This window comes from Cupriavidus sp. F041 (genome assembly GCF_057814235.1).
Window position 1 is genome coordinate 2,766,514 of record NZ_JBVASY010000002.1, and the last position, 907,508, is coordinate 3,674,021.

Genomic DNA, 907,508 nt, shown 5'->3' on the forward strand with positions numbered 1-907,508 from the left:
ATGTCAGCCACGGCACAGTTCAGCACCGAATCGCCGAGGAATTCCAGGCGTTCGTTGTGCAAGGCACTGTGGCTGCGGTGCGTCAGCGCCTGCTGCAGCAATTCTGGCTTGCTGAAGCGGTAGCCGAGGCGTTGCTGCAAGGCGTCGAGGTTCATGTCAGTACTGCGTTCCCGAATAGGTAATCAAAAGGCTCAGAGGACCGTATAACGGCACTTCGTTACGGTAGGAAAAGCCCACCGACCGGATCCCGCCATTGTCGTCTTCATGGATATCCAGATCGTCGCTGCGCACAGCGGTGATACGGTCGATCTGCGCCTGCTTGTTGAAATAATCGGCCACTTCGCGCTTGTTGGATGCCTGTTGCTTGGCATAACTGATGGCGCGCTTGACCGAGAAATACTCCAGCAGGCTTGGGATCGCCCTGACCGCCGGGATCACAAAGCCCCCGACGACCAGTATGACGATCAGCAAGCTGCCGAGGGAGAATCCACGCGGCTTGCTGCGTCCCGACAAACGTGCCCGCCCCCTGACTGCCCCAACCACTCGACCCGATTGACCCATGTTGCGCTTCCCTCGCTTGACTGGAGTGATTTATACGCATCGCGGGAGGCTTACTTGAACGCCCCCACGCGTCCGATATTGCCAAGGTTCATCCAGATCAGGAATGCCCTGCCAACAATATTCTGATCGGGCACGAAGCCCCAGTAACGTGAATCCAGGCTGTTATCCCGGTTATCGCCCATCACAAAATAGTGGCCTTGCGGCACTTTGCACGTTACGCCTTGCTGATTGTAAGTGCAGTTTTCGTGGAACGGGAAATCCGGATCCATGCCGGAGATATAGGCTGGCCTGTCGGCATCATTGAGGATACCGTGCTCCGGGCCGTCGGGCAGCTTCTCGCGGAAGTGCTTCGAATAGGAAAGCCGTTCTTCATCCAGGTAGTCAGGCAGCGCGCTGTACTCCGCGGGCTTGCCGTTGATGGTCAGGCGCTTGTTCTGGTAGCTCACCACATCGCCCGGCACCCCGATCACACGCTTGATGTAATCGAGCGACTGGTCCTTCGGGTAGCGGAACACCATCACGTCGCCGCGCTGGGGGTCGCCGACCGAGATGATCTTCTTGTTCACCACCGGCAGGCGGATGCCGTAGTCGTACTTGTTGACCAGGATGAAGTCGCCGATCAGCAGAGTCGGGATCATCGAGCCGGACGGGATCTTGAACGGCTCGACCACGAAGGAGCGCAGCACGAACACGGCCAGGATCACCGGGAAGAAACTTGCCGAATATTCCAGCCACCAGGGCTGGCGCAGCTTTTCCTCGGCCAGGCGGCTACGCGAGGTATCGACCTCGCCAACGCCATAGCGCCCCTGCATATCGGCACGGCGCGCATCGAACTCCGCCAGCGCGGACTGTGCGGAAAGCCGCCGTTGCTTCTCGAACACCAGTTTGTCGGCCACCCAGGCAACGCCCGTGATAACCACCAGCACAAAAAGGATCAGTGCAAAATTCATGACGGCTAGATCTTCGTGTTGTTTTGTTAGAGTCCGCTTCGCCAGCCGGCGGGAGCCGGCCTCCGCCAGCTTACTTGTCGCCTACCTGCAGGATCGCCAGGAAAGCCTCCTGGGGGATCTCGACCGTACCCACCTGCTTCATGCGCTTCTTACCCGCTTTTTGCTTCTCGAGCAGCTTCTTCTTGCGCGAGATATCGCCGCCGTAGCACTTGGCGAGCACGTTCTTGCGCAGCGCCTTGACGTTCTCGCGCGCGATGATGTTGGCGCCGATCGTGGCCTGGATGGCTACGTCATACATCTGGCGCGGAATGATCTCGCGCATCTTCGATACCACTTCGCGGCCACGGTACTGCGAGTTGCTGCGGTGGACGATCACCGACAGCGCGTCGACCTTGTCGCCGTTGATCAGGATGTCCACCTTGACCACGTCGGCGGCGCGATATTCCTTGAACTCGTAATCCATCGAGGCATAGCCGCGCGACACCGACTTCAGGCGGTCGAAGAAATCCATGACGATTTCCGCCATCGGGATCTCATACGTGAGCTGCACCTGCTTGCCGTGGTAGCTCATGTTGATCTGCGTGCCGCGCTTTTGCGTGCACAGCGTGATCACGGAGCCGACGTAGTCCTGCGGCATGTACAGGTTGACGGTGACGATGGGCTCGAGGATATTCTCGATACGGCTCGGATCCGGCATCTTGGCGGGGTTTTCCACCGTCAGCATGGTGCCGTCACGCATCTGCACCTGGTACACCACCGTCGGCGCGGTGGTGATGAGGTCCATGTCGAATTCGCGTTCCAGGCGCTCCTGCACGATTTCCATGTGCAGCAGGCCAAGAAAGCCGCAGCGGAAGCCGAAGCCGAGTGCCTGAGACACTTCAGGCTCATACTGCAACGATGCATCGTTGAGCTTGAGCTTTTCGAGGGATTCGCGCAGTGCTTCGTACTGGTTGGCTTCCACTGGATACAGGCCCGCGAACACCTGCGGCTTGACCTCCTTGAAGCCCGGCAGCGGCTCGGCCGCCTTGCGCGCCATGGTGGTGATGGTGTCACCCACCTTGGCCGCCTTCAGTTCCTTGATGCCGGCGATCACGAAACCCACCTGTCCTGCAGACAGCGACTCGCGCGGCAGCGACTTGGGCGAGAACACGCCGACCTGCTCGACCAGGTGCTGCGAGCCGGTAGCCATCAGCAGTACCTTGTCCTTGGGCTTGAGGGTGCCGTTGACCACGCGCACCAGCATCACCACGCCAACGTAGTTGTCGAACCACGAGTCGATGATCAGGGCCTGCAACGGTGCTTCCGCGTCGCCCTTGGGCGGCGGTACGCGGGCGATCATCGCCTCGATCACGTCCTGCACGCCCAGGCCGGTCTTGGCCGAACACGGCGTGGCATCCTGGGCGTCGATCCCGATCACTTCCTCGATCTCGCGGATCGCGTTTTCCGGATCGGCCGACGGCAGGTCGATCTTGTTGAGCACCGGCACCACTTCCACGCCGAGTTCGATCGCGGTGTAACAGTTGGCGACAGTCTGCGCCTCCACGCCCTGGGAAGCATCGACCACCAGCAGCGCGCCTTCGCAGGCGGACAGCGAGCGGCTCACTTCATAGCTGAAGTCGACGTGCCCCGGCGTGTCGATCAGGTTGAGGTTATAGATCTTGCCGTCGCGCGCCTTGTAGCTGAGCGCCGCGGTCTGGGCCTTGATGGTGATGCCGCGCTCCTTCTCGATGTCCATCGAGTCGAGCACCTGCGCCTCCATCTCGCGATCGGACAGGCCTCCGCAGAGTTGAATGATGCGGTCGGCCAGGGTCGATTTACCGTGGTCGATGTGGGCGATGATCGAGAAGTTGCGGATATGGTCCATCTGATGTTCAGGGGTGCGCCAGTTCGGGCCAGGAGGTGCCCGCATGGGCACGCCTGGCGGCGCAGCAATTATGAACGACCTGGAACTGGCGCCTTGTCGGGCGGGCCCCGCTCCGGTCGCAGGTTGGTGACGCGGACTTTGCGCCAAAGTGCAATTTTACCGTATTTTCAAGGACTTCCGTATTGCGAAATGGGCGGCTGACCAAGCCATCACGCCACGCCATGCCCCGCAGGGCGCACTTGCGCGCCTTCGACCGGCCGTTCGTCCACTCACGGGGCCGCATGTGCGGCGAACCACGCTTTCACCCGATTTTCATCGAGAAAGTAGTGGCACAGTTCCTCGCCGGGGGTAGCCGGGGGCCCAACCATCAGCACAGGCACAAGTTCGCCGAAGCGCGCTTCGGTCGCGGGATCGGTATCCACGTCCACCTCGTGCAGGACAAAGGAAAAATCGCGCCGGAGCGGTTCCAGCGCGATTTTCATGTCTTCGCACAGATGGCAATACCCCCTGCCATACAGTGTGAGATCGGCCATGGCGAGCCGGTCAGCGCGAGGACGTTGCGCCCGGACGCAAGGTCAGCACCTGGGTGGCATCGCCGCGGCGGACGAACACGGCGGCAATCTTCGCCTTGTCCAGCCCCTTGACCAGTTCATTGAACTGGCGCGGGCTGGTCACGTCGCTATCGCCCAGCCGCAGGATGATGTCACCCGGGCGAATGCCGGCACGCATCGCCGGCCCGTCGGACTGCTCGACCTCCACGCCCGACTTGATCTTGAGTTCCTTCAGCTTTGCATCGGGAATTTCGTTGACGATCAGGCCGAGTGCATTGGGCTTGGCTGCCGGCGCGGCACCGTCGTCGCGCTGTGTATTGCCGCCACGGGTGCGCACCTTGGCATCGGCGTCGAGTTCGGCCACGGTGATCGAAACCTCCCGCGTCGCGCCCTTGCGCCATAGCTGCAGCGGTACGCGCGTGCCCGGCTTGATATCGCCGACCATGCGCGGCAGGTCGGACGCCTTCTCGATGTCACGGCCGTTGAACTTGAGGATGATGTCACCGGCTTCGATCCCCGCCTTCTCGGCAGGGCCGCCGGGTTCGACGCTACCCACCAGCGCGCCCCGGGCTCTGCCCAGGCCGAGCGAGTCGGCGACTTCCTTGGTGACATCGCCGATCGCAACCGCAATACGCCCGCGCGTCACCTTGCCGGTCGCCTTGAGCTGCTCGGTGACACGCATGGCCTCGTCGATCGGGATGGCGAAGGAGATGCCCATATAGCCCCCGCTGCGGCTATAGATCTGGGAATTGATGCCGATGACCTCGCCGCGCAGGTTGATCAGCGGGCCACCCGAGTTACCTGGATTAACCGCCACATCGGTCTGGATAAACGGCAGGTAGTCCCCGGTATCGCGCCCCTTGGCCGACACAATGCCGGCCGTCACGGTGTTGTCGAGGCCAAATGGCGAGCCGATCGCCAGCACCCATTCGCCGGCGCGGACCTTGTCCGAATCGCCGAGCGTGAGCTTGGGCAAGCCGGTCGCGTCGACCTTGAGCAACGCTACGTCGGTACGTTTGTCCGAGCCGATCAGCTTCGCCTTGAACTCCCGCTTGTCGGGCAGCGTGACATAGATAGTTTCCGCATCCGCCACAACATGAGCATTAGTCATCACAAAACCATCCTGGCTGATGACAAAACCGGACCCCACGCCACGGCTCTGCTCCTCGCCCTGCGGCCCCTGCGGCCCCTGTGGCGGCTGGCCGCGGCGCGGAGTGCCCGGAGGCGTGGGCGCGCCCGGCATAGGCACACCAAAGAAACGGCGGAAGAACTCTGCCATCTCGTCGTCTTCGCTGCCGGGAGTACCGCGCGTGCGAACGCGCTCGGTGGTGCGGATATTCACGACGGCCGGGCCGGCTTTTTCCACCAGATCGGTGAAATCGGGCAGGTTATAGGACGGCGCGGCCGCCTGTGCATGGCTCAACTCGGCGACAAATGGCGCAAAAGCGAGAATGGCAGCCATGAGCACGGTCCGAGCCAAGGCTGGAGATCTTGGTGACATCGTCGACTCCCGGGAGATCAGCGAAACGAGGAAAAAAGCTTGGGCAGCGTGCGCAGCGGACTGGCGGCGGATGCGGGGCGGCGTTCTCGCCGCCCCTCCACGCAACAATCCGGCTTAGTGGGCCTTCGGTGGTTTGTATTCTACCGCCGAGGCAAACTGCCTTACTGTGGCCGGCGGGACTTCGCCCACTACGGTGATCCAGAAATCGGCCACACGGCGCACCACCACCTGGGTAGCACCGAGCGAAGCCACACCTTCGCGGCGCACGCGCTGCTCGGAAACCGGCTCGATAAATACCGACAAACCGGTCAAGCCATCGCTATAGACGATCTGGAGCACTTCGAAGACGTTCCCGCGCGAGTTGGCCTGTGGTGCGCGCAACTCCCCAAGTGGCCGGCGAACCTCGCGGATCTTCATGAACCCTTTGACCGGGATCCCGATGCTCCAGCCCTCGTCGGCGATATTGGCAGGCTGGTTGGTCACCTCATAGTGGTTCCAGGCGCCGGAATTCTTGATGGCAGTGAGGATGCGCTGCTTTTCGGAAGGCACTCCGATCTCGACTTGCGAGAAAGCGACCTGCTCCAGCACCTTGCCGCCCTCGCCCAGGGTCTGGGCGCGCATCAGCAGGCCGGAATTCTTCTCGGCCCAAAGACGCACGGCATAGCGCGCGGCGTCATGCGGCTCCAGCGAGAACACCTCGCACTCAACGCCGGCCACGCGCTCGCCGGGAAGCTTGCGCATATCGTAGATATCCAGCACATCGCTCTTGTTGGTGGCCAGGAGGGCCGGAAAACGATCCTTGGCTTCCTGCTTTTCCACCACCACCAGCTTGGCCTCGGGAATCAGGCTATGCACGATATCGTTCTGGCGCAGCACCTCGCGTGGCTTGCCGTCGAGCGTCTCAAGCCGTTCGTACTCGTTGTTGACGAGATCGCTATAGTGCTGAATGCGCGACGCATGCATCACGCTGCCGCGCTGATAGATCAGCGTGCCGACATAATTCTCGCGCTGGGCCGCGCGGTGGATCTTGTTGAGCCAGGCCGTTGCGTCGCGACGGGCCAGCGTATTGTCCGGCGGCTGCGCAGTTGCTGCAGCCGCAGTCAGACACAAGGCCAGAAAAAAGGACCTGCGAAGGGCCCTAATTCTGTGTGCGCCCGCTACGTTGGCGGGCGACCATCCTTTATGCATGTCCGGCATTATTCCTGCGAATTGTCCTGAGAGAAGTTTGCGCTGTTGGCAACGGTGCGCATCGTGGGCACTACCGCATCAGTTGCAACCGATACGCGGTGGGCACGCAGATATTCGTCCAGACGCGGATCGCGGATCATTTGCGCGCTGTCCGCGGACACGGTCACGATGCCGCCGGCCTTGGGCGCGGCGGGTTGCTCTACGCGTGCCACCACGGCATCCGGCGTACCGAGGTCGGCGGAACCGCGCATCTGCGGCACCACCACCCAGCTGACGGCCGCCACCGCGGCAGCGATGGCCGTACCCGGCATCACGCGGCGAACCCACGACGGCTTGAAGAGCATGCGATGTGCTGCTGACGCCTTCGCGACCGCGGGCACCAGCACATGCGGTTCGCTGTCGAGACGGGCGGAAAACCGGGAGAGAAAATCATCGGTCGAGCCAGCATGCGTCAGTTCTTCCGAACGCAGGGCATCGCCAATCAGTTGATAGGAGGTCCAGCTCGCCATGCCCGTCCCGCTCTTCGCGAGATCCAACACAGCGCTTACTTCGTGCGGCGCCAGCTCGCCATCCATCAGCACGGAAATCTGCTCCGCTGCTTCCACTACATGAACCGACTGCTTGTGAGCCTGACCCATTTCCCACCCCTAGAAAAACCATTGAACACCGACAATCCCGTCTACTACCTTGTCGTTTATCGATGCAGGAATAGGCTGCAACGCTGGCCGCACGACATTTTCTTTACCACTGACGACGGCTGACTACTACCATCGTTTGCCCTCTGCCGTTCCCAGCAGCGGACGCAATTTCTCGGCAATCGCCTCGCGCGCCCGGAAGATGCGCGACCGGACGGTGCCGATCGGGCACCCCATGGCTTCCGCGATCTCCTCGTAGCTGAGGCCTTCGATCTCGCGAAGGGTGATGGCGGTGCGCAATTCCTCGGGCAGTGCTTCCATCGCGCGGTTGACCGTCTCGGCCACCTGGCGGGTGTGGAGCATCGACTCCGGCGTATTGATATCTCTTAGTTGCTCACCGTCCGCAAAAGTTTCAGCCTCTTCGGCATCGATATCACTGGAGGCTTCCGGCCGCCGCCCCTGAGTCGCCAGATAGTTCTTCGCGGTGTTCACCGCAATCCGGTACAACCAGGTGTAGAACGCCGATTCGCCGCGAAACTGCGGCAAAGCACGATACGCCTTGATAAAGGCGTCCTGTGCCACATCCTCCACTTCGGCCGAATCCCGCACCAAACGCGAAATGAGCCTGATGATCTTGCGGTGGTATTTCACCACCAACAATTCAAAGGCCCGCTTATCGCCTTGCTGGACGCGCTCAACGAGGAGCTGATCGGCTTCGCGTTCGCTCACGAATATTTCACCTGCAGTGTATCTCTTGGTATCGTCTTCACGACAAACGTTGTATTTTACCTACGTAGCTGGGCGCACGGTCAGTGCGGTGCAACGCATATTGTGATGGATGCTCGAAACAGTCGCGCATTAACTGGCCTCGCCTGTCGCCTGGCAGTCACGCTGCGCAACATGGAGAGCACGTCTGAGCGCCCGCAAAGCGCCGGTCCCCACGAGCACACGGCTGACCACCAGCACCCGAGGGGGATGTCCGGTCACCGGCTCCAGGGCCAGCACCAGGGCCAGCTCGCCCAATGCCCAACTGGACTCGACACGGGCCACCGCGCGGCGGCCGTCCGGCAGGCCAACAAGGATGCCTGGCCGGCCCGTGCGATCCCGTCCTTGCGCCAGGCCGTCGTAGGTACACGCGGCGCCGCGCCAGAGTGCGTGCCAGTGCCATGCGAGCCAACCGCACAACGCAGCGACGCCGAGCACCGCCAGCCATTGCGGCAAATTCCAGCCTTGCGCAGACCACCCCAGTTCGTGCATCCCTTGCCGGGCAAGCAACGCGAACGTTGCCAGCTCGCAGGCAAGAAACAGCGCCAAAACCCACCGCAAACGATGGGCCTTGACTGAACTCCATGGGGATGCCACCCGGCGCACGCCGGCTTCAGGCGCGCCGGAAGACAAGCGTGCCGTTGGTGCCGCCGAAGCCGAAGTTATTCTTCACCGCCACATCGATCTTCATGTCGCGTGCCGTGTTAGCCACATAATCCAGGTCGCACTCGGGATCCTGGTTGAAGATATTGATGGTCGGCGGCGACACCTGGTGGTGCAGCGCCAGTACGGTGAACACCGACTCGAGGCCACCGGCGCCGCCCAGCAGGTGGCCGGTCATCGACTTCGTTGAATTGACCGCCACCTTGTAAGCGTGATCGCCAAGGGCAAGCTTGATGGCTTCGCTCTCGTTCTTGTCGCCCAGCGGGGTCGAGGTACCGTGCGCATTCAGATAACCGACTTCGTCCGCATTGACGCCAGCGTCCTTGAGGGCGTTGACCATGCAGCGGCGCGGGCCATCCATATTGGGCGCCGTCATATGGTAAGCGTCGCCGCTCATGCCGAAGCCAATCAGCTCGGCATAGATCTTGGCGCCACGTGCCTTGGCCGACTCATACTCTTCGAGCATGACCACGCCGGCACCCTCGCCCAGCACGAAGCCATCGCGATCCTTGTCCCACGGGCGGGATGCGGTAGCGGGGTCGTCGTTGCGGGTCGACAGCGCGCGCGCTGCGGCGAAACCGCCGATGCCGAGCGGCGACACCGTGGATTCCGCGCCGCCGGCCAGCATGACGTCCGCATCGCCCGCCTGGATCAGCCGGGCCGCCAGGCCGATGCTGTGCAGGCCGGTGGTGCAAGCCGTTACCGCGGCCAGGTTGGGGCCCTTGAGTCCATGGATGATGGACAGGTGGCCCGAGATCATGTTGATGATCGAGCCCGGCACGAAGAACGGGGAGATCCGGCGCGGACCACGATTGGTCAGCTCGGCGTGGGTGTCCTCGATCATCGGCAGGCCGCCGATGCCCGAGCCAACCAGCACGCCGATGCGCTCTGCATTGGCTTCGGTCACTTCGTAGCCGCTATCCTTCAGCGCCTGCGAGCCAGCTGCGATGCCATAGTGGATGAACGTATCCATATGGCGGGCTTCCTTGGCCGGGATGTAATCCTCGGCATTGAACCCCTTTACTTCGCCGGCAAAGTGCACGGCAAGCGCGGAATGATCGAATTTGGTAACGGTGGCGATGCCAGACTTGCCGGCAACCAGGTTGGCCCAGCCTTCGGCAACCGTGTTTCCGACCGGAGACACAAGGCCAAGCCCAGTGACGACGACGCGACGACGGCTCACTATGATTTCCTACGGGTACGTGAAGCAGAACTGGAAAGTGAATCGGAGCTGGCCGACAGCCGGCGCCGGGCTACGCCGATGCCGGCGCAGCCATACCAATTGTGCTTCTTCGAACAAACGAAAGCCACAGAAAACAGCGCGGAGAGCCCATGGGCCTCGCGCCTGCCTTCTGTGGCTCGGAATTCAGATACGACAGGCTCAGGCCTTGACGTGTGCGGTGGCGTAATCGATTGCCTGTTGCACGGTCGTGATCTTCTCGGCTTCCTCATCGGGAATTTCCATGCCGAATTCATCTTCCAACGCCATCACGAGTTCAACCGTGTCGAGCGAATCCGCGCCCAGGTCGTTCACGAACGAGGATTCGTTCTTGATGTCTGCCTCGGCGACGCCGAGTTGTTCTGCCACGATTTTCTTGACGCGTTGTTCGATATTGTCCATGTAACCCTCCAGGGAAGTTCGACAAAAAGTGGGCGCATTTTAGCAGGTTTGGGCCACAAAAATGCCCCCTGCCGTCTATTGCAAGAACAGCGCCCGATCAGTTTTAAAAATAACCACTTCGCGCGGCTTTTGTCGGCTTCTCCTTCGAACCCGACACCACGCAAGGCGATCAATTCATGTACATGCCACCATTCACATGGAGCGTCGTACCTGTAATGTAGGCCGCTTGGGGGCCGGCCAGGAAGGCGACCGCATACGCGATATCTTCCGGCTGCCCGAGGCGGCCCAGGGGGATCTGGGCCTTCAGTGCCGCATGCTGCTCATCCGACAGGACCTTGGTCATGTCGGTGTCGATAAAGCCAGGCGCCACGCAATTCACAGTCACGTTCCGGCTGCCGATCTCGCGAGCCAGTGCGCGGCTCATGCCTTCGACGCCGGCCTTGGCGGCCGCATAGTTCATTTGCCCGGGGTTGCCCGTCGAGCCGACCACCGAGGTGATATTGATGATCCGGCCACCGCGCGCCTTCATCATCGGGCGCAGCACGGCGCGCGACAAGCGGAACACCGCTGTCATGTTGGTCTCGACAACCGCGCTCCAGTCGTCGTCTTTCATGCGCATGGCAAGTTGATCCTGGGTGATACCGGCGTTGTTCACCAGAATACCGAGGCTGCCATGCGTCTTGACGAGTTCGTCGATCAGCGCCTCGGAAGCCGCCGCATCATTGACGTTGAGCACGGCGCCGCGGCCCTTGCCGCCGGCTGCCGCCAGGTATTCGCTGATCGCAGCGGCCCCCGCCTCGCTGGTGGCGGTGCCGACCACCGTGGCGCCCTGGGCGGCCAGCTCCAGCGCGATGGCGCGGCCGATGCCGCGCGATGCGCCGGTCACCAGCGCGACCTGGTTTTCCAGAAATTTCGTCATTGCCTTGGTCCTTATTTACTTCAGCAGCGCCAGCGTGTCCTGCAGGGAGGCCGGATCGAAGATCGCCCCGCCCACCAGGTTGCCGTCGATGCGCTTGGTCATGCCCGCCAGCACTTTGCCCGGGCCGCACTCGATTACGTGGGTCACGCCCTCGGCTGCAATCTTCTGCACGCATTCGACCCAGCGCACCGGAGCTGCCGCCTGGCGAACCAGCGCGTCCTTGATGGCTTCCGGATCATTGACGATGGCCACGTCAACGTTGTTGACCAGCGGAATGGACGGTGCGGCGAACGTCATGCCCGCCATGCGCTCACGCAGGCGGTCCGAAGCGGGCTTGAGCAGCGAAGAATGGAACGGCGCCGAAACCGGCAGCGGCAGCGCACGCTTGGCGCCGCGCGCCTTGGCCATTTCACATGCCTTTTCCACAGCGGCCTTGTTGCCGGCGATCACCACCTGCGAAGGCGCGTTGAAGTTCACCGCCTCGACCACGCCGGCTCCTGCGGCCGACGCCTCGGCGCAGGCCGCGCGCACGTCTTCGTCGGACAGGCCAAGGATGGCTGCCATACCACCCTCGCCCACCGGCACGGCTTCCTGCATGGCCTGCGCGCGAAAACGCACCAACGGCACCGCATCGGCAAAGGGAATCACCCCGGCAGCCACCAGTGCGGAGTATTCACCCAGGCTATGGCCGGCCACCAGGGCCGGCGCTGCACCGCCGGCGTCGAGCCAGGCACGGTAAATGGCCACTGCGGCGGTCAGCATGACCGGCTGCGTGTTGGTCGTGAGGTTAAGTTCCTCGGCCGGGCCCTCGGCGATCAGGCGGCCCAGGTCCTGGCCGAGTGCCGCGGACGCCTCGTCCAGAGTGGCTCGGACTACCGCATTGTCGGCAAATGCATTGAGCATCCCGACTGCCTGCGAGCCTTGCCCTGGGAATACAAAGGAGAATTTCATCGCAATCGAATCGTAAAGATGGATACCGCAGGACCGGCGCGACGAAGCAACATCGCGGCGCCGGCCCGGATTTTACATGCGCAGCAGTACCGCGCCCCAGGTGAAGCCCCCGCCCACGCCTTCCATCAGCACATGGTGTCCCGCGCTGATGCGGCCATCGCGCACCGCCACATCGAGTGCCAGGGGGATCGAGGCGGCCGATGTATTGCCGTGCTCGTGCACCGTTGCCACCATGCGCTCGGCCGGCAGGCCAAGCTTCCTGGCGGTGCTTTGCATGATGCGGATATTGGCCTGGTGCGGGATCAGCCAGTCGACTTTTTCGGCCGGGAACTGCGCGCCGGCGAGCGCTTCGCGCGCCACCTTGTCGAGCACCGTGACCGCGAGTTTGAACACCGCCTGGCCATCCATATGCAGGAACGGGTTGCCGGTGATATTGCCGCCCGAGACATTGCCCGGCACGCAGAGGATGTCCACGTGGCTACCGTCGGAGTGCATTGCCGACGACAGGATGCCGGGCTCCTCGGAAGCCGACAGCACGACCGCGCCGGCGCCATCGCCGAACAGCACACAGGTGGTGCGGTCGTTAAAGTCGAGAATGCGCGAGAACACTTCCGAGCCAATCACCAGCGCATTGCGGTGCGAACCGCTGCGGATGAATTTTTCGGCGGTGGCCAGCGCATAGACAAAGCCGGAGCACACCGCCTGCAGGTCGAACGCCGCGCAGTTGTTGGTGATGCCAAGCTTCTGCTGCACCAGGCAGGCGGTGCTGGGGAAGACGAAATCGGGCGTGGAAGTGGCAACGATGATCAGGTCGATGCTCTGGCGATCAATGCCGGCAGCCTCCAGCGCACGCTCCGCCGCCTTGACGGCGAGGTCGCTGCTGGTGACATCCGGCTCGGCCCAATGGCGGGCCGAGATGCCACTGCGCGAAAAGATCCATTCGTCGCTGGTCTCGATGCCCTTCTCAGCCAGTTGCGCCGCGATATCTTGGTTAGTGACGCGCCGCGGAGGCAAATAGCTCCCGGTCCCGATGATTTTTGCGTAGCTTGTCATGTAATGTCGGATCGATCGTCTGGCCACGGGTCGTCGCCCGCGGCATCTACATCAAGACCTCAGGCGGCGTGCGGGCTTGGACTGGAATCCTCGGCGCCTGACTGCGGGCCGGTAGCCGGAGTGCTGTTACCTGACTTGTTGGCGAAAGCCTGAATGGTGCGTTCGATCACACCATTCCTGGCCGCATCATACCCGCGTTTGATAGCCCACTCAAAAGCGTGCGCGTCGGCGGAACCATGACTTTTGATGACCAGCCCGCGCAGACCGAGCAGGGAAGCGCCGTTGTAGCGCGCCGGGTCCAGGCGCCGGGACAACCGCTTGAGCACCGGCAAAGCCAGGACCGCCAGCAGCTTGGTGAACCACGAACGCGTGAATTCTTCCTTGATCATGTTGGCGATCATCTTGGCCAGCCCTTCGCTGCTCTTTAGCGCGACGTTGCCGACGAAGCCATCGCACACAACGATATCGGTGGTGCCCTTGAAGATGTCGTTGCCTTCCACGTTGCCGTAGAAGTTGAGTTCCGAAGCGCGCAGCAATTCGCCGGCACGCTTCACCACATCGTTGCCCTTGATCACTTCCTCGCCAATGTTCAGCAGGCCGACGCTGGGACGTTCCTTGTGATCCACCACGGCAACCATGGCCTCCGCCATGCGCGCGAATTGCAGCAGGTGCTCGGGCTCGCAATCGGCGTTGGCACCGAGATCGAGCACCGTGGTGCCCCAGCCCTGCTCATTGGGAATGGTGGTGGCAATCGCCGGACGCTCGATGCCCTCGAGCGTCTTGAGCACATAGCGCGACACCGCCATCAGCGCTCCGGTATTGCCCGCCGAGATGCAGGCGCCCGCCAGGCCCTCTTTCACCTGGGTCACGGCCACGCGCATGGAAGAGTCTTTCTTCCTGCGCAGCGCCACCTCGACCGGGTCATCCATGGTGATGACCTCAGTCGCGGTCACGATGCGCACACGGGGGTGGTCGAGCGCGTGCAACTTCTTGAGCTGAGGCTCGATGCTTTCCCGCAAGCCGACCAGCACCACTTCGGCGTCGCTATGGCTGGAGAGAAAACTGATCGCCGCCGGTACAGTCACAGAGACACCGTGATCGCCACCCATGCAGTCGATAGCTAGTTTGATCGTCATTGTTTCCTGGTGCAGAAGCGCTTGTCGGCGTGACGTTAAGACCTGGCTCCCAGGCCGGAGGCATCGCCCTGACCGGCCGGCGGCAACCCGACGGCCTCCCGGAGCGCTCGACGGCGGGCGGGATCTGACGCCTCTCCGGCCGCCGTACATGGCCTCGGCCAGGCACTCGGCTTGAGCAAGCGGCACAAATCGGCCTGGTGGAAGCCTGCGCTACGGTTTGCGCTGCGAGCGCGCAACAAAAAAGCGGCAACGATTTTGCCGCTTTTTTGTTTTTGACCTACCAACGTGCGCGTACGAGACGCAAAGTCACGCCGAACGATCTGTCAGTCGTTCTTGGTCTTGATGACCTTGCGGCCACGATAGTAGCCGTTCGGGCTCACGTGGTGACGCAGGTGGGTCTCGCCCGTGGTCGGCTCCACTGCCAGCGCTGCCGCCGTCAGGTGGTCGTGCGAGCGATGCATGCCGCGCTTGGAGGGCGACTTCTTGTTCTGTTGAACTGCCATGATGACTCCTTCGAGAATTTTTCAATGGTAACACACGCATCCCGCACGAGGCGTAGCCGGGCCCGGCCGGATGCTGATCCTGGTGCCTAGAACTCGCTGCCAGATGCCGGCGAACCGGCCTCAGTGCTTCGTTTTCAGGCCGGCCAGCGCCGCAAAGGGCGAAGGCCGTTTTTCTTCTTCCGGCGGGACCTCGGCTTCAGGTTCCGCCTGTCCGTCCACCCCGGTCACAAGGCTTTCGTGAACCGTGGGGCAAACGTCATGCTTGGGCGCTACCGGCAAGGCCAGCAGCACTTCATCTTCAATCAGCGTCAGCAGGTCGAAGCGCCGGGAACCGACGATCACGTCGATCTCGTCGTCGTCCATGGGTGCCGCGTCGGCCTCTTCCTCGCTGGCGACCACCTCGAAGCACATGTCCGTGGCGATCGCCTGGGCATAGATCCCCAGGCAACGCTGGCAATCCAGCCACACCTGGCCATTCACGGTCAGGTCGACGTAAAGGTGCTGCGTTGCCGGCGTACCGGGTTCGCTCGCTTCTTCCTCGACAAAGCCGGTGAGCGAGTAGCTGAAGACCTCGTCCGGCGCCGACACTGGCGCATGCGCGGCGGTCTCGGCTATGATGCGCGGCAAATCGCGCGCCGCGACTTCGCCGGTGGCTTCGCCACCAGCGCGGCAAAATGCGAAGAGATCGAGCGCGCGCGGGTCAATCGGCTGGGTCATGTCTTATCGTGCCGTCTTGCCGGGGCATCCGGGGCATCGCGGTTTCGACGTATACGCCATCGAAACGTGACCCGGGCGCCGCACAAAACCGGTATACCCACGGATTTGCGCCGGACTTGCTTGGCTAAACATGCGATTATACCTCGATTTTTCTGCCGCGGTCAAAATTTTGGAAGGCGGCCATACGCCGCTTTCCCTTTTCGCTCAATTACTTATGTCGCAATCCTCTCGCCCCACCCTGATCCTAGGCTCCAGTTCGCCTTATCGCCGCGAATTGCTGCAGCGCCTGCGCATCCCTTTCGAGGTAGCGACACCGGACATCGACGAAAGCCCGCTGGCGGGCGAAAGCCCGGAAGCCACCGCCCTGCGGCTCTCCCGCGGCAAGGCCCAGGCCATTGCCGAACGGCATCCAGGCGCGCTGGTCATTGGTTCCGACCAGGTGGCCACGCTGGATGGCAGGCAAATCGGCAAACCCGGTTCGCACGCGCAGGCACTGGCACAATTGCAGCTGATGCGAGGCCGTACCGTCACTTTTCATTCTGCACTGTGCCTGCTTGACGGCCGCAACGGTGAAGCCCAGTTGGCGGATGTCCAGACCCGCGCCACCTTCCGCGAGCTCCCCGACCACGAGTTGGACGCCTACCTACGCATCGAGCGCCCCTACGACGTGGCAGGCAGCGCAAAATCCGAAGGCCTGGGCATCGCCCTGCTCTCACACATGGAATCGGACGATCCCACGGCGCTGGTAGGCTTGCCGCTAATTGCACTGACGACCATGCTGCGCCAGGCCGGCTACCCCTTTTTCCTGGACTAAGCTTTCAGCCGGCCTGCGCCGAAAATACAGACGAAACACGAGAACCCAAGCATGAGCGGCACCCTATATCTGATCCCCAACACCCTGGGAAAGCGCGACGAGACGGATCCCCTGCCGGACGTGATTCCGGCGGGCGTGCAGCAAATCGCCGCGGGGCTGGATTACCTGGTGGCGGAAAACGCCAAGACAGCTCGCGCTTTTCTGAAGAAGTTGGGCGAGACCTGCCCGCTGGCCAGGCCGATCCAGCAGATCGAGATTCACGAACTCAACGTCAACACGCGCGACGGCGCCCTGGCCGACCTGCTGGCCCCGATCCGCGCGGGCCGCGACGGTGGCCTGCTATCCGAAGCCGGCGTGCCGGCGGTGGCCGATCCCGGCGCCAACCTGGTGCGGCTGGCCCATGCCAAAGGTGTGCGGGTACGGCCGCTGGTGGGGCCGAGCTCGATCCTGCTGGCCGTGATGGCGTCCGGCCTGAACGGCCAGAGCTTTGCCTTCAACGGCTACCTGCCGGTGGACGCCGGCGAACGCGCCAAGCGGCTACGCGAACTGGAGCAGCTTTCACGCAAGGCACACCAGACCCAGGTCTGGATCGAGACACCCTACCGCAATGGCCCCCTGCTTGAAGCCATACGCCAGCATTGCGCCGGCACCAGCCTGCTGTCGATCGCGGTGGACCTGACCTTGCCGAGCGAAACGATCGTAACCCTGCCGATTTCCGACTGGCGTCCTGAGCGGCTGGAACTGAACAAACGGCCGGCCATCTTCTCGCTGCTGGCGGCCTGAAGACAAGGCGGAGAAACGAAATATGGGGCGCAAGCGCCCCATATTTCTTGCGGTAGATGCGATTAGCGAATGGCTTGCACGTGCGAGCCAAACAACATGGTCTTCATCGCTGCCGTACCCATCGCCGCGCCGAAGCGCTTGGCTACCCGCTCCGCGATGTTCTCCTTGACGGTGTAGTCCACAATGTCCTCGGCCTTGAACAGATCCCGCGCCACGTAGTCGGCGTTGCCCAGCCCGTCGGCCAGGCCCAACTCGACGCTGCGCTCGCCGGACCAGAACAAGCCGGAGAAAAGATCCGGGTCCTCCTTCAGGCGATCGCCACGACCTTCCTTGACCACATCGATGAACTGCTGATGGATCTGCTTGAGCATAGTCTCGGCAAATTGTTTCTGCCTCGGCACTTGCGGCGAGAAGGGATCGAGCATGCCCTTGTTGGCGCCGGAGGTGTAAAGCCGGCGTTCCACGCCAAGCTTGTCCATCAGGCCGGTGAAGCCGAAACCATCCATCAGCACGCCGATCGAACCCACGATGCTGGCCTTGTCGACATAAATCTTGTCCGCCGCCGCCGCCACGTAGTAACCGCCCGAGGCGCAGATTTCCTCCACCACTACGTAGAACGGCTTGGACGGATAGAGGGTCCGCAGGCGGTGGATCTCATCGTTGATCATGCCGGCCTGTACCGGCGAGCCGCCCGGAGAATTGATCTTCAGGATGATGCCCGCGGCATTGGTGTCGGCGAATGCAGCCTGCAAGGCGGCGTTGATCGATTCAGCGCTGGCTGGCGTACCGGCGGCGATCTCGCCGTCGAGTGACACCATTGCCGTATGGCGGCCACTAGTGGCGATGCCACCGTCGCCCTTGAAGTCGAAGATGGTGAAAAAGAGCAACGCCAGCAGGGCTAACCCGACAAAACGGAAAAAGATCCGCCACCGACGCGCGGCACGCTGCTCGCGCAAGGTCGCCATCAGTACCTTTTCCAGCACATCTCGCTCCCAGCCCGTGCCGGTCGGGACTGGCCCGACGTCGCGGCCGGCCAGTCGCTCCTTGCGCTGGCTGGCTTCTTTTTGTGTGGCTGCATCCCCGGCGCGCAAGTCTTGCTCCAACGGGAAATCAGCCTGGGAAGCGGTTTCCAGCCGATCGTCCGCCCCGGCGCTGGTAGGAGCAGCCGGATCCGGCGTCTTGCCAGATTCGTCCTGAGGCGGTTTTTGCTGTTCAGTCATGCAGTTGGCTCTTGATTAGGAATAGGTCTGCTTGCCGGCTAGCCAGCGGGGGCTTCGTACGGGCTTTCCGGGAACCAATACACATAGCCGTCACGCTCCTCGACGCGCAGCTTCGCCAACGAAGCGCCCCGGCAAGGGCCACCCACGCACAAGCCACTGTCCGGTGCATAAATCGCGCCATGTGTCGCGCACATCAAGTATAGGCCCGAGGACTCGAAAAACTGTCCCTCCTGCCAATCGAGCTCCATCGGCACGTGGGCGCACTGGTTCAGGTAGCCATGGACACCGCCCTCGAAGCGCACGACAAACGCGCCAACAGGACGGCCACCCATTTCAACCATGAAGCGCACCCCGGCGCCGCCTTCAGCCAGGTCTTCAGTTGCGCATAAGCGGCGCTGCCCGGACATGCCGGCAACCGCCGCGTCAGGCATGCGTCAACAGCCAGTCTTGCAGGTCGGCGATCGAGGATGCGCAATGCAGCGGCGCCATTGCACGCAAGGCGTCTGCCGGGTGGGCGCCATAGCCGACACCGATCCCTGCCGCGCCGGCATTGGCCGCCATCTGCAGGTCATGGGTCGTATCGCCGATCATGACCGTGCGCTCCATATCCTGCCCCAGCTCCCTGGTCAGCTCTTGCAGCATGGCCGGGTGAGGCTTGGAAAAAGTCTCGTCCGCGCAGCGCGTACCGTCGAACAGGCGGACCAGGCCGGTAGTCTCCAGGGCGCGCTGCAGGCCAACGCGGGTCTTGCCCGTTGCCACGCCAAGAAAATAGTGCTCGGCGTGCAGTGTCTCCAGCATCTCGCGCACCCCATCGAACAGCACCAATTCCGCGTCGCGGGTCAGGAAGTGGAAGCGATAGCGCTCGGCCAGCTTCGGATAGTCAGCGGGATCGAGCGTGGGCACCGCATAGGACAGCGCATCCTTGAGCCCCAGCCCGATCACATGGCTGGCCGCGCTGTCGTCGGGCACCGGCAAGCCAAGGTCGCGGCTGGCTAGCTGGATGCACTTGGCGATGGTCGGGGTGGAATCCATCAGGGTTCCATCCCAGTCGAACACGATCAGGTCGAAGCGTTGCCTGGCCATTGATTTCCTCATGGGCGCCTTAGTCGCGGGCGCGCTGGTTACGTGCTTGCTGCAGGAAGGTTTCGCACTCCGGCGGCATGGGTGCAACGACAGTGATGATTTCACCACTTATCGGATGTGTAAAAGTCAGGCTATGCGCGTGCAGGAACATGCGCTTGAGCCCGGGATTGGCGCCACTGCGAGCCAGCGCCTTGTTCAGGGCGAAATCGCCGTATTTTTCGTCGCCGAGGATAGGGAAGCCGGAATGCGCCAGGTGGACCCGGATCTGGTGCGTCCGCCCCGTCTTCAGCTCGGCCTCGAGCAAGGTGAAGCCTGGCATGACTTCAAGCCGGTTGAACACGGTATGCGAGGCAATCCCGTCGTCCTGCACGCGTACCCGGCGCTCTCCCTCGGCGGTGGTGTATTTAAATAGTGGCAGCTTCACGTGCTGCCGGGCGTTCTCAAAGTGCCCTGCCACGCACGCGAAGTATCGCTTGTCCAGCGCACTTCCGCGCATCTGTTCATGGAGGTTGACCAGCGCCGAGCGCTTCTTCGCCAGCACCAGCAGGCCGGAGGTCTCGCGATCGAGCCGGTGCACGAGTTCAAGAAACTTGGCCTGCGGGCGCGCCCGCCGCAACTGCTCGATCACGCCAAACGCCACGCCGGACCCGCCGTGCACGGCCACGCCGGCAGGCTTGTTGATCACCAGCAGGTAATCATCCTCGAAGACAACCGGGAAACTGGCCGGCGGCACGAATTTGCCGCCATCAGGTGCCGGAGTCGCGACCCGCATGGGCGGAATCCGCACGACATCGCCAAGCTGCAGGCGATAAGTCGCATCGACCCGGCCCTTGTTGACGCGCACTTCCCCCGACCTCAGGATGCGGTAGACATGACTCTTCGGCACCCCTTTCGAGAGCTTCAGCAGGAAGTTGTCGATCCGCTGGCCATCGGCCTCGTCGCCGATTGTTACGTACGCCACCTGGGGCCCGGCCGCGGCGGGCCGCACCTCTTTTTCAATTTGATGGCGTAACTCATTCATTTTCAATATAATTTCCTCGCTGTTCCGGCCAAAGACCGGCAGCGCAAGTCAGGTGTAGGCGATTCGTCGTATTTTACACTTCGGGTTGCCGCCAGCCCTGCCAGCCTCCGGCTTCTTTGCGTACAACGCGAGCCCCGGGCTGGTGAATGGCAGCAAAAACGCAGCACGCACGGTATCGCCCGCGCAGGAAGTCGCCCAAAGGCAACTTCGGCGCTGACGGCGGTCACGTGGGAATGTAGTGTTCAGGTAGAACAGAATTTGATAGCGGATGCCCTCCCGGCATCCACTCTGGTGAGAGAAGTCCCGCCCGCACCGGGAAACGGTGCCGCCGGCATGCTTCCAACGCCGCCTGACTAGTTATACCGGCGCCCGGTCGCAGAACTCCAAGAAGTAGTAGGTGCGCCCGCCAGGAGATGTCAGGTAGCGAAGCAGCATTGCCGTGACGACAAACTTGCTCTTTGACGCGTCTAGGCCTTCCGCGGCCGGCCGCGATGCGACGGCGCCCCTTTGCGCCCGCGTCGCCGTCATGCCAGCCGGAAACCCGCCGGATCGCTGCGAAGAGCAGCTTGCCGGCGTTCTCTCCGACCATGCGGACGGCGCTTTCGACGTCGTTACCTCTCTTTCACCCGCGCCCAGCCGGCCGCGCCCATTTGCGCGCCGGCGCTTTCGGCAATTCTCGCGCCCTCACTCGCTCCCTCGCGTGCTCCACGGAACGCCGCGGGCACCGCATGCCGGTGCAATCCTCGGCATTGAGTGAGGTAATGCGATGAAACGCATGCTTTTTAACGCGACGCAGCAGGAAGAATTGCGCGTCGCCATCGTCGACGGTCAGAAACTGATCGATATCGACATCGAAGCTGCCGGGCGCGAACAGCGCAAGGGCAACATCTACAAGGGTGTCATCACCCGTATCGAACCGTCGCTGGAGGCCTGCTTCGTCAACTACGGCGAAGAACGTCATGGCTTCCTGCCCTTCAAGGAAGTGGCGCGCGCCTTCTTCAAGGAAGGCGTGGACGTGCGCAACGCACGCATCCAGGACGCGCTGCACGAAGGCCAGGAACTGATCGTCCAGGTGGAAAAGGAAGAGCGCGGCAACAAGGGCGCGGCGCTGACCACCTTTATCTCGCTGGCCGGCCGCTACCTGGTGTTGATGCCCAACAACCCGCGCGGCGGTGGCGTATCGCGCCGCATCGAGGGCGAGGACCGCCAGGAACTGCGCGAGACCATGGGCCAGCTGACCGTGCCCGAGGGCATGAGCATCATTGCCCGCACCGCCGGCATCGGCCGCTCGGCTGAAGAACTCCAGTGGGACCTGAACTACCTGCTGCAACTGTGGAAGGCCATCGACGGCGCCGCCGGCGACAACAAGGCCCCGCTGCTGATCTATCTCGAATCCAGCCTGGTGATCCGCGCCATCCGCGATTACTTCCAGCCGGATATCGGCGAGATCCTGATCGACACCGACGAAATCTACGAGCAGGCCCGCGCCTTCATGAGCGTGGTCATGCCCGACAACATGAACCGCGTGAAGAAGTACCGGGACGATGTCCCCCTCTTCTCGCGTTTCCAGATCGAGCACCAGATCGAATCGGCGTACTCGCGCATGGTGATGCTGCCCTCGGGCGGCGCCATCGTGATCGACCATACAGAAGCGCTGGTGTCGGTGGACGTGAACTCGGCCCGCGCCACCAAGGGCGCCGACATCGAGGAAACCGCGCTGCGCACCAACCTCGAAGCCGCCGACGAAATCGCCCGCCAGTTGCGCCTGCGCGACCTGGGTGGCCTGATCGTGATCGACTTTATCGACATGGAAGCCAGCAAGGCGCAGAAGGACGTGGAAACGCGCCTGAAGGATGCCCTGCGCCATGACCGCGCCCGCGTGCAGATGGGCAAGATCAGCCGCTTCGGCCTGATGGAGCTGTCGCGCCAGCGCCTGCGCCCGTCGCTGTCGGAAGGCTCGCACATCACTTGCCCGCGCTGCAACGGCACCGGCCATATCCGCGATACCGAATCTTCCGCCCTGCAGGTCCTGCGCATCATCCAGGAAGAAGGGATGAAGGAAAACACCGCCGCCATCCACTGCCAGGTACCGGTGGAAGTGGCAGCGTTCCTGCTCAACGAGAAGCGCCAGGACATCAACCTGATCGAAATGCGGTTCAAGGTCAATGTGCTGCTGATCCCCAACAAGCACCTCGAGACCCCGCACTACAAGCTGGAGCGCCTGCGTCACGACGACCCGCGCCTGGAAGACAGCACCGCCAGCTACAAGATGGCCGAGGCTGCCGCCAAGGAACTGGAAGCCGACACCAGCTACAGCAGCCGCAAGAAGGAAGATGCCAAGCCGCGCCAGGAAGCCGCCGTCAAGGGCATTACCCCGGAACAGCCGGCACCGGTTTCGGTACCACGCGCCGAGCGCGCGCCGCGCCCGGAAGCCGCTCCCGCACGTCCGGCACCGGCCACCCAGCCGGTGGTCGGCGGCGGTTTCATCGGCTGGCTCAAGAGCCTGTTCGGCGCCAAACCGGCAGCGCCCGCCGTCGAGCCGGCCAAGCCGGTGGATGCGGAACAACGCAGCGCGGAGAGCCGTCGCGAGCGCGGCCAGCGTGGTGAACGCGGCGAAGGCCGCGGCGAGCGTGGCCAGCGCGGTGAACGCGGTGGCGAACGCGGCGAGCGCCAGGGCCGCGGCCAGCGCGGCGAGCGCGCGCCCCAGGAACGTGGCGAGCGCGCCGAACGCGGCACGGAACGTGGTGAACAGCGCACCGAACGTGGCGAACGCGCCGAGGCGCGAGGTGAACGTGGCGAGCGGGGTGAACGCGGCGAGCGTAGCAGCCGCGCCCCGCGCCAGGCCGCGCTGGAAGTCCAGCCGGCCCGCCAGCCCGAGGGCGCACCTGCCGAGCGTACGGAAGGCCGCGGCGAAGGCCGCCGTGACCGTAACCAGGAACGCCGCGAGCGCCAGCGCGACCGCCAGCGTGAGCGCGGCGACGTACCGCGCGAAGGCGAAGCCAGCGAAAGCCTGGCTGCCGAAGCCCTTGGCACCGCAGCCGTAGCCGTAGCCGCCGCCGTGGCAGCCCCCGCCGTAGCGGCACCGGTTGCCTCGCACGACGACGCCGAAAACACACGCACCGACCTGCAGGAAGCTCCTGAAAGCAGCGAGAATGGCGAAGGCGAAGAACGCCGCCGCCGCAATCGCCGTGGCCGCAATCGCTACCGCCGCGAGCGTGACGATAGCGCCCAGGCCAACGAAAGCGGTGAAGGCGAAGACTCGGGCGAAGTCCGTGAAATCGCCGCACCGGCCGTTGTCGCGGAAGCTGTCGTGGTGGAAGCCACCACCGTGGTGGTCGCCGAATCCGCTCCCAGCGTCCCGGCCTACCAGCCTGTCGAGGCTGCGGTGGTGACGCCGGAGCCGGTCGCGCCTGTAGCGGCACCTGTCGCAGCGCCTGTATCGGCACCGGTCGCTGCACCGGTCATCGAAACGGTGCCTGAACCGGTGGTCGAAGCGGCTGTTGCCAGCCCGGTCGCCTACGAGCCCGCACCCGTCGTGGCGGAACCCGCCTCAGTGGCGCCTGCTGTCGTGGTACCCGCTGTCGAAGTGCCGCTGGCCGCACCCGTTGCAGCTCCGGCCCCCGTGCCGGCCGCAGCCCCCGTCGTAGCGGCAGCCGCCGCGCCGGTGGCCGTGGAAAGCCTGCAACCGATGCTGGCTTCGGCCGGTCTCGAGTGGGTCAACACCGACGTCAGCAAGCTGCGCGCCGCGCAGGAAGCGGCCGCCAGCATCCCCCCGGCACCACGCGTCGTGCGGGAGCGCAAGCCCCTGCCGCCGCTGCCCGAAGGTCCGATGATTCTGGTCGAAACCGCCGGCGATAACGCGCCTACGACGCAACAGAAGTAAGCGGCACCCTCGCGGGTATGAGGGAAAGGGACGGCGCAGCCGTCCCTTTTTTTCATGTCCGAGCCGGATCGGCGAGGCTCGCCCGCGTATTTCCAGGTCCTGCGCAGGTTGACGCCGGCGCTACCATGCCCGGCTCGGCTAGAATGACAATTAGATGGCACCCCCACGATGGTGCTCCGAACGGGCGCTGCTTGCCCCCACGCGACCGCGCCAAAGCCGCCCGTCACCGCATTGCCACTCCCCAGGCCATGACCGAATCCGTCATTCCCATTTTCGATCTGCGCGACCATCGCTACCGTTCGATGACGCCCAGCATCCCGGACGAGCTCGCCGCCCCGTCCGGACTGGTTGCCGACACGCGCGGCAGGCCGCTGCACGATTTGCGCATCTCGGTCACGGATCGCTGCAATTTCCGTTGCGTGTATTGCATGCCCAAGGAAGTGTTCGACAAGGACTACACCTTCCTGCCGCATTCCGAGTTGCTGAGCTTCGAGGAGATCGAGCGAGCCGCCCGACTGTTCGTTGCGCACGGCGTGGAGAAGATCCGCCTGACGGGCGGAGAGCCGCTGCTGCGCAAGAACATCGAGAAGCTGGTGGAGATGCTCGCGCGCATCGAGACGGTTTCGGGCAAGCCGCTTGACCTCACCCTCACCACCAATGCCTCGCTGCTTGCCCGCAAGGCGCGTTCGTTGCGCGACGCCGGCCTGTCGCGCGTCAGCGTGAGCCTGGACGCCATCGACGATGCCACCTTCCGCCGCATGAACGATGTCGACTTCGCGGTACGCGACGTGCTGGACGGCATCGAGACCGCCCAGGCTGCCGGCCTGGCGCCGCTCAAGGTCAATATGGTGGTCAAGCGCGGCACCAACGACGCAGAGATCGTGCCGATGGCCGCGCACTTCCGCGGCAGCGGCATCATCGTGCGCTTTATCGAGTTCATGGACGTGGGCGCCAGCAACCATTGGCAGATGGATGAGGTGCTGCCCTCCGCCGAGGTGGTGCGCCGCATCGATGAAGCCTTTGCGCTCGAAGCCATCCCCGCCAACTACAGCGGCGAGACTGCCGAGCGCTGGCGTTACCGCGACGGCGCCGGCGAGATCGGCGTGATCTCCAGCGTGACCCACGCCTTCTGCGGGGACTGCAGCCGTATCCGCCTGTCGACCGAAGGCCGGCTCTACCTGTGCCTGTTCGCCACCGAAGGCTACGACCTGCGCGCGCTGCTGCGCGGCGGCCATAGCGACCTGGAAATCTCCAATGCCATCGCCGGGGTCTGGCAAGCGCGCACCGATCGTTACTCCGAGCTGCGCAGCGACCCCGCGGTGCGGCAGGCACGTGCCGATAACAAGATCGAAATGTCTTATATCGGCGGTTGACCACAGCCGCCCCGCAGCCGCGCCGCCCAAACCACCAACCTATTCCGTATTCCGATGATTTCACGCGACGACATTACCGGCCTGATCCTGGCCGGCGGCAGGGGCAGCCGCATGGGCGGCACCGACAAGGGCCTGCAGCCCTTCCGCGGCGCGCCCATGGCGATGCATACGCTGATGCGCCTGTCGCCGCAGACGGGCGGCATGCTAATCAACGCTAACCGCAACCTGGCCGCGTATGAGTCCTTCGGCGTGCCGGTGGTCACCGATTCGGTGCCGGACTTCGCCGGTCCCCTGGCCGGCATGCTCGCCGGGCTGGAGCAATGCCAGACCGGCTGGATGCTGAGCGCCCCCTGCGATTCACCTTTCCTGCCGACCGACCTGGCTGCGCGCCTGGCGAGCGCGATCGACGAGCAAGGCGCGGAGATGGCCATCCCGGTTACCATCGACGCGGACGGCCGCCGGCAAGCCCAGCCGGTGTTTTGCCTGATGCCGGTCACGGCGCACGATAGCCTGCTGGCTTTCCTCAACGGCGGCGGCCGCAAGATCGAAACCTGGGCCGCCTCTCATCGCCTGGCCGAAGTGCTGTTCGACGACGCCGGCGCCTTCGCCAATATCAATACCCTGGACGAGTTGCGCACGCTGGAAGCGCGCTGAACAACCAAGCCAGGCCGCTGCCCCGGGAACGGTCCATGCCATCACTACATTCCGTCATTTCCTGCCTGTCCGACTACGATCCCGGCGCGTTGCCGGTGGCGCAGGCCAACCAGATCATCGGCGAGGTGGTCGAGCCTGTACGTGGGACCGAGCAGCTCGCCATCCGCTCGGCGCTCGACCGCGTGCTCGCCGAGGACATCATCTCCACGCTGGACGTCCCGGCGCACGATAACTCCGCCATGGACGGCTATGCGTTTGCCAGCAGCGATCTTGCCGCCGGCGGCGATATCACGCTGACGGTGGTCGGCAGCGCCTTCGCCGGCACAGCATGCGAGCAGCCGGTCGCGCGCGGGCAGGCGGTACGCATCATGACGGGCGCCATCATGCCGGCCGGCTGCGATACCGTGATTCCCCAGGAATTCGCCGAGACGCATGGCGAGCAGGTTCGCTTTGATGCCCGCGCGGTGCGTGCCGGCGACAACCGCCGTCTGCGGGGCGAAGACCTCGCCATCGGCCAGCCGGCGCTGGCCGCCGGACGCATCCTGCAACCGGCGGACCTCGGGCTGCTGGCTTCGCTGGGCGTTGCCGAGGTCAAGGTGCGCCGCCGCCTGCGCGTGGCCTTCTTCTCCACCGGAGACGAACTGCGCTCGATCGGCGAGCCGCTCGACGCGGGCTGCGTCTACGACTCCAACCGCTATACGCTGCATGGCATGCTGCGGCGGCTCAACGTGGACCTGATCGACATGGGCGTGGTACGGGACGACCCCGAAGCCCTCGAGGCGGCGTTTCGCTCCGCTTGCGAAAACGCCGATGCGGTCATTACGTCCGGCGGCGTGTCGGTGGGCGAAGCCGACTACACCAAGCAGATCATGGCCCAACTGGGTGATGTGACCTTCTGGAAGATCGCCATGCGCCCAGGCCGGCCCATGGCCTTCGGCCGCATCGCTTCCCATGGCCGCGAGGCGTTGCTGTTCGGCCTGCCGGGCAATCCGGTGGCGGTGATGGTGACGTTCTATCACTTCGTGCGGGCTGCGCTGCACCGGCAAATGGGCGCGAAGGTGGCGCCCCTGCCGCTGATGCGCGTGCGCAGCGCGCAGCCGATCCGCAAGAAGCCAGGCCGCACCGAGTACCAGCGCGGCATCCTGGCTCCAGCGCCGGATGGCGGCTGGCAAGTGAGCATTACCGGCCAACAGGGATCGGGCGTGCTGCGCTCGATGAGCGAGGCCAATTGCTTTATCGTGCTCGGGCACGAGCAAGACATGGTGGCGGCCGGCGACGAAGTCGAAGTCATGCTGTTCGACGGGCTGATGTAAAGCTTGCCACGGTATGTTGGCTGCACCTTTGTGTCGTTTTTGCGCAGCAGTTTTGCCGGCGTTTAGCAAGCAGATCGGCGGTTTTCCTTACCCCGCGAGTGCTGGACTATGCGCCGCCTCCCCCATTCGATACACTTGCGCAACATTACTTTGCTACTGCCCAAGCTGTCATGAATCAGGAGATTGCCTACCTCCACCCGGTCAAAACCGCCCGCGCGCTCGTGCTCGTGTACCTGTGCTTTTCGGTACCCATCGTCTCGCTGGGGCTGTTCGTGGCTTTCATCCGCTATGGCGACCTGCCCGGCATCACCGTCTTCACGGCACTGATTCTCAATGCGCTGATCGGCTTCGGCCTGCTCTGGCTGGCCTGCAAGGCCTACAACTGGGTGGCCGCACGTTTCGGCGGCATTGAGGTAACGATACGGGACCTGCCCTGAGTTACAGCCTCCCAAAGTAAAAAAGCGCATCGAATCGATGCGCTTTTTTTCAATCTGCGGCACCGCCGGCCTCCTCGCTCCTCAGCCCGCTTCACCCTCTTGACGTTCTCGCGCCGCGTCGTCCGGCACGGCAGCAAGGCCGAGCAACGCTTGTGCGCTTTCGCCCGGCAGCGCCTCCACCGTGCGCAGCTTGCGCTCCATCTGGCGCGTGCGCACTTCGGCCTGCTCGATGTTGCGGGCAGCACGCTCCAGCGTGTCCCGGGTCTTGGCCAGGACATCGCCAAACTTGCCGAACTCGGTCTTGACCGCGCCGAGCACCTCCCACACTTCGCTTGAGCGGCGCTCCAGCGCGAGTGTACGAAATCCCATCTGCAGGCTGTTGAGCAGGGCAGCCAGCGTGGTCGGCCCCGCTACCGTCACGCGGTAATTGCGTTGCAGCAGGTCCGCCAGTCCGGGCCGCCGCAAGACTTCGGCGTATAAGCCCTCGGTAGGCAGGAAGAGGATGGCGAAATCAGTGGTGGCAGGCGGCGAAACATATTTCTCGGAAATCGTCTGCGCCTCGCGCTTGATCGCCACTTCCAGTTCGCGCCCTGCCAGGGCCACGCCGTCGACATCGCCACGCTCCTGCGCGTCGAGCAGGCGTTCGTATTGCTCCTTCGGAAACTTGGCGTCGATGGGCAGCCAAACCTGACCGCCGGCGGCATCCTTGCCCGGCAGGCGAATCGCGAACTCCACACGCGCCCCGGTATTGCGGACCGTCTCGACGTTCTTGGCGTATTGCTCGGCAGTCAGCATCTGTTCGAGCAGCATCTCCAGTTGCACTTCGCCCCAGGTCCCGCGCGATTTCACGTTGGTCAGCACCCGCTTGAGATCGCCCACGCCTTGCGCCAGCGCCTGCATTTCGCCCAGCCCGCGATGCACCTGTTCGAGCCGGTCCGACACCAGCTTGAAGGATTCGCCAAGCCGCTGCTCGAGCGTGGCGTGCAGCTTCTCGTCGACGGTGCGGCGCATTTCCTCAAGCTTGGCTGAGTTATTCGCCTCGATTTCCTTGAGCCGCTGTTCCAGCGTGGTGCGCACTTCGCCCAGGCGGCGCTCGTTGCCCTCGGACATTTGCGCCAGCTGCTGCTGCAGCATGTCGCCAAAGCGGCGCAGCGCGCTGCCCTGCTCGTCACGTGCCTGCTGGCCCTGCTGCAGCAGGCTTTGCCTGACCTGCTCCAGCTGCTGGACATTGGACTCGGTCAGCTTGGCAAGCTGCTGCGCGAACATGTCGATCTGGTTGTTCTGCAGCGTGGCGATGCTGGTGAGTTGCGAAGACAACGTCTGCTGGAAACGCATCATCTGCTGGCCGGCCTCGCCGCGGCCGACGCGCGCGCTCTCCGTGACCTCCGTGCGCAATTCGCGCTCCAGGCGCTCATTGCCGCGCGCGCCTTCGGCTCGCAGTTCGGCGAGCTGGCGCAGCAGTTCCAGGCTGGCGGTCTCCGGGACAACGCGCAGCCGCAGCAACAGCACCGCCAGCAGCAGCACGGCTACCAGCGTAAGAGCCAGGGTCAAAAGGGGAATCAGGGTCATGAATGTCCGAAGTACGCAAAAAGCCGTGCCGCGCCGGCAAGCTGGACTGACCAGCGCGCAGGCGGCACGACGCGTGCAGCGAGAGGATCAGCGGCGGTGCGCCATCACCTCGGGATTGATCAACGAAGGCGGACGGCCTGCCTGCGGGCCTGCATTGAGCGCAGCGATCAGATTATCGGCGGCGAGATCCGCCATGGCGCGACGGGTCTTCTCCGAGGCGCTGGCAATGTGCGGGGTCAACACAACGTTAGGCACGGCCAGCAGGCCAGGATGGACTTGCGGCTCGCCCTCGAACACGTCGAGGCCCGCCGCGAAGATGCGGCGCTCGCGCAGCGCCTCGGCCAGCGCGGCGTCGTCTACCACGCCGCCGCGCGCCAGGTTGACCAGCGTGGCCGACGGCTTCATTTGCGCCAGCTCTGCGGCGCCGATGCTGTGATGGCTCTGCGCGCTATACGGCAGCACCAGCAGCAGGTGATCGGATTGCGCAAGCAATTCCGTCTTGCTGACATAGCGCGCATTGAGCGCGCGCTCGGCCTCCTCCGGCAGGCGGCTGCGGTTGTGATAGAGCACGGACATGCCAAACCCCGCAGCGCGGCGCGCCAGCGCCTGGCCGATGCGGCCCATGCCAAGGATGCCGAGCGTACTGCGGTACAGGTCCATGCCGAGGAACATGTCATAGCTCCACCGCTCCCACTTGCCGGCGCGCAGCCAGTGCTCGGATTCGGTCACGCGGCGCGCGGTGGCCATCAGCAGGGCCCAGCCAAAATCGGCGGTGGTTTCCGTCAGTACGTCGGGCGTGTTGGTCGCCACGATGCCGGCGGCGGTCAGTGCCGGCACATCGAGGTTGTTGTAGCCGACGGCCATATTGCAGACCGCGCGCAGCGCCGGCAACCCGGCCACCAGTTCGCCATCGATACGATCCGCGGCATTGGCCAGCACGCCGGACTTGCCCGCGAGGCGTTGCCTGAGCGCGGCGCCATCGAGCGCCACGTCCTGCTGGTTGCTGTCGACGTCGAAATATTGCGCGAGCCGGTCGATCACTTCCGGAAAGACGGCGCGGGTTACGAGGATGGAAGGCTTGGTCATGCTCACACGCGGAAGAAGATAAAGGTCATCACCAGGAACAGCGGCACCAGCACGCAGATCGACCACAGCATATAGCCGAAGAAGCTGGGCATGCGCACACCGCGGCTTTCGGCGATCGCCTTGACCATCAGGTTGGGCGCGTTGCCGATATAGGTATTGGCGCCCATGAACACCGCGCCAGCCGAGATCGCCGCCAGCGTCGATGCGTTGCGCGTCATCAGCGTGGCCGGGTCGCCGCCCGCCGTATTGAAGAACACCAGGTAGGTCGGCGCATTATCCAGGAAGGACGACAGGATGCCCGTGGCCCAGAAATACATGCTATCGATGGGCTCGCCGCCCGCGTCGCTCACCAGACGGATCACGCCGGCGAATGCGCCGTCCGTGCCAGCCTTGAGCATGGCGATCACAGGGATGATGGTAAGGAAGATGCCTGCGAACAGCTTGCCCACTTCCAGGATCGGCTCCCAGTTGAACTCGTTGCCGGTGCGCGCGGTGACAGGCGTGATCAACAGGGACACCAGCGCCACTACCACCAGCATCACGTCACGCACCACCGTCTGCAAGCCGACGTGGGTTCCCATCACGTCGAACTCGATGCCTGGTTTCCACAGCCCGCTCATCAGTACCAGCCCCACCACCGCCAGCAGCAGCACGAAATTACGCTTGCCCTTGATGCGGATGCCCGGCGAGTCCGGCGTGGGATCGGCCGCCGGCGGCAACTCCTCTTCCTTGTTCATGTAGTAGTGGCGATCGACGAAATAGAAGATCACCAGCAGCGCCCCGCAGATAAAGAGCGTCTCGGGCAGGATATTGCGCAGGGTCCAGAAGAAGTCCACGCCCTTGAGGAAGCCCAGGAACAGCGGCGGATCGCCCAGCGGCGTCAGCGCACCGCCCGCATTGGCGGCCAGGAAGATAAAGAACACCACCACGTGCGCCACATGCCTGCGGTTGTCGTTGGCGCGCAGCAATGGCCGGATCAGCAGCATGGCGGCGCCGGTGGTGCCCATCAGGCTGGCAAGCGCGGTGCCGAGTGCGAGCAGGCCGGTGTTCAGGCGCGGCGTGCCGTGCAGGTTGCCGCGCACGCAGATGCCGCCGGCCACGATGTAGAGCGCGGCGATCAGCGCGATGAAGGGAATGTACTCGGACAGCAGCGCATGCACGGCATTCGCGGCCGCGGCATGCACGCCAAATGCCTGCGCGAACGGTACCAGGAACACCAGTGCCCAGCCGGCGATGATCTTGCCGTAATGGTGGTGCCAGAAACGCGGCGCGATCAGCGGGAACAGCGCGATCGACAACAACGTGCCGGCAAACGGCAAGGCCCACATCGGCGACAGCGTGGCGCCGTCGAGATCGGCGGCGCTGGCAAGGTTGGGCAGAAGGGTGAGCAACAGCAGGGCCAGCGAAGGTAGCAGTGCTTGGGCACGTCGCATCGGGCGGGATCTCCTTGTTTCGGATGGCTGCACCCGCGACTGGCAGCAGCCGCGGGCGGAGAAAGCGCACGAGCCCGCAAAGCCCGGCCAGCGGGCCACGGGCACGCGGCGAGGCCCTCAAGTGTAAAGCAACCGCCGCGGGATCCAGCGCATTTCGGCCGCCCTGCCCGTCCGGCCCGGGGCGTTCGCTGGCACGGGTGGCGAGCTTTTCAGTCCTGCTCGACGAGGATCACGTGCACGCGGTAAGGCCCGTGCGCGCCCAGCACGATGGTTTGTTCGATGTCGCCGGTGCGCGAAGGGCCGCTGATGATGTTGGTGGCGCGGGGCAACGCTCCGCGCTCGCTGCGCACCAGCGCGAACGCATCTTCCATCCCGTCGACGATGCGGGAAACCGGCACCACCGCGATATGCGTCTCCGGCAGCAGCGCGGCCGAAGCGAACGTCTGCGGGCCGGACAACAGCATCAGCGAGCCGGTCTCGGCAATCGCGCAAAAGCAGCCGGTAATGCCGACCATGTCACCGTGGTCGTGATCGGCCTGGGCATCGCGTACCGGTGGGCGGCATTCCACCGTCAATCCCTGCGCCTGCCAGTCCAGCGCGCCCAGGCTGTCCCAGGCGACGGCGCGCCGCGGCAGGCCCAGGCTGTCCAGGTAACGCGCCGCGGCGGCGGGCACATCGGCCAGCGCGGCCACCCGCTCGACCGTGGAAGCCATCTTCTGCGCCTGCTCCTGGAAGGATTCGATGCGCTGCGCCGGCGCCGGTGGCCGGGGACCGGCGGGATGCCGCGCGAGGTAATCGGCTACCGCCGCGCGCTCGCCGTTGCTGACCCCGGGGGCACGGCCCTGTGCCGCACGGATACGGGCAAAGATGCGATCGCGGGCGGAAGTGGTATCCATGGCTTGCTTTCCGATATGTCCGTGGGTTGGATGCGTGGGAATCAGATGGCTGCGCGCAATCAGGCTGGTGCCTGGACGCCGAACACGTGCCGCAGGTACGTCAGGTAGGCCGGGTCGTCGCACATGGTCTTCTCGGGCGTATCGGACAACTTGGCTACCGGCTGTCCATTGCAGCGCGTCATCTTGATCACGATTTGCAGCGGCGTGTAGCCGAGGTCGTTGGTCAGGTTGGTGCCCACCCCGAACGCCAGCCGGCAGCGCCCGCCGAAGCGCTCGCACAGCTCGATTACGCGTGGGATGTCGAGGCTGTCGCTGAAGATCAGCGTCTTGCCCAGCGGGTCGACGCGGCTGGCGGCGTAATGCGCCAGCATGCGCTCGCCCCAGGCAAAGGGATCACCCGAATCGTGGCGCACGCCGTCGAACAGCTTGCAGAAATAGAGATCGAAGTCGCGCAGGAAGGCATCGAAGCCGTAGGTGTCGGACAGCGCGACGCCGAGGTCGCCGCGGTACTCCTTGGCCCAGACCTCGAGCGCGAACACCTGCGAATCGCGCAGGCGCGGCCCCAGCGCCTGGCAGGCCTGCAGGTATTCATGCGCCATGGTGCCCAACGGGGTCAGGTTGTGCATGCGCGCGAAATGAACATTGCTGGTGCCGGCCAGTTGCGGGCCCAGCACCCTGCGCATGGTCTGCAACACCTCTTCCTGCCAGTCGCGCGAGAAGCGGCGGCGCGAGCCGTAGTCGGCAATCACGCAGTCGGCGTGGGCGGGCATCTTCAGCAAGGCCAGCTTGTCTTCCAGGCGCCTGCGCCCTTCGGCCCAGTCCGGTTGCGGCTGGGTGCGGCGGAAATAGACCTCGTTGACGATGGCCAGCAACGGCACCTCGAACAGGATGGTATGCAGCCAGGGCCCGCGGATGGTGATCTCGATCTCGCCGCTGCCGGGGGCGGCGGGCGCGATGTTCACGTATTTCTCATTGAGGTGGAACAGGCCGAGGAAGTCGACGAAATCGCTCTTGATGAAACGCAGCTCGCGCAGGTAGTGGAGTTCGTCCGGCGTAAAGCGAAGCTGGCACAGCTGCGCCACCTCGTCGCGGATCTCGTCCACGTAAGGGGTCAGGTCGACCCCCACGTTGCGGCACTTGAAGCGGTATTCGACCTGTGCGGCGGGGAAGTGATGCAGCACCACCTGCATCATGGTGAACTTGTACAGATCGGTGTCGAGCAATGAGGTAATGATCATGTCAGGCCAGACGGCAGTGCCGAGTCAGTGCGACATGCTAACCGAAAGCGCGGCGGGCAATGGCCGGATCATGCGCCGTCAAGAAAAGGATCGGGCTGGCGGCCCCGGGCGCTGCCGCGCAGGCACCACAGGACTTGCCCGCGGTAGCCGGGGCAGCCGACCAGCGTGGCCAGTGCCCGGGGCACGGCGGCGGGAAGCGGCTCCGCGAAGGTCGCCGAGCGGGCTGTGATGCGCTCCTGGTAGACCCGCTCGGATCCGCGGCGGAATACCAGTACCTGGACCGGCGCGCCGCGCTCCGGCTGCAGCTCGGCGTCGCATGGCAGGAAACCGGCCTGGCCGCAGTTGGCCATGACCTCCCCCGCGGGTTCGATCACCACGCCGAAATCATCCCAGTCGAAACGGGCCAGCGCGGTGAGCGAGACCGGTTGGTCGCTCATCATGCGCCAGGCTATCAGGCGGGCCACCACGCTATCCGGCGGGCCGGCCTTTGCCAGCGTTTGCGCATGCGCGGCTGGCATGGCCAGCGCCGCCAGGCAAAGCAAGGCGGCCGCCATACGGCTCGAACGGCTGCCGCGCGGCAGTTCCCGGACTGATCTTGGCATGGCGCACTCCTCAGGTAAGCGCGCGGCGATACCGCACGCGCAGGCCCGTCCAGCTTACAACGCCGTCACGGCAACGGCCAGAAGAGCACATTAGCGGGAGCACCTCTGGCTGTCTTGGATCAAATGCACATAAAGAAATAAGAAAACTATCTTATCCGGCTATATAGAGCGACTACCCTTGCGGAAAGGCTCAGCTACAATATCGGTCTTTGAAAGGCCACGGCCAGCGCTCGCGCCGCGTATGGTGAACCCACCGGCAACCCCACCGGCGTGACGAGCACGGCACAACAGGCCTAACAACATTCCCATCGAAGCCGATCCCGTTTTTCTGGAACCGAAATGACTCACGTTGTCACCGAATCCTGCATCCGTTGCCGCTATACCGACTGCGTTGACGTGTGTCCGGTCGATTGTTTCCGCGAAGGCCCCAACTTCCTCGCCATCGACCCGGATGAGTGTATCGATTGCGCGGTGTGCGTGGCGGAATGCCCGGTCAACGCGATCTACGCTGAAGAAGACGTGCCGGCCGACCAGCAGCAGTTCATCGACCTGAACGCCGAACTGGCACGCAACTGGCCGTCCATCACCAAGACCAAGGCCCCGCTGGCCGAAGCCGAGGAATGGAAGGACACAGCCGAAAAGCTGCAATACCTGCAGCGCTAAAAAGACCTAAAAAAGACAGGTCAGAAAGCCGTCCCCACCCACGCGCTTTCCCGTAATGCCGGGCACGCCTGTGCCCCACAACGTATCAGGACGAATATGGACTTGAGTATCCCCAACCCCGTTGCCGACGCCACCCACCACGTTGCCACCGGCAACGGCGGCGGCCAGCCGCTGGAAATCGACGCGCTGATCGTCGGCGCCGGCCCGGTCGGACTCTTCCAGGTCTTCGAACTGGGCCTGCTCGAAATCAAGGCGCACGTGATCGACTCCCTCAAGGTGGTCGGCGGCCAGTGCGTGGAGCTATACCCGGACAAGCCCATCTACGACATCCCGGCCGTGCCCATCTGCACCGGCCAGGATCTGACCGACAACCTGCTCAAGCAGATCGAGCCGTTTGAGCCGACCTTCCACCTGGGCCAGGAAGTCGCCGTGGTGGAGCGCCGCGAAGACGGCCGCTTCTTCGTCGAGACCTCGCTGGGAACCCGCTTCATCACCAAGACCATCTTCATCGCCGCGGGCGTGGGCTCGTTCCAGCCGCGCACGGTCAAGGTGGATGGCATCGACAAGTTCGACGGCAAGCAACTGTTCTACCGCGTCAAGGATCCGAGCCGTTTCCACGGCCGCAACCTCGTCATCGTCGGCGGCGGAGACTCCGCGCTGGACTGGACGCTCGACCTGGTCGGCAAAGCCGAGTCGGTGGTGATGATCCATCGCCGCGACGGCTTCCGCGCCGCGCCCGCCTCCGTCGCCAAGATGAAGGAATTGTGCGAGCAGATGGAGATGCAGTTCGTCGTGGGCCAGATCAGCGGCTACGAGGAAAAGGATGGCCTGCTGACCGAGATCAAGGTGACGGGCGCAGACGGCGTCACCCGCCGCCTGCCGCTGGATGACCTGCTGGTGTTCTTCGGCCTGTCGCCCAAGCTCGGACCCATTGCGGAGTGGGGCCTGGACCTTGAGCGCAAGCAGATCAAGGTGGACACGGAGAAGTTCGAGACGAACATCCCCGGCATCTTCGCGGTAGGCGATATCAATACCTACCCCGGCAAGAAGAAGCTGATCCTCTCGGGCTTCCATGAAGCCGCGCTGGCCGCCTTCGGCGCCGCGCCTTATATCTTCCCCGAGAAGAAAATCCACATGCAGTACACCACTACCTCGCCGAAGCTGCACAAGATCCTCGGCGTCGATTCGCCGGTGTTCGACTAAGCCGGGCGCTGCGCCGCGCAGGTGGACGCAGCAAGCATCAAAAAAATCGCCCTTCGGGGCGATTTTTTATGGCACAGACCCAAAACACCGCCTATAATGTGGCCCTGCCTCAGATCACCGGGGTGGAACCAGAAGTTTCGCAGCACCGGCAGTAAAAAATTACTGCACAGATGTTGACGAATAAAAGAGAAACTGGTTACAATCCTTTTCTCAGCTGTTCCCTGATAGCTCAGTTGGTAGAGCGACGGACTGTTAATCCGCAGGTCGCTGGTTCGAGCCCAGCTCGGGGAGCCAAAGAATGTGAAAGGCCCGCAAGAAATTGCGGGCCTTTTCCATTTTTTCGGCGCCATTTGTACCGCGGGAATCCCCCTCCCGGCGCCGCGCTCAGCGGCTCGCACTCTGCACTGGCAGCGCCTTCAAATGCAGGTAGAGGGCGCCCAGGTCCACATCGTCCATGCGCCCAAACGAATCGAACGGCATGACCCGGCTGACTGGCGACCCGTCCGGACGCAAGCCGCTGCGCATCATGCCGACGAACTTCTCCGGCGCGTCATAGCGCGCCATCGCACTGCCCGCGGGAGTCAGGTCGGCGGCCGGCGGCCAGTCGGGCGGCGCCCCGGGAATCTTGCCGCCGCGCAAGCCTGCGCCGTGGCAGCCGAGGCAGGCATTCGCCACGTAGGCGCCGTACTCCGGCGATACCGTAGCGGTCATCGGCCGCGCGGGCGGCAACCCATGGTCGATCTTCTCGGCGGCATCCTTGACGAGGCCAAACCCATATAACGCCCGGACCATCCATGGGAGCCGCACCTCCGCCACCTCGCCCGGCACTGGCGGCAAGCTGCGGACATAGGCAACAAGCGCACCCAGGTCGTCATCGCTGAGGCGGTTGTAGTCCTCGCTTGGCATCACCATCAGGGCTCGCCCCGACGGGGCCACGCCATGACGGATAGCCCGCACCCAATCCGCTTCCCGATAGCGCCCGATGACGGCGCTGCCGCTGGTCAGGTTGGGGGCGCGCACATACAGGCCGCCAGGATCGTCGATAAAGACACGGCCCTTGCCGCTGGCGCCGTGGCAATCCATGCAACCGCGCGATTCGTACAGGTACTTGCCTCTCGCCAGCGCCGTGGCATCGTCGCGAAAAGCCAGGGACACGACGGGCACGCTCACGATGCGCGCGCCCTTTCGCTCCCCTGCCAGCACGCCCACCAGCACCACGCCCGCCGCCAGGGCGCAGACGCCCGTCAACGACCACAGTCCAATCCGGATCATGCGCTTCATTGCAGTCTCCCCACTGCCCGAAGCGCCCTTTATGCGCCATCCGCCCTACGCGCGTCTGTGCCCTCGCCAACAGATGCGGCGCGCGAGCCTGCTGTGGCTATGCCCGCGCCTGCCTCGGTGCCTGTCCGAACAAGCCGCACTCGAGGTCGCTCTCGAATTCCCCGATCCAGCCCGGACCCTCGCTTGCGTCATACATGCTCTGGGCCTCCGTCGCCAGCCGCCGGACACTGACCTGCCGCCGCCTCACGCCGCCATTGGCCGGCTCGGAACCCTCGTCCTTGATCTCGAAGTCTTCCGGAGCGAAGCCGAGCCGTTCGCAGAGGGTTACAACCTCGCGTTGCTCATCGGCGGGGAATTGAGGAAACAAATGCTTGGCCATCGCACTCTCCCATCGAGTCGGACGGATGCCGCGAGGCGCGCGGCTGCGCAGGGCGTGACACATGGGCCGCCCCGACCTTGCAGCGGCTTGCACGCAATTTCAAACCGGCGGCATCGACGGCCGCAAATGACACGCGCCGTTTCAAGCCTGCGGCACAAGCGGCAAGCGAAAGACGGCGTATCGATCCCATTGCCCCCGCAGCCTCGCGGGGGGCAACGGACCACGGCACGCTAGCGCGTGTGCCGGCTGTTGATGACCGCTTCGGCCACGCTCACCGGTGCTTCCGTGTAGTGCTTGAATTCCATCGTGTAAGTGGCGCGCCCCTGGGTCAGCGAACGCAGCGACGTCGAGTAGCCGAACATGGTGGCCAGCGGCACCTCCGCGCGCACCAGCTTGCCGCCGCCGCCCGCGATATCCTCCATGCCATGCACGATGCCCCGGCGCGAGGACAGGTCGCCCATCACGTTGCCGGTAAATTCTTCCGGCGTTTCCACTTCCACCGACATCATCGGCTCGAGCAGGATCGGTTTAGCGCGGCGCATGCCTTCCTTGAATGCCATCGAGCCCGCCATGCGGAAGGCATTCTCGTTCGAATCGACGTCATGATAGGAGCCGAATACCAGCGTGGCCTTCACGTCCACCACCGGGTAGCCGGCCAGCACGCCCGATGCCAGCGTTTCGCGGATGCCCTTGTCGACGGCGGGAATGAACTCACGCGGCACCACCCCGCCCTTGATGGCGTCGACAAACTCGTAGCCCTTGCCCGGCGACTGCGGCTCCAGATCGAGCACCACGTGGCCATACTGGCCGCGCCCGCCGGACTGCTTGACGAACTTGCCTTCGACGTCCTTCGCCGCCTGCTTGATGGTCTCGCGATATGCCACCTGCGGCTTGCCGACCGATGCCTCCACGCCGAACTCGCGCCGCATCCGGTCCACCAGGATCTCAAGGTGCAACTCGCCCATACCCGAGATAATGGTCTGGCCCGATTCCTCGTCGGTATGCACGCGGAACGACGGGTCTTCCTGCGCCAGGCGATTCAGCGCCAGGCCCATCTTTTCCTGGTCGGCCTTGGTCTTGGGCTCGACCGCCTGGGAGATCACCGGATCCGGGAAGCTCATGCGCTCAAGGATGATCACATGGTCGGGGTCGCACAGGGTGTCGCCGGTGGTGGCTTCCTTGAGCCCGACCGCCGCGGCAATATCGCCCGCGCGCACTTCCTTGATTTCGCTGCGCACGTTGGCGTGCATCTGCAGGATCCGCCCGAGCCGCTCCTTCTTTTCCTTGAGCGGGTTGTACACCGTGTCGCCCGAATTCACCACGCCAGAGTAGACGCGGAAGAAGATCAGTTGCCCGACGAAGGGGTCGGTCATGATCTTGAATGCCAGGGCGGCGAACGGTTCGTCGTCATTGGGATGGCGCTCCGCTTCCTTGTCGTCCACGGTGTGGCCGAGAATCGCGGGCACGTCCGCCGGCGACGGCAAGTAGTCGATCACGGCGTCGAGCAGCGTCTGCACGCCCTTGTTCTTGAAAGCGCTGCCGCACAGCATCGGCACGATCTCGTTGGCGACGGTGCGCTTGCGCAGGGCCGCCTTGATTTCGTCTTCCGTCAGCGGCTCGCCGCCGAGGTATTTGTGCAGGAGTTCATCGCTGGCCTCCGCCGCGGCCTCGACCATCTTCTCGCGCCATTCCCTGGCGACCTCCAGCAGTTCGGGCGGCACCTCGCGATACTCGAAATGAAGCCCCTGGCTGGTGTCGTCCCAGACGGTGGCCTTCATCTTGACCAGGTCGATCACGCCCTGGAAACCATCCTCGGCGCCGATCGGCACCTGAATCGGCACCGGCGTGCCCTTGAGCCGGTCGGCAATCTGCGATCGCACCCGGAAGAAATCCGCGCCGACGCGATCCATCTTGTTGACGAAGGCGATGCGCGGCACCTTGTACTTGTTCGCCTGGCGCCAGACGGTTTCCGACTGGGGCTGCACGCCGCCCACCGCGTCGTAGACCATGCAGGCGCCATCGAGTACGCGCATGGAACGCTCCACCTCGATGGTGAAATCCACGTGTCCGGGGGTGTCGATGATATTGATGCGATGTTCAGGATAATCGCCGGCCATTCCCTTCCAGAACGCCGTGGTGGCGGCCGAGGTGATGGTGATGCCGCGCTCCTGCTCCTGCTCCATCCAGTCCATGGTAGCCGCACCGTCATGGACTTCACCGATCTTGTGATTGACCCCGGTATAGAACAGGATGCGCTCGGTGGTGGTGGTCTTGCCGGCGTCGATGTGCGCGCTGATACCGATGTTCCGATAGCGCTCGATGGGGGTTTTGCGGCTCACGGTGATCTCCTGTTGGGTATCACTTAAAAGAGTAACACTTCTACAGGCGCCGCATCGTACGGCACGCCACGGGCGGCGCGCCGGGCAGGTTCAGCAATTGAATCAGCCGGCGAAGCCGGGTTGGAGAAGCGCAGCCGCCGCAGACAAGTAACGCCTGAATCACGTCACTACTGCCTTGGATAAGACGTTTGGTCTGGTCGGCGGCCTACGGTGCGTCTCCGGATCCGGCGACGAGGAATAGGCAAGGAACGCCTCGGCACGCGGTTCGGCGGGGCTGAACGACACCACCGCACGTAACTGGCGCCATGCACGACCTCACGTCTGCCGTCCGGCAATTCCCGGGTTTCCATCATGTTGTAGCCAACCAGCGCGTCGCTGCCGCCATGGATTGGAATCCTGCACGGGCCTCCCGAGTTCGACAGTTTGAGCCCGATTTTCGCCATTTCTGACCGTCGCCCCTAGCACTGGCGCGGCTTCCTGGGTCGTGGGCGCCAAACTCTTGTAGTGGCACGTTTGTAACAACGAAGCCTATATTTGACAAGGCACTCAATGCCTGTAAAGTAACGGCATGTTCGTCAAAGTCACCTCCTCCGGTTCTCGCCGTTATGTGCAGTTGGTCGAGTCCTATCGCGATGACAACGGTCAGCCTAAGCAGCGCACCGTTGCCACCTTAGGCCGTCTTGATCAACTTGGCGACAGCATGGAAGGCGTGATCAATGGGCTGTTGCGCGTCACCGGCCGCCCCGCACTTGAGGCAGCCGCCGAGCCCGCGGTGACGTTCGAATCGGCCCGTGCGCTCGGCGACGTGTGGGCGCTCTCCGAACTGTGGCAAGAGCTCGGCTTCGACGGCTTGCGCCGCGTGTTCCGACGCACCCGCCATGCCATCGATGTCGAAGCGCTTGTGCGCATCATGGTCTTCAATCGCCTGTGTGACCCGGAATCCAAATTGGGTGTGCTGCGCTGGCTGGAAACGGTTGGCCTGCCAGGGCTGTCCATCGAAGCCGTCGACCACCAACATCTGCTGCGCGCAATGGACGCGCTGGTCACGCATCAGGCAGACGTCGACGCCGTGTTGGCGGGGCTGTTGCGTCCGCTGGTCGATCAAACCTTATCGGTGGTGTTCTACGACATGACGACCATTCGTGCCGAGGGTCTGTCGCAGCAAGAAGATGATGTGCGCCAGTACGGCATGGCCAAGGAAGGCGTCATTGCCCGGCAATTCATGTTGGGGGTCGTGCAGACGGCAGAAGGATTGCCGCTCTATCACGAAGTGTTTGACGGCAATACCGCGGAAGTCACGACGCTGAAGCCAACCCTCGAGAAGGTGCTGAGCCGGTTCCCCGTCAAGCGCGTCATCGTCGTCGCCGATCGGGGACTGCTCTCGATCGACAACCTGGCAGAGCTGCAGGCGATGACCTTGCCAGACGGTGCGCCGCTGGAATTTATCCTGGCGGTACCGGGCCGTCGCTACAGCGATGTGGTCGATTCATTGGAAGGCCTCCACACACAGCAATGCCTGCCGGCCCATGAAGAAGTCCTGGGCGAAGTGCCGTGGAACGGCTTGCGCTTGATCGTGGCGCACGACCCCGTGACAGCGCAGGAGAAAGGCAGGCAGCGCGATGCGCAGATTGCGCACCTGGAGCAGCTTGCCGCGCAGTGGGTGGGTAAGCTTGATGCGCAAGACACCGGCCATCGCAGTCGTGGCAAAAAGCTCTCGGATGGCGGTGCCCGCGCACGTTTCTACCATACGGTCTGCGAGGCCCATCTGGCTCGTATCATCCAAGTCGATCTAAAGAGCGAGCGCTTCTGCTATGCCATCGATGAGCGAGCCTTGCATCATGCCCGCATGATGGATGGCAAGCTGCTGCTGGTCACCAATGCCGCGGATCTCTCACCACGTGAAGTCGTCGACCGCTACAAGTCCTTGGCGGATATTGAACGCGGGTTCCGTGTGCTCAAGTCCGAGATCGAGATTGGCCCGGTCTACCACCGCTTGCCAGACCGTATCCGCGCCCATGCGGCCATCTGCTTCATGGCACTGATTCTGTATCGGGTGATGCGGATGCGCTTGCAGGCCGCCAACAGCGAGCTGTCGCCCGCGCGAGCTCTTGCCATGCTCAATCGCATTCAGCACCACCGCATCGTCATCGACCAATCCAAGTCCGTGGCAGGGCTCTCGGCCATCAGCCAGGAGCAGGCCCGGGTTCTCTCCGCATTGAAGGTTCGCAAACCAGCCAAAACGACGCAACTGACTCTCTTGTAGTGGAGCGTTTCACAGTCGGCTCCAATCAAATCAAAGACTTACGCTTCTAACTGTCGAACTCGGGGGGCCTCGTACGGCCGCCTTGCGGAGCGCGCGGCAATCATGACTTGAAGTCCCAGCTCATTTGTTCAAGGATGCCAACCCCGCGCGAGGTACGCATGCACTCGCTGACGTAATCGGTAATCGACAACGGCTCGAAATTGATCTTCTCCCGGATGCGCCGGTTGTCGAACACATAGCCAAGTTCGGCAAAGCCCGCATACAGCCGCAGGGCACGTTCGATCAGGCGCCGGTTGCTGATGCGCTCGGTACGCGCCACATCCAGCGCCAGGGCGGGAAGCTCGCTGACCGGGCACTTGCGGTAGGCCGGCGCGTCCTCGCTCGCAGCGGCCTCATCCATGGCGGCGACCACCTGCGCGATGGTCGGCGCGCGCGCGCCCGCGGAAAGATGGTAGGCATCGAAGCGCAGGCCGGGCTTGACCGCCAGCCGCAACAAGGCCTGCGCGCAGTCGTCCGCCGAGATCACGTCGATGCGGGTATGCGGGCCGGCGGTATAGCGGCGCGCCTGGTGGATGATCCGGAACAGCCAGAAGATGCTGGCCGACGGCTGCGTGCCCAGCACGGTGTGCCCGACCACGATGGAGGGCCGCGCCACCACCAGCGGCAGGTCCGGCAGGCTTCGGCGCAGCAGCACCTCCACTTCCTGCTTGCTGCGCGTGTAGGGCACCAGGTGGCTGGTGTCGTCATGCCCGGCATCCTGCTCCGAAACCCTGGTGCCGCGCTGCGTGCCGCAAGCCATCGCGGTACCGACATGGACAAAGCGCCGCAGGGCGGTACTGCCGGCAAAGCGAGAGGCAAAGCGCAGCGTGTCTCGCACGCTGATGCGCGTGACCTGCGGGTCTGTCGAGAACGAGGCCATCGCCGCGCAGTTGATCACCTGCGAGACACCGGACAGCCGAGCCGCGACGGCGGACGGGAAATCGCTGTCCAGCGCGCCGAGCAGCACATTATCCGCCGTGAGCCAATTCACGCGGCTGCGCAGCAGGCCGCACTGGACGGCGTTCTCGCGCAGGCGTGCCAGCGCGTCTGCCGTATCGCTGCCCCGCGCGAGGCAGAGCAAGCGCCGCGCAAGGCCGGCATTGATGGCGGCCACCATCACATTGCCGCCGATAAAGCCGGTGGCGCCGGTCAATAACAGGCTGTCGACGCCGGGCAGGCGTGCGTCGCAGACATGCGGCCGGACAGCAAGTTCCTGCGCTGCCGGGCTGGCGTGCCAATCCCACATCATGGCGCTCTCCTCAGATGGTGTAGTTGACCGGACTCATGCCGAAACGCGCTGGCTTGCCCAGCCTTGGCGCTCGCCCCTGTTGTCTTGTTTGCTGTTCCACGGATGCTCCGCCTTGATGCCGAAGCACGCAGATTAGGGACGGCACGCCGCGATGTCTGTGCTGAAATCGAGCGAAATTTTGTTCAAATGTGCAAATTTGTCCGGAAGCGTCTCCGCCCCCCAATGCGGGCCGCTGGCCGGATAGAATCGGCATTTTTCGGCCCCTGGGAAGCCTGTCATGAACGACGCCATGGCCAAGTACAAGGTGTTGCTGGTCGAGGACGATCACCGCCTTGCGCAACTTGTCAGCGAGTACCTGAGCAATTACGAGTTCACGGTGGAGGTGGTGCGGCGCGGCGATATCGCGGTAGCGGCCGTCCAGGCCCATCGGCCCGCCCTGGTCATCCTCGATCTGATGCTCCCGCACATGGACGGCATGGAGGTCTGCCGCGGTATTCGCGCCTTCTCGCGCGTGCCCGTGCTGATCCTGACCGCGCGCGTGGACACCTACGACCAGGTGGCGGGGCTGGAGATCGGCGCCGACGACTATGTGGTCAAGCCCATCGAGCCCAGGCTGCTGGTAGCGCGGGCCCGCGCCCTGCTGCGGCGCGCCGCCGCCGAGCGGGTGGCCGTGCCCGCCACGCCAATGCAAAGAGACCACGAACTAGTATTCGGCGCGCTGGTGATTTCACCGCCTAACCGGCAGGTCACCTGGCGCGGACAGGAAGTGGACCTGAAGACCACCGAGTTCAACCTGCTGCTGATCCTGGCACGCGCCGCCGGCACCGTACTGAGCCGCGACGACATCCTCAAGGAGCTGCGCGGCATCGAATTCGACGGCATCGACCGGACCGTCGACTCCGGCATCTCCCGGCTGCGCCGCCGCTTCGAGGACGCTTCGCCCGAGCCGCACAAGATCAAGACCATCTGGGGCCGCGGCTACTTGTTCAGCCCATCGGCATGGGAGGAATGAATGGTCCGCTCGCTACTGAAGTTCTATTTACTGATGATGCTGGCTGCCGCCGCGGCGGTGGTCGCCATCAACTACACCTTCATTCCGCTGTTCCACGAGCAATTCACCGAGAGCGAACGCGTGAATCGCCAGGGCTATGCGTTCGTCCTGTCCGAATACCTCGCCCAGCACCCGGGCGAGTTGCGCAAGGGCGCGCTGGAAAAGCTCCAGGCGCATGCGCTCGAACGGTTCAAGCTGGCCGACGATGCCGAACTGAGCCGGCTGGATGCGCGCCAGCGCCAGGATATCGCCGACGGCAAGCTGGTGCTGAGCTACGACGCCAAGGACTATTACCTGCCGCTGCGCGACGGGCAGGTACTGCATGCGCACAGCGTGGACGTGGACAACACCAACGTCGACGTGGTGGCCTATGCATTGATTGCCTTCGCCACCCTGCTCTCGATCGTGGCATGGGTCTGGTACCACTGGCGCGACCTGGACAAGCTGCAGCAGGCGGGCAGGGATTTCGGCCGCGGCAAGCTGTCAACCCGCGCCGACCTGCCCAGGCGCTCCAATATCTCGGAGCTGGCAATGCAATTCAATGAAATGGCGGAGCAGATCGAAGCGTCGATCATGCACCAGCGGGAAATGATGCACGGCATCTCGCACGAGCTGAAGACGCCGATCGCCCGGCTTGAATTTGGCATTGCGCTGCTGCAGTCGGCTGGCGCCGGCGAGGAGGAGCAGGCACGTCAGGCCCAGCGCCTGGAAGACCTGCGCCGCGACGTGCGCGAGCTTGATGAACTGGTCACCGAACTGCTGACGCTCGGCCAGCTCGAGCAGGGTGCGGCCCCGATGATGCTGATGCGGGTTTCGGTCGGCGAGCTGATCGACAGCGTGGCGGCCAGCGTCGCCAACGAGGTGGCCGACCACAAGCTGACGCTGTCCGTGCACGCCAGTGGCCCCCAGCCTCACCACGTCTGCGATCCTCGGCTGGTGGCGCGGCGCTCCTCAACCTGTGCCGCAACGCCACCCGCTATGCGCGCAGCGCCATCCAGTTGCGCGCCGAGACGGATGCCGCTGGCACCCTGTGCCTGACGGTGGAGGACGACGGGCCCGGCGTGGTGCCGGAGGAACGCGCGCGCATTTTCGAGCCTTTCCATCGGCCGGATTCCAGCCGCAACCGGCACACGGGCGGCTTCGGCCTGGGACTGGCCATCGTGCGGCGCATCGCGCTGCTGCATGGCGGCCAGGTCGGGCTGGACAGCGGCAGCGCGGGGGGCGCGCGGTTCGTGATCACGTCGCCCGCCATGGATGAGCCAGCGGTTGCCGCCGGCGCGCAGGCGGCTTGAAGGTGCTTGAAGGAGATGCGTAATGAAACGTCCGGAACCCGCAGGTCCCTCGCCTGCGGAAGGCCGCCCATGAAGTGGTCGACGATCGCGGCCGTGGTGCTTTCCTGGGTGGGCGCCTGCGCGGCGGCCGGCTGGCTGGCCATGGTCTGTGCCTGATGGCGCCTGTTGGCGCTTGTTAGCGCTTGTTAGCGCTTGGTAGCAGTTACTGGTGCTTATGGACGTCCCAGTGACGCAAAAGGCGCAGGCATGCAAAACAAAAAAGCCCGCCGGACTACTGGCGGACTTTTGAGTAGAATATTGCCTGGTTGCGGGGGCAGGACTTGAACCTGCGACCTTCGGGTTATGAGCCCGACGAGCTGCCAACTGCTCCACCCCGCGTCAGAGGGGCGTACTATACGCCACTCTCGTGGGTTTGCAAAGCGTTTTCAGCAAGCTTTCTTGACAGCGTTTACGTAAACGTGTAAAAGCAAGTGGGCGCATTCTTTGCGCTCAAAAAAGGATTTTTCCATGGAAACTGGTACCGTCAAGTTCTTCAACGCCCAGAAGGGTTTTGGCTTCATCACCCCGGACGCTGGTGGCAAGGACTTGTTCGTCCACATCTCTCAGGTTCGCGGGGGTGCTCCGCTGCAAGATAACCAGCGAGTGCAATACCAGTCGCAACAGGGCAAGAAGGGTCCTGAAGCGGCCAATGTTTCCCCCGTTTGAACCCGCCGCTTTGCGGCAATGCTAAAGGACAGAATTGACTAAGATCGTCTTGAAACCCGGTGAGCCCGTTGAAGTTGCAATGCGGCGTTTCCGTAGGGCCATCCTCCAGACCGGCCTGATCGTTGAACTCAAGAGCCGTACCGCTTACGAGAAGCCCACGACCGAGCGCAAGCGCAAGAAGAAAGCCGCGGAATCGCGCCTTCGCAAGCGTCTGCGCATGCAGATGTTGCCGAAGAAGATGTACTGATTTCGGCACCGCAAGCGGCGAGCGCGCTCAGACGCGATTTGCCGCCGGCCGCATGAAATCCGCCAGCCACGCCTGGCGGATTTTGTCGTTTTAGCGGCGCCGTTGGCTGTCCGGTCCTTAACGGGCCAGACATTCGTCGACCGGCCCTGATACCGCCCTGCCCATCTTTCCGCCAGGATCGAGCGCGGCCGGCGAAATGCGTGCGTACGTCCGTAGCGCATGGTGCCTTCCCCTCCCGATTTGCCCCCTTGCATTCATGAGTAGCTGTTGCCCGCAAGTGCCGGCGTATGACAGGACTCAACCCGTGTGCCCGGTTGGATCGTAGGCGCCCGGTTCGAACAACTGCGCTCCCGCGTGACGCCGAGACATCGGCTAGCCGCAGGCGGCGAGCGAAAAAACGGGCCGGCGAGCTGGCGCGCGATCGGCAGCACGGCTGCGCGCGCCGGCGGGGGCGGCCGGCCTTGCCGCACATCAGCCTGCCGGCATTGGGAATACCAGGCAGGTGGTGGTGGCGTAAGCGTACAGCTTTCCCTGCGTGTCGATGATGCGGCCCTCGGCAATGCCGATCTGCGTGGTCAGGCTGATGACCTTGCCCTCCGCGCGGATCGGACCGGTCTTGCTAGTCAGCGGGCGCACATAATTCACCTTCAGTTCCAGGGTGGTATAGCCCTTGCCCGCCGGCAGCATGGTGTGGACGGCGCAACCCACGCAGGAATCGAGCAGGGTCGCGGCGTAGCCGCCGTGCACGCTGCCGATCGGGTTGTAATGCTGCGCGCCGGGCGTGCCCTGGAATACGAAGCGCCCTGCCTCAAACTCCACCGGGACGAAGTCCATCAGTTGCGCGATCGGCGCGCCTGGCAGCTTGCCGGCCATCATATCCTCGAAAAACTGCAGCCCGGCGCGCTCGCTCAACTGCGCCAGCGTCGCCACGCCGGGCTCGCCCAGCCGCGCACGCGCAACGCGCTCAGCTTCCTGCCACTGGGCCAGTGTGTCTTGCGCACTCATTGTCTTGTCTCCATGGTTTGCTTTGGTTCGTTGTCTTGCGCCCCTGCCCTCGCGGTCAGCTCCCTGGCCATGCGCTGCCGGCAGCGAACCCGCAAGATAACCGCATCCGCGAATTCTTGCTGCAACGCGCCACAAAGCATCCGCGCCACTGCCTGCATAATGGCGGATATTGCGCCCGTGGCGCGCCTCACCCTCGCTCCTGCCTTGACTGCCATTCTCGAACTACGCAATGTAAGCAAGCAATACGGCGACGCGGTCGTGGTCGACGATCTCAGCCTGAGCGTGCAACGCGGCCAGTGCTTCGGCCTGCTGGGCCCGAACGGAGCCGGCAAGACCACCACGCTACGCCTGCTGCTGGGCCTGACCACGCCGGCTTCGGGGACGCTCACGCTATGCGGCGAGCCGATTCCGCAGCGCGCGCCGCAGGCCCGCATGCGCGTGGGCGTGGTGCCGCAGTTCGACAACCTCGACCCCGACTTCACCGTGGTGGAGAACCTGCGCATCTTTGGCCGCTACTTCGGCCTGGAGCGCGCCGAGATCGAACGCCGCGTGCCCGCGCTGCTGGAGTTCGCACGGCTCGAAAGCCGTGCCGGGGCGCAAGTGCGGGACCTCTCGGGCGGCATGCGCCGGCGCCTGACGGTGGCGCGCGCACTGATCAACGACCCCGACCTGCTGGTGATGGACGAACCCACCACCGGGCTCGACCCCCAGGCGCGCCACCTGATCTGGGAACGCCTCAAGTCGCTGCTGGCCAGCGGCAAGACCATCCTGCTGACCACGCACTTCATGGAGGAGGCCGAGCGCCTGTGCAACTACCTGTGCGTGATCGACAGCGGCCGCAAGATCGCCGAAGGCAAGCCGCATGAGTTGATCGACAGCCAGATCGGCTGCGATGTGGTGGAAGTGTATGGTGACAACCTCGACTCCTTGCGCGGCGAACTGCACCCGCTCGCAACGCGTACCGAGATGAGCGGCGAGACGCTGTTCTGTTATGTGAAGGAGCCGGCGCCCCTGCTGGCCGCCCTGCATGGCCGGACCGGCGTGCGTTACCTGCACCGGCCCGCCAACCTGGAAGACGTCTTTCTCAAGCTGACCGGCCGCGAGATGCGCGACTGACCCGGGACCGACAACGGATTGAACATGAGCGAACAAGACCCCCGCCCCGCAGCCGCGCCGGCCGCAGCCGCGCCGCGGCATGCCCCCGTGCAGCGGCAGCATTACCCGCAGCCACTGCTGCCGATGAACATGCGCAACTGGACCATGGTCTGGTACCGCAACTTCATGGTGTGGAAGAAGCTGGCGATCCCCTCCATGATCGGCAACCTGGCCGATCCGATGATCTACCTGTTCGGCCTCGGCCTCGGTCTTGGCCTGCTGGTCGGGCAGGTCAACGGCGTGTCCTACATCGCCTTCCTCGCGGCCGGCACCACGGCGTCGAGCGTGATGATGTCGGCGAGCTTCGAGTCCATGTATTCCGCCTTCTCGCGCATGCATGTGCAGCGCACCTGGGAGGCCATCATGCATGCGCCGCTGACGCTCGGCGACGTCGTGCTGGGCGAGATCATGTGGGCGGCCAGCAAGGCCGTGCTGTCGGGCCTGGCCATCATGCTGGTGGCGGGTGCGCTGGGCTATGCCCATATGCCGGGCGCGCTGCTGGCCCTGCCCGTCATCGTGCTGGCGGGCATCGCGTTCGCCAGCCTGGCCATGATCGTCACCGCGCTGGCGCCCAGCTACGACTTCTTCATGTTCTACCAGACGCTGGTGATGACGCCGATGCTGCTGCTCTCCGGGGTGTTCTTCCCGCTGGAGCAGCTGCCCGCGGGGGCGCAGGCAGCCACCCAGGTGCTGCCGCTGGCGCATGCGGTGGCGCTGATCCGCCCCATCATGCTCGGGCGCCCGATCGATAACCTGGCACTGCACATGATGGTGCTCGGCGCCTATGCCGCGGTGGCGCTGGTGGTGGCGCTGATGCTGCTGCGCCGGCGGCTGCTGCGCTGAAGGCGCGCGGCAGTGGCCGGCTCCTGGAAGAGTATGATGCCGAGCACGGCCGCGCCCACCGCGCCGATGCCGGTCCACACGGCGTAGCCGGTGCCAACGGGAATCTGCTTGAGCGCCAGCGCCAGCAGGATCACGCTCGGCCACAAGCGCGAAAAGCCTTCGGTGTACTTGAGGCTGATCGCCCACACCACTTCAAACAGGCCCGCGAGGGCAAGCAGTGTCCATGCCATTTCGAATGTCCGTCAGCGTTGTCCCAGCGCGAAAAGATACGCCAATGCGACGCCTCGTGCACGCCGGCCTGCGCCGCATTGCGCGCGTGGGGGCCATGCTGGCCTTATTGAGCACGGGTGCCGGCCTGGCGGCATGCAGCGTGGTGGGCGCCACCGTGGCGGTGGGCAGTGCCGCGGTGTCCACGGTCACCACGGTCGGTTCGGCGGCGGTCAGCGTGACGTCGACCGCGGTCGAGACAACTTATGATGTGACCAAGGCTGGCGTGAAAGCCGTGGCCGGCAGCAGCGACGAGGCCGCGCCGGCGCACTGAGCGCCTTACCGCGGGATGCGCTAAGCGATGGGGGGAGGCATGCGATAGCCGGGTCCCGCCGGTCTCAACTCTGCAGACCGCGCAGCAGGTCCGCCTTCAGGTCGGCCACCGACTCCAGGCCCACCGCCATGCGGATCAGCCCTTCGCCAATACCTGCCGCCGCCTTGGCTTCCGGGCTGACACGCGCATGCGTGGTGGTGTAGGGATGGGTCACGGTGGTGCGCGTGTCACCCAGGTTGCCGGTGATCGAGCACACCCTGGTGTTGTCGATCACGCGCCAAGCATTGGCGCGCTGCTGCTCCGGCGTCTCGCCCTTGAGCTCGAACGACACGATGGCGCCGCCGCCACTCTGCTGGCGCAGGGCGACTTCATACTGCGGATGGGATTTCAGCGCCGGGTGATACACGCGCGCCACGGCCGGATGCGATTCCAGGAACTCGGCCAGCGCCAGCGCGCTGGCGCTGTGGCGTTCCATGCGGATCGCCAGCGTTTCCATGCCCTTGAGCAGCACCCACGCATTGAAGGCCGACAGCGTGGGGCCGGCCGTACGCACGAAGGGAAAAACCTTGCCCATGATGAAATCGTGCGTGCCCAGCACCGCGCCGCCCAGCACGCGGCCCTGCCCGTCGATATGCTTGGTGGCCGAGTGCACCACGATGTCGGCGCCGAACTTCATCGGCTGCTGCAGAGCCGGCGAACAGAAGCAGTTATCCACCACCAGCAGCGCGCCGGCGTTGTGGGCGATGTCCGCCACCGCGGCGATGTCGGCCACTTCGGTCAACGGGTTGGACGGCGTCTCCAGGAAGAACAACTTGGTGTTCGGCTTGACCGCCGCGCGCCAGGCCGCCAGGTCGGTGCCGTCGACGAAGGTGGTCTCGACGCCAAACTTGGCGAAGATATTGGAGAACAGCGTCATGGTCGAGCCGAAGATGGCGCGCGAGCTGACCAGGTGGTCGCCCGCCTGCATCGACGACATCACCACCGACATGATCGCGCTCATCCCGGACGCGGTCGCCATGCAGGCCTCGGCCCCTTCCAGCGCGGCCAGGCGGCTCTGGAACATGGCCACGGTGGGATTGGTGAATCGCGAGTACGTGAATCCCGTTTCCGAATTGGCGAAGCGTTCGGCGGCCTCGGCAGCGCTGTTGAAGCAGAAGCTGGAGGTCAGGTACAGCGCCTCCGAGTGCTCCATGAACTCGCTGCGCATGGTGCCGGCGCGCACGCCGAGCGTATCGATGCCGAGGGAGTCGAGAGGAAGCGGTTCGTTCATGATGGGGAGGCGGTAGTACCCGCGCGGTTATCTGTGTAAGAGGTGAGCCTGGCCGCGTACTGGCGGCAGCAATAAAAAAGCCCGTACGATCATTGGCCGGGGGCCGAATCGACGGGCTGCTTGTGTTCTTGGGGATAGGCCCCGCGCTGCGGCGGGAAGCCGGCTTGCCATTGTGCCTTTGCTGCGCACAACCGGTAAGCCGGTGTTCCGCTTTAGCTGTTTCGGGCATTTCCCTGTGACGGGCAATTTCCTGTTCCGGGATAAGAACCAAACTCCGGCAGGACCCGCGTCCGCAAGCTGACAATCAAATCGACGCCCGGCAATGTTACGGCCGGGCCCCGCCCTGCGTCAACTCCGCGGGTGCGCCGCGCCTTACTCGTTACCGCCCGAGCGCTGCAAGTGCAGTTGCGAGCGCTCACCGTCACCGAGGCCACCGGTGCCGTCGCGATCGGCCTGGCTGCGCGCGGTTTCCAGGCGCTCCAGGTAGGCTTCGTCGATATCGCCGGTGACGTAGCGGCCATCGAAGCACGATGCATCGAAGTCCTTCAGCGCCGGATTGATGTCGCGCACCGCCTGTTTCATCGCTTCGACATCCTGGTAGACCAGCTTGTCGGCGCCGATGATCTTGGCAATCTCTTCGTGGCTGCGGCCATAGGCAACCAGCTCGCTACGGGTGGGCATATCGATGCCGTACACATTGGGGAACTTCACCGGCGGCGCGGCCGAGGCGAAGATCACCTTGTTGGCGCCGGCGTCGCGGGCCATCTGCACGATCTCGAAGGAGGTGGTGCCACGCACGATGGAATCGTCCACGATCAGCACGTTCTTGCCCTTGAACTCCACGCCCATGGCGTTGAGCTTCTGGCGCACCGACTTCTTGCGCACCGCCTGGCCGGGCATGATGAAGGTGCGGCCGATATAGCGGTTCTTGAAAAATCCCTCGCGATAGTTCACGCCCAGCTTGTTGGCCACCTGCATGGCGGCCGGACGGCTGGAATCGGGGATCGGCATCACCACGTCGATGTCGCCGGCGGAGACTTCGGTGCGGATCTTTTCGGCCAGGTAATCGCCCATGCGCAGGCGCGCGTCGTACACCGGCACGCCATCGATGCACGAATCAGGGCGGGCCAGGTAGACGTACTCGAAGATGCACGGCGTAAGCACCGGGTTATCGGCGCACTGCTGGGTGTAGAGATTGCCGTCGAGGTCGATGAAGATGGCCTCGCCGGGCGCCACGTCGCGCTCGAGCTTATAGCCGATGCCTTCGAGTGCCACCGACTCCGATGCCACCATCCATTCCTTGCCGGTCGGCGTTTCCACGCTGCCCAGGCATAGCGGACGGATGCCGAACGGATCGCGCACGGCCAGCATGCCGTAGCCGGCGATCTGCGCAGCAATGGCGTACGAGCCACGCACGCGGCGGTGCATGCCCGCCACGGCCTTGAAGATCGTGGGCGGGTCCAGCGCAAGGCCGCTGCTGGCGCGTTGCAGCTCGTCGGCCAGCACGTTGAGCAGCACTTCGGTGTCGGAGTGCGTGTTGATGTGGCGGCGGTCGCGGCTGAACAGTTCCTCGTGCAACTGCTTCCAGTTGGTGAGGTTGCCGTTATGGGCCAGGATCACGCCGTAAGGCGCGTTGACGTAGAACGGTTGGGCTTCTTCCTCGCTCGAGGCCGAACCGGCGGTGGGGTAACGCACCTGGCCGATGCCGGCGGCACCGGGCAGGCCGCGCATATTGCGCGTGCGAAACACGTCGCGCACCAGGCCATTGGCCTTGTGCATGTGGAAGGTGCTGCCGTTTGCGGTAGCGATGCCGGCTGCATCCTGTCCGCGGTGTTGCAACAGCAGCAGGCTGTCGTAAATCAATTGGTTAACGGGCGTGGAAGAAACCACACCGACGATACCGCACATGCCAAGCTCCCAGGAAAGGCGTTTGAATCGGGGCGGCCCCACCCTGTAGGGCAGAGCCTGCGTACTACCAGCCGGACGGTCTGCCCGGCCTCATGTCATGTCTTGACGTATTTGGCGACTTCAGGCGGCAGCCACGGCCGCAGCGACTCCATCGCCTGCATCACGTAGGGCCGGGACAGCGCATCGCGCCAGAACGCCTCCTCGGGCAGCTTGGTGAGCCCGGCCAGGGTCACCACGAACATCACCACCAGTGCGCCGCGCACAAGCCCGAACACCAGCCCGAGGCCGCGGTCGGCGGGCTTGAGCCCGGTACTTTCGAGCAACTGGCCCAACACCGTGCCGGCGAGTGCCGCAGCAATCACGGTGCCGATGAACAGCACCCCGAAGCCCAGCGCGCTGCGCGCCAGCTGGCCACCTGGTACCGATTCGGGAATCCAGCCTGCCGCGGTCCCCGCGAAATGGTAGGCGACCAGGAACGCCACCACCCAGCCGATCAGCGAGAGCACCTCTCGCACCAGCCCGCGCAACACGCCGATCAGGCCTGAGGCAATCAGGATGAAAACAACGCTGTAATCGAAAAAAGTCGGCTGCATGCGTAATACGGTGTCCCCGGTGCCCCGGTATGGCGGCTGGCGTTCGGTCCAGCCCGCCCTTGGCATTACTGTTCGACCACCTTGGCGGTCAGGCCCACGGCGCGCACTCGCTTTTCGGCGGCATCAGCCGCGTCGCGATCCGAAAAAGGGCCGGCACGCAAGAGCACGCGCTCGCCGTCGGCCAGCGTCTTTTTCTCGATGTAGGCCGGCACTTTGCCCGCCTTCAACTTGCTCAGCCAATCCTTGGCCTTTACCTCGGAGGAAAAGGCGCCGATCAATACCAGGAACTTGCCGCTGCCCGGCTTGGCATCCGCGCGGACAACCGGTTTGTCCGCGGCCTTCTCGGCAGGCACCGCTGCCGCGGCGGCAGGCTTGGCCGGTGCCGCGTCGGCAACCAGCTCCTCGCCGGCATCGAGCGCCTGGCTGTCGAGCCTGGATTGCGGCGCGGGCGGCAGCGGATTCGCCTTGCGGGCATCGGGCTTCACCTTGCCGCCGGCCCCGCCCGGGCCACCATCGATCTTTACCGAAATATTGTCGACGACTGGCCTTGGCTGGGTCTCGAATACGATCGGCAGCACGATGACGGCAGCCGCCATCAGCACCACGGCGCCGATCAGGCGCCGGCGCGCCCGCTGCTTCTGCGGGAATTCCGGGTCGAGCGTGTCATCTGCGTACTCCTCGGCCAGGCGTCGCGACGAAGCGATGCCTGCACCCGGATCCGAACGCGAGCGGCGAGTGCGCTCCGGTGCCGGGGCGTTGCCCTTGCGGGAAGAAAACAGCGAAAGCAGGCCCATAGATTGGTTCGGTGCGACGGCCGGAAACCGGCCGTTGAAATTGTCGCTCAGATGCGCGGCGATTTGCCCCGGTGTTAGCCCCGGAAAACTGCCCGGCGGCCGCGCGACTCAATTTGCCCGGGTAGCGCGATATGCCATCACGCCCGCCACGGTGTAGAACGATCCGAAGACCAGAATTCTATCATCCTCGGTCGCTCTGCCGAGGGCATCCCGGTAAGCCGCCTCCGGGCTGGGAAAGCAGGCCGCCGTGGCATCGGGGCCGGGGCGGAAACCGCCCTCCTCCAGCTTCTCCAGCAGATCCGCCGCGCTGGCCGCGCGCGGCGTCGGCAGGTCGCACAGGCACCAGTGGTCGACTTTGTCGGCCAGATGGCGCAGCACGCCGGCGATGTCCTTGTCCTCCATCGCGCCGAACACCGCATAGGTGTAGCGGAAGAAGCCCATGTTCTCGAGGTTCTGCCCGAGCGTGGCGGCTGCGTGCGGATTGTGCGCCACATCCAGGATCACCGCCGGGCGTCCCGGCATGACCTGGAAGCGTCCCGGCAGTTCGACGAAGGCCAGCCCGTTGCGCACTTCCTGCGCGCTGACCGGCAGGCGCGGACGCATGGCCTGCAGCGCGGCCAGTGCGGCCGAGGCGTTGAGCAACTGATTGGCGCCGCGCAGCGCCGGATAACCCAGCCCGTTGAGCTTGCGCTCGCGGCCGCTCCAGTCCCACTGCTGGCGCTCCTGGCCCTTGGCAGCCTGATGCTGGAAATCCCGGCCCACCAGCCAGAGGTCTGCGCCGATGGCCTCGGCATGCTCGATCACCGACTTCGGCGGCATCGGGTCCGCCACGATGGCCGGCACGCCAGGACGGAAGATACCGGCCTTCTCGTAGCCGATCTTCTCGCGCGTGTCGCCCAGGTACTGCGTATGGTCGATGTCCACGCTGGTCACTATGGCGCAATCGGTATCGATTACGTTCACCGCATCCAGCCGGCCACCCAGCCCCACCTCCAGGATCATCGCGTCGAGCCCTGCCGCGGCGAAGGCATGGATGATCGCCAGCGTGGTGAACTCGAAATACGTCAGGCTCACCGGATCGGCAAAGCTGGTGCGCGCGCGCTCCACCGCCTCGAAATGCGGCAGCAGTTGCGCATCGGTAGCGAACTCGCCATTGATGCGGGCGCGCTCGTTAAACGAAATCAGGTGCGGCGAGGTATGGCAACCCACCTTGTAGCCGGCCTCCAGCAGGATGCGCTCCAGCATGGCGCAGGTGGAGCCCTTGCCGTTGGTGCCGCCGACGGTGAACACCACGGCATCGATGCGCAGTCCCAGGGCTTCCTTGACGCGGGTGATACGCGCCAGACCCATGTCGATGCCGACCGGATGGGCGGATTCGAGATGGGATAGCCATTCAGGGAGGGTGGGGAAGATGGGCATGATGGGGATACAGGGTTGTTCGGGGGCTTGGCTTGTTGGAGCCGGTTTGGGGGTGGGTGGTTTCGTTGCCGTTTGGCGGAATTTGGTTTGGCTCTGGGTACCGGGGGATATTGGGGTGTTTTGGGTTAAGTCAAAGGATCTCTGGCTTCAGGGGGGCTTAAATTCAACTTCAAACTTCAACTTCAACTTCAACTTCAAAGGCCTAAAGTCAAAGACAGTTTCACCTCCCCTGCGGGGAGGCGACCTACTTTTTTGTCTTGCCAAAAAAGTAGGCAAAAAAAGCGCGCCGGATGGGGCGACACCCCCTCGGGATCCGACGAAAAGAGCGGCCGGGAACCCAAACTCGCATCGCCCATCGCCTTAAGGCGATACTCAAACATGGGTCCCTCTTCTCCGCTCTTTTCGTCGGATCCCGAGGTGCCCCATACGGCCTGGTACACCTACACGGCTCGCTTCGCATCGCGGGACGGTGTGGACCGCCCCCACGGGCGCTCCACACGGCTACCAATCGTTACTTCCGCGGACTCGCTCTTGCAAACGCCCGCTCTATGCCCCGGCCCGTCCCTCGTAGGCGGGAGAGAGGAGCAACCGGCAGATGGCGGAAGCCGCCTGTTCAAAAGCAAATAGCGTTGCTGCCAGATCACCATCGGTGTAGCCGTGTTTTCCGCCTGTGGGGCCGCAAACACCGTCCCGCGATGCGAAGCGAGCCGTCAAGGTTTACCTTGCCGTATGGGGCGCCTCGTCGGCAGGCAAAAAGAGCGGAAAAGAGGGGGCCATGTTTGAGTATCGCCTTAAGGCGATGCGAGTTTGGCCCCCGGCCGCTCTATTTGTCTGCCGACGAGGAGTCTTTCGCCCCATCCGGCGCGCTTCTTTGCCTACTTTTTTGGCAAGACAAGAAAGTAGGTCGCCTCCCCGAAGGGGAGGTGAAACTGCTTTTGACTTTTAAGCCTTTGACTTTGCAGTTGTAGCCACCATCAACCACCAACGCACCCCCAACACACCCCCAAAAAGCGAAAAAGCGCGAACAACCGTCCGCGCCTAATCACCATCACCAACCCAAACCTTACGCCACCGCATCCGCCGGCTGCTTCTGCAGCAAAGCCAGCAACTGCGCCAATTCATCCCGCATCTTGCGGCGATCGACAATCATATCGATAGCGCCCTTCTGCAACAGGAACTCAGCCCGCTGGAAGCCTTCAGGCAGCTTCTCGCGCACCGTCTGTTCAATCACGCGCGGACCAGCAAAGCCGATCAAAGCCTTGGGTTCGGCGATCACAACGTCGCCCAGGAACGCAAAGCTGGCCGACACGCCGCCCATGGTGGGATCGGTCAGCACGCTGATAAACGGCAGCTTGGCATTCGACAGTTGATTCAGCATCGACGTAGTCTTGGCCATCTGCAGCAACGACAGCAGGCTTTCCTGCATACGCGCACCACCCGTGGCGGTAATGCAGATAAACGGCACCTTCTGTTCCAGCGCCGCCTGGGCGCCACGCACAAAGCGCTCGCCCACCACCGAACCCATGGAGCCGCCCATGAATTCGAACTCGAAGCAGCTCACCACCACCGGAATGGTATGGATAGCGCCGCCCATCACGACCATGGCATCGGTCTCGCCGGTGTCGTCCATGGCGGCCTTGATGCGGTCGGGGTACTTCTTGGTGTCCTTGAACTTGAGCGCGTCGACCGGCAGGATCTCCTGGCCGATCTCATAGCGGCCCTCGGCGTCCAGCAGCCCGTCGAGACGGGCGCGGGCGCGGATGCGCATATGGTGGTCGCACTTGGGGCAGACGTGGAGGTTGGCCTCGACGTCGGTACGGTACAACACCGACTCGCACGACGGGCACTTGACCCACAGCCCTTCCGGAATGCCCTTGCGGGTGGAGGGGTCGGTCTGTTGAATCTTGGGGGGGAGGAGTTTATCCAACCAGCTCATGAAAGGCTCCTTTCGGCACATGCGCGGGACATGTCAGGCCGCGAATTTACCATGCCTGCGATCCGCAGTCCCCGTTCAGCCGGGGCGATGCGCCTGTTGCGGCACAACTGCCGCCAAAATCATGCATTTTTGTTGCATTGCCCGCCCGTGCGTAAACACGGGCAGTGCTGCGTAAATCACGTTCAGGCGTCGAGCGCCTGGCGGATTTCCGCGATGAAGGACTGCAGCGATTGTACCGCCTGGTCCCGCGGCGCATCTTCAAGCAACTGCACCAGGCGGCTGCCGATCACCACGGCATCGGCCACGCTGCCGATCGTGCGCGCGGTCTGCGCGTCGCGGATGCCGAAGCCCACGCCCACCGGCAGGTTGGCATGGCGCTTGATCAGCGGAATGCGCGCGGCCACGCTGTCGAGGTCGATGGTGGCCGAACCGGTCACGCCCTTGAGCGACACGTAGTACAGGTAGCCGCTCGCCAGCTTGGCCACGGCTTCAATGCGATCGTCCGTGGAAGTGGGCGCCAGCAGGAAAATCGGGTCCATCCCGTGGGCGCGCATCTGCGCCGCGAAGGACTCGCACTCCTCGGGGGGGTAATCGACCACCAGCACGCCGTCGACGCCGGCCGCCGCCGCGGCCTTGGCGAAGACAGCCTCGCCCATGCGCTCGATCGGGTTGGCGTAACCCATCAGCACCACCGGCGTGGTGGCATTGGTCTGGCGGAACTCTGCCACCCAGCCCAGCACCTTGGTCAGCGTCACGCCCTGCGCGAGCGCGCGCTCTGAGGCGCGCTGGATCACCGGGCCGTCGGCCATCGGGTCGGAAAACGGCACGCCGAGCTCGATGACGTCGGCGCCGCCCGCCACCAGCGCGTGCATCAGCGCAACGGTCAGGCCGGGCTCGGGATCGCCCGCGGTGATGAACGGAATCAGGCCCTTCTTGTTCTGCGCGGCCAGCGCCGCGAAAGTCGAATTGATTCGGGACATGGTCATTGAGCAATAGTGGGCAACGGCGTGGACGAGGCAGCCAGCAAGGGCTCGTCGTTCGCTGCTGCGATGTTCAGGGTAGCCGGCGCGGTCTGTGGCGAACTGATGCAGGCCGCGACGCGTTCGCGCGCCACACGCACATAGTCGGGGTTCATCTCGTAGCCGACGAAACGCCGTCCGTGCAGCGCGCAGGCCACCGCGGTCGTGCCGCTACCGGTGAATGGGTCAAGCACCAGCCCGCCCGGCGGGCAACTGGCCAGCACCATGCGCTGCACGATATGCAGCGGCTTCTGGGTGGGATGGTCGGCACGTTCCGGATCTTGCCGGTGGATGCGCGGCACGCTCCACAGATCCTTCGGGTTGTAGCCCACCTCGAGCCATTTCTTGCCCTCGAAACGCGGACGGCTGCGCGCCTTCTTGGTCTCGGCATCGTACGGCACGCGCACGGAGTCGAGGTCAAAGTAATAGTCGCGCGCCCCGGCGAAGAAACCGATGTTGTCGTGCACCGAGGAGTACTTGCGCGTGGTGCCGCCCATGCTCGGTACGCGCCGGTCCCAGATGATCTCGTTGATCATGGTCAGGCGCTGCTTGAGCATCACGAACAGTTCCGGCGAGTATTGCCAGGTGCAGAACAGATACAACGAGCCGCGCGGCGCCAGCTTGGGCACCACCGCATCGATCCAGCGCGCCGACCACTCCAGGTAGGCTTGCCCGGACAGGCGGTCAGAGTCGTTGCCGTAATCCTTGCCCAGGCCATAGGGCGGATCGGCCACGATCAGGTCGATGGAGCCGTCGGCAATGCGCTTGATGCCTTCCAGCACGTCTTCCTGGTAAAGCGTCAGTTGCGGCGCCGCGAGGGGTGCGGACGGGGCGCCGCCTTCAGCGGCGCCCGGCGGGAGAAAGTCGCGCATCAGAGCTTCAGCCCCGAACGTTCGGCCACGGTATGCATGTCCTTGTCGCCCCGGCCCGACAGGTTCACCAGCAGCAGCTTGTCCTTGGGCAGCGTCGGCGCCAGCTTGCACGCGTAGGCGATGGCGTGGCTGGATTCCAGCGCCGGGATGATGCCTTCGATGCGGCAACAGTCGTGGAAGGCCTTGAGCGCTTCCTCATCGGTGATCGGCACATACTCGGCGCGGCCGATATCCTTGAGCCATGCGTGCTCGGGACCGACGCCCGGATAGTCCAGCCCGGCGGAAATCGAATGCGTCTCGATGATCTGGCCGTTGGCATCCTGCAGCAGGTAGGTGCGGTTGCCGTGCAGCACGCCCGGCGAGCCGCCGATCAGCGCGGCGGCGTGGCGGCCGGTTTCGAGCCCGTCGCCGGCGGCTTCCACACCGATCAGGCGCACGTCCTTGTGCTCGATATACGGGTAGAAGATGCCCATGGCATTGGAGCCGCCGCCCACGCAGGCGATCACGGCGTCGGGCTGACGGCCCGTCAGCTCGGGCATCTGCACCTTGGATTCTTCGCCGATCACGCACTGGAAGTCGCGCACCATCATCGGATAGGGATGCGGGCCGGCCACGGTGCCGATGATGTAGAAGGTGTTCTCGACGTTGGTGACCCAATCGCGCATCGCTTCATTGAGCGCGTCCTTGAGGGTCTTGGAGCCGCTTTCCACGGGCACCACGGTAGCGCCCAGCAGCTTCATGCGGTAGACGTTGGCAGCCTGGCGCTTGACGTCTTCCGAGCCCATGTAGACCACGCACTCCATGCCGAAGCGCGCGGCGATGGTCGCGGTGGCCACGCCGTGCTGGCCGGCGCCGGTCTCGGCAATCACACGCGGCTTGCCCATGCGCTTGGCCAGCAGTGCCTGGCCAATCACGTTATTGATCTTGTGGGCGCCGGTGTGGTTGAGGTCTTCGCGCTTGAGATAGATCTGCGCGCCGCCGAGCATCTCGCTCCAGCGTTGCGCATGATAGATCGGCGAGGGCCGGCCGACGAAATGCTTCAGTTCGCGGCGGTATTCCGCGTCGAACTCGGGATCTTTCTGGAAGTGCGCATAGGCTTCGCGCAGTTCGTCCAGCGCGTGCACCAGCGTTTCGGAAACGAAGGAACCACCATAGGGGCCGAAATGGCCGCGGGAATCGGGCAGGTCGTACATGAGTCTCTTCTTCTGAACAGGGCCCTTGCCGGTCTGGCAGGGGCTCGATGACGTTAGGGTCGTGTGCGGGGCAGGCACGGAGCAGGCGGGAGGCTGTATGCCCGATGGGCAGGCTGCCCTACCCGGCATCCGCGCTGCGCACGGCGCGCACGAAGGCGGCAATCCTGGCGTGGTCTTTCACGCCTTTGGCGGCCTCCACGCCGCTGCTTACATCGACAGCGTAGGGCCGCACGCGCTCAATCGCGCCAGCGACGTTTTGCGCGCTCAACCCACCACTCAAAACGATCCGAGGAGCGGCGCTTGCGGTCGGGTTGTGGGTGGGCGGAAGCCATGCCGGGGGTATCAGGGTCCAGTCGAAGACGTGTCCGCCACCGCCGTAGCCTTCGACGAAGGCATCAAGCAGCAAGGCAGCGGCATCACGATACAGATCTGCGAATTCTACCAAATCGAGACCGGGCTGGACGCGTGCCGCGCGCAGAAACGGCAGCCGGCAGCGCTGGGCGGCCTGCGTGCAAGCCTCCGGGCTCTCGTCGCCGTGGAATTGCAGCAGCGTAAGCGGCACACGCTCGGCTACATGGGCGATCTCGTCGGTATCCGCGTTGACGAACAATCCAACAACCGAAACAAAGGCGCCGGCGGCTTCGGCCAGCGCGGCGGCGCGCGCCACCTCGACAAAGCGCGGGCTGCCCGGATAGAAAACCAGGCCGATCGCGTCGGCGCCGGCATCCACCGCGGCGCGAACGTCTTCCTCGCGCGTGAGCCCGCAGATCTTGACGCGGGTGCGGCGCGGCGCGGCGCTGCCCGGCTCAGGCAACTGGGTCATTGGCAAACACTCCATGAAACAGGCTGGCGGCCGCGTCCGCGGCCGGAATCCCGTATTGCTCAGGATACTTCACCCCGGCGAGGTAGAGGCCGTCGGGCATGAAAGTGGGCGCTGCCTTGGCGCGACTGCGCCCGGCCAGCACTTCGGCCATCCAGCCCGGCGGGTAGCGGCCGCGCCCTACCGCCACAAGGCAACCCATCAGGTTGCGCACCATGTGATGCAGGAAGGCGCTGGCGCGAAAACGCACGAACAACCAGTCGCCGTCGGCCTTGAGGGTGATGTCATACATGGTCTTGACAGGCGACTTGGCCTGGCACTCTGCGGCGCGGAACGCGGAAAAATCGTGCTCGCCCAGCAGGCAGGCGGCAGCGGCGCGCATGACGCCGACGTCCAGGCCCTGGCCCGGCGGCAGCATCAGGTAGCCGGCCCTGCCGTGCACCAGCGGCACGCGGTGCGGGCCGGTATAGAGCGCGTAGTAATACATGCGCTCGAAGGCCAGGAAACGCGCATGGAAGCCCTCGTCGACCGGCTTGGCCCATTGCAGCGCGATGCTGGGCGGCAGGAAGGCGTTGACGCCCCGCACCCAGGAGAACGGCTCGCGCGACAAGTCGGTGTCGATATGGATCACCTGTCCGAGCGCATGCACGCCGGTATCGGTGCGGCCTGCCACCGTGGTCTGCACACGGCGGCCGGCGAAGTGCTCAATTGCGTCCTCCAGCCGGTCCTGCACCGTATTGCGGTGCGGTTGCGACTGCCAGCCGGAGAAAGCGGCACCATCGTAATGGAGGCCGAGGGCGATGCGGTTCATGAGGCGGAAATTGACAAGCGGAAATTGACGGGCAAAACGCGAACGAATGAACGAAAACGGAGCGCAACCGGCGAAAGCCAGCGATTGCCGGCCCGCAAAAAGCAAATGCGCCGGGAGCCACGCTCCCGGCGCATCCGTGGCGTGCTGCCTGGCGCATTGCCTGCGCACAGCCCGCCATCATACAGCCTGGCCTGTCAGGCCACGTCGCGCAGCAGGCTGCGGGCCTCCGTCAACAGGGGATCCTGCGACTGATCCACCACTTCCTGCAGCAGTTCCCGCGCGCCTTCCTTGTCGCCGATCTCGATATAGGCCCTGGCCAGATCGAACTTGATCTGCATGTCGCGGCCACCATCGACGGCGTCCGCCGACAAGGTGCTCGGGGAGATCCCGCGCGACGTGTCCAGCCCGCTCTCCGCGCTCACGCGCGAGAGGTCGATCGGCTCGGACAGCTTGCCGTCGCGCAGCATCGTAGGCGCCGGCAGCGACGATGCGCCATAGAAAGTACGGGTCTCGTGGCTATCGCCCACCGTGTCGTCCCGGCTGGCCGGATTGAGGTCCAGCGAAATGCCGGACATATCGAAGTCGAGCGGTCGGCTGCGCGTGGGCGTATCCAGCGCCGGGATATCCTCATGGGCGCCGTGGCCCTGGGGTGCCGGCAAATCCAGATCCAGGTCAAGGCCATCGTCCAGGCGGGTGGCAAGTGCCTCAGGCAGCGCGTCGGCATTGCCGAACACGAGCGAGGCCGACTCCGGCGCGGTAATCGGCGCACCGGCCGCGGGAGCGGGGAAGCCGTCGAGCGGCAACGCCAGATCGGCCAGGTCCGCAAGCGCGGTCTCGCGGGGTGCCGCCGCCGGATCTTGCGAGGGATCGTGGGTGCGCCACTGATCGCCCGGCAAGGTGGTGGTATCGCCGGAAGCCGTGTCCGGCGCCACGCTCAGGTACAAAGCGTTGCCCGGCTCGAGGCGCCGTCCCATTTCCGCTGCCTGTTCCCACTCCGCCCCTTGTCCGCCCGTCTGGGCGAACATTTCTTCTGCAATCACGCGAAAACCTTCCACATCCTGACGATTGTTGTGAATCTCCATGAGCTTCAGGCGAATCGCCTGGCGCTCAGGGTTTTGCTGCAGCGCTTCGCGCAGGATCTCCTCGGCCTGCACATCACGCCCGTAGGCGATATAGACATCAGCCTCGGCGATCGGGTCAACCTCGTTGGCTTCCGCGGTATTGTTGCCAATGCGGAAATCGGCTCCGAACACACTGTGCTGCGAGGTGTCGACGCTCTGTCCACCCGCGGCGCCAAACAGCGAATTGCCGCCCGCCATGACGGTGCTTTCCTGCGACAGGATGCTGTCCCCGAAGGCGGCGTTCTCGCTGGACTTCTGTTGCTGACGCCGGCGATAGATCGCATAAGCGCCCAGCAAGGCGATCAGCAGGCCACCACCGGGCAGCAGCATGGGGTTGGCCAGCAGATCCTCGAAGAAGGACGGCTGTGCCACCGGCTGGGGCTGCGTCACGACCGGCGGGCGCTTGGCGGCCGGTGTGGAGGCGGCGTCAGGCTTGACGGCGGCAACGGCGGCGTCCGCCGCGCTTGCACTCGCGCCGCTGGCGCCGGGCATGGCCGAGGCCGCCGAAGCCGGCGAACCGGCCAGCGGCGCCGCGGTTGCGGTTGTTGCAGCCGCTGCCGTAGCAGCGCTGGCACCCGCGCCAGCCTCCGCCGTGACCGGTGCGGCTGTGGCGCCGGCGTCTGCCTTGGCCGTACCGGCGGGCACCACGGCAGGTGCAGCCGATGGCGCCGCGGCGCCATCCTTGCCCGCGCTCTTCTGCGTCTGGGCCAGCTTGGCAAGCTCGGCGTTCTTCAGCTCGACCAGCCGCTGCATGTCACTAACGTTTTTCTCAAGCTGCGCGAGGCGTGTCTCGGCTTCCTTGATCTGCCGTTCCTTGGCGATACTGCTTTCCGCAGCGGCTGCGGCAGCGGCCTGGCTACCCCGCTCGGGCTTGCTGAGCTTGAGTTCGTCGCGCGGGCCCGCGGCCGGCGCGGCCTGTTCCTGCACACGAGCGGTGACATTGCCCGACTGCTCGCGGCCACTGCCGGCTTCGACCGTGCGCGCGGCAGCGGCCGTCGCCAGGCGGCTACGGTAAGCGTCAAAGCCGTGAGTGCGTGCCACCACCTCGCGGCGTGCCGCGTGCGGCGTGACCGCTTGCGCTTCCTGCTGGCTGGGCACCTTGAGCACGGCGCCCGCCTTGAGGCGGTTCATATTGCCGCCGATGAACGCGTTCGGATTGTTGCGATACAGCGCGACCAGCATCTGGTCGAGCGAGACCGCATCCTGCCCCTGGGAGGCTTCGTTGGCAATGGCAGTGAGGTTATCGCCGCGCTGGACGGTGTACATGCCGGCAGCCGTGGCCGTACCTTCGGCCGCCGGCGCTGCGGCGCGGTGCGGCCGTGGCGCCGGTGCCTTGGCTTGCGGCCGTGGCGCCTGGCTAGCCGCCACGGGGGCCGGTGCCGCGGCGGGCACAGGCGCAGCGCTTGGCGCGGGAGCCGATGCCGCCGGGCCGGCAGCGCCGGCGTCGTCCGGGGTTCCCGCCTGCACCACCGTGGTGGGCGAGAAAGTCTGGTTGGATGGCTTGGCGCCGGCCGGATCCAGCAGGAAGGTGTAGGCGCGCGACACCTTGCCGCTAGACCATGTCATGTCGACAAGGATGTCGACGAAAGGCTCGCTGATTGGCTGGGTTGACCGGACCCTCGCCACATAGCTGCCATTGGGACGGCGCTCGACCTGCAGCCGCAGGCTGTTGACCGCCGGCAGATAGGTCAGGCCGGCCTTGGCATACGCATCGGGCGACGCCAGCTTGACGGTTAGCCCGTCCGCTTCTTCCGCGCTGACACCACTAATATCGATTTCCGCCTGCAGCGGCTGACCCAGATTCGACTGTACCCGTAATTGCCCGAACCCCGCGGCATAAGCGGCCGGCTGCGCGAGCAGCAAACCCAGTGCCGTGAAGGCCAGCGTTGACCAGCGCTGGCGGGCTGTAGGCGCATCTTTCCGGCGATGTTGGCTCACACTCACCTTGTGCTCCGTTGTGTTCTAGTAATGAAATTAACTTAACATCAATGGTTTAGCGCAGCAAGTTAGCGTCCCGACTGAGCCCCGCGCCAACTCGTACGGACGTGCGGACGACCGCCCCACAGCCCGGCATATGCCGGCTGTATTGTGACGCACCGCCGGGAAAAATAGTCAGCCGGGAATGACAACGCCGCGCACAGGCGCGGCGTTGTCATCAAAGCCGGGGGTTTCTGTTGCCTTGCTGCAACGAAACCCCCGAACACCCGGTCCAGGACCATAAGACATGGACAAAGACATGCCTTGCGGCTGCCTGAAGGGCCACTCCCGGATTCAGGCTTCGATCAGGATGCGCAGCATACGGCGCAGCGGTTCGGCGGCGCCCCACAGCAACTGGTCGCCGACGGTGAAGGCCGACAGGTATTCGCCACCCATCTGCATCTTGCGCAGGCGCCCCACCGGAATGGTCAGCGTACCGGTCACGGCTGCCGGCGTGAGGTCGGTCATGCTGGCCTCGCGCGTGTTCGGGACGACCTTGGCCCACTGGTTGTTGGCGGCCAGCATGCCTTCGATTTCGTCCAGCGGTACGTCGCGGCGCAGCTTGATGGTCAGCGCCTGCGAATGGCAGCGCATCGCGCCAATGCGCACGCACAGGCCGTCCACGGCGATCGGCGAAGCGCCGGTCGCGCCCAGGAAGCCTTCGCCGCGGCCCAGGATCTTGTTGGTCTCGGCGCCGGCCTTCCACTCTTCCTTCGACACGCCGTTACCCAGGTCCTTGTCGATCCAGGGAATCAGGTTGCCGGCGAGAGGCACGCCGAACTGCTTGGTTTCTTCACCCGACAGGCCATGCTGCGTCGCCAGGATGGTGCGGTCGATTTCCAGGATGGCCGATGCCGGGTTGTCCAGCAGCGACTTGACCGATGCGTTGAGCGTGCCGAACTGGGTCAGCAGTTCGCGCATATGCTGCGCGCCGCCGCCCGAGGCGGCCTGGTAGGTCATGGACGTCATCCACTCGATCAGGTCGTGCTGGAACAGGCCGCCCAGGCCCATCATCATGCAGCTGACCGTGCAGTTGCCGCCGATGAAATTCTTGACGCCCTTGGTCAGCGCGTCCTTGATGACACCGAGGTTGACCGGATCGAGGACGATGATGGCATCGTCCTTCATGCGCAGCGACGACGCCGCGTCGATCCAGTAGCCCTTCCAGCCGGCTGCGCGCAGCTTCGGGAAAATCTCGTTGGTGTAATCGCCGCCCTGGGCCGTGAGGACCACGTCGCACTTCTTCAGCGCTTCGATGTCGTTCGCGTCCTGGAGCTTGGTTTCATTCTTGGCCATGGCCGGGGCCTGGCCGCCAGCGTTGGACGTGCTGAAGAATACGGGCTCGATATGGTCGAAATCGCGCTCTTCCTGCATGCGTTGCATCAGGACGCTGCCGACCATTCCTCGCCAGCCGACGAGACCTACAATCATGACTAACCTCGGATGTGATTTGAACTTCCCCGCGCTTTCTTCGCCCGACGTGACTGCGCGGGGAAGACGAGCAGGCACGACGAACGATCTAGCCGATCGTTTTGGTAATAATGGTTTTAATCGTCGTTGCGGTAAGCGGGTGGCCGTGCGAACCCAGGCCAACCAGGCTGCGGGTAGCAACCGGGGCGGCGATGGCAGTCGAGGGGGACTGGAAGATTCGGACCATCCGCAAAGTCTACACGATTTTGCGGCGCTGCCACACGGGGGAAATCGGGGACAAATAAAAGAAAAGGCGCCGCATGCGGCGCCTTTTCAACTTGATACAGCTTACAGCGCGGCCAGGACGGCCTCGCCCATCTCGCGCGTACCGACTTGCTTGCAGCCCGGCGTCAGGATGTCGCCGGTGCGATAGCCCTGGGCCAGCACCTTCTTGACGGCGTTCTCGATGCGGTCGGCCTGTTCGGCACGGTTCAGCGAGAAGCGCAGCATCATCGCCGCCGACAGGATGGTGGCCAGCGGATTGGCCACGCCCTTGCCGGCGATGTCGGGTGCGGAACCGTGCGAAGGCTCGTACAGGCCCTTGTTATTGGCGTCCAGCGAAGCCGACGGCAGCATGCCGATCGAACCCGTCAGCATGGCGGCCTCGTCCGACAGGATGTCGCCGAACATATTGCCGGTGACGATCACGTCGAAGCTCTTGGGTGCCTTGACCAGTTGCATGGCCGCGTTGTCCACGTACATGTGCGACAGCTCGACTTCCGGATATTCCTTGTGCACGTCGATCACGACGTCCTTCCAGAACTGGAAAGTCTCGAGCACATTGGCCTTGTCGACGCTGCACAGCTTCTTGCCGCGCTTGGCGGCGGCCTGGAAGGCCACATGCGCGATGCGGCGGATTTCCGGCTCGCTGTAGCGCATCGTGTCGAAGCCTTCGCGCGCGCCCTTGAAGGGACCGTCCGGCGCTTCACGCATGCCGCGCGGCTGGCCGAAATAGATGTCGCCGTTCAGTTCGCGCACGATCAGGATATCCAGGCCGGCCACCAGTTCGGGCTTCAGGCTGGAGGCGCCGGTCAGCTCGGGATAGCAGATCGCCGGTCGGAAGTTGGCGAACAGTTGCAGGTGCTTGCGCAGGCCCAGGATGGCCTGCTCGGGACGCAGCGGGCGATCCAGATTGTCGTACTTCCAGTCGCCCACGGCGCCGAACAGGATAGCGTCGGCTTCCTTGGCCAGCTTGAGCGTGGCGTCGGGCAGCGGATGGCCGCTGGCCTCGTAACCCGCGCCGCCCACCGGGGCGGTTTCCAGCTCGAACTTCTCGTCGAGCGCGTTCAGGACCTTGACGGCCTCCGCGATGATTTCGGGACCGATGCCGTCACCCGGCAGGACTGCGATTTTCATGCTCTGTCTTCCTTTTATGTCTCGGCGTTCCGCCAGTCTCAGCCAACCACGCGATTGTTCAGCCACGGCATCTTCGCCACGCGCTCCGCCTCGTACGCCTTGATCTTGTCGGCATGACGCAGGCTCAGGCCGATATCGTCGAAACCGTTGAGCATGCAGTACTTGCGGAACGGTGCGATATCGAACGCGTAGCTATCGCCACCCGGCGTGATCACCAGTTGCTTGTCGAGATCGATCGTCAGCTTGTAGCCGTTGAACGCGTTGGTCTCGTTGAAGATATGGTCGACCTGCAACTCGGTCAGAACCACCGGCAGCAGGCCGTTCTTGTAGCAGTTGTTAAAGAAGATGTCGGCGAAGCTCGGCGCAATCACGGCGCGGAAGCCGTATTGCGTCAGCGCCCAGGGCGCGTGCTCGCGCGAGCTGCCGCAACCGAAATTACGGCGTGCCAGCAGGATCGAGCCACCCTGGTAGCGCGGCTGGTTGAGCACGAAGTCGGGGTTCAGCGGCCGCTTGCTGTTGTCCTGGCCAGGCTGGCCCACGTCCTTGTAGCGCCACTCGTCGAACAGGTTGGGGCCGAAGCCGGTACGCTTGATCGACTTGAGGAATTGCTTGGGGATGATGGCGTCGGTGTCGACGTTCTCGCGGTCCAGGGGCACCGTGAGCCCGCTGTGTACAGTGAACTTGTCCATGGTCGGTTCCTTACTTCTTTGCCGCGTTTTCGAGCGAGCGGCCTGCGGCCTGTGTGTCCTTGCCAAGGCCGGCCATCGTATGGCAGCCGGCCAGTTGCAGCATGCACACGCATGCGAGCAACACGATCAGGGCTTGTTTCATGATGAGCCTGCGCGATTTAGCCGAGCTGGCGGATATCGACGAAGTGGCCTTCGATGGCAGCCGCGGCAGCCATCGCCGGGCTCACCAGGTGAGTCCGGCCGCCCGCGCCCTGCCGCCCTTCGAAATTGCGGTTCGAGGTCGATGCGCAGCGCTCGCCCGCTTCCAGGCGGTCGGCATTCATGGCCAGGCACATCGAGCAGCCCGGCTCGCGCCATTCGAAGCCGGCGGCCTTGAAGACCTTGTCCAGCCCTTCGCGCTCGGCCTGCTCCTTGACCAGGCCAGAACCCGGCACCACCATCGCCAGCTTCACGTTGCCCGCCACGCGGCGGCCCAGCTTCTGCACGACCCAGGCGGCGGCGCGCATGTCTTCGATGCGGGAGTTGGTGCAGGAACCGATGAAGACCTTGTCGATCTTGATGCTGTCCACCGGCACGTTAGGCTGCAGGCCCATGTACTCCAGCGCGCGCTCCATGGCGTTGCGCTTGTTCGGGTCTTTTTCCTTCTCGGGATCCGGCACGCGGTCCTCGATGCTGACCACCATCTCGGGCGAGGTGCCCCAGGTCACTTGCGGACGGACCTCTTCCGCGCGCAGCTCGACCACCTGGTCGAAATGCGCGCCGGCGTCCGAATGCAGCGTGCGCCAGTAGCTCACGGCCTGCTCCCACTCCACGCCCTGCGGCGAGAACGGGCGGCCCTTGACGTATTCCAGCGTGACATCGTCGACAGCAACCAGGCCAGCGCGCGCACCCGCCTCGATGGCCATGTTGCACACCGTCATGCGCCCCTCCATGGTCAGGTCGCGGATGGCCGAACCAGCGAACTCAATGGTGTACCCGGTGCCGCCGGCGGTGCCGATCTTGCCGATCACGGCCAGCACGATGTCCTTGGCGGTACAGCCGCGCGGCAGCTTGCCTTCCACGCGCACCAGCATGTTCTTGGCCTTCTTGCCCAGCAGCGTCTGCGTGGCCAGCACGTGCTCCACCTCGGAGGTGCCGATGCCGTGCGCCAGCGCGCCGAACGCGCCGTGCGTGCTGGTATGCGAATCGCCGCACACCACCGTCATGCCCGGCAGCGTGGCGCCCTGCTCCGGCCCGATCACGTGCACGATGCCCTGGCGCAGATCGTTCATCTTGAACTGGGTGATGCCGTACGCGTCGCAATTGTTGTCCAGCGTGTCCACCTGCAGCTTCGACACCGGATCCGAAATACCCTGGCTGCGATCGGTGGTCGGCACGTTGTGGTCCGACACCGCCAGGTTGGCGCTGATGCGCCATACCGGGCGCTGCGCCAGCTTCAGGCCTTCGAACGCCTGCGGGCTGGTGACTTCGTGCAACAGATGCCGGTCGATGTACAGCATCGTGGTGCCGTCATCCTCGACGTGCACGGTGTGGTCATCCCAAAGTTTGTCGTAAAGCGTCTTGGCCATGATGCAGGGGGGCGGGCCGGGACCGTTCGGAACTGCACGGTTGGCGGCGTCGCACGGTAGTTTGCGGGGATTTTTCGCAGGAATGCGGGCAATGAACTGCGGCTTGCTGCGATGCTTGACTTCGCAATCGATTATGCCACAGCGATAGCGCGCGACCGGGTCCTGCCCGGGCCGTGCGGCGGTGGGAATGTAATGTGATTGGCGAAAGGGGGATTTCGCCGATGGCGAAAAGGGGGGAATGGCGTGGGCGTTCTCCCGCTCGGCCGCCAGGCGGACGAGCGGGAAAAAAGATGGGCTCAACCGCCCAGATACGCGCTCTTGATACGGTCGTTGGCCAACAGGTTGGCGCCAGTGTCCGCCAGCACCACGCGCCCCGTCTCCAGCACATAGCCGCGATCTGCCACGCCCAGCGCCTTGTTGGCGTTCTGCTCCACCAGGAACACTGTGACGCCTTCATCACGAATGGTCCGGATGATGTCGAAGATCTGCGCGATCACCAGCGGCGCCAGGCCGAGGGTAGGCTCATCCAGCAAGAGCAGCCGGGGCCGGCTCATCAGCGCGCGGCCGATGGCCAGCATCTGCTGCTCGCCGCCGGACATGGTGCCGGCGCGCTGGGCCGAGCGCTGCTTCAGGCGCGGGAAGAGCTTGTAGACGTGCTCGATGCCCGCCTCGATCTCCTCGCGCTTGCCGAAGAAGGCGCCCATCTTCAGGTTTTCCAGCACCGTCAGGCTGGGAAACACGCGCCGCCCTTCGGGCGAGATCGCCATGCCGAGACGCATGATCTCGTGGGTAGGACGCCGCGTGACGTCCTGTCCTTCGAACATCACGCGCCCGCTCGACGCGCGCGGAGAGCCGCACACCGTCATCATCAGCGTGGTCTTGCCGGCGCCGTTGCTGCCGATGAGCGTGACGATCTCGCCCTTGTTCACTTCGATCGATACGCCAGACAGCGCTTCAATGGCGCCGTAATGGGTATGGACCTTTTCCAGCTTCAGCATCAGTCCTCTCCCAGGTAAGCCTTGATCACGCGCGGGTCGTTGCGCACTTCGGCCGGTTTGCCGATCACGATCGGCCGGCCGTGCTCCATCACCAGGATGCGGTCGGACACGCCCATCACCAGACTCATGTCGTGTTCGATCAGCAGCACCGAGATCTTGAACTCGCGCCGCAACTGGTCGATCAGTTGCGACAACTCGACCTTTTCCTGCGGGTTGAGCCCGGCCGCGGGCTCATCGAGCATCAGCAGGCGCGGATTGGTGATCATGCAACGCGCGATCTCCAGCCGGCGCTGGTGGCCGTACGACAGCGTGCCCGCCTCGCGGTTGGCAACACCGCGCAAGCCCATGCGCTCGAGCCACAGCGCGGCGCGCTCCAGCGCCTCGCGCTCGGCACGGCGATAGGCCGGCGTGGCAAACAGCCCGCGCAACAGGCCGGAGCGCACTTGCAGGTGCTGTGCCACCAGCAGGTTCTCCACCACCGTCAGTTGCTTGAACAGGCGGATGTTCTGGAACGTGCGCACCAGGCCGCGGCGCGCCACCTGGTGGCTCGGCAGGCGGGCAATCGAGTGGCCGTCCAGCGACACCTCGCCAGCGGTCGGCTTGTAGAAGCCGCCCACGCAGTTGAACACCGTGGTCTTGCCGGCGCCGTTGGGGCCGATGATGGCGAAGACTTCGTCGCGGCGCACATCGAAATCGATGCCGTCGACCGCCAGCAGGCCGCCGAAGCGCATCTGCAGGCCGGAGACTTTCAGCAGTTCCGCTTGTTGAACTTGACTCATTGCGGCAACTCCACGTGGGGGCGGCTCGCGGGCAGCAGGCCCTGCGGACGCCACATCATCATCAGCACCATCACCAGGCCAAAAATCAGCATGCGGTACTCGGCAAATCCGCGCGCCACTTCCGGCAGCGCGGTCAGCAGGATGGCCGCCAGGATCACGCCCAGTTGCGAGCCCATGCCGCCCAGCACCACCACCGCCAGGATCAGCGCGGACTCGATGAAGGTGAACGATTCGGGATTGACCAGGCCCTGGCGCGCGGCAAAGAACGCGCCGCCCAGGCCGGCGAAGGCCGCGCCCAGCGTAAATGCCGACAGCTTGATGCGGGTCGGGTTCAGGCCAAGCGAACGGCAGGCGATCTCATCCTCGCGCAGGGCTTCCCACGCGCGCCCCATCGGCATGCGGATCAGCCGGCTGGTGACGAACAGCGTGAAGCCCACCAGCAGCAGCGCCAGCAGGTACAGGAAGATCACCATGTGCTCGCCGCTGTAGTCCCAGCCCAGCAGCTCGTGGAACGTCTTGGCGCCCTCCACGCTCGCGCTGCGTGCCATCTCGATGCCGAACACGGTCGGCTTCGGGATGCCCGACACGCCGTCCGGGCCACCGGTCAGGCTGGTCAAGTTGTTGAGCAGCAGGCGGATGATTTCGCCGAAGCCCAGCGTGACGATGGCCAGGTAATCGCCGCGCAGCCGCAGCACCGGGAAGCCCAGCAGGAAACCGAAGGTGGCCGACATGCAGGCCGCGATCGGCAGGCATTCCCAGAAGGTCAGGCCGAAGTACTGGTTGAGCAGCGCGTAGGTGTAGCCGCCAACCGCGTAGAAACCGACATAGCCCAGGTCGAGCAGGCCTGCGTAGCCCACCACGATGTTCAGGCCCAGCCCGAGGATCACGTAGATCAGTGCCAGCGTGGCCACGTCCACCGCGCCGCGCGAGCCGAAGAACGGGAACACCAGGCCGACCGCCAGCAGCAGCCAGATCACCTTGCGTTGCCGGCCGGTGCCCAGCGCGGGCAGGCTCGGCACCTTGACGCCGGCGGTGGCGCGCAGGAACAGCGGCTTGAACAGCTGGAACAGGAAGACCGCGCCCACCGCCAGCCAGACCGGCTTCCAGTGCGGCTCGAACACAACCTTGTAGCCGTCCAGCTTGAGCTGCAGCCCCAGCACGGGAATAGTCAGGATGGCCGTCATCACGGCCGCGACGATGGCGTTCTTCAGGGTCTGCCCTGCCGGGGCGCCTTGCGCTACGTTGATCGGCGTAGAAATAGCTTGTGTCATGGCGTCATACCTTTTCAACGTCGGGCTTGCCCAGCAGGCCGGTCGGGCGGAACAGCAGGATCAGCACCAGCAGGCCGAAGGCCACCACGTCCTTGTACTCGGCCGGCATATAGCCGGAGGCAAAGGTTTCCGCCAGGCCCAGCAGCACACCGCCCAGCATGGCGCCGGGGATGCTGCCGATGCCGCCCAGCACGGCCGCGGTAAAAGCCTTGATGCCTGCGACGAAGCCGATATAGGGATTGAGCTTGCCGATGGTCAGGCCGATCAGCACGCCGCCCACCGCCGCCAGCATCGCGCCCAGCACGAAGGTGAAGGAGATCACGCGGTTGGTGTCGATGCCGAGCAGGTTGGCCATGCGCATGTCTTCGGCGCAGGCGCGGCAGGCGCGGCCCATGCGCGAATGGCCGATGAACAGCGTCAGCGCGATCATCAGCACCAGCGTCACGCCCACGATCAGCAGCCGCGAATACGGCATGGTCACCGTGAACTCGCTGCCCATCTGGAACTCGATGGCGCCGGAGAGCAGCACCGGCACGGACACGTCGCGCGCGCCCTGCCCTATCTGCACATAGTTCTGCAGGAAGATCGACATGCCGATGGCGGAGATCAGCGGCACCAGCCGCGGCCCGCCGCGCAGGGGCCGGTAGGCCACCCGCTCCACCGCGAAGCCGTACAGGCCGGTGACCAGCACCGAGACCAGCAAGGCGGCGCCCAGCACCAGCGGCAGCGGATAACCCGCGCTCGCACCGATCGCGGTGAGCGTCACCAGGCCCACGTAGGCGCCGATCATATAGATCTCGCCGTGGGCAAAATTGATCATGCCGATGATGCCGTAGACCATGGTGTAGCCAATGGCAATCAGCGCATAGATCGCACCCAGCGTCAGGCCATTGACCAGTTGCTGGGTGAACTGCGGAAGGAACTCGTTCATGCGGGAAGCCCCATAACTTTGAAGCCGGAGAAGCCGGCGCTGCAGGAGATGCGCAAGCGCCGGCAAGCTCCGTGATGCCGGATATGCCCAGGCACCGCCTGCGGCGGATAAGCCGCAGCGGCCGGGCAACCGGACCCCGATACCAAAACGCCCCACTCGAACCATGAGCGGGGCGTATCAAGCCAATGTGCGACTTAGTTGGCAGCGGTCTTGGTAGCGTCCTTGTGCCATGTGAACACAACGAACCTGAACGACTTCAGGTCGCCCTGCGCGTCGTACTCGACCTTGCCGATCGGGGTCTGGAAGGCGTTCTTGTGCATGTAGGCCGCGACTTTGGTCGGGTCCGTGCTCTTGGCGCCGGCAATGGCGTCGCCGATGATCTGGACCGCGGCATAGGCCGGCATCTGGAACGGGCCGTTCGCATCGCGCTTCTTGTCGGCGAAAGCCTTGACCAGCGCGGCATTGGACGGATCGGCGGAGAAGTCGGCCGGCAACGTCACCAGCATGCCTTCGGAAGACGCCCCGGCAATGGCGGTCACGTCCTTGTTGCCCACGCCTTCAGGACCCATGAAGGTCGCCTTGACGCCCTGCTCGCGCGCCTGGCGCAGCAGCAGGCCCATCTCCGGGTGGTAGCCGCCGAAGTAGACGAAGTCCACGCCTTGCGACTTGAGCTTGGTGATCACGGCGGAGTAGTCCGAGTCGCCGGCATTCACGCCTTCGAACACGGCGACCGGGATCTTGGCGGCTTCCAGGTCCTTCTTCACCGAGGAGGCGATGCCCTGGCCGTAGGACTGCTTATCGTGCAGGATCGCAACCTTCTTGGGCTTGACCTTGGTGATGATGTACTGGGCAGCGGCCGGGCCTTGCTGGTCGTCGCGGCCGATGGTGCGGAAGATGAACTTGCGCTTCTTGTTTTCGGTCAGCTGCGGCGCGGTGGCCGAAGGGGTGACCATCACGATGCCTTCGTTCTCGTAGATGTCGGAAGCGGGGATGGTCGAGCCCGAGCACACGTGCCCGATCACGTAATGGATCTTCTGGCTGACGATCTTGTTGGCAACCGCCACGGCTTGCTTGGGTTCGCAGGCGTCGTCCATCAGCACCACTTCGAACTTGTTGCCGCCCGCGCCGCCGGCGGCATTGATCTGCTCGATGGCAGTCAGCGCACCAGCCTTGACCATGTCGCCGTACTGGGCAACCGAGCCGCTCATGGGGCCGGCAATGGCAATCTTGATGGTCTCCGCGTTGGCGGTGGCGCCGAAAGCGCACAGGGCCGTGGCCAGGGAGATGGACGTAAGACGGGACAGCGTCATCAGGAGCTCCTCGATATGTATTGGTCATGGGCTGAGGCGGCATGACCTGCGCAATCGAACAACACCCGCGAGCTACAACCTGGAAGACGCCCGAGACGCGGAAGACGGGCCTGCAAGACATGAAGCGTGTGCGGGGCCCGGCATGTGCCAGCCCTCCCGGATACAGCGGAGAGGACCTTGGTTCGGAAAGACAACGTTAATGCGTTCTCTATTGCGCAGGTGATTCGCCTGCCCCGCTCGCCTCAACGCAGTCCGGAAGGGTGGCCCGGCTGCTGTCGGCAAAGCAGCCCGCATTATAGGGTCAAACTCCGCGCCGGATGGCAAATTTGCACAACAAATGAGGATCTAACTAGCCGAACTTCGGCACAAATCATCGAAAATTGACGTTTTCGCCACCTTTTCGGCAATTATTCTTTTGCGACGCACAAGGGCTGCCTGGCCCGAATGACAAACGCCCCGGCGGGGCCGGGGCGTTTGGTATTGCTGCGCTGCTCATTGGGACCGGGTTATTCACACCGTACTTCGGTATGCCCCCTGCTCCGCGGCGAAAAGCTCAACGCGTGCCGATGTCCGGCACGTTGCGGCTTGCCGCACCGTTGAACAGCTGGCGCGGACGGCCGATCTTGTATTCCGGATCGGTGATCATTTCTTCCCACTGCGAGATCCAGCCCGGCGTGCGTGCCAGGGCGAAGATGCAGGTGAACAGCGACGTCGGGATGCCCAGCGCGCGCTGCACGATGCCCGAGTAGAAGTCCACGTTCGGGTACAGCTTGCGGCTGACGAAGTACTCGTCTTCCAGCGCGATCTTTTCCAGTTCCATGGCGAGCTTGAACAGCGGGTCGTTGTGCAGGCCCAGTTCGTTCAGCACTTCATAGCAGGTTTCGCGCATCAGCTTGGCACGCGGGTCGTAGTTCTTGTACACGCGGTGGCCAAAGCCCATCAGGCGCACGCCCGAGTTCTTGTCCTTGACCTGCTTGATGAACTCGGTGATGTTGTCGACGCTGCCGATTTCCTCAAGCATCTTGAGGGCGGCTTCGTTGGCGCCACCGTGAGCCGGGCCCCACAGGCAAGCCACGCCGGCGGCGATGGCGGCAAACGGGTTGGTACCCGAGGAGCCGGCCAGGCGCACCGTGGAGGTGGATGCGTTCTGCTCGTGGTCGGCGTGCAGGATGAAGATGCGGTCGAGCGCGCGCTCGAGCACCGGGTTCACCTTGTACGGGGCGCACGGCGTGGAGAACATCATCTGCATTAAGTTGCCCGAGTAGGACAGGTCGTTCTGCGGATAGATGTACGGCTGGCCGATGTTGTACTTGTAGGCCATGGCGACCAGGGTCGGCATCTTGGCGATCAGGCGGATCGCGGAGATTTCGCGCTGGTGCGGATCATCGATGTCCATGGCGTCGTGGTAGAACGCGCTCATGGCACCCACCAGGCCCGTCAGGACGGCCATCGGGTGGGCATCGCGGCGGAAGCCGCGCAGGAAAAACTGCATCTGCTCGTGAACCATGGTGTGGTTCATCACGGCACCGACGAATTCTTCCTTCTGCTTGGCGTTGGGCAGTTCGCCCTTGAGCAGCAGGTAGCAGGTTTCCAGGTGGTCGCACTTGGTCGCCAGCTGCTCGATCGGGTAGCCGCGGTACAGCAGCTCGCCCTTGTCGCCGTCGATATAGGTGATCTTCGAATTGCACGAAGCCGTCGACATGAAACCGGGGTCATAGGTGAACTTGCCGGTTTGTCCGTACAGCTTGCGAATATCGATTACGTCGGGGCCAACGGTACCCGTATAAATCGGCAGCTCAACGCTGGGGGAACCATCGGAAAACGATAGCGTGGCTTTCACATCGGACGGCGTCATGTCGGTTCCTTCTAATGCTGACTAATAATGTTGACGAAACTCAGACCGAACGCAGCAGGGCAATCACGTGCTGCATCGGGGGCGTGTCGAGCTCACCGTCCAGCTCCTTGCGGGCAAGCAGCAGGTCCATCAACTCGTTGTCGCTCAGCTCGAACAGCTCGGAGAGCGCGGCCACGTCCTGGTCGGAGAGGCTTTCTTCGTAACGGTTGAAAAAACGTTCGACGATGATGTCGTTCTCCAGGAGGCCGCGCCGCGCGCGCCAGCGCAGTCGCGCACGCCGGTGCGGATCGGCCTGGTGGGAGAAACTGGGGGAAACACTTTCGGTCATAGGTACCTACTTCCGGCGCGCCGGTCGGGTATGCAGTTTGATAGCCCGGACTGACGCGCCGCTTACATCTACCGTGCGGATCAGACCGAGCGGCGAACCATCAGCTCCTTGATCTTGCCAATGGCCTTGGTCGGGTTCAGCCCCTTCGGGCAAACGTCGACGCAGTTCATGATGCTGTGGCAACGGAACAGGCGGTACGGGTCGTTCAGGTCGTCCAGACGCTCGCTGGTCGCCTGGTCGCGGCTGTCCGCGATAAAGCGATAGGCTTGCAGCAGGCCGGCCGGGCCGACGAACTTATCCGGGTTCCACCAGAACGACGGGCACGACGTCGAGCAGCTTGCGCACAAGATGCACTCATACAGGCCATCCAGCTCGTCGCGTTCCTCGGGCGACTGCAGGCGCTCTTTCTCGGGCGGCGGCTCGTCATTAATGAGGTACGGCTTGATCGAGTTGTACTGCTTGAAGAACTGCGTCATGTCGACGATCAGGTCGCGCACCACCGGCAGGCCGGGCAGCGGACGCAATACGATGCGGTCCGGCAGCTCGCGCATATTGGTCAGGCAGGCCAGACCGTTCTTGCCGTTGATGTTCATCGCGTCCGAACCGCACACGCCTTCGCGGCACGAGCGGCGGAACGAGATGGTTTCGTCCAGCTTCTTCAGCTTGACCAGCGCGTCCAGCAACATGCGCTCATGACCGTCGAGCTCGACCTCGTAAGTCTGCATGCGAGGCGCAGCATCCTTGTCCGGATCATAGCGGTAGACTTCGAAAATACGCTTCATTTCTGTGGGTCCTGTGGGTCGTCTACGGCGGTGCTTAGAAGGTCCGGGCCTTGGGCGGAACGCTTTCCACCGTCAGCGGGTTCATCTTCACCGGCTTGTATTCGAGGCGGTTGCCCTCGCTGTAGAACAGGGTGTGCTTGAGCCAGCTCTCGTCATCGCGATTCGGGAAGTCGCTGTGCGCGTGCGCACCGCGCGACTCCTTGCGGGCCGCGGCCGAGATCATGGTGGCCTTCGCCACTTCCACCAGGTTGGCCACTTCCAGGGCTTCCACCAGCGCGGTGTTGAAGACCTTGGACTTGTCCTTCAGGTGGATGTTGCTGGCTCGCTCAGTCACTTCCAGGATGCGCTCGACGCCTTCGTCCATCAGTTTCTGCGTACGGAACACGCCCGCATGCGACTGCATGTTCTTGCGGATGTCGTTGGCCACGTCCTGGGTATATTCACCCGACGTCGACGATTGCAGCTTGGCCAGGCGCGACATGGCGCGGTCGGCGGCGTCGGCCGGCAGCGGCTTGTGCTCTTTCTGCTTGATCGCCGTCGCCGCGATGTGGTTGCCGGCCGCACGGCCGAACACCACCAGGTCCAGCAGCGAGTTGGTGCCCAGGCGGTTGGCGCCGTGCACCGACACGCAGGAGCATTCGCCGATCGCGTAGAAACCGTTGATGACCTCGTTGGGATTGCCGTTCTTCGGCGCCACCACCTGGCCATTGATATTCGTCGGGATACCGCCCATCTGGTAATGGATGGTCGGCACCACCGGGATCGGTTCCTTGATCGCGTCCACGTTGGCGAACTTGACGCCGATCTCGCGGATCGACGGCAGGCGCTTCATGATGGTGTCCGCGCCAACGTGCGTCAGGTCCAGCAGCACGTAGTCGCCGTTCGGGCCGCAGCCGCGGCCTTCCTTGATTTCCTGGTCCATCGAGCGCGAGACGAAGTCGCGCGGCGCCAGGTCCTTCAGCGTCGGCGCATAGCGCTCCATGAAGCGCTCGCCGTCCTTGTTGCGCAGGATACCGCCTTCGCCGCGCACGCCTTCGGTGATCAGCACGCCCGCGCCGGCCACGCCGGTCGGGTGGAACTGCCAGAACTCCATATCTTCCAGCGGCACACCTGCGCGCGCCGCCATGCCCAGGCCGTCACCGGTGTTGATGAAGGCGTTGGTCGAAGCGGCATAGATACGGCCGGCGCCACCGGTGGCGAACAGCGTGGTCTTGGCTTCGAGGATGTAGACTTCGCCGGTTTCCATTTCCAGCGCGGTCACGCCCAGCACGTCGCCGTCGGCGTCGCGGATCAGGTCCAGCGCCATCCATTCGACGAAGAAGTGCGTCTTGGCGCGCACATTACGCTGGTACAGCGTATGCAGCAGTGCGTGGCCGGTACGGTCGGCCGCGGCGCAAGCGCGCTGGACCGGCTTCTCGCCGTAGTTGGACGTGTGGCCGCCAAACGGACGCTGGTAGATGGTGCCGTCGGGGTTGCGGTCGAACGGCATGCCGAAGTGTTCGAGCTCGTAGACCACCTTGGGCGCTTCACGGCACATGAATTCGATTGCGTCCTGGTCGCCCAGCCAATCGGAACCCTTGATGGTGTCGTAGAAGTGATAGTGCCAGTTGTCCTCGCTCATGTTGCCGAGCGAGGCACCGATACCGCCCTGCGCTGCCACGGTGTGCGAGCGGGTCGGGAAAACCTTGGAGAGCACGGCCACGTTCAGGCCGGCCTCTGCGAGCTGGAGGGATGCGCGCATCCCGGCGCCGCCCGCCCCGACGATGACCACGTCAAAGCGACGACGCGGCAATCCTGTCTTGACTGCGACCATTTATTACACCCTCCAGAGAATCTGAGCTGCGTAGCCCGCGCAACCGACGAGCCACAGAATCGTAAGAACTTGCAGCACGAGGCGCACGGCCATCGGCTTCACATAGTCCATCCAGATGTCGCGCACGCCAATCCAGGCGTGAAACAGCAGCGACAGGATGGTGAGGAACGTGATGATCTTCATCCATTGGTTGGCGAAGAGACCTGCCCACGCTTCGTAGGAAGCGCCGTTCGAGAGCAGGAAGGCGACTGCCAGCACGACGGTGAAGACCACCATGATGACAGCGGTGACGCGCTGCGCGAGCCAGTCTTTCAGACCGTAGTGCGCACCGACGACCAGACGCTTGGGACCGATATTATTATTTGCCACGTTGACTCTCTCCTCAGAACAGGCCGAACAGCTTCAGGCCGAACACCGCGGTGAGCAACAGGCTGATGACCAGCACGGAAACAGCGGACTTGGCCGAAGCGGCCTTGGTCACACCGACGTGCACGTCGAGCAGCAGGAAACGAATGCCAGCGCAGAAGTGGTGCAGGTAACCCCAGATCAGGGCCAGCAGAACCAGCTTGACGAAGCCACCGGACAGCAGCGCCGAGAACTTTGCGAAACTCAGTTCGGAAGTGACGCTCTGCTCGAAGAGATACAGGACGAAAGGAAGGAGGAGGAACATCAGAGCACCGCTTGCGCGATGCAGGATGGACACCTTGCCGGCCCAGGGCAACCTGTAACGCGCCAGCTGCGTCACATGGATGTTCCGGAACTCCGGCCTGGCTTGTTTGGCTTCAGCCATGCGAGACCCCATTTTGCGGTAAACAAAAAACAAAACTACTGAGCGCTCTGGATGCAAATGGATGCAGCCGGAGCAAATCCCGATAATTTTAGCGCCTTTGTTGCGCGGCGCACCAATAATTTTCAGCTATCGCGCACCAACATGGCGTGCCCGACAATCGAACGCAACTGCGCCGCCCGGTAATCTTCCTCGCTTTGCGCAACGGCGGGGTCCGCCATGGCGGCGTCGGCAATAATCCACCCGGATTTCCACACGGCAGCTCAGCTCAAATCGTTCTGATAATAGTGCCGGGTGGTGACGTACAGCCCGCGCCGGACCTCGACGGGCCGGTCGCCATAAGTGAACGAGACCCGCTCGACGGACAAAAGCGGCGTCCCCGCATCGACGGACAGCAGGGCGGCGGTGGCGCTATCTGCCGCCACGGCGCGGATTTTCTCGGTGGCCCGGATCATGCGCGTGCCGAATTCGGCCTCGAACAGCGCATACATCGGCCCCTTCCATTCGGTCAGCTTTTCGGCAGTCAGGCCCTTGAAGTTGGTACCCAGCAGCCAGATTTCGTCCAGCACGGTGGCTTCGCCGGAGAAAAACAGCACGCGGCGGATCTGCACCACGCTATCGCCGGTGCGGATGTCCAGCAGGCGTGCGATTTCGGCCGGCGCGCGCAGGCGCTTGCACTCCAGCACCTGGCTTGCGCCATAATGTGGCTCGCCCTCGTCCGGCACCAGGCGCAGGAAGCGGAACTTCACGCCATCCTCGTGGTGCGTCGTGACAAAGGTGCCCTTGCCCTGCCGGCGCGCGACCAGGTTCTCGGACGCGAGTTCGTCGATCGCCTTGCGCACGGTGCCCTGGCTGACCTTGTAGCGCGCGGCAAGGTCCATCTCGCTGGGGATCATTTCGCCTGGCTTCCATTCGCCGGACTGCAGGCTCTGCGTGATGAGCGCCTTGATCTGCTGATAGAGCGGGCTGAACGTAGGCGAGGCCGCCGCGGCCGCGGACGGCTGCGTCCCGGCGCCGGGCGCAGCGGCGCCGTTATCCTGCACTGCAGCAACGGCAGTGCCGGCGAGGGACGGGGGCAGGGATGACATAACCGAATTTCACCACAAAATGGCAAAGGGCGTCCAGCCCGACATCAAATGTCTTATGTCTTATATAAGACATATGAATTGACAACACAATTGAGCCGGCCTACACTCCCGCAGGTTTCACGCTGGCATCCACTCTGGATACGGCACCCCTCTTCGCAGTAGACTTACGCTTTGTCGCACCCCATGACCCGTTGTGGCTCTCTCCAGTCGGCATCGCTAGCAGCGCGCCGGTGGATTGCCGCCTGCCGCCGTGGCGACAAATCCGCACCCGGTGACGTCCGGACCCCCGTCCGGCTCGCCACCGACCAGTTTCCCCCTCTTCTTGTTTGGAGAATTACTCATGGCTAAAGCCCCAATGCGCGTCGCAGTCACCGGCGCCGCTGGCCAGATCGGCTACTCCCTGCTGTTCCGCATTGCCAATGGCGACATGCTCGGCAAAGACCAGCCGGTCATCCTCCAACTGCTCGACCTCCCGCAAGCCCAGGCCGCCGTCAAGGGCGTGGTGATGGAACTGGAAGATTGCGCATTCCCGCTGCTGGCAGGCGTGGTGATCACCGACGACCCCAAGGTCGCGTTCAAGGACGCCAACGTCGCGCTGCTGGTCGGTGCCCGTCCGCGTAGCAAGGGCATGGAGCGCAAGGACCTGCTCGAAGCCAACGCCCAGATCTTCACGGTGCAGGGCAAGGCACTGGACGAAGTCGCCGCCCGCGACATCAAGGTGCTGGTGGTCGGCAACCCGGCCAATACCAACGCCTATATCGCGATGAAGTCGGCTCCGAGCCTGCCCAAGGAAAACTTCACCGCCATGTTGCGCCTGGATCACAATCGTGCCCTGTCGCAAATCGCCGCCAAGACCGGCAAGCCGGTCGCGTCGATCGAGAAGATGTTCGTCTGGGGCAACCACAGCCCGACCATGTACGCCGACTACCGCTACGCGACCGTCGACGGCCAGAGCGTCAAGGACCTGATCAACGACCACGCCTGGAACAACGACGTGTTCCTGCCGACCGTCGGCAAGCGCGGCGCCGCCATCATCGAGGCGCGTGGCCTGTCGTCGGCAGCTTCGGCCGCCAACGCCGCCATCGACCACGTGCATGACTGGATCCTGGGCTCGAACGGCAAGTGGGTCACCATGGGCATCCCGTCGGACGGTTCCTACGGCATCCCCGAGGACACCATGTTCGGCTTCCCGGTGACCACCGCCAACGGCAAGTATGAAATGGTCAAGGGCCTTGAAGTCGATGCCTACAGCCGGGAAAAGATCAACATCACGCTCAAGGAACTGGAAGAAGAGCGTGCTGGCGTGCAGCATCTGCTCGGCTGATCCAGGCACCGCCAATGACTAAACCGGAGCCCCGCAACGATTCACGAATCGGCGCGGGCTCCGGTTTCTTCATTCTGGCGCCCCGTCCTTCTCTCCCCTCCCTCAACCGCTATCCGATTGAATAACGTGCATCCTTCCGAGGTCTTGTTCCAGGGCGAAGCCATTCCGACGCAACTGCCGGTCTGCGACCACTATGCCGGCAGCGAAAAGCTGATGCTGAAATCGCTTGCCCTGCAGCAAGAGCTTGGGCCCGTGTTCGATATCACCTTCGACTGCGAAGACGGCGCCGCCGTGGGCCTGGAGCGCGATCACGCCGAATTGTGCGCTCGCCTTATCAACGGCCCGCTGAACCGCTTCAACCGCGTGGGCGTCCGCATACACGACCCTGCCCATGCCAGCTGGCGCCAGGACATCGACATCCTGGTCGGCAGTGCCGGCGCCCGCCTGGCCTATGTGGTGGTGCCCAAGGTAACCGACGTGGTGGAGGTCGCCCGCGTCACCGACCACGTCAACCAGGCCGCGCGCGCGGCTGGCATTGCGCGCCACATCCCCATTCATGTGCTGATAGAGACGCACGCCGCGCTGGAGCAGGCTTTCGATATCGCCCGGCTGGTGCAGGTGGAATGCCTCAGCTTCGGCTTGATGGATTTCGTCTCGGCGCACCACGGCGCCATTCCGGGCGAAGCCATGCGCTCGCCGCAGCAGTTCGAGCACCCGCTGATCCGGCGTGCCATGCTCGAGATCTCGGCAGCCTGCCATCGTCATGGCAAAGTGCCGTCGCACAATGTCAGCACCGATATCGAGCAGCCCGCGCGCGCCGGAGACGATGCGATACGGGCGCGTGCCGAGTTCGGCTACCTGCGCAAGTGGAGCATCCACCCCAGCCAGATCCAGCCGATCGTGGCGGCCTTCCGCCCCGGCGGCGCGGAGATCGGCGCGGCCAGCGAGATACTGATGGCCGCCTATGAGAACAACTGGGCGCCGATCCGCCACCAGGGCCAGTTGCACGACCGCGCCAGCTACCGCTATTACTGGTCGCTGCTGCAGCGTGCGCATGCCACCGGCGCCGACCTGCCGGGCAATGTGCTGGACCGCTTCTTTGCATGAACGCTGCCTGGGGCATGGCATCTCGCGGCATTTGCGAGGTGCCCCCAGGCAATGACCACCCTATGACACAGGGTCCAGCCCGGGCCAGGCGCGGGTGAGAGGCCAGACAGGAGACGCGATGTCAGAGCAGCAGCCAGTCCCGCAGAACACCCCGAAGCCGAAGAAATCCGTCGCCCTGTCGGGCGTGACCGCCGGCAATACCGCGCTGTGCACGGTCGGCCGTACCGGCAACGACCTGCACTACCGCGGCTATGACATCATCGACATCGCCGAGACCTGCGAGTTTGAAGAGATCGCCCACCTGCTGGTGCACGGCAAGCTCCCCACACGCGCCGAACTCACCACCTACAAGGCCAAGCTCAAGGCCCTGCGCGGCCTGCCCGCCAACGTCAAGGCCGCGCTCGAATGGGTGCCCGCCGGCGCCCACCCGATGGACGTGATGCGCACCGGCGTGTCCGTGCTCGGCACCGTGCTGCCGGAAAAGGACGACTACAACACCCCTGGCGCGCGCGACATCGCCGACCGCCTGATGGCCAGCCTCGGCTCGATGCTGCTGTACTGGTACCACTACAGCCACAATGGCAAGCGCATCGAGGTCGAGACCGACGACGACTCCATCGGCGGCCACTTCCTGCACCTGCTGCACGGCCAGAAACCGTCGGCGCAGTGGGAACGTGCGATGCACACTTCGCTCAACCTGTACGCCGAGCACGAGTTCAATGCCTCCACCTTCACCGGCCGCGTGATCGCCAGCACGGGCTCGGATATGTATTCGTCGATCTGCGGCGCCATCGGCGCGCTGCGCGGCCCCAAGCACGGCGGCGCCAATGAAGTGGCGTTCGAGATCCAGAAGCGCTACGACAGCCCAGATGAAGCCCAGGCCGACATCGTGCGCCGCGTGGAAAACAAGGAAGTGGTGATCGGTTTCGGCCACCCGGTGTACACCATCAGCGACCCGCGCAACCAGATCATCAAGGACGTGGCACGGCGCCTGTCGAAGGACGCCGGCTCGACCAAGATGTTCGACATCGCCGAACGGCTGGAAACCACGATGCGGGACATCAAGAAGATGTTCCCCAACCTGGACTGGTTCAGCGCGGTGAGCTACCACATGATGGGCGTGCCGACCGCCATGTTTACGCCGCTGTTCGTGATCGCGCGAACCTCCGGCTGGGCTGCCCACATCATCGAGCAGCGCATCGACAACAAGATCATCCGCCCCAGCGCCAACTACACCGGGCCGGAAAACCTGAAGTTCGTGCCGATCGGCAAGCGTAAATAAGTGGAGAACCGTCCTACCATGAAGCAAAACTGCCTTGACCGGGCCCGCAGCGAGGCCCAATTGTGTAACCGATGGTAGGGGTACTACGCCCTGACTTTCAAATCGTAGAGAATAGCGGCGGATATGTGTCTGTCGGCCTCAGCCGGCAATCCACCGCCTTTGACCCAACTCCAGAAGGAACCCACAGAATGAAGCATCTTGTCCTCGCCGCCTGTATCGGCGCATTCACGCTGACCACCGCCGGCGTCGCGACGGCCCAGGATCCGGCCGCGAAGGCTGCTCCCGCCAAGAAGGCCCCTGCCAAGAAGGCCCCGACCAAGAAGACGGCAACCACTGAAACCGCTGCCGTGCCGAATGGCGAAAAATGGCAGTGCGAACTGGGCCATGTCCTGTACATCGGCGGCAATATGCAGCGTGACGAAGTCATCACCGTGAACTGGGAGGGCAAGGATTACCGCCTGCCGCGCCTGTCCACCGTGACCGGCGCCGACCGCTATTTCGACGCCCGCTCCGGCCTGGACCTGGTCGTGATCCCGAGCAAGGCCATGCTGTTCAACAAGAACGCCGGCCAGCGCCTGGCCGACGAGTGCCAGACCGCGGACATGCAGGCTGGCGGCTCGGCGCCGACCCAGGCGGGCGCACTGCGTGCCCCGGTCGCCACTCCCCTGCTGGTCGCCCCGTCGGCCCCGGCAGCCGATGCCGCGCAGAAGCAGTAACCGGGTGACATAGCCGGGCCTCGCCCGGCTATTTCCATGGGCACCAGGAAGCACAAATACCCGAGGGGACCCCATGTCTGCACACGTTCCAAACGTTCGCCCGGAACCTGACAAGGTATTGGTCGACATGGTCGACTACGTCACCCGCTATCAGATCAAGAGCGCGCTTGCTTACGACACGGCCCGCAACTGCCTGATCGACACCCTCGGCTGCGGCCTGGAAGCCCTGTCATACCCGGCCTGCACCAAGCTGATGGGCCCGATCGTGCCCGGCACGATGATCCCCAACGGCGCCAAGGTGCCCGGCACGCAATTCCAGCTCGACCCGGTCCAGGCCGCCTTCAATATCGGCGCCATGATCCGCTGGCTCGATTTCAACGACACCTGGCTGGCGGCCGAATGGGGTCACCCCTCGGACAACCTCGGCGGCATCCTCGCCACCGCCGACTGGCTCTCGCGCAACAATGTGGCCTCCGGGCGCAAGCCGCTGACCATGAAGGACGTGCTCACCGGCATGATCAAGGCCCACGAGATCCAGGGCTGCATCGCGCTGGAAAACTCCTTCAACAAGGTCGGCCTGGACCACGTGGTGCTGGTCAAGGTGGCATCCACCGCTGTCGTCGCGCAGATGCTGGGCCTGACCTACGACGAGATCATCAACGCCGTGTCCCTCGCCTGGGTCGACGGACAATCGCTGCGCACCTACCGCCACGCCCCCAACACCGGCAGCCGCAAGAGCTGGGCCGCGGGCGACGCCACCAGCCGCGCCGTGCGCCTGGCGCTGATCGCCAGGACCGGCGAGATGGGCTATCCCTCGGTGCTCAGTGCCAAGGGCTGGGGCTTCTACGACGTGCTGTTCAAGAGCCAGCCCTTCAAGTTCCAGCGCCCGTACGGCTCCTATGTGATGGAGAACGTGCTGTTCAAGATTTCCTTCCCCGCTGAATTCCACTCGCAGACCGCAGTGGAAGCCGCCATGACCCTGCACGGCCAGCTGGCCGCCGCAGGCAAGTCGGCAGCCGACGTCGGGAAGGTCACCATCCGCACCCATGAGGCCTGCATCCGCATCATCGACAAGAAGGGCCCGCTGGCCAACCCCGCCGACCGCGATCACTGCATCCAGTACATGGTGGCGGTGCCGCTGCTGTTCGGCCGCCTGACCGCGGAGGATTATGAAGACAAGGTCGCGGCAGACCCGCGAATCGACGCGCTGCGCGACAAGATCGTGTGCGTGGAAGAGCCGCAGTTCACGGCCGACTACCACGACCCGGAAAAGCGCTCGATCGCCAATGCGCTGACCGTGGAACTGAACGACGGCACGGTGCTCCCGGAAGTGGTCGTGGAATACCCGATCGGCCACAAGCGCCGCCGCGACGATGGCATCCCGTTACTGGTGGAAAAGTTCAAGACCAACCTGGCGCGCCGCTTCCCCGCCAGGCAGCAGCAGGCCATCCTGGCCGCGTCGCTGGACCAGGCCCGCCTGGAAGCGATGCCGGTCAACGAGTACGTCGACCTGTACGTGATCTGAGCCGCGGAAAAAAGCGGATGAACTGGGCCTGGCAGGCTGACGGGGCCTGCCGGCTTGCCCTAAAATCCACGCGGCGCGTACATTGGTAATGCCACGCAGCAGCAATGCAGATCAGCAAGAATCAATCAGCAAGAAAAGCAAGAAAGCACAACACAAGCAGCAGGCAGTAGGCATGAACAACGGCGCCTCCAGGGCGCCGGGCGCCGCGAGGCAGGCTTGTTTCACCGGCCGCCAGCGGCGAAACGCAGATTTACGAGTCCACAAGCTAGTCCGCACCATCCTTCGATTGGAGTAAGGCAATGCCCCACAATCTCAATAAGACTCTGAAAGAATTCAAGACCGGCCCGTCCGGCAAGGGTCAGTTCTATTCCTTGCCGCAACTGGGCAAGGCACTCGGCGTAGCGGTCGAGCGACTGCCGGTATCGATTCGCGTCGTGCTGGAATCGGTGCTGCGCAACTGCGACGGCAAGAAGGTCACTGAAGAACACGTCAGGCAGCTTGCCAACTGGAAGCCCGTCGCCGAGCGCGTCGACGAGATCCCCTTCGTGGTGGCGCGCGTGGTGCTGCAGGATTTCACCGGCGTGCCTTTGCTGGCCGACCTGGCGGCCATGCGCAACGTGGCCGAGAAGATGGGCCAGAACCCAAAGAAGATCGAGCCCCTGGTGCCGGTGGACCTGGTGGTCGACCACTCCGTGCAGATCGACCACTTCCGCGAAAAGAATGCGTTGGACCTGAACATGAAACTGGAATTCCAGCGCAATAACGAGCGCTACCAGTTCATGAAGTGGGGCATGCAGGCCTTCGACACCTTCGGCGTGGTGCAGCCGGGCTTCGGCATCGTGCACCAGGTCAACCTGGAATACCTGGCGCGCGGCGTGCACAAGAAGGACGGCGTGTACTACCCGGACACCCTGGTCGGCACCGACAGCCACACCACCATGATCAACGGCATCGGCGTGGTGGGCTGGGGCGTGGGCGGCATCGAGGCGGAAGCCGGCATGCTGGGCCAGCCGGTCTATTTCCTGACGCCCGACGTGGTCGGCGTGGAACTGAAGGGCCGCCTGCGCGAAGGCGTGACCGCGACCGACCTGGTGCTCACCATCACCGAAATGCTGCGCCGCGAGAAAGTGGTCGGCAAGTTCGTCGAGTTCTTCGGCGAAGGCACCGCCAGCCTGGCGCTGCCTGACCGTGCCACCATCGGCAACATGGCGCCTGAATACGGCGCCACCATGGGCTTCTTCCCGGTTGACGAGAAGACCATCGACTATTTCAAGGGCACCGGCCGCACCGAAGAAGAAATCGCCGCCTTCGAAGGCTATTTCCGCGCCCAGAAAATGTTCGGCATCCCCAAGGCCGGGGAGATCGACTACACCAACGTGGTCACGTTGGACCTCGGCACCGTGGCCCCCTCGCTGGCCGGCCCGAAGCGCCCGCAGGACCGCATCGAGATTGGCAACGTCAAGTCCACCTTTGCCTCGCTGTTCGCCAAGCCGACCGCCGAGAACGGGTTCAACAAGGACATCGCCGAACTGGACAAGACCTACACCACGACGGACGGCGTCAACGTGAAGAGCGGCGATGTGCTGATCGCCGCCATCACGTCCTGCACCAATACCTCCAACCCGAGCGTGCTGCTGGCCGCTGGCCTGCTGGCCAAGAAGGCGGTGGAAGCCGGCCTCAAGGTTGCGCCGCACATCAAGACGTCGCTCGCCCCCGGCAGCCGCGTGGTCACGGAGTACCTGGAGGCCGCCGGCCTGCTGCCTTACCTGGACAAGCTGGGTTTCGGCGTGACCGCCTACGGCTGCACCACCTGCATCGGCAACGCCGGCGACCTGACGCCGGAGCTGAACGAGGCGATCACCAAGAATGACCTGGTTGCGGCCGCCGTGCTGTCGGGCAACCGCAACTTCGAGGCACGCATCCACCCGAATATCCGCGCCAACTTCCTGGCCTCGCCGCCGCTGGTGGTGGCCTACGCCATCGCCGGCAACGTGACGCGCGACCTGATGACCGAGCCGGTGGGCACGGGCAAGGGCGGCCGCGAGATCTACCTCGGCGACATCTGGCCGACCTCGGAAGAAGTCCATGCGCTGATGAAGTACGCCATGGACGCCAAGGTCTTCAAGGTCAACTACGAGCAGGTCAAGAAGCCGAGCAAGCTGTGGGCCAAGGTCAAGGGCACCAAGGGCCAGGTCTACGACTGGCCGAAGTCCACCTATATCGCCGAGCCGCCCTTCTTCGAGGGCTTCGGCATGGAACCGGCCGCGACCCAGGCCAGCGTGCGCAATGCGCGCGCGCTCGGCGTCTTTGGCGACTCCGTGACCACCGACCACATCTCGCCGGCTGGTTCGATCAAGGAATCGTCGCCCGCAGGCAAGTACCTGCTGGCCAACGGCGTGCTCAAGGCGGACTTCAACAGCTACGGCTCGCGCCGCGGCAACCATGAGGTCATGATGCGCGGCACCTTTGCCAACGTGCGCATCAAGAACCTGATGCTGCCGGTCAAGGCCGATGGCTCGCGCGTGGAAGGCGGCGTCACGCTGCACCAGCCCACCGGCGACGAAATGTCGATCTACGACGCCGCCATGAAATACATCGCCGAAGGCACGCCCACCGTGGTGTTCGGCGGCGAAGAGTATGGTACCGGCTCGTCGCGCGACTGGGCCGCCAAGGGCACCCAGTTGCTTGGCGTGAAGGCCGTGATCACGCGCAGCTTCGAGCGCATCCACCGCTCCAACCTGGTCGGCATGGGTGTGCTGCCCCTGCAGTTCAAAGGCAGCGACAGCGTGCAGACGCTGGGCATCATCGGCAACGAGACGTTCGACATCGAAGGCATCGAAGGCGACCTGAAGCCGCAGCAGGACGTGACGCTGGTGATCAAGCGCGCCAACGGAGACGTGCAGCGCGTGCCGGTGCTGCTGCGCATCGACACCCCGATCGAAGTCGACTACTACAACCACGGCGGCATCCTGCCGTTCGTGCTGCGTCAGTTGCTGGCCGCCTGACCGGCAAGCCCGGGGCCCTCAGGGGCTTTGGGGCGACGCCGCTGGCCGTGCACCTCTATGGAGGACATGGCCAGCGGCGTTTTTCTTTGCGGCAGCGCTTACCTGCCACAGCGCCCGGCGAGCCCGGCAGCCGGGCTAAAAGCGCAGCCACCGCCGCTTGACCCAGGCTTGCCCCAAGCATGCCCCGGTGTAAGTTCCACGCAAGCCTGCCCTGCCACACTCCGATGCAACAACAAGACACAGCATCGCGCAGGGCAGCCATGTCGGCCTGCCCGCCTCAAACGCACAGAAGACACCATGGCAAAGATTTTCATCGCATTCGTCGTCATCGCCGGCGCGGCACTCTATATGTTGTCGAAGGGCGGCGACATTTCGATGGGCGGCGAGCAGCACGGCGTGGAAACCCACGCGCCGGAGACGCCGCAAGCGCCCGCGCAGAAGTAACAGCCCCGGCGCTTCGAGGCCCGCGCAAGCCTGTCCGGCATCACGCAAAACAGCCGCCCGGCACCTGGCGGCTTTTTTTGTCAACGCAGCGAGTAGAATACCGTTTTACCGAAAAACGGATGATTTCGACTTATGGCAGGTTTTCGCCCCAAGGCTTCCCAACGTCTTTCGCCTGACGCCGAGCGTCTGGTGGCCGATGCGCTTGCGCTCGATGCCTCGGGCAGCCGCATGGAGGATGTGTATTGGGAGCGGCGGCTCTCGCAGCGCCTGGGCCGGCTCCTGAAGAACGGCAGCCAGTCCGCGCTCGACGCCGCGCTCGAACACCTGTTCAAGCACAACGCCGACGCCTCCGACGTGCTCGCCGAACAAGCCGAGACCCTGGCCGAGTCGGCCACCGTCGAAATCGACGGCGTCAGCTACGACGCCCTGCTGATCGCCGCCCCCATCCTGGCCCACACCCGCTACGCCATCCCGTCCGGCGCGCTCAAGCCCGAGCTGTCGCAGACCCTGGCGGTACACATGCAGGCGCATGTGCTGGCGACCAATACCAAGATGGCGCTGTCGCCCTACCTGTACAGCATCGACCAGTTGCCGCGCACGCACAGCGATACCTTTGCCCTGACCTACAAGCTCGTTTCGGCCGCCATGGCCGGCACCACGCCCAAGGTCGATCTGCGCGACCTGCCGGAGACCGCGCCGATCCTGGCCGATCCGCGCTACCTGCTGGCCGTGGTGGTGGCGCCACACGAGCAGGCACTGTTCCGCTGGCAGGAGGACGCCAAGGAGCACCATGCCGAGCGCACGGTGTGCCTGGAGCAATGGCGCACCCAGGTCCAGCCTTCGATCGCGCTGCTGATGCCCGGCTGCGAGTTCGAGCTGCTGCTGCCCGACGCCTTCTTCCTGTCCTGCCGCGAGTCCGACAAGAGCATCCGCCCGCTCACCGTGCGCGCCGCCGTCAACTACCTGTGCGGCACGCTGGACGTGCCCGCCGGCCAGATGGCCGCCGTGGTGGCGGCCTTCGGCGAGGAGGAAGTCGAGGAGTACCGCGTCGGCTTTACCATGCGCGGCGAGAAGGATGTGATCTACGGCATCGTCTGGCCGGTGTATGGCCGCGAGTCTGGCGAGATCGACGCCAGCGAAAAGGACAACCCGCTGGAGCAGATCTGCGAGGAACTGCGCAACGCCGGCGTGGAAGACATCTTCCGCCACGCCGCGCTGTTCGACCCGGAGTACTGTGAAGACTGCGGTACGCCGCTCTACGCCGACCGCTCGGGCGAGATCGTGCACGCCGAACTGCCGGAAGACGCGCCCACGCAGCAACCGCTGTTCCACTGAGCGTTTCTCCACCCGCCTGACCGACGGCCCGCCTTGCGCGGGCCGTTTTATTTGCCGGGCTCCCGGTGTCAGGCTGCCACGGGCTCGCTCACGCAGCGCCACAGCGCATGGCCGGAGGCGGCGTACTTGCGCTCGAACGGCGTGATGGCCTCCGCCGGCCGCCATGGCTCGACCCGCGCCGGCCGGCCGACCAGCGCCAGCGCCTGGGCAAACTCATCGATATAGACCTGCCAGTTGCTGCGGCACTCCAGATAGTCTCCGCACGCAGCCAGCGCCGGGAACACCGCATGGCCCTGCCAGCGCCGCCCGAGGTGGCCGATCTTGGGCCAGGGGTTGGGATACAGCACGTAATGGCGCTCCACCGGGACGCGATCCGCCTGCAGCATCCGCCAGACATCGACCAGATCGGCACGGGCCCAGGCGAAATTGGCTGGCATCGGCCCTGCCCACCAGTCCTTGCCGCTGGTCAGCCGCTTCTCCGACTGGTCCACGCCGATCACAAAATGACCAGGAAACGCCGTGGCCAGGCGCAAGGTGCTCTCCCCCACGCCGCAGCCTGCGTCCAGGATCAGCGGCGCGGTGCCGGCCTGCTGCCATTGCTGCAGCGCAAGATCGAGCGCGCGCCGGCTGGGCTCGCCGATCGGCTTGCGAAAGGGCTCAGCCAGGTGGCGGGCGACACGCGCCGCGAGGTGGTCGTGGACATCGGCCTGGGCCGAGGTGATGGTGCGGGAGTTGGCGAACATGGGCGGGATTCTACCGGCTGCGGGCAGGCCCGGGGACAAGCAGGCGGTGCATGCCATGGACATGCGCCACCCCTTGCTGGGAGCATAAGCATATGACGCCCGTATCGCACACCGATGTCGTTTTGGCGGCACAATGCGGGCAGCCGGGTGGAGATTCAGACCGGCAAGCCGGACCCGCCACCCCATCTGAGAACCCGCCGACGCCCTCCCCGCCCGAGGACCGGCCCGTACGAGGAGCGCATCCCGATGCCCGCAACACGCCGTAGCCGCAGCCTTCCAGCCCGCGCCGCAGATCGCCCTGCCGGCGCTCCTTCAAGCCCGCCTGACGTCCTTGCCGCCCTGATGCCGCGCCGCGCGCTGCTGCAAGCCGGCGCCGCACTCGTGCTCGGCGGCGCCGCGCTGATACTGCTGCCCGCCGGCGCGGCGCAGGCCGAAGACCTGCGCATCGGCCTGTCCGCCGACGTGACCTCGATGGACCCGCAGTGGAACAACGCCGGACCGAACAACGCCATCGCGCTGCACATCTTCGAGTCGCTGGTGTTCATGGACAAGAACGCCCGCTACATCCCCGGCCTGGCGCTGTCATGGAAGCCGGTCAACGCCATCACCTGGGAAATCAAGCTGCGCCCCAACGTGAAATGGCATGACGGGACGCCGTTCACCAGCGAAGACGTCAAGGCCTCGCTGGAGCGCCCGGACAAACTCACCAATAGCCCCGGCTCCTTCACCAGCTACACCAAGCCGATCGCGCGCATCGACACGCCCGACCCGCTCACCGTGCGCCTCACCATGAGCGTGCCCAACTACGCCAACCTGGCCAACGACCTCAACAGCGTGCCGATCATGCCGAAGAAGATCGCGGCCACGCTGACCCAGGCCGATTTCGATTCGGGCAAGGCAATGATCGGCACCGGCCCCTTCAAGTTCGTGCGCTTCGCGCGCGGGCAGGAAATCGTGATGGCCAGGAACCCCGACTACTGGGGTCCCAAGGTCGAATGGGATCGTGCGATCTTCCGCATCATCACCGACAACGGCGCGCGCAGCGCGGCGCTGCTGTCCGGCGACGTGGACGTGATCGAAAGCGTGCCCTCCGCCGACGTGGCCAAGCTCAGGCAGAACCCCAAGTTCCGCATCGAGCAGCAGGTCTCGTGGCGCACCATCTTCTGGCAGATGGACCAGTCGCGCGACAACCCGCCCTTCGTCACCGACAAGGCCGGCAAGCCCCTTGGCAAGAACCCGTTCAAGGACGCGCGCGTGCGCGCCGCGATCAGCAAGGCGCTGAACCGCGACGCCATCGTCAACCGCATCATGGAAGGGCTGGCAGTGCCGGCCTCCTCCATTGTCTCGCCGCAGATCTTTGGCCATCCCGGCACCAAGCCCGAGGCCTATGACCCCGAAGGCGCGAAGAAGCTGCTGGCCGAGGCAGGCTATCCGGATGGCTTTGGCCTGACGCTGCACGCGACCAATAACCGCTACCTGAACGATGCCGCGGTGGCGCAGGCTACCGCCAGCATGCTGACGCGCATCGGTATCCAGACCAAGGTGGAGACGCTGCCGGTGGCTGCGTACTTCACGCGCGCGCGCCAGGGAGACTTTGCGTTCGAGATGCTGGGCTGGGGGTCGGCGGCGGCCGACGTGGCGCTGCGCTCGATCACCGGGACGCCGAACCCCAAGACGGGATTCGGAACGTGGAACTGGGGCAAGTACAGCAATACGCAGCTAGACCAGCTGATTGAGAAATCGCTGACTACGGTGAGCAGCGACAAGGCGCGGGAGGAGAATGCGCGGATCGCGGCCAAGTTTGCGCTGGCGGATCATGCCATTGTTCCTTCACATAGCCAGTTGGCGATGTGGGCAATGCGCAAGGATCTGAAGTATGAAGCGCGTACCGACGAATGGTCGCTCGCCCAGTTCTTCCACAAGCAGTAAGGCAGAGCGCTGAAGCGCTCTTTACTTGCGGCGCCGGCGGCGAGGGCCGGCGCCGCAAGCGGCAAGGCAGCCGCCTCAGATCCGCAACCCGTCCTCCTGCCGCGCATTCGCTGCCCGCAGTTTCTTCACCCAGTCGCGCGCGGGCAGGCCGGTGCTGTCCTCCACCACCTTGGCGCGCGCTTCCAGCACATCCCACGACACATCGATCGCCGGGCCGTTGAAGGCCAGGGCAATGACGTTGCCGTCGTGCACCTCGGGGAACACCAGCACGCGATTATCGAAGGCTTCGCAGATCCGCACGATGTTCTTGGGAAAGCTGTCGTGATCGCCGAACAGGTTGATGGTCATCACGCCCGGTGCTTTCAGCACGCGGCGGCAGGCCTTGTAGAAGGCTGTCGTGTCCAGCACCGGTCCGCGCGCGGTGGCATCGTAGAGGTCGACCTGCAGGACATCCAGAGCGCCGGTGTGGGCGCCGTCCATCACGTAGTCCCAGGCATCCTGCTCACGCACGCTAAGGCGCTCGTCGTCCTCGCGCAGGCCAAACATGCTGCGCCCGGCCACGATCACGGACGGATTCAGCTCCACCGCGGTAACGCGCGCGCGGCTGAACTGGCGATGGCAGAACTTGGTCAGCGCGGCCGCGCCCAGACCCAGTTGCGCCACGTGGAAATCCGGCGCCGACGGCGACAGGAACAGCAGCCACGCCATCATCTGCTGCGCGTACTCCAGCTCGATGGCATCGGGCTTGCGCAGGCGCATCGCGCCCTGCACCCATTCGGTACCGAAATGCAGGTAGCGCACGCCCTCCATTTCAGAGAATGTCACCGGCGCGAAGCGCGGCGTCATGCGCTTTTCCTCGCGCGGCGCCGCCTGCGCGCCGTCGCGGCTGCGCGTGCCGCGTGCGGGACGGCGCGAGGCCTCGGCTTCGATCGATTTGCGTTTGAGAAGAGTCATGGTGGTCAGGAGAAAACAAGTCGATATGCCGCCCGCATAGGCGGCACGTAATACGGCGGCTGGCGATGGCCCCGCGATGCGAAGGTCCGCGCCGGGTCGTTCAGCTCACGCTTTGCCGAGCGCGCTCTGGGCGCGCCGCAGCCATTCGCTGTTGTGCTCGCGGGCGTGGCGCGGCCAGTGCTTGCCGTCGTGCACGATCTCGGCGTACAGCGCCTGGGCGCGCTCGCGGTCGGCCGGCGTGCCCTGCCCCGCCAGCCAGTCGGCGAACAGGCAGCGCGCGGCGGCGTCGCTGGCGCAGGTGAGCGCTTGCTCGAATGCGGCGCGCGTGCCCGGCGCGTTCGAGGCGGCCAGCGCGCGCGCATACAACAAGGCGGGATCGGCTTGCAGGCGGCCCTGCGGCTGGGCGGCGAACAGGCGTTCCAGCGCGGCCACGGCGGCGGCATGGCCGCCGGTGGCGAACTGCGCGCGCGCCAGGCCCAGCAGCAGCGCCGGGTCGGTGGCAAACGGGCCGCTGGCGGCGGCTTCGTAGTGTTCCAGCGCGGCCTTGGGGTCGCCGGCATCCAGCAAGGCGGCGCCCAGGCGCATGCGATGATCGACGGTGGGCGCCCGGTCGAATGCGTCGCGCGCCTCGCGCACCGCGCGGTTGGGGTCGACCAGTTGGCCGATGGCGCGCGTGGCGGCCCGCGCACCGCGCGTCTGGCGCAGGCCGGGCAGGTAGATGGCGAAGAAATACACCACGCTGCCCAGCCCCGGGAAGGCAAACAGGATCAGCAGCCAGTACATGTTCTGCTGCGTGCGCACCGCATGCACGGCAAAGAACACCGCGACGATGACGTGAAAACCAATTCCTAGGTATGGCATTGTCGATCTACCTGCATAGCGTTGGACGGCGGCGTGCCACCGTGATTCATGGCCGCGATTGTGACAGAAGCGCGCGCCACAACTCCAGCTTCTGCGCGAAGTTGCGCGCCGCATGGGCGGGGCTGGACGATGGCAGCACCACCGTCTCGTAGCCGGCCGCCGCGAACTGCTGCGCGAAGCGTCCCGAGGTGCCGCCGTTGAAGCCCACCCGCTGCAGCTCTGGCGCCAGCGCCTTCAGCCGCACGAAGTCGTTGGCCTGCGGGTGACGGATATTGCTGTCCAGGCTGCCCTCGCGCACGCAGGCGCCGAGCACGTCCCACACGCCGATGCGGTGGGACAGCAGCCGCACCAGCCGCTCCGCGTAAGGCAGCTCCGCCAGCGGCTCGCCGGTCAGCGCCCCCAGGAGCGGCCAGAACTGGTTGCGCGGGTGGGCGTAATACTGCTGCGCTGCCAAAGAGGCGGCGCCGGGAAAGCTGCCCAGCACCAGCACGCGGGTGTGCCGGTCAATGACCGGGGGCAGGCCTTGCTGGAGATCGGGAGGGAGAACCGGGAGGGATGCGGGAGAAGGAACTTGCATGGCGGGAGTGTACCGCGCGGAAACCGGCTGACCCGGAGGCGGACAAGCGCTTGCGCGGCTTCCTTGCGTTGGCTTGCTGCCAGCGCCCGCCCCCCCCTCTCCACCGGTGCGCGGGGGAGAGGGGAGCAAACCGCCGCTTGGGTTACGCCAGCAGCTTGTTGATGCGGTGCACGTAGGCCGACGGATCCTCGAGCGTGCCGCCCTCGGCCAGCAGGGCCTGGTCGAACAGCACATGCACGCGATCGCCGAAGGCTTCGTCCGTGGGGCCGGCTTCCACCAGCGCGCGCAGCTTGCGCACCAGCGCGTGGTCCGGGTTCAGCTCCAGGATGGGCTGGGCGTCCGGCGCCTTCTGGCCCGCCTGCTTCAGCAGGCGTTGCAGGTAGCCGCTCATGTCGCCTTCGTCCGACACAAGGCAGGACGCGGACTCGGTCAGCCGCAGCGTCACGCGAACGTCCTTGGCCTTGCCTTCCAGCACGGTCTTGGCGCTTTCCAGCACGTCCTTCCAGTCGCCTTCCGCCTTTTCCTGCTCGGCCTTCTCGTCGGCATCGGCCAGCGCGCCCAGTTCCAGGTCGCCGCGCGCCACCGAGACCAGCTCCTTGCCATCGAACTCGCGCAGGAAGGACAGCATCCACTCGTCCACGCGGTCGGTGAGCAGCAGCACTTCGATGCCCTTCTTGCGGAACACTTCCAGGTGCGGGCTGGACTTGGCCGCGGACCAGCTGTCGGCCGTGACGTAGTAGATCTTGTCCTGGCCTTCCTTCATGCGGCTCACGTAGGCGGCGAGCGCCACGCTCTGCTCGGCGGTGTCCTGCTGCGTGGAAGCAAAGCGCAGCAGCTTGGCGATGCGTTCCAGGTTGCCGGCGTCTTCGCCCAGGCCTTCCTTGAGTGCCTGGCCGAACTGCTGCCAGAAGGTGGTGTACTTGGCGCGTTCGGCTTCGTCGTCGCTGTCGGCCAGCGTTTCCAGCATCGACAGCACGCGCTTGGTGCAGCCTTCGCGGATTGCCTTGACGTCGCGGCTTTCCTGCAGCAATTCACGCGAGACGTTGAGCGGCAGGTCGGCCGAATCCACCACGCCCTTGACGAAGCGCAGGTAGGCCGGCAGCAACTGGTCGGCGTCGTCCATGATGAAGACGCGCTTCACATAGAGCTTGAGGCCGCCCTTGTGGTTGCGGTCCCACAGGTCGAACGGCGCGCGCGCCGGCACGTACAGCAACTGCGTGTACTCGCTGCGGCCTTCGACGCGGTTGTGGGTGTAGGCCAGCGGCGCTTCGTTGTCGTGCGCGATGTGCTGGTAGAAGGCGGTGTACTGCTCTTCGGTGATGTCCGACTTGGAGCGGGTCCACAGCGCGCTTGCCTGGTTCACGCTTTCCCACTCGCCGGTGGCCTTGTAGGCGCTGGCCTCGGCATCCCACACTTCCTTGGGCATGCGGATCGGCAGAGAGATATGGTCGGAGTACTTCTGGATGATGCCCTTGAGCTTCCAGGCCGAGAGGAAATCGTCCTCGCCTTCGCGCAGGTGCAGCGTGATGGTGGAACCGCGCTCGGCGCGGTCGATGGCGTCCACGCTGAACTCGCCGTCGCCGGCGCTTTCCCAGCGTACGGCTTCGCTCGCGGGCAGGCCGGCGCGGCGGGTCTCCACCGTCACATTGTCGGCCACGATAAAGGCCGAGTAGAAACCCACGCCGAACTGGCCGATCAGGGCGGCGTCCTTTTGCTGGTCGCCGGAGAGTTGCTGGAAGAATTCCTTGGTGCCCGAACGGGCGATGGTGCCGAGGTTGCGGATCGCCTCGTCACGGCTCATGCCGATACCGTTGTCGGTGATCTTCAGCGTGCGCGCCGCGGGATCGGCCTCGATGCGGATCGCCAGGTCGGCATCGTTCTCGAGCAGGGCCGGGTTGGCAATCGCCTCGAAGCGCAGCTTGTCGGTGGCGTCGGAAGCATTCGAAACCAGCTCGCGCAGGAAAATTTCCTTGTTGCTGTACAGCGAGTGGATCATCAGGTGCAGCAGTTGCTTCACTTCCGCCTGGAAGCTCATCGTCTCGTGCGGTGCGGTCATGGTTCTCCTCTTAACAAACTTGGCTAACTTGGGAATCTGGGTCATGTGGCGGACCGGGCCCGAAAGCTTCCGGGTCCGGTCCGCGCGAACTTCTGGCAACGCCGGGCCGCCCCCTCCAGGTGCCGGCCCGGCATTACGCCAATGTCCGCAAACATAGGGGCGGCGGCGCCGTTTTCAAGATGCGGCGCGCAGGCGGCTGCGGCGCTAGCGCCGTTCCAGCTGGCGCGCCAGGAAGGCCAGCATATCGGGATCCTGGCTGCTGGCCACGTTGAAGCGCATCCAGCCCGAAGGCATCTGGGAGGGCGAAAACAGGCTGCCCGGCGCGAACAGGTAGCCTTCTTCGTGGCCGGCGGTGGCGATGGCGTTGGTGTCCCGCCCGGTGTCCGCCCACAGGTACATGCCGGCGTGCTGCCCGGGAAACAGCGTCAAGCCGAGCCGTTCGATGGTACGGCGGGTGTCGTCGCGGGCGCGGTCGAGCCGGTTGCGCACCCGCTCCACATGCTTGCGGTAGTGGCCTTCCGTCAGCACCTTATAGAGCACTCGCTCGTTGATCTCCGGCGAGGCCAGCCCCGCCAGCAGCTTGCTGTCGGTCAGGCTGGCGGCCAGTTCGGGGTGCGCCGCGATAAAACCCACCCGCAGGTTGGCGGCCAGCGTCTTGGAGAAGCTGCCCAGGTAGATCACGCGGCGCAACTGGTCCAGGCTGGCCAGCCGGGTGGCGGCGTGGCCGGGCGGGCACAGGTCGCAATAGATGTCGTCCTCGACGATCAGCAGGTCATATTGCTCGGCCAGCCGCAGCAGCTGGAAGGCCTTGGCGGCCGACAGCGAGGTGCCGGTCGGGTTGTGCAGTACCGAGTTGATCACCATCAGGCGCGGCCGGCGCGCCTGCAGGATGCGCTCCAGTGCTTCCAGGTCGGGGCCTTCGGCGGTGTAGGGCATGCCGATCAGTTGGGCGCCCTGGGCGGCAAAGCGGCCGAACATGACGAACCAGGCCGGATCACCCACCAGTACGGCGTCGCCCGGCCGCAGGTAGAGCCGGGCGATCAGGTCCAGTGCCTGGGTGATGCCGGAGGTCAGCACGATCTGGTCCGGGGTGGCGCCGATCTCCAGCTCGGCCAGGCGGTTGCGCAGTTGCTGGCGCAGGGGCAGGAAGCCCTGCGGCGTGCCGCTGGTCAGGAAATGGCTGCCCGGCTGGCGGCCCAGGCCGCGCAGCGCGCTGGCGATCAGCTCGCCATCCAGCCAGTCGTTGGGCAGGAAGCCCATCCCCGGCGACTTATGCGGCTCGGTGGAGTGGAACATGCTGCGCAACAGCCAGGTCACGTCGATATTGCGCGCGCCGGTAGCCACGGGCGCTACCGCCGCCACCTGCGGCGTCCGCTCGCGCACATAGAAGCCCGAGCCGCGGCGCGATTCCAGGTAGCCCAGCGCCACCAGCCGCTCGTAGGCCTCGACCACGGTGAAGCGCGAGATGCCCTTTTCCTGCGCGAGCTGGCGGATCGAAGGCATCCGCATGCCGGCGCGGAACACCCGCTCGTCGATACGCATCCGCGCCCATTCGGTCAGTTGCTCCACCAGCGTCATCTGCGCCGAGGGCACCGGGTCGGGCATGCGTTCGGTGGGGGGCGGCAGCACCAGGCGCAATGACCGCGCCTGTTCGCCGGCGCCGGAGACCGCGCCGTCGTGCTTGCCTGCCCCGGCTCCTTTATCCTTGTGCCCTGGCGCAATCGGGTCCCTGCTGTTCATGCCTTGCTCCCGCCACTGTACTGAGAATGTTCTGCATAACTGTATCGGTACTGTACCGACAACCTTGTCTACCATCAACACACCATGACAATTGCCCTCGACCATCTCGTGATCGCCGCTCCCACGCTTGCCGCGGGGGCGCAGCACGTCGCCGATGCGCTTGGCGTGACGCCTCAGCCGGGCGGCGCCCATCCGGGCATGGGCACGCACAACGGCCTGCTCGGCCTGTTCGGCGGGGCCTACATCGAGGTGATCGCCATCGATCCCGAGGCGCCGCCCCTCGCCCGGCCACGCTGGTTTGGCCTGGACACCGAGGCGGTACAGGCGCGGCTGCGCTATGGCCCCTTCCTGCTGCACTGGGCGGCGCGGGTGGAGCGGCCAACCGACCTGTCCCTGTGGCAAGCGCAGTACCCCGGGCGCATCCCGCCGGTCATCCCGATGACCCGTGGCGACCTGCGCTGGCGTATCACCGTGCCCGAGGACGGCAGCCTGCCGTCGTGGCCGGCTGAGGATGGGGATGGCGCGCCGATCCAGGGCGCAGGCATCCTCCCCACGCTGATCCAATGGGATGTGCCGACCCATCCCTCGTCCCGGCTGCCGAACCAGGGCCTGGCGCTGCGCGCGCTGCGCGGCCGGCATCCGCAGGCGGCCCGACTTGCCGAGGCCATGCAATGGCTGGGCGGCGGCCCGATCGCCCTGGAGGCGTCCACCGTCGCGGAGCTGACCGCGGAGATAGAAACGCCAGACGGCGTGCGCACCCTGCGCTGAACCAGACGAGAAGCAATAAACACAACAACCACAACAACCACAACAACAATGAAGGAGGCCCGACCGATGTCCGCCACCCGCAAACGCTTCGACGACGACGCTTATCTCGGCAGCTGCACCGCCACCGTGGTGGCCGTGCACGCTGACGGCATCGAACTCGACCAGACCGTGTGCTACGCCCGCAGCGGGGGCCAGGCGGGGGATACCGGCACGCTCAGGCTGGCCAACGGCGCCACCATTGCCCTGCTGGAAACGGTGTACACCCCGGACCGCAGCCATATCCTGCACGTGCCCGAGCCCGGCGCCGCGCTGCCGGAGCCGGGCGACATCGTCGCCGTCACCATCGACTGGGAGCGCCGTCACCGGCTGATGCGGCTGCATACCTGCCTGCACCTGCTGGGTTCGCTGATCCCGGTGCCGGTGACCGGCTGCGGCATCTCGCCCGACTCGGCGCGCATTGATTTCGACCTGCCGGAGTCCACGCTCGACAAAGCCGTGCTCACCGAGCAGCTCAACGCGCTGATCGACACCGACAGCCAGGTCGGTATCGAACGCATCACGCCCGAGGAGCTGGCCGCGCAACCGGAACTGGTACGCACCGTGGGCGCCGCGCCACCGGCCGGCAGCGGCGCGATCCGCATCATCGACATCCCCGGCGTGGACCGCCAGCCCTGCGGCGGCACCCATGTGGCGGCTACCGGCGAGATCGGCGCTGTGGTGGTGACCAAGATCGAGAAGAAGAGCCGCACCAACCGCCGCGTGGTCGTGCAGTTCGCGGCGTGACAAGGGCACGACGACCATGATCATGGACCCTGCCCTGCTGACCGGGTTGTCGGCGGCCCAGTTCGCCGCGCTGCTGTCGCTGATGACGGTGGGCTTGTTCACGCCGGGCCCCAACACCACCATCGCCGCCGTCACCGGCGCCAACTTCGGCTTGCGCGCCACGCTGCCCCACTGCGTGGGCGTGGCGTTCGGCTTCGCCAGCATCCTGGCGCTGTGCGCGGCCGGCGTGGGCGCGCTGATCCTGGCCAGCCCGGCGCTGGCGCTACTGGTGCGCGCGGCCGGCGTGCTCTACCTGCTGTGGCTGGCACTCAAGCTGGCGCGCAGCACCGTGCTGTCGGACAAGCAGGTACTGCGCCCGCTGTCGGTGTGGCAATCGGCAGCGCTGCAATACGCCAATATCAAGGCGTGGATGCTGGCGCTGGCGACGGCCGCCTCGTACATGGCCGACGCCCAGTCGCCGCTGCACCGGGCCTTGCTGGTGTGCACCGTGTTCGGCGTGCTTGGCTTCGTCAGCAATGGCGTGTACGGCGTGCTCGGCGCCTCGCTGCGGCAATGGCTGCAGGCGGGCCATCGTATCCGCTGGTTCAACCGCGGCATGGGCCTGGCGCTCGCACTGACCGCGCTGTGGATCGCGCTTGCCAGCCGGCCCACCCTTCATTGAGCATCCAAGATGGCCGCCAGACCCGCCTCCCTCCCCAACGTCAACAACGCCCCCGGCGCCACGCATAGCGGCGGCATGCTGCTCGGCTTTACCGGCGTGGCCATATTCAGCCAGACCTTGCCCTTCACCCGCATGGCGGTGGCCGAACTGGACGCCACCTTCGTGGCGCTCGGCCGCGCGGTGGTGGCGGCGCTGCTGGCGCTGGTGCTGCTATGGCAGCGCGGTGCCTTCGCGCGCATGCGCCGGCCCCAGGGCGGCCAGTGGTGGCGCCTGGCGGTGACGGCGCTGGGCGTGGTGGTGGGCTTTCCGCTGTTTTCCTCGCTTGCCATGCGCGAAGTGCCCGCCGGCCATGGCGCCATCATCACCGGCCTGCTGCCGCTGGCCACCGCGGTCTTTGCCGCCTGGTTCGGGGGCGAGCGGCCCTCGCCCGCGTTCTGGCTGTCGGCCGCTGTCGGCAGCGCGCTGGTGATCGCCTTTGCGCTTTGGCAGGGCGCGGGCGGGCTGCAGCACGCCGACTGGCTGCTGTTCGCGGCCATGGTGCTGGGCGCGCTGGGCTACGCCGAAGGCGGCAAGCTGTCACGCGAACTCGGCGGGCTGGAAACCATCAGCTGGGCGCTGGTGGTGGCGCTGCCGCTGCTGCTGCCGGCGGTGGCCTGGCTGGCGCTGCAACACCCCGGTCAGATCACCGCTGCCTCGCCGCGCGCGTGGCTCGGCATGGGCTATGTGTCCGTGTTCTCGATGTTCATCGGCTTCCTGTTCTGGTACGCCGGGCTTGCAAAAGGCGGCGTGGCGCGCGTGGGCCAGATACAATTGCTGCAGCCGTTCCTCACGCTGGCGGGCGGCGCCCTGTTGCTGGCCGAGCAGCTCGATGCCGTCACCCTCGCCTTTGCGGTGGCGGTGATCGCGGTGGTGGCCCTGGGCCGCCGGACCGCGGTGCGCAGCGCCCCCGCGAGCCCGGTGCCCGCGCCCGCCATTGAAGAACCCCACCCCATTCCAACGGGACGATCCCACTGACTGGAGACCTTATGTCCGTCTACGACACTCTTGCCCGCCTCGGCATCGAACTGCCCACCGCCGGCGCCCCGGCCGCCGCCTACGTGATGGCCGCGCAAACCGGCAACACCGTGTTCCTTTCAGGCCACATCGCCCGCAAGGATGGCAAGCCCTGGGCAGGCAAGCTGGGCAAGGACCTGGGCACCGAAGATGGCAAGGCCGCCGCGCGCTCGATCGCCGTGGACCTGCTGGCCACGCTGCACACCCACCTGGGCGGCGACCTGAACCGCGTCACCCGCATCGTCAAGGTGATGAGCCTGGTCAACTCCACGCAGGAGTTCACCGAGCAGCACCTGGTGACCAACGGCGCCTCGGAGCTGCTGGCGGAAATCTTTGGCGACGCCGGCAAGCATGCCCGCAGCGCCTTCGGCGTGGCGCAGATCCCGCTGGGCGCCTGCGTCGAGATCGAGATGATCGTTGAAGTGAAGTAAGAGGGCTTGATCCGGGAGGCGGGATGCACCCGTGCCGGTGCGTCCCGCCCCCAATCCCTGAACAGCAAGAGGAATCCTGTCCCTCGCATGCGCATCGACAACCTGCCCTTCGGCACCACCGACTGGTCCGAGATCACCCCGACCCGCCATCCCGGCGACACCGGGGAAGCCCTCTGGCGCACCCGCCAGTTCGGCGATATCCGCGTTCGCATGGTGGAGTATTCCGCCGGGTACCTCGCCGATCACTGGTGCACCAAAGGGCACATTCTGTTTGTGCTGGAAGGCGAGCTACATACCGAGCTGGAAGACGGCCGGCATTTCGTGCTCGCCGCGGGCACGAGCTATCAGGTGGCCGACCACGCCGAACCGCACCGTTCGTCCACCCCGACCGGCGCGCGGCTTTTTATCGTTGACTGAGTCGATCCCGTTCGACTCCCCACATACCAAGAGAACATCATGAACTGGGCCATCTCCCGCCGGGCGCAACAGCTGACCAGCTCGGCTATCCGCGAAATCCTGAAAGTCACCGAGCGTCCGGAAGTCATTTCCTTCGCTGGTGGCCTGCCCTCCCCGGCCACATTCCCGGTAGCGGCCATGGAACAGGCGGTGGCCCGGATCTTCGCCGACAATCCGCAGGCAGCGCTGCAATACGCCGCGACCGAAGGCTACATGCCGCTGCGCGAATTCATTGCCAAGCGGCATAACGTGGACGTGGAGCGCGTGCTGATCACCACCGGCTCGCAACAGGCGCTGGACCTGATCGCCAAGGTGATGATCGATCCGGGCAGCCCGGTGCTGGTGGAAACGCCCAGCTACCTTGGCGCGCTGCAGGCCTTCTCGCTGTTCGAGCCTGAATTCGTCTCGGTGCCGGGCGACGACAAGAGCCTGCTGCCCGAAGCCCTCACGCCCGAGCTGACCGCCGGCGCGCGCTTCCTCTACGCCCTGCCCAACTTCCAGAATCCCACCGGACGGCGCATGCCGCTGGAACGCCGCCAGGCGCTGGTGGCGCGCGCGCGCGAACTTGGCGTGCTGCTGGTCGAGGACGATCCCTACGGTGAACTGAGCTACCACGGCGACCAGTTGCCCAGCCTGCTGTCGATGAATCCCGACGGCGTGATCTACATGGGCTCGTTCTCCAAGATCCTCGCACCCGGCCTGCGCCTGGGCTTCGTGATCGCCCCGCCCGACCTGCACTTCAAGCTGTGCCAGGCCAAGCAGGCATCGGACCTGCACACGCCCAGCTTCACCCAGCGCCTGGCTTACGAGGTGGTGCGCGACGGCCTGCTGGACACGCACATCCCGACCATCCGCACGCTCTACGCCGCGCAGTGCCAAGCCATGCTGGATTCGCTTGGGCGCCACATGCCCGAAGGCGTGACCTGGAACGCGCCGGAAGGCGGCATGTTCATCTGGATGGAGCTGCCCGAAGGGCTGGACAGCATGGAGATCCTGCAGGAAGCGGTCAAGCGCAACGTGGCCTATGTGCCGGGCGCGCCGTTCTACGCCAGCAACCCGCGCCGCAACGCGCTGCGGCTGGCTTTCGTCACGGTGGCGCCGGAGCGCATCGAACAGGGCGTGGCCATCCTCGGCACGCTGTTCCGCGAAGCCATCGCCAAGCACGCGCCGCAGGCCAAGGCAGCCTGAGGCATCGCGCAGGCAATGCCTGCGCGAACCGGGCCAGCCTGACGGCCGGCCCGGCTGCCGTGCCGATCCAACGCATACATCTTCCGGCCGATTCCTCGGCGGCGGGCTTCATGGCAAGATAACAACATCACCCGTCAGCCCGGGCCCTGCGTCCCATAGCGCATGGAGCGGCCCAAGCCATCAGGAGAAGATTGTCGTGCTGCGTATCTGGGGTCGGCTCTCATCGATCAATGTGCAGAAAGTTGTCTGGTGCGCGCGCGAGCTGCACCTGGACCACGAACGCATCGACATCGGCGTCAGCGAGGGCGACCTCGATACCGAAGCCTATGTCCGGCTCAACCCCGACCGCAGCATTCCGGTGATCGAGGATTTCCGCGGCACCGACGTCGGCGGCGAGCCTTTTGTGCTGTGGGAGTCCAACGCCATCGTGCGCTATCTTTGCGCGCATGACGGCGAGGACACCCTGTGGCCCGGCAACGTCAAGGCGCGCGCGCTGGCTGACCGCTGGATGGACTGGCAGACCAACGCCTTCAGTCCCGCCATGGTCGACGCGTTTCGCCAGCTGGTGCGGGTGCCCGCCGGACAGCGCGACCCCGACCTGATCGCCCGCTCCCTGGAACGCACCGAACCGCTGGCGGCCAGGCTCGACGAAGCCCTGGCCCAGCGCGAGTTCATCTGCGGCGACCGCTTCACCATGGCCGACATCCCGCTGGCCTGCGCCGCGCACCGCTGGCTGGGCCTGCCGGTGACGCACCAGCCCCGTGCGCATCTCGAACGCTGGCTTGCCGCGATGCGCGCACGGCCGGCCGCCACGGGGATCCTGGTGCTGCCGCTCACCTGAAACGCAGCCGGCTCATCCTCCCCGTCTCAACAGCCAACGTACCTGCCGGCGGCTACTTGCTGTTGCGTCCGCCCGACACTGCCGCCAGCACGCCCAGACCGATCAATGCGCCGGCGGTCAGGTAGCGGCCTGCGGACTGCACGCCTCTTGCACGGGACAGATACGGCAATACGGCCGCCGCAGCCAGCACATAGCAGCAATCGGTGACGGAGGCGACCAGCACGAAGATGCCGCCAAGGGCAATGCTCTGTGGCAACGCCGAGATGGCCGGATCCATGAATTGCGGAAGGAAGGCTGCGAAAAACAAGGTGGTCTTGGGGTTGAACAAGGCCACTACGAAGCCATCGCGAAACACGCGCCGCAGGCCGGCGCCTCCGGCTTCCGGCCCTGCTTCGCCGGCGGCCGCCGGACGCGCACGCAGTGCGCGCAGCCCGAGATACACGAGGTAGGCAGCGCCTGCATATTTGATCACGGCAAAAGCCAGCGCCGACACCGCGAACAGCGCCGCCAGCCCCAGCGCGGCCGCCAGTACATTGACCAGGTTGCCCAGCACTACCGCCGCCACCGAAGCCAGCCCGGCAAGCCGGCCTTGCCCAAGGGTGCGCGCCACGATGTAGATCACGGCGGGCCCCGGCGTCACCGCGAGCAACAGGCTGGATAACAGGAAAGCGGCCAGCATGGGACCGCCGGGAATGATGTGATGCATGACAAGACTCCCCCGCAAGGTTCGGACGCCGCCCTGTCATGCCGACCAGCCCGGCTTCCGCGGGCGCCAGGGCACGAAAAGACAACCAGTGCATTCTGCCACCACGGGCCTGGCCGGCATACATTTGCGTATCGAGTGGTTTGGAGTACTCTGCCGATGGGGCAGCGAGTGCGCCAGCCTGCCCCCAGGCAAACCCTGATCCCTGAATCCGGCTCATGACGATGGTGATTCAATTTAGGGCGGCGTGGCAGGAACCCATCCTTAAAATCGCGAAGTTTGTCGGACGCGTGGCTGGCATGGCACGTCGGAACAAGAGCCAAAACGGCAGGCCGGTGCAATCAGAAAAGAACCTGCCGCCCAACCCGAGGAGATTCATCGTGTGGAGTCAAGTCTATGACCCGCTAGGCAGCATGGCGTTATCAACGCTAGCTGCCGGCATTCCTGTGGCCGTTCTGCTGGCTTCGCTGGCATTCTTCCATATGCAGGCCCACCTGGCCGCCGGCTTGGCGCTGGTGGTGGGCGTGGTCATCGCTGCCGCCGTATTCGGCATGCCTGCCGAGATGGCGGGCAAGGCCGCCGGCCTGGGCATTGTGTCGGGACTGTTCCCGATCGGCTGGATCGTGCTGAACATCATCTTCCTGCACCGGCTGACCACCCTCAATGGCTCCTTTAGGGTGTTGCAGAACTCGATCTCGGGCATCACCGAAGACCGCCGCCTGCAACTGCTGCTGGTGGCGTTCAGCTTCGGCGCCTTCTTTGAGGGCGCGGCCGGCTTCGGTACGCCGGTGGCGGTCACGGGTGCGATCCTGATCGGGCTTGGCTTTTCGCCGCTGGCCGCCTCCGGCCTGGCGCTGATCGCCAATACCGCGCCGGTGGCATACGGGGCACTGGGCGCACCGCTGATCGGGCTGGCCTCGGTCACAGGCCTCGACCTGCTGCACCTCTCGGCCATGGTCGGCCGCCAGTTGCCGTTCTTCTCGGTGCTGGTGCCGTTCTGGCTGATCTGGGCGTTCGCGGGCTTCCGCGGCATGCTGGCGATCTGGCCGGCAATCCTGGTCGCCGGCGTGACCTTCGCCGTGCCGCAGTTCCTGGTCTCCAACTACCACGGCCCCTGGCTGGTCGACGTGATCGCCGCGCTGGTCTCGATGGGCTGCCTCACGCTGTTCCTGAAGGTGTGGAAGCCCAAGGAAATCTGGACCTCCACCAAGATCCTGGGCCGCCACGACGAATCCAAGGTCGACGACCCTGCGGCCGTGGCCGCCGAAGCACGCGCCAGCGCCGCCTCCGCCAGCATCTCGGTGGTCAAGGCCTGGATGCCGTGGGTGATCCTGACGGTCTTCGTCTTCGTCTGGGGCATTCCGGAATTCAAGAAGCTGATGGATGGCCTGTGGCAATTCAAGTTTCCGATTCCCGGACTCGACAAGGCCGTGCTCAAGGTGCCGCCGGTGGTGCCCAAGGCCATCGCCGAAGGCGCGGTGTTCAACTTCAACGTGCTGTCGATGGCGGGCACCGGCATCCTGGCCTCGGCCTTGCTGGGCGGCTTGCTGATGGGCTACTCGGTACCGCGCCTCGTCAAGGAATACTGGGAAACCATCAAGCTGGTGAAGTATTCGCTGCTGACCATCTGCGCCATGTTCGGCATTGGCTACCTGACCCGCTACTCGGGCCTGGACGCCACCATGGGGCTGGCGTTTGCCCACACCGGCGTGCTCTACCCCCTGTTCGGCACCATGCTGGGCTGGCTGGGCGTGGCGCTGACCGGTTCCGACACCGCCTCCAACGTGCTGTTTGGCGGCTTGCAGAAGACCACGGCCGAGCAGCTCGGGCTGTCGCCGATCCTGATGGCATCGGCCAACAGCTCCGGCGGCGTGATGGGCAAGATGATCGACGCGCAGTCCATCGTGGTGGCGTCCACCGCCACCAAGTGGTATGGCCACGAGGGCGACATCCTGCGCTATGTGTTCTTCCACTCGGTGGCGCTGGCGGTTCTGGTCGGGCTGTTCATCACGCTGCAGGCGTATGTGCACCCGTTCACGCAGATGGTGATTCACTGAGCTGCCAAACCAGCGGCAATGAAAAAGGCCCCGCCTGTGCATGGGCGGGGCCAGACTGAAGGCGAAACGGGAGCCGGGTGCCGGAAGCCGCGCTCAGCCCCCAAACCAGTTGGCCAGCCGCAAGCCCGCCAGCCCAGCAAAATCCCTGGTATTGCGCGTCACCAACGTCAGGCCGTGCGCCATCGCGACGGATGCGATCTGTCCGTCCACAAAGGGCAGGCTCAGCCCAGCCCGCTCCCGCGAATTGCGTAGCTCGGCATGGATCCGTGCCGCGGCGCTGTCATAGGGCAAGACCGGCAAGCTGCCCGCCACTTCCTGCACGAAACGGCCAACGGCGTCCTTGCGCTGGCCATCCGGCATACGCAGCCAGCCATAACGTAGTTCATGCCAAACCGGCGCCGGAATAGCCAGTTCGCCATCGAATCGGGCCAGATTCGCCATTACCCCTGCATCCGGCCTTGGCCGCATTGCCTCCGCGACAATGTTGGTGTCCAGCAGCCAACTCACAGCGCTCACCATGTGAAAGCACGCCCGTCGCCGGGTTGACGCACATGCTCGAATGGGTCGGCCTCATCTTCCGCTTGCACGTGCTCGCTGCGCCATTCGCTCAAACGCCCAAAAAAGCCAGACGAGGAACCGACAAGCAGCCGGTATTGCGACCACGACATCAGAACGGCAGCCGGCTGACCGCGCCGGGAAATCAGGAGCGGCTCCTGCCCACTTTCCGCGTCCCGAAGCACATCAGCGAGATGCGCTCGTGCCTCCGAGAATGGAATGGTTTGCATGGCGTTGCCCCCCTCACTTGAAATGTACAACTCAATTGTACAAGAGTGAGCCGCCGAGCGTCGGCTTACGGCTCTAACCGGCACCTGGCCAATCCTGAGCGCTGGCCGCCGCACGCCAGCGGTTGAAACCCGAAAAAAACCCCGCCACTGCCGGCGGGGTTTTTCCTTGCTGCGCGCGCCGTATTTGCTGCGCTCAGGCCATCAACCGGTAGGCCAGCCGCGCCGCTGCGCGTGCCCCGCAGCCATCGCGGTCGTAGAGCGGATTGAACTCCGCCAGGTCCGCCACGCGCAGCTTGCCGCTGGCGCGCACCAGCATGACGATCGCTTCCACCACCGGCAGCGGCACGCCATAGGCTGCCGGCGCCGACACCGCCGGCATCACCGCCGCCGGCAGCACGTCCAGGTCGATGGTGAGGTAGACATGGTCGACCTCATCCATCAAGGCCTGCAGTTCGGCAAGCCGCGCGTCGAGGTGCCGTTCCTGCATCTGCACATCCTCGACATAGTGCACGCCAAGCCCATCCGCATGCGCGAACAGCGCGGCGGTGTTGCCGAGGCGGCTGACGCCCAGGCACGCGTATTCGAAACGCTGGCCACGCTCCCGGCACGCCTGCGCGATCTGGTCGAACGGCGTGCCCGAACTGCCGGGGCGGCCGGTGCGCAAATCTAAGTGCGCATCGAGATTGATCACCAGCACGCGGCCCTGGTCGCCACGGGCATCGAGATGCGCGCGCAGGCCCTGCCAGGTGCCCCAGGCAATCTCGTGGCCGCCGCCCAGCACCAGCGGGAATGCGCCCTGCCCCAACTCCGCGGCGACCGCTTGCGCCAACGCCTGCTGCACCGCTTCGAGATCGCCATCGTTGCAGGTCACGTCGCCGGCATCGCGGAAGACTGCCAGGCCATGCGCCGGGACGCCAGCCAGCGCGCGGCGGATTTCGCGCGGGCCGCCGGCGGCGCCGGGACGGCCCAGGTTGCGCAGCACGCCGGCATCGCAGCAAAAGCCCAGCAGCACCGGCGCGCCGGGTTCGCGCGCGGAACCCTCGGTGCGCACCACATTGAACAGGCGGCGGGTATCGCCAGTCTCGTTGCTATCGGTGCGGCCGCGCCAGACGGTGCCGGCCGCAGGATCCAGTTCGCTCATGACAGGCGGCGGCCCAGGGTTTCTGGCACCATCGCCAGGCCGATCAGCGAGACCAGCCCGCAGCCAATCACGTAAAACGCAGGCGCATTGGGATTGGCGGTGAGATGGATCAGCTCGGTCGAGAAGAACTGCGCGAAGCCACCGAAGATGGCGATCGCCACGCAGTAAGCAATCGACAGGCCCGTAGCGCGCAGGCGCTGCGGCAGCACCTCGCTGACCAGCACCATCGAAGCCGGCGAGGTCATCGACATCGGCACCGAGAGGCAGCCCACCACCAGCAGCAGACGCGTCAGGCTGGGCTCGGCGTTGATCAGCACAAAGGCGGGATAGATCATCAGCAGCAATGCCACGCGCGACCACAGCACCACCGGACGGCGGCCCAGGCGGTCGCTCAGCCAGCCCGCGAACGGCGACAACACCACTTGCACGGCGGCGGCCACGCAGGCAGCCCAGATGCCCAGCGACAGCGGCATGTGCAGCTGGCTGACGGCGTAGTTGCTCAGGTAGTACACGACGATATAGGTCGACGATGCCACGCCGATCATCAGCAGGATGCTGGCCACCAGCGCACGACCGTGTTCACGCAGCAACTGCAGGGTGGAGCCGCGCTCCGACTCACCAGCGGCCGGCGCGGTTTCTTCCAGGCGGCGGCGAATCACCAGGCCCACTGGAATCACCAGGATGCCGATCACGAATGCCAGGCGCCAGCCCCACGCTTCCAGCGCTTGCTGCTCCAGCACATTGCTGAGCAGCAGGCCGACCAGCGCGCCGAACAGCGCCGCCAGGCCCTGGCTGAACGGTTGCCAGCTGGTATAGAAGCCACGCGAGCGGTTGTCGGCATATTCCAGCAGCAGGGCCGTGGAAGCGCCCATCTCGCCGCCGATGGCAAAGCCCTGCACCAGCCGCGCGAGCAGGATCATGATCGGCGCGAACATGCCGATCTGGGCATAGGTCGGGGTCACCACGAAAATCACCGAGCTCAGGCCCATCAGCCAGAGCGTCAGCGCCACAGCCGGCTTGCGGCCGACGCGGTCAGCGTACATGCCGATCAGCAGGCCGCCCAGCGGGCGCATCAGGAAGCCAACGCCGAAGGTGGCAAACGACAGCAGCAACTGCCCGGTGGGGTCGGAAACAGGGAAATACAGGCGGCCGATCAGCGTGGCGAAGAAGCTGTAAACCACGAAGTCGTAGAACTCCAGGCCATTGCCGACGGTGATGGCGGCGATGGCCTGGATCTTGGACAGCGGCTGGGCCGTGGCGGCATGCCGGGCCGCTATGCCGGGGATGGTGTTGTCAATGGACATGAGGTAACTCCGAAGCAAGAAAATCCTGGCCGCCCGCATGCGGGCGGTGGGCGCAACCCAGGGGGGCGGCACGATTCGCGCCGCAGTGGCAGCGCGCGGGGCTGGCGTGCGCTGCCGGTCGCCCTGGCATCCGGCTGGACGGATGCCAGGCAACGCGGACCGTGCCGAGGCCTGGTCCGCGCATGTGCATGTATCAGTCCGCCGCCAGGGAGGGCGCAGATACGCCCACCCCGCCGCGCGGCCGTCCCCAGCACCACCATGCCACCACCAGCAGCAGCAGCCACACCGCGCCCACCAGCAGCGCGACGCGGGTCTGCGGGAACCAGCCAAGCACGCCGAAGATGAACAGCATGAAGGCAATGGCTGCGAGCGGCGCCACCGGCCAGAACGGCACGGGGAATTTCAGCGCCGCCACTTCGGCGCGGCTCATGCGCCTGCGCAAGGCGACCTGCGACAGCAAGATCATCAGCCACACCCAGACAGTGGCAAAGGTGGCGATGGAAGCGATCAACGTGAATACGTCCTCGGGCATCACGTAGTTGAGCACCACGCCGGCCAGCAGGGCGAAGGCCATCACCACCACCGTCATCCAGGGCACGCCCTTGCGCGAGACGCTCGCGAAAATGCGCGGCGCCTGCCGTTGCACCGCCATGCCGTACAGCATGCGGCCGGCGCCGAAGATGTCGCTGTTGATGGCGGATACCGCCGCGGAGATCACCACGACATTGAGCAGCGCGGCGGCCGAGCCAATGCCCAGCCGGCTGAAGATCTGCACAAAAGGGCTACCCTCGCTGCCGATGCGATGCCATGGATAGAGAGACATCAGTACCGCCAGCGTCAGCACATAGAACAGCAGGATGCGCAGGGGTACCGCGTTGATGGCACGCGGAATCACGCGCTCCGGATCGCGCGCCTCGCCGGCCGTGATCCCGATGATCTCGATACCGCCAAAGGCGAACATCACCACGGCGAGCGAGGCGATGACGCCGCCGATGCCGTTGGGCATGAAGCCCCCGTGCGCCCAGAGGTTGTGAATGCCGGTGGCGACGCCGACATCGGCCATGCCCAGGCCGAACAGCATGATGGCAACGCCGCCGCAGATCATCGCGGCGATGGCGCCGACCTTGAGCAGCGACAGCCAGAACTCCAGTTCGCCGAACACCTTGACGCTGAGCAGGTTGAGCCCGCCGATCAGGAACACGATGCCCAGCACCCAGATCCAGCGCGGCACGTCCGGGAACCAGAAGCCCATGTAGATGCCGAATGCAGTCACGTCAGCCAGGCAAACGATGATCATCTCGAAAGCGTAGGTCCAGCCAAGCAGGAAGCCCGCCAGCGGTCCCAGTCCAGTGCTGGCGTACTGCCCGAACGAACCCGACACCGGGTTGCGCACGGCCATCTCCCCCAGCGCACGCATCACCATGTAGACCGCCGCGCCACCGATCAGGTAGGCCAGCAGCACCGCCGGTCCCGCGGCCTGGATGGCTGAGGCCGAGCCATAGAAGAGTCCTGTGCCGATGGCCGACCCGAGCGCCATGAAGCGGATATGACGGGCGCTGAGGCTACGCTGCAGGCCTTGCGACTGCTCTTGCATCTATTTGTCTCCGAATCGTTGTTCTGTCGCGCCCGGGTGCCGGCGGCGGCCACGCAACCCTCTGCGCGGCCGTTGCGCCGTCCCGGGCGTCATGCCCCTGGCTCAGAGGCTGGGCAGCAGCCGCGCCGGCAGCAGTGCGTTCAGGATGCCGCCTGCCAGCAGCTTGCTCGCGGCCTCGATATCCGGGGCAAAAAAGCGGTCCTTCTCGTAGTAGGCCACCTCGGCGCGCAGCAGGCTGCGTGCCTGCTCCAGCTTGGGCGAACTCTTCAGGCCTTCGCGGAAGTCCAGGCCCTGGCAGGCGCCCAGCCACTCCACGGCAAGGATGCCGCGCACGTTCTCGGCCATGGCCCACAGGCGCTTGCCGGCATTCGGCGCCATCGACACGTGGTCCTCCTGGTTGGCCGAGGTAGGCAGGCTGTCGACGCTGTGCGGATGGGCCAGCGCCTTGTTGTCGCTGGCCAGTGCCGCAGCGGTGACCTGGGCAATCATGAAGCCCGAGTTGACGCCCCCGTTGGCCACCAGGAAAGGCGGCAGCTGCGACATGTGCCGGTCCATCATCAGCGAAATGCGGCGCTCCGACAGCGAGCCGATCTCGGCGATGGCCAGTGCCAGGTTGTCGGCAGCCATCGCCACCGGTTCGGCGTGGAAATTGCCGCCCGAGATCACGTCGCCTTCGGCGGCAAACACCAAGGGGTTGTCCGAGACCGCATTGGCCTCCACTTGCAGGACCTCGGCGGCCTGCCGCAATTGCGTCAGGCAAGCGCCCATCACCTGCGGCTGGCAACGCAACGAGTAGGGGTCCTGCACCTTGTCGCACTGCGCATGCGAACGCGCCAGCTCGCTGGTATCGGTCAGCAGATCGCGATAGGTGGCGGCCGCATCGATCTGGCCGCGCTGGCCGCGCACCGCATGAATGCGCGCGTCGAAGGGAGCGCGCGAGCCGAGCATGGCCTCTACGCTGAGGCTGCCGCATACCGTGGCGGCGGCAAACAGATCCTCGGCCTCGAACAGGCCGCGCAGCGCGTAGGCGGTCGATACCTGGGTGCCGTTGAGCAGGGCCAGGCCCTCCTTGGCGGCCAGGGTCAGCGGCTCGAGGCCGGCGCGGGCCATGGCCTGGCGCGCAGGCAGCCATTCGCCCTGGTAGCGGGCGCGGCTTTCGCCCAGCAGCACCAGGGACATATGCGCCAGCGGTGCCAGGTCGCCGGAGGCGCCCACCGAGCCCTTGAGCGGGATATGCGGATAGACCTCGGCATTGACCAGGGCGATCAGCGCATCGATCACCTTGCGGCGGATGCCGGAGAAACCGCGCGCCAGGCTATTGATCTTGAGCAGCATGATCAGACGCACCATGGCGTCGTCGAGCGGTTCGCCCACGCCGGCGGCGTGCGACAGCACCAGCGAGCGTTGCAGGTTCTCCAGGTCTTCGCGGGCGATGCGCGTCTGCGCCAGCAAGCCGAAGCCGGTATTGATGCCGTAGGCGGTCCGGCCTTCGGCAACGATGTTCTCGACACAGGCCACGCTGGCGGCGATCGCCTCGGCGGCCTCGCTGTCCAGGCTCACGCGCAGCGGCTGCAGATAGGCCTGGCGCAGCTGCGCCAGGGTCAGTTGACCAGGTTTCAGGTTCAGCGCGTTCACGTTCAGGCTTCCTTCTTGTGGTTGAGCATCGGCAGGTTCAGGCCCTGCTCGCGAGCACAGTCGATGGCGATGTCATAGCCGGCATCGGCATGGCGCATCACGCCGGTGGCGGGATCGTTGTGCAGCACGCGGGCGATGCGGGCGGCGGCTTCGTCGGTGCCGTCGCACACGATCACCACGCCCGAATGCTGCGAGAAGCCCATGCCCACGCCGCCGCCGTGATGCAGCGAGACCCAGGTCGCGCCGCTGGCGGTATTGAGCAGCGCGTTGAGCAGCGGCCAGTCGGACACCGCGTCGGAGCCATCCTTCATGCTTTCGGTTTCACGGTTGGGGCTGGCCACCGAGCCGGAATCGAGGTGGTCGCGGCCGATCACTACCGGCGCCGACAGCTCGCCACTGCGCACCATCTCGTTGAACGCCAGGCCAAGCTTGGCGCGCAGGCCCAGGCCGACCCAGCAGATACGCGCCGGCAGGCCCTGGAAGCTGATGCGCTCGCGCGCCATGTCCAGCCAGCGGTGCAGGTGGGCATCGTCCGGGATCAGTTCCTTGACCTTGGCATCGGTCTTGTAGATGTCCTGCGGATCGCCCGACAGCGCGGCCCAGCGGAACGGGCCGATGCCGCGGCAGAACAGCGGGCGGATATAGGCCGGCACGAAACCCGGGAAATCGAAGGCGTTCGCCACGCCCTCTTCCTTGGCCATCTGGCGGATGTTGTTGCCGTAGTCGAAGGTGGGCACGCCCATCTTCTGGAAGTCCAGCATGGCCCGCACGTGCAGCGCCATCGATTGCTTGGCGGCCTTGACCACCGCGGCCGGGTCGGTCTGCGCGCGGTCGCGGTACTGGCCCCAGGTCCAGCCCACCGGCAGGTAGCCGTTGAGCGGGTCATGGGCGCTGGTCTGGTCGGTGACCATGTCCGGGCGCACGCCGCGGCGCACCAGTTCGGGCAGCACTTCGGCGGCGTTGGCGCACAGCGCGATGGAAACGGCGCGGCCTTCGGCGGTGTACCTGGCGATGCGCGCCAGCGCGTCATCGAGGTCGGTAGCCTGTTCGTCGACATAGCGCGTGCGCAGGCGGAAATCGATGCTGGCCTGCTGGCATTCGATGTTCAGCGAGCAGGCGCCGGCCAGCGTGGCGGCCAGCGGCTGCGCGCCGCCCATGCCGCCCAGGCCCGCGGTCAGCACCCAGCGGCCCTTGAGGTTGCCGTTGTAGTGCTGGCGGCCGGCTTCCACGAAGGTCTCGTAGGTGCCCTGGACGATGCCCTGGCTGCCGATATAGATCCAGCTGCCCGCGGTCATCTGGCCGTACATGGCCAGGCCCTTGGCATCCAGTTCGTTGAAGTGTTCCCAGGTGGCCCAGTGCGGCACCAGGTTGGAATTGGCGATCAGCACGCGCGGGGCATTGCTGTGGGTCTTGAACACGCCGACCGGCTTGCCGGACTGCACCAGCAGGGTCTCGTCGTCGTTCAGCGTCTTGAGCGTCTCGACGATCTTGTCATAGCACTCCCAGTTGCGCGCGGCGCGGCCAATGCCGCCGTACACCACCAGCTCCTTGGGGTTCTCCGCCACTTCCGGGTCGAGATTGTTCATCAACATGCGCAGCGGCGCTTCGGTCTGCCAGCTCTTGGCATTCAGTTGGCTACCGCGCGGGGCGCGGATCTCTACATCGCGAAAGCGGGAGGTATTGCTCACGGGAACTCCTTGGTGAATAAGGCTGGCTCGAACCGCTCTGTTCAGCCATGCTAGGTATGTATAGTGTTGTATAGACAAGTAGAGGGAAATTGGGGTATTCCCGGAGGTAAGCCTCAGACATGGACGAAAAAGTGCCTTTGTAATTGCTTGAATGACGAGGGTGACGGAAAGTGCTTGCCGCTTCGAGCACGCCGCCAAGTACCGCGACATGGACGCCCCCCTGCCACCGGTACGGAAATCCGCGATACGCAAGCGCGGTATCATGCTCCTGACCCGCCGCATGCCCATGGCATCGATACGGCCCTTGCGAGCACGCCGGCGACCCGGACCAGGCGGTCGCCGCAGAACCCCTGGACTCCCATGCTGATGCGTTTCCTGGAACGGCTGATTGACCCGTTCCGCGCCCTCCCCGACACCCAGCCGCCCGGCCAGATCTGGCGCTTCTACGCCTATTACCTGCGGGAGGTGTGGCCGGTCTTTGCGCTGCTGCTGGGCGTGGGGCTGGCTGGCGCGCTGATCGAAGTCTCGCTGTTCGGCTTTCTCGGCCGCCTGGTCGACCTGGCGCAAGCAACGCCGCCCGCCGACTTCTTCGCGCGCCACCGTGTCGAGTTGGTGTGGATGGCGGTGGTGGCGCTGCTGCTGCGCCCGTTCTTCAACGGCCTGCACGACATCCTCGTGCACCAGGTCATCAACCCGAACCTGGGCAACCTGGTGCGCTGGCAGAACCACCGCTACGTGCTCAAGCAGAGCCTGTCGTTTTTCCAGAACGACTTTGCCGGGCGCATCGCGCAGCGCATCATGCAGACCGGCTTCTCGCTGCGCGATTCAGCGGTGCAGGCCGTGGATGCAATCTGGCATGTGTTGATCTACGCGGCCAGTTCCCTCTACCTGTTCGCGCAAGCCGACTGGCGCCTGATGATTCCGCTCGTGGCGTGGATCGTCTGCTACGTGAGCGCCATGCTGTACTTCACGCCACGCGTGAAGGCGCGCTCGGTAGCCGCCACCGGCGCGCGCTCGCGGCTGATGGGGCGCATCGTCGACGGCTATACCAATATCACCACGCTCAAGCTGTTCGCCCACACGCGCCATGAAGAAGACTACGCGCGCGAAGCCATGGCCGACCTGACCGACAAGGCGCGCCTGTCCGGCCGCATGGTCAGCGCCATGGATTTCACCGTGACCTCGCTCAATGGCCTGCTGATCGCCGGCACCACCGGGCTGGCGCTGTGGCTATGGAGCCAGGGCCATGTCAGCGTCGGCGCGATTGCGCTGTCGACCGGACTGGTGATCCGCATCGTCAGCATGTCGGGCTGGATCATGTGGGTGATCAGCGGCATCTTCGAGAATATCGGCCAGGTGCAGGATGGCCTGCAAACCATCGCCGTGCCACGCACGGTTGGCGATCGCGGCAACGCGCAGGCGCTGCGCGTCACGCGCGCAGAGGTGCGCTTCGAAGGCGTGGGCTTTCACTATGGCAAGGGCTCGGGCGTGATCGAGAACATCGATCTGGTGGTGCGCCCTGGCGAGAAGATCGGCCTGGTCGGCCCGTCCGGCGCCGGCAAGTCGACGCTGGTCAACCTGCTGCTGCGGCTGTACGACGTGGAGCGAGGACGCATCCTGATCGACGGCCAGGACATCGCCGGCGTCACGCAGGAAAGCCTGCGCGCGCAGATCGGCATGGTGACGCAGGATACGTCGCTGCTGCACCGCTCAGTCCGCGACAACCTGCGCTACGGCCGGCCCGGCGCCAGCGAGGCCGAGCTGCTTGCGGCAGCGGACGACGCGCATGCCGGCGAGTTCATTCCGCGTCTGCGCGACGCGCATGGCGCGACGGGACTTGATGCGCAGGTGGGCGAGCGTGGCGTGAAGCTATCGGGCGGGCAACGTCAGCGTATCGCGGTGGCGCGCGTGCTGCTGAAGAACGCTCCAATCCTGATCCTGGACGAAGCCACCTCGGCACTGGACTCCGAGGTGGAAGCTGCCATCCAGGAGAACCTGGAGACGCTGATGCAGGGCAAGACCGTGATCGCCATCGCACATAGGCTCTCCACCATCGCGCGCATGGACCGGCTGGTGGTGCTGCAGGATGGGCGGATTGCCGAGAGCGGGACGCATGCGGAGTTGCTGGCGCGTGGGGGGCTTTATGCACGGCTGTGGGCGCATCAGACTGGGGGGTTTGTGGGGGTGGAATAGGGGAGATAGGGGGGATTGATTTTTGCGGCGTTGGTTTTTTGCACCCAAGGGCCTGTGTGCGTGGGCTGTTTGCGGCTTGTTTTTGCGGCGTTGGCATCTTGCACCCAAGGGCGTACGGCGTCCCCCGCAGGGGGATGTCGTACGCCCTTGGGTGCAAAAACCATCGCCGTTAAAAGAACAGCAACCGACCTACACAGAGAGGCCCTTGCCCCCAACAACCAACAACAACCACCCCCCATTCAAACCCACCCCAATACCCCCGCCCCAGCCCCCACCCCCACCAACACCAACGGATGCACCTTGGTCTTCAACATCAACCCGATGGTGACGACCGTCACCGCCACCGCGGTCCAGCGGTGATCCACGCTCGCGGCAAGGATCCAGCCGGTTGAAAACAGCAGGCCGATGGTCAGCGCGGCAAGGCCGCGCCGGATCAGGCCCGGCCAGCGCGCCTGCGGCGAGCGCCCGGCGAAATACTCGAAACCGAGCGCGATCACGCTGGACGGCGCGCAAATGCCAATCATGCCGACGATGGCGCCGGCCAGACCCGCCACCTGCCAGCCGAACAGGGCAACGAACAAGATGTTCGGCCCAGGCGCAGCCTGCGAGATGGCGTACATGGCGGAGAACTGCGCGTCGCTCATCCAGGCGTTCGACTCCACCAGGAAGCGGTGCATGTCGGGAATGGTGGTGCTGGCCCCGCCGATGGCAAGGCACGACAGCAGCAGGAAATGCGTGAGCAGGCTGGAAAGCACGTTGGGCGAGCTCATTGGCGCGGCTCCTTGGCCTCGGGCGGCACGGCATCGATGCCATCATCGCTGGACGGCATGGCGGGCGCGTCGATCGCAGCCGGCGCCAGTGGCGCATGCGCGCGCCGCGCCAGTTGCTCGCTGCGCCACTCCAGTACCAGGCCCATCGGCACCAGCACCGCCATCACCGGCACCAGCGGCCAGCGCAGCAGCCCGATGCCGGCAAACGCCGCACCGCCGATCATCAACCCCCGCACGGTGCGCGGCTGGCTTTGCGCCAGCTTGAAGCCGGTCGACAGCACCAGGCCCGCCGACACCGCCGTCATGCCCGTCAGCATGCGCTGCACCGCCGCCACGTCGCGGTAGTGCTCGTACAGCAGCATCAGCGCCAGCACGCCCACCATTGGCACCATCACCAGCCCCGCGAAGGCCGCGAGCGCGCCGCGCAGCCCGGCAAAGCGCAGGCCCAGCATCAGCGCGAGGTTGATCACGTTGGGGCCGGGCAGCACCTGCCCGAGGCTGAGCAGCTCGACGAAGTCGCGGTCGCCAAGCCAGCGGTTGCGGTCCACCACGGCGCGCCGCACGAACGGCAGCACGCCGCCGAAGCCTGAGAGCCCCATGCGGGCAAATTCGATGAACAGGCGCCGCGGCGTGGGCGGGGGTGCTAGCGCTACCATCGGATCGTCGCCGGCGGGGGAAGGAGTAACTGGCATCGCGTGTAACGGGAGAGACATGGCCGGCCGGGATGGCACCCGAGCGTTCCGCCATGCGCGGTAAAGAAAAAAGCCCCGCGCATTGTCGTGCAGGGCCAGTTTGGGTTGACGCGGCTTAGTTGCCGCTTGCCGGGGGGACGATCCGTACCGGCTCGATGCTCGGCTCCTTGAGCCTGAGATCCAGCGCGCGGCCCTTGCGGGCGCGCTTGCCCACATAAGGCAGCAGCAGCTGGCCGTAGAGCTTCTGCGAGCTCGGCTTGCCGCCGCGCCCGGCGCCGGACACCAACAGGCCCGGCGCGCCCACGGCGATCGCCTGCAACAGCGTCTCCTTGGGCTCCAGCTCCATCAGGATCACGCCGCGGCCACCGGCCGAGAGCGACTTGATCTCGTCGAGCGACACCAGCAGCATGCGGCCGTTGGCCGACAAGCAGGCCACGTGCGTGGCTTCCTCGCCGATCGGCGCGGGCACCAGCGGCGCGTCGCCCTCGTCCAGCGTGAGGTAGGCGCGGCCGCCCTTCTGCCGGCTGACCATATCACCCACCTTGGTCTGGAAGCCGTTACCGCCGCGCGTGGCGATCAACATGCGCTGGTCGACGCTGCCGGCGAAGGTGTGGGCGATCTGGCTGCCGGGCTGCAACTCGATCAGCGTCGTCACCGGCACGCCGTCGCCCCGCCCGCCGGGCAGGCCGGCGACCGGCACGGTGTACGCGCGGCCATTGGTGCCGAACACCAGCATGACGTCCACGGTGCGGCACTCGAAGGTGCCATACAGTGCATCGCCCGCCTTGAAGGTGAACTGCTGCGCATCGTGGCCGTGGCCCTGGCGCGTGCGCACCCAGCCCTTTTGCGACACCACCACGGTGACGGGCTCGTCAACCACGCGCACTTCGGCGGCGGCGCGGCGCTCTTCTTGGATCAGCGTGCGGCGCGGGTCCTTGTCTTCCGGGCTGTACTGCTTGGCGTCGGTCTCGATTTCCTTGATGATGCGGCGGCGCATCATGGTCTCGGACTTGAGCAGCACGTCCAGCTCGGCTTGCTCGTCGCGCAGGGACTTCAGTTCCTGCTCGATGCGGATGGCTTCCAGCCTGGCCAGCTGGCGCAGGCGGATTTCCAGGATGTCCTCGGCCTGGCGGTCGGACAGGCTGAAGGCCTGCATCAGCGCCGGCTTGGGCTCGTCGCTCTCGCGGATGATGCGGATCACCTCGTCGATATTGAGCAGCACCAGCATCCGGCCTTCCAGGATGTGGATGCGGTCCTCGACCTTGCCCAGGCGATGGCGGGTACGGCGGGTGACAGTGGCGAAGCGGAATGCGATCCACTCGCGCAGGATGTCGGCCAGGCCCTTTTGCCGCGGCCGGCCATCGGTGCCGATCATCACCAGGTTGATCGAGGCGCCGGATTCCAGGCTGGTATGCGCCAGCAGCGTCTGGATGAATTCCTGCTGCTCGATGTTCTTGCTCTTGGGCTCGAACACCAGCCGCACCGGCGCGTCCTTGCCGGATTCGTCGCGCACCGCGTCGAGCACGGCCAGCATGCCCTGCTTGAGCTGCAACTGCTCGGGCGTGAGCGACTTCTTGCCGGCACGCACCTTGGGATTGGTGATCTCCTCGATCTCCTCCAGCACCTTCTGCGACGACGTGCTCGGCGGCAGCTCGGTCACCACTAGTTGCCACTGGCCGCGCGCCATTTCCTCGATGGTCCAGCGCGCGCGCACCTTCAGGCTGCCGCGGCCGTTCTCGTAGATCGCGGCGATATCCGAAGCCGGTGAAATGATCTGGCCGCCGCCGGGATAGTCCGGCCCGGGCATCAGCGCCAGCAGTTCGGCCAGCGTGATGTTGGGGTTGCGGATCATCGCCACGGTGGCCGCCGCGACTTCGCGCAGGTTATGCGGCGGGACTTCGGTGGCCATGCCCACGGCAATGCCGGAAGCGCCGTTGAGCAGCACGAACGGCAGCCGCGCCGGCATCAGCTTGGGCTCTTCCATCGAGCCGTCGTAGTTGGGCACGAAGTCCACCGTGCCCTGGTCGATCTCGTCGAGCAGCAGACGCGAGATCGGCGTGAGGCGGGCCTCGGTGTACCGCATCGCGGCGGCGCCATCGCCATCGCGCGAGCCGAAGTTGCCCTGGCCATCGATCAGCGGGTAGCGCAGCGAGAAGTCCTGCGCCAGCCGCACCAGCGCATCGTAGGCGGACTGGTCGCCGTGCGGGTGGAATTTACCGAGCACGTCGCCCACCACGCGCGCCGACTTGACCGGCTTGGCGTCGGCGCGCAAGCCCATCTCGTGCATGGCGAACAGGATGCGGCGCTGCACCGGCTTCTGGCCGTCGGCGACTTCCGGCAGCGCGCGGCCCTTGACCACGCTGATGGCGTAATCGAGATAGGCACGCTCGGCGTAGTGCGCAAGCGTCAGCGAGTCCGCTCCCTCGTCGGGTGAACCTGGGTCAAACGGAATGTCTTGTTGTTCCATGGATTGGCAAGAATACGGCGCATCGCATCGTTGGCCGGTGCGCCGGTTGCAAGTTGTTCGTTATGCGGTTCGTCGTGTTGTCCGTGATCGGATCAGGGCATGTTGCGGCGGCCGCCGATCACCATCTTGACGCGATTGATGCCCCCGCCCGCGACCCCCGCGGGCGCGCCGCCCGGACGGTAGAAGCGATAGAACTGCAGCACCGTGCTGACGTACTGCTGGGTCTCGGGATAAGGCGGAATCTTGTTGTTGTAGCGCTGTACCGCGCCCTCGCCGGCGTTGTACGCTGCCAGCACCAGTTCGAGGTTGTTGGGGAACAGCTCCATCAGCCAGCGCAAATAACGCACGCCGGCCGAGATATTGGTATGCGGGTCGGCCAGCTTCTGCCCGACCGTGCGCCGCGCGTCGGCGCTCACGCCGAAGCGCGCGCCGGTGTCGGGAATCACCTGCATCAGCCCGATCGCGCCCTTGGGCGACACCGCGCCGGCGTTGAAGCCCGACTCCACCGCCATCACCGCCTTGACCAGCGCCGGATCCACATTCTGCGCCTGCGCTACCTGGCGGATGATGGGTTCGACCGTGGCGATATTGGGATGGTTGACGACGTAGCGGTAAAGCTTGTGCGTTTCCAGGTCGATCTGGCCGCCGGCACTGGCGCGGCCCACCGAGGGGCTCTTGAGCTCGCCGCCGTTCTTCATGAACAGCGTATAGCGCTCGTCCAGCTTCTCATCCGAGAAATGCGCCACGCCGTCGTCATCGATGTAGCCATACAGCGCCGCGTGGGCCGCCGGCGCCAGGGCCAGGCCGGCCAGCAGCATGCCGGCGGCAATCCACTGCCACGGCCGGTTGCTGGTAGGTCTGGTCTTTGCCATCGGGATTCCTCGCGTCATGCAGGCACCGGACGTCACGAACGCCGGCTGCCTGGCCATCAGATATCAGCAACCACCTCGTTGCCGCGCTCTTCGAGCCAGGTACGCCGCTGCGCGGCCTCGCCCTTGCCCATCAGCATATTCATCACGCCCACGGTCTGGGGCAGGTCGAAATGGCCCAGCGCGACCGGCAACAGGCGGCGCGTGTCGGGATTCATGGTGGTTTCCCAAAGCTGCTCGGCGTTCATCTCGCCCAACCCCTTGAAGCGGGAGATCTGCCAGCCGCCTTCCTTGATACCGTCCTTCATCAGCTTGTCCTGGATCGCCACCAGTTCGCCATCGTCCAGCGCATAAAGCTTCTGGGCCGGCTTCTTGCCGCGCGCCGGCGCATCCACGCGGTACAGCGGCGGGCGCGCCACGCACACATTGCCGTTGTCGATCAGCTTGGGGAAATGCTTGAAGAACAAGGTCAGCAACAGCACCTGGATGTGCGCGCCGTCCACGTCCGCGTCGGACAGGATGCAGATCTTGCCATAGCGCAGGTTGGACAGGTCGGGCTCGTCACTGGCGCTGTGCGGGTCCACGCCGATCGCCACCGCGATATCGTGCACTTCGTTATTGGCGAACAGGCGGTCGCGCTCGGTCTCCCAGGTGTTGAGCACCTTGCCGCGCAGCGGCAGGATGGCCTGGAACTCCTTGTCGCGCCCCATCTTGGCGGAACCGCCGGCGGAGTCGCCCTCGACCAGGAACAGTTCGTTGCGGGTGACGTCGGTGGATTCGCAGTCGGTCAGCTTGCCCGGCAGCACGGCCACGCCGGAGCCCTTCTTCTTTTCCACTTTTTGCGCGGCGCGCGTACGCGCCTGCGCCTGGCGGATCACCAGCTCGGCCAGCTTCTTGCCGTATTCCACATGATGGTTCAGCCACAGCTCCAGCGCGGGACGGCTGAAGGCGGACACCAGCTTCACCGCGTCGCGGCTGTTCAGGCGCTCCTTGATCTGGCCCTGGAACTGCGGGTCCAGCACCTTGGCGGACAGCACGAAGGACGCGCGCGCGAAAACGTCTTCGCTCATCAGCTTGACGCCCTTGGGCTGCAGCGCGTGCATCTCGATAAAGCTCTTGACCGCCTGGAACAGGCCTTCGCGCAGGCCGGACTCGTGCGTGCCGCCGGCGGGAGTGGGGATCAGGTTGACATAGGACTCACGCACCGGCGCGCCGTCCTCGGTCCAGGCCACCACCCAGGATGCGCCCTCGCCTTCCGCGAAGCCTTCCTCGGCCGGGTTGGCGTCGGGGTCGGCGAAGTGCTCGCCCTCGAACATCGGCACCACCAGCTCGGCGCCGCTGCCCTGCGCCAGCGCTTCCACCAGGTAGCCCTTCAGGCCCTGGTCATACTGCCAGGTCTGGCGTTCGCCATTTTTCTCGTGCAGCAGCGTGACCTTGACGCCGGGCAGCAGCACGGCCTTGCTGCGCAGCAGGCGCTGCAACTCGGCCATCGGGATCGTGGCCGAATCGAAGTATTTCGCGTCGGGCCACACCTGCACCCGCGTGCCGCTCTTCTTCTCTCCGCGCTCGAGCTTGCGCGTGGCCAGCGGCACGGTGACGTCGCCGCCGGAGAAGGTCAGCGTGGAACAGTTGCCGTCGCGCCAGACGGTCACGTCGAGCTGGGTCGACAGCGCATTGGTGACGGAAACGCCCACCCCGTGCAGGCCGCCCGAGAAGGCGTAGGCGCCGCCCTTGCCCTTGTCGAACTTGCCGCCCGCGTGCAGGCGGGTAAACACGATTTCCACCACCGGGACCTGCTCTTCGGGGTGGATGCCGACCGGGATGCCGCGGCCATCGTCCTCCACGCTGACGCTGCCGTCGCGGTGCAGGGTGACCATGATTTCGGACCCGTGGCCGCCGAGCGCTTCGTCGGAGGCGTTATCGATCACCTCCTGCACGATATGCAGGGGGTTGTCGGTACGGGTGTACATGCCGGGCCGTTGCTTGACCGGCTCCAGGCCCTTCAGGACCCGGATGGAAGATTCGCTGTACTGACTGGTTTTGCTCGCCATGGAGTCGCTTGCTTAGTGGGATTCTCGGCCAGCCTTGGCGGGGGGCGCTTGCCGCACGCCAGCCAGGGGGGCCGGGCAGCCTGCATTGTAATGGAAGCGCGCAGCCGTCTTGGTGCCAATCGTGACTGCGCGTGACAGTGCTCCATGCAACACATTCGACGCCGCCCCGGCCCCGGAGCGGCGCCCGACGCCACGAGCCGATGCGGGGTACACTCGCTCGCACAGGCGCGGCCCAGGCGGGTCCGGACCGCGCCGGCAAAACTAAAAACAGCACTACGCACACCGAGCCAGGATGCAGGACGCCATGCAGAACAACATTCAAAGCACGCCGAAAAAGGCACTTTCCCTCACAGCAGTCCTTATATGCGGTGGCTTGCTCGTCACCTTGTCGATGGGTATCCGGCACGGTTTCGGCCTGTTTAACCTTCCCATCACGCAGACGCACGGCTGGAGCCGCGAGACCTTCGCCTTCGCGCTGGCGCTGCAGAACCTGATGTGGGGCGTGACCCAGCCGTTCACCGGCGCCCTCGCCGACAAGTTCGGCGCCTTCCGCATCATGCTGATCGGCATTGCACTTTATGTCGGGGGCCTGGTGGTCATGGCAATGGCCACCTCCGGCACCGCCTTCGCCTCGGGCGCCGGCATCCTGATCGGCATTGCGCAATCCGGCACCACGTATAGCGTGGTGTACGGCGTGATCGGGCGCGTAGCCAGCCCCGAGAAACGCGTCTGGGCCATGGGCATCGCGGCCGCCGCGGGCTCCTTCGGCCAGTTCCTGATGATCCCCGTCGAGCAGACGCTGATCTCGGTGGCAGGCTGGCAGAACGCCTTGTTCGTGCTGGCGGTGCTGGCTTGCCTGATGCTGCCGCTGGCCTTCAGCCTGCGCGAGCCGCAAAGCGAGGGGCATGGAAGCGGCTTCCAGCAGACCATCGGCCAGGCCGTGCGCGAAGCGTTCGGCAACCGCAACTTCCAGTTGCTGACGCTGGGCTATTTCGTGTGCGGCTTCCAGGTGGTGTTCATCGGCGTGCACCTGGCGCCCTACCTCAAGGATCGCGGCCTGACCGATCCCAAGATCGCCACCGTGGCGCTGGCGCTGATCGGCCTGTTCAATGTGTTCGGCACCTATAGCGCCGGCGCGCTCGGCCAGCGCATGCCCAAGCGCCACCTGCTGTCGATGATCTACATCACCCGCTCGGTGGTGATCGCCGCCTACCTGCTGCTGCCGCTGACGGCCGCCAGCACCTGGGTGTTCGCCGCCATGATGGGCTTCCTGTGGCTGTCCACGGTGCCGCTGACCAACGGCATCATTGCCCAGGTATTCGGCGTGCAGTATCTGTCGATGCTGTCAGGGGTGGTGTTCTTCTCGCACCAGATCGGCAGCTTCCTGGGCGCCTGGCTGGGCGGCTTCCTGTACGACCGCACCGGCACGTACGACATGGTGTGGATGATCGCAATCGGGCTGGGCGTCGTCGCCGCGCTGGTCAACCTGCCGATACGCGAGCATGCGATCGCGCGCCCGCAGGCGGCAGCGGCATGAGCGCCACGCGCGCCGCTGCCTTGCGGGCCGGCGGCTTCGCGGCGCTGGCCGCGTTGATGGCGCTGGGTTTCATGGCCTACCTGCGGCCGGCGTTCATGGTGGATCTGACTAACATGGTGCTGGCCTGGTGCGGGTAAGGACGGCGGGCGTCCCATGGCACCATGGGACGCCCCCGCCCGACCGCCCTGCCCCGTTACTGCGCCTCGGCCTTGGTCTTCGCCTCCAGCACTTCCCAGCGCTCCAGCGCCTCCAGCAGTTCCATGTCGATCTCATCGTGCCGCGCCGCAAGCTGCGCGGCCTTGCCCGCGTCGCTGACATAGAGCGAGCCATCCGCCAACTGCGCGCTGACGGCCTTCTGCTCATTCTCCAGCGAGGCAATGCGCTCGGGCAGCGTGTCGAGTTCGCGTTGCTCCTTGTACGACAGCTTGACCACGCGGCCGGGGGCGCGCGCTTCGCGCGGCTTCGGCGCTTCCGCAGCCTTGCGCTCGCCCGCGCGCGCTTCCTGCATGGCCGCGCTGCGCGCCGACTGCACCTGCCAGTCGGAGTAGCCGCCCACGTACTCGCGCCAGCGCCCGTCGCCTTCGGCGGCGATGGTCGAAGTCACCACGTTGTCCAGGAAGGCCCGGTCGTGCGAGACCAGGAACACGGTGCCGCTGTAGTCCTGCAGCAGTTCCTCCAGCAGTTCCAGCGTGTCGATGTCCAGATCGTTGGTGGGTTCGTCGAGCACCAGCACATTGGCCGGCCGCGCGAACAGGCGCGCCAGCAGCAGCCGGTTGCGCTCGCCGCCGGACAGCGACTTGACCGGCGAACGCGCGCGCTCCGGCGCGAACAGGAAGTCGCCCAGGTAACTCATCACGTGCTTGCGCTGGCCGTTGATCTCGACCCAGTCGCTGCCCGGGCTGATGGTATCGGCCAGCGAGCGCTCCAGGTCCAGCTGCGTGCGCATCTGGTCGAAATACGCCACCTGCATATTGCTGCCGTTCTTGACCTCGCCGGTATCCGGCGCCAGTTCGCCCAGGATCAGCCGCAGCAGCGTGGTCTTGCCCGCGCCATTGGCGCCGATCAGGCCAACCTTGTCGCCGCGCATGATGGTGCCGGTGAAATCGCGCACCACCGCCTTGTCACCGAAGGCCTTGCTGACATCGGTCAGCTCGGCGACGATCTTGCCGGAGCGCTCGCCTTGCGACACTTCCAGCTTGACGTTGCCCTGCACGTCGCGCCGCGACGCACGTTCGCTGCGCATCGTCACCAGGCGCTGGATACGGGCCACGCTGCGCGTGCGGCGTGCTTCCACGCCCTTGCGGATCCAGACTTCTTCCTGCGCCAGCAGCTTGTCGAACTTGGCCTGCTCGACCTGCTCGGCGGCCAGTTGCTCGGCCTTGCGCGTCTGGTAGGCGGCAAAGTTGCCGGGGAAGGAAACGAGCCGGCCGCGGTCCAGTTCGACGATGCGGGTTGCCACGCGGTCGAGGAAGGCGCGATCGTGGGTAATCAGCAGCACGCTGCCGCGGAAAGCCAGCAGCAGGTCTTCGAGCCAGCGGATCGCTTCCACGTCCAGGTGGTTGGTGGGTTCGTCGAGCAGCAGGATGTCGGGCTCGGCCACCAGTCCCTGCGCCAGCGCCACGCGCTTTTGCATGCCGCCGGACAGCGAATCCACGCGCACATCTGCGGTAAGGCTGAGTTGCGCCAGCGTGGTTTCCACCCGCGTACGCAAGCCCCATGCCCCGGCGGCGTCGACTTCGGACTGCAGGCGGTGCAATTCGGCCAGCGAGTCCTCGTCGTGGTTATCGTCGAGCGCCGCCAGCGCCGCTTCATAGGCGACCAGCAGGTCGTGGACCTTGCCCAGGCCCAGGGACACGGCGTCGAACACGGTCTGGCCCGGCTCGAACTGCGGCTCCTGCGGCACATATGCCGAGGTCACGCCGCTCTGGCGCGCGATCAGGCCATCGTCCGGCGCGGACAGGCCGGCCACGATCTTGAGCAGCGACGACTTGCCGGAGCCGTTTCGGCCAATCAGGCCGACGCGCTCGCCGGCTTCGAGGGAGAAGTCGGCATGGTCGAGCAAGGCCACGTGCCCGAAGGCAAGCTGGGCGTCGGAAATCGAAAACAGGGCCATGGGAGCAATACGAAAGGAGACAGCGAAAGGAAGGCGACTCAAGCGGCTTGAACGCGCAGCCGCCCGCCGGCGTCGGCCGGCAAGCGGGCGGCAGGGTGCCAGGTAGCCGGCATTGTAGACCACCTCCGTGCGCCCTCGCCCGGAGGCGCGGCCCAATCGGGATAGGGGCGGTCAGGTAATCTGACCGGTCCCCTCCCACACCACCTGGCATGCGGGTCCGCACCAGGCGGTTGGAATGGTTGAGGTCGTCAGGCTTGTGTTGCTCCCGACCCGACGCCCAGGCTTGCCTTTGTCCGGTTCGGCGGAACTGATTCCTCGCTGCCGGGGCCTGTCGGGCTTCACCCTATCCACCCTACCGACGAGCTTCGCTCTCGCGAACATCTGAGGCGCTTCACTTCCGATAACCAGAGGGCTCCCCCTCCCATTCCTTCGGCCCTTCGCCGGCAGCTTTAGCTTTCCCAGCCACGCCGCCCAACTACTTTGGCCTCTGCTGACTCCTCGCTCCGACTCGACGTCGTTGCCCTTTCAGGCATGAGGCGAGGCCTCCCCAGGTAAGAACGCACTCCTTCACCGCACAGCCGCTGCATTTACGCCACTTCGCCTTGGTCACAAGAGCTTCGCGGTTTCTTGCCCGCTCGCCCTGCTCGGCAGCGCCTTCTATGCAGTTCTTGTCCATCGGCTCGCGATTTACGCTCCACGCTTCCTCCCCACACTCGGTCGCCCTCATGCGGTTGCGCTTCACTTCATTCGCCGTGACCAGCTTATGGCGGGACTTACACCCGCAGGAGTGCGCCCATGCTGGGCGCACAAAAAAGAAGGGCCCGCGCTTGCGCGGGCCCAAGAGTCTCTCCTCGGTGCCCTGCTCGCAAGGCACGAACGGAGCATAGCAAGCGTCCCCGCCCGGCTCTAGTCGGACAAGTCCGTAAGGGAAAGTCCCGTCAACGCCCGCGGCCGCCCGCATCCTTCCGGGCCTGTTGCACGCCACGCAACACCCCACGCCGCGACCGTTGTCCGGCTGCTTGCCGCCGTGGAACAATGGTTGCCGGCCAGCAGGCCGCAGCACAACGGCAGTAGCAGCATAAAAACCGGTCCGAACCGGTGCAGGCGACCCAACGCCATTTCCGCTCGACGCCTTTTTCGCTTCTTTGTACGGGGACATCCATGATCCATCCGGTTTGCCGGCGCCTGCGCGGCGCCGGGCTGGCGATTTCGCCCAGCCCGGTCCGCCTGCCGCTGCTGCTCCTGCTATCGACCTTGCTCACATTCTGGCTGGCCATCGGCGCCAGGCCTGCCGCGGCGCAGTCCGACGGCTCACCGGTGCTGCATCGCATTGCCCAGACCGGGGTGCTACGCATTGCCCACCGGGAGAGCTCGGTACCGTTTTCCTTCGTGGCCGACGGCAAGCCGCACGGCTATGCCGTCGACCTCTGCCTGCGGGTAGCCGATGCGCTACGCAGCGCACTCACACTGCCGGCCCTCAAGGTGGAATTCGTGCCCGTCACGCCGGCCAACCGCATCGCCACGATCGTCGACGGCAAAGCCGATCTCGAATGCGGGTCCACCACCAATAACCGCGAACGGCGCGAACAAGTGGCCTTCACCATCCCGCACTACATCGCCGGCAGCCGCATGCTGGTGAGGACCGACTCCGGCATTCGCAAGCTGGGCGACCTGCGCGGCAAGACGGTGGTCTCCACGGCGGGCACGACATCGCTGGCCGTGGTTCGCCAGATCAACGGCTCCGGCGCCATGCAGATCCGCGTGGTGGAGGCCAGGGACCACGCCGAAGCCTTCGCCATGGTCGAGCAAGGCAAGGCCGACGCCTTCGTCATGGACGATGTGCTGCTCTACGGCCTGCGCGCGAACTCGCGCAACCCGGCCAGCTACACCGTCACCAGCGAACTGCTGACGATCGAGCCCTACGCCATCATGCTGTCGGAGCAGGACGCCGAGTTCAAGCGGCTGGTGGACAAGACGCTGGTCTCGGCCATCTACTCGTTCGAGACCCAGAAGCTCTACAAGAAGTGGTTCCAGTCGCCGATCCCGCCGCACGGCGTCAACCTCGACATCCCGATGAGCTACCTGCTGCGCGACTCCTTCAAGTTCCCCAGCGACAAGGTTGCCGACTAGCATCGCATGGGGCTCTCGGGGAGCCGGCAATGCTCCAGGGCAGGGCAAGAACGGCGCAACTCGTGCGAAGATGACGGCCCGGCCGCTTTCGCGTGCTCGTCTAGTCAAGCCAGGTACCCGTTCCATGTCCACTGCCACCGCCCCCCTGAAGCTGACCGACCTCTCCGTCTCCGCCCTGGTAGCCGGGCTGATCGCCATGCTGACCGGCTATACCAGTTCGCTGGTGCTGATGATCCAGGCGGGCCAGGCGGCCCACCTGTCGGATGCGCAGGTTGCCTCCTGGATCTGGGCGCTATCCATCGGCATGGGCGTCACCACCATCGGGCTCACGCTGCTGACGCGTGTTCCCATTGTCATTGCCTGGTCCACGCCCGGCGCCGCCCTGCTGATCGCCAGCCTGCCCGGCGTGCCCTATCCGGAAGCGATCGGCGCCTTTGTGATGGCGGCGCTGCTGATGACGGCGGCGGGCCTGACCGGCTGGTTCGACAAACTGATGCGCGCGTTGCCGGCCAGCATTGCCTCCGCCCTGCTGGCCGGCATCCTGTTCCGCATCAGCGTCGACGTGTTCGTGCAAGCCCAGCAGCAAACCCTGTTGCTGCTGGTGATGTTCGCGCTGTACCTGGTGGGCAAGCGCTTCTGGCCGCGCTACGCGGTGTCTGGCGTGCTGCTGGTGGGCGTGGCGCTCGCCGGCGCGCTTGGCCAGCTGCATTTCGAATCGTTCCATTTCGCGCTGGCCAGGCCGGTGTGGACCACGCCGGTGTTCTCGCTGCAGGCTTTCGTCAGCATCGCGGTGCCGCTGTTTATCGTCGCGCTGGCGTCGCAGAATATTCCCGGACTGGCGGTGCTGCGCGCCGACGGCTATCACGTAGCGGCATCACCGCTGATCACCGTGACCGGCATCGCTTCGGTCCTGCTGGCGCCGTTCGGCTCGCATGGCATCAACCTCGCGGCGATCACGGCAGCCATCTGCACCGGCGCGGAAGCGGATCCGGACCGCAACCGGCGCTATACGGCCGCGGTGGTTTGCGGACTCGGCTATCTGGTGGCGGGCGTGCTGGCCGCCAGCATTGCCGCGCTATTCGCCGCTTTTCCCAAGGCGCTGGTGGTCGCGGTAGCCGCCTTCGCCTTGCTTGGCTCGATCGCCAGCGGCCTGACCACGGCCATGCAGACCCCGGTGGAGCGCGAGTCGGCCCTGCTCACGTTCATGATCACCGCCTCCGGCATGACGCTGGCCGGCGTGGGTTCGGCCTTCTGGGGCGTGGTGGGCGGCATGCTGGCACTGCTGGTGCTGCGCCCGCACACCGCTCCCCGGGCCGGATAACGCTTAAAGCAGCAGGAAGGCGATGTCCGCCGAACCGATGCCGGAGACCGGCGTGCCCTTGCGTCGCTGGAACAGGATGTGCTGAAGCACCCGGTCGCGGTGCTCGGCAAATGTGGACGGCTCGAAACGCAATGCGGTCAGCGCGTAGTGTTCGGCGAGCAGCTTGTAGACGCGGTGGCGCACCATCAGCATTTCGCTCTCGGCGCGCAGGCGGCTGATTTCGGCGCCGTTATCCTCTTCCAGCTGCCGCATGCCCACCACCACGCGCGCATGCATGCCACGATAGCGGTCCAGTTCGCCATGCGCCTTGCGCAACTCCTCGCGCAGCGCCCTCACCTCCTGCTGGAGCTTCAGGTTGTGCTGCACGCCGCGCTGGATGCGCGAGGCTTCTTCCAGCGCGACATCCGCCGCCGCAATCGTGTTCCGCCAGACCCCCTGACCCGTCGCGTGGCCCTCCGCCTGCGGCCACACGGTCTGTACCTCACCCTCGCCATTCATGGCGCTCCCCCTGAGAACCTGACTCCCCCGCCGTTGGCTTTATGACGTCTGCCAACTGGTCGGGACTACCGCGAACACCCCACAGGCGATCAATCGCATCGCTGGCGCTTCGGCAATGAAGCACCCAACTCCGATTGAAGTGCGCATCACGATGTCGGACAACCACCCGAAAGGAGGGATCGCCAGCGCATGCGCGCGCACCGACTGTGGTTTGTACTGTACACCGCAGGTACGCGCAGCGGTTGCCGCTCATCCTGACAGCCAGCGGAGGTATGGGAAAATGTGGCCCCGACGACAGCTAACAAGAAGGACTCACCGATGAACGCTTACGTGCTCCTGGCCCTCGCCATCGCGGCCGAAGTCATCGCCACCAGCAGCCTCAAGGCGTCCGAGAGCTTTACGCGCTTGTGGCCAAGCTTGCTGGTGGTAGCCGGATACGTCGGCGCCTTTTTCCTGCTGATGCAGGTCATGAAGACCGTGCCGGTAGGCATTGCCTACGCCATCTGGTGCGGCGCCGGCATCGTGCTGGTCACGCTGATCGCCAGCGTGCTCTATCGCCAGGTACCGGACCTGGCGGCGTGGGGAGGAATCGGGCTGATCATCGCGGGGGTTGCGGTGATCCAGCTGTTTTCGAAGATGGGGGCGGCGCACTGAGGCTACGGCGTCGCTGCGCGAGCAGACGATGGCCACCGGCCATCGAGCCTCTGGCCGACCGGAAACGTCAGCCGTACAATTTCCGCAAGAACGGATGTGCACCTGACAGTCCAAATGCCGCCCGAAGCGCTGCTTCGGGGTCGTCAACTCGCTCTGCTCTATCCATGGAGTCGACATGAAGAAGATGATACTGGCCGCCACAACAGCACTGCTGTGCGCCGCAGCGTCAGCCGAGGACGCCTACATCTACCCGACCGAGAATATGAAAGTCGGGGAAACCGTCCAACTGCAATCTCCGACCGTCCTGTTCATCAACAAGAAGTGCGACCTGCCGGTCGTCGATGCCGCGCACATGCGCTTCTATGCGTCTTATCGCGGCGATGCGTCCAATCGCGGCACGTGGGATACCGGCTGCTGGGCGAAGAACATCCACGGCGAGGCGATCATCGTCGTGCTGAGGATGCCAAACAGGACGATCGCCCTCAAAAGCCTGGCACGCGCCGACGTCCAGAAGGATGGCACCGCCACGATCAAGGCGTTGCCGGCCCAGGGCCGCTAGCGCCACCAGCCGAAGGAGGCCTTGATTGACCTGGGGATGGGGGATTTCGGAGAACTTCCGCGAACCAGAACCAGGCCATGGTCCCGGCGGCAGGAATCATAAAATCGGCTGTAACCGATACTGGAAGCCGATTTATCCGAACATGATTTTCATGGTGCCACGTCCAGTGCCACGAAAAAAATATTGAATATACGTCACTATTTCGTCGACACTGTATATCCATACAGTTAACTCAACTTTAGGTACCCGCATTCAGACGACCCCTATACTGGATATCCATACAGTATCAGTGAGAGAGACATGTTCGCCTGCGATATCGAGACCGTCTTCCTGTTCCGCCGCGCAGCCGATGCGGTCGCCGCACCCTTCCCTTGCGAGCGAATCACTGTGGACGATCCGCTGCTGACCGCCGACACATGGAATCCTGAAGCAGAGGCGGTGGCACAAGCCACCGGCGCCACGCTCGTCCTGAACGGCATCGACACCGCAGCAATCATGGCGCTGCCGTGGACAATCGATCGCCTGGAGTTCAATTACCGCGGCGCCTGGCTAAGCTTCCCGCTGGCCTACAGCATCCAGTTCACAGGTCCTCGCTCGATTTGCCTGCGCACCCGTGGCGAGCGCCACTATGCCACCCGTCAGGAGGTGGCATGTTCTCTGTGACCTACCAGGCTGCATCGTCAGCGACTTGGGAGGAGGCTCAGGACAAGCACCGGCGCGTGGACGAAAAGGCAGTGCGCGCGCTGCCGCCGGCGGCGAAGTAGTCGCCATGGCGCCCAGCTTCCCGATCGGCCCGAATGGCCGCTACCAATATCCAAAGCGCACGGCCGCCGAGTTGCGGACCATCTAAGAGCGCAAACCCTGCCCCGAAGTCCGGGACTTGCTGTGGGAGATCCATCGCCTGCAGATTCTGCTGCTGCGCGCCAACCAGCTCCGGCAGGCATATGGCGCCGGCTGTCACACATCGCACTTGCAGATACTGGCACTGGCGACTTTCCGGGCCGAAATTCGGGCGAGCCGTGCATCGAAGAGATGGGAGGCCTGGGAGCGGGAGTTCTTCGGACTGCCGATGCAAAGCGTCTACACTCGCAAGAAAAACCGGACGGACTAGCCGTGTGCAACAACTACGCCCCGGTGCAACGCCAGCTGCTGCGCGACGTCTATGGCGTCGATCCCCCCGCGGTGGCGCTCTTTGGCTCGCTTGGCCTTTTCCGCCTTCACTAGTATCGGCAGTTAGTAACCGGGCCAGTGTTGATGCATCGGATCTGATTGCCGGCTTGTGGTGTCAGAGGCGCAGCTTGCGGCGCCACGTACTGCGGCGTTTGAAGCCATGCGTTCTGCTGTTGCCGCAGTTGCTGGTTTTGCTGCTGCAATTGCGCATTGGTCTGCTGAATTTGCTGGGCAGCCATCTGCTGATTGAACTGATACATCTGCAACTGCTGATCGGTCATTGCATCTCTGTATCCAGTTGCCTGACCGTCCGAGTTAAAGCACATGATTCGACTTGGCGAAAGGACCCTGTATCGCTCGCATGTCGAATCGCCTGCCATGTAATATCTCCCGTGCACGAAATTCGGCGCCGCCGAGCTTGCGCAGCCGGCGACTGTAAACGACGCCAGAAAGACCGTTGCGATTTTTTTCATGGGTTGTTTCTTGAGCGCGTATTGCGATCGCGACGCGCGTTCGTCGGTCTCGTCCAAAAACGCTCGCGATTTTCGCAATCGTTCACGAGTCGTGCAAGCGGTATTGCGGACAGCCAACTGTCGGCGGCCTTCCCTCGGACATCATGATCTGCCCCACGAGCGGCGGACAAGCACCCGCTGATGAATCGCTTCCACGCCCCGGGCAAGGAAAAACGGGGGATCATCATCGTGCCGCGGGCGGAATGGGAGGACTGGCTGACCTGCCGGGATCCGGTGCGGGCGCGCAACTTTATGCGACTGTACCCTGCGGATATGATGGCGGATAAGCCAGCACCTATCCAGCGTCAAAGCGAGCCCGAAGGGACACCCCCACCTGTCGGGTACTCGGGCAGTCCAGGCAATGGCGGCGGCGGTAGCGACGAGAAATCACTTTGCTCCGCCTCTGCCTCCCCAAGCTTAGAAGCCTGAGCGACGTAGTTCACGCGAATGTCAAGGTCAAATTCTTGGCCGCAACTCTCAGCGCAGCCGCACCTCACGCGATGCCGCACCTTCATAGGCAGTTCCAACACCTTCACCTCCACCCCGAACCGACGAACAGTCTTGCAGTACGGACAAGTTGCCGCGACTGAATATGTCATTGCGACTCCTATTTTGGTGGAGAGTTGTCACAAATGTACCCCTGGTAGTCACGCACAACAATGGTATTAGTACTTCAGGACTAAGGAGCACCCTCGACTAAGACCCCTTTACTGGCAGGCAGCCACGGGAATGGATAGCACGCGGCTAAATTCGCAATTGAAGACGTCCGCGCCTTCCTGGCCGCAGAGCAGCCCAGCGAGGACAAGCGCGACACCGCCACCACCGCGGCGCGCGACGTTCTAGCCGAGCGCCGCCGGCAGGTTGAGTCCGAGGGCTGGACGCCGGAGCACGACGACGAGCACGGCAGCGGGGAAATGGCCACGGCCGCGGCGTGCTACGCCATGCAGGGGCGCTACCACTATCCGAACGCCGGAAGCCCTCCGCACGTCTGGCCGTGGGATGCATCCTGGTGGAAGCCGAAAGCCTACCGCAGAAACCTGGTGCGCGCCGGCGCCCTGATCCTGGCCGAGATCGAGCGTATCGACCGCGCCGCAATCGCCGAAGGAGAGCCGAAGTGATCGCCCCCGTGCAGCTCAGCAGCGGCCCTTCTTCGCCTGACCAGGCGGGCAGAAGGACTCATTCCCGTATTGGTCTACTCGACAATTCCCCTTCTTGGCTTGCCCAGGAGGGCAACCGTTGCCCTGGTCGCCCCGATAGTTGTCATAGGGCGCCACCACGCAGCCGCCAAGCAAAGTGCCCGCGGCGATCAACATCAAGAGAATGGGTTTCAAGGCTCGTTCCACAGGGGGATTATTGATTTGTCGACAGCATACCGGTCGCCATCCAGCGCATCTGTAAAAAATCGTGAACACGCGCAAAGCGTCTCAATCCCCAACGCGCAGGCATTCACCGTTATCGCCGCTATCGTGGCCCCATGCCGGGGTCACATTGAATCCGTTCAGATCGCATCTGTCCAGCCCGAACGCCCCTTCGTAAGGAGACGCGTAGCAGAGCCGCAGAAATGCGCCGCAGGCAACGGCAATGGCGAGAACGGTAGTCATTTGTCGGCAATCGGAATTAAGCGTTGGGGGCAAACAGGCTACCAGCGTCGACCAATTTCAATTGCAAAGAATAGTCGGCAAAAAACCGAGGTGCTCGCATGATGGTCCGCCGCGAATACACCACCTTTGACATGTGCTCAGGCCTGGGCGGCGGCGCCAAGGGCTTCAAGAAGGCCGCGTCGCGCGTCGGCAACATGGTCGCGACCTGGCGCTGCGTGGGCGGCATCGACGTGGACCCGGCAGCCGCGCGCGACTTCGAGCAGATCGTGGGCGTGCCCTGCACCGTCATGGACCTGTTCACCCGTGCGATGTACGGCAAGGAGCCGCTGGCAGGCTGGCGCGAAGCCACGGCAGCCGACATCCGGCGAGCCGCCGACAACGAGACACCCGACTGCGTGTTCATCTCGTCACCGTGCAAGGGCGCGTCCGGGCTGCTGTCCGAGGCCTTGAGCCGCACGCCAAAGTACCAGGCCCCCAGGCATGCGGCGCGAGCGCGGCGATCACTACCTGACCGGTGGCCACTATGGCGTGGTGGGCTGGGATCAGTCGAGCGGCGCCGTGTCGGCAGCTGCTGGGCACGACAACGGCCGGTGGTCGGTGGCGGACCCTCGCCTGCCCGCGGCGAATGACAAGCTGATCGCCATCATCCGGGCGCTGGACGGTACCTGGCACCGCCCTTTCACCACGCTGGAACTGGCCGCGCTGCAGTCGCTGATCGAGCCGGAGGAATACCGGGCCCCGCGTTCTACCGCGCCGACTATCCAGACAACGTGCTTGGCAAGTACGAGAACTTGCCGCCGGCCGAGGCCATCACCTGGAAGCCGAGCATCCACATGCCCCGCGCGCTGTCGCGGATCCTGCTGGAGATGAACGCCGTGCGCGTCGAGCGGCTGAACGACTGCAGCCAGGAAGACGCGGAGGCGGAGGGGGTCCAGTGCGATATGTCCGCCCTCACCTTCCGCGACCATTTCCACGCCCTTTGGGACCGGATCAATAGCACCGACGCGTGGGCGGCGAACCCCTGGGTGTGGGTGGTGGAGTTCAGAAGATGCTAGTCGTCACAGTCAACGCCGATCTGGTCAATCTCTCGTTTCGCAACTCGATATGCGTCATCGGTAGCGATCACTTCCGAGGCTCCGGGCTCCTGAGTGTTTTGCCTGTGTCCGCGCCCACGGATGACATACAACCAGTCCCACCGATCGCTTGCGACATCTTTCACCTGGATAGAGCTATCCCGGCCGCTGTACTTGAAGTTCATATGTGCCTCCCCGAATTTCCGAGGACCGTAGCACCGAGTGTGATTGACCCGAATGGCGATACGGTTCGTGAATCAGTGAGAGTCTGGGTTCGCCCGGCCTTCGTCTATCAGCTTCTCGGCATAGTCGCGCGCATGCTGCCACGCCTCGCCTTCGGAAAAGTACTGCCCAGGCACGGGTTCGTGCTCGAATATCTTGATCGAACTGCCGTCCGCCGCCTTCGCACAGATCGTCACTTCGCCATGCCAAGGCCCACCGGTTGGGGACGTTGCGGAAGCCTCATACCAGTGATCCTTGTAGTACGTGAAGCCTTGGAGATCCATAGCTTTCTCCAGTTGTTCAAGAGAATCGTAGCACGGCGGATGCAGGCGACCCAAGGCGGACCCTGGCGAACGCCGAAAGCCCACGAGGCCTTGATTTTCCTGGGAGTGGAGAACTTCTACGAACCATACTATGGTCCCGCCGGCAGGAATCGAACCTGCATTTCACGCTTAGGAGGCGCGTGTTCTATCCATTGAACTACGGCGAGAGGTCAGACTCCGCGGACATGCCGATGCGCCTTGGTGGCGCCGATCCGGGAGCAGGCCCGGAGTATATCAAAAACCTCACCGCCCAAGGAATGCGAAGGCACCGCCCTGCTCAACACTCGCCTTTCTTGGCGTGACCCGGCGGGCAGTGATAGCCCTTGTCCTTCTTGCCCGGCTGGCCATCCCAGCGCTCGGGCACCAGCACCCAGCCGTCGCGCGCCTGCACCCAGCGCGGCGCTTCGTAGACATAGCCTGCGCGCTCGCGCTCCCACTTGCCCTTCTTCCATTTGTGCTTGTGGCCGCGATCATCCCAGTCCCAGTAGCCGGGCGCCCAGACGTAGCCAGGGCGCGCCACGGGAACAACTTCATAGACGGGGGCCGGCGGCGGCACGCCAATCAACACATTGACCGATACCTGCGCATGTGCCGCAGGCGCCATGCCCAGTGCGCCCATCAAGCCAGTTACAGCCGCCGCGCACAAAAGAACCCTTCTCGTCATCGCTATCTCGTTTTGTCGGTTTCAGGCTCGAGAATAACTTGACGCGGGACTTCCGGCTGTTAGCAAAGGTATCAATGGATTACCCGTGCAACATATGGGTCAGCTTGGCGGAGGCCGGGAGTCGCGCTTGAGGCGCCCCAAACCCGGAGCACCAACGAAAAAGCCCGCCAGTACACTGGCGGGCTGGTTGCGGACGGTCCGGACCATCCAGGTCAACGCCGGCGCTATCGCGGCAACAGCCGTGCAAGCAGGTTTTCCCATGATTCCGCCCATGACGCGGACGTCCCTCCGGACCACCCGGAGAGCCGAAGGAAAGCTGGCAATGACGCCGACTGCTGCGATATCAGCGGCTAGCAGCACTTAAAGCAAAGCGCCGAGGAAGGTCAGCAGGTTCTCATTGGTCCGCCACCTTGCCGGGCATCGATGCGCCCGACGGATTCAGTATAGGCAGGCGGCCTGCGGATGCAATATCGAATGCGGGATCGGTAAACCCCCATGAAAGCGCCCAATGAGTCTCAAAAGTCGCCATTCAGCACCTCAAAGTAATTCCTATCGCAGTGCAACAAATTTACTTTTGTTTCTGCTATAATTCGCGCCGTGAGTTCGCACTGTGAGTTGTGCAACACGTCTACCGGTTTCTTCCGGCAGGCGATACCGCCCCCGCTCTCAAGCTCTGCTCCCCGGTCCCGCCGGCTGGCCTTGCCTTAAAGTTGTTGAATAAAGGCCAAGTGGTGATACCCGACAGAACGCATTTCTCACCGACGTCGCCTCGTCTCCGATCCTGTTGAATAGCTCTACAGAGCTGTTTGCCTGCCAGGGACCGCGCGCCCGGCCTTGTGCCCGGTGTCGCCCTGCCTGCCGCCGTACTGTCAGCTGTGTCTGTCGTAACGGCCTCACCGATTGGCGCCGAAGCCTTTTTAAGACTTTGCACTGCGCCCGCCCCTGTTCGCTAGTTCGGCATGGGGTGCCATGCATTTAAAGAAAACTACGACATGACCCAGCACGACATTCGTGCGGAGCAAGCTTTTGCCTCCGCCGCCGACGCATCGACCGAAGCCGCCGCCATCGCCACGCCTGCTATCCAGGAACCGAGCCCGCTCGACAAGCTCGACGCCATGCTCAGCCCGGAAGCCGTTGCGCCTGCCGCCGCCGCTAGCGTCAATGCCGAGAACGGCTTTGCCAAGCTTGGCCTCGAAGAAGCAATCCTGCGCGCCCTCGTTGAACTGAACTACACCACGCCGACCCCGGTGCAGGCACAAGCGATTCCCGCCTTCCTGGCTGGCCGCGACCTGTTGGTGTCCAGCCAGACCGGCTCGGGCAAGACCGGCGCTTTCATCCTGCCGGCCATCCAGCGCATCAGCGAAAAGGCTTCGCCGAATCGCCCGCGTTCCGATGATCCGGTAAAGCGCATGAAGGGCAAGCGTCCCCGTCCGTCGCCGGCGCAACCCGCGCTGCTGGTGCTGACCCCCACGCGCGAACTGGCCCTGCAGGTGACCGAAGCCACCGCCAAGTACGGCCGCCACCTGCGCCGCATCGTGTGCGCCAGCATCCTGGGCGGCATGCCCTACCCGAAGCAGCTCGCCGCGCTGTCCAAGATGCCTGACATCCTGGTGGCAACGCCTGGCCGCCTGCTCGACCACGTCGAAGCCGGCCGCATCGACCTGTCCGCGCTGGACATGCTGGTGTTCGACGAAGCCGACCGTATGCTCGACATGGGCTTCGCCGACGATATCGACGCCATCGTTGCCGCTACCCCGGCCACCCGCCAGACGCTGATGTTCTCGGCCACGCTGGACGGCCGCATCGCCCAACTGGCTTCGCGCCAGCTGCGCGACCCGCAACGCATCGAAATCGCCGCGACCCGCGCCGACCAGAGCAATATCGAACAGCGCCTGCACTTCACCGACGACATGTCGCACAAGGAAAAGCTGCTCGACCACCTGCTGCGCGACGCCACGCTCAAGCAAGCCATCGTCTTCACCGCGACCAAGCGCGATGCCGATTCGCTGGCCGAGCGCCTGTCGGATACCGGTTTTGCTGCCGGCGCGCTGCACGGCGACATGACCCAGGGCGCGCGTAACCGCACCCTGACCTCGCTGCGCCGCGGCAACCTGCGCATCCTGGTGGCAACCGATGTGGCTGCACGCGGCATCGACGTGCCGGACATCACCCACGTGGTCAACTTCGACCTGCCCAAGCAAGCCGAAGACTACGTGCACCGTATCGGCCGTACCGGCCGTGCCGGCCGCTCGGGCGTCGCCATCAACCTCGTGAACCATGGCGACATGTTCCAGTGGAAGCGCATCGAGCGCTTCACCAACAACCGCGTCGACGCTTCGGTGATCGAAGGCCTGGAACCGCGCCGTTCGCCCAAGCCGCGCTCCGGCTTCGGCGGCAAGCCGGGCGGTGACCGCGGTGGCTACCGTGGCAACAGCAATGGCGGCGGCTATCGCGGCGGTGAAAACCGCAGCTTCGGCGACCGCAAGTTCGGCGGCGGTGAAAGCCGCGGCTTCGGCAGCCGCGACGGTGCCCCGCGTCCCGCAGGCGACCGCCCGTTCGGCGATCGTGACGGCAACCGTGGTTTTGGCGACCGTGGCGGCTTCGGCAACGCCAATGGCAACAGCACCGGCTATCGTGGCCAGGGCGCGACCGGCGGCCAGCGCAGCTTCGGCAACGAAGGCGGCTACCGTGGCGGCGACAACCGCGGCTTCGGCAACCGTGACGGCGCGGCTCCCCGCAGCTTCGCCGACGGCAACCGTGGCCCTGGCAACGGCGGCAACGGTGGCTACCGCGGCGGCGAAGGCCGCAGCTTTGGCAACCGCGATGGCAACCGCGACGGCGCGCCCCGCAGCTTCGGCGACGGCAACCGCGGCGGCTTCGGCGGCCAGCGCAGCGGCAACGGCAACACCGGTGGCCGCTCGCGTTTCGAGCGTTAATTCGCGCGGCTGAATGGATGCGCCGCCAATGCGGCGCTCCATCGCAAACAAATGAAAAAAGCACCTTCGGGTGCTTTTTTCATTTGGCGGAGATGTCAGCCGAAGGGGCCTGCCGGCCCTCTCTATATGGAACAGCTGCGAAAGCCCACGAACGCGAAATCGTCCTCCGGCAGCAGCGCCAGCCGCGCGCGCGCATGGTGCTGACGCGCCACGCCGGCGAACGAGGCACCGCGCACCACCTGGTGCGTGGCGAAGCAGTCAACGAACTCCACATCGGCCGGGCCAGCGACAAAACCGGCATAGGGCTCGTAGGGGGTCGCCGTCCACTCGCGAACCATGCCCCAGCGCAAGCCGCCGCGCGCCTGCACCGCCGCCAGTTCCCATTCCGCTTCCGTCGGCAGGCGCCGGTCCGCCCAGGCGCACCAGGCCTGCGCCTCGAACAGGCTGACGTGGCGTACCGCCTCGTCAGGATTCAAGGTGCGCAGGCTGCCGAAGCGCAACGCCATCCACGCCCGGGACTCCGGATGCCGGGCCCAGTAACGCGGCGCGGAGCGGTCCTGCATCATCAGCCACTGGTGCCCCGCCGCCGTCCACCATGCTGCGCGCTCATAGCCGCCGTCCTCGACGAAATCGAGAAACTGCGCATTGCTGACCGGCGCGGCATCCATCTCGAAAGCTGGCACATAGGTCGGCTGCGGCGGCAGTTCGTCGGGCAGCGCGAAGCCATCCGGCTCATTCCAGCCCTGGATGAATCGCCCACCGGGAAACTGCAAGGTGCCGCCGTGCGGTACCGACACGGAAGGCAGCGCCACGGCCGGCTCCACCGGCGCCATGCCCACGGCCTGCAGCAGCGCAGCCAGGGCCTCGCCCTGGCGGTCTTCGTGAAACAGCGCGCGACGCCATGCGTAGAGCGTCGCATCGCCATCGTCCGGTTGCGCCGCCAGGCGGCGCAAGGTGGCCTCGAGCACCTCGGCGGCATAGCGTTTGACCACCGCTACGTCGGGCAGCGCTGCCTCCCAGCGGGCATCGGGATCGATGCGTTCGGGATCGAACCATTCGTCCGCGCCAGCCAGCAACGAAGGAACACCGGCGGCCTGCAACGGCAAGCCGTCGCGCTCCAGCGTGCGCACATCGCGCAGGCACCACCATTCGGCATGCCAGGCGACATGGCCCAGCGTCCAGAGCGGCGGGTTCGCAAAATCCTGCCGAGGCACTTCCCAACCGCGCCGGCTCTGGCCGAAAGCGGCGAGCCAGGCAAGGGTGCGGTTGCGCGCTTCCACCAGCGCCTGCGCCAGGCCCTCGCGCGGCAGCCTTCGGGCGTCGGCCCAGACGGTCTTGCCACCATTGAAATGAAGGTCGGGAAGCATGGAAAAGCCGCTCATCAAGAACTCTGACGGTGAATGGGATTGCCCACGGTTGATTTGCCCGGCGGGCGGCGGGCATCATGCGCCGCGCCCACGAGGAGAGATGCGGGCATTATGACACCAGCACCATCACCGCCCGCGCAGCACCCGCCGGCGTGGTCAGGCCCTCGCGTGGAACACCGCGAACCAGCCGCGCGGATCGGTCCACCAGACCGGATCGTCGAAGCCCGCAGCCTCAAGGAGTGTGGCGAAATCGTCCGGCCGGTACTTATAGGAATCCTCGGTGTGAATCCGCTCGCCGGCGCAAAAGCCGCGGCTGCCTTCCGGCCAGCGCACGGTGACATCCCGCCCGGCCCGCAGGTGCATCTGGATGCGCGAGTTCTCGGGGTCGAAGCTGGCCGCGTGCCGCCAGTCGTCAAGCTGGAAATCGCTACCGACGATGCGGTTCAGGTTACGCAGCACATTGCGGTTGAAGGCGGCGGTAACGCCTAGCGGGTCGTCGTAGGCCGCCACCAGCGCCTGCTCGTCCTTGAGCAGGTCGACGCCGATCAGCACGCCATCCCCCCTCCCCGCGGCCGCCCGCAGACGCTGCAGCAAGGCCCGCGCCTGCTCCGGCGCGAAGTTGCCGATGCTGGATCCCGGATAGAAGAACAGCCGGCGCCCGCGCCTGACTTCCGGCGGCAGGTCGAGCGGCACGCACAAGTCGGCGCCGAGGCCGAGCATGGGAATCTGCGGATGCTGCTGCTGCAGGCAGAACAAGGTGCCGCGCAGGAACTCCACCGAAATGTCGAGCGCGACGTATTGCGCCGGCTGCAGGCTGCCGAACAGCCGCGCCGCTTTCTGGCAATTGCCCGCGCCAAGGTCGATCAGTACGCAGCCGCTGCCGGCACGCGCGGCCATGGCAGGCGCGAACTCGGAGAAGACCGCGGCCTCCGTACGCGTGGGGTAATACTCGGGCAGATCGGTGATGGCCTCGAACAGGCGCGATCCAAGTACGTCATAAAAGAACTTGGGGCTGATGCTGGCGGCGCGGGCCAGCAGACCGCGCGTGATCTCGCAGCGCAGGGCACCGCTGTCCTCATGGTACTGCTGGATGAAATCCAGCCGCGGTACCGGATTCGGCAGTGCGTGTCCGTTGGCGATGACGGCAGTGCTGGCCTGGCTGCCGTTGGGTTGCAGGGCCGAGGTGGCGTTGCGGTTGGATTGGGAATGGCTGTGGCGTGGGTTCAACGGGGTCGGGACGGCCGGCATGACGCTTCCTTGTTGGTCGATGGCAATGCATGAAACCCCCAGGTGCCCGCACGTCACGCATGCGCGGGGCTGGCAAGGGATACGCCTCCGGTGACGTCTGGGGCGCATCGGCCAAAAGCCAGTCTACTCAGAATAGCTGGCGCGCGCGGAGTGTGCTTACCGCGATGCACAAACCCTTCGGGGCGCCGCATTCTTCACTAAGAATGACACGGAAAGCGCCATGGGTTCGCATATCGTCCTGCCGGCGCCCAAGGAACACTGTCAGCCCGGCGATGGCATCGCGATATCCGACACAAAGTGCGCCTTGCTAAATATTCACAACAGCACAAAACATGTGGCTTCGTTTATAATTCGCCTCAGCGTTTCCGCTTCGGGCCTGTTCCGAACGGATTCGTCCCTCAAAGGGGAGTAGCTCCGGGGCCCAGCCCTTAGCACAATCGTCATTCCGAGGCTGATCACAAATAGTCTCCGGTTGTGCTGACCGCGCCAACAACCATATGGCGGTCGAGCAAGACCTTTGCAACCTGGTTTCATGGTTTGCAAAGGCGCCCCCACAGCTCCCAACCAACATGTCTCCAGGCTAACCCGGTGTTTGCGCACGGCTTTTGGCTATCGTTGTTTCGAGGAGATTTTATGGAATGGTTTACCGATCTGTTCACGATGCAGTTCCTGACGGCGCTGCTGTCCATCGTCGTCATTGACCTGGTGCTTGCCGGCGACAATGCCATCGTGATCGCGCTTGCCGCGCGCAACCTGCCGCCCCACCTGCAGAAGAAGGCCATCGTCTGGGGTACGGTCGGCGCAGTCGTGGTCCGTTCGGGCATGACGATCGGTGTGGTCTGGCTGCTCAAGATTCCTGGCCTGCTGCTGATCGGCGGCGTGGCCCTGGTGTGGATTGCCTACAAGCTGCTGTCCGACGACGGCAATGGCGACGAACATGGCGCGGGCGCGACCACCCTGGTGGGCGCGATGAAGACCATCATCATCGCCGACGCGGTGATGGGCGTGGACAACGTGCTGGCAGTCGCAGGCGCGGCGCACGGCAGCTTCCTGCTGGTGGTGCTCGGCCTGCTGATCAGCATCCCCATCGTGGTGTGGGGCTCGAGCCTGGTGCTCAAGCTGATGTCGCGCTTCCCGTCGGTCATCTTCGTGGGCGCCGGCGTGCTGGCCTTCACGGCAGTCAAGATGATCGTCAGCGAGCCGCTGGTGAAGGAGTTCTTCAACACCAACGCCCTGGCTTACTACGGTTTGTTCGTGCTGGTCATCGGCGGCGTGCTCGGCGGTGGCTACCTGGTGCAGAAGCGCCGGGCTCCGACCACGGCGGCGCAGTAATGCGCGATGGCGCCAGCACCTGAGGGCGCCGGACCATGAAAGGAGGGCCGCCGCGAGGCGGCCCTTTTTGCTTTGCGATAAAATGCTAAGCCTTTAGCAATTTGCTAACCCCCGGGCAGATTGCCCCATTACGCGCACAACGCTGTCGCGTCACTTTCCCCAACACCCGCGCCGATGAAACAGTACCTCGACTTCATGCGCCATGTGCAAGAGCATGGCACCGAAAAGGCCGACCGCACCGGGACCGGCACTCGCTCGGTGTTCGGCTACCAGATGCGCTTCGACCTGCGCGAAGGCTTCCCGGTGGTGACCACCAAGAAGCTGCACATGAAGTCGATCATTCACGAACTGCTGTGGTTCCTGCAAGGCTCGACCAACATCAGGTACCTGAAGGACAACGGCGTCAGCATCTGGGACGAATGGGCCGATGAAAACGGCGAATTGGGACCTGTCTATGGCTCGCAGTGGCGCGCATGGCCGACGCCGGACGGCCGGCACATCGACCAGATCAGCGAACTGGTGGCGCAGATCCGCAGCAACCCGGACTCCCGCCGGCTGATCGTGTCGGCCTGGAACGTGGGCGAGATTCCACAGATGAAGCTGCCGCCCTGCCACGCCTTCTTCCAGTTCTATGTGGCCGAGGGCCACCTGTCCTGCCAGTTGTACCAGCGCAGCGCCGATATTTTCCTGGGCGTGCCGTTCAATATCGCCAGCTACGCGCTGCTGACGCACATGATGGCGCAGCAGACCGGGCTGGAAGTGGGCGACTTTATCTGGACCGGCGGTGATTGCCATATCTACAGCAATCACGCCGAACAGGTGGCAACGCAGCTGGCGCGCGAGCCGATGGCGCTGCCGCAACTGAAGATCCTGCGCAAGCCGGACAGCATCTTCGACTACAAGTACGAAGACTTCGAACTGGTGGGTTACGAGTCGCATCCGGCCATCAAGGCACCGGTGGCCGTATGACGCTGTTGACCCTGATCGTGGCGAAGGCCCGCAACGGCGTGATCGGCCGCGACAACACCCTGCCCTGGCGCTTGCCCGAGGACCTGGCGCACTTCAAGCGCACCACGATGGGCGCGCCCATCGTGATGGGCCGCAAGACCTGGGAATCGATCGGCCGGCCGCTGCCGGGCCGGCGCAATATCGTGGTGAGCCGCAACCGCGGTCTGCGCATCGAAGGCTGCGACGTGGCGAACTCACTCGAGGAAGCGCAGCGGCTATGCGTCGGCGTCGAGCAGATCTTCCTGATCGGTGGTGCGCAACTGTATGCCGAGGCGCTGCCCAGCGCGGACCGGCTGGTGGTGACCGAGATCGATGCGGATGTCGAAGGCGATGCGGTGTTTCCCCCCATCGACCCGCAGCAGTGGATCACCACCGCGCGCGAATCGCATCACTCGGAAGCGAATGGCTTCGACTACGCCTTCGTTACCTACGAGCGCCCGCCGTCCGGCGAGGAATAAGACAATGCCGGTGTGAAACGCGCGGCGGCCCGGGAACCAGGGCGCCGCCGTTGCTTTTAGTTGCCCGCGATCGTCATCTGCTCGATCAGGATCGAGCCGGTTTCCTTGGTGCCGCGTACCAGCGAATCGGCGCCAACCGCCACCATCTGGCGGAACATCTCCACCATATTGCCGGCAATGGTGATCTCTTCCACCGGGAACTGGATCACGCCGTTCTCGACCCAGTAGCCCGAGGCGCCGCGCGAGTAATCGCCCGTCACGTAGTTCACGCCCTGCCCCATCAGTTCCGTCACCAGCAGGCCGGTGCCCAGCTTGCGCAACATGCCCGCGAAGTCGTCGTCCGGCGCGGTCAGCGAGCTGGACAACGTCAGGTTATGCGAACCGCCGGCATTGCCGGTGGTTTTCATGCCCAGCTTGCGGGCCGAGTAGGTGGAGAGGAAATAGCCTTCCACCACGCCGGCGCGAACCACATCGCGCGCGTGGGTCTTCACCCCTTCTTCGTCGAAGGGGGCACTGCCCATGGCGCCCGGCAGGTGGGGCTGTTCGTGGATGTGGATGTGCGGCGCGAACACGGCCTTGCCCAGCGTGTCGTACAGGAAGGTCGACTTGCGGTACAGTGCGCCGCCGGACACGGCCTGCACGAAGGCGCCGAGCAAGCCCGCCGCCAGGGGTGCCTCAAACAGCACCGGGCAACGGCGCGTGGACAGCTTGCGCGAGTTCAGGCGGGCCAGCGAGCGTTCCGCGGCATAGCGGCCGATGTCCTCGGGCGCGGCCAGTGCGTCGGGTGCGCGCTTGGACGAGTACCAGTCGTCGCGCTGCATGCCGCTGCCGGTACCGGCGATCGGCGCGCAGGAAATAAAGTGGCGGGAGTACGGGTAACCGCCCGTGAAGCCGCGCGAGGTGGCCAGCACGAACTGCGAATGCTGGGCCGACACGCTGGCGCCGTCGCTGTTGCGAATGCGCGGCGAGACCTCGAAGGCGGCGGCTTCGGCGCGGCGCGCGATCTCGATGGCCTGTTCGGCGTCGATATTCCACGGGTGGAACAGGTCGAGATCCTGCGGGCTGCGTTCAAGCAGTTCCTCTTCGGCCAGACCCGCGCAATCGTCTTCGGCGGTAAAGCGGGCGATATTGTAGGCCGCTTCCGCCGTGGCCCGCAGCGCCGCGGGCGAGAAATCCGAGGTGCTGGCGTTGCCGCGCCGCTTGCCGATCATGACCGTGACGCCCACCACCTTGTCGCGGTTCTGCTCGATGGTTTCCACCTGGCCCTTGCGCACCGAGACCGACAGGCCGCTGCCCTCGGATATCTCGGTTGCCGCGTCGGTGGCGCCCAGCTCGCGTGCCACCCGCAGCACATCGGCGGCCATCTCGCTAAGCTGGGCCTGGGTATAAGTGAAATGGGTGGTCTGGTCGGCGGATTGATCCATTGTGGGCGCGGTCATCAAAAGTCCAAACAACAATCATAGCAAGATAAAATGCCACCCATGACGCGAAACTCCCGCACCTCCCCCCGGAACGCCTCCGGCTTCCCCGGCCAGTTCGCCCCCGAACCGGCCGAAGACGACGACCTGCCCAAGAGCAAGTCCCAGAAAAAACGCGATATGCTCGCCCTGCAGGACCTGGGCGTGGAACTCGAAGCGCTGCCCAAGGACCGGCTGGCGCGCGTGCCCATGCCCGAAGCGCTGGCCGACGCCATCCGCGACGCGCGGCGCATCACCAACCACGAAGGCAAGCGCCGCCAGATGCAGTTCGTGGGCAAGGTCATGCGCAAGCTGGACGACGACGAGGTCGATGCCATCCAGCGCGTGCTGGAAGGCTTCAAGGGCGCCAGCAAGGCCGAGACGGCCAAGCTGCACCTGGTCGAGCGCTGGCGCGAACTGCTGCTGGCGGACGACGCCGCCCTGACCAAGTTCCTGGCCGAGCACCCGGCCATCGATGTGCAGGCGCTGCGCAACATCATCCGCAATGCGCGCAAAGAGCACGAGATGGGCAAGCCGCCGCGCTATTTCCGCGAGCTGTTCCAGGCCATCAAGAATGCGCTGGAGAGCAAGAAGGCGGCAGCATCCGACGAGCCGCAAGCCGAGCCGGACGCCGAAGAATAACCAGGACGCCAAACCCATTGGGGACAAGATGACGCAAACCACGACGCACGCGATGGTTCATCCCATTGCCCGCAACCATCCGGACGAATTGCTGGTCGGCTTTGTCTCGATCTCCGACCGCGCCTCGGCCGGCACCTACCAGGACGAAGGGATCCCGGCCCTGCGCGAGTGGTTCGGGCGCGCCCTGACCTCGCCCTGGCAGGGCGTGGAGCGCCTTATCCCCGACGAGCAGGCGGTCATCTCCCGCACGCTGATCGAACTGGTCGACGTGGCCGGCTGCGACCTGGTGCTGACCACCGGCGGCACCGGCCCGGCGCGGCGCGACGTCACGCCCGAGGCCACGCTGGCGGTGGGCACCAAGGAAATGCCCGGCTTCGGCGAGCAGATGCGCCAGATCAGCCTGCACTTCGTGCCCACGGCCATCCTGTCGCGGCAGGTGGCGGTGATCCGCGAAACCGCCAGCCGCGCCGCCCTGATCATCAACCTGCCGGGCCAGCCGCGCGCCATCCGCGAAACCCTGGAAGGCCTGCGCGGCGAAGATGGCAAGGCCATCGTGCAAGGCATCTTTGCCGCCGTGCCCTACTGCGTCGACCTGATCGGCGGCCCTTACATCGAGACCGACGAGGCCGTGGCCAAGGCGTGGCGTCCCAAGCACGCGATTCGCGCCAGGCCGGCGGCCTGAGGCGGGGCTGCCTCAGCGCAGCCCCAGATACAGCCCCAGCGGCACGAACACCACCGCGGCGACATTACCCAGCAGCACGATCGAAGCCACCTGGTCCGGCTCCTGCCGGAAATGATCGGCCACGAGAAAGTTGAGCACGGCCGGCGGCAGCGCGGCGAACACAAACAGCAGCCCGCGCTGGAGCTGGGTCAGCGGCACCAGCTGCGCCAGCAGCAAGGCGCAGGCGATGCCGGTCAGCGGACAGGCCACGGCGCCGATCGCGCCCATGCCCCAGTTGCGCAGGCTCACGTCCTTCATGCGCACGCCCAGCGCGAACAGCATCAAGGGCACGGTCGCATCGCCCAGCAGCTTGATCGACTGGAACACCGGCTCGGGCAGCGTGAACCACGGCCGCGCCAGCGACAAACCCACCCCCAACACCGTCGCCAGCACCATCGGATTGCGCACGATCTGCGTGACCGACGCATGCCGGTTGACGATCTTCATGCCGATGGTGAAGTGCATCAGGTTGGACGCAGCGAACAGCGCCACCGCCGGCGCCAGGCCGACCGGGCCGAAGGCGAACACCGATAGCGGCAAGCCCATATTGCCGCAGTTGTTGAACATCATCGGCGGCACGAAGGTACGCGGATCCACCCGTAGCAGCCGCGCGCCCAGCCAGGCCAGCAGCCCCGAACCCAGCACCACGGCCACCGCGCAAGCCAGCAGCACAAGCTGGTCGGCCAGCACGAATTCCTTGCTGACGAAGGCCGACACCACCAGCAGCGGCGCGATCACGTCGAGCGTGGCCCGGTTGATGCCGGACATGTCCGGATGCGCGCGGCGCCCGTAAAGCCAGCCCACCAGGATGATCAGGATGACCGGCGTGATAATCGAGACGATGCGCGCGAGCATGGGAGTGCGGCAGTTGGACCGAGGCGCCCCTCGGGGCGCCTCGGAGATGACGTTGGATGATGCGGATCAGGCAGCCGGAGCAGCCGGAGCATCGGGCGCGGCGGGCGCTTCGCCCGAGGCCGCTGCCGCCGGCGCGGAATGGCGGATAAAGTGGGTGCGGTAGTAGCGCAGCTCTTCCACCGACTCCAGGATATCGGCCAGCGCGGTGTGCAGCTGGCGCTTGACGAAACCCTTGTGGATGGCCGGCTCCCAGCGCTTGCACAGTTCCTTCAGCGTGGACACGTCGAGGTTGCGGTAGTGGAAGAACGCCTCCAGCTTGGGCATGTAGCGCGCCATGAAGCGGCGGTCCTGGCAGATCGAGTTGCCGCACATGGGCGACTTGCCGGTCGGCACCCAGCGCTTGAGGAAGGCCAGCAGCTCGGCCTCGGCCTGGGCTTCGGTCAGGGTCGAGGCCTTGACCTTGTCGATCAGGCCCGAGCGGCCATGGGTGCCCTTGTTCCAGTTGTCCATGCCGTCGAGCACGGCATCTTCCTGGTGGATCACCAGCACCGGGCCTTCGGCCAGGATATTGAGCTCGGAGTCGGTCACGACGATCGCGATCTCGATGATGCGGTCCGTGTCCGGCATCAGGCCGGTCATCTCCATGTCCAGCCAGATCAGGTTGTTTTCGCTCTTGACGGATTTGGCGCCGCTGGGCACGTGGGTATTTTGGCTGGTCATCTGGACTGCAATCGAAGGAGAGGCAAAGAAGGAGGCGCGCCCGGGTTCCCGATGACAAACACGGTCGGAGGGCGCGAACAACTTATAATTCTCGCATATCCGCTGCCGCTCCCGGTTCCAAAGCGGTCCGGCACCCGCTCCGGCGATCCGGCCGCGCCCCGCGTACGCGACGGCTTTACACGACAAGGCTCTGCCCGATGTTCACGTTTCTGTTCCTAGCCGCCCTGATGCTGATGGTGCTGACCAAGCTCTGGCTGGCAGCCCGCCAGGTGCGCCATGTGGCGCAACACCGTCATGCGGTACCCAGCCGCTTTGCCGACAGCATCACGCTGTCCTCGCACCAGAAGGCTGCCGACTACACCATCGCCCGCACCCGGCTGTCGATGCTGGAAGTGCTGGCCGGCGCCGCGCTGCTGATCGTCCTGACCATGCTGGGCGGGCTGCAGTGGATCAACCAGTTCTGGCTCGGCACCTTCGGGCCGGGCTATGCCTACAGCGTGGCGCTGGTCGCCAGCGTGGCCGTGATCGGCGGGCTGGTCGACCTGCCCTTCTCGCTCTATGGCCAGTTCGGCATCGAGCAGCGCTTTGGCTTCAACCGCATGAGCTGGAAGCTCTACCTGGCCGACCTGGCCAAGATGGCCGTCGTCGGCTGCGCGCTGGGCCTGCCGCTGTTGCTTGCCGTCCTATGGCTCATGGACCACATGGGCCAATACTGGTGGGCGTGGACGTGGCTGACGTGGATCGCCTTCACGATCTTCGTGCAGATGATTGCGCCCTCGGTGATCATGCCCATGTTCAACCGCTTCGAGCCGCTCGCCAACGCCACGCTGGAAGCGCGCATCAAGCGCCTGCTGGAGAAATGCGGCTTCCGCAGCCGAGGCCTGTTCGTCATGGACGGCAGCAAGCGCAGCGCGCACGGTAACGCGTACTTCACCGGCTTCGGGGCCGCCAAGCGCATCGTCTTCTTCGACACGCTGATGGAGCGCCTGGCCGACGACGAAATCGAAGCCGTGCTCGCGCACGAGCTCGGCCACTTCAAGCGCCGCCATATCCTCAAGGGCATGCTGGTGAGCTTCGCGCTGAGCCTGGCCTTCCTGGCCGCGCTGGGCTGGCTGGCCAGCCGTACCTGGTTCTACACCGGCCTGGGCGTACTGCCCAATCTCGGAGCCACCAATCATGCGCTCGCCCTGGTGCTGTTCTTCCTGACGCTGCCTGTTTTCACCTTCCTGCTGGGGCCGCTGGCCAGCCAGACCTCGCGCCGCCACGAGTTCGAGGCCGATGCCTTCGCCGCCGGCCAGACTGATGCCGGCCACCTGGTCTCGGCACTGGTCAAGCTCTACAAGGACAATGCCTCTACCTTGACGCCCGACCCGATCTACAGCGCGTTCTACTACTCGCACCCACCAGCGGCGCAGCGGATCGACCGCCTGCTGGCGCAGGCATGAGCCGCGCCGCCCGGGGAGGCCCGCAGCGCGCCGCAAGCGCTGCCAAAGCCAACGCCAATGGCGCCGCCGCCGAGGAAGCGCTGATCGTCGCCGCGCACGGCCGCCACTATGTGATCGAGCTGGACGACGGCAGCCGCCTGCACGGCTTTCCGCGCGGCAAGCGCAGCGAATGCGCGGTGGGCGACCGCGTCACCATCGAGCGCGCCGCCTCCGACCAGTGCGTGATCACCGGCTACAAGCCACGCAAGAACCTGCTGCACCGCTCCGACCAGTTCAAGTCCAAGCTGCTGGCGGCCAATATCGACCAGGTGGTGATCGTGCTGGCGACCGAGCCGGGCTTCTCGGAAGACCTGCTCGGGCGGGCGCTGGTGTCGGCCGAGGCGCTCGGCATCCGGCCACTGATCATCCTCAACAAGATCGACCTGACCGAGCGGCTGGAAGAAGCCCGCGGCCGGCTGGCGCTATACCAGGAGCTGGGCTACGAGACGCTGTTCCTGTCGGTGCACGGCTCGCCGGAAGATACGCTGGCGCAACTGCGCCCGCAGCTGGCGCACCGCGCCAGCATCCTGATCGGCCAGTCGGGCATGGGCAAGTCCTCGCTGCTGAACCTGCTGATCCCCGGCGTGGAAGCACAGACGCGGGAAATCTCGGCCAAGCTGGATTCGGGCAAGCACACCACCACCTTTACCCGCCTCTACCACCTGCCGGCCAGCGTGGATGGCGACGCAACCATGGATGGCGAAAGCAACGATCCCCGGGCTCGCCAGCGCGGCTGCCTGATCGATTCGCCAGGCTTCCAGGAATTCGGCCTGCATCACCTGAGCGAAGGCATGCTGGAGCGTGCCTTCCCGGAATTCCGTCCGCGCCTGACCGAGTGCCGCTTCTACAACTGCCATCACATCAACGAGCCCGGCTGCGGCGTGCTGGAATCGATGAAGGCAGGCGAGATCTCCGGACGGCGCCACCAGCTCTATACGCAGCTGCTGCACGAATCCCGCCAGCAAAAGCCGTGGTAAGGTGATCGGGTGTGCCTGCAACGGCATGCCCGATCCCTATGAAACTATTGCTGTCGACCCCTTCCCTAGTCCATGCGGCACACTGCCAGAACTTGCTGGAAGCCGCCGGCATCCGTGCCGAAATGCGCAATACCTGGCTGGCCGGCGCGATGGGCGATATCCCGTTTCGCGAGAGCGCACCGCAGGTCTGGCTGATCGACGACGACATGGAAACCCAGGCCTGGGCGGTATTGCGCGCGGCGGCCAATCCGGAGCCGGGGCCACGGTGGCAATGCCTGTCATGCGGGGAATGGCACGAAGCGCAGTTCAATTCGTGCTGGCAATGCGGGGCGCCGCGGCAGCCTTAGCGCGCATAAGAGTACATAAGGGCGCATAAACAAAACGCCCGCGGCAAGCGCAGGCGTTGGCGTCGGCGTTGGCGGGATGACAAACCAGCTCAGCCGACCCAGAGCGCCAGCGACAGCATCGCCAGCAGCAGCATCCACAGCACCACGGCACGCCACACCAGGCCAATCGCCGATTGCAGCGTACGCACGTTCGGCTCCATGCCGAATTCGGGCGCGGCCGGCTCGGGCTCGCTGTCGTCCTCCATGCCAGGCGCATAGTCGATGGCCGGGCCAGCCAGGCTGGTGCGCAGCACCACGGTGGAATCCTCCTCGGCCAGCGGCGCGCCCAGGCGCACGCCAAGCGCACCACCGCCACTGGCGAGCAGGATGCCATTGACGGCATCGTTCCACTTGCGCGCGTGGTTGCGCCAGGCATAGACCGCATCCTCGAAATTACCGACGATGGCAAAGCCGACCGCGGTCAGCCGCGAGGGGATCCAGTCCAGCAGGTAGAAGGCGCGCGCGGCAAACCGCCCCAGCGCGGGGCTGCGCTCGGTGGAAGGCAGGTTCCAGTGACGCGCGAGGTATTCGGCGATGCGGTACAAGACGACGCCACCCGGGCCGATCGGCACCAGGAACCAGAAGAACACGCCGAACACATGCCGGTGGACCGCCACGATGGCGGCTTCCAGCGTATGCCGCACGATCTCGGTCACAGGCATTTCAAGGGTTTCGAGACCGGTCCACTGGTGCAGCAGCGCGCGGGCGCGCGGCACGTCGTCGCGATTGAGCGCTTCGTGGATATCGGTGAAGAAGTGGCTGAACTGCCGGAAACCGAGGGTCAGGTAGAGCAGCAGGACGTTCCAGGCGAGCGTGAGCGCCACGCTGATGGAGGCCAGCAGGTAGTGCACCACCATGGCGGTCAGCGTCAGCGGCAGCACCACCGTGAACCACGCCAGCGCCGTATCGCGCGGGCGCCCGGTGTCGAAGGCGTGCTCCGCCCGCTCGGCCAGCACGCGCACGATGTCGTAGATCGGATTGTTGCGGCCCAGGGCGCGGAACTGCTCGGCGATCAGCGCGAGGAGGACAGATACAAAAGTCATCTCTGGAGTGGATGTCGAAGGCCAGGGCACGCCAGGCGGCACGTGTGCCGGCCCGGTCGCTTATCTATAGCGAGACGATAGCACACGGCAAACCCGCCCAGAGAAAGCGCCGCAGCCCGCCGGCATGGCGGGCGGGCTGCGTGCTCTTCAAGCGGTGCTTCAGGGCAGGTCAAACACCAGCACTTCGGCACCATCGCCATGAGTCAGCGTCACCGCGTCGGCCCCTTCGAGTTGCGCGGCATCGCCCGCCTCCAGTGCCTTGCCGTTGACTGTGACACGCCCGCGCGCCACATGCACGTAGGCGCGCCGCTTTGGCGCCAGGGCCAGCGTGGCGGACTCGTCGCCGTCGAACAGGCCGGCATACAGGCGCATGTCCTGGTGGATCACCACTGAGCCCTCGGCGCCGTCGCGGCTGCCGACCAGGCGCAGGCGACCGCGCTTTTCCGCGGGCTCGAAGCGCCTTTCCTCGTAGCCGGGCTCGAGATCGGCCTTCTCCGGCAGGATCCAGATCTGCAGGAAGTGCGTGGTGTCGTGCGCGGCGTGGTTGTACTCCGAGTGGCGCACGCCGGTCCCCGCGCTCATACGCTGCACATCGCCGGGGCGGATCACGCTGCCGTTGCCCATGCTGTCCTTGTGGGCCAGTTCGCCTTCCAGCACATAGCTGATGATTTCCATGTCGCGGTGGCCGTGGGTGCCGAAACCCATGCCCGGTGCGACGCGGTCTTCATTGATGACGCGCAGCGGCCCAAACTGGACGTGCTTGGGATCGTAGTAGTCCGCGAAGGAAAAGGTGTGATAAGACTTGAGCCAGCCATGATCCGCAAAACCGCGTTCGCCCGCCTTTCTGATTTCAATCATTTTGACGGCCCTCCTTCAGGCCTTATCGGCGCAGCAGCTGGGTTACAACCTAGCCCTGGCCTTGCACTACGTTTCAATACTAGGCAGTTTAGGGTGGCAGGCGTATATTTGGCGGGACGATCTTAGAAGTATTCATTCAGAATTTCTGAACATGGCACTCTCTCTCGAATCCCTGGAAGTTCTTGATGCCATCGAGCGCAAAGGCAGCTTTGCCGCGGCCGCGCACGAGATGGGCAAAGTGCCTTCGGCACTTACCTACGTGGTACGCAAGCTGGAGGAGGACCTGGACGTCCTGCTGTTCGACCGCCGCCGCCACCGCGCCGAACTCACCCCCGCCGGGCGCGCCCTGCTGGACGAGGGCCGCCACCTGCTGCACGCCGCGGACGACCTGGCCCGCCGCGTCAAGCGGCTGGCCACCGGCTGGGAAGCCACGCTGACCATCGTGGTGGACGACCTGATCAACTTCCGCGCCCTGCTGCCGGTCATCCACGACTTCTACACCGAGAACACCGCCACCCGGCTGCGCTTTGCCAAGGAGGTGCTGGGCGGCGCCTGGGATGCGCTGGTCAGCAGCCGCGCCGACCTGGTGATCGGCGGCGCCTACGATGCGCCGAGCACCCAGGGTTTCCAGGTGCGCCCGCTGGGCACCATGCCCTTTGTCTTCGCGGTGGCCGCGCATCATCCGCTGGCGAACGAACCGGGTCCGCTGACCACCCTGCAGATCGCCAAGCACCGCATCGTGGCGGTGGGCGATACCTCGCGCAACCTGCCGGCCCGCACCCATGGCGTGCTCGCCGGGCAGGACGTGCTGGTGGTGCCCACCATGCGCGACAAGCTCGAGGCGCAGATCCGCGGGCTGGGTTGCGGCTGGCTGCCGGCGCCGATGGCGCAGCCCTTTATCGAGAGCGGCGTGCTGCTGGCGCGCGAAACCCTCGAAGTGCGCAACCCCGGCAATTTCAAGGTGGCCTGGCGCACCAGTACGCGCGGCAAGGCGCTGCAATGGTGGGCCAACAAGCTGGAAGATCCGCGCCTGGCGCAAGCCCTGCTCCAACAACAGCCGGGCCAGCCCGACTAACGCACCGCCGCCATGTCCGTCCACCCGAGCCCGGTGCCCGGCTACCGGGGCCGTTTTGCCCCCTCCCCCACCGGCCCGCTGCATATGGGGTCGCTCGTCACCGCGCTGGCCAGCTGGCTTGACGCCCGCGCCCATCGCGGGAGTTGGCTGGTGCGCGTCGAAGACATCGACTATCCCCGCTGCGTGCGCGGCGCCGACCTGCAGATCCTGCAGGCGCTGGCCCGCCTCAGCCTGCATCCGGACGAGCCGCCGCAGTGGCAGAGCCGGCACGAGGCGCGCTATGCCGAGGCCCTGCGCAAGCTGCAAGCCGATCATCGGATTTATCCCTGCGGCTGTTCGCGCAAGGAAATCGCGGACTCGCTATTGCATGCGCGCGAACGGCACCAGACCCTGGCTTATCCCGGCACCTGCCGCGATGGCCTGCACGGCAAGCCGCCGCGCGCCTGGCGGGTGCGGGTGCCGGACGGCGATGCCGCGCTGATCTGCTTCGACGATCGCTGGCAAGGCCGGCAATGCCAGGACCTGGCGACCGAGCTTGGCGACTTCGTGCTGCGCCGTGCCGATGGCTTGTGGGCCTACCAGCTGGCCGTGGTGGTCGACGATGGCCATCAGGGCATCACGCATATCGTGCGCGGTGCCGACCTGCTCGATTCCACGCCGCGGCAGATCCACCTGCAGCATCTGCTGGGGCTGCCGACACCGTCGTACCTGCACGTGCCGGTGGTGACCAACGCGCTCGGCGAGAAGCTCAGCAAGCAAAGCGGCGCGCAGGCCATCGACGAGCTCGATCCGCTGGCGGCGCTGCGCACGGCCGGCGCGCACCTGGGGCTGGCGAGCCACGCGCAATCAGTGGACAGCTGGCTGAGCGATGCCACGGCCGGCTGGGCCGCGCTGCCGCGGAACCTGGCGGCGGGCACCGCGCAGGAATACAAGGCCGGCGCTTGACCCTGCCCCCTCGTAAAGGTGAAGGCCAACGCTAGGCCTTCCTGCGCCTTGAATCCGGCGGAGCCTCGCGCAACCGCCCCCCGGGCAAGCCTGACGTCCAGGCAACAAAAAAGCGCCCGAGAGCGCTTTTGTTTGGTGCGGCAAGACGCTTCGCGCCGGCGGCTCAGGACTTGCGCGGCACGCCGCCAAGCAGCGCCGCCAGTTGCCGCTTGGGCGCCGGACGGCCACGGCCGAAGGCGGCGGCATTGCCATCCGTCACGTCGGGCTGGGCGGCAACCGCGCTGCTGCTCGGCTCGTAAGGACGCGAAAAGAAGGAGTCGTCGGACGGACGGAACGCGTTGCGCGAGCTGGCCGGATCGTTCCGGCGCGGACGCGGTTCCTCGCTCTCGCCATTGCCGCGCGGGCGGCGCACGTCGCTGCTGCGTGCGCGGCGGCGGTCGCCTTCCTCGGCACGGGCGCTGGCACCGGTGGGATCGAAACCCTCCAGCGGCGTGCGCGGGATGCTGCGCTTGAGCAGTTTCTCGATATCGACCAGCAGGCGCTCGTCGCCCGGCACGTAAATCGACAGCGCGTCGCCGCTGGCGCCGGCACGGCCGGTACGGCCGATACGGTGAACATAGTCTTCGGCGCTGTACGGCAGGTCGAAGTTGATCACGCACGGCATGTCGGGAATATCGAGGCCGCGCGCCGCCACGTCGGTGGCGACCAGCGCATCGATACTGCCTTGCTTGAAGCCATCGAGCGTCTGCATGCGCTCGGTCTGGGTCTTGTCGCCATGGATGGCGGCGGCGTTGATGCCCTCGCGCTCCAGGTGGCGCGCCAGGCGCGAGCAGCCGATCTTGCTGTTGACGAAGACGATGCACTGGCGCGACAGGCCTTCGGCGGCGCGCTTCTTCAGCAGATGCACCACGGCGGCCTGCTTGTGGCCGTCTTCGACCTGGAACACGGTCTGGCGCACGTTCTCGTTGGCCGAGTTGCTGCGCGCCACTTCAATGGTGACCGGCTCGCGCAGGTAGCTGGCGGCCAGCCGCTTGATTTCGGTCGAGAAGGTGGCCGAGAACAGCAGCGTCTGGCGCTGTGCCGGCAGCAGGTTGATGATGCGCTGCAGGTCGGGCAGGAAGCCCATGTCGAGCATGCGGTCGGCCTCGTCCAGCACCAGCATCTGCACTTGCGACAGGTTCACCGATTTCTGCTGCACGTGATCGAGCAGCCGGCCCGGGGTGGCCACCAGGATTTCCACGCCGCGGCGCAAGGCTTCGGTTTGCGGGTTCATGTCGACGCCGCCGAACACCACTGTGCTGCGCAGGTCGGTGAAGCGCGCGTAGCGGGCCACGTTGTCGTAGACCTGGTCGGCCAGTTCGCGCGTGGGGGTCAGCATCAGGGCACGCACCGGGTGGCGCGCCGGCGAGGCGCTGGCATTGGCCATCGGCAGCAGCCGCTGGATGATCGGCAGCGCGAAGCCGGCGGTCTTGCCGGTGCCGGTCTGCGCTGCGCCCATCACGTCCTTGCCGAGCAAGACCACGGGGATCGCCTGCTCCTGGATGGGCGTGGGCTTGGTGTAGCCCTGCTCGGACAATGCGCGCTGGATGCGGGCGTCCAGGCCAAAGCTGTCGAAGGTGATCTCGGGGGTGGTCTGGTCGGTGGTCGTAGTCGTCATGGTTTCCGTGTCTTGCAGGAGGCGAACCCGGCGCCAACGGACACGCGTCTTGAACCGAGCGGGGGAGATCTGCGCATGGATTTAAGGCCCGGCCGCATGGGGCGCGCCCTGCTGGCGCGACCGCCGCGAGCCGTCGTCTGTCCGTGCCTCTGCGGGCGATTCCGCCGCGAGATCAATAGCTCATGTAAATCAAAGACTTAGATTGTAGCATTTGTAGCCCTGATAAGGGTAGTACGAGTGTGGCGGCTACGCCAGTTTCGGCCGGGCGGATTTCAATTTCGTGTCACGCGGGCACGGCATCATGGCTATCCGGGGGACAAACCCGGCCTTTGCAAGGCTGGTTTGCCCAAGAGTCGCACCCGGCCTGGCTTTGCGGCGTGGCGGCGAGCGATTCGCCACCGCTAGCGCTTGAGGTTCTTCCTGCCGCCGCCGCTCGCCACGCGGGATCGGTGAAATGTCATTTTTTGTTTACAAACGTATACAAGAGATGGCGTGTGACCCATGCTTGGTTCTAGCGATCCGAACCAGGCAGAACCAGATGCAAACCGTCTCCGTCCGCATTCCCGAAGAAGACCTCGCCTGGCTGGCCGGCATCGAGTTGCCGGGCGCCAGCAGTCCCAGCGACAAGATCCGCGCCCTACTGGCCGACGCGCGCCGGCGCGCGGACGGCTCGTCCGACTACATCGGCTGCGTCGCGCTCCTGCGCGAACAGGTGCGCCCCCTGCTCGACGCCACCCAAACCCTGGAGCATGAGCACCAGCAGCACTCGGAAATCGTCCCGATGCTGGCCATGCAATTGCCCGAACTGATGGCCAGCCTGATCGCGGGCGTGCCGTCCGGCGACCGGGCACCGGCGCAGGCACGGGAGCTGGAAGCGCGCCTCACTGCCCGCGCCATGCGCATGTTGCTCGGCCTGTTGCGCCTTGCGGTGACCCAGCGCACCCCGGCCTATGATCCCGCCGTACTGGACGCTTACGTACCGGAAGTGTTAGAACTGGCAAAACTGATACATAACGCACGGCAGCCTGACTGAACGCGTTTCTTGTTGCGCCGCCTTCGCTGCGCGGCGTCTTAACGTTGCACCGAGGAATCACACCATGACGACAGAAGGCCTGGGTAACCGCGTGAAACGACTGCTGACCGCCAATGTGCACGCGCTGGTCAGCTCGCTGGAAAGCCGTACGCCGCAAGCTGTGCTGGAGCAGTACCTGCGCGAGTTCGACGAGGTGATCGCGCAGGCGCGGGTCGGGCTCGGCCAGCACGAGGCGGCCAATCACCAGGCCGCCAAGGCCATCGCGCGGCTCAACAACGAGATCGAGCGGCTCGACGAGCAGGTGACGATTGCGCTCAACCACGGCGACGACGCCGCCGCGCGCGCGGGGACCGAGCGCCAGATCGACCTGGAGGACCAGCTCGGCACGCTCAACGCCAGTTTGCAGGAGGCAGTTGAAAGGTCCGTGGCGACCGAGACCGACCTGCTGGGCCTGCGCGCCAAGCGCGCCGAGATGGAACAGGCGCTGGCCGGGATGGTGGCCGCGCGCGCCGCCGCCGAATTCGAAGGAATTCTTCGACCCCAACAACGCCTTCGACGCGGAGGGCCTGACCAAGCTCACTCAGGAAACCGAGCGCCGCCGCAAGGAGCGCAACGAGGTCGAACAGGACACCGAGGTCTCGGTGCGCGAGAAGAACCGCGATGCGCTGGCCAAGAAGCTGGAGATCGAGCAGCAGGAATCGTTCATGAAGCTCGAACAGGAGCAGCAGGTGAAAACCCGCACCGCCGAGCAGAACGCGCGCATCGCCTCCTACGAAGCGGAGCGCCGCCAGGAAGCCGAACAGAGCCGCATCACCGCCGAGCGCCAGGTTTAGGAGTCCGAGATCCAGCGCGAGCAGGCCGTGCGCACGCGCAAGGTAGAGGCCGAGCGCGACGTGCGGGTCAAGGAGATCGAGCAGCAGCGCGTTACCCAGATGGCGGCCATCGAGCAGGCCAAGGTGACGGAAATCGCCGAGCAGGAAAAGGCCATCGTGATCGCCGCCAAATCGGAAGCGCAATCGCAGGCGCAGGGCCGCGCCAACGAGGCACTGGCTGAAGCGGTCAAGGCCGAGCAGATGGTGGAGACCACGCGGCGCACCGCGGAAGCCGACCGGGCCAAGCAGGTGGCCCTGATCGAAGCCGCGCAGGAGGCCGAGACCCAGGCCGTGCACGTCACCACGCAGGCGCGCGCCGAGCGCGAGGCGGCGCAGATGCAGGCCACCGCCATCGTCGAACTGGCCGAGGCGGCGCGCAAGAAGGGGCTGGCCGAAGCCGAGGCACAGCGCGCGCTCAACGACGCCATCAACGCGCTGTCGTCGGACCAGACCAGCCTGAAGTTCAAGCTGGCGCTGCTGCAGGCGCTGCCGGGCGTGATCCAGCAGACCGTGGAGCCGATGAAGGCGATCGACGGCATCAAGATCATCCAGGTCGACGGCCTCAACCGCGGCGGCGCGGTAGCGGGTACCGGCGACGCGGGCAATGGCGGCGGCAATGGGAATGGAAATGGCAACGGCAATCTCGCCGAGCAGGCGATGTCCGCAGCGCTGTCCTACCGTGCGCATGCGCCGCTGATCGATTCGCTGCTGAAGGAGGTGGGCCTGACCGGCGGCTCGCTGCAGGGACTGGTCCCCGGCCTCGCGGCAGCCGCGGGGCACAACGCGGATGCGCAGGTCTTGCCGCTGCCGCACGCCAGCTACGCCGCTGGCGGGCCAAGGATCGAACCGGAAAGCGCCGCCAGCAACTGACGGCTGGCCGGCTAAGCCGCTGACAACGGGCCGCATGCATTGACCGCATGCGGCCCGCTTTTTTTGCCTTCTTGCTCAGTCGAGCTTCGCGCCCGACTCCGCCACCAGCGTCTTCCACACCGGCCACTCGCGCGCGAAGATGGCCTGCGACTGCGCGGGCGTGCTGCCCACCGGACGCAATCCAAGCGCGGAGAAGCGCGCCTGCATGTCCGGCGTCTGGATCAGCGCCCGCACCTCTTCATCCAACCGCGCCACCACCGGCGCGGGCGTGCCGACCGGCGCCAGCAAGCCGATCCAGCCCAGCACCGTGAAGGCGTTGTCGTCCATGCCGGCTTCCGCGAAGGTCGGCAGGTCCGGCAGCACCTGGCTGCGCTGCGTACCCGTCACCGCGATCGCCTTGAGCTTGCCGCTCTGGATGTAAGGCTTGGCCGACAGCACGCTGGCCACGGCCCACTGCACCTGGCCGCCCAGCAAGTCCTGCAGCATGGGCGCTTCGCCCTTGTACGGCACGTGCACCATCTCCCCGTGCGTGACCTTGCTAAAGTAGGCGCCAGCCAGGTGCGGATAGGAGCCCACGCCCCAGGACGCGTAGCTGACCTTGCCCTTGTGGGCGCGGCCGTAATCGGCCAGTTCCTTGACCGACCTGACCGGCAGCGACGGCGTGGTGACCAGCACCAGCGGCGCATCGGCGATCACATTGACCAGGGTCAGGTCCTTGCGCGGGTCGTAGGGCAGCCTGTTGTAGAGGAACTGGTTGGTCAGCACCGATTGCGTGATCGTGACCAGGAGCGTGTAGCCGTCCGGCGCCGCCTTGGCCACCGCATCGGTGCCGATGATGCCGGAGGCACCGGCCTTGTTATCCACAATGATGGGCTGGCCGAGCTTCTTGCTCAGTTTTTCGCCTAACGCACGCGCCACGATGTCGCTGCCGCCGCCGGCCGCGTACGGCACCACCACGCGCAGCGGCTTGACCGGATAGGCGTCCGCCATCGCATGGGAGGTCATGAGGGAAGTGCCGCCAAGGGCCAGCGCGAGAAAAGCGCGTCGAATCATCCGTGTCTCCTGAAATCTTCTTTTATTGGTGAGGGACATGCTTACCGACTTGAGAAAATACGTCCAATGCAATATTTTTCAGTTTTCCATGCATAAAAAGCAAAATCATGGGACTGCGCCGCCTGCATCATTTCGTCACGCTGATCGAGCAAGGCAGCTTTGCGCGTGCCGCCACCGTGCTGCACCTGTCGCAACCAGCGCTGTCGCGCAGCATCCAGGGCCTGGAAGCGGAGTTCGGCAGCCAGTTGCTGGACCGCAGCTACGGCAAGGCGCGGCCCACGGCTTCCGGCAGCATCGTGCTGGAGCGGGCGCGCCGCATGTTGCGAGAGGGCCGGGAACTGCGGCGGGATCTCGAACTGCTGCGCGATGTGGAGATGGGTGAGGTGAGCGTGGGCTTCGGGCCGTTTGCCGCGGCCTTCCTGATGGAGCCGGTGCTGACGGCGCTGCTGGCACGCTATCCAAAGCTGCGCATCGATATCGAGATCGCGGACACGCCCTCGATGGCGCAAAAGCTCAAAGCCGAGCAACTGGACTTCTTCGTCGGTGAAAGCCAGAGCCTGAAGGAGCAGCCCCAGTTGCGCATCGAGCGGCTGCGCGCGCTCGAAACCAGCTTCTTTGTGCGCAGGGACCATGCGCTGGCAGCGCGCGGCGCGATCGCGCTGACCGAGCTGCTGGCGTTTCCCGTGGCGGGGCCGCGCATCCCGGCGCGGGTGGCGGATTTCTTCCGCGGCCGCATCCACGCCGAAGCCGGCGAAGACGCGCGCGAACTGCTCACCGTGACCTGCGACGACATGCATACGCTGCGCACGCTGATCCTCAACACCGATGCGGTCGGCCTGGTACCACGGGCCATGATGAGCGCCGAGGAGGCAAGCGGCACGCTGGTGCCGCTGCAGGTGACGCCCGCCATCGACCTCAAGGCCGCCTATGGCCTGGTCTCGCTGGCCGGACGTTCGCTCTCGCCGGCGGCGCAGGCGCTGGTTGGGCTCGTGCACCAGATACTGCCCGGCCATCCGGCCCTGAACGACGAGCGCCGCGCGGACAAACCCTTGCCGTCCCAACCTGCCGCGCAGTAAAAAAAAAGGCCGGACAACTCCGCGTGCCCGGCCTTTCCCTCCCAATCGCCCCGATCCGGCCGGCGGCTGCGGGACACTAATCCCCGTCGCCTCAGTCGCCCTTGATGCCGTTGTCCTGGATCACCTTGCCCCACTTCTTGTAGTCGTTACGCATACGCGCCGCCAGTTGCTCGGGCGGCTGGTAGGCCGCGACCGTGCCCGCGCCCAGCATCTTTTCCTGCACCACCGGGTCTGCCAGCGCGGCCTTCAGTTCGGCCGACAGCCTGGCAATCACATCCTTGGGCGTGCCGGCCGGGGCCAGCAGGCCACCCCAGGCGGTTGCCTCGAAGCCGGGGAAGCCCTGCTCCGCCACCGTCTTCACATCGGGCGTGAAGCTCACGCGCCTGGCCGAGCCCACGGCGATGGGCCGCAGCTTGCCGGCCTTGATGTGCGGCAGCGCCGCGATCATGTCGGAGAACATCATCGGCACCTGGCCCGCCAGCAGATCGGAGATGGCCGGCGCGCTGCCTTTGTAGGGCACGTGCTGCACGTCGAAATGCCCCGTGCTCTTGAGCAGTTCGGTGGACAGGTGGCCAAAGCTGCCATTGCCGGCGCTGGTGTAGTTGAGCGCGCCGGGCTTGGCCTTGGCGCGGCCGATGTATTGCTGCAGGTCGGTCACGTCGGGCATGGCCTGCGGGTTGACTACCATCACGATGGGCAAGTCGTAGGCGGAGCCGATCGGCGTGAAATCCTTGAAGATGTCGTAGCCCTTGCGGCTGATCAGGTGCGGTGCCAGCAGCGTGGGCGTAGCCAGCACCATCAGCGTGTAGCCATCCGGCGCGCTCTTGGCAACGGCTTCCGCGCCGATCGTGCCGGAAGCGCCCGGGCGGTTGTCCACCACCACCGTCTGCTTGAGCGATTCGCCCATCTTCTGGCCGATGATGCGCGCGGCGGTATCGGTCGGACCGCCCGGCGGGAACGGCACCACCAGGCGGATCGGCTTGGACGGATAGGCTTGCGCGAAGGCCTGCGGCGCGCACAGCGGCAGCGAAACGCCCAGGATGGCCGCGCCCAGGCGGCGCGAGAAAATACGACGGCTTGTCTTCTGCATGATGAGTATGAAACGTAATCCAGCAATGACGCGTGCCCGCTTCACAGCCTGCACGCGTCGGCGATCCAGCAAAACCAACGGGAAAGACAGGACAAAGCTTCGATGGCCTCCTCCATGACCGGTCATGGCCGGCCGTTTGTTATCGGGCAGCTACCCAGCGGCCTCAGAGCTTCAGCGGACCCGGGCGGAACAGCCGCGCATCCATGGTGCGCAGGTCGGGCGCCACGGCGACCGCGGTGGCGCACTGGTCCAGCACATCGCGCTGCAGGTCGATGCCCGGCGCGATCTCGATCAGGGTCAGGTGCTCCGCGCCGATGGCGTCGGGGCGCATCTCAAAGACGGCACGCTCGGTGATGTAGAGCACGGGGATGCCAAGCGAGGCCACATAAGGGCCGTTAAAACTCAGGTGCGAGACCTGCGGCACGATCTTCTTCACGCGGCCTTCGCGCACGATGCGCAAGGCGCCGTCTTCGGCGTGCACTTCAAGGCCGCCGGCCGTGAGCGTGCCGACGAAGACCACCGCCCTGGCGCTCTGCGTGATGTTGATAAAGCCACCGACCCCGGCGATCAGAGCTTCGCTGCCTTCGCCGAACTTGCTGACGTTGACGTTGCCATGCCCGTCCAGCTCGGCCAGCCCGAGGATGGCCAGGTCGATGCCGCCGCCCTCGTAGAAATCGAACTGCGCCGGCTGGTCGACCACCGCTTCCGGATACGCGGAGGCGCCGAAGCTGAGGCCGTCCGCCGGCGTGCCGCCGATCGGGCCGGCTTCCACAGTGAGCGTGAAGCCCTCGACGCCGGCCTGCGCCGCCAGCATGCCGACCGCGGCCGGCATGCCGACGCCAAGGTTGACCACGCGCGGCTGCCGGCGCGCCAGTTCCAGCACCGCCCGCCGCTGCACGATACTGCGGGCGTCGAGCACGGTTGGCTCGGCCGGCGCGGGCGCGCTGGCGGTGCTTGCCGCCTCGCCTTGCCACGGTGTGACGTAAGCCGGATTGAACGACTCCGCGAACGTCATCTGGTGATGCGCCGGCTCCTCGCTCACCACCACGTAATCGACCAGGATGCCGGGCACATGGATGGCCTGCAGGTTGTCGTGGTGATCCACCAGCGATTCCACCTGCGCGATCACGATGCCGCCGGAGTTGTGGGCGGCCTGCGCCAGCGCCAGCAGTTCGTGGTGGAAGGCCTCGCGGTGCGTGCTCAGGTTGCCGCGGGTGTCGGCGGCGGTGCACCGGATCAGCGCGCAGTGGACCGGAAAGCTCGGGTAGAACAGGTATTCGTCGCCGCGGAAATCGATCGCCTCGACCCAGTTCGCGCGGCCTTCGGCAATGGCTTGCCGCGCGCTTCGGTTGACGGCGCCGCCATGGTAGCGGCTGTCCTGCGCCGTACGCGGATCGACAAAGGTGTGCAGGCCGATCTTGGTCATCACGCCGGGCTTGCCGCCGGCGATGGCGCGGTACAGGTGCGTCAGCACACCCTGCGGCAGGTTGTAGCCTTCGCACTGCTCGGCCATGGCAAGCGCCGCCAGCCGCGTGGCGGAGCGCCAGTGCCCGCCGACGATGCGGCCGGTCATGCCGGCATTGCCGAAGTGGTTCACCCCGCGCGCGCCGCGATCGCCCTGCCCCGCCGAATACACCAGCGTCAGGTCGCGCGGCAAGCCGGATTCCAGGAAACGCCGCTCCAGCGCGTCCGTCACCGCTTCGGCATGGCCGGCGCCCACGAAGCCGGCACTGGCCACGGTCCACTGGGATTGCACGAGCGCAGCAGCCTGCTGCGCGCTGATCACCTTCATGGCTGTCTCCATCGTGTTCTTCTTGCCGGTCGTTTCTCGTGTGAGTCGTACCGCGCTTTGCGAACATTTGTTCGCAAAACGCATATCATACGGAGTCATGCCGGCTTCGCGCAAGTGCGCTTAGCGCACTAAAATCCCGCTATTTCGTTATCTCCCTTCCATGAACAGCCCCGACGATCCCCAGGCAAACCCGCAAAAAAAGGAAGAGCTGCTCGATTCGCTGACCAACGGCCTGGCGCTGCTCCGGCTGTTCGCCTCCGGCACGGGCAGCCTCACCATGCAGGAAGTGGCTGAGCAACTCGACGTCACCCGGGCAGCCGCGCGGCGCCTGTTGCTGACGCTGCAGCACAACGGATACGTGGCGCAGGACGGCCGCGACTTTTCCATCACGCCGCGCGTGATGGACCTGGGCTTTGCCTACTTTGCCTCGATGGACCTGCCGCGGCTGGCCGGGCCCTACCTGAAGGCGCTCGCGGTGGAAGCCGGGGAGACGTGTTCGCTGGGCGTGCTCGACGGCGAATCGGTGACGCTGGTGGCACGCGAGGAGCCACAGCAGATGCTGCGCGTCGACATGGGAGTTGGCCGCCGCATGCCCGCATACGCGCACTCGCTCGGCCGGGTGCTGCTGGCGGGACTGGACGACGCGGCACTCGAGGCCTATCTCGCGACGGCGCAATTGCGCAAGCTCACGCCGTTCACGGTCAGTTCGCGCACGGCGCTGGCGCGCACGCTCAGGCAGGTACGCAGCGACGGCTACTGCACGCTGGTCAGCGAACTGGTGGACGGCTACGCAGGCATCTCGGTGCCGCTGCGCGCGGCCTCCGGCAAGGTGGTGGCCGGGCTGGGCTTCAGCATGGTGCTGGGCAGCCGCGACGCGGCGCACCTGCTACGCCACCACCTGCCGCCCCTCAGGCGCGCCGCGGAGGAAATCGGAGCACTGCTGCGCACGCGCTGAATGGCGCCGGCGGGACGCCGTACTGGCGCGTAAGCCACATTGGCCAGGCTTTGCCCGAGCCCGAGGCGAGACAGGCGCGCACGGCCTAGAATGGAAAGCGGGCCAGTTCATTGCCAGAGGAGCGCGCCATGATTGCCTCGATCGTGCTGACTTTAGCCGTCCTACTGCTCTATGTGTTTGCCGTAAGGGCAGTTTTCTTCCGCAAGTCGGTGTTCTACCCCACGCACACCCACCCCCTCCAGTACTGGTGGGACCGGCTCACGCACCGCCGGGGCTGACCGCCGCAAGCCCATTGCCTGCCGCCGGCCCGCCGGGCCGGCCCGGACCGCGTTTGACCGCATCACCCGCATGACTATCAGATCGCTCGACTGGGCGCGCGACGGCGCCGGCATCCTGAATCTCGACACCAGCTAACAGACCGATCGCATCTACGCGGTAAGAAGCGGCCCGCTCGGCATCTGGCTGGTGGAACAAGCCCTGGGGCGGCCTGTACTCAACCACTATGACGCCTCGGGCTTCGAGCAGGATTGCGCGCGGGCGGATCACGCGCTCGTCTTCGAAAGCGCCAACGGCGTCATCTGCGGCTTTGCCACCGTCAGGCTCGAGCCATGGAACCGGTCGGCCATGCTGAGCGCGATCTTTGTCGCCCCGTCATTCCGCGGCACCGGCATCGGCCGCGTACTGCTCGGGGAAATCAACCGCCTGCTGCAAGCTACGCCAGCCCGCTGCCTGCGCGCGGAAACGCAGAATACGAACTATCCCGCCATCGGCTTTTACCGTGCGTTGGGATTCTCGCTGTGCGGGCTGGACTGGGATCTGTACGACCCAGACACCGCGGGCACGGAAACGGCTCTGATCTTCACCCGGCCGGTGGTGCGGAAAAATGCTGGCTAGGCCTTGGCGCTGTTGAACGGCGAATGGCATCTGGCGCAAGCTGGTCGCGCACGGAACTGCGCTTCCCAAGATGCGTGGGGCACTGCCTCCGCCCGCACAGCACGGCCCAGCAACTTCGCTCCGCATCGCGTCACGCCCACGGATATCGCCGACGCGCTGTCGAGCAAACCACACGTGCGGGCGCGCCGCTGAAGGCACGCCGCAGCGCCTGCGCATCGCCCACGTCGGCGAGCACCACCTCGCAGCCTCGCGAGGCCCATTCACTGCCCTTGTGCGCCGTGCGCGCCACCGCGCGCACATTCTTGCCAGCCGACAACAGCACGCGAGCCACCGCGGCGCCAACCTGCCCGGTAGTTCCAGTCACACCAAACATCGTCATCTGCACTCGATCGCAGCTTGTGCCGCGGTGACCGGATTGCGGTTCGTTGCGGGACATTTAGCGATAACATGCCCACGGCAGGTGTTGGGGCCGCGCCCCGGCGCGTTCGTTGATGCTCATCCGTACCTGACGCTGGACCTGGTGACGCGCGACAACTTAGGCGACATGATCGCCGACGATTTCTACATGGCTTTTCGCTTCTGGCCGGATGAGCGCTTTCGCTCTACGCGCTGTATCCGTCGCGGCAGCATCTGCTGGCGAAAGTGCGGGCGCTCGTTGATTTCGTGGTGTCGCTGTGCGGACGGTAGCCACGACTGGGCACCGCTGGATGTGTAACACCATCGGTACGTCCGTCACGCCGCAGAGGCTATCAATTCGGCCGCCCACGGCGCCCATCGTTCCGCGTGTGCAGCCAGGCCAGCTAATTCATTTCAGTTTCTTTAAAGGAAAAGACGTGCCATTCATCATCGCCGGCCTCGCATTGATCGGTGCCCTCATCTACGGCGCGGTCCGCCTATACACCGCGGTGGCCGCGGCCTTTGGCTGGATTGCCGGGACCACCGCAGTCGCGTTCTGTGCGGCACTGCTCGCTGCATTCGTCGCAAGCCTGGTCCGCCGCTATCGCGCGATCCACGGCGTCAAGATCAAAGGCGAACGCATCGTATCGCTGGAGGGATCGTGGGGGACGATGCGTGTGGATCCGGAACGCAAACGTGGCGCCCTGGACATCGACGGCCAGCACGCCAAGTTCATTTTTGCGGATATTGCAGGCGCCAGCGCGTTGGAAAATGGTGGCAAATGGATGCTTGCACTGCGTCTTGAACACAATGCGCAAGGCAATTGGAATATCCCGATGGCGAATCGCAAGGAGGCAATGCGCTGGGCGAAGATATTCGACTTGGCTGCCGTGCAGAAACTTTGAAAGCTGGCACGACAGGGTTCACCCGAGCAGCATCGGTAACAGCGTAGAAAAAAACCCCGCAGAAACCTGCGGGGCTTTTCTCAATAATGGTGGGCCTCCCGTGAGTCGAACACGGCACCAACGGATTATGAGTCCGCTGCTCTAACCAAGCATGAGCTAGAGGCCCAGGAAAGTCAGACCGGCATGATACCGATCAACTACCTTCGAGGAAACTCTTAAGCTTATCAGAGCGGCTCGGATGGCGCAGCTTTCGCAGTGCCTTGGCTTCTATCTGGCGAATCCGTTCGCGGGTGACGTCGAACTGCTTGCCGACTTCTTCCAGCGTGTGATCGGTGCTCATTTCGATGCCGAAACGCATGCGCAGCACCTTGGCTTCGCGCGGCGTGAGCGAGTCCAGCACGTCCTTGACGACGTCGCGCATGGAGCCGTGCAGCGCTGCTTCGGCCGGGGCCAGCGTGTTGGTGTCTTCGATGAAGTCGCCCAGATGGGAGTCGTCATCGTCGCCGATCGGCGTTTCCATGGAGATCGGTTCCTTCGCGATCTTCATGATCTTGCGGATCTTGTCTTCCGGCATCTCCATCTTCTCGGCCAGCGTTGCCGGATCCGGCTCGTTGCCGGTTTCCTGCAGGATCTGGCGCGAGATGCGGTTCATCTTGTTGATCGTTTCGATCATGTGCACCGGGATACGGATAGTGCGCGCCTGATCGGCGATCGAACGGGTGATGGCCTGGCGGATCCACCACGTGGCGTAGGTCGAGAACTTGTAGCCGCGGCGGTATTCGAACTTGTCCACCGCCTTCATCAGCCCGATGTTGCCTTCCTGGATCAGATCGAGGAACTGCAGGCCACGGTTGGTGTATTTCTTGGCGATCGAGATCACCAGGCGCAGGTTGGCCTCGGTCATCTCGCGCTTGGCTTCGCGGGCGCGCTTCTCGCCCTCGCTCATCTTGCGGTTGACGTCCTTGAGCTCCTTCAGCGGCAGCACCACGCGCAACTGCAGGTCGATCAGCTTTTGCTGCAGTTCACGCACGGCCGGCACATTACGCTCGACGGTGACGCTGTACGGCTTGCTGTCCGCGATGATCGTGTCGATCCACTCGAGGTTGGTTTCGTTACCCGGGAAGCGGGCGACGAAGTCCGCGCGCGGCATGCCGCACTTGTCCACCACGATCTTCAGGATGGAGCGTTCAAGCTTGCGCACTTCGTCCACCTGGCCGCGCAGCGTGTCGCACAGGCGTTCGACGTTGCGCGCGGTGAAGCGGATGGTCATCAGTTCGTTCTGGATGGCTTCCTGGGCCTTGACGTAGGCCTTGGACTTGTAGCCCTCCTTCTCGAACGAGCGGCGCATCTTGTCGAACTGCTCGGCGATGACGCGGAATTTCTCCAGAGCGCCCTGCTTCAGTTCTTCAAGCTGGCGCGCGGAGGCAGCCAGGCCACCGGCATCGTCGTCCTCGTCTTCGTCGGACTCTTCATCGTCCGACTCCTCGTTGTCTTCCTCTGCCACTGCCGCGACAACAGGCGCCGGCGCCGCCACGGGAACATCCTCGGCGTTGGGGTCGATCAGGCCATCGACGAACTCGTCGATCTTGATCTCGTCGCTGGCAACGCGTTCGGCCAGGGCCAGGATCTCGGAGATCGTGACCGGGCACGCCGAGATCGCCATCACCATGTCTTTCAGGCCGGCTTCGATGCGCTTGGCGATTTCGATTTCGCCTTCGCGCGTGAGCAGTTCCACCGTGCCCATCTCGCGCATGTACATGCGCACGGGATCGGTGGTGCGGCCGAACTCGGAGTCCACCGTGGAAAGCGCGGCCTCAGCTTCTTCCTCGGCTTCTTCCTCGCTGGTGGCGGACGGGGCATTGTCGTTGAGCAGCAGCGTTTCCGCGTCCGGCGCCTGCTCGTAGACGGCGATGCCGATGTCGTTCAGCGTGGCGACCAGGGTGTCGATCGTTTCCGAATCGACCATGTCGTCCGGCAGGTGATCGTTGATCTCCGCGTAAGTCAGGTAACCGCGTGACTTGCCCAGCTTGATCAGCGCCTTGAGCTTCTGGCGGCGCACCTCCAGTTCTTCCTCGGTGCCCTGCTGGGTCGAGGCGAACTCCTTGAGCAGGGCCTTTTCCTTGGCCTTGCGGTCGCGAGCCTTCTGCTTTTCGGACTTGGGGGCGGCCGCAGGCGCCGCGGCGGGGATCTCGTCTTCGTAAAGCTCTTCAGTCACGTCGTCTGTAGTGCTGTCGTCGTGCTGCGATCCGGCCTTGGGCTTGCGGCCACGCTTCTTCGGCTCCGGCTTGACTGCCGGAGCGGCGGGACGCTCGGATGCAACGGGGGCGGAAGTTGTGGCAACCGGCGTGTCCTCGGACGCGGGCACGCCTGACTTGGCGTCTCCCGTCTTGGCGCTGGCCGCTGCCGTTCGCTTGCTCTCGACTTCGGTATTCTGCTGTTTCGCCACGGTAATACTCTTGCCTTTCACAGGTACAGACGCGGCGTTCTTGCCGCTTGTATTGGCGCTATCGCCGCTCTCGCGTGCCGAAGTCGAGGGCCTCAAGTCCTCGGATATGCGAGTCCCGGTGGTGGTGGACGCTGCGGGCGCCTTGGCGCTCCGAGCAGTCTTAGCTGGCACAGGCTGGGCTGGCGTCTTGACTGACGCGGCTGTCTTCGCAGCCGCCGATGTCTTCGCGGACGCCTTGCCGCTCCCTGATTGGGGAGCATTAGTGGAAACCTTTTCGGTTGCTTTGGCCTTTGCCATTGGCACGCTCACTTTCACCAGAACGGGAGAGAAAGATTTCGCTATCCAAACCGCCTATTGTAGCACGTCGCAATTAGCCGGCTTCCCAACAGGTGAGGATTTCACCTGATAAATCAAGGCTTAAGCTCAACAAGGTCAAGCTAAACCTTCACCTATTTGTCACCACAAGCCTTGACCGACCTACCGGACGGTCAACCCAACTGGCGCCGGCGGTTGATCTCGCTGACCAGCCATCGCATCCGGCTCTTGCCAGCCTCGTCCGCCGTACCCATCACCACCGACTGCTGTAGGCTGGCGAGTTCACGCTGCAACGGCCCCGCCAGCAGCTTGGCGATGGCCGCGTCGAATTCCTGCTCCGCCGGTTCCTCGTCGATCTCTTCGCGCAGTACCGCCGCACGCACATTGGCGTAGACCTCGGCATACGGCGACTGCGCGAGATGCTCGCTAAAGGCCGCGAAGTTCACTTCGCCCTGTAATTCGTCGCACGCGGACACTAGGTGCGACAGCACCTCGGCATCGGCTTGCTCATCCTCCAGCAGTAGCGCGCGGCTATCGGCGTCGAGCCGGCTCGAGAGCTGCGGATAGCACATCAGCAATTGCAGCACGCGCTGCTCCAGCCCCGTGGGCGCCTGACGCTTGGTGCGCGGCCGCGGCTGGGCAAAGCGGCCGACCCGCACCGGGTCGCTGGCCAGCCCGCAGACCGCCTCGATCTCGGCAGGCGTGGTGCCGGTAGCGTCGGCCAGTTCGCGCACGATCTGCAGGCGCAGGCCGCCGCCGGGCATGGCCTGCAGCAACGGCTTGGCCTCGTACTGGGCGCGGGCGCGGCCTTCCGGCTGGCGCAGCTCCTGCCCTTCCGTCACCACCTGCAACAGGAAGCGCGACAGCGGCATGGCGTCGCGCACCTGGGCGGCGAAGGCATCGGTGCCCTGCTCCCGCACATAGCTGTCCGGATCGTGCTCGGCGGGCAGGAACAGGAAGCGGATGGTCTTGTTATCCGCCACATAGGGCAGGCACGCCTCCAGCGCCCGGCGCGCCGCGCGCCGCCCGGCGGCGTCGCCGTCGAACGAGAACACCACGGCGTCGGTCTGCCGCAACAGCTTTTGCACGTGCACGGCGGTGCAGGCAGTGCCCAGCGTGGCCACGGCGTTGGCAAAGCCCAGCTGGGCCAGTGCCACCACGTCCATATAGCCTTCGACCACCAGAACGTAGCCGGTTTCCCGGATCGCATGGCGTGCCTCGAATAAGCCATATAGCTCGGTACCCTTGCTGAAAAGCGGGGTTTCCGGCGAGTTCAGGTACTTCGGCTCACCCTGCCCCATCACCCGGCCGCCGAAGCCGATCACCTGGCCCTTGGCGTTGCGAATGGGGAACATGATGCGGTCGCGGAAGCGGTCGTAGCGCCGCGGCTTGCCGTCGGCGTCGCGCTTCTCGGCGCTTTCGATCATCAGGCCGGCTTCCACCAGCGGACCGGCGATGGCGTCGTCGCGATAGCTGCCGAACACCGATTCCAGCCCCTGCCAGTCGTCAGGTGCATAGCCCAGCCCGAATTGCGCCGCGATCTCGCCGGTCAGGCCGCGGCCCTTGAGGTACTGGATCGCCTGGGGCGCGCTGCGCAGTTGCCGCCGGTAGAACTCGGTGGCGCGCGTCATGGCATCGGTGAGCGCGAGCGAGCGAGCCTGCTGTTCGGCGCGCTGTGCCGGCGGCAACCGGTCGCGGTCCTCGGGCACGGACAGGCCGACCGATTGCGCCAATTCGCGCACCGCGTCGGGGTAGGACTGCCCGGAGTACTCCATCAGGAAGCCGATGGCCGAGCCATGCGCGCCGCACCCGAAGCAGTGATAGAACTGCTTGGTCGGCGAGACGGTAAAGGACGGCGACTTCTCGTTGTGGAAGGGGCAAAGGCCCATGAAGTTGGCGCCGCCCTTCTTCAACTGCACGTACTTGCCCACCACATCGACTATGTCGACACGGTTGAGCAGGTCCTGAATGAAGGATTGCGGAATCACCCGGCTTGTCGTCCTCTGGCCGAGCCGCCCGTGGCAGCGGGCGGCGGCAATATTGTGAATGCGTGACCGGCACTGCGCTTTCCGGCCCCATAACACTACATTGTAGTGCAGACGCAACGGATTGCAGCCAGGGCCGGCGAGGGGTGTCGGATCAGAAGCGTTTTAAGCTGCACATTCAGCAGGAAGCCGGATCGGCGGCGACTGGCCCCGATCCAGCGGCTGCCAGAGCTCGCTCAGCGCGCCGTCAGAGCGGCCTTGACCAGCCCGGACACGGCAGTCATGTCAGCGCGGCCGGCCAGCTTGGCCTTGAGCACCGCCATCACCTTGCCCATGTCCTGCGGACCGGCGGCGCCGCTCTCCGCGACGGCGGCCTGCACTTCCGCGGCGATTTCGGCCTCCGACAGCGCGGCGGGCATATAGACCTTGAGCACCTCGATTTCAGCGCTTTCCTTGTCCGCCAGGTCGGTGCGGCCGGCTTGCGTGAACTGCGAGAGGGAGTCCTTGCGCTGCTTGACCAGCTTTTCGATCACGGCCAGCACGGCGGTGTCGTCGAGTTCGATGCGCTCGTCCACTTCCTTTTGCTTGATGGCCGCCAGCAGCAGCCGGATGGTACCGAGGCGATCGGTTTCGCGGGCCCGCATGGCGGCCTTCATGTCATCAGTGATACGGGCTTTGAGGGACATGGCAATTTTTCCAGGAAAGTGTGGGCGGGACATTGCCGGCCGGGCGAAACGCGCCGGCCGTCGGACCGCCAATGCAAAAACCCGCCGGAGCCTTGCCCACAGCGGGTTTTGATGCAGAAGCGAAGGATGCGTTCAGTACAGCTTCTTCGGCAGCATCTGGCTGCGGATGCGCTTGTAGTGGCGCTTCTCGGCGGCGGCCTTCTTGCGCTTGCGCTCGGCCGTCGGCTTTTCGTAAAACTCACGTGCCCGCAATTCAGTAATCAAGCCGTTCTTTTCGATGGTGCGCTTGAAACGACGCATGGCGACTTCAAACGGCTCGTTTTCTTTGAGGTGGATCGTGGTCATCTTGCTGAAATATATAGCAGCTGTTGGCGGTTTTACGAAAGCTACAAGTGTAGCACACACACTGTCAAGCCCGTGTGGCGTAAATTTTCCGCCGTGCCGCCTAGGCCACTCCCGCCGTCGCGGTGCGTGCGTTTTCCGCAACGGCCTGGCCGGCAGCCACGCCCGATGCCCAGGCCCACTGGAAGTTGTAGCCACCCAGCCAGCCGGTCACATCGACCACCTCGCCGATGAAGTACAGGTTGGGCACCGTCCGGGCCATCATCGTGGCCGATGACAGAGCCCGGGTATCCACCCCGCCGAGCGTGACCTCGGCCTTGCGATAGCCCTCGGTCCCCGCCGGGATCAACTCCCAGCTATTCAGCGCGGCCCCGAGCCGGCGCAGTGCCTTGTCCGGCATATCATGCAGGGGCTGCGCGCCGTTCAGGCCGGCAGCGGCGCACCAGGCATCGGCCAGGCGGGCCGGCAGGCGTTCGGCCAGCAGGTTGGCTAGGTGCTTGCGGCTGCTGCCCTTTTGCGCAAGCAGCCACTCACTTGCGTCGTTGCCGTCGAACAGGTCGATGGCGATGGGCGTGCCCGGCCGCCAGAAGCTGGAAATCTGCAGCACGGCGGGACCGGACAAACCGCGATGGGTCCACAGCAAGTCCTCACGGAAGGCGCCAGCCATCTTGCCGCCGCCCGTAGCGATATCGACCTCCATCGATACGCCGGCCAGCGGCACGAATGGCGCCCAGCCCTGCCCGTCGAAGGTGAGCGGCACCAGCGCCGGGCGCGTCTCGACCACGCCCAGGCCGAACTGGCGGGCGATGCGGTAGCCCAGGTCGGTGGCGCCGATCTTGGGAATGGAAAGCCCTCCGGTGGCCACCACCAGCGCACCGGCGCGGATTGGCCCATTCGCCGTCATCAGCAGGAAATCGTCGCCTTCGCGCCTGACCTCGTCCACGCTGCAGCCGGTGCGCCAGTGCACGCCGCCCGCGCCGCATTCGGCGCGCAGCATCTCGATCACCTGCTCGGCGCTATCGTTGCAGAAGAGCTGGCCGCGGTGCTTCTCGTGCCAGTCGATCTCATGGCGCCGCATCAGGTCGAGGAAATCCTGTGGTGTATAGCGCGCCAGCGCCGAACGGCAGAAGTGCGGATTACCAGACAGGTAATTGGCCGGCCCGGCCTGCAGATTGGTGAAATTGCAGCGCCCGCCGCCCGAAATGCGGATTTTCTCTGCCAGCTTCGTGGCATGGTCGATCAGCACCACGCTGGCGCCGCCCTGGCCCGCCACGGCGGCGCACATCATGCCGGCGGCCCCGGCGCCAAGCACCGCCACATCGAAGCGCCCTGCGCGCGCGCCAGCGTGGCCGGTCTGTGCGGTCTGCTTGCTGCCCATGTTTTTCTTGCCTACTGAATGCCCGCTGAAGAAGCGGCGATTGTAGCGAAAAGCAGGGCAATCGCCGCTGTGCTACCCTGCTGGCCTCACGCTAGGCTGCCGGTCCGATGGTCCGCCGCCCGTGCCAACCCCTTGATTTGCCGGCTTCCTTTGGTACCGGCCTTAGCTTCCCCCATGCTTGTCCTTGGCATCGAATCTTCCTGCGACGAAACCGGCCTCGCCCTCTATGACACCGAGGCCGGACTGCTCGCCCATGCCCTGCATTCGCAGATCGCCATGCATCGCGACTACGGCGGCGTCGTGCCTGAACTCGCCTCGCGCGACCACATCCGCCGCGTGCTGCCACTGCTGCAGCAGATACTCGACGAAGCCGGCCGCACCCGCAAGGACATCGATGCGATCGCCTTCACCCAAGGGCCCGGCCTGGCCGGCGCATTGCTGGTGGGCGCGTCGGTGGCCAACGCCCTGGGCTTTGCCCTGAACGTGCCGATGCTGGGCGTGCACCACCTCGAGGGCCACTTGCTGTCGCCGCTGCTGACGCGCGATCCGCCGCCGTTCCCCTTCGTGGCCCTGCTGGTTTCCGGCGGGCACACGCAGTTGATGGAAGTGCGCGGCATCGGCGACTACGCCTTGCTGGGCGAGACGCTGGACGATGCCGCCGGCGAGGCCTTCGACAAGACCGCCAAGCTGCTGGGCCTGAGCTACCCGGGCGGCCCCGAGGTATCGCGGCTGGCCGAGTTCGGCACGCCCGGCGCGTATGCCCTGCCCCGCCCGATGCTGCATTCGGGCAATCTCGATTTTTCCTTCGCCGGCCTCAAGACGGCGGTGCTGACGCAAACCCGCAAGCTGGGCAATGTGTGCGAGCAGGACCGGGCCAACCTGGCGCGCTCCTTTGTCGACGCCATCGTCGACGTGCTGGCGGCCAAGTCCATGGCCGCGCTCAAGCAGACCGGGCATCGCCGGCTGGTGGTGGCCGGCGGCGTGGGCGCCAACCGGCAGTTGCGCGAGCGCCTGGATCAGCTTGGCGCGCAGAAGAAGATCCAGGTCTACTATCCGGACCTGGCCTTCTGTACCGACAACGGGGCCATGATCGCCTTTGCCGGCGCGATGCGGCTGCAGGCCGCGCCCGAACTGGCGCAGCACAGCTACGGCTACGGCGTGACGCCGCGCTGGGAACTGTCGGATATTCGCCTGCCGGCACGCTAGTCTTCTGCCGCAAAGCCAACAAAAAAGCCACCTTCGCGGTGGCTTTCTTGTTGGCTGACGTGCCGGCTTACCGCACCGCGCGCTTGTCGCGCTCGATCACGGCATAAGCGCTGTGGTTGTGGATGGACTCGAAATTCTCGGCCTCCAGCACATACGCCACGATGCGATCGTCCGCATTCAGGCGCATGGCGATGTCGCGCACCAGGTCCTCGACGAACTTGGGATTCTCGTAAGCGCGCTCGGTGACGAACTTCTCGTCCGGACGCTTGAGCAGGCCCCACAACTCGCACGAGGCTTCTTCCTCGGCCATGCGCACCAGCGCCTCCACGGGCAGGTCGCCCGCCAGTTCGACATTCATGGTGATATGCGAGCGCTGGTTGTGCGCGCCGTACTGCGAAATCTTCTTCGAGCACGGGCACAGGCTCGTGACCGGCACCAGGGCCTTCAGGAAGACCTTGGTGGCGTCGCCGCGCACTTCACCGATCAGCGTGACTTCGTAGTCCATCAACGATTGCACGCCCGACACCGGCGCGATCTTGTTGATGAAATAGGGGAAGGTGACTTCGATGCGCCCGGCCTCGGCCTCCAGCTTGACCAGCATCTTGTCCAGCAGCGAACGGAAGGTCGCCAGTTCGAGCGGCTCGCGTTCTTCCTCGAGCAAGGCGACGAAGCGCGACATATGCGTGCCTTTCTGGTCGGCAGGCAGGTGCACGTCGAGGTTGAAGGTGCCTACCGTGGCCAGCACGCCGGCAGGCGTCTTCAGCGACAGGGGATAACGCACGCCCTTCACGCCCACCCGCTGGATCGGGATCTGGCGGGTATCGAGGCTCGACTGCACGTCGGGCATCACAAAGGCGGGATTGATGTCATTCATATTGGTCAGGTTTCCTCTACGGTCGCGGCATTTTTCGCAGTCAACCTTGCCGCGCAACGAGTGTGAAACCGCGGGCGAGGGCAAGGGATGCCTTCCCGCAGCTGCGAACACAGAACTTGCGATTCTAAGGGAAATTGCCTGGTGCTGCCCATGAACGGGCGATACCCGCACGAACCATGCGGTGATAGCGGCAGAACGACAGTCGTACGATGACGAAACGCGAAGATTGCCGGCGCGCCCGCCTGCAGCGGGCGCGCCGGCACTGGGACGGATCAGGCCGCGCGCGTGGCGACCGCCGCCTGGGTCAGCTTGAAACGCTCGCGCACGGAGTGCTCGATGCCCTTGGCGTCGAGCCCGCATTGCGACAGCAGGAAGGCCGGATCGCCATGGTCGACGAAGCGGTCGGGCAGGCCAAGCTGCAGCACCGGCACGGCGATGCCGGCGGCGGCCAGCGCTTCAAGCACCGCGCTGCCCGCGCCACCCATCACACAGCCTTCTTCGACGGTGACGAGATAGTCGTGCTCGTCCGCCAGCTTCTTCACCAGTTCTTCGTCGAGCGGCTTGACGAAGCGCATGTTGGCCACCGAAGCATCGAGCGCCTCGGCTGCGCCCAGCGCCGGGTGCAGCATCGAGCCGAACGCCAGGAAGGCCACGCGCTGGCCGGCGCGCGCGCCGCCGGTACGGCGCATTTCGCCCTTGCCGACCGGCAGCGCGGTGAGCGCGGCCTCGGTCGCCACGCCAGCGCCGGCGCCGCGCGGATAGCGCACGGCGGTCGGGCAGTCCTGCTGGAAGGCCGTGGTCAGCAACTGGCGGCATTCGTTCTCGTCGGCCGGCGTCATCACCATCATATTGGGGATGCAGCGCAGGAAGGCGATGTCGTATGCGCCGGCGTGGGTGGCGCCATCGGCGCCCACCAGGCCCGCACGGTCGAGCGCGAACACCACCGGCAGGTTCTGCAGCGCCACGTCGTGGATCAGCTGGTCATAGCCGCGCTGCAGGAAGGTGGAGTAGATCGCCAGCACCGGCTTGAGGCCTTCGCAAGCCAGGCCGCCCGCGAACGTCACGGCGTGCTGCTCGGCGATGCCCACATCGTAGTAACGATTCGGGAAACGCTTTTCGAACTCCACCATGCCCGAGCCTTCGCGCATGGCCGGCGTCACGCCCACCAGCTTGGGATCGGCAGCAGCCATGTCGCACAGCCAATCGCCGAACACCTGGGTATAGGTCTTGCGCGCCGGCTTGGACGACGGACGGATGCCTTCCGCCGGGTTGAACTTGCCGGGACCGTGGTACAGGATCGGGTCGGCTTCCGCCAGCTTGTAGCCCTGCCCTTTCTTGGTGACCACGTGCAGGAACTGCGGGCCGCCGCCCTCGAGGGCGCGCTGGCGGATGTTCTGCAGCGTCGGCACCAGCGACTCGAGGTCGTGGCCATCGATCGGGCCGATGTAGTTGAAGCCGAATTCCTCGAACAGCGTGGCCGGCACCACCATGCCCTTGGCATGTTCCTCGAAGCGCTTGGCGAACTCGAGCACCGGCGGGGCCACCGACAGCACCCGTTCGATGCCCTTCTTGGTGGCGGCGTAGAACTTGCCGCTCATCAGCCGAGCCAGGTGGTTGTTGAGGGCGCCGACCGGCGGCGAGATTGACATGTCGTTATCGTTGAGCACCACCAGCAGCGGCAGGTCCTTGTAGACGCCGGCGTTGTTCATGGCCTCGAAGGCCATGCCGGCGGTCATCGCGCCATCACCGATCACGGCGATGGAGACGCGCTTCTCGCCCAGCGTGCGGGCGCCCAGCGCCATGCCCAGCGCGGCCGAGATGGACGTGGAGGAATGCGCGGTGCCGAAGGTGTCGTATTCGCTTTCGCTGCGGCGCGGGAAACCCGAGATGCCGCCCCACTGGCGCAGCGAGTGCATGCGGTCGCGGCGCCCGGTCAGGATCTTGTGCGGATAGCTTTGGTGGCCGACGTCCCATACCACGCGGTCGTCCGGTGTATGGAAGACGTAGTGCAGCGCGATGGTCAGTTCGACTGTGCCAAGGTTGGACGACAAGTGGCCGCCGGTTTGCGACACCGATTCGAGCACGTAGGCGCGGAGTTCGTCGGCCAACGTCTTGAGCTGGCGGCGGTCCAGCCGGCGGAGGGCTGCGGGGTCGTCAATAGTTTTGAGCAGTGCGTAGGTCATGATGTCCGTTCGGCGGCCGGATTCTTGTGCCCGGTTGTCGGTTTTCCTGCTTGTCAATTCAGTTCGCGCTCAATTCGAGCGCAGCACGATGAGATCGGCCAGTTCGGCCAGGCGTCCGGCGCGCGCGCCGAAGCCTGCCAGCGCCTCGTGCGCCGTGGTCCGGAGCTGCTCGGCCAGTTGGCGGGCAGGCTCGAGCCCCATCAGCGACACATAGGTCGGCTTGTCATGGGCCGCGTCCTTGCCGGCGGTCTTGCCCAGCGTGGCGGTATCCGCGGTCACGTCAAGGATATCGTCCACCACCTGGAACGCCAGGCCCACGGCCGCGGCATAGCGGTCGAGCGCGGCCATGCCTGCCTCGTCCACCGTCCCGCAATAGGCGCCCATCCGCACGCTGGCCCGCAACAAGGCACCGGTCTTCATGCGGTGCATTGCCTCGAGTTCGCCCAGCGACATCGCCAGGCCGACATGCTGCAGGTCGATTGCCTGCCCGCCCGCCATGCCTACCGAGCCCGAGGCCCGGGCCAGCTCGGCCACGAGGCGCAAGCGCGCGGCGGCGTCCAGCGAGGCAAGCGACGCCGACTCGGCCAGCACCACAAATGCCTGCGTCTGTAGCGCGTCGCCCACCAGCAGCGCCGTCGCTTCATCATAGGCCTTGTGCACGGTAGGACGGCCACGACGCAAATCGTCATCGTCCATGCAGGGCATATCGTCGTGCACCAGCGAGTACGCGTGGATCATCTCCACCGCGCTGGCGGCCGCGTCGCAGGCCTCGGGCGCCGCGCCAGCCACTTCGCCGGCCGCATGCACCAACAACGGGCGTACACGCTTGCCGCCGCCGAGCACAGCATACCGCATGGCTTCGTGCAGCGTGCAAGGCACTGTTGTAATCGTGGGCAACGCGGCATCGAGCGCGGCCTCGGTCCTGGCGCCCTGGGCGCGCATCCAGGCGGCGAAATCGCCGGCTTCCACATTCTGGCGAGAGTCGCTCATTCCGCGTCTCCCTGGATGCCGGCTTCGGCGGGCATGGGCTTGAGGACGTCGCCCTCCAGCACCTTGACCTGCTGCTCCACGCGCTCGAGCATCTGCTGGCAGTACCGGACCAGTTCAGCCCCGCGCTTGTACGCCGCCAGCGAATCTTCCAGCGGCAATGCGCCACCTTCCATGCTGGCTACCAGCCCCTCCAGTTCGGCCATGGCGGCTTCGTAGGAGGCGGGCGGCGCGGAGGCGGACCGCTGGTCGGTTGCGGCCGGATCGGTCTGGGCCGGGGAGCTCGTTGTCTTTGGCATTGCGGACATGGAATCTGGGGAAGCTGGGATTTTACGCCAAAGCGAGGCGATGCCCGCATCCCTTGCATAGGGGTGCCCCTCAGGCCGTTGCCCGAAAGTGACTTGTGCGCTTGGGTCGTCTTTCCGAATGCGCCCCGAACGGCACCTCCATGACGACCCGGGTCGACTTTTTCGCTAAAAAGGCAAAAAAATCAGTCCCTTAACTTTTTGCCTCGGGTACAATCCGCGGTTCGTCAGCGCGAACTAAATCCACTGGCCCGGAAGCGGACCAGGGCGCGGCTGACTGTCTTTCCCATATCGATTTCTTTTCGATGGTTGGGTTGTTCACTGCTTTCGCCTGTCATAGGGAGTGGGGATAATGTCCAATCTCAGCACCGCGCTGAAACTGGTGCCGGCTGATACGCAACTGCCCGTCAACGTCTACACCGACGAGGCACTGCACCAACAAGAACTGGAACTGCTGTTCAAGAAGGGCCCTGGCTATGTCGGCCATGAACTGATGATCCCCGAGCCGGGCGATTATCACGCGCTCGCGGCAGAGGACGAGGGCCGCATCCTGGTACGCAATGCCGACGGGATCGAGCTCATGTCCAACGTCTGCCGCCACCGGCAGGCCATCATGCTCAACGGCCGCGGCAATGCGAAAAACATTGTCTGCCCCTTGCACCGCTGGACCTACGACCTGAAGGGCGAACTGCTCGGCGCACCGCATTTCGCCGAGCAGCCGTGCGTCCACCTGAAACGCTCGCCGCTGCAAAACTGGAACGGCCTGCTGTTCGAGGGCGAGCGCGATGTGCGGGCCGACCTGGCGCGCCTGGGCGTGGCCGAGGACCTGAACTTCGACGGCTACCTGCTCGACCACGTCGAGATCCACGAGTGCAACTACAACTGGAAGACCTTCATCGAGGTCTATCTGGAGGACTACCACGTCGTACCGTTCCACCCGGGCCTGGGCAGCTTTGTCTCCTGCGACGACCTGAGCTGGGAGTTCGGCGACTGGCACAGCGTCCAGACGGTGGGACTGCATGCCGGCCTCAAGCGCCCCGGCAGCCCCACGTACCAGAAGTGGCATGAGGCTGTCCTGCGCTTCAACAACGGCGTGCTGCCAAAGTACGGCGCGATCTGGCTCACTTACTACCCCAACATCATGGTGGAGTGGTACCCAAACGTGCTGGTGATATCGACCCTGCACCCGCTCGGGCCGAACAAGACGCGCAATGTGGTGGAGTTCTACTACCCCGAGGAAATCGTGCTGTTCGAGCGCGAGTTCGTCGAGGCAGAGCGCGCAGCGTATATGGAAACCTGCATCGAGGACGACGAGATCGCCGAGCGCATGGACGCCGGGCGCCGCGCACTGGCAAAGCGTGGCGTCAGCGAGACAGGCCCTTACCAGTCGCCGATGGAAGACGGTATGCAGCACTTTCATGAATGGTATCGCCGCGCCATGTCCTTTACCGGCTGACCGGCGGGACAAGGCCTTGCGGGCCGCACAGGCACCGCGGCGAACAAAACGGACCGCCCAGGCGGTCCGTTTTGCGTTTGGTGCGGTGCACTCGCGCTGCTACAATCGCCGCTTCCGGTGTGCGCCCGGCGCCTCGCCGCCCCTTGCACCGGCCATTCGCTTCGCGCGAAGCCTTTCGCGATGCCGCCCTGTTTGTCCATCACCCGGCGCGGCTCGCGCGCTGTTCATTCTTCCTTTCGCCCCGCCATGCAATCGCTCTGGATGCTGTTCGCCGCCTTCGCCTTTTCGTTGATGGGGGTAGGCGTCAAGCTGGCGTCCGAGTTCTATGCCACCGGCGAGATCGTGTTCTACCGTAGCCTGATCGGCGTGATCATCATGTGGACGGTGCTGGCTTCGTCGGGTACCTCGGTACGCACGCCGCATATGGCCATGCACATCAAGCGCAGCCTGTTCGGCGTGACCGCCCTGCTGCTGTGGTTCACCTCGATCACCATGCTGCCCCTGGCCACGGCGATGACCCTGAACTACATGTCGCCGGTCTGGATCGCGCTGATCCTGGGCGCCGGCGCCGCGCTGGCGGGCACCGGCGGCGCAGACCGCAAGCTGATCGGCGCCATCCTGATGTCGTTCGCCGGCGTGTTGTGCCTGCTGCAGCCTTCCGTCGGCCACAACCAGCTCACCGGCGGCCTGATCGGCCTTATCTCCGGCATCTTCACCGCGCTGGCCTATGTCGAGGTGCGCCAGCTCGGCCAGCTGGGCGAGCCCGAAGGCCGCATCGTGTTCTATTTCTCGGCAGTCGGGATGATGGTGGGCCTGGCCTGGATGCTGCTCACCGGCCCAAGCGCCCACACCTGGCATGGGGCGGGCCTGCTGCTGGCCATCGGCATCCTTGCCACGCTCGGGCAGACCGCGATGACGCGCGCCTACAAGCGCGGCAACACGCTGCTCACCGCCAACCTGCAATACGCCGGCATTGTGTTCTCCAGCTTCTGGGGCATGATCATCTGGCGCGACCAGCTCAACTGGCTGTCCTGGGTGGGCATGGCGCTGATCATCGCCAGCGGCATCGCCACCACCCTGACCCGGGCCCGCGAAAGCTCCAACAAGCAACCGACCGCCGATACCCCGGTCAAGTCCCCCGAGGCGGAAGTGCACCCCGAGGTGTAGCATCGAAGGTGGCGAACGGTGCTCACCCGCCGATGCCGCACAGCCCTCCCAACCCAAGGTTATGCCATGTTCACCACCCTGATCTCCAGCCAGGACCTGCGCGCGCTGCACGAAGACAGCAGCCGCCACAGCGTCGTGATTGACTGCAGCTTCGACCTGGCCAACCCCGCCGCCGGACGCGATGCCTACCATGTGGGCCACCTGCCGGGCGCCTTCTACCTGCACCTGGACAACGAATTGTCCGGCGAGAAGACGGGCAGCAACGGCCGCCACCCCTTGCCCGATCGCAATACGCTGGCCGCGCGCCTGCGCGCGCTTGGCGTGAATGAAGACAGCCAGGTCATCGCCTACGATGCGCAGGGCGGCATGTATGCGGCACGCGCCTGGTGGCTGCTGCGCTGGCTAGGCCACGGCGCGGTGGCGGTGCTGGATGGCGGCAAGAATGCATGGGTGGCGGCCGGCCTGCCGCTCGAGGCCGGCAATACGCCGGACCCCGAAACGCCCGGCAACCTGATGCGCAAAGCCTCGCTGGTGCCCACGGTGGATGCCGACGCGGTGCTGGCGAACCTGGCAAACCCGACGCGGCTGGTGGTGGATGCCCGCGCGGCGGACCGTTTCCGCGGCGAGAACGAAACGCTCGACCCCGTCGGCGGGCATATCCCTGGCGCGGTCAACCGCTTCTTCAAGGACAACCTGGAAGGCAATGGCAGCTTCAAGCCGGCCGCCACGCTGAAGCAGGAGTTCGGCGAGGTGCTGGGCGGCACGTCGGCCAGCGAGGCAGTCATGCAATGCGGCTCGGGGGTGACCGCCTGCCACAACCTGCTGGCGCTGGAGGTGGCGGGCCTGCCGGGCGCCGCGCTCTATCCGGGCTCCTGGAGCGAGTGGTGCGCCGACCCGGCGCGGCCGGTGGCGAACGGCGCCTGAACGCGGGCGGCTCGCGCCGCCCAGGCTTCCTTATCTGGCGGGAGCCGCCACGCCGTGCGCAGGGGCATGGCCATGCGCCTCATGCACGCCATTGGTGATGAAGAAAATCGCGCAAATCCCGGTGGCCACCAGCACTACCTGGATGATCGACTCGCGCCAGCGCGGCTTGCGCTGCATCTGCGGCATCAGGTCGCTGACGGCGATATAGACGAAGCTGCTCGATGCAATCACCAGCACGAAGGGAATCCAGCCGCTCATCTGGTCGAGCAGGAAATAGCCCACCACGCCGCCGGCGATGGCCGCCAGGCTGGACAGCAGGTTGAAGGCAAAGGCGCGTGACTTGGAGAACCCCGCGTTGAGCAGCACGATGAAATCGCCCACTTCCTGCGGGATCTCGTGGGCGGCGATGGCCAGCGCGGTGACCAGGCCGATATGCGGATCGGCCAGGAAGGCGGCGGCGATCACGATGCCGTCGGCAAAGTTGTGGAAGGTATCGCCCACCAGGATGGCCATGCCGCTGCGGCCGGCTTCCTCGCGGTCGTGGCCGTGATGGTGGTGGTGCCCGTCGCCTTCGTGATGGTGCGAGTGGCGTAGCAGCGCGACCTTCTCCAGCAGGAAGAAGCCGAGCAGGCCAGCCAGCAGGGTGCCGAACAAGGCACGCGGATCGGCGCCCGATTCGAAGGCCTCCGGCAGGGAATGCAGCAAGGCCGTGGCCAGCAGCACGCCTACCGAGAAGCTCACCATGCGCTCGACCGCGCGCGAGGCTACCGTCAGCGACAGCAACGCCGCCCCCAGGATACTGCCCACCCCCGAGATGGTGGCGGCAAGCAGGATGTAGACAAGCGTGGAATGGATGATGGGCTCCCGGGACCGGCTATCCGCTCAACAGAAGCGGCACCGACCTTAGACGCAACACTGTTGCAAGAAACGAAGCCCGCATTGTACGTAGATTGGCGCCGACTTTGCAAATCCTGCGGCACAAGCCGTATTTGCCGCTCGCTCCGCCGGCGCCAGGATTCAACGCAAACTATCGCACTGCCCTACACGCCGTGTTGCTTGAACCACGCCAGGCAGCGCTGCCAGCCATCCTTGGCGTCGGCTTCCCGGTAGCTGGGCCGGTAGTCGGCATTGAAGGCATGGCCGGATTCCGGATAGACCACGAAGGTGGAAGCCTTGGCAAAGGGGTCGTTCGATGCCGCCAGCGCCGCCTTCATTTTCTCAACCTGTTCCTGCGTGATGCCGGTGTCCTTGCCGCCATAGAGGCCCAGCACCGGCACCTTGAGCTGGCCGGCCAGGTCGATCGGATTCCTGGGCTTGACCGGGGTCGGCTCGCCCACCAGCTGGCCATACCAGGCCACGCCCGCCTTGACCTGCTGACTATGCGCGGCGTACAGCCAGGTGATGCGTCCGCCCCAGCAAAAACCGGTGATGGCCAGTCTGCTGGCATTGCCGCCGTTGGCCTTGGCCCAGGCCACCGCTGCGTCGAGATCGCCCATGACCTGCTCATCCGGTACCTTGGAGATCAGCTTGGACTGCAGTTCCTGGATGGTGCCGAAGCTGCTGGGATCGCCCTGGCGCGCGAACAGCTCCGGCGCGATGGCGAGGTAGCCCAGCTTGGCGAAGCGCCGGCAGATATCGGCGATATGTTCGTGCACGCCGAAGATCTCGCTCACCACCAGTATCACCGGCAGGTTGGTCTTGCCCTCCGGCTGGGCGCGATAGGCCGGCATATTGAAGCCGCCCGAGGCAATGGTGACCTCGCCGGCGGTGAGGCCGGCGAAATCGGTCTTGATGGCCTGCGCCATCACGGGCATGGCGGCCGCGGCAAATGCCGAGCCCAGCGCTGTCTTGACGAAGGCGCGGCGGTCATAGGACTGGCCGGGTACGAGACTTTCCACTTCTGGCTTCAGCATGCGGTCTCCTGTTTGGCTTGGATGGCGAATCTGGGTGGGCAAGACATGGGGCGGCGCTGCCAGTATTGACTGGCAGCGCCGGGAGTCCGATTCTAAGCAAACATGGAGTTCAGCGCACGCGGCCGGCAAGAGGGGCGAACCTCGCCCTACTGCGGCTCATGCGGCTCAGCTTAGTGCAGCTTGACGCGCGGGCTGGTCTTGCTGCGCAGCCAGTGGGTCACGGTATCCAGCCCCATGCCCACGGCACCGTGCAGCGCCATGACATGCATGCGATACAAGGAGGTGTACATCACCCGAGCCATGAGGCCTTCGATGAACATCGAGCCGCCGATCAGGCCGCCCATCAGGCTGCCGACCGCGCTGAAGTGCCCCAGCGACACCAGCGACCCCAGATCCTTGAAGGCGAACGACGGCAGCGGCTTGCCGGCCAGCCGCGCGCGCAGCGCGTTGTAGAGGAACACGGCTTGCTGGTGCGCGGCCTGGGCACGCGGCGGCACGGCGCCCTGTTTCTCGGGCCAGGGGCAGCTGGCGCAATCGCCGAAGGCGAAGATATCGGGATCGGCTTCGCTTTGCAGGGTGGGCTTGACCACGATCTGCCCCATCCGGCTCACCGGCAGGCCAAGCGTGGAGAGCACCGGCGGCGCGGTGATGCCGGCGGCCCACACCGTCAGGTCGGCATCGATGCGCTTGCCGCTGGCGGTCAGCACCGCATCCTCCGTGACCTCGGTGACGCGCTCGGCGGTGAGGACCTCGATGTCGAGCTTGTGCAGCAATTTGGTGGTCTCGGTGGAAACCCGCTCGGAAAGCGCGGGCAGGATGCGCGGGCCGGCCTCGATCACGTGGATGCGCACGTCGCGGCGCGGATCCAGCTGATGCAGCCCGTAGGCGCTGAGCACATGCGCGGTATTGCGCAACTCGGCCGAGAGTTCGACGCCGGTGGCGCCGGCCCCGATGATGGCGACATCCACGCGCGGGCGGCCGTCGTCGCCGATGCGCCCGCGTCCGTTCTGGGCGCGCACGCAGGCCGAGATCAGCTTGCGGCGGAAGCGTTCCGCCTGGTCCACGGTGTCGAGCGCGATGGCGTTGTCCGCGGCGCCGGGCACGCCGAAGAAATGCGTCACGCAGCCGATGGCCAGTACCAGGGTGTCGTAGGGCAGTTCGCGCGCGGGCAGCAGCTCCGTGCCGTCGAGGTCGACGCAGGCCGCCACCGCGATGGTCTTGCGGGTGCGGTCGATGCCGGTCAGCTCGCCTTGCTGGAACTCGAAATGGTGCCAGCGCGCCTGCGCTACGTATTCCAGCTGATGGGTGTGGGGATCCATGCTGCCGGCGGCGACTTCATGCAGCAGCGGTTTCCAGATATGCGTGGGGGAGCGGTCCACCAGTACCACCTGCGCGGCCCCGCTCTTGCCGAGCTTGTCGCCCAGCCGCGTGACCAGTTCCAGACCGCCTGCTCCTCCTCCGACTACGATGATGCGATGCGCCCTTCCCTCTGTGCTCATGATCTACCCAGTGTCGTCGATATTCTTTTGCGGGGCCTGACGCGAGCCAGTGACCCCGGCTTTCCGCCAGTTTGCTGCACAGCAGCAAGACTGGCAAGACGGCAATCACCGATTCAGCAGTCGCTTCAATCGGAACCAGAATGCAGGAATAGCGGGACGGGGGCAATCCCGGAGCGGCCCCATGGCCGCTCCGGGCGTTTAGTGAGCCTCCTCCCAGTTGCTGCCGGTACCAACCTCGGCCACCAGCGGCACGCGCAGCTCAGCCACCGAGCACATCAGCTCCGGCAGCTTCACCTTGACGAGTTCCAGCTCGGCCTGCGGTACTTCCAGCACCAGTTCATCGTGTACCTGCATCACCTGGCGCGTACCCAGGCCGTCGCGCTCCAGCCAGTGCTGCACGGCGATCATGGACAGCTTGATCAGGTCGGCGGCCGTGCCCTGCATCGGCGCATTGATGGCAGCCCGCTCGGCGCCCTGGCGGCGCGGGCCGTTGCCGCCATTGATGTCCGGCAGCCACAGGCGGCGGCCGAACACGGTCTCGACGAAGCCCTGCTCGCGCGCGGTCTGCCGCGTTTCTTCCATGTACCGCGCCACGCCGGGGTAGCGCATGAAATAACGGTCGATATAGTGCTTGGCCGCCTCGCGCTCGATGCCGAGGTTGCTGGCCAGGCCAAACGCGCTCATGCCGTAGATCAGGCCGAAATTGATGACCTTGGCGTAGCGGCGCTGCTCGCTGCTGACCGCATCGGTGCTGACGCCGAAGATCTCGGCCGCGGTGGCCCGGTGCACGTCCTCGCCCTCGGCGAACGAGCGCATCAGGTTCTCGTCGCCCGAGATATGGGCCATGATGCGCAGCTCGATCTGCGAATAGTCGGCCGACACGATCACGTTGCCAGGGGCGGCGATAAAGGCCTCGCGGATGCGGCGGCCTTCCTCGGTGCGCACCGGGATGTTCTGCAGGTTGGGCTCGGTCGAAGCCAGCCGGCCGGTCACCGCGGTGGTTTGCCCATAGCTCGTATGCACGCGCCCGGTGGCCGGGTTGACCATCTTGGGCAGCTTGTCGGTATAGGTGGACTTGAGCTTGGCCAGGCCGCGGTAGTCCAGCAGCAGCTTGGGCAGCGGGTAATCCTCGGCCAGCTTCTGCAGCACTTCTTCGTCGGTGGAAGGCGCGCCGCTGGCGGTCTTCTTGACCACCGGCAGCTTCATCTGGCCGAACAGGATCTCGCCGATCTGCTTGGGCGAGCCAAGGTTGAAGGGCTGGCCAGCGGCCTCGTAGGCGGCTTGCTCCAGCTCCAGCATGCGCTGGCCGAGCTGCGCGCTCTGCGCGCCCAGGCGGTCGGAATCGATCAGCACGCCATTGCGCTCGATCTTCTGCAACACCACGGAAACCGGCATCTCGATCTGCTCGTAGACGTAGCGCACGCCCTGCAAGGCCTCCACCTGCGGATACATGTTGCGATGCAGGCGCAGCGTGACGTCGGCGTCCTCGGCGGCGTATTCGGTGGCGCGCGCAATGTCGATCTGGTCGAAGCCGATCTGGCTGGCGCCCTTCCCGCACACTTCCTCGTAGCTGATGGTCTTGAGGCCGAGCAGACGCTCGGCCAGGCTGTCCATGCCGTGATTGCGGTGGGACGCCAGCACGTAGCTCTGCAGCATGGTGTCATGCGCGATGCCACGGAAATTCACGCCGTGGTTGGCGAGAACATGCGAGTCGTATTTCAGGTTCTGGCCCACCTTGGCGCGCGACGGATCCTCCAGCCAGGCACGCATGCGCTCCAGCACGGCCTCGCGCCCGAGCTGGCCGTTGGCCTCCAGGCCGACCACATCGGGGCCGCAGTGGGCAACCGGGATATAGCAGGCTTCGCCCGGCTCGATCGACAGCGAGATGCCGACGAGTTGCGCCTGCATCGGGTCCAGCGAGGTGGTCTCGGTATCGATGGACACCAGCGGCGCGGTTTCGATGCGCCGCATCCAGGCCTCCAGCGCAGCCTCGGTCGCCACGGTTTCGTAGCGGATCTGCGCGGGCGCCGGGGCGTCGTCGAACAGACCGCCCTGGGCCGGGCCCGCCTCTGCCGCCGCCGTACCGCCGGCAGCGGGCTGCGCCGCGGTGGCGCGCGCCTGGGCACGGGGGTTCGGCAGGCTTTCTCCGGTCGCCTCGCGCAGCCAGGTCTTGAAACCATAGCGCGCAAAGAAATCGATCAGCTTATCCTTGTCCTCGCCGCTTTCCCGGAGCTGGTGGAAATCGGCCAGCGAGCTCTTCAGGTCGCAGTCGGTCTTGACCGTCACCAGCTCGCGCGCCTTGGGCAGCCACTCCAGCGTATTGCGCAGGTTCTCGCCCACCACGCCCTTGATGCCGGCGGCGCCGGCCATGATGTCGTCTAGCGTGCCGTATTCGGTGAGCCATTTGACCGCGGTCTTGGGGCCGACCTTGGGCACGCCGGGCACGTTATCCACCGCATCGCCGATCAGCGAGAGGTAGTCGACGATACGTACCGGCGGCACGCCGAACTTGGCCACGACGCCGGGCGGGTCGAGCACTTCGCCGCTCATGGTGTTGACCAGGGTGACATGGTCGTCAACCAGCTGGGCCAGGTCCTTGTCGCCGGTGGAGACCACCGTGCGCATGCCTTCGGCGGTAGCCTGGCGGGCCAGCGTGCCGATCACATCGTCGGCCTCCACGCCCTCCACCACCACGATCGGCCAGCCCAGCGCGCGCACCGCCTCGTGGATCGGCTCGATCTGCCTGGCCAGGTCTTCGGGCATCGACGGGCGATGCTCCTTGTAGGCAGGATAAAGATCGTCGCGGAAGGTCTTACCCTTGGCGTCGAACACGCAAGCGCTATACTCTGCCGGGAAATCGTTGCGCAGCTTGCGCAGCATATTGATCATGCCGTAGATTGCCCCTGTGGGCAGACCCTCCCCGTTCCTCAGATCCGGCAGGGCGTGATACGCGCGATACAAATAGCTCGACCCATCGACGAGCAAGAGTGTTTTTGGACTATCCGACATTCCCATGGACTCAAAATTGACTGGTGCCGCCGCAGGCGGTGCGAACGCCGCCCCCCTCTCCGACGCAGCCGACGCCGAAAATCCGGCGGCGGCCCTCAAGCAGGCCGCGGAAGGCAGTATTACCACCGCGGCCGATATGGACGTGAACGTGACGGTCAGCACTGCCGCCGAAGGCCCGGGAGATACTGCTCCCGCCTCCGGCATCCGCGCCAACCCGCGCAAGATGATTCCCAGCCTGCGTGCGCTGGCCGACGAAGACCGCGCGACTGCAAAGAAGGCGCGCGCCTCGTGGCAAATGTTCACGATTATGGCAGAGTTCATCGAGGCGACCGAGTACCTTTCGGAGATCCGCCCGGCTGTCTCGATCTACGGCAGCGCGCGCCTTCGCGAGGATTCTCCCTACTACCAGCGCACCATCGAGATCGCCCGCCTGTTCTCCGACGCCGGCTTCGCGGTGATCTCGGGCGGCGGCCCGGGCATCATGGAAGCGGCCAACAAGGGCGCCCATGCCGGCAAATCGGCCAGCGTCGGCCTGAACATCGAGCTTCCGCACGAGCAGCAAGGCAATCCCTACCAGGACATCGCCATGCGTTTTCGCCACTTCTTCACGCGCAAGGTGACCTTCGTCAAGAATTCGGACGCCTTTATCGTGATGCCGGGCGGCTTCGGCACGCTCGACGAGCTGGCCGAAGTGCTGACCCTGGTGCAGACCGGCAAGTCCCGTGCCGTGCCGGTGGTGCTGTTCGGCAGCCGTTTCTGGAAGGGCCTGCTCGACTGGTTCCGCTTCACGCTGCTGCCGATGGGCCTGATCGCCGAGCATGACCTTGACCTGATGAAGATCGTGGACGAGCCGCATGAAGTGCTCGAAGCGGTCTATGAGTACTACGAGCAGCGCGGCGGCGACAACCCGATCCCGCCCAAGGAAGAGATGTTCTACCTGTAAGCAGGGCTTGCACCGGGGCCGCCCGTCCTTCCGGAGCCGCAAGGCCCCGGAGGCGGCATGTTGCACCGCGAACAGGCAGCCCCTGCCATTTCCGGACCCGTGCCCGGGCGACCGCCCCTTAAAGGTGCCCGCCGGGTCACCGCAAGGGGCCCGGCGCGGGCAGGAATTGCTAGAATGGAAGCCTGACACACTGCCAAAGCCCGGCGCCGCCGGACTGCAGCGCCATTCGTGGTGCAGCATGCCCAGAGCCTGCAGCACTGCACAGGAGCCTTCAATGACCTCCACCACTCTCCTGGCCACCGCGCGCGCGGAAGAGCCGGAGCCGTTCCCGGCCGCCGCCCGCGCGCTGGGTTTTGCAGCCTTGCTGGCGCTTTGCGTCCCCGCCGCGGTGATGGCGCAGCCGAACACCGAGCAGGCGGGCGGCGCCCTGACCCAGCAAGAGCTGAACCAGATCAACAACCGGCCGATCACCTCGCCGGCCAAGACCCAGCTGAACCAGCCGCGCGAACCGAGCTTCCAGCTCAATGAGCGGGATGGCACCCAGGTCCGGGAATACAAGAACAAGGGCCAGGCCACCGATATCGAGGTCAAGTCCGGCATGGGGACCAAGTACCAGATGAGCAAGCCGGAAGACAGCTCGCCGAAGATCCGGGACCACGACACGAACCGCGTACCATCGGTCAAAGTGCTGCAATTCTGAGCACCGGCACGCCGGGTTTTAGCACCCCGGCTCCCGGGCCCTGGTTTTCGCTTTCTGCTTTCTGCTTGTTGTTTTCTGTTTTCTGATTTCCCACGACCCCGCCAGACGATCACGGCGGGGCCGCGCCGGCGTTTCCGGCATCCATGCCGCGAGAGCCAAGCTTGCTTGCGCCCGCCGCCATCCGTTTCGATTCAAAAAAAGAGTATGGCCGTATTCACCACGGTCTCGCCGGACGAGATCGCCAGTTGGCTCCTTGATTACAACCTGGGCGAAATGCGCAATTTGCGCGGTATTGCCTCGGGCATCGAGAACAGCAATTTCTTCCTGACCATGGAGCAGGATGGCTGCACGCATGAATATGTGCTGACCATCTTCGAGCGCCTGACGTTTGGGCAGTTGCCGTATTACCTGCACCTGATGGCCCATCTGGCGGCGCACGGCATCCGCGTGCCGGCCCCGGTCCCGGACCGCGACGGCGAAATCCTGCGTACCCTCAAGGGCAAGCCGGCCACCATCGTCACGCGCCTGCCGGGCGGCTCGCAGCTGGCCCCCGGGGCCGGGCATTGCGCGGAAGTGGGCGACATGCTCGCCCGTATGCACCTTGCCGGCCAGAGCTATCCGCGCCAGCAGCCGAACCTGCGCAGCCTGCCCTGGTGGCGACAGACGGAGGGCGAGATCCTGCCCTTCCTCGATGCCGGCCAGCAAGCGCTGCTGCGGCAGGAACTGGCCCACCAGACCGCCTTCTTCGGCAGCGCCGCTTACGCGGCCTTGCCGGGCGGCCCCTGCCATTGCGACCTGTTCCGCGACAATGCGCTGTTCGAGGACGACCAGGGCGGCCAGGACAAGCTGGGCGGCTTCTTCGACTTCTACTTCGCCGGCAACGACAAGTGGCTGTTCGACCTGGCCGTCACCGTCAATGACTGGTGCATCGACCTGGCCACCGGCACGCTCGACGATGCCCGCGTCCAGGCCTTGCTGCGGGCTTATCATGCAGTGAGACCGCTGGGGCCCACCGAAGCGCAGCACTGGCGCGACATGCTGCGCGCCGGCGCGCTGCGTTTCTGGATTTCCCGGCTGTGGGACTTCTACCTGCCGCGCGAGGCCGACATGCTGCAACCGCACGACCCAACCCATTTCGAACGCATCCTGCGCCGGCGCATCGAAGCCGCCGCGCTGCCCTGGACCTGACCGTCATGCAATTACTGGAAGTCTCCGCCAAGGAAGGTTATGTCTGGTTCCGCCAGGGTGTCTGGCTGTTCCGCAAGAACCCGCTCGCCTTCCTGATGCTGTTGTTTGTCTACCTGATCGCCGCGCAACTGGCGGTGTTCGTGCCGCTGATCGGCATCATCGCGCTGCTGGTGGTCACGCCTGGCCTGTCGGTCGGCATCATGACCGCCTGCCGCGAGGTGATTCTGAACAAGCGCGTGCTGCCCACCGTGCTATTGGCCGGTTTCCGCGGCAACGGCAAACAGGCCAGCCGCAACCTGCTGGTGCTGGGCGGCATCTATGCGGGGCTGGTGTTCGTGCTGAGCCTGATCGCGGGCAGCCTGGTGGATATCAGCACCCTGGTGCCCATCCTGCTCAAGGAAGAAGCGCCGTCGGCCGAGGCCGTGCGCCAGCTCTACTTCGCACTGATGATCGGCGCCGCGCTGTACACGCCGATTGCCATGCTGTTCTGGTTTGCCCCCCTGCTCACGGCATGGCACAACGTGCCGCCGGTCAAGGCGCTGTTCTTCAGCTGGACCGCGTGCTGGCGCAACCGTGGCGCGTTCCTGGCCTACGGCGTGGTGTTCGCGGTATTGCTGGTGGCGGTGCCTTTTTTCCTTGAGGCGTTGTTCGGCGCGCTGGGGGCCGAAGCGGTGCTGTCCTTCCTGGTCACCCCGTATTCGCTGCTGATGCTGGCGATCATGTATTGCTCGTTCTACGCCACCTACCGCGGCTGCTTCAATGTGGTGCCGGAGCAAGCGGCGGGCAGGACGGACGTGGCCGCCTGAAGACCTGACGGCTGGCGCCGGCTCAGGCGTGACCAGCCCCCGTCACGCGGCCGGCAGGTCGAACAACCGCGCCGCATTGCGGTCCGGCGCTGCGGCCAGCGGCCCCAGCCACTCCCATACCTTGCGCTGCAGGCCGCCATAGTCGGCCTCGGCCTCGTGATTGGTCCATGGCCAGTCCGATCCCCATAGCAAGCCTTGCTCGCCCAGGCAGTGGTGCCAGCCGGCCACCACGCCCCGCAAGTCGGCCGCCACGCGATACGGCGCGCTCAGCTTGACATAGACCTCCCTCTGCCCGCGCCACTGCGCGGCACAGGCCAGCATCGGCGCATCGCCCTGCGTGCCGGCCGCCGGCTTGCCGAAATGATCGAGCACCAGCGCGATCGGCACCGCCGGCAGCCAGGCCTGCAACTCGTGCAGCCGGCCTGGATCGGTGTGCAACTCCAGGTGCCAGCCCAGCGCGTGGGCCGCCTCCAGCAGCGCGGGCCAGCGTGCATCACGCCATGATGCGTCTGTGTGCCGTCCCACCATATTCCAGCGCAGGCCGCGCACGCCCAGTCCATGCAGGCGCGCCAGCTCGCCAACGGACACCTCCGGGTCCAGCACGCAAACGCCTCGCAGCGCGGGCGAAGCCGCCAGCGCCGCCTCCAGTTCGCCGTTATCGCTGCCAAAGAAACTCGGCTGCACCACCACGCCCGCGCGCACACCGTGCGCGCGGGAGATGGCTTGCCACTGCGCCAGGCTGGCGCCGTAGGCAGGCCGGTAGCGCGCACCGCCCACGGCGGGGGCATCTGCGGAAAACACGTGGAAATGGGTATCGATCTGGAACATGTTCTGGCCCGAGGGACGGCGCATGCCGCGCATGGATGGTAGCGCCTGCCGCCTTGCGCCGGCCAGGCGCGCGGTGGTTGACACCAGTGCCCCTCCATTCTATGCTCTAGTCCTATAGATGACTAGATACCTCGGCAATGAACATCGGCCGGGGCACGCACCCCGGAGACACGAATGCCCGACCGCTCCTCCCTGCCCGTCCCGACGGGAGCCGGCCTCGACGCCTCGCCCGCCAGCCTGGCCGCGCCACGCTGGGCCCGCATCGCGACCGCGCTCAAGGGCCGCATCCTGGCCGGCGAATGGGCTTCCGGCACAGCCATTGCGGCAGAGAGCGCGCTGGCGGAGCACTACGGCGTGGCGCTGGGCACCATGCGCGCCGCCATCCAGGCGCTTGTGGACGAAGGCCTGCTGGAACGCGTGCATGGCCGCGGCACCTTCGTGCGCGGCGCGCTGACCGGCGCCACCATGGCGCGGTTCTTCCGCTTTGGCGATGCCGGCTCGGAGATTCCGGAGTCGCGCATCGTGTCGCTGCGCACGCTGGCTGCCCCGGCGGATGTGGCGGCGCAGCTTGGGCTGGCAACGGGCACGGCAGTGCTGCGCGTAATGCGCCAGCGCGGCTGGGAAGGCCAGGTCCGGCTGCTGGAGACCATCTGGCTGCCGGCGGTGCTGTTCAGCGAACTGGCCACCCTCAAGCCCGCCGAGTTCGCACCCCTGCTCTACCCGATGTATGCCGAGCGCTGTGGGGTCACGGTCGGCCGCGCCGTCGACGACTTGCGCTTCACCCGGCTTGGCGCGCGCGAGGCCGCCCAGCTGGCCTTGCCGGAGGGCCATCCGGCGCTGGCGGTTAGCCGCGTAGCCTTCGACCTGGCGGGGCGGCGTGTGGAGTTCCGCCAGACGCTGGGCAATGCCGACGATTTCCACTATCGCGCCGAGGTTCGCTGAACTGCCCGAGAGCGCGCCGCCGCAAGCGCGGGCCAGCGCAGCTTGCCATACCGATACCTACCTGAGGAGACCCATGCGATTCCCAACCCGTCTTTGCGCCAGCGCCCTGTGCTGGCTCGCCGCCGGCGCCAGCGGCTTTGCGCACGCGCAGGCCTGGCCCGCCGCCAAACCCATCCGGCTGGTGGTCACCTACGCGCCCGGCGGCGGCGCCGACACCATGGCCCGCATGATCTCGCCGCGCCTGGGCCAGGAACTGGGCCAGACCATCGTGGTCGACAACCGGCCAGGCGCGGGCGGCCAGATCGGCACGGACCTGGTGGCCAAGTCGGCGCCGGATGGCTACACGGTGCTGCTCGATGCCGCCTCGTTCGCGGCCAACCCGTCGCTCTACAAGCGGCTGCCCTACGACCCGGTCAAGTCCTTCATCCCGGTCTCGGTGCTGGCGCTTTATCCCAATATGCTGGTGGTGAATCCGAAGTTCCCGGCCAAGTCCACGCAGGAGCTGGTCGCGATGGCCCGCGCCAAGCCGGGCAGCATTGCCTATGCGTCATCGGGCAACGGCTCGGCCCAGCACCTGGCGGGCGCGCTGTTCGCGCAGCGCATGAAGCTGGACCTGCTGCATGTGCCGTACAAGGGCGGCGGCCCCGCCATGGCCGATGTGATTGCCGGGCAGGTGCCTGTGTTCTTTGCCAATACAGCCTCCGGCCTGCAACATGTGCGCGCCGGCAAGCTGCGCGTGCTCGGCGTGACCGGCGCCAGGCGCACGCCCATCCTGCCGGACACGCCGACGCTGGCCGAGGCAGGCGTGCCGCACTATGAAGTCTACGAGTGGAATGGCGTGTTCTTGCCGGCAGGCACGCCGCCGGAGATCGTCAAGCGCTTGTCGGATGCGATCCGCAAGGTCATCAACCTGCCGGAGAACCGCGAGCGCGTGACCAGCCTGGGCGGGGAGATCGTGGCCGGCACGCCGGCCGAGGCGGCAAAGTTCATCCAGGCCCAGACGACCGAATGGGCCAAGGTGATCAAGGAAGGCAATATCCAGCTGGACTAGCCGCCTCCCTGATCGCCAGGCCGTTCAGTCGATCGGGTCCAGCTTGGCCACCGACAGCACCAGCCACTTGGCGCCGTGGCGCTTGAAATTGATATTGGCGCGCGCCCCCTCGCCCTCGCCTTCCAGCCCGGTGATCACCCCCTCCCCGAACTTGTTGTGGAAGACGCTCTGGCCGATGCGCAGGCCCGCTCCGGCCTGGCGCTTGGCGTCGGCATAACCGTTGCCGGTGTCCATGCCGCCGGTGGGCTGGGTGCCCGAGTAGGGCACGTCCTCCGCCCGCTTGAACCAGTCGCGGCCCCAGCCGCCCTCGTTCTGCTGGCGGCGCTGCTGGGTGCCGCCGCCATAGGCCTGCGCCGGCGGCATGAGCCACTTCAGCGATGCGTCGGGCAGTTCCTCGAAGAAGCGCGACCGCACGTGGTAACGCATCTGCCCGTGCAGCACGCGGCTTTGCGCGAACGAGAGGTAGAGCCGTTCGCGCGCGCGCGTGATCGCCACGTACATCAGGCGGCGCTCTTCCTCCAGCCCGTCGGATTCCTTGGCGCTGTTCTCGTGCGGGAACAGGCCTTCTTCCAGCCCGGTGATAAAGACCGCGTTGAACTCCAGCCCCTTGGCGGCGTGCACCGTCATCATCTGCACCGCATCCTGGCCGGCCTGGGCCTGGTTGTCGCCGGCTTCCAGCGAAGCATGGGTGAGGAAGGCCACCAGCGGCGTCATCACGGCCGGCAGCGCTTCGGGATCGAGCACCTGCTGGGCCTGGTCGCCGTCGGCCAGCGCCGGCAACTGCGCGCCCTCGCGCCCGACCGGGATCGCGCTGGCCAGCGCGTCCAGCCCGTAGCCCTCTTCCGTCACGAACGCCTGCGCCGCCGTCACCAGTTCCTGCAAGTTCTCGATGCGGTCCTGGCCTTCTTTCTCGCCGCGATAGTAGTTGATCAGGCCGCTGGTGTTGGTCACGTACTCCACCGTTTCCGGCAGCGTCATGCGGCGCGTCTCGGCACGCATCTGCTCGATCAGCCGCACAAAGGCGCCCAGCGTGCTGCCGGCTTTGCCGGGCACGTAGGCTACCGCCTCTGCGAGCGAGCAGTCGTATTGGCGCGCCGCATCCTGCAGCGATTCCAGCGAACGCGCGCCGATGCCGCGCGCAGGGAAATTCACCACGCGGCCGAAGGCGGCGTCATTGCGCGGGTTCTCCAGCAGTTGCAGGTAAGCCAGCGCGTGCTTGACTTCGGCGCGCTCGAAGAAGCGCAGGCCGCCGTACACGCGATAAGGGATGCCCGACGAGAACAGCGCATGCTCGATCACCCGCGACTGCGCATTGCTGCGGTAGAGGATGGCAATCTCCGAGCGGCTCATGCCCTGCGCGATCAGGTCGCGGATCTCTTCCACCAGCCAGGAAGCTTCCTGGCCGTCGGAGCCGGCCTGGAACACCCGCACCGGCTCGCCGTAACCGGCATCGGTACGCAGGTTCTTGCCCAGGCGCCGCGCGTTGTGGGCGATCAGGTGGTTGGCCGAATCCAGGATGTGGCCGTGCGAGCGGTAGTTCTGCTCCAGCTTGATCATGTGGCGCACGCGGAATTCATCCTCGAAGTCCCGCATGTTGCCGACATTGGCGCCGCGGAAGGCGTAGATGCTCTGGTCGTCGTCGCCCACGGCGAACACCGCGGCCGGGCTCTGCGTGCCGAAGCCCGCCAGCATCTTGAGCCACCGGTATTGCAGCACGTTGGTGTCCTGGAACTCGTCCACCAGCACGTGGCGGAAGCGATGCTGGTAGTGCTGGCGAATGGCGTCGTTGTAGCGCAGCAGCTCGTAGCAGCGCAGCAGCAGTTCAGCGAAATCGACCACGCCTTCGCGCTGGCACTGTACGTCGTAGGCGGCGTAGAGATCGACGAAGCGGCGGTTGAAGTCGTCGTTGGCCTCCACGTCGGCCGGGCGCAGGCCTTGCTCCTTGGCGTTGTTGATGAAGTACTGCAGGTTCTTGGCCGGGTACTTCTCGTCGTCGACGTTGAGCGACTTGAGCAGGCGCTTGAGCGCGGAGAGCTGGTCCTGGCTGTCGAGGATGGCGAAGGTCTGCGGCAGGCCGGCGTCGCGAAAATGCGCGCGCAGCATGCGGTTGCACAGGCCGTGGAAGGTGCCAATCCACATGCCGCGCGTATTGATGGGCAGCATCGAGGTCAGCCGCGTCATCATCTCCTTGGCAGCCTTGTTGGTGAAGGTCACCGCCAGCAAGCCCGCCGGGGACACCCGGCCGTTCTGGATCAGCCATGCGATGCGGGTGGTCAGCACGCGCGTCTTGCCGCTGCCTGCCCCGGCCAGGATCAGCGCCGGTTCGTCAGGCAAAGTGACGGCGGCTAGTTGTTCGGCATTGAGATTGGCAAGCAGGTCGGACATCGGGGAGGCCTTGTGGAGTGCCCCGAATTATACCGGGGTACCCGCCGGCCTCCGCGGCGCTTCGGCGCGCGTGGCGCCATGATGCGAAAGCAGCACAATCCCGCTGCCATCCCACCTTCCATCCCCTTCCGGCAAGGCCGGGCGGCACGCCAGGGAAGGCACGAATCGTTGCCGGCGCACCGGTCCCGGCCCGAAATCGCGCACCCTCCACCGGCCTCCCCTATAATTTGACGTTTTCCCGGCGCGTTGCCCTTGCCCGCCTGGCCCGCAGAATCCGACGTAATCATCGACATCCGAGCATGACCGCCCAAGACCAGTCCCTTGCCAAGAGCTTCGAACCCGCCGCCATTGAGGCCAAGTGGGGCCCAGAGTGGGAGAAGCGCGGCATCGCGCAGCCGACCCTAGATCCGGACCGCCCGGACTTCTGCATCCAGCTGCCGCCGCCGAATGTGACCGGCACGCTGCACATGGGCCATGCCTTCAACCAGACCATCATGGACGGGCTGGCCCGCCATGCCCGCATGACCGGCGCCAACACGCTGTGGGTGCCCGGCACGGACCACGCCGGCATCGCCACCCAGATCGTGGTGGAACGCCAGCTGGAAGCGCAGGGCGTGTCGCGCCACGATCTTGGCCGCGAGAAATTCATCGAGAAGGTATGGGCCTGGAAGGAAGAGTCCGGCTCGACCATCACGCGCCAGGTCCGCCGCATGGGCGCCTCGATCGACTGGAGCCGCGAGTACTTCACCATGTCGCCTGAGATGTCCCAGGCGGTGACGGAAGTGTTCGTGCGCCTGTATGAGCAGGGCCTGATCTACCGCGGCAAGCGCCTGGTCAACTGGGATCCGGTGCTGGGCACCGCGGTGTCCGACCTGGAAGTGGAGAACGTCGAGGAAGAAGGCTCGATGTGGCACATCCGCTATCCGCTGGCCGAGCCCGATACCGTGCACGGCCTGACCCACCTGACCGTGGCCACCACCCGTCCGGAGACCATGCTCGGCGACGTGGCGGTGATGGTGCACCCGGAAGACGAACGCTACGCCCACCTGATCGGCAAGTCGGTGCGCCTGCCGCTGACCGGCCGCGATATCCCGGTGATCGCCGACGATTACGTCGACCGCGAATTCGGCACCGGCGTGGTCAAGGTAACGCCCGCCCACGATTTCAACGACTATGCCGTGGGCCAGCGCCACAAGCTGCCGCAGCTGTCGATCCTGACGCTGGACGCAAAGATCGTCGCCGATGCGCCCGCTGCCTACGCTGGCCTGGACCGCTTCGAAGCGCGCACCCGCATCGTCGCCGACCTCGAGGCGGAAGGCCTGCTGGCCGAGGTCAAGAAGCACAAGCTGATGACGCCGCGCAGCGAGCGCACCGGCAGTGCCATCGAGCCGATGCTGACCGACCAGTGGTTCGTTGCCATGAGCAAGCCGGCGCCGGAAGGCACCTTCAACCCGGGCCGCTCGATTGCCGAAGTCGCGCTGGATGCCGTGCAGAGCGGCGAGATCAAGCTGATCCCGGAGAACTGGAACAGCACTTACAACCAGTGGCTGGAGAACATCCAGGACTGGTGCATCTCGCGCCAGCTGTGGTGGGGCCACCAGATCCCGGCCTGGTACGACGAGTCCGGCAAGTGCTTCGTCGCCCGCACCGAGGAAGAGGCGCAGGCCCAGGCGCGCGCGGCCGGCAGCACCGGCCCGCTACGCCGCGAGGACGATGTGCTCGACACCTGGTTCTCGTCGGCCCTGGTGCCCTTCTCCTCGCTCGGCTGGCCGGCCGAGACGCCGGAGTTGCAACATTTTCTGCCGTCGTCGGCACTTGTTACCGGCTACGACATCATCTTCTTCTGGGTGGCGCGCATGGTCATGATGACCAAGCACTTCACCGGCAAGGTGCCGTTCCACACCGTGTATGTGCACGGCCTGGTGCGGGATTTCGAAGGCAAGAAGATGAGCAAGTCCGAGGGCAATACCCTGGACCCGGTCGACCTGATCGACGGCATCGACCTCGACACCCTGATCAAGAAGCGCACCACCGGCCTGCGCCGTCCCAAGGACGCGCCCAAGATCGAGAAGAAGACCAAGAAGGAATTCCCCGAAGGCATTCCCGCCTTTGGTGCGGATGCACTGCGCTTCACCTTTGCCTCGCTGGCCACGCTGGGCCGCAACGTCAACTTCGACACCGGCCGCTGCGAAGGCTATCGCAACTTCTGCAACAAGCTGTGGAATGCCACGCGCTTCGTGCTGATGAACACCGAAGGGCACGACTGCGGCATGGGCCCGTGCAGCAATGACTGCGGCCCCGACGGCTACCTGCACTTCTCGCAGCCGGACCGCTGGATCGTGTCGCTGCTGCAGCGTGTCGAGGCCGAGGTGGAAAAAGGCTTCGCCGAGTACCGCTTCGACAACATCGCCAGCGCCATCTACAAATTCGTCTGGGACGAATACTGCGACTGGTACCTGGAACTGGCCAAGGTGCAGATCCAGAACGGCACGCCCGCGCAGCAGCGCGCCACCCGCCGCACGCTGTTGCGCGTGCTGGAAACGGTGCTGCGCCTGGCCCACCCGATCATCCCCTTCATCACCGAAGAGCTGTGGCAGAAGGTGGCGCCGCTTGCCGGCCGCGCCAAGGGCGACGGCAGCGAGACGCTGGCGCTGCAAGCCTACCCGCTGCCGGCCATGGCCAAGATCGACGAAGCCGCCGAGCAGTGGACCGCGCAGCTCAAGGCCGTGGTCGATGCCTGCCGCAACCTGCGCGGCGAGATGAATATCTCGCCGGCACAGCGCATCCCGCTGTACGCGGAGGGCGACAGCGCCTTCCTGACGTCGGCCCAGGCCTATGTGCAGGCGCTGGCGAAACTCTCCGAGGTCAAGGTATTCGAAGACCAGAATGCCCTGATGGCCGAAGGTGCCGGCGCACCGGTAGCGATCGTCGGCGGGAACCACCTGCTGCTGAAGATCGAAATCGACGTGGCCGCCGAACGCGTGCGGCTGGGCAAGGAAATAGAGCGCATCAGCGCCGAAATCGGGAAATGCCGCGGCAAGCTCTCCAATGAAAGCTTCGTCGCCAAGGCGCCTCCCACCGTTGTCGCGCAAGAAACCCAGCGTCTGTCGGATTTCGAACAGACGCTGGTCAAGCTGCAAGATCAAATTCAGCGCTTGCCGGCATGAGCTTTGCGTTCCCAGCAGGGTTGTGTACACCGAAATGATAAGGAAACCTGATATGGAAACCCGTGTCACCAAGGCTGTCTTCCCGGTAGCCGGTCTCGGCACTCGTTTTTTGCCGGCTACCAAGGCAAGCCCGAAGGAAATGCTGCCCGTGGTCGACAAGCCGCTGATTCAGTACGCCGTGGAAGAAGCCATGGCCGCAGGCATCACCGAGATGATCTTCGTGACCGGCCGCTCCAAGCGCGCCATTGAGGATCATTTCGACAAGGCCTACGAGCTCGAGGCGGAACTGGAGGCCAAGAACAAGCAGGCCCTGCTCACCCTGGTGCGCTCGATCAAGCCGTCGCACGTGGAGTGTTTCTACGTGCGCCAGCCCGAGGCCCTCGGCCTTGGCCACGCCGTGCTGTGCGCGGAAAAGCTGGTGGGCGACGCACCGTTCGCCGTGATGCTGGCCGATGACTTGCTGGATGGCGAGCCCCCGGTGATGAAGCAGATGGTGGACCTGTACGGCCACTACAACTGCTCGGTGCTGGGCGTGGAAGAGATCGCGCCGGAGCAGAGCCGCTCCTATGGCGTGGTCGCCGGCCGCGAATGGGACGAAGGCGTGATCAAGGTATCCGACATCGTCGAGAAGCCCGCGCCCGAGAACGCACCGTCCAACCTTGGCGTGGTGGGCCGCTACATCCTCACGCCGCGCATCTTCGACCATATCCGCAATCTCAAGCCGGGCGCCGGCGGCGAGTTCCAGCTCACCGATGCGATCCAGTCCCTGCTCAGCCAGGAGCAGGTGCTGGCCTACCGCTACAAGGGCGTTCGCTACGATTGCGGCAGCAAGCTGGGCTACCTGAAGGCTACCGTGGAGTTTGCACTCAAGCACCCGGAAGTCATGGACGAGTTCGGCGCCTACCTGAGCGCACGCACCGACAACATCTGAAGCGCGGCTGGCCTTGCCGCATGAAAAAAGCCGCGTTTCCGCGGCTTTTTTCATGGTGCGGCGGCACTGAGCCGGATTTAGCGCCGGCGCATGTAGAACACAAACACCTTGTCGACTTCCTGGTGCGACAGCAATTCATTGCCGGTCTGCTTGGCAAAGGCCTGGAAATCGCGCGTGGCGCCGGGGTCGGTGGCAAGCACCTTGAGCACGTCGCCGCTGGCCATGTCGGCCAGCGCCTTCTTGGTACGCAGGATCGGCAGCGGGCAGTTCAGGCCCCGCGCATCCACTTCTTTCTGGAACTCCATTCCTCTCTTCCTTGGTTCAGGGCTTTCAGGGCCTGTCATGGCCGTCGTGGCCACGGCAGCCATGCCTGCCTCTATCGATGTCTATGACCGGTATTGTAGCGAAATGCCCGGCACTCCCAAGCCATCGCGCCGGCGCGGATCGGGAATGTCCTCGCCGGTCTGGCGATCGAAGAAACGCACCGGATGCCCGCGCGAGGCCAGCCAGTCCGCCACCGCGAAGCCCGTGCCCGCCGACCAGATCCGCATGTCCTCGGGCGCCACCAGCTTGTAGTCGGCGAGCTCCTCCGACAGCGCGATCTCGCCGCTCGCCTGCACATGGTAGGCAATGATCAGCTCGTTCTTGCGCATGAACTCGTAGACGCCGATCAGCGATACCGATTGCGCGTCGAGGTTGGTTTCCTCCTTCAGCTCGCGCGCCACGCCCTGCTCCGGCGTTTCGTCGCGCTCCAGGAAACCGGTCACCAGCGCGAACATTTTCTCCGGCCAGGCGGCGTTGCGCGCCAGCAGCAGCTTGCCTTCGTATTCCACCACCGCGGCCAGCACCGGCAGCGGATTGTTCCAGTGGACAAAGCCGCACTCTGGCTGGATGCAGGCATCGCGCTCGCGGCCGGAGTGCGGCAGCAATTCCAGCGGCGAGCCGCATTGCGGACAGTATCGGTAGACGGACATGCGGGGGCTCCTTTATGTGGTCTTGTTATGGTGGGCGCGTTCAGGCGCCGCAGGCAATGCGCATATCGGCCGCCAGCGCCTCGACGGTCTCGGGCTGCAGGTCCCACGAGCACATGAAGCGGCAGCCGCCGGCACCGATAAAGGTGTAGAAGCGCCAGCCCTTGGCACGCAGGGCCTCGATCGCGGGAATCGGCAACTCGGCAAAGACCGCGTTGGACTCGGTCGGGAACATGATGCGCACGCCGGGAATGCCGGCGATACGCTGGTGCAGCAACTGCGCCATGGCGTTGGCGTGGCGGGCGTTGCCCAGCCACACGTCGTTCTCCAGCAAGCCCAGCCACGGCGCCGAGATAAAGCGCATCTTGGAGGCCAGCTGCCCCGCCTGCTTGACGCGGTAGGCGAAATCCTCGGCCAGCTTGCGGTCGAAGAAGACCACCGCCTCGCCCACCGGCAGGCCGTTCTTGGTGCCGCCGAAGCACAGCACGTCGACACCCGCGCGCCAGGTGATCTCCGACGGATGCACCCCGAGCGAAGCCACGGCGTTGGCAAAGCGCGCGCCATCCATATGCACGCGCAACTGGCGGCGCTTGGCGATGGCGGCGATGGCGCGAATCTCCTCCACCGTGTACACCGTGCCAACCTCGGTCGACTGCGTCAGCGACACCACCTTGGGCTTGGGATAGTGGATATCGGAGCGGCGCGTGACCAACGCTTCGATCGCGTCAGGCGTGAGCTTGCCGTTGACGCCCGGCGCGGTCAGCAGCTTGGAGCCGTTGGAGAAAAACTCCGGACCGCCGCACTCGTCGGTCTCGATGTGCGCCAGCTCGTGGCAAATCACTGAATGGTACGACTGGCACAGCGCCGACAGCGCCAGCGAATTCGCCGCGGTGCCGTTGAAGACGAAGAACACCTCGCAGTCGGTCTGGAACAGGTCGCGAATGCGGTCGCAGACTTTCTGCGTCCACGAATCGTCGCCGTAGGCCTGTTCGTGGCCGCTGCCGTTGGCTTCGAGGAAATACTTGAGCGATTCCGGACAGAAGCCGGCGTAGTTGTCGGAGGCGAAATGCTGCATGGGGGGAATCCGTGGCGGGTGGCGAGGCGCGAGCCGCCGGCGTTGGGGCTTGTGGCCTTTGGCCTGGCGGCTGGCTGGTTTGAAGCTGGCTCCGGTCTGGCTTGCCGTGGCCTGGCGTGGCCTATTTTTTGTCAGCCCACAGTTCCCCGCCGGTGGCCCAATTCTCGCGCTTGATGTCGGTAATGATGATATCCACGGCCGAGGCCGAGCAGCCGAGCGTTTCGCAGGTAACGCGGGTGACTTCCTCGACCAGCTTGCGCTTTTGCTCGATGGTGCGGCCTTCGAAGAGTTCTACATGGTAAGTCGGCATGGTTTGGTTCCTGTTGTCTGGTTATATTGCCGGGCCTGGGGACGCGGGGTGGACGCGCATCCCGAGCGACAGGCCCGGGTCCGTCAATCGCGGTACGAACCATCGATTCTATCCAGTTTGCGCAACAACGATGGCCATTCCAGCGCGCCTTCGACGGCGCCGCCGTCGTGAAGCTGCTCGGAAGCCCGTTGCGCCAGCGCGTGCGGCGGCTGCACGACCTGTCCGCCGGCCTGCGCGCCAAGCTGGATCTCGCACGCCTTGATGAGAGTCGCCATCAGCACATAAGCCTCGGCCACGGTCCGGCCCACCGTCAGCGTGCCGTGGTTGCGCAGCAGCATGGCGGGATGCTGGCCCAGCGACGCGGTCAGCCGCGCGCCCTCGGCGGGCGTGAAAGCCAGCCCCTCGTAGTCGTGGTAGGCCAGGCGGCCATAGAAACGCATGGCATGTTGCGACAGCGCCAGCAGGCCGCAGGCCTGGGCCGATACCGACACGCCGGCGCTGTTGTGCAGATGCATCACGCACACCGCATCCGGGCGCGCGGCATGCACCGCGCCGTGCAGCGCGAAGCCGGTGACATTGACGGGATGCGCGCTTTCGCCCACCACCTCGCCGCGCCCGTTGATCTTGACCAGGTCGCTCGCGCGGATCTCATCGAAGGCAAAACCGAAGGGATTGATCAGGAAGTGACCGGGCTCGCCAGGCACGGCGGCCGAGATATGCGTGTAGATCAGGTCATCCCAGCCCTGCAGGGCGCACAGGCGGTAAGCCGCGGCCAGGTCGGCGCGCATGCGCAGTTCGGCCTGCGTGGCAGGCTGGGTGGCGCCCGCGGCACGGGCGGGCTGCAAGGCAAAGGACATGGACGGTCTCCTGCGCCGCGCTGCGCGCGCCGGTTCTGCCAACCGGCGCCGTGGACGGCGAAGGCGATACTGTAGCGCAAGCCAGGTGCGGCGTCAGGGCGTCCCGCGACGGCCCTGCCCCGCCCTCACGCCGCGGCCGGGGGTGGACTCCGTCCGGCTCATCCAGGCGAAGATCACGCCCCCCAGCAGCAGGGCCGCGACCGCGCAGCACAGCGAAGCCGCGAAGCCGCCGCTGCGTGCCACCAGGGCCGTGGCCAGCGGCGGCCCGACGATCTGGCCGAGGCCATAGCTGGCGGTCATCAGGCCCATCAGGCGCTGCGCCTGCGCGCCCCACAGCCGCCGTGCCTCGCGCATGGCGAACGACACCAGTGCGTTGAAAGGCAGCCCCGCCAGCATGCTGCTGAGCGCGAAACCGGCCACCGTCGGCCAGACCACCGCAATGGCCACGCCGATCGCCTGCAGGGCGTAGGTAAAGGCCAGCAGCCGGCGATTGTCGCGCTCCGTGCTGACGCGCGAGGCCACGAAGGCGCCGATGATCACGCCCACGCCGAAGATGGGCCAGAACAGGTCGGCCCAGAGCGAGCCCGGCATGGCCTGGCGCGCGATCACAGGCAGGAAGGTGGCGGTAATGATGTAGCCGAATCCGGCCAGGCCATAGGCTAGCGTAAGCAGCCAGGTCTCGCGGTTCAGCCGCGGCGCCGGTTGCGCCAGCGCGGCCGGGCCGGCGGCGTGCGCGCCGCGCGGCGCCGGCGTGAAGATATGCCAGGTCGCACCAACCAGCAGCACCGCGAGCACGCCGAAGGCCAGCCAGCCCCAGTTGGCTCGCCAGCCGGCACTCACCATGGCGAAGGCCGAGACACCGGTAAAGACAATACCGATCCCCGGCCCGCAAAAGATCACGCCGCCCAGCGGTGCCCTGCCCAGTTCGGCCAGCCGGTGCATGCACCAGGCCGAGCCGTACACCATGACCAGCGCGCTGGCCACGCCGGCCGCGGCGCGCCACAGCCCCCAGGCCGCCATGCCGCCGGGGGCGGCCATGCCGAGCGTCAGCAGCACGGTGGCAACCAGCCCGCAGCGGACCATGCGCGCCGGATCGGGACGCATGAACAGGCAGGCCGCAGCGCCGGCGAAGTATCCCAGGTAGTTCAGCGTGGCCAGCCAGCCGCCCTCGCCCAGCGTGACGCTGCCGTCGTGCAGCATCATGGGCAGCAGCGGCGTAAAGGCAAAGCGGCCGATGCCCATGGCCACGCCCAGCGCCGCCAGGCCCGCCAGCGCCACGGCCCAGACCCCGGGCTGCGTACTAACCGGCGCAATGGCGCTGCCAAGCTGGCGGCCGGCGCTGCCCATCTACGCGCGCGCCCGGTGGCGGGCAATCGAGAGTGTCGAGTTCATGGCAGCATGCTACGCTCGGATCGGCAAACCAAAAAATGAATAATTGAGAACACAATCATCTTCATTCAAGATGATTTCCGCCGCGCATGCGGCAACCTGCCGCTACCACCCGCCACCACCCGCTTCCGCCTACCTGTTAATGGAGATCGCAATGGACCTGGCCTCCCTGGAGATCTTCCGCGCCGTCGTCGAGGAAGGCGGCGTCACGCGCGCCGCCGCCCGCCTGCACCGCGTGCAATCCAACGTCACCACCCGCATCCGGCAACTGGAAAGCTCGCTCGGCGTCGAGCTGTTCCTGCGCGACGGCAAGCGCATGGTGCTGACGCCCGCCGGAAAAACCTTGTCCGACTACGCCCGGCGCGTGCTGGACCTGGCCGAAGAAGCGCGCCAGGCTGTGCTGCCAGCCAAGCCGCAAGGCCGCCTGCGCATCGCCTCCATGGAAAGCACGGCGGCCAGCCGCCTGCCCGCCATGCTGGCTGCCTATCACCAGGCCTGGCCGGATGTGCAGCTCGAACTGGTGACCTGCACCACGCGCCAGGCCATGCAGGCGCTGGCGCGCTTCGAGGTGGACTGCGCCTTCGTGGCCGAGCCCCTGGATGACCCCGCGCTGGCGTGGCTGCCCGCGTACCAGGAGGAACTGGTCCTGGTCGCGCACGAGCGCCACGCGCCCATCCACGGCGCCGCCGACCTGGAAACCCGCACCATGCTGGCCTTCGAATCCGGCTGCAACTACCGCGCGCGGCTGGAAGCCTGGTTTGGCGCCAGCGACAGCCTGCCGCGCCGGGTGCTGGAGCTCGGCTCCTACCACGCCATCATTGCCTGCGCCGCCGCCGGCATCGGCGTGGCCATTGTGCCGCGTTCGGTACTTGGCCTGTACCGCGACCTGCCCAAGATCAGCATCCACGGCCTCGGCCCGGCCGGCCAGGTCTGCACGCTGCTGGCCTGGCATCCGGCGATGGCCAGCACCGCGCTGGGTGCGCTGGCCGACACGTTCCGCGCATCGAAGCCTGGCCTCGCCGCGGCGGCCTGAGTCCATTCGCCCCACGCCGCGGCTGGCGCGTACCGGCAAGATGTGCCCGGTCGCCTACACTGGAAGTGGCGCCGCGTTTGCACCCCTCGTGCCGGCGTCACTGCCATGAAGCATGCCCAGATGCTCTTTCGATGGCTTGCCGCCGGCCTCTTGCTAGCCGTGGCCGCGGCGGTGGCCGCGCCAGCCGCGCCAGCAGCGCCAGCCAATGCGCAGGCAAGCGCCTCTGCGCCGGCGTCCACGACCGCCCCCACGGCAGCCAGCGCCGCCAACGCCACGGCGCCCGTCGTCGTGATCGCCCTGAAAGGCGCGGTCGGCCCGGCCAGCGCCAGCTTCATCCTGCGCGGCATGACGCGCGCGCGCGAGGCGGGCGCCCAGTTGATCGTGCTGGAGATGGACACGCCGGGCGGGCTGGACCTGTCGATGCGCGAGATCATCCAGGCCATCCTGGCCTCGCCGATACCGGTGGCAAGCTATGTCTATCCGGGCGGCGCGCGCGCGGCCAGCGCCGGCACCTACATCCTCTACGCCAGCCATATCGCGGCGATGGCGCCGGGCACCAACCTTGGCGCCGCCAGCCCGGTGCAGATCGGCATCGGCGGGCCGCAAAAGCCGGAAACCGCACCGGCCTCTGCCCCCGCGAGCGCGCCGCCGCAAGACGTCATGGAGCGCAAGCAGATGCATGACGCCTCGGCCTATATCCGCGGCCTGGCGCAACTGCGCGGGCGCAACGCCGAGTGGGGCGAGCGCGCGGTCCGCGAGGCGGTCAGCCTGTCGGCGAATGAAGCCGTGACGCAGCATGTGGCCGATCTGATCGCACCCGACCTGCCCGCCCTGCTGCGCGCCGTGGACGGGCGCCGCATCCAGGCGGCCGGTGCGGAGCGCGTGCTGCGCACCGCGCAGGCACCGGTGCAGGTGCTGGAACCGGACTGGCGCGACAACTTCCTGGGGGTCATCACGGATCCCAGCGTGGCGCTGATCCTGATGATGGCCGGCATCTACGGCCTGATCTTCGAGTTTTCCACGCCGGGCATGGTGGTGCCCGGCGTAGGCGGCGCGATCTGCCTGCTGCTGGCGCTGTTCGCGCTGCATATGCTGCCGGTCAGTTACGCGGGGCTGGGGCTGATTGCACTGGGCATCGGCTGCATGGTGGCCGAGTTGTACCTGCCGACCTTTGGCGCACTGGGCGTGGGCGGCATCATCGCCTTCATCTTCGGTGCGGTGATGCTGATCGACACCGACGTGCCCGGCTTCGGCATCCCGCTGTGGCTGATCGGCAGTCTGGCGCTGGCCAGCGCGCTGTTCCTGTTCGCGGTCTGGACGCTGCTCTGGCGCGCGCGCCGCATGCCTGCGATCAGCGGCGGCGATGCCCTGATCGGTACGCCCGGCGTGGTGCTCGAAGATCTCTGGGACGACGGCTGGGCCGAAGTACGCGGCGAACGCTGGCAGGTGCACAGCGCCATGCCGCTGGCGCGTGGCCAGCACGTGCTGGTCATCGGGCGCCACGGGCTGCAGCTCGAGGTCCGCGCCACGGACGCGGCCCCGATTCAATCATCCACCCAAGGAGCATGATCATGGCATTCGGATTCAGCGCAGGCGGTCTGGTCTTCCTGATAGCCCTGCTGATCGTTTCGTCCATCCGCGTCCTGCGCGAGTACGAGCGCGGCGTGGTGTTCATGCTGGGGCGCTTCTGGAAGGTCAAGGGGCCGGGGCTGGTGATCCTGATCCCGGCGGTGCAGCAGATGGTGCGCGTGGACTTGCGCACGGTGGTGATGGACGTGCCGCCGCAGGACGTGATCTCGCGCGACAACGTGTCGGTCAAGGTGAATGCGGTGGTGTACTTCCGCGTGATCGACCCGGAGCGCGCCATCATCCAGGTAGCGAACTTCCTCGAAGCCACCAGCCAGCTGGCGCAGACCACGCTGCGCTCGGTGCTGGGCAAGCACGAACTCGACGAGATGCTGGCCGAGCGCGAGCAGCTCAATATCGATATCCAGAAAGCGCTGGATGCCCAGACGGATAGCTGGGGCATCAAGGTGTCCAACGTGGAGATCAAGCACGTCGACCTCAACGAATCCATGATCCGCGCCATCGCGCGCCAGGCCGAGGCCGAGCGCGAACGGCGCGCCAAGGTGATTCATGCCGAGGGGGAATTGCAGGCTTCGGTGAAGCTGCTCGAGGCGGCGCAGATGTTAGCGAGGGAGCCGCAGGCAATGCAGTTGCGCTACCTGCAGACGCTGACGCAGATCGCGGGGGACAAGAGTTCGACGATCGTGTTTCCGCTGCCGATCGACATCCTGACGCTGGTGGGGAAGCTGAGCCGCGAGTCGGCGTGAAAAAAGGCGCCGGGGGCGCCTTTTCGATGCTGCGGGGGATTCAGACTCCTGCCGGTTTGCTCCCCTCCCCCCGAGGGGAGAGGGAGAGACAGCCGTCGTCATGGCAGATGCTTTTGGCCCAGCCAGTCGGCTTCGTTTCAAGCCTCAGCGTTGCCTCAAACCTTGCCCGCCACCCACTCGCCGACGCCAGCCAGCGCCTTGGGCAGATTTGCCGGCTCCGTGCCGCCGGCCTGTGCCATGTCCGGACGGCCGCCGCCCTTGCCGCCGACCTGCTGCGCGACAAAATTGACCAGCTCGCCGGCCTTGACCCTGGCGGTGGCATCGGCCGTAACGCCGGCGATCAGGCTGACCTTGCCGTCGGCCACGGCGCCCAGCACGATGGCCGCGGTGCCCAGCTTGTCCTTGAGCTTGTCCATGGTCTCGCGCAGCGTCTTGACGTCGGCACCGTCGAGCTGGGCTGCCAGCACCTTGATGCCCTTGACGTCGATGGCCTGCGCCGCCAGCTCGTCGCCCTGCGAGGCGGCCAGCTTGCTCTTGAGGCGTTCCAGCTCCTTCTCCAGCGCGCGCACCTGTTCCTGCACCTGGCCGATACGCGGCACCAGTTCGGACGGTTGCGCCTTGAGCGCGGCGGCGGCTTCGTTCAGCTTGGCGTCGAGCGCTTGCAGGTAGTGCAGCGCGTTGTCGCCGGTGATGGCTTCGACGCGGCGGATACCCGCCGCCACGCCGCCTTCCATCACGATTTTGAACACGCCGATATCGCCGGTGCGGGTCACGTGGGTGCCGCCGCACAGTTCCTTGGAGCTGCCGATCGACAGCACCCGCACGTCGTCGGCGTACTTCTCGCCGAACAGCGCCATGGCGCCGCTCTTGACAGCGTCGTCGAAGGGCATGACTTCGGCGCCGGTGGCCGCGTTCTGCAGGATCTCGGCGTTGACGATTTCCTCCACGCGGCGGATCTGCTCGTCGGTCATCGCGGCGTTGTGCGAGAAGTCGAAGCGGGTCTTGTCGGCATCGACCAGCGAGCCCTTCTGCTGCACGTGGCTGCCCAGCACTTCACGCAAGGCCTTGTGCATCAGGTGGGTGGCCGAGTGGTTGCGCACGGTGCGCGCGCGGCGCTGCGCGTCGACCTGCGCGGTGACGCTGTCGCCCACCTTGAGCGCGCCGCCCGCCAGGGTGCCCTGGTGGCCGAACACGTCGGCCTGCACCTTGGTGGTGTCGGCCACGGTGAAGACGGCATCGCCGCTCTTCAGTTCGCCCTGGTCGCCGGCCTGGCCGCCGGACTCGGCGTAGAACGGCGTGTTGTCGAGCACCACCACGCCGGTCTGGCCGGGCTGCATGGTGTCCACGGCGGCGCCATCCACATACAGCGCGGTGATCTTCGCGCCGTCCACGCCCAGCTTCTCGTAGCCGTGGAAGGTGGTCTTGTCGCCCTTGTACTCCAGGCCGGCCGCCATCTTGAATTTGCCGGCCGCACGGGCCTGCTCGCGCTGGCGGTTCATGGCCGCGTCGAAGGCGGCTTCGTCCACCGTCAGTTCCTGCTCACGGCACACGTCCTGCGTCAGGTCCAGCGGGAAGCCAAAGGTATCGTGCAGCTTGAAGGCGAGTTCGCCGTCGAGCACCTTGCCGCCCTTGAGCTTGATATCGGCCAGTGCGGCATCGAGGATGGACATGCCGTTCTCGATGGTCTCGAAGAAGCGCTCTTCCTCGGCCTTGAGCACTTCCACCACACGCGATTCGGCCTCGGCCAGCTCCGGATAGGCTTCGCCCATCTGCGCCACCAGGTCGGCCACCAGCTTGTGGAAGAACGGCGTCTTCTGGCCCAGCTTGTAGCCGTGGCGGATGGCGCGGCGGATGATACGGCGCAGCACGTAGCCGCGGCCTTCATTGCCGGGGATCACGCCGTCGACGATCAGGAAGGCGCAGGCACGGATGTGGTCGGCGATGACCTTGAGCGAGTTCTGGTTGAGGTTGTCGGTATGGGTCTCGCGCGCGGCACCCTTGATCAGCGCCTGGAACAGGTCGATCTCGTAGTTGCTGTGCACGTGCTGCAGCACCGCGGCGATACGCTCCAGGCCCATGCCAGTGTCGACGCAGGGCTTGGGCAGGCGCGGCATATTGCCTTGCTCGTCCCGGTTGAACTGCATGAACACCAGGTTCCAGATCTCGATGTAGCGGTCGCCGTCTTCCTCCGGCGATCCCGGGGGGCCGCCCCACACTTCCGGACCATGGTCGTAGAAGATTTCCGAGCAGGGGCCGCAGGGGCCGGTGTCTGCCATCTGCCAGAAGTTGTCCGAGGCGTAGCGCGCGCCCTTGTTGTCGCCGATGCGCACGATGCGCTCCGCCGGCACGCCGACTTCCTTGGCCCAGATGTCGTAGGCTTCGTCGTCTTCCGCGTACACCGTGACCCACAGCTTCTCGGCCGGCAGCTGGTAGACCTTGGTCAGCAGCTCCCACGCGTACTGGATGGCCTCGCGCTTGAAATAGTCGCCAAACGAGAAGTTGCCGAGCATCTCAAAGAAGGTGTGGTGACGCGCGGTGTAACCCACGTTCTCCAGGTCGTTGTGCTTGCCGCCGGCGCGCACCGAACGCTGCGACGAGGTCGCGCGGGTGTAGGGGCGCTTGTCGGTGCCCAGGAACACGTCCTTGAACTGCACCATGCCGGAATTGGTGAACAGCAACGTCGGATCGTTCCCCGGCACCAGGCTGGACGAGCGGACCACGGTATGGCCCTTCGATTCGAAGTACTGCAGGAACTTGCTGCGGATGTCGGAGACTTTCATGTTCTGGGCAGGGCGTCCGGCGGCGTGGCAGGGCGCTGTCGGTCAAGATGGAGGATTTGCAAACCATTGATTATACGGGGAAGCCCCGCCGCGCGGCAGCCCGCCGGGGATTCGTCGCGCGCGGCCCGCGGCGCCCCGTCCCGGCACACTCCCCGCATGGCGCGATGTGCTCCCGGCGGCGTGCCGGTGGTAAAGTGCTGGCTGTCCCTGCCGGACGCCCCCGGGCCGGTTTCATGCCTGCCCCGACTGCCCCGCAAGCCGCCGCCCAGACAGACGGCGGGGCCGCCCGGCCTTCCCTTTGCCACTCTTGCCGGATTCGCATCACACCCCATGGGAGCTTTAAGCCACCTCCGCGTCCTCGACCTGACCCGTGTTCTCGCCGGGCCCTGGTGCGCCCAGAACCTAGCCGACTTCGGGGCCGACGTGATCAAGATCGAGCGCCCCGGCGCCGGCGACGACACCCGCACCTGGGGCCCGCCCTGGCTGCAGGACGGCGCGGGCCGCGATACCGCGGAAGCCGCCTACTACCTGGCCGCCAACCGCAACAAGCGCTCAGTCACCTGCGACATCAGCACGCCCGAAGGCCAGGAACTGGTGCGCGCGCTGGCCGCCCAGAGCGATGTGGTGCTGGAAAACTATAAGGTCGGCCAACTGAAGAAGTACGGCCTGGACTACGACTCGCTCAAGGCGATCAAGCCGGACCTGATCTATTGCTCGGTGACGGGCTTCGGCCAGACCGGTCCCTACGCGGCCCGCCCCGGTTACGACTTCATCATCCAGGGCATGGGCGGCTTCATGAGCCTGACCGGCGAGCGCGACGACCTGCCCGGCGGCGGCCCGCAGAAGGCCGGCGTGGCCATCTCCGACCTGATGACCGGCCAGTACGCCACCATCGCCGTGCTGGCCGCGCTGGCCCACCGCGAGCGCACCGGCGAAGGCCAGTACATCGACATGGCCCTGCTCGACGTGCAGGTAGCCATGCTGGCCAACATGAACACCAATTACCTGGCCAGCGGCGTGGCGCCCAAGCGCTGGGGCAACGCGCACCCCAACATCGTCCCCTACCAGACCTTCCAGGCCGCCGATGGCTGGATCATCGTGGCGGTGGGCAATGACGGCCAGTTCCGCAAGTTCGTCGCTGCCGGCGGGCACCCCGAGCTCGCCGACGACCTGCGCTTCGCCACCAACCCGCAGCGCGTGGCACACCGCGACGTGCTGGTGCCGCTCATCGCCGAGATGGTCAGACCGCGCACCCGCGACCAGTGGATCCTCGACCTGGAAGCCGCCGGCGTCCCCTGCGGCCCGATCAACACCTTGGACGATGTGTTCGACGATGCCCAGGTCAAGGCGCGCGGCCTGCGCGTGGACCTGCCGCACCCCAGCGCCGGCGAAGTCAAGCTGGTGGGCAGCCCGATCAAGATGAGCGCGACGCCGCCCGAAGCCGTGCGGCACCCGCCGCTGCTGGGCGAGCACACCGATGCCGTGCTTGGCGACATGCTGGGCTATACGGCGGAGCAGATTGCCGCGCTGCGCGCCAAGGGCGTGCTGTAAGTCGGGCATTGGCCGCCTGCGCCGCTCCCGGCAGCGCGGGCGGAAAGTTGCAGTAGCCGTAGCGAAACAAGCAGAGAACCTTACCCTGCGCGCGCCGGCGTCCGGCGCGTGCCCCACCAAGAGAGGAGTTTGGATGCTGACCGACGCCCTGCTGGCCTTCCTGCACTTTACTTTCATCTTCCTGCTGATCGCCCTGATGACCGCCGAGGCGGTCGTGCTGCGGCCCGGCATGACCCCGGCCACGCTCAGGCGGCTCTCGGTCTACGACCTGATTTACTTCCTGTCCGCCATGGCGGTGCTGGCGACCGGCCTGCTGCGGCTGTTCTACGGCGCCAAGGGCATGCAGTTCTACCTGCACAACCCGTGGTTCCACGCCAAGATCACTGTGTTCGTGGTGATTGCGCTGTGCTCGCTGCCGCCCACCTTCGCCATCCAGCGCTGGCGCCGTCAGGCGCGCAGCCTGCCGGACTTCGTGCCGATGCCGGCCGAACTGAAATCCGCCCGGCGCTGGGTCATGATCGAGGCCCACCTGCTGATCCTGCTGCCGCTGTGCGCGGTGATGATGGCGCGCGGCATCGGCATGAAGTAAGCCCCGCCGGCTTGCAAACGAGATAAACAGCCGCCAGGCCCAAGCCGCCTGGCGCGCCCAGATTCCCAATCCCTACCGACGCATCCCCATGTTCAAGCAAAAACTTGCCGCGGCGCTGTTCGCCGCAGCCCTGCCCGCCATTGGCATCCTTGGCGCCATCGGCGCGGCGCCAGCCGCCGCCGCGGCCGCCTACCCGGCCAAGCCCCTCAAGTTCGTGGTGCCCTACCCGGCCGGCGGCCCGCTCGACACCGTGGCGCGCGCCATCGGCGACAAACTCAAGGACAGCCTTGGCCAGCCCGTCGTGGTGGAAAACCGCCCCGGCGCCGGCGGCAATATCGGCGCCGACTATGTGGCCAAGCAGCCCGCGGACGGCTACACCATCGTGATGGGCGCGGTAGCCACCCACGCCATCAACCCGACGTTGTTCGCCAAGATGCCTTACGACCCGGTGAAGGATTTCAGCCCGATCACGCTGGTGGCCGACGTGCCCAACGTGCTGGTCATGCATCCCGGCAAGGCCGCTGAGCTGCATATCAGCAATGTGCGCGAGCTGGTGGAGTACGCGCGCAAGAACCCCGGCAAACTGGACTATGCCTCGGGCGGCAACGGCAGCGCCGGCCACCTGTCGGGCGAGTTGTTCAAGAGCCTGGCCAGGGTGAGCATGGTTCACATTCCCTATAACGGCGCGTCGCCCGCGCAGTTGTCGGTGTTGTCCGGGCAGACCGACATGATCTTCGACAACCTCGCCTCGGCCTCGGCCAATATCAAGGCCGGCAAGCTCAAGGCGTTTGCCGTCACCACCGCCACGCGTGCCGCCGCCTTCCCCGAGCTGCCGACCATTGCCGAGGCTGGCAAGGGCTTGGGGCTGGAGGGCTTTGACATCTCCACGTGGTTCGGCGTGTTCGCTCCGGCCAATACGCCGAAGGAGATCGTCGACCGTCTCAACCACGAGATCGTGGCCATCCTCAAGACCGATGACATGAAGGCCAGGCTGGCCCGGATCGGCGCCCAGCCGGCGCCGACCACGCCCGAGCAGTTCGGGGCGCTGGTGCAGCGTGAGTTGAAGAAATATGCGCAGATCGTCAAAGTGTCAGGCGCCAAGGTCGATTGATCCGCCTGGGCAAAACGCCGCCCCTTGAATGAAAAACGGCCCGCGCGGGCCGTTTTTCATTCCTGTTCCGGGCGTCCCCGCCAGCCGTCAGGACACCTCCGGACTGGTCGCGCCGGACTCCGCGCGCGGCAGCAGCAAGCCCACCTGGATGATGCGTGGCCCGTCCATGCGCGTCACCGTCAGCTTCAATCCAGCGATCTCCACCGCGTCGCCCTCCACCGGCGGCGACGCAAATGCCTTCTGCATGGCAGCTTCCAGCGTCCGGGCGGCTTCGTCGGCGCTCAGCTCCCGCGTACCGTAAAGCCCCGCCACATCCCGCAGCATGGCGTCCCCGGACAAGAGGAAATCATGGCTTGCCTTGCCCCAGCCCGGCGCCGGCCCGGGCCGATGGAACAGCAGCGCCAGCATCGGCACGCTGGTGGCAGGCGCCAGGATGGAGACCACGTCGCCGGCCGCCAGCATGGTCTGCTCGGGTGCTACCAGGGCCTTGTCGCGCACCACCGTCAGCAACCGGCAGCGCGGCGGCAACTCAAGCTGGTCGGCGCGCAGGTTCTCGGTGGGGGAATCCGCCCCGACCCTGAACTGCATCACCTCCAGCGCCGGCCCATGGGTGCCCTGCAGGCGCGCGCGGGCCAGCGGCTCGGGATAGGCGGGCCGCAGCACACGCGCCAGCCGTGCCGCCAGCGGCACGGTGGTGCCCTGCAGCAGCAGGCTGGCCAGCACCACCGCAAACGCAATGCGAAACAGCAGCCCGGAGTCCGGCATGCCCTGCAGCATCGGGAACAGCGCCAGCACGATGGGCACGGCCCCGCGCAAGCCCATCCACGCCACGAAGCCCTTCTCGCGCGCGCTGAAACGGAACGGCAGCAGCGCCAGCCAGACCGCCGCCGGGCGCGCCACCAGCATGAGGAAGGCCGCCACCGCCACCGCCGGCAGCGCCACTTCCCAGATCCGGTGGGGCGCCACCAGCAGGCCAAGCAGCAGGAACATCGCGGACTGCGACAGCCAGGCCATGCCATCCATCGCCCGCATGGTGTCGGCGCTGACCGCACGGTCACGGTTGCCCACCAGGATGCCAGTCAGGTAGACCGCCAGGAAGCCGCTGCCGCCCGCGGTCTGCACGATGGCGAACACCATGGCGCCGCCAGAGCACAGCAGGATGGCCTGCAAGCCTTCGGCCACGCGCATGCGTTCCATCACATTGGCCAGGCAGTAGCCCAACCCGAGCCCGAGCAAGCCGCCCACCCCAAACTGCACCAGCAGGCGCCACACCAGCGCGCCGGGGCTCAGGCCGGCCGGCGCGGCGATCCAGTCGATCAGCGTCAGGGTCAGGAAAATGGCCATCGGGTCGTTGATACCGGACTCGATCTCCAGCACGCTGGCGACCCGCTCCTTGAGCCGGATGCCGCTGGTATTGAGCAGCGAGAACACCGCCGCGGCATCGGTCGAGCCCACGATGGCGCCCAGCAGCAGGCCGAGCTTCCAGTCGATCTCCAGCACCCAGGCGGCGAACAGGCCCACCAGCCCGGTCGTGACCAGGACCCCGACGGTGGCCAGCGACAGGGATGGCCGCAGCGCAACCCGGAAAGTCGCCAGCCGGGTACGCAGGCCGCCGTCGAGCAGGATCACCGCCAGCGCCAGGTTGCCGACCAGGAAGCTCAGCCAGGTGTTGGAAAAGCGGATGCCGCCGGGGCCATCCACGCCGGCCAGCATGCCGACCGACAAGAAGACAAGCAGGAAGGGCACGCCCAGGCGCGCCGAGAAGGCGCCCACCACAATGCCCAGGGACATCACGACGGCGCCGATCAGGATGACATGGTCAATGCTTTCCAAGACGGCTTTCCCTTTCAGTACCAATACCGCGCCGCATCGGCCGCAGGCTGCGCACGCGGCGGCAACGGCAGTGCAGCCGACGATGATAACGCAGCGCCATGTCAGCACTGCCGCACCCCCGTTGCGAGTGCAATCCGGCGCTGGCGCCATGCCGTCCGGCCCGCCTTCAGATGTCGCCTAGGGAGATACCCGGAGATTGACCATTTTTGCAGACATCTGAAAGGTAGCTGAAAGGTCCCCCCCTTAATTTCCACCCTGCCAGCGGCAGGACGAATGCAAGCGTCATTTTTGCGCACTGCAACATCGACGGCCGCACGGATTTCAAGCAGTTTTTTCGAGGAGAATCATTTTGCGCATTCGTAGCCAAAAGGACTTTGCCTCCGGCCTGATGTTCATCCTGGTCGGATTCGGCTTTTCCTGGGTCGCACGTGGTTATTCCATGGGCACCGCCGCCAAGATGGGCCCGGGATATTTCCCGTTCTGGCTCGGCATCGTGCTCGCCCTGCTGGGCGCGCTGGTGCTGTGGGGTTCCCTGTCCGCCAAGAAGGAAGAAGATCAGCTGGCGCGCTGGGACATCAAGACGCTGTTGTGGATCCTGGGTTCGGTGGTGCTGTTCGGCCTCATGCTCAAGCCGCTGGGCATGGTGCTGTCCGTGCTGGTCCTGGTGCTGGTGTCCTCGATGGCCAGCCATGAATTCAGCTGGAAAGGCGCTGTCGCAAACGCGGTCATCCTGGTGCTGATCAGCATGGGTGCGTTCGTGTATGGCATCAATCTGCAGATGCCGGTGTGGCCTGCATTCTTGGCAGGTTAAGGAGACGGCCATATGGAACTACTAGCCAACCTGGGCCTCGGCTTCTCGACCGCCCTGACGCTGCAAAACCTGGCATACGCCTTCCTGGGCTGCGTGCTGGGTACCCTGATCGGCGTGCTGCCGGGCCTGGGGCCTCTGGCCACCATCGCCATGCTGCTGCCGGTGACCTACACGCTGCCGCCGGTGGCCGCGCTGATCATGCTGGCCGGTATTTATTACGGCGCGCAGTACGGTGGCTCCACCACCGCCATTCTGGTCAACCTGCCGGGTGAATCGTCGTCGGTGGTGACTACCATCGATGGCTACCAGATGGCCAGGCGAGGACGAGCGGGGGTGGCGTTAGCCACCGCCGGCCTGGGCTCGTTCTTCGCCGGCTGCGTGGCTACCCTGATCCTGGCGGCCTTTGCTGCGCCGCTGTCGGAACTGGCGTTCAAGTTCGGTCCCGCCGAATACTTCTCGCTGATGGTGCTGGGCCTGATCGGCGCCGTGGTGCTGGCTTCCGGTTCGCTGGTCAAGGCCATTGCGATGATCGTGCTTGGCCTGCTGCTGGGCCTGGTCGGTACCGACGTGAACTCGGGCGCGGCGCGCTTCTCCTTCGACGTGCCTGAACTCACCGACGGCCTGAACTTCGTCTCGGTGGCGATGGGTGTGTTCGGTTTCGCGGAAATCATCGCGAACCTGGAACAGAAGGATGCCCGCGAGACCTTCACCGACCACATCACCAACCTGTTCCCGACCAAGGAAGACTTCAAGCGCATGATCCCCGCGGTGCTGCGTGGCACTGTGCTGGGTTCGGCACTGGGCATCCTGCCGGGCGGCGGTGCTGCGCTGGCTTCGTTTGCGGCCTACTCGCTGGAAAAGAAGACCTCGAAGTACTCGCATGAGTTCGGCAAGGGCGCCATCGAAGGCGTGGCAGGTCCGGAATCGGCCAACAACGCGGCTGCGCAAACCTCCTTCATCCCGCTGCTGACGCTGGGCATTCCGCCCAACGCGGTGATGGCGCTGATGGTGGGTGCGATGACCATCCACAACATCCAGCCGGGCCCGCAGGTCATGACCAGCAACCCCGCGCTGTTCTGGGGCCTGATCGCCTCGATGTGGATCGGCAACTTCATGCTGATCATCCTGAACCTGCCTCTGATCGGGATCTGGGTCAAGCTGCTCAAGGTGCCTTACCGCTACCTGTACCCGGCCATCCTGACCTTCTGCTGCATCGGCGTGTACTCGGTCCAGAACACCACCTTCGACGTGTTCCAGACCGCGGCCTTCGGCGTGATCGGCTACCTGTTCATCAAGCTGAAATGCGAGCCGGCTCCGCTGCTACTGGGCTTCGTGCTGGGACCGATGATGGAAGAGAACTTCCGCCGCTCCCTGCTGCTGTCGCGTGGCGAGTTCACCGTGTTCGTGACCCGTCCGCTGTCGATGGGCCTGCTGATCGCGGCCGCGGTGCTGGTGCTGATCGTGGCGCTGCCGTCGATCAAGAACAAGCGCGAAGAAGCGTTCCAGGAAGAATAATCCAGCAAGTCCCGCGGCCAGCCAATGTGCCGGCCGCGAGCGACCCTGCCAGCAAGACCCTCAAGGTGCCGCCAGGCACCTTTTTTTATGCCTGCTTCGCTTCCATGGTCACGAGAAGTGCGCTGCTTCGCCTCACGGCTGCGCTGCCACGCCATCGCCGCCGGGGGCATCGAACAATCCCGCGCAGGCCTCCCGCACCGCCGCCGCGACATGCCGGCGCGCATGGTCGCGCCGCTCCAGCATGCCGATGGTACGCATCACCGGGGCGCCGCCCACTTCCAGCGGCAGGATGCGCAAGGCCTCGTCCTCCAGCCAGCGCGCGCGCTGCAAGAGCGGCACCACGGTCACGCCCACCTGCTGGCGCACCAGTTCGACCAGCGCCTCGATCGAGTTCAGTTCCAGGAACTCGTTGACGCGCAGGTGCGCGCGGCGCAGCGCCCGCTCCACCAGCAAGCCGGTGCGCTGGCCACGGTCGAAACGCAGGAAGGGGTTGGCCGCCAGCGCCGCGCGCGCGGTCGCGCCCGGGCTGTCGCGCCCGGCTATCGCCACCAGCGGCTCCTGGTAGAGCGGCGTCCACGCCAGGGTGCCGGCCAGCCGGCCGGTCCCCTCCACCAGCATTGCCGCGTCAAGCTCGCCCGCTTCCACCTGCGCCGCCAGTTCGATCGACTTGGCGCCGACCAGGCGCACGTCCAGCGCCGGATGTTCGCGCTTCATGCGCGCCACCACATGCGACAGCCCGCCCATCACCGAGACCACCGCCCCCACCGCCACCGCGCCGGCCATCGCGTCCGGCGCTTCGGGCGGCAGGCGTATCTCGTCGTAGAGCGCGAGCATGCGCCGCGCCTGCGGCAACAGCTCGCGGCCGCCGGCATTGAGCGCCACCACCCTGCCGCCCCGGTCGAACAGTTCGCGGCGCAGCTCGATCTCCAGCGCGCGCATCTGCAAGCTGACCGCGGCCTGCGTCAGCGCCACCCGCTCGGAGGCAGCGGCAAAGGAACCGTGGTCGGCCACGGCAACGAAAGTGCGCAGGAAACGGATGGTGCTCATGGGAAGTGCTCGCGGAATGAGGCGGACCGGCCATGCCGATACTTAAGAAAACATTGAGACATAAGAAAGAAATATTAGCTTTCATTATGATGTCCTGCACGGAATAATGATGCGCAGCACCATCAACGCAGGTCTGGCGCCACCAGCCTCGGCATGCGCGCGGTGTGTTGCCCGAAGGCCGGCACCGGCCCGCACTGCCTTGCTTCCAGATCCGGAGATCACCATGAAACACTGGCTGCGCCTGTTTGGCACGAGCCTCGCCACCGGCCTCGCGCTGAGCGCCGTCCCGGCACTCGCCGACACCTATCCGAACAAGCCGATCCGCCTGATCGTGCCGTTCCCGGCCAGCGGCGCCACCGATCTGCTGGCCCGCGCCATCGCGCAGAAGGTGGGCACCAACATGGGCCAGCAGATCGTGGTCGACAACCGTCCCGGCGCGGGTGGCGCGATCGGCTCGGACATGGCCGCCAAGGCCCCGGCCGACGGCTACACGCTGCTGATCGCCACCACCAGCACGCACTCGATCGGGCCGTACATCAACCCTCGCCTGCCGTACAACACCGAGACCGACTTCACGCCGATCAGCCAGGTGGCCATCGCCACCAACGTGCTGGTGGTGCCGAACAGCCTGCCGGTGAAGAACGTCAAGGAACTGATCGACTACGCCAAGAAGCATCCGGGTGAACTGAACTACGCGTCCAGCGGCAACGGCACCGTGGTGCACCTGACCGCCGAGGCCTTCAAGGCGCAGGCCGGCGTATTCATCACGCACATCCCGTATCGCGGTACCGCGCTGGCCGTGCCCGACCTGATCTCCAACAAGGTGCAGATCCTGTTCGACAGCATCGTCTCCGGCCTGCCGCATGTGAAGGACGGCAAGCTCAAGGCACTGGCCGTGACCAGCCTGAAGCGCTCGCCGCTGGCACCCGAGATCCCCACCGTCAGCGAGTCCGGGCTGCCGGGCTTCGAGTCCGATACCTGGTTCGGCATCTACGGCCCCAAGCAAATGCCGGCCGAACTGGTGACCCGCCTCAATGCGGAATTCAACAAGGCGATCCAGTCGCCGGACGTGAAGGAACGCCTCGGCAAGCTGGGCGCAGAACCCGTCGGCGGCACGCCGGCGCAGTTCGCCACCATGGTGAAGAAGGACAGCGCGCGCTGGGGTAAGCTGATCAAGGACCGCAAGATCACCGTGGAATGACGGCGCCGGAGTTACAGCGACTTCCGCCGTACGCCCCCGTCCCCGCCGATGCGGGAGGCGGGCGCCAAAACAAGCGCGAATCCTGGCGAGCCGACAGGCACGGCACCCCCGCCAGGACAGCGAACCGAACCGAGGCAAGCATGCAGAACTTCAACTGGACCAATCCCTACCCTTCCGTGCGCATTCCGCTGTTCGCGCGCAACGTGGTGTCCACCTCGCACCCGCTGGCAGCGCAGGCCGGCCTGCGCATGCTGCTCAAGGGCGGCAATGCGGTGGACGCGGCCATCGCGGCAGCAGCGGCGATCACCATTGTCGAACCGGTCTCGTGCGGCCTGGGCAGCGACGCCTTCGCCATCCTGTGGGACGGCAAGGAAATGCATGGCCTGAACGCCTCGGGCGTAGCCCCGGCGGCATGGAGCCCAGAGTACTTCAAGAACAAGTACGGCACGGACGCCAATGGCATCGCCAACCGCCCCGTGCGCGGCTGGGACGCGGTCACCGTGCCCGGCGTGATCGCCGGCTGGGCCGCGCTGCATGAGCGCTTCGGCAAGCTCCCCTTCGCCGAACTGATGGAGCCCGCCATCGAGATCGCCGAGCGCGGCTACGCCGTGCCGCCGGTGGTGGCGCACAAGTGGGCCGCCGCCGTGCCCGAACTGAAGGACCAGCCCGGCTATGCCGAGGCCTTCATGCCGAATGGCCGCGCCCCCAAGGTGGGCGAGAAATTCACGCTCAAGGCCGCCGCCGAGACGCTGCGCAAGATTGGCGCCACCAATGGCCGCGATTACTACGAAGGCGAGATCGCCGGGAAGATCGCCGCCTTCAGCAAGGAATGCGGCGGCGCCATGACAGCCGACGACCTGCGCAACTACAAGCCGGAATGGGTCAAGCCGATCAGCAAGTCCTACCGCGGCTATGAACTGCACGAGATTCCGCCGAATGGACAGGGCATTGCCGCGCTGGTGGCGCTCGGCATTCTCAACCAGTTCGACATGGCCTCGCTGCCGGTGGATTCGGTCGAGTCCCAGCATCTGCAGATCGAGGCGATGAAGCTGGCCTTTGCCGACCTCTACCGCTATGTGGCCGATCCGGCCAGCATGGAAGTCACGCCCGAGGCAATGCTCGACGACGACTACCTGAAGTCGCGCGCCAAGCTGATCGACATGGAACGCGCCACGCATTTCGATTTCGGCATGCCCAAGGTCGGCGGCACCATCTACCTGACCGCCGCCGACGAGAACGGCATGATGATCTCGTTCATCCAGTCGAACTACATGGGCTTCGGCTCAGGCGTGGTCGTGCCGGGCACCGGCATCAGCCTGCAGAACCGCGGCGTGGGCTTCTCGATGGACCCGAAGTCCGCCAACGTGGTGGCTGGCGGCAAGCGCCCCTTCCACACCATCATCCCCGCCTTCCTCACCAGGGACGGCCAGCCGGTGATGAGCTTCGGCGTGATGGGCGGCGACATGCAACCGCAGGGCCACCTGCAGACCGTGGTGCGGATGGTGGACTACAACCAGCAGCCGCAGGCCGCCTGCTGCGCGCCGCGCTGGAAGGTCAACCGGGATTTCACGCTGGACATCGAATCCACCATGGATCCGGCCGTGGTGGCGGGCCTCAAGGCACGCGGCCACCAGCTCAAGTCGGTCGACGATCCCTACATGGATTTCGGCTCGGGACAGTTCATCTGGCGCCTGTCGGAAGACGCCGAGCATGGCTACGTGGCCGCCAGCGACAGCCGGCGCGATGGACAGGCAGTAGGTTTCTGAATTCCCGATAGCAGTACTGGGAGAGCGCCCGCGGCAACGTGGGCGCTTTTTTTTTTGGGGCAGTTGGCGTCCCGGGGCACGCCATCGGTCTCAGGGCATCCGGCGCAGGCGAATCACACCGCTCTCGTAGAGGACAACGCCCGTGACCTGCCCCGCCGCATCGCGCTCGAACTGGAGTTGGGCAAGTCCGTTCTCGTAGACGAACCGGTCGGCCTGCGCTGCGAGCGGGAACACCGGCCTGCGCAGCCAGTTTCCGGATCGCACACCGAGCTGCCCGTTTTCGGCCCGGATATCAAAGATCAGGTCCGTGCGAATCAGCCGCTGGCCACGATAGCGGCCGACGTATTCCTGTTGCCTGTCGAGCGGCACGACGGCAATCGCCGGCGCGGCCTCTTTCGTGCGCAGCGCGGAATAGCCAGCGCCGCCTAGCGAATAATCCAACCCAACGATCTCGCCGGCTTCGCGCCGGAACACATACTGCACGCCGACCTCGGTGTCGACAAAGGTGTCGCGCCCGGCCGGCGATAGCGGGCGGAACCCCCCGCCCGTGGCGCGCCGGTACAGCGTGCCATCCTGCGGCACCATGGTGACGTAGTTGCTCTTGTCGACCTGGTAGATCCCGCCGTACTCCGCCAGCACGCCAGGCGCGAGCGCAGGCGCCGCCGGCATGGTGGGGTAGCGGCTGGCGGTGATGCCCAGCAGGACCTTGTATGAGGGCGCATGGGTATTGCTCACCAGCACGGCGGCCGCTTCCTGCCTGTCCGGCGCGAAGGCCAGCAAGGCGCGATAGCCCCCTGTCAGTCCGTCGTGGTAATACGTGCGATGGCCGGCCGGCCCGCGGATCAGCACGGCGTAGCCGATCTCCTCGCCACGGTAGCGGGCCAGCGGCGTGAGCGCCCGTTCCGCCGCCGGACCGAGCGGTCCGGCGCTGCCTGCCATCATGGCGCGCGCGAAGATGAGCAGGTCCGGGGCCGTCGAGCGCAGCGCGCCGGCGCCCGACAATGCATCGAAGTCCCATGGCGCCCGGGTCTCTTCGTGGCTATAGCCGGCCGCGAGCGCCTTGGCCTGCGGCCCCGGGAACTGGAACGTGCTGCGCATGCCCAGCGGTCCGGTGATGTTCTCGCGCACAAGCACATCCCAAGGCTTGCCGTACCGGTCGGCAAGCAGTTGCCCGAGCAAGCCCATCCCCAGATTGCTGTACGCCGCGCCGCAGGGCGGCGCGTGTTCCAGCGTCAGCCCGGAAAGACCGGCAAGCAGCTTCCGGCGGTCATGCTGGGAGAACGGGTTTTCGGTCCCGTAGCCGGGAAAATCCTGCGGCTCGCGGGGCAGACAGGCGCTGTGCGTCACGAGCTGGCGCAGCGTGATGGCGGCGGTCTCCGGCTTCAGCGCTGCCTGGCCCGGCAGAAGTTTGCCGAGGTTGTCATCCAGCGACAGGTCGCCGCGCTCGACGGCCTGCGCGAGCAGCAGGCCCGTGAACAACTTGCTGATGGAGCCGATCTCGAATAGCGGCTGTGCTTCCGGATCGCCGCCCTCCACGATCTCACTGGCCGAGCCCACGCGAAGACGTTGTACGGCGTAGCGATCCTGTTTGTCCCGCCAGATGCCCACCGCCACGGTGCCGGGTTCATCCTCGAGCACGGTCGTTGCGATTTCGGCGGGAGACGATGCGAAGGAGAGAGGGGCCGCGACCGCCGATGAGAGACAGGCAAACCCGGCCGCCGCTGCGATCCATACACTCAACGTCGTGGCCAAGCCACCAAACAAGTCAGTCTTGCTCGCCATGGGCATCCTCCGGTGGCCTTCATGCTGGAACGGCCGGACTGAGACAAGCCGCCGGCGCCGCTACTATACCGTCAGCCAGTATTCGCATTTAGCAGCGAATATCCCTAGTGTAGTGTTGCATTCTGTTTGGAACTTAAGCGGCGGTTGGCGCGAATGACCTTCTGCAGGATGTCGCGAGCGCTCTTGGTCCAGATGAACGGCTTGGGGTTGGTGTTGTGGTGAGCGATGTACTCGTTAATGGCGGCGACCAGTTCCGGCACGCTGGTGAATACGCCGCGGCGAAGTCGCTCGGTTGTGATGTCGCGAAAGAACCGCTCGACCATGTTCAGCCATGATGCCGAGGTGGGCGTGAAGTGCATGTTGAATCGCGGATGCTTGGCCAGCCAGTCCTGCACCGCAGGATGCTTGTGCGTGGCGTAGTTGTCGGCGATCAGATGCAGCGTTTTGTCCTTGGGCGTCTCGCGGTCGATCTTGCGCAGGAACGTCAACCACTCGGTATGGCGGTGGCGCTGCTGGCACTGGGCGATGACCTGGCCATCGAGCACGTTGAGCGCGGCAAACAGCGTGGTCGTGCCGTTGCGCTTGTAGTCGTGAGTCATGGTGGCCGCGCGCCCATTCTTCAGCGGCAGCCCGGGCTGTGTGCGATCCAGCGCCTGCACCTGGCTCTTCTCATCGCAGCACAGCACAAGCGCGTGCTCGGGTGGCGACATGTAGAGGCCCACGATGTCTTCAAGCTTCTCGACGAACTTCGGATCGCGCGAGACCTTGAAGCCGCGCACGATGTGCGGCTTCAACCCGTGGGCGTGCCAATGGCGCATGACGGTGCTGGCGCTCACGCCCAACTCGGCGGCCATCTTGCGCGTGCTCCAGTGCGTGGCCGCTTCGGGCTGGCTCTGGGTGGTCAGCGTCACGAGGCGAGAGACGTCCACCTTGACCGGCGGCGCGCCACGTGGACGGTCGCGCTCAATGCCCGCCAGCCGCGATTGGGCATAGCGCTCGCGCCAGCGCGAGACCTGCACCCGGCCCACGCTCAGTTGCGCGGCAATGTCCTTGCTCTGCATCCCCTCAGCCGCAAGCAGCACGATGTGCGCACGCTGTACCAGCCTCACACTGGTCAGCTTCGAACGAACCAGTCTCGTCAATTCGGCGCGCTCTTCGTCGGTCAGCACAATCTCAGGGGCAACTCGCATTCACTCTCTCCACTCTGCCTCATAGTGGAACCTTGGAGGCATGCGAATATTATACGTTCATTCAAGAGTGCAACACTACACTAGGTTCTTCCGGAATCGCCGGAGAACCGGTCATGCCGGAACCGGCCGCACGGACGCCGGCCTCGCATGGATCGGGCCCTGCCGGTCCCGCACCCAGGCCAACTGTCAGCAACTGGCCTGCCAGCCATCCCGTCGACTGTCCATGGCGTACGCCGGGTGGCGATTTACACTGGTCCTTTCTACTTCCAGCCCGAACAGCCATGACCGCCTACGCTTACCGCCTGCTCAACGTTTTCGCAGAATCCACTTTCGGCGGCAATCCCCTGTGCGTATTCGAGGATGCGCGCGGGCTCGACGACGCCACCATGCAAGCCCTGGCGCTGCAGTTCAACTTGTCCGAGACCACCTTCATCCTGCCCTCCGGGCAAGCCAGCGCCCAGGTCCGGATTTTCACGCCGGGCTATGAGATGCGCTTTGCCGGCCATCCCACGCTGGGCACCGCGCATGTGGTGCGCGACCTGGCCGCTACCGGCGACGCGCTCACGCTCGAATTCAAGGCGGGCGTGGTTCCAGTGACCGCGCAGGGCGATGTGTGGACCTTCACGGCGCCGCATGCAGGCCAGCCGAAGACGGCGCCAGCCGGCCTGCCGGATGCGGAAATGGCCTCCCTGCTCGGCCTTGCCGAGTCCGACCTGCTGGCTTCGCCGATGTGGGTCGACACCGGCGCCGACCAGTTGCTGGTACCTGTGAAGCATGTCGACGCCGTGCGCCGCGCGCAGCCCGACAGCGCGCGCCTGGCGGCCTGGCCGCAGAGCAGCCTGGGCCGCAAGACCGCCTACGTCTTTGCCTTCGATCCCACGCGGCCGGAACAGGTGGTGGCGCGCTATTTCTTCACCAAGCAGGGCGGTGGCGTGGCCGAGGACCCGGGCACCGGATCGGCCTGCGCCAACCTGGGCGGCTGGCTGATCGCCAGCGGCCACGCGCTGCCGGCCGGATACCAGATCGCGCAGGGCGAGGTGGTCGACCGGCCGTGCACGCTGCGGCTGGAAGTCACCGCCGGGCAAGCCATCCGCGTGGGCGGACGCGTGATCGAACTGGGCCGCGGCACCATCAACCTGTAACACGCAGCCCAATCGCGCATGGCGGCGAGGGGCCGGCAGGCGCGACAAACCACGCGCAGCTGCGTTACAGTGAGGTCCGCCCCGCCCATCAGCCCTGACGCGCAACCCGCACGCGCCCACCGACATGACCACGCCGCACGCCCTGACCACGCTGGCCGAACTGGAAGCCCACTACGCCCAGGCCGGCGAGGCCTCGCTCGCCAAGGAAGTCGATTACCTGCATCCGCACTACCGCGCCTTTGTCGAGGCCGCCCCGCTCTGCCTGCTCTCCACGGTGGGCGGGGAGTATGCCGAGTGCTCGCCGCGCGGCGACGCGCCCGGCTTTGTCCAGGTGCTCGACGAGCGCACCTTGCTGCTGCCGGACCGGCGCGGCAACAACCGCCTCGACAGCCTGCGCAACATCATCGCGGACCCGCGCGTGGGCCTGCTGTTCCTGATTCCCGGCGTGGACGAGACCATCCGGGTGGCCGGCACCGCCCATGTCTCGGTCGACCCGGCGCTGATCGCGCGCTGCATGGTGGATGGCAAGGTGCCGGCCACCGTGCTGGTGATCTCGATCCAGTCGGTGTTCTTCCAGTGCGCCCGCGCGCTGGTGCGGTCCAGGTTGTGGGACCCGCAGACACAGGTGGCGCGCAGCAGCCTGCCGAGCAACGGCACCATCCTTGCCGCCGTGAGCCGGAATCCCTTCGACGGCGCCGCGTACGACGAGTCGCAGCCCGCCCGGATGAAGCAAACCCTGTATTGAGCCCATGTACACGCCAACCCACTTTGCCAGCACCGAAAGCGACGCCATCGACGAAGTCATGCGCCGCTACCCTTTCGCCACCCTGATCGGCAATGACGCCGACGGGCTGCCGTTCGCCACCCATCTGCCGGTGGTGGCGGAACGCAGCGGCGACGCCTGGCTGATCGAAGGCCATATGGCGCGCGCCAACCCGCACTGGCGCTGGCTGGAGCAGACGCCGCGCGCGCTCCTGGTGTTCCAGGGCCCGCACGGCTATGTCTCGCCCGGGTTGTACGAGCAGAAGCTGTCGGTGCCGACCTGGAACTACGTCGCCGTGCACGTGTACGCGGAAATCGCCACGATTCACGACGCCGATGCCAAGGATGCGCTGCTCAAGCGGCTGATCGCGCAGAACGAGCCCGGCTACGCCGCGCAATGGCGAGAACTGCCGGAGGATTTCCAGCAGAAGATGCTGGGCGCGATTGTCGGCCTGCGCATCGCGCCGACGCGAGTCGAAGCCAAGTTCAAGCTCAGCCAGAACCGCCCCGCGGCCGACCGCGCCCGCATTCTCGCCGCCCAGCAGGAAGGCAGCCCGATCGAGCGCGACATGGCGGCGTGGATGGCGCGCATGACGGGCGCCTGAAACGCTTAAGCCGGCTGCAACGCAACAGCCGCAACACCGCCCGCGCGCCGCTCAGGCGCGCGGCAGCCACTCCGGCGCATGCGTGCCCAGCGGCACCGAAGGCAGCGCCCAGTACGCGGGGGTCTCCGACAGGCGGCCCGCATGCGACACCACGCTCAGTTCGCCGAAGCCCGACGGCAATGTCACCATTAGGTCGGCCACATCCTCAAGCCGCTGGTCCGGCACCTGCATTCCCCCTTCCACCCGCCCCAAGCCACGCAGCCACTGGCCAACCTGCGCCAGCGACACCCGCACATGCCAGCTGCCGCCCTCGACGGCACGCCGGTGCAGCGCAGCCATGGCGCCGAGCGCCAGCAGGTAGCCGGCGGCATGATCCAGCACCTGGGCCGGCAGCGGGCGCGGCTCGTCGCTGCCGGCTGCCTGCGCTTCCGCATGGTTGAAGCCGGTGGCGGTCTGCACCAGGGAATCGAAGCCGCGCTTGCCGGCCCACGGCCCGACGTGCCCGTAGGCGCTCAACGTCACATAGACAATGCCCGGCCGCGCCCGGGCCGCCGCCTCCGGCCCCACGCCCAGTTCGGCGAGGCCATGCGGCCGGTAGCCCTGGACCAGCACATCGGCGCCGTGCAACAGTTTGTGCAAGGCACGCTTATCGTCGGCATCGCGCAGGTCGAGCTGGCAGGCGCGCTTGCCGCGCCCGGTGTCGATCACCAGCGGTTCGATGGCAGGCAGGTGGGCGGAGGTGACCAGCAGTACGTCCGCGCCATGCGCGGCCAGGGTACGCCCGGCCACCGGGCCGGCGATGATGCGCGTGAAATCGAGCACGCGGACACCCGACAGCGGGCGCGCGCCGGCAGCGGCCAGCGCCGGCAACGGCTCCGGGAGCGCCTCGCCGATCCGCTCCAGGGTAAACGGCGGCAGGCCGCGCAGCGCCTGCCCCTGCGGATGCTGGTCCCACTCCTCGAAGCTGCGCATGGCGGCTACCACCAGGCCAGCTTCGGAGGCGGCAGCCTCGAAGGCCTCGGCCTCCCATCGTTGCAGGGCGGCTTCCACGGCGGCCCGCTCATGGGCGCAGCCCAGGATGCGCAGCACACCATCGCGGTGATGCGGGAAGTTGGTATGCAGGCGCACCCAGCGCCCGTCGCCGCAGCGGTAGGCGCCGGCGATCTTGTTCCACATCTCCGCCGCCGGGCCGCCCTCCACGCGCAGGTAGCGCTCGCTGCGGAATTCGGCCAGGGCGTGGCGCATGTCGATGGCAACATCCTGCCAGCGTCCGCTGCGCTGTTGCCACAGCGTGGCGGCGGCGAGCGCCGCGGCGCCCAGGCTGCCCTGGGCGGCGGTGCCCACGGCAAAGGACGACGGCAGCACCGGGTCGGTGCCGGTGAGTTGCAGCCGGCCCAGCGCTGCGGCGGGCATCCCGGCGGCCTGCCAGAGTCCAGCCACGGCTTCGGCCGGGGTCGGGCGGGAGGCAGGGGCAAGGGTTGGAGTCGGGGTTGAATTCGGCATGGCGGCGATGCTCCAGGGGGCGGATGCGCTCCCTCCATCCTAGGCCGCGGCGGCTGTTTTTGCGCTGCCGCGCGGAGATTGCACGACTCTGGCCGCCGGCACGGTAAAATCACCCGATCCGGCATTCCGCCATGCAATCGAGCAGCGCGGCGGGCTGCGCGCCAGACGCCGGCCGCCGCCCCGCCCCTGACTTAACCGCCCACCGGCGCCACCATGAGCAACGACCCCAAAGCCAACGACAACACGCCCGCCGCATCCAATTTCCTGCGCAGCATCATCGACCAGGACCTCACCGCCGGCACCTACGCCGGCCGCCAGGATGCCCAGGGCGAGCCGTTGCCCCCCGTCATCACCCGCTTCCCGCCGGAGCCCAACGGCTACCTGCACATCGGCCACGCCAAGAGCATTTGCGTGAACTTCGGCATGGCGCGCGACTACGGTGGCCGCTGCCACCTGCGCTTCGACGACACCAACCCGGTCAAGGAAGATACCGAATACGTCGACTCCATCATCGACGCGGTGCACTGGCTCGGCTTCAGCTGGGACAGCACCGCCAAGGACGGCAGCCAGCAGCCCCACCTGTATTACGCCAGCGACTACTTCGACCAGCTCTACGCCTTCGCCGAAAAGCTGATCGAGCGCGGCGTGGCCTACGTGGACAGCCAGAGCGCCGAGCAGATCGCCGCCAACCGCGGCGACTTCTCCCGCCCGGGCATGCCCTCGCCGTTCCGCGACCGCAGCGTCGAGGAAAACCTGCAGCTGTTCCGCGACATGCGCGACGACAAGTACGCCGACGGCGAGCACGTGCTGCGCGCCAAGATCGACATGAACGCGCCCAATATCGTGATGCGCGACCCGGTGATCTACCGGATCCGCCACGCGCATCACCACCGCACGGGCGACAAGTGGTGCATCTACCCGATGTACGACTTCACGCACTGTATCTCGGACGCGCTGGAGAACATCACGCACTCGCTGTGCACGCTGGAGTTCGAGAACAACCGCCCGCTGTACGACTGGGTGCTGGCCCAGCTGCGCGAATGCGGCGTGTTCAGCGATCCGCTGCCGCACCAGTATGAATTCGCCCGCCTGAACCTGACCTACGCCATCACCAGCAAGCGCAAGCTGCTGCAACTGGTCGTTGAAAACCGCGTGGACGGCTGGGACGATCCGCGCATGCCCACCATCGTGGGCGTGCGCCGGCGCGGCTTTACGCCGGAATCGATCCAGTTGTTCTGCGATCGCATCGGCGTGGCCAAGTCCGATAGCTGGATCGACATGAGCACGCTGGAAGGCGCCGTGCGCGACGACCTCGATGCGCGCGCGGCGCGTGGCGCGGCCGTGTTGGATCCGCTCAAGCTGATCCTCGACAACTACCCCGAAGGCCAGAGCGACGACTGCACGGCGCCGGTGCATCCGAAGAAGCCGGAGCTGGGCATGCGCGTCTTCCCGCTCACGCGCGAGCTGTGGATCGAGCGCGACGACTTCAGCGAAGCACCGCCCAAGGGCTACTTCCGCCTGTTCGCGCCCAAGGACGGCACCCCGGGCAGCAAGGTGCGCCTGCGCCACGGCTATGTGATCGAATGCACGGGCGTGGACCGCGACGCCGACGGCAAGGTCATCGCCGTGCACGCCAACTACCTGCCCGAGACCAAGAGCGGCACGCCGGGCGCGGACAGCGTCAAGGTCAAGGGCAATATCCACTGGGTCAGCGTGGCGCATGCCTATGAAACCGAGGTGCGGCTGTACGACCGTCTCTTCAACGACCCCAACCCGGATGCCGGCGGCAAGAACTTCCTCGACGCGCTGAACCCGGACTCCAAGAAGATCGTCACCGCCTACCTGGAACCCGGCCTGCAGCAAGCCGCCGCGGAAGACCGCTTCCAGTTCGAACGCCAGGGCTACTTCGTGGCCGACCGGGTCGATTCGACGCCGGGCAAGCCGGTCTTCAACCGCATCGTCGGCCTGCGCGACAGCTGGGGGAAGTAAGCCCATGCAAACCGTAACCTTCCCGCTCGAGGGCGAGCATATCGCCCTGAACGACCTGCTCAAGGTGGCCGGCGTGTGCGACAGCGGCGGCGCCGGCAAGGCACTGGTGGCGGCCGGCGAAGTGTCAGTCGACGGCGCGGTGGAATCGCGCAAGACCGCCAAGATCCGCGCCGGCCAGGTGGTCAGCGTGGCTGGCGTGAAGATCCGGGTAGTGGCGGCCTGACCGTCGCGGCAGACGGTATGCCCGGTGGCCGGCCTGCCACCCACCGGGCGCGTGCTTCCAAGCAAAGGAAATGACAATGCCGATCGCATTCTGGTGTGTGCTGGTGGCAGGCATCCTGCCCGTGGTGACGGTTGGCATCGCCAAGGCGAGCGGAAGCGCCTTCGACAACCACGATCCGCGCGGCTGGCTGGAAAAACAGGCCGGACGCGCCCGGCGCGCCGACATGGCGCACCGCAACCATTTCGAGGCCTTCCCCTTATTCGCCGCGGCGGTGCTGTGCGCCACCCACCTGCAGGCGCCTGCCGCGCGCATCGACGAGCTGGCGCTGGTCTTTGTCGCCGCGCGCATCCTGTACACGGTGTGCTACCTGGCCGATCGCGCCACCTTGCGCACGCTGTGCTGGACCATCGGCTTCCTGTCGGTAATCGGCATCTTCCTGCTGCCGGTGTTGGTGCACTGAGAACACCGGGGAGAGCGATCATGCGCTACCTGCCTGCCGTCCTTTGCGCGCTTTGCCTGCTGGCGCCGGCCCTGCCCGGCACGGCGCGGGCCGAGCCGGCCAGCTACGCGGTGGACCCGACCCATACCGCGGTGTACTTCGCCGCCAGCCATTTCGAGCGGACCTCGGTACGCGGGCGTTTCGGCAAGATCGATGGCCGCATCAACTATGACGAAACCAGCGGCAGCGGCGCCATCGATTTTACGGTCGACGCCGACTCCGTCGATTCCGGCAACCGCACACTGGACGGCATCCTGCGCTCGGCCCAGTTCCTCGATGCGCAGAACTTCCCGGTGGTTCGGCTGCGCGCCAACCGCTTCGTGCAGGACAGCGGCCGGCTGGTGGCCGTGGAAGGCGAACTGAGCCTGCACGGCGTCACGCAACCGCTGCGGCTGGAAGCCGAGCGCTTCAGCTGTGGCGACATCTCGCTGTTTGGCATCAAGCGCCACGTTTGCGGCGGCGAATTCCGCGCGGTACTGTCGCGCAGCGCCTTTGGCATGACGCGCTTCCTGCCCGAGGTGAGCGATAGCGTGGTCCTGACGATCTCGGTGGAAGCCATGCCGGCCGCGCCGGCATCTAAATGACATAAACATCACATACAGTTTCCGCACCACCGCCAGATGTCGACCCGGAGACGCCTGAAGAGCCGGTTTCTTCTGTAAAATCAGCGGTTTGCATTTTTCCGGCGGGCCCATTTTTCCCGGTCTCCGCCTGAACGGGAAACCTGAAAACAATGATCACGATTCAAGTTGGGGATGTGGTGGCGGCGTCGTTGGCGGCTGCGGGCGCGTGCCTGATCTGCAGCATCCCGATGGCGTTCCTGCGCCGCTTTCCGGCCTGGGCATTGCGCACTTATGGCCGCCGCGCGCTGCTGGTGCCGTTGCTGATCCTGCCGGTGGGAAGCTGGCTGGCAGGGCTAGCGCTGTCGGGGCAGATCGACAGTCCCGCCGGCCACGCCATGGTGGTGGCAACCGCCTTTCTCTGCCTGAACCTGGCCTCGGCACTGCTGCGCTACTACCTGAGCGATTACCGAAAGTCCCGCTAAAGCGAGCGGCGTCCATCGCGGCGCCAATGTTCGCGCCAGGCCATCCATGAGCACGCCCCAGCGCTTTGACATCGAAGCCGGCGCCGAGGCACTGGCCGCCGACCGCATCGACGCCGGCAACGGCGCGAACTGCCTGCTGCTGCATGGCGCCGGCGCCAGCCACCGCGCGCGCTGGCTGGCGTTGCGGCAAGCGCTCGCCGCCCAGGGCGTGGGCAGCATCGCCTTCGATTTTTCCGGCCACGGCGAAAGCTCGGCGCGCACGCCCAACTCGCTGGTCAAGCGCCAGCGCGAAGCCGAAGCGGCGCTGGCCCATCTGAATGGCGCTGGTCCCCGCGCCTTGATCGGCATCAGCATGAGCGGCGAAATCGCCGTGCGGCTGGCCGCCGATCCGCGCAACCGGATCGACCGGCTGCTGACACTGGTGGGCGCCGCCTACGACCCTGCTGCTTTCGAACTGCCCTTCGGCCCGGCCTTTACCGCCGTACTGCGCACGCCCGGCAGCTGGCGCGCCTCGCTCGCCTTTGAACGGATCGCGCAATTCCGCGGCCGCCTGACCCTGGTACGCGGCGCCGAAGACAAGGTCATCCCCGCGGGCATTGCCGACACGCTTGCCGCCCGTGCAGGCCTGTGCGAACGGGTGGAAGTGATCGACCTGCCCGGCACCGGCCACTTGCTGGGCGAAGCCTGGCAAAACCAGCCCGGCTTCGCCGCCAGGCTGAGCGCGATCGCGCTGGGCGCCGTGGGCGCCTGAGCCCCATTCCAGGCGGCATGGCAGGCACCCGGTACGGTGCCGTTGCGAACGCCGCGTCCGATTCACGTATGATGCGGCCTTTCGCTTCTCGCAGCATTTGCCGCTCCCGCTTCCTTCATGGCACTTAAATCCACCATCTACAAGGCCGAACTGTCCGTGTCCGACATGGACCGGCCCTACTACGGCAGCCACGCGCTGACCATCGCGAAGCATCCGTCCGAGAACGATGCGCGCATGATGGTGCGGCTGCTGGCCTTTGCCTGCGAAGCCAGCGAGACATTGACCTTCACCCGCGGCCTGGACGAGCCCGACGAGCCGGACCTGTGGGAAAAGACCCTGACCGGCGAGATCGCGCATTGGATCGAGCTGGGCCAGCCGGACGAGTCGCGCCTGAAGCGCGCCGCCGCGCGCGCCGATCGCGTCACCGTGTTCACCTACAATGGTGCGAGCGCGCGCGAATGGTGGAAAGGCATGGCAGGCAAGGCCGGCAAGCTGCGCAACGTGACCATCTACAATGTGCCGGCCGAGGCGGTGGAAGCACTCGCCGCCCTGGCCCAGCGCGCCATGCGGTTGTCCGTAACGATCCAGGACAGCGAGATCTGGGTCAGCGACGACGACCACAACGTCCGCATTACGCTTGAGGTCCTGCAACAGCCCCAGGGCTAAGCCCGGCGCCCGAGCGGTTTTCGCGTTACCAGCATTACCAGGTTCAGAATTACCCATCCGCCCGGTGCGGCCGGCATGCCGCCGGCCTCACCGAACCCGTGACCCTCGCTGATACAGCACAAGGAAGCCATCCATGAATACCACTCCCTCCGGCCTGCAATATGAAGACACCGTCACCGGCGAAGGCGCCGAAGCCACGGCAGGCAAGCATGTCACGGTGCATTACACCGGCTGGCTCTATGAGAACGGCCAGGCTGGCCGCAAGTTCGATTCGAGCAAGGACCGCAACGACCCGTTCGTGTTCCCGCTGGGCGCCGGCCACGTCATCCGAGGCTGGGATGAAGGCGTGCAAGGCATGAAGGTGGGCGGCACGCGCCGCCTGGTGATCCCGGCCGATCTGGGCTACGGCGCGCGCGGCGCGGGCGGCGTGATTCCGCCGAACGCCACGCTGCTGTTCGAAGTGGAACTGCTGGCGGTCTGATCGCCTGGGCGCCGCCCCGGCGGCGCCCACCGGCATCCCATCCCGCGCGGATGGCACAAGCAAGAGGGGCGCCCGCGGGCGCCCCTCTTGCGTTCCGGCCCGGCCGTTCAGAAACTGATCGCCGCGCTGCTCACGTCGACCCGCACCTTGTCACGGTCCAGCAGGCGCGCGGCATGGCGCGCATAGTCCTGGGCCCAGGCGGCATCGCTGGCGAAACGCTGCTCGCCGGAGAACTTGGCCACGCTCAGGATCTTGTCGATCACCAGCACCTTGCCCACCGGGCTGGAAGCCTGGCAATCGAGTTCGGCATATTCGCGGTCGAACCAGCGCCAGCCAGCGTCCTCGGTAACCGCCGCCAGCTCGGCGTCGCCAATCGTGAAGCCAAATTCCTTGCCGGTACCGAAAACTACCGTGAGCGTGCGCGCCATAGCCTGATCTCCTGGTTGATGCCACATTGTAAAGACATAGCGGCCGGTACCGCCACCTCGCCCTGGCAGATTGGCCGGCCAAGGGTACCTGCCGAATCGCGGCATGACCGTTGTCTATCGCATACAACCAGCCGGAGCTTGCAGAGATTTCTGCACGCCATGTGGTTTCCATGCCGCCTGCCGCGCGGCTTTGGATTATGCTTGCACCATGGCCATCACCCGACAAGATCTCGAAACGGATCGGCTGCGTGCTTCACTTTGCAGCACGCCGGTGGCTTCCTCGCTACTTCCCGAAGAAGCTTTCGAACGCTCGCTACGCGCTACGCTGGACCAGCGGCCGGATACGCCGGGGCTGGCAGGCGATGTCTGGGTGTTCGGCTACGGCTCGCTGATCTGGAACCCGATGGTGATTCACACGGACCGCCGGCTGGCCAGCGTGCATGGGTACCATCGCGGCTTCTACCTATATTCGCGCATCAATCGCGGCACCTGGGACAACCCCGGCCTGGTGCTCGGCCTGGACCGTGGCGGTTCTTGCCAGGGCATCGTCTTCCGCATCCCCCATCACATGATCGAGCAGGAGTTCCGCCTGCTGTGGCGCCGCGAGATGCTCACCGGCGCCTATCATCCGCGCTGGCTCAACGTAAAGATGAACGGTTGCCCGCCGCAGCGCGCGCTGGCCTTCGTGATGAACCGCTCGCATGAGGCCTATGCCGGGCGCCTGCCCGACGACAGCGTGGTGGCCCGCCTGCGTCACGCCTGCGGCCTCTACGGGCCGGCGCGCGAATACCTGCAGCAGACGCTGCTGGGCCTTGCCACCAACGGCGTCGACGATCCCTACCTTGGCCGGTTATGGCGCCGGCTGCAGGATACGGATGCCACGGCCGCACAGGCTGTCAGAGAAACCAGCGAAACCGCCTGACCCGGGAGCCACCAGGATGCCGCGCACTTCCGCCCGCCCCCGCCGACTGGTGCTTGCCGAAGTGTTGGGACTGACCGGCCTGCTGATGGGCGGTGCGCTGCTGGCCGGCCCCGGCGGAACGAGCCTGGCGGCGCGCCCCGCCGGCAGCGGCCCGGCCCAGGCCTCGCCGCGCTCGCACGCGCAAGGCGCCGGCTCCGCCACCACCGCGCACGATGGCGTGGGCGGGCTCGACCGCAACCTGATCGCGGCGGCGACGCTGGGCGACCTCGAACTGGTCAAGCGCTTGCTGGCGGCCGGCGCTTCGGCCCAGACCACCGACGAACGGGGCCGCAGCGCCCTGCTGGTGGCGGTCTATAGCCGGCACACCGAAGTGGCGAAGGCGCTGGTGGCGGCTGGCGCCGACGTCAACCGCAAGGACATCGAATCCAACAGCCCCTTCCTGCTGGCCGCGGCCACCGGGCAACTTGAAATGGTACAGCTGGCGCTCACGCATGGCGCCGACCTCACCAGCACCGACATCAACGACAGCACCGCCCTGATCGTGGCCTGCGAGCATGGTAATACCGAAGTGGTGAAGGTGTTGCTGAAGGCTGGCGTCGCGGTCGACCATGTCAACCGCCAGGGCTGGACCGCCCTGCTGGAAACCATCGTCATGGGCGATGGCAGCGCGCGCTATGAAGACACGGTGCAGTTACTGCTCGACGCTGGCGCGGACGCCAACCTTCCCGACCGCGACGGCACCTCGCCGACCCGCCACGCGCGCGAGCGCAGCTATAAGACCATGGTGAAGATGCTGGTGCGCGTGCGCGGGCACTGATGTACCCGCGCACGCCTCGCTGGTTTGCCCCGGGGCGTGCCCGAGGCGTAGCGCCATGGGGTCAGGCCGCAGCCGGCTGGGATCCCGCGTTGCGAGCATTCTCGCTTTCCTGCAACGCGCGCCACATCACCTTGCCGGTGCCCGACTTGGGCAGCGCGTCGACGAACTCCACCACGCGCGGGTACTTGTAGGCCGCCATATTCTCCTTGGCCCACTCGATGATGTCCTCGGGCGTGGTCTTGCCCCTGGCATGCGTCTTTAGCACCACCACCGCCTTCACCGTTTCACCGCGGTAGGCATCGCGCGTGCCGATGATGCAGGCCTCCTGCACATCGGGATGCTTGTACAGCAGGTTCTCGACCTCGGCCGGCCACACCTTGAAGCCCGAGGCATTGATCATGCGCTTGAGCCGGTCGGTAAGGAAGTAGTAGCCCTCCTCGTCCATGCGGCCCAGGTCGCCGGTGCGGAAGAAAGTCTTGCCCTCGAACTCGATAAAGGCATCGCGCGTGGCATCTGGCTTGCGCCAGTAGCCCTTGAACACCTGCGGGCCGCACACGATGATCTCGCCGACCTCATTGACCGCCACCTCCTTGAGCGTGACCGGGTCGATCACGCGCGCGTCGGTATTGAAGCTCGGCACGCCCAGGCACTGCAGCTTGGGCCGGTCGCCCGGGTTGCTGTGGGTCGGGGCCATAGTCTCGGACAATCCATAGCCTTCAATGTAGTTCAGGCCGAACTGCTGCTTCAGGCGCTCGGCCACCGCCTGCGGCATCGCCGCGCCGCCGCCGCCGATATAGCGCAGGCTCGACAGGTCGAACTGGTCGAGATTCGGGCTGCCCAGGAAGTCGATGACCATGGTCGGGATGTTGGTCCAGTGCGTGACCTGGTAGCGCGAGATCAGCCGGCCCGCGACTTCACGGTCCCAGCGGGGCAGCATGACCACGGTGGCACCACTGTAGATCGGGCCGTTCATGCCGTACTGCATGCCGGTCACGTGGAACAGCGGCAGCACCGACAGGATCGTCGACTCCGCGCCGCTGCCGCTCCAGATGCCACCCCCGACCACGTTATGCATGACGGACCGGTGGGTATGGATGCAACCCTTGGGGAAACCGGTGGTGCCCGAGGTATAGGGCATCACCGCCATGTCGTCCGGGCCAGCGGTATGCGGTCCGGGCACCAGTTGCGCGGCGAGCGCCTCGGCCCACGGCGTAGCGCCGGCGGGCAGCGGATGCCGGGTGGTCAGCCAGGCCGCCGGGGCGTCTTCCGGGTTTTCGTAGCTGGCCGGCAGCGCATCGCTGTATTGCGTGACCAGCAGATGCTGCAGGCGCTCACCTGCCGGCAACTCGGCGTTGGCCTGCTCGGCCCCGCCGGCGAGATCCGCGCTGCAGATCGCCACGGTGGCCTGCGCATCGCTGATGTAATGCTTGAATTCCTCGGTACGGTTCATCGGGTTCACCGGCACGACCACGGCGTCCGCGCGCAGGATCGCGTAATAGGCAATGATGAATTGCGGACAGTTCTGCATGTAGAGCAGCACCCGGTCGCCCTTCTTCACGCCCGCCTTTTGCTGCAGCCAGCCCGCCACTGCACTGGCCTGGGCTTCCAGCGCCCGGAACGTGATGGCGTTACCGAAGTACCGGATGGCTGCCTTGTCGGGGTAGCGCTGCGCGGAGACCACCAGGTTGTACCAGAGCGAGGTCTCCGGCAGCACGATCTCGGTGGGCGCGCGCTTGGGCCAGAACTGGAAATGCGGGCGCGCGGGCTGGGTGGTCTGCATAAGTGTCTCCTGTGCGGTCTGTCCGACCTGGTCTTGGAATGCAAGTGAAGCAATGAAGCAATGAATCAAGGAATATAACCGAACGACCGTTCTATTTTCAATCCATCGCTTACCCTTGTCCATCGTTGCTTCGATGGGCCACGGTTGCAATCGGCGGGTTCCGCCCCAAAATATGGGAGGTCGGCGCGCAAGGCGCGTCATTGCGCGTTATCCCTCGCGGCCCCGCCGCGGGTGTGCCACTTTCGAGACTAAGCCATGAGTGATGTAACCCTGCAGAATTTCGAGACGGACGTGATCGAGACGTCGCGCCACATCCCCGTGCTGGTGGATTTCTGGGCGCCCTGGTGCGGCCCTTGCCGCACCCTCGGGCCGATGCTGGAGAAGCTCGAAGGGGAAGCCGCCGGCAAATGGCGGCTGACCAAGGTGAACGTGGATGAAAACCAGGAACTGGCGGCACATTTCGGCGTGCGCAGCATTCCGCACGTGGTGGCATTTGCCGACGGCAAGGCGGTCGACCAGTTCACCGGCGTGCTGCCCGAGTCCGGCCTGCGTGAGTTTATTGCCCGCGTGATGCCCGATCCGGGCCAGGTGGCCCTGCGCGCCGCGCTCGATCACGCCGCCGTGGGCGACCGCGACGCCGCCAGGTCAGCCTTCCAGGCGGCGCTGGCGTTCGATCCCGGCTTTGACGCGGCTCGCCTCGAGTACATCGGCTTCCTGCTCGACGAGGACGCCCTGGACCAGGCCCAGGCGGAGTTCGGCATGCTGTCGCCGGGCGCGGCCCAGGAGGACGGCTACGCGGCATTGCGCACCCGGATCGAGGCCATGCGCGGCGTCTCCGACCTGCCCGACGCAGCCACGCTGGAGGCCCGCGTCGCCGCCGCGCCCGGCGACCTGCGGGCGCGGCTGGACCTGGCCCGCGCGCTGATCGCGCATCGGCAATACGAGAAGGCGCTGGAACAACTGCTGGCCATCGTGCGGACGGACCGCACCTTCGAGGACGATATCGGGCGCACGGCAATGCTGTCGGTATTCACGCTGATGAGCGACCAACCCGAAGCGGTTGCGCGCTGGCGCCGGCTGCTGGCCTCGGCGCTCAATTAAACTGCCGGGTGCGTACGGCGGGCCGGGCCCGGCGCCTTACTTGGCCCCGCCGCCCCTGCTTGCCTTGATCCTGTTCTCGCCGTGACCGCTTCCCCGCCCCGCCTGACCGATTTCCAGACCGCCCCCGAACCGCTGCCCAGCCACGACCGGCCGCGCCCCGACCGGCTGGTCGCCGGCAACCCGGACCGCACCACCTGGACGCACTACAGCGCCAGCCAGGGAGATTTCGATTGCGGTATCTGGGCTTGCGAACCGGGTGCCTGGCGCATTGCCTTCCCGGCGGGCAAAGAGGAATTCTTCCACGTCATCAGCGGACGCCTGCGCATCAGCGACGACGCGGGCAATGCCCGCGAATTCGGCCCGGGCGACGCCTGCGTGATCCCGGCAGGCTTCACCGGCCTGTTCGAGGTGCTCGAAGCGGTGCGCAAGCACTTTGTTGTGCTGGACCGCGCGGCTGCCAAGGCAGACTAGGCCACCTGTTCGGACGGTGCCTCGATCAGCGTGAAGCCGTTCTCGCGCATGTGGCTGACCATCATCGCGTCCATGCCCTTCACATGCTGGTCGAACCAGCCCGGCAGTTCCGACAGCAAGCGCCGGCCGAGCGCCAGGTCTCCCTGCGCCACTTTCTCGCGTACCGCGCCAGCCACCGCCAGCACCTGCTGGTGCTCGCCGCGATGGCAATGCTGCGGGCCGAAGGCCATCGCCTCCATCCACGCTTCCTCCTGTCCGAAATGATGGCGGGTGTGATCGATCCACTCGTCCAGCGCCACCAGGAAACGGGCATCGTCCGCGCGCGTGGCGGCATCCAGCAGTTGCACGAATTCGGCGTGGGTGGCGTCGGTCACCGGCTCGCCCAGCAACAGGTCGGGGGCCAGGGTGGCGGTGCTTGGGGAGGAGGAATCGGTCATATCGGGAGGACAAAAGCGCGCAAACCGCAAGGATACCGAATCCACGGAGGGCGGGGCTGATCCAGGACAAATCCCTGCGCGGCGGGGGCAGCCCGCGCCCGCGGGTTATGCTGACGGCTGGCGCTTTCCTCTCACCAGGCTGCCCCCTGGCTTCCCATGCCCCGACTGCTCTTCTTCTGCGGCCATGCCGGCACCGGCAAGACCACACTGGCCCACCGCCTGATCGGCCCGCTGATGCAGGCCACCGGCGAGCCGTTCTGCCTGCTCGACAAGGACACGCTTTATGGCGCCTACAGCGCCGCGGCGATGGGCGCCTTGACCGGCGACCCGAACGACCGCGACAGCCCGACTTACCTCAAGCATCTGCGCAATGCCGAATACCACGGCCTGCTCGATACTGCGCGCGAGAATCTCGCGCTGGGCATCAGTGTGATCGTCGTGGGTCCGCTATCGCGCGAGGTGCGCGACCATCTGCTGCACGACCCCGACTGGCTGCGCGTGCCCGCCGGCACCAGGGTTCGCACGCTGTGGGTGCACCTGCCGGAAGATGAGGCCCGCGCCCGCATCGTGCGGCGCGGCAACCCCAACGACGCCTACAAGCTGGCGCACTGGGACGACTACCGCACGCGGCGCTTCATGCCCGCACCGGAGCAGTACCCCGAACTGGCCTACTTCGACAACACCGCGCCGGGCGAGGCCGAACTGGCCGCCCTGCTGGCGCGCCTTGCGGCGTGACGCGAGAGTTCAGTCGGGCGCCGTGAGGGCGGCCAGCACACTCGAAGCCGCCACCATCCCGAACACCGCGGTCACCGCCACCGAGGAGCCAAAGCCGGCGCAGGCCAGCCCCTGCGGGCCGGCCGGTGGCGCAGTTGGCATGGCTGGCGCGCCTTCCGGGGCCTCGTCGATTTCGCAGGACTGCTGCTCGGGCTCGGGATAGCGCAAGGGCTCGTCCGAGTAGACCGCGTCGATGCCGAACTTTCTCTTGGGATTGCGCGGCCAGCCCCAGTCCTTGCGCAGGCTGGAGCGCACCTTGGCCAGCAGCGGGTCCTGGACGGTGCGGGAGAAATCGACGACGCGGATACGGGTCGGGTCGAGCTGGCCGCCGGCACCGCCGCAGGTGATGATGCGCCGGCCCTCGCGGCGCGCCCAGCCCAGCATCGCTATCTTGACCTTGACCGAGTCGATCGCGTCGATGATGTAGTCGTACCCGCCAAGCAGTTCCACCACATTGTCCGGGGTAACGAAATCGTCAACCTGCGTGACCTGGCAGCGCGGGTTGATCTGCACCATGCGCTCGGCCATGGCCTGCACCTTGGCGCGCCCATAGGCATCGCCCAGCGCGTGGATCTGGCGGTTGGTATTGGATAGCGCGATATGGTCGAGATCGATCAGCGTGACGCGGCCGACCGCGTTGCGCGCCAGCGCCTCGGCCGCCCAGCTGCCCACCCCGCCGATGCCGACCACGCAGACGTTCGCCGCCTCCAGCCGCGCCAGGCCCTCCGCGCCGTACAGGCGCGCCACGCCGCCGAAACGGCGGTGGTAGTCGTCCTCCTCCGGGCTCTCGTGGGTAAGGGCTGGCGGCAGTTGCGCCAGTTCCGGCGGGACGGAGGTTTCCGGGACGAGGTTGCTCATTTCTTGCTCGAAGCTTGCTGGTTTTGAAGAGAGACTGGGGGGGAAAGCGCGCGTTGAGGCACCTTGTCAGCCAAGCGCCGACAGGAGAACGGGGCGCGCAACTATACAATACCCACAGCCGTGGTTCGACCGCCGCATTGTCTCGCAGACAGCGCGCGGCTGCCCGCGCCAATCAGGAAACCGACCCCATGCCCGTGCGCCGCAAGGCCATTCTCTGGAGTGCACTGACACCGCTGGTGCTTATCGCCGCGCTCGTCGTGGTGATTCTGACCTTCGACTGGAACCGCCTCAAGCCGTGGCTTAACCAGAAGGTCTCGGAGGCCATCGGCCGGCCTTTCGCCGTCAACGGCGACCTTGCCCTGACCTGGCGCGGCGCCGAGGGCGAAACCGGCTGGCATACCTGGGTGCCCTGGCCGCGCCTTTCCGCGCGCGATATCACCATTGGCAACCCGGAGTGGGCCCGCGAGCCCAACTTCGCCACCGTGCGCGAACTGATCTTCGTGCTGCGCCCGGTGCCGCTGCTCTCCCGTCGGATCGCGATTCCCACCATCGTCGTAGACAGTCCCGTAGTCTGGCTGGAGCGGCTGGCGGACCAGCGCAACAACTGGACCTTCGCCACCCCCGCAAGCAAGACGCCTTCGCAATGGCGGCTGGATATCGGCGAAGTGGCGCTGGTGCGCGGCGATCTCGCCCTGGCCGACAAGGCGATGAAAATCGAACTGCAGGCGCGCCTGGACACCATCGGCGACGCGGCCCTCTATGAGAAGACCCGCGACGGCGCGCTGATCGCGCCGCCGGCATCCGGGGCCGGCACGGGGGCCGCCAGTTCCATCGGCACATCCGGCCACGCCGGCAGCACAAGCAGTGCAAGCAGCGCCGGCGGCCCGCGCTACGGCATCCGCTGGAAGGCCACGGGCCGCTACAACGAGGCCACCATCAACGCTAGCGGAAAGGCCGGTACCGTACTGAGCCTGCGCAACGCAGACGTGCCCTTTCCCTTGCAGGCCGATGTGCGGGTCGGCAATACGCGCGCGGTGGTGGAGGGCACGCTGACCAACCCTGCCCACTTCGGTGCGCTGGACATGCACCTGCAACTGTCGGGCGACAGTATGGCCAAGCTCTACGCGCTGACCGGCATCGTGCTGCCGAGCACCCCGCCCTACGAAACCCGCGGCCGGCTCGTTGCCACACTGCGCAAGGGCGCATCGGAATACCGCTACGAAAAGTTCACCGGCCGCGTCGGCGGCAGCGACCTGAACGGCTCGCTCACGTACACCCAGCGCCAGCCGCGCGCCCTGCTGTCCGGCGAGCTGGAATCGAACCAGCTGCGCTTCGAAGACCTGGCCCCGCTGATCGGCGCGGACGCCAGGCCCGGGCAGGCTGCCTCGGACAGCACGGTGCGCCAGCCGGCGGACAAGGCCCTGCCGGTAGCGCCATTCCGCACGGAGCGCTGGGACAGCATCGACGCCGACGTGAAGTTCACGGGCAACCGCATCATCCGCACCACCGACCTGCCGATCACCAACCTCGTCACCCATCTCAAGCTCAACGATGGCGTGCTCACGCTCGACCCGCTGAATTTCGGCGTGGCGGGCGGCAACCTGACGTCGTCGCTGCAACTCGACGGCAAGCGCGAGCCGTTGGCCGCCACCATCGACATGAAGGCGCGCCATCTCCAGCTCAAGCAACTGTTCCCGAAGTTCGAGACGATGCGCGCCAGCATCGGCGAGCTCAACGGCAGCGCCAGACTGAGCGCCACCGGCAACTCGGTGGCCACGCTGCTGGGCACGTCCAATGGCGAAGCCAAGCTGCTGGTGGAGAACGGCACCGTCAGCAAGTTCCTGCTGGAGGCAATGGGCCTGAACGTGGGCAGCGTAGTGATCCGCCAGCTGTTCGGCGACAAGCCGGTGCAGATCAACTGCGGCGTCAGCGATTTCACTTTCACCAAGGGGGTGGCCCGCGCGCGCACCTTCGTCCTCGACACCCAGGATGCGGTGATCGAGACCAGCGGCGGCGTCGACCTCGCCAGCGAGCGGCTTGCGCTCACCATCCGGCCCGAGTCCAAGGGACTGCGCATTCTTTCGCTGCGTTCGCCGCTCTACGTGGGCGGCACGCTGAAGAAGCCATCGGTCAGCCCGGACATCGGCGTGCTGGCCTTGCGCGCCGGCGGCGTGGTGGCGCTGGCGCTGGTGGCGCCGGTCGGCGCCGCCATCCTGCCGCTGACCGACCTTTCCACCGCTGACGAGAGCAGCCAGTGCGGCAAGCTGCTGGCGGAAATCCGCAAGCGCCCCACCGCGCCGCCGCCCGGCCAGGCCTATCAGGACCCGGGCACAGGCAGCACAGGCAAGACCGGCCAGAGCGCCGGCCCCCCGCCCTCGCCCGACGCACAGGCCGCGCCCGCCAGGCCAGCGGGTCCGGTGCGCCCCAGCCCACCTCAGCGCGCTACGCCAGACGCTTCCCTGTACCAGGGCGGCTAATCCGTGCCGAGCTGCCGGCCCGGCGTTGCCTGTCGGCGACACGCGCCCACTGACGAGCGTGTTCCGCGACGCAATTTCGCAACACTTTGGTGCATAAGCACAGTCTGTCGTTGTATATCGCCCACGCCGCTCGCATAATTAAACGGCCATTTACAACGAAGTCGTCAATACATGGCACGAAGCGGATGTCCGGCGGCGGATTGATTCCGGCGTTGGAGTCCTTCTTGGGTGCGGTTTCGGCCGCACTTGTTTTTTCCGATTTCCTTCCAGCCCCCGCCCCAGCATGACGCCGCTACACGCCACCGTCCCGCCGATCAGTTGCCTGATCGCGCTAACGGTGTGCAACCACGTGGCCTTCAATGCCAGCCGCGTGGTGGTGTCGCTGTTCGCCCTCTCGCTCAAAGCCTCGACCGTCACGCTCGGCATCCTGATGTCGCTGTATGCGCTGCTGCCGATGCTGCTCGCCATCCACGCCGGCAAACGCATCGACGAGATCGGCCCGCGCAAGCCGATGACGGCGGGCTCGCTGATGGTGGTTGCGGGCACGCTGCTGCCGGCGGTGTGGCCGGACATTGCGGCGCTCTATCTCTCCTGCGCCCTGATCGGCGTTGGCTTCATGCTGGTGCAGGTCGCCATGCAGTTGCTGATCGGGCAGATTTCCACCGATGCCACGCGGCTGCGCAACTACACGCTGCACGCGCTGGGCTTGTCGTTCTCCGCCACGCTGGGCCCGGTCGTGATGGGCTACGTGATCGAACACGCAGGCTACCGCCCGGCCTTCTTCGTGCTGGTGGCGGTAGCGGCAATCGGCGTGCTTGGCTTGCACCTGGTGCGCGGACGGCTGCCGGCACAGGGCGGGCGGGCCGCGCGCGGCGCGATCGTGGACGGCACGCGCAACTCCACGCTGAGCCTGCTCGCGCATCCGGAACTGCGCGCGGTCTTTATCGCCAGCGCGGTCCTGTCCGCGGCCTGGGACCTGCACGCTTTCCTGATTCCCATCCAGGGCACCCGGGTCGGCCTCTCGCCCTCGTCGATCGGCTGGGTGCTGGGCGCCTTTGCCATTGCCACCTTTGCCATCCGCGTGGCGATGCCGCTGGTGTCGCGCCGGCTGTCCGAATGGAAGGTGATTCGCGTCGCATTGCTGGTCGGCGCGGTGGCCTACCTGATCTATCCCTTCGTCACCGCGTTCTGGCTGATGTGCTGCCTGGCCTTCCTGCTCGGGCTGGCGCTGGGCAGCGCCCAGCCCAACGTCATGAACATCCTGCATACGGCCTCGCCCACCGGGCGCGCCGGTGAGGCGCTGGGCCTGCGCTCGGCCGTGCTCAATACCAGCCAGGTGGTGTGGCCGCTGACCTTCGGCGTGGTCGGCACGGCGCTTGGCATGTTGCCGATCTTCCTGTCGATGGCCGGCGCGATGGGTGTGGCGGGCTACTACTCGCGCGGCCAGGCCCGCAAGCTGCCTCCGCCGCCAGCCTGAAGCGCAAGCGGCCTCGCCGGCGACTTGCGCGCGCGCAAATGCGGCTTGCTTCGCTTTCGCTATACTCAAAGCAGACAGGCCGCACGCGCAGGGCGCCTGCCCGCGCGCGGCCTGCTGACTCGATACCTGATCCGACATGACCCAACTCGCCGACCTCCGCCGCACCTACGTACTCGGATCGCTGTCCGAATCCGATGTGGCGTCCGATCCCATCAGCCAGTTCCAGCGCTGGTTCGATGAAGCCATCCACGCCAAGCTCCCCGAGCCCAATGCCATGACGCTGGCCACCGTCGACGCCGACGGCCAGCCCTCGGCACGCATCGTGCTGCTCAAGGGCATGGATGCAATGGGCTTCACCTTCTTCACCAACTACGAAAGCCGCAAAGGCCTGGACATTGCCGCCAACCCACGCGCGGCGCTGCTGTTCCACTGGGTGCAACTGGAGCGCCAGGTACGCGTGGAAGGCCGCGTTGAAAAAGTTACCGAAACCGAGAGCGATGCCTATTACGCTACACGGCCGCTCGGCTCGCGCCTTGGCGCCTGGGCCTCGGAGCAAAGCCGCGAGGTAGCGGACCGCACGATACTGGAGCAGCGCGAAGCGGATTTCCGCGCCAAGTTCGGCGATAACCCGCCGCGCCCGGCGCACTGGGGTGGCTATCGCGTGGTGCCGACCCGGATCGAGTTCTGGCAGGGGCGGCCTTCGCGCCTGCACGACCGAATCGCCTACCGGCTGCAGGCGGATGGTGCCTGGCAGATCGTGCGCCTGTCGCCCTGAACGCGATGCCGGCCGCCAAGGCCGCGCACTGCACAATATTAGGATTTGTCGTAAAGTGGATAAAGGTCGCCACCGGGAGGCGGCGGCCGCCACGAGCAGGCCCCGCCTGCCCGCTGCTGTGAGTTCGAGGAGTGTGCCGCAACCTGTCAGGAGGGAGGCCGCATGTTTTTCAAGCAAGCACTGGACAAGCAACTGGACCACTGGATCGCCGATCTGCGCGATCGGGCCAATCTCCCCGTCAGGCTGCGCCTGTGGAACGGCAACGAGTATCCGCTCGGCCGCTTCGAGCAGCCGGCGGTGACGCTCACGGTACGCGAGGCGGGCGCGCTACCCCTGCTGCTGACGCCCAGCCTGGATAATCTCGGCGAAGCCTATGTGCAGGAGAAAATCGATCTCGACGGCAAGCTGAGCGACATCATCGCCGTGGCTTACCGCTTCTCGGCGGCCGCCAGCGCGCAGGCCGGCGGCGCGCTGGCGCGGGTGGCACGGCACTTCGCGCACACCAAGGCAGCCGACAAGGCCTCCATCCAGTATCACTACGATGTTTCCAACGAGTTCTACCGGCTCTGGCTCGATCCGGGCATGGTCTATTCCTGCGCCTATTTCGAGCATGGCAACGAAGACCTCGCCACTGCGCAGCGCAAGAAGATCGACCACATCCTGACCAAGATCCGGCTGCAGCCAGGCCAGACCCTGCTCGATATCGGCTGCGGCTGGGGCGCGCTGGTAATGCGCGCGGCGGATAAGTTCGGCGCGCGCTGCGTGGGCATCACGCTGTCGCAAAACCAGTTCGACCTGGCCACCGAGCACGTCAGGCAGGCAGGGCTGTCGGACCGCATCGAGATCCGCCTGCAGGATTACCGCGATACCGCCGGCACCTTTGACCGCATCACCAGCGTCGGCATGTTCGAGCATGTGGGCAAAAACAACCTGACCGCTTACTTCAGCCGCATGCGCGATTTGCTGGCCGACGACGGCTACGCCATGAACCATGGCATCACGTCGCCCGATCCCGACAGCGGCGCCACGCCCATGGACGGCTCCGAGTTCATGGATCGCTACGTCTTCCCGCAGGGCGAGCTGCCGCACATCGGCATGGTGCTCAACACGCTGCAGCGCGGGGGCCTGGAGGCCACCGATGTCGAACTGATTCGCGGCCACTACACGCGCACGCTGCGCCACTGGGCGGATAACTTCGAAGCCCAGGGTGATACCATCCGCGCCATGGTGGGCGAAAAGAAGTACCGCATCTGGCGCATCTACCTGGCAGGATGCGGGCATGCCTTCGACACCGAGAAGATGTCGATCTACCAGGTGGTTTGCCACAAGGCCGGCCTATCGTCGCAGAGCTTGCCCTGGTCGCGTCGCTATATCTACGACAAATCGCTTGACTGAAGCTACTTGACTGAAGACCTGTTCGGCGGCCTGCCGGAGCCAGCGGCGCCGCCCGCTCCCGGCACTACCGCAACCAATGCCGGGGCGAACCCGGCAACGCCTGCCACCAGACCCGCGCGCGGCAAGATCGTGCAGGCGCCGCAGCCGGACCCTGCCCTGCTGGCGCTGGCGGAGCGCCTGCCAGCCGGCCTGCATCTCGGCACGTCGTCATGGTCCTATGGGGGCTGGAACGGGCTGGTCTACCAGGGCGAATACAGCGACAGCCTGCTCTCGCGCAAGGGGCTGGCCGCCTACTCCCAGCATCCCTTGCTGCGGGCCGCCGGCATCGATCGCGGTTTCTACGCACCGATCCCGCTGGCCGACCACATGGCCTACGCGGCCCAGGTGCCGGCGCATTTCCGCTTCCTGGTCAAAGCTCCGGCGAGCGTCTGTGATCCGTGGCTGCGCACGTCCGAGGGTGCGGGCCGGCTCGCCAATGCCAGCTTCCTGGATGCCGCGATCGCCGCGCGGGATTTCGTGGCGCCCGCCACCGCGGGCCTCGGCACCAAATGCGGGCCTTTGCTGTTCCAGCTCTCGCCGCTGGGCGCGATGGCCGCGGACAGTGCCGGCTTCCTGTCGCGGCTCGACGCCTTCCTCGGCGCCCTGCCGCCACTCGACCCCGGCGCCACGCCGCACGCCTGCTACGCAGTGGAACTGCGCGACGCCAGCCTGCTCACGCCCCGCTTTATCAAGTTGCTGCGCGCACGCGGCATACGTTTTTGCCTGTCGGCGCGCGAGCGCATGCCGCCCGCGGAACGGCAATTGCCGGCGCAGGCGCTGATGGACCAAGGTGAGCCCGGTCCCCTGGTGTTGCGCTGGATGCTGCATGCCGGCTTTGCCTACGAGCAGGCCGAATCCCGCTACGCGCCGTTCGACCGGCTGATCGACGAAGACCCGCATACCCGCGCGGTGATCGCGGAGCAGGTGGTACGCACGCTGCGGGCGGGCCAGCCCGCCTACGTGATCGTCAGCAACAAGGCTGAAGGCTCCGCGCCGCTGACCTGCCTGCGCCTGGCCGAGGCGATTGCCGAACAGCTGGCCGGCAGCTAGCCGCCGGCCAGCACCTCAGCGATTCAGCAGGTGAGCGAACTTTTGCCGGAACTTGGCCAGCTTGGGCGAGATCACGAAGGAGCAATAGCCCTGGTTCGGGTGATTCTGGTAGTAGTTCTGGTGGCTTTCCTCGGCGCGCCAGTACGGCTGCGCGGGCTCGATCTGCGTCACCAGCGGCGCGTCGTAGAGCTTTTGCGCAGTCACCTCGCGCATCACGTACTCAGCCATGGCACGTTGCGGCTCGGTGTGGGTGAAGATGGCCGAGCGGTACTGCGTGCCCACGTCGTTGCCCTGCCGGTTCAGCGTGGTGGGATCGTGGATGGCAAAGAAGATCTCAAGGATCTCGCGATACTTGATCACCGAAGGGTCGAAGCTCACGCGCACCACTTCGGCGTGTCCCGTGTCGCCGTCGCAAACCTGCTCGTAGGTCGGATGGTTCACGTGGCCGCCGGTGTAACCCGACTCCACGGCGCGCACGCCCTTGACTTGCTGGTACACCGCCTCCAGGCACCAGAAGCAACCGCCCCCCAGGGTGGCAATTTCCCGCTCGTTGTCCATCTTGATTCTCCGGCTCGTGACAATAGCTAGCATACTCGTTCGGCTCCCGGCCTGCCGCCGAAGTATGGCCCGCCGGACCGGGTGACCGCGCCGGAGTCTTGCCGACGCTATTTGATGGGCAAGGCGACCGGCCGGATGGGCGCGGCATCGGCGCCGCGGAACTTCAGCGACGCGCCGATAAAGGCGAACTGGTAGACGCGGTCGCGCGACAACGCCTCCAGGTTCACCAGTTCGATAATCGGTGCGCCCTGCTGCGCCAGCAGATAGGTGTGCACCGGGATGTAGTTGTCGGGCACTTCCGCCGGGAAGGTCTCGAAGCTCAGGTTATCGGCGCCGACCACCATGGCGCCGCCCTCTTCCACGAGAAACCTGGCCGCATCCAGGCCAAGGCCCGGCGGGTTGGCCATGTACGCCTGGGCATTTTCATAATGTTGCATGCGCCCCGTGCGGATCAGCACCACGTCGCCTTTCTGCAGCCCTGTGCCTTGCTTGGCCAGCGCGTCGCGCAAATCCTGCCGGGTCACCCGGTAGTTGTCGGGCAGCATATCCAGTCCCTTGGCCGCGGCTACGTCGATCAGCACGCCGCGGGCGACGATCGGTGGCAGCTTCTCCGCGCCGGTGACTTTCCAGCCGCGATCGCCCAGGTGCTCGGCGGCGGAATAGCCGTTCCAGATCTTGCCGTTCAGGCCGAAGTGGTTGAGCGCATCGATATGCGTGCCCATGTGCGCGTACATGGAAACCGCCGACCCGCTGTAGCTGACATGCCGGTTCATCGCCTCGCCCACCTGCATGGAGTCGGCCACCAGGTTGCCGTGCGGGGTATGGGTCATCCACATCTGGTACGGCGGGTCGCCGGCCGCCTGCCAGCTCGGCATGCCGATGAAGTAGTCAACCGCCAGATCGTAGGCCTGCGTGCCCGAGACGCGCGCCATGATGGCGGCGCGCGAGGCCGGGGTGATCAGGTTGAGCCGGCCTATCTCATCCTTGGGGCCCCAGGGGCTGACGCCTACCTGAGGCGCCGCGGCGGCGGCACCGCTCAGCACAGCCAACAACATCGACAAGGAAAACCTGGCGAACCGGCGCCCGGCGGCGCGGGCGGGATGGGACGGGATGGATTGCGACATGGGAACTCCTGAAAGGTTGGCGCTTTCCACGGCAACGTGGAAGCCATGTCGCCATCCTATTAGGCATTCTCCGGTAGATAATCTGCGTATTCAGACGAACATATTCAACCCAAGGGAAAATATATGGATTTGCTTGCGGCCATGCGCACCTTCCGCCGGGTCGTGGAGCGCGACAGCTTCAGCCAGGCCGCCGCCGATCTCGGGCAATCGACCGCGGCGGTCAGCAAGCAAGTGCGTCAACTGGAGGCGCGCCTGGGCGCGCTGCTGATCCTGCGCACCACGCGGCGCATGAGCCTGTCGGAAACCGGCCGCGCCTACTTTGCCGAATGCTGCCGCCTGCTCGACGAGCTGGATGCGCTGGAGCGGGCCACGGCGGCGGGCAAGGAGGAGATCAGCGGCCGCGTGCGCGTGAATGCGCCGCTGTCATTCGGCCTCAAGGTGCTTTCGCCGATCCTGGTGACATTCATGGCGCGCTACCCGCAGCTGCAGGTCGAGCTGACCCTGGACGACCGGCTGCTGGACGTGGTGTCGGAGGGTTTCGACGTGTCGCTGCGCATCCGCTCCGCGTTGACGGACTCGTCCCTGATTGCAAGGCGGCTGGGCGAGGTCGAGCAGTTCATCTGCGCCGCACCCGACTACCTGGCAGCCCGCGGCACGCCGCGCAGCGTCGAGGACCTGCGCGGCCACGATTGCCTTGCCTACCAGCTGGCCGACTATCCGGGGAGCTGGCACCTGGAGGGGCCGCTGGGAACCACCAGCATCGAAGTACCGGCCCGCTTCTCGGCGAACAACAGCCTGCTGCTCAGCGACATGCTGCTGGCCGGGATGGGCATCGGCGCGCTGCCTTCGTTCATCGCGCTGCCGTTGCTGGCGCGCGGCGAGCTGGTCAGGGTGCTGCCTGAGCATGCGCTGGCCGGACGCAGCATCTACGCGCTTTATGCAAGCCATCGCCATCTGCAACGCAAGGTCGGCGTATTCGTGGACTTCCTGGCGGAGGCCTTGCGGGGTCAATAGCAGACGCGCGCGCGGCTTGGCGCGCGTCAGCCGGACGACATTGCCAACATGGCCCGCAATTGCGGCTTGAGTACCTTGCCCAGCGCGCTCTTGGGCAGGCTGTCGAGCAGCACCACCCGCCGCGGCAGCTTGAAGCGCGCAATGGACAAGGCCAGCGTTTCGCGCAGCGCCTCTTGCGCCAGCGCAGCGCGGTCCGCCCCCGCGGCCGGCACCACGACCGCGACCGGCACTTCGCCCCAGCGCGGATCGGGCAGGCCGACCACCGCGCAGTCCTGCACGCCGGGCAGGCCCAGCAGCACGTTCTCGATCTCGGCCGGATAGATGTTCTCGCCGCCGGAGATGATCATGTCCTTGCTGCGCCCGACCACTTCGATGCACCCGTCGGCATTGCGATGGGCGAGATCGCCGGAGTGGAACCAGCCGTCACGGAAGTCCGGATGGTCCGGCTGCCGCCAGTAGCCCTGCATCACGTTTGCGCCGGCCAGCCAGAGTTCGCCGACTTCGCCATCGGCCATCTCGGTGCCATCCGCGCCGACCAGCCGCACCCGCACCTCCGGCTGCGGCCAGCCTGCGTAGCCCGGCCGCGCCATGGCCTGGTCCAGGCGCAGGACGACCGACACCGGTCCCGTTTCGGTGGCGCCGTAGACCTGCCCCAGCGGAATGCCGCGCGCGTGAAAGGCATCGATGTACGCGCGGGGAATGGGCGAAGAGCCTGCCATCACGCCGCGCAGCGAGGACAGATCCGCCTGCGGCCAGCCGGGATGCCCGAGCACCGCGCGCAGCGTGGCCGGCACCATCAGCGACAACGTGGCTCGCGTCTGCGCCAGTGCCGCGAGCCAGGCATCCGGCGCGAAGCGCTGGTGCAGCGTCACCTGCGCCCCGGCCAGCAGCGCCGGCAAGGTCTGGATGCAAAGGCCGCCCACATGGAACAGCGGCAGCACTGACAAGATATGGTCGTCCTGCGTCATGCCGTGCGCCCACCAGCTCGCGCGGGCGTTGGCCAGCAGGCCCGCCTGCGTATGCAGCGCGCCCTTGGGCTGGCCGGTGGAGCCGGAGGTGTAGACCAGCAGCAGCGGTGCCTGCCCGGGCGGCCGCGACGGCTGCGGCAACCGCGTGTCCAGCGCTACCGGCCGGTCGATCAGGCTGTCGATGGGCGCATGCATGGCAGTTGCCGCCACCTCCGCCGCGGCCTGCGCGTGCGGAGCGTCGTGGAACAGCATGCGAATGCCCGCATGCGCGGCGATAGCGCTCAACTCCGGCACTGCCAGGCGAAAATTCAGCGGCACGAAGATGGCCCCCAGCCTGGCGCACGCGAACAGCAGCGCGAGTTGCAGATCGTGATTCAGGCACAGCGTGGCCACACGATCGCCCGGCCGCACGCCCCAGGTGCCGGCCAGGTGGGCGCATGCGCGCTCCACGCGCCGCCACAGCTTGCCGTAGCTGATGGTGCGGCCCACGCTATGCAGCGCCGGACGCTGCGGTGCGGCGCTCACGTGCGCATGCAGCGCGCGCAGCAAGGCGCCCGGATCCGGGGTGCCGGCGAAGAGCCGGTCGGCACGCTCGCTCATTCGTCGCGCTCACCCGCTTCGTAGAGCGTCTCGCGGCCCATGCGGTCCATGATCAGCTCCGCGGTCCAGGGCAGCATCAGCGCGCCGCAACGCGAATCGCGATAGAGGCGCTCCAGCGGCAGGTCCTTGAGCATGGACTGGCCGCCACAGGTGCGGATCGCCAGCCGGGCGATATCGTTGGCGCCTTCCATCACCGTGTAGTGGGCGGCGTACAGGCGCATGCGCGCATCCTTGGACGGACTGGCGCAGGCTTCGTGAATCACGCGCCAGAAGATCGAGCGCATGTTCTCGAGCTGGATACGCATCTGCGCCACCGCGATCTGCTTGGTGGGATACATGCGGCGCTTCACCGGCGGCTGGCCCGGCACTTCGCCGCGCAGGTACTGCACGGTGAAATCGTAGGCGGCCTGCGCCACGCCGAGATAGGTGGGCGAGAGCGTGAAGAACATCGCCGGCCAGGTCTGCGCGGCCTTGTAGTAGACGCCGCGCGGCATCAGCTGCTCCTGGTCGGCGACGAACACATCCTTGAGCAGCAGCGTGCGCGACACCGTGCCGCGCATGCCCATCGGGTCCCACTCGCCGGTCACGGTAAGGCCTTCGGCATTGCCCGGCACCGCGATATAGAGCGTGTCGCGCATATCGGGCGCATGGTCCGCGCACTCCTCCGTGCAGAGGATGCCGTAGTAGTCGGCCGCGCCCGACAGCGAGGCGAAGATCTTGCGGCCATTGAGCACCCAGCCGCCTTCCACCTTGCGCGCGCTGGTGCCGAACGGCGCGCGCCCGGCGGCAGCGGCCGAGCCTTCGGAGAAGGGCTGGGCATAGATCGCGCCGTCCCTGACCACGCGGGCGAAATGCAGTTCCCGCCGCGCCTCGTGTTCGGCACGCTGCTCAGGCGTCATGGCGATACCGTCGGCCAGCATGCCGGTCCACATGGTGGAGCAGATATGCATGTTGTAGGTCAGCGCGGTGGCGCCGCAGAAGCGGCCGATCTCCGCGCCCACCATGCAATAGGTGGCAAAGTCCGCGCCCTCGCCGCCGAACTCGCGCGGCACGCACAAGGCCAGCAGCCCGGTTTCGCGCAGGTCGTCGTAGTTGGCAAAGGGGAAGCTGGCCTCGCGGTCCCACTGCGCCGCGCGCGGGGCAAAGCGTTCGCGGCCCAGCCGGTTGGCCAGAGTCAGCAGGCGCGCCTGCGTTTCGGTGAAATCGGCGCTGCCGACGGCAGGGATGAAGTCCAGTGGCATGTTCGTTGTCTCCCAGGGCGCCGCTTGCACGCGGCGATGCCTCGTTGGTATTTTTCTGTGCTCGCTGACCGGCGGCGCCGTATTCAGCGCGCGGGGAAATGCCGGCCGAGGAAGCCCAGCACGGCGGCATTGAAATCCGCCGGCCGCTCCATGCAGGCCAGGTGCCCCACTCCCGGCAGGCACAGGTACTCGGCGCCGGCGATCTTCTGCGCCATGCGCTCCATCACGGCCGGTGCCGCATTGGCATCGTGCTCGCCCGCCAGCGCCAGCACCGGCACGCCGATGCGCGCGAGCATTTCGCGCCGGTCGAAACGCACCAGCGCCTCCAGCGCGGCGCGATAGGTGTCGGGCCGCACCGCTGCCATCACGCTGGCCGCGAACGCCACCGCCTGCGCATCGGCATCCGGCGCGACCATCGCGCGCACAAGTCCGGCCGCCATCTGCGCCATCGTCTTGCCGGCATCGAGCGGTGCCGTGCGCGCTGCAACGAAATCGCGCTGCCACTGCCCGTCGGCCTTGCCGAACGCGGGCGAGGTACCGGACAACACCATGCCGTCGATCAGGCCGGGCATGGCTGCGTAAGCTTCCTGCGCCACCATGCCGCCCATGCTGTGGCCCAGCAGCACGACGCGCCTGCCGGCATCGCGCTCGGCCTGGAGTACCGGCTGCAAGGCTTGCGCCAGCCCGGCAAAATCGTAAGGCGCGATCAGGGCGCTATCGCCATAGCCGGGCATGTCCCACGCTACCGCGCGATAACCCGCCTGCGACAGCGCATCGAGTTGTGCCGGCCACGCTGCCTTGCCTCCGCCGATGCCATGCAGCATCAAGACGGCTACCGGCCCTGTGCCCTGTGCGACCAAGGCAACGCCATTGGGGAAAATCTGGAGATTCGTGTTTGCGTTCATGCTCATGCATCCGCCTTGGTGGATGGGCTTGGACCGGCAAGCCGGCCCTCGTCGACCTCGCTCGCGCCGTCGAGCGTGATCGTGCAGTTGCGCAGCGGCAGGTCGAAGTGGCCCAGCGTATGGCGGCCGGCCACCTCGTTGGCGCCGGTGGAATAGAGAAAGTTGCCGGCGAAGGCGCGCAACTCTGTCCCATTGCAGTCGCGCTTGTCGTAGAAGGTCATGGCATCCCAGCGGGCCTGCGGGTTCAGGCCCCAGCCAACATGCGAGACCGCGTAAGCATCGCGCGTGCCTTCGCGGTCGGCCCAGGCCGCGTAGTAGCCGCGCATCATGTCGGCGTCCATGCCCTGTCCTTCGATGCCGATCATGTAGTCATCCTCGATATGGCAGACGATGGTGTCGCGCAGGTAGGTCTTGAAGGTCAGGTTGACGTCGCCTGGCGCCAGCACCAGGGTGCCGTTGACCTGCCCGCCTGCGGGGAATGCCAGGCAAAGGCCGCCCGGCCAGTGCGCGACCTGGCCCGGCTTGTTGCAATAGCCCCAGACACCGCCCACGCGCGCGCTTGCCAGGCCGACGCGCAACTCGGTGCCTGCCGCCGAGTGCACGCGCATCTCGCGCGCGCCGCGCAGCCGCTTCATCGCGGCGCGCACGCTGCCCTCCAGCGCGGGATCGGGCAGGCAGCGCTCCAGGATTTCGGGGTGTTCGTTGCTGACCATCAACAGGCGCGGCACGATGCCGTCGGCGCCTTTCAGGATCAGGGGCAGTTCGGGCGCATGGAGCAGGCCCTCCACGGTGCAATCGATCACCAGGTGGCAGCGCTGCAAGGCGGCTACCACGGGTGCCAGTTGCTGCAGGGCGTCGCTGGCCCCGGTGGAACGCACCGGCGCCGGCGCCTGAAGCGCCGGGGACGGTACCCGGAGGCGCACCGGCGTGGCGCCGAGCGATTGCACGGCCAGTTCAGCCAACTCCACATTGACGCGTCGGGATTGGGACTCCGTTACAATCCCAACCACTTCCTGGGCGGTCAGGGCGCACAGTTCAAGGGTGCGCCGAAAAGCCGCCAGCCAGCGGTGCTCGATTTGCTCGATGAGCATTTGTCTCCTCCTGGTGCGATCCTGCCGTGGTCTTGGCATGGTCCCGGCGGCAGTCTTGGTGGGGCTGCCCACCGATGCCGCCCGCCGGGCGCATTAGCTTGTGCTTGTGATTCTTGTCGCTGGCGCAAATAATATATGAAATTTCATGGATCCCAGTGGAGCCCGCACGATGGGCATGCCTGAGGCCTCCGGCAAGGCCGCCTCTCCCGATTTCGATACGCTGCACTTCCGGCGCGCGCTGTCCCAGTTCGCCACCGGCGTGACAGTCATCACCACCCGCGCGGGCCCCGGCTCGCCGCCGGGTGCGCCGTTCGTGGGCATCACCGCCAGTTCGTTCAACTCGGTCTCGCTCGATCCGCCGCTGGTACTGTGGAGCATGGCCACGCGCGCCAACAGCCTGCCGATGTTCCGCGACGGTTCGCACTACATCATCAATGTGCTGTCGGCATCGCAACTCGATCTGTGCCAGCGCTTCGCCACGCTCAAGGGCGACCGCTTCGCCGGTGTCGACTACCGCCTCTCCGAGACCGGCCTGCCGATCCTGGCCAATGCGCTGGCCTGGTTCGAATGCCACAACCGCAGCCGCTACGACGAGGGCGACCACGTCATCTTCGTGGGCGAGGTGGAACGTTGCGGCGTGCACGACAACGCGGGCAACTCGCTGGTGTTCCACGACGGCCGCTTTGCCACCACCCGCCCGCTGACGGACTGAAACGCAGGCGCACAAGGCCATCGCAGCCATGACGGATTCGCCCAAGCCCGCTTTTGTCGACGGCTACCTGCCTTATCTGCTGGCGCGGGCCAGCTACCTTGTGTCCGGCGAATTCCACCGGCAGGTGGAAGCGGCGGGCTTCTCCGTGCCCGAATGGCGCGTGCTCGCCACGCTGGCCGACCGGCCGGATTGCACCATCGGCGCGCTGGCCGACATCACGCTGACCAAGCAACCCACCCTGACCAAGCTGATCGACCGCATGGCCGCCAGCGGCCTTGTCGCGCGCCGCAACGGCGCGGACGACCGCCGGCATGCGCTGGTCTCGATCACTCCGCGCGGCCGCGCCCGCGCCCGCGCACTGCTCGAGCAAGCCGCCGCGCACGAGCAGCAGGTGCTGGACGACTTCGGCCCGCTGCAAGGCGATCAGCTCAAGGACACCCTGCGCCGGCTGATCGCGCTGCACACGCCGCGCTGATTTGCGCCAGGGCGGCGGCTCAGGACGACGGATCGCCCTTGATCACCGCCAGCGGCGACCCGTCGGTCTTGATCCTCTGCAGCACGATGTTCGAACGGATATCCATCACGCCGGGCGTGCGATAGAGCCGGTTGACGATGAAATCCGAGTAATGCTTGAGATTGCGCGCCTGCACCTTCAGGATGTAGTTGCTGTCGCCGGTGATGATGTAGGCCGACACCACTTCGGGCCAGGACTGCACCGCCGCGTTGAACGTGTCGTGCCATCCCTCCGTTTCGGGGCGCATGGACACCTGCACAATCGCTTCCAGCTCCAGGCCGAGCATTTCGGCATCGAACCAGGCGCGGTAGCCGCCGATCACCCCGCTCTCCTCCAGCAGCCGGACCCGCCGCAGGCAGGCTGAAGGCGACAGCGCCACGCGGTCGGCCAGGTCCTGGTTGCTGATGCGCCCGTTCTCCTGCAGGCAGGTCAGGATGCGTAAATCGATGGGGTCGAGGTTCATTTCGCAGATTCTTCCATGACTTCATTCATTCATGAAATTCTATGCGAAATATGCACCGACAGTCCGGCTAATTAGCAAGCCTCTTGCCCGGAATATTGACTATCATGCCGTCATCCGCTCCACGTAGAGCACCGGAACGCCGGCCCCCGGCGTCAGCCACCCAATGACAAACCGCCCCGCTCCCGACATCCAGCGCCAGCTATGGGACATCAGCCCGCCGCTCTCGCCCGACACGCCCGTGTGGCCCGGAGACACGCCTTTCCAGCAGCAAGCCGCCTGGCAGATGGACGCGCACTGCCCGGTCAATGTCGGGCGCATCACGCTGTCGCCGCACACCGGCGCACATGCCGACGCACCGCTGCACTACGCTGCGGACGGCGCGCCCATCGGTGAAGTGGACCTGGCGCCCTATCTCGGTCTTTGCCGGGTGATCCATTGCATCGGCGCCAGCCCGCTGGTCGAACCGCACCATATCGGGCATGCCCTGGCGGGCGTGCCGCCGCGGGTACTGCTGCGCACTTACCAGCAAGCTCCGCTGGCGCAGTGGGACCCCGGCTTCTGCGCGGTCGCGCCAGAAACCATCGCGCTGCTGGCCGCGCATGGCGTCACGCTGGTCGGCATCGATACGCCTTCGCTGGACCCGCAGGAATCCAAGACCATGGACGCGCACAACATGGTGCGCCGCCATCGCCTCGCCATCCTTGAAGGACTGGTGCTCGACGCGGTGCCAGAAGCCGACTACGAACTGATCGCGCTGCCCCTGCGCTTTGCCGGACTCGATGCGAGCCCGGTACGCGCCGTGCTGCGCAGCCTGACCTGAACCTACCGAACCGCCCCCCAGGAAACCTCTCACCCATGACTGCAATGACCCGCGAGCAATGCCTCGCCCTTGACCAGCAGGACCCGCTGCAAAGCCTGCGCGAACAGTTCGCACTGCCGGACGGCGTGATCTACCTCGACGGCAACTCGCTGGGCGCCCGCCCGCGCAGCGCCGCGGCACGTGCCGCCGAGGTGGTGAGCGAGGAATGGGGCACGGGCCTGATCCGCAGCTGGAACACCGCCGGCTGGTTCGAGCTGCCGCAACGCCTGGGCAATATGCTGGCGCCGCTGGTGGGCGCCGGCGAGGATGAAATCGTCGTCACAGATACCACGTCGATCAACCTGTTCAAGGTGCTGGCGGCCGCGCTGCGCGTGCAGCAGACGCGCGACCCGAAGCGCAAGGTCATCGTGTCGGAGGCAAGCAATTTCCCCACCGACCTCTACATCGCCCAGGGGCTGGCCGACCTGCTTCAGCAGGGTTACTCGCTGCGCCTGGTGAACGCGCCCGAGGAAATCGATGCGGCGGTCGACGCCGACACCGCCGTGCTGATGCTGACCCACGTCAACTACAAGACGGGCGAAATGCTGGATATGGCAGGCCTCACTGAGATGGCGCACGCCCGCGGCGTGCTCACCGTATGGGACCTGGCCCATTCAGCCGGCGCGGTGCCGGTGGCGCTGAACGAGTCGAAGGCCGATTATGCGGTCGGCTGCACCTACAAATATCTGAATGGCGGCCCCGGCTCGCCCGCATTCCTGTGGGTCGCGCCGGCACTGCGCAACGCCTTCTGGCAACCACTGTCCGGCTGGTGGGGCCACGCCGCACCGTTCGCGATGGAACCCGGCTACCGGCCGCGCGAGGGCGTGGCCCGCTTCCTGTGCGGCACCCAGCCCATCACCTCGCTGGCCATGGTCGAATGCGGCCTGGAGATCTTTGCCCAGACCAACATGCGGTCACTGCGTGCCAAGTCGCTGCTACTGACCGATCTCTTTATCGCGCTGGTGGAGGCACGCTGCGGCCATCACCCGCTCGAACTGGTGACCCCCCGCACCCACGCGCGCCGCGGCAGCCATGTCAGCTTTGCCCATCCGGACGGCTTCGCGCTGGTGCAGGCCCTGATCGAACGCGGCGTCATCGGCGACTACCGCGAACCGCGGGTCGCGCGCTTCGGATTCACCCCGCTGTACACCAGCTTCACAGAAGTGTGGGATGCGGTCGAGATCATGCGCGACGTGCTGGACAGCGGCAGCTACAAGGCCGAGCGTCACCAGACCCGTGGCCAAGTGACCTGAGCAGGAGCACGCAACATGAATAGCAACAAAGGATGCCCGATGTCGGGTGCGGGCCTGGGTGCAAAAGAAGCCAGCGGCGACGACGCCAGCTGGCACGACGCCCAGATGGATTTCGCCAGGGACATGAGCTACGGCGACTACCTGGCGCTGGACAAGATTCTCAACGCCCAGCATCCGCTCTCGCCCGAGCACAACGAGATGCTGTTTATCGTGCAGCACCAGACCAGCGAGCTGTGGATGAAGCTGGCGCTGCACGAGTTGCGCGCCGCGCGCGAATGCGTGCGCCAGGACCAGTTGCCGCCAGCCTTCAAGATGCTCACGCGGGTATCGCGCATCATGGAGCAACTGGTGCAGGCGTGGAATGTGCTGGCCACCATGACGCCGCCGGAATACTCGGCGATGCGTCCATACCTGGGGATGTCGTCCGGTTTCCAGTCCTTCCAGTACCGCGAGATCGAATTCATCCTCGGAAACAAGAACGCCGCCATGCTGCGCCCGCATGCACACCAGCCAGAACACCTGGCCCTGGTGGAGGAAGCACTGCGCACGCCATCGCTGTATGACGAGGCGATCCGCCTGATGGCACGGCGCGGCTTTGCCATCGATGCGGCCTGCATCGAGCGCGACTGGACCCTGCCGGCCGGCGAAAACGCCTCGGTGGAAGCCGCGTGGCTGGAAGTCTATCGCCAGCCAGAGGCGCACTGGGAACTGTATGAACTGGGCGAGAAGTTCGTCGACCTGGAAGACGCCTTCAGGCAGTGGCGCTTCCGCCATGTCACGACCGTGGAGCGCGTGATCGGCTTCAAGCGCGGCACCGGCGGCACGGAGGGCGTCAGCTACCTGCGCAAGATGCTCGACGTGGTGCTGTTCCCCGAATTGTGGAAGCTGCGCACGGATCTGTAAGCGCGACCGCTAGGCGGTGCCGGCCAGGCCGGTACCGCCGCCCCCGAGCGCTCAGAGCGCCGGGTCCGACAGCCGCGCCGCCAGCGCGCGCAAGGCCGGAGCCAGCTTGTCGTGGAATACCGCCTCCTCGACCGAGCCATAGGACGCGCTGCAACTGAGCATGTGCAACTCCTTCTCTCCCACTGGCCGGAACGCCACCGCGCACGCGTGGATGGCAGGATGCCAGTCGCGGAATGACGCCGCGTAACCCAGGGTCGCGGCCTCCGCCACCGTGGCACGCATTGCCGCCTCCTGCGTTTTCCACTGCTCCGGATAGGCCTGGGCAAACTCCGCCAGCACCCGCTCGCGCTTGGCCGCCGGCAAGGCAGCCAGGTAGGCGCGCCCCATCGAACTCGACACCAGCGACAGGCGCGACCCTACCCCCAGCCCGAGCATCACACCCGCATCGTTCCGGATCGATTCAAGATAAATCACCTCCAGCCGCTCCCGCTTGCCCAGCGACACGGATACCCCGTAAGCCTGGGCAAACGCCAGCATGTGCGGGCGCGCCAGCGTGACTACGTTGGAAGCGGAAAGGTAGGAATATCCCAGCGCCAGCACGCCGGCGTCGAGCGCGTATTTGCCCAGGCTATCGTCATAGCGCAGGTACCCCAGTTGCACCAGCGTGCCTGCCAGCCGGCTCACGGTTGCCTTGGGAAAGCCGGTGCGGCGCACGAAATCCTGGTTGCCGAGCATCGATTCGCCGGTGCGGAAACAACGCAGCAACTCAAGGCCGCGCGCCAGCGCGGTGACGAAATTGGGATCGCTTTCGCGCGGTGTGGCGCTGACGACATCTGCTGCGGGCGTGGCTTGCGATTCGGTGGCCAAAAGAAGTCTCCGCGGGTGGGATGAAGGCGCGCGCCTATTGCACGGACCGCGCATTGCGATATACTACATCATCGGAACAAGGTTCCGCAATGCGGAACTCAAAGAGTCCTCGGCAGAGCGCGGAATGCGCCGATAATTCATGAATTCAGGGCCGGCCCGCGCGGCTGCCCATCCCGACCTGCACCGACCTGCACTATCGAAGGAGACGTAATATGGCTGCCAACGCCGAATTCCACTGGGCCGACCCCCTCTTGCTGGACGACCAGCTGAGCGCCGACGAGCGCATGGTGCGCGATGCCGCACTGGCCTATTGCCAGGACAAGCTCGCACCGCGCGTACTGCAATCGTTCCGCAACGAGAAGACCGACATCGAGATCTTCCGCGAGATGGGCGAACTCGGCCTGCTCGGCCCCACCATTCCCGAGGAATACGGCGGCCCCGGCCTGAACTACGTGGCCTACGGCCTGATCGCGCGCGAAGTGGAGCGGGTGGATTCGGGCTACCGTTCGATGATGAGCGTGCAATCGTCGCTGGTGATGGTGCCGATCCACGAGTTCGGCAGCGAGGCGCAAAAGCAGAAATACCTGCCCAAGCTGGCCACCGGCGAGTGGATCGGCTGCTTTGGCCTGACCGAACCCAACCACGGCTCGGACCCGGGCTCCATGGTCACGCGCGCCAAGAAGGTTGCGGGCGGCTATGAACTCTCCGGCGCCAAGATGTGGATCACCAACTCGCCGATCGCCGATGTGTTCGTGGTGTGGGGCAAGCTGGTCGGCGACGACGGCAAGGAAGCCATCCGCGGCTTTATCCTTGAAAAGGGCTGGAAGGGCCTGTCGGCCCCGGCCATCCATGGCAAGGTCGGCCTGCGCACCTCGATCACCGGTGAAATCGTCATGGACCAGGTGTTCGTGCCAGAAGAGAACCTGATGCCGGGCGTATCCGGCCTGAAGGGCCCCTTCACCTGCCTGAACTCGGCCCGCTACGGCATCGCCTGGGGCGCCCTGGGCGCCGCCGAATTCTGCTGGCACACCGCGCGCCAGTACACGCTGGACCGCAAGCAGTTCGGCCGTCCCCTGGCGGCCAACCAGCTGATCCAGAAGAAGCTGGCCGATATGCAGACCGAGATCACGCTGGGCCTGCAAGGCTGCCTGCGCCTGGGCCGCATGAAGGACGAAGGCACCGCCGCGGTGGAAATCACCTCGATCATGAAGCGCAACTCCTGCGGCAAATCGCTGGACATCGCCCGCGTTGCGCGCGACATGCTCGGCGGCAACGGCATCTCGGACGAGTTCGGCGTGATCCGTCACGTGGTCAACCTCGAAGTGGTCAACACTTACGAAGGCACCCATGACATCCATGCGCTGATCCTGGGCCGCGCCCAGACCGGCATCCAGGCCTTCTTCTAAAGCCCCGGGCCCGCAAGCCGGGCCGCCCGCTCTCCCGCAGAAAATTAAAAAGGCCCGGCTGCGAAGCCGGGCCAAGCACACTACCAAGGAGAGACGACGGGCGAGCCCATCGTTGTGCAACACCGGTCGGCCGGCCGGGCGCAGCGCGCCCGGCCGGCCGCTTCTTACTTGTTGGGTTGCGGCGTCAGCCGCAGGTAAGGCCGCACGGCCTTGTAACCCTTCGGAAATTTCTGCTTTATCACCGCCTCGTCCTTCAGCGAGGGCACAATCACCACGTCGTCGCCGTCCTGCCAGTTGCCCGGCGTGGCAACGCTATGGCTATCGGTGAGCTGCAGCGAATCGATCACGCGCAGGATCTCGTTGAAGTTGCGCCCGGTGCTGGCCGGGTAGGTGATGATCAGGCGCACCTTCTTCTTCGGATCGATCACGAAGAGCGAACGCACCGTCAGGGTCTCGTTCGCATTGGGGTGGATCATGTCGTAGAGTTGGGAAACCTTGCGGTCGCCATCGGCGAGGATGGGGAAATTGACCGTGGTACCCTGGGTCTCGTCGATGTCCTTGATCCACTCGCGATGGGACTCGACCGGATCGACCGACAGCGCGATCGCCCTGACATTGCGCTTGGCAAAATCACCCTTTAGCTTCGCCGTCAAACCCAGCTCGGTCGTGCAGACCGGCGTGAAGTCGGCGGGGTGCGAAAACAGAACGCCCCAGCTGTCGCCAAGCCATTGATGAAAGCGAATCGGGCCTTCACTGGAATCCTGCTCGAAATCCGGTGCAATGTCGCCAAGACGTAGTGTCATAAGGGTGTCCTCAAAGGGGGCAAATTCGGGTTGAACCAGTGTAGTGAGATTGCGATCCAACCCAAACGAATATAAAGTCACTACAAAATCACCTTTTTGTCTTAGGACCTTTGTCTGCGTCAATGTCCCACACACGGTGTCGGACTCGTGGTGTTGAAACCACGGCGGTTCCCCGCATATGCTAGTAAAGAGGGTGAGAAGCTGCCCGAGAACGTGCGAGGAAGGCAAAATGTCACAATCCGAAACCACCGCCCGCAAACAGGAGAAACTGATGAGCGATGTCAAGACCGTTTTGTCCGATGCCGAAGAACTGCTTAAGCAAGCGGCCTCGACCACCGGCGAGAAAGCTGCCGAACTGCGCGAGCGCGGCATGGGCCTGCTGAAGCAAGCCAAGGAAAAGGCCCAGGACCTGCAGGACGCCGTAGTCACCAAGAGCAAGGCGGCAGCACGCGCCACCGATGACTATGTACACGACCACCCGTGGCGCGCCGTCGGCGTGGCTGCCGGTGTTGGCCTGCTGATCGGCCTGCTGCTGAACCGCAAGTAATTCGCAAGGCCGCAAGCCTCGCGTATGAACCCGAACGCCCCGCACTCAGTCCTCCGTAGGTCGCGAGGCGGTGCCGGGCAATGCCCCGCCAGTGGTCCGACACCGCTGGCGGGGCTTCCCGTTTGTAGATGGTGCAGCGCATTGCCGCTGCACGCCTTCGCCGGAATTGCATGAGCGACCCCACCTCCTCCCCCAAGTTTATGGATGCCCTGCGCAACCTGGCAGGATCATTGGTGGCGATGGTGCAGACGCGCCTCGAACTTGCCAGCGTAGAACTCGCGGAAGAACGCGCGCGGCTGATAAAGATGGCCTTGCTGGCCTGTTTCGGCCTGGTGTTCTTCGGCCTGGCCCTGGTGACGCTGACCGTACTGATCGCCATCCTGTTCTGGGACACTTACCGCTGGCAAGCCCTCTGCGTGCTGGTTGCGTGTTACCTGGCCGCCTGCGCGGCCTGCCTCGCATTTGCCCGTCACCTGGCGCGCAATGCCCCGCCCCTGTTCGAAGCCACGCTGGCCGAGATCGACAAAGACCGGGAGATCCTGCGCCGATGAGCCACCCGAACAAGCCAGACCAGCCCACGGAGAACGTGGCCGGCACCCCGCACCGGGAACATCAGCGCCCGGTGCGTTTCTCGCGCGAGGTGCGCTTGCCGCTCGCCATCCGCAAGGAACTGCTGATCACGCGCGCCGCGCTGGAGCGCTACGACTGCGCCCAGGCGCTCCACCATGTACGGGGCAGCGCAACCCGGTTCGGCCGTTTCAGCACCTGGCTGCCGCGCATGACCCGGCCTGCTTCCTGGCTCAAGCTGCTGGGCCTGGCCAAGGAATATCCACTGCTCAGCTCGGCCGTGTCCCTGGCACTGCCGTTGCTGCGCAAGACGCCGTTGCTGCGCTGGACGTGGAAGGCCTCCAAGTTCGGCATCCTGGCAGGTGCCGGCTACTGGGTTTATCAAACCTGGCAGAAAGGCAGCGCGGAAGCTGCCCGGCGGGCTCCGCCCGACACCGTCGAAACCGTCGACACCGGATTTCGCGACCCGCTGGTACGCTAGTACCGCAACCCCCGACGCAAGGCCATGGCACACGCTGGCCTTGCCTTTCGAGCGCGCGCTTGCCCGTGGCGGGCGCGATGCGCCTTGGCGACCAGCGGCAGCCCGTGCGGCGCCCCCGCGATGCCAACCTGACCCAAGGGACAGCGCAATGACCCATCGATCGGATATGCAGCAGAAGGCGTTCTATCTGCTGCTGGCAGTAGTCTCGGTAGCCTTTTGCTTCGTCCTCTGGCCCTTCTTTGGCGCGGTGTTCTGGGGCACCATCCTGGCCATCATCTTCACGCCGCCCAACAACTGGCTGACCCGCCGCATGGGCGGCCGGCGCAACCTGGCGTCGCTGACCACCTTGACGCTGTGCATGCTGATCGTGGTGCTGCCGCTGATCTTCGTCACCGGCGCCCTGCTCCGGGAAGGCGGCACGGTTTACCAGCAGATCAGGTCGGGGCAACTCAATTTCGGCGCCTACTTCCAGCAGGCCGTGCACGCGCTGCCGCCTTCGGTGGGACGGGTGCTGGACCGCTTCGGGCTCCTCGATATCGGCGACTTGCAGCAAAAGCTCACCAATGGCGCCGCCCAGGCCAGCCAGATCATCGCGACGCAGGCGCTGAGTATCGGACAGAACACCTTCCAGTTCGTGGTCAGCTTCGGCGTGATGCTATACCTGCTGTTCTTCCTGCTGCGCGATGGCCCGCAGATTTCACGGCTGATCATGCAGGCCATCCCCCTGAGCGAGCCGCACAAGCAGCATTTGCTGCGCAAGTTCACCACCGTGGCCCGTGCCACGGTCAAGGGCAATATCGCCGTCGCCGCGGTGCAAGGCGCGCTGGGCGGACTGATCTTCTGGATACTCGGCATCCAGGGCTCGCTGCTATGGGGCGTGCTGATGGCCTTCCTGTCGCTGCTGCCGGCCGTGGGCGCCGCCCTGATCTGGGGGCCGGTGGCCATCTACTTCCTGCTGACCGGCGATGTGGGCAAAGGCTCGATCCTGATCGGCTTCTGCGCGGTGGTGATCGGCGCGGTGGATAACGTCCTGCGCCCCATCCTGGTCGGCAAGGACACCCGCATGCCCGACTGGGTGGTGCTGATCTCCACGCTGGGCGGCATGGCGCTGTTCGGGCTGAATGGCTTCGTCATCGGTCCGCTGATCGCCGCGCTGTTTATCGCCAGCTGGGACCTGTCCACCTCGACGCGCGACGAAATCGAGCGCCGCGATGCGGCCCAGGACAAGGATTCCACGCCACCGGCACCGCCGGAAGACCCAGCCGGCGCCCGCGGCGACGCGCGCCCCGAGGCGGCCCACACGGATTGAGCCCGCCGCTGTATTTGCCGGTCCCAAACACACCAAGGAGTGAGCATTGCGTCAAAACCACGAGCCATCCGGTGCGCAGGCACCCGCGAAGGTAAAGCACTACAGCGTGCGCGAACTGTTTCGCAAGCCGGACCGCTCCCAGTTCTCGATCTCTCCGGATGGACGTCACCTGTCGTTCCTGGCCAGGCATCAGGGCCGCCAGAATATTTTCGTGCAGCCCATCGACGCCGACGGCAACCTGCTGGGCGAAGCCCGGCCGCTGACCCGCGAAACCGAGCGTGACCTGCCCTTCCATGCCTGGAAAGGCAACGCGCACATCCTCTACGTGAAAGACTTTGGCGGCGACGAGAACTTCCACGTGCTGTCGGTGCCGATCGACGGCGGCGACCCGGTCGACCTGACGCCGTACCCTGGCGTACGGGCCGAGATCGTCGACGATCTCGAGGACGACGAGCGCCATATCCTGCTGTCGCACAACAAGCGCGACCCGCAGGTCTTCGATGTGCTGCGGGTCGATGTCGTGACCGGCGAGTCGGTGCAGATCGCCGAGAACCCCGGCAATGTGATGAGCTGGGGCACCGATCACGCCGGCCGCCTGCGCGTGGCGACCGCCAGCGACGGCGTGAATACCACCCTGCTCTATCGCGATACCGAGGAGCAGCCCTTCCGCCCGATCCTGACTACCGATTTCCGCGAGACGGTCGCGCCGCTGTTCTTCACCTTCGACAACAAGCAGTTGTATGTGCAATCCAATCGCGGACGCGACAAGCTGGCGATCTTCGAATTCGATCCGCAGACGGCACAGGAAGGCCGGCTGGTCTTCGAGCACGATGAAGTCGACGTCGGCGGCCTGAGCTACTCACGTCATCGTCGTGTGCTGAGCGCCGCCTGGTACACGGACTGGAAGACGCACCGCCATTTCTTCGACGCGCACGCCGGGCAGATCCATGCCGACCTGGAACGGCAGTTGCCGGGCTACGAGCACCACATCACCAGCCTCACGCGCGACGAGACCCGCATGATCGTCTCCGCGTCGAGCGACAAGACCGCCGGCACCCGCTACCTGTACGACAGCGGCACGCGCAAGCTGGTCACGCTAGGCAAGGTGCTGCCGTGGCTCGATGAAGCCGATATGGCCGGCATGCGGCCGATCCGGTTCACCTCGCGCGACGGCCTGCAGATCCATGGCTACCTGACGCTGCCGGTAGCCGCCGCTGGCGAGCCCGCGCCCCAGGGCCTGCCGCTCGTGGTCAACCCGCACGGTGGCCCCTGGACGCGCGACGACTGGGGCTTCAACCCCGAGGTGCAGTTGCTGGCGAACCGCGGCTACGCGGTGCTGCAGATCAACTTCCGCGGCTCGACCGGCTACGGCCGCAAGTTCTGGGAGGCAAGCTTCAAGCAATGGGGCAAGACGATGCAGCACGACATCGACGACGGCGTCGACTGGCTCGTCGCGCAGGGCATCGTGGATCCAAAGCGCATCGCGATCTTCGGCGGCAGCTACGGCGGCTATGCGACGCTTGCCGGCGTCGCCTTCACGCCGGACCGCTATGCCGCTGCCATCGATTATGTCGGCGTGTCGAACCTGTTCACGCTGCTGGAGACGATTCCCGCGTACTGGACGCCGATGCTCGACATGCTGTACGAGATGATCGGCAATCCCAACGACGAAACCGACCGCCAGGCCATGCACGATGCCTCGCCGGTGTTCTTCGCGGACCGGATCCGCACGCCGCTGCTGGTCGCTCAGGGCGCCAACGATCCGCGCGTCAAGCAGGCCGAGAGCGACCAGATTGTCGAGGCACTGCGAGTGCGTGGCATCGATGTGGAGTACCTGCTCAAGGAAAATGAAGGCCACGGCTTTCACAACGAGGAGAACCGCTTCGACTTCTATGAGGCGATGGAAGCGTTTCTGGCCAGGCATCTGGCAAGGCAAGGCTGATTGTGCTGCTGGCCAGGGGGCAGGCTTTTGTCCCCTGCCCAGCCGTTTTCCCCGGCCAGGACCCAAAACAAAAAAGGCGTAGCGGTTGCCCGCTACGCCTTTTCGCAATGCTGGTGGGTCGTGCGTGACTCGAACACGCGACCAACGGATTAAAAGTCGGAAACCATCCAGGGCGGGTGCAGAAAGACTACACAAGATTACATGGCAAAACAAGCCTCTGAGGTCGCAGGGTGCTACACCAGATTGCCCAGCATTTCATCTGAATTCCGGCAGAATTCCGGCAGCTTGCGGCACCTCTGCGGTGGATCGAACCTAGGAAGCAAGGGGGTGCCATCCGCAATGATTTGTACGAAGCACCAATCGGACTCACTCATCCTCCTCATCAACGCTCGCGAGGAAACCACCTGGTCCGCCCGTGCCAGATGCCGGAGCTCGAAAAGTGGAGATTTAGGCTCATATTCGTGAGCAAAACATCCCCTCGCCCCGTCGAAATCGGCGTGATAAAAGCGGCTGTAGGCTGGATCGAACTCAGCAACCGCCAGGAGGCGTGGATGTCGGCCCACTAGCTCCGCAACCTTTGCTTCCATTCTCACTAGGCCTCTGAGGCTTGGTGCAGTCTCCCCCCTCAGATACTCGCTGAGCAGTTGCCCAAGCGGGTTGCCAACCAATCCCAGACGCTCTTCGATGGAAACGCGGTTCATACCCCGCTGCGCACCATACTCGATGGCCTCTTCCGCCAATGCTTGCGCCGCCAACCTGCGCTGAGTCGTTAAGTCCGTTTTCACTTCCCATCCCGTTGCGCAGAAATCTGCCTTAGACACTGCTGTCGCGAGCCGCAAAGATACCCCTGCCTTCAGAACCTTACAGGGTGTCACATGGACTTTCGAGTTTTATTTGCGAGGATGGACTCTGCAGCATGGATCGATACGCGCGAACTCGCGCTGCTGCTGTGCACCTCCGAAAAGAACATCGTCGTGATGAAGAGTCGCGGTCAGCTGCCACCTACGGTGTTCCCGAGCCGCCGAGTCAACCGTTGGCTGGTGGGCACCGTGCGCACCTGGCTTCGACAAGCGGGGGAACCGGCAGCCCAAGACGATCAAGAATTCGTTCGCCCGGCTGAGAGAGTGACGGGGGGACCCGCGCTGCCGGCCAATGTCCGACGTATCGGTCGACCAAGAAAACCTGTCGAAGCTGTTTGAGGCCGAGGCATGACTGAAACGGATGGCGGTTGGGCAGTCAACATGCACTTGCCAGACGCCCTTGATTCGCGAACCGACGCCCATGCATTTGGCGGCGTCGGTATTCCAATGGTGGCGGGGTTGGGGTCGTGCCCAGGTGGAAGGACCACTGATAATCAGTCAGATTCTGGTCCGAACGGTGCGCAAGCCCCCTTCACCCGCCCACAAGTGCTTCCCCCTAGAGGCGTTGAACGCTTACGCGTAACCGCAGCTGACCGGCTGCTCTCTGCGGGCGAGAGGATCGCGAGCGAGCCACCGTCGCCTGAGGAAATTCTATTCACCCATACAGTCTTTTGCCAAGTGGCGCTCCCGCGCAGTGAAGTCTTCGACGAGAACGGAGTTTCCGCCACCGAGTTTATGCGTCGTTGGGGCGAGGCCTGGGTATCGATTTCCGCCGGCTATCTAGATGAAGGACGGGGGCCAGTGCGTCAAACAGTCCCATATGGGGTGTTGCCGCGCCTGGCCATCTCGTACATCAATAGCTACGCGATTCGCGAGAAGAAGCGAGAGGTTCCGATAGGAAATAGTGCTGCGGAATTTATGCAGAAGCTCGGCCACGGCAATCAAGGTGGTGCTCGGTATGCTGCTCTCCGAAGAGCCATGCACTCACTTGCTGCCTGTCGGCTGCAGTTGGGATATCTGGGAAAGACATTCAACGGACAACCCGTTGAGGAGTTCTATGCATGGCCAAAGGGATCAATCGATCAGCGCACGCTGTGGCCGGGGGTAGTCCTTCTCTCGGAAAGCTATTTCGAGTCCCTAAGGGGCTTCTCTGTGCCCTTGGACCAACGCGCGCTACTAGCCCTAGGGCCTGTTGACAATCAGCAGACCCAGATGAATGCGGCGGCGAGCGCAACGAACGATGAGAAACGTTCGGAGAGCTTGTCGTAGCGCGTGGCAACGCGGCGGAATTGCTTGATGCGGCAGAAGAAGCGTTCGACCAAATTTCGTGAGGCATACAGATGCTCGTCCAGGGGGCGTTGTTCAAGACGATTGGCGCGACTGGGGATGACGGCTTGAATACCCGCGGACTGCAGGTGTTGCAGGATCGCGTTCGAATCGTAGGCTTTGTCGGCGGCCAGACTGGCGGGCTTCAGTTCGTCAAGCAAAGGCAGCGCTTCGGGGCTGTCTCCGGCCTGGCCGCCGGTCAGGCGAAAGCGCGCGAGCATACCCAATCCATCGACCAGCGCATGAATCTTGGTGGTCAATCCGCCACGCGAGCGGCCGATCGCCTGATCGCCTTTTTTTGGGGCGCGCCGGCGGCATGCTGGTGGGCACGCACAATGGTGCTGTCGATGAAGACTTCCTCGAAGTCGGCGTCGCCCCCAAGCTCAGCAAACACCATGTGCCACACCTGCGCCCGAGACCATCTGGCAAAGCGCTGGTACACACTGTTCCAAGGTCCGAAATCGGGAGGTAGATCGCGCCATGGGCTGCCGGTACGCGCCATCCACAGCACGGCCTCGACAAACAGTCGATTGTCTGCCGCCGTTCGACCCGGGTCCGTTGCCTTGCCGGGCAGCAAGGGGGCGATCCGTTCGTATTGTTCATCGCTGAGCATCAACCTTGGCATCCTGTCTTTCCGCAAAAGACAGGATGTAAACAGATTTCTTCACAAGTTAACAGCCCACTCGTTGCTGATTGTCAACAGGCCCTAAGGGGGACAGCGCTAGGCTTGGACATTTACACCTGGCTCGCGCATCGCCTTCGGAAGGTACATGTCAGTAGGCCAGACAGGATCTCTTGGTCGGCGCTCACGGGACAGTTTGGCCAAGAGTACGGAAACGCGGACAACTTCCGCAAGGAGATGAAACGCGTACTTCGCCAAGTACTTGCGGTCTATCCAAGCGCACGGGTAGAGGTACACAGATGGGGGCTTGAGATCTTCTCCTCACCACCCCCCGTCGCACCGAAGGTGACGAGGTCGGGATGGTCATCTTGACCCTAACCATTTGGGCACCCTTTGCCGCGCCAGTCTGCGCATGCTGGAGACGCCCGAAGAACGGGTTCCTGCGGTGGAAAAGCCTGTGCACACCGCAAGTTATCCACGGAGGATCACCCATGGAAGTACGGCAAATCGCCCCGTTTCCGCACGGCAAATCACACCGATCCGATGGGCGTATGACGGCAAATCACCCCGCTCTATACAGATACAGTAGTTATTTCATATACCCCTCTGATAGTCACAGTCCGCCAACTGTGGATATTGGCCTGACTGTCATTGGGTCTCTACCGGTGCGGAGCGCGGTACTTCCGTTGCCGTGGCTCTGGTGGAGTTCGCCAACGGCGACCTGGTGGCGATTCCGTTTGATTATCTGGAGAAGGCATGACTACCGTATCAGTTGAGCTCGAGCTGGAAGACGTGCACACGATGGCGTTGGCACAGTTCGTCAAGCGCGTGACCTGGTCGGATTTCCGGGCCTGCGCTGTGGACGACGAGGAGGCGTATTTGATCCGCGCCGCGGTTGACCGGGTGGCAAAGGCGCTGGCGGAGGTGGGCTATGCACCAAGGTAGCCAGGCGGCGGTGTGGCGGTGGCCCGGGAGACGATCCTTGGCAACCGATTGGCAGGCGTCCGGTGATCTGGTCGCACTTCGGGGTGAATTGGTCGCGCATCCACTCCGGGGTTATCTGGTCGCGCTTCGGGGTGAATTGGTCGCGCATGCACTCCGGGGTTATCTGGTCGCGCAGCCCAAAAACCTGGCGGCGGAGATGCGCAGATCCGGGTCGCCCCTTCGGGTCGGCGCTCTCCCTTGCGCCTCGCGGCGCGGGGACCCGTGCGCCTCGACCCGGGCGCGCGGCGCGCGCGAACCTCTGTCGACCCTCATGCGCCTGGCATGCAGGAAACAGGGCTTCGGCTACTCAGGCTCGGGCAAACGCCGCAGGCGTGCGTCAGGCCTGAAGGGCTACGCCGCGGGGAGCCGGTGGTCAATTGCGGAACCCGCCCTAGCGGGCTGTCCACGCCGCCAGGGGTGGACAGCGCAATTGTCCACGGGCGGGCGCGAGAGCTCCGCAAACTCCAGCGTACCGCGGGCTTTCAGGGGTGCAGGGGTCTCCCTGCCGAACGGAGGAGCTTGTAGACGCGCAGCGTCGTACAAGCTCCGTAGTGAGTACGTCTCTTCTTGAAGAGACGCGACAGCCGCTCCCCAATCATGAGCTACCAAATACTGCGAGCCAGAAAACTGTCCACGTTCGGCAACCTTCACTCGAGCGGACAACACACGTGGCGGGAACGACCGACTCCGAATGCTGACCCTGCGCGGACACCAGAGAACTTGGATCTACGCCCGGCGTCCAGCGCCTCGGACCTGGTCGAGGCGGTACGCCATCGACTTGAACTGGCTCACCAGCGCGCGAAGCGTCCGGTCATCTGTATCGAATACCTGGTTACAGCCAGTCCGGAGGCGTTCGCAAGGCACTCCCACGGAGAGGGGTTGCCGGACAACTCTCGTTACTTCAAGGACGCGTTGGAACACCTCGAGCGTCTGCACGGCAAACAAAACATTGTTGCAGCGAACCTCCAACTCGATGAGCGGAGCCCGCATCTAGTTGTCTACGCTGTCCCGCTCGTGGAGACACCGGCCCGGATCCGAAAACGATCAATCATTGTAGGCACCGGCCCAGACGGGAAGAAGCAACGCGCAATCCGAGAGTACGAGGAAGCTGCGACAGTGAAGTTGTCTGCGGCAAATTTTCTAGACGGTCGGACGAAACTAGCAAAACTACAGACCGATTTCCACCTATCGGTTGGCAAGAAATACGGTCTCGAGCGGGGAATCTCCGGCTCCCGAGCCCGTCATGCGCGGGTCAAGCGCTTCTACTCACAGGTTGGCGAGACCCCACCAAGTATCGCGGAGCAGGACATCCCGCCTCCCAACTTGTTGGAGGGCAAAGCTGCATATGGCAAACGGGTAGCAGAAGTGCTCGAAAACAGACTTTCAAAGATCATCCAGCCGCTGATTGCTCGATCTCAGGCTTTTGATATTGCGCGTGACCGTTTGAAAAAAGCAGATCAGCGGCTGGAAGAGGCGGAACGTCAACGGCGCACCGCTGAGCATCGCGCACTGCAGGCGTGGGAGTCAGAGCAGAGTTTCCGGCTGGCGGCCGAAGCACTCTCCCGTGAGAAAGCTGAACTCCTCGCCGAACTTCCAAACAATGAAGCACAAGAAGTGCTGGATGCCTACCGCCACTACAAAGACCGGCGGAGAACAGATCAGGCAACTGTACCCAGCCAGCCTGCCATCCCTAGGCCCCCGCCCAAGTGAGGTAGCCGGGTCGATACCGACGCATGGGCACCACAATGAGATCCAGGCGTCGTTCACGCGTCGCAACCGATGTTCTGGCGAATGCGCGATCCCAGCGTGCGGGGGCTACGCGTCGAATTCGCGTCGAATTCGCGTCGAATTCGCGTCGAATTATGTAGCCCTTATAGACAGCTCAAAAACCAGCAATTTCCTCATTATCAAAAAAGGTTGCGACATTATGGAACAACAGTCAAATATTGCCGAGGAACATGGCCTAGCCGCACTCGACCTACTGCACGAACTCGGCAAAACTGAGGATGCACTAAAAGCTGGCGAAGGCCACGACATTATTCCCGGCTTGATTAATCGGTGCCGAGCTCTAGGCCTTGATGCAAGAGGACTAGCGCATGAGACAGCAGCGAATAGAGAGCCAGAAGAGGCTGCGGGAACTACTCCACCGGATTTCGAAGTGGCACTGCTCATAGGTCTAATTGAAGCCATACGCAGATTGCTAAATGTCACGCTGCGTACGCTTGGACTTCAGGAAATACCACCCTTCTTCGGACCAGAACTCGAGGTGGAGGAATCTGTTACTTACCCGCACGAAACTTCGGACGTCCTGCACGGTTCCGACGCAGCTGCGGCCGCCCAGCAGAAATTCATAGAGCTATTTCCCGATTTTCTGGCACCTAACATTAAGTCGAATGAAATTGTAAGCGCAACGCGGGCCCTACAAAGCGAACTAGCGAGTCGCATTGCTCTGTTTCGGGAAGGCCTTCCCAGCAGCGAGACTGACGCTCATACCGTCTCAGCAAAAGAGTCATCTAAGCTGAGGATGTAACTAAGGAAGGCGTGCCCTCAAGACTCCCCTTCGAGAAACCAACTTATTGTTTGACAACATACCCCCACACCTATAACGTTGATAAAGTATTATGTCATCCTGACATTCCACCGGTTTCCCAACCTTACACACCATTAAAATGCAGAAGATCACCTGCCAAAAAATGGATATTACTTGCATTCACAACGGAAGGCATCGGGAAACTCGCAATTTCTCACAGTATGTACCTGCAAATGTTTCTCCTTTTGGTATCCCTGAATGGAAGCAGAGGCAGGCGCACACATTGCAACAAGATATTGCTTTCTCCACGCCTGGCGGGAGAATTCTCAAAATCGGCCTGAGAGGTGCAAACTTGAGAGTTGGACAGGGAGAAACGTTCACTTCCACGAAGCTTTTTAACAAGAGCGGAGTGCTCGTATTTTGGTCGCTTCGAAATCGAAAAACTGGCTATACCATTTTGCTAGCTGACCATCTCAGGCGCGAGGCATCAAAATGCCACCCATTTATCCATTACCTATTACTAGGGGGCGCAGCATCATATTTTGCAGCCACGCAGCTTGGCGAAGCGCTGTCACTGGGGGTAACTTGTGCCTTGATAGCTGCCACGTTGGCCATTGTCTTTCGAAGGAAAGCCGCAGCGCGCGCTCTGCTGGGGCAATGGAGAGAAGGCAGCGGTTGCTAAACATCGACTACGTTGTCTGTCGTAAAGCCGAAATCGCTTGAGTTGGCCTAATGTTTGTCGCCATGGAGTCTGCCCCCCCTCTCTCGAGCGAGTGTGGAACAGGAAGCAAGATGCGAGAATGACAAGAAAACCTAGATCGACCAATGTTTGGATGACATATGACGACTTACGGGCAAGAAAGCGGGATCGCAATAACGACCGTCCGAGTGCAAAACTTCCGGTCGCTGGCGAACATTGAGGTCGATTTGAGCGATTTGACGGTGCTCATTGGTGCAAACAACGCTGGAAAAACAAGCTTTTTGGATGCACTGTTTGCCGCAGTGGGCGCCGGGAGAAAATCACTTGGGCCAGACGATGTGCGTTTGGCACCTGGGGAGGCAACTGCCCCAAAATCGCGGGTGGTACTGATCGACGTCATGCTGCGCCCTATCGGTGAGGACGGCAAGATCGCAGACAAGTATCCCGAGGGTAGCTTCTGGACGGGTCTCTGGGGCACGCCTGGTATTGCCAATGATGATGCTTTCAACGAGTTCACCCCTATCCGCACCATCCTCAAATGGAACGACATGAAAGGGGAATATGTCATCGAACGCAAGTTCCTTAAGGAATGGAAGGGCTTCGCGGATTGGGCTACTGCGACGACCCATGATCGCGCCCTTAGCGCTGCACAAATGGAACCACTTGCACTCCACTATGTGGACGCCAAGCGCGACCTCGACGACGATCTGCGAAGGCCGGGGTCGTTCTGGCGGCGGCTAACTGAGGATTTGGGGTTAAGTGATGCAGACATCGCGGCGCTGGAAGGCTCGCTGTCGGCCATCAACCAGGAAATTGTCGACAAAAGCGAGATCCTCAAGCATCTCAAAGAGAACTTGGCCGGCCTCCAGACTGTCGTCTCCGCCGATAGCGGCGGTGTTGATATCGCCCCGGTTGCTCGGAAGCTCCGCGACCTATCAAAGGGGGTCGACGTATCCTTCAACACTACAGGTGCGCAGTCATTCCCTCTTGCTCGCCATGGAATGGGCACCCGCAGTTTAGCCTCCTTATTGGTCTTCAGAGCCTACACGTCGTGGCGGAACAAGCACGCGACCAAAGGTGGTGACAGGGTCCACTCAGTGCTGGGGTTGGAGGAACCTGAGTCGCACTTACATCCACAGGCCCAAAGGTCGCTGTTCGCACACATCAAGGCGATTCCTGGCCAGCGACTCGTCAGTACACATTCCCCCTACTTTGCTGGCCAAGCACAATTGGAGGAGCTCCGCCTATTCATCAAGCGCCATGGCGACACTATCGTCACAAAGCTAGATCTGACCGCGCTTAAGGACCCCAACGATCTCCGAAAGCTCCAAGAGACTGTGATCGACACTAGAGGTGATCTATTATTCTCTCGTGCGATCGTACTATTTGAGGGGCAGACAGAAGAGCAAGCGCTGCAAATTTGGGCGCACAAATACTGGGGCGCGAGCATCCACGAGCTAGGCTTTTGCTTCGTGCGCGCGAATGGGACCGACTATTTTCCGTTCCTCTGGCTGGCGAAAGCACTGCAAATCCCTTGGTACATCTTTGCTGACGGCGAACCAGTCCCCGTCAAGAACCTAAATTCAGCATTGGCAAAGGCCGGCGAGCCCGAGTCCGCCACGTGTCCGACTGTCGTCGTGCATCCACCTGGCAATAATTTTGAATCTCAACTCATTGCCGAAGGCTACATGGCCGAGATCGAGTTAGCGCTAAATGCAATGAGCAGCTCAGCAAGCTACTTAGATGACTACATTGCCGAACTCCATGGGAAGGCCGGCAAGAAGGGGGTCATTCGGGACTACAAGTCGGCTGGAGGTAGGGAACGCGCTGCGTTCGACGCCATGTCCGGGGCGAAGACCAGCGTGGCGAAGCACTTAGCTCACGTGATTACGGCGCATGCCAACCCGGCACTGAGGTTTCCAACAAAGATCAATGCTTTGTTCGCGATGATCAGTGCCGCCCATGGATTGAAGAAGGACGAGGACTAGGCCATGAGCAACGCTTTCAGAGCAAGGCTTTCCGACCAGCAAGCGGAGGTAGTGACCCACGTCGAAGGGCCGCTGCTCGTCGAGGCAGGGCCAGGCTCCGGCAAGACACGCGTGCTGACCGAGCGCATCAGGCATCTGCTGACCAACGTTCCAGGGCACTTCAGGATTCTAGCTCTGACATTCACCAATAAGGCAGCCGATGAAATGAAGGATCGGCTGATGGATCTCGACAAGGAACGCGAGCGAGCCTTCATCGGCACTCTCCACAGTTTCTGCCTAGAGATGCTTACCGAGCGCGGAAAGCTAGTCGGCGTAGAAGGCCCCCCTCACATCTTTGAACAGTTCAAGGACCGTAAGGAAGTCCTGCTTAAGGCTATCGACGAGGACCTTCTGCTGTCGGAAGAGATCAATCAACTCAGCGACTCAAAGGAGCGCAACAGACGCGTCGATACTTGGCTCACGGCAATTTCGCACATCAAGTCTCATCCAATTTCGTCCGCGGTGGTCGAGGACGAATTGGCCAGGCACGTTCTGGAGGCCTACGAGGCTGGCATGCGAGCATGCAACGCGTATGACTTTGACGATCTGCTGCTGCTGGCCTACAGGCTTTTAGTCGAGAATCCCAAGCTCGCAGACCTCTACCGCAGGCTCTACAAGTTCGTGTGTATCGACGAAGCACAAGACATGAACGAGGCCCAATACGCGGTGATCTGCGCTTTGTGCTCGGACGGCTACAAGAACGTCATGATGGTCGGTGACCCGCGCCAGTCTATCTACGGGTTCAACACATCGAGCCCCGAGTACATGGAACGCTTCGCTGTGGACTATGCAGCCAAGAAAATCGAACTGACGGCGAACTACCGCTCGTCAGAGGCCGTGGTGAAAGTGGCGCAGATGCTCGACCCAAACTATATGGTCGCCACTCAGTTGCCGATCGAGGGAGCAGTCAAGGTCCTTGTCGGATCAGACGAACAGGATGAGGCCGGGAAGATTGTCGATGAGCTCCAACGACTGTTCGCGGAAGGGCATCCTGATGTCGAGGGTTTCGTAGAGCCCTCCAAGTGCGCAATCCTCGGCCGCACCCGTTTCGCTCTCCTCGCCGTTGAAACCGAACTCAAGAATCGGAACATTGCCTACTACAAGAGGCTCTCGGCGAATCACGAAAATAGTTCAGACACAGTAGACGATTTTCTGTTGGCCCTGCGGGTGCTGGCCAATCCGAAGGACCGCCTGCACTTGGCTGCGCTGGCGAAGAAATGGAAGGTACCAGAGCCCCCCGTGGTGTCCGATTTCATGGGTGTGCTACAGAACATGGCGGAAGCGAGCGACTCTCGGGCATTGGCTGTGTTCAAGAGCATCGAGATCATTGCCAAGAATGAGTCGCGACTGGACCTAATGCCAGCGCTCAAGAGGTTGGAGGAGTACGCCGATGGCCTTGACGAGCCTGACCGTCTAGCCGTCTATGAGGACGTGGCAGTCTTTCGTCAGGAGTGGGATCAATACCTGCGGGCAGCAGCAGGTTCGAAGGCTCTTAGCAGCTTTCTAAGCAGCAAGGCTCTAGGCAACACTCAGAAGGCTGCCCGTGAGGGCGTAGCCTTGCTGACCGTCCACTCCTCGAAAGGCCTAGAGTTCGACGTGGTATTCATCGCTGGCATGGCGGAGGGTACGTTTCCTGACTATCGCGCAATCGGCCCAAAGGAGCAGGCCGAAGAGATCCGGAATGCGTTTGTGGCAGTGACGAGATCCAAGCGGCTACTCTATCTCAGCTATCCAGCGACTCGGGTGATGCCTTGGGGCGGAAGCCGCCATCAAATTCGATCCCGGTTCTTGTCGAATCTGTAGGCTACCCTCTCCCTCCTGCCAGCACCACTCCGCGACCCGACACTGAAGGGTGTTGACAGCAGTCAGTGCGCATTCTGGATCCGGCTTCGGCGACCGGCCCGACTCGGGCCCGCCAATGGCTGTTGTTCCGCGTTGTTCCAAAGTGCTTGACACGCCGCGGCGCTGTCATCTACAGTTCGGAACAACGTGGAACAACGCGAGCGCTACATGCCGTACACCGCATCAAAGTCCCCCACCAGGCACCGCCCTGGCTTTAGCATCAGCTTTCGGCATCCGTGCCGCACCGACTCGAAGGGCAAGCCTGGCCTGAAGGTTCGGCGCGGGCTCGGCACGACGGACGCGGCAGAGGCGGACCTGCTCATCGCCGAGATGAATCAGCTGCTGGCCGATGAAAGCTGGTGGAATGCGAGCCGATACAACGACGCCCTGCTGTCCTTCCACCGTGTGGTCGTTGAAGCCTTCTACGACGGCCTGCAAGCGAGCGTTGCCAACCCGACCATGCTTCGGGACAGCATCATTCCGCTGCCCGGGCGTGCGGAGGGGTATGCCCGGGTGCTGTTTGTCGGCACCACCGGCGCGGGCAAGACCTCGCTACTGCGGCACCTGATCGGCTCCAACCCCGACGAGGACCGCTTCCCTTCGACGTCGACGGCAAAGACAACGGTCTCGGACATCGAGGTGATCCCGGACGACGGCCCATATCACGCCGCTGTCACGTTCTTCTCTGAGCACGCGATCCGGGCGAACGTCGAGGATTGCGTGGTCGCGGCGTGCTCGGCTGTATGGGATGCCATGGGTGATGACAAGGTGGCTGACAAGCTGCTCCATCACGCTGATCAGCGCTTCCGCTTGAGCTACCTGTTGGGCGCCTGGAAGACTGCGCATGACGCCGCAGGTGACGACGATTGGGACTTCGGCGGCGGGGACAGCCAATCGGTCGCCCCCGTCAGCGATGACAGGGAGTCAGTGCCGCCCGAGGATGCAGCAGCATTGCAGGCCAAGCTGGTGGACTTTGTCCGGCGCGCGAAGGCTATCGCCTATGCAAAGGCCACAGCGATCAAAGCCGAGCTGCTGCCTGACCCCGCGACCGCACAGGTGGAAGACCTGCAAGCAGCACTGGAGATCTTCCAGAGCGAGCTACTCGACGATGAATCTTTCCGCGACCTGGTGCTCGACATCATGGAAGACATCCAGCTGCGCTTTGATCGCCTGGAGGTCGGCACCCTCACCCGGCGCGGCAAGGCAGCAAGCTGGCCTGAGCTATGGACCTACGAGACAGCCGATCGTGATGATTTCCTGCGGCAGGTGCGGTGGTTCTCCAGCAACTACGCACCTGCCTTCGGTCGGCTACTGACCCCGCTGGTGGATGGCATCCGCGTGCGCGGGCCTCTGTACCCGACGTTTACCGATCGCCGGGCGAAGGTCATCTATCTGGACGGCCAAGGTCTGGGGCACACGCCGGATTCGTCAAGCAGTGTGACCACGCATGTGACCCAGCGTTTCGCCGACGTCGATACCATCATGCTGGTCGACAATGCCGAGCAACCCATACAAGCTGCGGCGCAGGCCGTACTCCGCGCTGTCGCAGCCAGTGGTAACTACGGCAAGCTGGCCATCGCGTTCACGCACTTCGACCAGGTCAAGGGCTTGAACTTGCCAGGCTTCGCGGCCAAGCGCGCCCATGTCCTCGCTTCGATCTACAACTACCTGGCGCGGCTGGGGGAGGTGCTCAATGGACCGATCGTTACGGCGATGGAGCGTACCATCGATTCCCAGTGCTTCATGCTGGGTGGGCTCGACGCCGCGTCCGAAAAGCTGCCCGGCGGCGTGCGCACTCAACTTGAGCTGCTGCTTGACCAGTTCGCGCGCTCCATCGCCCCGCCCGTGCTTCCCGACGCCAAGCCGTCATATGACCCGTCGGGCCTGGGCTTCGCCGTGCAGCGGGCGGCTGACAGCTTCCAGCGTGTCTGGAAGTACAGGCTGGGCTTTGCCCACAGCGCCGAGGTCAACACTGAGCATTGGACACGGGTCAAGGCGCTGAACCGACGCATCGCGAATGAGCTGGACGTCGAGTACGATTCCCTGCGCCCGGTTGCCGACTTCGTTGGCCGCATTACTGAGGAAGTCTCGAACTTCCTCGATCACCCGGTGTATTGGACGCGCACGCCCAAGGATGACACCGAGGCCCAAGAGGCCATTGCGCCGATCCGGCAGGCCGTCTTCCGTGAACTGCACTCGCTGGCGGTGGCGCGGCTGGTGGACGAGCACCTGGCCGACTGGCGGCGCGGCAACGACCACAAGGGCAAGGGCTCGGCAACCCGCCGTGCCGTGGACATCAGAGGAATCTATGAACTGGCCGCGCCGGTCCCAGGCACCGTTAACTCTGAACCGGCCCTTGACTTCATGAAGGCCGTGCGCGGCATCGTTCGAACGGCGATCGAAGCGCAGGGTGGCGAGATGAAGAGCCTGTAGCAGAGGGCTACAGCAAGCTAGATCAATTGAAGTAAATCGACAAGTACAAGAGCGTCATGGACCAATCTCAACTCAAGTGGATCGCCGACTTCATCTGGAACATCGCCGATGATCGTCTGCGTGACGTGTACGTGCGCGGCAAGTATCGCGACGTGATCCTGCCCTTCATAGTGCTGCGGCGCCTCGACGCCATGCTGGAGAACACCAAGCAGGCTGTGCTGGCGCGCAAGAAACTGCTGGACTCAGCCGACGTAGCCAACCAGGACGGTGCCTTGCGCATGGCCGCCGGCCAAGCCTTCTACAACACGTCGGAATCCACGCTCAGCACGCTGAAGGCGATCACCTCTGAGCAGCGCCTGCGCGACTCGTTCGTTGCCTATCTGAATGGCTTCTCGCCCAACGTGCAGGAGATCCTCACCAAGTTCAAGTTTCGCGACCAGATCCAGACCCTGGTCGAAGCCAACATCCTAGGCTACCTGATCAGCGACTTCCTGGATGATGATATCAACCTGTCGCCCGTGCCGATCAATGACGAAGACGGCGAAGTCCGATTGCCGGCGCTGGACAACCACGGCATGGGCACCGTGTTCGAGGAACTGATCCGCCGCTTCAACGAAGAGAATAACGAAGAGGCCGGTGAGCATTTCACCCCGCGCGACGTGGTGGGACTGATGGCCAAGCTGCTGTTCCTGCCCGTGGCGGACAAGATCGAGTCCAGCACCTACTCGCTGTACGACGGCAGCTGTGGAACCGGCGGCATGCTGACGGTGGCGGAAGACGTGCTGCAATCCCTGGCCAAGGACCACGGCAAGCAGGTGTCAATCCACCTGTTCGGCCAGGAGATCAACCCTGAGACCTACGCCATCTGCAAGGCCGACCTGCTGCTGAAGGGCGAAGGCGAGGAGGCGGAGAACATTGTGGGCGGCGCTGACAAGTCCACACTGAGTGCCGACCAGTTCCCGTCCAAGGAGTTTGACTTCATGCTGTCGAACCCGCCTTATGGCAAGAGCTGGAAGACAGATTTGGATCGGATGGGCGGCAAAAAGGAGTTCAGCGATCCGCGCTTCATTGTGCAGCACGACGGCGACCCGGAATTCAAGCTGATCACGCGCTCCAGTGATGGGCAACTGATGTTCCTGGTGAACAAGCTGCAGAAGATGAAGCGGGCCAGCCCGCTTGGCAGTCGCATCGCGTTGGTGCACAACGGCTCTGCTCTGTTCACCGGCGATGCGGGCCAGGGTGAGAGCAACATTCGCCGCTGGGTGATTGAGAACGACTGGCTGGAAGCCATCATCGCCCTGCCACTGAACATCTTCTACAACACCGGCATCGCCACCTACATCTGGGTGCTGACTAACCGCAAGGCCGAGCACCGCCGGGGCAAGGTGCAACTGATCGACGCCAGCCAATGGTTCCAGCCGCTGCGCCGCAACCTGGGCAAGAAGAATTGTGAGATGTCGGCCGAAGACATCAACCGCATCATGACCCACTACCTGGCCGCGCCGCCGGCTGATGATGTTCCGGCGGTGCCGGGGTGCAAATGGTTCGATAACGCTGACTTCGGCTACTGGAAGATCACTGTGGAGCGCCCCCAGCGGCTAAAGAGCCAGCTGACCAAGCGCACCATTGACGGCCTGCGCTTTGCGTCAGGCGACGAGGCTCTCCGCGCCGAGATGTACGCCCGTTGGGGCGACAGCGTCTACATCGAGCTGGACAAGGTCAAGCCCGAGGTGGAGGCCTGGCTGAAGGGTGATGAAGGCGAGGATGGCGACGACGCTGACAGTGAAGAGGATGATGCTAAGCCCGTCAAAAAGGCTGTGCCGGAGAAGCGCCGCAAGAAGCTGCTGGACCCGAGTACCTGGTTGCGTGACAAGCAAATGATCGAACTGGCTCGCCTGGCCCAACAGGAGCTAGTGTAGTGTTGCATTCTGTTTGGAACTTAAGCGGCGGTTGGCGCGAATGACCTTCTGCAGGATGTCGCGAGCGCTCTTGGTCCAGATGAACGGCTTGGGGTTGGTGTTGTGGTGAGCGATGTACTCGTTAATGGCGGCGACCAGTTCCGGCACGCTGGTGAATACGCCGCGGCGAAGTCGCTCGGTTGTGATGTCGCGAAAGAACCGCTCGACCATGTTCAGCCATGATGCCGAGGTGGGCGTGAAGTGCATGTTGAATCGCGGATGCTTGGCCAGCCAGTCCTGCACCGCAGGATGCTTGTGCGTGGCGTAGTTGTCGGCGATCAGATGCAGCGTTTTGTCCTTGGGCGTCTCGCGGTCGATCTTGCGCAGGAACGTCAACCACTCGGTATGGCGGTGGCGCTGCTGGCACTGGGCGATGACCTGGCCATCGAGCACGTTGAGCGCGGCAAACAGCGTGGTCGTGCCGTTGCGCTTGTAGTCGTGAGTCATGGTGGCCGCGCGCCCATTCTTCAGCGGCAGCCCGGGCTGTGTGCGATCCAGCGCCTGCACCTGGCTCTTCTCATCGCAGCACAGCACAAGCGCGTGCTCGGGTGGCGACATGTAGAGGCCCACGATGTCTTCAAGCTTCTCGACGAACTTCGGATCGCGCGAGACCTTGAAGCCGCGCACGATGTGCGGCTTCAACCCGTGGGCGTGCCAATGGCGCATGACGGTGCTGGCGCTCACGCCCAACTCGGCGGCCATCTTGCGCGTGCTCCAGTGCGTGGCCGCTTCGGGCTGGCTCTGGGTGGTCAGCGTCACGAGGCGAGAGACGTCCACCTTGACCGGCGGCGCGCCACGTGGACGGTCGCGCTCAATGCCCGCCAGCCGCGATTGGGCATAGCGCTCGCGCCAGCGCGAGACCTGCACCCGGCCCACGCTCAGTTGCGCGGCAATGTCCTTGCTCTGCATCCCCTCAGCCGCAAGCAGCACGATGTGCGCACGCTGTACCAGCCTCACACTGGTCAGCTTCGAACGAACCAGTCTCGTCAATTCGGCGCGCTCTTCGTCGGTCAGCACAATCTCAGGGGCAACTCGCATTCACTCTCTCCACTCTGCCTCATAGTGGAACCTTGGAGGCATGCGAATATTATACGTTCATTCAAGAGTGCAACACTACACTAGGTGATGGTGTCTTCGACGACTACAACGTATTCCGCACGCGGTTTGACGCCGCAATGAAGAAACATGAAAAGAAAGTTGCCGCACCCGAGAAGAAGACCGTCTTAAAGGCGGTGAGCTGGCGTGATGAGGCCGCTCCGCCGGTGATCGCCAAGCGCACCAAGCTGAAGGCCAATGAGCACTTCGAGCCGGGCCACGACGGCGCTTATCTAGAGCAGGTGGGCAAGGATCGCTACATGGTGGAATACGAGCCCGACACAGAGCTCCGCGACACTGAGCAGGTGCCCCTGAAAGAAGATGGAGGCATTGAGGCCTTCTTCGAGCGCGAGGTGCTTCCACATGCGCCGGATGCCTGGATTGCGATGGACGCGACCAAAATCGGTTACGAAATCTCCTTCGCTCGGTACTTCTACAAGCCTGCACCGCTGCGCACGCTGGATCAGATCCGTCGCGACATCGTTGCAATGGAGCGGCAGACCGAGGGTCTGCTGAAGAAGGTTGTGGGAGCCGCCTGATGTCGATGGCCCGACCCTACCCCGTCTACCAAGCTTCTGGTCTGCCTTGGGTGCCGCAGATCCCTCAAGGCTGGCAGGTGCAACGCAATGGCCGATTGTTCGCACACCGAGTGCAGACTGGCTTCCCCGACCTTCCGATCCTGGAGGTGTCGTTGCGCACCGGTGTTCGAGTCCGCGACATGGAGAACCTCAAGCGCAAGCAGGTGATGAGTCAGAAGGAGAAGTATAAGCGCGCTGCCAAGGGCGACATCGCCTACAACATGATGCGCATGTGGCAGGGCGCCGTCGGGCCTGCTCCTGTGGATGGTCTTGTCAGCCCGGCCTATGTGGTGGTCCACCCATTCTCCGAGGCGAATAGCACCTACTACAGCTACCTGTACCGCACCCAAGCCTACATGCGAGAGGTGAACAAGTTCTCGCGCGGCATCGTGTCCGACCGCAACCGCTTGTATTGGGACAACTTCAAGCAGATGCCGGTGCTCGTGCCACCGAAGGATGAGCAAGATCAGATCGCAGCCTACTTGTGGGCGTTCGACGCCCGAGTTGGGCGACTGATCAAGTCGAAACGGAAGACGCTTGAACTGCTTGCCGAGCAGCGGCTTGTCCTGACAGAGGAGGCAATCGCGGCAAGTGACACGCAGGCCGCACGGCTCGACACCCTAGTGTCCATGCTAAGGCAGCCGATCGCGCGGCAAGCTTCGGCAAGCTATGTGCCGATCGGGATGTTCAATAGAGGCAGGGGAATCTTCCATAAGGCCCCGACCCTGGGGGCGGAACTTGGTGACTCTATCTTTTTCCACATCGAGAAGGGCGACCTTGTTCTCAGTGGGCAGTTCGCCTGGGAAGGCGCTGTGGCTTTGGCCCGTGAAGAAGATGACGGTTGTGTAGCTTCCCATCGATATCCGATCTTCAAGGTCAATGCGAGCGAGGTGGTTCCGCCATACCTTCTGTCGTTCTTCATGACTGGCCTTGGTGACCTGCTGCTGAATCAGCATTCACGAGGTGCCGCGGGGAGGAATCGACCGCTCAACCCTCGAACGCTATTGAAGGAAAAGGTGCCGGTTCCGTCCATGCCACTGCAGCGAGAGATCGCCGACGCTTGGGTGATGGAGCAGGCTGTACGGCGGGAGACGGACCGCGAGATTGTGCTGATCAAGGAGTACCGTGATCGCGTGGTTGCCGATGTCGTCACAGGTCAACTGGACGTGCGTGGCTGGGTGCCGGGACCCGACGATCTGACGGCCGAAGAAGATCTGGCTGCGCTCGGCGATGATGAATCAACAGAAACCAACGGGGACGACGCGGATGGCGACGACTGACATCTCAGAAAAGGGCTTGGAAGCCCTGATTGTCCGACACCTGACCGGGCAACCACTGGCTGCCGCGACGCCGACCAACGCCGCTCAATCAGGTATTGGTAGCTACACTGTCGGCGGCTATGTGCAGGGGCAGCCTGGCGACTACAACCGGGACGTGGCGCTGGACGTGGTGCGGTTGTTGGCCTTCCTGAAGACCACCCAGCCCAAACAGGTGGATGCGCTGGGGCTGGCTGAGGAAGGCATCAAGCGCACCCAATTCCTGCACCGGCTGCAAGGCGAGATCGCCAAGCGGGGGGTGGTCGACGTGCTGCGCAAGGGTGTGAACCATGGTCCGGCGCATGTGGACCTCTACAAGGTGCTGCCCACGCCCGCTGATCCGGCCTCGCTCGAGAACTTCGCCAAGAACATCTTCAGCGTCACCCGCCAGCTGCACTACAGCAACGACGAGACCCAGCGCTCGCTGGACTTGGTGATCTTCATCAACGGCCTGCCGCTGATCACTTTCGAGCTGAAGAATTCGCTTACCAAGCAGACCGTGCAGGATGCGGTGGTGCAGTATCAGACCACGCGCAACCCGCATGAGCTGCTGTTCCAACTTGGGCGTTGCATCGTGCACTTCGCGGTGGACGATGCCGAGGTGCGCTTTTGCACCCACTTGACGGGGAAGGGCTCGTGGTTCCTGCCATTCAACCAGGGTTGGAACAGCGGTGCCGGCAATCCGCCCAACCCGGACGGCCTGAAGACCGACTACCTTTGGAAACGCGTGCTGGCCAAGGAGTCGTTGGCCAACATTATCGAGAACTTCGCGCAGATCATCGAAGAAGAGGATGAGCGCGGCAAGAAGAAGCGCAAGCAGGTGTTCCCGCGCTTCCACCAGCTGCGATCGGTTCGGGCGCTGCTGCGGGCCTCACGCGAAGAGGGTGTGGGGCGCAAGTACCTGATTCAGCACTCTGCTGGCAGCGGCAAGAGCAACACCATCGCCTGGCTGGCCCATCAACTGGTGGAGCTGAAGACGGCTGCTGATCGGAAGGTGAGCCAGTTCGATTCGGTGGTGGTGATCACCGACCGAAGGGCGCTCGATACGCAGATCAGCCGAACCATCAAGAGCTACGACCATGTGGCCGCGATCTTCGGCCACTCGGACAGCGCAGAAGAGCTGCGCGGCTTCCTGCAAAAGAGTAAGAAGATCATCGTCACCACGGTTCAGAAGTTCCCGTTCATTCTGGATGAACTGGGCGGCATGGGGGGCAAGAAGTTTGCGCTGCTGATCGACGAGGCCCACTCCAGCCAGGGCGGCAAGACGACCGCCAAGATGCATCTGGCCTTGTCCTCTGCACCGGGCGATGACGAGGACGATGAGGAATCGATCGAGGATGCAGTGAATCGGCTGATCGAATCCCGCAAGATGCTGGCAAACGCCAGCTATTTCGCCTTCACTGCCACGCCGAAGAACAGGACCCTCGAACTATTCGGCGAGCGCTACCAAGAGGGAGACAAGGTCGTCTTCCGCGCTCGGTCAGAGCTGACCTATACCACCAAGCAGGCGATCGAAGAGGGCTTCATCCTCGACGTGATGAAGAACTACACACCGGTGGCGAGCTTCTACCAGGTAGCCAAGACGGTCGCTGACGATCCGGCCTTCGACAAGGCCAAGGCACTGAAGAAGATTAGAGCCTACGTGGAATCGCACGAGAGCGCGATTCGCAAGAAGGCCGAAATCATGGTGGACCACTTCGTGGTCCAAGTGGCCGGCATGCGCAAGATTGGTGGTCAAGCACGAGCCATGATCGTCTGCCAGGGCATCGCGCGTGCGGTCGACTACTACCACGCCGTGTCGGCGTACCTCCAGGAAGTAAAGAGCCCGTTCAAGGCGATCGTGGCCTACTCAGGCGAGCATGACGTGGCTGGCGTCAAGAAGACAGAAGCTGACCTGAACGGGTTCCCGAGCAAGGACATTCCGGCCCGGCTGAAGCAGGACCCATATCGCTTCCTCATTGTGGCCAACAAGTTTGTCACTGGCTTCGATGAGCCGCTGCTGCACACGATGTACGTCGACAAGCCGTTAGCCGGCGTGCTAGCGGTGCAGACGCTGTCGCGTTTGAACCGTGCGCACCCGCAGAAGTACGACACGTTCGTGATGGACTTCGCCGACAACACCGAGGCGGTAAAAAAGGCTTTCCAGGATTACTATCGCGCTACTGTCCAGGTTGGGGAGACCGATGCCGACAAATTGCACGACCTGAAGAGCGATCTCGACGGGCATCAGGTCTATGCGTGGCAGCAGGTCGAAGACCTAGTTGCTCTGTTCCTAAAGGGCGCGGATCGGGACAAGCTCGATCCGATCCTGGACGCCTGCGTGGCGGTCTACAAGGAAGATCTGAACGAGAGCCTGCAGGTTGAGTTCAAGGGCAAGGCCAAATCCTTCGTACGCAATTACGGCTTCCTGGGAGCGATCCTTCCCTACGGTCATCCCGCTTGGGAAAAGCTCTCGACCTTTCTGAACTTCCTAATCCCCAAGCTGCCGGCTCCCAAGGAGGAGGATCTGTCCAAGGGAGTGCTGGAAACCATCGACATGGACAGCTACCGACCAGAGGTCAATGCGATGCTGGCTATGACCATGGATGAGATCGATGGCGTGCTGGAACCGGCGCCCACGGCTAGCGGGGGGGTGCTGGGCGAACCTGAGGTGGACAAACTGTCCAATATTGTGCGCACCTTCAACGATCTGTTCGGCAACATCGATTGGAAGGATGCAGACATGATCCGTAAGGTCATCGCGGAGGAGATCCCGGCAAAGGTGGCGCAGGACACGGCATATCAGAATGCCCAGCAAAACTCGGACAAGCAGAATGCCAAGCTGGAGCATGACAAGGCCTTGGGGCGCGTCGTGCTTGAACTATTGGCGGACCACACCGAACTCTTCAAGCAGTTCAGCGACAACCCGAGCTTCAAGCGCTGGCTGACGGACTCGGTGTTTGATGCGACATATCACCCTAGAGAAAAGGGAAGTGATCGTCGTCTGATTGACGCTCGATCGAGGGCGGAATCTGTAGTCCGAAGCCAGTTTGGCGACTCTGCGATCTGGACGCGAGCTGTCGAAGTAGTTTTTTCGGTCTTGGGGCGGCAAGTGATGCAGGGTGCCAAGACTCCCGACTTGGTTCAAAGCGCGCTGAAATCAGAGGTTCCTCTCAAGACTGTATTGATGCCTGTTCTCAACTTGCTGTCGGCAGATGATGTCGGAATTTTGCGTCGAGAAATCCACGGGGATAGCGGCCCCGTGACCATGCAAGAAGTGCGTCATGCAGCACAACTGGTCGCAGCAGATGCTGATCCAGATGCGTGGCAGGACCGCTTTGTCGTGCGATGGGCCTTGGGATCGGCGATTGACCAAGGAGCCAGTCATGCAGATTAGCCTTCGGATGCTCATTGACTGGTTCCCAGCTCTGAAGGGCATCCTGCTGGCCGACACTGATGCTGACTTCGATACATACTTGGAGCGGCACATTGAGCAGTGCGTGAGGGGCATGGAGGCTGAGGCACACCACCTGTCGTCCGATAGCGAAGAAAAGCTCTCGGCCTTCCTGGCTGCCGCACTACGCCATCCGGGCCTCAGCGTGACACGTGAGAACTACAGCAACGGGCGCGTTGATCTGACAATTCGGCAGGAGGGAATGGTCGGGGGACAGGAGCGCTTGGCGGAAGCGAAGATTTACGATGGTCCGGCGTATCACGCGGCAGCGTTGGAGCAGTTGGTCGGGCGGTACTCGACTGGCCGACTGCCGACGGGGTATGTAATCGAATACTTCAAGAAGCGCGGGATCACCAACTTGGTCGCCAGCCTCCGTCGACATGCCGATGAGAATCTTCCTGTTGATCAGCATGGCCCAACAAATGACCACAAAATGAAGTGGGCATACGAAACACTGCATCTGCATTCCAGCGAGGAGTTGCTCCGCGTAGTTCACGTGAATGTGAACTTGCATCGACCAACCCGCGTCTAGACGCGTGCGGGGCGAGCCGAAGAGATCCGGAATGCGTTTGTGGCAGAGACGAGATCCAAGCGATTACTCTATATCAGCTATTTCGTGGTAATACAGCGGAAAGTCGCGGCGAATGCCTTGGAAGGACGGTGGAGAAACGGATGACGTCACATGACGCCATCCGTTCAGCGCTCAACTATTTCTTCGGCCACTTCTGCTCAAGAAACGCATTCAGCTTTTCCCGCAAAATCGGCTTTCGCCCAGGGTATTCTGCGATCGCTTTCAGAATAATGTCCCGGTTAGATGCGTCGACCTTGTAGTTGTGATCCTTGAGGAATTTATCAATGAAATACTCGACTTCCCATTCCTCGGTCGTGGAAACAAAAATCCTATCGAGATGGCCGCGATAGTGCTTGTTGTCTTTGGACGACCACGTTCCCGTGATGAGCGTCATGTTTACCTCCGTCGTTTCGCCTATTTACTCATAAGTCAGAAATATAGCGGACAGATGGATGCCTGAAGAACGAGCGTACGAGCTTCGGATTGCGTCCAATTTGTGCAAGCTGTTCGTGAATTCGCGGGCCCAGTTTTTCGCCTTTTTGCAAAGGGCGCCGCGCGACGCCGTTGCGCTTGACGTGACTCCATACCAACTCATCTGGATTGAGGTCAGGGGCGTAACCGGGCAGGAAATGCAAGGTCAATTTGCCCTGCGTGCTGACAACGTAGTCCTTGACGATGGTCTTCTTGTGCGCTGGCAATCCGTCGACGATCAGATGTACCGCCTTCTTTCGGTTGAACATCAGCTTCTTGAGCAGCGTGACGAACAACTCGCCGCTGAGCCCGCCTTCATACGTTGCAAACCAGAAGGCACCCTTCGAACTGACGGCGGACGCCGCGCTCATGCTTTGCCGCTGGCCCGGCCGCTCGACAACGGGCGTTTCTCCGCGCGGCGCCCACGTCTTGCCATGCACCGAGTCAGCTCGAAAGCCCGATTCGTCCCAGAAGAAGATATCCGCCTTCTGCTCACGAGCCTGCCTGGCAATGGCCGGAAACGTGTCGCGCCGCCAGCGATCGATCGCCTCCGGATCGCGCTGGTAAGCGCGCTGCAGCGGCTTTTGCGGCGTCAGGTTCAGGCGTGCCAGCATCGCGCCGATCGAGGCCAGACTCAGCGTCACGCCGAATTTTATCTGCACCAGTTCGCGAACCAGATTGCGCGTCCACAGCCCGAAATCGAACCCATACTGCATCGGATTCTTGCCATTGATCCATCGCAGCACCCGCTGCTCCTGCGCAAGCGTGAGCGTGCGCGGGCGACCCGTGCCCTTGGTCGAGCGCAGCGCTCGTACACCACGGCCATGCGCCTGGGCGCGAATCTTGTATGCCCACGACCGATTCATTCCGAACGACGCCGCGACATCATCCGGATGGTCCCCCTCGGCCATGCGTTGCACCGCCAGGATGCGCATTTCTTCAAGCGTGTTGTGAGCCAGACTGCGGCCGTCCCGTTTCATGAGCGTGCCTCTCAATGACTATCGCTCAAGCATAGACTATATGTCCGCTAAATTTCTGACTTATGAGTAATACCAAGCATTAGACTTGGTTGCCTATGGCATACGACTTCGTCGTGGATTTCATGCGCACTCCATACCATTGTTTGTTAGTTCTTTAAGCTGTGCCTTATTGGTCCACGATAGAATAACAAGGCACAAAGCCACTTCGATTACTGCTCTTTCTTGGGTCGACCGCCCCTTGCGCGAGTCTTCGTGCTCGACGCTTTTGGCTCATCAGGTGCCTCGATAGCCGACGGATGCTCATCACGCTTCGCATTTTTCAACGATGCAAGCCTCCCCGCTCGCTGTGCTTCATCGCGCTTCGCCTCGGTCCTCGCCGCCTCTTGAAACTGCGCGGTAGGCAATTGCATCATTCCATGTGAGCTTCGCGAAGTCAGATTCGCGACCATCTCTCTCATGGAGCCGTACAGCATGGAATAGCCGGTATGGCGAACGGCGCGAAACATCTCCTCTGGCTTACTATCGAATTCCGATCCTTCGACAGTCATAAAAGCTTGAGCTGCGATGTGGAAATAATACGGCGGACAAACCTCTTTCGCCTGGTCTTCCTTATTTAAAGACAGCTCAAATTTAAGCGCAAAATTCTTAGGAGATTCCAACTCTTCGTCACGAAATAGGAGAGCTGATTTGCGCCGAAACATCGATCCAGTAAAATCAAAACTAAGTTGCGGTGCGTAGCAATCTTCTTTGGGTGAGAATTTTTCATTGGCTTCAATAGAAATTTGAGTGAACTCAAGTCTATTAAGCGTAAGCGGCGCGGCTTTCATTTAGGAAATCCTGTCCAGAGATCTTCTCTTCCACTGCTTTGTTTTGGTCGAGCGCTCGTCTCATTGATAGATATGTTCGAAAATCGACCACAGAGCCGGTGAATGCCGATGTTTCATTATTCTCGATCCGCATCATATTGCTCGCCGAGGGAGGGGACGACTCCTCGGCACAAACCTCAGAATGGTCTTCAACAGCGGCGGAAGCCACATCCTCACCATAGGAAATCGAAAGCTTTTCTCCAATCGCTTCCGCCAAAAGGTGCAGCGTATCCAACTGGAGATTCTTGTCACCTTTCAAAAGCCGCGAGATGTTTGCCTCAGAAACACCCAACCGCTCTGCGAGATCGACATTCTTGATTCCCTTCCGGTGCATAATCTGTCGCACTTGCATCACGGGAGCCAACCGGCGGGTCGCCTTCCAAATCGATGCATTCCTGAGAATGATGCTTGCGAGTTCGGAATTTGATTTCATGACTAAGGACCTTGGCAAAACTCAATGGAATCCGAGTCGTCCACAATTCTTTTGATTGCTGCTTCTGCGCGATTCTTGACGGCTCTCGGGGTGGTCTGATCTTTCTTGTGATGTGCTTCTAACAAGACAATGATCCTGGGCTTGCCCAGCGTATAAAAATATATGCGGTCTTTCTTACCGAGTTTCAATTCCCAAAGGCGTTCTCGATTGCCTCGGTACTTGAAGGCGTGCGCTTCTTTGCACTGAACCGCTAACTGGGTCAGGGCGGCGTGAAAGTCGCCTTGTTTGATGGCAGAGAAGAGTGCGAACAACATCGCCACATAGTTACCAACCTTCTCATCATCGTCAACCTCCGCCTCAATACTGCGAGAGAAGTCTGTGCCGCCAAAGGGTTCGCAATTTTTCGTGAGGACTGCGACCTTCCATAGGGCAGGAGGAGCCTTCGCGGGAGCCTCCGCGGGATTGAGATCCCCCGGCATAAGTGCGGAATAGTCTACCTCGCGTAGGTGCATGTGTTGGAGATTAACTTATAGATTAAGTTTGTGCAATGGAAATTTGGCCTCGTTCACCTGGTGCTGGGCAATCCTCAAGCAACAAAACAAGCAGGCAAAGGCACGGTCGCGGGTGCCTCTGCGTGGAGGAATTTAGTGATGTGGCGCTTGCTGCGCAACCACCCATTCGGAGTATGTGCCTCACCTATTTCTTGGGGCTTCTTGGGACACAGGTTCATCGGCCGCAACTTCCCCCCGGGGACGCGGACTTCCTGGGGGAGGCGTAGTTTCGACGCCCCCAGAGAGTGAGCCACAGAAATACCTTGGCGTGCACTTTGGTCGTAGAGCCGCTATTCTGCTGCAATAAGGAGGAAACATGGCAACGAAACTCTCCCGGTACATCATGAGCGAGCAGTTCCAAGAGAACGCGCGCCGCGGCATTGCTGAGGCCGTGGCCAGGACGCGTGCTGCGGGGTTGATTCCGGCTGGCGACCCGCGCATCAAGCCAGCGACCATGCCGCCGATAGTCACAGTCATCCCGGCGCCGAAACCCTTGAAGAAGGCCGGCTGAGGATAGGGATATTGATGGCGGGCGTGGACCACACCCGCAATCTTGACTATGAAGCCTTCTCTAGCCCTCGCTTCCCACCGCGAGGCTATCCGGCGCGTGGTGGAGTCCCACCGCGCTCGCAACCCTCGGGTTTTCGGGTCGGTCGTCCACGGCAACGACACCGACGGTAGCGACCTTGACCTCCTGATCGACCCGACTCCGGATACGACGTTGTTCGATATCGGCGCGATCCGGCATGAGTTACTTCAACTGCTTGACGTGCCGGTCGACGTGCTGACCCCGAGGGCGCTGCCCGAGAAGGTCAGGGCGATTGTGCTTGCAGAGGCCGTGCCAGTATGAGCAGTGTCGCTAAGGAATCTGAGACCGGATCGTGTTAATGGGGCCGGAAAAAGCAAGCTGGGCCCTGCCCCTTCTATACGAGCCGAAGGGCGGCCACCAGCAATGCCCCCACGGCAAAAGCCCCTGCAGCCCACCGATACCGGCTTTCCCGGAGATCTGCTAGCAGTTGGGCGCGGGCCTGCGTAGCGGCCCGTTTGCCTTGCGCGCGCTCCGGCTCCTCCGCCAGCCACGAACACCACCGCGCGTAGCGCTCCGCAATGGCTTCTGCGCACTCCTCTGCCGACAGGTCCGTCGGGGCCAACTGTTGTGCCGTCTTCCACGCCCAAGCGACGGCCCTTGGCATGTTGTCGCCTTCGTCCTGAAAATCGTAGAGCCTTACCAGCTGCCACATTTGGTCTGCGGGCCCGAAGTCATCGAGAGCGCCGGCACGTTGATACAGCAGCAGCACCATTGCGCCAAAGGCGGCGTCGTGGCCGCCGTTGGCCATCAATCGGTGGGCGACCTCGTGCAGGTAAACCGCTTGGATAACAGCTTTCCGAGGTTCCTGCCGCCCAGTCTCAACGAGCCGGCTAGCCAGGATGACCTCCCCATGTTCCGTGAGGTGCCTGGGGAAACAATAGCCTCCCCAGCTATCGCCGTCCTTAAACTCGCGCAAGAAGAGGACCGGTACCGGGACCAACCGAAGCCGATCGAACAGCTCCGGCGTGACGGCAGCTGAGAAGGCTGATGGAGTTGGAATTTCGACCTGGCGCAAAGCCACAAGCTTGTCCATGATCATTTGCAAAGCGTCGAAAGCAACACGTTTAGCTGCGGGTTCATCTGGGGATTGGTGTCGAAGAGCACCTGCGACCGCTGGACCTTGGCCCCGACTTCCGCCCTAATCTGGCGCAAAGACTTGAAGCTGTAGACCGGGTTGCCGCCAACGCAAGTACAGGTCCAGTACATCTTGTCCTCCAAGGCCTGTCGCACTGCCTCCGCCCGAGCCCGTTGACTGGCTTTGTAGGCTTCGGAAGCAGCGTGCCCGGCCTGTAGGATCTCCGCTGCAGTCTCAGCTCCTGCAGGGAAGGATGCGGCCAGGGCGGCGAAAAGTAATAGCACTCGCATCAGATACCCCCTGCGTAAATTGCCGCTCGGCGCATGTCGTACAGGCCGAAGAGGTAGGCGCGGATTTCGCCAGCAGGCTCGGCCATGATTAGCTCCTCCAGCCGCTCCAAGGGCATGCGATAGGGGTCTTCTAGGTCGAGGATGCAGGACAGGTCGGTGTCCTGTGACAGAGTGTGGAGAGGATGGGAATGTAGAATGGCGCCAGCCATGAAAAACCTCCCTTGAAGGTTGGTCGTGGTCAGGCGAGTCCTGTGGTGGCTGCCACCAGGCTCGCCGCTTTTCGTCAGCGCCAAGCTATGCCGACGAAGTAGAGTGCTCAGGGAAGGGAGTTACCTGGGTCTAGCCGAGACGGTCCAATAGACTTTCCGGTTTCAGATGCGTGTAGCGCTTCAACATCTGCATGCTCCGATGGCCGCTGATGCTCGCCACCTCCATGGGATGGAGTCCTTTCTCGAAGAGACGCGAGACCGCTTCATGACGAAGGTCGTGCCATCGCAGATCATCGATCTGAAGCTTCGTCAGGGCACGAGTCCAAACGAGCAATACGGCGTTTGGCGTGGTTCTCAGAACGTGGGTGGATTCAGGCGAACTCTCTGCCTCAAGGCCGCTCGATGTGCGCAATGTCGTCAGAACGCTATGAGCGCGCCTTGACAGCGGCAAGACAGGTGGAACACCTTTGTTAGCTGCGCCCCGAGCCTCCGCGGGAAAGCGAATCATCCGCCCGGGAAGATCGATCCATTCCCACCGTAGGGAGAAGAGGCAGCCCTTCCGAAGTGCAGTCTCGATGGCGAGATCGAAGGCTGGTGCGGCATAGCGATTGGCGCTGGACTCAAGTTGAGCACGAATCGCGTCATACTCTCCGTCACCGAGCCGGCGGTCGCGCGCTGCGCTCCCTCCAGGCTTTCGGATGTTCTTCAGAGGATTGGCCAAGCCCTCCATCCCCCATTCCTTCCGCGCGGTCTCAAACAGATGACTCACTAGTTGGAGTTCTAGGCGGATCGTGTTCTCCGCCTTACCTTCGCTTCTGCGAGCGTCCCTATAGCGAGCGAAGTCAACACCCCGCAGCGAAGTGAGACCGCGATAGGCAAGTTCCGTCGAGAGCCAACGTTGAATTCGACTGCTTTCTTGGGTCGGATGTCGCTTGGAGGGTACGATTTCTTGACGGTAGCGCTCAAGCGCTTCCCTGAGCGTCGTGCGCTCTGCTTCTGAGCGATCGACGTATATGCCCGCGTCCATTTCGGACTCGATCTTACGAGCCCACTGTTGGGCTTGGTTCCGAGTGTCAAAGGTTCTGTAGGTCGGCTTGAACCCTCTCCGACGAACCTCTGCGCGCCAGTACGCGCCACGCTGGGCGATGTAAGCCATCCGGGTGCTCCAAACAAGCAATGTTGATACAGGCCTGGATGGTGCGATTCCGGCAGATTTCCGGCAAAGGCGAATTTTTGCTGGCTGCAGAACGCAAAAAAGGCGTAGCGGTTGCCCGCTACGCCTTTTCGCAATGCTGGTGGGTCGTGCGTGACTCGAACACGCGACCAACGGATTAAAAGTCCGCTGCTCTACCGACTGAGCTAACGACCCGGAAAAACTGAAGCCGCGATTATAGGAATATCTTGGCCCTAATGTCAACCTTAGCGCGTTAAACGTTCGTGCTAGATCATGCGCTCAAGGCGCCATATCTGGTAGCGGAAGCCCAGCACCGAGCCGGCCAGGATGCCGGCCAGCGCAATAAACGAGCCGATTGCCAGCGTCGACACACCCGACAAGCCCTGGCCGATCGTGCAGCCCAGGGCGGTCACGCCGCCTGCGCCCATCAGGATGCCGCCCACCAGATGGTTGCCAACGTCCTCGGCGCTGCCAAAGCCTTCCCAGCGGAAGGTGCGCGTGACCAGCGCATAGGCGGCGGCCCCGGCCACCACGCCGAACACGCTGACGACGCCAATGGTCAACACCTTGCTCTTGTCGCTGAACATCATCAGCCAGTCCAGCGTATAGGCATACGGAGCGACGAAGCTCAGGCTTTCCATGCGGCCGCTATTGGTGCCCACGAACAGCTCTTCGAGCGTGTTGGGATCTTCGGACACATAGCCAATATGCCCCGAGACGTACCACATCGCCACGATGATGAGCCCCACCGCAATGCCGCCCAGCAGGTTATCGAAAGTTCGGAAGCCGCGTCCGGCCAGCGCCCAGATCACCAGCGCTCCGCCCAGCACCAGCCCGATGCCAAGCTGCAGGGTGCCACGCGCCATGCCGCTGGCATGCGCCAGCACCGAGGGCAGGTCCTGCGTGGTGGGCAGCGTGAGCGTCACCGCATCGACGGTATTCAAGCGAATCACGCCGAACAGGCCGCGCAACGTCATATAGGCGGACAGCCCGAGGAATACGAATACCACCAGCGATTTCAGGTTGCCCGCGCCGATGCGCACCAGGGTCTTGCTGCCGCACCCCGAGGCCAGCACCATGCCGAAGCCGAACATCAGCCCGCCCACCAGCGCGGAAAGCCAGCTAAGCCTGCTTGCGGCATAGATGGTCTTGGCGGGATCGATGTAACCGCCCGCCGCCAGCCCGGCGGTGCCGATCATGGCCACGCCGATGGCGAGGCCCCACATGCGCATGCGGCTCCAGTCGCCCATGTTGACGATGTCGGAGACCGCGCCCATGGTGCAGAAGTGCGTGCGCTGGAGCACCACCCCAAACAGGAAGGTCAGGATGAAGGTGCTCGCCAGTATGGTACGGCTGAGCGCTGCGAGATCAATATCGGGCATGAGTGTCCGGTGGGGGAATCGGAACGGGTGTGTACGGCGTCAGGGTTGAGTGCGCGCGAGCGCGCGCTCTTGTTGCGCAACCGTCAGGCGGCGCCCTGGTAGCGGGTTGGATCGGGCACGCCGGCGGCCTCGAAACCGGCGCGGCGGATGCGGCAGGAGTCGCATACGCCGCAGGCGCGGCCGTCGTCGTCGGCCTTGTAGCACGACACCGTCATGCCGTAGTCCACCCCGAGCCTGACGCCGGCGCGGATGATCTCGCCCTTGGTCATGTCGATGATGGGCGCGTGCACGCGGATGCGCTCGCCTTCCACGCCGGCCTTGGTGGCCAGGTTGGCAAGCGTCTCGTAGGCCGAAACATACTCGGGCCGGCAATCCGGATAGCCTGAGTAATCGACCGCGTTGGCGCCGAAGAACAGGTCGCGGCCGCCAACGGCCTCGGCCCAGCCCAGGGCCAGCGAGAGCATGATGGTATTGCGGGCCGGCACATAGGTGACCGGAATCCCGCCGACCGCGCCGTCGGTGGGCACGTCCAGGCTATCGTCGGTCAGCGCCGAGCCGCCGAAGCGGCGCAGGTCGAGGTCGATGATCTCGTGGCGCACCGCGCCCAGGGCCGCCGCCACGCGCTTGGCTGCCTCCAGTTCCGAGGAATGGCGCTGGCCATAGCGCATCGACAGCGCATAGGTCTCGAAATCCTGTGCATTGGCCATGGCTAAGACGGTGGCGGAGTCCAGGCCGCCGGAAAGCAGGACGATAGCGCGTTTTTTCATGAAGGCAGGGGGCGGCGCCTGGCGGCGCCACGCAAAATTCGGGGCGAATTGCGTATTTTAGCGCGACCACGACAAAAGGCCCGCGGATGCGGGCCTTTTGTCTTTCGTCTGCCACCGGCGCCCTGCCAGCGCGGCGCCTTACTTCAGCGTCTTGAGGCGATTGGTCGCCGCCTGCGCGCCCTCGGTGCCGGGGTATTTGGCTACCACCTGCTCCAGGGTCTTGCGGGCCGCGGGCTTCTGCCCCGATTCGATCTGGTTGTTGGCGATGGCGATCAGCGCATCCGGCACCTTGGGGTGATCCGGATAGGCCTGCACCAGGTTCTGCAGCACCGTGGTGGAACGGCTGTAATCCCGCTGCGCATACAACGAGTTACCTAGCCAGTATTGCGCCAGCGGCACATACGGGCTCTGCGGGTACTTCTTGATGAAGGCCGAGAACACGTTGCCGGCACCCTTGAAGTCCCCGGTCTGGAACTGCTTGAGCGCGGCATCGTATTCGGTCTTCTCGCCGGGTTGCGACAGGCCTTCCCGGCCATCCACGGTGACCTGCTGCGGCTCGAATTTCTTCAGGCGCGCATCGAGGTCGGCGTAGTAGTCCTTCTGCTGTTTCTGCAGCGTGGCCACCTCATTCTGCAACATCTCGTTCTGGCCGCGCTGCCGCGCCACTTCCTGCCGCAGGCCCTCGAGCTGGTTCTGCATGTCGAGCTGGGCGCGGCTGTTCTGGTCGATGCGCTGCGATGCCGTTGCCTGGAAACCGTTGAACTGGTCCCGCATGGTCACGATGGCTTTGCGCGCCTCGTCATCGTCGAACACCCCGGCCCGCGCCTGCGCAACATGTAGCAGGCTGGCGCAGGACATCGCAGTAAGCAATACCAACTTGGAGACGCGTGCTTTCATGAGTTGGCTATCCGCAGATTAGTACGTAATGTCCGCGCGACGGTTTTCCGCCCACGAGGCTTCGTCATGGCCGGTTGCCTTGGGCTTTTCCTTGCCCAGGCTGACGGCTTCCATCTGGCTTTCCGGCACGCCCAGCGAGGACATGGAACGGCGCACGGCCTCGGCACGCTTCTGGCCCAGCGCCAGGTTGTACTCGCTGGTACCGCGCTCGTCGGTGTTGCCCTGGATCAGGATGCGGCGGCCCTTGCTGGCGGCAAGGTACTTGGCGTGCTCGGACAGCATGCCCTGGTAGTCGGACTTGACGCTGTAGCTGTCGAAGTCGAAGTACACGCTGCGCTTGGCCAGCGGGCTGTTCGGGTCGTTCAGCGGATCGCGCGAGACGTCCACCGGCGCCACGGCTCGGGCGTCGGTCGAAGGCGTGCCCTTGCCACCGGCACCGGCGGTGTCGTCCAGCTTGACGCCGGAGCTGCAAGCGCCGAGGGCCAGCAGGGCGGCAACGGCAAGGGTTTTGGTCATCATTTGGGTCATGGCTAGGAACTCCTCGTTTATTGCATGAATGGTCCCCAGGACGGCTCGCGAACCTCGCCGGACTGGAGCGACAAAACCTGCCGGGTACGCCCGTCAGTGGACACTGCCGCCAGCACCGAGCGACCTCCCACCCGGGTGGCATAAAGAATGTACTTGCCGTTGGCGGCGAAGCTCGGCGCCTCGTCGTTGGCGGTGTCGGTCAGCGACGTGACATCGCCATTGCCGAGATCCATCAGCTGCAGCTTGAAGCCGCCGTTGCGGGTGATATAGGCCAGTTGCTTGCCGTCAGGGGAAATGCGCGGGCTCACGTTGTAGCTGCCCTTGAAGGTCACACGCTGGGCTGCCCCGCCCTCTTCCCCGCTGGCCGGCATGCGGTAGATCTGGGGCGCGCCGCCGCGATCGCTGGTGAAGTAGATGCCGCGGCCGTCCGGCGCGTATTGCGGCTCGGTGTCGATGGCGCTGCTGCGCGTGAGGCGCTTGAGGCCGGAGCCATCTGCGTTGACCTGGTAGATCTGGGTATTGCCGTCGCGCGACAGCGCCAGCGCGAGGCGTTGCCCGTCGGGCGACCACGAAGGCGCGCTGTTGTTGCCCTTCTGGTTGGACACCAGCGTGCGGCGGCCGCTTGCCAGGTCGTGCACGTAGACCACGGGCTTCTTGGCTTCGAACGACACGTAGGCAACCTTGCTGCCATCCGGCGACCACGAAGGCGAGATGATCGGCTCGTTGCTGGTCAGCGCCACCTGGGAGTTCTGGCCATCGGAGTCCGAGATCAGCAGCTGGAAGCGTCCGCCCACGCGCGAGACATAGGACAGGCGGGTGGCAAACACGCCACGCTCGCCCAGCAGCTTCTCGTAGATGTAGTCGGCGATCTTGTGCCCGGCGACGCGCAACTGGTTCGGCCCGACGGTGAAGGCCAGTCCGCCAAGGCTCTGACCCTTGACGGTGTCGTAGAGGCGGAAGCGCACGTCGTACTGGCCATTGCCGGTCGGGGTCACGCTGCCGGCCACGAAGGCGTCGGCGCCGCGCGACTTCCAGTTGCCAAGGTCGGCATTGGCGGATTCGGCCACGGTGACGCCAGCCGGATCGATATTGCGGAAGCGCCCGCTGCGCTGCAGGTCGCCGCGGATGATGGCGGTGACATTTTGCGGGGCCTGTGCTTCGCCCTGGAAGTTGGCGGTGGCGATCGGGAACTGGCTGGCGCCTACGCCGGTGATTTCAACGTTCAGTTGCGCCTGTGCGCTGCCGGCCGAAAAGGCCAGCGCCACGGCCAGCCAGGCAAACAGGGCGTTCGCGCGGGTGTTGTGCCGCCGTGCGGCTAGCCAAAGGGGGGCCCAAAGCTTTCGCATGCTGCTCCTCAGTCGAGATCAATATTCATCGAGCGCGGCCGGCAAACTGGAAGCCGTGGTACGGGCAAGCATGTCGCATGCCCGTATCGCGTGCACCGGGGGACATTTGCCGGCCGCGTCAGGCAACCTATCATCCTAGCGCCGGGATAGCCCGGCTTCGACGCAGGTTGCAATCTGTTGCAATTCGAAAACACCCGTGCCATCGCTATCGCCACGCTCCCTCGCCTTAGTCGTTCGGCTTGAACGTGATGGTAAAGCTGGCCGGCGCCTTGCCATTCTCGTCGCGGGGCAGCGGGTCCGAGCGCTCGACGGCGCGCAGCACCGCGCTGTCCCAGGCGGCATTGCCGCTGGACTTCGCCAGCCGCGACGACATCAGGGAGCCATCCGGCGCGAGCTGGACGGACACCACCGCGGCCGGATTGCCAGGCACGTCTTCAGTAAATACGATATTCGGCTTGACGCGGCGACGCACGCGGTCCGGGTAGCCTGGCGAAGCCTTGCCGCCCGAGCCGGCGCCGCTGCCCGCGCTGCTGCCGACACCGCCGGCGCCACCGGCGGTACCCGAGCCACCGGCCAGGGCCTGCAGGCGTGCCAGTTCGCCATGGCGCTGGGCATTGGCGGCAGCGTCGCGCTTGGCCTTGGCGTCGGCATCCGCCTTGGCCTTCGCGTTGGCGGCGGCCTTGGCTTCCGCGTTTGCCTTGGCGGTGGCGGCGGCCTTGGCATCGGCATTTGCCTTCGCCTTGGCGTCCGCATCGGCGCGCGCCCTGGCATCGGCCTCGGCACGGGCCTTGGCATCGGCGCGGGCCTTCGCTTCGGCATCCTTGCGCTCCCGCTCGGCCTGTTCCTTGCGCTGTTGATCGTGCTGGATGGCGGCCTGCTTGCGCGCGTCGTCCTTGCGCTGCGTCTCCTTCTTCTGATCTTCTTTCTTCTGCTCCTCGCGGCGTTGTTCTTCGCGGCGCAGGTCTTCCTTATGCTGGGCTTCCTTGCGGGCCGCCTCCTGGCGCTCGGCTTCCTGGCGCGCGCGCAGGTCGGCCTGCTTGCGCGTCTCCTCGCGGGCGGCGGCTTCGGCCTGGCGGCGCTTTTGCTGCTGGAGGGCGATCTCGGCGTCTTCTTCGGCGCGCGACTTCACTGCCGGCGCGGGCGGCGCGGGGCGCGCCTGCTCCACCGGCACAGGTGCGGGCAGCGGAGCCGGAAGCGGCATCGGCGCGGGGGTTGCGGGGATCTCGTCCCAGAGTTCGGCTTCGGCGCCGACGGGCGTGCTGCTCTGCCAGTGCACGCCAAAATACAGCACGATGCCAAGCAGCAGGTGCATGAAAACCGCGAGCAGGAAGGAACGCAGGGTTCCCCGCTCCGGGGCCGGCTGATAAGGATAGGCGGCGGTCTTCATGGCGGGCGGCGGTGCTTACTTGGGCTTGACCATCAGGCCGACGCGCTTCACGCCATCGGCCTTGAGCACCGACATCACGTCGAGCACGGCCTCGTACTTGACCGAGCGGTCGGCAGCGATCACCACCGGCTGGTCGGGATTCTCGTTCTGGCGCTGGCGCACGAAATCGATCAGGCCCTGCTTGTCGAGCTTGCGCTCGAAGGCATTGCCGGCGCCATCCTTGCCGCGCGCGGTGAGCGCGCCGTCTTCATGCACGGTAACGACGATGGGCGGCGCTTTCTGCTGCTGCGTGGCATTGGCCACGCTGGGCAGATCGACCACGGCAGGGTTCACGATCGGTGCGGCCACCATGAAAATGACGAGCAGCACCAGCATCACGTCGATGTAAGGCACGACATTGATGTCGGCGCTGGCCCGGCGGCGCGAGCCGCCGCGGCGCTGTATCGCTGCCATTGCAGGGTTCTCCTTGACCGATGACGTTGGTGGCTTCGGCGCTTTAGCGGGTCTGCCGTTGCAGGATATTCAGGAATTCTTCCATGAAGCTCTCGAAACGGATGGCCAGGCGATCCACTTCGGTGGCGTAGCGGTTGTACGCGATCACGGCAGGAATCGCCGCAAATAGACCGATGGCGGTGGCGACCAGCGCCTCGGCAATGCCGGGCGCAACCGCGGCAAGCGTCGCTTGCTGCACGTTGGACAATCCGCGGAAGGCGTTCATGATGCCCCACACCGTGCCGAACAGGCCGATATAAGGACTGACAGAGCCCACCGAGGCCAGGAACGGAAGATGCGATTCCATCACATCCATCTCGCGCTGGTAGGCCGCACGCATGGCGCGCCGGGCTGCGTCGAGCAGCGCCCCGGCGTCGTGGTTGCGCTCACGCGCCTTCAGGTACTCGCCCATGCCGGACTCGAAGATCCGTTCCAGCGCGCCCGTGCTGTGGCGATTGTTGGCCGCGCTCTGGTACAGCGCCTGCAGGTCGCCGCCAGCCCAGAAGTCGCGCTCGAAGCCCTCGGTCTGGCTGCGCGCCGAGCGCAGCGAGAAATGCTTGCGGAAGATATATGTCCACGAAAACAGGGACATCACCAGCAGCAGGGCCATGACGGCCTGCGCCAGCACACTGGCGTGTAGCACCAGCGAAATGATCGACAGGTCTTGCGTGACGGTCACGGGATTCATCGAGCGGTCTTGATGGTTGCTAGAACGGGAGCGGGAATGGGCGTCGGGCGAAATGTGTTGCGATCGACACATCCAACCCGGATGGCGCCGGTAGCCAGCAATTGCTCACCACGCCAGGCTTCCTGGGCGAATTGGACAGACGCCGGACCAACCCGTTCAATCCGGGTCCGGATATCAAGCATGTCGTCCAGACGGGCGGGGGCATTGTAGTCCACCGCCGTGCTTCTGACGATGAAGACGACGCCGGTCTCATCGGCCAGCGCTTGCTGTTCGATGCCAAGCGAGCGCAGCCACTCGGTCCGGGCGCGCTCGAAGAATTTCAGGTAATTGGCGTAGAACACCACGCCGCCCGCGTCGGTGTCTTCCCAGTACACCCGCAAGGCCCACACATTGTTGCTCATGGCCGCGATTGTAACGGACAGCCGGCCCCACCCGGTGTATACCCTCACCCGACATTACAACAATTACATTACCTGACAGACTAGCCGTTGACTTTCGGGCAGCGGGCCCTTTCCGCCTTCTTGCAGCGAGCCGGCGCCTCGCGTTAAACTGCCGCCAACCATTCCATCTTGCGCGACTGGCGAAGTCAGTGGGCACTACCACGAGGAAGCGCAAGTTTCTCTGGCGCGATGTATCAAGCGCCTGCCGCTCGCCTGGGCAGCGAATGGGAAGCAGGGTGCGCCCTGCGCCGGACTAGCCACGCTTTCCGGCGCTGGTCGCATGTGCCTTCCCCGCGCGCCCTACCCCGAAGCCGATTCGGATCTCCTTTTTTTCAGACGAGTTTTCGCCATGTTCGAACGCAGCCGCTATACGATCGACCAGATCGACCCCGAGCTTTTTGCCGCTATCCAGAAAGAAGACCAGCGCCAGGAAGAGCACATCGAGCTGATCGCCTCGGAAAACTACACCTCGCCGGCCGTGATGGCCGCCCAGGGTTCGCAACTGACCAACAAGTACGCCGAAGGCTATCCCGGCAAGCGCTACTACGGTGGCTGCGAGTATGTCGACATCGTCGAGCAGCTCGCCATCGACCGCGTCAAGCAACTGTTCGGCGCCGAAGCCGCCAATGTGCAGCCCAACTCCGGCTCGCAGGCCAACCAGGGCGTGTTTTTCGCCGCCCTGAAGCCGGGCGACACCATCATGGGCATGAGCCTGGCCGAAGGCGGCCACCTGACCCACGGTATGGCACTCAACATGAGCGGCAAGTGGTTCAACGTGGTGAGCTACGGCCTGGACGCCAACGAAGACATCGACTACGTTGCGCTGGAAAAGCTGGCACAGGAAAAGAAGCCCAAACTGATCATCGCCGGCGCCTCGGCCTTCGCCCTGCGCATCGACTTTGAACGCATCGCCACGGTTGCCAAGTCTATCGGCGCCCTGTTCATGGTCGACATGGCCCACTACGCCGGCCTGATCGCCGCCGGCGAGTACCCGAACCCGGTTCCGCACGCCGACTTTGTCACCACGACCACCCACAAGAGCCTGCGCGGCCCGCGCGGTGGCGTGATCCTGATGAAGGCCGAGCATGAGAAGGCCATCAACTCGGCCATCTTCCCCGGCATCCAGGGCGGCCCCCTGATGCACGTGATTGCCGGCAAGGCCGTGGCCTTCAAGGAAGCCCTGTCGCCCGAGTTCAAAACCTACCAGCAGCAAGTGGTCAAGAACGCCCGCGTCATGGCCGAAACGCTGACCGAGCGCGGCCTGCGCATCGTCTCGGGCCGCACCGAGAGCCACGTGATGCTGGTCGACCTGCGCGCCATGCAGATCACCGGCAAGGAAGCAGAAAAGGTCCTGGGCGAAGCGCATATCACCGTCAACAAGAACGCCATCCCCAACGACCCGGAAAAGCCCTTCGTCACTTCGGGTATCCGCCTGGGTTCGCCGGCCATGACCACCCGCGGCTTCAAGGAAGAAGAAGCCCGCCAGGTGGCCAACCTGGTCGCCGACGTGCTGGAGAATCCGCACGACCTGGCCAATATCGCCAGCGTGCGCGAGCAAGTGGCAGCCCTGACCAAGCGTTTCCCGGTCTACGGCTGATCCCCCTGCGCCACCCGCCCACGCGCGGGTGGCCGGCAGTCCGCCGCGGCGCGCCAGCGCTGCCGGCGGGCCTTGCCAACCCAGCCCAGCGCAACACAGAATGACAAGACGCTGCACGCGCAGCAAGCGCCCCGGCTCAAACTTCGAGGTGGTCAGGCATGAAATGCCCCTTTTGCGCTCATTCCAATACCCAGGTCCTGGACACGCGCATGTCCGAAGAAGGCGATACAGTCCGCCGCCGCCGCCGCTGCGAATCCTGCGACCGCCGCTTCACCACCTATGAGCGGATCGAACTGTTCTTCCCCGCCATCGTCAAGAAAAACGGCTCCCGCGCGGACTACACCCGCGACAAGCTGAAGGACTCCATGCGCCTGGCGCTGCGCAAGCGCCCGGTCTCCGCCGAGGCCATCGACGCCTCCATCACCCGCATCGAAGAAAAGCTGCTCGCGCTCGGCGAGAAGGAAATCCCCAGCAGCCAGGTCGGGGAACTGGTCATGCGCGAACTGCGCCGGCTCGACAAGATTGCATATATCCGGTTTGCTTCGGTGTACCGGAGCTTTGAAGACGTGTCGGAATTCCGCGACATGCTGGATGAATTTTCAACGTCTACCCCACGAAAGCAGTAGAAAAAGTAACGGGAACGTTGTTTAATCCTTTCCAAATTGTGCCCTAGGCTGCATTCCCATAACTATAGTTCCGCCTGGGTAGTAGTGACAAAACAATAGAACGAAGCCAAAAGAACGAAGTCTTTTCGGACGAGGGTCAGAATGGGTCAGTCAAGCTGTCGGGGGACGGCCGGCTTTGCCATGCTCGAAGCATTGGTGGCAATGGTCGTATTGGCGATTGGCGTGCTCGGGGTCGCCAGCCTGCTCCTCAATTCCTCGCGTTTTTCCCAGCAAGCCTCCTACGATACCGTTGCCATGCAGCTGGCCACCGAAATGGCCGAGCGCATGCGTGCGAACACTGCCGTCTCCGGCGTGGGCGCGGCCGCCGAGGCCCTCACGCCCAACCTGTATTTCATCGACACCCAGACCAGCCAGCTGCCCGCGCTGACGCGTAATCCCTATACGACGGCCTGCGCCAGCACGCTGCTTTCCTGCGCGCAGGACACGGCCCGCTTCGATGTGATCGAGTGGTGGAACCGGGTAGCCGCAGCCCTGCCCGGCGGCCGCGCGGTGATCTGCCGCGATACCGTTGCCTATAACCAGACGTCCGGCTTTTCCTGGGGCTGCACGGCCGCTGCAAGCGGCCGTGTCGACGATGCGCCGATCGTCATCAAGGTCGGGTGGATATCGCGCCTGAGCAGCAAGACGCTGGGGACCGGCGCCGATCTCGCCGACATGAACACGCGGCCGCAGATCGTCATCGTCGCCACGCCCGGCACGGTAAACTGATGCGTACGCTCCGCAAGCCGTACCGGCATGCCCAGTCGGGCATGTCGCTGGTCGAACTGATGGTCGCGATGGTCCTCGGCCTGTTGCTGACACTGGCAGCGACCGCCGTTTATTTGGGCAGCCGCACCAACTACAGCACCATCGACGACACCACCGCGCTCGACGAGAAGGGCCGTTTTGCCCTGGACACCATCGTCCGCATCGTGCGGCAGTCCGCATGGACCAACTACGCCGGCAACAGCGCGCCGGCAACAAACCCGGCCAGCGGGCCCATCGCCCAGGCGCCTGGCGGCATCATGCCGACCACCGTCGCGTTGTCACCCACGATCAGCGGCGTCGACAACTGCGCCAGCCCGGGCCAGGACGCGAGCCTCAACCTGTCGTGCCTGCCGGGCACCACCAACCCCGTGAACAAGAGCGACGTGCTGCAGGTGCGCTTCTTCGGTTCGGGCACGCCGTCGGATCGCACCGTGCCCGACAACAGCATGATCGATTGCTCCGGCAATGGCGTCGCGGAACCACAAGCATGGGAGGACGCGGACCTTGCGCGCGGCTTCGCGCGCTTCTTCGTGGCGCCAGACCCCAACGACCCGAGCGGCAACCCGCAACTGATGTGCGGCTATCGCGCTCGCGATGCATCCAACAAGGAAATCTCGAACACCGCGATCACGTCCGTGCCAATCATCTCCGGTGTTGAGGTGTTCCAGGTGCTGTACGGGGTCGACACCAACAATGACTACATCCCTGACCGCTACCTGCCGGCCACGGATGTGCTGGCGCTGGCCACCAGATGGCAAACCGTCGTGTCGCTGAAGATCGCCCTGGTACTCGTCGGCGACGCCGCGACCAGCCTGGCGCCGGAGGTGCCCACTTTCCAGCTCTTCGGCACGCTCTATGGGGGCGACAGCACCGTCAACAACGCGACCTACAAGCCGACCACGCAGCTACAGCGCATGCGCCGCCAGTACTCGGTCACCGTCCAACTGCGCAACGTCGCAACGTGCCGCACTTGCTCCCCTTCATGAGCGCCCCTCTCAAGCCAGCCGCCCAGCGCGGCATTGCCCTGATCACCGGCCTGGTCATGCTCCTGATGATCAGCATCATGGCCGTGGCCGGCGCACGCCTGGCGATCAACAGCAAACGCATGGCATCCAACCAGCGTGACCGCGACCTTGCAGTGCAAGCGGCCGAAATGGCGCTACAGGATGCCGAGATGGACATCCAGGGTGTCGTTGCCGTCAACGGCCGCTCCGCCCTGTTCTCTGGCAGCAATCCCAACCTGCTGCCTTTCGTCGCCGGCTGCAACACGGGGAGCGCGCCTGGCGCAGCCTTCCAGGGCCTGTGCGCGGCCGTCGACAGCGGCACCCCGAACTGGGAAGCCGTGGACTTTGCGCAGACCGGGGCGAATGCCCGCACGGTGGCCTACGGCACCTTCACCGGACGCCAGTTCCCAACCGCGCCCACGGGCCTGCTGCCCGCCGCCCTGCCCCGCTACATCATCGAGCCGATCCAGGACACATCGCCCGGCGCTTCCGGGAGCCCCGACGCTCCGGTCGTCTACATCTTTCGCGTCACCGCGATGGGCTTCGGTGCCAACACCGCCACCCGCGCCATGCTGCAGTCGTACTACCGGAAGGCTGAATGAATGACCTCGCTCCTGACCTAAGCGGAGATTCTGTGATGACACGCCTATGCCAGATCGCGCTGGCCCTCGTTGTCGCCGGTGCAAGCTTGCTTCCCGCGCCAACGCGGGCGGCCACCGCCTTGACGCCGTCCACGGTGGACATTGCGCAGTCGCCGCTCTACGGACGCAACCAGAATGTCAACCCGAACCTGCTGCTGTCGCTGTCGGTAGAGTTCCCGACGGTGGGCGCGGCGTACCGGACCGGCAGCTACACCCGCGGCACGGAATATGTCGGCTATTTCAACCCGGCCAAGTGCTACAGCTATTCATCCAACGGGTACTTCGAGATCGCCGGCAATGCCAACGCCAATCACGAATGCTCGGGCCAGTACAGCGGCAACTTCATGAACTGGGCCACGGCCTCCGCCATCGACATGCTGCGCTTCGCGCTCACCGGTGGCGACCGGGTGGTGGATACCCCCACGGACACCGTGCTTCAGCGCGCCGTGCTGCAGGATGACTTTTTCAACAGCAGTTCCTACTTTCCCGCCAAGACGCTGACCAAGTCCAGTTCCAGCGTACCTTCCGCGGTGACGCCGTTCGCCACCGATACGCTTTACATCACGTCGTGCAGCAACAAGGTGTTCTTCGGCACCAAGACCGGCAGCGGCGCTTCCTGCAGCAGCCCGGGCAGCTATGCCAACCTCGGCACCATGTATGCCCGCGTCAAGGTGTGCGACGCGAGCGAAGGCAGTTCCCGCACCGACCTCTGCAAGCTCTACGGCACCAACTACAAGCCAGTCGGCGAAATGCAGAAAAACGCCGACCGCGTGCGCTTCGGCGCCTTCGGCTACCTGAACGACAGCTCGGCCACGCGGTACGGCGGCGTGCTGCGGGCCCCGATGAAGTATGTCGGCCCCAAGATGATCGACGGCAACTTCAGCCAGGTCAGCAATCCGAAAACCGAGTGGGATTCCAGCACGGGCGTCTTCGCTGGCAACCCGGAAAACGCCACCGAAGGTATCAGCGGCGTGGTCAACTACCTGAACCAGTTCGGCCGCTCGGGCAAGTACAAGGGCCTGGACCCGGTCAGCGAGTTGTACTACGAGAGCATCCGCTACCTGCAAGGCAAGCAGCCCACACCGGAGGCGATCACTGACCTCCAGACCGCCTACAGAGACGGCTACCCGGTCTATACCAGCTGGTCGGATCCGGTCGTCGCGAAATGCCAGCGCAACTACGTGCTGAGTATCGCCGACATCAATACGCACTGGGATCGCTATGTTTCCGGCAACACCCGCACGACCTATATATCGGGCGGCAAGGCCGTAACCGCAAACGACCCCGTGCGCGCGATCGAGGCCGACGGCTTCGACGTCATGGCCTGGACCAGGAAGGTCGCGGACATGGAGAGCACGACGAACTACGGCAATAGCAAGCCCGACTCCTCGCTGGCCAATATGAGTACGGCCGACACGGGCTCCAGCGGCCACGGTACGTACTATATGGCGGGCGTTGCCTACTGGGCGCACACCTACGGCTTCCGGGCGGATATGCCGTCGCTGCGCGTGACCACCTACACCATCGACGTCAACGAGAACGGCAATGGGACCGTCGGCACCGCGCAGCGCCAGAGCCAGTTGTACCTGGCGGCAAAATACGGCGGCTTCAACGATGTCAACGGCGACGGCAGCCCATTTACCACGTCGGGCGCCAACAATACCGTCGCTAAGAACGACAGCGAGTGGGAAGCGACCCCGACCGGATCCAATGTGCCTGCGACGTGGTTCCTGGCGGGTCAGCCGACCGCCATGATCAAGGCGATTCGCGATATCTTCTCCAAGATCGTCAGCTATGGCGGCACCATCGCCGGCGTCGCGCTCACCTCGTCACGCGTTTCCAGCGGCACCTCTATCTTCGCGCCGGGTTTCGACCAGAACTGGACGGGCAAGCTCTCCGCCTTCGCGCTGAGCAATGACAACGGCATCCAGATCGCAAGCAAGGAAAGCTGGGAAGCCGGCGCCTTGCTCACCGCACGCAGCGGCGGCGCAGGCTCACGCAACATTCTCACGTGGGTGCCCGCCAGCAGCGGCGCGGGTGCTGGCAGCGGCGCGCCATTCGACTGGTCATCCATCAACAGTGCGCAGAAGCTCTCTCTAAAGCTCAACGCCAACGAGAGCGACAGCGCCGGGACCGCGCGCCTGAACTACTTGCGAGGCGACCGCAGCAACGAGGAATCGACCGGTGGCACCGGCAGCCTGCGCGCGCGCAATTCCATCCTGGGTGACATCATCAACTCCGGCCCGGCCTACGTTGCGGCCCCCTCCACGGCGATCAACGAGTCCGACTACGGCGCTTTCTACAAGCTGTACCAGAATCGCACCCCGGCGGTCTACATCGGTGCGAACGACGGCATGCTGCATGGATTCAACGCACTGACCGGGGCTGAACTCTTTGCCTATGTACCCAATGCCGTGATGGGGAACCTGATCCAGCTGACGTCGTCCAGCTATGTGCATCGGCCCTATGTGGACGCCACGCCCGTGGTAGCGGAAGCCCGGATCGGCGGCAACTGGAAAACGGTGCTGGCATCCGGCCTCGGCGGTGGCGCACAGGGCCTGTTCGCACTCGACGTGACCGACCCGTCAAACGTGGGAGCCGGCAATGTGCTGTGGGAGTTCACCGACAAGGACGATGCCGACATGGGCAACATCATGTCGACGCCGCAACTCGCCAAGCTCTATGTTGGCGTGGACGCGAACAAGGTCCCGCGATACCAGTGGTTCGTGATCGCCGGCAACGGCATCAACAACAACCTGAACGACGGATCGAGCAATGCGGCAGCGCCTTCCGCCCTGTTCATCCTGTCACTCGACAAGGCACCGGGCACGCCGTGGCGGTTGAATTCAAACTACTGGAAGATTTCGATGGCGGCCGACAGCAACAGCACCGTCGCCAACGGACTGGGCTCACCGTCCCTGGTGACTCTGGCCTCGCGCCAGACCGTGGCCGCCTATGCCGGCGACCTGCAAGGGCGGCTGTGGAAATTCGTGCTTGGCGGCGGCCCTTCCACCTGGAACGCCAGTGGCGCGCTGCCCTACTATGGCGGGGGCAACCTGGGCCAGCCGCTGTTCCGGGCCCGCGATGCGAGTGGAAATCCGCAGGCCATCACGATCCAGCCGCAATGGGTCTATGCCCCGGGCGGCTATATGGTGGTCTTCGGCACGGGCAAGTATTACGAATCGGCCGACACCGGCACAGGCTCCTCGCAGCCCCAGAACTCGATGTACGCGGTCTACGACAGTGGCGGCGCCCAGGCTGTAAACGGGCGCTCCATGCTTAACCCGGTCACGCTGAAGGCCAACTCGAATGGCGGCTACGACTTCAGCAGCAGTGCCTACAGCCTCGGTTTGCCCACCAAGGACAAACCCGCCCCGAGGGCCGGCTGGTACTTCGATTTCGTCGACAGTGGCGAACGCCAGGTCACTTCGATCATCTCCGCGTACAGCCAGATCTGGTTCAATTCGTTGATGACGGGGGCCGATCTGTGCGGTGCCGGTAGCGGCAGCCATAGCTATCAATTGTCCGCGCTGACGGGCATGCCGGTCTCGGGCACCAGCACCGGCACGCCGGCCACGGCTCCCAGCTCAGGGACGGCGTCGACCCTCGGCATGCTCGGCGCACCGGTGCTGATCCAGACCTTGACCACTGTCGACAGCCAGCGCAATTCCTTCGGCCAGGTGACCACGAACAAGACCATTGATGTCTACTCATTCGGCGCCAGCGGCGGCGGCCGCACGGGGGGCGCCAAGTTGTCCAGCAACCCATATGCCGACACGACCGCAACGCCTGGCTTGACTCCGGGCGGCCTGCCCATCACGGGCCGGCTGGGCTGGCGCGAGATCCGCAACTTTGGAGCGACGAAATGAACTGGCGCAGGCGTGCGGTACGCGGCTTCACACTGATGGAGTTGCTCATCATCGTCACCATCATCGGCATCCTGGCGGCGATTGCGTATCCGAACTACACAGAGTACGTTGCACGCGGCCGGCGGGCGGAAGCCAAGGCGGCGATGCTCAATGCCATGCAGGCACTCGAGCGCCATTACGGGCAATTCAACACATATGCGGATTCCGCCGATCCGACCAAGGGATGGCAGGGCTTCCCCCTGCAGTCCAACAGCAATCTCTATACGTTATCCGCCCTGGCGTGCGGCGCGCTCAGTTTCAATGAATGCGTGCAGGTCAATGCCGTCCCCAGGCTGACTGACGCCACTTGCGGCACGCTGCTGCTGCGCAGCACTGGCGAACAGGGCATCCTGGTCAACAACGTATCGAGCTTCACCAACCTGCCACAGGCTTGCCAATGACGCGCGTCCGCCCCGGCCGCCCATCGCGCGGCTTCACCCTGATCGAGCTGTTGACCACCATAGTCGTGATGGCCATCCTGGTTGGCATTGCCATGCCCAGCTTTACCGGCTTCATTCAGCGCAACGCACTGAATGCCGAGGCAGGGGCGCTCGCGTCCGCGCTGGGCACCGCACGCGCCAATGCCATCTCGCACAATACCTGGGTCACGGTCGCGCCCGTCAACAACGACTGGCAGAACGGCTGGACGGTATGCCTGAACCCCGCCCGCGGCGCCGACTGCTCGTCGGGCCAGACCATCCTGCTGCAACATGCCCAGTTGCCACGCAATCTCACCATCAGTTTCACCGGAACGCCGCAGGTCAGCGTGCTCTCCTATTCCCCCGTGGGCTACACCCGCACACTGACCGACGCCATGATGTCGGCGCAGATCCTGATGACGCTCGGCAGCGACAGTCAGACTCGCCTCATCGACGTCAGCCAGCTAGGCCGGGTCCGCGTCTGCGCTCCTGATACAGCCCAGCCGACGGCTTGCAAGGCGTAGTACGAAGGCGCGCAAGCGGACGGCTGGCGCCAGTCCGCTCATACGCCACGCAGTCAGCACAATCCGCAACGTTTCACCCCGCTGTTTGAAGTTATCGTCGGCACCTCTGCCCAACTTGCGAGCGTGCCGTGCCGATCCTCCATGCTGCTCTGACCGCCATACCGGCTCCGCGCAACACGCGGGCCAGGCGACGTGTTGCCGTGCGCCGCCCGACAGGCGGCTACCTCCTGGTCGAGTCCCTCACCGCCCTGGCGCTCCTCGCCATCGGCATGCTTCCGCTTGCCACGCTCGCCCCTGTCGCGCTCGGCGCGCTGCGCCACTATGAAAACATCGGGCACGCGACGCGTGCCGCCGCTGAACTGGCGGAAATAGAGGATCCCCGCCTGGCGCTGTCGCCGCTGCACGCCCGCGGCATCGGCGCGCATCATCTGCAACTGTGCCGGTCGCTCGCTCCGGCGGGCACGGAGCATGGCCTGCCCGGCTGCGCACCCGGGCGGAGGCTGGCGGTCGTGGGACCGCTGCCTCGCAGGATCCGACGCTGCCCGACCAGACCATGATCGATTGCAGCGGCTATGTGCTCCCGGCTATGAGCCTCGGTGGCAGTGCCAACGGGAACAACTATGGATATGCCGGCGCGAACCTGCTCTATGTCGCCAACGGCGCCGATGGCGAGCCGCAATTGCTGTGCCGTTACAACAGCCGACGCGACGGACGGGTGCAGGAGGGCAACTGGACTTCCGGCGCACTGGTGCGCGGCGTGGAAACCATGCAGTTGCGCTACGGCATCGATACCGATGGCGACGGCAAGGCGGATGCGTTCCTGCGGGCCGAAGAGATCCGCGCCAGGGGTGAAGCGGCCTGGCACGAGGTGCGGGTAGTCCAGGTGGCACTGGTGCTGCGTGGCGAACGCCCGCTGCCGCAGGCTGCCGCGGCCGCCGCCCTTGTCTTGTTTCCGCCGCCGGGGCCAGGCGCGCATGGTGGCGCGGGCGTCCATGCCGGCGACCTCGCCTTCGATCCCCGCCCGGGTCCACCTTGATGCGCCGCGTGTTCTCGGCATCCGTGCGGCTGCGCAATGCCCGCCCTTGCGTGGAGACGCTATGTTGAATCCGGCCCGGGCGCCAAGCGTGCCAATGCAGCGCGTTGCCGCCGCGCACCGCAAGCGTGCCGGCGCAGGCACCACACTGCTGCTGACAGCCACGATGCTGCTGCTTGTGGTTGCCACCACCCTGGCCGGCCTGCATTTCCTGCTCTCCAGCCGTCAAGTGACCGCATACCAGTTAGAACGAGAAATCGCCTTTCGCGCTGCGGAGACGGCACTGCTCGATGCGGAAGCGGAATTGCTGGAGGCGCTGCGCGCCGGTGCTGCCGGGGACGACGCGCGTCTTGCCGCGTGGCCGCCGCCTGGCCGGTGCGGCATCGGAGCGCAACTGGGGCTGTGCCGGCCTGCGGCAAACTCCCCGCCGCCGTGGGAGGGCTGGCTCGCCGCGCGCCGGCCGGATGAGGCCACCGGCATTGCGCTGGGCACCTTCAGCGGCGCCACCTTGCCCGGCCTGCCGGCCGGAACGGCAGGCGTGGACGCCTTGCCACGCTATGTCGTGGAATTGCTGCACGAGCGCCCGCCCGGCGAATGGCTGGGAGCGGACTATGCGGCTGGCGCGGGACCGCGGCTGCGCTTTCGCATTACGGCGCTCGGCAGGGGGAGAGACAGCGCGGTACGCAGCTTGCTGCAAAGCGAGTTCCAGCCATGACGCTCTTTGCCCGCTGTTGCGTCGCGCTGATTGCCCTCCCCGCGTGGCTACCGTTTGCCGCGCGGTGCAGGGCGCGGACGCGTACGTCGCGGAGCCTGGCATCCATGCCTGGTGCGGCCGCCTGCGCAGCCTGGCACTTCCATCGGGCGAGCACAAGGTAGCGCAAGCGTTGCCGCCGCCCGCCTGGGAGGCGGGCGCGCTGCTCGACATGCGCGATCCCGAGTCGCGCCGCTTGTTGACGGCGCTCGCCGGCTCCGACGAAACGCCGACGCGGCTAGCCCCGCTGCAATGGGAAGCACTGGATACCTCGACGCGCGCTCTGCTCGACCGAGCCGGCTCCGAAGGGCGTCCCGACGGCCAGGGCCACGACCGGCTGGCACGCTTGCGTGGCACACGCCAGGCGCCGGACCCGGCAGTGCCGAAGTCACCGGTCTCAGGGACGGGACGACTGGGGCGCCCGGCCGGCACGCCACCGGTAATGGTTCCGCCGCCCTCCTGGCTGCCCGGCCGGCCCGGTCACGCAGATTTCGCCGCATTGCACAGCGCGCGCCCGGCGCTGGTCTGGCTGGGCACGCGCGACGGCTTGCTGCACGCGTTCGAAGCGAGATCCGGCAAGGAAGTGCTCGCATTCCTGCCGCGCAGCTTGCTGAGCCAGGCCGCCGGCTGGGCATCGCGGACGGCAAGCCCGGCTCGGGCGGTCACCGCGCCCGTTGCGCCGTGCCCTTACCCTGAAGCGGCGGACGTGGCGCTGGAACCCGGGCGCTGGCGTACCGTCCTGCTATGTGGCGTGCCGGCCAACGCGCCCGGCGCGGAAGCGCAGGCAAGCGTGTTCGCCCTCGACATCACCAGCATCTCCGACCATGCCGCCCAGCCTACGCTGGCGCTGCTCTGGGAAACCACGGCTTCCGGCACGCTGCCGCTGGCGCCTGCCGGGCCTGTCCGCGCCTTGGCGCTAGCCACGCTTGAAGGTCGGCGCTGGTATGCCATGGCTACGCTGGCCGCCGCGCAAGATGGCAAGCTCCCGTCCGGCGGGCCACAGCGTGATCCATCTGCCCGGCAGGCAGGCCTCGCCCTGCTGCCGCTGGACAAACCCACCCACGCCGCGTGGCATGGGCGGCATGCGATACCGCGGCTACACCTGCCTGACCACGGTTGCGGGATCGCCGGCGCCCGCCCCGCCCTGCTGGCGGCGAGCGTCTTGCCGGACGCTTCCGGCATGGCCGTGGCAGCCTATGCCGTGGATGCCATCGGCAGGCTCTGGCGCTTCGACCTGCGCGGCGCGGCGCCATGGCACGATTGTGGCCAGCGCGTTCGCTGCATCCACCGCGTGGAGAATCCTGTGCCACGCCCGAGCGGCACGGCAGCGGCAGCGGCACCCGTCCTGATCGCCGCCCCCGGAGGCCACCTCGCGGTGTACGGCAGCGGCAATCACATCGCCGCTGTCTTTGACAGCGCCACCCTCGCGGAGGCGGGCGATGCCGGTGCCGGGCCAGCGCGCGTCGCGGCCCACTCCCGGGGACACGGCGTCGTGCTGCGCCGCCAGCCCCGCGAGGCCGATCGCCCCGGTCGGCCAGCGACGGCTGGCTGGCACCTGACCTTTCCCAATCCCGGCGAGCGGCTGGACCGGCTCATTCCGGCCGATCCGGGCTACCTCGGCGTGGTGACGCGCACGCCCGATGCACGTCAGCGCATTTACCTGATCCATGTGCTGAGCGGCGAGTCCACCATCAGCGAGCATGCCGGAGGCCCCCTCATTTACGCAACGACCGGGCTGGGCGCGGGTGCCCATGCGGCGGTCGTTCTTGGCCGCGTGCCGCTACCACCCGAACGATCCACACAGCCCGGGATCGCCTCACGCGAGGGCGTGGCGCTCACGCTCTGGTCCCTGGAGGATGGGCGTGCCGTCCCGCTCAACCGCACTGTCGCCAGCCGCCGCACCGGCCGCCTGAGCTGGCGCGAACTGATCCGCTCCGGCTCGCCATGAGCCACCTCTTGCCAAAACCGCCACCCGGCACGTGGCCAGGTACGTGCCCCCGATCAACCGCTGGAAACCGGGTGCGCTCCCACGCATCGGCCGGCGGCCGCCATGGAGAATGCGCATGACGCACCACCCTCGCCCGCCCGGATTCACCCTGCTCGAAATGCTGGTCACGCTGACGCTGATGACTATCCTCACGGCGATGGTCGTGCCTGCCTGGCATCGGCATATGGAGCGAGGCTGGCGCGCCGAGGCGCGCAGCGCCATGCTTGGCGCGATGCTGGAACTGGAGCGCCACGCGCTGGCCACCGTGAGCTTCGCGGGTGAACCCGGCGGCGCGGTGGTAGCCGGCAAATGGCCACTGCCCGTGCCAGCGCCGCCGGCGCGCCCGCGTCACTGGATCAACGCCAGCGCCTGCCCGAGCGGCGGACTGGAGCGCTGCGTCGAATTGCGCGCCGTGCCCCAGGCGCCGGACGCGTCATGCGGCACGCTGATTTTGCGTAGTACCGGCGAGTGGCTTGCGCAGCCCGCGTTGGCGGCAAAGCCGGTGCCGCTGCCGCGGGCTTGCTGACATGCCGGGGCATCGGCCTTCGCGTGGCCACCGGCATCGAAGCGGCGGCGCAACACTCGCCGAACTGCTGACCTGCCTGGCCGTGCTGTCCATGCTCGTGGCATTCGCCTACCCGTCCTGGCAGCGCTTGCTGGCGCGGCAGCAGGTAGTGCTGGCGGCCGACCGACTCGCCGGCTCGCCGGCACTCGCGCGCGCCACCGCCGTTGCCCGGCGCACGGACGTATTGCTGGCGCCCTTGCCCGGCGAGGCAACGCTGGACCAGGGCTGGCGCCTGACACTGCCGCCCACCGGCGCCGACGGGCCTGACCGGCACGATGGCGGCTTGCTGGCCATGGTCGCACTGCATAGCGCCTGCCTGCGTATCGCACTGCGATCGACCACGCAAGGCAACCATACGCTGCACATGGCAGCTGTGGGATACTCTCGCTCAGAGCAAGGCGGTTTCCTCGCCGCCACCTTCACCGTGACCTGCCAGGGTGAACAGCGGCAACTAAGGCTCGGTGCCCACGGTCGCATCCGCCTGTGCACGCCCGGCCAGGATACCGATTGCGGTGGTCTCGACCAGGCCCCCGCCGCCCTGACACTTGAAGACTGAAACCAACCTCAACTCGCCGCCCGCGCGGCAGGAAGCACCAGGCCTCATGTTCTCCGATACCGACCACGCAGCCATGGCACAAGCTCTCGCGCTAGCGGCGCGAGGCATGTACACCACCACGCCCAATCCGCGCGTCGGCTGCGTTTTGTCCAAGGACGGCAAAATCATCGGCCAGGGTTTCACGCAACCCGCCGGACAGGATCACGCCGAGATACAGGCGCTCAAGGACGCCGCCGCGCGCGGCAACGATCCGGCCGGCGCCACGGCCTTCGTCACGCTGGAGCCCTGCAGCCATTTTGGCCGGACGCCGCCCTGCGCGGATGCGCTGGTGCGCGCCGGCATCGCGCGCGTGGTGGCGGCCATGGAAGACCCGAACCCCGCCGTTTCCGGCCGCGGCTTGCAACGGCTGCGCGAAGCCGGCGTGGACGTGCGCTGCGGGCTCCTGGAGAAAGAAGCCCGCGAACTCAATATCGGATTTGTCAACCGCATGACGCGCGGACTGCCCTGGGTGCGGATCAAGGTTGCCGCCTCGCTCGACGGCGGTACCGCGCTGCACGATGGCACCAGCCAGTGGATTACCGGCCAGGCGGCACGCGACGATGGCCATGCCTGGCGCGCGCGCGCCAGCGCCATCCTCACCGGCATCGGCACCGTGCGCGACGACAACCCACAGTTGAATGTGCGCGCCGTGGACACGCCACGCCAGCCGCAGCGCGTGGTGGTGGACTCCCGGCTGGAGATCCCGCTGGACGCACGCCTGCTGACGCCGGACACCGGCGATTTTGCCAAGCCGGTGCTGGTGTTCTGCGCCTTCGACGACGGCGCGCGCCGGCGCGCGCTGGAGGCTCGCGGCGCCGAGGTGGTAGTGCTGCCCAATCCGCACGGCAAGGTGGAACTGCGCCACATGCTGGAAGAACTTGGGCGGCGCGGCGTCAACGAGCTGCATGTGGAAGCCGGGTTCAAGCTTAACGGATCGCTGATCCGCGAGCATTGCGCCGACGAACTGCTGGTCTACCTGGCGCCCAAGCTGCTGGGAGATGCGCAAGGCATGTTCCAGTTGCCGCCCCTGGCACGGCTGCAGGACGCCGCTGCCTTCCGCTGGCACGACGTACGCATGATCGGGGAAGACCTGCGGCTGATTGCCCGCCGCGCCGACCACGCCTGACCCCCTGCCGGCCACCCGGCGGGAAGCCGCGGGCAAATACGAACTGGCGCCGCACCTGCTAGCATGCGTGTTTTCCCATCGCATTTCGCACCAACCATGTTCACTGGCATTGTCGCGGCCGTCGGCCGCATCGAATCCGTTTCCCCGCTGGGTGCCAGCGAAGCCGCAGCCGACGCCGGCGTGCGCCTGCGCATCCGCGCTCCCGGGCTTGACCTGTCCGATGTCATCCTGGGTGACAGCATCGCCATCCAGGGCGCTTGCATGACGGTGATCGCGCTGGACGGGGACGCCTTCGACGTGGATGTATCGCGTGAGTCACTCGACAAGACCGCTGGCCTCGACAAGCCAGGGCGCGTCAACCTGGAAAAGGCGCTGACCCTGGCCGACCGCCTCGGCGGCCATCTGGTATCCGGCCATGTCGACGGGCTAGGTGAAGTCACGCACTTCGCACCGGTGGGCGAATCCCACGAGCTGCGCGTGCGCGCCCCGCGCGAGTTGGGACGCTACCTGGCCTACAAGGGGTCGGTGGTAGTCAACGGCGTATCGCTCACGGTCAACAAGGTCATTGACGAGCAAGACGGCTGCACGTTCTCGATCAACCTGATCCCCCACACGATCGAGGTCACCACGCTGCAGGATCTCAAGCCCGGCGCGCGCGTGAACCTGGAGATCGATCTGATCGCGCGGTATGTGGAACGCATGCTGAGCGCGCCGAAACCCGCCTGACATGCGCTCGTCCAGGCGCCGCTAGCCGACCGCCATTGCCACGCACCCCAAGCGCCAACTGCCACCGGGACGCCCCCGGCGGGCAGCGCGCGCCTTGCGGCGCGCGGTTGACGTACAATATTGGGCCAGACCGCTGCCGCGGCCAGCCGGTTCACCCCCAAGGCGGGTCCCGGCGAGCCAGTGCCGACAGCCGGCCAGCAAGCCATCCCGCCCGAAATTCAGCCAGAATTCCAGCCCCAACCTCAGCCCGCTTTCCAGCCTGCATGCCATGACAATCGCCCGTACAGAAGAAATCATTGCCGAAATCCGTGCCGGCCGCATGGTTATCCTGGTTGACGAGGAAGACCGCGAGAACGAGGGCGACCTGGTGCTGGCTGCCGATTTCGTCACACCGGAGGCGATCAACTTCATGGCCAAGTACGGCCGCGGCCTGATCTGCCTGACGCTGACCGCCGAGCGCTGCCGCCAGCTCGAGCTGCAACCCATGGTCAGCCGCAACGGCACCGTCCACGGCACCAACTTCACGGTATCGATCGAAGCGGCCGAGGGCGTCACTACCGGCATTTCGGCAGCCGACCGGGCCCGTACCGTGCAGGCCGCCGTGGCAAAGGACGCCCGCGCCACCGACCTGGTCCAGCCCGGCCATATCTTCCCACTGACGGCCCAGCCCGGTGGCGTGCTGATCCGCGCGGGCCATACCGAGGCCGGTTGCGACCTGGGCGCCCTGGCCGGCCTTACGCCGGCTGCCGTGATCTGCGAGATCATGAAGGACGACGGCACCATGGCGCGCCTGCCCGACCTGGTCGAGTTCGCGCAGGAGCATGACATCAAGATCGGCACCATTGCCGACCTGATTCACTACCGCAGCCGCACCGAGAGCATTATCGAGCGCGCCGGCGAGCGCACCATGCAAACGCCCTACGGCACCTTCAACAGCATCATCTATCGCGACAAGCCGAGCGGCCGCGCGCACCTGGCGCTGGTCAAGGGTGCGCCGCGACCCGACCGGGAAACGCTGGTGCGGGTGCACGAGCCGCTGTCCACCCTGGACCTGCTCGAAGTGTCGCGCACCACGCATTCGTGGAGCGTGCCCGCCGCGCTCGAGGCCATCGCCCAGGCCGATCACGGCGTGATGGTGCTGCTGAACTGCGGGGACACGGCGGAGCAGCTGTTCACGCAGTTCTCGGCCCTTGATGCCCCGCAGAATCGCCCCCGTGTGAAGCCGGACCTGCGCACCTATGGCACCGGCGCCCAGATCCTCAAGGATCTCGGCGTGGGCAAGATGCGCGTGCTGGCTTCCCCGCTGAAGATTCCGAGCATGACCGGCTATGACCTCGAAGTGACTGGCTACCAGCCCATGAGCGGCGGCCAGGCAAACTGAACTACCGGATATCCGGCGGCCGCAATCCTATCGCCGGCCGCCACCCCGAACCCAGGAGAACATAAGATGGATCACGGTTTCTATCCCAGCAACCTCGAAGGTGAAGGCCTGCGCATCGGCATCGTGCAAGCGCGCTTCAACGAGCCGGTTTGCGACGAACTGCGCGAAGCCTGCGTGGCCGAACTGGAAAAGCTGGGCATCGAAGGCGAGGACACCCTGGTGGTGACCGTGCCCGGCGCCCTCGAGATTCCGCTGGCACTGCAAAAGATGGCCGAAAGCGGCCAGTTCGACGCACTGATCGCGCTTGGCGCGGTGGTACGCGGCGAGACCTACCACTTCGAGCTGGTCTCGAACGAATCCGGCGCCGGCATCACCCGCGTCGGTCTGGACTTCAATGTGCCCATCTCCAACGGCATCCTGACCGTCGACACCGACGCCCAGGCTCACGCCCGCACCCGCGAGAAGGGCCGCGATTGCGCCCGCGCCGCGGTGGAAATGGCGAACCTGGTGTCCGCGCTGGATTCGCTGCGCGGCCAGGAAGAGGATGAAGACGAGGACGACGATGAGTGACGCGCCCGATAGCAGCAACCCCGCCGGCAAGCCGGCGGACGACGCCGGCGCCAAGCCCGCCGCCAAGTCCGAGCCCAAGGCAGCGCCCAAGAGCGCTCGCCGCCGCTCGCGGGAACTCGCACTGCAGGGCCTGTACCAGTGGCTGCTGAATCGCAACGATACCGATGCGATCCAGGCCCACCTGCACGACGCCCAGGGCTTCAACAAGGCTGACCGCGAGCACTTCGACGCCCTGCTCAACGGCGCCATCCGCGAAGAAACCAGGCTGACCGGCGCATTCGAGCCCTTCCTGGACCGCCCGGTGGCCGAGTTGTCGCCGGTGGAGCGCGCTGCCCTGCTGATCGGCAGCTACGAGCTGATCCACTGCGTCGACATCCCGTACAAGGTAGTCATCAACGAAGCCGTGGAACTGACCAAGACCTTCGGCGGCGTGGAAGGCTATAAATACGTCAACGGCGTGCTGGACAAGCTGGCCGCCAAGGTGCGCGCGCCCGAACTGGCCGCCCGACGCTGAGCGACGGCAACCTGCGCCGTTCACGGCGCCAGGCTTGCCGTTCAGACACCCGCTGCGGCGGGTGTTTTTACTTCTACGCCGATTAACTCGGCTTAATTCCGCCTTAACCTCGCGTCTCCTCCCCCAACCCAGCCCACCAAGCCTATTCCCGCCATGGACATGCAGCGCCTCGCCACCGCCTCCCGACTCGCCAATATCGATGCCTTCCACGTGATGGAGCTGGCCAAGCAGGCCGCCGAACTCGAACGTGCCGGGCGCCACATCATCCACATGGGCATTGGCGAGCCCGACTTCACCGCCGCCGAGCCCGTCGTGCGGGCGGCCGAGGCGGCCATGCGGCGGGGCGTCACCCAGTACACCGGAGCGCTGGGCATCGCGCCGCTGCGCGAGGCCATCGCCGGCTATTACAAGACCATGTACGGGATCGACATCCCGGCGCGCCGCGTGATGGTCACCGCCGGCGCCTCGGGCGCGCTGCTGCTGGCTTGCGCCGTGATGGTGGAGATCGGCGCCGAGGTGCTGATGCCGGACCCCAGCTATCCCTGCAACCGCCATTTCGTCGCAGCCTTCGACGGCCGCGCCAAGATGATCCCTAGCGGCCCGGGCCAGCGCTTCCAGCTCACGGCCGCGCAGGTGGAAGCGCACTGGGGCGAGCAGACCCGTGGCGTGCTGCTGGCCTCGCCCTCCAACCCCACCGGCACCTCGATCCTGCCGGATGAGCTGGCGCGCATCCTGAAGACCGTACGCGCCCGCCAGGGCTTCGCCATCGTCGACGAGATCTACCAGGGCCTGTCGTACGACGCGCCGCCGGTATCGGCGCTGAGCCTGGACGACGATGTGATCACCGTCAACAGCTTCTCCAAGTACTTCAATATGACCGGCTGGCGCCTGGGCTGGCTGGTGGTGCCGGACGAACTGGTGAATGCCTTCGAGAAAGTGGCGCAGAACCTGTTTATCTGCGCCTCGGCGGTGGCCCAGCACGCGGCGCTGGCCTGCTTCTCTCCCGAAGCGCTGGCCATCTATGACGCACGCAAGGCCGAATTCCATCGCCGCCGCGACGCCATCGTGCCGGCGCTGGAATCGCTCGGCCTGCGGGTGCCGGTCAAGCCGGACGGCGCTTTCTATGTGTATGCGGACTGCCGGGGCGTCAACCACCCCGCCGCGGGCGACGCCGACACCCTGACCCAGGCCATGCTGCGCGATGCGGGCGTGGTCATGGTGCCGGGCCAGGATTTTGGTCCCTATACGGCGAGTGACTATATCCGGATCTCGTACGCGACCTCCATGGAGAACATTGAGGAAGCCATGGCGCGACTGGGCAAGTTCTTCGCCTGAGGGAAGCCACAAACGAGACCCAAACGAAGGCGCACAAACGAAAAAAAAGCACCCCTGTGGGTGCTTTTTTTCTGGTTGCCGGCTCCGTCTTGTCCTGGCGGCCCCGGAGGCGCCTTCTCGCGCATCCCGGCCAGCAGCAGCCAGGCTGCCGCCGGCGCGTATCAGGCGCTTTTCGGCACGTTCCCGGCGGCTTCCAGCTTGTCGCTGGCCGTACCTTGATGGTGCTCTGCCTGCGACTTGGCATCGGCAGTCACGTCCGGCTTGGCAGCCACGGGCTCGGCCGCGACGCTGCGCACGCCCGGCAGCTGGCGCAGGCGGGCACGCTCTGCCAACACCTTGGCGCCATAGCCGCCGTCGGTGTTGGTGGTTGCTGCGCCTACGTAGTACTTCAGGCCGCCTTCCAGCGAACCCGCGCGGGCGATGCAGTCCTTCAGCACCAGCGCGCCGATCTTGATATTGGCGTACGGGTTGAGTGCGGCTGCCACGCCGCCCACGGCCTCGTACTTGTCCTGGTGGACCTTGGTCATCACTTGCATCAGGCCCTGCGCGCCCACGCCGCTCTCGGCGTACGGGTTGAAGCTGGATTCGATGGCAATCACGCCCAGGATCAGCAGCGGATCGATGCCAACCTCGCGCCCGGTCAGGTACGCAGCCTTCACCAGCTGCGCGGTTGCCTGCGCCGCGACGCGGTACTTGCGTGCGATGTACTCAGCCACCACAGCCTGCTCGCGCGCGCTGCCCAGCGTAGCCGGGTTGCGCGCATCCAGCGCCACGCGCTGCGCCGGAATCTGCGCGGCCAGGTGGGCCACGGAGGGCACCTTGCCGGCCGGCTGGCCCCAGTCGTCGGTACCGGACACCGTGGGCAGACCCACGGGCTTGGCCGGTGCAAGACCGACCTTGGCCGCGGCCACGTCGGCCGTACTGGCAGGCACCGCCGCTTCCATCAGTACCGCGGGCGCTGCCTCACCGGCCAGCGCGCCAGCGAGGGCCGTACGCCACTCCTGGCTGACCGACAGCGATACTGCTGCGACTACAGACAACACCCCGAGACTGTTCAGGGCATATTTCAATGTTGCGCGACCGCTTCGCAAGGCGCGGCCAGCGACCGGATGCGCGAGACGGACCTGCAATGCCCGATTCACTCCGGGTACCGGTTGTCTGAAACGGACCTGCAATGCCCGCCCGACTCCGGGAAGATGAAGGGTTTTCCAACCACTCATACTTACCTCCATCCGCCGTCCGCTTCGTGCCGCATTGCATTGTTGCGCCGCACGTCCGTTGACCGCGTATTCAAGTAAGGATGCCGCGCCGCCTAGCAATGACGTCCAGCACCTGTTGGTGAGCGCTCCCCATGCGCCCAACGAGAAACAAGGTAGGCTCTTGGGGGAGCCTGCCCTGCCGCGAACTACTCAAAGCACCCGGCCAGCGCCGGGGCGATCGACCGGACCCGTCCTGCTCTGACGGATCCGCTCATATGATCGGATATGGATGATTCTTCACTAACCCCTTGACAGGGCGCAAAAGAATGTGCTGCACCGCAACACTCCAACGAGCAGAAACGGATTGTAGAAACCCTTTTATACCTCGTCAAGAATAACGATTTCAATTAACAAAGCTTTTGGTTATATGTAACAAGGCTCTTTGACGCACTTTCACCACCCCCCGATTCTGGGAAAGTCAGCACTGGCAATGCATGGAGGCCATCGCGGCCGACCTCGGCGGTGTCAAAAAATTTACAATTTGGAGATGCAAATGAGGATGATTTTTTGCGCCTCATCGCACCAATGTGTAGATAGAAGCATATAAATTGCCAGGACAGGCGCGCTCCGTCGCCTGTACACCACTAGAATTCACTATGAAATACAACGACTTGCGCGATTTCATCGGCCAGCTGGAAGGCCTTGGCGAACTGAAACGGATCGATGCGCCGGTGTCGCCCAACCTCGAAATGACCGAAATCTGCGACAGGCTGTTGCGGGCAGGCGGACCGGCAGTCGTGTTCGAAAACCCGAGCGATCCCAGGAGGCCTGGACAGAGTTATAGCGTCCCCGTACTGGCCAATCTGTTCGGTACGACACGCAGGGTGGCGCTGGGCATGGGCGCCGAAAGCCTGGCCGATCTGCGTGATATCGGCCGTGTCCTGTCGGCCCTCAAGGAGCCCGAACCGCCCCGCGGCCTGCGCGAAGCCGGCAAGCTGTTCACGCTGGCCAAGTCCGTGTGGGACATGGCGCCCAAGCGCGTCGGCAGCCCGGCCTGCCAGGAGGTGGTCTGGGAAGGCAACGACGTGGACCTGGCGCGCCTGCCCATCCAGACGTGCTGGCCGGAAGACGCCGCGCCGCTGATCACATGGGGCCTGGTGATCACCAAGGGCCCGCACAAGAAGCGGCAGAACCTGGGCATCTACCGCCAGCAGGTCATCAGCCGCAACCAGGTCATCATGCGCTGGCTGGCGCATCGCGGCGGCGCGCTGGACTTCCGCGAGCATGCGCTGACCAACCCCGGCAAGCCATTCCCGATCGCGGTTGCGCTGGGCGCGGACCCGGCCACCATCCTCGGCGCCGTCACGCCCGTGCCGGACACCTTGTCGGAATACCAGTTCGCCGGCCTGCTGCGCGGCAGCCGGACAGCGCTGGCTGGCTGCATCACGCCCACGCTGTCCGAACTGAGCGTGCCGGCTTCGGCCGAGATCGTGCTGGAAGGCCATATCCAGCCCGACCCGAACCACCCTTCCGGCTATCAGCACGCGCTGGAAGGCCCATACGGCGACCACACCGGCTATTACAACGAGCAGGACTGGTTCCCGGTCTTCACCATCGACCGCATCACCATGCGGCGCGACCCGATCTACCACTCCACCTACACCGGCAAGCCGCCCGACGAACCGGCCGTGCTTGGCGTGGCGCTCAACGAAGTCTTCGTGCCCCTGCTGCAAAAGCAGTTCCCGGAAATCACGGATTTCTACCTGCCGCCCGAGGGCTGCAGCTACCGCATGGCCGTGGTGCGCATGAAGAAGCAGTACGCCGGCCACGCCAAGCGCGTGATGTTCGGCGTCTGGAGCTTCCTGCGCCAATTCATGTATACGAAGTTCATCGTGGTGGTGGACGACGACGTCGACGTGCGCGACTGGAAGGAAGTGATCTGGGCCATCACCACGCGCGTCGATCCCGCGCGCGATACCGTGCTGGTGGAGAACACGCCGATCGACTATCTCGACTTCGCCTCGCCGGTATCCGGGCTGGGCTCGAAGATGGGCATCGACGCCACCGACAAATGGCCCGGCGAAACCACCCGCGAATGGGGCCGCCCGATCCAGATGGATGCCGCCGTCAAGGCACGCGTTGATGGCCTTTGGGACTCGCTGTTCGAGGCCCGGTCCAAGGCATGATGGCGGACTGCATGTAAGATCACGTTTTCCGGGTCGGCGTCGAGCGAAGCCGCTCCCGACCCCAAACTCTATCGCGAGGCATCGCACCGCATTACACCGCATCGCAACCCATCCGCACGTCCGCGCAGACGGACCCGAGGAGGAGACATGACCACCCTTGAAGAAGGGAAACTGATGTGGACGCCGTCGCCGGCGTTCCGCGACGGCAGCCGCGTTGCGCACTTCATGCGCTGGCTGGAAAGCGAGCGAGGCCTCGCCTTCGCGGACTACGCCACGCTATGGCAGTGGTCGGTGACCGACCTGGAAGGTTTCTGGGACGCCATCCGCGCCTACTTCGACCTGCGCTTCGACACCCCGCCCTCGCGCGTGCTCGGCGATGCCGGCATGCCCGGCGCGCGGTGGTTCGAAGGCGCCAGCCTGAACTATGTGCAGCAGGTATTCCGCCATGCCGGCAGCGGCGCGGCGCGCCAGCGCGCCGCCATCCGCTACGCCGGCGAATCCGTCGAAGTCACGGACCTTGGCTGGGACGCACTCGAACAACAGGTAGCCTCGCTGGCGCACGCCCTGCGCGAAATGGGCATCACCCGCGGCGATCGCGTGGCAGGCTACCTGCCGAACATCCCCGCCACCGTCGTCGCCTTCCTGGCCACCGCCAGCTTGGGCGCGATCTGGTCGGGCTGCGCGCCGGACATGGGGCAGGTGGCAGTAATCGACCGCTTCCGCCAGATCGAGCCCAAGGTGCTGATCGCCGTGGACGGCTACCGCTATGGCGGCAAGGCCTACGACCGCGCACCGGTACTGGCCGACCTGGCCGCCGCCCTGCCCTCGCTCACGGACCTGGTACTGGTGCAGGCGGGAAATCCCGGCGAAGGCACGATCCCGCTTCCGCCCGGCCTGCGCCGCCACGCGTGGCAAGACGTGCTGGCCCATCGCGTGCCGCTGGCGATTGAGCCGGTACCATTCGACCACCCGCTGTGGATCGTCTACTCCTCCGGCACCACGGGCATGCCCAAGCCCATCGTGCACGGCCACGGCGGCATCGTCATCGAGCAACTCAAGCTCATGGCCTTTCACAACAACCTCGGGCCGGACGACGTTTTCCACTGGTACAGCAGCAGCGGCTGGATCATGTGGAATGCCCAGGTAGCGGGGCTGTTGCTGGGCACCACCATCGCGCTTTACGACGGCAACCCCGCCTGGCCTGACGCCGGGGTGTTGTGGCGCTTCGCGGATGCCGCCGGCGTCACCGCCTTTGGCGCCGGCGCGGCGTTCTTCACCAGTTGCATGAAGGCAGGCATCGAGCCGGCCCGCCTGGCCGACCTGTCCCGGCTGCGCGCGCTTGGCTCCACCGGTTCGCCGCTACCTGCAGAGGCCTACGACTGGATCTACCGCCACGTGCGCACCGACATCTGGCTGGCGCCCATGAGCGGCGGCACCGACTTCGCCGGCTCCTTCGTGGCGGGCTGCCCGATCCTGCCCGTCTACTCAGGCGAGATGCAGTGCCGCTGCCTGGGCGCAAAAGTGGAAGCCTTCGACGAAGCCGGCTACGCGCTGACCGAAGAAGTGGGCGAGCTGGTCTGCACGGCGCCGATGCCGTCGATGCCGCTGTTCCTGTGGGGCGATGCCGACGGAAAGCGCTATCGCGACAGTTACTTCGACACCTATCCCGGCGTCTGGCGCCACGGTGACTGGATCAAGATCACCGCGCATGGCGGCGCCATCATCTACGGCCGCTCGGACGCGACCATCAACCGGCACGGCATCCGCATGGGCACCAGCGAGTTGTACCGGGTGGTGGAAGATCTGCCGGAAGTGCTCGACAGCATGGTGGTGGATCTCGAGTACCTCGGCCGTGACTCCTACATGCCGCTGTTCGTGGTGCTGCGCGAAGGCGCGGTGCTCGACGATGCGCTGCGTGACATCATGCGCGCGCGCATCCGCAGCGCGCTGTCTTCACGCCATGTGCCGAACGAAATCCTGCAGGTACCAGGCGTGCCGCGCACGCTGTCGGGCAAGAAGATGGAAGTGCCGGTCAAGAAGCTGCTGCTGGGCCACGCCCCGGACAAGATCGCCAATCGCGATGCCATGGCCAACCCGGAGACGCTGGACTGGTACTTTGCCTACGCCGGGCATTTTCTCGCGGCGCGTGCGAGCGAATCCGCGCCGGTGTAAAGCAAAGAGGGTGCGCCGCGGCGCACCCTCTTCTTCATTGCCCGTTCCTTTTTTCCCCTTTTTATCCCCTGCACCGGCGAATCAGAACTCCACTTCCAACTCGCTGATTTCATCGGGTTCCTTCTTGGCCTCCGCGATCCATTCCTGCAACTCCGGCATCGCCAGGATCTGCTTGCAGTACTCCACCGGCGCGGGATCCAGCATTACGCCATAGGTCACAAAGCGCGTCACCACCGGCGCATACATCGCATCGGCCATGGTGCGCTTATCGCCGAACAGGTAGGGGCCGCCATATTGTGTCAGGCACTCGGTCCAGATCTGTGTAATGCGGTCGATGTCGGCTTGCGCGCGCGACCACACCTTGAAGCCGGGAAAGTGCCCCTTCAGGTTCATCGGCAGCGCCGCGCGCATGGCCGCGAAGCCTGAGTGCATTTCTCCGCAGATGGCGCGGCAATGCGCGCGCGCCGAGCGCTCCTCGGGGAGCAGGCCGGCCTTGGGACTGACTTCGTTGAGATACTCGGCAATGGCCAGCGTATCCCACACCGTCACGCCCTGATGCAGCAACCGCGGCACGAGGATGGAGGGCGACAGCAGCAGGATCTCCGCGCGCGCCGCGGCATCGTCGGGCGGCACCAGCACCTCTTCGAACTCCAGTCCCGCGAACCGGGCCAGCAGCCAGCCTCGCAGGGACCATGAAGAATACGTTTTGCTGCTGATGGTCAGTGTCGTCCTTGCCATCCCTCCTCCTTGCCACCTGGAAAAGCCGTTGCATGGCGGGCGAATGCCGTTGTGTGTGCCAGTGAACGGTGCGCCCGTATCTCTCGGTGCAGTGTCGTGCTAGGTGCTATGTGCTTTGCGCTCGCTGCCTCTACTATGAATTTGTACTACATCATGGCGATGACATTTGTATTGCATCTGCGCAATACGCCGGGCCCCTGACGTAGTTGACCCACATGAGGAACACGTACATCGCAAGCGCCTTTTCATGCCCGGCCGCGCTCCAGCCGGCGTGGCACTGGCAAGGTGCAACACGCAGCACCGACATGAGGCGGCGATATTGGCACAGGCCGGCAAGCGTCGCCCATGCGCGGCGCTTGCGCCGCATATGAACCAGAACAGGTCACCCCGTTACGCCATACGGGCAAGCCCGCAAGCCTCATGCCAGCCACATCGTCGTGGCACGCATATTGCGGCTGATGAGGTCAATGCATAAAAAGGGGTGAGCCATGCTGTACCAGGTGTACCAGAGCTATGCGGACCTCATGCACCCTGCGTGCAGCGTCGCCGACCTGGTGGCGTCGGCGCTGGCAGTGAACTCGCGGCTCTCAGGTTGCGAGCAGATGCGCGCCACGCGCGCCGCCTGCGAAGTGCTTGCGCTGAGCCGGCTGACGCATCATCGCCCGCCCTTTGGCATCGACAGCGTCACCGTAAACGGCATGCCGTTACAGGTGACCGAGGAAGTGGTCGCGAGCACGCCTTTCTGCTCGCTGCTACGCTTTCGCAAGCATGGCGTCTCCGGCCAGCCGCGCGTGTTGCTGGTGGCGCCGATGTCGGGCCACTTTGCCACGCTGCTGCGGGGCACCGTGCAAACCATGTTGCGCGACCACGATGTCTACATCACCGACTGGCACAACCCGCGCGACGTCTCGTTGCTGCACGGGCGCTTCGGCTTTGACGAGTTCGTCTATCACCTGATCGATTTCCTGCACGCCCTCGGCAGCGGCACGCACTTGATGGCGGTTTGCCAACCCACCGTGGCAGCGCTCGCCGCGGTGGCCCTGATGGCGGAAGACAATGACCCGGCCCAGCCGCCCAGCCTGATCCTGATGGCCGGCCCCATTGACGCGCGCATCAACCCGACCAAGGTCAACGAGCTCGCCACCAGCCAGTCGATCGAATGGTTCGAGAATTCGCTCACCGGCTACGTGCCGCTGCGTTTCGCCGGTGCGATGCGCCGCGTCTATCCCGGCTTCATGCAGCTGATCGCCTTCATGAGCATGAACCATGAGCGCCACCAGCAGGCGTTTCGCGATCTCTACGACCTTCGCGCCCATGGCGATCACGCCCGCGCCGATGCGATCCAGGTGTTCTACGAGGAATACTTCGCCACCATGGACCTGAGCGCGGAGTTCTATCTCGAAACCGTGAGCATGGTGTTCCAGCGCTTCTTGCTGGCGCAGGGCCTGCTTGAAGTAGGCGGGCGCCGCGTGGACACGAACGCGATCCACCGCACGGCGCTACTCACAGTGGAAGGCGAGCGCGACGATATCTGCGCCATCGGGCAGACCATGGCCGCGCAGGAACTGTGCGGCAGCCTGCGTCCCTATATGCGCATGCACCATGTGCAAACCGGAGTTGGCCACTACGGCGTATTCAACGGCAAGCGCTGGGAAACGCAGGTCTATCCGCTGGTGCGCAACGCCGTACACATGAGCGCATGAGCGCATGAAACGCGCGAGCCCGCGAGCGCGCCCGGCGCTTCCAGGGCAGCCCGGCTAGGCGGCGTCGCGGTCATTCGGCCACGGTGTCACCGCGGGCACCGCGCAAGGGCCTTCCACCTCGACCGTACCGAAGTCGGCCGGCCCCACGATCTCCAGGTACTCCATGTCCGGCGAGTAATCGAACAGGTAGTGGGTGATGCCGGGGCGCTGGTGGACGCAGTCGCCGGTCGCCACCAGCGTCTCCTTGTCCTCGTACATGAAGCGCGCCCAGCCCTTGAGCATCAGCACCACGTGGAACTGCGCCTCGTGGCGGTGCCAGCCTGTGCCCTGCTCGGGCGGCTGGTTGGCCTTGACCAGTTGCACCAGCAGCTTGCCGCCGGTGGCCTCGGCAATGCCGAGATCGCGATAGAGGAAGAAATCGCGCAAACCCTGGTCGACGAAAGCGGTGTCTTGCGGGCGCACGTGGGAAAACTTCGTCGGAGTGGAGTCCGCGGCGGGATCGCCGGCGGGCGCGCTGGACTTGTTGAGGGACTCGGCCATGACAAGCTCCTTTCGCTGGGGGAAAAGCACTGCGCTGCGACGCAACATTCACGCCAGCAGCGGCCCGCTTGAATGTGGAGCACCGTCCGCTGCATGTGCCATGCGTCGGGGACCAGGCATGCCGCGCATGCCCTTGCCGGGGGCGCGGCGCAACAGCCCGGCACCGGACCGGTGCCATATGATTATGCATCCCGGACGCCCCGCCGACAGCATGCCCATGCGGGCAACGCAATGGCGGCTATGATGCAGCGATATGCACTCCCCGGAACCTCCGCATGCAGCCCCTTTCCCATACCCGCTTCCAGGGCCAGGCATTGATCCGGGTCGGAAACGAAGATAGTTTCCTTCTGCTCGCCCCGCAGTTCGGCGGCCGCCTGGTGCGCTGGGTACATCGCGGCGAGGACATCCTCTACTGGCCGGACAACGCCGACTGGTCCCAGCCCGCCCGCGTTCGCGGTGGCAATCCCCTGTTATTCCCTTTCATCGCCAGGCACTTCGCCGACGGTGCGCAGGGCGCCTGGAAAGACGCCAGCGGCACCGTGCGCGCCATGCCGAACCACGGTTTTGCGCGCGACCTGCCCTTCGCGGTCACGCGGCACGAGCCGGGACGCAGCATTGCTATGGAGCTGCAAGCCTCGGATGCGACGCGCGCTTCCTACCCGTTCGATTTCAGTTTCGAGGTCACTTACCGCCTGCTGGAGGACGGGCTCGAAGCCAGGCTGCGCACGCGCAATGCCGGTGCACAGCCGCTGCCCTATTACGCCGGCCATCATTTCTATTTCGCGCTCGCCCACCAGGCGCGCGGGGCGTCCGGGCTGGCCATGCCGGCCGCGACCCTGATGCATCAGCGCGCGGATGGCTCGCCGGCATCCAGCGGCCCAGGCGCCGCGGCGTATCGGCTCGATGACCTGCGCCTGCAAGACACCTTCCACGTCCTGCAGCCGCGGCTTGCCGCACCGCGCGCCTGTACGCTGGCGATGCCGCTCAACGCCGCTGCCCCTCAGGGCCGCAAGCTGGTGATCGACCTGGACCCGCCTGGCAGCATACCGTGGTTCGCCGTTACCACATGGTCGGAGCACGTCGACGCTGACTACTACTGCGTGGAGCCCTGGCTCGGCTTGCCAAATGCGATCCACCACGGCATGGGGTTGCGCTGGCTCGCGCCGGGCCAGGAAGAAGCGGCAATTTGCCAGTTGCGGCTGGAGCGATAGCGCAGGCGCCCCTGCCGCGCGTGCTGGCCCGCCTGCGTGCCGGGCCAAAAATCACCGGGACATCCCGCGTAGGATCGCTTCTTGCGGGCGTCGTATAATAGCTTTTACCTCTTAGCTTCCCAAGCCGCAACGGCCTGACCAAACCCACTGTTCATGCGGGTTTCAAACGTGAGTTCTCGCGGCTGACCGTTTTCCCCACCAAATCTGCGCGCCTTGGCGCGATGCCAGTTTCGACGCCACTTTGAGCCACAGAAAGCGAATGGCCCACCTTCGCACGCTTCACTGACCCCTCGCCGCAATGATCCATCCCACGACAAGGGAGACACGCACGACGAAAATCAGGACCATGGCGCGTCTGGCCAGGCGCTCAGATCCACCATCACTCGCGCGCAGCCCAGCTCACGCAGGTACATCAAGGTCTTTTCCAGCCGGACACACTGGCGAGACGAGCGCAACCACTGGCTGCCATTGATGCGCACGTACCAACCGTCCGGCGCCGGCACCAGCTCGACGAATCGCACTGCGCAGCGCTCAAACAAGGCAATGAATTGATGTTCCAACAGATCGGACAAGGCGTCTCTTTCGCAGAAAACAGGTTGTACCGCAGGCATGACGCAACGCTGCTTCCCAACAAATCTGGCAGCAGCGCGGCCTATTTAGTAGCATCGAGCAAGGTCGCGACAACACGTTAGCGGCCTAGATAAACGGCTGTAATCTCCTCCCGATTGTGGCCCAACTCAGCAGACACTTGGAGCCGTGCTACACGATCCACGGCCCGCTGCTGCGACGTGAGTTGTCTTGACACGGGACCCCCTGCGGCAGGAGCAAGCCAGCCGGTAAGCTGATGGTAACGCTGCTGAGCATACTCATGCCGAAGACCATGTAACTTCGACATGCCAGCCTTCTCGACAGCCCAGGTATAGCGGTGGAGCTGGTCGACGTACTTGAGATTCTTCGGGATCATGGAGCCGCTTCCGCAGAGCGCAACCGCACGCGCAAGCACAGCCCGCTGATGCTCACTCGTGACAGGCACAGCACGTGCTCGGCCGCCCTTACACCAAGTCGGCTTGAGCCGAATCTCAAATACTAGATCCGGCGTCAGGCCTGCCAGCGCGTAGCTCGGCTGAAATTTGAGGCACTCCTCGCGGCGCAACCCAAAGGCCTGCTGCAGCTCGACGGAACAGCGCAGACGCTCGTCAGTAATTTTCGCGATATCACCCGAAGCCAGCACCAGTGCCTTCGAAACGTTGGTCACATACCGGCGCCGGCCAATGCCCAGCTCACCATTGGTGCGCGGGACGCAATTCTGCTTGCCGACCTTCTCTGCCCACCACCGTACATGTGACATACGGTTTTTCATGGTGCCCACAGCAACGCCGGAGGCCTGCCAACGATTGACCAGCGCGGCAACATGCTTTGGCTTCAACCCGGTAGCAGGAAGCATTCGGAAGCCCATGTCCTTGAGGTCATGAGCCACCTGCGCGAGCACTTCCCTGCGGGCCGCCTGGGTCGCATACGAGCCATCCCGATTGCGGTCAACCATACGCATCAGGTCCACAAAAATATCCAGCTTCACTAGGTTCCTCACTTGGTCAGTGTTAACGGCGGCTGGCTAAACCAGCCCTGGCACCGGAACCCTCGGGCAGCGGTACGGGATACAGGGAACAGCTACGGCACCACCAGCGGGCCTGTGCGCCCCGTCAGGCACACACAGACGTTCTGGCGACAACATACCGGGACTACGTGAGGTGGAGCGCTACAACAGCATCGATGTCCGGGGCCGATCCGGCAAGTAACCGCATTGCTCCAGCCACATCGCGCCCGGGCCAGCCGGACCTTCTTCGTACCATCGTCATCGATGTCCAGCTTCACGAACTGACCATCGCACTAGGTACAGGCCGACCCTACGTCCACCTTCATCACCTTCCCCAACTGGCAACGGTTGGGTTCCGTCCGTTGGGTGTCTGCTTTGAGAGTGCAGACGAACTCGCCGGATACAGTCCGGCCATGCTCAGGCTGTCCTGAGAGCATCACTAGGGAGAAGGGCATGAAACCCCTTATCAACGCTTCCGAATACGGCCACAGTGAAAAGGCAAGAGTGGACGTGAGTACAAGGGCATGTAAAACCCTTCGGCTACGATTCAGGAAAGTTGCGGAGGAAGGTAGAAGACAGGAAAACGGGAGGGATACCCGCAGCGACGCTACGGGGATCATTGCAGGCAGGGGATGAAACTGGACGGACTTAGACAGCCCGCCCGGATGGCCCAAAAAATGGATAGACGGTGGCTAAGGGAAGCGCTTACGGTGCCAAAGCGCCCAAGCCCATGAACCGTATCCTGTCGTGGCGCGCAGCGCCAATGTCGATGTCAATGCCGCTAAAGCGGCGATAAGTGTTGACAGAATAATCTGTAGAATTCAATTTGACAAGGTTGCCAGCGAGTGCAATCGCATTAGGGCACCCGCCGCATGCCGAGCACGTCGCGGCGGAAGTCGTCGTCCCAGGCGGCTTGCTTGAGCTTGGCGCGGACCGACAGCTTGGGGGTGGCATCGAGCTTGAGCAGGTTAAGCACGAAGCGGCGCAGGATCGCCAGATTCATGGCGGCGTTGTCCTTGCGCACTTGGCACGCATCCTCGCCCAGCGTCACGTCCAGCGACCAATGCAATTGGGATTCGATCGTCCAATGGCTTCGGATGGCTTGGCCCAGCCGCTCTGGGCCGCCGGCCGACGAACTCAGGTAGTAGCGCAGTTCGGTGCTGGTCTTCGCGCCGACGCACCGCTGCGATTCCACCAGGATCACCTGGCGCAAGTCCTGCCAGTCCGCCCGCTGCGGCAGCCAGTCCAGCGCGCTCACGCACCATACCCGGCGCGTCTCAATGCGCCCGTGGTCTTTCTCGACCGTCTCATGATAGCCATACGGCACTGCATGCCAGTTCTCGGCGCGTGCGACGCGAAAGAAATACTCAACCTCCTCAAGCAACGCCCCTTGGTTGGCCTTCAGCCCGAGCAGATAGTCCCCGCCCTGAGCTCTGAGCTGCCGAGCGATCGCTTGCTGGCAGCCCATCGCATCGATCGAGACAATCGCCCCGTGTACGTCCAGCACCTTGAGCAATTCCGGCAGCGCAGTGATCTCGTTCGATTTCCTGTCCACCGCCACCGCGCCCAGTGTCAGCCCGTAGGCGCTGGCATAGGCCGAGACCAGATGCAGCGCGCGATTCTCCCCGTCCTGGCTGCCGCGCAGTGTCTTGCCGTCCAGTGCTACGACCGTCTGATCCAGCTTGCCCACCACTTGACCGACCCAGGCCCGAAAGCACTGCTCGAACATGCTGGGATCCAGCAATCGTAATACCCGTCCAAAGGTATCGTGCGACGGCACGCCATGCGGCAACACAATGAACTCACGTAGCCACGCCAGCTTCGCTCGTCCCCACTGGGCAATCTCGGTCACGCCTTCGGCGCCCGAGAGCAGCGCGCAAATTGCCACCACCAGCATCTCCGTCAGGTCGTATTGCGTGCGGTTGCCACGGCGGGGATCCGGCACATCCTTCAGGCAAGCCACGAGGGCCAAGCGCGTCTCCATCTTGATTCGTCCAACAATCAAGAGTAAACGCCCTTCACCCTCGGGTTTACAACCACTAACCTGCTAAGCCCCGTCAGTTAACGACCTTCTAATGCAATTGCCCTGAAGCGTCCAACGCCTCCGCTTGCATTCCCCGCGGAATCCCGCGTAGAATCGCGGTTTCGCGGGCGTCGTATAATGGCCATTACCTTAGCTTCCCAAGCTAAAGACGTGGGTTCGATTCCCATCGCCCGCTCCACATCAGATTGAGACGAGCCGCCTTCGCCACCTGGTCGCATGCCCGATCAGGACCCGCCCGGCGGCTTTTTTGTTGCCATGCTCCCCCAAGACCCCAGCTCCGATCCGACGCCAGCCGACGACGCTGACAACGCGCCCACCCCGGCCGACACCGGCACGGACGTCGCGCACCCGCGCCGCATCCGTTCCTTCGTGCGTCGCGCCGGGCGCACCTCCACCGGCCAGCAGCGCGCCATTGATGACCTGGGGCCGCGCTTCATCCTGCCGTATGTCCCGCAGCCGCTCGACTGGGAGGCGGCCTTCGGTCGCGCTGCCCCGGCGATCCTGGAAATCGGCTTCGGCATGGGCGAGACCACCGCGCATATCGCGCAATTGCGCCCGCAGGACAACTTCCTGGGCTGCGAGGTGCACGAGCCCGGCGTGGGCGCCCTGCTCAAGCTGATCGGCGAGCGCGAGATCGGCAATGTGCGGATCATGCCGCACGACGCGGTCGAGGTCATCGCGCACATGCTGACGGAATCCTGCCTGGACGGCGTGCACATCTTCTTTCCCGACCCCTGGCACAAGAAGCGCCACAACAAGCGGCGCCTGGTGCAGCCGCCGCTGGTCAAGCTGCTGGCCAGCCGCCTCAAGCCGGGCGGCTACCTGCACTGCGCGACCGACTGGGAGGAATACGCTCACCAGATGGTGGAAGTGCTCTCCGGCGAGCCGGGCTTGGTCAATACCTCGGATACAGCCGGCGGCTTCGCGCCGCGGCCGGATTACCGCCCGGTGACCAAGTTTGAGCGCCGTGGCGTGCGCCTTGGGCATGGCGTGTGGGACGTGGTGTTTCGCAAGCGGGCCTGAGGCCGCGCGGTAACTGGCGCGACAATGAAAAAGGCGTGGCCACGAGCCACGCCTTTTTCATTTGCGGCAGCCCGTATCAGGCATGCCAGGCGATCAGGCCCGAGTAAGCCGTCACCAGCACGATGATGCCGAAGATGATGCGGTACCAGGCGAACGGCTTGAAATCATGGGTGGCAACAAAGCGCAACAGCCAGCGCACGCACAGGAAAGCCGACAGGAAGGCGAAGACGAAGCCGATGCCGAAGATGCCGAGGTCGTCGGCGGAGAGCAACGCGCGCGACTTGTACAACTCGTACACGGTGGCGCCGAAGATCACCGGGATCGCCAGGAAAAAGGAGAACTCGGTGGCCACCTGGCGCGACAGCCCGAACAGCATGCCGCCAATGATGGTCGCGCCGGAACGCGAGGTGCCGGGGATCAGGGCGCAGCATTGCGCCAGCCCGACCTTGATCGCATCGCGCCAGTTCAGGTCATCGACGGATTCGATGCGCGGCGCCCCGGCCTGGGCAGCCTTCAGCAAGGCGTTGCCTTGCGGATGGGATACCCGGCCCCGATGGCTTTCGCGCCACTCGGCCCACAGGATCACCACGCCGCCGACGATAAACGCGGTCGCCACGGTGATTGGGTTGAACAGGTGCTCTTTGATCCACTTTCCGAACACCAGCGCCAGCACGATCGCCGGCACGGTGGCGACGATGACGTTGATGGCGAAGCGCTGCGCTTTTTCATCGGTGGCCAGTCCGCCCACCACGGTGGTGATACGGCGGCGGAACTCCCAGCACACCGCCAGGATGGCGCCGAACTGGATCACGATCTCGAAAATCTTGCCCTTTTCATCGTTGAAGTCGAGCAACTGGCCGGCCAGGATCAGGTGGCCGGTACTGGAGATAGGCAGGAACTCGGTCAGTCCTTCGACGATGCCGAGGATCACGGCTTTCAAGGCGAGAGCAATATCCATTCTTATTAGGGGAGCGAAGGAAAACGAAGGAGAAGCGAGGAAAAGGAAATGAGTACCCGCACGGTCTCGCACACAAGGAACCACCACTATCGACCACGAGCATGACGCTACCGTGTGCAAGGCATATGCCTCCCACGCAGCGCGCCGCTCTTCCTTACGGCCGATTGATCTTGACGTTGATCCCGTTGGGCAAAACGGTGATTGTACCGGGCTCGGCACTCGCGCCGGCAAGGCGCAGCTCGTCGGGGCGGAAGGTATAGAGCGGATAGCCTTGCAGCAATTGCTCCGCGAGGATGCCGCCGAGCGCATTGAGCTGGCGCGAGAACTGCGGCGGCAGGCCATTGACGTCGAACTGCTGGACCTGCGGATCCTGCAGCACGACCGCGCGGCTGGCCGGATCGTAGCGCAGGCCGCTGTCCAGCGCGAAGCGCCCGGTCAGCGGCTGGCGGAAGAACAGCCGGTTGTCCACGGTGGCATCGAACTGTACGTTGACGCGGTTGCGGCCGGGGTCCAGCGTGAGCTGCGGGTTGGCGAGCTGGATATCAAACAGCTCCATATAGCGCTTGTTGAACGGAAACTTGCGCTCCAGCGCCGATTGCAACTGGCTCTGCGAGAAGGTGTAGTCGTTGCCCATCACGCCGCAGGCGGCGAGTCCCGCGAGGAGCGCGGCGGCACCGCTTGCTGCCAGCCAACGCCGGCGAGTCATTTTGAACATCTGTTTGATCCTTGCGGGTTTAGCCGGCATGGCCGGGCGCGGTGGCGGCCTCTAGCTGCGACAACCATGCCAGCGCATGCACACGCGAGTCGCCGCACATGTCGGCGGCGGGCTTCAGACCGGCGCAAAACGCCGGCCGCGTGGGCTCGCCGAAAATCGCGCAGCGCCGGTCGGGCAGCAGTTGCACGCAGGGTACGCCGGCCGGCTTGCCGTTTGGCATGCCTGGAATGGGCGATGTGATCGAGGGCGCGGTGCAACAAGCGCCGCAATCGGGCCGACAGGAAAGTTCAGACTGAAGGGGCATGGCAAAGGTTCAGGCACAGGCACAGGCATCGCCCGGCAGCCCCGTATTGTGCCCCAACCCGCGCCCCCTCCTTCACGCTTTGGCACCGGCAGCGCCATGGATTGCCTGCACGCTTGACCGCCGGAATCGCGTCTACTACATTACTGACCCAAGAGTTATTTATCTGCAATTCTCGCGGAACGCGCCGGCATCGGTGCGTAGCGGCCCAGTGAAAAAGTCCCCAGACCAGACCCAGGAAGCGGCAAACACCAAACGTTGGGCTCGCCGCAAAGCCGCGCGCCCGCAGGAACTGGTAGCTGCCGCGCTCGAGCTTTTCGTCCAGCGCGGCTATGCGGCCACGCGGCTGGAGGATGTTGCCGCCGCGGCAGGCGTGTCCAAGGGCACGGTGTATCTGTATTTCGCTAATAAGGAAGAGCTGTTCAAGACCGTGGTGCGCGAGAACCTGGTGCCAACGCTGACCAGGGGCATCGACCTGGTGGAGAACTACCAGGGTTCCACGCCGGCGTTGCTCCGCGAGTTGCTGCGCGGCTGGTGGGGCCTGATCGGGGCCACGCCGGTAGCCGGCCTGACCAAGCTGATCATGGCCGAGTCCAGCAACTTCCCTGACATCGCGCAGTTCTACCATGAGGAAGTGGTGCTGCCGGGTGACGAACTGTTCGCGCGCGTGCTCAAGCGCGGCGTGGAGCGTGGCGAGTTGCGCGAGACGCCGGCCAACCCGACCACGACGCTGATCTGTGCGCCGCTGATGTTCCTGATGCTGTGGCAGCGCGCGTTCAGCGCGTCGTCGCGCATCGAGATCGACCCCGAGGCTTTCCTCGACAACCTGCTCCAGATGTTGCTGTTCGGCCTGACCACCGGCGCGGCGCGCGATACGCCGCTGCCGCCCCAGGTTGGCCCCTACATCTGGGAGCAGATACGAGAAGAACAACAAGCCCTTGCACAAGCGCAGGGGCAGCAGGACGCGCGGGATCCCCCGACGCGGCCGCCGGAGACCGCATGACCCGACGCAAGAAGATCCTGATCGGTACGATTGCCGCCATTGCCGTGATCGGCGTGCTGAGCGCCGCAGCCGCGGTCCGCAAGACAGGCAACGGCAAGCCGGGCGCGGCCCCGGCGCAAGCCACTGCCCAGCGGACCGCAGCGCCTGGCCTGGTGGAATTCCTGCAGTCCGACCTGGTCGATGCCACCACGCAGGACCTGCGCGTTTCGCTGCCGCTGTCCGGTGGCTTGCGGGCGCTCAACCAGGCTTCGGTCAAGGCCAAGGTCTCGGGCGAGGTGCAGCAGGTGCTGGTTCGCGAGGGTGAAGTCGTGCGTGCCGGCCAGGTCATCGTGCGCATCGATGCTACCGAATACCAGGCCAAGGTAGCGCAGGCGCGCGGGCAGATGCTGGCGGCGCGCGGCCAGTATGAGAATTCGAAGCAGACCTTCGAGCGCAACCGCGAACTGGTGGCCAAGGGCTTCATCTCCAAGACCGCCTTCGACAATTTCCAGAGCAACCTGGACGTGGCGCGCGCCAACCTCGATGCCGCCCAGGGCGGCCTGGAAGTGGCGCAAAAAGCGCTCGCAGATACGATCGTCAAGGCGCCGCTGGACGGTCTGGTGGCCGCGCGCGCGGTGCAGCCTGGCGAGAAGGTATCGCCCGACACGCGCCTGATCGACGTGGTGGACTTGCGCGCGCTGGAACTGGAGGCGCCGATCCCGATGGCCGACGTAGCGCATGCCGCCATCGGCCAGGCCGTGCAGCTTGACGTGGAAGGCAGCGGCCGCTTCGAGGGCAAGCTGGTCCGCATCAACCCCGCGGTCAGCCAGGGCACGCGCAGCATCATGGTCTATGTGCGGGTCGACAACCTTGACGCACGCCTGCGCGCGGGCATGTTCGCCCAGGGCGCGCTGGTGCTCGGCCGCCATGCCGGCGTGGTGGCGGTGCCCGCAACGGCGGTGCGCAGCGATGGTGAGCGCGCCTTCGTCTACAGCGTGGAAAACGACGTGCTGGCAGAGCGCCAGGTCAAGCTGGGCATCCGCGACGACGAGAGCGGGCTGGTGGAGATCGCCAGCGGCCTGGCCGCCGGCGCCAAGGTGGTGCGCAACAATCTCGGCACCCTGCGCGCGGGCAGCCGCGTCAAGCTGGTCAAGGCGTAGGAGCCCCCGCCCATGTGGTTCACCCGCCTGTCCATCCATAACCCCGTGCTGGCCACCATGATGATGATGGCCTTCGTCGTCATCGGCCTGTTCTCCTACCAGCGCCTGCCGGTCGACCAGTTCCCGGACATCACCTTCCCGATCGTGGTGGTGCAGACCGAGTACCCCGGCGCCGCGCCGGAATCGGTCGAATCGGATGTCACCCGCAAGATCGAGGAGATCGTCAACACCATCTCCGGCATCGACGAGATCTTCTCGCACTCCTATCAGGGCAACTCGGTGGTGGTGATCAAGTTCGACCTGACCGTGGATGTTGGCCAGGCCGCGCAGGACGTCCGCGACAAGATCGCGCTGATCCGCCCGCAGTTCCGCGACGAGGTGAAAGACCCGCGCGTGCTGCGCTACGACCCGTCAGAGGCACCGGTGTTCTACCTGTCGGTGTCGAATGCGCCGGGCGCGGAGCGCACGCAGCGCGAGCTGACCACCATTGCCGACCAGATCGTGCGCAAGCGGCTGGAGACGGTGCGCGGCGTGGGCGCCATCAGCCTGGTGGGCGGCACCAAGCGCGAGGTGGAGATCCGCATCCGCCCGGCCCAGCTGGAGGCGCTCGGCATTGGCGTGAACCAGGTAATGGACGCCATCCGCAACGAAAACCAGGAGCTGCCTGCCGGCGAGTTGCGCTCCTCCTCCACCGAGACGGTGGTGCAGATCAAGGGGCGCGTCATCTCGCCGGACGACTTCCGCCACATCATCGTGGCCCGGCGCGCCGGCCAGCCGGTCACGCTGGAACAGGTCGCCGACGTGCGCGACGGCGAGGAGGAGCAGGAGAGCCTGGCCATGCTGGACGGCAAGCGCGCGCTGTTCCTGGCGGTGGTGAAGGCGCAGGGCCAGAACACCGTGGATACCGTCGACGGCCTGATCAAGATGACCGACGAGGTGCGCAAACTGATACCCGCCGGCGTGCAACTCACCGTGGTCAACGACGCCGCGCGCGGCATCCGCAGCAGCGTCAAGGAAGTCCGCTCCACCCTGGTCGAAGGCGCCTTCCTGACGGTGGCGATCGTGTTCCTGTTCCTCGGCTCCTGGCGCAGCACGGTGATTACCGGGCTGACCTTGCCGATCGCGCTGATCGGCACCTTCGGCGTGATGTACATGTTCGGCTTCACGCTCAACGTGATCACGCTGATGGCGCTGTCGCTGTGCGTGGGCCTGCTGATCGACGATGCCATCGTGGTGCGCGAGAACATCGTGCGCCATAACCTGATGGGCAAGGACCACCGCACAGCGGCGCTGGACGGCACCAACGAGATCGGGCTGGCGGTGCTGGCCACCACTTTCTCCATCGTCGCGGTGTTCCTGCCGGTGGGCTTCATGGGTGGCATCATCGGCCGCTTCTTCCACCAGTTCGGCGTGACCGTGGTGGCGGCGGTGCTGATCTCCATGTTCGTCTCTTTCACGCTGGACCCGATGCTGTCCTCGGTCTGGCATGACCCGGACCTGCACGGCACCGGCAACAAGAAGAGCCTGTACGGCCGTACCGTGGGCCGCATGCTGGACTGGTTCTCGGCGCGCATGGATGCGCTCGGCCATGGCTATGGATCGATGCTGGGCTGGGCGCTCAAGCACCGGATCGCCACGGCCATCATTGCCGTGGTGACGTTCTTCGGCAGCTTCGCACTGGTGCCGCTGATCGGCACCGAGTTCGTGCCCGCCGCCGACCTCGGCGAAACGCAGGTGGGCTTCACCACGCCGGTGGGCACCTCGCTGGCGGTCACCGAAGCCAAGGTCAGGCAGGTGGAAGCCGCGCTCAAGACCTTCCCAGAAGTGGCCTACACCTACGCCACCATCAACTCGGGCAACACCTCCGGGCGCAACAACGCGCTAGTCTCGGTACGCCTGATCGAGCGCCGCGCGCGCAAGCTCACCACCACGCAACTCAACCCGATGATCCGCGAGCGGCTGGCGGGCATCGCCGGCATCACGCTGACCATGGTCGGCATGCCCGATGGCGCCGGCGGGCAGAAGGCGCTGCAGGTGTCGATCCAGGGCGACGACCTGGAAACGCTGCGGCGCCTGTCGGTGGAGGCCAGCCGGCGCATGGCCGCCGTGCGCGGCCTGACCGACCTGGATTCCAGCATGAAGGACGACCGCCCCACGGTGGAAGTACGCATCCGCCGCGAGTTGGCGTCCGACCTGGGTGTCGGCATTGTCCAGATCGGCAACGCGCTGCGCCCGCTGCTGGCCGGCGACGCCATCAGCTCCTGGCGCGCTCCCGACGATCAGAACTACGACGTACGCGTGCGCCTGCCCAAGGACGCGCGCACCGGCATGGCCGACCTCAGCGCGCTGATGATCGCCAGCAACCAGACCAACACCGACGGCTCGCCGCGCATGGTGCCGCTGCGCCAGATCGCCGAACTGGTGCCCACCACCGGCGCCAACCAGATCAGCCGGCGCGACCTCAACCGCGAAGTGGAGCTGACCGCCAATACCGCGGGGCGCTCGCAGGGCGAGGTAGCGCGCGAGGTCAAGACGGTGCTGGACGGCATGAACTGGCCGGCGGGCTACAAATATCGCTTCGGCGGTTCCACCAAATCGATGAACGAATCGTTCGGCTTCGCGGTATCGGCGCTGGCGCTGGCGGTAATCTTTATCTACATGATCCTGGCCTCGCAGTTCGCCAGCTTCTTCCAGCCCATCGCCATCATGACCTCGCTGCCGCTCACGCTGATCGGCGTGTTCGCGGCGCTGCTGCTGTTCCGCTCCACGCTGAACATGTTCTCCATCATCGGTTTCATCATGCTGATGGGGCTGGTGACCAAGAACGCCATCCTGCTGATCGACTTCGCCAACCAGGCCCGGCGCGGCACCGACGGCCAGCCGCCGATGTCACGCGAGGCGGCGCTGGTGGCCGCCGCACGCGTGCGGCTGCGGCCGATCCTGATGACCACGCTGGCCATGATCTTCGGCATGGTGCCGCTCGCTTTCAGCCTGGGCGAAGGCGCGGAGCAGCGCGCGCCGATGGGCCAGACGGTGATCGGCGGCATCATCACCTCGTCGATCCTGACCCTGGTGGTGGTGCCGGTGATCTATACGTACCTGGACGATTTCAGCGCCTGGCTGGGCCGGCTGTGGCGAGGCAAGGAGGCGGCTCCCGCCCGCGCCGCCGCACCGCAGGCGGCCGATGCGCCAGCGCACGGGCCGGCGAGTGCGGAATGAGGCAGCGCCGGCGGATACCCGGAATGCCGTGGCCCTGGCCAGACTGCGGCATGCAGGCCACACCCGGGGCCACGCGCTTGGGCAACTGCCTTGACGAAGAGTTAAAATATTAGGTTTGACGGATTTCCCCGGCCCCTGGCACCGCGCGGCCGGAATTCAGAACTGATTAGCGGTTGGCATTGGAAGGAATGGCAAGATGGATCTCGAGAAAGCCCGATTCAACATGATCGAACAGCAAATCCGCCCGTGGGATGTGCTGGATCAGGAAATCCTGGACCTGCTGGCGGTCGTCAAGCGGGAACAGTTCGTGCCGCAGGCCTACGCCGCGCTGGCCTTCGTCGATATGGAAATCCCGCTGCCGGGCGGCCAGAACATGCTGGCCCCGCGCGTGGAAGCCCGCATCCTGCAGGACCTGGCCGTGCGCAAGCACGAACAAGTGCTTGAGATCGGCGCCGGCTCCGGCTATATGGCCGCCCTGCTGGCCCACCGCGCGCGCCACGTGCTGACCGTGGACATCCTGCCGGAACTTGCCGCGCTGGCCCGCCAGAACCTGGCCGACGCCGGCGTGACCAATGTCGACGTGGCCGAAGGCAATGCCGCCACCGGCTGGGCCGCCAGCGCGCCTTACGACGTGATCTGCATCTCGGGCGCGCTGCCCTCGGTGCCGGCGTTCATCCTGTCGCAGCTCAAGGTTGGCGGGCGCATCGCCGCGTTCGTCGGCGCCTTGCCAGCCTTGGAAGCCCAGATCATCACGCGCGTCAGCGAGACCGAGTACAAGACGGTCAACCTGTTCGAGACTGCCGTCACGCCGCTGATCGGCGCCGAGCAGCCTTCGCGCTTCCACTTCTGAGCGGGACCCAGCACATGCAGTTAATCAACGCCCCCGAACTGGCACATTGGCTGGCCGACACCGGCCGCGCACAGCCGGTGCTGCTCGACGTACGCGAAGGCTGGGAAGTGCAGACCTGCGCCATGCCCGGCATCACCCATATCCCGATGGGCCAGATCCCGGCACGCGCCGCCGAGCTCGATGAGGAGGCCGACATCGTCTGCATCTGCCATCACGGCGCGCGCAGCATGCAGGTGGCCAGCTTCCTCGAGCGGCAAGGATTTGCCAAGGTCTACAACCTGACGGGCGGCGTGCACGCCTGGTCCGAGCAGGTCGACCCGGCGATGCCGAAGTACTGAGCATCACCAGCACTAGCAGCAGCACAAGCATCAATTCCAGGGCGCCGGCTTCCCGCGGCGCCGATTCCCTAGAACGCTGATCGTTAGAAACGTTAGCCGCGCGCCCGGTGCCCGGCAGACTGGAGATGTCATGAGGTTTGCGCTTTTCCCTGCGCGGGGCGTGGCCAAGACGCGCCTGGCACTGACGGGTTCCCTGCTTGCGCTGCTGCAACTGCCGGCCGCGCATGGCGCCGACCTGCTCCAGGTCTACCGCGACGCGCAAGCCAACGATGCCCAGTTCGCCAGCGCGCGTTCGCAACTGACGGCCACCCTGGAAAAGCTCCCGCAGGGACGCTCCGGCCTGCTGCCGCAGATCAACGGCACGCTCGGCGCCACGCGCACCAACATCGACCAGACGGTGCCGTTCGTGGCGGACCGCTTCATCAACAACAATAACTGGACGCTGCAACTGGTCCAGCCGTTGTTCCGCTGGGATCGCTGGGAGACCTACAAGCAGGGCGAACTGGCAGCGCTGGCCGGCGAGGTTACCTTCAGCCAGGCGCAGCTCGACCTGATCACCCGCACTTCGCAAGCCTACTTCGACGTGCTGGCCGCGCAGGACAACCTCTACCTGGCCGGCGCGCAGAAGAAGGCCATCGGCGAGCAACTGGCACAAGCCAAGCGCAACTTCGAGGTCGGCACCGCCACCATCACCGACGCCAACGATGCGCAGGCCCGCTACGATCTCGCCACCTCGACCGAAATCGCGGCGCAGAGCGATCTCGAAATCCGGCGCGCCAACCTGCAGCAGATCACCAGCAAGCCGGTCGACGAACTGCTGGGATTGCGCCCCGCCGCCACCCTTCCCGGTCCGCAGCCGGCCGATGTGAACACCTGGGCCAGCCAGGCCGAGAACACCAACCCGCAAGTGGGTCTTGCCCGCTACAACCTCGACACGGCGCAGCGCGAGTACAACAAGGCGCGCGCCGGCCACCTGCCCACGGTCGACCTCGTAGCCTCCTATGGCTTCGTCAACTCCACCGGCAACGCCACGCAGCAGGTCAATATTTCCAGCCGCTACAACAGCGCCCAGATCGGGGTGCAACTGAACGTGCCGATTTACAGCGGTGGCCAGATCCAGTCGCGCGTGCGCGAGACCGCGGCACTGGCCGACAAGGCCGCGAGCGACCTCGAGTTCGCGCGGCGCACCGCCGCCCAGAACGCGCGGCAGACCTACTCGGGCGTGTCCAACGGCCTGGCGCAGGTCAAGGCACTGGAAGCCGCCGAACATTCGGCGCAGAGCGCGGTGGAATCCAACCAGCTCGGCTATGAAGTGGGCGTGCGCATCAATATCGACGTGCTGAACGCCGAGGCGCAGCTGTTCTCCACCCGCCGCGACCTGGCCAAGGCGCGCTACGACACCATCATGAGCGGGCTGCGCCTCAAGGCCGCGACGGGCGCGCTGACCGAGGACGATGTCGTGCAGATCAACACGCTGCTGACCTCGGCGCCGGGCTCGATGTACAAGCTGCCGGAGAAGGTAAAGCTCGGCACGGCATCGCCCGCCGGTACGCCGCCAGCGGCAAAGCGCCCTGCCACGCGCAAGGAAGCCATCGCCGGAGCGCCCGCGCCACGCAGCTGAATGTGAATGCCGGACGGCCACCGGCCAACCGGTATTCGCTCGAAACAGAAACGCCGCGGCTTCGACCGCGGCGTTTTGCTTGCTGGCCCAGCTTTCTGGCGCCGCTCAGTTGGCCCGCGTACGGGACTCCACGCTCAACAACTGCCATCGGATAGCCGAAGCGTCCGCCGGCGGGTTCTCCACCCGGGTCTCGCGCACCCGCAAGGTGTATGCGATGCCCGGCTCGAAATCCAGTCCCTCGATCGGGCCATACCAGAGCGTCCACGGCGCATTGGGGTTGTCGCGCACGCGATAGCAGGTCTGCCGGCCCATGCCCGAGCATTCCACCCGCTGCGAATCCACGTACACCGTCTTCTCGACGCCGCCGGCCGCTGCCTGCGCATCCAGCCTGGCGCCGCGCTTGCCCACGCCTTCGCGCTCGATGAATTGCAGCAGGTCGCCGTCGGTGGTCTTCCAGATGATCTGGCGTCCCGTCGACCCGGCCGACGGCTGCGTGCCCACGGTAGTGAACGGCGACTGCATGGCCTTGAGCAGCGCGGACTCCAGCTCGCCGCGCGGCGGCACGCAGGCCATGCGCGTGCCAGCCAGACTGTCGAAACGCATGCCGGTTGCCGTCTTGCCGTAGCTGCCGGTAAAGCGATTGCAGCCGCTGTAGCCGCTGACGGTGCCTTGCGCCGAGTCGATGCCGCTATTGAATTCAAAGATGATCGGCTCGCCGTTATCGCCATGCGAGATGGGCTTGAGCGTGCCGTCGGCCTGCTGCCAGCGCACCAGCTCCCAGCGGCTGGGGCCGCCGGTCTGCGCCTGGTTCAGGCTGGCCCCGGCGCCGGGCGAATCGGGCGCGGGCGATGTGGTGCAAGCGCCCAGGGCCGCGGCAAGCATGACGGCGGCGGCACGCGCAGCCAGCGCGCCGGGCGAAAGACGAATGGTTTTCTGCATCTGAAAAGCTCCTGATAGGGGGGCGCGGCCTGGCCGGCCCGCGCCGCTCCGGGGCGGCTTTGCGGGCCTGTTGGGGCGGCGGGTCTGGTCCCTCACTCCGGAGAGTGTAGCGAACTGCGTGCTCGCAGCCCATCGGACGCTGGCCTACAAGACCCCAGGTTGCGGCGAAGGGATCTGCGCCTAGTGCGCCTTGCCGAGCACCTTTTCCAGCGCTGCCACGGTTCGCGCGGTAGCTCCCCGGTGCAGTACCGCAAATTCGCGCGCGTTCTCGCGCATGGCGGCAAGCCCTGGCGGATCGCCCAATATCATCGCGGCCGCGCGCATCAGCTCGCCGGCATCAGCCACGCGCTGGCAGGCGCCGGCAGCAATGGCATCCTCGGTCGCCTGCGCAAAGTTAAAGGTGTGCGGCCCGATCAATACGGGCGTGCCGGCGGCGCATGCCTCGATCAGGTTCTGGCCGCCCAGCGGCAGCAGGCTGCCGCCGATGAAAGCGATGTCCGAGGCTGCGAAGTACAGCGCCATCTCGCCCATCGAATCTCCCAGCAGCACATCCGCCGTGACCGGCTCCGGCTGTCCCGCCTGCTCCCATCCCTCCGGATCGCCAAGCGCGCTGCGGCGCTGCAGCGTGAATCCGGCACGCGTGACCAGCCCAGCCACTTCGTCGAACCGCTGCGGATGGCGGGGCACCAGCAGCAAGGCCGGGCGCGGCACGGCGCCGGGCGCGTCGGCCGCCATCGCCTGCCAGCGCGCAAACGCTTCGAGCAATAGCACCTCCTCCCCTTCGCGCGTGCTGGTGGCGGCGAACACCGCGCGCCCGCCGAATCCCTGGCGCAACACCTGGCCACGGCGCAGGCCATCCTCGGGCGGCTGCATATCGAACTTGAGGTTGCCGGTCACCTGCACCGAAGGCAAGCCAAGGGCGCGAAAGCGTTCGGCATCACCCTGCGTCTGCGCCAGCACCGCCGTGAAGTCGCGATACATCGCCGTCGCGGCCCGCCCAAAGCGCGCGGTACGGCGGAAGCTGCGCGGCGACAGTCTGGCATTGACCAGCAGCAGCGGCACGCCCGCCACGCGGGCGCCTCGCACAAGGCTGGGCCATACCTCGGTTTCCATCAGCATGCCCGCCACCGGACGGAAATAACGCAGGAAACGCCGCACCAGCCAAGGCAGGTCATAGGGCAGATAGCATTGCATCACGCGCGGCTGCCCGCCATACAACTGGGCGCCGGTCTGGCGCCCGGTGGGCGTCATATGCGTGAGCAGGATGCGATGGGACGGATAGTGCGCCAGCAGCGCGTCGATCAGCGGCTGCGCTGCGCGAGTCTCGCCCACCGACACCGCGTGGACCCACACCCAGGGCCCTGCGGCCGGCAGCTTGCCGTAGGCGCCAAGGCGCTCGCCCACGTGCTGCACATAGCCGGGTTCCTTGCGCGCGCGCCACACCAGGCGCAGCAGCGCCACTGGCAGCGCCAGCAGCCATAGCAGGTTATACAAGACGCGTAGCATCAGATCCCCTGCCCGCGCACGCGCCGCGCGGCAGCGTGGACTGCATCGACCGTCGGCACCACGCCGTCGTCGCCCACATTGGCGATGCGATCGGACCAGTACCCTTCGGTCTTCCAGCGCCAGGTGGCGGTATAGATCTCCACGGTCGGCCGGCACAGCGCCGCGGCGATGTGGACCAGGCCCGTATCGACCCCGATCACCACTTCTGCGCGGTTGATCAGGCCGAAACCCTGCATGACGGTGAAGCGCGGCAGCACCTGTGCCTGCGGCACGCCGGCGGCGATCTCTTCCGCCGCGCGCCGCTCCGCTTCATTGCCCCAGGGCAGCAGCATGGTCAAGCCTTCGTCCGCCAGCCGCCGGCCGAGGTCGTGCCAGCTGGCCAGCGGCCACTTCTTCTTCGCGCCCGCGGTGGCATGGAAAAACACCGCGTAGCGCGCCGGCAGGCCGGCCCATAGCGGATCGCCGACATGCAGCGTGCGCGCGCCGGAACCGAAAAACCGGGGCGGCTCCGGCGGAGCGAGCCCAGTCAGGGCCGCGCCCAGCAGGCGCGAGCGCCGTACCGAATGGGTCTGGCGCGGCACCGTCACCGAATCGGTATAGAAGAGCCGCGCGGCCGGCTCATAGCCGGAGCCCTGGGTGGCGTTGGCCAGCCCGATCACCGGCGCACCGGTGCGGCGGCTGGCCACACGGGCCACCACGGCGGTCTTGAGCAAGCCCTGGGTCTCGATCACGGCGTCGTAGGCATCCTCGCGCAGAGCCCGCCTGAACGCTCCAATCTCCCGCCAGGTAGCGGCCTGGTAGAAGCGCTTGCGCCAGCGGCGCAAGGCGAACGGGATCACCCGCCGCACTTCCGGCAGCAAGCGCACGAGATCGACGTAGCCTTCTTCGACCACCCAGTCGATCTCGCAGTCCGGCCAGCGCGCGCGCAGGTCGTGGATCAACGGCATGTTGTGCACCACGTCGCCGAGCGATGAGACCTTGACCACCAGGATGCGCGGCCGCAAGGGCAGCGCATGCTGCGTCAAGGATTCGCCCGGCATCCCCGATTTGCCCGCCTGGGGCGCATTCAACGGCATCCGCTCAGAACGGGAGTTGCGCGTCCGGCTTTTCCGCCAGGATCACGCGTTTGAACTCAGCCTGGATGCGTGCCAGCGCAGCGTCGTTGTCGGCCTCGAAACGCATCACCACCACCGGGGTGGTGTTGGACGGACGTGCCAGGCCAAAGCCATCGGCGTATTCGACGCGCACGCCGTCGATGGTGATGACCTCGCGCGCGCCATCGAACTTCGCATTGGCGCGGATCTTGTCGAGCAGCGTGAAGGCTTCGCCCTCGGCGCACTTGAGCTGCAGCTCGGGCGTGCAGTTGGAATTCGGCAAGGCGTTGAGCAATGCGCTCGGGTCGGCGTGCTTCGACAGGATCTCCAGCAGGCGCGCGCCCGTGTACAGGCCATCGTCGAAACCGTACCAGCGATCCTTGAAGAACACGTGGCCGCTCATCTCGCCGGCCAGCGGCGCGCCGGTTTCCTTGAGCTTGGCCTTGACCAGCGAATGGCCGGTCTTCCACATCAGCGGCTCACCGCCGTGCTGGCGGATCCAGGGCGCCAGCTTGCCGGTGCACTTGACGTCATAGATGATCTGCTGGCCGGGATTGCGCGACAGGATCTCCTCGGCAAACAGCATCAACTGGCGGTCGGGGAAGATCACCTGTCCGTCCTTGGTCACCACGCCCAGGCGGTCGCCGTCGCCGTCGAAAGCCAGGCCCAGTTCGCAGTCGGTGTCCTTCAGGCAGCGCATCAGGTCCTGCAGGTTTTCCACATGGGCGGGATCGGGATGGTGGTTGGGGAAGTTGCCGTCCACCTCGCAGAACAGCTCCGTCACCTCGCAACCAAGTGCGCGGAACAGGTCGCCGACAAAGGCACCCGCCACGCCGTTGCCGGCATCGAGCGCGATCTTCATCGGGCGCGCCAGCTTGACGTCGCCGACGATGCGGTCCAGGTACTGCTGGCGGATGTCGACCTGCTGGTAGCCGCCGGCGCCGCTGGCGAACTGGCCGGCCTCGATCCGCTGGCGCAGCGCCTGGATCTGCTCGCCGTAGATCGCTTTGCCGGCCAGCACCATCTTGAAGCCGTTGTAGTCGGGCGGATTGTGGCTGCCCGTCACCATGATGCCGGAAGTGGCGCGGCGCCCTGCCAGGTCGACATTGGTACCGAAATAGACCATCGGCGTAGCAACCATGCCAAGATCGATCACATCCATGCCAGCGGCGCGCAGGCCTTCGACCAGCCCGCCCACCAGGTCCGGGCCCGACAGGCGTCCGTCGCGCCCCACCACCACGGCGCGCTCGCCTTGCTCGGCGGCGGCCGTGCCGAAGGACAGGCCAATCGCGCGCGCCACGTCGCGCGTCAGGGTCTTGCCGACGATGCCGCGGATATCGTAGGCCTTGAAAATGGAAGGATCAATTTGCATGGGTCATCCTGAATATTTGCGGTTGAACCGGTCGACTTTGCCGGCCACCCGTTCCGGCCTAAGCCGGCGCGGCGGGCAAATGCGTCAAAGGCCGTATTTTGCCGGAATGCGAGGGGCACGCCAGTTATAATCGTTCGGCCACGCATGAAAGGGCGCGGCAAGCCGGCCCGCATGGCACCAGCAACGAGGCCTGCGTGGCTGGCCAGGCCTACCGCAGACTGCGCCGGATGGCCTTTGACGAATTCGCGTCACTCGCCCCGGATTTGGCCCCGCCAGCACGTCTGGGCCGTGTTTGTATGCATTTTTCGGACTTCTTGCCCAAATTTCGTACTGGGCGCCTGATCGAACCTTCTGCCGGATCAACGGCCCTACCGAACTACCCAGCGCTATTCCGCCAGCCCCCTTTGCGATTTGCCCAGTGCCTTCGCCCCTGCCCAACCACCACCCGCTCCGCCCGCGCATCGCCTACCTGATCACGAACTCCGAGATCGGCGGGGCGCAGACGCACGTCGCCGATCTGCTTCAGGCGTTGCGCGACAGGACCGAGCCTGTGCTGCTGGCCGGGGGGGATGGCCCCCTGCTGGGCATCGCACGGGCTGCCGGCGCCCGCACCGTACGCCTGCCGCTGCTTGACAATGCCCTGTCGCCGTTGCGCGCGCTAGCCGCGCTCAGGCAACTGCTGGCGGCGCTGCGCGCCGCGCAGCCCGACCTGATCCACGCCCACAGTGCAAAGGCCGGCGCTCTGGGCCGGGTGGCAGGCTGGCTTCTCGGCATTCCGGTGGTCTATACGGTGCATGGCTTCGCCTTCAAGGCCGCGGCCCCGGCCCGCCAGCGCCTTGTCTCGCGCGTGATGGAATGGCTGCTGGCACCGCTGACGACCCGCCTGATCTGTGTAGCCCAGGCTGAACGGGCGCTGGCCGCGGCACTGCCAATTCCCGCCGCGCGGATCAGCGTGATCCGCAACGGCATTGCCGACAGCAGCGCGCACGCCACGCCCGGGGCACCGCTGCGGCGCATCGTCATGGTGGCGCGCCTGGCCGCGCCGAAGCGCGCCGACCTGCTGATCCGCGCTTTCGCGCGCGCCGCACTGCCCGATTGCGAGCTGGTACTGGCCGGCGGAGGCCCCCAAATGGCCGCCTTGCGGACCCTGGCCGACACCATGGCACCGGGGCGCGTACGGTTCGCCGGCCCGGTCGCAGACGTTCCCGCCCTGCTGGCCTCGGCCCAGGCCTTCGCGCTGGCATCGGACCACGAAGGCTTCCCGTTGTCGGTCCTGGAGGCCATGCGGGCCGGGCTGCCGGTCATAGCCAGCGACCTGCCGGGCATCCGCGAGCAACTCGACGACGGCGCCTGCGGCCTGCTGGTCGCCGGCAACGACGAACATGCGTGGTCAGGCGCGCTGGCGCGGCTGGCAGGCGACACCGCCTTGCGCGAGAACCTGGGGCGCGCTGCTCGGACCCGATGGGCGAGGGAATTTGGCCTGGCGCCGATGGCCGAGGCGACCTGGGCGATCTACCTGCAAGCGCTGGCTGGCAGGGCCACCGCCGCCCGTGCGGCAGCCAGCACCGGAGCAAGCGGACAATGAACAAGATGCACAGCGTCGGCCGCCCCGCCCAGCTGACCCGCGCCCAAGGCTCGGAAACCATCCGCCGCGCCAGCCGCATGTTGGCCTGGGCACTGCTCGGCCTGCTCTTGTTCGGCCTCAATATCGCGCTGGCCGAATTCGCGCATCACGCCGGCCTGGTCACCTACGTCTTCACCCGCACGCTGCTGTGGTCGGCACTACCCTACCTGTTCGCCTTCGTGCTGTTGCACCGCTCGCTGCACCTGCCCGTCATGGAAGGCAACAGCCTGGTCGGACTGGCGGCCACCCTGCCCTTCGCGGCGCTGCTCTTCGCCTTTGCCGCCTTCCACCTCGAATACTCGCGCGGCGCGCTGCTGCTCAGCTACCTCACCACGCTCGGCTGGATCTGGTTCGGCTACCGGCACTTCGTGCGCAATTACGTACCGGTATTCGGCTACACCGATGCCGCCACGCTGGCACAGCTCGAAAAGATCCTCGCCATGCCAGGCGCGGCGCCCGCCAGCCCCACCCGCTTCCAGGCCATCAGCTCGCTCGAGGAAGCGGTGCATTGCGACGGCCTGATGCTGGACCGCAACGCCACCGCCGATCCCGAGCGCACCCGTGTGCTCGCCCAGTTCAAGCTCAGCCACGTGCGCATGTATTCGGTGGACCGGGTCGGCGAGATGCTGACCGGCCGCGTCGGCCTGGCACACATCGACGAGAACTTCCTCGACGACTACGCCGCGCACTATTTCTACAGCTTCGCCAAGCGCCTGATCGATCTCGCCGCGGTGATCTGCCTGGCGCCGTTCGCACTGCCGCTGGGCGTGGCGGTGGCCATCGCGATCCGCCTCGAATCGCCCGGGCCCGCGCTGTTCCGCCAGGCGCGGGTGGGGCTCTTCGGCAAATCCTTCACCATGTTCAAGTTCCGCAGCATGGGATTCGACGCCGGTGCACCGGCGCAATTCGCCGCCCGGCGCGACCCGCGCGTCACCCGCGTAGGCCGCGTGATCCGCAAATACCGGCTCGACGAAATCCCCCAGCTATGGAACGTGCTGGCAGGCGATATGAGCCTGATCGGCCCGCGCCCCGAACAAGTACCCATGGTCAAGGAATTCGCCCATACCATCCCCTACTATCCCTACCGCCATCTGGTGCGGCCTGGCTTGTCGGGCTGGGCGCAGGTGCAGCAAGGCTACGTCGGCACGCATGAAGAAACGGTGACCAAGCTCAGTTACGACCTGTATTACGTGAAGCACTGTTCGTTTGCGCTGGACCTGCTGATCGGGGTAAAGACGTTGCGGACGTTGTTGACGGGATACGGGGCTCGGTGACCACGCCATTGTCCTCCCAAGGCGCCACAGCCCCCATGCGCATCCTGCTGCTGAGCACCGGCCTGCAGCTCGGTGGCGCGGAGCAGCAAGTGGCCGCGCTGGCGCGGCAATTTGTCGCACTGGGGCATGCCGTAGCGGTGGTCAGCCTGACACCGGGATGCGCGGTGGACCTGCCTGCTACGGTCAGGCAGCTGGCCCTCGACATGCGCAAGACACCCCTATCGATGGCTCGGGCACTTCGGCATCTGCTCCATTTTGTGCGAGAGTGGCGTCCGGAAATCATTCACGCCCATATGGTGCACGCCAACTTGTTCGCTCGGGTCCTTGCCGCTGTGTCACCCTGCCCGCCCGTCATCTGCACCGCGCACAGCGCGCGCGAAGGCGGCTGGATGCGCATGCTCGCCTACCGGCTGACGGATCGCTGGGCCAGCCTCACTACGCATGTCAGCCCGGAAGGCCGTTTAGCGATGGTGAAGTCGGGTGCCGTACCCGCCGCACGTATTACCGTGGTACCAAATGGCATCGATACCACCCAGTTCCGCCCCGACGCGGTGGCGAGGCACATTGCCCGGACGGAACTTGGTTTGGATGACGACACGCGCCTGCTGCTCAATGTCGGGCGTCTTGTGCCTGAAAAGGCGCAATGTGTATTGATCGACGCATTCGCCCTCTTCCGGTCCGGCACGGAGGTCAAGGCGCGCCTGCTGATCGTCGGCGAGGGGCCTGAACGCGCCGCCCTGGAGCAACGTATTCGCCAACAGGAGCTAACCGGAAGCGTCATGCTGGCGGGCACCCGCCGCGACGTCCCGGCATTGCTCAACGCGGCCGACCTGTTCGTACTTTCCTCGGAGATCGAAGGCATGCCCCTGGCCGTGGGCGAAGCGCTTGCGTGCGGGTGTCCGGTGGTCGCCACCGACGCCGCCGGTGTCGCGGCGTTGCTCGGAGACTGCGGGACGATCGTGCCCAGGGGCGACGCCTCAGCTCTCGCCACCGCCATCGGCGAAGTGCTTGGGGACGGCCGCGGCGCGGCTGCCGAGCAGACCGCCCGGCGCGAGCGCATCGTGTCGCGCTTCAGCCTTGAAGCCGTGGCCCGCCAGTGGCTGGCCTGCTATGCGGGCCTGGCCCGGATGGCTCCCTCGGCCTGTGCGGAGCCCCTCTGATGCAACGCAAGGTTGCCAGTAACCTAGTATGGATGCTGGTCGAACGGGGCCTGCAGGTGGGCGCCGGCATCGGCATTGTGGCCATGCTGGCGCGCGGGCTGGGGCCGGAGGGCTTTGCGCATTTCCAGTATGCGCAGGCCGTGGTCTACATTGCCTCCTCGATTGCACTGATCTGCGGTGGCGAAGTCGTTATCCCGCGCCTGGTGGCCAACCAGGATCCGCTGGCGCAGCATCGGCTGGTGGTCCACGCATTCCGGCTCCGACTGGCGGCCGGTATTCTCAGCTACCTGCTGATGTGCGCTTTCCTGGTCGTCACCGGCCAGACCATCGAATTCTGGCTACCGGCGCTGATCATTGGGCTGGCTGTGATGCTAAGGGAACCTTTCGGCATTGTCACGGCGTGGTTGCAAGCGCATACGAGGACGCGGCCGAACACGCTGTTCAATCTTGCCTCGCTGTCGGTAAAGGCGACGAGCGTCGCACTCCTGTTTGCGCTCGGCATCCACCACGTACCCTCCTATGCATTAGCCTTCTCGCTGGAGCCGGTCGTCATGGCGATATTCCTGACGACCTACTATCTGGCACGAGCGCCACGGGCCCGCGTTACCTATGAACCCGCGATGGTCCGCGAGCTGTTCAGCAACGGACTGCTGTTCTGGGCCAGCTTCATGCTGATGATGGGCTCGCGCCGGATCGACCAGTTGCTGCTCAAGCCACTGGTACCGCTTGGCGAGTTGGGGGCCTACGCGGCATCCATGCAGATCCTGGACAACTTTGTCATGGTCGCCACCATCCTTTCAGCTGGCGTCGCGCCCATCTATGTGTACGCGCAGCCCACGCTAGCCCTGGCGCGCCGCAACATCCTCAAGATCGCCGGCGGCATGATGGCCATCGGTGCTGCCGGCGGCATCGTGATCGCACTGAGCGCGCACTGGATCATCCATCTGCTCTATGGCTCCGCCTTCGCGTCCGCGGCCAGCCTGCTGCAACTCTCGGCGCTTGCCTCGACGCTGATCTTTGCCGACGTCGGACTGACCCTGCTGCCGATCTACCTGCAGCGTCCGCGGCTGGTGGCGATCAAATGGGCCCTAGTGTTCATCGTCACCATCGTCATCGACCTCATCGCCATTCCCCGCATTGGCGTGTACGGCGCCATTCTCGGCTACGCCGTCGCCAACCTGCTCTCGGTGCTGTTTGGCATCGCGATCTGGATACGCAGCGCGAGGGCCCGTCCCGCCACGCGCGAGGCTCACGCGTGATGCGCACATTGCCCCGGCTGTGCTTTCTCACGGGGACGCTGAACGCGATGGCCGGCGCGGAACGCATGACGGCCACCATGGCCAATGCGCTTGCCGAACAAGGCTACACCGTCACCATCCTGAGCCTCTGGGACGCCACGAGCTGCTTCCCGCTGCATCCGGCTGTCACCCACGAGACCGTATTCGCGCAGCGCCCGTCCTTCAAGCGCGCGTACGCCGCAACGGTGGCCGGCATACGGCGCCATGTCAGGGCACACAAGGTGGATGTACTGGTGCAGGTGGACACCATGCTTGCGCTTTTTGCCCTGCCAGCAACGCTCGGGCTTGGCACGCGGCACATCGCCTGGGAACACTGCCACTTCGACGAAGACCTCGGCAAGCCGGCGCGCAGGTTCGCCCGCCGCCTGGCTGCGCGTTATTGCGAAGCCATCGTGGTACTGACCGAACGGGACCGCAAGCGATGGACGGAAGCCCTTCGCCCCCGCAGCACTGTAGTTTGCATCCCCAACCCATTGCCGTTTGCCATGCCGGCGCAACCCGCGCCAAGGACAGGCAAGACTGTGTTGGCGGTGGGGCGACTGGTGCATGCCAAGGGCTTTGATATTCTCCTGCGGGCGTGGTCCGTGGTAGCGCGGCTGGAACCGAATTGGCAGCTGACAATTGCCGGCGAAGGCGAGGAACGCGCGGTGCTGGAGGCATTGCGCGACGAACTGGGATTGCGCGATTGCGTGACACTGCCGGGGATCTACGCAGATATAACGATTGCTTACGAGCAAGCCTCTGTCTTTTGCCTCAGCTCCCGGTACGAAGGATTCGGGCTGGTGCTGATCGAAGCGATGGCGTTTGGCTTGCCGATCGTGTCGACGGACTGCGAGACGGGACCGCGTGAATTGCTGAGCCCGGGGCAGGACGCGCTCGTAGTTCCAAAGGACGCACCAGGAGCACTCGCCCAGGCCATGGTGCACATGATTCGTCATCCTGAAGAGGCCGCGCGGCTTTCCGCGGCGGCACACGAGAAGGCCTCGCATTTTTCGCAAGTACACCTGGCGCAACAGTGGCAGGTTCTTCTGGGCCCTGACGTGGCCGCCAGCCGCGCCAAGCAACAAAATAGGGGGATCTAAGTTTCAGCCGAATGGCGTTAAATCAGCTGAAGTAATATGACGCGCCTTCCGATTGATCCGCGGGTGGCGCAACGGTCGCTAGATGGCCGTGCTGGCGGAACCAACTCGCTGAATCATGCACGGCCCGCCAGAGCGTTCGCCGCCAAGGACTCGCGCTAAGGCGCGCACGGGGCGTGCGGATCTCGCGACCCGGCAGAGTATCAGGCGACAATTTCTGGCACGATTTGGCATTGTAGATGTCGACGAGGTGGCGATAAGCACGCGAAAGCCGTCCTTTCATAGGCAACACACTCCCCCCGCAGCGCGGACACCCGAGGCCCTCGTGCGAGGATCATGCCATCGACCGACGCCTAAAGAGCGGGCATAATATTGCAGGGCCGCGCCACCTATAAAGTGGCTGAAATCACACTTTTCGGAAGTTTTTCCGGCCCTCTCGAATTCTGAAATTCTGGACCCGGGTGCCGATCGATGTTTGCGACGCTCGCCGCTCCTGACACCTGGTTTGCCCTTTAACAGTCATTTCACCATAACGGCATGAACGTCATCATCAAGGTTCTTCCAACCGTCTTTCTGGTTGCACTCAGCCAAATACTAATCAAGTGGCGGTCGGAATATCTGGTTCAATCTTCTGCTGGTCTCGATAGCGCTTTTCAGAAATATTTTCTCTATTTCACCGACCCGTACGTGATTTCGGCCTATGTATGCGGCCTGGTTGGATCGTTTGCATGGCTATTTACCGTCTCGCGCCTGCCGCTGGGTCAAGCCTTCCCGATTTACCAGGGGCTGACTTTCGTGCTGGTCTTGATTGCAAGCGGTTACCTGCTTGGCGAACCGATCACTATGTACAAGATCATCGGCGCCGTTCTGATCATCGCCGGCATCGCCATAGGATCCCAACAATGAACAACTACTTCAGTGACCTTCGTGCCTTTGTCGTCTCGTCCGACGCGAGCCTGGAAAAAATATTCAACGAGTATGCCGAAGAAGCGAAATTTGGCCGGCGCCTCTTCGCTAGCGACTTCAGCAACCTTCCGGCGGGATCCGCCATCCTCGAAATCGGCGGCGGTTCGCTCATTCTTTCATCACTGCTCCAGAGAGAGGGATTCAACGTTACCGCACTGGAACCCATCGGCAGCGGCTTCTCCCATTTTCATCAACTCCAGGCACTGGTATTGCAATACGCCGAACGCCATGGCCACGCGCCCCGGCTATTGCGCTGTACGGGTGAAAGTCTCTCCGCGAATTGCGAATATGACTACGCCTTCTCCATCAATGTCATGGAGCATGTCACGGACGTCCGGAAGGTACTCGAGCGGGCCTTTAGCGCAATCAAGGACGGGGGCACTTATCGGTTTATGTGCCCTAACTATGGCTTTCCCTACGAGCCCCACTTCAACATTCCCACTCTGCTTAGCCGCTCTCTGACAAAGCGTTTCTTCTGGAAGAAAATCGTCGCTTCCAAGGCAGTCATCGATCCACTTGGAACTTGGGAATCGTTAAACTGGATAACGGTAAATAACGTCAGGAAACTCAGCAAGAATTTCCTCCAGGTTTCCCCGATTTTCCGCAAAGAGAGTTTCAACCTCTTCCTGGACCGGGCATTCAACGACGAAGGCTTTCGCGCCCGCCGCGGAGCTCAGATACAGCTATTCCTCGGCGTATTGCAAAAGCTCGGTCTGTTGCGGATGACGGCACTCATCCCGGCCTCGAGACTTCCGATCATGGATTGCTCGCTGATAAAGCACAAAACAACATTCGACCGTTGAACGGTCGGGGTGCCCGGCCACGCTCAAGCAAGGCCCTAACAATCCGCCGGGAGCCGCGCTAACTGGCCGCAGCGCAGGTGTCGACGTCATGCGGAGGACCTGCGTCGTAGACAGCAAAATTCCCCGCCTTGAAGACGGAAGAGCGCCTCGCGGGATCCCATCGCGGCAGCTTGTCACCATTTTCGACGTACCACCGAATACCCCGCTCCCGCATAAGGGTGCATGCCGCAGGCCAGGAACTTTCATCTAGTATCGTGTCGACGTCGACACGCCTTGCTTCTGCGACGACCCTGCCCGGTCCGCCCTTCATTTCTAACAGGTTGATTCGGCTGACATAAGCGGGCACGCCCGCCATGCTCACTATCTCGATCAACGGACTGCGCAGGTCTTCGCGCATCGCACCGCCCCCCATGATCAACAGATCGCCCGGTTGCGCGCGCTGGCGGATATAGGTCGCGGCTTGCGCTGTGCCCAAGCGCATCGGAACGCCGTAAAAGTCTTTGCCCCACGGCATGTATCGCAGCGAGGGCATGCCCGGCTCGGCGTCTCTGCCAATCAGCATGACGAATGACACCGCAATCAGGAATGCAACGACTACCGTGGCCCGCTGACGGGCAGTTCGCAAGCTCAGTACGTCAAGCCACTGCACGAGGCGCGCCACAACCCACACCCCGACAACGGCATAAAGCAAAACAAAGTGTCGCTGCTTGAACTCCGAGACATCTGTATTTGGCGGCACCGGCGCCGCCAGCGCCAGCAAGGCAAAGGTGCAGCACAACAGCACGGGCAGCCAGTCCACTGCCTCCCATTTCCCCGTGTGAGCCCAAGACGCTGCCACGACCGGAAACGCAACGGCGAACACACCAAGCGATGCCACCACCAGCAAAGCGACCCCTGCGGCCAGCGCCAGCGGCAGGGGCAAGGACGCATACAGCCGCTGAAACGCTTGCGCATAGCAGTCGGGGCCGCTTTGCAGCATGTTCTGCATATAGGCTAAGGGCTGCATGAGGACGCGCCAGCCCGCGTGGTAGGCCGGAAACGTCAGTGCTACGGCAAATACAGCGAGTGCACCACCACCGAACACCAGCAGCTTCTGGCGTGGTGATCCGCGCCAAAGCGCTATCAGCCACGTGGCCAACAACGCCGGCGCGAGCAACATGAAGAAATGGATACGGAGCAGAACCAGACTGAACAGCAAGAGGATGGCCAGCCCAATCGCACCACGTGCCCCGCTCCTCAAACCCACAGTCAGGCAGCAGGCCGCCATGGCGGCAACGCCCATGGCATAGCCAGAGCCCGGAGACGTGAAGAGCATCCAGTGGAACCCGAAGAATGCGTTCAACATCCAGTAGTGCGACGGGTCCGGCACGCATGCGACCAGCAACACCGCTAGCAAGGCCGCGCCAGTCCCGGCTATTTCGGCGGCCAGCGCATAGGTACCGAGCATCGCGGCGAGAAGGCCGATCGGGAGCAACACTGCGGTCGCGAGACCAAGACCTGGCAAGCCCGTCATTGGCAGCATGGCCGCGGGTAGCATGAATGGCCCGTAGTGATAGAAGGGCCGGTTCACATGCGCCAGCAGGATATCTCCCTGCCCGACGGCTAGAGGATCACCGAAGGAGGCGATGACAGTCCCGTGGATATAGTAGTCCGACCAACCTTGTAGCGGGCCGCCGGATACCGCCGTCGGCAGGAACTCGACCAGCCCGCGACAGAAAAAGACCACCAGCACCGCAAAGCCAAGCGTCACGCCCACATCCAGCCACGATCCGGCTCCGGGCAGCGCGCGATACCTGAGAGCGGCCGCGGCAATCACGAGCACGGACCAGACAAGGAAAGCAGTCTGCGCTGACAAGCCGCCGATTTCCGTCAGTGCCAGCATCGCCATGGCCGTCACCGACATCCCCGCCACAAACGCACCCGGCAACCATGCCGCGAGCGCGGTCAGGCGTGCCAGACCGAGCAACAACTCGCCAGAGGCGACAATGACCGCAGCGCCTGCGACGGGCCACAGCAGCGTCATACCTTGCACGCTGGCGCCGCCAAGCACAACTAGCGCATCAACAAAGCCGCCAATCACTGCAGCAAACGCGAAACGCAGCCAAATGACCTGCCGATACGACCCCATGAAGCCGTCCTTCTTTATTGCGTTGACGTAGGAGAACACAACGGACCAGGGCAAAGCCTCAATCCCCATCCAGAGCAGTGCCCGGTCCGTTGCTACCGCTCTACAACGGTCTCAGGCAGATTCTGCAAGCACCTTTCGCAGAATTTCGGCCACATAGAGCTGGTCGTTCTCCGGCAGGCCGATCCAGAGCGGAAGACGGATCAGACGAGCGGCAATATCATCTGTCACCGAGAGCTCTCCGTGCACACGACCAAAGTTCAAGCCACCGGGGGACGAATGAAGCGGCACGTAGTGGAACACCGCGCCTATTCCGGCTGCCTTCAATTGCGACAGGGCCCGATTCCGATCGATTCCCTTCGCAACCAGGATCTGGAACATATGGGCGTTGTGCTCGCACTCTGCGGGCACAATGGGGCAGCGCAACAAGCCCTCTGCCTCAAGCGGCGCCAGCAGCTCGTAGTAGCGATTCCATAGCGCGAGACGTCGTTGGGTCAGGGACTCGGCCTCCTCCAGCTGAGCCCACAGGAACGCTGCCGTTAGCTCGCTGGGCAGGAATGAACTCCCGCATGATTGCCACGTATATTTATCCACCTCGCCGCGATAAAAGCGGCTGCGGTCCGTGCCCTTCTCCCGGATGATCTCCGCCTGTACAGCATAGCGTTCGTCATTGATGATCAACGCCCCACCCTCGCCGCTGATCACGTTCTTGGTCTCGTGGAAACTGTAGGCGCCAAGATGTCCGATACTGCCCAGCGCACGGCCCTTGTAGCTCGCCATGACGCCCTGCGCCGCATCCTCGACGACCTGCAGCCCGTGCCTGTTGGCCGTGGCCATCAATGCATCCATCTCGCATGCCACGCCCGCATAATGGACGGGCGCGATGGCTCGGGTGCGGGAAGTCACGGCGGCCTCAACCAACTGCTCGTTCAGATTGAAAGTGTCCGGACGGACATCGACGAACACCGGTACGGCACCCCGCAAGACAAATGCGTTCGCCGTGGACACGAAGGTGTACGACGGCATGATCACTTCATCCCCGGGGGAGAGATCGAGCAACAGAGCGGCCATTTCCAGAGCGGCCGTGCAGGAATGCGTGAGCAGCGCTTTCGCGGCACCCGTCTTTTCCTCCAGCCAGCCGTGGCAAAGGTCCGTCAGCGGTCCATCTCCGGCCAGATGGCCTCGCAAATGGGCCTGCGAAATATAGTGCAGCTCCCGCCCCGTCATATACGGGCGATTAAATGAGATGTTGCGTTTGGTGCTGGGGCCCAAGCCCTCGGTCACAGGGTAAAGCATCTTCGGCTTCGGCATGCGAATAGGGTTCATCTCTGTCTCGAATCTAGAACTTAACCTGTTTTTCATCGGCTCGGATAGAGCCCGGCATCGGCACTGCGCGGCGGCCGGCAAACCCGGCCAGTGCGGTGGCCGCCGCTACAGCCAGCATAGGCTGCACCCACCAATAAGACACTTCGGCAAAGAAGTTCGTACTACCCTGTGGTACCGAAAGCAGCATACCCGGTAAGGTCGATACAATCGTCACCACGACGGCCAGCTCGACATCCAACAGGCTTGAGCTCGCCACCCTCGCCCACAAGCTTACCCGCCCGCCCTGCCCGGACAAAATAATTCTCAGTGCCGCGAAGACCACAAGCGGGCCGAAGAAAACCGCGAAGGATGCCCAATAAAGATCTGGCGCCACAGCGTCACGCAGGAACGCGAATGGCTTGATCATTTCAACCAGCCCCGGTCCGGACTCCGACCCCACCGTCGGGGCGCGGGTAGACCAAAGGCCATAGGCCAACGGGAGCGCCACAGCGATGAGCCCCGCGACACGTTGGCGCGGCGCCAGCCGCAGCCTGACCAGGAGGTAGGCCGCCAGTCCTCCGATCACAAGGCCAACACTGATCTTCAGGCAGCAAAGCACAGCGAGATAGCAGACAACCACCGGCCACAAGAACCAGGGTAGGCTCGCGTTGCGCCCGCGCTGAAGGAAGCCAAAGACCCAGATGCCGGCGAGATAGGAAAATAGCACCGCCACGCCAAAAGATTCACTGTGGAAGACGTTGTCCCATACACCAAGCGCGCGGCGCAGCGCGGCAGGCACCACGCCAATAAAGAGGATGGCGAAAACACCCCAGTACCAGGCGCCGGCGAACTCAAGCGTGGCATTGTCTCCCCACACTTCCCCCGCCAGAAAATTCCTGAACGCGACAGAAAAGAAATAGAGAAACAAGATGAACATCGGGCAAAACAGCAGCGGAAATATGACCGAATAAAACTGTATCGCGCCCACGCCCAGCAAGGCGCACAACACCTTCACGATGTGGTGGCTGGCGAAGTGGTACGGGAAAGGCGTCAGTCCGTCCACGCCGAGCGAGCCGATGCCATAGCCCGACAGCATGTTGACAATGCCGGCCTGGAACAGCAGGTCGACGTGTACCGTACCGGAACGGATCGCCTCATTGATCCACGGCGTCTTGTAGCCGTCCACAAAACTGAGCAGGAAGGCCCAATACCCAACCGCGCCACCCGCAAGCAGCGGAATGGCCGTCCGCGCGATCCCTCTCCTGGCAATCAGTATGACCATCCGGACGACTACCAGTAAAACGATGCCGTGCGACAACGCCGGATGCCGTACGCACACGGCGAGTGCCACGAAGCCCGTCATTACCGCGCCACCAAGCGCGATCGCAGCGGCATGCGGCGAGCGTTCCAGCAGCAGCAGCCACAGCTCGAAAGCAATGGCCGTCGTAATGACCACCGCGGCCAGCGAAGCCTTTACCGCTACAACCAACTGGACGTTGCCTGGATCGCGCATCAACGCGATGTCGAAACACTGCAAGAGCGCGAAGCCAAATACCAGCGGCACGCATAGGCAAGCCACGTAACCGTCCCGTTCGAAGGTCCCGGCGCCCGAGGGAATAGGCACGCCCCACAACAGCTTAGCGAGCCGCACAGTCGATCCTTTCAGATACGAAGTGGGAGTCTTCACGACGAATGACAAGCAACTCCCGGAAGCCTCTTGACGCAGCCAGCTTGCATGGCTGGAGCGCCATCCCGCGGTTCTCACCGGCACGCAGAGGGAGGTACTGGTAGCCATACGAATGGTAGCGGCAATGGCCACCCCGCACCAGCAGTCCACTTACCAGAGGCAATCCAGTCATCGCCGGAATCGTAAACGGCTGGATGGCGCAGCGATCGAGGATGGTATCTTGTGGCCGGTCGATATAGGCGCCTTCGTAGAAGTCATCATCGGAGACGAACACCCCTATATCATTTTTTCCATGCAGGTCCGAGAGACTGCCCAGACGCTCGAGCAACGCGTAGAACTCCCGCCTGGTTTCGCTGCCCGCAGCGGAATCCGACACGCTCTTTGGTTCCAGGACATTGGCAAGCACGGCGTCGTGCCGCGCGGCCAGAGTCTCGCGATAGACGCATACATTACGGAGCGCTAACGCCGAGAGCACCGCCAGCGCCGCGAACGCGAACAACGGGCGTACCGTCGAGCCTCCACCGCTCATGCGGAACCCTTGTCCGCCGCCTTGGCTTGCGGGGCACTACATTCACAGATGCTGTCAACGACATACATCGGCCGGCCTTTCGCCATCTCGAATATCCGCGAGACGTATAAGCCCACGGTTCCAATACAGGCCAGGATCATGCCTGTGGAAAACAGGATCGCAGTAACAATGCTGGTCCAGCCCGGCAGCGACGTGGCCACTAGGTGCCGATAGACGAAATAGCAACCCGCCAGGATACTGGCGCCGGTGAAAGCCAGTCCGATATAGACGATCCACGTCAGAAACACGCTGGTATGAAAAAACAAGCCGCCCATAGCATGCCGGATCAGTCGCAGCAGGCCATACGAGCTCTGCCCAGCGTGTCGCTCCGCGTGCGAGTATTCGATGGTGCCGCAGTGGAACCCGAGCCACCGGAGGATAAACAGATAGTGACGTTCACGCTCGCCGAAACGCAGGAAAGCATCGACAACTTTTCGGCTCAGGATACTGAAGGTGCCGTAGCTTCCGTCCATTGACTCGCCGGTCAGCGTTTGCATGATACGGAAGTAGGCATTTGCAGCCGTGCGCCGGAACCACGAATGGGAGCGCTGTACCCGACGCGCGAGCACGAGATCGTAGCCGTTCCTAATCTCTGAGAGCAGGTCGGGAATCCGCTCCGGAGGATCCTGGAGATCACAATCCATCACTACGACATAGGTGCCTTTCGCATCGGCTAAACCCGCCGTGATCGCGATATGCTGCCCGAAATTCCGGCTGAGACGAATACCACGCACCGAGGCGTGGCGAGCAGCCAACGATTCAATCAGCGGCCAGGAGTTGTCAGGACTCCGGTCGTCCACGATCACGATTTCATAGGAGGCAACGAGCGGGTTTAGCACCCGCTCCAAGCGCGCGCATAGCTCCTCAAGGCAATCGAGACAGCCATACGACGGCACAACAACACTAAGTTCCGGGGGTACCGCAAGTGTGATCATTGGCGCTCCATCGCACCGAGCTTGACTTCCGCACTGCGGCGTGCGCGCTCGCGGCGCCATTCCAGCGCATTCAAGGGCACCTGGGAATCAAAACCCAGGAGTCGCCGAACGTCCGGCCCCACCGGCGCGTCATCGCCGAGCGCTCTGGGAAAGTCGTACTGCTGCTTCAGCAAGGAGACGGTATAAAGGTGGTTCACCCCCCGCCGTACACGGTCCGAGCGATTCAGGCCGGCGCGATGAAATAGCATCGCGTCGAACATCAGTGCCGAACCAGCTGCGACGTTGACCGAAACGGCGTGCTTTCTTACATAAGTTTCGGACGGAATCGTCGCTCGCCGGTGTGAATACGGTAGGACCACCGTGCCACCAGTATCGTTCGTAAATGGATCGATCGCGAACAGAGCACCTAGAGCCAAAGGCTGCGAACTGGTCCAATTCTGGTAAGGTAGGTCGCGATGCCAGGCGCTCTGATGATGTCGCTCTTCCGGCCGGTTGATGATCGCATTCTGCAAGCTCAAGATAGACCATTCGCCCAAGCTCCGCCGGACCATCTCGAGGATTCTCGGCTTAGTCGCCATTTCCATAAACGAATGGTCATACAACAAAGGAGCCCGGCAAAGGTCCTGCTCGCCAATATGGCTCAGCGCCTCGCGGCCACCAAATTCAGCTTCCTGCCTCTCATATACGGCATCGATACGAGTCCTCCAACCCGCCAACTCAGACTCGGCCAGGACGCCCTCCAGGACCGTGAAGCCCGTCGTGGACAGTTCCTCCAGATGCTGCTCTACGGAATCCAACGCGAGCCCCGGACCTATTCCACCGTAATAATGTTCTTCGTTCATTTATCTTATTCTTCAAGGATTGCCAGACCGAACCCTGAATCGCCGTAACGCATCCCGTTATAAAGCATGTACCTTTGTCCGTCGTGATCGAAGACACAGGGGTAGCAAACGGTTTCGGCGTCCCATCCGCTTGATGAAGGCTCAATGCCAGCCAGTTCATCCCGACGCGTCCAATTCGCCCCATCAGGCGACTCCGCATAGCCGATTCGATATGCCTGGCCCCGGTACGAATACCACATCCGATATAAGTCAGGATCGCGCACGACGGTTGGCTTTGACATCGCGTACTCGGCGTCGTCCTTGAACGGCAACGCAATGCGACCGTTGCGACGCCAATTAAAACCGTCATCCGATTCCGCATACTTGAACAGGTGCGCCATTTCCTCCTGCCTAGCACCCTCCCCCCAACTCAGATTCGAGCCATACCACATCCGCCAGAGACCACCTTCGAGCATGACCCACGGGTAGGAAATGGAGTAGGGATCCACATCGTGCCGATCCATGATCGGAGCCTTTGACACCTTGACGAATGGTGCATCAGCGCCCTCGCTGATGGCGAGGCCAATCGTATTGCGCCAAGGCACGGTCACACCGAGATTCCAGCCAAGATAGTATAGATACCGCTTTCCGCCATGGCATACCAGACAACCCATCGACGTGCCGCTGTCGTCGAACGTGCCAATCTCCCCGGGCGCCACGACGGGCGTATCGGAAATTGCGAGGATCCTCTGAGGCTCGGACAAATCAAAATCGACGTACCCCACATGCGCACGCCGATCCCTGTCGCGGGCACTAAAATAAACCCGAAACTCATTGCCTTGACGCAATTCCGCCACCGGGTTAGCCGCATGGGTGAGCATCCAAGGATGCTCACCGCTTGCGCAAAAAATCTTCCCGAGCTTTCGCCAGCGCATATCCCTACCTCAAATGTTTCTGAGCCGCGTGCTCGGCACGCGAGATCGTTCCGAGGAAACGGAGGTGTAGACCCCCTCCGGTTCCGCATCCGCCGTGATCAATGAGCCGGCACCAATGACGCAGCGCGCGCCGATAGAAACATGATCGCGCACAGTTGAATTGACACCGATGAACGAGCCGTTACCCACCCGCACACCACCGGAAATCACGACGTGCGAACTGATAAAGCAGTTATCTTCAATGACCGAGTGATGACCGATATGATTGCCGCTCCACAAGGTCACGTTGTCTCCGATCTCAGCAAATGGCTGAATGGTATTGTCCTCGAGAATGAAGCAATTTCCCTTAACCTCGAATCCGGCAAAAATACTTGCTCGGCTGCTCACATAGCTCGCAGTATGATAGCCCTTACTCCTAACCTCTTCTACCTTCCGAGTGCGTACGGCATTCAACTTTGCATAGCTCAAGGCGACAAAGATATCCGCCTCCGAAGGAGGAAAGCATTGTGGCAATTCGTCAAATGGAACGACAGGCAGGCCCAACAAGGTCTCGCGATCCTGGTAGGCACGATCCACGGTGAAGGCGACAGGTTGATATTGCGAATCATGATTAAAATAGAACCATGCGAGCTCCGCTATCTGTCCGGTTCCAAAGATGACCAGTGGCTTCGTTGCATCCATCATGATTATTTCCTTACAATGATGGTGAACTCATACAGACCATAATCATGCAGCAGAGCGACGTTTTTAGAGAATCGCCGCTTGCAAAGATCAAAAAATTCACACGGATCGGCGTAATACAGATCCGGACGCATGCGTTCCGCGTCAGAATACGATGTCAAGCAGTTGAAAGCAAATCCCCGCTTGGTAAAATGATGCATTTTTTCGAGCGTCGCGTAGATATAATTACGCCATACGGCATCATCGCCCCCGAGCTTGACATTAAAAATACCGCTCGCCACAGCAAAATCCGTGGGCTCCGGCGGCTCGGTCCCGGCAACGAAGCTTGCTCGCGGCTTTCCCGCATGCAACTGGCTCGCGGCCTCGATCATCGCATCGGAAATATCGATTCCCGTATACTCAAAGGACGGGTACCGCTCCACCAGAAAATCCAGTAAAGCACCATACCCGCAGCCGACGTCGGCTATCGAAAATGTAGCATCGGCATCAAGCACCGAACTCAGCTGCGAAAATCTCAATACCTGGCCATCCACACCATTCCAATCGACCCCACGCGGTTGCGGACCGAACTCATTGATTTTTTTGGTGTAATAACTGGCAACCGGCGAAAGCAAGTCATCCATCATGATTTACTCATCTGAGTGCACAAGTAGTGCGTGCAGGAAATTTTAAATAGTCTCTGGCGCCCGGTCCGCAATTAAAAAGAAGATCGACCACCGACACTCCGTGCTCGAACCCCCCCCAGAGCTGGGGATACTCGGGATAACCGGTATAGTCGAAATAGCGCAATTCGATACCGGCCTCCTCAAAAAGCTCTGGCTGCATATAGTCCCTGGCCGCGGGGCCCGAGATATAGGTGGTGGCCTTCGCTTGTTTACAGAGACTGACCAGACGTTCCGTTTTACCCTCCGCCAGTTCATAGTCCCATGACCATTTCAGCGTGGTCGTGATTCCGAGCAAGGGGCAAAGTGCCTCAAGCAGTGCACGATTCAGTTCTGAGAGTCCAACATACTCGTGCTCGAGGTAGAAGGGAGCGAGGACCTCTGCAATCTGCTCGAAATAAGGAGCGCGACGATAGTTCTGCTGAAGGGCCTTCCAGTGATCCGTTCGCCAGCGTTGCCCGTCCAACTCGGTCTCACGAATCGACTGGAAATACTTACCCTTGACCTTCACGGGAAGTGTCAACCAGGACAGGCCCTGAGGAGTCTTAATTAAATTTCTATTTCGCCAGTCTCGACGAGTATATTGCATATCGTCGTAAACGATGAATTCATCGACCGAACCAATCAAGTCAAAATATCCCTTCCACGGGATATAGCAGGACTGCACGATCGCAACAACGCGATTTGATGTCATTGATAGCGCCTCTTCTCTGCTACGGGCACGATAATGCGCTTGGCGTTACTGCAGCATCTACACCGGCCCGAGTATTACTTATTATTCTACCAACCATATTGTCCGAGTACCATTCGCTCGGTTTTTTCCATGCGTCGGCAACATCGGGTTCACGCGCCCTGCTCACGGCTCCCAAGCATACCGGGAGTCACTTGACGAGATCCAAGCGCGATCGCTCCTCAAAGGAACGCAGAATAACATGCACCTGTTGCCGCTGCCACTGGTACGATATTTGCCACATTTCAGCCCGCAATACGCGTCGATCACTACGACCGGCAGTGCACATTTGCGTTGAGAGCAATTCATAAAGAAGGGCCAGGATTCGTCCTCAATTCCGGTCCCCAAACGTGAAAAAATGTCCTTCCCCAAACGCCAGACAAGGGAGGCCAGCAGCTAGCCATCGCAACATGTACAGGTGGCCAACAAGGATTCCTTGTCAGCCTTGGGAACTGCACCTATGTAAGCATGAGCGCAACGCAGTTCGATCGCTCAATAAAATCCCACTTGCGCAACTCCAGGCAAATACTTCTCTCGCCTTGCTTGGATATTAGATTCGCGCCCACTTTTGCGGTGACCATTTTGTCACCGATCTGCGTTTCGAGGGCACTCCCAGCAAAAACGACCCTTGTGCCGGCCGGTGGAGTTGCATCCAACTTAATCCAAATTGCTGATTCACCGTTGGCTTGGACATTAATACCCCCGCCCGCCAAAGCATGTCGAGGGCCGTAATCAACGATCTGTGCATTGAGCGGAACAACTGGGACAAAATCGCGGGACCTCACCAACCGGTTCATTGCCATGCAAACGGCAAGCATGCCCACTACAAGGGCAATATCTTTCAGTGGCGAGCGTCGGCTTGTTACCGAGGGAGCGCCGTTACCCACTACAGCCGATTGCCGCCTTCGCTTGGCAGCGAGATAGTGGCCAAAGGAGATGGCCGGCTTCTCAATCAAGACCCAGCTGAGCAGCGCAAAGGCACCTGCTAGCGGTATGGCGAGTGCAGACAGAAGATAAGGATTGATATGCGGATACAGATGCACAATGTATTGTTGACATGGCCATCCGTAAAGATAGATCCCGTAGCTCAGATCATATCGGGGCTGCCAGACACCGCGCAGCCAAGCTGATTGACCAAGTACGATCAGTGCCCACATCATCACGAGATAAAACAAGGCCACATGCAACGGTCCAGTCGTGAATAGGAGCGGAACAATCAAGATAAGGCCATGCCATGCACGAAGGCGGATGTTGCCCGACAGGCCAAATACCACTACTCCCCCGAAGAACATCGCAGCGGCGCCACGACTATAATCGGCATCAAAGAGATTGAATGGAGCCGAAACAAGCGATGGTGGCAACAACGTGAGCGTCAATAGCAGAACGCCGCACGCAGCCGAACGTCGCAGCGTGCTTAGTAAGCCAAGCAATCCGGCAAAGGCTAGAACCACGTACATCTTGGCCTCTAGAGGAAGAGTGTGAATTGAACCATTGATGGATGCATATTGATTACCATCAAACACACCTCGGATATCCCACGTCAGCTGGAATATTGAATTTCTTAAAATATAATCATAAAAATCACTGAATAGCAGAAAATTGAAGAAATCTCGAGGCCGCGAGATAAATCCAGCCAGCAGACTGCTGACTACAAGACAGAAGAATAGCCCAGGCCATATCCTCAGTGATCGCTTGATAGCGAAGCGCAGCACGTTCCGATCGCGGAAGTAACTTTGTGCCACGAACAGACCGCTCAGGAAGAAGAATGCCTGCACCGCCAGTCCGCCTACCGAAGCGATTGGTAGCAACATCTCCGACGCGTGATCCAGATGCCCCGTCGCCTTAGTGAGCCAGAATGAATGATAGTAAATGACGCTTGCGGCTAGAATCGCACGGATCAACGTGTAGTTGTTTTCGGTGCCGTCTATGGTTTCACGGAAAGTAGGCGATTGGGTTTTGACCTTCCCAATGTTATCTATCCGGAAATGCGCCGCGATCGGTTGCAAACGGCCTTTCGTACGGCACAACACCTCATGCATAGTGGTTATCGTACGCATACGTTCTGATAGATCATTTGCCATGAGGCCGTATTGTCAATTCAGTCAGGAATCGTACCGCGATCACACAAGAGTGAAGTTCCCTCCTGCACAAGTGCACCGGAGAAGACCCACTGGCTTATAATTTCGCTCTGATCATGTAGAAGGCCGGTCTCCCATCCCGCTGGTGGAATACTTCAAGTTCCGACTCGTCTACCGCAGCATCCCTCAACAGAAGTTCGTACCTCTCTTTATCGGCCTTGTTCCAGAAAGGTATGCAGACCTTTTTATACTTGCCTCGAATATCTTTGATTCGATCCGGCGTCACCTCTAACGCGTAGGGCACATGGTTCCCGGTAAGCAAGGCAAAAGACATGAAGAAACCCCAGTCCGGAAATAGATAAATGGTATCCCTCGAATCTTTGAGCGCGCTCTCCGCCAGCGTAGTCAGCGCATTAGATGCCTTTGCATTTCCGCCGGTCCTATCAAGTTGCGCGAAGAACTTGCGTTGCTGAACAAGGTTACCAGCGATAGATGTTATGCAAATCACCATTAGGACAGCAGCCTGCCACGGCCGCCGAGTCGACTCGTCGGGGGCGATTTGAACGAGCCATCCGTGGATCGCGGTTGCAAGAAGCAAATACGCGAACGGTATCAAGACTGAGAAATGATGGGCCCATAGTCTCTGTCCGAGCAGACCTGCTGCAGCAATATAGCTAATCGGCAGAAATACGAGCAGACAGTTGTACCTTGTCGAAACCGCTACACCGGGGACTGCGGCCTGGAGACACAGGAGAAGCAATGTTGCCAGCGCAGCGATGCAAAACAGCACCAAACGCATGATGGCCCAGCCCCCCCCGGAAACTTGCTCACCGAAGATCATGAGTTCGTTGCCCCCGTTCATCAACGCCAGCTTTCCCATTTCCAACGCATACTGGAAATTTCCAAAAAAACTGAGTTGAGATGAAAATGGGCTCAGATTGCGTGTTGCGCCCTTCATAAAATCAAGCGTTTCAGTTACACCGCCAAGGGCAATTATCATCGATAAGTAGCCGAGGACGTAGGGCAACATTCCGACGATAAATCCGAAGATCCAAAGTCCGCAATACCTCAACCGGCTATCCGCACTTCGGAAGACCAGCCACGCAATAGCAGGACCAAAGAACAGGAACACGAAATAGCCGTAGATCGCCAGGCCATAGCAAATACCCGAGAAAATCAGGGCTAGCGGTGTTATGGATGCCGCGCCTTTGCGCGGATAGAGCAACAGCAAAGCTGCAAACATCCAAGCTTCGCCGCCCAGGATAATGTAGTTTTGCGTACGGAAAGATGCCAGGAAGGCAACGTCGGTCGCCAGTCCAGCAGCAGCGAGCAAGGCCAGCCAGCGATTGCCCGTAGCACGCGCTGCCATTGCATATAGCAATGCGATGATAGCGGCCCCGAACAGCGCTTGCGCAAGCCTCACCGACACGACATTCATGCCAAGCACTTTGTAGATCGCAAGACCTACATAGAAGTTCTGCACGCCGTGGTACAGGTTTCCAAGAATAGGAAACCATGCCGTTGGAAGTACCCAAACTGGATTTGGCAGATCGCTATTAAGAGCATGGGCGGCCAGATAGTCAGGATTTACCGCATCCATGTACAGCCCCGGCAACTCGATATGGCGTAGTACTCCAATCCAGAATAGAAGCAGAACGGTACCGAGTCCCATCCCGAATGAGAGAGTACGTGTACTCCCCTCGGATTGGGAGGTGCTATGTGAAGTTGTCGATTTTGACATATGGGCAATCTATCCTGACCAAGGAAAGGCACAGGCAGAGTGTTCGCCTGCTCAATATCCGTCACTTCAACGGAACCAAATGTTCACGTCAGAACAAGTGAATCCGGCAGGACCAGGAACTTATCCGTTTCTACGTACTGTCGCTGGAATCGCCAGATACGCCAATCGCTTGGCTTCGATCCGTCCTTTCGTCACCGTATCCAGAATCAGACCGCAAGTAAGAAACAGGAAGCCGAGCAGTGAGAACGCGACGCAGAGAACAGCGGTCGGAAGCCTTGGCACCTGACCGGTTTCGAAAAAGGTTTCGAACAGGGGGACTGCAAGAATCAGGGACACCAACAAGCTTAGAACGAAGCCGATGGAGAAGAATGCGAGTGGCCGCTCCAATTTGAATAGCCTCAGAATGGTTAGCAGTATGCGAATGCCATCGCGATAAGTATTCAATTTGCTCACAGAGCCCTCAGGCCTAACTCCATAACGAGTGTCGATCTCCGCCACAGGCATACGCAACTCAAGCGCATGGACTGCGAGTTCGGTCTCTGTTTCAAATCCCTTCGCGTGAGCGGGGAATGACTTCGCATAACGTCGCGAAAATATGCGGTAGCCGGACAGCATGTCCTTGAAGGTACGCCCGAAGATCGTCGCGGCGAAGCCTGTCAGCATAACATTGCCAAATCGATGGCCGAGGCGATACGCCGCCTGCTCTTCTGATATCCGGCTGCCGACGACCATATCAAGGCCTTCACGCACGAGGGTTTCCACCAGCATCGGGGCAACACTGACATCGTAAGTGCCATCACCATCCACCATCACATAGACGTCAGCCTCTACGTCGGCGAACATGCGACGAATGACATTGCCCTTGCCTTGTAACGGCACCCGATAAACATGGGCTCCAGCAGCCTTGGCAATAGCGCTAGTGTTGTCGGAAGAATTATTGTCAAAGACAAAAATCCCAGCGTTTGGCAGATGCTTCCTAAAATCAGCGACCACGCCTGCGATCGTTTCAGCCTCGTTGTAGCAAGGCACAATAACTGCGATATTAAGGTCAGTATTATTATTCATAACTTCGCCGGCCATCAAATCTATTTATGAGAAAAATCTTGGATTCCGGCGACCTTGAAGGGCCATCCGAAATTTGAAATAGGCTACGCTCAATCTAGAGCTTGCCAACTATCCCACCCGCTTACGCCGCGCCACCATCCGCCTGCCCCGCCTCAGGAATCGCGCGGCGTTTCGCATCACCGTCAGGTGCGTCACCGCTACTACAAGGAAGCCGAAGAACAGCCAGTGGTCCGGCACGCCGGCTTTCCAGGCGGTCACGCCGATCAACCCCAGCATCGCATTGCTGGCCAGGATGATCCATACCACCAACACTGGGGAGAGGTCCATGCGGATCAGCACATGGTGCAAGTGCGTGCGATCCGCGGAGAGCGGATTGCGGCCCGAAATCATGCGTCGCGTCACTACGGCCAGCAAGTCGATCAGCAGGAATCCGGCAACCCACAGCATCAATACCGGCGGAACGTGCTTGCCCGCGTTATAGCCGGGCTGCGACAGCTCCACGGCAAACCAGACTATGCCGAAGCCCAGCATCAGGCTGCCGGCGTCACCGAGAAAGACACGCTTCCGCCCCCGTAGCGGATTAGGCATATTGAAGAACAGGAAGCCGACCAGTGCGCCGCACAGGACTACGCACAGGCGCTGTGCCGAATTGCTGCCTACCTCACCGGAGAGATAGGCCAGCCAGGCAAATATGATGAATGCAAGTCCGCCCGCCAGCCCGTCGAGCCCGTCCATCATGTTCATCGCATTGATCACCGCGACCACGGCGAACAAAGTCAACGGAATCCCCCAGTTGGCCAGTTCGATCTCCCGCTTGCCCATGAGGTCGCCCAGCGACATGAGGAACACCCCACCCCAAGACGTCATCAGGATGGCGGCGAATATCTGAAACCCCAGCTTGGTCAATGGCGTCATGCCACGCAGGTCATCGACCACGCCAACCACTGCCAGCACGGTCAGGCCGCCCAGCAAGGCGACGTAGTGCCCTTGCTCGCGCATGAACATGATGGCACCCACCCAGACCGCGAAGGTGATGGCGATGCCGCCCACCAGCGGCACATCGCCGTCGTGGCGCTTGCGGCCGCCCGGCCGGTCGAGCAGCCCACCGCGCTCGGCCAGCGGCCGCAGCGTCAGCGTCGCCAACGCGCTGGCCAATGCCACCATCAGGGGTACCCAGAAGAAATCGAACATAGTGTTCTCTACGGTTGCCTGCGCGCCGGAAGAAACCGGAAGCTCCAATAGCTTGCCGAAGTCATCAGGCGAGCCAGGCTTTTGACGTGCCAGTTGAGGTAGCGGCGATCGCGATGGCTTTGCCGCTGCGCATCGTGGATCACCTGCGCGGATTGTACCCAAGCAACGCTGCGCCCAAGCCGGTGCAGCCGCAGACAGACGTCGATGTCCTCGCAATACAGGTGGTAACGTTCGTCAAAGCCCCCGACAGCCTTGAAGCTGGCACTGTCGAACAACATGCACATGCCGGCTATCCAGTCGACCTGCTGCACTGGCACCCCGACCCCGTAGTCCGGTTCGGACACACCACGCAACCGCCGCAGCACCAGGCGCAAGAGGCCGGGCACGCGTCGGGCGCTGTCCTCCACGCGCCCATCGGGCGACAGGACACGCGGCCCCGCCACGCCGGGATGCTCGGTGATCTGAGCCACCAGCGCATCCAGCCCCGTATCCGGCGGGAATCGCACATCGGGATTCAGCACCATGAACAACGGCGTCCGGCAATCGCGAAATGCCGCATTGTGGTTGGCGCCAAAGCCCTTGGGCTGGCTGTTCACTTTCCACAAGATCGGGCAACTTGGGCAATCGCGCAGCGCAGGCCGGCTGTCCGGTATGTTCTCGGTGATGATGACCTGCATCGGCACAGTTAGCGACAGCGCTTGCAGTTGATCCAGCAATGGCGGCAACAACGCCGACTGTCCGTGACTGACGATGGAGAAGGTGATCTGCATTCAGTAGTACGCGCGCATCACGCGAAGGTGCGCCCGGTGCGAGCACGTACCCTTTCGCCTAGCGCGACTTCCCCTCAATTGGCCGCAAGCGAAGCTCGCGCACCCAGGTGTTTCGAAAAATCACGCCTTCTGGAACAACGCGATGGCGGGGTCGATCTCGTCCAGCGCGCCAACCACCGTGCAATTCACTTCAGCAACGCCCGCCGATGGCGCACCGCCTTCATGGCGGAAGAACCAGCGCTGCCCGATGCCGGCCGCGGCTGCGGCCTGCATATCCGTGGGCGTGTCGCCAACCATAGCCGAGCGGCTCATGTCCACCCCGTAGGCATCCCGCGCGGCCAGCAGCATGCCAGGCGCGGGCTTGCGGCAGTCGCAGGCCCGCAGGTACTCGCCCAGGCCAGAGACCGGGTGATGCGGACAATGGTAGACCTTGGCGATATGGGCACCCTGCGCTTCGAACCGTTGCAGCATCCAGTCGGTGAATGCCTGGAATTGCGCTTCGTCGTAATAGCCGCGCGCGATGCCTGCCTGGTTGGTCACCACGAATACCAGCATGCCGGCCGCGTTGGCCCGCCTGACCAGGTCGAAGATGCCGCTGACGAACACGCAGTCTTCCGGCCGATGCACATAGCCCGTATCGACATTGATGACGCCATCCCGGTCCAGGAATAATGCCGATACCGCCATTACTGCCCCGCGATCAGCGCAGGCACTTTTGTCTGCGCCGCCTGGTAGTCATCGGGCACGCCGATATCGATAAAGTCGCTTACCCCTGGGAAAGCGGAAAGGTGAATCTGGTCGATGTAGCGGCCCAGGAAGTCCTGCTCGAACGAGAAACGCTGCGGCAATCCGGCGCAGTCGGTCAGCGCAGCCTTGCGCAGGTGATAGACACCTGCGTTGATCAGGCCAGGGCCACTACGGCCCTTCTCGATAAAGGCACGAATGCGCCTTGCGTCATCGATCTCCACGGTCCCGTAGCGCGTGGCATCCGGCACGTTCGCTACCGCCAGCGCCACGTCCGCACCTGTGGCTTCCGCATCCGCGATAAAGGCCGCGAGGTCGACAACCGCCAGCGTATCGCCGTTGAACACCAGGACATCGTCGCCCGGCATTTCCGCAACGGCCTTCAAAATCGCGCCGCCTGTGCCGAGGGGCTCGTCTTCGATGACGTAATGCAGGCGCATATCGCCAAAGACATCGCCCATGCCCGCGCGCACTTGTTCGTGTCGGTAACCCACCGACAAATAGACATCGCGCAAGCCCTGGTTCTCGAGCTGCCGGAGCAGCCACCACAGGAAGGGTTTTCCGGCGACATCGGCCATCGGCTTGGGCAGGTCCCCCACCACGGGGCGCAAACGGGTGCCGAGTCCACCCGCGAGGATCAATGCGGGCTTCATTTGCGGGGAAACATTTCGGCTTCAACGAGGCCGCAGATGATGTGGCCAAGCAACAGATGCCCTTCCTGGATCTTGGGGGTCACGGCGGAGGGAACCTCAATGGAGATATCGCAGAGCTCGGGCTTTGCCCAGCCCCGCTCGCCGGTGAATCCGACCACCAGCAGTCCGGCCTTGCGCGCCTCTTCCATGGCAAGCAGGACATTGGGCGACTTGCCCGATGTCGAATAGGCCCAGAACACATCGCCCTTGGCGCCAACGGCTTGCACCTGGCGGGCAAAAAGCTTTTCGTAGCCGTAATCGTTGCCGATCGCAGTCATCACCGACGAGTCCACGGTCAAGGCAAACGCGCACAACCCGGGCCGGTCATAGTTGAAACGGCTGACGAACTCGCCGGCAATATGCTGGGCATCCGCGGCACTGCCGCCGTTGCCAGCCAGCAGTACCTTGTTGCCGCGCCTGAGCGCTTCGCAAATCCGGACTGCGCATTGCTCGGCGCGCGAAATCAGTACCTCGTCAGCCCTGATCTTCGAGAAAATATCAATCGCCTTGTCGATTTCCTGCTCAATGAATTTCCTCACGCCTTCCTCCAGGATTGAGCACCGCTCTCGGTGAAATTACAGGTAAACACCTGGCCGTTGAAACCTGTCAGGGTCCGCATCACGTCTGGCCGGCGAGCCGGATCGACAAAGAACATCATGAAGCCGCCGCCGCCGGCGCCGGATACCTTGCCGGCCAGCGCACCGGCCGCGATCGCTGCGTCATAGACTTCGTCGATCGAAGCGTTGGTAATGCTGTCGGCCATCTTTTTCTTCGATTCCCAGCCGGTGCGCATCGAATCGGCGAATCCATCGAAATCTCCCTTGAGAATGGCTTCCTTCATGCGGATCGCTTCTTCCTTCACCGCATGGAGCGCATTCAGCGACTTCTGCTCGCCGCTCTTCACGTGGGCGGTCTGCTGGGCGATGATCTTTGCCGACTCGCGGGAGACGCCGGTGTAGAACAACACCAGCGAAGATTCCAGCTCGGCCTTGATATTGGCCTTGATGCGAAGCGGATTGACGATGACCCGGTCGCCATAGAACTCCATGAAATTCAGGCCGCCGAACGCCGCCGCGTACTGGTCCTGCTTGCCACCGGCCATGTCGAGGTCCACCCGCTCGATCTCGTATGCAAGATGGGCGATTTCGTACTCGCCCAGCGGCAGCGACAAGAGCTCGCAGAAGGCATGCACCAGTGCAACGACCATGGTCGACGAGGAACCGAGGCCGGACCCGGGGGGCGCCTCTGAATGCGTCGTGATGGAAACCGGCAGCGGTTGACCCTGATTGAAATCCTTGACGATGCGATTGTAGACGCCCACATGCAGATCGAGCCCGTCGACACGCTGGAGCACCGGCGTGCAGGGTCCCACCCACGAACGCTTGCTATCGGCGGCGATCAGTTCGACCTGATCATCGTCCCGCGGCGCAATGGTCGCGTAAGCAAACTTGTCGATCGTGACGTTAAGCACCAGGCCACCGAAATCGTCGGAGTAGGGAGAAACGTCGGTGCCGCCTCCGGCAAGGCCGAGACGGAGCGGTGCGCGAGCGCGAACAAGAGAGAACTGCGGCATGGTTAAGCTTATCCAGCGATTGTAGGGATGGCGGGATGCGGGTCGATATCGAGCCGGAAGACGTTTTCCACCGCTTGCGGCGAGAAGGTTCCGGAAATGTACGCCTTTGACTTTTCCGCCACCTCACCCCAGCGATCGTCGTTCTCCAGCAGAGTCACGACCTCTTGAGCCAGCCGGTGCGGATCGTCCGAGACAGGCACGGTATTTTCCAGATCGTCGAGCCCCTGGGCGCCTACGGTCGTCGTCACCAGCGGCAGGCCATAGTTCATCGCCTCCACCACCTTGCTCTTTACACCGGCGCCGAAGCGCAGGGGAACAATGGCAACACGCGCCGTACGGTAGAACTCCAGCAACTGCGGGTCCGTCACGTAGCCGGTTACGGTAATGTCATCCGTTGCCAGCCTCTGCACTTCCGGGGTTGGATTCGATCCAACCAGCCAGAGGTGAATGCCAGGCGCGCGTGCACGTATCAGCGGCATGATGTCTTGTGCCAGCCATTTCGCCGCGTCGACATTCGGCGGGTGGCCAAAGCCTGCTACGAAGAGAATGCCGCTGCGGCCTTGCGGTGTCGGCTTGACCATATCAGCCGGGCAAACGTCGAAGAAATACGGCGGCACGGTGCGCGCCTTCGCCTCCGGCACCGATTCGAGCACAGCCTGCGTCTCGGTGGGCGACGGATAGTACACCGCATCCACTTCCTTCCACAGCGCCAGTTCCATCTCGCGCATGATGGATGCCTCCTTGCGCAAGGTCTCGGCGCCGGTCATCTCGTGCTCGTTGAGCAAGCGCGCATAGTGCAGGTCATGACCGTAGAACAACACCTTGGCATGGCTATTTGCACGTATCGCGGGCAGGAATTCCTTGGCGACCGAGGGGCGGCTCAACAGCACATAGTCGAGTTGCGAGCCGTGCTCGGAGATCCAGCCAGCAAAGTTGCTCTGGAATTCGCCGCCGTAGAAGACTTCGATTCCCGCCTGTTGCAGGACAGAAACGTATTCAGGATCGTACCAGAGGTTCTGAGGCCAGAACTTCACGTTCAACCCCATCCCCTTCAGGACGCGCAGGAAGCACCACATCGATCGCGAACCGGCGTCACGATCCGGCTGCGGTGCGTAGTGATCGATGACAAGAATAGTCTTCTTGCCTGCGGAACGCTCGTGGGCACGGAAGACATTGGTACCGTTGTCGAAATGCTCGCGGTCCAGCACTTCGCGCCAGCGCTCGCGGAATTTCTTCTGGTTCTCCACCTGGTAGGCCTTGATGCCGCCGCCTGTATCCGTGCCGTGCGAGATGCCTTCATAGTGGATGATTACCGACTTCGGCTGGTAGAGCACGCGCTTGCCCATGGCACGCACGCGGAATGCCAGGTCCGAATCTTCACAATAGGCTGGGACATAGACTTCGTCGAAGCCGTTCAGCTCACGGAACAACGCCGTCGGGATCAGCAGCGATGCGCCCGAGCAGTAGTCGGTGTCCTTTACGTAGTTGTAGACGCTACGGGTGGGCTCATCCAGCCTGCCGAAGTTCCAGGCCGAGCCATCGCGCCACATGATGCCGCCGGCTTCCTGCATGCGGCCGTCCGGGTACACCAGCTTGGAGCCGACCATGCCGCAGTCCGTCTCGCTGTCGAACAAGGCCAGCATGGTATCGAGCCATCCCGGCGTGACTTCTGTGTCGTTGTTGAGGAAGTAGACATACTTCCCGCGCGCCAGGCTGGCGGCATGATTGCAGGAACGGATAAAGCCGAGGTTCTTCTCGTTCATCACGAAATGCAGCCCGGGAATCCCCTGCATACGCAGGATTTCCTTGTCGCCGGAGACATCTTCCGCAACGATGACCTCGATCGGCACGCTCGGCATGTGGGCGCAGATGGAGCGCACGCACGACAGGGTATGGCCGATATTGCCGTAAGTCGGGATGATCACCGAAACGACAGGCTCCGCTACCTCGTCGAGCTTCAGGCTGGCGAGCACTTCGTCGACTTCCTCGGCCGCAACGGGACCCAGCCCGACCGGTGTCAGGGTCATGCCCTCACGGTGGCGGCGCCAGACCTCGTAGTGCACCATCCCCTTGAAAAGGGGACCGGCGACGCGGTAAGCAACGTTCACGCAACGGTCCTTCCACTTCTTCGACACGGGCGCACGCAAATACAGCGTGCGCCCAGCCTTCAGCAACGATGGGCGCACGCCATCAAAGACGGTATTGAACTCGCCGCGCCCCAGCCTTGCGGCAGTGCGCAATGGGCCGGTCACTTTCCAGGAGTGCGAACTCAGCATGGCCTTGAGTTCGTTCTCGCGGGCCGTGAGTGCACCAAGAAGATGATCCCGTTCCACTTCCATCTGCTTGAGCTGATGCCTCAGATAGGCTGAAGTACCTGTTTCCACGACCGGAGCAGGAGGTACCGCGCCTGGCGGCGGGCTTGCCGCAGGTGTGAAACCAGGCACCGCCGCCTTGGCTGGCGTCGAACGCACAGTACGGCGAAAGATCCTGCGAAGACGCTGAGGAATTTGCAGATTTCCAATTGCCGCCCGCTGGCTTTCGATCGTCGCGCGCTGGCTTTCGACAGTCACTCGAAGCTCTTCCACTTCCTTGTCGAGCGACAGTGCCCAGGCAGAACGCTCGTCGAACTCGCGCTGCAGATCGCCAAGGCGCTGTCGCACCGCGGCCTCTTCAACGCTCAAGCGTCCGGCCCAGGCCGCCACCTCTTCACGCTCGGCATAAAGATCCACGCCCTCTTCGAAGAAGATGGACGCAGGGCCGACGGGCAGCACCACATCCGATGCGGAGCAGATGGCAACGAAATACATCATGTCGTCGGCGGGCACAGTGGCTTGCCGAACCTTATCGTCGCGCAGCGTCAGCGCCTGATACCCGTCTTGCTGGCCGTCCAGTGGCAGCAGCATCGAACTCGTGGCGAGCCGCTGGCCGTAATAGCTGACCTTGGGAAAGTGCGAGCGCAGCAAGACGTCAAGCTCCTCGAAATAGAGCTCCTTGACGTGATACTCGTTGTGGTAATTGCGATCGTCGGAATAGACCTTCTTGTTCGGCGACGAGATCACCAGGATGCCGTCGGGACGAAGCACCCGGCGAATCTGCGCGATCATTTCCTCGTGCCCATGCAGATGCTCGATGGTCTCGAACGACACCACCACGTCCACGCTGGCGTCAGGCAACGGGATCGCCGTGGCGCTGCCAGCTTCAAAACGCAGGTTTTGGTGCTGCTGATAGCGCGAGCGGGCATGCGCCACTGCGTCGTCGGAAATGTCGACGCCGATAACGGACTTGGCACGCGTGGCCATCAGTGCGGAGCCATAGCCCTCGCCGCAGGCGATATCGAGCACATCCTTGCCAGCAGCGATCTCCAGCGACCAGCTGTAACGGTGCATGTGCTCGTAGCGGATCGCTCCTTCTTCGGTGGGAACGAATCGTTCGCCGGTAAAGTTAAGCACGGACTATCCTTCCTCAGAAATAGCAATATCGAGCATCGGGATGCCCACCAGTCCATGTCGCATGGAGCTGTCGACCGCGCGCAGGGTCAGGGCGTCGTGGACCCAATGCTGCTGTGTATGATCATTTTGCGTGCCGGACGCGATCGCTGCATCCACGGAGTACGCTCCCACGGGCAACGTCGGCATGCGGAAACGAAAGCTGGCGCAATAGCGCTTGCCGGCATCGCCGGACACCGTATCGTCCAGCGTGGCCAGGAAGGTGTTGTCGCCAAACAGCCGCTGGCCCAGCCGGTCCTTCAGGTAGAAGCCGAAGATCAGGCCGTCCAACGCTGCATGCAGTTCTGCGGAGATGCGCAACTCAACTAGTTCGCCACCATGGACCAGCTTGAGTTCCTGGCCCTGCTCGTCTAGCAGCGTGGCATCAACGATGGAAGCGCCACGCGCCCCGAACTCGCTGTCCGTCTGCTCCGGGTCAAACTCGAACACCTCGATGCGCGTTCCAGCACCCTGGGCGCGTAGCGTTTCCCAGCGGCTGTCCACCACATCGAGTTCGGCCTTCTTCCGGGGCTTCTTTTCCTTGGCCGCTGCCACCTTGACGGACACGCCCAGCGCGCCCCGATCCAGCGCATGCTGCTCCGCCAGATAAGCCTCGACCGTCTCCTTGGCGTTCCCATCCATCTTCAGCACGCCATGGTCCAGCCAGATTGCCCGCGAACACAGGCTGGTCACCGCGCCAACGTCGTGGCTGACAAACAGCAGCGTGCCGGTCTTCTGGAACTCGCGCAGGAAGCGCATGCACTTCTGGGTGAAGCGCACATCGCCCACCGAAAGCGCTTCGTCCACCACCAGCACATCGGCATCGACGTGTGCCGCAATTGCAAAGGCCAGACGCACATACATGCCGCTGGAGTAAGTCTTTACCGGCTGGTTGATGAAGTCTCCGATTTCGGCGAAGGCGACGATGGAATCAAAGCGTTTGGCCAGTTCGCCTTCTTCGATCCCGTACAGCAGACCGCTCAGATAGACGTTCTCCTCGCCGGTAAACTCGGGGTTGAAACCGGCACCAAGTTCGAGCAGCGCGGCAATCCGGCCGTTGACGCTGACCTCGCCCATGGTGGGGAATAGCGTGCCGCAGACCAGCTGCAGCAGCGTCGACTTGCCCGAGCCATTTTGGCCGATGATGGCAACGGTTTCACCCTGCTGGACATCGAAACTCACGTCGCGCAGCGCCCAGAACTCACGAAAGTACTCCGGCGGATGCATGCCGACCATGCGCTTGAGGCGCGGCATCACCATCTGCTTGAGACGATCCTTGGGCTGCGCGTAGATTTCATAGCGCTTGCCCAGGTTGCCGACGCGAATCACGGCATTATTCACGGGATTAGAGGACATCGGAGAACCCCTTGCGCGTCTTCTGGAACCACACCAGCCCGGCCCATGCTATGAAATAACCGATCACAAGGTAAAGCAACCAGCCGAGCCAGTCGATGCTGGTTCCCCAGATCGCGGCATTGCGAACCTGTTCGACGATAAACGTGATGGGATTCAGGTAAAGAAATGGCCGCAGGCGCTCCGGCACCGATTGCAGCGGATAGAACACCGGTGCCATGAACATCAGCAGCGACGTAACGATCCCCATCACCTGCCCAAGATCGCGTAGATACACGCCAAGCGAGGCCAGCAGCCATACCAGGCCGGCGATCAGGATCACGAAGGGGAGCAGGATGACCGGCACGAGCACTACCGTCAGCGGCAAATGCCCCTGCCAGATGAAGATCGCGCCCATCAGGATCACCGATGCCACCAGCGTATGGAACAGCGCCGAGCCGATGGCGATCCACGGCAGCGTCTCGAGCGGAAATACCACCTTCTTGACGAAGTTGGGATTGCTCACCACGAGGGTAGGCGCGCGCTGCAGGCATTCCGCGATCAGGCCATGCACCAGCACGCCGGCGAACATCACCACGGCGAATTCAAGGTGGTCAGTCGATGTAGGGCGCCAGCGCGACTTGAACACCACGCCGAAGACGAAGGTGTAGATCAACAGCATCAGCAGCGGATTGATGAAGGTCCACAGCAGGCCAAGGAACGAGCCCTTGTAGCGACCGGCGACTTCGCGTTTGACAAACTGAGTGATGATGCTGCGGTTCGCAAGAAGGGACTGAATCACGACCAGCGGGTGCATGCTTGGCTTTTCCTTCATGCGGGAAATCCTTGCTTGCTACCGCCCAGAGTCCGGCTGCGAAACCCGCCGCTGTGCGCACCGGTCATTCGAATACCTCGGCATCTGCCAGCGACTTTCCGGCGGCATCTTTTGCGGCGAGCACGGGCTCGCCGTCGAGCGGCCATTCGATCCCGAGGGCAGGATCGTTCCAGGCCAGGCTGCGCTCGTGTTCCGGGTGCCAGTAGTCGGTAGTCTTGTAGAGGAACTCGGCGGACTCGGACGTCACCATGAAACCGTGGGCGAACCCTTCGGGAACCCACAGCTGGCGCTTGTTCTCGGCGGAAAGCGTCAAGCCGGTCCATTTGCCAAAAGTGGGCGAGCCGCGGCGCAGGTCAACCACCACATCGAACACTTCGCCCGACACCACGCGCACCAGCTTGCCCTGCGGATGCTGGATCTGGTAATGCAGCCCACGCAGCACATTGCGCGCGGAGCGCGAGTGATTGTCCTGCACGAACTCGCGCTTGAGCCCGGTCGCGGCTTCAAACGCCTTGGCATTGAAGCTTTCAAAAAAGAATCCTCGGTCGTCGCCGAACACTTTGGGTTCGAGGATGAGCACCTCAGGGATATCTGTAGGGATGACTGTCAGGTTCATGGTCTTGCTTACTTGATCGTTTCCGAGACAATGCGCTGCAGGTACTGTCCATAAGCGTTTTTGGACAGTGGCTTGGCCAGCGCCGCTACCTGCTCGGCATCGATCCATTTGCTGCGATACGCGATCTCTTCCGGACAAGCGACCATCAGGCCCTGCCGGTTTTGCAGCGTGGCGATGAAACTGGCCGCTTCCAGCAGCGAGTCATGCGTGCCGGTATCGAGCCACGCATAGCCGCGGCCCATGATTTCCACGTCGAGCTGCGCCATTTCGAGATAGCGCTTGTTGACGTCAGTGATCTCGAGCTCACCCCGGGCTGACGGCTTGATATCGGCCGCGATGTCGCAGACCTGCCGATCATAAAAGTAAAGCCCGGTGACGGCATAGTTTGAACGCGGCTTCAGCGGCTTTTCTTCGAGCGATAGCGCACGGAAGTTGTCGTCGAATTCGACTACGCCGTACCGCTCCGGATCGTGCACGTGATAAGCGAACACTGTGGCGCCCGCGTCCTGGCTGCCGGCACGGCCAAGCTGGCCCACCAGGTCGTGGCCATGGAAGATGTTATCGCCCAGGATCAGCGTGGAGGGATCGTTGCCGATAAAGTCGCGGCCGATGATAAAGGCCTGCGCCAGGCCGTCCGGCGACGGCTGGACCGCGTACTGGAGGTTGATGCCCCATTTGCTGCCGTCGCCGAGCATGTCGGCGAAGCGTGGCGTATCGTCCGGCGTGGAGATCACAAGGATGTCACGAATCCCTGCCAGCATGAGCGTGGACAAGGGATAGTAGATCATCGGCTTGTCGTACACCGGCAGCAATTGCTTGGAGACCGAGCGTGTGATCGGATAAAGCCGCGTGCCGGAACCCCCGGCCAGGATGATGCCTTTGCGCATGGTGCTGAGATCAGGAAAGGATCTGGTCGAGCAGGAAATGTATTCCCTGCTGCCAATCCGGAAGATGGATGTCGAAGGTCTCGCGCAGCTTGCTCGTGTCAAGGCGCGAGTTCGCAGGCCGAGGAGCTGGTAGTGGATACTCGCTAGCCGGAATCGGCACAATGCTCTCGGGATCCGCCTTTAATGCTACGCCCTTGGACGCCGCATAGCGCAACACTTCAGTAGCATAGGCGTGCCAGGTGGTTTCGCCGCCGGCCGCCAGGTGATAGATGCCGGCCGGGAAGGCGGCGCGATCGCCCGCCAGCCAGTGGCGGGCGATGATCTGCGCGGTCACGTCGGCAATCAGCGCTGCCGTGGTCGGCGCGCCGAACTGGTCGGCAATCACACGCAGGCTATCGCGCTCGCGGCCCAGCTTGAGCATGGTCTTGGCAAAGTTGCCGCCATGGGCGCCCGCCACCCAGCAGGTGCGGAGCACCAACGCAGTGGCACCGGACGCTGCGATAGCCTGCTCGCCGGCCAGCTTGCTCTTGCCGTAGATGGATTGCGGGTCGACCGCATCCAGTTCGACATAGGGGCCCGCCTTGCGGCCATCGAACACGTAGTCGGTTGAATAGTGCACCAGCAAGCTGCCAAGCGCCTTTGCCTCCTCGGCCAGCACGCCGGCCGCGGCGCCATTGACAGCAAACGCGGCGTCGGCGTCCGTCTCGGCCTTGTCCACCGCGGTATAGGCGGCAGGATTGACGATCACATCGGGCCGGTACTGCCGAATCAGCTGGCGTAGCGTGTCCGGACGCGAGAGATCGCAAGCGGCACGATCAAGTGCGATCACATTGCCAAGCGGCGCCAGGCTCCGGCGGAGTTCGAATCCGACCTGGCCGTTGCTTCCTGTTACAAGAAGGGTAGGAATATATTGCGCCTTATACGGCATATTGCTTTGCCACCCAGTTCCGGTATTCACCGGACATCACATCTTGCACCCAGCCCTGGTTGTCCAGATACCACTGCACGGTCTTGCGCATGCCGGTCTCAAAAGTCTCGGCCGGCTTCCAGCCAAGCTCGCGCTCCAGTTTGCGCGCATCAATGGCATAGCGGCGGTCATGACCAGGACGGTCCTTGACGAACGTGATCTGATCCCGGTAGGAACCGGCCGCCTTCGGGCGCAGTTCGTCGAGCAGGTCGCAAAGGGTGTGGACCACGTCGAGATTGGTCTTCTCGTTCCAGCCGCCCACGTTGTACGTCTCACCCAGGCGGCCTCGCGCCAGCACTTCGCGGATGGCAGCGCAGTGGTCGCCCACATACAGCCAGTCGCGCACGTTCAGGCCATCGCCATAAACCGGCAAGGGCTTGCCGCCGAGTGCATTGGCGATGATCAACGGGATCAACTTCTCGGGGAAATGATAGGGCCCGTAGTTGTTGGAGCAGTTTGTGGTGAGAACCGGCAAGCCATAGGTGTGGTGGTAGGCCCGTACCAGATGGTCGGATGCTGCCTTCGATGCCGAATAGGGGCTGTTGGGCGCGTAGGCCGTAGTCTCGGAGAATTGCGGATCGCTAGCTTCGAGGGAACCGAAGACCTCGTCGGTGGAGACGTGCAGGAAGCGGAAGGATGCCCTGGCTTCGTCATCGAGCGCGCTCCAGTAGGCGCGCACGGCTTCGAGCAGGGTGAAGGTGCCGACAATATTGGTCTGGATGAACTCGCCGGGACCATGGATGGAGCGGTCGACATGGCTCTCGGCGGCAAAATGCACCACGGCACGGGGCTTGTAGGTCGTCAGCAACTGGTCCAGGGCGGCGCGGTCGCAGATATCCGTCTGCGAGAAGACATGGCGAGCGTCGCCGTCCAGCGAGGCAAGCGTCTTGCGGTTGCCTGCGTAGGTGAGCTTGTCGACATTGACAATGCCGTCGGTAGCCCCGGTGCCGAACCAGTTCAGAACGAAGTTGGCGCCGATGAACCCCGCACCGCCCGTAACGAGAATATGAGACAAAAGTTGTGCTCCCTGCCTATCGATATTTTTCGAGGACCCGACCAATGCCGAGCGCCCGCCTCGGTCCATTGTGGGGACGGCGGGATCTTAAGTACCTGCAGAAGTGGCGGTATTCTATCCGACCGGGGACGGGGCCTTACCCGGAACAGGCATCTTTTTGTAGCCTGTTGTAACGTCCCATCGGAAATTTCAGCACAATGTTGCCAATTCGAACCAGTTTACGTGTGTGATCATTCAGGCAATTTATTTTTGTGAACAATACACATCATTTTGCTGTAGGCGACCTCCAGGGTTGCGCGGGTTCGCTTGACGAACTCCTTTTCCAGCGCTTACCGGCCGACAGCCAGCTCCGCTTCGTAGGCGACCTGGTCAACCGCGGCCCGGCCTCGGCGCGCACGCTGCGCCTGGTCCGCCAGCTTGGCGAGCGCGCCGAATCCGTGCTCGGCAATCATGATATCCACCTGCTTGCCGTGGCTGCCGGCGTACGCAAGCGCGGCCGCAGCGACACCCTGGACGATATTCTTGAAGCCCCGGATTGCGATGATTTGCTCACATGGCTAAGGCACCGCCCATTGGCCATCCTTGAAAACGGTTTCCTGCTTGTGCACGCCGGCGTACTGCCCCAATGGACGGCCGAGCAGACCATGGAGCTGGCAGCGGAAGTGGAGCAAGCGCTGCGCGGCCCCAACTGGCAGGCTTTCCTGGCCGACATCTTCGGGAACGCGGCAGTTCGATGGGATGCAGGCCTGCGCGGCATCGAACGTCACCGCGTCGTGGTCAACGCCCTCACCCGCCTGCGCTTCTGCAGCGCGGACGGGGTGATGGACCTGAAGAGCAAGGAAGGTCCCGGCGGCACGCCGACGGGCCATATGCCCTGGTTCGACGTCCCCGGCCGCCTGACCCAAGACACCACCGTGGTTTGCGGACACTGGTCCACGCTTGGGCTGGTGATGCGCCCCAACCTCATGGCGCTGGACACGGGCTGCGTCTGGGGCGGCAAGCTCACAGCGGCGCGGCTGGCGACGGATCCGGCGCAGCGCTCGCTGATCCAGGTGGACTGTCCGCAATACTGCGATCCGCTCGCCTGACCCAGCGGCCGCGCAAGGGCTGGCTTACGGCGTGGCAGCCGGCTCGGGTGAACCCGTCCCCTCACCCACTTCGCCGAAGGCACGTTCGTTGCCGGCGCCGCCATTGACCCGCCCCGCCAGTTCGGCGGCATGTTGTTGCGCACCCTGGCTCAGGTGGGTTACCACTTCCCGGGCGGCCTCAGCCAGTTCGCGCCGGCTGGCGCTGGTGGCGGTCAGGGCTGGCGCGAAGCACAGCCTGGCGATGATCGGCGGCGCCCGCAAGATGGCGTCAAGTGTCTGCAGCAGGGTCAGGTCGCCGATATACGCCGGTGCTGTGGTCGGCTGGCCGGTCGCGGCATCCAGGTAGGCCAACCCGACCGGCTGCACCGGCAGCCCACCCGAGATCGGCGCCTGCATCAGGTTGGCGTGGAACGGCAGCACGCTGGCGCCATCCGTGGTCGTCCCCTCGGGAAACACGCAAACCAGGTCGCCCTGCAGCATCACGTCGGTAATGGCGTGCAGCACGCGGTGCGCATCGCGTTTGCGCGCACGTTCGATAAAGATGGTGCCGGTCTGCGCGCACAGCCAGCCGATCACGGGCCAGTCGCGGATTTCCGACTTGGCCACGAAGCGCACGGGCTGCCAGGTGTTGATGACGTAGATGTCCAGCCACGAAATGTGGTTGCAAACCACCATGGCGCCATGCGGCGGCGCCTGCCCAGGCTGCAGCCCCTGCACCTCGACCGTGATCCCGCAGATCCCCAGCAGCCGGCGCGACCAGCGCCGGATATGCCACTGGCGCGACTCGACACCCAGCCACGGGAACAGCACGGCGCAGGTGACCATGCCGCGCAGCAGGTGCAGGATCAACGCGGCTTTCCGTAGCCAGATCATGCAATCCCCGCCGGCGGGCCTGCGTCAATCGTCTTGCCCGTGTCCACTCGGCCCGGCATGACGCTCAGTGCAGTTCGTAGACGACGTGGCCGCCGACCAGCGTGGCGCGCACGCGGCCACGCATGTCGTAGCCCAGCCACGGCGAATTCTTGCCCTGGCTCTTGAGCACGCGCCGCTCGACCTTCCACTCCTGCTCGGGATGGAAGATGCAGATATCGGCCGCGCTGCCCGCGCTCAGCGTGCCGGCCGCCAGGCCCAGCACGCGGGCCGGTTCGGCGGTGATGCGCGCCAGCGCCTTGGACAGCGGAACCTTGTGTTCCTCGGCCCAGCGCAGCGTCAGCGGCAGCAGCAACTCCAGCCCGGTGGCGCCGGGCGAGGCCTCGGCGAAGGGCAGCAGTTTTTCATCGTCGTCCACCGGGGTGTGGTCCGAGCACAGGGCGTCGATGGTGCCATCGGCAAGACCTGCCACGATGGCGTCGCGATCACGCGCGCTGCGCAGCGGCGGCGAGAAGCGCATCTGCGAGTTGAAGTAACCGATATCCATGTCGGTCAGCGACACGTGATGGATGTTGACGTCGCAACTCACCGCGAGGCCTTCGCGCTTGGCCTGGCGCACCAGTTCGATGCCGGCAGCCGAAGACAGCCTGCACAGGTGCACGCGCGCGCCACTGCTGCGCATCAGCTCGAAGATGGTGTGCAGGCGCACCGTCTCGGCAATCACCGACATGCCGGACAGGCCCAGGCGCGATGCCACCGCGCCGCTGGCGGCCACGCCGCCCCCGAGGTAGGGATCTTCCGGGCGCAGCCATACCGTGAAGCCGAAGGTCTGCGCGTACTGCAGCGCGCGCAGCAGCACCTGGGTATTCCGGATCGGCGCCTCGGCCTGCGAGAAGCCGATGCAGCCGGCCTCGGTCAGTTGCGACATCTCGGTCAGCGTCTCGCCCTTCAGGCCCAGCGTCAGCGCGCCCAGCGGGTAGACGTGGGTCTGGTTGAGCGTGCGGGCGCGGTACTTGAGCATTTCGACCAGGCCGGGCTCGTCGAGCACGGGGTCGGTGTCGGGCGGGCAGACCAGGCTGGTCACGCCGCCGGCGGTGGCTGCCGCCACTTCGGATTCCAGTGTGGCCTTGTACTCATACCCGGGCTCGCGCAGGCGCGCGGAGAGGTCGACCAGACCGGGGCAGACGATCAGCCCGGTCGCGTCGATGGTCTTGTTGGCATTGAAGTCCGCCGGCGCGCTGCCCACGCCGACGACCTTGCCGGCGGCGATGTAAAGGTCTTGCTGCGCATCGACGTTCGCGGCCGGGTCGATCAGGCGGCCGCCCTTGATGTGGATCTTCATATCGTGTCGCTTGGCTTGTATTCGGTTGTTCTGGCTTGCCTGGACCTTGTCGGCCGGGCGCTATCAGTCGCGATATCAGTCGTGGTTTCCGGCCACGATGCCCATCACGGCCATGCGTACCGCAATGCCGAAGGTCACCTGGTTGAGGATCACGGATTGCGGGCCGTCCGCCACGGCGGAGTCGATCTCCACGCCGCGGTTCATCGGGCCGGGGTGCATCACGATGGCATCGGGCTTCGCCCGCGCCAGGCGCTCCGGCGTCAGGCCGTAGGCCTTGAAGTACTCCTGCGCCGACGGCAGCAGCGCCCCGCTCATGCGCTCGTTCTGCAGGCGCAGCATGATCACCACGTCCACGCCCTTGAGCCCCTCTTCCATATTGTGGAAGACGCGCACACCCATCTGCTCCAGCCCCGAGGGCAGCAGCGTGCGCGGGCCGATGGCGCGCACTTCAGGCACGCCCAGCGTGGTCAGCGCATGGATGTCGGAGCGCGCCACGCGGGAGTGCAGGATGTCTCCCACGATCGCGACCGTCAGGTTGGTGAAGTCCTTCTTGTAATGGCGGATGGTGTACATGTCGAGCAGCCCCTGCGTGGGGTGCGCGTGACGGCCGTCGCCGGCGTTGATGACATGCACATGCGGCGCGACATGCTCGGCGATCAGGTAGGGCGCGCCGGAACTGGCGTGGCGCACCACGAACATGTCGGCCGACATCGCCGACAGGTTGTTGATGGTGTCGAGCAGCGATTCGCCCTTGCTGGTGGACGAGGCGTTGATGTTCAGGTTCAGCACATCCGCCGATAGCCGCTTGGCGGCGATCTCGAAGGTGGTGCGGGTGCGCGTGGAGTTCTCGAAGAACAGGTTGAACACGCTTTTGCCGCGCAACAGCGGCACCTTCTTCACATCGCGGTCCGAGTCGGACAGAGAGACGAACTGGCTGGCAGTGTCGAGGATGTGCGCGACCATCTCGCGCGACAAGCCCTCGATCGAAAGCAAATGCTTGAGCTCGCCGTTCTTGGTCAGTTGCGGGTTGCGGAACGTCTTGATCATGGCAGGTAGAAAGGGCCGGGCGGTGGCGATTGACTGGTCTGGAGCGTGCGGTTCTGGCGCCCCGTTACCGGGGCGCGGGGCGCGTGTCTGGCTGGGCAGGCTTAGTTGCCGGTGGCCTCGTTGGCAAAGGCAAAGCGCATGTCCGCGCCGGTACCCTCGTGCGACAGGACCAGCGTGGTACCGGGTGGCAGGTCGACGTGCGCGGCGACGAAATCGGCAGCCGCCGGCAGTTCGCGTCCGCCGCGATCGACCAGCACCGCCAGCGCCACGCGCGCGGGGCGGCCATAGTCGAACAATTCGTTGACGGCGGCGCGGATGGTGCGGCCGGTGGCCAGCACATCGTCGATCAGCAGGATCTTGCGGTCCTGCACGTCGAAGGGCAGCGTGGTCGGCTGGGCCTGGCTATGCAGGCCCTTCTTGGCATAGTCGTCGCGGTGGAAGGCGACGTTGATGACGCCGTGGGCCGCCAGCTGCAGGTCCGCGGCGAGCCGCTCGGCAATCCAGGCGCCGCCGGAGTAGATGCCGGCTACCGACCATTGCGCGCGTTCGGCGGCGGGCAGCGCGGCCTGCACCTGGTCACGCAGCGCATGGTAGAGCGCCTCGGCGTCGGGAGAGGAAGTCTGGGTCATAGCGGATGCTGGTCGAAGTACTGTTGCAGGATGATGCTGGCGGCCTCGGCGTCGAGCGCGCCCTTGCGGGCGCCGGCCATCTCGGCGGCGATCGACGTGTAACGCTCGTCCACCCACTCCACCGGCAGCCCGAAGCGGCCGTGCAGCTGATTGCCGAAGCGGCGCGCGAGCCGCATCGATGGCTGCTCGGTGCCGTCCGGGTTGACAGGCATGCCCACCACCAGTTGCACCGGCGCCCATTCCTTGATGAGCGCGGTCACGGCCTCGAAGCGGCCTTCCACTGTGATGTTGGGGATGATGACAAGCGCACGGGCCTCGCGCGTGACAAAGTTGCCAAGCGCGACGCCGATCTTTTTTTCGCCGTAATCGAATGCCAGGACGGTGCCGTCGGTGGGCAGCGGGCGCGGCGCTGGCGCCGCCCCTGCCTCAGGCATGCCCGGCCTCGCCCGAGAGCATGGTGAAATCGATGCCCAGCAGGCGGATGGCGGCGGCAAAGCGTTCCTCGGGCGGCACGCTGAAGATGATTTCGGGATCGGCCTGGACAGTCAGCCAGCCATTGCGGCTGAGTTCTTCCTCGAGCTGCCCCGCGCCCCAGCCGGCATAGCCGAGCGTGAGCAGGAAGCGGTGCGGGCCGCTGCCGTTGGCCACGGCCTCCAGCACGTCCTTTGAGGTGGTCATCTCCAGTCCGCCCGGCACGGCCAGGGACGAGACGTAGATGCCGACCGGATCGTGCAGCACGAAGCCCCGCTCGGTCTGCACCGGCCCGCCGAAGTAGACGGGCTGCTGCGCCACCGGCTGGATCTCCAGCTTGAGGTCGATCTTGTCGAACAAGGTGGCCATATCGATGTCGATAGGCCGATTGATCACCAGGCCCAGCGCGCCGCGGTCATTGTGCTCGCACAAGTAGACGACGGAACCCGAAAAAGTCGGGTCTGCCATGCCGGGCATGGCAATCAGGAACTGATTGGTGAGATTGATTGGGGCTTCCAGCGTCGCCATCCCTGCATTTTATCAAATCGTTGCCATCCTTCCGGAAAAGATTCGCGAATGCCGCATTGCAGCATCCCGACGCTTCCCGGTGCGCTTTCCTGCCGGCCCTCTTCCCTACTCTTTGCGCGTGAGCGCGGCCAGGTCTTCCGGCGTGAGCCAGCGCCACTCGCCCAGCGCCAGCGTCGGCTCCAGCACGAGCCCGCCGATGGCGCTGCGGTGCAGGGCTTCCACATGGTTGCCGGCCGCGGCCACCATCCGCTTGACCTGATGGTATTTGCCTTCGGTCAGGCTGAGGCGCAGGCTGCGCTCGCCGGTGGCCTCGCAGGCGGAGGCAGCGATCGACACGGGTTCGTCGTCCAGCTTCACGCCCGCCAGCAGGGCATCGACCTGCGCCTGGGTGACCGGCTCGGCTGTTGTCACCTCGTAGACCTTGGGTACCTTCTTCTTGGGCGAAGTCTGGGCATGGATGAACTGGCCGTCGTCCGACAGCAGCAGCAGGCCGGTGGTGTCCTGGTCCAGCCGCCCCACCGCCTGCACCTCGCGCTGGCGCAGCGGCACGGGCAGCAGGTTGTACACGCTGGGATGGTGCCGCGGCCGTTGCGAGCATTCGTAGCCCACCGGCTTGTTCAGCAGCAGGTAGGCCTTGGTGTGGCCGATCCACTCCTCGCCGTCCACGGTCAGGCGCAGTCCGTCGACTTCGAACTTTGCGCCGGGATCCTCGCACAGGACGCCGTCGACCTCCACCAGGCCGGCGCCGATCAGGTCGCCGCAATAGCGGCGGGTCCCGAAGCCCTGGGATTGAAGGATGCGGTCGAGTGTCATGGCCATGGCTTGCTTCTTGATATCTGAATTCTGGATTACTGGTGCGGCGCCGCCGGAGCCGCGCCTCTGCCCGGCTTGCCGGGGGCTGTCCGCGGTGCGGCGCCCCCCTGCCGGTATGGTAGGGTAACAGGCTTCTTCTGCCCGTTTCCGGAGCGTCCGATCTTGCCCTCGCCCACCGCCGATATGCGCCAGCCCTACCGGATCGGCCGGCGGTTCGCGCGCGGGCTGGCCTGGTTCCGGCGCGACCTGCGCGCCGACGATCACGCGGCGCTGCATTATGCCCTCAAGCACTGCCGCCAGGTATGGTGCTTGTTCGTATTCGACCGCGAGATCCTGGATCCGCTGCTGGCACGCGACCTGGCCGCCGACCGTCGGGTGGCATTCATTCTCGCCTCGCTGGCACCCCTCGATGCCGCCCTGCGCGCCGCCGGCGGTGGCCTGATCGTGCTGCACGACCACGCGCGCAAGGCCGTTCCCGCGCTGGCCGCCGAACTGGGCGCCGAAGCCGTGTTCGCCAACCATGACTACGAACCCGCCGCGCAGGCCCGCGATGCCGAGGTGCGGCAAACGCTCGCGGACCAGTCCTGCGCCTTCTTTACCTTCAAGGACCAGGTGATCTTCGAGCGGGATGAGATCCTGACCGGCCAGGGCAAGCCATTCTCGGTATTCACGCCCTATAAGAACGCCTGGCTCAAGGCGCTGCTGCCGTTCGACCTCAAGCCCTATCCGGTCGGGCCGTATCTGAAAACGCTGGCTCCCGTACCCCGGCCGTATACGCGGCCGCTGCCTGCACTGGCGTCTCTGGGATTCGCTCCCTCCAACCTCGCCGAGATCGCCATGCCCGCCGGCAGCCCCGGCGCCCACGCGCTATTCGACGAGTTCTCCTGCCGCATGGGCGACTACGCGCACCGGCGCGACTTCCCCGCCCTGCGCGGCCCGAGCTACCTGTCGGTCCACCTGCGCTTTGGCACCCTGTCGATCCGCACGCTGGCCCGCGCCGCCCACGCCGCCATGCTGCGCGGCGGCGCGGAAAGCGCGGGCGCCGCTACCTGGCTATCGGAACTGATCTGGCGGGATTTCTATTTCATGATCCTGCACCACCATCCGCGCGTTGCCGGGGGCCATGCCTTCCACGCCGGCTACGACACCATCCGCTGGCTCGGCGGCGAGACCGGCGAGCGCTATTTCCAGGCCTGGTGTGACGCGCGGACCGGCTATCCGCTGGTGGACGCGGCCATGCTGCAGATCCGGCAAAGCGGTTACATGCACAACCGGCTGCGGATGGTGGTGGCGAGTTTCCTGGTCAAGGATCTGGGCGTGGACTGGCGGCGGGGGGAGCAGTACTTTGCCGACCAGCTGAACGACTTCGATTTCTCGGCAAACAATGGCGGCTGGCAGTGGGCCGCGTCCACGGGCTGCGATGCCCAGCCCTACTTCCGGATCTTCAACCCGACCACGCAATCGGAAAAGTTCGATCCGCAGGGACGGTTTATCCGGAAGTACCTGCCGCAACTGGCGCGGTTGCCGGACAAGTACATACATGCGCCGTGGACGGCTTCGGAGGACGTGCTGCTGGCGGCCGGAATCAGGCTCGGGGAACACTACCCGCGGCCCATCGTCCAGCATGACGTTGCCCGGAAGGAGACATTGGCGCGGTATGCGGTGGTGAAGGAGAAGGCCGGGATTGGGACGGCCTGAAAAACCCGAGACGCAGCTCTCCCCTCAGGGGGAGAGGGGAGCCCCCTCAACCAAACCCTCACGCCGCCAGAATCGCACTCTCCCGATAGTGCTTCTGCGCCTCGTCGGGCCGCTCGGTTTCCTCAAACATCTTGGCCAGCGCCAGATGCGCCCGAACCCGCAGCCTGCGCTGCGAGTCCACATCCGCATAGCGCAACGCCCGCTCAAAACTCGACTGCGCCTTGCCCCACAGCTTCTCTCCAAGGCAAAGCACACCCAGCGTGAAGTAAAGGTCCGCATCAACCGGATGCTGCGCCAGCCATTTCTCCGCCTGCTGGATCTGCGGCAGCGCACGTCCCGGCTCGGCGCACTCCGCATAGCGCAATACCAGCCGGCTATCCCAGTTGACCTTGAGCGCATCCTCGACAATCTTGCGCGCCTCATCCTGCCGGCCCAGCGCGGCGAAATAGCGCGCCGCGGGTTCGGCGATGCGGGCCGCGCGCCGTTCGTCGGTCGATAGCGAGCGCCAGAAGTCATGCAGCGCGTCGCCGTCGTGGCGGCGCTCTTCCAGCAGGGCTTCGCAGGCCATCTGTTTGAGACGCAGCGCCAGCACCGGATGCAGCGCATTGCGCTTTTCCAGCGAGCGCGCCAGGCGCAGGACTTCGGTCCAGTTCTTCAGGTGCTGGTGGGCCCGCAGCGCGATACGCTGCACGTGGATCTGGCGCGCGCCCTGCGCCTGCAGTTGGGCGATGGTTTCCAGCGCGCCGTCGGCATCGCGCGCGTCGACCAGCAACTCGGCCATCGACACCAGCCGCGCCTGTTCGCGCTCGGGATCGGTCACCTGCGCCATCCAGGCATCGCGCCGCTCGGTTTCCTGCATGCGGTGTGCCGCGCGCGCGCCGATCAGCGCCGCGGTCTGGGCCTGCTCGGGCCAGGCCTGGGCTTCACGCGCGGTGCGTTCGGCGCGGGCGAAACGGCCGGCGAAGAGGTTCTCGATCGCCTCGCGCAAGGCGGCCTGCGCCCGGTTCATGCGGCTGCGCTCGCGATACGCGGCGGCGCGCGCCGGCATCTCGGACAGGTGCCGCACGGTGGTGAGGATGGTCCAGACCACGAAGAACGTCAGCAGCAGCAACGCCAGTGCCAGGTTCAGCGAGAGTTCGACCCGGTAAGGCGGGTAGAACAGGACCACGTTGCTTTGGTTGAATTGCGAGAACAGCGCCAGCCCGACCGCGCCGCCAAACAGGATAGCCACCCAGAAAAGAAGCCGCATGCGCTACTCCTTCTTGAGTGCCTGCAGCGCGCCGAGGCTTTCCGCCATGGTCGGCAACTGCACCGTGACGGCACCAGCCTGGGCCTGCTTGAGCAGGGTCAGCGCGGCCTGCACGCGGCGCGACTTGGTGTCGAAATAGCGCCCCAGCATGGCTTGCGCGGCCGCAAGGTCATTGCGGAACACCGGCTCGTTGCGCGACAGCAGCGCCAACCGGGCATTGAGCAGGCGCAGCTTGACGTTCTCGCGCAGGAACCAGCCCTGGTCGCCGGTCAGCAGCAAGGCCTGGGCATCGTCCACGCGCCGGATGCGGATAACCTGCATCAGCTCGTCGCGCACGCTGGTCCACAGGCCGCCAAACCATTTGCCGACCGTGTTGCCGGCCAGTGCCGGCTCGGCCTTGGCGGCATTCCTGGCGCCCTTGCCGGTGGCTGCCTTTGCGGCCGTATCGGCCTTATCGGTTTTTTCCGCTTTTTCGGCCACCTCTGCCTTTGCGTCCGATTTGCGCGCATCGGCTTCGCTGCGCTCGAGCATGCGCTCGCTCGACAGCAGTGGCAGCGTGTCGATCTGGTTGATGGCTTCGTCGAGCTTGATGGCGGCGCCGGTCAGGTCGGTATCCGGCACGGCTTTCATGCGCGCCACATCGCGTGCGATGGCCCGGCGCAGCAGGTTGTATTGCGGCTTGTCAGTGCGTGCCAGGCGCGTATCGGCGCTTTGCAGCGCCGCCAGCGCGACCTGCACATTGCCTGTCAGCTGCAGTTGCTGGCCCGCGTTGGTCAGCAGTTGCTGGATCTCCGCGATCTCCCAGTCGTCACGGTTGCGCATCAGGTCCTGGTAGACCTGCTCCAGCGCGGCTTGCTTGTCGCGCGCCTCGCCCACCTGCCCGTCCAGCGCGCCAACCTTGGCCTGCAACTCCTTCACGGTTTCCTGCGCATTGCGCGACAGCACGCGGGTTTCCTGCACCAGCGCATCGTTGCTCTGCTGGCGCCGCGCCAGCTCCTGGGTCAGGTGGTCGACGCGCTGCTGCAACCACCAGAACCCGCCACCAATGGCGAGGATCAACAGGAGCAGCAGCACCCACCACGGGTTGATGCGAGGCGTGCCGCGGACGGGCAGCGGGGCACCAGCCGCGGGGGGCGGACTGGAGGCGGGAGGAGCGGTATTGTCTTGCGTCACGCGATCGACCTTCGTTGACGTTGCGGGCGGTGGATTGATTAGCGGGTCCGGCGCAAGCACCGGCGGCGGTGCCACGGCCGGGACTGACGCCGGGGCGACCGGTGGCGCAGGCATCGGCTCCGGCGGACCGGCATGCGCCTGCGCCCACTGGCGGCAAGCCGCCAGCAGGCCATCGTCCCCCGGCGCCGCGCGCAGCAGGTGCGAGAACCCCAGGGCCTGGGCCTGTTCGGCGATTCTCGCATGGGGCGCGATGCACTGCACCTGGCGCAGGCAAGCCAGTTCTTGCGGGCTCAGCGCCTGGCGCGCCATTTCATCGAGATTGCGCACCGCCTCGGAACTGGTCAGCAGCCACGCCTGCGGCGGCGCGCCCGGCTTGAGGCCGTCGCGCACGGCCTGCCATTGCATGCTGCCGGGCGCGGGGACGGAGCGCTGGTAGGCCTCGACCGCGTGCACCTCGGCGCCCGCGCTGCGCAGGCGTTCGGCCAGCCAGTCGCGTCCCCCGTTGCCACGGATGATCAGGACCTGGCGCCCTTGCAGGGCGCCGGCATCAAGCTGGGCCTCGAGTTGCTGCCACAGCGCCTCGGAATCGAAGCGGGCTTCGGCGCCTTCGCCACCATTGGCGGCATCACCGTTGTCGGCCTCATGGCCGGTCGTGCAGCCGGCGGGCGCGATCACCCGGCAGGCAGGCGCGGCAATGCCACGCTCGGCCAGTGCGGCCACGCTGGCCGGGCCGACCACGGCTACCGGCACGGATTCAGGCCATTGCGCTACCGGGTTGTCCTGAACCTGGGCCAGCGCGTCAAGCGCGAAAGCCACCGCATTGGGGCTGACAAAGACCACCAGCGCAAAGTTCGCCAGTTGCGCCAGCGCCGCGCGCAAGGGCGCATCGTCGGCCGCGGGGCCGATCGCCAGCAGGGGAAAGCCAAGCACGTCCAGGCCCGCGGCCGACAAGGCCTCGGTAAGGTGCCGGGACTGCCCGGCGGGTCGTGTTACAACGACGGTCGGGCGGGGCATGGGCCGGTCTCAGGCAGGAGGAGCTTGATGGGAGGCGGGATCCGCCAGCGTCGCCAGGATCTCGGCTGCGCCTTGTCCCAGCAGATCCTGGGCGACGGCCTTGCCGAGCGCTTCCGCCTGGCGGGGTGCATCGGCACCCTCAACCACCGCTTCGGACCGGGCCCGCACGCTGCGGCTGCCGTCGGGCAACGCCACGAAGGCCTCGATCTTCAGCGTTGCGCCATCCCAGCTTGCGTGGGCTGCCAATGGCACCTGGCAGGAACCGCCCAGCATGCGCGACACGGCGCGCTCGGCGGTAACGGCCAGCGCGCTGGGCGCATGGTTGAGCGGTGCCAGCCAGGCGGCCAGCTCAGGACGGCCGGCCGGAATCTCGATGCCAAGCGCGCCCTGCCCCGCGGCCGGCAGCGAGCTGACGGGATCGAGCACGGCGCGGATGCGATCGCCCAGGCCCAGGCGCTTGAGGCCGGCGGCGGCCAGGATGATGGCGCCATAATCGCCGCGATCGAGCTTGCCGAGCCGGGTGTCGAGATTGCCACGCAGCGGCTGGATCACAAGATGCGGGTAGCGGGTGCGCAGCGCGGCCTCGCGGCGCAGGCTGGAAGTGCCGACCACGGTACCTGCTGGCATGTCTTCGAGCGAGCCGAAGCGGGCCGAAACCAGCGCGTCTCGCGGATCCTCGCGTTCCATGATGGCAGCCAGGGCAAAGCCTTCAGGTAACTCCATCGGCACATCTTTCAGGGAGTGCACGGCGAGGTCGGCGCGGCCTTCGGCCATCGCGATCTCGAGTTCCTTTACAAACAGGCCCTTGCCGCCGACTTTGGACAAGGTACGGTCTAGAATCTGATCTCCGCGCGTAGTCATTCCGAGAATGGACACATCGCACGCGGGATAGTATTGTTGCAACGCAGCACGCACATGCTCGGCCTGCCACATAGCCAGACGGCTTTCGCGGGAGGCGATGACTAGCTTGCGCGGCGCAGCGCTGGAGGAAGACGGGGGGACGGATGCTTGCATCCGCGAATGTTAGCACGCACCCCAAGCGGCTCCGGGCCAATAGACAGCAGACATTAAATAAGAGACGACAGGAGATTGCATGACGCAGCAAGCTGCGCGCCCCGCCGGCCGGCGTAAGCCAACCGCCAGCCGGGCAGACGCCCCCGATACCGTAGTAGCTTCCGCTTTGGTTCCCGCAAGTACCCCAGCCACTCCATCTGCCAAGACCGCCAGCCGCAAGCGCGCCGCCGTCGCGAAGCCTGCGGCAAGCACCCCGGCGCGGCGCGCCAGTGACAAGGACGTACCCCTGCGCGAGGACATCCGCTTCCTGGGCCGTTTGCTGGGTGAGTGCGTACGCGAGCAGGAAGGCGACGCCGCCTTCGAGGTGGTCGAGACCATCCGCCAGACCGCCGTGCGCTTCCGCCGCGAGAACGACCGCGCCGCCGGCGCCGAACTGGACCGCCTGCTCAAGCGCCTGTCGCGCGACCAGACCAACTCAGTGGTGCGTGCCTTCAGCTATTTCTCGCACCTGGCCAATATCGCCGAGGACCAGCACCACAACCGCCGCCGGCGCGTGCACGCACTGGCCGGTTCGCCGCCGCAGCCGGGCAGCCTGGCGCACGCGCTGCAGGCCATCGACGCGGCCGGCGTGACCGGCAAGACGTTGCGCAAGTTCTTCGACGAAGCGCTGATCGTGCCGGTGCTCACCGCCCACCCGACCGAAGTCCAGCGCAAGAGTATTCTCGACGCCGAGCGCGAGATCGCCCGCCTGCTGTCCGAGCGCGATCTGCCGATGACGGCGCGCGAGCGCGATCACAACACCGCGCTGCTGCGCGCCCGCGTCACCACGCTGTGGCAAAACCCGCATGCTGCGCAATACGCGGCTGATGGTGGTTGACGAGATCGAGAACGCGCTGTCCTACTACCGTACCTGCTTCCTGCGCGGCATCCCGCAGTTGATGAGCGAACTGGAAGAGGACATCGCCGCGGTGTTCCCCGCCACGCGCAAGAATAAGGCCGCGCCGGCCGCCTCGACCCAGCTCGCGCCCTTCTTCCAGATGGGCTCGTGGATCGGCGGCGACCGCGACGGCAACCCCAACGTCACCGCCGACACGCTGGAGCAGGCTGCCAGCAAGCAGTCCGCGCTGATCCTGGAGTGGTACCTGGACGAAGTCCACGTGCTGGGCGCGGAGCTGTCGATGTCGAGCCTGATGGTGGAAGCGAGCCCGGAACTGCTGGCGCTGGCCGAAGCCTCGCCCGACCATTCCGAGCACCGCGCCGACGAGCCGTACCGGCGCGCCCTGATCGGCATCTATGCGCGCCTGGCGGCAACCTGCCTGGCCGTCACCGGGCATGCCGCGCCTCGCCACCCGGTGGCCGACGCCGCACCCTATGCCGACGCGCAGTCCTTCGGCGCCGACGTGCAGGTCGTGATCGACTCGCTGCGCGCCCACCACGGCGAGGCGCTGGCACGCACCCGCATCGACGCGCTGGCCAAGGCCATCGCCGTGTTCGGCTTCCACCTGGCGTCGATCGACATGCGCCAGGTGTCCGACGTGCACGAGGCCGTGATCACGGAACTGTTCGCCGCCGCTGGTGTGGAGGCCAACTATGCCGCCCTGACGGAAGCGCGCAAGCTGGAACTGCTGCTGGCCGAGCTGCGCCAGCCGCGCCTGCTGACCCTGCCCTGGCATACCTATTCCGAGCAGACCCGCAGCGAGCTGGCCATCCTGAACATGGCCCGCGAGCTACGCGCCCGCTACGGCGCGCGCGTGGCCCGCAACTACATCATCTCGCACACCGAGACGCTGTCGGACCTGGTCGAAGTGATGCTGCTGCAGAAGGAGGCCGGCATGCTGCGCGGCACGCTGGGCAGCAAGACCGACCCGGCACGCCCGGAACTGATGGTGATCCCGCTGTTCGAGACCATCGAGGATCTGCGCAACGCCGCCGGCATCATGCAGTCGCTGCTGGAGTTGCCGGGCTTCGCCTCGGTGATCGCCCATCACGGCGGCGAGCAGGAAGTGATGCTGGGCTACTCCGACTCCAACAAGGACGGCGGCTTCCTCACCTCCAACTGGGAGCTGTACAAGGCCGAGCTGGCGCTGGTGCAGGTGTTCGAGGCGCGGCGCGTCAAGCTGCGCCTGTTCCACGGCCGCGGCGGCACCGTCGGCCGTGGCGGCGGCCCGACCTACCAGGCCATCCTGTCGCAGCCGCCGGGCACGGTCAACGGGCAGATCCGCCTGACCGAGCAGGGCGAGATCATCAACAGCAAGTTCGCCAACGCCGAGATCGGCCGGCGCAACCTGGAAACGGTGATCGCTGCCACCCTGGAAGCCTCCCTGCTGCCGACGCAGAACGCGCCCAAGGACCTCGTCACGTTCGAAGCGGTGATGCAACAGCTCTCCGATCGCGCTTTCACCTCCTATCGCGCTCTCGTCTACGAGACCCCGGGCTTCAAGGACTACTTCTTCGCCACCACGCCGATCACCGAGATCGCCGACCTGAACCTGGGTTCGCGTCCGGCTTCGCGCAAGCTGATGGACAAGAAGCAGCGCCGCATCGAAGACCTGCGCGCGATTCCCTGGGGCTTTTCCTGGGGCCAGTGCCGCCTGCTGCTGCCGGGCTGGTACGGTTTCGGCAGCGCGGTCAAGGCGCTGCTGGACGAGGCGCCGGACGAGAAGGCGCACAAGGCGGCCGTCGCCACGCTGCGCCGCATGGTCAAGACCTGGCCGTTCTTCTCCACGCTGCTGTCCAATATGGACATGGTGCTGGCCAAGACCGACCTGGCCGTGGCCTCGCGCTACGCGCAGCTTTGCGAGGATCCCGCGCTGCGCAAGAGCGTGTTCGCGCGCATCAGCGCCGAGTGGCACCTGACCTGCGAGATGCTGGCGCTGATCACCGGCCGTCATGAGCGCCTGGCCGACAACCCGCTGCTGGCCCGCTCGATCAAGAACCGCTTCGCCTACCTGGACCCGCTCAACCACTTGCAGGTGGAATTGCTCAAGCGCTACCGCTCAGGCAAGGATGGCGACGACATCCGCGTGCGGCGCGGCATCCACCTGACCATCAACGGGGTAGCGGCAGGCCTGCGCAACAGCGGCTGAAGCAAGGCAACGCCCTGGCGTTGCAAAAAAGTCCCGCCATGGTGGCTGGCACCACGGCGGGAGAACCCGTCCGGCCCGCAGGCCGGACGGCGCAGAGCATGGCTTGCCTTACAGCAGCTTGTGTCCCGGCCAAGGCGGCAAGCGGGCGCATACCTCCCGCCTCCGGCTCAGCCAACGAACGCGCCCGGCACCGGGTCTTCGCCGAGCACGGACAGCAGCACCGCCCAATGCATCGCCTCATCGCCCAGGATGCTGCCCGCGGCCTTGGTCAGCTCGCGGTTATGGAAATTTGGCAGCACGCCCAGATAAGCCGCGGTGGCACCTTTTTCCAGCCCGGCGGCAAAGCGCAGCACATCGGCCTGCGTCTTGAGCTGGTCGGTCGGGAAGCTGTACTCGGCCGGCTTCTTCGCCATCACCGGGCTGCCGCCCAGCTTGGACACGGTGCCCGCCAGCACTTGCGCGTGCGCCTTGTGGTGCGTCTGGAACTTGACCGCGGTATCCAGCACCGGCTTTTGCAGCAGGCCGCTCTCCGCGCCGACCTGATAAGCCGCGATGGCCTGGTATTCCAGCCCGAGGGCTACATTCAGAATGGCGATATCGTCCTTGGTGCTGCCGGACTGGGCCTGCGCCCAGGCGGGCATCGACTCGCCCAGGCTCATCACCGCCAGCGATCCAAGCGCAAATAGGCCTGGGACTTTGAGCAGGCCGCGCCGGCGCGCATCCGGCGCAACAAGGATGCGGCTATCCGTGTCCGCGCTAGCCTGGCGCTTCGCCGCCTTGGTCATCGACTGCATGCGTTCCATGGTGTTCTCCTGTGTTGGGGTGAGGTGGCGCCTCGATTGCGTTGCGTTATCGAGGGCAATCCGTTGAAATGCCGGCGCCTTTCACTTCTACGCACTGGCATTGCGATCGGATGCAACAACCGGTGCGATCGATGCCATGCCGGCGGCAAGCCGTGCCTATAATCCGGAAACGTCACTTGCCTGTTTTCACCAAGGATCCCCCAACGGTGTCCTCCTCCGCCAACGCGTCCTTTGCCCCCAGGCCGGCCGATGCCGACCGGCTCGCTGCCTTGCTGCAAGCCGCGGCATTGGGCGACCGGCAAGCCCTGCGCCAGCTCTACGACCAGACAGCCACGAAACTGTTTGGCCTCGCGCTGCGTATTACCAACAGACATGACTGGGCCGAGGACGTAGTGCAAGAGAGTTTCGTCAGCATCTGGCATCACGCCGGCGATTACCGGCCGCACCTGGCTGCCCCGATGACCTGGATGACGGCCATCGTGCGCAACCGGGCGCTGGACTGCCTGCGCCGGCAGGCAGCGGCCCGCGCCAGCCAGACCGTGGAACTGGACGACAGCCTGGGCGAGTGGCTGGCCGACGATGCGGCCGGCCCGGCCGAACTGGCGCTCGCCAGCCAGGAAGCGCGGGCGCTGAACCAGTGCCTGCAACGGCTGGAGCAGCCGCAGCGGCAGGCGATCTCGCTGGCCTACCTGAAGGACATGAGCCATAGCGAACTGTCCGAACAGTTGCAGGTACCGCTGGGCACCATCAAGTCATGGATACGGCGCGGCCTGGAGCGCCTGCGCATGTGCCTGGAAAGCCTGACATGAATCTCAGCCGCCACCCCGACCTGATCGACCGCCTCGCCGCGCAGTACGCGCTGGGCGTGTTGCGCGGCGGCGCGCGCCGCCGGTTCGAGCAACAGGCGCGGCAGGAGCCCGCCATCCGCGACGCGATCGGGCACTGGCAAGCGCGGCTGTCCGGCATCGCGGAACTGCAGCCCGCCGCCGAGCCGGTCGACAAGGTATGGTGCGGCATCGAGCAGCGGCTGGGCTGGCAGCCCATGCCCGACGCGGCCGCCAAGGCTGGCGTACCGGAGCACTGGTGGCGGCGCCTGTGGAACGTGCCAGGCTTCTGGCGCGGCGTCACCCTGGCGACGGCTGCCGTGGCTGCGGTGGCGATCGGGCTCAATATGCGCATGGCGCGCCAGCTGGATACCACGCCCCCTGGTCAATGCCGTGGCCGTGCTGAACGACGACCGCGCCGAAGCCGCCGTGCTTGTGACGTGGGATGCACGCTCGCATTCGCTGACCTTGCGCCGCCTGGATCACCTGCCGCTGAGCGACGAGCAGGTATTGCAGCTCTGGGCCTTGCCGGACGGCGGCAAGCCGCAATCCCTCGGCGTGCTCGGACACCAGCGGCAATTGCGCCTCGCGGTGGCGCAGGCGATCGGCAAGGTGCCGGCGCTGGCTATCAGCGTGGAGCCGCCGGGCGGCTCCCCCGACCCCAACGGGCCGACCGGGCCTGTGGTGTTCAAGGGCCGCATCATCGACAACACGCTTTAGGCAAGGCTGGGAGATGCCCGGCAGCGATATAATCCCGGTTTCGCCGATTTTTCTCGTTTGCCCCGCGGCCCGCCGCCGGCTTGCGAGCCAACCCAGCCTTACCGCCCATGACCTCCCAACTTGCCAAGAAAGGCGAAGCCTGGTCCGCCCGCTTCTCCGAACCGATGTCCGACCTGGTGAAGCGCTACACCGCTTCGGTGTTCTTCGACAAGCGCCTGGCCCTGTTCGATATCCAGGGCTCGCTGGCGCACGCCGCCATGCTGGCCAAGCAAGGGATCATCGCCGAAGCCGACCGCGCCGAGATCGAGCGCGGCATGACGCAGATCCGCGGCGAGATCGAGGCGGGCAACTTCGAGTGGAAGCTCGACCTGGAAGACGTCCACCTGAATATCGAAGCGCGCCTGACCGCCCTGGTCGGCGACGCCGGCAAGCGCCTGCACACCGGCCGCTCGCGCAACGACCAGGTCGCCACCGATATCCGCCTGTGGCTGCGCAGCGAAATCGATACCATCATCGGCCTGCTGGGCGCGCTGCGCGGCGCGCTGCTAGACCTGGCCGAGAAGAACGCCGACACCATCCTGCCGGGCTTCACCCACCTGCAGGTGGCCCAGCCGGTCACCTTCGGCCACCATCTGCTGGCTTACGTGGAAATGTTCACGCGCGACGCAGAGCGCATGGCCGACTGCCGCCGCCGCGTCAACCGCCTGCCGCTGGGCGCCGCCGCGCTGGCCGGCACCAGCTACCCGATCGACCGTGAATTCGTCGCGCAGCAGCTCGGTTTCGACGGCGTATGCCGCAACTCGCTGGACGCCGTCTCCGACCGCGACTTCGCCATCGAGTTCTGCGCCGCCGCCGCGCTGGTGATGACCCACATCTCGCGCTTCTCCGAGGAACTGGTGATCTGGATGAGCCCGCGCGTGGGCTTTATCGACATCGCCGACCGCTTCTGCACCGGCAGCTCGATCATGCCGCAGAAGAAGAACCCGGACGTGCCCGAGCTGGCGCGCGGCAAGACCGGGCGCGTCAACGGCCACCTGATCGGCCTGCTGACCCTGATGAAAGGCCAGCCCCTGGCCTACAACAAGGACAACCAGGAAGACAAGGAGCCGCTGTTCGACACGGTAGACACCGTGGCCGACACGCTGCGCATCTTCGCCGACATGGTGCCAGGCATCTCCGTCAAGCCGGAAGCCATGCGCGCCGCCGCGCTGCAGGGCTACGCCACCGCCACGGACCTGGCCGACTACCTGGTCAAGCGCGGCCTGCCCTTCCGCGATGCCCACGAAGCCGTGGCCCACGCGGTGCGCGCCTGCGACGACCGCCGCTGCGACCTGGCCGACCTTACCGTGGCCGAACTGCGCGAAGTCACCGGCCTGGGCGACAAGGCGGCGCTGATCGGCGACGACGTGCACGAGGTGCTGACGCTGGAAGGCTCGGTCGCCGCACGCAACCACATCGGCGGCACCGCGCCGGCGCAGGTTCGCGCAGCCATTGCCGCTGCACGCGCGACGCTTTAAGCGGACGCGCCGGCAACACTGCAGCGCAGCATGCCGATGTACGTTTCACGTAAGTAATGCTTTGAAAAAATGCCGCCAGGGCGCATGCCCGGCGGCTTTTTTTTTATCCGGTTCGATTTTTGCGCAATGCGGTAGGTATTAGCCCCAAGCGCCGAAGCATATTGTTACAGATAAACTAATCGCCGCAAAAACAGGGGAGACAACCCATGTATTACTTGCTTGGTCTGTCACGACAGATCGACAGGTTGAATCAGCACACGGGCAGGCTTGCAAACATCATGATCCTGCTGTCGTGCCTGATCAGCGCGGGCAACGCCCTGCTGCGTTACGGCTTCAACCTTAGTGACAACTGGCCGCTTGAACTGCAGTGGTATATGTTCGCCATCGCGGTGATGTTCGGCGCCTCCTATACCTTCCAGCGCAACGAGCACGTGCGCGTGGACCTGATCTACGGCAACGTATCGGAGCGCGCGCAACACTGGATCGATATCTTCGGCATTATTTTCTTCCTGCTGCCTTCCTGCGTGCTGTTCATGTGGCTGTCCTGGGAATCGCTGTTCCTGCCCTCGTGGCGCATCCTCGAGCAATCCGGTAATTCCGGCGGCCTGCCGCGTTACCCGATCAAGCTGGTGGTGCCCCTCGGCTTCGGCCTGCTTGCCTTGCAGGGCGTATCCGAGCTGATCAAGCGCGTTGCCGCCCTCAAGGGCCTGGTGCGCATCGAATCGAAATACGAGAGGCCGGTGCAATGATTCCATTGGAATATATGCCGCCGCTGATGTTCGGCGGCCTGGTGGTATTCATGCTGATCGGTTTCCCGGTCGCATTTTCGCTGTCGGCCGTGGGTCTTGCCTTCGGCATCCTGTCCATCCAGTTTGGCTATTTCCCGGTCAGCTTCCTGCAGGCGGTGCCGAGCCGCGTATTCGGCAGCGTGCTGGCCAACGAGCTGCTGCTGGCGATCCCGTTCTTCACCTTCATGGGGGCGATCCTGGAGAAGTGCGGGCTGGCCGAGGATATGCTCGACTCCATGGGCCAGTTGTTCGGCCCGGTGCGCGGCGGCCTGGGCTACTCGGTCATCATCGTGGGCTTTATCCTCGGTGCCATTACCGGCACCGTGGCGGCCCAGGTGATCGCCATGGCGATGATCTCGCTGCCGGTGATGATGCGCTACCGCTACAACATGAAGTACGCCACCGGCGTGCTGGCGGCGTCGGGCACCATCACGCAGCTGGTGCCGCCGTCGCTGGTGCTGGTGGTGCTGGCCGACCAGCTCAAGACCCCGATGGGCAGCGCCGACGTGGGCAGCATGTACCTTGGCGCCTGGGGCCCGTCGGTGATCCAGATCGCGCTGTTCGCGCTCTACACCTTCGTGCTGACCCGCATCAAGCCCGACTGGCTGCCGCCGGTGCCGGTGGAAGAACGCACGCTGCGCGGCTGGCCCCTGTGGCGCAAATGCCTGCGCGGCATCATTCCCTGCGCGGTGCTGATCTTCCTGGTGCTGGGCACCATCATGCTGGGCATTGCCACGCCCACCGAGTCCGGCGCCATGGGCGCGGTCGGCGCGCTGGTGCTGGCGGTGCTGCGCGACCCCGGTTTCGGCAAGCTCGACCGCACCATCTACCGCATCGGCCTTGCCGCCACCGGCGTGGCCATCATCATCGGCACCGTCGCCTTTGGCTCGCACGCCTTCCGCATCCCGCTGGCGGTGGTCTACCTGGTGATTGCCTGGCTGCTGCTGCGTGCCGGCCAGCTCAGCGAACTGCGCGGGCTGATCATCGAAGCCTACCAGTCCACGGCGCGCATCACGGCCATGGTGGTGTTCATCCTGATCGGCTCCACCTGCTTCTCCGTGGTGTTCCAGGGCGTGGACGGCGGCGCCTGGGTGGAGCATATGTTCACCTCGCTGCCCGGTGGCTGGATCGGCTTCCTGCTGGTGGTCAACCTGTTCATCTTCTTCCTGGCCTTCTTCCTGGACTTCTTCGAGATCGCGTTCATCGTGGTGCCGATGCTGGCGCCGGTTGCGGTCAAGGTACTGGCCCCGGTCGTCGCCGACTCGATGGGCGGCAACCCGGAAGCGGCGGCCACCGCGGCGCTGGTGTGGTTCGGCGTGATGCTGTGCGTGAACATGCAGACCTCCTTCATGCACCCGCCCTTCGGTTTCGCGCTGTTCTACCTGCGCGGCATCGCTCCCAAGGAAGTGAAGAGCTCCGACATCTACTGGGGCGCGCTGCCCTGGGTCGGCCTGCAGATGATCATGGTGGCGCTGGTGATGTTCTGGCCGGGCATGGTGACGATGTTCCTCGACAAGGGGTCGCTGCACCATACGAACGCGGCGGAGGTCACGATCCCGCTGGGCGGCGAGAGTAGCGGGCCAGCCTCGGCGCCATTGCCTGCCAGCAGTCCTGGCAGTGGCACGCTGGAGTTGCCGGCGGCACCGGCCGAGAGCGAGCCCACTGCGCCGCAGTTCGAGTTCGACAAGAAAAAATAGCAGTGGAATCGCCGGCGGCCGTGGCCGCCGGCAGCAAGAAGGCCCCGCGAGTCGGGGCCTTCTTGTTTGCCGTGACACGAATCTCAGGGCAACAACACGATAGCGCCGGTGGTAGCGCGCGCCTCCGCTGCACGGTGCGCTTCGGCCACCTGCCCGAGCGGATACCGCGCGCCGACGGCTGCCCGGATCGCACCCTGCCCGATGGCCTGGAATACGTCCGCCGCGTTGGCGCGGAAGGTCTGCGCGTCGGCGTTGTGCGGGAACACCGACGGCCGCGTCAGGAACAGGCAGCCCTTCTTGTTGAGCAGTTCGGGCTCGATGGCCGGCGCCGGCCCCGAGGCCGCGCCATACAGCGCCACCAGTCCGAATGGCGCCGCGCAGTCCAGCGAACCCACGAAGGTGTGCTTGCCCACGGAGTCGTAGACCACGCGCGCCTTGCGCCCGCCGCTGGCGTCGATCACCTGGCGCAGCCAGTCCGGCTGCGAATAGTCGATGGCGAAATCGCACCCTGCCGCCAGCGCGACTTCGCATTTTGCCGGCGAGCCGGCGGTTCCGATCACCGTGGCGCCGAGCGCCTTGGCCCAGCTGCTGAGAATCTGCCCCACGCCACCCGCGGCGGCATGCACCAGCACGATGTCGCCGGCCGCCACGCGATGCGTCTTCCTGACGAGGTATTGCGCGGTCATTGCCTTGAAGAAGACTGCCGCCGCCGTGACGTCGTCAATGCCGTCGGGCAGCTTGACCAGCTTGTCGGCCGGCACGTTGCGCCGGTCGGCATAGGCGCCGATGCCGGCATGCATGTAGACCACGCGGTCACCTTCGCGCAGGCCGGTCACGCCCTCGCCCACGGCCTCGACCACGCCGGCGGCTTCATGGCCCAGCCCCGTGGGCGACGGCAAGGGATACTTGCCCGCACGCTGGTAGATGTCGATGTAGTTGAAACCGATCGCGGTCTGGCGCAGTTGCACCTGGCCGGCCGCCGGCGCTGGCAGCACCGATGTCACCAGGCGCATCACTTCCGGACCGCCGAACTCAGTCAATTCCACCGCGCGTGCTGAAGCCATTTCCACTCCGTCGAAGTTGCTTGGATACGTCCAATGCCAGCCATTGCCGCAGGGCATGAGGCAGGACACAGAGCGCAACTCTATCGCAATCTTGCGACTGGCGCCGGCCCGCCCGCCGGGGCCGGGAAAGCAATGAAAAAGGGGCCTCGCATGCGAGGCCCCTTTTTCCCATAGGCTTGCCTTACTTCACGCAATCCACGAAGTACGCCTTGCCGCCGCCTTCGACCTCTTCCTCGACCAGGCCGTGGATATCGGTTTCGAAGCCGGGGAACAGCTTGTTGAAGTCGCGCGCGAACTTCAGGTACTGCACGATGATGCGGTTGAAGCGTTCGCCCGGGATCAGCAGCGGGATGCCCGGCGGGTACGGCGTGAGCAGGATGGCGGTGACGCGGCCTTCCAGTTCGTCTACCACCACGCGTTCGATCTCGCGGTGGGCCATCATGGCCCAGGCGTCCGAAGGCTTCATCGCCGGTTCCATATCCGACAGGTACATCTCGGTGGTCACGCGTGCCACGTCGTTGGCCTTGTAGACGCTGTGGATGGCGTCGCACAGGTCGCGCAGGCCGAGCTTCTCATACTGCGGATGCTTGCCGACGAATTCCGGCAGCACGCGCCACAGCGGCTGGTTCTGGTCGTAGTCGTCCTTGAACTGCTGCAGCTCCGTCACCAGCGAGTTCCAGCGGCCCTTGGTGATGCCGATGGTGAACATGATGAAGAACGAGTACAGCCCGGTCTTCTCGATGATGATGCCGTGCTCGGCCAGGTACTTGGTGACGATGGCCGCCGGAATGCCGCGATCGCTGAACTCGCCGTCCACGTCCAGGCCCGGGGTGATGATGGTGGCCTTGATCGGGTCGAGCAGGTTGAAGCCATCGGCCAGGTCGCCAAAGCCGTGCCAGCGTTCGTTGGCCTTGAGCATCCAGTCTTCGCGGTCGCCGATGTCGTCCTCGACCAGCGCCTCGGGGCCCCACACCTTGAACCACCAGTCGCCGTTGTTGCCGGCATCGTAGTCGCCTTCCACCTTGCGCATGGCGCGGCGGAAGTCCATCGCTTCCTGGATGCTTTCCTCCACCAGCGCGGTGCCGCCCGGGGCTTCCATCATCGCCGCCGCCACGTCGCACGAGGCGATGATCGAGTACTGCGGGCTGGTGGACGTGTGCATCAGGTACGCCTCGTTGAACCGGTAGCGGTCCAGCTTGCGCGTGTCCGAATCCTGCACGAGGATCTGCGAGGCCTGCGACAGGCCGGCCAGCAGCTTGTGCGTGGATTGCGTGGCAAAGACCAGCGCGTCCTTGCTGCGCGGGCGGTCTTTGCCGATCGCGTGCATGTTGTGATAGAAATCGTGGAATGCCGCGTGCGGCAGCCAGGCTTCATCGAAATGCAGCGTGTCGATCTCGGTGGCCAGCATCTCCTTGATCTGCTCGGCGTTGTAAAGCACGCCGTCGTAGGTACCCTGGGTGATGGTCAGGATGCGCGGCTTCTGATTCTTGGCCTGGCTGGCGAACGGGTGCGCGGCAATCTTGCGGCGGATGGTCTCGGGATCGAACTCGCTCTTCGGGATCGGGCCGATGATGCCGTAGTGATTGCGCGTGGGCATCAGGAACACGGGAATCGCGCCCGTCATCATGATCGCGTGCAGGATTGACTTGTGGCAGTTGCGGTCCACCACCACGATGTCGCCCGGCGCCACGTTGGCATGCCACACCATCTTGTTCGAGGTGGACGTGCCGTTGGTGACGAAATACATGTGGTCGGAGTTGAAGATGCGCGCGGCATTGCGCTCCGAGGCCGCCACCGGGCCGGTGTGGTCAAGCAACTGGCCGAGTTCGTCCACCGCGTTGCAGACGTCGGCGCGCAGCATGTTCTCGCCGAAGAACTGGTGGAACACCTGGCCGACCGGGCTCTTCAGGAACGCCACGCCGCCGGAGTGCCCCGGGCAGTGCCACGAGTAGGAGCTGTCCTGCGCGTAGGCGATCAGCGCCTTGAAGAACGGCGGCGCCAGCGAATCCAGATAGACCCTGGCTTCGCGGATGATGTGGCGCGCGACGAATTCCGGCGTGTCCTCGAACATGTGGATGAAGCCGTGCAGCTCGCGCAGGATATCGTTGGGGATATGCCGCGAGGTACGGGTCTCGCCGTACAGGAAAATGGGCAGGTCGGTATTGCGGCGGCGCACTTCGTTGACGAAGGCGCGCAGTTTCTCGATGGCCGCGGCTTCGGGCCGGTCGTCCTCGCTGACGAACTCATCGTCGTCGATCGACACGATGAACGAGGAGGCACGGCTAGACTGCTGCGCGAACGAGGTCAGGTCGCCATAGCTGGTCAGGCCCATCACCTCCATGCCTTCTTGCTCGATGGCCTGCGCCAGCGCGCGAATGCCCGAGCCGGAAATGTTCTCGGAGCGGAAGTCTTCATCGATGATGATGACGGGGAAGCGGAATTTCATTTGGCATCCTTGGACGGCAAGAAGGACTTGAGCCACATGGCCCGGGGACTCATCCCCCTGGGTCGGCATGTGGCTCGACGTTCAGGCTTCGCACGCGGCCCGGCTCGCCCTGCTGTGCTACCGGTCGTGCCGCAACGCGCGCATTGTATGCGATCAGGTTTTCGGCAGTGTGACACCCTGCTGACCCTGGTACTTCCCGCCGCGATCGCGGTAGGAAGTCTCGCAGATCTCATCGCTTTCGAAGAACAGCACCTGCGCACAGCCTTCGCCGGCGTAGATCTTGGCGGGTAGCGGCGTGGTGTTGGAGAACTCCAGCGTCACATACCCTTCCCATTCCGGTTCGAACGGGGTCACGTTGACGATGATGCCGCAACGCGCGTAGGTGCTCTTGCCCAGGCAGATGGTCAGCACGCTGCGCGGAATGCGGAAATACTCCATCGTGCGGGCCAGCGCGAAGGAGTTCGGCGGGATGATGCAGACATCGCCCTTGAAGTCGACAAAGGACTTCTCGTCGAAGTTCTTGGGATCGACGATGGTGCTGTTGATATTGGTGAATATCTTGAATTCGTCGGCGCAGCGGATATCGTAGCCGTAGCTCGAGGTGCCGTACGACACGATCTTGCGGCCGTCTTCCTCCCGTACCTGGCCGGGCTCGAACGGCTCGATCATGCCATGCTGTTCCGCCATGCGGCGGATCCACTTATCGGATTTGATGCTCATAGGGGTATCGGGATGAACAAATGAGGGCAGGCTCGGGCGCGGTCAGGACTGACCGGGAACACTGCTCGCATTTGCTCACAGGCGCGCCGGACCTGCCGGGGCCTTGCGATGGGCCGCATTGTACAACCAAAAACCGGCGCCCCCGCCGCAATAGCACCCGCCCCCCGGCACATGGCCGGGCCAGGCGGCCCGGAGCCCCGCCTCAGGCGGTGGCCTGCTCCGGCAACTGGTGCCGGAAGCGCTCGCGGCCGGTATAGAGCAGGAAATGGCGTCCGGTGCACCGCGCGAACAGGGCCAGATTGACGCGCTGGGCCATCTGGTAGCCCATCTGGGTCACGCCCGAGCGCGACAGCAGGAAGGGAATGCCCATCTGGGCACCCTTGATGACCATCTCGGAGGTCAGCCGGCCGGTGGTGTAGAAAACCTTGTCGGCGCCACTCATATCCTCCAGCCACATCAGGCCGGCGATGGCATCCACGGCGTTGTGCCGGCCCACGTCCTCGATGAACATCAGCAGCTCGCGCCCGCGGAACAGCGCACAGCCATGCACCGAGCCAGCCTGCTTGTAGACCGACTGCTGCAGCCGGATGGTATCGACGATGCTGTAGAGCGTTTCCTGGTCCAGGGTGGCGTCGTCCGGCAAGCGGATGTTGTCGACCTCGTCCAGCAGCGAGCCGAACACCGTGCCCTGGCCGCAGCCGGTGGTCACCACGCGGCGGGAGGTGCGCTCCTCGATGCGGTCCACGCCCGTGCGGGTCGTGACGGCGGCGGATTCGGTTTCCCAGTCGACCTGGATCGCGGCGATATCCTCGATCGACTCGACCAGGCGCTGGTTGCGCAGGTAGCCCAGCACCAGCGCCTCGGGCGCGCCGCCCAGCGTCATCAGCGTCACCAGCTCCCGCTTGTCCAGGTAGACCGTGAGCGGACGCTCGCCCGGCAGGAAGGCCGGCCGCACGCGCCCCTGCTCATCGACCACCTCGACTTCTTCGATCAGGGGAACGCTGGCATGGGTCAGTTCGGGGCGCAGGGGCATGGGTAGGGGAAAAATGGATGGGCAGCGCGACCGGGCGGCGCTGCCCTGCCCCGTCCGTCAGGACTTGGCGATCACGCCGCAGGCGATGCGGCCGCCGGAGTTGCCGGTGGGCTGGGTCTTATAGTCGTCCGGGTCCTTGTGCACGACCACTGCGCGGCCCACCACGCTGTTCGGGCCGGGGGCCACGGTCACGTCGGCCAGCTCGAAGCTGGCCTGGGCGCGCCCGCTGGCGTCGGCCTTGAGGTTGTTGATATCGCCGGCATGATGGTCGGGCATCGACATCGATCCGTGCGGCTTGGCCGTCGGGTTGAAGTGACCGCCGGCGCTCATGGCGTCGGGCGTGGAGCAGTCGCCCTTCTCGTGCACGTGGAAACCATGCTCGGTATTGGGTGGCAGGCCCGTCACATCGGCTTTGACCAGCACCGTGTTGCCGCGCTGGGTGAATGTCACGTTGCCCTGCGTCGCGGTGCCGCTCTTGGACGCCAGCGCGGCGACGGCGGTGTCCGAATCGCCTCCCATTCCCGTACCGGCGCAGCCGGCCAGGCCGCCTGCCAGGGTTCCCGCTACCGCCAGGCCGAAAAGTACGCGTACATGCTTCATGCCGAACCTCCTCTCACGGTGATGTCCGGGGCGATTGTACCGCTCCGGTACCCGGCGCTGCGGCCGGTTTGTGATCCGAAGGTGCCGCGACAGGGGCGGTGGACGGGCCGCCGGCGGACGTCGCAGCTGCGCCGGTGGCAGGCGCAGCTGCCACAAATGGGCCTGGATCGGCACACGGCGGAGCCGCCGCGGCGGCCGGCACTTCCTTGCCCTTGGCCTTCATATCGTTGAAATAGTACGCAGCCGTCTTGTCTTGTGAACGGCAGAGTTGGTAGGCAGCCACCTTGTCGGCCCAGGCTGCACGTGCCTTGGCCTCGTCGGCCTTGAGCTTTTGCGCTTCGGTAGGGGGCGGCAGCTTGGCCAGGGCGCCCGTGCCGCCAAGTGCGAGGGCGAGCAGCAGCAGGATGCGTTTCATCGGTCTGATTCCTCTTCCTCGGTTTCTGTGGCGCGGCGCCGCGTTCGCTCAGGCTTCGCCGGTGCTGGCCCGGCCACCGGCACGCTCGCCGGGCTGCGGCTCGGCCGCCCGCTGCGCCGGGATCTTGCCGGACTTGATATCGTCGTACCAGAGTTCGTGATGCTCCTTGGCCCAAGCTTCGTCGACCCAGCCGTCGCGCATGGCGCGGTAGGCGCCTTCCATGCCGATGGTGCCCATGTAGATATGGCCGCAGGCCATCGCCATCATCAGCACCGCCGCGATGCCATGGATCACATTGGCGATCTGCATGGTGGCACGGTAGAAATCCATGCCAGGCACGATCATGTCGAGCACCCAGCCGGAAACGGACAGGATCAGGCCGAACAGCACCAGCCCTCCCCAGAACCATGCCTTTTCGCCGGCGTTGAAGCGCCCGCTTGGCACATGCTTGCCGGAAACGAGCCCACCCAGCTTGGCGAGCCACTGCCAGTCCTCGCGGGCGGGCAGGTTGTCGCGCACGAAGATCACAAAGCCGACGATCACTGCCAGCGTGAAGACCGGCCCGACGATGTTGTGGACGTTCTTCAGCAGGTAGGTCAGCCAGCCGAACAAGGTGTGGCCCATCAGCGGCAGCAGGAAATGCTTGCCGAACAGCATGACAATGCCCGAAACCGCCAGCGTCACGAAGGCGATCGCCATGGTCCAGTGCACCACGCGCTCCGGCGGCGTAAAGCGCTGGATCATGCGGCCGGTGCGCGGTGTCTTGAGCGGAATGGCGCCGCGCCACAAGAAGAAGGCCAGGATCGCGGCAGGCACCAGCACCATCAGCCAGCCGCCCCAGACCGTGATCACGCCGTTGCGGAACAGCCGCCACTTCTGGCCGGTGCGCTGGATCAGCACGCCGGCTTCCTTGGCGGGCAGGCTGCTGTAGTGCGCCTGGTCGGAATTCACCTCGCGCCACACCGGCGCGTTATTGCCGGGCTGCGACTGCGTGCGCGCCTGCTGGGCCTGGGCCTCGGCGGCGATATCGCGCTTGGGCACATCGAAGATGTTCTCCGACGCAATGCCCGCGAAGGGCTGGACCGGATGCGTGGCCGGATTGTTCGCGTCGGCAGGGACGGTAGCAGCAGGCGTGGCGGGCACGGCCTGTGGCGCCGATGCCTGGGCCCGCGCCGCGCCGAGCGGCGCCAGCAAGGCCAGCGCGCAGGCCGCTCCCGCCAGATAGCGGAACCAGCCAGGATTGAGCGTCGGCTTCATATGCCCTCCATCGGCTCGGCCGGGGTTCGCATCGCCGGGGTCATGGCGTGCGGTTGTATTCGTTCTGGTTCTGGTTGCGCTCGTGGATCTGGTTCTGCCAGCTGGTCTTGTCGCCCGGCGTCCAGCCCTTGGCCACGAAGGGATCGCCCGGCGCGCCCTCGTAGGCCGGCGCGTCGGATTTCTTGTGCGCCGCGGTGGCTGTCTGCGGGCGTTCGCCGCAGGCGGCCAGCGCGGTGCTGCCGGCGGCCAGCAGGATCAGGAGCAGGCGGGTCATGATGGCTGCGCTCCGGACGCGGCTGGTGCCGCAGGTGCCGCGGGCGCGGCCGGGGCTCCCTGCGCGGCGCCCTTGTTGCCATAGGCCGTCCCCCAGCCGAACACATCGCCGCCCTTGCCGCGCTTGATCACGCGGTTTCGCAGGATGTCGGCGATCACGTCGCCGTCGCCGCCCAGCAGGGCCTTGGTCGAGCACATTTCCGCGCACAGCGGCAGCTTGCCTTCGGCCAGGCGGTTGCGGCCGTACTTCTCAAACTCTTCCTCACTGCCGTTTTTCTCCGGGCCGCCCGCGCAGAAGGTGCACTTGTCCATCTTGCCGCGCACGCCGAAAGTCCCGGCGCTGGGGAACTGGGGCGCGCCGAACGGGCAGGCGTAGGAGCAGTAGCCGCAGCCGATGCAGACGTCCTTGTCGTGCAGCACCACGCCGTCGTCGGTGCGGTAGAAGCAGTCGACCGGGCAGACCGCCATGCAGGGCGCGTCCGAGCAGTGCATGCAGGCCACCGAGATGGACTTCTCGGCGCCGACGATGCCGTCGTTGACGGTCACCACGCGGCGCCGGTTGACGCCCCACGGCACTTCGTGCTCGTTCTTGCAGGCGGTGACGCAGCTATTGCACTCGATGCATCGCTCGGCGTCACAGATGAATTTCATGCGTGCCATGGTCGTTCCTTGCCCTTGATCTCAGTCTCTGTCGCAATCAGGCGAACCGTTCGATCTGGCAGATCGTGGTCTTGGTTTCCTGCATCATCGTCACCGCGTCATAGCCGTAGGTGGTGGCGGTGTTGACCGCCTCGCCGCGCACGATCGGCATCGCGCCCTCGGGGTAGTAGTCCTTGAGGTCCTTGCCCTGCCACCAGCCCGAGAAGTGGAACGGGATGAAGGCGGTATCCACGCCGACGCGCTCGGTCACCAGGGCACGTACCTTGATGTGTGCGCCGGTCGGCGTCTTCACCCAGCAGAAGTCGCCATTGCGGATGCCGCGCTCGGAAGCCGCGCGCGGGTTGATCTCCACGAAGTTCTCCTGCTGCAGCTCGGCCAGCCACGGGTTGGAACGGGTTTCCTCGCCACCGCCCTCGTACTCGACCAGGCGGCCCGAGGTGAGGATGATCGGAAACTTCTCGTAGAGCTTGTTCTCGATATTGCGCTGCTGTACCGACTTGTACAGCGTGGGCAGCCGCCAGAACGCCATCTTGTCGTCGTGCGTCGGATACTTGGCGACCATATCGGGCCGTGTGGAATACAGCGGCTCGCGGTGCTGCGGGATCGGGTCGGGGAAGTTCCACACGACCGCGCGCGCCTTGGCGTTGCCGAAGGGATGGCAGCCATGGTTCTTCAGCACCACGCGCTGGATGCCGCCGGACAAATCGGTCTTCCAGTTCTTGCCCTCGGCCTTCTGCTTCTCGGCGTCGGTCAGCTCATCCCACCAGCCCAGCTTCTTCAGCAGCACGTGGTCGAACTCGGGATAGCCTGTGGTGATGTCCGCGCCCTTCGAAAACGAACCGTCCTCGGCCAGCAGGTTGACACCGTCGCGCTCCACGCCGAAGTTGGCGCGGAAGTTGCCGCCGCCATCCATGACATGCTTGCTGGTGTCGTACAGGTTGGGCGAGCCCGGGTGCTTGAGTTCCGGCGTGCCATAGCACGGCCACGGCAGGCCGAAGTAGTCGCCGGTCAGGTCGTAGCCGGTCAGCGGATCCTTGCCGCCCTTGCAGCGCAGCGTGCGAACGTCGAACATGTGCATATTGCGCATATGCGACTTGAGCCGCTCGGGCGATTGCCCGGTATAGCCGATGGTCCAGTTGCTGGCGTTGATCTCGCGCAGGATAGACTCGACCTCGGGCTCCATCCAGGTGCGCCCCGCGCGCTTGACCTCGAGCATCTTGAAGTTCTTCGACAGCTCCTTGCCGAAGCCCAGGCGCTCCGCGAAGGCTTGCATGATGGTGTGGTCGGGCATGGATTCGAACAGTGGCTCGATCACCTTCTCGCGCCATTGCAGCGAGCGGTTGGAGGCCGTGCAGGTCCCGACGGTCTCGAATTGCGTGCAGGCCGGCAGCAGGTAGACCGCGCGGTTCGGGTTGACCTTGTCACCCTCCGCCGGCGGCATATTGGCCATCGCCGCGGTGGCCGACGGATAGGGGTCGATCACCACCAGTAGGTCGAGCTTGTCGAGGGCCTTCTTCATCTCCAGGCCGCGCGTCTGCGAGTTGGGCGCGTGCCCCCAGAAGAACACGCCGCGGACGTTGTTGTCCTGGTCGATCAGCTCAGGCTTCTCGGTGACGATATCGATCCAGCGCGACACCGTGGTGCCGGATTTCTCCATCATCGCCTGCGAGGCGTACTGCTTCTTGATCCATTCGTAGTCGACGCCCCACACGGCGGCATAGTGCTTCCATGCGCCGGTGGCGAGGCCGTAGTAGCCCGGCAGCGAGTCAGGGTTGGGGCCCACGTCGGTGGCGCCCTGCACGTTGTCGTGGCCGCGGAAGATGTTGGCGCCGCCGCCCGACACGCCGATATTGCCCAGTGCCAACTGCACGATGCAGGAGGCGCGCACGATGGCGTTGCCGATGGTGTGCTGGGTCTGGCCCATGCACCACACCAGCGTGCTGGGGCGGTTCTTGGCCATGATCTCGGCGACCATATGGACCTCGGCCTCTGGCACGCCGCAGACTTCCTCGACCTTGTCCGGCGTCCACTTGGCGAGCACTTCCTCCTTGACCTTGTCCATGCCGTAGACGCGGTCGTTCAGGAACTTCTGGTCTTCCCAGCCGTTCTTGAAGATGTGGTACAGCATGCCGAACAGGAAGGCGATGTCGGTGCCCGAGCGGACCCGCACATAATGGTCGGACTTGGCTGCCGTGCGGGTGTAGCGCGGATCGACCACGATCACCTTGCAGCCGTTTTCCTTGGCATGCAGCAGGTGCAGCATCGAAACCGGGTGCGCCTCGGCCGCGTTGGAGCCGATATACAGCGCCGCGCGGGCGTTCTGCATATCGTTGTACGAGTTGGTCATCGCACCGTAGCCCCACGTGTTCGCCACGCCCGCCACCGTGGTGGAGTGGCAGATGCGAGCCTGGTGGTCGGTGTTATTGGTGCCGAAGAACGATACCCACTTGCGCAACAGGTAGGCCCCCTCGTTGCTGTGCTTGGAAGAGCCGACGAAGAACATCGAATCCGGCCCGGTCTGCTGGCGGATCTCCTTCATTTTGGCGGTGATCTCGTCGAGCGCCTGGTCCCAACTGATGCGCTGGTATTTGCCGGCCACCAGCTTCATCGGGTACTTCAGACGGTACTCGCCGTGGCCGTGCTCGCGCAGCGCGGCACCCTTGGCGCAGTGCGCGCCCAGATTGATCGGCGAATCGAAGACCGGTTCCTGGCGGATCCACACGCCGTTCTGCACCACAGCATCGACCGCGCAACCCACCGAGCAATGGCCGCAGACGGTGCGGCGCACAACGATATCGCTTTTGCCCTCGCCGCCCCCCGCCGCGTCCGCGGCATCCGCCCGGCGCAACAGCGTCAGCTGCGAGGCCGCCAGCCCCACGCCTACGCCAATGCCGGAACGCTTGAGAAAGCTGCGCCGGTCCATGGTGGGCATTGCGCCCGCCAGCCCGGCGGCCAGGCGCTCGGAGAGCCGGCCTGTTGCGCGCTCGGCCAGGCCGTTAGCTGTGTGCGAAGGTGCGCCGCCCTGCGCCGCGCGTTTGCGGGTCAAGATCATGTATCACCCCTGGATGGAAACGAGGTCGAGCACGCGCACCAGGCGCGATGCAACTCACACCAGCGTTGTCCGGTAGTACTTGCGAATGTGTTCGGTAACGCGGTAGCCCTCGCCGTCGCTGGGCGTGACATCCGGAATGGCCGCGGCCTGCGTGGGCAAGGCCGGACCGCGCGCGGTCAGCGCGGCAGCGGCGCCGGCAGCCGCAACGACACCTGTGCCGGCAAGAAAAGTACGTCGTGCGACCCTGGGCTGCTTCTCTTTCATGGGGGGGCTCCTCGGCAGACAAAAACCGATTACCAAGCCGGTTATGTATTCTTTTGTTTATTTTAGATTGAATATGGCGAAAGACCATGCAATGCACGGGTTTTTACCGATGCCGACGCTTGAAAACGGCCATATCTCACCGTTTTGGAACCAGGCCGGAGACACATTGCGCGCCTCCCCTCCGCCCCTCTAGCAACCTTCGGCCTTGCCGCCTCAGTGCATGTCGAGCGCAATCGCCTCGACCGCCATGAAAGCCTTCAGCAAACCGGCCACATGCACGTAGAAGCGCGCTTGCGGATGCGCCGCCGCGGCATCGCACATGGTTTCCACCCATGACTGCAGATGCCGCGAGAAAAAGTGCTGCTGCTCGGCGAGATTGGCGATGCCGGCGTCCTCGCCCGCCACCAGGAAGCGCATTACCTCGCACAGGGTGGCGATATGGTCCTCGGTCTCGGTCACGTTGTCCTGGCGCACCAGGCCGTAGCGCGCAAGATCATCGCGCAGCGCCACCACCGGGCGTTCATTGAGAAAGCCCGTCTGGTAGTAGGAGCCGTACAGAAAGACCTCCGGCTTGCCCACGCCAATGAACAATTGCTGGTACTCGTCGGCGGCCTGCGCGGCCGTGGTGGCCGATGCTGCGTCGCACAAACTATTCCAGGCTTCGCCCAACGGCGTCGTGGCGTCTTCGCCGTGGGCGCGGTTGGCGGCGATATGGTGCAGCAGCGCGGCATCCGGCGCGCGATATAACAGGGTGGCCAGCAGGCCGTACAGGTCCGCGCGGGCGGTGTCCTCGGCATTGGCGGTGCCGTCGATTGCCGGGGGGATCAGCTGGATAGGCTGGAAATCTGTCATATCGTGATTGTTCTAGGGGTTTCCGGATAGCGCGGGCCGGGGTCGAGCGTCCCGCCGCGCGCACGCGGCAAGACGGCTTTCGCCCGGCGAGCCAGGCCTACTGTACGGCAGTGCCGCTGGCGGCGCCGGCATCCTTTTCCATCATATCGACGACGCGGCAATCGCCGCACATCTTCAGGCGCTCGGCGGCCTCGCCGGCAAATGCCGGGTGGCTTGCCAGCCGAGCCAGCATGACATGCACCATCTGGGCCGTGCCAAATGGCTTGCCGCAGCGGATGCAATGGAAGGGCTGGGTCTCGGCAAGCGTCACGGTGCGCCGCGCGTCTTCACCGGTCAGCAGGCGCGGCACCAGGGTGATAGCGTCTTCCGGGCAGGTTTTTTCGCACAGGCCGCACTGCACGCAATTGCGCTCCAGGAAGCCTAGCACCGGACGTTCGGGGTTGTCGCGCAGGGCCTGCGAGGGACAAACGCCGACGCAGGCCATGCACAACGTGCAGCGCCCGGTGTCAACCGCCACGGCGCCCAGCGGCGCGCCGGCTGGCAGCGGTACGCTGGCCTGCGGCCGCGGTGCGTTGCGCACCAGGTGGTCCAGCGCAAAATCCAGCGTTTCGCGCTTGGCGGCGGCAGCGTGGAAAACCGCCGGGGGATTGGCGCCGGCCGCATTCGCTGGTGCAAGTTGCGCGAGTTGCGCATCCAGCGTGGCAGCATCAGGGGAATCGACCAGCGACAGGAATTCACCGTCATAGCCGAGGCCCGCCAGGATGGCCTGCCCCACCGCCATCTGCCCGGCCAGGGCCGTGCGGTATTGCGGGGCCTCGTCGCCGGTCAGCATCACGGCAACGTGGCCGGCGCCCCAGCAAATGGCCGACAGCCAAAGCTCGAGCCCGCACGCGGCCGGGTGGAACAGTCCCACCGGGATGACATTGGGCGGGATGCCGCGCGCCTGTCCGGCCCGCGCGGCGCGGCCCAGCGCCAGGATGGGGGCATTGCCGTATTCCTCGCCATGCAATAGCAGCACCGCATCGCGCCCGCCGGCCGCGCGGTAGGCCGAGACCAGGGTGCGCAGGCGCTCGCCGAGATAGTCCGGCTTGGGATAGGCATAGCTGATGGCGCCGGTCGGGCACACCGTGGTGCAGGCGCCGCAGCCCATGCACAGGTTGGGCGTGACCTCGATACGGCCGCGCCCGTCATGCCATTGCGAGCGGATCGCCTCGGCGGAACAGATATCGATGCAGGCCGTGCAGCCGGTAGTCTGGTTGCGGCCGTGCGCGCAGATTTTTTCCTTGTACTGGAAGAACTTCGGCTTCTCGAACTCGCCCTTCATCTGGACCAGGGCCAGCGCCTGCGTGTGCTGGCGCAGCGTATCCGCGCCGGCATACAGGTAGCCTTGCGGCGGCGAGTGCATGGTGAAGAACGGCGCATCGGCCAGATCGAACACCAGGTCGAAGCGCTCGGTGGCGGTCCCTAGCGGACGATCGAAGTCGATCGCGGCAGCCGCGCCGCAAGCCTTCACGCAGGCGCGATGGGAGCGGCAGCGGTCCAGGTCGATCTGGTAGCTGAAATCGATCGCGTCCTCGGGGCAGACGTCGATGCAGGCATTGCAGCGCGTGCACAGATCCAGGTCGATCGGGTTGCTGCGCCCCGTGCCGGTCTCCCAGCTTGCCTCGAAGGCGCCCAGCCAGCCGCCGAGCTTGACCAGCTTGCCGCTGTGCACCGGGAAGGCCCGCGAGGCAGGCAGGGCCGCCGCGGCCATGGCGGCGCCAGCGCCGCTCAGCAGCACCGACACCTCCATGCCGGATTCGGCCAGCTTGCCGGCCCAGGGGATGGCGCGCGCGGCGGGCCCGAGCACCAGCACGGCGCCGTTCGCGCGATAGTCCACCAGCGGCACCGGTTCCGGCTCGGGCAGCGCGGCGGCGGCCAGCAGCGCGGCGATCTTGGCATTGGCGGTCTTGGGATCGCGCCGGGCCCCCTGCGACCAGCCGCCGGTTTCGCGAATATTGACGAAGCGCACCGGCGCCGTCATGGTGCCGCCAGCCTGGCGCTTTGCGGCCACCTCGGTGAACAGCTGGCGCTCCTGCGTGCAGGCCACGATCACGTCGTCCGTGCCGTCGAGCGCGGTGGTGAAATCGCCGATCTCGCGGCGGCACAGCAGATGGTGGACCTTGAGCGGTGGGCTGGTACTGCCTGCGCAAGTGGGGCCATCACCCGACAGGGCCGCCCCGTCAAGCGGCATGGTGTCGTTGCAATTGCAAATCAGCGTCGGCATGGTGAATGCAGCTTGGCCGGCCTGGCTGCCCCTTTTCCAAGGAGTCTTGCGGCCCGCGAATTGTGGGGGGAAGCCCATTGTAGGCCGCTGTTGCGGCAGCGGCTACGCGTGTTTGCCTGGGGCGGAATCGTCGGGCTGGTGCGCTGCGCCGGGCAACTTGGGAGCGGCTGCAACGGGCGCGTGAGGCTGCATTTCAGGCGGCACGGCTTGCGGGGACTCCAGCGCCTCTGGCTGGCCCGCGGTGGCCTGCTCCGCCTCCGGCACCGCAGCTCCGGGCGCATCCAGCGCCTGTTCCGCCGCGCGTGCCGCAGCCAGTTCGTCGTCGGTCGGCGCGAACAGGCCCAGCGTCTCGGACTGGCGCATGCGCCGCAGCACATCGAGGGGAATCGGGTCGGGTTTGCCGTAGTCGTCGATGTAGATATCGAGCCCGTCCATCACATTGAAATGCGGATCGGCAAACAAGGTCTTGAGCGCGGCGCGCTTGACGGTTTCGTCTACGCCGCGCGCCACGAAACGCGCGATGCTGTCGCCCGGCTGCAGCAACGCGGCATCGGCAAGCGTGGGGAGGGGCTCGGCCGGCGCGGCAGGTTCCGCCTGCCACCGGTCAGCGGGCGCTGGCGGTTCGGCCGGCACGGGTGGCGCCGGTTCGGGCGCCAGCGGCTGTCCCTGGCGCGCCGCGGCCTTGCGGCGTGACCAGCGCGACAGGAAAGAGTCATCGCTCATGCGGTACCAGCCTGCATCAGTAGCGCGCCCGGTCCTCCGGCGCCTTGAACGATTCCGGGCGGCGGCGTTTCTTGGGCTCCGGGCGGTAATGCTCTGCCACGTAGGCGCGCAGCCAGTCGAGTTGCTCGGGCGCCAGCGGCACATTTTCGACGGTTTCGCCGGCATCGAGCCAGCGTCCGGCCTCGTTGTAGGAGAGTGTCACGGTGACCGGCAGCGGCAACGGCTCGCCATTGTCCGACGCGGGCACGGCGGCCTGGCCGCCCTCCTCCGCCATGCGCCAGAGCACGAACCAGCAGGGCGCGGTGGAGGTGAGGTTGAGGTAATACCCCTCCGCCTCATCGCGGAACAGCGTGACGCCGTAGCCTGGATACAGCCAGCGCGCGCCATGCTCGTCCTGCGCCAGGCAGTGCGGCACGGCACCGAACTCGCCGAGGTCGGGCAGGACGGCGTCGAGTTCCCATTTCCACGGTTGCCAGGGGCTGCGCAGCGCCACGCGGCGCATCACCACGGCCATGGTGACGCCAGGCCGGCCAGCGGGCACAGCATCGGACCCGGTGGCCGGGATGCCTGCGGCGGGATCGGCTGGCGTGCCCATGGCGTTCAGGTGTTCTGCACCACGATGCTGGGGAACTTGCTGGTCATGTCGCGGGCACGGTCGGCCACCTTCACGGCCACCTTGCGCGCCATGGCGCGGTAGAGCTCGGCGATCGGGCTGTCAGGGTCGGACACCACGGTCGGGCGGCCAGTGTCGGCCTGCTCGCGGATCGAGCGGTTCAGCGGCATGCTGCCGAGCAACTCCACGCCGTAGTCCTCGCACATCTTCTCACCACCGCCTTCGCCGAAGATATGCTCGACGTGGCCGCAGTTCGGGCAGCAGTAGACCGCCATGTTCTCGACGAGGCCGAGAATGGGAATCCCCACCTTCTCAAACATCTTCAGGCCCTTCTTGGCGTCCAGCAAGGCAATGTCCTGAGGCGTCGTGACAATCACGGCGCCCGTAACCGGCACTTTCTGCGACAGCGTCAGCTGGATGTCGCCGGTGCCCGGCGGCATGTCGACGATCAGGTAATCGAGATCGTGCCAGTTGGTCTGGCGCAGCAACTGCTCCAGCGCCGAGGTCACCATCGGGCCGCGCCACACCATGGGATTGTCCTGCTCGATCAGGAAGCCGATGGAGTTGGCCTGCAGGCCGTGGCCTTCGAGCGGCTCCATGGTCTGGCCGTCGGAGGACTCGGGGCGGCCGTCGATGCCAAGCATCATCGGCAGGCTGGGACCGTAGATGTCGGCGTCGAGCATGCCCACGCGGGCGCCCTCGGCGGACAATGCCAGCGCCAGGTTGACGGCGGTGGTGGACTTGCCCACCCCGCCCTTGCCCGACGCCACGGCGATCACGTTCTTCACGCCCGGCAGCAGCTTGACGCCGCGCTGTACGGCATGCGCCACGATCTTCATGCTGACGGCCACCTTGGCATTGGTCACGCCCGGCAGTTGCCGCAGCGCAGCAACCACCTGCTTGCGGATCGGTTCCAACTGGCTCTTGCCGGGATAGCCCAGCTCGACTTCAAGCGACACATCGCCGCCTTCGACCCGCACGTTGCGGGCAGAGCGCGTAGACACCAGATCCCGGCCCGTGTTGGGGTCGATCACGGTGCGCAGGACTTCGGTAACCTGGTCGACGGTGAGGCTCAAGACAATCTCCGCTACTGAATATGGGGAAGGCGCGTACTGTATCAAAGTATGAGCGAAGCGCAGGCTGCGGGTGGCGCGCGGACGACAAGCCCCTCACGCGGGCGTGGAATTACACGCACTTACAACTGTCACAGCAACAGGCTTGTGCACCCGGCTTCATCTCCTTATTGTAGTGCGCCAGGAACGCACGCCAGCGGAATACCGCCCGGGCTCTTGTGTTCACGTGCCGTCCGCGTTATTTCTAGTGGTGTAGCTCACACCACTTCAACAATCATCTCAAGAAGATCCTTCCTGAAGGAGAAAGCATGAAATTCAAGCTTGCCAGCCTTGCCGTTGTCGCCATTCTTGCCGCCGGCTGCGCTACAGAACAAGGCACCCAGACCGCGGTCGGAACCGGTGTGGGCGCTGCGGTCGGTGCCGGCCTGGGCAACCTGATCGGCGGCAACACTACCGGCACGCTCGTCGGCGCGGCGGTAGGCGGGGCTCTCGGCGGAGCTACGGGTTACAACTGGAACGCGATCCGCGGCAAGCTGAACAAGGACACTGCCGGCACCGGGACCCAGATCACCGAACAGCCGGATGGCTCGCTGAAGGTAAATATCCCGAGCCAGGTGACCTTCGACACGGACAGCGCCAGCATCAAGCCCTCGTTCCGCTCGGTGCTGGACCAGGTCTCGCAGACCCTTGCCCAGCAACAGGACGTCTCCGCCACCGTGGTTGGCCATACCGACAGCACGGGCAATCCCAGCTACAACATGCAACTGTCGCAGCGTCGCGCGCAGAGCGTGGCGACCTATCTGGGTGACCGCGGCGTGGCCCGGACCCGCCTGGCATCCGAAGGCCGGGGGCAAACCCAGCCCTTGGCGGACAACGCCACTGAGGCGGGTCGCGCACAAAATCGCCGGGTCGAAATTTATTTGAAACCAATTCAGCGATGATGCTGTCATAGAAACAGGTACCGCTTGTCACCGTTGCTGGCTCGCGATGGGTGGCTGACCTCCCGGGCGGTACCTGATTTCTCCTCCTTTTCCGTTGTGGAAAGCTGCGCCGGTACTAACCGGCGCTTTTTTTGCCCAGATGCTTTTTGGTGACTTTTAAGTCACTTAAAGCACTCTCTTCCCGCTCCGCCTTGCCGGAGTGCACGCGCTGCCTGCCCCGCTTGCTAGAATAGCCCTCTCACGGTGCCCGCCTGATTCTCCCGGCGGCGCCCCCGCCTTACTGTCCAACCCCCTCCTGACCGGCAATTTTTCCATGACCGCACGTCGCATCCTCGTCACATCTGCCCTGCCATACGCCAACGGCCAGATCCATATCGGCCACCTGGTGGAGTACATCCAGACCGACATCTGGGTGCGCTTCCAGCGCATGATGGGCAACGAGGTGTACTACGTCGGCGCGGACGACACGCACGGCACCCCGGTGATGCTGCGGGCCGAAAAGGAAGGCATCACCCCCAAGCAGCTGATCGACCGCGTGTGGACCGAGCACAAGCGTGATTTCGACAGCTTCATGGTGTCGTTCGACAACTACTACAGCACCGACTCCGACGAGAACAAGCAGCTCTCCGAGAAGATCTACCTGGCGCTGAAGGCCGAAGACCTGATCGCCGAGCGCGAGGTCGAGCAGTTCTACGACCCCGTCAAGAACATGTTCCTGCCGGACCGCTTCATCAAGGGCGAGTGCCCGAAGTGCGGCGCCAAGGACCAGTACGGCGACTCCTGCGAGGTCTGCGGCACCACCTACGTGCCCACCGACCTGAAGAACCCGTATTCGGTGGTGTCCGGCGCCACGCCGGTGCGCAAGTCCTCCGCCCATTACTTCTTCAAGCTCTCCGACCCGCGCTGCGAAACCTTCCTGCGCGAGTGGGTGGCCGACCTGGCCCAGCCGGAAGCGGCCAACAAGATGCAGGAATGGCTGGGCGCCGAAGGCGAGGCCTCGACGCTGTCGGATTGGGACATCTCGCGTGACGCGCCGTACTTCGGCTTCGAGATTCCCGGTGCACCCGGCAAGTACTTCTACGTGTGGCTGGATGCGCCGATCGGCTACTACGCCAGCTTCAAGAACCTGGCCGAGAAGAAGGGCATCGATTTCGACGCCTGGGTGGGCCCGCATTCCACCGCCGAGCAGTACCACTTCATCGGCAAGGACATCCTGTATTTCCACACGCTGTTCTGGCCGGCCATGCTGCGTTTCTCGGGCTACCGCACGCCCACCAACGTGTTCGCGCACGGCTTCCTGACGGTCGACGGCGCCAAGATGAGCAAGTCGCGCGGCACCTTCATCACCGCGCAGAGCTACGTCGATACCGGCATGAACCCGGAGTGGCTGCGCTACTACTTCGCCGCCAAGCTCAACGCCAGCATGGAAGACCTCGACCTCAACCTCGACGACTTCATCGCACGCGTGAACAGCGACCTGATCGGCAAATACGTGAATATCGCCAGCCGCGCCGCCGGCTTCCTGGTCAAGCGCTTCGATGGCGTGGTGGACGAGGCCGCGCTGGCCCATCCGCTACTCAAGCAACTACGCGCGGCCGCGCCGCAGGTGGCGCACTTCTATGAAGGCCGCGAGTACAGCAAAGCGCTGCGCCTGGTGATGGAACTCACCGATGCAGTGAACGCCTTCGTCGACACCGAGAAGCCGTGGGAACTGGCCAAGGACGAAGCCAGGCGCGCCGCCCTGCACGCCGCCTGCTCGGTCTCGCTGGAAGCCTTCCGCCTGCTCACCGTCTATCTCAAGCCGGTGGTGCCGCAGATGGCCGCGGGCGTTGAGCGCTTCCTCAATATCGAGCCGCTGGACTGGCGCGGCATCGACAAGCAACTGTCGGCCTCGCGTCCGGTGCAGCCGTACTCGCACCTGATGACCCGCGTGGATGCCAAGCAGGTCGATGCCCTGCTGGCCGCCAACCGCGATTCGCTGCAAGCCACCGCCCCCGCCGCCACGGCGGACGCTGCTGCCGCCTCGATCGAGCCGATCGCCGAGACCATCACCATCGACGACTTCGCCAAGATCGACCTGCGTGTCGCGAAAATCGTGGCTTGCCAGAAGGTGGAAGGCTCGGACAAGCTGCTGCAGCTGACGCTGGACCTGGGCGAAGGCAAGACGCGCAACGTCTTCTCCGGCATCCAGTCGGCCTACACGCCCGAACAGCTGGTGGGCAAGCTCACGGTGATGGTGGCCAACCTGGCGCCGCGCAAGATGAAGTTCGGCCTGTCCGAAGGCATGGTGCTGGCCGCTTCCGCGGCGGACGAGAAGGCCACGCCCGGGCTCTGGATCCTGGAGCCGCACGAAGGCGCGGTCCCGGGCATGCGTATCCGCTGATGTACCGAGGCGGTGAGGCGCGCCCGCGCTGATCCGCCAATACCGCAACGGCGCTGGCGTCGATTGACGCCGCGCCGCCAGCAAGCCCCGCTGCCCGTAGTGGGCTAGCCGCCCTGCATCCTGGAGGGATCGTCGCTGCGCGAGGTGTGGGTTACCTTGCCGTCGGCATTGAAATGCACGTTGAAGAAGGCCTTCTCCTGCGAGCTTTCCCACCAGCGATAACCCCAGACCTCCTCCTTATTGAGCGCGAAGGCTTCCACCTTGGTGGGCTTGCCCAGCAGGCGGCGGATGTCGTCGCGGCTCATTCCGGCGCGCACGCGCGCGAAGTTTTCCGCGGTCAGCACCTGCTCGATGGCGCGCACCTTGCCGTCTGCGCCGATCGTCACCATCCAGGTAGTGCCGCCCTCCGGCCCGCGCGGGTATTCGAGGCGGCGCCCGCCCCCATCCTCTTCCCAGACAATCTCCGGGCGCCCGGCCTGGCGCCGCACGTCCTCCTCGCCCGACTCGCCCACCACGATGCCCTTGAACAGCTGGCTATCGGGCTTGACCGAGTTCCAGGTAGAGCGCGCGGTATCGCCCGCCTTCTTCATCGCTTCGTCGACCTTCTGCTGGTCGCACCCGAACAGGGCAAGCACGGAGGAAATCAGTCCCATGGCGGCAAGGCGTCGGTACGACGCGGCAGTATCTGAAGGGAGGAAATAGCGTTGCCCCTCAGGGCCGCGCAGGCGCGGCATCCGAGGCGGCACCGCGGGGTGCATCGTCGCCGGTTTTGCTGTTGATTTCGTTGCTGCCATCGGTCTGGCTCCCTTCGGATCTGGCGCGGCCGCCCGCGCCGGTGAACAGATTGCCCCAACTGTCAAAGCGGCGGTTGAACAACAGGGAGAGGCCACTGATCGAACCTCCCTTGGCAACCAGCGACCAGCGCCGCGAGAATGCCCAGGTCAGCTTGAACACGCTGGAAGCACTGGTCAGGCTCTGCTCATAGCCCACCGAGATCTGCTCGGTCACGGCCTTGCCCACGCTTACCACCTGCTGGTCGTTAAGGCCCGCGGTACTCGGGCCGATGGAAAACTCGTCGATGCCGAAATGCTGCACGATCCCCTTGCCGGCGCGCCCGCCGATCATACCCAGCGCCGCGCCGCCCAGGGCCGCGCCACCGAGCTGCTTCTGCTGTCCGGCGGCGGCGGATTCAGCGCCATAACCGAACATCAGCCATGACAGCTTATCCTCCTCCGGCACATTCGGCTCCGACACCAGCCTGACGCGCGGCAGGCGCACCGTGCCGGTCACCTCCACGCCGGCCTCCACCTCCTGGTTGCGGCGCATGGCGCGGATATTGATGTTGGGATTGTCCACCGGACCGTTGAAATTGACGATGCCGCGCTCGATGTTCAGCTTGCGCCCGAAGGCTTCATAGGTGCCGTCGGTCACGCGAATGGTGCCGGTGGCGCGCAGCGGGGTCAGCGGCGCGCTCTTGATGCCGAGCTGGCCGCCCAGGCGCAGGTCCGCGCCGGCCCCGCGGAAGCGGAAGTTGTCCCCCAGATCGAGCGTGAGATCGATCAGCGGGCTGAAGCGGCTGGCCGGCGCGGTTTCCGGCACAGGTGTAGCGGCGGTCTTGATCTGGCGCTGGTCGCGACGGCGCACCACCACCACGTCGTCGCCCAGCTCCGGGGCACCGGCCTTGGGCAGGTCGAACAGGCCGCGGTCTACGCGGAACTTGCCGCGGATCACGATCTGGCGGTTCTCGTTGACGATGCTGGCATCGCCGGAAACGATCAGGGTGCGCTCGGGGCTGGCGAAGATCTGGAGCTTGTCGGCCACGATCTTGCCCGCCAGGTTCGGATCGGTCTCCCCCAGCTTCACGTTGCCGGTGGCCACGATCTTGCCGTCGCCGCCGCGGAATTCCACCTGCTTGAGCTCAATGGCGTTCTGGTCGAGCGCGACGCGCACGATGCCGTCGGTCAGACGGATGCCCAGGTCATACAGCGTGATAGCGATGCCACTGCCGTCGATATTGCCGGTGAGCAACGGGTTGCCGACCGTGCCGGCAAGCTGCAGGGTGGCCGCCAGCTTGCCATCGAACGCGTATTGCGGCCCGGTAAACGCTTCCAGCGTCTTGATCTTCGGCACATCCAGCGACACCTTGCCCGCCAGCGCGGAAGCCGGCGTCACCGTCATCAAGCCCTGGTCCTGGAGCAGTCCGGCGGACGCGTCCACCACCAGCTTGCCGAGGCGCGCGGCTTCTACACCGCCGCGCAGGTTGACGCGGCTGCCGGCAAACTCGGCGCGCAGCGCGCTCTCGCCTAGTCCCAGGGTGGTGAAGCCCCGACCCGCGCTCATGGAGACATCGCCGCTGCGGCGGCGCAACTCGGCGAAGCCGGAGGCGGTCTCGGCCAGCGTGATGTTCCAGCGCCCGTCCAGCACCAGGTCCGAGCGCACCGGCGGCGCCTCGCCGCTGAGCGCCTCGGCCAGGCGCAGCAGGTTTGCCACCTGCAAGCCGTCGAGGTTGCCCTGCGTGCGGATGCGGCCATGATCGAACTCGAAACTGTCCACATTGACGCGGGCGCGCTCGAACTGCAGGCCGGCGGCGCCCAGCCGCACATGCTGGTCGGCCACCAGCAGCTGTGCAGGCGCTATCAGCCGCACATTGACGGTGCCGCGTTCTTCCAGGGTGCGGATGGTGCCGTTCCAGCCGGCCTGGCCCTGCCAGGCACCCTGCCCCGCCAGGGTCAGCTGCATCGGCTTGTCGTGCAGCGTGCCGGCCGTCTTCAGCTCGAAGCTGTGCTTGGCCTGGGTGCCGCTGAGCGTCACGTCGAGCGTGCGCAGCGTGGCAACCGGGCCACGATAGTCGCGCGCGTTCAGTTGTAGCGCGAGCGTGCCATCCAGCCCCCCGCGCAGCTCCGCGCTGCCGCTGGCGCTGGCGACATGGTGCGGGCCCACCACCAGCGACTGGGCGCTATAGGTGCCCACGATTTCCGGCCGCGCCAGGGTGCCGGTGATGTCGGCATCGAGCTTGAGCACGCCGGCCACGCCGAACTTGAGCCGCTCGAGCTGGGGCGCGTCCACATGCAGCTTCAGGCGATCGCCGCGCGCGCCGAAACTGCCGCTGAGCTGAGCCTGGTTGCCGGCCATGTCAATCGTGGCCTGGCTCGGCAGCAGGCGCTCGCCGGCCAGGCGCAGCTTGCCCTCGCCGCGCATCGGCAGCCCGGCATAGACGCTGTCGCGCACCGAGAAATCGAGCGCCACGCGCCGCTCCGGCGCGAGTGTCCCGCTGGCAGTGAAGTCGGCATTGATGCGGCCGGGCGCCACCGTGGCGACGCGCGCGGGGTCGAAATTGGTGAGCTTGCCCTTGAAGCTGAAGGGCTGCTCGTCCTTGAGCGAAAGCTTGCCCTCGGCGTTGAGCGTGCCCGACCCGATGCCGGCGCGCAGCGCGGTCAGCGTCACTGCCTCGGCGTCCAGGCGCGCATCGGCGAACAGCTTGAACTCGCCGCCGGCAAGGTCCAGCGCCGCGCTCTGGCGGCCGGGCTCCAGCCGCAGGATCACCGGGCCGGACAAACGCACGCGCTTCAGGCTGCCATAGAGGGCTTGCGGGTCGAGGTTGCGCACGTCGAGGTCAAAGCCGCCGCGGCCCTCGTGCAGCGCGCCGCCGCCACGGATCTCGCCGCCGCCGGCCAGCGCCACGCGCAGGTCGCGCACCGTCTGTGCCGTCTCGCTGACCTCGATGTGCCCCTGCACCGATTCCACCGGCAGGCGCTCGGCGTCGAGCTTGCCGGCGTCATGGTTGACGATGCGCACGTCGCCCGCTACCCGCAGGGGCGCCTCGTCGGTGGCGCTGACTGGCTTTGCGCTGGCGGCGGAGGCGGGAACCGCCGATGCCGTTGCAACCGGGGCGCTGGCAGCCGCCGGCGAGGATGCCGCCGGTGCCGGTGCCGGTGCGCCCGCCCCATCCACCGGCCGCAACTCGGCCTGCACGGACAGGTTGGCTTGCGGCGCCGAAGCGCTGAACAGGCGCGGATTGATGTGCTCGCCGTTGACCACCACATGGGTGAACGGCACCTTGCCGAACGGCGTCAGGTCGGCCCCGGCGCGGCCGCGCATTCGATCGCCGCTGGCCTCGACTTCCGCGCGCAGGGCGGCGAGCGAGCCACGCATACTGGCACTGATGCTGAAGGACTCCTTCTCCCAGCTGCCCTCCAGCAGGGCCGCGCCGGTCAATGCGAAAGGCGCCTGGCCGGCGATCTGCGCATTGGCAGCGAGCTTGCCATACGGCGTGACCAGGTGTTCCACGCTGGCGCGATGGTGCTGCCCGTCGGAATGCAGCGAACCCGCCAGGTCGGCAAACACCATCTCGCTGGGCGTGGCCGGCGGCCCCTGCAGCAAGGCCAGGCGTGCCAGGGTGAGCGTATCCACGTCCACCGACAGCGGCAGCTCGAGCGATTTGGGCAGCGTGGCAGGCGCGCTGTCGGGCTGGGCCGGGGGCAAACGCAGCGTCACCGCACCGATGCGCAGCCATTTGACATGCAAACGGGTCGGCGACCAGTTGAACGACCAGTTGCCATCGAGGCGGTCCACCGTCACGCGTGTCTCGCCGCTCGCGAACACCACATCGCGCAGGCGCAGGCCCTGGGCCATCGTGCCGCCCTCCAGCTTGCCGGACAAGGCGCCGGCGGACAGCCGCGTGGCCATTGACCACAGCTGGCGCGTGCCCGCCTCGGTGCGCAGGGCCAGCGCCACGGCCGACAGCGCCGCCAGCAGCAGCACGAGCAACACCACCACCAGCCACGCCAGCCAGCGCCAGACGCGCGCCCGGCGCGGACGCGCCGGTCCGGGTGCGCCGGCATCGCGGGCGGGAACGGGAGGCATGTCGGGGATGCTCATGCGGCAAACGCCTTGCGGCTGCGTGGATGGAAGGCGCCGGCCTGCCGGCAGGGTCGCATCGCCATCAGAACGCGACTCCAAGCGAAATATGCGGGCGGAACTGCGTATTCTGGATGCCGTAGCCGATATCGAGCTGCACCGGCCCGACCGGGCTGCGCCAGCGCGCGCCGATGCCCACGCCGTTGTAGAGCTTGACGCCGGTCAGGTTGTCGGTGGCGGTCCCCACGTCCCAGAAAACCGCGGCGCCCCAGTCGGGCAGGAACCAGTACTGGTATTCCAGGCTGGCAGTGCCGAGGTATTTGGCGGGCAGCACGCTGGCGCCGTCGCGCGTGCCGATCGACTGATAGCTGTAGCCCCGGATCGAATCGGTGCCGCCGGCGCGAAAGCGCAGCGAGGCCGGTACCTTGGTGACGTCGCCTCTGGTGATATCGGCGCCCAGTTCCAGCCGGGCCACCACCAGGTCGCGTTTGCCCACCGGGATGTACTGGCGGATACGGCCGTAGACGCGGAAGAAGGTCTCGTCGCTCAGCACGTGCTGGGCCGCCACGCCAACCTGCGTGTTGATGACATTGCCGCGGCGCGGGAACACCGGGTTGTCCACGTCGCGCCGCGTCCATGCGAAAGCCGGCACCAGCGCCCGGCTAAGCTGGTTCGGCTCGCCGAACGGCTGCAGGTTGTCGTAGTAATAGTCCAGCGAGATGGTGGTGTCGTAATTCTCGCGCGAGCGGGAGCGCTTCAGGCCGGTGCGCAGGCTGGTCAGGTCGGTGCTTTCCAGGTCGATGGTGCGTTCGTAGCTGCTGTAGACGCTGTTGCGGTACGTCCTGCTATCGGGCGGCATGGCCATCTCCGCGAAAACGTACTGGCGTTTTTGCTCGATGCGCGCCTGCGAGTCGAACACCCAGGCACGGTTGAACAGGTTGTAATAGGAATAGCGGCCTTCGACCTGGGCGCCGGTATCGGTGGTGTAGCCCACGCCGCTCGAGAGCCGGTTGACGGGATACTCGCGCACGCGCACATACACCGGCACGGTGACCTTGTCGGCGTTCATGTCGACCTTTGGCTCGGCGTCGCTGGCCGTGCCCGCCTCGGTCACCTTGCCCTGATCCGTCGACTCTTGCTGGCCCAGGTCGATCTGCACGTTGGAAAAATAGGGCTGGTTCTGGATCGCCCGCTGGAATTCCAGCAAGCGCTCCACGCGGTACGGCTCGCCCTCGTACAGCGGATTGACGTTGCGGATGATCTGCTCGGGATAACGCCGCAACCCGCTGATCTTCAGCGGTCCCATGCGGTATGCCGGGCCGCTGGCAAAACGCGCGCTGAGGTCCGCCGCATGCTCGTCCGGCTCGACGCGCGCCTGCGAGCCGGTCATGCGGGCGCCGTAGTAGGTATGGCTCTGTAACTCCACCAGGGCGTCTTCCTTGGCCTTGGACCAGTCCGCCTGCCGGAACGGGTCGCCCACCGGCAGGCCCCATTTGGCCCGGATTTCGGCAATCTGCTCCGGCGACTGGGTGGCGGCGGGGCCGCTCACGCTAACGTCGACCGCACGGATCACGGTGCGCGCGCCAGGGTCCACCGTGATGGTCACGGTGCGCTCATCGCCGCTGCCTTCCACCTTGGTGGTGGTCTGCGGATCGAAATAGCCTTCGGTGGAGGTGAACTGGCGGACCTGCTCGCCAACCGTCTCGACCATGTAGTTGAACTGGTCCGGCGAGATGTCGCCGCGCGCGCTGTAGCGTGACAGGTCCAGGTGGTCTTGCAGGATTTCCTTGATCGCCTTCGGCGCGTCCACCTCGACCTTGTAGGCGGCGGCGGCCGGCCCCGCGGACAGCGCCAGGGCCGCCAGCAACGGACGCGCCAGGCGGCGCAGCGCGGCCGCCGCCCCCGGCTCTGCGCCGGAGGCGGCGACAAAGCCGGCAGGCATGGTGCGCGGGGTCCCTGGATCCATCCTCATCGATTGGTGCACGTCACGCAAAGTCGATATTTGACCACACCCGGGCGGCCAGCCTGCCCGATGGCGCCAAAAAGACCGCCCCCAGGCGGCGGCGCATCAGGGGTGTGGGATCAAAATGGTGGAATCGCGTGCAATCCCGTTACTGACCCTGCCAATACGGTAAAATCCGGGCTCGTTCGACAATTTCCCACTGTTTCCCGTCATGGCTCTCTACGAATCGGATATCACCCAGTTCCTGAAGTCGCTCAAGGATGAGCGCCCTTCCCTGGAAGCGGAACAACGCCAGGGCCGCGCCCTGCTGTGGGACAAGAGCCCGATCAATCTCGAAGAACGTGCCCGCGCCGACGCCTCGCGCGTGGCGCAGAAGCCTTACGTCTATTCGCTGGACTGAAGCCGTACCCGCCCCCTCGAGCGCCCGCCCCTAGATGAACCAGAGCGAGCAGGACAAGCTGAAGCCGCCGATCGAGCTGCCCGGCGTGGCACCCGGACAGGACTCCACGCCGGGCGCCGTCGACGGCATGGCCTTCGCGCGCCTGTATGGCGAGCCGCTGTTCAAGCTGCCCCAGGACCTGTACATCCCGCCGGATGCGCTGGAAATCTTCCTGGAAGCGTTCGAAGGGCCGCTGGACCTGCTGCTCTACCTGATCCGCAGGCAGAACTTCAACGTCCTCGATATCCCGATGGCGCAAGTGACGCGCCAGTACCTCACGTATATCGACCAGATCCGCAAGAGCAATCTTGAGCTGGCGGCCGAGTACCTGCTGATGGCGGCCATGCTGATCGAGATCAAGTCGCGCATGCTGCTGCCGGTGAAGAAAAGCGACAGCGACGAGGAAGAAGAGGATCCACGGGCCGAACTGGTGCGCCGCCTGCTCGAATACGAGCAGATGAAGCTGGCGGCCATGCGCATCGACCAGGTGCCGCAGCTCGGGCGCGACTTCCTGCACTCGCAGGTCTATATCGAGCAAAGCCTCGCGCCACGCTTTCCCGATGTCGAGGTCGTGGACCTGCAGGCCGCCTGGGCCGACGTGCTCAAGCGCGCCAGGCTCAACCAGCACCACAAGATATCGCGTGAGGAATTGTCGGTGCGCGAGCACATGAGCCACATCCTGCGGCGCCTGCAGCATACGCGCTTCATGGAATTCAGCGAGCTCTTCGACGAAGCCGTGCGCTCCGGCAAGGGCGTGCCGGTGGTGGTGGTCAACTTCATCGCCATGCTGGAGCTCTCGCGCGAATCCCTGGTGGAGATCACCCAGGCCGAGCCGTTTGCGCCGATTTATGTGCGATTGGCGTACATTCCCAGCTAGGGCGCACCGATAGCGGCGCCCGCCTCGGGCCACATGCTCTACAATCCGCCGACAGTCGGCGCCACCAAGAGCACCAGACCGGCTTCTCGGGCGCGCGTATGCGCCAGGGTCATCCCTACCACGACCAGCACACCAACTTCATGAAAGTCATCTCCTCCATTCACGAGTTGCGGGACCAGTTGCGCGGACAGAACCGGGCGGCCTTCGTGCCGACCATGGGCAACCTGCACGAAGGCCACCTGTCGCTGATGCGCCTGGCGCGCCAGCACGGTGACCCGGTGGTCGCGTCGATCTTCGTCAACCGGCTGCAGTTCGGTCCCAACGAGGATTTCGACAAGTACCCGCGCACGCTGCAGGACGACATCGAGAAGCTGCAGAAGGAAGGCGTGTACGTGCTGTTTGCGCCGACCGAGCGGGACATGTACCCCGAACCCCAGGAATACCGCGTGGAGCCGCCGCACGACCTCGGCGACATCCTCGAAGGCGAATTCCGCCCCGGTTTCTTCAAAGGCGTCTGCACGGTCGTGATGAAGCTGTTCTCGTGCGCGCAGCCACGCGTGGCGGTATTCGGCAAGAAGGACTACCAGCAGCTGATGATCGTGCGCCGCATGGTGAACCAGTTCGCGCTGCCGATCGACATCGTGCCGGCCGAGACCGTGCGCGCCGAGGACGGCCTGGCCCTGTCCTCGCGCAACCGCTACCTGACGCCCGACGAGCGCACCGAGGCACCGGTGCTCTACAAGACGCTGCATGACGTGCGCAATACCGTGCTGGCCGCCAACAGCGCCAGCGCCGACCTGGCCGCGATCGAGGCCAATGCACAGGCTGCGCTGCAGGCGCGCGGCTGGAAGCCGGACTACATTGCCATCCGCAAGCAGGTAGACCTGCAGCCGCCGACCCGCGAGGAATACGTGGCGGGCGAGCCGCTGGTGATCCTCACGGCAGCCAAGCTGGGGGCTACCCGGCTGATCGACAATCTCGAGATCTGACGCCGGGAGCGGCTGACGCCGCACACACTCCGGAAAAAAGAGAAGCGGCCCCAGGGCCGCTTCTCTTTTTGTCGTTCAAGGCCCTGCCGGGGCACCGCCCGGGCAGACCCGGCCCGGTCAGGCGGTCCGCACCCCGGCGCGTTGCAGCGTCCGGGCCACATGGCGCCGATGCCCGCGCCGCCGCTTCCACCAGATCAGCACCCCGGTCACGGCGAACAGCAGCGGCACCAGCCCGAACACCGAGATAAAGACCCGCCCCGGCAAACCGAAGGCTTCACCGGTATGCAGCGGGTACATCCAGTTGAGGAAGGTATCGCCGGCGGGCGCGGCCATCGGATCGCGCACGCCGAGCCCTTTGCCCGTGTGGGCATCGAGCCAGATCCGGGTGGCGCCGCTGCCCTGGCGTACCTCGCCGGGCTGGCGCACGCGGACCTCGAAGGGATCGCCGGCCTTGCGCGGGAAACTCACCCGCGTGACCTGCGCGGCGGGGTAAAGCGCCTGGGCTGCGCTGACCGCTTGCGCCGCGCCGAGCGGCGGCGTTCCGGCGGGCGCAGGAGCCGATGCCGGCTGGCCGGGCGGCGTCACCGTCATCACGCCGGCCACCAGCGGCGTCACCCACTTGGGCAGGTCCAGGTACCAGCCGGAAAACGCCATGGTGGCCAGCACCGGCGCCGCGAAAATACCGCCCGCGCGGTGCAGCGAATAGTTGAAGCGCGACCAGGAACCGCCGTGCGTGATGCGAAAGGCCTGCAACACCGCACGCGGCTTGAGCTTGGGCCACCACATCGCGACCCCGCAGATCACCATCACCAGCAGCAGCATGCCGGCAATGCCGAGAATGGTCCGGCCCGTCTCGCCGGACAGCAGGTAATGGTGCACCTGGAACAAGGTGGGCATCAGCAGCGGGCGCGACAGCCCCGGCTCGCCCCAGACCCGCTCCCCTTTCACCGCCAGCGTGACAGGATCGACCATGACCTGGCGCGAACGGCCGGCATCCGCGCCCTTGAGCGGGTACCAGGCCACGAACACCTCGTGCGGCGTGGACGGCAGCATCAGCAGCCTGGGACGGCCGTAGCGCGGATCGGCCTGCAGCTTGTCGGTCGCCGCCTGCACCGTCGCCGGCGCGACCGGCAGCGGCACCTCGGCCGAGGCGGTCAGCAATCCGGGGTTGAGCAGCGCATCGAGTTCATCGCGCCAGGCGATGGCGGTGCCGGTCAGGCCCAGCATGACGAACAGCAAACCCAGCGTTAAGCCGATGTAGAGATGAATCTTGACGAAGACAACGCGCAGGCGGCCGGTGACCATGGGAGGCAGAGAGCAGTTTTGGGGGGGTTATGTATTACGCATCACATGCTGGCAACGCATGGATACGTCACGCCAGTAAAAATGAGAATGCGAAAGATTCGCGATTCTATCAGGCGCTACAAGCCCGCGCGTGACGGGAGCAAGACTGTGGCGGGGCCGCACCGGATTACGGCAGAATGGCGTGCGTGGCCACCGCCGGCCCCGCACGCCTGCCCTGAAGATGCCCAGATCGATTGAATTGCTGTCCTCCGCAGCCCGAGATGCCGCGCTGATTGCCGAACTGCACACGCAAAGCTGGCGCCACGCCTACCAGGGCCAGTTGCCAGCGGATTACCTGGAACGGGAAGTGCCGGCCGAGCGGCTGCGGGCCTGGCGGGCACGCCTGGTGGATGGCGCCGAGGGGCCGCTGGAGGTCACGCTCGCGCGCGTGGACGGCGAGCCGGCCGGTTTTGCCTGCCTGCAACCGGAAGCCGAGCAGCAATTCGGCGTGTACCTGGACAACCTGCATGTGCTGCCGCAATGGCATGGACTGGGCCTCGGCAAGCGCTTGTTCGCGCATTGCGCGCGGCGCGCGGCCAGCGGATGGCCCGGGCAGCCGCTCTTCCTCTATGTGCTGGACAGCAACACCCAGGCGCGCGAGTTCTACCGGCGCCTGGACGGCATCGAAAGCGAGCCGTTCGACGATGCGTTTCCCGGCTCCAGCCTTATCGTGGCCGTACGCCGCGTCAGCTGGCCGTCGGTGGACGCCCTGCTCAGGCGGCTGGGCGCTTAGCCAGGGCGGGCTGCTCCAGCCAGCCGATGATGGGCTGCCACTGATCCCAGTCGCGCGCCACGCGGGATGACGCCACGTCCCACAAGGTCAGCCCGTGCGCGGCCAGCTGCACGTAGTTCTGTGTATCGCGCAGGAAACCCAGCACCGGCAGCCCCAGGTCCGCGACAAAGCGCTGCAACTGCTCGGCCGAGCGGGTGCGCAGGTCGACCCGCATGCCGATCACGCCCACCTCCACCTCGCCGTGGCGCACGCGCTTGTCGTCGGCCAGGCGAGCGAGGAAATCCTGGGTGGCGAGGATATCGAACAAGGAAGGCTGCAGCGGCACCACCACGCGGTGGGCCAGCTTCATCACGTCGTTGAAGCGCCAGCCGTGCAGGCCGGCCGGGGTGTCGAGCACCACATGGGTGGTGCCCTTGGGCGGACGCGCGATCTGGTCGGAGCTGATGTCCCAGGTGCGGATGGCCGGCGCCGAGGCCGGCCGCAAACGCAGCCAGGCGCGCGAGGATTGCTGGCGGTCCGTATCGCCCAGCATCACGGCATGACCGGCGCTGGCGAAATAGCCCGCCAGGTTGGTGGCCAGCGTGGTCTTGCCTACGCCGCCTTTGGGATTGGCGATCACGACTACGGGCATGGGTGTCTCCACAATGGCTTTCCATGGCGGCGCTGCCCTCGGGCGCGCCGCTCCGGCTTCCGCCACGGCCTTGCCGTTTGTCGTTAGCGGGCCCCGGCGGAGCGGACCCGCCTGCGAGTTTAGCAGTTGCCGCGCGCGGGCGGCCCGGCCAACGGCGACGTTTGCAGGGGCGCCAGCAAGGCGCCCAGGTCGAGATGCGCGGCGAGCGTGTCGGCCAGCCGCTCCAGCGACGCCTCGCGCAGCGCGGCCAGGTCGACGCCTTCGGCCCGCGCCAGCCCGGCCCAGCGCAGCAGCGCGCCGCAGGCCTCGGGCTGGTCGAACAGGCCGTGGACGTAGGAGGCCAGCACCTGGCCGTCCTCCGACTGCGCGCCGTCCGGGCGCTCGCCTTCGAGCCATAGCGCCGGGCGCGCCAGCGCCGCGCCGGTGGTCACGCCCATATGGATCTCATAGCCTTGCACGGCGGCCTCGCTGTCGTCTTTCAAGGCCAGCCGGCCGCTCACCACCCGCAGTTGCTTGTGCGGCGCCAGGACCGTCTCGTAGTCCAGCAGTCCGAAGCCATCGCTGCTGCCGGGCGTGCCTTCGCTGCCGGCCGGGTCGTCCACACGCCGGCCCAACATCTGCATGCCGCCGCAAATGCCGATCACCTTGCCGCCATAGCGCAGGTGCCGACGCAGGGCTGGCTCCCAGCCATTGGCGCGCAGGAAGGCCAGGTCGGCGCGCACGCTCTTGCTGCCTGGCAGCACGATCAGGTCGGCCGGCGGGATCGGCATGCCGGGGCCGATGAAGCGCAGGTCCACCTGTGGATGCGCGCGCAGCGCATCGAAATCGGTGTGATTGGAAATGCGCGGCAGCACCGGCACGATCACGCGCAGCAGTTCGCCCTGCTTGGCCGCCTGCGCGCCGATGATGGCGTCCTCGGCGTCCAGGTGCAGGCCATGCAGGTAGGGCAGCACGCCCAGCACGGGTTTGCCGGTGCGCGCCTCCAGCCAGTCCAGCCCGGGCTGCAGCAGCGCGATGTCGCCGCGGAAGCGGTTGATGATGAAGCCCTTGATGCGCGCGCGTTCGGATTCCGACAGGCAGTCCAGCGTGCCCACCAGGTGGGCGAACACGCCGCCGCGGTCGATGTCGGCCACCAGCACCACCGGGCAGTCGACCGCTTCGGCAAAACCCATGTTGGCGATGTCGCGGTCGCGCAGGTTGATCTCCGCCGGGCTGCCGGCGCCCTCCACCATGACTACCTCGTAGGCGCTGGCCAGGCGCCGGTGCGAGGCCAGCACCGCCTGCATCGCCACCGGCTTGTAGGCGTGATAGGCGCGTGCATCCAGATCCAGCCGCGCCTGGCCATGGATGATGATCTGCGCGCCGGTATCGCTGCTGGGTTTGAGCAGCACCGGATTCATATCCGTATGCGGCGCCAGCCCGGCGGCCAGCGCCTGCAAGGCCTGCGCGCGCCCGATCTCGCCGCCGTCGGCGGTGACCGCGCTGTTGAGCGCCATGTTCTGGGGCTTGAACGGAACCACGCGCACGCCGGCGCGGGCCAGCACCCGGCAAAGGCCCGCCACCAGGGTGCTCTTGCCGGCGTCGGAGGTGGTGCCCTGCACCATCAAGGTACCGCGCAAGCCACCCGGCAGCGCCTGCGCGGTGGCTTCGGAGAGATTTTTTTGCATCGTGGGATTATCGCATCGGCGTGCTTCCCCGCGGCCCTGCGCGCGCTATTGCGGGCGTGCGATCCATGGATGCGCCCGCTACAATACCCGGATGATCCCGGCACAAGCCTCCGCCACCGCCACCGAGCCCGTCAGCGCAACCAGCCACGCGCCGGCCGGCGAACGCACACCCCAGGCCGCGACCGCGCCGCACGCCGCGGCGGCGGCCGGCCGCGCACGCCAGCTCACGCTGGTGCTCGGCGGAGCACGGTCGGGCAAGAGCCACTTTGCCGAGCAGATGGCCGCCGACCATGCCGCGGCCACCGGGGGCCCCGTCACCTATATCGCCACCGCGCGCCACGACGACAACAGCGCCGATGAAGAGATGGAGGTGCGCATCGCGCTGCACCGCGCCCGGCGCCCGGCCGAGTGGGGCCTGGTCGAGGCGCCGCTGCACCTCGCCGACGCCCTCTACGCGCACGCGACCCACAATGGCTGCATCCTGGTCGACTGCGTCACGCTCTGGCTCAACAACCTGCTGTTCCTCGACGCGCGCAGTTATCCCGAGCATGGCCTGGTGACGCCACCGGCTGCCTTCACCGAGGAAATCGACGCGCTGCTGACTGCGTTGCCCACCCTGCCCGGCCACGTCATCCTGGTCTCCAACGAGATCGGCTTCGGCGTGGTGCCGATGGGCGCCATCACCCGTTTCTACGTCGACGAACTGGGCCGCCTGAACCAGAAGCTGGCCGCCGCCGCGGACCGCGTGCGGCTGCTGGTGGCAGGCATTCCCGTCAGCGTGAAAGGCGCCGACCCGGCGTGCTGATGCTGTCTTCGCTGTCCTCGCTGCTTTCGTGGTGGCCGTTTCCCGACTTTACCTGGACCGCCTGCGTGGCCGCCGCCGTCGCCGGCGTGCTGCTTGACCAGTGGCTGGGCGAGCCGCGCCGCTGGCATCCGCTGGTGGGTTTCGGCCGCCTCGCAGCGGCCTTGGAACACCGCTTGAACCGTGGCGGCGCGCCGCTGCGCCAGCGGCTCACCGGCCTGGCCGCCTGGACCCTGATGGTGCTGGCGCCGGCAGCGCTGGCCGGCTTTCTGGTGCATGCCGCCACGCAGTTCAGCGCCGCGCTGGGCTGGCTGTTGCAGGCACTGGCGCTCTACGCCGCGCTGGGTGCGCGCAGCCTGGCCCAGCATATCGCGCCGATCGCCGCGGCGCTGGCGCAAGGCAATCTCGCCGATGCGCGCCAGCTCACGGCACGCATCGTCTCGCGCGACACCGCCGACGCGGATGGCGAGGCGCTGGCCCGTGCCGCTTGCGAATCGGCGCTGGAGAATGGCAACGACGCCATCTTTGGCGCCTTGTTCTGGTTCCTGCTGGGGGGCGCGCCGGCGGTGATCGCCTATCGCCTTGCCAACACGCTGGATGCGATGTGGGGCTACCGCACGCCCCGCCTGCTGTATTTCGGCTGGGCCGCCGCGCGCCTGGACGACGTGCTCAACCTCGCGCCAGCCCGCCTTACCGCGCTCTCCTACGCACTGCTCGGACGCACCGTACAAGCGCTGCGCTGCTGGCGGGCGCAGGCGCCAGCGTGGTCCAGCCCCAATGCGGGCCCGGTCATGGCCGCCGGTGCCGGCGCCGTCGGCGTGGCACTGGGCGGGCCCGCCCGCTACCACGGCGAATGGGAGGAGCGTCCGCCGCTTGGCGAGGGACGCGCACCCGGCGCCGCCGATGTGCACGCCTGCCTCCGGCTGGTTCAACGCACGCTCTGGCTATGGCTGGCCGCCGCCGGCGCCAGCGCCGCCCTCCTCAAATACGCCATCGCATGAGTACACCGATCCGCCACGGCGGCGACCTGCTCGCCGCCGTGCGCCGCTACGGCCGGCCAGCCGAAGACTGGCTCGATCTTTCCACCGGCATCAATCCCGATGGCTATCCCGTGCCGGCCCTGCCCGCCGACGCATGGCAACGGCTGCCGCAGGACGGCGACGGTCTGGCCGAACTGGCGGCGCAGGCTTACTGCGCGCCGCAAGCCTTGCCGGTGGCCGGCTCGCAGGCTGCCATCCGCACCCTGCCACAATTGCTCAGACCGGGCCGCGTCGGCGTGGCAGCGCAGGGCTACAGCGAATACGCGCCCGCCTTAGCCCGCGCCGGGCATCAGGTGGTGCCGCTGGCCGAAGCGGATTTCGCACGCGGCGATCTTGCCGCGCGGCTCGACCACCTGGTGGTGGTCAACCCCAACAACCCCACCGGGCGCACGCTCACGCAAGACACGCTGCTGTCGTGGCATGCCGATCTGGCGGCGCGCGGCGGCACGCTCCTGCTCGACGAAGCCTTCATGGATTGCACACCCGCGCTGTCGCTGGCCGCGCACTCGGATCTCCCCGGCCTGGTGGTCCTGCGCTCGCTCGGCAAGTTCTACGGCCTGGCCGGCGTGCGCTGCGGCTTCGTGCTGGCAGGGCCCGCCTTGCTGGCGGCGCTGGCCGAACAGCTCGGGCACTGGACCGTGGCAGGCCCGGCGCGCGCGGTAGCGCGCCTGGCCCTGGCCGACCACGAATGGCAGACCGCCACGCGCGAGCACCTGCTGCAAGCTGGCAGGCGGCTCGCGGCAATGCTGCGCGCGCACGGCCTGGCGCCGGTGAGCCACTCCTTGTTCAGCTGGGTGCCGCGCGCCGATGCCGCGCAGCTGCACGACACGCTTGCGCGGCAAGGCGTATGGACGCGGCTGTTCGACGCGCCGGCCGGCGTCGATGCCACGCCAAGCCTGCGGCTGGGATTACCCCCGGCGCAAGAAGCGGCGTGGCAACGGCTCGACGCGGCGCTGGCATCCGCATGCGCCGCGATGCCCATGGGCATGCATCAAGACGGCTCAACACAGGCACCTTCCCCGACACAACCCCGATGATCCCTATCCCGATGACTGCCCGTTCCCTGCTGGTCCTGACAACACTGCTGGGCATCGGCGTTTGCGGCAACGCCGGCGCCGCTGTCTCGGTGGTCGACGATGCCGGGCAAACCGTCACGCTGGAACAACCCGCGCGCCGCGTGATCTCGCTGGCGCCACATGTCACCGAGATGCTGTACGCCGCCGGCGGCGGCGCGCGCATCGTCGGCACCGTGAGCTATAGCGACTACCCGCCGCAGGCACGCGACATCCCGCGCGTAGGCGACAACAAGGCACTGGATCTCGAACGCATCGCCGCGCTCAAGCCGGACCTGATCGTGGTATGGCGCCACGGCAATGCGCAAAAGCAGACCGACCGGCTGCGCGCGCTCGGCCTGCCGCTGTTCTACAGCGAGCCGCGCAAGCTGGAGGGCATTCCCAGCAATATCGAAAGGCTTGGCGTGCTGCTCGGCACCGAATCCACCGCCAACGGCGCCGCCGCCAGCTTCCGCCAGCAGGTCGACAAACTGCGCCAGACCTACGCCGCGCGCCCGCCGGTAACGGTCTTCTACCAGGTCTGGCAGCAACCGCTGATGACCCTCAGCGGGCAGCACCTGATCAGCGACGTGCTGGCGCTCTGCGGCGGGCGCAACCTGTTCGCCAACGAATCCCTGCTGGTACCGACGGTATCGGTGGAAGCCGTGGTCGCCGGCAATCCCGAAGTAATGATGACAGCCAGCATGGGCGCGACCCGTTCCGACCGCCCGCTGCCGGACTTCGCCATGTGGGAACGCTGGAAACAGGTGACGGCGGTAGCGCGCGGCAACCTGTACGCCATCGACGGCGACCTGGTCAACCGGGCCGGCCCGCGCATCACCCAGGGCGCTGAAGTCGTATGCAAGGACCTGGACAACGCGCGCCGCAAGCGGCCGGCGCAGTAGGGCTCCCCCGGCCCCTCCCGCAAGCGGGAGATGAGCAAACCGGCGCGAAGAAATGCGATAGAACCTGATCGGAATTCGGTGTAGCCGTGTTTGCCGCCCGTGGGGCGGCAAACACCGTCCCGCGATGCGAAGCGAGCCGTGTAGGTGTACCAGGCCGTATGGGGCGCCTCGGGATCCGGTGAAAAGAGCGGAAAAGAGGGACCCATGTCTGAGTATCGCCTTAAGGCGATGCGAGTTTGGGTCCCGGCCGCTCTTTTCGCCGGATCCCGAGGGGGTGTCGCCCCATCCGGCGCGCCTTCTTTGCCTACTTTCTTGGCAAGACAAGAAAGTAGGTCGCCTCCCCGCAGGGGAGGTGAAACTGCCTTTGACTTTAAGCCTTTGACTCTAAGCCTTTGAAGTCAGCCGGTTCCCCACCCCATCAAACCCGATTCCACCACCGCAACCGCGGCACCGCACCACCAAGCGTAAAACGGCAACTCGCTCCAAAACCAAGATCCCATCCCAACGTGGTGGCCAACGGCATGCCAAGCCAGTGCGCCGCCAACATGCGCATCGGCCCCGCATGGGCCACTACCCACAAGCGATCCGGCGCGTCCGCCGGCAAGGCATCAGCCCATGCCGCCACACGCGCCATCGCCTCGGCCACCGTCTCGCCGCCGTGGGGCCGGGCATGCAGCAGATCCGCGGCCCACGCATCCACCTCTGCGCGCGGCACGGCATCCCACGCACAGCCCTCCCACCTGCCGAAATCCAGCTCACGCAACCGCGCATCGGTCTCGAGCGGCAGCCCGAGGTCCTGCGCCAGCAACGCCGCTGTAGCGCGAGCGCGCGCCATCGTACTGCTGACGATGCGCTGCGGCACCACGCCAGCAAGCATCGACAACATGCGAGCGGGCTCGGGTTCCACTGGTTGCACAAGCGGCAAATCGAGCGCCCCATAGCAAATGCCCTGCGCAACCTCAGGCCGCGCGTGCCGGATCAGGACCAGGTCCATGCCGCAGCCACGAGATAGATCAACAACTCGGCCAGCTGCTGCGCCATGCCGAGACAATCACCGGTGTAGCCGCCGATACGGCGCACGTAATAACGCCCAAGCAGGAAACGCAGCACCAGCAACGCCACCAGCACCACCGCGGCAAACAACGGCGACACCACCAGCAGCGGCAAGGCACCGCACAGCAGCGTGAACACCAGACCAATGCCCGACAGCCGCTGCGCCACCGGCTTCGCCTTACCCTCGGCGCGCACGTAGTCCAGCGTGGCCAGATAGCTCACCGCCATCGCGCGGCTGGCCGCATGCGCGGCCACCAGCACCAGCTCCACCATGCCGCTACGCGCGGCAATCGCCACCAGCAACTGCCACTTGAGCATCAGCGCCACCACCAGCGCGATAGCGCCGAACGCGCCGATGCGCGAGTCGTGCATGATGCGCAGCACATCCTCGCGCCGGTAGCCGCCGCCAAAGGCATCGATGCAGTCGGCCAGGCCGTCTTCGTGGAAGGCGCCTGTCACCAGCAGCGTCACCGCCATGCCCAGCAGCAGCGCCACGCCGGGCGGCCACCATTGCAGTGCGCCCCAGCTCGCCAGCGCGCCGAGCGCGCCCACCAGCAACCCCACCAGCGGGAAATAGCGCGCCGCCGCGTTCAGGTAGTGCGGCGCAAAGCCAACCCAGCGCGGCACGGGCACCCGCGTGAAGTAGCCAACGGCGGTCAGGAAATAGCGGATTTCATCGAGCATGGGCCATTGTGGCAGGATTGCCGCCGCGCTAGGCGGAAGCCGTGCTGATGCCGGCGGCGCCGAAGGTCGCCATCTCGCGCAGGAAGGCCGCGGCCGAGGCCACCAGCGGATAGGCCAGCGCGGCGCCGGTGCCCTCGCCCAGGCGCAGGTCGAGGGCCAGCAGCGGTTCCGCGCCGAAATGTTGGAGCAGCCGGCGATGGCCGTGCTCATGCGAGCAATGCGAAAACACGCAGTACTGCAGCACCTCGGGAGCAAGGCGCTGCGCCACCAGCAGCGCGGCCGAAGCAATAAAGCCATCGACCAGGATCACCATCCGGCTGGCCGCTGCGGCCAGGAACGCGCCGGTCATCATGGCGATCTCGAAACCGCCGAATGCCGCGAGTACGTCGAGCGGCTCCACGGCATCGGCATGCAGGGCCAGCGCCTGCGCCAGCACCGCCCGCTTGCGTGCCAGGCCGGCATCGTCCAGGCCGGTGCCGCGGCCGATGCATTCGTCGATCGGCGTGCCTGTCAGCCGGCTCACCAGGCAAGCGGCCGACGAGGTATTGGCAATGCCCATCTCCCCGAAGCCGATCACATTGCTGCCCTGTTGCGCGTGGCGCAGCACGCGCGCCATGCCGGCGGTGAGCGCCGCCTGCACCTGCTCCGCGGTCATCGCGCGCTCTTGCGCGAAATTGCGCGTGCCCGCCGCGATGCGGCAGTTGACCAGGCCGGGCGCGGACGGCAGCGGCGCGCGCACGCCGGCGTCCACCACCTCCAGTGCCAGCCCGTGCAGACGCGAGAACACATTGATGGCTGCGCCGCCGGCCAGGAAATTGAGCACCATCTGCGCCGTCACTTCGGCCGGATAGGCGCTCACGCCGGCGTCGGCCACGCCGTGGTCACCGGCGAACACGATCACGGCAGGCCGCCTGAGCTCAGGCGTGCTGCTGCCGGTGATCAGGCCGATCCGCAGGGCCAGGTCTTCGAGCCGGCCGAGCGCGCCGAGCGGCTTGGTCTTGGCATCGATGGCGGCTTGCAGCGTCGGGCGCAGGGAGGCGTCGAGCGGGGCAATGTAAGGTAACTGCATGATGTTCGTCGCAATGATTGGCTGAATGACAAATGGCACAAATGGCCGGAGCCTTACATCTCTACGCCGCGCTGCGCCTTGATGCCCTGCTGGAAGGCGTGCTTGACCGGCGTCATGTCGGTCACGGTGTCCGCCGCCTCGATCAGCGCAGGCGGCGCGCCGCGGCCGGTGATCACCACATGCTGCATCGGCGGGCGCGCACGCAGGTCGGCGATCACGGTGTCGACATCGAGATAATGCAGCTTGAGCGCGATATTGAGCTCGTCCAGCAGCACCAGCCCGACCGACGGGTCGCGCAGCAGCCCGCGCGCCACCTCCCACGCCGCCTGGGCCTTGGCCACGTCGCGCGCGCGGTCCTGGGTTTCCCAGGTGTAGCCCTCGCCCATCACGTGGAAGGCGCACTGCTCCGGAAAACGCCGCAGGAACAGTTCCTCGCCGCTGGGAATCGCGCCCTTGATGAATTGCACCACGCCGGCCTGCATGCCGTGGCCGAGCGCGCGCACCACCATGCCAAAGCCGGAGCTGGACTTGCCCTTGCCGTTGCCGGTGGTGATCACGATGACGCCGCGCTCGTCCTGGGCCGCGGCGATCTTGGCGTCCACGACATCCTTCTTGCGCGCCATGCGCGCCTTGTGGCGTTCGTCGCGGGCGGCGTCTTCGTTCGTGGAGGGGGTGTTGGCCTGGAGTTCAGTCATATTGATTTCCGTCTTGTTCCGGATGAGTGGCACCGTCGGCAATCAGCGCGGTATGGTGGCCGTCGCTGACGCTGACAATCGGCGTGCGCAGCGCGTGCGAGCAATACGCGGGAGTCAGTACTTCCGCCGCGGGGCCATGCAGGCAGAGGCCGTCCTCGGCCAGCAGCAAGGCATGGGTCGCGTAGCGCCGCGCCAGGTTAAGGTCGTGCAGGATCACCACGACGGCGTGGCGGCCGGCGCGCGCCAGCCGGGCCAGGGTTTCCAGCACCATGATCTGGTGGCGCAGGTCCAGGTGGGCGGCCGGTTCGTCGAGCAGCAGCAGCGGCGCCTGTTGCGCCAGCGTGGCGGCCAGCGAGACGCGCTGGCGCTCGCCGCCGGACAGGGTCAGCACGTCGCGCCCGGCCAGCCCATCGAGATCCAGCTCGCGGATGACCGCGGCGACCACCGCATCGTCCTCGCGGCCGGACCAGCCCCAGCCCGAGAGGTGCGGATGGCGGCCCACGGCCACGGCGTCGCGCACCGACATCGAAAAGGTATCGTGCACCGCCTGCGGCAGATAGGCGCGGCGCAACGCCAGCGCGGCTGGCGCGATCTCCAGCGGCGCGCGGCCGTCGAGCAGCACCGCGCCGCCGTCGGGCTTGCGCAGTCCGGCCAGCACCGACATCAGCGTGGACTTGCCGACGCCGTTCGGGCCGACGATGCACCAGAGCTCACCGGCCTGCATGGTCAGGCTCAGGCCATCAAGCAAGGCGCGCTTGCCGGCGCGCAGCTGCAAGGACTGCAGCACCAGCGGCGGACAAGGCGAGACGGGTTGGTTCCAGCTCGTCATGGGGATCAGCGCGACCTGCGCAACAGCAAGAAGAGAAAAGTCGGCACGCCCAGCAGCGCCGTGATCACGCCCACCGGCAACTGCGCGGGCGCGATCACCGTGCGCGCCACCAGGTCGGCGGCCATCAGCAGCGCGCCGCCCAGCAAGGCCGAGGCTGGCAACAACAGGCGCTGGTCGTTGCCCCAGGCCAGGCGCACCAGATGCGGCACCACCAGGCCGACAAAGCCGATCGAGCCGGCGGACGTGATGGCCACCGCGATGGCCAGCGAGGCCAGCACGAACACCGACATCCGCACGGCGCCCACGCGCACCCCAAGCGCCTGCGCTACCGTCTCGCCCAGCAGCATGGCATTGAGCGAGCGCGCCAGCGGCATCGCCAGCAGCACGGCCAACGCCAGGGCACCCAGCGCGAGCCCATAGCTGGCGGTACCGCCAAGGTCGCCGGTCAGCCAGAACAACATGCCGCGCAGGCGCGCTTCGGGTGCCACGCTCAGGATCAGGGTAATCAGAGCGCCCCAGCCCGCGGCCAGGATCACGCCGGTGAGAAGCAGGCGCGATCCGGCCTCATGGTGGCCGCCCTGCACCTGCGGGTGCAGCAGGTCGCGCCGGGCCAGCGTGGCCACCAACAGCATCGAAAACAGCGCGCCGCCCGCGGCGCCGGCCTGCACCGTCCACAGCGGCCACATCATCAGCATGGCGGTGAGCGCGCCGGTGGCCGCGCCGCCCGAGACGCCCAGCACATAGGGCTCGGCCAGCGGATTGCGCAGCAGCACCTGCATCAGCGCGCCGGTCAGCGCCAGCAGGCCGCCGCAGGCGAAGGCGGCCGCCGCGCGCGGCAGCCGCAGCTCGCGCACGATCGCGCCGGCGGTATCGTCGGTGGCGCCTGACAGCGCCTGCCAGACCTGCGTGCCCGACAGCGGCACACTGCCCACCGCCAGGGACAGCAGGAACACCGCCACGCCGGCGGTGGCGAGCATCAGCCAGACGGCTAGCGCGCGGCGCATCTCAGGCGGCCGCCATCACTGGCGCCAGCCCAGCGTGATAAAGCCGGCGCGTCCCTGCGTATTGTAGGGATAGGCGAGCTGGTAGTTCTTGTCGAACAGGTTTTCCACGCGGGCGGCAACGAACCATTGCTTGTCGATGTTGTAACGGGCAGTGAGGTTGACGATACCGTATCCGCCCAGCGTACGCGAGCCGCTATCGAGGCGGGCCGACGAAACAATCCACTCCCCGCCCAGGCGGAAGGCGCCAAACTGGCGGCCCACGTCGAAGGCGGCATGGCGGCGCGCGCGGCGCAGCAACTGCGTATTGCTCTGCTCGTCCACCGGGTTCTGGAAGGTCACGCTGGCGCCCACGTCGGTGCCCATCAGCCTGGCGCGCCACGAGGCTTCGATGCCCTGCACCTTGGCCTTGTTGATATTCTGCGCCAGGAACAGGCCGCTGGGCTGCAACGCGGCGGTGATCAGGTTGTCGTAGCGGGTCTCGAACGCGGTCACGCGCAGCAGGCCCGCGCTGTCCGTGCTGTACTGCGCGCCCAGCTCGACCGACTTGGCGCGCTCGGGCTGGATGCCGGGCTGGCCAAAGTTGGGATAGTACAGCTCGTTGAAGGTCGGCGCGCGGAAGGCATTGCTGGCGTTGGCGATCAGCTTGAACGCCTCGGTCACGTTATAGCCGTAGCCGGCGAAATAGCTCGCCTGGCTGCCGAAATCCGAGTAGTGGTCGTTGCGCACATTGAGCTGCAGCTGGTGCTTGCCCAGCCGGCCATCGTAGCCGCCGAACACCGACACAATATTGCGGCCCGGCGCGCCATACGTGTTCGAGCTGAATTCCTGCTGCGCATACTCCGTGCCGAACAGCAGCGTATGAGTGGGCGCCAGCGCATATTCGTTCTGCCAGGTGTACTGGCGGTTGCGCGTGTTGAAGTTGCTGTTGAACAGTCCGTTCAAGGTGTTTTCGCTATTGTCCCCGCTCTGCGCGACCTTGAAATGCGTGGTCCAGTCCCGGGTGAACTTGCCATTGACAAAGGCGGATACGGTGTACAACTCGCTGTTCATCCACCAGACATCGGTCGGCTTGCCTGTCGTGGTGTCGTAGGAGAGCTTGCTCTTCGAGTAGTAGGCGGTGACGCCGGCGTCCCAGTCGCTGGTGATACGATGCTTTACCTGGCCCGATACGCTCTTGTTGTCATACGGGTTGTCGTTCGGGTTCGGGCCAATGCCCTTCTTTGCCTTGGCCGGATTGTCACCGTTCCATTGGGCCGCATTGATCGCCGAAAACCCTTCTGTCTTGACGGCCGACCCGGTGATATTGAACGAGGTATCGCCCACCTGGCCGCCGTAGCCCACCGTGCCCTGGCGCGTATTGTTGCTGCCGTATTCGATCTGAGCGTTGGCCGCGGGAGCCTGGCCCGCACCGCTCTTGGTAAAGATCTGCACCACGCCGCCGATCGCATCCGAGCCATAGAGCGCCGAGACATTGCCGCGCACGATCTCGATATGGTCGATCTGGTCGGGCAGGATATTCGAGAGCTGGGCCGTGCCGCTGCTGGCCGCCGAGATCCGCACGCCGTCGATCAGGATCAGCGTCTGGTTGGAGTTGGCCCCGCGCATGAACAGGCTGGTATTGGCGCCCAGGCCGCCGTTGGCGGCAAACTCCACGCCGGCCTGCGTGCGCAGCAGCGAGCGCAGGTCGATGGCTTGCGAGTTGACGATGTCCTGCTGGGTCACCACGGTGGTATGCGGCAGTGCCTCGGTCAACGGCTGGACAGTGCGGGTGGCAGTGACCACCACCGGGTCGAGTTGCGCGTCGGCCGCGGGCTGCGCCGCGGATTGCCCGGCGGACTGGGCCATGGCAGCGCCGGGCGCGCTCATGGCGAGCCAGGCGGCGAGCGCGGCGGGCAGTTGCCGCGAGACGAAAACGGGTGTGGTGTGGCGGCGCGCCGGCAATGCCGGACGGCTCGACCTGGAGGGCGAAAAGCGCATGATGCTGAGTGGGAGAGAGCTGCCTGATCCGTTCCCCCGCGGACCGTCTGGCGACGAAGCGCGCCACCGGCTCCTGCAAGAAAACCGCGAAAGGGGGGGCGCACTCTCGTTCAGGCCGGTATCCGGGCTGACGACACCAGTCCGACCGCCTTCCCGAACCTTGCGGTTCAGTGGCTTGTGGGTCGGCCTTGCGATCTTGCGATCGCGGTCGCTTACCGTTGCGGGGGCAGCACAGGTTGGCACGGCCCCGCCCTGGCGGCGGCTGGCTCCCTGTTTCCCGTTGAACTGCAACCCTGTAGTGAATAGGATTACGAGCACCTGGAACGTGCGCGAGTGTAGGCAGTTTCGGGGCAAGCGTCAATGCCGCGGGAAATCCGTGGCAAAGCGCCCGAAAACAGGCATAAAGCCGTCGCCCGGAATGCCGTTAAGCGACGATGCATGCAACTTCGGCGCGCAGGCCCGGTCACACACACCTGCGTTCGCCGTCCTCACGATAGCGCTTGGGCTAAAATCCCAAAACCCGAGACCCTAGATATGACAGGCTCTATGCTCACCGAACTCGAACAACTCGCCGCCAAGATCGGGCGTGTGCTGCACCATGCCGATACCCTTGCGGCGGAGAACCAGCGGCTGCGCGAGGAGATCGAACGCCTGCAGGCCGAGGCCAGGCAGCTGCGCGGCGACCGCGAAGCCATGGCGGCAGACCGCGAGCTGCTCAATATCAAAATCGAGGAAGCGCAGTTGCGTATCCAGTCGATCCTCGACAAGCTGCCCACCGCCAGCGACGCCCGCCAGCTCGACCTGCTGGGCGAAGGCGAGGCGGCCAGCCGCGCCGATCACAAGGCCCCCGGAGAAAACGCATGAGCAACAAGCAAGTCGAAGTGAACATTGCCGGCCAGTCCTACCGCTTCGCCATTTCGCCCGACAATGAAGCCGCGCTGCTGGAAGCCGTGGCACTGGTAGACGACCAGATGACCCGTCTCAAGGGCGGCGTGTCCGCCAAAGGCGTGGAACGCGTTGCCGTGATGGCCGCCATCAGCATCGCCTCCGACCTGCTCTCGCTCAAGCGCAAGCAGCAGGAGGACGGCGCGATTCCCGTGGATGCCGTGCGCGCGCGCATTCGCGAACTCAACGAACGCGCGGACGAAGCCCTGCGGCAGTACGCGCACGTGGGTACCAATGCGCCCGCGCCGCGCAACTGAACGCACCGCAGGCGGTGTACCGCACGGCACAGGGGGGCCGCGATGTGCCCGACATGCCGCGCGCGTCAGCAAAATGTAACGACACGCAACGACGGGCTTGGTATGGAAAGCGGTGCGGTGTATAGTGGAGCCAAGCCGCACCAAGCCACATAGTTGCGGCACCTTAGGTCGGGTTATCGCGCCTGACCGCCGTTTTCATCCCATCCAAGTTCGAAACGGCAAACGTCTGACAGCCCTCCCGGAGCAGTTGTGTTCGGTAGTGCAATAAAGGTCAGACGTTTGACAGTTTCCCTGCCTGGTTCGTCAGGATCATATTCCTTGAACCGATAAGCATTTGTTGGTGCGGGATTATGCCGTGTGGGCGAGCGCGTCGCTTGGTTCATAGTCGCAGTCTGGACTCCCTGAAACAGTGATGTACCCGAAATGCGGCTTCCGCAGCCACTCTGAACCTCACTTGGGTTCAGGATGCCGATCCAGCGGCCGAGGCGGGGACCCCTCTAAAGGCGGTGGTTTTTTAACCACCGCCTTTTCCTTTTGTGCCGCGCTTTCTTGCGCCGCTATGTTCCCCTCTTCCGCCCTGCCCCCGCTTTCTTGCTGACGCGCGCCCACGCCGGCCCGCGTCGGGCAAACGGTTTTCTTTTGGCCGGGCTTGCTGCACGATAGCGCTGTCGCCAACGTCACGCCTGCACTGCCTGCCCATGAGCCGATCCACGCAAGCCAATGCCACCACGCGCGCCCGCCAGTACTGGCTGATGAAATCGGAACCCGACGAGGCCAGCATCGATACCCTGGCCGAACGCGGCACCTTGCCATGGACCGGCGTGCGCAATTACCAGGCACGCAACTTCATGCGCGACGCCATGCGCATCGGCGACGGCGTGCTGTTCTATCACTCCTCCTGCCCGCAGCCCGGCATTGCCGGCCTGGCCGAAGTCAGCTCGCAGCCCTATCCCGACCCCACCCAGTTCGACCCGAAGAGCGACTACTACGACGCCGCCGCCAAGCCCGATGCACCGCGCTGGATGCTGGTCGACGTGCGCTTTGTCGGCAAGGGCCCGCTGATCTCGCTGGCCGACCTGCGCGCGCACGAGGAACTGGCGGACATGGCCGTGCTACGCCGCGGCAACCGCTTGTCGATCACGCCGGTGACGCCGGCCGAATGGCGTTTCATTACCACGAAGCTGATGCGCTGAAACGCTGAGACGCTTCAAAGATGCGGTGCGGCGGCGGCCGCCCACCATGGCGGGCGGCACTGACGGTCACACAGGCAGCATGACACAATGGCTGCCGACTACATAACTACAACACCAATAAGGCCGATTCCGCATCATGAGTTTTTCCCTGATTCCCGGGCTGTTGCTGCTCGGCGCCTTCACCGGTTTTTGCGCCGGCTTGCTCGGCGTCGGCGGCGGCATGCTGATGGTGCCCTTCCTCACGCTGCTGTTCACCGCCATGGCCTTCCCGCATGAGGCCATCGTCCATATGGCGATCGCCACTTCCATGGCGACCATCCTGTTCACTTCGCTGTCGTCGGTACGAGCCCATCACAAGCGCGGCATGGTGCGCTGGAAACTGGTGCTCGCGCTGGCCCCGGGCATCCTGATCGGCGGCATGATCGGGGGCGGCAAGGTCTTCGCGGCGCTCAAGACGAGCTGGCTGTCGCTGCTGTTCGCGGTGTTCGTCGGTTTTTCCGCATGGCAGATGCTGCGCAACCGCAAGCCCGCCCCGCACCGGCAGCTCCCCGGCACGCCGGGCATGCTGGGCGCCGGCGGCGTGATCGGCTTCCTGTCCAGCCTGGTCGGCGCGGGCGGCGGTTTTGTCTCGGTGCCGTTCATGACCTGGTGCAACGTGCCTATCCACAACGCCGTGGCCACCTCGGCCGCGCTCGGCTTTCCCATCGCCGTGGCGAGCGTGATCGGCTATGTATGGAGCGGGCTGGGCCAGGGCGGGCTCCCGGCGGGTTCGCTCGGCTACATCTATCTGCCGGCGCTGGCAGTGATCGCCGTGGCCAGCGTGCTGACCGCGCCGCTGGGCGCGCGCACCGCGCACCGCATGGATGTCGGGCAACTCAAGAAAGTCTTCGCCTGCCTGCTGTTCAGTCTCGCGGCCTATATGCTGTGGAAGGCCTGGCACGCGTTCTGAGCGGCTGCGTGGGCGGTGGAGCGCAGCGGATACATGTAGATACAACGTCGATCGCAAGGTAACGGAACGATCACCTTGGCCGCGCGTCTGATTTGCATCGCCAAGAAAGGGAGAATCCTGATGAAACAACTGCTTGCCGCCACGCTGCTCGGTACCACCGCCATGGTTGCCTCCGCCCAGGGCGGCGGCCCGACCCACGACCCGGCGCCCGCCGGCGTGCTGTCGCTGTCCGCGCAGGCTGCCACCGAGGTACCCACCGACGTGGTGCACATGACGCTGGCAGCCGAACAGGAAGGCGCCGAGCCCGGCGCGATTTCCTCGTCGCTGTCGGCGAAGACGCAGGAAGTGATTGCCCAGGCAAAGCGGACCAGCGGCGTGCAGGCGCAATCGGGCGGCTTCACCATCTATCCGTCCAACGACAAGAACGGGCGCATCAGCACCTGGCGCGGCCGCGCCGAGGTGATTCTGGAGTCGCGCGATTTCTCCGCGGTGTCCAAGCTCGCTGGCCAGCTCGCCGGCCAGATGCAGGTGCAGAACATCAGCTTCTCGCTGTCGCGCGAAGCCCGCCACGCCGCCGAGGCCAAGCTGACCGAGCAGGCCGTGGCCTCCTTCCGCGAAAAAGCGCAGGCCACCACCAAACTGTTCGGCTACGGCAGCTACACCATCCGTGAAGTCCAGGTGAGCGAAGCAGGCGCCGTGCAGCCGATGCCGCGCATGTACGCGGCCAAGGCCATGATGGCCGATTCCGCGCCGGTGCCGGTGGAAGGCGGCAAGGCCCAGGTCACGGTGACGGTGAACGGTTCGGTGCAGATGCTGAAGTAAGTCCCGCGCGTCCGGACCAGGACGAACCACACACGGGCCTCTTCCGCGCAGCGGGAGAGGCCCGTTTTCCTACGCGCAAGCCGTGCCGCCAACGCCCAGCCGCTCCACGATGCGGGCGTAATCCTCCGGTGTATCCATGTCGATGGTGAAGCGGTCGTGGCGGGCTTCATGGATGAAGACTTCGTCCGGATGGTCGGCGATCAGTTTGCGGCAACCGGGATTGACGTGCCCCGCCACCACCTCGGCGGCATAGCTGGCGGAAAAGGCGACCGGGTTGCCGCGCTGCCCCGCGAATACCGGGACCAGGATCGAGCCGCGCGGCATGGCGCCGAAGGCGCCCACCAGCTCCAGGTAATCGCCGGCCTCCAGCAAGACCTGGTCGGCCAGGCAGACCAGCACCACGCTGCACGGCAGCCGCAGCGCGGCGACGCCGGCGGCCACCGAGGTCATCTGGCCTTCCTCATAGCGCGGATTGGGCTGGAAGCTGACTGGCAGGTCCTCAAGCGCTTCGATCACCGCGCGGCCCTGGAAGCCCGTCACCACGACAAGCTCTTGCGGTCCCGCGGCGAGCACGGCGCACACGGTACGCCTGACCGCAGGTTGCCCGGCCACCGGCAGCAGCAGCTTGTGCCTGCCCCCCATCCTCGATGACATGCCGGCGGCCAGCACGACCGCCGAGAAGGCAGGCGGCGCGTTCGTACTGCCGTTCATGTCGCTCATGTCGCTCATGTCGTTTCCCGCTGCCGCGTGATCGCCACGTACTTGCCCGGCTCGCGCTCGAATTCCGCCTTGCAGCCGTCGCAGCAGAAATACAGGCGCTGCCCGCCGTAGTCGACAACATACTTCGCCGAAGCGATATCGATCTCCATCCCGCAGACCGGGTTCACGTAGCGCGCCGGCATCGGCTCGACCGATGCCATCGACTCGCACGGACGCACCACGGGCAGCTTGTCGCCCGTCCCCGCGCCCGACACCTCGGCCGCCCGCTCCTGCTCCAGCAGGCGGCGCAGCATCACCAGCCCCGCGACCGCGCCCAGCGCGATCTCCTGCGGGGTCCGCGCATGGATACAGGGCCCGGCCGGCGCATGCAGCGCCGCCAGGCGTTCCGGGGCGATGCCGCGCGCGCGCATGGCCTCGCGCAGCTTGTCCGCCTTGCGCTGGCTGGCTACCAGCAGGACAGCCGCGGCAGGACTGCGCATGGCGGCTTCCAGGGCATCCTCGTCCCCGTCGCCCTGAGTGGCCACCAGGACCAGCAGCGGACCCAGTAATGCAAAGGCCGCATCGTCGAAGCCTTCGATGACACGCGGCAAGCCAAGCGCGGCGAGTGGCAAGGTTACCTTTGCTGCGGCGGCAACGCTCAGCCCCATGCGCTGCGCGAGCACGCAGGCCTCCAGCGCGGTGGGCGTCGCGCCAAGCACCAGCACCACGGGCGGCGGCAGCGTCGGCTGGATGAACAGTTCGATGGTGCCGTTGCTCGCGCACGGCATGGCGTGGTTTTCCACATCCGCCTCCGGCGCCGCGGGCGCGTTGCTGATGCGAAGCAGCTTGGGCTGCCCCGAACGGATCGCCTCCAGCGCGGCCTGGATCACGATGGCGCGGGAACAGCCGCCGCCAATCCAGCCGTGCAACGTGCCATTGGCTTCCACCAGCGCTTGCGCGCCTACCCAGGCCGAGGTCGGCGGCTGCGCCCGTATCACGGTGGTGACGGCGAACGGCAGCGAGGCTTCGATCAGCCGTTGCTCTAGTTGCAGGAGAGTATCGTCGTTCATTGCTTCATTGCAGAATGGACAGCACTTGTGGCAGCACTTGCTGAAGACTTGCGAGATCGCGCGCGCCGGCCAGCAGGTCGATATACGGCAGCGCAGCCAACATGCCGGCGCTGGCCAGCGTAAAGCCGGGCTGGCCCGCGAGCGGATTGAGCCAGACCACGGTGCGGCAACGCCGCCGGATCCTGTGCAGCGACTGCCGCAGCAACGCCGGCGCGCCGGCATCGTAGCCGTCGCTGACGATGACGACGGCGGTGCGCGAGTGCAGCAGCGCCGCGGCATGTTGCCGGTTGAATTCATCCAGGCTTTCGCCGATGCGCGTGCCGCCCGCCCACCCCGCCGACAGGAGCGCCAGCCGCTCCTGCGAGCGCCAGGGATCCGGATCGCGCAGCGCCTGCGCGATGCCCACCAGCCGCGTATGGAAGATGAAGCAATGCACGTCGGAAACGCGCGCGCTCAACACCCGTGCGAGCCGGAGAAAGAAGAAGCTGTACAGGCTCATCGAGCGGCTCACATCCAGCAGCAGCACGATGCGGGGACGCCGCCGCTGCGGGCGCCGCCAGGCCAGGTCCAGCGGCAGGCCGCCGCGCGACACGCTGCGCCGGATCGTCGACGGCATGTCGATCACGCGGCCGGAAACGGCGCGGCGTTCGCGGCGTGTCTGTATGCCGCGCAGCCGCTGCGCGAAGCGCCGCATCGCCTCGTCGATGGCGAACAGTGCATCGGGCTGGTTGAGATGGCGAAAGTCCGCATGGGCGAGCGAGGCCTCGTCCGAGACGCCGCGCGCGGCCGCGCCGCCCATACCGGTCATGTCGTTGCCATATCCACCGGGTGCCAGCGGCGTGCCTTCGCTGTCGTCGGGCCGGCCGCCGTCGCGCTGCCGCGCCATGCGGCCGGCGCCGCCCGCATGGGCCTGCACCAGCGCGCGGCGGTTCGGCCTGAGGAAGTAGGCGTCGAACAGTTCATCGAAGCGGCGCCATTCCTCGGCGCGCGAGCACAACAGCGCGCGCAGGCTCCAGCGCAGCAGCTGGCTATCCATCTGCCCCATGCGCTGCGCCACCTCCATCGCGGCGGCCATCTCGCTGCTGGTGATGCCAAAGCCGTTGGCGCGCAGCCATCCCGCGAACCCGGCGTAGCGGGATTCGAGCATGGCACCGAGGCTTTGCGGAGGCGCCCGTTCGTCGGCGCAAGGGATGGCGGTCAGCATGCTGCAGCCAGTTTTTCCACGACCGGACGGGTCAGCCCGGCCTGGTCCGCGCGCGTCTTGACGAGGGCGGACAGGGAATCCATGATCCGCTCGGCGCCGCCGGCGTCGAGCGCGCTGATGCCCAGCCGAAGCAGGGCCGACACCCAGTCGAGCGTCTCGGCAAGGCCGGGCCGCTTCTGCATATCCATCTGCCGCACGGCCTGCACGAACTCGACGACCTGGCGCGCGAGCTTCTCCGGCACTTCCGGCACCTGCATGCGCACGATCAGCAGTTCCTTGTCGAAGCTCGGATAGTCCACGTACTGGTACAGGCAGCGGCGGCGCAACGCATCGGAGATCTCCCGTGTGCCGTTCGAGGTCAGGATCACGAAGGGACGCTCCGCCGCACGGATCACGCCGAGCTCCGGGATCGACATCTGGAAATCCGACAGCAGCTCCAGCAAGTACGCTTCAAACGCTTCGTCCGTGCGGTCTATCTCGTCAATCAGCAGCACCGGCGCCGGCGTCGTGGTGATCGCTTCCAGCAATGGCCGCTTCAACAAGTAGCGCTCGGAGAAGATGTCCTGCTCCTTTTCCGGGACCGGGCGTTCGTCCTGCTCCAGCAGCTTGATCGCCAGCAACTGGTGCTGGTAGTTCCACTCGTAGAGCGCCGAATGCGCGTCCAGCCCCTCATAGCACTGCAACCGGATCAGGCGCGTGTCCAGCAAGCGTGCGAGCGCCTTCGCGACCTCGGTCTTGCCGACGCCCGCCTCGCCCTCCAGCAGCAGGGGACGGCGCATCTCCATGGTCAGCAGCAGCGTCGCCGCGAAGCTGCGCTCGGCGATATAGCCATGCCGCTCCAGGCGCTGCTGCAGCGATACCACGTCATTCATGCGGCCGGTGGTCATGGCGGGCTCGGGCATCCGGTCAGGTGGCCTTGCGGGAAAAGATCCCGCGCACCCAGTCGCGCAGCATGGCCCAGGCAAGCGCCAGGCCGTTCAACCCGGCTTGCGGCGCGACCGCCTCCGGCACGGGGGTATCGGCGGCATCCGTAGCCGGCCGTGCCCGCGGCGCCTCCACAAGCGCCGCGAAATTGGCGCCGAATTGCTTGAGGATCTGGTCCCCCGCCGCGTTCATCATCCGTCCGCCGAACGCGGCCGCCTTCCCGCTCATCGTCACCTCGCTCCTGCCGGCCAGCTCGCAAGCCGCGCCTGCCGCCCGCACGGTCGCGAGCAGGTCCATCGACGCGGCGGAAGAGCCCGTCGAATCCGCACCCTTGCCGGCCAGATGCAGGCTTCGCGCGGCCGGATCGAGGCCAAGCACTTCGATATCGCCCTTGAACGACATCGTGGCGGGGCCGAGCCGCACGACAATCGTCCCCTTGTAGTGCGTGGCATCCACGCGCTCGGTGATCGTCGCACCCGGCATGCACGCGGCCACGGCCTCGATATCCCGCAGGGATTGCCACGCGGCATCGACCGTGGATGCCAGCGGAAACACCTTTTCGAGTACGACTTTCATCAGAATGTCCTCGAGTTCGTGAGCCGCCGCCGGCCACCGGACGCGGCGCGATGGCGGGCTCCTGGCGTCAGCGCTCCGCCAGCCCGAGCGCGCGGCTTTGCAGCCAGACGCGATAGGCGCTGTGGGGCATGTTCATATGCGTGACACCCAGGTGCGCGAAGGCATCGACCACCGCCGAGGTGAAGCACGGGATCGAGCCGACGTGCGGCGATTCGGCCACGCCCTTCGCGCCAATAGGGTGATGCGGCGACGGCGTGACAGTGAAATCGGTATCCCAGTGCGGCGTTTCGATCGCGGTCGGGATGAAGTAGTCCATCAGCGTGGCGCCCAGCAGGTTGCCGGCTTCGTCATAGGGCATCTCCTGCCCCATCGCCACCGCGAAGCCCTCCGTCAGCCCGCCGTGGATCTGCCCTTCGATGATCATCGGGTTGATGCGCGTGCCGCAGTCATCCAGCGCGTAGAAGCGGCGCACCCGCGTCTCGCCCGAGTAGCGGTTGATATCGAGCACGCAAACGTAGGCGCCGAACGGGAAGGTGAAGTTGGGCGGATCGTAGTAGTCCACCGCTTCCAGCCCCATTTCCATGCCTTCCGGCACGTTGTTGTAGGCGGCCCATGCGACCTCCTTCAAGGTCTTGAACTGTCCGGGCGAACCCTTCAGGGCAAAGCGGTCCAGGTCGAACTCGACATCGTCCGGGCTGACCTCGAACAGGTGCGCGGCGATCAGCCGGGCCTTCTCGCGGATCTTGCGCGCCGCCCGCGCCACCGCCGCGCCGGCAACCGGCGTGGAGCGCGAGCCATAGGTGCCAAGGCCGTATGGCGCGGTGGACGTATCGCCCTCCTCTACTTGGATCGCCGATGCCGGGATGCCGGCCTCCGAAGCAATGATCTGCGCGTAAGTCGTCTGGTGGCCCTGCCCCTGCGTGATCGTGCCCATCCGGGCGATTGCCGAGCCGTCGGGATGCACGCGGATCTCGCACGAATCGAACATGCCGATGCCGAGGATGTCGCACGACTTCGACGGCCCCGCGCCGACAATTTCGGTAAAGGTGCTGACACCGATGCCCATCAGCCACTCGGCCTGCTTGTCAGCCCGCCGCGCCGCCTGCTCGGCGCGCAGCGCGGGATAGTCGACGGCGTCCAGTACCTTGCGCAGCGCGGTTTCGTAATCGCCGGAATCGTACTCAAGTCCCAGCGGCGTGAGATACGGGAACTGGTCCTTGCGTATGAAATTGCGCAGCCGCAATTCAGTCTTGTCGATGCCGAGCTTCAGGGCCAGCACGTCGAGCATGCGCTCGATCAGGTAGACCGCCTCGGTGACGCGGAACGAGCAGCGATAGGCCACGCCGCCAGGAAACTTGTTGGTGTAGACGCCATCGACCGAGACGAAGGCGTTGGGGATCGCGTAGGAACCGGTGCACACATGGAACATGCCCGCCGGCCACTTGGTGGGGTCGGCGCACGCATCGAAGGCGCCGTGATCCGCGACGACATGCACGCGCAGTGCCTTGATGCGCCCGTCGCTGTCCGCGGCGAGTTCGCCCTTCATGTGATAGTCGCGAGCAAACGCGGTGGTGCTGAGATTCTCCGCGCGCGATTCGATCCACTTGACCGGCCGCCCGAGCACGATCGATGCCACGATGGAAGCGACATAGCCGGGATACACGCCAACCTTGTTGCCGAACCCGCCGCCGATATCCGGCGAGATGATGCGGATCTTCGACTCCGGGATGGCGGACAGCAGTCCGACCACCGTACGCACCACATGCGGCGCCTGCGAGGTGATGTAGACCGTGAGGTCCCCGCGCGCCTTGTCGTAGGACGCCACGCAGCCGCACGTCTCCAGCGGGCACGGATGCACGCGGGGATACAGCATGTCCTGCGTCACGGTGACTTCGGCGGTGTCGAACACGCGGTCGGTCTTGTCCTTGTCGCCGATATTCCACGTGAAGATGTGATTGGGATGCCTCCGCGCGCCATGCGCGCCCACCTGCTTGTCGCGGATGTCCTCGCGGATCACCGGCGCGTCCGGCGCCAGGGCTTGCAGCGGATCGACCAGCGCGGGCAGTTCCTCGTATTCCACTTCCACCAGTTCCGCGGCATCAGCCGCGACATAGCGGTCGTCGGCCACGACGAACGCCACCTCCTGGTTCTGGAAACAAACCTTCTCGTCGGCCAGCACCGCCTGCACGTCGCCGGCCAAGGTCGGCATCCAGTGCAGCTTGAGCGGCTTCAGGTCGTCGGCGGTCAGCACCGCGTGCACGCCAGGATGCGCGAGCGCGCGCGACTTGTCGATCTTCTTCACGCGCGCATGCGCGTATGGGCTGCGTACCATCACACCGAACAGCATGCCCGGCATCTTGATGTCATCGACATAGGTGCCCTTGCCCTGCAGGAAGCGCGGATCCTCGCGGCGCTTGCGCGAACAGCCCATGCCTTCCAGCGCGGCCACGCGCTCGGATTCGGCATTCATATTTCCCATCATGCTTCTCCGTGGCATCGTTGTTGGATCACTGCGTCTCGCCCATCAGCGGATGCGAGGTCTGGACCGCCTCGCCGCGCAGCTTGCGCGCGGCGTACCGCACGGCTTTCACGATGTTCTGGTAGCCGGTGCAGCGGCAGAGGTTGCCGGCCATCCAGTAGCGGATCTCCTCCTCGCTCGGGTCGGGGATCTCCTGCAGCAGCCGGTGCGCGCGGATCAGCATGCCGGGCGTGCAGAAGCCGCATTGCAGCGCGTGCTCCTGCATGAAGGCCTCCTGCAGCGCGTGCAACTCGCCGCCTTGCGCCATGCCTTCCACAGTCAGCAGGTCCGCGCCTTCCGCCTGCACCGTCAGCACCGTGCAGGCCTTGACCGACATGCCGTTCATATCGATGGTGCAGGCGCCGCAATGCGAAGTCTCGCAGCCGATGTGCGGGCCAGTGTGCAGGCACCGCTCCCGCAACGTGTGGATCAGCAGCTCGCGCGGCTCGACCACCACGTCCGTCTCCTTGCCGTTCAGCCTGAACGACACCATCGTCTTCTTGCTCATGTCGTGCCTCCGGAACCTGCTAATCGGCTTACCGTACCGGCAATTCAGTGCGCGGCCCGCGAACAGGCAACGCGCAGCGCGCGCTGCGTCATCTCGCCCGCCATCGCCGTCTTGTATTCGACGTCGCCGCGCAGGTCCTCGGCCGGGTCGCAGATGGCCATCGCCAGCCGCGCGGCCTCGGCAATGGCGGCATCGTCAAGCGGTTTTCCGCGCAGGTATTGCTCTGCGTCGCTGGCCCTGAGGGCGGTCGGCGCGACATTGGTCAGCGCGATGCGCACGTCCTCCACGGTCTCGCCGCGCATGCGCAGCATCACCGCCGTGGCGGCGGTGGCGAAGTCGCCGGATTTGCGCTTGAGCTTGGCGTAGCAATGGCCGCTGCCCGTGGCTGGCACCGGAATGCGGATTTCGGTCAGGATCTCGCCCGCTTCGAGCAGCGTCATGTAGGTGCCGAGAAAGAAGCCGTCGGCCGGCACCACGCGTTCTGCAAGCTTGCCCGCGAGAACGAACGAGGCGTCCAGCGCGATCATCAGCGCCGGATGATCGTTGCCCGGATCGCCGTGCGAGATGTCGCCGCCGAGCGTGCCCCGGTAGCGCACCTGCGGGTCCGAGATCTGCCGCGCGCCCTCGACCAGCAGAGGGCATTTTTCCTGCAGCAAGGCCGACCAGATCAGCTCGTTCTCGGTCGTCATGGCACCGATGCGGATCTCGCTGCCGTCCTCGCGAATGCCCTTGAGTTCCGCCAGCTTGCCCAGGTCGATCAGGTGGCCGGGCTCGGCGAAGCGCAGCTTCATCATGGGCAGCAGGCTGTGGCCGCCGGCAAGGAGCTTGGCGTCGTCGCCGTACTCTCCGAGCAAGGCAAACGCCTCCGGCAACGTCTTCGGCACGTGATATTCGAACGGACGAGGTATCACATCGGTCTCCTTGTCATGCGCCAGTTCCCGCCCAGGCCAGCGATGCCCCGGGCGCGCAGTGTTTCTTGCAGCATTTCAGATTGCAGCGCAGCAAAGCAATTTGATTTCCCGAACGGACGTTTTGCCTGCGCCAGGCGTCGGAAACTTGCACGAAATGCAGGTTGCACATACAACAGAAATGCACAACAGAAATTCCGGGCCAGGCGCGCGAGGGACCCCATGAATGACCAGGAGATGTGAATGGACCGCCATGCGCCCTTCACCGTGACGACGCCCGATGCGCGTCGCCAGGAGACGTTCCAGCACAAGCTGGAGCAGTTCAATCCGGGCATCGTCTGGCTCGATGCGCAGGGGCATGTCACCGCGTTCAACGATGTTGCGCTGCAAATCCTGGGCCCCGCCAGCGAGCAGTCGCTGGGCGTCAGCCAGGACAAGCTGATCGGGATCGATGTGTTGCAGTTGCACCCGGAGAAGAGCCGGGAGAAGCTGCGCTTCCTGCTTCAGGCGGAGGACGCCAGCGGATGCCCGGTGAAGTCGCCTCCGCCGCTCGCCATGATGATCAACATCCCCGACCGGATCCTGCTGATCAAGGTGTCCAAGATGACGGCCTCGGGCGGTATCTGCGGCACCTGCATGATTTTCTACGACGTGACGGATCTCACGAAGGAACCGGATGAACAGCGCGCGGGCGGCAACGTGCCGTTGCCGCGGCGGCTATTCAAGATTCCCGTGTACCGCAAGAACCGCGTGATCCTGGTGGACCTGAAGGACATCGTGCGGTTCCAGGGCGATGGCCACTACACGACGATCGTGACCAAGGACGAGCGCTTCCTGTCCAATCTCTCGCTGACGGATCTCGAGCATCGCCTGGACGACAGCGTCTACCTGCGCGTCCACCGCAGCCATATCGTCAGCCTTCCGCACGCGATCGAAGTGATTCGGTCGGAAGAGCATATCCAGCTGGTGATGGACGATGCGGAACACACGCTGGTGCCGGTGAGCCGGTCGAAGGCGACGCAACTGAAGGAGTGGCTCGGCGTGACGTAGTGGCCAGGCCGGCGTGACGGCGAGGCGGCGGCCCTGACCGCCGCCTCGCAGGCTTACAGCGCCGGGAACTGCTGGCGCAGCACGTTCTTCTGCACCTTGCCCATGGTGTTGCGCGGCAGTTCATCGACCAGGTGCACGCGCTTGGGCACCTTGAAGTTGGCGATGCGGCCCTTGAGCGAGCCGATCAGGATGGACTCGTCGAGCTCGGCGCCGGGCTTGCCGACCACCACCGCGACCACCGCTTCGCCAAAGTCGGCATGGGGCACGCCGATCACGGCGCTTTCCGCCACGCCCGGCATCTCGTCGATAAAGCTCTCGATCTCCTTCGGATAGACGTTGTAGCCGCCGGAGATGATCAGGTCCTTGCTGCGGCCGACGATGGTCAGGTAGTCGTCCGGTACATTGCGCTCGCCGGCCTGGCTGACGATGGCGCCACCAAAGCGGCCCACGTCGCCGGTCTTGAACCAGCCGTCCTCGGTGAACTCTTCCTGCGTCTTTTCCGGCATGCGCCAGTAGCCATGGAACACGTTGGGTCCGCGCACCTCCACGTTGCCGATCTCGCCGGCCGCGCAAGCCTTGCCGTCGCCATCCACCACGCGCACGGAAACGCCCGGCAGCGCCTTGCCGACGGTGCCGCCGATACGCTCGCCGGCATCCGCCTCATACGGGTTGGAGACCAGCATCACGGTCTCGCTCATGCCGTAGCGCTCCAGGATGGTGTGCCCGGTGCGCTCGCGGAAGGCGTCGAAGGTTTCCATCAGCAGCGGCGCCGAGCCGGACACGAACAGCCGCATGCGGCGGCAGGTATCGTCGTCGAAGCGCGGCTCCTGCAGCATGCGCACGTAATAGGTGGGCACGCCCATCATCACGGTGGAACGCGGCAGGAATTTCAGCACCTGGGCCATGTCGAGCCTGGGCGCCCAGATCATCTTGGCGCCGGCCAGCAGCGCGCCGTGCGAAGCCACGAACAGTCCGTGCACGTGGAAGATCGGCAGCATGTGCAGCAGCACGTCGTCGCTGCGCCAGCCCCAGTATTCGTGCAGCGTCTTCGCATTGGAAGCGAGGTTGCCGTGGCTCAGCATGGCGCCCTTGCTGCGCCCGGTGGTGCCCGACGTGTACAGGATGGCGGCAAGATCGCCGGCGCCGCGCGCCACGGTGGCGAAGCTGTCCGGCTGCGCGGCGGCGCGGGACAGCAGCGAGCCCGAGCGGTCGTCGTCCAGCGTAAACACATGCTGCGTGCCGTGGCGGAACGCCACTTTGGAAACCCAGCCGAAGTTAGCGCTGCTGCACACCACCACCGCCGGCTCCGCGTTGCCGACGAAATAATCGATCTCGGCTTCCTGGTAGGCGGTATTGAGCGGCAGGTAGACGTAGCCGGCGCGCAGCGTGGCCAGGTACAGGAACAGCGCCTCGGGCGACTTCTCCACCTGCACCGCCACGCGCGCGCCCTCGGGCAACTTGAGCGCGGTCAGCAGGTTGGCCATCCTGGCGGTGGCGCGGTCGAGGTCATCCCAGCTGTAGTAGAGGCCGTCGTGGGTCTCGATGCAGCAGGCACTGCGATCCGCCGGAAAGCGGGATTCGAATAGGGCGAACAGGTTGGCGTTCATGTTGCGGAAGATAAAAAACGGAATCGGCAATAGCATGGGCATCCCGATCAATAGCCGGCAATGATAGGCCCGTTGCTACTGCCCGGTAAAGCGCGGCGGCCGGCGCGCCAGGAATGCGGCCACGCCCTCGGCATGGTCGCTGCTGCCGCCATAGCGAAAGTGCACCTCCAGCTCCGCCGCGCTCAGCGGCTCGGGGGCCGGCGCGAGACGCCGGATGCTCTCCTTGTTGATACGTGCAGCCAACGGGGCACCCGCGGCGATGCGTTTCACCGTGGCGGCCACTTCCTCGCCGAGCGCCGTGGCCGGCACCACGCGCGTCAGCAGCCCCTTGTCGCGCGCCTCGGCGGCGTCGAACACGCGCCCCTCCAGCAGGATCTCCAGCGTCACCGCGCGGCCTGCCAGGGCCAGCAGCCCTGTCAGTTCGCCGGGGGCCATGGGAAAGCCGAGGCGGTTGATCGGCACGCCGAAACGGCTGTCGCCGGCGGCAATGCGCAGGTCGCAATGGCAGGCGATCTCCAGCCCGCCGCCCACGCACACCCCCTCGATCATCGCCACCGTGGGATGGAGGCAGCCGGCGATGGCGGCCAGTGCCGGCGCAATCACCTCCACGTGATAACGGCGCAGCGCGCCGGCGTCGGCCCGCTCCTCGGGAAACTCGGCGATGTCGGCGCCGGCGGCAAAGTTGCCATCGGCGCCGCGTATCACCACGCAGCGCAGCGAGGGATCGGCCGACAGTTGCGCAAAGCCTTCCGCCAGCGCGCGCCACATGGCCACCGAGATCGCATTGAGCTTGCCCGCGTGCGACAGCGTGACGGTGGCTACGCCACCGTCACGCGCGAACTCCACCGCGCCGCTCATGCCTGCGCTCCACGCGCACCAGGATGCATTGGTCGATTCCTCATCAGTCGATCTTGGCGCCGGATTGCTGCACCACCTGCGCCCAGCGCTTGATCTCGGCGCGCTGGAACTGGGCAAACTGCTCTTGCGTGTAAGCCGGCGTGTCGGAGCCGTTGGCCAGCCAGATCTGTTTCATCTCCGGCGTGTTCAGTGCCTTTTCCACTTCCGTGTAGAGCTTGTCGACGATGTCCTTGGGCGTGCCCTTGGGCACCCACATCGCGTACCAGGTGGAGACATCGTAGTTGGGCACGCCGGCTTCGGCGGCGGTCGGCACATTGGGGAAGGCGGCCGAACGCTTGGTCGATGCCACCGCCAGCGCCTTGATGCGCCCGGCGCGGATATGCTGGGCCGAGGAGCCGAGCCCGTCGAACACCATATCGACCTGGCCCGCGATCAGGTCCGACAGCGCGGGGCCCGCCCCCTTGTAAGGAATATGCGTGATGAAGGTCTTGGTCTGCAGCTTGAACAGTTCGCCCGCCAGGTGGTGGGAGGAGCCGTTGCCGGCCGATCCGTAGTTCAGCTTTCCGGGGTTCTTATTGGCGTAGGCAATCAGTTCGCCCAGCGTGTTGGCCGGCACCTTGGCCGGGTTCACCACGATGACCTGCGGCGGCTGCGCGATCACCGTGACGGGGATGAAATCCTTCTCGATGTCGTAGTCGAGCTTCTTGTAGAACGACGGTGCAATGGCATGATGGGCGCCGCCGATAAACACGGTGTAGCCATCCGGCGCCGCCTTGGACGCGATGCTGGCGCCCACCGTACCGCCGGCGCCGCCGCGATTGTCGATCACGAACTGCTTGCCGAGCTGCTTGGAGAGCTGGGCGGTAAGGGGACGGGCGAAGGCATCCGTGCCACCGCCAGCGGGGAACGGCACGATCACGGTGATCGGCTTGGACGGCCAGGTGTCGGCCTGCGCCACGGGAGCAACCGCGCCGAGACCCGCGCCAAGCGCACAAGCCAGCCCTGCCAGTTGAAACTGACGACGATTCATGAATCTATCTCCTCTCTCTTATGCTGCGGAAAGTCAAATGAAAGACTGCCGAATGGCCCGTGAAACTGGCCCTGTTTACGACCTGACGAGGGTCACAACAGCTTGCCCACCGCGCGACTGACCCGCGGGTTGCCGTTGCCGAGGCGAACCAGATTGTCATCCAGCGCCTCGGTCGCGTAAAGGTAGTTCACCATCATGCCGCACGACTGCGCGCGCCCCTTGCGCGACAGGTCGGCGGCCCAGTTCAGGCGCTCCACGCAGGCGCCATTGCCCAGGTGGAAGCGCGCCACCGGATCGGCCGGCAGCACCTGCTGGCGCTCGCGCACCAGGTAATGCGCCGCCAGCGCCAGCGCTGTGTCGCGCACCAGTGCGTCCTCGGAATCCGCCGGCAGCGCCGCCAGCCAGCCGGCACCGTCGGCGGGCGGGGTGCCGTGGCGCTCGCTCCAGCGCGCCAGGCGCTTGTCGCCCAGCACCTTGGCCACCGACTCGCCGTCGCGCTTGCGCAGCCAGTCGGCAAAGCCGGGAATGGGGGACAGCGTGGCGAACTGCTTGAGCTTGGGAAACTCGCGCTGCAATTCTTCGATCACGCGCTTGAGCAGGAAATTGCCAAAGCTCACGCCGCGCAAGCCCGCCTGCGTATTGGAGATGGAATAGAAGATGGCCCACTTCACGCGGCGCAGGTCTTCCAGCGGCGCGGCCTCGTCCAGCAGCGCGTGGACGTTCGCCGCCATCTCGGGCACGAAGGCCACCTCGACAAAGATCAGCGGCTCGCGCGGCATGCGCGGATGGAAGAAGGCATAGCAGCGCCGGTCCGAATCGAGCCGGTTGCGCAAATCCGCCCAGGAGGCGATCTCGTGCACGGCTTCGTAGCGGATCAGCTTCTCCAGCAACGAGGCCGGCGAATCCCAGGTGATCGGCTGCAATTCGAGCAGGCCGACGTCGAACCAGTTGGAGAACAACGCCTCGAGATCGTCATCGAGCGGGCGCAGGCCCGGCACGCGCTTATGCCAGCGCAGCATATCCGCGCGCAAGCCGATCAGGAAATGCAAGCCGCACACGCTGGCGCCCTGCTGGCCGTGCAAGGCGGCCAGGCGCTTGAAGAAACGGATGCGCGCGTTCGACATGGCTTGCGGCAGGCTGGAGGCCGGATTGCCGGCCTTGCCGGCCTTACCCTCCTCGCCCGCTTCCGTGCTGCCATTGGCCGCGACTTCCGCCAGCACGGCGAGCATGGCCTGGCGCGCATCGTCGCCCGCCGCCTCGTACTCGGCGCGCCAGGTCTGCGCGGCGGCGTTGGCGGCGCCGTCGGTCAGGCGCGCGTCAAAGCACAGGCGCAGTTGCTCGCGCTGCCTGCGCAGCACGCGGGCCGGCAAGGTCACGGGGCCGGCGTCCGCCTTGGCATCGATGCCGGCACCGGGCCTGGCGTTGCCATCGCGCTCGCCCTTGCGGCCCCACCAGCGGCCGAAGCGCGACAGCAGGGTTTCGCCCGAGGGCTCGGGGCCGCTGAGGGGAGCACTGACGGGAGCACTGGCTTTCTGTTCGCTGTTGCTGAGGGTATCCATGGGGTACCTGCTATCGATGGATGGATGAACCGGCGCCCGCGGCGGTATCCGCGGGCGCCTGCAACTCTGCCGCGTCCAGCGCCCTGAGCGCGGCGCGCTGGCGCAGCAAGTGTGTCTTCATCAGGGTTTCGGCGCCCTCTGGATCGTGCGCCTTGAGCGCGGAGAACACCGACTGATGTTCGGCGCAGGATTCGCGGATGCGGCCCGGCAGCTTCAGGCTCTTGTGGCGCGACAACCGCAGCACCTTGCGCAAATCGCTGATCAGCCCCGACAGCCAGCGATTGCCGGCGAGCTGCTGGATCGCTTCGTGGATCTGGTAATTGGTTTCGTAGTAGGCGTCGATATCGCCGCCCCGGGCGTATCGCGCCAGATCGGCATGCAGGCTCTCCAGGGCATCCAGGTCGGCAGCGGTGGCGTTCCGTGCGGCCTCATAGGCGCAGCGCCCTTCCAGCAGCGCCATCAGCGGGAAGATCTCGTCGAGGTCCTGCTCAGACAGCGCATTGACGAAGCAGCCACGGCGTGGCTCCAGCCGCACCAGGCCTTCGGCGGCGAGGACCTTGAGCGCCTCGCGCATCGGCGTGCGCGAGATTCCCATTGATTCGGCCACGCTGGCTTCGTCGATCCAGGCACCGGGCATCAGCGCGTGCTCGTCGATCATGGTGCGCAGGCGCTCCGCCACCTCGAGGTAAAGGGCCTGCTGGATGATGCGCATGGTGCCTCCGGATGGAAGAATGCAATGGCATCGGGATGGCTTCGGATGTGTCTTGCCAGGCCCAATAATTCATAATTATGAATAACAGTGACGCAATGACAAGACAATTCGATGCTGCGCAGCCGCATGCGCAGCGTGCGCCACTAATGTGACAAGGCGCGTTTTGGTTGCTGAAACAGGCTGCGGAAGCACTTCGCCAGCGCCCCTAGCCACCTTCCGGGCCACGCTCCGCGCCGGCCGCGCGGCGCCCCCAGCGCAGGCTGTTCAGACGCCGCACCGGCCAGCGCTCGCCCTGGCGCTCGCTGACGCGGCGCAGCACGCGCGCGGATCGCCCGCCGCCCCAACCTAGCCGGCCTGCCGCAGAACCCTGCGCGCGCGCTCCAGCACCGGCCGGTCCACCATCTTGCCGTCGACCGCGACCGCGGCGCCCTGCGCACCGGCGGCGGCCGCCACGATGCGCTGCGCCCAAGCCCGCTCCCGTTCCGACGGCGCCAGTCCGGCATGCACCTGCGCCACCTGCTGCGGATGGATCAGCAGCTTGGCGCCAAACCCGAAGCGCCGCGCGCGCGTGGTCTGCCGGGCCAGCTCCACGGCATCGCCGATGGCCGTGCAAACCCCGTCCACCGGCGCCGGCAATCCCGCCGCGCGCGAATGCATCACCAGCCTGCCGCGGAAATAATCCAGCGGCTCGTCCTCGTCCGCCACGTCCAGGTCGAACATCAGGTCGATGCTGCCCAACAGCAGCCGCACCACGCCGGCCGCGCGGCTCACCGCGCGCAGGTCGGCAAAGCCCGCCGCGGTTTCCATCAGTGGGTAAGAATTAACGTGCGGCAAAGCGAGAGCCAGCGCGTCCAGCGCAGCCGCATCGGCCTTGGGTAGTACCAGGTCGCGCGCTCGCCGGGCGCGGCACCAGTCCAGGTCGCCCGCGTGAAATTCGCTGTCGGCGGCATTCACGCGCACCAGCAGCGACACGCCGGCGGCAGCCGCCCGGGCCTGCCACTGTGGCCAGGATCCGGCCAGGCCCTCGCGCGCCGACGCTTTGGCGTCGGGCGCCACCGCGTCTTCGAAATCGACAATGACCGCATCCGCCCCCGAGCCGATCGCGCGCCCGATGCGCTCGGGGCGCGTCGCAGGCACGAACAGGTAGCTGCGGGCGGGCGCCCTGATGGCAGTGGCGTCGCTCATACCGCGCCCGCGCCGTGCAGCGCCGCCACCTGGGCGGGCGTCAGGCCAAGTTCGGCCAGCACCGCGTCGGTATGTTCGCCCACCGCCGGCACCGGGTCCATGCGCGCCTCTTGCGCGCCGGGCGGCAGCAGAGCGGGCACGGGACCGGCGGGCGTGTCGACCTGGCGCCAGCGCCCGCGCGCGGCCAGCTGCGGATGCGCCCAGACATCGGCCATGGTGTTCACGCGCGCATTGGCGATGCCGGCTGCTTCGAGCCGCGCCGTGACCTGCTCGGCGCTGAGCGCGGCAAATGCCTCCACGATGCGCGCGCGCAGCGCGGCGCGATTGGCGCTGCGCAGGCTGTTGTCGGCGTAGTCGGGATGCGTGGCGAGCGCCGGGTCCTCCAGCACGTGCTGGCAGAAGCTGTTCCACTCGCGCTCGTTCTGCAGGCCCAGCATCACGGTCTTGCCGTCGCCGGTGGGGAACGGGCCATAGGGATAGATGGTGGCATGGGCGGCGCCGGCGCGCGGGGGCGGCTCGGCGCCGTCGAAGGCGTAGTAGAGCGGGAAACCCATCCACTCCACGGTGGACTCCAGCATCGAGATATCGATGCGCTTGCCACGCCCGGTCTGGCCGCGCTCGATCAGCGCCGCCAGGATATTGCTGTAGGCATACATGCCGGCGGCGATGTCGGCCACCGAGGCGCCAGCCTTAACGCCCTCCCCGGGCGTGCCCGTGACCGAGACAAAGCCCGATTCGCTCTGCACCAGCAGGTCATAGGCCTTCTTGTCGCGGTAGGGACCGTCGGCGCCATAGCCGGAGATATCGCAAACGATCAGGCGCGGAAAGGGCTCCCTCAGCGCCTCGTAATCAAGCCCCAGACGCGCCGCCGCACCCGGCGCCAGGTTCTGCACCAGCACATCGGCGCGCGCCAGCAGCGCCTCCAGCACCGGTGCCGCCTGCGCGTGCTTGACGTCCACCGTCACGCTTTCCTTCGAGCGGTTGGTCCACACGAAGTGCGAGGACAAGCCGCGCACCCGGCTATCGTAGGCGCGCGCGAAGTCGCCCACGCCGGGGCGCTCGATCTTGATCACGCGCGCGCCGAGGTCGGCCAGCTGGCGGGTGCAGAACGGCGCGGCAATCGCCTGCTCCAGGGAAACGACGGTGATGCCTTGCAGCGGTTGGGACATGGCTGGACTCGTTGATGCTTGGGTACGTGGGGGTGAAGGCCGGCGGCGCAAAGGCGTGAACCCGGCCGGCCAGCCCACAATCTAGCGCCTGGCGGCGCCCGCTGGGAAATAGGGAATGCCTAGTCGCCCATAAGTAGAATAAATACCTTACACGGGAAACGCCAAACCAAGGACACCCAATGGATATCCGCTCCATGCGCTACTTCGTGGCCATCGTCGACCACGGCAGCCTGACCCGCGCCGCTGAAGCGGTGTGCGTGGCGCAGCCAGCGCTGAGCCAGCAACTCGCCGCGCTGGAGGCCGAATACGGCGTGCCGCTGGTGCACCGCGGCCCCAAGGGCGTGAAGCCGACCGAGGCCGGCAAGACCCTGTACCGGCATGCGCGCACCATCCTCAAACAGGTGGAAAGTGCCGGCGCCGACGTGCGCGCGGCGGGCGCCGAGGTCTCCGGCGCGGTGGCCATCGGCTTGCCCACCACCGCCGCCGCGGCCTTTGGCATGCCGCTGATCCGGGCGGTGCGGGCGCGCTACCCGCAGGTACGCCTGCAACTGTTTGAGAGCATGAGCGGCTACATCTCGGAGCTGCTCAACAACAACCGGCTCGACTTCGCCATCCTGTTCCGCGACACGGCTTCGCGCGCGGTGGAACCCGAAATGCTGGCCAGCGAGTCGCTGTACCTGATCGGCAACCCGCCCGATGCGCCAGACGCCGCCGGCCGCCGCCGTGCCCGCCGCGACACCATCGCGCTCAGGCAACTGGCGGGCGTGCCGCTGGTCCTGCCGAGCGGCTCGCAGGGCCTGCGCGAAGTGCTGGAGCGCAGCTTCGCGCAAGCTGGCGCGGCACTCAACGTGGTAGCCGACCTCGACTCCCTGCCCTTCCTGCTGGGCGCCGCGCGCGAAGGGCTGGCCTGCACCATCCTGCCGGCCTCGGCGGTAGACCCGAGCGATGCCGCCATGCCCACGCGCCTGATCCTGCCCGAGTTGCGCCGCACGCTGTCGCTGTGCTGGCCCCGCGCGCTGCCGCGCACGCGCGCGGCGGAAGCGGTGGCCGAGATCCTGCGCGAGATCGTCGACGCGCGCATCGCCCAGGGCGGCTCGCTCAAGCCGGCGCCGGGCGCCGCCCAGCCAGGCTCAGCGGAATAAATAAATCTTATGGCGGTAGTCGGCGATTGAATTTCTCCGGCGCAAACCCCTCGTGTAGAGTCGCTGCCAGCGACAGGCAAGGCGTAGCCATCGGCAGGAACAGACTGCTATGCCGCCATCCCAACATCGAGGAGACACCATGCAACGCACCCGCCATGTCCTGGCCGGCATCGCCGCGGCGATTTCGCTGTTCGCCGGCGCTGCCGCGCAGGCCGAGACTTATCCCGCCAAGCCTATCCAGATGATCGTGCCGCAGGCGCCGGGCGGCACCAACGACATCGTCGCGCGCCTGGTCGCGGCCGACCTGTCGCAGCGCCTCGGCCAGCAGGTGGTGGTGGAAAACCGCCCCGGCGCCGGCGGCAATATCGGTACGCAGACGGCCGCGCGCTCGGCGCCCGACGGCTACACGCTGCTGATGACCATCAGCAGCACCCAGGCCATCAACCCCTCGCTGTACCGCCAGGTGCCGTTCGATCCGGTGCGCGATTTCGAGCCGATCTCGCCGGTGGCGAGCGTGCCCAATGTGCTGGTGGCCAACCCCGCCTTCCCCGCCAGGACGCTGCCCGAACTGATCAGCATGGCCAAGGCCAAGCCGGATTTCTACCGCTATGCCTCCGCCGGCAACGGCACGCTCAACCACCTGCTGGGCGAAATGCTCAACAGCATGGCCGGCATCAAGCTGGAGCACGTCCCCTACAAGGGCGTGGCGCCCGCGCTCAACGATGTGCTTGGCAATCAGGTGCCGCTGGCCTTCGCCAGCCTGCCCTCGGTGCTGGCGCATATCAAGGCCGGCAAGGTGCGCGCGCTCGGCGTCAGCTCCGCCAAGCGCTCGCCGTTCGCGCCCGACATCCCGGCCATCGGCGAGACCGTGCCCGGCTACAGCGGCGACCTGTGGGTCGGCCTGTTCGCGGTCAAGGGCACACCGAAGGAAGTCACGCAGAAGCTCGCGCAGACCATGCAGGCCGCGCTCGCCGACAAGACGCTGCGCGACAAGCTGGCGGCGCAAGGCGCCGAGGTCCTCACCGGCACGCCGCAGCAGTTCGGCGCCATGCTCAAGGCCGATCTCGACAAATGGGCGGTGATCGTGAAAAAGTCCGGGGCGCAAGTGGATTGACGAGGCTGCAGCCAGGCTGATCAGCCAGGCTGGCGATTCAACTATCGCGCTGAGAACATCACCCACAGGTCCGTCGGCATCATCGTAAAGCCGAAGGCCTCCCCGACCGGGCCCGACTCGGGCGCGCGGCGGATGTCAAAGTTCTGGCAGACCATCGATATCGCCGCCTTGGCCTCCAGCAGCGCGAGATTGCGTCCGGGGCACAAGCGCGGTCCCGAGCCGAACGGCACGAAGCCGCTGTGATGCTGGGCCGCCGGGGTGGCGCCCTGCAGCCAGCGCTCCGGCCGGAACTCGCGGGCTGCGGGAAAGTTGCGCTCCTGCAGTGCATTCGGCCGGTTCACCAACACCAGCAGCGTCCCGCGCGGCACCCGGACGCCGCCCACTTCCACGTCTTCATTCGGTTCCAGGAAGAAGAGCGGCGCGACCGGCTTGAGCCGCAGCGACTCGTACGCGACCGCCTCCACGTACACGAGCCTGGCGGCATCCCGCATGTCCTGCAGGACGTCCGCCTGCCCCAGCACTGTCCCCACCTCCTCCCGCATCCTGCGCTGCACCTCCGGGTGGCAGCACATGAAATACATCATCCAGGCAACGGTATTGGCGGTCGTATCCTCGCCCGCTACCAGGATCGTGAAGATATTCGCGAACAGTTCCTCATCGTCCAGCGGCGCCTGACCCATCTGCTGGGCCACCAGCATCGCCTCCAGGAAATTGGCCGGATGCGCGGCAAGCTCCGGCGCCCGCGCCAGCCGCTCGCGGGCCGCGGCGATGAACTCGCCGATGATCTGGTGGATTGCCGCGAGGGCGCGGTCGAACGAGCGATCCGCCGGCAGCCTGACATAGTGCCAGTACGGGAATGGCGCATTGACGCGCCGGTTCACCATCGGCAGGATCTGTTCGAGATGCTGCTGGATGACCTCGCCCTCGCGCTCCAGCGTGTTGATGTCGTAGCCGAAGGCCAGGGCGGTCGTCACATCTACCGTGTAGCGCATCAGGTCGTGCTGCACATCCACCCGCCGCCGCTGCGCGGCCGCCTTATGCCAGTGCCGCTCCAGCCTGCGCGTGACGCTGGCCAGCATCGGAAAGAAGGCACGCAGCCGGTGCGCATCCAGCGCCTGCGCCACCGGCCGGCGCTGCCTGCGCCATACCTCGCCCTCGGCGGAGAACACGCCGAGCGCGCCCATCTCCAGCGCCACCGCCTCCAGCGCGCCGATACGGCGATAGGTCGCGGGCCGGTCGCGGAGGATCTTGTCGATCAATGCCCCATCGGCGATCACCAGGGCTGGCCGGTTCGCCATGCGCACGCAGAACAGGGGGCCGAATTCCTCGCACCATTGCTCGAAGACGAGGTGCATCCGCTGCTGCTGCCATTGCAACTGCAACGCACTGCCCAGCCAGGGCAGGCCTTTCGGACCGGGAAGCTCCGAGAGCGAGCGCAGGCCAGGGCCCGACGCTGTGGATGGCGGCGCCGGATCCGGCAGCGCCTGCAGGCGCTGCCATGCAAGGATCTCGTCGCGGTCCGCCATGACCGCGCCGTCCTCGATGACGGCGGCAAACCGCTTCAGGCAGACTTCGGGCCGCTCGACAACTGTGCCGGAGCCGCAGTCGAAGCGCCATCCGTGGCCGCGGCAAGTGAGCACGCCATGCTCGATGGCGCCTTCGGCCAGTAGCGTGCCCCGGTGCGGGCAATGCCCCTGGTAGACCAACGCGCCGCCGCCGTGCCCGATCACGACGAGATCCACGCCGTCGACCCTGGCAGGCAACGCAACGTCGTCGCGCACCTCCGACGCGGCCGCGAGGCGCACCCGCATCGAGGAAGGCTCGGGTCCAGCCGCCTCACGCGCCATTTCCATCGCTTTCTCCCCTGGCTGGAGTTCAAGCCAGACGGCATGCGCCGTTGAAGCCGCCACTGGCCGGCTTGCGACGGCAGTGGCGCACATCGGCGTGGCAGCCTCTGTGGCAAACGGCCCGCCTGAAAGCAAGCATATACACCGCCGGCGCTCCAGCCCAAGCGCGTTGACGCGCTTGCGGGGGTCACCGTGCCGATACCGCGCGGGCATCACATTCGCGTCATCGGCGCTCAGATGCGGCCAAATTCGGCACGTGCGGGATTGCCTCATGCTGCGTGCCCTGTACTCGCGCCCTGGCGTTTGTGGTGAAAATGGGCGGACCACGAGAAAAGCGGGCCTTGGCCCGCTTTTCTCAGTCCGCCGGCAGAGGTGGCAGAGGTCAGCGCGCCGAAGCCTGCGCCGCGTGCCCGCGGCGGTTGGCCCAGACCAGCATCGCCACGCCAGCCAGGATCATCGGCAGGCTGAGCCACTGGCCCATGGAGAAGTTAAGCGCCAGCAAGCCGAGGAAGTTGTCCGGCTCGCGCGCGAACTCGGCGAGGAAACGGAAGCCCCCGTAGCCGATCAGGAACACGCCCGACACGGCGCCCATGGGCCGCGGCTTCCTGGCGAACAGCCACAGGATGATGAACAGCGCCACGCCCTCGCCGGCGAACTGGTAGAGCTGGGAAGGATGGCGCGGGATGTTGTCGCCGGCCTGCGGGAAGATCATGCCCCAGGGCAGGTCGGTGGCGCGGCCCCACAGCTCGCCGTTGATGAAGTTGCCGATGCGCCCGGCCGCCAGCCCGCAGGGAATCATCGGCGCGATGAAGTCGGTGACCTCCATCCAGTGCCGCCCGCGCAGCTTGCCGAACAGCCACATCGCCACGACCACGCCCAGGAAGCCGCCATGGAAGGCCATGCCGCCCTCCCACACCTTGAAGATCTCGAGTGGATGGCTCAGGTAGTAATCGGCCTTGTAGAACAGCACATAGCCCAGCCGTCCGCCCAGGATCACGCCCAGCACGCCGAAGAACAGCATGTCGTCCAGGTCCTTGACGGTCCAGCCCTGAGCCGCGATGTGCGGCTGGCGGATGCGCAGGCGGCCAAACCACAGGAACATGATGAAACCGGCCAGGTACATCAGCCCGTACCAGCGGATGGCAAGCGGGCCGAGATGAATGGCGACCGGATCGAATTGGGGATGAATCAGCATGTGTGCCGTGGAATTGGGTTGAAGGAAGACCGCCGCAGACAAATTCGAAAAACGAAATACGCCCGGACGGTATCGAATATCAGTGTTCAGCCTGTGGCCGTGCCGCGCGCCTGATGGCCACGTTCGTGCCGGGCTCCGTGCCCGGCTTTATGCCAGCCAATTGCGTCAGCGTCATGGCAGACGCCAGCGCACCGGCAATCTCGATGAACGACCTCAGCACCGGGCTCACGCTGCCCGCACCAGCCTCGCGCCACACCAGGCCGGTCTCGATATCGGGCCCGGCGTCGCGCAACGGCAGGTAGGACACACCAGTACGGCGAAGGTTGCAAAGCGACGCCGGCACCAGCGCCACCCCCATGCCGGCCGATACCAGGCTGACGATGGTCTGCATCTGGATGGCCTCCTGGGCAATGACCGGCGTAAGGCCTTCGCGCGCATAACAGCCCGTAATGATGTCATAAAACGCCGGCGCGCTTCGCCGGGGGAAGATGATGAGGGGCTCGTGCGCCGCATCCCTGAGGGAAACGCCGGCTGCCGCGGTGCCCTCCCCCGTCCCCGCACGCCAGCCTTCCGGCACCGCCAGCACCAGCGGCTCGCGCACCAGCGGCAGATAGGAAACGCCATGCGGCATTGCCGGCAGTTGCGGGCGGATCACCAGCCCGGCGTCGATGGTGCCTTCCATCAGGGCCTCCAGCTGGATATCGCTGGTGGCCTCGCGCAGTTGCAGTTGCACATTGGGATGGCGCGCGCGAAAGCGCCGCAGCAGGTCGGGCAGGATGCCGTAGTCGGCCGTGCTGACAAAGGCCAGCGAGAGCGTGCCGGCCTCCCCGCGCGCCAGCCGCTGGGCCAGCCCCGGCAGCGCGGCGGCGTCCGCCAGCACGCGCCGCACCTCGGGCAGCCATTGCTGGCCGGCCGGCGTGAGCGCCACCGAGCGCCGCGTGCGGGCGAACAGTTGCACCCCGATCTCCTCTTCCAGTGCCTGGATCTGCTGGGAAAGCGGCGGCTGGGTCATGGCCAGGCGCCGCGCGGCACGGCCGAAATGTAGCTCCTCCGCCACCGTCACGAAGTAGCGCAGCTGGCGCAGGTCCACATGGGCTCCTGATATGTTTATCGACTCAATAAAGGTTGAATAATATATTTGACAGCATAAAAGGCAAGCGGCATGCTCTCGTCCACAACATGGCAAGAGCTTGCCCGGTCCCCGGCTACCTCGGGGCGCCCCGCGCAGGCCGGCACATTCCCCCGGAGATTCCCATGGCATACAACAAACGTTCGCAGAACATCACGCAAGGCGTGGCGCGCTCCCCCAACCGCTCGATGTACTACGCGCTGGGCTACAAGAAGGAAGACTTCGACAAGCCGATGGTGGGCATCGCCAACGGCCACTCCACCATCACGCCGTGCAACTCCGGCCTGCAACGGCTGGCCGACGCCGCCGTGGACGCCATCAAGGCCTCCGACGCCAACCCGCAGATCTTCGGCACCCCGACCATCTCGGACGGCATGTCGATGGGCACCGAGGGCATGAAGTACTCGCTGATCTCGCGCGAAGTCATCGCCGACTGCATCGAGACCGCGGCCCAGGGCCAGTGGATGGACGGCGTGGTCGTGATCGGCGGCTGCGACAAGAACATGCCGGGCGGCATGATCGCGCTGGCGCGCACCAATGTGCCGGGCATCTACGTGTACGGCGGCACCATCAAGCCGGGCAACTGGAAGGGCAAGGACCTGACCATCGTGTCGTCGTTCGAAGCCGTGGGCGAATTCACCGCCGGCCGCATGAGCCAGGAAGACTTCGAAGGCGTCGAGAAAAATGCCTGCCCGTCGTCGGGTTCGTGCGGCGGCATGTACACCGCCAACACCATGAGCTCCTCGTTCGAGGCGCTGGGCATGTCGCTGCTGTATTCCTCGACCATGGCCAACCCGGACCAGGAAAAGGTCGACAGCGCCGCCGAATCGGCACGCGTGCTGGTCGAAGCCATCAAGAAGGACATCAAGCCGCGCGACATCATCACGCGTAAGTCCATCGAGAACGCGGTCTCGCTGATCATGGCCACCGGCGGCTCCACCAACGCCGTGCTGCACTACCTGGCGATCGCCCACTCGGCCGAAGTGGAATGGACCATCGACGACTTCGAGCGCATCCGCCGCAAGGTGCCGGTGATCTGCAACCTGAAGCCCTCGGGCCAGTACGTGGCGACCGACCTGCACCGCGCCGGCGGCATCCCGCAGGTCATGAAGATCCTGCTCAAGGCCGGCCTGCTGCATGGCGACTGCCTGACCATCACCGGCCGCACGCTGGCCGAGGAACTGGAAAACGTGCCGGACACCCCGCGCGCCGACCAGGACGTGATCCTGCCGATCGAGCGCGCGCTGTACAAGGAAGGCCACCTGGCCATCCTGAAGGGCAACCTGGCACCGGAAGGCGCGGTCGCCAAGATCACCGGCCTGAAGAACCCGGTCATCACCGGCCCGGCCCGCGTGTTCGAGGACGAGCAAAGCGCCATGGACGCCATCCTGGCCGACAAGATCAATGCTGGCGACATCCTGGTGCTGCGTTACCTGGGTCCCAAGGGCGGCCCCGGCATGCCTGAAATGCTGGCCCCCACCTCGGCCATCATCGGCAAGGGCCTGGGCGAGTCGGTCGGCTTCATCACCGACGGCCGCTTCTCGGGCGGCACCTGGGGCATGGTGGTAGGCCACGTGGCGCCGGAAGCGTACGTGGGCGGCAACATCGCGCTGGTGCAGGAAGGCGACTCGGTCACCATCGACGCGCACAAGCTGCTGCTGCAACTGAACGTGAGCGACGAAGAACTGGCCAAGCGCCGTGCGGCATGGAAGCAGCCGGCACCGCGTTATACGCGTGGCGTGCTGGCGAAGTTCTCCAAGCTGGCTTCGACGGCAAGCAAGGGCGCAGTGACGGACTGAGGCTGAATGCTTTAGCGCCGGAATGAAAAAGCCCGCGAGCGATCGCGGGCTTTTTTTTGGTGCGGCGCAGACTCAAACACCCGCTTGGTTGCTCCCCTCTCCCCCTGAGGGGAGAGGGAGCAACAGCCGTCGTCATCGCCGGCGGCTCTGGCCTGTTCGTCGGCTTCGTTCCGTGCCTGGGGCCTTCACATGCCGCCCGGATCCCGCTCAATTTCTTCCAGCGTGGCATCCAGCCACTCCACCAGCCGGGCCTCCAGCGACTGCGTCAGTTCCGACGCCAGCTGCGCGGTCAGCGGGGCCAGCCGCGATTGCAGCGTGGCCTCCGTATGGGCCTCCACCACCTGCGGCCACTCGGTGCGAAAACGCATCATCACGCGCGTCAGCAACTCGCTGCGCACCGCGCGCAGTTCGTCCGCACTGGGCGGCGGGCTGGCGTGTGGCGCGGCATGGGAAACCGAATAGGCTCCGTCCCGGGCGGAAGGGGTTGGCTGGTGCAGCGCGGGCACCTCGGCGGCGGGAATGCCCGCCCCAGCCTCGCGCGGCACGACGACATGGGTCAGCGCACCGGGCCAGCTGATTTCGGGAGCGGGCTGGGCATGGCTTCGCCCGCCAGCCTCGGCTTCTGTCCGGGCGACCGTGCCCGCGCCCGGCTCGTCCTGCACCGGCGGCCTGGCGCCGTCGGCAGGCAGGTCGATCACCTCGGTCAGCAACGGAATGCTGTCGTTGGGCCCGATGCGCTGAATCACGCGCGAGGTGGTGCGTTCGGTCATACGGCGTCCCCCTTGCCCTGGCTGGCCTGGGCGATATCGTGGTGGGCCAGCGCATAGCCGCGTTCACGGTAGAGGCGGAAACGCTCGCGCCCCGCGGCCCGGTCGCCGGCGTCGCTGCCGACCACCTCGATCATGCGCTCGAAACTGGCAAATTGCGCGGGCGTCTCAGCACTGAGGTTGATCAGCAACTGGTGGTGTGGGGCCTGGTCCAGCCTGGCTGCCAGCACGATCGGCGTCACGCCGGCATGCGGGCTGTCGACGCCGCAATGCGGCAGGAAATCTAGCGCGGAGAATGTCCACAAGCGCGCATCGAGCTGCGCCAGCTGCTCCGGCGCGCCGTGCACCACCAGCTTCTGGCCGGCGCCGTAGGCCTTGCGGATCAGCCGGCAAGCGTAGCCGAGCTTGTCGGGCACGTTGCTGTGGAAATCGATACGCGTCATGGGTGAAAACCAATCCTGTGAAGATGAAACCGGGCGGGCCGGCGCCGGAAGACGGCGCCGGCCCGTCCCGCCGTCAGCCGGCGCGGTCCATCAGGAACTGCGTCAGCAACGGCACCGGACGGCCGGTGGCGCCCTTGGCGGCACCGCTCTTCCAGGCCGTGCCGGCGATGTCCAGGTGGGCCCAGTCGTACTTCTCGGTATAGCGCGCCAGGAAGCAGGCCGCGGTCACGCTGCCGGCCGGGCGGCCGCCGATATTGGCCATGTCGGCGAAGTTGGACTTGAGCTGGTCCTGGTAGTCATCGTCCAGCGGCATGCGCCAGGCGGTGTCCATGGCCTTGCGGCCGGCTTGCAGCAGTTGATCCGCCAGGCCGTCGTTGCGGGCGTAGAGGCCGCTGTTGACGTGGCCCAGCGCGATGATGCAGGCGCCCGTCAGGGTTGCCACATCCACCACGGCGGCCGGCTTGAAGCGCTCTACATAGGTCAGCGCGTCGCACAGCACCAGGCGGCCTTCGGCGTCGGTGTTGAGGATCTCGATGGTCTGGCCGGACATGCTGGTGACCACGTCGCCCGGCTTGGTGGCTTGGCCGCTGGGCATGTTCTCGCAGGTGGGAACCACCGCGATCACGTTCAGCTTGAGGCCCATCTCGGCCACCGCCTGCAGCGTGCCCAGCACCGAGGCGGCGCCGCACATGTCGTATTTCATCTCGTCCATGCCCTCGCCGGGCTTGAGCGAGATACCGCCGGTATCGAAGGTGATGCCCTTGCCCACCAGCACCACCGGCGCCTGTTTGGCCGAGGCGCCGTCGTAGCGCAGCACAATGAACTGGGGCGGCTCGACGGCGCCCTTGGTGACTGCCAGGAAGGCACCCATCTTGAGGGCTTCGAGCTGCTTGCGGCCCAGCACTTCCGCCTTGAGCTTGTGGCGCTTGGCGATGCCGCGCGCAGTGTTGGCCAGGTAGGTCGGGGTGCAGATATTGGACGGCAGGTTGCCCAGGTCCTTGGTCAGCTCCATGCCGTTGGCGATGGCCGCGCCGCGGACCACGGCCTGGGCCGCCGCCTTGGCGTCGGCCGCGTCGACCGTCAGCACCACCTTGCGCAGGCCGGGGAGCTTGTCATTGCTGTTGCTGTTGCTGTTGCCGTTGCCGTTGCCGGCGCTGTTGCCCTTGGCGTTGGCGCGCTTGAGCGCGGGATGGCGCTCCAACAGGCGGTAGCCGGCTTCGCGGATCAGCGTGACGGTGGTAACCAGGCGCCAGCCCAGGTCGCGGGCATTGCCGGCCTGCTGGGGCGCCTGCTGCTGGGCGAGGCACCACAGCACATTGGCGGCACGCGTGCCGGACAAGGCACGCAGGGACGTGCGCACGGCTTCGGCGAATGCCTTGTCGCCGAACTCGGCTTCCTTGCCGAATCCCACCAGCAGCACGCGGGCGGCGCCCACGCCGGCCACTTCGTGCAGCATCAGCTGCGTACCGCGCTTGCCCTCGAAATCGCCGAGCTTGACGATGCGGGACACCAAGCCCTTTGTCGCCACGTCAAGTGCCTTGGCCACGCCGGCCAGGCTCTGACCTTCAAACAGGCCCACTACCAGGCAATCGGTCTTGGTCGCCAGGAAACCATTTTGGCCCGCTTTGCTCCAATCCAGGGCTTTTGTGCTAAATTCCATCGCGCTTCCTTCCAGGGGCTCGTCCACCACGAAAGCTCCTATTATCCGCGATTTGCTGCCGGCGGTCCGCTATGCTTGCTAGCAAGCACCTCCGGCACCGACATCGCCCGCGCCGGCCGGCAGCCCGGAACCGACTCCGCATGATCTTTCAACAAGCCTTGCGTCGCGAGCTCGCCTACACCGCTGGCGCGGTGTTTCTGGTCATGCTGACATTCATGCTGACCTCGCTCGTCATCCGTATCCTGGGCATGGCCGCCAACGGCAAGGCCAGCCCCAACGACGTGCTGATGCTGATCGGCCTGGCCACCATCGGCTACCTGTCCATTTTGCTGTCGGCCACGCTGTTCATCTCCACCCTGATCGTGCTCACGCGCTGGTACAAGGATTCGGAGATGGTGGTGTGGTTCTCGGCAGGCATCTCGCTGCGCGACCTGGTCAAGCCGGTGCTGCAGTTTGCCGCGCCCTTCATCATCCTGTCGCTGCTGCTGGGCATCTTCGCCTGGCCGTGGGCCAACCAGCAGACCTCCTTGTTCCGCGACCGCTTCGAGCAGCGCGGCGTGCTGTCGATGATCGCCGCCGGACGCTTCATCGAGCCGGCCAAGGGCAACTATGTGCTGTTTATCGAAGGCATCGACGCCGACATGAAGTACGCGCGCAATGTCTTTGTCGCCAACGCCGAAGCCGACAAGATCGGCGTGGCGCTGGCCCACCAGGGCCAGTTCCAGACCCTGCCGAACGGCGACCGCATGGTGGTGATGGAAAACGGCCGCCGCTATGCCGGCACGCCCGGCAAGCTCGACTACCGCATCGTCGAGTTCGATCAGTACGCGGTCAAGGTGGACAGCAAACCACCCGAGTCGGAAGGCGACATCCCGACCAAGAGCCGCGACACCATCGACCTGCTGCGCAACCCCACCAACGAGAACCTGGGGGAGTTGCTGTGGCGCCTGTCGCTGCCGCTGCTGGCCTTCAACTTCGTGCTGATCGCCATCCCGCTTGCCTATGTCAACCCGCGCCTGGGCCGTTACACGCCGCTGGTCTTCGCGGTGCTGATCTACCTGACCTACAGTAACTTGATCAATCTCTCGCAGGCCTGGGTACGCTCCGGCTCGATCCCGTTTTCCCTGGCCTGGTGGCCGTTCCACCTGCTTGCCCTGCTGGGCGCGGTGATGCTGTTCCGCTACCGCCAGAACCGCAGCCTGGGAGGCTGGCGTGCCGTCTTCGGCCTGCCCCGCAAGGGCGGCAACACGGGGAGCCAGGCATGAGGGTATTGCGGGTCTACGAGCGCTATTTCGGACAGCTGATCTACGGCGTCTTCGCCTTTATCCTGTTTGCGGTGCTGGCGCTGTTCGTGTTTTTCGACATGCTCAGCGAACTGGAGAGCGTGGCAGGACGCTACACCTCGCTGGTGGCGTTCTTCCACGTCATCCTGCAAGCGCCCACGCGCATCTATGAGGTGCTGCCGATCGCCGTGCTGATCAGTGCGATCTATGTCTTCTCGCAACTGGCCAGCCAGTCGGAATACACGATCTTCCGGGTGGCCGGCCTGAATACGCGGCAGGCGCTGTTCTCGCTGTTCAAGCTGGCGGTGCCGCTGGCCATCGCCACGTTTATCTTCGGCGAGTTCATCGGTCCCAAGGCCGAGCAATACGCGCAGAAGATCAAGCTGGAGGCACTGGGCGCCACCGTCTCCGCGGGTTTCCGCTCCGGCGTGTGGGTCAAGGACCGCGACCGCGACGCCACCCTGGGCCATGAGGTCACCCGCTTCGTCAACGTGGCCGGCCTGCGGCCCGACCAGAGCATCATCGGCGTCACCATCTACGAATTCGACCAGCAATACCGGCTCAGCGTGATCCGCGTGGCCAAGGAAGGCCGCTACCAGGGCAACCAGTCCTGGCAGCTCACCGGCGTCACCGAAACCCATTTCCTGGATTTGCCCAGGGGCGAGCCGGGCAAGGCCGACACCCTGGCGCCGGTCTTCCGCGGCGAGCAGCGAAGCGTACCCAGCCTGGCCATGCGTTCCGAACTGACGCCGCAGATCCTGTCCGTGCTGCTGGTGGAGCCCGAGCGCATGTCCACGCTGGACCTGTTCCGCTATATCCGCCACCTGCGCGACAATAAGCAGGACACCCAGCGCTATGAGATCGCTTTCTGGAAGAAAGTGATCTACCCGCTGACCCTGTTCGTGATGGTGGCGCTGGCCCTGCCCTTCGCCTACCTGCACGCGCGGGCCGGCGCGGTGGGCGTCAAGGTGTTCGGCGGCATCATGCTGGGGCTGTCATTCCACCTGTCCAACACGCTGTTTTCGCACGTGGGGCTGTTGCATACCTGGCCGCCGATCGTCTCGGCGCTGATACCCGGCACGCTGTACCTGCTGGTGGCGCTTGGCGCGTTGCGCTGGGTGGACCGGCATTAAAACCAGCATTAAGGCGCCCGAAGATGACCACAACCCCCGCCCCCCTTGCGCGCCAGGCCCTGGTGCTGTTCGGCCACGGTGCGCGCGATGCGCGCTGGCGGGAGCCGTTTGACCGGCTGCACGCCAAGCTGGCCGCTGCCTTGCCGGGCAGCGCCGTGCGGCTGGCCTTCCTGGAACTGATGACGCCTTCGCTGCCGGACACGCTGGCCGAACTGGCTGCCGCCGGCATTGCCGATATCAATGTGGTGCCGGTTTTCTTCGGCCAGGGCGGGCATCTGCGGCGTGACCTGCCGGCGCTGCTCGATGACTGCCGCCAGCGGCATCCGGGAGTGACGATCCGCTGCGCCACGGCGGTGGGGGAGGATGAGAGCGTGCTGGATGCGATTGCTGCCTACTGCGTGGGGACGCTCAACGGCGATGAAGTCTGACGCAGGCGCAGCCCGAAAGCACAAAGAAAAAGCCGGACAACGCTACGTTGTCCGGCTTTTTCACATCGCGCCCACGATTCAGGCTGCGCGAGTTTCCCCGTACGACACGCCGCCATTGGCATCCTGCGGCACCACCTCGCTGGCCCGCGAAGCCAGCGCCTCGCCGATCATCAACAGGCTGGGATGGGTTGGATCGATCCATGCCGCCGCCTCGCCCGCCGCCATCTGGCGCAGCGTGAACTGCCTGCTGCGCTGGTGCGCCGAGGTCGCGGCCTCGACCACCCAGGCGGGCGTGGAAGCCGGCTTGCCATGCGCGATCAACTGCGCCGCAATGGACGCCGCCTGATCGCGGCCCATGTAATACACCAGCGTATCGGCCTTCACATCGGCCTCCACATCAACCGTGTCGGCTGCCTTGGACTGCGTCGCAAAGGCCACGCTGCGCGATACGCCGCGCTTGGTGAGCGGCTTGCGGATGGCGGACGCGGCCGCCAGCGCGGCGGTAATGCCCGGCACGATCTCATACTCGATGCCAGCTTCTTCCAGCGCCTGCAATTCCTCGTCGGCGCGGCCGAACAGCATCGGGTCGCCGCCCTTGAGGCGCACCACGCGATCATGCTTGCGGGCCTGGTCGACGATCTGGCGGTTGATGAACAACTGCGCGGTGGAGCGTTGCCCGCACCGCTTGCCCACCTCGATCAGTTGCGCCTGCGGACACCATGCCAGCATCTCGGGCGACACCAGCGCATCGTGCAGCACCAACTGGGCTTCGCCCAAAAGCCGTGCACCGCGCACCGTAATGAGGTCCGCGGCACCGGGACCTGCCCCGATCAGGTAGACCTTGCCCATGCCATGCTCCTTCGCGTTCGCTTGATCAGTTCATTCGCCTTAAGCGAATGCACGGATCATGCCTGCGGCCACCGTGTGGTTGGTCGCCTCGTCGATCAGCACGAAAGCGCCGGTCGCCGGGTTGTCGCCGTATGCATCGCAGACGATGGGCTTTTGCAGCGAGAGCTGCACCGAGCCGATATCGTTCAGGCCGATGTCGTGGCGGCCGGTTTCGTGCAACAGCGTGTGCACATCCAGCACGCGGTCCACCGACGAGACGCGTGCAAACACGCTGGCAGTGGTGTGCTTGAGCACATACTTGCGGGCCGGGTTGAGCGATTCGTCGTCGAACCAGCACAGGTCTGCGGTCAGCTTCTTGGCTGAAACACTGTCCGCACCGGCGGCAACGAACATATCACCGCGTGACACATCCACATCTTCGGACAGGCGCACCGTGACGGTCTCGCCAACGCTGGCCGATTCGGCCACGCCATTGGGCGTCAGCACCTCGGCCACCACGGCATCGCGATTGGTCGGCAGCACGCGCAGCTTCTGGCCCACGCGCACGGTGCCGGCCTCGACCCGGCCGGCATAGCCGCGGAAATCGTCCGCCTGGGCGCCGTCCTGGCGAATCACCAGTTGCACCGGGAAACGCAGCGCATCGTCGCCTTCGGACGCGGCTTCTTCCACCGGCAGCGCTTCGAGCAGCGGCAGCAGCGGCTCGCCCTGGTACCACGGCATGGCCTGGCTGGCGTTGACGATATTGTCGCCACGCAGCGCCGATACCGGCACGTAGCGCACGTCCTTCAGGCCCAGCTGGGCAGCCAGCTCGGTGTAAGCGTCGCGGATCTGGTTGAAGCGCTCTTCGCTGAACTCGACCAGGTCCATCTTGTTGACCGCCACGATCACATGCTGCAGTTCCAGCAGCTTGAGAATGGCCGAATGGCGCTTGGTCTGGGCCAGCAGTTCGGCACGGCCGCCGGTCACGGTCACGCGGGTGGCGTCGACCAGCACGATGGCGGCATGCGCGGTGGACGCGCCCGTCACCATGTTGCGGGTGTACTGCTCATGCCCCGGCGTGTCCGCGATGATGAACTTGCGGCGCGCGGTGGAGAAGTAGCGGTAAGCCACGTCGATGGTGATGCCCTGCTCGCGCTCGGCTTCCAGGCCATCGGTCAGCAGCGAGAAATCGATCTGCTCGCCGGCGGTACGCTTGTTCTTGGCCTTGGTCAGCGCGGTCAGCTGATCGGACAGCACAGCCTTGCTGTCATACAGCAGGCGGCCAATCAGCGTGCTCTTGCCATCGTCGACCGAACCAGCGGTGATAAAACGCAGCAGGCCTTGGTGTGTTGCTTGGGTGCTCATTTCAAATCCTTTCTTCTTCCCTCTCGCAGCGCTCGCTCCGGCGCATAGGCGGGAGGCAGCGCTAGGCGCGTGAGGGCGACGTGTACATTGGTACACGAGCATTCTCGCAACGACGCGATGTGCCCGCCTATGCGTCCGGGTTAGAAGTAGCCTTCTTTTTTGCGGCGTTCCATGGACGCTTCGCTCGTCTGGTCGTCCATCCGCGTCGCGCCGCGCTCGGTGATCTCGGTCACGGCCGTCTCGGCGATGATCTCGATCGGCGAGGCTGCAACGCTGGCAACCGGGCAGGTGCAGCTGATGTCGCCCACGGTGCGGAAACGCACGGACAGCACTTCGCTGACGTCGCCGTCCTGCTTGGGCGTGATCGGCGTCACCGGCACCAGCAGGCCGTTCTTCCTCACCACTTCGCGCTCATGCGCGTAGTAGATCGGGGGCAGTTCGAGGTTCTCGCGGGCAATGTACTGCCACACGTCCAGCTCGGTCCAGTTGGAGATGGGGAACACGCGCATCTGTTCGCCGGTGGCCATGCGGGCGTTATACAGGCTCCACAGTTCCGGGCGCTGGGCCTTCGGGTCCCACTGGCCGAACTCGTCGCGGAAGGAGAAGATGCGTTCCTTGGCACGCGCCTTTTCTTCATCGCGGCGGGCACCGCCCATCAGCGCGTCGTACTTGTTGGCTTCGATGGTTTCCAGCAGGGTCACGGCTTGCGCGGCATTGCGCGAGTCGGTTTCCTTGCGCAGGCGCACGGTGCCGCGCTTGATGGAATCTTCCACATGGCCCACCACCAGGCGCGCGCCGAGCTCGGCCACGCGCTGGTCGCGGAAAGTGATCACTTCCGGGTAGTTGTGGCCGGTATCGATATGCACCAGCGGGAACGGCAGTTCGGTCTTGCGGTCGCCCAGGCGGAATGCCTTGAGCGCCAGATGCAGCATGACGATCGAATCCTTGCCGCCCGAGAACAGCAGCGCCGGGTTGCGGCACTCCGCCACCACCTCGCGGATGATGTAGATGGATTCCGCCTCGAGCTTGTCGAGGTGATCGTTTTGCACTTGCAGCAGGTGCGCCACTTCCGGCGCGCCAGTCAGTTCGTTCATGATGCCCATTTCGTCTGGCCTCAATGCTTGATGTTCTGTTCGTGAAGCCCGCACTCTTTCGAGTCCTTGCTCTCCCACCACCACCGTCCGGCACGCACATCCTCGCCGGCGCGCACGGCGCGCGTACAGGGCTCGCAGCCGATGCTGGGGTAGCCCTTGGCATGCAGCGCGTTGACCGGCACGTCATGCCGCTTCAGGTAAGCCCACACCTCGGCCTCGCTCCAGTCGGCGAGCGGGTTGAACTTCGGAATGCCGCGCGCTTCGTCCATTTCCTCGAACGGCAGCTCCGAGCGCGTCACCGCCTGCTCGCGGCGCTGGCCGGTCAGCCATGCGTCCGCATGCGACAGCGCGCGGTTCAACGGCTCCACCTTGCGGATGCCGCAGCAGCTCTTGCGCAGGTCCACGCTGTCGTAGAACGCGTTCAGCCCGTGGTTCTTCAGGTAGTTCTCGACAGCCTCGGGGTCCGGCGTGAAGCGCTCGATGTCGTAGCCGTAGTGCGCCTTGACTTCGTCCAGCACCGCCAGCGTCTCGGCGTGCAGGCGGCCGGTTTGCAGCGTGAACACGCGGATGCCCGCGCGCACCTGCTCGGAGCCGCGCAGGATCGCATCGGTCACCACCATGTCTTCGGCCGCCAGGCTGGAGGCAAAGCGGGCGCGAAAGAAGCGGCCGGCGATTTGCGCCAGGCGCTGGCCCAGCTCACGCTCCTTGGCTTCGAGATCCGCCACGCTGCCGGTGTACTCCGGCGCGGTCCACAGCGCCGGGGGACGCAGCGAAGAGACGGGAGCCTCGACGATAGCAATCTCGCTCATGCCGTTTCCTTGCCCAGCGCTTCGGCGCGGTTACGGCGGAACAGCGGCAGCGGCTCGTCCACCGACGCCTGGTAGGCCACGGTGAATTCCGTGAAGCCCTTGATGGCGTCGTCGATGTTCTTATCGGCGCGCACAGCGAAGGTGTCAAAGCCGCAGCGCTTCATGAAATTGAGCTGGTCGCGCAGCACGTCGCCGACGGCGCGCAGCTCGCCCTTCCAGTTGTAACGGGTGCGCAGCAGATAGGCGGTGGAAAAACCACGGCCATCGCGGAACACGGGGAAATCCACCGCCACCACGGCCACGCTGGCAAACGCGGCCTGCGCGTCGGCCGGCTCGTCTTCCGGCGCCAGCCAGATGCCGGTGATGTTGGCCGCGCGGCCGGCCAGTGCGCCGTCCTTGTGCGCCAGCCATGCGGTCAGCGGGAACAGCACGGCATCCGTGCCTTGCGCGGCGGCGACGATTTGTTCGTCGGTCAGGGCCGCGCCCTCGGCACCGCGCAGCACGGTCCATGCGTCATCGATGATGACCGGGACCGGGCTGGCGCCTTCGCCGCGTTGCAGTTGAATAATCTTTGCCATGTCGTTTATCTCCGGTGCTCAGGCTTCGGCGCGTTCGCGCTGCTTGTCGGCATAGACGCGTTCCTTGAACGGGGCGATGCCTATACGGCCCAGCACGTCGATGAAGCGTTCGTCGTCATGGCGGTTGGCCACGAAGGTGTCGATGATGTGCGACACCACGTCGGGCATTTCGTCGGCCTTGAACGACGGGCCGATCACCTTGCCGATGGCGCTCTTGTTGCCTTGCGCGCCGCCCAGCGTGACCTGGTACCACTCCTCGCCGTCCTTATCCACACCCAGCACGCCGATATTGCCCACATGGTGGTGGCCGCAAGCGTTGATGCAACCCGAGATGTTCAGCGAGATCTCGCCCAGGTCGTGCACGTAGTCCAGGTTGTCGAAACGCTCCTGGATGGCCAGCGCGATGGGGATCGACTTGGCATTGGCCAGCGAGCAGAAATCGCCGCCCGGGCAGGCGATGATGTCGGTCAGCAGGCCGATGTTGGCGGTAGCCAGGCCAGCTTTCCTGGCCTCTTGCCACAGCGCGTACAGGTCGCGCTTGCGCACGTCCGGCAGCACCAGGTTCTGCTCGTGCGCCACGCGCAGCTCGCCGTAGCCGTAGCGGTCGGCCAGGTCGGCCACCAGGTCGATCTGCGCATCGGTGGCATCTCCCGGGGGCGATGCCGGGCCGGGCTTGGTCGACAGCGTGACCGCGGCGTAGCCGGGCACCTTGTGCGCATGCACGCTGCGGCTCACCCAGCGGGCGAAGGCCTTTTCTTCCAGCAGGTGCTTTTCATACGAAGCATCGGTATCGGCCAGCTTGTCGTAGGCCGGGGGCGCGAAGTACTGCGCCACGCGGTCGAACTCAGCCTGCGTGATGGTCGCGGGACCATCCTTGCTGTGCTGCCATTCTTCCTCGACTTCCTGCGCGAACTTCTCCGCGCCGATGGCCTTCACCAGGATCTTGATGCGGGCCTTGTACTTGTTGTCGCGGCGGCCATAGCGGTTGTACACGCGAATGGCCGATTCCACGTACGACAGCAGGTGCTGCCACGGCAGGTCGTCCTTGATCACCGAACCCAGGATCGGCGTGCGGCCCAGGCCACCGCCGGCCAGGATACGCAGGCGCGTTTCGCCCTGGGCGTTGCGGTAGGCGTAGATGCCGATATCGTGCATCTGCACCACGGCGCGGTCGTCGGCCGAAGCGGAGATGGCGATCTTGAACTTGCGCGGCAGGAACGCGAATTCCGGCTGGAAGGTGCTCCACTGGCGCAGCAGTTCGGCGAGCACGCGCGGGTCCACGGACTCATCGGGCGCGACGCCGGCGAAGTGGTCGGTAGTGATATTGCGCACGCAATTGCCGGAGGTCTGGATGCCGTGCATCTCGACGCTGGCGAGTTCGGCCAGCACATCGGGCACGCGCTCCAGTTCCATCCAGTTGTACTGGATGTTCTGGCGGGTGGAGAAGTGGCCATAGCCGCGGTCATACTCGCGCGCGATATGGCCCAGCATGCGCATCTGCTTGCTCGACAGCAGGCCGTACGGAATCGCCACGCGCAGCATGTAGGCGTGGCGCTGCATGTACAGGCCGTTCTGCAAGCGCAGCGGCAGGAATTCTTCCTCGGTCAGTTCGTCCGACAGGCGGCGGCGCACCTGGTCACGGAACTGGGCTACGCGCTCGTTGACGATGCGTTGGTCGTATTGGTCGTACTGATACATGGTGTGGGTCCGTTCAGTATTCGTTGAATTCAGGAGACGAGCTTGATGGCGACCAGCGTCAGCGTGGTAGCCAGCGCGGCGCGCACCAGCCGCTCGGGCAGCGCCCGCGACAGTTGCGCGCCCAGCCAGATGCCGGGGATCGAACCCACCAGCAAGGCCAGCAACAGCGTCCAGTTCACCGTGCCGAGCCAGACGTGGCCCAGGCCGGCAAGCGCCGTCAGCGGGACGGCGTAGGCGATATCGGTGCCAGCCACCTCGGCCGGCTTCATGCGGGGATACAGCAGGAGAATGAGCGTGGCGCCCACGGCACCCGCGCCGATCGAGGACACCGTCACCAGCACCCCGATCACGGCGCCCACCACCACGGTGGCAACCGCCTGGGCACGGCCTTCGAGCTGGAAGCGCGGGTTGCGTGCCAGCCACGCCAGCATCTGCTTGCGGAACAGGAGCGACAATACCGTCAGGATCACCGACACGCCGATGGTCAGGCGGATCGCGTGCAGCCACTGCGCGTTGAGTTCACCGGCGCTCTTGAGCACCAGGATTGCCACCACCGCGGCCGGCAGGCTGCCGATGCACAGGCGGCGCACCACCTGCCACTGCACATGGCCGTGGGCGCGGTGCGCCACCGTGCCGAAACCCTTGGTGATGGCGGCGAAGGCGAGGTCGGTGCCAACCGCCGTGGCCGGCGAGAAGCCGAACAGCAGGGTCAGCAGCGGCGTCATGAGCGAACCCCCGCCGACCCCGGTCAGACCGACGAGGACGCCTACTAGCAGACCGGAAACGGTATAGGCAAGAGACATTGGGGTTCACCGGGCCGGTGAGCATCCGGGACTGCCTGGAAACGAGGCACGTGCGCGGAGGTTCCGACCGTTCATTAACAAAGTTCGAGAATCGTAATAAACTGGCCTCATATCTCAAACTAATAAGAAGTTGTTTGTTTATACGAACACGGATATATGAACCTGCACCAGTTCCGCTTTGTGCGCGAAGCCGTACGCCAGAACTACAACCTGACCGAAGCTGCAAAAGCGCTCTACACATCACAACCCGGCGTCTCCAAGGCCATCATCGAGCTTGAGGAAGAGCTGGGCGTGGATATCTTTACCCGCCACGGCAAGCGCATCCGCAGCCTGACGGAGCCCGGCCGCCGCATCCTGGAGTCGGTGGAGAAGATCCTGCAGGAAGTGGAAAGCCTGAAACGGGTGGGCAAGGACTACGCCGCCCAGGACCAGGGCAACTTCACCATCGCCACCACCCACACCCAGGCGCGCTACGCCCTGCCCCGGGTGATCGCGGAGTTCGCCAAGCGCTACCCAAAAGTGCGCCTTTCCATACAACAAGGCAATCCGACGCAAATCGCCGACATGGTGCTGCACGACCATGCCGACATCGGGATCGCCACGGAAGGGATCTCCGCCGACAAGAACCTGATCTCCCTGCCCGGCTACCAATGGCAGCACATGGTCGTCACGCCGCCCGACCATCCCCTACTGGAAAAGAAGCACCTGGCGCTGGAAGACCTGATGGGCTACCCCATCATCACTTATGATCCGAACTTCGCCGGCCGCCCCAAGATCGACAAAGCCTTCGAACTGCGCCACCTCAAGCCCGACATCATCCTGGAAGCCATTGACGCCGACGTGATCAAGACCTATGTGGAAATCGGCCTTGGCGTAGGCATCGTTGCCGGCGTAGCCTTCGACGCCGAGCGCGACCGCAACCTGCGCGGCATTCCCGCCGGACACCTGTTCGGCACCAATGTGACGCATCTGGCAGTCAAGCAAGGCGCCTACCTGCGCAGCTTTGTGTATACCTTTATTGAGTTATTCTCCCCGACGCTGAACCGCAAGCTGGTAGAACAAGCCATGTCGGGCGAGCACGAAGCCTACGAACTCTGAAGCACCCAATCCAGCGCGGCTGACCGGAACGCCACCAGCCGCGCCATGCCAGCCCTGCCAGGGCGCCCCGGCTTGCCAGCCGGCGCGCGGCGGGGCCGGATCGCCTTGAATGGCCAGCCCACGTTGGCCAGACTTATCCGCACAACCCCATTGGCCGCCACAAGTGGCCAGAAAGAAACTGATGACCGAGCAAGCCACCATCCACTGGACCGAAAACGGCGAAGAACGCAGCGCGAACTGGCGCTCCGAAGCCGGCGCGCCGCCGCCCAAGCGCGTCGTCATCGCCGACGACACCACCACCGGCGACACCGCCTACCGCCTCGCCTGCGAAGGCACCGCCATGCTCTGGCGCGGCGACTTCCAGAACGCCCGCCAGCTGCTGCAAGCGCTGGCCCGCCGCGCCGACAAGCCCAAGAAGGCCGCCAAGGCCTCCAAGGTGCCCAAGGCAAAGCCCACCCCGACCGAAGCCTTCCACCTGCACCGCCAGGCCCAATCCCAGCGCGCCCGCACGCTCTCCATGCTGCTGCTGCCCTTCGACGCCGACCACCTGGTGCCCCTGCGCCGCTCGCCCGATGTGCGCGAAGCGTGCCTGGAAGCCTATGGCGAAGTCAATGCCCCGTATGTGGCATCGATGCGCGAACTGCTCGGGCTGATCGGCGCGCACGAGTGGCGCAAGAAAGGCGTGGATATTCCGGCGCTTGCTGAGCGTATCCATCCGTACTACGGCGTCTTCTCGCCGGTGCGCGGCGAGTACATCGACCTGGTCGCCAAGGCCCAGCTACCCGCCGGCGCCCTCAACCTCGCCTTCGATATCGGCACCGGCACCGGCGTGCTGGCCGCACTGCTGGCCCAGCGCGGCGTCAAGCGCGTGATCGCCACCGACATGGACCCGCGCGCGCTTGCTTGCGCCAGCGATAACATCCACCGCCTGAAAGCTGCTGCGCAGGTGGAGGTGGTTGAGGCGGACCTCTTCCCGGAAGGCCGTGCTCCGCTGGTGGTGTGTAACCCGCCGTGGGTGCCGGCACGTCCGAACTCGCCGATCGAACGGGCGGTGTATGACCCGGATTGCCAGATGCTGAAGGGATTTATCGCCGGGCTGGCTGATCATCTGGAACCGAAGGGTGAAGGCTGGCTGCTGCTGTCTGATCTGGCTGAACACCTGGGGCTGCGTTCGCGGGATCAGTTGTTGGCGTGGATTGATGAGGCTGGGTTGAAGGTGCTGGGGCGGTTGGAAGTGAAGCCTAGCCATCCGAAGGCTACGGATATGACCGACCCGCTGCATGCTGCGCGGGCGGCTGAAGTGACTTCGTTGTGGCGCCTGGGTATTAAGTAAGCTGTAGCACGCTGACAAGCCGGGCGGCGCTCGCCGCTTCGGCTCAAAGACACCAGAGCCTCTCAACCTCCGCTCTGTTGTCTCCCCTCTCCCGCCGGCGGAGGAGAGGGCGGGAGCCCGCAAGAGCGACGCGTCTCACCCTGCCACAAGCCCCCTCCTCCCCTACCTCAAAGCAACCCTTGCACCCGGTAACGTTGAGCGCGGCAAACAGCGTGGTCGTGCCGTTGCGCTTGTAGATCCTATGTAGCGGGGAGATCTGCCGGACGTGAGCGATAAAATCAGTCGTTCGAGCCCTGCTACAAGGAGAGCATCATGCGCGCGGATCAGACATACCTGACGCATTCCGAACAGGTTGTGCTGGCGGTGTCACTGGAGCTGGCCGCCAGCAAGTGGAAGGTTGCGCTGCACGATGGCCGGCGCAAGCAGCCGGCCGTGCATACGATCGCGCAGCCGCAAGCCGCCGCCCGCCTGCAGGCGGTGCTGGGCCTGATCGAAGCGCACAAGGCCAAATGGTCGCTGCCGGCCGGCGTGCGCACCGTGGTCAGCTACGAGGCCGGCCAGGACGCGTTCTGGATCTGTCGCGCGCTGCAAGCGCGCGGCATCGAATGTTATGTCGTCGCACGTGGTGCACGTCCCGTCGCCGCAGGACGAAGCGTCCCGCCAGTTGATGCGCGATCGCGGGCAACTGCAAAAGGAAGTGCTGCAGCCCTCAAGTGAGTGCGCCCTGCCGGGCGCACAAAAAAACGCCAACCCGTTTTGGGTTGGCGCTATGTTTGGGGCGTACTACAGGTATCAGAACTGGTTCATGGTGTTGTCTTTACCTGCCGCTTTCAGGGCTGCTTCGCCGCTGAAATACTCCTTGTGGTCGTCGCCGATGTCCGAGCCGGACATGTTCTGGTGCTTGACGCAGGCGATGCCCTGACGGATTTCCTTGCGCTGCACGCCAGCCACATAACCCAGCATGCCCTGGTCGCCGAAGTATTCCTTGGCCAGGTTGTCGGTCGACAGTGCGGCGGTGTGGTAGGTCGGCAGCGTAATCAGATGATGGAAGATACCTGCTTCGCGCGACGCATCGGCCTGGAAGGTCCGGATCTTTTCGTCGGCGAGCTTCGCCAGTTCGGTCTGATCGTATTCCACGCTCATCAGCTGGGTGCGCTCGTATGCCGACACATCCTTGCCCGCGGCCTTCATCGCGTCATACACCTGCTGGCGGAAATTCAGGGTCCAGTTGAAGGATGGGCTGTTGTTGTACACCAGCTTGGCGTTCGGGATGACTTTGCGAATCTCGCTGACCATGCCGCCGATCTGGGCGATATGCGGCTTTTCGGTCTCGATCCACAGCAGGTCAGCGCCGTTTTGCAGTGCGGTGACGCAATCCAGTACGCAGCGCGCTTCGCCCGTGCCGGCGCGGAACTGGAACAGGTTGCTAGGCAGGCGCTTAGGGCGCAGCAGCTTGCCGTCGCGCTTGATGATGACGTCACCATTGCCCAGTTCGTCGGCCGACAATTCCTCGCAATCGAGGAAGGAATTGTATTGATCGCCCAGGTCACCCGTCGTGTTGGTCACGGCGATCTGCTTGGTCAGGCCAGCTCCCAGCGAGTCGGTACGGGCCACGATGATGCCGTCGTCCACGCCCAGTTCCAGGAAGGCGTAGCGGATGGCGCGGATCTTGGCCAGGAAGTCCTCGTGCGGCACGGTGACCTTGCCATCCTGGTGGCCGCACTGCTTCTCGTCGGACACCTGGTTTTCGATCTGAATGCAGCATGCGCCCGCTTCGATGAACTGCTTGGCCAGCAGGTACGTTGCTTCGGCGTTGCCGAAACCCGCGTCAATGTCCGCGATGATGGGCACAACGTGGGTGACGTGGTTGTCGATTTTTTCCTGGATGGCGGCCTTGGCAGGTCCTTGGGCAGCATCCAGTTCGCGGAACAGGCCGCCCAGTTCACGTGCGTCGGCCTGGCGCAGGAAGGTGTACAGCTCGCGGATCAGCGCGCTGACGGAGGTTTTTTCGTGCATCGACTGGTCCGGCAGCGGGCCGAACTCGGAGCGCAGCGCGGCCACCATCCAGCCGGACAGGTAAAGGTAGCGCCGGTCGGTGCTGTTGAAGTGCTTCTTGATGGAGATCATTTTCTGCTGGCCGATGAAGCCGTGCCAGCAACCCAGCGACTGGGTGTATTTGGACGAGTCGGCATCGTAGGCGGCCATGTCGGCGCGCATGATCTTGGCGGTGTACTTGGCGATGTCCAGGCCCGTTTTGAACTTGTTCTGGGCACGCATGCGGGCGGCATACTCGGGGTTGATGGCATTCCATGCGCTGCCGTGGTTCTCTTTCAAGCCAGCAACTGCCTTGATGTCGTCTTGATACTGGGCCATACGAAATTCCTAAGCGCGTTTGAAGAAAGGGTTGCGTGTGCCGCTACGGATGTCGAAGCAAGCAGCGTGGAATCATTGTATGGCGCTTCTGGCGCATCACGGCGAAGTCTTATATAAGACATAAGAGTTGGTTTATCCTTATTTTTCAATGAGATAGGCATTTAATTTCGTGATGTGGAACGCGTTTTCGAGAAACGAAAACAAACCACTGCGGAAATTCGGAGTGAATTCCGCATGGTGAAAAGCGCTTTCAGTTGTTAGAAGTAAAGGCAAGCACAGATGGCTTGAGCAACGATAGTTGGGATCGTCGCAAACTGGCCGAACCCGGAAGTTCGTCGCCGACCAGCGCTCGATCGACCCGACTCAGCTCCGAACTTCCGTTGTCGACCCAATCCGGTCAGTCCAATTTCTACAAACCGGCCATTCGTTCGTCGTGGCGTGCAATAAGGCTACTGTCCCAGAGAGAACGAACCGAAGCGGAAAATGGCAACTCCTACGCCAATCGCAGATCCCACAACACATCAAGTACGTGTTGCGTGGAACGCTCAACGTACCCCGCACGATGTGCGATGCCGAGCCGACGCCACAACGCCGGGCGCAGCGGACGCATGACAATGCGCCTGTCGGGTAACGGCGTAGTGGCCTCATGGGGCAACAGCGCTGCGCCGTAACCTGCCGCTACCAGACTCTTGATCGCGTCGTTGTAGTTGAGCTGAATGCGCGGCGCAGGATGGTGCCCCCCGGTCGCGAACCACTCCGCAGTCAGACGCGAGAGACGCGTGGTCGCGTCATTGAGAATGAGAGGTTGGGCGGCGAGCCATTCAGGCGTGACGCGGGCCGGACACCGCCAATGCGCCGGCACAAAGGCCATCACGGGGTCGCGGCGCCAAGGCTTTATCACGAGTCCAGCCACCGGGGGCTGAGGCAGTGCGACCAGCCCAACATCCAGCGTTCCATCCGCCAGCCGGGACAGCGTTTCATGCGAAGTGAGTACTGCAACCTGAATGTCGATAGCGGGATGGTGCTGGCGCAGCACCTCAAGCGCTTGCGGCAACAGGTGCGCGATCACGCCAGTCGACGCACCGAGCCGCGCGCGCCCTTCGAGCCCCTGCACCTGGCGTTGAATATCGTCCAACGCCTGCTCCGCATCGGCCAGCAGTCGACGCGCGCGCTCCACCAGCACCTCTCCTATCGCCGACGGCCTTACATGTCCGCGCTTCCGTGACAGGAGTGGTGCCCCAATGCGGTCTTCGAGTTCAGCGATGTGGAGGCTGACCGTTGGCGGCGCCAAGTGCAATGCACGCGCCGCATCGGCAAATGAGCCACGGTCGGTAATGGCGACCAGAGTGCGCAAACGGTCCAGGCTGATCTCTCGCATGTCGGCGTCCAGATTCAGGAAAACTGAATATTCACGTTATGAAATACAACTTTCTCTATTCTAGCGGTCCATGGAACATAGGGGCTCGTTCTACTTGTTACAACCCACAGTCACCGGAGTATTCCACGTATGAGCTCTCCCGTTGTTTTCATCGACGGCGACCAAGGCACCACCGGGTTGCAAATCCACGAACGGCTGCGCAACCGGACCGACCTTAGACTGCTCACGCTTGCCGCTGCGGAACGCAAAGATCCGCGGCGTCGCGCAGAAGCCATCAACGCCTGCGACATCGCCATCCTCTGTCTGCCTGATGCCGCCGCGCGCGAGGCAGTGGACGCCATTGTTAATCCTGCCGTCAGAGTAATCGACGCAAGTTCCGCCCACCGCACACAGCCGGACTGGACATACGGCTTTCCGGAAATGACGCTGGGACAGGCTGAGCGCATTGCGAACGCACGTCGGGTCACCAATCCCGGTTGCTATCCGACCGGTGCAATTGGCTTGCTGCGCCCCCTGTTGCAGGCTGGGCTCATACCAGGCAACTACCCTATCAGCATTCATGCGGTGTCGGGCTACTCCGGACGCGGGCGTGCCGGCGTGGAGGAACATGAGGGGCAGGGTGTCGTCAACGCGCCTTCATACCAGGTATATGGTCTGGAACTCGCACACAAGCACACCCCGGAGATCCAGCAGCACGCCGGGCTCGCGCAGCGTCCCATCTTCGTCCCTGCGTTGGGTGCGTTCCGCCAGGGCATCGTGCTGACGGTGCCCTTGGAGTTGCGGCTGCTGGCGCCCGACGTGGATGGCGCCACGTTACACGCATGCCTCGCACGCCACTATGCCGAGGCGGCCCACGTACGTGTGTTGCCGTTGCACGAATCGTGCTCCTTAAAGCACCTGGATCCGCAAGTGCTGAACGGTACGAACGACATGCGCTTAAGCGTATTTCCTAACATGGAACACGGGCACGTCCTGCTGTCGGCGGTTTTCGATAATCTTGGCAAAGGCGCATCCGGCGCCGCGGTTCAGAACCTGAACCTGATGCTCATGCAGCAATAGTGGCCGATGGCTTGAGCTAACGTTCGGCATAGGCGCCCCCGTCCCCTATGTCCCATCCTAGGTTCGGAGCAACCCAACATGACCCAAGACGAACGCGCCATTCGCGATGTAGTCGACACATGGTTCACCGCCAGCAAGGCCGGCGACCTCGCCACCGTCCTGGACCTAATGACCGACGACGTCATTTTCATGGTCCCCGGCCGGCCGCCATTCGGTAAGAAGGAGTTCGCGGCAGCCACGGAAGGCATGAAGAACGTCAAGATCGACGGCACCTACGACATCCAGGAAGTACAAGTCCTGGGCAACTGGGCCTATCTCCGAAACCATATCCGCATGACCGTCACGCCGCCTGGCGGCAGCGCAGCCATCCACCGCTCCGGCTATACGCTCACCATCCTTCGCAAAGACCCCGAGGGGCGTTGGCGGCTCACGCGCGATGCGAATCTGCTGGCAGCAGAAACCGCGGCGACGCCGCCATGAAGGCATCGCCGGGTCATCTGCAGGGACGAAACGATCGTTGTGCGGTGCAATAGGGAGGAGGCTCCTGCTTGCCCCCCCTTTCACATGCTCGCATGGCTTACATCGTCGCCGGCCCGCCCCAGGTCGGCCATTACCCCACATGGCGTTCCCGCCCTATATCGCCAATAATGGTCTAACTGCCATTGCCGGACCAGGGCGACCATGCTTTATAGTCCCGATGCAATTCGAACAGTCGCCCTGCTGGGGAACGCGGGGTGCGGCAAAACCTCGCTGGTCGGGCGCCGCACCACGATGTGCGATTTCGATCCGCTCGACACGCCCGACGACCAGTCGCGCCTGAACAACATCACGGGCGGTCACGGCAACTACACGATCCAGTTCAGTCGCTACGAATCCGTGACACCCGGTCAGCAGAATCCGATGGTGCCGCAGCACAAACCGCATGGGGCCGGCGCTGCCTGATGGGAAGGGATGCCCAGATACCGATGAACGTCCCAACGCAGCCGTCAGTGCGCCAGCCCAGCCACGCCATCGGCAGGGAACGGCGCGGTCGCTGCCGGCAACTCCAAACCACAGCAATGCGCATGGCAATGAAAACCGCCGGGCTTGCACTATGGCTCGGGAGTCTCTTGCCTTCCCCTGCCCTTGCAGCCCTGCAGGATCAGTTCCTGTATTTCCCCGCTAAGGCTGAGTTACCAGAACTGGTTGCCGGCGGCCTAAGGGCCTGGCCGTCTTCGCAAGACTTCAAGGGCTTGCTCGCAGAACCCACCGGGCCAGTGCGTGCCACCGCGATTGTGTTCCATGGCAATGCCGGACATGCCGGTCACCGCAGAGCGTACGCCGCGGCTCTGGCGCCCCAGGGCGTACGCGTGATTCTCGCCGAGTATCCAGGCTACGGACCGCGCCCGGGACCGTTGGGCGAAGTCAGCCTGGTGAACGACGCCGAGCAGATCATCGCGCAGGCCTATCGCCAATATGGCGCACCGCTGCTGGTGATCGGCGAATCGCTGGGGGCCGGCGTTGCGGCGGCGGCGGGCGCGCACCAGCGGGACAAGACAGCAGGCCTGATGCTGATCACGCCATGGGACACGCTGCAACATGTTGCCGGCTACCACTATCCCTGGCTGCCGGTGTCGTGGCTGCTGCGGGATCGCTACGACAGTGCAGCCAACCTGGCGTCGTTCACCCGGCCCGTTTTGGTGGTGGTTGCCGAGCGTGACAGCATCGTCCCGGCACAATTTGGCGTCGCACTGCATAAGGGGCTGGTAGCGCCGAGGCAATTGCGTGTAGTGCCTGGTGCCGAGCACAACGATTGGTTCGAGCGGGTAGACGATGCCTGGTGGCGCGATGCCCTTCGCTTCTTGCTCGGGGGTTCGGATTGAGTCGCCCCCCCCCAACCGGGTGAAGCCCAAATGTTGCATGTTCGGCACGGGCTGGCGCCTTCAGTCACTAAAGCGTGGCGCAAGCCGGACCGCCAGACCCTTCCTCGATATTCGGCCACACCAACACCTCAAACTGATCAGGCGAAACCGGCTCGGAATACAAAAAGCCCTGGGCAAAATCACAGCCCACGGCGATGAGAAAATCACGTTGCTCGGTCGTCTCCACGCCCTCGGCAATGACTTTTAATCCCAGTTTGTGGGCCAGCATGACCATTGCCTCGCAAAGCGCCTGATTGTCGCCATCAAAGCCGAGGTTATGTACGAACGAGCGGTCGATCTTGAGGTAATCGATGTCGAAGCGCTTGAGATAGGCCAGGGACGAGTAACCAGTGCCGAAGTCGTCGATCGAGATCCCGATTCCCACATCACGGAAGGTCAGCAGCTTCTCATTCAGTTCGGCGTCGAGTAACAGGCCCTCGGTGATTTCAACCACAACGCTCTGCCCCGGCATCCCTTCCCGAACGAGATAGTCGGACCATTGATTGCAAACCAGGCCGTCTTGCCGAATTTGCATCGGTGACATGTTGACGCTGATCTGGAAAGACGGATGGAATCGGCCGCGCCATTGACGGGCCTGGTGCACGGCCTGCTTGAACACCCAATCCCCGATCGGAACGATGAGCCCCGTGTCTTCGGCCAATGGAATGAAATCCTGCGGATTGATCGTGCCGCGTTCGGGGTGCAGCCAGCGGATCAGTGCCTCGGCTTTGTAGATCTCCCCGGTCTCCAGGTCGACGATGGGCTGATAGTAGACCTGGAACTGTCCGCCAGGCAGGGCGGCACGTAGATCGCTGGTGAGACGCAGGCGCTTTTCTGCCGCTACACGCAAGTCGGGCGTGAAGTAGCTGAAACGGTTGCGCCCGGCGTTTTTGGCCGCATACATGGCCTGGTCTGCATTCTTGAAAAGGACATCCAGTTCGCTGGTGTCGTCGGGATAAAGTGTGACGCCGACGCTGGCGGAAATGAAGGTCTCATCCGCGCCGAGCTTGAAGGGCTCGGCCAGCTTGTGGATGATGGTCTTTGCGATCCGTTCGATGCTTTCGGTATCGTCCATGTTGGGCAGAATGACGGTGAATTCGTCACCGCCAAGGCGAGCGACGATGTCCGATTCGCGCACGCATGAGATGATGCGCCTGGCGGCCTCGATCAGCAGGATGTCTCCTGTGTCGTGTCCCAAGGAGTCATTGACCTCTTTGAAGCGGTCCAGGTCGATCAGCATCAAGGCCATACGCTGCCGGGAGCGATGCGCCATGCTGGCTTCCTGCTCGAGACGGCTGTGAAACATCTGGCGATTCGGAAGATGGGTCAGCGCATCGAAATTGGCCTGTTTCCAGATTGTCGCCTCGAATGCCATCCGGTCCGATAAGTCACGACCCACAGCCAGCACCGAGTTCACCTTGCCCGACCGGTCAATCTCTGGAGTCAGGCGGATATGGCTGCAATGTTCCCGTCCATCCCTGCTGAGCCATCTCAGCTCGAATTGCCCACTTCTCCCGCTTGAAATGGTGTCGGCGATCTTCTCCTCGTAGACCAGCGCGTTAGCGCCGCCGGGGACCTCTGAGGGCCGCTTGCCGAGCGATTCGCCGAGGGTGCACCCTGCCGAGGCACAGAAGGCGGGATTGGCGTAAGTACGGCGGAGGTCTCGGTCGTAGCGGGTAATCGTGTCCGGAGAGTTCTCAATCAACGTTCGCGACTCCTGCTCCCTGGAGACGAGTTCCGCTGTTCGCTCGACGACGGTCTGCTCAAGGGAGGCGTTGATCTCGTTGATCTTCTGGATCTTCTGGCTGATCGCCCCACTCATTCTTTCAAAACGCTGCGCGAGTCTGCCAAGTTCATCCTTGCCGCCGGCATCCGTGCGCGCAAGCGCCTCCGCCTCGGCTCCCGCATCGCTCCCGGTATCGTGCATCTTTCGCACCAGCTCTTTGAGCGGTGCCGAAATGCTGTGGGAAATGAAGTAGGCCAGGAAGATCGAAAGCAGGAACCCGGAGATGCCAACCAGTACGATCTGATTGCGCACGGACTGTGCCTCTGCCGTCAACTTCCTTTCAGGGATTGTGCTCACGACAAACCATGTCGTGCCGGGAATTGCTGCGTACGCGGCAAGGTAGCGCCCCTCGCGCTTGCCCTCGAAGTCGACGAATCCACTCGGCTCCCCGTGTAGCTCGTTGTTCCCGATTTTTTTGATCAGGTCAGGCTCGGCCATCCCCTCGGTGTTCGTGGAAATGCCGTCGGCGCGGACAACCACTTTGTTGTTGCCGGCATCGAGAACGTAGATTTCCGTTCCGCTCCCCAGGGCGACGTCATCAAAAATTGTCGAAAAATGCTCGGGGCTAATGACCAGAACCAGATTGCCAATCTGCCGATTGTTGCTCTTGCCGATGATGGCACGCACCATCCCGAGATTTTGTTGCCCGACGCCGTTGTCGTAACTGCCCCAGTAAGGCCGGCCATTGCGATCAGGAGCCTGCTTGACCAGACGCAGCGCACCCCGGCTCAGCTGCGCGAACACCTGGGTGTCCAGGATCCGGTTGTTCTTGTCGAGCAGATACTTCTGGTTGATGAAGTCAACCGCTCCGTAGTGCTGCAGGAGCAGGCGGGTCATATCCTGGCGCGCCTCGCTCTGCTCCTTTGCACTGCCATCCACAACGCTTGTCAGCGCGCCTTGAACGCGATCAGAGAGCACAAGAAGGCTGCTTTCCGTCTCGATCTGCTCCATCCGCAACGAGATGTTCTTGGATACCTGCTTGACCATCTCTTTCGAGAATACCTCCGCCTTCTCCTTGATCGCGGCGGTCGACTCCACATACGATATGTAGCCTGAAATAAGTATCGGTATCAGCGACAGCAGGATGAACGCAGTCATCAGCCGGTAGCGAATTTCGACACGGCGCAGCAGGTCCAGCGAAAGATATGCGAATGCGCTTCGCAGCGAACCTATGATTGAGCTCATCGGTAGTGCATCTTTGCTTCATTCTTGACAGACTCGTCGAGGAGCTTGGCTGCCTGTCTGGGCGTGATCTTCCTGACCAGCACTTCCTGCATCAATCGATGAAGCTGCTCGATTGAGTTGGAGGGTAGAACCGAATAGTATGGGCTGACGGTCACCGGATAGCGGCTGACCATGTTTGTGTAGTCGACAATCTTCTGATCGCTTAAGAGCGTTCCCGCGACTTGCTTGAATGGGGGGATGTTCTGGCGTTTTCTCTGGAGAATGGAGAACCCCTTCCCGGCAATGAACTCGAGAAAACGCATGGCTGCGGCCTTGTTGGGCGTCTCACACACCGCAAACCCGGTTTCGCTGCCGATCACAGGCACCACCCGCTTGCCCGGCGCGTTCCAGGGTGGAATAAACACGCCAACCTCGAAACGGTTGCCGTGCAGCAAAGGGCCGGCTGCCCAACTGCCGTGAAAAGCCATCGCGACCTTGCCTTCCTTGAACAGCCGTATGCCTTCATCGTAATCCGTCGCCATGAAGGCGTCTTGTACGTAACCACGTTGCGGCATCAGCGCAATCCTGGCAAAAACATCTGCTACCTGAGGCGTGTTCAGGTCCAGCGTGCCATCACCGATCTTCTGCTTCCAATCTGGCTCGCGCGCCACCACATTGTTGCCAAAGCCGAAGCTGAAGGGGCCGTTGCCGAGCATGTTCGGGAAGCCGCCGTTCCACATGATGGGTGTCAAGCCCGCAAGCTTGAGCCGCTCGCAAACCATCAGGAACTCTGGGAAATTGGTTGGCAGTTCCTTGATCCCAGCCTTCGCGAACAGTGCCTTGTTGTAATAGATCAGCGTTGTAGCCACTCCGCCGGAAATGCCAAAACGCCTGGATTGGCGACTGGTCCAGTCACCCTTGAGAGGGCCGAGCATGTTGCTCCATGCCGACGTCGCGCTCACGTCTGCCAGGATGCCTTGATCGGCCAATTCAGCCGCATAGGCGTTCGGGTTGACACTCACCAGATCCGGCAAGTTGCCAGAAGCAATCCGGGGCTTGATATTCTCTTCGACCGAATTGCCGACCATGAACTGCACATTCACGCGGACGTCTGGATTGAGTTTGCTGAATTCAGCGGCAATCTGGAGCATCTCCTCCGGCCAGTCCGGCGCCCATATCAACGCTGTAATGGAGGTCCTGGCCGGCACGGCTGCGCCCGACGAAGCGTTGTCTCGCTGTTGACAACCGCACAAGAACAAAAAAACGAGGCTGACCAGGCCAGCTAGCAGGGAGGAAAACTCAATGCGTCGCGCTTGGGGGTTCACTTTTCGGTTTCGGGATGGATTAACTGTGCCTCCACAGGCACTTTCGATGCGCCAGGAAGCGAACCGATGGCAAGGTAAGGCGGCGTCTCTGCTGCGATAACTTGCAACGGAGTCGAGGCTGCCGCAGCCTCCAGCGAGGCAACTGATTCCCTACAAGACAGGGCTTGCAAACACAGCAGGGATGCGCAGCCAACCCGCATCGGGAAACGCTTACTACGGCTGGGCTGCGTATGTTTGGCCATGACGGCGGATTAGGCGAAATGAACGGAGCGGTGCCTGCACTGCATATCGACAACGAGCGCAAATACTTTACCGGGGCAAACCCTAATTTCCGTGCCATGGCAAGTAGTTGCCGGCATAGCCGGACTCGGCATGATAGCCGAATGACCGCCCCTGACCGGGGACTCGACCGGTGGATGCAACACACTGGAGACTGCGCGAGCAGGGGGAGTATTGCAGACGACCGCAAAGGCCGACGCGCGAGCGTCCGGGCATCGCCTGCGGGAGCCCGTTGAACAGTGCATGAGCGATGCCCGGTGTCGGGCGGCTCACGCGTGGCGCGGAGTTTCTGGCAGCGGAAGCCGCGGCGACGCCGTCATGGCGGCGTCGCCGGGTAGCTGTCCCGGCCCACATTGCATGGGCCGGCCCCTCCCCTCCTAGCTAGCTGTCACCGCACAAGTAAAGTTGGCCGCATCGTTCTGCTGCGCCTGCGTCGGGCTGGCCGGCCCGGTGTACTTCGGATAAGTGCCGTACAGGCAAACCGGTCGCGTACGCCCATTGGTCGCCGTCGTCGTAGTGCCCGAGTTGCCATCCGTAGCCACCAGCTGCGTCGGCGCCGTGCCATTCGCCACCCACGTATCCAATGCCGCCAGCCAGTCGACCCGGCTCTGGAACTGCCCGCTGCCGTGGCCAAATCCCGGGATCAGGTAAAAGCGGGAGAACGTGTCTGCCGTAGCCTGGGTGTAGCGCGAGACCAGTCGCGTGTAGTAGTCGATGGAGTTGTACGGCGTGATGGATGAGTCGTTGGTGCCGTGGAACATCAGCATCTTGCCGCCCTTGGCGCGGAACGCGTCGAGGTCGACGTAGCTGGCATCGAGCATCTCACTGACCTCGACGATGCGGTTCTGCCAGGTGCCCGGCTGGAAGCCCTGGATGGAGTCGATCGACAGGTTCTTGGTGATGATGTAGCGCACCGTGGTGTCGGAGATGGTGTACTGGAACGCGTCACCGCTGGGGGGCGTGCTGTAGGCGGCCTTGGTGCCGAGGCCTTCGGTGACGAATGCGGTGCCGTCCAGGATCGGCCACTTGCCGTAGGTGCTGATGCCGGCTGCGATGGGGAAGCCGAGGCTGAAGCGGGAGTTCAGGTGGGCCACGGTTGCGATCTGCGCGTCCGACAGGCAGGTGTCGCCGGTGTCCGTGCCGCCGGCGCAGCGCAGCGGATTGGTGGCGTCGGCCACGGCGAGCTTGCTGGTGAGCGCGGTGCAGGCTGCACCGTTGGGGTTGCCGACGATGCCGTCGGCGACGCCGTCGAGCGTATCGCAGGCGCTCATGGCGGCGTTGAAGATGAGCTTCAGCTTGGCCGCGTTGATCCAGCCGGCGCCTCCGTTGGCGTAGAGCGCCTTGGCGAAGTCGTTGCTGGCCACGTGCATCATGGTGACGTTGTAGGCGGGGAAGCCGGAGACGATGCCGTCGTAGTCTTCGGGGTAGAACTGCGCGGCGATCAGGGCTTCGTGCCCGCCTTGCGATCCGCCGATGAAGTAGCTGTGCGTGGGCAGCGCTCCGTAGCGTGCCTTGACGATGGCCTTGACCGCGTCGTGCGTCTTCTTGATCTGCAGCCTGCCGAAATTGGCGAGCGCTTCGTTGTTGAGCGCGAAGGCGCCGCCGCCCGATGCGTCGTGCCCGCTATCGCTGCCGTAGGTGACGTAGCCTTGCTTGAGCGCGTTGGCCACGCTGGCGGGCTGGCTCGTGAACGAGCCGTCGCCGGTGACCACGGTGCCGTCGAGGCCGCCGCCGCCCATCTGCAGCGCCTTGTTGTTCCAGGTGCTTGGCAGGTTGACCTGGAAGTTGATGTCGGGCGCGGTGACATCCACCGGACGGATGGCGCCGAGCACCTTGCAGTATTCGCCGTTGGCCGCGGTCGACATCAATTGCGCGGACTGGATGACGGCACCGCTGGTGGCGATGCCGATATCGGCTGCGGCAATCGCCTTGTTGGCCAGGGCGCCGCACTGGTCGGCGGGGCTGGCTGTTGCGGGGGTTGGGGTCAGGGCGGGTGCCTGGGCGGTGGTGGTGGTGGTGTCATCACTGCCGCCGCAAGCCGCTAGTGAGGCGGCGAGAACAGCGGCACTCAGCGCCTGAAGCGCCTGAAACGTGACAGGGTTGGATCTCGAAACTCGCATTGACTAGTCTCCTTCTTTTCTTGTGGGCAATTTTTAGGCAACAGCGGGCCTCACCGTGCGAAGAACGCACGGCGGGGGTCAAAACGAAGGGAGTGCTGGAAGGGAGCGGCTGGCTCTGCCGCTTTAGTCTGGCTTGGCGGCGGGCGCCGCCGTGTCTGGCGCCATATCTGGCCGTTCTGCCGGGCTTTGCCAGGCGGCGCCCTGACCGGCTTTGGCGGCTGAACCGCTTACCGAGTAAAGCGCGCCGGGCGCATTGCGGGTCTTCTGGAAATCCGCCAGCGACTCGCCCCGCATGGCGGCGTAGATATGGAGGTTCGAGACGCCGGTGACGGCGCCGAGCTTCTCCAGCAGGAAAAAGATCACGCCGTAGTGAATCATCCCGCGCCAGTCACGCTGGGAAATCATCTCCCGTTCCTGCGCGGCAAGGCCGGCTTCGTCATACGTGGCGGCAGGATCGGCCAGGAAACGGACGCGGAAGTCCGGCTGCACCAGTTGATGCAGGTAGCGGTTGACGCGATAGGCCCGCACGCTGGTTTCCAGCGTGAAGGGATAGGTGCCTTCAAGCGCCTCGATGCCACGCAACTGGTGCCCGATATGCTCGCGCTGGCGCTCCGCACGCGCCGCAAGGCGGTCTGGGTCCGTGCAGGCTTCGTTCTCGTAGATGGCCACCGCGATGCCGGTCATGGATGGCAGGTAGTAGTCGCGATGGATGCGGCGGATGCCGTTCGACATGGCGCCGCGCATGACCATCCACATCACAACCTCGGCGCTCTCGAGGCCGCCCAGCTTTGCATAGTCGGCGTGCGTCAGTTCCAGCAGTGCCTCGGGATCGGATTCGAACAGATCCAGGAAGCGATGATCCCACGCCGTGTTGTTGAATCCGGCGCGTTCGCCGTGCACCTGGTGCGAGAGCCCGCCGGTTGCCACGATAGCCACGCGCAGGTCTTCCGGATAGCTCTCGATCGCGCGGCGGAGCGCCTGCCCCAGCTTGTAGCAGCGGCGCGCCGACGGGGCCGGGAACTGGAGGACGCCGACTTGCAGCGGGACGATCTTGAGCGGCCAGCCATCGGTGTGCGGCAGCAGGACCGACAAGGGCGAGAAGCAGCCGTGGTCGAGTGCCTTGTCCTGGAAGAAGGACATGTCGAACTCGTCTGCCATCAGCGATGCGCCGATGTGCCGGGACAGGCCGGCGTGGCCACCGATGGCGGGCAGCGAGCGCGGGCCGCCGCCTTCATCGGCCGCCGCGTAGGACTCGCCGATCCCCAGCGCGAATGCCGAGTAGTGATCGAAAAAGAAGGATGTCACGTGGTCGTTGTAGACCATGACCAGGACATCCGGCCTGGCTGCGGCCAACCATTCGCTGACCGGCGCATACGCGGCAAAGATGGGAGCCCAGGCGGGATCCTGCTGTTTGCCCGCATCGAGCGCGAAGCCGATGGTGGGCGTGTGGGATGACGCGATGGCGCCGATGATAGTGGCCATGTTAGAGACTCAGGCGGGTACGGCGCGTTGCTGCACCTTGGTGGAAATAATCGAGATGGCGGCCATGGTCGCGGGTATGGCGAGGATGGCGATGACCGCGCTGAAACCCCAGCCCATGCTGAGCAGCACGCCGCCAGCCATGGACCCGGTAATGCTGCCGAAGCGGCCGATGCCCAGCATCCAGCTCACGCCGGTGGCGCGGACCGGGGTGGGATAGCACGACGGGGCGAACGCGTTCAGGCCGGTCTGCGCACCGCTCATGCAGCAGCCCGCCATCAGCACATAGAAGGCAAACATGGTGGAACTCACATTGCCTGAAGCCAGCAGGAGAATCCATGCGGCGCCGCAGACGTAGGCTAGCGCGATGACCTTGTTGGCGGCGCGGCGGTCCATGTAGAACCCGACCACGAGTGCTCCCACCGTCCCGCCAAGCTGGAAGAGCGCGGTCATTCGATCGGCAGCCCTGCGTCCTTGATCAGGGTCGGCAGCCAGCCGCTGAGCAGGTAGATCACCAGCAAGCCCATGAAATAGGTGAGCCAGAGAGACAGTGTGATCCCACGGTAGCCTTGCGACAAGAGGGTACGCACGGGTTGGGAGGTGGGCACCGGCGGCTCGCTGATGGTGAATTCGGCGTTGTCCGGGATGTTGCCGCCGCACACGCGGCGCAGGGTCCGGGCGATCTTGTCCGGGGCCACTTTGCGCACCACCATGAAGCGCACGGACTCCGGAACCAGCAGCATGTAGACTGGCAGGCAGATAAGCGGAAGTGCGCCGCCCACCATCAGCACCGTGCGCCAGCCAAAATGCGGCAGCAGCGCGGCGGCGCCAAAGCCTACCAGTGCGGAGCCCAGGTTGAAGCCGGTGAACATGGCAGCCAGCAGCGTGCTGCGGGAGCGTTCGGGTACGTACTCGGAAAGCAGCGTGGTGGTGCTGGGCATTGCCGCGCCCAGGCCGAGGCCGGTCAGGAAGCGCAGCAGCGACAGCGTCACAATGCTGTCGGAAAACGCGCTCAGCAGGTTGAACGAACCGAACAGGGCGATGGAGCCGATCAGCAGCTTCTTGCGGCCGAACCGGTCGGACAGCGGGCCCACCAGCAGCGCGCCGATGGCGAGCCCGAGCGGCGCGGCGCTCATCACGATGCCGAAGCTGGCCCGGGAGATGCCCCACTCACGCGTGATGTCCGGGGCGAGGAAGCCCATGATGGCGACATCCATGCCGTCGGTGGCGACGATCAGGAAGCATAAGCCGAGCAGCAACCACTGGTAGCTCGACATTGTTCGATCATTGATGTGGGCTCGGATATCGAGCCGGGGCCGTGCGGTCATGCCGTCTCCTGGTGAACCCGAACGCGGGTCCTTATCGTTCATCTGGCTAATCGCCATAAGCGCCATGCTCTACGTGCGCGCCAGCGCTACGTTCATGGCAAGGCTAGTCTACGATCGGAGCGGTCTGCATGTATTGCTTTCGGCTGGCACGGCGTTGCCATCTGCTTATCGATCCCCGGATGGCCCGCGCTTCGGCCAGGACCTCAGCGCCAGGCCGAAGCGCGGGCGCGAAGCTCGGCAAGGAGCGCATCGGCGCCAGGCGAGAGCCGGGCGCCCGCGCGGGTCGTGATGCCGATGGGGCGGCTCGCGCCGGGTATGGGGAGATCGAGCACGCAGAGCGATCCTTGCTCAATCTCATAGTGAAGCTGGTGGGCGGACAAGGCGGTGATCATTTCGCCGCGCAGCAGCAGCCCGCGCAGCAAAGCCAGGTCTCCGGTTTCCACGAAGGGTTGCGGCAAGGGCCGTCCCTGTTGCGCAAAGTAGCCATCCAGCGCCTCGCGCAGCGGTGAACGGGCACGGGAGAGCACCCACGGGTAGGCCTCGACATCGCGCAGGGTAAGCCGCCGCCTGGACGCCAGCGGATGCCCGGCGCTGGCAATCAGGGCCATCCGGTCCTCAAACAGCGGCTCCATCGCCAGACCCTGGGCGGAGCCCGGCCGCAACGCGCCAAGGATCAGGTCGATGCGTCCGCTGAACAGCCCCGCGGTCAGTTCCTCGTAAGGACTCTCGAGCGAGCGAAAGCGCAGGCGCGGGTGGCGCGCATGGAGCGCGGCAATCGCGGCCGGCAGCAGTTGCGTGCGGCCGAGCGGCAGCGCCCCGACCGTGACCACGCCCTCCAGCACCCCGCGCAGTGCGGCAACGTCGGCCTTGATATGGCGCAACTCCGCCAGCACGCGTTCAAACCGTACCATCCAGCGGTCACCCGCATCCGTGGGGATCATGCCGCGCGCGGTCCGCAGGAACAGGGGCTGCCCCAGTATCTCTTCCAGCCGCGCCACCGCCTGGCTGACGGCGGATTGCGAAACGCCCAGCACCGCTCCCACGCTTGGCATGTGGTGCGTCTCGGCCAGCATGGTGGCTACTTCGAGCCGGCGCTCGTTGTACAGGGATTCGAGGCTGGCAACTGCGCCGCCATGGCGGCTGCGCAGGCGCATGGCTTCTTCGCGGACCTCTTTCAGGATGGTGTCGATCTGCTGGACGCGGAGCAGCACTTCCTCTCCGGCGCGCGTGAGGAGCATGCCGCGCCCTTTGCGCTCGAATAGCTCCACCTCAAGGCTGCTCTCCAGCGCGGAGACCGATCGCGCGATGGCTGACGAAGCCCGGTGCAGCGTTTCGGTGGCACGCCGCACGCCGCCCGCGGCGGCCACGCCGGCAAACACATAGAGGTGATGCAAGCTGATCGGGGAGAGATCCATCTGGAGTCTGAGTTGCGCCTGAACTGCGCCTGCGTTTCGCCAGGCCAATAAGAATATTGGAACACTGGCCGGGTCAGAAGGCAACCCACCGCAAAGGCTTAACGCCAATACTCGCCATTCATCGACGTACGCGGATTGTGTTCCATGAATGACTTCATCGCTTCGGATCTCATACCGGTACCGTGCATCCTGATGCGCGGCGGCACGTCCCGCGGCCCCTTCTTTCTCGCCAGGGACCTGCCGGCGCAGAGCGCTGCCCGGGACCGTGTCCTGCTGGCGGCGCTGGGTTCGCCGGATCTGCGGCAGATCGACGGCCTGGGTGGCGCCCACCCCTTGACCAGCAAGGTTGGCATCGTGGGGCGAGGCGTACCGGGCGAGTCGGATCTCGAGTTTCTCTTCGCCCAGCTTCAGCCTGATGCCGATACGGTGGACACCACACCGAACTGCGGCAACATGCTGGCCGCCGTGCTGCCATTCGCGGTGCAGTGCGGCCTGCTCAAGCCGTCCGGCGATGTCACCCGCGCCCGGGTGCTCACCCGGAATACGGGCATGGTGTGCGACATCACCATGCAGACGCCCGGCGGCAAGCCTCGCTACGCGGGCGCAGCGCGCATCGATGGCGTACCCGGCATGGCCGCGCCCATCGTGATCGATTTCCTCGATACCGCGGGATCCGTCTGCCCTGCCCTGCTTCCCACCGGCAGCGCGCTGGACCGGCTGACGGTCGGCGTGGATGCCACCGGCCAGACGATTGCGGTGGATGCCACGCTAATCGACAACGGCATGCCGATGGTCCTGCTGCGCGCCGGCGATCTGGGGCGCACCGGCTATGAGAGCGTGCCATCCCTGAACGCAGACGCGCCGCTGAAGGCAACGCTGGAGGCTTTGCGGCTTGAAGCAGGACATCGAATGGGACTGGGCGACGTTACCGCAAAGAGCTACCCCAAGATGTGCCTGATCGCTCCGCCGCGTGCCGGCGGCAGTCTCACCACACGCTGCTTCATTCCGCACGTATGCCATGAGGCCATCGGCGTGCTGGCTGCCGTGACGGTGGGCACCGCCTGCGTCCTTCCCCGTACGGTGGCGCAAGGCATCGCCAACATCCCCGGCGATGGCCCGGTCCACGCCATCAGCGTTGAACACCCCACCGGCGAGTTCACTGTCGAACTGGAAACCGATCCCGCGCGGCCGAACACCATCGTGCGCAGCGCGCTGGTTCGCACCGCCCGACCCATCATGCGCGGCGAGGTCATGATCCCTGCCGCCGCATGGCCCGCAAACTGAACCGACACGCCAGGTACACGCCAGGCACACACCTCTATGATCATCGATTGCCACGGGCACTTCACCACCGCGCCGAAGGCGCTGGAAGACTGGCGCAAGCAGCAGATCGCCAACCTCGGCTCGCCCAGCCTCGGCCCCGCTGCGTCAGGTCTGCATATCGGCGACGATGAACTGGCCGAAGCCATCTCCTCCAATCAGCTGCGGCTGATGCGGGAGCGCGGCTCCGATCTCACCATCTTCTCGCCACGCGCTTCCTTCATGGCGCACCACATCGGCAACTTCGAAACGAGTGCCACGTGGTCGAGTCTGTGCAACGATCTGTGCTATCGGGTCGCACAACTCTTCCCGGATCACTTCGTCGGCGCGGCAATGCTGCCGCAGTCGCCGGGCGTGGACACGCGTACCTGTCTCCCCGAACTTGAGCGTTACATCGTCGATTACGGATTCGTGGGCGTGAACCTGAATCCCGATCCCTCGGGCGGTCACTGGACATCGCCTCCGCTGTCGGACCCGTACTGGTACCCCATCTACGAGATGCTGGCCGCGTATGACGTGCCGGCGATGATCCACGTCAGCACGAGCTGCAATGCCTGCTTTCACACCACCGGCGCGCACTACCTGAATGCCGATACCACGGCATTCATGCAATGCCTGACCAGCGATCTGTTCCGCCGCTTTCCCACGTTGAAATTCGTGATCCCGCACGGCGGCGGTGCGGTGCCTTATCACTGGGGGCGCTTCCGTGGCCTGGCGCAGGAGCTCAAGCTCCCCGAACTCGAGGCGCATCTGCTTGGCAACATCTTCTTCGATACGTGCGTCTATCACCAGCCCGGCATCGACCTGCTCACTCGCGTGATTCCCATCGACAACATCCTGTTTGCGTCCGAGATGATCGGCGCGGTGCGCGGCATCGATCCGCGCACCGGCCACCACTATGACGATACGCGCCGCTACATCGACCAGGCGGGCCAGCTGACGCCCGGGCAACGGCACAAGATTTTCGAGGGGAATGCCCGCCGTGTGTATCCCCGCCTCGACGCGCGGCTCAAGGCCCGCGGCCTTTGACATTAAGAAGATAAGGAGACTGCGATGTATCCCTCCCAGACCCAGCTTGGCGTGGTCCGGCGCCAGATCGAACGGGCGCATCCCGATGCGGTGGCCCGGCTCTCCCGCTTCGGCGTGGCGACCGTGCACGAAGCCATGGGCCGTCTTGGCCTGATGAAGCCGTACATGCGCCCGGTGTACGCCGGCGCGGCCACCTGCGGCCCGGCCGTCACGGTGCTGCTGCAGCCCGGTGACAACTGGATGCTCCACGTCGCCGCCGAAATGATCCGGCCCGGCGACGTCGTGGTCGCCGCCTGCGCGGCGGACAGTACCGACGGCTTCTTCGGCGATCTGCTGGCCACGTCTTACCGGGCGCGCGGCGCCAGCGGCCTGGTCATTGACGGCGGCGTGCGCGACGTCAAGGACCTGACCGCGATGGGCTTCCCCGTATTCAGCCGTGCCGTTCACGCCAAAGGCTGCGCGCGCGCCACGCTCGGCTCGGTCAACGTGCCGGTGGTGTGCGCGGGCGCCTTCGTCAATCCGGGCGACGTGGTGATCGCGGACGATGACGGCGTGGTGGTGGTACCCGCAGGCGCAGCCGTCGCAGTGGCAGATGCAGCCGAAGCACGCACCGCCAACGAAGCGGCAAAGCGGGAGCGCTTTGCCGCCGGTGAACTGGGACTCGATATGTACAACCTGCGCGACGCCCTGGCCCGCGCCGGACTGCAATACCTCGATTGAGCCAACCGCCCTTGAGCCAACCGCCCGCAAGCGCGGGCCCTGATAAAAAAAATGGAGGAGTCAATATGAAGAACCTGCGCCCCTTAGCGCTAGCTTTGCTTTGTTCGCTGCCGGCACTGGCATCCGCCCAGTCCGTCACGCTGTACGGCGTCGTCGATACCGGGGTCGAGTTCGTGAATCACATCGGTGCCGCCAGCAACACCGTGGCGAGGATGCCGAACCTGAGCGGTACGGTGCCCTCTCGCTGGGGCCTGCGTGGTACGGAGGACCTTGGCGGCGGATTGAAAGCGGCATTTGCACTGGAGTCGGGGTTCGGGCCGGACAGCGGGACGGCCAACCAGGGGGGACGGCTGTTCGGGCGCCAGGCCTGGGTGGGACTGAGCAACAACTGGGGCCAGATCAGCTTCGGCCGCCAGTACACCATGCTGTTCTGGGCGATGCTCGACTCCGATATCCTGGGGCCGAACGCCTATGGCTCCGCTTCACTGGACAACTATTTCCCCAACGCACGCGCCGACAACGCTGTCGCCTACAAAGGCAAGTTCGGCGGGTTGACGCTGGGCGCTACGTATAGCTTCGGCCGCGACAGCGTCAACGCCGGACCGAGCCCGTCCGGAACGAACTGCGCCGGCGAGAATCCCGCCGATATCCGCGCCTGCCGCGAGTGGTCGGCCCTCGTTCAGTACGAGACCAACTGGTGGTCCGTCTCCGCGGCCTACGACTCGCTGCGCGGCGGACCCGGTGCATTCGGCGGGCTGACCTCCAGCACGTTGAAGGATGACCGTCTGGTGGTGGGCGGCTACGTGCTGGCTGGCAACGCCAAGGCGGGCCTCGGCTGGGTCGGCCGCCGGAACGAGGCGGCGGCCGACCCACGCAGCAACCTGTTCTACGGCGGCGTGGCGTACGACGTCACGCCTACCGTGAATGTCGCCGGAGAGGTGTATTACCTGACGTTCCGGCACAGCGCGGACCAGGCATGGCTGGGGGCCCTGCGCGCCAGTTATGCGTTCTCCAAGCGGACCGCGGTGTATGCAACGGCCGGCTATATCGCCAACGGCGGACAATCCGCGCTTTCGGTCAGCAGCGCGGGGACGGGTACGGCGCCCACCCCAGGCGGCAACCAGCTCGGCTCGATGGTTGGCATCAAACACATCTTCTGACGCCGTGAATGCCCCCCCCGGCGCGGCGTGGGGGCATCCCTCGGGGCCCGGGTCATGGCGGCGAGACCCGGCAGGCACATCGGAACCAAGGCCTTTAAGTCTTGCTTAAGTCTCTGCCCTTAAACTGGCATCACACAAGACAACCCGCGAAGACAACCCGCGTAGGAGGTGCCATGACCCCCCAAGAAATGCAAGCACTGGAAGCCTTCCTGACTCAGCTGACCCAGGCCAGGGCCGGCATGAAAGACCCCCAGGCGGACGCCCTCATCGCCGAAGCGGCCGCCCGGCAACCGGATGCCGCCTACCTGCTGGTCCAGCGCGCCATGATGCTTGACCAGGCGCTGGCGTCAGCGAAAGCGCAGATCGCCACGCTGCAGAGCCAGTTGCAGGTGGCGCAGGCCAGCGGCGCCAATCGCTTTCTCGACGCGGACAATGCCTGGGGCAATAGTGCCGGTCGCGTTGCCGCAAGCCCCGCCGCACCGCAGGCGACGGCCGCGCCTGTCGCCGTACCGTCGGCGCCCCCCCAGGCCGCGCCCGCGCAGCCGCCTCGGCCCGGCTTTCTGAGTGGCGGTCTGGGCAGCACGCTGGGCGGCATTGCCACCACGGCAGCCGGCGTAGCCGGAGGCGCGCTCCTGTTCCAGGGTATCGAGAATCTGTTCCATCGCAATAGCGGTGGCGGGAGCGCAAGCGGCTTCCTGGGACAGCCAGCCGCAGGTGCGCTGCCAAGCGAAACGACGGTCGTCAACAACTATTACGGCAATGAAGACCGCTCGCCGCTGGGTGAACCCGGGGCGGCGCTGGACAATGGCCTACTGGATGACGGGCTGGGCAATGACGACTTCACGGATGACGACACCTTCAACGTCTAGCGCGTTCAGCGGCGTAGCCCGTAGCCCCTCGGAATCCTGACCTCCCGCGCCAGTCGCCCGGGAGGTCAGGCGGACAAATAGCGCTCGCTAAGCAGCGCCCAGTAGGCCGCGTCGACCGGATCCGGGCAACACTGATGGCGGCAGCGCCTGGCTCTTAACCCCACTTCTCCAGTTAGGTCAGCCCATACGGCCACTTGAAAATTGATCCATGACAACGTGTCGTGGGCGGCTTCACCTAATGTGGGTTGACGAATCGCCCGTGCGCATGCTGACAGTCGACTGTGCCCGGACGACGCAACCTCCCGCCGGACGAATCGCCCGGTGGGTTAATCGTCATGGAGGAAATGATGGCCGCCAATCCGGATAAGGTTACTGCTTACGACGAGTTCAATATCAAGATCCCGGAGGATCACTTTCCCAAGCTGGGAATTTCGGCACGCGCCGCTGCGGCGCTCGTGGTCAGCGAAGAATGGACCGATGCGAACCCGATGCTGAACATGTCGTCCTTCGTGACGACCTGGGCCGAGCCAGAAGCCAGGGAGGTTGCCGCCCGAAACATCTTCAAGAACTATATCGATCACGATATGTATCCGCAGGTCTTCGAGATGGAGCAGCGGATGGTGCGCTGGCTGCACCAACTCTGGAACGGGCCCAAGGGCGCGGAGCCATATGGCACTGCAACAGTGGGCTCATCGGAAGCCTGCATGCTCGCTGGCCTGGCACACAAGTGGAACTGGCGGCAAAGGCGTCAGGCTGAGGGCAAGGATGTTTCGCGCCCAAATATGGTGACGGGTGGCAACGTTCAGATCGTCTGGAAGAAATTCCTGCGCTACTTCGATGTGGAACCGCGCATCGTGCCGCTCAAGCCGGGAAACTATCGGCTGACAGCCGAGGATCTCGACAGCTATGTAGACGAGAACACCATTGCCGTCGTCGCGATCGCCGGACAGACTTTTACCGGGGAAGATGACGACATCCAGGCAATCCACGACTGGCTGGATGACTATGAGAAGCGCACCGGCATCTCCGTCCCGATGCATATAGACGGCGCCTCCGGCGGCTTTGTGAACCCCTTCCTCTATCCCGACTACAAGTGGGACTTCAGCCTGCCGCGCGTGCTGTCAATCAATGCGTCCGGGCATAAATACGGCCTGACGCCTCCCGGTCTGGGTTGGGTGGTTTTCCGTGAGCGCAAGATTTTCAATGAGGACCTGGTGTTCTATGTGAACTACCTTGGCGGCGAAATGCCGACAGCCACGCTCAATTTCAGCCGCAACGCCTTTCAGGTTGCGGTGCAGTACTACCTGTTCCTGCATCTTGGCTTCGACGGCTACAAGAGAATCATGACGCACACGCTGGACAATGCGATCGCGCTGCGGAAGGTGCTGGTCGATAGCGGATACTTCGACATCATGAACGAGACGCAACGTATCCCCGTGGTTGCCGTGACGCTGAACAAGAAGATCAAGAATTTCAACGAATTCGATGTCTCATACAAGGTACGCGAGCATGGCTGGGTTCTCTCCGCGTATTCCATGCCACCGAATGCCGAGACCGTGACCAGCCTTCGGGTTGTCATCCGGCCACATATCAATCATACGGTGGCGATGTTGCTGGCAAACGATATTGTCAAGGCCTGTCAATACCTTGAGACGCACGGCGGCAACGCGACCCCGCCGAAACTCCATGCGAAGGAAAAGACGACTCAAGTCAAATGCTAGTTGTCAGCGCGATGCCCGGGGCAGGCGCACTTGATTTGGCATGCCCCGGCAGCACCCATCTCATGGAGCAGGCCAGAGGCGCCGGCTGGCTACTGGTGGGCGGACCCAATGGATTTCCCCGTATCCCCGGACACGGCTTCGGGCGCGGCGGTCGGGTTGGTGCCGCGCTCGGTCCCGCAGTCGAAGATGACGTCGGCGTCAAGGCTCGGATTGTGGTGCCGAGTCTGCGGAACCGGCGAATGCGAATGTCGCGTCCGCCAGCGACGACATCAGAACCTCCAGAAGAGGAAGCGTCGATGCCGTCGCTCATGGACCGTACGAGGAGGAGGCCGGGTCTCGGGGCCGAGCTGCGCATCCGGATCGATCACTCGCGCACGCAGGGCCATATCGTAGAACGCCCCCACCATCGGCAGTGCGCTGTGCGCGCCCTCGCCCCAATAGTTGCCGAGCGTCACACGTCCATCGTCGAAACCGACCCACGCGCCCGCGACCAGTTGCGGATGCATCAGGATGAACCAGCTATCCGCGTTGTCCTGCGTCGTGCCCGTCTTGCCGGCCACGTCGGCGCGAATCCCGAAGCGCGTCCGGATGCCCGCGCCGGTGCCACGGCTAACGACGTCGCGCATCACGTCGACGAGCGTTTGCGCCGCACCGGCGGGCAGCGCCTGTTCGGGCAATGCGCTCGCGAACTCGGCGAGCACCTTGCGGTCGCGATCCTCGATGCGGGTGACCATGCGCGGTTCGATATAGGCCCCGCGGTTCGCGATCGTGCCGTACGCCGAGACCATTTCCTTGAGCGTGACCGGGCTCGTGCCGAGCGCGAGCGACGGCACCGCTTCGAGCGGACTCGCGCGCACACCCATCGCGTGCGCGAGCCGTGCGACCTTCTCTGGGCGTTCCTTTTGCATGAGTTGAGCGGTGACGCGATTGCGCGAATACACTAGCGCGTCGCGCAGCGTCATCGGCCGGCCGGTAGGCGGTTCCGCGTCGGTAGGCCGCCAGATGGCATGTCCGGTCAGCGCAATGGCGACGTTCCGATCCACGATGGTGTCGCTCGGCCGCGCGCCGTCCGCGAAGGCCGCGCCGTAGACGAACGGCTTGAACGTCGAACCCGGCTGGCGCCGGGCCTGCTGCACGTGATCGAACGGTTCGTCACTGAAGTCGCGGCTGCCGACCCATGCCTTGATATCTCCGTTGCGCGGATCGATCGCAACAAAACCCGCCTGGATCTGCGTCTTGCTCTGACACAGTGCGCGGACGAACGTGGGGTTCGTGCCGAGCTTGCCGAGCGCGGCCTGATCCGATTGGCCAGCATCGCGTGCGGCGCGGTACTCGGGTGTCTGCCGGATGAATGTCCGGAACAGGTCGTTGCCCGGCCAGCAGCCCGTGCGCTCGTTCCATGCGCCGTTCGCGATCCATTGCAACTGGTTCGTCTGCCACTCCAACGCCTGCGTCGCCATTGCCTGCAGGCGCGAATCGATGGTCGTGCGCACGACCAGCCCGTCGGCATAGATGTTGTAGCCGTTGCGATCGGCCCATGCGATCAGCCACTTGCGCAATTGCGCCGAAAAATGCGGCGCGGCGCCCGGAGGCGCGGTCTGCAACTCGAAATCGACGTTGAGCGGTTGTCGCATCAGCCTGGTGTAGGCATCGGGCTTGAGCTTCCCGTACTTGTTCATCTGCCCGAGCACCGTGTTTCGCCGCTGCAATGCGCGCTCGGGATTAAGCACGGGGTTGTACGCGCTGTTGGCCTTCAGCATGCCGACGAGCGTCGCGCTTTCGAGAATGTCGAGCTGATTGGCCGATTTGCCGAAATAGGTGCGTGCGGCCATTTCCACGCCATAGGCGTTGTAGAGAAACGGCACCGTGTTCAGGTACGTCTCAAGGATCTGATCCTTGCTGTACACGGCTTCGATTTTGAACGCCGTGATCGCTTCCCTGAGCTTGCGCGTGAGGGTTGGCGCGCGGCCGATTTCGTCAGGATACAGGTTGCGCGCGAGCTGCTGCGTGATCGTCGATCCACCTTGCCGATCGCCGGAGAACGTATGCAGCGCGGCCGACGCGGTGCGCTTCCAGTCGAGGCCATGATGCTCGTAGAAGCGGCGGTCTTCGGTCGCGATCAGTGCGTCCACCATGTACGGCGAGATCTGCCTGAGCGACACCCACTCGCGATTGACCGGCTTGAACGCCTCAAGCAGTTTGCCGTCGGCCGAAACGATCAACGCTGGCCGATCAACGCGGGCTTTGCGGATGTCGCCGATGCCCGGCGTAAACGGCACGAGCGCAAGCACGTACAGCAAGAAGAGCGCCGGCAATGCGGCCAGCGTCAGCGCGATGCCGCGTCGCGTCGGGTGGCGAAGGCGGCGCAGCGCGCTGTTGAACGCGAGTCTGGTTATCGTGCTGCCGGCGGCGGCCAGCGGTCGGACGCGCGCGAGCCACCGTGCGCAATGCTCACAAAACAACGATGCATATCGGCGATTCACGGTGGAGGGGCGCGGGCGGAAAGAGCGGGATCGTACCAAAGCGGAAGGACGCTTCTGTTGTCAAAGCAGGGCTGCGGCGCGCGGCATTAACAGAAAATTACATTTATTTCGAGTGGGCAACGTTCGCTATGACCTACCGCGCACCTCTCGGCGAGCGACTGAAATCCGAAGCAGTCGTCAGTAATCGCAGTCCGTTAGCTTTGGGCGCCTAGTCGCGATCCTGCCTCGACCTGAAACGCTGACTGATCCGCCTCGAACGCGCGTTTCGAGCATCGCGTGATGAGCCACCACTATGGCAACTGTGCAAGGCGGACACAGCGCTTGGCAAGAATATCGGTAGGGTCCTTCAGACGACTGGCAACGCCTGAAGACGTACAGCTTGCGCGCCGTCATGTTCGCTTCGCGCGTAAGCGGCATCGCGGCATCCCTGAAAGGATGCTGTTCGAAATGAAAGTGGTAACGGTCCTGATTGGCCATGACCTTTCTATGCCTCACGAGCTTGAGGAATAGATCGGCTCCCGCAAGAGAGCCCAGACCGCCAATAATTCCAAAGGTAAGGCCATGCATTTCTCTGACATATCTCAGGATTACGCAAGGCATGCAATGCCGCGCTGCGTGTCGATATTTCCTCGATGACGGGCTTCATCAGAAAATAATGCTGACCACGCCTGCAACGCCGCAGGCGTGGCCCTTGGACTTGGCGATGCCGCGTGCCTAACCCATCAGCGCGATGACGAAGAGATTCATCCGCGCCGGCTAGTCAATCTGGACCTTCGCATGCTGAATGACTTCAGTCCAACGCTTGGTGTCTTCGTTGATCAGCTTCTGGAGGTCGGCAGCCGTGCCTGGCAAAGGGCGTGCGCCCTGAGCAGTCAATTGCTGGATCGTGGACTTGTCGTTCGCAATCGAGAGCACGGTATCCTGGAGCTTCTTGATCACCTGCGGACTTGTATTAGCCGGAGCCATCAAGGCAGACCACGATTCCGTGTTCGCATCCTTGATACCCAACTCCTCGAAAGTCGGAATGTCAGGAATCGCCGGACTTCGCTCCTTGCTCGCAATGCCTAGCACGCGAACCTTGCCCGGCTTTATATAGGGTTGCACCGTTGGAAGATTGACAAAGAGCACCTGTACCTGACCAGCCAGGAGATCTGCGGTAGCAGGGCCAGCACCTTTGTAGGGAACATGGGTGAACGCCGTGCCGGTCCTGAGCATGAACAGTTCACCGAGCATGTGGTTTGCCGACCCCATCCCGGCCGATCCCATGTTCAGCTTTCCGGGATTTGCCTTGGCATACCGCAGCAATTCGGCCATATTCTTGGCAGGGGTGTTTTCTGACACCACCAACACATTCGGGACCGTAGCAAATAGCGCGACCGGCTTGAAATCTCTTGACGGCGAGAAAGGCAGGTTCTTGGATAGCAGTGGCTGAATCACTTGATTTGCCGGCGTTGCGTACAAGAGCGTATAGCCGTCGGATTTCGCTCGCGCAACATAGGTGGCTCCGATGTTCCCTCCGGCCCCGGCCCTGTTGTCGACAACGACCGGCTGCCCCAACACTTCTGACATCCGTGTGGCAAGAAGGCGCGCCGTGAGATTGACGGTGCCGCCGGGTGCGAACGGCACTACGAGATTGATTGGTTTGTCCGGGTAGGTTTCAGCGTTTGCTGCCGAAACGATACCCATGGCAAAGGCGAGAACTACGACGAACTTGGACATCGCTCGATTCCTCGGTGAATAGGCGTAGGATTTACGCGCCTTGGTCGGACTCAGGGGAAACAAGCGCGCGGGTACGCCGTTCCAACAACGTCTGCGCCTCGACGAGCCGGTGACCAACCGCATCGATTGCATCTGTCTTCGCTTTGAGCGAGCGTCTTTGCTCGCCAATGTGCTGCAGGACGCCATCCGGAGCCGGCGCGCCATACGAGCGGCGCGCGGCAACGTTGCGAACCGGATCCAGGCATTCGCCGATATCGTCTTCCGATAGCGAGGCCCTTCGCCCCACCTGTTCGAGCGCTGCAGCATCGATCATTTGGGCAGTAATCCCCGTAGCAGGGATTCCTTGATCAAGCGCTTGTCGAACGACAGCGCCAATGATGTGATGCGCGTCGCGGAACGAGAGGTCGGCTTTTCGGACCAGCAGGTCGGCCAGATCGGTGACAGCCGAGAAGTCCTGCGCAGCACGGTCTGCCATGCGCGGCCGATTTGGCTCAACGCGTTCCACAAGCAGTTTCATCAGTTCGAGCGCCTTTACGGCTTCCTCGCAGCTTTCCCAGCACGTCCTCGTGCTTTCCCGGCTGCTGTCGCCCGAGTGCGAAAAATGGGTAGATTTGACTGACGTCAGTGCGGCCGACGTCAGTCCGATCAGATGGGACGTCTTCCCCCGCAAATACTCCAGAACGACCGGATTCTTCTTTTGCGGCATGATGCTGGATGTGCCGGCAATGCTGTCGGGGAACGACAGGAATCCGAACTCCGGCGTCGACCAGATGTAAAAATCCTGCACCATCCGGCTGCAAGTGATCATCATGATCGAGAGCACCGCGCTCAGTTCCAATGCGAAGTCGCGTGATGCAACCCCGTCCAGCGAGTTCTGCATGGGCCGGGAGAAGCCCAGCAGCAAACTGGTCGACGTCCGATCGATGGGAAACGAGGTGCCGGCCAAGGCACAGGCGCCAAGTGGGCAATTGTCTGTCGTTTCCAGGACATGCATGAGGCGATCAATATCCCGGGACCAGGCATCGACCAGTCCCGACAGATAGTACCCATAGGTGATGGGCTGCGCAGCCTGCATGTGCGTATATCCAGGCATCACATAGGTGGCGAATCTCTCCGCTTGCGCCGCCGCGACGGCAGCGACATCGGTCAATGCCCTGCTGATGCGCAGAATGAAAGCACGAGCGCGAATACGATCGTTGGTGGCGCCCATATCGTTGCGGCTGCGTGCCGTATGCAAGCGGCCACCGATGTCCTGACCTACCAGCTTAATCAGATGAGCTTCGTAGTTGAAATAAGCATCTTCTCGTGCTGCGTCGAGCTCAACCGCTTCGGGGCCGTCCTCCTGCATCTTTATCAGAGCATTGGCCAGGCGAATCGACGTCTTCCGGTCGAGAATGCCTTGGTCATTAAGCATCAACAGGTGAGCGAAATTGATCTGAGTCAGAATCGCGAAATTTTTCGCGAAGAATTCTCTGGTCGTACGGGGCTGGAAAATGTAATCAATAACCTCTTTCGCGGGAGGTTGTTTGAGTCGACGGCTAACTTTCGATTCCATGATGGCAGCACTCTGTTAGAAGGATACGACCAGTTTGGAATGAAGCAGACCATGCGTCAAATCAGCGTTTCTCTGCTATTCATACAAAATTGATATGATAGGATCCGATGCGCAAGGCCGGAGCGGGTCGGTCAAAATGTGCGCTTTTGAGGACCTCATATGAACTTCAAGCAAGTCGAGGCGTTCAGGGCTGTGATGAAGACGCGTTCGATGACCACGGCGGCCGGACTCCTCCACACCTCTCAGCCGAATGTCAGTAGATGGATCTCGCTCCTGGAGCAGACGGTTGGGTTCACACTATTCCAACGAATCGGGACGCGGCTGATCCCGACGGCGGAAGCGGAGGCGTTTTATGCCGATGTGGAGCGCGCATTTCTCGGCCTGGAGTCTCTGGGAGAAAGTGCGGATTCGATTCGCCGCCGAGGGACCGGCTTGCTCCGCGTGGGCGCGGTAGGCTCGATTGCACACTGCGTGTTGCCGGACGCCCTTCAGATTTTCAGGGGTATGTTTCCGGACATACCGATTGTGGTTAATCTGGGGCGCTCCGATGTCGTCGCAAAATGGACGGCGACTGGTTTTTGTGATGTTGGATTCTGCTCTATTATCACGGATTTGCCGAGCCTGGATTTTGAACTGATCAATACCGCTCGCGGTGTGGCAATCGTCAATAGTTCGCATAGGCTGGCCACGCATGATGTCGCGTATCCAAGCGATTTTGAAAATGAACACTTCATATCGCTGCCCATGGGTAGCCCCAACCGAAACCAGATTGATCGTCATTTCCCCAATGACCTCAGGCATCTTTCTATCGAGACGCCATACGCCTCGACAATTTGCACGATGGTTAGCAAGGGCCTCGGCTCGTCTATCGTAAGTCCGATAGATTCCCGAGCGCTTCGAATACAATATGTTACCGAGATCCCTTTTTCTGAAGAGGTTCCGTTCAATAGCTACGCCGTGACATCGGACCATTTTCCTGTGGGATTCCTGGCTAATCGGCTAACAGACTGTGTGCGCCGTAGCTTCGAGGCCCTAAGACATTCAATAGACTGATTTTGGACCGTTGGTTTTCCAAAAGACCCCAACTGCCAAGGGAAGGTACTATGCATGGCCAGCACGGCAGGCGCCGTGAACGGCCAGCGGCTACTTTACGGGGGCTGGCGAACGTCCGGAATCAATGGTCGTTCCGGATTGGCTTCTCACGGCTTCAGTGCACTACAATCGGCTATCCTGCTGGCTGCATCCGGAGAATCTCGCGTGACTCACGATCCAGCGTTCCAACGCAAAAACCCCGTCGACGATGAACTCGCGCTTCGCCGCCAGACCGTCCGCTGGATGGCGGAGCTACCCGACCATGTTCGGCCAGTCGAGCTCGGGCGGAGGTTCCCACGTATCATCAATGCCATTGCCGCCAAGTGGTTCGATCCGATCGGCTGCCGACGCTACTTGAATAGCCTGCAGTTCGACGACCGTGGCGGCCGCCAGGGCTTTTCGTTCGAGATCGTGCAGGAGATCGATATGCTGCGCCAGCTCTTCGACGCAATCTACCCGCCCGACCACGATATCTGGAAAAAAGCCTTCGACGCAGACCAGCGTTAACCAGGCTGCACCCTGACAGCCTGGTGGCGAGCTGTCGCCCGTCGCTCGCTCCTCGGTCGGCTCTTTCCGACCCCATTTGGGACATCCATCGCGTTGGGCCGAAACGGCTGTTCGGGCCGATAAGGCGACGTCCGACCAGAAGTGCCGCGATGGCCGTAGCCGACCCTTCTCGGTCATTTGACGCCGCGGCGTCAAATGGCCTCTATAGGAAAGCGCCCTTAGCGTGGCATCAACGGATTCCAGCGATGAGCGGCGCTGAAAAGCAAACGGCTTGAGCCGACTGGTCTCGCGCCGTTTGCATCTTTCTTACCCGCCAAAGCGTGCAGCCAACGTGCAATGCCGAATCAATAACCGGCCGCCAGCCCGGTGTTGCGGCGCGGGTCGTTGGCGCCATAGAAGCGGTTGTTGCCGACCGGCTTGCCACCGAGAGCCGGTGCGCCGACGATGATCGTCGCCAGGTGGTTGGCAGGCTGTGGCGGGCCGAAGCGATGCCCCATGTCCTCCAGGATCTTGCGCGTATCCGGGGACAAAGCGTAGTCCTCCACATTGGTCAGGTCCGGCAGCCATTGCTGATGAAAGCGCGGCATGTCCACGGCTTCCTGCACGTTCATGTTGTAGTCGATGGCGTTGATCATGGTCAGCAGTACAGCCGTGATGATACGACTGCCGCCTGGCGTGCCCACCACCATCACCGGCTTGCCGTCCTTGGTGACGATGGTCGGACTCATCGAGGACAGCGGGCGCTTGCCTGGGGCAATGGAGTTGGCCTCGCCCTGGACAAGGCCATACAGGTTCGGCACGCCGACCTTGGCGGTAAAGTCGTCCATCTCATCGTTCAGGACCACGCCTGTTGTGGCCGCAGTGACCTTCGCGCCAAACCAGTCGTTGAGCGTGTACGTGACGGAAACGGCGTTGCCATCCTTGTCGGCAATCGAGTAATGCGTGGTGTTGCTGCCTTCATGCGGCTCCACGCCGGGCTTGATGTCCTTCGAAACGCCGGCCTTCTTCGGGTCGATTGCCGCGCGAATCTTGGCGGCGTAGTTCTTGTCCAGGAGGCGGTCCAGCGGGTTTTTCACGAAGTCCGGATCGCCCAGGTAGCTGTTGCGATCGACATAGGCGTGGCGCATGGCTTCGATCTGGTAGTGCACGGCCTGCGCGGAGTGGTAGCCCAGGTCCTTGAGCGGGTAGCCTTCCATAATGTTCAACATCTCGCAGATGACCACGCCGCCCGAGCTCGGCGGAGGTGCCGACACGACGTGATAGCCGCGATAGTCGCATTCGACCGGCGCCAGCTCGCGCGTCTTGTAGGCGTCAAGATCTGCCTGCGTGATCAGGCCCTTCCCAGCCTGGCTGGAGGCGACGATTGCCTTCCCCACCCAGCCTTGGTAGAAGCCTTCGGTTCCCCCGTTACTGATCGCGCGCAGCGTCTTGGCCAGGTCGCGTTGAACCAGCTTCTGGCCCACCTGGAACGGTTGCCCCTTGTTCAGGAAGATTGCGCCGGAGGCAGGGTCTTCCTGGAAGTCCTTGGTTGCGGTGAGCAGCATATCCACGTCGCCCTGCTCGAGCGTGAAGCCGTTCTCAGCGAACTTGACGGCAGGGGCAATCAGGTCCGCGCGCTTCATCGTTCCATACTTCCGGCGAGCGTACTCCATGCCGGACACGGTGCCGGGCACGCCCACGGCCAGATGTCCCTTGGTGGAGGCGCCCTTGATCACGTTGCCGTCCTTGTCCAGGTACATGTTCGCGGTGGCACCCTTTGGCGCAACCTCCCGGAAGTCAAGGAATGTCTTGCGGCCGTCGGCCAGTTGGATGGTCATGAATCCGCCACCACCCAGGTTGCCCGCGGCCGGATACACCACGGCCAGCGCGTAACCCACCGCCACGGCGGCGTCGACAGCGTTGCCACCGCGCTTGAGCACATCGACTCCAACCCTGGTAGCCAGGTGCTGCGCGGTGACGACCATGCCGTTCTCGGCGGCGACCGGCGCCACGGAAGCCGCGTACGACGACGGAGCGAAGCTCGTCGTCAGACAAAGGGATGCAATCGCGGTGAACCACCGCAATCCTGACTTCGGATTCATGGAGTCTCCTGGTGAATGCTGCGTAAGCGAACCCTGCTAACGACATCGCACAAGACGCCAAAGAATAACCTTGCCTATGGTTTGACTTTGGCAAGTATGAGAAGCACCGGGCGCAACACGGCACCCGGATATCTTTCGCGGCGCTTGTGGCGCACAATCTTCTCATAAAGGTTCCCTCCGCTCCAAGGGGAGAGATTCAGTTCGACATCTGATGATGTTGGCCTGGCCGGCCGTGCCGGCCCTCAGTCGAACTGCATCGCCAACCGTTCCAACGATCGGCGCAGTAACGGATCACTTGGCTGCACCGATCTGTTTGAATGCATCAAACTTCGAATCGACGGGGGGCGGCATATACCTGAGTGCTTCTTCGACAAGCGGCTCGCATGCCGAATAATCCGATCCGATGCTGTCATTGTGTGCCTGCCGGAAGTTCACCGCTTCAACGCGGCCACCCCAACGATCCACTGTCGCAGTCATGCCGCGCAGCACAGGTTGAGGAAAGCGCCAAGCACCAAGGCTAGCCCTACTTTCGCAAAGCAAGGGGCCGGATCGACGGTTCTTGCCAGTCAATCGTGGCTGAACGGGCGCCCATTTCATACATGAAACAACGTTGGTCCCCACCGCTGCAGTTCGAAAACCTTCACGGCGCGGCGCTGCTCGGCCGTGAGCTCCGGCGCCAGCATTGCCGTTGGCCGTCGTCCCGCCGCCCCGGTCTTCGTCCTCACCAACGTCACCTTGATCTCGGCCAGTCCTTCCATCATGCGACGGGCCGAGGCGTCGGTCCGCAGGGCAATCTTCGCCAACCTCACGAGCATCAGGCCGAGCACGGTCGCGAAGGTGTGCAGACGCAACGATCCATCTGCCCACTGGTGTGACGGTCCCCAGGGAACCACGCCGCCTTTCTTGGCCCTGCGGAACAGCTCCTCGACGTTCCACTGTCCTCGGAAGGCGGAAACGATTCGCCCGGTGCTCCAGTTGTGCCGATCCGTACACAGCACCCGCCTGCCCAGCCGCGTTCTCTCCAGTTCGCGGCGCAACGTGGCATCGACGTGCCAATGCAAGGTCGGTACCGCTTCGCTGCCGGCGATGGTGGTCACGACGAAGCTCGACAGGTGTTCCCGAGCGAGCGCCTTCTTGACCCGCAGCTCCAACCGGCTGCGCGTGATGCGGCCCTTTTGGACCAACTCCTCCAGCGTGCTCAGTTCCACCTTCGCCTTGCGCAGTGCCGTCGCGATCCCGCGTTTCTGGCCCGCCAGCAACTCCTGGCTCTCCACCACGACGAGCGTGCGATCCAACTCGCCGACGGTGGTCCGAACCCGCGCCGCCCGCACGTCGCTGAGCTTGCCTGACAGCGGCTTCATGGCACCGCGCTGCGCCGCCATCCGCAGCGCCTCCTCCGCGGCCTTGTGTCCCAGCGGCAACGAGATGAGGCTGTAGTAGCCGGCGGCATCGAGATCGAGTTCCAGTTGCGGGCTCCAAAACCCGCCGTCCCGTACCACCGTGCGCTGCGCCGGCCGCGCGCGGCCCTCACCGCTGTCGAGTGCCTCGTGCAACTGCGCCAACCCACCCAGGCACGCCGCGAGCACGGCCTGGTCCGAGCCGTTGCCGGGATACGTCCGATACAACAGCGGCACATGCCCGGTCTCGCTGACCAGGACGCCAAGCCCTACGACACGCAGGTCGCTTCTCTTGCTCTTGGCGTGGCCTCGCCGGGCCAGTTCGCCGGGCGTCTGCGTGTCGATGTGGGTATCGAAGTTCGTCGTATCGAACGCGAGCACGTCGGCGGACAGCTCGAAGCGGGCCACCGCGGCCTTCGCGATGGCCACCTGAGCCTGCTCCAACTGCTCATCGGTCACCTGCTGCGCGACGCGATGAAAGGCCTGACCGGTGAACGCGGACCCCGGCAAACACGACAGCCGCGGCAAACTCGCGTCCAGAAAATCACCCAGCTCGCACTTGGGTCCCGGCGCACACGCACGCTGAATCGCCACAGCCACCGCCAACTCACCCACCGACGGGCCATCCTTGGCGCCAACCCCTGCGCACGCGCGATCAATCTGCCCGACCAAGTCCAGCTGCTCGGCCACCCAGATCAAGGCTCCGACGTCGCCGACCCCGCGCGTGCCCACCGTCTGGGTCGCGCTCAGATCCGCCACTCGCGGCGGCTCGGCCGGTCCCAGCACGACCTGGCGTGCGACGGAACGGCCCCGCTCGGCGTCCCACACCGACTGCGCGGCAATACGGTAGCGATGGCCGTTGACTTCTCGTTCGAAGATGTGCATGTTCTTTCATGTAGCATCTCAGAGCCAAAGAATCAAGCGAAATCCAGTATCTACGCGGCATTCCGACTCGGTGCCGCCGCGGAACAACACCGATCTTGCGAAAGTAGGGCTAGAGGCTATCGACGTTGGGCCTGATGCCGGGAAGAAGGCGCCGAGCAGACGTCCGAATGTCCGAATGACGGTGCAGGCGAACGACGCTTCATGGCCGGGAAGATCCGCCCGCCGCCTTGCCGTCCAACGGCGGTTCATCGGGTGCGGATTCAACCGGTCGTTCACCCCTTTCCAGCTGCGAGCGGTCTGCAATGTCCGCTTCCATGCGTCGCGAATGGGTACTTTTGACCCGGAGGCTAGTGCAAACTCAAACGAACGGCGACTTTCCTAGCGGGCCGAACCAACGGCGCTGCAGGGGGGGCGGACGCTCATGCTGCTTTCCTTTGATTCTATTGTTGTCGTGGCCTGGCCGTAAGCCGCCGTGCCCGTCGCCCGGTCCAGCAACCGCTTCATCGGCCTAGTGGAGCGCTTCATCGGGTCCCAGAACGGAAAATGCAAATCACTGGGAGGCTTTCGACGCGACGCGCGAATAGAATTGCACGAGTACCTGTTCGAACGCATCGGCAGCAGACCACTGCAAAGCGGTTGGCGACTACCTGCCCGCCTCATCAGTCGATCGCTCATCGATCCAGTTGCTCGACGCTCGCCGTATAGGGCAAGGGCAGCCAGCGGAATCCATCTGCTGCCTTGCCGATATGCCCGAGCCCAGGAAAAGAGATATGCGCGCCCCCAACCAGCATGCCAGTGCCTGCAACCTCGTCCAGGAAACGGCGCCGGCTCTGTGCCGCCATGGCAGGGTCGAGGTCGTACTGAACCGTCACCTCAGGGTGCGGAAACTGGATCTCCGCAGCGTGGATGATATCGCCGCAAAGCAGCAATCGATGGCCATTACTTTCGATCATGTAGGCGGTATGACCAGGAGTGTGCCCTGGCAACTCGACGGGGCGGATGCCGGGGATGACTTCTCCGGCGCCGGTGAAGGGGTGCAGGCGCCCCGCCGTGGCATAGGGCCCCACCGTCCGGCGCGCCGACGGGGGCGCCTGGCGTGCCCGCTCCTCACTTAGCCAGTATTCAGCGTCGGCGCGCTCGACATAGACTGTTGCGTTGGGGAAGACGCGGCGGCCCCCCACTGTCAGGCCGCCGGAATGGTCTCCGTGAATATGGGTCAGCAAGACAGTGTCGATCTGCTCGGGCCCATAGCCGGCAGCGCGCAGGTTGGCGACCAGCTTCCCGCTGGCCGGGCCGAACAGCTCACCGGCCCCCGTGTCTACCAGCACCAGGTTGCGGCCAATGTGGATCAGAAAGGCGTTTATCGACAATGGTGTCGGTGTCGGCAACCGATTGGCCAGCAGCTCGGCCCGTGCAATGCCGGGCTCGCTGACGATCTGGGTCAGGTCGCGCGGCGCTATGCCGTCCGATAGCACCGTGACTTCAAAGACCCCGAGTGTGCCACGATAGAAGCCGGGAGCCTGCTTTAAGTCGGCCGGCGGCACCTCAGCTTGCGCGGGGGACGCGCCTCCGAGACCGGCCGCCAGCAATAGCGGCACCAGGAAGGTTGCAAGCTTCACGGACATGAATATGACCCCGATAAATCTCGGCGCGACACGCTGGCCTGTTTGACGGCGGTGTCGCGCCGGTTGACGACGCGTTATGCGCTCGCACAGCGGCGCATTGCAGGCCTCAGTCTCAGCAAATGCAGGCTTAGGCAGACTTCGGTACCCTGCGAGTCGCGATGAAGTAGAGCACTGCGCTCGCCATCGCCGCGCTTGTGCCAACCACCGCAAGCGCCACTGACAGCCCCACTCTCGGGTCGGCCAGGCGCTCATTGATCCAACCCACGGCGAACGGACCGACGCCACCGCTGATCGTGTTGGTCAGGAACACCAACAAGGCCACGGCTCGCCCCCGCATCCGGTTTGGCAACGCGATTTGCACCGGCACCGGTGCAAGTGCCATCACAATGCTCGCAGCGAATGCACACACGCCATAAAGCCCCAGCGCCACAGGCAATGCCGGCACAAGCGGCGCGGCGCAGGCGGCCGGGATCAGGAGGGCGGCAGCGCCCGCGGCGATGCGCAGCACCTTGCGCAAGGCGTCGTCGTCACGCACCTTGCCCACCAGCAAGCTGGCGCTGATCACGCCAGCGATGCCGCCCAGCATGTAGACGGGACCGGCCAGCTTGCCCACCTCGCTGGCGGTCAGCCCGAACTTGCGGATCAACAAAGTCGGAAACCATGCCGAATGCGAATAGAAGAGCAGGATCAGCGCGACGTAGCCGAAGAAGTACGGTACAAAGAATCGATGCCTGACCACCAGTTCGTGCACGACGGCGCGCATGGGTGGCGCATCGTCTGCCGTCTGATGTGCCACGCCAAGCCGCGCGGGCTCACGAATCGACAAGAAGACGAGTAGCGCTAGCAGGAGCCCCGGCAGGCCGACCACGAAGAATGCCAATTGCCACGGCTGTATCCCGACCCTGGCGAGCCAGCCCTGAGTTGAGGGATTGTCCGTCCATCCAAGCAAGAGCCCGCCGCCCAGCAGCGCAACACCCCCGCCGATGTATGGCCCCAGCATGAAGACGCTGGTGGCTCGCGTGACCTTGCGCGGCGGAAACATGTCGCTGAAGATCGACATCACTGCCGGGCTCAGCGCGGCCTCTGCAATCGCAGTGCCGGCACGCCAGACCAGAAGTTCGCCGAAGCTATGTGCGGTGCCGCACATAGCAGTGGATACCGCCCAGATCGCCACGCATACTGCAATCAGCCTGACGCGGTTGGACCGATCCACCAGCTTGGCGACGAATACGCCAGCGGTGGCATAGCACAGCGTGAATGCGATTCCTTGCAGCATGCCGATTTGCGTGTCGCTCAACGATAGCGAAATCTTCAGCGGCTGGACCAGAATGCTCACAATCTGGCGGTCGATATAGGAAAAGACAAAGCAGAGGAACAATGTCAGCACGACATAGATGTCGAGCAAGGGGCTAGCGCTGCGGACATCCGGCGCGGGCCGGGCGGTGGCAGTGTCAATGGCGGCCATCTCAGTCTCTCTTGAGTTTTGTGTTGCTTGGCGGCGCTTCCGCACGGCGGGCGCCGCGGGGCTCAGTGCCAGCTCGCATCGGACGCGAGCAATGCGATACAGTCGCCCGGCTGGACGCCGGCGAACGAACGGATGCACACGACCAGCCCGTCAGCCTGGAAATGCAGCGTGCGCGCAGGCTCCCAAGGAGCGTGGGGATCGAATAGGCGGCCGGCGAGTTGCCCAGCCTTGACTGTTTCGCCGAGCTGAAAGCACGGCTCGAACACGCCATGCCGGGGGGCGAAGAGATAGTGAGTGGCACCGTCGACCGCGATCAGACGCGTTTCATGCCGGGGCGCAGGCGCCGCCTCGTGCGTGACGCCCAGCGCGTGCAACAGGCGCGCCAGCCCCTGCTCGACGATCGCGAGACCTTCAGGGTTGCACGTGCCGAAGCCGCCGAACTCACCGCAAAGGAATAGCTTCCCGTGCCGCTCAACGGCAGCGCCGTAGGTTCTGTCCTCGCCGAGCAAGTCCATGATCATGGTATGCGGCGCCGAGAAGGCATTGACCAGGCGCACGTATTCGTCGTGGCGTGCAGGATCGGACGGTAGCGCGGCCAACAATGTCGGCAAGTGGTCGAACGAGGCGCCGCCGGCGTGGAGATCGAAGATCACGTCAGCGCGCGGGAAGAGTTCCGTGTCGACGTAGTGCGCGATCATTTCAGTGATCTGGCCGTTGCGCGCCCCAGGAAAGACGCGATTCAGGTTCCCTTTATCGATCGGCGAAGTCCGCGAGCCATTCAGGAATGCGGGGAAGTTCAGCGCGGGAATCACAATCAACCGGCCCGTGATCGCCATGCCGGGCAGGTGTTGCAGCATCTTCATCAATGCGATCGGGCCCTCGAACTCATCGCCGTGGTTGCCGCCGGTCAGCAGGACCGTGGGACCATCCGCGCCGTTGTGCACGGCAATCGGCACCGGGATGTGGCCGTAGGCCGAGCGGTCATGTGAATACGGTACGCGCAAGGTCCCGCTTTGAAAGCCCTTGCGGTCATAGTCAATGTCAGTCGCGATTAACGATGGTTGGTCCGGCATGCGTGTCTCCGTGTATCTGCTGAGATCCGGCTGCCAGGATTGCAGCCGGTGTCGCATGCACTATTGCCCAAGCCACTAAGCATTTCCAATGCCGTTTCCGCTGTCCGTGATGCCTGACAGGCATCGGGCGCTGACGCGGCGTGTCGCCTTCGATACATTGGTGTCCTGCGCGGCTAAACTGCCAAGCTCTGATATCGTCTCGGCATGCAACTTCAGAGGGGTATCCTGCCGGCGCAGGCATGACAGCCACGCGCCGCATTGACCCACCGGTAACTGGCAGGTTGCAAACAGGAAGGAGGTACAGCGTGACAACTTCGAGCCAGGCCGTGGAACTACGCCATCTTCGGTATTTCATCGCGGTCGCGGAACACCAAAGCTTCCGGCTCGCGTCGGAGCACATCAACATCACACAGCCAGCGATCACGCGGCAGATTCAGGACCTCGAAGAGACAGTTGGTGTGCGTCTCTTCGACCGTACACCGCAGGGAGTGAAGCTAACCGCCGCGGGCGAGTTGTTCCTGCGCGAGGTGCGCAAGGCGCTTGGCATCATTCAATCTGCCACACGTACGGTGGGCCTCTTTGCATCGGGGCTGCAAGGAAGCCTGCGCATTGGGGTAGTGGAGAACGCGAGTTGGGACGGCCTTGTCCCCGAGGCGTTTAGCCGCTTCCAACGAGATGTTCCGAACGTCGGCATTCATGTGTCGCCGATGAATACGCCGGAGCAACTGGCCGCGATCATGTCTGGCCTGATCGACGGCGGCTTCGTCTACACGTACGGCGAGATGCCAGACTCCGTCAACCTTCTGCCGCTTGCAGGCTACGGCGTCGTGCTTGCGGCGCCACGCAACTGGGGGCTTGAGCCAGGCAAGCTGATAGCCGCGCGCGAGTTGAACGGCAGGCCGATGATCGCGTTTCCGCGGCAAGTCTACCCCGCGTATCACGATACGCTGGTGAGCGCATGCCGAAGCTGCGGGCTGACGCTCAACGTCGTGCAGGAAGTATCGACCGAAGCGGGGATTCTGTCGCTGGTTTCGGCGGGTATCGGTGCTGCAATCGTCAACTCTGCGAACCGCGCGCGGCCGCCGGCGCGTGCGCAGTTCGTCGAGTTCACTGACCTGTCGATCTCGATGCCGCTTGCATTCGCCTATGTGGACACGAATCCCAATCCCGTGCTGCAGCGGTTCCTTGGCTCAGTCGAGGCATGCCGCGACGAAATCGGGGCGTACGGAGCCGCCTAAGGCCCGGGCTACCGCTCGTGATGCCGCAGCGGCATCGCCGGGCCAGCTATCGGCATTGGCGCAAAGCGACACGATCCTCGATAGTGGAGACGTGGTCGCAACCACCGCAATTCGTTGATAACACGGAACGCCAATCGGATGAGGTAACACGATGGCGACCTATATGGCCAGCATCACACGCGAGTCGTCACCCTGGTGCGGCGGCGATGCGGGTCAGCCCGATCGAACCAGAGAGGAGTCCGCGTCATGATTGGTCCTTCCACCAGCTATCGTGTCGGCGACGCGACAATCACACGCGTCACCGAACAGTTGTTTTCACTGAAGACCGGCATGCTCTTTGCGAATTTCGATCCGGCCGTGCTGGACGAGCATCGGGCGTGGCTCGCGCCCCACCATGTCGATGCGAACGAGGAAACCTTCCTGCTTAGCATCCATACTTGGGTCATACGCATGGGCGGTCGCACTATTCTCGTCGACACTGCCAGCGGCAATGGCAAGGACCGGCCTTTCAGCACCATCTTTCATCAGTTGAACACGCCGTATCTCGAGCGCCTCGCAAATGCCGGCGTGCGGCCCGATGAAGTCGACCTCGTTCTGCTCACGCATCTGCATGTCGACCACGTCGGCTGGAATACGTGGAGCGAGAATGGGCGCTGGGTGCCGACTTTCCCGAACGCGCGATATGTGTTCGCGCGTGCGGAGCGCGAGTACTACGACACACCCGCAGCGGCCAATCGACTGATAGTGTTCGAGGACAGCGTGCTGCCCGTCATCGAGGAGCGCCTCGCAGACGAGATCGGCCCGGAAGGCGGCGAGTATATGCCGGGCATCCGCTTTCATCCGACGCCGGGACATAGCGCCGGTCACATGTCAATCGAGATCGACTCGGCTGGCGCACGAGCGCTTTTTTGCGGCGATGTGATGCATCACCCGATTCAGGTGTTCCGCCCGGAGTGGAGTTCCGCATTTTGCGCGGATAAGGACCGTGCAACGGAATCGCGCAAATGGGTGCTCGACTATGCGGCCAACACGGAGGCAACTTTGTTCAGCTCGCATTTCGCTGGTTCTTCAGCGGGTGCTGTGCAGGGGGACGACGGTGGATACCGTTGGCGCTTTGTCTGACGCTCTGCGGGCGCAGCGTAGCTACCGTTCCCCTTCACACTACGGCAAACAACTCGCCGCACAGTTCCAATCGCGGCATTTTTTTCCCCGGCCTCACCCAAAATCCGAGAAATCCGTCCACCGTCAGAACTTTTCTTGAGAGCGACGCGCATGCCCTTGCATGCAAGGTGTTCTGCTTAACGTGACAACACCTACCGTGTCCGACGCCAACGATCAACCCGAGACCGTCAGCCAGACCCTGCCAGCGACGATCTACCGAGGTGCGACCGTGACCTTTTCCTCGCTGCGCGTATGTCGCGCGACCTCGCCCGCCTCCAGGCGCAGCGGCTTGCGGCCGAAGCCAGTATAGAGGGCGAGCTGGTCACTGTAGTGCGGTGAGCGGGTGCCATCCGGCGCGACGAACCCGCTTTGCCCCGGTGCCACCACATCCCATGCCTGCGTCTTGCCGGCAGCGGCGGCACTGCCGAACACGATCAGGTCATTCTCCGTCCCACGGTTCTGGTACTCCGGCACGCGGATGGCTTCGGCCGCATCCGCCTGCGGAATGCCGAAAAAGTTGTTCGCGCGGAAGGTGAGCATCACGGCTGGCGGTTGCCACCGCGCGATATCGTCCCCGTACTTGGCCGACAGCAATGTCCAGGCGTCGCCCAGTGCGGCGCGAATTACGTCGTCTGGCGCAGCGCCGCCAAACAGGTCCACGCGCTGGGGAATGGCCGAGCGAGGTCCCAGCAGCGCCTCATAAAGAACCTTGCTGCCCGTGCTGAGGTTCAGCGAGCCGGTGGGGCCATCCTGCGTCGTCTCGTAGCCGCTGGCCATGTACCACTTGTCGAACGGCGCCGGAACCGCCTTGACGACGGTCCTTGCCAGCATCGACGTGAGCCAGGCATTCATGATGGCCGAGCCGGGCCGGGCGTACTTTCCGGTGTCGCGCGGGTCGTCGTTGATGCCGTTCCAGCCCGCCAGCGTATCGGCAAGGCGGCGGCGCGGGTCATCGGCAGGCAGCGCCGCCGCGGCATTGCGGATGAACGGCAGGAAGTGCCGCACGTTCAGGTCCGAGCGGCTGGTGTCCTTCAGTATCTGCCAGGCATCGTCGCTGTCGAGCGTCGCGTGCGCCTCGATGCGATGCTGGATTTCGACATTGCGGTCCGCTGCGCCCCACAGGAAGGCAAACAGATCAGAGGCCGGGTAGCCCTGCTCAGGCGAGTTGTTCCAGTTGGCGATATAGCCCGAGCGCGGGTTGTAGACCTGCGGGTTGGTGGAGAACGGCAGCACGCCGCGCCAGTCCCATTCCCCGGTACCGGGCACCGGCAGGCGCGGGTCGTGGCCCGTCCGACGATGCGGATAGGCGCCGGTGTGTGCGTATCCGATATTGCCCTGGCGGTCCGCGTAGTACCAATTGATGGTCAGGGCCTGTCGTGCGGCCTGGGCTGTCCAACTCTTCCAGTCATGCGCCTGCGCCTGATGGGTCCACGCCAGGAGCGACTGCACTTCCTTTCCACTCCAGGCGCGTGCCTTGGCATAGGCGGTGTGCGTGGCGTCGTCGCGCTGCATGACGATGCCGTGCACGGTGCGGTAGACGTCGAGTGTCACGGGCGCGCCATCCTTGACGTGGATGATCTCGGAGCGCTTTTGCATCTGCACCCACTTGCCGTTGTGCCAGTAGAAGTCTGGCCGGGTGGGGTCGACGCGCTCGGCGAACATGTCGATGTCGTCGCCGAAGCCGGCAGTCGATCCCCATGAGATCTTGCCGTTGTGGCCAAACAGGATGCAGGGGTAAGCAAACGGCGTATTGCCGACGATATCAAAGCCCGCACCATGCAGGCCAATACCGTAGGTGTAACCAGGGTTGAACCAGCCAAACTGCGGCCCGTTGAGCATGATCGCCTTGGCACCGCGCGCGCGCTGCTTGCCGATCACCCACATATTGCTGGTGGTCGGGAAGCCGGCAAGGCCGTTGGCGCCGCTCTGCGCATACTGGGCGAACACGGTGTCGCGGTTGGCCTGCGCGTCGAGCGCGAGCAGCATGCCGTCGTCGCCGCGCGCGGGCCGCTCCGCCATCGGAAGCGGTCCGTCGTAGCGCGGCAATGTGTATGCAAGGTCACCGGTAGCTGCCGGGGCGCCGAGCCGTATCGGGTAAGTACGCTCGCCGGCGGCGATGGTGGTGACCGCCTTCGGGTTGACGAGCCACTTCAACTGAGTGAACAGATCCATGCCGCGCGCTTCGCCATACCGGTCCTTCAGGGCGGTGAGCAGCGCCAGGTTGTCCACCTCGCTGGTGCTGTCGGAGAAGCGGTTCGCCATGGTGCCGACGAACACCATCGCCACGTCGAATGCGCTCCAGTCTGAAGGCTTGAAGCCGGCATCGTTGAACTGCTTGGGCATCAAGGTGTCGGGCCGCGCACGGACCTGCGCGATCCACGCATTCATCCCGGCGGCATAGCCATCGAGAATGTCGCGCTCCTTTTTCGGCAAGGCTGCAATTTGTTGCTCGATCGCCGCTGGCCAGTAGTTGCCGCGCGTTGCGAGGTCGAACTTGGCGAACTTCTCGCCGAACACCTCGGCCACCGTGCCTTGCGTGCTGCGCTTTGCCATCTCCATCTGGAACAGCCGGTCTTGCGCGACGGCATAGGCATAGCCATAGAAAAGCTTGTAGGCGGTGTCCGCGTAGATATGCGGCACGCCATACTCGTCCCGCTTGATCACGACCTGCTGCGCGGCAGGGGCCGAGGCCGCATGTGCCGTCGCAAGACCAATGGGAATATCCACGATGCCGCCGAGGGCGAGGATGGCGGCAGTCGACGCAACGCAGGCAAGGCGGGGGCGCAGGGGCATGATGTCTCCGGGGTCTCTTTTCTTTATGGCGCCGGCACATCCTAAAATAAACCAACCGATCGGTCAATTAATAATCAAAACCCATCTGCCCCCGCCACTTGTCGCGCGCCGCTTGAGTCCTGCCTCGCAGCTGCATCACTGCCGCCGAGGGTGGCGCGCCTTGTCGTCCTGGCTTGCGCAACCTCGGCCGCGACGGCCGCTTCGATTACTTGCTCCTGGTATCGGCGGCGATCCCGTTGTCCCCGCCAGCCGCGGCGCCTCGCCTGGGTCGGCGGACGGCTCTGACCTTCCCGCTACTCCCGCCACCGCAGAAGAACTGGTCGCCGCCATCGGACTCGAGTCCCGAGATGCCGGCGCCAGGCGGCATCTCGACCTTCTCCTGGACCACGCCCGTTCGAGGATCGATTCGCCTCAGTTCGCTCTGGTCGCCTTCCCAGGTGCCGTGCCAGAGTTCTCCGTCGATCCACGTGACCCCGGTGACAAAGCGGTTGGACTCGATGGTGCGGAGAATCGCCCCGGTCTGGGGATCGACCTGATGGATCTTCCGGTCCCGGTACTGCCCCACCCAGAGCGTTCCTTCGGCCCACGCTAGGCCCGAGTCACCGCCGCTGCCGGGCGCCGGAATCGTGCCAAGTACGCGGCCGGTTGCCGGGTCGATCTTCTGGATGCGATTCTCGGCGATCTGATAGAGGTACTGGCCATCAAAAGCCGTTCCTGCGTGCGCGGCGACATCGATTGAGCGCAGCGTCTTGCCGCTCGCCGGATCGAGGGCGTTCAGCTTGTCTCCGGTAGCGAACCAGACTTGCTGACCGTCATAGGTGACGCCATGCACGTTGTCGATACCTGGAAAGGGTCCGTATTCACGGATGATTTCGGCTGCTGAGTGTTTCATTTCTCTGTCCTCGTCACTGGTTGCATGTGTACATCCTAGTCACTTGGCAGGGGCGCGGGGAGTAACAAGGTCGTCGCGAATCCCGGCACGGGCGGGGTCACCCAGCGACGCGCTCGCCCGTGACCAAACGACTGCACCTTGCCCGCTGCCGCAAGCGCATCGATCGCCCGCTGCACGGTGCGCTGGCTGGCGCCAAGCGCCAGCGCCAGCGCCGAGCTTGACCATGACTCACCGTCGGCAAGGAAGGCGAGCACCGCCGCGTGCTTGTCTTCGACGGGACGCGCCAGCACGACGATTTCGCGCGCGTGGCCCGGCACCAGCGCGAATCCTCGCTTCGTGGCGCTCACGCCGGCCACTTCCCGAAGCACGGTGCGAAGCCGCCCGACTTCAACGCGCAATCGCACGCGATGCGATTCATCGGCGTGCTTCGTCCGGAATGCCTGCGCGATGAGCGTTTCCCGGGGTACGTCTTCGGGCCACGCTTCGGCCAGTGTGCGTGCGAGCGCGAACAACACGGGACGCCTGGCGAGCGAGACCACCTTGCCGGCGTCATGCACGACATTGCGGCATGCGTCCACGACGAGCGCTTTCGACGCCAGCAGCGCTTCCACCTCATCCAGCAGCAGGAGCCGCTCTTCGCCACGCGCAATCAGGCGCGCCGCGGGCGTGTTCAGGATGAGGGACGCGTTTTCAACCTCCGCCGTCAGCGCGGGGATTCCCGCGAGGCGTGCGGCGCGCTGGGCCTGATCGAGCGCGGCGCGCGCCGTTTTCGATTGCAGGCGTCGCATTGCGATCCCGGCGACGACCAGCTCGTGGGCGGTCTTTAATGCAGGCGGAAAGTCGGCAGGTGGAAAGGGCGAAGAGTCGAGCCCGGCGAGCGTATGTTCGGCGTCGTCGAGACGCCCGATCAGGAGGAGGCGCCTGACTTCGAGATACCGCGCATGCGCGGCGTTGACGTGGTCGCCGTGCGCTTCGAGCGTTGATCGTGCTGCGTCGAGCGCCCTGGCGGGCCAGCCCAGGTCGCGCGAGGCGAGTGCGATCTCGGCTTCGGCAATGACACACCTGGCGCGGGCCACGGCTTCTTTCGGGCCGAAGGCGCGCGCCGCGCTTCGCACGAGCGCCTTGGCCCGGGCGAGATCCCCAAGCTGTGCCATCGCGATGCCGCGAAGCGCGAGCGCAGGCGCATCGTCGCGCAAGGCGACCCGGTTCAGCGCGCCAAGGGGGTCACCCGCAGCGAGCGCACGCGCCGCGGCGGTGATCAGCGACTCCATCTACCTGAATCCCGCCACACTTGTCACCCCCCCGTTCGAAGTCCGGCACTAATCTAGCACACGAGCACCAACCAGCACGTCTGTTCCTGAGTCAGGCGAGCGCCAGCCGCGCTCCCGCACTTCCGCACTTCCGATATGCCGCACAATCGCAGCGTTGACTTCGAGCGTATGCGTGAGCGGGCCCATATGACCGGCGCCTTCGATGACAACAAGACTGGCGGCGGGCATGAGTGCAGGCAACGCTTCCGCGATGAGTCGCGTCGGCGCGGGCGCATGTTCGCCCCGCATGATCAACACGGGAAAATCGAGGTCGCCGTATGCGGCCATGGGCGTCGGCTCCTCGATCAGCGCGCGAAAATCCAGCGGTGCTTTCGGCGTCCAGCGTGCCAGCGCGGCTTGCACGGACGGCCGTAGCGCGGCCCACGCGCCCGGGCCGCTCCAGTAGTCGACAAACGACATGGCCGCGCCGATGTAGTCGCCGGTGCATACCGCCTCTGCGGTTTTCGTAGCAATCGCCCGGATCTCGGCGAACGCGGCCGTCCCGTGCGCGCCGATCGCTTTCAGCAGGTGAAAGGCCGACGGCTCATAGAGGGTAAGGCTGGCAATACGATGCGATCGCTCGACAGCCGCATGGAGCGCGACGCCTCCGCCATAGGAGTGACCGACGAGGTGCACCTTGCAACCGGCACGATCGATGATGTCGATCGTTCTCGCCGCCTCGTCTGCCAGGGTAAAGGCGCGCACGCCACTCCATGGGCCAGAGCTGTCGCAGCCGTAATGCTCGGGTGCAAAGAGCGCGTGGCACGGGTCGAGCGCGCTGCCAAGCAGCCGCCATTGTCCCGCACCCGCACCCGAGCAATGCAATGCGATCACGGGCGTCGGGTTCACCGTCGTTGGGTTACGGATCTGCACGTCCATCACTGTCTCCAATCAAGTCGCGGTTTTGTCAGTGGTCGATTTTTCGGCGCCCCGAGACCTTCAGATGCCGCGATCTCCTTCGGGCCGCCGACACCAATCCGGCATGTACCGTGACGATCTCACCCAGTCCGGCTTCTGCAGCGGCAGTCTTTGCGACATCCCGCATCGCGGGTGTCATGTCGACGCCGATGGCACGGCCGCCCGGTCCCACGCGACGCGCTGCCAGCAGCAGGTCCATGCCTGCGCCGCAGGCGTGGTCCAGGACCGTCTCGCCAGGATGGATCGGACCGATGCGCAGCGGATTGCCGACACCTGCGAAACGAGCGGTGCTTGCATCCGGCAGCGAGGCTAGCTCGTCCGGGTCATATCGAAGGTACTCGACTGCGTAACGCGGGCCGCGATGAAAGTGAAATTCGCCGGTGGGGTCGCGCGCGACACGGTCGTAGGTTGCGAGGACCCGCGCGCGCAAAGCAGCGACGTCGAAACCGTCGGGAGATGTCATTGCCATGATGTTGGACTCCGTGTTATCGATTGCCTGTCAGCCCATGATCGGCGCCAGCGCGGCGCCGATCCGGCGCGCTTGCGCCGGCGAGATCATTGCGTTGAGCGTTTTGTCGAAGCGCGGGATCTGCACGCCCGACACGATGTATTGGAAGCGATAGGCGGCAAGGACGGTGTTCATCACGGTATCCTTCTCGACCGTTGTCGTGGGCCGGTTGCAAAGTTCGATGAAGTAGCGCGTGTCTGCTGCCGCCTGGGCTTGCAGAATGGCATCGATGGCGCCGACCAGCGCAATCAGGTCGTCCACGGCCGCATCGCGTGCTTGCGGCGAAAGTTTCGCGTTCTCACGGACCCATTCCAGTTCATCCAGAATCGCGTGCTGCGACTCCTCTTTCCAGTGGAACAGGAACACATCCTTGAACAGGGGTGAGAGCTCGTTGTCCGGCTCAATGCTGGCCCGGTAGTGGGCTTGCGTGAACAGTTCAATGAGGCAGGTCAGCGCGAGCACCGACCAGGTCGACTTGCCCAGTACGAACGACGCGACGTCATCGGGCTGCGGTTCGAACTTGTATCCCGCGGGCATCCGGGCGCCGATCATGGTCTCGATACGGCGAAACAGCGCCTGGTGCTTTAGCTCTTCGTCGGTGAAGCGAACCAGCGCCTCAAGTGCGATCTGGTTGCCAAGCCAGTGGTCGCGGCTCACCTCAAGCATCTTGGCGCCGATGAACCGCTCGACCAGGCCGAAGATATTGGCATACGAGCGACCCTGGATCTGCGACAGCAGGCGGCGCTCGTTGCCGTTCAGGAACGGCAGGCGATCGACGAACGACAGGCCATCTGGCAGGAATTTCTTCGTGAAGTCGAAATCCCGATGGCGAAGCACGTCGCGATCAATGTCCCACCGGACGCGCCTGGACACTTCCACGCATTTGGCGTAGCGCGCGGAATCGACGTAAGGTTGTGAGAGAGGTGGTTGAACACCGGCAACGGCATGCCGGATCCTGAGGGCGGCGGGATCGGTATCGGGCAGAGAAGGTGAATGGACTGCGGACATGACGGTTCTCCTTGGGAGACGGGGCTGGGGTTGGGGTTGCAGCTGGTGCTGCTGTAAAAATGCGGTCGAGGGACTATTAAGGTCCGACGCCGTCGCACGGTGCACGGTGCACGCCGGTGCATTCGCAAATCGCCAGGTTCGTCTGGAGTAGGCGCATACAACGCGTGCATCACCCGCCTGATTCGCGGAGAACGCCACAACCCTTATTGCTGCCCTGCTTCAATCGAATCTTCTTGCGTGTGTTGGCCTTCAGGCACGGTGCTAGTATCCTGACGGTAAGCGCGCGATTGAATAGCCGGTCCTCCGGATTTCTTGTGCGTGGCCCCAACATTGGGCAACCGGTGCCATGGATGCTCTCTCCGATGTGTTGCGCGTCATCCAGTTGACGGGGGCAGTTCACCTCGACGGCAGCTTTTCGGCGCCCTGGTGCGTCATCGGGCAGGCTGATTCGGCGCTTTGCTCGGCATACCTGCCGCCCTCCGAGAACGTCGTCTCGTTCCATCTCGTGACAGAAGGAAGGTGCTGGGCGATGCTGCCAGGCGAACCGGCGAGCACGCTGCAGGTGGAGGCAGGCGATGTCATCGTGGTACCGCAGGGCGAGACCCACGTGTTAGGCAGTTCCACCGATCTGTTGCCGGAATTCCTGGCGCCGATACTGGCCAGTCGTGTCCAGGCGAAACCGGGTGAAGTCATGACACTCGTCCACGGCGGCGGTGGCGAACTCACTCGCATGGTGTGCGGCTTTCTCTCCATGCAGGATAATTCACGCAACCCCCTGCTTTCCGCGCTGCCCAGGCTGTTCAAGGTGAGCATGCGCGGATCCGGCGCGTCGTGGCTCGAATCGTCGCTACGCTTCGCCACCGAGGAGGCGGCCTCCGCGCAGGCGGGCAGCGCCACGGTGCTGGCCAAGCTTGCTGAGCTGATGTTCGTCGAAGCGGTTCGCCGTTACGTCGGCACGATGGCCGATGATCGCAAGGGGTGGCTGGCGGGATTACGTGATCGCTTCGTCGCGCGAGCACTCGCGCTGATGCATGCGCGGCCGGTGTACGCCTGGACCGTGGAAGCTCTCGCCCGCGAAGTTGGCATCTCGCGTTCGGGGCTGGCACAGCGCTTTACCGAACTGGTCGGGCTACCACCGATGCAATATCTGGCGCTGTGGCGCCTGCAGCTCGCCGCGCGGCAGCTTCGACTCACTGATTCGTCGCTGGCGTCGATCGCCGAGGCTGCCGGGTACGAATCGGAAGCCTCATTCAATCGCGCGTTCAAGCGGGAATTCGGCAAGCCACCCGCGACATGGCGCAGGAATACGATCACGATCGGCGCCGCGCCCCGGGACAAAGCCCCCTCCGACGACGGTCATCCGCCGGCAAGCGAATCATGAAATTACTGGAAAATCACACCGAGCCGCAATCCGTGTCGCGTTGGTGCGCCCAAAGCGGGCCTCTAATGAGCCAGTTCGACAGCCCCGGTGAGAATGGCCGGCTGCACTCGCCCGACCGCCTGCCCGACCGTCATTGACCTTGACTTGTCCCCCCCCGTAGCAGAGGATTGATTTGCTACTTGTCGCCGTGACTTGCGGCAACAGGCCGGTGTTCGTCTACCTGTGTACCTGTGTACCTTCAACGGAGGTCCATATGAGCTATCACCTGGAAGGTCGCCTGCTCGAGGTTTGCAACTGCAACGTCCTCTGCCCCTGCTGGATCGGCGAAGACCCTGACAACGGCACCTGCGACACCATCATCGCGTGGCGCATCGACAAGGGAACGGTCGACGGCGTCGATGTCAGCGGCAATACCATCGCGGCTGTCGCGCATGTGCCCGGCAATATCCTGCAAGGCAACTGGACGGCAGCGATCTACGTCGACGACAATGCCTCCAAAGAGCAGGAAGATGCACTCCTGAAAGTCTACACCGGTCAGGCCGGCGGGCCGGTCGCCGAGCTCGCCAAGCTCATCGGCACGGTCGTATCCGTGGAGCGGGCGCCGATCACCTTCACAGTAGTCGCGGGCAAGGGCACACTCGAGATCGGCCAGAACTACTTCGCCGAGCTCGAGCCCTATCTCGGCGCGACGGGAGGCCAGACCACCCTCTCCGACACGGTGTTCTCGACGGTGCCGGGGGCTCCCGTATTTGTTGGCAAAGCCCCGACCTATCGCTCCAAGAACGCCGCCCTCGGCATAGACCTCGACATCAAGAACCACAACGCCCTGCAAAGCACCTTCGTCTTCGACGCATGAGCCCGACGGCAGGCCCACCGCAGTCCGGCGCCTCGCGCCATCAGCGCGTGTTCCTGCCGATCCTGGCCGCGCTGATTGCGCTCGCCTGGGCGGCATTGTGGGCTTGGACTCGCACGCCATACGGACGCTATCTTGAGCACGGTGACTGGACCGCATCGGGACCGGCGGCATTCTTGTGCCGCGTCGTTCCCGCCGGCGATGTAGTCGTGCCGGTGGTGCTCTACGCCGCTGCGTGGATCCTCATGACGGCGGCCATGATGCTGCCGACGACCTTGCCGTTGTTCAACGCCTTCGATCGGTTGACGGCCCGGCGCCCGGACCATGTGCGACTGCTCATGCTGCTCGTCCTCGGCTACATGACGGTGTGGGGAGCCTTCGGGCTTCTGGCGCATGCACTACACAGTGCAGTGCTATCCCTGCTCGCCAGCGTACCCGGCCTGGCCTGGCATGGCTGGCTGATCGGCGCCGCGATCATTGCCCTGGCCGGCGCCTTTCAGTTCAGCAGGCTCAAGTACCGGTGCCTGGAGAAGTGCCGCACGCCCTTGAGCTTCGTCATCGAGCGCTGGCGTGGACATGCGCACGCGTGGCACGCGTTCGCGCTTGGCGCGCAGCATGGCCTGTACTGCGTCGGCTGCTGCTGGGCGCTGATGCTGCTGATGTTCGCACTCGGCACCGGCAGCCTCGGCTGGATGCTCCTGCTTGCGGCCGTGATGGCGATTGAAAAGAACGTGGGCTGGGGCCGCCGTCTCAGCACACCGCTCGGTGTCGCGCTGTTGTCTTGGGCAGTCGTCCTGGTGACAACCCATGCGTGAAGAGCCCCGTGGCGTGCCGGCCTCGCAGACGATCATCCTTACCGTGGCGGCGATGCTTGCCTTCGCGGCCAATTCACTGTTGTGCCGCCTTGCGTTGCAGCAAGGGCATATCGATCCGGCCAGCTTTGGCAGCATCAGGCTGGTTTCCGGAGCGATCACGCTCGCGTTCATCGTACGGATCAGGCCGGAGCGGTTCGCGCGCGGCCATACCGACTGGCGCGCCGCGACGATGTTGCTTGCCTACGTCACATTCTTCTCCTTCGCGTACCTCACCTTGCCCGCGGGCACGGGCGCGTTGATTCTCTTCGGTGCGGTGCAACTGACCATGTTCAGCGTGGGCTTTCGCTCGGGCGAGAGGTTCGGACCCATCGCCTCGCTTGGTCTCGCGCTGGCGGTCGCGGGGCTCGTCTACCTGGTCTCGCCGGGTGTCGCCGCCCCGCCACCACTCGGCGCTGCATTGATGGCGATCGCTGGCGTAGCGTGGGGCGTGTACTCGCTGCGCGGCCGCGGAGTGGCCGACCCGCTAGCCGCCACGGCGGGCAACTTCGCGCGGGCGGCGCCGCTCGCCCTCGTGCTGAGCTTGCTGCTCGTCGCCAACGCGTACACGGACAAGGCCGGGGTTGCCCTGGCCATGGCCTCCGGCGCACTGACGTCCGGCATCGGGTATGTCATCTGGTATGCGGCGCTGAGCAACCTTTCTGCCATGCGCGCCGCCACCGTACAGTTGTCGGTGCCGCTGATCGCTGCATTTGGCGGCGTGGCGTTCCTGTCGGAAGCGATCACACCACGCCTGGCTGCTTCCTCCGCGGCGATCCTCGGCGGCATTGCGATGGTGTTGTTCAGCAGGTCGCGCAAGCCGCGCCCTTAGCCTATGACACCTGTGCGCAATGGGCTTGCACATCTACTACCCCAGCCGCCGGCAGACCTCGAGAGTCCTGTCTCTGGTCGTCGACACTTTGCGCTACCGTGCATAGCTGCGTGTCGATCGTATAGTCCCCGGCGAACATACAAGGCCTCCGAGGATCCGCGCAACGATCTGGTGGCACTATCGCGGAGAGCACGTCAACGCGCGGCATATCCTGATGCGTCACCTTTAGCTCCGCTGCGGCTGGACGCCGGAGACCCGGAGCATTCATGAATGCAGTTCATAGGGCTTGCGGCTTTTTGATCTCAATCGTCGCACGGGCTTCTGATACAAAAGAAGCTGCTGAATCCGCCGGCATGGCAGCGAGGCGCCTCGCCGCCTCAAGCTCAGCGGGGCTGCGCAAGACGAGGCCACGAGAGTTCGCCAGCAGGGCGAGGCACACTATGGATAAGAGCATGATGGACTATCGCTATCTGGGCCGCAGCGCCCTCAAGGTATCGCCCCTATGCCTGGGGGCAATGATGTTCGGTGGAGAAACCGACGAGCCGACGTCGAAACGCATAATCGGGAAGGCATTTGACCAGCGCGTCAACTTCATCGATACGGCGGACGTCTACCACGCCGGCCGGTCAGAGGAGATCGTCGGCCGGGCGACCGCCGATCGGCGCGACAGCTGGGTCATTGCGACCAAGTTCGGCCACCCGACGGCACAGGGCCCCAATGAGCAGGGTCAGTTCGCGAAAATGGATCCATCAATCGGTCGAGGCAAGCCTGAAACGGCTCGGCACTGACTATATCGACATCCTGTATTTTCATCGGGCAATCGCCGATGTTCCCCTTGAAGAAGGCATTCGCGCCGTCGGTGATTTGATCCGCCAGGGAAAGGTACGCTATTTCGGCGTTTCAAACTTCCGTGGCTGGCGCATTGCCGAGGTCGTGCGCATCGCCGACCGGCTTGGCATTGATCGCCCCGTGGCGAGCGAGCCGCTCTACAACATCGCCGACCGCACAGCCGAGGTTGCGCAATTGCCCGCCGCCGCGCACCATGGGCTCGGGGTTGTGCCGTACAGCCCCTTGGCTCGCGGGGTTCTCAGCGGCAAGTACGCCGTGGATGCACCGCCTCCGGCCGACAGCCGCGCGGGCCGCGGCGACAAACGCATTCAGCAGACGGAATGGCGGCCGGAGTCCCTGAAGCTCGCGCAAGCGATTGCCGCGCACGCCGCGGAGCGCGGCACGACGTCCATCTCCTTTGCCTTGGCATGGATACTCAGCAACAAACTCGTCAGCGCGACCATCGCAGGGCCCCGTACCGAGGCGCAGTGGGACTGCTATGTCGAAGCCCTGTCGCTTCAGCTCGGTCCGGACGACGAGCGCTTTGTCGATGGCCTGGTCCGACCCGGCCACGCATCGACACCGGGCTATACCGATCCCGGATATCCGGTTGAAGGCCGCAAGACAGCCTGAGCGGCTACCGTGCCGCGAGGCGAGCCTGCTCAAGGAACGATACGATCAAACGGGCACGGGGCGACGTCCTTCGCCATAGCACACCGAACCGGCGTGGTTCCGGTTCCGAGGGCAGCGAGATCTTGGCAATGTGCAGCGCCGCCGTCAGCGGAGACGCGACGTCCGGGACCAGCGACACGCCCAGGCCGCGATCCACCATCATCGCGATCGCGAGCAGGGAACTGAGTTCGAAGCGTTCTTGCGACGGGGCAATGCCGGCCTTGCGCAGGTATTCGTCTGCCTGCTTCCCGCCGCCGAGGGTTCTGTCATATCGGATGAGCGGCCTGGTTCGCAGAAGCTCGTGGGGGTCGGCCTTCTTGTCACGCTCCGCAGCGAGCACGACCAACGGTTCCTGGCGAAGCAGTTCCCATGCGATCGCCTTCGGCATCGAAAAGGGCGGATGCAGGCAGACGGCGGCATCGAGATCCGATCGCTTGACCGCGTCATACAACTCGCTCGACATGGCCGACTGTATGTAGACAGACACGCGCGGGTGTTCGGCTGTAAAGCGCGCCAACGCGTCTGGCAGGAGGCTGTGGAGCGCGGTATTGATCGTCCCGATACGAAGCTCGCGAATTTCATCGGCCTGGCTGATCCATCCTTTCAGGCTGTCCACTTCCCTGAGCAGGGGACCGCAGCGTTCTGCCAGACGGCTCCCGGACTCCGTGGGCGCAACCGTCCTGCCGGCCCGTCCCAGGAGCCGGGTGCCGAGTTCTCGTTCAAGCACCTGAATCTGCTGGGAAATCGCCGCCGGAGTGACGTCAAGCCGTCTTGCAGCCTCGGCCAGCGAGCCGGTCTCGACAACCAGGGCGAAAGCCCGCAGATAGGCGGTTTCCATACAATTTCTATTGAGCGAACGTAGGAAAGCATAGTTTATCTTTGTTATAGATAGTATGACACTGCATCTCATCCCACAGAGCTAGGTGTTTGGCCATGAGAAGCAAGCTTTTTGTCCCCGGTTCGCGCCCCGAGTTTTTCCCAAAAGCGCTGGCAAGCGATGCGGACGCGCTGTCCTTCGACCTGGAGGATGCCGTTGCCGAAGACAGGAAAGCCGAAGCCAGATCCCTCCTGTCACGGCTCCTGCGCTCCGCCGAGGCACGGAGCGCTGGCAAGACGCTCATCGTCCGCGTCAATGGCATTGCCACGGGGCATTTCAAAGCGGATCTTGCCGCAGTCGTAGTGCCAGGATTGCATCTGGTCAACGTGCCCAAGCCGGAGACCGCCGACGACGTCCGGCACGCGGTTGAGGCAGTCGAACAAGCGGAACGGGCCAACGGCTTTACCGAAGCCGACACCAAAGTCCGGTTGCTGCTCAATATCGAATCGCCGGCGGCGTTGCGCCGCGCTGCCGAACTGGCAAGCGCGCATCCACGCGTCGCCGGCCTTCAACTCGGGCTTGGAGATCTCTTCGAACCCATCGGCATTCACCGGCGCAATCCCGCGGCCATCGCAACGGCCATGTTCGCCGTGCGCATGGCCGCGGGAGAGGCCAACGTCTTTGCCTACGACACGGTGTTCGCCAATATCCGGGATACCGAAGGCTTCCGTGCCGAGGCGGAGATGTCCATGCACCTGGGCTTTCTTGGCAAAAGCTGCATCCACCCGAGCCAGATCGCGCTGGCCAACGAAGTGTATCGCCCGTCCGACGAAGAGATCGCGCATTCGATGCGGGTCGTGGCCGCCGCCGCCGAGGCGCATGCAAAAGGGATCGGGGCCTACGTCGTTGATGGAAAGATGATCGACCCACCCTTTGTCAGGCGTGCGCAGGCCATTGTCGATATCGGCAAGCGGCTGGGGCTGATCGCTGCCTGACCGGACTGTACAAAAATCAGACTGACAGGAGACAAAGCATGAACACGTCATCTTCAAGCGGGGCCGCAGGACGCTTTGCGCTGATCGCCGCACTCGCCGCAGTCGGTGCGCTCACCGCTTCGCCTCATGCGGGCGCGGAGAGCGCGTATCCGTCCAAGCCCGTCACCATCGTCGTTCCCTATCCGCCCGGCGGCTCGAATGATACCTTCGCGCGGATCGTGGCGAAGGAGATCGGCGAGGACCTGAAGCAGCCCGTGATCATCGACAACCGGCCCGGCGCGAGCGGCAACACGGGGACCGGCATCGTGGCGAAGGCGACCCCGGATGGCTATACCCTGGTCGCGGTGTCCTCGAGCATGACGACCAACGCTGCGGTGCAGAGCAAACTGCCCTATGACGCGATCAAGAGCTTCTCCCCGGTAGCGATGCTGGCCCAGGGCCCATTCATCGTGGCTGTCAGCAATGAGTTCCCTGCCAGGAGTCCGCAGGACCTTGTGAACGCGATCCGGGCGAATCCGGGCAAATTCAACTATGCGTCTTCCGGGCCAGGGAGCGTCAATCAGTTCGGCACCGAGTTGCTCAAGGCCAAGGCCGGAAAGCTCGCCATCACGCATGTCCCCTACCGGGGCATGGGACCCGCCATCACTGACCTGATCGGCAACCAGACGCAGGTGCTGATCTCGAGCGGACCGTCGCTGCTGCCCATGGTCAGGGCCGGCAAGGTACGGGCCGTAGGCATTACCAGCCTGAAACCAAGCCCCATCGCACCCGACCTGGTACCCATGGCGAGCGCCGTTCCCGGCTACGAGTTTGAACTCTGGTGGGGCTTTCTCGCGCCCGCGGGAACGCCGGAGGCAGTCATTGCGCGGATCAATGGGGCCGTGAACAAGGCTCTGGCAAAGCCATCCGTCAAGGCAGCGATCCTCAACGAAGGCGCCGAGGCAAAGCCCGGCACCCCCAAGCAGTTTGCAGAGACGATCGCTGCCGATGTTGCCAGGTGGAAGCAGCTTGCCAGGCAGCAGAACATTGTCGCGGACTGAATGTCCAGTTGAATCCGGAGGCTGTATGCAAACCAACACGACTGTCGGAGACTGCGCATTCGGCGCATTCGGCGCAACCCGAACGGGGCCGTCCGGCCCGCTGACCGGCGTGCGCGTGCTTGACCTGAGCGCTTATATCGCAGGGCCGTACGGCTGCTCGCTGCTCGCGGATCAGGGCGCGGACGTCATCAAGATCGAGCCTCCCGTGGGCGACAACCTGCGCAAGTATCCTTCGACGCTGGAGGCCGAGAGCCGGGCGTTCCTCGGCGTCAACCGAAGCAAGCTCGGCGCCGTACTCGACCTGAAGGATCCCGCCGACCTGGACCGGCTGCTTGCGCTGGTGCGCAACGCGGATGTACTTGTGCACAACTTCCGCCCCAGCGTCCCGGACCGGCTCGGCATTGGCTACGAGCAGCTCCGCGCCGTCAATCCGCGCCTCATCTACTGTGCCGTCACCGGATACGGCGAAACGGGCCCGCTGAAGGACAAGGCTGGCTATGACCAGGTGCTGCAGACGATGACCGGCATGTGCACGCTGCAAGGCAAGCGTGGTGGCCCGCCGGAAATTCTCTACGGCTCCGTGGTCGACTACTATGCGGCGGCCCTCGTGGCCGGCGCCGTTGCCTCAGCGCTCTACGAGCGTGAAAGGAGCGGCGAGGGGCAATATGTCGGCGTGTCCCTGCTTCGCGCAGCGCTGACCATGCAGTCCGCCCGGATGGTATGGGCCGATTCGGAACCCAGGGATGTGGGACGCGACATGCGTTCCGGCGGGATCACCGGCATCCATCCCACCAGGGACGGCTATCTCTATATCTCCGCCAACACCCCGCACTTCTGGAAGGCGCTGTGCGAGAAGACCGGCCTGACTGCGTTGCTGTCGACCGATCGCTACGATAGCGTGCGCAAGCGTGCCGAGCACCATGATGAGATCGTCCCCAAACTGCATGCCGCGTTACAGCAACGCACGGCCCTGGATTGGGAAGCCGTGTTCGGCGAAGAAGTACCATGCGCGGCGGCGCGGTCGGTAGAGGACATGTTCGACTTCCCCCAGGTGGCAGCGGAGGAAATGATCATGACGTTCGACCATCCGGTGGTTGGCCGCTATCGCGGCTTCACGCGTGGCGTCAAATTCGGCCGCACGCCCGGCCCGGAGCCATTCGCCGCACCTGTACTCGATGAACACGGAGAAATGGTCCGCGACGCAGCGGACAGGCTGGGGCGGAATGCCTGATTCCACGTATGGCGGCGCTGCCGTGCAGGTGCCGAACAGTTCGGCCACCACGGTCCCGGTCAGCGCGGCACTCGCGAATGCCTGCGACTCCCATCTGCATATCTACGATCCACGCTTCACAGCCGTTGCACCGATCGTGGCGGATGCGACGGTGGAGGACTACCGCTGCGTTCAGGCGCTGATCGGAACCCGCCGCGCCGTCGTGGTACAGCCACGCTCCTATTGGACAGACAATAGTTGTACGCTCGATGCCATCCAGCGGTTGGGCCCGGCCAGTACCCGCGGAATCGCCGTGGTACGCCCGGACGTCACGGACGAGGCCTTGCATGCACTCCACGCGGGAGGTATCCGGGGGATACGCTTCTCCCTTTATACGGAAATGCATGCCGTTGTAGGGTTCGACATGGTGGAGCCGCTGGCAAACCGCATCGCCGAGCTCGGATGGCATTTGCAACTGCACTGGACCGCCGACCAGATCGTTGGACACCGCGACCTGCTGGCGCGGCTGCGCGCGCCCCTGGTCTTCGACCACCTGGCCCGCATGCCGCTCCCCGGGGGAACGGCGCATCCCGCGTTCGCGGTCGTGTCTAATCTGCTGGATCGAGGCAAAGCCTGGCTGAAGTTGTCTGGCGCATACCTCGACTCCCTCGTCGGCGCAGCCCGTCATTACGACGACATGGATCCGGTGGCGAAGGCATGGGTGGGAGCGGCCCCGGAACGGCTCGTCTGGGGCAGCGACTGGCCTCACCCCACCGAGGCGTGGCACAAGCCCGACGATGCCTTGCTGTACGACTTGCTTGCCCAATGGGCAGGTAGCCAGGAAATCCGCCGCAAGATACTGGTGGACAACCCTGCCTTGCTGTATGGATTCGAGGCCGCGTAAGCCGGCCAGACTTGAAGGAGACAAGATGAGAAGAACCCTGCAGGGGCTTTGCAAAGGCCTGGCGATCATGGCTGCCTCGGTGCCGCTTTGCGCCATGGCATTCCCCGACAAGCCGATTCGCATGGTGGTGCCCTATTCGGCGGGCGGCGGCGCCGACAATACGGCGCGTGTCGTCGCGCAGAAGATGGGGGAGATCCTCGGGCAGACGATCGTGATCGACAACAAGCCTGGCGCCGGCGGTGTCATCGGCGCCGACGCGGTGGCGAAAGCCACGCCCGATGGCTACACCGTCCTCTATGACGCATCGGCATTCGCGGTGAACGGTGCACTGCGCAAGCTGCCATTCGATCCTGCCAGCGATTTCATTCCGGTCGCGTTGGTGGCGACAGCGCCGCAGATCCTCGTGGTTGCCGCGAATGCGCCCTACAAGACCGTCGCTGACCTGATCGCCTCGGCAAAGAAGACGCCCGGCAAGCTGACCTACGCGTCCGCCGGCGCAGGAACCGGATCGCATCTTGCCGCGGAGATGTTCAACGAGCAGGCGAAGATCGAGTTGCTCCATGTCCCATACAAGGGCGGTGCGCCGGCGCTTACCGATGTGATGGGAGGACAGGTTGCGATCTATTTCGGGAACACGGCGTCCACGCTGCAATACGTCACCAGCGGCAAGCTCCGGGCGCTTGCGGTGACATCCAGGAAGCGGATTCAGGGCTTGCCCAATACGCCCACCATTGCGGAAAGCGGCATGCCGGACTATGAAGTGCTCGAATGGAATGGCGTGTTCCTGCCGAAGGGCACCGCGCAGGATCGCGTGCAAGCCATCGCAGGTGCCGTGCAGAAGGCTGTCGCGGATCCGGTCGTGCGTGCCAGGCTGCAGCAAGCCGGACTCGACCCGGTCGGGAACTCTCCACAGGCGTTCAAGAACTTCCTGCAAGGCGAATCATTGCGCTGGCACGCCCTTGTCAAGGCACGCGGGATCCGGGTCGAATAGACGGCCTCACTTTGAGCGTCGCCGTCTCACGGACGCCCGGTTCCACAGGGATCGCGGGGGCCACCCCTCCCCGGGAAAAGTCGCTCACGTGCATCGTGTGTGGCGAGCGCACAGACGCTGAACGGAAGCGCCTGTGCGCGCCCCCCGAGACAATCTCAGACCCCGCGCACACGCCGCATCAACCAGCTCAGGCCGAGCGAGTGACCGGGATCGTAGTAATGGATCAGCAGCGAGCGACGCTGCCCCATCTCCACATCGATGTTGGCGTGCTTGAGCGCAAAACCGTTGAATACGTAGACACTGCCAAGCTGCACCGGCACGCGTGAGCAGTGGCCTCGACGCAGATCGCGCAGCGTCAGCCATTTCCGCCACTCGAACGGTAGCTTGCGATGGATGCCATGGGCAACTTTGCACATCACATTGCCCAGCGTGGAGACCGTCAGACGGGGGCGCCGATACATGACCAGGTCACCGTTGCAGGCACAATCCGGCGCCAGTCGTAGCGGAATCAGCATCGTCAGCAGATGGGAATCGTAATGGCGGCAATGACTGTCCCTCCGCCTTACCGGGTCCGCGCAACGAATCACGTGTACGGGTTCCTGGCGCAATGTTCCCTGAACAACCCCGGCCACCATCGCGCGCGTATCCGCGCAGACGGCCTCCTCGAGTTGCCGGAATGCGTCGCCACGACGCAGCATTTCCGCTACGGTGTCTGGATGGGGGCGTTGCGACACATTGCCAGGCAAAGAATCAAGGGCCGCGTTGATCTCGGTAATCGCCTGCATCGGAATTACACTACGAAAATCCTTGAGGCCAACGCCCCTGTCAAATCGAAGCCGCTTCGCCACTGTATGACCTCGCACGTTTTACCAGGGTTTCATAAATGGATGCAATGTCGATAGCTCCAAGGTAAAAGCGTATAGCAAATCTTTTTTTGCCAGCACTGCGTAATGTGCGCTGGCGCACGTTAGTTGATGATGCGTGTGGAACTCCGGCCCAGGGAGGGGCGGCAATTGCTTTTCCCTCCAAAAACGACAGGAATCGCAATCTGAGTCACAAGCCAGGACAGGCACCTGTCCTGGCCGACAAGGCGCCACTTGCGCGCCTTTGCGCCCGCTCGCCTTAACGCGGCCTGTTCGCCGCGCCTTCGGCCTGCGCGCGCAGCCGTTCCTCCTGGTCCCTCAGCTCGGGGGTAAACTCCGCGCCGAAATCGTCGGCCTCGAACACCGGGCGAATTTCGATCTCGGACTCCCCCTCCATGGGGTTGTGGCAGCGCCTGACCCATTCGACGGCCTCGTCCATGGACTTCACCTTCCACAGCCAGAACCCGGCAACGAGTTCCTTGGTTTCCGTGAACGGTCCGTCGATCACGGTCCGCTGGCTGCCCGAAAAGCGCACCCGTTTGCCCCTGGCGCTCGGGTGCAAGCCTTCGCCCGCAAGCATCACGCCTGCCTTGACGAGCTCTTCATTGAAGTTGCCCATGGCCGTAAGCAACTCCGTGCCGGGCATCTTGCCGGCCTCTGACTGGCTCGTGGCCTTCACCATCACCATGACACGCATCGTCGTTTCTCCTTGATCGGGTTGCCGGAGCCGCACTGCCCCGAACTCGATTCAGGATAGACGGGCGGCTCTGACACTACGATGAACCGGGATACCTGAAATCGACACCGCCTTCAGAAAATCCGGGCCACGCGTGGCCAGGTCCGTCACCGACGGTGCGGGTGGAGGCTATGCGGCATCGGCATGGCGCCGTACTCATCACACCGAACGCCGGCAGACAGCAAGCTCGCCCCCCCGCGGCCAGCCAGCCCGCCTATATTGAGAATTTCTCGCACAGCATGTCGAGAATGGCGCCCCTGATTCGTCGTCTCCATGGCGGCACCCGTAGCGCGCCAACTTGCAGACACCCCCAAAGGAGATCGGACATGAATTACATCGATGGATTTGTTCTTGCCGTGCCCACCGCCAACCGGGAGACCTATCGCCAGCACGCCGACGCCGCGGCTGTGGTGTTCAAGGAACATGGCGCGCTGGGCCTGGTCGAGTGCTGGGGCGATGATGTGCCCGAGGGCAAACTCACCTCGTTCCCGATGGCCGTGAAGCTGGAGAAGGACGAGACCGTGGTCTTCTCCTGGATCCTGTGGCCATCGCGCAAGGTCCGCGACGAGGGCATGAAGGCCGCCATGGCCGATCCACGGCTGAAGATGGACGAGCCGATGCCATTCGATGGCAAGCGAATGATCTTTGGCGGCTTCGAGATGATCGTGAACGCTTAGCCGGACGGCTACGGCGGGTCGGCGGGTTGGCGTGTTCCCGCGGCGCCAGTGGACTGCCATGCAGGTGCCCGATGAAGTCAGGAAAGCGGGCTTTCTCCGCACAGCTCCCGCTCTATGGAAAGGATTGGGAGGCCGGTGTTCCCGCTTGCGGGAGAGGGCCGGGGAAAGGGCGAGCGCCCGACGTGCCCTCAGAGGATGCCCTGCACCCTGTTCAGAGCTTCATCCAACTGCTGCTTCAACGGCGTCAGCAAACAACGCAGCCCGTGACTGTCCTCGGAATCGTCCCTATCGAAATCCAGCAGCTTCAATACCGCACAGAGCCCCGCGCTGACTCGCAGCAGGTCGGCGCAGCTTTCCTGGGCAATGCTCTGCACGTTGCAGCGAAGTTCATCGAGTTGGTAGGCTAGTCCCTGGACACTGAGTTGGCCTTTTCGTAGCCATTCCTGCAGTTTCCGAGTGCACGCGCCCTCTATGCGCATTTTGGCTTTGTCGAGGAAGGACGCTTCGAGAAGCGGATACGTCTGCCCGACGGGTCTTATCTCGCCGACATTTCCATGGCCAGGTTTCGTCGGCCTCGATAGCGGCTTGCCGGCGCGACGGCACGGCGGACAGGAATCCTGCCGAAGACAAGGTTTGAAGCCCCCGACTCCGCCCCCGGGATCTGGATTCCGCCAGCGCCGATCCTCTGCATGTTTCTCAACAGGTTTATCGTCAGCGTCGCACTAGCGATAAACCCTGATCTATTGCATCGGAGCAGCACATCGCTGGCAGCCGCCTTTATCTATGGCACCGTTAGCGGTATCTTCCTCGCACGCAGCCTTGTGCGTGGCGCCTTACGCGACAGGCGCCGCGCTGCGGCATGCCGGGCTAATCACATGAGCCAGCCCAAGCAACTCATCAGCCAGCAGTCATGAACGCATTAGAAAAATTTCAGCTGTTCATCGCCATCCCTTGCGTCCTGGCATTCGCGCTGATCGAGGCGATCATCCTGTCGCGCCGCCAGCGCTATGACTGGCGGGCTTTTGGTGTGTCGGCACTGGATCTGGTCGTGCGCATCGCGATCGGGATCGCCTTGCCGCTGTCGATTGCCGCGCCGCTGGTGCGGCTGGCGTTCGAGCATCGGCTGCTGACGATCCACCCCGTGGGCTGGGTAGCCTTGCCGCTGCTCTTTATCGGGCAGGAGTTCTGCTACTACTGGTATCACCGCGCCGCGCACCGGGTGCGCTGGTTCTGGAGCAACCATGCGGTGCATCACTCGCCTAACGATCTCAATCTGTCGGCTGCGTTTCGCATCGGGGTGCTTGGCAAGCTGACCGGCACGGCGCTGTTTTTCGTGCCGCTGGCGTGGATCGGCTTCGAGCCGGGGGTGGTGTTCGCGGTGCTGTCGCTCAATCTGCTCTACCAGTTCTGGATTCATGCGGTGTGGATTCCGCGGCTGGGCTGGCTGGAGGGAATCCTCAATACGCCGTCGGCGCACCGGGTGCACCATGCGTCGAACCTGGAGTACCTGGATGCGAACTATGGCGGCGTGCTGCTGGTCTTCGACCGCTTGTTCGGCACCTACGTGAAGGAGCGCGACGACTTGCCCTGCCGGTATGGGCTGGTGCATCCGATCCACAGCGCCAACCCGCTGCGGATCGAGTTCACGCAGTGGGTCCACCTGTTGCGTGACCTGGCCGGGGCGCGCAGCGCCCGCGCCTTCTTCGGATACCTGTTCATGCCGCCGGGCTGGACGCCGGATGGCGAGGGCAATACCACCGCGGAGATGCGCGCGCGCAAGCCTGAGCCCGGAGTGGCGCGCGGCGCGGCCGGCGGCTGAATCCAGGCGGCGGCGCAGCACGCGTTACCCGGCCAACGAACCGACGCGCGTTGTGGATTGGCGTTTCGGTGGTACTGAGCGCTGCCCTCAGGCTCCGCGCCGGTGCGCTATCCGGCCGCCACCTTCATCCAATGTATTCCACCAAGACCAACGCGCCGATCCCCGGGGGCTGGTCCTTCACCGTCGGCACCAGGCTGATCGTGCACTTCTGCCGCGTGCTGCAGCGGAAGTAGGGCTGGTTATCCACCCGGCCTCCCGTGCTCGCCGAACTCAGGTTCAGGGCGGCCAGCGCAGTGGTGGAGGCCTCTCCTGTTTGCACGGTGTAGCCTGCCCTGCCGCCGGATCCGAGCGCGCCGGCCGGGACATCCACGATGACGCGCAGGATGATCGCGTGCAGCGGCAACACAATGGATAACGGGCCGTCGGCGCCGCTCGGCAGATTGCCGAAAGCGGACTTGAACGAGACGATCTTCTGCTTGACCGTCGCAATCGCCGCCACGTCCCAGCCCACTTCGGCATCGGCGTAGACACTGCCCGTGCCGTTGCCCCGGCAGCTTTCGAGCACCACTGCGCGGCGGCGCCCGGCCTGCCCTCCTGACTCGGAGAAGACAAACGCCTCGTCCGGGTAGGTGTAGTTGAGGAAATCGCAGTTCCGGTAGCTGGAGCGCCCCTGGCCGGCCGGCGCCTGTCCAGTCGTGTAGTGGTGCCGGCCCATGATCTGGCAATTGTCGAACACCACTTGAGCCCCGGAGCTGTCACCCGGCGAGAACAAGGCCGACATTACCCCCGCAGCGAATGGCTGGTAAGCCTGCGAACTGAAATCGCAATCCTTGAACCCGATGTTGCCTTGCTCCCACTCGCAATACATCAGGCCCGCGAACCGGGTCTTCTGCTCGACGCGCAAGCCCGACGCCTTGAACGAACAGACGCCGCGCGCATGGGAGCGCCCGCGCAGGTTGAACAGGTAGGTTTGCGCGGCGGGTTCATAGCCACTGACATCGCAATCGGTCAGCTTGATATTGCCGCCCTTGGCCATGTCGATCCAGGTGCTGGAGCTCCAGTATTTGCAGTGGTCAAACCAGTAGTTCAGGAACTGGTCCGAGGTATTGGCGGTGCCCACGTAGAGAAACGACTGCCATTTGCCGGCCCAGGAACAGCGGCCGAAATGCCACTCGCTGTTGTTGTTCCCGCCGGTGAGGTTGGCGCCATATCTCCAGTTGCCGGTGAAAATGCAGTCGTCGAAGGCGTAGTCCTGCGCGCCGCCCGTACTGGTGCTGTCGATCAGGTCGCTGTTCGGCGCCTTGCCGTGGAACTGGATGTTCCTGAAGCGGAGCACCAGCAGCTTGTCGTTGTTCTTGATGAGCGGCCCCGGCATGGCGGGCTGGTAGATGATCACCACCGTTCCCGGCGCCCCGTCGCCCTCGATCGTCAGGCCTTGCGTGCGCTCCCCGAACACGCCGGAGTCCACCAGCGCGCCCGGCTGCGTAATCAGGTAAGTGCCGGGCGGCAGCACGATGCGCTTGTTGCCGATCCTGTTGGAGTTTTCGTCGCCGAGGGCTTTGCGTTTGAGCGAGGCGACTTCTTTCAGTGCCCTGCTGAACGCCTGGTCGGACGGGCTCGAGCCGGTCGCATCCAGGCCCGCGAAATCCTTGACGGATACCACGCGCTCTTCCGCCCTGCCGTCTTGCGCAGTGCGCGCGATGGCGCCCCCGCCGATGCCAACGGACGACACCAGCGCGGCACCGGCCCCCGCGACCGTGCCTGCGAGCCGTGAAAAGAATTGTCGCCTGAATGGAGTCATGCCGTTCCCGTGTGGTTATTCGTGTAGTTTTCGATTGGTGCAGGCATGGCAACGCTATCACCCTGCTTACTGCGTCATCAGGTACGCCCACAAGGCGGAACAGTCGCTATCCGACTGGAGGTACTGTGGCATCGCCTTTACCAGTACCACGTTGGCCACGTCGATACTGTTGGCTAGCGCACTGCAGAAAGCGTCGCGGTCGTAAGCCGTGGGCGGGCCGCCCCGGCGCGGGCTTAAGGTACGAAGGGAATCCGCCGTCAGCGGCGGAGCAAATGCCTCCCCCCGGCTGGTCCTCGTATGACAATTGATGCAGCGCACGGCTGAAGCGGGCAGCGGCGTAGGATCCCCCCGCAAGTGCGCAGAGAGATCCGTCTCGCCGTGGAACAGCGCCCGCCCCCGCTCCACGTCCCCGCTGCTATCCGCGGCCGCCGCCAGCATGCTGGCGGCAGCCAGCGCCACACCCAGGACCGCCCGCCATTCTCCCCTACGGTTCGCGCGGCGCATCAGTGCACGCGAATGACCTTGGCCACGCTCGGCACGCCCGCCGAATTCATGGCGAACAGATAGTAGTAGCCGGGCACGGCGACGCCCGGGTCGGACGGGATCTTGATCAGATTCTCTCCCGCCGTCCCGACCGTGAAGGTGACCGGCACCCGGCGTTGCTCGTTGTTCACGGAATGCGTGACCGACGACATGCGGACCAGCGCGAACTTGGTCACCGGCGTATTCGTGGTCACCGAGATCGTGGTGCCTAGCAGGGCGTCCCCCGGCGCCGACGAAATCGCCGGACGGGTCGCCGCCGTTCCGTTCGCATTGAGCAGGTAGGGCGGCGTTAGGATCTCCACATTGGGATGATTGGTCGTGCAATCCCCGCAAAGACCGCCGCCGCCGCTCAGCACGCGTCCGTCGGGCAGCAGCAGGGCCACGCTGTGGTAAGTCCGCGGGGTTGCCATCGCAGCCAGCCTCTGGAACTTCTCGGTAGCCGGATCCCAGAGTTCCGGGGTGAGCACCGCCCCATCATCGGAGAACGGTACCGGCACGGTCTGGCCACCGATCACGACGACCTGGCCATTCGGCAAGACCACGCTGTTGTTGAAGGCGCGGGCATAAGCCATGGAAGCGAGCTTGCGCACCACCGGCGTGCCGCTCGTGATATCGATCACGTGCGCGTTCGCGGTCGACGTCGTGTTTTCGTAGTCCGGCGCCCCGCCCACCGTGAGGATCTTGCCGATGTCGTACATCACGGCGTTGCCGTTCATGGCATCGCCATCCGCCGCCCGCGTGCCGACCGGGGTCACGCTGCCGTCACCAGTGGTGTCGATCCAGTTCATCTGCTTGCTCGGCCCCGCATGGAACACCCGGCCATTGGCTGAGGCGAACAGCCATGCGTGGTTATCCGAACGGTGCAGGCCCGCCGAGTCGCCAGTCAGGATGTAGTCGTCCCACACGGCGCTGTTCAGCCGCCACGGGTTATTTGGCCTCCAGGTCTCGCCGTCCTTGTCGCCGATGGCGCCGCTCCAGGAACCGCCCACGGTGAAGACGCCGCCATTGCTCAACGTGACGCTGCCCTGATACCCGCGGCCGCGGTTCATCTCCGGTGCCACGGACCACTTGGCCGTGGCCGGATCGTAGATGCTGGTCTTGGTACTGCTGGATCCGCCGTTGACGAAGATGCGTCCATCGGGGAGATTCGCGATCCCCGGGCAGAACATGTCATGCGCGGTGTTGGTGACCAGCTTCTCGGTCGATGTCATGGCGACCGGGTCGAACAGGGCGGTGTAAGTCTGCCCGTTGTCGCCGCCGAACGTGAAGCGATCGTAGGCGGACCATACCAACACCTTGCCGGAAGGTGTGCTCGCCGCTGCGACCGGAACGAGCGACAGCGTTTTCGGCGCCGTCCATTTCGACGGCAGGGTGGCAATGTTCAGACCGGTGATCACCCAGGTCTGGCCGACGCTGCCGTTGCAAGTGAATTGCAACACAGACTGCCCTTCCTGCGGCTGGGCTCCCCCCGAGGCGCCAAGGCACAACCCGCTGTGCGAGGCCACCACCGCATAGCCGTTGTTCTGCTGCTTCAGCGTGAACCGCTCATTGTCGGCGGCTGGCGACTGACAGGGCCACTGAATCGCCTGCGCCCCTGGGGAAGGGTCGGCATATGCAATGTCCAGGCAATCGCCACTATGCCCCACCGTGATCTTGTAGCGGGTTCCGTCAGGGGTGAACGTCCATTGCTGGTTCGGGTCGCCGCTACACGTCCAGACGATGACCGGCGCGCCATCGTCAAACGAGGCGCCTGAGACATCGGCGCACAGATTCGTGCCGCTAAGGGTCATCTTGCTGGTGGTCTGCGCCGCGGCCGGAGCCGATAGCGTCCATGCCAGAAGGAAAAGACAGGCGCCGATCCATCTAAGCAGTGCCCTTGTGAATCCCGTGGATTGCTGTGAGAAAGGAGTCATGGCGAAGCTCTCTGGTTGTTGTTGCTGTTCTTTGCTGCGTTTTTTGGGGTACTTTCTCACTGTTTTCCTGCTGTTCTTGCTTAGCCTTTGTGGGATCAGTCAGGCTTTGGCCAGATGTTCCATGACGCGCAGGACCTCTTCTGCTTGCGGGAATGCCGGGCTGCGCCAGCACAACTGTGCGGCCTTGTTGAAGAAATAGACTTGCGTGGAATGCGCATCGAGGCTGGGACCCGGCGGCCTGCCGCCAAGTACCGTCCTGATCTGCTCGACGCCTCCCGTTGGCGCCACCGCGCGCCAGTTCGCGCCGCCACCCATGCGCCGCAGCCATGCCCGCAGCGCTTCCGGCGAATCGGACAGCGGATCAATGCTGAGCGAGACCAGGCGAAGCGGATACCGGGCGTTCACGCGCGGCATGCCGTCCTGCACCGCGCTGAACAGCGCGCCCTGCAACGGGCAAACCGAGCTGCAGCCGGTAAACATCGTTTGCAATGCCGTGACGCCGCCCAGCAACATGTCCTGCAGACGCACCCGCCGGCCGTACTGGTCGACCACCCAGCCGTCTAGCGTGGGCGGCGGTCCATCGACAGGTCCGGCGCTCACATGCGCATACATGTCGCGCGATGCGACAGCCAGGATGCCTGCAGGAATACCGCGCAGCCATGCGCGCCGGGTCCAGGTTGTCATGCCGGTAAAGTCTCCGAGCCTTATGTCCCGCCACTCCGGCCGGCATGGCGCGTAGCGGCATGATTCTCGATCAGCGATACACGAGGGACTCCCTCGATGGCGCCCTCCGGGAGCGCGCCGCCGAACATCATTCCAGCCTATCGGGGGAAGTTGTCAAAGTGCCGCTGCGCACTGGCAGCGTCCTTGATGGCGAGTGCTTTCGCGACGGGCCTTCGTTGGCCCCGCCGTCTTTTCGTTAACAACCCTCCCCGCCCCCGGCGGCCCATCCATCAAACGCTGACGAGAGTCAGCGGCATCGCCATACGCGTCTCACAAATCGCTGGCCCTCTCCGGCCGGCACCGGCCAAGCAGAAGATCCGTCACGCCGACCAGGTTGCCGGCGAATCGTCCGCGGCGGTCGATGTGCGATTCAGGCCGGATCGACCTGATGCCGTTGGCAGTGAGCGCTTTAGCGATAAAACTCCAGACTTCCTTCGTGGAAAGCACGCCCTTCTTATGCAAATACCAGGCATTGACGATTTGCGAGAATCCGAAACGTTTTCCGGAGACTCGGCCCGATCTCAACCCCAGGTGGACCCCCAACATCGCGTCGGACTCGACCAGCCTGCCCTTCCTGCCGATCGCGCGCGAAAAATCCTTGTCTTCCAGCCAGCCGTAAAGCACCAGCCGCTCGTCAAAGCGCAGATTGCCGATCGCGGAAACGCGATAGGCCATGTTGCATCCATAGAGCCCGCTCAGCGTGGTGAGCGGGCGCGGTGTCCCGGCAACGGCGTCCGCTTGCAGGACAAGGCTGCATGCGTCGTCCCATGACAGCGCGGCACCGACCGCGCCATCATGAAGCAAGGCGCCGGATATTCCCGCGACATCGGGCTCCGCGAGAAAAGCCTGCAGGCAGCGCTCTATCCAATAGGGTGACGGCACGAAGTCATCGTCGAAGAAAACGACAAAATCCGCGCGCGACAGGACCGTGACCAGCGCGCGGTTGCGCTGCGCGGGCAAGCCTGCCGGGCCAAAGATATACTCAACCGCCAGTGGCGTTTCCAGGCCGGGCTCGATATCCGCATCCGTGCAGGCGGAAAACAGCGTGATGGCTGGTTGCACGGATTGCTTCTCGAGTAGTCGCAGCACGTGCGCTGATGCCTGCGGCCGGCCTTTCGTGGCCACGATAACAGCGACCCTTGCCGGCGACGGCAAGGGGGCATGTTGATCTGCGGTAGCCGACATCTTCATGGCCATTACCGGCGATTGGATTTCTTCAGTATAAGTAGCGCAAGATCCCTTTCAACTAGCCATTGGGATGAGTCGGCGCGGCCGCTTTTTCCGCGAATTAGTGCGCGCTTTCGCACGGATCGCGCTTGACATGTGCCGCCACAATTACCTCCGGACCCAGGCTCTTGCTGTAAGCCCAGAGCAAAGCGCCATAGCCAGCCAGGTCGGAAACTGCGCGAATCCTTGCTCTTGTGAAAGGCCACTGAGACCGCCGGCAACTTGGGAAACCTCTACGCGGTGAAGCAGGTCAACGGTGGCACCGATCGCGGCCAGTGGCGGATCGAGAACGACCAGGTCTGCCTGACCTGGTGCGGGAGCAGCCGGAATGGCTGCCTGGGCATGATGAAGGATGGGGAAGACCACATCCTCTTCGGTGGCGGCAACGACGCGCCGAGGCCATTCGCCAAGGTTGTCCGGGAGTAGCGCTGGCTGCGGCGCTGCCGGCTGGCGGGCGCCTCAGTAGTAGCGCGCGATCGCCCGCAGGTAGGAAGCAGCCATCGATTACCTCAGTCGGTTTCAGGATTTCAACACGGAAGGCTCCAGGTTCCACAGCTTGCTGTCGCTGGTGGAAACCGCCACGGCGCCTTCCTTGATCGCGCTGCGGATATCGTCCTTGTTGCAGACGAAGCCCGATGTCACGATGGGCGGCAGCGCCTTGCGGTCCTTGGTGGAAAGATGCGAGAGCATGGGCGCGGGCATCAGCTGCACGAGATTGGGATCGCTCTGCTCCAGCGCCTTGACGCTGCGCGGCCAGGTCGAGCGGTCTGTCACGAATACCTTCTGCATCGTGATCAGCCCCGCCCGGTTGGCGCGCTGGATGGTTGCCACCCGGGTGGAGACGAGGCTGGTCACACCGATATCGGCAAGATACTCGACACCGCCCTTGTCTTGCGACAGCCCTTCGCAGCTGTCGATATTGACGATGACGTACTTGCCCGCCTTGGTCAGCGTGGCCACCACCGGCTGCAGCTTGCGCAGCTCGACGTTGGCGACGATGGAGACTTCAGCATTGCTCTCGATAAAGATGTCGACCTGCTCGACGCCGTAGAGCGTGCCGATGACCGGGTGCCGCGTCAGGCGTGCCCCGAGTGACTTGTCCATGATGCTTACCGATCCGCGTGGTGGGGCAGCTCGTCGCTCAGGCCGAGCTTTCCGGGATTGAGAATGTTCTTGGGATCCAGCGCCTGCTTGACCGCCACCAGCACCGGAAACGCGCTGCCCAGCGATTCACGCATATACGGCGCGCGCAACAGCCCGATGCCGTGATGGTGGCTCAACGCGGCATTGTATTTGATCAGCACCGCATTGGCGGCATCCCAGGCCTGGCGGTACCACGTCGCCCGGTTCTCCACCTCCACCTCGCCGCGCAGCGAAAAATACAGGCAGGCGCCGTCCACATACGCGTGCGACTGGTGCGCCGAGCCCGCCAGCGTGCCGGGCACGGCATTGATCGCGTTGACCACGTCGGTATAGATGGCGGACAGGTCGCTCCAGGGACCGGACATTTCCAGGGTGTCGGCGACAAAGCCGGGGCTGCGCTTGAAGCCTTCGGCGCTCTTGCCGGTGAGGTAGCGGGTGTCCAGCCAGCGCTCGAAGATGGTCCCTGAGTCCAGGCCATGGCCAAGTTCCTTGCACACGCCTTCGCTGATGGCCATCACCGCATCGACCATCTCGCGGGCGCCCTCGTCGGCGATCAGCAGCACGTTGGTGTCCGGCAGGTTGAACTGCACGCCGCTCTCGAGCTTGTCATAGAGCCGCAGCGCCGCGGGATTCGCGCCGCGCTGCATGATCTCGCGGCACGCATCCAGGCCGATGGCGAAGGTCTTGAAGCCATAGGCGATGGCGCGGCCGTAGTCGGGCAGGCGATGCAGTTTCAGGCGCACGCGCACGATGACGCCAAGGGTGCCCTCCGAGCCGATGAACAGTTGCTGCAGGTCGGAGCCGAGCGCCGCGCGCGAGTAGCCGCCCACCGTGACGAGGCTGCCGTCGGCCAGCACCACGTCCATGCCGAACACCATGTCCTCGATCTTGCCGTAGCGCGTGGAGAGCTGGCCGGCGCCGCGGCACGCCACCCAGCCGCCCACGGTGCTGATGGCGAAGGACGACGGCCAGTGGCCCATCGTCATGCCGTAGTCCCTCTGGATGGTCTGCTCGAAGACGTCGCCGAACACGCCTGCCTCCACTTCGACAATCTGGCTTTCCTTGTCGAAGTCCAGCATCTTGTTCAGTTCGCACACATCCAGCACGATGCCGCCGCGCACCGGCAGGGCGGCACCGGTCACATTGCTGCGCCCGGCCGATACGGTCACGGGGATCGCCGCCGCGTGCGCAATGCGCATGACCGCCTGGATCTGCCCGATGGTTGAAACCCGCACGATGACGGCCTGCGGGGTCGCGGGCTTGCCGGCAGTCTCGGTCATCATCGACCCGGCCCACCAGTCACGCGTCCACGTCACGACGCTGCCGGCATCGGTGAGCACTTCATCCGCCACGCCGCGCAGCGCGTCGATCTGCGCGGCATCGACGGCCACGGCGTCGCGTTGCAGGCCGGGCGTGGCGGACGCTTCCTTGATCGTGGCCGCGTAAGCGGGCGGCGTGTGCGCGCCGACGACATAGTTGCCACGGTTGTAGCCGCGCTTGATTGCTTCCTTGCTGATCATGCATTCTCTCCCATAAGAACGGATTTTTCGTGTGCGACGGCGCTCAGGTAGGTGTTGACCTGTTGCGCCACGACGGATTCGGACAGGCCGAGTTCGGCCTGCAACAGTTCGCCCACGCGCGCCGCGGCGCGCGCCGACGCATCGCGCGCCATCAGGCGGGCACGGATGCGGCGCGAAAGGATGTCGTCCACGCTGCCCGCCAGTTCATGGCGCGCGGCGTAGACGATCTCGGCTTCGGTGTAGGGCAGCCCTTCGACGATCGGCTTCTGCAGCCGCGCATCGGCCTGCAGGATGTCGCTGACGAAGCGCGCTTCCGTGCCGTAACGCTCGCCCAGGTGGGCCGACAGGCCGCCGGATGCCACGATGGCCTGCGCGTCGTATCCCGCCGCGCCCAGCAGGTACGCCGATTTGGTCCGGCATTTGCTGCGCTGGCCGATGACTTTCTGCGCGGCGTCGATGGTCTGCTCGGCCATATGCCGGGACGTGGTCAGCTTGCCGCCGACGATGGTGACCAGGCCATCGGCCGCCGTATGGATTTCATGGTTGCGTTTGATTTCCAGCGTCTTGCCGCCCGGCGGCGCGACCAGCGGCCGGCACCCCGCGATGCTGCCGAGCACGTCCTCGGCCTGCAGGTCCGTCTTCAAGGCCCAGCGCGCCCCGTCGAGCAGGAAGTCCAGCTCCTGCCGGGTGCAGCAGACATCGTCGAGGTCGCCTTCGTAGTCTTCATCGGTGGTGCCGAGGTAGGAGACGTTGCCCCAGCGGGTGATGGTGGCGCGGCGGTTGCGCCCCGGCACCGGGATGGTCACGGTGCAGTCGTTGCGGACCTTCAGCCAGGGAATGGCGACATGCACCCCCTTGGCCGGCCGGATGTGCAGGGTCTTTTCCTCGCCCTTCTTGCGGCCGGTCCAGTCGCGCAGCCAGACGCCCGTCGCCATGATGACGACGCCGGCTCTGGCCCGGATCTCGCGCTCGCCGGCATGGACGATCACGCCATCGACCTTGCCGTGATCGTTGCGGGTGATCTCGACCACCTTCGCATGGTTGACTACCGCCGCGCCATGGAAGGCCGCGGTACGGGCGATGTTCAGGGTCAGCCTGGCATCGTCCACCCGCGCATCGAAATACAGGAAGCCGCCGAGCAGGTTCTCTTCGTTGAAGGTCGGGCAATGCGACAGCACCTCGGCCTTGGTGAGTTTCTGGTGGAGGATGCCTTCGCGCCAGCCACCGGCAATGTCGTAGGTCCAGAGCAGGCTTTCAAACGCTTTGGACAGGCGCTTGTCGAACACGCCATCCTTTTCCAGCACGGGGAACAGGAACGGCAGGCGCTGCACCAGGTGCCTGGCATTCCTGCGCAGGCGCTGGCGCTCCAGCAGGGAATGGCGCACCAGTCCGAGGTTGCCCTGCTCGATATAGCGCAGGCCGCCGTGCACCATCTTGGAGGATTTGGACGAGGTGCCGGAGGCGAAATCGTTCTTCTCCACCAGGGCCACCCGGTAGCCGCGCAAGCTCGCATCCAGCGCCGCGTAGGCGCCGGTCACGCCGCCGCCGACGATAAGGATGTCGAACTGTTCGCTGGCAAGGCGGTCCAGCTGCTCCTGGCGGACCAGGCGCAGCGGCTCGGTAGAGGTCATCCCGGCGCGGTCCTTGCCCGGATTTCTGGATGGAAAAACCATCATGTCGTGGAGATCTCCTGACTGCTTATTGATTGTGGAAGGTCTGCGCGTGACGCAGCTCGGACGCCACCCGCGCATGCCACAGCGCGCGGCGTTCGCCGCGCTCGCCGGCGCCGAGCCGGGGCTCGAAGACGGCATCGGTTTCATTGGTGGCGCGGGCGTGCTGCAGCGAGTCCCACAGCAGTCCCGACGATCCCGCGAAGAAGGCAATCCCGCGCAAGCTGGCGCGGTCGGTTTCCCGCATGCGCCGGATCGGCATGCCGGTCAGGTCCGCCTGGATCTGCAGCAAGGCATCGCTGCCGGACAAGCCGCCGCCCACGATGAGTTCGGACACCTTCACGCCAGCGACTTCCTCGTTGGCCTCGATGCACGAAGCAACCGCATGGGCAATGCCTTCGAGGATGGCGTAGGCCACCTCGGCCTGGGAGCTCGCGATGGAAACGCCCGTCAGCGAGGCCCGCGCCTCGGGCTGCATCTGCGGCACCCGCAGCCCCGTCAGCGCGGGCAGGAACGTCACGCCGCGCGCCGAATCGACCGTGGCCGCCAGCGCGCTGATCTGCTTCGCACTCTCGAACCAGCGCAACTTCTCGCAGACCCAGTTGAGCGCCGAGCCGGTAGTGGCCACGAAGGTTTCGACCGAGAGGTGCGAGACATGATGCTGGCGGCGCGCGGTCATGGTCAGGGTGCCGTCGTACAGCCCGGCCCTGGCCGGCGGCTCCGGCCCGGTCATCAGGTCGACGAAGCTGCCGGTGCCGTGCACGCACATCGATTGCCCCCTGTCCAGGCACCCAAGCCCCGCCGCGCCCGCGAGCTGGTCGCCGGCGCAGGCGAGGATCGGCACGTCGATGCCCAGTTGCTCCGGCCGGGTGCGGCCGAAGTCGTCCGCGTCCTGGCGCAGCGCCGGCAAGAGCGCTGCAGGAAAGCCCAGCGCGTCCAGCCAGCCAAGGTGGTAGCGGTGCTCCGCCAGCACGTAGGCACTGGCGGATGTCACGTTGGTGGGCGTGGTCACGCAGGCGCGTTCGCTGGACAGGTGCCACAGCAGCCAGGTGTCGATCGTGCCGAACGCAAGACGGTTCTCCCGGAACGCCTCGGCCACGGCCGGGGTGTCGTGGAGATGGCGGGCGGCCCAGAGGTAGGGGGACCGCACGCCTGCCGGGCGGCCGACCTGCTCGATCAGCGTCTTGTCCCAGGCCGGCGCCAGCGCGTTGAGTTCGCCGACGTAGCGCGTGTCCTGCCAGACCATGGCGGGCACGAGCGCACGGCCGGTGCGGGTATCCCAAAGCACCGCCGTGGCCCGCTGCGTGGCCAGGCCCAGCGCCACGATCTGTAGTTGCTCCTGCTGCGCGCGCGCAATCGTCGCGCGGCACACGGCGACGGTCTTCTCCAGGATTGCGTTCGCATCCTGCTCCACCACGCCAGGCCGCGGCGCGTCCACCTGGAGCGCCATGTACTCCAGGCAGGAGACATGGCCGTCGGCGGCGACGACAGCCGCGCGCGTTCCGGAGGTGCCTTCGTCGATGGCGAGTATGACGTTCCTGTTGTGCTTCATCGCTGGGTTTTCTCTATCGCCGGGTTGAGGAACGCCGGGGCCGGCTGTTCGTCGCCGCTGAATTGCGGGGCATCGGCTTCGTTGTCGGGATTGATCGCGGTGCGCGTCGGGTCCCAGCGAATCACAAAGCAGATGATGCTGGCCGTCAGCGGCACGATCGACAGGATAAGAAAGGTTTTTTCCAGGCCATAGTTCTCCCGGAAGATCGGGAAGATCAGCAGGCCCAGCGCCGCGCCAGTCGAGCCCAGGGCACCGATGATGCCGTTCGCCCCCGCGCGCAGTTCACTGCGGAACGACAGCGACGAAAGGCTCTTGCCGTTGGCGCCGGGACCGCCCGAGTGGAAGAGGATAAACAGCGACGGCACGATCACCGCCACCCAGACCGGCATCTTGCCGTTGAACAGGCCGAGGATCAGCAGCATGACGAAGACGGCGGCGAAACCGAAGGCGGAAGCGCGCCGCAAGCCAAGCTTTCTGCCAATCAGCGGCGACATGAAGCCCCCGAAGATGCCGAAGACGTTGAAGACCAGCGCGCCCACCGTGGCGTAGACGAAGTCCTTGCCGAACAAGGCCGCGCTGATCAGCGGCAAATACCAGCCGACCGCGAAATACTGGATGGACTGCCCGATCTGCACGGTCGCCGCAAGGATGGTGCGCGGCAGATACACGCCGCGGAAGATAAGCAACACATTGGCCAGGCCACGTTTTGCCTGGTTGAGGACAGGCAGGCGCTCATCCACCGGCGCGGCCACGAAGGGCCGGCCATAGATCCGGGTCATCGCCATGGCAGCGTCGGCCAGCCGCTCCTTGCGCGCCAGCCAGATCGGGCTTTCGACCAGGAAGGCAAGCTGCAGGATGAGAATGCCGAGCCCGAAGATGGCCGTAGCGGCCACCGAGTAGCGCCAGATGGAATCGCCCACATGCCACCAGTGGAACAGCAAGGCCAGCAGCAGGTTGCTGCAGACGGCGGTGTACCACATGCCCTGCCAGGTATTGAGCCGGCTCTTCAGCCTGACTGGCGTGAACTCCGCCAGCACCGCCATGGCAATGGCGAAATCGATGCCGTAGGCAGCGCCCACGAAGAAGCGCCCGACCAGGATGACTTCGAAGCCCGGCGCGAAGACCACCAGCAGCGCACCGGTCACCGCCAGGAATTTCGCCAGCACCAGCGGACGAACGCGGCCCCAGCGGTCGGCCATCCAGCCGCCGATCGGGTTGAAGGCAATGGCCACCCAGGAAGCGAACGAGGTCAGCAGCGCGACCTGCGACGCGGCAAGATGCAAATCCCGCGTCATGGGCGCAAGGCCCGCGCTCAATGCGGAATTGGAGAATGCGTCAAGGAATAATCCCCCCAGCGCGAGCCACCAGATGAGGCCGGCTCTGCCTTTTATGCCTGGGCAGGAATCTATGAACGAGATGACATCATCGATGCCACGGATCTTGATCGTGGATTGCACAGCGGTCTCCTTGTTTTATTTCTGTAAGAGGCCGCAGCAATCTGCACGCAGGAAGAGACCATCTTACAGATGGTCTCTTATCTAGATCTGCAGGCGCACTTTAGGTTGAAAGTTTCTGAGTGTCAAGAGAAGGATCGGGCACTGCCCTGCCTGCCCCGGACCGGCTGCGCGAGGCGCCGCCAGCCGGTTTTGCCGGAACTTGCTACATTGCTCCCTGCGGCCAACGCAGCCCCGGCCAGCTTCAGACGATCGACCCAAGGAGATACCGAATGCCCATCGAGAGCACCCGCACCGCCCTTCAACTCCGCTCGCTGATCAAGCGCGGCGGCGAACTGGAGTTGTCGCTTGCCAGCGTCGACATCCCCCTGCCCGGCCCGAACGAAGTGCTGGTCCGTGTCGAAGCCTCGCCCCTGAACCCGTCCGACCTCGGCCTGCTGTTCGGTGCCGCTGACATGAGCACGGCAAAGGCCGGCGGCACCGCCGGACAGCCCGTCGTCACCGCCCGCGTCCCGGAGGGTGCGATGAAGAGCATGGCGGGCCGGGTGGATGTGTCCATGCCGGTTGGCAATGAAGGCGCAGGGGTGGTCGTCGAGGCGGGCTCATCCGCCGCGGCGCAGGCGCTGCTGGGCAAGACGGTGGCGGCCATTGGCGGCGCGATGTACTCGCAGTACCGCTGTATCCCGGCGGACCAGTGCCTGGTCCTGCCGGAAGGAGCGACGCCGGCCGAAGGCGCCTCGTCGTTCATCAACCCGCTCACGGCGCTGGGCATGATCGAAACCATGCGGCGCGAGGGACATACCGCGCTGGTGCACACCGCTGCCGCCTCCAACCTGGGGCAGATGCTCAACCAGATCTGCCTCAAGGATGGCGTCGGCCTGGTGAACATCGTGCGCAAGCAGGAGCAGGCGGACCTGCTCAAGGCCCAGGGTGCCGTTCACGTCTGCAACGCGGCTTCGCCCACGTTCCTGCAAGACCTCACCGAAGCGATCGCGGCCACGGGCGCGACGCTCGCCTTCGACGCCACCGGCGGCGGCAAGCTTGCGGGACAGATCCTGAGCTGCATGGAGGCGGCCTTGAGCAGGAAAGCCGGCGAATACAGCCGCTATGGCTCGACGACGCTCAAGCAGGTCTACCTCTACGGCGGCCTGGACACTTCCCCGACCGAGTTCACCCGCAACTTCGGCATGGCCTGGGGAATGGGAGGCTGGCTGCTGTTTTCCTTCCTGCAGAAGATCGGGCCGCAGGCGGCGAGCGCGCTCAAGCAGCGCGTGGTGGCGGAACTGAAGACGACCTTTGCCAGCCACTATTCGAAAGAGATCTCGCTGGCCGAGGTGCTGGCCCCGGACGTGATCGCGGTCTACAACAAGCGCGCGACCGGCGAGAAGTATCTGATCAATCCGAACAAGGGGCTGGCTGGGTGATGACCCGCGGCGCGGCATGCCGCGCCTGCCGGCTTTAAGTACCCGCACCGGGTACTGAAAAGGATCTGCCCGAGCCGGTCGGCAGCGCTCCGTAACCCGCTGCCTGTCGGACAGGCTGCCGTCCTGGCGTGCTTCAGGACGGCAGCGCCATGTGCAGGATCGGGAATGGATTACCGAACGGGTCCGGCGCGAAGCGGCCGATCCGGCGGAAGCCAACGCGCTCGTGAAATCCAGCCGCCTGCTCGTTCTGCTTCTTCCCAGACAACAAAGAGCTGCGGGAGGTCGGCCGCGATGGCGGGCCATACGATCAATGACGTTATTTGAGCCAGGCAGGGATAGCAGACACCCGGGGGCGGCAACAGCCGGAGGATAAGGGGAAACGCCTTGGCTGGCTACCGTGGCAAAGGAAGCCAGCACGCCAACTCGCGCGTATCGCGCTCGCGGCACTCTGCCGATGCCACGCATTGTCACGAAACGATAACCACTGGCTGCTAGCGCATTTCATTTGAAAATGATTACCAACAGCATAAGCGGAAATCAATGGGTATAACCTTACAATTTCATTTCAAAGCACATCTCATTTTTAAAGATTTAATGGAATCTTTTATATCGGCTGCCGTATGATTAGCCTGCAGAAAATCCAACTGCGATGAATGCGGTGATTGGACTTGGAGCCTTCCATGCAGGTGACTTCTTTCCAACGTGGTTGCATCCGGCTCGAACTGCTTGCTGAACCTTGCATCGATCTTCCCGCAGCCCTTCGGATGGGAGTGCCTGGCGGTGGTGCGAGGGGGAGCAACGCCGTTCGTGCCGGGGGCTGCCCAAGATGAACTGGGGCACACTCCCCGACGTCGCTCTGGCGTGCCTGGCGGCAGGCTATGCCATCGCCGCGGCACTGGCCAGCCGCCGCGCGCCGGCGCAGGCCGCCATCCCTTGCGCCGCCCCGGAAGACGCCGGCCTGCACCCGGTCAGCGTGCTCAAGCCGCTGTGCGGCGCCGCCCCCCAGCTTTATGAAAATCTTGCAGGCCTGTGCCGGCAACGGCATCCGGCATTCCAGCTGGTATTCGGCGTCCATGCGGCGGACGATCCCGCTATCGCGGTGGTGGAGCGGCTGCGCGCGGAATTTCCGGCATGCGACATTGCCCTGGTGACCGACTCCCGTGTGCACGGCAGCAACCTCAAGGTCAGCAACCTGATCAACCTGCTGCCACAAGCGCGCCATCCCTGGCTGTTGATTGCCGACAGTGACATCGCGGCGCCCCCGGACTACCTGGCCCGCGTCACCGCGCCGCTGGCCGACGCCGCGGTTGGCGTGGTGACCTGCCTGTACCGCGGCAGGGCCGCAGGCGGACTATTGTCACGGGTCGGTGCGCAGTTTATCGACGACTGGTTCGCGCCCTCCGTGCGCATCGCTCATGGCTGCGGCTCGCGCCGCTTCTCCTTCGGCGCGACCATTGCCCTGCGGCGAGAGGTACTCGACGCCATCGGTGGATTCGCGCCCCTGGCCAACCGGCTCGCCGACGATTTCTGGCTTGGCGAACTGACCCGCCGCAGCGGCTTGCGTACCGTGCTATCGGACGTCGTGGTGAGCACGGACGTGACGGAAACACGCCTGCCCGCGCTGTGGGCGCACGAACTGCGCTGGCTGCGCACCATCCGTTCCATCAACCCCCTCGGCTTTGCCTTTACTTTCATCACCTTTACCTGGCCCGTGCTGGCGCTGGCCGCGAGGCTGTCGCCGCAGCCTCTGGTGCTGGCCGTGGCGCTGGCCGGTATCGTGGCGCGCAGCGTGCTGGCGGGCAGCGCCGCCGCGGCCTTGCGCGCGCCGCTGCGCGACGCGCTGCTGCTCGTCGAATGGGCAGCCGCGCTGTTCGGCGAGAAGGTGCGCTGGCGCGAGCAGGTAATGTCGGTACGCGATCGCCCCGCCGCCGCCGCCGCGCCCCGCCAGGAGTTCGCGAACCCGCACTCCGGCCCTGTTCCGCAGCAAGGCACCGGCGCGCAAGCCGTCACGGGCTTTGCCGCCGGCATGATGGCGCGGCCCCTTTCCTTGCAGGCCGATGGCGTGGACAATGACGAGCGCGACCGCTCTCCCGCCCTGTCTGCAAACGGCATGATTTCACAGAGACCGCTATGAGAACGCTCTTCCTGCAGGCCCCTTCCTTCGATGGCTTCGACGGCGGCGCCGGTTCGCGCTACCAGGCCAAGCGCGAGATCAAATCGTTCTGGTATCCCACCTGGCTGGCCCAGCCCGCCGCGCTGGTGCCCGACAGCCGCGTGCTGGATGCACCGGCCGACGGCCTGGACGCGCAGGCCACGCTGGAGATCGCCGCCGGCTTCGACCTGGTCATCATCCACACCAGCACGCCGTCCTTCCCGACCGACGCGAAGTTCGCCGAGGAACTGAAGAAGCGCAAGCCTGGCGTGCTGATCGGCATGGTGGGCGCCAAGCCGGCGGTAGACCCGGGCGGCACGCTGGGCGCCAGCACCGCCATCGATTTCGTGTGCCGCGAGGAGTTCGACTACACCTGCCAGGACGTGGCCGCGGGCAAGCCGCTCAAGGATGTGCCGGGCCTGAGCTACCGCCTGCCGGACGGCTCGCTGGAACACAACGGCCCGCGTCCGATGATAGAGAACATGGACGAACTGCCCTTTGTGGCGCCCGTGTACAAGCGCGACCTGAAGATCGAAAACTACTTCATCGGCTACCTGAAGCACCCCTACGTGTCGATCTACACCGGCCGGGGCTGCCGCTCGAAGTGCACCTTCTGCCTGTGGCCGCAGACCGTGGGCGGGCACCGCTACCGCACCCGCTCGCCGGAGAGCGTGATCGCCGAGGTGAAGTGGATCAAGGAGAACATGCCCGAGGTGAAGGAGATTATGTTCGACGACGACACCTTCACCGACTTCAAGCCGCGTGTGGAAGAAATCGCGCTCGGCCTGGGCAAGCTCGGCGTGACGTGGTCGTGCAACGCCAAGGCCAACGTGCCGTACAGCACGCTCAAGATCATGAAGGAAAACGGGCTGCGCCTGCTGCTGGTGGGTTACGAATCCGGCGACGACCAGATCCTGCTGAACATCAAGAAGGGCCTGCGCACCGACATCGCGCGGCGCTTCACCGAGGACTGCCGCAAGCTCGGCATCACCATCCACGGCACCTTTATCCTGGGCCTGCCGGGCGAGACCCGCGAGACCATCGAGAAAACCATCGAGTACGCCAAGGACATCAACCCGCACACCATCCAGGTATCGCTGGCGGCACCCTATCCGGGCACCACGCTGTACCGCCAGGCAGTGGAGAACGGCTGGCTGGAAGAGAACAAGGTCATCAACCTGGTCAACGACAAGGGCGTGCAGCTCGCCGCGATCAGCTACCCTCACCTCTCCAGGGAAGAGATCTATCACGGCGTGGAGACCTTCTACAAGCGCTTCTACTTCCGCCCCGGCAAGATCTGGGAGATCGTGCGCGAGATGCTGGGCAGCTGGGAGATGATGAAGCGGCGCCTGCGCGAAGGCGTGGAGTTCTTCCGTTTCCTGCGTTCGCACGAAGCGTGAGCCCGGCGCAAGACAAGATGACAGTGCAGACCGCGGTGGCGTCGCAGCGCGCGCTGATCCTCACCGCGGACGATTTCGGGCTGCATCCCGCCGTCAACGAGGCCGTTGAGATGGCCCACCGCGATGGCGTGCTCAACGCGGCCAGCCTGATGGTGGCCGCGCCCGCCGCCGCCGACGCGGTGGCGCGCGCGCACCGCCTGCCCGGCCTGCGCGTGGGGCTGCACCTGGTGCTGGCCGACGGGACCGCGATGCTGCCGCCCGCACGGATCCCGGCGCTGGTCGACGCGCAAGGCCGCTTCGGCTCCGCCATGGCGCGTGACGGCTGCCGCTTCTTCTTCCTGCCCGGGGCGCGGCGGCAGCTTGCCGCCGAGATCCGCGCACAGTTCGAAGCCTTTGCCGCGACGGGGCTGGCCCTGGACCACGTCAACGCCCACAAGCATTTCCATCTGCATCCCACCGTGCTGTCGCTGACGCTGGCGATCGGCCGCGAGTTCGGCCTGCGCGCAGTGCGCCTGCCGCGCGAGCACGGCGCGCCGCTGCTGCTGCGGCCCTGGCTCGCGCTATTGCGGCGCCGCCTTGCCGCCGCGGGCGTGGCCCACAACGATTACGTGGTAGGCATCGCCAACAGCGGCGCCATGGACGAAGCCGCGCTGCTTGCCGCGCTCGCGCGCCTGCCCGCGGGCGTGGGCGAGATCTACTTCCATCCCGCCGTGGTGTCGGGCGCCGAAGTCACGGCCACCATGCGCGGTTATCGCCATGCCGACGAACTGGCCGCGCTGCTGTCGCCGCGCGTGCGCGCCGCGCTGGACCGGACCGCGCCGCGCCGAGGCGGCTTCGCCGACGTGCTGGCCCCGGCATGAAGGGCATGACAATGGTGGCGACAGCGGTGGCGACAACACTGACGACAATGCCGGCTGCAACACCAGCGGCAACCCTGGCCGCAAACGCGCGATGAAGCGGCTGATCTACCTGTCCGGCCTGCTCGGCCTGCTTGGCCTGACCCTGCTGATCAGCCACGAGGGCGCGAGCGACGTGGCCCGCATCGTCGCCGAAGGCGGCTGGCTGTTGCTGCTGCTGGTGCCCTTCCACGCGCTGCCGCTGCTGCTGGACGCACAGGGCTGGCGCGTGCTGCTGACCTCGGCCGATCCCGAAGAGCGCGCCGGCCTGGGCTTCCTCTGGTGGGTGGCCACCGTGCGCGAAGCCGTCAACCGGCTTCTGCCCACCGCCAGCGTGGGCGGCGAACTGGCCGGCATCCACCTGACCCGCCTGCGCATCCACGACACCACCGCCATCACCGCCAGCATCGTGGTGGAAGTCATGGTGACGTTGTTCGCGCAATACCTTTTCTGCGCGCTGGGCGTGATGCTGCTGATACTCGCGATGCACGATGGCGGCCACGCGTGGGTGATCCTGCTCGGACTGGCGCTGTCGCTCCCCGTGCCGGTACTGTTCGCGCTCTCGCTGCGTCACAGCGCGATCTTCGAGCGCCTGGAGGGTGCCGCCAGGCGCCTGTTCGGCGGGGACCACCGGCTGGTGGCGCTGATCGACGGCGCTCGCCTCGACGCCGCCATTCGCGCGCTCAATGCCCGCCACGGCGAACTCGCGGCCGCGCTGGCCTGGCAGTTCGCCGGTTTTCTCGCGGGCACGCTGGAAATCTGGTTCGCGCTGATGCTGCTGGGCCATCCGGTGCCGTTCTGGCAGGCCATCGCCATCGAATCGCTGACCCAGGCGGTGCGCCATGTCGCCTTTTTCGTACCGGCCGGGCTGGGCGTGCAGGAAGCGGTAGTGATGCTGCTGGGCCATCTGCTCGGGGTGGACCCGCAGGTGTCGCTGTCGCTCGCGCTGGTCAAGCGCGCACGCGAGGTGCTGTTCGGCGTGCCGGCGTTGTTGTCATGGCAGTGGGTGGAACTGCGCCGCTGGCGGCGGGAGGCGGCGGCGCTAAGGTAAGTAACAACCCGCGCCGCACGCCCCGCCGCTTTCCGCCTGGCCCCCAGCAAATCGCGGCCGCCGCTTCTCAAGGAACGCACGCACGCCTTCGCGCGCATCGGCGCTCCCGGCCCGGCCCACAAGCAACACCTGCTCAAGCGCCAGATGCTCCTGCAGGCCTCGCGCCGGCAAACCGCCGCACAAGGTCTTGATCGCGGCCAGCGACCCGCCCGCGGCACTCGCCAGCCGGGTCACCAGGGCCTCGGCGGCATCGGCCAGTCCGTCGTCCGGGTACAGGGCATCGATCACGCCGTGCTGCAGGCAGCGCTGCGCGTCAATCGTTTCACTGAGCATCAGCCACTGCTGCGCCCGCACCGCACCGACGCGCCGGGCCAGGAAATACGAGGCACCGGCATCGGGCGAAAGACCGATCGCGGCGTAGCCGGTGCGCAGCGTGGTCGATGCCGCGCCGAGCACGAAGTCCGCGCACAGCGCCAGGCCGATACCCGCGCCGGCCACCGGCCCGCTGACCGCGGCCACCACCGGCAGCGGCGCCGTGGCCAGCCGGTAGAGCGCCGGGTGGAGCGGGGTGAGGATGTCGTCTACCAGCGTATCCAGCGCCATTCCCGCGGCGCCGAACTCGTCGATGTTGCCACCGGCGCAAAAAATGCGGCCTTGCGCCGCCAGCAGCACCACGCGCGGCTTGCGCTGTATGGGCGCGGCGTAGCGGCCGATAAATCGTTAAGATAGCCTTCGCCGTATCACCCAAAAAATAGAACACGAGGAGATCGTCCATGCCCCACCCGCGCATCCGCGCCACCCTGCTGGCTTCCACCCTGCTCCTCGCCGCCCTGCCCGCGCGCGCCGACATCCGCGTGGGCATCGACGTCTCCACCACCGGGCCCGCCGCCTCCATCGGCATCCCCTCCAAGAACGCTGTGCTGATGTGGCCGCCCACCCTGGGCGGCCAGCGCGCGCAGTACGTGATCCTGGACGATGGCTCCGACCCCGCTGCCGCGGTGCGCAACGTGCGCAAGCTGATTTCCGAGGAGAAGGTGGACGTGGTGGTCGGCCCCAACATCACGCCGACGGCCATCGCCGCGCTCGATGCGGTGGCGGAGGGCGAGACGCCGATGGTGGCGCTGGCCGCGTCGGCCGCCATCATCGAGCCGCAGGCGGACCCGAAGCGGCGCTGGGCGTTCAAGATGCCGCAGAACGATTCGCATATGGCCACGGTGCTCACCGAGTACATGAGCAACCATGGCGTGAAGACGGTGGGCTTCATCGGCTTCAACGATGCTTACGGCGAGAGCTGGTGGCGGGAGTTCTCCAGGCTGGCGGAGCTGCGCAAGATCAAGGTGGTGGCCAACGAGCGCTTCTCGCGCAACGATACTTCGGTGACCGGGCAGGTGCTGAAGCTGATGGCGGCCAGCCCGGATGCGATCCTGGTGGCCGGCGCGGGCACGCCTTCGGTACTGCCGCAGAAGACGCTGGCCGAGCGGGGGTATAAAGGCAAGGTGTACCAGACCCACGGCATCGCCACCTGGGACTTCCTGCGGGTAGGCGGCAAGGATGTGGACGGCACGCTGTTCCCGACCGGGCCGGTGGTAGTGGCCCGGCAACTGCCGGACAGCCATCCGGTGAAAAGAGTGGCACTGGATTTCGCGACGCGCTATGAGGCGAAGTACGGCGCGGACAGCATCACGCAATTTGCCGGCGATGCCTGGGGCGCGTGGATGCTTCTGGACGACGCCGCGCGCCGTGCCGGCAAGAGCGGCGCGCAGCCGGGCACGCGCGAGTTCCGCCACGCCATGCGCGATGCGCTGGAGGCCACCACTAACCTGACCATTCCCAATGGCGTGATGAACCTGAGCGCGAAAGACCATCAGGGCTTCGACCAGCGCTCGCGCGTGATGGGTGTGATCCGCGACGGCAAGTTTGCCTACGCGGCCGAGAAATAAGGATGTCTTGACATGAGCAATACGACAGCAACCGCCTCTCAACCCTTGACGATCGGCTTTATCGGGCTGGGCGCCATGGGCACGCCGATGGTGCGCCACCTGCTTGCCGCCGGCCACGGCGTGCGCGCCTGTGTGCGCCGGCCCGAGGCCGCCGACGCGGCCCGCGCGCTGGGCGCAGTGCCCTGCGCCACGCCCGCCGAAGCGGCGCGCGGCGCGGCGGTGGTGTTCACCAATGTCACCTCGTCCGAGGATGTGCGCTCGGTGCTGCTGGGCGAGCGCGGCGTGATCGAGGGCGCGGCGCCGGGCACCATCTGCATCGACCACAGCACCATCTCGCCCATCGTCACGCGGGAGATCGCCGCGCGGCTGGCCGAGCGCGGCATCGAAGCGCTGGACTGCCCGGTCTCGGGCGGCACCGTGGGCGCCGAAGCGGCCAGCCTGACCATCATGGTGGGCGGCAAGGCCGAGATGCTGGAGCGCGTGCGGCCCCTGCTCGGGCTGCTCGGCAAGACCATCACCCACATCGGCGATCACGGCGCAGGGCAAGTCGCCAAGCTGTGCAACCAGATCGCGCAGGTGGTCAATATCGAAGGCATTGCCGAAGCCATGCGCTTTGCGCAGGCGCAGCAGGTAGACAGCGGCCGCGTGCTGCAAGCCATGGCCACCGGCATGGCCGGCAGCCGCATGCTCGACATGATGGGGCCGAAGATGGTGGCGCACGACTTTGCCCCGGGCATCGAGGCGCGGCTGCACGACAAGGATTTCGGGCTGGCCGCGGAGATCGCCCGCCAGCTCGGGCTGGAACTGCCCGCCATGCAGGCCACCTCGCGCCAGCTTGGCACGCTGATGGACAAGGGCTGGGGGAAGGACGATACCTCGTCGCTGCTGCGGGTGCTGGAGGGGTGAGCTGCCACGCCGCCGGGCGCTAAGCCACGTCCATCATCCTCAGGACCGCACGCAGCAGCGGGCTGTCCGTTTCGGCGAAATCGTCCATCACGTTGAAGTGGTGCCTCCCGGGCATCGGCACATGCGCCGCGCCTGGCGCTGCCGCGTTGGCGGCCCAGCCAGCGCGCAGCAGGTCCGTCTGCCGCTGGTATTCCTCGGGCTCCAGCCCGCCCACCGCCGTCACCAGCGGTGCGTCCGTGGCGGGCGGCAGGAAGGCCGGCGAGAGCCGGCCCACGTCGCTTTCCGACAGTTTCAGGTCGGCCTGCAGGAAGGCGGCGCGCCGAAGCGGCTCCAGATCGTGCAGGCCGCTGACCGACACCACGCCCTTGACCAGGTCCGCCGGCAGGTCGCTGCCCACGCGCGGCCACAGGGTGGTGAGCATCATCGCCGCCATATGGCCGCCGACGGAATGTCCTGCCACGAAGATACGCGTCCCGTCATGCCCGAGCCGGTCCGCCGCGCGGTACAGCCATGCCACGCTGCGCACCGCCTGCAGCAGGATGGTCTCCACCGTCACCGCCGGACACAACGAGTACTCGACCACCGCCACCGACACGCCGCACCGTGGCAATGCGTTGGCCACCAGGCTGTGGTCGCGCTTGTTCAGCGCACGCCAGTAGCCGCCGTGCAGGAACACCAGCAGCGGCGGCGCCTGCCCGGCAACGGCACCGGGTTCGGCGGGGAAGTAATCGAGCCGCTCGTCCTCGTGGTACGGGCCAGGCTCGCCATCGGCATAGCTCTGGTCTTCCAGCCAACTGCCCCGCTCGCGCACCTGGCGCGACAGCGCCGCCCAGCGCGCCATATGGATGGCATTGTCGGGCACCCTGGCCCGGTTGTTGTACTGGACATCGAAGAAGTCGGGATCCTGGGACGGCAGTTGCGCAAGACTGGCGAAGGACGGCAGGTCTGACATGGTGCTCCGGGCGTGGATTGGAAACGCGGGCGGCCTTGGCGGCCCGCGGATGCGATGGCTGCAATCATGCTAGCCGAGTTCGCCTGCTGCCAGGAATCGACAAGATCCCGGATACCGCCTTAACGCCGATGGCCGTCAAACGTCGCCTGCGCGCCGGCCAGGGCCACCGGCAAGGTCCGCCCGCCGACGCCTGAATACCATGACCGGAGCCGCGCCATGCGGACCAGGCGAGGTCGCCAGGGATTCCCTGGGACTGGCTAGTTGTGACCGCGCAGGATTTGCGGCATAATTCCCGGCTCAGCACCATGCTGGCACGCCGGTTCCCGGCAAATCGGCCAGCATCCACTCAGCCCGGGTGGTGAAACAGGTAGACGCAGGGGACTCAAAATCCCCCGCCGCAAGGCGTGTCGGTTCGAGTCCGACCCCGGGCACCACTGAATTTCCCAAGAAAATACACCCGTTTCAATAGGGAGCCGTCGCCCTGTTGCGACTGCGTACGGTGCGATCGCCTGACCGGATGGCCCGATCCGATCCAGCCTCTTCAGTACCAGCCCGGCTTCCGGCCGCCAAGGCCACTACGCCCCGGCCCGATCCAGCAGCACGATGGTCACCAGCACGGAGGCGTTGCTGATCGCCGTCACATCATGCTTCACGCCGGAAGCCAGATAGACGAGATCGCCCTGGCGCAGCAGCCGGTGGCCACCGTCCACGCCGACATCCACTTCGCCTTCCAGGCATTGCATGGTGACCGGCCCGGCTACCGCATGGGCCGGCATACGTTTGCCGGCGGCCAGCACCAGGCGCATGACTTCCAGGCGGCTCTCCTTGAAGAGTGCCGTGGTGGGCGTCTGCTCAAGGCGCGCGCCCAGGGGCAGCACGCTGGCGATCTGGCCGGAGGATAGATGAGGGATGGACATCGGTGGCTCCTGGTTGTCTGCGGTGCGGCGCCTGCGTCCGTCGGACACCTCCGGTAGTGACTCCCGCCCCATTGGTGTCCCGGCCCATTCGTTCTTCAGCCGTTCGCGTCGCACTCTGCACTGATGGTAGTACGCGCATGGGCTTTGTCCCAATGACAACGCGTGCTCCCGAGCCCGCGGAAAATTGCCGATGCGCCTACCGGTCGCTACACGGTTTGGCAGGTCCCTCGACTATGCTGTGATTGGGCACCATGCCCGGACGCGCCGCCCGGCAGAGCCAGATCGCCCTGGGAGCGCTGGCGCGCGAATGCGGGAGAACTGTCATGCATCAGCGCCTGGCCGGTTTGGTTTGCGCGGTCGCCGTCATGGCTTGCGCCTGTGCCACCTTGCAGCCCGAGCAGACGGGGAACAAGTTGGTCGGTGGTCCGGAAAGCAGCGTGCGCGATACCTTTGGCGCACCCAGCGAGGTCTACCGCCTGGCTGACGGCACCACCCGCTGGATCTATTCCCGCCAGCCGCTCGGCTTCTCCGTCTACGCGGCAGATTTCGATGCCGGAGGCAAACTCAGCAGCTTCCGTCAGATGCTGACGGAAAAAGAGATCTATCAGGCGCAGATCGGCGTCTGGACCAAGCGCGACATTGAAGAGCGCTTCGGCAAGCCTCGGGTCCCGATTCAGTATTACCCGCTGATGAAGCGGGAAGCCTGGTCCTATCGTATGTACAAGGACGCCAACCTGCCGGCCCACTTCAGCTGCTACTTCGACGACAACAGCGTGTTGCAGCAGACGATGATCATCGCTGATCCGCTGGGCGGCGGGAGTCATGGCAGAGGCAAGTGAGCGAGCTGCCTTACAGCTGCGCCACCAGCTCCTTGATCCACGCATGCACCACCCGGACGTCCGGCGAGGTTTCGAACCGCTCGGATGCCATCAAGTAGTAAGAATGCGCCGATGACAAGCTCGCGGTGGCGCGCTGCATCGTGTATGGAATGCCGCCACTGTAGGGCCGGATCGCTCGCGATTTGATGAAAGTTCCGGCGCGATTGTGCGACTGCGTCGACCAATCATCCCAATTGCTGGCCCTCGCCTCCCACGGTTCCGCACCGCGTACCACAAGGCTCGAGGCCACCCCAGCGCATGTTGACACCGCTTAAATCACAAACAAAAGCTTTCAGCACGCACCCCAAGTTGCGGCAGAGATAATGGCCCACGCCAAATCTGCGCGGCGCCCGCCGGGAAGGATCGCGGCCAGACGCTTGCGCCGCGGCCCCGCTGCGCGGGCGCCCCGTGGGCCCAGTGAACCCTTTGCACAGCCGCTGCCGCGCCATGGAAACCATCGTCCACCTGCTTGCAACGCAACCTGAGATCGCTTTGTTCCTGGCGCTGGCCGTGGGACATGCGGTGGGTTCGATCAAGATCGGGCCGTTCCAGCTTGGCGGCATCTGCGGCACGCTGATTGCCGCGCTGGTGATCGGGCAAACCGGGGCGCGCATCGACACCGACGTGCGCAACGTCTTCTTCGCCTTGTTTATCTTCGCCCTGGGCTTCACCGGCGGCCCGCAGTTCTTTGCCAACGTCACCCGCAGCTGGCGCATTGGCCTGCTGTCGCTGGTGGAAGTGGCCGTGGTGCTGGCGCTGATGGCGCTGGCGGTGGTGGTGCTGAACCTGGACCAGGGCACGGCGGCGGGGCTGCTGGCCGGCGCGGCGACGGAATCGGCGGTGATCGGCACGGCCTCCGAGGCCATCGGCAGGCTGGGCCTGTCCCCCGAACGGATACGCGAGCTGCAGACCAATATCGTCACCGCTTACAGCGTGACCTACCTGTTCGGGCTGATCACCATCGTGCTGTTCACCAGCCAACTGGCGCCGTGGCTGTTGCGCATCAACCTGCGCGAGTCGGCGGCGGCGCTCTGGCACAAGCTCGGCGGCGAGTCCGACATGGGCGCGCGCCAGTACAGCGCGCTGCCGCGCCTGGTGGGCCGCGTGCTGGAAGTGCGTGCGGCGGCCGGGCAGACCGTGCTGGCGGCGGAGAAGGCAGTGGCGCTGGGCGTGACGATCCGGCGCATCCGGCGCGACGCTCATACCTTCAAGCCAACGCCCGATGAGGTGCTGCGGGCCGGTGACGTGGTGCTGGCGTATGGCCGCCGCGACGCCATGGTGCCGTTCGCGCAGGCGGTGGGCATCGAGCTGCCCGAGGCGCCGGAAGCGGCCGGGGAAGCCAGCATGGACACGGTGGTGCAGACCGAGCAGGACGTGCTGCTCACGCGGCGCGAGATCAGCGGCGCCACGCTGGCTGCGCTGCGCGGCATGGCGGATGTCGGCATGGGCCGCGGCGTGTACATCGACGCCATCAGCCGCGTCGGGCGCCCGATCCCGCCGTTGCCCAATACCGTGCTGGAGCGTGGCGACGTGCTGAGCCTGAGCGGCCCCTCCGAGGCCGTCGACCGGGTAGTGCCGGAACTGGGCTACCGCGTCGTGCCCACCATCAAGACAGATTTTGTGTTTCTCGGCGTCGGGGTGCTGCTGGGCATGTTGCTGGGCAGCCTGAGGCTGCAGGTTGGCGGCGCGGAGCTGACGCTGGGTACCGGCGGCGGTTGCCTGGTAGCGGGCCTGGCATTCGGCTGGCTGCGCGCGCGCGTGCCGCTGATGGGCTCGCTGCCATCGTCGGCGGCGGAGATCCTGAAGGATTTCGGGCTGGCCACCTTTATCGCGGCGGTGGGTCTGTCCGCCGGACCGGACGCCATCAAGCTGGTGAAGACCTATGGCCTGGCGCTGCCCGTTGCGGGCGTGCTGATCTCGATCGTGCCGGCGTCGCTGTCGCTGCTGATCGGCCACTGGTGGCTGAAGATCGAAGCCCCGATCCTGCTCGGCGCGGTGGCCGGCCAGCAATGCAGTACGCCCGCCATCATGGCGCTGACCAATGCGGCCGGCAACAGCACGCCGGTGGTTGGCTACACCATCACTTACGCGATTTCCAACGTGCTGCTGCCATTGATGGGACCCATCGCGGTCGCCGTGGCCGGTGCACTGGCGCATTGATTGCGCACCGGCCCGTGCCCGCCATCGGGACCCGGGCAGCACGCTGGTTTGATCGCGTCGCTTGATCCATTTATCCATCACGCAGCAGGAGCCATGCATGGAGTGGTTGCACAACATCTTCCAGAAATCCCCTGAATCGGCCTTGTTCCTGTCGCTGGCAGTCGGCTACGCGATCGGCAAGATCACCTTCGGGCGTTTCCAGCTTGGCGGCGTGGCCGGCTCGCTGCTGGCCGCGGTGGTCATCAGCCAGGTCGGCGTGGAGATCGACAACGGCGTCAAGGCGGTCATGTTCGCGGTGTTTATCTATGCCGTGGGCTACGAGAGCGGACCGCAGTTCTTCAACTCGCTCAACCGCAACTCGCTGCGCGAGATCGCCATGGCGATCTTCATGGCGGTGGTGGGGCTGGCCACGGTGGTGATCCTCGCCAAGGTGTTCCATCTCGACAAGGGACTGGCCGCGGGCCTGGCCGCCGGCGGGATGACGCAGTCGGCCATCATCGGTACGGCGGGCGACGCCATCACCAAGCTGGGGCTGCCGCCCGACCAGGTGAAGCTGCTGCAGTCCAACGTCGCGATCGGCTATGCCGTGACCTATGTGTTCGGCTCGCTGGGCGCCATCATCGTGTGCGTGAACATCCTGCCGCGCTTCATGAAGACGGACCTCAAGACCGACGCCAAGAAGGTCGAGCAGGCCATGCACGGCGGCACGCCGCAGTTTGGCCCGGGCCAGCGTGGCGCGCTGCCGCGCCTGGTGGGCCGCGTGTTTCGCGTAGCCGGCGCCGCCGGCAAGACCGTGGCGGCGATCGAGACCAAGGGTGCGGACCTCGTCACGGTCGAGAAGGTGATGCGCGGCGGCAAGCCGGTCGAGGTCAGGCAGGACCTGGTGCTGCAGGCCGGCGACCTGGTCCTGATGGTGGGCCGGCGCGACGCGATGGTGCCCACCGCGCAGGTGATCGGCGAGGAAGTGGCCGATGCCGATGGCATGGGCGTGGTGATGCAGACGCGCCGCGCGGTGTTCACGCACAAGGACATGAACAACAAGTCCATCGCCGAGATCGTCGGCATGGTGGAGCGCGACCAGCGGCACGGCGTGTATATCGAGCATATCGAGCGCTACGACCATCCGCTGCCGATCCTGCCCGACCTGAAGCTCCAGCACGGCGACATCCTCACCTTCTACGGCACGCCCGACGATACCGCCCGCGCGGCCAAGGCCGCCGGTTATGAACTGGTGCCGAGCGAGAAGACGGACTTCGTCTACTTCGGCGCCGGCGTGCTGGTGGGCCTCTTGATCGGCCTGCTGGTATGGCGCGTGGGCTCGATCCCGCTGACCCTGGGTTCCGGCGGCGGCGCGCTGTTGTCCGGCCTGGTGTTCGGCTGGGCGCGGTCCAAGCATCCCATGTATGGCGCCATGCCGACGGCGGCCTGCCAGTTGCTCAAGGACTTCGGGCTGGCGGCCTTCGTGGCCATCGTCGGCATCAACTCCGGGCTGCAGGCGGTGACCACGCTCAAGCAAAGCGGGCTGACCATCTTCCTGCTGGGCGCCGTGGTGACGCTGCTTCCGCTGTTCCTCACCATGCTGTTCGGGCGCTACGTGCTCAAGTACGACAACGCGGCGCTGCTGGCCGGCGCGCTGTCGGGCTCGCGCAGCGCCAACCCGGCCTTCGGCGGCATCCTGGACAAGGCGGAAAGCCCGGTGCCGACGGTGCCCTTCGCCATCACCTACGCCCTGGCCAATGTGCTGCTGACCTTGCTCGGTCCCCTGGTGGTCGGCCTGGTCTAGCGCGGCTCGCCTTGACGCTGGCGGCCACCCCCTCGCGCAAACGCGCATTTGTATTCCCGGACCCGGCCCTGCCGGACCGGGTCTCCTCCAACAAGCCCCACCCCTGGAGCATGTCATGACCAAACCTGACCTTTCCAAGCTGGCGAACCTGTCGCCCTTCGAGCTCAAGGACGAGCTGATCAAGCTCGCCAGCAGCGATGCGGATCGCATGATGCTCAATGCCGGGCGCGGCAACCCGAACTTCCTGGCGACCGTGCCGCGCCATGCCTTCTGGCAGCTCGGCTTGTTCGCCATGCGCGAATCCGAGCGCTCGTTCTCCTACATGCCCGAGGGCGTCGGCGGCTTTCCGCGCCGTGCCGGGATCGAAGAGCGCTTCGACCTGTTTGCGCGCGAGCAGTCCGAGACCTCCGGCGTGAAGTTCCTCGCCGGCGCCGTGTCCTATGTGCGCGACCAGCTCGGGCTGGATGCGGGCGACTTCCTGTACGAGATGTGCGAGGGCATCCTCGCCTGCAACTACCCGGTGCCGGACCGCATGCTCAAGCTGTCCGAGAAAATCGTGGCGCAATACATCCGCAAGGAGATGATCGGCAGCCATCCTTTCACGGGCAAGTTCGACCTGTTCGCGGTCGAGGGCGGCACGGCCGCGATGACCTACCTGTTCAACACCATCCGCGAGAACCACCTGCTCAAGGCCGGCGACACGATCGCGCTTGGCATGCCTATCTTCACGCCGTATATCGAGATCCCGGAGCTCAACGACTACCAGTTGCTGGAACTGTCCATCGACGCCGACCCGCAGAACCGCTGGCAATATTCGAACAAAGAGCTCGACAAGCTGCGCGACCCCAAGGTCAAGGCGTTCTTCCTGGTGAACCCGAGCAATCCGCCGTCGGTGCGCATGAGCGACGAGAGCCTGGAGTACCTGGCCTCGATCATCGAGGAGCGGCCGGACCTGATCATCCTGACCGACGATGTGTACGGCACCTTTGCCGACAACTTCGTCTCGCTGTTCGCGATGTGCCCGAAGAACACGATCCTGGTGTACTCGTTCTCGAAGTACTTCGGCGCGACCGGCTGGCGGCTCGGTGTCATCGCCACGCACCAGGACAATATCTTCGACGCGCAGATCGCCGGGCTGCCGAAGCCGCAGCGCGACCAGCTGCACGAGCGCTACAACTCCATCACCACCGAGCCGGACAAGCTCAAGTTCATCGACCGCCTGGTCGCCGACAGCCGCACCGTGGCGCTGAACCACACCGCCGGCCTGTCCACGCCGCAGCAGGTGCAGATGGTGCTGTTCTCGCTGTTCTCGCTGATGGACACGCACGACGAGTACAAGGCGGCGATGAAGCGCCTGATCCGCAGCCGCAAGGCCGCGCTGTACCGCGAGATCGGCATTGCGCCGGACGACGACGATCCCAACGCCGTGGACTACTACACGCTGCTCGATATCGAGCAGCTCGGCGGCAAGGCCATCGGGCCGGAGTTCGTCAAATGGGTGCTCAACTCCGCCGAGCCGGCGGAGCTGCTGTTCCGGCTGGCCGAGGAGGCGGGCGTGGTGCTGCTGCCGGGACGCGGCTTCGGCACGCGCCATCCGTCCGGCCGCGTATCGCTGGCCAACCTCAATGAATCGGACTACGTGAAGATCGGCCGCTCGATCCGCAAGCTGTTCGAGGAATATGTGGGGCGGTACAACGAGGCCACCGGCAGCACGGCGCGCAAGGACGTGACGAAGAAGTAAGACTCGGCCGGCACGTTGGCGCGGGCCGGTGCCGGCGTTGTCCGGCATCGGCCCGCGGCGTCTTGAACACGGACCGGCATGCCGCCGGCATCGATGCGCCGCATGGCTCTGGTATCGTGGGCGGTCCACAATCCGCCGTCCGCCGCCACCGAGCCGCATGCCTGCTTCCTTGCCCGCCACCTTCCTCCCCACTGCCTGGTTCGACTGGCTGCCGGGCGCCATGCCGGCAGACCTGTCGTGGTGGTGGCCGTCGGTCTTCATGCTGGCCGAATGGGCGATCCGCCTGGCCATGCTGGTCTATGTGCCGCAACGCCGCGCCCCGGCGGCGGCACGCACCTGGCTGCTGCTGATTTTCTTCCTGCCGTGGCTGGGATTGTTGCTCTACGCGCTGTTCGGCCGCATCTACTATCCCAAGTCCCGCCGCATCAAACTGGCGCGCATCAACCTGGGCATCGCGAGCGTGCGGGACCGGGTGGCGCGCTTCGCCCCCCTGCAGCCGCTGCCTGCCACGGTTGCCGCCGGTGCGGCCGGCCTGATCGAGCGGCTCGGCTCCCACTCGCCGATGCGAGGCAATGCCGTGGCGCTGCTCGATGACTACGACGCCACGGTAGCCGCGATGATTGCCGATATCGACGGCGCCCGGCGCCATGTCCACCTGCTGGTGTACATCTACGCCGCCGACGCCACCGGGCGCGCCTTTACCGACGCCCTGCTGCGGGCGAGCGCGCGGGGCGTGCGCTGCAGTTTGCTGGTGGACGCGCTGGGCGCCCGCGCCGGCTGGCGCGCGTTTGCGCACACGCTGCGCGAGGCAGGCGTGGAGGTGGTGCAGGCCCTGCCGATGCGCTCGCTGATGGCCGTGCTCAAGGGCAAGAGCGCACGCTTCGACCTACGCAATCACCGCAAGATCATGGTGGTGGACGGCAGCATCGGCTACATCGGCTCACAGAACGTGATCGATGCCGAGTCGATGCCCGGCCTGCCCAATGAAGAACTGGTGGCACGCGTGACGGGGCCGGTGGTCTCGGAACTGCAAGCGGTATTCCTGGCCGACCGCTACCTGGAAACTGGCGACAGCAACTTTGGCATCGACAGCTTCCCGCCGATGGAAGAGCAAGGCCCGCACGTCGCGCAGATGCTGCCCAGCGGCCCCGGCTACGGTACGCAGAACGCGCAGATGGCGCTGATCAGCATGATCCACCACGCGCGCAGCGAGGTGGTCATCACCACGCCCTACTTCGTGCCCGACGAAGCCTTCCTGCAGGCGCTGCAACTGGCCTGCTACCGCGGCGTTGACGTACACCTGGTGTTGTCGCAGCGGATCGACCAGCGCTTCACGCAGGCCGCGCAGGAAGCCTACTTCGGCGTACTGCTGGACGCGGGCGTGCAGATCCACCTGTACCGGCCGGCCTTCCTGCATGCCAAGCATGTGACCATCGACGACGAGGTGGCGATGGTGGGATCGACCAATATGGATATCCGCTCCTTCGCGCTCAACGCGGAGGCCGCGCTGGTGATCTACGACCGCGAGGTGGTGGGGCGCATGCGGGAGATCCAGCGGCGCTACCTGGCCAGCAGCGAGCCGGTGGTGCGCGCCGTGTGGCAGCAGCGGCCGCTGCATACGCGCACCTGGCAGAACCTTTGCCGGCTGGCGGATTCGCTGTTGTAGGTACGCGGATGTGAAAACGCGATCCGTGGCGCTGTTGGCGCCGCGGATCGCGTCAGGAACTCCGCGCGGCTGGCTTAGCGTGCTTCCACGTAGCCCAGTACGGTTTCCAGCATTGTCTTCAGCGTGGGCTGGATGCGCGTGGCCCGTGCCTCGTCGTAGCCGAAGGGATAGGTCTCGCTCATGTAGGCCGACTGCGTCAGCTCAAGCTGCACGGCCTGCACGCCCTGTGCCGGCGCGCCGTACTGGCGCGTGATGTAGCCGCCCTTGAAACGCCCGTTGAGCACCGAGGTATAGCCTGGCAAGGCGCTGGCGATGTCCAGCAGCTGGTTGGCCAGCTCGGCGTCGCAGCTCGCGCCGTTGGCCGTGCCGAGGTTGAAATCGGTCAGCTTGCCTTCGAAGAAGCGCGGCAGCACCGAGCGGATCGAATGCGCATCCCACAGCGCCGCGGTGCCGTGCGCGGCGCGCAGGCGGGCCAGTTCTCCGGCCAGTGCGTCGTGGTACGGGCGCCAGATGGCGTCGCGGCGGGCGGCGATCTCGTCGTCGGCAGGCAGGCTGCCGTCGGCGTAGACCGGCGTCTTGTCGAAGGTATCGACCGGGCACAGGCCGGTAGTGTCCTGGCCCGGATACAGGTTGGCGTTATCGGGCGGGCGGTTAAGGTCCACCACGTAGCGCGAGTGCGTGGCCACCAGGATGGAGGCGCCGAGTTCGCGCGCGAAATCGTAGAGGCGTTCCAGGTGCCAGTCGGTATCGGGCACGGTGCGCGCCTCGGCGGTCAGCCGGTCGGACACGGAGGCCGGCAGGTGGGTGCCTACGTGCGGCATCGACACCAGCAGCGGGCGCGTGCCGCGATGCAGGGTGAAAGCGGGGATATCGGTCGAGAAAGACATGTTTTTTGGTTTGCAGCGTAAAGGTGCAGGAGCAGATGCAGTTGCGCATCGGCGCGGCCTGAAGCTTGTATCGTCAGGCATCAGGCCGCGTCTAACGCCGGGTTCAGTCGGTCAGCAGGCTTGCGCGCGCCGCGGCGAAGCCCTTGCCGGCCTGGGCCTGCAAGGCGTGCGCGCCATGCTGCACGCGCGTCCGGCCCGCCGTGCGGACTTCCGCTAGTGTCTCATGTCCGTGGTTGGTGAACACATGCACCGCCAGCGCCTGGCTGCCGGACAAGCCGGCCAGCGCCGGATGCGCGCCGTCGAGCACCACGAAATCCGCCTGCTGTCCGGGCGCCAGCGCGCCGATGGGCCGGCCCGAGGCGCGCGCACCGCCGGCGGCGGCGTCGAGGTAGAGACGATCGGCCACCTGCTTGTGCGCGTCCGACGCCAGCACATTGCGTTTTTGCAGCGCGAGGCGCTGGCCGTACTCGAACAGCCGCAGTTCCTCCGCCACGCTCACGCTGGCATGGCTGTCCGAGCCGATGCCCCAGACGCCGCCCTGCCCCAGGTAGGGCGCGGCATCGAACACGCCGTCGCCAAGGTTGGCCTCGGTGGTGGGACAGATGCCGGCCACCGCGCCGCTGTGCGCGAGGCGCCGCCGCTCGTCCCAGTCCAGGTGGGTGGCGTGCACCAGGCACCAGCGCGCGTCCACCTCGGCGTGGTCGAGCAGCCACGCTACCGGGCGCGTGCCCGTGAGCGTGATGCACTCGTCCACTTCGCGCTGCTGCTCGGCGATATGGATATGCACGGGCGCCTGCGCATCCAGCGCGTGCAGGCCTGCCACGGCATCGGCAAGGCTTTGCGGCGGCACCGCGCGCAGCGAGTGCGGCGCCAGCCCGAGCCGCGCCTGGCCGTGGCACTGCGGGGCCAGGCGGCCGAGCAAGGCGAGCATGGCGTCGGTTTCGTGCAGGAAACGGCGCTGCTCGGCGAGCGCGGGCTTGCCGCCGAAGCCGGCGGTCTGGTACAGCACCGGCAGCAGCGTGATGCCGATGCCGGCGTTTTGCGCGGCCCGCAGCAGGCGCAGCGACATCTCGGCGGGATCGGCGTAGGGCTTGCCGTCCGGGTCGTGGTGCACGTAGTGGAATTCGCACACACTGGTGTATCCGGCGCGCAGCATCTCGATATAGAGCTGCGTGGCGATGGCTTCGAGCGTATCGGGCGAGAGCCGCAGCGCAAAGCGGTACATCAGCTTGCGCCAGCTCCAGAAAGAGTCGCTCTCCTGGCCATCCGCCAGCGTCTCGCTGCGGTATTCGGTCAGGCCGGCAAAGCCGCGCTGGAAGGCATGCGAATGCAGGTTGGGCATGCCCGGCAGCAGGGGACCGGCGGCGCGCGGCACATCCGCCGCCGGCACCGCGCCGGCCTGCACCGTGGTAAAGGCGCCGGCATCGTCCCAGGCCAGCAGGACATCGCTGGCCCAGCCCGTGGGCAGCAAGGCCTGCGCGGCAAACAGGCTGCCGGCGCTCATGGCTGCGCTCCTTGCGCCGGCGCGGCAGCGGGATAGACCTTGCCCTGCCGCACCACGGCGGCGGCCGGGTTACGGCCGAACCAGTAAGCCAGTTCCGCCGGCGAGTCGACTTGCCACAGGACGAAATCGGCCGCGCGTCCGGCAGCCAGCAAGCCGTGGCGGTCCGCCGCGCCCAGCGCGCGCGCGGCGTGCGTGGTGACGCCCGCCAGGACTTCGGGCACGGTCAGCCTGAAGAGGGTGCACGCCATATTCATCATCAGCAGCAGAGAAGTGACGGGCGAGGTACCGGGATTGTGATCGGTGGAAATGGCCATCGGCACGCCATGCCGGCGCAGCAATCCGATCGGCGGCAGCGTGGTGTCACGCAGGAAATAATAGGCGCCCGGCAGCAGGACCGCCACCGTGCCGGACTCGGCCATCGCCATCACGCCAGCTTCGTCGAGATGCTCCAGGTGATCGGCCGACAGCGCATGGTGGCGCGCTGCCAGCGCACTGCCCCCCAGGTTGCTGAGTTGCTCGGCGTGCAGCTTGACTCGCAGGCCAAGGCGCTCGGCCGCCTGGAAGACGCGCTCGGTCTGCGCCAGGCTGAAGCCGACGGATTCGCAGAAGGCATCGACGGCATCGACCAGGCCTTCCTCGGCCAGCGCGGGCATCATGGTGTCGCATACCAGCGCGATGTAGTCGTCGGCGCGGCCCGCGTATTCCGGCGGCAGCGCGTGCGCGCCGAGGAACGTGGTGTGCACCGTTACGCCGAAGGCTTCGGCGAGGCGGCGTGCCACGCGCAACTGCTTGCGCTCGCTGGCCATGTCAAGGCCATAGCCGGACTTGATCTCCAGCGTGGTCACGCCCTCGGCCAGCAGCGGCGCGAGGCGCGCGGCGGCCAGCGCGAACAACGTGTCCTCGTCGGCGGCGCGCGTGGCGCGCACGGTGGACACGATGCCGCCGCCGGCGCGGGCGATTTCTTCGTAGCCGGCGCCAGCCAGGCGCATGGCGAATTCATCGGCGCGCTGGCCGCCGTACACCAGGTGGGTGTGGCAGTCGACCAGGCCCGGCGTGATCCACGCATTGCCCGCATCGAGGCGCGGCAGCGCGGCGTAGTCCCGCGGCAGTTCGGTCAACGGGCCCAGCCAGGCAATGCGGCCTTGCTGCACGACCAGTGCCGCGTCGCGGATCGCCCTGGCGGGATCGCCGTCGGGCAGCAGGTGGCAGCGATGCCAGACGCCGTCGGCGGACGAAGGGGAAGCGGCGGCCTGCGCCGGGGTCAGGTTCATTACAGGTTCTCCATTTCCAGGGTGACGCACAGGCAGAGCGCGGGCTCGGACATCGCCTGCAGGCGATACGGCGCCGCCACGCCTTCGGCGAACAACATGCCGTCGTCGCTCGCCAGCACGGCCTGCCCGCCTTGGCCGGCGGTGCCGTGGCGCCATGCACCCTCAATGACAAACAGCAGCACGACATGCGCGCCGGGGGGAATCGTGAATTCGCGGCGCGCCGCTACGATGCTCGCGCGGCAGGCGCCGCGCCGCGTCATCACATTGAAGTCGCGCGTGGCGCCATCCAGCAGTGTCGCCTGCACGCCGCGCTCGCCGGCAAAGGCGAACGGCTCGCCCACGGTATCCAGGCGATGGTCGAAGCTGCCATCGTCCGCCAGCAAGCGAACGCCCGCGCCGTCGAGCAGCGCGATCTGGCGGTCGATGCCGGGGAAGGCGGAAAACGGGCCATCGGCGGCGATGTCGGCCACGCTCACGCGCCACTGGAAGGCGTCCATGCCGGCGCCCGGCGGCCACGCCGCGATCTCGCGCGTGACGCCGCCGCCGTTTTTCCAGGGCTGCGCAGGCAGGGCGCCGAGCGAGAAGTGCTGCAGGCCGCGCAGGCCTTCCATTGCGTCGCTCATGCCCCTGCCGCCTGTGGCACCATCGGCAGGTTCAGGCCCTTCTCGTGCGCGCATTCGATGGCGCTTTCGTAGCCGGCATCGGCATGGCGCATCACGCCGGTGGCCGGGTCGTTCCAAAGCACGCGTTCGATACGTTTCGCCGCGGCGTCGGTGCCATCGCAGACGATCACCACACCGGAATGCTGCGAGAAGCCCATGCCCACGCCGCCGCCGTGATGCAGGCTGACCCAGGTGGCGCCGCCCGCCGTGTTGAGCAGCGCGTTGAGCAGCGGCCAGTCGGACACAGCATCGGAGCCGTCGCGCATGGCTTCGGTCTCGCGGTTGGGGCTGGCGACCGAGCCGCAGTCAAGGTGGTCGCGGCCGATCACCACGGGCGCCTTCAGCTCGCCGTTCTTCACCATCTCGTTGAAGGCCAGGCCGGCGCGGTGGCGCTCGTCCAGCCCCACCCAGCAGATGCGCGCGGGCAGGCCCTGGAAGGCGATGCGGTCGCGCGCCATGTCGAGCCAGCGGTGCAGGTGATGGTCCTCGGGGAACAGCTCCTTCATCTTGGCATCGGTCTTGTAGATGTCCTCGGGGTCGCCCGACAGCGCGACCCAACGGAACGGGCCTTTGCCGCGGCAGAACAGCGGGCGGATATACGCGGGCACAAACCCCGGGAAATCGAAGGCATTGGCCACGCCTTCGTCAAAGGCGACCTGACGGATGTTATTTCCGTAGTCCAGCGTGGGCACGCCCATCTGCTGGAAGGCCAGCATGGCCTGCACGTGCTTGACGATGGAGGTCCTGGCCGCTGCCTCGACCGACTTCGGATCGGCCGTGCGCGCGGCTTCCCACTGCGCCACGGTCCAGCCCGCCGGCAGGTAGCCGTTGACCAGGTCGTGCGCCGAGGTCTGGTCCGTGACGATGTCCGGGCGCATGCCGCCGGCCTGCGCGCGCTTCACCAGTTCCGGCATGATCTCGGCGGCGTTGCCGAGCAGCCCGACCGAGATGGCCTGCTTGTTGCGCGTGGCCTCTTCAATCATGGCCAGGGCTTCGTCGATGGTGGTCGCCTTCTTGTCGACGTAGCGCGTGCGCAGGCGGAAGTCGATGCGCGACTCCTGGCATTCGATCGCCAGCACGCAAGCGCCGGCCAGCACGCCGGCCAGCGTCTGCGCGCCGCCCATGCCGCCCAAGCCGGCGGTGAGGATCCATTTGCCGGAGAGATCGTTGTTGTAGTGCTGGCGGCCGGCTTCGACGAAGGTCTCGAAGGTGCCCTGCACGATGCCTTGCGTGCCGATATAGATCCACGAGCCGGCGGTCATCTGGCCGTACATCATCAGGCCGGCGCGATCCAGCTCATTGAACTTGTCCCAGGTGGCCCAGTGCGGCACCAGGTTGGAGTTGGCGATCAGCACGCGCGGCGCGTCCGCGTGGGTGCGGAACACGCCCACCGGCTTGCCCGACTGGACCAGCAGCGATTCCTCTTCACCCAGGTTGCGCAGGCTGTCGAGGATGGCGTCGAAGCATTCCCAGTTGCGCGCCGCCTTGCCGATGCCGCCGTACACCACGAGGTCCTGCGGGCGCTCGGCCACGTCGGGATCGAGGTTGTTCTGGATCATGCGGTAGGCGGCTTCGATCAGCCAGTTCTTGCAGTGCAGCTCGGTGCCGCGCGGCGCGCGGATTTCGCGCCGGCCGCGCAGGGGTGCCGCTTTGGTGAATTGGTGTTCGTTGGCGTTCATGTGGGGTTCTCCTGCGTGTTCAGTTCAGCGGTTCGGCCTGCGTTTGGGACTTTGCGCGCGCATCAAGCCACGCCGGCCTGCGACGGCAGCACCTGGCGCACCGACTCGGGCCAGCCAGCACCCGCGTCGCCTTGCTTCACCCACTGCTTCATCGCCTCGATATCCGGCGCGAAGTAGCGGTCGCCTTCCACGAAGGCCACGCGCTCGCGAATGCGCGCGATCTCGATCTCGATCAGCGGCGAGGATTCCAGCGGGCGATGGAACTCGATGCCCTGCGCGGCGGCCATGGCTTCGATGCCGACCACCACGGCGGTGTTCTCCGCCATATCGCCCAGGCGGCGCGCGCCGTAGGTGGCCATCGACACATGGTCCTCCTGGTTGGCGGAAGTCGGCAAGCTGTCCACGCTGGCAGGGTGTGCCAGCGACTTGTTCTCGGACGCCAGCGCGGCGGCGGTGACCTGCGCGATCATGAAGCCGGAATTGAGACCGCCGTCGCGCACCAGGAACGGCGGCAGCCCGGACAGGCCGGAATCGAGCAGCAGCGCGAGGCGGCGCTCGGAGATCGCGCCGATCTCGGCGATGGCAAGCGCGATGATGTCGGCGGCGAAGGCCACCGGCTCGGCGTGGAAGTTGCCGCCCGAGATCACGTCGCCTTGCTCCGGGAACACCAGCGGATTGTCCGACGCGGCATTGGCCTCGATCTGCAGCACGCGCGCGGCATGTTGCAGGTTGTCCAGGCAGGCGCCCATCACCTGCGGCTGGCAGCGGATGGAATACGGGTCCTGCACGCGGCCGCAGGTCACATGCGAATCCACGATCTTGCTGCCGTCGAGCAGCGCGCGCACGGCGCCGGCCACGGCGATCTGCCCGGCCTGGCCGCGCGCGGCGTGGATGCGGGCGTCGAACGGCTTGACCGAGCCCTTGATGGCTTCCAGCGACAACGCGCCCGCCACCAGTCCCGCGGCGAAGATGTCCTCGGCGGCGAACAGGCCGACCAGCGCCAGCGCGGTGGAAACCTGGGTGCCGTTGAGCAGCGCCAGCCCTTCCTTGGGGCCGAGCGTGAACGGTGCCAGCCCGGCATGGGCCAGGCCTTCGGCAGCCGGGCGGCGCACGCCGTCGATCATCACATCGCCCACGCCGATCAGCGTGCACGACATATGCGCCAGCGGCGCGAGATCGCCCGACGCGCCCACCGAGCCTTTGGCGGGAATGCAGGGCGTGACGCCGGAGTTGGCCAGCGCCAGCAGTGCCTCGATGATCTCGGGGCGGATGCCCGAGTGGCCGCGCGCCAGGCTCACGGCCTTGATCGCCAGGATCAGGCGCACGGTGTCGCTGTCCAGGTCGGCGCCGGTGCCCACGCTGTGCGACAGCACCAGGTTGCGCTGCAACTCGGCCAGCTTGTCGTGCGGGATGCGCGTCTGGGCCAGCTTGCCGAAACCGGTGTTGATGCCGTAGACCACGGCATCGGCGTCGATGATGTCCTGCACGGTAGCCTGGGACGCGCGCACGCCGGGCCAGGCGGATTCGTCCATCGCCAGGCGCACTTCGCCGCGATGGATGCGGCGCAGGTCGGCCAGGGTGACGGAGCCGGGCTGCAAGGTCAGCAGCGGGCGGGAGGCTTGGGTGGCTTGGGTGGCGCTCATTTGTATGTCCCTGTCTATACAGCTAGCTTCGTGAGTTGGCTGTTGGATCTGAAAAATCAACGGCGGACGGCTGGGCTTAGCCGAAGGCCGGGTTGCCATCGGCGCGGAATCGGCTGCCGAGGCGGTAACGGTTGCCGGGGTGCAGGCAACGTACAAAGGTAACGGGCGTGCCGCCGGTCCAGGTGCGGCGGGTCAGCAACAGGCACGGCTGGCTGCCGGGCATTTCCAGTTGCGCGGCCTGCTCGGGCGTGGCGGCGATCGCGTCGACCACGTGCTCGATCTGGTCGTAAGGTACATGGCGCAGCAGGTATTCGCCGGGCTTCACCGCGACGAAATCCTGGTTGATAAAGTCCGGCGCCACGCGCGGGTTGACATAGCGGTCTTCCAGTTGCACCGGCACGCCGTCCTCGCGGTGCACGCACACCGAGTGGAACACCGACTCGCCGGTGCGCAGGTCCAGCGCGGCGGCCACTTCGATAGAGGCCGCCACGCGTTCCACCACCATGACGTCGCAGGCGTAGTCGTGGCCACGCATGCGGATCTCGTCCTGCAGGTTGACCACGCTGAGCAGCGTCGACTGCGGCTTGTGCTCGGCCACGAACGTGCCCACGCCGGCGACCCGGACCACCCTGCCCTGCTCGGCCAGCTCGCGCAGCGCGCGGTTCACCGTCATGCGCGACACGCCGAAGCGGGTCACCAGTTCCTGCTCGGACGGCACGCGGTCGCCCGGCTGCCACGCGCGGCTCTGGATATTGCGCGCGATGTACTCCTTCACCTGCTGGTAAAGCGCGGCGGGAGTGGCATCGGGAACACCCCGGCGGTTGGCGGTGGCAGCTTTCATGGCTTGGTTTGAACTCAGTGCTCGGCGGAGGCCATGGCCTCGGCGCGAATTTCCTCGGTCAGTACCGCCTTGAGTTCCGAGAACTCCGGCGAGGTCTTGATCGTGTAATGGCGCGGATGCGGGAAGTCCACATCGATGGTGCGCTTGATGCGGCCGGGCCGCGCCGAGAACACCGCCACGCGGTTGGCCATGAAGATGGCCTCGTCGATATCGTGCGTGACGAACAGCACCGTCTTGCGGGAGGCTTCCCAGATGCCCAGCAGCAGTTCCTGCATCAGCACGCGGGTCTGGTTGTCGAGCGCGCCGAACGGCTCGTCCAGCAGCAGGATCTTGGGGTCGTTGGCAAGCGCCCGGGCAATGGCAGTGCGCTGCTGCATGCCACCCGAGAGCTGCTTGGGGAAATGGTGCTCGAAGCCGCGCAGGCCCACGCGCTGGATAAAGAAATCGCTGCGCTCGCGCTGCTCCGCCTCGCTCATGCCGCGCTCGCGCAGGCCGAAGCGTACGTTCTGCTCGATGGTCAGCCATGGGAACAGCGTGTACGACTGGAACACCATACCGCGCTCCGCGCCGGGGCCGGTAACTTCCTGGCCGTCCAGCAGCACCCGCCCGGTGGTGGGCGTATCCAGCCCGGCGACGATGCGCAGCAGCGTGGACTTGCCGCAGCCCGAGGGACCGAGGATGGTGACGAAGTCGTTGTCCGCCACCTCGAAATCGGTGGGCTGCAAGGCCAGGGTCTGGCCGCCGCGCGGATTGACGAAGGTACGGGAGACCTGCTGGATGGACAGCGCGCTCATTTGATCGAACTCCACGGGAACAGGCGCTGGTTGGCCAGCTTGAAAGCCAGGTCGGAGACCAGGCCGATACAGCCGATCACGATGATGCCGAAGATGATCTGCCCGGTGTTGAGCAGCGCCTGGCTGTCGGTGATCATGTGGCCGATGCCGGAGGACGAACCGATCAGCTCGGCCACGATGACATAGGTCCAGGCCCAGCCCAGCACCAGGCGCAGGATCTCGGCGATCTCCGGCGCGGCGCCGGGAATCAGCACGCGCCGCACGATGCCGCTGCTGTTGGCGCCCAGCGTGTAGGCCGCCTCCACCAGGTCGCGCCGCGCGCCGCCCACCGTCACCGCCACCATCAGCACGATCTGGAAGAAGGAGCCGATAAAGATCACCAGCACCTTCTGCGCCTCGCCGATGCCGGCCCACAGGATCAGCAACGGGATGAAGGCCGAGGCCGGCAGGTAGCGGCAAAACGAGACGAAGGGCTCGAAGAACGCCTCCGCCGCCTTGTACGCGCCCATGAAGATGCCCAGCGGCACAGCCAGCGCGGCGGCCAGCACGAAGCCGCCCAGCACGCGCCACACGGTCATGCCGATGTCGCCGATAAAGTTGTACTCGGTGAACAGCAGCACGCCTTCGCGCGCCATGGTCATCGGATCGGCCAGGAAGGTGCGCGGCACCATGCCGCCGAGAGTCACCGCCGCCCACACGCCGAAGAAGAGCACGAAGAACCCCAGCCCCAGCACCCAGCGCGCCTGCTGCGAGACCGGTGTCAGCGGCGCGAGCCACGGATGGCGGCGCGCGGCCGCCGGACTCGCCGCGGCGTGAGCGGGCTTTGTAGCTGGATTCCCTGCGGGCGAACCAATGTGAACCTGCGTCATGGCACCAACCTCGTTACTTGATAAAGCGCGCGTCATACAGGGCCGTAACGTCCGGCACCTGGCGGATCACGCCGATTTCCAGCAGCACCTGCGCCGCTTCCTTGCTGAAGCTGGCCAGCTCGCCGCCGAAGAACTTGCGGTTGGCTTCGCGATCCTGCCAGCGCAGGTAGGCGGACGACTTGGCGAACTGCTCGCCGCTTTGCTTGACCGCCGCGCCCATGATGTCGTTGGCCTTGGCCGGGTCCTGCTTGATCATGTCGAGCGCTTCGAAGTAGCTGTCCACCAGCGCTTGCGCGGCCTTGGGATTGTCCTTGAGCCACTTGGGCGCGCAGCCCAGGGTGTCCATCACCATCGGGTAGTCGAGCGTGGTGGCGAGGATCTTGCCCTTGTCCGGGTTCTGGCGCACGGACGACAGGTACGGCTCATACGTCATCGCGGCATCGTTCTGGCCGGAGATAAAGGCCTGCGCGGCCGCCTGCGGCGACAGCGTGGTGGTCTTGACGTCCTTCAGGGTCATGCCGTTCTTCTTGAGCATCCAGGCCAGGCCGAAGTACGGCGCGGTGCCCGGCGCATCCACGCCGACGGTCTTGCCCTTGAGGTCGGCGAAGCCCTTGACGTCGCCGCGCACGGCCAGGCCGTCGGCACCGTAGGACTTGTCCAGCTGCACGATCTGGGTGATGGGCACGCCGTTGGCGTTCCAGGCCACGTGGGTCTCGACCGTGGTGGCCGCGCACTGGATCGCGCCGGAGGCGAGCGCCAGGTGACGGTCCTTCTGCGGAATCATCTTGATGTCGACGTCGACACCGTGCTTCTTGAAGATGCCGGCCTTGTCGGCCAGCGTCAGCGGCGCGAAACCAGTCCACCCGCTCATGCCCAGCGTGACCTGGGTGGCTTGCGCCTGGGCGGCGCCGGCGGCACCCAGCGTGGCGACTGCTGCAACGGCGGCGGCTAGCGACTTACCGCTACGGATACGAAATCCCATCTTCCTGGCTCCTTTGGTGTGATGCGAACGGGGCCGCGCCGGCATTGGCGGCGGCCGGATCGCCCGGCTCGGGCGGCGCCGTACTTGCGGCACCGGTCATTTGCCAGGCAATTTAGCAACCCTGTATATACAAGTCAATGCAGTAGTTAACCCGAGGCGGCAGGCGGAATTGGCGTTGCCGGCACTTGATGCGCGGCAGGCCGCGCATCGGCCACACACCTAGGGAAAACACTACTCCGCGTCATGCGCCGGGCGCACTCTCGCAGGGCGCAAGTACCTGGATAAGGCACACCGGGCGCACCAAAGCGGTGTCTTTCCGTCAACGGGACATCACTTGCTGTCTATACAGGATCGAGCGGCAACCTCTATGCAAACGACGTGCCACAGTGGCTTCGAAGGCAACGTCCGCGGAAGTGCCGGAGGCATCGCACCGGACGGAGAGACGCGCGGGGCCGCAGCCCCGGCTTCGTTCAGGCGTCGAAGAACGACGCCACGGTGGGATAACGCAGGCGCAGGCGCAGCTCGCGTTTGAGGCGGGCATTTTCCAGCCGCCGCGATTCGCTCATGAAGCTGAGCAAGGTGGGCTCCACCGCCTCGCGCAACTGCGCGCGGCTCAGGCGCGGCGGGCGCGGCAGGCCCCGGCGGTCGGCCACCAGGTCGAAATAGTCAGCCATACGCATCTCGGAATCGTCGCTGGCGTGCACCACCCGCTGGGGCCGGCCGCGGAACAGCGCCGCCACCATGGTGCGAGCCAGGTCGAAGGCATGGATGTGGTTGGTATAGACATCGTCCTGCGGCGCCAGCGCCGGCGTGCCTTTGGTCAGGCGGGCCAGCGGCAGCCTGTCCTCGGCATAGATGCCGGGGATGCGCACGATCGAGCTGCGCCAGCCGGCGTGGCGGCCGAAGTCCCGCACGGCGCGCTCGGCCGCCACGCGGCGCCGCGCGCGCGCGGTTTGCGGGCGCACCGGGTGCGATTCCGCCAGCCGGGCCCCGCCGCGGTCGCCGTACACGCCGGAGGTGCTGGCGTAGACAAAGGCAGGCCGCGCTGGGCTTGCCGCGGCCCCCCTGCCGCCCCGCTCGGGTAGAATGTCGGGCTTGGCAGACCATCCGCCAGCCCGCGCGGGAGACCGCCGCCAGGCACCCCGCCGCAATGCGCGCAACAGCGCCAGCGTGCGCGGATCGCCCTCGCCGCGTGCGGGTGGCGGCGCCAGGTGGAGCACCTTGTCGGCCAGGCCGGCAAGGCGCGCAAGCGTGGCGGGCCGGTCCAGGTCGGCTACCAGCGGCACCGCGCCGTCGTCCCGCAATACAGTGCGGCGGGACGGCTGCGAAGTGACGGCAAAGACGCGCCAGCGCGTCGACAGAATACGCAGGCAACGTGTGCCCACATCCCCACAGCCGACGATGAGAAGGCGCGGGCGACCCAGGCGGCGTCGCGACAGATTTTTGCTCATAGAGTGATCATGGCTTATCAAGTTACCGTCATGCCCAGCGGCCGCCAGTTCGAAGCGGCCGCGGACGAAACCATCCTCAGCGCGGCCCTGCGCCACAGCATCGGCCTGCCCTACGGCTGCAAGAACGGCGCGTGCGGATCCTGCAAGGGCCGTGTCACCGCCGGCGGCATCGTCCAGGGCGATCATGCCGCATCCGCGCTTTCCGCGCAGGAGAAAACCGAGGGCCGCGCGCTGTTCTGCTGCGCCACGGCCACCTCGGACGTCACCATCGAATGCCGCGAGGTGCAGGGCGCCGGCGATATTCCCATCAAGAAGATCCCGTGCCGCGTCGCCTCGATGGAGCGCGTGGCCGAAGACGTCGTCGTCGCGCGCCTGCAGCTGCCCGCCACCGAGCGCATGCAGTTCCTGGCCGGCCAGTACGTCGAATTCCTGCTGCGCGACGGCAAGCGCCGCAGCTACTCGATCGCCACGCCCCCCCACCAGGAAGGCCCGATCGAGCTGCATATCCGCCATATGCCGGGCGGCACCTTCACCGACTACGTGTTCGGCGCGAAGGACGGCCAGCCGGCCATGAAGGAGCGCGACATCCTGCGTTTCGAAGGTCCGCTGGGCAGCTTCTTCCTGCGCGAGGATTCCGACAAGCCCATCATCCTGCTGGCCTCCGGCACCGGCTTCGCGCCGATCAAGGCCATCGTCGAGCATGCGGTCTACACCGGCATCACCCGCCCGATGACGCTGTACTGGGGCGGCCGCCGCCCGCGCGACCTCTATATGCACACGCTGTGCGAACAATGGGCGCGCGATCTGCCCAACTTCCGCTACGTGCCGGTGATCTCCGACGCGCAGGCCAGCGACGACTGGGACGCCCGCACGGGCTTCGTCCACGAAGCCGTGATGGAAGACCACCCGGACCTGTCCGGCTTCGAGGTCTACGCCTGCGGCGCGCCGGTGATGATCAATGCCGCGCGCAAGGACTTTTCCCTGCGCTGCGACCTGCACGAAGACGCCTTCTTCGCCGACTCGTTCACCTCGGAGGCCGATATGCACCCGGCCCCCGCGGCGACGGCACCGGCGGCCTGAACGCCACCCGGTCCGTCCCCACGCTGCAACAATGCCCGGCCTGACCAAAATTCGTTTTGACAGCCGGGCGCATGCGCCTTATATTGGCCGCCATGAACTACGCTATCAATCGACGCAGCTACCGTACGTTGCTCCCCACCGGGGTGCCTCGCGGCTGACCGTCCATAGCATCTGTTCAGGTCGACAAGCCACGGGCAACCCCCGTGGCTTTTTGTTTTTCCGCTCTCCTCTCCCCTGTTTCACGCCGACCCCTGGAGTCCGCCATGGCATTTGCTGAGTACCCCGTCCAATCCCTGATGTACATCACCAACCGGCCCGAGCTCGTCTTTACCGAAGGCAAGGGCTCGTGGCTCACGGACCATAACGGCAAGCGATACCTGGACTTCGTGCAAGGCTGGGCGGTCAACTGCCTGGGGCACTCCAACCAGGGCATGATCGACGCGCTGGTGGCGCAGTCGCAAAAGCTGTTCAACCCGAGCCCGGCGTTCTACAACGAGCCCATGCTCAAGCTGGCCAAGCAGCTCACCGACAGCAGCTGCTTCGACAAGGTCTTCTTTGCCAACAGCGGCGCCGAGGCCAACGAAGGCGCGATCAAGCTGGCGCGCAAATGGGGCCGCAAGCACAAGAACGGCGCGTTCGAGATCATCACCATGGACCACAGCTTCCACGGCCGCACGCTCGCCACCATGAGCGCGTCGGGCAAGGCCGGCTGGGACACCATCTTCGCGCCCCAGGTGCCCGGCTTCCCCAAGGCCGACTTGAACGACCTGGCATCGGTGGAAAAGCTGATCAACGACAAGACCGTGGCGATCATGCTGGAGCCAGTGCAGGGCGAAGGCGGCGTGATCCCCGCCTCGCGCGAATTCATGCAAGGCCTGCGCAAGCTGGCCGACAAGCACAAGCTGCTGTTCATCGTCGACGAAGTGCAGACCGGCTGCGGGCGCTGCGGCACGATGTTCGCCTATGAGCTGTCGGGCGTGGAGCCGGACATCATGACGCTGGGCAAGGGTATCGGCGGCGGCGTGCCGCTGGCGGCGCTGCTGTGCAAGGCTGAAGTGGCCAGCTTCGAGGCCGGCGACCAGGGCGGCACCTACAACGGCAACCCGGTGATGACGGCAGTTGGCAGCGCCGTGATGACGCAATTGACCGCGCCCGGCTTCCTGCAAAGCGTGCAGGAAAAAGGGGCTTACCTGCGCGAGCAATTGCTGGCACTGTCGTCCGAGTTCGGCCTGGGCGGCGAACGCGGCGAAGGCCTGCTGCGCGCGCTGGTGCTCGACAAGGACATCGGCCCGCAGCTGGTGGAAGAAGCGCGCGACATGCAGCCGGAAGGCCTGCTGCTGAACTCGCCGCGCCCCAACCTGCTGCGCTTCATGCCCGCGCTGAACGTGACCACGGAAGAGATCGACCTGATGATCGGCAAGCTGCGCACGCTGCTGAAGAAGCTGGCCTGAGTCTCATCTGGAGCCCGGCCCATCGCCGGGTCACACGTAAAGAAAAAGGCCCCGCAAGCAGTTGCGGGGCCTTTTTTGCAAACACGCGGATTAAACGGGCAGCATCACTCGCCCAGATACGCCGCGCGCACCTTCGGATCGTCCAGCATCTCCTTGGCGTCGCCGCTCATGGTGACCAGGCCGGATTCCATCACATAGCCGCGGTGCGCAGCCTGCAGCGCCAGCCGCGCGTTCTGCTCCACCAGCAGCACGGTCACGCCCAGCGCGGAGACGTCGCGCACCACCTCGAAAATCTTCGCGACCATGATCGGCGACAGCCCCATCGATGGCTCATCGAGCAGCAGCAGCTTGGGCTGGCTCATCAGCGCGCGCGCCATGGCCAGCATTTGCTGTTCGCCGCCCGACATGGTGCCCGCCAGCTGGTTGGCACGCTCTTTCAGGCGCGGGAAGACGCCGAACATGCGGTCGATGTCGGCCTTGATGCCGGCCTCGTCGACGCGCGTGTAGGCGCCCATCTGCAGGTTCTCGGTGATGGTCATGCGCGCGAACACGCCGCGCCCTTCCGGCACCATCGCCAGGCCTTGCTTGAGCAGCGTGTAGCTGGGCACGCCCTTGATGGACTTGCCCATGTACTCCACATCGCCGCCGGCCCAGCCCTGCAGGCCGGTGATGGCCTTCATGGTGGTGGTTTTGCCGGCGCCGTTGGCGCCGATCAACGTGACCAGCTCGCCTTCCCGGATCTCGAGGTCGATGCCCTTGACCGCCTGGATGCCGCCGTAAGCGACCTTCAGGCCGGATATCTTCAGTAGCGTTTGTTTCATTGTCTGTTTCCCCCGTCAGTGCGCCGGGGTACCGAGGTAAGCCTCGATCACCGCTGGATTGCTCTGAACTTCGTGCGGCAGGCCCTGCGCGATGACCTTGCCGTAGTCGAGCACGGTCAGCCGGTTGCACAGGCCCATCACCAGCTTTACGTCGTGCTCGATCAGCAGGATGGTCTTGCCATCGGCGCGGATCTTGTCGAGCAGGCCACGCAGTTCCACTTTTTCGGTTGCGTTCATGCCGGCGGCGGGTTCGTCCAGCGCCAGCAGCTTGGGCTCGGTGGCGAGCGCCCGCGCGATTTCCAGGCGGCGCTGATGGCCGTAGGAAAGGTTGCGCGAGGTAAAGTGGGCGTACTTGCCGATGCCGACATACTCCAGCAGGTCGTGCGCCCAGTCTTCCACCGACTCTTCTTCGCGCCGCACCGAGGGCGGACGGAATACCGCGCCGAGCAGGCCCGCCTTGGTGCGCACATGGCGCCCCACCATCACGTTTTCCAGCGCGGTCATCTCGCCGAACAGCCGGATGTTCTGGAAGGTGCGGGCAATGCCTGCCTTGGCGACTTCGTGTACGGCGGTGGGCTGGTAGGGCTTTCCGCCCAGCACGAACTCGCCGGAATCCGGTGTGTACAGGCCGGTGATCACGTTGAAGAAGGTGGTCTTGCCGGCCCCGTTGGGACCGATCAGGCCGTAGATTTCGCCCGGATTGATCTGCAGGCCCACGTCGGACAAAGCCTGCAGTCCGCCGAATCGCTTGTTGACCCCCTGTACGGACAGGAGGAAATTCTCGTTGCTCATGATGTCCTCCGGGTCAGAAACGGCCAACGCTACCCGGGCGGCGGATCACCGGCCGGTCTTCCTTGCGCGGCGACGGCCACAAGCCAGCCGGGCGATACAGCATCACGCCAACCAGGGCCAGCCCGAACAGCAGCTGGCGCAGCACTTCGGCGTCGACGATGGTATGGCCGAAGAGCATGTTCTGCGCCGGCTCCGCCACGGCGCGCAGCATTTCCTGGAAACCCACCAGCAAGATACCGCCGAGGATCACGCCGGGGATGTGGCCCATGCCACCCAGCACCACGATGGCGAGGATGTAGATGGACTCCCACAGCACGAACGACTCAGGCGAGACAAAGCCCTGGAAGGCGCCGAACACCGCGCCCGACGCGCCGCCAAACGACGCGCCCATGGCGAAGGCCAGCAGCTTGATGTTGCGGGTGTTGATGCCCATCGCCTTGGCGGCGATCTCGTCTTCGCGGATGGCCACGAAGGCGCGGCCGATCCGCGAATTCTGCAGCCGCAGGCAGATGAACACGATGGCGATCACCAGCACCACCAGCAGGTAGTAGTACATGAACACCGGCGTGAACTTCAGCCCGAAGATCTCGTGAGACTTGGAAAAATTGAAGCCGAAGATGTGGACCGGATCCACCGCCGTGATCCCCTTCGGGCCATTGGTGATGTTGAGCGGGCGGTCAAGGTTGTTCAGGAAGATGCGGATGATTTCGCCGAAGCCCAGGGTCACGATGGCAAGGTAATCGCCACGCAGCTTGAGCGTTGGCGCGCCGAGCAACACGCCAAAGGTTGCCGCCACCATTATGGCCAGCGGCAGCACGAACCACATGGAGAGGTGCAGGCCATGCGGGAAAAGCTGGTGGATCCACTCAAACTGGTTGGCCAGGTGGGGCGAGCCCAGCAAGGCCATCAGGTACGCCCCTACGGCATAGAAAGCGATGTAGCCCAGGTCGAGCAGGCCGGCAAAGCCCACCACGATGTTCAGGCCAAGCGCCAGCATGATGTAGATCAGCGCGAAATCAAGCACGCGGACCCAGTAGTTGCCACCGAGCGTCTGCACCAGGAACGGCGCGCACAGGGCGATCACCAGGAAGCCGAGCAACGCGGCCATGGTCTTGGCCGGCGTCTTGGTCAGCGGCGCTGCCGGCACCGCCGGGGATGGAATCGGGGTATTCATGGATTCTCTCTCCTTAGGCGCGTTCGGAAACCCGCTCGCCCATGATGCCGGACGGACGGAAGACAAGGACGATGATCAGCACGATGAAGGCGAACACGTCCTGGTAGTTGGAGCCAAATACGCCGCCAGTGAGATCGCCGATATAGCCGGCACCCAGCGCTTCGATCAGGCCCAGCAGCATGCCGCCGACCATGGCGCCGGCGAGGTTGCCGATGCCGCCCAGCACTGCGGCGGTGAACGCCTTCAGGCCCGGGATGAAGCCCATGTAGAAGTGGGCATTGCCGTAGTTGGTGGCCATCATCACGCCGGCCAGCGCTGCCAGCGCGGCGCCGATCATGAAGGTGGCCGAGATCACGAAGTTCGGGTTCACGCCCATCAGCCCCGCCACCTTCTGGTTCTCGGCGGTGGCGCGCATGGCGCGGCCGAGCTTGGTGCGGTTGACGAGGGTCAGCAGGCCCGCCATCACCATCAGCGCCATGCCGATGATGACGATTTCCTTGCCCGTGATGGTCGCGCCGGTGGCACCGATATCGATCGGCTCCGAGGGCAGCAGTTGCGGGAAGGTAAGGGGGTTACGCGACCAGATCATCATCGCCACGGTCTGCAGGATGATGGAAACGCCAATGGCGGTGATCAGCGGGGCCAGTCGTGGCGCGTTGCGCAACGGCCGGTAGGCCACCCGCTCGATGGTGTACGCCAGCACGGCGCAGACCGGCATGGCGATCAGCGTCGCGATCACCAGCGTGAGCCATTCGGGTAGCCCGGGGGCAAATTTCTGCAATCCCAGGATAGCAGTCAAAGCGGTCAGTGCGCCGATCATCAGGACGTCGCCGTGGGCGAAGTTGATGATCCCGAGAATGCCGTAGACCATGGTGTAGCCGAGTGCGATCAGCGCATAGATGCTGCCGAGCACGAGACCGTTCACGATCTGCTGGATAAGGATATCCATGAAAACTCCTTGCTTCCGTCCAATTTCCCTCGACATGGTGTGGATGCCGGGGGGACGTTGATATGTGGGTGGCTTGGTAGTGCGGTTGTTTGCTGGTAAGCGGCCTGCCTACTCCACCCATGGTAAGGATGCTGCATGTAAGGCAAGGCTAAAAAAACGGCACCGCAACATACTCGCGGTGCCGTTCGGATGGGCCGGTAAGCCCGGATTACATCTTCACGACGTCAAGGACGGTCTTCTTCTTGTCCTTGTACTCGTACAGCGTGATGGTGCCCTCCTTCATGTCGCCCTTTTCATCGAAGGCGATGTTGCCGATCAGGCCCTTGTAGTTCGTCTTGGGCATCTCGACCAGGATGGCCGCCGGTTCGGTCGAGTTGGCGCGCTTCATGGCGTCGACGATGACCATCACGGCGTCATAGGTGAACGGTGCATAGATCTGCACCGGCGCATTGAAGCGAGCCTGGTAGCGCTTGTCGAAATCCGCGCCCTGTTCCATCTTCGACAGTGCCAGGCCAGCTTCCGAGCAGATGATGTTTTGCACGGCATCGCCGGCCAGCTCGGCCACCTTGTCGGTACACACGCCATCGCCGCCAACGATCTTGGAAGTGATGCCGAGTTCCTTGGCCTGCTTGGCGAACGGGCCGCCGGTGGCGTCCATGCCGCCGTACATGATCACGTCGGGCTTCTTGCCCTTGATCTTGGTCAGAATGGCCTTGAAGTCGGTGGCCTTGTCGTTGGTGGCTTCACGCGCCACCACGTTCACGCCGGAAGCCTTGGCGGTCTTCTCGAACTCGTCGGCCAGGCCCTTGCCGTAGGCGGTGGCATCGTCAACGATGGCCACGCTCTTGGCGTGCAGGCTCTTGGTGGCGTAGTTGGCCAGTGCCGGACCCTGCTGGGCATCGGTGGCGACCACGCGGAAGGTCGTCTTGAACCCTTGCTTGGTGTAGTCGGGGTTGGTCGACGACGGCGAGATCTGCACGATGCCGGCATCGCTATAGATCTTGGAGGCCGGGATCGATACGCCCGAATTCAGGTGACCGACCACGGCCACGACCTTCGCGTCCACCAGCTTCTGCGCCACGGCGGTGCCGGTCTTGGGGTCGCCCGCGTCGTCTTCGCCGACCAGTTCGAGCTTGACCTTCTTGCCGTTGACTTCCAGGCCGGCCTTGTTGACTTCTTCCACGGCCAGGCGAGCGCCGTTTTCGTTGTCCTTGCCAAGGTGAGCGATACCGCCGGTGAGCGGTGCCGCGTGGCCGATCTTGACTACAACTTCGCCGCCACCGGCTGCGGGCGCTGCCGCGGCAGGCGCCGACGCTGCCGGCTCGGCCGGCTTTTCTTCTTTCTTGCCGCAAGCAGTAACCAGCGCCACTGCGGCTGCGATCGGCAGAATCTTGGCAAACGTGATTTGCATGAGTGATCTCCTAGGATTCACATGATCAGGGTAAACCAACGCCCCCCGGACGTTTCCCCTGAACCGCCTTAGTTTAGTTTCAATTTGAAACGCGCGAATTGTATTCCCTTTTTATACGGATGCAATATGCGACGCAACAACCTGAAGGATTAACCCGCCAAATGAGCTAGGGAATTTCCCCAATGCACAAATTGGGGCAATTCCCGCCTACATGGAGGCTAGCCGTTGATACTAACAAGATTCGTGCCTACCGTAGGGTAGAGGCCACTTTTGCAGCGTTTGCGTCACTCGGTCAGGCACCGTATTAAATAGGTGTTTCATTTAATATGAACCGCCTCATTCATATACAACGAGCGAGCACGCCAGCACCATAATAGGGAAATCCCCAATTACAGGGATTTCCCTTGGTTGTCTTTTAGTGCAGACAGGTACAAGGGCCGCGGCGGCGGGCATGCGCATTATCCAAGGAATACCAGGCTATATATCGATGCGATATATTGGTGCAACCGTGGCAATGGAGTGGTGCGAAGCAGGCGGCAACCAGTTGCACCAGCCTGGACTGGATTGCGCCGGGCCTGCCTGCAACGCTTGGGCAGAGCGCGAGGCCGGGCGTGGACGGGAAAGTGGGAAGCAAGGTGAGCGCCAGCCGCAGCGGGCGCGCTGCGGCCCCGGCCGGGGGCCGGCGCGGGGACGATGCACCAATCTGGAAAATAAGGTCCGCGCCAGCCGGTGCCGGCAGCGTCATGAGACAGCCGCCGGCCGCTACGGAATCAGCGGGGAATCAGGCGGGAGTGACTTGCTGCAGGCCACGCGGCAGGGGGAACGACATCTTCTCTTCGATGCCATCCAGCGCACGCACGTTGCGCACCCCCAGCAGGCGCAGGCGCTCGACGATGGACTGCGCCAGCGCCTCCGGTGCGGACGCGCCGGCAGTCAGCCCGATGCGGCGCTTGCCCGCCACCCACTCCGCGCGCAGCTGATCCGGCGAATCGATCATGTAGGCCGGCACGCCGAGGCGTTCGGCGAGCTCGCGCAAGCGGTTGGAGTTCGAGCTGTTGGGACTGCCCACCACGATCACCACCTCCACCTGCGGCGCCATGAACTTGACGGCATCCTGGCGGTTCTGGGTGGCGTAGCAGATGTCCTGCTTCTTGGGCTCGCGGATGAGCGGGAAGCGCGTCTTGAGCGCAGCGACGATCTCCAGCGTCTCGTCGACCGATAGCGTGGTCTGGGTCACGAAGGCGAGCCGCCCGGGGTCGGCCACCTGCAGCTTGACCACATCTTCGGCGGACTCGACCAGCAACATGCCGCCTTCGGCCTGCCCCATGGTGCCCTCGACTTCGGGATGGCCCTTGTGCCCGATCATGATGATCTCGCAGCCCTCGGCGCGCATCTTGCCGACTTCCACATGCACCTTGGTCACCAGCGGACAGGTGGCATCGAAGACGTTGAGGCCGCGCACCGTGGCGTCGGCACGCACTTCCTTTGATACGCCATGCGCACTGAAGATCACTGTGGAGCCTGGGGGTACTTCCTCCAGTTCCTGCACGAAGACAGCGCCCTTGCGGCGCAGGTCTTCCACCACGTAGGCGTTGTGCACGATTTCGTGGCGCACATAGATAGGTGCGCCGTAGCGTTCAAGGGCGCGCTCGACGATCTCGATGGCACGGTCCACACCGGCGCAGAAGCCGCGCGGCTGCGCCATCAGGATCTCGGCATCGGTGGCTGTGGTGAGCTCAGACATGCAAGGATTCGATTCAAGGGTGCCGGCGGTTGCCGGCCGGTAGTGCTGCTTAGAGAATGCCGATCAGCTGGACATCGAACAGGATGGTCTGCCCGGCCAGCGGGTGGTTGAAATCGAACAGCGCCGACGTCGCCCCGATCTCCTTGAGCACACCGGCGTACTTTCCGCCTCCCGGCGCGTTGAACTCCACCAGGTCGCCCGGGGCATAGTCTTCTTCGAACGAGCTGTTCTCGCGCAGCGTCGCCAGCGAAACCCGTTGCAGCAGCTCAGGGTTGCGCGGACCGAAGGCGTGCTCCGCCGCCAGCCGGTAAGTCATGCGCTCGCCCTCCGGCATACCCAGCAGGGCCTGCTCCAGGGTGGGCGCGAACTGGCCTTGCCCCAGCAGCAACGTCGCGGGCTTCTCCTCGAAGGTACTGATGATCTCAGTGCCATTCTCGAGGGAGATGCTGTAGTGAAGGGTCAGGAAGGAATCCGCCTGCACGGTCTTCCGACCGTCCGCGGCGCCGTCCTTCGGACCGGAAGCAATAGTTTGCAAATTCATGAGTGCTCAACCTGTCGACAACCCGTATTGTAAGCGACTCGACCGAGCGCCGCCTTGTCCGCGGTGCCATTGTTCCGGGGGGATCGTGTCATGCGCATTACCGACTGGCCCAGCAACGAGCGGCCACGTGAGAAGCTTCTCTGTAGCGGCGCCGCAGCACTCTCGGATGCCGAGCTGCTCGCCGTATTCCTGCGCGTGGGCGTCGCCGGAAAAAGTGCAGTAGACCTGGCATGCGAGCTACTTAACCATTTTGGCTCGCTGAACAGCCTGCTTTCCGCCGGCGCCGGGCAACTGGCCGGCATCAAGGGCATCGGCCGCGCCAAGTACGCGCAACTGCAGGCGGCGCAGGAACTTACCCGGCGCGCTGAACTCACCCACCGCTGTGCGCAACTACCTGCGCCTGACGCTGGCGAGGCTGCCCCATGAAGTCTTTCACTGCCTGTTTCTCGACGCGCAACGGGCTCCTGTCCAGCGAAGAGCTATTTCGCGGCACCCTGACCCAGACCAGCGTCTACCCGCGTGAGGTTGCGTGAAAGGCACTTTCACACAACGCCGCGGCTGTGATCGTCGCCCACAACCACCCGTCGGGCAACGCCACGCCCAGCCCGGCCGATCTAGCCATGACCCGCGCGCTGTGCCGCTCTCTCGCCTTGATCGACGTTCAGGTACTCGACCATTTCGTCGTGGCGGGCAGCAGCATTCACTCCTTCTCCGAGCACGGCCAGTTGTGACGCGACATGTGATGCCAACCGCATGAATGCACACCCCTGCACGGTAAACTACGGAAGGCATTGATTCACCATCGCTTTCCGGTCTATAATGCTCGTTTGCTGAAGTCTCAACCGCTGCAGTCCGGGCCAGCGCGCCTTTTGTTGATCTGTTGCGAACATTGTCCACGTAGAAGAGTTAGGAGTGCTTCATGGCACGCGTCTGTCAAGTGACCGGGAAAGCGCCGATGGTCGGCAACAACGTTTCCCACGCAAACAACAAGACCAAGCGCCGTTTTCTGCCCAACCTGCAGAATCGTCGTTTCTTTGTTGAATCGGAAAACCGCTGGGTGAGCCTACGCGTCTCGAACGCCGGCCTGCGCCTGATCGACAAGAAAGGCATCGACTCCGTGCTCGTAGATCTGCGCGCACGCGGCGAAGTCTAATTAGGAGCACATCATGGCCAGCAAAGGCGGACGCGATAAAATCAAGTTGGAGTCGACTGCAGGTACGGGTCACTTCTACACGACCACCAAAAACAAGCGCACGATGCCGGAAAAGATGGAGATCATGAAGTTCGATCCCGTCGCCCGCAAGCACGTGTCGTACAAGGAAACCAAGATCAAGTAATTGATCTTGTCTTCCACATGCCGATCGCGCGGCATGTTAGTAGAAACCCCGCTCAGGCGGGGTTTTTGCTTTTTCTGCGGCGCAAAAGCCGCATCACTGGCGCGACTCCTCAGCGCTGCCCACGCAAGCGCGCCGCCGGTGTACACTTTCCAGCTTTCCTGCCTCCCGACCGCGCCACGCGCGCGTCTCTCGCATCATGAACTTCGATGTCGCCATTGTCGGCAGCGGACTGGCCGGTTTGACGGTCGCGCTGCAACTGGCCGACACCCATCGGGTTGTCATCATCTGCAAACGCGCCATGACGACGGGCGCCAGCGACTGGGCACAGGGCGGCATCGCCGCGGTGCTGGACTCGGGCGACAGCCATGACGAGCACCATCAGGACACCCTGGTGGCGGGCGCGGGCCTGTGCGATGACAGCGCAACGCGTTATATCGTCGAGCACGGGCGCGAAGCAATCCAGTGGCTGATCGACCGCGGCGTGCCGTTCACGCGCGACGACCAGGCCGAACTGGGCTACCACCTGACAAGGGAAGGCGGACACAGCCGGCGGCGCATCATCCACGCCGCGGACGCGACCGGCCACGCCGTCGTGTCCACTCTCACCGAGCAGGCACGCCAGCACCCCAACATCACGATCATCGAAGACCACTTCGCGGTGGACCTGATCACCTCGCGCAAGCTCGGCCTGCCGGGCAATCGCTGCTACGGCCTTTACGTACTGAACGACGCCAGCGGCGAAGTGCAGACCATCACCGCTACGCACACCGTGCTGGCCACGGGTGGCGCGGGCAAGGTCTACCTCTACACCACCAACCCCGACACAGCCACCGGCGACGGCATCGCCATGGCCTGGCGGGCGGGTTGCCGGGTATCGAACATGGAATTCATCCAGTTCCACCCGACCTGCCTGTACCACCCGTACGCCAAGTCCTTCCTGATTTCGGAGGCAGTGCGCGGCGAAGGTGGCCTGCTAAAGCTGCCCGACGGCACGCGCTTCATGCCTGAGCACGACGAGCGCGCCGAGTTGGCTCCGCGCGACGTGGTGGCGCGCGCGATCGACTTCGAAATGAAGAAGCGCGGGTTGGATTACGTGCACCTCGACATCAGCCACCAGCCCGAATCCTTCCTGCGCGAGCACTTCCCGACCATCCATGCACGTTGCCTGGAGCTAGGCATCGACATCGCGCGCGAACCGATCCCGGTGGTGCCGGCCGCGCACTACACCTGCGGCGGCGTGGTGACCGACACGGCGGGCCGCACCGACCTGGCCAACCTCTATGCCGTCGGCGAAACTGGCTGCACTGGATTGCACGGCGCCAACCGCCTGGCCTCCAACTCACTGCTCGAGTGCATGGTGATCGGACGCGCGGCGGCACTCGACATTGCCGGCCAGGACAAGGCTGGCCAGCCGGACATCACCCTGCCCGGCTGGGATGAAAGCCGGGTGGCGGATGCCGACGAGGAAGTGGTTGTATCGCACAACTGGGACGAGCTGCGCCGCATGATGTGGAATTACGTCGGCATCGTGCGCACCAGCAAGCGGCTCGAGCGTGCGCAACACCGTATCAGCCTGCTGCGCGAGGAAATTGCCGAATACTATGCCAACTTCCGCGTGACGCGCGACCTGCTGGAATTGCGCAACCTGGTGGAAGTCGCCTCATTGATCGTCGATAGCGCCTATTCGCGCCACGAAAGCCGTGGTTTGCACTTTAGCCGCGACTATCCGGAGACCTTGCCCAAGGCGCTGCCGACCGTGATGCAGCCGTTGTTCAAGCGCGAGCGGGCGAAGTAGCGTTCCGCGCCTTCCATCACGCAAAGAAAAAGCGCGCCTCGCAGCGCGCTTTTTCTTTCCGGCCAGCCACTTACCGATGTGCCTCAAACGCCAGATTACTCGATGATGCGCAATGAATAGTCCGTGGCGCGCACATCCTTGGTCAGCGCACCCACCGAGATCCGGTCAACGCCGGTCTCGGCAAAGGCGCGAATGGTATCCGCATTGACGCCACCCGAGACTTCCAGCAACGCGCGCCCGGCATTGATACGCACGGCATCGCACATCATCGCCTCGGTAAAGTTGTCGATCAGGATCGATTTCGCGCCGGCCGCCAACGCCTCCTCCAACTCCGCCAGGCTTTCCACCTCCACCTGCACCGACACGCCCGCAGCGAGTGCGGCCGCTGCCTGCATGGCTGCGGTAATGCTGCCAGCCGCTGCGATGTGGTTCTCCTTGATCAGGATGCCGTCGTACAGCGCCAGACGCTGGTTGTCACCGCCACCGACCTTGACCGCGTACTTCTGTGCCAGGCGCAGGCCCGGCAGGGTCTTGCGGGTATCCAGCACGCGCGCGCGCGTCCCCTCGACCAGATCGGCATAACGGCGCGTAACGGTAGCCACGCCGGACAGCAACTGCAGGAAGTTCAGCGCCGGCCGCTCCGCGGTCAGCAGCGAGCGGGCCGGTCCCGTGATCTCGCACACCACCGAGTCCGGTGCCATGCGGGTGCCTTCGGCTTGCTGCCAGCGAACCTGCAGCGCGGGATCGACCGCGCGCATGCAGGCCTCGAACCACGGCTGACCGCATAGCACGGCTTGCTCGCGCACGATCACGCGAGCCCGTGCGGACTTGCCTGCGGGCACCAGCAAACCGGTCAGGTCCCCGCTGCCGACATCCTCGGCGAGGGCCGCGCGTACACTGGCTTCCAGCGCCTCGGCCAGCGCCGTGCCGTAGCTGTCGAAAACTGGATTGACGTTTGCGTTCACGTTTGCATTACCGCTCATGCCGGACCGATTCCCTTGAACAAAGCCTGCTCGCTGGCCAAATCGGCCTTGGGCCGCACATTGGCCTTCTGCCGCGCGGCGAAATCGAGCATGCGGTCGATGCAGGTCACAGCCTGGCGGCCGATGGCGGCATCGACATGAATTTCGTTATGGCCGCGCTCAAGCACCTCAGCCAGGTTGGTGAGTGCATTCATCGCCATCCATGGGCAGTGTGCGCAACTCTTGCAGGTTGCACTGTTGCCGGCGGTGGGTGCCTCGATGAAATGCTTGTCGGGTGCAGCCAGGCGCATCTTGTGCAGGATGCCGTTGTCGGTCGCAACGATGAATTCCCGGGCATCCAGCTCCTGGACCGCCGCGATCAGCTGCGAGGTCGAGCCAACCACATCGGCCTGCTCCACCACATTGGCCGGCGACTCCGGATGCACGAGGATCTTGGCCTTGGGGAACTCGCGGCGCAGCAGATCCAGCTCGATGCCCTTGAACTCGTCGTGCACCAGGCAGGAACCCTGCCACAACAGCATGTCCGCGCCGGTCTGCTTCTGGATATAGCCGCCCAGGTGCTTGTCCGGCGCCCACAGGATCTTCTCGCCACGTGCGTGCAGGTGCTCGACGATCTTCAGGCCGATGCTGGAGGTCACCATCCAGTCCGCGCGTGCCTTCACGGCCGCGCTGGTATTGGCGTAGACCACCACCGTACGGTCGGGATGCGCATCGCAGAACGCGGCGAACTCGTCGGCCGGGCAGCCCAGATCGAGCGAGCACGTCGCGTCAAGGTCGGGCATCAGGATGGTCTTTTCCGGACTGAGGATCTTGGCGGTCTCGCCCATGAAGCGAACGCCAGCCACCACCAGCGTCTTGGCCGGGTGGTCGCGGCCGAAGCGCGCCATTTCCAGCGAATCCGACACGCAGCCGCCGGTTTCTTCCGCCAGGTCCTGCAGGTCCGAATCGACGTAATAGTGCGCTACCAGCACCGCATTGCGCTGCTTGAGCAAATCCTTGATGCGCTCCTTCAGCGCCGTGCGCTCCTGTGCCGACAGCACCGGGGGCACCTTGGCCCAGGCATGGGCGACGCAGCTGCCGCCATCGGGGGACTCCGTCGATAGGTTCGGTTTCTCGAACTCGACGGTCTTTATCGTTTGGGGGGTCATCTCCGATACTCCTCTGGGGCCGCGCGCCTGGATTTCGCAGCCAGCCCTTACATTGGGGGAGTTTAGCGAAAACAAAAGCCCCGCCAGGGGCGGGGCCTTTCGGGCGAGCTAAATTGTATCAGGCCACGCCGGGTCAGGCATCAAGCCGTATCAGGCATAGCGGCGCAGGCGCAGCGAGAAATCGTGCAGCGCCTCAATGCCGCTGGCCTCGGCGCGATGGCACCAGGCCTGCAGCTGCTGCAGCAGCTGTTCGCGCGTCAGGTTGGAGCGACCCCAGATCGCGGCCAGTTCGCGGCGCATTTCCACAAAGGTATGCAGCGACTTGTTCTGCTCGACGATGCTGGCCAGTTGCTGGCGTTGCGGATCGGCCAGCTTGGTTTCCTCGCGGTGGAACCACTTGCGGGCAGGCTTGAAACTGCTGTACTCGGCCACGCGGGCTTCCTTCAGCTTTTCCAGTTCCTGCTTGTAGGCGCTCTTGACCGCCTTGGCATAGCGGGCCATCACGTCATAGCGGTTGGCGATAATGGCTTCCAGCGTGTTGTGGTCAACCGGACGAGCCTCCACCAGGCGTGCCTTCGGCGGGGTCTTCTTGACCTTGGCCAGGCCAACGGCCTGCATGGCGCGGATATAGCCCCAGCCGATATCGAACTCGTACCACTTGATCGAGAACTTGGCCGACGTCGGGTAGGTGTGGTGGTTGTTATGCAGCTCTTCGCCGCCGATGATGATGCCCCACGGCGAAACGTTGGTCGAAGCGTCCTCGCAATCGTAATTGCGATAACCCCACCAGTGGCCCAGGCCATTGATGATGCCGGCGGCGTGAATCGGGATCCACAACATCTGCACCGCCCACACGGTCATGCCGATCACGCCGAACAAGGCGAGGTCGATGATCAGCATCAGGCCAACGCCCTGCCAGCCGAAGCGCGAGTAGACATTGCGCTCGACCCAGTCGTCAGGCGTGCCGTGGCCGAACTTGGTGATGGTTTCCTTGTTCTTGGACTCGGCTCGATACAGCTCCGCGCCTTCCAGCAGCACCTTGCGGATGCCGCGAGTCTGCGGGCTGTGGGGATCGTCTTCGGTCTCGCACTTGGCGTGGTGCTTGCGGTGGATGGCGGTCCACTCCTTGGTGACCATGCCGGTGGTCAGCCACAGCCAGCCACGGAAGAAATGCGAAACGATAGGGTGCAGGTCCAGCGACCGGTGCGCCATGCAGCGGTGCAGGTATATCGTGACGCCCGCGATGGTGATGTGAGTCACCACCAGCGTGTAGATCACGATTTCCCACCAGGACCAGTTGGCGAGGCCGTTGGCGGCCCAGTCAAGAATAGTGTCGAACAAACTGTTCTCCGTCGATTAAACAGGGGTATTCAGTGCGGCACGACATGGCGGGCCACAAACAATGTGCAGAAAAAGGACTGCAAATTCAATGATTGCGTCATATGGCGCCTGCCTGAAACCCCGGCAATCGCCGGAGCCCCCAGGCATGCGCGTCTGGCGCCTTGGGCAACTGCTGCCTGCCGGCGGGACTGGACACGAGCCGCTGCAATCTGGCGGCTGTCTGGTGGGGGCGGGAGGTCGATAAACTCACCCGGACAAAATCCGATTCCGGACGAACCCGCAACTACCTTAGATTCTACCGCACCCGGATCGAGCGGACATCCGCTTTTACCCCGATTTTGACGTTAAGCAACATGGATCGTTCCACAAGGTGGCCCAAGCGCCGCGCGAAAAGTCAGAATTTGCTGCCCGCGGTGCCATCCAGCGGCGCAAGTAGCGCCTCATGATCCACGTCATCAGTCTCCCCCCGTCCACCGGCGTCCGCTCTGCCCAGCACCCGCACTTCCCGCTGCGGATACGGGATCGAGATGCCATGTTCCCGGAATTTCCTCCATATGGCCCGGTTCAGCGCCGATTGCACGCCGAGCTTCCCGTTCTGGGGGTCGGCGATGTAGCCAGCAAGCTCGTATTCGATGCCATTGTCTCCGAACAGCACCAGAAAAGCCGACGGCGCGGGCTCAACCAATAGACGCGGGATGTCTTGGGCCGCCTCGACCAGCAAGGCCAGCACCTTTTCGGGATCGGCCGCGTAATCGGCCTGAACACGCGTTGCAACACGCACATTGGTATTGGAGAACGAGTGGTTCTGCACGGCCTGCGCGACCAGTTGCTCGTTGGGCACCAGGGTTTCGCCGTCTCCATTGCGGACCACCGTGTAGCGCGTGCGAATCTGCGAGACGATGCCGGTGTACTTGTCCACGGTGATCTGGTCGCCCAGCTTGACCGAGTGGTCAAGCAGGATGATGAAGCCCGAAATATAGTTGCTGGCGATTTTTTGCAAGCCCAGGCCCAGACCCACACCCAGCGCGCCGCCGAATACGGACAGTACCGTGAGATCGATGCCCACCAGCGACAAGCTCAGCAAGAGCGAGACCAGCAGCAACAATGCCTTGGAAAGTCTGGTAAGAACCACTTTCAGGTTGCTGTCCAGGCCGCCCGAGCGCATCAGGCGCTCTTCCAGCCACGAACCAAACCACATGGCCACCAGCACGGTGAGCAAGATCCATACGGCTGCCACCAGGGTGTCGGCCAGGTTGATCTTCTGCTTTCCGCCGAGCGAAAAGCGCACGGATTCCATCCAGTTCACGACATCAGACAGCAATCCCAGCACATATAGCGCCATTGCCGCCCAAACCAGCGTAGTCAGTACCTTCTCCACCAGCAGCAGCATGCCGTGCAACTGGCCACTGCCGGAGAGCACGCGGCGCAGTATATAGAAGGCGAAATACAGGAAAGTGATGCCAAAGAGCGGCACCAGCGCGAGGCGCAGCACGCTGGTCGACATGACCAGTTCCAGCCCGTAGCGCGCGCCCATCACCAGCAGCCAACCGAACAGTGGGAACATGGCGCGTTCCAGGCTGGCTGCGGCAAAGCGCAGCGCGAAGCTGGATCCGGCGTAGCCGGCTTCGACTCGCTTGACGACCAGCCTTGCCAGCGGCCATGCCAACGCGAGGCAAGCGGCGAGTACCACCAGTTGCCAGATAAAACCGGGGCCGCCCGCATCGCGGATCAGGTCATTGAGCATCTTGCCAAAGGCCGGATGCGAGGCGTTGAGTTCGTTGAGGGGATTGGGATTCATGCTCTGGAATAACTGGGCGGCACGCGCCGAGCGACAAGCGAACGGCCCCGGCAAACACCCGATAACGGACCGCAAGCGGCGGGCCGGACACTTGTGGCCGGTCCCGCGCCGGAAATGCAGCCGGGACCGGGCGGTCCTCGGCATTGGAGCCGCCAGTCCCAAGCCGGGCCCTGGCGGCGGTTCAGACGTTAGCTGACGCGTTCCAGCACCGCGGCGAAGAAGCCATCGGTCTGGTGCAGATGCGGGTAGAGCGCCAGCATCTCGGCATCTTCCGGCAAACCGGGCACCGTGATCTTCTGCTCGGCCAGCACCTGTGCGGCAGGGACCAGGCGGAAGGCGGGATGCGCGGCCAGGAAACCGCGCACGATGCCTTCATTCTCGGCTTCCAGCACGCTGCAGGTCGCATAAACCACCCGGCCGCCCACCTTGACCAGACGCGCCGCGGATTCGAGGATGGCCGCTTGCTTGGCGGTCAGTTCCAGCACCGATTGCGGCGACTGGCGCCATTTCAAGTCCGGGTTGCGCCGCAGCGTACCCAGGCCGCTGCAGGGCGCATCCACCAGCACGCGGTCGATCTTGCCGGCCAGACGCTTGATCTTGGCGTCATGCTCGGAGTCGATCAGTACCGGATGCACGTTCGACAGTCCGCTGCGCGCCAGGCGCGGCTTGAGGTTGGCCAGGCGCTTCTCGGACACATCGAACGCATACAGGCGCCCGGTGGAGCGCATCTGCGCCCCCAGCGCCAGCGTCTTGCCACCGGCACCCGCGCAGAAATCCACCACCATTTCGCCGCGCTTGGGCGCAACCAGGTTGCACAGAAGCTGGCTGCCTTCGTCCTGTACTTCGACCAGGCCGTTGACGAACAGCGGCAACTGGTTGAGCGCCGGCTTGCCGGCCAGGCGGATGCCGGCGGGGGCCAGCGGCGTCGGCTCGGCCTTCAGGCCAGCGGCGGTCAGTTCGGCCAGCGCGGCTTCCTGGGTGGTCTTGACCAGGTTGGCGCGCAGGTCCAGCGGCGCGGGCCGCAGCCACGCGTCGCCCAGTGCTTCGACAAAGGCTTCGTCGTGGCGGGCGGCCAACTGATCGAACAGCCACTCAGGCAGGTTGGCGCGCACGCGCGGCGCGAGGCTGGCACGTTCGATTGTCGTCAGGCGATCGAGCCATTCGCCCTCTTCCGGCAGCAGGAACGGCGTCAGCGCATCCCGGCCCAGCGTGGCGGCCAGGCCCAGCAGGGCCAGGCGGCGCTGCGAGGCGCCCGTGCCGCTGGCAGCGAACTGCGAAAACTCGACACGCCGGCGCAATACGGCAAATACGGCTTCGGCGATGATGCCGCGTTCGCGATGGCCAAGCTTGGGATTTTCGCGGAAGTAGTAGCTCACCACCACGTCGGAGGGGCGCGTGAACATCAGCACCTTGCCCAGCAGCCGGTCAATGTGCTGGATATGAACGGCGTGCAGGCCGCCATGCGGCCCGCGGCCCTGCTGCGGAGCATGGCTGTCGCCCGCGTCGCGCGGCCGGGCGGCCTGGCGGATCGGGGTACCCTTGTGCTTGTTGCGAACGGGCTGGCGCGCCCCTGCGGTATTCCGGCTCATGACTGCACCTCCGTAGCGGCAGCAAAGGCCGTAAATAACTGGGATTCGGGTGGTTCGACCCGGACTGCGCCGGCATGCACGCGCAGCCGGCCTTCGACAAACCAGCGCACCGCGCGCGGGTAGATCACGTGCTCGCTTGGCAACAGGCGCGCGGCCAGGCTCTCGGGCGTATCGTCCGGCAGCACGTCGAGCGCGGCCTGGACGATGACGGGACCGTGATCGAGCTCCGGCGTGACGAAATGCACGCTGGCACCGTGGACCTTGACACCCGCCTCGATGGCCTGCCGGTGCGTATGCAGCCCCGGAAAGCCTGGCAGCAGCGAGGGGTGGATATTCAGCATGCGCCCGGCGTACTTGTCGACAAAGCCCGGCGTCAGGATGCGCATGAAGCCGGCCAGCACCACCAGGTCCGGCGCGAATGCGTCGATGGCCGTGGCCAGCGCCGCATCAAAAGTGGCGCGATCGGCATATTGCGTGTGATCCACCACACCGGTGGCCACGCCGTGCTCAGCGGCAAATTTCAGGCCTTCGGCGTCCGGCCGGTTCGACAGGACCGCCGCTACGCGCGCTGGCCAGCCTTCGGCGGCGCAGGCGCTGACGATGGCTTCCATATTGGAGCCTCGCCCGGAAATCAGGATAACGATATTTTTCATCGCGCAATTCTACCAAGCCAGGGGCCGTACACGGCTAAAGCGAGCGCATTAGGCGCTTAAAACACGTGAAACCCTCATCGCAGCGCCGTTTCGCATGACCTATACGCAACGTAGGTACCCCTCCGACGGATTGTGACGCCTCGCCCGCTCTGCTAGAGTGGCTGCTATCGTCCACGCGCAGACCGTTAGCTCGGCTTTAAGTGACAACAAGGACGAACTGGGAAATTAGACGGGAAATCGCATGTCGAACGCTGCACCGACCTTGTTGGTGGTCGATGATCATCCTATGGCCTTGTCCGGCACTACCGCCTTCCTGGCGGAGGTGATGCCGGACGTCGCCGTCCATGCCGCCGGTAGCGCCAAGGAGGCGCTCAGTGCCTTGCAGCAAGGGCTCAGGCCTGACATCGTGCTGCTGGATATCTGGCTGACCGACGGTACCGGCTTCGACGCCATGCAGGCGCTCAAGACGCTGGTCCCTTCCGCCCGCTTTATTTTCATGTCGGCCGAGGCCACGCCCGAGATCGTAGGCCGCGCGCGGGCGCTTGCCGCCTGCGGGTTCGTCGGCAAGCATCTCGATGCCAACGCATTCACAGCCGCCGTGCGCAAGGTGCTGGCAGGCGACACATCCTTCCCCTCCGACGAAGCGCTCAACGGCCGTGCCCAGTCCTTCGGACCGGCGCACGGCATTCCGGTCACGCCGGCGGAACTGGGACTGACTCCGCGCCAGGGCTCGGTGCTGGCGCTGGTACTGGAAGGGCTGCCCAACAAGGTCATCGCACGGCGTCTCGGCCTGACGGAGAACACCGTCAAGGAACACGTCTCGGCGATCCTGCAGCGCCTCGGCGTACGCACTCGGATGCAGGTCATGTCGCGCATGGAGCGCTTCCGCCTGCGCCAGTAGCGGGCACCGCCGGCGCCGGCCACCAATTGAAGACTCCGCAATGGGCCTGTCAGGCCGCGTGCAGCCAGCGCCTGAGCAGCAGCCGCAACGCTGCCGGGTCGACGGGCTTGGGCAACACAAAGTAGCCAGCCTCCTCGGCCGCCGCCAGCGCGGCGGATTTCAGGTCGCCCGACAATAGGGCGCTACGTGCCTGCGGCTGTGTGTTCTGCCAGCGCTCCAGCAAGTCCAGGCCGTTCTCGCTGCCGGGCAGGCGCAAGTCGCAGAAGATGATGTCCGGCTTGAGCCCCTGGTGAAACAGCCGGTCCGCATCCGCGCCATGCGCCGCGCAGGCAACCTGGATGCCCCAGGCTTCCATCAGCGCAATCCATGCCTTGCGGATCTGGGTGTCGTCGTCGACCACCAGCACAGTGCCGCGCAAGTGATCGGGCTTGGCATCCTCGGCCAGCGCCGTTGCCCGCACTGCACGGATGGTGGCCACTGTCTCGGCCGGGACCGGCGCCAGCGAGAACCAGAATACCGAGCCCCGTCCGGGCACGGAGCGCACGCCGTAGGTGCCGCGCATCAGGCGCACGCATTCCTTGAAAATCGCCAGGCCGAGTCCCAGGCCCTGGGACGGATCGCGCTGCGGGTTATGCACCTGGTAGTACGGCGAGAAGATGTCCGGCAGGTGCTCGGGCGTGATCCCGGCCCCGGTGTCCCAGACTTCCACGCGGATATGCTTGCGGCGCTCCCGCGCCGTTACCAGCACGCCGCCGCGCCGCGTATAACGCAGGGCGTTCTGCACGAGATTGAACAAGGCGCGGCGCAACAGCACCGGCTCGGCCATCGCGTACAGCTCTTCGGGCACGCGCGGGGTCAGGGTCAGGCCACTCTCTCTCGCGTCGGCGGCGAACTGGCTCATCACTTCGCTGATCAGGTGACTGAGTTCGCACGGCTCCAGCGTCGGCAGCACCTTCCGGCCTTCGAGCTTGGACAGGTCCAGCAGCGAGCGGAACAGCAGGTCGATGGTCTGGGTGCCGGCGGCCACCTGCTCCACCAGCGGATGGAGCGAGGAGGACTTGTTGCGGGCGCGCAGCGCCTCCACCAGCATCACCAGCGCGTGCACCGGCTGGCGCAGGTCATGGCTGGCGGCGGCCAGGAAGCGCGATTTCTCCTCGCTGGCATGCAGCGCCCTCTCCTTCTCTTCCTGGAACTGCTTGGCCAGCCGCCGGCTTTCGCTTTCCAGCTGGATGGCCCGCACCAGCGTGCGCTGCAGGTTCAGGGCGTGGCGCGTAAGCATGATGGCGTAGACCACCAGCAGCAATTGCACATAGGTGCCATGACCGGGAAATGCGTACTCGGCCAGCAGGATATTGGGCACCAGGATCGGTACGCCGGCATAGACCAGGTTGGACGGAACCGGAGACTGCGCGGTGACACCGCCCGCGAGCACCCCGAGCGCCAGCAGGTACAGCACGCTGGAGAACACGGTAGAGCCGGTATACAGATGCAGCAGCGCCGAGCTGCCCCAGGTCAGGCCGGTCAGGAAGGCCATGGCGCGCATATTGGCCCACCATTTGCGCGTGTGCGCCGAGCGGCTCATGGTGGTGCCATCGCGCAGATAGCCAAAATAGAACCAGCTGGTGGCGGCGGTCAGCACCAGCATGACGCCGCACCAGCCGATCAGGGCGCTGTGGTCGGCGGCGGACCAGAAGGCGATCGCGGTCAGCGCCGGGAGCACCAGCGAGGCAACGATGGCGGTAGGGGAGACGCGATGGATGGTCGCCAGCAGCTTGGCCCGCGTTTCGGTATCGAGCGGAGGCCCTGGCGGCGGCAGGATTCGGTTAAGCAGCGCGTTCAAAGGAGGGCTGGGGGCAGCGAGTGCGATCCGCCGTATCATGCCGTCTTTTGTGGCATGGCGCCACGCCAAAGGGTCTATCCGTGCACAAAAACGCCAACCTCGGCGCCCACCGTGGTACGGCCAGGCCAAACTTGTCCCCCATTCGCCTTATAATGCTCGCTTTACCCAAACGCTTGCTGCCGTCCTCGTGAAAGTCTTCCGTGGCCTGCCCAATGCCGAGAGCCGGGCGCCCTGCGCCCTCACCATCGGCAATTTCGACGGTGTGCACCGCGGCCACCAGTCGCTGCTTGCGCGCGCGCGCGCGGCGGCGGACGCACGCGGCCTGCCGCTGTGTGTGATGACGTTCGAGCCGCATCCGCGTGAATTCTTCACGCCTGACAAGGCCCCCACGCGCATCGCACTGCTGCGCGACAAGCTCGAAAGCCTGCGCCGCAACGGCGTCGATCGCGTGGTCGTCGAGCATTTCAACGCGCATTTCGCCGCGCAATCTCCCCAGGCCTTCGTCGAGAACGTGCTCTGGCACGGCCTGCACACGCGCTGGCTGCTGGTCGGCGACGACTTCCGCTTCGGCGCCAGGCGCGCTGGCGACTTTGCCTACCTGCAGCAGGCCGGGCGCCAATTCGGCTTCGATGTGGAACAGATGGGCTCGGTGTCCGAAGGCGGCGTGCGCATCTCCAGCTCCGCGGTACGGCAGGCACTGACCGAGGGCGACCTCGAACACGCGCGCCGTCTGCTCGGCCATGGCTATGCCATCAGCGGCCATGTGGTCCATGGCCGCAAGCTCGGGCGCGACCTGGGCTTTCCCACCATCAACCTGCGCATCTCCCACAAGCGGCCGGCTGTCAACGGCATCTTCGTGGTACAGGTGCACGGGCTGGCCGAGCACGCGTTGCCGGGCGTGGCCAGCATCGGCGTGCGGCCTACCATCGAGGATGCCGGCCGGGTGCTGCTGGAAGTCCACCTGTTCGACTTCAATCAAAGCATCTACGGCAAGCTGGTGCGGGTCGAATTCATGAAGAAGCTCCGCGATGAAGCCCGCTTCGACAGCCTGGATGAACTGACCGCGGCCATTGCCAAGGACAGCGCGGACGCTCGCGCCTTCTTCGGCCTGACCGTGCCGGGCTCGCCCGAGGGCACGCCCCCGGCTGCGGGCGGCCGCGACTTCGCCACCTCCGCCACCGACCGAATTAGCTAGCGCCCCGTTCCCGCGAGGCGGGACCCGGGTCGCTACCCCAACCCGAACCAGCCCGCGGCTCCGCCGCAGCCCGTCCACGCCATACCGCGCGCCGCGCCCAGCCGAGCTAGTGCCGCGCGCCAACCGAATTGCCCCGAGAATCGACATGTCCAACGACAAACGCGCCAAGCCCGAAAAAAGCAAGTATCCGGTCAACCTGCTGGAAACTCCCTTCCCGATGCGCGGCGACCTGCCCAAGCGCGAGCCGCTGTGGGTCAAGCAATGGCAGGACAAGCAGCTGTACAAGAAGATCCGGGCGGCTCGCAAGGGCGCCAAGAAGTTCATCCTGCACGATGGCCCCCCGTACGCCAACGGCGACATCCACATCGGGCACGCGGTCAACAAGATCCTCAAGGACATGATCGTCAAGGCACGCGGCCTGAGCGGCCTGGACGCCGTCTATGTGCCGGGCTGGGACTGCCATGGCATGCCGATCGAGATCCAGATCGAAAAGCAGTTCGGCAAAGGCCTGCCGGTGCAGGAGGTGCAATCGCGCGCCCGCTCCTACGCCACCGAACAGATCGCCCGCCAGAAGCTGGACTTCGAGCGCCTGGGCGTGCTGGGCGACTGGGAACATCCCTACATGACCATGAACTACAGCAACGAAGCCGACGAGCTGCGCGCGCTGGGCAAGATCATGGCGAAGGGCTATGTGTTCCGCGGCCTGAAGCCGGTGAACTGGTGCTTCGACTGCGGCTCGGCGCTGGCCGAGGCCGAGGTCGAGTACAAGGACAAGACCGATCTCTCCATCGACGTGGGCTTCCCCTTCGCCGACACCGACAAGCTGGCTCACGCCTTCAAGGTGCCGCTGGAGCAACTCGCCGCCAAACCCGGCTGGATCGTGATCTGGACCACCACGCCGTGGACCATCCCGTCCAACCAGGCGCTTAATGTGCACCCGGAAGTCGAATACGCGCTGGTCGACACCGCGCGCGGCTTCCTGCTGCTGGCCACCGAGCGCGTCGAGGAACAGCTCAAGGTCTATGAACTGGAAGGCAAGGTGCTGGCCACCACCTCTGGCGCGGCGCTGTCGGAGATCCGCTTCCACCACCCGCTGTCCAAGATGGACGCGGGCTATGACCGCCTGTCGCCGGTCTACCTGGGCGACTACGTCACTACCGATACCGGGACCGGCATCGTGCACTCGGCGCCGGCCTATGGCGTGGAGGATTTCCAGTCATGCAAGGCGCACGGCATGCGCGACCACGACATCATCAGCCCGGTGATGGGCGATGGCGTCTATGCCAGCACGCTGCCGCTGTTCGGCGGCCAGAAGATCTGGGACGCCAATCCCAAGATCGTCGAAGTGCTGAAGGCATCGGGCAACCTGTTCAACTCGCACAAGTACACCCACAGCTATATGCACTGCTGGCGTCACAAGACGCCGATCATCTACCGCGCCACCTCGCAATGGTTCGCGGGCATGGACGTTGACCCTGTCGACAACGGCGCCACCTTGCGCGAAACCGCGCTGGCCGGCATCGAGGCGACGGAGTTCTACCCGGCCTGGGGCAAGCAGCGCCTGCATAACATGATCGCCAACCGGCCCGACTGGACCCTGTCGCGCCAGCGCCAGTGGGGCGTGCCGATGGCCTTCTTCCTGCACAAGGAAACCGGCGCGCTGCACCCGCGCACGCCGGAGTTGCTTGAGGAAATCGCCAGGCGCGTGGAACTGCACGGCATCGAAGCCTGGCAGGCGCTCGATCCCAGGGAACTGCTCGGCGAGGAAGCCGCGCTGTATGAAAAGAACCGCGACACGCTCGACGTCTGGTTCGACTCCGGCACCACGCACTGGAGCGTGATCCGCGGCTCGCATCGCGAAGACCTGTACGACCCGTCGGCCGACCTGCCCGACGGCCGCCTGGCGGATCTGTACCTGGAAGGTTCGGACCAGCACCGCGGCTGGTTCCATTCGTCGCTGCTGACCGCTTCGATGCTGTACGGCAAGCCGCCCTACAAGGCGCTGCTGACGCACGGCTTCACGGTGGACGGCGAAGGCCGCAAGATGTCCAAGTCGGTCGGCAATACCGTGTCGCCGCAGGACGTGTCGAACAAGATGGGCGCCGAGATCATCCGCCTGTGGGTGGCCTCGACCGACTATTCGGGCGAGCTGTCGATCTCCGACGAAATCCTGAAGCGCGTGGTGGAAGGCTATCGCCGCATCCGCAATACGCTGCGCTTCCTGCTGGCCAACCTGGCCGACTACGATCACGCGCAGCACGCGCTGCCGGCATCGGAATGGCTGGAGATCGACCGCTATGCGGTCGCGCTGACCGGGCGCCTGCAAAAGGAAGTCCTGTCGCACTACGACGGCTACGAGTTCCACCCGGTGGTCGCCAAGCTGCAGACGTTCTGCTCGGAAGACCTCGGCGGCTTCTACCTCGACGTGCTGAAGGACCGGCTCTACACGACCGCGCCCAATTCCAAGGAGCGCCGCGCCGCGCAGAATGCCGTGTACCACATCACCCAGGCCATGCTGCACTGGATGGCGCCGTTCCTGACCTTTACCGCCGAAGAAGCGTGGCAGATCTTCGGCCATGGCACCGAGCACACCGACACCATCTTCACCAGCACCTACTACGACGTGCCGGAGATCGACCAGGCCGACGACCTGCTGCAGAAGTGGCACGTGATCCGCGAAGCCCGCGCCGAAGTCACCAAGCAACTGGAAGCGGTGCGCGTTGACGGCGAGATCGGCTCCTCGCTCCAGGCCGAAGTCACCATCCAGGCCGGCGGCCCGGTGCTGGCCGCGCTGCAGAGCCTGGAGGACGACCTGCGCTTCGTGCTGCTGACCTCCGCCGCCAAGGTAGCGCCGGCGCCGGAAGGCGGCGACCTGCTGGTCACGGTGACGCCGTCGGTGCACGCCAAGTGCGAGCGCTGCTGGCACTACCGTGCCGATGTCGGCCGCGATCCGGCCCACCCCACCCTCTGCGGCCGCTGCGACAGCAACCTGTTCGGCGCCGGTGAACACAGGAGCCATGCCTGATGGCCACCACCACCACGCGCTCCGCGCGCGGCACCAAGCGCGCCAGCAGCAAGGGCAGCAACACCACGCCGCTGCTGTGGATGGCGTTCGCCCTGCTGGTGATCGTGCTGGACCAGTTCTTCAAGATCGTCATCGTCAGGACCTTCGCCTACGGCGAATCGCGCCCCGTGACCAGCTTCTTCAACCTGGTGCTGGTCTATAACAAGGGCGCCGCCTTCAGCTTCCTGGCCGACGCCGGCGGCTGGCAACGCTGGTTCTTTACCGGCCTGGGCGTGGCGGTGGGCCTGTTCATCATCTGGATGCTGTACCGCCATACCGGGCAGCGTTTGTTCTGCTTCGCCATCTCGCTGATCCTCGGCGGCGCCATTGGCAATGTGCTGGACCGGGTGGTGTACGGCCATGTCGTCGACTTTCTCGACTTCCATATGCGCAACTACCACTGGCCCGCGTTCAACGTGGCCGACTGCGCCATCACGGTGGGTGCGGTGCTGCTGATCGTGGACGAGTTGCGGCGGGTCCGGAAGCACTGAAGCGGCAGTCACCTGCACCGCGCTCCTGGGTGCAAAACGTTCCAACTGCGCCCGCGTCATGCGGGCGTTTTCCATGGTGCTGCCAAATCGGCATGATTGCGACGCGCGAGGCACGGCGGCAGCGCCGCCAACGCGCGCGCGGGCAAGCCGGTATTATTGATGTTTCTCCGGCGCGGGGGGTAGCAAACGCTGCCGCCTGCCGCGGCACCCGGACCACAACCCTCAAGCGAAGAGCACATCCATGGATCTGCGAGGCAAGCATCTCGTCCTTGGCCTGACCGGCGGCATCGCCTGTTATAAGTCGGCCGAATTGGTCCGCCTGCTGACCAAGGCCGGCGCGACCGTGCAAGTGGTCATGACCAAGGGCGCCACCCAGTTCATCACGCCTGTGACCATGCAGGCACTCTCCGGGCGGCCTGTCTTCACCTCCCAATGGGATGCGCGCGTCGGCAACAATATGGCCCACATCGATCTCTCCCGCGAAGCCGATGCCATCGTGGTTGCGCCCGCCTCCACCGATTTCCTGGCGAAGCTGGCGCACGGCCTGTGCGATGACCTGCTGACCACCCTGTGCATTGCCCGCGACTGTCCGCTGCTGGTGGCTCCCGCCATGAACCTGCAGATGTGGTCGGCCCCCGCCACCCAGCGCAACGCCGCGCAACTGCGCGCGGATGGCGTAACGGTACTGGGCCCCGGCAGCGGCGACCAGGCTTGCGGCGAAGTCGGCGATGGCCGCATGCTGGAGCCGTCGGAACTGCTCGACGACATCATTGCGTTCTTCCAACCCAAGCCGCTGGCCGGGCGCCGCGTGGTGATCACGGCAGGCCCTACCTTCGAAGCCATCGACCCGGTGCGTGGCATCACCAACCGTTCCTCGGGCAAGATGGGTTTTGCCATCGCGCGCGCGGCCCGCGAGGCCGGCGCCGACGTGATCCTGGTGGCCGGCCCGACGGCCCAGCCCACGCCGCGCGGGGTTGCCCGCACCAATGTGGAGAGCGCGCAGCAGATGCATGACGCGGTGCTGGCGGGCTTGCCCGGCGCCGACGTGTTTGTCGCGGTAGCCGCGGTAGCGGACTGGCGCCCGGCCGAAGTCGCCGGCCAGAAATTGAAGAAGGCCAACGACAGCGACACACCGACGCTGCGCTTTGTGCAGAACCCCGACATCCTCGCCACCGTGGCGGCGCGGCCCGATGCGCCCTACTGCGTGGGCTTTGCCGCCGAGAGCGAAAAGCTCGAGCAATACGGCGAACAGAAGCGCCAGCGCAAAAACGTGCCCTTGCTGGTGGGCAATATCGGCCATCACACCTTCGGCATGGACGACAACGAGATCGTGCTGTTCGATGCCCACGGCATGACCCGCCTGCCGCGCGCCGACAAGCTGACGCTGGCGCGCGACCTGGTGGCGGCTATCGCCCGGCGCCTGCCCGCACCCCGTTGAGCCCGCGCTTGCTCTGCCTCCGAACGCCACCCCGCCCGAACCCCTGAACATGTCCGCAAGCAAACCCAAACTGCGCCTCTCCGTGCTCGACCAGAGCCCGGTCATTGCCGGCCATACCGCGCGCGACGCCCTGGCCGCCACCGTGGAGCTGGCTCAGGCCGCCGATGCGCTGGGCTACACCCGCTATTGGTGTGCCGAGCATCACGGCCTGCGCGGTGTGTGCAACCCGGCGCCGGAAGTCATGCTGGCGCGCCTGGGCAGCGTCACGCAGCGTATCCGCCTCGGCTCGGGCGGCGTGATGCTGCCCTATTACAGCCCCTTCAAGGTGGCGGAGCAGTTCCGCATGCTGGAGGGCTTGTTCCCGGGCCGCATCGATCTTGGCGTGGGACGCGCGCCGGGCGGCGACATGCGTACCGCACAGGCGGTGGCGATGGGCCAGTACAACCGCGGCGACCAGTTCGCCGAGCAGGTACAGGACCTCTCCTGGCTCTTCCGTGGCGAGGTACCGCCGGGCCATATCGCCGAAGGCGTGGTGCTGCAGCCCGAGATCGATACCCGGCCCGAGCTGTGGGTGCTGGGCTCCAGTGACTACGGCGGCGCCCTGGCGGCACGCCTGGGACTGCGCTTTGCCTTTGCCCACTTTATCAATCCGCATGTCGGCCATGCCGTCGCTCAGCAGTACCGCCGCGATTTCGAGGCGGGCTACGACGAGCGGCCCTATAGCGCGGCGGCGATCTTCGTGATCTGCGCGGACAGCGAGGCCGAAGCGGCGGAACTGGAGCGCGCCGTGGACCTGCGCCGGCTGCAGATGGCCTACGGCGTCAACGCCCCGATCCCCTCGCTGGCGCAGGCCGCCCAGCACGAGCCCACCGAACGCGATCGCCTGATCGTGGAACGCGAGCGTCCGCGCACCATTTGCGGCACTCCGGAGCAGATCGCGCAGCGCATGCTGGACCTGCGCGAGCGCTTCCTCGCCGATGAACTGGTCGTGCTGAGCGTGACCGCCAGCTATGCTGCGCGGCTGCGCACCTATGAGCTGCTGGCACAGGCGTTTGACCTGTCGGGCGGCTAAGCTCGGCTATCATCTCGGGTTGCCAACGTTTTTAGTTTTCCGGGACTGACCAGCCATGACCATCGAAGCCAACCCCACCGTCGAAATCAAGGTGCTCGACGCACGCCTGCACGAATGGGGCCTGCCGGCTTACCAGAGCGATATGGCGGCAGCGATCGACCTGCACGCCTGCCTGGACGCGGCACTCGTCATCGAACCCGGCACACCGGCCCAACTGGTGCCGGCCGGCATCGCCGTGCACATGGCCAATCCCTATATGGCGGCCACCATCGCCCCGCGCTCGGGTCTCGGCCACAAGAAAGGACTGGTGCTGGGCAATTCGATCGGCGTGATTGACGCCGACTACCAGGGCCCGATCATGGTGAGCGTGTGGAACCGCAACGCGCCCGGCACCGAGCCCATCGTGATCCAGCCGGGCGAGCGTATCGCGCAGATGATGTTTGTGCCGGTGCTGCGGCCCGTCTTCAAGACCGTGGAAGATTTTTCGGAAGACACCGTGCGTGGCGCGGGCGGTTTTGGCTCCACCGGTGTGCACCACGCCAAGAACGGCGCCTGAGCCAGGTCCGGGGGGCGCGCTCAGCGCGCCTGCTCGAACAGCAGCGCCACGCCGCCGGCAACGGAGGCGGGGATAAGGCTTTCGTCGGGACCAAGATCGAGTGCGCCCACGCGCGCGGCGCGCCAGCCCTGACGGGCCGCGGCCAGATCGCTGGTACGCAGCCGGATGGCTGCATAACCAGGCACGGCGCGGCGCACATGTTCGGTGCCGGTGGCGGCGGCCAGCGCCTGCGGCGTGGTCACCACCAGCGTGGCGACATCCAGCGCCAGGCTGCAGATGTGATCGCTCAACTGCGTCATCTCGCCGCCGGTGAGTTCGGCATAGGCGCGGCCAGCCGCCTCGACCAGGGACGGCGCCACCACCAGGAACATCGCGGCGATGCCGGTCGCGCCGTTGGCATGCGTGGTCCACTCTGGCCGCCACAGCAGCTCCGGCGTACGGTGCTCGCAGATAAAAAAGCGCGCGCCGGGCGCATCGTCGATCGCCGCGACGCGGAAGGTGGCGGGATGCTCGGTGCCATCGTCCAGACGCACCGGCCGCGAGAACTCGATCGGGTCCGACGTGTGCCAGCCATCGGCGCGCAACTGCGCCGCGGCGGTGAAGGTATCGCTGCTCTTGCAGGACAGCGCGGCACAGCCACCCCCGGCTTCCTGCGCATCCCAGTAATACTGCCGCGTCGGGCTGGGTGCGGTGACGTGCAGCAACTCGAGATAGTCGCGCGCCAGCATCACGCAATGGTTCTGCGAGCCGAGCGTGTGATAACCGCGGGGCGTCAGCGTGAAGCCAAACCCGCGCCAGGCTTGCGCCGAAGCGTCAAGGTCGGGACACACCATCACGGCGTGGTCTAGCAGTTCCATCGTCATCGCTACCTCTACCTCTCGCTTCACACTTCAATCGAACTGGATATTGGCCTTGCGCGCCACCGCCTGCCATTTATCGTGCTCGTGCCGTACCAGGCTGGCCAGCTCGGCAGGCGAGCCGCCCACGATTTCGAATCCCTGCATGGCCAGCGCATCGACCACGCGCTGCTGCCGCAAGGATCGGACCAGGGCATCGTGCAAGCGCGCCACGGTCGGCTCCGGCAATCCGGCCGGGCCAAACACCCCGATCCAGGAATAGGCCTCGAAGCCCCGATATCCCTGCTCGGCCACGGTGGGCAACTGCGGGAACTGGCGCAGGCGGGTAGTACCGGTCACGCCAAGCAGCTTGACCGTCTTGGCTGCCACATGCGCCTGTACCGCCGCATAGCTGGAGAAAAATACGTCGACTTCATTCGACAGCACGGCCTGCACCGCCGGGCCGCCACCTTTGTATGGAACATGGAGAAAGCGCACGCCGGCCTCGGTCGCCAGCGCCTCGGCGGCAAGCTGGTTCAGGCTGCCGATGCCGGACGAAGCGTAGTGAATGCTCTCCGGCTTCTGCCGCGCCATGGCGACCAGTTCCTTCACATTGGAAGCGGGCAACGAGGGGTTGGCCGCGATCACCAGCGGGAAGCGGACCAGTTGCGTGATCGGCGTGAAGTCGCGGAAGGTGTCGTACGGCAGGTTCTTGTAGGCAAACGGGTTGATGGCGTGCGTGTCGAACGCCATCAACAAGGTGCTGCCGTCCGGCCGGGCACGCGCCACCGTGCTCGACGCGATCAGGCCTCCCGCGCCGGGCTTGTTGTCGATCACCACCGTCTGGCCAAGCCCGCTCTTGAGGCCGGGCTGCAACTGGCGCGCCACGATGTCGACGCTGCCCCCTGGCGGGAACGGCAGCACCATGGCAATGGGACGACTGGAACCGGCGGCTGTGGCATCGCCACCCAGGGCAGCCATGCCGGGCACGGGAATCAGGGGCATCGCGCCAAGCGGCAACGATTTGAGCAGCAGGCGGCGCAGCCGCGAGCATTCGGATCGGGACATCGGGTACTCAGGCGAATGGCGGGAACACAGCTGCGGCGGCAACCGCACCCGGCCAAAACAAAAGGGCGGCATCGCTGCCGCCCTGTATTTTGCCCGAGGATAGCACGAATTGCAGGCAAGGTCCGCTCTGCCCACCCTCCGCGCTTCGCCCTAGGCTTCCGCCTTCTCGTTTTCCGGCGATTCCGGCGGTTCCGCGGCAGCCTCGGCAAAGTCCAGCTTGATCTGGTCCTGCTCGTCGAGATCCACCACCACCCTGCCACCGGATACCAGCTTGCCGAACAGCAGTTCGTCGGCCAGCGCCTTGCGGATCAGGTCCTGGATCAGGCGTTGCATCGGCCGCGCGCCCATCAGCGGGTCGAAGCCCTTCTTGGCCAGGAACTTGCGCAGATGCTCGCTGAAGCTGGCTTCCACCTTCTTCTCGTGGAGTTGCTCCTCGAGCTGCATCAGGAACTTGTCGACCACGCGCAGGATGATTTCCTCATCGAGCGAGCGGAAGCTGATCATCGCGTCGAGCCGGTTACGGAACTCCGGCGTGAACATCCGCTTGATGTCGGCCATCTCGTCGCCCTGCTCGCGCGAGGACGTGAAGCCGATGGTGGCGCGGTTCATGGTTTCCGCTCCCGCATTGGTGGTCATGATGATGATCACGTTGCGGAAGTCAGCGCGGCGGCCGTTGTTATCGGTCAGCGCGCCATGGTCCATCACCTGCAGCAGGATATTGAAGATATCCGGATGCGCCTTCTCGATTTCATCCAGCAGCAGCACACAGTGCGGCTTCTTGGTAACGGCCTCGGTCAGCAGGCCGCCCTGGTCGAAGCCGACATATCCCGGCGGCGCGCCGATCAGCCGGCTCACCGCATGGCGTTCCATGTATTCGGACATGTCGAAGCGCAGCAACTCGATGCCCATGATGAAGGCAAGCTGCTTGGCGACTTCGGTCTTGCCCACCCCGGTCGGGCCGGAGAACAGGAAGGAGCCGATTGGCTTGTCGGTCTTGCCCAGGCCGGCGCGCGACATCTTGATGGCCGAAGCCAGCGCCTCGATGGCCGGGTCCTGGCCGAACACCACGGACTTCAGGTCGCGGTCCAGGGTCTGCAGCTTGCTGCGGTCGTCCTGGTTGACGCTCTGCGGCGGGATGCGGGCGATGCGCGAGACGATATCCTCGATCTCGCCCTTGCCGATGGTCTTCTTCTGCTTGGACTTGGGCAGGATGCGCTGGGCGGCGCCAGCCTCGTCGATGACATCGATGGCCTTGTCCGGCAGGTGGCGGTCGGTGATGAAGCGCGCCGACAGTTCGGCCGCCGCGGTCAGTGCCGCCGCCGCGTACTTGACGCCATGGTGCTCCTCGAAGCGCGACTTCAGGCCGCGCAGAATCTGCACGGTCTGGTCCACCGACGGCTCCACCACGTCGATCTTCTGGAAACGGCGCGACAGGGCCGCGTCTTTTTCGAAGATGCCGCGATATTCGGTGAAGGTGGTGGCGCCGATGCACTTGAGCTGGCCCGACGACAGTGCCGGCTTGAGCAGGTTGCTGGCGTCCAGCGTCCCGCCCGAAGCGGCGCCCGCGCCGATCAGCGTGTGGATCTCGTCGATAAACAGGATCGCGTTCGGATTGTCCTTGAGCGACTTGAGCACGCCCTTCAGGCGCTGCTCGAAATCGCCCCGGTACTTGGTGCCGGCCAGCAGGGCGCCCATGTCGAGCGAGTACACGACCGCCTTTTCCAGGATGTCGGGCACTTCGTTCTTGGTGATGCGCCAGGCCAGCCCTTCCGCGATCGCGGTCTTGCCGACTCCGGCCTCGCCCACCAGCAACGGATTGTTCTTGCGCCGGCGGCACAGCACCTGGACCACCCGCTCGACTTCGCTCTCGCGGCCGATCAGCGGATCGATCTTGCCGGCCTTGGCCAGCGTGTTCAGGTTCTGGGTGAACTGCTCCAGCGGGCTTTCCTTGCCATCGCCGCCTTCACCCTCGGCCGTGCCGTCGCCATGCTTGGCGGGCTCGGCCTGGTCCTTGCGGATGCCGTGGCTGATGAAATTGACCACATCCAGCCGGGTCACGCCCTGCTGCTGGAGGTAGTACACCGCGTGCGAGTCCTTCTCGCCAAAGATCGCCACCAGGACATTCGCCCCGGTCACTTCCTTCTTGCCGTTGGAAGTGGACTGGACATGCATGATGGCGCGCTGGATGACGCGCTGGAAGCCCAGCGTAGGCTGGGTATCCACCTCATCGGTGCCAGGCACCACGGGCGTGTTGTCCGCGATGAAGTTCTTCAGACTGGTGCGCAAATCCTCAATATTGGCTGCGCAGGCGCGCAAGACTTCCGCTGCCGTGGGGTTGTCAAGCAACGCCAGTAGCAGGTGCTCCACGGTAATGAACTCGTGGCGTGCCTGCCGGGCTTCAACAAACGCCATGTGCAGGCTGACTTCCAATTCTTGCGCAATCATGCTTCCTCCATCACGCATTGCAACGGATGACCCGCCTGCCGTGCGTGGGTTGACACCAGCTCGACCTTCGTCGCCGCAATATCCCTGGTATAGATACCGCAGACCCCCTTACCTTCCCGGTGGACGGTGAGCATGATCTGCGTCGCCGTCTCCCGGTCCCTGCTGAAATACTGCTGCAGGATCATCACGACGAACTCCATCGGGGTGAAGTCGTCATTCAGCAGCAACACCTTGTACATGGCGGGCGGTTTGAGCGCCTGCTCTTTCCGCTCCAGTACGGTGCCTGCTTCGCGTTGTGGGACATTTGCCAGCCGTGTAGCCATGGCTTTATTCTAACCCTTACGCACAACTCTGCAATTTGGGGAAAAGACGCCGGATTCAAGAGGCCGATGCAGCGGCCGTCCAAATTCCGGAGATGCCGAAGGCATCCGGGTTCACCTCTTGGGCTAGACGCAGTTGCTGTGCAGCCCTCCCCTCCAAAATACCATCTACAGCCGTTCCTTTCCCGCCACACCCTACCGGGAGTGGGGAATCTGCCAACTTGACAGTGCGCAGGTTTGACAGAAGAATCGTTCGCACATTCACGTCTGGTTACGCGAGCCAAAGCAATAAGCCGGACCTGGGTGATCCGTGAGCAGGGAGGCCCACGAATCCGGCGGCGGCGAGTCAGCACATAAAACTGGCCGCCACGCGGTGTCCGCAAAGTCGTGTCATCGTACCCGGCCCGGTTCCACCGGACTGGAGCGCATGGCCAGGCGCGCCGGGCACCCGGCTGGCCGCGGCGCTTTCCCCCGCTCGTATCGTGCTTTTTTTGTTGGGGGAGTTTATGGCAAGCGGTATCGTCAAATGGTTCAATGACGCCAAGGGCTTTGGGTTCATCAAGCCGGACGACGGCGAAGAAGAGCTGTTTGCGCACTTTTCGGCCATCCAGATGAGTGGCTTCAAGACCCTGAAAGAGGGTCAGCGCGTGTCCTTCGAAATCATCCAGGGTCCCAAGGGCAAACAAGCCACCAATATCCAGGACGGCGCCTGAGGACAAGGTGCGCGGCCGCACCAGCCGACAGAGCTTGAGGCGGTCACGACAGGATGCGGGGGAATCATCCCCGGAACGGGATCGGCCTGCCGCCCCCCGGACATCGCCTGGCCTCCATAGCCAGCGCGCCATGTCCAGACCAGCAAGCTGAACAGCAGCACGTAGCGCATCCGACAAAAAGCCCGGTCAGGTCAATACCGGGCTTTTTGTTTGCCGATTTGCGGGCTGGCATCGGGTACCGTCCGTCCTCATGGCCTGGACGCAGCATCCGGGCGCGCCACCTGCCCCCGGTAGGCTGCCAGCAACGCCTGCCACCACGCCCCATTCCGCTGCAGAAATATGCCTTCCGGGAAGCCGTGGCGCGCCACATGCCCTTGCGGCACGCTGTCCCAGCCGCGATGTTCGACGGTGACCCTGGTCTGATCGCCCACTGCAGTGAAACTGACCTCAACCTGGGTGGCCTGGTCCGGCCCGAAGTTCGCCTGCCGCCAGCCAAAGGCCAGCCGCACGCCCGGCTCCCAGGCCGTAACGGTGCCAATCTCGAATACCCATCGCGGCGCGTCTCGAGCAGCCGGCCGCCCGTGCCCGGTTCGAACGACAGCACGCCGGGCCTGCCTGGCCCGACCTGGAACAGCATATTGGGGCGCCACCATAGTGCGATATCGCGGGTGAACGCCTCTAACGCGCACTGCGGCGTGGCCGTCACCCGCAAGGTAACCTGCACGCACGAGCTCATTCTCCGGCCTCCAGGTGGGCCTTGAAGGCCGTGAGCTGCCGCGCCCAGAGCTGCTCTGTCTGCTCCAGCCAGGCCTTGAGTTCGCTCATCGGCCCTGCCCGCAGGGCATAGATCCGCACGCGGGCATCGAAGCCAGGTGGCGACTGATGGGATTCTTCGATCAGCTCACCCGCCTTGAGCACCCGCAGATGCCGGCTCATTGCCTGCGGACTGAGGCCGGTGGCCCGGGCAATCTCGCCGGCGCGCATTGGCCGCTCGCGCAGCAGATCCACCACCTGGCGCCGGCTGGGATCGGCCAGTACCGCCAGGGTGCGGTCAAGCGAAGCAACGGCGCTTCCCCCCACGCCTACGCCCAGCCGTCGATGTGCAGGCCGCTGGCCTGCTCGGCCTGCTCCCGCGTGACCTTGCCTACGGCCTGGCCAAAGGTCCACACATGGCCTTCGGGATCCCTGGCGGCATAGACACGGTCGCCATAGAACTGGTCAGCCGGCTCGCGCACGATTTCCGCGCCGGCGGCTCGCGCCCTCGCACAGTGGGCATCGAGGCCCTCATGCAGATGAACATGAAGGGACTGCGTGTTCTTGCCACCAACGCTGGAGGGACTGACGGTGTAATCCGTCCAGGCACTCCCGATCATGATGTAACCCTCCCCGAAGCGCATCTCGGAATGTGCCAGCCGGCCATCGGCATCGGTGATCACCATCGCCCGCTCGAAGCCGAATGCCCGCTCCAGCCAGTCCAACGCGGCAAGCGGGTCCTGATAATAGAGCGCTGTGCCCCGAAGGTGGCACGCCGGAACTGATCCTCCATCTCGGTCTCCTTACACGATCCGGTTAATATTTAACAATCTAGTTAATCAATTCCCCGAATTCAAGCGCCCAATGAAAAAACCCCCGGGTCTCCTTGCGGAGACACAGGGGCTCATTGCCAGTGCGGCAAGGCTTACATATTGTCGATCATCACCTGACCAAAGCCCGAGCAAGACACCTGCGTCGCACCTTCGAGCAGGCGGGCGAAGTCATACGTGACCTTCTTCGACAGGATGGACTTCTCCATCGACGAGATGATCAGGTCGGCGGCTTCGGTCCAGCCCATGTGGCGCAGCATCATCTCGGCGGAGAGGATTTCGGAACCCGGGTTCACGTAGTCCTTGCCGGCGTACTTCGGCGCGGTGCCATGGGTGGCTTCGAACATGGCCACGGAATCGGACAGGTTGGCTCCCGGGGCGATGCCGATGCCGCCAACCTGCGCTGCCAGCGCGTCGGAGATGTAGTCGCCGTTCAGGTTCAGCGTCGCGATGACCGAGTACTCCGCCGGGCGCAGCAGGATCTGCTGCAGGAAGGCGTCCGCGATGGCGTCCTTGATCACGATTTCCTTGCCGGTCTTCGGATTCTTGAACTTGCACCACGGGCCGCCGTCGATCAGTTCGGCACCGAATTCCTGCTGGGCCAGCTCGTAGGCCCAGTCACGGAAGCCACCTTCGGTGAACTTCATGATGTTGCCCTTGTGCACGATGGTCACCGACGGCTTGTCGTTGTCGATCGCATACTGGATGGCCTTGCGCACCAGGCGCTTCGTGCCTTGCTTGGAAACCGGCTTGACGCCGATGCCCGAGGTGTCCGGGAAACGGATCTTCTTCACGCCCATTTCGTTCTGCAGGAAGGCGATCAGCTTCTTGGCCTGGTCGCTTTCCGCTTCCCACTCGATGCCGGCGTAGATGTCTTCCGAGTTCTCGCGGAAGATCACCATGTCGATCTTTTGCGGTTCGCGCACCGGCGAGGGCACGCCCTTGAAGTAAGCCACCGGGCGCAGGCAGACGTACAGGTCGAGTTGCTGGCGCAGTGCGACGTTGAGCGAACGGATGCCGCCACCGACCGGCGTGGTCAGCGGGCCCTTGATCGACACCACGTAATCCTTCAGGACCTCAAGGGTTTCGTCAGGCAGCCACACATCGGGGCCATACACCTTGGTCGACTTCTCGCCAGCATAGATCTCCATCCAGGAGATCTTGCGCTTGCCGGCGTAGGCCTTGGCCACGGCTGCGTCGACCACCTTGATCATCACGGGGGTGATATCCAGTCCCGTACCATCTCCTTCGATGAAAGGGATGATTGGATTGTCCGGAACATTCAGCGAAAAATCCTGGTTGACCGTGATCTTCTCGCCGGCCGGCACCTTGATGTGTTGATACATGACGTCTCCAGTACGGAACGGGGGTTCGTAACGTGCCGCCCAGGTTCGTGACCGGACGGCGAGATGTGAGTGGCGCGCGGGCATTTTAGCGGGGTTCGATGCGGTTACGATGCCGCACCGCAACACGCGCCGCCTGCCCAGCCAAGCGTCAGAGGCAGTTCAGTCTTATATAAGACACAAGACCGTTTTGTATTATGCAGCAAAATTTCATGATCCGCTATCCTGCCGGAACCCGTGCCGCCACGCGGGCTGCGGCATACTGGCGCCCGTGATGCCCTGGGGCCCGGCCATCGGCACGGCCCCAGGCGTTGCCTACCCTGACTCGCTTCCCGCCCCTGATGACGCTGATTGCCCTGAACAAACCCTTCGGCACCATGAGCCAGTTCTCCGCGCACCCTACGCGCCCTACGCTCGCCGACTGCGTGCAACGCCCCGGCGTGTATCCGGCGGGACGGCTCGATGCCGACAGCGAAGGCTTGCTGCTGCTGACCGACGACGGCGCCCTGCAGGCGCGCATTGCCGACCCGCACCACAAGCTGCCGAAGACCTATCTGGCGCAGGTGGAAAACAAACCGGACGAAGCCGCGCTCGCGCGCCTGCGCGGCGGAGTCGATCTCGGCGACTTCCGCACGCTGCCGGCGCGAGCACAGTGCATCGATGAACCCGGCTTCCTCTGGCCGCGCAATCCTCCGGTGCGGTTTCGCGCAGCCATTCCAACCCAATGGCTGGAAATCGAAATCCGCGAGGGTAAAAACCGCCAGGTACGGCGCATGACGGCAGCCGTGGGCTTCCCCACTTTGCGCCTGTTGCGCGTGCAGATCGGCGCGCTGGACCTGCGCACGCTCGGACTCGCGCCTGGGCAATGGTGCGAGATCGATCCCGCGATGCTCGGCCTGGACGCTGTCGCGGCGCCACGTACCAACGCACCGGTGCGCCGTACGCGCGCGGGCGGGGCAGCGAATCCGCAAGGCCCGCAGCGCCATCCACGCCCCCGCGCAAGAAGTTACAAAAATTAACAGTTCGTGAGTCAACGGCTCACCGCTCCGTTTCGTTTCTGACTCTGACACGTCGCATAACGAGTCAACTCTTCCGAATCGATTTCACCTTCCGAGGTAGATAGCATGAACAAACTGATCGCTGCTCTGGTTGCCGGCCTGTTCGCCACCGGCGCTTTCGCCCAAGCCGCCGCTCCGGCACCGGCAGCTCCGGCTGCTGCAGCGCCCGCCGCTGAAGCCCCGGCTGCAAAGCCCGCGACGAAGAGCACCAAGAAGTCCACCAAGAAGCACGCTCACAACAAGACCAAGGCTGCCCCGGCTGCCCCGGCTGCCAAGGCCGACGCTGCAACGAAGTAAAGATTTGCAGGCAGGCCGGGCATTGCGCCCGGCTAGCAAGGCAGGCTGTCCGCAAGGCGCCTGCCTTTTTTCTTGCCTGCGATGGCCAGGCGCCAAAAGCGCGCGCCCGTCACCGTAGCCTGCAGCAACAAATGCAAACTATCTGATGGCGCCGCTTGCCCGATAGCTGCGCTATGCTGGCGGGTCCCGAACCGTTCAAATCGCCGTTCCTTCCATGCGCCCTGTCATCAAAAACCTGCTCGCCGGCGGCTGCGCCCTTGCCGCCTTGACGTCCGCCTGTGCCCAGTCGCCGGCCAGTTTGCCGGTCCGGCAACTCAGCGCGGGCATGTACGCCATCAAGGCGGAAATCGCCGCTACGCCGGAAGCCCGGGAACGCGGCCTGATGTATCGCAAAACCATGCCCGCCAACGAGGGCATGCTGTTCGTCTTCGATGAGAAGGCCGGACATTGCTTCTGGATGAAAAATACCGACCTGCCGCTGTCGATCGCCTTCCTGGCCGATGACGGATCCATCGTCAATATCGAGGACATGGCGCCCCAGACCGAGGACAACCACTGCCCGCGGGCAGCGGTGCGCTACGCGCTGGAGATGAACAAGGGATGGTTCGCGCAGAAGGGCCTGAAGGCCGGTGCGAAGATTGGCGGGCTGCCGCAGCCGCGCTGATGACGAAGCGCGGCAGCTCTGCAGCCGCGCCCGTTTGCGACAGGGTCAGTCGCGGAAATTATTGAAGTCCAGCGGGGCTTCCGGAACATCCTTGCGCAGCAGCGCGATCACGCTCTGCAGATCGTCGCGCTTGGTACCGGTGACGCGCACCGCATCGCCCTGGATGCTGGCCTGCACCTTGATCTTGCTGTCCTTGATCATCTTGACGATTTTCTTGGACAGGTCGCCGGTGACGCCCTTCTTGATGGTGATGACCTGCTTGACCTTGTCGCCACCGATGCGCTCGGTCTTGCCGTAGTCCAGGAAGCGCACGTCGACATTGCGCTTGGCCAACTTGCTGATCAGCACGTCCTTGACCTGGCCGAGCTTGAAATCGTCATCGGCGAAAGCCGTGAGTTCGTTCTCCTTGTGCTCGACCCGCGAATCCGAACCCTTGAAGTCGAAGCGGTTCGTGATTTCCTTGTTGGCCTGCTCGACAGCGTTCTTCACCTCGATCATGTTCGCTTCGCACACTACGTCAAACGACGGCATTGCATTCTCCTTGTCTTGCTGCGTGTTGCTGTGTATTGCCACTTGCCCGCGGCAGTCCCGCGGGCCTTGTCCTGGGCGCGCGCCGGCTGGCGGCGGCGCTTACGTATAATCCAGCCTACCCTGCAGTCCGGTGCCGTCGACCACGGCGGCCGCCTCACCTTTCCCTTGCATGGCTGATTTCCACGAATTTTATCCCCTGCGCCGCCACAATTCATTCGGATTCGACGTACGCGCGCGTTTTGCGGCGCACGTGCGCAGCGAAAGCGACCTGCTGTCCGCGCTGGCCGATCCGCGCGCGCATGGCCTGCCCCTGGTTGTGCTCGGCGGCGGCAGCAATGTGGTCCTGACGCGCGACATCGACGCCCTGGTCCTGTTGATGGAAATCCCCGGCTACGCGGTGGCCGCCGGCGACAGTGCACATCTGGTTACAGCTGGCGCCGGCGAGAACTGGCATGCACTGGTCTGCCGCACCATTGCCGACGGCCTGCCGGGGCTGGAAAACCTGGCCCTGATTCCCGGCACCGCGGGCGCGGCGCCGATCCAGAATATCGGCGCCTATGGCGTTGAACTGCGCGAGCGCTTCGACAGCCTGCGCGCCTTCGACCGGCACAGCGGCGAATTCGTCCGCCTGACACTGGAGCAATGCCAGTTTGCTTACCGGGACAGCCTGTTCAAGCGCGAGGGGCGTGACCGCTACATCATTACCGCTGTCACGCTGCGCCTGCCGCTGCCCTGGCAACCGGTGCTGGGCTATGCGGAACTGGCGCGCGAACTGGCACAAGAGTCAACCGCGGCGCCCACGGCGGATCGCATCCGTGAAGCGGTGATCGCGATCCGCATGCGCAAGCTGCCCGACCCCGCCCAGATCGGCAATGCAGGCAGCTTCTTCAAAAATCCCGTGGTCGGCACTGGCCAGCGCGACGCGCTGCTGGCGCAGTACCCCAACCTGGTCAGCCATGTCCAACCCGATGGCAGCTACAAGCTGGCGGCCGGCTGGCTGATTGACCAGTGTGGATTCAAGGGGGTGAGCGACGGCCCGGTGGGCGTCTATGGCAAGCAAGCCCTGGTGCTGGTGCACCACGGCGGCGGCACGGGGCAGGACCTGCTGGCGCTGGCGCGCCGCATCGCCGATGCTGTGCAGGCCCGCTTCGGCGTGCGCATTGAGCCCGAGCCGGTGGTACTTTAAGCCGCCCGGGCCATCGTACTCAGGCGAAGTGGCAGACGTAGTCCAGCGTTTCGGTCACTTCAATATCAAAGCTGCTGTCGCCGGGTACATTGAACTGCTGGCCGGCGCCATAGGTATTCCACTGGTCCTCGCCAGCCAGCTTCACACGGCACACGCCGGCATTGATTTCCATGCTTTCCGGAGCGCCGGTGCTGAAGGTCAGCGCGGCGGGAAAGATCACGCCCAGCGTCTTGCGGGTGCCGTCCGGGAACAGCACGGTGTGGCTGACGCACTTGCCGTCGAAGTACAGGTTGGCTTTCTTGACGACGGATACGTTGTCGAACTGGCTCACGCTATTTCTCCTTGATGCTTGGTTCTTGATGACTGGAATCTGGAATGCTCAATGGCGAGGCGGCGCAAAAAAGGGGCCATGACGGCCCCTCTTCTGCTGAGTGCTGACTGCCAGGCCACGGCCCTAATCGGGCCGGGGCCGGAAGCCCGCCTTACTCGCCGCGCTGGCGGCGTGCGTTCTCGGCGATGCGCATGCGCAGCGCGTTCAGCTTGATGAAGCCGCCGGCGTCGGCCTGGTTGTAGGCGCCGCCGTCATCGTCGAAGGTCGCGATGGTCTTGTCGAACAGCGTGTCCTTGGAGTCGCGCGCGACCACGATCACGTTGCCCTTGTACAGCTTGACGCGCACCCAGCCGTTGACCTTGGCCTGCGTGTGGTCGATCAGCACCTGCAGCGCGCGGCGCTCCGGGCTCCACCAGTAGCCGTTGTAAATCAGGCTGGCGTAGCGCGGCATCAGGTCGTCCTTCAGGTGAGCCACTTCGCGGTCGAGCGTGATCGACTCGATGGCGCGGTGGGCCTTCAGGATGATGGTGCCGCCGGGGGTTTCGTAGCAGCCACGGCTCTTCATGCCGACGTAGCGGTTTTCCACCAGGTCCAGGCGGCCGATGCCGTGCTTGCCGCCCAGGCGATTCAGTTCGGTCAGCACTTCGGCCGGGGTCATGCGCTTGCCGTTCAGGCCGACGATGTCGCCGCCCTCGAACTCGACGTCCAGGTACTCGGCCGCGTCCGGTGCCTTCTCGGGCGACACGGTCCAGCGCCACATGTCTTCCTCGGCCTCGGCCTTAGGGTCTTCCAGGTGGCGGCCTTCGAAGGAGATGTGCAGCAGGTTGGCGTCCATCGAGTAGGGAGCGCCGCCCTTCTTGTGCTTCATGTCGATATCGATGCCAGCCTTTTCTGCATAGGTCAGCAGCTTTTCGCGGGACAGCAGGTCCCACTCGCGCCACGGCGCGATGACCTTCACGCCCGGCTCCAGGCCGTAGTAGCCCAGTTCGAAGCGAACCTGGTCGTTGCCCTTGCCGGTGGCGCCATGCGACACGGCGTCGGCGCCGGTGCTGCGCAGGATCTCGATCTGGCGCTTGGCGATCAGCGGACGCGCGATCGAGGTGCCCAGCAGGTACTCGCCTTCATAGACGGCGTTGGCGCGGAACATCGGGAAGACGAAATCGCGCACGAATTCTTCGCGCAGGTCGTCGATAAAGATGTTCTCCGGCTTGATGCCGAACTTGAGCGCCTTCTGGCGGGCAGGTTCGAGTTCCTCGCCCTGGCCGATGTCGGCGGTAAAGGTGACCACCTCGCATTGATAGGTGTCTTGCAGCCACTTCAGGATCACCGAAGTGTCCAGCCCGCCGGAGTAGGCGAGCACGACTTTCTTGATATCGCTCATGTTCGACTCGATGCGCAAAGTAAGCGTTGCCGGTGTTGACACCGGTCACGCGAAAAAGAATGCGGAAAAACCGCTATTTTGACACGTCTGTCCCGGCTTGGGCGGCACTTGCCGCCTTCATCCAGCGCTCAGCCAGCCTTCTGGCACCGGGTTGGCGTGCCGCATGTGCGCCAAACGTGGCGCGGTACGCTCAGGATCAGTAGCGCCCGCAGAGCAGGAATTCCATCAGGGCCTTCTGCACGTGCAGGCGGTTCTCGGCCTCTTCCCACACCACGCTCTTCGGGCCGTCGATGACAGCCGCCTCGACTTCCTCGCCGCGGTGCGCCGGCAGGCAGTGCATGAAGAGCGCGTCGGGGTTGGCGCGATCCATCATGGCGGTGGTCACCATCCAGTTCTGGAAGGCGCGCTTGCGCGCGTCGTTCTCGGCTTCGTAGCCCATGCTGGTCCACACATCGGTGGTGACCAGGTCCGCGCCCTGGCAGGCGGTCAGCGGATCGTCGAACACCTTGACCAGGTGCGCGGCCGACGCCGGCACCATGGCCGGGTCGAGCTGGTAGCCGGGAGGCGCCGAGAAGTGGAAAGTAAAGCCGAGGCGCTCGGCCGCCTGGATCCAGGTGTAGGCCATATTGTTGGCGTCGCCGATCCAGGCCACCGTCTTGCCGCGGATGCTGCCGCGCTGCTCGATATAGGTGAAGACGTCGGCCAGCACCTGGCAGGGATGGTATTCGTTGGTCAGCCCGTTGATCACAGGCACCCTCGAATGCGCGGCGAAACGCTCGATGATGTCCTGGCCGAAGGTGCGGATCATGATGATGTCGACCATGCGCGAGATCACCTGCGCCGCGTCTTCGATCGGCTCGCCGCGCCCGAGCTGCGAGTCGCGGGTATTGAGGAAGACGGCATGGCCACCCAGCTGGTGGATGCCGGCCTCGAACGACAAGCGCGTACGAGTCGAGTTTTTCTCGAAGATCATGGACAGCGTGCGGTCGTGCAGCGGATGCCATGTCTCGTAGTTCTTGAACTTGGTCTTCAGAATCCGTGCGCGGTCCAGCAGGTACTCGTACTCGTCGGGAGTCAGGTCGCTGAACTGGAGGTAATGCTTGATCGAAGTTGGGCTCATAAAACAAAGAAGGCGGCTCGGTGGTGGCTTGGCCGCCATGAAGGGTTCATGACCTGACCGTGCCGCGGAGCCGCCTTTCGCGTCGCTTACGCAATTTAACTCTAAGAATCATAAGGGATTATTGTGGCTTTGGCGAGCGTGGGCGGCGTGCCGCACGGCACGGAGGCTTATGCGCGAGTCTTATATAAGATATAATACTGGCTGATTCACGCGGGGCCCGGCATACCCATGCCAGCGCCCGCTGCCGGCATCAAAAGTGCCCCCGCCGACACCGGCGCCCCCGCCGCCATGGCCTGAAATGAAACGAACCAATCGTTTCCTGGCCGCGTCAAACGGGCTCCCGTTTGGTCAGTCTGGCGGGTTTACCGTCGAGTCAACCGTACTATCCCCGCAGTCCAATGAATCCCACAGTTCGCGAATATTTCATCCAAGGCATCACCAAGGAAGGCAAGACCTTCCGTCCAAGCGACTGGGCTGAACGGCTGTGCGGCGTGATGGCGCAATTCCGCCCCGAAGGCGACACCGGCGATCCCCGCATCACCTATTCGCCTTACGTGCGGCCCATGATCGCGGGCGGTGTGAAGAGCGTGGTGGTCGATGCGCGGCTGCGCGACATCGAGCCCAAGGCGCTCGACTTCGTCCTCAACTTCGCCCGCGACAACAACCTGCAACTGGTCGAAGCCTGCTCGCTGGAATAAGCCCGCCCGGCGGATGCCGCGCGGCGGCACCGCGGCTTTCCCGCACCGGCAGCACCGGAAACGCGCAGGCAAACGCAGAAAATAAAAAAGCTCGTCGGATGACGAGCTTTTTTTCGAGAAAATCATCGTCAGACGATTCACCCCACCAACGGCCTACCAGACCAGGACCCCGACAGCCACCGAGGCGGCGCGGCAAGGCACAATGGCCGGCATACCGCCGGAAGGCGCCTGGCACTTGGCCCGGCGCCGGCAACTGCTATCAGGCAGCCATCGACTTGATGGCGGACGACAGGCGCGACTTGTGGCGTGCAGCCTTGTTCTTGTGCACGATCTTCTTGTCGGCGATAGCGTCGATGATCGATTGCGAGTTCTTGAAGATCTCGGCAGCAGCAGCCTTGTCACCGGCTGCGATCGCCTTGCGGACAGCCTTGACAGCGGTACGCAGACGCGAACGCAGGCTGGAGTTGTGGGCGTTCTGGGCGACGGCCTGGCGCGCGCGCTTGCGAGCTTGTGCGGAATTTGCCATTTAAGTAGATTTCCTGAATTCAGATGCGTGCCCAACGGAAGGACGGAGCAAACCGCGGACACAATTAAGTGCACATCAAGCGACCCGGGATGCACTGGCACACGAATCCGGAACGCAACTAGCCTTGTGAATCGGCAATTATACACACAAGAAAAAGCGGCTGGCAAGCCGAGCCATGACCCATGTGAGACGGGGTGACGCAAAGGCCAATATACGGGTGCCGGCGAGGTCAAACCGTATAATACGCGCCACACCGGCCCCGCCCTGCGTGGCCTCGATGCAACTTTGGGACGTGCCCGACGTCTGAACCCGGTTCGCACCGGCGGTCCGATCCAAGCTGCCGCCGCCTCCCCTTTGCCGCCGACCGATCTTGAACCTGCTCAAAGCGCTCGCCACCATCAGCAGCCTGACGATGCTGTCGCGCATCACCGGCCTTATCCGCGAGATCCTGATCGCCCGTGCCTTTGGCGCTTCGGACATGACCGACGCCTTCAACGTGGCGTTCCGCATCCCCAACCTGCTGCGCCGCATCTTCGGCGAGGGCGCATTCTCGCAAGCCTTCGTGCCGATCCTGGGCGAATACCATAGCAAGCGCGGCGAGGCCGAGACCCGTGCGCTGATCGATTCGGTTGCCACGGTCATGACCTGGGTCCTGATGGTCGTCTCGCTACTCGGCGTGATCGGCGCCCCGCTCGTGATGATGGTGGTCGCCACGGGCTTCCGCCAGCATGGTGGCGAAACCTACGACGCCGCGGTCTTCATGACCCGCGTGATGTTTCCCTACATCGGCCTGATCTCGCTGGTGGCGCTGGCCTCCGGCATCCTCAATACCTGGCGCCGCTTCGCCATGCCCGCCTTCACGCCGGTGCTGCTCAATCTCTGCCTGATCGTAGCCGCGCTGTTCGTCGGCCCGCATATGGCACAGCCGATCTACGCGCAGGCCTGGGGGGTGCTGGTGGGCGGCATCCTGCAGCTGGCGGTGCAGATTCCGGCGCTCCGGCGGCTGGGCGTGATGCCGCGCCTGCGCTTCAACCTGCGCGCGGCCTGGGCCGAACCAGGCGTGCGCCGCGTCATGCGGCAGATGGCACCGGCGCTGCTGGCGGTCTCGGTGGCTCAGATCAGCCTGATCATCAATACCAACATTGCCTCCCGCCTGGCCGCCGGCAGCGTGTCCTACCTGACCTACGCCGACCGCCTGATGGAATTCCCGACGGCGCTGCTAGGCGTGGCGCTGGGCACCATCCTGCTGCCGAGCCTGTCGAAAGCCAGCGCCGAGGACAACCGGGCCGAATACTCCGGCCTGCTCGACTGGGGCCTGCGTCTGACCTTCCTGCTGGCCGTGCCGTGCGCGGTCGGACTATTCGTCTTTGGCGCGCCGCTGACCGCGGTGCTGTTCAACTACGGCAAGTTCGACGCCCATGCGGTGGAGATGACCCGGCAGGCGCTGGTTTCCTACGGCACCGGCCTGCTCGGTCTGATCCTGATCAAGATCCTGGCGCCGGGCTTCTATGCCCGCCAGGACATCCGCACCCCGGTCAAGATCGCCTTGCTGGTGCTGGTGATCACGCAACTGTCCAACTACGTCTTCGTGCCGCGCTTTGGCCACGCCGGCCTGGCGCTATCGATCAGCTTCGGCGCCACCGTCAACGCCCTGCTGCTGTTTCTGGGCCTGCGCAAGCGCGGCTTCTACAAGCCGGCCAAGGGCTGGTGGCTGTTCCTGGCCCAGTTGCTGACCGCCGTGACGCTGCTGGCCGGCATGCTGCTCTGGTTCGCCCGCAACTTCGACTGGGTCGGCCTGGGCGCCACGCCGCTGCTGCGCATCGCACTGCTGGCCTCGTGCCTGGTACTTGCGGCGGTCGTCTACTTCGGTACACTGTGGCTCATGGGGCTGAGATACTCCGCGTTCAAACGGAGAGCCGGCTAAGAGGCCCCCGCCTGCCAATCCAGCCAGTCGCGCCAGCGCGGCGCAAGGGCTGCGGCAGCGCGCGGTGCAGGGTCAAGGCAACTGAGGTTGTGTCAGAATGAGACGAAGCGGTTCTGCCCAGGCAGGCGGCTGCGGACGATGCCAATGCACTGTCCGGGAACGCCAGCCATGCCGCCAGTTTCGATCTCGAACAGCCGCCAGGCCGCATTCAGGAAAGCCGCAATGACAACCACGAAAGTCCTGGAATACTTTGCCAGTCTCGTGGCGGACGAGGACGGTATCCCGCTTACCGAGACGGTGCTCTCGATCGCCCAGGACGCCTACCCGGACCTGGACCTGCAAGCCGAACTGGCCATGCTCGACATGCTCGCGGTACGCCTGAAGCGACGGATCGCCGAAGGCACGCCGGCCATCCAGCGCATGCGCCTGCTCAACCATTTCTTCTACCGCGACCTGGGCTTCGGCGCCAACGCGAACGACTATTACGATCCCGACAACTCCTACCTGAACGTCGTGCTCAAGCAGCGGCGCGGCATCCCGATCTCGCTGGCGGTGCTCTATATGGAGCTGGGCCAGCATATCGGCCTGCCGCTCAAGGGCGTGTCCTTCCCCAACCATTTCCTGGTGCGGATGTCGATTCCCGCCGGCGAGGTGGTGGTGGACCCGCTCACCGGCGAGACGCTGTCGAAGGAGCAGTTGCAGGAGATGCTCGACCCGCACCTGGAGCGCGAGGGCATCGCCGATCCCAACGAGGTGCCGCTAGGCCTGTTCCTGCAGGTGGCGAGCCACCGCGAGATCGTGGCGCGCGTGCTGCGCAATCTCAAGTCGATCTATCTGCAGGAATCGCGCTGGCAGCGCTTGCTGGCGGTACAGAACCGCCTGGTGATCTTGTTGCCAGGCTCGATCGAGGAAGTGCGGGACCGCGGCCTGGCCTATGCCAACCTGGAGTGCTTCCGGCCGGCACTGGCCGACCTGGAAGCCTACGTGATGGCGCGCCCGGATGCGGCCGATACCACCCAGATCCGCGACCGCATGCCAGCATTGCGCATGATGAGCCGCAGCGTGAACTGAAGCCCGGGCAGGGGCGGGCCCCGGCCTGCCCCGCCGCTCAGGAAGGACGGCGCTTGCCGCCCCGCACGAGCTTCCACAACCCCCCCAGCACCAGCGGCACGACCGCCGCGCCGATGCCCGCCAGCACGATCAGGTTCAGGTATTGCTTGATGAACGGCAGGTTGCCGAAGAAATAGCCGGCAAACACCAGGCCCAGGACCCAGGCCATTGCGCCAATCACGTTGAACATCTGGAACTTGGCGAACGTCATCTGCGACACGCCGGCGACGAACGGCGCGAAAGTACGCACGATCGGCAGGAAACGGGCCATGACCAGCGTCTTGCCGCCGTGGCGCTCGTAGAAATCGTGGGTCTTGCGCAGTGCCTGCTGGTCCAGGAAGCGCCAATGGCCGTCGAACACCTTCGGGCCGACCCAGCTTCCCACCAGGTAGTTGACCGTGTTGCCGCCAATCGCCGCCACCAGCAGCAGGCCGACCAGTGCCCACTCATTCATGGCATGCGTGGCGCAAAAGGCGCCGGCGATGAAGAGCAGCGAATCGCCCGGCAGGAAAGGCAACACCACCAGGCCTGTCTCCGCGAAGACAATGGCAAAGAGGATGGCATAGACCCACGCACCGTAGTTCTCGATGACGGTGCCAAGGTATTTGTCGACATGCAGCAACATGTCTAGAAACTGCAATACGATATCCAATTCGATCCCCATTCTGAATTCAGCCGACATCATACAAGACCGGACCGACTCCAAAGTCACCTGATCCGACGCCAATGTGCTTGTTCCGCGCGCGCGGGCCTGCGGCGCGCCCACGTATAATTCCGCCCATGCCTGCCCAAGACCCGCGCCCCGCCCAGCCACCCCGTCCTATCCGCCCCCTGCCCGACCAGCTGATCAGCCAGATCGCGGCCGGCGAGGTGGTGGAACGCCCCGCCTCGGTGGTCAAGGAACTGCTCGAGAACGCGCTGGACGCCGGCGCCACCCAGCTCAATATCCGGCTGGAAGAAGGCGGTGTGCGGCGCATCGTGATCGCGGACAACGGCTGCGGCATCCCTGCCGCCGAACTGCCGGTCGCGCTGATGCGCCACGCCACCAGCAAGATCGCCTCGCTGGACGAACTTGAATCGGTGCTCACGCTGGGCTTTCGCGGCGAGGCGCTGGCCTCGATCGCTTCGGTTTCCGAATTGACCCTGACCAGCCGCACCGCCAGCGACTCGCATGCGACACAGGTTATCGCCGACACCGGCGAAGTGCAGCCCGCGTCCGGCGGCGTGGGCACCACCGTCGACGTGCAGCACCTTTACTTCAACACGCCAGCGCGCCGAAAGTTCCTTAAATCGGAACAAACCGAGTTTGGCCATTGCCTGGAGATGGTGCGGCGCGCGGCGCTGGCGCGCCCGGATGTGGCCATTTCGGTCCATCACAATGGCAAGCCGATGGAGCACTGGAATGCCGGCGATGTCGCCACGCGCACGGGCCAGGTGCTCGGCGCCGACTTCGCCAGCGCCCGCCTGCCCCTGGATGAGGAAGCCGGCAACCTGCACCTGTACGGATTTGCCGGGCTGCCCACCGCCTCGCGCGGGCGTCCCGACCAGCAGTTCTTCTTCGTCAACGGCCGCTACGTCCGCGACAAGCTGCTCACCCACGCGGTGCGCAGCGCCTACCAGGACGTGCTGCACGGCGACCGCTTCCCGTCCTACGTGCTGTGCATGGACCTGCCGCCCGAGATGGTGGATGTCAACGTGCACCCGTCCAAGATCGAGGTGCGTTTCCGTGAATCGCGCGCGGTGCACCAGTTCGTCTACCACGCCGTGCAGCGCTGCCTGGCGCGCCAGGCCGGCGAACAGGGCGACAGCCTGCATACCGCGTCCGATGTGGACGATACTCCTGCGGGGGAACGCCCTGGCGACCCCGGCGGTTTCCCGGGCGCACGCGGCATTGGCGGTGGTTCCGGAGCTTCCGGCGGCTTCGGTGGATCAGGCAGGCGCGGCGGCATGGGTGGTGGTGGCGCCAGCCCGCGCCCGTGGGTGGACTACACGGCCACCGCGCGCCAGACCGAACTCGGCGTTGCCCAGCCCCGCCAGGCCTACCTCGGCATGGTCCGCGATGCGATCCAGCCGGGCAACGGATTTTCGCGCGTCTCCGCCGGCCCTGCCAGCATGCCCCCGGCCTGGCTGGCCGATGCGCAGGCCGCGCGCGAGAACGACCCGCCTGGCCTGCTCGAGCAGCTTCCAAGGCAGGAATTCACCGAGGACGATGCCAGCCCGCTGGGCTATGCCATCGCGCAGCTGCACGGCATCTATGTACTGGCGCAGAACGCGCGCGGCCTGGTGCTGGTGGATATGCACGCCGCCCATGAACGCATCCTGTACGAGCAGATCAAGACCGCGCTGGAAACGCGTGAGCTGGCGGTGCAGTCGCTGCTGATCCCGGTCACGCTGACGGCCAGCCCGGTGGAGATCGGCACTGCCGAGGAGCACCAGGAAACCCTCACCCTGCTCGGCTTCGACATCGCGCAGGTCTCGCCCACCACGCTGGCGATCCGCGCCATCCCCTCCCTGCTCAAGCAGGCCGACACCGAAGCCCTGGCGCGCGACGTGCTGCGCGACCTGCACGCCTTCGGCGGCTCGCGCGTGCTGGTCGAGCGTCAGAACGAACTGCTCGCCACCCTGGCCTGCCACAGCGCGGTGCGCGCCAACCGCAAGCTCACGCTGGAAGAGATGAACGCGCTGCTGCGCCAGATGGAACAGACCGAGCGCGCCGACCAGTGCAACCATGGACGACCCACCTGGGTGCAGTTGTCGGTGGCCGAACTCGACCGCCTGTTCCTGCGCGGACAATAGACTGCCGTGCCGCAGCCCGCCGCCAGTTCCGCCAACCCGGTTCCCTCCGCCTTGAACGCCGCAGCAGCTACCACCAGCCTCGGCGCGGACCTCCCGCCCGTGGTCTGCCTGCTTGGCCCTACTGCCTCCGGCAAGACCGCCGCCGCGCTGGCGCTGGCGGCACAAGCCCCGATCGAGATCATCAGCCTGGACTCGGCGCTGGTCTACCGCGAGATGAACATCGGCACCGCCAAGCCCTCGCCCGCCGAGCTCGCCGCGGTGCCGCACCACCTGATCGACATCATCGACCCGGCCGACAGTTACTCCGCCGCCCAGTTCGTCACCGATGCCGAGCGGCTGATCGGCGAGATCCGCGCACGCGGCAGCGAGCCGCTGATTGTCGGCGGGACCATGCTGTACTACAAGGGCCTGACCCAGGGCCTGAACGACCTGCCGCAAGCCGATCCGGCGCTGCGCGCGGAACTCGACGCGCTGGCCGCCGGGCGCGGCTGGCCGGCGCTGCACGCCATGCTGGCCGAAGTCGACCCGGTGACCGCCGCACGGCTGGCGCCCAACGATGCCCAGCGCATCCAGCGCGCACTGGAGATCCACCGGCTATCCGGACAACCGATGTCGGCGCTGCTGGCACGGCAGGCCGACGAACGCACCTTTGCCGGCGCCGCCGACCGCCGCTATCGCGTGATCGCGCTGGAGCCTTCCGACCGCGCGGTGCTGCACGCGCGCATCGCCACCCGCTACGATGCCATGCTGGCGGGCGGCTTTATCGAGGAAGTGGAACGGTTGCGCGCGCGCGGCGACCTGCAGCCGACGCTGCCGTCCATCCGCTGCGTAGGCTACCGCCAGGTGTGGGAGTACCTGGATGGCGAGACCGACTTCGCCACCATGCGCGAACGCGGCCTGGCGGCTACCCGCCAGCTCTGCAAGCGCCAGCTCACCTGGCTGCGCAGCACGCCCGAGCGCGAAGTGGTGGACTGCCTGGCGACGGATTACGTGGCACAGGTGGCACGGCTGGCAAGGATTGGGCAGGCATAGGCCAGATGTGACGAATAGGCGATAATCGCCTTTTATGACCTGCCGACGCGTCAAACCCGCCATGCCCACTACCGATTTCGTACTGCGCCCCGCCACGCCTGACGACTGCGAGAGCTTGCTCGCGCTGATCACGGGACTGGCCGAATACGAGAAACTCACCCACCTGGTCGAAGCCACGCCGGAAAAACTGCGTGAAGCCCTGTTCGGCGCGCGCCCGCATGCCGAGGCTGTGCTGGTGGAGGTGCCGGGCGCGCAAGGCGCGAAGGCGGTGGGCTTTGCCTTGTTCTTCCACAACTTCTCCACCTTCCTGGCCAAGCCAGGGCTGTATCTGGAAGACCTTTATGTCGATCCGGCCTGGCGTGGCCATGGGCTGGGCAAGATGTTGCTCAAGCATCTTGCGGCGCTGGCGGTGGAACGCGGCTGCGGCCGCTTCGAATGGAGCGTGCTGGACTGGAACACACCGTCGATCGAGTTTTACCGCGCGATGGGAGCGGACGTGATGCCGGATTGGCGGATTTGCCGGGTTACAGGGGAGGCGCTGACGAAGCTGGGCGCGGCCGGGTAAGGCCGCCTCTGCGCCCCGCGCAAACAAAAACGGCACATGCGCAAGCATGTGCCGTTTTGCGTTGGAAGCAGACCGCTCAGACCACGATGGTCTGCGCCTGGCCTTCTTCGCGCTCGCGGATCTCGCCGATCTGCCACACGGTTTCACCAGCCGCCTGCAGATGGCGGATGGCGCGGTCGGCGTCTTCCTTGGCGACGATCACCACCATGCCGATGCCGCAATTGAACACGCGGTGCATTTCGTCGTCGGCCACGTTGCCTTGCGCCTGCAGCCACTGGAACAGCGGCGGCAGGGTCCAGGCGTCGCGCTGCAGCACGGCGGTCACGCCCTGCGCCAGCACGCGCGGCACGTTTTCGGTCAGGCCGCCGCCGGTGATGTGGGCCATGCCCTTGACCGACAGCGTCTCAATCAGCGACAACAGCGGCTTCACGTAGATGCGAGTGGGCGCCATGATGGCGTCCTGCAGGCGCTGGCCGTGGAAGTCGGCGTTCAGGTCCGGCTTGGCCACTTCGATGATCTTGCGCACCAGCGAGTAGCCGTTGGAGTGCGCGCCCGACGAAGCCAGGCCCAGCACCACGTCGCCCGGCACGATGGTGCTGCCGTCAATGATGCGGCTCTTTTCGACCGCGCCCACCGCGAAGCCGGCCAGGTCGTATTCGCCGTCGGGGTACATGCTCGGCATCTCGGCGGTCTCGCCGCCGATCAGCGCGCAGCCGGACAGCTCGCAGCCCTGGGCGATGCCCTGGATCACGGTAGCGGCGGTATCCACGTCCAGCTTGCCGCAGGCGAAGTAGTCGAGGAAGAACAGCGGTTCGGCGCCCTGCACCAGAATGTCGTTGACGCTCATGGCCACCAGATCCTGGCCCACGGTGTCGTGGCGGTTAAGCTGGAAGGCCAGCTTGAGCTTGGTGCCAACGCCGTCGGTGCCGGACACCAGCACCGGCTCCTTGTACTTCTTGGACAGTTCGAAGAGCGCGCCGAAGCCCCCGATGCCGGCCATCACGCCCTCGCGCATGGTGCGCTTGGCGAACGGCTTGATGCGGTCGACGAGCGCGTCGCCCGCGTCGATATCGACGCCGGCATCGCGGTAGGAGAGGCCTGCCTGGCCGGAAGTGGGGGATGCGCTCATGGGAACCTGCTTTTCCTGGAGTATGAAGTGAGTAATGCGGCGCTCACGACGGCGATTTGCGGCCGCGAGTCCAGTAGAATCGCAATTTTAACGGATACAGGCTTCCGGCTTCCAGTTTCCGGTGTCCCGCGTCATGAAGTGTTGCCCCCAGCCCTTACCGATGAAGATAATTTTGGCAGCCTCCCGCCGTCCCGCCAGCGCCATCCAGGTGGTCAGCGCCGGACTGCCGCGACGCGTTTACCCGATAGCTGACCTTTACCCCAAGTAACCGATAAGCCATGTTTCCCCGCCCCAAGCAGCTTTCGCTTGAACTTGGCAGTCCGCCGCCGTCGACCTTCGAGAATTTTTTCGTCGCCGCCAACCGCGAGCCCGTGCAACGCCTGCACGACCTCGCCGCCGCGGTGGCCCAGGAGCGCGCCGCCGACCGCCTGATCTACCTGTGGGGCGAGGTGGGCTCGGGCCGCACCCATTTGCTGCACGCGGTCTGCGACAGCGGCTACCAGGCCGGCATCAGCTGCCGCTACCTGAGCCCGCATCATGCCTTGTCGGATTTCATCTTCGACCCGAGCTGCCAGCTCTACACCGTAGATGATGTGGAGCTGCTCGACGAAGCGCGCCAGATCGCCGTTTTCTCGCTCTACAACGAGGTCCGGGCCCACGTGCGCACCGCCATCGTGGTGGCCGGCAGCCAGGCGCCGCTGGCCATGCCGGTGCGCGAGGACCTGCGCACCCGGCTGGGCTGGGGCCTGGTCTACCAGCTCGCGCCGCTGTCGGACGAAGACAAGATGACGGCGCTGGTGCAGGCTGCGCGCGAACGCGGCCTGCAGCTTTCGCCGGAAATCCCGCACTGGCTGGTCACGCGCAAATACCGCGACATGCCCAGCCTGATGGCGCTGCTGGACGCGCTGGACACCTATTCGCTGGAGCGCAAGCGCGCCGTCACCCTGCCACTGCTGCGGGAAATGTTTGCCGAGTTGCGGGAGTGAGCGCGGGCTGCCGGCACGGCGCGCACGGCACTTGGCATGTCCCGTGCTTGTATTCGTTGCCAGCCGGTCACGTTAAAGAAACGGCCGCAGTCACGTTAATGTAAAATCGCCGCCCATGAATCTGGCATTGTTCGACCTCGACCACACCTTGCTTCCGACCGACAGCGACCACGAATGGGGCCGCTTCCTGGTGCGCCTGGGCGCTGTCGACGAGGAATCCTACCGCCGCAGGAACGATGAGTTCTACGGCCACTACAAGGCTGGCACCCTGGATATCCAGGCTTTCCTGCGTTTCGCGCTGGCGCCGCTGGCGGCCAACCCGCGCGACCGGCTCGAAGCGTGGCGGGGTCAGTTCATGCGGGAAGTGATCGATCCGGTGATGACGCCGCAGGCGCGGGCGCTGGTCTACAAGCATCTCGACGCCGGCGACCTGTGCGCGGTAGTCACCGCCACCAACAGCTTCGTCACCGCCCCGATCGCGGCGGCCTTTGGCATCAAGCACCTGGTCGCCACCGAGCCGGCCACCGCCAACGGCAAGCCCGACGGCGCCTTCACCGGCGAAGTCGCAGGCATTCCATGCTTCCGCGAGGGCAAGATCGCCCGCGTCGAAGCCTGGCTCAAGAGCATGGGCACCCAATGGGATGCCTTCGAAAACACCACCTTCTACAGCGATTCGGCCAACGACCTGCCGCTACTGGAAAAGGTCAGCGAACCGATCGCCGCCAACCCGGACGATCGCCTGCGTCACCACGCCGCCGCGGCCGGCTGGCGCATCATGGATCTGTTCTGACGTGATCAAGAAGCTAATCAACCGGCTGCTCGGCAAGCCGGGCACCCAGCAGCGCCCCGCCAAACGCCGCGGCGGACGCGCCCATACGCCGAATATCGTTGCGCATGCCGAACACCAGATCGACCAGTCGCTGATCTCGCGCAACGCCATCAAGGTCACCTCCACGCTGCAGCAGGCAGGCTACCAGGCCTTTATCGTCGGCGGCGCGGTGCGCGACCTGTTGCTGGGCATCAAGCCCAAGGACTTCGACGTCGCCACCAACGCCACGCCCGACCAGGTGCAGGCGCTGTTCCGCCGCTCGCGCATCATCGGCCGGCGCTTCCAGATCGTGCACGTGACCTTCTACGGCGGGCGCGATCAGGAGATCATCGAAGTCTCCACCTTCCGCGCGCTGGTCGACGCGGTTGCCAGCGAGACCCTGCCCGAAGGGCGCCGTTTCAAGCGCGCGGAGCTCGACAGCAAGACCCACGCGATCGACGCCTCCGGACGCGTGCTGCGCGACAACGTATGGGGCTCGCAGGCGGAAGACGCGGAACGCCGCGACTTCACCATCAATGCGATGTACTACGATCCGGCCGAGCAGACGGTGTATGACTACCACCACGGCATGGAAGACATCCGCGCGCGCACGCTGCGCATGATCGGCGACCCGGTCACGCGCTACCGCGAAGATCCTATCCGCATGCTGCGCGTAGTGCGTTTCGCCGCCAAGACCGGTTTCACCATCGACGAGGAAACCCGCCAGCCGATCGCCGACCTTGCCTCGCTGATCCATAACGTGCCCAGCGCGCGCCTGTTCGACGAGATGCTCAAGCTGCTGATGTCGGGCCACGCATGGGCCTCGCTGCAGGAGTTGCGCAAGGCCGGCCTGCACCGCGGCCTGCTGCCGCTGCTGGACGTCGCGCTGGAGCAGCCGATGGGCCAGCGCTTCGTGCAGCTGGCGCTGGACAACACCGACCAGCGCGTGCAGGTCGGCAAGCCGGTGTCGCCGGGCTTCCTGTTCGCCGCGCTGCTGTGGCACCACGTGCTGCAGCGCTGGACCACGCTGCGCGAGGAAGGCGAGCACGCCATCGCCGCACTCAATATCGCGATGGACGATGTGCTGGAGCGCCAGACCGGCCAGCTCGCCATCCAGCGCCGCTTTGTCACCGACATGCGGGACATCTGGGGCATGCAGCCGCGCTTCGAGAAGCGCGTGGGCCGCATGCCGTTCCGCCTGATCGAATCGCCGCGCTTCCGCGCAGGTTTCGACTTCCTCTACCTGCGCTGCCAGTCCGGCGAGCAGCCGACCGAGCTGGCGCAGTGGTGGCAGGATTTCCAGGACGCCGATAGCCATGGCCGCGAGGACCTGATCGATGCCGTGCGCCCGGTGCGCGGTGGCGGCAGGCAAGGCGGCGGCGGCAGCGGCGGCGCCGAGGGCGGCGAGCCGGCCGACGATGGCGAAGGCGGCGCTCCGGCGCGCAAGAAGCGCCGCAGGCGCAGTCCGCGGAAATCGGATACAGTTTCTTCGCGGAGTGATTTGGACGCGAGCCCGGATTCCGGCTCCACTGCAGACCGGAAAGCCGGCAAGGTACGCGTCCAGCCGGAGGAATCGTAATGACACTTGCCTTTATCGGCATCGGAGCCAACCTGGGCGATGCCCGGCAAGCCCTGAAAGATGCCATCATATGCCTGGCGCAGCAGGTCGGCATCACGGTGATGGCGAGATCGTCGCTCTATCGCACGGCTCCGGTCGATGCGACGGGCGGCGACTATTACAACGCGGTGGTCAAGGTGGAAACCTCGTTCACCGCTGCGCAGCTGCTGCGTATCTGCCACCACATCGAGGACCAGTTCGGGCGCGAGCGGCCATTCTGCAACGCACCGCGTACCCTCGACCTGGACCTGCTGGTGTTCGGCGACGAGATCCACCAGGACGAAAAACTCGTGGTGCCGCATCCGCGCGTGGCCGAGCGCGCCTTCACGCTGGTGCCCCTGCTCGAACTGGATGCCGGCCTGGTCATCCCCGGACTTGGCCCCGCGGCGGATTACCTGGCCGCGGTCAGCGGGCAGCGTGTCGAGAAAGTCTCGTTCTGCCAATGCACGCGGCAGCGGGATGCGCGCGACGCTTCCTGATACCATGACCGGCCCAGGCCAGCCGGTCCCGCTTCATCCGCCCTCTTAGCCTGGCATCAGCCGACCGGACCCGCCCATGCTCGAACACCTGCGCCGCATTGTGGTGGAAGGCCCCATCGGGGCCGGCAAGACCGCACTCGCGCAACGCCTGGCGCAAACCCTGCGCACCGGCGAGCTGCTCGACGCGGCACGCGAAAACCCCTTCCTCGAACGCTATTACCGCGAGCCCGCGCGTTACGCGCTGCCGCTGCAGCTTTCGCTGATGAACCAGCGCACGCAGCAGCTCAAAACCTGGCAGGCGGCATTGCTGGCGGGACAGCGCATGGTGGCGGATTTCCTGTACACCAGAAGCCGCCTCTACGCCGGGCTGACTTTGCCCGAGGACGAACTGGCGCTGTACGACGCCCTTGCCGCGCGCCTGCCGGCCCAGGGCCAGCGCGTGGACCTGGTCATCGTGCTGCAGGCCTCGCCTGCCCTGCTGCGCGAGCGGATCGCGCGCCGCAACGCGCCCGGCGAGTCCAGCATCGACGAGGCCTACCTGGAGCGCCTGTCCGACGCCTACGGCGAGCTGTTCCATCGCTACGACGAGGCGCCGGTGATGATCGTCGACACGGCCCACTTCAGCCCGGTAGACAACGACGCCGATTTCCGTACACTACTGTCGCGCATCGAAAACATGCGCGGCCGCAAGGCCTTTCTCAATCTCGCTGCGCCCTGACAGGTTCCCGCCTGCCAGCCTTAACCATAACGACAACAGTCGCTGCCGCGAAGCCAGCGCCCGTCCAGATCGGGCCGCGTACCTCGCTGCGAAGCAAACTGAAGGGGGCAAAAGCCTTGCCGCAAGGATGCAGATGCGCTGACGCATTGAGCTTGGATGCACTGCGGCATTGCGGCCGGCCCGACTCCCGTCTCTCTACCGGCCCAACGTCATGAGTTACCTCCTCGACCCCTCCCGCAAGACCGTCACCATCCCCAGGCTGCAAGCCATGCGCGCCGCCGGCGAAAAAATCGCCATGCTGACCGCGTACGACTCCAGTTTCGCCGCGCTGCTTGACTACTGCGGGGTCGAGGTGCTGCTGGTCGGCGACTCCCTCGGCAATGTCATGCAAGGCCAGCAGACCACGCTGCCCGTGACGCTGGAACACGTGGTCTATCACACCGAATGCGTGGCGCGCGGCAACCAGAGCGCCCTGCTGGTGGCGGACCTGCCGTTCGGCACCTACCCCACCCCGGAAGCCACCTACGCCAGTGCCGTGGCGCTGATGCGGGCCGGCGCGCACATGGTCAAGCTGGAGGGCGGCGACTGGCTCGCACCCACCGTCAAATTCCTGGTCGAGCGCAGCATCCCGGTGTGCGCCCACATCGGCCTGACGCCGCAATCTGTGCACGCGCTGGGCGGCTTCAAGGTACAAGGCAAGACCGACGAAAGCGCCGCGCAGCTCAAGCGCGATGCGCTCGCGCTGCAGGCAGCGGGCGCCCAGCTGATCGTGATGGAAGCGGTGCCGGCAGCGGTGGCTGGCGTAGTCACCGGCTTGCTGACCATCCCGACCATCGGCATCGGCGCCGGCGCGGATTGCTCGGGCCAGGTGCTGGTACTGCAGGACATGATCAACGTCTACCCAGGCCGCAAGGCCAAGTTCGTACGCAACTTCATGGAAGGCGCCGGCTCGATCGAGGCTGCGGTACGCGCCTATGTGGCGGCCGTGAAGGACGGCAGCTTCCCCGCCGTCGAGCACACCTTCTCGGCCTGACCGGCCGGCTCCGGACATGGAGATCGGTGCCGCCACCGCTGCAGCCTTCCATCTGCTGGCCAGCGGCGACGGCGCCTTGTGGTTCATCGTCTGGACCTCGCTGGTGGTGGCCGTGCTGGGGCTGGCGCTCGCCACCGTGCCCGCCATCGGCGCGGCCTACCTGATCGCCACCCACGATTTTCCCGGCCGCCGGGTAGTCGTGGTGGTGGCGCAGGCCTTCCTTTCCTTCCCGACCGTGCTGGTCGGGCTGATCCTGTATCTGCTGTTCACCCGCCAGGGACCGCTGGGCGATTTTTCATTGCTGTTCACCCGTAGCGGCATGGTCTTCGGGCAGGCGGTGATCGGCTTCCCGGTGGTCCTGGCCTTTGCCCTGTCCACCCTGCAGGGGGCGGACGCGCGCCTGCGTGAAACGGCGTGGGTGCTGGGCGCTGGCCGCTGGCGGACCTTCTTCACGGTGCTGCGCGAGCTGCGCTTTGGCCTGATGGCAGCGCTGGTGGCCGGCTTTGGGCGGGTCATTGCCGAAGTCGGCTCCGCGCTGATGATCGGCGGCAATATCGAAGGCGCTACCCGGACCATCACCACCGCCATCGCGCTGGAAACCAGCAAGGGCGAATTTGCCCAGGGCATCGCGCTGGGCATCGTACTGGTGGCGCTGGCACTGCTGGTGAATGTGATGCTGGCATGGCTTCAAGGCGCGGGAGGATTCCGCCGATGAGCACGCTGCCCGCACGCCAGACTCCCGACGGCCGCGCGTTGCCGCCCGCGCAATTGCCCCCGCTGCTGACCGTGCGCGGCCTGCAGCGGCAGGTCGGCGCGCGGCGTCTGTTCGACATCCGCGAACTGGCCTTTCCCCGGGCCGCCGCCGTGGTACTGACCGGTGTCAACGGCGCCGGCAAGACCACGCTGCTGCGCATGGTGGCGGGGCTGGAGCGCGCGCCCGGCGCCACGGTGTCCTGGACCGATGCGGCCAGCCAGCCGCACGAGGCAGCGCTCGATCCGCTGCCGGCGGCGCTGCGGCAGCGCATCGCCTATCTCCACCAGCATCCCTACCTGTTTCGCACCTCGGTACGGGAGAATATTGCCTATGGCCTGAAAACCCGCGGCCTGGACGCCGACGAGATCCGGCGGCGCGTGGGGGCCGCGCTGGGCTGGGCCGGCATTACGCATGTGCAGGACACCGCGCCCGAACGCCTGTCCGGCGGCGAGATACAGCGCGTGGCGCTGGCACGCGCCAAAGTGCTGGAGCCCGACTTGCTGCTGCTGGATGAACCCACCTCCAGCCTGGACGGCCACGCGCGCGAACAGGTGATCGCACTGGTGCGCGAACTGGCCGCCGAGGGCCGCACCGTGGTGATGATCTGCCACGACCGCGACCTGATCAACCTGCCGGGCGTGGTGCGCTGGAAGCTCACCGACGGACGCCTGGATACGCGCCATCGCTGAGCGGCCGGATCAGTCGTCCACGCGCAATACCGCCGGCAATACCCCGCGCAGCGAGTTGGCCAGCGCCAGCGCTTCGGCGCGGCGCAGCATGGCCCGCGTGATAACCGCCTCGCTCACCGGTCCGCCCAGGTAGCGCGCGCCGTCGGCAAGCACCGCCGCGCGCATCACACCGGGCAGGATGTCCGCCGTCAACGGCGGCGTCAGCCACGCCCCGTCCACCTTGACGAACACCGAACTGCGGCCGCCCTCAAGCAGTTCGTCGCGGGCGTTGAAGAACAGGCTGTCGAAGGCGCCTGCGCGCTCGGCGGACTGCCAGCCGGCGTCGTAGACGGCGCGCGCGCTGGTCTTGTGGCGGCGCAGCGGATCGGCGCATGCCAGCGCCTGCGGCGCCAGCGTGACCAGCGCCGGGACGGCGCCCAGTGGCGCCAGCGGGCCGTGGGTGATGGCGAAACCGCCGGCCTTGTCCAGCGCCAGGCGCAAGCGCCAGGTACCGGCGCCGAGATCCGTCACGGCACCCTGCACGGCCGCCAGCGCGCGGTCCCGCTCGAAGCGAAAGCCCAGGCAGGCGGCGGAAGCGGCCAGCCGCGCCAGATGATGGGCCAGGCGCTGGCATTCCCCATCCTCCACCCGCATGGTCTCGAACAAGGTGAAGCCCGGATCGTGCGCGGTCAGGAAGCGGGCCTTCCAGCCGCATTCGGCATATTCTCCCGCGGCGTCGCTGTCGTGCACGATGCCGCCGCCGACGCCCATCTCGCCCGCGCGCAGACCATCCGCGCCCGGCGCGCCCAGCACCAGCGTGCGGATCGCCACCGACAGCGCGAAGGCGCCGGGCCACCCATCGGCCTGTTCGCCGCCGGGCGCATCGATCCAGCCCAGGGAGCCCGTATAGAGGCCGCGCGGCGCCCGCTCCAGTTCACCGATGATCTGCATGGTGCGCCGCTTGGGCGCACCGGTGATGGAGCCGCAGGGAAACAGCGCGCGCAACAGGTCGGCCAGGCCGGTGCCGGGACGCGCGGCGGCGGTGACGGTGGAGGTCATCTGCAGCACCTGGCCGAACGGCTGCACCGTGAAGCGGTCCGGCACGGCCACCGTGCCGGGCACGGCGACGCGGCCGAGATCGTTGCGCAGCAGGTCGACGATCATCACGTTCTCGGCGCGGTTCTTCGGGTCCGCCGCCAGCGCTGCGGCGGCCTCAGCATCGCGCGCGCTGTCGCCGGTACGCGGGGCGGTGCCCTTCATCGGGCACGCCAGCAACCGGCCCTGCCCGTCATGCCGGACAAACAACTCGGGCGACAGCGACAGCACCCAGCCATCGCCCGGCAGCCGCGCCAGCGCTGCGTAGGGCACCGGCTGAGCGGCGCGCAGCGCGGCATACAGCGCCAGCGGGTCGCCGAAAGCCGCAAAGCGCAGCCGCTGCGTGAAATTGACCTGGTAGGTATCGCCAGCCTCGATCCACTGGTGGATCCGGGCAATGGCCGCGTGGAAAGCGGTTTCCGGCGTGTCGGCTGTGACGTCCATCACGCCGGCCGGTTCGCCCGAGGACGGCGCCAGCCACTGCGCGACCTCCCGCGTCTCCAGCCGCCGCATCTGCCGGAACCACAGCAAGCGCAGCGCGCCGTCATGGAAAGGCAGCGCGCGGTCGACATGGACCGGCACGCCGACCAGCGGGCCGCCGAATTCGTAGGGGGCGAACAGCGTGGCGTGCCAGCCCTGGCGCCAGCCTTCTGCCAGCATGGCGTCGAGCGTGCCGAGCGCGGAGGCGTCGGGCAGCGCGTCTTCACGGGCGAAGCCGGTGTACAGGCGCGAAGATGCCTCGCCGGGGGCGGCGGTGGCGTCGTCGAGCAGGACGAAGGGCTCGGCGGCGCCGGCAGGGCCGGATTCGGGAGTTTGCGGGAAGGGAGAGGAGGAAGACAAGCGGGTCAGGGAGACAGCCACGGTAAATCACCAGCGTAAATTGAGGTCGCCATAAAGCGGGCGACATCGCATTATCGCGCGCCCGCCCTCTCCCCCGGCTTGCTCTCCCACAAGTGGGAGAGGGGAGCAAACCTGCGGCACCGGCCGAAGTCGCGGAGCGGGCCAAGACCGCCCGCCCTGACGACGGCTTTCGCTCCCTCTCCCCTCAGGGGGAGAGGGCTGGGGAGAGGGGTGGCTTAGCTAGGAGCCAGTTCAAGCGAAGCCCACGGTTTTTTTCGGCGCCCCCAAAACAAAAAAGCCGGCCACGCATCAACGCGTGGCCGGCCGCATGCCGTCGCCGGATCAGCTGAAGAAGCTCTTCACCTTATCCAGCCAGGATTGCTCCTGCGGGCTGTGGCGCGAGCCACCTTCGTGCACCGAGCGGTCGAACTGGCGTAGGATGTCCTTCTGCGCCTCGGTCAGCTTGACCGGCGTTTCCACGTTCACATGCACGTAGAGGTCGCCCGGATAGCCCGAGCGCACGCCCTTGATGCCCTTGCCGCGCAGGCGGAACGTCTTGCCGGGCTGGGTGCCTTCGGGCACCGGGAAGCTGGCCTTGCCGCCCAGCGTGGGCACTTCCAGGTCGCCGCCCAGCGCCGCGGTGGCGAAGGAGATCGGCATCTGGCAGTGCAGGTCGTCGCCGTCGCGCTCGAACACCGAGTGTTGCTTGATGTGGACTTCCACATACAAATCGCCCGGGGGCCCACCGTTGATGCCCGGCTCGCCGTTGCCCGTGGAGCGAATGCGCATGCCCTCGTCGATGCCGGCCGGGATCTTCACTTCCAGCGTCTTCTGCGACTTCAGCTTGCCCTGGCCGTGGCACTTGGTGCAAGGCTTGGGAATATGCTTGCCGGTGCCGTGGCACTTGGGGCAAGTCTGCTGCATCGAGAAGAAACCCTGCGACACGCGTACCTGGCCCGCGCCATGGCAGGTCGGGCAGGTTTCGACGTTGGTGCCGGGTTCGGCGCCATTGCCGTGGCAATGCTCGCACTCGTCCCAGTGCGGCACGCGGATCTGCGCGTCGTGGCCGTGGGCGGCCTGCTCCAGCGAGATCTCCATGCTGTAGCGCAGGTCGGCGCCGCGGTACACCTGCGGCCCGCCGCCCCGGCGTCCGCCGGCCTGGCCCTGCTGGCCGAAGATATCGCCGAAGATATCGCCGAAAGCTTCGGCGAAACCGCCATAGGCCTGGCCGCCACCACCGAAACCGCCCGCCATGTTGGGGTCGACGCCGGCATGGCCGTACTGGTCGTAGGCCGCCTTCTTCTCGGGATCGGAGAGCATCTCGTAGGCCTCTTTGACCTCCTTGAATTTCTCTTCGGAATCCTTGCTGTCCGGATTGCGGTCCGGGTGGTGCTTCATCGCCAGCTTGCGATACGCCTTCTTGATGTCGTCGTCGCTGGCGTTCTTGCCCACCCCGAGCACTTCGTAAAAGTCACGTTTTGCCATGGTGGCTGCTTACCTGATTGGCCCGGAAACGCGTGCAAAACCCGCCCGAGCAAAATAGCAAAAAAGCCGAGCGAGGCATTCGACGGCGGTAACCCGCTTGGTCCAATGTCCGTCGCCCGGCGTCGGGATGGGGGCTGGCGCAGCTTGTGTGCCGCGCCCCCGCCCCGCTCTTTCATTACTTCTTGTCGTTGACTTCCTTGAATTCGGCGTCCACGACGTTGTCGTCCTGCGGCTGGGCATGTTGCTGCTGACCCGCGCCGGCAGCACCGGCACCGGCCGCGCCCGCCGCACCGGCTTCGCCGGCCTTGGCTTGCATGTCGGCGTAGACACGCTCGCCCAGCTTCTGGCTGGCCTCGGACAGCGCGCTGACCTTGGCATCGATCTCGGCCTTGTCGCCACCGCGTGCGGCGTCTTCCAGTTCCTTGATCGCGGCTTCGATCTTTTCCTTCTCGCCCGCTTCCAGCTTGTCGCCGTATTCGGTGACAGCCTTCTTGGTCGAGTGGATCAGCGCGTCGGCCTGGTTGCGGGCGTCAGCCAGCTCGCGGGCCTTCTTGTCTTCCTCGGCGTTGGCCTCGGCGTCCTTCACCATGCGCTGGATCTCGTCTTCCGACAGACCCGAGTTCGCCTTGATGGTGATGCGGTTTTCCTTGCCGGTCGCCTTGTCCTTGGCGCCCACGTGCAGGATGCCGTTGGCGTCGATGTCGAACGAGACTTCGATCTGCGGCAGGCCGCGCGGTGCCGGCGCTATGCCTTCGAGGTTGAACTCGCCCAGCAGCTTGTTGCCGGTCGCCATCTCGCGCTCGCCCTGGAACACCTTGATGGTCACGGCCGGCTGGTTGTCGTCGGCGGTCGAGAACACCTGCGCATGCTTGGTCGGGATGGTGGTGTTCTTGGTGATCATCTTGGTCATCACGCCACCCAGGGTTTCGATACCCAGCGACAGCGGCGTCACGTCCAGCAGCAGCACGTCCTTGCGGTCGCCCGACAGCACCGAACCCTGGATCGCGGCGCCAACGGCCACGGCTTCGTCCGGGTTCACGTCCTTGCGCGCTTCCTTGCCGAAGAACTCCTTGACCTGTTCCTGCACCTTGGGCATGCGGGTCATGCCGCCGACCAGGATCACGTCGTCGATCTCGCTGACCTTGACGCCGGCATCCTTGATGGCGATGCGGCACGGCTCGATGGTGCGGGTGATCAGTTCCTCGACCAGCGATTCCAGCTTGGCGCGGGTCATCTTCAGGTTCAAGTGCTTCGGACCGGAGGCATCCGCCGTGATGTACGGCAGGTTGATTTCGGTCTGCTGCGAGCTCGACAGTTCGATCTTGGCCTTTTCAGCGGCTTCCTTCAGGCGCTGCAGCGCGAGCACGTCCTTGGACAGGTCGACGCCCTGGTCCTTCTTGAACTCACCGATGATGTAGTCGATGATGCGCTGGTCGAAGTCTTCGCCGCCCAGGAAGGTGTCGCCATTGGTCGACAGCACTTCGAACTGCTTCTCGCCGTCAACGTCGGCGATCTCGATGATCGAGATGTCGAACGTGCCGCCACCCAGGTCATACACGGCGATCTTGCGGTCGCCCTTTTCGTTCTTGTCCAGGCCGAAGGCCAGCGCGGCCGCGGTCGGCTCGTTGATGATGCGCTTGACGTCCAGACCGGCGATGCGGCCAGCGTCCTTGGTGGCCTGGCGCTGCGAGTCGTTGAAGTAAGCCGGCACGGTGATCACGGCTTCGGTCACCGGCTCGCCGAGGTAGTCTTCGGCGGTCTTCTTCATCTTGCGCAGCACTTCGGCGGACACCTGCGGCGGCGCCAGCTTCTGGTCGCGCACCGATACCCATGCGTCGCCGTTGTCGGCCTTGACGATGGAGTACGGCATCAGGCCGATGTCCTTCTGCACTTCCTTTTCTTCGAACTTGCGGCCGATCAGGCGCTTCACCGCGTACAGGGTGTTGCGCGGATTGGTGACCGCCTGGCGCTTGGCAGGCGCACCGACCAGGATCTCGCCGTCTTCCATGTAGGCGATGATCGACGGGGTGGTGCGTGTGCCTTCGGCATTTTCGATCACCTTGGGCGTATTGCCTTCCATGATCGCGACGCAGCTATTGGTGGTACCGAGGTCGATACCGATGATCTTACCCATTTATTCTCTCCTCTTGAGCCCCGCTATCCGCGGGGACTGCAATTCGTCCTGAGGGCGAAATGTGGCCGTCCGGGGCCATTTCAAGGGCCGGACGCGCAAATCCGACTAAATTTCTCGACTTCTCCCTCCGGCCAGCGGCGGCTCGGCCGGCCAAGTTGAGGGGCGTTCCGGGACGTTGCGCGACGGCCGGGCATTTTGTGCTCTTTGGGTCACTAAAAATCGAGGCTACCTTGATGGCTAACGGCCCCGCTGCCACAAGACATCGCTGCCCCCGCCCGCCCGGTTGAGCACGCGCGCCAGCACGAACAACAGGTCGGAGAGCCGGTTCAGGTACTGGCGCGGCGCCTCGTTCAGTGCCTCCTGCACGCCCAGCGCCACCAGCGCCCGCTCGGCACGCCGGCAAACCGTGCGGCATACGTGCGCCACCGCTGCGGCGCGGCTGCCGCCCGGCAGGATGAATTCGGCCAGGCGCGGCAGGCTGGCGTTGTAGTGGGCCAGCCATTCGTCGAGCTGCAGCACCTGCTCGGGCTTGACCAGCACATAGCCGGGGATGGACAGCTCGCCGCCGAGATCGAACAGGTCGTGCTGGATATGCAGCAAGGCCGAGCGGACGTCTTCGGGCAGCGTCTCGGTGAGCAGCACGCCGAGATTCGAATTGAGCTCGTCGACATCGCCGATGGCGGCGATGCGCAGGCTGTCCTTGCTGGTACGGCTGCCGTCGCCGAGCCCGGTGGTGCCGGCGTCTCCGGTGCGGGTGGCGATCTTGGTCAGGCGGTTGCCCATGCGGGTCTCCGGCGTTGGCGAATCTTGCATTATGGCGCGCTTCTGGCCGCCGGCGGGAGAACCGGCGAGACCTCTCAAGTGGCCGTTGCTGCGCCCCGGCAACGAGCCGGGCCGGGGGCGGCGTAGAATAAGGGGATTCGCTTGAAACGCTACCGGGTGCAAGCGCAGGCACCGTTCCGCGCGGCTACGCAAAGGCCGCCGCCGCACGGCATCCAGCCACTTCAGCCCCGCCGGAGACGCCATGAACCATCCCCTTCCCCACGCCGCGCTGGTGCGCCAACCCCTGCCCGCCGCCGTGCGCGACGCCCTGCAGGCCCGCTTCGGCGAACGCTTCTCCACCTCGCCCGGCGTGTGCGATCACCACGGGCGCGATGAGTCGCCCTTCCCGCCGGCGGCGCCGGACGGCGTGGTGTTCGCCCATACCACCGAGGAAGTGGCCGAGGTGGCCCGCCTGTGCAACGCGCACCGCGTGCCGCTGATCGCCTACGGCGCCGGCTCCTCGCTCGAAGGCCACCTGCTGGCGGTGGCGGGCGGCATCAGCCTGGACCTCTCGCAGATGAACCGGGTGCTGTCGGTACAGGCCGAGGACCTCAACGTGACGGTGCAACCGGGCGTGACCCGCAAGCAGCTCAATCAGGAAATCAAGGACAGCGGCCTGTTCTTCCCGATCGACCCGGGCGCCGATGCCTCGCTGGGCGGCATGTGCGCCACGCGCGCCTCGGGGACCAATGCGGTGCGCTACGGCACCATGCGCGAGAACGTGCTGGCGCTGACCGTGGTGACCGCCGACGGCCGCATCATCAAGACTGGCACCCATGCGCGCAAATCTTCGGCCGGCTATGACCTGACGCGCCTGATGATTGGCAGCGAAGGCACCCTGGGCATCATTACCGAAGTGACGGTGCGGCTGTATCCGCAGCCCGAAGCCATCTCGGCCGCCATCTGCGCCTTCCCCAGCATGGGCAGCGCGGTGCAGGCGACCATCGACACCATCCAGCTGGGCGTGCCCGTGGCGCGCGTGGAATTTGTCGACGCGCTGGCCATCCGCGCCATCAACCGGCACGACAACCTGTCCATGCCGGAGATGCCGCACCTGTTCTTCGAATTCCACGGCACCGAGGCCGGCGTCAAGGAGCAGGCCGAGACCGTGCAGCAGATTGCCGCGGAACACGGCGGCCAGGGCTTCGAGTGGGCCACGCGGCCGGAAGACCGCAGCCGGCTGTGGAACGCGCGTCATACCGCCTACTTCGCCATGCTGCAGCTCAAGCCGGGCTGCCGGGCGGTGACCACCGACGTCTGCGTGCCGATCTCCCGACTGGCCGATTGCGTGACCGAGACCGAGCGCGACCTGAACGCATCCAGCCTGCCCTGCCCGATCGTGGGCCATGTGGGCGACGGCAATTTCCACGTGGCGATCCTGACCGACCCCGAAAAGCCCGAGGAACTGGCCGAAGCCGAGACCATCAACCGGCGCATCGTGGAGCGCGCGCTGGCGATGGGCGGCACCTGCACGGGCGAGCATGGCGTGGGCCTGCACAAGATGGATTTCCTGGTCAGCGAGCATGGCGAGGACGCGCTGGACCTGATGCGCGCCATCAAGAACGCGCTCGATCCCAACCACATCCTCAACCCGGGCAAGATCTTCCGCCCGGTGCGCTGAGGACCGGGCGGCATGGCCTCCGTGTTCAACCGCGTTCCGCCTCTGCACCTGCTGATCGCGTTCGAAGCGGCCGCCCGGCTGGGCAGCTTCGCGCGCGCGGCCGAGGAACTGTCGGTCACGCCCAGCGCGGTATCGCACCGGATCAAGAACCTCGAGGAATTGTGGGCCGAGGACCTGTTCGTGCGCTCCAATGCCGCGCTGCGGCTGACCGCGTCGGGCACGCGCTACCTGCGCAATGTGCAGGACGCCCTCAAGTCGCTCAACGAACTGGCCCGGCCGGAGTACAACAAGCAGCGCACCCGGCTGCGCGTGGCGATCCCGCCCACCTTCGGCCGCCAGCACCTGGTGCCGCGCCTGCCCGAGTTCACGGCGCTGTACCCGCATATCGACACTGAGTTGCACCTGGCCATCCCGTTCCTCGACGTGAAGGCGGAAGACACCGATGTGGAAATCCGCTATGGCACCGGACGCTATCCCGACCTGAAAACCACCAAGCTGCTGGTCGAGCCTGTGTTTCCGGCGTGCGGGCGCGAGTACTACGAGCGCATCGATGGCCGCGCCATCACCAGGCCCGAGCACCTGCACAACCTGGTGCTGCTGCGCAGCCCGCTGGAGCCGTGGAAGCCCTGGTTCGAAACCGCCGGACTGGACTGGCCGGAGCCGCAGACCGGCCCGCAGTTCAACGATATCGGCCTGATGCTGGAGGCCATCGCTTCCAACCAGGGCGTGGCCCTGGTGCGCCAGCGCATGGCCCGGCACTGGCTTTCGCTGGGCCAGATGGTGCGGCTGCTGGATATCGAGTCGGTGTCGCCGCACGGCTACTACATTGTCGAGCGCGAACAGGCGCCGCTCAAGCCGGAGGCGAGGTACTTCGTCGACTGGCTGCTGGGCCTGGACTGGTAGCGCACAAGCCGAAACAATAAACCGGATGAAAGAGGCTCCTCGCCCATGCTCGCCCTGAAGCTGTTGCCGGTGCCCGCCTTCATCGCATATCAGCCCGGGATTGCCGAACAGGAGAGCGCATGATGCCCACGCAGATCCGCCTGCTTACCCCCGCCGATGCCGGAGCTTTCCAGGCGCTGCGCCTGGAAGGCCTGCTGGAGGCGCCCGCCGCTTTCGGCTCCAGCTTTGAGGAGGAGCGCGAATTGCCACTGGCCACCATCGCCGGCCGGCTGGCGGCGACGCCCGGAAAGGCCGTGATCGGCGCCTTCGACCAAGGTGATGGGGCCGCCGCGCTGGCCGGCGTGGTCGGCGTCATGCGCGAGGACAAGGTCAAGCAGCGCCACAAGGCCTTTGTCTGGGGCATGTATGTGGCGCCTGCCTATCGCGGCCGGCGCCTTGGCCGGCAGCTGATGGCGCAAGCACTGGCCGTTGCCGCCGCCATGCCGGACCTGCGCCAGGTCACGTTGAGTGTCACCGCCGCCAACGCGCCCGCGATCGCGCTCTACGAATCGATGGGCTTCCGGCGCTACGGCGTCGAGCCCCAGGCGCTCTATGTGGCGCCGGATTATCACGACAATCTGGAAATGGTGCACATGCTGGCGCCGCGCTGATGGCGCGCCGACAAAAAAGAGCCCCATTGCCGCCTTGCACCGCGCCGGTGCTAAGCTGGACTTGAACCGGCCCGGCCACCGCGCCACGCCCCGCATGGCACGCTCCGGCCCAACGCCGTCATGAGCGATTTTGATCAGCCTGCCATGCGGAATTCACGTCGCCATGAGGTTTCGCAGCCACCAGGCTGCGCTATAGTCCTTGCTCCCCACCCGCTTGCGCCCTGCCATGGCGGACGCCGGCGGCCATTACAGGAGTTGCCATGAACGCCCCGCACGAAGTCTCTCCGGTCGCCGACGACGCGCGCCGCAACGCGCTGCTCGAAGGCCTGGCGAAAATCCTGCCCGATGCGGCCCTGTTGTGGAAGCCCGAAGACACCGTGCCCTACGAGTGCGACGGCCTGGCGGCCTACCGCCAGATCCCGCTGGCCGTGGCACTGCCCGATAACGAGGAACAGGTTTGCGCGATCCTGCGCCTGTGCCACTCGCTGCAGGTGCCGGTGGTGCCGCGCGGCGCCGGCACCAGCCTCTCGGGCGGGGCCATGCCGATCGCCACCGGCCTGGTGCTGTCGCTGGCCAAGTTCAAGCGCATCGTCACCGTGGATGCACGCTCGCGCACGGCCGTGGTCCAGCCCGGCGTGCGCAATCTCGCCATCTCCGAGGCTGCCGCGCAGTACAACCTGTACTACGCGCCCGACCCGTCGTCCCAGATTGCCTGCACCATCGGCGGCAACGTCAGCGAGAACTCGGGTGGCGTGCATTGCCTCAAGTACGGCCTGACGGTACACAACGTGCTGCGCGTGCGCGCCGTGACGATGGAAGGCGAAGTGGTGGAGTTCGGCTCCGAAGCGCCCGACGCGCCGGGGCTGGACCTGCTGGCCGCCGTGATCGGCTCCGAAGGCATGCTGGCGGTGGTGACCGAAGTGACCGTCAAGCTGATCCCCAAGCCGCAACTGGCGCAGGTGATCATGGCCAGCTTCGACGACGTGGCCAAGGGCGGCAACGCGGTGGCCGACGTGATCGGCGCCGGCATCATCCCCGCCGGGCTGGAAATGATGGACAAGCCCGCTACCGCCGCGGTCGAGGAATTCGTGCGCGCCGGCTATGACCTCGATGCCGCCGCCATCCTGCTGTGCGAATCCGACGGTACGCCGGAAGAAGTGGCCGAGGAAGTGGAACGCATGAGCGAGGTGCTGCGCGCCTCCGGCGCCAGCCGCATCCAGGTGTCGCAGAGCGAGGCCGAGCGGCTGCGCTTCTGGAGCGGGCGCAAGAACGCCTTCCCCGCGGCGGGGCGCATCTCGCCGGACTACTACTGCATGGACGGCACCATCCCGCGCAAGCATATCGGCACGCTGCTCAAGCGCATCGAGGAGATGGAGCGCAAGTACGGCCTGCGCTGCATGAACGTGTTCCATGCCGGCGACGGCAATATGCATCCGCTGATCCTGTTCGATGGCGCCGACCAGGACGAATGGCACCGCGCCGAACTGTTCGGCTCCGACATCCTGGAGAGCTGCGTGGAACTGGGCGGCACCGTCACCGGCGAGCATGGCGTGGGCGTGGAGAAACTCAACTCCATGTGCGTGCAGTTCTCGCCGGAAGAGCGCGAGCTGTTCTTCGGCGTCAAGGCCGCCTTCGACCCGGCTCGGCTGCTCAATCCCGACAAGGCCATCCCCACGCTGGCGCGCTGCGCCGAGTACGGCCGCATGCATGTGAAACGCGGGCTGCTGCCGCACCCCGAACTGCCGCGGTTCTGAACATGCCCGGTCAAAACGCCACGCAGCGCGCCCACAGCAGCGCGCAGACCCGCCAGCGCCTGGGCAAGCCCGAATCGGGCTGGCGCGAGCGCTGGTACACCATCATTTTCGAAGCGGACACACGCTACGGCCGCCTGTTTGATATCACCCTGCTGGTGGCCATCGTCGCCAGCGTGCTGATCGTCGTGTTCGACAGCCTGCCGGCGATCAGCCTGCGGCTGGGCCGGATATTCACCGTGCTGGAATGGCTGTTCACGCTGCTGTTCACCGCCGAGTACGTGATGCGCATCCTGGTGGTGCGGCGTCCCTTGCGCTATGTGTTCAGCTTCTTCGGCGTGGTCGACTTCCTGTCGATCATCCCGACCTGGCTCGCCTTCTTCGTACCGGAGCTGGCCTTCCTGATCGACGTGCGCCTGCTGCGGCTGCTGCGCGTGTTCCGAATTCTCAAGCTGACGGTGTACTTCGAAGAAGCGCAGATCCTGTATCGCGCGCTGGCCAACAGCCGGCGCAAGATCTTCGTCTTCCTCGGCACCGTGTTCATCATCACCGTGATCCTTGGCACGGTGATGTACGTGGTGGAAGGCCCGCAGCACGGCTTCACCAGCATCCCCGTGAGCATGTACTGGGCGGTGGTGACGCTGACCACCACGGGTTTCGGCGACATGGTGCCCAAGACCCCGCTGGGCCAGTTCATCACCTCGCTGACCATCCTGCTGGGCTACGGCATCATCGCCTTCCCGACCGGCATCGTCGGCGCAGAGCTGGCCGCGAGCATCATGAAGCGGCCGCTGACAACGCGCACCTGCAACCATTGCCTGACCGAAGGGCACGATCCCGACGCCGTCTACTGCAAGCACTGCGGCAACGCGCTGCCGCAATACCAGGACGAGAGCGAGCGCGCGCAGATCGCGCCCGGCGCGCCACCGGACCGCCCGTCTTCTTCCGCCTGATCTCATTCACGCCAACCCCAGCCAGCCACCATGCCAGCCGACCTGCAAGCCACCCTCACCGCATTTCGCGACGCCATCCGGCACGCCACCGACACGCGCGCGCCGCTGCGCCTGCGGGGCGGCGGCAGCAAGGATTTCTACGGCCAGCAATTGCAGGGGGATGTGCTCGACACGCGCGCCTATAGCGGCATCGTCGATTACGACCCGCCCGAACTGGTCATCACCGCGCGCTGCGGCACGCCGCTGGCGGAGATCGAGGCGGCGCTGGCGGAGCGGCGCCAGATGCTCGCCTTCGAGCCACCGCATTTCAGCACGGGCGCCAGTGGGGGCGACGTGGCAACCCTCGGCGGCGCGGTGGCCGCGGGCCTGTCCGGCCCGCGCCGGCAGGCGGTCGGCGCGCTGCGCGATTTCGTGCTGGGCACGCAGGTGATGGACGGCCGCGGCGACATCCTGAATTTCGGCGGCCAGGTGATGAAGAACGTGGCCGGTTACGACGTATCGCGCCTGATGTCGGGATCGCTCGGCACGCTGGGACTGATCCTGGAAGTCTCGCTCAAGGTCCTGCCGGTGCCATTCGACGACGCCACGCTGCGCTTTGCGCTGGGCGAGGCCGAGGCGCTGGACCGTCTCAACCAATGGGGCGGCCAGCCGCTGCCGATTGCCGCTTCGGCGTGGCACGACGGCGTGCTGCACCTGCGCCTGTCGGGTGCGGCGGCGGCGCTGCGCTCCGCCCGCGCGCGGCTTGGCGGCGAAGCCGTGGAACCCGGCGAAGCCGATGCGCTGTGGCGCGCGCTGCGCGAGCAAGGCCATCCCTTCTTCGCCCCGGTGCACGCCGGCCGGGCCCTGTGGCGCATTGCCGTGCCCACCACCGCCGCGCCGCTGGCGCTGCCCGGCGGGCAACTGATCGAATGGGGCGGCGGCCAGCGCTGGTGGCTGGGCGGCGCCGATAGCGCCGCCGACGGCAACATCGTGCGCGCCGCCGCGAAGGCCGCCGGCGGCCACGCCACGCTGTTCCGCAACGGCGACAAGTCGGTGGGCGTGTTCACGCCGCTGTCGGCGCCGCTGGCCGCCATCCACCAGCGCCTCAAGACCAGCTTCGACCCCGCCGGCATCTTCAACCCGCAGCGCATGTACGCCGGCCTCTGAGCCACGCGCCACGCCCTTCCGATCCCCAGCCAAGGCACCAGAGAGTCCCCGAACCATGCAAACCACCCTGGCCGAATTCCTGCGCGACACGCCCGACGGCGAAGAAGCCAAGTCCATCGTCGGCAAATGCGTGCATTGCGGCTTCTGCACCGCGACCTGTCCCACCTACCAATTGCTCGGCGACGAACTGGACGGGCCGCGCGGCCGCATCTACCTGATGAAGCAGGTGCTGGAGGGCCAGCCCGTCACGGAAAGCACGCGCCTGCACCTGGACCGCTGCCTGACCTGCCGCAACTGCGAATCGACCTGCCCTTCGGGCGTGAAGTACGGCAGGCTGGTCGACATCGGCCGCAAGGTCGTCGATGACCGTCTCGAAGCGCAAGGCATCCAGCGACCCGCGCGCGAGCGGTTCGCGCGTTGGGCGCTGCGCGAGAGCATGACCCGGCCCGCGCTGTTCGGACCGGCCATGCGCCTGGGCCAGCGTTTTCGCCCGCTGCTGCCACAGGCCCTGCGCAACAAGGTGCCCCAGCCGGTGGACGCCGGCGCCTGGCCGCGCAACACGCATGCGCGCAAGATGCTGTTGCTCGACGGTTGCGTGCAGCCATCGATGTCGCCCAACATCAATGCCGCCACGGCCCGCGTGTTCGACCGCCTCGGCGTGCAGCTTGTCGTGGCGCGCGAGGCCGGCTGTTGCGGCGCGGTGCGCTATCACACCGGCGACCACGACGGCGGCCTCGACAATATGCGACGCAATATCGACGCCTGGTGGCCGGCGGTGCAAGCGGGCGCCGAGGCCATCGTGATGACGGCGTCGGGCTGCGGCGTGATGGTCAAGGAGTACGGGCACCTGTTGCGCAACGATGCGCGCTATGCGGAGCGCGCGCGCCAGATCTCGGCGCTGACCAAGGATCTGTCGGAGCTGCTGCCGGATTTTTCCGACACACTGCAGGCCCTCGCCACCGAGGCACGGGAGGGCAAGAGCGGCAACGGCCAGCGGGTCGCCTACCATCCGCCCTGCACGCTACAGCACGGCCAGCAGATCCGCGGCAAGGTGGAGGCGTTGCTGACCGGCCTGGGCGTGGATGTCAAGCTCTGCGCCGACAGCCACTTGTGCTGCGGCTCCGCGGGCACGTATTCGGTGCTGCAGCCGGAGTTGTCGTACCGCTTGCGGGATGAAAAGCTCGCCAACCTGCAGGCTTCGGGGCCGCAGGCCATTGTCTCGGCGAATATTGGCTGCATCACGCATCTGCAAAGCGGCACCGGAACGCCGGTGATGCACTGGATCGAACTGGTGGACCGGATGTTGGGGTAAGTGGCCCGAAGCCCGGGACGAAGCTGACCCGCTGCGCCCACGGCGTCTGGCACAGTGCTGGCCGTCGCGCCCTCCTACGCAAGCGGGAGGGCGCAAACCCGCTGCCAGAAGAGGCCACTACGAGTTACCATGCGAGGGCTCCTATCCCGGCTGTCCGCGCCTCGCTCTCTCATGCTTCAAACCTTTGCCATCCTCCTGGTCTTCCAATCCGTCGGGGAGGCGCTCAGCTACGCCCTGAACCTGCCCGTGCCCGGCCCGGTGATCGGCATGATCCTGCTGTTCGGCTGGCTCACCTTCGACGACCGGCTGCTGCCGGTGATCCAGGGCACCACGTCCGAACTGCTCAAGCACCTGTCGCTGCTGTTCGTGCCGGCCGGCGTGGGCATCATGGTGCATGCGCATCGCATCGGCGGGGAATGGATGCCGATCGTGGTGGCGCTGGTGCTCTCCACGTGGCTTGCGATCGCTACCACGGCGCTGGTGGCGCGTGCCCTGATGGGCAAGGCGAAGCCGCCCGAGGCCGCCGCGTCTGCGGCGCCGGGAGAACAGGCATGATGACGCCGCGCCTCAATGAGATCTGGGTCTACCTGGCCGCCAGCCCGCTACTGGGGCTGACCGCCACGCTGCTGGCCTATGTGTTCGCGTTCCGCGTCTACGAACGCGCGCGTTTTTCGCCGCTGGCCAATCCCGTGATGATCGCGGTGGCCATCCTGGTCACGCTGCTGACGGTGACCGGCACGCCGTACAAGACGTATTTCGACGGCGCGCAGTTCGTCCACTTCCTGCTGGGGCCGGCCACCGTCGCGCTGGCGGTGCCGCTCTACATGCAACTGCCCAAGCTGCGCCGGCATGTGCTGCCGCTGCTGGGCGGACTGCTGGCTGGCTCGCTGGTGGCTGTGATATCCGCCGTGGGCTTCGCCTGGCTGCTGGGTGCTTCGCCCGAGACGATGCGCTCGCTCGCGCCCAAGTCGGTCACCATCCCCATCGCCATGGGCGTGGCCGAGAAGATCGGCGGCCTGCCCTCGCTCACCGCCGTGCTGGTGATGGGTACGGGCATCATCGGCGCGGTCAGCGCCACCAAGCTGCTCAATCTGTTGCGCATTTCCGACTACACCGTGCGCGGCTTCGCCACCGGCGTGGCGGCGCACGGCATCGGCACCGCGCGCGCCTTCCAGGTCAACCAGGAGGCCGGCGCCTTCGCCGCGCTCGGCATGGGCCTGAACGGCGTGCTGACCGCCGTGATGGTGCCGATGCTGGCGGCGTGGATGCCGCGCTGATCCCTGCTGACAGGACGTTGTCAGTAGCCCCCGCGCATGATCCGTCCCTCCATCACCTCCCGAGAGAGACCATCATGAGCGGATTGATCAACTGGCTTGAAATCCCCGTCGCCGATATGCAGCGCGCGATCCGGTTCTACGAACAGGTGTTCGAAACCACCCTCAAGCGCGAGACCATGGCGCAAATCGACATGGCCGTCTTTGCCAGCCATGAGCCTGGCGGCGCACTGGTGGCCGGCGAAGGCTTCCGGCCATCAGCCGATGGCTGCCTGCCCTACCTGCACGCGCCGCAACTCACGGCGCTGCTGGCGCGCGTGCAGGCCGCCGGTGGCAAGACGGTATTCGGCCCGCTGCAACTGCCCGGCGATATTGGCCATATTGCGCATATCATCGACAGCGAAGGCAACCGCGTGGGCCTGCACCAGCCCCTGGCCGGCTAGGCGGTGGCTGCGACCGTTTTGCCGATATCCGCGTAGAACCAAGATGAAACCTCAATGAGCCGCCGTGCCGACCGCCTTTTCCAGATTGTCCAGGTACTACGCGGGCGCCGCCTGACCACGGCGGCGCTGCTGGCGCAGCGGCTCGGGGTGTCCGAGCGCACGGTGTACCGGGATATCCAGGCACTGTCGCTGTCGGGCGTGCCGGTCGAGGGAGAAGCGGGCATCGGCTACCGGTTGCGGGCCGACTATGACGTCCCTCCGCTGATGTTCACCGCGATCGAAGTCGAAGCGCTGGTGGCCGGGCTGCGGCTGCTCAAGGCCTGGGGCGGCGGCGCGCTGGCCGCCGCGGCCGATCCCGCGCTGGAGAAACTGGTGGCGGCGCTGCCGCCGGCGCGGCGTCACGCGGCGCAGCAAAGCCGGGTGTTCGCCCCGGAATTCGTCAATCATCCGCAGGTGCGCGACGCCTTTGACGTGGTGCACGGCGCCATGAACGCGCAGCGCCTGCTGCGCCTGGACTACACCGACGCGCAACAGCGTGCTACCGACCGCATCGTGCAGCCGCTGGGCCTGTTCTTCTGGGGCAATAGCTGGCTGCTGGCCGCATGGTGCACCACGCGCACCGATTACCGCAGCTTCCGGCTGGACCGTTGCCGCGGCATCGTCATGCTGGACGAACGCTTCCACGAAACGCCGGACCGCTCGCTCAACGGCTTCCTGCGGGCAGTGCAGCAGACCAGCGGCTAGGCGCCGTGGACTAGGCCGGCTCGGCCAGCAGCTTCTCGATGTCGCCCTTGATGTCCTCGGGCTTGGTGGTGGGCGCGTAGCGCTTGAACACCGTGCCATCGCGGCGCAGCAGGAACTTGGTGAAATTCCACTTGATCGCTTCCAGGCCGAGCACGCCCGGCTTCTCGGAAGTCAGCCAGCGATACAACGGATGCGCGTTGGCGCCATTGACGTCGATCTTGCCGAACATCGGGAAGGTGACGTGAAAGCGCGACTCGCAGAACTGGCCGATCTGCCCGGCGTCGCCCGGCTCCTGCTTGCCGAACTGGTTGCAGGGAAAACCCAGCACTTCCAGGCCGCTTTGCGCGAACTGCTCCTGCAGTGCCTGCAGGCCGGCGTATTGGGGCGTGAAGCCGCACTCGCTGGCGGTATTCACGATCAGCAGCACCTTGCCGCTGAATTGCGACAGCGGTACCGGCTGGCCGGCAAGGGAACTGGCTTCGAACTGGTAGACGTTACTCATGGCGGGCTCCTCTGATGGCGCGGCGGGGTGCCGGCGGCGCGGACAGTGTACTAGTTCCGCAAGCGCCGCGCTGGCGGCAGATCAGATCACATTCAGATGTTCGGTGCCGGCGCCGAGGTCGGTTTCGCGGTCCAGGGTGCCGTGCAGCTTGATCATCAGCCGCAGGTCGTTGAGCGAGTCGGCGTTGCGCAGCGCGTCTTCGTAGCTGATCTTGCCGGCCTCGTACAGGTCGAACAGCGCCTGGTCGAACGAGACCATGCCCTGCTCGCGCGATTTCTTGATGACTTCCTTCAACGCGTGGATCTCGCCCTTGAAGATCAGGTCGGCCACCATCGGCGTGCCGATCATGATTTCCACCGCCGGCACGCGGCCCTTCTGCCCCTTGCGCGGCAACAGGCGCTGCGACACCATCGCCTTCAGGTTGAGCGACAGGTCGATCAGCAACTGCTGGCGCTTTTCCTCGGGGAAGAAGTTGACCACACGGTCGATGGCCTGGTTGGCGTTGTTGGCGTGCAGCGTGGCCAGGCACAGGTGGCCCGTTTCCGCATACTGCATCGCGTATTCCATGGTTTCGCGATCGCGGATTTCGCCGATCAGGATCACGTCGGGTGCCTGGCGCAGGGTGTTCTTCAGCGCCACGTGCCAGGACTCGGTATCGATGCCGACCTCGCGCTGCGTGACGATGCAGTTCTGGTGCGCGTGCACGTATTCGATCGGGTCCTCGATGGTGATGATGTGGCCGTAGGAATGCGCGTTGCGATGGTCGAGCATGGCCGCCAGCGAAGTCGACTTGCCCGAGCCGGTGGCGCCGGTAACGATCACCAGGCCGCGCTTTGACATCACGATGTCATGCAGCGTCTGCGGCAGGTCAAGATCTTCCACCGAGGGAATGCGCGTATTGATGGTACGCACCACCATGCCCGCCTTGCCCTGCTGGATAAAGGCCGAGACCCGGAAGCGCCCGGCGTTGGGCACGGAGATGGCAAAGTTGCACTCTCGGCTGCCCTCGAACTCGCCCGTCTGGCGCTCATTCATGATCGAGCGCACCAGGTCGAGCGCCTGGGTGGGATTGAGCGGCTGCTGCGACACCGGCGTGATCTTGCCGTCGACCTTGATCGCGGGCGGAAAATCTGCGGTGATGAACAGGTCCGAGCCGCGGTTGCCGACCATCAGCACAAGCAGGTCGTTGATGTACTTGGCGGCGGATTCGCGATCGAGCATGGCGTTGTCCTGGTTTGGATGCGGCGGACTCGCCTCAGCCCGTGAATGAATCGGGGTTCTTGGCGATGGCGCGTGCGTCGTTGTAGCTGATCATCCCACGCTTGATCAGGTCCGACAGGCACTGGTCCAGCGTCTGCATGCCAAGCCCGCTGCTGGTCTGCATCATCGAGTACATCTGGGCGATCTTGTTCTCGCGGATCAAGTGGCGGATCGCCGGCGTGGCGATCATGATCTCGTGCGCCGCGGTACGGCCATTGCCGTCACGCGTCTTGAGCAGCGTTTGCGAGATCACCGCTTCGAGCGACTCCGACAGCATGGTGCGCACCATGTCTTTCTCTTCGGGCGGGAACACGTCGACGATCCGGTCGATGGTCTTGGCTGCCGAACTGGTATGCAGCGTGGCAAACACCAGGTGGCCGGTTTCCGCCGCGGTCAGCGCCAGCCGGATGGTTTCCAGGTCGCGCAGTTCGCCCACCAGCACCACGTCGGGGTCCTCGCGCAAGGCGGAGCGCAGCGCGTTGGCGAAGGAGTGCGTGTGCGGCCCCAGCTCGCGCTGGTTGATCAGGCTCTTCTTGGACGTGTGCACGAACTCGATCGGGTCTTCCACCGTGAGGATGTGGCCCATGTCGTGATCGTTGCGGTGGTCCACCATCGCCGCCAGCGTGGTGGACTTGCCTGAACCGGTCGGGCCGGTCACCAGCACCAGGCCGCGCGGCTTCATGCAGAGGTCGGCGAATACCGCCGGCGCGCGCAGGTCTTCCAGCGTCAGAACCTTGGAGGGAATGGTCCGGAACACCGCGGCCGCGCCGCGCTGCGTATTGTATGCATTGACCCGGAAGCGCGAGAGGCCGGAGATCTCGAAGGAGAAATCGATTTCCAGCCGCTCTTCATACTGCTTGCGCTGGGTGTCGCTCATGATGTCGTACACGAGGGCGTGGACATCCTTGTGGCCCATCGCCGCTACGTTGATGCGGCGCATGTCGCCGTGGATACGCACCATCGGCGGCATGTCTGCCGAGAGATGGAGATCGGACGCCTTGTTCTTGACGGCGAAAGCTAATAGCTGCGCGATGTCCATCTATAATGACCCCACCCTATTATTGTCGTACTTTGTTGTACTTCTTGATATGTTCGCCGGATTATGTCTGTAATTGCCGCCAACTTGCAAGCCATCAACCGGCGCATCGCGGCAGCCGCACAACAGGCCGGGCGACCGGCCGGTGAAGTCGCGCTTCTGGCGGTTTCCAAGACCTTCCCCGCCGCCGACGTACGGGCTGCCTTCGATGCGGGCCAGCGCGCCTTTGGCGAGAACTACGTGCAGGAAGGCGTGGACAAGATCGCCCGGCTTGCCGACCTGCGCGGCGAGTTGTGCTGGCATTTCATCGGCCCCCTGCAAAGCAACAAGACACGTGCCGTGGCCGAGCATTTCGACTGGGTCCACGCCATCGACCGCCTGCGCATCGCCGAGCGCCTGTCGGCGCAGCGGCCCGCCGGCAAGGCGCCGCTGCAAGTTTGCCTGCAGGTCAATATCAGCGGAGAAGCCAGCAAGAGCGGCGTGACGCCCGCCGAAGTGCCGGCGCTGGCGCGCGCCGTGGCGGCACTGCCCGGCCTGCGGCTGCGCGGCCTGATGGCGATTCCCGAAGCCGTTGCCGATCCGGCGGCCCAGCGCCGGCCATTCGCCGCGCTGCGCGCGCTGCTCGACGCCCTGCGCGCGGACGGGCTTGAGGTCGACACCTTATCGATGGGCATGTCTGCCGACATGGACGCCGCCATTGCCGAGGGCGCCACCCTGGTGCGCATCGGCACCGCCATTTTCGGTGCGCGCGGCTATGCCGCCGCGCCCACATCCGATGCCGTCGAGACGGACCCTGCTGCGACAACGCCCGCAGCGCCCATTACGCACGGCTAGAACGCCGGCGTCACTTCTTCCCAGAACACTCCCTGCAAGAGACACCCATGCTCAACACCCTCACCTTTGGCTTCCTTGGCGGCGGCAATATGGCCACCGCCCTGATCGGCGGCCTGGTCGCCCGGGGCGTGCCGGCCACTTCGATCCGCGTGGTCGATCCTTTCGAGGAAGCCCAGGCGCGCCTGCGGCGCGACCTGGGGGTGCATGCCGCAGGCGCGCCAGATGCGGCCTTCGGCGCCAGCGATGTGCTCGTGCTGGCGGTCAAGCCGCAGCAGTTCCGCGATGCGGCGGCATCGTTGCTGCCGTACCTGGGCGACAACCTGATCGTCAGCGTGGCGGCTGGCATCCGCCTGGCCGATATGCAGCGCTGGTTTGGCGGCCGCACCCGCCTGGTGCGCGCCATGCCGAACACGCCGGCGCTGGCCGGCATGGGCATGACCGGCCTGGCCGCCGTGCCCGGCCTGGCGCAGCAGGACCGCGAGATTGCCGGCGCGCTGGCTGAAGCCGTGGGCAAATGCGAGTGGGTGGAAGGCGACGCGCAGATCGACGCGGTCACCGCCATCTCCGGCAGCGGCCCGGCCTATGTCTTCTATTTCATCGAAGCGATGGAAAAAGCAGCATCAGAACTCGGCCTCACCGCCAGCCAGGGACGCGCGCTGGCGGTGGAAACCTTCCGCGGCGCGGCGGTGCTGGCGGCGCAGTCTGAGGAGCCTGTCAGCCTGTTGCGCGAGCGCGTGACGTCCAAGGGCGGTACGACATATGCGGCGCTCACCGCGATGCAAACCGCCGGCATCGGCGAGGCTTTCGTCAAAGCGATGCATGCAGCCGCGGCGCGGGCTACGGAGATGGGGGCGGAGTTCGGGAAGGACTGAGGTTTTTTCAGGCACGACGGCATAGGGAGCGCCCGCCCTCTCCCCCGGCGCTCCCCGCTCAGGACGCTAGCCCCAACTTTGAGTTCACTGCGAACGTAAGGTGTTGATTCCACGCAGTTATGCGAGTGCGTAGCGAGGGCTTGCTGGGTACAGGTGCTACAGAAGGGCTGCCGGGCTGATACCGAGGAGGCGGAAGGCGCGGTCCTGAATGGGCGTTGGCCGAGTGGTCATGATGATCTTGGCCTCCGGATTCAGCGGCGTGTGGCAGATGTTGTAGGTGAGCGTGGCCAGATCACCGAGCAACGTGCGCAAGCTGTGGACGGGCAGATCATCCTCGGTGCGCTTGGTGGCGTCCTTGGCTTTCGCCTGTTCCGAACGCCGTGCCTTGGCCACGGGCGAGGCACGGGAAGCGCGCGCTAGCTCGATGTATTCATCGTCAAACAGCATCGGCTTCAATTTTTCGCGCATGTGCCATTCGACGTAGTAGGCCAGCATGCACAGAAAGACATGAGCACGCACGCGCTCGGCATTCCAATGGAACACGGGGCGCACGTGCAAGTCCATGGTCTTGAGCGAACGAAACGCTCGCTCGACCGCCGCCAAGCCCTTGTAGGCCGACACGGCCGCCTCGGCTGACAGTTGCGCCGCCGGCAAACTCGTGCGCACCACATACAGGCCATCGAGTGCCGCCTCTTGCTCGATCTGTAGCGTCTTGCGCGCCCAGGCAAAGCTGGTGTCGGTGATGGTCAGCTCGAAGTGCTTGGCCATCTTGAAGCGCTCGATGACCCGGCCCACGCGCAGGGCAATCGCCTCCGTGCCCTTGAGCCGGTTGCGCGCGCGCGTGGTGGCCTCGGCAATCTTGTTGAGCTCCTGTTCGGTGGCCTGCAACAGCGCCTCGCGTTTCCTGGCCCGTTCGTCGGCCAGCAGCGGATTGCGGCACACCACCAGTCGCTCGCCAGGAAACGTTTCGCTGGTGAGCTCGATGAGGTTGCGTTCATCGAACAGCGAGGGCTGAAAGGGGCCTTGTTCGCGGGCGAGTTCAGCAACCTGCGGGGCGTGCAGGCTACTCACCCAGTCCAGTCCTGCCGGGCGCAACAGCGTGTCGATACGGGCTTGCGTCAGCATCCCCCGGTCCCCTACCCAGGCGAGCTTCTCGATGCCGAAACGGTCTTTGAGCTTCTCCACCTGAGACGCCACCGTGCTCGGATCGGCGGTGTTGCCGGCGAAGACTTCGACCGCCACCGGACACCCATGCGGCGTACAGACCAGACCGAACACGATCTGCGGCTCGTGACGCTTGCCATCGCGGCTGTAGCCGTAGGCCGCCAGGTCGCAGCAGCGCCCGGTCAGCCAGGTGGAAGTGAGGTCATAGAGCACCAGGGTGCCACCAGCCAGATGCTGCTTCGCCAGGCGCTTCTCGATGGCTTCCTGGGCCTCTCCCAGCCAGTCCAGCGCGGCGTACAACTCCTCGGGCTCCACATCGCCGATGCCGAGCATGCGCGACAGCGAATGGGCCGCGGTCTCTTGCTGCAGCATGCGGTGCGTGGCCAGCTTGGAGGCGGGCGAAATCAGGCGTGCCACCAGCAGCGCCATGACCAGGGATGGCACGCGGCCCGGCGCCGCCGCGAACCAGTGTTGCGCGCCACAGGCGCGGGCCGTACCGAGCGCGGCGGCCACATGGCCGTGCGGCAGACTGCGCTCGATCACCAGGGCCTCATCGGCCGAGGCCACGGCCGCCCCGCCGCGCAGCAAGACCTTCAAGCCCTCGATCACCTCGGGCGGCAGTGCGGACAAATTCGCCAGGGTGCGTTTCTTGACCTTGTTGCCTTCGCGATAGGACTCGCGCAGCAGGATCGCCGGCGGGGAATTGCGGTTGGGGACGTGTTCGATATACATGAACACCATTATTGGACATATTCAGCAAAAAACAAGGCTAATGTAATGTATTTACATGGGTACATATGCACCCCAAAAAATAGCCGAAACCCAACGGTGGCGCGGGTTCCGGCGAGTTCAGGGACCAAAGTTTGGGCTAGCGCTTGTGGCAAGCCACCTCAACGCAGTGCGTAAGCCACCGCCGTTCCGGCAAACACACAAGCTCCCAGCCAGTTGTTGTGCCGGAACGCAGCGAAGCAGCGCATGCGATCGCGATCGCGAATCAGCGTGTAGTGATAAAGCGCGCATCCCGCCGCGGCTGCCAGCCCGAGCCAGTATGGCCAGCCCAGTCCGAACTGCGCGCCAGCCCAAGCCATCAGCCCAAGAAACACCGCATAGCAAATCATGATGGCGGCCACATCGAAGCGCCCGAACGTGATGGCCGAAGTCCTCATGCCCAGCAGCAGATCGTCATCCCGGTCCACCATGGCATAGGCGGTGTCGTAGGCCACCGCCCAGAACACATTGGCCAGCAGCATCACCCATGCCACGGCGGGCACATGGTCCTGCACCGCGGCGAATGTCATCGGGATGCCGAAGCCGAAGGCAATGCCGAGGTAGGCCTGCGGGATGGCAAAGAAGCGCTTGAAGAACGGATAGGTGCCGGCCAGCACCGCGGCCACCACCGCCAGCCACTTGGTCAGCGCATTGAGCGGCGTGATCAACGCGAAGGCCGCGAGCGCCAGCACCACCGCCACCATCACCGCTTCCCAAGCCGCGATCTTGCCGGCAGTCAACGGCCGTTCCTTGGTCCGCTTCACATGCTTGTCGAAGTCGCGGTCGGCCCAGTCGTTCATCGCGCAACCGGCCGATCGCATCAGGAAGGTACCGACAAAGAAGATCCAGAACAGGTGCCACGCCGGCGGCCCGCCCGTGGCCATCCACAATGCCCACAGCGTGGGCCACAGCAGCAGCAGCGTGCCAATGGGCTTGTCGATGCGCACCAGGCGCGCGTACAGGGCTAAGCGTTCAAACATGGTAGTGGCCCGCGTACCACGGTACGGGGCAAGGCAAGGACGATAAACGAAAAACGCGCCGCGTCCCGGTCAGGGCGCGGCGCGCATGGCCGGCAGCACATCGTGCCGCCGGCGGCGTCGAATCAGGCCATCAGGCCAGCATCGAGCGCAGCATCCACGCAGTCTTTTCGTGCGTCTGCATGCGCTGGGTCAGCAGGTCGGCCGAGGGTTCGTCGCCTGCTGCATCGATCACCGGGAACAGCGAGCGCGCGGTGCGCACCACGGCTTCCTGGCCTTCGACCAGCTTGCGGATCATCTCGGTGGCTTCGGGCACGCCCTCTTCCTCGGGGATCGACGACAGGCGGGCGTATTCCTTGTAGGTGCCCGGTGCCGGGTAGCCCAGCGCGCGGATACGCTCCGCGATGGAGTCCACGGCCAACGCCAGTTCGGTGTACTGCGTCTCGAACATCAGGTGCAGCGTGTTGAACATCGGACCCGTCACGTTCCAGTGAAAGTTATGGGTCTTGAGATAAAGCGTGTAGGTATCCGCCAGCAACTTGGACAGGCCTTCCGCGATCTTCTTGCGCTCTTTGTCGGGAATGCCGATATTCACGCTCATCTCATTCTTCTTTGCCATGATAGGTACGCTCCAGTCTGGGGGTGGCCACAGTGACTGCCGCGCCTGGCGACGCGGCACAACCCGCACATTATGGCATCACCCGGTAAAGCCGGACAAACTCGTGGCCGCGTCCAGGAACATCGCGACCGCGCCCAGGGCGATCACCGCCAGCCCGATTTCCGTGCGCCACAGCTTGCGCTGCAGGCGCGCCGCGTCGCCGCCACGGGAGCCGTCGCCAGCGTCATGCTGCACTTGCTGCAAATGCTGCAACTCACCGATGAACATTCTGAACATAGCCATGATGCTTCTCCTTGCCTGGTGCATCGGGTGGCGCCGCTGGCGCGGGACCGCCCGATGCCCCTACTGCCTTACTTCAGGTTGAGGGCGCGCCTGACGCCTTCGCCGTAGGCCGGATCGGCCTTGGCGAAGTGCTCCAGTTGCACCCGCACGATCTCTTCCGGCACCCCTTGCATGGCTGCCGCGATGTTCGAGAACAGTTGCTGGCGCTGACCGTCATTGAACAGGCGGAACAGCGCGCCCGGCTGGCTGTAATAGTCGGTGTCCACACGGTGGTCCCAACGGTCCGCCGCGCCATCCACGGCCAGCGGCGGCTCGGCGGCGCGCTCGCTCGCGGCGTAGGCGCCCTCGCGGTTGGGCTCGTAGTTGAGCTTGCCGCCCTGGTTGCCATCCACGCGCATCGCGCCGTCGCGGTGGAACGTATTGTGGAACGGGCACTTGGGCGCGTTCACCGGAATCTGGTTGTGGTTCACGCCCAGGCGATAGCGCTGCGCGTCGCCATACGAGAACAGCCGGCCCTGCAGCATCTTGTCGGGCGAGAAACCGATGCCCGGCACCACATTGGACGGGTTCATCGCCACCTGCTCCACTTCGGCGAAGTAGTTGTCAGGGTTGCGGTTAAGCTCCAGCACGCCGACGTCGATCAGCGGATAGTCCTTGTGCGGCCACACCTTGGTCAGGTCGAACGGGTTGATGTGGTACCTGGCCGCATCGGCTTCGGGCATGACCTGCATGCGCACATTCCAGCGCGGGAAGTTCCCCTTTTCGATGTTCTCGAACAGGTCGCGCTGCGCGCTTTCGCGATCGCCCGCCACCACCTTGGCGGCTTCCTCGTTGGTCCAGTTGGCAATGCCCTGCTGTGACTTGAAATGGAATTTCACCCAGAAGCGTTCGTTGGCTGCATTGAGAAACGAAAAGGTATGCGAGCCAAAGCCATGGATCTGGCGATAGTTCTGCGGCAGGCCACGGTCGCTCATCAGGATGGTGACCTGGTGCAGCGATTCAGGATGGCGCGACCAGAAGTCCCACACCGCGATGGGGTCGCGCAGGTTGGTGCGCGGATTACGTTTCTGCGTGTGGATGAAATCGGGGAATTTCAGCGGATCGCGCACGAAGAACACCGGCGTGTTGTTGCCAACCACGTCCCAGTTGCCTTCGTCCGTGTAGAACTTGACCGAGAAACCGCGCACGTCGCGCTCGGCATCGGCCGCGCCGCGCTCGCCCGCCACGGTGGAAAAACGGATGAAGATCGGCGTCTGCTTGCCGACGCTGCCGAACACCGATGCCTTGGTGAAGCGCGCGATGTCATGCGTCACGGTAAAGGTGCCGTGGGCGCCTGAACCCTTGGCGTGCACGCGCCGCTCGGGAATCACCTCGCGGTCGAAGTGGGCGAGCTTTTCCAGGAACCACACGTCCTGAAGCAGCATCGGACCGCGCGGGCCGGCGGTCAGCGAGTTCTGGTTGTCGGCAACCGGGGCGCCGGCGGCGGTGGTGAGAGTGTCCTTGTCCTTGCTCATCTTGATCTCTTTTCGTGGGGTGAATCGGGAGTTGGGCTGGGGCGGCGCCGGGAACCACCGGGTTGTTTCAATACACCGTGGCGTAACTGGCAAGACAGTCGGCCACACAGCTCGCCAGCGCGCCCAGGATGTCTCCCGCGGCGACAGGGCTGACTGGGTTGGGATCCGTGCTGGTCATGTACGACTCCTTGTGGGCAACCGCGCGCAGTGCGTCGATGCAGGAAGTGTACCGATTAGCTATCAAGTTAGAAATTCGATTATTTCTAACTATGGAATAGAGCATGCCTATTTCCCGCCCGCGCCAGCATGGCACACGGCAAAGGCACGGTGAAGTTACAAAAATCGACGGCGGGAAAAAACAGAGGTGGGCGTAGATGGGCAATGACGCTGCCAGCGACTGCGCGCTGGCAGCATGGCGCTACGGATCCCCGGCGCGAGGACCGGCAGCCAGCGGAGCGGGTCAGGCCGCCTTGGCCAGTTCCTTGGCAGCCAGCATGCTGACCCCGGCCAGGTCGCAGGCGGCCACCGCGCGGCGCAGCGCTTCCATGGCGGGCAGCCGGGTAAAGCTCTTGCGCCAGGCCAGGACCACGCGCCGGTCGGGCACCGGGTCGGTGAAGGGCACGTAAGCCAACAGGTCGTTCTTGCCGGGCTTGAGATCCGGCACCGACGTGCGCGGCAGCACCGTGATGCCAACGCCACTTGCCACCATATGCCGGATGGTTTCCAGCGAGGAACCTTCAAAGGTCTTCTGGATGCCGTCGGCCGCCTGGGAGAAGCGCGACAGCTCGGGGCACACGCCCAGCACCTGGTCACGGAAGCAGTGCCCGCTGCCCAGGAGCAGCATGGTCTGCTGCTTCAGTTCGTCGGGGTCAACATGGCTGGCGTTTTCCAGATGGTGACCGCGCGGCACCGCTACCACGAAGGGCTCGTCGTACAGCGGCTGCACGGTCAGGCCGGAATCGGCGAAGGGTTCGGCCATGATGGCGCAGTCGATCTCGCCTTGCTTGAGCAACTCGATCAGCTTGACCGTGTAGTTCTCCTGCAGCATCAGCGGCATCTGCGGCACGGTCTGGATCATTTCCTTGACCAGCGCGGGCAGCAGGTAGGGTCCGATGGTGTAGATCACGCCGAGGCGCAACGGCCCGGCCAGCGGGTCCTTGCCCTGCTTGGCGATCTCGCGGATGGCCATGGTCTGCTCCAGCACGCGCTGGGCCTGCGCCACGATCTGCTCACCGATCGGCGTCACCGAGACCTCGGAAGTGCCTCGCTCGAAGATTTGCACATTGAGTTCGTCTTCCAGCTTCTTGATGGCCACCGACAACGTCGGCTGCGACACGAAGCAGGCTTCGGCCGCCCGGCCGAAATGGCGCTCGCGCGCCACGGCGACGATGTACTTGAGTTCGGTGAGCGTCATGACTTATCAATTTTCATTAGGCGATAGATTTTACCTTCGATTCAGGGTTCTGTCAGAGATGAACGACAATGCGGCGCAGGCGATACTTGCCGCCGTGCGGCCATGCGAAGCATGCTGCTCTTTGCCTCAGGCCTTCAGGAAATGCTCCCTGCCGCCCAGCCAGCGCAGCAGGTGTGCCTCCACCGCCTCCGGATAGCGGGTCAGCATCAGTTCCGCCGCGTCCTGGGCATAGTCGACCAGCCAGGCGTCGGTATTGAGATCGGCGAAGCGCAGCATCGCCTCGCCGGACTGGCGCGCGCCGAGGAACTCGCCGGGGCCGCGTATCTGCAGGTCGCGCCTGGCAATCTCGAAGCCGTCGGTGGTCTCCCGCATGGTCGCCAGGCGCTCGCGCCCGGTGGGCGACAGTGGCGCCTGGTACATCAGCAGGCAGACCGATTCCGCGCTGCCCCGCCCCACCCTGCCGCGCAACTGGTGCAGCTGCGCCAGGCCGAAACGCTCGGCGTGCTCGATCACCATCAGCGAGGCGTTGGGCACGTCCACCCCCACCTCGATCACGGTGGTGGCTACCAGCACCTGCAGGCGGTTGGCCGTGAAGTCTTCCATCACGGCAGCCTTTTCCGCCGGCGGCAGGCGCCCGTGCACCAGACCTACCTTGAGCTCCGGCAAGGCGGCGACCAGGGTCTCGTAGGTTTCCACGGCGGTCTGCAACTGCAGAGCCTCGCTCTCTTCAATCAGCGGGCACACCCAGTAGACCTGCCGGCCATCGGCGGCGGCATGGTGCACGCGCTCGATCACCTCGTCGCGGCGCGCGTCGTTGACCAGCCGCGTCACCACCGGGGTGCGACCGGGCGGCAGCTCGTCGATCACCGAGACGTCGAGATCGGCGTAGTAGGTCATTGCCAGTGTGCGCGGGATCGGCGTGGCCGACATCATCAGCTGATGCGGCACGGCCTCGGCGGCTTTGCCAGCACCCTTTCCGGCCTTGTCCGGCGGTGCGGCCGCACCGGGCTCCGCCTTGCCGCGCAGCGCCAGGCGCTGGGCCACGCCGAAGCGATGCTGCTCATCCACCACCGACAAACCCAGGCGCGCAAACTTGACGCTGTCCTGGATCAGCGCGTGGGTGCCAATGGCCAGTTTGGCTTCGCCGGACTCGACCTGTGCCGCCGCCTCGCGCTTGGCGCGCGCCTTCAGGCTGCCGGCCAGCCACACCACGGTCACGCCAAGCGGCTCCAGCCACGCGGAAAGCTTGCGGTAGTGCTGCTCGGCCAGGATTTCAGTGGGCGCCATCAGCGCGGCCTGGTAGCCGGCGTCGATGGCCTGGCAGGCCGCCAGCGCCGCGACAATGGTCTTGCCGCTGCCGACATCGCCCTGCAGGAGCCGGTGCATCGGATGGGGCGCGCCCATGTCCCCGGCGATTTCCTCCACCACGCGCTGCTGGGCGCCGGTCAGCTTGAATGGCAGCGCCCCCAGGAAGGCCGTCAGCAGGCCGCCGGCGCGGCGCGGCATGGGCGGCGCGCTCTTGTCGCGCCGCGCCGCCTGGGAGCGCTTGAGCGAGAGTTGCTGCGCCAGCAGTTCGTCAAACTTGATGCGCTGCCAGGCCGGGTGCGAGCGCTCGATCAGCGCGGCTTCATCGACATCCTGCGGTGGCGAGTGCAGCAGGCGCAGGCTATCCGGCAAAGGCTGCAGCTTGAGCTGCGCGAGCGGGCCTTTCAGGACCGGCAATGGCAGGGTCTCGGGCAGCGGCGTGCGCGAAAGCGCCCCGCCGATGGCCTTGCGCAAGTAGGTCTGCGGAATGCCCGCGGTACTCGGGTACACCGGCGTCAATCTATCGGGCAGCGCCTCGCCTGGCGTCACCGGGCGCACGGTGGGATGGACCATCTCCGCGCCGAAGAAGCCACCGCCGCGCAGCTCGCCACGCACGCGCAGGCAGGTGCCTTCGGCCATCTGCTGGGCCTGGCTGCCGTAGAAATTCAGAAAGCGCAGTGTCAGCTCGCCGGTATCGTCGGCGATCTTGACCACCAGCTGGCGGCGCGGGCGGAAGCTCACCTCATTGGAAGTGACCACGCCCTCGACCTGCACCGCCAGGCCCAGGCCCGCGCGGTGGATGGCATCGGCGATCGGCAGCAGCGTGGTCTCGTCCTCATAGCGCATCGGTAGGTGCAGCACCATGTCGACGTCGCGCTTGAGGCCAAGCTTGTGCAAGCGCGCCATGGCCGAGGACGGCTTGCCGGCGGCACCTTTGGCGGCCCCCGGCCCCTTGCCCGGCCGGCCGGCCTTGTCCCCGGCGGGCGCCGCGGGCAGGCTGTCGGTGGTTTCCGGGATCGGGTCTGGAGCGGTTCCTGGCATCGGGCGGCGTGGCTACGGATTCGGGTCGGGGTTCATGCCTGGCGGCAAGGGAGGGTTGGCGCAAATAGGCGATATCATGCGCGCCCGGGCGGCCGCGCCGCCCCAAGCCTTACAATATCGGATTCGCCGATTGTACCTATGCCGGCCGCGCCACCGCGCGGCCAGTGGCCGTTTTTGCCCCCATGATGCTGACGCTGTCCGACTTCGACTTTGAACTGCCGCCCGAACTGATCGCCCAGACCGCCTTGCCGGAGCGCGGCGCAAGCCGGCTGCTGGTGGTGGATACGGACGCGCGGGACGGCACCACCCACCTGGCCGACCGCACGTTCGCCGATATCGTCGGCTACTTGCGTCCGAACGACCTGCTGGTATTCAACGACACGCGCGTCATCAAGGCGCGCTTCTTCGGCCACAAGGGCAGCGGTGGCAAGATCGAGGTGCTGGTCGAGCGGGTGCTGGACAGCCATACCGTGCTGGCCCAGGTGCGCGCCTCCAAGACGCCGCCCGAGGGCAGCAAGCTGCGCCTGGTGGATGCCTTCGACGTCACCGTGGGCCCGCGCGTGGACCAGTTTTTCACGCTCACCTTCCCCGAGCCGGCGCTGGACCTGATCGAGCGCCACGGCCGCCTGCCGCTGCCGCCTTATATCACCCACGACCCGGACGCCTTCGACGAGACCCGTTACCAGACCGTCTATGCCCGCGCCCCCGGCGCGGTGGCGGCCCCCACCGCCGGCCTGCATTTCGACGAGGCGCTGTTCGCCCGGCTCGATGCGCTGGGCGTGCGCCGCGGCTTCCTGACCCTGCACGTGGGCGCCGGCACCTTCCAGCCGGTGCGTACCGAGAACCTTGCCGAACACAAGATGCACGCCGAGTGGTATGAGGTGTCCGAGGCACTGGCCCAGGCCGTGCGCGACACGCGCGCCGCTGGCGGCCGCGTGATCGCGGTCGGCACCACCTCGCTGCGCGCGCTGGAATCCGCCGGCGCTGCCGATGGCACGCTGGCCCCCGGGCGCGGGGACACCGATATCTTCATCACGCCCGGCTACCGGTTCCGCGTGGTGGATGCCCTCATCACCAACTTCCACCTGCCCAAGTCGACCTTGCTGATGCTGGTATCGGCGCTGGCCGGGGTGGAGCCCATCCGCGCCGCCTACCGCCATGCGGTGGCGCAGCGCTACCGCTTCTTCAGCTACGGCGACGCCATGCTGCTGACGCGCCAGCCCCAGCCCTGAGCGCGCCGCGCCAGCTCCGTACCGACCGCCCGAACCCGATTCCAGCCATGCTCAACTTCGAATTGCTCACCACCGACGGCAACGCCCGCCGCGGCCGCGTCACCCTCAACCACGGCGTGGTCGAGACCCCGATCTTCATGCCGGTCGGCACCTACGGCTCGGTCAAGGCGATGTCGCCGCTCGAACTGAACGAGATCAATTCGCAGATCATCCTGGGCAACACCTTCCACCTGTGGCTGCGCCCCGGCCTGGAAGTGGTCGAGGCCCACGGCGGCCTGCACCGTTTCATGGGCTGGGACAAGCCGATCCTGACCGATTCGGGCGGCTTCCAGGTGTTTTCGCTGGGCGCGCTGCGCAAGATCACCGAGGATGGCGTGACCTTCGCATCGCCGGTCAACGGCGACAAGCTGTTCCTGTCGCCCGAGATCTCGATGCAGATCCAGCGCACGCTGAACTCCGACATCGTGATGCAGTTCGACGAGTGCACGCCATACGAGATCGAAGGCCGTCCCGCCACCCATGCGGAGGCGGCGACCTCGATGCGCATGAGCTTGCGCTGGGCCAAGCGTTCGATCGACGAATTCAATCGCCTGGCCAACCCCAATGCGCTGTTCGGCATCGTCCAGGGCGGCATGTTCGAAGACCTGCGCGACGAGTCGCTGGCCGGGTTGTCCGAACTGGACTTCCACGGCTATGCCATCGGCGGGCTGTCCGTTGGCGAGCCCAAGGAAGACATGATGCGCGTGCTGGAGCACGTGGCGCCGCGCCTGCCGGCCCACAAGCCCCACTACCTGATGGGCGTGGGCACGCCGGAAGACCTGGTGGCGGGCGTGGCGGCCGGTGTCGACATGTTCGACTGCGTGATGCCGACCCGCAATGCCCGCAACGGCTGGCTGTTCACCCGCTTCGGCGACGTCAAGATCAAGAACGCCGTCCACCGCAACGACACGCGGCCGCTGGACGAGAGCTGCGGCTGCTATACCTGCCGCAACTTCTCGCGCGCCTACCTGCACCACCTGCACCGGGTCGGCGAGATCCTCGGCGCGCGCCTGAATACCATCCACAACCTGCATTACTACCTGCAACTGATGGCCGAAATGCGCGAAGCCATCGAGCAGCACCGCTTCGAAGCCTTCCGCCTGCAGTTTGCCGCCGACCGCGCACGCGGGCCGCAGTAAGCCGCGCCGGCGTGAACTTTCCGCCGGGCGCCGGTCGAATAGCGGTGCCCGGCTGCTGCAAGCGGCGCCCAAGGCGCTCCGAACAAACCCGTAAACCACTGCAATCGCCCTTATCTGGCGTGCAGTGCGGTTGCAAGCGGGTGGTAGAATGTTTGACTAACTGACTGACTTTGTGACGGAGAAGCAACGTGCTGATTTCTAACGCATTTGCCCAGACTGCCGGTGTCACCGGCGGCGCGGCGGGTGGCCTGATGAGTTTCCTGCCTATCATCCTGATGTTCGCGGTGCTGTGGTTCATCATGATCCGCCCGCAGATGAAGCGCCAGAAAGAAGCGAAGGCAATGATGGAAGCCCTGGCCAAGAATGACGAAGTGGTCACCGCCGGCGGTATCCTTGGCCGCGTCACCAAGGTCAACGAGCAATACGTGACCCTCGAAATCGCCGCGGGCACCGAGATTACGGTGCAGAAGAGCGCGGTCACCACGGTGCTGCCCAAGGGCTCGCTGAAGTCGCTCTGAGCACCGCGATAGCGGGTGGATCGTTGCCATATTCCGGCTTTTGTCGATCTCCCGCTCGTTAGCCTGCTTTTTCGCCCTTCCCGGCACGCCTTTAGCGCGCGTGCCCCCGCAGCCGCCTGATCCAGCCCGGGTTATCCGTGGATGCCAGGCGGCTGTTTGCCAACCGGTGCGGTGGTGCCGACCTCCCTGCTGACGGTAACGTCGGCCCCGCCAACCGAAGAACGACTGGCCAAAGATGAATCGTTATCCGCTTTGGAAATACCTCGTGATCCTGGTGGCGCTGGCCATCGGCATCACCTATACGCTGCCGAACTTCTTCGGCGAGGCACCTGCCGTGCAGGTCTCCTCCGCCAAGGCCACGGTCAAGATCGACCTGGCCATGCAGAAGCAGATCGAGCAGATCCTGGCGCAGAACAACCTGCAGCCCGACGGCATGTTCTTCGACCTGAACGGCCAGTCCGGCTCGGTCAAGGCACGTTTCCGCACGCCCGACGAGCAACTCAAGGCCAAGGACATCCTGACCCGCACGCTCAACCCGGACGCCAGTGACGCCACCTACGTGGTCGCGCTCAACCTGCTGTCGGGTTCGCCGCGCTGGCTCACCGCCATGCACGCGCTGCCGATGTACCTGGGGCTGGACCTGCGCGGCGGTGTGCACTTCCTGCTGCAGGTGGACATGAAGGGCGCGGTCGACAAGAAGCTCGACAGCCTGGCCGGCGACGCCCGCACGTTGCTGCGCGACAAGGGCATCCGCCATGGCGGCATCGACCGCGACGGCGAGCGCCTGACGGTGCGCTTCAATAGCGCCGACGACGCCGCCAAGGCGCGTGCCATCCTGGCCGATAGCCTGCGCGAGCTGGCGTTCACCCCGGACGGCAACAACATCACCGGCGTATTCACCGAGGCTGCCCGCAAGGCGGTGCAGGATGCGGCGGTCAAGCAGAACATCACCACCCTGCACAACCGGGTCAACGAGCTCGGCGTGGCCGAGCCGGTGATCCAGCAGCAAGGCGCCGACCGCATCGTGGTACAGCTGCCGGGCGTGCAAGACACTGCCAAGGCCAAGGACATCATCGGACGCACCGCTACGCTGGAAGCCCGCCTGGCGGACCCCGAGGCACCTCGCAACCCGCGTCCGGGCGACCCGATCCCCTTCGGCAGCGAGCTGTTCACACAGGGCAACGGCGCCCCGGTGGTGCTCAAGAAGCAGGTCATCTTCACCGGCGACCGCATTGAAAGCGCCTCGGCCGGCTTCGACCAGAACCAGCGCCCCTCCGTCAACATCAAGCTCGACGCCCAGGGCGGCCGCGTGCTGCGCGACGTCTCGCGCGAGAACATCGGCAAGCCGATGGGCATCGTGCTGTTCGAGAAGGGCAAGGGCGAGGTCCTGACTGTCGCGACCATCCAGTCCGAACTCGGCTCCAGCTTCCAGATCACCGGCTCCTACTCCACCGAAGCCGCCAACGACCTGGCCCTGCTGCTGCGCGCCGGCTCGCTGGCCGCGCCGATGGAAATCATCGAGGAACGCACCATCGGCCCGTCGCTGGGCGCGGACAACATCAAGAAGGGCTTTGACTCCGTGGCCTACGGCTTCGGTGCCATCGCCGTCTTCATGATGCTGTACTACATGCTGTTCGGCGTGTTCTCGGTGGCCGCGCTGGCCGTCAACCTGCTGCTGCTGGTAGCGGTGCTGTCGATGCTGCAGGCCACGCTGACGCTGCCCGGCATCGCCGCTATCGCCCTGGTGCTCGGCATGGCCATCGACGCCAACGTGCTGATCAACGAACGTATCCGCGAGGAACTGCGCGCGGGCGCTTCGCCGCAGATGGCAATCTCCGTCGGCTTCGACCGCGCCTGGGCCACCATCCTGGACTCGAACGTGACCACGCTGATCGCCGGCCTGGCGCTGCTGGCCTTCGGCTCCGGCCCGGTGCGCGGCTTCGCCGTGGTGCACTGCCTGGGCATCATGACCTCGATGTTCTCGGCGGTGTTCTTCAACCGCGGCCTGGTCAACCTCTGGTACGGCCGCAAGAAGAAGCTGCAAAGCGTAGCGATCGGCCAGATCTGGAAGCCGGGCTCGGACAGCCAGGGCACCGTCGCCAAGTAAGCATCATGGCTGCCGCGCACGCGACAGCCAACCGGCATAGACCTGCAGTACAAAACAGCAGCACAGCTGCCGTATAAAACAGGATTCAACATGGAATTCTTCCGCATCCGGCGCGACATTCCGTTCATGAAGCACGCGTTGATCTTCAACGTGATTTCCTTCCTGACGTTTGCCGCCGCCGTGTTCTTCCTCGCGCACAAGGGCCTGCACCTGTCGATCGAGTTCACCGGCGGCACGGTGATGGAGGTCAACTACCAGCAGCCCGCCGATCTCGAGCATATCCGCGGCCAGGTCGGCAAGCTGGGCTACAGCGACGTGCAGGTGCAGAACTTCGGCACCTCGCGCGACGTCATGATCCGCCTGCCGCTGCAAAAAGGCCCGGACGGCAAGCCGGCCACCTCGGCCCAGCAGAGTGAGCAGGTGATGGGTGCGCTGCAGGCCGCCACACCTGACGTCAAGCTCCAGCGCGTCGAGTTCGTCGGCCCGCAGGTGGGCAAGGAACTGGCCACCGACGGCCTGCTGGCGCTGCTGTGCGTGGTGGTCGGCATCGTGATCTACCTGTCGTTCCGCTTCGAGTGGAAGTTCGCGGTCGCCGGCATCATCGCCAACCTGCACGACGTGGTGATCATCCTGGGCTTCTTCGCCTTCTTCCAGTGGGAATTCTCGCTGTCGGTGCTGGCGGCGATCCTGGCGGTGCTGGGCTACTCGGTCAACGAATCGGTCGTGATCTTCGACCGGATCCGCGAGAACTTCCGCAAGTACCGCAAGATGACCACGCATGAGATCATCGACAACGCGATCACCAGCACCATTTCGCGGACCATCATCACCCACGGTTCGACCCAAATGATGGTGCTGTCGATGTTCTTCTTCGGCGGCCCCACCCTGCACTACTTCGCGCTGGCGCTGACCGTCGGCATCTTGTTCGGCATCTACTCCTCGGTGTTCGTTGCAGCGGCGCTGGCCATGTGGCTGGGCGTCAAGCGCGAGGACCTGGTAAAGGGCGAGAAGAAGCCGGGCGACGTCGACCGCGACGACCCGAACTTCGGCGCGCAGGCCTGACGGCCCCGCAACGGATTCTCCGGCAATGAGAAATGGGCACCTTCGGGTGCCCATTCTTGTTTACCGCGCCTGCCCGCTTCGATCCGGGCACCGCATATCGCCAGCGCGTCAGAACTGCTCGATCCACACCGCCAGGCGATCCGCGGAAAACTCGGCCGTGCGCTCGGCGGCGCGGTAGACAATCGAGCCGCCCTCGCGCACGGACTTCAGCGCGCCGCCGGCTTCATCCAGCCACAACAGTCCGGCCAGCCAGGCCGCATGGCGCGCGGAGACCTCCTTGTCCACCGGCTCGCCCAGGTATTCGCCAAGCGCGGCACCCTGGATCCACACCAGGGCATCGCCATCCCGGCGCACCGCGTCCGCCGCGCCGGCCTCGGCCAGCGTCTCGGCCAGTACCGCCACAGCATCGCCCGCGCCACGGCCGGCGAATTGCGTACGCAGGCCCGCAAGCCTTGCCGCCACCGCATAGCCGAAGCTGCCGCTGCGCCGGCTTTCCGCCGCCACCAGGTCGGCGTAGTCCATCAGCAGCCAGTCCGGCTCGGGATTCTGTACGCCTGCCAGCGCGGCCGAAGCCAGGTAGGTTTCCACCGGCTGGAAACGCTCCGGGCCGATCAGGCTGGCCGACAGCGTGCGGATCAGGCCGATGCGCGCGGCGATGGTCTGCCTTTGCAGCACGCTTAGCTTCTCGCGCAGCAACTGGTCGCGCTCCTTGCGCAGGCCAGCCATCTCCAGCGCCTGCTTGAGCTCCATGCGCAGCGCGGTAATGTCCCACGGCTTCTTGATGTAGCGATGGATCTGGCCTTCGTTGACCGCGGCGACGGTGTGCTCGATCTCCGAGTAGGCCGTCGTCAGGATCCGCACGATATGCGGATAGCGCTCGCGCGCGTAGCGCAGCAGTTCGTTGCCGTACTCGCCTGGCATCCGCTGGTCGGAGACCAGCACCGCCAGGCTGTCGGCGTGCGCATCCAGCAGCGCCTTGCCTTCTTCCACCGAGCCGCCGGTCACGACCGGCGCCAGGGCTCCGATGGCACGCTGGAAATACTTGACGGCCGTCGCCTCGTCATCGACGAACAGAATCGCCGGTGATGGTGCCTGCGTGGCATTCGGTTCGTTCATCGATTACTCCTGTGCATTCGACTCTTGGTATTTGGAAAATCCAGCGTTACGGTGGTGCCCGCACCGGACGTCGACTCGATCCGGATGCCGCCACCGAAAGACTGCATGACACGGTTGCAGAAAATCATGCCTAGCCCGTTGCCACCGGTACTCGCATGGGTGGTGACCGGGTCCACCAATAGGCGCCCCATCACTTCCGGCGGTATGCCCGGGCCGTTGTCGCAAATGCGGATCGCGGCCTCGGGCTCGGCCGCCACCACGAAGCGCAGCGACGGCGCGGCGACGCCATCGAGAGCCCGCAGCGAGTTGGACAGCAGCGACGACAAGACCAGCGCCACGCAATTGGGCAGCGTGCGCACGGCAAAGTCGTCTTGCATCTCGACCTGCACCCACTCGCGCTGCGGCCCCGCGAACGGGTAGGTATCGAGCAGCGCGGCGATCAGGGCGCCGGCAGTGACTTCCCGGCTGGCATTGGGCTGCGTGCTGGGCCGGCCCCCGCTGCTGCGCACCGACTGCAGGAAAGACGAAATCACGGCCAGGCAATACTGCGCGTTGTCGTGCATCGACGTTGCCGCCTGGCCGATCTCGCTCTGGCGCTGCGGATTGTATTCCGCCGCGATCCGGCTTTCGATGCCGCGCGCAAAATTTGCGATCGCCGCCAGCGGTGTATTCAGTTCATGGGCGAGAAAGGCGAGCGTCTCGTCGATCGCCATCAGGCGCTGGTGGCGCACCGAACGCTCGCGGTAACGTTCCGCCGCCAGCCGCAGCGTCTCGCGCGCCTGCCCCAGTTCGAGGGGCTTCTCCAGGATGCGGAACACCTCGCCGGTGTTGACCGTCTGCAACAGCATGTCTTTGTCCGCATAGGCGGTCACCAGGATGCGGACGATCTGCGGGTACTCGAGCGCCACCTGTCGCAGCAGGTCGCCGCCATTGCGGCCTGGCATGCGGAAATCCGTCACCAGCACGGCGACGCGCGCGCTCTCCCTGCGCAGGACAGCGATTGCCTCATCGGCACCGCTGGCGACCAGCACCTCGTACTCCGTGCCAACCGCGCGGGCGAAGTACTTGCATGCCATCTCCTCGTCATCGACGTAGAGGACGGTAAGCTTCGGTTGCCGGGCATCGCTCATGGCGTTCCTCAGTCGGCTCGCGGCAGGTCGAAGCTGAACGAGGCCCACCGGCCCAGCTCGCTTTCAGCAAACAGCACGCCACCATGGCGCTCGATCACCGCGTAGCTGATCGACAGGCCCAGGCCGAGGCCCTGCCCGACTTCACGTGTCGTGAAGAACGGCTCGAACACGCGCGCCAGGTGCTCGGACGCGATGCCGGGGCCATTGTCCTTGACCGTAACATGCAACCGGCGCTCGACCCACTTCACCGTGGTGTGGATCGCCGGGCTCTGCGTGCCGGCCTTGCGCATGGCCAGCGCGGCATTGGAGAACAAATTGATTAGCACGCCGATCACCGCCGCTTCGTCGCCCAGTACCAGCGTATCGGTGGGCAACTCGCGCGTGACGGCGACCCCGCGCAACTCATGCGCGGTCAGCCGGATTGACGAATCGAGCGCCTTTTCGAACAGGAACGGCGTGCCTTCGGCTTCGGCGCCGGGCTTGCGATAGGCAAAAGTCTTCAGGTCCGACACGATATGCTGGATACGTTGCATGCCCTGCTTGGCATCGACCAGGCACTCCTGCAGCATCGGTTCATTCTTGGCTACCGGCTCTTCCAGCGCAACCTCGATCGCCATCAGGCAGAAGTTGACCGGGTTGTTGACCTCGTGCAGCAGGCCCGCGGCCAGCGTACCGATGGCGGCCATCTTTTCCTGCTGCAGCATCTGGCCCTTGATGTCGACCAGCTTGCGGTTGATGACTTCGAGCTCGGCGTTCTTTTCCGCCACTTCGGCCTTCAGGCGGAAGAGCATGAAGCGCGCCCGCTCGTTGAAGAAGGTATAGACCGCGCTGGCCGCCGCGGCAAACAGCAGGAACAGCGAATTGACGATAAAGGTGCCGGCCGGCTCGACGCCGCCGGAATGCAGCAGGCAGGCAAGCAGGTAGAACAGGTAGGAAAGCACCCCGAACACCAGGTTCTGCCACAGGCCGAAAGGCAATGCGATGCCGGAGGCGAAGATGGCCAGGTTCAGCCCCACGTAGTAGGGCGACTCCACGCCGTCCGTATGCCAGATCATCCAGGAGATCATGATCTGCGGCAGCAGCAGCCATGACAAGGTCAGCCACGGCGCGAAGCGCCGCCCCGCGGTGCTGTACAACAGCATGACGATGCCGGCGATCAGCAGCGACACCAGCACGCGCGCCACCGCGAACGGCGCCTGCAGCTGCGGGTACTGGCCATAGTCCAGCCCCACGCCGAGCAGCACCAGCACGATGGCGGTATACGCGCCGCCGCGGCTGAAGGCCAGGCGGAAATCCGCCAGCTCGGTCTGGTAACCCGCGTAAAGTTGATTCGTGCTCATGGCTGGGCCGGCTACTGGTGTTTCAGAGGATGATCGCTTCCGCGAACACATTGACTCCGGTCTGGTCGACATAGAGCTTATGGTCGCGGGATTGCTCGGGCAGCAGCATACTCATCCTGGCCTCGTCGCGATAGATCAGGTACCACTCCAGCAAATGTTCCATGCCGAACTTCTCGGGGTTGGCGGAGTGGACATTAGTCACCAGCAGTTGGCCGCCAGGCCGCGTACGCGCGGCAAAATAGCTTAGCAGCCGGGAACACACCTTATCCGACAGGTAATCGAACAGCCCCGCGCAATACACCGCGTCGAACTCGCGCAGCGAGGCATCGTCCGGCGAAATCTTGCGCTTGAGCAGTTCGTGCACCGACTGGTGCACCATCTCCACCGATACCTTGTGCCCCGCCGAGGCCGCCGAATTTTCGATGGAGGACTTGGTGTAGGCCAGCGTCTCCTCGCTGAAATCGACCAGCTGGAACGACAGCAGTTCGGGCTGCGCATATTCACGCACGAAGCGCTGGATCTCGAAGGCCGGGCCGCAGCCGACATTGAGCACGCGGAACGGCCTGCCGGCCGCGCGGGCGGCGTCCGCCTGGCGCGACAGGAAGTCCACCAGCAGGTCGATCCGGTTGCGGTGGGCGGTGGCTACCGCCGCCTTGAGGAAGGCCGTGTTGACGATCTGGAAGTAAGTGGTCGGGCCCTGCTGCGGATCGCCCAGGATCTGGTTGACCATCTCGTAGTCGCCGGCGTAGCCCAGCGGCTTGGTGAAGGTGCGATAGACAAAGGGGGCGCGCAGCAGCAACGGATGCAGGGCCGACTGCGCATAGGTACGGTGCACGGGCGCGATCTCGGCGTCCACCTGCTCGGCCTCGCCTTCCAGCCGGTCCAGGTAGGACTTGGTCTTGAGCATGATCGGCGTGGCCAGCTCGTAGAACACATCCTCCCGCAACCGTCCATCGATCTTGGGCAGGTTTTCGGTCAGGTCGACCTGCTCGACCCAGCGCGACACTTCAGAGAGAAACGCGCGCATTTCATTGACCACGATCTGGTAATCGCGCCGGATATTGAAGCGCGCGTCCCAGTCGTTGATAAACAGTTCCGCTTCGCGCCCGACCGACTTCGGCTCGTTGGGCAGGTCGCTCAACTCGCGCCATTCGTCGATCAGCGTGAGCGATACCACCGCGGTGAGGCCGGTGTTCACCAGGCTCATCACCACCGCCTTGCCCAGGTAGGCGTTCTTGGTCCCCATGCGCACACTCAGCTCGCTCAGCACCTCGCTGACCTGGACGATCGAGTATGGATTGTAGATTTCCATCACCAGAGACTTTCTCTGGAGATTGATAATTGTGCCCCGCACCTGCTCGCCCTGCGAGTTGCGGAAACTGACCACCGGATCGATTTGCGTTTGGGAGTACACGGTATTGCGCCAGAGAAATCCGAGAAACGCTGCCGGCCGCCCAGTACAACAGTGTGGCATTGACTGGCCGGGTACAGCTCGTAGGGCGATGGATCGCTACGCTAGACCAGTATCAGGGGGTACTGCTGGGATACATGTCGGTAATCGGTTGCGGGCATGGGCGTCCTTGACTGATGGCAGGCAGGCACGCGCGCGACTACACCCTGGTAACGGTGACTGAGACTGTGACTGAGTGAGACTGTAACTGAATCCTAGCGAATCATTGTACTGTGGCCGCCAGGTGCGGACAACACGACCCGAGCGATGCCCGCGCAGGCTCGCCCAATGTGCCGGAAACAAAGAAAAAGGCCGGGATTGCGCCCCGGCCTTTTTCTTTGTTACCCAGATGCGCGAAGTCGGGGGCAACCCCCGGACCTCGCGATGTATCTGTCGTCCGTCTTAGTCGGCCTTCACGCCTTCGACCTGGATCGCCAGCTTGACCTCGGGCTTGAAGCCCATCTTCACGCCGTAGTCGATACCGAAATCGGCACGGCTGAAGCTACCCACGGCATCGGCGCCACAGGCTTCGCGCTTGAGCATCGGATGCTGGATGCACTTGAAATCACGGATCTCCAGCTTGACCGGCTTGGTCACGCCATGCAGGGTCAGCAGACCATCGACTTCGGTAGGCACGTCGCCATTGAACTTGGTGAACTTGCCCTTGTAGGTGGCTTCCGGGAAGGCTTCGACATTGAACATGTCGGGGCCCTTCGCGTGCTGGTTCAGCTTGCTGTTGCCGAAGTCGACCGAGGCGGCGTCGATCTTGATGTCCACCGTGCCGGTCTTGGCAACGCGATCCAGCGTCACCACGCCGCTCGACTTTTCGAACTTGCCGCGCCAGGTCGACAGGCCGCCAAGGTGGTCGGCTTCGAAGCTCGGGTACGTGTGGGTCGGATCGAGGTTGTAAGTCACCGTGTTGGCGGACGCCACGCCGACGGCGGCGCTGGCGGAAAGGGCCGCGACAGCGGCGAGGATGGTGCGCAGTTTCATGAGAACTCCCGGCAAAAAGTTGGGGATGAACAGCAAAGGTACAAAGGTGCGACAGGGAATACGGGCGCTGCGCGCTTACTTCCTGGCCGCGGTCACGATACGGAATTTGATCTGGACATCGTCGGCAACGACGGAAGTATCCTTCCACTCGCCATCGCCGATGTTATACACGGTGCGCTTGATCGGCAGCACACCTTCGAACACCTGGCCGCCGGCGTCCTGGCGATAGCTTGCCGGAATCACCACGTCCTGGGTCTTGCCCTTGATGGTGAGCTTGCCCGCCACCTCGTACTTGCCGGCTGCGCCGGCCTTGATGCTGGTCGACTGGAACACCGCCTTGGGGTACTTGGCGGCGTCGAACCAATCGCGCCCCTTTACCTCCTTGGTGGTCTCTGCATCGCCGATCTCGAAGCTGGACACGTCGATCTCGACCTTGGCCGAGGACGCTGCCAGCTTGGCGGGATCGAACGATACCGCGGCATCGAATTTCTTGAACTTGCCTTCCATCGGCACGCCGATCTGGCGGGCTGTCGCGGTGACCGAGCTCTTGGCTGCGTCGACCTGGGCCCAGGCGTAATTCGCCGCAATGCCGGCTGTGGCCAGCGTGGCCGCCATCAGGAGCGCGCTCGGGCGGGGAATGCGTTTCATGAAAAGAACTCCTGTCGCTAGGAGGGCCGTGCGGCCCTCGGTCAATGGTCAGTCAGAGCGGAGAAACGGGACGGGGCCCCGCCTTGCCCTATTTGAGGAACGGCAGCATGCGCGCCAGTGTACCGTCGCGTTCGATGAACTGATGCTTGAGGGCGGCGGCCGCATGGACTACGACGATGACGGCCAACAGGTAGTTCAGCCAGATATGCGCCAGCTTCAGGATTTCCTTGAGCTCATCGTTTTTCTCGAGCAACGCGGGCAGTTGCCAGATGCCAAGGTAGACCACGGGAACGCCTGAAGCTGAGCTGTACAGGTAGCCGGTAACCGGCACCACCACGATCAGCACGTACAGCAGCACGTGGGCGGCGTTGGCCGCCTTGGCCTGCCAGGCCGGGGTGCCGGCTGCCGGAGCCGGGGCGCGGTGCGTGGCGCGCCAGAGCACGCGCAGCACGGCAAAGGCGAATACCGTCACGCCGATCCACTTGTGCCACGAAAACAGCTTGAGCTTGAGCATCGACAGGCCCGGGATGCTGGTCATGTACAAGCCCAGCCCGAAGGCGGCAAAGATCAGCAAGGCGATGATCCAGTGCAGGCCGATCGCGGTCGCGCCATAAGCGGACGCCGATGACGGCCCTGGAGCGGTGCCGGTGTGGGCACCGGCTTTGGCTTGGGAATGCATGGAAGAAGACCCCTGCCCTATGCGGGCGTTTCATAAACTTTTACTGAACGGCAATCATGCGTGCCGTTGAATTCTCGCATTATTGTGCGCCCGGCGTGTTGCGGAACGGTCTGAAATTCATGGAATCATTCAAATGGTTTGAAGTGACATTTCGTCGCAGCCAGGACGCGGCGCCTGCCCGCCCGTGCGCATGCCGGGCGTGCAACAAAAAACCACCCATGGGGTGGCTTTTTTGCAACGTACCTGCCGGCATGGTGCGATCCGAAACGCTCGGACCGCCCACGCCGGGAAGATCACACCCGCTCGGCGAGGCTCACCGCGCGGCCGATATAGCTGGCCGGGGTCATTTCCAGCAGCAGCTTCTTGGCATCGTCGGGAATCGCCAGGCCGCCGATGAAGGTCTGCAGCGCCTCGCGCGAGATGCCCTTGCCGCGCGTCAGCTCCTTGAGCTGCTCGTAGGGGTTGGGCACGCCGAAGCGGCGCATCACGGTCTGGACCGGCTCGGCCAGCACTTCCCAGCAGTTGTCGAGGTCTTCGTCCAGGCGCTCGGGGTTGGTTTCCAGCTTGCCCAGGCCGCGCAGGCAGGCCTCGTAGGCCAGCAGGCTGTAGCCAAAGGCCACGCCCATGTTGCGCAGCACCGTGGAATCGGTCAGATCGCGCTGCCAGCGCGACAGCGGCAGCTTTTCCGACAGGTGGCGAAGCACCGCATTGGCCAGGCCCAGGTTGCCTTCGGAGTTCTCGAAGTCGATCGGGTTGACCTTGTGCGGCATGGTCGACGAGCCGATTTCGCCAGCCTTGGTGCGCTGCTTGAAGTAGCCCAGCGAGATATAGCCCCAGATGTCGCGGTTCAGGTCCAGCAGGATGGTGTTGGCGCGGGCGATGGCGTCGAACAGCTCGGCCATGTAGTCGTGCGGCTCGATCTGGATGGTGTAGGGATTGAAGGTCAGGCCCAGGCGGGTCTCGATCACTTGCTTCGAGAAAGCTTCCCAGTCGAAGGCCGGATACGCCGACAGGTGCGCGTTGTAGTTGCCCACCGCGCCGTTCATCTTGCCCAGCAGTTCCACGCGCTGGATGCGTTCGATGGCACGCGCCAGGCGCGCCGCCACATTGGCCATTTCCTTGCCCAGCGTGGTCGGGCTGGCCGGCTGGCCGTGGGTGCGCGACAGCATCGGCTGGCGGGCGTTGGCGTGGGCCAGTTCCACCAGGCGCGCGTGCACGCGCTGCAGCGCCGGCAGGATCACGCCTTCGCGGGCGCCCTTGAGCATCATGCCGTGCGAGGTATTGTTGATATCTTCCGAGGTGCAGGCGAAATGGATGAATTCGCTGGCGGCTTCCAGCTCGGCGTTGCCCTTGACCTGCTCCTTGAGCCAGTACTCCACGGCCTTCACGTCATGGTTGGTGACCGCCTCGATCTCCTTGATGCGCGACGCATGGGCTTCGGTGAAATTGTCCACCAGGGCCAGCAGGGCCGCTTCGGATGCCGGCGAGAACTTGGGCATATCCGGCAGGCCGGCTTGCGACAGCGCGATCAGCCAGTGCACTTCGACCTTGACGCGGTTGCGCATGAAGGCAGCTTCCGAGAGCCACTCGCGCAGCGCATCGGCCTTGGAGGCGTAGCGGCCATCGATGGGGGACAGGGCGGTGAGCGGAGAAAGCGAGGAAGAAGACATGCTGGGAGACCGGAGGGATAGGGGAACTGGTTACGCTAGCGTGGCCGGGCGGGCAAATTGCGCGGGCACGTGGCCTGGCGCCACCCCTGGCGAGCCGAAGCGGTCAGCGACAAGACCGGAACGGATCAAAAGAGGTGAAAAAGCACCGAAACGATACCGAAGCGGCACGAAAAGAGACTAATCAGGCGCGCCAACCGACTGGCAGCGCGGCGGAAAGCGGGCATTTTACCATCGTGGCTGTCCTTCTGTGGACGCGTTCGCGGGCCCGGCCACCCCGCGCGTATCGGCACCACGACACTGCGGCGCCCGCCCGGGGCACATCCGGGGCGGGGCACGGGTATACTCGCGCTCGCCGATCCGCTAGCCTGTTATGAAGTGCATCGGGCATGCCGGCCGGACGCTCCGGCGTGGCCGCCGTGCCTGGAGCACCGATGCACTTCATAACAAGCTCGAGGGGAGTCCATGAAGCTGTATGCATCGCAAACCAGCCCTTACGCGCGCAAGGTGCGCGTGGTGATGGCGGAAAAGAAGATCGACTACCAGATGGTCGAGGTGGACGTGTGGTCGCCGGATACCACCATCGGCCAGTTCAATCCGCTGGGCAAGGTACCGTGTCTGGTCATGGAAGACGGCGGCGCGATTTTCGATTCGCGCGTGATCGTCGAGTATGTCGACACGCTGACGCCGGTCAGCCGGATGATTCCGCAGGCCGGGCGCGAACGCGTCGAGGTACGCTGCTGGGAAGCGCTGGCCGACGGCCTGCTCGATGCCGCCCTGCTGGCGCGCCTGGAACACACCCAGCGCGAGCCCGAGCAGCGCAGCGAGCGCTGGGTCAAGCGCCAGCTCGGCAAGATCGACGCCGCGGTGGCCGCCATCGCCGACGGCCTGGCCGACCGGCCCTGGTGTTCGGGCAACCATTACTCGCTGGCCGACGTGGCCGTGGGTTGCGCGTTGTCGTATCTCGACTTCCGCTTCCCGGACATCGCCTGGCGCGAGCGCCACCCGCGTCTCGCGGTGTACCAGGACAAGCTCGGCAAGCGCCAGTCGTTTATCGACACCGAGCCGCCGCGCGGCTGAGCCGTTCCGGGCTGCCCATGAAAAAACCGGCCAGATGGCCGGTTTTTTCATGCCCTGGCGGCGCCGCGCATCACTGGATGATGCCGCCGCCCAGGCAGATGTCGCCGTCGTACAGCACGGCGGACTGGCCCGGCGTGACCGCCCACTGCGCCTGCGCGAAGGTCAGTTGCAGTGCCTCGCCGGTGGACGCCGTCACCGTGCACGGAGCGTCGCTCTGGCGATAGCGCGACTTGGCCGACAACGTGGTGCCGGCCGCCGGGCCCTCGCCCGCCACCCATGACAGGTCGGCCGCATCAAGCGTGGGCGTGAGCAGCCACGGATGCTCGTGGCCCTGCACCACATACAGCGTATTGCTGGCCATATCCTTGCGCGCCACGTACCAGGCGTCGCCATTGCCGGTGCGGCTGCCACCCAGGCCGATGCCCTTGCGCTGCCCCAGCGTGTAGAAAGCCAGGCCGATATGCTGGCCGACTTCCTTGCCGTCGGGTGTCATCATCGGGCCCGGCCTGGTCGGCAGGTAGCGGTTGAGGAAGTCGCGGAAAGGCCGCTCGCCGATAAAGCAGATGCCGGTGGAGTCTTTCTTCTTCGCATTGGGCAGGCCGATCTCGGCGGCGATCTCGCGCACCCGCGTCTTGGGCATCTCGCCCAGCGGGAACAGCGTGCGCGACAACTGCGCCTGGTTCAGCCGGTGCAGGAAGTAGCTCTGGTCCTTGGTGTGGTCGAAGGCCTTGAGCAGTTCGAACCGGCTCCCGCCCGCCCCTGCCGCCACTTCGCGCACGCGCGCGTAGTGGCCGGTGGCGATGGTGTCCGCGCCCAACGACATGGCATGGTCCAGGAAGGCCTTGAACTTGATCTCGGCATTGCAGAGCACGTCGGGGTTCGGCGTGCGGCCCGCCGAGTATTCGCGCAGAAAATCGGCGAAGACGCGATCCTTGTACTCGGCGGCGAAATTGACGGCTTCCACATCGACGCCGATCAGGTCGGCCACCGACACCACGTCCAGCCAGTCCTGCCGGGTCGAACAGTACTCGCCGTCGTCGTCGTCTTCCCAGTTCTTCATGAACAGGCCGATCACCTCGTAGCCCTGCTGCTTGAGCAGCCACGCCGTCACCGAGGAATCCACCCCGCCCGACATGCCCACCACCACGCGCTTGCCCGCGCTCATGGCCGCGCCCCGCCGGCCACCACCGAGGGATGGGTGTAAAGCGCGTCGAGCGCGAAGCGCTTGCCCGCCAGGTAGTCATCGATGCAGGCCATCAGCAGCGGCGTGCGATGCCGATCGGGACAGGCACGGATCTCATCGGCGCTCATCCACACCGTGCGCACGATGCCCACGTCGAGCTGGCGCCCGGCATCGAGCGCGCCCAGTTCGCCGGTAAAGGCAAAGCGCACATAGGTGATGTCGCCACCCGGTCGCGCCGTCGTGCCGGCCGAATGCGCGCGGGCGGTATAGCAGCCCAGCAGCGCGCGCGGCTCAAAGGTGTGCGCGGTTTCTTCCAGCGTTTCGCGGATGACGGCGTGGATCAGGCTCTCGCCCGGATCGAGATGGCCGGCGGGCTGGTTCAGCCGCAGGCCATCGGGGGTTTCTTCTTCCACCAGCAGGAAGCGGCCGCCGCGCTCGATAACCGCGGCGACCGTGACGCTGGCATTCCAGTCGTGTGACATGATGCACAAATTTTAGGCAATCCGGCATTCTACCGGTTGCCGCCCTTTCGCGCATCCGCGCCACCCGGCCGCGGCGGCCGCTCCGTCACTAAGCCAATAGCAAAGTGCGCTTCGCTGCCTCCGCCGGCGGCAGCGAAGCGATCGCCCGGTCGAGCTGTTCGCGCAACGCCCGGCTGGCTGGCGCCAGCGGCCGCCTGACTTCAGAGCCGATTAGGCCGCACAAGGCCAATGCCGCCTTGACCGGCACCGGATTGGGCTCGGAGAACAGCAGCGAGATCAGCGGCGCCAGCCGCGCGAACAGCGCACGCGCGGCTTCGTGGCAGCCTGCCGCCACCAGCCGCAGCAGGCGCACGAACAAATCCGGGCGGACATGCGCGCAAGCCGGCACCACGCCGTCGCCGCCGGCCAGCAGGTGGTCGAGCATGGCCGCGTCTTCGCCACAGAACACGGCGAGCAGGTCGTTGCCCGCCAGTTCACGCAGCCCGGTGGCATCGCACTCCTTGACCGCCACGATGCGTGGATGCAGCGCCAGCCGCCGCACCAGTGCCGGGGACAGCGAGCAACCCGTGCGCTTGGGCACGTTGTACAGCATCAGCGGCCGCCAGGTCGCGTCCGCCACGCGCTCGAAATGCCAGGCGATGCCTTCGTCGCCCGGCCGCAGGTAGTACGGCGGCGGCACCAGGTAGCCAGCCAGGTCGAAGCGGTCGAGCTGGCGCACCTGCTCGCAGACGGCGCGGGTATCTACGGCGCCGGCACCGGCCAGCACGGGCACCGTGCCGTCCACCGCCTCCAGTACCGCGGCGGTAAGCGTCAGCCGCTCCGCCGGGGAGAGCAGTGCGCCCTCCCCGGTCGTGCCCAAGATGACCAGCCCGTCCACGCCACTTGCCACATAGTGCGCGGCCAGGCGCTGCGCGCCCGGCAGGTCCAGCTCGCCGCCCTGCATCGGCGTGACCAGCGGCAGCCACAGCGCCGCGGGGGACTTCTCGCGCTGCGCCGGCGCAAAACCCGCCCGCGCGACGGCGCTGTCTTCGCGCGAAGCCCCGCTGGTGTCAATGCGCTGCATGGTCTTGCCCCAGCATCGTCGTGACACCGAACTCGGCAGCCGGCAAAGCCATCATGATGGCGTGCATGGCGGCATCGCGGCCACCGCGCTCGACTTCCACATGCAGCGTGGTCTCGCCATGGCGATGGTCCACTTCGACCACGTAGATGCGCGCAAGCTGGCCGATCGCGCGGTGCAGCGACTGGCGCAGCGCGAAGACCTGGCCCGACGCCACCGCCAGCCGCAGCCGGATCCAGCTGTGCGCGATGTCCACGGCCGTCCCCGGCGCGGTGGCCGGCGCAGCTTCGATGCCGGATGCGGGGAGGCGTCCGGTGCGGGATTCGCTGCGGGATTGGGCACGGGAAAGACGGCGGCGCGGCACGGAAGCAAAGGCCACGGCAAGGCTCGACTGTCGCATTTGAGCGGGACCCGCGTTGGGCGGGTCGTCTGTTGGAGATGGATCCATGCTAGGCAGGGCGGCCTCAAGTTGATGCAGTATTCGCCGCCGGCGCCATCAAAATGTCATCAAGATGGCAAGGCGGCGGCGTCCTGCTCAGAACGTCTTGGTGATCGAAGCCCAGGCGGTCGCCTTGCCGACATATCGGCCGGACGTATTGGTGTAGACCGAGTTGTGGGCATTGGTGTCGAGATAGGCGATCGCCAGTGCGAAGCCTTTGCCCAGGTCCTTGGTCAGCCCCAGCTTCCAGTCCGTGTACGAGGCGCTGTTCACGTGTTTCACGTTCTGGTAGCCCACGTGGGCATTCAGCGTCAGGTCCCAGAAATTCAGCGGCACATTGGCCGACAGGTCGGCGTAGTAGCTGTACTTGCTGTCGGCGAATCCGAACAGGTTGGTCAGCGCCTGCGAATACTTGAAGAACACAGGACCGTAGCCGGCGCCGACATACACTTCCGTGGTGTACGGGCGCGTAAAGCCGCTCGGGTAGTCGCCCGGGTAGTAGTACTGCAGCACGCCGACGTCGTAGTTCCACTCCAGGCCACCCAGCGTCACCGTGTTCTTGAAGCCGCCGTAGAAGTCCATCTCGATCGGCGCCGAGACTTCCGGATTGCTGTCGCCCAGCCAGCTGATGCTCGAGTTCCAGTTGCCCAGGTAGAAGCCGCTCGAATGCGTGTAGTCGAACCCGCCCTGGATGGCCGGACGGCGGTTGGTCTGCATCAGGCCGCGGTAGCGATACTCGCTGGCCAGCGTCACGTTGGCGGTGATGGTGTGCGGCGAGGCTTCGGCGGCCGCCGCATCCGGCGCGCTCTGGGCAAATGCGGGGGCAGCCAGCATGAGCGCGGCGCCGGAAAGGGAAGCAGCGAGGGAAACGGCGCAGGCGCGTGAAGCGCCAAGGCGAAAGGCAGTCATGGATAACTTGTCTGAAAGGTAAGACATCGATCGGTGGAAATCAGCGAACGCTCGCGCCAGCGATGGCCGCGCGACGACCGGAACAGTACGGGGTCGCGTCTCAAATCGGTGTCAAGAAAGCAGCAGTGCGCCAAGGGATGACGTAAAAATCCACGCGAGGCCGCCGGCGCGCGCGGACCTGGGGACACCGGTCATGCACCGCCCCGATAGCCGCCATGCGTTGGCCGTGCTGTTGCGCAAAAGCCGACCGGCCAGTCACCACGAAGCGTCAGATTCCTGTAAGCTGCGAAAAAATTGTGCGCTGCGTTCGGCCCTGGCCGTCCGCATGACAGGACACAAGGGCCGAGGACGTCAGCCCGCTAAAGCAGATCAGCGGCATTGTCAGAATGAAATGAATCGGTTCTGGTCAGGCGCGTTGCCTTGCCGTACACGTCGTACGACAAGTCTCGCCGCATCGCCAGAATCATTTTGACAGCGCCTCAAAGACGCCAGCAAAAGGAGAAATTGACGATGCACATCGGCATCCCGCAGGAGACGCGGGCAGGTGAGACTCGTGTCGCCGCCACCCCGGAGACGGTCAAGAAATACGTGACCCAGGGCCATCAGGTCATTGTCCAGTCGGGCGCTGGCGTGCGTGCCAGCCAGCCAGACTCGGCCTATGAGGCGGTCGGCGCCACCATTGGCACCGCGGCCCAGGCACTCGGCGCGCAACTGGTGCTCAAGGTCCGCGCCCCCGACGATGCCGAGCTCGCGCTGATGAAGCCGGGCGCCGCGCTGATCGGCATGCTCAATCCCTTCGACGCAGAGAACAATGTACGCATGGCGCGCGCCTCGCTGACGGCCTTCGCGCTGGAAGCCGCGCCGCGCACGACGCGCGCGCAGAGCATGGACGTGCTCTCCTCCCAGGCCAATATTGCCGGCTACAAGGCCGTGCTGGTCGCCGCCCACCACTACCAGCGCTTCATGCCGATGCTGATGACCGCCGCCGGCACCGTCAAGGCGGCGCGCGTGCTGATCCTCGGCGCCGGCGTGGCCGGCCTGCAGGCCATCGCCACCGCCAAGCGGCTGGGCGCGGTCATCGAAGCCTCCGACGTGCGTCCCGCCGTCAAGGAGCAGATCGAATCGCTGGGCGCCAAATTCCTCGATGTGCCCTTCGTCACCGACGAAGAGCGCGAGATCGCGCAGGGCGTGGGCGGCTATGCCCGCCCCATGCCGCCCGACTGGATGCGGCGCCAGGCCGAACTGGTGCACGAGCGCGCCAAGGCCGCCGACATCGTCATCACTACCGCGCTGATCCCAGGCCGCCAGGCGCCGGTGCTGCTCAAGGAAGAGACGGTGCAGGCGATGAAGCCGGGCTCGGTGGTGGTCGACCTCGCCGCGGCGCAGGGCGGCAACTGCCCGCTGACAGTGGCCGACGAGGTGGTGGAGCGCCACGGCGTCACGCTGATCGGGCACACCAACCTGGCCAGCATGGTGGCGGCCGACGCATCGGCGCTCTATGCGCGCAACGTGCTCGACTTCCTCAAGCTCGTCATCGACAAGGAAGGCCAGTTCACGCTGAACCTGGAGGACGACATCGTCGCCGCCTGCCTGATGTGCAGGGACGGCCAGGTGGTCCGCGGCGCATCCTGAAGCGGCAGCGGGCCCGCCGGGGCCCGGTCGCTTTAGAATGGTGCCAGGCGGTTCCGGCCAGGTGCACGGTAGCGCGCCTGCTGCTATCGGCCACTACGGCCGGTACCCAGACCCCGGAACCATTCCAAGTGGCCCATCAGGACTCAACTCCAAGGGCTTTCCTGCAAGCTCATCCAGCATCAACCAAGGACGTATCACCCATGCAACGCATCATGCTCCGCGCCAAGCTCCATCGTGTCACCGTGACACAGGCGGACCTCAACTACGAGGGATCATGCGGCATCGACGAGAACCTGCTCGAAGCGGCCGACATGAAGGAGTTCGAGAAAATCGAGCTGTACAACGTCAACAATGGCGAGCGTTTCTCCACCTACATCATCAAGGGCGTCCGCGGCAGCGGCGAGATCTCGCTCAACGGTGCGGCCGCGCGGCGCGCGCACCTGGGCGACCATCTCATCATCTGCACCTACGCGCCGATGAGCGACGAAGAGATCGCCACCTACAAGCCGAAGATCATCCTGGTGGACGACAACAACGCCATCAAGGAAATCAAGAAGGTGTAAGCGGATGAGGACATCGCGCCGGGAGCCAACGCCGGTGCGATGCCCGCATCCGGCATGCCATTTACAGATTCAGCCGTGCCGTCGCCCCTGGGGTGAAGGTACCCAGGCGAAAGACGACAACGCGGCACCAGGCGGGGCATCGATGCAATAGGCGCTCACAGGCGCCTGGCCAGGCAAAAGAACACGGGATAACCGCGCAGCAAGGCATTCAAGCAACGGAGGAGAAGTCGATGGAAATGGTGAACCACACGGTGATCAACCTGATCATCTTCGTGCTGGCGATCTACGTGGGGTACCACGTGGTCTGGACGGTCACGCCCGCCCTGCACACCCCGCTGATGGCGGTGACCAATGCAATCTCGGCCATCATCATCGTCGGCGCCATGCTGGCGGCCGGCCTGACCGAGGGCCCGGTGGGCCGCACCATGGGCACGCTGGCGGTGGCGCTCGCCGCAGTCAATGTGTTCGGCGGCTTCCTGGTGACGCAGCGCATGCTGGAGATGTTCAAGAAGAAAGAACCCAAGGCCAAGGCCGGCAAGGGCCATGAGGAGGGCGCCAAGTGAGCATGAACCTCGTCACCCTGCTCTATCTGCTGGCCTCGGTGTGTTTCATCCAGGCGCTCAAGGGCCTGTCGCATCCCAGCTCCGCGCGGCGCGGCAATGCCTTTGGCATGATCGGCATGGCCATCGCGGCGGTGACCACGCTGGTGCTGATCGCCAAGCTCAAGAGCGAGTTCCTGGCCATCGGTGCGGGCCAGTCGTCGGTCGCCGAAGGCATGGCGCTGATCTTCGGTGCGCTGGTGGTTGGCGGCGGCATCGGCGCCTACGTGGCAAGAAAGGTCGAGATGACCAAGATGCCCGAACTGGTGGCCGCCATGCACTCGCTGATCGGTATGGCCGCGGTCTGCATCGCGGTGGCCGTGGTGGCCGAGCCGTCGGCATTCAGCATCACGCCGCCGGGCTCGCACGATATCCCGTTTGGCAACCGCATCGAGCTGTTCATCGGCTGCTTCGTCGGCGCCATCACCTTCTCCGGTTCGGTGATTGCCTTCGGCAAGCTGTCGGGCAAGTACAAGTTCCGCCTGTTCCAGGGCGCGCCGGTGTCCTTCGCCGGGCAGCATCTGCTGAACCTGCTGCTGGCGGTGGCGATGATCGGCTTCGGCATCATCTTCTGCCTGTCGCAGGACTGGATTCCGTTCCTGCTGATGCTGGCGATCGCCTTCGTGCTGGGCGTGCTGATCATCATCCCGATCGGCGGCGCCGACATGCCGGTGGTGGTGTCGATGCTGAACTCGTACTCGGGCTGGGCGGCCGCCGGTATCGGCTTCTCGCTCAACAACCCGATGCTGATCATTGCCGGCTCGCTGGTGGGCTCCTCCGGTGCCATCCTCTCGTACATCATGTGCAAGGCGATGAACCGCTCGTTCTTCAACGTGCTGCTCGGCGGCTTTGGCGGGGCGCCCGCGGCGGCCGCTGCCGGCGGCCAGGCGCAGCGCAACGTGAAGTCCGGCTCGGCCGACGACGCGGCCTTCCTGATGGGCAATGCCGAGACCGTGATCATCGTGCCGGGCTACGGCCTGGCGGTGGCGCGCGCGCAGCATGCGCTCAAGGAACTGACCGAGAAACTGGTCGAGAAGGGGGTGACGGTGAAGTACGCCATCCACCCCGTGGCCGGCCGCATGCCGGGCCATATGAATGTGCTGCTGGCCGAGGCCGAGGTCCCTTACGACCAGGTCTTCGAAATGGAAGACATCAACAGCGAGTTCGGCCAGGCCGATGTGGTGCTGGTGCTGGGCGCCAACGACGTGGTGAACCCGGCCGCCAAGACCGATCCCGCCTCGCCGATCGCCGGCATGCCGATCCTGGAAGCCTACAAGGCCAAGACCATCATCGTGAACAAGCGTTCGATGGCCGCGGGCTACGCGGGCCTGGACAATGAACTGTTCTACATGGACAAGACCATGATGGTGTTCGGCGACGCCAAGAAGGTCGTCGAGGACATGGGCAAGGCCGTCGAGTAAGCCAGCCGAAATGGACGGAGACGGGCCCGCGCCTGTCTCCGCCGTCACCCCGGCGCGACACAGTCGCGCCTTTTTTTATGCCCCACCGCATGCCGGTTGCATGGAAGCGCTGGCACGCTATACTGATTTCCGGTCGCCGGCCATGGCACGCACGCCGGTCATCCGAACAGGGCCAGGTGTAGTCCAGCGCGGTGGGCCGCCCCGAACCGATCCGTCCCCGGCCTTGCCGAACCGGATCTCCAGCCGCGCCAAACCATCCGCCCGCCGTGTCCGCCGACACCGGAGCCGAAAGCAACATGACATTCAACCCCCAGGACAGGAATCTGTCGGTCTTCCATCACCCGATCCTCACGGTGCTTGTCGACGACAGCAAATCGTTTATCGACAGCCTGGCCTTCCAGATGGATCCGTCGCGGCCGGTGGTCACCTTCACCGATCCGCGCGAGGCGCTGCAATGGATCCGCGATACCTACACCACACGCTTCACCGGCTTCCTGCCGGTACGGGTGACGCATGACGACCTGACCTTCCTGACCGAGCGGCGCACCGTGCAGCTCGACATCGACCGCATCTACCGGCAGATCCACGACCTCAATCGCTTTGTGCAGCCGGGCGTGATCGTGGTGGATTATTCGATGCCGCAGATGAACGGACTTGAGTTCTGCCAGGCCCTGCAGGACCTGCCGTGCAAGACCATCCTGCTAACCGGCACTGCCGACGAGGGTATAGCCGTGCAGGGTTTCAACCACGGCCTGATCGACCGCTACGTCAAGAAACACGACAGCAATATGGTGGAGCGGCTGGACCAGGAGATCGACGCGCTCCAGCAGCAGTATTTCGCCACCCTCTCGCGCACGCTGCGCGACCTGCTGACGCGCCACTCGTTTTCCTTCCTGTCCGATCCGGCGATCTGCGAGCGCGTGCGGCAGATCACTGCGCGCTACGGCTTTGTCGAGTACTACCTTTACCCCAACCCGGCCGGTATCCTGATGCTGACGGCACAGGGCCAGGCCACGCTGATGGTGATCGAGACACGCGCCGGACTGATCAACCAGGTGGAATCCGCGGAAGCCTACGATGCACCGGCGGCCCTGATCGAAGGGCTGCGCGAGGGCCGCATCGTGCCCTTCTTCTGGCCCGGCAACGGCATGTACACCCCGGCCTGCATCGACTGGGAGCAATACTGCCTGCCGGCCGAGCAATGCGAAGGCCGCGAGGACTATTTCTACGCGCTGTTCGACCTGCCGCGCCATTTGCTGCAGGAACCGGTGGTCAGCTTCCAGAGCTTCCTGGAGGACTTCGCCCGCCACCCCGAACGCGTGACCGGACGCGCGCCGCGCTAGGGAGCGGAGCGCCTCGCTCTCCGGTCCCGCGCTCGTCAGGCCGAAGGCTGGGCCGGCGCGTTGCGGTTGCCGCCCCGCACCATGTCGAAACGGAACAGCCGGCACTCGATATTGCCGTTGTAGAGCGGCGTACGGCGCGATTCCTTGAGCCGCAGCCGGCGCGGCAGCGACAGGTCCCCCGTAAACACCCACGCCTGCCAGCCCGCGAAATGCTGCTTGAGCGTGGTGGCGAAGGCGCTGGCGAACTGGTTGGCGGCCTCGTCGTCGATCTCATCGACCGGCGCTTCGTCCAGGGGCCGGCGGCGTTCTCCCCGTACCGCGATCCGCTCGCCATAGGGCGGGTTCATCAGCAGCAGGCCGGAGGCAACGAACGGCGGTTGCGCGAAACGCGCATCCACCTGCTTCAGGCGTACCTCGCCCGGCAAGCCGGCGCGTTCCCAGTTGGCCTGCGACATGGACAACATGTCGGTGGAAATATCGCTGCCCGCGATCTCCAGGGGCTCGGACGCCACGCGTTTGCGCGCCGCCTCCTCGTCTTCCCGCGCGGCCGCTTTCAACGCATTCCAGGTCTTGATGTCGGCCCCCTTGAGGCGCTCGAAGCCAAAGCCGCGGGCCGCGCCGGGCGCCAGGCCCAGTGCCACCTGGGCGGCCTCCACCAGGAAGGTGCCGCTGCCGCACATGGGATCGTAGAACGGGCGTTCGGTCTGGCCGGGCACCCAGCCGGCCAGGCGCAGGATGCCGGCGGCCAGGTTTTCCTTCAGCGGCGCCTCGCCTTTCTCCAGGCGCCAGCCCCGCTTGAACAGCGGATCGCCCGAAGTGTCGAGATACAGCGTGCAGTCATGCTCCGTCAGGTGGGCATAGATCCGCACGTCCGGACTCACGGTGTCCACGCTGGGACGCTCGCCCAGGCGCACGCGCATGGTATCGCAAACACCATCCTTGATCCGCAGCGCGATAAAGTTCAGGCTCTGCAGTGGCGAGCGATGCGACGTAACGTCCACCCGCAGCGTCTCGTCCGGCGAAAACCACTGATCCCAGCGCTGGGCGCGCACCAGGTCGTAGATATCGTCTTCGCGCCGGTAGCCCCGGTTGGCCACCCGCATCAGCACCCGGCTAGCAATGCGCGAGTGCAGGTTGACGGCGTAGGCCGCGGCCATCTCGCCGGAGAAAGTGACGCCACCCGGCATTTCGCGATGGACCTGGATGGGTGCGAGCTTGGCCAGTCCGGGCCGCGCCGCGATCTCGTGCAACTCTTCGGCGAGTGCGCTCTCAAGACCGCGCGGGCAGGAGGCAAAAAAGGCTTGGGACATGGCTTGGGAATTCCTGCAAACAAAAACGTCCGCCGTGGCGGACGGGGTCGGATAGCGCGCAGTGTACCGCGCCCGGGACTTCAGCTCGCCGCGAGCGCGCGATCGAGGAAGTCGAGACGGTCCTGGCCCCAGTAGGGCTGGCCCTCATAAACGTACCACGGCGCGCCGAACGCGCCAGCGGAAATCGCATCCTGCGTGTGCTGCGTATAAGCGGCCTGCACTGCCTGGGCATCGCTCGCCTTGAGCAGCGCCGCGCCATCCAGCCCGATGCCGTCGGCCAGCTGGGCCAGCGTGGCGGCATCGGCGATATTGCGTTGCTCGGCCCACAGCGCGCGGCCGATGACGCCAACCAGTTCCATCGCGCGGGTAGTGCCGTGCGCCAGTTGCACGGCGATCAGCAGCTTGCTGGCGGCGTCGCCGGAGACCGGGAAAAAGGTCGGCTGCGGATTGAGCGGCACGCCCAGGAACTCGCTCCAGCGGGCCAGTTCGATCAGGCGGTAGGCCTGGCGCTGCGGCGGCCGCTGCGCCAGCGGCAAGCCGCCCGAGACGGAGAACACGCGGCCCAGATCGCAGGGCTTGAGATTGACCTGCGCGCCATGCCTGGCCGCGATTGCGGCGAAGCGCTCGTGGCCAAGGTAGACGAAAGGCGATTGCGGGGTGAGGTAATAGTCGACCTGCTTGCTCATCATGTCCTCTGGACGGGGTGTGGGGCGAGACAACGGCGCCTGGAACGCGGGGGAATACGAAGTGGATACGATATGGGAAAAACGCCGGAACCTGCCGGCCGGCGCCCGTCAGAACGGCTTGACCACCACCAGGATCACCACCGCCAGCAAGACCAGCACCGGCAACTCATTGAACCAGCGATAGAAGGTGTGCGAACGCGTATTGCGGCCGCCCTCGAACTTCTTCAGCAACACGCCACAGCCATGGTGATAGCCGATCAGCACCAGCACCAGCGCCAGCTTGGCGTGCATCCAGCCCTGGCCCGGACCACGCCCGATGCCGTAGCCGACATATAGCCACAGCCCGAACACCAGCGCGGGCACCGCCAGCATGGTCATGAAACGGTAGAGCTTGCGTGCCATCAGCAGGAGGCGCTGCACGCCGGCAGGCTCGCGCTCCATGGCGAGGTTGACGAAGATGCGGGGCAGGTAGAACAAGCCGGCGAACCAGGAAACGACGAAGACGATGTGCAGCGCTTTGACCCAGAGCATCAGGCGTTCTTTTGTGGTTGGGTTCCCGCGGGAACGGTGGGTATGCGAAACGGAAGCCGCCAGCGATCGCCGGCGGCGGGCCGGGACCAGCCGCATGGCCAGCCCTGCCCTTGCCCGCTCAGGTACGGATCTCGCCGTGCCCGAACACCACGTATTTCAGCGAGGTCAGGCCTTCCAGGCCAACCGGGCCGCGCGCGTGCAGCTTGTCGTTGGAGATGCCGATTTCGGCGCCCAGGCCGTATTCGAAGCCGTCGGCAAAGCGGGTCGATGCATTGATCATCACGCTGGCCGAGTCGACCTCGCGCAGGAACCGCATGCCGGCGCTGTAGTTCTCGGTGACGATGGAATCGGTGTGCGCCGAGCCGTAGGTATTGATGTGCGCAATCGCCTCATCGAGCCCCGCCACGGTGCGGATCGCCAGCACGGGGGCCAGGTATTCGAGCCGCCAGTCTTCCTCGGTGGCATCGACCAGGCCGGCGAAGCCGGCGGCCTCTAGCGTGGCGCGGGTGGCGGCGCAGACGCGCAGCTCCACGCCTTTTTCCTGGTAGATGTGGCACAGCGGCGGCAGTGCCGCGGCCGCGATATCGCGCGCGACCAGCAGCGTCTCCATGGTATTGCACGGTGCGTAGCGCTGGGTCTTGGCGTTGTCGCAGATGCGCACCGCCTTTTCCAGGTCGGCGGCGGTATCGATGAAGACGTGGCAGATACCGTCCAGGTGCTTGATCATCGGCACCCGGGCTTCTTCCATCAGCCGTGCGATCAGGCTCTTGCCGCCACGCGGCACGATCACGTCGACGTATTCGGTCATGGTGATGAGCCGGCCCACGGCGGCTCGGTCGGTGGTCGAGATCACCTGCACCGCTTCGGGCGGCAGGCCGGCGGCGGCCAGGCCCTCGGCCACCAGGGCGGCCAGCGCGGTGTTGGAGTCGATGGCTTCGGAACCGCCGCGCAGGATGGTGGCGTTGCCCGACTTCAGGCAGAGCGCGGCGGCATCGATGGTCACGTTGGGACGCGACTCGTAGATGATGCCGATCACGCCCAGCGGCACGCGCATCTGTCCCACCTGGATGCCGGTGGGGCGGAATTTCATATTGCTGATCTCGCCGATCGGGTCCGCCAGCGCGGCGATCTGCTCGAGGCCGGCGGCCATGGTGTCGATGGCCTTGTCAGACAGCGTCAGGCGGTCGATGAAGGCAGCGTCCTGGCCGTTGGCGCGGGCACGCTCTACATCGCCGGCGTTAACCGTCTTCAGGTGGGCGGCGTCGCGACGGATGGCGGCGGCGATGGTCAGCAACGCGCGATTCTTGTCGGCCGTGGAGGCGCGCGCCATGGCGCGCGAGGCAGCGCGGGCCTGCTGGCCAACGCGGTCCATGTACTGCGTGAGATCGAGCTCGTTCATATTCCTGGCCAGGCGATCCGGCCCTCAATGCTTGGTTTCTTGTCGGCAACGGCTGGCAATATCCTGCCATGCAGGAAGATGCGAACCGTCGCGCACCGCCGCGCCGCCGCTTACCTGGCGATGGTCAGCGCCAGTTGCAGCAGGCCATCCCAGGGTTCGGCCGGCATGCCTTCGGCGCGCAGGCCCTTGACCTGCCGGTCCAGTTTGGCGGCCATCCCCAGCGCGGATTCGAGCTGCGCCAGCGAGAGGCGCTGCGCGGCCTGCGGCACCAGCTTCTCGCGCACGCCCCAGACACGCAGCTCGCGCATCAGGACGGCGCTCGGCTTGCCTGCCGCCAACCCTTGCCGGACCTTGGATAATACGCGAATTTCCTCGGTCAGCGCCCACAGCACCAGCACCGTGGCTTCGCCCTCCCCGCGCAGCCCTTCCAGCATGCGCACCAGCCGCGGCACGTCGCCGCCGAGCATGGCTTCGGAGAGCTTGAAGACGTCATAGCGGGCCACATTGAGCACCGCATCGTGCACCTGCTCGAAGGTCAGCGAGCCGGCGGGATAGAGCAAGCCAAGCTTCTGGATTTCCTGGTGGGCGGCCAGCAGGTTGCCTTCGACCTTGTCGGCGATGAACTGCAGCGCCCTGCGCCCCGGCTCGCCGGGCTCAACGCGCTGCTGCTGCAGCGCGAGCCGCTCGCCGACCCAGGCCGGCAGCCGGCTGCGGTCGATGGAATCGACCTTGATTGACACCCCGGCGGCGTCCAGCGCCTGGAACCAGGCCGATTTCGCCGTGGCGAAATCCAGCCGCGGCAGCGTGATCAGCATGACCACGTCCGGCGAGGGATGAGCGGCCACGGCGCGCAGCGCCTCGCCACCGTCCTTGCCGGGCTTGCCGGAGGGAATCCGCAATTCGACAATCTTGCGGTCGCCGAACAGCGACATCGATTGCTGCGCCTGGACCACCTGGCCCCAGTTGAAGCCACGCTCGGACGACAGCACTTCGCGCTCCGTGAAGCCGGACTCACGCGCCACCTGGCGCAGGCGGTCGACCGCCTCCAGCACCAGTAGGTGCTCGTCGCCATGCACCACGTAGAGCGGCGCCAGGCCGCGTCCCTTGGCCGTGCGCAGGTGCGCTTCGAGTCCGTCGAGCTTGAGCTGCATGCGGTGCGCTTGTTCCTCTGTCCTTGCCGTGTCTGGTTCTCGGGCCGGCGCTTGCGCGCGGCTCAGATCGTCTTGACCGCGCTCAGCCGGCGAATCAGCTGTTGCACGATATCGCGCTGCATATCGCGGTAGAGCTGCTGCTCTTCGTAATCCTTGGCCAGCGCGTTAGCTTCGTTGTAGGTCAGGTCACGCGTGAGCACCAGCTGCGAAGGCGCGATCAGCTCCTGGCCCGCGGCATCGCGCAAGCGGAAGGTGAAGCGCTGCGTCAGGCGGTATTCGCGCACCACGCCGGCAGTGGTGATCGACAACACTGTCTTGGTACGCGTGTCCTGCAGCACATCGAGCAAGGCATCCGCTTCTTTCGGATCAGACACGATCTGCGTGTCCGAGCCGTTGCGGATGGCGCGGCGCAGATCGGAGCCCATCAGCGTATTGGCCGGAATGCTCAGGTAAAGCCGCTTGAAAGCAAAATCCGCATTGCCGCGCATGTGAAAGCCGCAGCCGCCCAGCAGGCCGGCCGCCAGCAGCGCGGCCAGGACCTTGCGGCGGCCCTGCCTCGGTCGATCCAGCTTCTGTCCATCCATATGGGCAGCTCCCTTGTAGGCTTGGTCAGCGCTCTTTAAAGCACCACGTTGACGAGGCGGCCCGGGACCACCACGATCTTCTTCGGCGCGGCGTCGTTGGCGAACTTGGCAACGATCTCGCTGGCGGCGGCCATGGCCTCGATGGCGGCACGATCGGCATCCGCCGGCACCGTCAGGCTGCCGCGCACCTTGCCGTTGACCTGCAGCACCAGTTCGAGCTCGCTGCGCACCAGCGCGGCTTCATCGACCTGCGGCCAGGCGGCGTCGAGCATGTCGCCGTACTGCGTGGCGTAGCCGAGTTCCTGCCACAGCCCGTGGGTCACGTGCGGCACCACCGGGTACAGCACGCGCAGCAGGATGCCAAAGCATTCGCGGCGCGCAGCCGGGGAAGCCTGCTTGGCGTCCTCCAGCGCGTTGAGCATCTTCATGGTGGCGGACACCACGGTGTTGTACTGGATGCGCTGGTAGTCGTAGTTGGCCTGCTTGAGCACGCCGTGGATCTCGCGGCGCAGCGCGCCATCGGCGTCGCCCGACGGCGCGGCATTGCCGGCCGCGGCAATCGCCTCGGCATTGGCATAACCGTAGTTCCACACGCGGCGCAGGAAGCGCGAAGCGCCTTCCACGCCCGAGCCGCTCCACTCGAGCTGCTGCTCGGGCGGCGCGGCGAACATGACGAACAGGCGCGCGGTGTCGGCGCCGTACTGGTCGATCAGCGCCTGCGGGTCGATGCCGTTGTTCTTGGACTTCGACATTTTCTCGACACCGCCGATCACCACCGGCTGGCCGTCGGCCTTGAGGACGGCGCCCAGCGGACGGCCGCGCTCATCGGTGCTGACCTCGACCTCGGCCGGGTTGTACCAGGTCTTCTTGCCGGCCGCGTCTTCGCGGTAGTACGTGTCATTGAGCACCATGCCCTGCGTGAGCAGGTTGGTGAACGGCTCATTGAACGTGACCAGGCCCATGTCGCGCATGACCTTGGTCCAGAAGCGGGCGTACAGCAGGTGGAGAATCGCGTGTTCGATGCCGCCGATGTACTGGTCCATCGGCATCCAGTAATCGTTGCGGCCGTCGACCATGGTGGCCGCGTCCGGGCAGGTATAGCGCATGTAATACCAGCACGAATCGATGAAGGTATCCATGGTGTCGGTCTCGCGGCGCGCCGGCTTGCCGCACGACGGGCAGGTGCATGCGAGAAAACGCGGATCCTTGGCCAGCGGGTTGCCGGTGCCGTCCGGCACCAGGTCCTCGGGCAGCACCACCGGCAGGTCCTGCTCGGGCACCGGCACCACGCCGCAGTCCTCGCAATGGATCAGCGGGATCGGCGTGCCCCAGTAGCGCTGGCGCGAGATGCCCCAGTCGCGCAGGCGCCAGGTGATCTTCTTCTCGCCCAGGCCCTTGGCGCCGAGGTCCGCGGCAATGGCTTCCACCGCCGCCTGGTAGCCGAGGCCGTCGTACTTGCCGCTATGGATACAGGTGCCGTGCTCCTTGTCGCCGTACCATTCCTGCCAGGCTTCGGTCGAGAAGGCCTGGCCCTTGACGTCGACGACTTGCCTGATCGGCAGGCCGTACTTGTTGGCGAAGGCAAAGTCGCGTTCGTCATGCGCGGGCACGCCCATCACGGCGCCGTCGCCATAGCTCATCAGCACATAGTTGCCGACCCACACCTCGACCTGCTCGCCGGTGATGGGGTGCACCACCTTCAGGCCGGTGGGCATGCCCTTCTTTTCCATGGTCGCCATATCGGCTTCCATGACCGAGCCGTGCTTGCACTCGTCGATAAAGGCGGCCAGCTCGGGATTGGTGGCGGCGGCATGGGTGGCGAGCGGATGCTCGGCGGCGACCGCGCAGAAGGTCACGCCCATGATGGTGTCCGCGCGCGTGGTGAACACGTAGAGCTTGCCGTCGCCGATCAGCTTGCCGTCATCGCCGGCGATGGCATGCGGGAAGGCGAAGCGCACGCCCACGCTCTTTCCGATCCAGTTCTGCTGCATGATCTTGACGCGCTCGGGCCAGCCCAGGCTGTCGAGATCGCCGAGCAGTTCCTCGGCGTAGTCGGTGATGCGCAGGTAGTACATCGGGATCTCGCGCTTTTCAACCAGCGCGCCCGAGCGCCAGCCGCGCCCGTCGATGACCTGCTCGTTGGCCAGCACGGTCTGGTCGACCGGATCCCAGTTCACCGTACCGGTCTTGCGATAGGCGATGCCCTTTTCCAGCATCTTGAGGAACAGCCACTGGTTCCAGCGGTAGTAGTCCGGGCTGCAGGTGGCGACCTCGCGCGACCAGTCGATGGCCAGGCCCATCGACTGCATCTGGCGCTTCATGTAGGCGATGTTGTCGTACGTCCAGGCCGCCGGCGCCACGCCGTTGTTGAGCGCGGCGTTTTCCGCCGGCATGCCGAACGCATCCCAGCCCATCGGCATCAGCACGTTGCGCCCGTTCATGCGCAGGTGGCGCGCCATCACGTCGTTGATGGTGTAGTTGCGCACATGCCCCATATGCAGCTTGCCCGACGGGTACGGCAACATCGAGCATGCATAGAACTTGGGCTTCTCGCTGCCGTCGGCCAGCTTCGCCTCTTCCGATACGCGGTAGGCATCAATGGCTTGCCAGTGTTGCTGGGCGGCTTGTTCAACGGCTGAGGGAAGGTATTTGTCTTGCATATTCAGGACAACGGCAACTGCGTTGGCGTGCGAAAAGCGTGGAAAAGATAAGCGGCGGGCTGCCTTGCGGCGCCCGCCTGCGCTGGAACGGCGAAAGTGCCGATTATAACCGTCGGGGCTGACGGCGCAGGACGGACCCGGCGCCTTACTTCAGGCCCAGTACGTCCTGCATGTCGAACAGGCCGCTGGGCTTGTCGGCCAGGAAGCGCGCCGCGCGCAGCGCGCCGTCGGCATACGACTGGCGGCTGGAGGACTTGTGCGTGATCTCGATGCGCTCGCCAATGCCGGCGAACATCACGGTGTGGTCGCCCACGATGTCGCCGCCGCGCACGGTGGCAAAGCCGATGGAGTTGGGGTCGCGCGGGCCGGTATGGCCTTCGCGGGCAAAGACGCCGCAGGTCTTCAGGTCGCGGCCCAGTGCCTTGGCCACCACCTCGCCCATCGCCAGCGCCGTGCCGGACGGCGCGTCCACCTTGTGACGGTGGTGCGCTTCGATAACTTCGATGTCGTAGCCCGATGAAAGCAGCTTGGCGGCCACTTCCAGCAGCTTGAAGGTGGCGTTGACGCCAACGCTCATATTGGCGGCGAACACTACGCCGATACGCTTGGCAGCCTCGGCCACGGCGGCGCGGCCGGCGTCGTCAAAGCCAGTGGTGCCGATGATCATCTTCACGCCAAGACGCGCCGCCACCGCCAGGTGCGCCAGCGTGCCCTCCGGCCGGGTGAAGTCGATCAGGCAGTCGGCCCCGGCGAGGGCGGCTTCGATGTCGGCGGTAATCGTCACGCCGGTCGTGCGGCCCAGCAGCAACCCGGCATCCTGGCCCAGGGCCGGCGCGCCGGGCACATCCAGCGCACCAGACAGGGTCACACCTTCAGTGGCGAGTACGTGTTCGATCAGCATGCGGCCCATGCGGCCGGAGGCACCTGCGATGGCGATATTCATGGCGTGTCAGCAGTCAAAAATAAGCCGGCCGCGTGGGCGGCCGGCATTGTCGGGCCAAACGGGTCAGTGGGTCGGGCTGGCAGCACCGGTTTCCGCGGCAGCCGACGATGCGGCCTCCTCGACGGACTTGCCTGCCGCCGTTGCGGTGGCGGCATCGGCCGGCGCGGCGGCTTCGTTAGCCGCCGCGACGGGGGCGGCCGGGGTTGCCGCGGCTTCGGAGGCCGGAGCGAGCGCATCGGTTTGCGGCTTCGGCGTCACCGCTTTGCCTGCCTGCATCGCTTTCATACCGTCGATTTCGGCGATCAGCTCGTATTCGGACGGCAACTCGTCACCGCCGAACTTGACGAGCTTGTCGCCATCGAAGAAGACCGTATAGCGACGTTGTTGCACCACCGGCGTATTGCCACGGCGGAACGAGAACACGTAGTCCCAGCGGTTGCCATGGAACACATCGGTCAGCAGCGGCGTGCCAAGCAGGAACTTGACCTGGTCGCGCGTCATGCCCTCGCGCAGTTGCGCGGCGGCTTCGCGCGAGACAAAGTTGCCTTGCACGATGTTGATACGGTACGGCGTGATCGCGTTGGCGACCTTGCGCGACGTATTGTCATAGGTGGAGCACGCTGCCGCTAGCAGGGCAGCAGCCAGCACAGTAGTAACCAGCGTCGGACGCATGGCGGACGAACGAAATGAACGCATGTATCTCGCTTCTAGAAGGGAGAGAAAAGTGCCGATCCAGGCTCTAACGGGGTATACCATGAGCCGGCTGCGGCGATAGAGCATCGCGAGCGCAGCCCAGGGCAGGTGGCTGCACCCCAGGTAACCGCCGGGGCGACTTTTGCCGCCAAAACCCTTATGATTCAACTATCCAGACATTGTACTCTAGGGAGTCACGCCCATGCCGAGTCCGGCGGACCTCAAAAATATCGGTCTTAAAGCGACCGTACCGCGCCTGAAGATCCTCGAGATCTTTCAGACCAGCGAGCAGCGCCACCTGAGCGCGGAAGATGTCTACCGCATCCTGCTCAACGAACAAATGGACATCGGCCTCGCTACCGTCTATCGCGTGCTGACTCAATTCGAGCAGGCGGGACTGCTGTCGCGCAACAACTTTGAATCCGGCAAAGCCATCTTCGAACTGAACGAGGGCAAGCACCACGACCACCTCGTGTGCATCGACTGCGGCCGCGTGGAGGAATTCTACGATTCCGAAATCGAGCGCCGCCAGCAAAGCATCGCTAGCGAACGCGGCTTCGCGCTGCAGGAGCACGCGCTGTCGCTGTACGGCAACTGCACCAAGACTGACTGCTCGCACCGCCCGAAGCGTTAGCGCGTTGGCCACGGCAACATAAAAAAACCGGCGCTCGCGCCGGTTTTTTTATTCTCAGGCCAATCTCAGGTTTCCTGCCGGTCCTGCTCGGCAACGATATGCAGGCCGCGCGCGGTGGCCGGCACGCCGACGAATTCGCCCACGACCTGACGGAACAGCCCGCGCGCCCACACCAGCATGGGGTGGGTGTTGCGGCTGCGGTGCCAGAACATGTTCAGGCCCAGCGTGGTATTGAGCTCGGCCGGCAAGGGGAAGGCCTTGAGCCCATAGGTCTCGCAGGCCATGTCCTTGGTCAGCGCATTGACCGTGAAGATCATGTCGGTCTGCGCGGCCAGCTCGGATTGCGCGCGCCAGGAATGCACCGTCAGCGTTGCATTGCGCTTCAGTCCGCGCTGCTGCAGGGCGTAGTCGAGCGGGATCAGCGACGGCGCCGGACGGCCATTGCCGCCCGAGTGCGCCATGAAGATATGGCCGCAATCGAGATACTGCTCGAGCGTGCAGGTGCCCTTGAGCACCGGATGGTTCTTGCGCGCGCAAACCCAGAGGTTGAGCGAGGTAACCATCTCTTCCACGATCTCAGGATGCCGGGTCGGGAACGGCGAGAACGCCAGGTCCAGCTCATTGCCGCGCATGGCGGCAACATCCGACTCCCAGGAATGCGATTCAACCAGCTTGATATGCAGTTCCGGCGCCAGTTGCTTGATGCGCAGGATGAAGCGGTTGAAGACCGTATCGCCCAGTTCGGCGGCAAAGCCGATATTCAGGGTGCCGGTGGCTACCGCGGGATCGAAGTTATCGGCGTCGCCCTCGTTGATCGAGGACCACAGGTCCAGCATGTCGCGAATCTTCGGGCCCAGTTCCAGGGCTCGCGGCGTCGGCGTCAGGCCGTGCGGCACGCGGATAAAGAGAGGATCGTCAAAGATCTCGCGCAGGCGACCCAGCGAATGCGAGACCGCGGGCGCGGTCATATGCATTTTTTCCGCGACATAGGTCGCGTTTCGCTTGCTGAGCAACTCGGTAAAAATCACGAGCAGCTTGGTATCCACATTCACCATGATCTCGCCCAGGTTGGATTAGAGATTGCGAATGACTGGATCGTCACTTGCATTGACTGCAAATCAGTATTTTCTAGCACTTTAGCAGTGTAAGAGCAAAGGCGGGAACGGAACAGGTATTCCGGGCCCGCCCTGGCTTTCCGGCCTTTGCGGATCCGCCTGCACCCAGGCGGACAAAAAGCGGCATTCCGTGGAATGCCGCTTTTCTCGGCGCTAGCCGATCTGTTCCGGCAAAGTTACTTGGCGACCACGCGGGCCATTTCCAGTACCTTGTTGGAATAGCCCCACTCGTTGTCGTACCAGCTCACGATCTTGACGAAGGTCGAGTCCAGCGCGATGCCGGCTTCAGCGTCGAAAATCGAGGTGCGCGCATCGCCGCGGAAATCGGTGGCGACCACCTTGTCTTCGGTGTAGCCCAGCACGCCCTTGAGCGCGCCCTGGCTCTGCGCCTTCATTTCGGCGCAGATCTCGGCGTAGGTTGCGCCCTTTTCCAGCTCAACGGTCAGGTCGACCACCGACACGTCGGAGGTCGGCACGCGGAACGACATGCCGGTCAGCTTCTTGTTCAGCTCGGGGATCACCACGCCCACGGCCTTGGCGGCGCCGGTGCTCGACGGGATGATGTTTTCCAGGATGCCGCGGCCACCGCGCCAGTCCTTGTTGGACGGGCCGTCAACGGTCTTCTGCGTGGCGGTGGTGGCGTGCACGGTGGTCATCAGGCCGCGCTTGATGCCCCACTTGTCGTTCAGCACCTTGGCGACCGGCGCCAGGCAGTTGGTGGTGCAGCTGGCGTTGGAGATGATCGCCTCGCCCTTGTACGTGTCGTGGTTCACGCCGTACACGAACATCGGGGTGTCGTCCTTCGACGGGGCCGACATGATCACCTTCTTGGCGCCCGCGTCGATGTGCTTCTGCGCGCCTTCCTTGGTCAGGAAGATGCCGGTGGACTCGATCACCACGTCGGCGCCGATCTCGCCCCACTTCAGTTCGGACGGGTCCTTGACGGCGGTCAGGCGGATCTTCTTGCCGTTGACGATCAGCGTGTTGCCGTCGACCGACACTTCGCCGTCGAAGCGGCCGTGCACCGAGTCGTACTTCAGCATGTAAGCCAGGTAGTCGGGCTCGAGCAGGTCATTGATGCCAACGACTTCGATTTCCTTGAAGTTGGCGGCGGCTGCGCGGAACACCATGCGCCCGATTCGGCCGAAGCCGTTGATGCCGATCTTGATGGTCATGTTTATCTCCTGAGTAGGCTAACGATCGATGGATGCGGGAAAGCGTCTGCCGGCCCGCGCGGCCAACTCGACCGCTGCTCGGGCCGGGGAATACTTGTTACTGACCGAGCGTGTCGCGCACGGTGCGCACGACATTCTCGACCGTGAAGCCGAAGTGCTTGAACAATACGCCAGCGGGAGCCGATTCGCCGAAGGTGTCGATGCCCACCACGGCCTGGACCTGGTATTTCCACCAGAAATCCGTCACGCCGGCTTCCACCGCCACGCGCGGCACGCCTGCCGGCAGCACCGATGCCTTGTAGGCGCCATCCTGTTTGTCGAACACCGTCGTCGCCGGCACCGAGACCACGCGCACGTGCACGCCGTCGGCGGCCAGCTGGTCGGCAGCGCCCACTGCCAGGCCCACTTCCGAGCCGGTGGCGATGATCACGGCATCCGGACGGCCGGTCTTGGCGTTGGTGCCGTCGCGCAGCACATATCCGCCGCGCGCGATATTGGCGCGGGTCGCATCGTCGCGCTTCTGGAACGGCAGGTTCTGGCGGCTGAAGATCAGGCAGCTCGGGCCATTCTCGCGGCGCACGGCCTGGACCCAGGCCACTGCGGTCTCGGTGGTGTCGGCGGTACGCCACACGTCCATGTTGGGGATCAGGCGCAGGCTGGCAACGTGTTCGATCGACTGGTGGGTCGGGCCGTCTTCGCCCAGGCCAATGGAGTCGTGGGTGAACACGAACAGCGTGCGGATCTTCATCAGCGCCGCCATGCGCAGCGCGTTGCGGCTGTAGTCCGAGAACGTCAGGAAGGTGCCGCCGTAGGGAATGTAGCCGCCGTGCAGCGTGATGCCGTTCATGATGGCGCTCATGCCGAACTCGCGCACACCGTAGTTGATGTGGTTGCCCCAGGCATCGGCACGCACTGCCTTGCTGCCCGACCAGTTGGTCAGGTTGGAGCCGGTCAGGTCGGCCGAGCCGCCCAGGAATTCCGGCAGCACCGGGGCGAGCGCCTCGATGGTGTTCTGGCTGGCCTTGCGGGTGGCGATCGTCTCGGCCTTCTCCTCGCACTTGGCCAGGAATGCGTCCACGGCAGCGTCGAATGCGCCGGGCAGCTCGCCACGCATACGGCGCTGGAATTCGCCGGCTTCATACGGGAAACGCTCGCCATAAGCCTCGAACAGTGCGTTCCAGGCCTTCTCCAGCGAACCGCCGCGGGCCTTGGCATCCCATGCCGTATAGACTTCGGCCGGCAGTTCGAACGGTGCGTGGGCCCAGCCCAGCGCTTCACGCGTGGCCAGGATTTCAGCGCCGCCAAGCGGCGCGCCGTGCACATCGTGACCACCTTCCTTGTTGGGCGCACCCTTGCCGATCAGGGTACGGCAGCAGATCAGGGTCGGACGATCGCTGAACTTGGCTTCGGCGATGGCAGCGTCGACGGCGGCGGCGTCATGGCCATCCACCGCGCGAATCACATTCCAGCCATAGGCTTCGAAGCGCTTCGGGGTATCGTCGGCAAACCAGTGCACGACATCGCCGTCGATCGAGATGCCATTGTCGTCCCACAGCGCGACCAGCTTGTTCAATTTCAGCGTACCGGCCAGCGAGCAGGCTTCGTGGCTGATGCCTTCCATCAGGCAGCCGTCGCCCAGGAACACATAGGTGTGGTGATTGACGATATCGAAGCCGGGGCGGTTGAATTCCTCGCCCAGCAGGCGTTCTGCCAGTGCCATGCCCACCGCGTTGGTGAGGCCCTGGCCCAGCGGGCCGGTGGTGGTTTCCACGCCCGGCGTGATGCCGTATTCCGGGTGGCCGGCGGTCTTGCTATGCAGTTGGCGGAAGTTCTTCAGCTCCTCCAGCGGCAGGTCGTAGCCGGTCAGGTGCAGCAACGCATAGAGCAGCATCGAGCCGTGGCCGTTGGACAGCACGAAGCGGTCGCGATCAGCCCACTGGGGGTTGGTCGGGTTATGCTTCAGATGGCGGCCCCACAACGCCACAGCGATATCCGCCATACCCATTGGCATGCCTGGGTGGCCTGAATTGGCCTGCTGGACGGCGTCCATGGCCAGAACGCGGATGGCGTTGGCCATGAGTTGGACGGGCTGCGAAGCGTGCGGACTGGCGGCGGGATGAGCGAGGTGAGACATGCGGCGGGAACCTGGCGGCGGGAAAAGCGCAATTTTACCAGAAGGAAAGGCGGAGTCCGGGCACCCGGCGGCCCCTGTTGGCGGCCATCTGCAATGGACCGAATGGCTCGCCCCCGGCATCGGCACCACCCTGGGCCAGATTCGGCTGCTGGCGGCGGTGCGCTCGCCATACCAGCAGATCGAGATCGGCGAGAATGCCCGCTTTGGCCGGATCTTCCGCCTCGATGGCCGCGTCATGTGCGCCGAAGCGGATGCCTTTATCCAGCATGAACTGATGGTGCACCCCATGGCCGTGGCTCATGGCGCGGCACGTTCGGCGCTGGTGGTCGGCGGCGGCGACGGCGGCTCGGCGCGTGAGCTGCTGCGCCTGCCATTCATGCGCGAGGTGGTGGTGGCCGAACTCGATCCGGAGGTCGTGGCGCTGGCCCGAGCCTGGCTCGATGGTATCCACCAGGGCGCCTTCGACGATCCGCGCGTGCACCTCGCCATTGGCGATGCCTTGGGCTTGATGGAAGCCTTCGGCCGTGCCGGGCGGCGGTTCGACCTGATCGTGTTCGACCTTAAGGGGGCCGACGATGCCAGCCCGGCGGCGGCCCTCTTCTCCGCCCACGGGCTGCAAGCCGCCAGGCGCTGCCTCGCGCCGGGCGGCGCGCTGTCCCTGCAACTCGGCCCGCCGGAGCACCGCCCCGACCCGGTTCGCGTGCTCTGCGCAAGGTTGCGCCAGTGTTTCGCCCAGGTCCAGCCCCTCAGCGCCTTTATCCCGGTGTACGGTGCATCATGGGCCATCGCGCTGGCCAGCGACGCGCTGGACGTGCGCGGCACCGGCACCGCGCTGCTCGGCGAGCGGCTGCGCGCCTGGAAACTGGAACGGACGCTGCGCTGCTACTACGCGGCGCTCCACCCGGCCTTGTTCACCCTTCCCCGCCACCTGCAAGCGCTTTTCGACAGCGCCGGCGCACCCGCGTAAGATGCTCATTCGCACCGCGAGTCTTGCCGCCACGGCAAGCCCCGCGCGGCTTCCCGTAACCAGGAGACGATCATGACAAGACCGGCCAACACCCCCTGGCTCACGCCCTACCTGACGGTGGGCAACGGGCGCAGCGCGCTCGACTTCTACCACCGCGCCTTCGGTTTCAGCGTGGGGAACGTGGTCGACGAAAACGGTGTGCCGACCCACGCAGAGATGCACTACCAGGGCGAACTGGTGGTGATGTTCGCGCCCGAAGGCGCCTGGGGCAGTACCGCGCGCACGCCCAGCTCGCTCGGCGTCGAATGCCCGCAGACGTTCTACGTGTACTGCGACGATGTCGATGCCATGTACACACGCGCTGTCGCCGCCGGCGCGGTCAGCCTGATGGCGCCCGACGACCAGTTCTGGGGCGACCGCTATTGCATGGTCAAGGATCCCGACGGCTACCGTTGGGGATTCGCCAAACCGTTGGACAAGGCCGCCGGCGAAGACAAGGACGGACCCGCCTGATGCCGCCGCGCTTTTTTATCGATTCCGCCCTGGCCACCGAGACCGACATGCCGCTGCCCGAAGCGGTAGTGCGGCATGTCCAGGTACTGCGGCTCAACCCGGGCGACGATATCACCCTGTTCGACGGGCGCGGCGGCAGCCATGCCGCCACCCTGCTCGAGATTGGCAAGCGCCATGCGCTGGCGCGGATCGGCGGCCACGATCCGTCTGAGGCCGAGCCACCCTTCCGCGTCACGCTGGCGCAAGGACTGGCGGGCGGCGACAAGATGGACTGGCTGATAGAGAAAGCCGTCGAGCTCGGCGTGGCGGCGATCCAGCCGCTGCAGGCGGCACGTTCGGTGGTCCGGCTCTCGGCAGAGCGCGCGCAGAAACGCCACGCGCACTGGCAGGCGCTGGTCGAGGCGGCATGCGAGCAATGCGGACGCAATCGCTTGCCCGAGGTCGCACCGGTGGCTAACTTGGAATCATGGCTGGGACTGCAGGCGAACCCGGCGGCGGCCCGGGGCGTTCGGTTGCTGGTCACGCCGCGCGCCTCGCAGTCGCTGGTATCGTTTGCCGCGGAGCGGCGTGGCGCGCTGCTGGACACCGGCGTGACGCTGCTGATCGGACCGGAAGGCGGACTCGCGCCGGACGAGGAAGCTGCGGCGCTGCACGCAGGTTTCACGGGCGTGTCACTCGGGCCGCGCATCTTGCGTACCGAGACTGCCGGGCTCGCTTGCCTGGCCACGCTCAACGCGGTATTGGGCGGATTTTGACGGCATCCGGGCCATCCCGGCCTGGCGCCACACTCACCGGAAGGAGTCGATCATGGGACTACTCGATAGCGTGCTGGGCGGAGTGCTCGGGCAGCGCGGCGGCGGCGAAGGCGGCGCTGGCGGCTTGAACCCGAAGATGATGATGGCGCTCGGGCTGCTGGCCATGCTGGCGATGCGCCATAAAGGCGCCGAAGGCAGTCCCGGGGCGGAACATGATCCGGCCGATCCGGCCGCCGGCGCCGGTGGACTTGGCGCGCTCGGCGGCCTCGGTGGGCTGCTCGGCGGGCTGTTGGGTGGTGCGGGCGGCGGCGCCGCGGCTGGCGGCGCACCCGGTGGGCTCGATCTCGGCGGATTGCTGGGCGGCCTGCTTGGAGGCCAGGGCCAGCAGGGCGCTGGCGACGCGCCCGCACTGGGCGCGGCGGCTGGCGGCATCGGCGCCTTGCAGCAAGTCCTGGCGCAGGCTGGCCTGGGCGAGCAGATCAACTCCTGGATCGGCACCGGGGCCAATCAGCCCGTCTCGCCGTCCGCGCTGGCCGGCGCCCTCGGCGGCACTGGCGCGCTGGAGAGCCTGGCCAATTCGACCGGCATGTCACAGGATGATGTAGCCGCCCACCTTAGCGAAGGTTTGCCGGAACTGATCGACAAGCTCACGCCGCAAGGCCAGGTGCCGCCGGCTGCATAGCCTCCGCGCCGCACCGGCAAAGCAAAAGGCCCGCTGCAAGCGGGCCTTTGTCATCCTGCCTCTCCTGTGGGCGGCAGGCGCTCAGGCGAAAGAATAGAACACGCGGAACTGCACCTTGCGCTCGGCCCAGAACTCGGCCGCGTCGCGGAATACATCGAGCAGGACCTCGCGCCCTTCCTTGTCGAACTTCTGCGCGATGGGCAGGCCTTCCAGCACGATCACGAAACCGGGCTGCGCGCCCGCCTTGTGGATCAGGTCGGTCAGGCAATCGGCCAGCGCATCGAAATTCTTCCCGAAATGCTTGGGAAACAGGAAATTGATGGCGATGGTTTCCAGCACTTCTGCCTTGCTCTGGCAGTGCGCGCAGTTCGCATAGAGGAAATGCTGGCCCAGCTCCGCCGCCGCCTGTGCAAGCTCGGGCACGCGAAACGCGCGAATCGACTGGACGATGTTCGGACGCACCGTCTTGAACAGGTTCATGGCTCCCTCTTGGCTGCCGTCAGTGCCGGCTGCGGGAACGGGTGCGAGCGGCGGTTGGTGCGAGAGCTCGTTGCGAGGCATCATCAACACGTTGTCGTAAAGATTCTGGGCCTGGGTCTGGGCCCGGTGCCAGCCATCTCCGGCGCCGCGCTCTTCGCGGGCGGCAAGGGCGTCGCCCAATCCGAAAATGTCAGTCATCATTTGGCTATCCGTTTGAAACTGTTGTAGTGGTCGTCCGTGTAATAACAGTCGCTGGTGGCGCGTTGATCACCGCCACATACGATCCGCCTTGCTCCTCGATTCCGGCTGTTTGTTTTCACCGTGTATTCGCGGTAATAACCGCGCGACCTTTGCGGCAGGACGCGCTCGTAGTTGCCGAACCTCGAACCATCCTTGGCGTAGGGAAACGGGCCACCCGCTTCGATACGTTCCAACGTCAACTGCGCCTCGTTGGGCAACTGCTGTACCGCGATGGTTCCCGTGCCATCATCGATCGCCTGACGCGCCAGCACAGGCTGGGCCAACGCGCACGAAACCGCCACGCCTGCCAGCACCCGGCTTGCCACTCGCGCCAGACCGGCGGCTGAAATCCATTGTGATGCGCGCTGCGTCAAAGGAATCTGGGAACCCACGTTGCTTGTCTTGATCTGGGGGCGCCAACAAAATTGGTAAGGGATCGTTGCGCGGCTGCCACGCCACCTCAACTGCCCTTTCTGCCTGCACCCCGGACGGTCTGCGCGAATACCGGCGGCATCGTTGCGAGTAACGAGCGCCTACTTCAAAGGTATAAGGTTACGCCCATGCCAATAAATAATCAATCCCCGCCCCCCAGTCGGGTGGAAAACTTCAATTGTTTCAATGTGTTAATAGGATGTGTGCACACACTGACCACCTCACGCAGGCGATAAAAAAGCCGGGCAAGCCCGGCTTTTCAAGACTGACAGCGGCTTAGCGCTTGGCGGCCGCGTCAACCACCACCAGCGACGTCATATTGACGATACGCCGCACCGTAGCCGAAGGCGTCAGGATATGCACCGGCGCCTTGACCCCGAGCAGGATCGGCCCGATTGCCACATTGTTGCCCGCCGCGACCTTGAGCAGGTTGTAGGCGATGTTGGCCGCATCGATGTTCGGGCACACCAGCAGGTTGGCTTCGCCCTTGAGCGCGCCGTCCGGCACCAGCGTGTCGCGCAGCTTCGGGTCGAGGGCGCAATCGCCGTGCATCTCGCCATCCACCTCGAGTTCCGGCGCGCGTTCGCGCAGGATCGCCAGCGTTTCGCGCATCTTCTGCGCCGACGGCGCTTCGGACGAGCCGAAGTTCGAGTGCGACACCAGCGCCACCTTGGGCACGATGCCGAAGCGCTTGAGCTCTTCGGCGGCCATCAGGGTGATCTCGGCCAGCTGGTGGGCGGTCGGGTCGATATTGACGTGCGTGTCGACCAGGAAAATCTGGCGGCCCGGCAGCACCAGCCCGTTCATCGCCGCGTACACCTCGTTGGCACCGCCCAGGATCTGGTCGATGTAGCGCAGGTGGGCTGCGGTGGTGCTGACGGTGCCGCAGATCATGCCGTCGGCCTCGCCCTGCTTGACCAGCATGGCGCCGATCAGCGTGGTGCGGCGGCGCATTTCCAGCTTGGCGTACTGCTGGGTGACGCCCTTGCGGGCCATCATCTTGAAGTACGCCTCGGAGTAGTCGCGGAAGCGCGCGTCGTGTTCCGGGTTGACCACGGTGAAGTCGATGCCGCCGCGCAGGCGCAGGCCGAAGCGCTCGATGCGGTGGGCGATCACGGCCGGGCGGCCGATCAGGATCGGGTTGGCCAGCTTTTCATCGACGATCACCTGCACCGCGCGCAGCACACGCTCTTCCTCGCCCTCGGCGAAGACGATGCGCTTCTTCTCCATGTCGACCTGGCGGGCAGCCGCGTAGATCGGCTTCATCAGCGTGCCCGAGTGGTACACGAACTGCTGCAACTGCAGGCGGTACGCGTCCATGTCCTTGATCGGGCGCGCGGCCACGCCGGACTGCATGGCGGCCTCGGCCACCGCCGGCGCGATCTTGACGATCAGGCGCGGGTCGAAGGGCTTGGGAATCAGGTACTCGGGGCCGAACGACAGGTCCTGGATGCCGTAGGCGGTGGCGACGATGTCGCTCTGCTCCTGGCGCGCCAGTTCCGCGATCGCATGCGCCGCGGCGACTTCCATCTCACGCGTGATGGTGGTCGCGCCGCAATCCAGCGCGCCGCGGAAGATGAAGGGGAAGCACAGGACGTTGTTGACCTGGTTCGGGTAGTCGGTACGGCCGGTGGCGATCACCGCATCCGGACGCACTTCCTTGACCAGCTCCGGCAGGATTTCCGGGTTGGGGTTGGCCAAGGCCAGCACCAGCGGCTTGTCGGCCATGCGCTGGACCATGTCCTGCTTGAGCACGCCGGCGGCGGACAAGCCCAGGAAGATGTCGGCGCCGTCGATCACTTCGGCCAGCTTGCGCTTGTCGGTCTTTTGCGAGAAACGGGCCTTTTCCGGGTCCATCAGCTCGGTGCGGCCTTCGTAGACCACGCCGGCCAGGTCGGTCACCCAGATGTTTTCAAGCTTCATGCCCAGGTCGAGCAGCAGGTCCAGGCACGCCAGCGCCGCGGCGCCCGCGCCGGAAGCCACCAGCTTGACCTTGTCGATGTCCTTGCCGACCACCTTGAGGCCGTTGACGACCGCCGCGCCGACCACGATGGCGGTGCCATGCTGGTCATCGTGGAAGACGGGAATCTTCATGCGTTCGCGCAGCTTGCGCTCGACGTAGAAGCACTCCGGTGCCTTGATGTCTTCCAGGTTGATGCCGCCGAAGGTGGGCTCGAGCGCGGCAATGATCTGCACCAGCTTCTCGGGGTCCTTCTCGTCGAGTTCGATGTCGAACACGTCGATGCCGGCGAACTTCTTGAACAGGCCCGCCTTGCCTTCCATGACCGGCTTGGACGCCGCCGGGCCGATGTCGCCCAGGCCCAGCACGGCGGTGCCGTTGGTGATCACGCCGACCAGGTTGCCGCGCGCGGTGTAGCGGAAGGAATTGGCCGGATCGACCACGATTTCCTCGCACGCGGCGGCCACGCCCGGCGAGTAGGCCAGCGCCAGGTCACGCTGGTTGGACAGCGGCTTGGTCGGCGTGACCGAGATCTTGCCCGGCGTCGGAAACTCGTGATATTCCAGGGCAGCTTTGCGCAGCGCCTCACGCTGCTGCTGCTTCAGGTCTTCTGGGGGCGTGGGCTGCTGGGGACTGGTCATCGGCGCATCTTCCGGTCGGTGGAGCCGTTATTGACGTTACTGGAAACGAAATGGCGGGCCGGCTCCACGTACCCGCAGTCTCTTCCTCTGGAACCCCGCATTTTATATTGTGAAATATTATTTCACAATAAGCGTTTTGCGCGGAGCACCTTTGCGTTTCGGTACAATATGCCGCAAGCCGCCAGGGCTGACCAGCAGGGCGAAACCCGCCCCGGCGCGGTCCTGGAGCCGGGAAGTGAGTCACACCGGCGAGCTGCCGCCCCGCATGACGCCAGCTTGCCACTGCAAGCCACTCGTGTGGCGGTATTACCCAGCCCTTCGCCGAATCTCCGCCGCCTCGAAACCTCCCCATGCCCGAAATCTCCAGCGCCCAGCTCTCCGAGTTCGACCTGATCCGCCGTTTCTTTACCCGGCCCGCGCGCAAGGCCGTGCTGGGTGTGGGTGACGACTGCGCGCTGATCGAGGGGCGGCCCGGGCACCACCTGGCCATCAGCACCGACATGCTGGTCAGCGGACGCCACTTCTTCCCCGACGTGGCGCCGCGGGCGCTGGGCCACAAGGCGCTGGCCGTCAACCTGTCCGACCTGGCGGCCATGGGCGCGGAACCCCGCGCGTTCACACTGGCACTGGCCTTGCCCGAAGCCGATCCCGAGTGGCTGGCCGAACTGGCCGCCGGCATGCTGGAACTGGCCGATGCCCACGGCTGCGAGCTGATCGGCGGCGACACCACGCGCGGCCCCCTCACGCTGAGCCTGACGGTGTTCGGCGACGTGCCCGCGCACAAGGCGCTGCGACGCGATGCCGCGCGCCCCGGCGACGACATCTGGATCTCCGGCACGCTCGGCGATGCCCGCCTGGCACTGGGCGACTGCCGCGGCGAATGGCTGCTGCCCGAGCCCGATTTCACCGAGGTGCGCCCGCGCATGGAGACGCCGACGCCGCGCGTGGCGCTGGGCATGGCGCTGCGCGGAGTGGCTCATGCGGCACTAGACATCTCCGACGGCCTGGTTGGCGATCTGGGCCATATCCTGGCACGCTCCCAAGTGGGCGCCCTGCTCAACGTCGATGCCCTGCCGCGCTCGGAGGTGATGGCCGGCCAACCCGAGGCGCGCCAGCTGGAATGCACGCTGGCCGGCGGCGATGACTACGAACTCTGCTTCACCGCGCCCGCAGGCACCCGCGATGCCGTCGCCGCCATCGGCGCGCGGCTGGGGCTGCCGCTGACGCGTGTCGGCGCCATCACCCCCGAACCCGGCCTGCGCCTGGTCAACGAGGACGGCAACCCGAGCGCTTACTCGGGCAGCAGCTTCGACCACTTCGCTTCCTCCTGACAAGCCAGTGTCCGCCGTGTCATGATGCAGCCATGCCGGGCGCCAGACCCTGCCCGGACCCGTTGTCCGGAAAAATCCCATCCGAACCATACGAGCCAATCCTTGATGTCCGCCTACCCGCCCGGGCCTTCCGCGCACGATCCCGCCCTGACCCTGGAAGCCGGCCAGGCCGCCAAGGTCCTGCGCCCCACGGCGCGCTTCATGCTCTCCCACCCCGCCCACCTGATCGCGCTGGGCTTCGGCTCTGGCCTGTCGCCGGTTGGCCCCGGCACGGTCGGCACCCTGTATGCGTGGCTGTCATACCTGGTGATCTCGATGTGGGTGCGGCCGGAGGCCTGGCTATGGCTGATCGCCGGCGGCTTCCTGCTCGGGCTCTGGGCCTGCGCCCGCACCGCGCGCGACATGGGCGTGCACGACCACGGCAGCATGGTCTGGGACGAAATCGTGGCGTTCTGGCTGGTCATGGCCTTTGTGATGCCGACCGGATTCTGGGGCCAGCTTGCGGCCTTCCTGTGGTTCCGCCTGTTCGATATCGCCAAGCCGGCGCCGATCGGGCATCTCGACCGCACGCTCAAGGGACCCGGCCTGCGCGGCGGTTTCGGCGTCATGTTCGACGATGTGATGGCCGCCTTTTACACGCTGCTGGTGTTCGCCCTGTGGCGTTCGCTGTAATCCGCACTTCCCGCAACCCTTACTGAATCCGCCATCATGTCCGTCAGCCGCTTGCTCGACCAGCTTGCCGTCCAGGTCGGTATTTCCCTGAACGAGAAGTCGCTGTTGCTCGCTACGGCGGAGTCCTGCACCGGCGGGCTCGTGGCCGCGGCCATTACGGATGTATCGGGTTCGTCAGGCTGGTTCGAGCGCGGCTTCGTCACCTACTCCAACGAAGCCAAGTCGACCATGCTGGGGGTGCCGGCCAAGCTGATCCGCGATCACGGCGCGGTCAGCGAAGAAGTGGCGCGCGCCATGGCCGAAGGCGCCCTGCTCAACAGCCGCGCCCAGGTGGCGCTGTCCATCACCGGCGTGGCCGGACCGACCGGCGGCACGCCGGAAAAGCCGGTTGGCATGGTTTGCTTCGGCTGGAGCAATCGCATCACCACCACGGTGGAAACGCAGCGCTTTCGCGGCGACCGCCAGCAGATCCGCCGCCAGGCCGCCGAGTACGCCATCCGCGGCCTGCTGGAACTGGTCCGCAACGAGGCCTGAGGCACGCAGCGGCCTGACGGCCGCCAACGATGCTGCGGTTCAGCCCTGGCGGTAGCGGTTGATGGTTTCGCGCGTCTGCAGCGCGACGTTGCGCGCGGCGCTGGCGAAATCCTTCTCGCGGCTGGCATAGAGGATGGCGCGCGAGGAATTGATCATCATGCCGGTACCAGCGGCAGTTCGCCCGGCGCGAACAGTAGCCTCGATATCACCGCCCTGGGCTCCGATGCCCGGGATCAGCAGCGGCATGTCGCCCACGATCTCGCGCACCTTGGCAATCTCCGCGGGGAAGGTCGCCCCCACCACCAGCGACATCTGGCCGTTGGTATTCCAGCGCGTGGCGGCCGCTTCGGCCACCACCTGGTACACGGGCTTGCCGTCCACCGGCAGGAACTGCACATCCGAGCCGCCAGGATTGGAGGTGCGGCACAGCACGATCACGCCACGATCGGGATAAGCCAGGTAGGGCTCCATCGAATCCAGGCCCATGTACGGATTGACCGTGACCGCATCGGCACGGTAGCGCTCGAAGGCTTCGATGGCGTATTGCTGCGCGGTCGAGCCGATATCGCCGCGCTTGGCGTCCAGGATCACGGGAATTCCGGGGTGGGCGTCATGGATATAGGCGATCAGCTGCTCAAGCTGGTCTTCGGCCCGCTGCGCCGCAAAATAGGCAATCTGCGGCTTGAAGGCGCAGACCAGGTCGGCGGTGGCGTCAACGATCTCGCGGCAGAAGGAGAAAATGGCGCCGCCCGCGCCCGTCATGGACAGGGGCAGCTTGCCGGGATCGGGGTCGAGCCCGACGCATAGGAGGGAATCGTTGCGCTGCCAGGCTGCAGCCAACTGCTCGGTGAAAGTCATGGAATGCTCGCTAATCTGGGTCGGCCGCATCGGCTGCGCGCCGGGCCCTGTGGGCCGGCTCGGCGCTCCCCCGCGGCAACAGTCGTTCTGCGATTTTACCCGCTGCGTGCTATCTTCTGCCGTTCTTCCTCGATACAAAGAGCGGCGTCGCACACAGCCGCCACCCCGCCATGTCTCTCGACCGCCGCAGCCTGGTGCTGCTCGTCATCCTCACACTCGCCTGGGGCATCAACTGGCCCATCATGAAACTCGGCGTGGCGCAGTTCCCGGCCATGGGATTCCGCCTGCTCTGCATGGCCGGCGGCGTGCTGGCGCTGGGGCTGGCCTTGCGCCTGCGCGGCGAATCGCTGCGGGTCCCGGCGGGGCAGTGGCCGACCGTGATCAAGCTGGCGATACCCAACATGGTGTTCTGGCATCTGCTGGCGATCTGCGCCGTCAAGATGCTGTCCTCCGGGCGCGCCGCCATCCTTGGCTACACCATGCCAATCTGGGCCGTGGTCTGGGGCCTGGTGCTGTTCCGCGAACGCATTGGCGCCGCCGCCTGGATCGGCATCGCCTGCGCGCTGGCCGGCACCGCGCTGCTGCTGTCGGGCGAGATCGCGGCGCTGACCGGCAGCCCGGGCGGCACCCTGCTGATGCTGGGCGCCGCGGCCGGCTGGGGCCTGGGCACTCAGATGATGAAGCGCAGCAAGATCGAAATGCCGATCGGCGTGCTGACCTTCTGGATGCTGGTGGTCACGCTGCCCTTCCTGCTGCTCGGCACGCTGCTGCTCGAGCATGGCTGGCGTCTGCCCAATGCCGTGGAATGGGGGGCAATCGCCTATAACGCGGTAGTGGTGTTCGCCTACTGCCACCTCGTCTGGTTCATGCTGGCGCGCAGCCTGCCGCCGGTGGTGTCGAGCCTGTCGATGATGTTCATCCCGGTGGTGGGTGTGTTCTCAGGCATGTGGATGCTGGGCGAGCAGCCTCACTGGCAGGACTATGCCGCGATCGTGCTGATGTTCGCCGCCATGGCCTCGGTGCTGCTGGTGCCGATGTTGCGCCGCTGGCGCCGGAGCGCGAGGGCGGCATGACGGCAACACCGTGCGCCGGGGGGGCCTGCATTCACCCAGATTTCACTTAACAAGCCCCCCTCGTTGGGCTACACTCGCGGCCATCATAATCCCGGAGAAACTACGTGGGCAGTAGCATCGGGTGTTCGTGTTGCCGCAGCCAGATTGCGATCGCACCGAATGCCATGTCACTGCGGGCTGCGTAACGACGACCGCCGGAGCCGGACCATCCCGCTCCACCGCCTCGTCGGACTCGCCCGCAGCACATACTGCGGGTGAGTGTTCTTCCGTGCCCCTGACGGCCGCCGCCGCGCGCGCCGCCTCGTCCCGGACTTTCCCTCTCCCGGCTTGCCAGCCATGAACGGCAAACGCCATCGCCTTGCACGCTCGCAGAAGCGCGCAGCGCGATCACGCTTGCCAGCGGGCTTATGCTTCGCCATTGCGCGCGAAGCGTGGGTTCGCCCAGGGCCGGCCAAGCCTAGCCTGCGCGTTTCTTCGCCAAACGCAACAAGGAAGCCCTGGGATGATCAACCTGTTCGTCCTGCAGAAAGGCCGGCTCGCACAGGAGCAGGTCGACGATCGCAATGAACTTCTGCAGCACAAGCCGATCTGGATCGACGTCATCAGCCCCGATGAAGAAGAACTCGCCTGGATCAAGGAAGCGTACGGCGTAGCCCTGCCGGAACTGGAAGACCTGGGCGACCTGGAAGCCTCGGCCCGCTACTTCGAGGGCGAAGACGAGAACATCCATATCCGCACCGACTTCCTGCTCGACGAGGAAGAGATCTCGCGCAACGTGCGCGTGGCGTTCGTGCTGACCCGCGACGTGCTGTTCTCCATCCACGACGAAGACCTCCCGGTGTTCCGGCTGGTGCGGTTGCGCGCGCGCATGCGGCCGGGTTCGGTGCGCAACGCCAAGGATGTGCTGATGGATCTTTACGCCACCGATGCGGAATACTCGGCGGACTCCATCGAGGAAGTCTACGAACGGCTGGAGGAAGCCAGCAAGCGCGTGCTGGCCGAAAACGTGACCGATGCCGCCGCCGCAGACGTGCTGGAAACCATCGCCCGCGAGGAAGACCTGAACGGCCGCATCCGCCGCAACGTCATGGATACGCGCCGCGCGGTCTCCTTCCTGATGCGCAGCCAGTTGCTGTCGGCCGAGCAGCAGGACGAAGCCCGCCAGATCCTGCGCGATATCGACTCCATCGAGAACCACACCGCGTTCCTGTTCGACAAGATCAACTTCCTGATGGACGCCACGGTCGGCTTCATCAACATCAACCAGAACAAGATCATCAAGCTGTTCTCGGTGGTGTCGGTGGCGCTGATGCCGCCCACGCTGATCGCCAGCATCTACGGCATGAACTTCAAGTTCATGCCGGAGCTGGACTGGTCCGCGGGCTATCCGTGGGCGATCGCGCTGATGGCGGTGTCGGCGGCGATTCCGCTGGTGTATTTCAAGCGCAAGGGCTGGCTGAGCTAAGTGGCGGCGCGGCTGCCGCCGTGCTCAGTCCGGCAGCGTGGCCGCGCCCATGCGGCGCGCGATGATATTGGCCTTGGCCTTGAAGTTCACGCGCACGTTGGCGCAGTACTGCTTCTTGTCGAAGCATTTCGGCGCCGGCAGCGCGGCGGCCAGGCGCGCTGCCTGGCCCACGCTCACCCTGGCCGCGCTGGTCTTGAAGTAGTGCTGGGCCGCGGCCTCCGCCCCGAACACGCCTTCGCCCCACTCCACTGAATTCAGGTAGATCTCGAAGATGCGTTGCTTGTCGAGCCAGAACTCGAGCATCCAGGTGATGGCCAGCTCCTGCCCTTTGCGCAGGTAGTGCTGCTCTGACGAGAGAAAGAGATTCTTCGCCAGTTGCTGGGTGATGGTGGAGCCGCCGCGCACGATGTGGCCGCGCTTCTTGTTGCGCTCCCACGCATCGAGCATGGCGTCCAGTTCGTAGCCGGGATGGTTGACGAAGTCGGCGTCCTCGCTGGCGATCACCGCGCGCTTGAGGCTGCGCGAGATATCGTCATAGCCGACCCAGCGGCGGTCCACCTGGCAGCTCCAGAAATGAAAGCCGCACAACCGCCACTGCTCGGCCCGCATGAACGCCGTGGACGACGGGTTCACGTATTGCCAGGCAGCGATCTGCAGGAAGAAATAGACCTGCATGGCCAGCACGCCGGCGATCAGCGTGCCGAGAAGGTAGGCGAGCCAGCGCAGCGGGTTCAGACCGCCGCCGCGCGTGGCAGGCCCCGAACGGTCGGTGCGCTTGCGCTCAGCCATGTTCGATGCCTGCAGGCCGCAGCGCCGCGCTCAACGCGCGGCTTCGGCCTGGAGTTCGGCGCGCAGCGCTGCCAGCACGGGAGCGGTGGCAGGCCGCACGCCGCGCCAGTTGTAGAAGGCTTCGGCGGCCTGCTCGACCAGCATGCCCAGTCCGTCCGCGGTGCGCGCGCCGCATTGGGCGGCGAACTTCAGGAACACCGTGGGCTCGGCGCCGTACATCATGTCGTAGGCGAGCACATCCTTGCCCAGCAGCTCCGCCGGCACCGGCGGCAGTTCGCCCTGCAGGCTGCTGCTGGTGGCATTGATCACCACGTCGCAGGCGTCGTCCTCGGACAAACCCGCGAGCGCGTCGAAGCCGCCGCCCCACAATTCCACGCCGTATTCGTCGGCCTGCTGAGCCACGTTTTCCAGGATGTCGCTGGCGCGCTGGGGCGTGCGGTTGGCCACCACGATGCGATCGGGCCGGCAGGCAATCAGCGGCAGCATGGCGCCCATGGCCGCGCCGCCGGCGCCCAGCAACAGGATGCGCTTGCCTTCGAGCAAGGTATCGAGATTGATCTCGATGTCCCGCGTGAGGCCGACTCCGTCGGTGTTGTCGCCATGGATCACGCCGTCCTCGATCCACATGGTGTTGACCGCGCCGGCGCTTTCGGCGCGCGGCGTCAGGCGCTCAGCCAGGTCATAGGCTTCGAGCTTGAAGGGGACGGTCACGTTCAGGCCGTGGCCACCACTCTCGAAGAAGGCGCGCACGGCGGCAACGAATCCGTCCAGCGGCGCCAGCAGGCGCTCGTACTCGACGGCCTCGCCGGTCTGCTGCGCGAAGGCGGCATGGATGGCGGGCGAGCGGCTGTGTGCGATGGGATTGCCGATCACCACATAGCGGTCGGCCTGGGTCTGGGATTGCATAGTCGTAGTAGAGGACATCATCGGGCCTGTAAGCGTGTTTCCAGCCCACTGCGCGAAAACTTGAAGGTGGAGATGACTTCGAGAATATCCTGGCGCGCCTGCATCTGCGGCGTAAAGTGGCCAAACGGCGCCGCGGCCCGCACGATCGCCACCGCCTGGCGGTCCAGCGCGGGATCGCCCGAGCTCTTGACCACGTCGATGGCATCGATGTTGTAGCCGTCGCGGTTATAGCCGAGCTTGCCCTGCCGGTTGACGTTGATCACCAGGATCAGTTGCCCGTACAGCGGCTTGCCGTTGCGCTGGGGAAAATCGGTGGTGCCGCGCGCCTCGATCTTCTGGCGCAGGCGGTCGTAGTACTGCGCATATTCGACTTCCTGCGCGCTGGTGGCGGTGAGCTGGTAGCGCTTGGGACGCTTGGCGTATTGCTCGAGGTTGCGGCCAATCTCGGCTTCGAGCCTGGCCATCTCGTCGAGCGAGGTACGTTCGTCCTGCCCGCGCAGCGGATGCTCCGTGCGCTGCTGGCCGGGCTTGAGCGGCTGGCTGCGCACGGCCGGCGCGGCTTCGCGCGACTGCGTCATCAGGCGCTGCTGCTCCTGCTCCATCTGCTCCACGCGGCGCTGCATCTGGCGCACCAGGTCGCCGTCCTTGGTGACGGTCTGGGCCGGCAGCGGCGTGGTCGCGCGCTGCTGGTCCTGCTCGCCGCCGCCGTCGAGGTTGGCCTGGGCCAGCACGGTGGGATTCTGCGGACGCTGCGCCGACTTGGAATTGACCAGCACCACGTCGAGCGCGGCATCGGTGCGCTTGATCTCGAACGCCTCCGGCGCCACCACGCGCACGGTCAGCAGCAGGACATGGGCAAGCACCGAGACGACCAGCGCCTTGGCCATCGTGCTGCTGGCGTTCCACCACTGGCGGGGAGAAAAAGCGGCTTTCACGATGGGCGGGGCGTTGGCTGTACGGCGTCGATGGGACAAGACCGGGGCCGGGGTCGGTCGGACCCCGGTTCAGACTGCGATTGTAAGGGAGCGCCTCGTTTTTTCCGAGGACCTCAGCCCGCGCCACCGGCGCCGGTGTCGCGTGTCTCCGACGAAGCGCCTTCGCTTGTGGCACCTTCGGCACTCGCGGCGTCGCCCTCGGCGCTGCCTTCCGCGGCCGCGTCGGCGGCCGCGCCCTCGGCGGCGGCTTCGGCGGCCTCCTCGGCAGCAGCTTCAGCGGCGGCTTCGGCCGACACTTCGCTGGCTTCGTCGTCGCCTTCCAGCTCTTCCGACGGCAATTCGCCTTCGCCGGCAAAGATCTCCAGGAGCCGGCACGACACCTCCAGCGAGATTTCGTCGGTTGCGCCGATTTCCAGCAGCACCTGGGTACCGCGCGAGGCCTGGACCAGTTCGGGCACGCGCGTGACCAGCGGGATCTCGGCAAAGCGCACCGCGCCTTCCTTGAGCACCGAGCCCATCAGGCGCTCGCGCTTTTCCTGTTGCAGCCAGCGCAGGCACCAGTAGCGTTCCATGGTCGACTGGTGATCGGCATAAGCGGCGTAGGTGCCTTCGAAGTCGGCCACGGCAGCCAGCAGGTCGGAGTCCTTGGGCTTGAACGGCGCCACCAGCTTGGCCGTGATGCCATGCTGGGCCACCGCCAGGATCTGCCACTGGTTGACGAGGTCGACATAGCGCCGCAGCGGCGAAGTGCTCCAGGCGTACTGCGCCACGCCCAGCCCTTCATGCGGGGCCGGATAGGTCTGCATGCGGGTGCGGTGCATGCCCCAGGCCTTCTGCGTGCGGTAGATGCCCGGCACGCCGTGGTCAGCGAGCAGCTTGCCCCAGGTGCTGTTGGCCAGGATCATCAGCTCGGCCACGATCTTGTCGAGCGGAGAGCCGCGCCGGCGCTGCTCGATGCGCACGCGCTCGCTGCCGTCGGCCAGTTCGTCGAGGTAGAAGTTGTAGTCGGCGCGGTTGTGCGACTCGGGCCGCAGCCCGCTCGCCAGGCGCGCCTTCTGGCGTTCATCGTGCAGCCATCCGGAGAAGTGCCACAGCTGGGTCAGCGCCTCGCGGAACGGGTAGTCGCCGGTGCCTGCGGCAAGCGCGGCCTCGGTCACCACGTCCTCAAGCAGGTTGTGGCGCAGGTTGGCCGCGATCATGACCATTTCGGCACGGGTCTCGCTGCTGACGATGGCTTGCTGGGCCGGATCGTAGACCACGTACAGCGACAAGGCCGGGCACTCGCGCCCTTCCTGCAGCGTGTAGCGCTCCACCACATCGTCGGGCAGCATGGTGATCTTGTCACCGGGGAAATACACGGTCGACAAGCGCTGGCGCGCCACGGCATCGAGCGGCTCGCCACGGCGGATGCCGAGGCCGGGGGCCGCGATATGGATGCCCACGCGGATCTGGCCACCGTCGAGCGGCGTGACCGACAGCGCATCGTCGATCTCGGTGGTAGTGACGTCGTCGATGGAAAACGCCTCCACCTCCGCGCGCGGCAGGTCGCCGACGGGTTCCGGCACGGGCACGTCGGGAAAGCCCGTGCCCTTGGGAAAGCATTCAGAGAGGAATTTGGCCTCATGCAGCGCGCGCGGGCTGGCAATGCCGCCCACTGCCACCATCAGCCGCATCGGCGACATGCCAAGCGCGGTGCAGGCGGCGTCCATCGCCTTGTATTCGAGGCTGTTCTTGTCGGGCTTGAACAGCAGCTGCAGTGCCTTGCCTCGGAAGGCGTCGGGCAACGTCATGGCCTTGAGCTGGGCTTCGTATTCGGCCTGCACCAGGGCTTGCTGCTTTTTGCGTTCGAGTGCGGCGAGCGCTGCGTTGAGCTGGTCTTCCGGCGCGCGCTGGTAGCGCCCACGTCCCTTGCGGCGGAAATAGACCGGATTGCCGTGCAGCGCCTGCGCCAGCGCAGCTTGCTGCACCACGCTCGCCGCCGCGCCGAAATACTCGGCGGCCAGGTCGGTGAATCCGAACTCTTCCTCCGACGCGCATTCCCACAGGAACGGCAGGTCGATCTCGCCGGCCAGCTCGGCGGTCTGGCGCACCAGCTCGATCGCCGACGGCTGCGCGAACTGCAACAGTACGTCACGCGACTTGACCTTGGTGCGTTTGCCCGCGGGCAGCTCCACCTGGTATGACTCGCCCTGCTGGGTCAGCACGGTGCCGGCGCGAATCTCGCCGCCTTCTTCGAACAGCAACTGCATGGATCGGTACTTTCAGAAATGCCGGGAACCGTTCTGGAAAACAAGCGCCCTGGCGCTTTGTAACGCCTGTGGGAACGGCCCGGTGAGAGAAATGGTGCAAGGCCGCCCTCAGGCGAGACGGCAACCGGACCTGAGATGATACCGCACCGCGCCGGCGGCAAGCCCGGCGCGGGTCAAGCTGTTACAGCGACATGCCGCCGCTGGCCTCGATCGCCACGCCATTGACGTAGCTGGCGTCGTCGCTGGCCAGGAAGGTATAGATGCTGGCGATTTCCGCTGGTTCGGCCAGCCGGCGCAGCCAGCAGGACGATTTCATGCCGTCGAGCACCTTCTCCGGCACGGTCTGCAGGATCTCGGTCGCGACGAAGCCCGGGCAAACCGCGTTGACGCGCACGCCCTTGGGACCCAGTTCGCGCGCCCACGTCTTGGTAAAGCCGATCACGCCGAATTTGCTGGCCGCATAGTTGGTCTGGCCGAAGTTGCCATACAGGCCCACCACGCTGGATGCATTAAGGATCACACCACTACCTTGCTCGGTCATGATCGAAGCCACCGCCTGCGCGCAGTTGAATACGCCCTTGAGGTTGACGTCGATCACCGCGTCGAACTGGGCCTCGCTCATCTTGGCCAGCCGCGCATCCTTGGTGATGCCGGCGTTATTGACGAGGATGTCGATGCGGCCGTGTTTGGCGAGCGTGGCCGCGACCATGGCGTCCACTTCGTCGCGGCGCGTCACATCGACCTTGAAGGCGCTGACGGTAGCACCCGTCGCGGCGAGGGTCCCGGCGGCGGCACGCACGCGCTCTTCCTGCACATCGCAAAGCACCACCAGCGCGCCTTCTGCGGCAAAGCGCTGCGCGGTGGCAAAGCCGATGCCGGCGGCAGCGCCGGTGATGACGGCAACACGTCCCTGCAATTTCATGTTGTTGGTCTCTTCTTCTTGGTAGTGGTCGTGGGATGTTCTTGCTTTGGATGGGTACTTGCGCGCTACTGGTCCGAACCGCCCTGATTGGACGCGGGCGCATTCGGGCTTTCCGGCGCGGGCCGCTCCCGCAGGTCCGGCAGGAACACCTCGGTCACCAGCATGACCCCGCCGCCGCGCCGGAAGACCGAGCGCCGCGCCGGCAACATGGAGGACGGGGGCAGTTCGCGCATCGCCGGCACCGCCTGCTCCAGCCGGCGCCGCAACGGGTGATGCGGCAACAAGCGAGCAAATGCGAACGGCTCGCGCAGCACGCGGGGATCGACAAACAGCGCGCCGCCCAGGGGGCGCTCGCCCAGGCCGCGCAGGAATGGCCAGTCGCGCCGGGCATGGTCGGGTTTCACCACGGTATGGGCAAAGATGGCCGGCACGCCGTCGCAGACCAGCAGTACCTCCCGCGCCAGCGCGTGATGGCGCGCGGGCAGGCCCAGCGCCTGCCATTCGTCGGCCAGGGCAAGCTCCATGCGCTGCGCCAGGCAACGCACCCGGAACCGGCTCGATGCCGCCACCAGCCGTGCAGTCAGCGAGCCGTCACCAATGACCCAGCGGCGCAGGTTCGCGCTGATGGCGGGATCTTCGGGTAAGTGGGAGTGCCAACCGCTGCGGCGCACATGCGCCCCGCTCATAGCGCACTCATGCCTGCGGCTCCGGGTTGACCGGGCTGATCTGGCCACCGGGACCATAGCCGCAGAAGGCCAGGACTTCGTCGACGTAGCCGGCAAATTCGCTGATGCCGTGGTCGCTGCCCTCGATGACGCGCGTGTGCGCGCCGGGGAACGCCGCCAGCATCTCGCGATAGTCCAGCACCTCGTCGCCGGTGGCGGCCATGAGGAAATAGCGCTCCGGCCGGGTGATGGCCTCGACCCGCAGCGCCAGTAGTTCGTCCAGGTGATGCCGTTCCACGCGCACCGAACCGCCGCCATGCCAGAGCGGCTGGTCGCCCAGGTAACGCTCAAGGTCGGTCCAAGGATGCACAGTCGGGTTGAGCAGCACCGCGCGGCAGCCGTGGCGCTCGGCCAGCCAGCGGGCATAGAAACCGCCCAGCGAAGACCCGATGATGGTGAGCGGCTGCGCGCCGCCCGCCTGGGACGCCGCGATCGCCGCTTCCGCCTGGGCGATGGCCGCCGCCGGCGACACGTTCAGCACGGGGCAGGCGTAATAGCGGCCAACGCCCCATTCGCGCATGCGCTCCTGGACCAGCCGCGCCTTGAACGACTGCGGCGAGGAACGAAAACCATGCAGGTACAACAACATGCCGGTCCCCGCTCAGGCCGCGTCGCCGGCAGCGAAGGCATCCAGCAGCTTCTGGTGCACGCCACCGAAACCGCCGTTGCTCATCACCAGCACGTGGTCGCCAAGGCGTGCCGCGGCGCGCACCGCCTGCACCAGCGCGGGAAGATCGCTGAAGGCGGCAGCCCGCTCTCCCAGCGGCGCCAGTGATTCGGCCAGGTCCCAGCCCAGGGCATCCTTGCCGCTGGCCGCGCCGTAGCCGAACACGAGGTCGGCCGCCTCCAGGCTGGCCGGCAATTGCGCCTTCATGACGCCCAGCTTCATGGTGTTCGAGCGCGGCTCCAGCACGGCCAGGATGCGCGCCGCGCCAACCCGTTTGCGCAGGCCGTCGAGCGTGGTCTGGATCGCGGTGGGATGGTGGGCAAAGTCGTCATAGACCGTGATGCCGCCGACCACGCCCCGCACTTCCATGCGGCGCTTCACATTGGCAAAACGCGACAGGGACTCGATCGCCTGGGCCGGCGGCACGCCCACATGCCTTGCCGCCGCGATCGCAGCCAGCGCGTTCAGGCGGTTATGCGTGCCTTGCAGGTCCCAGGTGAGCCGTCCTTGCAGCGCCTCGCCGAACCAGACATCGAAGCTGTCTTGCGTCGCGCCGCCAGTGGCGCCGGCAGGCTCCCCGGCACGCCAGTCGCCCATGCCGAACTGCTCCGTCTCACTCCAGCAGCCCCGCTCCAGCACGCGCGCCAGACTCTCTTCCGCCCCATTGACGATCAGGCGGCCCTGCTCCGGCACGGTTCGCACGAGGTGGTGGAACTGGGTCTCGATCGCGGCAAGATCCGGGAAGATGTCGGCGTGATCGTATTCCAGGTTATTCAGGATGGCCGTGCGCGGACGGTAATGGACAAACTTGCTGCGCTTGTCGAAGAACGCCGTATCGTACTCATCGGCTTCGATCACGAAGAAATCGGACTCGGTCACGCGCGCCGACACCCCAAAGTTCTGGGGCACGCCGCCAACCAGGAAACCCGGGTTGTAGCCCGCATCCTCCAGGATCCAGGCCAGCATGGAAGTCGTTGTGGTCTTGCCGTGGGTTCCCGCCACCGCCAGCGTCCATTTGCCGCGCAGCACATGCTCGCCCAGCCACTGCGGGCCGGATGTATAGGGCAGGTTGCGGTTGAGGATGGCCTCCATCAGCGGATTACCGCGCGAGACCACATTGCCGATCACGAACAGATCCGGCGCCAGCGCCAGCTGGTTCGGATCGAAGCCCTCGATCAGTTCGATGCCCTGGGCCTCGAGCTGCGTGCTCATGGGCGGGTAGACATTGGCATCGCAACCGGTCACGCGGTGGCCAGCCTGCTTGGCCAGTACGGCAAGGCCGCCCATGAATGTGCCGCAGATACCGAGGATGTGAATATGCATGGAATTTGGGATTCGGCGGGCCTGGGCGGCCGGGCCTGTGGCTTCTGAATGAGGGGGAATTGTACCTGAGGGGGGCAGGGGGAATCCCGAGGGATGCCTGCGGCACCAGGCGGAAATCCACTTCCGTATGGTGCGCAGCGAGCCCCCGAAGCCGTTCGGTTCGAGCCCTGCAACCCGCCCCGGAAGGTCGCTCCACGCAGGGGGGAGCCGCCGTTGACCTTGAAGTTAAGCCGCTAAAGCTGGCTTTGACGTTAAATCCGCCAGCCAACGGAATCTCAAGCTCCCCGCCCACTCTAAGAAACCAAACCCCGCCCAGGGCGCCTCCCCCAATCCCTCCGGTATCATCCCCACATGCCCCGCCGCCCCACCCTGGACCCCATCCGCCTGCGCGAAGAAATTGCGCAGGCCGCCGCCCGCATGATCGCGGAAGACGGTGCCGACTACGCCACCGCCAAGCGCAAGGCCGCGCGCCAGTTGCTGGGCGACATCCGCGTAACCGGCGAGTGGCTCCCCGACAACGAGATGGTCGAGGCCGAGGTCCGCGCCTACCAGGCGCTGTTCCATTCGGACAGCCAGCCGCGCGTGCTGGCGCTCCTGCGCCGCCTGGCCATACTGGCCATGAGTGACCTGGCCGCGTTCCGCCCCTACCTGGCCGGGGCGGTACTCAACGGCACGGCCACCGAGCATTCGGACGTCTATCTGCAGTGCTTCTGCGACAGCCCCAAGGACCTCACCCTCCATCTGCTCAATGCCGGTGTCGATTTCGATACCAGCGAAAGCCGGCACTTTGCCGGCCGTGGCGAGGTCGAGACCTTGAGCTTCCTCTGGAAGGGCCAGTGGCCCGCACAGAGGGAGGCACGGCTGCTGGCGGGGGAAATCCGCGCCGAGCTTGGCCAGCCCGTTGGCATTCATATAGCGCTGTATGATGCGGATGATGAACGTGGCGCGGTCCGGGCAGATGCCGGCGGCCGCGTTGCCCGTGCCGACCTGAGCGCCGTGCAGGCACTCGCGGCGGCGGCCGCGTCCGACACACCCGACACGCCCGAAGCAGCCTGAGCACCAGAACGGCACGGTGCCTTCCGTTCCAGCCCCTGGCCTTTTCTGCCATCTATCAGCCGCTAACTTCCTGCTGCCATGACCCCTTCCAATAGCACTTCTGTCCGCCGCAGCCGCCTCTGGGTCTGGCTCGCCGTTGCTGTCGTCGCTGCCGCTGCCGGCGCACTGGCCGGTCATTATGTGTTCTCGCCCAAGCCAGCATCCGACGAGGCGGTGGAAGCGTTCCTGCGTACGCAACTGCCTGACCCGACCGGCGCGCAGGTCGATTTCGCCAAGTTGCGGGGCAAAACTGTAGTTGTGAACTTCTGGGCACCCTGGTGCGGCCCATGCGTCGAGGAGATGCCCGACCTGACCGCGCTGCACAAGGAGTACTCGGGGCGCAAGGTGGAATTTGTCGGCATCGGCATCGATTCGGCCAACAATATCCAGCAGTTCATCCAGAAAGTACCGGTCTCTTACCCGCTGGTGGTGGCGGGCTTTGCCGGTACGGAGTTGTCGCGTAATTTCGGCAATGCCGCCGGCGGGCTGCCCTATACAGTGATCATTGCGCCTGACGGCACGGTCAGCTACCGCAAAATGGGCAGGGTTTCCCCTGACGAACTGCGCGCCGCGCTACCACGCGGCTAGGCATAAAATTCTTGATTCGGGGCGATTCTCACCTAATCTTGAGCGATCGTCACGCAAATTGACCGATTTCCGATGGCACAGGTCGAAAGTGCCGGATCAGACCAAGAAACTCGCCTGCCTGGAAGCCGCTTATGTCTGCGCTGCTAGACAAATCACTCTAAGCTACGGTAATCTCCGCGCAATTTCGTTGAAATGGTCGAGTCGCCGTGATCGATACGCCTCCCGAACGCCGCTCCGCCCGCTACCGCAAGCTGCTGGTCCTGCATGGACCTAACCTGAACCTGCTGGGCACGCGCGAACCGGAAACCTATGGACACACGAAACTGGTCGATATCGACCTTGCCCTTGCGCAGCGTGCAAGGCAGGCCAATATCGCCCTGGCTACGTTCCAGTCCAACCACGAGGGGGCACTGGTCGATCGTATCCATGCGGCGCGCGACGAGGGCGTTGACTTCATCATCATCAACCCGGCCGCCTACACGCATACCAGCGTGGCGTTGCGCGATGCGCTGGCCGGGGTGGCGATCCCTTTCGTGGAGGTCCACTTGTCGAACGTGCATCGGCGCGAGGACTTCCGTCACCACTCCTTTTTCTCGGATGTGGCGATCGGCGTGATCTGCGGGCTTGGCTGGCAAGGCTACCTGCTGGCGCTGGACTATGCCCTCGGGCAGGAGCTGGAGCAGGCGCCCCTAAAGGCCTGACCCGGCCGGTTTATTTCATGACATTTACCGCGCCCCCGGCGCCTGTCACGTCCCCGCTGTCTCGCCCGGCGGACGTAGGCAGCCCGCCGGACGCATGAGTTTTTCCCGGACGAAGCCGCCAGAGCGGCAAGCCGGACAACCCGATTCAGGAGGATAGAAGATGGACCTGCGCAAGCTGAAGACGCTGATCGACCTGGTGGCCGAGTCCGGCATCTCCGAGCTGGAAGTCACCGAAGGCGAAGGCAAGGTGCGAATTGTCAAGGCACCGCCGCAGGTCATCGCCGCGCCGATGGCGATGCAACCGATGCAGGCGCTGCCCCCGGCCGCCGCGGCGCCTGTTGCCGGCGCCGAGCCGGCCGCACCGCAACTGCCGGTTGGCCATGTCGTGACCTCGCCGATGGTCGGCACCTTCTATCGCGCACCCTCGCCGGGCGCCGCGGCCTTCGTCAACGTGGGCGATACCGTCAAGGAAGGCCAGACGGTCTGCATCATCGAAGCGATGAAGCTGCTCAACGAGATCGAGTCCGACAAGGCCGGCGTGATCAAGGAAATCCTGGTCGAGAATGGCCAGGCGGTGGAATACGGCCAGCCGCTCTTCATCATCGGCTGATACTGACCGGCATGCCGCGCCGCCCGCAGCCTGCGCCGGATGTTCCGGCCGGCCGCGCCGGCGCAGGCGAACCGGACGCGCCGCACGGGCCTCGTCCCGGTGCCAGCTCCCCCGCCCGCACTCCGGCCACCGCGCCGGGGGCGCCATGATCCGCCGCGGTGGGACCGCCTTTCTCCTCGCAGAGAGTGACTATGTTTGAAAAAATTCTGATCGCGAATCGCGGTGAAATCGCCCTTCGCATCCAGCGCGCCTGCCGCGAGCTTGGCATCAAGACCGTAGTGGTGTATTCGGAAGCCGACAAGGAAGCCAAATACGTCAAGCTGGCCGACGAAGCCGTCTGTATCGGCCCGGCGCCTTCGCCGCTGTCCTACCTCAATATGCCGGCCATCATCTCGGCCGCCGAGGTGACCGATTCGCAAGCCATCCACCCAGGCTACGGCTTCCTGTCGGAAAACGCCGACTTCGCCGAACGTGTGGAAAAATCCGGCTTCGTCTTTATCGGCCCGACTTCGGAAAGCATCCGCCTGATGGGCGACAAGGTCTCGGCCAAGCAAGCCATGATCAAGTCCGGCGTGCCGTGCGTGCCGGGCTCCGAAGGCGCCCTGCCCGATGATCCCAAGGAAATCCTGGCGATCGCGCGCACCGTCGGCTACCCGGTCATCATCAAGGCGGCAGGCGGCGGCGGTGGCCGCGGCATGCGCGTGGTGCACACCGAAGCGGCCCTGGTCAACGCGGTCAACATGACGCGCGAGGAAGCCGGCCGAGCCTTCGGCAACCCGGAGGTCTACATGGAGAAATTCCTGGAGAACCCCCGGCACGTCGAAATCCAGATCCTGGCCGACCAGCATCGCCAGGCGATCTGGCTGGGCGAGCGCGACTGCTCGATGCAGCGCCGCCACCAGAAGGTGATCGAGGAAGCGCCCGCGCCGCATATCCCGCGCCGCCTGATCGAGCGTATCGGCGACCGCTGCGCCGAGGCCTGCAAGAAGATCGGCTACCGTGGCGCCGGCACCTTCGAGTTCCTGTACGAGAACAACGAGTTCTACTTCATCGAAATGAACACGCGCGTGCAGGTTGAGCACCCCGTCACCGAGATGATCACCGGCATCGACATTGTGCAGGAGCAGATCCGCATCGCCTTTGGCGAGAAGCTGCGCTGGCGCCAGAAGGACGTGCAGCTGCGCGGCCACTCCATCGAATGCCGCATCAACGCCGAGGATCCGTTCAAGTTCACCCCGTCGCCCGGCCGCATCACTGCCTGGCACATGCCCGGCGGTCCCGGCGTGCGGGTCGACTCGCACGCGTATGATGGCTACTTTGTGCCGCCCAACTACGATTCGATGATTGGCAAGATCATCACCTACGGCGCTACCCGCGAGCAGGCCATTGCCCGCATGCGGATCGCGCTGTCGGAAATGGTGGTGGACGGCATCCAGACCAACGTACCGCTGCACCGCGAGCTGATGCTCGATGCCAACTTCGTCGAAGGCGGCACCAGCATTCACTATCTCGAACACCGCCTGGCCCAGAAGACCGTGGCCAAGGGCGGCAAGATCTGAAGCCCCGGCGCGGCCAGCATTAACGGATCGACAAGGATCGCCTGTGGCATTTCAGGAATGTGTGATCGAAATCGCACAAGACCAGGCAGAAGCCTGGTCTGACGCACTGTTCGACCTCGGCGCGCTGTCGGTATCGGTGGAAGACGCCGATGCCGACACGCCCGACGAGCAGCCGCTGTTCGGCGAGCCCGGCATGGAGCCGACTCGCCTGGCATGGAACCGCTCGCGCGTGGTGGCGCTGTTCGACAACAGCACCGATCCCGTGCTGGTGGTGGCCGCTGCTGCCAATGCGCTGGGCATCGACCCGGTGCCGCCGTACCAGCTGCGGCCGGTCGAGGACCAGGACTGGGTGCGCCTGACGCAATCCCAGTTCGAGCCTATCCGCATCGGCGAGCGCATCTGGGTGGTGCCGTCCTGGCACGAAGCGCCCGAACCCGACGCGGTGGTGCTGGAACTCGATCCCGGCCTCGCCTTCGGTACCGGCAGCCATCCCACCACGCGGCTGTGCATGCAGTGGCTGGAACAGAACATCAAGGCGGGTGAAACCGTGCTCGACTACGGTTGCGGCTCGGGCATCCTCGCCATCGTGGCGCGCAAGCTCGGCGCGGGCGACACGCTCGGCATCGATATCGACCCCAACGCGGTGGAAGCCTCGCGGTACAACGCTGAGCGCAATCGCGTGGAAGCCACTTTCGCGCTGCCGGAAACCGTTTCCGAGGCCAGCTACGACCTCGTCGTCGCCAATATCCTCTCCAATCCGCTCAAGCTGATGGCGGCCATGCTGAGCGCCCGCGTGCGTCCCGGCGGCCGGCTGGTGCTGTCGGGCGTGCTGGAGCGGCAGGCGGACGAAGTCGCCGCTGCCTACGCGCCCTGGCTGCCCATGTCAGTCTGGCGCAGCGAGGAAGGCTGGGTGTGCCTGCACGGCACCCGCGGTGAAGGCCCCGGCGTCCAGCCCTGAGCACCGCCAATGGCCGCAGCCAAGCTCGTCACGCGTTGCCCGGCCTGCCGCACGGCGTTCCGGCTGGTTGCCGATCAGTTGCGGCTGCGGCAGGGCCTGGTCCGCTGCGGCCAGTGCGACACCGTTTTCGACGCGCGTGAACACCTGATCGAACTGCCGGCGCCCGAACCGGCCAACGAGGCCGCGGTCGCCGCCGAGGCTGCCGCAAGCGTGGCTGCCCCGGCGCCGCCGCAGGAGACGGCCCCGGAAAAGCCCCACCGCCGCTCGCCGCGCACGCCACACGAGAAGTCCCACGAGGAAGCGCTCGAGGGTGCTCACGACACGGCACACGGCCGCGCGCCGCGAACCCCACGCAAACGGCACCATGCCGAGGCACACCCGGAAACGGAAGCACCTGACGCGCCTGGCCCGCATGCTGCCGAGGCCCTCGCCGCGCCGCAGGAAGCGCCGCATGACGAGGCAGCCGAATCCGGTGCGGACCGCCCCTACATCCCTCCTTTCGATCCCGGCTTCGATCCCGGTTACGACGTGCCGGCGCTCGACGCGCCCACCGTGATGCTGTACCAGACGCAAGCGGAAGCCGATGAGGCTGTGCACGCCGTCAACCGGCGGGCGGAGCCGGACGCAGGCGCCGTGGAGGATGGCGAGGAAGCGGCTTCCGCCGTGTTCGTGCCCGGCATTGTCGATGGCGAGGAGGCTGACGTTTCCGCCGCGGACCAGGCAACCGAAGCAACTGACGCAACCCATAAAGCCAGCGTAGCCGAGATAGCCGGTGCCGCCGCCTACACCTGGCGCGAAGCCGGCGTCCCGGCAGCGGGCGACACACCCGCCGCCACGCCGCAAGCCACCCCCTGGCCACAACTGGACCCCAGGACGCTGGCCGACGACCTGCCGCCGCAAGCCGCGCCCCAGGCCATCGCCGGGGCCACCGCCCTGGACGACGATGCGGAACGTGAAGCGCAGGCCGCCCATGAGCATGCGGCGCAACTGCCGCCACTAGCGGCCGGCGACGACGACGCAACGCATACCGCGGACATCGCCGATACCGCGGACACGGCGCAAGCCAGCGATTCGGCGAACGACGTAGCCACCGCCGGCCACGCCCCCGCGAGCGCCCGCGCCGAAGCCGACGCCGCGGCGGTCCCGAGCGCGAGCGGCTACCTGCGCGCCGAAGCGCAAAACGATTTTCCCGAGATTCCCGAGCCCGTGGCGCGCGAACAGGCGTCGCGCCTGCGGGCGGGCAGCGAGGAGCCCGCGGCACCGGCCTTTGCCCCGGACTTCCTGCGGCACGCACGCGAGCGCGGTCCGGGCCCGGCACGGCGCAAGCGCACGCTGCAACGCCTGGCGATCGCCGTGTTGGTGCTGGCAGGACTGGTGCAAGCGACCTATCTGGCGCGCAGCCAGCTGTCAGGGCGCATCCCAATGCTGCGCCCGGCCTTCGAGGCGATCTGCGCACCGCTGGGATGCGAGGTAGCGCCGTGGCGCGACATCGACGCCCTGCGCATCGAAAGCTCGCTGCTGCAAAAGCAGGACGAGGACACCGACGCATACCTGCTTGCCGTCACCTTGCGCAACCAGGGCCGGGCGACCGTGGCACTGCCGGCCATCGAGCTGGTCATGACCGACCTGCAGGACCAGCTGCTGTTGCGCAAGGTACTGCAGCCGGCCGATTATCTCGACGCCGGGCAGCAGGCCTTTGCCACGCACGGCCTGCGCGCAGGCACGGAGCTTCCGGTTCGGGTACGATTCCGTTCGCAGCAGGCGGCGGCGAACTACCGCGTGCTGATCTTCTACCCCTGAATTCCACACGGGCCCGCCGCTCATCCCGGGCGCCCCCGATTCACGGGCCCGCATTTCACACAGGAGCACATATGAGCAACGTCACCCTCGGCGGCAACGCCATCGAAGTCGGCGGCAAGTTTCCGCAAGCCGGCGACAAGGCCCCCGCTTTCTCGCTGGTCGGCAAGGACCTGAAGGACGTCACGCTGGCCGACTTCGCCGGCAAGCGCAAGGTGCTCAATATCGTCCCCAGCCTGGACACCCCGGTGTGCCAGGCCTCCGCGCGCAAGTTCAACGAAGCCGCCAGCGGCCTCGCCAACACCGTGGTGCTGACCATCTCGGCCGACCTGCCCTTCGCCATGGGCCGCTTCTGCACCGCTGAAGGCCTGGCCAACGTGGTGCCGCTGTCGCTGATGCGCGGCGCCGATTTCAAGGGCAACTACGGCGTGGACGTCAAGACCGGCCCGCTCGCCGGCGTGACCGCGCGCGCCGTGGTGGTGCTCGATGAAAACGACAACGTGAAGTACAGCGAACTGGTCTCGGAAATCAAGAACGAGCCGAACTACGACGCCGCACTGGCCGCGCTGAAGTAAGCGCGCCACCAGCCAGGCGCGGCCACCCGGATGACCGGGTGGCCGTTTTTACATTCAGTGGGCACCGCCACGAGCGAGCGCCCCCTTAGCAAGCACTGCAAGAATTGGAGAGAGCATGTCCAGCCTGATCTGTGGCTCCGTCGCCTACGACACCATCATGACGTTCGAGGGGCATTTCCGCGAACATATCCTGCCTGACCAGATCCACATGCTGAACGTGTCCTTCCTGGTCCCGTCCATGCGCCGCGAGTACGGCGGCTGCGCAGGCAATATCGCCTACACGCTGAAGCTGCTGGGCGGCGAGCCCGTGGTCATGGCCACCGTGGGCGCCGATGCCGAGCCTTACCTGCAGTACCTGCGCGCACTCGACATCAGCACCGAGCACATCCGTACCCTGCCCGATACCTATACGGCGCAGGCCATGATCACCACCGACCTCGACAACAACCAGATCACGGCGTTTCACCCCGGCGCGATGAACCAGTCGCAGCTCTCGCAGGTGCAGGACGCGCTCGGCGGCAGCAACGCGCCTACCCTGGGCATCGTCGCTCCGGACAGCCGCGAAGGCATGCTGCACCACGCCAGTCAGTTCGCCGAGGCCGGCGTGCCCTTCATCTTCGACCTGGGCCAGGCCATGCCGCTGTTCAACGGCGACGACCTCCGCCAGTTCGTTGAACTCGCCAGCTACGTGACGGTCAATGACTACGAAGCGCAAGTTCTGTTGTCGCGTACCGGCTGGACCAGCGAGGAAGTTGCCGCGCAAGTCCAGGCCTTCATCGTGACCCACGGTGAGCAGGGCGCGAGCGTCTTCGCCAACAAGCAGAAGTACAATATCGCTTCCGTAAAAGCGGATCGGGTCATCGATCCCACGGGCTGCGGGGATGCTTTCCGCGGCGGCCTGCTATACGGCATCGAACGGGGCTTCGACTGGGAAACAACAGGCCGCCTTGCCAGCCTGATGGGTTCCATCAAGATCGCGCACCAGGGTCCGCAGAACCACAAACCGTCGCGCGACGAAATCGGTGAACGCTTCCGGTCGGCTTTTGGTTATCGCTACGAGTAACACCTTTACGGGATGGATCCCATGCATACCCTGCTTCGCACCAGCGCCATCGCGCTCGCTGCAGCCGCCACCCTGGTGGCCGGCTGCGCTTCGCAGTCGAACTCCGCCAGCATCTATACGCCGGGCCAGGCTCAGCGTGAGCAGACCTTGCGCTACGGCGTGGTCGACACCGTGCGCGAGGTGCTGATCCAGGGTAACCAGACGGGCGCCGGCACCATCGCCGGCGGTGCCATCGGCGGCGTCGCCGCCGGCAGCACCATCGGCAGCGGCGGCGGCTCGGTAGCCGCGGGCGTGCTGGGCGCGGTGCTCGGCGGCATCGCAGGCAGCATGGCAGAGAACAAGATCAACCAGCGCCGTGGCCTGGAGATCACCGTGCGACTGGACAACGGCGAGATGCGCGCCATCGTCCAGGACGCCGACGAAGCCTTCCGCCCGGGCGAACGCGTGCGCCTGCTGTCTTCCGGCGGCACGACCCGCGTTACGCACTGAGCACCGCACCCGGGAGGCGCGCTGCGCTCCTGTCCGCTGCAGCGGGAGTTGACGCTACGTGGATACGAGAAGGCCGCCCAACGGCGCCTGCGACCGTTTAAGGCGACCTCCGGCCGTGACCCTGACCTGCCAAAGCGCTGCCTCCTCGACGGAGGCAGCGCTTTTTTCTTGCCGCGATCCGCGCCCGCCCGAGCCTCGCCTGTGGAAGCAGGCCGACGGCCTGCCCGTCCGGATGCACTCAGCTTCCTGTCGCCAGCAACGTCGCGGCCACCTCGTCGGGATCCCGCCCCGCGGCGGCCAGCACCAGGGTCTTGCGTCGTGAGGCCTGACCGCTCTTCAGCGTGACCGAACGGCGCGGCAGGCCCAGCGCCGCGGCCACCCACTGGCACAGGGCTTCGTTGGCCTTGCCGTCCACGGGCGGTGCCGCCAACCTGATCTTCAGCACGCCGTCATACTCGCCTGCGGCCGCGGTCGTCCTGGCGCCGGGCTGCACGTGCACCGTCACCACGATCTCATCTTGCCCGGAGCCCTTGCCCTGGCGGCACCATGCGGCCATCTACGCCTCCCCTGCTTTCCGGATGTTCAAATGCGCAATCGCCAGGGTGATCCGGTGCCTGGGCGCGCATGAAAAAACCCGCCGGGCTTTCACCATCGGCGGGTTGGCAAGACTGACGTCTTGCGGACCGGATACGCAGTATCTGGTCAGTGCGACACGCGATGCGTGCCCTGGCAATTCCCAGCGCTGGCCGTTACCGGCACGCTTACGGACGGGTGCCCGTCGGGAAAGGCCATGCCGCAGCCGGGTTCAGCGCGGTCTTGGCAGCTGTAGCGGGTGCGACAGCAGGCGCAGCGGCAGGCTTCGAAGCCGGCGCAGCCTTCTTGGCGGCAGCCTTCTTGGCCGGGGCCTTCTTGGCAGCAGCCTTCTTGGCCGGTGCGGCCTTCTTGGCAGCAGCAGCCTTCTTGGCCGGTGCAGCCTTCTTGGCCGGGGCAGCAGCCTTCTTGGCCGGTGCGGCCTTCTTGGCGGCTACCTTCTTGGCCGGTGCGGCCTTCTTGGCGACAACCTTCTTGGCTGCAACTTTCTTGGCCGGTGCGGCCTTCTTCGCTACGACCTTCTTGGCGGCGGCCTTCTTGGCCGGCGCTGCTTTCTTCGCTACGACCTTCTTGGCGGCGGCCTTCTTGGCCGGTGCTGCAGCCTTCTTGGCCGGCGCAGCCTTCTTCGCCACTACCTTCTTGGCGGCGACCTTCTTCACAGCGGCCTTCTTGGCCGGGGCGGCTGCCTTCTTGGCGGCCGGCTTGGCGGCCTTCTTAGCCGCCGGTTTCTTCTTTGCAGTCGTTGCCATGGATAACTCCTTCACTAGAGAGTGAATATCGAATGACCTAAGTTGGCGACCCGACCGACCCGAGGCGCGATACCGCGATGCGACCCCAATCGAGCGAGCGATTCATCGGCGCACGGAAACATTGCGACCCCACGCTAATGAATTCGGTGTCAGGGGCACCGCGGCGCGCGGTGCGATAGTGGCAAAGCGGAGCCCGCAGCCGGGCTTCTGACGCTTGCCGCGCCCTGGAATATTCGATCTGCCCGCGCCATCCGCCGGATCGGCACGCGGCATGAAAAGAAGAGATATCGGCCGGCATTTCCATGATGCGGGCAAAGCCACGCGCACCACGTACGGCATTCGTTTGGGGGTAGTTCGCCCATCCCGTTACTGGGCCAAAGGAGACTGCACGCGTTTTAGTAAACCAGTACGGCTTGGTCTGCGTCAAAGTTCTAGTGCTCCTGAGCTACCTGTTCCATTGCATCGAAGTGGGTGGCGCTCGTCGATCAGCATCACGTCCAACATCATCGTTCCATCTGCTGTCTTGCCTGCCTCGCAGCCATGCAATGAAGTGAGACTCTTGTCAAGGCGAATCATAATTCGTTTGTTGCGCGATGTTAAGAAAAAAGTGCAAAAAAACTTGCGCGCGAGCATGACAACTTCATCGTCTTCATGGCCGCGCTCCGCTCGCCTCGTCTTTGCATGCGCGCGACACGCTCTCACCACGTCGGACGCGGATGCGCATCGCTCCTCGCGCACACCATCGACGCATCGCTGATGCCGCGTCGAGTGAATGAAAAACCATCGTCGGCACGCTCCGTTTTTTTCACGCGAGCATCGCTGCCGGTATGCACTCGACGCGCTGCGATGGCGCGCTTCACGACGTTTCGCGAACGCCGGAAACCCGCATGAACAAAGGCTTTTCGGGAAACCGAGAATGCCTGGCCGATGACTGCGCGCACGCGTCGCGACATCGGCCTCTCACACTTCGCGCGAGTGCGAACGAGCGCCGCGCATGCACCGACCGGGCCTTCGTGCAGCCGTGCATTGAAGACGCGGCGCGATGCGCGGACGATGCGCGCGTCGAAGTCCGGTTCGCACGCTCGCGTGCTGCTTGAGCAGTGATGCGCCGACGCAACGGTCTGAGAATCGTCATTGCGACACACGCACTCAAGCGAGGTTTGGACACAGCGTCTTGCATGCATCGCGCGGCTTCATCGATGCATGCAAGACGACTGCGTGCCTTCCATCGGCCGGCATCCGCAATCGACAGCATCGACCTGTTCACCGGCGAGGCATCCCGGACCCTGCATGTAGTGTCGCGCGGAGTCGGGCACTCTCTGCCAGGCCGAACGCGGCGCGCACGGTGCGGGATGAAAAGGTTCGCCAGCAGTTCAATGCGATGCGCCCACTAGTCCCGCAAAGCAAAGCGAGACTCCGAGATGGCAACTACGATGCGTGGCCGGACAGGTGCCGCAGGCATGGCGGCGCCGCACGGAACATGCGGCCTAGAGGATTGCTTCAAGTGCCGGCGGCAGACAATTTTGCTGCATGACAGAATACGCCAGCAACCAGCAACCACGCCGGTTTCCGGCGAGCGGCCAGCTCGCTTTGATGCGTACGCAAACACGGCCGGGAGATTGCGGCGCGAGCCTATCATCAGTAGATTGGCGTACCCGCGCCGCCAGGCTCGCCGAATCCGGCAAGTGACGATCCTGGTAGCGCCACGGCGCGCAGTCATGGCGCGCCCCAACCCGAACAGGAGATCCCGATGCACTTTACTGCCCCCCGCTCCGCCGCACGCGCCGCCGTCATGGCGGCACGCGTCACCGTGCTCGCCGGTGCGCTGCTGGGTAGCGCCGCGGCGCTGGCCCAGACCACCCCGGCTGGTTCATGGAAGACCATCGACGACGCCACCGGCAAGCCACGCGGCCTGGTGGAGATCAGCGAGCATAACGGCGTCTACAGCGGCAAGCTCGTCAAGAGCTTCGGCGAGAGTGACGGCAAGAGCGACGGCAAGCCCAAGGTATGCGACAAGTGCACCGACTCGCGCCGCGACCAGCCCATCATGGGCATGACCATCATCACGGGCTTGCGCAAGACCGGCGACAACGAGTGGAGTGGCGGCGAGATCCTCGATCCGGAAAGCGGCAAGCTCTACAAGACCAAGATGTCGCTGGCGGACGACGGCAGCAAGCTCAAGGTGCGCGGCTTCATCGGCATCAGCCTGCTGGGACGCACCCAGACCTGGGAACGCGAACGCTAGCCCGCGTGCCAGGCGGTGCCGGTTCCGGTACTGCCTGGCAACCCACGGCGCATTCCTTGCGCGGTCCCTGACTTCATCGTTGCATCGCCTCAGCGCCTCACCTGCCTCTCCGTTCTTCGGCAACCCGTCCCGGCCAATCCGTCTTCACGCCGCCGCCGGCGCTGCCGCCTCGCTTCCCGCCCGGCCACTCAGCCAGCCAGTTGCCATGCGCTGCTCGCATGACGACATGCGCAGAATTCGTTTTCAGGGTGACGGCGCGACTCCTAACATCGGCCTTACCTGCCGTGCGCCGTTTCATCCCCCCACCGCGCCGGGCGGCGCTGCCACGCCGACCCGGTACCGACGCGGTTCGCGCACCGGCGCCGCCAACCAGGAGGAAGTCATGCACGCAAGCGCCCGTCCAGAAGCGCCACCAATCGTCAGCGGCTCGCAGCGCCGCCGCGCCATCGTCGCCACCGTGATCGGCAACGGTCTGGAGTGGTTCGATTTCACCGTCTACAGCTTCTTCGCCGTCATCATCGCGAAGCTCTTCTTTCCCACCGGCAACGATCTGTCCTCGCTCCTGCTGGCGGTTGCCACCTTTGGCGTGGGATTCTTCATGCGGCCGGTCGGCGGCATCATCCTCGGGGTGTACGCCGATCGCGTCGGCCGCAAGGCAGCACTGTCGCTGACCATCCTGCTGATGGCGCTGGGCACCACCATGATCGGCCTGGCGCCCACCTTTGATCAGATCGGCCTCTTCGCGCCGCTGCTGATCGTGGTGGCGCGCCTGCTGCAGGGCTTTTCAGCCGGCGGAGAGATGGGCGGCGCGACCGCCTTCCTGACCGAGTACGCACCGGTCGAACGGCGCGCCTACTATTCGAGCTGGATCCAGGCGAGCATCGGCGTGGCGGTGCTGCTGGGCGCCGCGGTCGGCACCTTCGTGACCTCCGCGCTGAGCACCGAAGCGCTCAATAGCTGGGGCTGGCGCCTGCCTTTCCTGCTCGGCATCGTGATCGGTCCGGTAGGCTACTACATCCGCCATCACCTCGACGAGACGCCGACGTTCCGTGAGGCCACCGACAAGTCCGACTCGCCGCTGGCCGAAGTGCTGCGCGACTACCCGCGCCAGACCGCGGCCAGCTTCTCGATGGTGATCCTGTGGACGGTCTGCACTTACGTGCTGCTGTTCTATATGCCGACGTACTCGGTCAAAGTGCTCCATGTGCCGCAGTCCACCGGCTTCATCGCCGGCATGGTCGGCGGCCTGGCGATCATGGTGTGCGCGCCGCTGGTCGGCATGCTGGCGGATCGCATCGGACGCCGCGTGCTGCTGTCCGGCTCGGCGCTGCTGATCCTGGTGCTGGCGTATCCGATGTTCGTCTATATCAACCAGGCGCCGGGGCTGGCTTCGCTGGTGGTCTTCCAGCTGGTGTTCGGCGTGCTGATCGCCACCTACACCGGCCCCATCCTGGCCGCGTTCTCCGAACTGTTCCCGGCCAAGGTGCTGTCGACCGGATTGTCGGTGGCCTACAACCTGGCGGTCACCATCTTCGGCGGCTTCGCTTCCTTCATCATCACCTGGCTGATCGCCAGTACGGGCAGCACCATGGCGCCGGCCTTTTATGTGATGTTTGCCGCCGCCATCAGCCTGGCCGGCACGCGCCTGGTGTGCGAGCCCGCTTACCTGCAAACCGCGCAAGTGCAAGCCGCGCAACCCGTCTAGTTCCAGCTTTTGTTCATCTTGTTCATCTGGTATCTCGTATGAAACAGATCCTACTCAGGGGCGGCAACGTCCTCGACCCCGCCCGCGGCGGTCTCCTGCAACGCCACGATGTACTGATCGAAGGCGAGCGCATCGCGGAGGTGTCGGCCACACCGATCCACGCGCCCGCCGCGCAGGTGCTCGACCTTGCCGGCAAGACCGTCATGCCCGGGCTGATCGACTGCCACGTGCACGTGCTGGCGTCGCTGGCCAACCTCGGCCTGAACGCGGTGCAACCCAATGTGCTGGTGGCGTTCCGCGCCATGCCGATCATGAAGGCCATGCTGGAGCGCGGCTTCACCACCGTGCGCGATGCCGGCGGCGCCGACTGGGGCCTGTCGCAGGCGATCGAGACCGGCCTGGTGCCCGGCCCGCGCATCTTCCCGTCCGGCAAGGCGCTGTCCCAGACCGGCGGGCACGGCGATTTCCGCCCACGCGCAGACATGCTGGAGCCATGCTCGTGCGCTTTCCGCGCCGGCGCTATCGCCCGTGTGGCCGATGGCGTGGAAGCGGTTCGCCTGGCGGTGCGCGAAGAAATCCAGAAAGGCGCCACGCAGATCAAGATCATGGCATCCGGCGGGGTGGCCTCGCCCACCGATCCGATCGGCAACACGCAGTACAGCGAGGACGAGATCCGCGCCATCGTGGCCGAGGCCGAGGCGGCCCAGACCTATGTCATGGCGCACGCCTACACCGGCCGCGCCATCGCGCGCGCAGTGCGCTGCGGGGTACGCACCATCGAGCACGGCAACCTGGTCGACCGCGCCGCCGCCCGCGTGATGCGCGAGCATGGCGCCTTCGTGGTGCCCACCCTTGTCACCTACGAGTCGCTTGCGCGCGACGGTGCGCGGCTGGGCCTGCCGGCGGAATCGGTGGCGAAGATCGAGACCGTGCGCCAGGCCGGGCGCGACTCGCTAGCCATCTATGCGGAAGCGGGCGTGCCGATGGGCTTTGGCTCCGACCTGTTGGGCGAGATGCACCAGGACCAGTCGGACGAGTTCCGCATCCGCGCGGAACTGCTCGGCAACCTGGAAGCGATCCGCAGCGCCACTTCGATCGCCGCCGCCATCCTGCAGCGCGAAGGCGAACTTGGCACCGTGCGAGCAGGCGCGCTGGCCGACCTGATCGCGGCGGATGGCAATCCGCTGGCGGACATCGGGCTGCTCTGCGGCCAGGGCGAGCATCTGACGATGGTGATGCAGGCGGGGCGCCTGCATCGCCTGCCTGGCTGAACCCCAAGACACTCTACGAAGCCGACAAGGATGCGCCAGAGCCGTCTGCAATCACGACGGCTGTCACTCCCTCTCCCCTCAGGGGAGAGGGTTGGGGAGAGGGGTGGCTTAGCTAGGAGTCACTTGAAGCGAAGCCAATGGTTGTTTCCAGCACGACGGCGTAACGAGCGCCCACCCTCTCCCCCGATCCCCTCCCACAAGCGGGGGGGGAGCAAAGCTAAGACACCGAACCAAGCCCTCCGCGCACTATCATGGCGACTGAACCGTCCCACTCGCCGCCATGCGCATCTCCCCCCTTCCGCCCCTGCCCTGCCTGGTCGCCTTCGAGTCCGCGATGCGCCACGGCAGCTTCACTCGCGCCGCCACCGAGCTGCATCTGACGCAAAGCGCCATCAGCCGGCAGGTTGCCCAGCTCGAGCACTTCCTGGGCAAGAAGCTGTTTATCCGCGAGCCGCGCGCGCTGCGCCTGACCGTGAGCGGCCAGGCCTATGCCGAGGAAGTGCAGCGTCTGCTGGCCGCATGCGCCGAAGCTACCGAGGAGGTGATGAAGCGCAAAGGCCATGGCGAACTGACAGTGGCCTGCTCCTCCGGCGTGGCGGTGCTATGGCTCACGCCCAGGCTGCCGCGATTCCGTGCCGCGCACCCCGACATCCACCTGCGCCTGCTCGTCAACGACAGCCTGGCGTCGCTGTCGCCGGCGGAGTTCGACGTGGGCTTGTACTACCTGCGCGAAGGCCCGCCGCCGGGACTGGCTTCGCGCCGCCTCTACGACGAGGACGTGTTCCCCGTCTGCGCGCCGCGATACCTGGACGGCCGCCGGCTCGACCCTGCCGACCTCCCCGGCGAGACCTTGCTGATGCTGGAAGACGGACAGCGCCAATGGATGTCGTGGCAGACATGGCTGGCCCATAACGGCGTGGCCGATGCGCGCCCGCCACACAAGCTGGTGGCCAACCAATATCCCATCCTGCTGCAACTCGCGATCGAGGGCCAGGGCATCGCCCTCGGGTGGCGGCACATGATCGACCGCTGCCTGCACGAGGGGCTGCTGGTGCGCGCCTGCGAAGCGAGCGCAAGCCTGGGCGGCGGCTACTACGCGGTGTGGCCCCAGGACCGCGCGGAAGCCGCGGCAGCGCGCGCGTTCCGCAACTGGCTGGCGCAACAGAGCGTGGACGGCCAGTAGCCGACAACCCCGGACGCCGCCGAGCCGGGCAAGCGGGAGGAGGCTGTGGAGCGCTTATGGAAGCGCATGCGCAGATTCAGCGAATTGACAGCTTCGCTGGTTATCATCGGTCGCTCGGCGTAGCGCTGGCCACAAAGTTGGCCTGGCCAGGCGCCCGGTACCTAAAACAGCCAATGGAGACAACCATGCGTATCCCCGCCACCAGCCGCGCGCTGACCCTCGCCGTTCCCGCCCTCTTCGCCACTGCCGGCCTCGCCATGCCGGTCCACGCCGCCGATGCGTGGCCGACGCATGTGATCAAGTTTGTTGTGCCATTCACCGCGGGCGGGGCGAACGACCTGGTGGCGCGCGCTGCCGCCGACGCGGTCGGCAAGCGGCTCGGCCAGGCGGTGGTGATCGAGAATCGCCCCGGTGCCGGCGGCGTGGTGGGCGCGGATTATGTGGCCAAGAGCAAGCCGGATGGCTACACCTTCCTGGTCGGCGCGGTTGGCACCGTCACCAACAGCCTGATCCGCAGCAAGATGCCCTACGCGCCGGACGACCTGGTGCCGGTCTCACTGGTAGCGGTTAGCCCGTCCGTGATCGTGGTATCGCCGTCGCTACCCGTGAACAACCTCAAGGAACTGGTCGAGTATTCCAAGAAGCAGGCCTCGGGCGCCAACTTCGCTACCGCAGGCAGCGGCAGCACGCCGCACTTTGTCGAAGAGATGCTCAAGGAGAAAGGCGCGGTGCTGACTGTCGTGCCTTACAAGAGCGGTTCGGAGAGCATTACCGCGGTGATCGGCAACCAGGTGACGGCCACCTCCGAGGCCAGCGTGGTGGTGCTGCCCAACATCAAGGCCGGCAAGCTCAAGGCGCTGGGCGCGACCTGGGACAAGCGCATGAGCGCGGCACCGAATATCGCGACCACCGCCGAGCAAGGCATGCCGGAAGTGCGCATCGGCCACTGGGCCGGCGTGTTCGCGCCCAAGGGTACGGACCCCGCCATCCTGAAGAAGATGAACGCCGAGATGAGCGCGGCGATGCAGACGCAGGAAACGCGCGACCGCCTGATCCCCAACGGCATTGAGCCCGCGGGCGGCACGCAGGAGAGCTTCATTGCCTTCATCAAGTCGGAGCGCGAACGCCTTGGACGCATCGCGAAGAAGGCCAATATGACCGCGGATTAATAAATTTTTCTACCAGTCCTGCCCTGCCAGGACTGTAAATGTCTGCAACAGGCCTGTTACGTACAGGCCTGTTTCATTTCTGACATGCGCCCCATGCTCCGTAAACTGAAACACAAGTGCGCCAATAGATGCAAATCACGATATTAATGTTTTATTTTAAGAACATTCAAGAGCGCCATTTATTGTCTGTGAAAAAAAGACAACGCGAATTGCAACGCTAATCATTCGCATTTATATTCCGGCTCGTCCAATCATATTTGCCCCGCCGTTGTCCGAACCGCAGGCATGCACTTCTCGCAGCCGCCGGCTGACTCGTTCTTACGGCCGTACCGGAATCGAGAATCGACATGAACCGCCGCACTCCGATCGCGACTGCACTGCTCGCGCTGTTCGCCACCCCCGTTGTCACCCTGGCCCAGACGGCCGCTCCCGCGCCTGCCACCAGCCAGGGCGCGACAACGCTGCAAGAGGTCGTGGTGCAAAGCGGACGCGTCAATGACGACTACAACGCGGTCAAGAATTCGATCAGCAAGCTGCCCGAGGAACTGCGCGACATTCCGCAATCGGTAACGGTGGTCAACAAGGCGCTGATCGATGCGCAGGGCGGCACCTCGCTGGCGGATGCGCTGCGCAACGTGCCGGGCATCACCATCGGCGGCGCCGAAGGCGGCCAGATCGGCAACAACATCAACCTCAACGGCTTCTCCGCGCGTACCGACATTTATCTCGACGGTTTCCGCGACCGCGGCCAGTACTATCGCGACGTCTTCGCGCTGGACTCGGTGGAAGTGCTGATGGGACCGTCGTCGATGCTGTTCGGCCGCGGATCGACCGGCGGCGTGATCAACCAGGTCAGCAAGAAGCCCTCGCTGAAGGCCGCCACGGAGGTCGCGGGGTCGGTCACCACCAATGGCCTGGTGCGCGCCACCGCCGACTACAACACGCCCACCGGCGAGACTTCGGCATTCCGCATCTCGGCGATGGCGCAGGACGGCGCGCCGAGCACGCGCGACCAGATGACGGTGAAGGACTTCGGTCTCGCGCCCTCCTGGCGCCTCGGCATCGGCACCCCCACGGAAATCACGCTGTCTGCGCTGCTGCAGCATAACGAGGACATGCCCGACTATGGCCTGCCGGCGATCAACGGGCATCCGGTCAACGTCAACCGCAAGACGTCCTACGGCTTCAACGACGACCGCACCATCCAGGACGTGGTCGCGCTCAACGGCACCGTCGATCACAAGTTCTCGCCGAACCTGCGCCTGCGCAACCAGACCCAGTTCAACTACGTCAACACCAATGCGCGCGAGACGGCGCCGAATGCCGTCGGCACGGTCAGCGCCAAGGGCTTCACCCCGCTGACCACCACCACCCTGCCGCTGGATGCACTCTTTGTACGCCGGCAAAGCCATGACCGTCATATCCGCGATTACTCGATATTCAACCAGACCGAGCTGACCGCCAAGTTCGACACCGGCCCGGTCAAGCACACCGTGCTGGTTGGCGCGGAAATCGGCCACGATGGCTATGACAACCAGAACTACTATCGCAACGGCACCTGCAATGGCGTGCCGCTAAACGCTGCCGCTACCGCCACTGCGGCAGCGGGCACCAGCGGCTATGTCGCGTGTGAACCGGTAGTCAACCCGGCGTACAGCAATTCGCCGGCCTCCGCGCCGAGCGCGACTGGCAACCGGCAGGGTGCGTCCGCCAATACGCTGGCGGCCTATCTCAACGACTCGATCGAATTCAGCAAGCAATGGAAGCTGGTGGCCGGGGTGCGCTACGACCGATATCTCGCCAGCATCACCAACTCGGTCAACTCGACCAATACAAAGGGCAATACCGCCCTGGCCAGCGCCGACCAGACCGTCAATTTCACCAGCGTGCGCGTGGGTGGCCTCTGGCAGCCGACCGAGGCGCAGTCCTACTACCTGTCGTACGGTACGTCGTTCAATCCGTCGCTGGAGCAACTGGTCGGCACCGTGGGCCAGCAGAACCTGGACCCGGAAAAGAACACGTCATATGAAGCAGGCGGCAAGTGGGACCTGATGGGCGGCGACCTGTCGCTGACATCTGCGCTGTTCCAGATCACCAAGGACAATGCCCGCAGCCAGATCGACGCCACCACCTACGCGCTGACCGGGAAGATCCGCGTGCGCGGCTTCCGGGCCGGCGCTACTGGCCGCATCACCAACAAGTGGCAGGTCTTTGCGGGCTACACCTACCTGGACGGCGAGATCGTCGACGGCATCGCCGCCGGCACCCAGGGCATGGTCCCGACCAATACGCCCAAGCACACCGCGACGGCATGGACCAGCTACCGCGTGCTGCAGGACTGGGAAGTGGGCGGCGGCGCCTTCTATATGTCGCAGCGCTATGCCAACAACACCAACACCGTGCAGGTGGGGGGCTTCGTGCGCTGGGACGGCATGATTGCCTACCACCAGCCGAAGTACGATGTGCGCCTGAACCTGTTCAACGTGTTCGACAAGAAGTACTACGATGCGCTGATCCAGTCGGACGGCGGCCGCTCGGTGCCGGGCACCGGCCGCACGGCGATGCTGTCCCTCATCTACCGCATGTAAGCTAAGGTAAAGTGGCGTGGCGCCATGTCGCGCCACGCGGCAACGCCGGGACCTCTCCCGGCGCTGCTATCGAATCCTGCCGAGATCGTCATGCTTGTCTGCATTCCCAAGGTCCTCAACGCGGAGCAACTCGCCGTGCTGCGCGAACTGCTCGACCAGGCCGGCGACGCCTGGGTGGATGGCCGCGTATCGGCCGGCTACTCCGGCGCCCCGGTCAAGTTCAACCAGCAGATCGACGAGCGCGCCGACGTGGCGCTGCAGTGCCAGCAACTGATGCTGAGCGTGCTGGAACGGCATCCGCTGTTCATCAGTGCGGCGCTACCCAATATCGTTTACCCGCCGATGTTCAACCGCTACAGCGAGGGCATGACGTTTGGCCCGCATGTGGACGGCAGCGTACGCATCCATCCGCATAACGGCCGCAAGCTGCGCACCGACATCTCGGCCACGCTGTTCCTCAGCGACCCCGCCAGCTACGACGGCGGAGAGTTGCAGGTGGAAGACACCTACGGCGTGCACAGCGTCAAGCTGGAAGCCGGCGACATGGTGGTCTACCCGGCCACCAGCCTGCACCAGGTGACGCCGATCACGCGCGGCACACGCGTGGCGAGCTTCTTCTGGATCCAGAGCCTGGTGCGCGACGATGCGCAGCGCGCGCTGCTGTTCGACCTTGACAACGCCATCCAGAAACTCAACCAGACCGGCGCCGACGAAGGCGCGCGCCGCTCGCTGGTGGGTTGCTATCACAACCTCCTGCGGCAGTGGACCGACACCTGAATCCGCCTCTATCCACCTGATGGCTGAAGGCGGCGCATCGCGCCGCCTTCAGCCTTACATCCGGTAGCGCAATGTCGCCATCACGCTGCGCGGCGCGCCTGGCATGTTCAGGTTGGGGCTGGTACCGTGGGCTGAGACGATATAGCCCTGGTTGAACACGTTATTGAGGTTGAGCTGCGCCTCGAACGCACCACGGCGGTACCACGCCATCATATCGGCGGTGACGTAGCCCGGCAGCGTGACCGTATTGCCCGGATTGGCAAAACGCGCGCCAACGAGGTTGAGGCCGCCACCCACGCCAAAACCATAGCCCAGCGATTTGGTGAGCCACACGTTGCCGCTGTGCATCGGCGTCAGCGTGGCGCGCTTGCCCTGTACCTGCTGGCCGGCATCGACCGCAACCGATCTGGTCACGCGCGCGTCAAGATACGCATAGCCCGCAAGCACGCGCCAGCCCTGCGACAGGTCCGCTGAGGTGGTGAGTTCCACGCCGTCGGTACGTTGCTCGCCGATCGGCACCAACTGCAAGGTGAGCGGATTGGTTGCCTTGATACCGTTTCGCTCCAGGCGGAACACGGACACCGTAGTGCTGGCGCGGCCATCCAGCCAGTCGTACTTGGCGCCTACCTCGGTATTGCGCGTGCTTTCCGGCGCGATATCGGCGTTATTGGCCGCCAGCGCGAAGGCCTCGCCCGAGGGCTGGAACGAACGGCTCCACGATACATAGTAGGACTGCGTCCTGGTGGGCTGCCACACCAGGCCGGCGCGCGGGCTCCAGGCGTCGTCGGTGCGCGACAGGCCGGGCTGGCCGGGGCGATGATCGACGGTCTCTTGCTGGAAGTGGTCGTGGCGCAGGCCGATCAGCGTCTTCCAGTGTTCGGTCAGGCTCACCATGTCCTGCGCATACACGCCCAGGGTCTTGAAGGTGCCCAGGCTGTTGGCGGTGAGCGCGCCGCCGTGCAGCGGCAGCGTGGGAAGCACCGGATTGAACAGCGATACGGTGGCCACCGTGCCAGCGGAATAGCTGACGAGGTCCTTGTTCTGCTGGCCGATCTCCACCCCATAGAGCAACTCGTGCTTCATGCCGAACAGCGTGGTCTTCTGCATCAGGTCGGTCTGGTTGAACCAGCCGCGCTCGGCGCGCGCCACGTTCGAGCGCGTCAGCGTGACGGTCTGGCGCGCCTCGTTGACCACGCCCGGCAGCGTGTTGTTCCGGTCCAGCGTGTAATGGTAGTAGCGCGTGGCATTGCGCAGCGACCATTGCTCGTTGAAGCGGTGGTTCAGCGTGGCGGTGCCGGAGTACACACGCGACTGGCTGTAGTCCACGTCGCGCGCGTTGGCGGCGCCATAGTAGGTGGAAGCGGGCACGTTGACGGGGCGGCCCTGGTGCGCCGGGATGCCGAAGTCGGTCACGCGCCGGTCTTGCAGGTAGTCGGCCTGCAGCAGCAGCGTGGTCTCGGCCGCCAGGCGCAGGTCCAGCGACGGCGCCACGGCAAAGCGGTCGATGAACTGCTGGTCGCGGTAGCTGTTGCCCTTCTCCACGGCGCCGGTGATGCGCCAGGCGGCGGCGTCGTTCACCACGCGGCCGACATCGGCTTCGGCGCGCCGGCTTTGCCAGGAGCCATAGCTGAGCGCCAGATCCGTGACATCGAGGCCGGGCTTCTTGGTGACGCGGTTGATCAGGCCCCCGGACGAGCCGCGCCCGTAAAGCACCGCGGCCGGCCCTTTGACGACTTCGATGCGGTCGACGTTGGACAGGTCGCGAAAGTACAACGCATCGTCGCGGATACCATCGACGAACTGGTCGGCGATGGCCGAAAAGCCGCGGATGCTGACCTGGTCCCGCTGGCCGTCGCCGGTAGAGAAACTCACCCCCGGCACATTCTTCAGCGCGTCCTGGATCGACGTAGCGTGCTGGTCGCGCATCACTTCGGCGGTCACCACGTTGACGGTCTGCGGGATATCACGCAGCGGTGCGTCGATCTTGGTCGCGCTGCCGGTGCTGGTCGGGTTGTAGCCCTCTCCTGGGTCGCTGCCAGCGGCGGCCTTCACAGTGACTTCGGGCAGGCTGGCCGTGCTATTCGCCTGCGCCTGTGCGGTACCGAAGACGGCGGATTGGGAAACAAAGGCGCCGAGCACGGCGGCATGGATTGGGCGGAGGATAAGGCGCATCGCTGTAATGATTTGTAACGATTAAAATACAAATGCGACGCATTATCATTTTCATTAGCAACGATTGTCAATAAAAACCACGGGTGCATATCCGGGCACGCAAAAAGCGGCTAAAACAGCACTGAATGTGGTGTTAATCGATCTAGGGAAAGAGAAAATACCGAAAAGACCAAAAATGCGAGGAAATCGGCAACAGGTCCATGCCTGGCGCATGTCCGGCGGTCTCCGCGCGCAAATGGTCAGGCCATTTCAGGCGAATTGCTCCGCCAGCGCCGTGCGCACCTTCGCCACCAGAGGCGCCTCGCCGGGCCGCGCGGGCAGCAGGTAAAACTCGGCGGCCGGCAGCGCGGGAAGCTTCAGCCGGCTGGCGGTCTGGGCGTCGATGCGCGCCACCCCGGGCCCGATCGCCGACTCGTTCAGGCAGGAGATACCCAGACCGGCGGCCAGCGCGAGCTGCAGCCCGGCCACGCCCGAGGCGGAATGCGCGATCACATGGTCCAGCCGCCGGCGCAGCAGCATCTGCACCACGTACTGGTGCAGCGAGCAGGTATCAGGCAGCAGCACCAGCGGCAGCGGCGCGCTGATGCCCTCGGCCTCCCCTTCGGCCGCCACCCACGCCAACGCCTCGCGGCGCAGCACGGTGCCGCGCGCTCCCCGCTGGCCACCGCGGGCGCCCGGCAGCCGCATCGACAGGCCGATATCGAAGGCATCGGTCAGCGCTCCGGCGTCGATCATGCCGCTCTTCATCACGGTCACATGCAGCCGCAGGTAGGGATAGCGCTCGCGCAGCCGGCGCAGCATGCCGGCGATCTCGCCAGGCCGGAAGTAATCCGTCACCGCCAGCCGCAGTTCGCCATCCAGCGTATGGCCGCGCAAGTCCTGCAACGCCAGTTCGGACAGCGCCAGGATGCGCCGCGCATGTTCCAGCAGGCGCATGCCGGCGGGCGTGGGCGAGGCGCCCTGCTTGCCGCGCGTGAGCAGCGGCACGCCGGCACGCTCCTCCAGCTTGCGCAGTTGCTCGCTGACCGATGACTGCGACAGGAACAGCCGCGGAGCGGCGGCCGACAGGCTGCCGGCCTCGGCCACGGTGACAAAGGTACGTAGCTGATCGAGTTCCAGGGCGCGCATCGCCATCTCCCTCATGTTTCGGTATTTACGATGGATAGTATCGCAAATTCCCGTTTTTCCGATGGCAGGCAGACGCCTAGAATGGCATCACTTACCCGCTGAACCGAAACAACGCCAACCTCAGGCCAAGGAGCCCGTCATGCCCCACATCAACCTCCAGATCTCAGGCAAACCCGATGCATCGCTGACCCGCCGCAGCGCCGCCGCCGTGGCCGGGATCACGCAGCGCGTGCTCGGCAAGAAGCCGGAAGTCATCGTCGTCTCCGTGCAATACATCGATCGCGACGCCTGGATCGTCGGCGGCGAACCGCTCTCGGAACTGGGCCGCAATGCCTTCCATCTCGATATCAGCGTGACCGATGAAACGAACACGAAAGGCGAGAAGGCGCAGTTCCTGAAGGAGGTGTTCGAGTCGCTGTCGGAGCTGATCGGCAACGTCCATCCGGTCTCGTACATCCATGTTGTCGACGCGCGCGCGGCCACCTACGGCTACGGCGGGCTGACGCAGGAGTACCGCTATCACCACGGTTGAACACCGGGCCGGAGCTACCGGCCGGCACTGGCCTTTGAGGCAGGACATTCCGCAGTGCAGCAAGCTGTGGCAAAGTCGGCACCTGGTCCGTTGCGCGCGGGGCCAAAAGCACCGCGCGCACGGGAAACACGAGGAGAACCGATGTCTTTCCTGATCGTACTGGCCGCGCTGGCCTTCCTGATGTTCGCCGCCTACCGCGGCTACAGCGTTATCCTGTTCGCCCCGGTGGCCGCGCTCGGCGCCGTCCTGCTGACCGAGCCCGCCGCCGTGGCGCCCGTCTTCTCCGGCATCTTCATGGAGAAGATGGTCGGCTTCGTCAAACTGTATTTCCCTGTGTTCCTGCTTGGTGCCGTATTCGGCAAGGTGATCGAGCTGTCGGGCTTCTCGGAGTCCATCGTCGCCGCCGCCATCCGTTATATCGGCCGCTCGCGCGCCAATGCGGTGATCGTGGCGGTCTGCGCGCTGCTGACCTACGGCGGGGTTTCGCTGTTTGTGGTGGTGTTCGCCGTCTATCCCTTCGCGGCGGAACTCTACCGGCAGAGCAATATTCCCAAGCGCCTGATGCCGGGCGCCATCGCGCTGGGCGCGTTCTCTTTCACCATGGATTCGCTGCCGGGTACGCCGCAGATCCAGAACATCATCCCCACCACCTTCTTCAAGACCACGACCTGGGCAGCGCCGTTGCTGGGTGTGCTCGGCTCGCTGTTTATCGTCGGGGTCGGCCTGTCCTACCTGGAGTGGCGCCGCCGCGCAGCCATGGCGCGCGGCGAAGGCTACGGCACGGCGCTGCGCAACGAGCCGGAGCGCCGCCAGACCGGGCACCTGCCGCACCCCGCGCTGGCGCTGCTGCCGCTGGTGGTGGTAGGCGTGGCCAATTTCGTCTTCACGCGGATGATTCCGCAGTGGTACGGCAGCAGCTATAGTGTGTCGCTGCCCGGCCTGGCCAAGCCGGTGGAAACGCAGATCGCCACCGTGACCGCGATCTGGGCGGTGGAGGCGGCCTTGCTGCTGGGCATCGTGGTGGTGCTGGCGACCGCCTTCGGCGCGGTGCGCGATCGCTTTGCCGAGGGTAGCAAGAGCGCCATCGGCGGGGCGCTGCTGGCGGCCATGAATACGGCCTCGGAGTACGGCTTCGGCGGCGTGATCGCCGCCCTGCCCGGCTTCCTGGTGGTCAGCGATGCGCTCAAGAGCATCCCCAATCCCCTGGTCAACGCGGCCGTCTCCGTCAGCACGCTGGCCGGCATCACCGGCTCGGCCTCTGGCGGCATGAGCATCGCGCTGGCCGCCATGTCGGACACCTTTATCCATGGCGCGCAGGCTGCCGGCATCCCGCTCGACGTGCTGCACCGGGTGGTGTCGATGGCCAGCGGCGGCATGGATACGCTGCCCCACAACGGCGCAGTGATCACCCTGCTGGCGGTGACGGGCCTGACCCATCGTGAGTCCTACCGCGACATCTTCGCGGTCACGGTGATCAAGACCATGGCCGTGTTCTTCGTGATCACGGTGTACTACCTGACCGGCGTGGTCTGAATGCGGCGCGCGATGCGCCGCACCTTGTGCATCGCGCCGTCCTTACCTAGTGTGTGTGAGTAACCGGGCGTCGCGTGCGTGCTGTTTGCGGCGCACGCTGCCCGCCCCTGCCTGCTCCTTCACCGGATTACCACATGAAGACCGCGATCTTGCCTGGCGGCGAAACCGTTGCCGCGCTTGGCATGGGCACCTGGAACATGGGCGAGGATCCGGCCGCGCGCGCGGAGGAACTCGCCACGCTGCGGCTTGGCCTGGATCTCGGCATGACCCTGATCGATACCGCCGAGATGTACGGCGAGGGCCGCTCCGAGGAACTGGTCGGCGAAGCCATCGCGGGCCGGCGCGACGAGGTCTTCCTGGTCAGCAAGGTGTACCCGCACAACGCCGGGCGCAAATCCGCCGTGGCCGCCTGCGAGCGCAGCCTGCGCCGGCTGGGCACCGACCGGCTGGATCTCTACCTGCTGCACTGGCGCGGGGGCGTGCCGCTGGCCGAGACCATGGAGGCCTTCATGGCGCTGCAGAAGGCGGGCAAGGTCCGGCATTTCGGCGTCAGCAACCTCAGCCTGGACGATATGCGGGCGCTCTGGCGCGTGCCCGGCGGCAACCGGGTCGCGGCCAACCAACTGCTCTATAACCTCGCCCGCCGCGGCATCGAATGGGACCTGCTGCCCTGGCTGCGCCAGCACGGGGTGCCGTTGATGGCCTACTCTCCGATCGAGCAGGCCACGCTGCTCCGCAATGCCGGGCTCGTCCGCTTCTCCGGGCAGCACGGGATCACGCCGGCACAAGCCGCGCTGGGCTGGCTGCTGGCGCAGGACAACGTCATCGCGATTCCCAAGACCAGCCACCGCGAACGCCTGCGCGAGAATCACAGCGCGCTGGCGCTGCGCTTGTCGCCACAGCAACTGGCCGGGCTCGACGTGGTTTTCCCGCCGCCGCGCGGGCCGCACCCGCTTGAAATGCTGTGATGGGGCACTGCCCCATCACATCGCAGTCCGTCCCAGGAGCCCCGCCATGACCATCGACTACGACGCCATCATCATCGGCACCGGCCAGGCCGGTCCCCCTCTGGCAGCGCGCCTCGCCGCCGACGGCCAGAAAGTGGCCGTGATCGAGCGCCAGGCGTTTGGCGGGACCTGCGTCAACAACGGCTGCATCCCTACAAAGACCATGGTGGCGAGCGCCTATGCCGCCCATCTGGCGCGGCGCGGGGCCGAATACGGCGTGGTGCCCACCGGGCCGGTGACGGTCGACATGGCGCGGGTCAAGGCGCGCAAGGATGGTGTGGTCGGCAACTCCAGGCATGGCGTGGAAACGTGGATGCGCAAGCTGGACCACGGCACCGTCTATCTCGGCCACGCCCGCTTCGAAGGCCCCGATACCGTGCGCGTGAACGACACCGTGCTGCGCGCCGGCAAGATCTTCATCAATGTGGGCGGGCGCGCATCGGCGCCGCCGATGCCGGGGCTGGACCAGGTGGATTACCTGACCAACGCCGGGATGATGCGCGTGGAGTCGCTGCCGCGGCATCTGCTGGTGGTTGGCGGCAGCTATATCGGCCTGGAGTTCGGCCAGATGTTTCGCCGCTTCGGCAGCGAGGTCACCATTGTGCAGCGCGGCCCGCGCCTGATCGAGCGGGAGGACCCCGATGTGTCTGACGCCGTGCGCGACATCCTCGCCGCCGAGGGCATCGGCCTGCGCCTGGACGCCGAGTGCATCGAACTGGAGCAGCGCGGCGGCGAGGTCGCGGTGAAGATGGATTGCGCGCAAGGCGCGCCCGAAGTCGTCGGCTCGCACGTGCTGCTGGCGGTGGGCCGGCGGCCCAATACCGACGACCTCGGCCTGGACCGCGCCGGCGTGGCCGTTGATGCGCGCGGCTATATCCAGGTGGACGAGCAATTGCGCACCAATGTGCCGGGCATCTGGGCGCTGGGCGACTGCAACGGCCGCGGCGCCTTCACCCATACCGCCTACAACGACTTCGAGATCGTCGCCGCCAATCTGCTGGACGCGGCGCCCGGCGAGGCCGCCCGCACCGTTGGCGACCGCATCCCGGCCTATGCGCTCTACACCGATCCGCCGCTGGGCCGGGTCGGCATGAACGAGCACGAGGCGAGGCAGGCCGGGCGCAAGGTACTGGTGGGCATGCGGCCGATGACCCGGGTGGGCCGCGCGGTGGAAAAGGGCGAGACGCAGGGCTTCATGAAGATCCTGGTCGATGCCGGCAGCCGCGAGATCCTTGGCGCGGCGGTGCTGGGCGTGGGCGGCGACGAGGTGATTCATTGCATCCTCGACGCGATGTATGCGCGCGCGCCGTACACCGTGGTCCAGCGCGCCATGCACATCCACCCCACGGTGGCCGAGCTGATCCCGACCATGCTGGGCGAGCTGCGCCCGCTGGAACCGGCGGCGCCGGCGGCATCGTGACCGGGCGGCGAGCCTGCCGCTGAGCATGTCCACAACTCCGCTGGCCCAGGGCCCGTGCGACGACGCCGCGATCCGGGCCAGTCCCGGCGGGCCGCCCTGCGCCAGGGCCGACGAGCCGTGGGTGCTGGCCGCCACCATCCTGGCTTCGAGCATGGCCTTTATCGATGGCACCGTGGTCAACGTGGCCCTGCCCGCGCTGCAGAAGGACTTCGGCGCCAGCCTGAGCAGCATGCAATGGGCGGTGGAATCCTATGCGCTGCTGCTGGCGGCGCTCCTGCTGGTGGGTGGCGCCGCCGGTGACCGCTTCGGGCGCCGCCGCGTCTTTGCGCTGGGCGTGGCGATCTTTGCCGCCAGTTCGGCAGGGTGCGGCCTGGCCGGCAACATCGGCCACCTGATCGCGGCGCGTGCGGCGCAGGGCGTGGGCGCGGCGCTGCTGGTGCCGGGCAGCCTGGCATTGCTGTCGGCTTCCTTCGACGAGAGCCGGCGCGGCAAGGCCATCGGCACCTGGTCCGGCGCCACCGCCATGACCACCGCGCTAGGCCCGGTGGTGGGCGGCTGGCTGATCGAGCACCTGTCGTGGCGCGCGGCCTTCCTGGTCAACCTGCCGCTGGCCGCGGCGGTATTGCTGATCGTGTTCTGGCGAGTGCCGGACAGCCGCGGCCCCAGGCAAGCGGGCGGCCTCGACTGGGCAGGCAGCCTGCTCGCCGCGCTGGGGCTGGGTGGCCTGGTCTATGGCCTGATCGGGTCGCCAGTGCTGGGCTGGGGCAACCCTGCGGTGTGGATACCGGCTGCCGCCGGCGTGCTTGCGCTTGGCCTGTTCGTGATCGTGGAGGCGCGTGTACCGAATCCCGTCATGCCGCCGGCGCTGTTCCGCTCGCGCGCCTTCCTGGGCGCCAACCTGCTCACCCTGCTGCTCTACGCCGCGCTGGGCGGCGGCCTGTTCTTTTTCCCGCTCAACCTGATCCAGGTGCAGGGGTATTCCTCGACGGCCGCCGGTGCCGCCCTGCTGCCTTTTATCCTGCTGATGTTCCTGCTCTCAGGCTGGGCCGGCGGGCTGGTGGACCGGCACGGCGCGCGCAAACCCCTGATCGTGGGCCCGCTGGTGGCGGCAGCGGGCTTTGCCCTGTTCGCGCTACCCGCCAGCGGCGGCAGTTACTGGCTGACCTTCTTTCCCGCGGTGCTGGTGCTGGGCGTCGGCATGACGATCAGCGTGGCGCCGCTGACCACCACGGTCATGAATGCGGTGCCGCCGGGCGCGGCCGGTACCGCGTCGGGCATCAACAATGCGGCGGCACGCGTGGCCACGCTGCTGGCGATTGCGGTGCTGGGGATTGTGATGGCGCGCGTGTTCGACCACCGGCTGGAGCGGGCGCTTGGCGAGCCGCCAGGTCAATCGCCGGCGGCCGGCGCCCTGCCGCCACAGGTGACGCGGGCCGTGCTGGCACAACACGGGAAGCTCGCCGCCATAGAGATCCCGGTGGTGGCGGATCCCCTCGTGAAAGCGGCCGTCCGGCAAGCAGTGGACAATGCCTTCGTGGCAGGTTTTCGCTGGGTCATGCTGCTCTCGGCGCTGCTGGCCGCCGGCGGAGCGGCCTGCGCCTGGCTGCTTCTGCTCCCGGCGGCGCCGACGCGCGGCCCGGTAATGCCTGCCCCTAGCGCCTAGCGCCTGGGTGCCGGCGCCGCGCGCTCGCCCAGGTACACGAGCAGCAGTTCGTCGACGGTCAGGCGCCGGAGTCTGGCTTCGCGGCCGATGGCACGCTCCAGTTCGGAGCGCTGGAAGGCTTCCACGCTCATGCCGGCAGCGCGCGCGTGGCGCTCGGTGATCACCTTGAGCAGCGCCACCACTTCGGGATTATCGGCAAGAAAACGCTCGTGGGCTAGCTGCAGGCGTTCGGGAGAGAGAGTCATCGGAAGGGACCGCTTTGAGGTTGGTGGTGCGCGGCTGCCGCGTCAGCTGACGCGGCCCGGAACGGAACCGGACGGGGCCGGACTTGCGCGCCAGGGCCCGCGCATTACACCACAGTACGCGATCCCCCTCAGGCATGCGAGGCAAGAGGGCAGGAGCGGCGGCTCATGCACGCCACCCATCCAGGCCGTTACTGCCTGGCGGTGTAGCGCTCCCGCTCCACGTAGCGAACCAGGTAGTTGCGGGTCTTGGCTTCAGTATCCCGGCTCACGCGGTCGGCGGCCTGGCGCGCGCCGTCGCGGCCATGCGCGGACACCATCTGCGCGTCCAGGTACTCGCGAAATGCCGTGCGCATGGCATCCAGCTGCGGCTGGCAAGCCTTGAGCGAGGAGGCGGCGAGATCCTGCGCCGAGGCGCGGCCGGCCATGCCGGCATCAGCCTTGTCCTTGGCGCACGTGGTGTATGCGGCGCGCAACGATTGCCATTGCTCACTGGCTTCGGCGGAGGCTTGCGGATCAGCTGGCGCGTGCGAAGCACAAGCCGCTGCCAGCAAGGTGACGGGGATGAGGGCGAGAACGGATTTCATGTTTCATGGACTTATCTCGCCGGGCTGGGTTCCTGTCCAGATGAAACAGGTTGTTGCGAGGCGTCCACGCTTGTAGGACGCCGCGCCTCAAAATGCAGTCTCCGTCCTACAGCCATGCGCAAGATTGCTTTGTATATTTCCCCAGAAACGGTGGAAGTTACTCCAGCTTTTCGGGAAAACCCGAGAACAAAGTTTGCCGCTAGATTTCAAGTTTCTACAAGTGCCGATTACGCCTATCCTTTATGTGGAGAGCGCAGAGTGGCTCCGGGGTATCCGGTGCAGTGAGAGGTAAAACTATCAGGAGAGTGAGCATGGAACGCAGATCGTTTCTGACGGTAGGAGCTGGACTGGTGGTGGCAAGTTCAGGCCTGTTGGGCGCGTGTACCACCACACCCAGTGCACCCACCGACAAGGCGGCCAAGCGCCGCGAAATCGATGGCGGCGTGGATGGTGCGCTCAACAAGCTGTACAGCACGGCAAGCGGATCGCACGAACTCGCTAACCGCGCACGCGGCGTCCTGGTCTTCCCCAACGTCATCTCGGCCGGCTTCTTCGTGGGCGGCGAGTATGGCGACGGCGCACTGCGCGCAGGTGGCGCCGAGCGTGGTTATTACCGCCTCATCACCGGCTCGTTCGGCTTTCAGTTCGGGGCGCAGTCCAAGGCCGTGATCCTGATGTTCATGACGCAGGATGCATTCGACAAGTTCGTCGCCAGCAACGGCTGGACCGCTGGCGTGGATGCCACCGTGGCTTTGGCGAAGATTGGCGCGAATGGCCAGCTGGACACCAATACCGCCCAGCAGCCTATCATTGGTTTCGTGGTCACCAACGCGGGCCTGATGGGCGGCGTGAGCCTGACAGGCTCGAAGATCAGCAAGCTCGATATCTGAGACGCCAGAAGGCACGCGGGGGCGGGTTGCGAAGGCAGCCCGGCCCCTGTCTTTTCATCGACCGGCAGCCGCTGCGCCGCCACGCCCCGCGCACTCCCTCACGCATTGTTACCGCATCGGACACGCTAACCGGCTAGAATCGCTCCCTTTGGCCGAATTCCCATGTGGTTCAAGAATCTCCAGCTGCACCGTCTGTCCGCACCGTGGTCCCTCGCCGCCGACGAGGTCGAAGCCTGCCTGGCGCGCCACGCCTTCTTCCCCGGCACCAGCCTGGAAATGCAGACCCAGGGTTGGGCCTCGCCGCGTGAAAACGGCGCCCTGGTGCATCAGGTCGGCAAGCAGATGCTGCTGACCATGCGCACCGAGAAAAAGCTGCTGCCCTCCACCGTGGTCAACCAGGTCACCAAGGCGCGCGCCGCCGAACTGGAAGAGCAGCAAGGCTTCAAGCCGGGCCGCAAGCAGATGCGCGAACTCAAGGAACAGATCACCGAAGAACTGCTGCCGCGCGCGTTCAGCATCCGCCGGGACACCCGTGTGTGGATCGATCCGGTCAACGGCTGGCTTGCCATCGACGCCGCCGCCCCCGCCAAGGCCGACGAAGTGCGCGGCCTGCTGTTCAAGGCGATCGACCCGCTGCCGCTGGAAAACCTGCATGTGAACCAGTCGCCGGTCGCCGCCATGACCGACTGGCTGGCCACCGACACGGCGCCGGCCGGCTTCACCGTCGACCAGGAGATGGAGCTGCAATCCAGCGCCGAAAGCAAAGCCACGGTGCGCTATGTGCGCCACCCGCTGGATGCCGAGGACCTGCGCCGCCATATCGCCGCCGGCAAACGCTGCACGCGCCTGGCGATGACCTGGAACGACCGCGTGTCCTTCGTGCTGACCGAGTCGCTGACGATCAAGCGCGTGGCGCCGCTGGACGTGATCAAGGAACAGGCCGGCGCCAGCGCAAGCGATGAAGACGAACGCTTCGACGGCGACTTCACCATGATGGCCGGCGAACTGGCCAATATGCTGTCGGATCTGACCGAAGCACTGGGCGGCGAACGCAAGGCCTGAGCCCGCGGGCCTGATTGACAGGTCCAGGCTTTAGCCGGCACTAGCAGGCTTTAAGCGGCACCGCCGCCCGGCGGTGCCGCGGCGTATCCCAGCAGCGCGCTGGCAGCCTGCGCCTCGCGGCGCACGGCGACGGCAATCGGCCCGTCCATCGCGGCATCGAAGCCGCCCGTGGCGCCCAGCGCCGTGATGACCCCACAGATGCGGCCCGTGTAATCGTACAACGGCGCGGCCACGGCGCTGATGCCCTTCAGGTTGGTATCCCGCACCACCGCGCACCCCGCTCGCCGCACTTCCTCTCGCAGCACCCCGATGGGATCATCACGGTCGAGCTGCGCGCGCAACTCCGGCGCCGCCGCAGCAAGCTCTTCTTCCGCCATCGCGCGCACGCGCGGCTCGTCCAGCAGGCCCAGCAGCGTGCGCCCCGTGGCCGACCACAACATCGACAACACCGATCCCACGCGCACATTGACCGTCACGGGAAGCCCGGGCTCCTCGAAACGCACGATGGTCGGGCCCTTGTTCCCCATCACGGCCACGAAGCAGGTGACGTCAAGGCTCTCGCGCAAGCGGATCAGCGACGGCTCGGCGATCCGGACCGGATCCACCTGCCGCATCGCCGCCAGGCCGATCAGCATGGCCTCCACGCCGAGAAAATACTGCTGCGACCCCGACTCCTGCGCCACCAGCCCCTCATCGATCAGGCTGGCCAGGTAGCGGTGCACCTTGGCCGGGCTTTCCGCGATATGCGCGGCCAGCGCGGTCAGGCTGGCGCGCCCGCCGAGATTGGCCAGCCCCTTGAGCACGGTCATGCCGGTCTGCGCCGATTGCACGCGCTGCCGCCGCTCGCGCGCCGGCGGTTCCGCGGGCAACGCGGCGTCGTCTGGATCGAGTGTTGTCTTCATGGCCGGAGATTCTAGTGCGGTGCGGGCCGCCGCGTCAGGAACATTGGCACGGAGCCCGCAAACCCGCGTTAATCCACGTTAACCCGCATCACCAGATTACGCAATGCGTATATCATTTACGCATAACGACGCCGAAGAAGCAAACAGCCGCTAAGCCGCTGTCGACAACAAAACGGGAATCAGGAGACAAGATGATCACAGTCCGCAAATGCATCGCCAGCATCGCCATGGGCCTGGCCGCCATCCCCTTGCTGGCTGCCACCGCCAGCGCGGAAACCGCCTTCCCGTCCAAGCCGGTCCGCTGGGTGGTGCCCTATGCGGCCGGTGGCGGATCTGACTTCCTGGCGCGCTCCATCGGCCAGGCGCTTTCCGCCCGGCTGGGCCAGCCGGTGGTGGTGGACAACAAGCCGGGCGGCAACACGGCAATTGCCGCGGCAGAGACCGCGCGCTCCCCTGCGGACGGCTATACGGTGCTGTCGGCGGACAACGGCACGCTGGTGTTCAACCCGGCCCTGTACAAGAGCCTTTCCTACAATCCGGTCAAGGATCTGGCACCCGTCACCCTGCTGGGCCGCTTCCCGATGATCCTGGTGGTCGGCCCCGGCATGAACGTCAGCAACGTGCAGGAGTTCATCGCCCGCGCCAGGTCCAAGGCCGGCGGCATCGACTACGCCTCGGCGGGCGCGGGCAGCCCGCACCATCTCGCGATGGAGTTGCTCAAGGTGGAAGCCGGCCTGAATATGGTCCACGCCCCTTATCGCGGCGCGGCACCCGCGCTGGCCGACGTGGCCGGCGGGCAAGTCCCGGCCATGATGGTCGACCTCGCCGCGGGCGCGGGCTTTATCAAGGGCGGCAAGGTCAAGGCGCTGGCCGTGGCCAACCCGACCCGCCTGCCCCAGTTGCCGGACGTGCCAACCTTTGCCGAGGCGGGCTACAAGAACGTGGAAGCCGCGGCCCTGGTCGGCATGGTAGTGCCGGCCGCCACGCCGCCGGACATCATCGCCACGCTGAACAAGCAGGTGGTGGCGGCCATCAAGGAGCCGGCCGTCAGCAAGCGGCTGGTGGACTTCGGCGTGGAGCCGGTGGGCAACACGCCCGCGCAATACGCTGAGCTGCTGCGCAGCGAGACCACGCGCTGGCACAAGCTGATCCGGGACCTGAAGATCACCCTGGACTGATCGCCGCGCCTTGTCGCGCAAGGACCCTGCAAAACGAACACCGGAGCAACAAGCATGGCCAACGTCACCCCCAACACACGCGCCTCGGGATGCCCCGTTGACCACAGCTTGCTGTCGGCGCAACGCACGCCTGCCGGCTGCCCGGTCAGCCAGGACGCTGCCGGCTTCGATCCCTTCGAGGATGCCTACCAGCAGGACCCGCCTGAATACGTACGCTGGGCGCGCGAACAGGAGCCCGTCTTCTACAGCCCGAAGCTGGGCTACTGGGTGGTGACGCGCTATGACGACATCAAGGCGATCTTCCGCGACAACCTCACGTTCAGCCCCTCCATCGCACTGGAAAAGATCACGCCGACCGGGCCGGAAGCCAACGCCGTGCTGGCCTCCTACGGCTACGCGATGAACCGCACGCTCGTCAACGAAGACGAGCCCGCGCACATGCCGCGGCGCCGCGTGCTGATGGAGCCCTTCACGCCGGAGGAACTCAAGCATCACGAACCCATGGTGCGCAGACTGGCGCGCGAGTACGTCGACCGCTTTATCGACGACGGCCGCGCCGACCTGGTCGACCAGATGCTGTGGGAAGTGCCGCTGACCGTGGCGCTGCATTTTCTCGGCGTGCCCGAGGAAGACATGGACCTGCTGCGCAAGTATTCCATCGCGCATACCGTCAACACCTGGGGGCGGCCCAAGCCGGAGGAGCAGGTGGAGGTCGCGCATGCGGTGGGCAACTTCTGGCAGCTCGCCGGCAGGATCCTCGACAAGATGCGGCAAGACCCGTCCGGGCCGGGCTGGATGCGCTACGGCATCCGCAAGCAGCAGGAGCACCCGGAGATCGTGACGGACTCCTACCTCCATTCGATGATGATGGCCGGCATTGTCGCCGCGCATGAAACCACCGCCAATGCGACGGCCAATGCCATCAAGCTGCTGCTGCAGCATCCGCGCGCATGGCAGGATATCTGCGAGGACCCAGGCCTGATCCCGAACGCGGTGGAGGAATGCCTGCGGCACAACGGCTCGGTGGCCGCCTGGCGGCGCCTGGCCACGCGCGACGTGCAGGTTGGCGGCGTGGACATTCCCGCCGGCTCCAGGCTGCTGATCGTGACGTCCTCGGCCAATCACGACGAGCGGCACTTCGCCGACGCGGATCTGTTCGACATCCGCCGCGAAAACGCCAGCGACCAGCTCACCTTCGGCTACGGTTCGCACCAGTGCATGGGCAAGAACCTGGCGCGCATGGAGATGCAGGTTTTCCTGGAGGAACTCACGCGGCGCCTGCCCCATATGCGCCTGGCGGAGCAGCGCTTCAGCTATGTGCCCAACACCTCGTTCCGCGGCCCCGAGCACGTGTGGGTGGAGTGGGACCCGAGGCAGAATCCCGAGCGCGCCAACCCCGAATTGCTGGATGTACAGGTGCCAGTACGCATCGGCGAGCCTTCGGGCCATGCCCTCAGCCGGCCGGTGGTGGTGGCTAGCGCGGCCCGCGCGGCCGAGGGAATCGTCCGGCTGCGGCTGGTATCGCCCGATGGCCAGCCGATGCCGCGCTGGACACCGGGCTCGCATATCGACGTGGAATGCGGCGATACCGGCCTGTCGCGGCAGTACTCGCTGTGCGGCGATCCGGACGACAGCGGCGCGCTGGAGATCGCCGTGCTGCGGGAAGCGCAAGGCCGCGGCGGCTCCGCCTGGGTCCATGACGGCGTAAAGGCCGGCGACCGGCTGAAGATCCGCGGACCGCGCAATCACTTCCGGCTGGACGAGAGCGCGGGCAAGCTGATCCTTATCGCCGGCGGCATCGGCATCACGCCCGTCAGCGCGATGGCGCGGCGGGCGAAGGTGCTCGGCATGGACTACGAACTGCACTACAGCGGCCGTTCACGCGCATCCATGGCACTACTCGACGAACTGGCCGCGCTGCATGGCGATCGCCTGCATCTCTACGTCAGGGACGAAGGACAGCGCAACGATTTCGCCAGCCTGCTCGCGCATCCCGAGCCGGATGCGCAGATCTACGCCTGCGGCCCGGCGCGCATGCTCGAAGCCCTGCAGCAAGCCTGCGCGGGCTGGCCCGAGGACGCGCTGCGGATCGAGCATTTCCAGTCCGCGCTGAGCACGCTGGACCCCGGCCAGGAGCAGGCCTTCGAAGCCGAGCTGAAGGACTCCGGCCTTGTCGTCACGGTGGCGCCCGGCCAGACCCTGCTGGCCGCGCTGCGCGCCGCCAACATCGACATGCAGAGCGATTGCGAGGAAGGCCTGTGCGGCTCGTGCGAAGTGCGCGTGCTGGCCGGCGAAGTGGATCATCGCGACGTGGTGCTCACCCGCGCCGAGCGCGAAGCCAATACGAAGATGATGGCGTGCTGCTCGCGCGCGAAGTGCACGCGGCTGGTGCTGGAGCTGTGAGCGGCGGCGCTTGTCCGCGCGCCGCCGTCTTTGGGCGAGCCGATCAGCCCCCCTGCTCCGCCACCAGCCGCGCGTCGATTGCACGCGCGCGCGCCACCGCCGGACGCGCGTTGATGCGGTCGATATAAGCCTGCACCACCGGCGTCGCCTCGACCAGCTTGAACATGGTGGTCCAGGTCAGCGCGGTGCCCCACAGCACATCGGCGGCGGTGAAGGTATCGCCCAGCAGGTAGGGCCCTTTTTCCAGCTGGCCGAGCAACGTGCCGATCGTGGTGTCGTAGTCTCCATAGGGACACATCGCGCGCGGCGTCTCGCGCTGCTGCGAGCGGTCCACCAGCGCCGGCTCGAAGCACGAGCCGTAGAACGCCATCCAGCGCAGGTAAGGCCCGCGCAGCGGATCGGTCAGCGCGGGAGCGAGTCTTGCCTGCGGGAAGAGGTCGGCCAGGAAGATGAACACCGCAGTCTGCTCTGTCACCAGCGCGTCGCCATAAAGAATCGCCGGCACCTTGCCCATCGGATTGATGGCCAGGTAAGCCGGCTCGCGCTGCTCGCCGGCCTTCATGTTGAGCGGGTGGAGGCGATACGGCACGCCCAGTTCCTCGAGCAGGGTCAGTGCGCCGGTGGAACGCGTATTGGGCGAGTGGAACAGGGTGACTTCAGGCTGGGACATTGCGTTGGCTCCAGAGGGGGAAAGCAATCGGTGGGATCGGATCGGAAGATAGCGCCGCTACAGGCTGGCGCCGTCCACTTTCCTGTGCTGCAGTTGTGTCAGGTCGACGCCATCCAGGCAGCGCACATTGATGGCCGCCACGGGCGAGCCGTCCGGCATGCTGCCCAGCGCGTAGGCCTCCACGCCGCAGGTCTCGCAGAAGCGATGGTCTATCACATGCTTGTTGAACTTGTAGGTGCGCGTGGCCTGCGCGCCGTCGGTCAGGGTGAACTTGTCCGCGGGGGCGAACGACCAGATGAACCCGCGCTTGCTGCACAGCGAGCAATTGCACTCGATGGCGCCGGCCAGGTCGATGTCCACTTCATAGCGTACAGCGCCGCAATGGCAGCCGCCGGAGTAACGGGATTCCTGCATGGTTGCCTCCGATATCATGGCGCTTTGCCGAAGCCCGTAGTTTTACACCGATCCTCATGCCCAGATTGGAAAAACGCGACACGCATGCACCCGTCACCGCCGAGCCCAAAGGCATCGTCGACCCGCGCGGCACCGGGCGCCGCATCCGGCTCGGCCGCTATCTGCCATCCGAGGCGCTGGCGCCCTTTGTCGAGCACTACTGGATCGTCGAATGGAACCTGAAGGGCCACGCGCCGGAGGTGCAGCGAGTGCTGCCCTATCCGAACGCCAACCTGGTGTTCGACCACGGACAGACGGCGATCTTCGGCGTGGTGCGCGGTATCTTCGACCGCAAGCTCGAAGGCGCTGGCCATGTGCTCGGCGTGCGCTTTCGCGTGGGCGGCCTGCGCCCCTTTCTGGATGAGCCGATGTCGGCGTTGACCGATGGCACGCGCCCGGCGCGCCCTCTGCTGCAGTGCGACGAACGCCACGCGGAAGCACTGGTGCTCGATGCCGGCAGTGACGAGGCCATGGTGAGCGCCGCCGAAGCCCTGCTGTCCGGCGCCTTGCCCGCGCCAGACCCAGCCGTGGAGCAACTGCAAGGCGTGGTGGCGCATGCCGCCAGCGCGCAGGGCCCGGCCAGCGTGGAAGCGCTGGCGCAATACGCCGGCGTGGGCGTGCGCGCCCTGCAGCGGCTGTTCCAGGAATATGTGGGCGTGTCGCCCAAATGGATGCTGCGGCGCTATCGCCTGCAGGAAGCGGCATGGCGGCTGGCGCGCGGCGAGCCGGTCGGCCTTGCCCAACTCGCCGCGGATCTTGGCTATTTCGACCAGGCCCACCTGACACGCGATTTCACCAAGCTGGTCGGGGTTTCGCCGGGCGACTACCAGCGCTCGCAAAACACGTTGGCAAACTGCCGCTGAGCGCCACGGCGGCGCAAACCTTGTCAGCCGGCGCCGCCGATGTGTTCCGCCAGGTAATCGATCAGCACCCGCACCTTCGGTGGCAAAAAGCGATTGGGCGGATATAGCAGCCATACCGTACCCACATAGGCGCGCGCCTGCAGCTCCCAGTCGGCCAGCACCTGCACCAGTTCGCCACGCTGCAGCGCGCCGGCCGCGGCGAAATCCGGCAGGTTGGCGACGCCGAAGCCCTGCTGCGCCGCCTCAAGCCGCGCGCCGGCGTGGTTCGCGATATAGCGCCCCCGCACCTCCACGGTCTGCGTCTCGGTGTCCCTGCGAAACCGCCAGCGGTTGTCGTCGGCGGTTTCGCCAAGGTAAAGGCAATCGTGCTGCGCAAGCTCGCGCGGATGCGCCGGCGTGCCGCGTGCGCGCAGGTAAGCCGGCGAGGCGCACAGCACCCAGCGCACCGTGCCCAGGCGCCGGCCCGCAAGGCCGGGCGGCGGGTGCCCGGTCAGGCGGATCACGAGGTCAAGGTCGTCATCGAGCGGATTGACCTCGTGGTCGGTGAACAGCAACTGGAGATCGATCTCCGTGTACGCGCGCAGGAAACCCGGCACGAGCGGATGGATCACCGTCTTCGCAAACGCGGTCGGCGCGCTCACGCTGACCCGGCCTTGCGGCCGGCCCACCAGGTGACCGGCCGCATCCATCGCCCCCGACGCGGCGCACACCACGTCGCGGCAGTACCGGTACACCTGCGCACCCGACTCCGTTACGCGCACCTTGCGGGTCGAGCGTTCCAGCAGGCGGGTCGCCAGGGCTTCCTCCAGGCGCTTGATCTGGCGGCTGACCGTGGAAGGCGTACTGCCGAGCTGGCGCGCGGCGACCGAAAAATTGCCCGCATCGACAACGCGCGCAAACACCGCCATGTCGGGCAGCAAGGCGAAAAGTTCGGTTGGGTTCATATGGCTTGATCGCGGCCGGCCCGCCGGATTAATGCATTTGCGACATAAAGGCTTTGCACGTCGACCCCATTATCACCGTGGATGCAAAGTTCGACAATGCGGGACCCATCGCCGGAGAACCGCCATGCCTGCTCAAAAACGCTTGCTCTTGCTGTCCGACCTGATGCTGCTCGCGGTTGCCGTGGTCTGGGGCAGCAGCTACGGCGTGGTCAAGAGCGCGCTCGTGTTTTATCCCGTACTGGGCCTGCTGGCGTTGCGCTTTGGCATCACCTTCCTGGTGTTGTCGCCCACGCTGGCCAGGCTGCGCCATGCCGACGCCGCCACGATGCGCGCCGTGCTGGGCACCGGGGTGCTGCTGCTGGCCATCTTCCTGTGCGAGACGTTTGGCGTGCTGCTCACGCGCGCATCCAACGCCGCCTTCCTGATCAGCTTGTGCGTGGTGCTGACGCCGCTGGTCGAATGGCTGCTGCTCAAGCGCAGGCCGGGCGCCATCGAATGGGCGGCGGTGGCGCTCTCGCTGATGGGCGCGTGGCTGCTGGCCGGCGACGGCGAGTTCATCCTCAATCCCGGCGATGGACTGATCCTGGCCGCCGCGGTGTTGCGGGCGCTGATGGTGTGCGCGACCAAGCGAGTGATGCGCGCGGCGCCGATGCCGGCGCTGACGATGACGGCGGTGCAAGCGGGCGTGGTGGCTGCAGGCAGCGCGGCCCTGGCGCTGGTCCTGATGCCCGCCCAGTGGCAACCCATCCCGTCGCTCTCCGGCCACGGGGCATTCTGGGCCACGGTGCTGTACCTGGTGATCGCCTGCACGCTGTTCGCATTCTTCGCGCAGAACTACGCCATCAAGCGCAGCAGCCCCACGCGCGTGGCCCTGCTGATGGGCAGCGAACCCGCGTTTGGCGCCCTGTTCGCAAGCTTGTGGCTGGGGGAAAGGATCTCGGCCACCGCATGGACCGGCGGTGGCCTGATCGTCGCGGCATCGCTGCTGGCCACGGTGCGCTGGCGCAAGCCGGCCGAGGCAGATGTACCGCAGGCCACGCAGGCCTGACGCCCGCGCTCAGCCGCGCCAGTAATTGTTCGCGGCGGCGATGGTCGCAAACTCCGTTGCGACGATCTGCCCGACCTGCAGCAGCATGGTCGCGTCGTTGGCGTAGACGGCCCGCAGCGTTTCGCGGACTTGGTCGTCGGGCTGGGTCGCCTTGATGATCAGCCGTGCCATTTTCACGGCCAGCTGGCGGCCTTCTTCGGCGGTCGGGGTAATCAGGGTTCCGTTGGGGACAAGCGGGAATGACATGGTCACGCTCCTTGGTTTTTGTGGGAGTCCGTCAGGACAATCCAGCCTAGGAGGCGGAGCGCGCAGGGGCAATAGCCAATGTCGGGGATTTAGAGGTAGCCAGTGGCATTGCCCAATCGGCTGGCAGTCGGCAGTGCGATGCCGCGTTCGCAAGAATTACAATTCGCAAACGGAGATCCGGCAGACGAGAGGACTGACTATGACGATGACCGATGTGTACGCTGCGCGCGAACCGGCGCGGGCCGAGATCGACGAGATGAAAGGGGCGGCCGTGATCGAATTCGGCGCACCGTGGTGCGGCCACTGCGTGCGGGCCCAGCCCCACCTGGCCAGCGCGATGAACGCCCATCCGGCAGTCCGGCACATCAAGATCGAGGACGGCAGCGGCAAGCCGCTGGGCCGCTCGTTCAGGGTCAGGCTGTGGCCCACGCTGGTGTTTATGCGCGATGGCCTGGAGGTCGCGCGGCTGGTGCGGCCGGGTGATGCGGGGGCGATTGAAGAGGCGTTGGCACGGATCGACGGGTAGTCTTCATCCTGATGCGGCACCAAAACAAAAAAGCTCCCGAAGGAGCTTTTTTGTTCATGCGTCACGCCATGCCGCGCGCGACAACAACATGACAACGACGACGACTCTCAATCCCAGGACAACGCCCCACCCGTCTGATACTCGATCACACGCGTCTCGAAGAAGTTGCGTTCCTTCTTCAGGTCGATCATCTCGCTCATCCACGGGAACGGGTTTTCCTCGTTCGGGAACAACTGCTCCAGGCCGATCTGCTGGCAGCGGCGGTTGCAGATGAAGCGCAGGTAACCCTTGAACATCGGCGCGTTCAGGCCCAGCACGCCGCGCGGCATGGTGTCCTCGGCGTAGCGGTATTCGAGGTCCACGGCCTTCCTGAACAGCGCGGTGATCTCTTCCTTGAACTCGGCGGTCCACAGGTGCGGGTTCTCGAGCTTGATCTGGTTGATCAGGTCGATGCCGAAATTGCAGTGCAGCGATTCGTCGCGCAGGATGTACTGGTACTGCTCGGCGGCGCCGGTCATCTTGTTCTGGCGGCCCATCGCCAGGATCTGCGTGAAGCCCACGTAGAAGAACAGGCCTTCCATGATGCAGGCGAACACGATCAGCGACTTGAGCAGCTTCTGGTCGTTCTCCGGCGTGCCGGTCTTGAAGGCCGGGTCGGTCAGCGTGTCGATGAACGGGATCAGGAACTCGTCCTTGTCGCGGATCGACTGCACTTCGTGATACGCGTTGAAGATCTCGGCTTCGTTGAGGCCGAGCGATTCCACTATGTACTGGTAGGCGTGCGTGTGGATCGCTTCCTCGAAGGCCTGGCGCAGCAGGTACTGGCGGCATTCCGGCGCGGTGATCTGGCGGTAGGTGCCCAGCACGATGTTGTTGGCGGCCAGTGAGTCGGCGGTGACGAAGAAGCCGAGGTTGCGCTTGATGATGCGGCGCTCGTCTTCGGTCAGGCCGTTCGGGTCCTTCCACAGCGCGATGTCGCGCGACATGTTGATTTCCTGCGGCATCCAGTGGTTGGCGCAGCCGGCCAGGTATTTTTCCCAGGCCCACTTGTACTTGAACGGCACCAGCTGGTTGACGTCGGTCGAGCCGTTGATGACGCGCTTGTCGGCGGCATTCACGCGGCGGTCCGTCGGCGCGTCGGACGCCGGCAGGTTGCCGAGGATACCCGTGCCGGCCGGCTGCGTGGCGGCCGGCGGCAGCACGCCGTGCTGGTCGACAGAGCGTGCGGCGGCAGGCGTGGCGGTGGGATTCGGCGCGGGCTGCGGGGCAGCCTGCGGGGTGGCTTGAACGTCGTCGTCCCAGCTCAGCATGGTGTGGTTCTCCGTGGAATGCTTTGGTTTGCCGTGGCCCTCGCGGCGCAGCGGCGCGGCGAGGGGGCCGGCAGGTAATGACTTACTGGCAGGCTTCGCACTCGTCGAAGCCAGCGTCGCCCGGGCGCATCGTGCAGACCGCGCCTTCGGCTTCCGGCATGGCCGGTGCGGAGGCGGCGGCCTGGTCGATACCGGCGGCGCCGATGCCACCGTCGCTACCCGACGACACGGCATTCAGCGAGCCGCGCGACACGGTGGATTTCTCCACGTGGGTGGCTGCCATCGTGCGCAGGTAGTACGTGGTCTTCAGGCCGCGCAGCCAGGCCAGCTTATAGGTGTCGTCCAGCTTCTTGCCCGAGGCGCCGGCCATGTAGATGTTCAGCGACTGAGCCTGGTCGATCCACTTCTGGCGGCGGCTGGCGGCTTCCACCAGCCAGCTCGGCTCGACTTCGAAGGCCGTTGCGTAGATATCGCGCAGGTCTTGCGGGATGCGGTCGATGCGGGCCAGCTTGCCGTCGAAATACTTCAGGTCGGCGACCATCACTTCGTCCCACAAGCCTCGCGCCTTCAGGTCGCGCACCAGGTAGTCGTTGACCACCGTGAACTCGCCCGACAGGTTGGACTTGACGTACAGGTTCTGGAAGGTCGGTTCGATGCAGGCCGACACGCCGATGATGTTCGAGATCGTTGCCGTCGGCGCGATCGCGATGCAGTTCGAGTTGCGCATGCCGTGCTGCTTGATGCGCGCGCGCAGGCTGTCCCAGTCCATGGTCGAGGAGTGATCCACTTCCAGGTAGCCGCCGCGCTCTTCGGCCAGCAGCTTGAGCGAGTCCTGCGGCAGGATGCCGCGATCCCACAGCGAGCCTTCATAGGTGCTGTAGCGGCCGCGTTCCTCGGCCAGCTCGCTGGAGGCGCGGTAGGCGTAGTAGCACACCGCTTCCATCGAGGTGTCGGCGAACTGCACGGCGGCGTCGCTGGCGTACGGCAGGCGCAGCATGTGCAGGCAGTCCTGGAAGCCCATGATGCCCATGCCGACCGGACGGTGGCGCAGGTTGGAGTTGCGGGCCTTCTCGACGGCGTAGTAGTTGATGTCGATCACGTTGTCGAGCATGCGCATCGCGGTGCGGATGGTCTTCTCGAGCTTGGCGTGGTCGAGCACCTGGGTGCCGTCGGCCTGCTGCTTCAGGTGGGCAACCAGGTTCACCGAACCCAGGTTGCACACGGCGATTTCGCTGTCGTTGGTGTTGAGCGTGATTTCCGTGCACAGGTTGGAGCTGTGCACCACGCCCACGTGCTGCTGCGGGCTGCGGATGTTGCAAGGATCCTTGAAGGTGATCCAGGGATGGCCGGTCTCGAACAGCATGCCCAGCATCTTGCGCCACAGCTGCATGGCGGGGACCTTCTTGAACAGCTTCAGCTCGCCATTGGCGGCCTTGGCTTCATAGCCCAGGTAAGCGGTCTCGAAGGCCTTGCCGACCAGGTCGTGCAGGTCCGGGCAGGTGGCGGGCGAGAACAGGGTCCACTCGCCGCCTTCCATCACGCGCTTCATGAACAGGTCGGGAATCCAGTTCGCCGTGTTCATGTCGTGGGTGCGGCGGCGGTCATCGCCGGTGTTCTTGCGCAGCTCGAGGAATTCCTCGATGTCCAGGTGCCAGGTTTCCAGGTAGGCGCAGACCGCGCCCTTGCGCTTGCCGCCCTGGTTGACCGCCACGGCGGTGTCGTTCACCACCTTCAGGAACGGCACCACGCCTTGCGACTTGCCGTTGGTGCCCTTGATGTGCGAGCCGAGGGCGCGCACGTTGGTCCAGTCGTTGCCCAGGCCGCCGGCGAACTTCGACAGCAGCGCGTTTTCCTTCAGCGCTTCGTAGATGCCTTCCAGGTCGTCCGACACGGTGGTCAGGTAGCACGACGACAGCTGCGAGCGCCGGGTGCCCGAGTTGAACAGGGTCGGCGTGGACGACATGAAGTCGAACGACGACAGCAGCTGGTAGAACTCGATGGCGCGTGCTTCGCGGTCCTTCTCGCCCAGCGCCAGGCCCATCGCCACACGCATGAAGAATGCCTGCGGCATTTCGATGCGGGTTTCGTCGATGTGCAGGAAGTAGCGGTCGTACAGGGTCTGCAGGCCCAGGTAGTTGAACTGGAAGTCGCGCTGGGCGTCCAGTGCCGCGCCCAGGCGGGCCAGGTCATAGGTGGCCAGCTTCTCGTCCAGCAGCTCGGCTTCGATGCCGCGGGCGATGAACTTGGGGAAGTATTCGGCGTAGCGCGACACCATTTCGGTCTGGGTGACTTCGGCGCCCAGGATTTCCTTGCGGATGGTGTGCAGCAGGATACGCGCGGTGACCTGGCTGTATGCCGGGTCCTTCTCGATCAGGGTACGCGCGGCCAGGATGGCGGAGTCGTAGACCTGGGTCATCGGCACGCCGTCGTACAGGTTCTTCAGTGTTTCCTTCAGGATCGGCTCGGCGCTCACGGCGTCGCCAAGGCCCGAGCAGGCGTTGTCGATAAGGCCATGCAGCGCGTTCAGGTCCAGCACGCGGGCCACGCCGCCATCGGTCACGTTGAACGTGACGCCGCCTTCCTGCACGCGGGCGACTGCCTGGGCATTGGCCTGGGCGCGCTCCTGGGTGCGCTTTTCACGGTACAGCACATAGGATCGGGCCACTTCATGCTCGCCCGAGCGCATCAGCGCCAGTTCCACGTGATCCTGCACGTCCTCGATATGGAAGGTGCCGCCGTTGGGGCGGCTGCGCAGCAGGGCGCGGACCACGTTCTGGGTCACTTGCTCGACCACTTCGCGCACACGCGCCGAAGCGGCACCCTGCCCGCCGTTGACGGCGAGGAAGGCCTTCGTCACCGCAACCGAGATCTTGCTCGGCTCGAACGCCACAACGGCGCCGTTGCGGCGGATGATCTTGTAATCCTGGTAGCTGCCAGCGCCGGCAGTAGCGGGGCTCGACTGCGGATTCGCTGCTGCACCGGCGGCGGCGGCGCCGGTGGAAATGTCGTTCTGGGCTGTCTGCATGAGGAACTCCTGTTCTGACCCGTGTTTTATGAGTGACAAAGAGTCCCGGGCAAAATGCGCAAAAAGGCTCTGACACGCCGGCCGGTCTTACCCGGGAGGGCACGCTGCTATTGCTGGATTCTGCTGGGACTCTTGTGATGCGCCGGCCCTTCGGCGGACCGCAGCCATTGTTGCGGCGGAAACTGCACACCTAGGCCGGCTCCCCGAAAGCACCACTAGATCTAGTGGTCGATGCGAAAAACTGGACTAAGTATAGTGAAACGGAGCGGATTCACCAGTCTTGACAAGCGCTTTTTTGGCGCGAATTCTGGTGCGGGCGCAGCATGCGGCGCTGCGCCATACCCGCCAGCCCAAGCGACTCAAGGGATCCCGCCCGACGGTGCGTTACCGCACTGTGACGCGAAATTTTTTTGATTGGGCTGGCAGCTCCGATAGGCGCGGACTTTATCAGGGTTTTCCCCATATCCACGCTATCCCCTAGGCCCCGCAATTGAGGCTTGCTTCAAGGCTGGTCTTTGCGGTAGGGCAACTGCCCCGGAGCCACGCCAGCGGCGGCGGCAAAGCCGGCCCAGTCGAAATGCGGGCCGGGATCGGTCTTGCGTCCGGGTGCGATATCGCTGTGCCCCGCCACCGCGCGCACCGGATAAGCGCCGAGCAGGGCACGCACCAGTGCGGAGGTGGTGTGGTATTGGGCCAACGCGAAAGGCTGGTCGTCGCTGCCTTCGATTTCGATGCCGATGGAAAAGTCATTGCAACGCGGCCGGCCGAAGAACTCGGACTGGCCGGCATGCCAGGCACGGTCCAGGCAGGAAACGAACTGGACCAGTTCGCCCTCCCGCGTCACCAGGAAATGCGCCGAAACCCGCACCTGATGGATCGTCGCGAAGAAAGGATGGCGGGACGGGTCGAGGCGGTTCTGGAAGAAGGCCTCGATATCGCCGCTGCCGAACTGCCCCGGCGGCAGGCTGATATTGTGGATCACCACCAGGTCGACCGGCATGTGCGCGGGCCGGGCGTCGAAGTTGGGCGACGGTACGCGGCGCGCCGCGGGCACCCAGCCGGCCGGATCCGGGTGGAATCCAGGCCCGGACGCGATCTTGCCATTGTCGTGCTCAGGCATCGCGCTCTCCATCGGCGGCCAGCAGCCCACCCATCGGGCCGTCGCGCATCGCTTCGCTGGCGTCGGCACCGTCGGCCGCATCGTCGCGGCCCTCGCGGATGCCAAGTTGCTGGATGCGGTAGCGCAATTGCCGGAAACTCAGGCCCAGCAGCGGCGCGGCGGCAGTGCGGTTGAAACCGGTCTGCTGCAGCGCCTGCTGGATCAGGTCGCGCTCAAGCGCTTCCAGGCAGCCGGTCAGGTCGATCGGGAATGTCGCGCGGCAAGCCGCTCCCGCCCCATCGCCCAGGCTTGGCGCAGCGGGCTGCGAAAGCGCAGCCGCGTGCACGCCGGATCGGGATTCCGGCGACGCTTCAGGCTGGAGATCGGGCCGGAGACCGGACGGCGCTGCCGGCGCAGCTGGCAGCGGCGGTGGCGCGCCGGCCCCTGGGTAGGCAACAGGCGCCGCCCAGGGCGCCGCGTCCGCCGAAGACACAGAGGCAGGCGGGCGCGGCACGGCCGAATACCCCGTGCCCGCATCCAGCGGGCCAAGGTCGTCCACCTCGATGCTTTCGCCTTCCGCGAAGGCATAGGCCCGCTCCAGCAGGTTCTCTAGTTCGCGCACGTTACCGGGGAACGAATAGTTGGACAGGCGTTGCAGCGCGGCCGCCGAAAGCCGCTTGGGATGGGGATCGCCGTAGCGCACCGCCAGGTGCTCCAGGATGGCTCCCGCCAGCACCGGGATATCCTCGTGCCGTTCGCGCAGCGTCGGCACGCGCAGCGCCAGCACGTTGAGCCGGTAGAACAGATCCTGGCGGAACTGGCCGGACGCGACCATCGCGGAGAGATCCTTGTGGCTGGCGCACAGCACCCGTACGTCCACGCTCTCTTCGCGGCTCGCGCCGATCTTGCGCACGCGCCGCTCCTGCAGCACGCGCAGCAGCTTGACCTGCATCGCCAGCGGCAGATCGGCCACTTCGTCGAGCAGCAGCGTGCCGCCGTTGGCGGCCTGGAAGAAACCGCCGCGCTCGGCGTCGGCGCCCGTGAAGGCCCCCTTCACATGGCCGAAGAACTCCGATTCCATCAGGGTTTCGGGGATGGCGCCGCAATTGACCGCGATAAAGGGATGCGCGGCGCGCGCGCTCACCGCGTGGATGGCGCGCGCGGCGCGCTCCTTGCCGCTGCCGGACTCGCCGCTGATCACGATCGGCGCCATGCTGCGCGCCAGCCGGGACAGCGAGCGGCGCACCTCATGCATGGCCGGCGAATGGCCCGGCAGCAGGCTGGCCGCGCGGTCCGCGCTCTCCCGCACGGCCGCGCCGGCGCCCTCGGCGCCGTCACGCTGCTGGCGTCCCAGCGCATTGAGGATCAGGCTGCGCAGCTGGTCCAGCGAGACCGGCTTGGCGATATAGTCGAACGCGCCGGCCTTGAGCGCCTCCACGGCGTTGTCGGCGCTGCCGTAGGCGGTGATCACGGCGACCGGCACCCGTTCCGGCGCACTTGATAGCTGGCGCACGATATCGATGCCAAGCCCGTCGCCGAGCCGCATGTCGGTCAGCACCAGGCTATAACGGCGCGCGGCAAGCTGCTGGCGCGCCTCCGCCAGCGAGCCAGCCAGCACCACGTCGTGGCCCATGCGGCGGATCGAGATATCGAGCAGTTCTCGCAGGTCGGCCTCGTCGTCGATGACGAGAATCGGATCGGGGCCTGGCGTCTTGAGGGGCATGGGTCTGCGTCTGGCGGTCTGGCGAAGTGGAATCGGTGCATTGGCGCGCGGCGGCCTGGCTGACGGTCTGGCCAACCGTTCGCGGCGGCGGCAGCGCGGCTCAGCCGCCCGCGTTGTCCGGCGCGTCGATGCGCAGGGTCAGGACAAAGGCCTTGGCCGGCAGTGTATCGCGTGCCGCGGGCGCCAGCATGCCGGTCTGCGCCAGCAGCGCGTCAAGCGAAATCGTACCGTAGCGTACCTGGGCGTCGTTGGCGCCGCATAGCTCGCGCGCCATGAACAGGCCCAGGCCGGTGCCCTGGGCGTTGCTGGTAAAGAATGGCTCGAACAGCGTGCGCTGGTGCTCGCGCGACACCTCGACGCCATCGTTCCAGATGATCAGCTCGACGTGGTGCTGGTCCAGCGCGTGGGCCAGCAGCCGGATCGCGCCGGGCAGGCGGCTGCAATAGCGCCAGGCGTTGTCGAGCAGGTTGCCAAGCACCTGCTGCAGCTGCGACGGATCGAAGATGACCGGGCGCGCCACATCCACCGTGAGCCGCACGGCATTGGCGTTGATTTCCGCCGGCCGCGGCACGCGCCGCGCGCCCACCGGATCGTCGTTGGCGGAGCGCGAACGCATCTCCAGCCGCCAGCGGCCGACGATCTCGGGCAGGGCCTGGTTCAGGTCCACGGCGGAGCGCTCGGTGCGCGGGCGGCGCGACATCTGCAGCACGTCCGACACCACCTGGTCGAGCCGGCGCACATTGTCGTGGATGATGCGCAGCAGCCGGGCATCCACATCGCCTTCGGGCCGCCCCGCCTCGCCGGGACGCACGCCCCGGCGGCTGGTCTCGGCCAGCAGTTCGCTGGCCTGGCTGATGGCCGCCAGCGGATTGCGGATCTGGTGCGCCACGCTCGCCACCAGCCGCCCCATGGCGGCCAGTTTTTCCTGTTGCACCTGCTCGGCGATGCGTTCCCAGCTCTCGATGTGGACCAGCACCGTATCGCGCATCTCGCTGCGCAGCAGGGCCTCGTCCTCCGGGCGCCAGGCCATGGCCTCGCTCTGCGCGATGGCCAGGCGCAGCCGCGCCGCCGCCTCGGGCGACAGGTCGTTCCAGGTGCCGGTGTTCATGGCGTTCTGCGCCCCGAGTGAGACCGACAGCGAGGAAGCAAAGGTCGAGCGCAGGCTGGCCAGCCCCGGCAGCAGGAAGCGCAGCCGCAGCCGCGTATGCAGGATGGGGCCCTGGCCCGAGGAGGGCCGCGAAGGCAGCGGTAGCAATTGCAGGATGCGCGGCGCGTCATCCTTGCTGCGCACCCAGTCGCGCAGCATCTCCATCAGCGGCTGCAGGCGGGGAATCTGGCGCAGGTCGAACAGCGCGTCACGCCCGGTGGCCGGCGAGGACGTCTGCTTGCCCCGTTCGGCGGGCTGCACGCCCAACAGCACCACCGCGGCCGGGTTGGCCGCCACCACCACGCCGTTGGCGCGCAGCAGCATCACGCCATCCTGCATGTCGTTGACCATCAGCCGGTTGACCAGTTGCTGCAGGCGCAGCTCCTGCTCGCGCGCCAGCGCCAGCCGCTCCTGCGCAAGCTGGCGGTTGGCCAGCAGGTACATCAGCGAGGCCGCGATCATGAAGACCAGGCCATACAGACCCGAGCCCAGCAGGCCAGTGTCCGCCTGGCGCAGCAGCAGGGTCTGCGCGAAGGGGGCGCTCATCACCACCAGCGCCGAGACCGCCGCGGTGAATAGCGCGAACAACAGGCTGGTGAGCGCGCCGGCCTGCAACGCCGGCAGCAGGAAGATCATGGCCACCCCCTCGCCGCGGTGGCCCTGCGCGTAAAAGATCAGGCCCAGCAGGACAAGGTCGGCCAGCACCTGGAAGCGCACCCGCAGGTGAAAACCGTGGCGCCACCACAGCGTCGCGATCACCATCGCCAGCGCCACCCCGACATAAGGCACGGACAGGGGCAGCGCGGCCAAGCCATTGCCCAGCCCCTGCCCGGCCCGCTCGGTATCGGCGCGCTGCGCCGGCAGCCAGGTGTAGCCCAGCAGCAGCACGGCCACCGCCAGCCGCGTCCAGCTGAAATAGCGCAGCAGGCGCCAGTGGAAATCGGGAGGCTCCGGCTGGCGCCACATCGCGATGACGCCGCGCCAGGCATTCAGGCGGGACAAGAATGAGGCGCTTCCGTTCATGCGGCCGGGCCGTCCGGATCGCTGTCGGCCGGCAGGTGGGCGCGCCGGCAGTAGTGCAGGCCGCGATAGGCGATCGCTTCGCCCAGCGGCAGGTGCACGCCGCATTGCGCGCACTGCACCATGGGTTCCTGCGCGGGCTGGGTGCGGGCTTGCGACCCTTGCGCGGAACCATGCCGGGCGGCGCGATCCTCCCGCTGGCGCGCCTCGGCGCGCTGGCGAAGCCACCAGAAGAAGCCCAGCACCACGGCCAGGACCAGGAAGATGCGTGCCATGCCGGCCTCAGAGTCGGTGCAGGATGACTTCGATGACGAAGCGGCTGCCGACATAGGCCAGCAGCAAGATGCCGAAGGATGCGATCACCCAGCGCAGCGCGGTGCGCCCGCGCCAGCCATAAAAGGTACGTCCGGCCAGGATGCCGGCGAACATCGCCCACGACAGCAGCGCGAAGACGGTCTTGTGATCGAGCCGGAAGGCCCGCCCGAACAGTTGCTCGGAGAACAGCAGGCCCGACAGGATCGTCAGCGTCAGCAGCACGAAGCCGGCGCCGATCAGGCGGAACAGCAGTTTTTCGAGCGTCAGCAACGGCGGCAGCAGGTCCAGCCAGCGGCCTATCCATTGCGCCGGCTCGCTGGCCTGGCCGATCTGGGGCGAGCGGTTGAAACCGTGCAGGCGGCGTTCGGCCAGCAGCATCAGGAAAGCATGGAAGGCCGCCAGCGTGAACAGGCCGTAGGCCACGTTGGCGATGATGAAGTGCAGCTTGAACAACGGCCGCGCCGCATAGCCCAGGATCTGCGCACCGGGAAAGGCCAGCGGCATCAGGCTGGCCAGCATCGCCACCGGGATCACGATCAGGCCGAGGCCGGCCAGCGAGAAGAAGAAGCTCTCGATCCAGTAGATGCCCACGCCCAGCCACAACATGGCCGACAGCGCGAAGGCAAAGCCGAACACCATGCGGTCGGCCGGGAAAATGGTTTCGTGCAGCAGCAGGCCGTGGCTTGCCACCGCGGCCAGCATCAGCACATGCCACCAGGCCGGGCGGTCCTCGCCGCGCCCGCCGGCGCCCCCGCCGCCCTGCAGCAGCACGGTGGTCGCCGCGCCCCCGATGGCGCCGCCGGCGCCGGCAGCCGATAGCTGCGGGTTGCGCGTCGCCCAGCCGTGATAGGCCAGGCCGCAATAGAGAAGTGCCGTCAAGGCATACAGTACAATGGCCATTTGCACAGTTTACCTTAGCGCCCCGTCCCGGTGGCGCCCCGCTTGAGCCGGGTCCCGAGCCCGCACAAGCCTCGATCAAGCCCTATCCCCCGGACTTCTGCCATGCTGGACAATCTCACTCAACGCCTGGCGCGGGTCGTAAAGACCATGCGCGGCGAGGCTCGCCTGACCGAAGCCAATACCGCCGAAATGCTGCGCGAGGTACGCCTGGCCATGCTGGAGGCTGACGTCGCCCTGCCCGTCGTGCGCGAATTCATCGCCCGCGTGAAGGCAAAGGCACTCGGCGAAGACGTGGTGTCCAGCCTGACACCGGGCCAGGCCCTGGTGGGCGTGGTGCAGCGCGAGCTGACCGCCGTCATCGGTGGCGAGGAAAGCCTGGCCGCCGGCGACAAGAGCGGCGAGCTGAACCTGGCGGTGCAGCCGCCCGCCATCATCCTGATGGCCGGCCTGCAGGGCGCGGGCAAGACCACCACCGTGGGCAAGCTGGCCAAGTGGCTCAAGGAAAACAAGAAGAAGAAAGTGCTGACGGTGTCGTGCGACGTGTACCGTCCCGCCGCTATCGCCCAGCTCAAGACTGTGTCCGAGCAGGTCGGCGCCGACTTCTTCCCCTCCGAGCCGGACCAGAAGCCGGTGGACATCGCCCGCGCGGCGGTTGACTGGGCCCGCAAGCACTATCACGACGTGCTGATCGTCGATACGGCAGGCCGCCTGGGCATCGACGAAGCGATGATGCAGGAAATCGCCGCGCTCCACGCCGAGATCAAGCCGGTCGAAACCCTGTTCGTCGTCGACGCCATGCTGGGCCAGGACGCGGTCAACACCGCGCGTGCCTTCCATGACGCGCTGCCGCTGACCGGCGTGGTGCTGACCAAGCTGGACGGCGATGCGCGCGGCGGTGCCGCGCTGTCGGTGCGCCACATCACCGGCCGTCCGATCAAGTTCGTCGGCGTTGGCGAAAAGCTCGATGGCCTGGAGCCCTTCTACCCCGATCGCATGGCCCAGCGGATCCTGGGCATGGGCGACATCCTCGCCCTGGTCGAGGAAGCCCAGCGCGGCGTGGACATGGAAGCCGCCGAGAAGCTGGCCAAGAAGATCAAGAAGACAGGAGACTTCGACCTCGAGGACTTCAAGGCCCAGATCGGCCAGATGAAGAAGATGGGCGGCCTGGGCAGCCTGGTGGACAAGCTGCCGGCGCAGTTCGCCCAGCAAGCCCAGGGCGCCAACATGGACGTGGCCGAAAAGCAGGTGCGCCGCATGGAAGGCATCATCAACAGCATGACCGCCGCCGAGCGCGCCAAGCCGGAACTGATCAAGGCCAGCCGCAAGCGCCGCATCGCCACCGGCGCCGGCGTGCCGGTGCAGGAAGTCAACCGCCTGCTCAACCAGTTCGACCAGATGCAGAGCATGATGAAGAAGCTCAAGGGCGGCGGCATGATGAAGATGATGCGCTCGATGGGCGCGATGAAGGGCGGCATGAAGGGACTCTTCAACCGCTAAGCCATCCGGCGTGGCGGTGCCCTTTCCCGGCGCCGCCGTTTCACCCGCAAAAGATCAAGACAGAGACAGGATCCACATCATGATGACCGTCGAACAGGCCCGCGAACTGTGGGCCAACTCCGAGGAAATCGTCAGCGCGCAAGCCGTCCAGGAATCGCTGGACCGCATGGCCGGCGAAATCACGGAAAAGATGGGCGACACCTTCCCGCTGGTGCTGTCGGTAATGGGCGGCGCGGTGGTCTTCACCGGCATGCTGCTGCCCAAGCTGACCTTCCCGCTGGAATTCGACTACATCCACCTCTCGCGCTACAACAACAAGACGGTGGGCGGCGAGATGCAATGGCGCGTGGCGCCTCGCGAGTCGGTCAAGGGCCGTACGGTGCTGGTGCTGGACGACATCCTGGACGAAGGCGAGACCATGGCCGCCATCCGCCAGCGCATCATGGACATGGGCGCCACCGCCGTCTACGCGGCCGTGCTGTGCGAGAAGGTGCTGCAGAAACCCAAACCCATGCACCCGGATTTCTGCGGCTTCACCGTGCCGGAGCGTTATGTCTTCGGCTGCGGCATGGACGCCCACGGCTACTGGCGCAACCTGCCCACCATCAGGGCCTTGCGCTAAGGATCGGCCACAGCGAGGCCAGCAGCAACAGCGCCATCGCCACGTTGAACAGGCGCAGCACCTGCGGCTGCGCCAGCCAGCGCCGCAAGGCCGAGCCGAACACCGCCCACATCGCCACGCTGGGCAGGTTGATCACGGCGAACAACCCCGACAGCAGCAACACGTTCAGCCAGACATTGCCGTGCAGCACGTAGGTGCTGCACGCGCCCACCGCCATCACCCACGCCTTGGGATTGACCCACTGGAACGCGGCCGCAGCCAGGAACCCCATGGGCTTGCCCACCTCCTGGTCCTGCACGCTGCCCGACGTCGCCAGCTTCCATGCCAGCCAGGTGAGATAGAGCGCAGCCACGACGCGAAGTACCTGCCAGGTCCACGGCAAAGCCGCGAACAGCGATCCCAGACCGAGTCCGACCACCGCCACCATCAAGCCGAAACCGGCGCTGATGCCCAGCACATGGGGCACGGTGCGGGCGAAACCGAAGTTCACGCCCGAGGCCAGCACCATGGTGTTGTTGGGGCCCGGCGTGATCGAGGAAACAAGGGCGAACGCGCAGAACGCGGCAAACACGCCGGATCCGGCGACAAGCTGGGGCACGGCCATGACTGACTCCATCGCATACAAAAGGGAATGATGGCAGTCTAGTCACGGAAAACAGTACAGTACCGGTACAGTTACCCAGAAAACTGGCGATACGCCTTTGCGTGTCACCAATGGCACCCCGCATCCAGCTGCTTCACGGTTTCGCCGCATTGACTGCCACGGCCAGCGCGATGCCCCAGAGGATGACACCGGTGACCCGTTCGACACCGCGCACCGAGCGGGCGAAACGCGCCCGCACCAGCGGATGGCGCACGCCCCAGGCCACCACGATGTCCCAGCCGAAGACCATGGCGAACATCCAGGCACCGTAGCCAAGCTGGACCGGCAGCGGCGTGCGCGTGCCAGCCAGCACGGAAAACAGGCTGGCGTAGAACAAGGCATTCTTGGGGTTGAGCACCGCGGAGAGAAAGCCGGTGGCGAGTTGCGCTGCGTAGGCGGCGTGGCCGGCACCATGCGCCTGCGGGCCGTCAGCGCCCGGCATCCGCGTCTCGCCGCGGGCGCTCAGCAACCGCCAGCCGAGCCAGGCCAGGTACAGGCAGCCGGCCCACTGCAACACCGCGAACACGCCCTGGCTGGTACGGGTGGCGGCCAGGCCCGCAATGGCGAGGCCGATGAACACGCCATTGCCGAGTGCAATGCCCAGGCATACCGCGCTGGCACGTCCCACGCCATGCACCAGCGTGCTGCGCACCACCAGGAAGAAATCGGGTCCCGGACTGAGCAGCGCGAGAAAGTGCGCGCCCGCCACCATGGCAAATTGGCCGAAGCCTGAATCGATGGGAAAGTCCACGCCAGTCCTTTCGTGTCTTGTGATGGGCACGAAGTGTGAGCTGCGAAGTAGTGGCGCGTATTGGAGAAAATTGCGCGCGGCGGCTCAGCCGGCGCGGCGCTGGTAGCCGCGCGGCGTCAGCGCGACACGCTGCTTGAACGCGCGCTGGAAATGGCTCTGGTCGGAAAAGCCCAGCACCTGGGCGATCTCGGCGGGCGCCCCGCCCGCAGCAACTGGCGCGCATGGTTGATGCGTTGGTCCAGCTGATAGGCATGCGGCGTCATGCCAACCTCGGCGCGGAAGGCACGGATCAGCTGGTAGCGGCTCATGCCGGCGCCACGCGCCAGTTCGGCCAGCGGCAGCGTTTCCGCGTGGCGCGCCTGCAGGATCGCTACGAGGCGAGCCAGGCGAGCTTCGGGCGTGCCGGACGGGCGCGGCGCGCGCACCACCTGGCGCCGGTCGGCGCAGCCGAACACCGCTGCGACGAAGCCAGCCAGCATGGATTCCTTTTGCGCGATGGAAGCTGCGGAAAACAGCACATGGTTGAGGCGGCACAGGCCAGCGTAGGTGTCGGCCGCGCTGGTGACGCGCACCCGCGCCAGCGCCGCCGGCAACGCCTGCCCGGCGCCGCGCGCCTCCAGCACCGCGCCGGCCCAGGCCTGGTCCAGGTGCAGCATCTGGTAGCTCCAGCGCCCATCCGGTTCCGGGTTGCAGGCGTGCACCTGCCCTGCCGGGATCACGACCACATCGCCTGCTGCGAGCCGCACGGACTCGGTTTCCGTTGTGAATATGCTGTGGCCGCCATCGACGGCGCCGATCGACAGGGTGGGATGGGTATGCGGCAGGTAGGCGGCTCCGCTGTCGCTGGCGCGTCGGCTTTCGACATACGGCATGGCCGGATCGAACCAGTAGCAAGACTTCTGCGTGCCCGCGCCGCTGCCGGGGCCACCGGTGAGGCGCATCACTCGCTCCGGTACGGCCGCTCGCGCAGCCATTTGGTGGCGATCCATTTCTCGCCCGCCTCGACCGGCAGGCCGGCGTGCAGCGTGCGCTCATCCAGCGAGCCGTCGGACTTGCGATAGCTGAAATAGACGGCATTGCCCTTGACCGGCGCCACCTCGAGGCCAAGCTTGGGAAACGCGGTGGCACCGCCGGCTACCGGGCTGTTCAGGTAGATCACCAGGGTGGCCACGCGTTGCCCGCCCACCCTTAGCTGCCGCGCCTCTCCGGGCCGCTGGGGATTGAAATAGTCGTAATGCGGCTGGTACTCGCCGCCAGGCTTGTAGTTGAGGATCTGCAAGCCCTCGCCACGATCCTTCGCAATCCCGGTCACCGCGGCGATGCAGTCCTCGATGCGCTCGATCAGCGGATGCTCGCCAACCTGGAACATCGCGCCCAGGCTGGTGCGCGCGTCGATCAGGTTCTCGTCGCCGGTATCGGGGTTGATCACCGGCGAACGCGCCAGGCGCCCGCGCGCCAGCTCCACCAGGCCATCGCACTCGGCATCGGTCAGCAAATGCTGGAACAGGGTGACGCGCGGCGCCGCGAGAGTGAACAGGATGGGAATCTCGCGCCCGGCATGATGGGCCGCGTTGCGCCCGGGCTGCGCGCCGGCGTGGCCCTTGCCGCCAGCACAATCGCCAGCATTGCCGGCGGGCTTGTCGATGCCAAGCTCGGCCGCCATCTCCGCGGCGGTGTCGGCTGCGGTCCCGCGCGCCTCTGCCCTCGCCGCGGCAGCCAGCGCAGCAGCCACGGTGGCCTGTGCGAAGGCCTGGTCGTAGCCCGACTGACACATCGACTGCACCAGCGCCTCGGCGCCGAAGCCTTGCCCGATATGGCGCCGCAGCCAGCGCTCCAGGTCCGCGGAGGAACTGGTGTAGCCCGCCTTGCCGGTGGTACCGGGCGTGCCGGGAGTATGACTCATGAGGGGTTGGCCAGGCGCTGCGGCGAGAATGGGTTGCGCGACGGCGCTTCTGGCGGCAGCACGCGGCTGCGGGTGGCCGTGCCGGTTTCGGGATCGCCGGCCACGGTGACGGTGGCTTCGGAGTATTGCCAGCGCTTCCAGGCCGCCAGCACTGCGTTGGGGTAGTCGGGGCGGCCCCGGCTGCCGTTGTAGCGGCCCAGCGCCAGGAACAGGTCGCCCTGCTCGCGGTCGAGATAGTGCCGCAGGATGGTGCAACCGTAGCGCAGGTTGCTCTGCAGGTGGAACAGCTTGCGAGAGTCGCCATCGCCGATGCTGCGCACCCAGAACGGCATCACCTGCATCAGCCCGCGGGCGCCGGCCGAGCTGATCGCGTACTTGCGAAAATTGCTCTCGACCTGCACCAGACCGAGCACCAGCGCCGGTTCCAGCCCGGCGCGCTTGGCTTCGTAGTAGGCGGTCTCGATCAGTTCGATGCGCACCTGCGGCTCCGGGATACGCCCCGCGAGCCGGTGCGACATCTCCTCCAGCCACTTGATATACGCCAGCTGTTCGCCACCGGTGGCGAACGCCGGGCGCAGGGGGCGGCTATCGGCGATGGCCGCGGCAAGCGCGCCGCGCACCGAATCCGCCAGGTCCTCCTCCTTTTGCGCCCCCGCGTGCGCGGCGGCGCTCAACGCAAGCAGCAAGCCGGCGCCGGCCCGCGCCAGGCGCAAGCGGCGCTCCGGGGTCAGGTCCTGCAGGCGCGGGAGGCGCATGGCGTTCAGGCGGACAGCAGTCCGCGCACGTGGGCAACCACGTCCGCGACCGGCAGTTGGGTCGCTTCGGCGTCGCGGCGGCCCTGATACTCGACCCGGCCTTCCTTCAGGCCGCGGTCGCCCACCACCACGCGATGCGGCACGCCAATCAGCTCCCAGTCGGCAAACATGGCGCCGGGGCGCTCGCCGCGATCGTCCAGGATCACGTCGACGCCGGCCGCCAGCAGTTCTGCATGGATACGGTCGGCTTCGGCCTTGACGCCCTCGGAGCGGTCGTAGCCAACCGGGCAGATCACCACCGCGAACGGGGCGATCGCTGCCGGCCAGATAATGCCGCGCTCGTCGAAGTTCTGCTCGATGGCGGCGCCCAGGATACGGGTCACGCCAATGCCGTAGCAGCCCATCTGCATGGGCTGGGTCTTGCCGTTCTCATCCAGGAACGTGGCGCTCATCGACTCCGAGTAGCGCGTGCCGAGCATGAACACGTGACCGACCTCGATGCCACGGCAGATTTCCAGCGTGCCCTTGCCGTCCGGCGAGGCATCGCCCGCCACCACGTTGCGCAGGTCGGCCACCACCGGCTCGGGCAGGTCGCGGCCCCAGTTGACGCCTGTCAGGTGGTAATCCTTTTCGTTGGCGCCGCAGACGAAGTCGCTCATATTGGCCACGGTGCGGTCGGCCACTACCTTGACGGGCTTCCTGGTGTTGATCGGGCCGAGGTAGCCGGGGGGCGTGCCGAAGGCCTCGACGATCTCCGACTCGGTGGCGAAGCGGAACTCGGCCAGGCCGGCCACCTTGGTGGCCTTGATCTCGTTGAGCTCGTGATCGCCGCGCAGCAGCAGCAGCCAGATCTGCGAACCGGCCTCGCTGTCGGTGGCCAGCACGATCGACTTGACCGTGCGTGCCAGCGGAATGCCAAGCAGTTCGGCGACTTGCTCGCACTTGGCCTTGCCCGGGGTGGGCGTATTGACCATGTCTTCGGCCGGCGCGGCGCGCTGCGCCAGCAGCGGCAGGGCTTCGGCCGCTTCCATGTTGGCGGCGTAGTCCGAGGTGGGGCAATAGACGATGGCGTCTTCGCCGGTATCGGCGATCACATGGAACTCGTGCGAGCCGGAGCCGCCGATGGCGCCGTTATCCGCCGCCACGGCACGGAATTCCAGGCCAAACCGCTGGAAGATGCGCACGTAGGCGTTGAACATCTTGTCATAGGAGACCTTCAGCCCGGCCGCGTCGCGGTCGAAGGAGTAGGCGTCCTTCATGGTGAATTCGCGCCCGCGCATGATGCCGAAGCGCGGCCGACGCTCGTCGCGGAACTTGGTCTGGATCTGGTAGAAGTTGACCGGCAGCTGCTTGTAGCTGCGAATTTCGCTGCGGGCGATATCCGTCACCACCTCTTCGGAGGTGGGCTGCACGGCGAAATCGCGCTCGTTGCGATCCTTCAGGCGCAGCAGTTCCGGGCCCATCTTGTCCCAGCGGCCGGTTTCCTGCCACAGTTCGGCCGGCTGGATCACCGGCATCGACAGCTCGACCGCTCCGGCGCGGTTCATTTCCTCGCGCACGATGGCCTCCACCTTGCGGATCACCCGCAGGCCCACCGGCATGTAGTTATAGATGCCCGCGCCGAGCTTCTTGATCATGCCGGCGCGCATCATCAGTTTGTGCGACACGATTTCCGCGTCGGAGGGGGCTTCCTTGAGGGTGGAAATGAAGAATTGCGAGGCTTTCATCCGTTGCTTTCTCGTGAGGCCATGCCCGCCCCGGCGGGTTCCGGGTGCGGGATGGCGCGAATCCATTGCGCGTGCGCCTGATGCGGCGCTTTCTGCTCGGGGAAAACCAGCACCCCGTTGCACAAAGCCCCATTACGCGCTTCCTTTATAATCGACGTAATTCTAAAGGATTCGAGGTGCAGTCATGCTCGATCGTGAAGGCTTTCGCCCGAACGTCGGCATCATCCTCATCAACGCACGGAACGAGGTGTTCTGGGGCAAGCGTATCGGCGAACATTCGTGGCAGTTTCCGCAAGGCGGCATCAAATACGGCGAAACGCCGGAACAGGCGATGTACCGCGAGCTACATGAAGAAGTCGGTCTGCTGCCCGAGCATGTCAGGATTGTTGGTCGCACGCGCGACTGGCTGCGTTATGAGGTGCCGGACAAGTTCATCCGCCGCGAAATCCGCGGCCATTACAGGGGACAGAAGCAGATTTGGTTCCTGTTGCGCATGGCGGGCCGCGATTGCGACATCCGCCTGCGTGCCACCGACCACCCGGAGTTCGATGCCTGGCGCTGGAGCCATTACTGGGTCCCGCTCGATGCTGTCATCGAGTTCAAGCGCGACGTCTATCAACTGGCGCTGACCGAGCTGTCCCGCTTCCTGCAGCGCAATACCCGCGCGCCGCTGAGCCCTTACGGCACGCATGGCCGGCACGGATCCGCGCGCTCCGGTTATGCCCGCGGGGCGCTGGACGAACATCCCGACAGCGTGCCGGCCCTGGCGCATCAGGACTTGGCCTGCGATCCGGGCCCAACTTCGCCGGCCGAACCGGCGTCCACAGAACGGAGTACCGATGATTGAATTCGCCGGCCGCGGCTTGCGCCCGAGCCTGCCTGCCGCCTGTCTGCTGGCGGCGACCCTCTGCCTCGGACTGGTTGGCTGCGCCAGCAAGCCCAAGCCGCAGCCGCAGCCAGCGGATGAGGCCGAGGACTACACGCCGCCGAAGAAGGAATGGAGCATACTCGACCCCTTCGCCCCGAAGGACTTCAAGGAAGTCGAGGTCCCGCTGCCGGCGTTGCCGCGCGATGCGGACCTGATCACGTTCGAGGTCAGCCCCGCGGGCAACTTCAATTTCGCGGTGGACGCAAAGTCGGTGTCCGTGGGCGCGGATGGCGCGGTGCGCTATACCGCGGTCGTTACAGGTGCAGGCGGCATGCGCAACGTCAGCTTTGAAGCCGTGCGCTGCGACACGTTGCAGCGCAAGATGTACGCCACCTTGCCCAAGGGGGCGACCGACTGGGTGCGCAACCGCAGCGACGACCGCGAAGGCTGGACCCAACTGGCCGGTATCTCGCGCAACAACTACGCTGGCACGCTGGCCAAGGATTTCATGTGCGAGGGCCGCGGGGCGGCCGGCACGGCACAGGAGATCGTCAGGGACTTGCGTGGCGAGGCGCCGCGCAAGAGCGCGATCCAGCGCTGAGAATGCGTACGGCGCGGTAATACCGCGCCGTACCAAACACAAAGGGCTGCCTGGGCAGCCCTGTTTGTTGTGCGCGCTTCGCGCCATTCAGACCAGCACGAGATTGTCCCGGTGGATCAGTTCGTGCTCGTTCTGGTGGCCCAGCACCCGTTCGATCTCGGACGACGGCTTGCGCGCGATCAGCTTTGCCTCTGAACTGGAATAGTTGGTGATGCCGCGAGCCACCTCATGCCCGGCGGCATTGATGCAGGCGATGACTTCGCCGCGCGCGAACTCGCCCTGCACTTCCACCACGCCGATCGGCAACAGGGACTTGCCGCCGCTGGTGAGTTTGTCGACCGCGCCAGCGTCGATCACCACCCGCCCTCGCAGTTGAAGGTGATCCGCCATCCACTGCTTGCGCGCGGTAAGACGTCCGGTCGGCGCCAGCAATTGCGTGCCGATGCCTTCACCGCCAGCCAGCCGTTCGAGCACATTGGCTTCGCGTCCCGACGCGATAACGGTGTGCGCGCCCGACTTGGCGGCGCGCTTGGCGGCCAGGATCTTGGTCAGCATGCCACCGCGGCCGATCGACGTGCCGGCGCCGCCGGCCATGGCTTCCAGCTCCAGCGCGCCGGCCAGCGCCTCATCCACGAACTCGGCCTGGGGATTGCTACGCGGATCGGCGGTATAGAGGCCACGCTGGTCGGTCAGGATCACCAGCGCATCGCCTTCGATCAGGTTGGTGACCAGGGCGCCCAGAGTGTCATTGTCGCCGAACTTGATTTCGTCGGTGACCACGGTGTCGTTCTCGTTGATGATGGGCACGACGCCTAGCGACAGCAGGGTCAGCAGGGTCGAGCGCGCATTGAGGTAGCGCTCGCGGTCAGCCAGGTCGGCGTGGGTCAGCAGGACCTGGGCGGTGCGGATGCCGTAGCGGCCGAACTGGCTCTCGTAGACCTGGGCCAGGCCCATCTGGCCCACCGCGGCGGCGGCCTGCAATTCGTGGATTTCCTTGGGGCGCCGTACCCAGCCCAGCCGCTGCATGCCCTCGGCAATGGCGCCGGAGCTGACCAGCACGACTTCCTTGCCGGCCATGCGCAGCTTGGCGATCTGCGCCGCCCATCGGGCGATGGCCTCGTGATCGAGACCCTTGCCGTCGTTGGTCACCAGGCTGGACCCAACCTTGACGACGATACGTTTTGCCTGGGCGATGACCGATTGCATGAAGAGAATCCTGTCTGCTGGGTACTGTCGTTTTTTGGCGGGCGAGCGCATCGTCTCGCCCTGCTGCCGGGCGGCCTGTCTGGCCCCCGGCTTAGTTTTGCTCGCCGCCGGACTGGTCGACGTTGTGCAGCCGCTCATCCAGGCGGATGTCCGGCTCCGCCAGCGCGGCGACTTCCTCGGCCTTGATCGCGGCCAGGTGATCCTTGATCGCGTAGATCAGTTCGCGGCAGCCTTCGCCGGTCAGGGCGGAGATGCGGAACACCGGGCCCTTCCACTTGTAGCGCTTGACGAAGTCCTTGACGCGCGCCTCGCGCTCTTCGTCAGGCACCACGTCCAGCTTGTTGAGCACCAGCCAGCGCGGTTTTTCGTAAAGGCTTTCGTCGTACTTCTTCAGCTCGTTGACGATGGCGCGGGCTTCGGCCACCGGATCCACGCTTTCGTCGAACGGCGCCAGGTCGACGATATGCAGCAGCAGCCCCGTGCGCTGCAAGTGACGCAGGAACTGGTGGCCCAGCCCGGCGCCTTCCGCCGCGCCCTCGATCAGGCCGGGGATGTCAGCCACCACGAAGGACTGCTCGTGATCAACCCGCACCACGCCCAGGTTGGGATGCAGCGTGGTGAAGGGGTAGTCCGCCACCTTCGGGCGCGCATTGGAGATGTGCGAGATAAAGGTCGACTTGCCGGCATTGGGCATGCCCAGCAGGCCCACGTCGGCCAGCACCTTCAGCTCCAGCTTGATCATGCGGCGCTCGCCGGGCTTGCCGTCCACCTGCTGGCGCGGCGCGCGGTTGGTACTGGACTTGAAGTGCAGGTTGCCCCAGCCGCCCAGGCCACCCTGGGCCAGGCAGACGGTCTGCCCATGCTCGGTCAGGTCGGCGATCAGGTCGCCGGAATCCATGTCCAGGATCTGCGTGCCGACCGGCATGCGCAGCTTCACGTCCTCGCCGCCCGCGCCGTAGCAGTCGGCGCCGCGGCCGTTCTCGCCGTTGCGCGCCACATGCTTCTTGGCATAGCGGAAGTCGATCAGGGTATTGATGTTGCGGTCTGCCACCGCATAGACGCTGCCGCCGTCGCCGCCGTCGCCACCGTCCGGGCCACCGAAGGGCACAAATTTCTCGCGCCGCATCGATGCGCTGCCATTGCCGCCGTTGCCGGCGATGACTTCAATTCTGGCTTCGTCGATGAACTTCATGATGACCTTCCGAGGTGGAGCGGCCGCAGCGCGTGCCCGGCCAGGATGGCGGGACCGCGCGCTCGGCGGATGGCGACACTGATATTGTCGCCAGAAACGAAAAAGCCCCGCAAGTACTGCGGGGCCTTCATGCTGCAAAGGCTGTGATCAGACTGCCGGAACGACGCTGACCTGCTGCTTCTTGGCAGCGCCCTTGACGGCGAACTGCACGTGACCGTCGACCAGGGCAAAGAGGGTGTGATCCTTGCCAATGCCAACGTTCTCGCCCGGGTGCACGCGGGTACCGCGCTGACGCACGATGATGCTGCCGGCGTTAATGGCCTGGCCACCAAACACCTTGACGCCCAGACGCTTCGATTCGGAATCGCGGCCGTTCCGTGTGGAACCGCCGCCCTTTTTCTGTGCCATGACTAACTCCTGTCGCTTTACTTTACCTAGGTACGCTTGAATTCGATTTCGATGAGGACTGAGCGAGGGCTCAGGCAACGATCGCTTCGATGCGCAGCTCGGTGTAATTTTGACGATGGCCTTGACGCTTTTGATAGTGCTTGCGACGGCGCATCTTGAAGATCTTCACCTTATCGTGACGACCTTGGGAGATAACGGTAGCCTTGACGGAAGCCCCGCTAACCAGCGGCGTACCAAACTTGATTTGGTCGCCTGCGCCCACTGCGAGCACCTGGTCGAGCGTGATTTCTGCGCCAATGTCTGCCGGTATCTGTTCTACTTTAAGTTTTTCGCCAGCAGCAACCTTATATTGCTTGCCGCCGGTTTTTACGACCGCGTACATTGTCGAACCTCTCGATGTGAAATAAAACGCCGAAAACCAACGCCGGCGCGCCCTTGCGTCCGTTTCATCCCGCCGCCACCGATCCTGGGATCAGCCGCAAGCAAGGAAAACAGACAAGCCGGACGGCCCAATTGGCCCGGTTATCTCCCGCCAGCGCACCCGCAGACAACACAAAGCGGCCGGAGGAAACCCACGATTCTATACCAAAGCCGGGAAAAGTACAAAGAAAACAGGCACATAGCCTGCCCGGCGGCGTCCGGCGCCGCCTGAGGCACTTCTCGGCCCGCTTGGGTCAGATCAGGTCCGACAGCAGAAAACCGGCCAGGGCGGCGAAAGCTGCCCACAGCGCAGTGCGGCGCAAGCGGCGGCTTGAGGAGGCATGTTGCTGGGTCATGCCGGCATTATAGGTTGCCGCAGCGGCCACGGCCGCGCTCTTCCTGGCACCGCTGCACCCTCCGTCCGGGGGACATACATACACCCGCATCGCTTATAATCGGCGGGTTTTGCGTAACGGTGAACATCTTGTCCCAGTCTTCCGCCACTGCCTTGCTTGCCCCGGTCGCTGCCGACATGCGCGCCGTTGATTCGGTTATCCGCCAGCGCCTCGCATCGGAGGTGCCACTGATCGAGCAGATCGGCGAGTACATCATCAGCGCGGGCGGCAAGCGCCTGCGCCCGGTGATCCTGCTGCTGTCCGCGCGGGCCTTCGGCTACGACGGCAACCGGCACCACGACCTGGCCGCGGTGGTCGAGTTCATCCACACCGCCACCCTGCTGCACGACGACGTGGTCGACGAGTCGGAGCTGCGGCGCGGCCGCCAGACCGCCAATGCGGTATTCGGCAACGCCGCCAGCGTGCTGGTAGGCGACTTCCTCTACTCGCGCGCCTTCCAGATGATGGTCGACGCGGGCAGCATGCGCATCATGGAGATCCTCTCCAATGCCACCAATGTGATCGCCGAAGGCGAGGTCCTGCAACTGCTGAACATGCACGACCCCGACGTCACGGTGGAGCGCTACCTGCAGGTGATCCGCTACAAGACCGCCAAGCTGTTCGAGGCATCGGCCCAGTTGGGCGCCGTGCTGGCCGGCGCCGACGCCGCCACCGAGGAAGCCGCGGCGGAATACGGCCGCCGCATCGGCACTGCCTTCCAGCTGATCGACGACATGCTGGACTACACCGCCAGCGCGGAACAGATGGGCAAGAACGCCGGCGACGACCTGCGCGAAGGCAAGCCCACCCTGCCGTTGCTGCATCTGCTCGAGCACGGCACCGCCGAACAACGCGCGCTGGCCCGCGAGGCCATCGTGCAAGGCGGCACCGAGCATTTCGATGCCGTGTTCGCGGCAATCCACGCCTGCGGCGCACTGGAGGTCACCTTCCAGGCAGCGCAGCGCGAAGCCGATGCGGCGGAAAAAGCGGCCCGGCAGTTCCCCGACTCCCCCTTGAAGCAAACGCTGATCGAGCTGTGCGCGTTTTCGCTGCAACGGCTGTCCTGATACCGTAGCGCGAACAGCGCGCGTCAGCCCGCAAGGGAGCGGCGGCCCGGCCGCTCGCTCCGTTCCGCAAGAATGGCCGCCGCGCTGAGGATGCACCTGACGGCAGTACTCGCCTACCCTAAATGCCAATGGCCCACCGTTGCGCGCCGTTAACAAACCAAGCGGGCCCAACATCTGGCACTTGCACCTGATTCTCACACCGCCCTGCAGCGTAGCTAGCGCCGGAAAAGAATCCGGCAGGGGAGGTGCGAAAGCAGAATCAGGGATATTGCTTTCGCATCGCCTATCCGGCCCTGTTTGCCCCTATTTGCCAGCCACCCGCATCAGAGTCTTGCGCGTAGGCATCAACAACAGGAGCCCCTTGATCGCGTAGATCACGATCAAAGTTCCACTCAGATCTCCTGCGAACATGACCAGAAAGCCTTGCACAAGATTGCTGCTATCGCCATGCAGGGCGAACCAGATATGGTGCAACAGCGGGCTAGCGACGGCATACGCAACAACGCAGAGCAATAGCCGCTTCGGCGTCAGATTGGTGAGCGACGCGCGCAGGCCGAAAATTTGCTGCGCAAGCCGGTAGACCAGGTAGGGAGCGACTGTTGCCACGATGCCGCCCATGAACGCCCTGCTGAAGTCGTTCGGGAAGAAGTAGAAGAAGCTAACCAGCCACGATACGAGCAGCAACCCGATTGCACCAGCTTCTCCGAACAGCAGTGTGCACAAGAGCCGCATGCCAGCGGGCAGATAAACCCAGTTGATGCCGGGCACGAATTCCAGGTTGCGGCTCAACCATTCGTTGAGCACCAACATCAGGATGAACATCACGATTGTCGTGATGACCATGCCGAGTTGCAGGCGCAGGTTTGACATTGGCGTAGAATTCCGCGGCGGCGAGTGGATGATAGCTGATCCGCGAACATCACAAGTGCAGCCCCTCGCTCCTGGGGACGAATTCATGACCCGACCCGCTGATATCTACCTGCGATTCTTGCAGCTTGCCGAAGCGTTGCGAGGCCTGCCTGCGTTACCGGCCCTGGACCCGCTCGAGGAACGCAATCTCGAAGTGGTAGCGCGGGCAAGCCAGACGCAAGAAAGCTTATCCGTCAGGGACATGATGGCCAATAGAAGCGATCTGGGGTCGCCCGCGACCCTGCACGCCCGCCTGAAGTCCATGCGCAAGAAGGGCTGGATCACGCTGTCGGATACGGAAGATGCGCGGCGCAAGCAGGTGGAACTGACGCAGGCCGCACTTCGCCATTTCGACAAGCTTTCCGAGTGCCTGGTAAAGGCAACGTCTGGCAAATAAGCGCGTTTTTTCAGCGTCTATCCCGATGCCATAGCGCCCAACTGCAAGAGTCGGTACGTACAAGCGCTCACCCTCTTCCATTCTGAAAAAAAGGCTGCTACACTTGTGTGCTTTCGCGCTGTAGCAACTTCTGGCGCTGAAAATAACAAACGGGGTGTAGCTTAGCCTGGTAGAGCGCTACGTTCGGGACGTAGAGGCCGGAGGTTCGAATCCTCTCACCCCGACCAGTTTCACGGTCCCCGAGACCGTACAAAAAAGGCCGCACAGCAATGTGCGGCCTTTTTTCATTTGCGCGCGCGCCACCGCTCCGGCCGATTCCCACCTCTCGCTCATCCCCCCGCGCAAGTAGGGTTGCGCCCGTGTCGCACAAACGCCAATACCCCTCCCGGCTCGGCTTTACAAAAAGTGACCCCGGCGGCAAACTGCCCCGATTCGGGGTCTTTCGGCCGCTTGCCGGCCAACTAGCGTTTTGCCATGACACTTGGTCTAGCTCTTGCACAGAGCCGGCGTATCGCGCCGGCCCTGCTCGCCCAGCTTGAACAGTCGGCACGAGAAAAAAAGTCGCAGCTGATCGACGAGATCATCGCCAGCGGCACCATGACTGCGCATGATGTGGCGATCTTCGCAGCTGATAAATATCAGCTGCCCCTGGTCGATCTGAGTCAGTACAACCTGAACAAGGTGCCGCCGGCATTGGCGGGCAACCGTGAATTCCACGCGCACCGGCTGCTGCCGCTGGGCCGGCGCGAAAACCGGCTGGTGCTGGCGCTGTCGGACCCCGGCAACCAGGCCGGGCTGGACGCCATCAAGCAGAAATACAACCTGCCGGTGGACGCCGTCGTGGTCGAGCACGACAAGCTGATGACCTACGTGCGCTCCGCCACCGACGACAGCAGCGGCACGTTCAAGTCGATCGCCCCGGCGCAGGCCGAGCGCAAGATGATCGAGTACGACCCGGTCGCCTCCGCCGGCGCGCTGCGCAACAAGACCGCGGCCGATATCGACGATGCGCCGGTGGTGCGTTTCCTGCACAAGCTGCTGACCGAAGCCTTCCACCGCGGCGCCTCCGACCTGCACTTCGAGCCTTTCGAAACCTTCTACCGCATCCGCTTCCGCGTGGACGGCGTGCTGCAGGAGGTCGCGCGTCCGCCGGTGGATATCCGCGACAAGATATCCACCCGCATCAAGGTGCTGTCGCGCCTGGACATCTCCGAGAAGCGCGTGCCGCAGGACGGCCGCATGAAACTGCTGATCGCGCTGCCCAAGGAGAAAGGCGGCGAGAAGGACGCCAAGGACAGCAAGGAACCCAAGGAAACCATCGAGAAGGCGATCGACTTCCGCGTCTCTACGCTGCCGACCTTGTTCGGCGAGAAGATCGTGATCCGGATCCTGGAATCGTCCTCCGACAAGCTGGACATCGACCAGCTCGGCTACGAACCGGCGCAGAAGGCCATGCTGCTGGACGTTATCAAGCGCCCCTACGGCATGGTGCTGGTGACCGGCCCCACCGGCAGTGGCAAGACGGTCTCGCTGTACACCTTCCTGAACCGGCTGAACCAGGGCGACATCAATATCTCAACGGCCGAGGACCCGGCCGAAATCCAGTTGCCCGGCATCAATCAGGTCAACGTCAACGAGAAGGCAGGCCTGACCTTCGCCGCGGCGCTGCGCTCCTTCCTGCGGCAGGATCCCGACATCATCATGGTCGGCGAAATCCGCGACCTGGAAACCGCCGACATCTCGATCAAGGCCGCGCAGACCGGCCACCTGGTGTTCTCCACGCTGCACACCAACGATGCGCCGACCACGCTCACGCGCCTGATGAACATGGGCGTGGCGCCCTTCAATATCGCATCGAGCGTGCTGATGATCACCGCGCAGCGCCTGGCGCGCCGGCTGTGCTCCTGCAAGCGGCCCGGCGAACTGACGCGCGAGGTGCTGGTCGACGCCGGCTTCCAGGAACCGGATCTGGACGGAAGCTGGCAGCCGTATCATCCGGTCGGCTGCGAGCGCTGCAACGGCAGCGGCTACAAGGGCCGCTGCGGCATCTATCAGGTGATGCCGATCAACGAGGCCATGCAACAGATCATCCTGACGCACGGCACGGCCTTGCAGATTGCCGAGCAGGCGCGCAAAGACGGCGTGCTATCGTTGCGCGAAGCCGGGCTGGCCAAGGTGAAACAGGGTGTCACCTCGCTCGAAGAAGTGCTGGCAACAACAAATACGTAGAAACGTAAAAGCGTAAGAAACGCAAAACAACAAGATGTCATTGGGGGTCAATCATGGCGACACGCGCACCAGCCGCCGCCGCGCGCAAGGCGGCTGCGCCCAAGGTGAAATCCGGGCGTAAGGCGCCCACGCAGTACATCTTCGAGTGGGAGGGCAAGGACCGCAAAGGCAAGGCCTTTTCGGGCGAACTGCGCGCCGAAAGCCAGGCCGAGGTCAATGCCACCCTGCGCAAGCAGGGGCTGACCGTCGTCAAGCTGAAGAAGCGGCGGGCGGCGCGCGGGCGCAAGATCACCGAGAAGGACATCGCGTATTTCACGCGCCAGCTCTCCACCATGCTCAAGGCGGGCATCCCGCTGCTGCAGTCGATCGACATCATCGCGCGCGGGCATTCCAACCCCAACTTCACGCAGCTGCTGGGCGAGATCCGCTTCGATATCGAATCAGGCAGCAGCATGGCGCAGGCCTTCCGCCGCCATCCGCGATACTTCGACACGCTCTACTGCAACCTGATCGATGCCGGCGAGCAAGGCGGTATCCTGGATGCCCTGCTGGAGCGCTTGTCGCTCTACATGGAAAAGACCATCGCGCTGAAGAGCCAGATCAAGTCGGCCATGATCTACCCGATCGCCGTGCTGTCGGTGGCCTTTGCCGTGACGTTGATCCTGATGATCTTCGTGATCCCTGCCTTCAAGGGCGTGTTCTCGAGCTTTGGCGCCAATCTGCCCGCGCCCACGCTCGCCGTGATCGCGATGTCGGATTTCTTCGTCGACAACTGGTACCTGGTCATCGGCGCGCCGATCCTGTCCATCACGCTGTATATACGGAGCCTGAAACGATCGGAAAAAGTCCAGCGCGCCAGCGACCGCATGCTGCTCAAGCTGCCGATCTTCGGCTCGCTGTTCCGCAAGGCGGTGATCGCCCGCTGGACGCGGACGCTGGCCACCATGTTCGCCGCCGGCACCCCGCTGGTGGAGTCGATGGAATCCGTGGCCGGCGCCGCCGGCAACTGGGTCTACTATGACGCCACCAAGGAGATCGAACAATCGGTGCGCATCGGTACCAGCCTGACCAACGCCATGCAGGCCACCCATGTGTTCGACAATATGGTGCTGCAGATGACGCAGATCGGCGAGGAGTCGGGCGCGCTGGACAATATGCTGCTGAAGGTGGCTGAGTTCTACGAGCGCGAGGTCGACGACGCCGTGGCCGCCATCTCCAGCCTGATCGAGCCGCTGATCATCGTGGTGCTGGGCGTGCTGATTGGCGGCATGGTGGTGGCAATGTATCTTCCGATCTTCAAACTGGGACAGGTGGTGTAAGGCATGTGGCTGTTTTCCGCGGACGGCGCCAGCGGCGCGATTTCCTCACTGGCTGCCCCCGCGCAGACCATCGCCGGGCTTGCGGCGCTGCCGCCCTGGTTCCTGGTGGCCGCCGCCGCGCTGGTTGGCTTGCTGGTCGGCAGCTTCCTGAACGTGGTGGTGCACCGCCTGCCGCGCATGATCGACCGAGAGGAAGCCAACTACATCGCCGAGCTACGCGATGACCCGCTTCCCCATCCCGAGCCCTACAACCTGATGGTGCCGCGCTCGGCGTGTCCGCACTGCGGACATGCCATCGGCGTGCTGGAGAACATTCCGGTGCTGAGCTACCTGGTGCTGCGCGGACGCTGTTCGGCCTGCCACGCACCCATCGGCGCACGCTATCCCATGGTTGAGGCTGCCACCGCGCTGCTGACCGCGCTGGTCGCCGCCCATTTCGGGCCGACCTGGCAGGCGCTGGCGGCCATCGCCATGATCTGGGCCCTGATCGCCCTCACCCTGATCGACGCCGACACGCAACTGCTGCCCGACCAGATCACCCTGCCGCTGCTGTGGCTGGGCCTGCTGCTCAATCTCGGCGGACTCTTCGCCCCGCTGGCCGACGCGGTGACCGGCGCCGCCGCCGGTTATCTGCTGCTGTGGACGGTGTACTGGGTGTTCAAGCTGGTGCGCGGCAAGGAGGGCATGGGCTACGGCGACTTCAAGCTGATGGGCGCGATGGGTGCCTGGTTCGGCTGGCAGGCGCTGCCGGCGCTGGTACTGCTGTCGTCGGTGGTGGCCCTGGTATTCGCGCTTGCCAATATCGCGCTGCGCCGTCAGGATCGCGATACGCACTTCGCCTTCGGCCCCTATATCGCCGGCGCTGGCCTGCTCGTACTGTTCTTCGGCAGCAACGCGCTGCCGCTGGGCATCGCGGGCTGAATGGCGCCGGCCGCATGCCGGCCCGTAGAACCACGACAAGCACCACCGCAAGCTTTGAGATCGATATGCTGCAAATCGGACTGACCGGAGGCATCGGCTCCGGCAAGACTCGCGTGGCGGACCTGTTCGCCGCGCGCGGCGCCGCCCTGATCGACACCGACCTGCTCGCGCACGAGATCACCGCGCCGGGCGGCCTGGCCATCCCGGCCCTGCTCGAAGCGTTTGGCCCCACGTGCCTGCGCGACGACGGCGCCATGGACCGCAACGCCATGCGCGAGCTGGTGTTCTCCGACCCGGCGGCCAAGGCCCGGCTGGAAGGCATTACCCATCCCCTGATCCGCCAGCTGACCGAAGCGCGCGCCGCCGCGATCCACGCCTCCGGGCTGCACCCGTACCTGATCTACGTGGTGCCGCTACTGGTCGAATCGGGCTCATGGCGCGCGCGGGTGGACCGGGTGCTGGTGGTTGATTGCAGCGAGGCCACCCAGGTCGCCCGCGTCATGGCGCGCAACGGCTTCAGCCAGGGCCAGGTCCAGGCCATCATGGCAAGGCAGGCGCGGCGCGGCGACCGCCTGGCCGCTGCCGACGATGTGATCGACAACGACGGGCCGCCGGAGGCGCTGCCAGCGCAGGTGGACCGTCTCGACCAGCTTTACCGCAGCCTGGCCGCTGGCTAGGCACCATGTTTGTGCGGCGACGAATGCCGCCCCCTGAATGCTGCACCCTAAGTCGGCTGTTTCATTTGTTCTGATTTGCGGACTCGCATAGAATGCGCTGGAACCACGCGGGAAATGGCCGCATACTGCCGATATCGCGGGCCCACGCCGAGTCACATCGAGCGGACCCAGGCGCACCGGATGCAATCTCCGCTCCGATACGCCGCCCAGGGTCAGACTGCCCACCCGCCAACCCGCCCTGTTGCACGGACATACCCATTGATTCTGTACGAATATCCTTTTAACGAACGCATCAGGACTCTCCTGCGCCTGGAAGACCTGTTCGATCGGCTGGATTATTTCCTCGCCCAGGATCACGCCCTGCAGCATCATGTGGCGTTGACGACTCTGTTCGAGATCATTGACGTCGCCGGCCGCGCGGACCTGAAGACCGACCTGCTCAAGGAACTGGAACGCCAGCGCCAGGCGCTGGCCGCGCTGCGCGCCAATCCGCAGATCGACCAGGGCGCACTGGATGGCGTAGTCGGCGAGATCGAGCAGGCCATGGCCCAGCTCAACCAGACCGTCGGCAAGGCCGGCCAGTTGCTCACCGACAACGAGTGGCTGACCAGTATCCGCAGCCGCGCCATCATCCCGGGCGGCACCTGCGAGTTCGACCTGCCGGCCTACTACGCCTGGCAGCATCGCCCCGCCGAAGACCGCCGCTCGGACATCCTCAAGTGGGCACGCCCGCTGGTGCCGCTTCGCATTGGCACCGACACCGTGTTGCGCCTGTTGCGCGAGTCCGGCCAGAGCGGCAAGGTCATCGCCACCGGCGGCAGCTACCAGCAGATGCTGTCCGGGCGCAGCTACCAGTTGATGCAGGTGCTGCTGGATGATTCCCTGCTGGCTTTCATCCCCGAGATGAGCGCCAACAAGTACATGCTGTGGGTCCGTTTCACACAGCAGGATGGCGACCTTCGTCCGCGCTCGGTCGACGCCGACATCCCTTTCCTGCTCAAGCTCTGCAATTTCTGATTTTTGATTTCTGAAGCAATGACAACCGTAGTCAAATGCCCCACCTGCGGTACGGACGTGGCCTGGGTACCGGAGAATAAATTCCGTCCCTTCTGCTCCAACCGCTGCAAACAGATCGACCTGGGCGCCTGGGCTTCCGAGAAGTACGTGATCGGCGGCAAACCCGGCGAGAACCCCTCGCAGGACCAGGAAGACGAGGAATGAGCACCGCGGGGCCGTTGCGGCCCCGCCAGTTCAGGTGGCGCCCCTCTCGGCAGCCAGCCAGTCCACCACGGGGATGGTGGCGGGCAGCAAGGGCCCCACGTCCACCGGCGCCGATTGCCATGAGAAGGCCTGGCCCTCGCGGCCGACCAGTTCGCCCGCCCACGCCGTGACCTTGCAGAAGTGCAGGCGCACATAGGCATGCGGGTAGTCATGCTCCAGCACGTGCCAGCGCACGCACGCGCCCACCTCGATGCCGAGTTCCTCGTGCAGTTCGCGCGCCAGCGCATCTTCCACCGATTCCCCCGGCTCCAGCTTGCCGCCGGGAAACTCCCAGTAGCCTTCGTAGGGCTTGCCGGCCGGCCGCTGGGCCAGCAGGAAACGGCCGTCGGCCTGCACCATCACGCCCACGGCAACCTCGGTCACCTTGCGTGCCGGCGTGGCTTCGCCGGCTGCTCGCGCTGCCTCGCTCATGCCTGGCCGTCCTGCGCGGAAGCGATGAAGGGCTTGCCATGCTTGCCGCCCCAGTCGCGGGCGAACTGCCAGGCCACCCGGCCCGAGCGCGAGCCGCGCTCCAGGGCCCACACCAGCGCGTCGCCGCGCGCCGCGGCGACGTCTTCGGCGCTGCAGCCGAAATGTCCCAGCCAGTGACCGACGATGGCCAGGTACTCGTCCTGCTTGGGCGGATAGAACGACAGCCACAGCCCGAAGCGCTCGGACAGCGAGATTTTTTCCTCCACCACCTCGCCGGGATGGATCTCGCCATCGTCGGTGTGCCGGTAGGTCTCGTTGTCCTTCATGTACTCAGGCAGCAGGTGGCGGCGATTGGAGGTGGCATAGATCAGCACATTGTCCGACTGCGCCGCCACCGAGCCGTCCAGCGCCGATTTCAGCGACTTGTAACCCGACTCGCCTTCCTCGAAGGACAGGTCGTCGCAGAAGATGGCGAAGCGCTCCGGACGCCCCGACAGTTGCTCGACGATGTCGCCCAGGTCGCCCAGGTCGTCCTTGTCGACCTCCACCAGCCGCAGGCCATCCTTGACGAAGGCATTGAGGCAGGCCTTGATCAGCGAGGACTTGCCCGTGCCGCGCGCGCCCGTCAGCAGCACATTGTTGGCCGGCAGCCGCTGCACGAACTGGCGCGTGTTGGCGACGATGGCGTCCTTCTGGCGCTCGATGTTCTTCAGGTCGTCGAAATGGATCGGCGGCAGCTGGCGGATCGCCTGCAGGTAGCCGATGTTGCCGAACAGGCTCTGCCGCTTGCGCCAGCGGAAGGCGACCGCTTCCTTCCAGTCAGACTCGGTCAGCTGGGGCGGCAGCCATTGTTCAAGGCGGGCGAGGAAACTGTCGAGGCGGGCGGCAAGGTCGGACATGGCGGCTTGGAGGAAGGGCTGGCGGATCGTTGGCGGGAGGGCTGGCGGCTAGCGCGCCGCCCCGCGCTGGCGGGAGTGGCGCGCACGCGATGGTGCTTACGAACGGTAGTCCGCGTTGATCGAAACGTAATCGTGCGACAGGTCGCAGGTCCAGACCGTGGCGGTGGCATCGCCGCGCCCGAGCGCGATGCGCGCGGTGATCTCGGCCTGCTTCATCACGCGCTGGCCGTCTTCCTCGCGATAGTCGGGATTGCGGCCGCCGTCGCGCGCGACCAGGACATCGTCCAGCCACAAATTGACATGCTCGACCTCGAGATCGTCGACGCCGGCATAGCCCACGGCCGCCAGGATGCGGCCCAGGTTGGGGTCCGAGGCGTAGAAGGCGGTCTTGACCAGCGGCGAATGCGCCACCGCGTAGGCGATCAGGCGGCATTCGGCCACGTCCTTGCCGCCCTCGACCTGGATGGTCATCAGCTTGGTGGCGCCTTCGCCATCGCGCACGATCATCTGCGCCAGTTCCTGCGACAGGTCGGTCAGCGCGGCGCGCAGTGCCTCGAAATCCGCCCCCTCGGCACGCTCGATGGCCGGCGCGCCTGCTTTGCCGCTGGCGATCAGCACGAAGGAGTCGTTGGTCGAGGTGTCGCCGTCGATGGTGATGCTGTTGAAGGAGCGGTCCGCCGCGTACGACACCAGTGCCTGTACCACGTCCTGCGACACGGTGGCGTCGGTGGCGATAAAGCCCAGCATGGTCGCCATATTGGGACGGATCATGCCCGCGCCCTTGCTGATGCCGGACAGCGTCACGGTCTTGCCGCCTATCTGCACGGTGCGCGAGGCGGCCTTGGGCTGCGTGTCGGTGGTCATGATCGATTCCGCCGCGGCCAGCCAGTTGTCGGCCTTGGCGTTGGCAATCGCGGCAGGCAGCGCGGCGATGATGCGGTCCACCGGCAGCGGCTCGAGGATCACGCCGGTCGAGAACGGCAGCACCTGCTCGGCAGCAATGCCGAGTTGCGCGGCCAGCGCGTCGCACGTGGCGCGGGCGTTGGCCAGGCCCGGTTCGCCGGTGCCTGCGTTGGCGTTTCCGGTGTTGACCACGATCGCACGGATGCCCTTGGCCGCGGCCAGGTGCTCGCGGCAGACCTGCACCGGCGCGGCGCAGAAGCGGTTGCGGGTGAACACGCCGGCCACGGTGCTGCCTTCGGCAACACGCACCACCAGCACGTCTTTACGGTTGGCCTTGCGGACACCCGCTTCAGCCCAGCCGAGCTCGACGCCGGCGACAGGTTTCAGGTTCTCTGCCAGCGGCAGGGGCAGGTTGACGGCCATGTGCGTTCCTCTATGCGTTCGACGTTGCTGGTTATGCAGGTTCTACTACTGCCAAGTGGCGGCGGATGGTACATGGAGCGCCCCCCCTGACGAACATGCCCGCTTGCGCGGGCATGTTTTCTGACTTCACTGTGCGCGGCTTAGCTGAGCTTGCCGTGGCACTGCTTGAACTTCTTGCCGGAGCCGCACGGGCAGGGATCGTTGCGCCCCACCTTGGCCATGCCGGCAGCCTCAGCCGCGGCGGCGTAGGCGATGCCGGCACGCTCGGGCGCGCTGCTGCCGGCGCCCTCGGCCACCTGGGTAGCCTCGTCGAACTCGTCATGCTTGTACTGCACGTTGGCGAGATGCGACAGGCCTTCCTCGATCTGCTCCGAGGCCTGCTCGAGCTCTTCCGGCGACTGGATCTGCACGTTGAAGATCACGCGCGTGACTTCGACCTTGATCACGTCGAGCAGGCGGGCGAACAGCTCGAACGATTCGCGCTTGTATTCCTGCTTGGGATCCTTCTGCGCATAGCCGCGCAGGTGGATGCCCTGGCGCAGGTGGTCCAGCGCCGCCAGGTGTTCGCGCCAGTGGGTGTCGATGCTTTGCAGCATCACCGAGCGCTCGAACCCGGCAAAGGATTCGCGGCCGACCTGGCTGACCTTGGCTTCGTAACGCTCGTCGGCGGCACGCATGATCAGGTTCAGCAGTTCTTCGTCCTCGATGCTCTGCGCGGCCTCGATGGTCTTGGCAAGCGGCACTTCCAGCGACCATTCGTCGCGCAGCTTGGCTTCCAGGCCGGCGATGTCCCACTGCTCTTCCATGGTGTCGGCCGGGACGTGGTCGCGGAACATCTCGACCAGCACGCTCTCGCGCAGGTTCTTCACCATCTCGCCGACATCTTGCGACTCGAGCACTTCGTTGCGCAGCTTGTAGATTTCCTTGCGCTGGTCGTTGGCAACGTCGTCGTACTGCAGCAATTGCTTGCGGATATCGAAGTTGCGGCCTTCGACCTTGCGCTGGGCGGATTCGATCGAGCGCGTGACGATGCCCGCCTCGATCGGCTCGCCTTCCGGCATCTTCAGGCGTTCCATGATGGCGCGCACGCGGTCGCCGGCGAAGATGCGCAGCAACTGATCGTCCAGCGACAGGTAGAAGCGGGACGAGCCCGGGTCGCCCTGGCGGCCGGCACGGCCACGCAGCTGGTTGTCGATACGGCGGGACTCATGGCGCTCGGTGCCCACGATATGCAGGCCGCCGGCGGCCTTGACCTGCTCGTGCAGCGACTGCCATTCGCCTTCCAGATGGGCGATGCGCGCGGCCTTGTCGGCGGTGGAGAGGCTTTCGTCGGCCTCGATAAAGCCGGCCTGCTTCTCCACGTTGCCGCCCAGCACGATGTCGGTACCACGGCCCGCCATATTGGTGGCGATGGTGATCATCTTGGGGCGGCCCGCCTGCGCCACGATCTCGGCTTCGCGAGCGTGCTGCTTGGCGTTGAGCACCTGGTGCGGCAGCTTGGCGTTGTTGAGCAGGCCGGACAGGTATTCCGAGGTCTCGATCGAGGTGGTGCCCACCAGCACGGGCTGGCCGCGCTCGTGGCAGTCGCGGATATCGCGCACCACGGCGTCGTAGCGCTCGGTCGAGGTCTTGTAGATCTGGTCCTGGAAATCCTTGCGCTGGGCGCCACGGTTGGTGGGGATCACCACCACTTCCAGGCCGTAGATTTCCTGGAACTCGTAGGCTTCCGTATCGGCCGTGCCGGTCATGCCGGACAGCTTATCGTACATGCGGAAGTAGTTCTGGAAGGTGATCGTGGCCAGCGTCTGGTTTTCCTGCTGGACGGTCACGCCTTCCTTGGCTTCCACCGCCTGGTGCAGGCCGTCGGACCAGCGCCGTCCGGTCATCAGGCGGCCGGTGAACTCGTCGACGATCACGACTTCGTCATTCTGCACCACATAGTGCTGGTCGCGATGGAACAGGCTGTGCGCCCGCAGCGCCGCGTACAGGTGATGCATCAGCGTGATGTTCTGCGGGGCATAGAGCGATTCACCCTCGCCGATCAGGCCTTGCTGCACCAGGATCTCTTCCGCCTTCTCGTGGCCGGCCTCGGTCAGGTAGACCTGGTGGCCCTTCTCGTCGACGAAGTAGTCGCCCGGCTTCTCGACGCCGGTGCCATCGGCCTTTTCCTCGCCGATCTGGCGCTCGAGCAGCTTGGGCACGCCGTTCATGCGCTGGTACAGGTCGGTATGGTTCTCCGCCTGGCCCGAGATGATCAGCGGCGTGCGCGCCTCGTCGATCAGGATCGAGTCCACCTCGTCGACGATGGCGTAGTTCAGCGGCCGTTGCACGCGCTGGCCAGGGTCGTAGACCATGTTGTCGCGCAGGTAATCGAAGCCGAACTCGTTGTTGGTGCCGTAGGTGATGTCGGCCGCATAGGCCGCCGCTTTCTGGTCATGCGGCATCTGCGACAGGTTCACGCCGACCGAAAGGCCGAGGAAGTTGTACAGGCGCCCCATCCACTCGGCGTCGCGCTGGGCCAGGTAGTCGTTGACCGTGACAACGTGCACGCCCTTGCCGGTGATGGCGTTGAGGTACACCGCCAGCGTCGCGGTGAGGGTCTTGCCCTCGCCGGTGCGCATTTCGGCGATCTTGTTGTCGTTCAGCACCATGCCGCCGATCAGCTGGACGTCGAAGTGGCGCATCTTCATGATCCGCTTGCTGGCCTCGCGGCACACCGCGAAGGCCTCAGGCAGCAAGGCCTCGAGCGACTCCCCGGCGGCATGGCGCTGCCGGAAGACCTCGGTCATGCCACGCAGGTCGTCATCCGAAAGTGCCTCGAACTTCGGCTCCAGCGCATTGATCTGCGCGACGGTCCTGCCATATTGTTTGATCAGCCGTTCATTACGGCTGCCGAAGACTTTCTTGAGAAGGCCCGTGATCATCGATTGCTTTCACCTACGCGAGTGGTACGCCGCCGTGGTACGCACTAGGCGGCCTGGCCGCCGGCTTGGCCGGCTGCCCAGGGCGGACCGCGCGAGGAAATAGGAAGATTGGCGCAAAACGCCGAGTTTATCACGCGCGCGGGTCACGACCGGAACCAAGCGGCGGGCGAAACGCTACCTGTCCGGATGCGGCCCGCGCATCCAATCCCCCCGACATCGGGGCGGGTCGCGGATTCTTCAACGGATTGCCGTACGATCGGTCGGAATTGTTGCCTGGGCAATCTGCGCAGATGATGATTTCGCCACAGCGAGGAAGCGATTCGGATTCTGCGGCACGCCGTCCACATGCACCTCGAAATGCAGGTGGGCGCCGGTGGAGCGCCCGGTGGAGCCCACCAGCGCGATCTGCTGGCCCGGCTTGACGAGGTCGCCGGGCTTCACCAGCAGCCTGGAAGCATGCGCATAGCGGGTCTTGAGGCCATTGCCGTGATCGAGATCAATCAGGTTGCCGTATTCGGAGTGCCACTCCGCCGCCGCCACCACGCCCCCGGCGGCCGCGACGATCGGCGTGCCCGCGGGCGCGGAAAAATCGACGCCGTCATGCGGGGAGCGGCGCCCGGTAAATGGGTCGAAGCGCCAGCCGAAGCCGGATGCATCGTAGCCGGTCGCCACCGGCAGCACGCGTGGAACCCGGCGATCCTCGATCCGGCGATCCAGCAAGGTACTGGCCACCACATCGAAATAGTCCGCATGCCTGTCAGCCTGCTTGGACAGACTCGCCAGCGCGAGTTGCAACTCCGGCAGGCTCGAGGTGCGCGACTGCGCCGACGGCGCGAGGCCGCCACGGCCGGGCGGCTGCTGGAAGTCGAACTCCTTGGGCGCGATGCCGGCAAGCCCGGAAACCCGCTCGCCAAGCGCATCCAGCCGCACCATGCGGGCCTGGATCTCGCCCACGCGGGCGGCCAGCACATTGAGATTGGCGCGCAGGTAGGCATCGTCGCCCGGTGCACGGACAGGTGCGCCAATGCCCGCCCGCGCCACGATCCAGGTCAGCAGCGACGAGACCAGCGCGACAACCAGGCACAGCAGCACGATGCCGGCGAAGATCTTCCCCCGCGACAAGGTGAAATGACGCACGCGCGGCAGGCGCGGATGAAGCACGATGATCTGCATGATGCAATCCTTCCCATGCAAGGCCCGGCGCCGGCTTCGTGGCTGCGGCGCATAAGCCGCCGCGCTGGCGCGAACGGCACGCTAGAATGCGCGCATGCGCATGTTTACCCACCACGCCCTCCAGACGCCCGCCGCCAAGCCGCTTAACGACTGGCTGGACAAAGCCGGCCCGGTCTCGGCCCTGATGCAGACGGCACGGGAGCTGGCGGTACTGGAAGCTGAGGTGCTGTCGCTCCTGCCACGCGGCCTGCAGGACGGCATCGCTGTCGCGGGCGTCAAACAGGACGCCCGCGGTGTCGGCCAGGGCCAGTCGGAGCGAACTTTGCTGCTGCTGGCCGCCCATGGGGCAGCCGCTGCACGCGTCCGGCAAGTGGTTCCTACGCTACTTTCCAGGTTGCAACAGCGGGGATCGCAGATTACCGCAATCCGGGTGAGGGTACAACCCGAGGTCGGCCGGCAGAGTGACTGGGACACCGGGCCGGTAGTGCGGCCCAAGGTGGCCCGGATGTCGGCGACCGGATTGTCCAGCCTGACGCAGCTGGCGCAGGAGTTGCCCGAGTCGCCGTTGCGGGATGCCCTGAATACCCTGTTGTCGCATCACCGGCAAAAGACGACGACCGGCGCTGGTTCCTGAATCCCGTGCCCTGGACGTAAAAAAGCCGGCTTGCGCCGGCCTTCCGGTGATACCAGAACCCTGCCCCCTGCCAGGCGTTATGCAAACGCCGGCTGCAACTGCGGCAAAAACGCCGGCGGCGCATCCTCGGCCCGCTCGAACGTCACCATCTCATATGCTTCCTGATCCGCCAACAAAGCCCGCAACAGCTGGTTGTTCAGCCCGTGGCCGGATTTGTTGGCGACATAGGCACCAATCAAGGGATGGCCGACCACATACAGATCGCCGATCGCATCAAGGATCTTGTGGCGCACGAACTCGTCGCCGTAGCGCAGTTCCTCGTTGTTCAGCATCCGATGCTCGTCGAGCACGATGGCGTTATCCAGACTGCCGCCGCGCGCCAGCCCCATCTCCCGCAACGCCTCGACTTCGTGGGCGAAACCGAAAGTGCGGGCGCGGGCAATCTCGCGCACGTAACTGGTATCGGCGAAATCGATGGAGAAGGTCTGGCCGGTCTTGTCCACCGCGGGGTGACGGAAGTCGATGGTGAACGCCAGCTTGAAGCCGAAGTAAGGCTCCAGGCGCGCCAGCTTGTCGCCCTCGCGGACTTCCACGGCCTTCTTCACGCGGATAAAACGCTTGGGCGCGGACTGCTGCTCGATTTCGGCCGACTGCAGCAGGAAGACGAAGGATGCAGCGCTGCCGTCCATGATCGGGATTTCCTCGGCGTCGACATCCACGTACAGATTGTCGATGCCAAGGCCCGCGCAGGCGGACATCAAATGTTCCACGGTCGACACGCGCGCGCCATCCTTCTGCAGGACCGATGCAAGACGCGTATCGCCAATGGCTGACGCGCTCGCCGTAATCTCGACGGCTTCAGGCAGGTCGACGCGGGTGAATACGATACCGGCATCCACCGGAGCCGGGCGCAGCGTCAGCGTCACTTTGCGGCCCGAGTGCAAGCCTATGCCAACGGTCTTGACCAGAGATTTGATGGTGCGCTGTTTGAGCATGACGTTCTCAGCTATTATTAAAATCTATCAAGTACACTTTCTAATATAGCGATTTTACCATTGCTTCGTTTGCTGCGCTGCGCCACTTTGTTTCGGTCTGTTAGCACCGAAGAAATAACCCGCCATAAGTGTCCTTTAAAGCACCAGCTGGTTACCGAATGACACATTCACGTATTACGCGCGCAACGCCGCAAGCACCGCTTCAGCGCTGCTGACCTTGAATTCGCCAGGCGCTTCAAGCCACAGGTGGGTCACCACGCCATCGTCGATGACCATGGCGTAACGCTTGGAGCGTACACCCATGCCGCGTGCGGTAAGGTCCTGGTCCAGGCCCAGGCGGCGCGTCCACTCGGCGCTGCCATCGGCCATCATGCGCACCTTGCCTTCGGTGTTCTGCTCGCGGCCCCAGGCGCCCATGACAAAGGCATCGTTGACCGAGACGCACCAGACTTCGTCCACGCCGGCCGCGCGCAGCGCTTCGGCCTGCGCCACATAGCCCGGAACATGCTTGGCGGAGCAGGTGGGGGTAAAGGCGCCGGGCAGGCCAAACACCACGATCTTGCGGCCGCGAGCGAGTTCAGCGGCGGAGAAGGAGTTGGGCCCGAGGGCGCAGCCTCCGGTCTCGACCTCAAAGAACTCGTTCAGCGTGGCGTCGGGCACACGCGCTCCAATTTCGATCATGCTGTGTCTTCCTGTCTCGGTAAAAACCCTGTTTAGCATCATAGTGCGCCCGCCGCAGGTGCCCAAGTCTGACACTGCCCGGTATGCCGTAGGAATTGTCCGACATATCCAAGACTTTGGCTTGCGGAGGGAGCCTATGGCGCCGCGCGCAGATCTGCGCGGCACGCCAGACTCGTTTCCTGGGTGGCATTGATGGCGCCAGGCTCAAGGCCTCGAGGGCTTCAAGCCGCACTGCTTTTCAAATGGGTCCGCGTGCCGATCTTGCGATCGACGCGCGGACGACGGCACATCCCGGCCGGGATGGCGGGAGACCAGTCCGGGGAGGCGGCCGGAGGCACGCCTGTCCCGGCGACGGGATGCGACCTGAGGACGTCAGCGCGGGTGCGGCATGGCTGGCTGCTGGTCAGTCCACCGCCACCGGGCGCAACACGAGCGGATAGGGAGCGCTAGCGTGTTTCGCTGATCCGGGGCGGGGCCTGGCTGGCAGCCGGCCTTGCCGACACCTTGCCGAGCCAACTCAGTCCGCCTGCTTGCGCAGGAACGCCGGGATGTCGTACGTATCCACACCCTTTTCCTGCAACGCGGCCACGTGGGCGGACGCAGACTCGCGCGAGCTGCGCCATACCGCCGGCGTGTCCAGGTTGCTGTAATCGGGAGCGCTGCCGTGGCCGGCGTTCACGTTGCTGGTCATATTGCCCATCATCTGCACCGGCATATTGTCGGTACCGGTCTTGAGCAGGGTCATCGGCTGTTGCTTCTTGGCCGAACGGCCCAGGCCCGTCGCCACCACCGTCACGCGCAGCGCGTCGCCCATGGAATCGTCGTACACCGTACCGAAGATCACAGTGGCATCTTCCGCGGCATAACTGCGGATGGTGTTCATGACTTCCTTGGTTTCCGACAGTTTCAGCGAGCGGCTGGCCGTGATGTTGACCAGCACGCCGCGCGCGCCCGACAGGTCCACGCCTTCCAGCAGCGGGCTGGCGACAGCCTGCTCGGCAGCCAGGCGGGCGCGGTCCACGCCCGACACGGTAGCCGTGCCCATCATGGCCTTGCCCTGCTCGCCCATGACCGTCTTCACGTCTTCGAAGTCGACGTTCACCAGGCCATCGACGTTGATGATCTCGGCGATGCCCGCGACTGCGTTATGCAGCACGTCGTCGGCGCACTGGAAGCACTTGTCCATCTCGGCGTCGTCGCCCATGACCTCGAACAGCTTCTCGTTGAGCACAACGATCAGCGAATCGACGCAGGACTCCAGTTCGCCGGAACCGGCTTCCGCCACCTTGGCGCGGCGCGCGCCTTCGAACTCGAAGGGCTTGCTGACCACGCCCACGGTCAGGATGCCCATTTCCTTGGCAACCTGGGCCACGACCGGTGCAGCGCCGGTACCGGTGCCGCCGCCCATGCCGGCAGTGATGAAGACCATATGGGCACCACGCAGCGAGTCGGCGATCTGCTCGCGCGCCTGATCCGCGCAGTTGCGGCCGACCTCCGGCTTGGCGCCTGCCCCAAGGCCGGTGTTGCCGAGCTGCAGCACGCGCGAAGCGCTGGAGCGCTTGAGCGCCTGCGCATCGGTGTTCATGCAGATAAATTCGACGCCTTGCACGCCACGGCTGATCATGTGCTGCACAGCGTTGCCGCCCGCGCCGCCCACGCCGATCACCTTGATGATGGTGCCGTCCTGCAATTCCGTTTCGATCATGTCAAAGTCCATCACTGCCTCCAAGAAGAATCAGCCGCCAAACGCTGCAGCCTCCCCGCCGCAACCCTTGGTTACTGAACAACAAGAAACCATCAAAAGAAAACTGCCTGTTCAACGGCCCGCCCGCAATTCCGTGGACAGGCCCGCTATTCACTCAGTGCAATCCAATCGCCGGCAACGCTTAGAAATTGCCGACGAACCATTCCTTCATGCGGGTCCACACCTGCTTGACGGAACCGCTCTGCACCGCAACCTTGCGGCCGCGCATGCGTTGCACGCGGCCTTCGAGCAGTAGTCCCATTACGGTCGAATAGCGCGGACTCTTAACTACTTCGTGCAAATTTCCCCGATATTCCGGCACGCCGACCCGAACCGGTTTGAGGAAGATGTCCTCGCCCAGTTCCACCATGCCCGGCATCATCGCGGTGCCGCCAGTGATCACGACGCCCGACGACAGCAATTCCTCGTAGCCCGACTCGCGCACCACCTGGTGCACCAGCGAGTACAACTCCTCGATGCGCGGCTCGATCACCGCCGCCAGTGCCTGGCGCGACAGCGAGCGCGTGCCGCGGTCGCCTACGCCGGGGACCTCGATCATGTCTTCCGGATCGGCGATAGCCTGCTTGGCGATGCCATACTGAATCTTGACGTCTTCGGCATCGGGCGTAGGCGTACGCAGCGCCATGGCGATGTCGTTGGTGATCTGGTCACCGGCGATGGGGATCACGGCCGTATGCCGGATCGCGCCTTCGCTGAAGATGGCGATATCGGTCGTGCCGCCGCCGATGTCGACCAGCACCACGCCCAGTTCCTTCTCGTCCTCGGTCAGCACCGCCAGGCTCGACGCCAGCGGCTGCAGGATCAGGTCGTGCACCTCCAGGCCGCAGCGGCGCACGCACTTGACGATGTTCTGCGCCGCGCTGACCGCGCCGGTGACGATATGCACCTTCACTTCCAGCCGGATGCCGCTCATGCCAATCGGCTCGCGCACGTCTTCCTGGCCGTCGATGATGAATTCCTGCGTGAGAATGTGCAGGATCTGCTGGTCGGTCGGGATATTGACCGCCTTGGCGGTCTCGATCACCCGGGCCACATCGGTCTGGGTGACCTCCTTGTCCTTGATCGCCACCATGCCGCTGGAATTGAAGCTGCGGATATGGCTGCCGGCAATGCCGGTGAACACTTCGGAAATCTTGCAGTCGGCCATCAGCTCAGCCTCTTCCAGCGCCCGCTGGATGGACTGCACGGTGGCCTCGATATTGACCACGACCCCTTTCTTCAGCCCCTTGGACTCTGACTGGCCCATCCCGATCACTTCGTAGCTGCCGTCGGGGCGCAACTCCGCCACTACCGCGGCCACCTTGGAAGTGCCGATATCGAGACCGACCAGTAGGTCCTTGTATTCCTTGCTCATCGGTTTTTCTCCGCGTTCTTACTCTTGAGTCGCGTCGGATTGTTATTCGGATTGGTGTTGGTACTTGTACTCGTACTTGTATTCGTGCTGGCGCCGGCGGGTTTCGCCTTGGCAGCCGCCGCTGCCTGGGCGTCAGTCAGGAACCGCACGTTGGCCGCGCGGATGGCGAACCCGTTGGGGTAGCGCAGGTCCGCGTACTCGATCTGCTTGCCCCACTGCTCGGTGACCTGGGGCCAGGCCACGACGAATCGCTTGACGCGCTGCGCCATGGCGTCGCGCTCCTCGTCGTTCTGTTCGCGCCCGAGCTCCAGCACCATGCCGTTGGACAATTTGGTGCGCCAGGCATAGCGAGACGACAGCGTGACCGCCAGCGGCTCGACCTTGAGCGGCTTGAACCATTCGCGCATGGTCTCCAGCCTGTCGACCACGTCGCCCTCGCTGTCCGGCGGGCCGTCGAGCGCGAGCAACTGGGCATCTTCCTCGGCTTCCGCCGGGTTGGCGACGAACACTTCGCCATAGGTGTTGATAAGGCGGCTACTGTCGGCGTTGCCCCACGTACCGAGCGCTTCGTGCTCCTCGACCTCGACCGCCAGCCCGTTGGGCCATTCGCGGCGGACGCTGGCGCGGCGCACCCAGGGCACCGACTCGAAAATCTGCCGCGCCTCGTTGAGATCGAGCGTGAAGAAGCTGCCCGACAGCTTGCCCAGCGCGTTGGCGCGCACGCTCGGCGCATTGACATGCCGCAGTGAGCCGCCTTCCATCGGCGCCAGCTCGACGTGCGTGATGGCAAATACCGGCCGATGCGCCAGCCACAGCAGGCCGGCCGCGAACGCCATCACCGCCACCAGCGCGTAGAGCGTGGAAGCGATCAGGTTGAGCAGGCGAGTGTTGTGCCACATGGCTTAGCGTTGTTCCGGTTCCGGTCGGTCGGGTTGCAGTGTTTGTCCAGTGCTCAATCGGGTTTCCAGGCCTCGCTGGGATGCAGGTCCAGCGTGGCGGCCGCGGTCACCTGCATGACGAAATCCTCGTAGCTGATGCCCACCGCGCGCGCCGCCATCGGCACCAGCGAATGGCCGGTCATGCCGGGCGAAGTATTCATCTCGAGCAGGAAAGGCTTGCCGTCGGCGCCCAGCATCACGTCGGCGCGCGCCCAGCCGCGGCAACCCAGCACGCGGAAGGACTGCACAGCCAGGCGCCGGACCTCGGCTTCCACGTCGTCCGGCAGGCCCGACGGGCACAGATATTGGGTATCGTCAGTAAAGTACTTATTTTGATAGTCGTAGTTCGCGCCGGGCGCGACGATGCGGATCACCGGCAGGGCTTCGGCGCTGGCGCCCTCCCCGACTATCGGACAGGTCAGCTCGGCGCCGTCGATGAAAGTCTCGGCAATGACGTCGTTGTCCAGCGCCGCGGCTTTCTCGAAGGCGGCACGCATCTGGCCGGACTCGGTCACCTTGGTCAGGCCGATCGACGAACCCTCGCGCGCCGGCTTGACGATGAGCGGCAGGCCCAGGTCGGCGGCAACGGCGTCGAAATCCGTATCGGCATGCAGCATGGCAAAGCGCGGCGTGGGCAGGCCATGGGTCATCCACAGGCGCTTCGTTGCCTGCTTGTCCATGGCCAGCGCCGAGGCCAGCACGCCGCTGCCGGTGTAGAGCACGCCCAGTTGCTCCAGCAGGCCCTGGATGGTGCCATCCTCGCCGTAGCGGCCGTGCAGGGCGATAAAGACGCGATCGAAACCGGCCGTGGCCAACTCGGCCACCGACTGCAAGCCGGGATCGAAGGCATGGGCATCGACGCCGCGCGAGCGCAGCGCGGCCAGCACGCCGTTGCCAGACAGCAGTGAAATCTCGCGTTCGGCCGAGCGGCCGCCGAGCAGCACGCCGACCTTGCCCAGCGATTTGGGATCGATATTGGGATGGGCGACGAAACTCATGCCTGCCCCCCCGCCTGTTGCGAAACCAGTTGTCCGGGCACGGTGCCGATCGTGCCGGCGCCCATTGTCACCACCACGTCGCCGGGCCGGGCGGCATTCAGGATAGCCTGCGGCATTTCGTCGATCTGCTCCACAAAAACGGGTTCAACCTTGCCGGCCACGCGCAGCGCGCGCGTCAGCGCGCGGCCGTCGGCGGCCACAATCGGGGCTTCGCCGGCGGCATAGACCTCGGCCAGCAACAGCGCATCCACGGTGCCCAGCACCTTGATGAAATCTTCAAAGCAATCGCGCGTGCGGGTAAATCGGTGCGGCTGGAATGCCAGCACCAGCCTGCGTCCGGGGAACGCACCCCGCGCCGCCGCCAGCGTCGCGGCCATCTCGACCGGGTGGTGGCCGTAGTCGTCGACCAGCGTGAAGGTGCCTTCGCTCCTGGTTTCGCCCTGCGCATCCGTGCTGACGCAAGCGACTTCGCCATAGCGCTGGAAGCGGCGTCCCACGCCGTGGAACTCGCGCAGCGACTTGACGATGGCGGCATCGGGCACTTCCAGTTCGGTCGCGATGGCGATGGCCGCCAGCGCGTTCTGGATATTGTGCATGCCGGGCAGGTTCAGCACCACATCCAGCGGCGCCTCGGCATGGCTGTTGAGCTGGCGCAACACGGTGAAGTGCATCTGGCCGTCGACCGCGCGCGCATTGACCGCGCGGATCTGCGCGTCCTCGGCAAAGCCGTAGCGCACGATCGGCTTGGAGACGAACGGCATGATCTCGCGCACGTTGGGATCGTCCACGCACAGCACGGCGATGCCGTAGAACGGCAGGCGCTGGGTGAATTCCACGAACGCCTGCTTGAGCCGGGCGAAGTCGTGCCCGTAGGTGTCCATGTGATCGGCGTCGATATTGGTAATGACCTCGATCACCGGGAACAGGTTCAGGAACGAGGCATCCGACTCGTCGGCCTCGGCCACGATGAAGTCGCCCGTACCCAGGCGCGCGTTGGCGCCCGCCGAATTCAAGCGGCCGCCAATCACAAAGGTGGGATCGAGCCCGCCTTCGGCCAGCACCGACGCCACCAGGCTGGTGGTGGTGGTCTTGCCGTGGGTGCCGGCGATGGCCACGCCCTGCTTCAGGCGCATCAGCTCGGCCAGCATCACCGCGCGCGGCACCACCGGGATGCGCTTGGCGCGCGCAGCCAGCACCTCGGGGTTGTCGTTGGTGACGGCGGTGGACACAACCACGGCATTGGCGCCGTTGATGTTGGCGGCGTCGTGGCCGTGCATCACGGTCGCGCCCAGCGATGCGAGGCGCCGCGTGGCGGCATTGCTGCCCACGTCGGACCCTGAGACCTTGTATCCCTGGTTCAACAGGACCTCCGCGATGCCGCTCATGCCGGCGCCGCCGATGCCTACGAAGTGGATGTTCTTGACGATGTGCTTCATGAATCCGTTGTATCAATCCCTGGCCATCTGGCTGCAGATCTCCGCCACGCGCCGGGTTGCTTCCGGCTTGGCAAGACCACGCGCCTGATGCGCCATCTCTTTGAGTCGGGGCCGCGACAGCGAGGCCAGCGTCTGCGCCAGCCCGCTCGCGGTCAGTTCGTTCTGCTGGACCAGCAAGGCGGCATCCTGGCTCGACAGGAATTTCGCATTGGTGGTCTGGTGGTCATCGACCGCATGCGGGAAAGGCACGAACAGTGCCGCCACGCCTGCCGCCGCCACCTCCGACACGGTCATCGCGCCCGCGCGGCAGATCACCAGATCCGCCTCGGCGTAGGCCGCTGCCATGTCGTCGATAAAGGGCAATGCTTCCGCCGCCACGCCGGCGGCCTGGTAATTGGCGCGCAGCGTGTCGATCTGCTTGGCGCCGGCCTGGTGCCTGACCAGCGGGCGCTCGCCTTCCGGCAGCAGCGCCAGCGCCTTCGGCACGACTTCGTTGAGCGCCGCAGCGCCCAGGCTGCCGCCCACCACCAGCAGCCGCAACGGGCCGCTGCGGCTGTCGTAGCGCTGCTCGGGCGCCGGCATCCGCGCGACTTCGTCACGCACCGGGTTGCCGGTCCACTCGCTGTCCGGCAGCGCGTTCGGGAAGGCGCACAGCACCCGGTCCGCGACCTTCGCCAACACCTTGTTGGCCAGACCGGCGATCGAATTCTGCTCATGCAGCACCAGCGGCCGGCCCAGCAGCGAGGCCATCATGCCGGCCGGGAAGGTGATATAGCCGCCCATGCCCAGCACCACATTGGGCCGCACCCGGCGCAGCGCCTGCACGCTTTGCCAGAAGGCGCGCAACAGGTTCAGCGGCAGCATCAGCTTGGTCAGCGGACCCTTGCCGCGCAAGCCGCCGAACTGGATGAACTCCATCGGGATGTCGTACTTGGGCACCAGCGTGGCTTCCATGCCCGTCCGGTTGCCCAGCCACACGACGCGCCAGCCCTGCTCGCGCAACGCGCGCGCGACCGCCAGCCCGGGGAAGACATGCCCCCCGGTGCCGCCGGCCATCACGAGCAGGGTGCGCGGTGCGGTCATACTTTCCCTCCGCGCATCATGACGCGATTCTCATAGTCGATGCGCAGCAGGATCGCCAGCGCCACGCAGTTCATCAAAATGCCCGAGCCGCCGTAGCTCACCAGCGGCAGGGTCAGCCCCTTGGTGGGCAGCAGGCCCAGGTTCACGCCCATATTGATAAAGGTCTGCCAGCCGATCCAAATGCCGACGCCCTTGGCCACCAGGCCCGCAAAGGTGCGGTCGAGCTGCAGGGCGGTACGGCCGATCTCGAAGGCGCGGCGCACCATCCAGTAGAACAGCACGATCACCACCAGCACACCCACAAAGCCGAATTCCTCGCCAATCACGGCGAGGATGAAGTCGGTATGCGCCTCGGGCAGGTAGTGCAGTTTCTCAATACTGCCGCCCAGCCCCACCCCGGTCCACTCGCCGCGGCCGAAGGCGATCAGCGAGTGGGTGAGCTGGTAGGCCTTGCCGAGCGCGTTGGCCTCTTCCCACGGGTTTAGATAGGCGAAGATCCGCTCGCGCCGCCATGGCGACGCCGTGATCAGCAGCGCAAAGGCGCCCACCGCCACGCCGACCAGACCGGCGAACAGCTTGCCGTTGATGCCGCCCAGGAACAGGATGCCCATGGCGACCGTGGCCACCACCAGGAAGGCGCCCATGTCGGGCTCCAGCAGCAGCAGCATGCCCACCACCACCACGGCCACGCCCATCGGCAGAAAGCCCTTGCCGACGTTCTGCATCCACTCCTGCTTGCGCACGGTGTAGTTGGCGGTGTACAGCACCACCGCCAGCTTCATGAACTCGGACGGCTGGAAGTTCATGATGCCGAGCGGAATCCAGCGCCGCGCGCCATTCACGCCCTTGCCCACGAAGGGCACCAGCACGAGGATCAGCATCACCAGCGCGATCACGAACAGCTTGGGCGCGTACTTGTCCCAGAACTTGACCGGGATCTGGAAGGCCAGCAAGCCCATGGACAGCCCGATGAACAGCGCGAACGCATGTCGTGCGAGAAAATGGCTTTCACGGTAGTTGGCGTACCGAGGCGAGTCCGGCAGCGCGATCGAGGCCGAGAAGACCATCACCAGGCCAAGCGCGAGCAGCACGATCGCCACCCACAGCAGCGGCTGGTCGTACTCCATCATGCGCGAGCGCGTCGGCTTGACGCCGGACACCGCATCGCGCAATCCGCCCCAGGCGTTGCCGATGGTGGCTCCGATAAAGCCGCTGCGCTTGACCGGTGCGTCGCTCATGGCACGATCCCCCTGGACATCGCCAGTTCTTCCACCGCGACACGAAAGACTTCGGCGCGATGCACATAGTTACGGAACATGTCGAGGCTGGCGCACGCCGGCGACAGCAGCACCGCATCGCCGCCCTGCGCCGCAGTGGCAGCCAGGCTGACAGCCTGTTCGAGCGTGACGGCGTCGGCCAGCGTGACGCCGGTATCCTGCAGCGCGCGGCGCAGCTCGCCCGCATCCTTGCCGATCAGCACCACGGCGCGGGCGTACTGCGCCACCGGCGCGGCCAGCGGCGAGAAATCCTGCCCCTTGCCTTCGCCGCCGGCAATCAGCACCACGCGCTTGTCCAGCCCGGACAGCGCGGCCACGGTGGCGCCCACATTGGTGCCCTTGCTGTCATCGAAAAACTCGACGTCGTCGATCGTGGCGACCCACTCCACCCGGTGCGGCTCGCCGCGGTATTCCCGCAGGCCGTGCAGCAAGGCGTTCAGCGGCAGGTCGATGGCGCGGCACAGCGCCAGCGCGGCCATCGCGTTGGTGGCGTTGTGCATGCCGCGGATATGCAGCGCGTCCGCCGGCATCAGGCGCTTGTGGCGCACCGGAACGGCTTCCGCTTCTTCGGCGGCGGCGGCCTTGCGGCGGCGCGGCTTGTTCTCGCCGTCGGATTCGCTATCGGGTTCCGCCACCACCAGCCAGGGCATGCCGCCCTCCCGCAGCACGCCGAAGCTGCCCGGTACCTCGGGCAGGTCGGTGCCGAAAGTCACCGGCGCCGTGCCGGGGCGCGCCATGTCCAGGCTCAGGCGGTCGTTGCGGTTCAGGATCTGCACGCAGCCAGCTTCACCCGGCGCCGGGGCCGGGCCGAAGATGCGGGCCTTGGCGGCGGCATAGGCTTCCATGCTGCCGTGCCAGTCAAGATGGTCCTGGGTGATATTGAGCACCGTGGCGGCATGCGGCGCCAGCGTGTGCGTGGTTTCCAGCTGGAAGCTCGACAGCTCCAGCACCCAGACCTCGGGCAGCGTGGCCGAGGCGATGCAGGCAGCCAGCTTGTCCAGCGCCGACGGGCTGATGTTGCCCGCCACCGCCACGCTCTTGCCGGCGCGCTCGACCAGGCGGCCGGTCAGCGCGGTGGTCGTCGTCTTGCCATTGGTACCGGTGATTGCCAGCAGCTTCGGCGCATAGCCCGACTCCGCCTGAAGGTGCGCCAGCGCGCGCGCGAACAGCTCGATCTCGCCCCACACGGGAATCCCGCGCTCGCGCGCCGCGGCCAGCAGCGCGGCAGTGGCGCTTTCCAGCGGCGACAGGCCGGGGCTGATCGTCACCAGTTCGATGCCGTCCAGCAGTGCGTCCGTGAAGGCACCACCATGAAATTCGGCCGAAGGCAGCTCGGCTTGCAGGAAGACCAGGTTGGCAGGCGCCTCGCGCGTGTCGGCAACGCGCACGGGCGCGCCATACTGGCCGCACCAGCGCGCCATCGCCAGGCCCGATTCGCCGAGGCCCAGCACCAGCACATGAGGTTTTTGCAACTCGCCAAACACTTCGATTCCCGCCTTTTTCGTTTCTGCGTTGATAGATGTGCGCCAGTTCAGCGCAACTTGAGCGACGACAGCCCGATCAGCACCAGCAACATGGTGATGATCCAGAAGCGCACCGTCACCTGCGTTTCCTTCCAGCCCGACAATTCAAAGTGGTGATGCAGCGGCGCCATCTTGAACAACCGCCTGCCCTCGCCGTAACGCCGCTTGGTGATCTTGAACCAGGTCACCTGCAGCATCACCGACAAGGTTTCCACCACGAAGATGCCGCCCATCACGAACAGCACGATCTCCTGGCGCACGATCACCGCCACCGTGCCCAGCGCGCCGCCCAGCGCCAGCGCGCCGACGTCGCCCATGAAGACCTGGGCCGGATGGGCGTTGAACCAGAGGAAGGCCAGGCCCGCCCCCGCCATCGCCGAACAAAAGATCAGCAACTCGCCAGCCCCCGGGATATGCGGGAACAGCAGGTATTTGCTGTAGACCGAACTCCCCATCACGTAGGCAAATACACCCAGCCCGCTGCCGACCAGCACTACGGGCATGATCACCAGCCCGTCCAGGCCGTCGGTCAGGTTCACCGCATTGCTCGAACCCACGATCACCAGGTAGGTCAGCACGATAAAGCCGGCCACGCCCAGCGGATAGCTCACTTCCTTGAAGAAGGGCACGATCAGGTTGGACTTGTAGGGCATGTCGAGCGACAGTCCGCCTTCGACCCAGCCCAGGAACAGGTCCCACACCCGCACATTGCTGCTTTCCGACACCGAAAATGCCAGGTAGACCGCGGCCACCAGGCCGATCAGGGTCTGCCAGAAAAACTTCTCGCGGCTCGACATGCCGCGCGGATCGCGATAGACCACCTTGCGGTAATCGTCCACCCAGCCGATCGCACCGTAGCCGAAGGTCACCAGCATCACGACCCAGATGAAACGATTGCCCCAGTCGCACCACAGCAACGTGGAGATGGCGATCGACACCAGCACCAGCACACCGCCCATGGTGGGCGTGCCGGCCTTGACCAGATGCGACTGCGGGCCGATGGTGCGCACCGCCTGGCCAATCTTGAGTTCGGTCAGCTTGCGGATCACCCAGGGTCCAAGGCCGAGCCCGATCAAAAGCGCGGTGAGGTTGGCCATCACCGCGCGGAAGGTCAGGTAATTGAAGACCCGCAGGAAGCTGTAGTCGTTTTGCAGCCACTGGGCCAGAGCCAATAACATCTTGTTTCCGTATTCCTTTCGACAACCGCCCGGCGTGGCCGGGCTATCTGATTGCTTGATTAAGTGTTGATGACGATTAATGCGCGGGAGTGTCTGCGACCAGCGCATCCACCATCCGTTCCATCCGCATGAACCGAGATCCCTTCACAAGTACCGCGCTTGCTGTCGCCACGGTACCGTCCTTGTCTTCCGCCAACGCCTGCGCGAGGTCTTCAGCGCGTTCGTAATGCCGGGCCTGCGCGCCAAAGGCCTGCACCGCGTGCACCACTGCCGCGCCCGTCGCCCATAGCGTCTCGATGCCGCGGGCGCTAGCATAGGCGCCGATCTCCGCATGGAAAGCCGGCCCCTGGTCGCCCACTTCGCCCATATCCCCCAGCACCAGCAGGCGCGGCGCGGCAAACCCGGCGAGCACGTCGATGGCCGCGCGCACCGAATCGGGATTGGCGTTGTAGCTATCGTCGATCACCAGCGTGCCGCCGGCAGCGTGCTTGAGCTGCAGCCGTCCCTTGACCGCGGCAAACCCGGCCAGGCCGGAGCGAATCGCCTCAACGCCCACGCCGGCGCCCAGCGCGCAGGCGACCGCCGCCAGCGCGTTACGCACGTTGTGGGTGCCAAGCACCGACAGGCGGACCTCGAACGCGGCGCCCGGCGCGCGTACCTGCATCACTTGCACCCCATCTTCCAGATGCACGCCGGCGCTGACATCGGCGCCCGCATCCAGGCCAAACGACAGCACGCGCCGCTGGCCGGCCGCCTGCCGCCAGATGCCGGCGTGTGCCCCGCCGCCCTCGGCGTCGAGCGGAAACACCGCCACGCCGTCGGCGGGCAATGCCGCGATGGCCGCCGCATGCTCGTGCGCCACGGCCTCGACGCTCACCATGAACTCCTGGTGCTCGCGCTGGGCATTGGTCACCACGGCCACGGTGGGCTGGGCGATGCCGGCCAGGTAAACCGTCTCGCCCGGGTGGTTCATGCCCAGTTCGAGCACGGCGAGCCGGTGCGCGTCAGTCAGGCGCAGCACGGTCAGCGGCAAACCGATATCGTTGTTCAGGTTGCCGCCGGTGGCGAGCCTGGCGCCCTCCCCTACCGCCGCGGCGAAGATCGCCGCGATCATTTCCTTGACCGTGGTCTTGCCGTTGCTGCCCGTCACCGCAACCGCGGGCAGGTTGAAGCGGCGGCGCCAGCCAGCTGCCAGCTGGCCCAGCGCAAGGCGGGTATCGGGCACCACGATGGCGGGAATGCCAAGACCAGCATCGGGTTCGCGCTCCACCAAGACCGCGGCAGCTCCACGCGCCACCACATCGGCCAGGAAGTCATGCGCATCGAAGCGCTCGCCCCTGAGCGCGACTAAGAGGTCGCCGGGCTGGACCGTGCGGCTGTCGGTAAGCACGCGCGAGAAGGCGCGGCTGGCGGCGCCATCCGGCCCGGAAATACGCGCGCCGGCGATCCAGCCGGCGGCTTGCTGCAGATCAGTCATGGTGAGTTGCGTCATGCCGACACCCCACGCGTACCCAGCGTCAGCCGGACGTGCTCGCGGTCGGAGAATGGCCGCTTGCGGCCATGCACCTCCTGGGTGGCTTCGTGCCCCTTGCCGGCCACCAGCACCACGTCGGCCGCGGTAGCGTGCTTGATGGCGTACAGGATGGCGGCGGCCCGGTCTTCGATCAGGTGGGTGTGGCTGTGGTCGTCGATGCCATCGGCGATCGCGTTCAGGATGTCCAGCGGGTCTTCGCTGCGCGGGTTGTCGCTGGTCAGCACGACTTCGTCGGCAAGGCGCGCGGCCACCGCGCCCATCAGCGGGCGCTTGATCGGATCGCGGTCTCCGCCGCAGCCGAACACGCACCACAGCCGGCCCTTGCGCGCCTGCGCCACGGGGCGCAGGGCGGCCAGGGTTTTTTCCAGCGCGTCCGGCGTGTGGGCGTAATCGACCACCGCCAGCGGGCCATCCTGGCCGCCGTGGCTGCCACCGAACAACTCCATGCGGCCGTCGACCGGCCTGAGCGTGCGCAGCGCGTCGATGGCTGCAGCCCACTCGATGCCGCTGGCGAGCGCAGCGCCGAGCACGGCGAGCAGGTTGCTGACATTGAACTCGCCGATCATCGGCGTGGCGACATCGGCGCTGCCGAAGCTGCCGTCGACATGGAAGGCGGTGCCGGCAGCCGTGGCGCGCACGCCGGTGGCGCGCAGCCACTGGCCGCCCTTGCGGGTTGCGCCGGCGGCGCCGTCGATGCCGTATTCGATCACCTGCCCGGTGGCCAGCGTGCCCGCCAGCAGGCGCCGGCCCATGGCGTCGTCACGGTTGATCACGGCCGCGCGCAGGCCGGGCCATTGGAACAGCAAAGCCTTGGCCGCCTCGTACTCGGCCATGGTGCCATGGTAATCGAGATGGTCCTGCGTCAGGTTGGTCAGCACCGCCACGGCGAAGTGCGTGCCGGCCACCCGGCCCTGCTCGAGCCCGTGCGAGGACACTTCCATCGCCACGGCTCGCGCGCCGGCGGCGTTCAGTTCCGCCAGGCTGTCCTGCAACTGCACCGCGTCGGGCGTGGTGAAACCGGTAGCCGCGAGCGCATCAGGAAAACCGGTGCCAAGGGTGCCGATGGTGGCGCAGCGCATGCCGGCCACCTGCAGCGCGCGCGCCAGCCACTGGCTGCACGAAGTCTTGCCATTGGTACCCGTGATGCCGGTCACCGCGAGATCCCGCGCGCCGTTGCCGTACCAGCCCGCGGCGATCGGGCCGGCGAGCTGCTGCAGGCCGGACACACCAAGGTGCGGCACGGTCTCCGCATGCGGCCAGGCAAAGCCGTCGGCCTCGTAGACGATCGCGCTGGCACCGCGGGCGATGGCCTGGGCGATGTGCGGGCGCCCATCGGTCGACAGGCGCTCGTTGCCGAGCACGTAGGCGAAGAAGACGTCGCCCTGGGTCAGCCGGCGCGTGTCGCCGGTCAGCCTGGCGCCGGCCGGCGCGTGCTGGCGCAACCAGTCCAGCGCATCGCCGGCCTGTGCGGCCACTTCGAGGGGGAGCAGCGGCTGGCTCATTGCGTCGCGCTCCACGGTTCGCTTTCCTGCACCTTGTCGCTAACCACGAGTTGTCGGATCGGCGAATCCGGCTGCACATTGAGTGCACGCAGCGCGCCGCCGGTAATCGCCGCGAAAGCCGGGCCCGCCACGGCGCCGCCGTAGTGGCTGCCGGAGGTGGGCTCGTCCACGCTGACGGCCACAATCACGCGCGGATTCGACATCGGCGCTAGGCCGATGAAGGAGGCGCGATACTTGCTGCGGTCGTAGCCGCGGCCAACATGCTTGTAGGCGGTGCCGGTCTTGCCGCCCACCCGGTAGCCCATCACCTGGGCCTCGGGCGCGGTGCCGCCGGGCGCTGTCACGGTCTCGAGCATGGCCCGCACCTGGCGCGCCACTTCGGGCGACAGCACGCGCTCGCCGGAAACCGGGCCATTGGTACGGAACATCGTGACCGGGATCAGTTCGCCGTCATGGGCGAAGATGGTGTAGGCATGGGCGATCTGGAAGAGCGACACGGACAGGCCGTAGCCATAGGACATGGTCGCCTGCTCGATGGGCCGCCAGCTCTTGAACGGGCGCACCCGGCCCGCCACCGCGCCCGGGAAGCCGATCTTGGGCGCCTGCCCCAGGCCCAGGCTGGTATACATATCCCACATTTCCTGCGGCTTGAGCAGCATCGCGATCTTGGTCGTGCCGATGTTGCTCGACTTCTGGATAATGCCGGCGACCGTCAACGACCCGTAGTTATGGGTGTCGCTGATGGTGGCGCCTTCGTAATTGAACTTGCCGGTAGTGACGAAGACCGTCGACGGGGTGACGCGCTTAAGCTGCAGTGCGAGGCCGACCGTGATCGGCTTCATCATCGAGCCCGGCTCGAAGGTATCGGTCAGTACCCGGTTGCGCAGCTGTTCGCCCGACAGCCGGGTGCGGTCGTTGGGGTTGTAGGTCGGCCAGTTGGCCAGCGCCAGCACCTCGCCGGTCTGCGCGTCGAGCACCACGGCGCTGGCCGCCTTGGCCTTGCTGCGCTCGACGATGGCCTTGACCTCGTTGTGGGCCAGGTACTGGATCTTGGCGTCAATCGAGAGCTGCTGGTCCTCGCCGTCGCGCGGCGTCTTGAGGATGCCCACATCCTCCACCACGCGGCCGAGGCGGTCCTTGATCACCTGGCGCGCACCGGACTTCCCGGCCAGCACAGCCTCGCGCGCCAGTTCCACGCCTTCCTGGCCCCGGTCTTCCACATTGGTAAAGCCGACGATGTGCGCCATCGCCTCGCCCTCCGGGTAGAAGCGCTTGTATTCGCGGGTCTGGTGAATGCCGTCGATCTTGAGCGCGGCGATCTTGTCCGCGGCGTCCGGCAGCACCTGGCGCTTCAGGTAAACGAAGCTCTTGTCCTCCGTAAACTTGCGGCGCAGTTCCTTGTCACTCATGTCGAGCAGCTTGCTCAACTGGCGAATCTTGTCCGCGTCGATTTCGTCCGGAACGTCCTCTGGGACCGCCCAGATCGCCTTCACGGGAAGGCTGGTAGCCAGCACCAGGCCATTGCGGTCGAGGATCTTGCCGCGCGTTGCCGGCAGTTCAAGGGTGCGCTGGAATCGCTTCTTGCCCTCGGCCTCATAGAACTGGTTGCCCGGACCCTGGATCCACAGCGCGCGTCCGGCCAAGGCGACGAAGGCGGCAAACATCATGAATACCACCAGCTTGGAGCGCCACATCGGCAGGCGCAGGCCAAGCACGGGGCTGGCCGCGAACTGGCCGGTGCGTGGGCGCGAAGGGTTTCCGCGCTGGGCGTTTTGCGAGGGCCGGGCGATGGTCATGGCTTACTCCCCTCCGGCGCGGCGGCCGCAGGCGCGCTCGCAGGTGGCGCATCAAGCGCCACGCCGGCCAGATATTGGGTCCTGCCGGGAAGTACCGGCGTCATCTTCAGCTGCGTGCGCGCCGCTTCGGCAATGCGTGCGCTCTTGCCAAGCGCGCTCTGCTGGTACTGCAAGCGGGACCAGTCGATGTCGAGCTGCTTTTCTTCCGCCTGCGCGCGCTCGTAGGCGACGAACAGGGTCCGGGCCTGGTGCTGAGCGCTCACGAGCGAGAGCGCGCACAGCATCAGTGCTGCCAGCAGGAAGAAGGTCAGGCGGTTCATGCTCGGCCCGCCTGCTCGGTGGATACGGATACGGCGGGCAGCTTCTCGGCCACGCGCATCACGGCCGAGCGCGCGCGCGGGTTGGCTGCGATCTCTTCGGCGCCCGGCTTGACCCGGCCGAGCAGCCTCAGCGTGGGTTGCGGCAACTGGTCCGCGCGCAGGGGCGCGCGGCGCATGGCGGGGTCGGCGTTCTGCTGCGGACGGGCGTGCGCCTGCATGAACCGCTTGACGATGCGGTCCTCAAGCGAGTGAAAGCTGATGACCACCAGCCGCCCTCCTGCCTGCAACAAGTCGTAAGCCGCGCTCAGGCCTCTTTCGAGGTCCGCAAGCTCTTGATTGACGTGAATCCGTAGAGCCTGAAAGGTGCGGGTCGCAGGGTCCTGACCCTTCTCGCGTGTTTTGACGGCTTTCGCCACGAGCGAGGCAAGCTCGGCAGTAGTGGTGAGAGGTCCGCCATGGCCGGGTTCGCTCCTGCGAGCAACAACCGCCTTTGCAATCTGTACAGCAAACCGTTCTTCCCCATAGTCCCGTATCACCCTCGCGATGTCTTGCTCATCCGCTTGCGCCAGCCATTGCGCGGCGGTAATGCCGCGCGTGGTGTCCATGCGCATGTCCAGCGGTCCCTCGAAGCGAAAGGAAAAGCCCCGCTCCGCATCGTCGATCTGGGGCGAGCTGATCCCCAGGTCAAGCAGTATCCCGGTCACCTTGCCGCGTCCTGCCAGCCGGTCCGACATCTCGGCGAAGCTGGTGTGCTCAATGGAGAAGCGGGCATCCTTGATGGTGCCCGCCTCTGCGATTGCTGCCGGATCCTTGTCGAATGCCACCAGGGCCCCGGCCGGGTCCAGCCGGGCCAATATTGCCCGGCTGTGCCCCCCTCTGCCGAAGGTGCCGTCCACGTAGACGCCATCCGGCCGCCAGACCAGGGCTTCGACAGCCTCGTCCAGCAACACGGTGCGATGGCGCAGGGCGGTGGTCCCTGGCGTTTGGGTTGAGCTCATGACCTCGTCAGAAAGAGAAGTTCTTCAATGCATCCGGCATGCCCTGTGCCATCGCCTGCTGTTCCTTGGCGGCGTAGGTTGCGGCGTCCCAGACTTCGAAATGGCTGCCCATTCCAAGCAGCATGACTTCCTTGTCGAGCATGGCGGCATTGCGCAGTTCGGGGGCAATCAGCACCCGGCCCGCGCCGTCCATGTCGACGTCAGCGGCATTGCCCAGGAAGATGCGCTTCCACCAATGCGCGTCCATCGGCAAGGCCGCAATGCGACTACGGAAGTTTTCCCATTCAGGGCGGGGAAACAGCAACAGGCAGCCGTCCGGGTGCTTGGTCAGCGTCACCCGGCCTTCGGCCTGCTGTTGCAGCGCTTCACGGTGCCGCGCCGGAATCGACATCCGGCCCTTGGCATCCAGTGACAGCGCCGATGCTCCCTGAAACAAGCTAGCCCCCCGATCCGCGCCGGCATCTTTACCGCCGGTTGGCGCGTGAATCCTTCGGAATCCGACGTTGGGCGATGATCCCACAGCCGGACTACCTTTTCACACAAAAATACACTTCCTCACACTATTTCCCACTTTAGAGGAAGCGATTTGTCGGGTCAAGGCTCGCCGCAAGGCAACAAACCGGGTTTTTTGAATTAGAACAATGACTTAGCGCGCACACTTCACGCACCGAAAAAGTGAATCCCTAATGAAATGAAGATCTTATGGAGGAAAGCAGAGAAACCACCTGAGAACAGCGGGGGGAGGAACTGCCTGCAGCACGAAATTCAGCCACGCGGGACCGATGGAAGGATACAACGTTTTGGCGTCTACCCTGCGTACGGAGGGTGTCCGTTGACGCGCTGCGTACGCAGGGTGCCCGTTGCTGCGCTGCGCGAGGCAACTGCGCGTGGTGAGCGGCGAATGCCGCGGGGATTCATCCTGCGCCGTACCGTAGCGCCGTCAGATCCGGTACGCGGCGGTGGTCATGACCCGGGAGGCTGCTCGCATCATCGCCCGCACCGGTGCGGGCAGCGGCATGCCACCCGCCTCGCGGGCGGCGGCGCCGTGGCGGACCTCATCGTCGCGCATCTGTTCCAGGATCGCGCGCGAGCGGGCGTCGGCAACGGGAATCTGTTCGAGATGGCCGTTAAGGTGCTGCTCGACCTGATACTCGGTCTCGGACACGAAACCCAGGCTGACCCCGTCGCCTGCCCGCCCTGCAGCCCAGCCGATGGCAAACGCGCCGGCATACCAGAGCGGGTTGAGCAGGCTCGGACGCGAGCCAAGCTCACGCAGACGCTCGGCGCACCAGCCGAGGTGGTCTTCTTCCTCGCGCGCGGCCTCGTCCATCTGCGCGCGCACCTGCGCGGTCCGCGCGGTCAGCTTCTGCGCCTGGTAGAGAGCCTGCGCGCAGACCTCGCCCACGTGGTTGACCCGCATGAGCCCGGCCACATGGCGGCGTTGCGACTGGTCGAGGCTGTCCGTATCCGGCGCGAGGGTTTCCGCCGGATTGGCGCGGCTGGCACGGGTGACGCCTGCGATCGCGCGCAAGGCCACATCGAATTCGCGAATCAAGTTATCCATGAATGCATCGCTGGTGGTTGCTCGGGCCAGGCGTGCCGCCCGCTCCCGCCGCGGCGGGCACAACGCTTGTGAAATCGCCCCGGGATTTCCCGCATTGTACCGCGAGCGCATCGCGCCCCGCCCTGCAGCCAGCCCCCGCCAAGCCAGCGCCTGCCGCATCCGATACTCCAAAACCCTGAGTTGTGAAAAGTTGACAAGGGCAGTCGCCCCGATTGTGAAAAGAAGGCGGTTTGTTACAGTACTTGGCAGCTTCTGACGAAGTTGGGTAAGCGGTGCATGGAGACTCAGGAGGTTTCTCCGCTGACCACCAATAATTCTTACATGGAGATCATCGAGCATGAAAAAATCGCTTCTCGCGCTGGCTGCGCTGGGTGCATTTGCGAGTGCCGCACAGGCACAGTCCAGCGTGACGCTGTACGGCGTGGCGGATATGAACCTCGAATACGTCAGTCACATGGGCTCGCAAACTCCGACGATTGCCAACGGCTTTAATGCCGGCCAGGGCAATAACCTGTACCGCATGTCGTCCGGCGGCCTGTCCGGTTCGCGTTGGGGTCTGCGTGGCGTTGAAGACCTGGGCGGCGGCCTGAAGGCCCTGTTCGTGCTCGAAAGTGGTTTCGGCCTTGACAACGGCACGCTTCAGCAGGGCAGCCGCATGTTCGGTCGTCAAGCGTACGTCGGCCTGGAAAGCGCCCAGGCTGGCCGCTTCACCTTCGGTCGCCAGTACACCACACTGTTCGACCTGCTCGCCAACTTCTCGCCCAGCGGCTATGCCACCCAGTATGAACCGGTGGTGGCCCAGCTCGGCCTGAACTTCCGCTCGGACAATACCGCCAAGTACACCGGCGTATTCGGCCCGGTAACAGCCATCGCCCACTGGTCGTTCGGCAACGGCGTTGCCGGCAACGGCGAAGTCCCGGGACAATTCCGCCGCGATACGGGCTACGGCGCCGGTGCAGCATACGCTGCCGGTCCGTTCGGCGTGACCGTCGCCTACGACCAGTACAACCCGACCCTAAGCGCGGCCGGCGACACCGGCACCTTCAAAAAGGCCGCAGTAGCAGGCAGCTATGCCTTCGGCGCGGCCAAGATCATGGGCGGCTATCGTTGGGGTCAGTCCAAGGCGCAGAACGGCACGGCCCTGCTGCGTGACAACTACTACTGGATTGGCGCTAACTATCAGGTCCTGCCGGCGTTGGGCCTGACGCTGCAGTACACCTACGACGACGTTATCAAGCTGAACAATGTGAACGTCACGAACCCTTGGCAGATCGGGTTCATCGCCGACTACAACCTGTCCAAGCGCACCGACGTCTACCTGACCACCGCATTCTCGAAGAATGCAGGCCTGAACTTCGACACCTCGGCGATCAGCTTCGCCAATGGCTACTTCCTCGGCACCGGCAAGAACACCATGATCGGCGCGGCCGTGGGTATCCGCCACAAGTTCTGATCGCATCCGCGTTCTTTTGCAAAGGCACCTTCGGGTGCTTTTTTGCTTTCCGGCCGCGCCTCGCGCTCCTTCCTAGGGCATCACCCCATCGGCACTTTGTTATGCCGACACTACAATGCAGCAGCCTCTTCGGCCGCGTTCAAATCGTGCCGTGCGGCCGCAGCCAAAACCAACAAGGAGACAGCCCATGCACCGCACCCGCCGCCGCGCGGCCCAGATGCTGCTGGCCACTATCGCCGGCGCATGCCTTGGCGCCTTCGCCTGGCAAGCCCCCGCGCTGGCCGCCGACCCTTACCCCAACAAGCCGATCCGACTGGTGGTTCCGTTCCCCGCCGGCGGCACCACCGACATCCTCGCCCGCGCGGTGGCCGCCGAACTGTCGAAGCTGCAGGGATGGAATGTGGTGGTCGACAACCGGCCGGGCGCGGGGGGCAACATCGGCGCCGACATGGTCGCCAAGGCAGCGCCGGATGGCTACACGCTGCTGATGGGTACGGTCGGCACGCATGGCATCAACCAGTCGCTCTATGGCAAGTTGCCATTCGACCCGATCAAGGACTTCGCACCCATCACCGAGGTGGCCTCCGTGCCGAATGTGCTGGTGGTCAATCCGGCCTTCGCCCAGCAGAACCGCATCAACAGCGTCAACGACCTGATTACCTACGCGCGCGCCAATCCCGGCAAGCTCAATATGGCATCGAGCGGCAACGGCACCTCGATCCATCTCGCCGGCGAGTTGTTCAAGACCCAGACCCGTACCTTCATGGTGCACTTCCCCTACAAAGGCAGCGGCCCGGCACTGACCGACCTGGCCGGGGGCACCATGCAGCTGATGTTCGACAACCTGCCTTCGTCGATGGCGCTGATCAAGTCCGGCAAGCTCAAGGCGCTGGCAGTCACCAGCGCCAAACCCTCTCCGGCGCTGCCCGGCGTGCCGACGGTGGCCGAAGCGGGTCACCTGCCCGGCTTCGAGGCCAGTTCCTGGTTCGGCCTGCTGGCACCCGCAGGCACACCGCACGACATCGTCGCGCGCATCCAGCAGGAAGTCGCCCGCTCGCTAGCCACGCCAGCGGTGCGGGAGAAGATGCAGGCCCAGGGCGCGGAGCCGGTCGGCAATACGCCGGAGCAGTTCGCGGCCTTTATTCGCGCCGAACACGCCAAGTGGGCCAAGGTCGTCAAGGATTCGGGCGCCAAGGTGGATTGAGGCCCCTTGCGGCCCGTGGCGGCACGCGAGCGCATATACTTGAGGCATCAAACAACCTGCGTGCCGCGATGCCCATCACACCTGCCGCCGAAGCTGCCGGGAGCTCCGGGACCTCCGCAATCCCTGAGAAGGCCGGCGCCGAAGAGGCGCCGGTCGATCTCGAAACCCGCGCCGAAGACACCACCCATGATGCCCTGCGCCTGTGGCTGCGGCTGCTGACCTGCACCAACCTGGTCGAGTCCGACATCCGCTCGCGCCTGCGCCAGGATTTCGCCTGTACCTTGCCGCGCTTCGACCTGATGTCCCAGCTCGACCGCCATCCCGAAGGCCTGAAGATGGGCGAGCTGTCGCGCCGCATGATGGTCACCGGCGGCAACGTCACCGGCATCACCGACCAGCTCCAGCAGGAAGGCCTGGTTTCGCGCGAGGCGCTGCCAAGCGATCGCCGCGCCTACCTGATCCGGCTCACCCCGGCCGGGCGCACGGCGTTCTCCAGGATGGCGCGCGCGCATGAGGCATGGATCGAGCAGTTGTTCAGCGGCCTGCCGCAAGCCGACCGGCGCGCGCTGTTCCGCCTGCTGGGCAAGCTCAAGGCTGGCCTGGTGAGCGCATGAACACACGCCGGCCGGGACTGCCCGCGCTTGCCGCCTTGCTGCTGCCACTGCTATTGGCAGCCGCCTGCCAGAGCGCGCCGCCGGGGCCGCAGATCACGCCGCTCAATGCCACGATCAAGCTTGGGCGCATCAGCGCGAAGACGCTGGCAGGCCGGGTCGATGTACCGGATGCAGGCGCGGTGAACTCCGCGGTAGGCGTTGGTGGCGCGGCCTGGGGCGGCGGCGGCTGGAGCGGCGGCAGCGTTGGTTTTTCCATCGACCTGAACCAGTTGCTGAACCCGCCGCTGCGGCCACAGATGGACCTGTACCAATACGTGGTGGTGGCCCTCGATGGCAGCAGCATCACCGTCAATGGTCCGGCGGCGCCTGGCCTGGAGCCGGGGGCCTGCGTACGGATGGTCTATCCCGATGGCGCTCTCGAGCCGCGGCTTGCGCCTTCGCGCGAATGCTGACGAATCCCCGCGCCAAATGAAAAACGGCCTCCGCGCGGGAGGCCATTTTACCGTCGCTGGTGCCCTGGCTCAGGCAGCCTTGCGCGCATCGCGCAGTTCGCGGCGCAGGATCTTGCCGACGTTGGTCTTGGGCAACTCGCCGCGGAACTCCACGTACTTGGGCCGCTTGTAACCGGTCAGGCGCTCCTTGCAGAAAGCGATCAGCTCGGCCTCGGTCAGCCCGGGGTCCTTCTTGACCACGAACAGCTTGACCACCTCGCCCGAATGCTCATCGGGTACCCCCACCGCCGCCACCTCCAGCACGCCGGGGCATTCCGCAACCACGCCTTCGATTTCGTTCGGATACACGTTGAACCCGGACACCAGGATCATGTCTTTCTTGCGATCGACGATCTTGGTATAACCGCGCTCGTCCATCACCCCGATATCGCCGGTCTTGAAGAAGCCGTCGGGCGTCATGACCTTGGCGGTCTCGTCCGGGCGGTTCCAGTAACCGGCCATCACCTGCGGGCCGCGAATGCAGATCTCGCCGGGCTGGCCAAGCGGCACGTCGCGGCCATCGTCGTCACGGATGGCGATATCGGTCGAGGGTATCGGCAGGCCGATGGTGCCGGAAAAAGCGTCGGTATCCGTGGGGTTGCAAGTGGCCGACGGCGAGGTTTCCGACAGGCCATAGCCCTCGATGATCGGACAGCCGGTTCTGGCCAGCCATTTCTTCGCTACCGCTTCCTGTACCGCCATGCCCCCGCCGTTGGCCACCCGCAGGCCGGAGAAGTCGACCTTGTCGATCTCCGGGTTGTTGATGAGCGCGTTGTACAGGGTGTTGACCGCCGGGAACATATTGAACTTGTACTTCTGCAGCTCCTTGATAAAGCCGGGGATGTCGCGCGGATTGGGGATCAGCACGCTCAGGCCACCGCTGCGCATGCCCAGCAGGCAGCAGACCGTCAGCGCGAAGATGTGATACAGCGGCAGCGCGGTGATGGTGATCACCTGGTCGATCGGCGCGCCCTTGGCCAGCGCAGGCTGCATCCAGGCTTCGGACTGCAGCACGTTGGAGACGATGTTCCGGTGCAGCAGTACCGCGCCCTTCGACACGCCGGTGGTGCCGCCCGTGTACTGCAGGAAGGCAATGTCGTCTGGCCCCGTATTGGCAGGCTGCAGCTGCATGCCGCGGCCCTCCTCCAGCACGGTATTGAAGCGCACGCAATTCGGAAGCTCCCACTCCGGCACCATCTTCTTGACGTTGCGCACCACGAAATTGACGATCGCCCCCTTGAGGCCGCCCAGCAGGTCGCCCATGCTGGCCACCACCACATGCTTGACCGGCGTGGCGGACAGCACTTGCTGCAGCGTGGTGGCGAAGTTCTCCAGGATGACGATGGCCTCGGCGCCGCTGTCCTTGAGCTGGTGCTCCAGCTCGCGCGGCGTGTAGAGCGGATTGACGTTGACCACGACGAAGCCTGCGCGCAGCACGGCGGCCAGCACCACCGGATACTGCAACACATTGGGCATCATGATGGCCACGCGCGCGCCGGGCTTGAGCCCGCGCGACTGCAGCCATGCGGCGAACTGCCGGGAGAGGCGGTCGAGCTCGCCGTAGGTGATCGACTTGTCCATACAGACAAAGGCGCGGCGATCGGCGTAGGTGCGGAAGGATGCCTCAAGCAACTCGGCCAGCGAGCGAAACTGGCTGCTATCGATCTCGGCGGGTACGCCGGCCGGGTAATGCTTCAGCCACAGTCTTTCCATGCGCCGTCTCCTGATTTCTGAATGATCGTTCGATTTTCGACAGATGCTAAACGTGCGTCCCGCTTAAGACAACACGTTAGATGAAGTCCTCTGGATGCCGCACACCTTCTGACGTGCAGTTTCGCGCACAGTTCAATGTGGATTCGGGAATTCCCCTAGCTCCGTGGCGGCAACCGTCAGGCGTGCACCGGCAGCACCATCTTCATCATATTGGTAGCCAGTTCCCGCGCCAGCGCTTCCGCTTCCATGCGTCCGGGCTCGTGCCAGGTGTACATAAAGCCAACGACGCTGCCGATCGCATGCGCGGCGACGCGTGCGTCGCCATAGCTGAATACGCCGGTACGCTTGCCTTCCTCCAGCAAGGCATAGAGGTCGCGGTAAAAGGCGCGCGCCATATTGCCCAGCCAGGCCACCGTTTCCGGCCGCAAGTACTGGTTATCGCGAAAGCTCAGCGTGGCCGGCACATAGCAGGCGATGCAGCGGCGCGCCATTTCCAGCAGGCAGGCCTGCAGCCGCTCGCGCACCGGCAGCGCGGGATCCGCGGTCTCGCGGATGACCGGCAGGCAGGTCTGGGCCGACTCCCGGCACAGGATGTCGAAGATCTCGTATTTGTCCGTGAAGTAGTAATAGACCGCGGGCTTGGTCACACCCAGTGCGCGGCACAGGTCGTTCATCGTCATGCCGGGATAGCCCTTGGTATAGAAGAGCTGTGCGGCGGTATCGAGGATCTGGCGGCGGCGGGCTTCCTGCCGCTCGGTGATATGCGAGCGGGCGGGAGCGGTATCCAGTGCGATCTCCGGTGTCATTTCCGGCTCGGCCTCGCTGGACTTGATGGCGGGAGCGGTTTTCTGTGCAGTCGGCATGACGCGATTCTCGCATGGCGCCGGGCCCGGGAAGGCCTGGCGGTCCCCGTGGACATGTTCCGCCCGCCACCTCGCCACGGCCTGGGATCCCGACTTGACGCGTGGCGGCGATGCCAATAGGATCATACCCAAGGGTACATAAATATACCAAAGAGTAAATTTCGCCAGCCTATCGGCTTGGCGGCCCACCAGCAAGGAGACACCGCCAATGGACGAGACCGCCTACCTGGCAGACCTGCACGCACGCTGGCAGCGCGCGTGGCCCGAGGGCACCCCGCGCTCGCCGCAATATCCGCTGGGACGCCAGCCGCTCACGGAGATGCTGCGGCACTGGGGCCGCGCCCGCCCCGACTGCCCGGCGGTGATCTTCTACGGCCACGAAACCAGCTACGCCCAGCTCGATGCGCAAAGCGACCGCTGTGCCGCGCTGCTGGCGGCGCACGGCATCGGCGCCGGCGACCGGGTGGCGGTGCTGATGCCCAATTGCCCGCAGTTCCACATCGTCTTCTTCGGCATCCTCAAGCTGGGCGCGGTCTACGTGCCGGTCAGCCCGCTATCGCAGCGCGCCGAGTTGCAGCACGCGTTGAACGACAGCACGCCGCGTGCCCTGATCGCACTCGACCAGTTGGTGCCGCTGGTGCGCGAAACGCGCGCCGCGCTCGGCGCACAGGATCCGCTCTCGCTGCTGTTCGTGACCAGTTTCGCCGACATGGTCCCCGCCGTGCCCACGCTGGCGCTGCCGCCCATGGTGCAGGCGCCACGCTACCAATGCGAAGCGGACGACCACGCCATCGACCTGCTGCCGGCCATGGCCGCGTGCACGCACGCGGCGCCCACGGCGGCGCCATCGCTCGACGCGGTGGCCGCGCTTAACTACACTGGCGGCACCACCGGGCTGCCCAAGGGCTGCATCCACACGCAAGGCGACATGGTCGACATGGCAGCCGCGTTCGGCGCCGTCTCCCTGGACATCGCCGACGACAGCGTCATGCTGGGCTTCTTCCCCGAGTTCTGGATCGCCGGCGAAAACCTCTGCCTGATCTTCCCCGCCTTCTTCGGCATCCCGCTGGTGCTGCTGGCGCGCTGGGATCCCGAGACCTTCATGGCGGCAGTCCAGCGCTACCGCGTCACCAATGCCTCGATGCTGGTGGACAACGCGGTCGAGGTGATGGAGCATCCGCGCGCGGCGCAATACCAGTTGCGCTCGCTGCGCCATGTCGGCGTATCGTCCTTCGTCAAGAAGCTCAACCTGCCCTACCGCCGCGCCTGGCAGGCGCTGACCGGCTCGGTCATCGCCGAGACCGCCTGGGGCATGACCGAGACGCAGACCTGCAATACCTTTACCTGCGGCATGCAGGACGACGACCTGGACCTGCGCGCCCAGCCCATCTTTGTCGGGCTGCCCGTCCCCGGCACCGAGTTCAAGATCTGCGATTTCGAGAGCGGCGAACTGCTGCCGCCGGGCGCCGAAGGCGAACTGTGCGTGCGCACGCCGACCCTGCTCAAGGGCTATTGGAACAAACCCGACGCCACGCGCGAATCGCTGCGTAATGGCTGGTACCACACCGGCGACATCGGCTCGATCGACGAGCATGGTTATCTCCATTACCTGGGCCGGCGCAAGGAGATGCTCAAGGTCAATGGCATGAGCGTCTTTCCTGCCGAGATCGAGGCGCTGCTGGGCCAGCATCCGGCCATTCTCGGTTCGGCGGTGGTGGGGCGCGCCGATGAAGACCGTGGCCAGTTGCCCGTGGCCTTTGTCATGCTCAAGCCCGAAGCCGTCGGCACCGTCGACAACACGGCGCTGGTGCAGTGGTGCCGCGCCAACATGGCGGTGTACAAGGTGCCGCTGGTGCATATCGTCGACGCCCTGCCGCTCACCGCGACGGGCAAGGTGCGCAAGCAGGACCTGGCGCCGCTGGCCGGGCAGGTTGGATGAGCCGTCCATGGTCGTTCCTTATTCAGCGCTGTCCAACTCCTTCGCATCATGACGTTTCGCAAGCTACTGATCGCCAATCGCGGTGAAATCGCCATCCGCATCGCACGCGCCGCCGCGGGAGCGGGGCTGGAGAGCGTCGCCCTGTACAGCGAGGACGACCGCGACGCCCTCCACGTGCGCAAGGCCGACGGCGCCGTTGCGCTGCCCGGCACCGGTCCGCGCGCCTATCTCGATATCGCGCAAGTGGTGGCCGCGGCCACCCGCAGCGGCTGCGACCTGGTCCACCCCGGCTACGGCTTGCTGTCCGAGAACGCGGAATTCGCCCAGGCCTGCCTGGATGCCGGCCTCACCTTCGTGGGCCCCGCCCCCGATGTGCTGCGCCTGTTCGGCGACAAGGCACGGGCGCGCGCGTTGGCGCGCGAGTGCAATGTGACCGTGGTGCCGGGTTCCACCGGCCCAACCACGCTGGCAGCCGCGCACGCGTTCTTCGCGTCGCTGCAAGCACCAGGCGCCGATGGCGGCATGATGATCAAGGCGCTGGCCGGCGGCGGTGGCCGCGGCATGCGCGCGGTGCACGCCGCGGCGGACATCGACGAGGCTTATGCCCGCTGCGTGTCCGAAGCCACGGCCGCGTTCGGCAACGGCGCCGTCTATGTCGAGCGCATCGTGCACGCGCCCCGCCATATCGAGATCCAGGTGGTGGCGGATGCCGCCGGCGGCGTGATCGCACTGGGCGAGCGCGAATGCAGCCTGCAGCGGCGCCACCAGAAGCTGGTGGAGATGGCGCCCAGCCCGTCGCTGGACGATGCCATGCGCGCGCGGCTGGCGCAGGCCGCGGTGACGCTGGCGCGCGCCAGCGCTTATCGTGGCATCGGCACGTTTGAATTCCTGGTGGGCGCGGACGGCGGGTTCTGGTTCATGGAGGCCAACCCGCGCCTGCAGGTGGAGCACACCGTCACCGAGGTGGTGACGGGCGTGGACCTGGTCCAAACGCAGCTGGCCATCGCCGCCGGGAAGACGCTGGCCCAGCTTGGACTGGCGCAGCCGCCCGCGCCACGCGGCATCGCGGTGCAGTTGCGCATCAACGCCGAGCACCTCGACGCACAGGGCCAGTTGCGCCCCGCCAGCGGCCGCATCGACGCCTACGAGCCGCCCAGCGGCCCCGGCGTGCGCGTGGATGGGGCCGGCCATGCGGGCATGACGGTCAACCCGCGCTTCGACTCGCTGCTGGCCAAGCTGATCGTGCATGAGCCCGGCGGCGACTACCAGCGCGCGCTGTCCCATGCCTATCGCGCCCTGTGCGAATTCCGCATCGAAGGCATCGACACCAACCGCAGGCTGCTGCAGGACCTGCTGCTGCGCGAGGATGTGCGGCGCAATGACGTCCACACCCAATACCTTGATGCCGCGCTACCGGCGATGGCCGCACAGTTGCGGGACGGCGACCAGCCCCATCCGGCGCTGCACGCGACAGGCGCAACCGCGAACGTCCAGGCGTCGGGCTCCGCGCAACTGGACGACCTGCCGGACGATGCCGAACTCGTCACCGCGCCCATGGACGGCGCGCTGGCCGCGGTGCAGGTGCGCCCCGGCGACATCGTGCGGCGCGGGCAATCGCTCGCCATCATCGAAGCCATGAAGATGGAACATCCACTGGAAGCGCCGGTGGCGGGAGAAGTCCTGCGCGTGCTGGCCGCGGCCGGCGATGTGCTGCGCGCCGGCGCGCCCGTGATCGTGCTGTCTGCGCACGACGGCAGCCATCATGCGATGGATACGGGCGCCACCGTGGATCCCGCCCATATCCGCGCCGACCTGCGCGACGCCCTGGCGCGCCAGGCACTCACGCAGGACGCGGCGCGCGCGCAGGCCGTGGACAAGCGCCATCGCCAGGGCGGACGCACCGCGCGGGAAAACATCGCGCAACTGTGCGACGCCAACTCCTTCATCGAATACGGCGCGCTCGCCATCGCCGCCCAGCGCCAGCGCCGCAGCGTCGAAGACCTGGAACGCGCAACGCCGGCCGACGGCATCGTCACCGGCATCGGCACCGTCAATGCCGGAAGCTTCCCCGCAGCCGACGCGCGCTGCATGGTGCTGGCCTACGACTACACGGTGCTGGCCGGCACGCAGGGCTTCTATGGCCACAAGAAGCTGGACCGCATGCTGGCGCTGGCGCGCCAGTGGCGCCTGCCGGTGGTGCTGTTCGCCGAGGGCGGCGGCGGCCGGCCCGGCGATACCGACATGCCCGTGGTGGCCGGACTGGACTGCACGTCCTTCATCCAGTTCGCGCGGCTATCCGGACAAGTGCCGCTGGTGGGCATCGTCTCCGGCCGCTGCTTTGCAGGGAATGCCGCGCTGCTGGGCTGCGCCGACGTCATCATTGCCACCCGCAGCGCCACCATCGGCATGGGCGGCCCAGCCATGATCGAAGGCGGCGGCCTGGGCGTATTCGCGCCCGAGGAAGTTGGCCCGGTGAGCGTGCAAGCGCCCAACGGCGTGATCGACGTCCTGGTCGACGACGAAGCCGCCGCCGTGGACGCGGCACGCCGCTACCTCTCCTACTTCCAGGGCGACCTGCCCGAATGGCAGGCGGGCGACGCGCGTTCGCTGCGCCACCTGATCCCGGAGAACCGGCTGCGCAGCTACGATATGCGCAGCGTGCTCGCCGCGCTCGCCGATCACGATTCCGTGCTGGAGTTGCGCGCCGCCTTCGGCGCCGGCATCATCACCGCGCTGATCCGCATCGAGGGGCGCGCCTTCGGCTGCATTGCCAACAACCCCCGCCACCTGGGGGGTGCCATCGATGCCGCGGCCGCCGACAAGGCCGCGCGCTTCATGCAGTTGTGCGATGCGCATGGATTGCCCATCGTCTCGCTGTGCGACACGCCCGGCTTCATGGTCGGCCCGGAGGCCGAGAAAACCGCCACGGTGCGCCACGTCTCGCGGCTCTTCGTCACCGCCGGTGCGCTGCGCGTGCCCTTCTTCACCGTGGTGCTGCGCAAGGGCTATGGCCTGGGGGCGCAGGCCATGGCCGGCGGCAGTTTCTCCGCCCCCTTCTTCACCGCGGCGTGGCCCAGCGGCGAATTCGGCGCGATGGGCATCGAGGGATCGATCCGGCTGGGCTTTCGCAAGGAACTGGAAGCCGTGGCCGACCCGGCAGAACGCGAAGCGCTGTTTGCGCGTATGGTGGAAGCGGCCTACCAGCGCGGGCGCGCCCTTAATATGGCGAGTCACCTGGAGATCGATGCGGTCATCGACCCCGCCGACACCCGCCACTGGCTGCTGCGCGGGCTGGCCTCGGTACCGCCGCTGGACGAAGCGCGCCGCGCCGAATCGCGCCGTTTCATCGACACGTGGTAATGCCAACAGGAGAGAGACAAGCCATGCCCCAGGACTTGAAGCACGCAGCGGGCACCGCCGCCCGGATCGCTACGCGCGCGGCAGGTGTGCTCATGCGCTGCGCGGCCGCCGCCGCGTTCGCGCTGGCCACGGGCGTGCCGCTGCAGGCGCAGGCGCAAACCCCGGCCCAGGCCGCCGGCGCGCCGTCCATCAAGGTCGCCTTCATCGACCAGCTATCCGGGCCTCTGGCCAATGTCGGGCAGATCTTCCAGGCAAACCTGAAATTCGCGCTCGACGACGCCAATGCCCAGGGCGGCGTGCTGGGGCGCAACTACGAGCTGCTCAGCTACGACAACAAGCTCTCCCCGCAGGAAAGCCTGACGGCACTGCAAAGCGCGATCGATGCCGGCGCCCGCGTGGTTTTCACCGGCGCCTCCGGTTCGCCGGTGGTGACCGCGCTGGTGGAGGCCGCCAACCGGAATAACGAGCGCAACCCCACGCAGCGCATCCTGATCATCAACTACGCCTCGCTCGATCCCGACCTGACTGGCGCGCGCTGCAGCTTCTGGCATTTCGCCACCGAGGCCAACACGGCGATGAAGATGCGCGCGCTGGCCAATTTCGTGCGCGAGCAAAAAAGCATGCACAAGGTGTACCTGCTCAACCAGGATTACACCCAGGGCCGTATCTGGGCCGCGCTGGGCCGGCAGATGATCGCCGGTGCGCGGCCCGATGTGCAGTTCGTCGGCGAGGCGCTGCACCCGCTGGCCAGGGTCAAGGACTTCGCACCCTATGTCAGCAGGATCAAGGAAAGCGGCGCAGATACCGTGGTCACGGGAAACTGGGGCCAGGACCTGAGCCTGCTGATCAAGGCCGCGGGCGACGCCGGCTATGAGCTGAACTACCTGAACCACAGCGGGGGCGGCGCGCCCGGCACGGTGCTGGCCGTGTCGCAGGCGAAGAACGCGCACCTGACGTGGGTGGCCGAGTACCTGCCCAACAGCGACGATCCGGTGCTGGCGGCGCTGGCAGCCCGGGTGAAGCAGACCCCGGCCGGCGAATACTTCGCCCCGCGCGTGCTGATCTCCGTGCAAATGTTGAGCGAGGCGATCCGCCGCGCGAAATCCGACGATCCCACCAGTGTTGCCTTTGCGCTCGAAGGCATGCAATACCAGTCGCCCGTGGGAGATGTGCTGATGCGCGAGGGAGATCACCAGTTGCTGTTGCCGCAGGTGGTGTCGACGATTGCACCGGTGGACGGCAAGTCTGTCAAGGTGGGCGTGGAAGGCACGCAATACGGCTTCCGCCTCGACGGCGTGACAGCGGGGCGGGACCTGAACCTGCCGTCGGCCTGCCGGATGAAGCGCCCGGCGGGCGCCTAGTGCGCCGGTTCCGGCCTTCGTGACATCGGCGACGTCACGGCATCAGGGCTTGGTGCCGGTCACGGCGCCGGCTGCCGCGGGCGCGGGCGCGGGCGGCGTATCGAGTGCGCCACTGGCACGTACCGCCCCCATCGCAGCGCCAACCGTGGCACCGCTCTCGCCGGCGGTCTGCACATCGCCACCGCTGGCCGGCGGCGCCAACTGGCGCAAGGCGGCGTCCCGCTCGTCGCGCGGCAGATCTCCAATGCGCCGGGCCGCGGCATAGAAAGCGGTCCAGTCGCCGCCGCTCTGCGCCAGCAGCACCGTGAACGCCGGCACCCATTGCTGGTAGGTCGCCACGGCAGCCAGTTGCGCATTGGTCAGCGGCCGTTCGAACCAGCGGTCGTAGCCGCTGTAGCCGCCCCACGCCTCCTTGAGCTGCGCATAACGCGCGCGCAGGCCGGCGAAGATTTCCGCCTTGCCGGCGCGCTTGACCTCGTCGGGCACGGGCGAGCGATAGAGCGCGTCCAGCCGGTCCCGCGTGTCCAGCAGCATGACGCGGAATTGCTGGCGGCGCATGTCGTACTGGCGGTAGCTGGCGCGGGCATCGGGAGACGCCGCCAACGCCAGCCAGCGCTCCACGCCGGCCGTTTCCACTGCGGTGGCAAAGGACTCGTTGAAGGTGGTGTCGTTGCGCACATAGACCACCTGGTGCGCCAGTTCGTGGAAGATCAGCCTGGCCAGCTCGCCTTCCGGCTGGTAGACGAAGGTGTTGAGCAACGGGTCGTCAAAGTAACCCAGCGTCGAATAGGCCGGAATGCCGGCGACGTAGGGCTCGAGCCCCTTCTTGCGCAGCCCTTCCGCGTAGCTGTCCGCATCGGACTGGGCGTAGTAGCCGCGATAGCTGATGCAGCCCACCACCAGGAAGCACCACTTGTGCAGTTCCATCGACAGCTCGGGGGTAGCGAACACGCTCCACACCGCATACGGCCGGTGCAGGTTGGCGTAGCGCCGGTAGCTGCCGTTATCGGGCAGCTTCAGCTCGTGCGAGGCGAAATCGCGGATGCTGCCAGCCAGCGCCAGGCGCTGTGCCAGCCTCGTATCCTTGGCTTCCTGCGCCGCGGCGATGGCATCCGGCAATGGCCGGGCTTCCGCCATCACGCCGAAGTGGCCGCCTATGGACTGCGCGTAGTAGCCAATCGTGTCGCAGCCGGCCAGCAACGCGGCAAGCCCCAGCGTAGCCAGGGCCTGTAGCGCGCGTGCTGGCCGCCGGATCATGATGCCAGTGCGGACGCCGCCGTTTCCGCTTGCGCCACCCTGGCGGGCGCGGCTGCTTCCACCTGCACCAGGCAATCGTAGAACACCGGAGCACGGCCCAGGTCGGTCAGCCGCTGGCTGGTCAGCTCGTTGGCGTTCTTGCCGTCCGGCGCCAGCTTCTTCCACCAGATCGACAGCCCCACCACCAGCCCGCGCCGCGCGCGGTCGGTCACGCGGGCCCGCGCCATCATGCTGCCGCGGTCGTTGAAGGCGCGCACCATGCCGCCGTTGACGATGCCTCGCGGCGCGGCATCCTCGGGATGGATGTCCAGGTGCGGCTCGCCCTCGGTTGCGCGCAGGCTGTCGACGTTGACGAAAGAACTGTTGAGGAAGTTACGCGCGGGCGGCGAGATCATCGCCAGCGGATAACGCGCCGCCAGTTCCGGCGCGGTGGCAGGCGTCTCGTAGGGCGGCACATAGCCGGGCAAGGGATCGAGGCCGTCGCGGCGCATGGCCTCCGAATAGAACTCGCACTTGCCCGATGCCGTGAAGAAGCCGCCTTCGGCCAGCGGCGCCGCCGGCAGGTTGAGCTTCTGCCAGCCCTGCGCCTTGAGGGATTCCCAGCTGATGCCGGCGGCGCGCGGGTCGTTCGCCACGATGGCCTGGGCGGCAATGTCTTCGTCGCTGTCGGCAAAGCACGGCTCGTCAAAGCCCATGCGCTGCGCCAGCCGGCGGAATATCTCGGTATTAGGGAGCGCCTCGCCCAGCGGGGCGATGGCCTGGTTGTTGGCGAGGAAGTATGTATGCCCGTAGGCTTTGTGCACATCCACATGCTCGAGCTGGGTGGTGGCCGGCAGCAGGATATCGGCATAGTCCGCGGTATCGGTGCGGAACTGCTCCAGCACCACGGTGAACAGGTCTTCCCGCGCGAAGCCTTCCGCCACCTTGGTCGACTGCGGCGCCACCGCCACCGGGTTGCTGTTGTAGACCACCAGCGCCTCGATCTTGGGTCCGCTCTCGCCGCCGGCGTCCAGCAGCGCATCGCCGATGGTGCTCATATTGACCGTGCGCGGCAACGCCGGCAGGTCCGGCAGCAGGTCCGGCCGTTGCAGCGCCGCGTTGTCCACCGGGAAGAAGCCCGAAGTGGACAGTTGCAGGCCGCCGGCCGCATGGCGCCACGCCCCCACCAGCGACGGCATGCAGGCGACAGCGCGCACCGCCTGGCCGCCGCCGTGGGAGCGCTGCATGCCATAGTTCAGCCGGATCGCCACCGGCTGGCGCTCGCGCACCGCCAGTTGCCCGTAGAGGCCGGCCAGCCACTCGATGTCCTCGGGGTCGATGCCGCACAGCTTGGCCGCATGCGCCGGCGTATAGGCCTGCGCACGCTCGCGCAGTGCCTCGAATCCCACCGTGTGGCTGTCGATGTACTCGTGATCGAGCAGATCGTCGCGCATCAGCACATGCATGATCGCCAGCGCCAGCGCGCCGTCCGTGCCGGGCATGAGGGCGATATGGCGATGGCATTTTTCGGCGGTCAGCGAGCGGTACGGGTCAATCGCCACCAGCGTGGCGCCGCGCCGCTTGGCTTCCTGCACGCGTGTCCAGAAGTGCAGGTTGGAGGCAATCGGGTTGCCGCCCCAGATGATGATGAGCTTGGCGTCGGGAACATGCGCGATGTCCATGCCGATACTCGCGCCGTAGGTATAGCGCAGCGCGGTTGCACCGGCACTGGCACAGATAGTGCGGTCGAGCAGCGAGGCGCCCAGCTTGTGGAAGTAACGCGCCGCCATGCTCTCGCCCTGCACCAGGCCCATGGTACCGGCATAGCTATACGGCACGATCGCCTGCGGATCCCGCGCGGCGATGGCCGACAGGCGGGTGGCCACGGTGTCCAGCGCCTCGTCCCAGGAAATCGGCACGAACTTGCCTTCGCCCTTGGGGCCGACCCGCTTCATCGGTGTCAGCAGGCGGTCGGGATGGTAGGTGCGGTCCGTATAGCGCGACACCTTGGTGCAAAGCACGCCCTGGGTGCCAGGGTGGTCCGGATCACCCGCCACCTTGGTGGCGCGGCCGTCCTCGACGGTGACCAGCAAGGCACAGGTATCGGGACAATCGTGCGGACAGGCGGCACGGACGATGCGGGAGGCCATGGAATCTCCTGGCAAACGATTGGGGACGGGCGGCATGGCCGGGATCGGGGGCGGCTGGACGGCCAGGCACGCGAGGCAGGCATGCCGGACATCCCTGGCGGCCTCGCGTGTTGTTGTACGCTGGCGTCGTCCCGACGGGCGCCGCTGGGGAAATTGTTAGGCTCCGATTGTATTCGATTATGATAGCCCGACGCTGCGCCGGGAGATGGCGACAGGGCAGCGCCGGCACAGACCGGCAAGGCATTCACGGGTAAAGAAAACACCGTTTTTCACGGGGAAACCATGCAAGTGCATTCTGGGGTCAGGGGCTGGCGCATTGCCGGCCTGCTGGTGGCGTGCGCCATCGGCTCGTCATTCATTGCCAGTGCCAACGCCGAAAGTGGCGTCAGCGCCGACACCGTCCTGCTGGGCCAGTCGGCCGCGCTCACCGGGCCCACCGCCATGCTCGGCAAGCAGCTGAATTCCGGCGCGCGGCTTTACTTCGACCATATCAACCAGCAGGGCGGGATCTACGGCCGCAAGATCGAGCTCAAGGTCCTCGACGACTTCAACGAGCCGGAATCCGCCGCCAAGAACACGCGCGCGCTGATCGACGACGACCATGTCTTTGCGCTGTTCGGCTACGTGGGCACCGAGACCGGCGAGGCCTCGCTGCCACTGGCAACCCAGGCCAGGGTGCCGTTCTTCGCCCCCTACAGCGGCGCCCAGTCGCTGCGCGAACCGCTCAACCGCTACGCCTTCCACGTGCGTGCGGGCTTCAACGAAGAGGCCGCCGCCATCCTGCGCCAGATCCGCGTCACCGGCCTCAAGCGGGTGGCGGTGGTGTACAACGAGGATGCCTACGGCAAGGCAGGCCTGGAAGCACTCGAACGCGCGCTCAGGGCGGCGCCCGACAGCGGCGTGCAGATCGTCGCGCGCGAGGGCGTGGTGCGCAATACCGTGGAAATCGGCGACGCCATGCAAGGCTCGATGAAATCCAAGCCCGACGCCGTGGTGATGATCAATGCATACCGGACCACGGGCGCCTTCGTCAAGGAAGCCCTGCGCCGCGGCTTCAATGGCCAGTTCTATAACGTCTCGTTTGTCGGCACCCAGGCGCTGGCCAGGGAAGTCGGCCCCAAGGGCAGTGGCGTGATCATTTCCCAGGTCATGCCCCATCCCGGCAATGCCACGCTGCCGGTGGTGCGCGAATACCTGCGGCTGCTGCAGGCGGCCGGCAAGCCCAACGATTTCGACTACGCCAGCATCGAAGGCTTTATTGCCGCCAAGGCCTTCGCCGAAGGCCTGCGCCGGGCCGGCAAAGACCTGACCCGCGAAAAGCTGATCACCGCGCTGGAAGGCATGAAGAGCCTCGACCTGGGCGGTTACATCATCAACTTCAGCCCCGACAGCCATATCGGCTCGAAATTCGTCGAGATGACCATCATCAACTCAAGGGGGCAGGTGATTCGCTGACGCGGAGCGGAGCCGCGCGGCGCGTTCGCGCCGTGAAGGCGTCCCAGGCCAAAGGTGGGCGCTCTTTTGCCCACCTTTTTGCCAGGACAAAAACCAAGACGGAAAAGCAGGCCACCTC

Annotated in this window: 812 protein-coding genes, 8 tRNA genes, 1 other RNA gene, 9 pseudogenes and 2 riboswitches (1 of these 832 running past the window's edge); of the genes and pseudogenes, 370 read left to right on the plus strand and 460 right to left on the minus strand. The window is 65.2% G+C overall.

What is annotated here, in order from left to right:
- The 18 genes from rnc to ACZY0R_RS30230 all read right to left on the minus strand — a co-directional run.
- On the minus strand, window positions 1-155 hold the 5' end (the start) of the coding sequence (gene rnc, locus ACZY0R_RS30145) for a ribonuclease III (protein ID WP_020205117.1). Its footprint begins 616 nt before the window's first position; only the first 155 of its 771 coding nucleotides appear in the window; the start codon lies at window positions 153-155; its stop codon lies beyond the left edge, outside the window.
- 1 nt (window position 156) lies between these two features.
- Window positions 157-471 (minus strand): DUF4845 domain-containing protein, encoded by a 315-nt coding sequence (locus tag ACZY0R_RS30150; protein WP_488863542.1) that lies wholly within the window; start codon window positions 469-471, stop codon window positions 157-159.
- Window positions 472-611: 140 nt separating this feature from the next.
- Complete coding sequence (gene lepB, locus ACZY0R_RS30155; protein ID WP_488863544.1) at window positions 612-1,511, minus strand: signal peptidase I; 900 nt, start codon at window positions 1,509-1,511, stop codon at window positions 612-614.
- A 70-nt stretch (window positions 1,512-1,581) separates the two neighbouring features.
- Complete coding sequence (lepA, locus tag ACZY0R_RS30160; RefSeq protein WP_488866264.1) at window positions 1,582-3,375, minus strand: translation elongation factor 4; 1,794 nt, start codon at window positions 3,373-3,375, stop codon at window positions 1,582-1,584.
- Window positions 3,376-3,644: 269 nt separating this feature from the next.
- A complete protein-coding gene (locus tag ACZY0R_RS30165) occupies window positions 3,645-3,908 on the minus strand; it encodes a glutaredoxin family protein (RefSeq protein WP_488863546.1) in 264 nt (87 codons plus the stop codon).
- A 10-nt stretch (window positions 3,909-3,918) separates the two neighbouring features.
- Window positions 3,919-5,388, minus strand: a complete 1,470-nt coding sequence (locus ACZY0R_RS30170) for a DegQ family serine endoprotease (RefSeq protein WP_488863548.1) — start codon at window positions 5,386-5,388, stop codon at window positions 3,919-3,921.
- Between the two features lie 153 nt (window positions 5,389-5,541).
- Window positions 5,542-6,615 carry a MucB/RseB C-terminal domain-containing protein gene (locus tag ACZY0R_RS30175; protein WP_488863550.1) on the minus strand — a complete coding sequence of 358 codons (1,074 nt, stop codon included), beginning with the start codon at window positions 6,613-6,615 and terminating at the stop codon, window positions 5,542-5,544.
- Between the two features lie 8 nt (window positions 6,616-6,623).
- Complete coding sequence (locus ACZY0R_RS30180) at window positions 6,624-7,253, minus strand: sigma-E factor negative regulatory protein (protein WP_045235581.1); 630 nt, start codon at window positions 7,251-7,253, stop codon at window positions 6,624-6,626.
- A 126-nt stretch (window positions 7,254-7,379) separates the two neighbouring features.
- On the minus strand, window positions 7,380-7,979 hold the full coding sequence (rpoE, locus tag ACZY0R_RS30185; protein ID WP_045235582.1) for an RNA polymerase sigma factor RpoE: 600 nt from the start codon (window positions 7,977-7,979) through the stop codon (window positions 7,380-7,382).
- A gap of 129 nt (window positions 7,980-8,108) precedes the next feature.
- Window positions 8,109-8,576 (minus strand): hypothetical protein, encoded by a 468-nt coding sequence (locus ACZY0R_RS30190; RefSeq protein ID WP_488863552.1) that lies wholly within the window; start codon window positions 8,574-8,576, stop codon window positions 8,109-8,111.
- 52 nt (window positions 8,577-8,628) lie between these two features.
- Window positions 8,629-9,861 carry a beta-ketoacyl-ACP synthase II gene (fabF, locus tag ACZY0R_RS30195; protein ID WP_488863554.1) on the minus strand — a complete coding sequence of 411 codons (1,233 nt, stop codon included), beginning with the start codon at window positions 9,859-9,861 and terminating at the stop codon, window positions 8,629-8,631.
- Between the two features lie 198 nt (window positions 9,862-10,059).
- Window positions 10,060-10,299: an acyl carrier protein gene (acpP, locus tag ACZY0R_RS30200; protein ID WP_008644813.1), complete on the minus strand. Its 240-nt coding sequence runs from the start codon at window positions 10,297-10,299 to the stop codon at window positions 10,060-10,062.
- Between the two features lie 169 nt (window positions 10,300-10,468).
- Window positions 10,469-11,218: a 3-oxoacyl-ACP reductase FabG gene (gene fabG, locus ACZY0R_RS30205; protein WP_488863559.1), complete on the minus strand. Its 750-nt coding sequence runs from the start codon at window positions 11,216-11,218 to the stop codon at window positions 10,469-10,471.
- A 15-nt stretch (window positions 11,219-11,233) separates the two neighbouring features.
- Window positions 11,234-12,169 (minus strand): ACP S-malonyltransferase, encoded by a 936-nt coding sequence (gene fabD, locus ACZY0R_RS30210; RefSeq protein WP_488863561.1) that lies wholly within the window; start codon window positions 12,167-12,169, stop codon window positions 11,234-11,236.
- A gap of 72 nt (window positions 12,170-12,241) precedes the next feature.
- Window positions 12,242-13,222 carry a beta-ketoacyl-ACP synthase III gene (locus ACZY0R_RS30215; protein ID WP_045235587.1) on the minus strand — a complete coding sequence of 327 codons (981 nt, stop codon included), beginning with the start codon at window positions 13,220-13,222 and terminating at the stop codon, window positions 12,242-12,244.
- A gap of 59 nt (window positions 13,223-13,281) precedes the next feature.
- Complete coding sequence (gene plsX / locus ACZY0R_RS30220) at window positions 13,282-14,358, minus strand: phosphate acyltransferase PlsX (protein WP_045235588.1); 1,077 nt, start codon at window positions 14,356-14,358, stop codon at window positions 13,282-13,284.
- Window positions 14,359-14,681: 323 nt separating this feature from the next.
- A complete protein-coding gene (rpmF, locus tag ACZY0R_RS30225; RefSeq protein ID WP_045235589.1) occupies window positions 14,682-14,861 on the minus strand; it encodes a 50S ribosomal protein L32 in 180 nt (59 codons plus the stop codon).
- Window positions 14,862-14,981: 120 nt separating this feature from the next.
- Window positions 14,982-15,578 carry a YceD family protein gene (locus tag ACZY0R_RS30230; protein WP_488863564.1) on the minus strand — a complete coding sequence of 199 codons (597 nt, stop codon included), beginning with the start codon at window positions 15,576-15,578 and terminating at the stop codon, window positions 14,982-14,984.
- 214 nt (window positions 15,579-15,792) lie between these two features.
- On the opposite strand from ACZY0R_RS30230, the gene ACZY0R_RS30235 reads away from it, so the two are divergent.
- A complete protein-coding gene (locus ACZY0R_RS30235) occupies window positions 15,793-16,392 on the plus strand; it encodes a Maf-like protein (protein WP_488866266.1) in 600 nt (199 codons plus the stop codon).
- Window positions 16,393-16,443: 51 nt separating this feature from the next.
- The gene (locus tag ACZY0R_RS30240) at window positions 16,444-17,175 is read left to right on the plus strand and encodes an SAM-dependent methyltransferase (RefSeq protein ID WP_488863566.1); all 732 of its coding nucleotides are present in this window, start codon (window positions 16,444-16,446) and stop codon (window positions 17,173-17,175) included.
- A gap of 62 nt (window positions 17,176-17,237) precedes the next feature.
- On the opposite strand, the gene ACZY0R_RS30245 is transcribed toward ACZY0R_RS30240, so the two are convergent.
- The 4 genes from ACZY0R_RS30245 to ACZY0R_RS30260 are packed head-to-tail and all read right to left on the minus strand — an operon-like array spanning window position 17,238 to window position 20,499.
- On the minus strand, window positions 17,238-18,395 hold the full coding sequence (locus tag ACZY0R_RS30245) for a S49 family peptidase (RefSeq protein ID WP_488863568.1): 1,158 nt from the start codon (window positions 18,393-18,395) through the stop codon (window positions 17,238-17,240).
- A 38-nt stretch (window positions 18,396-18,433) separates the two neighbouring features.
- Entirely contained in the window at window positions 18,434-18,826 is a 393-nt protein-coding gene (locus ACZY0R_RS30250; RefSeq protein ID WP_488863570.1) for a Rieske (2Fe-2S) protein, read from the minus strand.
- On the minus strand, window positions 18,819-19,478 hold the full coding sequence (locus ACZY0R_RS30255) for an HAD-IA family hydrolase (protein ID WP_488863572.1): 660 nt from the start codon (window positions 19,476-19,478) through the stop codon (window positions 18,819-18,821). The genes ACZY0R_RS30250 and ACZY0R_RS30255 overlap by 8 nt, the downstream gene beginning before the upstream one ends.
- Window positions 19,479-19,497: 19 nt before the next feature.
- Window positions 19,498-20,499 (minus strand): RluA family pseudouridine synthase, encoded by a 1,002-nt coding sequence (locus tag ACZY0R_RS30260; RefSeq protein WP_488863574.1) that lies wholly within the window; start codon window positions 20,497-20,499, stop codon window positions 19,498-19,500.
- Window positions 20,500-21,265: 766 nt separating this feature from the next.
- Here ACZY0R_RS30260 and ACZY0R_RS30265 point away from each other — a divergent pair.
- The 5 genes from ACZY0R_RS30265 to ACZY0R_RS30285 all read left to right on the plus strand — a co-directional run bounded on the left by ACZY0R_RS30265 (window position 21,266) and on the right by ACZY0R_RS30285 (window position 28,159).
- Window positions 21,266-24,382 carry an Rne/Rng family ribonuclease gene (locus ACZY0R_RS30265; RefSeq protein ID WP_488863576.1) on the plus strand — a complete coding sequence of 1,039 codons (3,117 nt, stop codon included), beginning with the start codon at window positions 21,266-21,268 and terminating at the stop codon, window positions 24,380-24,382.
- Window positions 24,383-24,630: 248 nt separating this feature from the next.
- Window positions 24,631-25,755, plus strand: a complete 1,125-nt coding sequence (gene moaA, locus ACZY0R_RS30270) for a GTP 3',8-cyclase MoaA (protein ID WP_488863578.1) — start codon at window positions 24,631-24,633, stop codon at window positions 25,753-25,755.
- A 54-nt stretch (window positions 25,756-25,809) separates the two neighbouring features.
- A complete protein-coding gene (gene mobA / locus ACZY0R_RS30275) occupies window positions 25,810-26,409 on the plus strand; it encodes a molybdenum cofactor guanylyltransferase MobA (protein ID WP_488863580.1) in 600 nt (199 codons plus the stop codon).
- Between the two features lie 35 nt (window positions 26,410-26,444).
- Window positions 26,445-27,722, plus strand: a complete 1,278-nt coding sequence (gene moeA / locus ACZY0R_RS30280; protein WP_045235600.1) for a molybdopterin molybdotransferase MoeA — start codon at window positions 26,445-26,447, stop codon at window positions 27,720-27,722.
- Between the two features lie 170 nt (window positions 27,723-27,892).
- Window positions 27,893-28,159 (plus strand): hypothetical protein, encoded by a 267-nt coding sequence (locus tag ACZY0R_RS30285; RefSeq protein ID WP_043347933.1) that lies wholly within the window; start codon window positions 27,893-27,895, stop codon window positions 28,157-28,159.
- 81 nt (window positions 28,160-28,240) lie between these two features.
- Here the strand turns inward: ACZY0R_RS30285 and ACZY0R_RS30290 are convergent, their stop codons facing one another.
- The 6 genes from ACZY0R_RS30290 to ACZY0R_RS30315 all read right to left on the minus strand — a co-directional run bounded on the left by ACZY0R_RS30290 (window position 28,241) and on the right by ACZY0R_RS30315 (window position 34,983).
- Window positions 28,241-29,728 (minus strand): DNA recombination protein RmuC, encoded by a 1,488-nt coding sequence (locus ACZY0R_RS30290; protein WP_488863583.1) that lies wholly within the window; start codon window positions 29,726-29,728, stop codon window positions 28,241-28,243.
- A gap of 87 nt (window positions 29,729-29,815) precedes the next feature.
- Window positions 29,816-30,814 carry a 2-hydroxyacid dehydrogenase gene (locus ACZY0R_RS30295; protein ID WP_488863585.1) on the minus strand — a complete coding sequence of 333 codons (999 nt, stop codon included), beginning with the start codon at window positions 30,812-30,814 and terminating at the stop codon, window positions 29,816-29,818.
- A gap of 2 nt (window positions 30,815-30,816) precedes the next feature.
- Window positions 30,817-32,247, minus strand: coding sequence for a sodium:proton antiporter (locus ACZY0R_RS30300; RefSeq protein WP_488863587.1), 1,431 nt, complete (start codon window positions 32,245-32,247; stop codon window positions 30,817-30,819).
- 209 nt (window positions 32,248-32,456) lie between these two features.
- Window positions 32,457-33,143 carry a LutC/YkgG family protein gene (locus tag ACZY0R_RS30305; protein ID WP_488863589.1) on the minus strand — a complete coding sequence of 229 codons (687 nt, stop codon included), beginning with the start codon at window positions 33,141-33,143 and terminating at the stop codon, window positions 32,457-32,459.
- Between the two features lie 59 nt (window positions 33,144-33,202).
- Window positions 33,203-34,381 carry a nicotinate phosphoribosyltransferase gene (gene pncB / locus ACZY0R_RS30310; protein ID WP_488863591.1) on the minus strand — a complete coding sequence of 393 codons (1,179 nt, stop codon included), beginning with the start codon at window positions 34,379-34,381 and terminating at the stop codon, window positions 33,203-33,205.
- Between the two features lie 68 nt (window positions 34,382-34,449).
- Window positions 34,450-34,983 carry a hypothetical protein gene (locus ACZY0R_RS30315; RefSeq protein WP_488863593.1) on the minus strand — a complete coding sequence of 178 codons (534 nt, stop codon included), beginning with the start codon at window positions 34,981-34,983 and terminating at the stop codon, window positions 34,450-34,452.
- Window positions 34,984-35,322: 339 nt separating this feature from the next.
- On the opposite strand from ACZY0R_RS30315, the gene fdxA reads away from it, so the two are divergent.
- From fdxA to ACZY0R_RS30330, 3 genes are all read left to right on the plus strand, one after another.
- A complete protein-coding gene (fdxA, locus tag ACZY0R_RS30320; RefSeq protein ID WP_045235607.1) occupies window positions 35,323-35,646 on the plus strand; it encodes a ferredoxin FdxA in 324 nt (107 codons plus the stop codon).
- 96 nt (window positions 35,647-35,742) lie between these two features.
- Window positions 35,743-36,849 carry an NAD(P)/FAD-dependent oxidoreductase gene (locus ACZY0R_RS30325; RefSeq protein ID WP_488863595.1) on the plus strand — a complete coding sequence of 369 codons (1,107 nt, stop codon included), beginning with the start codon at window positions 35,743-35,745 and terminating at the stop codon, window positions 36,847-36,849.
- Between the two features lie 218 nt (window positions 36,850-37,067).
- Window positions 37,068-37,143: transfer RNA gene (locus ACZY0R_RS30330), tRNA-Asn, on the plus strand.
- Window positions 37,144-37,233: 90 nt separating this feature from the next.
- Here the strand turns inward: ACZY0R_RS30330 and ACZY0R_RS30335 are convergent.
- The 3 genes from ACZY0R_RS30335 to fusA form a co-directional block, all read right to left on the minus strand.
- Window positions 37,234-38,130, minus strand: a complete 897-nt coding sequence (locus tag ACZY0R_RS30335; RefSeq protein ID WP_488863597.1) for a c-type cytochrome — start codon at window positions 38,128-38,130, stop codon at window positions 37,234-37,236.
- Between the two features lie 97 nt (window positions 38,131-38,227).
- Window positions 38,228-38,509 carry a hypothetical protein gene (locus ACZY0R_RS30340; protein WP_045235609.1) on the minus strand — a complete coding sequence of 94 codons (282 nt, stop codon included), beginning with the start codon at window positions 38,507-38,509 and terminating at the stop codon, window positions 38,228-38,230.
- A 230-nt stretch (window positions 38,510-38,739) separates the two neighbouring features.
- Window positions 38,740-40,848 (minus strand): elongation factor G, encoded by a 2,109-nt coding sequence (gene fusA, locus ACZY0R_RS30345; RefSeq protein WP_488863599.1) that lies wholly within the window; start codon window positions 40,846-40,848, stop codon window positions 38,740-38,742.
- 568 nt (window positions 40,849-41,416) lie between these two features.
- Between fusA and ACZY0R_RS30350 the strand changes: the two genes are divergently transcribed.
- Window positions 41,417-43,111, plus strand: coding sequence for an IS1634 family transposase (locus ACZY0R_RS30350; RefSeq protein ID WP_488863601.1), 1,695 nt, complete (start codon window positions 41,417-41,419; stop codon window positions 43,109-43,111).
- Between the two features lie 100 nt (window positions 43,112-43,211).
- Here ACZY0R_RS30350 and ACZY0R_RS30355 read toward each other — a convergent pair whose 3' ends face one another.
- A complete protein-coding gene (locus ACZY0R_RS30355; RefSeq protein WP_488863603.1) occupies window positions 43,212-44,399 on the minus strand; it encodes an SDR family oxidoreductase in 1,188 nt (395 codons plus the stop codon).
- 277 nt (window positions 44,400-44,676) lie between these two features.
- Between ACZY0R_RS30355 and ACZY0R_RS30360 the strand changes: the two genes are divergently transcribed.
- Both ACZY0R_RS30360 and ACZY0R_RS30365 read left to right on the plus strand, forming a co-directional pair.
- A complete protein-coding gene (locus ACZY0R_RS30360; protein ID WP_488863605.1) occupies window positions 44,677-45,411 on the plus strand; it encodes a response regulator in 735 nt (244 codons plus the stop codon).
- A pseudogene (locus ACZY0R_RS30365) lies at window positions 45,412-46,742 on the plus strand (ATP-binding protein).
- Window positions 46,743-47,044: 302 nt separating this feature from the next.
- Here the strand turns inward: ACZY0R_RS30365 and ACZY0R_RS30370 are convergent.
- A tRNA-Met gene (locus tag ACZY0R_RS30370) sits at window positions 47,045-47,120 on the minus strand.
- Between the two features lie 129 nt (window positions 47,121-47,249).
- On the opposite strand from ACZY0R_RS30370, the gene ACZY0R_RS30375 reads away from it, so the two are divergent.
- The gene (locus ACZY0R_RS30375; protein WP_006158572.1) at window positions 47,250-47,447 is read left to right on the plus strand and encodes a cold-shock protein; all 198 of its coding nucleotides are present in this window, start codon (window positions 47,250-47,252) and stop codon (window positions 47,445-47,447) included.
- A gap of 34 nt (window positions 47,448-47,481) precedes the next feature.
- Entirely contained in the window at window positions 47,482-47,694 is a 213-nt protein-coding gene (rpsU, locus tag ACZY0R_RS30380; protein WP_006158571.1) for a 30S ribosomal protein S21, read from the plus strand.
- Window positions 47,695-48,165: 471 nt separating this feature from the next.
- Here the strand turns inward: rpsU (ACZY0R_RS30380) and ACZY0R_RS30385 are convergent, their stop codons facing one another.
- The gene (locus ACZY0R_RS30385) at window positions 48,166-48,699 is read right to left on the minus strand and encodes a PaaI family thioesterase (protein ID WP_276289434.1); all 534 of its coding nucleotides are present in this window, start codon (window positions 48,697-48,699) and stop codon (window positions 48,166-48,168) included.
- Between the two features lie 204 nt (window positions 48,700-48,903).
- On the opposite strand from ACZY0R_RS30385, the gene nodI reads away from it, so the two are divergent.
- Window positions 48,904-49,815, plus strand: coding sequence for a nodulation factor ABC transporter ATP-binding protein NodI (gene nodI, locus ACZY0R_RS30390; RefSeq protein WP_488866268.1), 912 nt, complete (start codon window positions 48,904-48,906; stop codon window positions 49,813-49,815).
- A 24-nt stretch (window positions 49,816-49,839) separates the two neighbouring features.
- Window positions 49,840-50,697, plus strand: a complete 858-nt coding sequence (locus tag ACZY0R_RS30395) for an ABC transporter permease (protein WP_045235615.1) — start codon at window positions 49,840-49,842, stop codon at window positions 50,695-50,697.
- Here ACZY0R_RS30395 and ACZY0R_RS30400 read toward each other — a convergent pair.
- On the minus strand, window positions 50,637-50,927 hold the full coding sequence (locus tag ACZY0R_RS30400) for a DMT family transporter (protein ID WP_488863609.1): 291 nt from the start codon (window positions 50,925-50,927) through the stop codon (window positions 50,637-50,639). The genes ACZY0R_RS30395 and ACZY0R_RS30400 overlap by 61 nt on opposite strands.
- A 44-nt stretch (window positions 50,928-50,971) precedes the next feature.
- On the opposite strand from ACZY0R_RS30400, the gene ACZY0R_RS30405 reads away from it, so the two are divergent.
- The gene (locus tag ACZY0R_RS30405; RefSeq protein ID WP_488863611.1) at window positions 50,972-51,238 is read left to right on the plus strand and encodes a hypothetical protein; all 267 of its coding nucleotides are present in this window, start codon (window positions 50,972-50,974) and stop codon (window positions 51,236-51,238) included.
- A 64-nt stretch (window positions 51,239-51,302) separates the two neighbouring features.
- Here the strand turns inward: ACZY0R_RS30405 and ACZY0R_RS30410 are convergent, their stop codons facing one another.
- The 29 genes from ACZY0R_RS30410 to ACZY0R_RS30550 form a co-directional block, all read right to left on the minus strand.
- Window positions 51,303-52,508 carry an O-succinylhomoserine sulfhydrylase gene (locus ACZY0R_RS30410; protein WP_488863613.1) on the minus strand — a complete coding sequence of 402 codons (1,206 nt, stop codon included), beginning with the start codon at window positions 52,506-52,508 and terminating at the stop codon, window positions 51,303-51,305.
- Window positions 52,509-52,880: 372 nt separating this feature from the next.
- Window positions 52,881-54,416: an amidophosphoribosyltransferase gene (gene purF, locus ACZY0R_RS30415; RefSeq protein WP_045235617.1), complete on the minus strand. Its 1,536-nt coding sequence runs from the start codon at window positions 54,414-54,416 to the stop codon at window positions 52,881-52,883.
- A 95-nt stretch (window positions 54,417-54,511) separates the two neighbouring features.
- Complete coding sequence (locus ACZY0R_RS30420; protein ID WP_045235618.1) at window positions 54,512-55,009, minus strand: CvpA family protein; 498 nt, start codon at window positions 55,007-55,009, stop codon at window positions 54,512-54,514.
- A 65-nt stretch (window positions 55,010-55,074) separates the two neighbouring features.
- Entirely contained in the window at window positions 55,075-55,803 is a 729-nt protein-coding gene (locus tag ACZY0R_RS30425) for an SPOR domain-containing protein (protein WP_488863615.1), read from the minus strand.
- 108 nt (window positions 55,804-55,911) lie between these two features.
- On the minus strand, window positions 55,912-57,222 hold the full coding sequence (gene folC, locus ACZY0R_RS30430; protein WP_488863616.1) for a bifunctional tetrahydrofolate synthase/dihydrofolate synthase: 1,311 nt from the start codon (window positions 57,220-57,222) through the stop codon (window positions 55,912-55,914).
- 1,063 nt (window positions 57,223-58,285) lie between these two features.
- On the minus strand, window positions 58,286-59,158 hold the full coding sequence (gene accD, locus ACZY0R_RS30435; RefSeq protein WP_488863617.1) for an acetyl-CoA carboxylase, carboxyltransferase subunit beta: 873 nt from the start codon (window positions 59,156-59,158) through the stop codon (window positions 58,286-58,288).
- A gap of 182 nt (window positions 59,159-59,340) precedes the next feature.
- Window positions 59,341-60,138: a tryptophan synthase subunit alpha gene (trpA, locus tag ACZY0R_RS30440; RefSeq protein WP_488863619.1), complete on the minus strand. Its 798-nt coding sequence runs from the start codon at window positions 60,136-60,138 to the stop codon at window positions 59,341-59,343.
- A 2-nt stretch (window positions 60,139-60,140) separates the two neighbouring features.
- Window positions 60,141-61,049: a DNA-methyltransferase gene (locus ACZY0R_RS30445; RefSeq protein WP_045243067.1), complete on the minus strand. Its 909-nt coding sequence runs from the start codon at window positions 61,047-61,049 to the stop codon at window positions 60,141-60,143.
- Entirely contained in the window at window positions 61,049-62,242 is a 1,194-nt protein-coding gene (trpB, locus tag ACZY0R_RS30450) for a tryptophan synthase subunit beta (RefSeq protein WP_045243066.1), read from the minus strand. Before trpB ends, ACZY0R_RS30445 begins: the two co-directional genes overlap by 1 nt.
- 118 nt (window positions 62,243-62,360) lie before the next feature.
- Window positions 62,361-63,065, minus strand: coding sequence for a phosphoribosylanthranilate isomerase (locus ACZY0R_RS30455; RefSeq protein ID WP_488863621.1), 705 nt, complete (start codon window positions 63,063-63,065; stop codon window positions 62,361-62,363).
- A complete protein-coding gene (gene truA, locus ACZY0R_RS30460; RefSeq protein WP_488863623.1) occupies window positions 63,049-63,873 on the minus strand; it encodes a tRNA pseudouridine(38-40) synthase TruA in 825 nt (274 codons plus the stop codon). The genes ACZY0R_RS30455 and truA overlap by 17 nt, the downstream gene beginning before the upstream one ends.
- A gap of 194 nt (window positions 63,874-64,067) precedes the next feature.
- Complete coding sequence (locus ACZY0R_RS30465) at window positions 64,068-66,938, minus strand: motility hub landmark protein FimV (protein WP_488863625.1); 2,871 nt, start codon at window positions 66,936-66,938, stop codon at window positions 64,068-64,070.
- Window positions 66,939-67,265: 327 nt separating this feature from the next.
- Window positions 67,266-68,402: an aspartate-semialdehyde dehydrogenase gene (gene asd, locus ACZY0R_RS30470; protein ID WP_488863627.1), complete on the minus strand. Its 1,137-nt coding sequence runs from the start codon at window positions 68,400-68,402 to the stop codon at window positions 67,266-67,268.
- 327 nt (window positions 68,403-68,729) lie between these two features.
- Entirely contained in the window at window positions 68,730-69,797 is a 1,068-nt protein-coding gene (gene leuB / locus ACZY0R_RS30475; RefSeq protein WP_488863629.1) for a 3-isopropylmalate dehydrogenase, read from the minus strand.
- A 38-nt stretch (window positions 69,798-69,835) separates the two neighbouring features.
- Window positions 69,836-70,486, minus strand: a complete 651-nt coding sequence (leuD, locus tag ACZY0R_RS30480) for a 3-isopropylmalate dehydratase small subunit (RefSeq protein ID WP_035866068.1) — start codon at window positions 70,484-70,486, stop codon at window positions 69,836-69,838.
- A gap of 10 nt (window positions 70,487-70,496) precedes the next feature.
- Window positions 70,497-70,628 (minus strand): entericidin A/B family lipoprotein, encoded by a 132-nt coding sequence (locus ACZY0R_RS30485; RefSeq protein ID WP_441635711.1) that lies wholly within the window; start codon window positions 70,626-70,628, stop codon window positions 70,497-70,499.
- Between the two features lie 16 nt (window positions 70,629-70,644).
- Window positions 70,645-72,054: a 3-isopropylmalate dehydratase large subunit gene (gene leuC / locus ACZY0R_RS30490; RefSeq protein ID WP_488863632.1), complete on the minus strand. Its 1,410-nt coding sequence runs from the start codon at window positions 72,052-72,054 to the stop codon at window positions 70,645-70,647.
- Between the two features lie 296 nt (window positions 72,055-72,350).
- Entirely contained in the window at window positions 72,351-73,052 is a 702-nt protein-coding gene (locus ACZY0R_RS30495) for an ABC transporter ATP-binding protein (RefSeq protein WP_488863634.1), read from the minus strand.
- Window positions 73,052-73,831 (minus strand): high-affinity branched-chain amino acid ABC transporter ATP-binding protein LivG, encoded by a 780-nt coding sequence (gene livG, locus ACZY0R_RS30500; RefSeq protein ID WP_488863636.1) that lies wholly within the window; start codon window positions 73,829-73,831, stop codon window positions 73,052-73,054. Before livG ends, ACZY0R_RS30495 begins: the two co-directional genes overlap by 1 nt.
- Complete coding sequence (locus tag ACZY0R_RS30505; protein WP_488863638.1) at window positions 73,828-75,102, minus strand: high-affinity branched-chain amino acid ABC transporter permease LivM; 1,275 nt, start codon at window positions 75,100-75,102, stop codon at window positions 73,828-73,830. Before ACZY0R_RS30505 ends, livG begins: the two co-directional genes overlap by 4 nt.
- 4 nt (window positions 75,103-75,106) lie before the next feature.
- Entirely contained in the window at window positions 75,107-76,033 is a 927-nt protein-coding gene (gene livH / locus ACZY0R_RS30510) for a high-affinity branched-chain amino acid ABC transporter permease LivH (RefSeq protein WP_035866050.1), read from the minus strand.
- Between the two features lie 194 nt (window positions 76,034-76,227).
- Window positions 76,228-77,343: a branched-chain amino acid ABC transporter substrate-binding protein gene (locus ACZY0R_RS30515; protein WP_035866047.1), complete on the minus strand. Its 1,116-nt coding sequence runs from the start codon at window positions 77,341-77,343 to the stop codon at window positions 76,228-76,230.
- Window positions 77,344-77,896: 553 nt separating this feature from the next.
- The gene (gene gltA / locus ACZY0R_RS30520; protein WP_488863641.1) at window positions 77,897-79,198 is read right to left on the minus strand and encodes a citrate synthase; all 1,302 of its coding nucleotides are present in this window, start codon (window positions 79,196-79,198) and stop codon (window positions 77,897-77,899) included.
- Window positions 79,199-79,238: 40 nt separating this feature from the next.
- The gene (locus ACZY0R_RS30525) at window positions 79,239-79,526 is read right to left on the minus strand and encodes an FAD assembly factor SdhE (RefSeq protein WP_045242020.1); all 288 of its coding nucleotides are present in this window, start codon (window positions 79,524-79,526) and stop codon (window positions 79,239-79,241) included.
- Between the two features lie 80 nt (window positions 79,527-79,606).
- Entirely contained in the window at window positions 79,607-80,308 is a 702-nt protein-coding gene (locus tag ACZY0R_RS30530; protein ID WP_045242019.1) for a succinate dehydrogenase iron-sulfur subunit, read from the minus strand.
- 34 nt (window positions 80,309-80,342) lie between these two features.
- The gene (sdhA, locus tag ACZY0R_RS30535; protein WP_488863644.1) at window positions 80,343-82,121 is read right to left on the minus strand and encodes a succinate dehydrogenase flavoprotein subunit; all 1,779 of its coding nucleotides are present in this window, start codon (window positions 82,119-82,121) and stop codon (window positions 80,343-80,345) included.
- A 3-nt stretch (window positions 82,122-82,124) separates the two neighbouring features.
- Complete coding sequence (sdhD, locus tag ACZY0R_RS30540) at window positions 82,125-82,490, minus strand: succinate dehydrogenase, hydrophobic membrane anchor protein (protein ID WP_006161623.1); 366 nt, start codon at window positions 82,488-82,490, stop codon at window positions 82,125-82,127.
- Between the two features lie 13 nt (window positions 82,491-82,503).
- Complete coding sequence (gene sdhC, locus ACZY0R_RS30545; RefSeq protein WP_488863646.1) at window positions 82,504-82,911, minus strand: succinate dehydrogenase, cytochrome b556 subunit; 408 nt, start codon at window positions 82,909-82,911, stop codon at window positions 82,504-82,506.
- A 260-nt stretch (window positions 82,912-83,171) separates the two neighbouring features.
- Window positions 83,172-83,996, minus strand: a complete 825-nt coding sequence (locus ACZY0R_RS30550) for a GntR family transcriptional regulator (protein ID WP_488863648.1) — start codon at window positions 83,994-83,996, stop codon at window positions 83,172-83,174.
- 340 nt (window positions 83,997-84,336) lie between these two features.
- On the opposite strand from ACZY0R_RS30550, the gene ACZY0R_RS30555 reads away from it, so the two are divergent.
- The 8 genes from ACZY0R_RS30555 to ACZY0R_RS30590 all read left to right on the plus strand — a co-directional run bounded on the left by ACZY0R_RS30555 (window position 84,337) and on the right by ACZY0R_RS30590 (window position 94,734).
- The gene (locus tag ACZY0R_RS30555) at window positions 84,337-85,320 is read left to right on the plus strand and encodes a malate dehydrogenase (RefSeq protein WP_488863650.1); all 984 of its coding nucleotides are present in this window, start codon (window positions 84,337-84,339) and stop codon (window positions 85,318-85,320) included.
- A gap of 126 nt (window positions 85,321-85,446) precedes the next feature.
- Entirely contained in the window at window positions 85,447-86,427 is a 981-nt protein-coding gene (locus tag ACZY0R_RS30560) for an HpcH/HpaI aldolase/citrate lyase family protein (protein WP_488863652.1), read from the plus strand.
- 118 nt (window positions 86,428-86,545) lie between these two features.
- Complete coding sequence (gene prpC, locus ACZY0R_RS30565; protein WP_488863654.1) at window positions 86,546-87,709, plus strand: bifunctional 2-methylcitrate synthase/citrate synthase; 1,164 nt, start codon at window positions 86,546-86,548, stop codon at window positions 87,707-87,709.
- Between the two features lie 188 nt (window positions 87,710-87,897).
- Window positions 87,898-88,425 (plus strand): hypothetical protein, encoded by a 528-nt coding sequence (locus ACZY0R_RS30570; RefSeq protein ID WP_488863656.1) that lies wholly within the window; start codon window positions 87,898-87,900, stop codon window positions 88,423-88,425.
- A 73-nt stretch (window positions 88,426-88,498) separates the two neighbouring features.
- On the plus strand, window positions 88,499-89,950 hold the full coding sequence (locus ACZY0R_RS30575) for a bifunctional 2-methylcitrate dehydratase/aconitate hydratase (protein WP_488863658.1): 1,452 nt from the start codon (window positions 88,499-88,501) through the stop codon (window positions 89,948-89,950).
- Window positions 89,951-90,249: 299 nt separating this feature from the next.
- Window positions 90,250-92,955, plus strand: a complete 2,706-nt coding sequence (acnA, locus tag ACZY0R_RS30580) for an aconitate hydratase AcnA (protein WP_488863660.1) — start codon at window positions 90,250-90,252, stop codon at window positions 92,953-92,955.
- Between the two features lie 297 nt (window positions 92,956-93,252).
- Window positions 93,253-93,399: a hypothetical protein gene (locus ACZY0R_RS30585; RefSeq protein WP_017224713.1), complete on the plus strand. Its 147-nt coding sequence runs from the start codon at window positions 93,253-93,255 to the stop codon at window positions 93,397-93,399.
- A 132-nt stretch (window positions 93,400-93,531) separates the two neighbouring features.
- Window positions 93,532-94,734: a DUF2863 family protein gene (locus ACZY0R_RS30590; RefSeq protein ID WP_488863662.1), complete on the plus strand. Its 1,203-nt coding sequence runs from the start codon at window positions 93,532-93,534 to the stop codon at window positions 94,732-94,734.
- A gap of 68 nt (window positions 94,735-94,802) precedes the next feature.
- Here ACZY0R_RS30590 and trmB (ACZY0R_RS30595) read toward each other — a convergent pair whose 3' ends face one another.
- Window positions 94,803-95,477 carry a tRNA (guanine(46)-N(7))-methyltransferase TrmB gene (gene trmB / locus ACZY0R_RS30595; protein WP_488863664.1) on the minus strand — a complete coding sequence of 225 codons (675 nt, stop codon included), beginning with the start codon at window positions 95,475-95,477 and terminating at the stop codon, window positions 94,803-94,805.
- Between the two features lie 342 nt (window positions 95,478-95,819).
- On the opposite strand from trmB (ACZY0R_RS30595), the gene ACZY0R_RS30600 reads away from it, so the two are divergent.
- Window positions 95,820-97,406 carry an ABC transporter substrate-binding protein gene (locus ACZY0R_RS30600; protein ID WP_488863666.1) on the plus strand — a complete coding sequence of 529 codons (1,587 nt, stop codon included), beginning with the start codon at window positions 95,820-95,822 and terminating at the stop codon, window positions 97,404-97,406.
- A gap of 75 nt (window positions 97,407-97,481) precedes the next feature.
- On the opposite strand, the gene ACZY0R_RS30605 is transcribed toward ACZY0R_RS30600, so the two are convergent.
- From ACZY0R_RS30605 to ACZY0R_RS30625, 5 genes are all read right to left on the minus strand, one after another.
- Window positions 97,482-98,360, minus strand: a complete 879-nt coding sequence (locus ACZY0R_RS30605) for a class I SAM-dependent methyltransferase (protein ID WP_045237422.1) — start codon at window positions 98,358-98,360, stop codon at window positions 97,482-97,484.
- Window positions 98,361-98,465: 105 nt separating this feature from the next.
- Window positions 98,466-99,221 (minus strand): tetratricopeptide repeat protein, encoded by a 756-nt coding sequence (locus ACZY0R_RS30610; RefSeq protein WP_488863668.1) that lies wholly within the window; start codon window positions 99,219-99,221, stop codon window positions 98,466-98,468.
- A gap of 46 nt (window positions 99,222-99,267) precedes the next feature.
- A complete protein-coding gene (locus tag ACZY0R_RS30615) occupies window positions 99,268-99,798 on the minus strand; it encodes a DNA-deoxyinosine glycosylase (protein WP_488863670.1) in 531 nt (176 codons plus the stop codon).
- 142 nt (window positions 99,799-99,940) lie between these two features.
- Window positions 99,941-101,854, minus strand: coding sequence for a molecular chaperone HtpG (gene htpG, locus ACZY0R_RS30620; protein WP_488863672.1), 1,914 nt, complete (start codon window positions 101,852-101,854; stop codon window positions 99,941-99,943).
- Window positions 101,855-102,058: 204 nt separating this feature from the next.
- Window positions 102,059-103,594 carry an aminotransferase-like domain-containing protein gene (locus ACZY0R_RS30625; RefSeq protein ID WP_488863674.1) on the minus strand — a complete coding sequence of 512 codons (1,536 nt, stop codon included), beginning with the start codon at window positions 103,592-103,594 and terminating at the stop codon, window positions 102,059-102,061.
- Between the two features lie 84 nt (window positions 103,595-103,678).
- Here ACZY0R_RS30625 and ACZY0R_RS30630 point away from each other — a divergent pair, with 84 nt between their 5' ends.
- The 8 genes from ACZY0R_RS30630 to ACZY0R_RS30665 all read left to right on the plus strand — a co-directional run bounded on the left by ACZY0R_RS30630 (window position 103,679) and on the right by ACZY0R_RS30665 (window position 109,775).
- Window positions 103,679-104,362, plus strand: a complete 684-nt coding sequence (locus tag ACZY0R_RS30630) for a VOC family protein (protein WP_488863676.1) — start codon at window positions 103,679-103,681, stop codon at window positions 104,360-104,362.
- Between the two features lie 66 nt (window positions 104,363-104,428).
- The gene (locus ACZY0R_RS30635) at window positions 104,429-105,145 is read left to right on the plus strand and encodes an alanyl-tRNA editing protein (RefSeq protein ID WP_488863678.1); all 717 of its coding nucleotides are present in this window, start codon (window positions 104,429-104,431) and stop codon (window positions 105,143-105,145) included.
- Window positions 105,146-105,167: 22 nt separating this feature from the next.
- Window positions 105,168-105,806 (plus strand): LysE family translocator, encoded by a 639-nt coding sequence (locus tag ACZY0R_RS30640; protein ID WP_488863680.1) that lies wholly within the window; start codon window positions 105,168-105,170, stop codon window positions 105,804-105,806.
- A gap of 75 nt (window positions 105,807-105,881) precedes the next feature.
- Window positions 105,882-106,820, plus strand: a complete 939-nt coding sequence (locus ACZY0R_RS30645) for a DMT family transporter (protein WP_488866270.1) — start codon at window positions 105,882-105,884, stop codon at window positions 106,818-106,820.
- 11 nt (window positions 106,821-106,831) lie between these two features.
- Window positions 106,832-107,290, plus strand: a complete 459-nt coding sequence (locus ACZY0R_RS30650) for a RidA family protein (RefSeq protein WP_045237434.1) — start codon at window positions 106,832-106,834, stop codon at window positions 107,288-107,290.
- Window positions 107,291-107,377: 87 nt separating this feature from the next.
- Entirely contained in the window at window positions 107,378-107,707 is a 330-nt protein-coding gene (locus ACZY0R_RS30655; protein ID WP_441626809.1) for a DHCW motif cupin fold protein, read from the plus strand.
- 39 nt (window positions 107,708-107,746) lie between these two features.
- Window positions 107,747-108,934: an aminotransferase-like domain-containing protein gene (locus tag ACZY0R_RS30660; RefSeq protein WP_035873874.1), complete on the plus strand. Its 1,188-nt coding sequence runs from the start codon at window positions 107,747-107,749 to the stop codon at window positions 108,932-108,934.
- Window positions 108,935-109,130: 196 nt separating this feature from the next.
- A complete protein-coding gene (locus tag ACZY0R_RS30665) occupies window positions 109,131-109,775 on the plus strand; it encodes a glutathione S-transferase family protein (RefSeq protein WP_488863683.1) in 645 nt (214 codons plus the stop codon).
- Window positions 109,776-109,827: 52 nt separating this feature from the next.
- Here ACZY0R_RS30665 and ACZY0R_RS30670 read toward each other — a convergent pair whose 3' ends face one another.
- Window positions 109,828-110,481, minus strand: coding sequence for a LysE family translocator (locus ACZY0R_RS30670; RefSeq protein WP_488863685.1), 654 nt, complete (start codon window positions 110,479-110,481; stop codon window positions 109,828-109,830).
- A gap of 377 nt (window positions 110,482-110,858) precedes the next feature.
- Between ACZY0R_RS30670 and ACZY0R_RS30675 the strand changes: the two genes are divergently transcribed.
- A complete protein-coding gene (locus ACZY0R_RS30675; RefSeq protein ID WP_488863687.1) occupies window positions 110,859-112,535 on the plus strand; it encodes an L-lactate permease in 1,677 nt (558 codons plus the stop codon).
- 93 nt (window positions 112,536-112,628) lie between these two features.
- Here ACZY0R_RS30675 and ACZY0R_RS30680 read toward each other — a convergent pair whose 3' ends face one another.
- From ACZY0R_RS30680 to hutU (ACZY0R_RS30710), 7 genes are all read right to left on the minus strand, one after another.
- Complete coding sequence (locus ACZY0R_RS30680; RefSeq protein ID WP_488863689.1) at window positions 112,629-113,054, minus strand: type II toxin-antitoxin system VapC family toxin; 426 nt, start codon at window positions 113,052-113,054, stop codon at window positions 112,629-112,631.
- The gene (locus tag ACZY0R_RS30685; RefSeq protein WP_488863691.1) at window positions 113,048-113,320 is read right to left on the minus strand and encodes a type II toxin-antitoxin system Phd/YefM family antitoxin; all 273 of its coding nucleotides are present in this window, start codon (window positions 113,318-113,320) and stop codon (window positions 113,048-113,050) included. The genes ACZY0R_RS30680 and ACZY0R_RS30685 overlap by 7 nt, the downstream gene beginning before the upstream one ends.
- Before the next feature lie 193 nt (window positions 113,321-113,513).
- The gene (gene hutG / locus ACZY0R_RS30690) at window positions 113,514-114,461 is read right to left on the minus strand and encodes a formimidoylglutamase (protein ID WP_488863693.1); all 948 of its coding nucleotides are present in this window, start codon (window positions 114,459-114,461) and stop codon (window positions 113,514-113,516) included.
- Entirely contained in the window at window positions 114,458-115,765 is a 1,308-nt protein-coding gene (locus ACZY0R_RS30695; RefSeq protein ID WP_488863695.1) for an MFS transporter, read from the minus strand. The genes hutG (ACZY0R_RS30690) and ACZY0R_RS30695 overlap by 4 nt, the downstream gene beginning before the upstream one ends.
- 193 nt (window positions 115,766-115,958) lie before the next feature.
- A complete protein-coding gene (locus ACZY0R_RS30700; RefSeq protein WP_488863697.1) occupies window positions 115,959-117,359 on the minus strand; it encodes an amino acid permease in 1,401 nt (466 codons plus the stop codon).
- Window positions 117,360-117,461: 102 nt separating this feature from the next.
- Window positions 117,462-118,994 carry a histidine ammonia-lyase gene (gene hutH, locus ACZY0R_RS30705; RefSeq protein WP_488863699.1) on the minus strand — a complete coding sequence of 511 codons (1,533 nt, stop codon included), beginning with the start codon at window positions 118,992-118,994 and terminating at the stop codon, window positions 117,462-117,464.
- Window positions 118,995-118,996: 2 nt separating this feature from the next.
- A complete protein-coding gene (hutU, locus tag ACZY0R_RS30710; protein ID WP_035873839.1) occupies window positions 118,997-120,682 on the minus strand; it encodes a urocanate hydratase in 1,686 nt (561 codons plus the stop codon).
- Between the two features lie 360 nt (window positions 120,683-121,042).
- On the opposite strand from hutU (ACZY0R_RS30710), the gene ACZY0R_RS30715 reads away from it, so the two are divergent.
- Window positions 121,043-122,875, plus strand: a complete 1,833-nt coding sequence (locus ACZY0R_RS30715) for an ABC transporter ATP-binding protein (RefSeq protein ID WP_488863702.1) — start codon at window positions 121,043-121,045, stop codon at window positions 122,873-122,875.
- 239 nt (window positions 122,876-123,114) lie between these two features.
- Here ACZY0R_RS30715 and ACZY0R_RS30720 read toward each other — a convergent pair whose 3' ends face one another.
- The 5 genes and pseudogenes from ACZY0R_RS30720 to ACZY0R_RS30740 form a co-directional block, all read right to left on the minus strand.
- Window positions 123,115-123,645: a chromate transporter gene (locus tag ACZY0R_RS30720; protein ID WP_488863704.1), complete on the minus strand. Its 531-nt coding sequence runs from the start codon at window positions 123,643-123,645 to the stop codon at window positions 123,115-123,117.
- Window positions 123,646-123,764: 119 nt separating this feature from the next.
- Window positions 123,765-124,337, minus strand: a pseudogene (locus ACZY0R_RS30725) (chromate transporter); the annotation flags it as partial.
- Window positions 124,338-124,452: 115 nt separating this feature from the next.
- The gene (gene parC, locus ACZY0R_RS30730) at window positions 124,453-126,804 is read right to left on the minus strand and encodes a DNA topoisomerase IV subunit A (RefSeq protein ID WP_488863706.1); all 2,352 of its coding nucleotides are present in this window, start codon (window positions 126,802-126,804) and stop codon (window positions 124,453-124,455) included.
- 92 nt (window positions 126,805-126,896) lie between these two features.
- The gene (locus ACZY0R_RS30735) at window positions 126,897-127,676 is read right to left on the minus strand and encodes a lytic transglycosylase domain-containing protein (protein ID WP_488863708.1); all 780 of its coding nucleotides are present in this window, start codon (window positions 127,674-127,676) and stop codon (window positions 126,897-126,899) included.
- 56 nt (window positions 127,677-127,732) lie between these two features.
- Window positions 127,733-129,724, minus strand: a complete 1,992-nt coding sequence (locus ACZY0R_RS30740) for a DNA topoisomerase IV subunit B (protein WP_488863710.1) — start codon at window positions 129,722-129,724, stop codon at window positions 127,733-127,735.
- A 304-nt stretch (window positions 129,725-130,028) separates the two neighbouring features.
- On the opposite strand from ACZY0R_RS30740, the gene ACZY0R_RS30745 reads away from it, so the two are divergent.
- Complete coding sequence (locus ACZY0R_RS30745) at window positions 130,029-131,261, plus strand: MFS transporter (protein ID WP_035869810.1); 1,233 nt, start codon at window positions 130,029-130,031, stop codon at window positions 131,259-131,261.
- Window positions 131,258-131,398 (plus strand): hypothetical protein, encoded by a 141-nt coding sequence (locus tag ACZY0R_RS30750; RefSeq protein WP_488863712.1) that lies wholly within the window; start codon window positions 131,258-131,260, stop codon window positions 131,396-131,398. Before ACZY0R_RS30745 ends, ACZY0R_RS30750 begins: the two co-directional genes overlap by 4 nt.
- Before the next feature lie 56 nt (window positions 131,399-131,454).
- Here the strand turns inward: ACZY0R_RS30750 and ACZY0R_RS30755 are convergent, their stop codons facing one another.
- Window positions 131,455-133,374 (minus strand): ATP-binding cassette domain-containing protein, encoded by a 1,920-nt coding sequence (locus ACZY0R_RS30755; protein ID WP_488863714.1) that lies wholly within the window; start codon window positions 133,372-133,374, stop codon window positions 131,455-131,457.
- Window positions 133,375-134,535: 1,161 nt separating this feature from the next.
- On the opposite strand from ACZY0R_RS30755, the gene ACZY0R_RS30760 reads away from it, so the two are divergent.
- Both ACZY0R_RS30760 and ACZY0R_RS30765 read left to right on the plus strand, forming a co-directional pair.
- Window positions 134,536-135,504 carry an amino acid ABC transporter substrate-binding protein gene (locus ACZY0R_RS30760; protein ID WP_488863716.1) on the plus strand — a complete coding sequence of 323 codons (969 nt, stop codon included), beginning with the start codon at window positions 134,536-134,538 and terminating at the stop codon, window positions 135,502-135,504.
- A gap of 124 nt (window positions 135,505-135,628) precedes the next feature.
- Entirely contained in the window at window positions 135,629-136,825 is a 1,197-nt protein-coding gene (locus ACZY0R_RS30765) for a benzoate/H(+) symporter BenE family transporter (RefSeq protein ID WP_488863718.1), read from the plus strand.
- Window positions 136,826-136,828: 3 nt separating this feature from the next.
- On the opposite strand, the gene ACZY0R_RS30770 is transcribed toward ACZY0R_RS30765, so the two are convergent.
- Complete coding sequence (locus tag ACZY0R_RS30770) at window positions 136,829-137,323, minus strand: hypothetical protein (RefSeq protein WP_488863720.1); 495 nt, start codon at window positions 137,321-137,323, stop codon at window positions 136,829-136,831.
- A gap of 318 nt (window positions 137,324-137,641) precedes the next feature.
- On the opposite strand from ACZY0R_RS30770, the gene ACZY0R_RS30775 reads away from it, so the two are divergent.
- The 4 genes from ACZY0R_RS30775 (at window position 137,642) to ACZY0R_RS30790 (ending at window position 139,647) form a co-directional block, all read left to right on the plus strand.
- Window positions 137,642-137,977: a DMT family transporter gene (locus ACZY0R_RS30775; protein ID WP_488863722.1), complete on the plus strand. Its 336-nt coding sequence runs from the start codon at window positions 137,642-137,644 to the stop codon at window positions 137,975-137,977.
- Between the two features lie 175 nt (window positions 137,978-138,152).
- On the plus strand, window positions 138,153-138,536 hold the full coding sequence (locus tag ACZY0R_RS30780; RefSeq protein WP_488863724.1) for a hypothetical protein: 384 nt from the start codon (window positions 138,153-138,155) through the stop codon (window positions 138,534-138,536).
- 300 nt (window positions 138,537-138,836) lie between these two features.
- Window positions 138,837-139,199 (plus strand): hypothetical protein, encoded by a 363-nt coding sequence (locus ACZY0R_RS30785; RefSeq protein ID WP_488863726.1) that lies wholly within the window; start codon window positions 138,837-138,839, stop codon window positions 139,197-139,199.
- A gap of 217 nt (window positions 139,200-139,416) precedes the next feature.
- On the plus strand, window positions 139,417-139,647 hold the full coding sequence (locus ACZY0R_RS30790; protein WP_488863728.1) for a hypothetical protein: 231 nt from the start codon (window positions 139,417-139,419) through the stop codon (window positions 139,645-139,647).
- A 109-nt stretch (window positions 139,648-139,756) separates the two neighbouring features.
- Here ACZY0R_RS30790 and ACZY0R_RS30795 read toward each other — a convergent pair whose 3' ends face one another.
- Window positions 139,757-140,179, minus strand: a complete 423-nt coding sequence (locus tag ACZY0R_RS30795) for a hypothetical protein (RefSeq protein ID WP_488863730.1) — start codon at window positions 140,177-140,179, stop codon at window positions 139,757-139,759.
- A 953-nt stretch (window positions 140,180-141,132) separates the two neighbouring features.
- Between ACZY0R_RS30795 and ACZY0R_RS30800 the strand changes: the two genes are divergently transcribed.
- The 3 genes from ACZY0R_RS30800 to ACZY0R_RS30810 all read left to right on the plus strand — a co-directional run bounded on the left by ACZY0R_RS30800 (window position 141,133) and on the right by ACZY0R_RS30810 (window position 142,874).
- Window positions 141,133-141,336, plus strand: coding sequence for a hypothetical protein (locus ACZY0R_RS30800; RefSeq protein ID WP_488863732.1), 204 nt, complete (start codon window positions 141,133-141,135; stop codon window positions 141,334-141,336).
- A gap of 581 nt (window positions 141,337-141,917) precedes the next feature.
- Complete coding sequence (locus tag ACZY0R_RS30805) at window positions 141,918-142,448, plus strand: hypothetical protein (RefSeq protein WP_488863734.1); 531 nt, start codon at window positions 141,918-141,920, stop codon at window positions 142,446-142,448.
- Window positions 142,449-142,589: 141 nt separating this feature from the next.
- Entirely contained in the window at window positions 142,590-142,874 is a 285-nt protein-coding gene (locus tag ACZY0R_RS30810; protein ID WP_488863736.1) for a hypothetical protein, read from the plus strand.
- Between the two features lie 275 nt (window positions 142,875-143,149).
- Here the strand turns inward: ACZY0R_RS30810 and ACZY0R_RS30815 are convergent, their stop codons facing one another.
- From ACZY0R_RS30815 to ACZY0R_RS30825, 3 genes are all read right to left on the minus strand, one after another.
- Window positions 143,150-143,398, minus strand: coding sequence for a hypothetical protein (locus tag ACZY0R_RS30815; protein WP_488863738.1), 249 nt, complete (start codon window positions 143,396-143,398; stop codon window positions 143,150-143,152).
- A gap of 131 nt (window positions 143,399-143,529) precedes the next feature.
- Window positions 143,530-143,604: transfer RNA gene (locus tag ACZY0R_RS30820), tRNA-Arg, on the minus strand.
- Window positions 143,605-143,714: 110 nt separating this feature from the next.
- Window positions 143,715-144,101, minus strand: coding sequence for a YXWGXW repeat-containing protein (locus tag ACZY0R_RS30825; RefSeq protein ID WP_488863740.1), 387 nt, complete (start codon window positions 144,099-144,101; stop codon window positions 143,715-143,717).
- A 992-nt stretch (window positions 144,102-145,093) separates the two neighbouring features.
- Between ACZY0R_RS30825 and ACZY0R_RS30830 the strand changes: the two genes are divergently transcribed.
- Complete coding sequence (locus tag ACZY0R_RS30830) at window positions 145,094-147,037, plus strand: DEAD/DEAH box helicase (RefSeq protein ID WP_488863742.1); 1,944 nt, start codon at window positions 145,094-145,096, stop codon at window positions 147,035-147,037.
- A gap of 122 nt (window positions 147,038-147,159) precedes the next feature.
- Here the strand turns inward: ACZY0R_RS30830 and ACZY0R_RS30835 are convergent, their stop codons facing one another.
- Entirely contained in the window at window positions 147,160-148,419 is a 1,260-nt protein-coding gene (locus ACZY0R_RS30835) for an SUMF1/EgtB/PvdO family nonheme iron enzyme (RefSeq protein ID WP_488863744.1), read from the minus strand.
- 141 nt (window positions 148,420-148,560) lie between these two features.
- The gene (egtD, locus tag ACZY0R_RS30840; RefSeq protein WP_488863746.1) at window positions 148,561-149,652 is read right to left on the minus strand and encodes an L-histidine N(alpha)-methyltransferase; all 1,092 of its coding nucleotides are present in this window, start codon (window positions 149,650-149,652) and stop codon (window positions 148,561-148,563) included.
- 633 nt (window positions 149,653-150,285) lie between these two features.
- Between egtD and ACZY0R_RS30845 the strand changes: the two genes are divergently transcribed.
- From ACZY0R_RS30845 to ACZY0R_RS30855, 3 genes are all read left to right on the plus strand, one after another.
- Window positions 150,286-150,984: a TerC family protein gene (locus ACZY0R_RS30845; protein WP_488863748.1), complete on the plus strand. Its 699-nt coding sequence runs from the start codon at window positions 150,286-150,288 to the stop codon at window positions 150,982-150,984.
- 174 nt (window positions 150,985-151,158) lie between these two features.
- On the plus strand, window positions 151,159-151,953 hold the full coding sequence (locus tag ACZY0R_RS30850; RefSeq protein WP_488863750.1) for a thymidylate synthase: 795 nt from the start codon (window positions 151,159-151,161) through the stop codon (window positions 151,951-151,953).
- Window positions 151,950-152,450, plus strand: a complete 501-nt coding sequence (locus ACZY0R_RS30855) for a dihydrofolate reductase (RefSeq protein ID WP_441626892.1) — start codon at window positions 151,950-151,952, stop codon at window positions 152,448-152,450. The genes ACZY0R_RS30850 and ACZY0R_RS30855 overlap by 4 nt, the downstream gene beginning before the upstream one ends.
- A gap of 56 nt (window positions 152,451-152,506) precedes the next feature.
- On the opposite strand, the gene pmbA is transcribed toward ACZY0R_RS30855, so the two are convergent.
- Entirely contained in the window at window positions 152,507-153,874 is a 1,368-nt protein-coding gene (gene pmbA, locus ACZY0R_RS30860; RefSeq protein ID WP_488866272.1) for a metalloprotease PmbA, read from the minus strand.
- Between the two features lie 57 nt (window positions 153,875-153,931).
- On the opposite strand from pmbA, the gene yjgA reads away from it, so the two are divergent.
- Complete coding sequence (yjgA, locus tag ACZY0R_RS30865) at window positions 153,932-154,549, plus strand: ribosome biogenesis factor YjgA (RefSeq protein WP_488863752.1); 618 nt, start codon at window positions 153,932-153,934, stop codon at window positions 154,547-154,549.
- A gap of 28 nt (window positions 154,550-154,577) precedes the next feature.
- A complete protein-coding gene (gene mog, locus ACZY0R_RS30870) occupies window positions 154,578-155,231 on the plus strand; it encodes a molybdopterin adenylyltransferase (protein WP_488863754.1) in 654 nt (217 codons plus the stop codon).
- A gap of 12 nt (window positions 155,232-155,243) precedes the next feature.
- Here the strand turns inward: mog and ACZY0R_RS30875 are convergent, their stop codons facing one another.
- On the minus strand, window positions 155,244-156,125 hold the full coding sequence (locus ACZY0R_RS30875) for an AEC family transporter (protein ID WP_488863756.1): 882 nt from the start codon (window positions 156,123-156,125) through the stop codon (window positions 155,244-155,246).
- A gap of 66 nt (window positions 156,126-156,191) precedes the next feature.
- Entirely contained in the window at window positions 156,192-156,845 is a 654-nt protein-coding gene (orn, locus tag ACZY0R_RS30880; RefSeq protein WP_488863758.1) for an oligoribonuclease, read from the minus strand.
- 197 nt (window positions 156,846-157,042) lie between these two features.
- On the opposite strand from orn, the gene ACZY0R_RS30885 reads away from it, so the two are divergent.
- Genes ACZY0R_RS30885 through ACZY0R_RS30895 form a run of 3 tightly spaced genes read left to right on the plus strand, consistent with a single transcriptional unit; the run spans window position 157,043 to window position 159,653 of the window.
- Window positions 157,043-158,290 (plus strand): M48 family metallopeptidase, encoded by a 1,248-nt coding sequence (locus tag ACZY0R_RS30885; protein WP_488863760.1) that lies wholly within the window; start codon window positions 157,043-157,045, stop codon window positions 158,288-158,290.
- Window positions 158,287-159,306 (plus strand): ribosome small subunit-dependent GTPase A, encoded by a 1,020-nt coding sequence (gene rsgA / locus ACZY0R_RS30890; RefSeq protein WP_488863762.1) that lies wholly within the window; start codon window positions 158,287-158,289, stop codon window positions 159,304-159,306. Before ACZY0R_RS30885 ends, rsgA begins: the two co-directional genes overlap by 4 nt.
- A gap of 38 nt (window positions 159,307-159,344) precedes the next feature.
- Window positions 159,345-159,653 (plus strand): putative signal transducing protein, encoded by a 309-nt coding sequence (locus ACZY0R_RS30895; protein ID WP_035869780.1) that lies wholly within the window; start codon window positions 159,345-159,347, stop codon window positions 159,651-159,653.
- 89 nt (window positions 159,654-159,742) lie between these two features.
- Here ACZY0R_RS30895 and ACZY0R_RS30900 read toward each other — a convergent pair whose 3' ends face one another.
- Window positions 159,743-160,735, minus strand: coding sequence for a CobD/CbiB family protein (locus ACZY0R_RS30900; protein ID WP_488863764.1), 993 nt, complete (start codon window positions 160,733-160,735; stop codon window positions 159,743-159,745).
- 159 nt (window positions 160,736-160,894) lie between these two features.
- The gene (locus tag ACZY0R_RS30905) at window positions 160,895-161,593 is read right to left on the minus strand and encodes a pirin family protein (RefSeq protein WP_488863766.1); all 699 of its coding nucleotides are present in this window, start codon (window positions 161,591-161,593) and stop codon (window positions 160,895-160,897) included.
- A 151-nt stretch (window positions 161,594-161,744) separates the two neighbouring features.
- Here ACZY0R_RS30905 and ACZY0R_RS30910 point away from each other — a divergent pair, with 151 nt between their 5' ends.
- Together ACZY0R_RS30910 and gluQRS are read left to right on the plus strand one after the other, a co-directional pair.
- Window positions 161,745-162,668 (plus strand): LysR family transcriptional regulator, encoded by a 924-nt coding sequence (locus tag ACZY0R_RS30910; protein ID WP_035869784.1) that lies wholly within the window; start codon window positions 161,745-161,747, stop codon window positions 162,666-162,668.
- A 12-nt stretch (window positions 162,669-162,680) separates the two neighbouring features.
- Window positions 162,681-163,613, plus strand: a complete 933-nt coding sequence (gluQRS, locus tag ACZY0R_RS30915; RefSeq protein WP_488863769.1) for a tRNA glutamyl-Q(34) synthetase GluQRS — start codon at window positions 162,681-162,683, stop codon at window positions 163,611-163,613.
- Between the two features lie 163 nt (window positions 163,614-163,776).
- Here the strand turns inward: gluQRS and ACZY0R_RS30920 are convergent, their stop codons facing one another.
- Window positions 163,777-165,270 carry a DEAD/DEAH box helicase gene (locus ACZY0R_RS30920; protein ID WP_488863771.1) on the minus strand — a complete coding sequence of 498 codons (1,494 nt, stop codon included), beginning with the start codon at window positions 165,268-165,270 and terminating at the stop codon, window positions 163,777-163,779.
- 538 nt (window positions 165,271-165,808) lie between these two features.
- On the opposite strand from ACZY0R_RS30920, the gene ACZY0R_RS30925 reads away from it, so the two are divergent.
- The 4 genes and pseudogenes from ACZY0R_RS30925 (at window position 165,809) to ACZY0R_RS30940 (ending at window position 168,045) form a co-directional block, all read left to right on the plus strand.
- Window positions 165,809-166,303, plus strand: coding sequence for a hypothetical protein (locus tag ACZY0R_RS30925; RefSeq protein ID WP_045239568.1), 495 nt, complete (start codon window positions 165,809-165,811; stop codon window positions 166,301-166,303).
- A gap of 64 nt (window positions 166,304-166,367) precedes the next feature.
- Window positions 166,368-166,757 (plus strand): annotated as a pseudogene (locus ACZY0R_RS30930) (PspA/IM30 family protein); the annotation flags it as partial.
- Window positions 166,717-167,136, plus strand: coding sequence for a hypothetical protein (locus ACZY0R_RS30935; protein WP_488866422.1), 420 nt, complete (start codon window positions 166,717-166,719; stop codon window positions 167,134-167,136). The pseudogene ACZY0R_RS30930 and the gene ACZY0R_RS30935, both read left to right, overlap by 41 nt.
- A 27-nt stretch (window positions 167,137-167,163) precedes the next feature.
- Window positions 167,164-168,045, plus strand: coding sequence for a flotillin family protein (locus ACZY0R_RS30940; RefSeq protein WP_488863773.1), 882 nt, complete (start codon window positions 167,164-167,166; stop codon window positions 168,043-168,045).
- A 75-nt stretch (window positions 168,046-168,120) separates the two neighbouring features.
- Here ACZY0R_RS30940 and ACZY0R_RS30945 read toward each other — a convergent pair whose 3' ends face one another.
- Entirely contained in the window at window positions 168,121-169,098 is a 978-nt protein-coding gene (locus ACZY0R_RS30945; protein WP_488863775.1) for a Bug family tripartite tricarboxylate transporter substrate binding protein, read from the minus strand.
- Between the two features lie 107 nt (window positions 169,099-169,205).
- Between ACZY0R_RS30945 and ACZY0R_RS30950 the strand changes: the two genes are divergently transcribed.
- Window positions 169,206-170,174, plus strand: a complete 969-nt coding sequence (locus ACZY0R_RS30950; RefSeq protein WP_488863777.1) for a LysR family transcriptional regulator — start codon at window positions 169,206-169,208, stop codon at window positions 170,172-170,174.
- 91 nt (window positions 170,175-170,265) lie between these two features.
- Here ACZY0R_RS30950 and ACZY0R_RS30955 read toward each other — a convergent pair whose 3' ends face one another.
- Window positions 170,266-171,264, minus strand: a complete 999-nt coding sequence (locus tag ACZY0R_RS30955; RefSeq protein ID WP_488863779.1) for a Bug family tripartite tricarboxylate transporter substrate binding protein — start codon at window positions 171,262-171,264, stop codon at window positions 170,266-170,268.
- Between the two features lie 163 nt (window positions 171,265-171,427).
- Window positions 171,428-173,056, minus strand: coding sequence for an acyl CoA:acetate/3-ketoacid CoA transferase (locus tag ACZY0R_RS30960; RefSeq protein ID WP_488863781.1), 1,629 nt, complete (start codon window positions 173,054-173,056; stop codon window positions 171,428-171,430).
- Between the two features lie 160 nt (window positions 173,057-173,216).
- Between ACZY0R_RS30960 and ACZY0R_RS30965 the strand changes: the two genes are divergently transcribed.
- From ACZY0R_RS30965 to ACZY0R_RS30975, 3 genes are all read left to right on the plus strand, one after another.
- Entirely contained in the window at window positions 173,217-174,011 is a 795-nt protein-coding gene (locus ACZY0R_RS30965; RefSeq protein ID WP_488863783.1) for an IclR family transcriptional regulator domain-containing protein, read from the plus strand.
- Window positions 174,012-174,139: 128 nt separating this feature from the next.
- A complete protein-coding gene (locus tag ACZY0R_RS30970) occupies window positions 174,140-174,289 on the plus strand; it encodes a hypothetical protein (protein WP_156177184.1) in 150 nt (49 codons plus the stop codon).
- Window positions 174,290-174,476: 187 nt separating this feature from the next.
- On the plus strand, window positions 174,477-174,905 hold the full coding sequence (locus ACZY0R_RS30975) for a GNAT family N-acetyltransferase (RefSeq protein WP_488863785.1): 429 nt from the start codon (window positions 174,477-174,479) through the stop codon (window positions 174,903-174,905).
- 130 nt (window positions 174,906-175,035) lie between these two features.
- On the opposite strand, the gene ACZY0R_RS30980 is transcribed toward ACZY0R_RS30975, so the two are convergent.
- Window positions 175,036-175,284, minus strand: coding sequence for an NAD(P)H-binding protein (locus tag ACZY0R_RS30980; RefSeq protein ID WP_488863787.1), 249 nt, complete (start codon window positions 175,282-175,284; stop codon window positions 175,036-175,038).
- Window positions 175,285-175,738: 454 nt separating this feature from the next.
- Between ACZY0R_RS30980 and ACZY0R_RS30985 the strand changes: the two genes are divergently transcribed.
- Window positions 175,739-176,206, plus strand: a complete 468-nt coding sequence (locus tag ACZY0R_RS30985) for a hypothetical protein (RefSeq protein WP_488863789.1) — start codon at window positions 175,739-175,741, stop codon at window positions 176,204-176,206.
- An 87-nt stretch (window positions 176,207-176,293) separates the two neighbouring features.
- Here the strand turns inward: ACZY0R_RS30985 and ACZY0R_RS30990 are convergent.
- Both ACZY0R_RS30990 and rpoD read right to left on the minus strand, forming a co-directional pair.
- Window positions 176,294-176,372 (minus strand) — tRNA-Ile (locus tag ACZY0R_RS30990).
- 27 nt (window positions 176,373-176,399) lie between these two features.
- Window positions 176,400-178,673 carry an RNA polymerase sigma factor RpoD gene (rpoD, locus tag ACZY0R_RS30995; protein WP_488863791.1) on the minus strand — a complete coding sequence of 758 codons (2,274 nt, stop codon included), beginning with the start codon at window positions 178,671-178,673 and terminating at the stop codon, window positions 176,400-176,402.
- Here rpoD and ACZY0R_RS31000 point away from each other — a divergent pair.
- On the plus strand, window positions 178,663-179,058 hold the full coding sequence (locus tag ACZY0R_RS31000) for a hypothetical protein (protein WP_488863793.1): 396 nt from the start codon (window positions 178,663-178,665) through the stop codon (window positions 179,056-179,058). The two genes, rpoD and ACZY0R_RS31000, sit on opposite strands and share 11 nt — an antisense overlap.
- A gap of 82 nt (window positions 179,059-179,140) precedes the next feature.
- On the opposite strand, the gene dnaG is transcribed toward ACZY0R_RS31000, so the two are convergent.
- The 4 genes from dnaG to ACZY0R_RS31020 form a co-directional block, all read right to left on the minus strand.
- Complete coding sequence (gene dnaG / locus ACZY0R_RS31005) at window positions 179,141-180,955, minus strand: DNA primase (RefSeq protein ID WP_488863795.1); 1,815 nt, start codon at window positions 180,953-180,955, stop codon at window positions 179,141-179,143.
- Window positions 180,956-181,188: 233 nt separating this feature from the next.
- Window positions 181,189-181,638: a GatB/YqeY domain-containing protein gene (locus tag ACZY0R_RS31010; RefSeq protein WP_488863797.1), complete on the minus strand. Its 450-nt coding sequence runs from the start codon at window positions 181,636-181,638 to the stop codon at window positions 181,189-181,191.
- A gap of 132 nt (window positions 181,639-181,770) precedes the next feature.
- The gene (gene rpsU / locus ACZY0R_RS31015; protein ID WP_035866409.1) at window positions 181,771-181,983 is read right to left on the minus strand and encodes a 30S ribosomal protein S21; all 213 of its coding nucleotides are present in this window, start codon (window positions 181,981-181,983) and stop codon (window positions 181,771-181,773) included.
- 100 nt (window positions 181,984-182,083) lie between these two features.
- On the minus strand, window positions 182,084-183,358 hold the full coding sequence (locus ACZY0R_RS31020) for a BaiN/RdsA family NAD(P)/FAD-dependent oxidoreductase (protein ID WP_488863799.1): 1,275 nt from the start codon (window positions 183,356-183,358) through the stop codon (window positions 182,084-182,086).
- 174 nt (window positions 183,359-183,532) lie between these two features.
- Here ACZY0R_RS31020 and tsaD point away from each other — a divergent pair, with 174 nt between their 5' ends.
- Window positions 183,533-184,564, plus strand: coding sequence for a tRNA (adenosine(37)-N6)-threonylcarbamoyltransferase complex transferase subunit TsaD (tsaD, locus tag ACZY0R_RS31025; RefSeq protein WP_045239552.1), 1,032 nt, complete (start codon window positions 183,533-183,535; stop codon window positions 184,562-184,564).
- Between the two features lie 67 nt (window positions 184,565-184,631).
- Here the strand turns inward: tsaD and folE2 are convergent, their stop codons facing one another.
- The 4 genes from folE2 to ACZY0R_RS31045 all read right to left on the minus strand — a co-directional run bounded on the left by folE2 (window position 184,632) and on the right by ACZY0R_RS31045 (window position 188,907).
- A complete protein-coding gene (gene folE2, locus ACZY0R_RS31030) occupies window positions 184,632-185,438 on the minus strand; it encodes a GTP cyclohydrolase FolE2 (protein ID WP_488863802.1) in 807 nt (268 codons plus the stop codon).
- Window positions 185,439-185,710: 272 nt separating this feature from the next.
- On the minus strand, window positions 185,711-187,621 hold the full coding sequence (gene dxs / locus ACZY0R_RS31035; RefSeq protein WP_488863804.1) for a 1-deoxy-D-xylulose-5-phosphate synthase: 1,911 nt from the start codon (window positions 187,619-187,621) through the stop codon (window positions 185,711-185,713).
- A gap of 69 nt (window positions 187,622-187,690) precedes the next feature.
- A complete protein-coding gene (locus ACZY0R_RS31040; protein ID WP_488863806.1) occupies window positions 187,691-188,611 on the minus strand; it encodes a polyprenyl synthetase family protein in 921 nt (306 codons plus the stop codon).
- Window positions 188,608-188,907, minus strand: coding sequence for an exodeoxyribonuclease VII small subunit (locus tag ACZY0R_RS31045; RefSeq protein WP_035866429.1), 300 nt, complete (start codon window positions 188,905-188,907; stop codon window positions 188,608-188,610). Before ACZY0R_RS31045 ends, ACZY0R_RS31040 begins: the two co-directional genes overlap by 4 nt.
- A 358-nt stretch (window positions 188,908-189,265) precedes the next feature.
- Between ACZY0R_RS31045 and ACZY0R_RS31050 the strand changes: the two genes are divergently transcribed.
- The 3 genes from ACZY0R_RS31050 to ACZY0R_RS31060 all read left to right on the plus strand — a co-directional run bounded on the left by ACZY0R_RS31050 (window position 189,266) and on the right by ACZY0R_RS31060 (window position 192,460).
- Window positions 189,266-190,369 (plus strand): aromatic ring-hydroxylating oxygenase subunit alpha, encoded by a 1,104-nt coding sequence (locus tag ACZY0R_RS31050; RefSeq protein WP_045239549.1) that lies wholly within the window; start codon window positions 189,266-189,268, stop codon window positions 190,367-190,369.
- A 246-nt stretch (window positions 190,370-190,615) separates the two neighbouring features.
- On the plus strand, window positions 190,616-191,536 hold the full coding sequence (locus tag ACZY0R_RS31055; RefSeq protein ID WP_488863808.1) for a DMT family transporter: 921 nt from the start codon (window positions 190,616-190,618) through the stop codon (window positions 191,534-191,536).
- A 66-nt stretch (window positions 191,537-191,602) separates the two neighbouring features.
- Window positions 191,603-192,460, plus strand: coding sequence for a sulfurtransferase (locus ACZY0R_RS31060; RefSeq protein WP_488863810.1), 858 nt, complete (start codon window positions 191,603-191,605; stop codon window positions 192,458-192,460).
- A 30-nt stretch (window positions 192,461-192,490) separates the two neighbouring features.
- On the opposite strand, the gene ACZY0R_RS31065 is transcribed toward ACZY0R_RS31060, so the two are convergent.
- From ACZY0R_RS31065 to polA, 4 genes are all read right to left on the minus strand, one after another.
- Window positions 192,491-193,318, minus strand: coding sequence for a ZIP family metal transporter (locus ACZY0R_RS31065; RefSeq protein ID WP_488866274.1), 828 nt, complete (start codon window positions 193,316-193,318; stop codon window positions 192,491-192,493).
- A 182-nt stretch (window positions 193,319-193,500) separates the two neighbouring features.
- Window positions 193,501-194,373: a dienelactone hydrolase family protein gene (locus ACZY0R_RS31070; protein WP_488863812.1), complete on the minus strand. Its 873-nt coding sequence runs from the start codon at window positions 194,371-194,373 to the stop codon at window positions 193,501-193,503.
- A gap of 170 nt (window positions 194,374-194,543) precedes the next feature.
- Window positions 194,544-195,872: an NAD(P)/FAD-dependent oxidoreductase gene (locus tag ACZY0R_RS31075; protein WP_045239544.1), complete on the minus strand. Its 1,329-nt coding sequence runs from the start codon at window positions 195,870-195,872 to the stop codon at window positions 194,544-194,546.
- A gap of 198 nt (window positions 195,873-196,070) precedes the next feature.
- Window positions 196,071-198,881 carry a DNA polymerase I gene (polA, locus tag ACZY0R_RS31080; RefSeq protein ID WP_488863815.1) on the minus strand — a complete coding sequence of 937 codons (2,811 nt, stop codon included), beginning with the start codon at window positions 198,879-198,881 and terminating at the stop codon, window positions 196,071-196,073.
- A 4-nt stretch (window positions 198,882-198,885) separates the two neighbouring features.
- Between polA and ACZY0R_RS31085 the strand changes: the two genes are divergently transcribed.
- The 4 genes from ACZY0R_RS31085 (at window position 198,886) to ACZY0R_RS31100 (ending at window position 202,518) form a co-directional block, all read left to right on the plus strand.
- Window positions 198,886-199,824 (plus strand): LOG family protein, encoded by a 939-nt coding sequence (locus tag ACZY0R_RS31085; RefSeq protein WP_488863817.1) that lies wholly within the window; start codon window positions 198,886-198,888, stop codon window positions 199,822-199,824.
- A gap of 274 nt (window positions 199,825-200,098) precedes the next feature.
- Window positions 200,099-200,524: a hypothetical protein gene (locus tag ACZY0R_RS31090; protein WP_488863819.1), complete on the plus strand. Its 426-nt coding sequence runs from the start codon at window positions 200,099-200,101 to the stop codon at window positions 200,522-200,524.
- 204 nt (window positions 200,525-200,728) lie between these two features.
- Window positions 200,729-201,712, plus strand: coding sequence for a homoserine kinase (locus ACZY0R_RS31095; protein ID WP_488863821.1), 984 nt, complete (start codon window positions 200,729-200,731; stop codon window positions 201,710-201,712).
- Window positions 201,713-201,717: 5 nt separating this feature from the next.
- On the plus strand, window positions 201,718-202,518 hold the full coding sequence (locus ACZY0R_RS31100; protein WP_035866458.1) for a BPSS1780 family membrane protein: 801 nt from the start codon (window positions 201,718-201,720) through the stop codon (window positions 202,516-202,518).
- Window positions 202,519-202,560: 42 nt separating this feature from the next.
- On the opposite strand, the gene ACZY0R_RS31105 is transcribed toward ACZY0R_RS31100, so the two are convergent.
- A complete protein-coding gene (locus ACZY0R_RS31105) occupies window positions 202,561-203,430 on the minus strand; it encodes an amidohydrolase family protein (protein ID WP_488863823.1) in 870 nt (289 codons plus the stop codon).
- A 90-nt stretch (window positions 203,431-203,520) separates the two neighbouring features.
- Between ACZY0R_RS31105 and ACZY0R_RS31110 the strand changes: the two genes are divergently transcribed.
- The gene (locus ACZY0R_RS31110) at window positions 203,521-204,288 is read left to right on the plus strand and encodes a GntR family transcriptional regulator (protein WP_488863825.1); all 768 of its coding nucleotides are present in this window, start codon (window positions 203,521-203,523) and stop codon (window positions 204,286-204,288) included.
- Window positions 204,289-204,361: 73 nt separating this feature from the next.
- Window positions 204,362-205,339, plus strand: a complete 978-nt coding sequence (locus tag ACZY0R_RS31115; protein ID WP_488863827.1) for a tripartite tricarboxylate transporter substrate binding protein — start codon at window positions 204,362-204,364, stop codon at window positions 205,337-205,339.
- 24 nt (window positions 205,340-205,363) lie between these two features.
- On the opposite strand, the gene ACZY0R_RS31120 is transcribed toward ACZY0R_RS31115, so the two are convergent.
- Window positions 205,364-207,724, minus strand: coding sequence for a UvrD-helicase domain-containing protein (locus ACZY0R_RS31120; protein ID WP_488863829.1), 2,361 nt, complete (start codon window positions 207,722-207,724; stop codon window positions 205,364-205,366).
- A gap of 299 nt (window positions 207,725-208,023) precedes the next feature.
- Here ACZY0R_RS31120 and ACZY0R_RS31125 point away from each other — a divergent pair, with 299 nt between their 5' ends.
- Entirely contained in the window at window positions 208,024-210,891 is a 2,868-nt protein-coding gene (locus ACZY0R_RS31125) for a valine--tRNA ligase (RefSeq protein ID WP_488863831.1), read from the plus strand.
- 52 nt (window positions 210,892-210,943) lie between these two features.
- Window positions 210,944-211,822, plus strand: coding sequence for a UTP--glucose-1-phosphate uridylyltransferase GalU (gene galU / locus ACZY0R_RS31130; protein ID WP_488863833.1), 879 nt, complete (start codon window positions 210,944-210,946; stop codon window positions 211,820-211,822).
- Between the two features lie 77 nt (window positions 211,823-211,899).
- Here the strand turns inward: galU and ACZY0R_RS31135 are convergent, their stop codons facing one another.
- The 6 genes from ACZY0R_RS31135 to ACZY0R_RS31160 all read right to left on the minus strand — a co-directional run bounded on the left by ACZY0R_RS31135 (window position 211,900) and on the right by ACZY0R_RS31160 (window position 216,382).
- Entirely contained in the window at window positions 211,900-212,127 is a 228-nt protein-coding gene (locus tag ACZY0R_RS31135; protein WP_011297045.1) for a sulfurtransferase TusA family protein, read from the minus strand.
- Between the two features lie 81 nt (window positions 212,128-212,208).
- The gene (locus tag ACZY0R_RS31140) at window positions 212,209-212,796 is read right to left on the minus strand and encodes an NUDIX hydrolase (protein ID WP_045236076.1); all 588 of its coding nucleotides are present in this window, start codon (window positions 212,794-212,796) and stop codon (window positions 212,209-212,211) included.
- A gap of 40 nt (window positions 212,797-212,836) precedes the next feature.
- On the minus strand, window positions 212,837-213,868 hold the full coding sequence (locus tag ACZY0R_RS31145) for a threonine aldolase family protein (RefSeq protein ID WP_488863836.1): 1,032 nt from the start codon (window positions 213,866-213,868) through the stop codon (window positions 212,837-212,839).
- 121 nt (window positions 213,869-213,989) lie between these two features.
- Window positions 213,990-214,178, minus strand: a complete 189-nt coding sequence (locus tag ACZY0R_RS31150) for a 4-oxalocrotonate tautomerase (RefSeq protein WP_035866483.1) — start codon at window positions 214,176-214,178, stop codon at window positions 213,990-213,992.
- An 83-nt stretch (window positions 214,179-214,261) separates the two neighbouring features.
- Window positions 214,262-215,035, minus strand: coding sequence for a class II aldolase/adducin family protein (locus ACZY0R_RS31155; protein WP_488863838.1), 774 nt, complete (start codon window positions 215,033-215,035; stop codon window positions 214,262-214,264).
- Between the two features lie 93 nt (window positions 215,036-215,128).
- Window positions 215,129-216,382: a YbfB/YjiJ family MFS transporter gene (locus tag ACZY0R_RS31160; protein WP_488863840.1), complete on the minus strand. Its 1,254-nt coding sequence runs from the start codon at window positions 216,380-216,382 to the stop codon at window positions 215,129-215,131.
- A 196-nt stretch (window positions 216,383-216,578) separates the two neighbouring features.
- On the opposite strand from ACZY0R_RS31160, the gene ACZY0R_RS31165 reads away from it, so the two are divergent.
- The 3 genes from ACZY0R_RS31165 (at window position 216,579) to ACZY0R_RS31175 (ending at window position 219,790) form a co-directional block, all read left to right on the plus strand.
- Window positions 216,579-217,457 carry a LysR family transcriptional regulator gene (locus ACZY0R_RS31165; protein WP_488863842.1) on the plus strand — a complete coding sequence of 293 codons (879 nt, stop codon included), beginning with the start codon at window positions 216,579-216,581 and terminating at the stop codon, window positions 217,455-217,457.
- Between the two features lie 105 nt (window positions 217,458-217,562).
- Window positions 217,563-219,026 (plus strand): NfeD family protein, encoded by a 1,464-nt coding sequence (locus ACZY0R_RS31170; RefSeq protein ID WP_488863844.1) that lies wholly within the window; start codon window positions 217,563-217,565, stop codon window positions 219,024-219,026.
- Window positions 219,027-219,028: 2 nt separating this feature from the next.
- A complete protein-coding gene (locus tag ACZY0R_RS31175) occupies window positions 219,029-219,790 on the plus strand; it encodes a slipin family protein (protein WP_045236072.1) in 762 nt (253 codons plus the stop codon).
- Between the two features lie 155 nt (window positions 219,791-219,945).
- Here the strand turns inward: ACZY0R_RS31175 and alaS are convergent, their stop codons facing one another.
- Window positions 219,946-222,570, minus strand: coding sequence for an alanine--tRNA ligase (alaS, locus tag ACZY0R_RS31180; protein WP_488863847.1), 2,625 nt, complete (start codon window positions 222,568-222,570; stop codon window positions 219,946-219,948).
- Window positions 222,571-222,900: 330 nt separating this feature from the next.
- On the opposite strand from alaS, the gene ACZY0R_RS31185 reads away from it, so the two are divergent.
- The 3 genes from ACZY0R_RS31185 (at window position 222,901) to ACZY0R_RS31195 (ending at window position 225,821) form a co-directional block, all read left to right on the plus strand.
- Complete coding sequence (locus ACZY0R_RS31185; protein ID WP_488863849.1) at window positions 222,901-224,121, plus strand: CaiB/BaiF CoA transferase family protein; 1,221 nt, start codon at window positions 222,901-222,903, stop codon at window positions 224,119-224,121.
- A 133-nt stretch (window positions 224,122-224,254) separates the two neighbouring features.
- A complete protein-coding gene (locus tag ACZY0R_RS31190) occupies window positions 224,255-224,710 on the plus strand; it encodes a DUF2214 family protein (RefSeq protein WP_488863851.1) in 456 nt (151 codons plus the stop codon).
- An 88-nt stretch (window positions 224,711-224,798) separates the two neighbouring features.
- Complete coding sequence (locus ACZY0R_RS31195; protein WP_488863853.1) at window positions 224,799-225,821, plus strand: tripartite tricarboxylate transporter substrate binding protein; 1,023 nt, start codon at window positions 224,799-224,801, stop codon at window positions 225,819-225,821.
- A gap of 87 nt (window positions 225,822-225,908) precedes the next feature.
- On the opposite strand, the gene ACZY0R_RS31200 is transcribed toward ACZY0R_RS31195, so the two are convergent.
- Window positions 225,909-227,654 carry a potassium/proton antiporter gene (locus tag ACZY0R_RS31200; RefSeq protein WP_488863855.1) on the minus strand — a complete coding sequence of 582 codons (1,746 nt, stop codon included), beginning with the start codon at window positions 227,652-227,654 and terminating at the stop codon, window positions 225,909-225,911.
- Window positions 227,655-228,003: 349 nt separating this feature from the next.
- Here ACZY0R_RS31200 and ACZY0R_RS31205 point away from each other — a divergent pair, with 349 nt between their 5' ends.
- Together ACZY0R_RS31205 and ACZY0R_RS31210 are read left to right on the plus strand one after the other, a co-directional pair.
- The gene (locus ACZY0R_RS31205; protein WP_035866512.1) at window positions 228,004-228,465 is read left to right on the plus strand and encodes a tripartite tricarboxylate transporter TctB family protein; all 462 of its coding nucleotides are present in this window, start codon (window positions 228,004-228,006) and stop codon (window positions 228,463-228,465) included.
- Between the two features lie 12 nt (window positions 228,466-228,477).
- Complete coding sequence (locus ACZY0R_RS31210; protein ID WP_488863858.1) at window positions 228,478-229,980, plus strand: tripartite tricarboxylate transporter permease; 1,503 nt, start codon at window positions 228,478-228,480, stop codon at window positions 229,978-229,980.
- A gap of 132 nt (window positions 229,981-230,112) precedes the next feature.
- Here the strand turns inward: ACZY0R_RS31210 and ACZY0R_RS31215 are convergent, their stop codons facing one another.
- A complete protein-coding gene (locus tag ACZY0R_RS31215; protein WP_045236066.1) occupies window positions 230,113-231,027 on the minus strand; it encodes a LysR substrate-binding domain-containing protein in 915 nt (304 codons plus the stop codon).
- Between the two features lie 223 nt (window positions 231,028-231,250).
- Between ACZY0R_RS31215 and ACZY0R_RS31220 the strand changes: the two genes are divergently transcribed.
- Window positions 231,251-232,228 carry a Bug family tripartite tricarboxylate transporter substrate binding protein gene (locus tag ACZY0R_RS31220; RefSeq protein WP_488863860.1) on the plus strand — a complete coding sequence of 326 codons (978 nt, stop codon included), beginning with the start codon at window positions 231,251-231,253 and terminating at the stop codon, window positions 232,226-232,228.
- Window positions 232,229-232,368: 140 nt separating this feature from the next.
- On the plus strand, window positions 232,369-233,994 hold the full coding sequence (gene ggt / locus ACZY0R_RS31225) for a gamma-glutamyltransferase (RefSeq protein ID WP_488863862.1): 1,626 nt from the start codon (window positions 232,369-232,371) through the stop codon (window positions 233,992-233,994).
- A 90-nt stretch (window positions 233,995-234,084) separates the two neighbouring features.
- Here ggt (ACZY0R_RS31225) and ACZY0R_RS31230 read toward each other — a convergent pair whose 3' ends face one another.
- Complete coding sequence (locus ACZY0R_RS31230; protein ID WP_488863864.1) at window positions 234,085-235,776, minus strand: serine hydrolase domain-containing protein; 1,692 nt, start codon at window positions 235,774-235,776, stop codon at window positions 234,085-234,087.
- 104 nt (window positions 235,777-235,880) lie between these two features.
- Window positions 235,881-236,966 (minus strand): IS630 family transposase, encoded by a 1,086-nt coding sequence (locus ACZY0R_RS31235; protein WP_488857529.1) that lies wholly within the window; start codon window positions 236,964-236,966, stop codon window positions 235,881-235,883.
- A gap of 281 nt (window positions 236,967-237,247) precedes the next feature.
- On the opposite strand from ACZY0R_RS31235, the gene ACZY0R_RS31240 reads away from it, so the two are divergent.
- The 3 genes from ACZY0R_RS31240 (at window position 237,248) to ACZY0R_RS31250 (ending at window position 239,475) form a co-directional block, all read left to right on the plus strand.
- Window positions 237,248-238,108 carry a PhzF family phenazine biosynthesis protein gene (locus ACZY0R_RS31240; protein WP_488863866.1) on the plus strand — a complete coding sequence of 287 codons (861 nt, stop codon included), beginning with the start codon at window positions 237,248-237,250 and terminating at the stop codon, window positions 238,106-238,108.
- 124 nt (window positions 238,109-238,232) lie between these two features.
- Window positions 238,233-238,853, plus strand: coding sequence for a pyridoxamine 5'-phosphate oxidase family protein (locus ACZY0R_RS31245; RefSeq protein WP_488863868.1), 621 nt, complete (start codon window positions 238,233-238,235; stop codon window positions 238,851-238,853).
- 4 nt (window positions 238,854-238,857) lie between these two features.
- Complete coding sequence (locus ACZY0R_RS31250; RefSeq protein ID WP_488863870.1) at window positions 238,858-239,475, plus strand: FMN-binding negative transcriptional regulator; 618 nt, start codon at window positions 238,858-238,860, stop codon at window positions 239,473-239,475.
- Between the two features lie 51 nt (window positions 239,476-239,526).
- On the opposite strand, the gene ACZY0R_RS31255 is transcribed toward ACZY0R_RS31250, so the two are convergent.
- Window positions 239,527-240,978: a CoA transferase gene (locus ACZY0R_RS31255; protein WP_488863872.1), complete on the minus strand. Its 1,452-nt coding sequence runs from the start codon at window positions 240,976-240,978 to the stop codon at window positions 239,527-239,529.
- A 213-nt stretch (window positions 240,979-241,191) separates the two neighbouring features.
- Here ACZY0R_RS31255 and ACZY0R_RS31260 point away from each other — a divergent pair, with 213 nt between their 5' ends.
- The 8 genes from ACZY0R_RS31260 (at window position 241,192) to ACZY0R_RS31295 (ending at window position 246,632) form a co-directional block, all read left to right on the plus strand.
- Window positions 241,192-242,967, plus strand: coding sequence for a glutamine--tRNA ligase/YqeY domain fusion protein (locus ACZY0R_RS31260; protein WP_488863874.1), 1,776 nt, complete (start codon window positions 241,192-241,194; stop codon window positions 242,965-242,967).
- A gap of 4 nt (window positions 242,968-242,971) precedes the next feature.
- Window positions 242,972-243,190, plus strand: a complete 219-nt coding sequence (locus ACZY0R_RS31265; RefSeq protein WP_043348411.1) for an RNA-binding S4 domain-containing protein — start codon at window positions 242,972-242,974, stop codon at window positions 243,188-243,190.
- A 76-nt stretch (window positions 243,191-243,266) separates the two neighbouring features.
- Complete coding sequence (locus ACZY0R_RS31270) at window positions 243,267-243,650, plus strand: MAPEG family protein (RefSeq protein WP_488863877.1); 384 nt, start codon at window positions 243,267-243,269, stop codon at window positions 243,648-243,650.
- 20 nt (window positions 243,651-243,670) lie between these two features.
- Window positions 243,671-244,273, plus strand: a complete 603-nt coding sequence (locus ACZY0R_RS31275; protein ID WP_488863879.1) for a YceI family protein — start codon at window positions 243,671-243,673, stop codon at window positions 244,271-244,273.
- Between the two features lie 149 nt (window positions 244,274-244,422).
- Window positions 244,423-244,734, plus strand: coding sequence for a hypothetical protein (locus ACZY0R_RS31280; protein WP_276289371.1), 312 nt, complete (start codon window positions 244,423-244,425; stop codon window positions 244,732-244,734).
- Between the two features lie 46 nt (window positions 244,735-244,780).
- Complete coding sequence (locus ACZY0R_RS31285; RefSeq protein WP_488863881.1) at window positions 244,781-245,485, plus strand: alpha/beta hydrolase; 705 nt, start codon at window positions 244,781-244,783, stop codon at window positions 245,483-245,485.
- Window positions 245,486-245,602: 117 nt separating this feature from the next.
- Window positions 245,603-246,151 carry a YaeQ family protein gene (locus ACZY0R_RS31290; protein ID WP_035864018.1) on the plus strand — a complete coding sequence of 183 codons (549 nt, stop codon included), beginning with the start codon at window positions 245,603-245,605 and terminating at the stop codon, window positions 246,149-246,151.
- Window positions 246,152-246,284: 133 nt separating this feature from the next.
- The gene (locus ACZY0R_RS31295) at window positions 246,285-246,632 is read left to right on the plus strand and encodes an FKBP-type peptidyl-prolyl cis-trans isomerase (RefSeq protein ID WP_035864016.1); all 348 of its coding nucleotides are present in this window, start codon (window positions 246,285-246,287) and stop codon (window positions 246,630-246,632) included.
- A 107-nt stretch (window positions 246,633-246,739) separates the two neighbouring features.
- Here ACZY0R_RS31295 and ACZY0R_RS31300 read toward each other — a convergent pair whose 3' ends face one another.
- A complete protein-coding gene (locus ACZY0R_RS31300; RefSeq protein WP_035864014.1) occupies window positions 246,740-247,060 on the minus strand; it encodes a hypothetical protein in 321 nt (106 codons plus the stop codon).
- Between the two features lie 208 nt (window positions 247,061-247,268).
- Here ACZY0R_RS31300 and ACZY0R_RS31305 point away from each other — a divergent pair, with 208 nt between their 5' ends.
- Together ACZY0R_RS31305 and ACZY0R_RS31310 are read left to right on the plus strand one after the other, a co-directional pair.
- Complete coding sequence (locus ACZY0R_RS31305; protein WP_488863884.1) at window positions 247,269-247,982, plus strand: gamma-glutamylcyclotransferase; 714 nt, start codon at window positions 247,269-247,271, stop codon at window positions 247,980-247,982.
- 16 nt (window positions 247,983-247,998) lie between these two features.
- On the plus strand, window positions 247,999-248,799 hold the full coding sequence (locus tag ACZY0R_RS31310; protein ID WP_082094705.1) for an ankyrin repeat domain-containing protein: 801 nt from the start codon (window positions 247,999-248,001) through the stop codon (window positions 248,797-248,799).
- A 61-nt stretch (window positions 248,800-248,860) separates the two neighbouring features.
- On the opposite strand, the gene ACZY0R_RS31315 is transcribed toward ACZY0R_RS31310, so the two are convergent.
- The gene (locus ACZY0R_RS31315) at window positions 248,861-250,579 is read right to left on the minus strand and encodes a long-chain fatty acid--CoA ligase (protein WP_488863886.1); all 1,719 of its coding nucleotides are present in this window, start codon (window positions 250,577-250,579) and stop codon (window positions 248,861-248,863) included.
- 255 nt (window positions 250,580-250,834) lie between these two features.
- Between ACZY0R_RS31315 and trxA the strand changes: the two genes are divergently transcribed.
- Together trxA and ACZY0R_RS31325 are read left to right on the plus strand one after the other, a co-directional pair.
- On the plus strand, window positions 250,835-251,680 hold the full coding sequence (trxA, locus tag ACZY0R_RS31320) for a thioredoxin (RefSeq protein ID WP_488863888.1): 846 nt from the start codon (window positions 250,835-250,837) through the stop codon (window positions 251,678-251,680).
- An 81-nt stretch (window positions 251,681-251,761) separates the two neighbouring features.
- A complete protein-coding gene (locus ACZY0R_RS31325) occupies window positions 251,762-252,151 on the plus strand; it encodes a cupin domain-containing protein (protein ID WP_045236051.1) in 390 nt (129 codons plus the stop codon).
- Here the strand turns inward: ACZY0R_RS31325 and ACZY0R_RS31330 are convergent.
- Window positions 252,148-252,588 carry a bacteriohemerythrin gene (locus tag ACZY0R_RS31330; protein WP_488863889.1) on the minus strand — a complete coding sequence of 147 codons (441 nt, stop codon included), beginning with the start codon at window positions 252,586-252,588 and terminating at the stop codon, window positions 252,148-252,150. The genes ACZY0R_RS31325 and ACZY0R_RS31330 overlap by 4 nt on opposite strands.
- 156 nt (window positions 252,589-252,744) lie before the next feature.
- On the opposite strand from ACZY0R_RS31330, the gene ACZY0R_RS31335 reads away from it, so the two are divergent.
- Window positions 252,745-253,323, plus strand: a complete 579-nt coding sequence (locus tag ACZY0R_RS31335) for a P-loop nucleotide/nucleoside kinase family protein (RefSeq protein ID WP_045236049.1) — start codon at window positions 252,745-252,747, stop codon at window positions 253,321-253,323.
- A gap of 9 nt (window positions 253,324-253,332) precedes the next feature.
- Here the strand turns inward: ACZY0R_RS31335 and tcdA are convergent, their stop codons facing one another.
- Window positions 253,333-254,220 (minus strand): tRNA cyclic N6-threonylcarbamoyladenosine(37) synthase TcdA, encoded by an 888-nt coding sequence (gene tcdA / locus ACZY0R_RS31340; RefSeq protein ID WP_488863892.1) that lies wholly within the window; start codon window positions 254,218-254,220, stop codon window positions 253,333-253,335.
- A gap of 188 nt (window positions 254,221-254,408) precedes the next feature.
- Between tcdA and ACZY0R_RS31345 the strand changes: the two genes are divergently transcribed.
- The 5 genes from ACZY0R_RS31345 (at window position 254,409) to ACZY0R_RS31365 (ending at window position 261,433) form a co-directional block, all read left to right on the plus strand.
- Window positions 254,409-256,697, plus strand: a complete 2,289-nt coding sequence (locus ACZY0R_RS31345; protein ID WP_488863894.1) for an AsmA family protein — start codon at window positions 254,409-254,411, stop codon at window positions 256,695-256,697.
- Window positions 256,698-256,980: 283 nt separating this feature from the next.
- A complete protein-coding gene (locus ACZY0R_RS31350) occupies window positions 256,981-258,174 on the plus strand; it encodes an MFS transporter (protein WP_488863896.1) in 1,194 nt (397 codons plus the stop codon).
- 136 nt (window positions 258,175-258,310) lie between these two features.
- Window positions 258,311-258,949, plus strand: a complete 639-nt coding sequence (gene pdxH, locus ACZY0R_RS31355; RefSeq protein ID WP_441624790.1) for a pyridoxamine 5'-phosphate oxidase — start codon at window positions 258,311-258,313, stop codon at window positions 258,947-258,949.
- Window positions 258,950-259,111: 162 nt separating this feature from the next.
- The gene (locus tag ACZY0R_RS31360; protein WP_488863898.1) at window positions 259,112-260,344 is read left to right on the plus strand and encodes a class I SAM-dependent methyltransferase; all 1,233 of its coding nucleotides are present in this window, start codon (window positions 259,112-259,114) and stop codon (window positions 260,342-260,344) included.
- A gap of 6 nt (window positions 260,345-260,350) precedes the next feature.
- A complete protein-coding gene (locus ACZY0R_RS31365; protein ID WP_488863900.1) occupies window positions 260,351-261,433 on the plus strand; it encodes a DUF72 domain-containing protein in 1,083 nt (360 codons plus the stop codon).
- 15 nt (window positions 261,434-261,448) lie between these two features.
- On the opposite strand, the gene msrA is transcribed toward ACZY0R_RS31365, so the two are convergent.
- Together msrA and ACZY0R_RS31375 are read right to left on the minus strand one after the other, a co-directional pair.
- Window positions 261,449-261,991 (minus strand): peptide-methionine (S)-S-oxide reductase MsrA, encoded by a 543-nt coding sequence (gene msrA / locus ACZY0R_RS31370; RefSeq protein ID WP_045236043.1) that lies wholly within the window; start codon window positions 261,989-261,991, stop codon window positions 261,449-261,451.
- A 107-nt stretch (window positions 261,992-262,098) separates the two neighbouring features.
- A complete protein-coding gene (locus tag ACZY0R_RS31375) occupies window positions 262,099-263,046 on the minus strand; it encodes a cyclase family protein (protein ID WP_488866276.1) in 948 nt (315 codons plus the stop codon).
- Window positions 263,047-263,238: 192 nt separating this feature from the next.
- Between ACZY0R_RS31375 and ACZY0R_RS31380 the strand changes: the two genes are divergently transcribed.
- Window positions 263,239-264,129, plus strand: a complete 891-nt coding sequence (locus ACZY0R_RS31380; protein ID WP_488863903.1) for a LysR family transcriptional regulator — start codon at window positions 263,239-263,241, stop codon at window positions 264,127-264,129.
- A 26-nt stretch (window positions 264,130-264,155) separates the two neighbouring features.
- On the opposite strand, the gene ACZY0R_RS31385 is transcribed toward ACZY0R_RS31380, so the two are convergent.
- The 4 genes from ACZY0R_RS31385 to ACZY0R_RS31400 all read right to left on the minus strand — a co-directional run bounded on the left by ACZY0R_RS31385 (window position 264,156) and on the right by ACZY0R_RS31400 (window position 268,934).
- On the minus strand, window positions 264,156-265,697 hold the full coding sequence (locus ACZY0R_RS31385; RefSeq protein WP_488863905.1) for a class I adenylate-forming enzyme family protein: 1,542 nt from the start codon (window positions 265,695-265,697) through the stop codon (window positions 264,156-264,158).
- Window positions 265,694-266,938 (minus strand): acyl-CoA dehydrogenase family protein, encoded by a 1,245-nt coding sequence (locus ACZY0R_RS31390; protein WP_488863907.1) that lies wholly within the window; start codon window positions 266,936-266,938, stop codon window positions 265,694-265,696. The genes ACZY0R_RS31385 and ACZY0R_RS31390 overlap by 4 nt, the downstream gene beginning before the upstream one ends.
- Before the next feature lie 83 nt (window positions 266,939-267,021).
- A complete protein-coding gene (locus tag ACZY0R_RS31395; protein ID WP_488866278.1) occupies window positions 267,022-267,843 on the minus strand; it encodes an alpha/beta fold hydrolase in 822 nt (273 codons plus the stop codon).
- A 2-nt stretch (window positions 267,844-267,845) separates the two neighbouring features.
- Window positions 267,846-268,934, minus strand: a complete 1,089-nt coding sequence (locus ACZY0R_RS31400; protein WP_488863909.1) for a 2,5-dihydroxypyridine 5,6-dioxygenase NicX family protein — start codon at window positions 268,932-268,934, stop codon at window positions 267,846-267,848.
- Between the two features lie 169 nt (window positions 268,935-269,103).
- Here ACZY0R_RS31400 and ACZY0R_RS31405 point away from each other — a divergent pair, with 169 nt between their 5' ends.
- Window positions 269,104-269,646 carry a flavin reductase family protein gene (locus tag ACZY0R_RS31405; RefSeq protein ID WP_488866280.1) on the plus strand — a complete coding sequence of 181 codons (543 nt, stop codon included), beginning with the start codon at window positions 269,104-269,106 and terminating at the stop codon, window positions 269,644-269,646.
- A gap of 28 nt (window positions 269,647-269,674) precedes the next feature.
- Complete coding sequence (locus ACZY0R_RS31410; protein WP_488863911.1) at window positions 269,675-270,121, plus strand: MarR family winged helix-turn-helix transcriptional regulator; 447 nt, start codon at window positions 269,675-269,677, stop codon at window positions 270,119-270,121.
- A 19-nt stretch (window positions 270,122-270,140) separates the two neighbouring features.
- On the opposite strand, the gene ACZY0R_RS31415 is transcribed toward ACZY0R_RS31410, so the two are convergent.
- Window positions 270,141-270,623: an Lrp/AsnC family transcriptional regulator gene (locus tag ACZY0R_RS31415; protein WP_488863913.1), complete on the minus strand. Its 483-nt coding sequence runs from the start codon at window positions 270,621-270,623 to the stop codon at window positions 270,141-270,143.
- Between the two features lie 163 nt (window positions 270,624-270,786).
- Between ACZY0R_RS31415 and kynB the strand changes: the two genes are divergently transcribed.
- The 3 genes from kynB to kynA are packed head-to-tail and all read left to right on the plus strand — an operon-like array spanning window position 270,787 to window position 273,638.
- Entirely contained in the window at window positions 270,787-271,443 is a 657-nt protein-coding gene (kynB, locus tag ACZY0R_RS31420; RefSeq protein WP_488863915.1) for an arylformamidase, read from the plus strand.
- A 35-nt stretch (window positions 271,444-271,478) separates the two neighbouring features.
- On the plus strand, window positions 271,479-272,735 hold the full coding sequence (gene kynU / locus ACZY0R_RS31425; RefSeq protein ID WP_488863917.1) for a kynureninase: 1,257 nt from the start codon (window positions 271,479-271,481) through the stop codon (window positions 272,733-272,735).
- A 15-nt stretch (window positions 272,736-272,750) separates the two neighbouring features.
- Window positions 272,751-273,638 carry a tryptophan 2,3-dioxygenase gene (gene kynA / locus ACZY0R_RS31430; RefSeq protein ID WP_488863919.1) on the plus strand — a complete coding sequence of 296 codons (888 nt, stop codon included), beginning with the start codon at window positions 272,751-272,753 and terminating at the stop codon, window positions 273,636-273,638.
- A gap of 51 nt (window positions 273,639-273,689) precedes the next feature.
- Here the strand turns inward: kynA and ACZY0R_RS31435 are convergent, their stop codons facing one another.
- Window positions 273,690-274,505 (minus strand): IclR family transcriptional regulator, encoded by an 816-nt coding sequence (locus ACZY0R_RS31435; RefSeq protein ID WP_441624809.1) that lies wholly within the window; start codon window positions 274,503-274,505, stop codon window positions 273,690-273,692.
- A 212-nt stretch (window positions 274,506-274,717) separates the two neighbouring features.
- Here ACZY0R_RS31435 and ACZY0R_RS31440 point away from each other — a divergent pair, with 212 nt between their 5' ends.
- Entirely contained in the window at window positions 274,718-275,911 is a 1,194-nt protein-coding gene (locus ACZY0R_RS31440) for an acyl-CoA dehydrogenase (protein WP_035863960.1), read from the plus strand.
- A 164-nt stretch (window positions 275,912-276,075) separates the two neighbouring features.
- On the opposite strand, the gene ACZY0R_RS31445 is transcribed toward ACZY0R_RS31440, so the two are convergent.
- Complete coding sequence (locus ACZY0R_RS31445; protein WP_045236033.1) at window positions 276,076-276,714, minus strand: peroxiredoxin; 639 nt, start codon at window positions 276,712-276,714, stop codon at window positions 276,076-276,078.
- A gap of 229 nt (window positions 276,715-276,943) precedes the next feature.
- Between ACZY0R_RS31445 and ACZY0R_RS31450 the strand changes: the two genes are divergently transcribed.
- From ACZY0R_RS31450 to ACZY0R_RS31470, 5 genes are all read left to right on the plus strand, one after another.
- Window positions 276,944-277,261 (plus strand): ElaB/YgaM/YqjD family protein, encoded by a 318-nt coding sequence (locus ACZY0R_RS31450; RefSeq protein WP_324291756.1) that lies wholly within the window; start codon window positions 276,944-276,946, stop codon window positions 277,259-277,261.
- A gap of 170 nt (window positions 277,262-277,431) precedes the next feature.
- Window positions 277,432-277,812 (plus strand): phage holin family protein, encoded by a 381-nt coding sequence (locus ACZY0R_RS31455; RefSeq protein ID WP_488863923.1) that lies wholly within the window; start codon window positions 277,432-277,434, stop codon window positions 277,810-277,812.
- On the plus strand, window positions 277,809-278,309 hold the full coding sequence (locus tag ACZY0R_RS31460; protein WP_488863925.1) for a DUF3318 domain-containing protein: 501 nt from the start codon (window positions 277,809-277,811) through the stop codon (window positions 278,307-278,309). Before ACZY0R_RS31455 ends, ACZY0R_RS31460 begins: the two co-directional genes overlap by 4 nt.
- A 148-nt stretch (window positions 278,310-278,457) precedes the next feature.
- A complete protein-coding gene (locus ACZY0R_RS31465; RefSeq protein ID WP_488863927.1) occupies window positions 278,458-279,618 on the plus strand; it encodes an AI-2E family transporter in 1,161 nt (386 codons plus the stop codon).
- A gap of 46 nt (window positions 279,619-279,664) precedes the next feature.
- Window positions 279,665-281,560, plus strand: coding sequence for a S9 family peptidase (locus ACZY0R_RS31470; RefSeq protein WP_488863929.1), 1,896 nt, complete (start codon window positions 279,665-279,667; stop codon window positions 281,558-281,560).
- Between the two features lie 233 nt (window positions 281,561-281,793).
- Here the strand turns inward: ACZY0R_RS31470 and ACZY0R_RS31475 are convergent, their stop codons facing one another.
- Window positions 281,794-282,381 (minus strand): hypothetical protein, encoded by a 588-nt coding sequence (locus tag ACZY0R_RS31475; RefSeq protein ID WP_488863931.1) that lies wholly within the window; start codon window positions 282,379-282,381, stop codon window positions 281,794-281,796.
- 774 nt (window positions 282,382-283,155) lie between these two features.
- Here ACZY0R_RS31475 and ACZY0R_RS31480 point away from each other — a divergent pair.
- The gene (locus ACZY0R_RS31480; protein ID WP_488866282.1) at window positions 283,156-283,689 is read left to right on the plus strand and encodes a replication protein RepA; all 534 of its coding nucleotides are present in this window, start codon (window positions 283,156-283,158) and stop codon (window positions 283,687-283,689) included.
- On the opposite strand, the gene ACZY0R_RS31485 is transcribed toward ACZY0R_RS31480, so the two are convergent.
- Window positions 283,620-284,371, minus strand: a protein-coding gene (locus tag ACZY0R_RS31485; protein WP_488859801.1) for an IS5 family transposase whose coding sequence is annotated in 2 segments (ribosomal slippage) — window positions 283,620-284,051 and window positions 284,054-284,371 — 750 coding nt in all. Because the reading frame shifts where the segments join, the coding sequence is not laid out codon by codon here. The genes ACZY0R_RS31480 and ACZY0R_RS31485 overlap by 70 nt on opposite strands.
- A 753-nt stretch (window positions 284,372-285,124) precedes the next feature.
- Between ACZY0R_RS31485 and ACZY0R_RS31490 the strand changes: the two genes are divergently transcribed.
- The 8 genes from ACZY0R_RS31490 to ACZY0R_RS31525 all read left to right on the plus strand — a co-directional run bounded on the left by ACZY0R_RS31490 (window position 285,125) and on the right by ACZY0R_RS31525 (window position 296,803).
- On the plus strand, window positions 285,125-285,313 hold the full coding sequence (locus ACZY0R_RS31490; RefSeq protein ID WP_488863933.1) for a DUF7706 family protein: 189 nt from the start codon (window positions 285,125-285,127) through the stop codon (window positions 285,311-285,313).
- A 636-nt stretch (window positions 285,314-285,949) separates the two neighbouring features.
- Window positions 285,950-287,062, plus strand: coding sequence for a MobV family relaxase (gene mobV, locus ACZY0R_RS31495; RefSeq protein ID WP_488863935.1), 1,113 nt, complete (start codon window positions 285,950-285,952; stop codon window positions 287,060-287,062).
- Between the two features lie 217 nt (window positions 287,063-287,279).
- Window positions 287,280-287,882: a hypothetical protein gene (locus tag ACZY0R_RS31500; RefSeq protein ID WP_488863937.1), complete on the plus strand. Its 603-nt coding sequence runs from the start codon at window positions 287,280-287,282 to the stop codon at window positions 287,880-287,882.
- A gap of 139 nt (window positions 287,883-288,021) precedes the next feature.
- On the plus strand, window positions 288,022-288,564 hold the full coding sequence (locus ACZY0R_RS31505) for a hypothetical protein (RefSeq protein WP_488863939.1): 543 nt from the start codon (window positions 288,022-288,024) through the stop codon (window positions 288,562-288,564).
- A 158-nt stretch (window positions 288,565-288,722) separates the two neighbouring features.
- The gene (locus ACZY0R_RS31510) at window positions 288,723-290,570 is read left to right on the plus strand and encodes an ATP-dependent nuclease (RefSeq protein WP_488863941.1); all 1,848 of its coding nucleotides are present in this window, start codon (window positions 288,723-288,725) and stop codon (window positions 290,568-290,570) included.
- 3 nt (window positions 290,571-290,573) lie between these two features.
- Entirely contained in the window at window positions 290,574-292,412 is a 1,839-nt protein-coding gene (locus ACZY0R_RS31515; RefSeq protein ID WP_488863943.1) for an ATP-dependent helicase, read from the plus strand.
- A 186-nt stretch (window positions 292,413-292,598) separates the two neighbouring features.
- A complete protein-coding gene (locus ACZY0R_RS31520) occupies window positions 292,599-294,884 on the plus strand; it encodes a hypothetical protein (protein WP_488863945.1) in 2,286 nt (761 codons plus the stop codon).
- A gap of 56 nt (window positions 294,885-294,940) precedes the next feature.
- The gene (locus ACZY0R_RS31525; protein WP_488863947.1) at window positions 294,941-296,803 is read left to right on the plus strand and encodes a type I restriction-modification system subunit M; all 1,863 of its coding nucleotides are present in this window, start codon (window positions 294,941-294,943) and stop codon (window positions 296,801-296,803) included.
- On the opposite strand, the gene ACZY0R_RS31530 is transcribed toward ACZY0R_RS31525, so the two are convergent.
- Window positions 296,795-297,880: an IS630 family transposase gene (locus ACZY0R_RS31530; protein ID WP_488857529.1), complete on the minus strand. Its 1,086-nt coding sequence runs from the start codon at window positions 297,878-297,880 to the stop codon at window positions 296,795-296,797. The two genes, ACZY0R_RS31525 and ACZY0R_RS31530, sit on opposite strands and share 9 nt — an antisense overlap.
- Window positions 297,881-298,017: 137 nt before the next feature.
- Here ACZY0R_RS31530 and ACZY0R_RS31535 point away from each other — a divergent pair, with 137 nt between their 5' ends.
- From ACZY0R_RS31535 to ACZY0R_RS31550, 4 genes are read left to right on the plus strand one after another with little or no spacing between them, the layout of a single operon-like run.
- The gene (locus ACZY0R_RS31535; protein ID WP_488863949.1) at window positions 298,018-298,476 is read left to right on the plus strand and encodes a hypothetical protein; all 459 of its coding nucleotides are present in this window, start codon (window positions 298,018-298,020) and stop codon (window positions 298,474-298,476) included.
- A complete protein-coding gene (locus ACZY0R_RS31540) occupies window positions 298,476-299,795 on the plus strand; it encodes a restriction endonuclease subunit S (RefSeq protein WP_488863951.1) in 1,320 nt (439 codons plus the stop codon). Before ACZY0R_RS31535 ends, ACZY0R_RS31540 begins: the two co-directional genes overlap by 1 nt.
- A gap of 16 nt (window positions 299,796-299,811) precedes the next feature.
- Window positions 299,812-303,207 (plus strand): type I restriction endonuclease subunit R, encoded by a 3,396-nt coding sequence (locus tag ACZY0R_RS31545; protein ID WP_488863953.1) that lies wholly within the window; start codon window positions 299,812-299,814, stop codon window positions 303,205-303,207.
- Window positions 303,197-303,796, plus strand: coding sequence for a hypothetical protein (locus tag ACZY0R_RS31550; protein WP_488863955.1), 600 nt, complete (start codon window positions 303,197-303,199; stop codon window positions 303,794-303,796). The genes ACZY0R_RS31545 and ACZY0R_RS31550 overlap by 11 nt, the downstream gene beginning before the upstream one ends.
- Window positions 303,797-303,971: 175 nt before the next feature.
- Here the strand turns inward: ACZY0R_RS31550 and ACZY0R_RS31555 are convergent, their stop codons facing one another.
- From ACZY0R_RS31555 to ACZY0R_RS31575, 5 genes are all read right to left on the minus strand, one after another.
- Window positions 303,972-304,229 carry a hypothetical protein gene (locus ACZY0R_RS31555; RefSeq protein ID WP_488863957.1) on the minus strand — a complete coding sequence of 86 codons (258 nt, stop codon included), beginning with the start codon at window positions 304,227-304,229 and terminating at the stop codon, window positions 303,972-303,974.
- Between the two features lie 28 nt (window positions 304,230-304,257).
- Entirely contained in the window at window positions 304,258-305,286 is a 1,029-nt protein-coding gene (locus tag ACZY0R_RS31560) for an IS630 family transposase (protein WP_488857245.1), read from the minus strand.
- 209 nt (window positions 305,287-305,495) lie between these two features.
- Window positions 305,496-306,113: a hypothetical protein gene (locus tag ACZY0R_RS31565; RefSeq protein ID WP_488863959.1), complete on the minus strand. Its 618-nt coding sequence runs from the start codon at window positions 306,111-306,113 to the stop codon at window positions 305,496-305,498.
- Window positions 306,088-306,585: a helix-turn-helix domain-containing protein gene (locus tag ACZY0R_RS31570; protein ID WP_488863961.1), complete on the minus strand. Its 498-nt coding sequence runs from the start codon at window positions 306,583-306,585 to the stop codon at window positions 306,088-306,090. The genes ACZY0R_RS31565 and ACZY0R_RS31570 overlap by 26 nt, the downstream gene beginning before the upstream one ends.
- A gap of 2 nt (window positions 306,586-306,587) precedes the next feature.
- Window positions 306,588-307,097 (minus strand): type II toxin-antitoxin system RelE/ParE family toxin, encoded by a 510-nt coding sequence (locus tag ACZY0R_RS31575; RefSeq protein WP_488863963.1) that lies wholly within the window; start codon window positions 307,095-307,097, stop codon window positions 306,588-306,590.
- 355 nt (window positions 307,098-307,452) lie between these two features.
- On the opposite strand from ACZY0R_RS31575, the gene ACZY0R_RS31580 reads away from it, so the two are divergent.
- Both ACZY0R_RS31580 and ACZY0R_RS31585 read left to right on the plus strand, forming a co-directional pair.
- A complete protein-coding gene (locus tag ACZY0R_RS31580; protein ID WP_488863965.1) occupies window positions 307,453-307,647 on the plus strand; it encodes a hypothetical protein in 195 nt (64 codons plus the stop codon).
- A gap of 48 nt (window positions 307,648-307,695) precedes the next feature.
- A complete protein-coding gene (locus ACZY0R_RS31585; RefSeq protein ID WP_488863966.1) occupies window positions 307,696-307,986 on the plus strand; it encodes a nucleotidyltransferase family protein in 291 nt (96 codons plus the stop codon).
- A gap of 73 nt (window positions 307,987-308,059) precedes the next feature.
- Here the strand turns inward: ACZY0R_RS31585 and ACZY0R_RS31590 are convergent, their stop codons facing one another.
- The 13 genes from ACZY0R_RS31590 to ybgC form a co-directional block, all read right to left on the minus strand.
- Window positions 308,060-308,758, minus strand: a complete 699-nt coding sequence (locus tag ACZY0R_RS31590; RefSeq protein WP_488863968.1) for a hypothetical protein — start codon at window positions 308,756-308,758, stop codon at window positions 308,060-308,062.
- A 331-nt stretch (window positions 308,759-309,089) separates the two neighbouring features.
- Window positions 309,090-309,299 (minus strand): hypothetical protein, encoded by a 210-nt coding sequence (locus ACZY0R_RS31595; RefSeq protein ID WP_488863970.1) that lies wholly within the window; start codon window positions 309,297-309,299, stop codon window positions 309,090-309,092.
- A 130-nt stretch (window positions 309,300-309,429) separates the two neighbouring features.
- Window positions 309,430-310,455: a site-specific integrase gene (locus tag ACZY0R_RS31600; RefSeq protein ID WP_488863972.1), complete on the minus strand. Its 1,026-nt coding sequence runs from the start codon at window positions 310,453-310,455 to the stop codon at window positions 309,430-309,432.
- A gap of 137 nt (window positions 310,456-310,592) precedes the next feature.
- Window positions 310,593-310,668 (minus strand) — tRNA-Lys (locus tag ACZY0R_RS31605).
- 71 nt (window positions 310,669-310,739) lie between these two features.
- Window positions 310,740-311,855, minus strand: coding sequence for a YeeE/YedE family protein (locus ACZY0R_RS31610; RefSeq protein WP_488863974.1), 1,116 nt, complete (start codon window positions 311,853-311,855; stop codon window positions 310,740-310,742).
- Window positions 311,856-311,938: 83 nt separating this feature from the next.
- Window positions 311,939-312,622, minus strand: a complete 684-nt coding sequence (gene queC / locus ACZY0R_RS31615; RefSeq protein ID WP_488863976.1) for a 7-cyano-7-deazaguanine synthase QueC — start codon at window positions 312,620-312,622, stop codon at window positions 311,939-311,941.
- Between the two features lie 138 nt (window positions 312,623-312,760).
- Window positions 312,761-313,519 (minus strand): tol-pal system protein YbgF, encoded by a 759-nt coding sequence (ybgF, locus tag ACZY0R_RS31620; protein ID WP_488863978.1) that lies wholly within the window; start codon window positions 313,517-313,519, stop codon window positions 312,761-312,763.
- 18 nt (window positions 313,520-313,537) lie between these two features.
- Window positions 313,538-314,047, minus strand: a complete 510-nt coding sequence (pal, locus tag ACZY0R_RS31625) for a peptidoglycan-associated lipoprotein Pal (RefSeq protein WP_488863980.1) — start codon at window positions 314,045-314,047, stop codon at window positions 313,538-313,540.
- Window positions 314,048-314,064: 17 nt separating this feature from the next.
- Window positions 314,065-315,393 carry a Tol-Pal system beta propeller repeat protein TolB gene (tolB, locus tag ACZY0R_RS31630; protein WP_488863982.1) on the minus strand — a complete coding sequence of 443 codons (1,329 nt, stop codon included), beginning with the start codon at window positions 315,391-315,393 and terminating at the stop codon, window positions 314,065-314,067.
- Between the two features lie 226 nt (window positions 315,394-315,619).
- Window positions 315,620-316,780 carry a cell envelope integrity protein TolA gene (gene tolA / locus ACZY0R_RS31635; protein ID WP_488863984.1) on the minus strand — a complete coding sequence of 387 codons (1,161 nt, stop codon included), beginning with the start codon at window positions 316,778-316,780 and terminating at the stop codon, window positions 315,620-315,622.
- Window positions 316,781-316,795: 15 nt separating this feature from the next.
- The gene (gene tolR / locus ACZY0R_RS31640; protein WP_488863986.1) at window positions 316,796-317,233 is read right to left on the minus strand and encodes a protein TolR; all 438 of its coding nucleotides are present in this window, start codon (window positions 317,231-317,233) and stop codon (window positions 316,796-316,798) included.
- Between the two features lie 43 nt (window positions 317,234-317,276).
- Window positions 317,277-317,960 (minus strand): protein TolQ, encoded by a 684-nt coding sequence (gene tolQ / locus ACZY0R_RS31645; RefSeq protein WP_488863988.1) that lies wholly within the window; start codon window positions 317,958-317,960, stop codon window positions 317,277-317,279.
- Window positions 317,957-318,361, minus strand: a complete 405-nt coding sequence (gene ybgC, locus ACZY0R_RS31650) for a tol-pal system-associated acyl-CoA thioesterase (protein WP_488863990.1) — start codon at window positions 318,359-318,361, stop codon at window positions 317,957-317,959. The genes tolQ and ybgC overlap by 4 nt, the downstream gene beginning before the upstream one ends.
- A 162-nt stretch (window positions 318,362-318,523) precedes the next feature.
- Window positions 318,524-318,626: riboswitch (ZMP/ZTP riboswitch) on the plus strand.
- A 123-nt stretch (window positions 318,627-318,749) separates the two neighbouring features.
- Between ybgC and glyA the strand changes: the two genes are divergently transcribed.
- The 20 genes from glyA to ACZY0R_RS31750 all read left to right on the plus strand — a co-directional run bounded on the left by glyA (window position 318,750) and on the right by ACZY0R_RS31750 (window position 338,509).
- Window positions 318,750-319,997 (plus strand): serine hydroxymethyltransferase, encoded by a 1,248-nt coding sequence (glyA, locus tag ACZY0R_RS31655; protein ID WP_488863992.1) that lies wholly within the window; start codon window positions 318,750-318,752, stop codon window positions 319,995-319,997.
- A 158-nt stretch (window positions 319,998-320,155) separates the two neighbouring features.
- On the plus strand, window positions 320,156-320,623 hold the full coding sequence (gene nrdR / locus ACZY0R_RS31660) for a transcriptional regulator NrdR (protein WP_035863927.1): 468 nt from the start codon (window positions 320,156-320,158) through the stop codon (window positions 320,621-320,623).
- A 180-nt stretch (window positions 320,624-320,803) separates the two neighbouring features.
- Window positions 320,804-321,391: a type IV pilus modification protein PilV gene (pilV, locus tag ACZY0R_RS31665; RefSeq protein WP_488863994.1), complete on the plus strand. Its 588-nt coding sequence runs from the start codon at window positions 320,804-320,806 to the stop codon at window positions 321,389-321,391.
- The gene (locus ACZY0R_RS31670; protein ID WP_488863995.1) at window positions 321,391-322,416 is read left to right on the plus strand and encodes a PilW family protein; all 1,026 of its coding nucleotides are present in this window, start codon (window positions 321,391-321,393) and stop codon (window positions 322,414-322,416) included. Before pilV ends, ACZY0R_RS31670 begins: the two co-directional genes overlap by 1 nt.
- Window positions 322,413-323,036 carry a pilus assembly PilX family protein gene (locus ACZY0R_RS31675; RefSeq protein WP_488863996.1) on the plus strand — a complete coding sequence of 208 codons (624 nt, stop codon included), beginning with the start codon at window positions 322,413-322,415 and terminating at the stop codon, window positions 323,034-323,036. The genes ACZY0R_RS31670 and ACZY0R_RS31675 overlap by 4 nt, the downstream gene beginning before the upstream one ends.
- Before the next feature lie 35 nt (window positions 323,037-323,071).
- Window positions 323,072-326,944: a pilus assembly protein gene (locus ACZY0R_RS31680; protein WP_488863998.1), complete on the plus strand. Its 3,873-nt coding sequence runs from the start codon at window positions 323,072-323,074 to the stop codon at window positions 326,942-326,944.
- Complete coding sequence (locus tag ACZY0R_RS31685) at window positions 326,941-327,384, plus strand: type IV pilin protein (RefSeq protein ID WP_488864000.1); 444 nt, start codon at window positions 326,941-326,943, stop codon at window positions 327,382-327,384. The genes ACZY0R_RS31680 and ACZY0R_RS31685 overlap by 4 nt, the downstream gene beginning before the upstream one ends.
- Window positions 327,381-327,926 (plus strand): GspH/FimT family pseudopilin, encoded by a 546-nt coding sequence (locus tag ACZY0R_RS31690; protein WP_488864002.1) that lies wholly within the window; start codon window positions 327,381-327,383, stop codon window positions 327,924-327,926. The genes ACZY0R_RS31685 and ACZY0R_RS31690 overlap by 4 nt, the downstream gene beginning before the upstream one ends.
- A 128-nt stretch (window positions 327,927-328,054) precedes the next feature.
- Window positions 328,055-328,483 carry a type IV pilus modification PilV family protein gene (locus ACZY0R_RS31695; RefSeq protein ID WP_488864004.1) on the plus strand — a complete coding sequence of 143 codons (429 nt, stop codon included), beginning with the start codon at window positions 328,055-328,057 and terminating at the stop codon, window positions 328,481-328,483.
- On the plus strand, window positions 328,480-328,962 hold the full coding sequence (locus ACZY0R_RS31700; protein ID WP_488864006.1) for a PilW family protein: 483 nt from the start codon (window positions 328,480-328,482) through the stop codon (window positions 328,960-328,962). The genes ACZY0R_RS31695 and ACZY0R_RS31700 overlap by 4 nt, the downstream gene beginning before the upstream one ends.
- 61 nt (window positions 328,963-329,023) lie before the next feature.
- On the plus strand, window positions 329,024-329,674 hold the full coding sequence (locus ACZY0R_RS31705; RefSeq protein WP_488864008.1) for a pilus assembly protein: 651 nt from the start codon (window positions 329,024-329,026) through the stop codon (window positions 329,672-329,674).
- A 43-nt stretch (window positions 329,675-329,717) separates the two neighbouring features.
- Entirely contained in the window at window positions 329,718-331,658 is a 1,941-nt protein-coding gene (locus tag ACZY0R_RS31710) for a pilus assembly protein (RefSeq protein WP_488864010.1), read from the plus strand.
- Between the two features lie 115 nt (window positions 331,659-331,773).
- On the plus strand, window positions 331,774-332,223 hold the full coding sequence (locus ACZY0R_RS31715; RefSeq protein WP_488864012.1) for a type IV pilin protein: 450 nt from the start codon (window positions 331,774-331,776) through the stop codon (window positions 332,221-332,223).
- A gap of 1 nt (window position 332,224) precedes the next feature.
- Entirely contained in the window at window positions 332,225-332,818 is a 594-nt protein-coding gene (locus tag ACZY0R_RS31720) for a GspH/FimT family pseudopilin (protein WP_488864014.1), read from the plus strand.
- Between the two features lie 46 nt (window positions 332,819-332,864).
- Window positions 332,865-333,983, plus strand: a complete 1,119-nt coding sequence (gene ribD / locus ACZY0R_RS31725; RefSeq protein WP_488864016.1) for a bifunctional diaminohydroxyphosphoribosylaminopyrimidine deaminase/5-amino-6-(5-phosphoribosylamino)uracil reductase RibD — start codon at window positions 332,865-332,867, stop codon at window positions 333,981-333,983.
- A gap of 96 nt (window positions 333,984-334,079) precedes the next feature.
- Window positions 334,080-334,709 carry a riboflavin synthase gene (locus ACZY0R_RS31730; RefSeq protein ID WP_045236017.1) on the plus strand — a complete coding sequence of 210 codons (630 nt, stop codon included), beginning with the start codon at window positions 334,080-334,082 and terminating at the stop codon, window positions 334,707-334,709.
- A 268-nt stretch (window positions 334,710-334,977) separates the two neighbouring features.
- Window positions 334,978-336,090 carry a bifunctional 3,4-dihydroxy-2-butanone-4-phosphate synthase/GTP cyclohydrolase II gene (ribBA, locus tag ACZY0R_RS31735; RefSeq protein ID WP_488864018.1) on the plus strand — a complete coding sequence of 371 codons (1,113 nt, stop codon included), beginning with the start codon at window positions 334,978-334,980 and terminating at the stop codon, window positions 336,088-336,090.
- Between the two features lie 66 nt (window positions 336,091-336,156).
- Window positions 336,157-336,660, plus strand: coding sequence for a 6,7-dimethyl-8-ribityllumazine synthase (gene ribH / locus ACZY0R_RS31740; RefSeq protein ID WP_035863901.1), 504 nt, complete (start codon window positions 336,157-336,159; stop codon window positions 336,658-336,660).
- Entirely contained in the window at window positions 336,653-337,174 is a 522-nt protein-coding gene (gene nusB / locus ACZY0R_RS31745) for a transcription antitermination factor NusB (protein ID WP_441624863.1), read from the plus strand. Before ribH ends, nusB begins: the two co-directional genes overlap by 8 nt.
- A gap of 153 nt (window positions 337,175-337,327) precedes the next feature.
- Window positions 337,328-338,509, plus strand: coding sequence for a pyridoxal phosphate-dependent aminotransferase (locus tag ACZY0R_RS31750; protein WP_045236015.1), 1,182 nt, complete (start codon window positions 337,328-337,330; stop codon window positions 338,507-338,509).
- A 161-nt stretch (window positions 338,510-338,670) separates the two neighbouring features.
- On the opposite strand, the gene ACZY0R_RS31755 is transcribed toward ACZY0R_RS31750, so the two are convergent.
- A complete protein-coding gene (locus ACZY0R_RS31755) occupies window positions 338,671-339,729 on the minus strand; it encodes a lytic transglycosylase domain-containing protein (protein ID WP_488864021.1) in 1,059 nt (352 codons plus the stop codon).
- A gap of 635 nt (window positions 339,730-340,364) precedes the next feature.
- Here ACZY0R_RS31755 and ubiD point away from each other — a divergent pair.
- Together ubiD and ACZY0R_RS31765 are read left to right on the plus strand one after the other, a co-directional pair.
- Entirely contained in the window at window positions 340,365-341,894 is a 1,530-nt protein-coding gene (ubiD, locus tag ACZY0R_RS31760; RefSeq protein ID WP_488864023.1) for a 4-hydroxy-3-polyprenylbenzoate decarboxylase, read from the plus strand.
- Window positions 341,895-342,041: 147 nt separating this feature from the next.
- The gene (locus ACZY0R_RS31765; protein WP_488864025.1) at window positions 342,042-344,066 is read left to right on the plus strand and encodes an acetoacetate--CoA ligase; all 2,025 of its coding nucleotides are present in this window, start codon (window positions 342,042-342,044) and stop codon (window positions 344,064-344,066) included.
- Between the two features lie 81 nt (window positions 344,067-344,147).
- Here ACZY0R_RS31765 and ACZY0R_RS31770 read toward each other — a convergent pair whose 3' ends face one another.
- Window positions 344,148-344,804, minus strand: a complete 657-nt coding sequence (locus tag ACZY0R_RS31770; protein WP_488864027.1) for a glutathione S-transferase family protein — start codon at window positions 344,802-344,804, stop codon at window positions 344,148-344,150.
- 488 nt (window positions 344,805-345,292) lie between these two features.
- On the opposite strand from ACZY0R_RS31770, the gene ACZY0R_RS31775 reads away from it, so the two are divergent.
- Window positions 345,293-346,507: a polyhydroxyalkanoate depolymerase gene (locus ACZY0R_RS31775; RefSeq protein WP_488864029.1), complete on the plus strand. Its 1,215-nt coding sequence runs from the start codon at window positions 345,293-345,295 to the stop codon at window positions 346,505-346,507.
- Between the two features lie 54 nt (window positions 346,508-346,561).
- On the opposite strand, the gene ACZY0R_RS31780 is transcribed toward ACZY0R_RS31775, so the two are convergent.
- A complete protein-coding gene (locus ACZY0R_RS31780) occupies window positions 346,562-347,047 on the minus strand; it encodes a cupin domain-containing protein (RefSeq protein ID WP_488864031.1) in 486 nt (161 codons plus the stop codon).
- Between the two features lie 275 nt (window positions 347,048-347,322).
- Here ACZY0R_RS31780 and ACZY0R_RS31785 point away from each other — a divergent pair, with 275 nt between their 5' ends.
- On the plus strand, window positions 347,323-348,258 hold the full coding sequence (locus ACZY0R_RS31785; RefSeq protein WP_488864033.1) for an aldose epimerase family protein: 936 nt from the start codon (window positions 347,323-347,325) through the stop codon (window positions 348,256-348,258).
- A 338-nt stretch (window positions 348,259-348,596) separates the two neighbouring features.
- Here the strand turns inward: ACZY0R_RS31785 and ACZY0R_RS31790 are convergent, their stop codons facing one another.
- The 3 genes from ACZY0R_RS31790 to ACZY0R_RS31800 form a co-directional block, all read right to left on the minus strand.
- Window positions 348,597-348,869 carry a hypothetical protein gene (locus ACZY0R_RS31790; RefSeq protein ID WP_488864035.1) on the minus strand — a complete coding sequence of 91 codons (273 nt, stop codon included), beginning with the start codon at window positions 348,867-348,869 and terminating at the stop codon, window positions 348,597-348,599.
- A gap of 77 nt (window positions 348,870-348,946) precedes the next feature.
- A complete protein-coding gene (locus ACZY0R_RS31795) occupies window positions 348,947-349,807 on the minus strand; it encodes a phage integrase N-terminal domain-containing protein (protein ID WP_488866284.1) in 861 nt (286 codons plus the stop codon).
- Between the two features lie 901 nt (window positions 349,808-350,708).
- Window positions 350,709-351,836: an ISAs1 family transposase gene (locus ACZY0R_RS31800; RefSeq protein WP_488864036.1), complete on the minus strand. Its 1,128-nt coding sequence runs from the start codon at window positions 351,834-351,836 to the stop codon at window positions 350,709-350,711.
- Between the two features lie 163 nt (window positions 351,837-351,999).
- Here ACZY0R_RS31800 and ACZY0R_RS31805 point away from each other — a divergent pair.
- Both ACZY0R_RS31805 and trmB (ACZY0R_RS31810) read left to right on the plus strand, forming a co-directional pair.
- A tRNA-Gly gene (locus ACZY0R_RS31805) sits at window positions 352,000-352,074 on the plus strand.
- A gap of 77 nt (window positions 352,075-352,151) precedes the next feature.
- Complete coding sequence (trmB, locus tag ACZY0R_RS31810; protein ID WP_488864038.1) at window positions 352,152-352,919, plus strand: tRNA (guanosine(46)-N7)-methyltransferase TrmB; 768 nt, start codon at window positions 352,152-352,154, stop codon at window positions 352,917-352,919.
- A gap of 76 nt (window positions 352,920-352,995) precedes the next feature.
- On the opposite strand, the gene ACZY0R_RS31815 is transcribed toward trmB (ACZY0R_RS31810), so the two are convergent.
- The 3 genes from ACZY0R_RS31815 to ACZY0R_RS31825 all read right to left on the minus strand — a co-directional run bounded on the left by ACZY0R_RS31815 (window position 352,996) and on the right by ACZY0R_RS31825 (window position 354,896).
- On the minus strand, window positions 352,996-353,877 hold the full coding sequence (locus ACZY0R_RS31815) for an undecaprenyl-diphosphate phosphatase (RefSeq protein WP_488864040.1): 882 nt from the start codon (window positions 353,875-353,877) through the stop codon (window positions 352,996-352,998).
- A gap of 154 nt (window positions 353,878-354,031) precedes the next feature.
- Window positions 354,032-354,592: a DUF1439 domain-containing protein gene (locus ACZY0R_RS31820; protein WP_045236004.1), complete on the minus strand. Its 561-nt coding sequence runs from the start codon at window positions 354,590-354,592 to the stop codon at window positions 354,032-354,034.
- 19 nt (window positions 354,593-354,611) lie between these two features.
- Entirely contained in the window at window positions 354,612-354,896 is a 285-nt protein-coding gene (locus tag ACZY0R_RS31825) for a YkgJ family cysteine cluster protein (RefSeq protein ID WP_488864042.1), read from the minus strand.
- Window positions 354,897-355,104: 208 nt separating this feature from the next.
- Here ACZY0R_RS31825 and ACZY0R_RS31830 point away from each other — a divergent pair, with 208 nt between their 5' ends.
- The 6 genes from ACZY0R_RS31830 (at window position 355,105) to ACZY0R_RS31855 (ending at window position 363,063) form a co-directional block, all read left to right on the plus strand.
- Window positions 355,105-355,896 (plus strand): TetR/AcrR family transcriptional regulator, encoded by a 792-nt coding sequence (locus ACZY0R_RS31830; protein ID WP_488864044.1) that lies wholly within the window; start codon window positions 355,105-355,107, stop codon window positions 355,894-355,896.
- Window positions 355,893-357,035, plus strand: a complete 1,143-nt coding sequence (locus ACZY0R_RS31835; RefSeq protein WP_488864046.1) for an efflux RND transporter periplasmic adaptor subunit — start codon at window positions 355,893-355,895, stop codon at window positions 357,033-357,035. The genes ACZY0R_RS31830 and ACZY0R_RS31835 overlap by 4 nt, the downstream gene beginning before the upstream one ends.
- A 12-nt stretch (window positions 357,036-357,047) precedes the next feature.
- Window positions 357,048-360,254: an efflux RND transporter permease subunit gene (locus tag ACZY0R_RS31840; RefSeq protein WP_488864048.1), complete on the plus strand. Its 3,207-nt coding sequence runs from the start codon at window positions 357,048-357,050 to the stop codon at window positions 360,252-360,254.
- Between the two features lie 196 nt (window positions 360,255-360,450).
- Complete coding sequence (locus ACZY0R_RS31845) at window positions 360,451-361,104, plus strand: protein-L-isoaspartate O-methyltransferase family protein (RefSeq protein WP_488864050.1); 654 nt, start codon at window positions 360,451-360,453, stop codon at window positions 361,102-361,104.
- A 14-nt stretch (window positions 361,105-361,118) separates the two neighbouring features.
- On the plus strand, window positions 361,119-361,442 hold the full coding sequence (locus tag ACZY0R_RS31850) for a rhodanese-like domain-containing protein (protein WP_035863867.1): 324 nt from the start codon (window positions 361,119-361,121) through the stop codon (window positions 361,440-361,442).
- Window positions 361,443-361,572: 130 nt separating this feature from the next.
- A complete protein-coding gene (locus ACZY0R_RS31855; protein ID WP_488864052.1) occupies window positions 361,573-363,063 on the plus strand; it encodes a TolC family outer membrane protein in 1,491 nt (496 codons plus the stop codon).
- 105 nt (window positions 363,064-363,168) lie between these two features.
- On the opposite strand, the gene ACZY0R_RS31860 is transcribed toward ACZY0R_RS31855, so the two are convergent.
- From ACZY0R_RS31860 to ACZY0R_RS31875, 4 genes are all read right to left on the minus strand, one after another.
- Window positions 363,169-364,002, minus strand: a complete 834-nt coding sequence (locus tag ACZY0R_RS31860) for a DUF4377 domain-containing protein (RefSeq protein ID WP_488864054.1) — start codon at window positions 364,000-364,002, stop codon at window positions 363,169-363,171.
- A 180-nt stretch (window positions 364,003-364,182) separates the two neighbouring features.
- Window positions 364,183-365,508, minus strand: coding sequence for a lipid IV(A) 3-deoxy-D-manno-octulosonic acid transferase (gene waaA, locus ACZY0R_RS31865; protein ID WP_488864056.1), 1,326 nt, complete (start codon window positions 365,506-365,508; stop codon window positions 364,183-364,185).
- A complete protein-coding gene (gene waaC, locus ACZY0R_RS31870) occupies window positions 365,508-366,548 on the minus strand; it encodes a lipopolysaccharide heptosyltransferase I (protein ID WP_488864058.1) in 1,041 nt (346 codons plus the stop codon). The genes waaA and waaC overlap by 1 nt, the downstream gene beginning before the upstream one ends.
- 40 nt (window positions 366,549-366,588) lie before the next feature.
- Window positions 366,589-367,974: a phosphomannomutase/phosphoglucomutase gene (locus tag ACZY0R_RS31875; protein ID WP_488864060.1), complete on the minus strand. Its 1,386-nt coding sequence runs from the start codon at window positions 367,972-367,974 to the stop codon at window positions 366,589-366,591.
- A 418-nt stretch (window positions 367,975-368,392) separates the two neighbouring features.
- On the opposite strand from ACZY0R_RS31875, the gene ACZY0R_RS31880 reads away from it, so the two are divergent.
- The 7 genes from ACZY0R_RS31880 to ACZY0R_RS31910 all read left to right on the plus strand — a co-directional run bounded on the left by ACZY0R_RS31880 (window position 368,393) and on the right by ACZY0R_RS31910 (window position 376,178).
- On the plus strand, window positions 368,393-369,559 hold the full coding sequence (locus ACZY0R_RS31880; protein ID WP_488864062.1) for a glycosyltransferase: 1,167 nt from the start codon (window positions 368,393-368,395) through the stop codon (window positions 369,557-369,559).
- Entirely contained in the window at window positions 369,556-370,872 is a 1,317-nt protein-coding gene (locus tag ACZY0R_RS31885; protein ID WP_488864064.1) for an exopolysaccharide biosynthesis polyprenyl glycosylphosphotransferase, read from the plus strand. Before ACZY0R_RS31880 ends, ACZY0R_RS31885 begins: the two co-directional genes overlap by 4 nt.
- 35 nt (window positions 370,873-370,907) lie before the next feature.
- A complete protein-coding gene (locus ACZY0R_RS31890) occupies window positions 370,908-372,032 on the plus strand; it encodes a glycosyltransferase (protein ID WP_488864066.1) in 1,125 nt (374 codons plus the stop codon).
- A complete protein-coding gene (locus ACZY0R_RS31895; protein ID WP_488864068.1) occupies window positions 372,032-373,291 on the plus strand; it encodes a lipopolysaccharide biosynthesis protein in 1,260 nt (419 codons plus the stop codon). Before ACZY0R_RS31890 ends, ACZY0R_RS31895 begins: the two co-directional genes overlap by 1 nt.
- Entirely contained in the window at window positions 373,291-374,412 is a 1,122-nt protein-coding gene (locus ACZY0R_RS31900) for a glycosyltransferase family 4 protein (protein ID WP_488864070.1), read from the plus strand. Before ACZY0R_RS31895 ends, ACZY0R_RS31900 begins: the two co-directional genes overlap by 1 nt.
- A gap of 534 nt (window positions 374,413-374,946) precedes the next feature.
- Window positions 374,947-375,315 (plus strand): EamA family transporter, encoded by a 369-nt coding sequence (locus ACZY0R_RS31905; RefSeq protein ID WP_488864072.1) that lies wholly within the window; start codon window positions 374,947-374,949, stop codon window positions 375,313-375,315.
- Window positions 375,312-376,178: a class I SAM-dependent methyltransferase gene (locus tag ACZY0R_RS31910; protein ID WP_488864074.1), complete on the plus strand. Its 867-nt coding sequence runs from the start codon at window positions 375,312-375,314 to the stop codon at window positions 376,176-376,178. The genes ACZY0R_RS31905 and ACZY0R_RS31910 overlap by 4 nt, the downstream gene beginning before the upstream one ends.
- 58 nt (window positions 376,179-376,236) lie before the next feature.
- Here ACZY0R_RS31910 and ACZY0R_RS31915 read toward each other — a convergent pair whose 3' ends face one another.
- From ACZY0R_RS31915 to rfbB, 26 genes are all read right to left on the minus strand, one after another.
- Entirely contained in the window at window positions 376,237-378,360 is a 2,124-nt protein-coding gene (locus ACZY0R_RS31915) for a hypothetical protein (RefSeq protein ID WP_488864076.1), read from the minus strand.
- Between the two features lie 57 nt (window positions 378,361-378,417).
- Window positions 378,418-379,629 carry a dTDP-4-amino-4,6-dideoxygalactose transaminase gene (rffA, locus tag ACZY0R_RS31920; RefSeq protein WP_488864078.1) on the minus strand — a complete coding sequence of 404 codons (1,212 nt, stop codon included), beginning with the start codon at window positions 379,627-379,629 and terminating at the stop codon, window positions 378,418-378,420.
- A 13-nt stretch (window positions 379,630-379,642) separates the two neighbouring features.
- Window positions 379,643-381,307 carry a hypothetical protein gene (locus ACZY0R_RS31925; RefSeq protein WP_488864080.1) on the minus strand — a complete coding sequence of 555 codons (1,665 nt, stop codon included), beginning with the start codon at window positions 381,305-381,307 and terminating at the stop codon, window positions 379,643-379,645.
- Window positions 381,246-381,824 (minus strand): hypothetical protein, encoded by a 579-nt coding sequence (locus tag ACZY0R_RS31930; protein ID WP_488864082.1) that lies wholly within the window; start codon window positions 381,822-381,824, stop codon window positions 381,246-381,248. Before ACZY0R_RS31930 ends, ACZY0R_RS31925 begins: the two co-directional genes overlap by 62 nt.
- Window positions 381,821-382,798, minus strand: a complete 978-nt coding sequence (locus ACZY0R_RS31935; protein ID WP_488864084.1) for a glycosyltransferase family 2 protein — start codon at window positions 382,796-382,798, stop codon at window positions 381,821-381,823. The genes ACZY0R_RS31930 and ACZY0R_RS31935 overlap by 4 nt, the downstream gene beginning before the upstream one ends.
- Window positions 382,795-383,640, minus strand: coding sequence for a phytanoyl-CoA dioxygenase family protein (locus tag ACZY0R_RS31940; RefSeq protein WP_488864086.1), 846 nt, complete (start codon window positions 383,638-383,640; stop codon window positions 382,795-382,797). Before ACZY0R_RS31940 ends, ACZY0R_RS31935 begins: the two co-directional genes overlap by 4 nt.
- 5 nt (window positions 383,641-383,645) lie before the next feature.
- The gene (locus ACZY0R_RS31945) at window positions 383,646-384,500 is read right to left on the minus strand and encodes a glycoside hydrolase family protein (protein ID WP_488864088.1); all 855 of its coding nucleotides are present in this window, start codon (window positions 384,498-384,500) and stop codon (window positions 383,646-383,648) included.
- A 63-nt stretch (window positions 384,501-384,563) separates the two neighbouring features.
- The gene (locus ACZY0R_RS31950; RefSeq protein WP_488864090.1) at window positions 384,564-385,238 is read right to left on the minus strand and encodes an acetyltransferase; all 675 of its coding nucleotides are present in this window, start codon (window positions 385,236-385,238) and stop codon (window positions 384,564-384,566) included.
- Between the two features lie 2 nt (window positions 385,239-385,240).
- The gene (locus ACZY0R_RS31955; protein ID WP_488864092.1) at window positions 385,241-385,861 is read right to left on the minus strand and encodes a class I SAM-dependent methyltransferase; all 621 of its coding nucleotides are present in this window, start codon (window positions 385,859-385,861) and stop codon (window positions 385,241-385,243) included.
- A gap of 7 nt (window positions 385,862-385,868) precedes the next feature.
- The gene (locus tag ACZY0R_RS31960; protein WP_488864094.1) at window positions 385,869-386,591 is read right to left on the minus strand and encodes a WbqC family protein; all 723 of its coding nucleotides are present in this window, start codon (window positions 386,589-386,591) and stop codon (window positions 385,869-385,871) included.
- Between the two features lie 494 nt (window positions 386,592-387,085).
- Window positions 387,086-388,633, minus strand: a complete 1,548-nt coding sequence (locus ACZY0R_RS31965) for an acyltransferase family protein (protein ID WP_488864096.1) — start codon at window positions 388,631-388,633, stop codon at window positions 387,086-387,088.
- Window positions 388,634-388,802: 169 nt separating this feature from the next.
- Window positions 388,803-390,305 carry a glycosyltransferase family 39 protein gene (locus ACZY0R_RS31970; RefSeq protein ID WP_488864098.1) on the minus strand — a complete coding sequence of 501 codons (1,503 nt, stop codon included), beginning with the start codon at window positions 390,303-390,305 and terminating at the stop codon, window positions 388,803-388,805.
- Between the two features lie 261 nt (window positions 390,306-390,566).
- On the minus strand, window positions 390,567-391,511 hold the full coding sequence (locus ACZY0R_RS31975) for a glycosyltransferase (protein WP_488864100.1): 945 nt from the start codon (window positions 391,509-391,511) through the stop codon (window positions 390,567-390,569).
- 108 nt (window positions 391,512-391,619) lie between these two features.
- The gene (locus tag ACZY0R_RS31980) at window positions 391,620-392,702 is read right to left on the minus strand and encodes an MraY family glycosyltransferase (RefSeq protein ID WP_488864102.1); all 1,083 of its coding nucleotides are present in this window, start codon (window positions 392,700-392,702) and stop codon (window positions 391,620-391,622) included.
- 8 nt (window positions 392,703-392,710) lie between these two features.
- Window positions 392,711-393,472 carry a glycosyltransferase family protein gene (locus tag ACZY0R_RS31985; protein WP_488864104.1) on the minus strand — a complete coding sequence of 254 codons (762 nt, stop codon included), beginning with the start codon at window positions 393,470-393,472 and terminating at the stop codon, window positions 392,711-392,713.
- Between the two features lie 120 nt (window positions 393,473-393,592).
- Window positions 393,593-394,159 carry a D-glycero-beta-D-manno-heptose 1,7-bisphosphate 7-phosphatase gene (gene gmhB / locus ACZY0R_RS31990; RefSeq protein WP_488864106.1) on the minus strand — a complete coding sequence of 189 codons (567 nt, stop codon included), beginning with the start codon at window positions 394,157-394,159 and terminating at the stop codon, window positions 393,593-393,595.
- Window positions 394,159-394,869 carry a nucleotidyltransferase family protein gene (locus ACZY0R_RS31995; protein WP_488864108.1) on the minus strand — a complete coding sequence of 237 codons (711 nt, stop codon included), beginning with the start codon at window positions 394,867-394,869 and terminating at the stop codon, window positions 394,159-394,161. The genes gmhB and ACZY0R_RS31995 overlap by 1 nt, the downstream gene beginning before the upstream one ends.
- Window positions 394,866-395,447, minus strand: a complete 582-nt coding sequence (locus ACZY0R_RS32000; RefSeq protein ID WP_488864110.1) for a D-sedoheptulose-7-phosphate isomerase — start codon at window positions 395,445-395,447, stop codon at window positions 394,866-394,868. The genes ACZY0R_RS31995 and ACZY0R_RS32000 overlap by 4 nt, the downstream gene beginning before the upstream one ends.
- Window positions 395,444-396,481, minus strand: a complete 1,038-nt coding sequence (locus ACZY0R_RS32005) for a GHMP family kinase ATP-binding protein (protein WP_488864112.1) — start codon at window positions 396,479-396,481, stop codon at window positions 395,444-395,446. The genes ACZY0R_RS32000 and ACZY0R_RS32005 overlap by 4 nt, the downstream gene beginning before the upstream one ends.
- Before the next feature lie 8 nt (window positions 396,482-396,489).
- Window positions 396,490-399,930, minus strand: a complete 3,441-nt coding sequence (locus ACZY0R_RS32010) for a glycosyltransferase (RefSeq protein WP_488864114.1) — start codon at window positions 399,928-399,930, stop codon at window positions 396,490-396,492.
- Window positions 399,931-399,933: 3 nt separating this feature from the next.
- Window positions 399,934-401,322, minus strand: coding sequence for an ABC transporter ATP-binding protein (locus ACZY0R_RS32015; RefSeq protein ID WP_488864116.1), 1,389 nt, complete (start codon window positions 401,320-401,322; stop codon window positions 399,934-399,936).
- A complete protein-coding gene (locus ACZY0R_RS32020) occupies window positions 401,312-402,133 on the minus strand; it encodes an ABC transporter permease (RefSeq protein WP_488864118.1) in 822 nt (273 codons plus the stop codon). Before ACZY0R_RS32020 ends, ACZY0R_RS32015 begins: the two co-directional genes overlap by 11 nt.
- 64 nt (window positions 402,134-402,197) lie before the next feature.
- A complete protein-coding gene (gene rfbC / locus ACZY0R_RS32025; protein ID WP_488864120.1) occupies window positions 402,198-402,749 on the minus strand; it encodes a dTDP-4-dehydrorhamnose 3,5-epimerase in 552 nt (183 codons plus the stop codon).
- A gap of 8 nt (window positions 402,750-402,757) precedes the next feature.
- Window positions 402,758-403,636, minus strand: a complete 879-nt coding sequence (rfbA, locus tag ACZY0R_RS32030) for a glucose-1-phosphate thymidylyltransferase RfbA (RefSeq protein ID WP_488864122.1) — start codon at window positions 403,634-403,636, stop codon at window positions 402,758-402,760.
- Window positions 403,637-403,646: 10 nt separating this feature from the next.
- Window positions 403,647-404,564 carry a dTDP-4-dehydrorhamnose reductase gene (rfbD, locus tag ACZY0R_RS32035; RefSeq protein ID WP_488864124.1) on the minus strand — a complete coding sequence of 306 codons (918 nt, stop codon included), beginning with the start codon at window positions 404,562-404,564 and terminating at the stop codon, window positions 403,647-403,649.
- Entirely contained in the window at window positions 404,554-405,618 is a 1,065-nt protein-coding gene (gene rfbB / locus ACZY0R_RS32040) for a dTDP-glucose 4,6-dehydratase (RefSeq protein WP_488864126.1), read from the minus strand. The genes rfbD and rfbB overlap by 11 nt, the downstream gene beginning before the upstream one ends.
- Before the next feature lie 251 nt (window positions 405,619-405,869).
- Between rfbB and ACZY0R_RS32045 the strand changes: the two genes are divergently transcribed.
- Window positions 405,870-406,706: a symmetrical bis(5'-nucleosyl)-tetraphosphatase gene (locus tag ACZY0R_RS32045; protein ID WP_488864128.1), complete on the plus strand. Its 837-nt coding sequence runs from the start codon at window positions 405,870-405,872 to the stop codon at window positions 406,704-406,706.
- 24 nt (window positions 406,707-406,730) lie between these two features.
- Here ACZY0R_RS32045 and ACZY0R_RS32050 read toward each other — a convergent pair whose 3' ends face one another.
- From ACZY0R_RS32050 to ACZY0R_RS32080, 7 genes are all read right to left on the minus strand, one after another.
- Complete coding sequence (locus ACZY0R_RS32050) at window positions 406,731-407,579, minus strand: lysophospholipid acyltransferase family protein (RefSeq protein ID WP_488864130.1); 849 nt, start codon at window positions 407,577-407,579, stop codon at window positions 406,731-406,733.
- Between the two features lie 64 nt (window positions 407,580-407,643).
- Complete coding sequence (locus tag ACZY0R_RS32055) at window positions 407,644-408,918, minus strand: dihydroorotase (protein ID WP_488864132.1); 1,275 nt, start codon at window positions 408,916-408,918, stop codon at window positions 407,644-407,646.
- Between the two features lie 75 nt (window positions 408,919-408,993).
- The gene (locus ACZY0R_RS32060) at window positions 408,994-409,965 is read right to left on the minus strand and encodes an aspartate carbamoyltransferase catalytic subunit (RefSeq protein WP_276286380.1); all 972 of its coding nucleotides are present in this window, start codon (window positions 409,963-409,965) and stop codon (window positions 408,994-408,996) included.
- A gap of 101 nt (window positions 409,966-410,066) precedes the next feature.
- Window positions 410,067-410,594 carry a bifunctional pyr operon transcriptional regulator/uracil phosphoribosyltransferase PyrR gene (gene pyrR, locus ACZY0R_RS32065; RefSeq protein WP_441624969.1) on the minus strand — a complete coding sequence of 176 codons (528 nt, stop codon included), beginning with the start codon at window positions 410,592-410,594 and terminating at the stop codon, window positions 410,067-410,069.
- Window positions 410,591-411,028 (minus strand): Holliday junction resolvase RuvX, encoded by a 438-nt coding sequence (ruvX, locus tag ACZY0R_RS32070; RefSeq protein WP_035863793.1) that lies wholly within the window; start codon window positions 411,026-411,028, stop codon window positions 410,591-410,593. The genes pyrR and ruvX overlap by 4 nt, the downstream gene beginning before the upstream one ends.
- On the minus strand, window positions 411,021-411,593 hold the full coding sequence (locus ACZY0R_RS32075) for a YqgE/AlgH family protein (protein ID WP_035863791.1): 573 nt from the start codon (window positions 411,591-411,593) through the stop codon (window positions 411,021-411,023). Before ACZY0R_RS32075 ends, ruvX begins: the two co-directional genes overlap by 8 nt.
- A 105-nt stretch (window positions 411,594-411,698) precedes the next feature.
- A complete protein-coding gene (locus tag ACZY0R_RS32080) occupies window positions 411,699-412,406 on the minus strand; it encodes a pseudouridine synthase (RefSeq protein WP_488866286.1) in 708 nt (235 codons plus the stop codon).
- Window positions 412,407-412,589: 183 nt separating this feature from the next.
- Here ACZY0R_RS32080 and ACZY0R_RS32085 point away from each other — a divergent pair, with 183 nt between their 5' ends.
- On the plus strand, window positions 412,590-414,104 hold the full coding sequence (locus tag ACZY0R_RS32085; protein WP_488866288.1) for a cryptochrome/photolyase family protein: 1,515 nt from the start codon (window positions 412,590-412,592) through the stop codon (window positions 414,102-414,104).
- 58 nt (window positions 414,105-414,162) lie between these two features.
- Here the strand turns inward: ACZY0R_RS32085 and ACZY0R_RS32090 are convergent, their stop codons facing one another.
- The 3 genes from ACZY0R_RS32090 to hemC are packed head-to-tail and all read right to left on the minus strand — an operon-like array spanning window position 414,163 to window position 418,554.
- Window positions 414,163-415,353, minus strand: coding sequence for a heme biosynthesis protein HemY (locus tag ACZY0R_RS32090; RefSeq protein ID WP_488864135.1), 1,191 nt, complete (start codon window positions 415,351-415,353; stop codon window positions 414,163-414,165).
- Window positions 415,354-415,356: 3 nt separating this feature from the next.
- Window positions 415,357-417,540, minus strand: a complete 2,184-nt coding sequence (gene hemDX, locus ACZY0R_RS32095; RefSeq protein ID WP_488864137.1) for a fused uroporphyrinogen-III synthase HemD/membrane protein HemX — start codon at window positions 417,538-417,540, stop codon at window positions 415,357-415,359.
- 9 nt (window positions 417,541-417,549) lie between these two features.
- Window positions 417,550-418,554 carry a hydroxymethylbilane synthase gene (gene hemC, locus ACZY0R_RS32100; protein WP_488864139.1) on the minus strand — a complete coding sequence of 335 codons (1,005 nt, stop codon included), beginning with the start codon at window positions 418,552-418,554 and terminating at the stop codon, window positions 417,550-417,552.
- A 79-nt stretch (window positions 418,555-418,633) separates the two neighbouring features.
- Here hemC and ppc point away from each other — a divergent pair.
- Window positions 418,634-421,640 (plus strand): annotated as a pseudogene (gene ppc / locus ACZY0R_RS32105) (phosphoenolpyruvate carboxylase).
- Window positions 421,641-421,807: 167 nt separating this feature from the next.
- Here the strand turns inward: ppc and ACZY0R_RS32110 are convergent.
- Window positions 421,808-422,425: a ferritin-like domain-containing protein gene (locus ACZY0R_RS32110; protein WP_488866290.1), complete on the minus strand. Its 618-nt coding sequence runs from the start codon at window positions 422,423-422,425 to the stop codon at window positions 421,808-421,810.
- A gap of 224 nt (window positions 422,426-422,649) precedes the next feature.
- Here ACZY0R_RS32110 and ACZY0R_RS32115 point away from each other — a divergent pair, with 224 nt between their 5' ends.
- From ACZY0R_RS32115 to ACZY0R_RS32135, 5 genes and pseudogenes are all read left to right on the plus strand, one after another.
- Complete coding sequence (locus ACZY0R_RS32115; protein ID WP_488864141.1) at window positions 422,650-423,252, plus strand: sigma-70 family RNA polymerase sigma factor; 603 nt, start codon at window positions 422,650-422,652, stop codon at window positions 423,250-423,252.
- Window positions 423,249-423,987, plus strand: a pseudogene (locus ACZY0R_RS32120) (anti-sigma factor). Before ACZY0R_RS32115 ends, ACZY0R_RS32120 begins: the two are co-directional and overlap by 4 nt.
- Before the next feature lie 107 nt (window positions 423,988-424,094).
- Window positions 424,095-425,504 carry an argininosuccinate lyase gene (gene argH, locus ACZY0R_RS32125; protein WP_045235958.1) on the plus strand — a complete coding sequence of 470 codons (1,410 nt, stop codon included), beginning with the start codon at window positions 424,095-424,097 and terminating at the stop codon, window positions 425,502-425,504.
- Window positions 425,505-425,710: 206 nt separating this feature from the next.
- Window positions 425,711-426,253 carry a TRAP transporter small permease subunit gene (locus ACZY0R_RS32130; RefSeq protein ID WP_035863770.1) on the plus strand — a complete coding sequence of 181 codons (543 nt, stop codon included), beginning with the start codon at window positions 425,711-425,713 and terminating at the stop codon, window positions 426,251-426,253.
- Entirely contained in the window at window positions 426,250-427,989 is a 1,740-nt protein-coding gene (locus tag ACZY0R_RS32135) for a TRAP transporter large permease (protein ID WP_488864144.1), read from the plus strand. Before ACZY0R_RS32130 ends, ACZY0R_RS32135 begins: the two co-directional genes overlap by 4 nt.
- Window positions 427,990-428,072: 83 nt before the next feature.
- On the opposite strand, the gene ACZY0R_RS32140 is transcribed toward ACZY0R_RS32135, so the two are convergent.
- The 16 genes from ACZY0R_RS32140 to apbC all read right to left on the minus strand — a co-directional run bounded on the left by ACZY0R_RS32140 (window position 428,073) and on the right by apbC (window position 445,303).
- Entirely contained in the window at window positions 428,073-429,053 is a 981-nt protein-coding gene (locus ACZY0R_RS32140; protein WP_488864146.1) for a quinone oxidoreductase family protein, read from the minus strand.
- 181 nt (window positions 429,054-429,234) lie between these two features.
- On the minus strand, window positions 429,235-431,499 hold the full coding sequence (locus tag ACZY0R_RS32145) for an Orn/Lys/Arg family decarboxylase (protein WP_488864148.1): 2,265 nt from the start codon (window positions 431,497-431,499) through the stop codon (window positions 429,235-429,237).
- Window positions 431,500-431,652: 153 nt separating this feature from the next.
- Complete coding sequence (gene dcd / locus ACZY0R_RS32150; protein ID WP_017230746.1) at window positions 431,653-432,219, minus strand: dCTP deaminase; 567 nt, start codon at window positions 432,217-432,219, stop codon at window positions 431,653-431,655.
- Window positions 432,220-432,421: 202 nt separating this feature from the next.
- Complete coding sequence (locus ACZY0R_RS32155) at window positions 432,422-433,252, minus strand: formate dehydrogenase accessory sulfurtransferase FdhD (protein ID WP_488864150.1); 831 nt, start codon at window positions 433,250-433,252, stop codon at window positions 432,422-432,424.
- A 57-nt stretch (window positions 433,253-433,309) separates the two neighbouring features.
- The gene (locus tag ACZY0R_RS32160; RefSeq protein ID WP_488864152.1) at window positions 433,310-433,852 is read right to left on the minus strand and encodes a superoxide dismutase family protein; all 543 of its coding nucleotides are present in this window, start codon (window positions 433,850-433,852) and stop codon (window positions 433,310-433,312) included.
- A 13-nt stretch (window positions 433,853-433,865) separates the two neighbouring features.
- Window positions 433,866-434,267, minus strand: coding sequence for a hypothetical protein (locus ACZY0R_RS32165; RefSeq protein ID WP_488864154.1), 402 nt, complete (start codon window positions 434,265-434,267; stop codon window positions 433,866-433,868).
- Between the two features lie 48 nt (window positions 434,268-434,315).
- Window positions 434,316-435,524: a formate dehydrogenase subunit gamma gene (locus ACZY0R_RS32170; protein ID WP_488864156.1), complete on the minus strand. Its 1,209-nt coding sequence runs from the start codon at window positions 435,522-435,524 to the stop codon at window positions 434,316-434,318.
- Between the two features lie 40 nt (window positions 435,525-435,564).
- Complete coding sequence (locus ACZY0R_RS32175) at window positions 435,565-435,798, minus strand: hypothetical protein (protein WP_488864158.1); 234 nt, start codon at window positions 435,796-435,798, stop codon at window positions 435,565-435,567.
- Entirely contained in the window at window positions 435,795-436,457 is a 663-nt protein-coding gene (fdh3B, locus tag ACZY0R_RS32180; RefSeq protein WP_488864160.1) for a formate dehydrogenase FDH3 subunit beta, read from the minus strand. Before fdh3B ends, ACZY0R_RS32175 begins: the two co-directional genes overlap by 4 nt.
- A 37-nt stretch (window positions 436,458-436,494) precedes the next feature.
- Window positions 436,495-439,509 (minus strand): molybdopterin-dependent oxidoreductase, encoded by a 3,015-nt coding sequence (locus ACZY0R_RS32185; protein ID WP_488864162.1) that lies wholly within the window; start codon window positions 439,507-439,509, stop codon window positions 436,495-436,497.
- A gap of 54 nt (window positions 439,510-439,563) precedes the next feature.
- A complete protein-coding gene (locus ACZY0R_RS32190) occupies window positions 439,564-439,773 on the minus strand; it encodes a formate dehydrogenase (RefSeq protein WP_488864164.1) in 210 nt (69 codons plus the stop codon).
- 213 nt (window positions 439,774-439,986) lie between these two features.
- Window positions 439,987-440,625, minus strand: coding sequence for a TorD/DmsD family molecular chaperone (locus ACZY0R_RS32195; RefSeq protein WP_488864166.1), 639 nt, complete (start codon window positions 440,623-440,625; stop codon window positions 439,987-439,989).
- A 97-nt stretch (window positions 440,626-440,722) separates the two neighbouring features.
- Window positions 440,723-442,891 (minus strand): 4Fe-4S binding protein, encoded by a 2,169-nt coding sequence (locus ACZY0R_RS32200; RefSeq protein WP_488864168.1) that lies wholly within the window; start codon window positions 442,889-442,891, stop codon window positions 440,723-440,725.
- Between the two features lie 102 nt (window positions 442,892-442,993).
- Complete coding sequence (locus ACZY0R_RS32205; protein WP_488864170.1) at window positions 442,994-443,614, minus strand: DUF3306 domain-containing protein; 621 nt, start codon at window positions 443,612-443,614, stop codon at window positions 442,994-442,996.
- 16 nt (window positions 443,615-443,630) lie between these two features.
- Window positions 443,631-444,209 (minus strand): DUF3305 domain-containing protein, encoded by a 579-nt coding sequence (locus tag ACZY0R_RS32210; RefSeq protein WP_488864171.1) that lies wholly within the window; start codon window positions 444,207-444,209, stop codon window positions 443,631-443,633.
- 5 nt (window positions 444,210-444,214) lie between these two features.
- Window positions 444,215-445,303, minus strand: coding sequence for an iron-sulfur cluster carrier protein ApbC (gene apbC, locus ACZY0R_RS32215; RefSeq protein WP_488864173.1), 1,089 nt, complete (start codon window positions 445,301-445,303; stop codon window positions 444,215-444,217).
- A 305-nt stretch (window positions 445,304-445,608) separates the two neighbouring features.
- On the opposite strand from apbC, the gene ACZY0R_RS32220 reads away from it, so the two are divergent.
- Together ACZY0R_RS32220 and metG are read left to right on the plus strand one after the other, a co-directional pair.
- Entirely contained in the window at window positions 445,609-446,241 is a 633-nt protein-coding gene (locus tag ACZY0R_RS32220; RefSeq protein WP_488864175.1) for a YiaD family glycine zipper/OmpA-like lipoprotein, read from the plus strand.
- 313 nt (window positions 446,242-446,554) lie between these two features.
- On the plus strand, window positions 446,555-448,624 hold the full coding sequence (metG, locus tag ACZY0R_RS32225; RefSeq protein ID WP_488864177.1) for a methionine--tRNA ligase: 2,070 nt from the start codon (window positions 446,555-446,557) through the stop codon (window positions 448,622-448,624).
- A gap of 104 nt (window positions 448,625-448,728) precedes the next feature.
- Here the strand turns inward: metG and bamE are convergent, their stop codons facing one another.
- The 3 genes from bamE to ACZY0R_RS32240 all read right to left on the minus strand — a co-directional run bounded on the left by bamE (window position 448,729) and on the right by ACZY0R_RS32240 (window position 455,423).
- Window positions 448,729-449,277 (minus strand): outer membrane protein assembly factor BamE domain-containing protein, encoded by a 549-nt coding sequence (bamE, locus tag ACZY0R_RS32230; protein ID WP_488864179.1) that lies wholly within the window; start codon window positions 449,275-449,277, stop codon window positions 448,729-448,731.
- A gap of 58 nt (window positions 449,278-449,335) precedes the next feature.
- Complete coding sequence (locus tag ACZY0R_RS32235; protein ID WP_488864181.1) at window positions 449,336-453,502, minus strand: translocation/assembly module TamB domain-containing protein; 4,167 nt, start codon at window positions 453,500-453,502, stop codon at window positions 449,336-449,338.
- Between the two features lie 64 nt (window positions 453,503-453,566).
- Window positions 453,567-455,423 (minus strand): autotransporter assembly complex protein TamA, encoded by a 1,857-nt coding sequence (locus ACZY0R_RS32240; RefSeq protein ID WP_488866292.1) that lies wholly within the window; start codon window positions 455,421-455,423, stop codon window positions 453,567-453,569.
- A 232-nt stretch (window positions 455,424-455,655) separates the two neighbouring features.
- Here ACZY0R_RS32240 and ACZY0R_RS32245 point away from each other — a divergent pair, with 232 nt between their 5' ends.
- The 3 genes from ACZY0R_RS32245 to panC all read left to right on the plus strand — a co-directional run bounded on the left by ACZY0R_RS32245 (window position 455,656) and on the right by panC (window position 457,749).
- Window positions 455,656-455,844, plus strand: coding sequence for a DUF3460 family protein (locus ACZY0R_RS32245; protein WP_035863727.1), 189 nt, complete (start codon window positions 455,656-455,658; stop codon window positions 455,842-455,844).
- Between the two features lie 34 nt (window positions 455,845-455,878).
- Window positions 455,879-456,760 carry a segregation and condensation protein A gene (locus tag ACZY0R_RS32250; RefSeq protein ID WP_488864183.1) on the plus strand — a complete coding sequence of 294 codons (882 nt, stop codon included), beginning with the start codon at window positions 455,879-455,881 and terminating at the stop codon, window positions 456,758-456,760.
- 140 nt (window positions 456,761-456,900) lie between these two features.
- Window positions 456,901-457,749 (plus strand): pantoate--beta-alanine ligase, encoded by an 849-nt coding sequence (gene panC, locus ACZY0R_RS32255; RefSeq protein WP_035864067.1) that lies wholly within the window; start codon window positions 456,901-456,903, stop codon window positions 457,747-457,749.
- Between the two features lie 117 nt (window positions 457,750-457,866).
- Here the strand turns inward: panC and ACZY0R_RS32260 are convergent, their stop codons facing one another.
- A complete protein-coding gene (locus ACZY0R_RS32260) occupies window positions 457,867-459,054 on the minus strand; it encodes a PepSY-associated TM helix domain-containing protein (RefSeq protein WP_488864186.1) in 1,188 nt (395 codons plus the stop codon).
- A 220-nt stretch (window positions 459,055-459,274) separates the two neighbouring features.
- Between ACZY0R_RS32260 and ACZY0R_RS32265 the strand changes: the two genes are divergently transcribed.
- Window positions 459,275-459,826 carry a GNAT family N-acetyltransferase gene (locus ACZY0R_RS32265; protein ID WP_488864188.1) on the plus strand — a complete coding sequence of 184 codons (552 nt, stop codon included), beginning with the start codon at window positions 459,275-459,277 and terminating at the stop codon, window positions 459,824-459,826.
- Here the strand turns inward: ACZY0R_RS32265 and ACZY0R_RS32270 are convergent.
- Complete coding sequence (locus ACZY0R_RS32270; RefSeq protein ID WP_488864190.1) at window positions 459,807-460,457, minus strand: nucleotide-binding protein; 651 nt, start codon at window positions 460,455-460,457, stop codon at window positions 459,807-459,809. The genes ACZY0R_RS32265 and ACZY0R_RS32270 overlap by 20 nt on opposite strands.
- Window positions 460,458-460,576: 119 nt before the next feature.
- A complete protein-coding gene (locus tag ACZY0R_RS32275; RefSeq protein ID WP_488866294.1) occupies window positions 460,577-462,061 on the minus strand; it encodes a cobyric acid synthase in 1,485 nt (494 codons plus the stop codon).
- Window positions 462,062-462,215: 154 nt separating this feature from the next.
- Between ACZY0R_RS32275 and cobU the strand changes: the two genes are divergently transcribed.
- Genes cobU through ACZY0R_RS32295 form a run of 4 tightly spaced genes read left to right on the plus strand, consistent with a single transcriptional unit; the run spans window position 462,216 to window position 465,923 of the window.
- On the plus strand, window positions 462,216-462,929 hold the full coding sequence (gene cobU, locus ACZY0R_RS32280) for a bifunctional adenosylcobinamide kinase/adenosylcobinamide-phosphate guanylyltransferase (protein WP_082094698.1): 714 nt from the start codon (window positions 462,216-462,218) through the stop codon (window positions 462,927-462,929).
- Window positions 462,929-463,927, plus strand: coding sequence for an adenosylcobinamide-phosphate synthase CbiB (gene cbiB / locus ACZY0R_RS32285; RefSeq protein WP_488864192.1), 999 nt, complete (start codon window positions 462,929-462,931; stop codon window positions 463,925-463,927). Before cobU ends, cbiB begins: the two co-directional genes overlap by 1 nt.
- Window positions 463,924-465,003, plus strand: a complete 1,080-nt coding sequence (gene cobD / locus ACZY0R_RS32290; protein ID WP_488864194.1) for a threonine-phosphate decarboxylase CobD — start codon at window positions 463,924-463,926, stop codon at window positions 465,001-465,003. The genes cbiB and cobD overlap by 4 nt, the downstream gene beginning before the upstream one ends.
- An 11-nt stretch (window positions 465,004-465,014) precedes the next feature.
- Window positions 465,015-465,923, plus strand: coding sequence for a cobalamin-binding protein (locus ACZY0R_RS32295; RefSeq protein WP_477111296.1), 909 nt, complete (start codon window positions 465,015-465,017; stop codon window positions 465,921-465,923).
- A 418-nt stretch (window positions 465,924-466,341) separates the two neighbouring features.
- Here ACZY0R_RS32295 and cobC read toward each other — a convergent pair whose 3' ends face one another.
- Genes cobC through ACZY0R_RS32330 form a run of 7 tightly spaced genes read right to left on the minus strand, consistent with a single transcriptional unit; the run spans window position 466,342 to window position 473,102 of the window.
- Window positions 466,342-466,917, minus strand: a complete 576-nt coding sequence (gene cobC, locus ACZY0R_RS32300) for an alpha-ribazole phosphatase (RefSeq protein WP_488864197.1) — start codon at window positions 466,915-466,917, stop codon at window positions 466,342-466,344.
- On the minus strand, window positions 466,902-467,660 hold the full coding sequence (locus ACZY0R_RS32305; RefSeq protein ID WP_488864199.1) for an adenosylcobinamide-GDP ribazoletransferase: 759 nt from the start codon (window positions 467,658-467,660) through the stop codon (window positions 466,902-466,904). The genes cobC and ACZY0R_RS32305 overlap by 16 nt, the downstream gene beginning before the upstream one ends.
- Window positions 467,661-467,688: 28 nt before the next feature.
- The gene (cobT, locus tag ACZY0R_RS32310) at window positions 467,689-468,729 is read right to left on the minus strand and encodes a nicotinate-nucleotide--dimethylbenzimidazole phosphoribosyltransferase (RefSeq protein WP_488864201.1); all 1,041 of its coding nucleotides are present in this window, start codon (window positions 468,727-468,729) and stop codon (window positions 467,689-467,691) included.
- Between the two features lie 53 nt (window positions 468,730-468,782).
- The gene (cobO, locus tag ACZY0R_RS32315) at window positions 468,783-469,424 is read right to left on the minus strand and encodes a cob(I)yrinic acid a,c-diamide adenosyltransferase (protein ID WP_488864203.1); all 642 of its coding nucleotides are present in this window, start codon (window positions 469,422-469,424) and stop codon (window positions 468,783-468,785) included.
- Window positions 469,417-470,253, minus strand: a complete 837-nt coding sequence (locus ACZY0R_RS32320) for an ABC transporter ATP-binding protein (protein WP_488864205.1) — start codon at window positions 470,251-470,253, stop codon at window positions 469,417-469,419. The genes cobO and ACZY0R_RS32320 overlap by 8 nt, the downstream gene beginning before the upstream one ends.
- A gap of 5 nt (window positions 470,254-470,258) precedes the next feature.
- On the minus strand, window positions 470,259-471,257 hold the full coding sequence (locus ACZY0R_RS32325; RefSeq protein WP_488864207.1) for a FecCD family ABC transporter permease: 999 nt from the start codon (window positions 471,255-471,257) through the stop codon (window positions 470,259-470,261).
- A 15-nt stretch (window positions 471,258-471,272) separates the two neighbouring features.
- Window positions 471,273-473,102 carry a TonB-dependent receptor plug domain-containing protein gene (locus tag ACZY0R_RS32330; RefSeq protein WP_488866296.1) on the minus strand — a complete coding sequence of 610 codons (1,830 nt, stop codon included), beginning with the start codon at window positions 473,100-473,102 and terminating at the stop codon, window positions 471,273-471,275.
- A 228-nt stretch (window positions 473,103-473,330) separates the two neighbouring features.
- Window positions 473,331-473,572: riboswitch (cobalamin riboswitch) on the minus strand.
- A gap of 208 nt (window positions 473,573-473,780) precedes the next feature.
- Here ACZY0R_RS32330 and ACZY0R_RS32335 point away from each other — a divergent pair.
- The 6 genes from ACZY0R_RS32335 (at window position 473,781) to ACZY0R_RS32360 (ending at window position 477,400) form a co-directional block, all read left to right on the plus strand.
- Window positions 473,781-474,098 (plus strand): hypothetical protein, encoded by a 318-nt coding sequence (locus ACZY0R_RS32335; RefSeq protein WP_488866298.1) that lies wholly within the window; start codon window positions 473,781-473,783, stop codon window positions 474,096-474,098.
- On the plus strand, window positions 474,095-474,436 hold the full coding sequence (locus ACZY0R_RS32340; protein ID WP_441625331.1) for a cell division protein ZapA: 342 nt from the start codon (window positions 474,095-474,097) through the stop codon (window positions 474,434-474,436). The genes ACZY0R_RS32335 and ACZY0R_RS32340 overlap by 4 nt, the downstream gene beginning before the upstream one ends.
- 285 nt (window positions 474,437-474,721) lie before the next feature.
- Window positions 474,722-474,932: non-coding RNA, 6S RNA (gene ssrS / locus ACZY0R_RS32345), on the plus strand.
- Window positions 474,933-475,134: 202 nt separating this feature from the next.
- On the plus strand, window positions 475,135-475,629 hold the full coding sequence (locus tag ACZY0R_RS32350) for an EVE domain-containing protein (protein WP_488864209.1): 495 nt from the start codon (window positions 475,135-475,137) through the stop codon (window positions 475,627-475,629).
- Window positions 475,630-475,765: 136 nt separating this feature from the next.
- Window positions 475,766-476,578, plus strand: a complete 813-nt coding sequence (locus ACZY0R_RS32355) for a sulfite exporter TauE/SafE family protein (protein ID WP_441625335.1) — start codon at window positions 475,766-475,768, stop codon at window positions 476,576-476,578.
- A gap of 120 nt (window positions 476,579-476,698) precedes the next feature.
- A complete protein-coding gene (locus ACZY0R_RS32360) occupies window positions 476,699-477,400 on the plus strand; it encodes an SIMPL domain-containing protein (protein WP_035876034.1) in 702 nt (233 codons plus the stop codon).
- A 69-nt stretch (window positions 477,401-477,469) separates the two neighbouring features.
- On the opposite strand, the gene ACZY0R_RS32365 is transcribed toward ACZY0R_RS32360, so the two are convergent.
- The 8 genes from ACZY0R_RS32365 to ACZY0R_RS32400 all read right to left on the minus strand — a co-directional run bounded on the left by ACZY0R_RS32365 (window position 477,470) and on the right by ACZY0R_RS32400 (window position 485,810).
- Entirely contained in the window at window positions 477,470-478,129 is a 660-nt protein-coding gene (locus ACZY0R_RS32365) for a nucleotidyltransferase family protein (RefSeq protein ID WP_488864212.1), read from the minus strand.
- A complete protein-coding gene (locus ACZY0R_RS32370) occupies window positions 478,126-479,169 on the minus strand; it encodes an XdhC family protein (protein WP_488864214.1) in 1,044 nt (347 codons plus the stop codon). Before ACZY0R_RS32370 ends, ACZY0R_RS32365 begins: the two co-directional genes overlap by 4 nt.
- A 4-nt stretch (window positions 479,170-479,173) precedes the next feature.
- Complete coding sequence (locus ACZY0R_RS32375; RefSeq protein ID WP_488864216.1) at window positions 479,174-480,373, minus strand: vWA domain-containing protein; 1,200 nt, start codon at window positions 480,371-480,373, stop codon at window positions 479,174-479,176.
- Window positions 480,367-481,260 (minus strand): AAA family ATPase, encoded by an 894-nt coding sequence (locus tag ACZY0R_RS32380; protein WP_045236085.1) that lies wholly within the window; start codon window positions 481,258-481,260, stop codon window positions 480,367-480,369. The genes ACZY0R_RS32375 and ACZY0R_RS32380 overlap by 7 nt, the downstream gene beginning before the upstream one ends.
- A gap of 19 nt (window positions 481,261-481,279) precedes the next feature.
- Entirely contained in the window at window positions 481,280-481,873 is a 594-nt protein-coding gene (locus ACZY0R_RS32385) for an SRPBCC family protein (RefSeq protein ID WP_488864218.1), read from the minus strand.
- Window positions 481,874-481,940: 67 nt separating this feature from the next.
- Window positions 481,941-484,355 carry an aerobic carbon-monoxide dehydrogenase large subunit gene (locus ACZY0R_RS32390; protein ID WP_488864220.1) on the minus strand — a complete coding sequence of 805 codons (2,415 nt, stop codon included), beginning with the start codon at window positions 484,353-484,355 and terminating at the stop codon, window positions 481,941-481,943.
- Between the two features lie 25 nt (window positions 484,356-484,380).
- Window positions 484,381-484,899 (minus strand): (2Fe-2S)-binding protein, encoded by a 519-nt coding sequence (locus tag ACZY0R_RS32395; protein ID WP_488864222.1) that lies wholly within the window; start codon window positions 484,897-484,899, stop codon window positions 484,381-484,383.
- Between the two features lie 44 nt (window positions 484,900-484,943).
- Window positions 484,944-485,810, minus strand: a complete 867-nt coding sequence (locus ACZY0R_RS32400; RefSeq protein WP_488864224.1) for an FAD binding domain-containing protein — start codon at window positions 485,808-485,810, stop codon at window positions 484,944-484,946.
- A 240-nt stretch (window positions 485,811-486,050) separates the two neighbouring features.
- Here ACZY0R_RS32400 and ACZY0R_RS32405 point away from each other — a divergent pair, with 240 nt between their 5' ends.
- Entirely contained in the window at window positions 486,051-486,857 is an 807-nt protein-coding gene (locus ACZY0R_RS32405; protein ID WP_488864226.1) for a LytR/AlgR family response regulator transcription factor, read from the plus strand.
- Between the two features lie 53 nt (window positions 486,858-486,910).
- Here ACZY0R_RS32405 and ACZY0R_RS32410 read toward each other — a convergent pair whose 3' ends face one another.
- From ACZY0R_RS32410 to ACZY0R_RS32440, 7 genes are all read right to left on the minus strand, one after another.
- Complete coding sequence (locus ACZY0R_RS32410) at window positions 486,911-488,464, minus strand: malonate--CoA ligase (protein ID WP_488866299.1); 1,554 nt, start codon at window positions 488,462-488,464, stop codon at window positions 486,911-486,913.
- Window positions 488,465-488,539: 75 nt separating this feature from the next.
- Entirely contained in the window at window positions 488,540-489,322 is a 783-nt protein-coding gene (locus tag ACZY0R_RS32415; RefSeq protein ID WP_488864228.1) for an enoyl-CoA hydratase/isomerase family protein, read from the minus strand.
- Between the two features lie 43 nt (window positions 489,323-489,365).
- A complete protein-coding gene (locus ACZY0R_RS32420; protein WP_488864230.1) occupies window positions 489,366-490,352 on the minus strand; it encodes a Bug family tripartite tricarboxylate transporter substrate binding protein in 987 nt (328 codons plus the stop codon).
- A gap of 92 nt (window positions 490,353-490,444) precedes the next feature.
- Window positions 490,445-491,911, minus strand: coding sequence for a malonyl-CoA decarboxylase domain-containing protein (locus ACZY0R_RS32425; protein ID WP_488864232.1), 1,467 nt, complete (start codon window positions 491,909-491,911; stop codon window positions 490,445-490,447).
- Between the two features lie 10 nt (window positions 491,912-491,921).
- Window positions 491,922-492,623 carry a GntR family transcriptional regulator gene (locus tag ACZY0R_RS32430; protein WP_488864234.1) on the minus strand — a complete coding sequence of 234 codons (702 nt, stop codon included), beginning with the start codon at window positions 492,621-492,623 and terminating at the stop codon, window positions 491,922-491,924.
- A gap of 345 nt (window positions 492,624-492,968) precedes the next feature.
- Window positions 492,969-493,808 (minus strand): HpcH/HpaI aldolase/citrate lyase family protein, encoded by an 840-nt coding sequence (locus ACZY0R_RS32435; RefSeq protein WP_488864236.1) that lies wholly within the window; start codon window positions 493,806-493,808, stop codon window positions 492,969-492,971.
- The gene (locus ACZY0R_RS32440; protein ID WP_488864238.1) at window positions 493,805-494,977 is read right to left on the minus strand and encodes a CaiB/BaiF CoA transferase family protein; all 1,173 of its coding nucleotides are present in this window, start codon (window positions 494,975-494,977) and stop codon (window positions 493,805-493,807) included. The genes ACZY0R_RS32435 and ACZY0R_RS32440 overlap by 4 nt, the downstream gene beginning before the upstream one ends.
- A 179-nt stretch (window positions 494,978-495,156) precedes the next feature.
- Between ACZY0R_RS32440 and ACZY0R_RS32445 the strand changes: the two genes are divergently transcribed.
- Complete coding sequence (locus tag ACZY0R_RS32445; RefSeq protein ID WP_488864240.1) at window positions 495,157-496,119, plus strand: LysR substrate-binding domain-containing protein; 963 nt, start codon at window positions 495,157-495,159, stop codon at window positions 496,117-496,119.
- A gap of 139 nt (window positions 496,120-496,258) precedes the next feature.
- Window positions 496,259-497,233 carry a Bug family tripartite tricarboxylate transporter substrate binding protein gene (locus tag ACZY0R_RS32450; RefSeq protein WP_488864242.1) on the plus strand — a complete coding sequence of 325 codons (975 nt, stop codon included), beginning with the start codon at window positions 496,259-496,261 and terminating at the stop codon, window positions 497,231-497,233.
- 41 nt (window positions 497,234-497,274) lie between these two features.
- Here the strand turns inward: ACZY0R_RS32450 and ACZY0R_RS32455 are convergent, their stop codons facing one another.
- From ACZY0R_RS32455 to ACZY0R_RS32465, 3 genes are all read right to left on the minus strand, one after another.
- Window positions 497,275-499,086, minus strand: a complete 1,812-nt coding sequence (locus ACZY0R_RS32455) for a cytochrome P450 (RefSeq protein WP_488864244.1) — start codon at window positions 499,084-499,086, stop codon at window positions 497,275-497,277.
- Between the two features lie 376 nt (window positions 499,087-499,462).
- A complete protein-coding gene (gene lgt / locus ACZY0R_RS32460; RefSeq protein ID WP_045239007.1) occupies window positions 499,463-500,275 on the minus strand; it encodes a prolipoprotein diacylglyceryl transferase in 813 nt (270 codons plus the stop codon).
- A 79-nt stretch (window positions 500,276-500,354) separates the two neighbouring features.
- Window positions 500,355-501,365, minus strand: a complete 1,011-nt coding sequence (locus ACZY0R_RS32465) for a LysR family transcriptional regulator (RefSeq protein WP_045239006.1) — start codon at window positions 501,363-501,365, stop codon at window positions 500,355-500,357.
- Between the two features lie 164 nt (window positions 501,366-501,529).
- Here ACZY0R_RS32465 and ilvD point away from each other — a divergent pair, with 164 nt between their 5' ends.
- Complete coding sequence (ilvD, locus tag ACZY0R_RS32470) at window positions 501,530-503,203, plus strand: dihydroxy-acid dehydratase (protein ID WP_045239005.1); 1,674 nt, start codon at window positions 501,530-501,532, stop codon at window positions 503,201-503,203.
- Between the two features lie 185 nt (window positions 503,204-503,388).
- Here the strand turns inward: ilvD and ACZY0R_RS32475 are convergent, their stop codons facing one another.
- The 3 genes from ACZY0R_RS32475 to ACZY0R_RS32485 form a co-directional block, all read right to left on the minus strand.
- Complete coding sequence (locus ACZY0R_RS32475) at window positions 503,389-503,973, minus strand: hypothetical protein (protein ID WP_488864247.1); 585 nt, start codon at window positions 503,971-503,973, stop codon at window positions 503,389-503,391.
- On the minus strand, window positions 503,970-504,413 hold the full coding sequence (locus tag ACZY0R_RS32480) for a DNA polymerase III subunit chi (protein WP_488864249.1): 444 nt from the start codon (window positions 504,411-504,413) through the stop codon (window positions 503,970-503,972). Before ACZY0R_RS32480 ends, ACZY0R_RS32475 begins: the two co-directional genes overlap by 4 nt.
- 73 nt (window positions 504,414-504,486) lie before the next feature.
- Window positions 504,487-506,073 carry a leucyl aminopeptidase gene (locus ACZY0R_RS32485; RefSeq protein ID WP_488864251.1) on the minus strand — a complete coding sequence of 529 codons (1,587 nt, stop codon included), beginning with the start codon at window positions 506,071-506,073 and terminating at the stop codon, window positions 504,487-504,489.
- A gap of 140 nt (window positions 506,074-506,213) precedes the next feature.
- Here ACZY0R_RS32485 and lptF point away from each other — a divergent pair, with 140 nt between their 5' ends.
- The 3 genes from lptF to ACZY0R_RS32500 are packed head-to-tail and all read left to right on the plus strand — an operon-like array spanning window position 506,214 to window position 508,917.
- Window positions 506,214-507,338: an LPS export ABC transporter permease LptF gene (lptF, locus tag ACZY0R_RS32490; protein ID WP_045239001.1), complete on the plus strand. Its 1,125-nt coding sequence runs from the start codon at window positions 506,214-506,216 to the stop codon at window positions 507,336-507,338.
- On the plus strand, window positions 507,335-508,489 hold the full coding sequence (gene lptG, locus ACZY0R_RS32495; RefSeq protein ID WP_488864254.1) for an LPS export ABC transporter permease LptG: 1,155 nt from the start codon (window positions 507,335-507,337) through the stop codon (window positions 508,487-508,489). Before lptF ends, lptG begins: the two co-directional genes overlap by 4 nt.
- Before the next feature lie 23 nt (window positions 508,490-508,512).
- Window positions 508,513-508,917 carry a sirohydrochlorin chelatase gene (locus ACZY0R_RS32500; RefSeq protein ID WP_488864256.1) on the plus strand — a complete coding sequence of 135 codons (405 nt, stop codon included), beginning with the start codon at window positions 508,513-508,515 and terminating at the stop codon, window positions 508,915-508,917.
- A gap of 78 nt (window positions 508,918-508,995) precedes the next feature.
- On the opposite strand, the gene cobA is transcribed toward ACZY0R_RS32500, so the two are convergent.
- From cobA to ACZY0R_RS32535, 7 genes are all read right to left on the minus strand, one after another.
- Window positions 508,996-509,766 carry a uroporphyrinogen-III C-methyltransferase gene (cobA, locus tag ACZY0R_RS32505; RefSeq protein WP_488864258.1) on the minus strand — a complete coding sequence of 257 codons (771 nt, stop codon included), beginning with the start codon at window positions 509,764-509,766 and terminating at the stop codon, window positions 508,996-508,998.
- A gap of 39 nt (window positions 509,767-509,805) precedes the next feature.
- Window positions 509,806-511,110: a sulfate adenylyltransferase subunit 1 gene (locus ACZY0R_RS32510; protein WP_488864260.1), complete on the minus strand. Its 1,305-nt coding sequence runs from the start codon at window positions 511,108-511,110 to the stop codon at window positions 509,806-509,808.
- 140 nt (window positions 511,111-511,250) lie between these two features.
- Window positions 511,251-512,213: a sulfate adenylyltransferase subunit CysD gene (cysD, locus tag ACZY0R_RS32515; RefSeq protein ID WP_488864262.1), complete on the minus strand. Its 963-nt coding sequence runs from the start codon at window positions 512,211-512,213 to the stop codon at window positions 511,251-511,253.
- An 11-nt stretch (window positions 512,214-512,224) separates the two neighbouring features.
- Window positions 512,225-513,013, minus strand: a complete 789-nt coding sequence (locus ACZY0R_RS32520; protein ID WP_488864264.1) for a phosphoadenylyl-sulfate reductase — start codon at window positions 513,011-513,013, stop codon at window positions 512,225-512,227.
- Window positions 513,010-513,591, minus strand: a complete 582-nt coding sequence (locus ACZY0R_RS32525; RefSeq protein WP_488864266.1) for a DUF934 domain-containing protein — start codon at window positions 513,589-513,591, stop codon at window positions 513,010-513,012. Before ACZY0R_RS32525 ends, ACZY0R_RS32520 begins: the two co-directional genes overlap by 4 nt.
- Window positions 513,592-513,609: 18 nt before the next feature.
- Window positions 513,610-515,289, minus strand: coding sequence for a nitrite/sulfite reductase (locus ACZY0R_RS32530; protein WP_488864268.1), 1,680 nt, complete (start codon window positions 515,287-515,289; stop codon window positions 513,610-513,612).
- 29 nt (window positions 515,290-515,318) lie between these two features.
- Complete coding sequence (locus tag ACZY0R_RS32535; protein WP_441625396.1) at window positions 515,319-516,092, minus strand: sulfite exporter TauE/SafE family protein; 774 nt, start codon at window positions 516,090-516,092, stop codon at window positions 515,319-515,321.
- A 156-nt stretch (window positions 516,093-516,248) separates the two neighbouring features.
- Here ACZY0R_RS32535 and ACZY0R_RS32540 point away from each other — a divergent pair, with 156 nt between their 5' ends.
- The 3 genes and pseudogenes from ACZY0R_RS32540 to ACZY0R_RS32550 form a co-directional block, all read left to right on the plus strand.
- A complete protein-coding gene (locus tag ACZY0R_RS32540) occupies window positions 516,249-517,190 on the plus strand; it encodes a CysB family HTH-type transcriptional regulator (RefSeq protein WP_488864270.1) in 942 nt (313 codons plus the stop codon).
- Between the two features lie 181 nt (window positions 517,191-517,371).
- On the plus strand, window positions 517,372-518,523 hold the full coding sequence (locus ACZY0R_RS32545) for a 50S ribosomal protein L11 methyltransferase (protein ID WP_488864272.1): 1,152 nt from the start codon (window positions 517,372-517,374) through the stop codon (window positions 518,521-518,523).
- Between the two features lie 312 nt (window positions 518,524-518,835).
- A pseudogene (locus ACZY0R_RS32550) lies at window positions 518,836-519,229 on the plus strand (IS110 family RNA-guided transposase); the annotation flags it as partial.
- Between the two features lie 86 nt (window positions 519,230-519,315).
- On the opposite strand, the gene ACZY0R_RS32555 reads toward ACZY0R_RS32550, so the two are convergent.
- Together ACZY0R_RS32555 and ACZY0R_RS32560 are read right to left on the minus strand one after the other, a co-directional pair.
- The gene (locus ACZY0R_RS32555; protein ID WP_488864274.1) at window positions 519,316-520,896 is read right to left on the minus strand and encodes an isocitrate lyase; all 1,581 of its coding nucleotides are present in this window, start codon (window positions 520,894-520,896) and stop codon (window positions 519,316-519,318) included.
- 493 nt (window positions 520,897-521,389) lie between these two features.
- Window positions 521,390-522,274, minus strand: a complete 885-nt coding sequence (locus ACZY0R_RS32560; RefSeq protein WP_488864276.1) for a LysR family transcriptional regulator — start codon at window positions 522,272-522,274, stop codon at window positions 521,390-521,392.
- A gap of 129 nt (window positions 522,275-522,403) precedes the next feature.
- On the opposite strand from ACZY0R_RS32560, the gene argC reads away from it, so the two are divergent.
- From argC to ACZY0R_RS32580, 4 genes are all read left to right on the plus strand, one after another.
- Entirely contained in the window at window positions 522,404-523,333 is a 930-nt protein-coding gene (gene argC / locus ACZY0R_RS32565; RefSeq protein WP_488864278.1) for an N-acetyl-gamma-glutamyl-phosphate reductase, read from the plus strand.
- Between the two features lie 78 nt (window positions 523,334-523,411).
- A complete protein-coding gene (locus ACZY0R_RS32570) occupies window positions 523,412-523,813 on the plus strand; it encodes an SgcJ/EcaC family oxidoreductase (protein WP_488864280.1) in 402 nt (133 codons plus the stop codon).
- A gap of 201 nt (window positions 523,814-524,014) precedes the next feature.
- A complete protein-coding gene (locus ACZY0R_RS32575) occupies window positions 524,015-524,275 on the plus strand; it encodes a hypothetical protein (RefSeq protein ID WP_488866424.1) in 261 nt (86 codons plus the stop codon).
- Window positions 524,276-524,403: 128 nt separating this feature from the next.
- Complete coding sequence (locus ACZY0R_RS32580; RefSeq protein ID WP_488866301.1) at window positions 524,404-525,195, plus strand: alpha/beta hydrolase; 792 nt, start codon at window positions 524,404-524,406, stop codon at window positions 525,193-525,195.
- A gap of 67 nt (window positions 525,196-525,262) precedes the next feature.
- On the opposite strand, the gene ACZY0R_RS32585 is transcribed toward ACZY0R_RS32580, so the two are convergent.
- From ACZY0R_RS32585 to ACZY0R_RS32610, 6 genes and pseudogenes are all read right to left on the minus strand, one after another.
- Window positions 525,263-528,205: a bifunctional diguanylate cyclase/phosphodiesterase gene (locus ACZY0R_RS32585; RefSeq protein ID WP_488864282.1), complete on the minus strand. Its 2,943-nt coding sequence runs from the start codon at window positions 528,203-528,205 to the stop codon at window positions 525,263-525,265.
- Window positions 528,202-529,437, minus strand: a complete 1,236-nt coding sequence (locus ACZY0R_RS32590) for an ABC transporter substrate-binding protein (RefSeq protein ID WP_488866303.1) — start codon at window positions 529,435-529,437, stop codon at window positions 528,202-528,204. Before ACZY0R_RS32590 ends, ACZY0R_RS32585 begins: the two co-directional genes overlap by 4 nt.
- A 728-nt stretch (window positions 529,438-530,165) precedes the next feature.
- Complete coding sequence (locus ACZY0R_RS32595; protein WP_488864284.1) at window positions 530,166-531,908, minus strand: tannase/feruloyl esterase family alpha/beta hydrolase; 1,743 nt, start codon at window positions 531,906-531,908, stop codon at window positions 530,166-530,168.
- A gap of 123 nt (window positions 531,909-532,031) precedes the next feature.
- Window positions 532,032-533,390, minus strand: a complete 1,359-nt coding sequence (locus ACZY0R_RS32600) for a gallate dioxygenase (RefSeq protein WP_488864286.1) — start codon at window positions 533,388-533,390, stop codon at window positions 532,032-532,034.
- 9 nt (window positions 533,391-533,399) lie between these two features.
- Window positions 533,400-534,715: pseudogene (locus tag ACZY0R_RS32605) on the minus strand (MFS transporter).
- 203 nt (window positions 534,716-534,918) lie between these two features.
- The gene (locus ACZY0R_RS32610) at window positions 534,919-536,130 is read right to left on the minus strand and encodes a LysR family transcriptional regulator (RefSeq protein WP_488864288.1); all 1,212 of its coding nucleotides are present in this window, start codon (window positions 536,128-536,130) and stop codon (window positions 534,919-534,921) included.
- Window positions 536,131-536,274: 144 nt separating this feature from the next.
- Between ACZY0R_RS32610 and ACZY0R_RS32615 the strand changes: the two genes are divergently transcribed.
- From ACZY0R_RS32615 to gad, 6 genes are all read left to right on the plus strand, one after another.
- On the plus strand, window positions 536,275-537,414 hold the full coding sequence (locus tag ACZY0R_RS32615; RefSeq protein WP_488864290.1) for a 4-oxalomesaconate tautomerase: 1,140 nt from the start codon (window positions 536,275-536,277) through the stop codon (window positions 537,412-537,414).
- Between the two features lie 36 nt (window positions 537,415-537,450).
- Entirely contained in the window at window positions 537,451-538,479 is a 1,029-nt protein-coding gene (locus tag ACZY0R_RS32620) for an amidohydrolase family protein (protein WP_488864292.1), read from the plus strand.
- Between the two features lie 24 nt (window positions 538,480-538,503).
- Window positions 538,504-539,199, plus strand: coding sequence for a 4-carboxy-4-hydroxy-2-oxoadipate aldolase/oxaloacetate decarboxylase (gene ligK, locus ACZY0R_RS32625; protein ID WP_488864294.1), 696 nt, complete (start codon window positions 538,504-538,506; stop codon window positions 539,197-539,199).
- Between the two features lie 65 nt (window positions 539,200-539,264).
- Window positions 539,265-540,359 (plus strand): porin, encoded by a 1,095-nt coding sequence (locus ACZY0R_RS32630; protein WP_488864295.1) that lies wholly within the window; start codon window positions 539,265-539,267, stop codon window positions 540,357-540,359.
- A 173-nt stretch (window positions 540,360-540,532) separates the two neighbouring features.
- The gene (locus ACZY0R_RS32635; RefSeq protein ID WP_488864297.1) at window positions 540,533-541,228 is read left to right on the plus strand and encodes a DUF2076 domain-containing protein; all 696 of its coding nucleotides are present in this window, start codon (window positions 540,533-540,535) and stop codon (window positions 541,226-541,228) included.
- A 344-nt stretch (window positions 541,229-541,572) separates the two neighbouring features.
- Window positions 541,573-542,949 carry a glutamate decarboxylase gene (gad, locus tag ACZY0R_RS32640; protein ID WP_488866305.1) on the plus strand — a complete coding sequence of 459 codons (1,377 nt, stop codon included), beginning with the start codon at window positions 541,573-541,575 and terminating at the stop codon, window positions 542,947-542,949.
- A gap of 269 nt (window positions 542,950-543,218) precedes the next feature.
- On the opposite strand, the gene ACZY0R_RS32645 is transcribed toward gad, so the two are convergent.
- From ACZY0R_RS32645 to argH (ACZY0R_RS32655), 3 genes are all read right to left on the minus strand, one after another.
- Entirely contained in the window at window positions 543,219-545,432 is a 2,214-nt protein-coding gene (locus tag ACZY0R_RS32645) for a penicillin-binding protein 1A (RefSeq protein WP_488864299.1), read from the minus strand.
- A 756-nt stretch (window positions 545,433-546,188) separates the two neighbouring features.
- Window positions 546,189-547,151: a Bug family tripartite tricarboxylate transporter substrate binding protein gene (locus ACZY0R_RS32650; protein WP_488864301.1), complete on the minus strand. Its 963-nt coding sequence runs from the start codon at window positions 547,149-547,151 to the stop codon at window positions 546,189-546,191.
- A 31-nt stretch (window positions 547,152-547,182) separates the two neighbouring features.
- On the minus strand, window positions 547,183-548,706 hold the full coding sequence (gene argH, locus ACZY0R_RS32655; RefSeq protein WP_488864303.1) for an argininosuccinate lyase: 1,524 nt from the start codon (window positions 548,704-548,706) through the stop codon (window positions 547,183-547,185).
- 159 nt (window positions 548,707-548,865) lie between these two features.
- On the opposite strand from argH (ACZY0R_RS32655), the gene ACZY0R_RS32660 reads away from it, so the two are divergent.
- Both ACZY0R_RS32660 and ACZY0R_RS32665 read left to right on the plus strand, forming a co-directional pair.
- Window positions 548,866-549,759: a LysR substrate-binding domain-containing protein gene (locus ACZY0R_RS32660; RefSeq protein WP_488864305.1), complete on the plus strand. Its 894-nt coding sequence runs from the start codon at window positions 548,866-548,868 to the stop codon at window positions 549,757-549,759.
- 204 nt (window positions 549,760-549,963) lie between these two features.
- Window positions 549,964-550,305, plus strand: coding sequence for a hypothetical protein (locus ACZY0R_RS32665; RefSeq protein ID WP_488866307.1), 342 nt, complete (start codon window positions 549,964-549,966; stop codon window positions 550,303-550,305).
- Window positions 550,306-550,649: 344 nt separating this feature from the next.
- Here the strand turns inward: ACZY0R_RS32665 and ggt (ACZY0R_RS32670) are convergent, their stop codons facing one another.
- The 6 genes from ggt (ACZY0R_RS32670) to ACZY0R_RS32695 form a co-directional block, all read right to left on the minus strand.
- Window positions 550,650-552,386: a gamma-glutamyltransferase gene (gene ggt / locus ACZY0R_RS32670; RefSeq protein ID WP_488864307.1), complete on the minus strand. Its 1,737-nt coding sequence runs from the start codon at window positions 552,384-552,386 to the stop codon at window positions 550,650-550,652.
- A 291-nt stretch (window positions 552,387-552,677) separates the two neighbouring features.
- Complete coding sequence (locus ACZY0R_RS32675; RefSeq protein WP_488864309.1) at window positions 552,678-552,863, minus strand: hypothetical protein; 186 nt, start codon at window positions 552,861-552,863, stop codon at window positions 552,678-552,680.
- A 116-nt stretch (window positions 552,864-552,979) separates the two neighbouring features.
- Window positions 552,980-554,668, minus strand: a complete 1,689-nt coding sequence (locus tag ACZY0R_RS32680) for an IS1634 family transposase (RefSeq protein WP_488864311.1) — start codon at window positions 554,666-554,668, stop codon at window positions 552,980-552,982.
- A 671-nt stretch (window positions 554,669-555,339) separates the two neighbouring features.
- Window positions 555,340-556,293, minus strand: coding sequence for an MBL fold metallo-hydrolase (locus tag ACZY0R_RS32685; RefSeq protein ID WP_488864313.1), 954 nt, complete (start codon window positions 556,291-556,293; stop codon window positions 555,340-555,342).
- A 127-nt stretch (window positions 556,294-556,420) separates the two neighbouring features.
- Window positions 556,421-557,758 (minus strand): MFS transporter, encoded by a 1,338-nt coding sequence (locus ACZY0R_RS32690; RefSeq protein ID WP_488864315.1) that lies wholly within the window; start codon window positions 557,756-557,758, stop codon window positions 556,421-556,423.
- A 62-nt stretch (window positions 557,759-557,820) separates the two neighbouring features.
- Window positions 557,821-558,831: a succinylglutamate desuccinylase/aspartoacylase family protein gene (locus tag ACZY0R_RS32695; RefSeq protein ID WP_488864317.1), complete on the minus strand. Its 1,011-nt coding sequence runs from the start codon at window positions 558,829-558,831 to the stop codon at window positions 557,821-557,823.
- 305 nt (window positions 558,832-559,136) lie between these two features.
- Between ACZY0R_RS32695 and ACZY0R_RS32700 the strand changes: the two genes are divergently transcribed.
- A complete protein-coding gene (locus ACZY0R_RS32700) occupies window positions 559,137-560,069 on the plus strand; it encodes a LysR family transcriptional regulator (protein WP_488864319.1) in 933 nt (310 codons plus the stop codon).
- A gap of 246 nt (window positions 560,070-560,315) precedes the next feature.
- On the plus strand, window positions 560,316-561,191 hold the full coding sequence (locus tag ACZY0R_RS32705; RefSeq protein WP_488864321.1) for an MBL fold metallo-hydrolase: 876 nt from the start codon (window positions 560,316-560,318) through the stop codon (window positions 561,189-561,191).
- Between the two features lie 252 nt (window positions 561,192-561,443).
- On the opposite strand, the gene ACZY0R_RS32710 is transcribed toward ACZY0R_RS32705, so the two are convergent.
- The 6 genes from ACZY0R_RS32710 to ACZY0R_RS32735 all read right to left on the minus strand — a co-directional run bounded on the left by ACZY0R_RS32710 (window position 561,444) and on the right by ACZY0R_RS32735 (window position 568,659).
- Window positions 561,444-564,023, minus strand: coding sequence for a penicillin acylase family protein (locus ACZY0R_RS32710; protein WP_488864323.1), 2,580 nt, complete (start codon window positions 564,021-564,023; stop codon window positions 561,444-561,446).
- A 205-nt stretch (window positions 564,024-564,228) separates the two neighbouring features.
- Complete coding sequence (locus ACZY0R_RS32715) at window positions 564,229-564,915, minus strand: Vgb family protein (RefSeq protein ID WP_488864325.1); 687 nt, start codon at window positions 564,913-564,915, stop codon at window positions 564,229-564,231.
- Window positions 564,916-564,950: 35 nt separating this feature from the next.
- Window positions 564,951-566,186: a helix-turn-helix domain-containing protein gene (locus ACZY0R_RS32720; protein WP_488864327.1), complete on the minus strand. Its 1,236-nt coding sequence runs from the start codon at window positions 566,184-566,186 to the stop codon at window positions 564,951-564,953.
- Between the two features lie 48 nt (window positions 566,187-566,234).
- A complete protein-coding gene (locus ACZY0R_RS32725) occupies window positions 566,235-567,104 on the minus strand; it encodes an alpha/beta fold hydrolase (RefSeq protein ID WP_488864329.1) in 870 nt (289 codons plus the stop codon).
- A gap of 28 nt (window positions 567,105-567,132) precedes the next feature.
- Window positions 567,133-567,612 carry a methyltransferase domain-containing protein gene (locus tag ACZY0R_RS32730; RefSeq protein WP_488864331.1) on the minus strand — a complete coding sequence of 160 codons (480 nt, stop codon included), beginning with the start codon at window positions 567,610-567,612 and terminating at the stop codon, window positions 567,133-567,135.
- A gap of 30 nt (window positions 567,613-567,642) precedes the next feature.
- Window positions 567,643-568,659 (minus strand): hypothetical protein, encoded by a 1,017-nt coding sequence (locus ACZY0R_RS32735; RefSeq protein WP_488866309.1) that lies wholly within the window; start codon window positions 568,657-568,659, stop codon window positions 567,643-567,645.
- A 346-nt stretch (window positions 568,660-569,005) separates the two neighbouring features.
- Here ACZY0R_RS32735 and ACZY0R_RS32740 point away from each other — a divergent pair, with 346 nt between their 5' ends.
- From ACZY0R_RS32740 to ACZY0R_RS32760, 5 genes and pseudogenes are all read left to right on the plus strand, one after another.
- Window positions 569,006-570,040, plus strand: a complete 1,035-nt coding sequence (locus tag ACZY0R_RS32740; RefSeq protein ID WP_488864333.1) for an AraC family transcriptional regulator — start codon at window positions 569,006-569,008, stop codon at window positions 570,038-570,040.
- A 253-nt stretch (window positions 570,041-570,293) separates the two neighbouring features.
- Window positions 570,294-570,896: a DUF1326 domain-containing protein gene (locus ACZY0R_RS32745; RefSeq protein ID WP_488864335.1), complete on the plus strand. Its 603-nt coding sequence runs from the start codon at window positions 570,294-570,296 to the stop codon at window positions 570,894-570,896.
- Window positions 570,893-571,708, plus strand: coding sequence for a DUF2182 domain-containing protein (locus ACZY0R_RS32750; RefSeq protein ID WP_488864337.1), 816 nt, complete (start codon window positions 570,893-570,895; stop codon window positions 571,706-571,708). The genes ACZY0R_RS32745 and ACZY0R_RS32750 overlap by 4 nt, the downstream gene beginning before the upstream one ends.
- Window positions 571,701-572,576, plus strand: a complete 876-nt coding sequence (locus ACZY0R_RS32755; RefSeq protein ID WP_488864339.1) for a DMT family transporter — start codon at window positions 571,701-571,703, stop codon at window positions 572,574-572,576. Before ACZY0R_RS32750 ends, ACZY0R_RS32755 begins: the two co-directional genes overlap by 8 nt.
- A gap of 455 nt (window positions 572,577-573,031) precedes the next feature.
- Window positions 573,032-574,037 (plus strand): annotated as a pseudogene (locus tag ACZY0R_RS32760) (aldo/keto reductase).
- A 4-nt stretch (window positions 574,038-574,041) separates the two neighbouring features.
- On the opposite strand, the gene ACZY0R_RS32765 reads toward ACZY0R_RS32760, so the two are convergent.
- On the minus strand, window positions 574,042-574,914 hold the full coding sequence (locus ACZY0R_RS32765) for a LysR family transcriptional regulator (RefSeq protein ID WP_488864341.1): 873 nt from the start codon (window positions 574,912-574,914) through the stop codon (window positions 574,042-574,044).
- Between the two features lie 95 nt (window positions 574,915-575,009).
- Between ACZY0R_RS32765 and ACZY0R_RS32770 the strand changes: the two genes are divergently transcribed.
- The 5 genes from ACZY0R_RS32770 to ACZY0R_RS32790 are packed head-to-tail and all read left to right on the plus strand — an operon-like array spanning window position 575,010 to window position 580,033.
- Window positions 575,010-575,888: an HpcH/HpaI aldolase/citrate lyase family protein gene (locus ACZY0R_RS32770; RefSeq protein WP_488864343.1), complete on the plus strand. Its 879-nt coding sequence runs from the start codon at window positions 575,010-575,012 to the stop codon at window positions 575,886-575,888.
- 38 nt (window positions 575,889-575,926) lie between these two features.
- Window positions 575,927-576,928 carry a Bug family tripartite tricarboxylate transporter substrate binding protein gene (locus tag ACZY0R_RS32775; protein ID WP_488864345.1) on the plus strand — a complete coding sequence of 334 codons (1,002 nt, stop codon included), beginning with the start codon at window positions 575,927-575,929 and terminating at the stop codon, window positions 576,926-576,928.
- Window positions 576,929-576,953: 25 nt separating this feature from the next.
- A complete protein-coding gene (locus tag ACZY0R_RS32780) occupies window positions 576,954-578,159 on the plus strand; it encodes a CaiB/BaiF CoA transferase family protein (RefSeq protein ID WP_488864347.1) in 1,206 nt (401 codons plus the stop codon).
- Window positions 578,152-579,042 carry an amidohydrolase family protein gene (locus tag ACZY0R_RS32785; RefSeq protein ID WP_488864349.1) on the plus strand — a complete coding sequence of 297 codons (891 nt, stop codon included), beginning with the start codon at window positions 578,152-578,154 and terminating at the stop codon, window positions 579,040-579,042. The genes ACZY0R_RS32780 and ACZY0R_RS32785 overlap by 8 nt, the downstream gene beginning before the upstream one ends.
- 25 nt (window positions 579,043-579,067) lie before the next feature.
- Window positions 579,068-580,033 (plus strand): tripartite tricarboxylate transporter substrate binding protein, encoded by a 966-nt coding sequence (locus ACZY0R_RS32790; protein ID WP_488864351.1) that lies wholly within the window; start codon window positions 579,068-579,070, stop codon window positions 580,031-580,033.
- 155 nt (window positions 580,034-580,188) lie between these two features.
- Here ACZY0R_RS32790 and ACZY0R_RS32795 read toward each other — a convergent pair whose 3' ends face one another.
- Window positions 580,189-580,818 (minus strand): hypothetical protein, encoded by a 630-nt coding sequence (locus tag ACZY0R_RS32795; RefSeq protein WP_488864353.1) that lies wholly within the window; start codon window positions 580,816-580,818, stop codon window positions 580,189-580,191.
- Window positions 580,819-581,155: 337 nt separating this feature from the next.
- A complete protein-coding gene (locus tag ACZY0R_RS32800; protein WP_488864355.1) occupies window positions 581,156-581,593 on the minus strand; it encodes a YciI family protein in 438 nt (145 codons plus the stop codon).
- Between the two features lie 365 nt (window positions 581,594-581,958).
- Here ACZY0R_RS32800 and ACZY0R_RS32805 point away from each other — a divergent pair, with 365 nt between their 5' ends.
- Window positions 581,959-582,309 (plus strand): DUF1428 domain-containing protein, encoded by a 351-nt coding sequence (locus ACZY0R_RS32805; RefSeq protein WP_045242894.1) that lies wholly within the window; start codon window positions 581,959-581,961, stop codon window positions 582,307-582,309.
- Window positions 582,310-582,497: 188 nt separating this feature from the next.
- Here the strand turns inward: ACZY0R_RS32805 and ACZY0R_RS32810 are convergent, their stop codons facing one another.
- The gene (locus ACZY0R_RS32810; RefSeq protein ID WP_488864357.1) at window positions 582,498-582,788 is read right to left on the minus strand and encodes a DUF1484 family protein; all 291 of its coding nucleotides are present in this window, start codon (window positions 582,786-582,788) and stop codon (window positions 582,498-582,500) included.
- A gap of 186 nt (window positions 582,789-582,974) precedes the next feature.
- On the opposite strand from ACZY0R_RS32810, the gene ACZY0R_RS32815 reads away from it, so the two are divergent.
- Window positions 582,975-583,223, plus strand: a complete 249-nt coding sequence (locus ACZY0R_RS32815) for a hypothetical protein (RefSeq protein WP_488866311.1) — start codon at window positions 582,975-582,977, stop codon at window positions 583,221-583,223.
- The gene (locus ACZY0R_RS32820) at window positions 583,220-584,128 is read left to right on the plus strand and encodes a sterol desaturase family protein (protein ID WP_488864359.1); all 909 of its coding nucleotides are present in this window, start codon (window positions 583,220-583,222) and stop codon (window positions 584,126-584,128) included. The genes ACZY0R_RS32815 and ACZY0R_RS32820 overlap by 4 nt, the downstream gene beginning before the upstream one ends.
- A 124-nt stretch (window positions 584,129-584,252) precedes the next feature.
- Here the strand turns inward: ACZY0R_RS32820 and ACZY0R_RS32825 are convergent, their stop codons facing one another.
- From ACZY0R_RS32825 to ACZY0R_RS32840, 4 genes are all read right to left on the minus strand, one after another.
- Entirely contained in the window at window positions 584,253-585,929 is a 1,677-nt protein-coding gene (locus tag ACZY0R_RS32825; RefSeq protein WP_488864361.1) for a pectate lyase family protein, read from the minus strand.
- Window positions 585,930-586,432: 503 nt separating this feature from the next.
- Entirely contained in the window at window positions 586,433-588,385 is a 1,953-nt protein-coding gene (locus ACZY0R_RS32830; RefSeq protein WP_488866313.1) for an RICIN domain-containing protein, read from the minus strand.
- A 99-nt stretch (window positions 588,386-588,484) separates the two neighbouring features.
- Window positions 588,485-589,069, minus strand: coding sequence for an SCO family protein (locus ACZY0R_RS32835; RefSeq protein ID WP_488864363.1), 585 nt, complete (start codon window positions 589,067-589,069; stop codon window positions 588,485-588,487).
- Between the two features lie 309 nt (window positions 589,070-589,378).
- A complete protein-coding gene (locus ACZY0R_RS32840) occupies window positions 589,379-590,299 on the minus strand; it encodes a glycosyltransferase (protein WP_488864365.1) in 921 nt (306 codons plus the stop codon).
- Between the two features lie 258 nt (window positions 590,300-590,557).
- On the opposite strand from ACZY0R_RS32840, the gene ACZY0R_RS32845 reads away from it, so the two are divergent.
- Window positions 590,558-590,761 (plus strand): hypothetical protein, encoded by a 204-nt coding sequence (locus ACZY0R_RS32845; RefSeq protein ID WP_488864367.1) that lies wholly within the window; start codon window positions 590,558-590,560, stop codon window positions 590,759-590,761.
- Window positions 590,762-590,854: 93 nt separating this feature from the next.
- On the opposite strand, the gene ACZY0R_RS32850 is transcribed toward ACZY0R_RS32845, so the two are convergent.
- The 5 genes from ACZY0R_RS32850 to ACZY0R_RS32870 are packed head-to-tail and all read right to left on the minus strand — an operon-like array spanning window position 590,855 to window position 597,677.
- Entirely contained in the window at window positions 590,855-591,439 is a 585-nt protein-coding gene (locus ACZY0R_RS32850) for a glycerol-3-phosphate responsive antiterminator (RefSeq protein WP_045237677.1), read from the minus strand.
- Window positions 591,440-591,444: 5 nt separating this feature from the next.
- Window positions 591,445-592,998 (minus strand): FAD-binding oxidoreductase, encoded by a 1,554-nt coding sequence (locus ACZY0R_RS32855; RefSeq protein ID WP_488864369.1) that lies wholly within the window; start codon window positions 592,996-592,998, stop codon window positions 591,445-591,447.
- The gene (locus ACZY0R_RS32860) at window positions 592,995-594,674 is read right to left on the minus strand and encodes a glycerol-3-phosphate dehydrogenase/oxidase (RefSeq protein ID WP_488864371.1); all 1,680 of its coding nucleotides are present in this window, start codon (window positions 594,672-594,674) and stop codon (window positions 592,995-592,997) included. The genes ACZY0R_RS32855 and ACZY0R_RS32860 overlap by 4 nt, the downstream gene beginning before the upstream one ends.
- Window positions 594,675-594,696: 22 nt before the next feature.
- A complete protein-coding gene (locus ACZY0R_RS32865) occupies window positions 594,697-596,220 on the minus strand; it encodes an FGGY family carbohydrate kinase (RefSeq protein ID WP_488864373.1) in 1,524 nt (507 codons plus the stop codon).
- Window positions 596,217-597,677, minus strand: coding sequence for an MFS transporter (locus ACZY0R_RS32870; protein WP_488864375.1), 1,461 nt, complete (start codon window positions 597,675-597,677; stop codon window positions 596,217-596,219). The genes ACZY0R_RS32865 and ACZY0R_RS32870 overlap by 4 nt, the downstream gene beginning before the upstream one ends.
- A gap of 269 nt (window positions 597,678-597,946) precedes the next feature.
- Here ACZY0R_RS32870 and ACZY0R_RS32875 point away from each other — a divergent pair, with 269 nt between their 5' ends.
- The 5 genes from ACZY0R_RS32875 (at window position 597,947) to ACZY0R_RS32895 (ending at window position 604,597) form a co-directional block, all read left to right on the plus strand.
- Window positions 597,947-599,098: a zinc-binding dehydrogenase gene (locus tag ACZY0R_RS32875; RefSeq protein ID WP_488864377.1), complete on the plus strand. Its 1,152-nt coding sequence runs from the start codon at window positions 597,947-597,949 to the stop codon at window positions 599,096-599,098.
- An 826-nt stretch (window positions 599,099-599,924) separates the two neighbouring features.
- On the plus strand, window positions 599,925-601,232 hold the full coding sequence (gene hpnI / locus ACZY0R_RS32880; RefSeq protein ID WP_488864379.1) for a bacteriohopanetetrol glucosamine biosynthesis glycosyltransferase HpnI: 1,308 nt from the start codon (window positions 599,925-599,927) through the stop codon (window positions 601,230-601,232).
- Window positions 601,229-602,650: a hopanoid biosynthesis associated radical SAM protein HpnJ gene (gene hpnJ, locus ACZY0R_RS32885; RefSeq protein ID WP_488864381.1), complete on the plus strand. Its 1,422-nt coding sequence runs from the start codon at window positions 601,229-601,231 to the stop codon at window positions 602,648-602,650. Before hpnI ends, hpnJ begins: the two co-directional genes overlap by 4 nt.
- A gap of 17 nt (window positions 602,651-602,667) precedes the next feature.
- Window positions 602,668-603,510: a hopanoid biosynthesis-associated protein HpnK gene (gene hpnK, locus ACZY0R_RS32890; RefSeq protein WP_488864383.1), complete on the plus strand. Its 843-nt coding sequence runs from the start codon at window positions 602,668-602,670 to the stop codon at window positions 603,508-603,510.
- A 91-nt stretch (window positions 603,511-603,601) separates the two neighbouring features.
- Entirely contained in the window at window positions 603,602-604,597 is a 996-nt protein-coding gene (locus tag ACZY0R_RS32895) for a lysylphosphatidylglycerol synthase domain-containing protein (protein WP_488864384.1), read from the plus strand.
- Here the strand turns inward: ACZY0R_RS32895 and ACZY0R_RS32900 are convergent.
- A complete protein-coding gene (locus ACZY0R_RS32900; RefSeq protein WP_488864385.1) occupies window positions 604,589-605,272 on the minus strand; it encodes an enoyl-CoA hydratase/isomerase family protein in 684 nt (227 codons plus the stop codon). The two genes, ACZY0R_RS32895 and ACZY0R_RS32900, sit on opposite strands and share 9 nt — an antisense overlap.
- A gap of 98 nt (window positions 605,273-605,370) precedes the next feature.
- On the opposite strand from ACZY0R_RS32900, the gene ACZY0R_RS32905 reads away from it, so the two are divergent.
- Together ACZY0R_RS32905 and ACZY0R_RS32910 are read left to right on the plus strand one after the other, a co-directional pair.
- Window positions 605,371-606,537 carry an ABC transporter substrate-binding protein gene (locus ACZY0R_RS32905; protein ID WP_488864387.1) on the plus strand — a complete coding sequence of 389 codons (1,167 nt, stop codon included), beginning with the start codon at window positions 605,371-605,373 and terminating at the stop codon, window positions 606,535-606,537.
- A gap of 12 nt (window positions 606,538-606,549) precedes the next feature.
- Window positions 606,550-607,443 (plus strand): NAD(P)-dependent oxidoreductase, encoded by an 894-nt coding sequence (locus ACZY0R_RS32910; RefSeq protein ID WP_488864389.1) that lies wholly within the window; start codon window positions 606,550-606,552, stop codon window positions 607,441-607,443.
- A 19-nt stretch (window positions 607,444-607,462) separates the two neighbouring features.
- Here ACZY0R_RS32910 and ACZY0R_RS32915 read toward each other — a convergent pair whose 3' ends face one another.
- A complete protein-coding gene (locus ACZY0R_RS32915) occupies window positions 607,463-608,395 on the minus strand; it encodes an alpha/beta hydrolase (protein WP_488864391.1) in 933 nt (310 codons plus the stop codon).
- A gap of 349 nt (window positions 608,396-608,744) precedes the next feature.
- On the opposite strand from ACZY0R_RS32915, the gene ACZY0R_RS32920 reads away from it, so the two are divergent.
- Window positions 608,745-608,829 (plus strand) — tRNA-Leu (locus ACZY0R_RS32920).
- A gap of 141 nt (window positions 608,830-608,970) precedes the next feature.
- On the opposite strand, the gene ACZY0R_RS32925 is transcribed toward ACZY0R_RS32920, so the two are convergent.
- A complete protein-coding gene (locus ACZY0R_RS32925) occupies window positions 608,971-609,312 on the minus strand; it encodes a cupin domain-containing protein (RefSeq protein WP_035867302.1) in 342 nt (113 codons plus the stop codon).
- Window positions 609,313-609,635: 323 nt separating this feature from the next.
- Here ACZY0R_RS32925 and ACZY0R_RS32930 point away from each other — a divergent pair, with 323 nt between their 5' ends.
- Entirely contained in the window at window positions 609,636-610,151 is a 516-nt protein-coding gene (locus ACZY0R_RS32930) for a hypothetical protein (RefSeq protein ID WP_488864393.1), read from the plus strand.
- Window positions 610,152-610,161: 10 nt separating this feature from the next.
- On the opposite strand, the gene ACZY0R_RS32935 is transcribed toward ACZY0R_RS32930, so the two are convergent.
- Entirely contained in the window at window positions 610,162-610,290 is a 129-nt protein-coding gene (locus ACZY0R_RS32935; RefSeq protein ID WP_488864395.1) for a hypothetical protein, read from the minus strand.
- A 347-nt stretch (window positions 610,291-610,637) separates the two neighbouring features.
- On the opposite strand from ACZY0R_RS32935, the gene aspT (ACZY0R_RS32940) reads away from it, so the two are divergent.
- The 4 genes from aspT (ACZY0R_RS32940) (at window position 610,638) to cls (ending at window position 617,540) form a co-directional block, all read left to right on the plus strand.
- Window positions 610,638-612,350 (plus strand): aspartate-alanine antiporter, encoded by a 1,713-nt coding sequence (aspT, locus tag ACZY0R_RS32940; protein ID WP_488864397.1) that lies wholly within the window; start codon window positions 610,638-610,640, stop codon window positions 612,348-612,350.
- A gap of 97 nt (window positions 612,351-612,447) precedes the next feature.
- On the plus strand, window positions 612,448-614,133 hold the full coding sequence (aspT, locus tag ACZY0R_RS32945; protein ID WP_488864399.1) for an aspartate-alanine antiporter: 1,686 nt from the start codon (window positions 612,448-612,450) through the stop codon (window positions 614,131-614,133).
- Window positions 614,134-614,248: 115 nt separating this feature from the next.
- Window positions 614,249-615,874, plus strand: a complete 1,626-nt coding sequence (locus tag ACZY0R_RS32950; RefSeq protein WP_488864401.1) for a bifunctional aspartate transaminase/aspartate 4-decarboxylase — start codon at window positions 614,249-614,251, stop codon at window positions 615,872-615,874.
- Between the two features lie 157 nt (window positions 615,875-616,031).
- A complete protein-coding gene (gene cls, locus ACZY0R_RS32955) occupies window positions 616,032-617,540 on the plus strand; it encodes a cardiolipin synthase (protein WP_488864403.1) in 1,509 nt (502 codons plus the stop codon).
- Between the two features lie 74 nt (window positions 617,541-617,614).
- Here cls and hutG (ACZY0R_RS32960) read toward each other — a convergent pair whose 3' ends face one another.
- From hutG (ACZY0R_RS32960) to ACZY0R_RS33010, 11 genes are all read right to left on the minus strand, one after another.
- Window positions 617,615-618,427 (minus strand): N-formylglutamate deformylase, encoded by an 813-nt coding sequence (gene hutG, locus ACZY0R_RS32960; protein WP_488864405.1) that lies wholly within the window; start codon window positions 618,425-618,427, stop codon window positions 617,615-617,617.
- A gap of 103 nt (window positions 618,428-618,530) precedes the next feature.
- A complete protein-coding gene (locus ACZY0R_RS32965) occupies window positions 618,531-619,931 on the minus strand; it encodes a formimidoylglutamate deiminase (protein WP_488864407.1) in 1,401 nt (466 codons plus the stop codon).
- Window positions 619,928-621,202 (minus strand): imidazolonepropionase, encoded by a 1,275-nt coding sequence (gene hutI, locus ACZY0R_RS32970; protein ID WP_488864409.1) that lies wholly within the window; start codon window positions 621,200-621,202, stop codon window positions 619,928-619,930. The genes ACZY0R_RS32965 and hutI overlap by 4 nt, the downstream gene beginning before the upstream one ends.
- The gene (locus ACZY0R_RS32975) at window positions 621,202-621,825 is read right to left on the minus strand and encodes a HutD/Ves family protein (RefSeq protein ID WP_488864411.1); all 624 of its coding nucleotides are present in this window, start codon (window positions 621,823-621,825) and stop codon (window positions 621,202-621,204) included. The genes hutI and ACZY0R_RS32975 overlap by 1 nt, the downstream gene beginning before the upstream one ends.
- Entirely contained in the window at window positions 621,822-623,543 is a 1,722-nt protein-coding gene (gene hutU / locus ACZY0R_RS32980) for a urocanate hydratase (RefSeq protein WP_488864413.1), read from the minus strand. The genes ACZY0R_RS32975 and hutU (ACZY0R_RS32980) overlap by 4 nt, the downstream gene beginning before the upstream one ends.
- 62 nt (window positions 623,544-623,605) lie before the next feature.
- Entirely contained in the window at window positions 623,606-625,186 is a 1,581-nt protein-coding gene (hutH, locus tag ACZY0R_RS32985; RefSeq protein WP_488864415.1) for a histidine ammonia-lyase, read from the minus strand.
- Between the two features lie 76 nt (window positions 625,187-625,262).
- On the minus strand, window positions 625,263-626,027 hold the full coding sequence (gene hutC, locus ACZY0R_RS32990; RefSeq protein ID WP_045237655.1) for a histidine utilization transcriptional repressor HutC: 765 nt from the start codon (window positions 626,025-626,027) through the stop codon (window positions 625,263-625,265).
- A gap of 14 nt (window positions 626,028-626,041) precedes the next feature.
- Window positions 626,042-626,821 carry an ABC transporter ATP-binding protein gene (locus tag ACZY0R_RS32995; protein WP_045237654.1) on the minus strand — a complete coding sequence of 260 codons (780 nt, stop codon included), beginning with the start codon at window positions 626,819-626,821 and terminating at the stop codon, window positions 626,042-626,044.
- Complete coding sequence (locus ACZY0R_RS33000; protein WP_488864418.1) at window positions 626,818-627,690, minus strand: ABC transporter permease; 873 nt, start codon at window positions 627,688-627,690, stop codon at window positions 626,818-626,820. The genes ACZY0R_RS32995 and ACZY0R_RS33000 overlap by 4 nt, the downstream gene beginning before the upstream one ends.
- A 13-nt stretch (window positions 627,691-627,703) precedes the next feature.
- Window positions 627,704-628,672: an ABC transporter substrate-binding protein gene (locus tag ACZY0R_RS33005; RefSeq protein ID WP_045237652.1), complete on the minus strand. Its 969-nt coding sequence runs from the start codon at window positions 628,670-628,672 to the stop codon at window positions 627,704-627,706.
- 470 nt (window positions 628,673-629,142) lie between these two features.
- The gene (locus ACZY0R_RS33010; protein ID WP_488864420.1) at window positions 629,143-630,123 is read right to left on the minus strand and encodes an NAD-dependent epimerase/dehydratase family protein; all 981 of its coding nucleotides are present in this window, start codon (window positions 630,121-630,123) and stop codon (window positions 629,143-629,145) included.
- Window positions 630,124-630,132: 9 nt separating this feature from the next.
- Between ACZY0R_RS33010 and ACZY0R_RS33015 the strand changes: the two genes are divergently transcribed.
- A complete protein-coding gene (locus ACZY0R_RS33015; protein WP_488864422.1) occupies window positions 630,133-631,203 on the plus strand; it encodes a CDP-6-deoxy-delta-3,4-glucoseen reductase in 1,071 nt (356 codons plus the stop codon).
- 263 nt (window positions 631,204-631,466) lie between these two features.
- Window positions 631,467-632,654: an acetylornithine transaminase gene (locus ACZY0R_RS33020; protein WP_045237649.1), complete on the plus strand. Its 1,188-nt coding sequence runs from the start codon at window positions 631,467-631,469 to the stop codon at window positions 632,652-632,654.
- Between the two features lie 104 nt (window positions 632,655-632,758).
- Here ACZY0R_RS33020 and ACZY0R_RS33025 read toward each other — a convergent pair whose 3' ends face one another.
- The 7 genes from ACZY0R_RS33025 to ACZY0R_RS33055 all read right to left on the minus strand — a co-directional run bounded on the left by ACZY0R_RS33025 (window position 632,759) and on the right by ACZY0R_RS33055 (window position 640,086).
- Window positions 632,759-633,475, minus strand: a complete 717-nt coding sequence (locus tag ACZY0R_RS33025; protein WP_045237648.1) for an ABC transporter ATP-binding protein — start codon at window positions 633,473-633,475, stop codon at window positions 632,759-632,761.
- A gap of 15 nt (window positions 633,476-633,490) precedes the next feature.
- A complete protein-coding gene (locus ACZY0R_RS33030; RefSeq protein WP_045237647.1) occupies window positions 633,491-634,267 on the minus strand; it encodes an ABC transporter ATP-binding protein in 777 nt (258 codons plus the stop codon).
- Between the two features lie 13 nt (window positions 634,268-634,280).
- Entirely contained in the window at window positions 634,281-635,441 is a 1,161-nt protein-coding gene (locus ACZY0R_RS33035) for an ABC transporter permease subunit (protein WP_488864425.1), read from the minus strand.
- A 13-nt stretch (window positions 635,442-635,454) separates the two neighbouring features.
- Window positions 635,455-636,390: a branched-chain amino acid ABC transporter permease gene (locus ACZY0R_RS33040; protein ID WP_276287479.1), complete on the minus strand. Its 936-nt coding sequence runs from the start codon at window positions 636,388-636,390 to the stop codon at window positions 635,455-635,457.
- A gap of 208 nt (window positions 636,391-636,598) precedes the next feature.
- Entirely contained in the window at window positions 636,599-637,801 is a 1,203-nt protein-coding gene (locus ACZY0R_RS33045; RefSeq protein WP_045237644.1) for a branched-chain amino acid ABC transporter substrate-binding protein, read from the minus strand.
- A gap of 781 nt (window positions 637,802-638,582) precedes the next feature.
- Window positions 638,583-639,545 carry a 4-hydroxy-3-methylbut-2-enyl diphosphate reductase gene (gene ispH, locus ACZY0R_RS33050; protein WP_488864428.1) on the minus strand — a complete coding sequence of 321 codons (963 nt, stop codon included), beginning with the start codon at window positions 639,543-639,545 and terminating at the stop codon, window positions 638,583-638,585.
- 49 nt (window positions 639,546-639,594) lie between these two features.
- Window positions 639,595-640,086: an FKBP-type peptidyl-prolyl cis-trans isomerase gene (locus tag ACZY0R_RS33055; protein WP_035867346.1), complete on the minus strand. Its 492-nt coding sequence runs from the start codon at window positions 640,084-640,086 to the stop codon at window positions 639,595-639,597.
- Between the two features lie 90 nt (window positions 640,087-640,176).
- Here ACZY0R_RS33055 and radC point away from each other — a divergent pair.
- The 4 genes and pseudogenes from radC to nadB all read left to right on the plus strand — a co-directional run bounded on the left by radC (window position 640,177) and on the right by nadB (window position 643,218).
- Window positions 640,177-640,817 (plus strand): annotated as a pseudogene (radC, locus tag ACZY0R_RS33060) (RadC family protein).
- A 188-nt stretch (window positions 640,818-641,005) separates the two neighbouring features.
- Window positions 641,006-641,239, plus strand: a complete 234-nt coding sequence (gene rpmB / locus ACZY0R_RS33065) for a 50S ribosomal protein L28 (RefSeq protein WP_035867349.1) — start codon at window positions 641,006-641,008, stop codon at window positions 641,237-641,239.
- A gap of 13 nt (window positions 641,240-641,252) precedes the next feature.
- On the plus strand, window positions 641,253-641,423 hold the full coding sequence (gene rpmG, locus ACZY0R_RS33070) for a 50S ribosomal protein L33 (RefSeq protein ID WP_006157508.1): 171 nt from the start codon (window positions 641,253-641,255) through the stop codon (window positions 641,421-641,423).
- A 196-nt stretch (window positions 641,424-641,619) separates the two neighbouring features.
- Window positions 641,620-643,218 carry an L-aspartate oxidase gene (gene nadB, locus ACZY0R_RS33075; protein ID WP_035867351.1) on the plus strand — a complete coding sequence of 533 codons (1,599 nt, stop codon included), beginning with the start codon at window positions 641,620-641,622 and terminating at the stop codon, window positions 643,216-643,218.
- Between the two features lie 95 nt (window positions 643,219-643,313).
- Here the strand turns inward: nadB and nadC are convergent, their stop codons facing one another.
- From nadC to purN, 6 genes are all read right to left on the minus strand, one after another.
- Complete coding sequence (gene nadC, locus ACZY0R_RS33080; RefSeq protein ID WP_488864431.1) at window positions 643,314-644,201, minus strand: carboxylating nicotinate-nucleotide diphosphorylase; 888 nt, start codon at window positions 644,199-644,201, stop codon at window positions 643,314-643,316.
- Window positions 644,198-645,349, minus strand: a complete 1,152-nt coding sequence (nadA, locus tag ACZY0R_RS33085) for a quinolinate synthase NadA (RefSeq protein WP_488864433.1) — start codon at window positions 645,347-645,349, stop codon at window positions 644,198-644,200. Before nadA ends, nadC begins: the two co-directional genes overlap by 4 nt.
- Window positions 645,350-645,499: 150 nt before the next feature.
- Window positions 645,500-646,690 (minus strand): DesA family fatty acid desaturase, encoded by a 1,191-nt coding sequence (locus ACZY0R_RS33090; RefSeq protein WP_488864435.1) that lies wholly within the window; start codon window positions 646,688-646,690, stop codon window positions 645,500-645,502.
- Between the two features lie 394 nt (window positions 646,691-647,084).
- Window positions 647,085-648,488: a mechanosensitive ion channel family protein gene (locus ACZY0R_RS33095; RefSeq protein WP_488864437.1), complete on the minus strand. Its 1,404-nt coding sequence runs from the start codon at window positions 648,486-648,488 to the stop codon at window positions 647,085-647,087.
- A 188-nt stretch (window positions 648,489-648,676) separates the two neighbouring features.
- Window positions 648,677-650,077, minus strand: a complete 1,401-nt coding sequence (locus tag ACZY0R_RS33100; RefSeq protein ID WP_488864439.1) for an RsmB/NOP family class I SAM-dependent RNA methyltransferase — start codon at window positions 650,075-650,077, stop codon at window positions 648,677-648,679.
- A complete protein-coding gene (gene purN, locus ACZY0R_RS33105) occupies window positions 650,074-650,730 on the minus strand; it encodes a phosphoribosylglycinamide formyltransferase (protein WP_488864441.1) in 657 nt (218 codons plus the stop codon). The genes ACZY0R_RS33100 and purN overlap by 4 nt, the downstream gene beginning before the upstream one ends.
- 241 nt (window positions 650,731-650,971) lie before the next feature.
- Here purN and ACZY0R_RS33110 point away from each other — a divergent pair, with 241 nt between their 5' ends.
- Complete coding sequence (locus tag ACZY0R_RS33110; protein ID WP_035867362.1) at window positions 650,972-651,631, plus strand: response regulator; 660 nt, start codon at window positions 650,972-650,974, stop codon at window positions 651,629-651,631.
- A gap of 49 nt (window positions 651,632-651,680) precedes the next feature.
- Here the strand turns inward: ACZY0R_RS33110 and ACZY0R_RS33115 are convergent, their stop codons facing one another.
- A complete protein-coding gene (locus ACZY0R_RS33115) occupies window positions 651,681-653,510 on the minus strand; it encodes a hybrid sensor histidine kinase/response regulator (protein ID WP_488864444.1) in 1,830 nt (609 codons plus the stop codon).
- Window positions 653,511-653,658: 148 nt separating this feature from the next.
- Between ACZY0R_RS33115 and ACZY0R_RS33120 the strand changes: the two genes are divergently transcribed.
- From ACZY0R_RS33120 to dut, 6 genes are all read left to right on the plus strand, one after another.
- The gene (locus ACZY0R_RS33120; protein ID WP_035867367.1) at window positions 653,659-654,666 is read left to right on the plus strand and encodes a bifunctional riboflavin kinase/FAD synthetase; all 1,008 of its coding nucleotides are present in this window, start codon (window positions 653,659-653,661) and stop codon (window positions 654,664-654,666) included.
- Window positions 654,667-654,811: 145 nt separating this feature from the next.
- Complete coding sequence (gene ileS / locus ACZY0R_RS33125) at window positions 654,812-657,691, plus strand: isoleucine--tRNA ligase (RefSeq protein WP_488864446.1); 2,880 nt, start codon at window positions 654,812-654,814, stop codon at window positions 657,689-657,691.
- The gene (gene lspA, locus ACZY0R_RS33130) at window positions 657,691-658,221 is read left to right on the plus strand and encodes a signal peptidase II (protein ID WP_488864448.1); all 531 of its coding nucleotides are present in this window, start codon (window positions 657,691-657,693) and stop codon (window positions 658,219-658,221) included. The genes ileS and lspA overlap by 1 nt, the downstream gene beginning before the upstream one ends.
- A gap of 241 nt (window positions 658,222-658,462) precedes the next feature.
- Complete coding sequence (gene coaBC / locus ACZY0R_RS33135; RefSeq protein ID WP_488864450.1) at window positions 658,463-659,659, plus strand: bifunctional phosphopantothenoylcysteine decarboxylase/phosphopantothenate--cysteine ligase CoaBC; 1,197 nt, start codon at window positions 658,463-658,465, stop codon at window positions 659,657-659,659.
- Between the two features lie 49 nt (window positions 659,660-659,708).
- Window positions 659,709-660,731 carry an LLM class flavin-dependent oxidoreductase gene (locus ACZY0R_RS33140; protein WP_488864452.1) on the plus strand — a complete coding sequence of 341 codons (1,023 nt, stop codon included), beginning with the start codon at window positions 659,709-659,711 and terminating at the stop codon, window positions 660,729-660,731.
- Between the two features lie 55 nt (window positions 660,732-660,786).
- On the plus strand, window positions 660,787-661,287 hold the full coding sequence (gene dut, locus ACZY0R_RS33145) for a dUTP diphosphatase (RefSeq protein ID WP_035867378.1): 501 nt from the start codon (window positions 660,787-660,789) through the stop codon (window positions 661,285-661,287).
- A 20-nt stretch (window positions 661,288-661,307) separates the two neighbouring features.
- Here dut and ACZY0R_RS33150 read toward each other — a convergent pair whose 3' ends face one another.
- From ACZY0R_RS33150 to clpS, 4 genes are all read right to left on the minus strand, one after another.
- Window positions 661,308-662,150: a VOC family protein gene (locus tag ACZY0R_RS33150; RefSeq protein ID WP_488864454.1), complete on the minus strand. Its 843-nt coding sequence runs from the start codon at window positions 662,148-662,150 to the stop codon at window positions 661,308-661,310.
- A 27-nt stretch (window positions 662,151-662,177) separates the two neighbouring features.
- Entirely contained in the window at window positions 662,178-663,191 is a 1,014-nt protein-coding gene (locus ACZY0R_RS33155; RefSeq protein ID WP_045237629.1) for a Bug family tripartite tricarboxylate transporter substrate binding protein, read from the minus strand.
- A gap of 150 nt (window positions 663,192-663,341) precedes the next feature.
- On the minus strand, window positions 663,342-665,636 hold the full coding sequence (gene clpA, locus ACZY0R_RS33160; protein ID WP_488864457.1) for an ATP-dependent Clp protease ATP-binding subunit ClpA: 2,295 nt from the start codon (window positions 665,634-665,636) through the stop codon (window positions 663,342-663,344).
- Window positions 665,633-665,959 (minus strand): ATP-dependent Clp protease adapter ClpS, encoded by a 327-nt coding sequence (clpS, locus tag ACZY0R_RS33165; RefSeq protein ID WP_006157525.1) that lies wholly within the window; start codon window positions 665,957-665,959, stop codon window positions 665,633-665,635. The genes clpA and clpS overlap by 4 nt, the downstream gene beginning before the upstream one ends.
- A gap of 503 nt (window positions 665,960-666,462) precedes the next feature.
- Here clpS and ACZY0R_RS33170 point away from each other — a divergent pair.
- A complete protein-coding gene (locus tag ACZY0R_RS33170) occupies window positions 666,463-666,669 on the plus strand; it encodes a cold-shock protein (protein ID WP_017229665.1) in 207 nt (68 codons plus the stop codon).
- 248 nt (window positions 666,670-666,917) lie between these two features.
- On the opposite strand, the gene ACZY0R_RS33175 is transcribed toward ACZY0R_RS33170, so the two are convergent.
- The 4 genes from ACZY0R_RS33175 to icd form a co-directional block, all read right to left on the minus strand.
- Window positions 666,918-667,178 carry an SRPBCC domain-containing protein gene (locus tag ACZY0R_RS33175; RefSeq protein ID WP_488864460.1) on the minus strand — a complete coding sequence of 87 codons (261 nt, stop codon included), beginning with the start codon at window positions 667,176-667,178 and terminating at the stop codon, window positions 666,918-666,920.
- 223 nt (window positions 667,179-667,401) lie between these two features.
- Window positions 667,402-667,749: an ArsR/SmtB family transcription factor gene (locus ACZY0R_RS33180; protein ID WP_488864462.1), complete on the minus strand. Its 348-nt coding sequence runs from the start codon at window positions 667,747-667,749 to the stop codon at window positions 667,402-667,404.
- A gap of 2 nt (window positions 667,750-667,751) precedes the next feature.
- Window positions 667,752-668,147 (minus strand): VOC family protein, encoded by a 396-nt coding sequence (locus tag ACZY0R_RS33185; protein WP_488864464.1) that lies wholly within the window; start codon window positions 668,145-668,147, stop codon window positions 667,752-667,754.
- Window positions 668,148-668,347: 200 nt separating this feature from the next.
- Complete coding sequence (icd, locus tag ACZY0R_RS33190; RefSeq protein ID WP_488864466.1) at window positions 668,348-669,598, minus strand: NADP-dependent isocitrate dehydrogenase; 1,251 nt, start codon at window positions 669,596-669,598, stop codon at window positions 668,348-668,350.
- A gap of 338 nt (window positions 669,599-669,936) precedes the next feature.
- On the opposite strand from icd, the gene ACZY0R_RS33195 reads away from it, so the two are divergent.
- The 3 genes from ACZY0R_RS33195 (at window position 669,937) to ACZY0R_RS33205 (ending at window position 671,614) form a co-directional block, all read left to right on the plus strand.
- Window positions 669,937-670,614 (plus strand): pseudouridine synthase, encoded by a 678-nt coding sequence (locus ACZY0R_RS33195; protein ID WP_488866315.1) that lies wholly within the window; start codon window positions 669,937-669,939, stop codon window positions 670,612-670,614.
- Between the two features lie 105 nt (window positions 670,615-670,719).
- A complete protein-coding gene (locus ACZY0R_RS33200; protein ID WP_035867390.1) occupies window positions 670,720-670,950 on the plus strand; it encodes a hypothetical protein in 231 nt (76 codons plus the stop codon).
- Between the two features lie 214 nt (window positions 670,951-671,164).
- Window positions 671,165-671,614: a DUF192 domain-containing protein gene (locus ACZY0R_RS33205; protein WP_045237622.1), complete on the plus strand. Its 450-nt coding sequence runs from the start codon at window positions 671,165-671,167 to the stop codon at window positions 671,612-671,614.
- 45 nt (window positions 671,615-671,659) lie between these two features.
- On the opposite strand, the gene ACZY0R_RS33210 is transcribed toward ACZY0R_RS33205, so the two are convergent.
- Window positions 671,660-672,145 carry a YajQ family cyclic di-GMP-binding protein gene (locus ACZY0R_RS33210; protein WP_488864469.1) on the minus strand — a complete coding sequence of 162 codons (486 nt, stop codon included), beginning with the start codon at window positions 672,143-672,145 and terminating at the stop codon, window positions 671,660-671,662.
- A gap of 169 nt (window positions 672,146-672,314) precedes the next feature.
- Here ACZY0R_RS33210 and murB point away from each other — a divergent pair, with 169 nt between their 5' ends.
- Window positions 672,315-673,331: a UDP-N-acetylmuramate dehydrogenase gene (gene murB, locus ACZY0R_RS33215; protein WP_488864471.1), complete on the plus strand. Its 1,017-nt coding sequence runs from the start codon at window positions 672,315-672,317 to the stop codon at window positions 673,329-673,331.
- Window positions 673,332-673,350: 19 nt separating this feature from the next.
- On the opposite strand, the gene ppnP is transcribed toward murB, so the two are convergent.
- The 3 genes from ppnP to argF form a co-directional block, all read right to left on the minus strand.
- Entirely contained in the window at window positions 673,351-673,662 is a 312-nt protein-coding gene (ppnP, locus tag ACZY0R_RS33220; protein WP_488864473.1) for a pyrimidine/purine nucleoside phosphorylase, read from the minus strand.
- Window positions 673,663-673,813: 151 nt separating this feature from the next.
- Window positions 673,814-675,043, minus strand: coding sequence for an argininosuccinate synthase (locus ACZY0R_RS33225; RefSeq protein WP_488864475.1), 1,230 nt, complete (start codon window positions 675,041-675,043; stop codon window positions 673,814-673,816).
- 196 nt (window positions 675,044-675,239) lie between these two features.
- Window positions 675,240-676,163, minus strand: a complete 924-nt coding sequence (gene argF, locus ACZY0R_RS33230) for an ornithine carbamoyltransferase (RefSeq protein ID WP_035867400.1) — start codon at window positions 676,161-676,163, stop codon at window positions 675,240-675,242.
- A gap of 398 nt (window positions 676,164-676,561) precedes the next feature.
- On the opposite strand from argF, the gene ACZY0R_RS33235 reads away from it, so the two are divergent.
- A complete protein-coding gene (locus ACZY0R_RS33235) occupies window positions 676,562-676,861 on the plus strand; it encodes a DUF3579 domain-containing protein (protein ID WP_035867403.1) in 300 nt (99 codons plus the stop codon).
- 259 nt (window positions 676,862-677,120) lie between these two features.
- Here ACZY0R_RS33235 and rpsT read toward each other — a convergent pair whose 3' ends face one another.
- Complete coding sequence (rpsT, locus tag ACZY0R_RS33240; protein WP_488864478.1) at window positions 677,121-677,387, minus strand: 30S ribosomal protein S20; 267 nt, start codon at window positions 677,385-677,387, stop codon at window positions 677,121-677,123.
- Between the two features lie 370 nt (window positions 677,388-677,757).
- Between rpsT and murJ the strand changes: the two genes are divergently transcribed.
- Complete coding sequence (murJ, locus tag ACZY0R_RS33245) at window positions 677,758-679,311, plus strand: murein biosynthesis integral membrane protein MurJ (protein WP_488864480.1); 1,554 nt, start codon at window positions 677,758-677,760, stop codon at window positions 679,309-679,311.
- 222 nt (window positions 679,312-679,533) lie between these two features.
- Entirely contained in the window at window positions 679,534-680,382 is an 849-nt protein-coding gene (locus ACZY0R_RS33250; protein WP_035867410.1) for a SirB1 family protein, read from the plus strand.
- A gap of 37 nt (window positions 680,383-680,419) precedes the next feature.
- Here ACZY0R_RS33250 and ACZY0R_RS33255 read toward each other — a convergent pair whose 3' ends face one another.
- Window positions 680,420-681,085 (minus strand): VTT domain-containing protein, encoded by a 666-nt coding sequence (locus tag ACZY0R_RS33255; RefSeq protein ID WP_488864482.1) that lies wholly within the window; start codon window positions 681,083-681,085, stop codon window positions 680,420-680,422.
- A 116-nt stretch (window positions 681,086-681,201) separates the two neighbouring features.
- On the opposite strand from ACZY0R_RS33255, the gene mutL reads away from it, so the two are divergent.
- From mutL to ACZY0R_RS33270, 3 genes are all read left to right on the plus strand, one after another.
- Window positions 681,202-683,217, plus strand: coding sequence for a DNA mismatch repair endonuclease MutL (mutL, locus tag ACZY0R_RS33260; protein ID WP_488864484.1), 2,016 nt, complete (start codon window positions 681,202-681,204; stop codon window positions 683,215-683,217).
- Between the two features lie 51 nt (window positions 683,218-683,268).
- On the plus strand, window positions 683,269-684,249 hold the full coding sequence (miaA, locus tag ACZY0R_RS33265) for a tRNA (adenosine(37)-N6)-dimethylallyltransferase MiaA (RefSeq protein ID WP_488866317.1): 981 nt from the start codon (window positions 683,269-683,271) through the stop codon (window positions 684,247-684,249).
- Between the two features lie 61 nt (window positions 684,250-684,310).
- Window positions 684,311-684,814 carry a GNAT family N-acetyltransferase gene (locus tag ACZY0R_RS33270; RefSeq protein WP_035867419.1) on the plus strand — a complete coding sequence of 168 codons (504 nt, stop codon included), beginning with the start codon at window positions 684,311-684,313 and terminating at the stop codon, window positions 684,812-684,814.
- Between the two features lie 76 nt (window positions 684,815-684,890).
- Here ACZY0R_RS33270 and purM read toward each other — a convergent pair whose 3' ends face one another.
- Window positions 684,891-685,943 (minus strand): phosphoribosylformylglycinamidine cyclo-ligase, encoded by a 1,053-nt coding sequence (gene purM / locus ACZY0R_RS33275; RefSeq protein WP_488864486.1) that lies wholly within the window; start codon window positions 685,941-685,943, stop codon window positions 684,891-684,893.
- Between the two features lie 278 nt (window positions 685,944-686,221).
- Between purM and hda the strand changes: the two genes are divergently transcribed.
- The 8 genes from hda (at window position 686,222) to ACZY0R_RS33315 (ending at window position 693,028) form a co-directional block, all read left to right on the plus strand.
- A complete protein-coding gene (gene hda, locus ACZY0R_RS33280; protein ID WP_035867422.1) occupies window positions 686,222-686,929 on the plus strand; it encodes a DnaA regulatory inactivator Hda in 708 nt (235 codons plus the stop codon).
- A 115-nt stretch (window positions 686,930-687,044) separates the two neighbouring features.
- A complete protein-coding gene (locus ACZY0R_RS33285; protein ID WP_045237615.1) occupies window positions 687,045-687,719 on the plus strand; it encodes a histidinol-phosphatase in 675 nt (224 codons plus the stop codon).
- A 1-nt stretch (window position 687,720) separates the two neighbouring features.
- Window positions 687,721-689,316, plus strand: coding sequence for a polynucleotide adenylyltransferase PcnB (gene pcnB / locus ACZY0R_RS33290; RefSeq protein WP_488864489.1), 1,596 nt, complete (start codon window positions 687,721-687,723; stop codon window positions 689,314-689,316).
- Window positions 689,316-689,834 (plus strand): 2-amino-4-hydroxy-6-hydroxymethyldihydropteridine diphosphokinase, encoded by a 519-nt coding sequence (gene folK, locus ACZY0R_RS33295; RefSeq protein WP_488864491.1) that lies wholly within the window; start codon window positions 689,316-689,318, stop codon window positions 689,832-689,834. The genes pcnB and folK overlap by 1 nt, the downstream gene beginning before the upstream one ends.
- Before the next feature lie 76 nt (window positions 689,835-689,910).
- Window positions 689,911-690,552 (plus strand): deoxynucleoside kinase, encoded by a 642-nt coding sequence (locus ACZY0R_RS33300; protein ID WP_488864493.1) that lies wholly within the window; start codon window positions 689,911-689,913, stop codon window positions 690,550-690,552.
- 211 nt (window positions 690,553-690,763) lie between these two features.
- Window positions 690,764-691,585, plus strand: a complete 822-nt coding sequence (gene panB, locus ACZY0R_RS33305; protein ID WP_045237613.1) for a 3-methyl-2-oxobutanoate hydroxymethyltransferase — start codon at window positions 690,764-690,766, stop codon at window positions 691,583-691,585.
- Between the two features lie 16 nt (window positions 691,586-691,601).
- Complete coding sequence (locus tag ACZY0R_RS33310) at window positions 691,602-692,300, plus strand: ABC transporter permease (RefSeq protein WP_045237612.1); 699 nt, start codon at window positions 691,602-691,604, stop codon at window positions 692,298-692,300.
- Window positions 692,297-693,028, plus strand: coding sequence for an ATP-binding cassette domain-containing protein (locus ACZY0R_RS33315; protein WP_488864495.1), 732 nt, complete (start codon window positions 692,297-692,299; stop codon window positions 693,026-693,028). The genes ACZY0R_RS33310 and ACZY0R_RS33315 overlap by 4 nt, the downstream gene beginning before the upstream one ends.
- A gap of 9 nt (window positions 693,029-693,037) precedes the next feature.
- Here the strand turns inward: ACZY0R_RS33315 and ACZY0R_RS33320 are convergent, their stop codons facing one another.
- The 4 genes from ACZY0R_RS33320 to ACZY0R_RS33335 form a co-directional block, all read right to left on the minus strand.
- On the minus strand, window positions 693,038-694,963 hold the full coding sequence (locus ACZY0R_RS33320; protein ID WP_488864497.1) for a chorismate-binding protein: 1,926 nt from the start codon (window positions 694,961-694,963) through the stop codon (window positions 693,038-693,040).
- A gap of 321 nt (window positions 694,964-695,284) precedes the next feature.
- On the minus strand, window positions 695,285-696,427 hold the full coding sequence (dnaJ, locus tag ACZY0R_RS33325) for a molecular chaperone DnaJ (RefSeq protein WP_035867441.1): 1,143 nt from the start codon (window positions 696,425-696,427) through the stop codon (window positions 695,285-695,287).
- Window positions 696,428-696,602: 175 nt separating this feature from the next.
- A complete protein-coding gene (dnaK, locus tag ACZY0R_RS33330) occupies window positions 696,603-698,561 on the minus strand; it encodes a molecular chaperone DnaK (RefSeq protein WP_045237610.1) in 1,959 nt (652 codons plus the stop codon).
- 237 nt (window positions 698,562-698,798) lie between these two features.
- Window positions 698,799-699,344 carry a cob(I)yrinic acid a,c-diamide adenosyltransferase gene (locus ACZY0R_RS33335; RefSeq protein WP_488864500.1) on the minus strand — a complete coding sequence of 182 codons (546 nt, stop codon included), beginning with the start codon at window positions 699,342-699,344 and terminating at the stop codon, window positions 698,799-698,801.
- Window positions 699,345-699,585: 241 nt separating this feature from the next.
- Between ACZY0R_RS33335 and ACZY0R_RS33340 the strand changes: the two genes are divergently transcribed.
- The 11 genes from ACZY0R_RS33340 (at window position 699,586) to ACZY0R_RS33390 (ending at window position 710,180) form a co-directional block, all read left to right on the plus strand.
- Window positions 699,586-701,004: an FAD-binding oxidoreductase gene (locus ACZY0R_RS33340; RefSeq protein WP_045237608.1), complete on the plus strand. Its 1,419-nt coding sequence runs from the start codon at window positions 699,586-699,588 to the stop codon at window positions 701,002-701,004.
- 12 nt (window positions 701,005-701,016) lie between these two features.
- Entirely contained in the window at window positions 701,017-701,907 is an 891-nt protein-coding gene (locus tag ACZY0R_RS33345) for a LysR substrate-binding domain-containing protein (RefSeq protein WP_045237607.1), read from the plus strand.
- Between the two features lie 122 nt (window positions 701,908-702,029).
- Window positions 702,030-702,557, plus strand: a complete 528-nt coding sequence (locus ACZY0R_RS33350) for a GNAT family N-acetyltransferase (protein ID WP_052685943.1) — start codon at window positions 702,030-702,032, stop codon at window positions 702,555-702,557.
- Between the two features lie 260 nt (window positions 702,558-702,817).
- A complete protein-coding gene (locus ACZY0R_RS33355) occupies window positions 702,818-704,311 on the plus strand; it encodes an FAD-linked oxidase C-terminal domain-containing protein (protein ID WP_488864503.1) in 1,494 nt (497 codons plus the stop codon).
- A gap of 2 nt (window positions 704,312-704,313) precedes the next feature.
- Window positions 704,314-705,261 (plus strand): ion transporter, encoded by a 948-nt coding sequence (locus tag ACZY0R_RS33360; protein ID WP_488864505.1) that lies wholly within the window; start codon window positions 704,314-704,316, stop codon window positions 705,259-705,261.
- Between the two features lie 30 nt (window positions 705,262-705,291).
- A complete protein-coding gene (gene glcE, locus ACZY0R_RS33365) occupies window positions 705,292-706,407 on the plus strand; it encodes a glycolate oxidase subunit GlcE (RefSeq protein ID WP_488864507.1) in 1,116 nt (371 codons plus the stop codon).
- 55 nt (window positions 706,408-706,462) lie between these two features.
- A complete protein-coding gene (glcF, locus tag ACZY0R_RS33370) occupies window positions 706,463-707,719 on the plus strand; it encodes a glycolate oxidase subunit GlcF (RefSeq protein WP_488864509.1) in 1,257 nt (418 codons plus the stop codon).
- Window positions 707,720-707,890: 171 nt separating this feature from the next.
- Window positions 707,891-708,274 carry a CidA/LrgA family protein gene (locus ACZY0R_RS33375; RefSeq protein WP_488864511.1) on the plus strand — a complete coding sequence of 128 codons (384 nt, stop codon included), beginning with the start codon at window positions 707,891-707,893 and terminating at the stop codon, window positions 708,272-708,274.
- The gene (locus tag ACZY0R_RS33380) at window positions 708,271-708,996 is read left to right on the plus strand and encodes an LrgB family protein (RefSeq protein ID WP_488864513.1); all 726 of its coding nucleotides are present in this window, start codon (window positions 708,271-708,273) and stop codon (window positions 708,994-708,996) included. Before ACZY0R_RS33375 ends, ACZY0R_RS33380 begins: the two co-directional genes overlap by 4 nt.
- Window positions 708,997-709,070: 74 nt before the next feature.
- The gene (locus ACZY0R_RS33385) at window positions 709,071-709,436 is read left to right on the plus strand and encodes a VOC family protein (RefSeq protein WP_488864515.1); all 366 of its coding nucleotides are present in this window, start codon (window positions 709,071-709,073) and stop codon (window positions 709,434-709,436) included.
- A 54-nt stretch (window positions 709,437-709,490) separates the two neighbouring features.
- Window positions 709,491-710,180: a helix-turn-helix transcriptional regulator gene (locus tag ACZY0R_RS33390; protein WP_045237600.1), complete on the plus strand. Its 690-nt coding sequence runs from the start codon at window positions 709,491-709,493 to the stop codon at window positions 710,178-710,180.
- A gap of 10 nt (window positions 710,181-710,190) precedes the next feature.
- On the opposite strand, the gene ACZY0R_RS33395 is transcribed toward ACZY0R_RS33390, so the two are convergent.
- The 3 genes from ACZY0R_RS33395 to ACZY0R_RS33405 all read right to left on the minus strand — a co-directional run bounded on the left by ACZY0R_RS33395 (window position 710,191) and on the right by ACZY0R_RS33405 (window position 712,981).
- Complete coding sequence (locus ACZY0R_RS33395) at window positions 710,191-710,682, minus strand: glutathione peroxidase (RefSeq protein ID WP_488864517.1); 492 nt, start codon at window positions 710,680-710,682, stop codon at window positions 710,191-710,193.
- Between the two features lie 81 nt (window positions 710,683-710,763).
- Window positions 710,764-711,903, minus strand: coding sequence for a PilT/PilU family type 4a pilus ATPase (locus tag ACZY0R_RS33400; protein WP_045237598.1), 1,140 nt, complete (start codon window positions 711,901-711,903; stop codon window positions 710,764-710,766).
- Window positions 711,904-711,937: 34 nt separating this feature from the next.
- Window positions 711,938-712,981, minus strand: coding sequence for a type IV pilus twitching motility protein PilT (locus ACZY0R_RS33405; protein ID WP_045237597.1), 1,044 nt, complete (start codon window positions 712,979-712,981; stop codon window positions 711,938-711,940).
- Window positions 712,982-713,044: 63 nt separating this feature from the next.
- On the opposite strand from ACZY0R_RS33405, the gene ACZY0R_RS33410 reads away from it, so the two are divergent.
- Window positions 713,045-713,812, plus strand: coding sequence for a YggS family pyridoxal phosphate-dependent enzyme (locus ACZY0R_RS33410; RefSeq protein WP_488864520.1), 768 nt, complete (start codon window positions 713,045-713,047; stop codon window positions 713,810-713,812).
- A 47-nt stretch (window positions 713,813-713,859) separates the two neighbouring features.
- Window positions 713,860-714,684: a pyrroline-5-carboxylate reductase gene (proC, locus tag ACZY0R_RS33415; protein ID WP_488864522.1), complete on the plus strand. Its 825-nt coding sequence runs from the start codon at window positions 713,860-713,862 to the stop codon at window positions 714,682-714,684.
- Window positions 714,685-714,840: 156 nt separating this feature from the next.
- Here the strand turns inward: proC and ACZY0R_RS33420 are convergent, their stop codons facing one another.
- The 7 genes from ACZY0R_RS33420 to recG form a co-directional block, all read right to left on the minus strand.
- On the minus strand, window positions 714,841-716,580 hold the full coding sequence (locus ACZY0R_RS33420) for an IS1634 family transposase (protein ID WP_488864524.1): 1,740 nt from the start codon (window positions 716,578-716,580) through the stop codon (window positions 714,841-714,843).
- A 158-nt stretch (window positions 716,581-716,738) separates the two neighbouring features.
- Entirely contained in the window at window positions 716,739-717,596 is an 858-nt protein-coding gene (ubiA, locus tag ACZY0R_RS33425; protein WP_488864526.1) for a 4-hydroxybenzoate octaprenyltransferase, read from the minus strand.
- 130 nt (window positions 717,597-717,726) lie between these two features.
- Window positions 717,727-718,212 carry a Dps family protein gene (locus ACZY0R_RS33430; protein WP_488864528.1) on the minus strand — a complete coding sequence of 162 codons (486 nt, stop codon included), beginning with the start codon at window positions 718,210-718,212 and terminating at the stop codon, window positions 717,727-717,729.
- 78 nt (window positions 718,213-718,290) lie between these two features.
- Window positions 718,291-718,494, minus strand: coding sequence for a hypothetical protein (locus ACZY0R_RS33435; protein WP_488864530.1), 204 nt, complete (start codon window positions 718,492-718,494; stop codon window positions 718,291-718,293).
- 68 nt (window positions 718,495-718,562) lie between these two features.
- The gene (locus ACZY0R_RS33440; protein ID WP_488864532.1) at window positions 718,563-720,008 is read right to left on the minus strand and encodes a catalase; all 1,446 of its coding nucleotides are present in this window, start codon (window positions 720,006-720,008) and stop codon (window positions 718,563-718,565) included.
- Window positions 720,009-720,468: 460 nt separating this feature from the next.
- Window positions 720,469-721,422, minus strand: coding sequence for a LysR substrate-binding domain-containing protein (locus ACZY0R_RS33445; RefSeq protein WP_045237591.1), 954 nt, complete (start codon window positions 721,420-721,422; stop codon window positions 720,469-720,471).
- A 126-nt stretch (window positions 721,423-721,548) separates the two neighbouring features.
- The gene (gene recG, locus ACZY0R_RS33450; protein ID WP_488864534.1) at window positions 721,549-723,768 is read right to left on the minus strand and encodes an ATP-dependent DNA helicase RecG; all 2,220 of its coding nucleotides are present in this window, start codon (window positions 723,766-723,768) and stop codon (window positions 721,549-721,551) included.
- 185 nt (window positions 723,769-723,953) lie between these two features.
- Here recG and queA point away from each other — a divergent pair, with 185 nt between their 5' ends.
- From queA to secF, 5 genes are all read left to right on the plus strand, one after another.
- On the plus strand, window positions 723,954-725,000 hold the full coding sequence (queA, locus tag ACZY0R_RS33455; RefSeq protein ID WP_488866319.1) for a tRNA preQ1(34) S-adenosylmethionine ribosyltransferase-isomerase QueA: 1,047 nt from the start codon (window positions 723,954-723,956) through the stop codon (window positions 724,998-725,000).
- A gap of 47 nt (window positions 725,001-725,047) precedes the next feature.
- Window positions 725,048-726,178 carry a tRNA guanosine(34) transglycosylase Tgt gene (tgt, locus tag ACZY0R_RS33460; RefSeq protein WP_488864536.1) on the plus strand — a complete coding sequence of 377 codons (1,131 nt, stop codon included), beginning with the start codon at window positions 725,048-725,050 and terminating at the stop codon, window positions 726,176-726,178.
- A gap of 188 nt (window positions 726,179-726,366) precedes the next feature.
- Entirely contained in the window at window positions 726,367-726,696 is a 330-nt protein-coding gene (gene yajC / locus ACZY0R_RS33465) for a preprotein translocase subunit YajC (RefSeq protein ID WP_035867491.1), read from the plus strand.
- 235 nt (window positions 726,697-726,931) lie between these two features.
- Window positions 726,932-728,803 carry a protein translocase subunit SecD gene (secD, locus tag ACZY0R_RS33470; protein WP_045237588.1) on the plus strand — a complete coding sequence of 624 codons (1,872 nt, stop codon included), beginning with the start codon at window positions 726,932-726,934 and terminating at the stop codon, window positions 728,801-728,803.
- A 90-nt stretch (window positions 728,804-728,893) separates the two neighbouring features.
- A complete protein-coding gene (gene secF, locus ACZY0R_RS33475) occupies window positions 728,894-729,865 on the plus strand; it encodes a protein translocase subunit SecF (RefSeq protein WP_488864539.1) in 972 nt (323 codons plus the stop codon).
- A 108-nt stretch (window positions 729,866-729,973) separates the two neighbouring features.
- Here secF and ACZY0R_RS33480 read toward each other — a convergent pair whose 3' ends face one another.
- From ACZY0R_RS33480 to purB, 8 genes are all read right to left on the minus strand, one after another.
- Window positions 729,974-730,981, minus strand: coding sequence for a response regulator (locus tag ACZY0R_RS33480; protein ID WP_488864541.1), 1,008 nt, complete (start codon window positions 730,979-730,981; stop codon window positions 729,974-729,976).
- Window positions 730,978-732,111 carry a hybrid sensor histidine kinase/response regulator gene (locus ACZY0R_RS33485; RefSeq protein WP_045237585.1) on the minus strand — a complete coding sequence of 378 codons (1,134 nt, stop codon included), beginning with the start codon at window positions 732,109-732,111 and terminating at the stop codon, window positions 730,978-730,980. The genes ACZY0R_RS33480 and ACZY0R_RS33485 overlap by 4 nt, the downstream gene beginning before the upstream one ends.
- An 8-nt stretch (window positions 732,112-732,119) precedes the next feature.
- Window positions 732,120-733,451: a sensor histidine kinase gene (locus ACZY0R_RS33490; RefSeq protein ID WP_045237584.1), complete on the minus strand. Its 1,332-nt coding sequence runs from the start codon at window positions 733,449-733,451 to the stop codon at window positions 732,120-732,122.
- Between the two features lie 22 nt (window positions 733,452-733,473).
- Entirely contained in the window at window positions 733,474-734,865 is a 1,392-nt protein-coding gene (locus ACZY0R_RS33495; RefSeq protein WP_488864544.1) for a class I SAM-dependent methyltransferase, read from the minus strand.
- A gap of 438 nt (window positions 734,866-735,303) precedes the next feature.
- A complete protein-coding gene (locus tag ACZY0R_RS33500; RefSeq protein WP_045237582.1) occupies window positions 735,304-735,894 on the minus strand; it encodes a YceI family protein in 591 nt (196 codons plus the stop codon).
- 75 nt (window positions 735,895-735,969) lie between these two features.
- On the minus strand, window positions 735,970-736,542 hold the full coding sequence (locus ACZY0R_RS33505; RefSeq protein ID WP_035867510.1) for a YceI family protein: 573 nt from the start codon (window positions 736,540-736,542) through the stop codon (window positions 735,970-735,972).
- Window positions 736,543-736,630: 88 nt separating this feature from the next.
- On the minus strand, window positions 736,631-737,221 hold the full coding sequence (locus ACZY0R_RS33510; RefSeq protein ID WP_488864547.1) for a cytochrome b: 591 nt from the start codon (window positions 737,219-737,221) through the stop codon (window positions 736,631-736,633).
- 293 nt (window positions 737,222-737,514) lie between these two features.
- Entirely contained in the window at window positions 737,515-738,891 is a 1,377-nt protein-coding gene (gene purB, locus ACZY0R_RS33515) for an adenylosuccinate lyase (protein ID WP_035867515.1), read from the minus strand.
- A 462-nt stretch (window positions 738,892-739,353) separates the two neighbouring features.
- Between purB and ACZY0R_RS33520 the strand changes: the two genes are divergently transcribed.
- Window positions 739,354-739,968, plus strand: a complete 615-nt coding sequence (locus ACZY0R_RS33520) for a glutathione S-transferase family protein (RefSeq protein ID WP_045237580.1) — start codon at window positions 739,354-739,356, stop codon at window positions 739,966-739,968.
- A gap of 70 nt (window positions 739,969-740,038) precedes the next feature.
- Here the strand turns inward: ACZY0R_RS33520 and mnmA are convergent, their stop codons facing one another.
- The 5 genes from mnmA to ACZY0R_RS33545 all read right to left on the minus strand — a co-directional run bounded on the left by mnmA (window position 740,039) and on the right by ACZY0R_RS33545 (window position 744,041).
- Window positions 740,039-741,133: a tRNA 2-thiouridine(34) synthase MnmA gene (mnmA, locus tag ACZY0R_RS33525; RefSeq protein ID WP_488864549.1), complete on the minus strand. Its 1,095-nt coding sequence runs from the start codon at window positions 741,131-741,133 to the stop codon at window positions 740,039-740,041.
- Window positions 741,130-741,633, minus strand: a complete 504-nt coding sequence (locus ACZY0R_RS33530; protein WP_200876766.1) for an NUDIX hydrolase — start codon at window positions 741,631-741,633, stop codon at window positions 741,130-741,132. Before ACZY0R_RS33530 ends, mnmA begins: the two co-directional genes overlap by 4 nt.
- A gap of 88 nt (window positions 741,634-741,721) precedes the next feature.
- Window positions 741,722-742,696: a 4-hydroxy-tetrahydrodipicolinate synthase gene (gene dapA, locus ACZY0R_RS33535; RefSeq protein ID WP_488864551.1), complete on the minus strand. Its 975-nt coding sequence runs from the start codon at window positions 742,694-742,696 to the stop codon at window positions 741,722-741,724.
- Window positions 742,683-743,093, minus strand: a complete 411-nt coding sequence (locus tag ACZY0R_RS33540) for a hypothetical protein (protein WP_488864553.1) — start codon at window positions 743,091-743,093, stop codon at window positions 742,683-742,685. Before ACZY0R_RS33540 ends, dapA begins: the two co-directional genes overlap by 14 nt.
- A 135-nt stretch (window positions 743,094-743,228) precedes the next feature.
- Window positions 743,229-744,041: a TorF family putative porin gene (locus ACZY0R_RS33545; protein ID WP_488864555.1), complete on the minus strand. Its 813-nt coding sequence runs from the start codon at window positions 744,039-744,041 to the stop codon at window positions 743,229-743,231.
- Window positions 744,042-744,551: 510 nt separating this feature from the next.
- Between ACZY0R_RS33545 and ACZY0R_RS33550 the strand changes: the two genes are divergently transcribed.
- The 5 genes from ACZY0R_RS33550 to ACZY0R_RS33570 all read left to right on the plus strand — a co-directional run bounded on the left by ACZY0R_RS33550 (window position 744,552) and on the right by ACZY0R_RS33570 (window position 749,599).
- Window positions 744,552-745,673, plus strand: coding sequence for a Re/Si-specific NAD(P)(+) transhydrogenase subunit alpha (locus ACZY0R_RS33550; RefSeq protein ID WP_488864557.1), 1,122 nt, complete (start codon window positions 744,552-744,554; stop codon window positions 745,671-745,673).
- A gap of 200 nt (window positions 745,674-745,873) precedes the next feature.
- A complete protein-coding gene (gene panD, locus ACZY0R_RS33555) occupies window positions 745,874-746,236 on the plus strand; it encodes an aspartate 1-decarboxylase (RefSeq protein ID WP_006157598.1) in 363 nt (120 codons plus the stop codon).
- A gap of 230 nt (window positions 746,237-746,466) precedes the next feature.
- Window positions 746,467-746,799, plus strand: a complete 333-nt coding sequence (locus ACZY0R_RS33560) for an NAD(P) transhydrogenase subunit alpha part 2 (protein ID WP_045240719.1) — start codon at window positions 746,467-746,469, stop codon at window positions 746,797-746,799.
- 2 nt (window positions 746,800-746,801) lie between these two features.
- Window positions 746,802-748,256 carry an NAD(P)(+) transhydrogenase (Re/Si-specific) subunit beta gene (locus ACZY0R_RS33565; protein WP_488866321.1) on the plus strand — a complete coding sequence of 485 codons (1,455 nt, stop codon included), beginning with the start codon at window positions 746,802-746,804 and terminating at the stop codon, window positions 748,254-748,256.
- A 296-nt stretch (window positions 748,257-748,552) separates the two neighbouring features.
- On the plus strand, window positions 748,553-749,599 hold the full coding sequence (locus ACZY0R_RS33570; protein ID WP_488864560.1) for a response regulator: 1,047 nt from the start codon (window positions 748,553-748,555) through the stop codon (window positions 749,597-749,599).
- A gap of 35 nt (window positions 749,600-749,634) precedes the next feature.
- On the opposite strand, the gene ACZY0R_RS33575 is transcribed toward ACZY0R_RS33570, so the two are convergent.
- From ACZY0R_RS33575 to ACZY0R_RS33615, 9 genes are all read right to left on the minus strand, one after another.
- Window positions 749,635-750,909 (minus strand): THUMP domain-containing class I SAM-dependent RNA methyltransferase, encoded by a 1,275-nt coding sequence (locus tag ACZY0R_RS33575; RefSeq protein ID WP_488864562.1) that lies wholly within the window; start codon window positions 750,907-750,909, stop codon window positions 749,635-749,637.
- An 80-nt stretch (window positions 750,910-750,989) separates the two neighbouring features.
- On the minus strand, window positions 750,990-751,595 hold the full coding sequence (locus ACZY0R_RS33580; protein WP_488866323.1) for a 2-hydroxychromene-2-carboxylate isomerase: 606 nt from the start codon (window positions 751,593-751,595) through the stop codon (window positions 750,990-750,992).
- A 108-nt stretch (window positions 751,596-751,703) separates the two neighbouring features.
- Window positions 751,704-752,126: a CopD family protein gene (locus tag ACZY0R_RS33585; RefSeq protein ID WP_441635125.1), complete on the minus strand. Its 423-nt coding sequence runs from the start codon at window positions 752,124-752,126 to the stop codon at window positions 751,704-751,706.
- Window positions 752,127-752,244: 118 nt separating this feature from the next.
- Window positions 752,245-753,525 carry a glutamate-5-semialdehyde dehydrogenase gene (locus ACZY0R_RS33590; protein ID WP_488864565.1) on the minus strand — a complete coding sequence of 427 codons (1,281 nt, stop codon included), beginning with the start codon at window positions 753,523-753,525 and terminating at the stop codon, window positions 752,245-752,247.
- A 110-nt stretch (window positions 753,526-753,635) separates the two neighbouring features.
- Window positions 753,636-754,676: a DNA polymerase III subunit delta gene (gene holA, locus ACZY0R_RS33595; protein WP_488864567.1), complete on the minus strand. Its 1,041-nt coding sequence runs from the start codon at window positions 754,674-754,676 to the stop codon at window positions 753,636-753,638.
- A 62-nt stretch (window positions 754,677-754,738) separates the two neighbouring features.
- A complete protein-coding gene (locus ACZY0R_RS33600) occupies window positions 754,739-755,260 on the minus strand; it encodes an LPS-assembly lipoprotein LptE (RefSeq protein ID WP_488864569.1) in 522 nt (173 codons plus the stop codon).
- Between the two features lie 35 nt (window positions 755,261-755,295).
- Entirely contained in the window at window positions 755,296-757,920 is a 2,625-nt protein-coding gene (leuS, locus tag ACZY0R_RS33605; protein WP_488864571.1) for a leucine--tRNA ligase, read from the minus strand.
- A gap of 145 nt (window positions 757,921-758,065) precedes the next feature.
- Window positions 758,066-758,863: a 4-hydroxy-tetrahydrodipicolinate reductase gene (dapB, locus tag ACZY0R_RS33610; RefSeq protein ID WP_045240727.1), complete on the minus strand. Its 798-nt coding sequence runs from the start codon at window positions 758,861-758,863 to the stop codon at window positions 758,066-758,068.
- Between the two features lie 63 nt (window positions 758,864-758,926).
- Complete coding sequence (locus tag ACZY0R_RS33615) at window positions 758,927-759,559, minus strand: outer membrane protein assembly factor BamE (RefSeq protein ID WP_488864573.1); 633 nt, start codon at window positions 759,557-759,559, stop codon at window positions 758,927-758,929.
- 199 nt (window positions 759,560-759,758) lie between these two features.
- Between ACZY0R_RS33615 and fur the strand changes: the two genes are divergently transcribed.
- Window positions 759,759-760,190, plus strand: a complete 432-nt coding sequence (gene fur, locus ACZY0R_RS33620) for a ferric iron uptake transcriptional regulator (RefSeq protein ID WP_045240729.1) — start codon at window positions 759,759-759,761, stop codon at window positions 760,188-760,190.
- A 65-nt stretch (window positions 760,191-760,255) separates the two neighbouring features.
- On the opposite strand, the gene ACZY0R_RS33625 is transcribed toward fur, so the two are convergent.
- From ACZY0R_RS33625 to tkt, 3 genes are all read right to left on the minus strand, one after another.
- Window positions 760,256-761,245, minus strand: coding sequence for a LysR family transcriptional regulator (locus ACZY0R_RS33625; protein ID WP_045240730.1), 990 nt, complete (start codon window positions 761,243-761,245; stop codon window positions 760,256-760,258).
- A gap of 236 nt (window positions 761,246-761,481) precedes the next feature.
- A complete protein-coding gene (gap, locus tag ACZY0R_RS33630) occupies window positions 761,482-762,480 on the minus strand; it encodes a type I glyceraldehyde-3-phosphate dehydrogenase (protein WP_045240731.1) in 999 nt (332 codons plus the stop codon).
- A gap of 97 nt (window positions 762,481-762,577) precedes the next feature.
- Window positions 762,578-764,614 carry a transketolase gene (gene tkt, locus ACZY0R_RS33635; protein ID WP_488864576.1) on the minus strand — a complete coding sequence of 679 codons (2,037 nt, stop codon included), beginning with the start codon at window positions 764,612-764,614 and terminating at the stop codon, window positions 762,578-762,580.
- On the opposite strand from tkt, the gene ACZY0R_RS33640 reads away from it, so the two are divergent.
- From ACZY0R_RS33640 to ACZY0R_RS33655, 4 genes are all read left to right on the plus strand, one after another.
- Window positions 764,613-765,581 carry a spermine/spermidine synthase domain-containing protein gene (locus ACZY0R_RS33640; protein ID WP_488864578.1) on the plus strand — a complete coding sequence of 323 codons (969 nt, stop codon included), beginning with the start codon at window positions 764,613-764,615 and terminating at the stop codon, window positions 765,579-765,581. The genes tkt and ACZY0R_RS33640 overlap by 2 nt on opposite strands.
- Before the next feature lie 72 nt (window positions 765,582-765,653).
- Window positions 765,654-766,094 (plus strand): VOC family protein, encoded by a 441-nt coding sequence (locus ACZY0R_RS33645; RefSeq protein WP_488864580.1) that lies wholly within the window; start codon window positions 765,654-765,656, stop codon window positions 766,092-766,094.
- Window positions 766,094-766,849, plus strand: a complete 756-nt coding sequence (locus ACZY0R_RS33650; protein WP_488864582.1) for a 16S rRNA (uracil(1498)-N(3))-methyltransferase — start codon at window positions 766,094-766,096, stop codon at window positions 766,847-766,849. The genes ACZY0R_RS33645 and ACZY0R_RS33650 overlap by 1 nt, the downstream gene beginning before the upstream one ends.
- 52 nt (window positions 766,850-766,901) lie before the next feature.
- Complete coding sequence (locus tag ACZY0R_RS33655; protein WP_488864584.1) at window positions 766,902-767,531, plus strand: YidB family protein; 630 nt, start codon at window positions 766,902-766,904, stop codon at window positions 767,529-767,531.
- Window positions 767,532-767,612: 81 nt separating this feature from the next.
- Here ACZY0R_RS33655 and ACZY0R_RS33660 read toward each other — a convergent pair whose 3' ends face one another.
- The 3 genes from ACZY0R_RS33660 to ACZY0R_RS33670 all read right to left on the minus strand — a co-directional run bounded on the left by ACZY0R_RS33660 (window position 767,613) and on the right by ACZY0R_RS33670 (window position 771,284).
- Entirely contained in the window at window positions 767,613-768,212 is a 600-nt protein-coding gene (locus ACZY0R_RS33660; protein ID WP_488864586.1) for a barstar family protein, read from the minus strand.
- On the minus strand, window positions 768,209-768,553 hold the full coding sequence (locus ACZY0R_RS33665; protein WP_488866325.1) for a ribonuclease: 345 nt from the start codon (window positions 768,551-768,553) through the stop codon (window positions 768,209-768,211). Before ACZY0R_RS33665 ends, ACZY0R_RS33660 begins: the two co-directional genes overlap by 4 nt.
- A 406-nt stretch (window positions 768,554-768,959) precedes the next feature.
- Window positions 768,960-771,284 carry an NADP-dependent malic enzyme gene (locus tag ACZY0R_RS33670; protein WP_488864588.1) on the minus strand — a complete coding sequence of 775 codons (2,325 nt, stop codon included), beginning with the start codon at window positions 771,282-771,284 and terminating at the stop codon, window positions 768,960-768,962.
- A gap of 350 nt (window positions 771,285-771,634) precedes the next feature.
- Between ACZY0R_RS33670 and thiL the strand changes: the two genes are divergently transcribed.
- From thiL to ACZY0R_RS33685, 3 genes are all read left to right on the plus strand, one after another.
- Window positions 771,635-772,615, plus strand: a complete 981-nt coding sequence (gene thiL / locus ACZY0R_RS33675) for a thiamine-phosphate kinase (protein ID WP_488864590.1) — start codon at window positions 771,635-771,637, stop codon at window positions 772,613-772,615.
- Window positions 772,616-772,720: 105 nt separating this feature from the next.
- Window positions 772,721-773,287: a phosphatidylglycerophosphatase A family protein gene (locus ACZY0R_RS33680; protein ID WP_488866327.1), complete on the plus strand. Its 567-nt coding sequence runs from the start codon at window positions 772,721-772,723 to the stop codon at window positions 773,285-773,287.
- A 36-nt stretch (window positions 773,288-773,323) separates the two neighbouring features.
- Complete coding sequence (locus ACZY0R_RS33685) at window positions 773,324-773,821, plus strand: CinA family protein (RefSeq protein ID WP_035875451.1); 498 nt, start codon at window positions 773,324-773,326, stop codon at window positions 773,819-773,821.
- A 39-nt stretch (window positions 773,822-773,860) separates the two neighbouring features.
- Here ACZY0R_RS33685 and pyrF read toward each other — a convergent pair whose 3' ends face one another.
- Entirely contained in the window at window positions 773,861-774,679 is an 819-nt protein-coding gene (gene pyrF / locus ACZY0R_RS33690) for an orotidine-5'-phosphate decarboxylase (RefSeq protein ID WP_035875662.1), read from the minus strand.
- Window positions 774,680-774,849: 170 nt separating this feature from the next.
- On the opposite strand from pyrF, the gene ACZY0R_RS33695 reads away from it, so the two are divergent.
- Entirely contained in the window at window positions 774,850-775,752 is a 903-nt protein-coding gene (locus ACZY0R_RS33695) for a DMT family transporter (RefSeq protein ID WP_488864592.1), read from the plus strand.
- Between the two features lie 502 nt (window positions 775,753-776,254).
- Window positions 776,255-777,217, plus strand: a complete 963-nt coding sequence (corA, locus tag ACZY0R_RS33700) for a magnesium/cobalt transporter CorA (RefSeq protein ID WP_488864594.1) — start codon at window positions 776,255-776,257, stop codon at window positions 777,215-777,217.
- Between the two features lie 24 nt (window positions 777,218-777,241).
- Here corA and mtgA read toward each other — a convergent pair whose 3' ends face one another.
- The 8 genes from mtgA to mpl form a co-directional block, all read right to left on the minus strand.
- Window positions 777,242-777,943, minus strand: a complete 702-nt coding sequence (gene mtgA, locus ACZY0R_RS33705) for a monofunctional biosynthetic peptidoglycan transglycosylase (RefSeq protein ID WP_488866329.1) — start codon at window positions 777,941-777,943, stop codon at window positions 777,242-777,244.
- Between the two features lie 93 nt (window positions 777,944-778,036).
- Window positions 778,037-778,930, minus strand: coding sequence for a shikimate dehydrogenase (gene aroE / locus ACZY0R_RS33710; RefSeq protein ID WP_488866331.1), 894 nt, complete (start codon window positions 778,928-778,930; stop codon window positions 778,037-778,039).
- The gene (locus tag ACZY0R_RS33715; protein ID WP_045237117.1) at window positions 778,930-779,799 is read right to left on the minus strand and encodes an energy transducer TonB; all 870 of its coding nucleotides are present in this window, start codon (window positions 779,797-779,799) and stop codon (window positions 778,930-778,932) included. The genes aroE and ACZY0R_RS33715 overlap by 1 nt, the downstream gene beginning before the upstream one ends.
- 161 nt (window positions 779,800-779,960) lie before the next feature.
- Window positions 779,961-782,096, minus strand: a complete 2,136-nt coding sequence (locus ACZY0R_RS33720; protein ID WP_488864596.1) for a ribonuclease catalytic domain-containing protein — start codon at window positions 782,094-782,096, stop codon at window positions 779,961-779,963.
- Between the two features lie 181 nt (window positions 782,097-782,277).
- Window positions 782,278-783,018 (minus strand): 3-oxoacyl-ACP reductase FabG, encoded by a 741-nt coding sequence (gene fabG, locus ACZY0R_RS33725; RefSeq protein WP_045237119.1) that lies wholly within the window; start codon window positions 783,016-783,018, stop codon window positions 782,278-782,280.
- A gap of 65 nt (window positions 783,019-783,083) precedes the next feature.
- A complete protein-coding gene (locus ACZY0R_RS33730) occupies window positions 783,084-783,704 on the minus strand; it encodes a chorismate--pyruvate lyase family protein (RefSeq protein ID WP_488864599.1) in 621 nt (206 codons plus the stop codon).
- 7 nt (window positions 783,705-783,711) lie between these two features.
- The gene (locus ACZY0R_RS33735; protein ID WP_488864601.1) at window positions 783,712-784,332 is read right to left on the minus strand and encodes a YqiA/YcfP family alpha/beta fold hydrolase; all 621 of its coding nucleotides are present in this window, start codon (window positions 784,330-784,332) and stop codon (window positions 783,712-783,714) included.
- Window positions 784,333-784,344: 12 nt separating this feature from the next.
- Complete coding sequence (gene mpl, locus ACZY0R_RS33740; RefSeq protein WP_488864603.1) at window positions 784,345-785,733, minus strand: UDP-N-acetylmuramate:L-alanyl-gamma-D-glutamyl-meso-diaminopimelate ligase; 1,389 nt, start codon at window positions 785,731-785,733, stop codon at window positions 784,345-784,347.
- A gap of 351 nt (window positions 785,734-786,084) precedes the next feature.
- On the opposite strand from mpl, the gene ACZY0R_RS33745 reads away from it, so the two are divergent.
- From ACZY0R_RS33745 to ACZY0R_RS33790, 10 genes are all read left to right on the plus strand, one after another.
- Complete coding sequence (locus ACZY0R_RS33745; protein WP_035875470.1) at window positions 786,085-786,789, plus strand: hypothetical protein; 705 nt, start codon at window positions 786,085-786,087, stop codon at window positions 786,787-786,789.
- 78 nt (window positions 786,790-786,867) lie between these two features.
- Entirely contained in the window at window positions 786,868-787,416 is a 549-nt protein-coding gene (locus ACZY0R_RS33750; RefSeq protein WP_045237123.1) for a TlpA family protein disulfide reductase, read from the plus strand.
- 206 nt (window positions 787,417-787,622) lie between these two features.
- The gene (aroQ, locus tag ACZY0R_RS33755) at window positions 787,623-788,117 is read left to right on the plus strand and encodes a type II 3-dehydroquinate dehydratase (RefSeq protein ID WP_488864605.1); all 495 of its coding nucleotides are present in this window, start codon (window positions 787,623-787,625) and stop codon (window positions 788,115-788,117) included.
- Between the two features lie 160 nt (window positions 788,118-788,277).
- Window positions 788,278-788,727 carry an acetyl-CoA carboxylase biotin carboxyl carrier protein gene (gene accB / locus ACZY0R_RS33760; protein ID WP_488864607.1) on the plus strand — a complete coding sequence of 150 codons (450 nt, stop codon included), beginning with the start codon at window positions 788,278-788,280 and terminating at the stop codon, window positions 788,725-788,727.
- Between the two features lie 191 nt (window positions 788,728-788,918).
- A complete protein-coding gene (gene accC / locus ACZY0R_RS33765) occupies window positions 788,919-790,286 on the plus strand; it encodes an acetyl-CoA carboxylase biotin carboxylase subunit (RefSeq protein ID WP_045237125.1) in 1,368 nt (455 codons plus the stop codon).
- 43 nt (window positions 790,287-790,329) lie between these two features.
- Window positions 790,330-791,244, plus strand: a complete 915-nt coding sequence (gene prmA / locus ACZY0R_RS33770) for a 50S ribosomal protein L11 methyltransferase (RefSeq protein WP_488864609.1) — start codon at window positions 790,330-790,332, stop codon at window positions 791,242-791,244.
- Between the two features lie 9 nt (window positions 791,245-791,253).
- A complete protein-coding gene (locus tag ACZY0R_RS33775) occupies window positions 791,254-793,044 on the plus strand; it encodes a DUF3426 domain-containing protein (protein WP_488864611.1) in 1,791 nt (596 codons plus the stop codon).
- Window positions 793,045-793,115: 71 nt separating this feature from the next.
- On the plus strand, window positions 793,116-793,616 hold the full coding sequence (gene tpx / locus ACZY0R_RS33780; RefSeq protein ID WP_488864613.1) for a thiol peroxidase: 501 nt from the start codon (window positions 793,116-793,118) through the stop codon (window positions 793,614-793,616).
- A 115-nt stretch (window positions 793,617-793,731) separates the two neighbouring features.
- Window positions 793,732-794,679 carry a carbohydrate kinase family protein gene (locus ACZY0R_RS33785; protein WP_488864615.1) on the plus strand — a complete coding sequence of 316 codons (948 nt, stop codon included), beginning with the start codon at window positions 793,732-793,734 and terminating at the stop codon, window positions 794,677-794,679.
- A 21-nt stretch (window positions 794,680-794,700) separates the two neighbouring features.
- Window positions 794,701-795,168, plus strand: coding sequence for an outer membrane lipoprotein (locus tag ACZY0R_RS33790; RefSeq protein ID WP_488864617.1), 468 nt, complete (start codon window positions 794,701-794,703; stop codon window positions 795,166-795,168).
- A 238-nt stretch (window positions 795,169-795,406) separates the two neighbouring features.
- Here the strand turns inward: ACZY0R_RS33790 and ACZY0R_RS33795 are convergent, their stop codons facing one another.
- The 4 genes from ACZY0R_RS33795 to ACZY0R_RS33810 form a co-directional block, all read right to left on the minus strand.
- On the minus strand, window positions 795,407-795,724 hold the full coding sequence (locus ACZY0R_RS33795) for a DUF167 domain-containing protein (RefSeq protein WP_488864619.1): 318 nt from the start codon (window positions 795,722-795,724) through the stop codon (window positions 795,407-795,409).
- Window positions 795,725-795,929: 205 nt separating this feature from the next.
- Entirely contained in the window at window positions 795,930-796,508 is a 579-nt protein-coding gene (locus tag ACZY0R_RS33800) for a histone H1-like DNA-binding protein (RefSeq protein WP_488864621.1), read from the minus strand.
- 423 nt (window positions 796,509-796,931) lie between these two features.
- Entirely contained in the window at window positions 796,932-797,141 is a 210-nt protein-coding gene (locus tag ACZY0R_RS33805) for a hypothetical protein (RefSeq protein ID WP_488864623.1), read from the minus strand.
- Between the two features lie 65 nt (window positions 797,142-797,206).
- Entirely contained in the window at window positions 797,207-797,461 is a 255-nt protein-coding gene (locus tag ACZY0R_RS33810; RefSeq protein ID WP_488864625.1) for a hypothetical protein, read from the minus strand.
- Window positions 797,462-798,258: 797 nt separating this feature from the next.
- Here ACZY0R_RS33810 and ACZY0R_RS33815 point away from each other — a divergent pair.
- From ACZY0R_RS33815 to ACZY0R_RS33845, 7 genes are all read left to right on the plus strand, one after another.
- Window positions 798,259-798,753 carry a DUF2147 domain-containing protein gene (locus ACZY0R_RS33815; protein WP_488864627.1) on the plus strand — a complete coding sequence of 165 codons (495 nt, stop codon included), beginning with the start codon at window positions 798,259-798,261 and terminating at the stop codon, window positions 798,751-798,753.
- Window positions 798,754-799,135: 382 nt separating this feature from the next.
- The gene (locus tag ACZY0R_RS33820) at window positions 799,136-800,458 is read left to right on the plus strand and encodes an MFS transporter (RefSeq protein ID WP_488864629.1); all 1,323 of its coding nucleotides are present in this window, start codon (window positions 799,136-799,138) and stop codon (window positions 800,456-800,458) included.
- A gap of 38 nt (window positions 800,459-800,496) precedes the next feature.
- Window positions 800,497-801,729 carry a metal-dependent hydrolase family protein gene (locus ACZY0R_RS33825; protein ID WP_488864631.1) on the plus strand — a complete coding sequence of 411 codons (1,233 nt, stop codon included), beginning with the start codon at window positions 800,497-800,499 and terminating at the stop codon, window positions 801,727-801,729.
- A gap of 280 nt (window positions 801,730-802,009) precedes the next feature.
- Window positions 802,010-802,912 (plus strand): LysR substrate-binding domain-containing protein, encoded by a 903-nt coding sequence (locus ACZY0R_RS33830; RefSeq protein ID WP_488864633.1) that lies wholly within the window; start codon window positions 802,010-802,012, stop codon window positions 802,910-802,912.
- Window positions 802,913-803,097: 185 nt separating this feature from the next.
- Window positions 803,098-804,081, plus strand: a complete 984-nt coding sequence (locus tag ACZY0R_RS33835; RefSeq protein WP_488864635.1) for a Bug family tripartite tricarboxylate transporter substrate binding protein — start codon at window positions 803,098-803,100, stop codon at window positions 804,079-804,081.
- Between the two features lie 347 nt (window positions 804,082-804,428).
- Window positions 804,429-806,669, plus strand: a complete 2,241-nt coding sequence (locus ACZY0R_RS33840; protein ID WP_488864637.1) for a TonB-dependent receptor — start codon at window positions 804,429-804,431, stop codon at window positions 806,667-806,669.
- 90 nt (window positions 806,670-806,759) lie between these two features.
- Window positions 806,760-807,446 (plus strand): Fe2+-dependent dioxygenase, encoded by a 687-nt coding sequence (locus ACZY0R_RS33845; protein ID WP_488866333.1) that lies wholly within the window; start codon window positions 806,760-806,762, stop codon window positions 807,444-807,446.
- 54 nt (window positions 807,447-807,500) lie between these two features.
- On the opposite strand, the gene ACZY0R_RS33850 is transcribed toward ACZY0R_RS33845, so the two are convergent.
- Both ACZY0R_RS33850 and ACZY0R_RS33855 read right to left on the minus strand, forming a co-directional pair.
- A complete protein-coding gene (locus ACZY0R_RS33850; protein WP_488864639.1) occupies window positions 807,501-809,618 on the minus strand; it encodes a TonB-dependent receptor in 2,118 nt (705 codons plus the stop codon).
- Between the two features lie 249 nt (window positions 809,619-809,867).
- On the minus strand, window positions 809,868-810,746 hold the full coding sequence (locus tag ACZY0R_RS33855) for a LysR family transcriptional regulator (RefSeq protein WP_488864641.1): 879 nt from the start codon (window positions 810,744-810,746) through the stop codon (window positions 809,868-809,870).
- A gap of 139 nt (window positions 810,747-810,885) precedes the next feature.
- On the opposite strand from ACZY0R_RS33855, the gene ACZY0R_RS33860 reads away from it, so the two are divergent.
- The 5 genes from ACZY0R_RS33860 (at window position 810,886) to ACZY0R_RS33880 (ending at window position 816,901) form a co-directional block, all read left to right on the plus strand.
- Complete coding sequence (locus ACZY0R_RS33860) at window positions 810,886-811,278, plus strand: tautomerase family protein (protein WP_441625549.1); 393 nt, start codon at window positions 810,886-810,888, stop codon at window positions 811,276-811,278.
- Window positions 811,279-811,419: 141 nt separating this feature from the next.
- On the plus strand, window positions 811,420-812,811 hold the full coding sequence (locus ACZY0R_RS33865; protein WP_488864643.1) for a GntP family permease: 1,392 nt from the start codon (window positions 811,420-811,422) through the stop codon (window positions 812,809-812,811).
- 134 nt (window positions 812,812-812,945) lie between these two features.
- A complete protein-coding gene (locus tag ACZY0R_RS33870; RefSeq protein ID WP_488864645.1) occupies window positions 812,946-813,779 on the plus strand; it encodes an aldo/keto reductase in 834 nt (277 codons plus the stop codon).
- A 46-nt stretch (window positions 813,780-813,825) separates the two neighbouring features.
- Window positions 813,826-815,238, plus strand: a complete 1,413-nt coding sequence (locus tag ACZY0R_RS33875; protein WP_488864647.1) for an FAD-containing oxidoreductase — start codon at window positions 813,826-813,828, stop codon at window positions 815,236-815,238.
- A gap of 25 nt (window positions 815,239-815,263) precedes the next feature.
- A complete protein-coding gene (locus ACZY0R_RS33880; protein ID WP_488864649.1) occupies window positions 815,264-816,901 on the plus strand; it encodes an MFS transporter in 1,638 nt (545 codons plus the stop codon).
- Here ACZY0R_RS33880 and ACZY0R_RS33885 read toward each other — a convergent pair.
- The gene (locus ACZY0R_RS33885) at window positions 816,898-817,146 is read right to left on the minus strand and encodes a DUF6388 family protein (protein ID WP_488864651.1); all 249 of its coding nucleotides are present in this window, start codon (window positions 817,144-817,146) and stop codon (window positions 816,898-816,900) included. The two genes, ACZY0R_RS33880 and ACZY0R_RS33885, sit on opposite strands and share 4 nt — an antisense overlap.
- 188 nt (window positions 817,147-817,334) lie before the next feature.
- Window positions 817,335-817,730 (minus strand): hypothetical protein, encoded by a 396-nt coding sequence (locus tag ACZY0R_RS33890; protein ID WP_488864653.1) that lies wholly within the window; start codon window positions 817,728-817,730, stop codon window positions 817,335-817,337.
- 311 nt (window positions 817,731-818,041) lie between these two features.
- Here ACZY0R_RS33890 and ACZY0R_RS33895 point away from each other — a divergent pair, with 311 nt between their 5' ends.
- Window positions 818,042-818,620, plus strand: a complete 579-nt coding sequence (locus tag ACZY0R_RS33895) for a BPSL1445 family SYLF domain-containing lipoprotein (RefSeq protein WP_488864655.1) — start codon at window positions 818,042-818,044, stop codon at window positions 818,618-818,620.
- A 162-nt stretch (window positions 818,621-818,782) separates the two neighbouring features.
- Entirely contained in the window at window positions 818,783-819,682 is a 900-nt protein-coding gene (locus ACZY0R_RS33900) for a recombination-associated protein RdgC (RefSeq protein WP_035875521.1), read from the plus strand.
- 50 nt (window positions 819,683-819,732) lie between these two features.
- On the opposite strand, the gene ACZY0R_RS33905 is transcribed toward ACZY0R_RS33900, so the two are convergent.
- Complete coding sequence (locus ACZY0R_RS33905; protein ID WP_488864657.1) at window positions 819,733-820,584, minus strand: IclR family transcriptional regulator; 852 nt, start codon at window positions 820,582-820,584, stop codon at window positions 819,733-819,735.
- Window positions 820,585-820,811: 227 nt separating this feature from the next.
- Between ACZY0R_RS33905 and ACZY0R_RS33910 the strand changes: the two genes are divergently transcribed.
- Complete coding sequence (locus tag ACZY0R_RS33910; protein ID WP_488866335.1) at window positions 820,812-821,762, plus strand: Bug family tripartite tricarboxylate transporter substrate binding protein; 951 nt, start codon at window positions 820,812-820,814, stop codon at window positions 821,760-821,762.
- 54 nt (window positions 821,763-821,816) lie between these two features.
- Window positions 821,817-824,165, plus strand: coding sequence for a cytochrome P450/oxidoreductase (locus ACZY0R_RS33915; protein ID WP_488864659.1), 2,349 nt, complete (start codon window positions 821,817-821,819; stop codon window positions 824,163-824,165).
- 43 nt (window positions 824,166-824,208) lie between these two features.
- Here ACZY0R_RS33915 and ACZY0R_RS33920 read toward each other — a convergent pair whose 3' ends face one another.
- Together ACZY0R_RS33920 and ACZY0R_RS33925 are read right to left on the minus strand one after the other, a co-directional pair.
- Window positions 824,209-824,835: a glutathione S-transferase family protein gene (locus ACZY0R_RS33920; protein ID WP_035875528.1), complete on the minus strand. Its 627-nt coding sequence runs from the start codon at window positions 824,833-824,835 to the stop codon at window positions 824,209-824,211.
- A 57-nt stretch (window positions 824,836-824,892) separates the two neighbouring features.
- Window positions 824,893-825,249, minus strand: coding sequence for a GFA family protein (locus tag ACZY0R_RS33925; RefSeq protein ID WP_488864661.1), 357 nt, complete (start codon window positions 825,247-825,249; stop codon window positions 824,893-824,895).
- 56 nt (window positions 825,250-825,305) lie between these two features.
- Between ACZY0R_RS33925 and ACZY0R_RS33930 the strand changes: the two genes are divergently transcribed.
- Window positions 825,306-826,151: a DUF6597 domain-containing transcriptional factor gene (locus ACZY0R_RS33930; RefSeq protein WP_488864663.1), complete on the plus strand. Its 846-nt coding sequence runs from the start codon at window positions 825,306-825,308 to the stop codon at window positions 826,149-826,151.
- Between the two features lie 23 nt (window positions 826,152-826,174).
- Here ACZY0R_RS33930 and ACZY0R_RS33935 read toward each other — a convergent pair whose 3' ends face one another.
- On the minus strand, window positions 826,175-827,095 hold the full coding sequence (locus ACZY0R_RS33935; RefSeq protein WP_488864665.1) for a LysR family transcriptional regulator: 921 nt from the start codon (window positions 827,093-827,095) through the stop codon (window positions 826,175-826,177).
- 124 nt (window positions 827,096-827,219) lie between these two features.
- On the opposite strand from ACZY0R_RS33935, the gene ACZY0R_RS33940 reads away from it, so the two are divergent.
- Window positions 827,220-828,143 carry a DMT family transporter gene (locus tag ACZY0R_RS33940; RefSeq protein ID WP_488864667.1) on the plus strand — a complete coding sequence of 308 codons (924 nt, stop codon included), beginning with the start codon at window positions 827,220-827,222 and terminating at the stop codon, window positions 828,141-828,143.
- Between the two features lie 9 nt (window positions 828,144-828,152).
- On the opposite strand, the gene ACZY0R_RS33945 is transcribed toward ACZY0R_RS33940, so the two are convergent.
- The gene (locus ACZY0R_RS33945; protein WP_488864669.1) at window positions 828,153-828,389 is read right to left on the minus strand and encodes a hexameric tyrosine-coordinated heme protein; all 237 of its coding nucleotides are present in this window, start codon (window positions 828,387-828,389) and stop codon (window positions 828,153-828,155) included.
- Window positions 828,390-828,588: 199 nt separating this feature from the next.
- On the opposite strand from ACZY0R_RS33945, the gene ACZY0R_RS33950 reads away from it, so the two are divergent.
- Window positions 828,589-828,915 (plus strand): thioredoxin family protein, encoded by a 327-nt coding sequence (locus ACZY0R_RS33950; RefSeq protein ID WP_488864671.1) that lies wholly within the window; start codon window positions 828,589-828,591, stop codon window positions 828,913-828,915.
- A 107-nt stretch (window positions 828,916-829,022) separates the two neighbouring features.
- On the opposite strand, the gene ACZY0R_RS33955 is transcribed toward ACZY0R_RS33950, so the two are convergent.
- From ACZY0R_RS33955 to ACZY0R_RS33985, 7 genes are all read right to left on the minus strand, one after another.
- Entirely contained in the window at window positions 829,023-830,225 is a 1,203-nt protein-coding gene (locus ACZY0R_RS33955; protein ID WP_035875536.1) for a ribonucleotide-diphosphate reductase subunit beta, read from the minus strand.
- An 82-nt stretch (window positions 830,226-830,307) separates the two neighbouring features.
- Window positions 830,308-833,250 (minus strand): ribonucleoside-diphosphate reductase subunit alpha, encoded by a 2,943-nt coding sequence (locus ACZY0R_RS33960; RefSeq protein WP_045237155.1) that lies wholly within the window; start codon window positions 833,248-833,250, stop codon window positions 830,308-830,310.
- A 502-nt stretch (window positions 833,251-833,752) separates the two neighbouring features.
- Entirely contained in the window at window positions 833,753-834,370 is a 618-nt protein-coding gene (ampD, locus tag ACZY0R_RS33965; protein ID WP_488864674.1) for a 1,6-anhydro-N-acetylmuramyl-L-alanine amidase AmpD, read from the minus strand.
- Window positions 834,363-836,072: a sigma-54-dependent transcriptional regulator gene (locus tag ACZY0R_RS33970; RefSeq protein ID WP_488864676.1), complete on the minus strand. Its 1,710-nt coding sequence runs from the start codon at window positions 836,070-836,072 to the stop codon at window positions 834,363-834,365. The genes ampD and ACZY0R_RS33970 overlap by 8 nt, the downstream gene beginning before the upstream one ends.
- A gap of 100 nt (window positions 836,073-836,172) precedes the next feature.
- A complete protein-coding gene (locus ACZY0R_RS33975; RefSeq protein ID WP_488864678.1) occupies window positions 836,173-838,242 on the minus strand; it encodes a sensor histidine kinase in 2,070 nt (689 codons plus the stop codon).
- Window positions 838,239-838,514, minus strand: coding sequence for a PP0621 family protein (locus ACZY0R_RS33980; protein WP_488864680.1), 276 nt, complete (start codon window positions 838,512-838,514; stop codon window positions 838,239-838,241). The genes ACZY0R_RS33975 and ACZY0R_RS33980 overlap by 4 nt, the downstream gene beginning before the upstream one ends.
- Window positions 838,515-838,521: 7 nt before the next feature.
- The gene (locus tag ACZY0R_RS33985) at window positions 838,522-839,454 is read right to left on the minus strand and encodes a cytochrome C assembly family protein (protein ID WP_441625590.1); all 933 of its coding nucleotides are present in this window, start codon (window positions 839,452-839,454) and stop codon (window positions 838,522-838,524) included.
- A gap of 102 nt (window positions 839,455-839,556) precedes the next feature.
- On the opposite strand from ACZY0R_RS33985, the gene ffh reads away from it, so the two are divergent.
- Both ffh and ACZY0R_RS33995 read left to right on the plus strand, forming a co-directional pair.
- Entirely contained in the window at window positions 839,557-840,951 is a 1,395-nt protein-coding gene (ffh, locus tag ACZY0R_RS33990) for a signal recognition particle protein (protein WP_488864682.1), read from the plus strand.
- A gap of 79 nt (window positions 840,952-841,030) precedes the next feature.
- Window positions 841,031-841,573 carry a hypoxanthine-guanine phosphoribosyltransferase gene (locus tag ACZY0R_RS33995; RefSeq protein WP_488864684.1) on the plus strand — a complete coding sequence of 181 codons (543 nt, stop codon included), beginning with the start codon at window positions 841,031-841,033 and terminating at the stop codon, window positions 841,571-841,573.
- Here the strand turns inward: ACZY0R_RS33995 and ACZY0R_RS34000 are convergent.
- The 6 genes from ACZY0R_RS34000 to ACZY0R_RS34025 form a co-directional block, all read right to left on the minus strand.
- A complete protein-coding gene (locus ACZY0R_RS34000; RefSeq protein WP_488864686.1) occupies window positions 841,557-842,177 on the minus strand; it encodes a LysE family translocator in 621 nt (206 codons plus the stop codon). The two genes, ACZY0R_RS33995 and ACZY0R_RS34000, sit on opposite strands and share 17 nt — an antisense overlap.
- A 133-nt stretch (window positions 842,178-842,310) precedes the next feature.
- Window positions 842,311-842,967: a LysE family translocator gene (locus ACZY0R_RS34005; protein ID WP_488864688.1), complete on the minus strand. Its 657-nt coding sequence runs from the start codon at window positions 842,965-842,967 to the stop codon at window positions 842,311-842,313.
- 116 nt (window positions 842,968-843,083) lie between these two features.
- Window positions 843,084-843,908, minus strand: coding sequence for an AraC family ligand binding domain-containing protein (locus ACZY0R_RS34010; RefSeq protein ID WP_488864690.1), 825 nt, complete (start codon window positions 843,906-843,908; stop codon window positions 843,084-843,086).
- The gene (locus ACZY0R_RS34015) at window positions 843,908-844,870 is read right to left on the minus strand and encodes a 2OG-Fe(II) oxygenase (RefSeq protein ID WP_488864692.1); all 963 of its coding nucleotides are present in this window, start codon (window positions 844,868-844,870) and stop codon (window positions 843,908-843,910) included. The genes ACZY0R_RS34010 and ACZY0R_RS34015 overlap by 1 nt, the downstream gene beginning before the upstream one ends.
- The gene (locus ACZY0R_RS34020) at window positions 844,867-845,625 is read right to left on the minus strand and encodes a lytic transglycosylase domain-containing protein (RefSeq protein WP_488864694.1); all 759 of its coding nucleotides are present in this window, start codon (window positions 845,623-845,625) and stop codon (window positions 844,867-844,869) included. Before ACZY0R_RS34020 ends, ACZY0R_RS34015 begins: the two co-directional genes overlap by 4 nt.
- 5 nt (window positions 845,626-845,630) lie before the next feature.
- Entirely contained in the window at window positions 845,631-847,352 is a 1,722-nt protein-coding gene (locus ACZY0R_RS34025; protein WP_488864696.1) for a proline--tRNA ligase, read from the minus strand.
- A gap of 184 nt (window positions 847,353-847,536) precedes the next feature.
- Between ACZY0R_RS34025 and ACZY0R_RS34030 the strand changes: the two genes are divergently transcribed.
- On the plus strand, window positions 847,537-848,199 hold the full coding sequence (locus ACZY0R_RS34030) for an RNA pyrophosphohydrolase (protein WP_045237167.1): 663 nt from the start codon (window positions 847,537-847,539) through the stop codon (window positions 848,197-848,199).
- Window positions 848,192-848,821 (plus strand): CNP1-like family protein, encoded by a 630-nt coding sequence (locus tag ACZY0R_RS34035; RefSeq protein WP_488864697.1) that lies wholly within the window; start codon window positions 848,192-848,194, stop codon window positions 848,819-848,821. Before ACZY0R_RS34030 ends, ACZY0R_RS34035 begins: the two co-directional genes overlap by 8 nt.
- Before the next feature lie 87 nt (window positions 848,822-848,908).
- Here the strand turns inward: ACZY0R_RS34035 and proB are convergent, their stop codons facing one another.
- The 5 genes from proB to ACZY0R_RS34060 form a co-directional block, all read right to left on the minus strand.
- Window positions 848,909-850,027, minus strand: coding sequence for a glutamate 5-kinase (proB, locus tag ACZY0R_RS34040; RefSeq protein ID WP_045237169.1), 1,119 nt, complete (start codon window positions 850,025-850,027; stop codon window positions 848,909-848,911).
- Window positions 850,028-850,118: 91 nt separating this feature from the next.
- Window positions 850,119-851,219 carry an Obg family GTPase CgtA gene (gene cgtA, locus ACZY0R_RS34045; RefSeq protein ID WP_035875566.1) on the minus strand — a complete coding sequence of 367 codons (1,101 nt, stop codon included), beginning with the start codon at window positions 851,217-851,219 and terminating at the stop codon, window positions 850,119-850,121.
- Between the two features lie 147 nt (window positions 851,220-851,366).
- The gene (gene rpmA / locus ACZY0R_RS34050) at window positions 851,367-851,627 is read right to left on the minus strand and encodes a 50S ribosomal protein L27 (RefSeq protein ID WP_035875569.1); all 261 of its coding nucleotides are present in this window, start codon (window positions 851,625-851,627) and stop codon (window positions 851,367-851,369) included.
- A gap of 70 nt (window positions 851,628-851,697) precedes the next feature.
- Window positions 851,698-852,009 (minus strand): 50S ribosomal protein L21, encoded by a 312-nt coding sequence (gene rplU, locus ACZY0R_RS34055; RefSeq protein ID WP_006576525.1) that lies wholly within the window; start codon window positions 852,007-852,009, stop codon window positions 851,698-851,700.
- A gap of 292 nt (window positions 852,010-852,301) precedes the next feature.
- Window positions 852,302-852,433, minus strand: coding sequence for a hypothetical protein (locus ACZY0R_RS34060; protein WP_488864703.1), 132 nt, complete (start codon window positions 852,431-852,433; stop codon window positions 852,302-852,304).
- A gap of 146 nt (window positions 852,434-852,579) precedes the next feature.
- Between ACZY0R_RS34060 and ispB the strand changes: the two genes are divergently transcribed.
- Window positions 852,580-853,509, plus strand: a complete 930-nt coding sequence (gene ispB, locus ACZY0R_RS34065; RefSeq protein WP_488866337.1) for an octaprenyl diphosphate synthase — start codon at window positions 852,580-852,582, stop codon at window positions 853,507-853,509.
- 303 nt (window positions 853,510-853,812) lie between these two features.
- Here the strand turns inward: ispB and ACZY0R_RS34070 are convergent, their stop codons facing one another.
- Window positions 853,813-854,379: a hypothetical protein gene (locus ACZY0R_RS34070; protein ID WP_488864705.1), complete on the minus strand. Its 567-nt coding sequence runs from the start codon at window positions 854,377-854,379 to the stop codon at window positions 853,813-853,815.
- An 85-nt stretch (window positions 854,380-854,464) separates the two neighbouring features.
- On the opposite strand from ACZY0R_RS34070, the gene ACZY0R_RS34075 reads away from it, so the two are divergent.
- The 8 genes from ACZY0R_RS34075 to ACZY0R_RS34110 all read left to right on the plus strand — a co-directional run bounded on the left by ACZY0R_RS34075 (window position 854,465) and on the right by ACZY0R_RS34110 (window position 861,182).
- Window positions 854,465-854,815: a winged helix-turn-helix domain-containing protein gene (locus ACZY0R_RS34075; protein ID WP_488864707.1), complete on the plus strand. Its 351-nt coding sequence runs from the start codon at window positions 854,465-854,467 to the stop codon at window positions 854,813-854,815.
- A gap of 150 nt (window positions 854,816-854,965) precedes the next feature.
- Window positions 854,966-855,042, plus strand: a tRNA-Pro gene (locus ACZY0R_RS34080).
- Window positions 855,043-855,289: 247 nt separating this feature from the next.
- Entirely contained in the window at window positions 855,290-857,044 is a 1,755-nt protein-coding gene (gene pilB, locus ACZY0R_RS34085) for a type IV-A pilus assembly ATPase PilB (protein ID WP_488864709.1), read from the plus strand.
- A gap of 53 nt (window positions 857,045-857,097) precedes the next feature.
- Entirely contained in the window at window positions 857,098-858,363 is a 1,266-nt protein-coding gene (locus ACZY0R_RS34090; RefSeq protein WP_488864711.1) for a type II secretion system F family protein, read from the plus strand.
- Window positions 858,364-858,366: 3 nt separating this feature from the next.
- On the plus strand, window positions 858,367-859,284 hold the full coding sequence (locus ACZY0R_RS34095) for a prepilin peptidase (RefSeq protein WP_488864713.1): 918 nt from the start codon (window positions 858,367-858,369) through the stop codon (window positions 859,282-859,284).
- A 65-nt stretch (window positions 859,285-859,349) separates the two neighbouring features.
- Complete coding sequence (coaE, locus tag ACZY0R_RS34100; RefSeq protein WP_488864715.1) at window positions 859,350-859,961, plus strand: dephospho-CoA kinase; 612 nt, start codon at window positions 859,350-859,352, stop codon at window positions 859,959-859,961.
- A gap of 258 nt (window positions 859,962-860,219) precedes the next feature.
- Window positions 860,220-860,978 carry a cell division protein ZapD gene (gene zapD / locus ACZY0R_RS34105; protein ID WP_488864717.1) on the plus strand — a complete coding sequence of 253 codons (759 nt, stop codon included), beginning with the start codon at window positions 860,220-860,222 and terminating at the stop codon, window positions 860,976-860,978.
- An 18-nt stretch (window positions 860,979-860,996) separates the two neighbouring features.
- The gene (locus ACZY0R_RS34110) at window positions 860,997-861,182 is read left to right on the plus strand and encodes a DNA gyrase inhibitor YacG (protein WP_035875584.1); all 186 of its coding nucleotides are present in this window, start codon (window positions 860,997-860,999) and stop codon (window positions 861,180-861,182) included.
- A 30-nt stretch (window positions 861,183-861,212) separates the two neighbouring features.
- On the opposite strand, the gene ACZY0R_RS34115 is transcribed toward ACZY0R_RS34110, so the two are convergent.
- The 5 genes from ACZY0R_RS34115 to ACZY0R_RS34135 all read right to left on the minus strand — a co-directional run bounded on the left by ACZY0R_RS34115 (window position 861,213) and on the right by ACZY0R_RS34135 (window position 867,975).
- Window positions 861,213-861,653 (minus strand): NUDIX domain-containing protein, encoded by a 441-nt coding sequence (locus ACZY0R_RS34115; RefSeq protein ID WP_488864719.1) that lies wholly within the window; start codon window positions 861,651-861,653, stop codon window positions 861,213-861,215.
- A complete protein-coding gene (locus ACZY0R_RS34120; protein ID WP_488864721.1) occupies window positions 861,650-862,552 on the minus strand; it encodes an ATP-binding protein in 903 nt (300 codons plus the stop codon). The genes ACZY0R_RS34115 and ACZY0R_RS34120 overlap by 4 nt, the downstream gene beginning before the upstream one ends.
- A gap of 96 nt (window positions 862,553-862,648) precedes the next feature.
- Window positions 862,649-863,878 carry a bifunctional glutamate N-acetyltransferase/amino-acid acetyltransferase ArgJ gene (argJ, locus tag ACZY0R_RS34125; RefSeq protein ID WP_488864723.1) on the minus strand — a complete coding sequence of 410 codons (1,230 nt, stop codon included), beginning with the start codon at window positions 863,876-863,878 and terminating at the stop codon, window positions 862,649-862,651.
- A 140-nt stretch (window positions 863,879-864,018) separates the two neighbouring features.
- On the minus strand, window positions 864,019-866,802 hold the full coding sequence (gene secA, locus ACZY0R_RS34130) for a preprotein translocase subunit SecA (RefSeq protein ID WP_488864725.1): 2,784 nt from the start codon (window positions 866,800-866,802) through the stop codon (window positions 864,019-864,021).
- A gap of 237 nt (window positions 866,803-867,039) precedes the next feature.
- Window positions 867,040-867,975 (minus strand): M23 family metallopeptidase, encoded by a 936-nt coding sequence (locus tag ACZY0R_RS34135; protein WP_488864727.1) that lies wholly within the window; start codon window positions 867,973-867,975, stop codon window positions 867,040-867,042.
- 94 nt (window positions 867,976-868,069) lie between these two features.
- Here ACZY0R_RS34135 and ACZY0R_RS34140 point away from each other — a divergent pair, with 94 nt between their 5' ends.
- Window positions 868,070-868,609 carry a hypothetical protein gene (locus ACZY0R_RS34140; RefSeq protein WP_035875596.1) on the plus strand — a complete coding sequence of 180 codons (540 nt, stop codon included), beginning with the start codon at window positions 868,070-868,072 and terminating at the stop codon, window positions 868,607-868,609.
- 77 nt (window positions 868,610-868,686) lie between these two features.
- Here the strand turns inward: ACZY0R_RS34140 and lpxC are convergent, their stop codons facing one another.
- The 18 genes from lpxC to coq7 all read right to left on the minus strand — a co-directional run bounded on the left by lpxC (window position 868,687) and on the right by coq7 (window position 889,551).
- Window positions 868,687-869,604 (minus strand): UDP-3-O-acyl-N-acetylglucosamine deacetylase, encoded by a 918-nt coding sequence (lpxC, locus tag ACZY0R_RS34145; RefSeq protein WP_045237180.1) that lies wholly within the window; start codon window positions 869,602-869,604, stop codon window positions 868,687-868,689.
- 174 nt (window positions 869,605-869,778) lie between these two features.
- A complete protein-coding gene (locus ACZY0R_RS34150; RefSeq protein ID WP_488864730.1) occupies window positions 869,779-870,285 on the minus strand; it encodes a peroxiredoxin in 507 nt (168 codons plus the stop codon).
- A gap of 517 nt (window positions 870,286-870,802) precedes the next feature.
- Window positions 870,803-872,002: a cell division protein FtsZ gene (gene ftsZ / locus ACZY0R_RS34155; protein ID WP_488864732.1), complete on the minus strand. Its 1,200-nt coding sequence runs from the start codon at window positions 872,000-872,002 to the stop codon at window positions 870,803-870,805.
- A 169-nt stretch (window positions 872,003-872,171) separates the two neighbouring features.
- Window positions 872,172-873,404: a cell division protein FtsA gene (gene ftsA / locus ACZY0R_RS34160; RefSeq protein ID WP_035875601.1), complete on the minus strand. Its 1,233-nt coding sequence runs from the start codon at window positions 873,402-873,404 to the stop codon at window positions 872,172-872,174.
- Complete coding sequence (locus ACZY0R_RS34165) at window positions 873,401-874,303, minus strand: cell division protein FtsQ/DivIB (RefSeq protein ID WP_488864734.1); 903 nt, start codon at window positions 874,301-874,303, stop codon at window positions 873,401-873,403. Before ACZY0R_RS34165 ends, ftsA begins: the two co-directional genes overlap by 4 nt.
- 53 nt (window positions 874,304-874,356) lie before the next feature.
- Window positions 874,357-875,340, minus strand: coding sequence for a D-alanine--D-alanine ligase (locus ACZY0R_RS34170; protein ID WP_488864736.1), 984 nt, complete (start codon window positions 875,338-875,340; stop codon window positions 874,357-874,359).
- Entirely contained in the window at window positions 875,337-876,776 is a 1,440-nt protein-coding gene (gene murC / locus ACZY0R_RS34175; protein WP_488864738.1) for a UDP-N-acetylmuramate--L-alanine ligase, read from the minus strand. Before murC ends, ACZY0R_RS34170 begins: the two co-directional genes overlap by 4 nt.
- Window positions 876,777-876,788: 12 nt before the next feature.
- Window positions 876,789-877,859, minus strand: a complete 1,071-nt coding sequence (murG, locus tag ACZY0R_RS34180) for an undecaprenyldiphospho-muramoylpentapeptide beta-N-acetylglucosaminyltransferase (protein ID WP_035875611.1) — start codon at window positions 877,857-877,859, stop codon at window positions 876,789-876,791.
- Window positions 877,856-879,097 (minus strand): putative lipid II flippase FtsW, encoded by a 1,242-nt coding sequence (gene ftsW / locus ACZY0R_RS34185; RefSeq protein ID WP_035875613.1) that lies wholly within the window; start codon window positions 879,095-879,097, stop codon window positions 877,856-877,858. Before ftsW ends, murG begins: the two co-directional genes overlap by 4 nt.
- On the minus strand, window positions 879,094-880,620 hold the full coding sequence (murD, locus tag ACZY0R_RS34190; protein WP_488864741.1) for a UDP-N-acetylmuramoyl-L-alanine--D-glutamate ligase: 1,527 nt from the start codon (window positions 880,618-880,620) through the stop codon (window positions 879,094-879,096). The genes ftsW and murD overlap by 4 nt, the downstream gene beginning before the upstream one ends.
- A 47-nt stretch (window positions 880,621-880,667) precedes the next feature.
- Window positions 880,668-881,837, minus strand: coding sequence for a phospho-N-acetylmuramoyl-pentapeptide-transferase (gene mraY, locus ACZY0R_RS34195; RefSeq protein ID WP_035875618.1), 1,170 nt, complete (start codon window positions 881,835-881,837; stop codon window positions 880,668-880,670).
- Window positions 881,838-881,913: 76 nt separating this feature from the next.
- Window positions 881,914-883,329, minus strand: a complete 1,416-nt coding sequence (locus tag ACZY0R_RS34200) for a UDP-N-acetylmuramoyl-tripeptide--D-alanyl-D-alanine ligase (RefSeq protein ID WP_488864744.1) — start codon at window positions 883,327-883,329, stop codon at window positions 881,914-881,916.
- Window positions 883,326-884,873: a UDP-N-acetylmuramoyl-L-alanyl-D-glutamate--2,6-diaminopimelate ligase gene (locus ACZY0R_RS34205; RefSeq protein ID WP_488866339.1), complete on the minus strand. Its 1,548-nt coding sequence runs from the start codon at window positions 884,871-884,873 to the stop codon at window positions 883,326-883,328. The genes ACZY0R_RS34200 and ACZY0R_RS34205 overlap by 4 nt, the downstream gene beginning before the upstream one ends.
- Window positions 884,870-886,669, minus strand: a complete 1,800-nt coding sequence (locus tag ACZY0R_RS34210; protein ID WP_488864746.1) for a peptidoglycan D,D-transpeptidase FtsI family protein — start codon at window positions 886,667-886,669, stop codon at window positions 884,870-884,872. Before ACZY0R_RS34210 ends, ACZY0R_RS34205 begins: the two co-directional genes overlap by 4 nt.
- Window positions 886,666-886,989, minus strand: a complete 324-nt coding sequence (gene ftsL, locus ACZY0R_RS34215; protein WP_488864748.1) for a cell division protein FtsL — start codon at window positions 886,987-886,989, stop codon at window positions 886,666-886,668. The genes ACZY0R_RS34210 and ftsL overlap by 4 nt, the downstream gene beginning before the upstream one ends.
- A complete protein-coding gene (gene rsmH, locus ACZY0R_RS34220) occupies window positions 886,986-887,987 on the minus strand; it encodes a 16S rRNA (cytosine(1402)-N(4))-methyltransferase RsmH (protein WP_488864750.1) in 1,002 nt (333 codons plus the stop codon). The genes ftsL and rsmH overlap by 4 nt, the downstream gene beginning before the upstream one ends.
- Before the next feature lie 7 nt (window positions 887,988-887,994).
- Window positions 887,995-888,423: a division/cell wall cluster transcriptional repressor MraZ gene (gene mraZ, locus ACZY0R_RS34225; RefSeq protein WP_035875627.1), complete on the minus strand. Its 429-nt coding sequence runs from the start codon at window positions 888,421-888,423 to the stop codon at window positions 887,995-887,997.
- Window positions 888,424-888,927: 504 nt separating this feature from the next.
- Entirely contained in the window at window positions 888,928-889,551 is a 624-nt protein-coding gene (coq7, locus tag ACZY0R_RS34230; RefSeq protein ID WP_488864753.1) for a 2-polyprenyl-3-methyl-6-methoxy-1,4-benzoquinone monooxygenase, read from the minus strand.
- A 337-nt stretch (window positions 889,552-889,888) separates the two neighbouring features.
- Here coq7 and ACZY0R_RS34235 point away from each other — a divergent pair, with 337 nt between their 5' ends.
- From ACZY0R_RS34235 to ACZY0R_RS34250, 4 genes are all read left to right on the plus strand, one after another.
- Window positions 889,889-891,004 carry a porin gene (locus ACZY0R_RS34235; RefSeq protein ID WP_488864755.1) on the plus strand — a complete coding sequence of 372 codons (1,116 nt, stop codon included), beginning with the start codon at window positions 889,889-889,891 and terminating at the stop codon, window positions 891,002-891,004.
- A gap of 187 nt (window positions 891,005-891,191) precedes the next feature.
- Window positions 891,192-892,208 carry a Bug family tripartite tricarboxylate transporter substrate binding protein gene (locus ACZY0R_RS34240; protein ID WP_447435746.1) on the plus strand — a complete coding sequence of 339 codons (1,017 nt, stop codon included), beginning with the start codon at window positions 891,192-891,194 and terminating at the stop codon, window positions 892,206-892,208.
- A gap of 68 nt (window positions 892,209-892,276) precedes the next feature.
- On the plus strand, window positions 892,277-892,822 hold the full coding sequence (locus tag ACZY0R_RS34245) for a MarR family winged helix-turn-helix transcriptional regulator (protein WP_488864757.1): 546 nt from the start codon (window positions 892,277-892,279) through the stop codon (window positions 892,820-892,822).
- Window positions 892,819-893,274: a hypothetical protein gene (locus tag ACZY0R_RS34250; RefSeq protein ID WP_488864759.1), complete on the plus strand. Its 456-nt coding sequence runs from the start codon at window positions 892,819-892,821 to the stop codon at window positions 893,272-893,274. Before ACZY0R_RS34245 ends, ACZY0R_RS34250 begins: the two co-directional genes overlap by 4 nt.
- Window positions 893,275-893,343: 69 nt before the next feature.
- Here the strand turns inward: ACZY0R_RS34250 and ACZY0R_RS34255 are convergent, their stop codons facing one another.
- Together ACZY0R_RS34255 and ACZY0R_RS34260 are read right to left on the minus strand one after the other, a co-directional pair.
- Window positions 893,344-895,026 (minus strand): long-chain fatty acid--CoA ligase, encoded by a 1,683-nt coding sequence (locus ACZY0R_RS34255; protein ID WP_488864761.1) that lies wholly within the window; start codon window positions 895,024-895,026, stop codon window positions 893,344-893,346.
- A gap of 176 nt (window positions 895,027-895,202) precedes the next feature.
- A complete protein-coding gene (locus tag ACZY0R_RS34260; protein WP_488864763.1) occupies window positions 895,203-895,889 on the minus strand; it encodes a TetR/AcrR family transcriptional regulator in 687 nt (228 codons plus the stop codon).
- A 208-nt stretch (window positions 895,890-896,097) separates the two neighbouring features.
- On the opposite strand from ACZY0R_RS34260, the gene ACZY0R_RS34265 reads away from it, so the two are divergent.
- The 3 genes from ACZY0R_RS34265 to ACZY0R_RS34275 all read left to right on the plus strand — a co-directional run bounded on the left by ACZY0R_RS34265 (window position 896,098) and on the right by ACZY0R_RS34275 (window position 902,549).
- The gene (locus ACZY0R_RS34265) at window positions 896,098-897,828 is read left to right on the plus strand and encodes an AMP-binding protein (protein ID WP_488864765.1); all 1,731 of its coding nucleotides are present in this window, start codon (window positions 896,098-896,100) and stop codon (window positions 897,826-897,828) included.
- Window positions 897,829-897,876: 48 nt separating this feature from the next.
- Window positions 897,877-901,188 (plus strand): acetyl-CoA carboxylase family protein, encoded by a 3,312-nt coding sequence (locus ACZY0R_RS34270; RefSeq protein WP_488864767.1) that lies wholly within the window; start codon window positions 897,877-897,879, stop codon window positions 901,186-901,188.
- Window positions 901,189-901,280: 92 nt separating this feature from the next.
- A complete protein-coding gene (locus ACZY0R_RS34275; RefSeq protein WP_488866341.1) occupies window positions 901,281-902,549 on the plus strand; it encodes a branched-chain amino acid ABC transporter substrate-binding protein in 1,269 nt (422 codons plus the stop codon).
- Window positions 902,550-902,591: 42 nt separating this feature from the next.
- Here ACZY0R_RS34275 and ACZY0R_RS34280 read toward each other — a convergent pair whose 3' ends face one another.
- Both ACZY0R_RS34280 and ACZY0R_RS34285 read right to left on the minus strand, forming a co-directional pair.
- Complete coding sequence (locus ACZY0R_RS34280) at window positions 902,592-903,806, minus strand: aminopeptidase (protein ID WP_488864769.1); 1,215 nt, start codon at window positions 903,804-903,806, stop codon at window positions 902,592-902,594.
- Complete coding sequence (locus ACZY0R_RS34285) at window positions 903,803-905,935, minus strand: molybdopterin-containing oxidoreductase family protein (protein ID WP_488864771.1); 2,133 nt, start codon at window positions 905,933-905,935, stop codon at window positions 903,803-903,805. Before ACZY0R_RS34285 ends, ACZY0R_RS34280 begins: the two co-directional genes overlap by 4 nt.
- A 282-nt stretch (window positions 905,936-906,217) precedes the next feature.
- On the opposite strand from ACZY0R_RS34285, the gene ACZY0R_RS34290 reads away from it, so the two are divergent.
- On the plus strand, window positions 906,218-907,390 hold the full coding sequence (locus tag ACZY0R_RS34290) for an ABC transporter substrate-binding protein (protein WP_488864773.1): 1,173 nt from the start codon (window positions 906,218-906,220) through the stop codon (window positions 907,388-907,390).
- Window positions 907,391-907,508 lie beyond the last annotated feature (118 nt).

Excerpts from the sequence above, each read along its gene's own strand:
- lepB (WP_488863544.1), bottom strand. The coding sequence starts at position 1,511 with ATGAATTTTGCACTGATCCTTTTTGTGCTGGTGGTTATCACGGGCGTT.
- lepA (WP_488866264.1), bottom strand. The coding sequence starts at position 3,375 with ATGGACCATATCCGCAACTTCTCGATCATCGCCCACATCGACCACGGT.
- ACZY0R_RS30165 (WP_488863546.1), bottom strand. The coding sequence starts at position 3,908 with ATGGCCGATCTCACACTGTATGGCAGGGGGTATTGCCATCTGTGCGAA.
- ACZY0R_RS30170 (WP_488863548.1), bottom strand. The coding sequence starts at position 5,388 with ATGGCTGCCATTCTCGCTTTTGCGCCATTTGTCGCCGAGTTGAGCCAT.
- ACZY0R_RS30175 (WP_488863550.1), bottom strand. The coding sequence starts at position 6,615 with ATGCATAAAGGATGGTCGCCCGCCAACGTAGCGGGCGCACACAGAATT.
- ACZY0R_RS30180 (WP_045235581.1), bottom strand. The coding sequence starts at position 7,253 with ATGGGTCAGGCTCACAAGCAGTCGGTTCATGTAGTGGAAGCAGCGGAG.
- acpP (WP_008644813.1), bottom strand. The coding sequence starts at position 10,299 with ATGGACAATATCGAACAACGCGTCAAGAAAATCGTGGCAGAACAACTC.
- fabG (WP_488863559.1), bottom strand. The coding sequence starts at position 11,218 with ATGACGAAATTTCTGGAAAACCAGGTCGCGCTGGTGACCGGCGCATCG.
- fabD (WP_488863561.1), bottom strand. The coding sequence starts at position 12,169 with ATGAAATTCTCCTTTGTATTCCCAGGGCAAGGCTCGCAGGCAGTCGGG.
- ACZY0R_RS30215 (WP_045235587.1), bottom strand. The coding sequence starts at position 13,222 with ATGACAAGCTACGCAAAAATCATCGGGACCGGGAGCTATTTGCCTCCG.
- plsX (WP_045235588.1), bottom strand. The coding sequence starts at position 14,358 with ATGACGATCAAACTAGCTATCGACTGCATGGGTGGCGATCACGGTGTC.
- rpmF (WP_045235589.1), bottom strand. The coding sequence starts at position 14,861 with ATGGCAGTTCAACAGAACAAGAAGTCGCCCTCCAAGCGCGGCATGCAT.
- ACZY0R_RS30230 (WP_488863564.1), bottom strand. The coding sequence starts at position 15,578 with ATGACCCAGCCGATTGACCCGCGCGCGCTCGATCTCTTCGCATTTTGC.
- ACZY0R_RS30235 (WP_488866266.1), top strand. The coding sequence starts at position 15,793 with ATGTCGCAATCCTCTCGCCCCACCCTGATCCTAGGCTCCAGTTCGCCT.
- ACZY0R_RS30240 (WP_488863566.1), top strand. The coding sequence starts at position 16,444 with ATGAGCGGCACCCTATATCTGATCCCCAACACCCTGGGAAAGCGCGAC.
- ACZY0R_RS30245 (WP_488863568.1), bottom strand. The coding sequence starts at position 18,395 with ATGACTGAACAGCAAAAACCGCCTCAGGACGAATCTGGCAAGACGCCG.
- ACZY0R_RS30250 (WP_488863570.1), bottom strand. The coding sequence starts at position 18,826 with ATGCCTGACGCGGCGGTTGCCGGCATGTCCGGGCAGCGCCGCTTATGC.
- ACZY0R_RS30255 (WP_488863572.1), bottom strand. The coding sequence starts at position 19,478 with ATGGCCAGGCAACGCTTCGACCTGATCGTGTTCGACTGGGATGGAACC.
- ACZY0R_RS30260 (WP_488863574.1), bottom strand. The coding sequence starts at position 20,499 with ATGAATGAGTTACGCCATCAAATTGAAAAAGAGGTGCGGCCCGCCGCG.
- ACZY0R_RS30265 (WP_488863576.1), top strand. The coding sequence starts at position 21,266 with ATGAAACGCATGCTTTTTAACGCGACGCAGCAGGAAGAATTGCGCGTC.
- moaA (WP_488863578.1), top strand. The coding sequence starts at position 24,631 with ATGACCGAATCCGTCATTCCCATTTTCGATCTGCGCGACCATCGCTAC.
- mobA (WP_488863580.1), top strand. The coding sequence starts at position 25,810 with ATGATTTCACGCGACGACATTACCGGCCTGATCCTGGCCGGCGGCAGG.
- moeA (WP_045235600.1), top strand. The coding sequence starts at position 26,445 with ATGCCATCACTACATTCCGTCATTTCCTGCCTGTCCGACTACGATCCC.
- ACZY0R_RS30285 (WP_043347933.1), top strand. The coding sequence starts at position 27,893 with ATGAATCAGGAGATTGCCTACCTCCACCCGGTCAAAACCGCCCGCGCG.
- ACZY0R_RS30290 (WP_488863583.1), bottom strand. The coding sequence starts at position 29,728 with ATGACCCTGATTCCCCTTTTGACCCTGGCTCTTACGCTGGTAGCCGTG.
- ACZY0R_RS30295 (WP_488863585.1), bottom strand. The coding sequence starts at position 30,814 with ATGACCAAGCCTTCCATCCTCGTAACCCGCGCCGTCTTTCCGGAAGTG.
- ACZY0R_RS30300 (WP_488863587.1), bottom strand. The coding sequence starts at position 32,247 with ATGCGACGTGCCCAAGCACTGCTACCTTCGCTGGCCCTGCTGTTGCTC.
- ACZY0R_RS30305 (WP_488863589.1), bottom strand. The coding sequence starts at position 33,143 with ATGGATACCACTTCCGCCCGCGATCGCATCTTTGCCCGTATCCGTGCG.
- pncB (WP_488863591.1), bottom strand. The coding sequence starts at position 34,381 with ATGATCATTACCTCATTGCTCGACACCGATCTGTACAAGTTCACCATG.
- ACZY0R_RS30315 (WP_488863593.1), bottom strand. The coding sequence starts at position 34,983 with ATGCCAAGATCAGTCCGGGAACTGCCGCGCGGCAGCCGTTCGAGCCGT.
- fdxA (WP_045235607.1), top strand. The coding sequence starts at position 35,323 with ATGACTCACGTTGTCACCGAATCCTGCATCCGTTGCCGCTATACCGAC.
- ACZY0R_RS30325 (WP_488863595.1), top strand. The coding sequence starts at position 35,743 with ATGGACTTGAGTATCCCCAACCCCGTTGCCGACGCCACCCACCACGTT.
- ACZY0R_RS30335 (WP_488863597.1), bottom strand. The coding sequence starts at position 38,130 with ATGAAGCGCATGATCCGGATTGGACTGTGGTCGTTGACGGGCGTCTGC.
- ACZY0R_RS30340 (WP_045235609.1), bottom strand. The coding sequence starts at position 38,509 with ATGGCCAAGCATTTGTTTCCTCAATTCCCCGCCGATGAGCAACGCGAG.
- ACZY0R_RS30350 (WP_488863601.1), top strand. The coding sequence starts at position 41,417 with ATGTTCGTCAAAGTCACCTCCTCCGGTTCTCGCCGTTATGTGCAGTTG.
- ACZY0R_RS30355 (WP_488863603.1), bottom strand. The coding sequence starts at position 44,399 with ATGATGTGGGATTGGCACGCCAGCCCGGCAGCGCAGGAACTTGCTGTC.
- ACZY0R_RS30360 (WP_488863605.1), top strand. The coding sequence starts at position 44,677 with ATGAACGACGCCATGGCCAAGTACAAGGTGTTGCTGGTCGAGGACGAT.
- ACZY0R_RS30375 (WP_006158572.1), top strand. The coding sequence starts at position 47,250 with ATGGAAACTGGTACCGTCAAGTTCTTCAACGCCCAGAAGGGTTTTGGC.
- ACZY0R_RS30385 (WP_276289434.1), bottom strand. The coding sequence starts at position 48,699 with ATGAGTGCGCAAGACACACTGGCCCAGTGGCAGGAAGCTGAGCGCGTT.
- ACZY0R_RS30395 (WP_045235615.1), top strand. The coding sequence starts at position 49,840 with ATGAGCGAACAAGACCCCCGCCCCGCAGCCGCGCCGGCCGCAGCCGCG.
- ACZY0R_RS30400 (WP_488863609.1), bottom strand. The coding sequence starts at position 50,927 with ATGGCATGGACACTGCTTGCCCTCGCGGGCCTGTTTGAAGTGGTGTGG.
- ACZY0R_RS30405 (WP_488863611.1), top strand. The coding sequence starts at position 50,972 with ATGCGACGCCTCGTGCACGCCGGCCTGCGCCGCATTGCGCGCGTGGGG.
- ACZY0R_RS30410 (WP_488863613.1), bottom strand. The coding sequence starts at position 52,508 with ATGAACGAACCGCTTCCTCTCGACTCCCTCGGCATCGATACGCTCGGC.
- purF (WP_045235617.1), bottom strand. The coding sequence starts at position 54,416 with ATGTGCGGTATCGTCGGTGTGGTTTCTTCCACGCCCGTTAACCAATTG.
- ACZY0R_RS30420 (WP_045235618.1), bottom strand. The coding sequence starts at position 55,009 with ATGCAGCCGACTTTTTTCGATTACAGCGTTGTTTTCATCCTGATTGCC.
- ACZY0R_RS30425 (WP_488863615.1), bottom strand. The coding sequence starts at position 55,803 with ATGGGCCTGCTTTCGCTGTTTTCTTCCCGCAAGGGCAACGCCCCGGCA.
- folC (WP_488863616.1), bottom strand. The coding sequence starts at position 57,222 with ATGCCCATCTTCCCCACCCTCCCTGAATGGCTATCCCATCTCGAATCC.
- accD (WP_488863617.1), bottom strand. The coding sequence starts at position 59,158 with ATGAGCTGGTTGGATAAACTCCTCCCCCCCAAGATTCAACAGACCGAC.
- trpA (WP_488863619.1), bottom strand. The coding sequence starts at position 60,138 with ATGTCCCGAATCAATTCGACTTTCGCGGCGCTGGCCGCGCAGAACAAG.
- ACZY0R_RS30445 (WP_045243067.1), bottom strand. The coding sequence starts at position 61,049 with ATGCGCGACTTTCTCCCGCCGGGCGCCGCTGAAGGCGGCGCCCCGTCC.
- trpB (WP_045243066.1), bottom strand. The coding sequence starts at position 62,242 with ATGTACGACCTGCCCGATTCCCGCGGCCATTTCGGCCCCTATGGTGGT.
- ACZY0R_RS30455 (WP_488863621.1), bottom strand. The coding sequence starts at position 63,065 with ATGACCCAGTTGCCTGAGCCGGGCAGCGCCGCGCCGCGCCGCACCCGC.
- truA (WP_488863623.1), bottom strand. The coding sequence starts at position 63,873 with ATGAACCGCATCGCCCTCGGCCTCCATTACGATGGTGCCGCTTTCTCC.
- asd (WP_488863627.1), bottom strand. The coding sequence starts at position 68,402 with ATGATTGTAGGTCTCGTCGGCTGGCGAGGAATGGTCGGCAGCGTCCTG.
- leuB (WP_488863629.1), bottom strand. The coding sequence starts at position 69,797 with ATGAAAATCGCAGTCCTGCCGGGTGACGGCATCGGTCCCGAAATCATC.
- leuD (WP_035866068.1), bottom strand. The coding sequence starts at position 70,486 with ATGGACAAGTTCACTGTACACAGCGGGCTCACGGTGCCCCTGGACCGC.
- ACZY0R_RS30485 (WP_441635711.1), bottom strand. The coding sequence starts at position 70,628 with ATGAAACAAGCCCTGATCGTGTTGCTCGCATGCGTGTGCATGCTGCAA.
- leuC (WP_488863632.1), bottom strand. The coding sequence starts at position 72,054 with ATGGCCAAGACGCTTTACGACAAACTTTGGGATGACCACACCGTGCAC.
- ACZY0R_RS30495 (WP_488863634.1), bottom strand. The coding sequence starts at position 73,052 with ATGCTGAAGCTGGAAAAGGTCCATACCCATTACGGCGCCATTGAAGCG.
- livG (WP_488863636.1), bottom strand. The coding sequence starts at position 73,831 with ATGAGTCAAGTTCAACAAGCGGAACTGCTGAAAGTCTCCGGCCTGCAG.
- ACZY0R_RS30505 (WP_488863638.1), bottom strand. The coding sequence starts at position 75,102 with ATGACACAAGCTATTTCTACGCCGATCAACGTAGCGCAAGGCGCCCCG.
- livH (WP_035866050.1), bottom strand. The coding sequence starts at position 76,033 with ATGAACGAGTTCCTTCCGCAGTTCACCCAGCAACTGGTCAATGGCCTG.
- ACZY0R_RS30515 (WP_035866047.1), bottom strand. The coding sequence starts at position 77,343 with ATGACGCTGTCCCGTCTTACGTCCATCTCCCTGGCCACGGCCCTGTGC.
- gltA (WP_488863641.1), bottom strand. The coding sequence starts at position 79,198 with ATGACGCCGTCCGATGTGAAAGCCACGCTATCGTTTTCCGATGGTTCC.
- ACZY0R_RS30525 (WP_045242020.1), bottom strand. The coding sequence starts at position 79,526 with ATGACCGAAAGTGTTTCCCCCAGTTTCTCCCACCAGGCCGATCCGCAC.
- ACZY0R_RS30530 (WP_045242019.1), bottom strand. The coding sequence starts at position 80,308 with ATGAAGCGTATTTTCGAAGTCTACCGCTATGATCCGGACAAGGATGCT.
- sdhA (WP_488863644.1), bottom strand. The coding sequence starts at position 82,121 with ATGGTCGCAGTCAAGACAGGATTGCCGCGTCGTCGCTTTGACGTGGTC.
- sdhC (WP_488863646.1), bottom strand. The coding sequence starts at position 82,911 with ATGGCTGAAGCCAAACAAGCCAGGCCGGAGTTCCGGAACATCCATGTG.
- ACZY0R_RS30550 (WP_488863648.1), bottom strand. The coding sequence starts at position 83,996 with ATGTCATCCCTGCCCCCGTCCCTCGCCGGCACTGCCGTTGCTGCAGTG.
- ACZY0R_RS30555 (WP_488863650.1), top strand. The coding sequence starts at position 84,337 with ATGGCTAAAGCCCCAATGCGCGTCGCAGTCACCGGCGCCGCTGGCCAG.
- prpC (WP_488863654.1), top strand. The coding sequence starts at position 86,546 with ATGTCAGAGCAGCAGCCAGTCCCGCAGAACACCCCGAAGCCGAAGAAA.
- ACZY0R_RS30570 (WP_488863656.1), top strand. The coding sequence starts at position 87,898 with ATGAAGCATCTTGTCCTCGCCGCCTGTATCGGCGCATTCACGCTGACC.
- ACZY0R_RS30575 (WP_488863658.1), top strand. The coding sequence starts at position 88,499 with ATGTCTGCACACGTTCCAAACGTTCGCCCGGAACCTGACAAGGTATTG.
- acnA (WP_488863660.1), top strand. The coding sequence starts at position 90,250 with ATGCCCCACAATCTCAATAAGACTCTGAAAGAATTCAAGACCGGCCCG.
- ACZY0R_RS30585 (WP_017224713.1), top strand. The coding sequence starts at position 93,253 with ATGGCAAAGATTTTCATCGCATTCGTCGTCATCGCCGGCGCGGCACTC.
- ACZY0R_RS30590 (WP_488863662.1), top strand. The coding sequence starts at position 93,532 with ATGGCAGGTTTTCGCCCCAAGGCTTCCCAACGTCTTTCGCCTGACGCC.
- trmB (WP_488863664.1), bottom strand. The coding sequence starts at position 95,477 with ATGTTCGCCAACTCCCGCACCATCACCTCGGCCCAGGCCGATGTCCAC.
- ACZY0R_RS30600 (WP_488863666.1), top strand. The coding sequence starts at position 95,820 with ATGCCGCGCCGCGCGCTGCTGCAAGCCGGCGCCGCACTCGTGCTCGGC.
- ACZY0R_RS30605 (WP_045237422.1), bottom strand. The coding sequence starts at position 98,360 with ATGACTCTTCTCAAACGCAAATCGATCGAAGCCGAGGCCTCGCGCCGT.
- ACZY0R_RS30610 (WP_488863668.1), bottom strand. The coding sequence starts at position 99,221 with ATGCCATACCTAGGAATTGGTTTTCACGTCATCGTCGCGGTGTTCTTT.
- ACZY0R_RS30615 (WP_488863670.1), bottom strand. The coding sequence starts at position 99,798 with ATGCAAGTTCCTTCTCCCGCATCCCTCCCGGTTCTCCCTCCCGATCTC.
- htpG (WP_488863672.1), bottom strand. The coding sequence starts at position 101,854 with ATGACCGCACCGCACGAGACGATGAGCTTCCAGGCGGAAGTGAAGCAA.
- ACZY0R_RS30625 (WP_488863674.1), bottom strand. The coding sequence starts at position 103,594 with ATGAACAGCAGGGACCCGATTGCGCCAGGGCACAAGGATAAAGGAGCC.
- ACZY0R_RS30630 (WP_488863676.1), top strand. The coding sequence starts at position 103,679 with ATGACAATTGCCCTCGACCATCTCGTGATCGCCGCTCCCACGCTTGCC.
- ACZY0R_RS30635 (WP_488863678.1), top strand. The coding sequence starts at position 104,429 with ATGTCCGCCACCCGCAAACGCTTCGACGACGACGCTTATCTCGGCAGC.
- ACZY0R_RS30640 (WP_488863680.1), top strand. The coding sequence starts at position 105,168 with ATGGACCCTGCCCTGCTGACCGGGTTGTCGGCGGCCCAGTTCGCCGCG.
- ACZY0R_RS30645 (WP_488866270.1), top strand. The coding sequence starts at position 105,882 with ATGCTGCTCGGCTTTACCGGCGTGGCCATATTCAGCCAGACCTTGCCC.
- ACZY0R_RS30650 (WP_045237434.1), top strand. The coding sequence starts at position 106,832 with ATGTCCGTCTACGACACTCTTGCCCGCCTCGGCATCGAACTGCCCACC.
- ACZY0R_RS30655 (WP_441626809.1), top strand. The coding sequence starts at position 107,378 with ATGCGCATCGACAACCTGCCCTTCGGCACCACCGACTGGTCCGAGATC.
- ACZY0R_RS30660 (WP_035873874.1), top strand. The coding sequence starts at position 107,747 with ATGAACTGGGCCATCTCCCGCCGGGCGCAACAGCTGACCAGCTCGGCT.
- ACZY0R_RS30670 (WP_488863685.1), bottom strand. The coding sequence starts at position 110,481 with ATGCATCACATCATTCCCGGCGGTCCCATGCTGGCCGCTTTCCTGTTA.
- ACZY0R_RS30680 (WP_488863689.1), bottom strand. The coding sequence starts at position 113,054 with ATGGTGAGCGCTGTGAGTTGGCTGCTGGACACCAACATTGTCGCGGAG.
- ACZY0R_RS30685 (WP_488863691.1), bottom strand. The coding sequence starts at position 113,320 with ATGCAAACCATTCCATTCTCGGAGGCACGAGCGCATCTCGCTGATGTG.
- hutG (WP_488863693.1), bottom strand. The coding sequence starts at position 114,461 with ATGAGCGAACTGGATCCTGCGGCCGGCACCGTCTGGCGCGGCCGCACC.
- ACZY0R_RS30695 (WP_488863695.1), bottom strand. The coding sequence starts at position 115,765 with ATGTCCATTGACAACACCATCCCCGGCATAGCGGCCCGGCATGCCGCC.
- ACZY0R_RS30700 (WP_488863697.1), bottom strand. The coding sequence starts at position 117,359 with ATGCAAGAGCAGTCGCAAGGCCTGCAGCGTAGCCTCAGCGCCCGTCAT.
- ACZY0R_RS30715 (WP_488863702.1), top strand. The coding sequence starts at position 121,043 with ATGCTGATGCGTTTCCTGGAACGGCTGATTGACCCGTTCCGCGCCCTC.
- ACZY0R_RS30720 (WP_488863704.1), bottom strand. The coding sequence starts at position 123,645 with ATGAGCTCGCCCAACGTGCTTTCCAGCCTGCTCACGCATTTCCTGCTG.
- parC (WP_488863706.1), bottom strand. The coding sequence starts at position 126,804 with ATGGAACAACAAGACATTCCGTTTGACCCAGGTTCACCCGACGAGGGA.
- ACZY0R_RS30735 (WP_488863708.1), bottom strand. The coding sequence starts at position 127,676 with ATGGCAAAGACCAGACCTACCAGCAACCGGCCGTGGCAGTGGATTGCC.
- ACZY0R_RS30740 (WP_488863710.1), bottom strand. The coding sequence starts at position 129,724 with ATGGCGAGCAAAACCAGTCAGTACAGCGAATCTTCCATCCGGGTCCTG.
- ACZY0R_RS30745 (WP_035869810.1), top strand. The coding sequence starts at position 130,029 with ATGCAGAACAACATTCAAAGCACGCCGAAAAAGGCACTTTCCCTCACA.
- ACZY0R_RS30750 (WP_488863712.1), top strand. The coding sequence starts at position 131,258 with ATGAGCGCCACGCGCGCCGCTGCCTTGCGGGCCGGCGGCTTCGCGGCG.
- ACZY0R_RS30755 (WP_488863714.1), bottom strand. The coding sequence starts at position 133,374 with ATGGCCCTGTTTTCGATTTCCGACGCCCAGCTTGCCTTCGGGCACGTG.
- ACZY0R_RS30760 (WP_488863716.1), top strand. The coding sequence starts at position 134,536 with ATGATCCATCCGGTTTGCCGGCGCCTGCGCGGCGCCGGGCTGGCGATT.
- ACZY0R_RS30765 (WP_488863718.1), top strand. The coding sequence starts at position 135,629 with ATGTCCACTGCCACCGCCCCCCTGAAGCTGACCGACCTCTCCGTCTCC.
- ACZY0R_RS30770 (WP_488863720.1), bottom strand. The coding sequence starts at position 137,323 with ATGAATGGCGAGGGTGAGGTACAGACCGTGTGGCCGCAGGCGGAGGGC.
- ACZY0R_RS30775 (WP_488863722.1), top strand. The coding sequence starts at position 137,642 with ATGAACGCTTACGTGCTCCTGGCCCTCGCCATCGCGGCCGAAGTCATC.
- ACZY0R_RS30780 (WP_488863724.1), top strand. The coding sequence starts at position 138,153 with ATGAAGAAGATGATACTGGCCGCCACAACAGCACTGCTGTGCGCCGCA.
- ACZY0R_RS30785 (WP_488863726.1), top strand. The coding sequence starts at position 138,837 with ATGTTCGCCTGCGATATCGAGACCGTCTTCCTGTTCCGCCGCGCAGCC.
- ACZY0R_RS30795 (WP_488863730.1), bottom strand. The coding sequence starts at position 140,179 with ATGAAAAAAATCGCAACGGTCTTTCTGGCGTCGTTTACAGTCGCCGGC.
- ACZY0R_RS30800 (WP_488863732.1), top strand. The coding sequence starts at position 141,133 with ATGGCCACGGCCGCGGCGTGCTACGCCATGCAGGGGCGCTACCACTAT.
- ACZY0R_RS30805 (WP_488863734.1), top strand. The coding sequence starts at position 141,918 with ATGATGGTCCGCCGCGAATACACCACCTTTGACATGTGCTCAGGCCTG.
- ACZY0R_RS30815 (WP_488863738.1), bottom strand. The coding sequence starts at position 143,398 with ATGGATCTCCAAGGCTTCACGTACTACAAGGATCACTGGTATGAGGCT.
- ACZY0R_RS30825 (WP_488863740.1), bottom strand. The coding sequence starts at position 144,101 with ATGACGAGAAGGGTTCTTTTGTGCGCGGCGGCTGTAACTGGCTTGATG.
- ACZY0R_RS30830 (WP_488863742.1), top strand. The coding sequence starts at position 145,094 with ATGACCCAGCACGACATTCGTGCGGAGCAAGCTTTTGCCTCCGCCGCC.
- ACZY0R_RS30835 (WP_488863744.1), bottom strand. The coding sequence starts at position 148,419 with ATGAGCGGCTTTTCCATGCTTCCCGACCTTCATTTCAATGGTGGCAAG.
- egtD (WP_488863746.1), bottom strand. The coding sequence starts at position 149,652 with ATGCCGGCCGTCCCGACCCCGTTGAACCCACGCCACAGCCATTCCCAA.
- ACZY0R_RS30845 (WP_488863748.1), top strand. The coding sequence starts at position 150,286 with ATGGAATGGTTTACCGATCTGTTCACGATGCAGTTCCTGACGGCGCTG.
- ACZY0R_RS30850 (WP_488863750.1), top strand. The coding sequence starts at position 151,159 with ATGAAACAGTACCTCGACTTCATGCGCCATGTGCAAGAGCATGGCACC.
- ACZY0R_RS30855 (WP_441626892.1), top strand. The coding sequence starts at position 151,950 with ATGACGCTGTTGACCCTGATCGTGGCGAAGGCCCGCAACGGCGTGATC.
- pmbA (WP_488866272.1), bottom strand. The coding sequence starts at position 153,874 with ATGGATCAATCCGCCGACCAGACCACCCATTTCACTTATACCCAGGCC.
- yjgA (WP_488863752.1), top strand. The coding sequence starts at position 153,932 with ATGACGCGAAACTCCCGCACCTCCCCCCGGAACGCCTCCGGCTTCCCC.
- mog (WP_488863754.1), top strand. The coding sequence starts at position 154,578 with ATGACGCAAACCACGACGCACGCGATGGTTCATCCCATTGCCCGCAAC.
- ACZY0R_RS30875 (WP_488863756.1), bottom strand. The coding sequence starts at position 156,125 with ATGCTCGCGCGCATCGTCTCGATTATCACGCCGGTCATCCTGATCATC.
- orn (WP_488863758.1), bottom strand. The coding sequence starts at position 156,845 with ATGACCAGCCAAAATACCCACGTGCCCAGCGGCGCCAAATCCGTCAAG.
- ACZY0R_RS30885 (WP_488863760.1), top strand. The coding sequence starts at position 157,043 with ATGTTCACGTTTCTGTTCCTAGCCGCCCTGATGCTGATGGTGCTGACC.
- rsgA (WP_488863762.1), top strand. The coding sequence starts at position 158,287 with ATGAGCCGCGCCGCCCGGGGAGGCCCGCAGCGCGCCGCAAGCGCTGCC.
- ACZY0R_RS30895 (WP_035869780.1), top strand. The coding sequence starts at position 159,345 with ATGAAACTATTGCTGTCGACCCCTTCCCTAGTCCATGCGGCACACTGC.
- ACZY0R_RS30900 (WP_488863764.1), bottom strand. The coding sequence starts at position 160,735 with ATGACTTTTGTATCTGTCCTCCTCGCGCTGATCGCCGAGCAGTTCCGC.
- ACZY0R_RS30905 (WP_488863766.1), bottom strand. The coding sequence starts at position 161,593 with ATGATTGAAATCAGAAAGGCGGGCGAACGCGGTTTTGCGGATCATGGC.
- ACZY0R_RS30910 (WP_035869784.1), top strand. The coding sequence starts at position 161,745 with ATGGCACTCTCTCTCGAATCCCTGGAAGTTCTTGATGCCATCGAGCGC.
- gluQRS (WP_488863769.1), top strand. The coding sequence starts at position 162,681 with ATGTCCGTCCACCCGAGCCCGGTGCCCGGCTACCGGGGCCGTTTTGCC.
- ACZY0R_RS30920 (WP_488863771.1), bottom strand. The coding sequence starts at position 165,270 with ATGACGACTACGACCACCGACCAGACCACCCCCGAGATCACCTTCGAC.
- ACZY0R_RS30925 (WP_045239568.1), top strand. The coding sequence starts at position 165,809 with ATGCAAACCGTCTCCGTCCGCATTCCCGAAGAAGACCTCGCCTGGCTG.
- ACZY0R_RS30945 (WP_488863775.1), bottom strand. The coding sequence starts at position 169,098 with ATGATTCGACGCGCTTTTCTCGCGCTGGCCCTTGGCGGCACTTCCCTC.
- ACZY0R_RS30950 (WP_488863777.1), top strand. The coding sequence starts at position 169,206 with ATGGGACTGCGCCGCCTGCATCATTTCGTCACGCTGATCGAGCAAGGC.
- ACZY0R_RS30955 (WP_488863779.1), bottom strand. The coding sequence starts at position 171,264 with ATGCAGAAGACAAGCCGTCGTATTTTCTCGCGCCGCCTGGGCGCGGCC.
- ACZY0R_RS30960 (WP_488863781.1), bottom strand. The coding sequence starts at position 173,056 with ATGAAGGTGATCAGCGCGCAGCAGGCTGCTGCGCTCGTGCAATCCCAG.
- ACZY0R_RS30965 (WP_488863783.1), top strand. The coding sequence starts at position 173,217 with ATGAACAGCCCCGACGATCCCCAGGCAAACCCGCAAAAAAAGGAAGAG.
- ACZY0R_RS30970 (WP_156177184.1), top strand. The coding sequence starts at position 174,140 with ATGATTGCCTCGATCGTGCTGACTTTAGCCGTCCTACTGCTCTATGTG.
- ACZY0R_RS30980 (WP_488863787.1), bottom strand. The coding sequence starts at position 175,284 with ATGACGATGTTTGGTGTGACTGGAACTACCGGGCAGGTTGGCGCCGCG.
- ACZY0R_RS31010 (WP_488863797.1), bottom strand. The coding sequence starts at position 181,638 with ATGTCCCTCAAAGCCCGTATCACTGATGACATGAAGGCCGCCATGCGG.
- rpsU (WP_035866409.1), bottom strand. The coding sequence starts at position 181,983 with ATGACCACGATCCACCTCAAAGAAAACGAGCCGTTTGAAGTCGCCATG.
- ACZY0R_RS31020 (WP_488863799.1), bottom strand. The coding sequence starts at position 183,358 with ATGGGCAGCAAGCAGACCGCACAGACCGGCCACGCTGGCGCGCGCGCA.
- tsaD (WP_045239552.1), top strand. The coding sequence starts at position 183,533 with ATGCTTGTCCTTGGCATCGAATCTTCCTGCGACGAAACCGGCCTCGCC.
- folE2 (WP_488863802.1), bottom strand. The coding sequence starts at position 185,438 with ATGAATGACATCAATCCCGCCTTTGTGATGCCCGACGTGCAGTCGAGC.
- dxs (WP_488863804.1), bottom strand. The coding sequence starts at position 187,621 with ATGACCTACGCACTGCTCAAAACTATTGACGACCCCGCAGCCCTCCGC.
- ACZY0R_RS31040 (WP_488863806.1), bottom strand. The coding sequence starts at position 188,611 with ATGAGCGACTCTCGCCAGAATGTGGAAGCCGGCGATTTCGCCGCCTGG.
- ACZY0R_RS31045 (WP_035866429.1), bottom strand. The coding sequence starts at position 188,907 with ATGCCAAAGACAACGAGCTCCCCGGCCCAGACCGATCCGGCCGCAACC.
- ACZY0R_RS31050 (WP_045239549.1), top strand. The coding sequence starts at position 189,266 with ATGTCCAATCTCAGCACCGCGCTGAAACTGGTGCCGGCTGATACGCAA.
- ACZY0R_RS31055 (WP_488863808.1), top strand. The coding sequence starts at position 190,616 with ATGCAATCGCTCTGGATGCTGTTCGCCGCCTTCGCCTTTTCGTTGATG.
- ACZY0R_RS31060 (WP_488863810.1), top strand. The coding sequence starts at position 191,603 with ATGTTCACCACCCTGATCTCCAGCCAGGACCTGCGCGCGCTGCACGAA.
- ACZY0R_RS31070 (WP_488863812.1), bottom strand. The coding sequence starts at position 194,373 with ATGCTGAAGCCAGAAGTGGAAAGTCTCGTACCCGGCCAGTCCTATGAC.
- ACZY0R_RS31075 (WP_045239544.1), bottom strand. The coding sequence starts at position 195,872 with ATGAGCACAGAGGGAAGGGCGCATCGCATCATCGTAGTCGGAGGAGGA.
- polA (WP_488863815.1), bottom strand. The coding sequence starts at position 198,881 with ATGTCGGATAGTCCAAAAACACTCTTGCTCGTCGATGGGTCGAGCTAT.
- ACZY0R_RS31085 (WP_488863817.1), top strand. The coding sequence starts at position 198,886 with ATGGACTCAAAATTGACTGGTGCCGCCGCAGGCGGTGCGAACGCCGCC.
- ACZY0R_RS31090 (WP_488863819.1), top strand. The coding sequence starts at position 200,099 with ATGACCTCCACCACTCTCCTGGCCACCGCGCGCGCGGAAGAGCCGGAG.
- ACZY0R_RS31095 (WP_488863821.1), top strand. The coding sequence starts at position 200,729 with ATGGCCGTATTCACCACGGTCTCGCCGGACGAGATCGCCAGTTGGCTC.
- ACZY0R_RS31100 (WP_035866458.1), top strand. The coding sequence starts at position 201,718 with ATGCAATTACTGGAAGTCTCCGCCAAGGAAGGTTATGTCTGGTTCCGC.
- ACZY0R_RS31110 (WP_488863825.1), top strand. The coding sequence starts at position 203,521 with ATGCCCGACCGCTCCTCCCTGCCCGTCCCGACGGGAGCCGGCCTCGAC.
- ACZY0R_RS31115 (WP_488863827.1), top strand. The coding sequence starts at position 204,362 with ATGCGATTCCCAACCCGTCTTTGCGCCAGCGCCCTGTGCTGGCTCGCC.
- ACZY0R_RS31120 (WP_488863829.1), bottom strand. The coding sequence starts at position 207,724 with ATGTCCGACCTGCTTGCCAATCTCAATGCCGAACAACTAGCCGCCGTC.
- ACZY0R_RS31125 (WP_488863831.1), top strand. The coding sequence starts at position 208,024 with ATGACCGCCCAAGACCAGTCCCTTGCCAAGAGCTTCGAACCCGCCGCC.
- galU (WP_488863833.1), top strand. The coding sequence starts at position 210,944 with ATGGAAACCCGTGTCACCAAGGCTGTCTTCCCGGTAGCCGGTCTCGGC.
- ACZY0R_RS31135 (WP_011297045.1), bottom strand. The coding sequence starts at position 212,127 with ATGGAGTTCCAGAAAGAAGTGGATGCGCGGGGCCTGAACTGCCCGCTG.
- ACZY0R_RS31140 (WP_045236076.1), bottom strand. The coding sequence starts at position 212,796 with ATGTCCGTCTACCGATACTGTCCGCAATGCGGCTCGCCGCTGGAATTG.
- ACZY0R_RS31145 (WP_488863836.1), bottom strand. The coding sequence starts at position 213,868 with ATGCAGCATTTCGCCTCCGACAACTACGCCGGCTTCTGTCCGGAATCG.
- ACZY0R_RS31150 (WP_035866483.1), bottom strand. The coding sequence starts at position 214,178 with ATGCCGACTTACCATGTAGAACTCTTCGAAGGCCGCACCATCGAGCAA.
- ACZY0R_RS31155 (WP_488863838.1), bottom strand. The coding sequence starts at position 215,035 with ATGTCCTTTGCCTTGCAGCCCGCCCGTGCCGCGGGCGCCACCCAGCCT.
- ACZY0R_RS31160 (WP_488863840.1), bottom strand. The coding sequence starts at position 216,382 with ATGGGCAGCGCCGGCCGCCAGCTTGGCAGCGCCATTGCGCCGGTTAGT.
- ACZY0R_RS31165 (WP_488863842.1), top strand. The coding sequence starts at position 216,579 with ATGGACCTGGCCTCCCTGGAGATCTTCCGCGCCGTCGTCGAGGAAGGC.
- ACZY0R_RS31170 (WP_488863844.1), top strand. The coding sequence starts at position 217,563 with ATGAAGCATGCCCAGATGCTCTTTCGATGGCTTGCCGCCGGCCTCTTG.
- ACZY0R_RS31175 (WP_045236072.1), top strand. The coding sequence starts at position 219,029 with ATGGCATTCGGATTCAGCGCAGGCGGTCTGGTCTTCCTGATAGCCCTG.
- alaS (WP_488863847.1), bottom strand. The coding sequence starts at position 222,570 with ATGAAAGTCTCCGACATCCGCAGCAAGTTCCTGCAGTACTTCGAATCG.
- ACZY0R_RS31185 (WP_488863849.1), top strand. The coding sequence starts at position 222,901 with ATGGGAGCTTTAAGCCACCTCCGCGTCCTCGACCTGACCCGTGTTCTC.
- ACZY0R_RS31190 (WP_488863851.1), top strand. The coding sequence starts at position 224,255 with ATGCTGACCGACGCCCTGCTGGCCTTCCTGCACTTTACTTTCATCTTC.
- ACZY0R_RS31195 (WP_488863853.1), top strand. The coding sequence starts at position 224,799 with ATGTTCAAGCAAAAACTTGCCGCGGCGCTGTTCGCCGCAGCCCTGCCC.
- ACZY0R_RS31210 (WP_488863858.1), top strand. The coding sequence starts at position 228,478 with ATGGAACTACTAGCCAACCTGGGCCTCGGCTTCTCGACCGCCCTGACG.
- ACZY0R_RS31215 (WP_045236066.1), bottom strand. The coding sequence starts at position 231,027 with ATGAGCACCATCCGTTTCCTGCGCACTTTCGTTGCCGTGGCCGACCAC.
- ACZY0R_RS31220 (WP_488863860.1), top strand. The coding sequence starts at position 231,251 with ATGAAACACTGGCTGCGCCTGTTTGGCACGAGCCTCGCCACCGGCCTC.
- ggt (WP_488863862.1), top strand. The coding sequence starts at position 232,369 with ATGCAGAACTTCAACTGGACCAATCCCTACCCTTCCGTGCGCATTCCG.
- ACZY0R_RS31230 (WP_488863864.1), bottom strand. The coding sequence starts at position 235,776 with ATGGCGAGCAAGACTGACTTGTTTGGTGGCTTGGCCACGACGTTGAGT.
- ACZY0R_RS31235 (WP_488857529.1), bottom strand. The coding sequence starts at position 236,966 with ATGCGAGTTGCCCCTGAGATTGTGCTGACCGACGAAGAGCGCGCCGAA.
- ACZY0R_RS31240 (WP_488863866.1), top strand. The coding sequence starts at position 237,248 with ATGACCGCCTACGCTTACCGCCTGCTCAACGTTTTCGCAGAATCCACT.
- ACZY0R_RS31245 (WP_488863868.1), top strand. The coding sequence starts at position 238,233 with ATGACCACGCCGCACGCCCTGACCACGCTGGCCGAACTGGAAGCCCAC.
- ACZY0R_RS31250 (WP_488863870.1), top strand. The coding sequence starts at position 238,858 with ATGTACACGCCAACCCACTTTGCCAGCACCGAAAGCGACGCCATCGAC.
- ACZY0R_RS31255 (WP_488863872.1), bottom strand. The coding sequence starts at position 240,978 with ATGCCGAATTCAACCCCGACTCCAACCCTTGCCCCTGCCTCCCGCCCG.
- ACZY0R_RS31260 (WP_488863874.1), top strand. The coding sequence starts at position 241,192 with ATGAGCAACGACCCCAAAGCCAACGACAACACGCCCGCCGCATCCAAT.
- ACZY0R_RS31265 (WP_043348411.1), top strand. The coding sequence starts at position 242,972 with ATGCAAACCGTAACCTTCCCGCTCGAGGGCGAGCATATCGCCCTGAAC.
- ACZY0R_RS31270 (WP_488863877.1), top strand. The coding sequence starts at position 243,267 with ATGCCGATCGCATTCTGGTGTGTGCTGGTGGCAGGCATCCTGCCCGTG.
- ACZY0R_RS31275 (WP_488863879.1), top strand. The coding sequence starts at position 243,671 with ATGCGCTACCTGCCTGCCGTCCTTTGCGCGCTTTGCCTGCTGGCGCCG.
- ACZY0R_RS31280 (WP_276289371.1), top strand. The coding sequence starts at position 244,423 with ATGATCACGATTCAAGTTGGGGATGTGGTGGCGGCGTCGTTGGCGGCT.
- ACZY0R_RS31285 (WP_488863881.1), top strand. The coding sequence starts at position 244,781 with ATGAGCACGCCCCAGCGCTTTGACATCGAAGCCGGCGCCGAGGCACTG.
- ACZY0R_RS31290 (WP_035864018.1), top strand. The coding sequence starts at position 245,603 with ATGGCACTTAAATCCACCATCTACAAGGCCGAACTGTCCGTGTCCGAC.
- ACZY0R_RS31295 (WP_035864016.1), top strand. The coding sequence starts at position 246,285 with ATGAATACCACTCCCTCCGGCCTGCAATATGAAGACACCGTCACCGGC.
- ACZY0R_RS31300 (WP_035864014.1), bottom strand. The coding sequence starts at position 247,060 with ATGGCGCGCACGCTCACGGTAGTTTTCGGTACCGGCAAGGAATTTGGC.
- ACZY0R_RS31305 (WP_488863884.1), top strand. The coding sequence starts at position 247,269 with ATGGCCATCACCCGACAAGATCTCGAAACGGATCGGCTGCGTGCTTCA.
- ACZY0R_RS31310 (WP_082094705.1), top strand. The coding sequence starts at position 247,999 with ATGCCGCGCACTTCCGCCCGCCCCCGCCGACTGGTGCTTGCCGAAGTG.
- ACZY0R_RS31315 (WP_488863886.1), bottom strand. The coding sequence starts at position 250,579 with ATGCAGACCACCCAGCCCGCGCGCCCGCATTTCCAGTTCTGGCCCAAG.
- trxA (WP_488863888.1), top strand. The coding sequence starts at position 250,835 with ATGAGTGATGTAACCCTGCAGAATTTCGAGACGGACGTGATCGAGACG.
- ACZY0R_RS31330 (WP_488863889.1), bottom strand. The coding sequence starts at position 252,588 with ATGACCGATTCCTCCTCCCCAAGCACCGCCACCCTGGCCCCCGACCTG.
- ACZY0R_RS31335 (WP_045236049.1), top strand. The coding sequence starts at position 252,745 with ATGCCCCGACTGCTCTTCTTCTGCGGCCATGCCGGCACCGGCAAGACC.
- tcdA (WP_488863892.1), bottom strand. The coding sequence starts at position 254,220 with ATGAGCAACCTCGTCCCGGAAACCTCCGTCCCGCCGGAACTGGCGCAA.
- ACZY0R_RS31345 (WP_488863894.1), top strand. The coding sequence starts at position 254,409 with ATGCCCGTGCGCCGCAAGGCCATTCTCTGGAGTGCACTGACACCGCTG.
- ACZY0R_RS31350 (WP_488863896.1), top strand. The coding sequence starts at position 256,981 with ATGACGCCGCTACACGCCACCGTCCCGCCGATCAGTTGCCTGATCGCG.
- pdxH (WP_441624790.1), top strand. The coding sequence starts at position 258,311 with ATGACCCAACTCGCCGACCTCCGCCGCACCTACGTACTCGGATCGCTG.
- ACZY0R_RS31360 (WP_488863898.1), top strand. The coding sequence starts at position 259,112 with ATGTTTTTCAAGCAAGCACTGGACAAGCAACTGGACCACTGGATCGCC.
- msrA (WP_045236043.1), bottom strand. The coding sequence starts at position 261,991 with ATGGACAACGAGCGGGAAATTGCCACCCTGGGGGGCGGTTGCTTCTGG.
- ACZY0R_RS31375 (WP_488866276.1), bottom strand. The coding sequence starts at position 263,046 with ATGTTGTTGGCTGTGCTGAGCGGTGCCGCCGCCGCGGCGCCTCAGGTA.
- ACZY0R_RS31380 (WP_488863903.1), top strand. The coding sequence starts at position 263,239 with ATGGATTTGCTTGCGGCCATGCGCACCTTCCGCCGGGTCGTGGAGCGC.
- ACZY0R_RS31385 (WP_488863905.1), bottom strand. The coding sequence starts at position 265,697 with ATGAGCGAGCGTGCCGACCGGCTCTTCGCCGGCACCCCGGATCCGGGC.
- ACZY0R_RS31390 (WP_488863907.1), bottom strand. The coding sequence starts at position 266,938 with ATGCCACTGGACTTCATCCCTGCCGTCGGCAGCGCCGATTTCACCGAA.
- ACZY0R_RS31395 (WP_488866278.1), bottom strand. The coding sequence starts at position 267,843 with ATGAACGCAAACACGAATCTCCAGATTTTCCCCAATGGCGTTGCCTTG.
- ACZY0R_RS31400 (WP_488863909.1), bottom strand. The coding sequence starts at position 268,934 with ATGCTCATCGAGCAAATCGAGCACCGCTGGCTGGCGGCTTTTCGGCGC.
- ACZY0R_RS31405 (WP_488866280.1), top strand. The coding sequence starts at position 269,104 with ATGGGCATGCCTGAGGCCTCCGGCAAGGCCGCCTCTCCCGATTTCGAT.
- ACZY0R_RS31410 (WP_488863911.1), top strand. The coding sequence starts at position 269,675 with ATGACGGATTCGCCCAAGCCCGCTTTTGTCGACGGCTACCTGCCTTAT.
- ACZY0R_RS31415 (WP_488863913.1), bottom strand. The coding sequence starts at position 270,623 with ATGAACCTCGACCCCATCGATTTACGCATCCTGACCTGCCTGCAGGAG.
- kynB (WP_488863915.1), top strand. The coding sequence starts at position 270,787 with ATGACAAACCGCCCCGCTCCCGACATCCAGCGCCAGCTATGGGACATC.
- kynU (WP_488863917.1), top strand. The coding sequence starts at position 271,479 with ATGACTGCAATGACCCGCGAGCAATGCCTCGCCCTTGACCAGCAGGAC.
- kynA (WP_488863919.1), top strand. The coding sequence starts at position 272,751 with ATGAATAGCAACAAAGGATGCCCGATGTCGGGTGCGGGCCTGGGTGCA.
- ACZY0R_RS31440 (WP_035863960.1), top strand. The coding sequence starts at position 274,718 with ATGGCTGCCAACGCCGAATTCCACTGGGCCGACCCCCTCTTGCTGGAC.
- ACZY0R_RS31445 (WP_045236033.1), bottom strand. The coding sequence starts at position 276,714 with ATGACACTACGTCTTGGCGACATTGCACCGGATTTCGAGCAGGATTCC.
- ACZY0R_RS31450 (WP_324291756.1), top strand. The coding sequence starts at position 276,944 with ATGTCACAATCCGAAACCACCGCCCGCAAACAGGAGAAACTGATGAGC.
- ACZY0R_RS31455 (WP_488863923.1), top strand. The coding sequence starts at position 277,432 with ATGAGCGACCCCACCTCCTCCCCCAAGTTTATGGATGCCCTGCGCAAC.
- ACZY0R_RS31460 (WP_488863925.1), top strand. The coding sequence starts at position 277,809 with ATGAGCCACCCGAACAAGCCAGACCAGCCCACGGAGAACGTGGCCGGC.
- ACZY0R_RS31465 (WP_488863927.1), top strand. The coding sequence starts at position 278,458 with ATGACCCATCGATCGGATATGCAGCAGAAGGCGTTCTATCTGCTGCTG.
- ACZY0R_RS31480 (WP_488866282.1), top strand. The coding sequence starts at position 283,156 with ATGCGTCGTTGGGGCGAGGCCTGGGTATCGATTTCCGCCGGCTATCTA.
- ACZY0R_RS31490 (WP_488863933.1), top strand. The coding sequence starts at position 285,125 with ATGACTACCGTATCAGTTGAGCTCGAGCTGGAAGACGTGCACACGATG.
- mobV (WP_488863935.1), top strand. The coding sequence starts at position 285,950 with ATGAGCTACCAAATACTGCGAGCCAGAAAACTGTCCACGTTCGGCAAC.
- ACZY0R_RS31500 (WP_488863937.1), top strand. The coding sequence starts at position 287,280 with ATGGAACAACAGTCAAATATTGCCGAGGAACATGGCCTAGCCGCACTC.
- ACZY0R_RS31505 (WP_488863939.1), top strand. The coding sequence starts at position 288,022 with ATGCAGAAGATCACCTGCCAAAAAATGGATATTACTTGCATTCACAAC.
- ACZY0R_RS31510 (WP_488863941.1), top strand. The coding sequence starts at position 288,723 with ATGACGACTTACGGGCAAGAAAGCGGGATCGCAATAACGACCGTCCGA.
- ACZY0R_RS31515 (WP_488863943.1), top strand. The coding sequence starts at position 290,574 with ATGAGCAACGCTTTCAGAGCAAGGCTTTCCGACCAGCAAGCGGAGGTA.
- ACZY0R_RS31525 (WP_488863947.1), top strand. The coding sequence starts at position 294,941 with ATGGACCAATCTCAACTCAAGTGGATCGCCGACTTCATCTGGAACATC.
- ACZY0R_RS31530 (WP_488857529.1), bottom strand. The coding sequence starts at position 297,880 with ATGCGAGTTGCCCCTGAGATTGTGCTGACCGACGAAGAGCGCGCCGAA.
- ACZY0R_RS31535 (WP_488863949.1), top strand. The coding sequence starts at position 298,018 with ATGAAGAAACATGAAAAGAAAGTTGCCGCACCCGAGAAGAAGACCGTC.
- ACZY0R_RS31540 (WP_488863951.1), top strand. The coding sequence starts at position 298,476 with ATGTCGATGGCCCGACCCTACCCCGTCTACCAAGCTTCTGGTCTGCCT.
- ACZY0R_RS31550 (WP_488863955.1), top strand. The coding sequence starts at position 303,197 with ATGCAGATTAGCCTTCGGATGCTCATTGACTGGTTCCCAGCTCTGAAG.
- ACZY0R_RS31555 (WP_488863957.1), bottom strand. The coding sequence starts at position 304,229 with ATGACGCTCATCACGGGAACGTGGTCGTCCAAAGACAACAAGCACTAT.
- ACZY0R_RS31560 (WP_488857245.1), bottom strand. The coding sequence starts at position 305,286 with ATGAAACGGGACGGCCGCAGTCTGGCTCACAACACGCTTGAAGAAATG.
- ACZY0R_RS31565 (WP_488863959.1), bottom strand. The coding sequence starts at position 306,113 with ATGAAAGCCGCGCCGCTTACGCTTAATAGACTTGAGTTCACTCAAATT.
- ACZY0R_RS31570 (WP_488863961.1), bottom strand. The coding sequence starts at position 306,585 with ATGAAATCAAATTCCGAACTCGCAAGCATCATTCTCAGGAATGCATCG.
- ACZY0R_RS31575 (WP_488863963.1), bottom strand. The coding sequence starts at position 307,097 with ATGCACCTACGCGAGGTAGACTATTCCGCACTTATGCCGGGGGATCTC.
- ACZY0R_RS31580 (WP_488863965.1), top strand. The coding sequence starts at position 307,453 with ATGGCAACGAAACTCTCCCGGTACATCATGAGCGAGCAGTTCCAAGAG.
- ACZY0R_RS31585 (WP_488863966.1), top strand. The coding sequence starts at position 307,696 with ATGAAGCCTTCTCTAGCCCTCGCTTCCCACCGCGAGGCTATCCGGCGC.
- ACZY0R_RS31590 (WP_488863968.1), bottom strand. The coding sequence starts at position 308,758 with ATGGACAAGCTTGTGGCTTTGCGCCAGGTCGAAATTCCAACTCCATCA.
- ACZY0R_RS31595 (WP_488863970.1), bottom strand. The coding sequence starts at position 309,299 with ATGGCTGGCGCCATTCTACATTCCCATCCTCTCCACACTCTGTCACAG.
- ACZY0R_RS31600 (WP_488863972.1), bottom strand. The coding sequence starts at position 310,455 with ATGGCTTACATCGCCCAGCGTGGCGCGTACTGGCGCGCAGAGGTTCGT.
- ACZY0R_RS31610 (WP_488863974.1), bottom strand. The coding sequence starts at position 311,855 with ATGCCCGATATTGATCTCGCAGCGCTCAGCCGTACCATACTGGCGAGC.
- queC (WP_488863976.1), bottom strand. The coding sequence starts at position 312,622 with ATGAAAAAACGCGCTATCGTCCTGCTTTCCGGCGGCCTGGACTCCGCC.
- ybgF (WP_488863978.1), bottom strand. The coding sequence starts at position 313,519 with ATGAAAGCACGCGTCTCCAAGTTGGTATTGCTTACTGCGATGTCCTGC.
- pal (WP_488863980.1), bottom strand. The coding sequence starts at position 314,047 with ATGACCCAAATGATGACCAAAACCCTTGCCGTTGCCGCCCTGCTGGCC.
- tolB (WP_488863982.1), bottom strand. The coding sequence starts at position 315,393 with ATGCGAAAGCTTTGGGCCCCCCTTTGGCTAGCCGCACGGCGGCACAAC.
- tolA (WP_488863984.1), bottom strand. The coding sequence starts at position 316,780 with ATGAAGACCGCCGCCTATCCTTATCAGCCGGCCCCGGAGCGGGGAACC.
- tolR (WP_488863986.1), bottom strand. The coding sequence starts at position 317,233 with ATGGCAGCGATACAGCGCCGCGGCGGCTCGCGCCGCCGGGCCAGCGCC.
- tolQ (WP_488863988.1), bottom strand. The coding sequence starts at position 317,960 with ATGAATCCCGTGACCGTCACGCAAGACCTGTCGATCATTTCGCTGGTG.
- ybgC (WP_488863990.1), bottom strand. The coding sequence starts at position 318,361 with ATGAGCAACAATGTGTGGGCCTTGCGGGTGTACTGGGAAGACACCGAC.
- glyA (WP_488863992.1), top strand. The coding sequence starts at position 318,750 with ATGTTCGAACGCAGCCGCTATACGATCGACCAGATCGACCCCGAGCTT.
- nrdR (WP_035863927.1), top strand. The coding sequence starts at position 320,156 with ATGAAATGCCCCTTTTGCGCTCATTCCAATACCCAGGTCCTGGACACG.
- pilV (WP_488863994.1), top strand. The coding sequence starts at position 320,804 with ATGCTCGAAGCATTGGTGGCAATGGTCGTATTGGCGATTGGCGTGCTC.
- ACZY0R_RS31670 (WP_488863995.1), top strand. The coding sequence starts at position 321,391 with ATGCGTACGCTCCGCAAGCCGTACCGGCATGCCCAGTCGGGCATGTCG.
- ACZY0R_RS31675 (WP_488863996.1), top strand. The coding sequence starts at position 322,413 with ATGAGCGCCCCTCTCAAGCCAGCCGCCCAGCGCGGCATTGCCCTGATC.
- ACZY0R_RS31680 (WP_488863998.1), top strand. The coding sequence starts at position 323,072 with ATGACACGCCTATGCCAGATCGCGCTGGCCCTCGTTGTCGCCGGTGCA.
- ACZY0R_RS31685 (WP_488864000.1), top strand. The coding sequence starts at position 326,941 with ATGAACTGGCGCAGGCGTGCGGTACGCGGCTTCACACTGATGGAGTTG.
- ACZY0R_RS31690 (WP_488864002.1), top strand. The coding sequence starts at position 327,381 with ATGACGCGCGTCCGCCCCGGCCGCCCATCGCGCGGCTTCACCCTGATC.
- ACZY0R_RS31700 (WP_488864006.1), top strand. The coding sequence starts at position 328,480 with ATGATCGATTGCAGCGGCTATGTGCTCCCGGCTATGAGCCTCGGTGGC.
- ACZY0R_RS31705 (WP_488864008.1), top strand. The coding sequence starts at position 329,024 with ATGTTGAATCCGGCCCGGGCGCCAAGCGTGCCAATGCAGCGCGTTGCC.
- ACZY0R_RS31715 (WP_488864012.1), top strand. The coding sequence starts at position 331,774 with ATGACGCACCACCCTCGCCCGCCCGGATTCACCCTGCTCGAAATGCTG.
- ACZY0R_RS31720 (WP_488864014.1), top strand. The coding sequence starts at position 332,225 with ATGCCGGGGCATCGGCCTTCGCGTGGCCACCGGCATCGAAGCGGCGGC.
- ribD (WP_488864016.1), top strand. The coding sequence starts at position 332,865 with ATGTTCTCCGATACCGACCACGCAGCCATGGCACAAGCTCTCGCGCTA.
- ACZY0R_RS31730 (WP_045236017.1), top strand. The coding sequence starts at position 334,080 with ATGTTCACTGGCATTGTCGCGGCCGTCGGCCGCATCGAATCCGTTTCC.
- ribBA (WP_488864018.1), top strand. The coding sequence starts at position 334,978 with ATGACAATCGCCCGTACAGAAGAAATCATTGCCGAAATCCGTGCCGGC.
- ribH (WP_035863901.1), top strand. The coding sequence starts at position 336,157 with ATGGATCACGGTTTCTATCCCAGCAACCTCGAAGGTGAAGGCCTGCGC.
- nusB (WP_441624863.1), top strand. The coding sequence starts at position 336,653 with ATGAGTGACGCGCCCGATAGCAGCAACCCCGCCGGCAAGCCGGCGGAC.
- ACZY0R_RS31750 (WP_045236015.1), top strand. The coding sequence starts at position 337,328 with ATGGACATGCAGCGCCTCGCCACCGCCTCCCGACTCGCCAATATCGAT.
- ACZY0R_RS31755 (WP_488864021.1), bottom strand. The coding sequence starts at position 339,729 with ATGAGTGGTTGGAAAACCCTTCATCTTCCCGGAGTCGGGCGGGCATTG.
- ubiD (WP_488864023.1), top strand. The coding sequence starts at position 340,365 with ATGAAATACAACGACTTGCGCGATTTCATCGGCCAGCTGGAAGGCCTT.
- ACZY0R_RS31765 (WP_488864025.1), top strand. The coding sequence starts at position 342,042 with ATGACCACCCTTGAAGAAGGGAAACTGATGTGGACGCCGTCGCCGGCG.
- ACZY0R_RS31770 (WP_488864027.1), bottom strand. The coding sequence starts at position 344,804 with ATGGCAAGGACGACACTGACCATCAGCAGCAAAACGTATTCTTCATGG.
- ACZY0R_RS31775 (WP_488864029.1), top strand. The coding sequence starts at position 345,293 with ATGCTGTACCAGGTGTACCAGAGCTATGCGGACCTCATGCACCCTGCG.
- ACZY0R_RS31780 (WP_488864031.1), bottom strand. The coding sequence starts at position 347,047 with ATGGCCGAGTCCCTCAACAAGTCCAGCGCGCCCGCCGGCGATCCCGCC.
- ACZY0R_RS31785 (WP_488864033.1), top strand. The coding sequence starts at position 347,323 with ATGCAGCCCCTTTCCCATACCCGCTTCCAGGGCCAGGCATTGATCCGG.
- ACZY0R_RS31790 (WP_488864035.1), bottom strand. The coding sequence starts at position 348,869 with ATGCCTGCGGTACAACCTGTTTTCTGCGAAAGAGACGCCTTGTCCGAT.
- ACZY0R_RS31795 (WP_488866284.1), bottom strand. The coding sequence starts at position 349,807 with ATGCGTATGGTTGACCGCAATCGGGATGGCTCGTATGCGACCCAGGCG.
- ACZY0R_RS31800 (WP_488864036.1), bottom strand. The coding sequence starts at position 351,836 with ATGGAGACGCGCTTGGCCCTCGTGGCTTGCCTGAAGGATGTGCCGGAT.
- trmB (WP_488864038.1), top strand. The coding sequence starts at position 352,152 with ATGCTCCCCCAAGACCCCAGCTCCGATCCGACGCCAGCCGACGACGCT.
- ACZY0R_RS31815 (WP_488864040.1), bottom strand. The coding sequence starts at position 353,877 with ATGGATATTGCTCTCGCCTTGAAAGCCGTGATCCTCGGCATCGTCGAA.
- ACZY0R_RS31820 (WP_045236004.1), bottom strand. The coding sequence starts at position 354,592 with ATGTTCAAAATGACTCGCCGGCGTTGGCTGGCAGCAAGCGGTGCCGCC.
- ACZY0R_RS31825 (WP_488864042.1), bottom strand. The coding sequence starts at position 354,896 with ATGCCCCTTCAGTCTGAACTTTCCTGTCGGCCCGATTGCGGCGCTTGT.
- ACZY0R_RS31835 (WP_488864046.1), top strand. The coding sequence starts at position 355,893 with ATGACCCGACGCAAGAAGATCCTGATCGGTACGATTGCCGCCATTGCC.
- ACZY0R_RS31840 (WP_488864048.1), top strand. The coding sequence starts at position 357,048 with ATGTGGTTCACCCGCCTGTCCATCCATAACCCCGTGCTGGCCACCATG.
- ACZY0R_RS31845 (WP_488864050.1), top strand. The coding sequence starts at position 360,451 with ATGGATCTCGAGAAAGCCCGATTCAACATGATCGAACAGCAAATCCGC.
- ACZY0R_RS31850 (WP_035863867.1), top strand. The coding sequence starts at position 361,119 with ATGCAGTTAATCAACGCCCCCGAACTGGCACATTGGCTGGCCGACACC.
- ACZY0R_RS31855 (WP_488864052.1), top strand. The coding sequence starts at position 361,573 with ATGAGGTTTGCGCTTTTCCCTGCGCGGGGCGTGGCCAAGACGCGCCTG.
- ACZY0R_RS31860 (WP_488864054.1), bottom strand. The coding sequence starts at position 364,002 with ATGCAGAAAACCATTCGTCTTTCGCCCGGCGCGCTGGCTGCGCGTGCC.
- waaA (WP_488864056.1), bottom strand. The coding sequence starts at position 365,508 with ATGCTACGCGTCTTGTATAACCTGCTATGGCTGCTGGCGCTGCCAGTG.
- waaC (WP_488864058.1), bottom strand. The coding sequence starts at position 366,548 with ATGCCGGGCGAATCCTTGACGCAGCATGCGCTGCCCTTGCGGCCGCGC.
- ACZY0R_RS31875 (WP_488864060.1), bottom strand. The coding sequence starts at position 367,974 with ATGCAAATTGATCCTTCCATTTTCAAGGCCTACGATATCCGCGGCATC.
- ACZY0R_RS31885 (WP_488864064.1), top strand. The coding sequence starts at position 369,556 with ATGAACAAGATGCACAGCGTCGGCCGCCCCGCCCAGCTGACCCGCGCC.
- ACZY0R_RS31890 (WP_488864066.1), top strand. The coding sequence starts at position 370,908 with ATGCGCATCCTGCTGCTGAGCACCGGCCTGCAGCTCGGTGGCGCGGAG.
- ACZY0R_RS31895 (WP_488864068.1), top strand. The coding sequence starts at position 372,032 with ATGCAACGCAAGGTTGCCAGTAACCTAGTATGGATGCTGGTCGAACGG.
- ACZY0R_RS31900 (WP_488864070.1), top strand. The coding sequence starts at position 373,291 with ATGCGCACATTGCCCCGGCTGTGCTTTCTCACGGGGACGCTGAACGCG.
- ACZY0R_RS31905 (WP_488864072.1), top strand. The coding sequence starts at position 374,947 with ATGAACGTCATCATCAAGGTTCTTCCAACCGTCTTTCTGGTTGCACTC.
- ACZY0R_RS31910 (WP_488864074.1), top strand. The coding sequence starts at position 375,312 with ATGAACAACTACTTCAGTGACCTTCGTGCCTTTGTCGTCTCGTCCGAC.
- rffA (WP_488864078.1), bottom strand. The coding sequence starts at position 379,629 with ATGAACCCTATTCGCATGCCGAAGCCGAAGATGCTTTACCCTGTGACC.
- ACZY0R_RS31930 (WP_488864082.1), bottom strand. The coding sequence starts at position 381,824 with ATGAGCGGTGGAGGCTCGACGGTACGCCCGTTGTTCGCGTTCGCGGCG.
- ACZY0R_RS31935 (WP_488864084.1), bottom strand. The coding sequence starts at position 382,798 with ATGATCACACTTGCGGTACCCCCGGAACTTAGTGTTGTTGTGCCGTCG.
- ACZY0R_RS31940 (WP_488864086.1), bottom strand. The coding sequence starts at position 383,640 with ATGAACGAAGAACATTATTACGGTGGAATAGGTCCGGGGCTCGCGTTG.
- ACZY0R_RS31945 (WP_488864088.1), bottom strand. The coding sequence starts at position 384,500 with ATGCTCACCCATGCGGCTAACCCGGTGGCGGAATTGCGTCAAGGCAAT.
- ACZY0R_RS31950 (WP_488864090.1), bottom strand. The coding sequence starts at position 385,238 with ATGATGGATGCAACGAAGCCACTGGTCATCTTTGGAACCGGACAGATA.
- ACZY0R_RS31955 (WP_488864092.1), bottom strand. The coding sequence starts at position 385,861 with ATGATGGATGACTTGCTTTCGCCGGTTGCCAGTTATTACACCAAAAAA.
- ACZY0R_RS31960 (WP_488864094.1), bottom strand. The coding sequence starts at position 386,591 with ATGACATCAAATCGCGTTGTTGCGATCGTGCAGTCCTGCTATATCCCG.
- ACZY0R_RS31970 (WP_488864098.1), bottom strand. The coding sequence starts at position 390,305 with ATGGATGCGGTAAATCCTGACTATCTGGCCGCCCATGCTCTTAATAGC.
- ACZY0R_RS31975 (WP_488864100.1), bottom strand. The coding sequence starts at position 391,511 with ATGAATAATAATACTGACCTTAATATCGCAGTTATTGTGCCTTGCTAC.
- ACZY0R_RS31980 (WP_488864102.1), bottom strand. The coding sequence starts at position 392,702 with ATGTTCGATTTCTTCTGGGTACCCCTGATGGTGGCATTGGCCAGCGCG.
- ACZY0R_RS31985 (WP_488864104.1), bottom strand. The coding sequence starts at position 393,472 with ATGCAGATCACCTTCTCCATCGTCAGTCACGGACAGTCGGCGTTGTTG.
- gmhB (WP_488864106.1), bottom strand. The coding sequence starts at position 394,159 with ATGGCGGTATCGGCATTATTCCTGGACCGGGATGGCGTCATCAATGTC.
- ACZY0R_RS31995 (WP_488864108.1), bottom strand. The coding sequence starts at position 394,869 with ATGAAGCCCGCATTGATCCTCGCGGGTGGACTCGGCACCCGTTTGCGC.
- ACZY0R_RS32005 (WP_488864112.1), bottom strand. The coding sequence starts at position 396,481 with ATGCCGCAGTTCTCTCTTGTTCGCGCTCGCGCACCGCTCCGTCTCGGC.
- ACZY0R_RS32015 (WP_488864116.1), bottom strand. The coding sequence starts at position 401,322 with ATGTCCTCTAATCCCGTGAATAATGCCGTGATTCGCGTCGGCAACCTG.
- ACZY0R_RS32020 (WP_488864118.1), bottom strand. The coding sequence starts at position 402,133 with ATGAAGGAAAAGCCAAGCATGCACCCGCTGGTCGTGATTCAGTCCCTT.
- rfbC (WP_488864120.1), bottom strand. The coding sequence starts at position 402,749 with ATGAACCTGACAGTCATCCCTACAGATATCCCTGAGGTGCTCATCCTC.
- rfbA (WP_488864122.1), bottom strand. The coding sequence starts at position 403,636 with ATGCGCAAAGGCATCATCCTGGCCGGGGGTTCCGGCACGCGGCTTTAT.
- rfbD (WP_488864124.1), bottom strand. The coding sequence starts at position 404,564 with ATGCCGTATAAGGCGCAATATATTCCTACCCTTCTTGTAACAGGAAGC.
- ACZY0R_RS32050 (WP_488864130.1), bottom strand. The coding sequence starts at position 407,579 with ATGATCTGGCTACGGAAAGCCGCGTTGATCCTGCACCTGCTGCGCGGC.
- ACZY0R_RS32055 (WP_488864132.1), bottom strand. The coding sequence starts at position 408,918 with ATGAAGATCCACATCAAGGGCGGCCGCCTGATCGACCCGGCCGCGAAC.
- ACZY0R_RS32060 (WP_276286380.1), bottom strand. The coding sequence starts at position 409,965 with ATGATCAAGACGTTCCGCAACCCGCAACTGACCAAGAACGGCGAGCTC.
- pyrR (WP_441624969.1), bottom strand. The coding sequence starts at position 410,594 with ATGACCCAGACTTCCTCTCCCGACGCCGAGGCGCTCTACCATGCGCTG.
- ruvX (WP_035863793.1), bottom strand. The coding sequence starts at position 411,028 with ATGCCTGAGGCAGGGGCGGCGCCAGCGCCGCGCCCGCTGCCCACCGAC.
- ACZY0R_RS32075 (WP_035863791.1), bottom strand. The coding sequence starts at position 411,593 with ATGGCGACGCTGGAAGCCCCAATCAATCTCACCAATCAGTTCCTGATT.
- ACZY0R_RS32080 (WP_488866286.1), bottom strand. The coding sequence starts at position 412,406 with ATGACACTCGACCGCATCCTTCAATCCCAGGGCTTCGGGACCCGCCGC.
- ACZY0R_RS32085 (WP_488866288.1), top strand. The coding sequence starts at position 412,590 with ATGCGCCAGCCCTACCGGATCGGCCGGCGGTTCGCGCGCGGGCTGGCC.
- ACZY0R_RS32090 (WP_488864135.1), bottom strand. The coding sequence starts at position 415,353 with ATGCGGCTTCTTTTCTGGGTGGCTATCCTGTTTGGCGGCGCGGTCGGG.
- hemDX (WP_488864137.1), bottom strand. The coding sequence starts at position 417,540 with ATGCCCCGCCCGACCGTCGTTGTAACACGACCCGCCGGGCAGTCCCGG.
- hemC (WP_488864139.1), bottom strand. The coding sequence starts at position 418,554 with ATGCAAGCATCCGTCCCCCCGTCTTCCTCCAGCGCTGCGCCGCGCAAG.
- ACZY0R_RS32110 (WP_488866290.1), bottom strand. The coding sequence starts at position 422,425 with ATGACCAAGGCGGCGAAGCGCCAGGCTAGCGCGGACACGGATAGCCGC.
- argH (WP_045235958.1), top strand. The coding sequence starts at position 424,095 with ATGACCTCCCAACTTGCCAAGAAAGGCGAAGCCTGGTCCGCCCGCTTC.
- ACZY0R_RS32130 (WP_035863770.1), top strand. The coding sequence starts at position 425,711 with ATGTATTACTTGCTTGGTCTGTCACGACAGATCGACAGGTTGAATCAG.
- ACZY0R_RS32135 (WP_488864144.1), top strand. The coding sequence starts at position 426,250 with ATGATTCCATTGGAATATATGCCGCCGCTGATGTTCGGCGGCCTGGTG.
- ACZY0R_RS32140 (WP_488864146.1), bottom strand. The coding sequence starts at position 429,053 with ATGGCTTCAGCACGCGCGGTGGAATTGACTGAGTTCGGCGGTCCGGAA.
- ACZY0R_RS32145 (WP_488864148.1), bottom strand. The coding sequence starts at position 431,499 with ATGAAATTCCGCTTCCCCGTCATCATCATCGATGAAGACTTCCGCTCC.
- dcd (WP_017230746.1), bottom strand. The coding sequence starts at position 432,219 with ATGAGCATCAAATCCGATAAGTGGATCCGCCGCATGGCGGAACAGCAT.
- ACZY0R_RS32155 (WP_488864150.1), bottom strand. The coding sequence starts at position 433,252 with ATGCCCCTGCGCCCCGAACTGACCCATGCCAGCGTTCCCCTGATCGAA.
- ACZY0R_RS32160 (WP_488864152.1), bottom strand. The coding sequence starts at position 433,852 with ATGAAGCATGTACGCGTACTTTTCGGCCTGGCGGTAGCGGGAACCCTG.
- ACZY0R_RS32165 (WP_488864154.1), bottom strand. The coding sequence starts at position 434,267 with ATGAAACGCATCCTGCTGCTGCTCGCCCTCGCACTTGGCGGCACGGGC.
- ACZY0R_RS32170 (WP_488864156.1), bottom strand. The coding sequence starts at position 435,524 with ATGAAGCCGACGCTCAATCCTGGCTGGTTCCGCTATCTGGCGGGAGCG.
- ACZY0R_RS32175 (WP_488864158.1), bottom strand. The coding sequence starts at position 435,798 with ATGACCCGCCTGCTCCTGATCCTGCTGGCCGCCGGCAGCACCGCGCTG.
- fdh3B (WP_488864160.1), bottom strand. The coding sequence starts at position 436,457 with ATGGCACGCATGAAATTCATCTGTGACGCCGAGCGATGCATCGAGTGC.
- ACZY0R_RS32185 (WP_488864162.1), bottom strand. The coding sequence starts at position 439,509 with ATGATCTTGACCCGCAAACGCGCGGCGCAGGGCGGCGCACCTTCGCAC.
- ACZY0R_RS32190 (WP_488864164.1), bottom strand. The coding sequence starts at position 439,773 with ATGAAAGAGAAGCAGCCCAGGGTCGCACGACGTACTTTTCTTGCCGGC.
- ACZY0R_RS32195 (WP_488864166.1), bottom strand. The coding sequence starts at position 440,625 with ATGACAGATTTCCAGCCTATCCAGCTGATCCCCCCGGCAATCGACGGC.
- ACZY0R_RS32200 (WP_488864168.1), bottom strand. The coding sequence starts at position 442,891 with ATGCCGACGCTGATTTGCAATTGCAACGACACCATGCCGCTTGACGGG.
- ACZY0R_RS32205 (WP_488864170.1), bottom strand. The coding sequence starts at position 443,614 with ATGAGCGATGACTCTTTCCTGTCGCGCTGGTCACGCCGCAAGGCCGCG.
- ACZY0R_RS32210 (WP_488864171.1), bottom strand. The coding sequence starts at position 444,209 with ATGGGCACGCCAGCCGATCCCGCCGCAGGCATCCCGGCCACCGGGTCC.
- ACZY0R_RS32220 (WP_488864175.1), top strand. The coding sequence starts at position 445,609 with ATGAAATTCAAGCTTGCCAGCCTTGCCGTTGTCGCCATTCTTGCCGCC.
- metG (WP_488864177.1), top strand. The coding sequence starts at position 446,555 with ATGACCGCACGTCGCATCCTCGTCACATCTGCCCTGCCATACGCCAAC.
- bamE (WP_488864179.1), bottom strand. The coding sequence starts at position 449,277 with ATGGGACTGATTTCCTCCGTGCTTGCCCTGTTCGGGTGCGACCAGCAG.
- ACZY0R_RS32235 (WP_488864181.1), bottom strand. The coding sequence starts at position 453,502 with ATGAGCATCCCCGACATGCCTCCCGTTCCCGCCCGCGATGCCGGCGCA.
- ACZY0R_RS32240 (WP_488866292.1), bottom strand. The coding sequence starts at position 455,423 with ATGCCTGCCGGCTTTGTCGCCGCCTCCGGCGCAGAGCCGGGGGCGGCG.
- ACZY0R_RS32245 (WP_035863727.1), top strand. The coding sequence starts at position 455,656 with ATGGCTCTCTACGAATCGGATATCACCCAGTTCCTGAAGTCGCTCAAG.
- ACZY0R_RS32250 (WP_488864183.1), top strand. The coding sequence starts at position 455,879 with ATGAACCAGAGCGAGCAGGACAAGCTGAAGCCGCCGATCGAGCTGCCC.
- panC (WP_035864067.1), top strand. The coding sequence starts at position 456,901 with ATGAAAGTCATCTCCTCCATTCACGAGTTGCGGGACCAGTTGCGCGGA.
- ACZY0R_RS32260 (WP_488864186.1), bottom strand. The coding sequence starts at position 459,054 with ATGGTCACCGGCCGCCTGCGCGTTGTCTTCGTCAAGATTCATCTCTAC.
- ACZY0R_RS32265 (WP_488864188.1), top strand. The coding sequence starts at position 459,275 with ATGCCCAGATCGATTGAATTGCTGTCCTCCGCAGCCCGAGATGCCGCG.
- ACZY0R_RS32270 (WP_488864190.1), bottom strand. The coding sequence starts at position 460,457 with ATGCCCGTAGTCGTGATCGCCAATCCCAAAGGCGGCGTAGGCAAGACC.
- ACZY0R_RS32275 (WP_488866294.1), bottom strand. The coding sequence starts at position 462,061 with ATGGTGCAGGGCACCACCTCCGACGCCGGCAAGAGCACCCTGGTGGCG.
- cobU (WP_082094698.1), top strand. The coding sequence starts at position 462,216 with ATGATCCCGGCACAAGCCTCCGCCACCGCCACCGAGCCCGTCAGCGCA.
- cbiB (WP_488864192.1), top strand. The coding sequence starts at position 462,929 with ATGCTGTCTTCGCTGTCCTCGCTGCTTTCGTGGTGGCCGTTTCCCGAC.
- cobD (WP_488864194.1), top strand. The coding sequence starts at position 463,924 with ATGAGTACACCGATCCGCCACGGCGGCGACCTGCTCGCCGCCGTGCGC.
- ACZY0R_RS32295 (WP_477111296.1), top strand. The coding sequence starts at position 465,015 with ATGACTGCCCGTTCCCTGCTGGTCCTGACAACACTGCTGGGCATCGGC.
- cobC (WP_488864197.1), bottom strand. The coding sequence starts at position 466,917 with ATGGACCTGGTCCTGATCCGGCACGCGCGGCCTGAGGTTGCGCAGGGC.
- ACZY0R_RS32305 (WP_488864199.1), bottom strand. The coding sequence starts at position 467,660 with ATGCTCGATGAAATCCGCTATTTCCTGACCGCCGTTGGCTACTTCACG.
- cobT (WP_488864201.1), bottom strand. The coding sequence starts at position 468,729 with ATGCAGTTACCTTACATTGCCCCGCTCGACGCCTCCCTGCGCCCGACG.
- cobO (WP_488864203.1), bottom strand. The coding sequence starts at position 469,424 with ATGACTGAACTCCAGGCCAACACCCCCTCCACGAACGAAGACGCCGCC.
- ACZY0R_RS32320 (WP_488864205.1), bottom strand. The coding sequence starts at position 470,253 with ATGACGAGCTGGAACCAACCCGTCTCGCCTTGTCCGCCGCTGGTGCTG.
- ACZY0R_RS32325 (WP_488864207.1), bottom strand. The coding sequence starts at position 471,257 with ATGCGCCGCGCGCTAGCCGTCTGGCTGATGCTCGCCACCGCCGGCGTG.
- ACZY0R_RS32330 (WP_488866296.1), bottom strand. The coding sequence starts at position 473,102 with ATGGCCCAGTCCGCCGGGCAATCCGCGGCGCAGCCCGCGGCCGACGCG.
- ACZY0R_RS32335 (WP_488866298.1), top strand. The coding sequence starts at position 473,781 with ATGCTCACCGAACTCGAACAACTCGCCGCCAAGATCGGGCGTGTGCTG.
- ACZY0R_RS32340 (WP_441625331.1), top strand. The coding sequence starts at position 474,095 with ATGAGCAACAAGCAAGTCGAAGTGAACATTGCCGGCCAGTCCTACCGC.
- ACZY0R_RS32350 (WP_488864209.1), top strand. The coding sequence starts at position 475,135 with ATGAGCCGATCCACGCAAGCCAATGCCACCACGCGCGCCCGCCAGTAC.
- ACZY0R_RS32355 (WP_441625335.1), top strand. The coding sequence starts at position 475,766 with ATGAGTTTTTCCCTGATTCCCGGGCTGTTGCTGCTCGGCGCCTTCACC.
- ACZY0R_RS32360 (WP_035876034.1), top strand. The coding sequence starts at position 476,699 with ATGAAACAACTGCTTGCCGCCACGCTGCTCGGTACCACCGCCATGGTT.
- ACZY0R_RS32365 (WP_488864212.1), bottom strand. The coding sequence starts at position 478,129 with ATGAGCGACATGAGCGACATGAACGGCAGTACGAACGCGCCGCCTGCC.
- ACZY0R_RS32370 (WP_488864214.1), bottom strand. The coding sequence starts at position 479,169 with ATGAACGACGATACTCTCCTGCAACTAGAGCAACGGCTGATCGAAGCC.
- ACZY0R_RS32375 (WP_488864216.1), bottom strand. The coding sequence starts at position 480,373 with ATGCTGACCGCCATCCCTTGCGCCGACGAACGGGCGCCTCCGCAAAGC.
- ACZY0R_RS32380 (WP_045236085.1), bottom strand. The coding sequence starts at position 481,260 with ATGACCACCGGCCGCATGAATGACGTGGTATCGCTGCAGCAGCGCCTG.
- ACZY0R_RS32385 (WP_488864218.1), bottom strand. The coding sequence starts at position 481,873 with ATGAAAGTCGTACTCGAAAAGGTGTTTCCGCTGGCATCCACGGTCGAT.
- ACZY0R_RS32390 (WP_488864220.1), bottom strand. The coding sequence starts at position 484,355 with ATGATGGGAAATATGAATGCCGAATCCGAGCGCGTGGCCGCGCTGGAA.
- ACZY0R_RS32395 (WP_488864222.1), bottom strand. The coding sequence starts at position 484,899 with ATGAGCAAGAAGACGATGGTGTCGTTCAGGCTGAACGGCAAGGAGACG.
- ACZY0R_RS32405 (WP_488864226.1), top strand. The coding sequence starts at position 486,051 with ATGGACCGCCATGCGCCCTTCACCGTGACGACGCCCGATGCGCGTCGC.
- ACZY0R_RS32410 (WP_488866299.1), bottom strand. The coding sequence starts at position 488,464 with ATGAACGCCAACCTGTTCGCCCTATTCGAATCCCGCTTTCCGGCGGAT.
- ACZY0R_RS32415 (WP_488864228.1), bottom strand. The coding sequence starts at position 489,322 with ATGAGCGGCGCGGTGGAGTTCGCGCGTGACGGTGGCGTAGCCACCGTC.
- ACZY0R_RS32420 (WP_488864230.1), bottom strand. The coding sequence starts at position 490,352 with ATGAATCGTCGTCAGTTTCAACTGGCAGGGCTGGCTTGTGCGCTTGGC.
- ACZY0R_RS32425 (WP_488864232.1), bottom strand. The coding sequence starts at position 491,911 with ATGGATACCCTCAGCAACAGCGAACAGAAAGCCAGTGCTCCCGTCAGT.
- ACZY0R_RS32430 (WP_488864234.1), bottom strand. The coding sequence starts at position 492,623 with ATGCGCATCATCCAGCAGGCCCTTTACCTCGAGGTGGCGGAGCGCCTG.
- ACZY0R_RS32435 (WP_488864236.1), bottom strand. The coding sequence starts at position 493,808 with ATGAGCGACGCCACTGCCATCAGGGCGCCCGCCCGCAGCTACCTGTTC.
- ACZY0R_RS32440 (WP_488864238.1), bottom strand. The coding sequence starts at position 494,977 with ATGTCCCAACCGCTGCAAGGCATCACCGTCGTTTCCCTGGAGCAGGCG.
- ACZY0R_RS32445 (WP_488864240.1), top strand. The coding sequence starts at position 495,157 with ATGGATATCCGCTCCATGCGCTACTTCGTGGCCATCGTCGACCACGGC.
- ACZY0R_RS32450 (WP_488864242.1), top strand. The coding sequence starts at position 496,259 with ATGCAACGCACCCGCCATGTCCTGGCCGGCATCGCCGCGGCGATTTCG.
- ACZY0R_RS32455 (WP_488864244.1), bottom strand. The coding sequence starts at position 499,086 with ATGGAAATGGCGCGTGAGGCGGCTGGACCCGAGCCTTCCTCGATGCGG.
- lgt (WP_045239007.1), bottom strand. The coding sequence starts at position 500,275 with ATGCTGATTCATCCCCAATTCGATCCGGTCGCCATTCATCTCGGCCCG.
- ilvD (WP_045239005.1), top strand. The coding sequence starts at position 501,530 with ATGGCATACAACAAACGTTCGCAGAACATCACGCAAGGCGTGGCGCGC.
- ACZY0R_RS32475 (WP_488864247.1), bottom strand. The coding sequence starts at position 503,973 with ATGACCGAACGCACCACCTCGCGCGTGATTCAGCGCATCGGGCCCAAC.
- ACZY0R_RS32480 (WP_488864249.1), bottom strand. The coding sequence starts at position 504,413 with ATGACGCGTATCGATTTCCACAGCAACGTGCCCGACAAGCTCGGCTAC.
- ACZY0R_RS32485 (WP_488864251.1), bottom strand. The coding sequence starts at position 506,073 with ATGGAATTTAGCACAAAAGCCCTGGATTGGAGCAAAGCGGGCCAAAAT.
- lptF (WP_045239001.1), top strand. The coding sequence starts at position 506,214 with ATGATCTTTCAACAAGCCTTGCGTCGCGAGCTCGCCTACACCGCTGGC.
- lptG (WP_488864254.1), top strand. The coding sequence starts at position 507,335 with ATGAGGGTATTGCGGGTCTACGAGCGCTATTTCGGACAGCTGATCTAC.
- ACZY0R_RS32500 (WP_488864256.1), top strand. The coding sequence starts at position 508,513 with ATGACCACAACCCCCGCCCCCCTTGCGCGCCAGGCCCTGGTGCTGTTC.
- cobA (WP_488864258.1), bottom strand. The coding sequence starts at position 509,766 with ATGGGCAAGGTCTACCTGATCGGGGCAGGTCCCGGTGCCGCGGACCTC.
- ACZY0R_RS32510 (WP_488864260.1), bottom strand. The coding sequence starts at position 511,110 with ATGAGCACCCAAGCAACACACCAAGGCCTGCTGCGTTTTATCACCGCT.
- cysD (WP_488864262.1), bottom strand. The coding sequence starts at position 512,213 with ATGGGCATCATGAACGAACTGACTGGCGCGCCGGAAGTGGCGCACCTG.
- ACZY0R_RS32520 (WP_488864264.1), bottom strand. The coding sequence starts at position 513,013 with ATGAGCGAGATTGCTATCGTCGAGGCTCCCGTCTCTTCGCTGCGTCCC.
- ACZY0R_RS32525 (WP_488864266.1), bottom strand. The coding sequence starts at position 513,591 with ATGGCAAAGATTATTCAACTGCAACGCGGCGAAGGCGCCAGCCCGGTC.
- ACZY0R_RS32530 (WP_488864268.1), bottom strand. The coding sequence starts at position 515,289 with ATGTATCAGTACGACCAATACGACCAACGCATCGTCAACGAGCGCGTA.
- ACZY0R_RS32535 (WP_441625396.1), bottom strand. The coding sequence starts at position 516,092 with ATGTCTCTTGCCTATACCGTTTCCGGTCTGCTAGTAGGCGTCCTCGTC.
- ACZY0R_RS32540 (WP_488864270.1), top strand. The coding sequence starts at position 516,249 with ATGAACCTGCACCAGTTCCGCTTTGTGCGCGAAGCCGTACGCCAGAAC.
- ACZY0R_RS32545 (WP_488864272.1), top strand. The coding sequence starts at position 517,372 with ATGACCGAGCAAGCCACCATCCACTGGACCGAAAACGGCGAAGAACGC.
- ACZY0R_RS32555 (WP_488864274.1), bottom strand. The coding sequence starts at position 520,896 with ATGGCCCAGTATCAAGACGACATCAAGGCAGTTGCTGGCTTGAAAGAG.
- ACZY0R_RS32560 (WP_488864276.1), bottom strand. The coding sequence starts at position 522,274 with ATGCGAGAGATCAGCCTGGACCGTTTGCGCACTCTGGTCGCCATTACC.
- argC (WP_488864278.1), top strand. The coding sequence starts at position 522,404 with ATGAGCTCTCCCGTTGTTTTCATCGACGGCGACCAAGGCACCACCGGG.
- ACZY0R_RS32570 (WP_488864280.1), top strand. The coding sequence starts at position 523,412 with ATGACCCAAGACGAACGCGCCATTCGCGATGTAGTCGACACATGGTTC.
- ACZY0R_RS32575 (WP_488866424.1), top strand. The coding sequence starts at position 524,015 with ATGCTTTATAGTCCCGATGCAATTCGAACAGTCGCCCTGCTGGGGAAC.
- ACZY0R_RS32580 (WP_488866301.1), top strand. The coding sequence starts at position 524,404 with ATGAAAACCGCCGGGCTTGCACTATGGCTCGGGAGTCTCTTGCCTTCC.
- ACZY0R_RS32585 (WP_488864282.1), bottom strand. The coding sequence starts at position 528,205 with ATGAGCTCAATCATAGGTTCGCTGCGAAGCGCATTCGCATATCTTTCG.
- ACZY0R_RS32595 (WP_488864284.1), bottom strand. The coding sequence starts at position 531,908 with ATGCGAGTTTCGAGATCCAACCCTGTCACGTTTCAGGCGCTTCAGGCG.
- ACZY0R_RS32600 (WP_488864286.1), bottom strand. The coding sequence starts at position 533,390 with ATGGCCACTATCATCGGCGCCATCGCGTCATCCCACACGCCCACCATC.
- ACZY0R_RS32610 (WP_488864288.1), bottom strand. The coding sequence starts at position 536,130 with ATGGATCTCTCCCCGATCAGCTTGCATCACCTCTATGTGTTTGCCGGC.
- ACZY0R_RS32615 (WP_488864290.1), top strand. The coding sequence starts at position 536,275 with ATGAATGACTTCATCGCTTCGGATCTCATACCGGTACCGTGCATCCTG.
- ACZY0R_RS32620 (WP_488864292.1), top strand. The coding sequence starts at position 537,451 with ATGATCATCGATTGCCACGGGCACTTCACCACCGCGCCGAAGGCGCTG.
- ligK (WP_488864294.1), top strand. The coding sequence starts at position 538,504 with ATGTATCCCTCCCAGACCCAGCTTGGCGTGGTCCGGCGCCAGATCGAA.
- ACZY0R_RS32630 (WP_488864295.1), top strand. The coding sequence starts at position 539,265 with ATGAAGAACCTGCGCCCCTTAGCGCTAGCTTTGCTTTGTTCGCTGCCG.
- ACZY0R_RS32635 (WP_488864297.1), top strand. The coding sequence starts at position 540,533 with ATGACCCCCCAAGAAATGCAAGCACTGGAAGCCTTCCTGACTCAGCTG.
- gad (WP_488866305.1), top strand. The coding sequence starts at position 541,573 with ATGATGGCCGCCAATCCGGATAAGGTTACTGCTTACGACGAGTTCAAT.
- ACZY0R_RS32650 (WP_488864301.1), bottom strand. The coding sequence starts at position 547,151 with ATGTCCAAGTTCGTCGTAGTTCTCGCCTTTGCCATGGGTATCGTTTCG.
- argH (WP_488864303.1), bottom strand. The coding sequence starts at position 548,706 with ATGGAATCGAAAGTTAGCCGTCGACTCAAACAACCTCCCGCGAAAGAG.
- ACZY0R_RS32660 (WP_488864305.1), top strand. The coding sequence starts at position 548,866 with ATGAACTTCAAGCAAGTCGAGGCGTTCAGGGCTGTGATGAAGACGCGT.
- ggt (WP_488864307.1), bottom strand. The coding sequence starts at position 552,386 with ATGAATCCGAAGTCAGGATTGCGGTGGTTCACCGCGATTGCATCCCTT.
- ACZY0R_RS32675 (WP_488864309.1), bottom strand. The coding sequence starts at position 552,863 with ATGACTGCGACAGTGGATCGTTGGGGTGGCCGCGTTGAAGCGGTGAAC.
- ACZY0R_RS32680 (WP_488864311.1), bottom strand. The coding sequence starts at position 554,668 with ATGCACATCTTCGAACGAGAAGTCAACGGCCATCGCTACCGTATTGCC.
- ACZY0R_RS32685 (WP_488864313.1), bottom strand. The coding sequence starts at position 556,293 with ATGTCCGTGAAGCTTGCAACCTTCCTGGTGCCGCTATTGCTGGCGGCC.
- ACZY0R_RS32690 (WP_488864315.1), bottom strand. The coding sequence starts at position 557,758 with ATGGCCGCCATTGACACTGCCACCGCCCGGCCCGCGCCGGATGTCCGC.
- ACZY0R_RS32695 (WP_488864317.1), bottom strand. The coding sequence starts at position 558,831 with ATGCCGGACCAACCATCGTTAATCGCGACTGACATTGACTATGACCGC.
- ACZY0R_RS32705 (WP_488864321.1), top strand. The coding sequence starts at position 560,316 with ATGATTGGTCCTTCCACCAGCTATCGTGTCGGCGACGCGACAATCACA.
- ACZY0R_RS32710 (WP_488864323.1), bottom strand. The coding sequence starts at position 564,023 with ATGCCCCTGCGCCCCCGCCTTGCCTGCGTTGCGTCGACTGCCGCCATC.
- ACZY0R_RS32715 (WP_488864325.1), bottom strand. The coding sequence starts at position 564,915 with ATGAAACACTCAGCAGCCGAAATCATCCGTGAATACGGACCCTTTCCA.
- ACZY0R_RS32720 (WP_488864327.1), bottom strand. The coding sequence starts at position 566,186 with ATGGAGTCGCTGATCACCGCCGCGGCGCGTGCGCTCGCTGCGGGTGAC.
- ACZY0R_RS32725 (WP_488864329.1), bottom strand. The coding sequence starts at position 567,104 with ATGGACGTGCAGATCCGTAACCCAACGACGGTGAACCCGACGCCCGTG.
- ACZY0R_RS32730 (WP_488864331.1), bottom strand. The coding sequence starts at position 567,612 with ATGGCAATGACATCTCCCGACGGTTTCGACGTCGCTGCTTTGCGCGCG.
- ACZY0R_RS32735 (WP_488866309.1), bottom strand. The coding sequence starts at position 568,659 with ATGTCCGCAGTCCATTCACCTTCTCTGCCCGATACCGATCCCGCCGCC.
- ACZY0R_RS32740 (WP_488864333.1), top strand. The coding sequence starts at position 569,006 with ATGGATGCTCTCTCCGATGTGTTGCGCGTCATCCAGTTGACGGGGGCA.
- ACZY0R_RS32745 (WP_488864335.1), top strand. The coding sequence starts at position 570,294 with ATGAGCTATCACCTGGAAGGTCGCCTGCTCGAGGTTTGCAACTGCAAC.
- ACZY0R_RS32750 (WP_488864337.1), top strand. The coding sequence starts at position 570,893 with ATGAGCCCGACGGCAGGCCCACCGCAGTCCGGCGCCTCGCGCCATCAG.
- ACZY0R_RS32755 (WP_488864339.1), top strand. The coding sequence starts at position 571,701 with ATGCGTGAAGAGCCCCGTGGCGTGCCGGCCTCGCAGACGATCATCCTT.
- ACZY0R_RS32765 (WP_488864341.1), bottom strand. The coding sequence starts at position 574,914 with ATGGAAACCGCCTATCTGCGGGCTTTCGCCCTGGTTGTCGAGACCGGC.
- ACZY0R_RS32770 (WP_488864343.1), top strand. The coding sequence starts at position 575,010 with ATGAGAAGCAAGCTTTTTGTCCCCGGTTCGCGCCCCGAGTTTTTCCCA.
- ACZY0R_RS32775 (WP_488864345.1), top strand. The coding sequence starts at position 575,927 with ATGAACACGTCATCTTCAAGCGGGGCCGCAGGACGCTTTGCGCTGATC.
- ACZY0R_RS32780 (WP_488864347.1), top strand. The coding sequence starts at position 576,954 with ATGCAAACCAACACGACTGTCGGAGACTGCGCATTCGGCGCATTCGGC.
- ACZY0R_RS32785 (WP_488864349.1), top strand. The coding sequence starts at position 578,152 with ATGCCTGATTCCACGTATGGCGGCGCTGCCGTGCAGGTGCCGAACAGT.
- ACZY0R_RS32790 (WP_488864351.1), top strand. The coding sequence starts at position 579,068 with ATGAGAAGAACCCTGCAGGGGCTTTGCAAAGGCCTGGCGATCATGGCT.
- ACZY0R_RS32795 (WP_488864353.1), bottom strand. The coding sequence starts at position 580,818 with ATGCAGGCGATTACCGAGATCAACGCGGCCCTTGATTCTTTGCCTGGC.
- ACZY0R_RS32800 (WP_488864355.1), bottom strand. The coding sequence starts at position 581,593 with ATGCGTGTCATGGTGATGGTGAAGGCCACGAGCCAGTCAGAGGCCGGC.
- ACZY0R_RS32805 (WP_045242894.1), top strand. The coding sequence starts at position 581,959 with ATGAATTACATCGATGGATTTGTTCTTGCCGTGCCCACCGCCAACCGG.
- ACZY0R_RS32810 (WP_488864357.1), bottom strand. The coding sequence starts at position 582,788 with ATGCGCATAGAGGGCGCGTGCACTCGGAAACTGCAGGAATGGCTACGA.
- ACZY0R_RS32820 (WP_488864359.1), top strand. The coding sequence starts at position 583,220 with ATGAACGCATTAGAAAAATTTCAGCTGTTCATCGCCATCCCTTGCGTC.
- ACZY0R_RS32825 (WP_488864361.1), bottom strand. The coding sequence starts at position 585,929 with ATGACTCCATTCAGGCGACAATTCTTTTCACGGCTCGCAGGCACGGTC.
- ACZY0R_RS32830 (WP_488866313.1), bottom strand. The coding sequence starts at position 588,385 with ATGACTCCTTTCTCACAGCAATCCACGGGATTCACAAGGGCACTGCTT.
- ACZY0R_RS32835 (WP_488864363.1), bottom strand. The coding sequence starts at position 589,069 with ATGACAACCTGGACCCGGCGCGCATGGCTGCGCGGTATTCCTGCAGGC.
- ACZY0R_RS32840 (WP_488864365.1), bottom strand. The coding sequence starts at position 590,299 with ATGAAGATGTCGGCTACCGCAGATCAACATGCCCCCTTGCCGTCGCCG.
- ACZY0R_RS32850 (WP_045237677.1), bottom strand. The coding sequence starts at position 591,439 with ATGGACAAGTCACTCGGGGCACGCCTGACGCGGCACCCGGTCATCGGC.
- ACZY0R_RS32855 (WP_488864369.1), bottom strand. The coding sequence starts at position 592,998 with ATGATCAGCAAGGAAGCAATCAAGCGCGGCTACAACCGTGGCAACTAT.
- ACZY0R_RS32860 (WP_488864371.1), bottom strand. The coding sequence starts at position 594,674 with ATGATGGTTTTTCCATCCAGAAATCCGGGCAAGGACCGCGCCGGGATG.
- ACZY0R_RS32865 (WP_488864373.1), bottom strand. The coding sequence starts at position 596,220 with ATGAAGCACAACAGGAACGTCATACTCGCCATCGACGAAGGCACCTCC.
- ACZY0R_RS32875 (WP_488864377.1), top strand. The coding sequence starts at position 597,947 with ATGCCCATCGAGAGCACCCGCACCGCCCTTCAACTCCGCTCGCTGATC.
- hpnI (WP_488864379.1), top strand. The coding sequence starts at position 599,925 with ATGAACTGGGGCACACTCCCCGACGTCGCTCTGGCGTGCCTGGCGGCA.
- hpnJ (WP_488864381.1), top strand. The coding sequence starts at position 601,229 with ATGAGAACGCTCTTCCTGCAGGCCCCTTCCTTCGATGGCTTCGACGGC.
- hpnK (WP_488864383.1), top strand. The coding sequence starts at position 602,668 with ATGACAGTGCAGACCGCGGTGGCGTCGCAGCGCGCGCTGATCCTCACC.
- ACZY0R_RS32895 (WP_488864384.1), top strand. The coding sequence starts at position 603,602 with ATGAAGCGGCTGATCTACCTGTCCGGCCTGCTCGGCCTGCTTGGCCTG.
- ACZY0R_RS32905 (WP_488864387.1), top strand. The coding sequence starts at position 605,371 with ATGCCCCACCCGCGCATCCGCGCCACCCTGCTGGCTTCCACCCTGCTC.
- ACZY0R_RS32910 (WP_488864389.1), top strand. The coding sequence starts at position 606,550 with ATGAGCAATACGACAGCAACCGCCTCTCAACCCTTGACGATCGGCTTT.
- ACZY0R_RS32915 (WP_488864391.1), bottom strand. The coding sequence starts at position 608,395 with ATGTCAGACCTGCCGTCCTTCGCCAGTCTTGCGCAACTGCCGTCCCAG.
- ACZY0R_RS32925 (WP_035867302.1), bottom strand. The coding sequence starts at position 609,312 with ATGTCCATCCCTCATCTATCCTCCGGCCAGATCGCCAGCGTGCTGCCC.
- ACZY0R_RS32930 (WP_488864393.1), top strand. The coding sequence starts at position 609,636 with ATGCATCAGCGCCTGGCCGGTTTGGTTTGCGCGGTCGCCGTCATGGCT.
- ACZY0R_RS32935 (WP_488864395.1), bottom strand. The coding sequence starts at position 610,290 with ATGCAGCGCGCCACCGCGAGCTTGTCATCGGCGCATTCTTACTACTTG.
- aspT (WP_488864397.1), top strand. The coding sequence starts at position 610,638 with ATGGAAACCATCGTCCACCTGCTTGCAACGCAACCTGAGATCGCTTTG.
- aspT (WP_488864399.1), top strand. The coding sequence starts at position 612,448 with ATGGAGTGGTTGCACAACATCTTCCAGAAATCCCCTGAATCGGCCTTG.
- ACZY0R_RS32950 (WP_488864401.1), top strand. The coding sequence starts at position 614,249 with ATGACCAAACCTGACCTTTCCAAGCTGGCGAACCTGTCGCCCTTCGAG.
- cls (WP_488864403.1), top strand. The coding sequence starts at position 616,032 with ATGCCTGCTTCCTTGCCCGCCACCTTCCTCCCCACTGCCTGGTTCGAC.
- hutG (WP_488864405.1), bottom strand. The coding sequence starts at position 618,427 with ATGTCTTTCTCGACCGATATCCCCGCTTTCACCCTGCATCGCGGCACG.
- ACZY0R_RS32965 (WP_488864407.1), bottom strand. The coding sequence starts at position 619,931 with ATGAGCGCCGGCAGCCTGTTTGCCGCGCAGGCCTTGCTGCCCACGGGC.
- hutI (WP_488864409.1), bottom strand. The coding sequence starts at position 621,202 with ATGAACCTGACCCCGGCGCAGGCCGCCGCTTCCCCTTCGTCCGCCGAC.
- ACZY0R_RS32975 (WP_488864411.1), bottom strand. The coding sequence starts at position 621,825 with ATGAGCGACGCAATGGAAGGCCTGCGCGGCCTGCAGCACTTCTCGCTC.
- hutU (WP_488864413.1), bottom strand. The coding sequence starts at position 623,543 with ATGAACGCCAACGAACACCAATTCACCAAAGCGGCACCCCTGCGCGGC.
- hutH (WP_488864415.1), bottom strand. The coding sequence starts at position 625,186 with ATGAGCGCCACCCAAGCCACCCAAGCCTCCCGCCCGCTGCTGACCTTG.
- hutC (WP_045237655.1), bottom strand. The coding sequence starts at position 626,027 with ATGAAAGCTGCCACCGCCAACCGCCGGGGTGTTCCCGATGCCACTCCC.
- ACZY0R_RS32995 (WP_045237654.1), bottom strand. The coding sequence starts at position 626,821 with ATGAGCGCGCTGTCCATCCAGCAGGTCTCCCGTACCTTCGTCAATCCG.
- ACZY0R_RS33000 (WP_488864418.1), bottom strand. The coding sequence starts at position 627,690 with ATGACGCAGGTTCACATTGGTTCGCCCGCAGGGAATCCAGCTACAAAG.
- ACZY0R_RS33005 (WP_045237652.1), bottom strand. The coding sequence starts at position 628,672 with ATGGGATTTCGTATCCGTAGCGGTAAGTCGCTAGCCGCCGCCGTTGCA.
- ACZY0R_RS33010 (WP_488864420.1), bottom strand. The coding sequence starts at position 630,123 with ATGAGCAAAAATCTGTCGCGACGCCGCCTGGGTCGCCCGCGCCTTCTC.
- ACZY0R_RS33015 (WP_488864422.1), top strand. The coding sequence starts at position 630,133 with ATGGCTTATCAAGTTACCGTCATGCCCAGCGGCCGCCAGTTCGAAGCG.
- ACZY0R_RS33020 (WP_045237649.1), top strand. The coding sequence starts at position 631,467 with ATGGCATTTGCTGAGTACCCCGTCCAATCCCTGATGTACATCACCAAC.
- ACZY0R_RS33025 (WP_045237648.1), bottom strand. The coding sequence starts at position 633,475 with ATGAAACAAACGCTACTGAAGATATCCGGCCTGAAGGTCGCTTACGGC.
- ACZY0R_RS33030 (WP_045237647.1), bottom strand. The coding sequence starts at position 634,267 with ATGAGCAACGAGAATTTCCTCCTGTCCGTACAGGGGGTCAACAAGCGA.
- ACZY0R_RS33035 (WP_488864425.1), bottom strand. The coding sequence starts at position 635,441 with ATGAATACCCCGATTCCATCCCCGGCGGTGCCGGCAGCGCCGCTGACC.
- ACZY0R_RS33040 (WP_276287479.1), bottom strand. The coding sequence starts at position 636,390 with ATGGATATCCTTATCCAGCAGATCGTGAACGGTCTCGTGCTCGGCAGC.
- ACZY0R_RS33045 (WP_045237644.1), bottom strand. The coding sequence starts at position 637,801 with ATGCAAATCACGTTTGCCAAGATTCTGCCGATCGCAGCCGCAGTGGCG.
- ispH (WP_488864428.1), bottom strand. The coding sequence starts at position 639,545 with ATGTCTGAGCTCACCACAGCCACCGATGCCGAGATCCTGATGGCGCAG.
- ACZY0R_RS33055 (WP_035867346.1), bottom strand. The coding sequence starts at position 640,086 with ATGAATTTGCAAACTATTGCTTCCGGTCCGAAGGACGGCGCCGCGGAC.
- rpmB (WP_035867349.1), top strand. The coding sequence starts at position 641,006 with ATGGCACGCGTCTGTCAAGTGACCGGGAAAGCGCCGATGGTCGGCAAC.
- rpmG (WP_006157508.1), top strand. The coding sequence starts at position 641,253 with ATGGCCAGCAAAGGCGGACGCGATAAAATCAAGTTGGAGTCGACTGCA.
- nadB (WP_035867351.1), top strand. The coding sequence starts at position 641,620 with ATGAACTTCGATGTCGCCATTGTCGGCAGCGGACTGGCCGGTTTGACG.
- nadC (WP_488864431.1), bottom strand. The coding sequence starts at position 644,201 with ATGAGCGGTAATGCAAACGTGAACGCAAACGTCAATCCAGTTTTCGAC.
- nadA (WP_488864433.1), bottom strand. The coding sequence starts at position 645,349 with ATGACCCCCCAAACGATAAAGACCGTCGAGTTCGAGAAACCGAACCTA.
- ACZY0R_RS33095 (WP_488864437.1), bottom strand. The coding sequence starts at position 648,488 with ATGAATCCCAATCCCCTCAACGAACTCAACGCCTCGCATCCGGCCTTT.
- ACZY0R_RS33100 (WP_488864439.1), bottom strand. The coding sequence starts at position 650,077 with ATGAGCCGGAATACCGCAGGGGCGCGCCAGCCCGTTCGCAACAAGCAC.
- purN (WP_488864441.1), bottom strand. The coding sequence starts at position 650,730 with ATGAAAAATATCGTTATCCTGATTTCCGGGCGAGGCTCCAATATGGAA.
- ACZY0R_RS33110 (WP_035867362.1), top strand. The coding sequence starts at position 650,972 with ATGTCGAACGCTGCACCGACCTTGTTGGTGGTCGATGATCATCCTATG.
- ACZY0R_RS33115 (WP_488864444.1), bottom strand. The coding sequence starts at position 653,510 with ATGATACGGCGGATCGCACTCGCTGCCCCCAGCCCTCCTTTGAACGCG.
- ileS (WP_488864446.1), top strand. The coding sequence starts at position 654,812 with ATGTCCAACGACAAACGCGCCAAGCCCGAAAAAAGCAAGTATCCGGTC.
- lspA (WP_488864448.1), top strand. The coding sequence starts at position 657,691 with ATGGCCACCACCACCACGCGCTCCGCGCGCGGCACCAAGCGCGCCAGC.
- coaBC (WP_488864450.1), top strand. The coding sequence starts at position 658,463 with ATGGATCTGCGAGGCAAGCATCTCGTCCTTGGCCTGACCGGCGGCATC.
- ACZY0R_RS33140 (WP_488864452.1), top strand. The coding sequence starts at position 659,709 with ATGTCCGCAAGCAAACCCAAACTGCGCCTCTCCGTGCTCGACCAGAGC.
- dut (WP_035867378.1), top strand. The coding sequence starts at position 660,787 with ATGACCATCGAAGCCAACCCCACCGTCGAAATCAAGGTGCTCGACGCA.
- ACZY0R_RS33150 (WP_488864454.1), bottom strand. The coding sequence starts at position 662,150 with ATGACGATGGAACTGCTAGACCACGCCGTGATGGTGTGTCCCGACCTT.
- ACZY0R_RS33155 (WP_045237629.1), bottom strand. The coding sequence starts at position 663,191 with ATGTCCCGATCCGAATGCTCGCGGCTGCGCCGCCTGCTGCTCAAATCG.
- clpA (WP_488864457.1), bottom strand. The coding sequence starts at position 665,636 with ATGATTGCGCAAGAATTGGAAGTCAGCCTGCACATGGCGTTTGTTGAA.
- clpS (WP_006157525.1), bottom strand. The coding sequence starts at position 665,959 with ATGGCTACACGGCTGGCAAATGTCCCACAACGCGAAGCAGGCACCGTA.
- ACZY0R_RS33170 (WP_017229665.1), top strand. The coding sequence starts at position 666,463 with ATGGCAAGCGGTATCGTCAAATGGTTCAATGACGCCAAGGGCTTTGGG.
- icd (WP_488864466.1), bottom strand. The coding sequence starts at position 669,598 with ATGTATCAACACATCAAGGTGCCGGCCGGCGAGAAGATCACGGTCAAC.
- ACZY0R_RS33195 (WP_488866315.1), top strand. The coding sequence starts at position 669,937 with ATGACGCTGATTGCCCTGAACAAACCCTTCGGCACCATGAGCCAGTTC.
- ACZY0R_RS33200 (WP_035867390.1), top strand. The coding sequence starts at position 670,720 with ATGAACAAACTGATCGCTGCTCTGGTTGCCGGCCTGTTCGCCACCGGC.
- ACZY0R_RS33205 (WP_045237622.1), top strand. The coding sequence starts at position 671,165 with ATGCGCCCTGTCATCAAAAACCTGCTCGCCGGCGGCTGCGCCCTTGCC.
- ACZY0R_RS33210 (WP_488864469.1), bottom strand. The coding sequence starts at position 672,145 with ATGCCGTCGTTTGACGTAGTGTGCGAAGCGAACATGATCGAGGTGAAG.
- murB (WP_488864471.1), top strand. The coding sequence starts at position 672,315 with ATGGCTGATTTCCACGAATTTTATCCCCTGCGCCGCCACAATTCATTC.
- ACZY0R_RS33225 (WP_488864475.1), bottom strand. The coding sequence starts at position 675,043 with ATGAGCGATATCAAGAAAGTCGTGCTCGCCTACTCCGGCGGGCTGGAC.
- argF (WP_035867400.1), bottom strand. The coding sequence starts at position 676,163 with ATGAGCCCAACTTCGATCAAGCATTACCTCCAGTTCAGCGACCTGACT.
- ACZY0R_RS33235 (WP_035867403.1), top strand. The coding sequence starts at position 676,562 with ATGAATCCCACAGTTCGCGAATATTTCATCCAAGGCATCACCAAGGAA.
- rpsT (WP_488864478.1), bottom strand. The coding sequence starts at position 677,387 with ATGGCAAATTCCGCACAAGCTCGCAAGCGCGCGCGCCAGGCCGTCGCC.
- ACZY0R_RS33250 (WP_035867410.1), top strand. The coding sequence starts at position 679,534 with ATGACAACCACGAAAGTCCTGGAATACTTTGCCAGTCTCGTGGCGGAC.
- ACZY0R_RS33255 (WP_488864482.1), bottom strand. The coding sequence starts at position 681,085 with ATGGGGATCGAATTGGATATCGTATTGCAGTTTCTAGACATGTTGCTG.
- mutL (WP_488864484.1), top strand. The coding sequence starts at position 681,202 with ATGCCTGCCCAAGACCCGCGCCCCGCCCAGCCACCCCGTCCTATCCGC.
- ACZY0R_RS33270 (WP_035867419.1), top strand. The coding sequence starts at position 684,311 with ATGCCCACTACCGATTTCGTACTGCGCCCCGCCACGCCTGACGACTGC.
- purM (WP_488864486.1), bottom strand. The coding sequence starts at position 685,943 with ATGAGCGCATCCCCCACTTCCGGCCAGGCAGGCCTCTCCTACCGCGAT.
- hda (WP_035867422.1), top strand. The coding sequence starts at position 686,222 with ATGTTTCCCCGCCCCAAGCAGCTTTCGCTTGAACTTGGCAGTCCGCCG.
- ACZY0R_RS33285 (WP_045237615.1), top strand. The coding sequence starts at position 687,045 with ATGAATCTGGCATTGTTCGACCTCGACCACACCTTGCTTCCGACCGAC.
- folK (WP_488864491.1), top strand. The coding sequence starts at position 689,316 with ATGACACTTGCCTTTATCGGCATCGGAGCCAACCTGGGCGATGCCCGG.
- ACZY0R_RS33300 (WP_488864493.1), top strand. The coding sequence starts at position 689,911 with ATGCTCGAACACCTGCGCCGCATTGTGGTGGAAGGCCCCATCGGGGCC.
- panB (WP_045237613.1), top strand. The coding sequence starts at position 690,764 with ATGAGTTACCTCCTCGACCCCTCCCGCAAGACCGTCACCATCCCCAGG.
- ACZY0R_RS33310 (WP_045237612.1), top strand. The coding sequence starts at position 691,602 with ATGGAGATCGGTGCCGCCACCGCTGCAGCCTTCCATCTGCTGGCCAGC.
- ACZY0R_RS33315 (WP_488864495.1), top strand. The coding sequence starts at position 692,297 with ATGAGCACGCTGCCCGCACGCCAGACTCCCGACGGCCGCGCGTTGCCG.
- dnaJ (WP_035867441.1), bottom strand. The coding sequence starts at position 696,427 with ATGGCAAAACGTGACTTTTACGAAGTGCTCGGGGTGGGCAAGAACGCC.
- dnaK (WP_045237610.1), bottom strand. The coding sequence starts at position 698,561 with ATGGGTAAGATCATCGGTATCGACCTCGGTACCACCAATAGCTGCGTC.
- ACZY0R_RS33335 (WP_488864500.1), bottom strand. The coding sequence starts at position 699,344 with ATGGGCAACCGCCTGACCAAGATCGCCACCCGCACCGGAGACGCCGGC.
- ACZY0R_RS33340 (WP_045237608.1), top strand. The coding sequence starts at position 699,586 with ATGAACCATCCCCTTCCCCACGCCGCGCTGGTGCGCCAACCCCTGCCC.
- ACZY0R_RS33345 (WP_045237607.1), top strand. The coding sequence starts at position 701,017 with ATGGCCTCCGTGTTCAACCGCGTTCCGCCTCTGCACCTGCTGATCGCG.
- ACZY0R_RS33350 (WP_052685943.1), top strand. The coding sequence starts at position 702,030 with ATGCCCACGCAGATCCGCCTGCTTACCCCCGCCGATGCCGGAGCTTTC.
- ACZY0R_RS33355 (WP_488864503.1), top strand. The coding sequence starts at position 702,818 with ATGAACGCCCCGCACGAAGTCTCTCCGGTCGCCGACGACGCGCGCCGC.
- ACZY0R_RS33360 (WP_488864505.1), top strand. The coding sequence starts at position 704,314 with ATGCCCGGTCAAAACGCCACGCAGCGCGCCCACAGCAGCGCGCAGACC.
- glcE (WP_488864507.1), top strand. The coding sequence starts at position 705,292 with ATGCCAGCCGACCTGCAAGCCACCCTCACCGCATTTCGCGACGCCATC.
- glcF (WP_488864509.1), top strand. The coding sequence starts at position 706,463 with ATGCAAACCACCCTGGCCGAATTCCTGCGCGACACGCCCGACGGCGAA.
- ACZY0R_RS33375 (WP_488864511.1), top strand. The coding sequence starts at position 707,891 with ATGCTTCAAACCTTTGCCATCCTCCTGGTCTTCCAATCCGTCGGGGAG.
- ACZY0R_RS33380 (WP_488864513.1), top strand. The coding sequence starts at position 708,271 with ATGATGACGCCGCGCCTCAATGAGATCTGGGTCTACCTGGCCGCCAGC.
- ACZY0R_RS33385 (WP_488864515.1), top strand. The coding sequence starts at position 709,071 with ATGAGCGGATTGATCAACTGGCTTGAAATCCCCGTCGCCGATATGCAG.
- ACZY0R_RS33390 (WP_045237600.1), top strand. The coding sequence starts at position 709,491 with ATGAGCCGCCGTGCCGACCGCCTTTTCCAGATTGTCCAGGTACTACGC.
- ACZY0R_RS33395 (WP_488864517.1), bottom strand. The coding sequence starts at position 710,682 with ATGAGTAACGTCTACCAGTTCGAAGCCAGTTCCCTTGCCGGCCAGCCG.
- ACZY0R_RS33400 (WP_045237598.1), bottom strand. The coding sequence starts at position 711,903 with ATGCTCGATCGCGAATCCGCCGCCAAGTACATCAACGACCTGCTTGTG.
- ACZY0R_RS33405 (WP_045237597.1), bottom strand. The coding sequence starts at position 712,981 with ATGGACATCGCGCAGCTATTAGCTTTCGCCGTCAAGAACAAGGCGTCC.
- ACZY0R_RS33410 (WP_488864520.1), top strand. The coding sequence starts at position 713,045 with ATGTCTGTAATTGCCGCCAACTTGCAAGCCATCAACCGGCGCATCGCG.
- proC (WP_488864522.1), top strand. The coding sequence starts at position 713,860 with ATGCTCAACACCCTCACCTTTGGCTTCCTTGGCGGCGGCAATATGGCC.
- ACZY0R_RS33420 (WP_488864524.1), bottom strand. The coding sequence starts at position 716,580 with ATGTATATCGAACACGTCCCCAACCGCAATTCCCCGCCGGCGATCCTG.
- ubiA (WP_488864526.1), bottom strand. The coding sequence starts at position 717,596 with ATGTTTGAACGCTTAGCCCTGTACGCGCGCCTGGTGCGCATCGACAAG.
- ACZY0R_RS33430 (WP_488864528.1), bottom strand. The coding sequence starts at position 718,212 with ATGGCAAAGAAGAATGAGATGAGCGTGAATATCGGCATTCCCGACAAA.
- ACZY0R_RS33435 (WP_488864530.1), bottom strand. The coding sequence starts at position 718,494 with ATGGCTATGTTCAGAATGTTCATCGGTGAGTTGCAGCATTTGCAGCAA.
- ACZY0R_RS33440 (WP_488864532.1), bottom strand. The coding sequence starts at position 720,008 with ATGAGCAAGGACAAGGACACTCTCACCACCGCCGCCGGCGCCCCGGTT.
- ACZY0R_RS33445 (WP_045237591.1), bottom strand. The coding sequence starts at position 721,422 with ATGACGCTCACCGAACTCAAGTACATCGTCGCCGTGGCGCGCGAGCGC.
- recG (WP_488864534.1), bottom strand. The coding sequence starts at position 723,768 with ATGCCAGGAACCGCTCCAGACCCGATCCCGGAAACCACCGACAGCCTG.
- queA (WP_488866319.1), top strand. The coding sequence starts at position 723,954 with ATGCTGACGCTGTCCGACTTCGACTTTGAACTGCCGCCCGAACTGATC.
- tgt (WP_488864536.1), top strand. The coding sequence starts at position 725,048 with ATGCTCAACTTCGAATTGCTCACCACCGACGGCAACGCCCGCCGCGGC.
- secD (WP_045237588.1), top strand. The coding sequence starts at position 726,932 with ATGAATCGTTATCCGCTTTGGAAATACCTCGTGATCCTGGTGGCGCTG.
- secF (WP_488864539.1), top strand. The coding sequence starts at position 728,894 with ATGGAATTCTTCCGCATCCGGCGCGACATTCCGTTCATGAAGCACGCG.
- ACZY0R_RS33480 (WP_488864541.1), bottom strand. The coding sequence starts at position 730,981 with ATGAACGAACCGAATGCCACGCAGGCACCATCACCGGCGATTCTGTTC.
- ACZY0R_RS33485 (WP_045237585.1), bottom strand. The coding sequence starts at position 732,111 with ATGAGCGATGCCCGGCAACCGAAGCTTACCGTCCTCTACGTCGATGAC.
- ACZY0R_RS33490 (WP_045237584.1), bottom strand. The coding sequence starts at position 733,451 with ATGAGCACGAATCAACTTTACGCGGGTTACCAGACCGAGCTGGCGGAT.
- ACZY0R_RS33500 (WP_045237582.1), bottom strand. The coding sequence starts at position 735,894 with ATGAAACTGCGCACCATCCTCGCCGCTGTCGCGGCCCTTTCCGCCAGC.
- ACZY0R_RS33505 (WP_035867510.1), bottom strand. The coding sequence starts at position 736,542 with ATGAAACGCATTCCCCGCCCGAGCGCGCTCCTGATGGCGGCCACGCTG.
- ACZY0R_RS33510 (WP_488864547.1), bottom strand. The coding sequence starts at position 737,221 with ATGCATTCCCAAGCCAAAGCCGGTGCCCACACCGGCACCGCTCCAGGG.
- purB (WP_035867515.1), bottom strand. The coding sequence starts at position 738,891 with ATGTCTTCTTCCTCGCTTTCTCCGCTCACCGCCCTGTCCCCCATCGAT.
- ACZY0R_RS33520 (WP_045237580.1), top strand. The coding sequence starts at position 739,354 with ATGAAGCTGTATGCATCGCAAACCAGCCCTTACGCGCGCAAGGTGCGC.
- mnmA (WP_488864549.1), bottom strand. The coding sequence starts at position 741,133 with ATGAGCGCGGGCAAGCGCGTGGTGGTGGGCATGTCGGGCGGGGTGGAT.
- ACZY0R_RS33530 (WP_200876766.1), bottom strand. The coding sequence starts at position 741,633 with ATGTCACACGACTGGAATGCCAGCGTCACGGTCGCCGCGGTTATCGAG.
- dapA (WP_488864551.1), bottom strand. The coding sequence starts at position 742,696 with ATGCAGCGCATTGACACCAGCGGGGCTTCGCGCGAAGACAGCGCCGTC.
- ACZY0R_RS33540 (WP_488864553.1), bottom strand. The coding sequence starts at position 743,093 with ATGCGACAGTCGAGCCTTGCCGTGGCCTTTGCTTCCGTGCCGCGCCGC.
- ACZY0R_RS33545 (WP_488864555.1), bottom strand. The coding sequence starts at position 744,041 with ATGACTGCCTTTCGCCTTGGCGCTTCACGCGCCTGCGCCGTTTCCCTC.
- ACZY0R_RS33550 (WP_488864557.1), top strand. The coding sequence starts at position 744,552 with ATGCACATCGGCATCCCGCAGGAGACGCGGGCAGGTGAGACTCGTGTC.
- panD (WP_006157598.1), top strand. The coding sequence starts at position 745,874 with ATGCAACGCATCATGCTCCGCGCCAAGCTCCATCGTGTCACCGTGACA.
- ACZY0R_RS33560 (WP_045240719.1), top strand. The coding sequence starts at position 746,467 with ATGGAAATGGTGAACCACACGGTGATCAACCTGATCATCTTCGTGCTG.
- ACZY0R_RS33565 (WP_488866321.1), top strand. The coding sequence starts at position 746,802 with ATGAACCTCGTCACCCTGCTCTATCTGCTGGCCTCGGTGTGTTTCATC.
- ACZY0R_RS33570 (WP_488864560.1), top strand. The coding sequence starts at position 748,553 with ATGACATTCAACCCCCAGGACAGGAATCTGTCGGTCTTCCATCACCCG.
- ACZY0R_RS33575 (WP_488864562.1), bottom strand. The coding sequence starts at position 750,909 with ATGTCCCAAGCCTTTTTTGCCTCCTGCCCGCGCGGTCTTGAGAGCGCA.
- ACZY0R_RS33580 (WP_488866323.1), bottom strand. The coding sequence starts at position 751,595 with ATGAGCAAGCAGGTCGACTATTACCTCACCCCGCAATCGCCTTTCGTC.
- ACZY0R_RS33585 (WP_441635125.1), bottom strand. The coding sequence starts at position 752,126 with ATGCTCTGGGTCAAAGCGCTGCACATCGTCTTCGTCGTTTCCTGGTTC.
- ACZY0R_RS33590 (WP_488864565.1), bottom strand. The coding sequence starts at position 753,525 with ATGAACGAGCTCGATCTCACGCAGTACATGGACCGCGTTGGCCAGCAG.
- holA (WP_488864567.1), bottom strand. The coding sequence starts at position 754,676 with ATGCAGCTCAAGCTCGACGGACTCGAAGCGCACCTGCGCACGGCCAAG.
- ACZY0R_RS33600 (WP_488864569.1), bottom strand. The coding sequence starts at position 755,260 with ATGGATGGACAGAAGCTGGATCGACCGAGGCAGGGCCGCCGCAAGGTC.
- leuS (WP_488864571.1), bottom strand. The coding sequence starts at position 757,920 with ATGCAAGACAAATACCTTCCCTCAGCCGTTGAACAAGCCGCCCAGCAA.
- dapB (WP_045240727.1), bottom strand. The coding sequence starts at position 758,863 with ATGAATATCGCCATCGCAGGTGCCTCCGGCCGCATGGGCCGCATGCTG.
- ACZY0R_RS33615 (WP_488864573.1), bottom strand. The coding sequence starts at position 759,559 with ATGCGTTCATTTCGTTCGTCCGCCATGCGTCCGACGCTGGTTACTACT.
- fur (WP_045240729.1), top strand. The coding sequence starts at position 759,759 with ATGCCGAGTCCGGCGGACCTCAAAAATATCGGTCTTAAAGCGACCGTA.
- ACZY0R_RS33625 (WP_045240730.1), bottom strand. The coding sequence starts at position 761,245 with ATGGTGAATGTGGATACCAAGCTGCTCGTGATTTTTACCGAGTTGCTC.
- gap (WP_045240731.1), bottom strand. The coding sequence starts at position 762,480 with ATGACCATCAAGATCGGCATCAACGGCTTCGGCCGAATCGGGCGCATG.
- ACZY0R_RS33640 (WP_488864578.1), top strand. The coding sequence starts at position 764,613 with ATGCGGCGGGAACCTGGCGGCGGGAAAAGCGCAATTTTACCAGAAGGA.
- tkt (WP_488864576.1), bottom strand. The coding sequence starts at position 764,614 with ATGTCTCACCTCGCTCATCCCGCCGCCAGTCCGCACGCTTCGCAGCCC.
- ACZY0R_RS33645 (WP_488864580.1), top strand. The coding sequence starts at position 765,654 with ATGACAAGACCGGCCAACACCCCCTGGCTCACGCCCTACCTGACGGTG.
- ACZY0R_RS33650 (WP_488864582.1), top strand. The coding sequence starts at position 766,094 with ATGCCGCCGCGCTTTTTTATCGATTCCGCCCTGGCCACCGAGACCGAC.
- ACZY0R_RS33655 (WP_488864584.1), top strand. The coding sequence starts at position 766,902 with ATGGGACTACTCGATAGCGTGCTGGGCGGAGTGCTCGGGCAGCGCGGC.
- ACZY0R_RS33660 (WP_488864586.1), bottom strand. The coding sequence starts at position 768,212 with ATGATGACTGACATTTTCGGATTGGGCGACGCCCTTGCCGCCCGCGAA.
- ACZY0R_RS33670 (WP_488864588.1), bottom strand. The coding sequence starts at position 771,284 with ATGACCAGTCCCCAGCAGCCCACGCCCCCAGAAGACCTGAAGCAGCAG.
- thiL (WP_488864590.1), top strand. The coding sequence starts at position 771,635 with ATGCCCGAAATCTCCAGCGCCCAGCTCTCCGAGTTCGACCTGATCCGC.
- ACZY0R_RS33680 (WP_488866327.1), top strand. The coding sequence starts at position 772,721 with ATGTCCGCCTACCCGCCCGGGCCTTCCGCGCACGATCCCGCCCTGACC.
- ACZY0R_RS33685 (WP_035875451.1), top strand. The coding sequence starts at position 773,324 with ATGTCCGTCAGCCGCTTGCTCGACCAGCTTGCCGTCCAGGTCGGTATT.
- pyrF (WP_035875662.1), bottom strand. The coding sequence starts at position 774,679 with ATGACTTTCACCGAGCAGTTGGCTGCAGCCTGGCAGCGCAACGATTCC.
- ACZY0R_RS33695 (WP_488864592.1), top strand. The coding sequence starts at position 774,850 with ATGTCTCTCGACCGCCGCAGCCTGGTGCTGCTCGTCATCCTCACACTC.
- corA (WP_488864594.1), top strand. The coding sequence starts at position 776,255 with ATGATCAACCTGTTCGTCCTGCAGAAAGGCCGGCTCGCACAGGAGCAG.
- aroE (WP_488866331.1), bottom strand. The coding sequence starts at position 778,930 with ATGTCCTCTACTACGACTATGCAATCCCAGACCCAGGCCGACCGCTAT.
- ACZY0R_RS33715 (WP_045237117.1), bottom strand. The coding sequence starts at position 779,799 with ATGGCCAAGGCGCTGGTCGTCTCGGTGCTTGCCCATGTCCTGCTGCTG.
- ACZY0R_RS33720 (WP_488864596.1), bottom strand. The coding sequence starts at position 782,096 with ATGCAGTTGCTGTTCGAAGAAGGCGGCGAGATTCGCGCCGGCACCGTG.
- fabG (WP_045237119.1), bottom strand. The coding sequence starts at position 783,018 with ATGAAATTGCAGGGACGTGTTGCCGTCATCACCGGCGCTGCCGCCGGC.
- ACZY0R_RS33730 (WP_488864599.1), bottom strand. The coding sequence starts at position 783,704 with ATGAGCGGGGCGCATGTGCGCCGCAGCGGTTGGCACTCCCACTTACCC.
- ACZY0R_RS33735 (WP_488864601.1), bottom strand. The coding sequence starts at position 784,332 with ATGTTGTTGTACCTGCATGGTTTTCGTTCCTCGCCGCAGTCGTTCAAG.
- mpl (WP_488864603.1), bottom strand. The coding sequence starts at position 785,733 with ATGCATATTCACATCCTCGGTATCTGCGGCACATTCATGGGCGGCCTT.
- ACZY0R_RS33745 (WP_035875470.1), top strand. The coding sequence starts at position 786,085 with ATGCCCCGCCGCCCCACCCTGGACCCCATCCGCCTGCGCGAAGAAATT.
- ACZY0R_RS33750 (WP_045237123.1), top strand. The coding sequence starts at position 786,868 with ATGACCCCTTCCAATAGCACTTCTGTCCGCCGCAGCCGCCTCTGGGTC.
- accB (WP_488864607.1), top strand. The coding sequence starts at position 788,278 with ATGGACCTGCGCAAGCTGAAGACGCTGATCGACCTGGTGGCCGAGTCC.
- accC (WP_045237125.1), top strand. The coding sequence starts at position 788,919 with ATGTTTGAAAAAATTCTGATCGCGAATCGCGGTGAAATCGCCCTTCGC.
- ACZY0R_RS33775 (WP_488864611.1), top strand. The coding sequence starts at position 791,254 with ATGGCCGCAGCCAAGCTCGTCACGCGTTGCCCGGCCTGCCGCACGGCG.
- tpx (WP_488864613.1), top strand. The coding sequence starts at position 793,116 with ATGAGCAACGTCACCCTCGGCGGCAACGCCATCGAAGTCGGCGGCAAG.
- ACZY0R_RS33785 (WP_488864615.1), top strand. The coding sequence starts at position 793,732 with ATGTCCAGCCTGATCTGTGGCTCCGTCGCCTACGACACCATCATGACG.
- ACZY0R_RS33790 (WP_488864617.1), top strand. The coding sequence starts at position 794,701 with ATGCATACCCTGCTTCGCACCAGCGCCATCGCGCTCGCTGCAGCCGCC.
- ACZY0R_RS33795 (WP_488864619.1), bottom strand. The coding sequence starts at position 795,724 with ATGGCCGCATGGTGCCGCCAGGGCAAGGGCTCCGGGCAAGATGAGATC.
- ACZY0R_RS33800 (WP_488864621.1), bottom strand. The coding sequence starts at position 796,508 with ATGGCAACGACTGCAAAGAAGAAACCGGCGGCTAAGAAGGCCGCCAAG.
- ACZY0R_RS33805 (WP_488864623.1), bottom strand. The coding sequence starts at position 797,141 with ATGCTCGCGCGCAAGTTTTTTTGCACTTTTTTCTTAACATCGCGCAAC.
- ACZY0R_RS33810 (WP_488864625.1), bottom strand. The coding sequence starts at position 797,461 with ATGTCGCGACGCGTGCGCGCAGTCATCGGCCAGGCATTCTCGGTTTCC.
- ACZY0R_RS33815 (WP_488864627.1), top strand. The coding sequence starts at position 798,259 with ATGCACTTTACTGCCCCCCGCTCCGCCGCACGCGCCGCCGTCATGGCG.
- ACZY0R_RS33820 (WP_488864629.1), top strand. The coding sequence starts at position 799,136 with ATGCACGCAAGCGCCCGTCCAGAAGCGCCACCAATCGTCAGCGGCTCG.
- ACZY0R_RS33825 (WP_488864631.1), top strand. The coding sequence starts at position 800,497 with ATGAAACAGATCCTACTCAGGGGCGGCAACGTCCTCGACCCCGCCCGC.
- ACZY0R_RS33830 (WP_488864633.1), top strand. The coding sequence starts at position 802,010 with ATGCGCATCTCCCCCCTTCCGCCCCTGCCCTGCCTGGTCGCCTTCGAG.
- ACZY0R_RS33835 (WP_488864635.1), top strand. The coding sequence starts at position 803,098 with ATGCGTATCCCCGCCACCAGCCGCGCGCTGACCCTCGCCGTTCCCGCC.
- ACZY0R_RS33840 (WP_488864637.1), top strand. The coding sequence starts at position 804,429 with ATGAACCGCCGCACTCCGATCGCGACTGCACTGCTCGCGCTGTTCGCC.
- ACZY0R_RS33845 (WP_488866333.1), top strand. The coding sequence starts at position 806,760 with ATGCTTGTCTGCATTCCCAAGGTCCTCAACGCGGAGCAACTCGCCGTG.
- ACZY0R_RS33850 (WP_488864639.1), bottom strand. The coding sequence starts at position 809,618 with ATGCGCCTTATCCTCCGCCCAATCCATGCCGCCGTGCTCGGCGCCTTT.
- ACZY0R_RS33855 (WP_488864641.1), bottom strand. The coding sequence starts at position 810,746 with ATGCGCGCCCTGGAACTCGATCAGCTACGTACCTTTGTCACCGTGGCC.
- ACZY0R_RS33860 (WP_441625549.1), top strand. The coding sequence starts at position 810,886 with ATGCCCCACATCAACCTCCAGATCTCAGGCAAACCCGATGCATCGCTG.
- ACZY0R_RS33865 (WP_488864643.1), top strand. The coding sequence starts at position 811,420 with ATGTCTTTCCTGATCGTACTGGCCGCGCTGGCCTTCCTGATGTTCGCC.
- ACZY0R_RS33870 (WP_488864645.1), top strand. The coding sequence starts at position 812,946 with ATGAAGACCGCGATCTTGCCTGGCGGCGAAACCGTTGCCGCGCTTGGC.
- ACZY0R_RS33875 (WP_488864647.1), top strand. The coding sequence starts at position 813,826 with ATGACCATCGACTACGACGCCATCATCATCGGCACCGGCCAGGCCGGT.
- ACZY0R_RS33880 (WP_488864649.1), top strand. The coding sequence starts at position 815,264 with ATGTCCACAACTCCGCTGGCCCAGGGCCCGTGCGACGACGCCGCGATC.
- ACZY0R_RS33885 (WP_488864651.1), bottom strand. The coding sequence starts at position 817,146 with ATGACTCTCTCTCCCGAACGCCTGCAGCTAGCCCACGAGCGTTTTCTT.
- ACZY0R_RS33890 (WP_488864653.1), bottom strand. The coding sequence starts at position 817,730 with ATGAAATCCGTTCTCGCCCTCATCCCCGTCACCTTGCTGGCAGCGGCT.
- ACZY0R_RS33895 (WP_488864655.1), top strand. The coding sequence starts at position 818,042 with ATGGAACGCAGATCGTTTCTGACGGTAGGAGCTGGACTGGTGGTGGCA.
- ACZY0R_RS33900 (WP_035875521.1), top strand. The coding sequence starts at position 818,783 with ATGTGGTTCAAGAATCTCCAGCTGCACCGTCTGTCCGCACCGTGGTCC.
- ACZY0R_RS33905 (WP_488864657.1), bottom strand. The coding sequence starts at position 820,584 with ATGAAGACAACACTCGATCCAGACGACGCCGCGTTGCCCGCGGAACCG.
- ACZY0R_RS33910 (WP_488866335.1), top strand. The coding sequence starts at position 820,812 with ATGGGCCTGGCCGCCATCCCCTTGCTGGCTGCCACCGCCAGCGCGGAA.
- ACZY0R_RS33915 (WP_488864659.1), top strand. The coding sequence starts at position 821,817 with ATGGCCAACGTCACCCCCAACACACGCGCCTCGGGATGCCCCGTTGAC.
- ACZY0R_RS33920 (WP_035875528.1), bottom strand. The coding sequence starts at position 824,835 with ATGTCCCAGCCTGAAGTCACCCTGTTCCACTCGCCCAATACGCGTTCC.
- ACZY0R_RS33925 (WP_488864661.1), bottom strand. The coding sequence starts at position 825,249 with ATGCAGGAATCCCGTTACTCCGGCGGCTGCCATTGCGGCGCTGTACGC.
- ACZY0R_RS33930 (WP_488864663.1), top strand. The coding sequence starts at position 825,306 with ATGCCCAGATTGGAAAAACGCGACACGCATGCACCCGTCACCGCCGAG.
- ACZY0R_RS33935 (WP_488864665.1), bottom strand. The coding sequence starts at position 827,095 with ATGAACCCAACCGAACTTTTCGCCTTGCTGCCCGACATGGCGGTGTTT.
- ACZY0R_RS33940 (WP_488864667.1), top strand. The coding sequence starts at position 827,220 with ATGCCTGCTCAAAAACGCTTGCTCTTGCTGTCCGACCTGATGCTGCTC.
- ACZY0R_RS33945 (WP_488864669.1), bottom strand. The coding sequence starts at position 828,389 with ATGTCATTCCCGCTTGTCCCCAACGGAACCCTGATTACCCCGACCGCC.
- ACZY0R_RS33950 (WP_488864671.1), top strand. The coding sequence starts at position 828,589 with ATGACGATGACCGATGTGTACGCTGCGCGCGAACCGGCGCGGGCCGAG.
- ACZY0R_RS33955 (WP_035875536.1), bottom strand. The coding sequence starts at position 830,225 with ATGCTGAGCTGGGACGACGACGTTCAAGCCACCCCGCAGGCTGCCCCG.
- ACZY0R_RS33960 (WP_045237155.1), bottom strand. The coding sequence starts at position 833,250 with ATGCAGACAGCCCAGAACGACATTTCCACCGGCGCCGCCGCCGCCGGT.
- ampD (WP_488864674.1), bottom strand. The coding sequence starts at position 834,370 with ATGCCTGAGCACGACAATGGCAAGATCGCGTCCGGGCCTGGATTCCAC.
- ACZY0R_RS33970 (WP_488864676.1), bottom strand. The coding sequence starts at position 836,072 with ATGCCCCTCAAGACGCCAGGCCCCGATCCGATTCTCGTCATCGACGAC.
- ACZY0R_RS33975 (WP_488864678.1), bottom strand. The coding sequence starts at position 838,242 with ATGAACGGAAGCGCCTCATTCTTGTCCCGCCTGAATGCCTGGCGCGGC.
- ACZY0R_RS33980 (WP_488864680.1), bottom strand. The coding sequence starts at position 838,514 with ATGGCACGCATCTTCCTGGTCCTGGCCGTGGTGCTGGGCTTCTTCTGG.
- ACZY0R_RS33985 (WP_441625590.1), bottom strand. The coding sequence starts at position 839,454 with ATGGCCATTGTACTGTATGCCTTGACGGCACTTCTCTATTGCGGCCTG.
- ffh (WP_488864682.1), top strand. The coding sequence starts at position 839,557 with ATGCTGGACAATCTCACTCAACGCCTGGCGCGGGTCGTAAAGACCATG.
- ACZY0R_RS33995 (WP_488864684.1), top strand. The coding sequence starts at position 841,031 with ATGATGACCGTCGAACAGGCCCGCGAACTGTGGGCCAACTCCGAGGAA.
- ACZY0R_RS34000 (WP_488864686.1), bottom strand. The coding sequence starts at position 842,177 with ATGGCCGTGCCCCAGCTTGTCGCCGGATCCGGCGTGTTTGCCGCGTTC.
- ACZY0R_RS34010 (WP_488864690.1), bottom strand. The coding sequence starts at position 843,908 with ATGCGCCTCACCGGTGGCCCCGGCAGCGGCGCGGGCACGCAGAAGTCT.
- ACZY0R_RS34015 (WP_488864692.1), bottom strand. The coding sequence starts at position 844,870 with ATGAGTCATACTCCCGGCACGCCCGGTACCACCGGCAAGGCGGGCTAC.
- ACZY0R_RS34020 (WP_488864694.1), bottom strand. The coding sequence starts at position 845,625 with ATGCGCCTCCCGCGCCTGCAGGACCTGACCCCGGAGCGCCGCTTGCGC.
- ACZY0R_RS34025 (WP_488864696.1), bottom strand. The coding sequence starts at position 847,352 with ATGAAAGCCTCGCAATTCTTCATTTCCACCCTCAAGGAAGCCCCCTCC.
- ACZY0R_RS34030 (WP_045237167.1), top strand. The coding sequence starts at position 847,537 with ATGCTCGATCGTGAAGGCTTTCGCCCGAACGTCGGCATCATCCTCATC.
- ACZY0R_RS34035 (WP_488864697.1), top strand. The coding sequence starts at position 848,192 with ATGATTGAATTCGCCGGCCGCGGCTTGCGCCCGAGCCTGCCTGCCGCC.
- proB (WP_045237169.1), bottom strand. The coding sequence starts at position 850,027 with ATGCAATCGGTCATCGCCCAGGCAAAACGTATCGTCGTCAAGGTTGGG.
- cgtA (WP_035875566.1), bottom strand. The coding sequence starts at position 851,219 with ATGAAGTTCATCGACGAAGCCAGAATTGAAGTCATCGCCGGCAACGGC.
- rpmA (WP_035875569.1), bottom strand. The coding sequence starts at position 851,627 with ATGGCACAGAAAAAGGGCGGCGGTTCCACACGGAACGGCCGCGATTCC.
- rplU (WP_006576525.1), bottom strand. The coding sequence starts at position 852,009 with ATGTACGCGGTCGTAAAAACCGGCGGCAAGCAATATAAGGTTGCTGCT.
- ispB (WP_488866337.1), top strand. The coding sequence starts at position 852,580 with ATGCGCGCCGTTGATTCGGTTATCCGCCAGCGCCTCGCATCGGAGGTG.
- ACZY0R_RS34070 (WP_488864705.1), bottom strand. The coding sequence starts at position 854,379 with ATGTCAAACCTGCGCCTGCAACTCGGCATGGTCATCACGACAATCGTG.
- ACZY0R_RS34075 (WP_488864707.1), top strand. The coding sequence starts at position 854,465 with ATGACCCGACCCGCTGATATCTACCTGCGATTCTTGCAGCTTGCCGAA.
- pilB (WP_488864709.1), top strand. The coding sequence starts at position 855,290 with ATGACACTTGGTCTAGCTCTTGCACAGAGCCGGCGTATCGCGCCGGCC.
- ACZY0R_RS34090 (WP_488864711.1), top strand. The coding sequence starts at position 857,098 with ATGGCGACACGCGCACCAGCCGCCGCCGCGCGCAAGGCGGCTGCGCCC.
- ACZY0R_RS34095 (WP_488864713.1), top strand. The coding sequence starts at position 858,367 with ATGTGGCTGTTTTCCGCGGACGGCGCCAGCGGCGCGATTTCCTCACTG.
- coaE (WP_488864715.1), top strand. The coding sequence starts at position 859,350 with ATGCTGCAAATCGGACTGACCGGAGGCATCGGCTCCGGCAAGACTCGC.
- ACZY0R_RS34110 (WP_035875584.1), top strand. The coding sequence starts at position 860,997 with ATGACAACCGTAGTCAAATGCCCCACCTGCGGTACGGACGTGGCCTGG.
- ACZY0R_RS34115 (WP_488864719.1), bottom strand. The coding sequence starts at position 861,653 with ATGAGCGAGGCAGCGCGAGCAGCCGGCGAAGCCACGCCGGCACGCAAG.
- ACZY0R_RS34120 (WP_488864721.1), bottom strand. The coding sequence starts at position 862,552 with ATGTCCGACCTTGCCGCCCGCCTCGACAGTTTCCTCGCCCGCCTTGAA.
- argJ (WP_488864723.1), bottom strand. The coding sequence starts at position 863,878 with ATGGCCGTCAACCTGCCCCTGCCGCTGGCAGAGAACCTGAAACCTGTC.
- secA (WP_488864725.1), bottom strand. The coding sequence starts at position 866,802 with ATGATCACGGGCCTTCTCAAGAAAGTCTTCGGCAGCCGTAATGAACGG.
- ACZY0R_RS34135 (WP_488864727.1), bottom strand. The coding sequence starts at position 867,975 with ATGCAGATCATCGTGCTTCATCCGCGCCTGCCGCGCGTGCGTCATTTC.
- ACZY0R_RS34140 (WP_035875596.1), top strand. The coding sequence starts at position 868,070 with ATGCGCATGTTTACCCACCACGCCCTCCAGACGCCCGCCGCCAAGCCG.
- lpxC (WP_045237180.1), bottom strand. The coding sequence starts at position 869,604 with ATGCTCAAACAGCGCACCATCAAATCTCTGGTCAAGACCGTTGGCATA.
- ACZY0R_RS34150 (WP_488864730.1), bottom strand. The coding sequence starts at position 870,285 with ATGATCGAAATTGGAGCGCGTGTGCCCGACGCCACGCTGAACGAGTTC.
- ftsZ (WP_488864732.1), bottom strand. The coding sequence starts at position 872,002 with ATGGACTTTGACATGATCGAAACGGAATTGCAGGACGGCACCATCATC.
- ftsA (WP_035875601.1), bottom strand. The coding sequence starts at position 873,404 with ATGAGCAAGGAATACAAGGACCTACTGGTCGGTCTCGATATCGGCACT.
- ACZY0R_RS34165 (WP_488864734.1), bottom strand. The coding sequence starts at position 874,303 with ATGTGGCACAACACTCGCCTGCTCAACCTGATCGCTTCCACGCTCTAC.
- ACZY0R_RS34170 (WP_488864736.1), bottom strand. The coding sequence starts at position 875,340 with ATGAGTTTCGTCGCCCATCCCAATATCGATCCCAAATCGCTGGGCAAG.
- murC (WP_488864738.1), bottom strand. The coding sequence starts at position 876,776 with ATGAAGCACATCGTCAAGAACATCCACTTCGTAGGCATCGGCGGCGCC.
- murG (WP_035875611.1), bottom strand. The coding sequence starts at position 877,859 with ATGACCGCACCGCGCACCCTGCTCGTGATGGCCGGCGGCACCGGGGGG.
- ftsW (WP_035875613.1), bottom strand. The coding sequence starts at position 879,097 with ATGAGCGACGCACCGGTCAAGCGCAGCGGCTTTATCGGAGCCACCATC.
- mraY (WP_035875618.1), bottom strand. The coding sequence starts at position 881,837 with ATGTTATTGGCTCTGGCCCAGTGGCTGCAAAACGACTACAGCTTCCTG.
- ACZY0R_RS34200 (WP_488864744.1), bottom strand. The coding sequence starts at position 883,329 with ATGACGCAACTCACCATGACTGATCTGCAGCAAGCCGCCGGCTGGATC.
- ACZY0R_RS34205 (WP_488866339.1), bottom strand. The coding sequence starts at position 884,873 with ATGAGCCAGCCGCTGCTCCCCCTCGAAGTGGCCGCACAGGCCGGCGAT.
- ACZY0R_RS34210 (WP_488864746.1), bottom strand. The coding sequence starts at position 886,669 with ATGACCATCGCCCGGCCCTCGCAAAACGCCCAGCGCGGAAACCCTTCG.
- ftsL (WP_488864748.1), bottom strand. The coding sequence starts at position 886,989 with ATGAACCGCCTGACCTTCTTCCTGCTGGCAGCACTGATGCTGTGCGCG.
- rsmH (WP_488864750.1), bottom strand. The coding sequence starts at position 887,987 with ATGAGCTCAACCCAAACGCCAGGGACCACCGCCCTGCGCCATCGCACC.
- coq7 (WP_488864753.1), bottom strand. The coding sequence starts at position 889,551 with ATGGATAACTTGATTCGCGAATTCGATGTGGCCTTGCGCGCGATCGCA.
- ACZY0R_RS34235 (WP_488864755.1), top strand. The coding sequence starts at position 889,889 with ATGAAAAAATCGCTTCTCGCGCTGGCTGCGCTGGGTGCATTTGCGAGT.
- ACZY0R_RS34240 (WP_447435746.1), top strand. The coding sequence starts at position 891,192 with ATGCACCGCACCCGCCGCCGCGCGGCCCAGATGCTGCTGGCCACTATC.
- ACZY0R_RS34245 (WP_488864757.1), top strand. The coding sequence starts at position 892,277 with ATGCCCATCACACCTGCCGCCGAAGCTGCCGGGAGCTCCGGGACCTCC.
- ACZY0R_RS34250 (WP_488864759.1), top strand. The coding sequence starts at position 892,819 with ATGAACACACGCCGGCCGGGACTGCCCGCGCTTGCCGCCTTGCTGCTG.
- ACZY0R_RS34255 (WP_488864761.1), bottom strand. The coding sequence starts at position 895,026 with ATGGAAAGACTGTGGCTGAAGCATTACCCGGCCGGCGTACCCGCCGAG.
- ACZY0R_RS34260 (WP_488864763.1), bottom strand. The coding sequence starts at position 895,889 with ATGCCGACTGCACAGAAAACCGCTCCCGCCATCAAGTCCAGCGAGGCC.
- ACZY0R_RS34265 (WP_488864765.1), top strand. The coding sequence starts at position 896,098 with ATGGACGAGACCGCCTACCTGGCAGACCTGCACGCACGCTGGCAGCGC.
- ACZY0R_RS34270 (WP_488864767.1), top strand. The coding sequence starts at position 897,877 with ATGACGTTTCGCAAGCTACTGATCGCCAATCGCGGTGAAATCGCCATC.
- ACZY0R_RS34275 (WP_488866341.1), top strand. The coding sequence starts at position 901,281 with ATGCGCTGCGCGGCCGCCGCCGCGTTCGCGCTGGCCACGGGCGTGCCG.
- ACZY0R_RS34280 (WP_488864769.1), bottom strand. The coding sequence starts at position 903,806 with ATGATCCGGCGGCCAGCACGCGCGCTACAGGCCCTGGCTACGCTGGGG.
- ACZY0R_RS34285 (WP_488864771.1), bottom strand. The coding sequence starts at position 905,935 with ATGGCCTCCCGCATCGTCCGTGCCGCCTGTCCGCACGATTGTCCCGAT.
- ACZY0R_RS34290 (WP_488864773.1), top strand. The coding sequence starts at position 906,218 with ATGCAAGTGCATTCTGGGGTCAGGGGCTGGCGCATTGCCGGCCTGCTG.